The sequence below is a fragment of the Mycobacterium sp. NGS15 genome (assembly GCF_059813245.1).
On sequence record NZ_JCALEF010000001.1, the window covers coordinates 226,057 to 916,438 of the forward strand.

At 63.6% G+C, this 690,382-nt stretch carries 610 protein-coding genes, 1 tRNA gene, 11 pseudogenes and 3 riboswitches (1 of these 625 cut by a window edge); of the genes and pseudogenes, 368 read left to right on the forward strand and 254 right to left on the reverse strand.

The features are described from left to right. Together AC5Y5C_RS01130 and AC5Y5C_RS01135 are read right to left on the reverse strand one after the other, a co-directional pair. Positions 1-401: the 5' portion of a DsbA family protein gene (locus AC5Y5C_RS01130; protein ID WP_499968250.1), read on the reverse strand. It extends 250 nt beyond the left edge of the window; 401 of the gene's 651 nt are visible here — the first part of the coding sequence; its start codon is at positions 399-401; its stop codon lies off the left edge, out of view. Between the two features lie 22 nt (positions 402-423). Continuing rightward, complete coding sequence (locus AC5Y5C_RS01135; RefSeq protein WP_499968252.1) at positions 424-915, reverse strand: Dps family protein; 492 nt, start codon at positions 913-915, stop codon at positions 424-426. A gap of 58 nt (positions 916-973) precedes the next feature. Between AC5Y5C_RS01135 and AC5Y5C_RS01140 the strand changes: the two genes are divergently transcribed. After that, positions 974-1,306 (forward strand): dihydrofolate reductase family protein, encoded by a 333-nt coding sequence (locus tag AC5Y5C_RS01140; RefSeq protein ID WP_499968254.1) that lies wholly within the window; start codon positions 974-976, stop codon positions 1,304-1,306. Here the strand turns inward: AC5Y5C_RS01140 and AC5Y5C_RS01145 are convergent. Then, a complete protein-coding gene (locus AC5Y5C_RS01145; RefSeq protein WP_499968256.1) occupies positions 1,233-2,153 on the reverse strand; it encodes a sigma-70 family RNA polymerase sigma factor in 921 nt (306 codons plus the stop codon). The genes AC5Y5C_RS01140 and AC5Y5C_RS01145 overlap by 74 nt on opposite strands. Positions 2,154-2,306: 153 nt before the next feature. Here AC5Y5C_RS01145 and AC5Y5C_RS01150 point away from each other — a divergent pair, with 153 nt between their 5' ends. Beyond that, a complete protein-coding gene (locus AC5Y5C_RS01150) occupies positions 2,307-2,672 on the forward strand; it encodes a DoxX family protein (RefSeq protein ID WP_499968258.1) in 366 nt (121 codons plus the stop codon). An 18-nt stretch (positions 2,673-2,690) separates the two neighbouring features. On the opposite strand, the gene AC5Y5C_RS01155 is transcribed toward AC5Y5C_RS01150, so the two are convergent. After that, on the reverse strand, positions 2,691-3,545 hold the full coding sequence (locus tag AC5Y5C_RS01155; RefSeq protein ID WP_499968260.1) for a LysR substrate-binding domain-containing protein: 855 nt from the start codon (positions 3,543-3,545) through the stop codon (positions 2,691-2,693). Between the two features lie 72 nt (positions 3,546-3,617). Between AC5Y5C_RS01155 and AC5Y5C_RS01160 the strand changes: the two genes are divergently transcribed. The 3 genes from AC5Y5C_RS01160 to AC5Y5C_RS01170 all read left to right on the forward strand — a co-directional run bounded on the left by AC5Y5C_RS01160 (position 3,618) and on the right by AC5Y5C_RS01170 (position 6,232). Further along, the gene (locus AC5Y5C_RS01160; RefSeq protein WP_499968262.1) at positions 3,618-4,625 is read left to right on the forward strand and encodes a bile acid:sodium symporter family protein; all 1,008 of its coding nucleotides are present in this window, start codon (positions 3,618-3,620) and stop codon (positions 4,623-4,625) included. Between the two features lie 80 nt (positions 4,626-4,705). Then, on the forward strand, positions 4,706-5,470 hold the full coding sequence (nei2, locus tag AC5Y5C_RS01165; protein WP_499968264.1) for an endonuclease VIII Nei2: 765 nt from the start codon (positions 4,706-4,708) through the stop codon (positions 5,468-5,470). 102 nt (positions 5,471-5,572) lie between these two features. Next, complete coding sequence (locus tag AC5Y5C_RS01170; RefSeq protein WP_499968266.1) at positions 5,573-6,232, forward strand: restriction endonuclease; 660 nt, start codon at positions 5,573-5,575, stop codon at positions 6,230-6,232. Here the strand turns inward: AC5Y5C_RS01170 and AC5Y5C_RS01175 are convergent. From AC5Y5C_RS01175 to AC5Y5C_RS01185, 3 genes are read right to left on the reverse strand one after another with little or no spacing between them, the layout of a single operon-like run. Continuing rightward, on the reverse strand, positions 6,153-6,818 hold the full coding sequence (locus AC5Y5C_RS01175) for a DUF3159 domain-containing protein (protein WP_499968268.1): 666 nt from the start codon (positions 6,816-6,818) through the stop codon (positions 6,153-6,155). The genes AC5Y5C_RS01170 and AC5Y5C_RS01175 overlap by 80 nt on opposite strands. After that, positions 6,815-8,692 carry a S9 family peptidase gene (locus AC5Y5C_RS01180; RefSeq protein WP_499968270.1) on the reverse strand — a complete coding sequence of 626 codons (1,878 nt, stop codon included), beginning with the start codon at positions 8,690-8,692 and terminating at the stop codon, positions 6,815-6,817. The genes AC5Y5C_RS01175 and AC5Y5C_RS01180 overlap by 4 nt, the downstream gene beginning before the upstream one ends. Positions 8,693-8,740: 48 nt before the next feature. After that, positions 8,741-9,994 (reverse strand): calcium:cation antiporter family protein, encoded by a 1,254-nt coding sequence (locus tag AC5Y5C_RS01185; protein WP_499968272.1) that lies wholly within the window; start codon positions 9,992-9,994, stop codon positions 8,741-8,743. A gap of 226 nt (positions 9,995-10,220) precedes the next feature. On the opposite strand from AC5Y5C_RS01185, the gene AC5Y5C_RS01190 reads away from it, so the two are divergent. Continuing rightward, complete coding sequence (locus tag AC5Y5C_RS01190) at positions 10,221-10,979, forward strand: helix-turn-helix domain-containing protein (RefSeq protein WP_499968274.1); 759 nt, start codon at positions 10,221-10,223, stop codon at positions 10,977-10,979. A gap of 18 nt (positions 10,980-10,997) precedes the next feature. Here the strand turns inward: AC5Y5C_RS01190 and AC5Y5C_RS01195 are convergent, their stop codons facing one another. Both AC5Y5C_RS01195 and AC5Y5C_RS01200 read right to left on the reverse strand, forming a co-directional pair. Beyond that, complete coding sequence (locus tag AC5Y5C_RS01195; protein WP_499968276.1) at positions 10,998-11,198, reverse strand: hypothetical protein; 201 nt, start codon at positions 11,196-11,198, stop codon at positions 10,998-11,000. A 29-nt stretch (positions 11,199-11,227) separates the two neighbouring features. Continuing rightward, entirely contained in the window at positions 11,228-11,383 is a 156-nt protein-coding gene (locus AC5Y5C_RS01200; protein ID WP_499969270.1) for a DUF6131 family protein, read from the reverse strand. 233 nt (positions 11,384-11,616) lie between these two features. On the opposite strand from AC5Y5C_RS01200, the gene AC5Y5C_RS01205 reads away from it, so the two are divergent. After that, positions 11,617-12,195, forward strand: coding sequence for a PepSY domain-containing protein (locus AC5Y5C_RS01205; protein WP_499968278.1), 579 nt, complete (start codon positions 11,617-11,619; stop codon positions 12,193-12,195). Positions 12,196-12,236: 41 nt separating this feature from the next. On the opposite strand, the gene AC5Y5C_RS01210 is transcribed toward AC5Y5C_RS01205, so the two are convergent. Continuing rightward, entirely contained in the window at positions 12,237-13,649 is a 1,413-nt protein-coding gene (locus tag AC5Y5C_RS01210; RefSeq protein WP_499968280.1) for a phytoene desaturase family protein, read from the reverse strand. Between the two features lie 200 nt (positions 13,650-13,849). Between AC5Y5C_RS01210 and AC5Y5C_RS01215 the strand changes: the two genes are divergently transcribed. Continuing rightward, positions 13,850-14,050 carry a three-helix bundle dimerization domain-containing protein gene (locus tag AC5Y5C_RS01215; RefSeq protein ID WP_499968282.1) on the forward strand — a complete coding sequence of 67 codons (201 nt, stop codon included), beginning with the start codon at positions 13,850-13,852 and terminating at the stop codon, positions 14,048-14,050. Between the two features lie 5 nt (positions 14,051-14,055). Here the strand turns inward: AC5Y5C_RS01215 and AC5Y5C_RS01220 are convergent, their stop codons facing one another. Next, on the reverse strand, positions 14,056-14,733 hold the full coding sequence (locus AC5Y5C_RS01220; protein WP_499969272.1) for a potassium channel family protein: 678 nt from the start codon (positions 14,731-14,733) through the stop codon (positions 14,056-14,058). A gap of 61 nt (positions 14,734-14,794) precedes the next feature. On the opposite strand from AC5Y5C_RS01220, the gene AC5Y5C_RS01225 reads away from it, so the two are divergent. The 11 genes from AC5Y5C_RS01225 to AC5Y5C_RS01275 all read left to right on the forward strand — a co-directional run bounded on the left by AC5Y5C_RS01225 (position 14,795) and on the right by AC5Y5C_RS01275 (position 31,886). Continuing rightward, positions 14,795-16,291: a potassium/proton antiporter gene (locus AC5Y5C_RS01225; protein ID WP_499968284.1), complete on the forward strand. Its 1,497-nt coding sequence runs from the start codon at positions 14,795-14,797 to the stop codon at positions 16,289-16,291. 412 nt (positions 16,292-16,703) lie between these two features. Further along, on the forward strand, positions 16,704-17,099 hold the full coding sequence (locus tag AC5Y5C_RS01230) for a pyridoxamine 5'-phosphate oxidase family protein (protein ID WP_499969274.1): 396 nt from the start codon (positions 16,704-16,706) through the stop codon (positions 17,097-17,099). A 336-nt stretch (positions 17,100-17,435) separates the two neighbouring features. Continuing rightward, positions 17,436-21,008 (forward strand): carboxylic acid reductase, encoded by a 3,573-nt coding sequence (gene car, locus AC5Y5C_RS01235; protein ID WP_499968286.1) that lies wholly within the window; start codon positions 17,436-17,438, stop codon positions 21,006-21,008. A gap of 18 nt (positions 21,009-21,026) precedes the next feature. Continuing rightward, complete coding sequence (locus AC5Y5C_RS01240) at positions 21,027-21,467, forward strand: helix-turn-helix transcriptional regulator (protein WP_499968288.1); 441 nt, start codon at positions 21,027-21,029, stop codon at positions 21,465-21,467. Between the two features lie 10 nt (positions 21,468-21,477). Next, positions 21,478-21,888 carry a VOC family protein gene (locus AC5Y5C_RS01245; RefSeq protein ID WP_499968290.1) on the forward strand — a complete coding sequence of 137 codons (411 nt, stop codon included), beginning with the start codon at positions 21,478-21,480 and terminating at the stop codon, positions 21,886-21,888. A gap of 214 nt (positions 21,889-22,102) precedes the next feature. Further along, positions 22,103-23,371, forward strand: a complete 1,269-nt coding sequence (locus tag AC5Y5C_RS01250) for a lipase family protein (protein WP_499968292.1) — start codon at positions 22,103-22,105, stop codon at positions 23,369-23,371. Between the two features lie 75 nt (positions 23,372-23,446). Beyond that, positions 23,447-24,784, forward strand: a complete 1,338-nt coding sequence (locus tag AC5Y5C_RS01255; RefSeq protein WP_499968294.1) for a hypothetical protein — start codon at positions 23,447-23,449, stop codon at positions 24,782-24,784. A gap of 475 nt (positions 24,785-25,259) precedes the next feature. Then, a complete protein-coding gene (locus tag AC5Y5C_RS01260; protein WP_499969275.1) occupies positions 25,260-25,670 on the forward strand; it encodes an MmpS family transport accessory protein in 411 nt (136 codons plus the stop codon). Beyond that, entirely contained in the window at positions 25,667-28,570 is a 2,904-nt protein-coding gene (locus tag AC5Y5C_RS01265) for an MMPL/RND family transporter (protein WP_499968296.1), read from the forward strand. The genes AC5Y5C_RS01260 and AC5Y5C_RS01265 overlap by 4 nt, the downstream gene beginning before the upstream one ends. 40 nt (positions 28,571-28,610) lie before the next feature. Then, on the forward strand, positions 28,611-31,472 hold the full coding sequence (locus AC5Y5C_RS01270; RefSeq protein ID WP_499968298.1) for an MMPL/RND family transporter: 2,862 nt from the start codon (positions 28,611-28,613) through the stop codon (positions 31,470-31,472). A gap of 75 nt (positions 31,473-31,547) precedes the next feature. Beyond that, on the forward strand, positions 31,548-31,886 hold the full coding sequence (locus AC5Y5C_RS01275; RefSeq protein WP_499968300.1) for a hemophore-related protein: 339 nt from the start codon (positions 31,548-31,550) through the stop codon (positions 31,884-31,886). Between the two features lie 52 nt (positions 31,887-31,938). On the opposite strand, the gene AC5Y5C_RS01280 is transcribed toward AC5Y5C_RS01275, so the two are convergent. Next, positions 31,939-33,354 carry a hypothetical protein gene (locus tag AC5Y5C_RS01280; protein ID WP_499968302.1) on the reverse strand — a complete coding sequence of 472 codons (1,416 nt, stop codon included), beginning with the start codon at positions 33,352-33,354 and terminating at the stop codon, positions 31,939-31,941. Between the two features lie 326 nt (positions 33,355-33,680). Here AC5Y5C_RS01280 and AC5Y5C_RS01285 point away from each other — a divergent pair, with 326 nt between their 5' ends. Then, positions 33,681-34,451 (forward strand): methyltransferase domain-containing protein, encoded by a 771-nt coding sequence (locus AC5Y5C_RS01285; RefSeq protein WP_499969277.1) that lies wholly within the window; start codon positions 33,681-33,683, stop codon positions 34,449-34,451. A gap of 236 nt (positions 34,452-34,687) precedes the next feature. Further along, on the forward strand, positions 34,688-35,602 hold the full coding sequence (locus AC5Y5C_RS01290) for a sulfotransferase family protein (protein ID WP_499969278.1): 915 nt from the start codon (positions 34,688-34,690) through the stop codon (positions 35,600-35,602). Positions 35,603-35,632: 30 nt separating this feature from the next. On the opposite strand, the gene AC5Y5C_RS01295 is transcribed toward AC5Y5C_RS01290, so the two are convergent. Continuing rightward, positions 35,633-36,418 (reverse strand): GAP family protein, encoded by a 786-nt coding sequence (locus tag AC5Y5C_RS01295; RefSeq protein WP_499968304.1) that lies wholly within the window; start codon positions 36,416-36,418, stop codon positions 35,633-35,635. Between the two features lie 133 nt (positions 36,419-36,551). Next, positions 36,552-37,337: a GAP family protein gene (locus tag AC5Y5C_RS01300; protein ID WP_499969280.1), complete on the reverse strand. Its 786-nt coding sequence runs from the start codon at positions 37,335-37,337 to the stop codon at positions 36,552-36,554. A gap of 129 nt (positions 37,338-37,466) precedes the next feature. On the opposite strand from AC5Y5C_RS01300, the gene AC5Y5C_RS01305 reads away from it, so the two are divergent. From AC5Y5C_RS01305 to AC5Y5C_RS01315, 3 genes are all read left to right on the forward strand, one after another. Further along, entirely contained in the window at positions 37,467-38,447 is a 981-nt protein-coding gene (locus AC5Y5C_RS01305) for a class I SAM-dependent methyltransferase (RefSeq protein WP_499968306.1), read from the forward strand. Positions 38,448-38,607: 160 nt separating this feature from the next. Beyond that, positions 38,608-39,888: a glycosyltransferase gene (locus tag AC5Y5C_RS01310; RefSeq protein WP_499968308.1), complete on the forward strand. Its 1,281-nt coding sequence runs from the start codon at positions 38,608-38,610 to the stop codon at positions 39,886-39,888. A gap of 7 nt (positions 39,889-39,895) precedes the next feature. Next, complete coding sequence (locus tag AC5Y5C_RS01315; RefSeq protein ID WP_499968310.1) at positions 39,896-41,161, forward strand: glycosyltransferase; 1,266 nt, start codon at positions 39,896-39,898, stop codon at positions 41,159-41,161. A 26-nt stretch (positions 41,162-41,187) separates the two neighbouring features. Here the strand turns inward: AC5Y5C_RS01315 and AC5Y5C_RS01320 are convergent, their stop codons facing one another. Next, on the reverse strand, positions 41,188-42,588 hold the full coding sequence (locus tag AC5Y5C_RS01320) for a cytochrome P450 (protein ID WP_499968312.1): 1,401 nt from the start codon (positions 42,586-42,588) through the stop codon (positions 41,188-41,190). A 537-nt stretch (positions 42,589-43,125) separates the two neighbouring features. Here AC5Y5C_RS01320 and AC5Y5C_RS01325 point away from each other — a divergent pair. The 4 genes and pseudogenes from AC5Y5C_RS01325 (at position 43,126) to AC5Y5C_RS01340 (ending at position 76,655) form a co-directional block, all read left to right on the forward strand. Then, positions 43,126-43,356: an MbtH family protein gene (locus AC5Y5C_RS01325; protein WP_499969282.1), complete on the forward strand. Its 231-nt coding sequence runs from the start codon at positions 43,126-43,128 to the stop codon at positions 43,354-43,356. A gap of 17 nt (positions 43,357-43,373) precedes the next feature. Beyond that, positions 43,374-67,763, forward strand: coding sequence for a non-ribosomal peptide synthase/polyketide synthase (locus tag AC5Y5C_RS01330; protein ID WP_499968314.1), 24,390 nt, complete (start codon positions 43,374-43,376; stop codon positions 67,761-67,763). Positions 67,764-67,873: 110 nt separating this feature from the next. Continuing rightward, a pseudogene (locus tag AC5Y5C_RS01335) lies at positions 67,874-75,919 on the forward strand (amino acid adenylation domain-containing protein); the annotation flags it as partial. Positions 75,920-75,980: 61 nt separating this feature from the next. Next, on the forward strand, positions 75,981-76,655 hold the full coding sequence (locus AC5Y5C_RS01340; RefSeq protein ID WP_499968316.1) for a methyltransferase family protein: 675 nt from the start codon (positions 75,981-75,983) through the stop codon (positions 76,653-76,655). Positions 76,656-76,658: 3 nt separating this feature from the next. Here AC5Y5C_RS01340 and AC5Y5C_RS01345 read toward each other — a convergent pair whose 3' ends face one another. The 4 genes from AC5Y5C_RS01345 to AC5Y5C_RS01360 all read right to left on the reverse strand — a co-directional run bounded on the left by AC5Y5C_RS01345 (position 76,659) and on the right by AC5Y5C_RS01360 (position 79,865). Continuing rightward, positions 76,659-77,102 carry a hypothetical protein gene (locus tag AC5Y5C_RS01345; protein WP_499968318.1) on the reverse strand — a complete coding sequence of 148 codons (444 nt, stop codon included), beginning with the start codon at positions 77,100-77,102 and terminating at the stop codon, positions 76,659-76,661. Positions 77,103-77,146: 44 nt separating this feature from the next. Then, a complete protein-coding gene (locus AC5Y5C_RS01350) occupies positions 77,147-77,764 on the reverse strand; it encodes a TetR/AcrR family transcriptional regulator (RefSeq protein WP_499969284.1) in 618 nt (205 codons plus the stop codon). 224 nt (positions 77,765-77,988) lie between these two features. Then, entirely contained in the window at positions 77,989-79,221 is a 1,233-nt protein-coding gene (locus AC5Y5C_RS01355; RefSeq protein ID WP_499968320.1) for a glycosyltransferase, read from the reverse strand. After that, a complete protein-coding gene (locus AC5Y5C_RS01360) occupies positions 79,221-79,865 on the reverse strand; it encodes a TetR/AcrR family transcriptional regulator (RefSeq protein WP_499968322.1) in 645 nt (214 codons plus the stop codon). Before AC5Y5C_RS01360 ends, AC5Y5C_RS01355 begins: the two co-directional genes overlap by 1 nt. A gap of 253 nt (positions 79,866-80,118) precedes the next feature. On the opposite strand from AC5Y5C_RS01360, the gene AC5Y5C_RS01365 reads away from it, so the two are divergent. The 4 genes from AC5Y5C_RS01365 (at position 80,119) to AC5Y5C_RS01380 (ending at position 82,871) form a co-directional block, all read left to right on the forward strand. Then, positions 80,119-80,400 (forward strand): hypothetical protein, encoded by a 282-nt coding sequence (locus AC5Y5C_RS01365; protein WP_499968324.1) that lies wholly within the window; start codon positions 80,119-80,121, stop codon positions 80,398-80,400. A gap of 49 nt (positions 80,401-80,449) precedes the next feature. After that, complete coding sequence (locus AC5Y5C_RS01370; RefSeq protein ID WP_499968326.1) at positions 80,450-80,752, forward strand: hypothetical protein; 303 nt, start codon at positions 80,450-80,452, stop codon at positions 80,750-80,752. A 713-nt stretch (positions 80,753-81,465) separates the two neighbouring features. Further along, positions 81,466-81,975, forward strand: a complete 510-nt coding sequence (locus AC5Y5C_RS01375; RefSeq protein WP_499968328.1) for a C40 family peptidase — start codon at positions 81,466-81,468, stop codon at positions 81,973-81,975. Positions 81,976-82,094: 119 nt separating this feature from the next. After that, positions 82,095-82,871, forward strand: a complete 777-nt coding sequence (locus tag AC5Y5C_RS01380) for a glucose 1-dehydrogenase (RefSeq protein WP_499968330.1) — start codon at positions 82,095-82,097, stop codon at positions 82,869-82,871. Here AC5Y5C_RS01380 and AC5Y5C_RS01385 read toward each other — a convergent pair whose 3' ends face one another. Both AC5Y5C_RS01385 and AC5Y5C_RS01390 read right to left on the reverse strand, forming a co-directional pair. After that, entirely contained in the window at positions 82,872-83,666 is a 795-nt protein-coding gene (locus AC5Y5C_RS01385) for an alpha/beta fold hydrolase (RefSeq protein ID WP_499968332.1), read from the reverse strand. Between the two features lie 31 nt (positions 83,667-83,697). Further along, positions 83,698-84,117 (reverse strand): TIGR03618 family F420-dependent PPOX class oxidoreductase, encoded by a 420-nt coding sequence (locus AC5Y5C_RS01390; RefSeq protein ID WP_499968334.1) that lies wholly within the window; start codon positions 84,115-84,117, stop codon positions 83,698-83,700. A gap of 75 nt (positions 84,118-84,192) precedes the next feature. Between AC5Y5C_RS01390 and AC5Y5C_RS01395 the strand changes: the two genes are divergently transcribed. Next, the gene (locus AC5Y5C_RS01395; protein ID WP_499968336.1) at positions 84,193-84,885 is read left to right on the forward strand and encodes a hypothetical protein; all 693 of its coding nucleotides are present in this window, start codon (positions 84,193-84,195) and stop codon (positions 84,883-84,885) included. Between the two features lie 75 nt (positions 84,886-84,960). Further along, positions 84,961-86,403 carry a carotenoid oxygenase family protein gene (locus AC5Y5C_RS01400; protein ID WP_499968338.1) on the forward strand — a complete coding sequence of 481 codons (1,443 nt, stop codon included), beginning with the start codon at positions 84,961-84,963 and terminating at the stop codon, positions 86,401-86,403. Positions 86,404-86,407: 4 nt separating this feature from the next. Here the strand turns inward: AC5Y5C_RS01400 and AC5Y5C_RS01405 are convergent, their stop codons facing one another. Next, positions 86,408-87,973 carry an acyl-CoA carboxylase subunit beta gene (locus AC5Y5C_RS01405; RefSeq protein WP_499968340.1) on the reverse strand — a complete coding sequence of 522 codons (1,566 nt, stop codon included), beginning with the start codon at positions 87,971-87,973 and terminating at the stop codon, positions 86,408-86,410. A gap of 110 nt (positions 87,974-88,083) precedes the next feature. On the opposite strand from AC5Y5C_RS01405, the gene AC5Y5C_RS01410 reads away from it, so the two are divergent. Genes AC5Y5C_RS01410 through AC5Y5C_RS01445 form a run of 8 tightly spaced genes read left to right on the forward strand, consistent with a single transcriptional unit; the run spans position 88,084 to position 95,676 of the window. Continuing rightward, positions 88,084-89,241: a LuxE/PaaK family acyltransferase gene (locus AC5Y5C_RS01410; protein WP_499968342.1), complete on the forward strand. Its 1,158-nt coding sequence runs from the start codon at positions 88,084-88,086 to the stop codon at positions 89,239-89,241. Next, complete coding sequence (locus tag AC5Y5C_RS01415) at positions 89,241-89,642, forward strand: iron-sulfur cluster assembly scaffold protein (protein ID WP_499968344.1); 402 nt, start codon at positions 89,241-89,243, stop codon at positions 89,640-89,642. Before AC5Y5C_RS01410 ends, AC5Y5C_RS01415 begins: the two co-directional genes overlap by 1 nt. Continuing rightward, positions 89,617-90,807 (forward strand): cysteine desulfurase family protein, encoded by a 1,191-nt coding sequence (locus tag AC5Y5C_RS01420; protein ID WP_499968346.1) that lies wholly within the window; start codon positions 89,617-89,619, stop codon positions 90,805-90,807. Before AC5Y5C_RS01415 ends, AC5Y5C_RS01420 begins: the two co-directional genes overlap by 26 nt. Then, the gene (locus tag AC5Y5C_RS01425) at positions 90,804-91,910 is read left to right on the forward strand and encodes an ABC transporter permease (protein ID WP_499968348.1); all 1,107 of its coding nucleotides are present in this window, start codon (positions 90,804-90,806) and stop codon (positions 91,908-91,910) included. Before AC5Y5C_RS01420 ends, AC5Y5C_RS01425 begins: the two co-directional genes overlap by 4 nt. 5 nt (positions 91,911-91,915) lie before the next feature. Continuing rightward, the gene (locus AC5Y5C_RS01430) at positions 91,916-92,602 is read left to right on the forward strand and encodes an ABC transporter ATP-binding protein (RefSeq protein ID WP_499968350.1); all 687 of its coding nucleotides are present in this window, start codon (positions 91,916-91,918) and stop codon (positions 92,600-92,602) included. After that, positions 92,599-92,904, forward strand: coding sequence for an acyl carrier protein (locus tag AC5Y5C_RS01435; protein WP_499968352.1), 306 nt, complete (start codon positions 92,599-92,601; stop codon positions 92,902-92,904). The genes AC5Y5C_RS01430 and AC5Y5C_RS01435 overlap by 4 nt, the downstream gene beginning before the upstream one ends. 44 nt (positions 92,905-92,948) lie before the next feature. Beyond that, a complete protein-coding gene (locus AC5Y5C_RS01440) occupies positions 92,949-94,574 on the forward strand; it encodes an AMP-binding protein (protein ID WP_499968354.1) in 1,626 nt (541 codons plus the stop codon). A gap of 1 nt (position 94,575) precedes the next feature. Beyond that, positions 94,576-95,676 carry a flavin-containing monooxygenase gene (locus AC5Y5C_RS01445; protein WP_499968356.1) on the forward strand — a complete coding sequence of 367 codons (1,101 nt, stop codon included), beginning with the start codon at positions 94,576-94,578 and terminating at the stop codon, positions 95,674-95,676. Here AC5Y5C_RS01445 and AC5Y5C_RS01450 read toward each other — a convergent pair. Next, positions 95,631-96,530 (reverse strand): amidohydrolase family protein, encoded by a 900-nt coding sequence (locus AC5Y5C_RS01450; protein WP_499968358.1) that lies wholly within the window; start codon positions 96,528-96,530, stop codon positions 95,631-95,633. The genes AC5Y5C_RS01445 and AC5Y5C_RS01450 overlap by 46 nt on opposite strands. 141 nt (positions 96,531-96,671) lie before the next feature. Here AC5Y5C_RS01450 and AC5Y5C_RS01455 point away from each other — a divergent pair, with 141 nt between their 5' ends. Continuing rightward, positions 96,672-97,385, forward strand: coding sequence for a DUF1326 domain-containing protein (locus AC5Y5C_RS01455; protein WP_499968360.1), 714 nt, complete (start codon positions 96,672-96,674; stop codon positions 97,383-97,385). Positions 97,386-97,461: 76 nt separating this feature from the next. Here the strand turns inward: AC5Y5C_RS01455 and AC5Y5C_RS01460 are convergent, their stop codons facing one another. Both AC5Y5C_RS01460 and AC5Y5C_RS01465 read right to left on the reverse strand, forming a co-directional pair. Continuing rightward, complete coding sequence (locus AC5Y5C_RS01460; protein WP_499968362.1) at positions 97,462-97,899, reverse strand: GNAT family N-acetyltransferase; 438 nt, start codon at positions 97,897-97,899, stop codon at positions 97,462-97,464. Positions 97,900-97,910: 11 nt separating this feature from the next. Then, positions 97,911-98,297 (reverse strand): hypothetical protein, encoded by a 387-nt coding sequence (locus AC5Y5C_RS01465; RefSeq protein ID WP_499968364.1) that lies wholly within the window; start codon positions 98,295-98,297, stop codon positions 97,911-97,913. Positions 98,298-98,538: 241 nt separating this feature from the next. Between AC5Y5C_RS01465 and AC5Y5C_RS01470 the strand changes: the two genes are divergently transcribed. Next, complete coding sequence (locus AC5Y5C_RS01470) at positions 98,539-99,327, forward strand: SDR family NAD(P)-dependent oxidoreductase (protein WP_499968366.1); 789 nt, start codon at positions 98,539-98,541, stop codon at positions 99,325-99,327. Here the strand turns inward: AC5Y5C_RS01470 and AC5Y5C_RS01475 are convergent. After that, positions 99,324-99,959, reverse strand: coding sequence for a TetR/AcrR family transcriptional regulator (locus AC5Y5C_RS01475; RefSeq protein WP_499968368.1), 636 nt, complete (start codon positions 99,957-99,959; stop codon positions 99,324-99,326). The two genes, AC5Y5C_RS01470 and AC5Y5C_RS01475, sit on opposite strands and share 4 nt — an antisense overlap. A gap of 82 nt (positions 99,960-100,041) precedes the next feature. On the opposite strand from AC5Y5C_RS01475, the gene AC5Y5C_RS01480 reads away from it, so the two are divergent. After that, positions 100,042-100,521, forward strand: a complete 480-nt coding sequence (locus tag AC5Y5C_RS01480; protein WP_499968370.1) for a DUF3237 domain-containing protein — start codon at positions 100,042-100,044, stop codon at positions 100,519-100,521. 89 nt (positions 100,522-100,610) lie between these two features. Here the strand turns inward: AC5Y5C_RS01480 and AC5Y5C_RS01485 are convergent, their stop codons facing one another. Both AC5Y5C_RS01485 and AC5Y5C_RS01490 read right to left on the reverse strand, forming a co-directional pair. Then, a complete protein-coding gene (locus AC5Y5C_RS01485; protein WP_499968371.1) occupies positions 100,611-100,895 on the reverse strand; it encodes a hypothetical protein in 285 nt (94 codons plus the stop codon). A gap of 220 nt (positions 100,896-101,115) precedes the next feature. Beyond that, the gene (locus AC5Y5C_RS01490; RefSeq protein WP_499968373.1) at positions 101,116-101,430 is read right to left on the reverse strand and encodes a hypothetical protein; all 315 of its coding nucleotides are present in this window, start codon (positions 101,428-101,430) and stop codon (positions 101,116-101,118) included. 135 nt (positions 101,431-101,565) lie between these two features. Here AC5Y5C_RS01490 and AC5Y5C_RS01495 point away from each other — a divergent pair, with 135 nt between their 5' ends. Next, complete coding sequence (locus tag AC5Y5C_RS01495) at positions 101,566-102,186, forward strand: CGNR zinc finger domain-containing protein (protein ID WP_499968375.1); 621 nt, start codon at positions 101,566-101,568, stop codon at positions 102,184-102,186. Here AC5Y5C_RS01495 and AC5Y5C_RS01500 read toward each other — a convergent pair. Further along, entirely contained in the window at positions 102,183-102,842 is a 660-nt protein-coding gene (locus tag AC5Y5C_RS01500; protein ID WP_499968377.1) for a DedA family protein, read from the reverse strand. The two genes, AC5Y5C_RS01495 and AC5Y5C_RS01500, sit on opposite strands and share 4 nt — an antisense overlap. A gap of 155 nt (positions 102,843-102,997) precedes the next feature. Here AC5Y5C_RS01500 and AC5Y5C_RS01505 point away from each other — a divergent pair, with 155 nt between their 5' ends. After that, positions 102,998-104,035 carry an endonuclease/exonuclease/phosphatase family protein gene (locus AC5Y5C_RS01505; protein ID WP_499968379.1) on the forward strand — a complete coding sequence of 346 codons (1,038 nt, stop codon included), beginning with the start codon at positions 102,998-103,000 and terminating at the stop codon, positions 104,033-104,035. Between the two features lie 15 nt (positions 104,036-104,050). Here AC5Y5C_RS01505 and AC5Y5C_RS01510 read toward each other — a convergent pair whose 3' ends face one another. Next, positions 104,051-104,653 carry a TetR/AcrR family transcriptional regulator gene (locus tag AC5Y5C_RS01510; RefSeq protein WP_499968381.1) on the reverse strand — a complete coding sequence of 201 codons (603 nt, stop codon included), beginning with the start codon at positions 104,651-104,653 and terminating at the stop codon, positions 104,051-104,053. Between the two features lie 180 nt (positions 104,654-104,833). On the opposite strand from AC5Y5C_RS01510, the gene AC5Y5C_RS01515 reads away from it, so the two are divergent. Together AC5Y5C_RS01515 and AC5Y5C_RS01520 are read left to right on the forward strand one after the other, a co-directional pair. After that, on the forward strand, positions 104,834-105,703 hold the full coding sequence (locus AC5Y5C_RS01515; protein WP_499968383.1) for an alpha/beta fold hydrolase: 870 nt from the start codon (positions 104,834-104,836) through the stop codon (positions 105,701-105,703). A 124-nt stretch (positions 105,704-105,827) separates the two neighbouring features. Beyond that, positions 105,828-106,283 (forward strand): DUF6632 domain-containing protein, encoded by a 456-nt coding sequence (locus tag AC5Y5C_RS01520; RefSeq protein WP_499968385.1) that lies wholly within the window; start codon positions 105,828-105,830, stop codon positions 106,281-106,283. 26 nt (positions 106,284-106,309) lie between these two features. Here the strand turns inward: AC5Y5C_RS01520 and AC5Y5C_RS01525 are convergent, their stop codons facing one another. Next, the gene (locus AC5Y5C_RS01525; RefSeq protein WP_499968387.1) at positions 106,310-106,702 is read right to left on the reverse strand and encodes a winged helix-turn-helix transcriptional regulator; all 393 of its coding nucleotides are present in this window, start codon (positions 106,700-106,702) and stop codon (positions 106,310-106,312) included. A gap of 297 nt (positions 106,703-106,999) precedes the next feature. Between AC5Y5C_RS01525 and AC5Y5C_RS01530 the strand changes: the two genes are divergently transcribed. After that, a complete protein-coding gene (locus AC5Y5C_RS01530) occupies positions 107,000-108,775 on the forward strand; it encodes a phytoene desaturase family protein (RefSeq protein WP_499968389.1) in 1,776 nt (591 codons plus the stop codon). Positions 108,776-108,809: 34 nt separating this feature from the next. Then, complete coding sequence (locus tag AC5Y5C_RS01535; RefSeq protein ID WP_499968391.1) at positions 108,810-109,922, forward strand: DUF6670 family protein; 1,113 nt, start codon at positions 108,810-108,812, stop codon at positions 109,920-109,922. Positions 109,923-110,013: 91 nt separating this feature from the next. Here AC5Y5C_RS01535 and AC5Y5C_RS01540 read toward each other — a convergent pair whose 3' ends face one another. From AC5Y5C_RS01540 to AC5Y5C_RS01550, 3 genes are read right to left on the reverse strand one after another with little or no spacing between them, the layout of a single operon-like run. Next, positions 110,014-110,442, reverse strand: coding sequence for a hypothetical protein (locus AC5Y5C_RS01540; protein WP_499968393.1), 429 nt, complete (start codon positions 110,440-110,442; stop codon positions 110,014-110,016). A 26-nt stretch (positions 110,443-110,468) separates the two neighbouring features. Next, positions 110,469-111,101 (reverse strand): phosphoribosyltransferase, encoded by a 633-nt coding sequence (locus AC5Y5C_RS01545; RefSeq protein ID WP_499969286.1) that lies wholly within the window; start codon positions 111,099-111,101, stop codon positions 110,469-110,471. Beyond that, the gene (locus AC5Y5C_RS01550) at positions 111,091-112,095 is read right to left on the reverse strand and encodes a LysR family transcriptional regulator (protein WP_499968395.1); all 1,005 of its coding nucleotides are present in this window, start codon (positions 112,093-112,095) and stop codon (positions 111,091-111,093) included. Before AC5Y5C_RS01550 ends, AC5Y5C_RS01545 begins: the two co-directional genes overlap by 11 nt. Positions 112,096-112,241: 146 nt before the next feature. Between AC5Y5C_RS01550 and AC5Y5C_RS01555 the strand changes: the two genes are divergently transcribed. The 3 genes from AC5Y5C_RS01555 to AC5Y5C_RS01565 all read left to right on the forward strand — a co-directional run bounded on the left by AC5Y5C_RS01555 (position 112,242) and on the right by AC5Y5C_RS01565 (position 115,245). Beyond that, positions 112,242-113,015 carry an SDR family oxidoreductase gene (locus AC5Y5C_RS01555; protein WP_499968397.1) on the forward strand — a complete coding sequence of 258 codons (774 nt, stop codon included), beginning with the start codon at positions 112,242-112,244 and terminating at the stop codon, positions 113,013-113,015. Positions 113,016-113,113: 98 nt separating this feature from the next. Next, on the forward strand, positions 113,114-114,313 hold the full coding sequence (locus AC5Y5C_RS01560; RefSeq protein ID WP_499968399.1) for a CaiB/BaiF CoA transferase family protein: 1,200 nt from the start codon (positions 113,114-113,116) through the stop codon (positions 114,311-114,313). A 29-nt stretch (positions 114,314-114,342) separates the two neighbouring features. Then, complete coding sequence (locus tag AC5Y5C_RS01565) at positions 114,343-115,245, forward strand: hydroxymethylglutaryl-CoA lyase (RefSeq protein ID WP_499969288.1); 903 nt, start codon at positions 114,343-114,345, stop codon at positions 115,243-115,245. On the opposite strand, the gene AC5Y5C_RS01570 is transcribed toward AC5Y5C_RS01565, so the two are convergent. After that, on the reverse strand, positions 115,242-115,532 hold the full coding sequence (locus AC5Y5C_RS01570; RefSeq protein WP_499968401.1) for a YiaA/YiaB family inner membrane protein: 291 nt from the start codon (positions 115,530-115,532) through the stop codon (positions 115,242-115,244). The two genes, AC5Y5C_RS01565 and AC5Y5C_RS01570, sit on opposite strands and share 4 nt — an antisense overlap. 235 nt (positions 115,533-115,767) lie before the next feature. On the opposite strand from AC5Y5C_RS01570, the gene AC5Y5C_RS01575 reads away from it, so the two are divergent. After that, positions 115,768-116,322 carry an SRPBCC family protein gene (locus tag AC5Y5C_RS01575; protein ID WP_499968403.1) on the forward strand — a complete coding sequence of 185 codons (555 nt, stop codon included), beginning with the start codon at positions 115,768-115,770 and terminating at the stop codon, positions 116,320-116,322. Here the strand turns inward: AC5Y5C_RS01575 and AC5Y5C_RS01580 are convergent. The 5 genes from AC5Y5C_RS01580 to AC5Y5C_RS01600 form a co-directional block, all read right to left on the reverse strand. Then, entirely contained in the window at positions 116,312-116,932 is a 621-nt protein-coding gene (locus tag AC5Y5C_RS01580; protein ID WP_499969289.1) for a TetR/AcrR family transcriptional regulator, read from the reverse strand. The two genes, AC5Y5C_RS01575 and AC5Y5C_RS01580, sit on opposite strands and share 11 nt — an antisense overlap. A 68-nt stretch (positions 116,933-117,000) precedes the next feature. Beyond that, complete coding sequence (locus AC5Y5C_RS01585) at positions 117,001-117,600, reverse strand: TetR/AcrR family transcriptional regulator (protein WP_499969291.1); 600 nt, start codon at positions 117,598-117,600, stop codon at positions 117,001-117,003. 11 nt (positions 117,601-117,611) lie between these two features. Beyond that, positions 117,612-118,559, reverse strand: coding sequence for an oxygenase MpaB family protein (locus tag AC5Y5C_RS01590; protein ID WP_499968405.1), 948 nt, complete (start codon positions 118,557-118,559; stop codon positions 117,612-117,614). Positions 118,560-118,609: 50 nt separating this feature from the next. Continuing rightward, positions 118,610-119,026, reverse strand: coding sequence for a nitroreductase family deazaflavin-dependent oxidoreductase (locus AC5Y5C_RS01595; protein WP_499968407.1), 417 nt, complete (start codon positions 119,024-119,026; stop codon positions 118,610-118,612). Then, on the reverse strand, positions 119,023-120,276 hold the full coding sequence (locus AC5Y5C_RS01600) for an NADH:flavin oxidoreductase/NADH oxidase family protein (protein WP_499968409.1): 1,254 nt from the start codon (positions 120,274-120,276) through the stop codon (positions 119,023-119,025). The genes AC5Y5C_RS01595 and AC5Y5C_RS01600 overlap by 4 nt, the downstream gene beginning before the upstream one ends. Positions 120,277-120,396: 120 nt before the next feature. Between AC5Y5C_RS01600 and AC5Y5C_RS01605 the strand changes: the two genes are divergently transcribed. After that, the gene (locus tag AC5Y5C_RS01605; RefSeq protein WP_499968411.1) at positions 120,397-120,963 is read left to right on the forward strand and encodes a TetR/AcrR family transcriptional regulator; all 567 of its coding nucleotides are present in this window, start codon (positions 120,397-120,399) and stop codon (positions 120,961-120,963) included. Between the two features lie 38 nt (positions 120,964-121,001). Here AC5Y5C_RS01605 and AC5Y5C_RS01610 read toward each other — a convergent pair whose 3' ends face one another. Together AC5Y5C_RS01610 and AC5Y5C_RS01615 are read right to left on the reverse strand one after the other, a co-directional pair. After that, a complete protein-coding gene (locus AC5Y5C_RS01610; protein ID WP_499968413.1) occupies positions 121,002-122,075 on the reverse strand; it encodes an NAD(P)H-dependent amine dehydrogenase family protein in 1,074 nt (357 codons plus the stop codon). A 21-nt stretch (positions 122,076-122,096) separates the two neighbouring features. Continuing rightward, positions 122,097-122,888 (reverse strand): SDR family oxidoreductase, encoded by a 792-nt coding sequence (locus AC5Y5C_RS01615; protein ID WP_499968415.1) that lies wholly within the window; start codon positions 122,886-122,888, stop codon positions 122,097-122,099. 92 nt (positions 122,889-122,980) lie between these two features. Between AC5Y5C_RS01615 and AC5Y5C_RS01620 the strand changes: the two genes are divergently transcribed. After that, positions 122,981-123,859, forward strand: a complete 879-nt coding sequence (locus AC5Y5C_RS01620; RefSeq protein ID WP_499968417.1) for a helix-turn-helix domain-containing protein — start codon at positions 122,981-122,983, stop codon at positions 123,857-123,859. On the opposite strand, the gene AC5Y5C_RS01625 is transcribed toward AC5Y5C_RS01620, so the two are convergent. Together AC5Y5C_RS01625 and AC5Y5C_RS01630 are read right to left on the reverse strand one after the other, a co-directional pair. Continuing rightward, positions 123,846-124,730: an AIM24 family protein gene (locus AC5Y5C_RS01625; RefSeq protein ID WP_499968418.1), complete on the reverse strand. Its 885-nt coding sequence runs from the start codon at positions 124,728-124,730 to the stop codon at positions 123,846-123,848. The two genes, AC5Y5C_RS01620 and AC5Y5C_RS01625, sit on opposite strands and share 14 nt — an antisense overlap. Before the next feature lie 21 nt (positions 124,731-124,751). Beyond that, positions 124,752-125,426 (reverse strand): VOC family protein, encoded by a 675-nt coding sequence (locus tag AC5Y5C_RS01630; RefSeq protein WP_499968420.1) that lies wholly within the window; start codon positions 125,424-125,426, stop codon positions 124,752-124,754. A gap of 51 nt (positions 125,427-125,477) precedes the next feature. Here AC5Y5C_RS01630 and AC5Y5C_RS01635 point away from each other — a divergent pair, with 51 nt between their 5' ends. Then, positions 125,478-126,575: an LLM class flavin-dependent oxidoreductase gene (locus AC5Y5C_RS01635; RefSeq protein ID WP_499968422.1), complete on the forward strand. Its 1,098-nt coding sequence runs from the start codon at positions 125,478-125,480 to the stop codon at positions 126,573-126,575. An 8-nt stretch (positions 126,576-126,583) separates the two neighbouring features. Here the strand turns inward: AC5Y5C_RS01635 and AC5Y5C_RS01640 are convergent, their stop codons facing one another. After that, complete coding sequence (locus tag AC5Y5C_RS01640) at positions 126,584-126,916, reverse strand: hypothetical protein (protein ID WP_499968424.1); 333 nt, start codon at positions 126,914-126,916, stop codon at positions 126,584-126,586. 150 nt (positions 126,917-127,066) lie between these two features. Between AC5Y5C_RS01640 and fadD8 the strand changes: the two genes are divergently transcribed. After that, a complete protein-coding gene (fadD8, locus tag AC5Y5C_RS01645; RefSeq protein ID WP_499968425.1) occupies positions 127,067-128,668 on the forward strand; it encodes a fatty-acid--CoA ligase FadD8 in 1,602 nt (533 codons plus the stop codon). Here fadD8 and AC5Y5C_RS01650 read toward each other — a convergent pair. Continuing rightward, positions 128,665-129,255, reverse strand: a complete 591-nt coding sequence (locus AC5Y5C_RS01650; protein WP_499968427.1) for a TetR/AcrR family transcriptional regulator — start codon at positions 129,253-129,255, stop codon at positions 128,665-128,667. The two genes, fadD8 and AC5Y5C_RS01650, sit on opposite strands and share 4 nt — an antisense overlap. Continuing rightward, positions 129,245-129,664 (reverse strand): PaaI family thioesterase, encoded by a 420-nt coding sequence (locus AC5Y5C_RS01655; RefSeq protein ID WP_499968429.1) that lies wholly within the window; start codon positions 129,662-129,664, stop codon positions 129,245-129,247. Before AC5Y5C_RS01655 ends, AC5Y5C_RS01650 begins: the two co-directional genes overlap by 11 nt. A gap of 68 nt (positions 129,665-129,732) precedes the next feature. Then, a riboswitch (cobalamin riboswitch) is annotated at positions 129,733-129,976 on the forward strand. Positions 129,977-130,116: 140 nt separating this feature from the next. On the opposite strand from AC5Y5C_RS01655, the gene metE reads away from it, so the two are divergent. From metE to AC5Y5C_RS01675, 4 genes are all read left to right on the forward strand, one after another. Continuing rightward, complete coding sequence (gene metE, locus AC5Y5C_RS01660; RefSeq protein WP_499968431.1) at positions 130,117-132,387, forward strand: 5-methyltetrahydropteroyltriglutamate--homocysteine S-methyltransferase; 2,271 nt, start codon at positions 130,117-130,119, stop codon at positions 132,385-132,387. A gap of 100 nt (positions 132,388-132,487) precedes the next feature. Further along, positions 132,488-133,387, forward strand: a complete 900-nt coding sequence (locus AC5Y5C_RS01665) for a mycobacterial-type methylenetetrahydrofolate reductase (protein WP_499968433.1) — start codon at positions 132,488-132,490, stop codon at positions 133,385-133,387. A 61-nt stretch (positions 133,388-133,448) separates the two neighbouring features. Beyond that, on the forward strand, positions 133,449-133,979 hold the full coding sequence (locus AC5Y5C_RS01670) for a GNAT family N-acetyltransferase (RefSeq protein WP_499968435.1): 531 nt from the start codon (positions 133,449-133,451) through the stop codon (positions 133,977-133,979). Positions 133,980-134,067: 88 nt separating this feature from the next. After that, positions 134,068-134,904, forward strand: coding sequence for a DUF6578 domain-containing protein (locus AC5Y5C_RS01675; RefSeq protein ID WP_499968437.1), 837 nt, complete (start codon positions 134,068-134,070; stop codon positions 134,902-134,904). Between the two features lie 79 nt (positions 134,905-134,983). On the opposite strand, the gene AC5Y5C_RS01680 is transcribed toward AC5Y5C_RS01675, so the two are convergent. From AC5Y5C_RS01680 to prpD, 3 genes are read right to left on the reverse strand one after another with little or no spacing between them, the layout of a single operon-like run. Then, positions 134,984-136,105, reverse strand: a complete 1,122-nt coding sequence (locus AC5Y5C_RS01680) for a bifunctional 2-methylcitrate synthase/citrate synthase (RefSeq protein WP_499968439.1) — start codon at positions 136,103-136,105, stop codon at positions 134,984-134,986. Next, on the reverse strand, positions 136,102-137,022 hold the full coding sequence (gene prpB, locus AC5Y5C_RS01685; RefSeq protein ID WP_499968441.1) for a methylisocitrate lyase: 921 nt from the start codon (positions 137,020-137,022) through the stop codon (positions 136,102-136,104). Before prpB ends, AC5Y5C_RS01680 begins: the two co-directional genes overlap by 4 nt. Further along, the gene (prpD, locus tag AC5Y5C_RS01690) at positions 137,019-138,533 is read right to left on the reverse strand and encodes a 2-methylcitrate dehydratase PrpD (protein WP_499968442.1); all 1,515 of its coding nucleotides are present in this window, start codon (positions 138,531-138,533) and stop codon (positions 137,019-137,021) included. The genes prpB and prpD overlap by 4 nt, the downstream gene beginning before the upstream one ends. Positions 138,534-138,651: 118 nt before the next feature. Between prpD and AC5Y5C_RS01695 the strand changes: the two genes are divergently transcribed. Next, complete coding sequence (locus AC5Y5C_RS01695; RefSeq protein ID WP_499968444.1) at positions 138,652-140,073, forward strand: short-chain fatty acyl-CoA regulator family protein; 1,422 nt, start codon at positions 138,652-138,654, stop codon at positions 140,071-140,073. Here AC5Y5C_RS01695 and AC5Y5C_RS01700 read toward each other — a convergent pair. Genes AC5Y5C_RS01700 through AC5Y5C_RS01715 form a run of 4 tightly spaced genes read right to left on the reverse strand, consistent with a single transcriptional unit; the run spans position 140,064 to position 143,056 of the window. After that, the gene (locus AC5Y5C_RS01700) at positions 140,064-141,299 is read right to left on the reverse strand and encodes an MFS transporter (RefSeq protein WP_499968446.1); all 1,236 of its coding nucleotides are present in this window, start codon (positions 141,297-141,299) and stop codon (positions 140,064-140,066) included. The two genes, AC5Y5C_RS01695 and AC5Y5C_RS01700, sit on opposite strands and share 10 nt — an antisense overlap. Then, the gene (locus AC5Y5C_RS01705) at positions 141,263-141,991 is read right to left on the reverse strand and encodes an alpha/beta fold hydrolase (protein WP_499968447.1); all 729 of its coding nucleotides are present in this window, start codon (positions 141,989-141,991) and stop codon (positions 141,263-141,265) included. Before AC5Y5C_RS01705 ends, AC5Y5C_RS01700 begins: the two co-directional genes overlap by 37 nt. Beyond that, positions 141,988-142,632 carry a class I SAM-dependent methyltransferase gene (locus AC5Y5C_RS01710; RefSeq protein WP_499968449.1) on the reverse strand — a complete coding sequence of 215 codons (645 nt, stop codon included), beginning with the start codon at positions 142,630-142,632 and terminating at the stop codon, positions 141,988-141,990. Before AC5Y5C_RS01710 ends, AC5Y5C_RS01705 begins: the two co-directional genes overlap by 4 nt. 46 nt (positions 142,633-142,678) lie before the next feature. After that, positions 142,679-143,056, reverse strand: coding sequence for a DUF427 domain-containing protein (locus AC5Y5C_RS01715; protein WP_499968451.1), 378 nt, complete (start codon positions 143,054-143,056; stop codon positions 142,679-142,681). Between the two features lie 86 nt (positions 143,057-143,142). On the opposite strand from AC5Y5C_RS01715, the gene AC5Y5C_RS01720 reads away from it, so the two are divergent. The 3 genes from AC5Y5C_RS01720 to AC5Y5C_RS01730 are packed head-to-tail and all read left to right on the forward strand — an operon-like array spanning position 143,143 to position 145,864. After that, positions 143,143-143,844: a TetR/AcrR family transcriptional regulator gene (locus AC5Y5C_RS01720; protein ID WP_499968453.1), complete on the forward strand. Its 702-nt coding sequence runs from the start codon at positions 143,143-143,145 to the stop codon at positions 143,842-143,844. Further along, on the forward strand, positions 143,844-144,647 hold the full coding sequence (locus tag AC5Y5C_RS01725; protein ID WP_499968454.1) for a class I SAM-dependent methyltransferase: 804 nt from the start codon (positions 143,844-143,846) through the stop codon (positions 144,645-144,647). The genes AC5Y5C_RS01720 and AC5Y5C_RS01725 overlap by 1 nt, the downstream gene beginning before the upstream one ends. Positions 144,648-144,682: 35 nt before the next feature. Next, on the forward strand, positions 144,683-145,864 hold the full coding sequence (locus AC5Y5C_RS01730; RefSeq protein ID WP_499968456.1) for an acyl-CoA dehydrogenase family protein: 1,182 nt from the start codon (positions 144,683-144,685) through the stop codon (positions 145,862-145,864). A gap of 90 nt (positions 145,865-145,954) precedes the next feature. Here the strand turns inward: AC5Y5C_RS01730 and AC5Y5C_RS01735 are convergent, their stop codons facing one another. Beyond that, positions 145,955-147,211 carry a KasA/KasB family beta-ketoacyl-ACP synthase gene (locus tag AC5Y5C_RS01735; protein ID WP_499968458.1) on the reverse strand — a complete coding sequence of 419 codons (1,257 nt, stop codon included), beginning with the start codon at positions 147,209-147,211 and terminating at the stop codon, positions 145,955-145,957. A gap of 367 nt (positions 147,212-147,578) precedes the next feature. Between AC5Y5C_RS01735 and AC5Y5C_RS01740 the strand changes: the two genes are divergently transcribed. From AC5Y5C_RS01740 to AC5Y5C_RS01815, 16 genes are all read left to right on the forward strand, one after another. After that, the gene (locus AC5Y5C_RS01740; RefSeq protein WP_499968460.1) at positions 147,579-148,496 is read left to right on the forward strand and encodes a class I SAM-dependent methyltransferase; all 918 of its coding nucleotides are present in this window, start codon (positions 147,579-147,581) and stop codon (positions 148,494-148,496) included. Next, positions 148,493-149,443, forward strand: a complete 951-nt coding sequence (locus AC5Y5C_RS01745; protein WP_499968462.1) for an SAM-dependent methyltransferase — start codon at positions 148,493-148,495, stop codon at positions 149,441-149,443. The genes AC5Y5C_RS01740 and AC5Y5C_RS01745 overlap by 4 nt, the downstream gene beginning before the upstream one ends. 156 nt (positions 149,444-149,599) lie before the next feature. After that, on the forward strand, positions 149,600-151,018 hold the full coding sequence (locus AC5Y5C_RS01750) for an aldehyde dehydrogenase family protein (RefSeq protein ID WP_499968464.1): 1,419 nt from the start codon (positions 149,600-149,602) through the stop codon (positions 151,016-151,018). A gap of 94 nt (positions 151,019-151,112) precedes the next feature. Continuing rightward, positions 151,113-151,979, forward strand: a complete 867-nt coding sequence (locus tag AC5Y5C_RS01755; RefSeq protein ID WP_499968466.1) for an SDR family oxidoreductase — start codon at positions 151,113-151,115, stop codon at positions 151,977-151,979. Further along, on the forward strand, positions 151,976-152,941 hold the full coding sequence (locus AC5Y5C_RS01760; RefSeq protein ID WP_499968468.1) for an NADPH:quinone oxidoreductase family protein: 966 nt from the start codon (positions 151,976-151,978) through the stop codon (positions 152,939-152,941). The genes AC5Y5C_RS01755 and AC5Y5C_RS01760 overlap by 4 nt, the downstream gene beginning before the upstream one ends. After that, positions 152,938-153,387 carry a MaoC family dehydratase gene (locus AC5Y5C_RS01765; protein ID WP_499968469.1) on the forward strand — a complete coding sequence of 150 codons (450 nt, stop codon included), beginning with the start codon at positions 152,938-152,940 and terminating at the stop codon, positions 153,385-153,387. Before AC5Y5C_RS01760 ends, AC5Y5C_RS01765 begins: the two co-directional genes overlap by 4 nt. A gap of 372 nt (positions 153,388-153,759) precedes the next feature. Further along, positions 153,760-154,626 carry an MlaE family ABC transporter permease gene (locus tag AC5Y5C_RS01770; RefSeq protein ID WP_078312202.1) on the forward strand — a complete coding sequence of 289 codons (867 nt, stop codon included), beginning with the start codon at positions 153,760-153,762 and terminating at the stop codon, positions 154,624-154,626. A gap of 9 nt (positions 154,627-154,635) precedes the next feature. After that, a complete protein-coding gene (locus tag AC5Y5C_RS01775; RefSeq protein WP_499968472.1) occupies positions 154,636-155,496 on the forward strand; it encodes an MlaE family ABC transporter permease in 861 nt (286 codons plus the stop codon). A 1-nt stretch (position 155,497) separates the two neighbouring features. Beyond that, entirely contained in the window at positions 155,498-157,036 is a 1,539-nt protein-coding gene (locus tag AC5Y5C_RS01780; RefSeq protein WP_499968473.1) for an MlaD family protein, read from the forward strand. Beyond that, complete coding sequence (locus AC5Y5C_RS01785; protein WP_499968475.1) at positions 157,033-158,085, forward strand: MCE family protein; 1,053 nt, start codon at positions 157,033-157,035, stop codon at positions 158,083-158,085. The genes AC5Y5C_RS01780 and AC5Y5C_RS01785 overlap by 4 nt, the downstream gene beginning before the upstream one ends. Beyond that, positions 158,082-159,107, forward strand: a complete 1,026-nt coding sequence (locus AC5Y5C_RS01790; protein WP_499968477.1) for an MCE family protein — start codon at positions 158,082-158,084, stop codon at positions 159,105-159,107. Before AC5Y5C_RS01785 ends, AC5Y5C_RS01790 begins: the two co-directional genes overlap by 4 nt. Further along, complete coding sequence (locus tag AC5Y5C_RS01795) at positions 159,104-160,243, forward strand: MCE family protein (protein ID WP_499968479.1); 1,140 nt, start codon at positions 159,104-159,106, stop codon at positions 160,241-160,243. Before AC5Y5C_RS01790 ends, AC5Y5C_RS01795 begins: the two co-directional genes overlap by 4 nt. Then, a complete protein-coding gene (locus AC5Y5C_RS01800) occupies positions 160,243-161,424 on the forward strand; it encodes an MlaD family protein (RefSeq protein WP_499968481.1) in 1,182 nt (393 codons plus the stop codon). The genes AC5Y5C_RS01795 and AC5Y5C_RS01800 overlap by 1 nt, the downstream gene beginning before the upstream one ends. Then, the gene (locus AC5Y5C_RS01805; protein ID WP_499968483.1) at positions 161,421-162,791 is read left to right on the forward strand and encodes an MlaD family protein; all 1,371 of its coding nucleotides are present in this window, start codon (positions 161,421-161,423) and stop codon (positions 162,789-162,791) included. Before AC5Y5C_RS01800 ends, AC5Y5C_RS01805 begins: the two co-directional genes overlap by 4 nt. Positions 162,792-162,835: 44 nt before the next feature. Then, positions 162,836-163,615, forward strand: a complete 780-nt coding sequence (locus AC5Y5C_RS01810) for an Rv1363c family protein (protein WP_499968485.1) — start codon at positions 162,836-162,838, stop codon at positions 163,613-163,615. Positions 163,616-163,624: 9 nt separating this feature from the next. Then, positions 163,625-164,104, forward strand: a complete 480-nt coding sequence (locus tag AC5Y5C_RS01815; RefSeq protein ID WP_499968487.1) for a DUF456 domain-containing protein — start codon at positions 163,625-163,627, stop codon at positions 164,102-164,104. A gap of 8 nt (positions 164,105-164,112) precedes the next feature. On the opposite strand, the gene AC5Y5C_RS01820 is transcribed toward AC5Y5C_RS01815, so the two are convergent. Both AC5Y5C_RS01820 and AC5Y5C_RS01825 read right to left on the reverse strand, forming a co-directional pair. Next, entirely contained in the window at positions 164,113-164,943 is an 831-nt protein-coding gene (locus AC5Y5C_RS01820; RefSeq protein ID WP_499968488.1) for a tyrosine-protein phosphatase, read from the reverse strand. Then, the gene (locus AC5Y5C_RS01825) at positions 164,940-166,208 is read right to left on the reverse strand and encodes a nucleoside permease (RefSeq protein WP_499968491.1); all 1,269 of its coding nucleotides are present in this window, start codon (positions 166,206-166,208) and stop codon (positions 164,940-164,942) included. Before AC5Y5C_RS01825 ends, AC5Y5C_RS01820 begins: the two co-directional genes overlap by 4 nt. Positions 166,209-166,311: 103 nt before the next feature. Between AC5Y5C_RS01825 and AC5Y5C_RS01830 the strand changes: the two genes are divergently transcribed. The 14 genes and pseudogenes from AC5Y5C_RS01830 (at position 166,312) to AC5Y5C_RS01895 (ending at position 179,245) form a co-directional block, all read left to right on the forward strand. After that, complete coding sequence (locus tag AC5Y5C_RS01830; protein ID WP_499968493.1) at positions 166,312-167,403, forward strand: phosphotransferase family protein; 1,092 nt, start codon at positions 166,312-166,314, stop codon at positions 167,401-167,403. Positions 167,404-167,439: 36 nt separating this feature from the next. Then, positions 167,440-168,198 carry a crotonase/enoyl-CoA hydratase family protein gene (locus AC5Y5C_RS01835; protein ID WP_499968495.1) on the forward strand — a complete coding sequence of 253 codons (759 nt, stop codon included), beginning with the start codon at positions 167,440-167,442 and terminating at the stop codon, positions 168,196-168,198. Positions 168,199-168,352: 154 nt separating this feature from the next. Continuing rightward, entirely contained in the window at positions 168,353-169,285 is a 933-nt protein-coding gene (locus tag AC5Y5C_RS01840; RefSeq protein ID WP_499968497.1) for a class I SAM-dependent methyltransferase, read from the forward strand. A gap of 2 nt (positions 169,286-169,287) precedes the next feature. Further along, positions 169,288-170,118 (forward strand): annotated as a pseudogene (locus AC5Y5C_RS01845) (SAM-dependent methyltransferase); the annotation flags it as partial. Between the two features lie 88 nt (positions 170,119-170,206). Further along, positions 170,207-171,133, forward strand: coding sequence for a class I SAM-dependent methyltransferase (locus AC5Y5C_RS01850; protein WP_499968499.1), 927 nt, complete (start codon positions 170,207-170,209; stop codon positions 171,131-171,133). Between the two features lie 10 nt (positions 171,134-171,143). Continuing rightward, on the forward strand, positions 171,144-172,070 hold the full coding sequence (locus tag AC5Y5C_RS01855; RefSeq protein ID WP_499968500.1) for a class I SAM-dependent methyltransferase: 927 nt from the start codon (positions 171,144-171,146) through the stop codon (positions 172,068-172,070). Between the two features lie 78 nt (positions 172,071-172,148). Then, positions 172,149-172,445: a hypothetical protein gene (locus AC5Y5C_RS01860; protein ID WP_499968502.1), complete on the forward strand. Its 297-nt coding sequence runs from the start codon at positions 172,149-172,151 to the stop codon at positions 172,443-172,445. Positions 172,446-172,457: 12 nt separating this feature from the next. Continuing rightward, positions 172,458-174,038 (forward strand): hypothetical protein, encoded by a 1,581-nt coding sequence (locus AC5Y5C_RS01865; RefSeq protein ID WP_499968504.1) that lies wholly within the window; start codon positions 172,458-172,460, stop codon positions 174,036-174,038. Further along, positions 174,035-174,709: a hypothetical protein gene (locus AC5Y5C_RS01870; RefSeq protein ID WP_499968506.1), complete on the forward strand. Its 675-nt coding sequence runs from the start codon at positions 174,035-174,037 to the stop codon at positions 174,707-174,709. Before AC5Y5C_RS01865 ends, AC5Y5C_RS01870 begins: the two co-directional genes overlap by 4 nt. A gap of 41 nt (positions 174,710-174,750) precedes the next feature. Then, positions 174,751-175,776 (forward strand): glutathione S-transferase family protein, encoded by a 1,026-nt coding sequence (locus AC5Y5C_RS01875; RefSeq protein ID WP_499968508.1) that lies wholly within the window; start codon positions 174,751-174,753, stop codon positions 175,774-175,776. Positions 175,777-175,907: 131 nt separating this feature from the next. After that, the gene (locus AC5Y5C_RS01880) at positions 175,908-177,002 is read left to right on the forward strand and encodes a Re/Si-specific NAD(P)(+) transhydrogenase subunit alpha (RefSeq protein ID WP_499968510.1); all 1,095 of its coding nucleotides are present in this window, start codon (positions 175,908-175,910) and stop codon (positions 177,000-177,002) included. A 3-nt stretch (positions 177,003-177,005) separates the two neighbouring features. After that, positions 177,006-177,341: an NAD(P) transhydrogenase subunit alpha part 2 gene (locus AC5Y5C_RS01885; protein WP_499968512.1), complete on the forward strand. Its 336-nt coding sequence runs from the start codon at positions 177,006-177,008 to the stop codon at positions 177,339-177,341. After that, positions 177,338-178,771 (forward strand): NAD(P)(+) transhydrogenase (Re/Si-specific) subunit beta, encoded by a 1,434-nt coding sequence (locus tag AC5Y5C_RS01890; protein ID WP_499968513.1) that lies wholly within the window; start codon positions 177,338-177,340, stop codon positions 178,769-178,771. The genes AC5Y5C_RS01885 and AC5Y5C_RS01890 overlap by 4 nt, the downstream gene beginning before the upstream one ends. Before the next feature lie 96 nt (positions 178,772-178,867). Next, positions 178,868-179,245: a hypothetical protein gene (locus AC5Y5C_RS01895; protein ID WP_499968515.1), complete on the forward strand. Its 378-nt coding sequence runs from the start codon at positions 178,868-178,870 to the stop codon at positions 179,243-179,245. On the opposite strand, the gene AC5Y5C_RS01900 is transcribed toward AC5Y5C_RS01895, so the two are convergent. Beyond that, entirely contained in the window at positions 179,242-180,387 is a 1,146-nt protein-coding gene (locus tag AC5Y5C_RS01900; protein WP_499968517.1) for a low temperature requirement protein A, read from the reverse strand. The genes AC5Y5C_RS01895 and AC5Y5C_RS01900 overlap by 4 nt on opposite strands. Positions 180,388-180,538: 151 nt before the next feature. Here AC5Y5C_RS01900 and AC5Y5C_RS01905 point away from each other — a divergent pair, with 151 nt between their 5' ends. Genes AC5Y5C_RS01905 through AC5Y5C_RS01915 form a run of 3 tightly spaced genes read left to right on the forward strand, consistent with a single transcriptional unit; the run spans position 180,539 to position 182,694 of the window. Continuing rightward, positions 180,539-181,225 (forward strand): TetR/AcrR family transcriptional regulator, encoded by a 687-nt coding sequence (locus AC5Y5C_RS01905; RefSeq protein ID WP_499968519.1) that lies wholly within the window; start codon positions 180,539-180,541, stop codon positions 181,223-181,225. A gap of 13 nt (positions 181,226-181,238) precedes the next feature. Continuing rightward, a complete protein-coding gene (locus AC5Y5C_RS01910; RefSeq protein ID WP_499968521.1) occupies positions 181,239-182,156 on the forward strand; it encodes an alpha/beta fold hydrolase in 918 nt (305 codons plus the stop codon). Between the two features lie 4 nt (positions 182,157-182,160). Then, the gene (locus tag AC5Y5C_RS01915) at positions 182,161-182,694 is read left to right on the forward strand and encodes an SRPBCC family protein (protein ID WP_499968522.1); all 534 of its coding nucleotides are present in this window, start codon (positions 182,161-182,163) and stop codon (positions 182,692-182,694) included. On the opposite strand, the gene AC5Y5C_RS01920 is transcribed toward AC5Y5C_RS01915, so the two are convergent. Then, positions 182,662-183,339, reverse strand: a complete 678-nt coding sequence (locus tag AC5Y5C_RS01920; RefSeq protein WP_499968524.1) for a GntR family transcriptional regulator — start codon at positions 183,337-183,339, stop codon at positions 182,662-182,664. The genes AC5Y5C_RS01915 and AC5Y5C_RS01920 overlap by 33 nt on opposite strands. 101 nt (positions 183,340-183,440) lie before the next feature. Between AC5Y5C_RS01920 and AC5Y5C_RS01925 the strand changes: the two genes are divergently transcribed. The 8 genes from AC5Y5C_RS01925 (at position 183,441) to AC5Y5C_RS01960 (ending at position 193,267) form a co-directional block, all read left to right on the forward strand. Further along, on the forward strand, positions 183,441-184,250 hold the full coding sequence (locus AC5Y5C_RS01925) for an enoyl-CoA hydratase (RefSeq protein WP_499968526.1): 810 nt from the start codon (positions 183,441-183,443) through the stop codon (positions 184,248-184,250). Positions 184,251-184,258: 8 nt separating this feature from the next. Next, on the forward strand, positions 184,259-185,848 hold the full coding sequence (gene fadD5, locus AC5Y5C_RS01930; protein WP_499968528.1) for a fatty-acid--CoA ligase FadD5: 1,590 nt from the start codon (positions 184,259-184,261) through the stop codon (positions 185,846-185,848). 216 nt (positions 185,849-186,064) lie between these two features. Continuing rightward, positions 186,065-187,591 (forward strand): MlaD family protein, encoded by a 1,527-nt coding sequence (locus tag AC5Y5C_RS01935; protein WP_499968530.1) that lies wholly within the window; start codon positions 186,065-186,067, stop codon positions 187,589-187,591. After that, positions 187,588-188,643 (forward strand): MCE family protein, encoded by a 1,056-nt coding sequence (locus tag AC5Y5C_RS01940; RefSeq protein ID WP_499968532.1) that lies wholly within the window; start codon positions 187,588-187,590, stop codon positions 188,641-188,643. Before AC5Y5C_RS01935 ends, AC5Y5C_RS01940 begins: the two co-directional genes overlap by 4 nt. Continuing rightward, positions 188,636-189,682 (forward strand): MlaD family protein, encoded by a 1,047-nt coding sequence (locus tag AC5Y5C_RS01945; RefSeq protein ID WP_499968534.1) that lies wholly within the window; start codon positions 188,636-188,638, stop codon positions 189,680-189,682. The genes AC5Y5C_RS01940 and AC5Y5C_RS01945 overlap by 8 nt, the downstream gene beginning before the upstream one ends. Beyond that, complete coding sequence (locus AC5Y5C_RS01950; protein WP_499968535.1) at positions 189,679-190,812, forward strand: MCE family protein; 1,134 nt, start codon at positions 189,679-189,681, stop codon at positions 190,810-190,812. The genes AC5Y5C_RS01945 and AC5Y5C_RS01950 overlap by 4 nt, the downstream gene beginning before the upstream one ends. Next, positions 190,809-192,017, forward strand: a complete 1,209-nt coding sequence (locus AC5Y5C_RS01955) for an MlaD family protein (RefSeq protein ID WP_499968537.1) — start codon at positions 190,809-190,811, stop codon at positions 192,015-192,017. The genes AC5Y5C_RS01950 and AC5Y5C_RS01955 overlap by 4 nt, the downstream gene beginning before the upstream one ends. After that, the gene (locus AC5Y5C_RS01960; protein WP_499968539.1) at positions 192,014-193,267 is read left to right on the forward strand and encodes an MlaD family protein; all 1,254 of its coding nucleotides are present in this window, start codon (positions 192,014-192,016) and stop codon (positions 193,265-193,267) included. Before AC5Y5C_RS01955 ends, AC5Y5C_RS01960 begins: the two co-directional genes overlap by 4 nt. A 5-nt stretch (positions 193,268-193,272) precedes the next feature. Here the strand turns inward: AC5Y5C_RS01960 and AC5Y5C_RS01965 are convergent, their stop codons facing one another. The 4 genes from AC5Y5C_RS01965 to AC5Y5C_RS01980 form a co-directional block, all read right to left on the reverse strand. After that, on the reverse strand, positions 193,273-194,382 hold the full coding sequence (locus AC5Y5C_RS01965; RefSeq protein ID WP_499968542.1) for a phosphodiester glycosidase family protein: 1,110 nt from the start codon (positions 194,380-194,382) through the stop codon (positions 193,273-193,275). 114 nt (positions 194,383-194,496) lie between these two features. After that, a complete protein-coding gene (locus tag AC5Y5C_RS01970; RefSeq protein ID WP_499968544.1) occupies positions 194,497-195,243 on the reverse strand; it encodes a pirin family protein in 747 nt (248 codons plus the stop codon). 73 nt (positions 195,244-195,316) lie between these two features. Next, positions 195,317-196,441 carry an NDMA-dependent alcohol dehydrogenase gene (locus AC5Y5C_RS01975; RefSeq protein ID WP_499968546.1) on the reverse strand — a complete coding sequence of 375 codons (1,125 nt, stop codon included), beginning with the start codon at positions 196,439-196,441 and terminating at the stop codon, positions 195,317-195,319. 170 nt (positions 196,442-196,611) lie between these two features. Beyond that, a complete protein-coding gene (locus tag AC5Y5C_RS01980) occupies positions 196,612-198,168 on the reverse strand; it encodes a long-chain-fatty-acid--CoA ligase (protein WP_499968548.1) in 1,557 nt (518 codons plus the stop codon). 133 nt (positions 198,169-198,301) lie between these two features. On the opposite strand from AC5Y5C_RS01980, the pseudogene AC5Y5C_RS01985 reads away from it, so the two are divergent. From AC5Y5C_RS01985 to AC5Y5C_RS02005, 5 genes and pseudogenes are all read left to right on the forward strand, one after another. Beyond that, positions 198,302-198,967: pseudogene (locus AC5Y5C_RS01985) on the forward strand (hypothetical protein). Positions 198,968-198,977: 10 nt separating this feature from the next. Further along, positions 198,978-199,589, forward strand: a complete 612-nt coding sequence (locus AC5Y5C_RS01990; protein WP_499968550.1) for a LemA family protein — start codon at positions 198,978-198,980, stop codon at positions 199,587-199,589. Next, positions 199,590-200,285, forward strand: coding sequence for a hypothetical protein (locus tag AC5Y5C_RS01995; protein WP_499968552.1), 696 nt, complete (start codon positions 199,590-199,592; stop codon positions 200,283-200,285). A gap of 70 nt (positions 200,286-200,355) precedes the next feature. Then, positions 200,356-200,757 (forward strand): VOC family protein, encoded by a 402-nt coding sequence (locus AC5Y5C_RS02000; protein ID WP_499968554.1) that lies wholly within the window; start codon positions 200,356-200,358, stop codon positions 200,755-200,757. 74 nt (positions 200,758-200,831) lie between these two features. Continuing rightward, positions 200,832-202,316 (forward strand): M1 family metallopeptidase, encoded by a 1,485-nt coding sequence (locus tag AC5Y5C_RS02005; RefSeq protein WP_499968556.1) that lies wholly within the window; start codon positions 200,832-200,834, stop codon positions 202,314-202,316. A 78-nt stretch (positions 202,317-202,394) separates the two neighbouring features. Here the strand turns inward: AC5Y5C_RS02005 and AC5Y5C_RS02010 are convergent, their stop codons facing one another. Both AC5Y5C_RS02010 and AC5Y5C_RS02015 read right to left on the reverse strand, forming a co-directional pair. After that, complete coding sequence (locus tag AC5Y5C_RS02010) at positions 202,395-203,357, reverse strand: sigma-70 family RNA polymerase sigma factor (protein ID WP_499968558.1); 963 nt, start codon at positions 203,355-203,357, stop codon at positions 202,395-202,397. A gap of 40 nt (positions 203,358-203,397) precedes the next feature. Further along, entirely contained in the window at positions 203,398-205,071 is a 1,674-nt protein-coding gene (locus AC5Y5C_RS02015) for a DUF3556 domain-containing protein (RefSeq protein WP_499968560.1), read from the reverse strand. A 156-nt stretch (positions 205,072-205,227) separates the two neighbouring features. Between AC5Y5C_RS02015 and AC5Y5C_RS02020 the strand changes: the two genes are divergently transcribed. After that, positions 205,228-206,046, forward strand: coding sequence for an alpha/beta hydrolase (locus AC5Y5C_RS02020; RefSeq protein ID WP_499969292.1), 819 nt, complete (start codon positions 205,228-205,230; stop codon positions 206,044-206,046). Between the two features lie 6 nt (positions 206,047-206,052). Here the strand turns inward: AC5Y5C_RS02020 and AC5Y5C_RS02025 are convergent, their stop codons facing one another. Further along, positions 206,053-207,312 (reverse strand): oxygenase MpaB family protein, encoded by a 1,260-nt coding sequence (locus AC5Y5C_RS02025; protein ID WP_499968562.1) that lies wholly within the window; start codon positions 207,310-207,312, stop codon positions 206,053-206,055. Between the two features lie 138 nt (positions 207,313-207,450). Here AC5Y5C_RS02025 and AC5Y5C_RS02030 point away from each other — a divergent pair, with 138 nt between their 5' ends. Together AC5Y5C_RS02030 and AC5Y5C_RS02035 are read left to right on the forward strand one after the other, a co-directional pair. Beyond that, positions 207,451-208,203, forward strand: coding sequence for a DUF2786 domain-containing protein (locus tag AC5Y5C_RS02030; RefSeq protein ID WP_499968564.1), 753 nt, complete (start codon positions 207,451-207,453; stop codon positions 208,201-208,203). Beyond that, positions 208,200-208,739: a TIGR04338 family metallohydrolase gene (locus tag AC5Y5C_RS02035; RefSeq protein WP_499969294.1), complete on the forward strand. Its 540-nt coding sequence runs from the start codon at positions 208,200-208,202 to the stop codon at positions 208,737-208,739. Before AC5Y5C_RS02030 ends, AC5Y5C_RS02035 begins: the two co-directional genes overlap by 4 nt. Here the strand turns inward: AC5Y5C_RS02035 and AC5Y5C_RS02040 are convergent. After that, on the reverse strand, positions 208,736-209,380 hold the full coding sequence (locus AC5Y5C_RS02040) for an O-methyltransferase (protein WP_499968565.1): 645 nt from the start codon (positions 209,378-209,380) through the stop codon (positions 208,736-208,738). The two genes, AC5Y5C_RS02035 and AC5Y5C_RS02040, sit on opposite strands and share 4 nt — an antisense overlap. A gap of 100 nt (positions 209,381-209,480) precedes the next feature. Between AC5Y5C_RS02040 and AC5Y5C_RS02045 the strand changes: the two genes are divergently transcribed. Continuing rightward, a complete protein-coding gene (locus AC5Y5C_RS02045; protein WP_499968567.1) occupies positions 209,481-209,927 on the forward strand; it encodes a hypothetical protein in 447 nt (148 codons plus the stop codon). A gap of 5 nt (positions 209,928-209,932) precedes the next feature. Here AC5Y5C_RS02045 and AC5Y5C_RS02050 read toward each other — a convergent pair whose 3' ends face one another. Then, on the reverse strand, positions 209,933-211,651 hold the full coding sequence (locus AC5Y5C_RS02050; protein WP_499968569.1) for an aldehyde dehydrogenase family protein: 1,719 nt from the start codon (positions 211,649-211,651) through the stop codon (positions 209,933-209,935). Positions 211,652-211,746: 95 nt separating this feature from the next. On the opposite strand from AC5Y5C_RS02050, the gene AC5Y5C_RS02055 reads away from it, so the two are divergent. Next, positions 211,747-212,472 (forward strand): TetR/AcrR family transcriptional regulator, encoded by a 726-nt coding sequence (locus AC5Y5C_RS02055; protein WP_499968570.1) that lies wholly within the window; start codon positions 211,747-211,749, stop codon positions 212,470-212,472. A gap of 72 nt (positions 212,473-212,544) precedes the next feature. Here the strand turns inward: AC5Y5C_RS02055 and ilvD are convergent, their stop codons facing one another. Then, positions 212,545-214,248 carry a dihydroxy-acid dehydratase gene (gene ilvD, locus AC5Y5C_RS02060; RefSeq protein WP_499968572.1) on the reverse strand — a complete coding sequence of 568 codons (1,704 nt, stop codon included), beginning with the start codon at positions 214,246-214,248 and terminating at the stop codon, positions 212,545-212,547. 109 nt (positions 214,249-214,357) lie between these two features. Between ilvD and AC5Y5C_RS02065 the strand changes: the two genes are divergently transcribed. From AC5Y5C_RS02065 to ricR, 3 genes are all read left to right on the forward strand, one after another. Beyond that, the gene (locus AC5Y5C_RS02065; RefSeq protein WP_499968574.1) at positions 214,358-215,740 is read left to right on the forward strand and encodes a WS/DGAT/MGAT family O-acyltransferase; all 1,383 of its coding nucleotides are present in this window, start codon (positions 214,358-214,360) and stop codon (positions 215,738-215,740) included. A 74-nt stretch (positions 215,741-215,814) separates the two neighbouring features. Beyond that, on the forward strand, positions 215,815-216,459 hold the full coding sequence (locus AC5Y5C_RS02070) for a DUF305 domain-containing protein (protein WP_499968576.1): 645 nt from the start codon (positions 215,815-215,817) through the stop codon (positions 216,457-216,459). 5 nt (positions 216,460-216,464) lie between these two features. Continuing rightward, positions 216,465-216,767 carry a copper-sensing transcriptional repressor RicR gene (gene ricR / locus AC5Y5C_RS02075; RefSeq protein ID WP_070937980.1) on the forward strand — a complete coding sequence of 101 codons (303 nt, stop codon included), beginning with the start codon at positions 216,465-216,467 and terminating at the stop codon, positions 216,765-216,767. Here ricR and AC5Y5C_RS02080 read toward each other — a convergent pair. Continuing rightward, the gene (locus AC5Y5C_RS02080; protein ID WP_499968578.1) at positions 216,764-217,366 is read right to left on the reverse strand and encodes an SACE_7040 family transcriptional regulator; all 603 of its coding nucleotides are present in this window, start codon (positions 217,364-217,366) and stop codon (positions 216,764-216,766) included. The two genes, ricR and AC5Y5C_RS02080, sit on opposite strands and share 4 nt — an antisense overlap. 103 nt (positions 217,367-217,469) lie before the next feature. Between AC5Y5C_RS02080 and AC5Y5C_RS02085 the strand changes: the two genes are divergently transcribed. The 4 genes from AC5Y5C_RS02085 to AC5Y5C_RS02100 all read left to right on the forward strand — a co-directional run bounded on the left by AC5Y5C_RS02085 (position 217,470) and on the right by AC5Y5C_RS02100 (position 223,439). Continuing rightward, on the forward strand, positions 217,470-219,047 hold the full coding sequence (locus AC5Y5C_RS02085) for a carboxyl transferase domain-containing protein (RefSeq protein WP_499968579.1): 1,578 nt from the start codon (positions 217,470-217,472) through the stop codon (positions 219,045-219,047). A gap of 31 nt (positions 219,048-219,078) precedes the next feature. Next, the gene (locus AC5Y5C_RS02090; protein ID WP_499968581.1) at positions 219,079-221,046 is read left to right on the forward strand and encodes an acetyl/propionyl/methylcrotonyl-CoA carboxylase subunit alpha; all 1,968 of its coding nucleotides are present in this window, start codon (positions 219,079-219,081) and stop codon (positions 221,044-221,046) included. Beyond that, positions 221,043-222,203, forward strand: coding sequence for an acyl-CoA dehydrogenase family protein (locus AC5Y5C_RS02095; protein WP_499968583.1), 1,161 nt, complete (start codon positions 221,043-221,045; stop codon positions 222,201-222,203). The genes AC5Y5C_RS02090 and AC5Y5C_RS02095 overlap by 4 nt, the downstream gene beginning before the upstream one ends. Before the next feature lie 225 nt (positions 222,204-222,428). Beyond that, positions 222,429-223,439, forward strand: a complete 1,011-nt coding sequence (locus AC5Y5C_RS02100) for a L,D-transpeptidase (RefSeq protein WP_499968585.1) — start codon at positions 222,429-222,431, stop codon at positions 223,437-223,439. Between the two features lie 63 nt (positions 223,440-223,502). Here AC5Y5C_RS02100 and AC5Y5C_RS02105 read toward each other — a convergent pair whose 3' ends face one another. Beyond that, positions 223,503-225,485: a M13 family metallopeptidase gene (locus tag AC5Y5C_RS02105; protein ID WP_499968587.1), complete on the reverse strand. Its 1,983-nt coding sequence runs from the start codon at positions 225,483-225,485 to the stop codon at positions 223,503-223,505. Between the two features lie 123 nt (positions 225,486-225,608). Here AC5Y5C_RS02105 and AC5Y5C_RS02110 point away from each other — a divergent pair, with 123 nt between their 5' ends. After that, positions 225,609-226,091, forward strand: a complete 483-nt coding sequence (locus tag AC5Y5C_RS02110; protein ID WP_499969296.1) for a hypothetical protein — start codon at positions 225,609-225,611, stop codon at positions 226,089-226,091. 8 nt (positions 226,092-226,099) lie between these two features. Further along, the gene (locus tag AC5Y5C_RS02115; RefSeq protein ID WP_499969297.1) at positions 226,100-226,810 is read left to right on the forward strand and encodes a hypothetical protein; all 711 of its coding nucleotides are present in this window, start codon (positions 226,100-226,102) and stop codon (positions 226,808-226,810) included. On the opposite strand, the gene AC5Y5C_RS02120 is transcribed toward AC5Y5C_RS02115, so the two are convergent. Beyond that, on the reverse strand, positions 226,797-227,216 hold the full coding sequence (locus AC5Y5C_RS02120) for a CoA-binding protein (RefSeq protein ID WP_499968589.1): 420 nt from the start codon (positions 227,214-227,216) through the stop codon (positions 226,797-226,799). The genes AC5Y5C_RS02115 and AC5Y5C_RS02120 overlap by 14 nt on opposite strands. Before the next feature lie 80 nt (positions 227,217-227,296). Here AC5Y5C_RS02120 and AC5Y5C_RS02125 point away from each other — a divergent pair, with 80 nt between their 5' ends. Beyond that, positions 227,297-228,532 (forward strand): GNAT family N-acetyltransferase, encoded by a 1,236-nt coding sequence (locus AC5Y5C_RS02125; protein ID WP_499968591.1) that lies wholly within the window; start codon positions 227,297-227,299, stop codon positions 228,530-228,532. A gap of 59 nt (positions 228,533-228,591) precedes the next feature. Here AC5Y5C_RS02125 and AC5Y5C_RS02130 read toward each other — a convergent pair whose 3' ends face one another. The 3 genes from AC5Y5C_RS02130 to AC5Y5C_RS02140 form a co-directional block, all read right to left on the reverse strand. Next, the gene (locus AC5Y5C_RS02130) at positions 228,592-229,041 is read right to left on the reverse strand and encodes a CD225/dispanin family protein (RefSeq protein ID WP_499968593.1); all 450 of its coding nucleotides are present in this window, start codon (positions 229,039-229,041) and stop codon (positions 228,592-228,594) included. Positions 229,042-229,153: 112 nt separating this feature from the next. Then, complete coding sequence (locus AC5Y5C_RS02135) at positions 229,154-229,684, reverse strand: helix-turn-helix domain-containing protein (protein ID WP_499968595.1); 531 nt, start codon at positions 229,682-229,684, stop codon at positions 229,154-229,156. After that, positions 229,681-232,455, reverse strand: coding sequence for an MMPL family transporter (locus tag AC5Y5C_RS02140; RefSeq protein WP_499969298.1), 2,775 nt, complete (start codon positions 232,453-232,455; stop codon positions 229,681-229,683). Before AC5Y5C_RS02140 ends, AC5Y5C_RS02135 begins: the two co-directional genes overlap by 4 nt. 353 nt (positions 232,456-232,808) lie before the next feature. Between AC5Y5C_RS02140 and AC5Y5C_RS02145 the strand changes: the two genes are divergently transcribed. Continuing rightward, positions 232,809-233,567: a hemophore-related protein gene (locus AC5Y5C_RS02145; RefSeq protein WP_499968597.1), complete on the forward strand. Its 759-nt coding sequence runs from the start codon at positions 232,809-232,811 to the stop codon at positions 233,565-233,567. A gap of 83 nt (positions 233,568-233,650) precedes the next feature. On the opposite strand, the gene AC5Y5C_RS02150 is transcribed toward AC5Y5C_RS02145, so the two are convergent. From AC5Y5C_RS02150 to AC5Y5C_RS02170, 5 genes are all read right to left on the reverse strand, one after another. Next, on the reverse strand, positions 233,651-233,776 hold the full coding sequence (locus AC5Y5C_RS02150) for a hypothetical protein (protein ID WP_499968598.1): 126 nt from the start codon (positions 233,774-233,776) through the stop codon (positions 233,651-233,653). Positions 233,777-233,853: 77 nt separating this feature from the next. Beyond that, positions 233,854-234,255 (reverse strand): DUF3054 domain-containing protein, encoded by a 402-nt coding sequence (locus AC5Y5C_RS02155; protein ID WP_499968600.1) that lies wholly within the window; start codon positions 234,253-234,255, stop codon positions 233,854-233,856. A 30-nt stretch (positions 234,256-234,285) separates the two neighbouring features. Further along, a complete protein-coding gene (locus AC5Y5C_RS02160; RefSeq protein WP_499968602.1) occupies positions 234,286-234,837 on the reverse strand; it encodes a YceI family protein in 552 nt (183 codons plus the stop codon). A 55-nt stretch (positions 234,838-234,892) separates the two neighbouring features. Further along, a complete protein-coding gene (locus tag AC5Y5C_RS02165) occupies positions 234,893-236,056 on the reverse strand; it encodes a lysylphosphatidylglycerol synthase transmembrane domain-containing protein (protein WP_499969300.1) in 1,164 nt (387 codons plus the stop codon). 72 nt (positions 236,057-236,128) lie between these two features. After that, on the reverse strand, positions 236,129-237,652 hold the full coding sequence (locus AC5Y5C_RS02170; protein WP_499968604.1) for an adenylate/guanylate cyclase domain-containing protein: 1,524 nt from the start codon (positions 237,650-237,652) through the stop codon (positions 236,129-236,131). Between the two features lie 142 nt (positions 237,653-237,794). On the opposite strand from AC5Y5C_RS02170, the gene AC5Y5C_RS02175 reads away from it, so the two are divergent. The 14 genes from AC5Y5C_RS02175 to AC5Y5C_RS02240 all read left to right on the forward strand — a co-directional run bounded on the left by AC5Y5C_RS02175 (position 237,795) and on the right by AC5Y5C_RS02240 (position 253,766). Further along, entirely contained in the window at positions 237,795-238,673 is an 879-nt protein-coding gene (locus AC5Y5C_RS02175) for an alpha/beta fold hydrolase (protein WP_499968606.1), read from the forward strand. Positions 238,674-238,715: 42 nt separating this feature from the next. Then, positions 238,716-239,915, forward strand: a complete 1,200-nt coding sequence (locus tag AC5Y5C_RS02180) for an AI-2E family transporter (protein WP_499968608.1) — start codon at positions 238,716-238,718, stop codon at positions 239,913-239,915. Positions 239,916-239,957: 42 nt separating this feature from the next. Continuing rightward, on the forward strand, positions 239,958-241,133 hold the full coding sequence (gene macS / locus AC5Y5C_RS02185; RefSeq protein WP_499968609.1) for a MacS family sensor histidine kinase: 1,176 nt from the start codon (positions 239,958-239,960) through the stop codon (positions 241,131-241,133). A gap of 41 nt (positions 241,134-241,174) precedes the next feature. Further along, positions 241,175-241,807: a response regulator gene (locus tag AC5Y5C_RS02190; RefSeq protein ID WP_499969302.1), complete on the forward strand. Its 633-nt coding sequence runs from the start codon at positions 241,175-241,177 to the stop codon at positions 241,805-241,807. Positions 241,808-242,258: 451 nt separating this feature from the next. Then, entirely contained in the window at positions 242,259-243,116 is an 858-nt protein-coding gene (locus AC5Y5C_RS02195) for an MlaE family ABC transporter permease (RefSeq protein WP_499968610.1), read from the forward strand. 1 nt (position 243,117) lies between these two features. Continuing rightward, on the forward strand, positions 243,118-243,975 hold the full coding sequence (locus AC5Y5C_RS02200; protein ID WP_499968612.1) for an MlaE family ABC transporter permease: 858 nt from the start codon (positions 243,118-243,120) through the stop codon (positions 243,973-243,975). Further along, complete coding sequence (locus tag AC5Y5C_RS02205) at positions 243,976-245,475, forward strand: MlaD family protein (protein WP_499968614.1); 1,500 nt, start codon at positions 243,976-243,978, stop codon at positions 245,473-245,475. Continuing rightward, a complete protein-coding gene (locus tag AC5Y5C_RS02210) occupies positions 245,472-246,530 on the forward strand; it encodes an MlaD family protein (RefSeq protein ID WP_499968616.1) in 1,059 nt (352 codons plus the stop codon). The genes AC5Y5C_RS02205 and AC5Y5C_RS02210 overlap by 4 nt, the downstream gene beginning before the upstream one ends. Then, a complete protein-coding gene (locus AC5Y5C_RS02215; protein WP_499968617.1) occupies positions 246,523-247,569 on the forward strand; it encodes an MlaD family protein in 1,047 nt (348 codons plus the stop codon). The genes AC5Y5C_RS02210 and AC5Y5C_RS02215 overlap by 8 nt, the downstream gene beginning before the upstream one ends. Continuing rightward, complete coding sequence (locus AC5Y5C_RS02220; protein ID WP_499968619.1) at positions 247,566-248,693, forward strand: MCE family protein; 1,128 nt, start codon at positions 247,566-247,568, stop codon at positions 248,691-248,693. Before AC5Y5C_RS02215 ends, AC5Y5C_RS02220 begins: the two co-directional genes overlap by 4 nt. Next, positions 248,693-249,898 carry an MlaD family protein gene (locus AC5Y5C_RS02225; protein ID WP_499968621.1) on the forward strand — a complete coding sequence of 402 codons (1,206 nt, stop codon included), beginning with the start codon at positions 248,693-248,695 and terminating at the stop codon, positions 249,896-249,898. Before AC5Y5C_RS02220 ends, AC5Y5C_RS02225 begins: the two co-directional genes overlap by 1 nt. Next, on the forward strand, positions 249,895-251,145 hold the full coding sequence (locus tag AC5Y5C_RS02230; protein WP_499968623.1) for an MlaD family protein: 1,251 nt from the start codon (positions 249,895-249,897) through the stop codon (positions 251,143-251,145). Before AC5Y5C_RS02225 ends, AC5Y5C_RS02230 begins: the two co-directional genes overlap by 4 nt. 26 nt (positions 251,146-251,171) lie before the next feature. Beyond that, on the forward strand, positions 251,172-251,831 hold the full coding sequence (locus tag AC5Y5C_RS02235) for a TetR/AcrR family transcriptional regulator (protein WP_499968624.1): 660 nt from the start codon (positions 251,172-251,174) through the stop codon (positions 251,829-251,831). Positions 251,832-251,882: 51 nt separating this feature from the next. Beyond that, a complete protein-coding gene (locus tag AC5Y5C_RS02240; RefSeq protein WP_499968626.1) occupies positions 251,883-253,766 on the forward strand; it encodes a DUF2339 domain-containing protein in 1,884 nt (627 codons plus the stop codon). A 99-nt stretch (positions 253,767-253,865) separates the two neighbouring features. On the opposite strand, the gene mmpL3 is transcribed toward AC5Y5C_RS02240, so the two are convergent. The 3 genes and pseudogenes from mmpL3 to trmB all read right to left on the reverse strand — a co-directional run bounded on the left by mmpL3 (position 253,866) and on the right by trmB (position 258,432). Then, positions 253,866-256,883: a trehalose monomycolate exporter MmpL3 gene (gene mmpL3, locus AC5Y5C_RS02245; RefSeq protein WP_499968628.1), complete on the reverse strand. Its 3,018-nt coding sequence runs from the start codon at positions 256,881-256,883 to the stop codon at positions 253,866-253,868. Positions 256,884-256,930: 47 nt separating this feature from the next. Further along, a pseudogene (locus AC5Y5C_RS02250) lies at positions 256,931-257,594 on the reverse strand (NYN domain-containing protein). Between the two features lie 22 nt (positions 257,595-257,616). After that, positions 257,617-258,432 carry a tRNA (guanosine(46)-N7)-methyltransferase TrmB gene (trmB, locus tag AC5Y5C_RS02255; protein ID WP_499969304.1) on the reverse strand — a complete coding sequence of 272 codons (816 nt, stop codon included), beginning with the start codon at positions 258,430-258,432 and terminating at the stop codon, positions 257,617-257,619. 130 nt (positions 258,433-258,562) lie between these two features. Here trmB and AC5Y5C_RS02260 point away from each other — a divergent pair, with 130 nt between their 5' ends. The 5 genes from AC5Y5C_RS02260 to AC5Y5C_RS02280 all read left to right on the forward strand — a co-directional run bounded on the left by AC5Y5C_RS02260 (position 258,563) and on the right by AC5Y5C_RS02280 (position 264,412). Further along, positions 258,563-259,648 (forward strand): hypothetical protein, encoded by a 1,086-nt coding sequence (locus tag AC5Y5C_RS02260; protein ID WP_499968630.1) that lies wholly within the window; start codon positions 258,563-258,565, stop codon positions 259,646-259,648. Beyond that, a complete protein-coding gene (locus tag AC5Y5C_RS02265) occupies positions 259,645-261,129 on the forward strand; it encodes a hypothetical protein (RefSeq protein WP_499968632.1) in 1,485 nt (494 codons plus the stop codon). Before AC5Y5C_RS02260 ends, AC5Y5C_RS02265 begins: the two co-directional genes overlap by 4 nt. 7 nt (positions 261,130-261,136) lie before the next feature. Beyond that, positions 261,137-261,493 carry a DUF6802 family protein gene (locus tag AC5Y5C_RS02270; RefSeq protein WP_499968634.1) on the forward strand — a complete coding sequence of 119 codons (357 nt, stop codon included), beginning with the start codon at positions 261,137-261,139 and terminating at the stop codon, positions 261,491-261,493. Between the two features lie 203 nt (positions 261,494-261,696). After that, positions 261,697-263,517 (forward strand): phosphoenolpyruvate carboxykinase (GTP), encoded by a 1,821-nt coding sequence (locus tag AC5Y5C_RS02275; protein WP_499968636.1) that lies wholly within the window; start codon positions 261,697-261,699, stop codon positions 263,515-263,517. 61 nt (positions 263,518-263,578) lie between these two features. After that, positions 263,579-264,412 (forward strand): LLM class F420-dependent oxidoreductase, encoded by an 834-nt coding sequence (locus AC5Y5C_RS02280; protein WP_499968638.1) that lies wholly within the window; start codon positions 263,579-263,581, stop codon positions 264,410-264,412. Positions 264,413-264,432: 20 nt separating this feature from the next. On the opposite strand, the gene AC5Y5C_RS02285 is transcribed toward AC5Y5C_RS02280, so the two are convergent. From AC5Y5C_RS02285 to AC5Y5C_RS02295, 3 genes are all read right to left on the reverse strand, one after another. Further along, positions 264,433-265,188, reverse strand: a complete 756-nt coding sequence (locus AC5Y5C_RS02285; protein ID WP_499968640.1) for a class I SAM-dependent methyltransferase — start codon at positions 265,186-265,188, stop codon at positions 264,433-264,435. Between the two features lie 15 nt (positions 265,189-265,203). Next, a complete protein-coding gene (gene add / locus AC5Y5C_RS02290) occupies positions 265,204-266,181 on the reverse strand; it encodes an adenosine deaminase (RefSeq protein WP_499968642.1) in 978 nt (325 codons plus the stop codon). A gap of 133 nt (positions 266,182-266,314) precedes the next feature. After that, on the reverse strand, positions 266,315-266,539 hold the full coding sequence (locus AC5Y5C_RS02295) for a hypothetical protein (RefSeq protein WP_499968644.1): 225 nt from the start codon (positions 266,537-266,539) through the stop codon (positions 266,315-266,317). Between the two features lie 163 nt (positions 266,540-266,702). Here AC5Y5C_RS02295 and AC5Y5C_RS02300 point away from each other — a divergent pair, with 163 nt between their 5' ends. Beyond that, complete coding sequence (locus AC5Y5C_RS02300; RefSeq protein WP_499968646.1) at positions 266,703-267,674, forward strand: cytochrome c oxidase assembly protein; 972 nt, start codon at positions 266,703-266,705, stop codon at positions 267,672-267,674. Here the strand turns inward: AC5Y5C_RS02300 and mmsB are convergent. From mmsB to AC5Y5C_RS02330, 6 genes are all read right to left on the reverse strand, one after another. After that, positions 267,662-268,573 (reverse strand): 3-hydroxyisobutyrate dehydrogenase, encoded by a 912-nt coding sequence (gene mmsB / locus AC5Y5C_RS02305; RefSeq protein WP_499968648.1) that lies wholly within the window; start codon positions 268,571-268,573, stop codon positions 267,662-267,664. The two genes, AC5Y5C_RS02300 and mmsB, sit on opposite strands and share 13 nt — an antisense overlap. A gap of 15 nt (positions 268,574-268,588) precedes the next feature. Further along, positions 268,589-269,935: an MFS transporter gene (locus tag AC5Y5C_RS02310; protein ID WP_499968650.1), complete on the reverse strand. Its 1,347-nt coding sequence runs from the start codon at positions 269,933-269,935 to the stop codon at positions 268,589-268,591. 76 nt (positions 269,936-270,011) lie between these two features. Then, the gene (locus AC5Y5C_RS02315; RefSeq protein ID WP_499968651.1) at positions 270,012-271,478 is read right to left on the reverse strand and encodes an aldehyde dehydrogenase; all 1,467 of its coding nucleotides are present in this window, start codon (positions 271,476-271,478) and stop codon (positions 270,012-270,014) included. Next, positions 271,475-272,614, reverse strand: coding sequence for an Rv3169 family protein (locus tag AC5Y5C_RS02320; RefSeq protein WP_499968653.1), 1,140 nt, complete (start codon positions 272,612-272,614; stop codon positions 271,475-271,477). Before AC5Y5C_RS02320 ends, AC5Y5C_RS02315 begins: the two co-directional genes overlap by 4 nt. Beyond that, positions 272,611-273,822: a phosphotransferase family protein gene (locus tag AC5Y5C_RS02325; RefSeq protein WP_499968656.1), complete on the reverse strand. Its 1,212-nt coding sequence runs from the start codon at positions 273,820-273,822 to the stop codon at positions 272,611-272,613. Before AC5Y5C_RS02325 ends, AC5Y5C_RS02320 begins: the two co-directional genes overlap by 4 nt. 43 nt (positions 273,823-273,865) lie before the next feature. Then, a complete protein-coding gene (locus AC5Y5C_RS02330) occupies positions 273,866-274,636 on the reverse strand; it encodes a class I SAM-dependent methyltransferase (protein WP_499968657.1) in 771 nt (256 codons plus the stop codon). Between the two features lie 128 nt (positions 274,637-274,764). On the opposite strand from AC5Y5C_RS02330, the gene AC5Y5C_RS02335 reads away from it, so the two are divergent. Continuing rightward, on the forward strand, positions 274,765-275,949 hold the full coding sequence (locus tag AC5Y5C_RS02335) for a glycosyltransferase family 4 protein (protein WP_499968659.1): 1,185 nt from the start codon (positions 274,765-274,767) through the stop codon (positions 275,947-275,949). Between the two features lie 8 nt (positions 275,950-275,957). Here AC5Y5C_RS02335 and AC5Y5C_RS02340 read toward each other — a convergent pair whose 3' ends face one another. Beyond that, entirely contained in the window at positions 275,958-276,590 is a 633-nt protein-coding gene (locus tag AC5Y5C_RS02340) for a TetR/AcrR family transcriptional regulator (protein ID WP_499968660.1), read from the reverse strand. Positions 276,591-276,688: 98 nt separating this feature from the next. Here AC5Y5C_RS02340 and AC5Y5C_RS02345 point away from each other — a divergent pair, with 98 nt between their 5' ends. The 3 genes from AC5Y5C_RS02345 to AC5Y5C_RS02355 are packed head-to-tail and all read left to right on the forward strand — an operon-like array spanning position 276,689 to position 279,937. After that, on the forward strand, positions 276,689-277,528 hold the full coding sequence (locus AC5Y5C_RS02345) for an SDR family NAD(P)-dependent oxidoreductase (protein ID WP_499968661.1): 840 nt from the start codon (positions 276,689-276,691) through the stop codon (positions 277,526-277,528). Between the two features lie 16 nt (positions 277,529-277,544). After that, positions 277,545-278,468: a reductase gene (locus tag AC5Y5C_RS02350; RefSeq protein ID WP_078328380.1), complete on the forward strand. Its 924-nt coding sequence runs from the start codon at positions 277,545-277,547 to the stop codon at positions 278,466-278,468. After that, a complete protein-coding gene (locus AC5Y5C_RS02355) occupies positions 278,465-279,937 on the forward strand; it encodes a flavin-containing monooxygenase (protein ID WP_499968665.1) in 1,473 nt (490 codons plus the stop codon). Before AC5Y5C_RS02350 ends, AC5Y5C_RS02355 begins: the two co-directional genes overlap by 4 nt. A gap of 3 nt (positions 279,938-279,940) precedes the next feature. Here AC5Y5C_RS02355 and AC5Y5C_RS02360 read toward each other — a convergent pair whose 3' ends face one another. Both AC5Y5C_RS02360 and pgfA read right to left on the reverse strand, forming a co-directional pair. Beyond that, entirely contained in the window at positions 279,941-281,623 is a 1,683-nt protein-coding gene (locus AC5Y5C_RS02360) for an MmpA family trehalose lipid delivery protein (RefSeq protein WP_499968667.1), read from the reverse strand. Positions 281,624-281,632: 9 nt separating this feature from the next. Next, on the reverse strand, positions 281,633-282,814 hold the full coding sequence (gene pgfA, locus AC5Y5C_RS02365; protein WP_499968669.1) for a cell envelope lipid trafficking protein PgfA: 1,182 nt from the start codon (positions 282,812-282,814) through the stop codon (positions 281,633-281,635). A 193-nt stretch (positions 282,815-283,007) separates the two neighbouring features. Between pgfA and AC5Y5C_RS02370 the strand changes: the two are divergent. After that, a pseudogene (locus AC5Y5C_RS02370) lies at positions 283,008-284,171 on the forward strand (acyltransferase family protein); the annotation flags it as partial. Here the strand turns inward: AC5Y5C_RS02370 and AC5Y5C_RS02375 are convergent. Beyond that, complete coding sequence (locus tag AC5Y5C_RS02375; RefSeq protein ID WP_499968671.1) at positions 284,069-288,313, reverse strand: alpha-(1->3)-arabinofuranosyltransferase domain-containing protein; 4,245 nt, start codon at positions 288,311-288,313, stop codon at positions 284,069-284,071. The pseudogene AC5Y5C_RS02370 and the gene AC5Y5C_RS02375 overlap by 103 nt on opposite strands. A gap of 43 nt (positions 288,314-288,356) precedes the next feature. After that, positions 288,357-288,530 carry a DUF2613 domain-containing protein gene (locus tag AC5Y5C_RS02380; protein WP_078293036.1) on the reverse strand — a complete coding sequence of 58 codons (174 nt, stop codon included), beginning with the start codon at positions 288,528-288,530 and terminating at the stop codon, positions 288,357-288,359. Positions 288,531-288,808: 278 nt separating this feature from the next. Between AC5Y5C_RS02380 and AC5Y5C_RS02385 the strand changes: the two are divergent. Beyond that, positions 288,809-289,786 (forward strand): annotated as a pseudogene (locus AC5Y5C_RS02385) (discoidin domain-containing protein); the annotation flags it as partial. Positions 289,787-289,857: 71 nt separating this feature from the next. Continuing rightward, positions 289,858-291,537, forward strand: coding sequence for a sulfatase-like hydrolase/transferase (locus tag AC5Y5C_RS02390; RefSeq protein ID WP_499968673.1), 1,680 nt, complete (start codon positions 289,858-289,860; stop codon positions 291,535-291,537). 11 nt (positions 291,538-291,548) lie between these two features. On the opposite strand, the gene AC5Y5C_RS02395 is transcribed toward AC5Y5C_RS02390, so the two are convergent. Beyond that, positions 291,549-291,881 carry a TfoX/Sxy family protein gene (locus AC5Y5C_RS02395; RefSeq protein WP_499968674.1) on the reverse strand — a complete coding sequence of 111 codons (333 nt, stop codon included), beginning with the start codon at positions 291,879-291,881 and terminating at the stop codon, positions 291,549-291,551. Between the two features lie 250 nt (positions 291,882-292,131). On the opposite strand from AC5Y5C_RS02395, the gene AC5Y5C_RS02400 reads away from it, so the two are divergent. After that, positions 292,132-292,863: a hypothetical protein gene (locus AC5Y5C_RS02400; protein WP_052537943.1), complete on the forward strand. Its 732-nt coding sequence runs from the start codon at positions 292,132-292,134 to the stop codon at positions 292,861-292,863. A 1-nt stretch (position 292,864) separates the two neighbouring features. On the opposite strand, the gene AC5Y5C_RS02405 is transcribed toward AC5Y5C_RS02400, so the two are convergent. Next, positions 292,865-294,091, reverse strand: a complete 1,227-nt coding sequence (locus tag AC5Y5C_RS02405; protein ID WP_499969306.1) for an IS110 family RNA-guided transposase — start codon at positions 294,089-294,091, stop codon at positions 292,865-292,867. A gap of 24 nt (positions 294,092-294,115) precedes the next feature. Between AC5Y5C_RS02405 and AC5Y5C_RS02410 the strand changes: the two genes are divergently transcribed. From AC5Y5C_RS02410 to AC5Y5C_RS02420, 3 genes are read left to right on the forward strand one after another with little or no spacing between them, the layout of a single operon-like run. After that, entirely contained in the window at positions 294,116-294,538 is a 423-nt protein-coding gene (locus AC5Y5C_RS02410; protein ID WP_499969308.1) for a hypothetical protein, read from the forward strand. A 13-nt stretch (positions 294,539-294,551) separates the two neighbouring features. Then, positions 294,552-295,778, forward strand: coding sequence for an RNA polymerase sigma factor (locus tag AC5Y5C_RS02415; protein WP_499968675.1), 1,227 nt, complete (start codon positions 294,552-294,554; stop codon positions 295,776-295,778). An 18-nt stretch (positions 295,779-295,796) separates the two neighbouring features. Continuing rightward, entirely contained in the window at positions 295,797-296,921 is a 1,125-nt protein-coding gene (locus AC5Y5C_RS02420; RefSeq protein ID WP_499969310.1) for a glycoside hydrolase family 3 N-terminal domain-containing protein, read from the forward strand. Here AC5Y5C_RS02420 and AC5Y5C_RS02425 read toward each other — a convergent pair. Further along, complete coding sequence (locus tag AC5Y5C_RS02425; RefSeq protein ID WP_499968677.1) at positions 296,918-298,207, reverse strand: cytochrome P450; 1,290 nt, start codon at positions 298,205-298,207, stop codon at positions 296,918-296,920. The genes AC5Y5C_RS02420 and AC5Y5C_RS02425 overlap by 4 nt on opposite strands. Positions 298,208-298,265: 58 nt before the next feature. Continuing rightward, the gene (locus AC5Y5C_RS02430; RefSeq protein ID WP_499968679.1) at positions 298,266-299,606 is read right to left on the reverse strand and encodes a cytochrome P450; all 1,341 of its coding nucleotides are present in this window, start codon (positions 299,604-299,606) and stop codon (positions 298,266-298,268) included. Between the two features lie 349 nt (positions 299,607-299,955). Between AC5Y5C_RS02430 and AC5Y5C_RS02435 the strand changes: the two genes are divergently transcribed. The 3 genes from AC5Y5C_RS02435 to AC5Y5C_RS02445 all read left to right on the forward strand — a co-directional run bounded on the left by AC5Y5C_RS02435 (position 299,956) and on the right by AC5Y5C_RS02445 (position 302,670). Then, on the forward strand, positions 299,956-301,806 hold the full coding sequence (locus AC5Y5C_RS02435; RefSeq protein WP_499968680.1) for a fatty acyl-AMP ligase: 1,851 nt from the start codon (positions 299,956-299,958) through the stop codon (positions 301,804-301,806). 143 nt (positions 301,807-301,949) lie between these two features. Beyond that, the gene (locus tag AC5Y5C_RS02440) at positions 301,950-302,306 is read left to right on the forward strand and encodes a YciI family protein (protein WP_499968682.1); all 357 of its coding nucleotides are present in this window, start codon (positions 301,950-301,952) and stop codon (positions 302,304-302,306) included. Between the two features lies 1 nt (position 302,307). Then, positions 302,308-302,670: a YciI family protein gene (locus AC5Y5C_RS02445; protein ID WP_499968684.1), complete on the forward strand. Its 363-nt coding sequence runs from the start codon at positions 302,308-302,310 to the stop codon at positions 302,668-302,670. A 2-nt stretch (positions 302,671-302,672) separates the two neighbouring features. Here AC5Y5C_RS02445 and AC5Y5C_RS02450 read toward each other — a convergent pair whose 3' ends face one another. Beyond that, positions 302,673-303,416 carry a MerR family transcriptional regulator gene (locus tag AC5Y5C_RS02450; RefSeq protein WP_499968686.1) on the reverse strand — a complete coding sequence of 248 codons (744 nt, stop codon included), beginning with the start codon at positions 303,414-303,416 and terminating at the stop codon, positions 302,673-302,675. 88 nt (positions 303,417-303,504) lie between these two features. On the opposite strand from AC5Y5C_RS02450, the gene AC5Y5C_RS02455 reads away from it, so the two are divergent. Continuing rightward, the gene (locus AC5Y5C_RS02455) at positions 303,505-304,395 is read left to right on the forward strand and encodes a metal-dependent hydrolase (RefSeq protein ID WP_499968688.1); all 891 of its coding nucleotides are present in this window, start codon (positions 303,505-303,507) and stop codon (positions 304,393-304,395) included. A 171-nt stretch (positions 304,396-304,566) separates the two neighbouring features. On the opposite strand, the gene AC5Y5C_RS02460 is transcribed toward AC5Y5C_RS02455, so the two are convergent. Beyond that, the gene (locus AC5Y5C_RS02460) at positions 304,567-305,454 is read right to left on the reverse strand and encodes a TerC family protein (RefSeq protein WP_499968690.1); all 888 of its coding nucleotides are present in this window, start codon (positions 305,452-305,454) and stop codon (positions 304,567-304,569) included. A 186-nt stretch (positions 305,455-305,640) separates the two neighbouring features. Between AC5Y5C_RS02460 and AC5Y5C_RS02465 the strand changes: the two genes are divergently transcribed. Then, positions 305,641-306,258, forward strand: a complete 618-nt coding sequence (locus AC5Y5C_RS02465; RefSeq protein ID WP_078300098.1) for a TetR/AcrR family transcriptional regulator — start codon at positions 305,641-305,643, stop codon at positions 306,256-306,258. Between the two features lie 5 nt (positions 306,259-306,263). On the opposite strand, the gene AC5Y5C_RS02470 is transcribed toward AC5Y5C_RS02465, so the two are convergent. The 5 genes from AC5Y5C_RS02470 to AC5Y5C_RS02490 form a co-directional block, all read right to left on the reverse strand. Continuing rightward, positions 306,264-308,054, reverse strand: coding sequence for a SulP family inorganic anion transporter (locus tag AC5Y5C_RS02470; protein ID WP_499968691.1), 1,791 nt, complete (start codon positions 308,052-308,054; stop codon positions 306,264-306,266). Continuing rightward, positions 308,055-309,173 carry a sulfate ABC transporter substrate-binding protein gene (locus AC5Y5C_RS02475; protein WP_499968693.1) on the reverse strand — a complete coding sequence of 373 codons (1,119 nt, stop codon included), beginning with the start codon at positions 309,171-309,173 and terminating at the stop codon, positions 308,055-308,057. It abuts the gene before it with no gap. A 97-nt stretch (positions 309,174-309,270) separates the two neighbouring features. Further along, positions 309,271-309,837: a TIGR03086 family metal-binding protein gene (locus tag AC5Y5C_RS02480; protein WP_499968695.1), complete on the reverse strand. Its 567-nt coding sequence runs from the start codon at positions 309,835-309,837 to the stop codon at positions 309,271-309,273. Positions 309,838-309,976: 139 nt separating this feature from the next. Further along, positions 309,977-310,840, reverse strand: a complete 864-nt coding sequence (locus tag AC5Y5C_RS02485; RefSeq protein WP_499968697.1) for a MaoC/PaaZ C-terminal domain-containing protein — start codon at positions 310,838-310,840, stop codon at positions 309,977-309,979. A 2-nt stretch (positions 310,841-310,842) separates the two neighbouring features. Beyond that, positions 310,843-312,201, reverse strand: coding sequence for a 3-oxoacyl-ACP reductase (locus tag AC5Y5C_RS02490; RefSeq protein WP_499968699.1), 1,359 nt, complete (start codon positions 312,199-312,201; stop codon positions 310,843-310,845). A gap of 142 nt (positions 312,202-312,343) precedes the next feature. Here AC5Y5C_RS02490 and AC5Y5C_RS02495 point away from each other — a divergent pair, with 142 nt between their 5' ends. Further along, on the forward strand, positions 312,344-313,708 hold the full coding sequence (locus tag AC5Y5C_RS02495; protein WP_499968700.1) for an acetyl-CoA C-acetyltransferase: 1,365 nt from the start codon (positions 312,344-312,346) through the stop codon (positions 313,706-313,708). 225 nt (positions 313,709-313,933) lie between these two features. Here AC5Y5C_RS02495 and AC5Y5C_RS02500 read toward each other — a convergent pair whose 3' ends face one another. Beyond that, positions 313,934-314,557, reverse strand: a complete 624-nt coding sequence (locus AC5Y5C_RS02500; RefSeq protein WP_499968702.1) for a TetR/AcrR family transcriptional regulator — start codon at positions 314,555-314,557, stop codon at positions 313,934-313,936. A gap of 78 nt (positions 314,558-314,635) precedes the next feature. Here AC5Y5C_RS02500 and AC5Y5C_RS02505 point away from each other — a divergent pair, with 78 nt between their 5' ends. Then, positions 314,636-315,661 (forward strand): oxygenase MpaB family protein, encoded by a 1,026-nt coding sequence (locus AC5Y5C_RS02505; RefSeq protein WP_499968703.1) that lies wholly within the window; start codon positions 314,636-314,638, stop codon positions 315,659-315,661. A gap of 2 nt (positions 315,662-315,663) precedes the next feature. Further along, positions 315,664-316,791: an NDMA-dependent alcohol dehydrogenase gene (locus AC5Y5C_RS02510; protein WP_499968705.1), complete on the forward strand. Its 1,128-nt coding sequence runs from the start codon at positions 315,664-315,666 to the stop codon at positions 316,789-316,791. On the opposite strand, the gene AC5Y5C_RS02515 is transcribed toward AC5Y5C_RS02510, so the two are convergent. Next, positions 316,792-318,285, reverse strand: coding sequence for a molybdopterin-dependent oxidoreductase (locus tag AC5Y5C_RS02515; protein WP_499968707.1), 1,494 nt, complete (start codon positions 318,283-318,285; stop codon positions 316,792-316,794). 66 nt (positions 318,286-318,351) lie between these two features. Here AC5Y5C_RS02515 and AC5Y5C_RS02520 point away from each other — a divergent pair, with 66 nt between their 5' ends. Together AC5Y5C_RS02520 and AC5Y5C_RS02525 are read left to right on the forward strand one after the other, a co-directional pair. Beyond that, on the forward strand, positions 318,352-318,798 hold the full coding sequence (locus tag AC5Y5C_RS02520) for an AAA family ATPase (protein ID WP_499968709.1): 447 nt from the start codon (positions 318,352-318,354) through the stop codon (positions 318,796-318,798). Positions 318,799-318,978: 180 nt separating this feature from the next. After that, positions 318,979-319,713: a PAS and ANTAR domain-containing protein gene (locus tag AC5Y5C_RS02525; protein WP_499968710.1), complete on the forward strand. Its 735-nt coding sequence runs from the start codon at positions 318,979-318,981 to the stop codon at positions 319,711-319,713. Positions 319,714-319,747: 34 nt separating this feature from the next. On the opposite strand, the gene AC5Y5C_RS02530 is transcribed toward AC5Y5C_RS02525, so the two are convergent. The 5 genes from AC5Y5C_RS02530 to AC5Y5C_RS02550 form a co-directional block, all read right to left on the reverse strand. Continuing rightward, positions 319,748-320,533 carry a GAF domain-containing protein gene (locus tag AC5Y5C_RS02530; RefSeq protein ID WP_499968712.1) on the reverse strand — a complete coding sequence of 262 codons (786 nt, stop codon included), beginning with the start codon at positions 320,531-320,533 and terminating at the stop codon, positions 319,748-319,750. 30 nt (positions 320,534-320,563) lie between these two features. Then, the gene (locus tag AC5Y5C_RS02535; protein ID WP_499968714.1) at positions 320,564-321,358 is read right to left on the reverse strand and encodes a GAF domain-containing protein; all 795 of its coding nucleotides are present in this window, start codon (positions 321,356-321,358) and stop codon (positions 320,564-320,566) included. Positions 321,359-321,437: 79 nt separating this feature from the next. Next, positions 321,438-322,085, reverse strand: a complete 648-nt coding sequence (locus tag AC5Y5C_RS02540; RefSeq protein WP_499968716.1) for a DUF1361 domain-containing protein — start codon at positions 322,083-322,085, stop codon at positions 321,438-321,440. A 33-nt stretch (positions 322,086-322,118) separates the two neighbouring features. Beyond that, positions 322,119-323,072, reverse strand: coding sequence for an alpha/beta hydrolase (locus AC5Y5C_RS02545; protein WP_499968718.1), 954 nt, complete (start codon positions 323,070-323,072; stop codon positions 322,119-322,121). A 95-nt stretch (positions 323,073-323,167) separates the two neighbouring features. Then, positions 323,168-325,003 (reverse strand): acyl-CoA dehydrogenase, encoded by a 1,836-nt coding sequence (locus tag AC5Y5C_RS02550; RefSeq protein WP_499969312.1) that lies wholly within the window; start codon positions 325,001-325,003, stop codon positions 323,168-323,170. 249 nt (positions 325,004-325,252) lie between these two features. Between AC5Y5C_RS02550 and AC5Y5C_RS02555 the strand changes: the two genes are divergently transcribed. Further along, entirely contained in the window at positions 325,253-325,822 is a 570-nt protein-coding gene (locus AC5Y5C_RS02555; RefSeq protein ID WP_499968720.1) for a DinB family protein, read from the forward strand. Here AC5Y5C_RS02555 and AC5Y5C_RS02560 read toward each other — a convergent pair. Further along, positions 325,819-327,555, reverse strand: coding sequence for a serine/threonine-protein kinase (locus AC5Y5C_RS02560; RefSeq protein WP_499968722.1), 1,737 nt, complete (start codon positions 327,553-327,555; stop codon positions 325,819-325,821). The genes AC5Y5C_RS02555 and AC5Y5C_RS02560 overlap by 4 nt on opposite strands. A gap of 109 nt (positions 327,556-327,664) precedes the next feature. Here AC5Y5C_RS02560 and AC5Y5C_RS02565 point away from each other — a divergent pair, with 109 nt between their 5' ends. Both AC5Y5C_RS02565 and AC5Y5C_RS02570 read left to right on the forward strand, forming a co-directional pair. Next, positions 327,665-328,630, forward strand: coding sequence for an isopenicillin N synthase family dioxygenase (locus AC5Y5C_RS02565; protein ID WP_499968724.1), 966 nt, complete (start codon positions 327,665-327,667; stop codon positions 328,628-328,630). An 88-nt stretch (positions 328,631-328,718) separates the two neighbouring features. Then, positions 328,719-329,033 carry a hypothetical protein gene (locus tag AC5Y5C_RS02570; protein ID WP_499968726.1) on the forward strand — a complete coding sequence of 105 codons (315 nt, stop codon included), beginning with the start codon at positions 328,719-328,721 and terminating at the stop codon, positions 329,031-329,033. Positions 329,034-329,180: 147 nt separating this feature from the next. Here AC5Y5C_RS02570 and AC5Y5C_RS02575 read toward each other — a convergent pair whose 3' ends face one another. Continuing rightward, positions 329,181-329,978 (reverse strand): crotonase/enoyl-CoA hydratase family protein, encoded by a 798-nt coding sequence (locus AC5Y5C_RS02575; protein ID WP_078315239.1) that lies wholly within the window; start codon positions 329,976-329,978, stop codon positions 329,181-329,183. Positions 329,979-330,006: 28 nt separating this feature from the next. On the opposite strand from AC5Y5C_RS02575, the gene AC5Y5C_RS02580 reads away from it, so the two are divergent. Next, positions 330,007-330,495 (forward strand): flavin reductase family protein, encoded by a 489-nt coding sequence (locus AC5Y5C_RS02580; RefSeq protein WP_499968728.1) that lies wholly within the window; start codon positions 330,007-330,009, stop codon positions 330,493-330,495. Here AC5Y5C_RS02580 and AC5Y5C_RS02585 read toward each other — a convergent pair. Both AC5Y5C_RS02585 and AC5Y5C_RS02590 read right to left on the reverse strand, forming a co-directional pair. Continuing rightward, on the reverse strand, positions 330,492-330,926 hold the full coding sequence (locus AC5Y5C_RS02585) for a tautomerase family protein (protein ID WP_499968730.1): 435 nt from the start codon (positions 330,924-330,926) through the stop codon (positions 330,492-330,494). The genes AC5Y5C_RS02580 and AC5Y5C_RS02585 overlap by 4 nt on opposite strands. Positions 330,927-330,950: 24 nt before the next feature. Further along, complete coding sequence (locus AC5Y5C_RS02590; RefSeq protein ID WP_499968732.1) at positions 330,951-331,646, reverse strand: SDR family oxidoreductase; 696 nt, start codon at positions 331,644-331,646, stop codon at positions 330,951-330,953. An 89-nt stretch (positions 331,647-331,735) separates the two neighbouring features. On the opposite strand from AC5Y5C_RS02590, the gene AC5Y5C_RS02595 reads away from it, so the two are divergent. Further along, the gene (locus AC5Y5C_RS02595; RefSeq protein WP_499969314.1) at positions 331,736-332,203 is read left to right on the forward strand and encodes a winged helix-turn-helix transcriptional regulator; all 468 of its coding nucleotides are present in this window, start codon (positions 331,736-331,738) and stop codon (positions 332,201-332,203) included. Between the two features lie 148 nt (positions 332,204-332,351). On the opposite strand, the gene AC5Y5C_RS02600 is transcribed toward AC5Y5C_RS02595, so the two are convergent. From AC5Y5C_RS02600 to AC5Y5C_RS02640, 9 genes are all read right to left on the reverse strand, one after another. After that, positions 332,352-332,627: an ArsR/SmtB family transcription factor gene (locus AC5Y5C_RS02600; protein WP_499968734.1), complete on the reverse strand. Its 276-nt coding sequence runs from the start codon at positions 332,625-332,627 to the stop codon at positions 332,352-332,354. 81 nt (positions 332,628-332,708) lie between these two features. After that, the gene (locus AC5Y5C_RS02605; protein WP_499968736.1) at positions 332,709-332,864 is read right to left on the reverse strand and encodes a hypothetical protein; all 156 of its coding nucleotides are present in this window, start codon (positions 332,862-332,864) and stop codon (positions 332,709-332,711) included. A gap of 74 nt (positions 332,865-332,938) precedes the next feature. Further along, positions 332,939-333,547 (reverse strand): SRPBCC family protein, encoded by a 609-nt coding sequence (locus tag AC5Y5C_RS02610; RefSeq protein ID WP_499968738.1) that lies wholly within the window; start codon positions 333,545-333,547, stop codon positions 332,939-332,941. Between the two features lie 24 nt (positions 333,548-333,571). After that, positions 333,572-334,318, reverse strand: a complete 747-nt coding sequence (locus AC5Y5C_RS02615) for a succinate dehydrogenase/fumarate reductase iron-sulfur subunit (RefSeq protein WP_499968740.1) — start codon at positions 334,316-334,318, stop codon at positions 333,572-333,574. A gap of 1 nt (position 334,319) precedes the next feature. Further along, the gene (locus AC5Y5C_RS02620) at positions 334,320-336,245 is read right to left on the reverse strand and encodes a fumarate reductase/succinate dehydrogenase flavoprotein subunit (RefSeq protein WP_499968742.1); all 1,926 of its coding nucleotides are present in this window, start codon (positions 336,243-336,245) and stop codon (positions 334,320-334,322) included. A 36-nt stretch (positions 336,246-336,281) separates the two neighbouring features. Further along, positions 336,282-337,091 carry a succinate dehydrogenase subunit SdhC gene (sdhC, locus tag AC5Y5C_RS02625; RefSeq protein WP_499968744.1) on the reverse strand — a complete coding sequence of 270 codons (810 nt, stop codon included), beginning with the start codon at positions 337,089-337,091 and terminating at the stop codon, positions 336,282-336,284. Positions 337,092-337,152: 61 nt separating this feature from the next. Next, positions 337,153-337,425: an Rv0250c family protein gene (locus tag AC5Y5C_RS02630; RefSeq protein ID WP_499968746.1), complete on the reverse strand. Its 273-nt coding sequence runs from the start codon at positions 337,423-337,425 to the stop codon at positions 337,153-337,155. Between the two features lie 111 nt (positions 337,426-337,536). After that, on the reverse strand, positions 337,537-338,589 hold the full coding sequence (locus tag AC5Y5C_RS02635; RefSeq protein WP_499968748.1) for an isocitrate/isopropylmalate dehydrogenase family protein: 1,053 nt from the start codon (positions 338,587-338,589) through the stop codon (positions 337,537-337,539). Beyond that, positions 338,586-340,046, reverse strand: coding sequence for an NAD-dependent succinate-semialdehyde dehydrogenase (locus AC5Y5C_RS02640; protein WP_499968750.1), 1,461 nt, complete (start codon positions 340,044-340,046; stop codon positions 338,586-338,588). The genes AC5Y5C_RS02635 and AC5Y5C_RS02640 overlap by 4 nt, the downstream gene beginning before the upstream one ends. A gap of 85 nt (positions 340,047-340,131) precedes the next feature. Between AC5Y5C_RS02640 and AC5Y5C_RS02645 the strand changes: the two genes are divergently transcribed. Both AC5Y5C_RS02645 and AC5Y5C_RS02650 read left to right on the forward strand, forming a co-directional pair. After that, a complete protein-coding gene (locus AC5Y5C_RS02645) occupies positions 340,132-341,409 on the forward strand; it encodes an aspartate aminotransferase family protein (protein ID WP_499968752.1) in 1,278 nt (425 codons plus the stop codon). Next, positions 341,409-341,903: a DUF3830 family protein gene (locus AC5Y5C_RS02650; RefSeq protein WP_499968754.1), complete on the forward strand. Its 495-nt coding sequence runs from the start codon at positions 341,409-341,411 to the stop codon at positions 341,901-341,903. The genes AC5Y5C_RS02645 and AC5Y5C_RS02650 overlap by 1 nt, the downstream gene beginning before the upstream one ends. Positions 341,904-341,911: 8 nt before the next feature. Here AC5Y5C_RS02650 and AC5Y5C_RS02655 read toward each other — a convergent pair whose 3' ends face one another. Together AC5Y5C_RS02655 and AC5Y5C_RS02660 are read right to left on the reverse strand one after the other, a co-directional pair. Next, complete coding sequence (locus AC5Y5C_RS02655) at positions 341,912-343,303, reverse strand: amidase (protein WP_499968755.1); 1,392 nt, start codon at positions 343,301-343,303, stop codon at positions 341,912-341,914. Beyond that, on the reverse strand, positions 343,296-344,210 hold the full coding sequence (locus AC5Y5C_RS02660) for a D-2-hydroxyacid dehydrogenase (RefSeq protein WP_499969315.1): 915 nt from the start codon (positions 344,208-344,210) through the stop codon (positions 343,296-343,298). The genes AC5Y5C_RS02655 and AC5Y5C_RS02660 overlap by 8 nt, the downstream gene beginning before the upstream one ends. Before the next feature lie 184 nt (positions 344,211-344,394). On the opposite strand from AC5Y5C_RS02660, the gene AC5Y5C_RS02665 reads away from it, so the two are divergent. The 4 genes from AC5Y5C_RS02665 to AC5Y5C_RS02680 are packed head-to-tail and all read left to right on the forward strand — an operon-like array spanning position 344,395 to position 347,377. Further along, positions 344,395-345,156, forward strand: coding sequence for a maleate cis-trans isomerase family protein (locus AC5Y5C_RS02665; RefSeq protein ID WP_499968757.1), 762 nt, complete (start codon positions 344,395-344,397; stop codon positions 345,154-345,156). Beyond that, positions 345,149-345,871: a maleate cis-trans isomerase family protein gene (locus AC5Y5C_RS02670; protein WP_499968759.1), complete on the forward strand. Its 723-nt coding sequence runs from the start codon at positions 345,149-345,151 to the stop codon at positions 345,869-345,871. The genes AC5Y5C_RS02665 and AC5Y5C_RS02670 overlap by 8 nt, the downstream gene beginning before the upstream one ends. 28 nt (positions 345,872-345,899) lie before the next feature. After that, positions 345,900-346,592, forward strand: a complete 693-nt coding sequence (locus AC5Y5C_RS02675) for a GntR family transcriptional regulator (protein ID WP_499968761.1) — start codon at positions 345,900-345,902, stop codon at positions 346,590-346,592. Between the two features lie 29 nt (positions 346,593-346,621). Continuing rightward, positions 346,622-347,377, forward strand: a complete 756-nt coding sequence (locus AC5Y5C_RS02680; protein ID WP_499968763.1) for an isocitrate lyase/PEP mutase family protein — start codon at positions 346,622-346,624, stop codon at positions 347,375-347,377. Here AC5Y5C_RS02680 and AC5Y5C_RS02685 read toward each other — a convergent pair. Beyond that, positions 347,374-348,312: a hydrogen peroxide-inducible genes activator gene (locus AC5Y5C_RS02685; protein WP_499968764.1), complete on the reverse strand. Its 939-nt coding sequence runs from the start codon at positions 348,310-348,312 to the stop codon at positions 347,374-347,376. The genes AC5Y5C_RS02680 and AC5Y5C_RS02685 overlap by 4 nt on opposite strands. A gap of 96 nt (positions 348,313-348,408) precedes the next feature. On the opposite strand from AC5Y5C_RS02685, the gene AC5Y5C_RS02690 reads away from it, so the two are divergent. Both AC5Y5C_RS02690 and AC5Y5C_RS02695 read left to right on the forward strand, forming a co-directional pair. After that, on the forward strand, positions 348,409-348,996 hold the full coding sequence (locus AC5Y5C_RS02690) for a peroxiredoxin (protein ID WP_046255069.1): 588 nt from the start codon (positions 348,409-348,411) through the stop codon (positions 348,994-348,996). Position 348,997: 1 nt separating this feature from the next. Continuing rightward, positions 348,998-349,525: an alkyl hydroperoxide reductase gene (locus AC5Y5C_RS02695; RefSeq protein WP_134083357.1), complete on the forward strand. Its 528-nt coding sequence runs from the start codon at positions 348,998-349,000 to the stop codon at positions 349,523-349,525. 63 nt (positions 349,526-349,588) lie between these two features. On the opposite strand, the gene AC5Y5C_RS02700 is transcribed toward AC5Y5C_RS02695, so the two are convergent. Both AC5Y5C_RS02700 and AC5Y5C_RS02705 read right to left on the reverse strand, forming a co-directional pair. Beyond that, positions 349,589-350,317, reverse strand: a complete 729-nt coding sequence (locus AC5Y5C_RS02700; RefSeq protein ID WP_499968766.1) for an isochorismatase family protein — start codon at positions 350,315-350,317, stop codon at positions 349,589-349,591. 46 nt (positions 350,318-350,363) lie between these two features. Then, positions 350,364-351,119 (reverse strand): cutinase family protein, encoded by a 756-nt coding sequence (locus tag AC5Y5C_RS02705; protein WP_499968768.1) that lies wholly within the window; start codon positions 351,117-351,119, stop codon positions 350,364-350,366. Between the two features lie 344 nt (positions 351,120-351,463). Between AC5Y5C_RS02705 and AC5Y5C_RS02710 the strand changes: the two genes are divergently transcribed. Next, positions 351,464-352,432 carry an acyl-ACP desaturase gene (locus tag AC5Y5C_RS02710; protein WP_499968770.1) on the forward strand — a complete coding sequence of 323 codons (969 nt, stop codon included), beginning with the start codon at positions 351,464-351,466 and terminating at the stop codon, positions 352,430-352,432. A 27-nt stretch (positions 352,433-352,459) separates the two neighbouring features. On the opposite strand, the gene AC5Y5C_RS02715 is transcribed toward AC5Y5C_RS02710, so the two are convergent. Then, positions 352,460-352,909 (reverse strand): Hsp20/alpha crystallin family protein, encoded by a 450-nt coding sequence (locus tag AC5Y5C_RS02715; RefSeq protein ID WP_499968772.1) that lies wholly within the window; start codon positions 352,907-352,909, stop codon positions 352,460-352,462. 204 nt (positions 352,910-353,113) lie between these two features. On the opposite strand from AC5Y5C_RS02715, the gene AC5Y5C_RS02720 reads away from it, so the two are divergent. From AC5Y5C_RS02720 to AC5Y5C_RS02730, 3 genes and pseudogenes are all read left to right on the forward strand, one after another. Continuing rightward, positions 353,114-353,773 (forward strand): VC0807 family protein, encoded by a 660-nt coding sequence (locus tag AC5Y5C_RS02720; protein ID WP_499968774.1) that lies wholly within the window; start codon positions 353,114-353,116, stop codon positions 353,771-353,773. Positions 353,774-353,793: 20 nt separating this feature from the next. Then, complete coding sequence (locus AC5Y5C_RS02725; RefSeq protein ID WP_499968776.1) at positions 353,794-354,462, forward strand: VC0807 family protein; 669 nt, start codon at positions 353,794-353,796, stop codon at positions 354,460-354,462. A 47-nt stretch (positions 354,463-354,509) separates the two neighbouring features. Beyond that, positions 354,510-355,058 (forward strand): annotated as a pseudogene (locus AC5Y5C_RS02730) (VC0807 family protein); the annotation flags it as partial. Between the two features lie 68 nt (positions 355,059-355,126). Here AC5Y5C_RS02730 and AC5Y5C_RS02735 read toward each other — a convergent pair. From AC5Y5C_RS02735 to AC5Y5C_RS02780, 10 genes are all read right to left on the reverse strand, one after another. After that, complete coding sequence (locus AC5Y5C_RS02735) at positions 355,127-355,678, reverse strand: GNAT family N-acetyltransferase (protein WP_499969317.1); 552 nt, start codon at positions 355,676-355,678, stop codon at positions 355,127-355,129. Between the two features lie 21 nt (positions 355,679-355,699). Beyond that, complete coding sequence (locus AC5Y5C_RS02740; RefSeq protein WP_499968778.1) at positions 355,700-356,575, reverse strand: 5-oxoprolinase subunit C family protein; 876 nt, start codon at positions 356,573-356,575, stop codon at positions 355,700-355,702. After that, on the reverse strand, positions 356,572-357,213 hold the full coding sequence (locus AC5Y5C_RS02745; RefSeq protein ID WP_499968780.1) for a 5-oxoprolinase subunit B family protein: 642 nt from the start codon (positions 357,211-357,213) through the stop codon (positions 356,572-356,574). Before AC5Y5C_RS02745 ends, AC5Y5C_RS02740 begins: the two co-directional genes overlap by 4 nt. A 39-nt stretch (positions 357,214-357,252) precedes the next feature. After that, positions 357,253-357,966 carry a queuosine precursor transporter gene (locus AC5Y5C_RS02750; protein ID WP_499968782.1) on the reverse strand — a complete coding sequence of 238 codons (714 nt, stop codon included), beginning with the start codon at positions 357,964-357,966 and terminating at the stop codon, positions 357,253-357,255. Positions 357,967-357,976: 10 nt separating this feature from the next. Then, positions 357,977-358,366 carry a hypothetical protein gene (locus AC5Y5C_RS02755; RefSeq protein WP_499968784.1) on the reverse strand — a complete coding sequence of 130 codons (390 nt, stop codon included), beginning with the start codon at positions 358,364-358,366 and terminating at the stop codon, positions 357,977-357,979. Beyond that, the gene (locus AC5Y5C_RS02760; RefSeq protein ID WP_499969318.1) at positions 358,366-359,346 is read right to left on the reverse strand and encodes an ABC transporter substrate-binding protein; all 981 of its coding nucleotides are present in this window, start codon (positions 359,344-359,346) and stop codon (positions 358,366-358,368) included. Before AC5Y5C_RS02760 ends, AC5Y5C_RS02755 begins: the two co-directional genes overlap by 1 nt. 80 nt (positions 359,347-359,426) lie before the next feature. After that, positions 359,427-359,972 carry a TetR/AcrR family transcriptional regulator gene (locus tag AC5Y5C_RS02765; protein ID WP_499969319.1) on the reverse strand — a complete coding sequence of 182 codons (546 nt, stop codon included), beginning with the start codon at positions 359,970-359,972 and terminating at the stop codon, positions 359,427-359,429. A gap of 41 nt (positions 359,973-360,013) precedes the next feature. Then, positions 360,014-361,081, reverse strand: a complete 1,068-nt coding sequence (locus tag AC5Y5C_RS02770; RefSeq protein ID WP_499968786.1) for an NAD(P)-dependent alcohol dehydrogenase — start codon at positions 361,079-361,081, stop codon at positions 360,014-360,016. Beyond that, positions 361,078-361,545, reverse strand: a complete 468-nt coding sequence (locus AC5Y5C_RS02775; protein ID WP_499968788.1) for a DUF4334 domain-containing protein — start codon at positions 361,543-361,545, stop codon at positions 361,078-361,080. The genes AC5Y5C_RS02770 and AC5Y5C_RS02775 overlap by 4 nt, the downstream gene beginning before the upstream one ends. 66 nt (positions 361,546-361,611) lie before the next feature. Then, positions 361,612-362,205, reverse strand: coding sequence for a LysE/ArgO family amino acid transporter (locus AC5Y5C_RS02780; protein WP_499968790.1), 594 nt, complete (start codon positions 362,203-362,205; stop codon positions 361,612-361,614). 71 nt (positions 362,206-362,276) lie between these two features. On the opposite strand from AC5Y5C_RS02780, the gene AC5Y5C_RS02785 reads away from it, so the two are divergent. The 17 genes from AC5Y5C_RS02785 (at position 362,277) to AC5Y5C_RS02865 (ending at position 378,989) form a co-directional block, all read left to right on the forward strand. Continuing rightward, positions 362,277-363,152: a LysR family transcriptional regulator ArgP gene (locus AC5Y5C_RS02785; protein ID WP_499968792.1), complete on the forward strand. Its 876-nt coding sequence runs from the start codon at positions 362,277-362,279 to the stop codon at positions 363,150-363,152. 193 nt (positions 363,153-363,345) lie between these two features. After that, on the forward strand, positions 363,346-363,861 hold the full coding sequence (locus AC5Y5C_RS02790; RefSeq protein ID WP_499968793.1) for a cytochrome c oxidase subunit 3: 516 nt from the start codon (positions 363,346-363,348) through the stop codon (positions 363,859-363,861). Between the two features lie 6 nt (positions 363,862-363,867). After that, entirely contained in the window at positions 363,868-364,143 is a 276-nt protein-coding gene (locus AC5Y5C_RS02795) for a cytochrome C oxidase subunit IV family protein (RefSeq protein ID WP_499968795.1), read from the forward strand. A gap of 97 nt (positions 364,144-364,240) precedes the next feature. Beyond that, positions 364,241-364,861, forward strand: a complete 621-nt coding sequence (locus tag AC5Y5C_RS02800) for a TetR/AcrR family transcriptional regulator (protein ID WP_499968797.1) — start codon at positions 364,241-364,243, stop codon at positions 364,859-364,861. A gap of 364 nt (positions 364,862-365,225) precedes the next feature. Next, positions 365,226-365,909, forward strand: a complete 684-nt coding sequence (locus tag AC5Y5C_RS02805) for a hypothetical protein (RefSeq protein WP_499968799.1) — start codon at positions 365,226-365,228, stop codon at positions 365,907-365,909. Then, complete coding sequence (locus tag AC5Y5C_RS02810; protein WP_499968801.1) at positions 365,906-366,775, forward strand: MlaE family ABC transporter permease; 870 nt, start codon at positions 365,906-365,908, stop codon at positions 366,773-366,775. The genes AC5Y5C_RS02805 and AC5Y5C_RS02810 overlap by 4 nt, the downstream gene beginning before the upstream one ends. 3 nt (positions 366,776-366,778) lie before the next feature. Beyond that, positions 366,779-367,639, forward strand: coding sequence for an ABC transporter permease (locus AC5Y5C_RS02815; protein WP_499968803.1), 861 nt, complete (start codon positions 366,779-366,781; stop codon positions 367,637-367,639). Positions 367,640-367,748: 109 nt separating this feature from the next. After that, positions 367,749-369,110, forward strand: a complete 1,362-nt coding sequence (locus AC5Y5C_RS02820; protein ID WP_499968805.1) for an MlaD family protein — start codon at positions 367,749-367,751, stop codon at positions 369,108-369,110. A gap of 4 nt (positions 369,111-369,114) precedes the next feature. Then, positions 369,115-370,158 carry an MlaD family protein gene (locus AC5Y5C_RS02825; RefSeq protein ID WP_499968806.1) on the forward strand — a complete coding sequence of 348 codons (1,044 nt, stop codon included), beginning with the start codon at positions 369,115-369,117 and terminating at the stop codon, positions 370,156-370,158. Positions 370,159-370,166: 8 nt separating this feature from the next. Further along, entirely contained in the window at positions 370,167-371,210 is a 1,044-nt protein-coding gene (locus AC5Y5C_RS02830; protein WP_499968808.1) for an MCE family protein, read from the forward strand. Beyond that, positions 371,207-372,307, forward strand: coding sequence for an MCE family protein (locus tag AC5Y5C_RS02835; RefSeq protein ID WP_499968809.1), 1,101 nt, complete (start codon positions 371,207-371,209; stop codon positions 372,305-372,307). Before AC5Y5C_RS02830 ends, AC5Y5C_RS02835 begins: the two co-directional genes overlap by 4 nt. After that, positions 372,304-373,410: an MCE family protein gene (locus AC5Y5C_RS02840; protein WP_499968811.1), complete on the forward strand. Its 1,107-nt coding sequence runs from the start codon at positions 372,304-372,306 to the stop codon at positions 373,408-373,410. Before AC5Y5C_RS02835 ends, AC5Y5C_RS02840 begins: the two co-directional genes overlap by 4 nt. Next, complete coding sequence (locus tag AC5Y5C_RS02845; protein ID WP_499968813.1) at positions 373,407-374,681, forward strand: MlaD family protein; 1,275 nt, start codon at positions 373,407-373,409, stop codon at positions 374,679-374,681. Before AC5Y5C_RS02840 ends, AC5Y5C_RS02845 begins: the two co-directional genes overlap by 4 nt. A gap of 14 nt (positions 374,682-374,695) precedes the next feature. Next, entirely contained in the window at positions 374,696-375,259 is a 564-nt protein-coding gene (locus AC5Y5C_RS02850) for an Rv1363c family protein (protein WP_499968815.1), read from the forward strand. A 5-nt stretch (positions 375,260-375,264) separates the two neighbouring features. After that, positions 375,265-376,071, forward strand: coding sequence for a DUF3298 domain-containing protein (locus tag AC5Y5C_RS02855; protein ID WP_499968817.1), 807 nt, complete (start codon positions 375,265-375,267; stop codon positions 376,069-376,071). A gap of 148 nt (positions 376,072-376,219) precedes the next feature. Then, positions 376,220-377,731 carry an aldehyde dehydrogenase family protein gene (locus AC5Y5C_RS02860; RefSeq protein WP_499968819.1) on the forward strand — a complete coding sequence of 504 codons (1,512 nt, stop codon included), beginning with the start codon at positions 376,220-376,222 and terminating at the stop codon, positions 377,729-377,731. A gap of 151 nt (positions 377,732-377,882) precedes the next feature. Beyond that, positions 377,883-378,989 (forward strand): NDMA-dependent alcohol dehydrogenase, encoded by a 1,107-nt coding sequence (locus AC5Y5C_RS02865; protein WP_499968821.1) that lies wholly within the window; start codon positions 377,883-377,885, stop codon positions 378,987-378,989. A gap of 67 nt (positions 378,990-379,056) precedes the next feature. On the opposite strand, the gene AC5Y5C_RS02870 is transcribed toward AC5Y5C_RS02865, so the two are convergent. Beyond that, complete coding sequence (locus AC5Y5C_RS02870; protein ID WP_499968823.1) at positions 379,057-379,815, reverse strand: IclR family transcriptional regulator; 759 nt, start codon at positions 379,813-379,815, stop codon at positions 379,057-379,059. 154 nt (positions 379,816-379,969) lie between these two features. Between AC5Y5C_RS02870 and AC5Y5C_RS02875 the strand changes: the two genes are divergently transcribed. The 5 genes and pseudogenes from AC5Y5C_RS02875 (at position 379,970) to AC5Y5C_RS02895 (ending at position 385,392) form a co-directional block, all read left to right on the forward strand. Then, complete coding sequence (locus tag AC5Y5C_RS02875) at positions 379,970-380,458, forward strand: MaoC family dehydratase (protein ID WP_499968825.1); 489 nt, start codon at positions 379,970-379,972, stop codon at positions 380,456-380,458. Next, positions 380,458-381,276 (forward strand): annotated as a pseudogene (locus AC5Y5C_RS02880) (HpcH/HpaI aldolase/citrate lyase family protein); the annotation flags it as partial. The gene AC5Y5C_RS02875 and the pseudogene AC5Y5C_RS02880, both read left to right, overlap by 1 nt. An 86-nt stretch (positions 381,277-381,362) precedes the next feature. Further along, on the forward strand, positions 381,363-383,003 hold the full coding sequence (locus tag AC5Y5C_RS02885) for an AMP-binding protein (protein WP_499968826.1): 1,641 nt from the start codon (positions 381,363-381,365) through the stop codon (positions 383,001-383,003). Then, positions 382,993-384,876 (forward strand): acetoacetate--CoA ligase, encoded by a 1,884-nt coding sequence (locus AC5Y5C_RS02890; protein WP_499968828.1) that lies wholly within the window; start codon positions 382,993-382,995, stop codon positions 384,874-384,876. Before AC5Y5C_RS02885 ends, AC5Y5C_RS02890 begins: the two co-directional genes overlap by 11 nt. Positions 384,877-384,996: 120 nt before the next feature. Beyond that, positions 384,997-385,392 carry a hypothetical protein gene (locus AC5Y5C_RS02895; RefSeq protein WP_499968829.1) on the forward strand — a complete coding sequence of 132 codons (396 nt, stop codon included), beginning with the start codon at positions 384,997-384,999 and terminating at the stop codon, positions 385,390-385,392. Here AC5Y5C_RS02895 and AC5Y5C_RS02900 read toward each other — a convergent pair. Beyond that, complete coding sequence (locus tag AC5Y5C_RS02900; protein ID WP_499969321.1) at positions 385,389-386,585, reverse strand: DNA polymerase domain-containing protein; 1,197 nt, start codon at positions 386,583-386,585, stop codon at positions 385,389-385,391. The genes AC5Y5C_RS02895 and AC5Y5C_RS02900 overlap by 4 nt on opposite strands. Before the next feature lie 121 nt (positions 386,586-386,706). On the opposite strand from AC5Y5C_RS02900, the gene fadD2 reads away from it, so the two are divergent. Genes fadD2 through AC5Y5C_RS02915 form a run of 3 tightly spaced genes read left to right on the forward strand, consistent with a single transcriptional unit; the run spans position 386,707 to position 390,134 of the window. Then, positions 386,707-388,377: a long-chain-fatty-acid--CoA ligase FadD2 gene (fadD2, locus tag AC5Y5C_RS02905; protein WP_499968831.1), complete on the forward strand. Its 1,671-nt coding sequence runs from the start codon at positions 386,707-386,709 to the stop codon at positions 388,375-388,377. A gap of 3 nt (positions 388,378-388,380) precedes the next feature. After that, positions 388,381-389,640, forward strand: a complete 1,260-nt coding sequence (locus AC5Y5C_RS02910; RefSeq protein WP_499968833.1) for a saccharopine dehydrogenase family protein — start codon at positions 388,381-388,383, stop codon at positions 389,638-389,640. A gap of 29 nt (positions 389,641-389,669) precedes the next feature. Next, entirely contained in the window at positions 389,670-390,134 is a 465-nt protein-coding gene (locus AC5Y5C_RS02915; protein WP_499968835.1) for an SRPBCC family protein, read from the forward strand. A gap of 27 nt (positions 390,135-390,161) precedes the next feature. On the opposite strand, the gene AC5Y5C_RS02920 is transcribed toward AC5Y5C_RS02915, so the two are convergent. The 6 genes from AC5Y5C_RS02920 to AC5Y5C_RS02945 all read right to left on the reverse strand — a co-directional run bounded on the left by AC5Y5C_RS02920 (position 390,162) and on the right by AC5Y5C_RS02945 (position 396,914). After that, positions 390,162-391,103: an alpha/beta fold hydrolase gene (locus AC5Y5C_RS02920; RefSeq protein ID WP_499968836.1), complete on the reverse strand. Its 942-nt coding sequence runs from the start codon at positions 391,101-391,103 to the stop codon at positions 390,162-390,164. Next, positions 391,093-393,276 (reverse strand): acyl-CoA dehydrogenase family protein, encoded by a 2,184-nt coding sequence (locus AC5Y5C_RS02925; RefSeq protein WP_499968838.1) that lies wholly within the window; start codon positions 393,274-393,276, stop codon positions 391,093-391,095. Before AC5Y5C_RS02925 ends, AC5Y5C_RS02920 begins: the two co-directional genes overlap by 11 nt. A gap of 15 nt (positions 393,277-393,291) precedes the next feature. Further along, complete coding sequence (locus AC5Y5C_RS02930; protein ID WP_499968841.1) at positions 393,292-394,143, reverse strand: SDR family oxidoreductase; 852 nt, start codon at positions 394,141-394,143, stop codon at positions 393,292-393,294. Between the two features lie 77 nt (positions 394,144-394,220). Next, positions 394,221-395,183, reverse strand: a complete 963-nt coding sequence (locus AC5Y5C_RS02935; RefSeq protein ID WP_499968843.1) for a 2-hydroxyacid dehydrogenase — start codon at positions 395,181-395,183, stop codon at positions 394,221-394,223. Position 395,184: 1 nt separating this feature from the next. After that, a complete protein-coding gene (locus AC5Y5C_RS02940) occupies positions 395,185-396,300 on the reverse strand; it encodes an alpha/beta hydrolase family protein (RefSeq protein WP_499968845.1) in 1,116 nt (371 codons plus the stop codon). Positions 396,301-396,302: 2 nt separating this feature from the next. Continuing rightward, the gene (locus tag AC5Y5C_RS02945) at positions 396,303-396,914 is read right to left on the reverse strand and encodes a TetR/AcrR family transcriptional regulator (protein WP_499969322.1); all 612 of its coding nucleotides are present in this window, start codon (positions 396,912-396,914) and stop codon (positions 396,303-396,305) included. 118 nt (positions 396,915-397,032) lie between these two features. On the opposite strand from AC5Y5C_RS02945, the gene AC5Y5C_RS02950 reads away from it, so the two are divergent. Continuing rightward, positions 397,033-397,614 carry a VOC family protein gene (locus tag AC5Y5C_RS02950; RefSeq protein ID WP_499969324.1) on the forward strand — a complete coding sequence of 194 codons (582 nt, stop codon included), beginning with the start codon at positions 397,033-397,035 and terminating at the stop codon, positions 397,612-397,614. On the opposite strand, the gene AC5Y5C_RS02955 is transcribed toward AC5Y5C_RS02950, so the two are convergent. Further along, a complete protein-coding gene (locus AC5Y5C_RS02955; protein WP_499968847.1) occupies positions 397,604-398,206 on the reverse strand; it encodes a TetR/AcrR family transcriptional regulator in 603 nt (200 codons plus the stop codon). The genes AC5Y5C_RS02950 and AC5Y5C_RS02955 overlap by 11 nt on opposite strands. Positions 398,207-398,414: 208 nt before the next feature. On the opposite strand from AC5Y5C_RS02955, the gene AC5Y5C_RS02960 reads away from it, so the two are divergent. From AC5Y5C_RS02960 to AC5Y5C_RS02970, 3 genes are all read left to right on the forward strand, one after another. After that, positions 398,415-399,212, forward strand: coding sequence for an oxygenase MpaB family protein (locus AC5Y5C_RS02960; protein WP_499969326.1), 798 nt, complete (start codon positions 398,415-398,417; stop codon positions 399,210-399,212). Between the two features lie 595 nt (positions 399,213-399,807). Further along, entirely contained in the window at positions 399,808-401,358 is a 1,551-nt protein-coding gene (locus AC5Y5C_RS02965) for a sugar transferase (protein WP_499968849.1), read from the forward strand. 64 nt (positions 401,359-401,422) lie between these two features. After that, entirely contained in the window at positions 401,423-402,325 is a 903-nt protein-coding gene (locus AC5Y5C_RS02970; protein ID WP_499968851.1) for a class I SAM-dependent methyltransferase, read from the forward strand. Here AC5Y5C_RS02970 and AC5Y5C_RS02975 read toward each other — a convergent pair. Beyond that, positions 402,322-403,506, reverse strand: coding sequence for an alpha/beta hydrolase family protein (locus tag AC5Y5C_RS02975; protein ID WP_499968853.1), 1,185 nt, complete (start codon positions 403,504-403,506; stop codon positions 402,322-402,324). The two genes, AC5Y5C_RS02970 and AC5Y5C_RS02975, sit on opposite strands and share 4 nt — an antisense overlap. Before the next feature lie 260 nt (positions 403,507-403,766). Between AC5Y5C_RS02975 and AC5Y5C_RS02980 the strand changes: the two genes are divergently transcribed. Both AC5Y5C_RS02980 and AC5Y5C_RS02985 read left to right on the forward strand, forming a co-directional pair. After that, a complete protein-coding gene (locus AC5Y5C_RS02980; protein ID WP_499968855.1) occupies positions 403,767-404,177 on the forward strand; it encodes a DUF6188 family protein in 411 nt (136 codons plus the stop codon). A gap of 104 nt (positions 404,178-404,281) precedes the next feature. Further along, a complete protein-coding gene (locus AC5Y5C_RS02985; protein WP_499968857.1) occupies positions 404,282-405,307 on the forward strand; it encodes a hypothetical protein in 1,026 nt (341 codons plus the stop codon). A gap of 31 nt (positions 405,308-405,338) precedes the next feature. On the opposite strand, the gene AC5Y5C_RS02990 is transcribed toward AC5Y5C_RS02985, so the two are convergent. Both AC5Y5C_RS02990 and AC5Y5C_RS02995 read right to left on the reverse strand, forming a co-directional pair. After that, positions 405,339-405,412, reverse strand: a tRNA-Gly gene (locus AC5Y5C_RS02990). A 117-nt stretch (positions 405,413-405,529) separates the two neighbouring features. Further along, on the reverse strand, positions 405,530-406,198 hold the full coding sequence (locus tag AC5Y5C_RS02995; RefSeq protein WP_078326017.1) for a TetR/AcrR family transcriptional regulator: 669 nt from the start codon (positions 406,196-406,198) through the stop codon (positions 405,530-405,532). 154 nt (positions 406,199-406,352) lie between these two features. Between AC5Y5C_RS02995 and AC5Y5C_RS03000 the strand changes: the two genes are divergently transcribed. The 5 genes from AC5Y5C_RS03000 to AC5Y5C_RS03020 all read left to right on the forward strand — a co-directional run bounded on the left by AC5Y5C_RS03000 (position 406,353) and on the right by AC5Y5C_RS03020 (position 413,161). Next, positions 406,353-406,784, forward strand: a complete 432-nt coding sequence (locus AC5Y5C_RS03000) for an MmpS family transport accessory protein (protein ID WP_499968859.1) — start codon at positions 406,353-406,355, stop codon at positions 406,782-406,784. Beyond that, positions 406,781-409,681 carry an MMPL/RND family transporter gene (locus AC5Y5C_RS03005; protein WP_499968861.1) on the forward strand — a complete coding sequence of 967 codons (2,901 nt, stop codon included), beginning with the start codon at positions 406,781-406,783 and terminating at the stop codon, positions 409,679-409,681. Before AC5Y5C_RS03000 ends, AC5Y5C_RS03005 begins: the two co-directional genes overlap by 4 nt. Before the next feature lie 304 nt (positions 409,682-409,985). After that, positions 409,986-411,077 (forward strand): MlaD family protein, encoded by a 1,092-nt coding sequence (locus AC5Y5C_RS03010; protein ID WP_499969328.1) that lies wholly within the window; start codon positions 409,986-409,988, stop codon positions 411,075-411,077. Positions 411,078-411,535: 458 nt separating this feature from the next. After that, on the forward strand, positions 411,536-412,828 hold the full coding sequence (locus tag AC5Y5C_RS03015; protein ID WP_499969330.1) for a S1C family serine protease: 1,293 nt from the start codon (positions 411,536-411,538) through the stop codon (positions 412,826-412,828). Between the two features lie 60 nt (positions 412,829-412,888). After that, positions 412,889-413,161 carry a DUF2218 domain-containing protein gene (locus AC5Y5C_RS03020; RefSeq protein WP_499968863.1) on the forward strand — a complete coding sequence of 91 codons (273 nt, stop codon included), beginning with the start codon at positions 412,889-412,891 and terminating at the stop codon, positions 413,159-413,161. On the opposite strand, the gene AC5Y5C_RS03025 is transcribed toward AC5Y5C_RS03020, so the two are convergent. The 4 genes and pseudogenes from AC5Y5C_RS03025 to AC5Y5C_RS03040 all read right to left on the reverse strand — a co-directional run. Continuing rightward, positions 413,158-415,455 (reverse strand): arylsulfatase, encoded by a 2,298-nt coding sequence (locus tag AC5Y5C_RS03025; RefSeq protein ID WP_499969332.1) that lies wholly within the window; start codon positions 415,453-415,455, stop codon positions 413,158-413,160. The two genes, AC5Y5C_RS03020 and AC5Y5C_RS03025, sit on opposite strands and share 4 nt — an antisense overlap. 448 nt (positions 415,456-415,903) lie before the next feature. Further along, the gene (locus AC5Y5C_RS03030) at positions 415,904-416,707 is read right to left on the reverse strand and encodes a transglutaminase-like domain-containing protein (protein WP_499968865.1); all 804 of its coding nucleotides are present in this window, start codon (positions 416,705-416,707) and stop codon (positions 415,904-415,906) included. Between the two features lie 128 nt (positions 416,708-416,835). Beyond that, positions 416,836-417,714: a formylglycine-generating enzyme family protein gene (locus AC5Y5C_RS03035; RefSeq protein WP_499968867.1), complete on the reverse strand. Its 879-nt coding sequence runs from the start codon at positions 417,712-417,714 to the stop codon at positions 416,836-416,838. Positions 417,715-417,731: 17 nt separating this feature from the next. After that, a pseudogene (locus tag AC5Y5C_RS03040) lies at positions 417,732-417,910 on the reverse strand (DoxX family protein); the annotation flags it as partial. A gap of 77 nt (positions 417,911-417,987) precedes the next feature. Here AC5Y5C_RS03040 and AC5Y5C_RS03045 point away from each other — a divergent pair. Continuing rightward, entirely contained in the window at positions 417,988-418,407 is a 420-nt protein-coding gene (locus AC5Y5C_RS03045) for an MmpS family transport accessory protein (RefSeq protein WP_499968869.1), read from the forward strand. On the opposite strand, the gene AC5Y5C_RS03050 is transcribed toward AC5Y5C_RS03045, so the two are convergent. Continuing rightward, the gene (locus AC5Y5C_RS03050; RefSeq protein WP_499968870.1) at positions 418,400-419,299 is read right to left on the reverse strand and encodes an alpha/beta fold hydrolase; all 900 of its coding nucleotides are present in this window, start codon (positions 419,297-419,299) and stop codon (positions 418,400-418,402) included. The genes AC5Y5C_RS03045 and AC5Y5C_RS03050 overlap by 8 nt on opposite strands. 83 nt (positions 419,300-419,382) lie before the next feature. Here AC5Y5C_RS03050 and AC5Y5C_RS03055 point away from each other — a divergent pair, with 83 nt between their 5' ends. The 5 genes from AC5Y5C_RS03055 (at position 419,383) to AC5Y5C_RS03075 (ending at position 424,625) form a co-directional block, all read left to right on the forward strand. Beyond that, entirely contained in the window at positions 419,383-420,030 is a 648-nt protein-coding gene (locus AC5Y5C_RS03055; protein WP_499969333.1) for a L,D-transpeptidase family protein, read from the forward strand. Between the two features lie 43 nt (positions 420,031-420,073). Further along, positions 420,074-420,754 carry a L,D-transpeptidase family protein gene (locus AC5Y5C_RS03060; protein WP_499968871.1) on the forward strand — a complete coding sequence of 227 codons (681 nt, stop codon included), beginning with the start codon at positions 420,074-420,076 and terminating at the stop codon, positions 420,752-420,754. A gap of 52 nt (positions 420,755-420,806) precedes the next feature. After that, positions 420,807-421,376, forward strand: coding sequence for a dCTP deaminase (gene dcd, locus AC5Y5C_RS03065; RefSeq protein WP_078326030.1), 570 nt, complete (start codon positions 420,807-420,809; stop codon positions 421,374-421,376). Positions 421,377-421,492: 116 nt separating this feature from the next. Continuing rightward, positions 421,493-423,184 (forward strand): DUF7159 family protein, encoded by a 1,692-nt coding sequence (locus AC5Y5C_RS03070; RefSeq protein WP_499968873.1) that lies wholly within the window; start codon positions 421,493-421,495, stop codon positions 423,182-423,184. Positions 423,185-423,281: 97 nt separating this feature from the next. Beyond that, entirely contained in the window at positions 423,282-424,625 is a 1,344-nt protein-coding gene (locus AC5Y5C_RS03075; protein ID WP_499968875.1) for a UDP-glucose dehydrogenase family protein, read from the forward strand. Between the two features lie 18 nt (positions 424,626-424,643). Here AC5Y5C_RS03075 and AC5Y5C_RS03080 read toward each other — a convergent pair whose 3' ends face one another. The 4 genes from AC5Y5C_RS03080 to AC5Y5C_RS03095 form a co-directional block, all read right to left on the reverse strand. Continuing rightward, the gene (locus AC5Y5C_RS03080; RefSeq protein ID WP_499969335.1) at positions 424,644-425,954 is read right to left on the reverse strand and encodes a pyridoxal phosphate-dependent aminotransferase; all 1,311 of its coding nucleotides are present in this window, start codon (positions 425,952-425,954) and stop codon (positions 424,644-424,646) included. A 7-nt stretch (positions 425,955-425,961) separates the two neighbouring features. Further along, positions 425,962-428,994, reverse strand: coding sequence for a (Fe-S)-binding protein (locus AC5Y5C_RS03085; protein WP_499968877.1), 3,033 nt, complete (start codon positions 428,992-428,994; stop codon positions 425,962-425,964). A gap of 158 nt (positions 428,995-429,152) precedes the next feature. Then, on the reverse strand, positions 429,153-431,561 hold the full coding sequence (iniR, locus tag AC5Y5C_RS03090) for an isoniazid response ATPase/transcriptional regulator IniR (RefSeq protein ID WP_499969337.1): 2,409 nt from the start codon (positions 431,559-431,561) through the stop codon (positions 429,153-429,155). A gap of 62 nt (positions 431,562-431,623) precedes the next feature. Then, a complete protein-coding gene (locus AC5Y5C_RS03095) occupies positions 431,624-433,465 on the reverse strand; it encodes an Hsp70 family protein (RefSeq protein ID WP_499968879.1) in 1,842 nt (613 codons plus the stop codon). A 180-nt stretch (positions 433,466-433,645) separates the two neighbouring features. Here AC5Y5C_RS03095 and AC5Y5C_RS03100 point away from each other — a divergent pair, with 180 nt between their 5' ends. Continuing rightward, complete coding sequence (locus tag AC5Y5C_RS03100; protein WP_499968880.1) at positions 433,646-434,275, forward strand: Rv0340 family IniB-related protein; 630 nt, start codon at positions 433,646-433,648, stop codon at positions 434,273-434,275. Between the two features lie 16 nt (positions 434,276-434,291). On the opposite strand, the gene AC5Y5C_RS03105 is transcribed toward AC5Y5C_RS03100, so the two are convergent. Genes AC5Y5C_RS03105 through AC5Y5C_RS03125 form a run of 5 tightly spaced genes read right to left on the reverse strand, consistent with a single transcriptional unit; the run spans position 434,292 to position 437,632 of the window. Continuing rightward, a complete protein-coding gene (locus AC5Y5C_RS03105; protein ID WP_499969338.1) occupies positions 434,292-434,747 on the reverse strand; it encodes a DoxX family protein in 456 nt (151 codons plus the stop codon). A gap of 20 nt (positions 434,748-434,767) precedes the next feature. Further along, the gene (locus tag AC5Y5C_RS03110) at positions 434,768-435,688 is read right to left on the reverse strand and encodes a M56 family metallopeptidase (protein ID WP_499968882.1); all 921 of its coding nucleotides are present in this window, start codon (positions 435,686-435,688) and stop codon (positions 434,768-434,770) included. Beyond that, entirely contained in the window at positions 435,685-436,047 is a 363-nt protein-coding gene (locus AC5Y5C_RS03115) for a BlaI/MecI/CopY family transcriptional regulator (RefSeq protein ID WP_499968884.1), read from the reverse strand. Before AC5Y5C_RS03115 ends, AC5Y5C_RS03110 begins: the two co-directional genes overlap by 4 nt. A gap of 17 nt (positions 436,048-436,064) precedes the next feature. Next, entirely contained in the window at positions 436,065-436,946 is an 882-nt protein-coding gene (locus tag AC5Y5C_RS03120) for a cytochrome c biogenesis CcdA family protein (RefSeq protein ID WP_499968886.1), read from the reverse strand. Then, complete coding sequence (locus AC5Y5C_RS03125) at positions 436,943-437,632, reverse strand: DsbA family protein (RefSeq protein WP_499968888.1); 690 nt, start codon at positions 437,630-437,632, stop codon at positions 436,943-436,945. Before AC5Y5C_RS03125 ends, AC5Y5C_RS03120 begins: the two co-directional genes overlap by 4 nt. A 339-nt stretch (positions 437,633-437,971) precedes the next feature. Between AC5Y5C_RS03125 and AC5Y5C_RS03130 the strand changes: the two are divergent. The 6 genes and pseudogenes from AC5Y5C_RS03130 to AC5Y5C_RS03155 form a co-directional block, all read left to right on the forward strand. Then, positions 437,972-438,794: pseudogene (locus AC5Y5C_RS03130) on the forward strand (IniB N-terminal domain-containing protein); the annotation flags it as partial. Between the two features lie 532 nt (positions 438,795-439,326). Further along, complete coding sequence (locus tag AC5Y5C_RS03135) at positions 439,327-441,186, forward strand: dynamin family protein (RefSeq protein ID WP_499968890.1); 1,860 nt, start codon at positions 439,327-439,329, stop codon at positions 441,184-441,186. Then, positions 441,183-442,676: a dynamin family protein gene (locus tag AC5Y5C_RS03140; RefSeq protein WP_499968892.1), complete on the forward strand. Its 1,494-nt coding sequence runs from the start codon at positions 441,183-441,185 to the stop codon at positions 442,674-442,676. Before AC5Y5C_RS03135 ends, AC5Y5C_RS03140 begins: the two co-directional genes overlap by 4 nt. Positions 442,677-442,680: 4 nt before the next feature. Then, positions 442,681-443,337 carry a hypothetical protein gene (locus tag AC5Y5C_RS03145; RefSeq protein WP_499968894.1) on the forward strand — a complete coding sequence of 219 codons (657 nt, stop codon included), beginning with the start codon at positions 442,681-442,683 and terminating at the stop codon, positions 443,335-443,337. 19 nt (positions 443,338-443,356) lie between these two features. Then, complete coding sequence (locus AC5Y5C_RS03150) at positions 443,357-444,010, forward strand: hypothetical protein (RefSeq protein ID WP_499968895.1); 654 nt, start codon at positions 443,357-443,359, stop codon at positions 444,008-444,010. A gap of 77 nt (positions 444,011-444,087) precedes the next feature. Then, entirely contained in the window at positions 444,088-444,471 is a 384-nt protein-coding gene (locus AC5Y5C_RS03155) for a hypothetical protein (protein WP_499968897.1), read from the forward strand. Here the strand turns inward: AC5Y5C_RS03155 and AC5Y5C_RS03160 are convergent. From AC5Y5C_RS03160 to AC5Y5C_RS03170, 3 genes are read right to left on the reverse strand one after another with little or no spacing between them, the layout of a single operon-like run. Then, complete coding sequence (locus AC5Y5C_RS03160) at positions 444,465-444,941, reverse strand: hypothetical protein (protein WP_499969340.1); 477 nt, start codon at positions 444,939-444,941, stop codon at positions 444,465-444,467. The two genes, AC5Y5C_RS03155 and AC5Y5C_RS03160, sit on opposite strands and share 7 nt — an antisense overlap. Before the next feature lie 58 nt (positions 444,942-444,999). After that, on the reverse strand, positions 445,000-445,491 hold the full coding sequence (locus tag AC5Y5C_RS03165) for a hypothetical protein (protein ID WP_499968898.1): 492 nt from the start codon (positions 445,489-445,491) through the stop codon (positions 445,000-445,002). 25 nt (positions 445,492-445,516) lie between these two features. After that, a complete protein-coding gene (locus tag AC5Y5C_RS03170; protein ID WP_499968900.1) occupies positions 445,517-446,452 on the reverse strand; it encodes an LLM class F420-dependent oxidoreductase in 936 nt (311 codons plus the stop codon). Between the two features lie 141 nt (positions 446,453-446,593). Between AC5Y5C_RS03170 and AC5Y5C_RS03175 the strand changes: the two genes are divergently transcribed. Both AC5Y5C_RS03175 and AC5Y5C_RS03180 read left to right on the forward strand, forming a co-directional pair. Then, a complete protein-coding gene (locus AC5Y5C_RS03175) occupies positions 446,594-447,085 on the forward strand; it encodes a TlpA family protein disulfide reductase (RefSeq protein ID WP_499969341.1) in 492 nt (163 codons plus the stop codon). A gap of 15 nt (positions 447,086-447,100) precedes the next feature. After that, a complete protein-coding gene (locus tag AC5Y5C_RS03180) occupies positions 447,101-447,952 on the forward strand; it encodes a cytochrome c biogenesis CcdA family protein (protein WP_499968902.1) in 852 nt (283 codons plus the stop codon). Between the two features lies 1 nt (position 447,953). Here the strand turns inward: AC5Y5C_RS03180 and AC5Y5C_RS03185 are convergent, their stop codons facing one another. Then, positions 447,954-448,670: an oxygen-binding di-iron domain-containing protein gene (locus AC5Y5C_RS03185; RefSeq protein ID WP_499968904.1), complete on the reverse strand. Its 717-nt coding sequence runs from the start codon at positions 448,668-448,670 to the stop codon at positions 447,954-447,956. A 240-nt stretch (positions 448,671-448,910) separates the two neighbouring features. On the opposite strand from AC5Y5C_RS03185, the gene dnaK reads away from it, so the two are divergent. The 4 genes from dnaK to AC5Y5C_RS03205 are packed head-to-tail and all read left to right on the forward strand — an operon-like array spanning position 448,911 to position 453,159. Further along, positions 448,911-450,779: a molecular chaperone DnaK gene (gene dnaK / locus AC5Y5C_RS03190; protein WP_499968906.1), complete on the forward strand. Its 1,869-nt coding sequence runs from the start codon at positions 448,911-448,913 to the stop codon at positions 450,777-450,779. After that, the gene (grpE, locus tag AC5Y5C_RS03195; RefSeq protein ID WP_499968907.1) at positions 450,776-451,540 is read left to right on the forward strand and encodes a nucleotide exchange factor GrpE; all 765 of its coding nucleotides are present in this window, start codon (positions 450,776-450,778) and stop codon (positions 451,538-451,540) included. The genes dnaK and grpE overlap by 4 nt, the downstream gene beginning before the upstream one ends. A 45-nt stretch (positions 451,541-451,585) precedes the next feature. Beyond that, the gene (gene dnaJ, locus AC5Y5C_RS03200; protein WP_499968909.1) at positions 451,586-452,770 is read left to right on the forward strand and encodes a molecular chaperone DnaJ; all 1,185 of its coding nucleotides are present in this window, start codon (positions 451,586-451,588) and stop codon (positions 452,768-452,770) included. Further along, positions 452,767-453,159, forward strand: coding sequence for a heat shock protein transcriptional repressor HspR (locus AC5Y5C_RS03205; RefSeq protein WP_499968910.1), 393 nt, complete (start codon positions 452,767-452,769; stop codon positions 453,157-453,159). The genes dnaJ and AC5Y5C_RS03205 overlap by 4 nt, the downstream gene beginning before the upstream one ends. Here the strand turns inward: AC5Y5C_RS03205 and AC5Y5C_RS03210 are convergent. After that, positions 453,156-454,310, reverse strand: a complete 1,155-nt coding sequence (locus AC5Y5C_RS03210; RefSeq protein ID WP_499969343.1) for an FAD-binding oxidoreductase — start codon at positions 454,308-454,310, stop codon at positions 453,156-453,158. The genes AC5Y5C_RS03205 and AC5Y5C_RS03210 overlap by 4 nt on opposite strands. Positions 454,311-454,513: 203 nt before the next feature. Here AC5Y5C_RS03210 and AC5Y5C_RS03215 point away from each other — a divergent pair, with 203 nt between their 5' ends. The 6 genes from AC5Y5C_RS03215 to ttfA all read left to right on the forward strand — a co-directional run bounded on the left by AC5Y5C_RS03215 (position 454,514) and on the right by ttfA (position 460,471). Next, complete coding sequence (locus AC5Y5C_RS03215) at positions 454,514-454,759, forward strand: hypothetical protein (protein WP_499968912.1); 246 nt, start codon at positions 454,514-454,516, stop codon at positions 454,757-454,759. A 72-nt stretch (positions 454,760-454,831) separates the two neighbouring features. Then, positions 454,832-455,341, forward strand: coding sequence for an SRPBCC family protein (locus tag AC5Y5C_RS03220; protein ID WP_499968914.1), 510 nt, complete (start codon positions 454,832-454,834; stop codon positions 455,339-455,341). 37 nt (positions 455,342-455,378) lie between these two features. Continuing rightward, positions 455,379-455,915 carry an SRPBCC family protein gene (locus AC5Y5C_RS03225; protein ID WP_499968915.1) on the forward strand — a complete coding sequence of 179 codons (537 nt, stop codon included), beginning with the start codon at positions 455,379-455,381 and terminating at the stop codon, positions 455,913-455,915. A gap of 39 nt (positions 455,916-455,954) precedes the next feature. Then, positions 455,955-456,872, forward strand: a complete 918-nt coding sequence (locus AC5Y5C_RS03230) for an SRPBCC family protein (RefSeq protein WP_499968917.1) — start codon at positions 455,955-455,957, stop codon at positions 456,870-456,872. Positions 456,873-457,013: 141 nt separating this feature from the next. After that, positions 457,014-459,569, forward strand: coding sequence for an ATP-dependent chaperone ClpB (clpB, locus tag AC5Y5C_RS03235; RefSeq protein WP_499968919.1), 2,556 nt, complete (start codon positions 457,014-457,016; stop codon positions 459,567-459,569). Positions 459,570-459,736: 167 nt separating this feature from the next. After that, positions 459,737-460,471 carry a trehalose monomycolate transport factor TtfA gene (gene ttfA, locus AC5Y5C_RS03240; protein WP_499968921.1) on the forward strand — a complete coding sequence of 245 codons (735 nt, stop codon included), beginning with the start codon at positions 459,737-459,739 and terminating at the stop codon, positions 460,469-460,471. Here ttfA and AC5Y5C_RS03245 read toward each other — a convergent pair. Continuing rightward, the gene (locus AC5Y5C_RS03245; protein WP_499968922.1) at positions 460,468-463,266 is read right to left on the reverse strand and encodes an MMPL/RND family transporter; all 2,799 of its coding nucleotides are present in this window, start codon (positions 463,264-463,266) and stop codon (positions 460,468-460,470) included. The genes ttfA and AC5Y5C_RS03245 overlap by 4 nt on opposite strands. After that, the gene (locus AC5Y5C_RS03250; protein WP_499968924.1) at positions 463,266-463,733 is read right to left on the reverse strand and encodes an MmpS family transport accessory protein; all 468 of its coding nucleotides are present in this window, start codon (positions 463,731-463,733) and stop codon (positions 463,266-463,268) included. The genes AC5Y5C_RS03245 and AC5Y5C_RS03250 overlap by 1 nt, the downstream gene beginning before the upstream one ends. 239 nt (positions 463,734-463,972) lie before the next feature. Here AC5Y5C_RS03250 and AC5Y5C_RS03255 point away from each other — a divergent pair, with 239 nt between their 5' ends. From AC5Y5C_RS03255 to AC5Y5C_RS03280, 6 genes are read left to right on the forward strand one after another with little or no spacing between them, the layout of a single operon-like run. Further along, the gene (locus AC5Y5C_RS03255; protein WP_499968926.1) at positions 463,973-464,737 is read left to right on the forward strand and encodes an SDR family NAD(P)-dependent oxidoreductase; all 765 of its coding nucleotides are present in this window, start codon (positions 463,973-463,975) and stop codon (positions 464,735-464,737) included. Further along, positions 464,724-465,296 (forward strand): orotate phosphoribosyltransferase, encoded by a 573-nt coding sequence (gene pyrE, locus AC5Y5C_RS03260; protein ID WP_499968927.1) that lies wholly within the window; start codon positions 464,724-464,726, stop codon positions 465,294-465,296. The genes AC5Y5C_RS03255 and pyrE overlap by 14 nt, the downstream gene beginning before the upstream one ends. Continuing rightward, complete coding sequence (locus AC5Y5C_RS03265; RefSeq protein WP_499968928.1) at positions 465,293-466,207, forward strand: hypothetical protein; 915 nt, start codon at positions 465,293-465,295, stop codon at positions 466,205-466,207. The genes pyrE and AC5Y5C_RS03265 overlap by 4 nt, the downstream gene beginning before the upstream one ends. Then, on the forward strand, positions 466,200-466,883 hold the full coding sequence (locus AC5Y5C_RS03270) for a TrmH family RNA methyltransferase (RefSeq protein WP_499968930.1): 684 nt from the start codon (positions 466,200-466,202) through the stop codon (positions 466,881-466,883). Before AC5Y5C_RS03265 ends, AC5Y5C_RS03270 begins: the two co-directional genes overlap by 8 nt. Before the next feature lie 32 nt (positions 466,884-466,915). Beyond that, positions 466,916-468,013, forward strand: coding sequence for a glycoside hydrolase family 76 protein (locus tag AC5Y5C_RS03275; RefSeq protein WP_499968932.1), 1,098 nt, complete (start codon positions 466,916-466,918; stop codon positions 468,011-468,013). 1 nt (position 468,014) lies between these two features. Next, positions 468,015-468,446 (forward strand): acyl-CoA thioesterase, encoded by a 432-nt coding sequence (locus tag AC5Y5C_RS03280; RefSeq protein WP_499968934.1) that lies wholly within the window; start codon positions 468,015-468,017, stop codon positions 468,444-468,446. Here the strand turns inward: AC5Y5C_RS03280 and AC5Y5C_RS03285 are convergent. Then, a complete protein-coding gene (locus AC5Y5C_RS03285) occupies positions 468,443-469,102 on the reverse strand; it encodes a DedA family protein (protein ID WP_499969345.1) in 660 nt (219 codons plus the stop codon). The genes AC5Y5C_RS03280 and AC5Y5C_RS03285 overlap by 4 nt on opposite strands. A 119-nt stretch (positions 469,103-469,221) precedes the next feature. Between AC5Y5C_RS03285 and fbaA the strand changes: the two genes are divergently transcribed. Continuing rightward, the gene (gene fbaA, locus AC5Y5C_RS03290; protein WP_499968936.1) at positions 469,222-470,280 is read left to right on the forward strand and encodes a class II fructose-bisphosphate aldolase; all 1,059 of its coding nucleotides are present in this window, start codon (positions 469,222-469,224) and stop codon (positions 470,278-470,280) included. Positions 470,281-470,328: 48 nt separating this feature from the next. On the opposite strand, the gene AC5Y5C_RS03295 is transcribed toward fbaA, so the two are convergent. Beyond that, positions 470,329-471,108 carry an Rv0361 family membrane protein gene (locus AC5Y5C_RS03295; protein WP_499968938.1) on the reverse strand — a complete coding sequence of 260 codons (780 nt, stop codon included), beginning with the start codon at positions 471,106-471,108 and terminating at the stop codon, positions 470,329-470,331. A gap of 104 nt (positions 471,109-471,212) precedes the next feature. Between AC5Y5C_RS03295 and AC5Y5C_RS03300 the strand changes: the two genes are divergently transcribed. Beyond that, the gene (locus AC5Y5C_RS03300; protein WP_499968939.1) at positions 471,213-471,641 is read left to right on the forward strand and encodes a DUF3151 domain-containing protein; all 429 of its coding nucleotides are present in this window, start codon (positions 471,213-471,215) and stop codon (positions 471,639-471,641) included. Between the two features lie 90 nt (positions 471,642-471,731). Here AC5Y5C_RS03300 and AC5Y5C_RS03305 read toward each other — a convergent pair whose 3' ends face one another. Further along, positions 471,732-472,496 (reverse strand): site-2 protease family protein, encoded by a 765-nt coding sequence (locus AC5Y5C_RS03305; protein WP_499968941.1) that lies wholly within the window; start codon positions 472,494-472,496, stop codon positions 471,732-471,734. A 9-nt stretch (positions 472,497-472,505) separates the two neighbouring features. Beyond that, on the reverse strand, positions 472,506-473,177 hold the full coding sequence (locus tag AC5Y5C_RS03310) for a peptidase M50 (protein WP_499968942.1): 672 nt from the start codon (positions 473,175-473,177) through the stop codon (positions 472,506-472,508). Positions 473,178-473,347: 170 nt separating this feature from the next. On the opposite strand from AC5Y5C_RS03310, the gene AC5Y5C_RS03315 reads away from it, so the two are divergent. Then, the gene (locus AC5Y5C_RS03315; protein WP_499968944.1) at positions 473,348-474,643 is read left to right on the forward strand and encodes an adenylosuccinate synthase; all 1,296 of its coding nucleotides are present in this window, start codon (positions 473,348-473,350) and stop codon (positions 474,641-474,643) included. Continuing rightward, positions 474,640-475,302, forward strand: coding sequence for a PaaI family thioesterase (locus AC5Y5C_RS03320; RefSeq protein ID WP_499968946.1), 663 nt, complete (start codon positions 474,640-474,642; stop codon positions 475,300-475,302). Before AC5Y5C_RS03315 ends, AC5Y5C_RS03320 begins: the two co-directional genes overlap by 4 nt. A gap of 31 nt (positions 475,303-475,333) precedes the next feature. Here AC5Y5C_RS03320 and AC5Y5C_RS03325 read toward each other — a convergent pair whose 3' ends face one another. Continuing rightward, a complete protein-coding gene (locus AC5Y5C_RS03325) occupies positions 475,334-476,593 on the reverse strand; it encodes an SLC13 family permease (protein ID WP_499968948.1) in 1,260 nt (419 codons plus the stop codon). 222 nt (positions 476,594-476,815) lie between these two features. Beyond that, positions 476,816-478,396, reverse strand: a complete 1,581-nt coding sequence (locus tag AC5Y5C_RS03330) for a Na+/H+ antiporter (RefSeq protein WP_499968950.1) — start codon at positions 478,394-478,396, stop codon at positions 476,816-476,818. Positions 478,397-478,456: 60 nt separating this feature from the next. Here AC5Y5C_RS03330 and AC5Y5C_RS03335 point away from each other — a divergent pair, with 60 nt between their 5' ends. The 7 genes from AC5Y5C_RS03335 to AC5Y5C_RS03365 all read left to right on the forward strand — a co-directional run bounded on the left by AC5Y5C_RS03335 (position 478,457) and on the right by AC5Y5C_RS03365 (position 485,915). After that, a complete protein-coding gene (locus tag AC5Y5C_RS03335) occupies positions 478,457-478,774 on the forward strand; it encodes a UBP-type zinc finger domain-containing protein (RefSeq protein ID WP_499968952.1) in 318 nt (105 codons plus the stop codon). Between the two features lie 62 nt (positions 478,775-478,836). Beyond that, on the forward strand, positions 478,837-480,228 hold the full coding sequence (purT, locus tag AC5Y5C_RS03340; RefSeq protein ID WP_499968953.1) for a formate-dependent phosphoribosylglycinamide formyltransferase: 1,392 nt from the start codon (positions 478,837-478,839) through the stop codon (positions 480,226-480,228). Further along, positions 480,225-480,674, forward strand: coding sequence for an Rv0361 family membrane protein (locus AC5Y5C_RS03345; protein WP_499968955.1), 450 nt, complete (start codon positions 480,225-480,227; stop codon positions 480,672-480,674). The genes purT and AC5Y5C_RS03345 overlap by 4 nt, the downstream gene beginning before the upstream one ends. 46 nt (positions 480,675-480,720) lie before the next feature. Beyond that, a complete protein-coding gene (locus AC5Y5C_RS03350) occupies positions 480,721-481,146 on the forward strand; it encodes a rhodanese-like domain-containing protein (RefSeq protein WP_499968956.1) in 426 nt (141 codons plus the stop codon). Then, entirely contained in the window at positions 481,143-482,375 is a 1,233-nt protein-coding gene (locus tag AC5Y5C_RS03355; RefSeq protein WP_499968957.1) for an O-succinylhomoserine sulfhydrylase, read from the forward strand. The genes AC5Y5C_RS03350 and AC5Y5C_RS03355 overlap by 4 nt, the downstream gene beginning before the upstream one ends. 62 nt (positions 482,376-482,437) lie before the next feature. Next, positions 482,438-482,911, forward strand: coding sequence for a hypothetical protein (locus AC5Y5C_RS03360; RefSeq protein WP_499968959.1), 474 nt, complete (start codon positions 482,438-482,440; stop codon positions 482,909-482,911). A 10-nt stretch (positions 482,912-482,921) separates the two neighbouring features. Continuing rightward, positions 482,922-485,915, forward strand: coding sequence for an MMPL/RND family transporter (locus tag AC5Y5C_RS03365; RefSeq protein WP_499968961.1), 2,994 nt, complete (start codon positions 482,922-482,924; stop codon positions 485,913-485,915). A 15-nt stretch (positions 485,916-485,930) separates the two neighbouring features. Here AC5Y5C_RS03365 and AC5Y5C_RS03370 read toward each other — a convergent pair whose 3' ends face one another. Next, positions 485,931-487,436: a carotenoid oxygenase family protein gene (locus tag AC5Y5C_RS03370; RefSeq protein WP_499968963.1), complete on the reverse strand. Its 1,506-nt coding sequence runs from the start codon at positions 487,434-487,436 to the stop codon at positions 485,931-485,933. Between the two features lie 96 nt (positions 487,437-487,532). Between AC5Y5C_RS03370 and AC5Y5C_RS03375 the strand changes: the two genes are divergently transcribed. Then, entirely contained in the window at positions 487,533-488,153 is a 621-nt protein-coding gene (locus AC5Y5C_RS03375; RefSeq protein ID WP_499968965.1) for a TetR/AcrR family transcriptional regulator, read from the forward strand. On the opposite strand, the gene AC5Y5C_RS03380 is transcribed toward AC5Y5C_RS03375, so the two are convergent. Continuing rightward, entirely contained in the window at positions 488,150-488,545 is a 396-nt protein-coding gene (locus AC5Y5C_RS03380) for a PPOX class F420-dependent oxidoreductase (RefSeq protein WP_134073013.1), read from the reverse strand. The two genes, AC5Y5C_RS03375 and AC5Y5C_RS03380, sit on opposite strands and share 4 nt — an antisense overlap. A gap of 123 nt (positions 488,546-488,668) precedes the next feature. Here AC5Y5C_RS03380 and AC5Y5C_RS03385 point away from each other — a divergent pair, with 123 nt between their 5' ends. The 4 genes from AC5Y5C_RS03385 to AC5Y5C_RS03400 are packed head-to-tail and all read left to right on the forward strand — an operon-like array spanning position 488,669 to position 491,727. Further along, on the forward strand, positions 488,669-489,550 hold the full coding sequence (locus AC5Y5C_RS03385; RefSeq protein WP_499968967.1) for an amino acid ABC transporter permease: 882 nt from the start codon (positions 488,669-488,671) through the stop codon (positions 489,548-489,550). Next, positions 489,547-490,308, forward strand: a complete 762-nt coding sequence (locus AC5Y5C_RS03390; protein ID WP_499968969.1) for an amino acid ABC transporter ATP-binding protein — start codon at positions 489,547-489,549, stop codon at positions 490,306-490,308. The genes AC5Y5C_RS03385 and AC5Y5C_RS03390 overlap by 4 nt, the downstream gene beginning before the upstream one ends. Beyond that, positions 490,305-491,237, forward strand: a complete 933-nt coding sequence (locus AC5Y5C_RS03395; protein ID WP_499968971.1) for an ABC transporter substrate-binding protein — start codon at positions 490,305-490,307, stop codon at positions 491,235-491,237. Before AC5Y5C_RS03390 ends, AC5Y5C_RS03395 begins: the two co-directional genes overlap by 4 nt. A 1-nt stretch (position 491,238) precedes the next feature. Then, complete coding sequence (locus tag AC5Y5C_RS03400; protein ID WP_499968973.1) at positions 491,239-491,727, forward strand: GNAT family N-acetyltransferase; 489 nt, start codon at positions 491,239-491,241, stop codon at positions 491,725-491,727. On the opposite strand, the gene AC5Y5C_RS03405 is transcribed toward AC5Y5C_RS03400, so the two are convergent. Then, positions 491,724-493,652 (reverse strand): HNH endonuclease signature motif containing protein, encoded by a 1,929-nt coding sequence (locus tag AC5Y5C_RS03405; protein WP_499968975.1) that lies wholly within the window; start codon positions 493,650-493,652, stop codon positions 491,724-491,726. The two genes, AC5Y5C_RS03400 and AC5Y5C_RS03405, sit on opposite strands and share 4 nt — an antisense overlap. A gap of 122 nt (positions 493,653-493,774) precedes the next feature. Between AC5Y5C_RS03405 and AC5Y5C_RS03410 the strand changes: the two genes are divergently transcribed. From AC5Y5C_RS03410 to AC5Y5C_RS03420, 3 genes are read left to right on the forward strand one after another with little or no spacing between them, the layout of a single operon-like run. After that, a complete protein-coding gene (locus tag AC5Y5C_RS03410; protein WP_499968977.1) occupies positions 493,775-494,815 on the forward strand; it encodes an LLM class flavin-dependent oxidoreductase in 1,041 nt (346 codons plus the stop codon). Further along, positions 494,812-495,924, forward strand: a complete 1,113-nt coding sequence (locus AC5Y5C_RS03415) for an LLM class flavin-dependent oxidoreductase (RefSeq protein ID WP_499968979.1) — start codon at positions 494,812-494,814, stop codon at positions 495,922-495,924. Before AC5Y5C_RS03410 ends, AC5Y5C_RS03415 begins: the two co-directional genes overlap by 4 nt. Continuing rightward, positions 495,909-497,267, forward strand: a complete 1,359-nt coding sequence (locus tag AC5Y5C_RS03420; protein ID WP_499968981.1) for an NtaA/DmoA family FMN-dependent monooxygenase — start codon at positions 495,909-495,911, stop codon at positions 497,265-497,267. The genes AC5Y5C_RS03415 and AC5Y5C_RS03420 overlap by 16 nt, the downstream gene beginning before the upstream one ends. Here AC5Y5C_RS03420 and AC5Y5C_RS03425 read toward each other — a convergent pair. Further along, positions 497,229-497,960: an MBL fold metallo-hydrolase gene (locus AC5Y5C_RS03425; protein ID WP_499968982.1), complete on the reverse strand. Its 732-nt coding sequence runs from the start codon at positions 497,958-497,960 to the stop codon at positions 497,229-497,231. The genes AC5Y5C_RS03420 and AC5Y5C_RS03425 overlap by 39 nt on opposite strands. Positions 497,961-498,045: 85 nt before the next feature. On the opposite strand from AC5Y5C_RS03425, the gene fgd reads away from it, so the two are divergent. The 5 genes from fgd to AC5Y5C_RS03450 are packed head-to-tail and all read left to right on the forward strand — an operon-like array spanning position 498,046 to position 505,703. Continuing rightward, complete coding sequence (gene fgd / locus AC5Y5C_RS03430) at positions 498,046-499,059, forward strand: glucose-6-phosphate dehydrogenase (coenzyme-F420) (protein ID WP_499968984.1); 1,014 nt, start codon at positions 498,046-498,048, stop codon at positions 499,057-499,059. Positions 499,060-499,087: 28 nt separating this feature from the next. Next, entirely contained in the window at positions 499,088-499,438 is a 351-nt protein-coding gene (locus tag AC5Y5C_RS03435; protein ID WP_499968986.1) for a PNPOx family protein, read from the forward strand. 30 nt (positions 499,439-499,468) lie between these two features. Then, on the forward strand, positions 499,469-502,471 hold the full coding sequence (locus tag AC5Y5C_RS03440) for an alpha-mannosidase (RefSeq protein WP_499968988.1): 3,003 nt from the start codon (positions 499,469-499,471) through the stop codon (positions 502,469-502,471). Further along, positions 502,468-504,555: a phosphate acetyltransferase gene (pta, locus tag AC5Y5C_RS03445; RefSeq protein WP_499968990.1), complete on the forward strand. Its 2,088-nt coding sequence runs from the start codon at positions 502,468-502,470 to the stop codon at positions 504,553-504,555. Before AC5Y5C_RS03440 ends, pta begins: the two co-directional genes overlap by 4 nt. After that, a complete protein-coding gene (locus tag AC5Y5C_RS03450) occupies positions 504,552-505,703 on the forward strand; it encodes an acetate kinase (RefSeq protein ID WP_499968992.1) in 1,152 nt (383 codons plus the stop codon). The genes pta and AC5Y5C_RS03450 overlap by 4 nt, the downstream gene beginning before the upstream one ends. Here the strand turns inward: AC5Y5C_RS03450 and AC5Y5C_RS03455 are convergent. Genes AC5Y5C_RS03455 through AC5Y5C_RS03465 form a run of 3 tightly spaced genes read right to left on the reverse strand, consistent with a single transcriptional unit; the run spans position 505,692 to position 510,294 of the window. Continuing rightward, the gene (locus tag AC5Y5C_RS03455; protein ID WP_499968994.1) at positions 505,692-507,986 is read right to left on the reverse strand and encodes a serine/threonine-protein kinase PknG; all 2,295 of its coding nucleotides are present in this window, start codon (positions 507,984-507,986) and stop codon (positions 505,692-505,694) included. The two genes, AC5Y5C_RS03450 and AC5Y5C_RS03455, sit on opposite strands and share 12 nt — an antisense overlap. After that, the gene (locus AC5Y5C_RS03460) at positions 507,986-508,969 is read right to left on the reverse strand and encodes a glutamate ABC transporter substrate-binding protein (protein ID WP_499968997.1); all 984 of its coding nucleotides are present in this window, start codon (positions 508,967-508,969) and stop codon (positions 507,986-507,988) included. Before AC5Y5C_RS03460 ends, AC5Y5C_RS03455 begins: the two co-directional genes overlap by 1 nt. After that, positions 508,966-510,294, reverse strand: a complete 1,329-nt coding sequence (locus AC5Y5C_RS03465; protein WP_499968999.1) for a GlnX family signal transduction membrane protein — start codon at positions 510,292-510,294, stop codon at positions 508,966-508,968. The genes AC5Y5C_RS03460 and AC5Y5C_RS03465 overlap by 4 nt, the downstream gene beginning before the upstream one ends. A 77-nt stretch (positions 510,295-510,371) precedes the next feature. Here AC5Y5C_RS03465 and AC5Y5C_RS03470 point away from each other — a divergent pair, with 77 nt between their 5' ends. Next, positions 510,372-510,911 (forward strand): NUDIX domain-containing protein, encoded by a 540-nt coding sequence (locus AC5Y5C_RS03470; RefSeq protein WP_499969347.1) that lies wholly within the window; start codon positions 510,372-510,374, stop codon positions 510,909-510,911. A gap of 9 nt (positions 510,912-510,920) precedes the next feature. Further along, entirely contained in the window at positions 510,921-511,286 is a 366-nt protein-coding gene (locus AC5Y5C_RS03475) for a hypothetical protein (RefSeq protein ID WP_499969001.1), read from the forward strand. Positions 511,287-511,291: 5 nt separating this feature from the next. On the opposite strand, the gene thiE is transcribed toward AC5Y5C_RS03475, so the two are convergent. After that, the gene (gene thiE / locus AC5Y5C_RS03480; RefSeq protein ID WP_499969003.1) at positions 511,292-511,966 is read right to left on the reverse strand and encodes a thiamine phosphate synthase; all 675 of its coding nucleotides are present in this window, start codon (positions 511,964-511,966) and stop codon (positions 511,292-511,294) included. Positions 511,967-511,990: 24 nt separating this feature from the next. After that, positions 511,991-512,106: riboswitch (TPP riboswitch) on the forward strand. Here thiE and thiO point away from each other — a divergent pair. The 8 genes from thiO (at position 512,105) to AC5Y5C_RS03520 (ending at position 519,545) form a co-directional block, all read left to right on the forward strand. Next, a complete protein-coding gene (thiO, locus tag AC5Y5C_RS03485) occupies positions 512,105-513,178 on the forward strand; it encodes a glycine oxidase ThiO (protein ID WP_499969004.1) in 1,074 nt (357 codons plus the stop codon). (Overlaps the previous riboswitch by 2 nt.) Then, complete coding sequence (thiS, locus tag AC5Y5C_RS03490; protein WP_499969006.1) at positions 513,175-513,372, forward strand: sulfur carrier protein ThiS; 198 nt, start codon at positions 513,175-513,177, stop codon at positions 513,370-513,372. Before thiO ends, thiS begins: the two co-directional genes overlap by 4 nt. Beyond that, positions 513,369-514,154, forward strand: a complete 786-nt coding sequence (locus AC5Y5C_RS03495; RefSeq protein WP_499969008.1) for a thiazole synthase — start codon at positions 513,369-513,371, stop codon at positions 514,152-514,154. The genes thiS and AC5Y5C_RS03495 overlap by 4 nt, the downstream gene beginning before the upstream one ends. A gap of 23 nt (positions 514,155-514,177) precedes the next feature. Beyond that, complete coding sequence (locus tag AC5Y5C_RS03500; protein WP_499969010.1) at positions 514,178-515,152, forward strand: ABC transporter ATP-binding protein; 975 nt, start codon at positions 514,178-514,180, stop codon at positions 515,150-515,152. After that, positions 515,152-515,904, forward strand: a complete 753-nt coding sequence (locus tag AC5Y5C_RS03505) for an ABC transporter permease (protein WP_499969012.1) — start codon at positions 515,152-515,154, stop codon at positions 515,902-515,904. Before AC5Y5C_RS03500 ends, AC5Y5C_RS03505 begins: the two co-directional genes overlap by 1 nt. A 20-nt stretch (positions 515,905-515,924) precedes the next feature. After that, positions 515,925-517,424 carry a M28 family peptidase gene (locus AC5Y5C_RS03510; RefSeq protein ID WP_499969014.1) on the forward strand — a complete coding sequence of 500 codons (1,500 nt, stop codon included), beginning with the start codon at positions 515,925-515,927 and terminating at the stop codon, positions 517,422-517,424. A gap of 186 nt (positions 517,425-517,610) precedes the next feature. After that, positions 517,611-519,110, forward strand: a complete 1,500-nt coding sequence (locus tag AC5Y5C_RS03515; RefSeq protein WP_499969016.1) for a M28 family metallopeptidase — start codon at positions 517,611-517,613, stop codon at positions 519,108-519,110. A gap of 39 nt (positions 519,111-519,149) precedes the next feature. Then, complete coding sequence (locus AC5Y5C_RS03520; RefSeq protein WP_499969349.1) at positions 519,150-519,545, forward strand: hypothetical protein; 396 nt, start codon at positions 519,150-519,152, stop codon at positions 519,543-519,545. Between the two features lie 3 nt (positions 519,546-519,548). On the opposite strand, the gene AC5Y5C_RS03525 is transcribed toward AC5Y5C_RS03520, so the two are convergent. Next, positions 519,549-520,265, reverse strand: coding sequence for an NUDIX hydrolase (locus AC5Y5C_RS03525; protein ID WP_499969018.1), 717 nt, complete (start codon positions 520,263-520,265; stop codon positions 519,549-519,551). Between the two features lie 95 nt (positions 520,266-520,360). Between AC5Y5C_RS03525 and AC5Y5C_RS03530 the strand changes: the two genes are divergently transcribed. Next, complete coding sequence (locus AC5Y5C_RS03530; protein ID WP_499969019.1) at positions 520,361-521,311, forward strand: TauD/TfdA dioxygenase family protein; 951 nt, start codon at positions 520,361-520,363, stop codon at positions 521,309-521,311. Between the two features lies 1 nt (position 521,312). Here the strand turns inward: AC5Y5C_RS03530 and AC5Y5C_RS03535 are convergent, their stop codons facing one another. From AC5Y5C_RS03535 to AC5Y5C_RS03560, 6 genes are all read right to left on the reverse strand, one after another. Next, positions 521,313-522,767 carry an NAD-dependent succinate-semialdehyde dehydrogenase gene (locus tag AC5Y5C_RS03535; RefSeq protein ID WP_499969020.1) on the reverse strand — a complete coding sequence of 485 codons (1,455 nt, stop codon included), beginning with the start codon at positions 522,765-522,767 and terminating at the stop codon, positions 521,313-521,315. Then, a complete protein-coding gene (gene gabT, locus AC5Y5C_RS03540) occupies positions 522,767-524,113 on the reverse strand; it encodes a 4-aminobutyrate--2-oxoglutarate transaminase (RefSeq protein ID WP_499969021.1) in 1,347 nt (448 codons plus the stop codon). Before gabT ends, AC5Y5C_RS03535 begins: the two co-directional genes overlap by 1 nt. 115 nt (positions 524,114-524,228) lie before the next feature. Further along, positions 524,229-525,770, reverse strand: a complete 1,542-nt coding sequence (locus tag AC5Y5C_RS03545; protein WP_499969023.1) for an APC family permease — start codon at positions 525,768-525,770, stop codon at positions 524,229-524,231. Beyond that, positions 525,763-526,662 carry a universal stress protein gene (locus tag AC5Y5C_RS03550; RefSeq protein ID WP_499969025.1) on the reverse strand — a complete coding sequence of 300 codons (900 nt, stop codon included), beginning with the start codon at positions 526,660-526,662 and terminating at the stop codon, positions 525,763-525,765. Before AC5Y5C_RS03550 ends, AC5Y5C_RS03545 begins: the two co-directional genes overlap by 8 nt. Before the next feature lie 2 nt (positions 526,663-526,664). Then, positions 526,665-528,608 carry a primary-amine oxidase gene (locus tag AC5Y5C_RS03555; protein WP_499969027.1) on the reverse strand — a complete coding sequence of 648 codons (1,944 nt, stop codon included), beginning with the start codon at positions 528,606-528,608 and terminating at the stop codon, positions 526,665-526,667. A 2-nt stretch (positions 528,609-528,610) separates the two neighbouring features. Beyond that, positions 528,611-530,047: an aminobutyraldehyde dehydrogenase gene (locus AC5Y5C_RS03560; RefSeq protein ID WP_499969029.1), complete on the reverse strand. Its 1,437-nt coding sequence runs from the start codon at positions 530,045-530,047 to the stop codon at positions 528,611-528,613. 158 nt (positions 530,048-530,205) lie between these two features. On the opposite strand from AC5Y5C_RS03560, the gene AC5Y5C_RS03565 reads away from it, so the two are divergent. Both AC5Y5C_RS03565 and AC5Y5C_RS03570 read left to right on the forward strand, forming a co-directional pair. After that, positions 530,206-531,723: a PucR family transcriptional regulator gene (locus AC5Y5C_RS03565; RefSeq protein ID WP_499969351.1), complete on the forward strand. Its 1,518-nt coding sequence runs from the start codon at positions 530,206-530,208 to the stop codon at positions 531,721-531,723. A 105-nt stretch (positions 531,724-531,828) separates the two neighbouring features. After that, positions 531,829-532,446, forward strand: a complete 618-nt coding sequence (locus tag AC5Y5C_RS03570; RefSeq protein WP_499969353.1) for a TetR/AcrR family transcriptional regulator — start codon at positions 531,829-531,831, stop codon at positions 532,444-532,446. 12 nt (positions 532,447-532,458) lie between these two features. Here the strand turns inward: AC5Y5C_RS03570 and AC5Y5C_RS03575 are convergent, their stop codons facing one another. The 5 genes from AC5Y5C_RS03575 to thiC form a co-directional block, all read right to left on the reverse strand. Then, positions 532,459-533,352 (reverse strand): RNA polymerase sigma-70 factor, encoded by an 894-nt coding sequence (locus tag AC5Y5C_RS03575; RefSeq protein WP_499969031.1) that lies wholly within the window; start codon positions 533,350-533,352, stop codon positions 532,459-532,461. Continuing rightward, positions 533,349-534,530 carry an NAD(P)/FAD-dependent oxidoreductase gene (locus AC5Y5C_RS03580; protein WP_499969033.1) on the reverse strand — a complete coding sequence of 394 codons (1,182 nt, stop codon included), beginning with the start codon at positions 534,528-534,530 and terminating at the stop codon, positions 533,349-533,351. The genes AC5Y5C_RS03575 and AC5Y5C_RS03580 overlap by 4 nt, the downstream gene beginning before the upstream one ends. A 110-nt stretch (positions 534,531-534,640) precedes the next feature. Next, complete coding sequence (locus AC5Y5C_RS03585) at positions 534,641-535,273, reverse strand: alpha/beta hydrolase family protein (RefSeq protein ID WP_499969035.1); 633 nt, start codon at positions 535,271-535,273, stop codon at positions 534,641-534,643. A 95-nt stretch (positions 535,274-535,368) separates the two neighbouring features. Then, the gene (gene thiD / locus AC5Y5C_RS03590) at positions 535,369-536,199 is read right to left on the reverse strand and encodes a bifunctional hydroxymethylpyrimidine kinase/phosphomethylpyrimidine kinase (protein ID WP_499969037.1); all 831 of its coding nucleotides are present in this window, start codon (positions 536,197-536,199) and stop codon (positions 535,369-535,371) included. A gap of 2 nt (positions 536,200-536,201) precedes the next feature. Next, the gene (gene thiC / locus AC5Y5C_RS03595; protein ID WP_499969039.1) at positions 536,202-537,842 is read right to left on the reverse strand and encodes a phosphomethylpyrimidine synthase ThiC; all 1,641 of its coding nucleotides are present in this window, start codon (positions 537,840-537,842) and stop codon (positions 536,202-536,204) included. Further along, a riboswitch (TPP riboswitch) is annotated at positions 537,834-537,943 on the reverse strand. It overlaps the preceding gene by 9 nt. A 278-nt stretch (positions 537,944-538,221) precedes the next feature. Between thiC and AC5Y5C_RS03600 the strand changes: the two genes are divergently transcribed. After that, complete coding sequence (locus AC5Y5C_RS03600) at positions 538,222-539,967, forward strand: MFS transporter (protein ID WP_499969041.1); 1,746 nt, start codon at positions 538,222-538,224, stop codon at positions 539,965-539,967. An 18-nt stretch (positions 539,968-539,985) separates the two neighbouring features. Further along, entirely contained in the window at positions 539,986-541,338 is a 1,353-nt protein-coding gene (locus tag AC5Y5C_RS03605; RefSeq protein ID WP_499969043.1) for a hypothetical protein, read from the forward strand. Here AC5Y5C_RS03605 and AC5Y5C_RS03610 read toward each other — a convergent pair. The 7 genes from AC5Y5C_RS03610 to AC5Y5C_RS03640 form a co-directional block, all read right to left on the reverse strand. Continuing rightward, a complete protein-coding gene (locus AC5Y5C_RS03610) occupies positions 541,322-541,879 on the reverse strand; it encodes a hypothetical protein (RefSeq protein ID WP_499969045.1) in 558 nt (185 codons plus the stop codon). The genes AC5Y5C_RS03605 and AC5Y5C_RS03610 overlap by 17 nt on opposite strands. After that, on the reverse strand, positions 541,876-542,463 hold the full coding sequence (locus tag AC5Y5C_RS03615; RefSeq protein WP_499969047.1) for a hypothetical protein: 588 nt from the start codon (positions 542,461-542,463) through the stop codon (positions 541,876-541,878). Before AC5Y5C_RS03615 ends, AC5Y5C_RS03610 begins: the two co-directional genes overlap by 4 nt. Beyond that, positions 542,460-543,101, reverse strand: a complete 642-nt coding sequence (locus AC5Y5C_RS03620) for a hypothetical protein (protein WP_499969049.1) — start codon at positions 543,099-543,101, stop codon at positions 542,460-542,462. Before AC5Y5C_RS03620 ends, AC5Y5C_RS03615 begins: the two co-directional genes overlap by 4 nt. Positions 543,102-543,146: 45 nt before the next feature. After that, complete coding sequence (locus AC5Y5C_RS03625; RefSeq protein ID WP_499969051.1) at positions 543,147-544,361, reverse strand: DUF7373 family lipoprotein; 1,215 nt, start codon at positions 544,359-544,361, stop codon at positions 543,147-543,149. Between the two features lie 73 nt (positions 544,362-544,434). After that, positions 544,435-545,238, reverse strand: coding sequence for an exodeoxyribonuclease III (locus tag AC5Y5C_RS03630; protein ID WP_499969053.1), 804 nt, complete (start codon positions 545,236-545,238; stop codon positions 544,435-544,437). 9 nt (positions 545,239-545,247) lie between these two features. Further along, positions 545,248-546,147, reverse strand: a complete 900-nt coding sequence (locus tag AC5Y5C_RS03635) for an N-acetylglutamate synthase, CG3035 family (RefSeq protein ID WP_499969055.1) — start codon at positions 546,145-546,147, stop codon at positions 545,248-545,250. Positions 546,148-546,161: 14 nt separating this feature from the next. Beyond that, on the reverse strand, positions 546,162-546,755 hold the full coding sequence (locus AC5Y5C_RS03640; RefSeq protein WP_499969057.1) for a peptide deformylase: 594 nt from the start codon (positions 546,753-546,755) through the stop codon (positions 546,162-546,164). A gap of 189 nt (positions 546,756-546,944) precedes the next feature. Between AC5Y5C_RS03640 and napA the strand changes: the two genes are divergently transcribed. The 4 genes from napA to AC5Y5C_RS03660 all read left to right on the forward strand — a co-directional run bounded on the left by napA (position 546,945) and on the right by AC5Y5C_RS03660 (position 549,765). Next, on the forward strand, positions 546,945-547,292 hold the full coding sequence (gene napA, locus AC5Y5C_RS03645) for a nucleoid-associated protein NapA (protein ID WP_499969059.1): 348 nt from the start codon (positions 546,945-546,947) through the stop codon (positions 547,290-547,292). A 61-nt stretch (positions 547,293-547,353) separates the two neighbouring features. Further along, positions 547,354-547,818 carry a LytR C-terminal domain-containing protein gene (locus AC5Y5C_RS03650; RefSeq protein WP_499969061.1) on the forward strand — a complete coding sequence of 155 codons (465 nt, stop codon included), beginning with the start codon at positions 547,354-547,356 and terminating at the stop codon, positions 547,816-547,818. 63 nt (positions 547,819-547,881) lie between these two features. Further along, complete coding sequence (gene sodC / locus AC5Y5C_RS03655) at positions 547,882-548,610, forward strand: superoxide dismutase[Cu-Zn] (RefSeq protein ID WP_499969063.1); 729 nt, start codon at positions 547,882-547,884, stop codon at positions 548,608-548,610. 42 nt (positions 548,611-548,652) lie between these two features. Beyond that, on the forward strand, positions 548,653-549,765 hold the full coding sequence (locus AC5Y5C_RS03660; RefSeq protein WP_499969065.1) for a glutamate--cysteine ligase: 1,113 nt from the start codon (positions 548,653-548,655) through the stop codon (positions 549,763-549,765). Here the strand turns inward: AC5Y5C_RS03660 and eccE are convergent. Next, complete coding sequence (gene eccE, locus AC5Y5C_RS03665) at positions 549,762-551,480, reverse strand: type VII secretion protein EccE (RefSeq protein ID WP_499969067.1); 1,719 nt, start codon at positions 551,478-551,480, stop codon at positions 549,762-549,764. The genes AC5Y5C_RS03660 and eccE overlap by 4 nt on opposite strands. Before the next feature lie 133 nt (positions 551,481-551,613). On the opposite strand from eccE, the gene eccB reads away from it, so the two are divergent. Next, positions 551,614-553,128, forward strand: a complete 1,515-nt coding sequence (eccB, locus tag AC5Y5C_RS03670) for a type VII secretion protein EccB (protein WP_499969068.1) — start codon at positions 551,614-551,616, stop codon at positions 553,126-553,128. A gap of 6 nt (positions 553,129-553,134) precedes the next feature. Here the strand turns inward: eccB and eccD (AC5Y5C_RS03675) are convergent, their stop codons facing one another. Then, a complete protein-coding gene (gene eccD, locus AC5Y5C_RS03675) occupies positions 553,135-554,574 on the reverse strand; it encodes a type VII secretion integral membrane protein EccD (RefSeq protein ID WP_499969069.1) in 1,440 nt (479 codons plus the stop codon). A 172-nt stretch (positions 554,575-554,746) separates the two neighbouring features. Between eccD (AC5Y5C_RS03675) and eccCa the strand changes: the two genes are divergently transcribed. The 3 genes from eccCa to mycP are packed head-to-tail and all read left to right on the forward strand — an operon-like array spanning position 554,747 to position 561,683. Further along, the gene (gene eccCa, locus AC5Y5C_RS03680) at positions 554,747-558,775 is read left to right on the forward strand and encodes a type VII secretion protein EccCa (RefSeq protein WP_499969071.1); all 4,029 of its coding nucleotides are present in this window, start codon (positions 554,747-554,749) and stop codon (positions 558,773-558,775) included. Continuing rightward, a complete protein-coding gene (eccD, locus tag AC5Y5C_RS03685; RefSeq protein ID WP_499969073.1) occupies positions 558,772-560,259 on the forward strand; it encodes a type VII secretion integral membrane protein EccD in 1,488 nt (495 codons plus the stop codon). The genes eccCa and eccD (AC5Y5C_RS03685) overlap by 4 nt, the downstream gene beginning before the upstream one ends. After that, the gene (gene mycP, locus AC5Y5C_RS03690) at positions 560,256-561,683 is read left to right on the forward strand and encodes a type VII secretion-associated serine protease mycosin (protein ID WP_499969074.1); all 1,428 of its coding nucleotides are present in this window, start codon (positions 560,256-560,258) and stop codon (positions 561,681-561,683) included. Before eccD (AC5Y5C_RS03685) ends, mycP begins: the two co-directional genes overlap by 4 nt. On the opposite strand, the gene cysC is transcribed toward mycP, so the two are convergent. From cysC to AC5Y5C_RS03705, 3 genes are all read right to left on the reverse strand, one after another. Further along, positions 561,680-563,581, reverse strand: a complete 1,902-nt coding sequence (gene cysC / locus AC5Y5C_RS03695) for an adenylyl-sulfate kinase (RefSeq protein WP_499969076.1) — start codon at positions 563,579-563,581, stop codon at positions 561,680-561,682. The two genes, mycP and cysC, sit on opposite strands and share 4 nt — an antisense overlap. Further along, positions 563,581-564,534, reverse strand: coding sequence for a sulfate adenylyltransferase subunit CysD (cysD, locus tag AC5Y5C_RS03700; protein WP_499969078.1), 954 nt, complete (start codon positions 564,532-564,534; stop codon positions 563,581-563,583). Before cysD ends, cysC begins: the two co-directional genes overlap by 1 nt. A 169-nt stretch (positions 564,535-564,703) precedes the next feature. Continuing rightward, positions 564,704-565,615 carry an IclR family transcriptional regulator gene (locus AC5Y5C_RS03705; RefSeq protein ID WP_499969080.1) on the reverse strand — a complete coding sequence of 304 codons (912 nt, stop codon included), beginning with the start codon at positions 565,613-565,615 and terminating at the stop codon, positions 564,704-564,706. Between the two features lie 118 nt (positions 565,616-565,733). Here AC5Y5C_RS03705 and AC5Y5C_RS03710 point away from each other — a divergent pair, with 118 nt between their 5' ends. From AC5Y5C_RS03710 to dtd, 5 genes are all read left to right on the forward strand, one after another. Further along, the gene (locus AC5Y5C_RS03710; RefSeq protein WP_499969082.1) at positions 565,734-566,906 is read left to right on the forward strand and encodes a hypothetical protein; all 1,173 of its coding nucleotides are present in this window, start codon (positions 565,734-565,736) and stop codon (positions 566,904-566,906) included. Next, entirely contained in the window at positions 566,906-567,691 is a 786-nt protein-coding gene (locus tag AC5Y5C_RS03715; protein ID WP_499969084.1) for an SDR family oxidoreductase, read from the forward strand. The genes AC5Y5C_RS03710 and AC5Y5C_RS03715 overlap by 1 nt, the downstream gene beginning before the upstream one ends. A 16-nt stretch (positions 567,692-567,707) precedes the next feature. Further along, positions 567,708-568,883 (forward strand): sulfotransferase family protein, encoded by a 1,176-nt coding sequence (locus AC5Y5C_RS03720; protein ID WP_499969085.1) that lies wholly within the window; start codon positions 567,708-567,710, stop codon positions 568,881-568,883. Between the two features lie 127 nt (positions 568,884-569,010). Then, complete coding sequence (locus AC5Y5C_RS03725; RefSeq protein ID WP_499969086.1) at positions 569,011-570,315, forward strand: FAD/NAD(P)-binding protein; 1,305 nt, start codon at positions 569,011-569,013, stop codon at positions 570,313-570,315. 1 nt (position 570,316) lies between these two features. After that, on the forward strand, positions 570,317-570,748 hold the full coding sequence (gene dtd / locus AC5Y5C_RS03730) for a D-aminoacyl-tRNA deacylase (RefSeq protein WP_499969088.1): 432 nt from the start codon (positions 570,317-570,319) through the stop codon (positions 570,746-570,748). Position 570,749: 1 nt separating this feature from the next. On the opposite strand, the gene AC5Y5C_RS03735 is transcribed toward dtd, so the two are convergent. Then, on the reverse strand, positions 570,750-571,190 hold the full coding sequence (locus AC5Y5C_RS03735) for a hypothetical protein (RefSeq protein WP_499969355.1): 441 nt from the start codon (positions 571,188-571,190) through the stop codon (positions 570,750-570,752). Positions 571,191-571,242: 52 nt separating this feature from the next. Beyond that, positions 571,243-572,454, reverse strand: a complete 1,212-nt coding sequence (locus AC5Y5C_RS03740; protein WP_499969089.1) for a 3-ketosteroid-9-alpha-monooxygenase, oxygenase component — start codon at positions 572,452-572,454, stop codon at positions 571,243-571,245. Positions 572,455-572,604: 150 nt separating this feature from the next. Here AC5Y5C_RS03740 and AC5Y5C_RS03745 point away from each other — a divergent pair, with 150 nt between their 5' ends. After that, positions 572,605-573,126, forward strand: coding sequence for a gamma carbonic anhydrase family protein (locus tag AC5Y5C_RS03745; protein ID WP_043076745.1), 522 nt, complete (start codon positions 572,605-572,607; stop codon positions 573,124-573,126). Between the two features lie 246 nt (positions 573,127-573,372). Further along, positions 573,373-574,725 (forward strand): FAD-dependent oxidoreductase, encoded by a 1,353-nt coding sequence (locus AC5Y5C_RS03750; protein ID WP_499969091.1) that lies wholly within the window; start codon positions 573,373-573,375, stop codon positions 574,723-574,725. A gap of 61 nt (positions 574,726-574,786) precedes the next feature. Here the strand turns inward: AC5Y5C_RS03750 and AC5Y5C_RS03755 are convergent, their stop codons facing one another. The 4 genes from AC5Y5C_RS03755 to AC5Y5C_RS03770 are packed head-to-tail and all read right to left on the reverse strand — an operon-like array spanning position 574,787 to position 578,477. Then, the gene (locus AC5Y5C_RS03755; RefSeq protein WP_499969093.1) at positions 574,787-575,188 is read right to left on the reverse strand and encodes a nuclear transport factor 2 family protein; all 402 of its coding nucleotides are present in this window, start codon (positions 575,186-575,188) and stop codon (positions 574,787-574,789) included. A 3-nt stretch (positions 575,189-575,191) separates the two neighbouring features. Beyond that, positions 575,192-576,382, reverse strand: a complete 1,191-nt coding sequence (locus AC5Y5C_RS03760; protein ID WP_499969094.1) for a thiolase family protein — start codon at positions 576,380-576,382, stop codon at positions 575,192-575,194. A gap of 35 nt (positions 576,383-576,417) precedes the next feature. Continuing rightward, complete coding sequence (locus tag AC5Y5C_RS03765; RefSeq protein ID WP_499969096.1) at positions 576,418-577,485, reverse strand: thiolase family protein; 1,068 nt, start codon at positions 577,483-577,485, stop codon at positions 576,418-576,420. Further along, positions 577,485-578,477: a Zn-ribbon domain-containing OB-fold protein gene (locus AC5Y5C_RS03770; RefSeq protein WP_499969098.1), complete on the reverse strand. Its 993-nt coding sequence runs from the start codon at positions 578,475-578,477 to the stop codon at positions 577,485-577,487. Before AC5Y5C_RS03770 ends, AC5Y5C_RS03765 begins: the two co-directional genes overlap by 1 nt. A 77-nt stretch (positions 578,478-578,554) precedes the next feature. Between AC5Y5C_RS03770 and AC5Y5C_RS03775 the strand changes: the two genes are divergently transcribed. Next, on the forward strand, positions 578,555-579,586 hold the full coding sequence (locus tag AC5Y5C_RS03775) for an LLM class F420-dependent oxidoreductase (RefSeq protein ID WP_499969100.1): 1,032 nt from the start codon (positions 578,555-578,557) through the stop codon (positions 579,584-579,586). 5 nt (positions 579,587-579,591) lie between these two features. On the opposite strand, the gene AC5Y5C_RS03780 is transcribed toward AC5Y5C_RS03775, so the two are convergent. Beyond that, positions 579,592-580,242, reverse strand: coding sequence for an LON peptidase substrate-binding domain-containing protein (locus AC5Y5C_RS03780; protein WP_499969357.1), 651 nt, complete (start codon positions 580,240-580,242; stop codon positions 579,592-579,594). Positions 580,243-580,274: 32 nt separating this feature from the next. Next, positions 580,275-581,084, reverse strand: a complete 810-nt coding sequence (locus tag AC5Y5C_RS03785; protein ID WP_078290246.1) for a crotonase/enoyl-CoA hydratase family protein — start codon at positions 581,082-581,084, stop codon at positions 580,275-580,277. An 82-nt stretch (positions 581,085-581,166) separates the two neighbouring features. Here AC5Y5C_RS03785 and AC5Y5C_RS03790 point away from each other — a divergent pair, with 82 nt between their 5' ends. Both AC5Y5C_RS03790 and AC5Y5C_RS03795 read left to right on the forward strand, forming a co-directional pair. Continuing rightward, entirely contained in the window at positions 581,167-582,828 is a 1,662-nt protein-coding gene (locus tag AC5Y5C_RS03790) for an acyl-CoA synthetase (RefSeq protein WP_499969102.1), read from the forward strand. A 36-nt stretch (positions 582,829-582,864) separates the two neighbouring features. Continuing rightward, positions 582,865-583,980, forward strand: a complete 1,116-nt coding sequence (locus AC5Y5C_RS03795) for an NAD(P)H-dependent flavin oxidoreductase (protein ID WP_499969359.1) — start codon at positions 582,865-582,867, stop codon at positions 583,978-583,980. A 96-nt stretch (positions 583,981-584,076) separates the two neighbouring features. Here the strand turns inward: AC5Y5C_RS03795 and AC5Y5C_RS03800 are convergent, their stop codons facing one another. The 3 genes from AC5Y5C_RS03800 to AC5Y5C_RS03810 are packed head-to-tail and all read right to left on the reverse strand — an operon-like array spanning position 584,077 to position 587,907. Next, positions 584,077-585,582: a long-chain-fatty-acid--CoA ligase gene (locus tag AC5Y5C_RS03800; protein ID WP_499969103.1), complete on the reverse strand. Its 1,506-nt coding sequence runs from the start codon at positions 585,580-585,582 to the stop codon at positions 584,077-584,079. A 9-nt stretch (positions 585,583-585,591) separates the two neighbouring features. Further along, positions 585,592-586,698 (reverse strand): acyl-CoA dehydrogenase family protein, encoded by a 1,107-nt coding sequence (locus AC5Y5C_RS03805; protein ID WP_499969105.1) that lies wholly within the window; start codon positions 586,696-586,698, stop codon positions 585,592-585,594. Between the two features lie 18 nt (positions 586,699-586,716). Then, complete coding sequence (locus AC5Y5C_RS03810) at positions 586,717-587,907, reverse strand: acyl-CoA dehydrogenase family protein (protein ID WP_499969107.1); 1,191 nt, start codon at positions 587,905-587,907, stop codon at positions 586,717-586,719. 249 nt (positions 587,908-588,156) lie between these two features. On the opposite strand from AC5Y5C_RS03810, the gene AC5Y5C_RS03815 reads away from it, so the two are divergent. From AC5Y5C_RS03815 to AC5Y5C_RS03870, 12 genes are all read left to right on the forward strand, one after another. Beyond that, positions 588,157-588,348, forward strand: a complete 192-nt coding sequence (locus AC5Y5C_RS03815) for a ferredoxin (RefSeq protein ID WP_499969109.1) — start codon at positions 588,157-588,159, stop codon at positions 588,346-588,348. A gap of 95 nt (positions 588,349-588,443) precedes the next feature. Then, positions 588,444-589,349 (forward strand): 3-oxoacyl-ACP reductase, encoded by a 906-nt coding sequence (locus AC5Y5C_RS03820; protein ID WP_499969111.1) that lies wholly within the window; start codon positions 588,444-588,446, stop codon positions 589,347-589,349. A 236-nt stretch (positions 589,350-589,585) separates the two neighbouring features. Next, positions 589,586-590,353, forward strand: a complete 768-nt coding sequence (locus tag AC5Y5C_RS03825; RefSeq protein WP_499969113.1) for an MlaE family ABC transporter permease — start codon at positions 589,586-589,588, stop codon at positions 590,351-590,353. A 53-nt stretch (positions 590,354-590,406) separates the two neighbouring features. After that, entirely contained in the window at positions 590,407-591,213 is an 807-nt protein-coding gene (locus AC5Y5C_RS03830; protein WP_499969115.1) for an MlaE family ABC transporter permease, read from the forward strand. 7 nt (positions 591,214-591,220) lie between these two features. Next, positions 591,221-592,420, forward strand: a complete 1,200-nt coding sequence (locus AC5Y5C_RS03835) for an MCE family protein (RefSeq protein WP_499969116.1) — start codon at positions 591,221-591,223, stop codon at positions 592,418-592,420. 2 nt (positions 592,421-592,422) lie between these two features. Then, a complete protein-coding gene (locus AC5Y5C_RS03840) occupies positions 592,423-593,457 on the forward strand; it encodes an MCE family protein (protein WP_499969118.1) in 1,035 nt (344 codons plus the stop codon). A 1-nt stretch (position 593,458) separates the two neighbouring features. Next, complete coding sequence (locus tag AC5Y5C_RS03845) at positions 593,459-594,517, forward strand: MCE family protein (RefSeq protein WP_499969120.1); 1,059 nt, start codon at positions 593,459-593,461, stop codon at positions 594,515-594,517. Between the two features lie 8 nt (positions 594,518-594,525). Beyond that, complete coding sequence (locus tag AC5Y5C_RS03850) at positions 594,526-595,932, forward strand: MCE family protein (RefSeq protein ID WP_499969122.1); 1,407 nt, start codon at positions 594,526-594,528, stop codon at positions 595,930-595,932. After that, positions 595,929-597,098: an MCE family protein gene (locus AC5Y5C_RS03855; RefSeq protein ID WP_499969123.1), complete on the forward strand. Its 1,170-nt coding sequence runs from the start codon at positions 595,929-595,931 to the stop codon at positions 597,096-597,098. The genes AC5Y5C_RS03850 and AC5Y5C_RS03855 overlap by 4 nt, the downstream gene beginning before the upstream one ends. Next, on the forward strand, positions 597,098-598,636 hold the full coding sequence (locus AC5Y5C_RS03860) for an MCE family protein (RefSeq protein ID WP_499969125.1): 1,539 nt from the start codon (positions 597,098-597,100) through the stop codon (positions 598,634-598,636). The genes AC5Y5C_RS03855 and AC5Y5C_RS03860 overlap by 1 nt, the downstream gene beginning before the upstream one ends. Then, the gene (locus AC5Y5C_RS03865; protein WP_499969126.1) at positions 598,633-599,349 is read left to right on the forward strand and encodes an Rv1363c family protein; all 717 of its coding nucleotides are present in this window, start codon (positions 598,633-598,635) and stop codon (positions 599,347-599,349) included. The genes AC5Y5C_RS03860 and AC5Y5C_RS03865 overlap by 4 nt, the downstream gene beginning before the upstream one ends. Then, positions 599,328-599,831, forward strand: coding sequence for an Rv1363c family protein (locus AC5Y5C_RS03870; RefSeq protein WP_499969128.1), 504 nt, complete (start codon positions 599,328-599,330; stop codon positions 599,829-599,831). The genes AC5Y5C_RS03865 and AC5Y5C_RS03870 overlap by 22 nt, the downstream gene beginning before the upstream one ends. On the opposite strand, the gene AC5Y5C_RS03875 is transcribed toward AC5Y5C_RS03870, so the two are convergent. The 4 genes from AC5Y5C_RS03875 to AC5Y5C_RS03890 form a co-directional block, all read right to left on the reverse strand. Next, on the reverse strand, positions 599,828-601,339 hold the full coding sequence (locus AC5Y5C_RS03875) for an alpha,alpha-trehalose-phosphate synthase (UDP-forming) (RefSeq protein WP_499969129.1): 1,512 nt from the start codon (positions 601,337-601,339) through the stop codon (positions 599,828-599,830). The genes AC5Y5C_RS03870 and AC5Y5C_RS03875 overlap by 4 nt on opposite strands. Positions 601,340-601,378: 39 nt before the next feature. Next, positions 601,379-601,543 (reverse strand): hypothetical protein, encoded by a 165-nt coding sequence (locus AC5Y5C_RS03880; protein ID WP_109555886.1) that lies wholly within the window; start codon positions 601,541-601,543, stop codon positions 601,379-601,381. A gap of 324 nt (positions 601,544-601,867) precedes the next feature. Further along, complete coding sequence (locus tag AC5Y5C_RS03885; protein ID WP_499969361.1) at positions 601,868-602,311, reverse strand: SRPBCC domain-containing protein; 444 nt, start codon at positions 602,309-602,311, stop codon at positions 601,868-601,870. A 58-nt stretch (positions 602,312-602,369) separates the two neighbouring features. Continuing rightward, a complete protein-coding gene (locus AC5Y5C_RS03890) occupies positions 602,370-602,711 on the reverse strand; it encodes an ArsR/SmtB family transcription factor (RefSeq protein WP_499969130.1) in 342 nt (113 codons plus the stop codon). Positions 602,712-602,910: 199 nt separating this feature from the next. Here AC5Y5C_RS03890 and AC5Y5C_RS03895 point away from each other — a divergent pair, with 199 nt between their 5' ends. The 5 genes from AC5Y5C_RS03895 to AC5Y5C_RS03915 all read left to right on the forward strand — a co-directional run bounded on the left by AC5Y5C_RS03895 (position 602,911) and on the right by AC5Y5C_RS03915 (position 608,049). Further along, on the forward strand, positions 602,911-604,104 hold the full coding sequence (locus AC5Y5C_RS03895) for an MFS transporter (protein ID WP_499969363.1): 1,194 nt from the start codon (positions 602,911-602,913) through the stop codon (positions 604,102-604,104). Then, complete coding sequence (locus AC5Y5C_RS03900; protein ID WP_499969132.1) at positions 604,101-604,634, forward strand: mycothiol transferase; 534 nt, start codon at positions 604,101-604,103, stop codon at positions 604,632-604,634. Before AC5Y5C_RS03895 ends, AC5Y5C_RS03900 begins: the two co-directional genes overlap by 4 nt. Positions 604,635-604,675: 41 nt before the next feature. Further along, positions 604,676-606,205 (forward strand): aldehyde dehydrogenase family protein, encoded by a 1,530-nt coding sequence (locus tag AC5Y5C_RS03905; protein WP_499969134.1) that lies wholly within the window; start codon positions 604,676-604,678, stop codon positions 606,203-606,205. A gap of 58 nt (positions 606,206-606,263) precedes the next feature. Then, entirely contained in the window at positions 606,264-607,130 is an 867-nt protein-coding gene (ppk2, locus tag AC5Y5C_RS03910) for a polyphosphate kinase 2 (protein WP_499969135.1), read from the forward strand. An 82-nt stretch (positions 607,131-607,212) separates the two neighbouring features. Further along, positions 607,213-608,049 carry a hypothetical protein gene (locus AC5Y5C_RS03915; RefSeq protein ID WP_499969137.1) on the forward strand — a complete coding sequence of 279 codons (837 nt, stop codon included), beginning with the start codon at positions 607,213-607,215 and terminating at the stop codon, positions 608,047-608,049. An 8-nt stretch (positions 608,050-608,057) separates the two neighbouring features. On the opposite strand, the gene AC5Y5C_RS03920 is transcribed toward AC5Y5C_RS03915, so the two are convergent. The 3 genes from AC5Y5C_RS03920 to AC5Y5C_RS03930 all read right to left on the reverse strand — a co-directional run bounded on the left by AC5Y5C_RS03920 (position 608,058) and on the right by AC5Y5C_RS03930 (position 611,224). Beyond that, positions 608,058-608,249, reverse strand: a complete 192-nt coding sequence (locus tag AC5Y5C_RS03920) for a hypothetical protein (RefSeq protein ID WP_499969139.1) — start codon at positions 608,247-608,249, stop codon at positions 608,058-608,060. 449 nt (positions 608,250-608,698) lie between these two features. Further along, positions 608,699-609,136, reverse strand: a complete 438-nt coding sequence (locus AC5Y5C_RS03925; RefSeq protein WP_499969141.1) for a nitroreductase/quinone reductase family protein — start codon at positions 609,134-609,136, stop codon at positions 608,699-608,701. A gap of 60 nt (positions 609,137-609,196) precedes the next feature. After that, on the reverse strand, positions 609,197-611,224 hold the full coding sequence (locus AC5Y5C_RS03930; RefSeq protein WP_499969143.1) for a prolyl oligopeptidase family serine peptidase: 2,028 nt from the start codon (positions 611,222-611,224) through the stop codon (positions 609,197-609,199). Between the two features lie 78 nt (positions 611,225-611,302). Here AC5Y5C_RS03930 and AC5Y5C_RS03935 point away from each other — a divergent pair, with 78 nt between their 5' ends. The 4 genes from AC5Y5C_RS03935 (at position 611,303) to AC5Y5C_RS03950 (ending at position 614,448) form a co-directional block, all read left to right on the forward strand. Continuing rightward, complete coding sequence (locus AC5Y5C_RS03935; RefSeq protein WP_499969145.1) at positions 611,303-611,581, forward strand: putative holin; 279 nt, start codon at positions 611,303-611,305, stop codon at positions 611,579-611,581. Beyond that, the gene (locus AC5Y5C_RS03940; protein ID WP_499969147.1) at positions 611,574-612,350 is read left to right on the forward strand and encodes a hypothetical protein; all 777 of its coding nucleotides are present in this window, start codon (positions 611,574-611,576) and stop codon (positions 612,348-612,350) included. The genes AC5Y5C_RS03935 and AC5Y5C_RS03940 overlap by 8 nt, the downstream gene beginning before the upstream one ends. 38 nt (positions 612,351-612,388) lie before the next feature. Next, positions 612,389-613,786 (forward strand): dihydrolipoyl dehydrogenase, encoded by a 1,398-nt coding sequence (gene lpdA, locus AC5Y5C_RS03945; protein ID WP_499969149.1) that lies wholly within the window; start codon positions 612,389-612,391, stop codon positions 613,784-613,786. Between the two features lie 161 nt (positions 613,787-613,947). After that, positions 613,948-614,448 carry a beta-class carbonic anhydrase gene (locus tag AC5Y5C_RS03950; protein WP_499969151.1) on the forward strand — a complete coding sequence of 167 codons (501 nt, stop codon included), beginning with the start codon at positions 613,948-613,950 and terminating at the stop codon, positions 614,446-614,448. Here the strand turns inward: AC5Y5C_RS03950 and AC5Y5C_RS03955 are convergent. From AC5Y5C_RS03955 to AC5Y5C_RS03970, 4 genes are all read right to left on the reverse strand, one after another. Then, positions 614,445-615,803, reverse strand: a complete 1,359-nt coding sequence (locus tag AC5Y5C_RS03955; protein WP_499969364.1) for an NtaA/DmoA family FMN-dependent monooxygenase — start codon at positions 615,801-615,803, stop codon at positions 614,445-614,447. The two genes, AC5Y5C_RS03950 and AC5Y5C_RS03955, sit on opposite strands and share 4 nt — an antisense overlap. Positions 615,804-615,878: 75 nt before the next feature. Then, a complete protein-coding gene (locus AC5Y5C_RS03960) occupies positions 615,879-617,060 on the reverse strand; it encodes a GNAT family N-acetyltransferase (RefSeq protein ID WP_499969153.1) in 1,182 nt (393 codons plus the stop codon). Then, positions 617,057-618,316: an acyl-CoA dehydrogenase family protein gene (locus AC5Y5C_RS03965; RefSeq protein ID WP_499969155.1), complete on the reverse strand. Its 1,260-nt coding sequence runs from the start codon at positions 618,314-618,316 to the stop codon at positions 617,057-617,059. Before AC5Y5C_RS03965 ends, AC5Y5C_RS03960 begins: the two co-directional genes overlap by 4 nt. Further along, the gene (locus tag AC5Y5C_RS03970; RefSeq protein WP_499969157.1) at positions 618,313-619,854 is read right to left on the reverse strand and encodes an APC family permease; all 1,542 of its coding nucleotides are present in this window, start codon (positions 619,852-619,854) and stop codon (positions 618,313-618,315) included. Before AC5Y5C_RS03970 ends, AC5Y5C_RS03965 begins: the two co-directional genes overlap by 4 nt. Positions 619,855-620,083: 229 nt before the next feature. On the opposite strand from AC5Y5C_RS03970, the gene AC5Y5C_RS03975 reads away from it, so the two are divergent. Both AC5Y5C_RS03975 and AC5Y5C_RS03980 read left to right on the forward strand, forming a co-directional pair. Continuing rightward, positions 620,084-620,503 (forward strand): MerR family transcriptional regulator, encoded by a 420-nt coding sequence (locus AC5Y5C_RS03975; RefSeq protein WP_499969159.1) that lies wholly within the window; start codon positions 620,084-620,086, stop codon positions 620,501-620,503. A 1-nt stretch (position 620,504) separates the two neighbouring features. Beyond that, the gene (locus AC5Y5C_RS03980; protein WP_499969161.1) at positions 620,505-621,494 is read left to right on the forward strand and encodes an aldo/keto reductase; all 990 of its coding nucleotides are present in this window, start codon (positions 620,505-620,507) and stop codon (positions 621,492-621,494) included. A gap of 16 nt (positions 621,495-621,510) precedes the next feature. Here AC5Y5C_RS03980 and AC5Y5C_RS03985 read toward each other — a convergent pair whose 3' ends face one another. Continuing rightward, positions 621,511-622,077 carry a carboxymuconolactone decarboxylase family protein gene (locus tag AC5Y5C_RS03985; RefSeq protein WP_499969162.1) on the reverse strand — a complete coding sequence of 189 codons (567 nt, stop codon included), beginning with the start codon at positions 622,075-622,077 and terminating at the stop codon, positions 621,511-621,513. Further along, a complete protein-coding gene (ramB, locus tag AC5Y5C_RS03990; RefSeq protein WP_499969164.1) occupies positions 622,074-623,516 on the reverse strand; it encodes an acetate metabolism transcriptional regulator RamB in 1,443 nt (480 codons plus the stop codon). Before ramB ends, AC5Y5C_RS03985 begins: the two co-directional genes overlap by 4 nt. 536 nt (positions 623,517-624,052) lie before the next feature. Between ramB and AC5Y5C_RS03995 the strand changes: the two genes are divergently transcribed. The 3 genes from AC5Y5C_RS03995 to AC5Y5C_RS04005 are packed head-to-tail and all read left to right on the forward strand — an operon-like array spanning position 624,053 to position 630,299. Beyond that, positions 624,053-624,469 carry an MmpS family transport accessory protein gene (locus AC5Y5C_RS03995; protein ID WP_499969166.1) on the forward strand — a complete coding sequence of 139 codons (417 nt, stop codon included), beginning with the start codon at positions 624,053-624,055 and terminating at the stop codon, positions 624,467-624,469. After that, a complete protein-coding gene (locus tag AC5Y5C_RS04000; RefSeq protein WP_499969168.1) occupies positions 624,466-627,345 on the forward strand; it encodes an MMPL/RND family transporter in 2,880 nt (959 codons plus the stop codon). The genes AC5Y5C_RS03995 and AC5Y5C_RS04000 overlap by 4 nt, the downstream gene beginning before the upstream one ends. Positions 627,346-627,356: 11 nt before the next feature. Continuing rightward, positions 627,357-630,299, forward strand: a complete 2,943-nt coding sequence (locus tag AC5Y5C_RS04005) for an MMPL/RND family transporter (protein WP_499969170.1) — start codon at positions 627,357-627,359, stop codon at positions 630,297-630,299. A gap of 99 nt (positions 630,300-630,398) precedes the next feature. On the opposite strand, the gene AC5Y5C_RS04010 is transcribed toward AC5Y5C_RS04005, so the two are convergent. Together AC5Y5C_RS04010 and rfbA are read right to left on the reverse strand one after the other, a co-directional pair. Further along, positions 630,399-630,737, reverse strand: a complete 339-nt coding sequence (locus AC5Y5C_RS04010) for a hemophore-related protein (protein WP_499969171.1) — start codon at positions 630,735-630,737, stop codon at positions 630,399-630,401. Between the two features lie 136 nt (positions 630,738-630,873). Then, positions 630,874-631,740 (reverse strand): glucose-1-phosphate thymidylyltransferase RfbA, encoded by an 867-nt coding sequence (gene rfbA, locus AC5Y5C_RS04015; protein WP_499969173.1) that lies wholly within the window; start codon positions 631,738-631,740, stop codon positions 630,874-630,876. A 482-nt stretch (positions 631,741-632,222) separates the two neighbouring features. On the opposite strand from rfbA, the gene AC5Y5C_RS04020 reads away from it, so the two are divergent. From AC5Y5C_RS04020 to AC5Y5C_RS04055, 8 genes are all read left to right on the forward strand, one after another. Further along, positions 632,223-633,482 (forward strand): glycosyltransferase, encoded by a 1,260-nt coding sequence (locus AC5Y5C_RS04020; RefSeq protein ID WP_499969175.1) that lies wholly within the window; start codon positions 632,223-632,225, stop codon positions 633,480-633,482. A 140-nt stretch (positions 633,483-633,622) separates the two neighbouring features. Beyond that, positions 633,623-634,696 carry an NAD-dependent epimerase/dehydratase family protein gene (locus tag AC5Y5C_RS04025; protein ID WP_499969365.1) on the forward strand — a complete coding sequence of 358 codons (1,074 nt, stop codon included), beginning with the start codon at positions 633,623-633,625 and terminating at the stop codon, positions 634,694-634,696. Between the two features lie 164 nt (positions 634,697-634,860). Beyond that, entirely contained in the window at positions 634,861-635,991 is a 1,131-nt protein-coding gene (locus tag AC5Y5C_RS04030; RefSeq protein WP_499969177.1) for an acyltransferase family protein, read from the forward strand. 189 nt (positions 635,992-636,180) lie between these two features. Beyond that, positions 636,181-636,915, forward strand: a complete 735-nt coding sequence (locus AC5Y5C_RS04035) for a class I SAM-dependent methyltransferase (RefSeq protein WP_499969367.1) — start codon at positions 636,181-636,183, stop codon at positions 636,913-636,915. A gap of 219 nt (positions 636,916-637,134) precedes the next feature. Beyond that, positions 637,135-637,935, forward strand: a complete 801-nt coding sequence (locus tag AC5Y5C_RS04040; protein ID WP_499969368.1) for a TylF/MycF/NovP-related O-methyltransferase — start codon at positions 637,135-637,137, stop codon at positions 637,933-637,935. A 48-nt stretch (positions 637,936-637,983) separates the two neighbouring features. After that, complete coding sequence (locus AC5Y5C_RS04045; protein WP_499969179.1) at positions 637,984-639,252, forward strand: glycosyltransferase; 1,269 nt, start codon at positions 637,984-637,986, stop codon at positions 639,250-639,252. Continuing rightward, the gene (locus AC5Y5C_RS04050) at positions 639,249-640,373 is read left to right on the forward strand and encodes an acyltransferase family protein (RefSeq protein ID WP_499969181.1); all 1,125 of its coding nucleotides are present in this window, start codon (positions 639,249-639,251) and stop codon (positions 640,371-640,373) included. The genes AC5Y5C_RS04045 and AC5Y5C_RS04050 overlap by 4 nt, the downstream gene beginning before the upstream one ends. A 113-nt stretch (positions 640,374-640,486) precedes the next feature. Continuing rightward, positions 640,487-641,275 carry a TylF/MycF/NovP-related O-methyltransferase gene (locus AC5Y5C_RS04055; protein ID WP_499969183.1) on the forward strand — a complete coding sequence of 263 codons (789 nt, stop codon included), beginning with the start codon at positions 640,487-640,489 and terminating at the stop codon, positions 641,273-641,275. A 10-nt stretch (positions 641,276-641,285) separates the two neighbouring features. Here the strand turns inward: AC5Y5C_RS04055 and AC5Y5C_RS04060 are convergent, their stop codons facing one another. After that, a complete protein-coding gene (locus AC5Y5C_RS04060; RefSeq protein WP_499969184.1) occupies positions 641,286-642,539 on the reverse strand; it encodes a glycosyltransferase in 1,254 nt (417 codons plus the stop codon). Positions 642,540-642,720: 181 nt separating this feature from the next. On the opposite strand from AC5Y5C_RS04060, the gene mtf2 reads away from it, so the two are divergent. The 7 genes and pseudogenes from mtf2 to AC5Y5C_RS04095 all read left to right on the forward strand — a co-directional run. Then, positions 642,721-643,500, forward strand: coding sequence for a fatty-acid O-methyltransferase Mtf2 (gene mtf2 / locus AC5Y5C_RS04065; protein WP_499969370.1), 780 nt, complete (start codon positions 642,721-642,723; stop codon positions 643,498-643,500). A 73-nt stretch (positions 643,501-643,573) separates the two neighbouring features. Continuing rightward, entirely contained in the window at positions 643,574-643,819 is a 246-nt protein-coding gene (locus tag AC5Y5C_RS04070) for a hypothetical protein (protein ID WP_499969186.1), read from the forward strand. Between the two features lie 932 nt (positions 643,820-644,751). Continuing rightward, positions 644,752-644,982, forward strand: coding sequence for an MbtH family protein (locus AC5Y5C_RS04075; protein ID WP_005062145.1), 231 nt, complete (start codon positions 644,752-644,754; stop codon positions 644,980-644,982). Between the two features lie 23 nt (positions 644,983-645,005). Then, positions 645,006-655,406, forward strand: a complete 10,401-nt coding sequence (locus tag AC5Y5C_RS04080; protein ID WP_499969189.1) for an amino acid adenylation domain-containing protein — start codon at positions 645,006-645,008, stop codon at positions 655,404-655,406. Beyond that, the gene (locus AC5Y5C_RS04085) at positions 655,403-663,145 is read left to right on the forward strand and encodes a non-ribosomal peptide synthetase (protein ID WP_499969191.1); all 7,743 of its coding nucleotides are present in this window, start codon (positions 655,403-655,405) and stop codon (positions 663,143-663,145) included. The genes AC5Y5C_RS04080 and AC5Y5C_RS04085 overlap by 4 nt, the downstream gene beginning before the upstream one ends. Positions 663,146-663,311: 166 nt before the next feature. Beyond that, positions 663,312-664,115, forward strand: a complete 804-nt coding sequence (locus tag AC5Y5C_RS04090; protein ID WP_499969193.1) for a GAP family protein — start codon at positions 663,312-663,314, stop codon at positions 664,113-664,115. A 37-nt stretch (positions 664,116-664,152) separates the two neighbouring features. After that, a pseudogene (locus tag AC5Y5C_RS04095) lies at positions 664,153-664,293 on the forward strand (MFS transporter); the annotation flags it as partial. On the opposite strand, the gene AC5Y5C_RS04100 reads toward AC5Y5C_RS04095, so the two are convergent. Beyond that, complete coding sequence (locus AC5Y5C_RS04100; protein WP_499969194.1) at positions 664,287-665,282, reverse strand: CPBP family intramembrane glutamic endopeptidase; 996 nt, start codon at positions 665,280-665,282, stop codon at positions 664,287-664,289. The pseudogene AC5Y5C_RS04095 and the gene AC5Y5C_RS04100 sit on opposite strands and share 7 nt — an antisense overlap. Before the next feature lie 149 nt (positions 665,283-665,431). On the opposite strand from AC5Y5C_RS04100, the gene AC5Y5C_RS04105 reads away from it, so the two are divergent. The 3 genes from AC5Y5C_RS04105 (at position 665,432) to AC5Y5C_RS04115 (ending at position 668,818) form a co-directional block, all read left to right on the forward strand. Next, positions 665,432-666,196, forward strand: coding sequence for an acyl-ACP thioesterase domain-containing protein (locus tag AC5Y5C_RS04105; protein WP_499969371.1), 765 nt, complete (start codon positions 665,432-665,434; stop codon positions 666,194-666,196). A 270-nt stretch (positions 666,197-666,466) separates the two neighbouring features. Further along, positions 666,467-667,759 carry an isocitrate lyase gene (aceA, locus tag AC5Y5C_RS04110; protein WP_499969195.1) on the forward strand — a complete coding sequence of 431 codons (1,293 nt, stop codon included), beginning with the start codon at positions 666,467-666,469 and terminating at the stop codon, positions 667,757-667,759. 189 nt (positions 667,760-667,948) lie between these two features. After that, on the forward strand, positions 667,949-668,818 hold the full coding sequence (locus AC5Y5C_RS04115) for a 3-hydroxybutyryl-CoA dehydrogenase (RefSeq protein WP_499969196.1): 870 nt from the start codon (positions 667,949-667,951) through the stop codon (positions 668,816-668,818). A 218-nt stretch (positions 668,819-669,036) separates the two neighbouring features. Here AC5Y5C_RS04115 and AC5Y5C_RS04120 read toward each other — a convergent pair whose 3' ends face one another. From AC5Y5C_RS04120 to AC5Y5C_RS04135, 4 genes are read right to left on the reverse strand one after another with little or no spacing between them, the layout of a single operon-like run. Continuing rightward, positions 669,037-671,028 (reverse strand): 5-oxoprolinase/urea amidolyase family protein, encoded by a 1,992-nt coding sequence (locus tag AC5Y5C_RS04120; RefSeq protein ID WP_499969198.1) that lies wholly within the window; start codon positions 671,026-671,028, stop codon positions 669,037-669,039. After that, on the reverse strand, positions 671,025-671,633 hold the full coding sequence (locus tag AC5Y5C_RS04125; protein WP_499969199.1) for an urea amidolyase associated protein UAAP2: 609 nt from the start codon (positions 671,631-671,633) through the stop codon (positions 671,025-671,027). The genes AC5Y5C_RS04120 and AC5Y5C_RS04125 overlap by 4 nt, the downstream gene beginning before the upstream one ends. Continuing rightward, on the reverse strand, positions 671,630-672,463 hold the full coding sequence (locus tag AC5Y5C_RS04130; protein WP_499969201.1) for an urea amidolyase associated protein UAAP1: 834 nt from the start codon (positions 672,461-672,463) through the stop codon (positions 671,630-671,632). Before AC5Y5C_RS04130 ends, AC5Y5C_RS04125 begins: the two co-directional genes overlap by 4 nt. Further along, positions 672,463-674,034, reverse strand: a complete 1,572-nt coding sequence (locus tag AC5Y5C_RS04135; RefSeq protein ID WP_499969202.1) for an amino acid permease — start codon at positions 674,032-674,034, stop codon at positions 672,463-672,465. The genes AC5Y5C_RS04130 and AC5Y5C_RS04135 overlap by 1 nt, the downstream gene beginning before the upstream one ends. A gap of 261 nt (positions 674,035-674,295) precedes the next feature. On the opposite strand from AC5Y5C_RS04135, the gene AC5Y5C_RS04140 reads away from it, so the two are divergent. Together AC5Y5C_RS04140 and AC5Y5C_RS04145 are read left to right on the forward strand one after the other, a co-directional pair. Further along, positions 674,296-674,955 (forward strand): TetR/AcrR family transcriptional regulator, encoded by a 660-nt coding sequence (locus AC5Y5C_RS04140; RefSeq protein ID WP_499969203.1) that lies wholly within the window; start codon positions 674,296-674,298, stop codon positions 674,953-674,955. A 74-nt stretch (positions 674,956-675,029) separates the two neighbouring features. After that, positions 675,030-675,899 (forward strand): cyclopropane mycolic acid synthase family methyltransferase, encoded by an 870-nt coding sequence (locus tag AC5Y5C_RS04145; RefSeq protein WP_499969205.1) that lies wholly within the window; start codon positions 675,030-675,032, stop codon positions 675,897-675,899. A gap of 25 nt (positions 675,900-675,924) precedes the next feature. Here the strand turns inward: AC5Y5C_RS04145 and AC5Y5C_RS04150 are convergent, their stop codons facing one another. After that, positions 675,925-676,764: a polyphosphate kinase 2 family protein gene (locus AC5Y5C_RS04150; RefSeq protein ID WP_499969207.1), complete on the reverse strand. Its 840-nt coding sequence runs from the start codon at positions 676,762-676,764 to the stop codon at positions 675,925-675,927. A 25-nt stretch (positions 676,765-676,789) separates the two neighbouring features. Beyond that, entirely contained in the window at positions 676,790-677,509 is a 720-nt protein-coding gene (locus tag AC5Y5C_RS04155; RefSeq protein ID WP_499969209.1) for a TetR/AcrR family transcriptional regulator, read from the reverse strand. A 64-nt stretch (positions 677,510-677,573) separates the two neighbouring features. Between AC5Y5C_RS04155 and AC5Y5C_RS04160 the strand changes: the two genes are divergently transcribed. The 9 genes from AC5Y5C_RS04160 to AC5Y5C_RS04200 all read left to right on the forward strand — a co-directional run bounded on the left by AC5Y5C_RS04160 (position 677,574) and on the right by AC5Y5C_RS04200 (position 685,003). Beyond that, positions 677,574-678,920: a DUF445 domain-containing protein gene (locus AC5Y5C_RS04160; RefSeq protein ID WP_499969211.1), complete on the forward strand. Its 1,347-nt coding sequence runs from the start codon at positions 677,574-677,576 to the stop codon at positions 678,918-678,920. 99 nt (positions 678,921-679,019) lie between these two features. Further along, positions 679,020-679,436 carry a helix-turn-helix domain-containing protein gene (locus AC5Y5C_RS04165; RefSeq protein WP_499969213.1) on the forward strand — a complete coding sequence of 139 codons (417 nt, stop codon included), beginning with the start codon at positions 679,020-679,022 and terminating at the stop codon, positions 679,434-679,436. Between the two features lie 31 nt (positions 679,437-679,467). Then, positions 679,468-680,118, forward strand: coding sequence for a heparin-binding hemagglutinin (locus tag AC5Y5C_RS04170; protein ID WP_499969214.1), 651 nt, complete (start codon positions 679,468-679,470; stop codon positions 680,116-680,118). Positions 680,119-680,166: 48 nt separating this feature from the next. Beyond that, positions 680,167-680,445, forward strand: coding sequence for a DUF2516 family protein (locus tag AC5Y5C_RS04175; RefSeq protein WP_499969215.1), 279 nt, complete (start codon positions 680,167-680,169; stop codon positions 680,443-680,445). Continuing rightward, positions 680,445-680,825: a DUF2599 domain-containing protein gene (locus AC5Y5C_RS04180; protein WP_499969217.1), complete on the forward strand. Its 381-nt coding sequence runs from the start codon at positions 680,445-680,447 to the stop codon at positions 680,823-680,825. Before AC5Y5C_RS04175 ends, AC5Y5C_RS04180 begins: the two co-directional genes overlap by 1 nt. A gap of 356 nt (positions 680,826-681,181) precedes the next feature. Continuing rightward, the gene (locus tag AC5Y5C_RS04185) at positions 681,182-681,646 is read left to right on the forward strand and encodes a transglycosylase family protein (RefSeq protein ID WP_499969219.1); all 465 of its coding nucleotides are present in this window, start codon (positions 681,182-681,184) and stop codon (positions 681,644-681,646) included. Positions 681,647-681,877: 231 nt separating this feature from the next. After that, the gene (locus AC5Y5C_RS04190; protein ID WP_499969221.1) at positions 681,878-682,153 is read left to right on the forward strand and encodes an acyl carrier protein; all 276 of its coding nucleotides are present in this window, start codon (positions 681,878-681,880) and stop codon (positions 682,151-682,153) included. Positions 682,154-682,184: 31 nt separating this feature from the next. Further along, a complete protein-coding gene (mbtM, locus tag AC5Y5C_RS04195) occupies positions 682,185-683,831 on the forward strand; it encodes a long-chain-fatty acid--ACP ligase MbtM (protein WP_499969223.1) in 1,647 nt (548 codons plus the stop codon). Then, entirely contained in the window at positions 683,828-685,003 is a 1,176-nt protein-coding gene (locus AC5Y5C_RS04200; RefSeq protein ID WP_499969225.1) for an acyl-CoA dehydrogenase family protein, read from the forward strand. The genes mbtM and AC5Y5C_RS04200 overlap by 4 nt, the downstream gene beginning before the upstream one ends. Here the strand turns inward: AC5Y5C_RS04200 and AC5Y5C_RS04205 are convergent. Both AC5Y5C_RS04205 and AC5Y5C_RS04210 read right to left on the reverse strand, forming a co-directional pair. Further along, positions 685,000-685,614 (reverse strand): GNAT family N-acetyltransferase, encoded by a 615-nt coding sequence (locus tag AC5Y5C_RS04205; RefSeq protein ID WP_499969227.1) that lies wholly within the window; start codon positions 685,612-685,614, stop codon positions 685,000-685,002. The two genes, AC5Y5C_RS04200 and AC5Y5C_RS04205, sit on opposite strands and share 4 nt — an antisense overlap. A 70-nt stretch (positions 685,615-685,684) precedes the next feature. Continuing rightward, positions 685,685-686,503, reverse strand: coding sequence for an isocitrate lyase/PEP mutase family protein (locus AC5Y5C_RS04210; protein ID WP_499969228.1), 819 nt, complete (start codon positions 686,501-686,503; stop codon positions 685,685-685,687). Between the two features lie 18 nt (positions 686,504-686,521). Here AC5Y5C_RS04210 and deoC point away from each other — a divergent pair, with 18 nt between their 5' ends. Then, positions 686,522-687,226: a deoxyribose-phosphate aldolase gene (gene deoC / locus AC5Y5C_RS04215; RefSeq protein ID WP_499969229.1), complete on the forward strand. Its 705-nt coding sequence runs from the start codon at positions 686,522-686,524 to the stop codon at positions 687,224-687,226. Here deoC and AC5Y5C_RS04220 read toward each other — a convergent pair. From AC5Y5C_RS04220 to AC5Y5C_RS04230, 3 genes are read right to left on the reverse strand one after another with little or no spacing between them, the layout of a single operon-like run. Beyond that, positions 687,223-688,176, reverse strand: coding sequence for an LmeA family phospholipid-binding protein (locus AC5Y5C_RS04220; RefSeq protein WP_499969231.1), 954 nt, complete (start codon positions 688,174-688,176; stop codon positions 687,223-687,225). The genes deoC and AC5Y5C_RS04220 overlap by 4 nt on opposite strands. A 15-nt stretch (positions 688,177-688,191) precedes the next feature. Further along, on the reverse strand, positions 688,192-688,980 hold the full coding sequence (locus AC5Y5C_RS04225) for a carbon-nitrogen hydrolase family protein (protein WP_499969233.1): 789 nt from the start codon (positions 688,978-688,980) through the stop codon (positions 688,192-688,194). A 10-nt stretch (positions 688,981-688,990) separates the two neighbouring features. Further along, a complete protein-coding gene (locus tag AC5Y5C_RS04230; RefSeq protein WP_499969235.1) occupies positions 688,991-689,803 on the reverse strand; it encodes a class I SAM-dependent methyltransferase in 813 nt (270 codons plus the stop codon). A gap of 128 nt (positions 689,804-689,931) precedes the next feature. On the opposite strand from AC5Y5C_RS04230, the gene AC5Y5C_RS04235 reads away from it, so the two are divergent. Continuing rightward, positions 689,932-690,382: lipoprotein LpqH (locus AC5Y5C_RS04235; RefSeq protein ID WP_499969372.1), on the forward strand; the 451-nt coding region annotated here is incomplete at its 3' end.

The following is a 690,382-nucleotide window of genomic DNA, read 5'->3' on the forward strand; positions in this document are numbered from 1 at the left end:
TGCTGATCCTTCGCGTAGATCTGCTGGATGAAGCGCCAGGTGGCGTCACTCGATCGTGACTGGTCGGCGACGACGAACGCTGCATAGATCGCGCGGCTGTCGTAACTGCCGCTGGCCGAGTACTTGTCGAGGAAGTCCACGAACCTGAGGTTGATGTGCAGCTTGCCGGATTCGATGCGCCGGCCAATCTCGTCACCTTGGCTTTGAACCATCTTTCCGCTGTAGGGGCACAGCGGATCCAAGTACAGATCGATCTGCCCGGGAGCCGCCGGATCACCGATGGAGAGGACATCGCCGGCGGGCGAGGCCTCGGCCGCATGAGCCAACCCGGTATTGGGCCCCCAGACCAGGACCGCAGTGAGTAGACCGATGATCGTCGCGAAGCGTTTCACAGCATGCATCGGTCCATCATCGCGTAGCCGGCTACACCTTCCGGTTCTCGGACTTGATCAGCCAGGCCAGCTTCTCCAGGCCGTCGATGAGCTGATGCAAGATGTCTGCGGTGCTCGGGTCCTCGCCGTCTACCGCATCATGTACCGCGCGCAGCGTCTTTACCGCCGCATAGATGCGGGTGGTGACCAGGTCGACGACGTCGCCGGTGCTGCGTTCGTAGGGAGGGAACTCCGGCAGTGTGGTGCTGGCCGCGACGGTGTCTGAGCGGCCATCGGGCAGCGCGTCGAGTGCGCGCATCCGCTCAGCGATGGTGTCGCTGGATTCGCGGGCGAAGTCGACAAGCTCGTCCAGCTGCAGGTGCAGATCGCGGAAATTGCTTCCCACGACGTTCCAGTGCGCCTGCTTGCCCTGCAGGTGAAGCTCGATCAGGTCGACCAGGACTTGTTGCAGGTGGCCGGTCAGTTCGGGGGATGCTTGGAAGTTCGTGACATCGGATTCGGCTGTGCGGGATGTGTTCGGCATGTCAAATGCAACCTCTTCTAATTTGGAACTATTCCAGATTAGAGAATCGGTTCTTGGTGTGCAGGCAAACCACTGCGCACCCCAGGCGCCGAGGTGGGCCATCAACGGGACACTACTTTCCAATTTCCTCAACGCCACCCCGCACGAGGCCGTGGAGCGTGCCTTCGAGGCCGCCGGCGGCAAGGACGTGCGGATCGGCGGGGGCGTGGCAACCGTTCGCGCATTCCTGGACGCCGGGCTCATCGATACCCTGCACGTCGCGGTCGCGCCGGTAGAGATCGGGCGCGGCGAGCGGTTGTGGGACAGCCCCGATGATCTCACCGACCGTTATTACCTGGAAAAGGTTCCGGCGGCTGGTGGTGTTGCGCAACATCTGTTTTGGCGCGACTGACGGTTTGCATCGACAGCTCGGAGGTGCTCCTTGAGTATGGAGCGATGTCTATACGAGTGACCAGTCCGTCGCGGATATCGATCCGGATGATCGCGAAGGGATGACCGCCCGGCGCGATGACAGCAGCCGGCCTCCCGGCGACGAGCAGTGGTGTCGCCACGGCGATGCGGTCGATGAAGGTGCGGGTCTCCTCGGCAACGGCCCGGGCACCGCGCACAAGCGTCGCTGCACCACTGGATATGAGGGTGCGGTCGACCGTCCGGACTACATCGGGTGCCATCAGGGTGATCAGGCGCTCGATATCGCCGCCGCGGGCCGCCGACAGGAAGGCATCGACGATCTCCAGCTGGTTCTCGACATCGCGGGCACTCAGGGGGTCTGCGCTGCTGAGCCGCAATCGCGCCCTGCTGGCGAGCTTCTTGGCGGAGACGGCGGTCGTATCGAGTACCGCGGCGATGTCCTCGAACGGCACGGAAAACAGGTCGTGCAGGACGTAGGCCACCCGCTGCTTGGGGGACAGTTCGTTGAGCAGCACGAGCATCGCGCGTGAAACCTGCTCGCGCTGGAGGAGGTCCTCGTCGGCCGCGAGCTGGCGATCTGGGATGTGCTCGGCAGCCAATGGAGTCTCGCCGCGGCGTTCGCGTGCCCTGAGCTGATCGAGGCAGAGCCGCGCAGTGACGGTGGTAAGCCACCCGTCGAGATTGTCCACCTGATTCGGCTCGGCGGACTGCGCCCGGATCCAGGCGGCTTGCACCGCGTCCTCCGCGTCGTGGCGTGAGCCCAAGATCCGGTGGGCCACGGACAGCAGCCGGGGCCGCGCGGACTCGAATCTTTCGACGAGATCCATGAGAGGTCACCTTTCCGTCATGTCGGTCGTCAAGAGGGTGAGGCGAGGCATTCAAACCGACGAGAAACCGACGAGATAGGAGGCACAAATGAGCGTACAGATGGTCCGGTTCGGCACCGCAACTCTTCACCGTGCTGGGAAGGTAGAGGGCTGATGTCCCTGCTTGAAGCCGGACTGTTGGCCACGACGGTTCTGTGCGTCGTCGCCAATGGATTCGAGGTGGTGGCCAAGGCGGTCAAGGCGCAGTTCGTGGTGCAGAACTCCGGTGAAGTGGGACTGGCACCGCGATGGATTCCCTATCTCGCGGTAGTCGAGGGTGCGGGGGTGGCCGGTCTGATCATCGGTCTTGCCGGCGTGCGTCCGATCGGTCTCGCTGCGGCAATTGGGTTGGCGGCGTTCTTCATTGGAGCCGTCGGTGCCCACATCCGCAGCAATGTGCTGCACAATATCGCGTTTCCGGGAGTGTTCCTGGCGCTTGCGGCGGGATCGGTCGCCTACTTCGCGCTACCGGCTGGCTAGGCCCTGACGCCTAGGCGATCATTGGTGTAATCGGTGAGTACTCGCGATGATCGCGTCGCAGAGTGCCTGCTCGGGTTCGGAAAGCACACTACGGCGGCGCAGTAGCACGAACTCCAGTTCGCCTAGGTCGGGCAGGCTGTCGTCGCTGACTCGGACAAGGCCTGCAGGCAAAAGGGATTCGGCGTGGGCGATGACGCCCATGCCTGCGAGCGCAGCCGCGCGCAAGCCCAGCTGGCTGTCGCTGACACAGGCGATGCGCCAGGTGCGGCCCTCCCGCTCGAGTGCTCGCAGGGCCGCGTGCCGCGTCAGGCTCGGCGGGGGATAGGTGACGATGGGCACCGGGTCGCGCACATCCTGTGTGTTGGGTCGCCCCGCCCACACCAGCTTGTCGCGCCAGAGCAACTCGCCATGCTTTTCACCCGGCAGCCGCTTGGCCACCATCAGGTCCAGCTCGCCCGCGGTCATGCGGGTCTTGAGGTATTCGCTCAGCCCGACGACGAGTTCGAGGTCCACGCCTGGGTGTGAGTTCTGGAACTCGACGAGGACATCGGGCAGCTCACGGGCCACCAGGTCGTCGGAGGCGCCGAGCCGGATGAGGCCGCTCAGTTCCGAACTCGCGAAATAGCGATCTGCCTGGGCTTGGGCATCGAGGATCGAGCGGGCGAAGCCGACCATCGCGGCGCCGTCGGCGGTCAGCGCCAGATTGCGGGTGTCGCGGCGGAACAGCTCGCGGCCGACGGCCTGCTCCAGTCGCGCGATGTGTCCGCTCACCGTTGATTGGCGTAGCCCCAGAATGCGGCCCGCAGCGGTGAAGCCGCCTGCGCGTTCAACTGTCAGAAAAGTGCGAAGCAACTCGGGGTCCAACACCATCATCACGGTACTCGTTCAGAGATATCACTTCTATCAGCTTTCATAATCAGTATCGGGGCTCGTACGGTGGCCTGTGTGACATGGCTGGCCAAACTCCGCATCGACGGCTTCTTGCTGGGGCTGTTCGTTGCCATGGGAATTGGGCTGCTCCTGCCGGTGCGCGGGGAGGCTGCCGACGTACTGGATTGGGCGACCAAGATCGCCATCGCCGTGCTGTTCTTCCTCTACGGGACCCGGCTGGAACCGCGTGAGGCACTCGAGGGTCTGAAGCATTGGAAATTGCACACCACGGTGCTGGCCGCGACCTATGTGCTGTTCCCGCTACTGGGGCTGGCGATGCGGCTGTTGGTGCCGTCGGTGCTGACCGACGACCTCTACACGGGCGTGCTGTACTTGTGCCTGCTGCCCTCGACGGTGCAGTCCTCGATTGCCTTCACGTCCATCGCCCGCGGCAATGTCGGTGCCGCAGTGGTGAGTGCCTCGCTGTCGAATATGTTGGGCGTCTTTATGACTCCTGTCCTGGTGATGCTTCTCATGCAGACCACCGGTGAGGCGACGGTCTCGCCGACGGCGATCCTGGAGATCGTGGTGCAGCTGCTGCTGCCCTTTGCCGCCGGCCAGTTGTTGCGGCCCAAGCTGTATCGGATTCTTTCCCACACCACGCTCACCAAGGTCGTTGACCGTGGCTCGGTCTACTTGGTGGTCTATGCGGCGTTCAGTGCCGGGATGGCCGAGCACGTCTGGCAGGGCCTGCGGATCTCCCGGCTGTTGGCAGTCGTCGCAGTCAGCATCGTGCTGCTGGCGGTTGTGTTGGGAGTCACGGCGGGGGTGGCGCGGCTATTCCGGTTCGACCGGGCAGACCGAATCGTCGTGATCTTCTGCGGGTCCAAAAAGAGTTTGGCGACCGGATTGCCGATGGCTACCGTGCTGTTCGCGGGACACCCCGTGGGCCTGATCGTGTTGCCGCTGATGATCTTCCACCAGATCCAATTGATCACCTGCGCGGCGCTGGCCGGGCGGTGGGGGCGGCCCCAGAGCTCAGATGCAGTGACCGTTGGAGGTGAGACCGTCTCTGCTGCCTGACCTTTGCGCATCGGCCGGTGTGCTATCGCTTCGGCGCGGGATTGGGTAGCCTGTGACGGCTAGCGCGAGGAGGCATCGGAATGCCAGAAGGCGACACGGTTTTCCGAACGGCGCAGCGTCTGGCCGATGCACTGGCCGGTCGGGTACTCACTGGCTGCGATATCCGCGTTCCACGCTTCGCAACCGTCGACGTGAGTGGGGAACGCGTTGACGACGTGGTTGCGCGCGGAAAGCATCTGTTCATTCGCGTCGGCTGGGCCAGCATTCATTCGCATCTGAAGATGGATGGCAGCTGGCGGATCGTGTCCGCCCAGGGGCCCGTACCCACGTGGGACCATCGAATCAGAGCGGTACTGAGGACAGACGACTCAGTGGCTCTCGGAATCAGCTTGGGCGTATTGAATGTGGTCGAGAGGGGGCGGGAAAACGACATCGTGGGTCATCTCGGCCCGGACTTGCTTGGGGCAGACTGGGATCCTGCCGTCGCGTTGGAGCGACTCATGGCGCGGGCAGATGATGAGCTGGGTGCGACACTTCTCGACCAGAGGGTCATGGCGGGCATCGGCAACGTGTACTGCAACGAACTGTGCTTTCTGGCCGGCTTGCTGCCCACAACTGCGGTGAGAGTCCTGGCTGATCCCGCGGGTTTCGTCGAGCGTGCCCATGTGTTGTTGCATGCGAACAAGGACAACCACCGCAGGACAACGACCGGTGACCCGCGCCCCGGCCGCGAGCTGTGGGTTTACGGCCGACATGGAAAGCCCTGCCGCCGTTGCGGAACCAGGATCTCACGCGATCAGGCCATGCCGCGCGTGGCGTATTGGTGCCCTACGTGCCAGCGGTGACGTGGCACCGCGCACGCGGGCACCAGTAACGCCCCGGTGTCGGAGGGCTGGCTTAAAGTTCATCCAATGATGCTGCGGCGTTTCAGACGGAGGGCTGCTCGTATGCGGCGGCGCCTGTCGGGCGCGTTGGTCGCGCTGATCATCATGGTGTTGGCGGGGCCGGTCATCGCGCTGACCGTGTGGCCGGGTGCTCTGGTGTACCGCAACACGGGGGACCCAGCGCTCGCGGCCTTGGCGCAGGTCGGCTATCTGGCGTCGCCCTATGCCGTGTACCTGATCTTGCGTGGTATGGGATGGGGTCTGCGAGGACTCGGCGACGCGATTGTTCGGCGCCGGTATGAGGCCCGACTACGAAGGTACACAACGCTGTCGGGGCTTTCCGAGATCGACGAGATGTCCGGCCTCGATTTCGAGACGTTTGTCGCGGCCCGTATGCACAGCGCCGGATGGCATATCGAGACCACTCCCGCATCCAGCGATTACGGCGTTGACTTGATAGCCACGAGTCGGCGCGATGTCGTTGCCGTCCAATGCAAGCGTTACTCGAAAACGGTGGGCGTCAGGGCTGTTCAAGAGGTCGTAGCGGGCGCGCGGCACTACGACTGCACCCGCGCCCTAGTCGTCAGCAATCAGGATTTCACCCGTCAGGCCCAGGTGCTGGCCGCGACCAGTAAGTGTGAACTCATCGGCCGCGATCGCCTTCCGCGCTGGCTGAATCAGAGTGAGATCCCCGCCTATTCGAACGCCGAACCGCCCAGATGACCACCAGGAGCGCCATGCCGAAAAGCGGGTAGCCCATGGCGATACGTGCGAAGGCCAGCCATCCCACTGAGTCCTGGGTATACAGCCATTCCTGCACAACGAATCTGGACGCAAATACCGCCGCTAGGGCCAGCGTCGCCACCGCGTAGGCAAACCGCGACGGTTTGTCTTCGCGCCAGCGCTGCCCGGTGCCGGTGACACCGTGCCAGATGACTCCCACAAGCGGCCAGCCCACCAGCACCGAGGCCAGGAAGACCGTTGCGGCGATGAGATTGGTCCAAATACCCATGAGGAAAAAGCCTTTGGCCGACCCGATCTGATAGGCGATAGCCGCCGAGATCGCAACCCCGAACAACCCGGAGATCGCAGGTTGTAGCGGCTGGTTGCGCAACCACCGCCAAGCGGCAACTGCCGCCGCGGTCGCCATGGATATCCAGATCGCTCCGGACAAACCAAAAGCGCTGTTGCCCAGAGCAAACGTCACACTCGGTAGACCGGCGTAGATGAGGCCGGGTAGACCACCGGCCTGTTCGAGCAGCGTGGGCTTGCGTTCGGACCCCTCGGAGAGCTCAGAAACCTCGGTCACCGTACCTGCCGTCCGCCCAGATGCTGGGCCAGGAATCGTTCGGTCGCGCGGTACAGGTCGATCTGATTCTCCGGATTCAGGAACCCGTGCCCCTCGTCCTCTTTAACCATGTATTCGACCTCGACGCCACGAGCACGTAGTGCCGCCACAATGTTGTCGGATTCGGCCTGGACCACGCGAACATCGTTGGCGCCCTGCGCAACCAGCAGCGGGGTGCGAATCTGATCCACCCTGCTGATGGGCGATCGGGCGAGCATGTCGGCTTCCTGCTCGGCTACGGCGGGATCGCCGACGTAGCGGTACCAGTTGTTGGTCAGGTTCGGCCGCACAAACGGCGGCAGGGTCCGCATGAAATTGGCGAGGTTCGAGATGCCGACGTAGTCGATGGCGGCCGCGAAGACGTCGGGTGTGAAGGTGACGCCCACCAGCGCGGAGTACCCACCGTACGAGCCGCCGAAGATCGCGACCCGGCTCGGATCCGCATAGCCCTGCTTGACCGCCCAGTCGACGGCGTCGATCAGGTCGTCGTGCATTCTGCCCGCGAATTCACCGATGGCCGCCTTCGTGAAGGCCTTTCCATAGCCGGTGGATCCGCGGAAGTTGACCTGCAGCACCGCGTATCCGCGGTTGGCAAGTAACTGCACCGACGGATCGAATCCCCAGCTGTCACGGTGCCACGGACCACCGTGGACCACCAACACCAGTGGGAGCCCTGCGGGTTCCACACCAACGGGCAGAGTCAGGTATGAGTGCAGATCCAAGCCGTCGCGCGAGGCGATCGTCACCGGCGTCATGGGTGCCATTGACGACGGATCCAGGTGCGGGTACGGACGGAACAGCTGCCTGCTTTCGCCCTTTTCGTGGTCGTAGAGATAGGTGACACCGGGATCCCGGTCATGGGTAAAACTGACTACCCAGCGTTGGCCGTCCTCGTCGGAGGAGATCTCCGCAAGGTCGCCATCCGAGAGCTCCTGGAGCTTCTCGAGCACCGGAGCGAAATCCGGATCGAGGACCCGGATTTCCTGCCGCTCGCCGAGATAACGAACGGCTAGCAGCTCGCCAGTCTTCCGGTGCCGGATGAGGGCTGGTGCCAGGCCGAGGGCAGCGGACAGATCGAACGCCGGGTGGCTATCGAGTACGGTCTCGTCACCGGTGGCCAGGTCGAGCCGGACCAGACGCGTGCGATCGGTGTCGCGGCTGGAACCCATCCACAACCCGGTACCGTCCGGTGTCATCTGGGTCGGGTGCATGCCGACCGGGTAGTCCGCACCGTCGTATACGACGAGAGATTCCAGCGCCCCGGACTCGTATCGAGAGAACTCGATATCCCCTTCAGGTGTCAGCGATTGCGTGAAGACTTCATGATGAGGGCCGCAGAACCAGGCCATGACGTCGCCGGGGTTCTCTGCGAGCATGGTCAGCTCACCGGATGCGATATCGAGCTCGTAGAGGTCGATGTGGTCGATCCTGCGGCGGTTCAGCTGGACGTACAACTTCCCGGGACGGCCGTGCGGCTGCTCCAGACCCAGCAGCCGCACGCCGGGATACGGCGTCAGATCGACAGCCGGAGCGTCCGCGTCGTCCAGGTCCACCCGGTACAGGTGCCAGTTCTCGTCGCCACCGGAGTCCTGCACGTACAGCAGCCAGCGGGGGTCGTTGACCCAGAGAAATCCCGTGACGCTGCGGGTCTCGTCGCGCGTGACGCACTGTGCTTCGGTCGTGCTGTCGCCGTCGACGGCTTGCACCCATACGTTGAGGCGATTCTTCCGTGGCGCCAGGTACGCGATCCGGGTTCCGTCCGGTGATATCGACGCGGACGTGCGAACCGGCGGATCGAAGAACTCCTCGACGGTGATGAGCTCGGGCAGCGCCATGTGCGGTCCTCTCGGTGTAGCGAAGTAACACCAGGAGAAACTATGCCGCTACGGCACAGTCAACTGCCGCGTCGCTGACCTGCTAAAGGGTGCCCGAATTGTCGCGATGACGTGCCGGCGGTTGACGATCAAGCCGGCGATCGCCAAGACGCCGTACACACCGCACAGGATGAGCCGGCCGTGGGTTGAGGTGATGGGGAACTGGATCACGAACAGCGCCAGTAGCGCCCATGCCGTGCCGCGGTGGAACCGCAGAGCGAGGATCAGAGCCACGCCCATCATGGTTTGCGTTGCGGTCAGCAGGGTTTCTTCGACTTGACGGGCATCGAGCATCAAGGAGTACCCGCCGCCGCCCGCGAGATGGGCGATCGGCAGTGAACCAATCAGGAGTGTCCACTGGTTGACCTTTGACGAGATCAACGTGGCGATGGCTGCCGTTCCCTTGCCGCGGGCGGCGAATATCGCGGCGATGATGAATTCGGGTGCTTCTGACGCCAGCGGTGCGAGCCACTGCACCAGGAGGAACTGGTCGATACCCAATTGTGTTCCGGCGCTTACCAGGCTGTTGGCGAAGGGCTCAGCACACAACAGGATGATCGATGCGGCGAGGATGAACATCGTGACAACGGTGCTGCGGCGCATGTGCTTGGGCAGCATCCCGATGGCTGCGGCGGTGCCCACCAGGTTCGGTTCCTCGGCTTCGCCGCGGCTGATCGTGAACAGGTAGAACCCGAACCACGCCAGCAGTGCAATGCCCAGCACGAGGTGAATCTGGCCGCTCGCCGGTATCACGAACGCCACCACGCCCGCCATGAGCAGGAACCCAAGCTCGATGCGGTTGGACGGCTCCAATGACAGCAGGTGGGTGGAGCGTCCGGATGTCTTGCGGGCCACCGCGAGTGCGATGAGAACGACGACGGGCCAGCCCAGCCCCATCAACAACCTGTTCGAGCCGGTCATGTTCGCCGCGGCGTATTGGCTGTACTCGGGGACCTGGCCGGAGACGTAGGCGTAGTAGAGATCGACGGCGTATTCGGGCAGTACCGCGATCAAAGCCAGCACCGCGATCGCGAGGCCACCGGAGACGTCGATCTGTGCGGCCTCTGCCGCCCACGCCAAGACAAAACTGGCGGCCACCACCGCGGCACCGTAGATCACGAGAGCTGCTACCGGGTTCGGGTGCAACCCACCGATCCGTGTGATCAGGGCGGGCGCCATGAACAGCGCTGTGATGAACACCGATCGGAGCAGCTGGCGACGTAATCCACCAGGCACGGGGGGCGCACTGGCGGTGGTCTGCACGGGACCAAGTTAGCACCGCCAAGCACGCCCAGCAACAGATCGATATCCCTGCGTGATGAGCGTGAAACCCGAAAATTACCAGCTAGTAGGCACCGTTATGAATTCTTCGGCTACCCTAACGCGAATGTGTGGCAAACCGGATGGTGCCACGCGTCGAGTAGTCGCTGATGAGGCGAGGGTTTCGTGTGTTGACCATGCCGTAGCGGCATAGTGTCGAGTGGGAGTTATGCCAGGGGATGCAGGAGGAGTGAGCGTGGGTTGGAGCACGCGAGAGCTTGCCGAGCTCGCCGGCATCAGCCTGCGCGCGGTGCGCCACTATCACGACATCGGCCTGCTTACCGAGCCCGAACGCTGGTCCAATGGCTACAAGAGTTATGGCGTCGCGCATTTGGTACGGGTCCTGCAGATCAAACGCCTCACGGGTCTGGGCCTCTCCCTGAAGCAGATCGCGGAGATGGATGAGGCCAACGAGGACCCGCGCGAGGCACTGCGCGCGCTCGATGCGGAGCTGGCTGCCACCATCGAGCGGCTGCAGCGGGTGCGCGACGAGCTCGGGCAGATACTGGCCAGCGAGGTGGCGGCTGATCTGCCGCCCGAATTCGGCTCCGCGGCCGTCAATATGGACCTCTCCGACACTGACCGCTCGCTGGCTTTCGTCATGTCCAGGGTGCTTGGCCCTGTTGGGCTGCAGGCCTTTATCGGGATGTTCCTGGACCAGCAAGACCGCGACCTCGATCACGAGCTGGAAAACCTGTCGGCTGACGCTGACGAGCAGACCCGCGCCGATCTGGCCGAGCGGATGTCTCTGCAGACCCGCAAGTTGTACGCCGATCATCCGGGGATGCTCAACTCGACCGCGGACGCTCCCCGCGGTCAACAGTTCGCCGAACGCACCGTGGCCAGAGCACTATTGGATCTGTTCAATCCTGCGCAACTCGACGTGCTGGTTCGAGTGGGTACCGCGATCCGAGCAGAGCCCGGCTGAGCGGTTCAGCGGCGGCGGTCAGGGGCTTGGTTGCGGGATGTTGCATTGACTGACTGTTGGATTGAGTCCCGCGTAATTGAGAGGACCGGCGAGCACGGTCAGCGCGATTGTTCCCGCGCTGGCACAGGTTTGTGGGCTGTTGGTGAAGTATCCGCGTTGAGCGACGGCGATCGCCCCCACAATCAACCACACCGCCACCAGTATTCCGGCGTATCGCATGGCGTTCTCCTGCTCTTTCAACCGGCAAATCAGTAGTAGTGGCTGCGGCCACCGACGGCGTGTCCCATGCGGCCCGCGACCATCAGCACCAGGCCGATGACGATGAGTACAACTCCGCCGGTCCAAAGCCACCCGATGTCGAGGATGAAACCGGCGGCCAACAAGATCGCTCCGAGGATGATCATTGCTTTCACCTCGTTCCGTGTCGGATTCTCACGCGCGATGTTTTTGTTTACGATGTCAACCATACGCCGGCCTCGCCTTTTGTGGGCGATGTTGAAGAATCGGTCTCCGCACACTTCGGCCGTATTAGATAGTCCGTTAACTGGTTGTCCGGCCACATGATTCGCAAAGGGCGGAGCGACGACCGCGCCGGTGTTCCTTGACAGGTTGCTGCACGTGGACGCAGCCTGGGGAGATGAGGTGTTCACCGCGAATCGAGGGCGTGGGGGTAGTCGCGCTGGCACTGCTCGGTGGCTGCGCCCACGCCCAGACCGGTGACCTGGGAGCGGGCAGTGCTGGAGTGGAGTTGCCGACTACAACCGGTAGCACGTCGGCGCAGGTGGCCGCCGGTAGAGGGGTCCCCGTGATCGCAGCGCGGCAGGCTTTACAGACGGCGGCTGCGGCGGTGCCCGGTGGCCGTCCGTTCGACTTGGAGACAGAAACTGACAACGGACAGCGCGTGCTGGAAGTGAAGGTGGCGGCCCACGGCGACGAATTCAAGGTCATCGTCGGCGCGGACGGGAAACAGGTTGTGCGGCAAAAACAGACCGACACCCCCGGTGACGACGTCGCAAAGGTGGAGGGGGCCAAGATCGATGCCCGCAAGGCATTACAGACTGCTGCCGGTGCTGATCCCGGTAGCACCTTGTCCGAGATGGAGATCGACGTCAATCATGATGGCGCGCTGGTGTGGCAGGTGGCGTTAGTGCACAGAGACGGGTCCACCCTGCAGATCGATGTCGACGCGAAGAGCTCAGCGGTCAGCGCTCATTGACCCACCCTGGTGCACAACCGGTCTCGCGTCCCGGGTATTACTCACCGCAGCTGTTTGAGCGCGGCATTCGCGGCGTGCACACCGCACATACCGTGCGCGCCAGGGCCTGGCGGCGTAGCCGCCGAGCAGATGAACATCCCCGGCGCGCCAAGACTGTAGGGGGTGAACCCGACACGAGGACCGAAAACCAGCTGTCGGATGTCCTTGGCGCCCGTCATGATGTCCCCACCCACGTAGTTGGCGTTGTACACCGACATCTCCGTCGTCGAGCGCACCGCCGTGCCGACAATGCGCTCGCGGAAACCGGGTGCGAATCGTTCGATCTGACGGATGATCGCCTCGGTGGCATCTCCGGCGTAACCGAAGGGCACGTGTGCGTATGTCCAGAGCGGGTGGATAGCGCCAGCTGAGCGCTGCGGATCGGCCAAATACTGTTGACCGACAAGGACGAAGGGGCGCTCCGGCATGACGCAGGCATGGATCTGCCGCTCGGTGGCGGCGACCTCGGCGTAGGCGCCACCGAGGTGGACGGTGCCGGCATGGCGGGCCTCGTGGGCGGTCCACGGAACCCCGCTGTCGACGGCGAAGTCGACCTTGAAGGCGCCGGGGCCGTGCCGGAACCTCATGAACGCACGGGCGATTCTTGCGGGCAGCCGATCGCCGAGAATCTTTGCGACGGAGCCGGGTTCGAGATCGAATAGCGTCAGATCGGCGTCGGGCAGTTGTGCGGCATTGTCGATGCGAACCCCCGTGTGCACCGATGCGCCCAGCTCGGTGAGGGTTGCGGTCATGGCCCGGACCAGGGAACCGGTGCCGCCGGAGACGACCGGCCAGCCGTACCGATGCCCGGCCGTCATGATTCCTAGTCCGACCGCAGCCGTCATCGGATAGTGCAATGGACGGAAGGCATGCGCGGCGACACCGCCGTACAGTGCGCGGGCCGACTCGGTGTGGAATAGACGCGCGATGGTGGACGCGGGCAGGGCCGCCGGCAGTCCGAATCGGGCCATCTGGACGGGGTGATGGGGAACCCTCAATAGCGGCGCCGTGATGTCCTCCACGAGAGTCTCGAAATGCCGCGAGGGATAGCCGAACAGCGCGCGCCAACGATTACCGTCGCGTCCCATCAGAGCGGCCGTGTCATCGACCGACCGGTGTAGGACGCCTGCAGTTCCGTCGTCGAGCGGGTGAACGCAGTCGATCTCGGGCAGGAGCCAGCGCACGCCGTGACGGGGCAGATCCAGACTGGTCAAGAAGGAAGACCCGATGGCCATCGGGTGGGTAGCCGCGCAGTGGTCATGGACGAGCCCGGGAGCGAGCATCTCCGAGGAACGGCATCCACCCCCGGGTTCATCAGTGGCCTCCAACACAGTGACAGAGATCCCCGCACGGGCGAGGGTAATTGCTGCGGCAAGCCCGTTGGGGCCGCCGCCGACGACGGTCGCGGTGCTCATCGGGTCGTCGAGCTGCTGACAGGGCCTCCACGAAATGCGCAGGTAATCAACGAATTACGGTTGATCTGCACCGTGACATCCACCTCCGTTGGGTCCGTCACCACAGTGTACAAAGCCCTAGGTCGGGTGCTTGGCTGATCGCCTATCGCGCTAAAACTCGCAGTTGACGAAACTGTAAACGTAGTGCAAATTTTGTCCCTGTGGCGGTACTCAGTGAGCGGGCAGGGATCGGCGACCTCGTGGAGCAGCTGCATGGTCGACATCCGAACCTGACTCGCGACGTCGTGGAGGCGGTGGTTCGTGCCGAACACTCCCGCTTCGACGACAGCCCCTTGCGTGACTACGTTCCGCTGCTGGTCGAGCGGCGGGCACGCGAGGAACTGGCCCTGCTCAGCCCGTAGTCGACCTACCGGTCGGGTGCCATCTCGGCTCCGTGGATCGCCGCACGAATCGCGTGCTCAACGGCGCTGTTGGCAATGAAGAGCATCTCGTCGCCGGCCTCCAGGACGTCCTCCGGCTTGGGCAGTACGACGGCTCCGTTCCGAATCACGGTGACCAATGCGGTGTTGGGCGGCAGTTCCAGGTCCGCCACACGCTGTCCCACTAGGGGATTGTCCTGGGGCAGAGTCAGTTTCGTTAGACCCGCGCTTCCCTCACGCAGCCCCATGAGACGTACCAGGTGACCGATGTCGATCGCGCCCTCGATGCCCGCCACCATGGCGCCGGGTGTGGAAACCGCCACGTCGATACCCCAGGCCTGGCCGAACAGCCCCTGGTTGCGGATGTCGTTGATACGGGCGACGACCCTGGGCACGCCGAACTCGGTCTTGGCCAGCAGGCCCACGACGAGATTGGCCTTGTCGTCACCGGTGGCAGCGACCACGACATCACAGGTTTCGATCCCCGCGTCTTCCAGGGTGTCCAGCTCGCACGCATCGGCGTTGAGCCAGTCCGCTTCGGGCACTGCCTGCGGTTCGAAGTTACTGCGCTCGCGTTCGATCAGCAGGATTTTGTGGCCGTAGTCCAGCAGCTCGCGCGCAACGGAACGGCCGACCTTGCCCGCGCCTGCAATCGCGACTCGCATCTTCCGTTCCGCCACCCCGCTATCGTGCCCTATTAATCGGACTCGATCGACGGGGAACAACGTGAGCTTGCACCAGCTATACCTGGCTTTGCTCATTGGCGGGCTCGTGCTGCTCGCGAGCATCGTCGGTACCCGGGTGGCGACGCGCATCGGATTCCCCAGCCTCTTGTTCTTCCTCCTGGTAGGGGTGGTGCTCGGGGAGGACGGGCTTGGCGTTGAGTTCGACAACGTGGAACTGGCTCGGAACGTGTGCACCGCGGCGCTTGCGGTGATCCTCGTCGAGGGTGGTTTGACCACACGGTTCGCCGATATCCGCAAGGTGCTAGCGCCCGCCGGCGCGATGGCCACCGCCGGTGTCGTCATCAGCACGGTGGTGACCGCGGTCGGCGCGCATGTGCTGTTGCGTATGGATTGGCAGTTGGCCTTGTTGTTGGGCGCCATCGTGTCGTCCACCGATGCCGCGGCGGTGTTCTCGGTCTTGCGGGTGCTACCACTGCCGCGCCGGGTCGCCGGACTACTGGAGGCAGAGTCCGGATTCAATGACGCCCCCGCCGTGATTCTCGTCCTGATGTTCAGCGTTGTGCCCTTCGTGTTCGAGCCGAAAAGCGCCGTGATTCAGATCGTCTACGAACTGCTTGCGGGTTCGGCCATTGGTTTGGTGTCCGGGTTCCTCGGGGCCATGGCACTGCGCCGCGTTGCCCTGCCCGCGTCGGGTCTGTACCCGATCGCGACATTCGGTATCGGGCTGGTCGCGTTCGCGGCCTCCGGCAGCGTGCACGCCAGTGGCTTCATCGCTGCCTATCTGGCCGCGGTGGTGCTGGCCAATTCCGGTCTGCCGCATCGGTCTGCCACCCGGTCGTTCGCCGAGGGGCTCGGCTGGCTGGCGCAGATAGGCCTCTTCGTCCTGCTCGGCTTGCTGGTCAATCCCAGCGAGCTGTTAGGTGACCTGGTACCCGCGATCGTCGTGGGGCTCGTTCTGCTTCTGGTGGCCCGGCCGCTGTCCGTAGTGGGATCGCTTGCAGGATTCGGTATCCCGTGGCGCGAGCAGGCCTTTCTGTGCTGGGCCGGACTGCGTGGTGCGGTTCCCGTCGTGCTCGCGACCTTCCCGATCGTGGAGGGTGTGCCCGACAGTTACCGCCTGCTCAACATCGTGTTCGTCTTGGTAGTGGTCTTCACCCTCATCCAGGGACCGAGCCTGCGGCCCGTCGCACATCTGCTGGGGCTGATCACTCGGGAGACCACCCGTGAGATCCAAGTCGAGGCAGCGCCTTTGGATGTATTGGATGCTGAGCTGCTGACCATGAAGGTGCAACCGGGATCTCACCTGCGCAACGTGACCATCCTCGAACTACGGTTGCCCGACCCGGCAGTCGTCACCCTGATCATCAGGCAGGGCAACACGTTCGTTCCGCTGCCCGACACCCGGATCGAGTCGGACGACGAACTGATGATCGTCACCACCAGTAAGACCCGGGCTTTGACAGAGTCGCGCCTCCGTGCCGTGAGTAGGCGGGGCAAGCTCGCGTACTGGTTCGACGAGTACGGGGATGTCGGCTGATTGGGGTTGCGTTGACGTGTGGGAGGCGACCACACCCCGGGAAAGGCACGACCGGGATGATGCGCCGCCGGGGTAACGGGCACTGGACGTAGTTAGGCACAACGAATAATATAGTTCGGTGCCCCGAAACTATTCGACGGATCGAGAGCCCCTGAATGCATCGTGGCTTGAAACAGTTGCGATAGCGCAAGCCATCGCCTCGGGTGACAAGGTTTCCGCGGCGCACATCCTGCGGACCAGCCAGCGCCGGCTCACGGTTGCCGAGGATCTGCTGCACCTGCTCTCGGTGCTGATGCGTGCGGCTCCGGCCGGTGCGACGAGGCGGTTGCTCGATACCGCCCGATCCTGCACGCCGCCACCACCCATACCGAATCTCGTTCCAGTACAACCATTCCAGGAGGACGCGTACATAATGCCCACGCTCACCGATGAGATGAAGCGGATGCTTGGTTCCCAACTGGCGGTGCTGGCGACGGTGAGTGACGGCACGACCCCCAATATCGGGCCCAAACGTTCCCTGCGGGTGCGCGACGAGCGATCTCTGATCTTCAATGAGAACACCGGCGGGCAGACCCTGGCCAACATCCTTGCCGGATCAAAGGTTTCCGTCGCGGTGATCGACCGCGACGCCCTGGACGGTTACCGGTTCGTCGGCTCTGCCTGCATTCACGACTCGGGGCCGGCATTCGATGATGCCGTTGCCTTCGCGGAGGAACGGGGCATGAAGTATCCACGCTGCGCCGTCGTCATCGCTATCGAGGGCATCTACACGCTCAAGCCGGGCATTACCGCAGGGAAGCCGGTGTAGACATGGATCATGACGAAGCCCTTTCCGGCGTCGGATGAGGTCGTCCTGTACTGAGGCCTGGTTGTCCGTTCTGCATCAAGCTTCGGGCGCAGCTGCGCTTCAGTCGACTGCGCTACACCGAGGTCACATCTGGGAATCGCCCGCTGCGACAGTGACACTCCTCACGCCGAGACGGCATCTGGACTCGTTCATGCCGGTCAGACCAGCATGAATGTCCATTCCGGGCAGGTGGAGAACGTGGGCTCACAGGGAATAGTTAGCTTAGGTATGTACTTTTATCAGGTGGGCAACGGTGCCCTCCCACTTACTTAACGCCGATCTCCGAGGTATCTAGGCATGACTGAAACGATCTCGACACCTGCCGCCACGACGACGCCTGATCTTGCGGGACAAGGGGACACGGGGCATGAGGAACTGGAACGACGCGTTGCGAAGGTCGTGTCGAACGACCCGCAGCTGCAGGGGCTCCTCCCTGACGACGCAGTGACTGATGCGGTCAATGAACCCGGCCTGCCGCTCGTGGAAGTGATCCGGCGACTGCTGGAGGGCTACGGGGATCGCCCGGCGCTCGGGCACCGCGCAGTGGAGCTGGTGACCGACGACAACGGCGTGACCGACCTCGTGCTGAAGCCTGAGTACGTCACCACCTCCTATCGCGAACTGTGGAATCGGGCCGAGGCCATCGCCGCCGCGTGGCACGAGCAGGGAATCCGCGATGGCGACTTTGTCGCCCAGCTCGGCTTCACCAGCACGGACTTTGCCTCCTTGGATGTTGCGGGACTTCGGCTCGGGACCGTCTCAGTGCCCTTGCAGACCGGGGCCTCGATACAGCAGCGCAACGCAATTCTTGAAGAAACGCAGCCCACCGTCTTCGCCGCGAGCATCGAGTACCTCGACGCGGCGGTGGAGTCGCTACTCGCGACGCCATCGGTGCGCCTGCTCTCGGTGTTCGACTACCACCCAGAGGTGGACCGCCAGCGCGAAGCACTGAGTGCCGTGCGTGAGCGACTGCAGAACGCCGGCCGGGAGATCACCGTCGATCCTCTCGGTGACGCCATCGCGCGCGGTCGCGAGCTCGCCGCCGCACCACAGCCCAGCGAGGACCCCGACGCACTACGCCTGCTCATCTACACCTCGGGCAGCACCGGCACCCCCAAGGGCGCGATGTACCCGCAATGGCTGGTGGCCAACCTCTGGCAGAAGAAGTGGCTCACCACCACGGTAATTCCGGGCGTAGGCGTCAATTTCATGCCGATGAGCCACCTGGCGGGACGCCTCACGCTGATGGGCACGCTCTCTGGAGGCGGCACGGCCTACTACATCGCCTCCAGTGACCTTTCTACATTCTTCGAGGACATCGCACTCATCCGTCCTACCGAGGTGCTGTTCGTACCGCGTGTGGTGGAGATGGTCTTTCAGCGTTACCAGGCCGAGCTGGATCGCTCGCTTGCCCCCGGCGAAAGCGATGCGGACATCGCCGAGCAGATCAAGGTGCGCATCCGCGAAGAGGATTTCGGTGGTCGCGTGCTCAGCGCCGGATCCGGTTCCGCGCCACTGTCTCCCGAGATGAACGACTTCATGGAATCGCTGCTGCAGGTAGCGATGCTCGACGGCTACGGTTCGACCGAAGCCGGGGCAGTGTGGCGCGACGGTGTCTTGCAGCGTCCGCCCGTCACCGAATACAAGCTGGTGGATGTTCCTGAACTCGGTTACTTCACAACGGATTCCCCGCATCCCCGGGGTGAGCTGCGCATCAAGTCGGAGACGATGTTCCCCGGCTACTACAAGCGTCCGGAAACCACTGCCGACGTCTTCGACGAGGACGGCTTCTACATGACCGGCGACGTGGTCGCCGAGCTGGGACCGGACCACCTCAAGTACCTGGACCGCGTCAAGAACGTCCTCAAGCTCGCCCAAGGCGAGTTCGTCGCCGTGTCTAAGCTGGAGGCCGCGTACACCGGCAGCCCGCTGGTTCGGCAGATCTTCGTGTACGGCAACAGCGAGCGTTCGTTCTTGTTGGCGGTCGTGGTACCCACACCGGAAGCTCTTGAACGATATGTAGATTCACCAGACGCGCTCAAACCGCTGATCCAGGATTCTCTGCAGCAGGTCGCCAAGGGCGCGGAGCTGCAGTCCTACGAAATTCCCCGGGACTTCATCGTCGAGACGGTGCCGTTCACCGTCGAATCCGGTCTGCTGTCGGATGCGCGCAAGCTGCTGCGTCCGAAGCTGAAGGAGCATTACGGCGAGCGGCTGGAGGCGCTGTACGCCCAACTGGCTGAAAGCCAGAACGAGCGGTTGCGTGAGCTTGCGCGGGAGGCAGCCAGCCGTCCGGTTCTGGATACGGTGACCGATGCCGCGGCGGCACTACTGGGGGCATCCTCCTCCGACCTGGCCCCCGATGTGCGGTTCATCGACCTCGGAGGCGACTCGCTCTCGGCGCTGTCCTACTCCGAGCTACTGCGTGACATCTTCGAGGTGGACGTTCCGGTCGGCGTGATCAACAGCGTCGCGAACGATCTCGCCGCGATTGCCCGGCATATCGAGGCGCAGCGTTCGGGCGGCGCGACGCAGCCGACCTTCGCGTCGGTCCACGGCAGGGACGCGACGGTTATCAATGCCGCCGAGCTCACCCTGGATAAGTTCATCGACGAGTCACTATTGAAGGCGGCCAAGGCAGTCCAGCCACCAACAACGGACGTTAAGACCGTGTTGGTGACCGGTGGTAACGGCTGGCTCGGACGCTGGCTGGTGCTGGATTGGCTCGAGCGACTGGTGCCCCATGGCGGCAAGGTGTACGCACTCATCCGCGGCTCCGATGCCGCGGCCGCCCGTGCGCGGCTGGATGCCGTCTACGAATCGGGAGACCCCAAGCTGTCGGCCCATTACCATCGGTTGGCGGAACAGGGCCTCGAAGTGATCGCTGGTGATTTCGGTGACCGGGATCTGGGTCTGCCCCAAGATGTTTGGCAGAAGTTGGCCGCCGATGTGGATCTGATCGTCCACTCAGGCGCGTTGGTGAACCACGTGCTTCCGTACAGCCAGCTGTTCGGACCGAATGTGGCGGGCACCGCCGAGATCATCAAACTGGCGATATCCCAACGGCTCAAGCCGGTCACCTACTTGTCGACGGTCGGCATCGCCGACCAGATTCCGGTGACCCAGTTCGAGGAAGATTCCGATGTCCGTGTCATGTCGGCACAGCGCCATATCAACGACGGCTACGCCAACGGGTATGGCAACTCGAAGTGGGCGGGCGAGGTGCTCCTGCGTGAGGCCCACGACTTGGCCGGGCTGCCGGTGCGGGTATTCCGCTCCGACATGATCCTTGCGCACAGCGACTACCACGGTCAGCTGAACGTCACCGATGTGTTCACCCGCACCATCCAGAGCCTGTTGCTCACCGGCGTCGCACCGACGAGTTTCTACGAACTGGATGCGGACGGTAACCGTCAGCGGGCGCACTACGACGGTGTTCCCGGCGATTTCACGGCCGCATCCATCACCGCGATCGGTGGCGTGAACGTGACGGACGACTACCGCAGCTTCGATGTGTTCAACCCCCACCATGACGGCGTCTCGATGGACACGTTCGTGGATTGGCTCATCGAGGCCGGGTACAAGATCGCGCGGATCGACGACTACGGCCAATGGCTCACTCGTTTCGAAACAGCGCTCAAGGGACTGCCCGAGCAGCAGCGCCAGCAATCCGTGCTGCCGCTGCTCAAGATGTACCAGAAGCCGCAGCCGGCAATCGACGGAAGTGCGCTCCCGACAGCTGAATTCAGCGGAGCCGTACGCGAGGCGAAGGTCGGTGGCTTGGGCCAGGCTCCCGGCGAGATCCCGCATGTCACCAAGGACCTGATCCTCAAGTACGCCGCCGATATCAGCCTGCTGGGTCTGATCTAGCCGATAGAATCCCGCAGTGTGACCAGTGCGGGTGACGTGCAGCGTCTGCGTGATCTCGCGCGTCTTCGCCGGGTGCGTGACCGGATGGACCGCGAGTACGCGCAGCCACTGAATGTCGAACAGCTGGCCAGCGATGCCCACATGTCGGCCGGGCACCTGAGTCGGCAGTTCAAGAGCGCCTACGGGGAATCGCCGTACTCCTACCTCATGACGCGACGGATCGAGCGGGCAATGATGCTGCTGCGCCGCGCGGATATGAGCGTGACCGAGGTCTGTTTCGCGGTCGGCTGCTCATCGCTCGGAACCTTCAGCACCCGGTTCACCGAATTGGTCGGAGTCCCGCCCAGTGTGTACCGAGACCGCACTGACGGGCACGTGGCGGGCATTCCGTCCTGCGTCGCCAAGCACGTCACCAGACCGATCAGGAATCAAGAAGCCACCGTCGAAAGGCGCGGCTAGCGTGTCCGGCATGGACATCACAATCAATGCGAGCTTCCTGCCACACACCGATCCCGAGGCCTCCCTGGCCTTTTACCGCGACGCCCTCGGATTCGAGGTCCGCAAGGACGTGGGATATGAGGGCATGCGCTGGATCACCGTCGGTCCCGCCGGACGTCCGGACATGAACATCGTGTTGACACCGCCCGCGGCCGACCCGGGTGTCACCGATGACGAGCGCCAGACCATCGCCGAAATGATGGCCAAGGGCACCTATGCGAGCATCATGCTGGCCACCGACGACCTCGCCGGACTCTTCGAGCGTGTGCAGGCTACCGGCGCCGAGGTCATGCAGGAACCCACCGATCAGCCCTGGGGTTCTCGAGACTGCGCCTTCCGTGATCCTGCCGGCTGTACGGTCCGCATCCAGGAGCTTCTCTGAATAGCCAAGAACTCCAAAGCAACCGGTCGATAGTCATGATCGGATCCGCGTGCGCGGTGCCCGGGTCAACAAACTCAAGGTCCATGCGGCGCACCCGACGACCTTGTCGGCGCGCGATCGATGCTGACAGGGAAGTAGCCTCGCGGAGTACATGGGCGCCTATTCGGTGGGCGTCGCCGCGGATCTACGCTGTGCTGGACGCAGGAGGAATCGCATGGCAAAGAAGCCCATCGCCGTTCTCGGTGGATCCGCACTGGCCGGCCTAGGTACGGCCGTGACTGGGATCGCGGGCTCGGCCGCGGCTCTGCGCAGCCCCTCGGTGGTGCGGCGGCTCAACAGCTGGGCGGCGCGCAGGTTGACCGACGAACAGCGTGCCGATCGGCACGCCGCCATCTTGCCGTCGCCCATCCCGGGGCCCAGCTTCTACTCGGACCCGGGTGACCTCAGCAACCGCGCCAACGGCGAGATCGTTCGCACGCACCAGGTGTGGCCGCGTATCCCCTTGCCTGGAGCCACTCTTCAACGGTTCATGGTCCGATCCACCGATACCGCGGGAAATGCCGTGCCGGTAACGGCCACGCTGATCGAGCCCAAGCGCCCATGGCGTGGCGCGGGCGCCCGGCCGGTAGTGGTGCGCAACCAGCCGATCAACTCCCTGGGTCTCAAGTCCGCGCCGTCCTACCGGATCGAGCGAGGCATGTACGTAGACGTGCCGCCACTGGCGCCGCTGCTTCTGGCGCGAAACTACGCGGTCCTCGTACCCGACCACGAGGGCCCGCGGATGGCCTACTCGGCGGGCATCATGGCTGCACATGCCGTACTGGACTCGGTTCGCGGAATGCACGAAATACGCCCAGACCTTATCGAATCCCCGATGGTGATGGATGGGTACAGCGGCGGTGCCATCGCGACGGTGTGGGCCGCGCAGGAGCAGCCGGCCTACGCGCCAGAACTGAGGTTCAGCGGTGCGGTCGCAGGCGGGACGCCGACGGATTACGCCCTGCTATACCGCAGTATGAACGGCGCCTTGGGATCTGGGCTATTCGCGGCGGCCACGATCGGGCAGGCACGCGAATACCCCAGCATGGTTGGGCTCTTTGGCGATTTCGCCTTCTATATGACGACGCTGATCAAGGATTTGTCGCAGCCGCCGTTGGCAGCGGCCGGGGTGGCACGCATCGATCTGGATGTATTGGCGGCCATTCCATCGCCTTTCGAATCCGAGATCGCACAGGACGTAATCGCCGCGAACAAACCCGGCGCCACGGCTCCGACGATGCCAATTCTGCTGTACCACGGATCTCGTGACCGGTTCATGGGTGATCAGTTCGTTCCCGAGCAAGGCGTGACCGCGCTCATCGAGAGCTGGCGCTCCAGGGGAGCGACGGTGGACTACCTGCCCGTGCCCGGCGAGCATCTGATCGCCGCCGGGTGGGCGATGCCCAGTGTTCTGCGTTGGATGCGCGGCGCACTAAGGGGCTAGTGGTTCCTCGAATCAGGATGTGACTCAGGGTTTTCCCGGAGGCGCAGACACTCGCGGGACGGCTAGGCTCGCGGCATGACGACCGATGTACCCGTGCTGTCCGGTACCTCCGAAGACGATGGAGCTGATACTCCAGCGCGGTGGACTTCGTTGCAGAAGATCGGATTCCGTCTGCTGTTCACCATTGGCGGCGGGATTCTTCTGCTCTCGGTGTACGACAACCTCGGGCTTTACAACCTGTGTGAGCCGGTGTTGTGGCTGACGGCCCAGATAGGAAGTTTCCTCATCCGCGGTCGCGGTATCGAACTCACCGTGTCTTCCGGAGGGGACCTGTTGTGGTCGTGGTGCTACCACCTGGGCTGGATTGTGATCGCGCTGGTGATCACCGTCGTGTGGACGGCGTTGGACCGCCACCGGCCGAACTACCGGCGCCTGGCCGCCTCGCTATGGGTTTTCGCACGGTTCGGTCTGGCGATGTCGATGATCACGTACGGGATCGCGAAGGCGATTCCCACGCAGATGGGGTTCATGGGCCTTCCTGATCGGCAGCTGCAATTGGCCGGCGACACAAGCCTGTTCAATACGCTGTGGGGCTTCATGGGCGCTTCGGAGCCGTATTCGATAGCCACCGGGACCGTGGAACTGGTGTCCGGGTTACTGCTGCTGTGGAAGCGCACGTGGGTCTTGGGCGCCTTGGGGTCGGTGTTCGCCATGGGGCAGGTGTTCCTGCTCAACATGACGTATGACGTTCCGGTCAAACAGGTCTCGGGAGAGCTGTTCTTGATTGCGGTCGCCGTTACCGCGCCACTGTGGCCAAACCTTGTGCGGGTGATCTTCAACCGCAGCCCCACCCAGCCGGTGCGGCTGTGGCAGGCGCTCGGCTCGGACCGGCGATGGCTGCTCAGGACGGGCATCGTGCTGAAGTTCGGGCTGTCTTCGGTCCTGACGGCACTTATCGTGCTGCAGTCACTAGCGGTGTACTCGACATACAAGACACCCACCTCGAGCCTGGATGGCGTTTGGCACGCAACGTCATTCACCATCGACGGGCGCGGGGCAACGCTGAACCAGACTGACCCCGCACCATGGCCCAACGTGGCGATTTCCCACCGCGACACCGTGGCGGAGTTCAGTGTGATGAAGTTTGTCTCCCAGACGCCCGACGGACGTACCGCTGCGTGGCTGTTAGCGGTCAACGGTGACCGGCTGGAGTTGCGCAAGCGTGAGTCCAGTCCGCCGCAACAGACACTTCACGCGCAGCAGCCCAGCCCGGATCGGCTGGTCCTCACCGGTGTGGTGGATGGCAAGAGGATCGAGGGCACCTATGAGCGCCGGTTCATGGAGCGCAGCAAGTCCGGATTCCGGTGGATTCAGCCATCGATGGATCCCGACTCCGTGGATGCTGACGGGTAGCAGTCCGAAAATATTGGCACCGATGCTTATTTGGTGATCTGCAGTTGTACTGCGGGCTCTCGCAAGCTGTTTCGCGCACGCGTTGGTGTGGGATGTGATTACGGCGAGGCCCCACATCTGCGGGCTCGCCAGGGAGCAGCGCCACCGGACGGCGCGAGAACCAATTTCTGGACGAGCAGTCCATTCCCAAATTTGGTGGACAACAAGGTATTAGACGTTTCCAGACCTAGATTGCGGATTGTCTCGTTCGTGGCGCACCGACATGATTTACTCGTCGGAATCGGGTCGCGCGCGACGAGGCGTGCCGCACGTTGGCAGTGCTTCGCACACGACCGAGCCAGGGTGCCGCCGCATTCGAAGTTCGGTTATCCGTTGTGTTCACATCCGATCTGAAGATACATGTTCGTGCAGCTGAGATGCTGCCGAGCGCAGAAGACAGTCGGAGGGACTCGAGATTTTCACGATCTTGAAGCGTGTGTGGATTCCGTTGGTGCTCATGGTGGTGGCAGTCGCGGGTGGATTCACCGTGTCGCGGTTGCACGGCGTCTTCGGTAACGAGCGTCGTCCCGTGTATGCCAGTGCCGAACGGGAAGAGAAGCGGCCCCACGACCCCAAGTACCTGATCTATGAGGTGTTCGGACCCCCGGGCACGGTGGCGACCATCAGCTACTTCGATGCGGACGCAGAGCCACAGGTGATCAAGCAAGCTGCGCTGCCCTGGTCGGTGGAGTTCCCGATCACCGAGGCGACGGCCATGGGAAACCTCACCGCGCAGGGAGACACCGACAGCATTGGCTGCCGCATCCTCGTGGGCGACAAGGTCAAGGACGAGAAGATCCGGTACGGCGTCAGCGCATTGACCTTCTGCATGTTGAAGGCCGCATGAGCACTCTCAACGACCCCCCGACGGAACCGTTGCCGGTGGGCCACCGTCGGCCACTCCTGGCACGGGTGATTCGCCGTCTGTCTATTCCGATCATCCTTGGTTGGTTGGCGATAGCGGTCGTCCTGAGCATCACCGTTCCCTCACTTGAGCAGGTCGAGAAGGAACACGCGGTGGCAATGAATCCGGATGCGGCGCCGTCATTTCAGGCGACGCAACGGATGGGAAAGCTGTTCGACGAATCAAATTCCAGCGTGGTGGCGATGATCGTTGTGGAGGGTCAGCAACCCCTCGGTGACGATACGCACCGCTACTACGACGAGATGATTCGCCAATTGAAATCCGACACGGCGCACGTGCAGCATGTGCAGGATTTCTGGGGCGATCAGATGACGCAGGCTGCTGCGCAAAGTCTCGACGGTAAGGCAACGTATGTACAAGTGGCTCTGACGGATCCCCGAGAAGGGGCTTCGGCGAATCAATCCGTTGAGGCCGTTCGGGGCATCGTGGATCGGATGCCGGCACCGTCGGGGGTGAAGGCCTATGTGACGGGCCCTGCGGCGTTCGCCGCGGATTTGGGTCCCGCCGGCAACAGGACGGTTCTCTTGGTCACGGGGCTAAGTCTCGCGGTGATTTTCGCCATGTTGCTCTTGGTGTATCGATCGGTCGTTTCCGTGGTCCTGATGCTGATTGTCGTCGGAATAGAGTTGACGGTGGCCCGAGGGTTCGTGGCGTTACTCGGCAATCTTGGGCTTATCGGTATAACCACATTCGTCGTGAATCTGCTTGTGGCACTCGCCATTGCGGCTGGCACGGACTACGGCATATTTTTCACCGGGCGATACCAGGAGGCACGCCAGTCCGGTCAGGATCCTGAGACGGCGTTTTACACAACCTTTCGCAGCGTCGCGAAGGTGGTGCTGGGATCGGGTTTGACCATTGCCGGCGCGGTTCTCTGTCTGCACTTCACCCGGCTCCCCGTCTATCAAACATTGGGAGTCGCCACCGCCGTGGGCATGGTGGTTGCCGTCGCGGTAGCGATCACACTCGTTCCCGCGGTGATCGCCCTCGGCAGCCGTTTTGGGCTGTTTGAGCCCAAGAGAAGGGTCACGGTCCGTCGATGGCGACAGCTCGGGACGGCGATTGTGCGTTGGCCGGCACCGATTCTCGTCGCGACGTGCGCGGTGGCGCTCATAGGGCTGTTGACGCTGCCCGTGTACCAGCCCAGCTACAACGACCAGAAATACATCCCGCAGGATATTCCCGCCAACGTGGGCTATGCGGCGGCCTCACGACATTTCCCTCAGTCGTTGATGATGGCCCCCGATGTTCTCTTGATCGAAGCCGACCACGATATGCGCAATCCGGTCGACTTTCTGGTGCTGAACAAACTCGCGCGCGGTGTCCAAGCGGTTCCCGGCGTGTCCAGGGTTCAGGCGGTAACTCGGCCTGGCGGCGAGCCTTTGAAACACACCACCATTCCGTTCATGCTCAGCATGAGCAGCGCGAGCCAATCACATTTGATGCCGTTTCAGAAGAACCGCATGGACGATCTGCTGGTCCAAGCCGACGACATGCTGAAGACGATAGCCATCATGAAGCGGATGCAAGCGTTGACGGAGCAGATGGTGGGCACGACCCACGGCATGGTCGGAACAACGCACGAGCTCGAAACGATCATGAATGAGCTGCGGGATCACGTCATGGATTTCGACGACTTCATCAGACCAATCCGAAACTATCTCTACTGGGAAAAGCACTGTTACGACATTCCGGTCTGTCAGGCCATCCGTTCAGTCTTCGACACGCTCGACGGGGTCGACGAAGTCTCCGACAAACTAGGTGACCTGGTCGCGAATCTTGATCGGCTGGACGAGCTCCTTCCGCAAATGGCCCAGCAGTTTCCCGTGATGATCGAGACCATGGAATCCACCCGGAAAATGATGCTGTCCATGCATAGCACCATGTCTGGGATCTTCGATCAGATGGAGCAGTCGACCAATAACTCGACAGCGATGGGTAAGGCTTTCGATGCCGCCCAGAACGACGACTCGTTCTATCTGCCCCCGGAGGTTTTCGAGAACGAGGACTTCAAACGCGTCATGGATATCTTCTTGTCCTCGGACGGGAAGGCGGCCCGGATGCTGATATCGCAGAGGGGTGATCCTGCGACCCGCGAGGGCATGTCGTTGGTTGAGCCGATAGAGACTGCGGCTGCCGAGGCGCTCAAGGGCACACCGTTGCGGAATGCCAAGATCTATATGACGGGCACCGCAGCGTCGGTCAAAGACATTGTCGACGGCTCGAAGTACGACCTGTTGATCGCGGCCACCGCGGCGCTCTGTCTGATATTCGGCATCATGCTGATCATGACCAGAAGTTTTGTTGCTGCGCTGGTTATTGTTGGGACAGTGGCACTTTCGCTGGGGGCGGCGTTCGGGCTCTCGGTGCTCATCTGGCAGAGCATTCTCGGCATCCCCTTGAACTGGGTGGTGCTGGCGATGTCGGTGATCATCTTGTTGGCGGTGGGCTCGGACTACAACTTGTTGTTGGTGTCGCGGATGAAGGAAGAACTGGGCGCGGGGATCAATACGGGGATCATTCGGGCGATGGGCGGCACCGGCAAGGTGGTGACCTCTGCGGGTTTGGTATTCGCGTTCACCATGTTGTCGATGGTGGTCAGCGATCTTGTCACCATCGGCCAGTTGGGTTCGACGATCGCGATCGGTCTGTTGTTCGACACGTTGGTGGTGCGTGCATTCATGACACCGGCGATCGCTGCGCTGTTGGGGCGGTGGTTCTGGTGGCCGCAGCGGGTACTCCAACGCCCCGCCAGAGCGCTACGCCACTCGGCCGGTCCACGCCCGCTGGTGAGTTTCCTTCTGCAGAAGGAAGAGCGCTGACCACAATGAATGCCCTTGTCTACGGCCCGGCGACGACCGCATGAGTATTCACCGGATGGTCAACCGTCCACCGTTGGTGGCCCGGCTGATCCGTAGGCTGTCGGTGCCGATCATCCTGGGCTGGCTGGCGGTCATCGCCGTCGTGACCTTTGCCGTTCCGTCACTGGAACAAGTCGGACGGGAAAGTTCGGTGTCCCTGGTTCCCCAAGCGGCGCCTTCATTCCAGGCGGTGCAGCGTATGGGGAAGGTTTTCGGAGAATCGAATTCCGACAGTGTGGCGATGGTCGTGCTGGAAGGCCAGCAATCGCTCGGCGATGACGCACACGTCTACTACGACAACTTGATTCGTCAGCTGAGGGCCGACACCGGGCATGTCCAGCACGTCCAAGACTATTGGGGCGACTCGCTTACTGCGACGGGCGTGCAGAGCGCCGACAGTAAGAGCGTCTATGTCCAGGTGAACCTCGCGGGTAACCAAGGCCAGGCCCTGGCCAACAAATCTGTGGAGGCCGTCCGGGGCATTGTGGAACGGTCGTCGCCGCCACCCGGGGTTCAGGCCTATGTCACGGGACCCGCGCCATTGCTGACGGATATGAACCATGCCGGCAACACGTCCATCATCAAAATTACCGTGGTGACGCTCGTGGTGATCCTCACGATGCTGCTTTTTGTATACCGCTCAATGGTCACCGTCATTCTGCTGTTGGTCATGGTGGGAATACAGGTACAGGCGGCCCGGGGTATCGTCGCGTTCCTCGGAGACCATGGGGTTATTGGACTTTCGACGTTCTCGGTGAATCTGCTGGTGTCGCTGGGCATCGCGGTGGGAACGGACTACGGCATATTCTTTACCGGGCGCTACCAGGAGGCCCGACAGTCCGGCGAAGACCGGGAGACGGCCTTCTATACCACCTACAGCAGTGTCGCCAAGGTGGTCGTGGCCTCCGGATTGACCATCGCGGGGGCAATCTTTTGCCTCAGCTTCACCCGGCTGCCCTACTTCCAAACGATGGGAGTTCCCGCTGCGGTGGGTATGGCCGTTGCGGTTGCGGTGGCTGTCACGCTTGTTCCGGCCGTCATAGGTCTAGGTAGTCGTTTCGGGCTGTTCGAGCCCAAACGGAAGATGATGGTCCGCCGATGGCGGTGGGTCGGTACGGCGATCGTTCGGTGGCCCGGCCCGATCCTCGCCGCGACGTGCGCGGTCGGACTTATCGGGCTGCTGGCACTTCCGGGGTATCAGACCAGCTATGACGACAGGCTGTATGTGCCCCGAGATATCCCCGCCAATCTGGGGTACGCGGCCGCCGAGCGGCACTTTCCCGAGTCGCGAATGACGCCCGATGTCCTGGTTCTCGAGGCAGATCACGATATGCGCAATCCGGCAGACTTCGTGGTTCTCCACAAGCTTGCCAAGGGCCTTTACGCCGTTCCGGGTATCTCGATGGTGCAGAGCATTACCCGGCCAGAGGGAAGCCCGATCGAGCACACTTCCATACCGTTTCAAATCAGCCTGCAAAGCGCCGGCATGCTGCAGATCCTGCCGTTTGGAAAAGAACGCGTGGACGACATGCTGAAGCAGGCCGATGACACGACGAAGATGATCAACCAGATGCAGCACACCTACGAGCTGATGAGCAGCATCTCCGATATCACCAACGAGACGGTCGTCATGAACAGGGAGCTGACGGCGACCGTCGATCGGTTGCGGGATTACATCGCCAATTTCGATGACTTCTTTAAGCCCCTCCGCAACTATCTGTACTGGGAGAAGCACTGCGAGACCATTCCGATGTGCTTCGCCATCAGATCCGTATTTCAGGCGCTCGACGGCACCGACCAGCTCAGTCTTCGGACGCATCAGATTCTCGAACGCGTAGAACAGATGAATGGGTACCAGCGGGACTTGATCGCCCTCTTCCCGCCGATGATCGCGACCATGAAGTCGATGCGCGCCATGATGCTGACGATGCACAGCACCATGTCTGGGATCTTTTCCCTCATAGACCAAACGGCCGCGAACGCGACCGCGATGGGAAAGATATACGACGGTGCCCAGAACGACGACTCGTTCTATCTGCCCCCGGAGGTTTTCGAGAACGAGGACTTCAAACGCGCTATGTCCCTGTTTTTTTCGCCGAACGGGAAGGCCGTTCGTCTGATCCTGACGTACCGGGGTGATCCGGGGACACCGGAGGGCTTGTCGCGGGTGGACGCGGTACGGACGGCGGCGGAAGAGGCGCTCAAGGTGACGCCGCTGGAAAACGCTCAGATCCATCTCGCCGGGACTGCCGCGACATTCAAAGACCTGCGCGACGGGTCTGCTTATGATCTGTTGATTGCCGGTGTCGCGGCGCTCTGTCTGATATTCGGCATCATGCTGATCATGACCAGAAGTTTTGTTGCTGCGCTGGTTATTGTTGGCACAGTGGCACTTTCGCTGGGGGCGGCGTTCGGGCTCTCGGTGCTCATCTGGCAGAACATTCTCGGTATCGAATTACACTGGCTCGTGCTGGCGATGTCGGTGATCATCTTGTTGGCGGTGGGCTCGGACTACAACTTGTTGTTGGTGTCGCGGATGAAGGAAGAACTGGGCGCGGGGATCAATACGGGGATCATTCGGGCGATGGGCGGCACCGGCAAGGTGGTGACCTCTGCGGGTTTGGTATTCGCGTTCACCATGTTGTCGATGGTGGTCAGCGATCTTCGCGTCATCGGGCAGGTCGGCTCCACGATCGGGATCGGTCTGTTGTTCGACACCTTGGTGGTGCGTGCATTCATGACACCGGCGATCGCTGCGCTGTTGGGACGGTGGTTCTGGTGGCCGCAGCGGGTACTCCAACGCCCCGCCAGAGTGCAACGAGGCTCAGCGGATCCCCGGCCGTTGGTCATGCAAGATGCCTGACTTCGGGTGGGATTGGACCTGGCCCGTTAGGGTCGGAATGATGCGAAAAGTATTGGTAGGAAAGGAAGTACGTACATGTTTCGTCTGTCGCTGACTACACTGTCCGTCGGGTTTGGGGGACTGGCCTTGTCCCTGACCAGCGCCGCCGGAATCGCGTCTGCGGACCCGGATCTGGATTCTGCCATCAACACAACATGCAGCTATCCGCAAGTGGTGGCTGCGCTCAATGCCCAGGACCCGCAATTCGGTAAGGCATTCGCGCAATCGCCGATACTGCAGCGTGGCCTGCGGGAATTCCTTGCGGCCGGGCCGGAGAAGCGGGCACAGACAGCCCAAGACGTAGCGAATGCTCCGGCCTTCCAGCCATATCTCGGAGTAATGGAGCAGGCCTACCGGACCTGTCACAACTTCTGACCTGGATTGAAGCGCGAGCCTCGCTGAGGTGCTCACACGAGTACGCGATGCGTCAATGAATCTCGCCGGTTAGACCGAAATCGGCCAGCGTGAGCTCGGCTAGTTCGTGTAAGGCTTCCTTGGTGTTCGTGGCGCCCGGTTGGTAGGCGCCGACGCTGATGAAGATTCTGCCGTTGAGACGCCCGGAGAGAATGAACATTCGACCTCCGGTTCGCTCAAGCAGCCGGCGTCGTTCGCGTTGCCCGGTTGCTCGTGCATTCTGAAAGTCGGCGAGTGTCCCGGCGGGATACCCGATCATTGAGCTGAGATCGCCTAGATAGGAACAGAACACCGACTGGTCGGGGTCTGCGGGTATCCTGGCGACCATCCGTTTCAGGGTCCGCTTCGGCGTGAACGATGGCAGCCACAGGAGCTGCTTTGATTCATCTGGCACCTCCTTCATCGCCCTTAGCGTCTGCCTGATGGCGGACCGAACGTCCCGCAGATCTGTCGTGATCGAGGTGGGGTCGATGCTGACGCGCGCGTACGACAGGGCCATGGCACGTGTGTCGTCCTCGGTGCGCTCACTGATGGGGATCTGCAGTGTGACGGTGCCATTGTCGGCACGTCTACGCCCGATGCGCTCCCCGAACCGGGCGGCAAAGGCCGCGGCCAGGGTGTGACTCGCTCCGGCGAGAGCTTCCGCGCGGGCATCCCAGTCCTCCAAATCGACGTAGATCGTGAGGGCCGGTACAAGCACGATGTCGTCTGCGATGACATCGTGGGCAGCGACGGGTAGCGGTGCTGGCGGATGCACAGTCTCACGCTTGTCGCGCGCCTGCTTTCGGGCGAGTTTTACCGCAGCCAGGAGAGCGCGGGTGACCTTGGGTACATCCCGCGTCGTCTGTCGTGCATCCTGGCCAATAGCGCGCAGTCGAGTGCGAGCCATCGGTGGTGGATAGCCAAGGTCCCGCGTCTTGCCCAAGGCCGCTTCGACTATGACGAGCGCAAGTCCGAGGCCGTCGATGAGATTGTGCGAGAGCACCAGACTGATCGCGGTCGTACCGTCGTCAAGAGGAAGGACGCCGATGTGCCAGCCGGGTCCCGACTCGGGGTCGATGCGCAACTGCGAACGTTCATCGACCCAGTCGCTGAACTCGGCGCGCGGACGCGCGTGCTGAGTGACGTCGATGTCCGACGAACCCGAGTCCGCGACCCAACGATGCCGGGCGATCGGTAGTGCTGGACGCTCGATGCGCCGGCCCAACAAACCCTGACCGAGGTTGTGATGAAAGCGCCGTAAAGCGTCGAGATCGACGGTGTGCCCGTACAGCCACGTCACCTGGATGATTACGTTCATATCGGCGGCGTGATGCTCTGCTAACAGCGCCTCGTCCGCCAATGCGAGGCGATTATCCAGTTGTGCAGCGTCTTTGGTCGCTCGGCGTCTTTTCAGGGACTCTCGCACCCGACGTATCTGCTCAGGCACCAGTCAAACTCCTTCGTTTCCGGCCGCGCGCGTGCGGTTTTGTGCTGTGAGCGGGAACGGATTTGGGAATACGCGTGGTCCAGTTTGCAAAACAGATGCTGCCCAGCCCAGCCCAGTCAACCGAATAGATCGGGAGCCTAGCCGCTTCGCGGAAGTGGTGCGGTGAAATCTGTTTCGTCGCGACGTCGGTAGATCTGATAGACGGCCGGACCCAGATCTTTATTGCGGTACGCGGCGGATTAACTGAATCGGTATTGCAGTTTTTATGCCCCGCACCGCATTTGATTTCACAACAGGCATGTCGAGCGCCGCCGCGGTGATCCATGATGTTCTACGTGGAGAACAGAGCCCTCGATATTGCGAGTATGCCTCGGGGCGGTCCGGATGCTTCCTGGCTGGACAGGCGGTTGCGTACCAGCCGCCTGGAATATCTGGACCGTGACGACGTCGACTACCTCAAGCGCAAGGTCATGTCCTCGCTTGATCGAGCCGGGCGGCGACGGTGGATCGGCGTTCACGAGAAATGCGCCCGAATCGCGCTGGCCGAGGTCGCTGAGGTGCCCACCCCGAAGATCCTGGAACTTGGTGCGGGCCTTGGCGGATTATCACGCAAGCTACTCGAAATGCATCCCACAGCCCAGGTGACGGTCACCGATATCGATCCTTCTTTCGTCGCCGCGGCGGCCAGTGATTTCGGCAGTCACCCGCGCGCAACCGTGCGAGAAATGGATGCCACCGCAATCGATGCCGTCGACGAGCAATACGATCTCGCGATATTTGCCTTGTCGCTGCATCATCTTTCACCCGATCTTGCTGCCCAAGTGTTCGCATCGGCGACGCGTGCAGCGAGGAAGTTCTTGATCGTGGACCTGCCCAGGCCGCCGGCGGCTCTTCACATTGCGTTGTTGGCGGTAGTGCTGCCACTGGTCTGGATCTCGCCATTGCAGCACGACGGGTTTATCAGTTCTCTCCGCGCCTACAGTCCGTCGGCTCTGCGCGCGCTGGCTCAGCACGCCGATCCGGCCATCGTGGTCGAATTCCGGACTCGACGGGGTCTGAGGCCGACGGTGGTGGTGGCGAGTCGTCCACCGTTGTAACCACATTGCGGAAAGCGGCCCGATGTCGTCACATGTGCAGCGGGTGCATGATTCAATGTGCCACAGTCAATTACGCCTCGAAACTCGTTCTGGCCGGATGCCCCGGCAGGACCGGGCGGTCTACCGCTGGAGGATCTCATGATGCGGCACGACACTCCTGCGCTGCGTGCGACACCGGTCGCAAGGTTGTCCTCGTGACCTCGGATGGACCGTCTCGCCCGGTCGCCCTGTTTGTCATGGGTATGGCGCGGTCCGGGACGTCGGCGATTACCCGGGCGCTCTCGCTGTGCGGTGGCACCCTCCCGCCCGCGCTGGCGGGTGCCAACCAGGCCAACCCGCGGGGCTATTGGGAGCCGCGCAAAGCCATCATCCTCAACGAGAGAATCCTGCATCGGAACGGCAGCTCCAGATTCGACACGACCTTGCGTCTACAAGAAGAGGGCGCGTTCGATGCCGGCGAGAAGGCTGCCTGCATCGCCGAAATCCGGGCATACCTGATGTCGTTGCCGCCCGCGCCACTGCTGATCATCAAGGACCCGAGGATAAATCTGCTGTCCGACATGTGGTTTGAGGCGACTCGGCTGGCTGGATTCGATGTGACGACAGTGGTAGCGGTGCGCCACCCGACGGAGGTCATCGCCTCAGTCGCGGCCCAAGCTGCGGCATCGCCGGAGTTCTCCAGCGCATTGTGGCTCAAGTTCAACTTGTTGGCCGAGGCGCACACACGTGATGTACCACGCGTATTCGTGGGGTATGCCAACCTCCTGGAGGATTGGCGCCGGGAAATGAAACGGATATCGGTAGCGCTCGGGGTGGACTTGGATACCCGGGATGAGGCAGCTATTGACGAGTTCCTTGAAACCGATCTTCGGCGCCAGAAATATTGTGGCCCAGTCACCGAGCCCTTTGGCACGGACTGGATATCCGTGGTCTATGAAACGCTCTGTGCGGCTGCTCGCGATGAAGCCTGGGATCCGTCGGCAATGGGGCGGGTCTTGGAGTCGTACCGGATAAGCGAACGCGGTTTCCGGGCGATGTTCGAAGATTTCCAGAGATTCCACAAGCTGAGTCGGCGCACCCGCCCGTCGATGATGAAGCTGATTTACGAGGTTATGGCGACTGCAAACGGGAGACGTGGGACATGGGCCTGACGTGCGTTTCCTGCATGTCTCCTCGTCGCTTTAGGCAACGCCGTTGACTACCTGAATGATTCCGGCGACGGAGAATATGGTGATCAGCATGTGGCGGCGGTGCGCCAGTGCCCAGTCATGCAGTGGCCGCAGTACCGCAAGGGTTTTCGCAGGTGCGACCAGGTAGCTGACGAGGGTGATCTCAACCACTGCGAACATTCCAAAGACGAACAGAATGACGGCGATGACCTGAGTGCCGAGCGGGGAACCCGAGGCGACGATGGGAGTCAGTACGAAGACTACCAACATGGGCGGCGGCAATCCGGCCAGGCCGAACACGAAGGCGACCCACAAGGCCCCGTTCTCCCAGGCCTTTTGGAGGTGCCGAAGTAGCCGTCGGAACACCGACCCCTCTGCCGCGTCCTCATCCTGAAGGGTGCCGAACGGAGACGTGATGGTGCTGGGTGGATCTGAATCACGCGGCCGGGCGGAGGTGTCGCCGGCCGGTACCCGCGCACGCATGCGCTGGCGAACCGAACGCACCGCCATGAGCGTCGCGATCGACAGCATGAGAACGCCCATGCCGAGATTGACCAGCCGAGTGGTGATGCTGTTGCCCGGCGTGGCCATGTCCTCCACGAACGTGCGAAACGACGGTGCTATGTGCAGCACCATCAGCGGTATCAGCAGGCCCGCAAGACTCACGATCATGCTGCCAATCCAGTAGGCCGCAAGATTCTGCACCGGCTGAGGCCGCGAGATCATCAAGACGATGATGGCGAGTAGCACCGGATTGACCGCGAACATGATCGCCATCGCGAGCAGTAGACCCCACACGGCCCGGAACACTACCCACGCGGGCGCGCTTTCTTGGCAGAATGGGGAAGCAAAGCAACCAGCAACGCCGATATCGTATTTGGCGAACCATTGTGCCCGAATGGGTTTCGCGCAGACACCTGGGTTTGAGCCTTCAGATACCGCCCAGGCCGTGGATCAGAAGTGATATCCCAGCCACTATGCACATGGCTATCAAAATCTTTCGCCGATGAGTCAGTGCCCAGTCATGCAACAGTTGCACAACCGCTTGGGTTTTCGTCGGTGCGACCAGGTAGCTGATCAAGGTCAGTTCAACAATCGCCAGTACACCGATGATGAAGACGACCGCAACGGTGATCTGTGTCCCGAGCGTAGCGCCCGAGGTGACCAAAATGGCTATGAGGAACAGGCCTGCGTCGGGTTCGATTCCGCCGAGTAGCAGGCCGATCAGCAGGGCGACCCACAGTGATCCGTTTTCCCATGCACTGCTAGCTCGGCGCAGCAGTCGTCGGACCACCGACCCCCCGTCGGCCGTCGCATCCTCTTTGCGGCCGAAGAGTCGTGAGATGGGGTTCTGTGTCGGCGGATTCGGCTCTGGGGCCGGAACAGCTTCGCCTGCGTACTGCAGCTGGCGCCGGCGCAGCAGTGGCCACAGTGCTAGTAGCGCGGCAACCGATAGTGCGAGCACACCCATGCCGAGTTGAATGTGCCGAATGGTGGGGCTGCCCGCCACGCCCTGTGCGAATGATCTGAACATCGGCGTGACATGCAGCAGTGTCAGTGGCGCCACCACGGCGGGAATGCAACCGATGAGACAGCCCGCCCAGTAAACGAGCAGATTTTGCGCGGGCTGTGGCCGAGAGATTACGAGGAGGGTGATGCCCAGGCGTATTGGATTCAGGGCAACCAGTACCACGAGTGCTAGCACCGATCCCCACACGTACGAAGACACTACGCGGTAGGTTCGTGGTCCGGGGTTCCTTTGAAAGTTGTTCTGTGGCGGGCTGTCACAGACCCTTGGCACGCGGTGTGAGTTCTCCGGACTCTGACTCTCGTGGAGGAGATTTGAATGACGGCGGTTACCAGTGCGTGCCGACTGTGCGACTCGACCGGCCCTCATCGAACGCTCGAGGTTCGGGAGATGATGTTCGGGACCCGCGAGGTGTTCGAATACTTCAGCTGCGCCGCGTGTGACACATTGCAGATCGTCAACGCCCTTGCGGGCGAAGCGCTCATGCGGCATTACCCCGCGGCCTACTACTCCCACAATGGTTCGTCCCAGCCAAAGGCCTTTCAGTGGCTGGTCAGGCAACGAGACCTATTCACATTGCGCAGCGGGGGAAGAATATTCGGGTCGGCTATGACCTCGCCTGTGCCGGAGGGCATCTTCCGTGTGCTGCTCGGGGGGGATGCTGTCAAGATGCTCGCTGGGCTTGGAATCGCGCGAGATGCGCGGATCTTGGATGTTGGATGTGGAAGCGGCGCCTTGCTGGATCGGCTCGCGAGAGTCGGGTTCGTCAGCTTGCTCGGTGCCGACCCCTTCATCGGAGAGGATGGCGAGTCGCGTGAACACGTACCGTTGCTGAAGTGCTATTTGAGTGATGTAACAGGCGAATTCGATCTCATCATGTTCAATCACTCGCTCGAACACATGCCAGATCCGGTCGCCACACTCGAGGTGGCTTCCAAAAAGTTGGCCGCCGGCGGCATATGCCTGGCCCGTGTACCCACAACGTCATCGGAAGCGTGGTCCATCTACGGCGCTGATTGGGTGCAGGCCGACGCACCTCGGCACATGGTCATACCGTCGCGCCGGGGAATGGCGCTGGCTGCAGAGCGTGCCGGTTTGCGCGTCGCGCAGACATTTGATGATTCAACTTTTGGTCAGTTCACCGGAAGCGAAGCCTATCGGGGCGATGTTCCGGTCACCGACCCCAAAATCCTTCGTATGTTTCGCCCCAGACAGATCTGGGAGTGGGAGAAGCGGGCCAAACGGCTCAATCAGCAGAACCGTGGTGACCAGACCGGTTTTGTGCTGCGGGTCAAGTAACTCCGGTTCTGCACAGTTTGTCTAAGGTTCTCGATGCATCCCCAAATCTCTTGAATTCAAAGTTGATAACGCGGCTTCCGGGATATGCTGCCGGGCGGTTGAGCCGTAGCGAGGCTCCCGCTTTCATTCCGCAGTAACACTGGAACTGAAGGGCTCTGCGATGAAATTCGTACTGTCATTCTATGGAACACGTGGTGATGTCGAGCCCGGCGTCGCCGTCGGTCGTGAGTTGTCGCGCCGTGGGCATGACGTACGCATGGTCGTCCCGCCCGACCTTGTGGACTTCGTCGAGGCGGCCGGACTTTCCGCGGTCGCTTGCGGACCCGACGTGCGGGTGTGGCAGGACGTGAACCGTGACTTTTGGGCGCGATTCTTGCGGAACTTCTGGAAGAACTTCTGGAGGATCCGGGACCTGCGGGAGTTGCTGCGTGAAGATTGGCGGTTCTTGGTTCAGTGTTGGCAGGATGTCAGCACGACACTGAGGTCACAGGCGGCGGACGCCGATCTGCTCTTTACCGGTGTCCTTGGTGAAGAGTCAGCCGGCAATGTCGCGGAGTACTACTCCCTTCCGTTCGCCACGCTGCACGTGTTTCCGATTCGCGCCAACGGCCAGCTCATTCCGGGAATGCCCGCACGGCTGGGACGATCCTTCATGAGGTTGTCGGAGTGGCTGGGTTGGCCGATGTTCAAAAGACTCGAGGATCCACAGCGTCGCGAGCTGGGCCTGCCTAAAGCCACGGGTCCCTCGCCCTGGCGGATCGCGGAGCGTGGTTCGTTGGAGATCCAGGCCTACGACGAGGTCTGTATGCCAGGATTAGCGGCGGAATGGGAGCAATACGATGGCCGGAGGCCCTTCGTCGGTGCGCTCACATTAGATCTACCAACAGATTCCGATGACGAGGTAGCTTCGTGGATTGCCGGCGGCAAACCGCCGATTTGTTTCGGCTTCGGCAGTATGCCTGTCGAATCCGCCACCGAGACGCTTGCCATGATCAGCGCGGCGTGTGATCAGTTGGGGGAGCGGGCGCTAGTGTGCGCCGGCGGAAGTGATTTCAGCCATTCCCCACTTGTCGAGAATGTCAAAGTGGTCGGCGTAATGAATTATTCTGCCGCCTTTCCCGCGTGCCGCGCGGTGGTGCACCATGGTGGTGCGGGCACCACCGCCGCGAGTCTGCGGGCAGGAGTCCCCACGTTGGTCCTCTCGACCGACCTCGATCAGACATTGTGGGGAGCGCGTGTCAAGCTGTTGAAAGTGGGTACCGCCCGGCGTTTCTCGGCGACGACCGAGAAGACACTAGTCGCCGACCTGCGCACCATCCTCGATGCGCAGTACGTCACGCGTGCCCGCGAGATCGCTACCCGAATGACCAAAGCCGCTGAGAGCCCGGTGACCGCCGCCGATCTGCTGGAAGACTTCGTCCGGCTCAAGCGGGCCGGCTGAACCCGCGATGAAGTTCGTATTGGCAAGCTACGGCACGCGCGGCGATATCGAGCCGTGCGTCGCAGTAGGCCGCGAACTGTTACGTCGGGGGCACGAGGTAAAGATGGCCGTTCCTCCCGATCTCATCGCATTCGTCGAGGCAGCCGGACCTACTGCTATCCCCTACGGACCGGATCTACAGGCAGTTCTCGACGCGCACCGTGATTTCTGGACGCACTTCTTTCGTAACTTCTGGAAGATACGAGATTTGATCAGGATGCGGCGCGATGTCGTGGAGCCGTTCCTCCAATGCTGGAAGGAGATCGTCGCCACGCTGACATCGTTGGCCGAGGGAGCCGACCTGCTTTTTACCGGTGTGAATTTTGAGGATGCCGCGGGCAATGTCGCTGAGTACTACAACATTCCGCTGGCCACGTTGCATTTCTTTCCCTTGCGAGCCAACGGCCAATTCGTACCGTTCCTGCCCGCGCCGTTGAGCCGATCGACAATGAAGGTTGGCGAGTGGCTGGCCTGGCAGAATGCCAAGAAGGTCGAGGGCGTACAGCGCGGCGAGCTGGCGCTGCCGAAGGCCGCCGCGCCCTCACCCTGGCGGATCGCGGAGTGTGGTTCGTTGGAGATCCAGGCCTACGACGCGGTCTGCTTTCCCGGCCTGGCCGACGAATGGGCGGAGTACGAGGGCCGTAGGCCGTTCGTCGGCGCGCTGACGCTCGGCTTACCCACTGAGTTCGATGACGAGGTGGCCTCGTGGATTGCCACCGGTCCGCCGCCGATCTTCTTCGGCTTTGGCAGTCTGCCGGTCGAGTCCGCCGCCGAGACACTTGCCATGATCAGCGTGGCGTGTGCTCGGTTGGGGGAGCGGGCGTTGGTGTGTTCTGCCGGGTCCGATTTCACGGATTTCCCGCTTACTGACAACATCAAAGTGGTTGGTGCGATGAACTATGCCGCTACATTCCCGGCTTGTCGCGCGGTCGTGCACCATGGCGGCACCGGCACCACCGCCGCCGGCCTGCGGGCGGGTGTCCCCACATTGATACTTTCGACAGACCTAGATCAGACATTGTGGGGAGCCCGGGTCAAACGATTGAAAGTGGGTACCGCCAGGCGTTTCTCGGCCACGACGGAGAAGACGCTGGTGGCCGACCTACGCGCCATCCTCGAACCGGGCTATGTGGCCCGGGCCCACGAGGTTGCCACTCGAATGACCAGTCCCGCCGAAAGTGTGGTGATCACGGCGGATCTCGTGGAGAGTCTCGCCGAGCGTGGCCGACGGTGACAAGATTCGAATCACGTCGCGACCGGCTAACGCTCCGGGTTGCTTGACTGCGTAATGCCATGACCGGCAGGACACGTCGGCGCCGCTGCGGGCTCGCAGTCCCTGAATGCTCGCACCCGGATATACCCACCGCGGTGTGGCACGAAAGTGACGTGCTTCGCCTGCTGCTTCTCATCGGGCGCTGTGGTGGTGCTCAAGTCGACCCGGCGCAGGATCTCACGGAGCACGACGCGTATTTCAACCATGGCGAAGGTGGCACCCAGGCAGCGGCGGTTGCCGCCACCGAACGGCAGCCAGGTGGTCGGGCTCAGCGCGGTGCCGAGCATCCGATCCGGGTCGAATCGGTCTGGATCCGGGTACACCTCGGCGCTTGCATGAACGAGTCCGATAGCCGGATCAACCATGATGCCTGCCGGTAGCCGATAGCCGCCAACATCGACGGGCTCCTTGAGTACCCGGCCCGAACTGAAGATCACCGGACGGATGCGCAATGTTTCCTTCGCTACCGCGTCGAGGTACTCGTCGCCGGACGGATCACCCGCCGCGCTGGCATCGGCAGCCTGTACGGCCTTGGCCAGTGCGGCAGGGTGGCGGGTCAGTCGTTCCAGCACCCAGGACAGCGCCGTTGCGGTGGTTTCGTGTCCGGCCGCGATGGACGTCAAGAGGTGATCCCGCAGTTCTTGGTCGGACATGGTGCGGCCGTTGTCATCGGCGGCGCTGACCAGCATGGCCAGCACATCAGTGCGCTCAGCCAGGTTGGGATCGGCACGACGTTCGGCAATCTCTGCATAGAGCAAGGCATCAGTCTCTGCCATTCGCCTGCCTACTCCCCGCCACGGGAAACGGCGCCGCAGGCCCGGATTAGTGATCGCCGGCGTTTCCCACGGCTTCATGTAGAGCAGACGCGGCACGACCTTGCGCAGTGCGGCCAGCCGTACGGGGTCGGTGGCACCGATAACTGTTCGCAGGATCACCTCGAGCGTGATGTCTGTGGTCTTGGGGGCAACCGGGAAGCCCTCACCTACCGGCCATTTGGCTATGTTTGCGGCAGCGATCTCGGCCATTTGAGCGGCTTGGCGCGCGACGGCGTCGCGGTGAAACGCCGGCATGAGCAGCCGACGCTGGTCGTGGTGCGCGTCTTCGTCGAGTACAAACAGCGAGCTGTCTCCGAGGAGGCCACGAAAGAACCAGTGCGCCTCGCCCGAGTGGAAGATCCGCGGGTCGCCGGCGTACACGGTCTTGATATCGGCGGGATTGGCAAGGTATACGACCTTGCCCGACAAGGGAATACGTAGGGTAAACACGTTGCCGTAGCGGCGCTGACATCCGGCCAGGAAGCGTAGACCATAGGCCGCCATCAATACGGACTGCACTGCCAGGGGGAGCGGAGGCCCGGGTGGCAGTGCGGTTTTCGCAGTTTTGCTCACTTTGCGCGATCCTAAGTACTAGACGGTATGACAGCTCACTTGCCGGCCGCCGCGGCAGCGACTGGCTTGAGTTTGCCTGTCGCGGAAACTGACTCAGTCCGGGGCGCAACGGTGCCCTGCAACCGTACGAGTGTTGGGGCCGGCGCGCAGGCTCTTTCGGAGGTTGGGCATGTCGCCGATGGGTTGTGAGTCGTTCGTGTCGACTGCGCTTCCATGAGAAAAGTCTGGTCACGTTCGATACCTCGTCGAGTGTCGCAGGATGCGTGCCACGTGATGTACAGCAAATTATGAGACAACGGGAACCGTTTGTGTCGTGGCGGTGGCTGAGGGCTGATCATGCCTGGTTTGGTAACAACTAGCAGCCAATTCAGCCTTCCTGGGGTAGTCATGCCGGGCAATGACGCCCGAACCCCCGGGCCTCTAACTGGCCAGTAGCAAGTATTGGCGATTTCTCTAAAAACGCGCACCGCCGACGCTTTCTCGGTTATTTTTAGAACAGGTTCCACTTATCGTGCGTGGAGGGTGTCGGGAGAAGTGTTGAGTATCAATCCATTTGATGACGACAATGGCAGCTTTTTCGTTTTGGTCAACGACGAAGAGCAACACAGCCTGTGGCCGGCCTTTGTCGATGTTCCAGCCGGATGGCGAGTGGTTTTCGGCGCGGCGGATCGGGCAGCCTGCCTGGACAACATAGAGCGGAATTGGCCCGATATCCGGCCAAAAAGCCTGCGCGAGAGGGTGGCACAGGGTCGGACTGTTGATCATTAAGCAGTGGGTGGGGACCAATGGAATGTGATCATGGGGCGCTTCCGCTCACGCGGGGTCAGCTGGATATCTGGCTGGCCGAAGAAACTGGTCACGCCGATGTCAAATGGCAGCTGGGCATGCTTGGCCGTATCGAGGGTGTCATCGAGCATGGCTTGCTCGAGCGGGCCGTGCGGCACGTGGTGCGCGAGGCCGAGCCGCTCAGGGCCGTCTTTTCTGAACGAGATGGTCAGGTTTTCCAGAAGGTAGTTGACTATCCGGATGTCGAGCTTGCTCGCCATGACTTAACGGGCTCTTTGGATCCCATGGCTGACGCCTATCGGATAGCGTCATCGATCCGACGGAAGCCGATGCCTCTCAGCGGCCCGTTGTTCAAGTTCGCGTTGATGCAGGCGCGAGTTGATGACTTCTACTTCTTCGTGTGCTGTCACCACATCGCGACAGACGGAATCGGCATGGGTCTGCTGTGTCATCGGATCGCGGCCGTCTATTCCGCGCTCGCCACGGATGCGCCGATACCTCCGCCCATCTTTGGACCGTTGCAGAGTCTCCTCGACTGCGAATCGGACTATGAAGCCTCCGATGATTACGTCGATGATGAGGCCTATTGGGCCAACTGTGGTCCACTGGAGAGCGACGCGCAGCATGGCTCGACACCCGCTGCCGCGAGTCAAACCCTTGAGTATGAGCCTTCTGCACCAATCCAGTTGGACCCGTCCGTCGTCGCCAAGGCTCGTGAGCTATCGCGTGCGCTGGGCATTCGTCGGGCCGCCGTGATCACTGCGGCATGCGCCCTGCTGGTACGTGGTGAGATCGGAGGTCCGCAGGTCGTGCTCGATTTCCCGGTGAGCCGGCGGGTGCGCCCAGAAGCACTGTTGGTGCCAGGGATGAGTTCCGGTGTTGTGCCGTTGAGGTTGACGACGGCGCCGACGACCACGGTGGCCGACTTTTGTGGGCATGTCGATACGCGGATACAAGAAGCGTTGCAGCATCAGCGTTTTCCGTTACGCGCCATTGAGAGTAAGACGGGGTTCCAGCGCGGCGCGCAGGTGTCCCATCGCGCGGCCATCAACTTCATCCCCACGACCCGTTTGGCGGACTTTGCCGGCGCCGCGGGCTCGGGGACCGTGACCCACACCGGTCTCGTTGATCAGTTTGGGCTGGTCTTCATCAAGAACGATGACGAGTTGTTCCTGAGCACGTCGGGTGTGGGCGCTTTGTTCTCCGGCTGCGATGCTCGCGCTCTCGCGGATCGCTTCGAACGGGCGCTATGGGCAATGACCGCAGCTCCGGACCGGCCGCTTTCGGCGATCGATGTCCGTGATGAGGCGGACTGTCCTCCGTTGGATGTGTGGAGTAATCGGGGGGCGTTGATTCGGCCGGTACCCCAACCGGTGTCGATTCCGGCGGTATTCGCTGAGCAGGTGGCTCGAGATCCAGGCGCCGTGGCGGTTAGTTCAGGCGACAGCGCGATGACGTATCGCGGGCTGGATGCTGCCGCGAATCGTTTGGCGCACTTGTTGGTTGCTCATGGTGTGGGGCCCGGGCAGCGGGTGGCGTTGTTGTTCTCGCGGTCTGTTGAGGCAATCGTGGCGATCATGGGGGTACTGAAAACCGGTGCGGCATACGTGCCGATCGATCCCTCGGTGCCTGACGCGCGGTTGGAATTCGTGCTGGCTGATGCCGGGCCCGCTGTCGCAGTGACCACGACCGATCTGGTGGATCGGTTGGGTGGACGCGGAGTGACGGTGATCGATGTCAACGACCGTGCGGTATACGGCCGGCCGAGCGGTGCGCTACCGGTGGTGCCGGCTCCCGACGATATCGCGTATCTGATTTACACCTCGGGCACTACCGGTGTGCCGAAAGGCGTTGCTGTTCCCCACCACAATGTGACGAGGTTGTTGGAGGCAATCGACGCGGATCTGGAGCTGACCCCGGGACAGGTGTGGACGCAGAGTCATTCGCTGGCCTTCGACTTCTCGGTGTGGGAGGTTTTCGGTGCTCTGCTCCACGGTGGGCGGCTGGTGGTGGTTCCCGAAGCGGTGACGCGCTCACCCGAAGAGCTCCACGACCTGCTCGTCCGCGAGGGCGTCAGCGTGTTGAGTCAGACGCCGTCGGCGTTTTATGCGCTGCAGTCGGTAGACACCCTGCTGCCGGAACACCAGCAGTTGGGGCTCGAGGTAGTGGTGTTCGGCGGGGAAGCCCTGATGCCGCCGCGTCTCGGAAGCTGGTTGGCGGATCACCCGGGGGCACCTCGGTTGATCAACATGTATGGGATCACCGAGACGACGGTGCACGCGTCGTTCCGTGAGATCACCACCGCTGACGCGAACGTCGCAGCCAGTCCCATCGGGGTTCCGTTGGCCGATCTGGCGTTCTTCGTGCTCGATGACTGGTTGCGTCCGGTACCCGCCGGTGCGGTCGGGGAGCTGTACGTGGCAGGTGCGGGTTTGGGCTACGGCTATGTCGGACGGAGGGCACTGACGGCGACCCGGTTCATAGCGTGTCCATTTGGCGGTCGCGGTGCGCGGATGTACCGCACCGGGGACTTGGTGTGTTGGGGCCTCGGTGGACAGCTGCAGTATCTGGGGCGAGCCGATGAGCAGGTCAAGATCCGCGGGCACCGGATCGAACTGGGTGAAATCCAGTCGGCGTTAATGACATTCGATGGCGTTGAGCAGGCGGCGGTGATCGCCCGGGAGGATCGTCCGGGAGACAAGCGCCTGGTCGGCTATGTCACTGGCGGTGCCGAGCCCGCTGCCCTGCGCGCCGCGATGGCGGTGCGGTTGCCGTCATACATGGTGCCCGCAGCGATCGTGACCATGGAAACCATGCCGTTGACGGTCAACGGCAAACTGGACAAAAAGGCCCTGCCCGCACCGGAATACCGACACATCGATCAGTTCAGGGCGCCGACCACCCCCACCGAGGAAATCCTGGCCGGCATCTATGCCCAGATCCTTGGTATGGACCGCATCGGTGTCGACGACTCATTCTTCGAACTCGGCGGGGACAGCATCCTGGCAATGCAGGTGTCCTCGCGCGCGCGGGCTGCGGGTCTCGTATGTCGTCCGCGTGACATCTTTGTCCAGCAAAGTGTGGCGCGACTGGCCCGGGTAGTCGCCGCGGCCAGCGGCGTGGAGGAGCCCGTCGATGAGGGCCTCGGGCCGGTGGTGGCGACACCGATCATGCGGTGGTTGAAGAGCCTGGAAAGCGCAGACGGGTCGGTCGGCGAGTTCAACCAGACGGTGCTGATGCAGGCTCCCACCGGCATCGCCGAGGGTGATGTCGTCATCGTGTTGCAGGCGTTGTTGGATCGCCACGCCATGCTGCGGCTGCGCGCGGATGACGACGGTGCGGGCGGGTGGTCATTGGCGGTGCCCGAGGCGGGGGCAGTGGATGCGCGTGGGTGTCTGCATGCGGTGGATGCGTTATCCGATGAGGCCCTGGGGGCTGCGCGGTCGCGGTTGAACCCGGCCGCTGGAGCGATGTTGAGTGCGCTCTGGGTGACGTCAGCAAGTCAGTTGGTGTTGATCGCCCACCATCTGGCGGTTGACGGTGTGTCGTGGCGAATCATGTTGGAAGATATCAATATTGCGTGGGGGCAGCACCGCCTTGGCCAGCCGGTGCTGCTGCCGCCGACGGGCACGTCGTTCGCTCGCTGGTCCGAGCGGCTGGTCCGGTCTGCGCAGAACCCGAAGGTCATCGAACTGGCGCAGGCATGGCGGCAGTCGGCGTCGACCCCTGCGGTGTTGTCAGCGGCGCGTGCCGCGACGGATACCTACGAGAGCGCAGGGCGGCTGTCGGTATCGCTGGACGCCGAGACCACCCGGATGCTGCTCGGCGAGGTGCCGGCGGCGTTTCATGCCGGGGTGCACGAGATCCTGTTGATCGCATTCGGATTGGCCGTGGCCGAGTTCGCGGGCAGTGTGGGCACGCCTATCGGCATCGACGTGGAGGGCCACGGGCGCCACGAGGAATTGGCGGATCTGGGTGGAGAAGCCGATTGCCATACGGATCTATCGCGCACCGTTGGCTGGTTCACCGCCAAATACCCGGTGTCGTTGGCGCTGGGTGGTTTGCGCTGGGCCCAGGTGACGGACGGCGATGTGGCGCTGGGGACGGTGATCAAAGACGCCAAGGAGCAGCTTCGCACCCAACCGATCGGCGTGACCTACGGGTTACTGCGCTACCTCAACGCCGATGTTGACCTGGAAACAGCCGACCCTGCAATTGCATTCAACTATCTGGGACGCCTCGGTGGAGTGGCCGGTGATGCGTGGCGCATCTGCCCCGAGGGTCTCTCGTCGACCCGTGCCGCCGGGGTGGTACCGACGGCGCTCGGCCACAGCGTGGAGCTCAACGCCGCTACCGTCGACACCGACACGGGGCCGCATCTGAATGCAGACTGGACGTGGGCGCTCTCGGTGCTCGATGACGCGCAAGTCGGCAGGCTCAGCCAACTGTGGTTCGATGCCCTGGCCGGTATCTGTGCGCATGTGCGAAGGGGCGGAGGCGGACTGACCCCGTCGGATGTGGCGCCGGCCGAGCTCAGTCAGCCGCAGATCGATGAGTTGAGCCAGGGGCAGCGCATCGCCGATGTGTTACCGCTGACGCCCTTGCAGCAGGGGCTGCTCTTCCACGCGGTCGCCGCCAAGGGTTCCGGCGATGTCTATGCGATGCAGCTGAGTATCGCGATGAGTGGACCACTCGACGCGAACCGCGTCCGCGATGCCGTCCACACAGTGGTGGGACGGCACCCGCACTTGGCGGCTCGCTTCTGTGAACGATTCGAGCATCCGCTCCAGATCATTCCTGCCGACCCAGAAGTGCCCTGGCACTATCTCGAACTGGATACCGACGGTGGCGCCGACCATGCCATCGATAAGCAGATCCGGGAGTTCTGCGCCGCCGAACGCACCGCTGTGTGTGACCTCGACAACCAGTCTGCCGTCCGCGCCGCGCTCATCCGCATCGGTGATGACCGGCATCGTTTCGTCCTGACCAGCCACCACATCGTGCTGGACGGTTGGTCGATGCCGATCCTCATGCAGGAGATCTTCGCCATCCTCGGTGGACAACGGCTGCCCGCCGCTGCGCCGTATCGCAGCTTTGTCACTTGGTTGGCCGAGCGGGATCGCGCCGGAGCCCAGGCAGCGTGGCGTGCCGCACTGTCGGGTCTCGATGCTCCCACCCTGGTCTGCCCGAACAGTCGAGAAGAACTGGGACACAGAGGTATTGAAACCTTCCGGTTACCGGAAGAGACTACGCTGGCGCTTGGTGACCTCGCGCGCTCGCATCACACCACCGCCAGCACCGTGCTCCAGGGCGCGTGGGCGTTGCTCCTGAGTTCACTGACCGGCCAGCACGATGTCACGTTCGGCACGACGGTCTCGGGACGTCCGGCCGACGTCCTCGGCGCGGAATCGATGGTAGGCCTGCTGATCAATACGGTGCCGGTACGGGCGACCCTCAGGCCGGCCACCACTACCTCAGACCTGTTGCACCAATTGCAAAGTGCGCACAACGACACCCTTGAGCATCAGCACCTGGCACTGAGTGACATTCACCGCATCACCGGTCAGGACAAACTGTTCGACACCCTTTTGGTATTCGAGAACTACCCGATCGACACCACCGCGCCACTGAGTGTCGACGGCCTGGCCATCACCGAATTCGATTTCCGTGAATCCAACCACTACCCGCTTGCCGTGCAGGTACTGCCGGGCCGTGAATTGGGGCTCCGTGTTGAATACGACGCCGATATCTTCGACCTTGTCGCCGTGGAGGCGTTGTTCGAGCGGCTGAAGACGGTGCTGGCGGCGATGATCGCCGATCCGGTGCGTGCGCTGTCATCGATCGAGCTGCTGGACGGGGCCGCGCACGCTCATCTTGACCAATGGAGTAATCGGTCGGATTTAGCCAAACCCATGGGCGCGGAATCAATTCCAGCGCTATTTGCGGAGCAGGCGGCACGCACGCCCGATGCGACGGCAGTGACCTTCGAGGGCCGGTCGATGACGTACCGGGAACTCGATGAGGCGGCCGACCGGTTCGCGCACGTGTTGGCACAACAAGGCGCGCGCCCGGGTGAGGTTGTGGCGTTGCTGTTCTCCCGTTCGGCGGAGGCCATCGTGGCGATCTTGGCTGTTCTGAAAACCGGGGCGGCTTACATGCCGGTCGACCCGGCACTGCCGGTTTCCCGCATCGAGTTCATGGTCGCCGATGCCACACCGATCATCGCGGTCACCACGGCAGGACAACGGTCACGCCTGGAGGGACTGGACCTCGCCGTCGTCGATATCGGCGAGATCGCGGATACTGCCGCCGATGCCCGCCCCAGCGCCGAGCTGGCCGGCCCTAGCCCCGATGACATCGCGTACATCATCTACACCTCGGGAACCACCGGCGTCCCGAAAGGCGTGGCCACTCCGCATCGCAACGTGCCCGGACTTTTCGGCTCACTGGGCGTCAACGTTCCGTCAGGCCCCGGAGAGGTCTGGACGCAGTGGCATTCCTACAGCTTCGACGTCTCGGTGTGGGAGATCTTCGGCGCGTTGCTTCACGGGGCACGCCTGCTGGTCGTGTCCGAGCGCGTCGCCGCATCGCCCGACGATTTCCACCAGTTGCTTGTCACCGAGCACGTCAGTGTGCTGAGTCAGACCCCCTCCGCGGCGGGCATGGTCTCGCCGCAGGGCCTGGACTCGATGACGCTAGTGGTGGCAGGCGAGGCCTGTCCGCCCGAGCTGGTGGACCGCTGGGCGCCCGGGCGCGTGATGATCAACGCGTACGGCCCCACCGAGGCCACGGTGTACGCGTCGATCAGCGCGCCGCTCACCACGGGCTCTGTGGTGCCGATCGGTGCACCGGTGCCGGGAGTGGCGTTGTTTGTGCTGGATGCGTGGATGCACCCGGTGACCGCCGGGGTGGTCGGTGAGTTATATGTAGCCGGTCATGGTGTGGGTCTTGGCTATTGGGGCCGGCCGGGTTTGACGTCGTCGCGGTTCGTGGCCTGCCCGTTCGGTGAGACCGGTGCGCGGATGTACCGCACCGGGGACTTGGTGAGATGGGGTGCGGACGGGCAGCTGCAGTACCTGGGCCGCGCCGATGAGCAGGTCAAGATCCGCGGGTACCGCATCGAACTCGGTGAAGTCCAGGCCACGCTGGCCGCACTCGACGGGATAGCCCAGGCTGCGGTGATCGTCCGCGAGGACGCACCCGGCGATAAGCGCTTGGTCGGCTACATCACCGGCGGTAGTGACCCGGGCCAGATCCGTACGCTGCTGGCCGAGCGGCTGCCGAGCTACATGGTGCCGGCCGCAATAGTGGCGATCGATGCCGTGCCGCTGACGGTCAACGGCAAGCTCGACAGAAGCGCGCTTCCCGCGCCGGAGTACGTCGACGATGCACACTATCGAGCACCGGCCGGCCCGGTCGAGGAAATCCTGACCGATATCTACGCCCGAGTTCTCGGACACGAGCGGGTTGGGGCAGATGACTCGTTCTTCGACCTCGGCGGAGATTCACTGTCCGCGATGCGTCTGATTGCCGCGATAAACACATCGCTCAACGCAGGTATTGCCGTACGTGCCTTGTTCGACGCACCCACGGTGGCTCAACTGGCCGGCCGTATTGGTGGGGAAGAGTCACGGCCGGCGCCATTGGTCGCAGGCAAGCGGCCCACCGTGATACCGCTCTCATTCGCCCAGTCACGCCTGTGGTTCCTGGACCAATTGCAGGGTCCGTCAGCGGTTTACAACATGACGGCCGCGTTTCGAATGGACGGGCACCTGGATGTCGACGCGCTGGGCGCCGCGCTGGGCGATGTGGTGGGCCGTCACGAGACCCTGCGCACCCTGTTCGTCGCGCCCGGCGGCATCCCCCGGCAAGTGGTACTCGATCCGGTAGACGCCGATTTTGGCTGGCAGGTCATCGACGCCGCCGACTGGACCGCGCTCCAGCTACAGCGGGCGCTGGACGCGGTATCGCAGCATACTTTCGATCTGACCAGCGAGATCCCCTTGAACACCAGGCTTTTCCGTGTCTCCGAAGACAAGCATGTGCTCGCGGTGGTGGTACATCACATCGCCGCCGACGGTTGGTCGATCGCCCCGCTGGTGGCGGATCTGGGGCTTGCCTACGCCGACCGGTGTGATGGGCGTGCTCCAGGCTGGGCCGACCTATCCGTGCAGTATGCCGATTACACCTTGTGGCAGCGGGCGCAATTCGGTGCCCTAGAGGACTGCGATAGTCGCATCTCGGGGCAGCTGGCCTACTGGCAAGGCGTGTTGGCTGGGACACCCGAACGTATCGCACTGCCCACGGACCGGCCGTACCCGCTGATGGCCGACCATCACGGGGCGACGATCACAGTGGACTGGCCCGTCGAGTTGCAGCAGCAGGTTGCTCGGCTGGCTCGCGAACACAACGCGACCAGCTTCATGGTGGTGCAGGCGGCGCTGCTGACGCTGCTGTCCAAACTCAGTTCCAGCTCCGATGTGGCAGTGGGTTTTCCGATCGCCGGGCGTCGCGATCCAGCCCTCGATGAGCTGGTGGGCTTCTTCGTCAACACGTTGGTGTTGCGGGTCGACCTGGCCGGCGACCCCACCGTTTCCGAGGTTCTGGCCCAGGTGCGTGCGCGCAGCCTGGCTGCCTACGAACACCAAGACGTGCCCTTCGAGGTACTTGTCGAGCGACTGAACCCGACCCGATCGCTGTCCCATCACCCGCTGATTCAGGTGGCATTGGCATGGCAGAACCTCGCCGGACACGACATCAATAATTCAGCGGCCGATGCGGTGTTGGGCGATCTGCGCGTCACTCAGATGCCGGTGGAAACACACACGGCACGAATGGATGTGAACTTCTCGCTGGCCGAACGCCGGACGCAGTCTGGCGACCCGGCCGGAATCGGCGGGACGGTGGAATTCCGCACCGACGTGTTTGATGCCGACTCGATCAAGACATTGGTCACTCGCCTTGAGCGCGTTCTGATGGCCATGACGGCCGACCCGACGGTGCGGCTGTCGTCAGTCGACACACTCGATGACGCTGAGCACTCCCGTCTGGCGGCGCTCGGCAATCATGAGACGCTGATGCGGCCGACGCCGCGGTCGGTGCCGATTCCCGTGCTGTTCGCCCGTCACGCCACGCGCGCTCCCGATGCTCTCGCAGTGACTCACGGCGAGAATTCGTTGACCTACCGCGAACTCGACGATGCCGCGAACCGCTTGGCGCACGTACTGATCACGCAGGGAGCGGGCTCGGGGCAGTGTGTCGCCCTGTTGCTCAACCGGTCGGCCGAGGCGATCGTGGCGATCCTGGCAGTCCTCAAGACCGGCGCGGCGTATGTGCCGATCGATCCGTCGGTGCCCGACGCGCGGTTGGAGTTCATGCTGGCCGATGCCGGTCCGGTCGCCGCGGTCACCACCGCTGAGCTGGCGGGCCGGCTAGATCGGAATGGCTTGGCGATCATTGACATCGACAATATCGGTGCCGACTCCATGGAGGGGCATCCCCGCCGGGCAATGCCGGCGGCGCACGCGGACGATATCGCCTATCTGATCTACACCTCGGGCACCACGGGTGTTCCCAAAGGCGTTGCCCTCAGCCACCACAACGTGACGCAGTTGCTCGAGGCGCTCGATGCCGGCTTGCCCCACCCCGGGGTGTGGTCGCAGACCCACTCACTGGCCTTCGACGTCTCGGTGTGGGAGATCTTCGGTGCCCTGCTGCGGGGCGGGCGGGTGGTTGTGGTTTCCGAGGAGGTGACGAACTCACCCGAAGACTTCCATGCATTGCTTGTTCGCGAACACGTCGGTGTGATCACACAAACACCTTCTGCGGTGCGAGTGCTACCACGTCAAGGTCTGGATTCGGCCGCGTTGGTGGTAGTTGGTGAGGCCTGCCCACCGGATGTAGTCGACCAATGGGCGCCCGGGCGGGTGATGGTCAACGCCTACGGTCCCACCGAGACCACGATGTGTGTGGCGATCAGTGCGCCACTACAGGCGGGCCACGGTGTGCCCATCGGCTCGCCCGTGCCCGGAGCTGCGCTCTTTGTGCTCGACGAGTGGTTGCGTCCGGTCCCGGCCGGTGTGATCGGCGAACTGTATGTGGCCGGTGCGGGATTGGGTTATGGCTATGTGGGCCGGACCGGTTTGACCGCCGCGCGGTTTGTGGCGTGTCCATTTGTCGGCGCGGGATCGCCGGCACAGCGGATGTATCGCACCGGGGACCTGGTGTCCTGGGGGGCGGATGGCCAGCTGCACTATCTGGGCCGCTCTGATGAGCAGGTCAAGATCCGTGGCCATCGCATCGAATTGGGTGAAGTGCAGGCCGTTTTGGCGAGCCTCGACGGAGTCGAGCAGGCCGTGGTGATCGTGCGCGAGGATCGCCCGGGGGACAAGCGTGTGGTCGGCTACGTCACCGGGACCGCCGATTCCGGCGAGCTGCGTACCGCGATGGCCGACCGCTTGCCCGTCTATATGGTGCCGGCGGCGATCGTGGTCGTGGACGCCGTGCCGCTGACGGTCAACGGAAAACTCGACTCCCGGGCGCTCCCCGCTCCCGACTACCTTGACCGCGGCCGGTACCGCGCTCCGGCCGACGCGGTGGAAGAGGTCCTCGCTGACATTTACGCCCAGGTTCTCGGACTGGAGCGGGTTGGCGTCGACGATTCGTTCTTCGACCTTGGTGGCGACAGCATTCTGTCGATGCAGGTGGTGGCGCGGGCCCGGGTCGCCGGGCTGGTGTGCCGTCCGCGCGATGTCTTCGTCGAGCAGAGTGTGGCCCGGCTAGCGCGGGTAGTCGACGTGGCCGCAGACTCGCTGGGCCCGTTCGATGAGGGGGTGGGGCCGGTGCAGCCCACTCCAATTATGCAGTGGTTGAGGGATATTGACGGACCGACGGACGAGTTCAACCAGACTGCGCTGCTGCAGGCTCCCGCAGGTGTGACCGAGGCCGACGTCGCGGCGGTGTTGCAGGCATTGCTGGATCGCCATGCCACGCTGCGACTGCGTGTTGAAGACGACGGCGTCGGCGGATGGTCGTTGACCACGCTCGAGCCGGGCGTGGTCGGCGCGCGAGAGCGCCTGCGCGTGGTGGATGTGTTGTCCGATGAGGCGTTGGTGGCGGCGCGGTCGCAGTTGAACCCGGCTGCTGGGGTGATGCTGAACGCGCTGTGGGCAACCACTACGGCCCAGCTGGTTCTGGTCGTGCATCACATGTCGGTCGACGCGGTCTCATGGCGAATCCTCTTGGAAGACATCAATATTGCGTGGGCGCAACATCGTGCCGGGCGACCCGTGGCACTGCCGACCGCTGGGACGTCATTCCGGCGGTGGGCCGAATTGTTGGACATGCATGCTCGACGTCCAGATGTTGAGCGGCAGATGCAGGCGTGGCGAGAGATAACGGCTGCCCCCGCGGTCCTACCGGCGGCGTGTCCTGAGATAGACACTCATGGGAGCGCTGGACAACTGTCGTTATCGCTCGACGCCGAGACCACCCGCATGCTTCTCGGCGAAGTTCCCGCCGCCTTTCATGCGGGGCTGCAAGATATCCTGCTGATCGCGTTCGGTCTGGCGGTAGCGGAATTCTCAAGTGCCGGGTCATCGCCGATCGGCATCGACGTCGAGGGGCACGGACGGCACGAGGACTTAGCCGCCGAAGTGGACCTGTCGCGCACGGTCGGCTGGTTCACCGCCAAATACCCGGTGGCGTTGACATTCGGTGGACTGTCCTGGACCCATGTGGCGGCCGGTGATGCCGCGTTGGGCACGGCCATCAAGGGCGCCAAGGAGGAGCTTCGGTCCTTGCCGGAGCCGCTGACCTACGGTCTACTGCGTTATCTGAACGCCGACGTTCACCTGGACGCGGCCGACCCGACGATCGCATTCAACTATCTGGGTCGGCTGGGCGCTGCCGGAACCGAACTATCCGATGATCTGTGGCGGATCTCCATGGAAAGCATGTCGTCGACCGTTGCCGCCGCGGCGATTCCGATGCCGTTGACCCACTCCGTGGCGCTCAACGCTGGCACCCTTGACACCGATACCGGACCACAGCTGCAAGCCAACTGGACATGGGCGCCATCGGTGTTCGACCACGCCCAGATCACCCGTCTGAGCCAACTGTGGTTCGACGCTCTGGTCGGCATCTGCGCGCACGTGCGACGGGGTGGGGGTGGACTGACCCCGTCGGACATCGCGCCTGCTCTGCTGGGCCAGCGGCAAATTGACGAGTTGGAACAGCAGTACCGGATCGCAGACGTGCTGCCACTGAGCGCATTACAGCAAGGTCTTATCTTTCACAGCCGCACTGGCGGTGGACCCGACGATCTGTATGTAGTGCAGCTCGACATCACGGTCGATGGCCCGCTGGATCAGCATCGTCTGCACGATGCGGTGCAAACGGTGGCGGGCCGCCACCCACACCTGGCTGCCCGGTTCTGCGAGCAGTTCGACCAACCGGTGCAGATCATCCCCGCCGATCCCGCCGCGGGGTGGCGATATGTCGATCTGGGTATCGATACCCGTGTCGAATTCGTCGGTGCCGAAACCGAAGGGCTGATACAGCGGGTGTGTGCCGCTGAACGCGCTGCCGTGTGTGATCTGTCCGACCCACCGGCTTTCCGGGTGGCCTTGATTCGTACGGGGCAAGACCGGCACCGATTTGTGCTCACCAATCACCACATCGTCCTCGACGGCTGGTCGCTACCCATCCTGCTGCACGAGATCTTCGCCAGCTATCGCGGGCAGCGATTACCCCCGGCCGCTCCGTACCGGAGCTTCATCGGCTGGCTGTCCGATCGGGATCAGGCGGCCGCCCATGCGGCCTGGGGTGAGGTGCTCGCGGGTTTTGACACGCCTACACTGGTTGACTCGCCACCGAAATCTGTTCGGGGGCATCGGGGTGTGCGGGCGCACCGCGTGTCCGAACACACCACGCGGGCACTTGGCGAGCTGGCGCGATCGCGGCATACCACCGTCAACACCGTGTTGCAGGGCGCCTGGGCGCTACTACTCACCTCGTTGACCGGTCACCATGACGTCGCCTTCGGCACGGTGGTTTCCGGGCGGCCGGCTGAGCTGGTGGGCGCGGAATCGATGGTGGGCCTGTTGATCAACACCGTGCCGGTGCGTGCGAGCATCACCGCGCAGACGACCACCATCGATCTGCTCGAACAATTGAAAAGCTCTCACACCAAGACCCTTGAGCATCAGCACCTCTCGCTTAGCGAGATCCACCGCATCGCCGACCACGATCGACTGTTCGACACCCTATTCGTGTTCGAGAACTACCCGGTGGACAGCAGCGCTTTATCAGGTGTGGACGGGATCACCATCACCGAGATCACCAGCCACGAATCGACCGATTATCCGCTGACGATGCAAGCCATACCCGGTGAGGAACTACGGCTGCGTATCGAATACGACACGGCGGTATTCGAAGCTGCAGACATCGAAGCCCTCGCGCACCGGATTGAGGCGGTGTTGGAGGCGATGACCACCGATCCGGGCCGGTCGCTGTTGGCAGTGGAGATGCTCGGCGGAACCGAGCGCGCCCGGCTGCGGCGGTGGGGCAATCGGGCCGCGCTGAAACGGCTCCCGGCGCCGGCGTCGATTCCGGAACTGTTCGCCGTGCAGGTGGCGGAGGCGCCGGAAGCGGTGGCACTGATCTGCGGGCACCAATCGTTGGCGTATCGAGAGCTCGATGAGGCATCAAACCGGTTGGCGCACTTGCTCATGGGTCGTGGCGTAGGTGCGGGCGAGCGAGTCGCATTGATGTTCCCGCGTTCAGCCGAGGCAGTTGTGGCGATCTTGGCGGTGCTCAAGACCGGCGCGGCCTACCTGCCGATCGATCCGGCGCTGCCGTCGGCACGCGTCGAATTCATGCTCTCCGACGCCGCGCCGATCGCCGCCATGACCACTGCTACGTTCCTTGACCGGTTCGCGGGGCACGACCTGATGGTCTTCGATGTCGAGGACACAGCCGTCGCCGCCCAGCCGAGTACGGCAGTGCCATTGCCCGCTCCGGACGACATGGCCCACATCATTTACACCTCAGGGACAACCGGAGTACCCAAGGGCGTCGCGGTCACTCAGCGCAACGTGACGCAGCTGTTCGACTCGCTACAGATCGGTATGCCGCTGGAACCGGGGCAGGTGTGGACGCAATTCCACTCGTATGCGTTCGACTTCTCGGTGTGGGAGATCTGGGGTGCGCTACTACACGGCGGGCGGCTGGTGGTAGTGCCCGAGCTGGTCGCTCGCTCGCCGCAGGACTTCCACGAGCTGCTGGTGCGCGAACAGGTGACGGTGCTGACACAAACTCCGTCGGCCGTATCGATGCTGACGGTCGACGGTCTGGAGGCGACGTCGTTGGTCATAGGCGCGGAGCCCTGCCCGCCGGCATTGGTGGATCGCTGGGCGCCGGGCCGGGTCATGGTCAACGTCTACGGCCCCACCGAGACCACCATGTGGTTGTGTGCCAGCGCTCCGCTGGCACCAGGAGCGGGGCCACCGCCGATCGGCTCGCCGACGGCCTGGGCGGCGTTCTTCGTGCTGGACGAGTGGCTGCGTCCGGCTCCCGCGGGCGTGGTCGGCGAGTTGTACCTTGCCGGCGCGGGAGTCGGCATGGGGTACTGGCGTCGCTCGGGCTTGACCGCCTCGCGGTTCATGGCGTGCCCATTCGGTGAGCCCGGAACGCGCATGTACCGCACCGGTGATCTGGTGCGGTGGCGGGCAGACGGACAGCTGGACTACCTCGGCCGCGCCGATGAGCAGGTCAAGATTCGCGGGTATCGCATCGAGCTCGGCGAAATCCAATCGGCGCTGACCGCGCTGGAGGGTGTTGATCACGCCGCGGTGATCGCTCGCGAGGACCGTCCGGGAGACAAGCGCCTGGTTGGCTACATCACCGGGACGGCCGATCCGATCACCGCTCGTGCCGCGCTGGGCGAACGGCTGCCGGGCTACATGGTGCCCGCCTCGGTGATTGCCCTTGCGGCACTGCCCATGACGGTCAACGGCAAGCTAGACACCCGGGCGCTGCCGGCGCCGGACTACCGCGATGCCGATCACTACCGCGCACCGGCAGGTGCGGTCGAAGAGATCCTGGCCGGAATCTTCGCGCGTGTGCTGGATGTGGAACGTGTCGGCGTCGACGATTCATTCTTCGATCTCGGCGGGGACTCCGTCTCGACGATGCGTCTGGTCGCAACGATCAACGCCACTCTGAATACCGAACTTTCCGCGCGCACGGTGTTCGAGGCGCCCACCGTCACCCAGTTGGCGCCACGTCTCGGTGAGGGCACGGGTCGGCTGGAACCGCTGGTGGCGGGCGAGCGACCGGCAATGATTCCATTATCGTTTGCCCAGAACCGGTTATGGTTTGTCGATCAATTACAGGGCCCCTCGCCGGTTTACAACATGCCCGTGGGGCTGCGGCTCCACGGACGCCTCGATGCCGCTGCATTGGGTGCGGCGCTGGGTGACCTGATCGGCCGCCACGAAAGTCTTCGCACCCGCTTCGAGGCGCCCGGTGGAGCGCCTCGGCAGGTGGTGGTATCCGGGGATGGTGCCGACTTCGGTTGGGATGTCATTGATGCCACGACATGGCCGCCGAGCCGTTTGGATGAGGCCGTCGCCGCGGCGGCTCGCTACAATTTCGATTTGGCGTCCGAAATCCCTTTGCGGGCCGCACTTTTCCGTGTCGACGAGGATGAACATGTGTTGGTGGCCGTGGTGCATCACATTGCTGCCGACGGGTGGTCCCTCACCCCGCTGGTGCGTGATCTGAGTCAGGCGTACGCCGGCCGGTGCGACGGCCACGCTCCCGACTGGGAGCCGCTGGCGGTGCAGTATGTCGATTACACGCTATGGCAGCGCGCACAATTGGGCGATCTCGATGACAGTGGCAGCCCCATCGCCGCGCAACTGGCCTACTGGGAAGACGCACTTGCCGGCCTGCCCGAGCGTGTGGCGCTGCCCACCGATCGGCCCTACCCTCCTGTTGCCGATCAGCGTGGCTCCACCGTGGAGGTCCAGTGGCCGGCCGAATTGCAGCAGCGGGTGCGCGCGGCAGCGAGCGAACACGGCGCGACAAGCTTCATGGTGATGCAGGCCGCTCTGGCAGTACTGCTTTCCAGGCTCAGCGGAACTTCCGATGTGGCCGTTGGCTTCCCGATTGCCGGGCGCCGTGACCCGGCGCTCGACGAGCTGGTGGGCTTCTTCGTCAACAATCTGGTTCTCCGTGTCGATTTGGCCGGTGATCCCACCGTGGCGGATGTATTAGCCCAAGTTCGACGGCGCAGTCTGGCCGCATACGAGCATCAGGACGTTCCTTTCGAGGTGCTGGTGGAGCGGCTCAACCCGACCCGGAATCTGACTCACCACCCGCTCGTACAGGTGGCGTTGGCCTGGCAGAACCTGCCATGGCAGGAAACCGGTCCCGCCGACGGGCTGCGCCTCGGTGATCTGCGGGTCACACCGTTACCGGTGGACACCCAGACCGCCCGGATGGACCTGACGTTCTCGCTCGGTGAGCGCTGGACCCGCGCCGGAGAGCCCGCGGGCATCGGCGGTGCGGTGGAATTCCGCACCGATGTGTTCGATGCACACAGCATCGAAACGCTGCTCGAACGGTGGCGGCGGGTGGTGGCGGCGATGACTGCCGATACCTCCCAGCGGCTTTCGCGCATTGATCTGCTCGATGAGGTTGAGCACGCCCGCGTCGACAGCTGGGGTAACCGGACGGTGTTAACCGCGCCCGCCCTGACCTCCATGACGGTTCCGTCATTGTTCGCCGGACAGGCCGCGCGTATGGCTGAGGCTGTCGCGATCAGTTTCGACGGACGCGATATGACGTACCGGGAACTCGAGGATGCCGCAAATCGGTTGGCACACAATCTCCTCGCGCATGGCGTGCGCCCGGGTGAGTGTGTGGCGCTGCTGGCAGAGCGCTCCCCGGAGGCAATCGTGGCGATGCTGGCGGTACTCAAAGCCGGGGCCGCATATCTGCCGATCGACGCTGCATTACCTGACGCGCGAATCGAATTCATGCTTGCCGATGCCGCGCCGCACACCGCGATTGCCACTGCGGGCCTGGTCGGCCGCCTGGCCGGGTATGACCTATCGGTTATCGATGTCGGCGGTATCACGGATACCGCCATTCCTGCTGTGGAGACCGCACTGCCGGTGCCGGATCCGGACGACATCGCCTACGTCATCTACACGTCGGGTACCACCGGTGTTCCCAAGGGTGTCGCGATCACTCACCACAACGTGACCCAGCTGTTGGGAACACCGGACACCTTCCTGGCGGGACAGGTCTGGACGCAGTGGCATTCCTATGCCTTCGACGCGTCGGTCGAAGAGATCTGGGGTGCGCTGCTGCATGGGGGACGGCTGGTGGTGGTGCCGGAGTCGGTGGCGCGCTCACCTGAGGACCTCACTGCCTTGCTGGTGGCCGAGCAGGTCAGCGCGTTGAGCCAGACCCCTTCGGCGGTCGCGATGCTGGCGCCGGAGTCTTTGGAATCGGTGTCCCTGTTGGTGGCCGGTGAGCCCTGTTCGGCCGAGGTGGTAGATCGCTGGGCGCCCGGACGGTTGATGGTCAATGCGTACGGGCCGACCGAGACCACCATCTGTGCCTCCCGGAGCGTGCCCCTGAAAGCCGAGTCCGCGGGCCCGCACATTCCGATCGGTGCACCGATCCCGGGTGCGGCGATGTTCGTGTTGGACGGGTCGATGCGTCCAGTGCCGCCCGGTGTGGTTGGCGAGTTGTACATCGCCGGCCGTGGTGTGGGTGTCGGATACATGGGCCGAACCGGTTTGACGGCCTCGCGGTTTGTGGCCTGCCCGTTTGTCAGCGCGGGAGCGCCGGCACAGCGGATGTATCGCACCGGTGATCTGGTGCGGTGGCGGGCAGACGGACAGCTGGACTACCTCGGCCGCGCCGATGAGCAGGTCAAGATCCGCGGGTACCGCATCGAGCTCGGGGAAATCCAGGCGGTATTGGCGGGGCTGGATGGGGTTGAGCAGGCGGCGGTGATCGCTCGTGAGGATCGCCCCGGTGAGAAACGTCTGGTGGGCTATGTAACCGGGACAACGAACCCGGCCAAGTTGCGCACGCAGCTGGCAGAGCAGCTGCCGGCCTATATGGTTCCGGCCGCCGTGATGGCACTGGCGACGTTGCCGATGACCGTCAACGGCAAGCTCGACGCCCGTGCCTTGCCGGCACCGGAGTATCAGGACATCGATCGTTACCGCTCCCCGGGCACCCTTACCGAGGAGATCCTGGCCGGAATCTATGCGCGGGTACTGGGTGTGGAGCGCGTCGGTGTCGACGACTCGTTCTTCGATCTGGGCGGGGATTCGCTGTCGGCGATGCGTCTGATCGCCGCGGTGAACGCCGGCCTGGATGCCGCGATATCGGTGCGCACTGTCTTCGAAGCGCCGACAGTGGCTCAACTGGCACCTCGGATTGGCGGGGAGTCGAACACACTCGGCTCATTGGTGGCCGGTGAGCGGCCCGCGGAGATTCCGCTCTCGTTTGCCCAAGCGCGGCTGTGGTTCCTGGACCAATTGCAAGGGCCTTCGCCGGTCTACAACATGGCGACGGCTCTTCGCATCAGCGGGTATCTGGACGTTGAGGCCCTGGGTGCGGCGCTGACCGATGTGGTGGCCCGTCATGAAAGCCTGCGCACTCTATTCCGGTCGGCCGAGGGAGTGCCGCGACAGCTGGTCGTGCCGTCCGAGCGTGCTCAGTTCGGCTGGGACGTCGTCGATGCCGCCGGTTGGACGGACGCGCAGCTGAAAGAGGCCATCGGGGAGGCGGCGCGGCACACATTCGATTTGGCCACTGAAATACCCTTGCGGGCAAGACTTTTCCGGATAACCGGTGATGAACACGTGCTGGCGGCGGTGGTACACCACATCGCGGCCGACGCCTGGTCGATCACCCCGCTGGTGGCCGATCTGGGGGTGGCCTATGCCAGCCGATCCGCGGGACAGGCTCCCGGTTGGGTGCCTCTGGCGGTGCAGTACGTCGATTACACGCTATGGCAGCGTGCTGAATTCGGTGATCTCGACGATGGCGACAGTCGCATCGCGACTCAGCTGGCCTATTGGCAGGATGCGCTGTCGGGGATGCCCGAACGTATCGAGCTGCCCACCGACCGGCCTTACCCGTCGTCCGCCGACCAGCGCGGCGACACCGTGACTCTGGACTGGCCGGCCGCCCTGCAACAGCAGATTGCGCGGGTGGCCAGGGAACACAACGCAACCAGCTTCATGGTGCTGCAGGCCGCTCTCGGCGTACTGCTGGGCAAGCTCAGCGGGAGTACGGATGTCGCTGTTGGGTTCCCGATCGCGGGGCGCCGCGACCCCGCCCTCGATGAGCTGATCGGGTTCTTTGTCAACACCTTGGTCCTGCGGATGGACCTGGCCGGTGATCCGACAGTGGCGGAGTTGCTTGCCCAGGTGCGGGGCCGGAGTCTGGCCGCGTACGAAAACCAGGACGTGCCTTTCGAAGTACTTGTCGAGCGGCTCAATCCCTCCCGATCCCTGACCCACCACCCGCTGGTCCAGGTGGCACTGGGTTGGCAGAACGTCCCCGGACAAGGCAGCAACGCCTCGCGTCCCGGACTGGCCCTTGGTGACTTGGAGATCGACCAGATGGCGGCGGACACCCAGACCGCGCGTATGGACCTGAGCTTCTCGATGGCCGAACGTCGCACGCCGGCTGGTGATCCCGCCGGGATTGGCGGCACGGTGGAGTTCCGCACCGACGTATTCGACCGGGCGAGCATCGAAACGCTGATCCACAGGTTTGAGCAGGTGTTGGTGGCGATGACCGCCGACGTGGGCCGGCACTTATCGTCGATCGACGTGGTCGATGCCGATGAACACGCCCGCCTCGATGCCATGGGTAATCGAGCGATGTTGTACCGGAGGGCAAGCGCTCCGATATCGGTCCCCGCGTTGTTCGGCGAACAGGTGGTGTGCACGCCCGGCGCGGTGGCGATCGTCTGCGGTGAGCGTTCGTTGACCTATCGTGAACTCGACGATGCCGCAAACAAGTTGGCGCACAGTATTATCGGGCACGGCGCGGGCCCTGGGGAATGCGTAGCCTTACTGCTGGAACGATCTGCCGATGCGATCGTCGCCATGCTGGCGGTGCTGAAAACCGGGGCAGCGTATCTCGCGATCGACCCGGCGATTCCCGCCGCCCGGACTGAGTTCATGCTGTCCGATGCGGCGCCGATCGTTGCGGTTACTACTAGCAGCCTGGCCGATCGGCTGGTCGGTTATCGGATGCCCGTCGTCGATATTCACGACGCTGCACTGGGCGGCCGGCCGGGTGTTGCGCCCCCGGCACCTGACCCCGAGGACATCGCCTACCTCATCTACACATCGGGGACCACCGGCGTACCCAAGGGCGTGGCCGTCACGCACCGCAATCTGACTCACTTGGCGCGGTCGACACCGGAACACCTGCCGGCGAAGCAGGTATGGACGCAGTGCCATTCCTACGCGTTCGACTTCTCGGTATGGGAGATCTGGGCGGCGCTGCTCGGCGGCGCACGCCTGGTGGTGGTGCCCGAGGCGATTGCGAGCTCACCCGATGATTTCCATGCTCTGCTGGTCGGTGAGCGGGTCAGCGTGCTCACTCAGACCCCTTCTGCTGCTGGGGCATTGCCACCACAGGGACTGGAGTCGGTGGCGCTTCTTCTCGGCGGCGAGGCCTGCCCGGGTGAGGTGGTGGATCGCTGGGCACCTGGACGCACGGTGATCAACGCCTACGGACCCACCGAAATCACGGTGTACGCGTCGATGAGTGCGCCGTTGCAGGCTGGATCGGGTGCGGCACCCATCGGCGCGCCCGTGCCGACCGCGGCACTGTTCGTACTCGATGAGTGGATGCGCCCGGTGCCGGTCGGTGTGATGGGCGAGCTGTACGTGGCCGGCGAGGGTGTGGCCTGTGGGTACCTGGGCCGGTCTGGTTTGACGTCATCGCGCTTTGTGGCGTGTCCGTTCGGTGAGTCCGGTGCGCGGATGTATCGCACCGGCGATCTGGTGGCCTGGCGTGCCGATGGACAGCTGCAGTACTTCGGGCGTGCCGATGACCAAGTCAAGATCCGGGGATATCGCATCGAGCTCGGCGAGGTGCAGGCCGCGTTGGCCGCGCTGGACGATGTGGCGCAGGCGGTGGTGATCGCCCGCGAGGATCAACCGGGCATCAGGCGCCTGGTCGGTTACGTCACCGAATCTTCGACGGGAGCGGTGGACTCGGCAGTGCTGCGAAATGCATTGGCAGACAGGCTTCCCGGATACATGGTTCCGAGCGCGATCGCCGTCCTGGATGCGCTGCCATTGACGGTGAATGGCAAGCTTGACATCCGCGCGTTACCGCTTCCGGAGTATTCGGTCGGCGAGCGATACCGCGCTCCCGCTGACGCGATCGAGGAGACACTGGCCGGCATCTACGCCCAAGTCCTCGGGCTCGATCGGGTTGGCGTCGACGACTCCTTCTTTGACCTCGGCGGAGACAGCATTCTGTCCATGCAGGTGGTGGCCCGGGCCCGGGCATGTGGTGTGACGTGTCGGCCCCGCGACATCTTCGTCGAGCAGACCGTGGCCAGGCTGGCTCGCGTCGTCGGGGTGGCCGGCGATGACACAGGCCCGATTGATGAGGGCGTCGGCCCAGTGGCCGCGACCCCGATCATGCGTTGGCTGCGCGAGGTCGAAATATCCTGCGGACCGACCGATCAGTTCAACCAGACGGTAGTAATCCAAGCCCCGCCGGGTGTCACCGAATCCGATGTGGCGGTCGTCTTGGGCGCCCTGATCGACCGGCACGCCATGCTGCGGTTGCGCGTCGGGGTGGACGATGCGCAGGACTGGTCGCTTCTCGTACCCGAAAAGGGTTCGGTGTCGCCGCATCTGAACTCGGTGGACACGTTGTCTGATGAGGCGCTGACGACCGCCCGGTCGCGGTTGAACCCGGGCGCGGGGGAGATGGTCAGCGCGTTGTGGGTGACGTCTACGAGTCAGCTGGTATTGACGGTTCATCATTTGGCCGTCGACGCGGTGTCCTGGCGAATCCTGCTCGAAGACCTCAACATTGCGTGGGCTCAGCATCGCCAGGGTCAGCCCGTGACATTGCCGACGACCGGAACCTCATTCTCCCGATGGGCAGCACTGCTCGGCGAACACGCTCACACGGCCAGCGTGGAGCAGGCCGATGCCTGGCGCCGAGTGTTGGCAACGCCATCGGCACTGCCCGCGGTCCGGCCCGAGCTGGACACGTACGCCACCGCCGGCCATCTCACGGTGTCACTCGACGTCGAGACGACCCGGGCGCTGCTCGGTGAGGTTCCGGCGGCGTTCCATGCCGGGGTTCAAGACATCCTGCTGATCGCCTACGCGTTGGCGTTGACCCAATTCCTGGGCGTCACCTTGCCGGTAGGCATCGACGTTGAGGGGCATGGCCGTGTCGAGGACTTAGGGGAGATTGCTCCCAACATCGATCTGTCCCGCACCGTCGGCTGGTTCACCACCAAGTACCCCGTGGCGTTGAGAGTCGCGGGGCATGCCGGACGATCCGGGGGTGGACTGCGCTGGGATCAGGTGGTGGCCGGAGATCCGGCACTTGGCCTCGTGATCAAAGATGCCAAGGAACAACTGCGCGCTCTACCGGAGGGTCTGACCTACGGACTGGCGCGCTACCTCAACTCCGATATCGAACTGTCCGGACCGGATCCGACCATCGGATTCAACTACCTAGGCCGACTGGGGGCGGCCGGCGCCGCGCAGCCGGAGGCCCTCGCCGAACTGTGGCAGGTCAGCCGCGACGGAGCGGCGGTATCGGCTGCAGCTGCCGCGATACCGATGCCCCTCGGACACACCGTGGAACTCAACGCGAGTACCGCCGAAACAGAGTTCGGTCCAAGTCTCTACGCCAGCTGGACATGGGCCCCCACGGCGCTCGACGACACGCAGGTCGGCCGACTCGGCCAGCTCTGGTTCGAGGCACTGAGCGGTATCTGCGCGCATGTGCGCAGGGGTGGCGGTGGTCTGACACCGTCCGACATCGCCCCCGCCCGGCTCACTCAGCAAGAGATCGATGAGCTCGATCGGGATGACCCGATCGCCGACGTACTGCCCCTGACGCCCCTGCAACGTGGACTGCTATTCCAGGCCAACGCAATTCGCGGCAACAACGATGACGTCTACGCCATGCAACTCGATGTCACCGTGACCGGTCCGCTTGACGCTCACCGGTTGCGGGAGGCGGTACATACGGTGATCAACCGCCACCCCAATCTGGCGGCCCGGTTTGACAAACGATTCGACGAACCGGTCCAGATCATCCCGGCCAACCCCGCCGTGCCCTGGCAGTACCGCGAAATGCTCACGGAGCAAAACGATATCGACGACAAGCTGCGAGAGCTATGCGCCGCCGAGCGGGCGTTGGTCTGCGACTTGGTTCGTCAGCGGGCCTTCCGTGCGGCGCTGATCCGAACATCCGATAACACGCACCGGTTCGTCATGACCTATCACCACATCGTGCTGGACGGTTGGTCACTACCGATCCTGCTGCAGGAGATATTCGCCAGCTACTACGGACAGCCTCTCCCCGTAGCCGGGTCGTACCGCAGATTCGTGACATGGCTGTCCGATCGAGATGTCGAAGGTGCACGTGAAGCCTGGCGTGACGTGCTCGCGGGGTTCGATATCCCGGCCTTGGTCGCCGCCAAGGGCCGGACAACGTCAGGCGGACGGGCTACCGAGACGTACCGGCTGCCCGCCGAGATAACCAGGGCCGTCAACGAACTGGCCCGCTCAGAACATACGACGGCCAACACCGTGCTGCAGGCCGCCTGGGCGCAGGTGCTGATGTGGCTGACGGGCCGGCACGATGTCGCGTTCGGTGTCGCGGTCTCGGGACGATCCGCGGAGGTGGCAGGCGCGGAGTCGATGGTCGGCCTGCTGATCAACACCGTGCCGGTACGGGCAACCATCACGCCGGACACCACCATCGCCGACCTGCTGGGCGACTTGCAGCGCCGTCACAGCGATACCCTCGACCACCAGCACCTGGCTCTCAGCGAGATCCACCACGCCGTCGGTCATGATCAATTGTTCGACACCCTGTTCGTCTACCAGAACTATCCGGTGGAGACGGTGGCGTCATCCATGGCCGATGGGCTGGCCATCACCGAAGTCCGTGGCCGCGAGTACAACCACTACCCGTTGACCCTGCAAGCCATGCCCGGCAACGAACTTGTCCTGCGTGTCGAATTCGACACCACCGTATTCGGCGTGAACCGGGTGCAGAAGATCGTCGAGCGGTTTCAGCGAGTGCTTGAGGCCATGACGGGGGAGGTACAGCAACAGTGAAAGCCGATGCCAGCAGGCGTTTGTTGTCCATGGACCTGGGCGACACGTGTGAGCGCACGGAGCTGGATGTGTGGGGCAATCGGGCGACGCTGGATCGTCCTGCGAGCTCTGTGTCGATTCCGGCGTTGTTCGCCGAGCAGGTGGCACGTCACCCGGGCGCGGTCGCGGCCAGCTTCGGTGGCAGCCACGTGTCGTACCGTGGGCTCGACGAGGCCTCGACTCGGTTGGCGCACTGGCTCCTTACTCATGGTGTGGGTCCGGGGCAGAAGGTCGCTTTACTGTTCTCGCGGTCGGTTGAGGCAGTTGTGGCGATCCTGGGAGTGCTGAAGACCGGTGCGTCGTATGTGCCGATTGACCCAGCGGTGCCGGATACGCGGTTGGAGTTCGTGCTGGCCGATGCTGGGCTGTTGGTTGCGGTCACTACCGCCGATCTGGCGAGCCGACTGGATGGACGCGGGTTGGTGGTCATTGACGTCGGCGACGTCCCGGCCGATGCCGACACTGCGGCAGATGATGGACGGCCAACATTGGTGGCGCCCCGCGGCGATGACATCGCGTATGTGATCTATACCTCCGGAACCACCGGTGTTCCGAAAGGTGTTGCCATTCCGCACCATAATGTGACGCGGTTGATTGAGGCAATTGACGTCAAGCTTGAGTTGTCGCCCGGACAGGTTTGGTCGCAGTGCCATTCATTGGCCTTCGATTTCTCGGTGTGGGAGATCTTCGGTGCGCTGCTGCACGGTGGGCGGCTGGTAGTGGTTTCGGATTCGGTGGTGCGGTCACCTGAACAGTTCCATGCGCTGCTTGCCGATGAATGCGTCAGTGTATTGAGTCAGACACCGTCGGCCTTCTATGCGTTGCAGACTGTGGACGCGGCCCGGCCGCAGGGCCGGCGGCTCGATCTCGCGGCGGTGATCTTCGGCGGGGAGGCCTTAGAGCCTCAGCGTCTGAGGGGGTGGTTCGAGGATCATCCAGAGTCGCCGAGATTGATAAACATGTATGGGATTACCGAGACGACAGTGCATGCCTCGTTCCGTGAGATCGTTGTCGGTGATGTCCACGGTGCGGAGAGTCCGATCGGGGCGCCCTTGGAACATCTGGCGTTTGCGGTCCTCGACGATTGGATGCAGCCGGTAACGGTTGACGTGGTCGGCGAATTGTATGTGGCCGGTTCGGCGTTGGGTTATGGCTATCTGAGGCGTGCGCCGTTGACCACCACCAGATTTGTGGCCTGTCCGTTCGGGGAGCCGGGTAGCAGGATGTATCGCACCGGAGATCTGGTGTGTTGGAGGTCTGACGGGCAGCTGCGATATCTGGGCCGCGCCGACGAGCAGGTCAAGATCCGCGGACATCGCATCGAACTCGGCGAAATCCAGTCGGTATTAATGGGTTTCGAAGGAGTCGGCCAGGCTATCGTGATCGCCCGCGAAGATCGTCCGGGCGACAGGCGATTGGTTGCCTACATCACCGGTACCGCCGATCCCGCGGAGTTGCGTGCAGCGTTGGCCGACCGGTTGCCCACCTACATGGTTCCTGTCGCAGTGGTCTCCTTGTCGAGTTTTCCGTTGACGGTCAACGGAAAACTCGACAAGAACGCCCTACCGGCTCCGGAGTATCAGTCCATTGATCAATACCGTGCCCCGGCTAATCCCACTGAGGAGATCCTGGCCGGAATCTATGCCCAAGTTCTGGGCCTGGACCGTGTTGGCGTCGATGACTCATTCTTCGACCTGGGTGGGGACTCATTGTTGGCGATGCGTCTGGTCGCCGCGCTCAATCGATCCATGGATGCGGGCCTAGAAGAGCGCGCGGTGTTCGACGCTCCCACGGTCGCACAACTGATGCTTCGGATAGGCGGTGAGGAGGGTCGGCTGGAACCTCTCATCGCTGGCGAGCGGCCGGTGGTGATGCCATTGTCTTTTGCGCAAAGCCGACTCTGGTTTATCGACCAATTACACGGGCCTTCACCGGTTTACAACCTTGCGGTTGGACTGCGCCTGCAGGGATTCCTTGATGAGGACGCGCTGGGTGCGGCGTTCACGGACGTGCTGGAGCGTCATGAGAGCCTGCGCACGCTGTTTCCCGCAGTCGACGGGAAGCCCCAGCAGTTGGTCGTGGCGGCCGAGGATATCGAGTTCGACTGGAATGTCGTGGACGCTTCCGGGTGGTCGGCGGGCCGGCTAGAGGGATCGATTGCGGAATCGGCGCGGCACAGTTTTCACCTGTCCACTGAGATCCCGGTGAAGGCAAGACTTTTCCGCACCGCCGAGGATGATCACGTACTGGTGGCGGTGGTGCACCATATCGCCGCGGACGGTTGGTCCATCACCCCGCTGGTGGCCGACTTGGGCGTGGCCTACACCAACCGGCGTGCGGGGCAGGCCCCCGATTGGAAGCCGTTGGCGGTCCAATACGCCGATTACACACTCTGGCAGCGGGGGCAGCTGGGCGTGCTCGACGACAGCGAGAGCCGCATCTCCCGGCAACTGACCTTCTGGGAAGAAGCGCTCGCCGGGCTGCCCGAGCGCTTGGCGCTGCCGACCGACCGTCCGTACCCGCTGGTGGCCGACCAACGCGGCTCCAGAGTGGACGTGAGCTGGCCTGCCGATCTGCAGCAGCGGATCAATCGACTGGCCCGCGAACATAACGCGACCAGTTTCATGGTCATGCAGGCGGCCATGGCAGTGCTCTTTTCCAAACTTAGCTCGAGTTCCGATGTGGCGGTGGGATTCCCGATTGCCGGACGCCGCGATCCGGCGCTGGATGAATTGGTCGGGTTCTTCGTCAACACGCTGGTACTGCGGGTCGACTTAGCAGGAGATCCCAGCGTTACCGATGTGCTGGCTCAGGTGCGGGCCCGCAGTTTGGGTGCTTTCGAGAATCAGGACGTGCCGTTCGAGGTCCTCGTCGAGCGATTGAACCCGACTCGGTCTCTGGCCCATCACCCCTTGGTGCAGGTGATGTTGGCTTGGCAAAATGTACCCGGACAGGTCGGCGATTCCCGCGGCGCAGTGGCGTTAGCGGATCTGCAGCTTACTCAGCTACCGCTGGACACGCACTCGGCCCGCATGGATCTGTCGTTCTCATTGTCCGAGTCGTGGACCGAATCGGGTGAGGCCGACGGGATTTCGGGGACGGTGGAGTTTCGTACCGATGTGTTCGAGACCGGCAGCGTCGAGACTCTGATCGATCGGTTGCAACGGGTGCTGGAGGCGATGACTGCCGACGACACCCGGTTGTTGTCGGCGATCGATGTGTTGGCCGCTGGAGAGCTTGCTCAGTTGGATGGCTGGGGCAATAGGGCCGAACTAGCCAGGCTCGAGATCCCGGTGTCGATCCCCGCATTGTTCGCGCAGCAGGTGGCTCGGGTGCCCGCGGCGGTGGCAGTCTGTTTCGGCGGCAGCCATCTGTCATATCTGGAATTGGATGAGGCTTCGAACAGGCTGGCGCACTTACTAATCCAGTATGGCGTGGGTCCTGGCCAGCGGGTGCTCCTGCTGTGCTCGCGGTCGGTTGAGGCAATCGTGGCGATTCTGGGAGTTCTCAAAACCGGTGCGGCCTATGTGCCGATCGATCCGGCGGTGCCGGATACACGGCTGGAATTCGTAGTTGCCGATGCCGAGCCGCTTGTCGCGGTGACCACCGCCGATCTGATGGATCGGTTGGATGGGTACGGGGTTGTGGTTGTCGACATCGACGACCCGGCTGTTGACGCCCAGCCCGTCAGCGCGCCGTCGGTGGGACCGACCGCCGAAGACGTCGCCTACGTGATCTATACCTCGGGGACTACGGGCGTGCCTAAAGGTGTTGCCATTCCACATCGGAATGTGGCCCGCCTGCTGGGAGCACTTGACGCCGACCTGGAGCTCTCGGCGGGTCAGGTGTGGGCGCAGAGCCACTCGTTGGCTTTCGATTTCTCGGTGTGGGAGATCTTCGGTGCCCTGCTGCATGGTGGGCGGCTGGTAATCGTGTCCGAATCGGTGGTGCGGTCGCCCGAAGAGTTCCACGCCTTGCTGGTAGACGAGCAGGTCAGTGTATTGAGTCAGACACCGTCGGCGTTCTATGCACTGCAAGCCGTGGATGCGATGACAGCCGAGTCCGCGGGTCAGCTCGGTGTTGAGGTGGTGGTATTCGGCGGGGAGGCATTGGAACCGCAGCGTTTGAAGCCGTGGCGGGACCGGCACCCGCTGCTGCCACGGTTGATCAATATGTATGGGATCACGGAGACGACGGTGCATGCCTCGTTCCGTGATATCACCGCCGCCGATCTTGAGGCTACGGCCAGCCCGATCGGTGTGCCACTGGCGCATCTGGGGTTTGCCGTGCTCGACGGATGGTTGCGGCCGGTACCGGTCGGGGTGATTGGCGAGTTGTATGTGGCAGGAGCTGGTTTGGGCCATGGCTATGTGGGCAGGACCGGCTTGACGGCTTCTCGGTTTGTGGCCTGCCCGTTCGGGACGCCGGGAGCGCGGATGTACCGCACCGGCGACTTGGTGTCCTGGGGACATAGCGGCGAACTGCGGTACGTGGGGCGTGCCGATGAGCAGGTGAAGATCCGCGGACATCGGATTGAACTCGGTGAGATCCATTCAGCATTAACGGAACTGGACGGGGTTGAACAGGCAGTTGTGATTGCCCGGGAGGATCGTCCGGGCGATAGGCGTCTGGTCGGCTACATCACCGGCACGGCCGACGCGGGCAAGATCCGCGCACAGCTGGCCGAGTGTCTCCCCAGTTACATGGTGCCGGCCGCAGTGGTTGCTCTGGCGGCCGTGCCGTTGACGGTCAACGGCAAGATCGATAAAAAAGCCTTGCCCGCACCGGAATACACCGATGTGGATCATTATCGCGCCCCGGCGACTGTCGTCGAGGAGATCCTGGCCGGCATCTACGCTCAAGTTCTGGGTCTGGACCGGGTTGGCGTCGACGACTCGTTCTTCGATCTGGGTGGGGATAGCATTTCTGCCATCCAGGTGGTGTGGCGAGCGCATAATGCCGGTCTGGTCGGTCGGCCACGCGATATTTTCGTGCAGCAGACCGTAGCCCGGCTGGCACGGGTGGTCAGGATCGCCGACGGTACCGACAGTGTTGTCGACGAAGGCCTCGGGCCGGTGGTGGCAACCCCGATAATGCAGTGGTTGAAGGGGATTGACGGCCCGATTGCCGAGTTCAATCAGACCGTGGTGCTGCAATCACCGACCGGTGTCACCGAGGCGGCCGTGGTCCTCATGTTGCAGGCCTTGCTGGATCGGCATGCGATGCTGCGGTTGCGCGCCGGGGACGATGGTGCCGGTGGTTGGTCATTGATGGTGCCCGAGCCTGGTGCGGTCGATGCACGCGAGTGCCTGCAATCGGTGCACACTTTGACCGATGAGGCAGTGGTGGGGGCGCGGTCTCGGTTGAACCCGGCCGCCGGCGTGATGCTGAGCGCGCTGTGGGTAACTGCCACGAGCCAGCTGGTGTTGGTCGTTCACCATCTGGCCGTCGACGGAGTGTCGTGGCGGATTCTATTGGAGGACTTGACCATCGCCTCGACTCAGCTGCGTGGCGGGCAGGAGGTGCTGTTACCGCCGGCGGGGACATCGTTCCAGCGGTGGGCCGATCGGCTGGCCGAACACGCGCGCCATCCCGAAGTAGTGCGCGAGGCGGATGCCTGGCGGCGGATAGGGACGATCCCGTCAGGCTTGGCCGCACCGCAACCGGCTGAGGATACCTTTGCCACGGCCGGATACCTGACCGAGTTTCTCGATGCCGAGACCACGCACATGCTGCTTGGTGAGGTGCCGGCGGCATTTCACGCCGGGGTGCACGAGATCTTGTTGATCGCCTTTGCCTTGGCATGGGCACAGCACCTCGGGACTGGCGGTGCTCCGATCGCCATCGATGTCGAGGGCCATGGGCGCCACGAGGAATTGGCGGATCCGGATGGAGCCGCGGATCGCGGTGTCGAACTGTCGCGCACGGTGGGGTGGTTCACCACCAAATACCCGGTCTCGTTGGCGGTCGGGGGGTTGCGCTGGACACAGGTCGTGGCTGGAGACGCGGCGCTGGGGACGGTGATCAAAGATGCCAAGGAGCAGCTTCGGCATCTACCTGACGGCCTGACCTACGGTCTGCTGCGCTACCTCAACCCGGATGTGGATCTGCCTGCATCCGACCCGGCAATCGGGTTCAACTATCTCGGGCGGCTGGGGGCTCCGGCGGCCTATGCATCCGGAGATGTATGGCGCTTCAGTCAAGAGGGCTTGTCCCTGACCGGCGCCGCCGGCGCGATGCCCATCGCGCTCCCGCACACCGTGGAGCTCAACGCGGTCACCATCGACACCGACACCGGCCCACATCTGAACGCCACCTGGACCTGGGCGCCGACAGCACTGGATCGCATGGCGGTTACCCGGATCAACCGGCTGTGGTTTGACGCGCTGGCCGGTATCTGCGCGCATGTGCGAAGGGGCGGCGGTGGATTGACGCCGTCGGACATCGTCCCTGCCCGGCTTAGCCAGCAGCAGATCGATGGGTTGCAGAATCAATTCCCGATCGCCGATGTGCTACCGCTGACCCCGTTGCAACAGGGTCTGCTCTATCACGCCGGCATCGCGAACTGCTCCGGTGATGACGTGTATGCGGTGCAGTTCGATATCGCGATGAGTGGCTCGCTCGACGCGGAGCGACTCGGCGATGCGGTGCAGGCAGTGGTCGGGAGGCATCCGCACCTTGCTGCGCGCTTCTCCGAACAGTTCGAGCACCCGGTACAAATCATTCCCGCCGACCCCGCGGTGCCCTGGCGATACGTCGAGTTGGACACGGAAGGGACTGGTCTCGACATCGCTGAGCAGATCGAACAGATCTGCATCGCTGAACGCGCCGCCGTCTGCGATCTCGCCGAGCAGCCGGCATTTCGGGCGGCGCTCATCCGTATCGCGGATGAGCGGCATCGGTTCGTGCTCACCAACCACCACATCGTGCTCGACGGCTGGTCGATGCCGATACTCATGCAGGAGATATTCGCCGCCTATCACGGGCTGCGATTGCCTCCGGCCGCGTCGTATCGCAGCTTCGTAACCTGGCTGTCCGAACGGGATCACGACGCCGCTCGTGCGGCCTGGCGCCAGGCGTTGGACGGGTTCGAAACTCCCATTCTCGTTGGTCCGCCGCAGAAGTTGCAGTTTGGACGGCGAAGCGTCGACTCGTTTAGGGTGCCCGCCAAGACCACCCGCGCGCTCACCAAGCTGGCGCGCTCGCATCAGACGACCGTCAGCATCGTGCTGCAGGGCGCCTGGGCGCTGCTGCTGAGCTCGGTGACCGGCCATCACGATGTCGCGTTCGGTTCGACGGTCTCGGGGCGTCCGGCCGAGGTCCTCGGCGCGGAATCGATGGTGGGACTCTTGATCAATACGGTGCCGGTGCGGGCGATCGTCGCTCCGACTACCACTACCTCAGATCTGTTGCATCAGCTCCAAAATGCGCATAACGACACTCTCGAGCACCAGCACCTGGCGCTCAGTGATATTCATCGGATCACCGGCCAGGAAAGACTGTTCGACACCGTCTTTGTTTACGAGAACTACCCGACCGATACCGGGACGGCAGCGGAGATCGAGGGTTTGGCCATCACTGGTTTCAGTAGTCGTGACTACTACCATTATCCCATCGCCGTGCAGGCCGGACCTGGTCGTGAATTGGAACTTCGGGTCCAGTACGACACCGATGTGTTCGACGCGGAGCGCATTGAGGAGCTGATCGAGCGGTTCAAGCAGGTGCTGGTGTCGATGACGGCTCACCCGGGCCGCACGCTGTCGTCGCTGGATCTATCGGGCGGGGCCGGGCGCATGCGGTGGAGCGGGTGGAGCAACGCGACCGCGTCGACGCCGGGGGTAGCGGTTGGCGAGGTCCGCGACACCAGCGGGACCTATTGTCCTCCGGCTACTTTGAACGAACAGATTCTGTCCAGCATCTTCGCTCATGTGCTGGGGATGGACCGGGTCGGGGTTGAAGAGTCGTTCTTTGACCTGGGCGGTAATTCGCTTGGGGCGATGCGTGTGGTCGCCGCCATCAACACGGCCCTGGACGCCAACCTCACGATGCTCGCGTTGTTCGACGCGCCATCAGTCAGAAGTTTGGCCCAGCAGTTGGCAGACAGTTCTACTCGATGAGTACAGATTCCGCCGTGAGTGTGGCCGGTGCTCGATGTCGTGATGAACGACTGGAGGATCTGTGAGAGCCGTCGCGCGTGTGCTGTCGTTGGGGCTCATTGAGCTTGCCGTGTTCGGCTCGGTGCTGTTCTTGCTGGCGGGAACGTTCAACTACTGGCAAGTGTGGGTCTTTCTGGTGGTGTTCGCGCTGTCGACATGGATACCCACCGTGTATCTGCAGCAGGCCAATCCGGCTGCGCACGAGCGGCGCAAGCACGCGGGGCCAGTGGCAGAGTCCCGAACGGTGCAAAAGGTCCTTATCGGCGGCTGGTACGCGTCGCTGGCAGCGATGGTCGCGATCAGCGCGCTGGATCATCGCTTTAGCTGGTCGTCGGTGCCATCGGCGATATGCGCCATGGGTGATGTCCTGGTGGCCGTTGGGCTGGGTGTCACCAGCCTCGTGGTCATTCAGAACAGCTTCGCGGCCTCCACGGTGCAGGTGGAGACGGGACAGACTGTCGTCTCCACCGGCCTCTACGGGCTGGTGCGCCACCCCATGTACACCGGCAACGTGATCACCATTGTGGGGTTTCCCCTGGCACTCGGCTCGTACTGGGGACTGGTCTCCGTCGTCCCGGGCCTGGCAGCACTCATCGTGCGCATTCGTGACGAAGAGCGGCTGCTCGTCGAGCAATTGGACGGATACCGCGAGTACGCGCAGAACGCACGCTATCGCCTGGTGCCGTACGTGTGGTGACTGTCACGAAAACCATTGGGCACGTATGAATCCAGAAAGGAGAACCGCGAACCCGCCCATTTCGCCGATGATGAGTAGGACCATCGCTACATGCAAGCCGGGCCTGGGCTCTTCGAATTGATTGGTGGTGTCGCGTAAAGCTCCGTGCACCACGTAGCTGAGGATCGCCGCTACAAAGAAGAACACCAGCACCATTGCGGCAGTGAGGTTTACCCAGCTGGGCCATGCACTCAACTCGACGAATGCCGCGGTGAGTAGCGTGGCGAACGCATAGAGCAGTGCGGCCCGATGTGCGGTATCGACATACGGGTGAGCGAGATGATGTGGGCTCGTAACCATCTGGCGGTATTTCCACACTCCCAGTCCCAGGGCGAATAGGAAGATCAGCCCGGCCGCGAGAAGTGTTACGGCGGTGTCGGTGCTGAGCAGGTATCCGGCGCTCGTCATCACGTGACCCTACTGCGTGGTGACGTCACCAACGCCGCGCCCGGCTACTTGTCGTGAAGGTGCTCAAGTCCGGTGACGAGGAGCCCGAGTCCGAAGTCGAACTCCTCGTCGAGCGGGACGAGGAGCGCGCCGCCGGTGGCGAGTGTCGAGGGAAAGTCCGCCATGTCGAGACGGTCGACGAATCGGGTCAGCATCGCGATATCAGCCTCGCTGGCTCGGTGTTCTGCGCCTATCTGAGTGGCGAATCCCAGCACGTAGCGCCCTAGTGTCGCGTAGATGCGGCCCGCTTCCGCGGGGGTGAACCCGGCCTTGAGGCTGAGGCTCAGGGTGCGCTCGCGGATCATGAAGACATTGGGTCCGACAGGCAGTTGGTCGGCCAGCAGCATGGCCACGTTCGGATGGCGGCGTAATGCGTCGAACATTGCGCGTGCGGTGACGGTGCACACGTGCTGCCACGGCATTGCCGCGAGCTTGTCGTCATCGAAGTCGACCTCACCGAATACCCGATCGACGACGTGCGCGACAAGCTCGGTGCGGCTCGTGAAATGCCGGTAGATGGTTGCCGTCCCGGAATCGAGCCTACGTGCCAGCATGCGCATGGACAGCGCTTCGCCGCCCTCCTCGTCCACGATCCGCAGCGCCGCGTCGACGATCGAATCCATGGGCAAGCGTGGGCGGCCGCGCGTACGCCGCTCGTCGGTCACATCGGCCAGTATGTTCCTCTTGACACCGCGGGGCAATTACGGCAACACTGTTGCCGTAATTGTGTAGCAGGTATGACCAGGGAACCGCGACCGAGTTCACACCGCGCCGCTGACGTGGACTGACTTACGAGGGGTGTCGCGGACTTCCTCGGTCAATCCTGCCAAGGCCCGCGATAGCACTCTCAGCCCAGCAATCGGTCAACGGCGGCGGCAACGTGGGCGGCACCCTCCTCGGCGGCGATGACCTCCGCGGCCCGACGGACCCGGCTCTTGAGCTCACGGTCGATGACGGCGGTGCGGATGGCGCCGGCAAGCGGTTCAACCGTCAGTGCCCGTTGTGAGATGGTGCCGGCGCTCAATCCGAGATCTCGGAGCCGTCGAGCCCAGAACGGTTGATCGCCCAGACCCGGCACGGCGACAGTAGGTACTCCGGCGCGCAGCCCGGCAGCGGTCGTCCCGGCGCCGCAATGGTGCACCACCGCGGCCATCTGAGGAAAGAGCCAGCTGTGTGGCAGCTCGCCCACCGTTACGACGGCATCGTCATCGGCATTGATTCCCGCCCACCCTGTTTGCACGATGCCTCGCATGCCCACACGGTGGAGCGCATCCCGGACCAGCTCCGATATACGCACTGCCTGAGCGGCCGAGGTCATCGTGCTCCCGAAGCCGATAAACACCGGAGGATCACCTGCGGCGAGAAAGTCGACCAACGCGGGCGATGGTTGCCATTGCGGATCGGTTTCCGGCCACCAGTATCCGGTGACCTCCAAGCCCCGTCGCCAGTCCGGTGGTCGCGGCACGATGTGTGGCGAGAAGCCATGCAGAACAATCCATTCCGATGCCATCCGGTTCCGGCGCAGCTGTCTGGCGGATATCTTGGGAAGGGCGAGGTCTCGCCGGAAGCCAGCGGCAACGCCCCCATAGAGGTGATCGAAAAGCCAGGTCCCGGCGTGGGATGCCAGACGATTGCCTGCCCATCCGGCGGACCAGGCTCCGAGGGGTGCCGGGGGAAACTCGGCGGTCGCAGAGCAGGGTTGTAGCCGGATCCCCATGGAGGGAATGCCTTTCGCTTCGGCAAGTGGATGCCCAGCCAGCTCGGCGAACGGCGATAACAGCAGGAGGTCAGTGGGCACGTCGTGAATGGCACTCAGCAGTGCGCTGCCGAGTGATCGCATACCTCGCGGGGCAAGGAAGTCCGCGAGCTCCTTCGTGATGTTGACATCGGCATTCCCCGATGGCGTGGCCGGTCCCGGGATGCCACGAAAATCCAACCCAGAGTGGGATATCAAGGAGCTGAAGCGGTCATACGCGGCGAGTGTCACATGGTGCCCGGCCTGACGTAAGCGGGTACCGATGCCGGTCAACGGTGCGACGTCACCATGGCTGCCGAGAGCGGCGATGACGATACGAGCCATTACACCCTCCGTACTACGCGGCGGAACATCTTCACCAGGTCCTCGGCGTAGCCCGGTGTATCGAACTCGGGGTCCTGGAGGATCTTCTCGACGACGGCATTGACGGATCCCCGTAGTGCTATCGCAGTGGAATCGACTGGAAAAGAGGAGAATTCGCCGGTCTTCTGGCCTGCGCGGAGAATGGCTGACGGGTCGAGCCGGGTCAATTGTTCGGCCAGCTCAGGGGTGAGGCCCAGTTCGCCGAGGCGTCTTCCGGCGCTGGGTTTGTAACTTGTGCCGAGCTGCGCCAGCGCGGCTAGCTGAATCCGGTGAGTATCGAAATAGCTGATGCTGGAACGGATGTAGGTTGCAAGCTTGTCCGTCTGGGTCCGCGCCCGGTCAACCTCGGGGGCCACCGCCGCGACTCCCGACCGGTACATCGAGGCGATCACCTCCTCGATGAGTCCGTCCTTGGAGCCGAAGTGATACAGCACCACGCTCATCGCGATACCGGCGCGCTCGGCGATCTTTCGGATTGAGGTCTGCGGATAGCCGACCTCCGCGATGACGTCGATAGCGCACGCGACGATCTGATCGCGGCGAGCGACCTCGGTGAAGGTGCGTTCCGGACCGGATTTAGATCGCATGATCGAACTATAGATCAATTGATCTAGGGCGGCGTGCCCATTTGCGCAGGTTAACGATGGGTTAACGGCTATACACCATCATGCCCGCACCCTAACCCCCATGGGGTACTCTGAGATTTAGCTGAGAATCAGCCGAGGATCTCATAAATTGGGAACCAGGTGAACCTTGAAGCCGTTGAACTGGGTGAATGCATCAACGTTGATGTCTTTGGCAAGTGATGTTCGCTTCCTAGGCCATTAGCAAGATGACCGAGCGGAAAGGAAACACCACGTGAAAAAGTCACTCGCTGCAATCCTCGGAGGTGCGGGCATAGCTGTGGCCGCCGCTGTCATGGGTGCCCCAGTCGCCTTGGCGGGCCCGACCCCTCCTCCGGTCTGCTACGCCAACGAGACCAGTGTCAATGCCACGGAGTTGCGTCCCTGCGTGACTCCGGGCGATGTCGTTTACGAGCAGGGTGTGCACCAACCGACCTATGAGGGCGCCAACCCGTTGGTCCCTCTCGGTACCAATCCGCATGTCCCATACGGCACCAACAAGAACAACGCTTCGTAACTAGATGTAACTCAGCTTCATCTTCGACGACGCAGAAGGAGCAACAATCATGAAGAAGATCGCAACCGCAGCGGTGGTACTCGCTGCCGCGGGGCTGTCCCTGGCGACGGCCGGCGCTGCCTTGGCCGGTCCCGCGGCAGACCCGGACTCCGTCATTAGTGACCTCAAGTCCAACGGATACCGAGTGATCATCACCAAGGTGGGGTCGGACCATCCGTCGCAGTGCACTGTTCAGGGAGTGTCACAGCAGTCTGGCGTTCAGAATGTGCAGCCGGGGCGCAACATGCGCAACCAGCCGACGACGGTTCCCACAGCGGGACAAAAGGTCGCGTACGTCACGCTGGCTTGCTGACTGCTCCCACGGGTGGTGGCGACACCTGGCGGTGAGTGGTCTGCCAACGATCCTCACACCGTGTCGCCACTACTCCGATGAAGAAGATTGAGCCCACGGGTCGAGTGTTTCGACTGCTCCCGGAGGGCAATTGGAGGACCGTCCGTTGCCGCTCCGCTCTCAGGCCAGCCGCCATGATTGAAGCGGGAGTTGTTGCAGCGCCGTCCATCGTCTTGCGCGGCGGGATCCGCCGTTCTTTGAAACCGTTGTGGCTAAATTCTTTTCAGGACGTCGCGCACCCGGGTGGGCAGTCGGATATTTGGCGGTAGCGGCCTAACACCTGAAAAGCGGTCTTGATGTCCAATTTCAAACCACACGAGGAGGTGCGCTACGCGGAATGAGGTAGCGCGCAGGCCATCCCACAGAGTGGGATGCGTGTCGCGAAAAAGGTGGGATGGGTAACAGAAAATTTCCTGCGTTAATAAAGAGTTGCGCGAATGTGTAGGAAAAGTGACCAATGTGGGTAGCGTGCAGCAAATTTCGATTGAAGTCGACGAGCATTCAACAAACTGACCGTGTCCTGCGGGTTTGTTCGATTGGACGAACGAGTATGTGTGCACTACCGTAATCAGTAAGGCATTGGCGGAGAGTAATTCTCGCCATAATTCACAGCAAATATGATGCAAGCCACATATTTTGGTAGGCCGTCAAGCTCGTTGTTAGCGTGCGGTCTCATGTCTGATCTCGCTGCTTTGCTGGCGTTTATCCATCAGGTCTCGGGTACGCCGTATGTCTCGGGCGGGGACTCCGCACGGGGCACCGACTGCTCCGGTCTGGCCTCCTGGGTGTCCAACGTCGCCACCGATCGCCCCGCGTTCGGTTCTCGGTTCAACACCGGCAACCAGGAGCGCGCGCTTCTCGCACGTGGTTTCAAGTACGGCACCGCTCCTGGTGCACTGGTGATCGGCTGGAACGGTGGTCACACCGCTGTCACGCTGCCCGATGGCACTCCCGTGTCCAGTGGCGAGGGAGGTGGCGTCAAGATCGGCGGTGGCGGTGCCTATCAGTCGCAGTTCAAGCGTCATATGTACCTGCCGATCGACAACGCGGACGAGGCCACCCCGTTGGATGTGCCTGCCCATGTGGAGGGTCCCGAGGTGATCCCCGCGTCGGTGCTCGCGCCGCAGCCCGAGTCGGCACCGGCCGAGGAAGCTCCCGCAGAAGCGGACTCCGTCGAGATCTAGAGGGATCTCCAACCCCTCGGTGCGGCAACACAATTGGGTGTACTGGTGTTGTCGCTCACTCCTCCCGTTGGGTGGGAGAAGCTCCGCATCAGATCGTGGGGCCGTGGTTGCCTGGACTCATGAATGGCAATTCTGCTCTGCTGCAAGGAAAGAACGTCGTCGTCACTGGTGGTGCGCGCGGCCTCGGCGCGGCGTTCGCGCACCGTATTGTGTCGCACGGCGGCAGAGTCGTCATTGCCGATGTGCTCGACGACGACGGGCGGCAGCTTGCCGCCGAGCTCGGTGACTCCGCGCGATACGCCCACCTGGATGTGACCGATGCCGACCAATGGCGGGCGCTGGTCGAGACCACGCTTGCGGAGCTCGGTTCGATCGCCGGATTGGTGAACAACGCGGGGATATCCAGTGCCTCGCTGGTGGCCGATGAGCCGCTTGAACACTTCCGCAAGGTGGTCGATGTGAACCTCGTGGGCGTCTTTATCGGCATCCAGGCCGTCATCCCGCCGATGCGCGCACGTGGCGGTGGTTCGATCGTGAACATCTCGTCGGCCGCCGGTCTCGTCGGTCTGGCGCTTACCTCCGGCTATGGCGCATCGAAATGGGCCGTGCGGGGTCTGTCCAAGGTTGCCGCCGTTGAACTGGGACCCGAACGGATTCGGGTCAACTCCGTGCATCCTGGCGTTGTGTACACGCCCATGACGGCCCAGGCTGGTTTTCGGGAGGGGGAAGGCAATATGCCGATCACCGCAATGGGCCGGGTGGGGACTCCCGAGGAAGTGGCTGGCGCGGTCGCCTATCTGTTGTCGGATGCCGCGAGCTACGTCACCGGGGCCGAGCTCGCCGTGGACGGCGGCTGGACGGCCGGCCCCACCGTGAAAACAATGACGGGTCAGTAGTTACGAGAGCAGGTTCGTGATCTCCTGTGCGACCTGCGCGGGCAATTCCAGCTGCGGGAAATGCGTCGCGCCGGGCAGTCGTGTGTAGCTGAACCAGGGATTGCGTGATCGGAACTCGTCGTGGAGATCGTCGTAGACGGTGCGTTGCGGCTTACAGAAGATGTGGTGAACACGCCGTGGTTCAGTCAGCTTCTCCATACGCGACATGGGTGAGCCCCACGTGGTGTACGCATCCTCGATCACTCGTCCAGCTCGTGCCCACACGTCGAACCCGAATCCGCCCATCTCGGAACGGATGTGCCGGTTGACGGCCTCGTTGCCGCTGCCGGCCAGCCAGGCCCGGAGAAACTCGAGGCGACTGGATTGCCAGCGCTGTGGATCACCGAATGCTCTTATGCCGTTGAGGAATTCGGCGGGGGCCTCCGACATGATGAGGTCCACGATGACGATGCTCGGTACCCGTGCCGCGCCGAGACGTTCGGCGATCTCCAAGGCCGTCCAGCCGGCATGGGCATGCGCCACGGGGACGATTGACTTCACACTGAGGGCGTCGAGCAAAGCGATGACGTCTGAAACCTGTTCCGCGAGACCAAATTCTGGAACCGGTGTGCGGTCGATGCCATGACCGCGCCAGTCCATGCGAATGACACGGTGGTGAGGGACCAGGTAAGGCAATAGCTCGTCATATGTGCGGTGATCGTGGCCCCAACCGGTGAGCAGTAGGACTGCGGGGCCGTCGTCCAGGCCCTGATCGTCGAAGGTGAGCTGTGCACCATTGATGGTGATGGTGTACATCGTGAGTCTCCTGGGCAGTCAGAGGCAGGTATCAGAGGGCAGCGTGGATGCGAAGGGGATGTACCCGCACAATCGCCTCACCGGGTCCGCTGTGATGTTCGTCCACGTAGGCCACGGCGCGATCGACTCCCAGATACCGGGCGGTGATGTTTATCAGGGTGGCGCGAACCTCGGAATCGTCAGGTTCGAGCTTGGCCTCACCCTGGACCTGGACATACCGATAGGGCTCGGTCGACGTCGCCACCGTGATCACGGCGCGCGGATCTCTTTGCAATGCCCTGACTTTCAGGCTGTCCACACGCGTCACGAACTGTAGGTGATCGTCGGCGAGTCCATACCAGATGGGCAGAATAAGCGGGCGCCCGTCGCTTCCGAGGTAACCCAGCTGCCCCATCAGGCCGGGACTCGAAGCGAGGAACTGGCTGACGGTCGGATCGTGGATCGAAGTCATGGGTCCACAACCTAGGATCTCAACCGCGCTTGAGGTCAAATTCGTACTTCCGCCCGGAGCCGGTGTGCCGGAATAATGCATCGGGTGGCCCGCGTCCTCGCGATCGGAATTGCGATGCTCGCGCTCGTCGCGGTTGGGCCGCCTGCGGGATACGCCCATGCCGACCCACACACGTGTGTCCCGGGGGACCCGGCCCGCCCTCAGGCGGAGCTCTTCGCGACCAATAACACCGCGATCATCACCGACCCCGCCGATGGGCGTCTGCTGGACCCACTCGATGACTTCTCGCTGCAAGTGAGCGCGATGAGCGTTCAGAACCTGGTGCTACCCGTGCGGTCGACGCCGGTCGACGGCGTGTATTGGTCGCAGGACAACAACCGGCTGACCTACGAGCGGTCGCGGGCCTTCGAACTTGCCTGTGTGGATCGGGATGATCTGCAACGCATCGGTGAGCAGGTGGGTCGGCAGTTCGGTCAGGAATCGGTGCTCACCTTCGAATATCTACCGGCGGGGGACGCAGGGATAAATGCGGTGGCCGTGGAGGCTCCTGACATTGACCGAGTGCGACTGCACGACGCATTGGCCTCGGACGCAACCGCTCGTGAGGCGTTGGCCGGTGGGTCGGTGACCGACGACGGGTGGTTGATCCTGATCGCCGATATCAACGATGTGGACACCGCGCGGCGCCTGATCGATGTCGCCGGTGGCCATGGGCAGGACGCCACCATCCGGTACGGAAAGCGTGAGTTTGTGGAGGCGGCACAGTAACGGCTTCAGATCTGTTCAGCGGCTCTTCCCGGTGCTATACAGAGGAAGATCACCCGATCGATGTGAGGTTCTGACATGACGAGCCGTTATCTGGAGGGCGAGTACGCCCCGCTCGAACACGAATACACGTTGACCGATCTGGATGTCGACGGCACCATTCCCGCGTATCTGGACGGCCGCTATTTGCGTAACGGTCCCAACCCGGTCGGTGAGATAGATCCCGAGCTGTACCACTGGTTCATGGGTGACGGCATGGTGCACGGCATTCGTATCCGGGACGGCAAGGCCGAATGGTATCGAAATCGGTGGGTGCGTTCACCCCAGATCGCAAAGGTACTGGGCGAGCCGGTTCCAGCCGGCCACTTCAGGGTCTCGCCGATGGGTGCGAATACCAATGTCATTGGACACGCAGGCAAGACGCTGGCACTCATTGAAGGTGGGGTTTCCAACTACGAGCTCGCCGACGACTTGGATACCGTCGGAGTGTGTGATTTCGGGGGAACGCTCACCGGCGGATACACCGCGCATCCCAAGCGTGATCCGAAGACCGGTGAACTGCATGCGGTCTCCTACAGCATGCAGCGCGGAAAGTATGTGCAGTATTCGGTGATCGGGATCGATGGTCGTGCGCGGCGCAGCGTCGACATCGAGGTGAGCGGCAGCCCCATGATGCATGACTTCTCACTGACCGAGCGCCACGTCGTGTTCTACGACCTACCCGTCACCTTTGACGCCGCACAAGCCGCGTCGATGAGTGCGCCGCGGGCGCTGCGGTTGCCGGCACGCTTGCTGCTGGCGGCACTGATCGGACGGGTCCGTATTCCGGACCCCATCGCCGCGCGGCAGCCTCCGATGAAGGGTGCCGATCGTCGGCTGCCCTACTCGTGGAATCCGAAGTACCCGGCCCGGGTTGGGGTGATGCCGCGGGAGGGAGGCAGCGCCGACGTTCGATGGTTCGACGTCGAGCCGTGTTATGTGTTCCACCCGCTCAACGCGTACGACGAGGGCGAGACCGTGGTGCTGGACGTGGTGCGTCATCCGAAGATGTTCGACACCGATCACCTCGGTCCCAACGAAGGCCTGCCCACGCTGGACCGGTGGGTCGTCGATCTGGCCGATGGAAAGGTTCGCGAAACACGTATCGACGATCGCGGCCAGGAGTTTCCGCGGGTCGATGAACGCGTCGTCGGCAGGCGCCATCGGTATGGGTACGCGCCCGCGATCGGTGAGGCGGTGGCTGGCCAAAGTACGCTGTACAAACACGATTTCGTCAGAGGCGGAACTGTGGCGAGAGTCTTCGGATCCGATAAGTCTCTGGGAGAGTTTGTGTTCCACCCATCGTCGGATGACTCCGCAGAGGACGACGGTGTGCTGATGGGTTACATCTACGATAGGGCCACCGATCGCAGCGCCCTGACCATTCTGGATGCACAGACCTTGGAGGATGTGGCAAGCATCAAACTGCCCCATCGGGTGCCGAGCGGATTCCACGGCAACTGGGTTCCGAGCGCCGGCTGAGCTGCTACCAGGTGTCGACGACAGATCTGCGTGGCGGCAGTGGTTCCCGCATGGCCGCAGCGAACGTCGAGGCGATGAGCGATCGCGTCTCGGCCGGGTCGATCACGTCGTCGATCTCGAAGATCTGCGCGGCGTTGAGCGCCTTGGCATTCTCTTGTGCTGCCGCTGTGCCCTGACGCACGGCTTCCTCCCGGGCCGCCTCGTCGGGAATCGCTTCCAATTCCTTACGCAGCCCCAGTCGCACCGCGCCCTCCAGGCCCATGGGTCCCAGATGCGCGCCCGGCCAGGCCACCGTCAGCAGTGGTTCATGCAGGCTGCCGCCGGTCATGGCTTGTGCGCCAAGGCCATATCCGCGCCGCAGGATGACCGAAACAAGCGGTACACGTAGCGCCGCACCGGCGACGAGCATGCGCGATGCACGCCGGACCAGTGCATCGGCCTCTGCGGCGGGACCCACCATGTATCCCGGGCAGTCGACCAGCGAGAGCAGCGGTAAGCCGAAGGCATCGCACAGCTGCAGAAACCGGGCGGCCTTATCCGATGCGGCCGCGGTGATCGCTCCGGCCATCACCATCGAATTGTTGGCGAGAATGCCAACGGCGCGGCCCTCGATGCGCGCGAGGGCCGTCACCATCTCGGGGGCGAACTTCTCCCGCAGGAACGTCACCGAGCCTTCATCGGCGAGCGTCTCGATGATCGGTGCCACCGGATAAGCCCTCCGTGCCCGCTCGGGAATCATTGTCCGCAAGACGGTTTGATCCGTTTCCTGTCCGGGCGCTATCGCCCCCTGGAAATACCCGATGAGCCGTTTGGTGACGGCGACGGCCTGCTGCTCGTCGTCGACGACCACGTCCACGACCCCATTGGGTGATTGCACCGACAACGGCCCGACCTCATCCGGATGCACCTCACCGAGTCCGCCGCCGGCGATCATGGCCGGGCCACCCATGCCGATCGAGGTGTCCTTGGTCGCCACGATCAGATCCGAGCAACCCGCGATGACGGCATTGCCCGCGAAGCACCGGCCCTTGACCACCGAGATCCGCGGCACAACTCCCGATAGTGCGGCCCACAACTTGAATGCGCGGACATCGAGCATCGAGACCACGGGATAGTCGGTGTCGCCGGGACGCCCGCCGCCGCCCTCGGCGAAGAACACCGTGGGCAGCTTCATGCGTTCGATGAGATCGAACAGTCTGTCCTTCTTATGATGTCCGAGCGCGCCCTGCGTTCCGGCGAGCACGGTGTAGTCATAGGACAGCACGGCGCACGCGCTGCGCTCGGGGCCGAACATATCGGCGTTGACTCGTGCCGTCCCGGCGACGAGGCCATCGGCGGGTGTGCGGGCGATCAAGTCGGCGATGTCGCGTCGTCCACGCTGCGCGGCGATGGCGAATCGCCCGTATTCCACGAAGGACCCCACATCTACCAGATCGGCGATGTTCTCGCGTGCCGTGCGACCGCCGGTCGCATGACGGCGGGCAACCGCATCGGGGCGGGCGGCGTCCTCGGTGAGCGCACGTCGTCTCAGTAGCTCGGCGTGGTCCATGCGCAGTGGTTCGTCAGCCATAGTCCGGACTCTTCCATAACGCCCCGAAACTCTGCGGGAACTTTTCCTCACGATGATTCGACCACTCCACCGGTGCCCTTGATGGGCTAGGCAATCAAAGGAGATGCGCAGTGGATGTGGTCACCATGCTCGGGATGCCTGGAGAAGCCCTCCGGGTGACGCGGGACGACTGGCGGCGGTCGCTCACCGACGTGGTGCGTCAGGCCTTCGCGTTGCACTTCGACCGCAACGGGTTCTATCGCGCCCAGTGCGACGCCGTCGGCCTCACCCCTAGTGACATTCGGGACTGGACTGACTTGCAGTGCATCCCCCTGCTTCCGGTCAGTATGTTCAAACAGGCTGGTGCGCATGTGCTCATGACCTGCGGGCTTGAGGATGTCGAGATCGAGATCCGGTCTACCGGCACGAGCGGCGTGCCGTCGGTGGCGCGACGCGATGCGACGACGGTGACCCGGGCGTCGGTAGGAATCTTCGGTGGATACCGGGACTTCTTCGGTATTTCCCAGGGCGCGGGGCTATTTCTGTGCCCGTCCACCGCCGAGGTGCCCGAGATGGGCATGGTCAAGATCTTCAACCTTCTCACCGGCATGCTCGACGATCACCGCTACATCGTGCGTGAATACTCCTTCGATCCCGAGGAAGCGTTGGCGCAGCTGCGGAGCTGGGAGGGGAGGATGACCCGGCACCTGATCGGTCCACCGTTCATCATCGCCCGGTTCCTCAAATACCTGGAGCTCGAGGACATTCCGCTAACCCTCGATCCCGACTCGCTGATCATCATGCTTGGCGGCTGGAAGCAGTACACCGGAAACTCGATCAGCCGAGACGACTTCAACGAGAAGGCGCAGCGCGTGCTGGGCATCGACCGCACCCGAATCCGCGACATGTACGGGATGATCGAGTCCAACATGCTCGCTATCGAGTGCGAGCATCAGCGTAAGCATGTCCCGCCGTGGTGCTACATCTCGATTCGGGACGTCACCGACGCGACCGTCGAGCTCGAACCCGGTAAGACCGGTGGCATAGCGATCCTTGACGCGCTGAACACGGCATACCCCGGTTTCCTGCTCTCCGACGACATCGGTGAGGTAGGTGAGGGAGACTGCCCTTGTGGCCGTACCGGTCAGACCGTGAAGTTCCGGCGGCGTCGGCAGGGCGCCGAACTGGGCTGCTGTGCCGTGAGTATCGAAAAGTACATCGACTCACGGGAAGTCGTAGCCGAGTGTGAGCTGGTTTCGGCTGGGTCTTCTCAAGGGGCGGGCGCCTAGTGCCCCGGTTCAGTCCGACGGTGGTCGACCACTTCACCAACCCGCGCAACTCGGGCCGCCTGACGCAGGCCGATGTCACCGCCTTCATCGGAAATCCGGTGTGTGGGGATCAGATCCTGTTGACCGCGCAGGTCCGCGAGGATGCCGTAAGTCAGGTCGGATTCGAGGCCTACGGATGCTCGGCTTCCCTGGCGGTCGCGTCCATCCTCACCGAGCGACTCGCCGGTATGTCGGTGGAGGCGATCGCGACGATCGCGGCGACGCAGGTCGCGGAATGGTCGGGGGGCCTCTCGCCGGAACAGCAGCATGTCGCAGCCCTCGGCGCCGATGTCGCCCAACGCTTAGCCAACAACTACCGCAACGGAATTGACGAAGATGTCAGCACCATCCCTGGTACGTAGTCCATCCGTGCAGATGGCGCGGACTGAGATCTACTTGGACTACGCCGCCACCGCACCCCTGCATCCCCGGGCCGCACAGGCGGTATTGAGCGGACACCGGCTGGTGGGTAATCCGTCGAGCCGCCACGGCGCCGGACGTGATGCCGCCGATGCCCTCACCGATGCCCGCCAGACCATCGCTGCGCTGTTCGGAGCCGATGCCGACGAGGTGGTGCTGACTTCCGGTGGAAGTGAGGCGAACACCCTAGCGCTGTGGGGAACCTTTGCCGCCGTGGGATTTCGGGGCCACTGCGTGACCTCATCCATTGAGCACCCGGCCGTCGTGGCGAACGCTCATGCGCTGCAGGACCTGGGCGTGGAGGTGACCTTCGTGGATCCGGCACCGACGGGACATGTCGATGCCGTGGATGTCGCTCGGGCGCTGCGCCGCGATACCGTGCTGGTCTCGGTGATGCACGCAAACAACGAGACGGGCGCCATCCAGCCTGTCCGGGAGATCGCCGATATCGCCACGCGATCGGGTGCTGCCCTCCATGTGGACGCCGTGCACACGGCGGGCAAGCTCGACCTGACATGCGTTGGCGCCACGATGATCTCGGTGTCGGCGCACAAGTTCGGTGGCCCACGCGGTATGGGCGCACTACTGGTGCGGCACGGACACCACCTGTTGCCGGTCATGCGCGGCGGACCGCAGGAGAACCGGCTGCGCGCGGGCACAGAGAACGTTCCCGGTGCGCTCGGCATGGCCGCGGCGGCCGACGTGTGTCTGCGCACGGCGTCATCGGGATATCGGCTGGCAATGCGAGATCGGCGCGAGCAGCTGATCGCCGGGCTTCGCCCCGTGGGCGGTGTGTATCTCAACGTGACCGAGCCGGTACTGGAGGAGACCGTCAGCGTGCGCTTCGACGGCATTCGTGCCGACACCCTCGCCGACGATCTCGACATGCACGGCATCTACGTATCCACCGGATCGGCGTGCCATGCCGGCGAAGACTCGGTTTCTCATGTGCTGCAAGCAATGGGGCTGACCGAGGACCAGGCGCGGGGCACGGTGCGATTCTCGATGGGCCCGGATGTGTCACCGGAGGATGTCGAGAGAGTCGTCGCGGTCACCACCCGGGCCGTGCAGAGGCTGCGTGCCATGGCAGGCGGGATGGTCCGATGATCGTCGCCGTCAAGAACCTTGTCGCCGAGCGTGCCCGATTCGTCCTCTCGGTGATCGGGGTTGCCGTCGCGGTGATCCTGGTGCTGGTGATGTCCGGCATTTTTGTGGGCACCACCAATCAGGTCACCACCTATATCGACCACTCCAAGGGTGCAGTGTGGGTAGTTCAGCCCGGCGTTTCTCAGATGTTCCGTGCGGTGTCGTGGCTGCCCGGCGACGGCAAGGATCGGTTGCTCAAGGTTCCCGGTGTGCAGTCGGTAGAACCGATCCTCGGCCTGCCATCCGATTTCGTGCACGACGGCGGGCACACCGCGTACTTCGTCGTCGGATACGACACGGCCACCGGTGTGGGAGGCCCGTGGTCATTGTCGGAGGGCCGCAACGTGAGTGGCACCGGCGAGGTTGTGCTCGATCGAGTGCTGGCCAAGAAGAACAAGATCCACGTCGGTGACGCCGTGCAGCTCGTGGACGGTGAATTCACGGTTGTGGGTCTGTCCAACCAGACCGCCGCGGTGGGCAACTTCTACGCTTTCATCTCACTGCCGGATGCCGCGCACCTGCTGCGTGCAGGAAATCGCGTGTCCTACTTTCTGATTCAACCTGCCGAGGGATTAACAGCGGACCAGGTCGCAGACTCGGTCCGCAGAACGGTTCCTGGGATGGACGCGCTCACCTCGGTCACTTTCGCCGAGAACAGCCGCGCGATCGTCATCTCGATGATCGGGCGACCGTTGAAGACGATGATCGGCATCGCCGCGCTTGTCGGGGTGGCGCTCGTGGGGTTGACCGTTCTCGCGGTGACCACCGAACAGATGAGTGACTTCGGAGTGCTCCGCGCACTGGGCGTCCGTCCGGCACAATTGTGCCGCACCGTGATTACCCAGGCCATCTTGATCGCCGGACTCGGATATCTGTCCGGCGCGGGTGTCACCTATGGGGTGCAGTTCCTGGTGAAGGATCGGCTGGGAGACGTCACGGTCGAGGTCACGCCCACCATGCTCGCGGCGATGGCGGCGGCCACCGCTGTCATGGCGATCATCGGATCACTGATTCCTGTCCGGCGGGTGACACGGATAGACCCTGCTCAGGCCTTCCGGAGGTGAGTTCGATGAATCCTGTTTTGCAACTTGAGAATGTGGAGCACCAGTACGGCACCGGCGACGCGTCGGTGCGCGCGCTGCGGGGTCTGGATCTGACGGTCAAACCCCACGAGGTGGTGCTGGTTGTCGGACCGTCAGGCGGAGGTAAAACGACCGCGCTTCTCGTCATGGGGCTGTTGCTGACCCCGGGCTCGGGGTGCGTCCGGATCGACGGCCAGGACGTTGGTGAACTCGGCGAGCGGGAACGATCGCGAATCAGGTTGGAGCGCTTAGGCTTTCTATTTCAGGAGTACAATCTTCTCAACGCGCTGACGAGCGCAGAGAACGTGGCGCTGCCGCTGCGTTATGCCGGGGTGGGCAAGGATGCCGCCATGTCACGTGCTCGAGAACTGCTGGGGGAGCTCGGGTTGGCGCATCGCACGGATTACCGACCGTCGTCTCTTTCGGGTGGCGAGAAACAACGGGTAGCCGCGGCCAGGGCTCTGGTTGCACGCCCCGGTCTGGTGCTTGCCGACGAGCCGACCGCGAACCTGGATTCGGCCACCGGTAAGAAGGTGGCCGAGCAACTTGCGGATGCCGCGAGGACTCAGGGGGCGGCGGTGGTGATCGTGACGCACGATCTGCGCCTCACGGGAATCGCCGACCGCGTGCTGCACCTTGAGGACGGTGTGCTGCTGGAGAAGGAGGAACAATGACGGAAACCGTTGTGCTACCCGATGATATGGAGATCGTCAATGCGCTTCGCGAGGCTTTGACCCGGCTGCTTCCCCCGGAAGATCTGACACAGGTCGACCTCGACGCGGTTGATGCCGATTCCCCGTTACTCGCCCTGCCCGTCGACTCGGTGGTGCTGATGGCGCTGATGAACGAGCTGGAGGATAGGTTCAAGGTCTTCATTCCGGAAGAGGAAGCCTTCGCGTTCACGGTGGTAGGCGATATCGGAGCGTTTATTCGTCAGCGTCTTCGCGATAAGGCGAAACGCCGCGAACAGGCATGAGTGACACTGCGATTCGTCAACATGCGGAGGCGAACGCTCCGGCTATGGTGTCCGGGGCGATTGACTACGCGCTGCTGCTGCGCTCGGAGCTGGAGCAGATCGACTTCTACGACTCGCGTAGCCATCTGTACACCCTTGCCCCAGTAGATCTGGTTCATACCACACGGATCCGTGCCGCCGCGCTGACCGCGCGGGGCCTTCGCCGAGGCGACCGGGTGGCAATGATCGCGGCCAGCGACGAGGAGTATCTGACCACGCTGCTGGCTGTGCTGCTGCTGGGTGCGGTACCGTGCGCGATCGCGCCCCCGCCGACTCCGTCGCGGCCGGAATCCGCGGGTGTGGCGCACCTGGGTGCGGCGCTGGGCGTGCTGAACCCAGCCATGGTCGTCGCACCACCGCGGGTCGCGGTGGCGGTTACGCACCCGGTAGTCGTGACGTATGACGCGCTGACGGATACCGATCCGATTGATTGGGAGCGTTATTCGCGGCCGAATCCGGGCGATATCCACCACATCCAGCTCACCTCAGGATCCACGTCGGCTCCCAAAGCGGTGCTGTTGACGCACGGCAATGTGGTCCACAACGCCAGCGCAATCGCCTATGGCACCAGGGCGTTGCGCGGACGGGATCGGGTGTTCAGCTGGCTGCCGTTCTACCATGACATGGGGTTCATTCAGGTGCTGGCAGCAATGCTCTATGGCCTGCCCATCGGGGTGATGACGCCGATGGGATTTCTACGGGATCCGATGTCCTGGCTGAGACACATGTCCCAGCACGGGTCGACACACACCGCGGGCCCGCCATTCGCGTACCGTGCGGTATCAGAAGCGATCTCGCGCGGTGGCGCACCCACAGACCTGGACTTGTCGTCGCTGCGTCACGCCTACGTGGGTGCCGAGCCGATTCCGTTCTCGGTGCTGCGTGAGGTCACCGAAAGACTTGCACCACTGGGGATGCAGACAGACGTGTTGGTGCCGTGCTATGGCATGGCTGAAACGGTGCTTGCGACAACTGTTGCGCTGCAACCCTGTGCGTCTGATGCGTCGTCTTTCGGCAGGGTGCGGGTTGGTCGTAGGCCGGATGACGACCAACCTGTCGTGTCCTGTGGACAGGTGTTGGATGGTTTGGAACTTCGGATCGTCGCCCCCGACGGCGGGCTATCGCCAGACGGCGCGGTGGGCGATATCCAGGTGAGCGGTCCGTCGGTAATGTCGGGCTACTTGACCGCAGACGGCGGGATCGCGTCACCCCCGGGGGGATGGCATGACACTGGGGACCGGGGCTTTGTCGCCGAGGGTGAACTATTCGTGGTGGGCCGTCACAAAGAGATGCTCATCGTGCGAGGTCGCAATTTTCCGCCTTACGACATCGAGCGAGAAATCGACGGGATGTCCGGCGTGGGCGGTGTTTCCGTCGTCTTCTCCCTGCATGACGAAAGCCGGGCCCGCGAGTCAGTCGTAGCCGTCGTTGGAACACGGGCGGCAGCCGACGAGTATAAGGAACTTCGCACGCGCATCGCAGGTGGTGTGCGCGCAGCCTTCGGGTTCTCCCTCGATGAGGTGGTGCTGGTTCCGGCACGCACAATTCCCAGGACCACCAGCGGAAAACGTCAGCGGCTCACGGTGCGCGAGGCATATCGGGCGGGACTCCTGACGTGCGCGGTTGATTGACATGTCGCAAGAATGGGACGCCGTGGTGATCGGTGCCGGGCAGGCGGGTCTCGCTGCCGCGACAGCATTGATAGACAGAGGATTACGTCCGGTAGTCCTGGACGCGGACTCGGAGCCCGGAGGTGCGTGGAAGCACTACTACAACAGTCTGGCCCTGTTCAGCCCTGCTCGATACTCCGGCATGGTTGGTGCGCCGTTCCCCGGTGATCCCGATGGCTATCCGCGACGCGACCACGTGGTCAGATACCTAAACGGATACGCCGAACAGCTCGGCGCCGAGACGTGGTCGCGTTGTCGAGTGGTGCGCGTCGGCAAAGAGGCGGAAAGATATACGGTGCTGACCGAGAGCGGCGACGTGTTAATCACGCGGATCGTGGTATCGGCCACCGGAAGTTACGGAAACCCTTATATCCCAGCGATTTCCGGATCAGAATTGTACCTTGGTCGCCAGCTGCATGCGGCGCAGTATCGTGAGATCGCGCCATTCAGCGGTCAGCGGGTGGTTGTGGTTGGCGCGGGAAACTCTGCGGTGCAGATTGCGGTAGAGCTTGCGCAGGCGGCGGATGTCACGTTGGCCACACGCGGACGTCTGCGCCTGGTACCGCAACGCCCGTTCGGATTTGACATGCATTTCTGGTACGCGCGAACAGGTCTCGACGCAGCACCGGTGGGCACGTGGCTGCCCCGACGCCCAACGGCCCCAGTGTTCGACGATGGGCGTTACCGGGCGGCATTCGACACCGGACGCCCTGATCGCCGAAAGATGTTCACGCACTTGGATGGTGACGGCGTGGTGTGGGCCGACGGTAGTTCCGAACCGGTTGACGTGATCATCTGGGCAACGGGGTACAGGCCAGACGTTGGCCATCTGGCGAGTCTGGGCGCATTGAACGCCAAAGGTGTCCCGCGACACCGGAACGGGGTGTCGACCACTCATCAAGGGCTGGGTTACGTAGGACTCGAGTGGCAGCGTTCGCTGTCATCGGCCACGCTACGCGGAGTCGGTAGAGACGCCGCATTTACTGTTGACCAGCTTCTGCGACAGCGAGATACAGGTCATTGTGTGCGATCCAGCTCAAAAAGCCCAGCGCCATTGCGGTAGAGGACATCACGCATCCAGCTGTCGTCGACACCGGGCACGGCCCGCAACGCGTTGATCGCCTCGGCATATCCGTAGGGGATGTTCGGGAAGTCGCTGCCGAAGAAGATCTTGTGCCCGAGATCCATAAGCCGTGGGTAGGCGGATTCCGGAAACGGCGCCTTCTCGTTGGAGAACGTGGTGAAGGCCATGGTGGTATCGAGACGTACCTCGTCGTATCCCGTAGCGATATCGAGGAAGTCGGAGTATTCGGGCATGCCCATATGCGCGATGATCAGGCGTAGTCGCGGGAACTGTTTCAGTAGCATCTGGATTGGCTCGGGCCCGGTGAATTCGCCCGGCGCTGGGCCGGAGCCGCAATGGATCACCACCGGAACTCCGGCATCCTCGAGGAGACCCCACACGGGCAGGAGTAGCGGATCGATGGGGGAGAACGCGCCAACCTGAATGTGGACCTTGAAGACACGGGCTCCCGCCTCGATGGCCTCGCGCACGTAGTCGACGGCGTTGGGTTCGGGAAAGAAGGTGGCGGTGTGGATGCAGTCCGGGGTCTGCGCAGCGAACTGAGTCGCCCACCGGTTCAGCCAGGCAGCCATCTGCGGTTTGTGCGCGTAGATCAACGAGGTGAAACGGAGCACCCCGAACTCCCGCAGCGTCTGCACCCGCTGAGACTCCTCGGTGCGGTACGTGATCGGCCAGGGTCGCCCGATCAGAGGCCCGGCCGAGTCGAAGTAGGCCCACACCTTGTCCATGACGGATTTGGGCATGAAGTGGGTATGCACGTCCACGATCCCCGGAATCTCCAGCTCCTGCCGGATCTGTCTGATGGGCGCGGGGTCAAAGGCTGATGCGGGCATAGACCTATCTATATCAATCGATCTGTCCAGCGCGGCAATAGCCCGAAATATACCCCCTAGGGGTACTTGCCAAGTCCGGGTGACCGCTGCTACGTTCACATGGTCAGATACCCCCATGGGGTATGGAAAGGAATGGATGAAATGTCGGATACGGATAGCTACGACTGGAATCTCAAGGGCGATTGGTTCGATGTGTGCAGCTGTAAGCTGCCTTGCCCGTGCAGTTTCGCGCAGGAACCCACACATGGGGACTGCCTCTTCACCTTGGTGTGGCATGTCAGCGAAGGCCATTGGGGCGACGTTGACTTGAGCAATCTGGGTGTGGTCGCCCAGGGTGAGTTCAAGGGGAACATGTGGATAGGTGACCCGGACGCGACCATGAAGCTGATGTTTTACATCGATGAGTCCGCGGACGCTCGTCAGCGCATCGCGCTCGAGCGAATCTTCACCGGTAAAGAGGGCGGTTGGCCGGCGGAGTTCGCGAGCCTCATTGAGGAACTGCGCGGCATCGAGTACGTCCCGATCAACTTCGACAAGGCCGATGACCTCGCGAGCTGGGGTGCCGAGATCCCTGGCAAGGTGGATCTACGTGTCGAGGCGCTGACCGGCCCGACCGCCGATCCCAGCCGTCGGGTCACGACCGCGAACGCACCCGGCGCGGAAGTCGGGCCGGGTCAGGTTGCGACCTGGGGTGTGGTCAAGAAGGACCACTCCGTCGGATTCGAATGGTCGCATGAGCATCGCGGGGAATCGAGCAAGCACTTCCCGTTCGATTGGCGTCCTGACGGCAACGTTGAGGTTGTGTCAGAGGAGTTGGCGTCGGCCCAGCAGGGTGGATGTTGCTGCTCGGACTGAGCGGACCGGCCGGACCAGAAACGCCCACCGATATTAATCGGTGGGCGTTTCTGGATCGTCGGCGCTCTGAGAAATCCTATGGCCGCCACACCATCATCAAATGGGCATCCGTGAACCCGGAGCGCCGGTAGAGAGGTATCGAAAGCTCGGACGGAGAGAGCACGAGTTTCGCGTACCGCCGACGCTCGGCTTCCGTAAGCACGGTCTGAATGAGTTCTGCGCCGATGCCGAGACCCCGGGCGGAGGGAAGGACGTACAGGTGCCCTAGGTACCCCCAGCTTGCCGTCGCGCGAGTGTTGGGACTGGGCATCCGTTCGTGCGCGGTCACGCACACCATCCCGACCGCGCGCCCTTGGTAGTGCGCCGTCCACACGGTGCGTGAACTCATCCAGGACGCGACCTGGGACACGAACTCAGGTGACGGCGTTTCGGCGATATGACAATCCACAACGTCCTCGTGTGCCCAATGCCAACGTAATCCGGCGACATCGACAGGATCACCGATGGTGATCATCAGGTGCCGCATTACGGCGTCATCGTTGTTGGAAGACCAAAGACCCGGCGGATCAACAGCACTCGGAGGCTCCATCGATGTGGATGTGTGACGGTTCCGGTGATGGAGCGTTCGAGATTGTCTAACAATTGTTCGACGACCGCGTCGTGTGCCGGAACCACGAGAGCCGTGAGCTTGATCCAATTGCTGACGCCGCATTCAAGGTCGAGGGTGTGCCGCACCAGCACTCCGGCGCGGCGGGGCACCGCTTCCAAGACATGTCGGCCGTCGATGACGTTCCCATTCACGCTGTCGAAGGTGAACTCGACGAACCGTCCAGGAACATATGCGGTGCGTGTGTATCGGATTTTCCCATGTCCGCCGCTGGCCCCTTCAGACAGCGGACGGTCCAAGATCATTGGGCTCCAGTCAGTCCCGGGCCAGAATCGATCTGTGGGTGATCCGAGGGTGGCGAACAACGGCTCGAGCACGTCGAGGCTTGTTCCTGGAAATTGCCGTTCGTGAACGTTTCTGACTCGCCAGCTGGGTACTGCACTGCGGCCGGTCCAGCGGACGCGCGGACGATGGAACGAGCTCATGATCCCAAGTCAATCAGCCCGCCGGGAATGAACTCGGGTGCGGTGAGACTTCAATAGACACGTGAACATCGATCTGACCGGTAAGACCGCCTTAGTCACAGGGTCCACGCAGGGGATTGGACTGGAAATCGTTCGGCAGCTCGCCGCCAGTGGTGCGCGGGCTGTGGTGAATGGTCGCTCGCAGGACCGCGTCGATGCGGCCATCGCCGAGATTGGGCTTCAGAACGGCAGTGTCATCGGAGTCGCTGCGGACGTTTCCACTGCCGAGGGAGTCGAACTGCTCCGCGAGCAGCTCCCCGAGGTGGACATCCTGGTCAACAACTTGGGCATCTTCGGTGCCATACCGGCACGTGAGATCACCGACGAACAGTGGCGGAACTACTTCGAGGTGAACGTGCTGTCCGCGGTGCGCCTTATTCGCGCGTACTTGCCGGGAATGATCGACGCCGGATGGGGCCGCATCATTCAGATCGCCAGTGACTCGGCGATTGTCATTCCGCAGGAGATGATCCACTACGGGGTCTCCAAGACCGCGTTGTTAGGGGTCACGCGTGGGTTCGCGAAGGACGCCGCCGGCTCTGGTGTCACTGTGAACTCGGTCATCGCCGGGCCCACGCACACCGCGGGCGTCGAGGACTTCGTCTACCAGCTTGTCGATACGTCGCTGCCCTGGGATGAGGCACAGCGTGAGTTCATGAAAAAGCATCGGCCCCAGTCGCTACTGCAGCGTTTGATCGAACCGGCGGAGATCGCCAACTTGGTCGTGTACCTCAGCTCCTCGTTCGCTTCCGCGACAACGGGCGCTGCGGTGCGTGCCGACGGCGGGTACGTGGATTCAATCCTGCCCTAGCGGCCACTGGGCGTTGCGGAGAGCGTCTCGTCGATATCCAGAACGGTGACGAGGGTGCGCACCCACCACCGCCGTTGTTGGCGGCCTCGGCTCGCGTCTGGTTCGAGAATGCCGGCGCTGCGGCGAAATGCCGCTCCGTAAGCAGTTTCGGTGGCCAGCGCCTGATGCAGAGCGGCGACGGCAAGACGGGTGTCATCGCGCGGCGGTCGGCGACCGTGAGATGGCTTCCGGGCTGCGTGAAGGGTATCGACGACGGGATTGAGTAGACCGGCACCGTCATCGCGCCACCCTGCAGCGTGAAGGGCGATGGCCAACTCCCCGTAGCCGTCTTCATAGACATCTGCGATGCAGTCCACCAATTCAGACACCTGTGCGCCGCGACTGACCCAGTCGTGGGTGGCGTGCTCGACTGCGTCGCGGATCCGGGTACCGCCGTGATGCAGTAGCGCCACGAGCAGGCCGTCGCGGTTCTTGAAGTGGTGGGTGATACCCGCATCGGTCATACCGACTCGGGTGGCGACGGCGCGTACCTCGACGGCATGCGGACCGGCCTCGACAAGAAGCTCCTCGGCGGCATTGAGTATCAACGACTTCGCCTCGTCGGGGCGTCGGCGAGTTCGAGGCTGGCCCATGCGGGACAGCTTACCTTGACAACTCAAAGTATAGGGATTACCTTGATAGTGCAAGGTATAGCGCATCGAATGGAGGTCAGTGATGTTGACGTTCGAGGAGAAACTGCCGGGTGTTGACGAAGGAGTCTCGCTGGTGCCGCTTTTTCGGGGCGTATGGCGCGTGGCTCGGTACGTAGTCCTGCCCACCACCCCGGCCGGTACGCGCGTGGTCATCGAAATCCCGAACGGGAGGCTGGAGGGGCGGGGGATTTCTGCGCAGACTCTGGGCGGCGCGAATGCCGACTGGTTCGTTATCGGGCCGGACGGGACTGGCACCGCCGACTACCGAGGAACCATGCAGACCGCCGACGGTGCGGCGATCTACATCCACGGCCATGGCCGCTGCGATATGTCAGCAGGCTTTGCCGCCGGAGCGGTCTTGCGCGGACACGCACATTTCGAGACCGGCAGTGACCAGTACCGCTGGCTGAACAAGGTGCACGCGGTATTTCGCGGTGTTGTCGTTGGTGACGGGGCGGCGGGCAAGGCTGTCTACCACGACGAATACTTCGAAGTCCGCTGATATCGGGTCGGGCTCCGCGTACTTTCCTTCAACGCCCAAAGGGCCGCTTCCGTAGGCTGATTCGGAAGCGGCCCTTGGTCTTTGGCGGGCTAGTTGATACCGCCGATGAACTGACCGCTGGCGGGCGGGGTGTAGCGCATCTGCGGGCCAGAGTTGTTCATCGTGTACTGGCCGGTGCCCAGCCGAGCGTGATCCCTGTTGTTGCCCCCCGAGCCGTTATTGCCGGCCCCGGCGACGACGGCGGAGGTGGGAGAGGCCGTCAATTCGATGGCCGCGAAACTTGGCACCAGGATCGCGAGACCGATGGCCGCCGCGGCGACAACGCGGCTTGCGTTAGTGGAAATTGCCTTCGAGGTGGCGGTGATGGCGGTCATTGTGTCTGCGCTCCAATGCTTTTGAAGATCTACTTGCGATGCTTCTAATAACGTGAGCACTATCTGTTGCCATCCTCGATGGCCTGTGATAAGTCAGTCAGCTTGCCGCGGAATAATCAGGGGGACTGGCCTGTTCGATAAAGCAAGACAACTGAATGCGACAACACGGACTCCCATGGCCATATGACCGGGGAGTCCGCGTGTACGTATTCGGTTCTATTCAGTTGTGCGTCGGGCAAGAGATGTCGACATACACGGTCGAGAAGGCGGTGGCACCGCGCAGTCCCTCGACGCCGGTCACTACACACTGCGACAGTGGCGCGTCTTCGATGCCGTTCAGTTGGACCGTGTAACCCTGCGCCTGCAGCTGGTCCACGGTGTCCGCGGCGGATGACCCGCCTCCGGCGGACGCTGAGGCCTGCGCGCTGAACGCAAACGAAGCCACGGCCATCGCTCCGAGCGCTGCGACTGCCACCAAGAACGAAACCGCTGACCGGATGGCCGACCGGGTGAATGAAGTGATCTGAGTGTTCATGGCGGTTCCTTCCACCGTCGAGAAGTTCTAACGTTTAGATGAACTCCTAAGCATTAGGAGGTATTTCCCCTTCACTGTTAGATAGGCCACATGGTTACAAGTGGCGCTATCCATTAGGAGAGATACAGTCGTGGCATGGAAACGGGCTCGTCGGGCACCATCGCCGCCATCCTCGGTGAACCACTTCCGGTGGAACTGATGAATACGGTTCGTGGTGGTCGCGGAGAGATCCGGGATGCCTTGGACGGCGACGAGCCGGTGCATGCATGGCTTAATGCGATGGCGGATCGGGTCCTGGCCGAATCGGGTGCGCACACGATCGCCTTCTCGTTGGAGGATGCGCAGTTTGTCGCCGATGATCTACGCGGCCTGCGTGACGCGTTACGGTGTCTGGCGGCCGAAGTCACCGAGGACCCGAGACCGCCGACATCGGGGATGACGCACACCCAGGCCGTCGCCACGATCAATACGCTCGCTCGTGCCCGGGCGGAGTTGGTATGGCCGGTGAACGCGGAGCCCACCAGAGCGGCGACGGCACGCGGATCGCAGGCGCGGTTGACCGTCGGGTTGATCGCTCGTCAGGCGGTCGACTTCTTCGGCGGCCCGGAGCGCCACCAACTGCGTGCCTGCCTTGCGTCGCAGTGCGTGCTCTACTTCGTCAAGGAGCACCCTCGCCGGGAATGGTGCACGCCGAAATGCGGTAACCGCGCGCGGGTAAAGCGGCATTACGACCGTCAAACGCTCGCGGGCTCCTAGCCGTTATTGGTGACCGCGCGCCGCTTCTCCAGGAAAACCTTGGCGGCCGCCGCGGCGGCCGGGAGGGTCGACAAGATGGCGACCACCAGGATGATGATGTCGAGGTGCTCACCGACGAATGCGACATTGCCCAGGAAATAGCCAACCATCGTCAGCCCAACACCCCATGCTGCGCTACCGATGGCGTTGTACAACAGGAAAACCGGATAGCGCATGCCTGACATGCCTGCGATCACGGGAGTGAAGGTACGCACCACGCCGATGAACTGGGCGATCAACAGTGTCTTGGGTCCGTGTTTGTCGAAGAACTCGCGGGAGGCGGTCAGATACCGCTGTTTGAAGAAACGAGCATCTTCCTTCTTGAACAGTGCCGGGCCCAGCCGGCGTCCGATGAAGTATCCGCATTGGCTGCCTAGCAGGGCGGCCAATGCGGCGCATGGCGCCAGTACTTGGATCGAGACAGGTGAATTCGGCTGAGCGGCAATCAGTCCTGCGGAGAACAACAGGGTATCGCCGGGCAAGAAGGGAAACAGCAGGCCGGTTTCGATGAAGATGATGACCATGGCCCCGGCCAGTACGGCGCCACCGAACAATCCGCCCTCGCCGAGCCAGTACATCGGATCCATGACGTCCGCGGGCGCCAGACCCATGTCCATGGCTGGAAGTTAGCCATGGAACATTGCCGGACAGGAAACAACACGAGAACCCCACCTGGCGCACTCACGGTCTACAGGCGTTCCGGTATGACGGACGTGTGGCAACCGGGTGAACAATCTGGACGTGCGGAGATCCGCCGAATACCTTGGGAATCATGGCCCGCACCACTTTCAGTGTCGCGACGTTCAACATGTACAACCTGCAGGACGCGGACGCACCCCTCTACGCCACGACGAAACCATGGACTCCCGAGGAGTTCAAACGCAAGAGCGAGTGGGCAGCATGGCAATTGGGTATTCTCGGGGCGGACGTCGTGGGGCTGCAGGAAGTGTGGAGCAAGAGTGCGTTGGAGGCGATCCTTGCGGTAGATCCACAGGGCCTGGCCGACGAATACGACGTCCTGGCCACTCCGGCAATAGGAACCTCCATCACCTGCGCCGCACTGGTTCGTAAGGGCCTGCTGACCGGAAAGCCCAAGTGGATAACCGACTTTCCCAAGGCGGTGCGGCTTGAATCGAGGGATGACCCAGCCGATCCCCAGGCACCCGTCATCGACGTCTCGATCAAGAGCTTTTCCCGGCCGGTGCTGAACTTCCAGATCCAGCTGCGCGACGACGAGCCGGCCACGGAAGTCTTTGTGGTCCATCTCAAGTCCAAGCTGCCCACGCAGATCAGTAAGGAATCTTGGTACAAGAAGTCCTCGGCGACGTATCGGCCGCATCAGCAGGCGCTGGGCGACGGCATCTCAACCATCCGCCGAACAGCCGAGGCGGTTGCCGTGCGAGTGTTGCTCAACGGCGTCATGCGTGACACGGAGACTCCGGTCATCGTGTTGGGCGATATGAACGACGGCAAAGAGAGCAACACGGCGAACATCCTGACGGGCCAGCCACGCTATCTCGTCGGAGACTCTCAGGGCGGCAGCGACTTTGGGCTTTATTCGGCGCAGACGCTGCAGGAGTACCGGGACACACGCGACGTGTACTACACCCACGTGCATCAAGATCTGCGGGAGTCCCTCGACCATGTGATGGTCAGCGAGCAGTTCTACGACCACAGCCGCAAACGGGTGTGGCTCTTCGATGGGCTGTTGATCAACAACGACCATCTCAACTTCGATAATCACCGGCAGACGGGTACCGGAGATCACGGCATCGTCAGGGTGAGCTTTAAGCACGCCCCCGTGAAATGACTCGACTATCGGTCTCTACTGCTCGTTGAGTGCTTGTTGTAGTAGCTGATTGAGCTCTTTCTGGACTTTCTCCAGCGGCGCGATATCACGGTTGGCGCGGGCCAGTATCAGGCCACCCTCGATCGCCGAGACAATCAAGGTGGACAGCCCAGCCGCTCGCTGCTGTGAAAACCCCATGTCGGCGAGGCCTGACATGATGAGATCCTGCCACGACTGAAAGATGTTGTTGGCCTGTGGAATCAGGCTGTCGTCGATCTCGCCGCCGCCGATTGCCGCGGAGGCGATCGGGCAACTGGCCCCAAAGTTTTTGTCTTGCAGGATCTCTATCCAGAAATTGACGTAATGGTCGATCCCGCCGGTGGGGCCTAGTGCAAATGCTTCGGTAATTGTTGCGGCGGTGATTTGGCCGGCCAGCTCGAGCGCCTCGCTGATCAGCTGCGCGCGCCCGTTCGGGAAGTAGTAGTAGACCGAACCCCGCGGGGCGCTGCTTCGGGCGATCACCTCGTCGACGGTGACACCGGCCGCGCTCCGCTCGGCCATCAGTTCGACGGCCGCGTACAACATCCGCTGCTTGGTCTTCCCTTTATTTACCTTCTGCGCGGCCTTTGCGACAACCACCAGCCAACCAGCCCTTCTGCCCCTCGGTCGATCGTGGAGGCCCCTCTACTATATAGATTATGGTATTGGCCATATGTTAGATTACCGAAATTAACCAGCCATCAGCGCGATGAGCTCGATCCCTACAGTTCGAGGAGAGACATGGCAGAACTACGAACAGGCCAAGTAACCATCAATGGGGTGAGGTCCCCGCTGTTGTTTGCCGGTCCGGACCACGGCGAGACGGCGGTGGTGTTCATTCATGGAAATCCGGGCTCATCGCACGACTTCTGTGGTCTGCTCGCAGCCGTCGGCGACCATGCGCGAGCCGTTGCCCTGGATATGCCGGGGTTCGGGCAGGCCGATAAGCCCAGCGACTTTCCGCAGAATGCGGTCGGACACGCAACGCATCTGGACGGGGTGCTGACCGAGCTGGGAATTACCAACGTTCACCTGGTCCTGCACGATTTCGGTGGCCTGTGGGGACTGACTTGGGCCACTGCGCATCTCAATCGGGTTGCATCGATCACGTTGATGAACACCGGGGCTGTCTCCGAGCACCGTTGGCACTGGCCGGCGCGACTATGGCTCATCCGGCGGATCGGTGAGCTGGCCATGCGTCTGACCACTACCGCCGCATTCAAACTCGTCATTCAGTACGGCTACGCCCTCAAACCCGCGCCCACCCGGCTGCCTGCGGAATTCCTGGCTCATATGGCGCGTGATTTCGATTCGGAGACACGGGACGCTGTGCTCCGCCTCTACCGTGCCTCGCATCACCTGGGGGAGTTCGGCGAGCCCCTCGCATACCTGTTGCGCCAGCACGATATCCCCGCTCTGGTGATCTGGGGTGCGCGCGACCACTTCCTACCGGTCAAACACGCCCATCAGCAGCTGCAGGCATTCCCCTCCGCTCGACTGGTCATCTTGGATACGGCCGGTCACTGGCCGCTGATCACTCACGCGACGGAAACAGAAACAGCCGTCACGGCTTTCCTGGCACCACTGCTCGAACGCGACAGTCTCCAAGGCCCGCTGTCGGCGACTTTGCCGCTCGAGTCGGCTCGGTAATCGCATGAATAGGAATATCCGGACGGATCCGGCCCGGTTCCTTGATACGTACAGGGGGAATCTCAATATTTCCGCCGCGATATCGCACGGCAATTTTGGCGCGTTCGTCGCTAGCTGGTTGCCCTTGACGCTCAGTCTGTACGCGCTGGTTCAGCTCCTCATGTGGTCGGCCGAGCTGGCCACTACGGCTACCCACCAGCCCGAGAAGCTTGGCGGCATATTCGCCGAAAAGTTGGGTATTCCGCAGCTTAAAGACCTGGGCGACTTCCTTTTCCATATCTTCGCCTGGGGCCACGGCAACCACGCCCCGGAAGTCATGCTCGGGAGCGTATACATCGCATGGTCTCTGTTCCTGCTAGCCGCGGCACGAAAGCCGCAGGCCAACAAGACCTTCATTGAATTCACTATCGCCGGAAACCTCGCCCACTGGTTTGCCATGTCGGTCATGGCGCTGACCATGCACGGGCAGCTGTATCACCTCTACACGGACTGTTTGGTGCCGTTCCTTTCGGCGGCTTTCGTTGCCGCTGTTTGGCTTCCTGCCCGGAAGTACTACAAGACAGAGGGGATGCTTGCCTAGGAACGGTGCCTGTCCGTATCGGCCAGCTAGAAGTTGTGGTCTGTGCCCTCTTTCGCGAGGTCTCCACTCGAGTGCGCCTGGGCGCCGAGGTGTTGCGCCCAGTTGTAGGACCACAGCTTCAAGGGGCTCAGGGCGTACAGGAGTTCCTTTCCGATGGGGGTTAGAAGGTACTTGCCATCATTGGTCGTGTCGGTCAGTTCCACCTCGGTGAGTTCACGCAGACGGGTGGTGAGCACACTCGAGGAGACATTGTTGAGAGCTCTGCGGAGTTCCCGGAATCCCACGGGCGCCTCTCGCAATTCCCAGAGAATCAGGATTGCCCAGCGCCGCCCGAGTAGGTCGAAGGCAGCCATGAGTGGTTGTCCACTGGTGGATCCGCGTACCGGCGAGCCCGGCCTTGGCGGTCTCGCGGTGTTCACACGCACAACTCTACGATGAAACCGATGGTTCGAATATGAAACCATATTGTCGCCGCGACTAGTAAGTACTGAGGGCACTGCCGCGGATGCCCTACATCTGCGCGCATCACCAGGAGTGTCGTGTGGTCGGCCATATAACCGGAAGTGTGCAAATTTCCCCAGCATGTTGACTATCGGTCAGGATCGTCAGCGGAAAGTATACCGATCGGTCTTGCGTCGCTCGCTAACTTACTTTAAAGTCAGATTGGTTCGAAAAAAGAACTGGTTTCCCTGCAATATGCCCCGGGAGTGGTACCTATGAGCGAGTTGTTTCGCGGCAATCGCTGGGATGCCATCGTCGTAGGCGCGGGCCTAGGCGGTATGTCTACAGCCGCGTACTTGGCAGCGGCGGGCCAGCGTGTGCTTTTACTTGAGCGCTACTCGGTCTTGGGTGGAAGTTCGCACGTATTCCGGCGTAAACGACAGTGGGAGTTCGACGTTGGTGTCCACTACATCGGCGATTGCGGCCCGGACGGTCAGGTTCCCACGCTGCTGCGGGGGCTCGGACTCGAGGACCATATCGAATGGCTCCCTCTGGACAACAAGGGATTTGACACCATCGTGGGCCCCGACCTGGAGCTGAAGGTCCCGTTTGGCTGGGACAACTACCTGGAGAATCTGCTCGCGACGTTTCCCGGGGAAGAACGCGGTTTGCGCCGGTACGTTTCCACCGTCCGCCGCATCGGGGAAAACATCAATCGCAGCACCACCCCCGCGGCCGGCAGCCTGGATTTGGCGAAGACGGCTCTCAAGTGGGGCACGGCTGCACCGTGGGCGATGGCACCACATGCCGCACTACTCGTTGCATGCGGGTTGCGGCCACAAACGATGCTCGCGTTGTCTGTACAAGCCGGTGCCCAATGCACCACCCCGCAGGTCCAGCCGGTGGCGGTACATGCCGGATTCCTCCACAACTTCATCGCAGGGGGCGGGTGGTTCCCACGCGGTGGCGGTCAGATGTTGGCGGCCGGGTTCGCCGAGGTCATCCGCAGTCACGGTGGACATATCCGGACCCGGGTCGATGTCGAACGCATCCTGATCGAACAGGGCAAGGTCGCGGGCGTCCGACTGTTGGGGGGCGAGGAATTGCGCTCTCCTGTGGTGGTGTCGGCTGTGGACATCAAACGCACGTACCGCGATCTCGTTGGCTACGAACATCTGTCCCGGCTTGCTGTATTCCGCAATGAGCGGTGGAAGATGGCCCCGCCGCTCATCAACGGCTACTTCGGTATCGAGATCGACTTGTCGGGCACGCCGAACACCAACTATTACGTCATCCCCCATTGGGAAGATGCGGCGTCGCGGCTAGGCCTTCACCGGATGAGTTCTCGCCTCATCAGGCCCGGAATCCGGGTCGATCCACGAGTGTGGGCGCATGACTTCGCGGCCAATCAGGTTGCATACGTGCAGTCTTCGACGCGCCGTGACCCCTCGAATACCCGTAGCGCGCCGAGAGGTAGCGCAGCAATCGAGGCCCAGACGATGGCCCCCTCGAATCCGGGTGTCTGGGGCATCGCTGGCAACGCCATCGTGTCGGGCACCTACCGTACTGGCGCGCTCTACAAAGAGGTCAAGGAGATAGTCCTCGACGGTCTGCTTCAACGAATAGACCAGGCGTTTCCCGGGGCGGCAGCAAACGTTCATTGGAGTGAACTAGCTACTCCTGCAACACAGGAACGCTATACAAACACCACCGGCGGAAACTCCTATGGCCTGGAACCGCGAATCAGCCAGTTCGGTCCGCTGCGCCCGCGTTCACGAACGGTGATTCCAGGTCTGTTCCTCGCAGGAACCAGCACGGCGTGGGGGCCGGGAACTGAAGGCTCGATGCTCAGCGGAATGCACGCTGCCGGAGCGGTTCTCGGCCGCGACCTTGCCGCCGAAGTGCAACAAGGTGCCGTTATTGCAGACCGAAGCCGCTTGCGGCAGTGGTCCGCAGACTTCGATCCCCTGGAGGCTTGTCGGCCGGGACGCGATGTCGACGTAGCGGATTCAGATGACGAAGACGCCGCACCTGTGGCGGTGCGGCGGTGAAATCCGCTGCAGCAGAGAAAGGGAACTCCGCCTAATGGGCGAAGCGACACGCAACTACGAACTCCCGGTTTACGACAGCGCCGAGCCCGGCAAGGGCCTCTCCGGTTTTGTGATGGACCGTGTGGGCAAGGTGTTCGGCTTGAACCATGCGAAGCCGAGCCCGTCGCCGGCGGAATCTGGGATGCCACCGTTTCCTGGAAAGCTTCGTGGCCGTGAAATGTGGCATTGGGGCGTCATGATCCCGGGCCTGCCCGCGCCGCACTATTTCTTGGCGAACATGGGGCTCATGGGATTCGCCGGGCTTCTCACCGGACGTGATTCTGTGCACGGGAATCTTCGCAACACGGCGCGACTGGGCCACGGCACCGCCGCGACCACACATAATCCGCTCACCACGTATTCGATCAAGGACGGCGCGACGTTCTCGCCCGACGGCGCCAAGATCCACCTGGGTGACGATTTCGTTTTCGACTACGACGCTGTCAAGGGCCATTTGCGTACCCAGCGCGAGGACTTTTCCGTTGACCTTGATCTGGTCCCGACCGGGGAAGTTACTCTCTTTGCCGAATCAGCGTTGTACCGGCATCTCTCGGTTATGTTGCGCGTCGAGGGTGTCGTCCGGCACCGAGGAGTGGAGTCACCCGTTGCGACCCTGGGGACCTTCGAGCACTCGGCATGGTTGTCCGCACTCTCATACGTCCCGGTGTTGCCTGGCTGGCTGCGGGGCAGACTTCCCTCGTTCTTCACGTACCACGTCATCAACCTCGACGAGCGCACACAGATCATGCTCTGCGTTATCGGAGGTATGACCAAACGCAACCCGATCTGTGTCGCCGCTTTCACTCGTGAGATCGGCGGCGAGTTACGCCGTTTCGTGCACAACAACCGTTTCGAGGTATTCAGCCTGCAGGACGAACCGGTGTTAAATTCGGACGGTGTCTCCGTGCGCATCCCGGACCGCTTCCGGTGGACGATCCGTGATGGATCGAGGGAGTTCGCCGTAATCGACGGGACGGTCAATACGCAGGTGCTCGCCGGAGTCGGACCCGGACACATCGGGGGATACAAGTATCAGGCGGTAGTCGATGGCAAGCCCTTCGAGGGCGACGGCTACATGGAGTACCTCGACCACGGCCGCTGGCGTTAATGCATCGTCACACTGTGCGCGCCCATCCTGTTTGATCTGAAGGACGAGAAGCTGGCCGCGAGATGCGCGGCTATATCGGGCCTAGAGCCTGTCACGACATGCTCCGCACCTGCCGATCGCCGAGTGGATTCGCCAGTGGCACTTGAAGACTGCCCTGTACGGCGATCAGGATGCACGCCTTGCCGACGGCCTCCGGTGGCGTGCCACCGCGTAACGCGATCTCGACGGCGTCATCGGTCTCGTGCACGGTCGCGTGCACGCCGTGGCACTGCGGAGTGCCGCTGGTGAAGTGCACGATCACGTCGTGGCCGTCGGGGGAGCGGCTCCAGGTGTCGAATGTCAGCGGACGGCTGCCGAGGATTCGCGCGTCGTCCTGAAATACGACGGACGAAGAGTCCGGTGGAACCTCCGTCGGGGTGGCGGCCGACGTATCGGCTGCTGCCCGCGGCGTATCGAGCCCACGATCGCCACAACCCACGAGCAGGACGAGAGACAAGACTGCCAGCACGACCGTACGCATGTCCCCACGGTAGGCGCATGGTCAGGCTATTTGGTGATCGGTGGCGACAACAGGGCGCGAACCTCGTCGTCGGAGACCTGATGAAAGTCCTCGTAGGCATCGCCTACTGCCTGGAATCGGGAGGGACACGACGCGACCACGAAATCGTCCACAAGGGAACCAAATCGGTGGAACGCCGATCTGGGGGCAACGGGAACAGCCGCCACCACTCGAGCGGGCGATGCCCGTCTGATCGCTTGTAATGCGACGCGCATCGTCGCGCCGGTAGCGACGCCGTCGTCGACCAGAATGACTGTCTTATCGTCGATTTCGACGCTGCGGTGTTTGAGATACATCTGTTCACGGCGGGCGAGCTCGTGGCGCTCACGGCCGGCTACGTCCCTGAGTTGTTCCGGGCTGATTCCCATCGCGCGCACTATGTCCTCGTCGACGACTACCTCGCCGCCGCTGGCAATGGCCCCCATTGCGTACTCCTCGTGTCCGGGAACGCCGAGCTTGCGTACGACCAGCACCTCCAGCGGGGCGTTCAGGGCCGTCGCGATCTCCCGTCCCACTGGAATTCCGCCACGTGGTAGTGCGAGGACCACCACGCGCTGCAACTTGTACGGCGCAAGAATGTTCGCCAGTACGCGGCCGGCATCCTGGCGATCACTGAACATCCGATGCGTGCGTGACATGGGAGGGTCTTGGGTTAGTGCTCCGAATACCTCCATCTTCCGACTGCGATATCGCGCTGACAACAGCCGCATGCTGAACAGCTTCGAACAGCCGGGCGCGGATGGCCGACACCGAATGCGGGAGCCAGACCGCCTGCACGGGAACCAACGCGGGATCTGCGATCTCAATCACCCGTACCTTGCCGTGGTAGACGGCCCCCGGATCGTCGGTGACGAACGCGCAATGATCGGGATGAGCGAGCACCGCCGTGTACGGCGGGGTGCCCTGTACCGGGTTGACCAGTAGTTGTGGCTCGAAACCGCTTCGACGGCAATGTGAGACCAGCAAGTCTGTATAGAACGAGTGGCGGGGTGGAGCCCACACCACGATGGGATAGTCCGCGATCTGGGTGATGTCGATCCGGTCGGTGGCGGCGAGGGGGTGGGACTTCACGACCGCGATGCGCAGCGGTTGGTAAAGCAGCGTGTCGGTGGCCAGGTCGGTGGGAATGTCCACCCCGCGGCGTAGTGCCAGGTCGAGCGAGCCATCGAGGAGGCCGTCGCGCATGGTGCCCGGAAAGACCTGGCGGACGGTGATCGACACGGTGGGGTCGGCGATGACCACCGGCTCGATGATTCGGTAGACCTCGTCGCTGGATATTGCCGGGGAGTGCCCGATGACAAAGGCCCGCTGAGGATTCGAGAAGTTGCGTGCTGCGTTGGCCAGCACACGTATTCCGGCCAGCAGCGGTCTTGCGCCGGTGTACAGCTCATGGCCGGCGTCGGTCAGTTGCAGACTGCGTTGCGCGCGTGAGAACAGCTCGACGCCAAGGTCGCGTTCCAGTTGACGTATCGCCGACGACAGCGCCTGCTGGGTGATAAACAGTTCTGCCGCCGCGGCGGCCAGTGTCGGAGCCTCTGCGGCCACGACAAACTGAAACAATCGCCGGGAATCCAGCAAGTTGACCAGCGAACTACCTTCAGCTGTCGCGCTCATCTGCAATGACAACTCCTACTTGTACTTATACAAGAATAATGTGGTTTTCCCTTGTGTTATCCAAATCTACGATTTTGTATGGAGATGTGGGCCAGCCATGGAACCCACGCATGACGGTCCACGCGGGCGCAAAGGAAGGTCATCAGATGACAGATCATTCGCTAAAGGGTAAGACAGTCCTCATCACCGGTGGAGGTAAGAATCTGGGTGGGCTCATCGCCCGGGATCTCGCGGCCAACGGCGCGGGTGCCGTTGCGATCCATTACAACAGCCCGTCGAGCAAAGATGCCGCCGATGAGACGGTGGCCGCGATCCAAACGGCCGGAGCCAAGGCGGTGGCGTTCCAGGGTGACCTGACCACTGGAGACGCGGTAAGCAAACTATTCGCGGATACCGTCGACGCGGTGGGCCGTCCCGACATCGCCATCAACACGGTCGGCAAGGTCATCAAGAAGCCGTTTACCGAAATCACCGAGGAGGAGTACGACTCGGCGAGCGCGGTCAACGCCAAATCCGCATTCCTGTTCCTCAAGGAGGCGGGTAAGCACGTCAACGACAACGGCAAGATCGTCACTCTGGTGACATCGCTGCTCGGTGCGTATACGCCGTTCTACGCGGCGTACGCGGGAACCAAGGCGCCGGTCGAGCACTTCACCCGCGCCGCCTCGAAGGAGTACGGGGAGCGTGGTATTTCGGTGACCGCGGTGGGTCCAGGCCCGATGGACACGCCGTTCTTCTACCCGGCAGAGGGTGAGGACGCCGTCGCGTATCACAAGACCGCCGCCGCACTTTCGCCGTTCTCGAAGACCGGACTGACCGATATCGAGGACATCGCTCCGTTCATCCGGTTCCTCGTCAGCGATGGCTGGTGGATCACCGGGCAGACCATCCTGATCAACGGCGGCTACACCACAAAGTAGCCCGCGGCTCTCTTGTGGATCGAGCGCGAGCCTGACGCGGATTACCCGGCGTATTTCCCCGTCAGGCTCGCGCTCGACGGAGTAGTAGCGTCACTGCAATGACGGGTGCTCTCGATGGGATCCGGGTGCTGGAGTTGGGCACCCTGATCGCCGGGCCTTTCGCGGGGCGGCTACTGGGAGATATGGGCGCTGAGGTGCTCAAGATCGAACCGCCCGGCGCACCGGATCCACTGCGGACCTGGGGCCAGGCAGAAGTCGACGGGCACCACGTGTTCTGGACGGTGCACGCTCGCAACAAGAAGGCCATCACCCTGGATCTGCGCACCGAGGCCGGGCGCGCGCTGTTCCTCGATCTCGTCGAGAAGTCGGATGTGATCGTCGAGAACTTCCGGCCCGGCACCCTGGAGAAATGGGATCTGGGCTACGACGTCCTGGCAGAACGCAATAACGGCATCATTTTGGTCCGCGTCTCCGGTTACGGGCAGACCGGTCCGGACGCACACAAGGCCGGATACGCCTCGGTGGCCGAAGCCGCCAGCGGTCTGCGGCATCTCAACGGATTTCCTGGTGGCCCGCCGCCGCGGATGGCGCTCTCGATCGGTGACACTCTCGCCGGGATGTTCGCGGCCCAGGGTGCACTCGCCGCGTTGTACCGGCGGACCGTCACCGGGCGCGGACAGATCGTCGATGCGGCATTGACCGAGAGTTGTTTGGCCGTGCAGGAATCCACGATTCCCGACTACGACGTGGGTGGGGTGGTGCGGGGCCCGTCGGGTACCCGGTTGGAAGGCATCGCACCATCGAACATCTACCAGAGCGCCGATGGCAGCTGGGTGGTCATCGCCGCTAACCAGGACACCGTGTTCCGCAGATTGTGTGAGGCGATGGATCAACCGGAGCTGAGCTCGGATGAGCGATTTGTCAACCACGTTGCTCGTGGCCGCAATCAGGATGAGCTTGACGCGATCATCGCCGGGTGGGCGGCACGGCGCCTACCGGCCGACATCATCGATGTGCTCAGCGCGGCCGGGGTGATCGCCGGTCCGATCAATACCGTTGCCGATGTGGTGCAGGACCCGCAGCTCAAGGCGCGGGAGATGCTCGTCGAGCATTTCGACGAGCGCCTCGGACGCTCGGTACTGGGCCCCGGAGTGGTTCCCGTGTTGTCCGAATCGCCAGGCAGCGTCCGGAATGCGGGTCCAGCCCGGCCCGGCCAGCACAACGAGGATGTCTTCGTGGGGCTGCTGGGTAAGAGCGCCGCGGATATTGAGAAGCTGCGCGACGAGGGGGTGCTCTGAGCACGATGAGCCGCTTGCGCGAAGAGCACGTGCCGCTGCCCGCCCACGTCACCATCCGTGAGGTGCTGCTGCGGGATGGACTTCAGCTCGAGACGCCGATCTCGTTGGAGGACAAGCTGAAACTTCTCGACGCGATCGTCGCGACAGGGGTGCGGGAGGTAGAGGCCACCGCATTCGTGTCACCCTCCAAGATGCCCGCGCTGGCCGACGCCGCCGAGCTGTCGGCTCAGCTGTACAACTATCCGGATATCGAGTTCTCCGCACTCGTCGCCAGCCCGAACGGTGCCAAGCGTGCGCTTGCGGCGGGGCTCACCTCGCTGGAGTACGTGGTCTCTGCGTCCGATGGACACAGTCGCGCCAACGTGGGCAGCAGCAGTGCCGAGGCCACCGCGCGCATCGAGGAGATCGTGATGCTCGCACGTGAGGCGGGTGCCACGGTGGAAGTCATTGTGGCCTGCTCGTGGGACTGTCCCTTCGACGGCCCCACCCCGGAACATCGTGTCCTCGACATCCTGCGCCGGGCCCGGGAAGGTGGCGCGGATCGTTTCGCCCTGGCCGACACCATCGGCACCGCCACACCACGCCGTGTCACGAATCTCGTTGCAGCCGTTCGGCCCATTGTCGACGGTGCACCGCTGGGCGCGCACTTCCACAACACCCGTGGATCCGGTTTGGCCAGCGCTTACGCCGCCGTGCAATCCGGGGTGACGCGGCTCGATTCCTCGATCGGTGGACTCGGTGGATGCCCGTTCGCGCCCGGTGCAACCGGCAATATCGCCACCGAGGATCTGGTGTATCTGCTGCGGGACAGCGACATTGGTGTCGACGTTGATCTCGAAGCCGCGGTCGAGGCCGCCCGGCTGGTGCAATCGGTGGTCGGGCACGCGGTTCCGAGCGCTTTGCTGCGCGCGGGTGACCGATTGCTGAACTAAACCGCCGACTTCAGTGGGTTGTGTTCGGCGTAGATTTGCTCGATACGCGCCTCGTCGATCCGATTGCGTACTTGTTGCGATTCGTGGGTGTCACGCACGACCTTGGCCAGCCCGAAGCAGCTGGTGACCAGGAAGAGCGTGCACACCGCGAGGAACGCGCGGGGCCACGGCGATATCGGTAGGTACACGATGCCACCTAGTGTCGAGGCGAACGCGACCACGAAGGCGATGGCGGATTGGACGTAGTACGCGGTGGACGCGCGGACGGTGGGCTCCGATGTGCTCATGCGACCAGACTGGCAGCCGCCGCCCGGTATGGCATGAGTAGAGCTACCCGATGTGTGGGCGCAAGTTTGCGTGCCGGTCGCTGGTAACGATACGGGGGCCGGCCACAGGAAATGAGGCCCCAAGCTGGCCTCGATCACTAACTTCCGCACTTGCGCTTCTGCAGGTGCCGGTGGGGGTCTAGCTTGCTAACTGACTCTTGGGTCAGTTAGCGCATGTCGAAATTCAAGGAGGACTATGTCCACTCCGGTGCTGGTCGGAATCATCGTGGGAGTGCTGGCCGTCGGGGGCTTGCTGGGAGCAGCAGTGCTTTTCGGCCTCGCCTCCGGTGACAGTGGACCTCGTCGCTTCGGGGTAGCCATGCCCGACACCGACTTCTTCGACAAGACGGCATCATTTGCGGCCACCGCGCAGATCAGCGTGCCGGGGCCCGCCGAGCGCGTGTGGACCCAGGTTTCGGAGGGCGGCTACCTGGAGTCGATTCCTTTTGTGTCCGGCCCGGTGAGATCGGGTGACCACGTGGTGACCCGGACGCCGCTGTTCGCGATCACCGAAAAGGTGGTCCACAGCGAGGAGGGGCGCAAGCTGGTCGCGATCGGGACTGGGATTTCAGTTCCACTGGTACTCAAGGCATTCGGCGAACGCTGGGAGCTGGCCGCCGAGGGGAACAAGGTGCTGGTGCGCTGGACGGTGGCGATCACCCCGAAGTGGGTCGGTTGGCTCCCGTTGCGCTGGACGGCCTTCGCGGTGCGCCCGTTCCTGCGGACGCTGTTGTTCCTGGCTATCCGTTAGCCGCCGCACTCGCCAGCGGCACGTCTCCGAGAACGATCCCGCTGAACATCGTCGCGATCGTGTCGGCGACTTCGGTCATCGTTGTTGCGGGATTAGCGGATTCGGCGATGATGCTGTTGGCCGTGACGAACATCGTCATGAGCATCCTGGCTGCCATATGGGTGTGCACACCGGCTTTCAACTCGCCACGGCCGGCAAGGGTTTCCATGAGGGTGACCAATGGCGGTAGCACTATGGTCTCGTCGATGTGGCGGTAGGTCTCCTCGCCGAGGACCATCGGCGCCTGGCGCATGAGTTCCCGATAGGTCGTGTCGTTGAGCGATCGCGACAGATAGACCCAGGCAGAGGTGGCCGCGACCTGCGGGCCGCTCGGGCCCGGCTTGTCCAGGCGGCGGATGGCGGTGGTGACGGTGTCGGCGGTCTCGGTCAGGCATTCGGTGAGCAGTGCGGTGAACATCGCCTGCTTATCGGAGAAGTGGTAATAGAACGTGCCCTTGCTGACCTCGATGCTGCTGACGATGTCATCGACGGTCACGCTGTTGTAGCCCGTGGTGGTGAAATGTCGGCGTGCGGAATCCAGAAGGTCGGAACGGGTCTGTTCTGCGTACATCTGCCGCCGAGTAGCCATGAAGGCAGTGTAGTCAGATCCCGACTCATGGTCAGTTTCTGAACTACGACTCACCACACCAGGCGCGCGAGATATGTCTGTGCATAGCGGCGTACCGCCGCGGTATCGGTGATATCGAGGACACCCGCGCGGTTGGTGAGTAGCGAACCCACCAGGCGCACAAGGATTTCCGATACCGCGAGCACGGCGTCGTCGGGCATTGTGACGCCGCTGTGCCGAAGGGAGGTCGCCACCAGCGCACTGGCGCGCACGATGGCCTTATCGCCCGAGGGCGTGTTCAGTCCGATCACCAGTTCGGGCTCGTTCTCGATGATGGTGCCCGCCAACCGGTTTTCGGTGATAAGCCGCATGGCCAGCGTGAAGCATTCGACAATGGCGCCTTGCGCATCCTGGCCGTTGGCGGCGACGGCGAGCTGGCCGAAGATAGCCAGGCTCTCTGCCTCGATCAGATGCTCGAAGAGTGCTTCCTTGGTGGGGAAGCGGCGGTAGAGGGTTCGTCGGCTTACCCCGGCACGTCGTGCGATGGCGTCCATGTTGGCGCGGCGCATGCCGTGGCGTTCGAACTCGGTGCGCGCGGCATCGAACACGGCATCGGTGGGCGGGGCGCTGGTCACCCCCTGAGTATTCGCCTCTTCGCGCAGGCTGCTCATCAGGTGTGTGGTCATGCCGCCCGGTTGTAGAGCGGGCGGGGGTCTACTCCTTCACGCTTCCAGCCCTCCGAAGCCCACGGCAGGTACAGCGCGCGGACCGGCAGCCTGTTGAACGCCGGGTTCAGCGTGCGCATGATCTTGGCGAAGCGCTGAAAATTGCGCTCCCTCTTATCGTTCCACTCCAGCCGGCAGACCGCCTTCATCTGCGGCGGGAGTGTTCCGACGACGACTGTCCGGATGAAGGCGTTGAGTGGCGCCGACAGCACCCGCCACACGGGCTTGGGAATCTGCTTGGGCCCGGGTATGCCCTGACGGATGTAACCCGTGGCGTAGAGGATCGTCTTTGTCGGCACGAACCGGTCGAACATCCCCTCCATGTATGTGACGAACTCGTCGTAGGTCTGCGGCTGATTGCGCGCGCTGACGCCGTAGAGGCTGTACCAGATCTTGCTCTCCTCGAAGATTCGTACCTTCTCTGCATAGGAGAGACGCCGAATGAACGTGTCGGTGATGTACAGCACCTGATCGACGAAGGTCGCATGAGCCCAGTAGAAGAGCTCCGGGTTGAGCGCGTGGTATCGCGAACCGTCGCTGATGGTTCCGGTGATCGGCTTGTGGAAGTCGCGCACCATCCGACCCCACTTCTGCGGATCTGCCGAATAGATGGTCTTCATGATGGGCGGTCCGGAGCGGCGTGCGCGGCCGAAGGTATCGGTGAAGATCACCGAGTGGTCCTCGACCGCCTTGCCCAGCTGCTCGATGCAGTTTTCAGTGCCGGCGAGGCGCTGAAAACCCAGTACGCCGCGGATATCGCCGTAGAACTTCCACACCAGGGAGTCGGCACCCAGTCGCGGTGTTTCCACGGAGTCGTCGGCGTTGTCATCCACGGGCATGGGAATTGCTTCCCGGAGCCCTTCGTCCAGGCTGACGGGGCGAGTGATGGCGCTCTGATCGACCATGAGCACCACGCTAGCTCAATGGCACAAAATTGCGCAAGTGTGTCAAGAGGTCAATCGGTGAAGTCGATGCGCACCGAGATGGGGGTGGTCTCCAGCGCCTTGACCACCCGTGCGCCGACGGCCCCGAACTTGCGGCCCCGCGCGACGACATCATCATCGGGCCGGAACTGGGCCGTCCCCGTGCGCCATCTGTTTCCTTGCTTCAGCCGGACATTCGGGTTCGCGGCGATATTGCTGCCCCAGCCCGAGCGGGTGCCGTGCTGGCTGATCACCCATGCGCCGGTCGCGTCGAACTGGACCGAGACCGGGACCCGCCGCAGCTGGCCGGTCTTGCGGCCGGTGGTTTCCAGCTCCGAGGCGAGCGCTGTGCGCAACCCAAGCTTCGTCAGTGCCGCGACGGCCGGATTGAGCAGGTAGCGCCCCATGGCCCGCTCCCTGCGGAACTTGCGCAGTGTCTTGTCCGTCATGAACTTCTCCTTCTCCGAAAGGCGTCGACTCCATTGTTCTTGAGGAGCCGAAATGCGGTGATCCACGGGCCGATGGTCGGGTCCGGGTCGGTCCCTGCGCCCAGGCGATGCAGTTGGGTGTTGTGCCACTGGAGTTCCAGTGCGCTGAGGAACGACTTCGCCCTGCCGGTTCCCGCGAGCCAGCCGGGCAAGGGGAGCGAGGCGTCCGGAACGGTGAGCTTGTCCTGGTGTGCCGTCAGCACGCGGTCTGCGGCCACTGGATTGACGGTGGTCGGACGCCCGAGTCCCACGACATCGCAATCGCCCGATCGGACGGCCTCCGACATCGCGGCTTCGGTGCGGAATCCACCTGTCACGGCGATGGGGACATCTCCGGCCGCCTCACGGGCGGTGCGGGCGTACTCCAGGAAGTAGGCCTCGCGGGCCTGTGTCGACGCCGACGGCACCAGCGGCCTGCCCTCCATCGCCGGCGATTCGTAGGTACCGCCGCTGATTTCGATGAGGTCGACTTCCTCGGAAGCGAGTGCCGCGATGACGGCCCGCGACTCCTCCTCGGTGAAGCCTCCGCGCTGGAAGTCCGCGGAGTTGAGCTTGATGGCGACGGAGAAGCCGGGGCTCACCGCGGCCCGCGTGCGGCGGACGACTTCGAGGACGAAGCGCATTCGACGTTCGGGGTCACCGCCCCACCGGTCGCTGCGCCGGTTGGTGCGTGGGGACAGGAACTGTGCCACGAGATAGCCGTGTGCGCCGTGGATTTGCACACCGTCGAACCCCGCGGCATCCGCGATGGTCGCCGTGGCGGCGTACCGGTCGATGATGTTTTCGATTTCGTCGTCGGCGAGCTCGCGCGGTGCCTGCCAGCCGGGGACGTTCATCTTGATTGCCGACGGTGCCACCGGCTGGGCTGCCGTGGCGAGCGGGTTGGCTTGCCTTCCTGGATGGTTGACTTGCATCCAGATCAGGCCGCCGCCGTCCTTGGTCGCCTTGGCCCACCGGGACAATTCGTCGAGATGCCTGTCGTCCTCGATGACCACATTTCCCGGTTCGCCCAGGTGGCTGCGGTCGACCATCACATTGCCGGTCACGACGAGGCCGAATCCGCCGGTGCCCCACCGGCGATACAGCTCGACGAGCCGGTGGTCGGGACCCTGAGATGTGTCGCCGAGACCCTCGCTGAGAGCGGATTTCATCAGCCGATTGCGCAGAACTTGGCCGGAGGCCAGGGGGAGGGGATCGTGTAGGGCTGCCACGCCGACGACGGTAGTACACCGATCGGTTTACTGCAATGTTCTGGTAATCGCTCCACGTCGGGAATGCCCCGGTAGACTGAGCGGTATAGTTAACACCTGACAAGTTTGGAGGCGGGCTGGATGTCGGCACGTGACACGTTGATCGCAAGCGTGACGGGTCTGGTGCGGCGCAGGGGCGTTGCGGGAACCGGCCTCAATGCACTGCTCGAGGACAGTGGTGTTTCACGGCGAACCATCTACCTGAACTTCCCCGGCGGTAAGCAGGAGCTGGTTGCCGAGGCAACTCGTCTCGCGGGGGAGCAACTTACGGCCATTATTAGGGCGGCCGGTGATGGCGTCGATCCGGCGCAGGGCATTCAACTGTTCATCGACGGATGGAAGGCGCAGCTGGCTGCCACGGAGATGGAAGCGGGCTGCCCGATCGTGGCTGCGGTGATGGGGCGCTGCGAGGCGCCTAGGGCGGCCGAGGTGGCGGCCGAGGCTTTCCGCGACTGGCAGACGCTCCTCACCGATCGGCTGACCCGATCTGGTGTGGACGCCGCCGGTGCGCGTTCCCTCGCGATGACGATGATCGCTGCCATAGAAGGTGCGATCATCATGTCGCTCGCGGCGCAGTCCACCGAGCCTCTTGATCAGGTCGGCGGACGTCTCATGGAACTCATCAGGTTGTACGTCCCGGCCAAGTAGTCGCCACCGAGCGGCCCAGTTTCTCAGGGGCGGCAGGGCTAGCCTGCCCGACCCAGCCCCGTGATCAGTGGGAGATCTAGCGTGGTGCGCACGCCGGCGTCCGCCGCGACGACGGCAGGTACCGCGTTGACCACGCGCATCGCGGTCGCGATCAGATTGGCGTAGTTGTGATCGCCGCGCGCGCTGAACGAGCCCAGATCCAGGATGTAGCTGGGCTCCCCGGTGATCTCGACGCGGTAGGTACCACCTTCGTGTGCGGGCTGTGGCCAGTCCTGCGCTAGATCCTGGCGCAGGCGGGTGAAGTGTTCAAGGACCGTCACCGCCCTGCCGTCCTTCATGCCGCGTACCTCGAAATGCAGCGCGGCCATCGTGCCCGCGGGGATATGCCCCGCTGAGATCTCGAAATCCTCGGGCGCCGGTAGTTTTTCGTATGTCTCGGTGACTTCGTCCAAGTCGATACCGAGACCGGCGGCAAGCTGTCGTACCACCGAGCCCCATGCCAGAGACAGCACCCCGGGCTGCAGCAGGATGGGTGTCTCGTCCATGGGCTTACCGAAGCCCATGACGTCGAACATCACCGTTGCACTGTCGTAGGTGGCGTAGTCCACGATTTCGATACAACGCACCTGATCGACGCGTTGGCAGGTGCCCATGAGTGCAAGCGGTAGTAGATCATTGGCAAAACCCGGATCGATTCCACCAATGAAGATCGACGAGTTACCTTCCCGTGCCGCGGTTTCGATGGGTTCGAGCATGTTCTCCGGGAGGACGCCCCACGGATACTGCAGGAACACCGGCGCGCTGGCGGCGATGTTGATTCCAGCGGTCAGGATCGAGCGCAGATCCTCGATCGCCTCCATCAGCCGGTTGTCGGTCATGGCGGTGTACACCACGCAGTCAGGCTTGAGCGCCAGGATCTCGGCAGGGTTGCTGGTCGCGGTAATCTCGGTGGTGGTGCCGAGCCCGGCGAGCTCGCCCGCGTCCTTTCCGGCCTTGTTCGCTCCGGAGACCCACACCCCGACGAGCTCCATGTTCGGGTCGGTGATCACTCCGGCGAGTGCATGCTGGCCGACATTGCCTGTGCCCCAGACGGCTACACGTGTCTTCGTCATATCGGTCCCTTCTGGAAGCGGTCAGGAAAGGTCGGGTAGGGGAATGTCGAGATTGGGCGCGATGAGGCCACCGTCGACTTCGAGCACCTTGCCGGTGAGGAAGCTGCCGGCCGGTGATGCGAGGTAGATGGCGGCCGCCGCGATATCGGCCGGATCTCCCAGTCGATGCAGCGGCGTGTTCTTCTCCAGTGTTGTGCGCACCTCGTCGTTGCCCGCCACGATTTCCAGGGCGGACGTGAGAATGGAGCCGGGGGCGATGCCGTTGACGCGGATTCTTGGGCTCAAATCCATTGCCGCCGTGCGGGTGTAATGAGCCAGTGCACCCTTGGCTGTGCAATAGCCCAAAAAGGCCCGCCCCGGCAGTCGGCCCATGGTGGACGTGATGTTGATGACCGACGCGTTATCGGATTTGAGCAGGTGTGGCACGGCGGCACGTAGCAGTGCATGCCCGTTGAGGACGTTGAAGGAGAAGGCCTCGGCAAGGTCTTCGTTGGTGGTGTCCAAGAACGGTTTCGGCATGGTGCCGCCCACGTTGTTGACGACGATGTCGAGTCTTCCGAACCTGTCGACGGCCTTCTGGGCCAGTGAGGCAGAGGCTTCGGTATCGGAGAGATCGGCGGCGACGATCTCGGCCTGACGCCCTGACGCGGCCACCTTCTCCGCGACATCCTGCAGTTGGGATTCGGTACGCGAAGCGATCAGCACATCGGCGCCCGCCTGTGCGAAGGCCTCCGCAATCGCCGCGCCGAGCCCACGGCCTGCGCCGGTGACGACTGCGACGTTGCCGTCGAGCCTGAAACGGTCCAGAATCATCTCTACCTCCGTGTCGAATATTCGACTACCTTGGGGCGAATAGTCGATGCACTGTAGACCTGGACCTTGCATCGCGCAAGAGGGGAGAACCCATGCCGGCCACCTCGCCGCCGACCGTTCGTGTAGTGCGAATCGTCGAAATACTTGCTACTGCAACACAACCCAAATCGCTTAGCGAGATCTCCGCAGCCACGGGGATTTCCCGCGCCACCGCGACCGCTGTGGTGAACGAGTTGGTGGCCGCGGGGTGGTTGGTGCGCGATGATGGGCTTCGGTACCGCGTTGGGCCGGCCCTGCCCCGTGCCGTCGAGGCCACCATGCCCCGGGAGATTCAAGATGCGCTGGCCCGAATTGCCGCAGCGGCACAGGCCGGGGCGACGGTCAGCCGAATCAGCCCGACGACGCTGACGATCGTCGCCAAGGCGCAGGCGGGGCGCAGGGCCGTGGCGGGATTCGCGGTGGGCCAGAGCATTCCGCTTGCCTTTCCCGCGGGCTCCGCGGTCATGCCCTGGCGTTCACCCGACGAACGTGCGCAGTGGCTCGGTACGGCGCGCGGCTTGAGCGCGCGTTCCGGTCAGCGGCTCCTGCAGCAGGTTGCCGACTGCGGATATGTGGTCTACCGCCCCGACCACGATGACACCGGGATGGTCGACCTGCTCTCGGATCTACTTGGTTCGGTGGGCTCCGAGGTGATGGAAGCGGCGCTGCGTGAACGGCTGCTGAGACAGCTGTCCCGGCTCACCTCACGTGCCTACTCGCGCGATGAGCTGACATCCGACGAGGTGCTGCCGATCAGCTATCTGGCGGCGCCCATTTTCGCGGGAGCCGATGCCGTGTACGAGCTTCAGCTGGGCCCGCTGCTGCCCAGCGCGACCCGTACCGAGCGGGAAATACTGATCACGACATTGACGCGGGGAGCTCGGGAGCTTTCGGGGCTGCTGGGGAGCGGTGACGCCCCTAGCCTGCAGTGACGACGGGGACACCCTCGGAGGGTTGCACGATGACGAACCCTTGGCCCTGGAATGAGACCTGAAGTGCCTCCCCGGAGCCGCGGCCGATGAGGGCGCCGGCCTTGAAGCTCGTCTTGAGCTGGGTCTGCAGGTTCGCCGACCAGGCGACCACCGCGTTGGTGTCGGCGAAGGTCGGCGCCTCGGCGGCGTTGAGCACCACCGGCGGACCGTCGGTGGTCAGCGCGACCCAACCGGTTCCGCGCAATGTCGTGTTGAACAGGCCGCCTGTCACCATGCTGGCGCCCTTGACCCGCTCGATGTTCCAGTTCAGCCCGGCCGAGAAGGCCAGCACATTCTTACCGCTGATCGACAGGCCCGCGTTGTTCAGATTCAGCAGGTGAACGTCGAAGGCGCGCTCGGCCAGGAACACGTCGCCTTGCCCCGAACACCGCATGAGAGGCAGGCCTTCGCCGGTCAGCGCCTTTTTCAGGAACTTGGCCGCACCACCGCCCTCGAAGGCGAAGTCGACATTGCCCTGGTAGGCCACCATGGATCCCTGACGTGCCAGGAATGGTTCGCCGAGGCGAACGCGCAACAGCTTTGCGTTCTGGTTGGAGATCGGCTTGGCCTCATTCTCGCTGAACCGCCCATCCACCAAATCCCCACTGATACCGGAGAATTGATCGCTCACGGGCTGAGCCTGAGCCGCGGGCTGCGCAGCGCGGGCCGGCGACGCGAGCTGTGGCTCGGCCGGTGTGGAACCTCCGAGCGGCGCCGAACTGACCTTGCCCTGGTGTGCGACTTGGTCCGTCCAGCGCTGGCCGTCGTGCCAGCGGAATTCAAACCGTCCGTCGGGATCAGGCTGCCAGCTTCCGGGGTTCGGAGTAGTCATGGACTCCAACCTAGTAGGCGACTAGCGCTGTTCAATCAAGATTGTGGGGACTGCCAGCCCGGGATCCTTGACGGTGGCGACCCGGGTGCCCGGCTTGTGGCCGTTGCGGATATCACCGAGCGTGACGCCGGCGGCCATCAGGCGAGTATGAGTGGCATCGATATCGTCGGTGCGCCAGGCGATTCCCCACAGTGAGTCAGGGCCGGAGGGGTCGGCTGCCTCGTCGGTGCGGAGTACAACCTCGACCACCAGCCCCGCGCACCGGAAAAACAATTGGTGTACACCCCACGACTGCCTGCGATCCAAGCGCAGGTCGAAGCCCAGCCGTCCACATAACGTCGCAACGACTCTGTCGCGATTGGGGGAGAACAGCACCAGGTGATCAATCTGCCCAGTCTCTGGGCCCGACTGCGCGGGCGCAGCGGGTCGCTGAGTCAGCCCCAGGGTGAGTCCGTCGGCCTCGCCCGTCGCGAGATCTCCGCGAGAAATCAGGGGGAGGCCGCGTCGATCGACCAGCCGTGCCGCGGACGACAGGTCCCCGACACGAAACAGCATTCCTGGGTACGGCGCCCATTCCGGGAGCCCGAGATGGAGCTGGGGGTGCGGCATGTCGGTGCCGAGCAGCCTCGAGTAGGCCGCCTTTGCGTCAGCGAGATTTGGAACGTCCAGAAGCACCGAGTCCAGTTCGGTGATCATCAGAGCATCTTCTCCCTGCCGGACCGAGGTCCGCTTATGCATACTGGTGGGGTGCGCTTCCAGCTTCTCGACATTGTCTTCTATCTGCCAAACCCCGAGACGGGGGCGTTGACGTCCGCCGCCGACCGGCTGAACCGCGTGGTCGAGACCGCGGTGCTGGCAGAGAGCCTGGGCTTCGATTCCTTCGCGGTCGGGGAACGGCATGCGGGGGACGTGCTGTCCTCGGCTCCCACAGTGCTGCTGGGAGCGGTGGCCGCCGCCACCGACCGGATTCTGCTGTCCACCGGTGTCACGGTGCTGTCCCTGTTGGACCCGGTGCGCGCGGCAGAGGACTTCGCCACCATTGACCAGCTGAGCCGTGGTCGGCTCGAGATCGTCATCGGGAAGGGCAATGAGGACCGTCAGTACCCCTTGATGGGACTGGATATCGCCCGGCAATACGAGTACCTGCAGGAGAACTACGAGCTGCTACGGCGGCTGCTGCGTGAGGAGCACGTGGACTGGACGGGGGCACATCGGCATCCCCTGGCCGACGCGACCACCCTGCCCAGGCCATACGACGGACCATTCCGGATCTGGCACGGGTCGGCCACCTCGACGTTCGCGGTCGAGCTAGCTGCCAAGTGGGGTGACCCGATAGTCACCGCAAATGCCTTGCAGCCCAAGGAGAATTACAAAGTTCTTATCGACAGGTATCGGGAGTTATACGCGCGGCATGGTCACGACCCGGCCAACCTGCATGTGGGTGCGGGCTCGGGCGGGCTGTACCTGGCCGATACGACCGAGCAGGCCATCGCGCAGTACGGGCCCATCTATGAGGCACGCCTGGCGCAGATGGCGAAGCTCAAAGATCATCCGAAGGCGGTCGGCAAATTTCCGTCTTTCGAATCCATCGAGGACGCAGCAGATCGCGGGCCGGTGCTGGCAGGTTCGCCGGAACGCGTGGCCGAGAAGATTATTCAGTGGCATGAGGCCTTCGGCCATGAGTTTCAATCGATTTCGTTGAGCCCCGAGGCCGACTTCGAGGAACAGGCGGACACCCTACGCAGATTCGCCGAAGAGGTTGTCCCGCTGGTGAAGGCGGAGGTCAGCTCGACGTTGTGGAGTGCCCAGGACACGCAGCGAGCCAAGGGATTTACCGCAGCCTGAAGGTTGTGTCAGATCTGACCCGGGCGGTTCATCGGGTTCATGGGGCTGGCGGGATTGGCCGGGTTATTTGGATTCATCGGGCTAGCGGGATTGGCGGGGTTGTTCGGGTTCATGGGGCTAGCCGGGTTGGCGGGGTTGTTCGGATTCATCGGGCTGGCGGGATTCGCCGGATTCGACATGCTGTTCGGACCGTACGGACCAACGTTGCAGACCGCATTGGCGTTGCCCATGCAATCAGCGGGGTTGAACGGGTCGGGGTCTGCCGGGTCGGCGCTCGCGAGAGTCGGGGCAAACATCGCCAGTGCGACGAATAGAGTGCCAGTGGCCATGGACTTGAGCATTTGGCCAGCCTAGCAAGCTTGTTGAGTCCTCCTCAGGGGATCAGGGAGAGCGCTGCTTAGCGGGTGTGCGCACTCATTCTTGCCCAAAACTAGAACATGTTCTAACGTCGAGCGAAGTGCCTGATCGGCGAGGATTCACTGAGGAGCGCGATGCCTGACCCATTTGACCCACTGCACGGGTCGATCAACTCTGGGCACCTGCTGGTCGCCGCCCTGAAGAAGAACGCGAACGTGCCCGCGTTGGTGCTCGGGGATGTGACACTCACCGGCGCCGAGATGGCCGACGAGATCAGCAAGTACATCCAGGCATTTACCGCGCTGGTGCCCGAATCCCCGGGGGGAGAGCAGAGCGGTCAGGGCATGTTGGCGCTCAACCGTCCCGAGGTGCTGTTGGTCATCGGCGCAGGGCAGTTGTTGGGCACCCGGCGTACTGCGTTGCACCCGCTCGGCTCGCTCGATGACCATGCCTACGTGCTGGCCGACGCCAAGATAACCACGCTTGTCATCGACCCCACCCCGCAATTCGTGGAGCGCGCCGCGGCCCTGGTGGAGAAGGTGCCGACGCTGACCCGCGTGCTGACACTCGGCCCGGTACCGGCGGAGCTGGCCGAGGTGGGGCACGACCTGGTCGCTGCGGCAGCAGGCTTCGCGGCGAGGCCGCTGGTGCCGATCAACCTGTCTCCGGACCACATCAATGGCCTCACCTACACGGGGGGGACGACGGGTAAGCCCAAGGGCGTTATCGGAACCTCGCAGTCGATTCTCACGATGACGCAGATCCAGCTGGCCGAATGGGAATGGCCGGAGCGTCCCAAATTCCTGATGTGCACCCCGCTTTCGCATGCTGGTGCCGCATTCTTCATGCCGACCCTGATGAAGGGTGGGTCGATGGTGGTGCTGCCGAAGTTTGATGCGGGCGCCGTGCTGGCGGCGATCGAGGAGCACAAGATCACCGCGACCATGCTGGTGCCGTCGATGATTTATGCACTGCTGGACCATCCGGACTCCCAGACCCGCGATCTGTCCTCGTTGCAGACCGTCTACTACGGCGCCTCCGCCATCAATCCGGTGCGTCTGGCGGAGGCGATCGAGCGGTTCGGGCCGATATTCGCGCAGTACTTCGGCCAGTCCGAGGCGCCCATGGTGATCAGTTACCTGGCCAAGGGCGATCACGACGCCCAGCGGCTTGCCAGCTGCGGCCGGCCCTCGGCGTTCCTGCGCACGGCGCTGCTTGACGAGAACGATCAGCCGGTGAAACAGGGTGAGCCGGGCGAGATCTGTGTGGCAGGACCGCTGGTGGCGGGTGGCTATTGGGGCCTGCCCGAGCAGACCGCCGACACGTTCAAGAACGGCTGGCTGCGTACCGGCGATGTCGCGCGCGAGGACGAGGACGGTTTCTGGTTCATCGTCGACCGGACCAAGGACATGATCGTCACCGGCGGCTTCAACGTGTTCCCTCGCGAAGTGGAAGATGTTGTTGCCGAGCACCCGTCGGTGGCACAGGTCGGTGTCATCGGGGTGCCCGACGAGAAGTGGGGCGAAGCGGTGACGGCGATCGTGGTGTTGCGTGCGGATGCCGACCGCAGCGGCGACGCGGTGTCCAAGATGACGTCCGAGATTCAGTCCGCGGTCAAGGACCGTAAGGGTTCGGTGCAGTCGCCCAAGCATGTGATCGTCGCCGATTCGCTGCCGCTGACCGCGCTCGGCAAGCTCGACAAAAAGGCTCTGCGCCAGAAGTACGCGGTGGTCTAGTTCTCTCGCGAGAGAAGGTTCCGGGCGCTCGTGTGGATGAACTCGCGCAGCCACGGCGCGGGCTCACCCTTGTCGGGTAGATGACGCCGCACCGCCGCGTAAGGCATATCGATCAGTGCGAACATCACCTTGTCGAGCACCTGGGGAGTGACCACGTCGAACCGCCGCTGGGCGTAGTTGCGCAAGGCCATTCGCACTCGGGAGTTCAGCGACGTGAGTTCAGCGGCGAGGGTGTCGGGCCAGTGCGCGACCAGATCGGCCTTCTCGTACTGGAGTAGTAACAGCGCCTCGTTGCGGTGTGACGCCGTCCAGTCGAAAGCGTGATCGATGGTCGCGGTGAGGGCTTCGTGAGAATCGGGCAACGCAAGCGCCGTGAGAATCCCGTCCTGATAGCGGCCGATCGAACGCAGCCAGAGGCGGGCCATGAGCTCGTCGCGGCTGGAGAATCGGTGATAGATCGACCCCGAGGGCGCGCCGAGGGTCCGTCCGATTGCGGTAGCCGTGGCCGCGGACGGCCCTCCCGTGGTCACTAGCCTCAGCGCCGCGTCAAGAATGTCGTCGGCGGTGTACTGAGGCCTACGCCCCACGGTGGCGGACCATGCTCGTACCCTGAGCGACCGCGACCAGCTTGGTGTTGCCGTCGTGGTCCTCGACGGATATCTCGCAGCGGCTCAGAGCCTTGGAGCGTCCGGCACTCACCAGGGAGGCGTCGGCGAGTAGGCGCAGGCCGTCGCGGGCAGGTGACACGTACTCGATGGTGTAGCCGCTGGTGACAATGTCGGCACCAAGACCGAGCCCGCACGCGTACGTAATCGCATTGTCGGCCAGGTAACTCAGCACTCCGCCGTGAATGAACCCGCTCTGCTGGCGCAGCTCGTCGCGGATATCGAGCGAAAGCTGTACTCCGGACTCGTCGATCCGGCTGATCGATGCACCCAGGAGGCGACTGAATGGTTGGGCCTCAAGCACCTGTTGTGCCTGGTCACGTGTGATCACAGTATTAGAGAATATCCGCTAATAACCGTATTGGCCAGCGTGCATATGATGTAAGGCGCAGCTGGTCTGTTGGTGGCGACTTCGGTTGGTGCCAGCACCGAGTGGCAGGCCCCACGGGGACTGCTATGAGAGGGAACCCGGTGAGAATCCGGGACTGTCCCGCAGCGGTATGCAGGAACGATCGCCGTCATGAGCACTGGGCTAAGCACTCGGCTAACCACCAAGAGCACCTGGGAAGCGACGGCCCGTAGGAGAACCTGAGCCCGGGTAATGCCTGCAAGTCCGAAGACCTGCCAGCTGTGTCGGGTGCGCCGCGCCCGACGGATCATCGCCTCGCGGAATGGGCGTATGGCCGAATCGGTTTCACCGAGCAGATGCCTGTTGAGGTGGTTCCGTGCTCGGTTCTTCGTCCCCTGGCGGTGGCTACCTCGCTGTTGATGAAGGACTAATTCATGACTGCTCAACCTTTGACCGCTACTACGCTCGGATCCGCGCGCATCGGCCCGCGTCGTGAGCTCAAACGGGCTACCGAAAGCTACTGGGCCGGGCGCACCAGCCGTGCCGAGCTTGAGACCGTCGCAGCCGGGCTCCGGCGCGACAACTGGTCCGCACTGGCGGCGGCCGGGCTCGACTCCGTCCCGGTGAACACCTTCTCGTACTACGACCAGGTGCTCGATACCGCAGTGCTGCTGGGAGCGCTCCCACCCCGCGTCGCCGGTATCAGTGACGACCTCGACCGCTACTTCGCCGCCGCACGTGGCAACGACGACGTGACACCGCTGGAAATGACAAAGTGGTTCGACACCAACTACCACTACCTGGTGCCGGAGATCGGACCGGACACAAAATTCTCGCTCAATCCGGCGAAGTTGTTCGGTGAGCTGAAAGAAGCTGCAGCCCTGGGTATTCCCGCTCGGCCGGTGGTCGTTGGTCCCATCACCTTCCTTGCCTTGAGCAAGTCGGTCGACGGAGCCGGTGCCCCCATCGAGCGCCTCGACGAGGTGATATCGCTGTACGAGCAGCTGCTGGTGCAGCTTTCGGAGGCCGGGGTTGGTTGGGTCCAGATCGACGAGCCCGTACTGGTTACTGACATCCTGCCGAACGGCCCGGAGTTGGCTGAGCGGGTGTACGGCCGCCTCGGCACCGTTGCCGACCGGCCCGCGATCTTCGTCGCGAGCTATTTCGGGGACCTGGGTGCCGCACTCCCGGCGTTGGCCCGCACCCCGATCGAGGCGATCGGTGTGGACCTGGTCTACGGGTCCGCATCGGGCGTGGCCTCGGTGCCGGAGCTGGCCGGAAAGACTGTGGTGGCCGGCGTTGTCGACGGCCGGAATATCTGGCGCACCAATCTCGAGTCTGCGCTGGGCAGCCTCGGAACGCTGTTGGGATCAGCGGGCGCGGTGGCAGTAGCCACCTCCTGCTCGACGCTGCACGTGCCCTACTCGCTCGAGCCGGAGACCGAACTCGATGACCAGCTGCGCAGCTGGTTGGCTTTCGCCGACGAGAAGGTCAAGGAAGTCGTCGTGCTGGCGCAGGCACTGGGCGCGGGGCGCGATGCTGTTGCCGCGGAGTTCGCGGCGTCGAATGCGGCCGTCGAATCTCGCAAGACGGATCCGCGTCTCAACAACGGTCAGATTCGTGCTCGGCTGGATTCGATTCTGGCGGCGGGCCTTTCACGCGGCGATGCCGCAGAGCGCCGTCGTAGCCAGGACGAGCGGCTGAGACTGCCCGAGTTGCCGACCACGACGATCGGGTCGTTCCCACAGACCGTCGAGATCCGCAAGGCGCGACAGGCCCTGACCAAGGGCGAGATCGACGACGCCGAGTACGTGCGACGGATGCGTGCCGAGGTTGCCGATGTCATTGCGCTACAGGAGAAGCTTGGCTTGGACGTGCTGGTACATGGCGAGCCGGAACGCAACGACATGGTGCAGTACTTCGCCGAGCAGCTGGATGGCTTCTTCGCCACCCAGAACGGCTGGGTTCAGTCGTACGGCAGCCGCTGCGTACGCCCGCCGATCCTGTATGGCGATGTGGCGCGGCAGAACCCGATGACCGTCGAGTGGGCCACCTACGCTCAGTCGCTGACCCCCAAGTACGTCAAGGGCATGCTGACCGGACCGGTGACCATCCTCGCGTGGTCGTTTGTGCGTGACGATCAGCCGTTGGCGGACACCGCCAACCAGATCGCGCTGGCTATTCGGGATGAGACGGTGGATCTGCAGAACGCCGGTATCGCCATCATTCAGGTGGACGAGCCTGCGCTGCGTGAGCTGCTGCCGCTGCGCTCGGCGGACAAGCCCGCGTACCTGGACTGGGCGGTCGGCGCGTTCCGGCTTTCCACCTCGGGTGTGTCCGATGCGACGCAGATCCACACGCACCTGTGCTACTCGGAGTTTGGCGAGGTGATCGGTGCCATCGCTGACCTCGATGCCGATGTCACCTCCATCGAGGCCGCCCGTTCGCATATGGAGGTGCTCGACGACCTCAATGCGATCGGCTTCTCCAATAGTGTCGGCCCGGGTGTCTACGACATCCACTCGCCGCGTGTCCCGTCGGCCGCGGAGATGGCAAGCTCGCTACGTGAGGCGCTGCAGGCCGTTCCGGCGCAGCGTCTTTGGGTGAATCCCGACTGCGGTCTGAAGACCCGGAAGGTTGACGAGGTAACCGCCTCGCTGGCCAACCTGGTAGCCGCCGCGACCGAGGTGCGTGCGGGCGCCTAGGTCCCCGACGAGCGTGCGAGCAGTCCTCTTCGCGGGGGACTGCTCGCACGTGAATCTAATTGGTGTATAAACCATTAGCGAGACTAATCGGAGGTCCCTGGTGTCCATGAATACCGTTGCGCTGGAGTTGGTGCCTCCCAATGTCGAAGGCGGCATCGACAAGGCAGCCGACGAACTGCGGAAGCTGTCCAGTTTCTCGGCGGAGTTCGGCATTGACGAGCGCATCGACCACGTCATGATTCCCTCGATGATCGTGGAGGACGGCGATCGCCCGCTGGAGATGAAGCCGAAACTCGATGTCGTCGACTATTGGTCGATCATCCGGGCCGAGCTGCCCACCATGCGGGGACTGTGCACGCAGGTCACGTCCTTTTCGGATGAGACGTCGTTGCGGAGTCGGCTGACGGGCCTGACAGAAGCGGGGATGGACGGCGTCATCTTCGTCGGTGTGCCGCGCACCATGAGCGACGGCGAAGGGTCTGGCATTCCACCGACCGATGCGTTGTCGAAGTTCGACGACATCATCGAGAACAGGGGAGTGATTCTGATCCCCACCCGCAGCGGGGAACAGGGCCGCTTTTCCTTCAAATGCGATAAGGGCGCCACCTTCACCATGACCCAACTGCTGTATTCCGATGCGGTGGTTGGCTTCCTGCAGGAGTTCGCGCGGACGAGCGATCACCGCCCGGAGGTGCTGTTGTCGTTTGGTTTCGTGCCGAAGCTGGAGTCGAGGGTCGGGCTCATCGACTGGTTGATTCAGGATCCCGATAATGAAGCCGTTGCGCGTGAACAGGCCTTCGTCAAGTCGCTGGCTGCCTGCGAACCCGAGGCCAGACGGCCGCAACTTGTCGATCTCTACAAACGGGTCATCGATGGTGTCGGCGAACTCGGCTTTCCCTTGAGCGTGCATTTCGAAGCGCCGTACGGTCTTGCCCGGCCTGCTTTCGAGACCTTCGCCGAGATGCTGGGGTACTGGTCACCCGTCGGCGAGAGTGCCTGAAGGAACACCGTCGCCCGGAATTCCGTTGACCACATTCGAATTCGTGGTCGAGACTGGTCGCATGGAACCTGTTGAGTTGCGCACGGACCGGTTGGTTCTGCGCGCCATCACCGCCGCGGACGAGGCCGCGGTTGTCGAAGCGTGCAATGACCCGGAGATCATGCACTACCTCCCACTGCCGGTGCCGTACACCCGTGACGACGCCCAGAGTTTCATCGTCAGGTCGGCGCAGGAGTGGGCGGACAACTCCCGGTATGGGTTCGGGTTTCTCCTGGAGGACGCAGGTGATCTCGTCGGCACCTGTTCGCTCAAGTCGATCACACCTGGTGTGGTGGAGGTCGGGTATTGGTCGGCCTCGCAGCATCGCCGCAAAGGGCTCACCACTGAGGCTATTCGGAGACTGTGCCAGTGGGGATTTGATGAGCTGGCAGTCCATCGCATCGAGTGGTGGGCCGTTGTCGGCAACGAGGGTTCACGGGCCGTGGCGGAAGCGGTTGGCTTCGAGTTGGAGGGGCTGCTGCGCCAGCGCGCCTATCGGCGAGAGGAACCGGCCGATTGGTGGGTAGGCGGGCTGTTGGCGCGGCCCGAATGAACGGTGTTGACGCTCGGTGCGATGCTGGCTAACCTTACGCTCGGTACATCGGGTCCGGAGCGTTCGTGCTCCGTTCGCCTAACACTCGATGCTTTCAGTGATCAACAGGGTTCCGGATCGGAACGAATCTCTTGTATACCTGGGTATTTCACATTGGGAATACCAATGCTGCGGTGGGACTCCCGAGATAGGCCAGGCCGTCGATTGGCAGATCTGCGCCTATCCCGCTGAGAATGGCTACCTACTTGCGTCAGCGGCGGCAGTCAACTGGGACGAGGACCGCGAGATTGTTCGGTTTCCCTACGGTTGTGCAAGCTGGGATCCAACATATGGAGATCCCGCGAATGGATTGGTAATCCTCTGGGCCACGTGGCATGAGCGCCAAAGCTGGCCCCGGCTGCTTGGCGTTGTTGAGGAACTGTACGACGTGTCAGCCACCACGTATCGAGACGAGTCCGGTTGCATGAACCATCGGCCGATGTCGTTTCAGTACCGACCCGTCGAGCTTGCGACGCGATGGCCCGATGAGCCACCGATGGGTGAGATCGGACACCGAGTGACCACGGGATCGGTTGTGGGGCTGCGCGTATCCTCATCGGTTGAGCCAGCTGACGGTGACATTGAGGCGCTGCGCGACGCGCGGGACCGAGGCCGACGAACACTGCTCGTTTCCGGGCCGCCGGAAGCGTTTGGCGCAGTGATCCCGACACGGGGTGATCGGGTGTCAGTCGATCTCGCAGACCCTCGGTTGAGCGTGGACGATATGCGCGGCTATGCGGGTGTTGTGACGGGCATCGCCGGGCAAGTAAGTCGTGCGGTGCACTCACCAGATGGTCTCTACACCAGTTTCCTTAACATCGACCCGGAAGCGTCCCCACCGGATGAGTTGTTCATCCAGTTGCTATGCGACAGAAGGCCGAACTAGACGCTCGGCCGAGCAGACACATACTGCATGAAAACGCCAGGTGCGATGTGTAGTACGTGTCTGCTCGTGCGGAAATCGGTTATGACGCGAGTGAGCGCTGAGGCTCTCCTGAGTATTCGCTCAGTGGTCGGATCAGGGCGTTCGCTGCGGCCTGCTCCATGATGTGTGCGGTCCAGCCAGTGATCCGGCTCATCACGAAAATCGGTGTGAAGCAGGGGATGTCGAATCCCATGAGATAGTAGGCAGGCCCGGTGGGGAAATCTAGATTGGGCTTGATGCCGGTGGCGGCGTCCATCTCGGATTCCAGCACCTTGTAGATCTCAAGCCACTGACGGCCGTCACGCACCCGTGCCACGTCCTCCAGTGCCGCACGCATCGTCGGCACCCGGGAATCGCCGTTCTTGTACACGCGATGTCCGAAGCCCATGACTTTCTCTTTGCGGGTTCGCTTGCCCTGCAGCCATTCCGCGGCCTTGGTGGCGTCGCCGATCTCGATCATGTCGTGCATGACGGCCTCGTTGGCACCACCGTGTAGGGAGCCCTTGAGTGCGCCGATGGCGGCGGTGACCGCACTGTACATATCGGACTGTGTCGAGGTCACCACGCGGGCGGCGAAGGTCGAGGCGTTGAAGCTGTGCTCGGCGTACAGGATCATCGACTGCTCGAACGCGGTGACGACCACCGGGTCCGGTACCTCGCCGAAGCACATCCGCAGGAAGTTGGCCGAGTAACCGAGGTGACTGTGGGGCTGAATGGGGTCCAGCCCGCGCCGGCGGCGCATGTCGGCCGCGACGATCGTCGGCAGCACGGCGAACATGCGAAGTGACTTGGCGTAGTTGGCCTCCGGGGTGCTGTCGTCCTCGGAAGGATCCTCGGCGCCCAGAACACTGATCGCTGTCCGCACCACGTCCATCGGGTGGCAGGTCTCCGGCAACTTGGCCAGCAGTGACATCAGGGAGCGGTCCAGGCGGCGCTGTGCGCGCTCGCGTTGGTTGAACAGCGCGAGCTCGCCCTCATTCGGCAGCTCGCCGTGCCACAGCAGATAGGCAACCTGCTCGAAGCTGCACCGAGCGGCCAGGTCCTGCACCGGATATCCGCGGTAGGTGAGCGAGTTGGTCTCGGGCACCACCTTGGAGATGGCGGTGGTGTCCACCACGACGCCGGCAAGTCCCTTGTGAATGGTCGGTGTCGCGGTGGTCATCGGGCTCCTCCTCCATTGAGGCTGAAATTGAAGATCTCGGTGTCGAACTGGTTGTATTCGGAGTAGCGGAGCAGCTCGTACAGGCGGCTGCGATGCTGCATCTGGTCCAGCAGGCCCGACTGTGTTCCCGCCGAATCAATTTCACGAAGACCTTGCTCCACTGCGAACATCGCCAGCCGCAGGGTCGTGACGGGATAGATGACGACGTTGTACCCGGCCTCGCGGAGCTGGCCGGCCGTCACGAGTTCGGACTTCCCGAATTCGGTCATGTTGGCCAGCAGCGGAACATCGACCGCGGCGCGGAACTTCTCGAACTCACCGATATCGCTGAGTGCCTCGGTGAAGATCAGATCCGCGCCCGCATCGGCATAAGCCTTTGCGCGGTCGATTGCTGCGGGCAACCCCTCGATGCCCGCAGCGTCGGTGCGGGCACAGATCACGAAGTTGGGGTCGCGCCTGGCGGAAACCGCCGCGCGGAGCCGCCGAACCATCTCGGCGGTCTTGACGACGGCCTTGCCATCAAGATGCCCGCACCGCTTGGGATTCACCTGATCTTCCAGATGAATCCCGGCGACTCCGCTGTCCTCGAGGACGGTCACCGTACGGGCGGCGCTCATCGGTTCGCCGAAGCCTGTGTCCGCGTCGATAAGCGTGGGCAGATCGCTCACCGAGGCGATTTGACGGCCACGGGCCGACACCTCGGTGAGCGTCGTCAGACCGATGTCAGGGAGCCCTAGATCCGCGGAGAGCACCGCGCCCGACACGTAGACACCCTCGAACCCGATTTCCTGGATCAGCTTGGCCACCAACGGCGAGAACGCGCCGGGGAATCGGAGGAGTTCACCGGAGGACAAGCCCGCCCGGAACGCGGCACGCTTGGCGGCCGCGTCCGTGGCAGAGGCGAGAAGTGAGCTCACTTGAAGATCCCCTCGGGAGTCGTGGGCGCCTTGTCCAGGACAACGGCATCCACAAGCGGGTTGAGTGCACCCAGCGAGCCTGCCTTCAGGTCGGCCAATCCCTGTGCCACCGAGAGGAATCGATCCTGCTCATGCCGCTCGATAACGCCGTCGGACAACACCGTGAACTTGTTGACGTAGTTCTCCCGGGCGAACGGTCGCGCCCCCAGCGGGTGCGCATCGGCGATCGCCAGCTCGTCGGTGATCACCTCGCCGTTCTTGAGAGTGACAACGGCCTTGCAGCCGAACGCCTTCTCGTCGGGATCGGTCGAGTGATAGCGGCGAGTCCATTCCGGATCTTCGAGGGTGCTGATCTTGTTCCAGAGTTCGATCGTCTCGGCGCGATGTGCGCGTTCGGGTGCATACGAGCGCTCGTGATGCCAGGTGCCGTCCTCCAACGCGACGGCGAAGATGTACATGACCGAGTGGTCGAGTGTCTCGCGTGAAGCGTCGGGGTCGAACTTCTGTGGGTCGTTCGATCCGGTGCCGATCACGACGTGTGTGTGGTGGCTGGTGTGCAGAACGATCGTCGCAATCTGCTCCAGATCGCCGATGCGCTCGCGCATCCTGCGAGCCAGATCGATGGGCGCTTGGCTCTGGTACTCGGCCGAATGCTCCTTGGTGTAGCTGTCCAGGATCGCGCGCTTCTCCTCGCCGGAACCCGGCAGCGGAATCTCGTAGACCTTGTCGGGGCCGCCGAGCATCCAGGCGATCACGCCGTCCTCACCCTCCCAGATCGGTGACGGCGCACCTTCGCCGCGCATGGCGCGGTCAACGGCTTCGATGGCGACCTTGCCGGCCCAGGCCGGCGCATAGGCCTTCCAGCTGGAGATGAGTCCCTTGCGGGACTGGCGGGTCGCAGTCGTCAGGTGCAGGGCCTGGCCAATGGCCTGATAGATCGTCTCGGTGTCGAGCTTCAGCATGGTGCCCAGGCCGGCGGCCACCGAGGGGCCGAGATGTGCGACGTGGTCAATCTTGTGCTCGTGCAGACAGATTCCGCGGGTGAGGTTGATCTGAGTTTCGTATGCGGTGGCCAGGCCGCGAATGAGATCTGCTCCCCCGATACCGAGCTGCTGGGCCACGGCCACCAACGGTGGAATGTTGTCGCCGGGGTGTGAGTAGTCGGCGGCCAGGAAGGTGTCGTGAAAGTCCAGCTCGCGTACGGCGACGCCGTTGGCCCATGCTGCCCATTCGGCCGAGTAGCCACCGCTGACGCCGAAGACGTTGGCGCCGCGCCCTCCCGAAGGCACCGCGTGTGCCTGGGCCTGCCGGCGTGCGACGGTGACGGGGCGGCGGATGACCGAGGCGGCGCTGACGGCGGCGTTGTCGATGATCCGGTTGATGACCATTGCTTCGGTGTCGGCGGGAACGGCGACGGGGTCCGAAGCGACCTCGGCGATCTTCCAGGCCAGGTGTTGGTCGCGCGGGAAGTCGTCGGCGCTGCGGCGGGTGTGTACGGAGTGAACGTGCATGATCCGCACATTACGCACGTGATCAGTGGATAAAAAGGCCATGTAAATGCGTATTTCTGCATCCTTAGTCGAGCCATCTTGCAAACATTGCGAATAGATATGGAGTTATCCTGGCGATATGTCCAGACCGTTCGCCGGAGCGCGGTTGCGGAGGTTGCGCGAGGAGCGCGGCCTGACGCAAGCGGCGCTCGCGCGTGTGCTGGATTTGTCGACGAGCTACGTCAATCAGCTGGAGAACGACGCGCGTCCGGTTACGGTTGCGGTGCTGCTGCGGCTCACCGAACGATTCGACCTGTCGCCGCACTACTTTTCCCCGGAATCCGATGCCCGGCTGGTCGCGGATCTTGGCGAGATATTCACCGAGGCGGCCGTGGGCGAGGTGAGTGATCTGCAGCTCGAGGAGCTGGTCGCCCGAATGCCAGCGGTGGGTCAGACTCTGGTGGGCATGCACCGCAGGCTGCGGGACGCCACCGCGGAGCTGGAGAGCTACCGCGCGACCGAGAACGCCGCGACGATCGGCGACTCGATACGAGAGCCCCTGCGTCCCATGCCGTTCGAGGAGGTTCGCGACTTCTTCTACGATCACAAGAACTATCTTGGCGAGCTCGACACGGCCGCTGAAGATCTCTTCGAACACCACGGGTTGCACATCGGTGGGCTCGATGCGCAGCTGGCTACGGTGTTGAAGCAAGAGCATGGGATCGCGGTCGCCGTGGCCAAGGGTGGGGCACTCTCGGATTCATCGAAACGCCGATTCGACACGGATGCGGGGGTTCTACGCATAGCGCATTGGCTCACACCCGGCCAGCGTGCATTCCAAATGGCCACCCAATTGGCGTTGTTGACCCAGACCGAGACCATGGCGGCAATCCTCTCCGGCGCCGAGCAGCTGAGCCCGGAAGCTATTGGCGTTGCCCGGATCGGGCTGGCCAACTACTTTGCCGGTGCATTCCTCTTGCCGTACAAACAGTTTCATCATGCGGCTGAGTCCAGTCGGTATGATGTCGACATTCTGGCGAGGCAGTTCGAGGTTGGTCACGAGACCATCTGTCACCGACTGTCCACTCTGCAACGTCCCTCTATGCGCGGGGTTCCATTCATTCTGGTGCGCACCGATCGCGCGGGAAATATCTCGAAACGCCAATCCGCCACGGCATTTCATTTCTCCCGGGTGGGTGGGAACTGCCCTCTGTGGGTTGTACACGAGGCGTTTTCGAATCCGGGCCAGTTTGTGACCCAGGTCGCGGAGATGCCGGATGGCCGCACGTACTTCTGGGCTGCACGCACGAGTAGCACGTCCACCGGGGGGTTCCTCAGCACACCAAAGTCGTTCGCGATTGGACTGGGATGCGATATCGCCCACGCGCATCGTCTGGTGTATTCGACGGGAATCGCGATCGACGATCCGGGCACCGCGGTGCCGATTGGCCCCGGCTGCAAGGTGTGCGTGCGCGAATCCTGCGCACAGCGTGCGTTTCCCTACATCGGCCGTAGCGTCCACGTCGACGAGGACGCCAGCAGTCGCCTGCCTTACACCTGAGCGGTGTGCCGCAGCACTGTCGGTGCGGCGGCGATCAATGCGACCAGCTGAATCACGCCGATCACCGCGATGAGCATGGGAATGGACACCTCGTAGAGGTAACCCGTGAGCGTCCCGCCGATCGCGGTGGCCGTGCCGAGGACGGCCGCGTACACCCCGTAGGCGGTGGCCCGGCGCCCCGAGGGGACGAGGTCGGCCACCACGGCGCGCAGGGTGGATTCTTGAATGCCGACGGCGGCACCCCACAGCAGGGCGCCGAGCACGATGCCCACCAATGAGTCCGTGAATGCCAGCATCGGTACCGCGGCGCCGATAATGGGCAAGACCACAAGGGTTTTCGGACCTACCCGGTCATACACCCAGCCGGAGAAGAGGGCGGCGACGGCGGCGGCGGCCATCGCGACGGCGTATACCAGCGGCACCGCGGCGGGCGCGAGGACTCCGCGGTCAACCATGTGAAATGACAGCACGCCAAAGGTTGCGAATCCGGAAACGGTGATCCCGGAGAATCCCGCATACAGCCAGAATTTCACCGGCAGTTGGAGTTTCCGGCGCTCGGCGGATGTGCCATGTATGTCCCCAGTGTCCTCATACCGTTCGGGACAGGGTACTCGACGGCGAAGCCAGAACAGCAGGGCCAGCGCCGCGGCTCCCGGAATCGCCAGGACCGCGAATGTCGGCAGGTAGTTTCCCTGGGTGAGTGCGAGCATGCCGGCGACCACCAGCGGCCCGGTAACCGCGCCGACCTGGTCCATGGCCTCATGTACCGCGAAACCCTTGCCGCGGCCAGTGACTGAGGTGGCGTGCGAGAGCAAGGTGTCCTTGGCGGGACTGCGTACCGCCTTGCCCACACGTTCGGCGATCACCAAGGTGGCGGCCACCCAGAGCACACTGGCCATTCCCAGGAAGGGGACTGTGACCACCGTGAGCGCGTAACCGGCGATGGTCCAGGTCCAGAACATGCGGGTGCGATCGGTGAGGGGGCCAGATACCAGACGCAGCGCCAGCGCGGCCGCCTCGCCGATACCGGTCACTACGCCCACGACGAGCGCGGTTGCCCCGAGTGATGCCAATAGCGGTCCCGTGATCGAGCGCGCGCCCTCATAGACGATGTCGGCGAACATGCTGATGACACCAAAGGTGGTGACGAATCGCCAAGCCGAAAGACGTTGTGGCACAGCTGGTGAATCTAGTCGATCCACTGCTTTACCTGCTCGGTGATCCATGCGCCGTCATCGAGAGGAATATCGTGCCCGGCGGAAGTATGCACCGCCAAGGGGGCGCCGAATGCGTTGGCGATTGTGCCCGACGCGGAGGAACTCACGAGCCGATCGTGTGCGGAAGTCAGCACCAGCAGCGGAGTGTCGATGCGTTTCGGCATCCGGAAGGCGATGGCCGCGGTGATCTGGCGGGCGATGCTGGCGCTCGAAGGGCGTTGGCTCTGTAGATATCCCGCCCACTTTCGAGACAGTGCGTCGAGATCCAGATCGGGGTTGTTGGCGGTCTGCGCCAGAATCGCACGCTCGCGGGGTACGTCGGCACGGAACCGTCCGAGCACCAGGTTGGGAATCGACGACGGCAGGAACCGCTGCCACACCGGTGTCGCGGCGGTGCTCGAATTGATGACGACGGCGCGCTCGAAGTCTCCTGGATAACGCGCGCACCAATCGAGTCCGATCATGCCGCCCAGGGATATGGAGAGCAGCGACCAATTGTCGCTGCCACGCTCCAATCGGGACCGGATATCGTCCGTGATTGCCGAGATGTTCGCGGGCGAGGTGCGGTTGAACTCGGTGCCGAACCCGGGCGCATCGAGGCATTCCACCTGAACGCCAAGCGATTCGGCGAAGACTTGCGGGAAATTTTCCCAGTGGCGCTTCTCGCGGCTCAGGCCACGGAGCAGCAGCCACCGCGTCATCGCTTGATGCCCACCGTGAGTCGATCGAACTCCACGAAGGGGAGGGTGAACGGGTGGCGCACCGGTCGCTGCACCGCAACCTCGAATCCGGCGGTCTCGAACATCTGACGCATCTCGGCCTTCGACGGAACGCTTGCGGGCACGCGGTCGCCGAAGACTCGGCGCAGGACCGGGGCGGAGGCGCGGTCGGGCGTGAATGTGGTGATGGCCGTGAATCCGCCGGGAACCAGCACACGATGGAATTCCGCGAGCGCAGCGGGCTGATCAAAGAAATGGAACGCCGACGTAGACACCAACGCGTCCAGCGCACCGTCGTCGAACGGCAGCTTCTCGGCAGGCGCGAACTGCCAATCGACCAGCGCCGAACGGGCCTTCGCCTGAGCGAGCATCCCTTCGGACATGTCGACCCCATGCACCTGCTCGGGCGCGAGTTCATCGTGGATGCGTGTCGCCAGAATGCCGGTACCGCAGGCGATATCGACGACTCGCTGAGATTTGTGCTGACGCAGCAGGGCAATCATCTCGTCCTGCGCCGGGCGGTACACCCATTGTTGTAGGGGTGCCCAGTCGTATGCCTTGGCGGCCCGGCCCCAGAATCGCGTCACCTGGTCATTGAAAGCTCGCCGTTGAACCGTCGTCATGCGCACAAGGTACGCCAGCAACCAGGGGGTCGCCAGACGGGTGCGCCTATTGCGCGCTGATGTTGACCCGGTCGGGATAGAAGGCCAGATGACGGGCGATCTGTGAGACCGCCGGGAATGGGTCTTCGTATGTCCAGACGGCGTCTTCGACCGTTCTCTCGGGTGTACGCACCGAGTAATACGAGGCCTCGCCCTTGTATGGACAGTAGGTGTGGGTATCGGTGCGTTGCAGCGTTTCCCAGCTCACCGCGTCGGGCGGGAGGTAGTACACGGGCGGGTAGGTGGCCTCCTGCAGCCGCAGCGCGTTGGTGGTGTCGGCGATGGTCACATCGCCGGACGTGACCACGATGTGGGTGGTGGAGGGCGCGATGTCGATGGGATGGTCCGGGCCGGGAACCAGACGCGGCCTGTCGGGGGTGGACATGTTTCCGAGGGTAGGCCCTCTCCCGGAGCAGGTGCCGATCGCTAGAATGACCAAAAAACCAAATTGGTCAGTTGGTCAGGAGTGTCATGGGTAAGCAGAAGGCGACGAGCATCCTCGACGCCGCTGAGCAGCTTTTTCTGCAGTTTGGGTACCGCAAGGTCACCATCGATGAGGTGGCCCGCAGGGCGGGCGTCGGCAAGGGGACCGTCTATCTCTACTGGCCGAGCAAGATCGAGCTCTTTGGTGCTGTCTTCACGCGGGATGGCCTCGTCATGCTCACGGCCGCGGCCGATGCGCTCCGGCAGGATCCGAGTGAGGTGCTGCTGAGCGTGAGCAGCCGACGCACGTTCATCGGCACCATGACCAACCCGGTGGCCAAGGCAATCGTCACCGGTGACCAGGCACTGCTCGGTGATCTGTTGACCACCACGCCCGCCACCGGTGAGATCGGGCTCGGCAAGCTCGGGACCACCGATCTGGTGCTGCGCATGTTGCATAGGCACGGGCTTCTGCGCGATGACCCCGATCGGGATCCGATGCTGGCCTACCGGGTTGCTGCGACCACGGCAGGGTTCTATGCCATCGAAAACACCAGTGCTGCAGAGGGGGCCGATCTGGAGATAAAGGCCGATGCGCTGGCTGCCACGGTGCGTCGCGCGTTCGAACCGGCCGATGAACCTGATCGAGCCGCATTGGAGGCCGCTCGCGACGAGGCCTTGACGTTTTATCAGCGCTGGCACGACGAGCTTTCCGCCGCGCTGGCCCTGCCCAGCAAGGAGGATAAGTGATGACCGCCAAAGTCGACTTCAGCGATGTCGAGTGGAGATCGGTGACCTGGACCATGCTCGTCACCCTCTTCTTGCGGGCTTACGAAAGCCGCTCGGAGCACACGATTCTCAACGACCACGCAGCGGCCGAGTTGGTAGATCGCATCGATTACGACTGGCCACGCATCGAACGTACGACGGCCCCCAAATCCAACCAGTACACCGTCGCGCTGCGGGCGCGGTCGCTGGACGATTGGACGCGCGATTTTCTGGCGCGCTACCCGGCTGCCACGGTGCTGCATCTGGGCTGCGGCCTGGACAGCAGGGCGTTCCGGCTCGATATCCCATCGGATGTGGGCTGGTTCGATGTCGACATGCCTGAGGTCATCGCGATGCGGAGGAGGGTTATCCAGGAGAAGCCGAACTATCGGATGATCGCCTCGTCGGTGACCGACGCCGCTTGGTTCGACGAGATTCCCATGGATAAACCGACATTGGTCCTTGCCGAGGGGCTTCTGATGTATCTCACCGAGGAAGAGGTACAGGAACTTCTACGACGGATCACCGAGAGGTTCCCGTCCGGTGAGATCGCGTTCGACGCGATGCCGCCATCCATCGTGTGGGTGCAGAAGCTGTTCAAATCCTCGATACGCAGCGCACGCCAGGTACACGCATGGAACCCACGGCTGCACTGCGTCGAGGAAGCAACGCCGTGGCGCCTCTCCTCGTTGGTGCCGGCTCGGCTTCTGCGGTGCGTGTACTGGACCATGGCCAGGCTTCCCTGGCTCCGCAGCTTCGAGCGGCTGTACCGCTTCAGTTTCTAGCCGGGGCGAGGCCCCAGGGCGCTAGGGTCTGCGACATGGCTGCGGATGCTGACCGAAGTGACCCCGACGAGCTGTTCGGTATCGACGCGCTGCTCAGCGACGAAGAACGCGCGATTCGCAACAGCGTGCGTGCTCTGGTTCAGGCGCGCGTGGTTCCGAACGTTCAGCGTTGGTACGAACACGGTGACCTACCTGTGCGCAAGCTTGCCCTGGAGCTGGGCAAGATCGGTGTACTCGGTATGCACCTGCAAGGTTTCGGATGCTCCGGAACATCCTCTCTCGCATACGGGCTGGCGTGTATGGAGCTAGAGGCGGGCGATTCAGGCATCCGTTCACTGGTCAGCGTGCAGGGATCGCTGGCGATGTACGCCATCTACGCCTATGGCAGCGATGCGCAGAAACAGAAGTGGCTGCCCCGGATGGCGACAGGGGAGGAGCTGGGGTGTTTCGGTCTGACCGAACCGGATTTCGGGTCCGATCCCGGGGGAATGCGCACCCATGCCCGGCGGGATGGCGGCGACTGGATCATCAACGGCACCAAGATGTGGATCACCAACGGGTCGATCGCCGACGTTGCCGTCATCTGGGCGCAGACTGACGACGGAGTTCGTGGCTTCCTGGTGTCGACCGATTCGGCGGGGTTCAACGCCCAGACCATCCGGTCCAAGATGTCCTTGCGTGCGTCGGTGACCGCCGAACTCAGTCTGAGCGATGTGCGGGTGCCGGAGAAGAACCGGCTGCCGCTGGCGATCGGGCTCAAGGCACCGCTGTCATGTCTCAACGAGGCGCGCTTCGGCATCATCTTCGGCTCGATGGGTGCGGCACGTGAATGTCTACGCACGGCACTCGATTACGCCCAGACCCGGGAACAGTTCGATCGTCCGATCGCTGGATTCCAGTTGACCCAGGAGAAGCTGGCCAACATGACTCTCGAGTACGGCAAGGGTGTGCTGTTGGCGTTGCATCTGGGGCGTTGTAAGGACGCGGACTCGTTGACCACCCCGCAGGTCAGCCTGGGCAAGCTCAACAATGTGCGCGAGGCCATCGAGATCGCCAGAACTGCCAGGACAATCCTTGGCGCGAACGGTATTTCGGGGGAGTATCCGGTGATGCGACATGCCAACAACCTGGAGTCGGTGTTGACTTATGAGGGCACCAGCGAGATGCACACGCTGGTCATCGGCCAGGCACTCACGGGTATTCCGGCGTTCCGGTAGTCGTTCACCTAAACGCCGACACGCCGCCCGGTGGCGGAATCGTGCGATACGAATCCGCCGCCAGACGGCGTGTCGGGGAAGGAAAGTAAATCAGTACTTGCCGAGGGCGATCGCCACGTTGTGGCCACCGAACCCGAACGAGTTGTTGATCGCGTACTTGTAGTCGCCCTTGCGGGGCTCCTTGCTGACGATGTCGAGTTCGATTTCCGGATCGGGCGTCTCGTAGTTGAGTGTGGGCGGAATGATGCCCTCCTGCAACGACTTCACCGTGATGACGGCCTCGACGGCACCGACCGCACCCACCGAGTGCCCAAGGGCGCCCTTGGGCGCGTAGACCGCGGCGTGATGCAGGTTCGAGTTATGGATCGCCTTGCTCTCGGCAACATCTCCCACGCTTGTTGCGGTGGCATGGGCGTTGACATGGTCGATGTCCTTGGCATCCAGTCCGGCGGTCTCCAGGGCGCGGTTCATTGCCTTGGCGGCGCCGATGCCGTCCGGATGCGGTGCCACCACGTGGAAACCATCCGAGGTGATGCCGGCGCCGAGAAGGCGAGCGTAGATCCGCGCTCCGCGCGCCTTGGCATGCTCTTCGGTCTCGATGACCATGAGGGCCGCGCCCTCACCGAAGACGAAGCCGGTGCGGTTCTTGTCGAAGGGACGCGACGCACCTGCGGGGTTGTCGTTGTCGGTCGACATCACGATGCGCATGTTGGCGAACGCCGCGATCGGGACCGCTTCGATGGCCGCCTCGACACCGCCGCAGATGGCGATATCGGCATCGCCGTAGGCGATCTGACGCCACGCGTGCGCGATGCCCTCGTTACCCGATGCGCATGCCGATACCGGCGTGATGACGCCGCCACGGGCCTTGCGCTCCAGCCCGATGACGGCGGCCGCCCCGTTGGGCATGAACATCTGGACGGCGAGAGGTGAAACGACCTTCGTGCCCTTGGCGCGCATCTCGTCGTAGGCCTCGACCATCTTCTCGGCGCCGCCGAGACCGGTGCCGACCGACACTGCAAGACGCTCGAGATCGACGTCGGGGGCACCGGCGTCTTCCCAGACTTGGCGGCCCAGAATCGCCGCCAAGCGCTGCACATAGGACAGGCGACGGTGCTCGATTTTCGTCATGTCCTTGTCGAAGTCACGGACCTTGAGATGCCCGCCGATCTTCACGGGCAGGTTGTAGTGGGCTACGAAGTCGTCTTCGAGAGTGCGGATGCCGCTCTCGCCGGCGAGCAGTCCCTTCCAGGTGCCCTCGACGTCCGGTGCAATCGACGTCGTCATGGCCATGCCGGTCACGACGATGTTCGGAAAGCCGCCGTTTGCGGTAGATGGTTTGGTCATGGTCGACATCCCCCCGTGGACATGTACGTGACAAGCACGTTCTATCCCCTTTCGGACTTCATCTGAGCTATCTCTTGGACCGGATTTTAGTAAGCCGTCTGCCAGCGAACTTCGCCAGGGTGGGTCATCACACGGATTCGATGATGAACCCTATGCCAGATTTGTGTAGGAACTGCATAAATTCGCCAAGTGTGTCCTGGTGGTTGACGTTGTTGTGCGATGGGTAACAAAGATGACGGGCAAATGAATAAAAGGCACAGCTACCTGGAAGTGCCACGGCGAATGTGACCCGCCGCACAATGTCGGCCGCCGATGGAGATCTGTAGCATTGCTCACTATTGGGTCTAGTTGCCTTGAGAGGAGCCGTATGCGGGTCGACGGGGACACCTGGGACATCACCTCCAGTGTGGGCGCGACCGCTCTCGGGGTGGCGGCGGCACGTGCTACCGAGACACTGCGTGCCGACGCGCTCATCCACGATCCGTTTGCGCAGATTCTGGTCGACGCGACCGGTAAGTCGACGGGCTGGGAGCGGTTGGTGACCGGCGACGTCGAGTGGCCGGATCCCGAGGCGGGGCGGATCTACGGCCGGATGGTCGACTACCAGGCCACGCGCACCAATTTCTTCGACGCCTACTTCCTGGCCGCGACCGCAGCGGGCATCCGGCAGGTCGTCATCCTGGCCTCGGGGCTGGACTCCCGCGCGTACCGGCTCGACTGGCCTGCCGGCACCACCGTGTTTGAGATCGACCAACCCCAGGTGCTGGAATTCAAGGCATCCGCCCTCGCCGCGCATCTACCGAAGGCGCAACGACGCGGCGTGGCCGTCGATCTGCGGGAAGACTGGCCGGCCGCGCTGCGTGAGGCCGGGTTCGACTCCACGCAAGCTACCGCGTGGCTTGCCGAAGGCCTGCTGCCGTATCTGCCCGCCGACGCTCAAGACAGCCTGTTCGTGAACATCGGTGTATTGAGCGCCCCGGGCAGCCGCATCGCCGTGGAGGGATACGAGGGGAAATTGGTTCTGGACGAGAGCGAGGAGGAGGTGGCCCGCCGGGAACAGGTGCGTGCCGCGTTCAAGACCGCCGTGGACGTCGACGTCACGATCGAAAACTTGATCTACGAGGACGAGAACCGGGCAGACCCGGCGGAATGGCTTGGGGCACACGGATGGTCGGTAACCAAGACCGACGCGCACGACGAGATGGCGCGGCTGGGCAGGCCGGTGCCCGAGGATATCGAGCAGGGGATGTTCCGCGGCCAGCTGATCCAGGGAGAACTCCGGTGAGCGACACGACCACCGCCCGGTCCGATGACGACAGCTGGGACATCGCGAGCAGTGTGGGCGCCACCGCGGTCATGGTGGCCGCGGCGCGAGCGGCCGAAACACGCAGTGACACGCCTCTTATCAAGGATCCTTTCGCGCAGCTCCTTGTCGAGCGGGCAGGCGCCGGGGCCTGGTCGGTGATCGCGAGTGATGACCTACGTCAGCAGCTCGCCGAGCTCGACCCCGAAGCCGACCGCATCATGCAGTACGCGGTGGACTATCAGGCGGTCCGCACGCGATTCTTCGACGGATTCTTTGAACGGGCATCGCGCGCCGGTATCACCCAGGTGGTGATCCTGGCCGCCGGCCTGGATTCTCGTGCATATCGCCTGGACTGGCCGGCCGGTACCACGGTGTACGAGATCGACCAGCCGCTCGTGTTGCAGTACAAGCGCCAAACACTCGACGAGCACGATGTGCGTTCTGTCTGTCTTCGTCGCGAGGTGCCGGTCGATCTTCGGCAGGACTGGCCGGCGGCGCTGCAACAGGAGGGCTTCGACGTGGCATCGCCCACGGCGTGGCTGGCCGAGGGCCTGCTCATGTATCTGCCGACCGAGGCGCAGGATCGGCTCTTCGAACTGATCGTGGATCAGAGCGCACCGGGCAGCAGGATCGCCGTCGAGGCCGTCGGGCCGGACAATGCCAAGCGGCACGAGTTCCGCAGCAAGATGCGCCAACATTTCGACCGGGCTCGCAAGCTGGCGGGGATGGACGGAGAGTCTCTCGACGTCGGATCGTTGATGTACCACGACGAGAAGCGCACCGACGTACCCCAGTGGCTCGCCGGGCGTGGGTGGACGGTTCGGGCGATTCCGGCTGAGGTTGAGATGTCGGATGCGGGCCGCCTGGGCTACATCGAAGAGGACTTGCGCGGCAACACCCTGATAGAAGCCGAGCTCAAGGGCTGACGGAGCTTGGCCCCCGGGGGTGCGGGGTTCTCAGGTCCCAACTGGTTGGTTACCATCGGTGATACAGCTCACTCAGCTGCCGTCGCTCGTCCGTGTACGCGTACGTGACCTGCGGAGATGTACTCATTGATGAGCGTGCCATCGAGAGGAACGGATATGACCACCGAGATCTCTACGCCCGCCGAACAGGATGCTGCGTCCGAGCCCTCACGCATTCCGGGGATCGTCCGGGGCCTGCGCGAGACCTTCGCGACGGGCAGGACTCGCGAATACGATTGGCGCAAGGCGCAGCTCGTCGGCTTGGAACGACTCTTCACCGAGAACGAGGCCGCGATTGCCACCGCGCTGCATGAAGACTTGGGGCGCTCCTCGGCCGAAGCCTGGATAGCCGATGTTGTCGGGTCCGTCGTCGAGGTCGTCTATGCCCGCAAGAATCTTCGACGCTGGATGCGGCGCAAGCGGGTACGCGGCCTTCCGTTGGCCCAGCAGCCGGCCAAGGCATGGTCGGTACCCGAGCCGTACGGCACAGTGCTCGTCATCGGTGCCTGGAACTTTCCCCTGTATCTGACGCTTGGTCCTGTGGTGGGCGCACTGGCGGCGGGCAACACCGTGGCCATCAAGCCATCGGAGATCGCGCCCGCTTCATCGGCGTTGATGGCCAAACTCATTCCGCAGTACCTCGACCCGCATGCAGTGGCCGTCGTCGAGGGCGACGGCGCGGTGACGCAAGAACTGCTGGCGCAGGGTTTTGACAAGGCCCTGTTTACCGGTGGCACCGAGATCGGCAAGCGCATCCTGGAAGGCGCTGCGCAACACCTGACACCGGTCGCGCTGGAATTGGGTGGCAAGTCACCCGTCTACGTGGCCGCTGATGCCAATATCGAGGTCGCTGCGCGCCGCATCGGATACATGAAGGGTCTCAACTCCGGTCAGGTGTGTCTGGCTCCCGACTATGTCCTGGTCGACCCGGCGGTTCGCGATGAGCTGGTCGAGAAGATCACGGCTGCGTGGGCAGAGTTCCAGGCCGATAAGGAGTCCAAGGGACTGCGCGTGGTCAATCAGCGGCAGTTTGATCGCTTGGTGGGTTACTTGGCCGCGACCGAGGGCGAGGTTGCCACCGGCGGTGGCTCCGATGCCTCTGCGCTTACCATCGAGCCGACGATCGTGGTGGATCCGAGCGCGGACGAGCCGCTCATGCAGAACGAGATTTTCGGTCCGATCCTGCCGGTGCTGACCGCCGACTCTCTCGACGACGCCATCGATTTCATCAATTCGCGGCCAAAGCCATTGGCGGCCTATGCCTTCACGGAGTCGAAGCGGGTCGGTAACCGATTCATCGACGACGTACCTGCCGGTGGCACGGTGATCAATCACCTGCTGTACCACGCTGTTATTCCGAACCTGCCCTTCGGTGGTGTCGGTGCCAGCGGTATGGGCGCCTACCACGGCAAGGCCGGTTTCGATGAGTTCAGCCACCTCAAGTCGACGCTGTACAAGAGCACCAAGATGGACCTCAAGCTGCCGTATCCGCCGTACCTGGAGAAGAACCTGAAGTTGATGAAAAAGCTTATGTAGTTCGAGGTTCCGTTCTCTGCGTTGTTCAGCAACCACATTATTCAGCAACCCAGCCAATTTCCCATTGAAATACCAAGTGAATTAGGAGTTCTGCATGCCGGGAGTGCAAGACCGGGTAATTGTCGTGACCGGAGCCGGTGGGGGGCTGGGCCGCGAGTACGCGCTTACTCTCGCCAGTGAGGGCGCCTCGGTTGTCGTCAACGACTTGGGCGGTGCCCGCGACGGATCCGGCGCCGGCTCGGCCATGGCGGACACTGTGGTCGACGAGATCAAGGCTGCCGGGGGCCGTGCGGTCGCCAATTATGACAGCGTCGCCACCGAAGAAGGCGCGGCGAACATCATCAAGACCGCTCTCGACGAGTTCGGTGCCATTCACGGTGTGGTGAGCAACGCCGGAATCCTGCGGGACGGCACGTTCCACAAAATGACTTACGAGAATTGGCATGCGGTGCAACAGGTTCACCTGTATGGCGGCTATAACGTCACCCGCGCCGCATGGCCGCATTTCAGGGATCAGGGCTACGGGCGCATCGTGGTGGCCACCTCGACCAGCGGCTTGTTCGGCAACTTCGGACAGGCCAACTACGGCGCCGCCAAGCTCGGCCTCGTCGGGCTCATCAACACCCTCGCGCTGGAGGGTGCCAAGTACAACATCCACTCCAACGCGATCGCGCCGATCGCAGCTACCCGCATGACCGCCGATATCGCCCCCGAAGCGGTACTGGACAAGCTGCCACCGTCCTTCGTCGCGCCGGTCGTCGGATACCTGTGCACAGAGGAAAGCGCCGACAATGGTTCGGTTTTCGTCGTCGGCGGCGGCAAGGTGCAACGTGTCGCACTGTTCGAGAACGCCGGCGCGGACTTCGACGCACCGCCCACCGTGGACGAGGTTGCCGAGAAGTGGTCGCAGATCGCGGATCTTTCTCATGCCGTGAAGGCCGGCCCTCCGTCGCTCGCATGAAAGCGATACAGGCACAGTCGTTATCGGGTCCGGAAGGGCTGGTCTACACCGATATAGACGAACCGAGAGCCGGCGATCATGTCGTGATCGTCGACGTCAAGGCCGCGGGAGTCTGCTTTCCCGACTATCTGATGACCAAGGGCGAGTACCAGCTGAAAATGGAGCCGCCCTTCGTTCCGGGAATTGAGACCGCCGGGGTGGTGCGCTCGGCCCCGGAAGGCTCCGGGATCAATCCCGGTGACCGGGTGATGGCCTTCAATTTCATTGGCGGGTACGCGGAACGGGTCGCGGTGGCTCCGTCCAATATCCTGCCGACCCCACCTCAGCTGGACGATGCCGAGGCCGTCGCCCTCATCGCCAACTACCACACCATGTACTTCGCCTACGCCCGCCGAGGGCAGCTGCGCGCGGGGGAGACAGTGCTGGTGCTCGGCGCTGCGGGCGGTATCGGTACCGCGGCGATCCAGATTGCCAAGGGCATGGGCGCCAAGGTCATAGCCGTGGTTAACCGTACTGCCGCAACGGAATTCGTCAAGAGCACCGGCGCCGATATCGTCCTGCCGTTAGAAGAGGGCTGGGCGAAGGCGGTGCGCGAGGCAACCGGCGGGGTCGGTGTCGACATGGTGGTGGATCCCATCGGTGGGCCTGCCTTCGACGACGCGGTGCGTACGCTGGCCTCCGAGGGACGGCTGCTTGTCGTCGGATTCGCGGCCGGTGCGATACCGACGATTAAGGTGAATCGCCTACTGCTGCGCAATGCCTCGGTGATCGGTGTGGCCTGGGGTGAGTTCCTGCGCACCCATTCGGACTACCTGTACGAGACGCAGGCAGGGCTGGAAAAGCTGGTGGCCGAGGGTATGCGGCCGCCGGTGAGCGCGCGGATTCCGCTGTCGGAAGGACGCCGGGCGCTCCAGGACTTCGCCGATGGCAAGGTGTACGGAAAGATGGTGCTCGTACCGTGAGTACCAAGGTATTCAACGGAATTGACCAGGTCACTGTCGGCGACCTCGGCATAACCGATTGGCTCGCGGTCGACCAGGAGCGTGTCAACACCTTCGCCGATGCCACCGGTGATCACCAGTGGATACACGTTGATACCGAACGGGCCGTCGATGGCCCGTTCGGTGGCACCATCGCGCACGGGCTGCTCACCCTGTCGTTGCTTCCGCAGTTCCAGTCCCAGCTGATCCGGGTCGACAACATCACGATGGGGATCAACTATGGGTACAACAAGATTCGGTTTCTGAATCCGGTCCGGGTGGGATCGAGGCTGCGGGCCCGTGCTGAGGTGACCAATGTCGAGCAGAAGCCCGGCGCCGTGGACGTGACGATCTTGACAACCGTCGAGATCGAGGGTGCCGACAAGCCGGCGTGTGTGGCTGAATCGATTTCGCGCTACATCGGGTAGCCCAATCGGAAGGCCGCGTTAGGGATCCGGGGCGACGGCCATTTCGGACAGTCCGGGAAATGGCGAAAAACGACGTGTTGTGGACGCGATACCTATTCTCGTCCAATGAGCGCGACCTGCGAGTTTTGTCGTTCTATGTCAAATGATTGGACACCGCATATCGCAGAGTGTCGAAAATCTCACCGTGATCTACGACGATGTGTAGATCACGTCAGTCAGGTGTTATGTTACTGCTCAGTTCGGGCCCTGCATTCTCTGTGACCAGCGAAGATGGTGGGCCCGAGAGGTTTGGATGAGAGGGCATCACGTGGGTCAGTCAGCACACGGACGTGTTGCCCTGGGGTATTGGGTGCATTCGATCGTGAGCGCGCGATGACCACGTTCGACACGGCCAGTGCAGGCCGGCCCGCGACACCATCCCGTGACGCCGTATCCGGCGCCCTCAAGGAGTACGTCCGCAAGCATCCGGTGCAGGCGGTAGAAACCGCAGGCAGTCAGATCGTCCTCGGTGTACGGGCGATGCAGTACATGTTCTCGGACCTCGTCCACCGTGCGTTCCCGTGGAAGGAATTCATCCACCAGGGCGCGTTTATGGCGGGTAGTGCCGTGGTTCCGACGCTCCTGGTGGCCATTCCGATCGGTGTCACCCTGTCCATCCAGTTCGCTCTGCTGGCGGGCCAGGTCGGCGCATCCTCGTTGGCAGGTGCCGCGAGTGGTGTCGCGATCGTGCGTCAGGGCGCCTCGCTGGTTGCCGCGGTGCTGATGGCCTCCGCGGTGGGTTCGGCCATTACCGCCGACCTTGGTTCACGAACCATGCGTGAAGAGATAGATGCCATGGAAGTGATGGGTGTGTCGGTGATCCGGCGGCTCGTCGTCCCGCGCGTCGCCGCCGCCGTCCTGGTCGGTGTCGGCCTCACGGGTACAACCTGTTTTGTCGGCTTCCTGGCCAGCTACTTGTTCAACGTCTACTTCCAGCACGGCGCACCGGGAAGCTTCGTCGCGACCTTCGCCTCGTTCACTCGGGTCGACGATCTGATCTTGGCCTTGCTGAAGGCGATTCTCTACGGTCTCATCGTTGCCATCGTCGCGTGCGACAAGGGGCTGACCACCAAGGGTGGTCCGGCCGGTGTCGCGAACTCGGTGAATGCCGCGGTCGTGGAGTCAATCCTGGTGTTGATGCTGATTAACGTGCTCGTCAGCCAGGTGTACGTCATGGTCTTCCCCCGGCACGGGATATAGGGACGCACCGTGACTATCTCTACATACCGTCCTAAGGGCGTCCAGCCGATCATCGACGCCGGGCATCGGGTCGCGCAGTCGATTCGGCGGCTCGGACACATGCTCGCGTTCTTCGTGGAGGCCATGGCCTCCATTCCGAACGCCTTGCGCTATTACTCCAAGGAGTTCTTCCGGCTGCTGGCGGACGTCACCTGGGGTAACGGCTCGCTGGTCACCGGTGGCGGCACGGTTGGCGTCGCCGCCGTGCTGGGCGCCACGATCGGCGCACTGATCGGTATCGAGGCCTACAACCTGCTGAACATCATCGGCCTGGGCCCGGCCACCGGATTCATCTCATCCCTGGTGTCGACGCGCGAGTTGGCGCCGGTGATGGCTGCCCTGGCCTTTGCGATGCAGGCCGGCTGCCGGTTCACCGCGCAGTTGGGCGCTCAGCGCATCAACGAGGAGATCGACGCGCTGGACGCGCTGGCGATCCGGCCCATCCCTTACCTGGTGACCACCCGCCTGCTGGCCTCCACCGTCGCGGTCGTTCCGCTGTACCTGCTGTGCCTGGTCGTCAGCTACATCACCTGCCGCCTGCTTGTCGGGATCTCCAGCGGCGGCTCAATCGGCGGTGCCTACAACCACTACTTCACGATGATGTTGAGCGGTACCGATATCGTCTACTCGGTGATCAAGGCCGTCATTTTCGTCTGGATCGCGTCAACCATCCAGTGCTACTTCGGATTCAACGCCTCGGGTGGACCCGAGGGCGTGGGTGTGGCCGCCGGGCACGCGATGCGCGCCGCCATTACCGTCGTGATTATCGTGAACATGCTTCTCACGATGGCGTTGTGGGGAGTCGATGCCGGCGCAAGGTTCGGTGGTTAACGTGAGTGCTGGTTCATTCTCTGCCAACGGCCGCGGCTGGTCCGACCGTACGCTGCTCCTCTCCGGCATCGCCGTGCTGGCCATCCTGGGATTGGTGACCGGGGTGCTGCTGGCCAAGTCCAAGGGCCTGCTGGAAGACACCGTCAAAGTCAACGCCCAGCTCATGAACGTCGGTGACGGTCTGCCCGAGCGTGCCGATGTGAAATTCCGCGGCATGCTCGTTGGAGCCGTCACGTCGGTGACACCGGCCGAGGACGGCAAGCCGAACATCGTGCACATCGACCTGAAGTCGGAGCACGCCAGCGGAATTCCGAGCACGGTCACCGCGCGCGTGGTGCCGAGCAATGTGTTCGCGGTGTCATCCGTGCAGCTGGTCGACAACGGTGACGGCGCCGCGGTACGCGACGGCGCCGTGATCACCGAGGACACCAAGCTGCCGACAGTGCTGTTCCAGACCACGACCAACAAGCTGCGCCAGGTGCTTGCCGCCACTGAACGGCAACGGGGCGACGCGCCGATTGGTTTGATCGGCGTATTCGGCGAGGCCACCCAGGGCCGCGGCGACAAGCTGTTGACCTCGGGTGCTCGGCTGCAGTCGATCCTCACCGAGTTCAACGCCATGGTGACCGCCAGCCCCAACGATCCCTCGACGATCGCGGCGCTTGAGAAGGTGTCGGCGGCACTTAGTACCAGCTCGCCGCGACTGTTGGACAACCTGGAGAATGCCCTGGTCCCGCTGCGTACCTTGGCCCAGAAGCAAGCCGATGTGCGCGGTCTGCTGTCGGCCGGTTTGCACACGACCGGTACGGCGGCCACTGCCATTGACAACCACATCGACCAGATGATCGGCATCGGCACTCACCTGACGCCGGTTGTCGGTGTCCTGGCGCAGCACACGGACCAGTTCGTACCGATCGCATCGCGCATCAAGGTGCTCTCGGACGCGATATTCGAGAACGGATGGGATCCGGGCCGCCAGGTCCTGGGCCTGAACCTGATCCTGTCGTTCAGCCCGGCCTGGACCTATGTGCGCGACGACTGCCCGCGGTACGGAGAACTGGCCGGACCCAGCTGCACCACCGCACCCGAGACCCGCCAGTGGATCGATATTCCCGAGGTGCTGCAGCCCGGTAGCTACAAGCCGCCGCCGGATATCGCTCCGCCGCCCGGAACCATCTTCCCGCCGACTGCGGCCGACATCATGCTGCACGGCTCAGGTCCTAACCCTCAGGAAGTCGACCGGGCCGCGAACCCGGTGCTGCCGCCGTTCGGTCCGCCACCCAATCCGGCGCCTGCCGGAGTGGCACCGGCGTCGTTCGGTGGAAACGTCGGACCTGTGGGAAGCGCGACCGAGCGCACGCAACTGGGCAAGGCACTCGGTGGGGACCCAAGCGCCGCACAGCAGCTGCTTCTGGGCCCAGTGGCTCGTGGCACGACGATCTCTGTCAGTCGTGAGGGGTCGGAGGCCGATGCCGGCCAAGCCGATCCGGCCCCAGGGAATCAGATGCAGCCCAACTCGGCCCAGGGAGGCGGACGATGAAGAACTTCCGGGCCGCGGTGGTCGGACTGTCACTGTTCGTCGTGTTCGCCATCGGCGTGACGACCCTGGTGTACGGCACTCTGCTCCGCGACACCACGGGCTCGACCAAGAGCTATAGCGCGATTTTCACGGATGTCACCGGTGTGCGCGTCGGCGACGACGTGCGCATTGCGGGCGTGCGTGTGGGCCGGGTCGATTCGATCGAGCTGGATGGCTCGCTCGCCAAGCTCAAGTTCCGGGTCAAGAGCAACCAGAATCTGTACGGCAATTCGATTGTCTCCGTGACCTACCAGAACATCATCGGCCAGCGGTACATCTCGCTGTCCCGGGGGCTGGATGGTAGCCCGGAGCGCTTGCCGGAAGGCAGCGTGATTCCTGTCGAGCGCACCGAGCCGTCCTTCGACGTCGGTGCGCTGCTCAACGGATTCGAGCCGTTGTTCACCCTGTTGGATCCGAAGCAGGTCGACAACCTGTCCAATGGGCTCATCGACGCCTTCGCCGGTGACCGGGGCGCGCTGGCCCATGTCGTGGAGCAGACCACCGAGATCACAAAATCCTTTGCCGGACGCGATCAGTCGCTGGGGGGCCTCATCGAGAACCTCAACACCGTGCTGGCGAACGTCGCCAAACAGAACGACAACCTGGACCAACTCGTGGTCCAGAGCCAGAACGTCGTCGGCGAACTGGACAATCGCCGCAAGAGTCTGGTCTCGTCCATCGGTTCGGCCACACATGTGGTCAGCCGGATCCAGACCATCGGTGACAACGTGTACCCGCAGCTGCAGGAGCTTGTCTATCGCGAGCCGGGTACTGCCGCGCATATTCTCGCCAACCAGGACCAATTCGCGTTCCTGGGCTCCAATCTGCCGCTGCTCCTGAAGGGGCTGGCCCGCACAACGCAGGACGGCGCCTACGGCAATTCGTATGCCTGCCAGCTGAACCTCAACGGGTTCTTCCCGGGACTCAATGATCTGGTGCCCGCTATCGTCCGGCACGCCACGCACGGTGGTGTCGCCAAGTACACACCGAAATGCCGAGGGACCGAATGAGCCCCCGTGAACGCAGGCTAGAAGACCGCAGCAAGTTCTGGATCGGCATGATCGCCGTCGGCGTCGTCACCGCGATCATCGCGTCGATGCTGCTGTACCGCCAGATCGGTTTCGGATACACCCGGTACAAGGCAGAATTCGCGCAGGCGGCGCAGCTCAAGAAGGGTGACTACGTCAGCGTCGCAGGCGTTGATGTCGGCGAGGTCAAAAGCGTTGTGCTCGACGGCACCAAGGTGCTTGTCGACATGCGGGTGCGCGACGAGGTGAAGCTGGGTGCCGAGACGCAGGCCGCGATCAAGACCACCACGCTGCTCGGTTCGCGCTATGTCGAGCTGCGGCCGCGTGGCGCGGGTGTCATCCCGAACAAGCGAATCGCGTTGTCGCACACAGAGGTGCCATACGACTTGCAGGCGTTGCTCGCCGATACCGCTGCCACCTACGAGCAGGTCGACACGACTAAGCTGGCGCAGTCCATCGACATCCTGGCCAAGCAGCTCGACGGGCTGCCCGAGGCGCTGCCCGATGCCATGAAGAATCTGAAGGAACTGTCGGGGATCGTCTCCACCCGGCGGACGCAGATCGGCGAGTTGCTCAAGAGCGCGTCCACCGTCACCGCGACGCTGCATCGGCAGCAGGCGAACCTCGGACACCTGGTATTTCAGGGGCGGGACCTGTTGGGGGAATTCGTATCCCGCAAGGCATCGTTCCAGCGTCTGATGGCGTCGATCACCAAGGTTGTCGACCTGCTGAGCAAGGTCGTGGTCAAGGACCGGCCCGCCTTCGAGAAGCTGTTGCAGCAGCTGCGGGATGTCACGGCGATGGCCAGCGATCATGACGACTACATACGAAACTTGTTACAGATCCTGCCCGTACCGCTGCGGAACCTGACGAACGCCACCGGCTCGGCGTACTCCATGAACATCAACCTGACCAACGGTCTGGTCGTGGACAACTGGATGTGCGCGATCAGTAGCCGCGCCGAGCAATGGGGTCTACTCGAGTACTTCAAGGACTGCGCATGAGCGTGAACGTGACACAGCAGGGGTCTACCGCGCGCCGCGTCTTCATGATCGGTGTGGTTGCGGTGCTGGTGATTGCCGCCGCGATCGGCGGCTACCTGGGTCTGCGCAAGGCCGGTGTGGTGGATGACAAGATCGCCGTCACCGCCCAATTCGACGAAGGCTCAGGCCTTTTCGTGGGCAATGTGGTCGAGGTGCTCGGCCTGCCGGTAGGCGCCATCGAATCGGTGGAGGCCAAGGGCACTTATGTCGAGGTCAAGTTCAACGTCGACAGGGACGTGAAGGTGCCCGCGAATGTCATCGCCGCGGCTTTCACCAGCTCAGTCCTCACCGATCGGCACGTTGCGTTGAGCCCGCCGTACACCGAGGGCCCGGTGCTCAAGGACGGCGATGTCATCCCGCTCGACCGCACCCGCACCCCCGTCGGATTCGACCGGGTGCTGGCGACCGTCGACAAGCTTGCCTCGGCGATGAAGGGTGACGGGAAGGGCAACGGTCCGGCCGCCGATTTGGTCAACATCGGAGCGCAGGCCGCCGCGGGTAATGGCGAGCAGGTCAAAACCGCTCTCGATGAGCTGTCGAAGGCGCTGAAGATGACCACCGATGGCGCCGAGACCAAGGATCAGCTCACCACGATCATCAAGAGCGTGAGCTCCCTGGTGAACGCGATGGGGGAGAACGACAAGGCGATCCGTCAGTTCGGCTCGGCCGTGCACGGCACCGCCGATGTTCTGGCCGCAGAGCGATTCGGCACCGGGGACACCGGTCGCAAGGCCAACGAGGTCCTCAAGAACACCGCCGAACTCCTCGAGAAGAACCGCGACGTCATCAAGGGTCTGCTTGGAAACGGCAACGTCACCCTGCAGTCGTTGACCGACAACCAGCGTGAGCTCAAGGAAACTCTGGATCTGCTGCCGCTGACGCTCGACAACGTGGACCGTGTCATCGACCCGGTGAACGGGTCGATCCGCCTACACCCGCTGTTGGACAAGCTGCTGCTCGAGAGCCAATTCAGCAAGGAAATCTGCAACCTGATGGGCCTGCGGCAGCTCGGGTGCAGCACGGGGACGTTGGCCGACTACGGTCCCGATTTCGGGCTGACCTACATGCTCGACGGCATGGCCAGGATGGGGCAGTGATGAGCCGCTTGAAGGTTTCCAAGCTGAGAGTGGCCGCATTGGCTGCGGTCGGCGCCGTCGCCCTATCGGCTTGCAGTCCACCGGGACTCGACAGTCTGCCGCTTCCGGCCCCCAACATGGGCTCGCAGTCCTACAAGCTGACCGCACGATTCGCCAATGCGCTCAACCTTCCCGCGAAGGCCAAGGTTCGTCTCGGCGGAGCCGATGTCGGCGAGGTCGAGTCGATGGACGCCGTCGACTATGTGGCGGTGGTGCAGCTGCGCATCCGTCAAGGTGTGCGGTTGCCCGTCGGAACCACGGCACAGCTACGCACGGCCACCCCGCTCGGCGATGTATTCGTCGCCGTCACTCCACCGGACAAGGGCACCGGTCAGCTCCTCAAGGACGGGGGCACACTGGATCTGGACAACACCTCTTCGGCAGCCACGGTTGAAGGCGTGCTCGCCTCTGCGGCCGTGCTTGTCAACGGTGGCGTCATTCGCAACCTGACACACGTAGTAAACGGTCTGGGAAAGTCTTCCGGCGGCAATGGCAGTAACGGCATCGTGTTCGGTGACATCGTGAAGCAGTCAGATCAGTTGATGGGCACGCTCAACGGCCGGTCGTCGCAGATCCAGAACTCATTGGACAAGACCTCACAGCTGGCCTCGACGCTGTCGGCGCGGGAGAAGACGATCAACGATCTGCTGGAGGCAGGCGCGCCGGCGCTGAAGGCGATCGATCCCGACCAGGTCGGCGATCTCGCCGATACTGCCGGTCACATCTCCGATCAGCTGGCGAAGTTCCCGTCGATCCAGGGCACGGATAGTCGCAGCATGATCGCCGATTTCAACTCGATTTCACGGGGCTTCAACGACATCGCGGTGAGCCCCGACACCAGCCTGGTCGCATTGAACCGATTGATCCCGATGCTGGTGAAGGCGAATGCGGGTAGCGGCTTGGCCGTGGACGTCAACATGGCCAAGCTCGCGCTGGGCAACTGGCCCGACGCCGGGTACAAGGGCGACCCGACATTCCACGGCCCCAAGCAGGCCGACTGGGGTTACCTCGTCGGCAGCTTCAAGTACTCGCTCTACCGGTTGCAGGAGCGGGTTGTTGGTCAGGGGCCGAACCCGCCTGCCCCGGCGCCCGCGCCGGAAGCGCCGCCTGCCCCGGCACCAGAACCAGGACCGGGCCGATGACCGCGCCCGCGACTGGCCCCACACAGTCCCATGGTCTGCTGGAATCGATTTCCCGAGGGCTGCTGGCGGCCTCCGATATCTTCAAGCGCAGCTGGAAATGGCTGTCCGTAGTCGGCTTGGTGGGCATCCTCGTCATCTGCGTCGGGTACGTGATGTTCGGGACCCTGAAGGTCAATCCGATCGAGTCCAAGTACCGGGTGAAGGTGCAGCTGCACGAATCCGGTGGGCTGCTGCCGAATCAGGAAGTCACGCTGCGCGGAGTACCGATCGGCCGGGTGCAGTCCGTCAACCTGGAGAAGGGCGGCGTGGTTGCGACCGCCGCGATCGACGGTGCGGTGAAGTTGCCGGCCAACAGCGAGGTGCGTGTCTCTGGATTGTCGCCCGCTGGTGAGCAGTATCTCGACTTCCGTCCGACGACGAACGACGGCCCATTCCTGGGGAACAACAGCGTTGTCGCGCTGGGCCAGGCGAGCACTCCGATGACCCTCGCGCAGGTGCTGGCGGATTCCGATGGGCTACTGGCACAGCTTGATACCGACAAGCTGAGCACCATCCGCAAGGAGCTCGGTGTCAGCACGCAAGGCCCGGAAAAGCTCGCCGATATCTTCGACGGGGGCACGTTCCTCATCACCACCCTCGATGGTGTGCTGCCGGAAACGGTGACCCTGTTGAAGTCGAGCAAGGTGACCTTCTCGACGCTCGTCGACCTCAACTCGGGGCTGGATGCGACCGGCCAGCAGCTGGGCAGCACGTTCGGCGGGTTGAAGAAGATGGACGGCGGCTTCCGGACGCTGCTCGGGCGGGCCCCGCAAACACTGCACGGTGTCGACAATCTCTTCACCGATAACTCCGACACCATGGTGCAGCTCTTGGGCAATCTCGCGACGGTCGCTCAGCTGAACTATGTGCGCGTCCCCGCGCTCAATGCGCTGTTCCCTGGACCGGAGGTGCGTGGGTCGACGCTGGAGAGTGCGGCGACGATCTTCCACGATGGCGCCATTTGGGCTCTTGCCGACCTGCTGTATCCGCGGCCCACATGCGATTACGCGACGCCACGCAAACCCGTCTCGGATGCCAGCTTCTATGAGCCGGCGCTGTACTCCACGTACTGCGCCAACCCCGACCCGGCTGTGCTGGTTCGCGGTGCTCGCAACGCGCCGCGTCCGGCCGACGACGACACCGCGGGCCCGCCGCCCAACGCCGACCTGGCGAAGGTGGCAGATCCAACGCCCCGGGGCAAGTGGAGCGTTCCGACGCCGTATGGTGGACCGCAGTGGCCTCTCCCGATCCCCGGAGATGCACCTTTACCGCCCGATGCGCCTGCGCCACCGCCCGGTTTCGGTAATACTCCACCCACCGGACGCTAGGCGCGCTCGGGCAGGTACCAGTACGACGCGCAAGGAGCACCACCATGGCAGATGACGCTGCCGGCAAGGACGCCAAGAAGGCGGATGAGTCCGCGGTGACCTCGGATACCGCGAAAACGAAGGCCGCGGAGGCCGACGAATCTTCGGCACCGCCGTCACCGTCGTCACAGGCCGAATCGACTCCGGGCGCGGTAACCGACGCCGTCGCGGACGAGGTTGCCGATTTCGACGCGGAGACAGCGGCGAAGGATTCCGAGGATTCTGAGGACACCGACGGCTCTGAGGACACCGACGACGAGGACATCAGCCTCGAACCGGATGAAGAGGAAAAAACTCCGAAGCGCATGCAGGGGCGGCACTGGGCCTGGACCGCGGCCGCCGTCGTGGTGATCGCGATCGCCTCCGGGACAGCCATCATCGGCCGTCTCTACGAAGAGCAGCGCTCCGAAGAGCGGTCTTCTCGTGAGGCCCTCGCCGCGGCACAGGAATTCGCCGGGGTACTGACCAACGTGGACAGCGCCAAGCTCGACGATAACTACAACAAGACCATGGACGGGTCTACGGGCAAGTTCAAGGACATGTACGGCAAGTCCAGCGCGCAGCTGCGGCAGATCCTGGTGGAGAACAAGGCCAGTTCGCGCGGAGTCGTCGTCGACTCGGCGGTGAAGACGGCGACGCCGAACAAGGTCGAGGTTCTCCTGTTCATCGATCAGTCGGTGTCCAATGTCGCGGTGCCCGAGCCCCGTATGGATCGCAGCCGAGTCCAGATGACGATGGAGAAGGTCGACGGACGCTGGCTGGCCAGCGATGTCGAGCTGACCTAGACGCGCGCGATGACTGTCGGTGGGCTGCTGCTCGTAGCCCTGGGGATCGCCATCGGGATGGTCGGCATCGTGGTGCCGATGGTCCCCGGAACGACATTGGTGGTGCTCTCCATCGGCGCGTGGGCGCTCGTCGAATCCACCACGAAGGCCTGGGTGGTTCTGGGCGTTGTGGCGGCTCTCGCCGTCGTGACCATAGTGGTGAAGTACGTCTGGCCCGCTCAGCGCATGCGCGAGGCGGGCGTGCCCACATTGAGCCTGGTACTTGGCGGGGTTGCGGCGATCGTGGGGTTCTTCGTGATCCCGGTGGTGGGGTTGGTGATCGGCTTCGTGCTCGGCATCTATCTCGCGGAGTTCCTGCGACGCAATAGCCAGAAGCAGGCCTGGGGAGCGACCGTCACGGCAGTGAAGGCGGTGGCTACCTCGATCGGCATCGAGATGGTGGGTGCGATGGTGTCGGCAGGCATCTGGCTGGGCGCCGTACTGACCTGAATAGTGGGCTAGGTCAGTGCTGTCCGCAGTGCCGCAAGACCGTCGCCGCCGACCCCGGCAGCTGTCAGCATCGCTTCGGGCGACCCGAAAAGCTTTGTAATTTCCCCGAATCCGGTGTCAAGGTACTCCTCGCGAACGCCGAGCACCTCATCGGAGAGCATCGCAGCCATGGTCTGCGCGAGCTCGGGTTCGGCGGCATCCATCTGTGCGGAGATGTGGGCTCGCATTGCAGCGATCGCGGCATTGCTGCGCAGGTAGTCCGCGGCGATATCGGCGTAGTCGATGCCGACTGAATGCAGCACCACCCCGATGAGCAGCCCGGTCCGGTCCTTGCCCGCCGCGCAGTGCACCAAAGCCGTTGCACCGGTGGCGAGTTGATCGGTTACCGCCTTGAGAGCCACGAGGGTGCCGGGGAGTTCGACGAACCGGCGATACTCGGCCAGCATGAACTCCACCTGCGATGCCGGGTCCGGGCCACGGCCCGAGGTCATGCTGGTGATCATCATCTGTCGGTAGGCAATTTCGTGAGGAGCGCGTTCCTCCCCGGCTGCCGGGGTGGCGAACGGAACCTCGTGCACCCGGATGCCCTCGTCCACGCGATCGGAGCCGGTGCGCTCGATCTCAGTGGGGCTGCGTAGGTCATACAGGTCGGTGACGCCGAATGCCCGCAGCGTCTGGGCACCCGCCGGGGTGAGACCGCTGAGTTCTGAGGACCGGAACAGCACTCCGGGCCTGATGGTGACCGGTGAATCCGCACCGCCGACGTCCCTGAAGTTCCAAATACCCTCTACCGTGCTGTCTGCAGGGGAGGCGGTCGATTCGGCGCTGGAGATCGTCACACCTCCACGGTAGCGGGCGTCTTTTCGACGGCGCTCTCGCCCGGTTTGTGGCGGAATAGCACGAAGAATGCGACCGTGACCACCAACGAGTACCCGGCGAAGCTCAGCCAGATGCCGTGCCAGTCCTTGCTCTGATCCGGATAGGTGAAGAAGTACTCGATGACAGCACCGCTGATGAGACTGCCCAGCATGGCGCCCACCCCGTTGGTCATCAGCATGAACAGGCCCTGCGCACTCGCCCGGATCGCGGGACCACACTGGTCCTCGACGAACAGCTGGCCCGACACGTTGAAGAAGTCGAAGGCCATGCCGTAGACGATGCAGGACAGCACGATCATCCAGAGTCCATCGCCGGGGTTGCCGTAGGCGAACAGTCCGAAGCGCAGTGTCCACGCCACCATACTCATGAGCATGACTGTCTTGATTCCAAAGCGGCGCAGGAAGAATGGGATGGCCAGGATGAACAGAGTCTCCGAGATCTGCGAGATGGACATGATGATGGCGGGATGCTCGACGGCGAAGAGGTTCTGGTACGCGTCGACGCTCGCGAAGTCATGTAGGAAGGTGTCGCCGTAGGCGTTGGTGAGCTGCAGGGCGCCGCCGAGCAGCATCGCGAAGATGAAGAAGACTGCCATCGTGCGGTGACGGAAGAGAGTGAAGGCGGTGAGTCCGAACCTGTCGGTGAATGTGGTGCTGTGCCTGCGGTCCAGCTTCGGCGGGCAGCTCGGCAGCGTGAACGCGTAGAGACCCAGGAGTAGCGCCGCCGTTCCGGCGACGTAGAACTGGCCGGCGGAGGTTTCCAACTTCAGCAGGCTCACTGTGTGCAGTGCGACGATGAACCCGACGGTGCCCCACACCCGGATCGGCGGGAAGCTGACAACGGTGTCCCTGCCGGCATCTTTGAGCGCGTTGAAGGCGACCGTGATGGCCAGTGACAGTGACGGCATGTAACACAGCATGTTGAGCAGCAGAACCCAGAAAAAGGTGGTTGGGCTGGTCACCAGGGGAAGGGTGAAAAGCGTTACCGCCCCACCGAGATGCAATATTCCGTATAGCTTTTCGGCGTTTACCCACTTATCTGCGATCACCCCCATGATGGGCGGTGTGAGGATCGCCGCGATGCCCATGGTGGAGAAGGCGGCGCCGAAGTGGGTACCCGACCAGTGCTTGTTGTTGAACCAGTAGGCCCCGAGCGTCAGCAGCCACGCTCCCCACACGAAGAACTGCAGGAAGTTCATGACGATGAGGCGGGTAGAGAGGTTCATTGGACACCAATACTGGGGGACATCGGCCCAGTTGGCAGCGTGAACGGTTAAGGAATGTCACGGCCCCTCGCTCGTGATTTGTGCCGTCAGGTAAACATGACCCATGCACAAGGACGTGTCCCCTCCACCCGATGGCCCCGCGGGCGACGCGACGCTCGATGCCGATGCCATTCCCGCGAGCTTGTTGGAGTACCTCAACCGCGAGCTGGGGGAGGAGGTCGGTGTCCGCAGGCTCTCAGCCGGGCATTCGAATCTGACCTATGTGGTCACGGGAAATTCTGGTGCGCAGTGGATTATGCGGCGCCCGCCGTTCGGTCGGCTGCAGGCCGGCGCCCACGATGTGATGCGTGAATACCGGGTGCTCGATGCGCTCAGCGCGGCGCAGGTGCGGGTTCCTCGTGTCACCCTGGCCAGCACCGATGCCGAGATCTTCGGTGCTCCGTTCTATCTGATGGAGCGCCAGGAAGGCGAGGTGATCAGGGACGTCTCTCCCGAATGGTTTGTGGGGCCGGTGCGGCGGGAGCTGGTGCTCGATCTTGCGGTTGCGTTGGCGGAGATTCACAACGCAGATCCGACGCGGTTGGTGGAGGCCAAGCTGGGACGCGAATCTGGTTATTTGGCAAGACAATTGAAGACATGGGGTGGGCAATGGGAGTCCATCAAGGAGCTGCCCACCGGCCGTGACCTGGAGGATCACACGGCCATTACCGGATGGCTCACCCAGAACTATCCGGGCGACCGCCCCGCGGCCGTGGTGCACGGCGACTACAAGCTGGACAACGTGCTGGTCGATGCGGAAACAGCGCGGATTACCGCGGTACTGGACTGGGAGATGGCGACCGTCGGCGATCCGCTGGCGGACCTGGGCTACCTGCTGTACATGACCCCTGAGCCGGGCGGTGAGGTCGCCATGGCGGAGCTGACCGGGGCGGTGACCGCACAGGAGGGCTGCCCCTCGCATGCCGAGATCGCCGAAGCCTACCGCGAGGCGCGAACCGGAGATCAAAGTTATTGGACACCAGCGGATTTGATCTATTACCAGGTGTTGGGCGGCTGGAAGCTCGCCACACTGCTGGAGGTGTCCTACCAACGGCATCTCGCCGGAACCACTGACGACCCCTTCTTTGCGGAGCTGGACGAGGGCGTACCCAGGCTGCTTTCGGTGGCTCGCGGCCTCATACCGGCCACTGGTTAGCATCGAGAAACAAATTTCACCGACGAGAGGATCGCCATGGCCGACGAAGTCCTGATCGAACAGCGTGACCGTGTCCTACTGATCACCATCAACCGTCCGGACGCGCGTAACGCGGTCAACAGGGCCGTCAGTCAGGGGCTGGCAGCTGCCGCAGACCAGCTGGACAGCTCCGATGACCTGTCTGTCGCCATCATCACCGGAGCGGGTGGAAACTTTTGCGCGGGAATGGATCTCAAGGCATTCGTGAGCGGTGAGGCGGTGCTGTCGGAGCGCGGTCTTGGTTTCACCAATGTGCCGCCAGGTAAGCCGATCATCGCGGCGGTGGAAGGCTTCGCCCTGGCCGGTGGCACCGAACTCGTGCTGTCCTGCGACCTCGTGGTGGCCGGCCGGAGCGCCAAGTTCGGCATCCCCGAGGTGAAGCGGGGCCTGGTCGCCGGTGCCGGGGGCCTGCTGCGTCTGCCGAACCGGATCCCGTACCAGGTGGCCATGGAGCTGGCGCTGACCGGTGACTCGTTCACCGCAGAAGACGCTGCCAAGTACGGGTTCATCAACCGGCTCGTCGACGACGGACAGGCATTGGATACTGCGCTGGAGCTGGCGGCCAAGATCACCGCGAACGGTCCGTTGGCCGTGGCCGCCACCAAGCGCATCATCGTCGAGTCGGCGAGCTGGGCGCCCGAGCAGGCCTTCGCCAAGCAAGGCGAGATCCTCATGCCGATCTTCGTGTCCGAGGACGCCAAGGAGGGCGCGAAGGCATTCGCCGAGAAGCGTGCCCCCGTCTGGAAGGGCAAGTAGCCCGTCGGATCGGTCTGCGCGGAAGGGGCCGGTGGCGCTCCCAGCCAATCGGCGTACTGTAGTTAGTTGTGCGAACTTGTCTTGGGTAAAGCCCCTTGACCTGCGTCTTTAAATGTACGCACACCTGACATTCATGTTGGATGGGAGACTTGCCGTGGCCAGAACCGAAGGTGACACCTGGGACATCGTGACGAGCGTGGGCGCGACAGCGCTCGTCGTCTCCGCCATGCGTGCCGTGGAGGCGCGTAAGGCGGAGCCGCTCGCGCGAGACGATTACGCACAGCATTTCGTCGCCGCGACCAAGGTTGAGGCACCGATCTTCTCCGAGCTGCTGGAGGACCCCGCCGTCGCCCAGGAACCCGATGTGCAGCTGTTCTCGAGCTACCTCGGGGCACGGACGAAGTACTTCGATGACTTCTTTCTGGCGGCCGGGGATGCGGGCGTCCGGCAGACCGTGATTCTGGCGGCGGGGCTCGACGTTCGTGGATACCGACTGCCCTGGGCACCCGGCACCACCGTCTACGAACTTGACCTCCCGAAGGTGCTCGAGTTCAAGAAGCAGGTTCTTGACGAGCACGGGGCGCGGGCGACGGCCACCGTCCACGATCTGCACATAGATCTTCGCGACGATTGGCCCGCAGCGCTCAGTGCAGCGGGCTTCGATCCGACGCAGCCAACAGCATGGCTGGCCGAGGGACTGCTTCCGTTCCTGCCCGGCACCGCCCAGGACCTACTGTTTGAGCGCATTGTCGACCTGTCCGCACCGGGCAGCCGGGTTGCTGTGGAAGACTTCGGCGCTCCGGGCACCCAGGCGGATCGGATGTCGAATGCGATGGAGAAGGAAGACGGTGCGCTGCAGCGGATCTTCAGGAGCATCGTTGAGGAGGACGCGCCCCCCTCGAGCCTGTGGTTTGGCGATGAGCGTGAGGATCCGGCGCGATGGCTGACCGGCCGCGGCTGGACCGTCGAGGCGACGACCGCGGGTGAACTGCTGCAGCGATACAACCGGGCTCCATTGGCCGGTGAGCATGAGCTGACCGATGCCATGGGGCAGAGCCGGTACTTCACCGCAGTGCTCGGCGCGTAGCCATGGCGCGCACCGAGGGAGACACCTGGGACATCGTGACGAGTGTCGGCTACACGGCACTCGCGGTCGCAGCTGCTCGCGCGCTCGACGCGAAGCTGGATCCGCCACTGGCACATGACGAGTACGCCGAGAAGTTCGTTGCCGCCGCCGGTGAGCCGCACCTAGCCGAGGCAGTAGCCGCCGGTGATATCAGCGGTTTCGCCGGAGCCAATGCTGGATGGGTCGGTGTGCGGACGCGGTTCTTCGATAATTTCTTCGCCGATGCGGCCGGTGCGGGCGTGCGTCAAATAGTCATTCTGGCTGCCGGATTGGACGCACGCGCATACCGATTGCCCTGGCCCACCGGGACGACCGTTTTCGAGGTGGATCAGCCGCAGGTGCTTGAATTCAAAGATCGAGTGCTCGTAGGAGTGGACGCTAGTCCAGCCGCCGGCCGGGTACCGGTGGCCGTCGACCTGCGCGACGATTGGCCGAAGGCATTGGTGGGAGAGAGATTCGACTCCGGACAACCCACCGCGTGGGCTCTGGAAGGGCTATTGCCTTACCTGCCCGGGGCGGCGCAGGACACGCTCTTCGAAAGGCTGCATGAGCTGTCGGCTCCGGGGAGCTGGATTGCGGCCGAGCTGGGTCCCGGGCCGGGAGAGATTGCTCAGTTTGAGCAGGACATGCCGTCGGGTGCGGATTCTCCGGGTCATCCCCGGGTATCCGAGCTCTGGTATGACGATCCGCGGCGCGACACCAAGTTGTGGCTTGCCGAAAGAGACTGGACTGTAACGGAAATCGATCTCGTCGATGCGGCCGTCGGATACGGCCGGCCATTCGGCGAGCAACCGCGCTCGTTCGAAACATTACTGCGCACCAAGTTTTTCACCACTGCGCACCAAGTTTTTCACCGCTACCCGGACAAGCTGAAGGGGCACCATGACTGGCGTCGAGGACAAGAATTCGATCCGCAGCGACGGCGACTCGTGGGACATCGTGTCGAGCGTGGGGTACACCGCGCTGGGGGTCAGTGCGCAGCGTGCCGTGGAGAGTGAGCGGCCCGACGCGCTGATCGTCGACCCCTTCGCCAAACATTTCGTGCTCGCGGCGGGCGAACCCCATTTGATCGATACGATCACCAAACGCGATGCACCACAAGCGTCTCCGTTCGAGTACCTGCGGGGCATGGGCATGCGCAGCCGCTTCTTCGATGAGTTCTTTCTGGATGCCGCGGCCTCCGGTATCCGGCAGGCGGTGATTCTTGCCGCGGGCCTGGACGCCCGGGCACACCGGCTGCCGTGGCCCGCCGGGGTCACCGTGTACGAGCTCGATCAGCCGCAGGTGCTGGCTTTCAAGGACCAGGTGTATGCCGAGCAGGGCGCTGCACCGACGAGTGATCGCCGGACCGTAGCGGTGGATCTGCGTGATGATTGGCCGGCTGCGCTCAAGGAGGCTGGATTCGATTCCGGCCTGCCGACCGCATGGTCGGCCGAAGGGCTGCTGCCGTATCTGCCTGCGGCCGCGCAAGAGCTGTTGTTCGAGCGCGTGGCCGAACTGTCGGCACCCGGCAGCCGGGCCGCCATCGAGGGCCCGACGGGTGTGTTGGGAATGAGTCAGTTCGCGAAGGTCGAACAGAAGTATCGATCCGAGAAGGACACCTTCGGCAAGATCGACATCACCGAGCTGTTCTACGACGAGGAGAAGACGCCGCCCCGCGAGTGGTTCTCCGCACGCGGATGGAACACCCAGGGGCTGGACATGTTTGCGTTGGCGGACCGATATGGCGTGCAGCATCCGGAAGTGCCCGAGGACATCCGAGAACTGGCCGGTGCGATGCACTACCTGACCTGCACCCTGCCGAGCTGAAAGGACTGTAATGACCAACATCGAGGACAAGGATTGGTCGCGTAGCGAGGGCGACTCCTGGGACATCGTGTCCAGCGTCGGTTTCACGGCGCTGGGTGTGGCCGCGGCGCGCGCGATCGAGAAGACGCACGCCGACCCACTGGTGCGCGACGACTACGCGGAGCACTTCGTGCGCGCCGCGGGTGAGCCGCATCTGATTGGGCTCCTGGACAATCCCGATGCGCAGACGCTGAATCCCACCTCAGCATTCCGGCAGATCGGCCTGCGCAGCAGGTTCTTCGACGAGTTCTTCGTGAGTGCAACGAATTCCGGTTGCAAGCAGGCGGTGATCCTGGCCGCAGGACTAGACGTTCGCGCGCATCGGTTGCCGTGGCCGGCAGGTACCAAGGTCTTCGAGCTGGACCAGCCACAGGTGCTGGAATTCAAGGACCGGGTACTCGCCGAACGGGGCGCCACGCTCACCACTGATCGTCGCGAGGTCGCCGTCGATCTGCGGGATGATTGGCCGGCCGCCCTGCTCGCCGCGGGCTTCGATCCCGAGGTGCCCACGGCGTGGTCGGCGGAAGGATTGATTGTTTATTTGCCTGCTGCTGCACAGGATCTGCTGTTCGAGCGGGTTGTCGCGTTGTCGGCGCCAGGCAGTCAAATTGCCGTGGAAGCCACCCGCGGGAGGCCCAATATCGCCAAGTGGGGTGAGGTCCAGAAGAAATACGCGGACGATAGCCATCCCATGTCGAAGGTGGACATCAGTTCGTTGTTCTACGACGAAGACCGGGCCGACGTCGCGGAGTGGTTGGCTGCGCGCGGGTGGACGGTGCGGGGTGCGCATGCCCTGGAATTGGCCGCGGCCTACGGAATCGAAGTCCCGGATCTGCCGGAGGACGTCATCGAACTGGTGGAGCAGGGCAACTACATCACCGCGATTTTGCCCAGCTAGACGGGCTATCCACAGGGTCTGGCTAGGTCCTGCGTTCCGGGCTAACATGCGGAAGGGGCATGTCCAGAGGGGGAGCGGATGAGGATCGACCCGGTGGCGACGGAGAAGTGCGCGTCGCAGCTCGATGCAACCGATGCGCACGTCGAGTTCGCCAAGGGCAAGCTGCGTGCCACGGAGGGCAAGGACCTCGGCGACCTGACCGATGCCATGAATGCTGCGCGAACCCGGGTGTCGGGTGCGCTGGGCACGGTTGCGGCTGTGCAGAAAGAGATTTCGCAGAACATCCGCACGTGCACCAAGGCCCTTGTCGAGATGGATCAGCGCAACGCGGGCAACCTGAGCGATGCCGAAGTCACGTTCCCGGTGCTCAACTAGGGCCGGTGGGGGATGACTCTGGGCGACACGCAAAAGCAGCTTGAGCAGGTAATCGCCGACCTTCGACAAATCGGCGAGATCACCATCAGCACGGTCTGGCCCGTCGCCAGGAAGGTTGTCAGCGCCGTCCGGAAGGTCATCGCGGTGGCCACCGAGCCACCTCCGCCCGACCCGGCGACCGTGCGTGACGTCGCTGCGCGCTGGCGGGAAACGGCGCCCGCGATCGGGGAATGGCATGCCAACGATGTTCAGAAGGCCCAGAACACGATTCCCGAAACGGTGTGGGGGCGGACGCCGGGCGATCCCGGCGGTGAGACAACCGGGGATAAGGCGCGCACGAGCATCGCGAACTTCACGACGCGGTCCACGACGATTGGTCCGGCCGCAACCGGGGTGGCGACCTCCCTGGAGACCTTCGGTGGATCGATGGAAAAGGCCCGCGAGCGTTGGCATAACGCGTTCGCGTCGCTGAAGGACGATGTCGACTGGAACAGCATCCCCAAGGCGCCGTGGGACGCCATCCCGTACGTCCGAAAGCTCGTGGGCGACGTCATACACGGTGTCGAAGAACTCGCCGGTGCGTATGGGGACGCCGACAAGGCGGTGAACGCCGCCAAGGGTGAAATCGGTAAGGCCGTGGACGGCATCACCTTGCCCGACCACACGTCCGTCGCGGCGGGTGCAATCGGCTCGGTGAACAACTGGTCGGGCGTCAAGGGTGATCCAGACGGTCACAAGGACGGAACTGGATTGCGGCCGGGCGTCCAAGAACGTGCAGATGCCAACCTGGCGTCGATGACTCCCGAGGATCGTGCGAAAGCGCAAGCGATGCTGGAGGGCGCGAAGGACGAGGCGCGCCGCAACTGGATCGTCTCGGCGCTCGCACGGGGCACGGATGTCAGTACATTGCAACGCTTCTCGGACAAATTGGCTCTCATGGATGATCAACAGGTGCGCGAGCTTGACCCGGTGGAGTACGCCAAGAACCATCCGGGCGTTCTGACCCAACCCGACGGCACCACGTGTGGATCGTCGTCGCTTGTTGTCGCCAAGATGATCAACGACCCGGTGTATGCGATGAAGATGCTCACCGGGTACGACGCGGCCGGGTCTGATCCGCCGAAGGCGGGACAGTCGATGACCACCTCCGAGGTCACGTCCAAGTTCGCGGATGAAGCCAGGAAAATGCACGACTCGACCAACAATGCGATCGTCCCCGGCTGGGGCACCACGTGGCCCGAATCGCTGGGAACACCCCCAGGGGGTGCCGCAGACGAGATGGGCAAGCCCGGTGGTGCCGGTGTCCCGGGCAGCGCGTATCGATTCGAGGTGGCGAATCCGCTAGGACCGTCCGGGGACTACCAAGCGATCAGTGCGGCTGTCCAGTCCGGGCAGTCCGTTCCGCTGTTCGTCGGCAGCGGAGTGAACGGCCACATCGTCCTGGTGACGGGAATGCAGGGTGACTCACTGGAAATCTACGAGCCCTCTTCGGGGCAGAAGATGACGATCCCGAAGGATGATTTCGTCAATAACCGAATATCGTTCGGTGGCGAAACGCGCTATCGGCCATGGGGTGAGGTGATCCCGAAGTGAAGGGCCTCGGGCTTTCCTCGGTGCTGTTGCTGGTTTTCGTGCTGGCCGCGTCGTGTCCCAAGCACCCCGACACCTTCGAACCCAATGATGTGGACGCGGCGCGATCCGCGCGGCTGGCGGCGGATGCCTGGCTTGCTCCCGCCAAGGTGTACCGCGCCTCGTACAACGGGCTGAACAACATCTCACGTGAAGCGGTAGCCAGGACTGCGTCCCTCACGCCCGGTGACCCCGTGGACGTTGCCACGCGCGAGACACAGAAGGCCTTACAGAACGGATGGGTGCTGACCTACGCCCACTGCGGCGCGGTAAGCCGGCCGATGTCGTCGGTCAGTGCCCCTCAAACACTGTCGGGTGTCGAAGTGAATCTCGAAAAGTCACCGACCGACCCCGAGCATGCCGCGATGGCGCAGCTGACGGTATTCCACGCGGATCCGGATCCGGGCGGTCAAGGAATCGTGAACATGGAGATCAACGCCTTTGCGCAGTATCACTCGGACAAGGGCTGGCCGAATTTGCCGAGCCTCCCGATGGACACCACCTGCTTGGCCATACCGGGTGGACACAGGACGGGCCTCAAGACGTCACCAGCATTCCCCTTGGGAATTGTCCAGGGCATTAAGGGCGGTCAGCCGCTGAACGAGAAGGGTGAACCTGACAAAACAGCGCAGTGAGCCCGGCCGCACCTCGGGGGCGCAGTGACACACTGGAGTGTGTGAGCCAAACCCCGGAGAACACCAAGTACATCGAGCCCGGTGAGTTCAAGCGGGACACCAACTACATCAACACGCGGATCACGGCGGACGGTCGCGACGGCTACCCGGTAGAACCGGGTCGATACAGATTGGTCGCGGCACGTGCCTGTCCCTGGGCTAACCGGACGCTGATCGTTCGCAGACTTCTCGGGCTGGAAAATGTCTTGTCACTTGGGCTTTGTGGTCCTACGCATGACAAGCGCAGTTGGACCTTCGATCTTGACCCGGGTGGGGTAGACCCCGTCTTGGATATCCACTTCCTGCGTGATGCCTACCTCAAGCGGTTCCCGGATTATCCGCGTGGCATTACCGTGCCCGCGGTCGTGGAGGAGTCCACGGGTGAGGTCGTCACCAACGACTACGCGCAGATGACATTGGATTTCTCCACCGAATGGGTTGACTACCACCGCCCTGGTGCCCCACAGCTGTATCCCGCCGCGCTGCGGGCCGAAATCGACGAGGTGAACCGTCGCGTCTACACCGAGGTCAACAACGGCGTCTACCGCTGCGGTTTCGCCGGAGGTCAAGAGGCGTACGACGCGGCCTACGACCGGTTGTTCACAGCGCTGGATTGGTTGTCGGAAAGGCTTGCCGGGCAACGGTATCTGGTGGGCGACACCATTACCGAGGCCGATGTACGGCTGTTCACCACGTTGGTCCGGTTCGATTCGGTGTACCACGGGCACTTCAAGTGCAATCGCGAGAAGCTGACCGAGATGCCGGTGTTGTGGGCATACGCACGCGATCTGTATCAAACCCCGGGGTTTGGTGACACGGTCGACTTCGGGCAGATCAAGGAGCACTACTACGTGGTCCACACCGATATCAACCCCACGCGCATCGTTCCGAAGGGGCCGGATCTGAGTAGCTGGCTTACCTCGCATGGACGCGAGGTACTAGGTGGTAGACCATTTGGAGACGGCACCCCGCCGGGGGCGCCTAGAGAGTCGGAACGCGTGCCAGATCAAGGTCATTGCCCTGGTTAACGACATTTGCAGGATTTACAAAAACGGAAGACTTGTTAACAAGCATGCCTTTCCTTAGTATCCGTCGGCATGCTGCACCACAGCGATGAGCGCTTGCGCGAAGAGCATTGAACAGGGTGAAGGGCGAGTAGATGACCGATCAATCAGTCACTATCGGAGTTGTCCGAGAGTCGGGTGAGGACGAGCGCCGCGTCGCGCTGGTGCCCAAGGCGATCGCCGGCTTGATTGGCAAGGGTGTGAACGTCGTCGTGGAAAGCGGCGCCGGAGAGCGCGCGTTGCTACCCGACGAGCTGTACGCCGAGGCCGGTGCGACGGTGGGCGATGCCTGGTCTGCTGACATCGTGGTGAAGGTCGCGCCGCCTTCGGCTGCTGAGGTCGCCCGCCTTCGCGAGGGGCAGACCCTCATCGGCTTCCTGGCGCCCCGCAATGCCGACAACAGCATCGGCGCGCTGCAGAGTGCCGGCGTGCAAGCCTTTGCGGTGGAAGCGATTCCGCGGATCTCCCGCGCGCAGGCGATGGATGCGTTGTCCTCACAGGCCAATGTGTCCGGCTACAAGGCGGTGTTGGTCGCCGCGTCCGAGTCCACCCGGTTCTTCCCGATGCTCACCACCGCCGCCGGGACCGTGAAGCCCGCGCTGGTACTGGTGCTCGGTGTCGGCGTGGCCGGCCTGCAGGCCTTGGCGACGGCCAAGCGGCTCGGCGGCCGTACCACGGGTTACGACGTGCGCCCCGAGGTCGCCGATCAGGTTCGATCGGTGGGTGCACAGTGGCTCGATCTGGGCATCGATGCGGCCGGCGAAGGCGGATACGCCCGCGAGCTCACCGAAGACGAGCGCGCACAGCAGCAGAAGGCGCTCGAAGACGCCATCAAGGGCTTCGATGTCGTCATCACCACGGCTCTCGTTCCCGGCCGCCCGGCGCCCCGCCTGGTGACCGCTGCCGCGGTCGAAGGGATGAAGCCAGGCTCGGTCGTCGTCGACCTCGCGGGTGAGACCGGCGGCAACTGCGAACTGACCGAGCCCGGTCAGACCGTCGTCAAGCACGACGTCACCATTGCTTCTCCGCTCAATCTCCCGGCGACGATGCCCGAGCACTCGAGCGAGCTGTACTCGAAGAACATCACCACCCTGCTGGACCTGCTCATCACAGACGGCGCACTCGCACCGGACTTCGACGACGAGATCGTCGCGGCCTCGTGCGTGACCCGTGTAAGAGAGGACGCGTAGCTCATGTATGACCAGCTATTGGCCAACCTCGCGATCCTGGTTCTGGCCGGGTTCGTCGGGTTCGCCGTTATCTCCAAGGTGCCCAACACCTTGCACACCCCGTTGATGTCCGGCACCAACGCCATCCACGGCATCGTGGTCCTCGGTGCACTGATCGTGTTGGGCGACTTGCCCGCCGACGCGCACTGGGGCGTACGGATCATCGCGTTCATCGCGCTGATCTTCGGCACGCTCAACGTGATCGGCGGCTTCCTGGTGACCGACCGCATGCTCGGAATGTTCAAATCTCGATCGGCTGGCCGCAAGGTTGCCCCTAAGCCGGAGGCGGCTGACAAATGAACTACCTCGTCACCGTTCTTTACATCGTCGCTTTCGCGCTCTTCATCCTCGGACTGTCGGGTCTGACCGGACCGAAGACCGCGGTCCGCGGCAACTGGATCGCAGCCACGGGTATGGCGATCGCCGTCGTCGCGACTCTGATCAAGGTTCGTGACACCGCTCCGATCAACTGGATACTCATCGCGGTCGGCCTGTTGATCGGTGTCGTGCTCGGCGTCCCGCCTGCGAAGAAGACCAAGATGACGGCGATGCCGCAGCTGGTCGCGCTGTTCAACGGCGTCGGTGGCGGCACCGTTGCGTTGATCGCGTGGGCGGAGTTTATCGAGACCCACGGGTTCAAGACATTCCGCGCTGACCAGCACCCGACCGTTGCGCTCGTGATCGGCTCGCTGTTCGCCGCGATCATCGGTTCGGTGTCGTTCTGGGGCTCGCTGGTGGCGTTCCTCAAGCTGCAAGAGTCGATTCCGAAGAAAGTCGAGAAGCGACTTGTCTCCTCGGCCAAGATCTTCCAGGCCGCCAACATCGTGTTGTTGATCGCCGCCGTCGCTGCGGCGGTGTGGATCGGTCTGAACGCCGGCGTGGGCACCCCGGCCTGGGCAATCGTGCTGGTGCTGGTGCTGGCGGGTGTCATGGGTTTGTTCGTGGTGTTCCCGATCGGTGGCGCCGATATGCCCGTGGTCATTTCGCTGCTCAACGCATTGACCGGATTGTCTGCTGCGGCAGCCGGTTTAGCACTGAACAACACCGCCATGATCGTGGCGGGCATGATCGTGGGTGCGTCGGGTTCGATCCTGACCAACCTGATGGCCGTCGCGATGAACCGGTCCATCCCGGCGATCGTGTTCGGGTCCTTCGGCGGCGACTCCGGCGCAGCGGCAGGCCCCGGCGGCGAGCAGGGCACGGTCAAGGCCACCAGCGCCGCCGATGCCGCGATCCAGATGGCGTACGCCAACCAGGTGATCGTGGTCCCGGGCTACGGTCTTGCCGTCGCGCAGGCCCAGCACGCGGTCAAGGAGATGGCCAGCCTGCTGGAAGCCAAGGGTGTCGAGGTCAAGTACGCCATCCATCCGGTGGCGGGCCGCATGCCCGGGCACATGAACGTCCTGCTGGCCGAGGCCGATGTCGAGTACGACGCCATGAAGGAAATGGACGATATCAACGGCGAATTCAGCCGGACCGATGTCGCCATCGTGATCGGCGCCAACGACGTCACCAACCCGGCGGCGCGAAATGATCCCAGCTCGCCCATTCATGGCATGCCGATTCTCAACGTCGACGAGGCCCGTTCGGTCATCGTGCTCAAGCGCTCGATGTCCTCCGGATACGCAGGTATCGAGAACCCGCTGTTCTTCGGCGACAAGACCTCGATGCTGTTCGGCGACGCCAAGAAATCGGTGTCCGAGGTTACCGAGGAGCTGAAGGCGCTGTAGCCCAAGCTCTTTGCGATCGAGTGGGAGCCTCGCGCGGATATCCGGCCGGAAATCCTCGCAGGGTTCCCACTCGGCGTTTCGGCGTAGGCTTCGCGCATGTATCGGGTGATGGCGACGGTTGTCACGGCGTCAGCGCTGTTGACTCCGATGGCAGCGGCCGATTCACATGACTGCGTCTCGGTAGACCGGGCGCGTGATCAGATCCGCGGCCTTTCACGGCAGAACGGGGTGGCCGTTCGTCAGACGGTGGTCGCACGAAACCGGGCGATCGCCGCGCTGCTTCGGACGGCCGCGGGGGATACCGCGGATCTGACGGTGCGGGACCGGGCGTTGGATGCCGCGGCTGCCGCGGAGCGCTATGCCAATGTGCTGGCCGCTGAGACCTCCGTGGACGGTGCGCTCGCGCCACCCGGCGGCGAGATGGCCCGCGCGGTCAACACGATGGCCGCGTTGGAAGCGGTCTGCCCGTCCTAGGCATCCTCGATGCGTCGCCAGGTCACCAGCCCGGCGGCCAGCGCAGCCAGCCCGGCCAACCAGTACAGCGCGTGCGGCTCTGTCGAGATAGCGACTGCCGCAATGGCAATTGCCGGCAGGCCGATATTCAGGATGGTGTCGCGGCGCTGCAGGAGCAGCACCAGCCATGCCAGCACCAGATAGATGGCGAACGGGACCGTGATCGTGAGTGCGGCGACGGTGGGACTCAGGTGACTCTTGCCGAGCCCCTCGTCGACGGCGATTTCAAACCCCGCCGACAGTGCGGCGACGGCGGCGAAGATGAAGTAGTGGCTGTAGCCCCACAGCAGGGTCGATCGCAGGGACGTGTCCTTGCACTCCTGTTCCTCGTCGAAGTAGATCCACCACACCGCGGCGACGATGACCAAGGCCGACACCGCAATGCCGATCATGCTGACTGTGTGCTTGGCTTCCTCGGCGCCGCCGATGATCGAATTCGCCGAGGCCAGGATGGATTCGCCGAGCACGATCAGGGTGAACAGGCCGTAGCGTTCCGCGATGTGCTCGGGATGCCATGACGTGGTGGTGGCGCGCTCGGCGAATGCGGGCACCGAGATATCGGCGAGCGCGATCAGGATGAACAGCCCAAAGCGCAGATGTTCCGGTGCGAACAGTCCCCAGCACACCCATGCGGTTTGGACGACGCCGATACCCGCCACGTAGCGCAGACAGGTGGCACGCATCGTGGGATCGCTGATCGCCGCGCGCACCCACTGGCTTCCCGCCGCGATCCGCATGAGGACGTACCCGGCGATGACGATGCCGAAGTCGGCCTGAGTCATCGCCCGCTCGACACCCGCGGCGATGGTCAGCGCCCCGGCCATCTGGACGAATGTTGTCAGCCGGTAGAGCCAGTCGTCGGTGTCGAAGGCGCTCGCGAACCAGGTGAAGTTCATCCACGCCCACCAGATGGCGAAGAACCCCATCGCGTATCCGATGAGTCCCTCAGCGAAATGGCCCTCAGCCCAGAAGTGATGCAGGGTCCCGGACGCGCGGGACACCGCGACTACGAAGACGAGGTCGAAGAGCAGTTCTAGCGGGGTGGACGTGCGATGCGGTTGTGCGGGATCGCGTGCCACCATGGCCCGCAGGCCACTGATCATGTGGTTACCTACCGGTGTCGGAGGAGAGGCGGACGTGGGCAGCTTAACGTGCTTTTGGCGCCAGAGCCGGCGAACATCGGGCTTCACCAATCCAACTAGTTGATCGGGATTCCGTCCGCGTGGGGAAACCCTGCGCATATAGTGAGGCACCATGCAACCGGTCCCCGCTGCCTCGAAGGCAGGCAATTCCTCGCAGCGCCGTGCGGGCCGCCGCGAGGAATTGGTGGCGGTGGCGTCCAAGTTGTTCGCCGCGCGGGGCTATCACGGCACCCGGATGGACGATATCGCCGATGTCGCGGGCCTGAATAAGGCGACGGTGTACCACTACTTCGCCTCCAAGGCGCTCATCCTGTACGAGATCTACTTCAAGGCCGCCGAGGAGACTCTGGCTTGCCTGCAGGACGATGCGAGATGGTCGGCGCGTGAATCGCTGTATCAATGCACGAGCCGCATGCTCGCGCTCATCTTCTCGAACCGCGAACAGGGGGCGGTGTACTTCCAGGAGAACCCGTTCCTTTCTGAATGGCTCTCGCCCGAACAGGTCGCCGAGATCCGCAAGCGCGAGGACATGGTGCAGGAACGGGTTCAGAACATCATCGAGCGGGGCATCGCCAGCTCCGAGTTCGTGGAGTGCGACTCGCATGTCATGGCGCTCGGTTACATCGGAATGGTTCTGGGTTCCTACCGCTGGCTCAATCCGAGCGGCCGCCGCAGCGCCCAGGAGATCGCCGTGGAATTCAGCACCACGCTGTTGCGGGGGCTGATTCGGGACGAGGCAACCCGGATCAATGATCCGTTGGGTGTCGCGACGACGACGTCTGTTGACGGCACCTCGTAGCGACGGACGTGTAGTGGTCGCTGATTCCCTCCTGACCTTGGACCTGCCCAACGTCAGACTGCAGGCACTGTCCTGGGGCCCCCACGACGGCCCGCTGCTGATTTGCGGACACGGGTTTCCCGACTCCGCCCACACCTGGCGTCTGCTGGGTCCGAGGTTGGCCGCGGACGGGTGGCGCGTGGTGGCGCCGTTCACCCGTGGTTACTCACCCAGTGAAATACCGGCCGACGCCGAATACGGCTTGGGTGCCCTGATGCAAGACATCCTCGACATCCACATGGTGCTGGGTGGCGATGAGCGCGCGGTGTACATCGGCCACGACTGGGGAGCGCTGGTCGGTAACGCCCTCGCCCGCAGCGGCCTGTCGCCGTTCTCCAGCATCGTCACCATGGCGGTGCCACCGTTCGAGGTTCTTGGCTCAAGTTTCGCATCGATCGGGCCGCTCGGCTGGCCCGGTGTGCTCGGGCGCCAACTGCTGATGAGCTGGTACACGTTGTTCCACCACATTCCGGTGCTACCGGAGTTGTTGTTGCCCTGGCTACTTCGTCTGTACTGGCGGCGGTGGTCGCCGGGATACGACGCGCATGACGATCTGCAGTACACCGGCGCGGCGATGCTTCAGAAGGGGAACCGCCGGGCAGTCATCGGCTACTATCGCGCAAACATTGGGCGGGCGCTGATTCCCTCGCGGAAATACTGGAAGACCCAACGATCCCTCCTGGACGGCGCGCGTACTCCGCTGCTCTATCTGCACGGTCGCGCCGACGGGTGCATGACGCAGCGACTGGTAGAGTCTGCGCGCCCGGATCTGCCCGACCGTAGTGTTGAAATCATCGATGGCGGTGGACATTTCGTGCATCTGGAATGCCCGGACGTGGTGTACGAGCTCGTGCGTGAGTTCCTGCGTCCGCCAACTACGAAGGTAGAGTGAACCAATGCCAGTCGTCAGTCAGACCGTCGAGGTGGCCGCGCCTCCGCAGGTGATCGTGGCCATCGTCACCAACTACGAGGCCTACCCCGAGTGGAACAAGGAGATCACCAGCGTCGAGATCCTGGATCGCCTCCCGGACGGCCGTCCCCGCATCGTGCGGTTGAAGGTGGAGATGACGGGCATGGCCTCCACCAACGTCGCCGAGATCGCTTATCTCAACGCCGCGCAGGTGGCGACGCGACTGCTGGAGAGCGACATCTTCGAGAAGCAGGAACAGACGTTTTCGATTGTCCCGATGGGGCCCACCTGTCTGCTCACAGTGGATATGGATGTCGAGACCAAACTCCCGATCCCCAAGCCGATGGTGAAGAAGCTCGCCAACCAGGTTCTCGAACATCTGGCCGAGGGCCTGAAGAACCGGGCCGAACAGATCGCGTCGGGGGCCATCGCCTCGCAGCAACCGCCGGCACCCGCCCCGGCTTATCAGCCCCCGGTTGACTCGCAGCTACCCCCCGGACCACATCCCGGCGCGGTCTAGGTACTCGATCAACCGGCGGGCACCGTCGATGAACTGAACCTCCGTTTGAGCCACCACCTCAGCGGCGTCTCCAGTGCGCAGCGCCGCGATGAGCTTGTGGTGTGCCGCGACTGCGTGCCGCGTCCATTCGGCATCGGACGCGAAGAGCAGGTGCGGGGTGTATCGCGTCGCCTGTAACAGGAACCAGGCCAGCTTGGGGCGATCGGCCACGTGATTGAGAAATCGGTGGAACTCGAACTCCGCGATGGAGATTGCTTCGGGCGAACTTGCGTTGCGAAGTGTCTCGTTGAGGTCTGCCAGGGTGTCGAGCTGTTCCGGGCTGATGCGCTCCGCAGCGGTCTTCGCCAGCTCCACGGCAAGGTGTGATTGCTGCGCGAAAATGTCTTCGATATCGGCTCGGCTCAGGGGAGCCGCCATATAACCGCGATGCGGGACGGCCTCGACCAGTCCCTCGCCGCGCAACGTCAGCAACGCCTCGCGCACCGGTGTGACGCTCACACCCAGCTGGGCCGCCGTCTCGTCCATCCGAATGTACTCACCCGGGCGCAGCTCGCCGGTCATGATCGACGCGCGAAGTCGGCCGGCAACCTCCTCGGAAAGCTGCGGTCTACGGATCTCGCGGATCTGAGCCCGTGGAGCGTTCATCCCTGCCTGCCATTTCCCTGTGTGGTGACGCACTTGCATCTAAAGTCATATCAAATATATTTGACCCGACGCGACGAAGCGACAAACCAGGAGGCAGCGACTTGAGTCCCCATGAATCGGCCGGCGCACCCGATATAGCTGTCGACGGCGGCATCATGCGGATCACATTCACCAGGCCCGATCGGATGAATGCGCTCAACGGGCCGGCTACCGCTGGCTTGGTCGAGGCGTTGGAGTCGGTCCACCAGCGCAGCGACGTGAGGGTGGTCGTCATCAGTGGTGGAGCACCCGGTAGTGCATTCACGGCGGGCGCCGATGTCGCGGAGCTGGCGGCCGGGGCCGGTGACCTGACGCCGCTACAGGCCGCCGAACTGACCATGGACAATGCCGAACGGCTGGTGCGCGCGGTCCTGAATTGCCCAGTGCCCACCATTGCGGAAGTCACCGGTGCGGCGGCCGGCATCGGTGCGTCGGTGGGCTTGGCGTGCGATCTGGTCTATGCGGCCGAGACGGCCTTCTTTCTGATGGCCTTCGCGAATATCGGGCTCATGCCCGATGGCGGATCGAGTGCGTTGGTCTCGGCCTCGATCGGCCGTGTGAAGGCCAATGCGATGGCGCTGCTGGCTCAGCCCCTCAATGCTGCCGACGCGTTTGCGGCCGGACTGGTCAACGAGGTGCTGCCCGGGGACCAGCTGCGCGAGCGCGTCGACAAGTCGGCACGCAAGCTGGCCCACGGTTCCCGTCGCGCGATGCAGCTGACCAAGGAAGCCATGAACTCGGTGTCGCTCAAGCTGTTCGACGAGGCCATCGCCCGTGAGCGTGAGGGGCAGATCGAGCTGTTGACCTCACCGGACGCCCAAGAGGGCTTTGCCGCATTCCTCGAGGGCCGCCGCCCCAATTTCAGTGAGTAGGAGAGTCTGTGACCGACACGATCGATGTGACCGCCTTGCCCACGAGCCTTGATCAGCCGTACCGCGCGCGGCGGCAGAACTGGTGTAACCAGCTGGCTCGGCACGCGCTCATGCAACCCAACGCCACGGCGATCCGATATCTCGGGCGCAGCATTTCCTGGGGCGAGCTGCACCAGCGTGTGCAGTCACTCGCCGATGCGTTGTCTCGCCGCGGTGTCCGATTCGGGGACCGCGTACTCATTCTCATGCTCAACCGCCCCGAGTACGTCGAATCATGGCTGGCCATTAACGAACTCGGAGCCATCGCAATCCCGGTGAACTTCCGCATGACTCCCCCGGAGGTCGCATTCCTGGTCGAGAACAGTGGGGCCAAGGTGGCGATCACCGAGACGGTCCTGGCGCCGGTGGCCGCCGCGGTACGCCAACAGGTGCCAGCGCTGGAGACGGTCATTGTCGCCGGCTCGGAGTCTGAGGATGGTGTTCTCGGATACGAGGAGGTCATTGCCGAGGAAGGCGAAGCCCATGCTGAGGTGGATCTGCCCGGCGATTCTCCCGCACTCATCATGTACACCTCGGGAACAACGGGCCGCCCCAAGGGGGCAGTGCTGACCCATCTCAATCTGTCCGGACAGGCGATGACCTACCTGCTGAGCACCACGGTCGACCTGAATTCGGATGTGGGATTCATCGGCGTCCCCATGTTCCACATCGCAGGCGTGGGGAACATGATCACCGGATTGCTGTTGGGCTTGCCCACGGTCATTCACCCCCTCGGCGCTTTTGATCCGGGGGCCCTGCTGGACGTTCTGGAGTCCGAGGGCGTCACCGGGATCTTCCTGGTTCCGGCGCAGTGGCAGGCCGTCTGTGCGGCACAGCGAGCAAACCCACGCAAGGTCAAGCTCAAGACGCTCTCCTGGGGAGCGGCCCCTGCCAGCGATGTGTTGCTGCGGGCGATGTCCGAGACGTTCCCCGAGGCGAGAATTCTGGCCGCGTTCGGGCAGACCGAGATGTCGCCGGTTACCTGCATGCTCATGGGGGAAGACGCGATCCGGAAGATGGGCTCCGTCGGCCGGGTGATTCCGACGGTTGCCGCGCGTGTGGTGGACGACAACATGAACGATGTGCCGGTCGGTGACGTCGGGGAGATCGTCTACCGGGCGCCGACGCTGATGCAGGGTTACTGGGACAACCCGGAGGCGACCGCCGATGCGTTCACGGGCGGCTGGTTCCACTCCGGCGACCTGGTGCGTCAGGACGCGGACGGTTTCGTCTGGGTGGTCGACCGCAAGAAGGACATGATCATCTCCGGCGGCGAGAACATCTACTGCGCCGAGGTGGAGAACGTTCTGGCCGAGCATGAGCAGATCACTGAGGTGGCTGTCATCGGCAGGCCGCATGAGAAGTGGGGCGAGGTGCCGGTCGCGGTGGCGGCCATCCACGGAGAGGCGCTGACCATCGACGATCTCGATGGTTTTCTCACCGAGCGGCTGGCCCGTTACAAGCATCCCAAGGATCTCGTGGTCGTGGACGCGCTACCGCGCAACCCGTCGGGCAAGGTCCTGAAGACTGAGCTGCGCAAGCAGTTCGGTGGCAGCTGATAGCAAACATGAATCTGGATTCAGAAAAGTTTGGTAAAGCGTAATACGCAGAACTGTACGTGATGTACATTCCTGTAATCGTCGTCACATCAGGGGGTTGGTGTGACCGAACCTGTAGATATGTGCAGGCCACGTTTGCTGACGAAAGGGACTTGATGATGTCTCGGACGTGGTGGCGCCGCGCCGACGTGTGTCCAGATGCCCAAGGAGGTCTGTGTGCCGAACTCCTTTGAGACCGACGGCCGCGGTCCCTCGGACCGCCAGCTCCTCCTGTGTGGCGTGGCGATCGCCCTGGTGGCCGCCCTGATAGGCACCGCCTTGGTCATCAAGTCGACCGGCCGGTTCAACAACTACGTGCGTGTGGTGGCGGAACTCACGAACGTAGGAGACGGTCTTCCCGCGAAGTCGGACGTCAAATTCCAGGGCGTACTCGTGGGTTCGGTCAATGATCTGACCCCCTCGCAGCGCGGTAGGCCCAATGTCGTGCACATCGATCTGAAACCCGACCTGGCGCCTACGATTCCACGGTCGGTCACCGCCCGGGTGGTCCCCAGTAACGTCTTCGCGGTCTCCTCGGTGGAACTGGTGGACCACGGTCCCGGTGCGGCGATCACCAATGGAACCGTTATCGGCGAGGACACCGAGCTCCCGACTGTGCTGTTCCAGACGACCATCAGCAAGCTGCGCGACATTCTTCTGGCCAACGGGCGTGGCCGCGATGACGATTCCGTGGGTATCTTCGCCGTCATCGCTGCGGCGACGGAGGGCCGGCGTGCGACTCTGCTGAATGCGGCAGGCCAACTGACCCGGATCATTGACCAGCTCAACGACATTGTCGCAACGGACACAGGCCCGTCGACCCTGTCTGCGCTCCTCGATGCGACCAAGGGGCTGCAGACGACCGCTCCGGAGCTCGTCGATGCGCTGCATCAGGCGGTCAAGCCCATGCAGACGCTGGCCGACAAGCGGGACCAATTACAGACTCTGCTCAACGCCGGACTACACACCACCGGTACCGTCCGGCAGTCATTGGACAACCAGACCGACCGGATGATCGACATCACCACCAAGCTGACGCCGGTAGTCGGTGTGCTCGCCCAGAACTCCGTGCACTTCCTGCCAATTGCGGCACGACTGAAGGTGTTCTCCGACAAGTTCTTCAGTGAAGTGTGGGATCCGGAAAGGGACGTCGTCAACATTCGGGGAAATCTCTCCTTCACGCCGTCGACGATGTACACCCGTGCCGACTGCCCGCGATACGGGGAGCTGAAGGGCCCGAGCTGCTTCACCGCACCCGAGCTAGTGGTGCGCCCTGACCTCCCCGAAGTGCTGCTGCCGCAGAACTTCAAGCCACCGCCCGATCTGGCCCCGCCGCCGGGAACCGAGGTTGGGCCGGATGGGAATCTGGTCGTCACCGGGCCGCCGCTGCACAATCCGTCCCCGAACTTGCAGGACCCCAATCCCCCGTTGCCGTGGTGGCAGCCCAATCCGTCGCCGCGTGTTCCCGGCACCGCTGACCCTGATGACGCCGAACCGCCGCCGCTGCCCGGTGCCCCCGCCGCTACCGCGCCGGCGTCATTCGGCGGCGCGGTCGGGCCCATCGGTAGCACGACCGAACGCGAGCAACTGGGCATGATCACCGGCAGTACGCCGACCTCGTCGACCCAGCTGCTGTTGGGGCCGGTCGCACGCGGTACTAAACCCGTTGTTGCCCAACAGGTCCGATCGGGGAGTCCGCGATGAAATTTCGTGGACCATTGATTGGGCTGTCGGTGTTCATGGTGATCGCGGTGGCGATGACGTGGCTGGTGTACGCCACCTTGCGCCGCGAGGTCGCGGGATCGACCTACGGTTATGCCGCGATGTTCACCGACGTCACCGGGTTGCGCGACGGGGATGACGTGCGCGTGGCGGGCGTTCGGGTCGGTCGCGTCGAATCGGTTGCGATCGACGGCGACTTGGCAAAGGTGGAGTTCCGGGTACAGACCGAGCAACCGTTGTACGGCAACACGATTGCGACGATCACGTACCAGAACATCGTTGGCCAGCGTTACCTGGGCCTGTCCCTGGGCAAGACGGGCGGCACAGATCGGCTCAAGCCGGGCAGCGTGATTCCGGTGGAGCAGACGGAGCCGTCCTTCGACATCGGCATGCTGCTACACGGATTCGAACCCCTTTTCAGTGTCCTCGATCCCACACAGGTCGACAACCTGACCGATGGTGTCGTCAAGTCCCTGCAGGGAGATAGCGGATCGATCGTCGGGCTGGTGGAGCAGACATCGCAACTCACCGAGACGTTCGCGGGCCGGGACCAGGTTCTCGACGATGTGATCACCAATCTCAATGGCCTGACGAAAACCCTTGCCGGACAAAATAAAAATCTTGATAGCGTGTTAACGCATACGCGTGAGATGGTGGCGATTCTCGATGGCCGGCGTGCGGCATTGGTGGATTCGATCGGTTCGACGGGTTTCGCGGTGCGGCGGTTGTCGAAAATCTCGGACGCGGTGTATCCGCAGCTCAACCAAATGCTGTACCGGGAGCCTGGATTCGTTAGTCACCTGAACGCCGTCGAACCCCAACTTGCCTTTACCGGTGCCAATCTGCCGCTGCTTCTGAAGGGCGTCGCGCGAACCACCCAAGAGGGCGCGTTCATCAACGGATACGTCTGCGATCTCAACATCACCGGGTTCTTCCCCGGACTCAACGATGTCGTTCCGATCATCGTGAATGCCGCCACCCCCGGTAACAAGGCCCAATACACTCCGAAATGCAGGAACCTGGCAGATGGATAAACCTACAGTGTGGCAACGTATTTCGCGACGCCCTGTCGAGACGTATAACAAGATCTGGTTGGGTGCGATAGCGCTCGCGGTGATCGGTTCGCTGGTGGGGGCGATGCTGCTGGTGAAGGCGATCGGCATCGGTTACAGCCACTACACCGGGGAGTTCTTACAGGCGGCGTCGCTGCAGCCGGGGGCCAATGTGTCGTATGCGGGGGTCCCGGTGGGTAACGTCACGAGTGTCGAGCTGGCGGGCGACCACATCGAGGTCGGCATGCGGGTCCGTGACGACATCACTTTGCGTAAGGACGCCAAAGCGTCGATCAAGATCACCACGATTCTCGGCAATCAGTACGTGGAGTTGCGCAACGGCGGTGAGGGTGTCCTGCCCGACCGTCGAATCGATCTTGCGCACACCGACGTTCCGTACGACCTACAGGCCACGCTCCAGGATGCGACGTCCACTTTCGAACAGGTAGACGCGGACAAGATCGCGGAGTCGGTGGCGATACTGGGTAAACAGCTCGAGGGCTTGCCCGCCGTACTGCCGCAGGCCATGGAGAACATTCAGACGCTCTCGTCGGTGATATCGCATCGCCGAGATCAGATAGGCACGCTGCTGGCCAGCACCGAGTTGGTGTCGGGCACCCTCTACCGGCAACAGGGCGATATCGGCAAACTGATCATTCAGGGCCGTGATCTGCTCGGCGAGTTCGTGTCTCGGCAAGCGAGTTTCCACTCCATGATGCGTGCGGTGACCGAGCTGACGAACTTCCTGAGCAAGGTTGTGGTCAAGGACAGGCGCGCGGTCGATGCGCTCATCGCCGATGTGAAGACCTTCAGCAATTTGATCGGCGGCCATGATGACTTGTTCCGGAGCATCTTGCAGGTGACGGCCGTCGCGGCCCGAAACTTCACCAATCTCACGGGTTACGGAAACGCGCTCGAGCTGAGCGCACCTGGTGGCCTCGCGGTGGATTCGTGGATGTGCGCGATCAGTGGACGGGCCAAGCAGTTCAATATGATCCCGTACTTCAAGGACTGCCAATGAGCACGCCGATAAGCGCGCGGACGCGGAGAATCGTCTGGATCGCAGGGGCACTAGCGGTAGTGGTCGCTGTCGTGGTGGTCGCCGTCGGGTGGACTTATCTACGGGAGCGGAGCAACAGGCTCACCATCACGGCCCAGTTCGAGTCGGTATCAGGCCTGTACCCCGACAACAAGATATCGGTGCTCGGTATGCCGATCGGCAAGGTCACGAAGATTACGTCGCGTGGTACCTATATGGAAGTTGAGTTCACTGTCGATTCGAAGATCAAGGTGCCGGCCGACGCCAAGGCCGTCACGGTGTCGACCTCGATTCTCACCGACCGTCACATCGAACTGACACCCGTTTATCGCGGGGGGCCGACGCTCAAGAACGGGGACGTCATCGGGCTGGACCGTACGAAGACACCGGTGGAGTTTGATCGGGTGCTGGCCATGATCGACCGGCTCTCCAAGGCGATGAAGGGCGACGGTAAGGGTGGCGGGCCACTGGCGGATGTCGTAAACAACAGCGCCAATGCGCTGTCGGGAAACGGTGAGTTGATGAGGGCCTCTCTGGACGAGTTGTCCAAGGCACTCCGGCTGAGCGCCGACGGCGGTGCGATGACTCGCGATCAGCTGACCAAGATCATTACCCGTCTCAGTTCGCTCTTCGACGCTGCGGCACGTAATGACCAGAACATCCGGGAGTTCTCCTCCCAGGTGCGACAGCTATCCCAAGTGCTTGATCAGGAGCAGCTGGGATCGGGCACCACCGGTAAACAGCTGAATAATATTCTGCTGCAAGCCGGTTCGCTGCTAGAGCAGAATCGCGATGCCATTAAGCAATCGGTCGGTAACTCCAACCAAATTGCACAGGCGGTATACGACAACCGGCGAGAGTTGTCGGAAGGGTTCGACCTGCTTCCGCTGATGGCGGATAACGTCTACAACATCGTCGACCCGATTAACAACGTAGTGCGCGCCCATGTGCCGGCGGACAGGTTGTTGTTCGACACCCAGGCCGCCAAGGAGATCTGCAATCTCATGGGTCTGCGCCAACTGGGATGCAGCACAGGCACCTTGCAGGACTACGGACCCGATTTCGGATTGACGTATGTCCTCGATGGTCTCGCGGCGATGGGACAGAAATGAACAGATGGCAAAGGTCCGCGGCGCCCGTGGTGGTTCTTGCTGTGCTGCTGACGAGCGGCTGCGGCACTAATGGTCTTGCCAGCCTTCCCCTTCCGGCTCCGGGCCTGACGGGTGGGACTTATGGCCTGACAGCAGTGTTCACCAACATTCTGAACCTGCCGTCGCGCGCCAAGGTGAAACTGGGCGGCGCCGACGTCGGCGAGGTCGACTCCATGAGCACCACCAACTACACCGCGGTGGTCACGATGCGGATCCGTTCAGATGTGGAGATTCCTAAGGGGACCACCGTGGAGCTGCGCACCGCGACGCCGCTGGGCGACGTCTTCGTCGCGCTGAAACCGCCGCGCCCCGCAGAATCCAACGCGCCCCTCCTGCGCGACGGGGACACGATTGGTCTGGATTCGACCACTGCCGCTGCGACGGTGGAGGCGGTGCTGAGTTCGGCGGCCATCATCGTCAACGGTGGTGCGGTACGCAATCTCACCGGCACCGTCAACGGCCTTGGCCGCGCCACCGGGCCCAACGGCGCGGCTTTCGGCGATCTGCTCGGAAAGTCGAACCGGCTACTGGGCACACTCAACTCCCGGTCCGGCCAGCTGGATTCCGCGCTGCGGGACACTGCACAGCTTGCGGCGGAAATGAATACGCGGCACGAAACGCTCTCGGAGCTATTGGCCGCCGCCGCGCCGGCTACGGACACCCTGTCTGCCAATGCATCTCATATCGCGGATCTGGCCGACCAGGTAGGTGCGGTGACCAAGCAGCTCTCCAAGTTCCCCTCGATCGCGGGTACCGACACCAGCGGCCGCAGCGTCATCGCCGATTTCAACACCCTGGCCGGTTCATTCAATGACATCGCGGTCAGTCCCGATACCAGCCTTGCCGCGCTCAATCGGCTGATGCCTCCCATCATCAAGATCATGGCGGGCTCGGCATTCGCAGCCCGGGTATCGATCGACAGACTGGTGCTGGGCTCGATACCCGATATCGGCTACCAGGGCGATCCGGGGCTGCATGGCCCGAAGCGCTATGACTGGGCCAAATTGGTCGGATCGTTCAAATACACCCTGTGGCGCCTGCAGGAGCGTGTCGTGGGTAAAGGACCTGACGCTCCGGCAATCCCGGTGCGTCCGAGTCCGACCGAGCCCGGGGTCATCGAACCGGTACCGGGCGCTGTGCCCGTACCCCAGGGGCCGCCGCGATGATCACCGTATTGGCCAACACCGCGGTGGACGCCGTGAAGATGGGGCACCGCAACCGCATGTGGTTGTCAGGCTTCGCCCTTCTGGCCACCCTGGTGGTGGCGTGCACCTATCTCACGGTGGGCGCGTTACGCGCTAGGGCATTTGCCTCGACCTATGAGGTGTCGATCGAGCTGCCGGAGTCCGGTGGTTTGATCCCCAACCAGGATGTGGCGCTGCGCGGCATGCGGATTGGCCGGGTGGACTCGGTGACGCCATCGCCTCGTGGACCGGTCGCGGTGATTCATATCGAATCCGACGTGAAAATTCCGGTGGGGAGTCCGGTACGAGTGTCCGGTCTTTCTCCGGCAGGCGAGCAGTACGTCGACTTCGCGCCGCTGACGACCACCGGTCCGTACCTGGACAATGGCAGTGTGATCGCCCGCGGTCAGGCGACGGTTCCGGTATCGCTGTCGAAGCTGCTTGCCAATGCCGATGGTGCTCTTGCACAGGCGGATACGCAGAAATTGGAGATCATCAAGAAGGAACTCCATCTCTCGCGCGAGGCGCCGCGCAAGATGACCGATATCATCGATGGCGGCGTATTCCTACTGTCGACCCTGGATTCCGTTCTTCCGGAGACGGTCAGCATTCTCAAGAAGAGCCGTGTGACGTTGTCCTCATTCGCGGAGATGAACAACGGCCTCGCCACCACCACACAGGGCCTGAATCGGTCCCTGAACGGCGTGGCCCGAATGGATGGCGGCTTTCGCACGCTGATCGACAGGGTGCCGGGGCCGTTGGCCACCACCGACGCCGTGTTCGCCGACAACTCCGACAACATGGCGCAGCTGCTGGGAAACCTCACCACCGTGGCGCAGCTGTCCTACGTTCGCGTTCCGGCGCTCAACGCGCTGTTCCCCGCGTATCGCGGATCGGTGATCGAGGCGGTGGGCAATACCTTTTATGACCATGGTGTTTGGGCCACCGCCGATATCTATCCGCGCTACACCTGTGATTATGGATATCCGCGTACTGCGGTATCGGCCGCCGATTACCCCGAACCTTTCCTGTATGCGGGCTACTGCCGAGATGACGACCCTGCGGTGCTGGTGCGCGGAGCCAAGAATGCGCCGAGACCGGCCGATGACGATACCGCCGGTCCCCCCAAGGGAGCCGATTTGGGTAAGGTAGCCGACCCGACTCCGAAGGGACGCTTCACCATTCCCACGCCGTACGGCGGACCGACGCTTCCGATCGAGCCACCGAAGTAGACCGGCTAGCTGAATCCCAGCCAGCTGGGCAGTGCCCGGCCGACACCGCCCGCGGCATCGCACAGGGTGTAGGTGGTATCGCAATTGCCTTTGGGGGAGCCGTATCCCGCCCACATGCCGCCGGCATCGCGGCGCAGCACGATGGCCGAGGAGCTGCCCCCGTCAAGGGCGATGGCCTTGTCGACTCCCAGTCCGCGGTAGAGGTCCTGGAGGTTGTCGGGGGTGTAGCTGCCGCCCTGGAAGACCATAAGTTCGTCGGTGGCCGACTTGTAGCCAAGCGCGGTACGGGCGGCAGCGGGGCCCGGGTCATTCAGCTGCTCGGTGAATCCTGGAAGCAAGAGCTTCAACCCGCTTACCGCGACGAACTGAACTCCCTTGTCCATCAAGCCTTCTAGGGGAGCCGTGGCGTACCCGTAGTCCTTGGGCCCTACGGAGGCGATGACCTCCGGTGCTGATCCTGGGGAAAAGACCATGGTGGCCAACGCCGTCCAGACTTCATCGCCCCCGGAGAGTGCCTGCTTGCCCGCGTACACTCGCGTTCCGGTGACCTGCTTGTTGTAGTCGGCACTGCCGTTGGCGGTATCGACATACGCGCCCAGCGGCGAGGTGCATCCAGTGCTCTTCCAGTTGCCGCCCTGCTGGCCCCGGACGTCGAAGAAATTGGCGTTGATGATGAACGTGGGCTTGCCCATGGTCACCCAGGCCGCCATCGGCTTGTATGTTTCGGAGGCCTGCCACAGGCCCTCGGCCGTACGGGCGCGTGCATCGCGTTCGCACCGGGACTGATAGCCGGAATGGGTGTCCACCAAGAGGTTTGCGCGCAGTCGCGACGAGGCGCTCTTGATGACCATGAGGTGGCCGCCATTGTCCAGCGTGTACTCGTTGCCCGCGGCGTTACGGAAGGGGGCCGGGTTGCCGCCGCCGAAGTTGTAGACCAGGAAGGTGCCCTTGGTGTTGGCGATGGCCGCGAGCACCGCATCGTGGGCAGCCTCGGCCCGGGCGGTGTTGTGGGTGGGAATGGGCAGTGCCGCCATCAGCATCATGCCGAAGGCTGCGGTGATCAGGCGACGTCCGGAACCTGCTCGCGGCAGACGCGAAAAGCGTGAAACGCCCACGGCGGTCCCTCCTGTGACGATCTTGAATAGTCAACGATAATCACAGCAGCAACACAGTCAACTTGGGTAACAAGTGGGGATCGATCGGACGTCGGCAGCGTCGCGACGGGTGCGCTAACCACCCAAGCGGGTGTGCATCTCCCATACGAGTATTTCGGCGTCGGTCGTCGCGGTGACCCGCGCCGCGCCGGTGTCGGTGAGCCGCACGGCGTCCCCCTCGATGAGCTCGCCGGCCCCCTCGAGGGCCACGGCGCCGCGAGCGACGAAGAGATGTACGAACGGCGCCGCCGGAAGCTCGACGCTGTCCCCGGCGGGGATGCGCGCCGCGTGCAACGCAGCGTTCTTCTGGGCGATGGTGATCGCCGTCTGATCCCGGTGCCGTGGCATCCCAGAGGCAACGGTCACCAGCCCGCCGTTGAGTAGTTCGTCGTCGATCTCCTGCTGTTGATACCCGGGATCAATCCCCGAGTCATCGGGCGTCACCCACATCTGGACAAATCGCACCGGGTCGGAGTGACGCTCGCCGGACAGCCGCCAGGAGTCGTTCTTCTCCGAGTGCAGGATGCCGGAGCCTGCCGACATTCGTTGTGCCAGACCGGGATATATTACTCCGGCGTTGCCCTCGGAATCCTGATGCACCAGCGATCCCCGGAGCACCCAAGTGACGATCTCCATATCTCGATGAGGATGCGTCTCGAACCCGGCACCGGGCAGCACGATGTCGTCGTTATTGACCAGCAGCAGTCCGTGATGGGTGTTGTGTGGGTCGTAGTGCTCCCCGAAGGAAAAAGAGTGCTTGGAATCCAGCCACGAGATCTTGGTCGCGAGCCGCTCGCTGGCACGCCGGACGTCGATAGCCATATACCGACAGTAACGCCACGCAGAGAATCGAGGGAATCGTCTGCGTGGCGTTACTGTCGGTGAAAGTTCCGGCTTACCAGTCGGCTTGGGTGTACTTGATGACGCCGCGGATATTCTTGCCGTCGAGCATGTCCTGATAGCCGTCGTTGATCTGCTCCAGGCTGTATGTGCTGGTGACCATCTCGTCGATCTTGAGCAGGCCCTGCTTGTACAGGCCGACCAGACGCGGGGTCTCGGTATGGGTGGTCCCGCCACCAAAGATGTTGCCCTTCAAGGTCTTCTGCAACATCGTGAAGAGGAACAGATTGAACTTGACGTCCACGTCGACCATCGCGCCCATGCCCGTCACCACGCAGGTTCCGGTCTTGGCGGTCAGCAGCATGGCCTCTTCGATCATCTCGCCGCGCATCTCACCCACGGTGATGATGGTCTTCTGTGCCATGATGCCCCAGGTCAGGTCCATGATGGGCAGCAGTGCCTCGGCCATCGTCGGGAACGCATGGGTGGCACCGAACTTGAGGGCCTGTTCGCGCTTCCACGGCACCGGATCGATTGCGATGACCCGCCGGGCGCCGGAGACGACGGCACCCTGCAGGGCGCTCATGCCGATACCGCCGATACCGACGATGATGACGTCTTCACCGGGCTTGACCTCGGCGATGTTGGTAGACGAGCCGAAGCCGGTGGGCACGGCGCAGCCGAGCAGCGCAGCCGACTCGAAGGGCACGTCGTCGTCGATCTTGACCACGGAGTCTTCGTGCACCACCGCGTACGGCGAGAAGGTGCCGAGCAGGTTCATCGCGGAGACGGGGGTATCGCCCGCGTGGATGCGGTTGGTGCCGTCGGCAATAGCCTTGCCGCTCAGCAGGATTGCGCCCCGGTCGCATAGCGATCGGTAGCCGCGCAGACAGGGCTGACACTTACCGCAGGCCGGGATGAACGCGAAGATGACGTGGTCGCCCTCCTGGACGGAGGTGACGCCCTTGCCCACCTTGGTGACGACGCCCGCGCCCTCGTGGCCGGGGAGTACCGGCAGCTCCATCGGGGTGGCGCCGGTCAGCACGTGGTAGTCGGAGTGGCACATGCCGGCCGCGTGCAATTGGACCTGAACTTCGCCCTCGGCCGGATCACCGAAGGTGATCTCTTCGACGACGATCGGCTTGTTGTGCTCGCGAATCAGCGCGCCTTTTGTCTTCATTGACTGGCTAGTCCTTCCAAATACACGTGAACCAGATCACTCTCGTGGACGAGGATAGCGGCTTTACGGGAAAAGTGAAACGCGTTCTAAAAGTGCGTGGTCAACGGCACAAGAGTGCCTCTGACGACTACCTATGCACGATGATGAGGTCTTGTGTTAAGCGGGCCTAGTCAGGAGACCCCCGCGTCGTGGCTATCCCAGTACTTCTGGCGGAGCACGCGCTTGAGGATCTTGCCCGCACCCGACAACGGGAGCTCGTCCACGAACTCGAAGCTGCGCGGCACCTTGTAGTTGGCGATGTGCTCGCGGCAGTGCTCTTGGAGGTCCTCGCCGCGGCACTCGGATTGCGTCTGTGTGACGACGACGGCGTGCACGCGCTCACCCCATCGTTCGTCGGGGACTCCGATCACCGCGCACGCCGCCACCGCCGGATGCTTGGCCAGCGCGTTCTCCACCTCGGCCGAATAGACGTTCTCGCCGCCGGTCACCACCATGTCCTTGATGCGGTCGACGATGTAGACATACCCACGTTCGTCCATCCGCCCGGCGTCGCCGGTGTGCATCCACCCGTTCCGCGCGGCGGCCGCCGACTCGTCGGGCAGCTCCCAGTAGCCGAGCATGACGTTGTCGCCCTTGACGACCACTTCGCCGATCTCGCCGCGCGGGACTTCGTTGTCGGTGTCACCGCTGGAGTCGACGATCATCACCTCGCAATGCGGGGCCGCGCGGCCTGCCGACCGCAGCAGTGCGGGATCGTCATGATCGTCGGGAAGCAGCAGCGTCGCCACGGGAGACACTTCGGTCATGCCGTAGGCCTGGGTGAACCGTGCGTTGGGGAACACATGTTTGGCGCGCTGCAGTACCGCCTCGGAGATGACGGAGGCGCCATAGATGATTCCGCGGATACCGCTGAGGTCGAGCTGTGCAGCCGCTGGATGATCGACCAGCATCTGAATCATGGTGGGCACCAACAGCATGTCCTGAACGTCGTGTCCGACGATGGCATCCAGCACCCCCTGCGGAGTGAATGACGGGATGATCACGTGCGTGGAACCCGATAGATTCCCCGCCAGGACGGCACTGAAGTCGGCCATGTGGAACATCGGCGCCGAGTGCAGCAACCGGCCGTCGCGGGTGAGGAAGTTTCCGGTGGACAGCGACCCCATGGCCGAGGTCAGCACATTGTCATGAGACAGCATGACGCCCTTGGGATTTCCCGTAGTTCCGCCGGTGTAGAAGACGCCCAGCAAACTGGGGCCGCCGGTGCGGGCGTCCGCGGCGGGCTCGTGTGTGGCAAGGAGGTCCTCGTACCCCAGCATATCTTCGGGTGTCGGACCGTCGCCGCAGTAAATGACGGTGTCCAGGCATGAACATGCCGCGCGTAGCGGTGCGGAGGCGGCCTTGAATGCGTCGTCCACGAGTAACACGCGGGTTCCGGACTCACGTAGGGAGTAGCCGATCTCGGCAAGGCTCCAGCGGATGTTGACGGCGTTCAGCGCAGCCCCCAACCACGGCACCGCGGTGAGGTATTCGACGTAGCGGTCGGAGTTCAGCGAGAGCATGCCGACTCGGTCGCCCGGCTGGACGCCGACAGCTCGAAGCGCCCCGGCCAACCGGGCGACACGGTCCGCGAACTGCTCCACGGTGCGTTCCCGGCCCTGGTAGATCGTGATGGGGCGGTTCGGGTCCTGCTGCAGGGCGCGGTGCAGCCACTGGGTGAATTGCATATTCCAATCCTGCCGTCCGGAACTGTCTCGGGTGTGGGATTCATCGAGCTAACAGGCAATCTCCAGTGTCCGGGTACGATGCACCGAGGGGCAACGGGTGACAAAGGGGGGAATTGTGTCTGAGAGTCTGCTGATGGTGTCGGGTGTTGCTCTCTTCGTGCTGGTCTTCGCGGGGGTATGGTTCCTCTCGTCCCGGATGCGTAAGAAGCGAATCGCCATCCTCACCGCCTGGGCCCGGGCGCATGATTGGACGTACACCGCCGATGATCAGAGCCTGCTGGCGTTGTCTCACGATGAGCCTTTCGGCCAGGGGCACAGCCGCACCACTCGGGACGCCTTCAACGGAAGCATCAACGGGCGCGAGTTCGTGTCCTTTGAGTACTTCTACAAGGTGACCACCGGTTCAGGTGACGATCGAACCACTGAGACCTATTACTACATGGTGACCTGCATCGTCACGCCACCGTCGCCGTATCGTCTGGAGATCAAGCCCGAGGGTGTACTCGCGGGACTGGCTCGTGCCGTGGGGTTTACGGATCTGGAGTTCGAATCCGACGAGTTCAACAAGCGGTTCAATGTCAAGGCCAATCCGGAGCGGTTTGCCTACGACGTGATCAATCCGCGGACCATGGAACGGATGTTGACCGACCAAAGGTATTCGCAGCCTTTGTGATTCGAGAACGGGAGACTGCTGACCTGGCGTCGCGGCAAGCTCGACGAGCAGAGGATCGCCAGAGAGGTGCAATACCTGATCGATACCGTCGAACCCGTCCCGGAGTATGCGTGGGAACAACACTAGGAGAAGGAAAATGACCCCACTTCTGATCGTGATCATCGTCGCGGTGTTCTTCGCGCTGATAGTCGGACTCTGGCTCCTGACCACGTACAACGGATTCATCAGAATCCGCAATCTGGTCCAGGAGGCATGGAAACAGATTGACGTAGAACTGCAGCGGCGTCATGACCTCATTCCCAACCTCATCGAAACTGCTAGCGCGGCAGCGCAGTTCGAGCGGGGTACGCTGCAGCAGGTGACTGCAGCGCGCAACCTTGCCCGCGACGCGGCTGCCACGCATCAGGGCGTCTCGGCGCAGGCTCAGGCCGAGCAGCAGCTCTCCGGAGCGCTGGGGAGGTTCTTCGCCATCGCCGAGAGCTACCCACAGCTGCAGTCGATTCAGAACTTCGTAGCGCTGCAGGGCGAACTTGCCAACACCGAAGACCGCATCGCCGCGGGCCGCCGGTTCTATAACGGCAACGTGCGTGCGCTCAACACGAAGGTGCAGACGGTGCCGTCGAACCTGGTCGCGAAGTGGTTTGGGTTCACCGAGGCCGAATACTTCGATTTGGACGATCCGGCGGCGCGGGCGGTGCCGAACATCCGTGGAGCCTTCGACCGCCTGAATCCGCCACCGCAGCAGTAGATGAGCACGCTGTTCGGCCTGCTGAGCCTGTGCGCGGTGGTGGCGGCTTTCGGTGGACTGGCACTGCTGGGCGTCTGGCTGTTCAGAACGGCTCGGCGAAACCGCCAGCGGCGCTCGGCGTTGCTGTGGTCGTTTGCCGCCGGTCGAGGGTGGAGTTTCGTCGAAAGTGAGCCCGGCCTGGTCGGGCTTTCGCCGCGCGCGCCATTTGGCATGGGGCACGGTCGATTAGCGACGGATGTGATCCGCGGTGTGCTGGACGGTGTGGCATTCGTGTCATTCACCTACACGTTCCGTACGGGCGACTCCTCCGACAACTCCGAAACCGTCCACTGCGTGATGGTGACGTGCATCCGTACGCCGCCATCGCCGAACATGCTGTTGGTGACACCCGAGGGGCCGTTCTCCACACTGTTCGACGTGGTGGGTTTGGGAGACCTCAAGCTCGAATCGGAGGATTTCAACAGTCGTTTCCAAGTCCGCACCACCAATGATCGGTTCGCCTACGACGTTCTGAACCCCACCACGATGCACCGCATGCTCACCGACAGGCGATTTGTGCTGCCGCTGCGATTCGACAACTCCAACCTCTTCACCTGGCGCGGTGGAGTGCTGAAACCAGAATGGGTGGAGCCGCACGCCCGCTATCTGATCGACGTCCTTGCTGAGGTGCCGCCGTACGCCTGGGAGCGTCGATGAGTTTCGAACGCGGGAACAGTCGGTATCGGTGAACGGTGGAAACGCCACCGTTCTGCCGGTAGGAGCCCCGATGTCCCGCATGCTGTTCGTCAATATTCCCGTCGCCAATGCCGCGGCAAGCCGCAAGTTCTTCGATCACCTGGGCTTCTCCTTCAACGACCAATTCTGTGACGAGAACACCCTCTGTATGGCGATCAACGAGCAGAGCTGGGTGATGATGCTGGAGGAGGACCGCTTCCGCGGTTTCATCGCCGATGACATCGCCGACACGTCAAAGAATCGCGAAGTACTGCTCTGCGTTTCGGCTGATAGCCGGGAAGGGGTGGACGAGCTGACCGATGCGGCGCTTGCCGCGGGCGGGGTGGATTGGATGCCGGCACAGGAGCTGGGCTTCATGTACGGACGCTCATTTCGCGACCTGGACGGACATGCGTGGGAGGTCAGCTGGATGGACCCGGCACACCTGCAGTAGCTACGCACGATCTGTGCCGCCTTACGTAGAGTCGCTCTTTAGGGTCACAGGGGCCCGCTCTACGTAAGGCTCACATGACACACAGGATTTTCGGGATCCCTGCCGCTGTCGCGGTGCTTATGGTCGGTGGTGGCGTCGCCGCGGCGCCCGCATACGCGACCGATACCTTTACGCCCGGATCGCCCAACGGCATTGACAGTTACTTTCCGCAAGATGGCAACGGCGGCTATCGCGTGACCCAGTACGACCTGACACTGCGGTTCGACCCAGAGAGCACCGATGTGAACGGCACGATGGTGATCCGGGCTGCCGCCACCCAGAACCTGTCCAGCTTCAGCCTGGACTTCTCGGATCTGGGAACGGTGACGGCGTCCGTGGACGGCCGGCCGGCCGCTACCGAATTCAGCGGTGAGCACGAAATGACCGTCACCCCGGAAAAGGGCATTCGGGGCGGAAGCTCCTTCACCGCCACGATCACCTACGCGTTCAATGAGCAGCAGGAGGCGCAGGAACGTGATCTTGGCGCGCTGCCCGGCTGGGTTCGCAGCACCAGCGGCGGGTACGCCAAGGGCGGCGAGCCCGACGGAGCCGAGAACTGGTACCCGTCGAACAACACCCCGGTGAACAAGGCCCCGTTCAAGCTCACGGCGACCGTTCCGTCCTCATGGACCGCCGTGGCAGGCGGCCGGGAAGGCAAGGCCACCGAGTCGGGCGGCTGGACCACCACCACCTGGAATGAGCCGAATCCCGTTGCCATGTATCTCGTTCCGTTTGCCGTGGATCACTTCTCGGTCTTCCGGTCCACGTTGCCCAGCGGCACCCCTGTGGTGAGCGCGTTTGCGCCCGATGCCGGTTCGGGGGATTCCGAGGCGCGCCTGCCGGAGATACTCACGTTCCTGGAATCCAAGCTCGGGAAGTACCCGCACGTGGCGGCCGGAGGCATCTTCGCCGACCCGATCCGCGAGGACATCGCCTTTAGCGCTTTGGAAACTCAGACCCGTCCGTACTACACCTTCAGTCGCGACACCGAAGAGCCAGACCGCCTCTCGACGATCGTGCACGAAAACACCCATGAGTGGTACGGCGATGTGGTGTCGGTCGAGCAGTGGCGCGATATCTGTCTCAACGAGTGCTTCGCCTCCTATCTGCCCTGGATGTGGTCGGAGGAAAAGGAAGGCAAGTCCATCGACGAGCGCTACCGCAAGACCGTGGAAAAGATCTGGGATGAGGACAAGGTCTGGGGGAACCTGCTCTACGACATGTGCCCGGGTGGCGCCGAATGCAGCGCCGGTGAGGTCTTCAATCCGCTGGGTGTGTACGGCAAGGGTCCGTTAGCGCTGCACGCCCTGCGACGCACCATCGGGGACAAAGCGTTCCTGGAGATCCTGCGGTCATGGCCGTCCGTGCACAAGTGGGGTAACGCCACCTGGCCGCAGTTCGAGGCGTATGTGCAGAAGGTCGCCGGCAAGGACTTGTCGGGATTCTTCACCGCCTGGTTCCACAGCGTGACCCGGCCCTCGGACCAGTACCTGTTCCCGGGGAGTCTTGCGCCGCGGTAGGCCGTCCAGTCGCCGAGACCGAGGTTGTGGCGCGAATATGCGAGACGAACCCGCCACAACCTGGGTTTCGACATTCGGTTACGGGAGTTCTGTTGGCAGACCGAACTTCTCGAACAGGGAGATATCGAAGAAGCAGACGACATGGGCCACGCCGTCTTGGGTGACGTCCAAGACGTGCATCTGGAACGGGCGGTGCACGCCGTCGCCCTCGCGCATGTAGAGGCCGATCGCCGGCTGACCATTGGCGGACGTCTCGATGAGGCGCATATCGCCGGCATGCTCGGCCGGGCACTGCTCCTTGATGAGTGTGGCGATGCTCTGTCCGCCCTGGTACCAACCGGTGAACGGGGGCATCTCCCAAATCGCCTCGGTGGTAAACATTTTCGCGATGGCATCGACGTCGTAGCGCTCGAAAGCGTCGATGTACTGACGGAGCTGTTCCCGCAGCATCGGGTCCTGAGGTTCCAGCAGGCTGTCTTCTTGCGGAGACACCTCCTGCAGCTGTGCGCGGGCGCGCTGCAGCAGGCTGTTCACCGCGGCGGTGGTGGAGCCGATGGCCTCGGCGACCTCCTGGGCCTTCCACTGCAGCACCTCGCGCAGCACCAGCACGGCGCGCTGCTTGGCGGGTAGGTGTTGTAAGGCGGCGACAAACGCCAGGCGCACCGATTCCCGGGATCCCACGATGCTGGCGGGGTCGGTGGCGCCGTCGGGCAGCGGCTCCAGCCATGGGATCTCGGCGCGTTCGTCCAACTCGTCGAGCGGGTCGGCGCTGGGGGCTCCCAGCCCGGTCGGCAGTGGCCGGCGCTGCTTGCCCTCCAGGGCTGTCAGACAGGTGTTGGTCGCGATCCGGTACAGCCAGGTGCGCACCGACGACTTGCCCTCGAACCGGTCGTACGCTTTCCATCCGCGCAGGTAGGTCTCCTGCACCAGGTCTTCGGCATCGTGGATGGATCCCGTCATCCGGTAGCAATGGGCCAGAATCTCACGCCGATATTGTTCGGTGTGCGAAAGAAATTCATCCTCGATGGCTTGTGCCGTCACGGCGCGAGGATAGTCCCGTCCACCGACACCTGTCAGGTGGTTAGCGGGTGTTGACGTGCACGGGCAGCTCGTCGTCCCAGGGCTGGCGGCTGACCATATCGGCCACTCGGACGTAGCCGCTTTCGAACTCGCCTGTGGCAGCGTCCACGAGACGGTATTGCTGGGTCTGACGATGGATGGGCTGGGCATCGAGCAGCACGATGCGTACCTCGCCGGGTTCGAACCGGCAGCGTTCCTGCATTGCGGCGATCAGCTGCTCGTTGTGCATGTGCCCGTCGCCGAAGTTCCAGCCGATGGCGGTGCTACAGATCCGTTCGCCGTCGGTGATGACGTACTCATCTTCGTCCTGTCCCGCCATGGCGCGGTGCGCGAGCGTGAACATGGCCCGACCGTGGGTATTCATGGCGCGGAACGCATAGCCGACGTACATGAGCAGGGGAGCCTGTTCGGTGCCGTAGAAGCGCTCCATCTGCGCTTGCGGCATGCTCGCGATCGCGACGATGCCCTTGTCGATTTTCGCGCTGGCGGACGGCTTGATGCACCACAGCGTGGTGTCCCAGTTTCCGGCGTAGTACCGCATGCCCGGCAGGAAGGAGATCTTGCGGGGCAACAGGTTTCCGGCGACAACCACACCGGCGCTGACGGCGAACAGAAGGAGCACGGGCACGGGGCGCTCGATGTCTTCGAGGCCGGCATTCGCGTGCGCGACGAACAGCGACAGCACACCGAAAATCATGAACACATTCCATTCCAGCGGTACACCCATCGGGATGGCGGTCAGGATGCCCAGATGGAAACAGACCATGACGATGGCTGCGATGGTGGTGACCCAGCCGCCATGGCTGAAGAACAGTGCGATCGGCACCAGCATCTCGATGGCCGTGCTCAGGTGCGCGACAGAGCGGGAGAGCGGCCCGGGGCGTAGGTCGTCGGGGAACTTCTCGAAGAACGCCCGCTTGAGCCGTTTGGCGCGGATGAGTGGGTTGTTGGACATCATCGTCGAGATGACAAAGGGGAAGTGGTGGTTGAGCTTTGACGTCGCCGCACCCATCCAGATGACGATGAAGATGAGCTTGGCGGCGACGATCATGTCGGCCCCGGCGAAGAGGAACGTCACGGTGAGAGCGCCGTACACCTCGCCGCGGGCGGCCAGGAAGATCACCTTGTCGCGTAGGCCGGCGACGGCCAGCAACCCGAGGATGGTGGCGACCAGCCAGGTGGGGAGCAGACCCGTCGCGGCAGGCTGGGAGAACAGTGCGACCAGCAGGGTCACCAGCAGCGCCGCATAGAGGGCGATATCGATCGGGGTGCGTGCGGATCCCTGGGTGAGTGGGATGCGGGGCCAGGGTGGCAAGCGAATGGTGTTGGGACGCAACCAGTACAAGATTGAACCCAAGGGCGGAAAGAACCTGTTGTTGAGCGGTCCGAAACCACAGCCGAGGCCGACGACCTCGAACAGCATGGTGTAGAGCACCACCTTCTGGAAGACGATGGGCGCGGACCAGTCCGATACACCCGTCGACACCACGGCGAACAGCCACCCGCTCAGGATGTACAGCCCGATCTTCACTACGTAGAAGAGGTGCAAGGCGACCGGTGTGCCGAAGCCCACCTCCGCCCAGTGCCGGGCCATCGGACGTATCTTCTCGGCGCGGGTGCCCTTGCTCCATTCGGCAATATCGACGACGGGCAGTGTGGGCTTGAGGAATCCCATGCGCCCACACTAGAACGTGTTCTAGGTCCGGCGGGCAAGAGCGGAGCGATTAGGGGATTGTCGGATGTTGGCCGGTACTCGCCTGCTCCGAGATTCCGTAGAGTTTCCGGGGTGAGTGGATCTAGCGATGAGCGCCGGGGAAGAGCATCGGCCCGGGTGCAGCGAGCCTTCGACGGCGCCGATAACGTGCGGATCGTCTACGACACCTGGACGCCGGTGGGAACGCCGCGTGCCGTCGTCGTGCTCTCGCACGGTTTCGGCGAGCATGCGCGTCGGTACGACCATGTCGCACAGCGATTCAACGACGCCGGGTATGCGGTGTACGCCCTGGATCACCGCGGACACGGCCGTTCCGGTGGCAAGCGTGTGTACGTCAGGGACATCTCGGAGTACACCGACGACTTCGGCACCCTGGTGGACATCGCGGCACGCGAGCACCCTGATCTGAAGCGGATCGTGCTGGGACACAGCATGGGCGGTGGGATTGTCTTCGCCTACGGGGTGGACCACCAGGACCGCTATGACCTGATGGTGCTTTCCGGGCCCGCGATCGCCGCCCAGGTGGGATTGCCGTTTGTGTTGACGCTGGTGGCCCCGGTGGTGGGACGGTTGATGCCCGGGCTGCCGGTGCAGAAGCTCGATGTCAACGCGATCTCTCATGACCCCGCGATCATCGCCGCGTACAACGCGGACCCGTTGGTCCATCACGGCCGGGTGCCCGCGGGGATCGGCCGGGCGCTGTTAGGCGTGGGAAAGACGATGCGCCAGCGCGCCGCCGATCTGAAGCGTCCGGTGCTGACGATGCACGGCAGCGACGATCATCTGACGGCGCCCGAAGGCAGCGTGTGGCTCTCCGAAGCGGCGCCCGATGCCACGCTGAAGATCTGGGATGGCCTCTACCACGAGATCTTCAACGAGTTCGACAAGGAACTCGTGCTCGACGAGGTGGTGTCCTGGATCGACGCGCGCCTCTGACGGCCGCTATCTACGCATGGCCGACAGATCGCTGAAGTCGTGGGTGTGTGCACCAGATTGCCAGTCGATCCAGTGTTCCCAGCGCCGCATCTTGCCGTCCTGCCAGCGGCGGTCCACCGCGGGGACAGCGTGGCGGGCGAGTTCTATCGCGGCGATAAAGGGGGCACGTGCGACTAGTGCCGCGGTGCCGAGCCAGCCGGTGGGGATCCGATAGAGCTTGCGGTTCCACGGCAGCATGAACAGTCGTGTGAATCCAGCCTGCAGTTGCAGGTGGAACAGTCCCCGGAGGCGATTGGCCGGTGATGAGCCGGGGCTTGGCGTGAACGAGGGGACGAACGACTCCACGAGCTCACGTGAGGCGTCCCCGCCGTCATAGGCGCGGGTGGCGTCGAAGTGATACAGAATCCGTACCGCGTCGGCGACCGTCTCGGGGTAGATGTCGTCACACCGGACCCCGAGCAGATAACCCAGATAACGACAAAAATGCAGGGCCGCAATCATTTCCGATCGTGTGGTGAGATAACCAACGGCCCACAGTCCGAGCCCGGGCGCCACACTGCCGGCGATGAGTGTCAGCAGCATCTCCGATTGGCTGATCGGCTCACCCCACTGCTCGCGACGCCATTCGGGATGTTGGCGTACGCCGCGGCGCACTGAGACGTGCATGACGCGGATCTTCATGGTGATGTGCCGGGCAACCGAATACCGGTCCAGGGCGGCACCGGGCCGTGCGCACTCCAGCCACCACCTGCTGGTCTCGAGGTGGCGATGCATCGCGCCTTGGCCCGCATAGCCGCCCGCCAGGGAGAGCGGAGTTGCCAGCCAGCCCTCGGTGTAGGTGTCCATGGTGCCGGCATTGGCAATGGAGCCCATGTCATAACCCCACCGTCGCCATACCGCGGCCCCGGCCTCGATGAGCTCCGGATCGGCCCAGGGTGGCAGGGTGTCGAACTCGGCGAACAACGCGCGCATCGATTCGGGTGCGTCGTCGACGGCGTCGATTCCCTCACTGAGAGCGCGGTCAAGGAGCGCCCGGCCGCGCTCCGGGCCGATCTCCCCGTAGTAGACCGCTTCGACGAAGCGTTCGGCGACCGGATCGGTTATCCACAGGCCTGCCCTGTATTGGCGCACCACCTCGTCCGATGGGGTGAGGTCAAACCCCGTCCAGCGGCGCAGGGCGTTGCGCACTCCCGTGTGCGCGGGTGCCGGGTTTGCGAGATTCTCCGCGTATGCCGCAGGTAGTACGGCGTTTTCCTGAAGGGTCACGCGGCCTCCACCGTCTCCCGGAATTCTCATGTGCGGCTATCGAAACACAACCCGAAGAGCTTGACAACCATGGTTGTCAGAACTGGGTGTGGTGCTTGCTGCCGCAGTATGTCGCCGGGCTCGCCTAACCTGGCCTTCGTGACAGAGGACAAGCAGCTCTCGCGGATCGCCGCTCTGCTCCGTCAGGCCGAGGGCACCGACAACGCGCACGAGGCCGAGGCCTTCATGGCGGCGGCCCAGCGACTGGCCACCGCGACCTCGATCGACCTGGCGGTCGCCCGTGCGCACTCGGCCAAACGAGACGCCCAGTCGCGGCCCATCCAGCGCACCATCACCATCGGCGAGGCGGGCACCCGCGGCCTGCGGACCTATGTCAACCTGTTCGCGTTGATTGCCGGCGCCAACGACGTCACCTGCGATGTCGCGTCCAACTCGACGTATGTGTATGCGTACGGCTTCGCCGAGGACATCGACGCCGTCCACGCGCTCTACGCCAGCCTGGTGGTCCAGATGGTCAGGGCCTCGGATACGTACATTGGTTCCGGCGCGCATCGGCCCACGCCGACCATCACCGCCCGCCTGAACTTCCAGCTGGCCTTCGGCACCCGAGTGGGGCAGCGGCTTGCCGACGCCCGTCAGGAGGCGCGCGCCGAGGCGGTGAAGACCGAGAAGCGCGGCACGGGCACCGAACTGGTGCTGCGCGACAAGGACATCGAGCTGCGCGATTTTTACAAGGGCACCTCGACGGCGCGTGGGCGATGGCGTGCGGTGAGCGCACAGGCCGGTTACTCCTCGCACGCCCGGCGCGCGGGTGATCGTGCGGGACGGCGGGCCAAGCTTGGCAATAGTCCCGAATTGGCTGGCGCTCGTGGCGCATTGGAGCAGAACTGAGCGATCAGCCGCGGCCACAGTCGGATGTCGTCGCGCGAGCGCGGCATCCACGCGATTCTCAGCGCGCCAAGGTATACGCGGCCGAGGAGTTCGTGCGCACCATGTTTGAGCGGGCGGCGAGTCACAGTCAGCGAGATATCGACTTCTTCGGCACCCGGCTGACTCTCCCGCCCGAGGCACGCTTCGCGTCGGTCGAATCGGTGCAGCGTTATGTCGATGACGTGCTGGCCCTCGTGGCGAGTCGATGGCCCGCCGGACCCGTCACGGTGCGTGCCCGTCGCGGCGGGACAGCGGCGCATTACGAGCGCGACGGAGATCGGGCGGCGATCGCCGTTCCCGATGATCGCAACGGGAGCGCTTGGGCCATGCGGGAACTGGTGATTCTGCACGAGTTGGCGCACCACCTGTGCCCGCAGGAGGGCCCGGCGCACGGGCACGAGTTTGTCACGCTCTATCCCGAGCTGGCAGGGCTGGCCATGGGGCCGGAGGTGGAGTTCGTCCTGCGCACCGTCTACGCCCGCGAAGGTGTGTGCTAGCGCACGACGGCGATCGCCAGGCCGTCCCAGCCCTTGACGCCCACTGTCTGGAGCGCGGTGGCATCCAGACGTGGATCAGAACCCAGCCGCTCCAGGGCCTGGCGGGTTCCTTCGGCGTTCGGGCCTTCTTCCGAGATCCAGCGAATCACGTTGTCCACCACGATGACTGCCCCGGGCTGTGTGAGCCGCAACGCCCAATCGAGATAGCCCGGGTTGTTGGATTTGTCGGCATCGATGAACACCAGATCGAACGGTCCCTCGACCGAGGGCAGCGAGTCGAGAGCCGGGCCTACCAGGACCTCCACACGTTCGGCGAGTCCGGCGCGCTCCAGACTGGCCTGCGCGACGGAAGCATGTTTGGGCTCGAACTCCAGCGTCACCACGGAGCCGTCGGGGCCGACCGCTTTGGCGAGCCATGCGGTGCTGTACCCACCCAGGGTGCCGACCTCCAGCACCCGGCTGGCCTTGGCAATCGTGGCCAACAAGTACAGGAACTTGCCCTGAGCGGCCGATACCGCGATATCGGGCAGGCCGCCTTCCTGCTGCGCCCGGCGGACGTGGTCCAGCTCGGCAGCGTCGGTGGCGACGGTGCGCTCCAGGTAGTCGTCGGTGTCGGTCCACACTGATTGGGAGAGAGTCACTTCCGTGAGGGTACGCCCGTTTCCTGGATTTTGAGTCGCGGGCGCGAGCCTCGTGGTATTAACACCTAACCCGCTGTCATCGCGGCCGAAGGAGTCGGTAATGGCGCTTGTCGACTATCGCGATGTGCTCGGGAAGATCGTCGTGGGGGTTGGTGTCCCCGCGATACTGGGATTGGGCGCACTTATGGCCAGTCGTTGGGGCAACGCCGTCGCCTACGCGGGCGGCTCCCACCACATGGCCCTCGTCTACACGTGTTTCTCGATTTTCGCCGTGATCGGCGGAATCTCGCTGATCATTATGTTTATCCGGGTGGTGTACGTGTACATGACCGCGGATTCGGGCACAGCGACATTCGATCCGTGGGATCTGATCCTGCTGGTGTGCGGTCTGTCCGCACTTATCGGCGGAATCATGTACTTCATCGACATTTTCACGTACATGTCGCCCCGCCCGCCTGCACCGCGGCGATTTCCCGCGCCCACGTTCCCGCGCGTTAGTCCCACACGGATATTCACCCCGACGACCACCATCAGGTGGCCGTCGTAAATCCTCTAGCCGCGTAGCGCAGAGATGAAGATCTTCGGCACTTTCAGCAGGCTGGGCTTGCTGGCGAAGTCGACCAGCAGTTCGCCGGTGCCCGCCGCGGTGGCGTTGCTCACGAACCACGGCGGCTTCGGGGACAGCGCCCACTCTCCATGCGCAAAAGATCGCGGGAACGGCCGGAACGGACCGCGCACCACGGTGCGTTCCGGCTTCTCGACCAGGAAGCCGTTGTGCACGACGCCGATTCCGCTCTGCACGTCATTGAGTACGTGACCGGGGAATGCGCCCCAGGTGGCGCCGGGGGTTAGGTAACCGACGCCGGTCCACGCGTTGACGGCCACGGTTCCGTACCGCAGATTTTCGACCAGGGCGTCGAAATCCGACCCCAGCGCCTTGATGGTGTCGGGATGCGCGATGACGTTCACGCCGAGGGTTCCGACGAATTCGTCGTTGGCGACCCTGGCTGCCTCCTGCACGAACTGAGTTCCGTCCGGGTCATGGGCGATATCAAGGTCGATCACGCCGAGGACCGGCCCGAAGTACTCGGTACGCAGCAGAGCCGTGCGATCTTCGGGGTCGACGACGAGCACACGCGCGCCGTTCTGGCCGAGGCGCTCGGCGTCCGGGTAGGACTGTTGTGCGCCGGCCACCCGGTCGTCTGAACCGGGGTAGTAGGCAGGTCGGGGCGGTGCCTCCTCGACGGCCTTACGCAGCGCGGCAAGGAACTCGTCACGCTGTGGCCACGCCTTGGAGAGCACCACGACCTGCGACGCGATGCAGTTGTAGCCGTTGTTATGCAACCGCTGGGTGGCGATGTGGCGGGTCTGGAATTCGATGTCGGAAGCGCTCCACTCGCCGGGCACCACGATGGTCGGCGAGACGCCGCCGAGCTCGCTGGTGATGGCCTTGTCCAATATGGGCGCCTGCGCAGCTTTCCGGCGCGCGCCCTCGTCACCGGTGCCGAACACGATCGCGTCGTGGGTGACCGAGCTGCCGGTCATGTGAACGTGATCGACCAGCTGGTGGTGCACCAGGTAGGTACCGACATCGGCTCCACCGGTGAGAATCCGCACCGCGCCGATCGCAATAAAGGGCTGCAGCACCTGAGTGAACACCGGAAGCAGTGGATCGGTGATGGGATTGAGCTTCAGCGCCACCACACGGTTGTGGGCGAACAGTTCATACAGGGTGTCCAGGGGCGCGATCGAGGTGATATTGCCGGCACCGAGCACCGCGCCGACACCATGGGTGTGGCTGGGATCGCGTTGCGCCAGGCCCGCGGTGCGCAAGGCCTCGGCCTGATCGACGCCGGGCTGCAACCATAGCTCGGCACTGAATCCCGACAGCAGCAGGCTGTCGAAGATGTTGAGCGGCAACACCGAAACCGTCGTACGCCCACTGGGGGTGACGCCGAACTTGGCATCCCGTAGGGGGCTGTGACCGGCGTGGAGCTGCTCCAGACTGGCGATCAGGGCGGCGATGGCACCCGCGACGGCGTACGGGCCCGAGATCCATTCCTCGCCGACCAGCGGCGATTCCGGATCGAGCTTCTTAATATCGAATGCCGCGGCCTGCACCCATTGCTGCGCGTTATCGATCACGCGCTGGCGAGTATCCGCCAGTAGTCGCAAACGATCTGCCAAAGAGATTTCCGCCCAGGCTTTTTCGCCTTCAGTCAAGTCCTGCAGGGCCTGGTCGACGGGGGATTCGATCTGCACGTCGGTCATGGAATTCAGCTCGCGCTCTAGTCGAAGTCGGATGGTTCGGATGGTGATGTGTTCGGTGGGTCACATGGTACGTGACGTACCACCTCATTGCTAGAGTGAGTCTCGTGCAGCCCGACGGCCCAGAACTCCCAGCTGGCAGGTGGAACGGCCAGCGCGAACGGCGGCGGGCTGAGTTCGTCGAGGCTGCCCTGGCCGCCATCGCCGAGCACGGACCGCAGACGTCCACGGAGCAGATCGCGGTGTACGTCGGGGTTACTCGAACAAAGCTTTACCGGCATTTCAGCGACGCGGCGGACTTGCAGCGTGCCGTCGCCCAGCGGGCCAGCGACATGATCATCGCCGAGCTTGAGCCCGTGTGGCAGCCGCTCGGTTCGATGGCGCAGATCATCGACGCGGGTATCGGTGCATACGTGCGTTTTCTGGTGGGGCACCGCAACCTGTATCGGTACCTGGCGCGCTGCTCGCTGTCGGAGGGATCGGACACACCTGACGCCATCGCCGATATTAAAATGTCGACGGGACAGCATCTTTCGCGGGTATTTGCCGTCTACCTCGAAGCGTTTGGGATCGAGACCGATACCGACCTCTTGGCGATGGGCATCGTCGGGATGGCTGAGACCTCGGTGAGTTACTGGCTTGACCAGCCGGGGGAGATCTCTCAAGAGCGGTTGATCGAAAGCCTGGTCCGGCGGATCTGGCTCATCGTCGAGGACAACCTGCGCGCGGGCGGCGTCTACCTCGATAGTCGAGAGCCGCTTCCGGAGCCGGAGGAAATCGCACGCACCGCGCAGCGTTATCGCGATCCCGCGCGTCTCCCTTAGCGGCGAAGATTTCCGTCTGCCGTGGGAGCCACCCCGCACTCAAGAGAAGCCACTCAAGAGAAGCCGGAGGGTCTAGCCGCAGACGGCTCCGACGGCGGCCGACTGCACCAGCTTCGTGTATTTGGCCAGTACGCCGGTCTTGTACCGCGGGGGCAACGGCTCGAACCCTTCACGGCGCTTTTCGATCTCGGCCTCGTCGACCAGCAGGTCCAGCTTGCCGTTGGAGACGTCGAGCCGGATGCGGTCACCGTCCTTGACGAACGCGATGGGCCCGCCATCGACGGCCTCCGGCGCGATGTGCCCGACACACAGCCCGGTGGTGCCACCGGAGAAGCGGCCGTCGGTCATCAGCAGGACATCCTTGCCCAGCCCGGCACCCTTGATGGCGCCGGTGATGGCCAGCATCTCGCGCATACCGGGGCCGCCCTTGGGACCCTCGTAGCGGATGACGACGACATCGCCGTGGGTGATGGTGCCATCCTCGAGCGCATCGAGGGCTGCGCGCTCCCGCTCGAAAACCCTTGCAGTTCCCTCGAACACGTCCGACTCGAAGCCGGCCGATTTCACCACGGCACCTTCCGGCGCCAATGAGCCGTGCAAGATCGTGATACCGCCAGTCGGGTGGATCGGGTTGTTCATGGCGCGCAGCACCTTGCCGTCCGGATCCGGCGGGGCGATGTGCGCGAGGTTCTCGGCCATGGTCTCGCCGGTGATCGTGAGGCAATCGCCGTGCAGCAGCCCGGCATCCAGCAGGGCCCGCATCACCACCGGCACCCCGCCGATTTCGTCGACGTCCTTCATCACGTGGCGGCCGAACGGTTTGACGTCGGCCAGGTGCGGCACCTTGTTGCCGACGCGCGTGAAGTCGGCCAGGGACAGTTCGACCTCGGCCTCCTTGGCGATGGCGAGCAGGTGCAGCACCGCGTTGGTGGATCCGCCGAACGCCATCACCACGGCGATGGCATTCTCGAAGGCCTCCTTGGTGAGAATGTCGCGCGAGGTGATGCCGCGCCGCAGCATCTCGACGACGGCCTCGCCGGACTTGCGTGCGTACTCCTCGCGGCGCTTGTCGATGGCAACGGGAGAGGCGCTGCCCGGCAATGACATTCCGAGAGCCTCTGCGGCGCTGGCCATGGTGTTGGCGGTGTACATGCCGCCGCAGGCACCTTCGCCCGGACAGATGGCGCGCTCGATGATATCGACGTCCTCGCGCGACATCAGGCCGCGTGCACAGGCGCCTACCGCCTCGAAGGCGTCGATGATGGTGACTTCCCTCTCGGTGCCGTCGGTCAGCTTGGCCTTGCCGGGCATGATCGATCCGTTGTAGAAGAACACCGAGGCCAGATCCAAACGTGCTGCGGCCATGAGCATTCCGGGGATCGACTTATCGCATCCGGCCAACAGCACGGACCCGTCGAGTCGCTCCGCCTGCATCACGGTCTCGACGCTGTCGGCGATCACCTCGCGGGACACCAGCGAGAAGTGCATGCCCTCATGGCCCATCGAGATGCCGTCGGACACCGAGATGGTGCCGAACTCCAGCGGGTAGCCCCCGGCCGCATGCACGCCCTCCTTGACCGACTGGGCCAGCCGCTGCAGGGACATGTTGCAGGGGGTGATCTCGTTCCACGACGAACCGACACCGATCTGCGGCTTGACCCAGTCGTCGTCACCCATGCCTACCGCGCGCAGCATTCCACGGGCGGCGGTCTTCTCCAGACCATCGGTGACGTCGCGACTGCGCGGCTTGATATCGGGTGCGTCGTGGGCTGACATGCGTCTAAGTATCCCCGTTGGCTACTTAGCCGGTCAAAGGGGATTCGCTCTCCGCGCCAGCGGCTCATCGCCGCGGATTCCGCCTCCGGAAGCCGGGCAAAGTGGCAGCATGGCCGCCATGCCATTTATGCCGGTCAGTGACTCGATGTTCCTCATCGGCGAGACGCGTGAGCATCCCTTCCACGTTGGTGGCCTTCAGCTGTTCAAACCGCCCGCCGACGTGGGCCCGGACTACGCCGAGGTGTTCTACGAACAGCTGATGTCCACCACCGAGGTGTCGTCGGACTTCCGCAAACGACCCGGGCAGCCGCTGGCCGTCATGGGCAACATCACCTGGATCATCGACGACGAGGTCGACTGGGAGTATCACGTGCGCCGCTCGGCGCTGCCCCGCCCGGCCCGGGTGCGTGAACTGTTGACCGTCACCTCCCGCTGGCACAGCTCCCCATTGGACAGGCACCGGCCATTGTGGGAAATGCATGTGGTGGAAGGGCTTTCGGACGGAAGGCTGGCGGTCTACACCAAGATGCACCATGCGGTTATCGATGGTGTCGGCGCGCTGCGGATGATGATGCGCTCGCTGTCCGACGATCCCGACGCGCGCGATTGTCAGGCGGTGTGGGCCCCGGCCAAGCGGCGGGCCAAGAGCAGCATCGTGAGCACCACGAATACCTCGGCACTGGACCTGGTCAGGGGCGCGGCCGGCGCGGTAAGGCAGGTTGTGTCCATTCCCCCTGGTCTGCTCAGGTACGGGCGTCATGCGCTGTCGGACCCGCAGCTTGTCAGGCCGCTGTCGGCACCGCACACGATGCTGAATGTCTCGATAGGAGGCGCACGGCGGTTCGCGGCGCAAACCTGGTCGATGACGCGGATCAAAGAGGTCGGCAAAGCGCTGGGCGGCACCGTCAACGACGTGGTGCTCGCCATGTGCTCGGGCGCGTTACGCACGTATCTGGAGGAACAGAACGCGCTTCCGGCCAAGCCTCTCGTCGCGATGTGTCCGGTGTCGATCCGGGCGGAGGGGGATCAGAACGCGGGGAACTCGGTCACCGCGCTGCTTGCCAACCTGGCGACCGACAAGCCGGATCCACTGGAGCGGTTCAGCGCGATCCGGGACTCGGTACAGGCCGCCAAGTCGGTGCTCTCGGAGATGACACCCCTGCAGCGGATGTTGGTCGGTGCGCTCAACGGTGCTCCGGCGTTGAGCGGTGCCATCCCGGGTTTGGTGGACCGGGCCGCTCCTGCGTTCAACGTGATCATTTCTAATGTCCCCGGCCCCCGCACCGACATGTTCTGGAACGGCTTCGAGATGGACGGCTGCTACCCGGCGTCCATTCCGATCGATGGCGTGGCGTTGAATATCACGTGCACCAGCAGCGGATCATCGATGCATTTCGGGCTGACCGGATGCCGCACGAGTGTGCCGCATCTGCAGCGCATCCTCACTCATCTGGAGGAGGCACTGACGCAGCTGGAGGACTCGGTCGTTTAGGCCGCCGTACCCGCGAGGGGTATGCCATATCGGAACTTTGTACCCTATGGGGGTATGTGAGCTACGATGGTGGCATGCGAAACCGAACTCGGACTGCGATCCTTGCCGGCGCTGCTGCTGCGGTGCTGATTCTGTCGGCGTGTAGCTCGGAAAATGCGGGCACGAAAAATGGGAGCGAGACGAAGTCCGACCATTCGGGTCATTCCGGGATGTCGGGAATGACGACGACGCTCGATACCAATCCCGCGACGGCTCCGGCATCCGATCACAACGATGCCGATGTGACCTTTGCGCAGCAGATGATCATGCATCACCAGCAGGCCGTCGAGATGTCCAAATTGACGGAGGGGCGCACCGCCAACCCGGCGGTACTGGAGCTTGCGACCAACATCGAGACCGCGCAGCGGCCCGAGATCGACACCTTCACCGAGTGGCTCAAGAGCTGGGGGCAGCCACTGATGCCAGAGGGACATGACCCCGCGGGCCATATGCCTGGCATGGTGGACACGCCGGTGTTGGACCGGATGAAGACCCTCAATGGCGAGGTCTTCGACCAGCTGTGGCTGCAGTCGATGATCGCTCATCACCAGGGCGCCGTCGCCATGTCGAATGCGGAACTCTCCGGGGGCCAGTACCCTTCAGCAAAGCAGTTGGCGCAACAGATCATCGATAATCAGCAGCCTGAGATCGACACGATGCAAGGCCTTCTCAAGGGATAATGGACATGACCACCAAGACTTCGACCGGACATGGTTACTCGCTGAAAAAGGATGACTACGCCAAGCGGCTCCTGCGTATCGAGGGGCAGGTGCGCGGTATCGCCAAGATGATCGACGAGGACAAGTACTGCATCGACGTGCTGACTCAGATCAGCGCCGCACAGAGCGCGCTGCGGTCTGTCGCACTCGGACTGCTCGACGAGCATCTCGGTCATTGTGTCTCCAACGCCGTTGCCTCCGGCGGCGCCGACGCCGACGAGAAGCTGGCAGAGGCCTCCGCGGCGATCGCCCGGCTGGTGCGCAGCTAGGAGCTCAGCGCGGCAACCACCATGTGCCGCAACACGGCCCGCGTCTGCGCGGGTGCCGACCGGCCGGCGCTGTAGGGCGTGGAGTTCAGCAGACCAAAGGCGGCGTGGGCCTTGATTCGAGCGTCCGATTCGTCAAGGTCGGGCTGGACCTGGCAGAGCACCTGCACCCACGCCTCGACGTAACGGCGCTGGTATTGGCGTACCTGACGACGTGCGCTCTCCGGTAGCGAATCGAGGTCGCGATCCTGCACCCGGATCAGGTCGCTCTCGTTGAGCGCGAAGTCGAGATGGAAATCGATGAGGCCAGACAAGGCCTCCGATGCCGTCGCCGCCGCTTCCACGACCGCCGTCCCGCCTTCCAAGAGTCGACGGCTGATATCGGTGAGCAGGTCCACGAGGAGCGCTTCCTTGTTCGGGAAGTGTCGGTAAATCGCTGGGCCGCTGATGCCAACGGCCGAGCCGAGATCTTCCAATCGCACCCGCGCATATCCGCGCATGGCTAGCAGCCGCGCCGCGGCGCTCAGCAGCTGATCCCGGCGATCCGCCTTGGCGCGTTCGCGCTTGTTCGGAGTTGTCGACTCGGGTATCAGGTTGGTCATAAAACCTTCTTGGGCGGTTCGGTCTAGACAAATCAGTTAGCGAAGATTATCTTAAAACAAGTTAATCGTCATTAACTGAAATTTCAAGACTTCGGAGCTGGGTATGACTCTGGTGGGTGAGCAGAACAGGGCTGAGCACGCCCGGCTCGTCGCCGAGCTGCGGGAGCGGCTCGCGCGTGCGGCGCTCGGCGGCACTGAACAGTCCCGGCAACGGCATGTGGACCGCGGCAAGCTCCTGCCACGTGATCGGGTCGAGGCACTGCTCGACCCGGGCAGTCCGTTCCTGGAGCTGTCGGCGCTGGCGGCCAACGGCATGTATGGCGACGACGCTCCCGGGGCGAGCATGATCGCCGGTATCGGTCGTGTTTCGGGGCGCGAATGCGTTATCGCGGCCAATGACGCGACGGTTAAGGGCGGCACCTATTACCCGATGACGGTCAAGAAGCATTTACGCGCCCAGGAAGTCGCGCTACAGAATCGGCTGCCCTGCATCTATTTGGTGGACTCCGGCGGCGCGTTTCTGCCGAAGCAAGACGAGGTGTTCCCGGACCGCGAGCACTTCGGGCGGATCTTCTACAACCAGGCCACCATGAGCGCCAAGGGAATTCCGCAGATCGCTGCGGTGCTGGGCAGTTGCACCGCGGGTGGCGCGTATGTGCCGGCGATGAGTGACGAGGCCGTCATCGTGCGCAAGCAGGGCACGATCTTCCTGGGCGGTCCGCCGCTGGTGAAGGCCGCCACCGGCGAGGTGGTGACGGCCGAGGAGCTCGGCGGTGGCGACCTGCATTCGCGTACCTCGGGGGTGACCGACCACCTGGCGTCCGACGACAAGGATGCCCTGCGGATTGTGCGTCGCATCGTGTCCACGCTGGCGCCCAGAGCAGAAACGCCCTGGCCGGTCGTCGAAACGATTGCGCCGGAACGTGTTCCGGAAACGCTGTATGACGTGGTACCCACCGATCCGCGCATTCCGTACGACGTGCACGACGTGATTGTCAGGTTGGTCGACGGCGGTACCTTCACCGAGTTCAAGGCGGAGTACGGAAAGTCGGTGGTGACGGGAACCGCACGGCTGCATGGGCACCCGGTCGGAATCATCGCGAACAACGGTGTGTTGTTCGCCGAAAGTGCGATGAAGGCGGCCCATTTCATCGAGCTGTGCGATCAGCGGCGGATCCCGCTGGTGTTCCTGCAGAACATCTCCGGATTCATGGTGGGTCGCGATTACGAGGCCGCAGGTATCGCCAAACATGGCGCGAAGATGGTCACCGCCGTGGCGTGTGCGCGGGTGCCCAAGCTGACCGTGGTCATCGGTGGCTCCTACGGGGCCGGAAACTATTCGATGTGCGGGCGGGCGTACTCGCCACGATTCCTCTGGATGTGGCCAAACGCCCGTATCTCGGTGATGGGTGGTGAACAGGCCGCCTCGGTGCTAGCCACGGTGCGCGCCGATCAGGGCGCGGCATCGGGCAAGGAGTTCACCGCGGACGAGCAGGAAGCGTTCAAGGCGCCGATACGTGAACAGTATGAACGGCAAGGCAATCCGTACTACTCGACGGCCCGCCTGTGGGACGACGGGGTCATCGACCCCGCCGACACCCGAACGGTGCTCGGGTTGGCGCTGGGAATCTGCGCAAACGCACCACTTGAACCGGTTTCCTACGGCGTCTTCAGGATGTGACGGTGATGACTGCTTGCGCGAAGAACAGAGGATGCAGCCAGTGATTCGTTCAGTACTTATCGCGAACCGCGGCGAGATCGCGGTCCGCATCGCATCAACACTGCGGGCCATGGAAATTCGATCCATCGCGATCTATACCGACGGAGACACCGACCACCTCGGTGCCTGTGACGCGGCCGTGCGCCTCGGCGAGGAATCCTCGGGCTATCTCGACATCGATGCGATCATCAGGGCTGCCAAACAGACCGGCGCCGACGCCATTCACCCGGGATACGGATTCGTCTCGGAAAGCGCGGATTTCGTCCGCGCATGTCAATCCGCGGGGATCGTCTTCGTCGGACCGCCCGCCGAAGCCATGGATGCGATGGGCGACAAGATCAGGGCCAAGGACACGGTTGCCGCGGCAGGCGAGCCGGTTGTGCCGGGCAGCATAGGCGCACTCTCGGATGCCGAGCTGGTCGTCACGGCCGAAAAGATCGGGACCCCGCTGATCATCAAGCCGTCCGCAGGTGGTGGCGGTAAGGGCATGCGGGTAGTGCACGACCTGAGTCAGGTTCCCGATGCCCTGGTCGCATCTCGACGCGAGGCCACCGCGATCTTCGGTGACGACACCTTGCTGGTCGAGCGATATCTTGCCCGCCCTAGGCATATCGAGGTTCAGGTCTTCGGCGACACTCACGGCAATGTGGTGCACCTGGGCGAGCGTGAATGCAGTCTGCAACGTCGGCACCAGAAGGTGGTCGAAGAGGCACCGTCACCGTTACTGACTCCGGAACTGCGGTCCGCAATGGGGCAGACCGCATGCGAGATCGCACGCAGCGTGGGATATTTCGGCGCAGGAACAGTCGAGTTCATCCTGGACGGCGATACCCCTGAGTCCTATTACTTCATGGAGATGAACACCCGGCTTCAGGTGGAACATCCGGTCACCGAGATGATCACCGGTATCGACCTGGTGCAGTGGCAGATGCTCGTCGCGGCCGGGAAACGACTCCCGTTGACGCAAGAACAGATCTCGCTGACCGGTCACGCAGTCGAGGCGCGGGTGTATGCCGAAGATCCGGCCCGTGGATTCCTACCGACCGGCGGAACGGTTGCACTGGCCCGATTTTCGGGTAGTGCCCGCACGGACACGGCATTGGCGACGGGGTCGGTGGTGGGTTCTCGGTTCGACCCGATGCTCGCCAAGGTCATCGTGCACGCGGCCGACCGCGACACCGCGCTGGCCGCCGCCGACCAGGCTCTGGCGGAGACTCGGATACTCGGCGTAGGCACCAATATTGACTTCTTGCGTGCGCTGGTGACCCACCCGGTTGTGCTCTCGGGAGACATCGATACGGCTCTGCTCGACAAGATCGCGTCCGAGTACCACCCTCCCGTCGCCCCCTCTTGGGTGTGGGTGGCGGCGTCGGCGTTGTTGGACGACGAGCCCGAATCCGGGGCGCTGTGGAATAGCAAGTCCGGGTGGCGTATCGGCGAACACGCGCCGCGTTCCTATCGGTTGCGGATCGGCGAATCGGCCGAACTGGTCCGGCTCTGGGGTGACCCGGTGACCGAAGTCGGCATCGGCGACGGCGGGCGTGTGCGGGCCAGGGCTCATTGTGCGACAGGACAAGTGAGCGTCGAGTTCGCCGGCCAGCTGTTCCGCGCGGATGCGGCACGGGCCGGTGCCGCGGCATGGATCGCAACCGAGGAAGGGACCTGGCAGGCCGATATCGCACCCGAACCCCGGCTGCGGCACCACGACGGTGAGGACGAGGACGGGGAAATCCGTAGCTCCATGCCCGGGGTCGTACGTGTGGTGTCGGTGAGCACGGGCTCCGTCGTCGAACGCGATGCGCCGGTTGTGGTGGTCGAGGCCATGAAGATGGAACACACCTTGCGCGCACCGATGGCCGGAACGGTTGCCGTTTCGGTGGCCGTCGGCGACCAGGTCGCTGTCGATCAGCTGCTGGCCACCATCCACCCGACTGTCACTCCCGAGGAGGAAAGAGCATGACATTCAGCACCGCGGAGCTGCCGGACGAGTACGAGTCGCTGCGCAAAACCGTTGAGGAGTTCGCCAATTCGGTGGTGGCTCCGGTTGCCGCGCATCACGACGCCACCAAGACTTTCCCGTATGCGGTGGTGGCGCAGATGGGTGACATGGGGCTGTTCGGTCTGCCCTTCCCGGAGGAGTACGGCGGCATGGGCGGCGACTACTTCGCGCTGTGCCTGACTCTGGAGGAACTGGCCCGGGTGGACCAGAGTGTGGCCATCACACTCGAGGCGGCCGTGTCGCTGGGCGCCATGCCGATCTACCGGTTTGGGAGCGAGGAGCAGAAAAACCGCTGGCTTCCCGAACTGGCTTCCGGAAAATCGTTGGCGGCCTTCGGTTTGACGGAACCCGGAGGTGGTACCGACATACCCGGTTCGATTCGCACCCGGGCCGTCGAGGATAACGGCAGCTGGATTATCAACGGCTCCAAGGCATTCATCACCAACTCCGGGACGGATATCACGGCGGTGGTGGGCGTCGCGGCAGTGACCGGACGTTCCGCGGACGGTATGCCGGAGATCTCCGTTATTCACGTGCCCGCAGGAACACCGGGATTTACCGTCGAGCCGGGGTACGACAAGGTTGGCTGGCATGCCTCGGATACACATCCACTGAGCTTCGACGACGTGCGGGTGCCCTACGAGAACCTGCTGGGTGAGCGTGGCCGTGGGTATGCGGGATTTCTGCGCATCCTCGACGAGGGGCGTATCGCCATCGCGGCGTTGGCAACCGGTGCCGCACAGGGGTGTGTCGACGAAAGCCTTCGCTACGCACGCAGCCGCCCGGCCTTCGGCAGCGCGATCATCGACTACCAGTCGGTCTCGTTCAAGATCGCCCGGATGCAGGCACGCGCGCACACGGCCCGGCTGGCCTACTACCACGCTGCCGCGCTGCTGCTGGCGGGCAAGCCGTTCAAGACCGAGGCCTCGATCGCCAAGCTGATCGCCAGTGAGGCGGCCATGGACAACGCCCGTGACGCCACCCAGATCTTCGGGGGAGCGGGATTCATGAACGAGTCTCCGGTCGCCCGCCAGTATCGGGACAGCAAGATCCTGGAGATCGGCGAGGGGACGAGCGAGGTGCAGCTGATGCTCATCGCCCGGGCCCTGAACCGGTAACCTGTCGGGAGTATTTAGCTGGGCGGGCGACCTGGGCCTCCTTATGGGCCGCCCGGCGTGCTGTGTCGCATCAGGTACCCCCACGGGGTTATGAATGTGACCTTTTCTAATCAACGGAGATAAGACCTGGTCAAGAGTCGTTTTCTCGAGCAGGTGAAACATCGTGTCGCCTGGTGGCGACGAACCCTATGACACACTGGGTGTGTCGTGTCTACAGGAGTGAGCATGCTTGTCTTAACTCGTTGGTTCCGGCGCGCCCTCGTCAGCGGTATCTGTGTCGCAGGACTGCTGGGTGCCGGGGTGGTTCCTGCTCTCGCAGACCCGGGTGATCCCGGCGACCCGGGTATCGAAGAACCGGCGCCCCCGCCGCCTCCCGGTGAGCTTCCGCCACCCCCACCCCTGCCGTGGGAGCTGCCGCCACCGCCGCCCGCGCCCGATGCGCCGCCTCCCGGTGAGGTTCCGCCGCCACCGGCGCCGACTACACCGCCTCCTGGAGCGCCTCCGACCGGCGATGTGCCGCCGCTGCCCGTAGGACTGCTGAAGAACTCGCCCAATAACGGTGACGTCGTCGGTGTGGCCCAGCCCGTGACGATTGTCTTCGCGGCTCCGGTGACGGACAAGAAGGCCGCCGAGGCCGCCGTGAAGATCACCACCTCGAAGTCGGTGCCGGGATACTTCTACTGGTACACCGATCAGCAGCTGCGCTGGAAGCCCACGCAGTTCTGGCCCGCGAACACCGATGTGAACGTGAATGCGGGTGGGACCAAGTGGAGCTTCAAGGTCGGAGACGCCTTCGTGTCGACGGTCGATGATGCGACGTACACGATGACGGTCACCCGGAACGGCGTCGTGGAACGCACCATGCCGATGTCGATGGGTAAGCACGACAAGAAGCACGAGACGAAGAACGGCACGTACTACGTCAGCGAGAAGTTCCAGAAGATGGTGATGGACTCGTCCACCTACGGGGTGCCGGTCAATTCGGCTGAGGGCTACAAGCTCGACGTGTTCTGGGCTACCCGCATCTCCAACTCCGGCATCTTTGTCCATGCGGCGCCGTGGTCGGTGGGTGCGCAAGGTAAGCAAGACACCAGCCACGGCTGCATCAATCTGAGCACCGAAAACGCCACCTGGTACTTCAACCAGTCCCACCCCGGCGACCCGGTAATCGTGAAAAACTCGCCCGGTGGTCCTTACAAGGATTACGACGGCTATGACGATTGGCAGCGCTTCTAGATTCTCCGGCGCAATACGAGAAAGCCCCCGGCCGATTGGTCGGGGGCTTTCTCGTTGCGGAGGTCAGCTCCAGATGCGCACGCGCTGATCGGCTTCCAGGAACAGCTCGTCTTCGGTGCTCAGCTCGAAGGCCTCGTAGAACGCATCGATATTGCGCACCACCCCATTGCACCGGAACTCCGGTGGTGAGTGCGGATCCACCGATAGGCGCCGGATCGCCTCGGCTTCGCGGGCTTTCGTACGCCAGACTTGTGCCCAGCCGTAGAACACACGCTGCGCACCGGTGAGCCCGTCGATGACCGGGGCGGGGTTGTCCCCCAGCGAGATCTCATAGGCCAGGAGCGCAATCGACAGGCCACCCAGATCTCCGATGTTCTCACCCACGGTAAACGCGCCGTTCACGTGCTGACCGGCGAGCTCGCGGGGTACGAACTCGTCATACTGCTTGATCAACGCCGTGGTGCGCACGCCGAACTCGTCGCGGTCGGTGTCGGTCCACCAGTTGACCAGGTTGCCGTCGCCGTCGTACTTGGAGCCCTGATCGTCGAATCCGTGACCGATCTCGTGACCGATGACGGCGCCGATGCCCCCGTAGTTGGCGGCATCGTCGGCATCCGCGTCGAAGAAAGGCGGCTGCAGAATCGCTGCGGGGAAGACGATCTCGTTCATGCCCGGGTTGTAATAGGCGTTGACCGTCTGGGGAGTCATGAACCATTCGCCCCGATCGACGGGGCCCGCCAGCTTGGCCAGACCTCGATCACACTCCGCTGCCGTGGCTCGCCGCACATTTCCCAGCAGGTCGTCCCGACGGATGGCGATCATCGAGTAGTCACGCCACGTGGCGGGGTAGCCGATTTTCGGGGTGAACTTATCGAGTTTCTGCAGAGCCCGCGCACGGGTCTCCGGCGTCATCCATTCCAGGTCGGCAATGCTGACCCGATACGCCTCGCGGAGGTTATCGACGAGAACCTCCATACGCGCCTTGGCATTCGGCGGGAAGTGGCGCTCGACATAGAGCTTGCCCACGGCCTCGCCGAGGAGCGACTCGACCACCGCGACACCGCGCTTCCACCGGTCGCGGATCTGCTCGGTGCCCGACAGCGTGCGTCCGTAGAAATCGAAATTCTCGGCCACCAGTGGTTCGGTGAGGTAGGGCGCGCGGGCACAGACGAGCCGCCAGCTTGCCCACTGCTTCCAGTCGCTCAATGGCTCCGAGGCCCACAGACCGGAGAAGGCGGTCAGGTAGTCGGGCTGTCGCACCACCAATTCGGTGACTTGGCCGCTAGTGGCACCCAGCCCGGATAGCCATCCGTACCAATCGAACCCGGGTGCGGTGTGCTCCAGGTCGGCGAACTTCACCAGGTTGTAGCTCAGCTCGGCATCGCGTCGCTTCACCACATCCCAGTGCGCCGCGGCGATTTTGGTCTCCAGCGCGAGGATTCGGTCGGCGGTATCGGTGTGTTCACCCTCGCCATAGACCAGCGCGAACATGGCGGCGATGTGGGAACGGTAGGCGGCCCTCGTGGCCGCGTGCTGCTCTTCGCGGTAGTAGGACTCGTCGGGCAGGCCGAGACCGGACTGGCTGATGTGCAGGAGGTAGCGCGAGGAATCTTTGGCGTCCGTATCCACGTAGCAGCCCACCCCGCTGCCGGCGCCGGCTCGCTGCAACGCGCCCATGACGGCGGCCAGCGTGGTGGCATCGGGCGCCGAGGCGATACCGTCTAGCTCCTGGTGGAGCGGCGCCAGCCCGAGCGCCGCGACTGTTTCGGTGTCCATGAAGCTCGCGAACAGGTCACCGATCTTCTGGGATTCGGTGCCTTCGGCCGCGCCCGCGTCGCTCGCTTCGGTGATGATCTCGCGGACCTGTTCCTCGGCGCGGTCGAACAGCGTCCGGAACGCGCCGTCGACGGCACGGTCGGCCGGAATGGAGTATTCAGCGAGCCAGCGCCCATTGACGTGCCCGAACAGGTCATCCTGCGGGCGGATGGATTCATCGCGGTGGCTCAGGTCGATACCGGATTTTGGCAGCACGGTTTCTGTCGTCACCCATCCATGGTGGCATGGGTCGCTAGGGTGAGGCCCGTGAGCAAAGACGACCCGGCATCCAGTCTCGGCGGTGGGGATGGACCCGTCTTCTCCCGGTACGGCGTGTTGTCGGCGGTTCTTGGTGTGATCGCGGTTGTCGCCCTAGTGCTTTCGGTCCTCGTCAGCACCGGGCATCGCGGCCAGGTAGCTCGTGACCGTTACGACTCCCGCGTTCTCGACACCGCTGTGAACTGGGTGAACACCCTGATCAATATGAAGAAAAGCAATGTCGATGCCAGCGTGCAGACGCTGCAGGACGGTACCGCCGGGCAGCTCAGCGACCATTTGGGGGAGATGATCGCGGGCGTCGTGAAGCTCGCGCGAACTGTCGACGCCGATGCCGCCGGTGAGATCGATTCGGTGGTTATCGACAGGCGCGGCGCAAAGGTTCCGGATGAGGACATCGGTCTGCCGTCCGTGGAGCGGGTAGACCGCGTCATGGTGGTGGCCACCTCGGTGACGCGGGACGCGAAGGCGTCCCCGAAGGTCAACCAGTGGCACCTGCGGCTCGCGGTGTCGAAAATCGAAGACCAGCTACTGGTGACCGGTCTGGAGCTCCTGCGATGAGCCGGAATATGTTGCGAGTCATTCTCTTTGACCTGCTGGCGCCGTTGGCGACAGTAGTGGCGATCGCCGAGATCGGCGTGATCCTGCGCTGGCCCACATGGTGGGTGGTGGTGTGTACGGCCTCGTGCCTGCTCATCGCCCAGGGTTTGGTGGTGAATGCCTACCTGGCCAGGCGGGATTCGGTCACGGTCGGCACGGACGACGAGGGGCCGGTGCTCCGCACCGCAATTGTCGCCCTGGCCACGATCTCGGTGCTAGCCGTTGCTGTCGTGGGGTACCGGTATTGGACGGTGCCCGACCGGGAGGGCAACGCGGACCGTTCGGCTATCACCGACGTCGTTGCGACGGTCGCGGAGGCGGTGGTGAACTTCTCCCCGGGGAGCCCGGACTCCTACGTGCGCAAGGCGACCGAACACATGACCGAGGGGCAGGGGCAGTCCTTCGCGCGTGACTTCGACCGGGCCACTGCGGAACTGAAGGCCAAGGGGATCTCGCAGCAGGGCGAGATCATCTCGGTCGGTATCGAGGCCCTTGGGCCCGAAGACGCGGTGACGGCCACACTGGTGCGACGCACCAGTGCGGCCGCCAAGACGCAACCCGAGGAGTCGGTGCTGGCGCTGCGGATGACGCTCGCCAAACGCGACGGCCGCTGGCTTGTGGACACCATCGCACCGATCGACCGAATCGGCGCTCGACCCCAAAGGGCTAATGCGAACTGATACGCGCGAATTCGATTTCGGTGCAGCGGTCCATTACGACCTGCAGCCCGGCGTCGGCCGCCTTGTTCGCGGCATCGACGTCGACGAGATCAAGCTGGAACCACAGCGTGCGTGCGCCGATGTCGATGGCCTCCTGAGTGATGCCCGCCAATTCTTCGCGGCGGCGGAACACATCGACAAGGTCGGGCGCCTCCGGCAGCGCCTCAAGACTCGGGTAGACCTTCTCGCCGTCGAGCTCGGAGATGGTCGGATTCACCAGGAAAATTCGGTAGGGGCTATGTGTGGCCAGATAGCGGTAGACGCCGTGGCTCGGCCGCTCGGGATTGGCCGAAACTCCTACGATGGCAATGGTCTTGGTTTCGAGCAGCATCTGGGCGATCGCCGCGTCATCGGGGGCAGTCCACACCGCGGTTCCTTTCCTCCTCACCCGTAGCACGCCGAAAACTCGAGTGACAGGCCTAGGCATGGCACGGTAGACATGGGCATGTGTCTGATCTGACCCTACGCACCATTCACGATGAGGACGACTACGAGTCCTATATGACCTCGTCGTACTCCGTGTTTCTGCAAGACCTGCAGAAGGACGAGATCGAGGTCAACCGCAAGGTCATCGAGCTGGACCGGATGATCGGATTCCACAACGGACGCAAGTGGGTGTCGACGGCGGGAGCCCTCTCCCGTCACGTGGTGCTGCCGGGTGGAACGGTCGCACCGGTGGCCGCCATCACCGCGGTCACGGTGTCGCCAACGCATCGTCGTAGGGGTCTGTTGACCGCGATGATGCGTCATCAGCTGGAAGATGTCCGCGCGCGCGGCGAGGCCATTGCCATGCTGTTCGCCTCGGAAGCGTTGATCTACGGGCGATTTGGCTATGGAGTCGCGACAGAAGCGGCGGAATTGTCCGGGCGGGTCAAGGACCTGGCCTTCCGGCCGGATGTGGACCTCGGTGACGGCACGCTGGAAGAGGTCGACGCCGCCACGTTCCTGGCGTCGGCCCCTGCCATCTACGACGACGCCATCGCCGAGCTGCCGGGCCAGATGTCCCGTACCCCCGAGTGGTGGGCGTCCTGGACTCTCGACAACGAGGAACGCCAGAAGGAGTCCGGCAAGATCCGCTTCGTCCTGCATTACGAATCCGACGGAAGAGTCAGCGGATTTGCCATCTATCGGCCGAAGCCGGGGTGGGGCGATGCCGGCCCCGACGCCGAGTTACATGTGCAAGAGGTGCTGGGCGCCAACCCGCGCGCCTACGCCCGGACGTGGCGCTATCTGTTGGATATGGATCTGGTCCGCAAGATCAAGTATCACGGCGCATCGGTGCATGAGGAGCTGCGTTACCTGGTGGCCAACCATTCGGCGCTTGAATGCGCCTTGGGCGATGCGATTCACGTGCGATTGGTCGACATTCCGGGGGCGCTGTCGCAGCGGCGGTACTGCACCGCGGTGGACGTGGTGTTGGAGGTGACCGACGAATTCCTGCCGGAGAATTCGGGACGGTACCGCCTGCGCGGAAGTCTGACCGATGCAACGTGCGAAATCACCACGGAGGAAGCCGATATCGCGGTGACCGTGCGCGATCTCGGATCCGTCTATATGGGCGGGGTGAGCCTGCAGGCGCTCGCCAGAGCCGGCCTAGTCAGGGAACTGCGAGCAGGGGCGGTGCAACGGGCCGCCATCGCATTTGGCTGGCCCGTTGCACCCAGTGCGCCCGATGACTTCTAGACGAACCCCGCGTCGGCCGTCCCGAGCGGGAGGTACCCCAGCGCTCCTGCCCGCCGGATCTAGTTGTCGCGACCCGGACGGCCCATGGGGCCTGGGCCGTTCCATCCGTCGTCATCCCACGTGCGGTGCCAGCCGCCGTGGTGTCCCCAGCCACCGCCACCACCGCCGTGTGTGTGCCACCAGATGGCGCACGCGATGCGGAAGGCGATGAACAGGAACAGCAGCACCAGGCCGGTGAGCAGGGCGATCTTGCCGAGTAGTTTGGCGCGGTCCGAGGATTCCTGAGCACGGTCGAATTGGCCGGTGAGCCAGAATTGGGTGACATTCAGCGCATTGGTGAATGCGCTGAAGGCCAACGGCCAGAAGAAGACAACGGCAGCAACTGCCCAGCCGACATTGGTGGGCGGGGGCGTCGGTGCTCCCGCGGTGGCCGTCGGTGCGGGCGGGGGCGTGGGAGTGGGCGCCGAAATGGCGCCCGTAGGTTCGTCAGATTTTGTCTCGTCGGTCATGGCACGAGGTTAGGCCGATTTCAGGCGGGCTGCCATAACGATCGGACAGCTCCCAGGCAACTGACATTGGTTACGCAGGTACCCGGATGAAGTCGTCAGATGCAGGCAGTTGTCATCCGCGGGGGCGGGTGCGCCCGAACCGTCGGGCTACCCGGCGCATCCGCACCAGCATTGCGACCGATGGGCTGGTCGTGCCCGTCAGGTATGAGGAGAGCTCGCCACGTGAAACACCGATGCGGGAAGCAAACTCGGCCGCACGCAGACCGGAAGCCTCGAACAGCAGGTTGATCTCGTTGGCGGCTTCTCGCTGTTCGGCTTCGGCAAGGTTGTCGCGTGCGCGGGTCAGGACTTCCTGCAGCACGGTCGAAATGCCGTAGAGCTCATCGGACCCCACCACTTCTTCCACCTGGCGTGCGGTCCGCCCGAATGGATCGCGTTTGAGCGCGTGGACGATCGCCTGCCAATCGGAAAGGTCGCCACTTTGCAGAGCATCGAGTATCTCGGAGGTGGTCCAGTGGGTTACCGGCTTGTCCCTGCGCCCGGGTTGGGCGGCCTCGGCGGAACTGGAGCCGGTGGCGCTGGAACCCGAAGGCTCGTCAGGCACTTCGGGTGAAACGGCTGGAGCGTCGCTCGTGACCGTCACCTCGCATCCTCCAACATCGCTACCGCCACGGACAGGCACTGCCTGCGCACCGTGGGGCATTCCATGGCTCCGTCGCCGGGCTTCGGGTCAGCGAGTCTGCGGACCAGCTGGCTGGAAACCCACCTCTGATTGGACTGTACACAGTAATGCTGATCGATCCCCGCGAGGACTTTCGCCGCCGTCTGCGGTTCCATCAGCGAAGCCAGCCGGGCGAACTCGGTGTAATCACGTTCGGCATTGCGGCGCATCAACAACAGCCCCTGCATACGCAGTGCTTCGGCGTCGGTGGGTACAACACACTTCTGTCCCGTCGGCAGCTTCACCTGCGTGATTTCGACCGGTGTCACTCGAGACAGGGGGCCGGGCATTCCGACTGTGTCGGTGTCCATTCCGTTTTTGCCGGCCTGTAAGGCTTCCAGGGCCACAGTCAAGTTGTCACGCCAGCGCTCCACGAGCACCGACTGCGTGTCGGGTGCGGTGACGGTGCCGCCATCGGCGAGGCGCTTGAGTCGGGCCGCAGAGACAGCGATGGCGTGATAGTCGATGCGCGGTTCCTCGAGCCCGGATCCTTGAAGTCGCAGCGCACTCTCGGTATGTGGTCCCGGAAGCTCGTCGACACATGGGGTTTCGAAGTCCACGGTGGGAAGCACCCGGTCCAGCCAGCCGGGTAACCACCAGTTGCGCTGGTCGAACATCGCCATCAAGGCAGGCACCAGCACCAAGCGCACCACCGTCGCGTCGACGGCGATCGCCACCGCACACGCGACGCCCAGCTGCGCCACCAATGGCATTCCGGCGAAGGCGAATCCGATGAACACCGCGATCATGATGAGTGCCGCGCTGGTGATGGTGCGTGCGCTTGTGCGCACACCGAACGAGACAGCGTCGGCGCAATCACCAGTGCGCAGGTACCGTTCGCGCACACGTGCCAGCAAGAAGATCTCGTAATCCATGGTGAGACCGAAGGTCAGTGCGAGGGCCAATGGAGGGATACTGCTGTCGATATTGGCCTTCTGGAAGCCCAGGAACTCCAGCCATCCCCATTGAAAGACGACCACCAGGCTGCCGTAAGCGGCGGCGACCGAGAGCACCGTCATCACCACGCCCTTGAGTGCCAGCACCGGCGAGCGCAGCGTGGCCAGCAGCATGACGAATGCGAGTACACAGACGAACGCGAACACACCCAAGAGGGAATGTTCGACTCGGTTGTCGTAGTCGAACAGCAGTGCCGTCGGTCCGCCGATGTTGATTTCGGCACCCGAGTCCTTGAGTGCGTCGGGCACATTGGCGCGTAGCCAACTGACGGTATCGCGCGCAGCAGTCGCCTCAGGGTCTACCGACAGCACGGCCGAGATCAACGCGTCATGTCCGCCCGTGGAGAAGATCGGATCCGAGGCCTGCGCGATATTCGGGGCGTGCGCGATCGTCTCCTTGGCGGTCTCGAGGGCCTGCGCGTGGGCCGGGTTGTTCGCGTCGCCGTCGAAGGTGAGCAGTATTTGCACCGGTCCGAGCGCGCCCGGCCCCATGGCGACGGCCGCAGCGTCGATGCCCCGCCGGATCTCATGGGACGAATCGAATTGACGCAGCATGCTGTTGGAGACCTGCATCTGCAGGCTCGGCGCAGCGAGCGCGAGCAGGAATATCGAGGCGCCGAGTGCGGAAAGCCATGGCCGGCGCATTACCTCCTGGGTCCACTTGCGCCAGAACGGAATTGAATGCTTGCGTAGCGGTGAGGCACGCAAAAACCGGGACTGGTTGGCGGCGGCCTTGCCGAAGATGGCGAGCAGCGCGGGCATCAGCGTGGTGGAGGTAAGGACGGCGATGGCGACGACGATGATGGCGCCGGAGGCCATCGACGCCAACGCGGGGGTTCCGATCAGGTAGATACCGGCGAGGGCGGCGATCACCGTCAGCCCGGAGAACGTGACGGTGAGGCCCGAGGTGGCCATGGCCCCCGCGATGGCCTCTTGTCTGTTCTTCCCGGAATTCAGTTCCTCCCGGTATCGCATGAGGATGAAAAGGGAATAGTCCACCGCGACGGCAAGGCCGATCATGGTGACCGTCGGCAGGGCGAACACCGAGATAGTGGTGATGTTGGACAGCGCGAGGACGATCGCGACGCTCAAGGCCACCGTGCACAGACCCAAGAGCAAGGGTAGGGAGGCTGCGGCGAGGGACCCGAACGCGGCGATCAGCACAATGAGGATGACCGGGATGTTCCACTTTTCGGCCTGCTTGATGTCCCCGGCGATCTGTTCGGTCATCGCGGCACCCAGCGCGCCTTGGCCTATGACATACAGGGATACCCGGCCGCCGGCGATCTGCCCGGGCTGGCCCCCGTGCACACCGATCTTCTTGCGGAGGTCCTTGGCGATATCGGTCGCGCCGGTGTTGTCGAAGCCGATGCGCAGGGTGACGACGAACGGGCGGTCCGGTTGCGGCGTCAGCTGTGGGGGAATGGGCTCGACCGAAATCTGAGGAATCTGTGCCGCCACCTGTTTGAGGTAATCGACGGCGGCCGTCATATCGGCGACGGTCGCATCGGGCCGCGGTGCGGCGACCAGCGCCAGCGGAGAGGCTCCGTGCTCGCGGAATCCGGTCTCCATCGCGTCGTGCACCTTCAGTGACTGCGATCCGGCGACTTCGAAACCGCCGCCGGTGAGTTTTTCGCCCCGGCCGGCCACCAGGCCTACCGCCGCGACAATAAGAATCAGCCAGACAGCGACGGTCAGCCATCGATACCTGCGAAGGTAGTCGCTGGTGCGCATCATGACTGACTGCACGATGGTTCCTGTCGTTCGGTGTGACGCACGCAGTCTCCTGTGGCGTGGTCGTGATGCTACAGCAACGCGACCAACCGCGCCCCCTGTCTGCATATATCCCGGCAACCTGCGATGACACGTTTACTAACAGCCTCCCTTGGCGAAAAACGAGTGGTGGCTGGACGTGCTTTTCGCGCTCCCTGGCAACGTTGTCTTGGGCGAAAAATAGGACCGTGAAATTCAGAATCTGGCCGACGATAAAGACTCGGTAACCTTCTGGTGACTACGCGCGTCCGTGTTTCGAAATGGCGCCGGATTTCGATACCTTGGCTGTAATCCCCCCAACAAGTAGGAGGAATGTCATGTCAGCCACAACCTCGCGGCGCACGGCCCACGGCTTGCTGAGCGCAGGTGTTCTCGCTGGCGGGCTCGCGATGAGCGCCTTGGCGCCGATTGCCGTGCCAATAGCCTGGGCCGAACCAGTCCCCCCGGTACCCGCGCCGGCTCCAGCGGCTCCCGCCGCGCCGGCCCCTGCCCCGAACGCCGCCGCACCCGCTGCGGCGACGGTGACTCCGGCCACACCCACACCGGACGGATGCCAGGCCAGCAAGATGACCAAGACCGTCGGCAACGTGGTGCAGAACGCGGCGGGTTACCTGGAGCAGCACCCGGACGTCGACGCGGCCTTCACCGAGATCAAGGCGGCCCCGCAGGACCAGATTGCCGCCAAGACGCAGAGTTACCTGGTGTCGCGGCCCGATGTGGCCGGCTCGCTCGGTGGCATCGCCGCACCGCTGAATGACCTGCGCACCAAGTGCGGTCTGCCGCTGGATCTGGCACAGGTTGTTAACGGTGGCGGATTGAACCCGGCGGCGATGGGTGTGAACCCGGCGCTGCTGACCGCGCTGTCGCAGAACCCGGCGGCCCAGCAGGTGGCACAGAATCCGGCCGCGCAGGCCCTCGTGCAGAACCCGGCGGTGCAGTCCGCCATCCAGAACCAGGTACCGGCTGCCAGCTTCCCGCAGGGTCCCGGACCGGCACCCGGCCCGGCGCCCGCCGTCACCGCTCCGGCTCCGGCCGGCCCGGTGGGCACGGGGCCCGCGCCCGGCCCGCGCGTCTGAGGGCACCTACGCATATCGAGTGCGAGTCTGGCGCGGATTTCCCTGGAGATATCCGCGCCAGGCTCGCACTCGGCGCTTGGGGGCTAGTGAGTGAGGGCTTCCGAGCCTGCCGTCGGGGCGACATCGTCGTGACGGTTGAGGTACCGCACCGAGAGCAGTACTGCGGCATAACCGGCGAGGGGCACCAGCACGGCGGCGAGACCTTCCATGCAGCCAGCTTGCGCTGGGCCGGGGCGCGTATCCAAGTGCGTTGACGAGATCCTGACGGCTGCCCGTTATTTCTTGACTAGCTACTGGACGTGTTGACGAGTCGCGTCGCGATAACCCGCCAGCCCAGCAGGAACAGGGCAGTCACCACCGACGCCACGATGACAAAGCTGAACGCGACGCCCTGGTTGCTCAGCCGGCGCAGGACCATCCCGAACAGCACGGTGCAGACCCACACCGCGATGCCGGTACGGGTCACCGACATCGGGTGCGACCACCCCCGACTCAGCAGCCAGCCGATACCCGCACCCGACAGGAACGGCCACGCCGTCTCCCACACGCCGGTCAGCGTGATGCCCTCGGCATGGCTGCGGCGGCCGATGGTGCAGAAGACCAAGACGCCGATGACATCCAGTACGAGTGAAAGCAGTACGGATGTCACCGGCGGTTTGGGTGACGAATTCTGTTGCACGCTGGGCATTCCCCGACCGTAGCCGGTGCCGCGCGGAGATCAGTTGGAGGGTGCCTCCGGGTGACCGGCTTCGATGTTGAAGGTCAGCGTGACCTTCTCGCCGACCAGTCCGGCTCCGCCGGCGACGCCGAAGTCGTTGCGGTTGACCTCGGTCTTGGCCTCAAAGCCCGCGACGGCGCCGCCCTGCGCTCCGGGACCGACGCCCTCCAGCGAGAGGTTCAGCGAGACCGGCTCGGTGACACCGTGCAGGGTCAGTTCGCCGTCGACGATGTAGTCGTTTCCACCGGTTTCTGGATTGGCACGGACCGAGCTGGATCGGTAGGTGGCGGTGGGGTGGTTCTCGGTGTCGAAGAAGTCCGCCGAGCGCAGGTGACCATCGCGCTGGTCGTTGCGGGTGCTGACCGAGGCCACGTCGATGGTGGCCGATACCGAGGGTGTGCCGTCTTCGGCGACGGTGATTTCACCGCTGAAGTCGGTAAACGAGCCGCGAACCTTCGAGACGCCCAGATGGCGTACGGAGAAGGTGATATCCGAGTGAACCGGGTCGATGGTCCAGGTTCCGGCGGCGAGAACGGGGGCGGTGGTGGTCATGAATGCTCCTCAAAGTTGGGGTGAGACATTCATGGTAATCGGACTGTGGTCCGCTTTATTTCGGAGGATCGGAAGAATTTTTCGGAGAATCTTGGGATCGAGCATTGGCGCCGGGGTCGGGCTCTTTGGTCGGGCTCGGGGTGGCGTCGGGGTCGATCTGGCTCTCGTCTCGGAAGAGGAAGAAGAAGATGACCCAGCCGATGGCCGATATGAAGATCCAGCTGACCACGCGGTAGATGAGCATCGCGGAGATCGCGTCGGGCAGCGTCATCCCCGAGGACACCAGGCCGGGAACCAGAAAGGCCTCGACCACCAGTAGTCCGCCGGGCATCAGCGGGAGTGAGCCGGCGGCACGGGCCGCGGCGTAGGCGACCATGACGCCGACCAGGGAGGGCCGGCTACCCACCGCATAAGCGGCGAAGGCCAGGCAGGCCACATCGGCGATCCAGTTGAACAACGACCAGCCGAAGGCCTCGCCGAGGGCACGGCGGGTCAGCGTCACCGCTTCCATCTGCTTGAGGATCTCGCGCCAGCGGGCGACGCCCATCATCGGAGGCTTGCCGCGCAGATCGTTGACCCAGCGCAGGACCCGTACGCCGATGCCGTCGAGCATCTCCGGCCGGGACGCCACAGCCTGCGCCAAGACAAGGATGGCCAACAATCCGCCGATGCTGAAGATCAGCGAGAACGGGTTGGTCTTGGCGCCCAAGAGGAACGCTCCGCCCAGGCCGAGGATCGCCAGCCCCACCGCTTGTAGCACCCCGGACATCACCAACTGCCAGGACGCCACCACGGGAGTGGCGCCCCATAGCCGCTGCTGCCGATAGATGAAGGTGGCCGAGAGCACGGGGCCGCCGGGCAAGGTGGTGCTCAACGCATTTCCGGCGTAGAAAGCGGCCTCAGAGCGCCATTGACGTATCTTCACGCCCGCTGAACGCAGCAGCGTCCGCTGGATCTGCGCGAAGCTGTGCATCGAGGCCATGGCGGCCAGGACTGCCGCCAGTACCCACCACAGGTTGGCGGTCTTCAGGCTGCGCCAGGCCGCCGCCAGCTGCGGCGAGATGTACCGGATCTCCACCGCCAGCACGATCGCGAAAACGACGAAAATCGCCCACCGCAACCACCAGTACTTTCCCCGCTGCTTGATGACGGGTTGTGGGGCGGTGTCTGCCTCGGGGTCGTCGGGACAGGAGCCCGGACCGTTTCGCTCGGGCGGCATATTGCCGCCTGCGATACGGTCGGGGTCATCGGGCACGGGCACCACAGTAACGGCGCGGGCGGGCCACTTCTTTCAGGTTCCCGCAGGCCACGCCAGGTGTGTCGCCCTGGTGCGGCCCCGGAGCAGCACAGAGTCGCCGTGATCCCAGTGTTTTTGCTCATCGGGATCGGCGAAATACAGCGCGTTGGTGGATGCGAGCAGCCGGCTGGGACGGTGTTTCGCCAGCTCGGTAAGCCGCGACGCCTCGTTCACCGGGTCACCGATCACCGAGTATTCGTAGCGTTCGGGCGCACCGACGTTCCCGGCGACGGCAAGACCCGCCGACACCCCGATCGCGAACTCGAACGGATGCGGGAAATCCTCGGCGAGCCGGTCGCGCAGCTCGCGCGCGGCCGCCAGGCATGCCGTGGTGGCATCCGGGCGGTGCAGCGGTGCACCGAAGACGGACAACGCCTCGTCGCCGACGAATTTGTTGACGAAGCCCCCACGGCTGTCGACTACCTCCACCACGATGCGGAAGAAGTCGTTCAGAATCGTCAGCACCTCCTCGGGGGCGCGGTCGGCAGCCATTGAGGTAGATCCGATCATGTCGACGAAGAACACTGCGACATAACGATTTTCGCCGCCAAGATTGGTGCCTAGCTGCAGCGCCTGGCTGGCCACATCGGCGCCCACGTGTTTACCGAACAGCTCGCGCAGCTGACGGCGTTCCTCACCGACCTGCATCATCCGATTGAATCCAGCCTGCAGGACGCCCAGTTCGCTGCCGTCGTAGACGTCGACGCGTGCATCGAAGTTGCCCTGTGCCACGTCGGTGATGGCGGAGCGCAGCTGGCGCACCGGATCGGCCAACTGTCCGGCGGTGAGCAGCGCGAGCCCGTAACTGGCGACCAGAGTGGTCGAGACAATGAGGAGGACGGTGAGGGCAAGCCCGCGAGTCGAGGTCAAATCGTCTGGCTTCCAGAGGGCCATGCCGCATAGGGCGATGATCCCGATCGCTGGTGCCAGCGTGCCGATCCACCAGCTGAGCCGGACACGCACGAATACCGAGGGTGCAAATCGACCGTGGAATTCGCTGGCGCTCAGCGCCTTTGCTGCGATAGGCCGCAGGATACGCTCGCCGAGCAGATAGGTAAGACCGAAGCTGCCGGTCGCGGATTGCAGGCAGCCGATGATGGTGGCCAGGGTCCATTTGGAGTCGTGGGCGGCGCCGATGGCGATGAAGACGGTGGCGCCGATGGCCCACCCGCCCAGATGGACCAGCGACTGCTGCAGGGGCGCGGTCAACGCGGTGCGCAACTCCAGGGCTGTCGGCGGCCCGCCCCGGCAGTACCAGCGGGCGAGGCGATGCTCCATGTGCAGTGCCCAGCCCACGCTCGTCACCACCATGAGGCCGAAGAGCGCCCAGAACAAGGGCGGGCCGTTCTCGAAGACCCAGTCGTGCGGTGGCTGCTTGAAGGGCATCCAGTGACGCAGGAAGTAAAACAACAGCAGGACAGTCGCGGAGTTGATGCCGACCATCGACGCCACGAACACGGTCCACCGGGGGCCCAGCACATGCATGGCCCGAAACCATTCGCGTAGCCGTTCCATCACCTAGGTATTCCGATCGGTCTACTTCACTTGTACTCTCGTTCGTCCGCCAAGACGAAGCATGCCAGTTCTTGCTGGTATCGCGGATGCATATGTGGAGGCTGCGCTCGTGCCACGGAACCTACTGCGCGGTAGGGTGCGGTCCATGACGCAGCGCAGCATGCCCGCTCTCGAAGGCGTGGATCACCAGTACGTACAGGCCGGGGACGTGAAGATCCACGTGGCCGTTGCCGGGCCGCAGGATGGACGACCCGTGGTGTTGTTGCACGGCTGGCCCGAGAACTGGTGGATGTGGCACAAGGTGATTCCGGCCCTGGCCGACGCCGGATACCGGGTGCACGCCATGGATCTGCGCGGTGCCGGCTGGAGCGAGGTCGCCGCGACGGGCTATGAGAAGGAGCAGTTCGCCTCCGATGTGCTGGCGGCGGCCGATGCCCTAGGGCTCGAATCCTTTGATCTGGTCGGACACGATTGGGGTGGCTGGACCGCACAGCTGGTGGCTCTGAAGGCGCCCTCGCGGATCCGGCGGCTGGCCATCCTCAACATCCCGCCGGTATGGCAGGAGCCGGGCCGCGTCGCCAGACACGCCCACAAGCTGGCCTACCAGCTCGTGGTGGGAGCCCCGGTGGTCGGGCCGCTATCGCACCTGTCACCGACCCTGTGGTGGTTCATCCGCCGCAGCGGAATGCCCAAGGACTCGGTGGACTTCTTCCGCGGCTGTTTCCGTGATCGCGACCGTCGGGTGGCGGGATCCAAGATCTACCGGTCCATGGTCGGCAGGGAATTCGCCAACTTGGCGCGGGGGCCGTACGACGACCAGAAACTCGCCATGCCGGTACGGGTGCTGTTCGGGCTCGACGATGTGGCGGTGCACCCGTCGCTGCTCGATGGCTTCAAGGACCACGCCGACGACCTGAACATCACGGAGGTACCCAACTGCGGTCACTTCATCGTCGACGAGCAGCCAGAGCTCGTCGTGAAGTGGCTGACGGAGGTACTGGCCGAGCCCGCGCCGAAGGGATAGCTGCTCTTCGCGTAAGCGGCCCATCGCCGTTAGGCTCAGCGCATGACGCACGCTGACGCTGCCGAGTCGGTTCATCCGTATGTGCGCAAGGGGGCGGCATGGGCTTGGCGCCTGCTGGTGCTGCTCGCCTTCGGGCTCACCCTTCTGTGGTTGTTCTGGCATCTCAAGACGATCACCATCCCGCTGCTGCTCGCCCTGATGGGCTCCGCCCTGCTGGTTCCGACGGTCAATTACCTTCAGCGGCATAGGGTTCCGCGCTCATTGGCGGTCGTCGTGGTCCTGCTGACCGGCAGCGCCGCGGTCGGCGGGATCCTGACCTTCGTGGTGGACCAGTTCATCAAGGGTCTCCCAGACCTGTCGGCCCAGCTGACCAACAGCATTGAGTCGCTCAAAAACTGGGCGATTCACAGCCGGTTCCACATCAGCGAGGAGCAGATCGGCAAGGCGGGCGACGCGCTGGTCAACACCATCAAGGACAACCAGGGCAGGGTCACCAGCGGGGCGCTGGCCACTGCCACCACGGTCACCGAGATCATCACCGGCGCCGTGCTGACGCTGTTCACCATCATCTTCTTCCTCTACGGCGGAAAGGAGATCTGGGAGTTCGTCACCCGGATCTTCCCGACGACGGTGCGGCCACGAGTGCGTCGCGCCGGCGCGCTGGGCTTCGGTTCGCTGATCGGCTACGTGCGGGCCACCGTGGCGGTGGCACTGGTCGACGCCATCGGTATCGGCGTGGGTCTCGCGGCTTTTAGTGTGCCGCTCGCGCTTCCCCTGGCCTCGCTGGTATTCCTGGGAGCCTTCATCCCTATCATCGGTGCGGCCATCTCCGGATTTGTGGCGGTGTTCATCGCCCTGATCACCAAGGGCGCCTTCACCGCCGCAATGATCTTGGTCATCGTCATTGTGGTGATGCAGGTGGAAGGCCATGTGCTGCAACCGCTCATCATGGGCCACGCGGTCCAGATCCATGCGCTGGCTGTGGTGCTGTCCATCGCGGCCGGCGGCGTGCTGGGGGGGATCATCGGCGCGCTCTTGGCGGTGCCAACGGTCGCGGTGCTCAACACCGCCATCCGGGCCCTCATCGAGCCCGAAGATTCTGACGATCCGTATCTGGTTGAGGGAGAAGAGGAAGCGGAGGTCCTCGACCCGGAGATGGTGCCGGCCGACGGGCCCACGGCGGTCGGTGCCCGTCCAAGCAACGGCGTGCCGGAATTGGGCCCGGCTCCACCCAAGGACTGACGGAGCGTCCGCGATGAGCCTGTCGGGTGAAGAGCATTGAACGTGACATCCGGGCCCGGAACCGTCCCACGCTGGGTGAGCGGCAACGATCCGACGGCATCGCTGTGGCGCGCCGCGCAGGTCTTCCGATTGGCCAGCTTTGGGTACGCGCTGCTGGCCTCACAACTGGCGTCCTACACCCATTACGAGCGCCAAGGACTGAGCTGGGCGCTATATGCCGGTATGGCGATATGGACTGGATTGGCAGCAGTGGCTTTGTCGCACAACTGGTTCCGTCGCTGGCAGTTGGTGCTATGCGATCAGGTGATTGTGATCGTGCTGATGCTCGCCGGGCGGCTGGTGGTTGATGTGCAGTGGTACAGCGGGCATCAGACCCTGCCGACCACGCTGTGGGTGGCCAACGCCGTGGTCTCCATGGGCCTCCTGCGTGGACAGCTCGCCGGTGTTGTATCCGGGTTCGTCCTGGCCGCGGTCAGCATCGCGGCGCGGGGCCTACCTGTCAGCGCGCTATGGCTCGACGCCACCATGCCGGCGTTGGTGGTGGTGGGGCTCGCAATCGGCGCCGCGTCGACCACTGCGAAGCGCACCTTTCATGAACTGCGGCGTGCGGAACGTGCGGCCGCGGCGGCGATAGAACGTGAACGGCTCGCACGGCAAGTGCACGACGGGGTGCTTCAGGTGTTGTCGTATGTAAAGCGACGGGGCACCGAGATCGGTGGGCCGACCGCGGAATTGGCCGCCATCGCCGGTGAACAGGAAGTCGCGCTCCGGGAACTGATTTCGGGTGCGGCCCCGACGATGCTCGCCGATGACGAATTGGTTGATCTGCGCCCGCTCCTGCGCACTCAAGCCAGTACCGCGGTCTCGGTGTCCGCGCCGGGCTCACCGGTGCTCATCGGTCAGCACATGGCGAGCGAGCTGGCTGCCGTAGTGCGCAGCGCCCTGTCCAATGTGGCATTGCACGCCGGGCAGGAGGCACACGCCTACGTGCTCATCGAGGACCTGGAGGACTCGGTGGTCGTCACGGTGCGCGATGACGGCAGCGGTATCGCCGACGGCAGGCTGGATCAGGCCGAACGTGAGGGGCGGATGGGGGTGTCCCGGTCGATTCTGGGCCGGGTGGCTGATCTTGGCGGGGCCGTCCTGCTGGAGACAGCGCCCGGAGCGGGTACCGAATGGGAGATCACGGTGCCCAAATCTCAGGAGGTGGGGGTGTGACCGAACGTCCAGAAAGCACTGACGGCGAACAGATTTCGGTGATGGTGGTCGACGACCATCCCATGTGGCGCGATGGGGTGTCCCGTGACCTGCAGGCGGCGGGGCTGCGGGTGGTGGCCACCGCGGACGGGGCCGCCTCCTCCGGCCGGATCGCGGCGACGGTGAAACCCGATGTGGTGCTGATGGATATGCAGCTGACTGACGGCGATGGCGCGCAAGCCACCGCAGCGGTGCTGGCGGTGTCTCCGGGTAGCCACATCTTGGTGCTGTCGGCCTCCGCCGAACGTGAGGATGTGCTCGAAGCGGTGAAGGCCGGCGCCACGGGGTACCTGGTCAAGAGTGCGTCTGCCGCCGAGCTCATCGACGCTGTAAAGGCAACCGCCAAGGGACAGGCCGTGTTCACGCCGGGTCTTGCCGGGCTGGTGCTCGGGGAGTTTCGGCGTATGTCGAGTGCACCGGCGACGGAGGCCGATGACACGCCACGGCTCTCCGAGCGGGAAACCGAGGTGCTGCGGCTGGTGGCCAAGGGATTGAGCGCCAAGCAGATTGCCACGCGGCTCTCGCTGAGCCACCGAACCGTCGAGAACCATGTGCAGTCCACGCTGCGCAAGCTCCAACTGGGCAACCGGGTGGAACTTACCCGGTACGCCATCGAACACGGGCTCGACGAATAGGTCCGCCGGCCCGTGTGGCCTCGCGGTGGGCTTATCTGGCAAACAGTGCGGCGTTGGGGCGCGGGCGAGTATTCCGATGTCGCTGCCATGCCTGGATGGTTACAGCAGCGGATCAGCGGGTGTAGTGATCGCTGAGAAGATGAATGGGGAGGCTCGGCTGCGTTCGGCACGGTCAACTCTCCGCGTTGACGCGCCCCACTAAAACTCCTTGTTTACCGCATGATTCGGACCGCTCACCGTGGAGGGCGATGTGGATCCGGGGCCACCTTCGGATTTATGTGACGCAGAGCACAGTATACCGATCGGTGTGATTTAGGATATGACCGACTATTCAATTAACGATTGATCATTTATCGTCAACGCTCACTGGCATCGCAGCCCACGGCGCGCCAGCGAATGCCGGAATCAATGAGGAGTCTGGAATGCGTTGTGCGCTGTGTCCGGGTACGTCGTGACCGCACTTGATGGAAACGTCGCGACCGAAGACGGTGTCGCGGCGATCGAGGATTGGGCCACCGGCTACGTCAAGCGCCACCCCCTTGAGTCTCTCAGCACGGTCGGCGAGCAGTTCATGCTCGGTGTCCGCACCATTCAATGGTTCTTTATCGACCTGTTCACCGGTCAGTTTCAGTGGCAGGAGTTCGTCAGGCAGGGCGCCTTCCAGGCATCGACTGCCGTAGTGCCGGTCATCCTGGTGACGCTGCCCATCGGTGTCACACTATCGATCCAATTCGCCTTGCTGGCAGGCCAAGTGGGCGCCACCTCGTTGGCCGGTGCGGCCAGCGGTATCGCGATCATCCGCCAGGCCGCCTCGCTGGTGGCTGCGGTGTTGATGGCCTCGGCCGTGGGCTCGGCGATCACCGCGGATCTGGGTTCTCGCACCATGCGCGAAGAAACCGACGCCATGGAGGTCATGGGCGTCTCGGTGATCCGGCGACTCGTGGTGCCCCGATTCGCGGCGGCGATCATGATCGCCGTGGCGCTGACATGTGTGGTGTGCTTCGTCGGATTCCTTGGCGCCTATCTGTTCAACGTCTACTGGCAGGGTGGTGCACCCGGCAGTTTCGTGTCGACCTTCGCCTCCTTCGCGACGCCCGGCGATATGGTCTTGGCGGTTTTGAAGGCGATTATCTACGGGGCCATCGTGGCGGTGGTGTCGTGTCAGAAGGGCTTGTCCACCAAGGGGGGGCCCATCGGTGTCGCGAACTCCGTGAACGCCGCGGTGGTCGAATCGATCTTGTTGTTGATGGTCGTGAATGTCGCCATCAGCCAGCTGTACATCATGATGTTCCCGCGGACGGGCCTGTGATATGACCGTATCCAGCTATCTTGCCCCAGGGCGCCGCCCATTCATACTTGTCTACAACAGGATTCGCCGGCCACTGACGCGGTTCGGCCATATGGTGGCCTTCTTCTTCCGAGCCCTTGGCGGCATCCCGGTGGTGCTGCGGCAGTACCCCAGGGAGTTCCTGCGGCACCTGTCCGATATCGCTTGGGGTAATGGATCATTGGTTGTCGGCGGTGGAACTGCGGGAGTGGCCTTGGTCCTGGGTGTCACCGCGGGCGCCCTGGTGGCTATCGAGTCGTACAACTTCCTGGACCTTCTCGGACTCGGGCCCGCCACCGGCATCATCAGCTCGTTGGCCAGCACCCGAGAGCTGGCGCCGATCATGGCGTCCCTGGCATTCGCGATGCAGGCGGGCTGCCGGTTCACCGCGCAACTGGGTTCGATGCGCATCGCCGAGGAGATCGACGCCATGGATTCGGTTGCTATTAGGCCGATCCCGTTCTTGGTGACCACCCGGCTTATGGCGGCGATTGTCGCGGTGATCCCGCTGTATCTGGCCTGCCTGGCGATCAGCTACATGTCCTGCCAGGTCATGGTGGGCATCCTCAGTGGCGGCTCGGTGGGGTCGTACCTGCACTACTTCGGTATCGGTGTCAGCGGTATCGACATCGTGTACTCGATCATCAAGACGGTGGTCTTCGTGTGGATCGCCTCGACGGTCCAGTGCTATTACGGCTTCTACGCCAGCGGTGGTCCCGAGGGCGTGGGAATTGCTGCCGGACATGCCATGCGCGCGGCCATCACCGTAGTGGTGATGGTGAACATGCTGCTGACGATGGCGCTGTGGAGCGTCGACGCGGGCGCCAGGCTGGGTGGTTAGATGCCAAATTCCTTCGAGGTAGACGGGCGCGGCCCCTCCGATAACCAGCTTCTGTTGGCGTCCGTCGTCACCCTCGCCGCGATCGTCGCCTTCACCGGGGCCATGCTGTTGAAGTCCGCAGGCAGGCTGGATGATTACGTGCGTGTTGTCGCCGAACTGACGAATGTCGGCGACGGACTGCCACAGAAGTCGGATGTGAAGTACCGCGGTGTGCTCGTCGGCGAGGTCGAGGACGTGACACCGGCGACGGGCAACAAACCGAACTTCGTGCACATCAACCTCAAACCGCAGTACGCGAAGTCAATCTCCGCGACCGCGACAGCCCGTGTGGTGCCGAGCAATGTGTTCGCGGTGTCCTCGGTGCAGCTGGTGGACCGCGGGCCCGGTGCCCCCATTCGCGGTGGCGCACACATCGCCGAGGACCAGGAGCTGCCCACGGTGCTGTTCCAGACCACGGTGAGCAAGTTGCGGGATGTTCTCAATGCGACCGGTCGTGGACGCGAGGACAATTCGGTGGGCATCCTGGCGGCAGTGGGGGCGGCCACCGACAGTCGCAGGGTCAAACTGCTCAACGGTGGCGCTCAGCTGAACCGGCTCATTGCCGAGCTGAATGCGATCGTAGCGACCGACACGGGACCCTCGACGGTCTCGGCACTTCTCGAGGCGACCGAAGGTCTCAAACAGACCGCTCCCGAACTGCTGGATTCACTGCATCAGGCGGTGCGGCCGATGCAGACCCTCGCCGAGAAGCGCGAACAATTGACGAGCCTGGTTCACGCTGGGCTGAGCACCGTGGGCACCACTAAGCAGGCCTTTGAAAACCACACCGATCAGCTCATCGGCATCACCACCGGACTCACCCCACCGATCGGCGTTTTCGCCAAGAACGCCGACAAGTTTGTACCGATTTTCCGCAACATGAACAAGCTGTCCCGCAACTGGTTTGAGCACATGTGGATGGCAGATCGGGACGTCCCCAACATGCCCATCGACGTGACACTGGCCCCCAGCTACACCTACACCCGCGCCGACTGCCCGCGTTATGGCGAGGTGAAGGGGCCGAGCTGCTTCACCGCCCCCGAACAGGTGGTGCGCCCAGATCTCCCCGAGACACTGCTCCCGCAGAACTACAAGCCGCCCGCGGATCTGGCACCGCCGACTGGAACGGTGGTAGGCCCCAACGGAAATCTTGTCGCGGTGGCGCCGCCGGTCGTGGTTCCTCCGGGCGGCCCGAACCTGGCCGACCCCAACCCGCCGCTGCCGTGGTGGCAGCCCGCGCCGGCGCCCCGCGTGCCCGGCACCTCCGATCCCGATGACGCAGAACCGCCGCCGGCGGCGCCCGCCTCATTTGGCGGAAACGTGGGACCCGTTGGCAGCAAACGTGAACGGGACCTCCTCGGTGTCATCGCCGGTGGCCCGGCGACCCCCGCCACGCAACTTCTTCTCGGCCCGGTGGCCCGCGGCAGTGCCGTGTCGTTCGTTAAGGAGGTGTCGCGGTGAAGTTCCGTGGTCCGTTGATCGCACTGGTGGTCTTCATGACCGTGGCCATGGCACTGGGCTGGCTGGTATACGCCACGCTGCGTCGTGACGTATCGGGCAGCACCACAGCGTATTCTGCGGTGTTCACCGACGTCTATGGCTTGCGCGATGGTGACGATGTGCGAATGGCCGGGGTACGGGTGGGCCGCGTCGAAAAGATCGAGTTGGTTGACAACGAGCAGGCCCGGGTGGACTTTGTGGTCCAGAATGACCAGAAGCTGTACGGCAACACGGTCGCATCGGTGACCTACCAGAACATCGTCGGTCAGCGCTATCTTGGCCTGTCGCTGGGTAAATCCGGTGACACCAATATTCTGTCCGCGGGCGCGACAATTCCGGTGGAGCGCACCGACCCGTCCTTCGATGTGACGACATTGCTCAACGGCTACGAGCCGTTGTTCAGCACGCTATCTCCGGAGCAGGCCGATAACCTGACCAAGGGCGTCATTGCGTCCCTGCAGGGGGACAACGCCTCGATTGTCACCCTGGTGAATCAAACCTCCTTATTGACAAAGACATTCGCCGGCCGCGATCAGGCGCTGGGCAACGTGATTACCAGCTTGAATGCCGTGACGGGCAACCTCGCGCAGCAGAACGACGGGCTGGACACCATGCTCACCCAGACGCGGCAGATGGTGTCGGACTTGGATCGCCGGCGGCCCGAATTGGTGTCCTCGGTAGGGTCGCTGGCACAGACCACACGACGTCTGTCCAAGATCACCGACGAGGTCTACCCCTCGCTCGACGAGCTCATCACCCGCGAGCCTGGATTCGGCAAGCACGTGGTGAGCATTGAACCTCAGTACGCGTTCCTAGGGGACAACCTGCCGATCGTGCTGAAAGGGCTGTCGCGCTTCTACTCCGAGGGAGCGTTCATCAACGTCTACATGTGCGATCTGAACCTCACCGGCTTCTTCCCCGGCCTGAACGACGTGATACCGATCATCGTCAACGCGGCGACGCCCGGAAACGTGGCCCAGTACACGCCGCGATGCAGGAACATGGCCAATGGCTGATCAATCCAGATGGCAGAGGATCAAGAATCGGCCGGTCGAGACCTATAACAAGACCTGGCTGGGCTTCATCGCGATCGCGGTGATCGGTGCCCTGGTGGGCGGCATGTTACTGGTCAAGGCGATAGGCCTGGGCTATACGAGCTACACCGCCCAGTTCACACAGGCCGCGTCGCTACGCACGGGTCAGCCGATTGCCGTGGCGGGCATCCCCGTCGGGAACATCACGAGCATGAAGCTGGTCGGCGATCACGTCGAGGCCGGGCTCAGTGTTCGCGATGACATCAGGCTGGGTAAGGACACCAAGGCTTCGATCCGGGTGACGACCATTCTGGGTTCCCGGTACCTGGATCTGCGACCGAGGGGCGCAGGAACTCTGCCGGGCAAGACAATCGATCTCGCACATACCGAGGTTCCCTATGATCTACAGGCGGCGCTGGCCGGGGCCACCGACACCTTCGACCAGGTCGATTTCGACAATGTGGCGCGGTCGCTCAGCGTGCTTGGGAAGCAGCTACAGGGCCTGCCGGACATTGTTCCGCAGGCCATGGCGAACATCCAGACGCTGTCCTCGGTGATCGCCGAACGGCGTGACCAACTCGGCACCCTGCTCAAGAGCACCGAAAAGGTCACCACCACGCTGCGCCGCCAGCAGTCCGGCATCGGCGTGCTGGTCAACCAGGGTCAAGACCTTCTTGGAGAAATCGTCGCGCGCCGCAACACTTTCCACGCGATGTTGCAGGCATTCACCAACCTGGTCGAGCAGCTCAGCAAGGTTGTCATCAAGGACCGGCCGCAGCTCGACCAGATGCTCACAACGGCGCGCGAGCTCTCCGACATGCTGGGTAAACACGACGATCTGCTTCGCAGCCTCTACCCGATTGCACCGGTCTTGATACGCGGTATCGCCAACTCGACGGGCACCGGTAACGCCATCGATATCAACCTGACGAACGGTCTGCTGGTCGACTCGTGGATGTGCGCAATCAGTGGTCGTGCCAAGCAATTCGGAATGATCCCGTACTTCAAGGACTGCAAATGATCACCAAAGGCGACGGAAGAAATCGGCTGATAGCCGTGATCGGCACAGTAGTTGTACTGGCCGTGGCTGTTATCGGCGTGGGTGCGTATTACGTGAAGTCGACGCTCGACCACATCACACTGACCGCTCAGTTTGACAGTGCCTCCGGGCTATACGAGTCCAATGTGGTTGCAGTTCTCGGTATGCCGGTAGGAAAGATCACAAGGATCACTCCTCAGCCGGGGTACGTCGAAGTGCAGTTCACTGTGGACAAGAACGTGAAAGTGCCTGCCGACGTTCAGGCCGTCACCTTGTCGACGTCGATCCTGACCGACCGTCAAGTCGAGCTGTCTCCGCCCTACCGCGGCGGCCCGGTGCTGAACGACGGTGACACCATTGGGCTGAACCACACCAAGACGCCGGTGGAATTCGATCGGGTGCTGGGCATGCTGGATCGGCTTTCCTTGTCCCTCAAGGGAGACGGCAAAGGAGAGGGCCCCGTCGCGGACGTCATCAACTCTGCCACCGGAGTCGCCGATGGTAACGGTGAGAAAATCAAGTCCGGGCTCGGCGAGCTATCCAGGGCACTGCGGCTGAGCTCTGAGGGCGGCGTGACTACCCGCGAGCAGATGACCACCATTATCAAGAATGTGAGCTCGCTGTTCGACGCGGCGGCAGCCAATGACAGCAAGCTGCGTGAATTTGCTTCTACCGTCCGGCAACTGAGCCAGATTCTCGATGACGAGTCGCTGGGTACGGGGAGTTCCGGGCGCAGGTTCAATGACCTGGTCAGGCAAGCCGGCGACGTCGTCGAGGCCAATCGCGGTCACCTCAAACAAACGATTCTCAACTCCAACACCGCCCTGAAGGCCGTGGTGGACAACAAGCGTGAGATCTCCGAGTGGATCGATGTCCAACCGCTGGCGTGGGACAACATGTACAACGTCGTCGACCAGGACAACAAGCGGCTGCGCGTCCGGTTCATGACGGATCGGTTGCTGTTCGAAAGCCAGATGGACAAGGAAATCTGCAACATGATGGGCCTGCGCCAATTAGGTTGCGGAACAGGAACTCTGCAGGATTATGGGCCGGATTTCGGGCTGACCTACGTGCTGGACGGACTCGCGGCGATGGGGCAGAAGTAATGGCGACGCGTACCGGGCTCCTGACATCGGCAGCTTTGGTGACTGCCACCATCCTCAGCGGATGCTCCACCAATGGGCTGGGCGACCTGCCGTTGCCCGCTCCTGGCATAGGCAGCGGCGGCTATCACCTCACCGCCCTGTTCTTGAATGTTCTGAATCTGCCCGACAGTGCGAAGGTGAAGCTGGCCGGCGCCGATGTGGGGCAGGTGGACGAGATGCATGTGAGTAACTACACCGCGATCACCACGCTGCGTATTCTCGACGGCGTTCGGCTGCCTAAAGGCAGCACCGCCGAATTACGTTCGGCCACACCGCTGGGTGATGTTTTCGTCTCAATCCGGCCGCCTGCCGGGGCGCCCTCGGACGGTCCGATACTCGGGGACGGCGACACCATCGGCCTGGAGTCGACGACCGCCGCTGCGACGGTGGAGTCGGTGCTGAGCTCGGCCGCGCTGGCCTCCAATGGAGGCGCGGTGCGCAACCTCACCAATATTGTCAACGGTTTCGGTAAGGCGACTGGCGATCAGGGCCGGGCATTCGGCGACTTGATCAAGGACTCCAATCATGTACTGGGCACTCTGAATTCACGCTCGGCGCAGATCTCCGAGGCGCTCACACAGACGGCGCAATTGGCCGACCGGATCGATGCGAAGAATCAGACTGTCACCGATATCGTGACGGCGGCGGGGCCGGCGACCGAGACTCTCGCCGCCAACACCGCGCAATTGACCGATCTACTGCTCACCGTGGGGGATACGACACGTCAGCTGCAAAAGTTCCCGTCGATCGCAGGTACTGATACCAGCGGCCGCAGCATCATCGCCGATGCGAACACCGTCTCGAAGGCGTGGAACGACGTGGCACTGGATCCCGACACCAGTCTGGCCGCCTTCAACCGGATTCTGCCCACTGCCATCAAGGCAACCGCAGGAAACTCACTGTCGCTGCACGCGAGCCTCGACCAGCTGGTACTTGGTTCGATACCCGATGCGGGATCCCTCGCCGATATCGGCATACATGGGCCCAAGCGCTACAACTGGGCGCAGCTGGCAGGATCGCTCAAGTACACGCTGTGGCGACTGCAGGAGCGCGTCGTGGGTAAGGGCGCGTACGGCCAAGACGTTCCGGTGCGTCCCAGCCCCACCGAACCCGGCGTCATCGAGACCGTGCCGCCGACTGCAGCCGCGCCGGGGGCCGGGCGATGATCAACGCGGCGGCGAATGTTCTGGTCGGTGCTGTGCGTGCCGGTCATCGCCAGAAGGCAGTGCTGTCGGGGGTGGCGCTGGCGTTGACGTTGATTGTGGCGGTGGTCTATCTGTTCGCGGGTGCATTGCGGACCAACCCCTTTGCATCCACCTACCGGGTCACGGTGAAACTGCCGGAGTCGGGAGGCTTGCTGCCCCGTCAGGATGTGGCCTTGCGCGGGGTGAAGATCGGCACGGTGCAGTCGTTGGCGATCACCCAGCAGGGGGTCGAGGCTATCGCCGAGATCCAGTCGAAGTACGTCATCCCGGCCGCGGCGAAGGTTCGGGTGACCGGGCTCTCCGCCGCCGGTGAGCAGTACCTCAACTTCGAGGGGCTGCCGGGTCAACAAGGCCCATTTCTCAAGGACGGCAGTGTGATTGCCGAGGGCGTGCAGGTGCCGATGACGCTGGCCAAGCTCCTCGCCGATGCTGACGGGTTGTTGGCGCAGGTGGACCCCAAGAAGCTTGAGCTGATCAAAAAGGAGCTGAGCCTGAGCAAGGAGGGACCGCGCAAGCTCACCGACATCATCGACGGCGGCACCTTCCTCCTCAGCACATTGGACTCGGTGCTGCCGGAGACCACCAGTCTCCTCAAGACGAGCCGGGTGGTGCTGACTTTGGCGGCGGACAAGAATTCGGGCATCAAGGCCACTACCGACGCGCTGGGTCGCACCCTGCGGGGGGTCGACAAGATGCAGAATGGTTACCGCACCCTGGTGGATCAGACCCCGCGGACACTGGGTGCTGTCGACGGCTTGTTCGCCGACAATTCCGACACCATGGTCACTCTGCTCGCCAGCCTGGCGTCGGCTTCGCAGATGCTCTACGTACGTACACCGGCCATCAATGCGTTCTTCCCCGATTACCGCGGATCGACGTTCGGCGCGATCGCCGACACCATGCGCGACAACGGCGTGTGGGCAACCGCCGATCTGTATCCGCGATATGCCTGCGACTACGGCACTCCGCGAGTTCCGCCGTCCACCGCCGATTTTCCTGAGCCTCCGCTGTACACCCATTGCGTCAGCGATGATCCGGCGGTGTTGATCCGCGGTGCCAAGAATGCGCCGCGCCCCGCAGGCGACGACACGGCCGGCCCGCCACCGGGCGCCGATCTCGGGAAGCGAACCGATCCCACTCCCAAGGGGAGGTTCACCGTCCCGACTCCGCAAGGCGGGCCGACATTGCCGATAGAACCCCCGCGCTGATCCGAGATATGCGGTTGGAGTGACAGATGGTCGACGAGAACAACGCAGCCGCACCACGGAAGCGCTTGCCCCGGGGACAGGGGTGGCAGCTGCGGCAGCAGATCATCGACACCGCGATGGATCTCGTTCTCAGGTCGGGCGAAGCCCGCGCCCCGTCGGCCCGTGAATTGACGCGTGCACTGGGCATTACCGCACCGTCCTTTTATCGGCACTTTTCAAGTACCGACGAGTTGGCGGACGCACTGTGCTCAAGATACTTCGAACAGCTCGGTGAGGCGCTGCAGCGGGCGACGTCCAACATCTCCACGGCGCTCGGGCGGCTGCACGCACTCGGCCTGGCCTACGTGCGGTTCGCGGCGCAGAACCCACTGATGTACCGGCTTGCGACTGCGGGCCCACCGCGGATCGGTAATAAATCGGACGAAATACTCAGCAGCTCAGCATTTTTGCACCTGCGGGGCGTCGTGCAAGAACTCGTCGACGAAGAGCGGTTCCCGCCTGGCAATACCCTGGAACCGGCCCTACAGTTCTGGGCGACCACGCACGGGGTGGCCTCACTGCTGGTGACGAGGCCACATCTACCGTGGGGCGAGCAGGAATCCTTCGCATCCCGAACCCTGTACGCCGCGTATCTGGGACATGTCGCGTCCGAAGCGCCAGACGCTGGCGCGGACGGGCGGTGGTGAGTAGGCCTACCTAGTGCCGTGAGAAACCCCTATGTGCGGCGGTAGGTCTACGTGTTCACCTCGGATCCCGTGGACGCCACGCTAAGAGGCATGACAGATCCACAGTTGCAGCAGATGACCGCGACGCTGGACGACCTCGACGGGCGTGAGCGTGCGCTGCGTGCCGAGGTCGATGCGCTGCGTGGCCGGATGGTCGAGTGGACCCAGGCTGAATACCTTAAGGCGCAGCAGTATTGGGACGAATACCGACGTACCCAGGGTGCCGCGCCGCTGGCCGTGCCTACGGCGGCCCCCATACCGCCCACCCGGATACCGGTGATGACTCAGGCACCGAATGCCCCCGCGGCAACACCTCCCGGACGCGAGCCGTTCTGGATGCGCGAAGGATTCGCCAGCAAGGCGATGGCCTTCGCGGGTGCGGTGGTGACACTGGCCGGCGTGATCATGCTCCTGGTGCTGGCTGCCAAGAGTGGGTACTTCGGTCCGATCCCGCGCCTGGCGTCCGGTGCCGTCCTTGCCGCAGGTCTGGTTGGCCTGGGGGTTCGGGTACAGTCCAGGCCTGGTGGCAGGATCGGTGGTATCGCCACTGCAGCAACAGGATTCGCGGCCGCCTTCTTCGATGTACTGGCTCCCACGGTGATCTACGACAAGATTCCCGTGGTGGTGGGATTGTTCCTCGGGCTGGCCATCGCCGGCGCCGGCCTGGTGCTGGCGCGGCAGTGGAATTCGCAGCCTTTCGCGGCAGGTGTGGTCGGCGCGATCACGGTGCTGGCGCCGTTTCTCACCGATGGGTTCACTGTCGAACTGGCAGCCTTCGCGCTGGTGTTGTTGATCGCGAGCCTGCCCGCTCAGATTGGCCGGAACTGGCCTGCGCTGCACGCTTTCCGGACCGTGGGCGTCAGCCTGACGGTACTGGCCGCACTTCGTACCACGGCGGGCGAGGGACAGCCGCACGCCTTGCTCGTCATGGCGGTGCTGACGCTGCTGGTCACCCTGATGGGGTCGCTATGGCTGCTGACCGGCGATCATGCCGGCCGGGGCGACCTCACTTCGTCGGCGATGATTGCCATTGCGTGCATGCCCGGTCTCTACAGCGCCCTGTTCTTCCCCGTGTGGCCGCTGGGCGTGCTGGTACCCGTCGGGATCGCCGCGGTGATGGGGGCGGTGCTGCTGCTGGTGGATGCTCTTCCGGCGCACGCGCGGATCACCATGGCCGCGACGGCGGGGCTGGCGCTACTGCAGGCTTCGGTGGAGGGCACCCGGGAGGCTCTGCTCGCGGTGGTGCTGCTGACGCTGGCCCTGTCCTTCGCCACCATCGGATACCAAGTGCAAGGGCGTATTTCGCTGGTGCTCGGGCAGGTGTTCGGTGCGCTGGGCGGTATGGCGTACATCGCGTATGTGCCCCCGAAGCTACTGGCCAGCTCGGCCAGCGCCGTACACGCGGCCGGTCCGTTGCTGATCGTGGCGAGCGTGCTGAGTGCGGCCACGGTCGGTATGGTGATGGCGGCCACGCATCGGGTTGGCTGGGCGAGCCCGCAGTCCGCTCCCGTGCGTGGTGTGCTGGCCGGAGTGTCGATGCTGTACTCGGGGACCGCGGCGATTGTGCTCTCCGGTACCGCGCTGCTCGGTGACAACGACGGGTTTCTGCTGGGTCACGGCCTGGCGACAGTGTCCTGGATGGCGGTATCCGTGACGCTGCTGCTCGCCGGTCTGCGGCGTTACCGGGACCAGAGCTGGGTCACCAGAACAGGATTCGTGCTCGCAGCGATGGCCGTGGCCAAGCTTTTCCTCTTCGACCTGGCCACCCTCGACGGCATTGCCCGGATCGGAGCATTCATCGTCACCGGCCTGCTGTTACTGGGGGGCGGCACGCTGTACGCCCGCGAGTACGCAACGCGCGCCGAGTCACCCGCAACCGGGGCGCCCGTCAAGTAGCCGCCCTCGTTACTCATCGAATCTGAATCTCACGACGCAAATCACCGTAAAACCGTCGCCAGATTCAGACTCGGCGAGGGACGGGGAGGTGGGGCACCGCTAAATGCGGCGTCCCTCGCGGCGCAACAGATCCTGGGCACTGACGCTGCCGCCGCGGCTACGCCGAGTAGCCTCGTCCGCTTCCTGCTGTTGCTGCGGCGTGCGCTTTTGATCACGGTTCTGCCCAGGTGCCGGCAGAGCTTCCGTCGCATCCGTGGCTGGTGGAGCGGGCTGAGGCGACTGAGGGGGACGTGGAGCCCGGGGTGGACCCTGCCGCGTGACATCCGGTGTGGCGATCGGCAGCGCCGTCGTCGCGTCTTCACCGGGTGTGCCATTGGCGCGGTCCGGCTGTGCCGGTTGCGGCTTGGACTCGGGCTTGGAGACGGGAATCGCGGTGGTCGCATCTCCCGATTCGGCAGCCGGGCCGGAGCCGGGCTGCTTAGGGCCGCGCAGCTCGCCGAGCCACGACTCGATCTCTCTGTCGGCATTGCGGCGGTCCGGTCGGTGCGTGCCGGCGACGCTCGTGCGGGTGGTCGGAGCATCCGGGCCGGCGGGGTTTCCGCCGGGCACGCGTGTCGTGGGTGCTTCGGTCGGCGCAACGTTCTTACCGGGCACCGACATCCGCGTCGTCGCGGGCGCGTCGCTGCCGGCATTGCCCGCCAGGCTGACAGGTGTGGTCGGGGGCGCAGGGGGAGTCGGGGTGGGCCGTGCCGGAGCCGATGGATCGTGTTGGCGCGGTGTGGGTGTGGAGGGCAGCCGGGTGCGCTCGGAGGCGATCTGCAGCTTCGTGGTGCGCGCGTTGGACCCGACCGGAGAGGTTGCCGCCGCGATGGCCTGTTCGCGGCCGGTCGGACGCTTGCGCTCGTCGGGAAGGGTGACTTCACCGAGCCCGAGCTTGACCTGGACGCGCTTCATCCAGGCCGGTGCCCACCAGCAGTCGTCGCCGAGCAGCTTCATGACCGCCGGGATGAGCAGCATGCGGACCACGGTGGCGTCGAGGATCAGCGCGGCGATGAGACCGAAGGCCAGATACTTCATCATCACCAGATCAGAGAAGGCGAAGCCACCGGCCACCACGATCAGAATCAACGCGGCCGCGGTGATGATGCGCCCGGTGTTGGCGGTACCCACGCGCACGGCCTCTGTGGTGGAGAGCCCCTGGTGCCGCGCCTCGATCATGCGGGACATCAGGAACACTTCGTAGTCGCTGGACAGGCCGTAGATGACGACGATGATCAGCACGATGACCGGCGCTGTGAGCGGTGTCGGGGTGAAGTTCAGCCACGTGGAGAAGTGACCGTCAACGAATATCCAGGTCAGGATGCCCATGGTGGAACCCAGACCGAGGGCGCTCATGACGGCCGCCTTGATGGGCAACACCAGCGAGCCGAATGCCAGGAACATCAGGATCGTGGTGACGCTGATCAAAATCACGATCACGATGGGCAGTTTTTCGAAAACGGTATCGATCGAGTCTTGCTCGAGTGCGGGCGTGCCACCGACATACATGGTGACGCCCTTGGGGACGGGCATCGCCCGAAGCTCTTTGACCTTCGCCCCGGCGGTGTCGCGGTTGATCAGCGCGTTCTGGATGACCTTGACGCTGGCATCGCCGTCGGTTTTGACGGACTGACGGCGCTGCCACATCTGGGTCTTGTCCGCGCCGGGCTCGACGAATCCCGGAACCTTCATCGCATCGGCCCGAATCTGGTTGAGCTGCGAGTCAGTGGCGCCCTTGGTGACGATGGTGATGGTCTCGGTGCGGAAGCCCGGGAAAAGCTTGTCGAAGTCCTCTTGTGCCATGCGAACGGAATTAGTTGGAGGCAAATACTTTTCGCTGAAACCGCCGAGTTTGAGATTGCCTAACGGGACGATCAGCAGCAGCATCACGATGACGATCGGCACCGCGAATGTCAGCGGCCGCTTCATCACGAAGACCACGGTGCGGCCCCAGAATCCGTTCTCGAGTTCCTCGCGCGACTTGGTCCGGCTGAACCGCTTGATACTCAAGGCGTCGACATGCCGCCCCAGAACACCCAGGCACGCGGGCAGCACGGTGACAGCCAGAATCGCGGCGAGCAGCACCGAGGCGATACCGGCGTACGTCAGCGACCTCAGGAACTGCTGAGGCACGATCAGCATCGGCATCAGAGCGGCCGCAATCAGGGTCGCCGAGAACATGACGGTGCGACCCGAGGTGATGACGGTGCGACGGACCGCGGTTTCGGTGTCGTACCCCTCGGCGATTTCCTCGCGGAAGCGGCTGACGATAAATAGTGAGTAGTCGATGGCGATACCCAGGCCGATGAGCGTGACCACCGGCTGGGCGAAGAAGTGCACCGGGGCGAACAGCGTGATCATTCGCATGATCCCGAGCGCGCCGGCGATGGTCAGGCCGCCCACCATCAAGGGCAGACCGGCGGCGATCACACCACCGAAGACGAAGAACAGCACGACGGCCATGATGGGCAGCGACAGGACCTCCATGCGCTGCTGGTCCGTGCCGATGGTTCCGGTCAGCTCGCTGGCGACCGGCTGCAGGCCGGCCAGCTGGATGTCGACGCCGTCGAGCAGGAACTTGTTCTTCGCGGGGTCGTCGTCCTTGTCCGGATTCGACAGGGCCTTGTAGTTGTTGAGGATGGTGTCGTCATCGTCGCCCTTGAGGCTGACCGAGACGAACGTGTGCTTACGGTCGTCGGTGACCATCCGCTTGACCGTGGGGTCTGTGGTGGTGGGGGCGCGTAACCAGCCGGCCCAGCCGTAGACCTCGTCGGGGTTGTCCTTTTGAAGCTGGTCGAAGTGGTCGATGACCTTCTTCTGGAAGGCGGGATCGTCGACGGTCTTGCCCTCGGGGGCTGCGATGACGGCGACGACGTGGGTGGTTCGGTCACGTCCCAGCGCGTCGTCGGCCATCACGGAGGCCTTCACGGACTCGCTGTTGTCGGCGAAGAAGCCGCTCTGCGTCACATGGTCGCCGAGCGTTATCCCGAACAGCCCGGAACCCAGGCAGACCGTGACGAACGCGGCAACGACGATGAACCGATACCGGTACACCATTCGGCCCCACCAGGCGAACACAGAATCTCCTAACTAGCGTCTCTCACGCGCTGGGTCCTCATGTCTGTCTATGTCCTCGACGTAAGCAATGCCGACAAGGGTCGGAATGGCTGCAACCAGGCGCCTTCGTCGGGGAGCGAATCTAGACCCACCCGCGGCAAGGCTCGGGGGAAAACTCCGGGTATGTCCTCGAGATCGACGAACTCCAGAGTATCCGAGGTTAGCGCCCAACTCGCATGTTCGCGAAATCCCAGCACACTGACGGGCACCCCGCCACCGGCGATTTTCTCCATCGGTTCGCGGAAAGCCTGACCATCCGCCGAGGCCACGAGCACCCCGGCCAGGCCTTCATCGGATCGCAGCTCGATATGAGCAAGCATGTCGACGTCGACGTCGCTGTCTTCGTCGATCTTGGGTTTGGCAAATACCGCAAACCCAACGTTACGCAGCGCCTCGACCCATGGGCGCACCACTTCGGCATTCCCCGGCGCGATATTGGTAAACACGGTGGCCTCGGGCTCGACGAGGCAATGGGGATGATCCGCCGAGTACGCAGCAGTGCGCTCGAGCAGCCAACGGCCCAGGGCGTCGAACCGCGGCCGGTTCTCCGCGGAGGGGCGGCCGCCAATGATGGCTCCCAGGCCCATATCGAGGTTTGGTGCGTCCCACACCAGCAGGACCCGCAACACCCGGCGTCGGTGATCCGATTCGTCCATGGCCGAGGTGCTGCAGTCGGCGCCTTCCATGGCGAGGCTCACAATCGCTCCCAGACGAAGTCGTTGATCGCGCTGCCGACAGTGTGCGCTTTCCCCTCGAACTTAGTGGTGGGCCGGCTCACGGAGACCGGAATGCGGGGATCATCGAGCTCGAGGCGCCGCAGGGTGGATTCGTTGTCTCCGACCTCGGCGATATGTTCGGCGTAATTCGCATGGTCGGTGGCCACATGCAGGGTGCCGCCCGGGCGAAGCCGGTCCGAGAGCAGTGCCACGGTCCTCGGTTGCAGCAGCCGGCGTTTGTGGTGGCGGGTCTTGGGCCAGGGGTCCGGGAAGAACACCCGTGCCGCGGTCAGCGTTCCTGACGGCAGCAGGTACTCCAGCACATCGAGTGCATCCCCGCGGATCAGCCGGATGTTCTCGATACCTTCACGATCGATCGCCGACAGCAGCTGTGCGAGGCCCTTGCGGTAGACCTCCACCGCCAGCACGTCGAACTGGGGTTCTTCCAGGGCCATGGCGGCAGTGGATGTTCCTGTACCGCAACCAATTTCGAGAATCAAGGGGGCGGTGCGCCCGAACCATGCGGCAGGATTCAGCGGTGGGCAGGTGCCGTCAGCCTCTCGGGCGACGCGGCCGTAGGCCGACCACGACTTGTCCCAGGCCTTCTGCTGGCCGTCGGACAGCGACGACCCGCGCGAACGGAAGCTGGACACGCGGCGTGGGTGGTGGTTCGGCCTGTCCGCATGCGCCCTGGTATCGGCACGGACGGTCCCCGGGAGCTCGTCGGTGGCTGATTCAGCTACCACACAGCCCCGCTCCTGGCCGTCACAACCCATATTCCCATGGTCACCTATAGGCGGCAGATCCCATAATCCCAGCGCATATTGATACTCAACAGTTGCCTACCAGGGTGGAACCCTCCACCAGATCAGGTGACAATGTGAGCATTTCCGTACGAGCGATGAGATTGGGTCTGGAAAAGGGATGACGCGGGGGTTTGAGGTCTTCCGGGGAACGCTTGACCGGTTCGCGACGCGCCCTGAGGTTCGTCAGGTGCACGGCGGCCAGCGCATCCACGATCTGGCGGTGCGGGCGGGAGACCCACTTCGGGTTGCTGTCCGGGGCCGTGCCGGTGTGGGCGTCACCAGCGTGATCGGTGCGTTGGGGCGCACCTTGCCGGCCGGCGACGGACCGGGACATGTGCTTATCGAGATGCCCATCCCTGGTGAGGATCCTGCAGACTCCGCGGATGCCGACGCCATGGATGTCCAGGTGGTGGTGTTCGCAGAGGCTCTCAAACCCGAGGACCGTGCCGTTTTGCAGGCGTCCAACGCGCCCAAGGTGCTGATTCTCAACAAGGCAGATCTGACCGATCCCGGCGCCGCCCGTGGTCCCTGGACGGCAGCCGTCGAGCGCTGCGCCCAGTACCGCATCGAGACGCGGGTTCCGGCATTGCCGTTATCGGCGCACGTCCCGCTGGCCGATATCGACGAGGGCATGGTCGAGGCCCTCAAGTTGATGGTCGGGGAGCCTGCGGACACCAGTTCCATCGATGCGTTCGTCACCTGTACGCACGAAGTGCCGGTTCGTATGCGGCAGCGGTTACTGCATGAGCTGGACCTATACCCGATGGGGTGCGCGATCGGGGCGCTCCGGCAGGTTCCCACCTTGGCGGCCCCGGGACTGGCCTCGCTGTTACGCGACCTGTCGGGTGTCGATGCGGTGGTGGACGCCATTCGCGCCGCGATCGCTCAGGGTTGGTACCGCAGGATGCGGACTGTGCTCGGCGAGCTCCGCAGGATCGGCATGACAGGGGTCCTGCCGATGCAGATCGACGCCTTCTTAGCCAGTGACGACGTAGTGGTAGCCGCGATGCAGTGCGCGGTGGACGCCGCCACGGCGGCGGGTATGCCCGTGGAACTCAGCGATCATCCCGAAGACCACCGCTACCGCGCCGAGCGCTGGCAGCGGTTCGCCGCGGGCCCGGTGAATGCCACCTACGCTGCGATAGGCACGGACATCGTGCGCGGATCGCTGCGCTTATGGCGGCTGGCCGGAGGCCGGGCGTGACGACCTCGACGGACAAACGGGTCGACGAGCTGGTGCTGGCGGTGGACCCCGCGCTCGGCCCGCTCGGGGTGGACTTACAAGACGCCGTGATGGTGACCGGCAGTTGGCTGGCGGGCGCGAGCACCCTGGCCACCGAGCTGGCGTCACGCGCATCGGGCATGCGGATCGTCGAGCCGGAGGATCTGCAGCACGGGCAGGCGCCGGCGGCGGTGGTTTTCGTATGCAGTGGGACCGCGCCATTGACCCCGTCGGACTGCGGTCTGATCCAGCTGGCTGCCGCCAACACCGATGCCCTCGTTGCGGTGGTCTCCAAGATCGATGTGCACCAGTCCTGGCGTGACGTGATGAACCGGAATCGGGAGATCCTGGCCCAGCACGATTCCCGGTTCAGCGGTGTCACCTGGCTGGGGGTCTCGACTCGGGGCGCCGCACCGGGGCTCGATGAACTGGTGCGGGCCGTGCGCAGGGTTCGCGGGGAACCTGCCCTCGATGAGCGAAATAGGCTGCGTGCCTGGGTGACTCGTCTGCAGGGAATGCTGAATATGTCGCCAGAGGCGGGGGAGGGTGCACGCGCCGACGAGCTGCGCAATCAGCGGCAGGCTGCGGTACGGCGCACGCGTTCGGGCAAGTCCGAGCGGACCCTGGCGTTGCGCAACCGCATCGCGCAGGCCCGCATGACGCTGCTGTACTTCGCACGCAAGCGGGTCGGCTCGGTGGCCGGTGAGCTCCGCGAGGACATCGCCGAACTGAAGCGCCGCGACGTGGCGGGCTTCGGTGAGCAGGTGCGGCGCCGAGTGGCCGAGGTGGTGGCCGAAGTCGAACAGGGTACCGAAGAGCACCTTGCCGAGGTGTCCGTCGAGGTGACTCAGCGCTGGGTGGCGCCGCGGCCCGGTGCGAATCGTCCGGTGCCGCCCGAGGTGGCCGATCCGTCGGTGCGTTCACGTCGTCTGGAGACCCGGATGATGGCGCTGTTCGGAGTGTTCTTCGGTCTGGGTGCGGCATTGACGGTGTCGCGGCTGGTGGCATACGCGCGCCCGGGCATGGCGCCGGTGGGTTTAGCGGTGGGCCTGGTGGCCGGGGCCTGCATCGCGGTGTGGCTGGTGGCAGTGCGGGGGCTCTTGCACGACCGGACGGTGTTGGACCGGTGGTTGGGAGACACCATGGGAGAGTTGCGCGCTTACTTGGAACAGTGGGTTGCTGCGCGGGTGCTCGAGGTGGAGACCAGGCTCAATGCCGATCTGGTCGAGATCGACGAACGCGAGAACGACAAGCTGGCCGCCCGGGTCGGGCAAATTGACTCCGAGCTGCGTGAAGCCGCCATGAACACAGCACGGGCAACGGCGCTGCGCAACCGCGACCTGCCATTGGTACACAAGGCGCTAACGAAAGTCACCGAACGGCTGGACGCGATCAGCGGAAAGGCCGAGAATAGCGAGAACAGCGAGAGCAAGTCGATGAGCGTCTCGCGCGACGAGGGTTAGGCACAGCATGATCGATGGTTTTGACCAGGGGTTTCCTGGGGGGCTTGCAGAAGGAGTGCCCGAGCCCGGACATGCCCTGAGTCCCGACCTGCACGTCGATCACCACATGTACCTGCCCACCGACGGCGGGCTGGTGGACCTGGGCAAGGACCTCATCGACACCGACCACGACGGTATTGGCGACACCGTTGCGCTGCATCCGTCGGACGGCTCGACCGGGCTTTCCGTAGTCTCCGATATCGACGAGGACGGGGTCGCCGACAAGGTGACTACGTTCGGCGCGGACGGCACCTATGAGACCTGGGCCCGCGGTGCGGGCGCGCATTGGGAGCTCATCGAGCACGGCCGTGTCGGCGGCAAGTAGGCGGACGATGTGGTCGTACCCGATCCTGGAGCTGGGTTGGTACCGCGGGGAGTACCGGCCGAGGCTTTCTTGTTATTGATGGATACGCACCAACCCCGTTTCACGCTGAACACGGCCAGCGCTAACCTCATATATCTAGGTTCCGACCAGCGCCGGTGCGGCAACTGCGTACCTCACCCGGCATCAACTAGGAGATGCTCTCGATGACAGCAGCGACCATTCCCGGTCTTGACAATGCTCCGACGAAACACGCGGGCTTGCTTGCGTGGGTTCGCGAGGTCGCTGAACTGACACAACCTGATCGGGTGGTGTTCGCTGACGGTTCGGATGAGGAGTTCGAACGGGTTTCTCAGCAACTGGTGGACGCGGGTACCTTCCAGCGGCTCAACCCCGAGAAGCACCCCAACTCGTTCCTGGCACTCTCGGACCCATCGGACGTCGCCCGGGTGGAATCCCGGACGTTCATCTGCTCGGAGCGGGAAGAGGACGCCGGTCCCACCAACAACTGGGTAGACCCCGCCGAGATGCGCGGAACCATGACCGAGCTTTTCCGTGGCAGCATGCGCGGACGCACCATGTGGGTGGTGCCATTCTGCATGGGCCCCCTTGGTGCCGACGACCCGAAGCTGGGCGTGGAGCTCACGGACTCGGAGTACGTCGTCGCCTCGATGCGCGTGATGACCCGCATGGGTGCCGCGGCCCTGGAGAAGTTGGGCGATGACGGATTCTTTGTCAAGGCGCTGCACTCGATCGGTGCGCCCCTGGAGCCCGGCCAGGAAGATGTGCCGTGGCCGTGCAATGACACCAAATACATCACGCACTTCCCGGAATCCCGTGAAATCTGGTCTTACGGTTCGGGTTACGGCGGTAACGCGCTGCTGGGTAAGAAGTGCTATTCGCTGCGTATCGCCTCGGCGATGGCCCACGACGAGGGCTGGCTCGCCGAGCACATGCTGATCCTGAAGCTCATCTCGCCGGAGAACAAGGCCTACTACGTGGCCGCGGCGTTCCCGTCGGCGTGCGGTAAGACGAACCTCGCGATGATCCAGCCGACCATCCCCGGTTGGCGCGCAGAGACGTTGGGCGATGACATTGCCTGGATGCGTTTCGGCAAGGACGGTCGCCTGTACGCCGTCAACCCGGAATTCGGCTTTTTCGGTGTGGCGCCGGGCACCAACTGGAGCTCAAATCCCAACGCCATGAAGACCATCGAGGCCGGCAACACCGTTTTCACCAACGTCGCGCGTACCGACGACAACGACGTGTGGTGGGAAGGTCTGGAGGGTGAGCCTGAGCACCTGATTGATTGGAAGGGTCAGGACTGGATTCTGCGGGAGACCGAGACCAAAGCGGCGCACCCGAATTCGCGCTACTGCACCCCGATGTCGCAGTGCCCAATCCTCGCCCCTGAATGGGATGACCCGCAGGGTGTCCCGATCTCGGCAATCCTGTTCGGTGGCCGTCGCAAGACGACGGTGCCGCTGGTGACCGAGGCCCGTGACTGGCAGCACGGCGTGTTCATTGGCGGCACACTGGGTTCGGAGCAGACCGCAGCCGCCGAGGGCAAGGTGGGCACAGTGCGTCGCGACCCGATGGCGATGCTGCCGTTCATGGGTTACCACGTGGGTGACTACCTGAATCACTGGATCAACGTCGGCAAGCAGGCCGACGAGTCCAAGCTCCCGAAGGTGTTCTTCGTCAACTGGTTCCGTCGCGGTGATGATGGCCGATTCCTGTGGCCAGGATTCGGCGAGAACAGCCGCGTGCTCAAGTGGATCATCGAGCGGGTGGAGGGTCAGGGCAGCGGTCGTACAACCGCGATCGGCACCGTCCCGGGCGTCGAAGATCTGGACCTGGACGGGCTGGACGTCGACGAGGCCGATGTGGCCGAGGCACTTGCCGTAAACAACGAGGAGTGGCAGGCCGAGCTTCCGCTGATCGAGGAGTGGTTCGAGTTCATCGGCGAGAAGCTGCCCACGGGCATCAAGGATGAGTTCGACGCCCTTAAACAGAGACTGAGGTAGCAGGCGGCCTTCCGAACGTATCTGGTCGACACTCCAGGTGAATCCTGCATAGGGTTGTGGAATGCGCTTCGCATTCAAGACATCTCCGCAGAACACCACCTGGGACGACATGTTGGCCATCTGGAAGGTGGCCGACGAGATCGAGGTCTTCGAGTCCGGCTGGACCTTTGACCACTTCTATCCGATCTTCTCGGACTCCACCGGGCCATGTCTGGAAGGCTGGGTAACCCTCACCGCGCTTGCGCAGGCCACCCGACGGCTGCGTGTCGGGGTGCTGGTGACGGGTATCCACTATCGGCATCCGGCCGTGCTGGCCAACATGGCCTCGGCGCTGGACATCGTGTCCGGTGGTCGCCTGGAGCTCGGTATCGGTGCCGGCTGGAACGAAGAAGAATCCGGCGCCTACGGCATCGAGCTGGGCAGCATCAAGGAGCGTTTCGACCGGTTCGAAGAGGCCTGCGAGGTGCTTACCGGTCTGCTGAGCCAGGAGACGACGAGCTTCGACGGCAAGTTTTACCAGCTCAAGGACGCTCGCAACGAGCCCAAGGGCCCGCAGAAACCGCACCCGCCCATCTGCATAGGCGGTAGCGGCGAGAAGAGGACGTTGCGGATCACCGCCAAGTACGCGCAGCACTGGAACTTCGTGGGCGGACCGCCCGAGGAGTTCGCGCGCAAACGCGATGTGCTGGCCGGGCACTGCGCCGACATCGGACGAGATCCGGGCGAGATCACGCTCTCGGCCCACATCCGGCTGGGTGCGGATCGCGATTACGCGAAGGTTGTCGACGAGGCCGCCGCACTGGGAGCCGAGGGTCTGGACCTGGCGATCATCTACCTACCCCCGCCCTATGACCCAGCCGTGCTGGAGCCGCTGGCGGAGGCGCTTCGCGGCTAAGACGTGCACGAAGCGCACGTCTAGCCGGTGTGGCGTGCCTCAACGAGAGTGCGAGCGGAGTGGGCGACGAACACCCCGTCCTGTCGTATCTGAGCATCGAGGGCGCGTAGCGCAGCGTCGTGCTTGACGATGTCGAACCCCGGCACCGTCCACACAACTTTTCGCAGGAACACGACAACGGCGGCGATGTCGTAGAACTCGACTCGGGTGCGCGCGGTTCGCAGGCACACGATGTCCAGACCCGCCGTCTGGGCTCGCTCCGCCTCGATATCGGCTCGTCGTGCGCGTCGGTGCTCCGGGAGAATTTCAACGAAACGCATGGCCAGCTCGAACATGCTTTCGGCGCCGACGTGCTGGGCAAGGTAGACGCCGCCAGGGCGCAGCACCCGTGCAATTTCGTCCCACCACACAGTCGCGGGGTGTCTGCTGGTCACGAGGTCGAAGGCGCTATCGGCGAAGGGCCAGGGCGGCTGCTCGGCCGCCGCGACAACGGCGACTCCCCGCGGATGCAACAGCTGCGTCGCCTTAACAAGGTTGGGCGGCCACGCTTCTGTAGCGACTGCCGTGGGCGGGTACCGCGATGCACCCGCTAGCACCTCCCCGCCACCCGTCTGGACGTCCAGCGATGCGGATGCCGTGGCAAGACGCTCGGCCATCAGTTTGTGGTATCCCCACCCTGGGCGCTCTTCGCAGGCACGTCCTTCGAACCAGGAAAAGTCCCAGCCGCTCACGTCAACCGTGCCGGCCTCGGCGATCAGATCCGCATACTCACGCACTGGAATTGTCCTCACTCACCGTAGCCATGTCTGGATGCGTTGATGTGCCGCAGTTTTCAGCGAGTCTGGGGCGGCCGATGCCACGACGGACGTTGATGCGATCTCGGCAATCTGAACATCACTGAGCTGCATATAGTTTCGACAATGCTGATACTCGCGCAGCAGATCGGTGGCGAACAGCAGAGGATCGTCCGCGTTGACTGTGCACGCGACCCCGGCCCCGAGAAGCGTCGGCAAGGGATGGTCGCTTAGCGAAGGCGCCACCGACAACATGACATTGCTCGTCGGACAAATATCGAGCACGACATTCGATTGCGCCAGCCGCTCGACCAGCGCGGAATCCTCGATGCTGCGAACCCCGTGCATGATGCGGTCTGCACCGAGTATCTCCATTGCGGCCGCCACACTGTGCGGCCCGAGCAATTCACCCGCGTGGGGCACGGCCCTCAGTCCTGCGGCACGTGCGAGCGCGAAGGCCTCGCCGAAGAGCTCAGGCGGATACAGGCTCTCGTCGCCGTCCAGCCCGAGACCCACGATCTCGCTCGCAGGGTGAGTTGTCGCCAGCTCGGCGATGCGCAGGGCTGCCTCGGGGCCGTGGTCGCGGTTGGCCGCGACGATCAAGCCGACGCCGATGTGGTGATAGCTGCTCGCTCGACGCGCTGCGGCCGATACCACGTCTACGGCATCGGAATCGGTGCCGAGCCTGCCGGCGAACAGCCCCGGCCAGAACGAAATCTCGATCCATACCGCGCCGGACTGTGCCGCATCCTCAGCGATCTCGCCGACGACACGGTCGACGTCGTCGGCGGTCTGCATGCAGCGTGCCGCTGCGGTGATAGTGCTGAGGAAGGCGCTGAATGACCCGAACTCCGACGGCATTGTCGCTCGAAATCCTGATCTGTCCGACAACTCGGCCAGGGTGCTCGGACGGAGCGCACCGTCGAGGTGGATATGGAGGTGGGCTTTCGGGAGCTGAGCGAGGTCGCGTTCCATCATTCTTTCCGCAGGCCGGAGTTCCGGCCGCACAGGAGCCGTTGGCCTGGGTATGTAGCTCCTGATGGCGAGAATGCATCTACGCAGCCATCATGCTGAATCTAGCCGCGCAGACGCATTCTCGGCCAACGATTTAACCGGTCTTGGCCTCCAGTGCCGCCAGTGCCGCGGCGATCGCGATGTACTTGTTGGTGCCCAGCTCGCGGACGGTCGAGATGTTCAGGGCTTCCTTCAGTGCCGCGTCATGCTTTTCGGTGAGACCGGCGAGAGCCGACGGCGGTGCATCGAGGATGTCCTTGAGGTCCTGGTTCTCGTAAGCCTTGTCGAGTGCCTTTTCGAGATTCACGGATACAGCCATCGTTCGTACCTTTCTTGCTGTCTTTCCCCGGCCCCGCCGCGCACCCTAGTTACCGAAGCTGTGAACCAGCGCTGTTTGGCTAGCGGCGATCCGAATTACTGGTGAACGCCCGGATCCGCAGCCCAGATGGTCAGTTCATTCAAATATGCGCATAATGTAATCAATGAATGAGGCGAGGTGGCCTACTGGGCTGACCACCATCCCGGCCGATCCGCCGACGGCCTGGTCGCTGCTCGCGTGGGGGCCGCCGACCATCCCGGTGCTTCCCGTCGTCGCGGTCCTGTTGGCCGGGTGGTACGTGGTGAGTGTGGTCCGGCTGCGCCGGTTGGGTCGCAGTTGGCCATGGTGGTCGACGGTGATCTTCCTGTCGGGATGCCTGATCCTTGGCGCGGTGATGGGACTGTCGATAGAGCGCTATGGATTTCGGTTGTTCAGTGCGTTCATGTTTCAGCAGCTGACCCTGTCGATCCTGATTCCGCCTTTGTTGGTGCTGGGTGCACCGGGACGGCTGCTCTTACGCTCGTTGCCGCACCACGGGCCTGGCAGGTGGGTGCTGGTCGCCGCGCTGGCTGGGTTGCGCAGCCGCGCCGCGGCCTTCCTGCTGCACCCCGCGGTCACGATTCCGCTGTTCCTGTTCAGCTACTACGGGCTGTACCTGTCGCAGTTATTCGACACCATCGCTGCTACCTGGCTGGGACACACGGGGTTAGAGATCTTCTTCTTGGTGAGCGGCCTGCTCTTCGTCATCCCTATCCTGTCCACCGACCCGTTGCCGATCCGGCAGACCAATCTGGGCCGGATGTTCGACATCTTCGTGGAGATGCCACTGCACGTGTTCATCGGTGTCATCCTCATGATGGCGCCGAGACCCCTGATCGGTATCTTCGCCAGCCCGCCCGACGGGTGGGCCGTCGACCCGGTCAAGGACCAGGCGTTGGCCGGCGCGCTGGCCTGGTCCTACGGTGAACCGATCGCGCTCGCCACCACGTTGATCTTCGCCATCCGCTGGCGGCGCGAGGAGCAGGCCGAGACCGAAATACGCGAGGCCGACGATGCTCGCCAAGAAGACGAATTGGCCTCGTACAACCGGTTTTTGCGGCAGCTACACGGTGATAGGACGGATCAGGACGCGTAGCCGCGCGCCGACCCGTCGGGTGTGGCGTACTTGACGATCAGTGAGCAGTCCTTGCCGCCCAGCCCTTCGTCGATGAGCTGCTGGAACTGCTCGGTGACCATGGTGGCGGCGGGCAGCTTGACGCCGGTGGCTTCCCCGGCGGCCAACGCCAGTCGGGCGTCCTTGTGCGCCAGGTCAACGGTGAAGGTGGCGTCGAAGTTGCGATTGGCGGCAGCGGATTCGATGATGTCCGGCACCGGGTACCACGTCTGCTGTGCCCAGGAGCGCGCCGAGGACACCGAGCAGATCTCCCAGAACACCTTGGGGTCCAAGCCGAGTCGCTCGGCCAGCTGCGAGCCTTCCGAATTGGCCATCATGTCGATGAACAGCATCATGTTGTTGCAGATCTTCGCGGCGACCCCCGCTCCACCATCACCCGCGTGGATCACACGCCCGGCCATCGGCTTGATGTAATCGGTTGCCGCACCGGTACTTTCCAAGTCGCCGCCGAGCATGAAGCACAGCGTGCCGGCCTGGGCGCCGCTGATCCCCCCGGACACCGGGGCGTCGACGAACCGGAACCCGCGCCGTGCCGACTCGGCATGACAGTAGCGGGAGGTTTCGATGTCGACGGTCGAACTGTCGACCAGAAGCGTTGATGGCGCGGCGTTTTCCCAGATCCCATACGGGCCCTCGAACACCGAGCGGACATGCTCACCCTTGGGCAACATGGTGAACACCACCTCCGCGCCCGCCAGCACCTCGGCGATCTCCTCTACCGCGGTGACGCCCCGGGCTTCCGCAGCGGCCAGTGCGTCACCCGAGAGGTCGAAGCCGCGCACCGTGTGCCCGGCCGCCACCAAATTGGCAGCCATTGGGCCGCCCATGTTCCCTAAACCGATCCAGCCATAGGTCGCCATGGGACAAACCTAGCGTTAGGCGCGCGCCCTGTCGGCGGCATCCAGCTCATGCAGCGAGCTCCCCTTGGTCTCCGGCAGTGCCCACACGGCGATCAGCGTGATGGGCGCGACGGCCGCCAGGTAGAACGCCACCGGCACCCAGCTGTGGTACTTGCTCAGCAGCGCGGCGCCGATGACCGGAGCCAGCGACCCGGCGAAGATCGACGTCACCTGGTAGCCCACCGAGACTCCGGAGTAGCGCATCCGGGTGGGAAACATCTCTGCCATGATCGCCGGCTGCCCGGCGAACATCAGCGAGTGCACCAGCAGGCCGATCACGATGGCCGCCAAGATCGCCCACTCGTCTCGGGTATTGAACATCGGGAATGCGATGAAACCCCACCCCGCCGCCAGCAAGGCTCCCAGTGCATAGGGCGCGCGCCGCCCGACGATATCTGTGTACCGGCCCACGATGGGCAGGGCAACAGCCTGGATCGCGTGAGCGATTAAGAGTAACAGCAAGATTCGCTTGGTATCCATATGCAGCTCGATCTTGAGATAGGTGATCGAAAAGGTGACCACCATGTAATAGAGAACGTTTTCTGCGACCCGCAGCCCCATGGCGGTGAACACTCCGCGTGGATACCGGCGGAACACCTCGACGACGCCGTAGGAGCGGGCCTTGTTCTCCTCGATCTCCTGGCGAGCCTCGTGGAAGATCGGCGCATCGGATATCCGGGTGCGGATGTAGTAGCCGATCGCCACGATGATGACCGACAGCCAGAAACCGACGCGCCATCCCCAGGCCAGAAACGCGGAATCGGAGAGTGTCCACGACAACGTGAGCAGTACCAGGGTGGCCAGTAGATTGCCCAGCGGTACGGCCGCTTGCGGCCAGCTCGACCAGAACCCGCGCTCGGAGTCCGGCGAGTGCTCGGCGACCAGCAGCACGGCGCCGCCCCATTCACCGCCCACCGCGAAACCCTGCAGGAATCGCAGCGCCACCAGCAGGATCGGGGCGCCATAGCCGATCTGCGCGAAGGTCGGCAGGCAGCCCATGAGAAAGGTGGCCAGACCGACCAGCACGATCGCGATCTGCAGTAGGTGCTTGCGTCCGTAGCGATCCCCGAAGTGCCCAAACACTATTCCACCGACGGGTCGGGCGACGAACCCGACCGCATAGGTGAGGAAGGCCTTGATGATGTTGTCCAGATCGTTTCCCCCGGCCTGCACAGCGGGGAAGAAGACCTTGTTGAAGACGAGGGTGGCGGCGGTGGCGTAGAGGAAGAACTCGTACCACTCGACGACGGTGCCCGCCATCGACGCGGCGACTACCTTGCGCAGACCCGTTGGAGCAGCGTCGGCCTCGGCGGTGGTGGACACAGCCGAACCCTAACGTCGAGTGCGAGCCTCACTCGGATTTCGGGCAAGATTTCCGCGTGAGGCTCGCACTCGATGGCTAGATCGAGTCGAGGGTGTAGCCCATCGGCAGCAGCACGCTCTTGAGCTCGCAGTACTCCTCGATGCCCTCGGGGCCGTTCTCACGGCCAATGCCGGACTGCTTGTAGCCGCCGAACGGGCAGCTGGGATCGAACGCGTACCAGTTGATGCCGTAGGTGCCGGTGCGGATCTGCGCGGCCACCTCCAGACCCTTCTGTACATCGGTGGTCCATACGCTGCCGGCCAGGCCGTAGCGGGAGTCATTGGCGATCTTGATGGCCTCATCCACCGAGTCGTAGGCGATGATCGATAGCACCGGGCCGAAGATCTCCTCCTGCGCGATGGTCATCGAGTTGTCCACATCGGCGAAAATCGTTGGCTGCACGAAGTATCCGCCGTCCAAACCTTCGGGCCTGGTGCCGCCGTAGGCCAGCCGCGCGCCCTCCTCGATGCCCTTGGCGATGTAGCTCTCGACCCGGGTGCGCTGCTTCTCGGTGATCAGCGGGCCGACCTGGGTGGCCGGATCATCGGGCAGACCAACTCCCATCAGCGAGACCATGCCGACGATGCCGTCGACCACCTCGTCATACCGCGACCGCGGTGCCAGCACCCGGGTCTGGTTGACGCAGCCCTGGCCCGCATTCATCAGGCCCGCAAACACCAACATCGGCAATGCCGCCGCCAGGTCGGCGTCCTCCAGCACGATGGCTGCCGACTTACCGCCCAGCTCCAGCGTGACCTTCTTCAGGTTCCTGGCGGCGATCTCGGCGATCTCCTTACCGACGACAGTGCTGCCGGTGAAGCTGAACACGTCGATGCCGGGGTTGTTGGTCAGCGCCCGACCGGTTTCGGCGCCACCGGGCACCACCGAGAGCACCCCCTCGGGCACGCCCGCCTCGGCGAACACCTCGGCCAGGATGAAGCTCGACAGGGGGGTCTCGGCGGCAGGCTTGAGCACCACAGTGCAGCCCGCGAGGAACGCCGGGCCGATCTTGTTGAGCGCCAGGAACAGCGGCACATTCCAGGCCGCGATGGCGGCCACCACGCCGACGGGCTCCCGGGTCACCAGCGTCTGGCCATAGGCGCCGTTGCGCAGTTCCTTCCACTTCACCGCGTCCGCCGCGTTGGCGTAGTACTGGATGGCGCCGAAGCCGCCCAGCCATTGCAGCGTTTCGATAACCATGGGGGGAGCGCCGGTCTCATCGGCGATGGCCTTACAGATCTCGTCCTTGCGGGCCTCCAGGCCGGCAACGGCCTTCTGCAGTATCGCCTGCCGCTCGTGCGGAGTCAGCGTGGGCCATGGGCCGTCGTCGAAGGCGCGGCGGGCAGCGCTGACCGCCGCCTCGACGTCAGCGGGGGAGGCCAGCGGACACTGGCCCACCTTCTGGCCGGTGGCGGGCGAGATGACCTCGATCACCTGGTCGGTAGCCGGCTCGGTCCAGACGCCACCGATGAAGAGCTTGTCGTAGTTTGTCCCGTTGGTCATGAATCGCCGTCTCTTTCCTGATGTGTATCAACGAACCCGGTAAAGCCGGAGGGTTTATGGGGGCCGATGGGGCCGAATTCGAACAGCCCACTGCCGCGCGTCTCCACGCCGTTCTCGGTGGCGGTGAAGGTGGCGAGATTGTCTACAGGGCACAACAGCTTGAGCGTGGCGTCCAGCTCCGCGGTCTTGTACCGCTTGCCCTGCACAACGAGGTCGCCCTGCCACATGCCGTGGCGCCAGTCCGAATCCAGGCCGTACCCGGTCCCGAAGCCGAAGTAGTGCGGCAGCACGATGTCCGCCTTGATGGTGATGTCGCCCAACGTCATGACCGCCGAACGTGCTTCGCGGGTGCCGGGAACCAGGGTGATGTCGTGGGTAACGGGTCCGAGCTCGTCGATCCCCTTCGCCGGGTCGCGCCATACCCGGCGCGCGCCGCTGACGACCTTGTTGCCGTGCTCGTCTTCCTGGTTGATGAAGACGATCGAATACTCGGGGAACGAGATCACGTTGTAGAGCCAGAAGAAGCCCCCGGCCAACGTGGCACGCCGTCCGGCGGGTTCGCCCTCACCGACGGGGCGGATGCCCCAGGATCGATCTCGGTTACCCGACCAGTTGACCCCATCCAACTCATGGGTGGTGCCGGCAACTGTCAATTGTCCTGTCCAGGTGCCGGTTTGGGCGAACCGTGAGGTATCGAACATGACGCGGCCGAGTTGACGCTGGTAATGGCCGGGTTCCAGGGAGGCCGGTATCTCGCCGGTGTAGGTGATATCGAAGGCGAGGTCGTAGTCCGCCCCGTATTCGGAGCCGGGTTCCAGGACCAGTCGCACCTTCTTGAGACCTTCGAGGACCTCAATGCGGTACGGGCCGACTCTCAGATCGGCGCGGTCGTCGCCCAGCGCCCGCGAGGCCCGGAACACCACGATCTCCTCGCCGACGCGCACCGATGCGAATGCATCGGTGACACCCAGATTCGGGTAAACGCCCAGCCCGGTGATCAGATATGGCAGGTCGGCACGGCCACCGTGGCAGCCAAAGTAGTAGCGGTCATAGAAGTTCCGGTCCGAGGTGCCCACATGGCGGACCACATCGGCGATCTGATGGATCGGGTAGTCATCGAAGGGAGACAGACTCACGCGCCGGTCTCCTCTGCGAGCTGCGACCAGTACTTTCCGTCCAGCATCTTTTCCAGCGTGGCCCGGTGCAGGATCAGGTCATCGGGGTCATTCGGCATTTCCGCCATACCAAAAGCCATGGCACGCATTTGAATTCGTACCATGATCACGGCATGTTGCAATGCCGCATATGCGGTGTAGAAGTCCAGATCGCTCGCGTGGTGCCCGGTGAGGGCGGCGTACTCGGCAGCGATATCCTCGCGCCGGCAGAAGCTGGGCAGCCCGGCGAGGCCGGCGATCTCGGCGAGATCCTGGAAGAACCTGTGCAGGAAGATGATCCATCCGAGGTCGAGCTCGCGGGGCCCCACGGTGGCCATCTCCCAGTCGAGCAGTGCCACCGGCTCGAAATCCTGGTAAATGATGTTTCCCGGGCGGGAATCACCCCAGCTGACGGCGTCTTTGGTCCGTAAAGATTCGGTCGGCCAGTTCTCGCGCAACCATGCGAAGCCGCGGTCTATCAATGGGATGGTGGGGCCGTCACCGCGTACCCACTCATAGAAGTCGTGGGTGCGGCGCACATGGGCGTCCAGACCCGTCTCGCCCTCGAGCGCGTCGTCGAGGAACGCGAACTCCTCCACGGGCGCCGAATGCACCCGGGCGATCTGGTCGACGGTGAGCCGCTGCATCTTGCGGCGGTCGGCATCGGAGGCCTCGCTCACCCAGGATCCGAAGGTGTAGGGCATCCGGTCAGGCGGGACCTCCCCGTCGACGCGCTTCATGACGAAGAATTCGCCGCCGAGCACCGAGGGGTCGTCGCAGTACCAGAGCACCGGGGGCACCACCGCGCTGGTGTGCCTGCCGAGCTTGTCCATCACATCGAACTGGCGGCGCATGTCATAGGCCGAAAACACCGGGCTCGAGTCAGGCTGAGGTGCCGTCCTGATCACCAGCCGATGGGCGGCGCGCTCACCGTTCTCGGTCCACTGCGCATCCGCCAGGATCGTCTCGCTGGACATACCGTTGGCACTGGGCAGCTCCGCGTGGTCCACGCTCAGCGCGGCATCGGCCGGCAGCTGGGCGGAGATCCACTCGGTGAGTGCGCCGCGCAAGGTTTCCGGATCCCGTTGTGATTCCGCGGGGCGTGCAACGTCCTCATGCGTCGCTGTCTGCTCAGTCAAGTGTCGTGACTTCCGTTTCATGTCCGCCTCGTTGCGTGACGTACGCAACACTACCGGGCAGTCAGAGGAAGTGGAACCTGTTGCAATTCCGGATTCAGTGGGGTCGCAGGACAAGCACCAAATTGCTCACCAGAACCTCCCGCACAGCGGGAACTTTGGTAATCCACCATGCCCATTTGGGGTGGTAGCGGGGAAATGCGGCCACCAATGCACCCGTTCCGTGAGCCCACTGGAGCCCCTCGCGCACCGATACCGGAAAAAGTGACGACCCGTAGTTGTTCTTGGGTGGATGGCCGTGCTTGCGGGTGTACCAGCGCGCGGCGCGCGCGCCGCCAAAGTAGTGCGTCAGGCCCATTTCATGACCGCCGAACGGGCCCAGCCAGACGGTGTACGACAAGACCGCCAGCCCGCCCGGCCGGGTGACCCGCAGCATCTCCGCGCCGAGACGCCAGGGCTCAGGCACGTGCTCGGCGACATTTGAGGACAGGCAGATGTCGACGCTGTTGTCGGCGAGCGGTAAGGCCATTCCGGAGGCGCGCAGATATGCAGCGCGCGGGTCGCGGGTTCCTTCAGGAGCCGCATGCATCTCCCGGGGGTCGGGTTCGACACCGACGTACCGTGCTCCGGCTTCGGTGAAGGCCGACGCGAAGTAGCCCGGCCCGCCCCCGACATCCAGCACCGTGCGACCTTGCAACCCGCTGCCGGTGGCCTGCAGCCATAAGTCGGTGACCAGGCGAACTGTGTCCTGCGCCACCGTTCCATAGAATCTTTCTGGCGCACTCTGCTCAAAGCGAAAGGACGATAACAAGCTGGTAGAACGCCGAAGAGTAGCTCGTTGCGCAAACAGATCGGTGATATCCGGCACGGGTTCTCGTTCTGCTCGGTCTTGTTTTACGGAACACGGAATTTCTGGAGGCCCACCCTAACGGCCTAGGGTGCTTAGCGGTGTTAAGTGACGTGTCAGATCAGCCGGGCCCTCCGCGGGAGGTCCTCATGTTGTGCTGGCGTGACACCGCTCATCCGCAGGGCGGCGGTAGCGAGGCCTACCTGCAGCGTATCGGCGCCGAGCTGGCCGCATCCGGTGTGAAGGTGACACTGCGATGTGCCGCCTACCCGGGCGCGCCTCGCCACGAGGTGGTGGACGGTGTACATGTCTCGCGCGGCGGTGGGCGATTCACTGTGTACCCGCGTGCTCTGCTGTCGCTGCTGGCCAGCCGCATTGGCCTGGGGGCGCTGCGTGATGTGCGCCCCGATGTCGTCATCGATACCCAGAACGGCATACCTTTTTTTGCCAGCACTGTGGTGACGGCACCCGTGGTGCTGCTGGTGCACCACTGCCACCGAGAGCAGTGGCCGGTGGCAGGACAGCTCATCGGCAGGCTGGGCTGGTGGCTGGAGTCGCGGTTGTCCCCGTGGATGCATCGGCGTAGTCAGTACTTGACGGTCTCGCGGCCGTCCGCATCCGACTTGGTGGCGCTCGGCGTGGAACCCGGGCGGATTGCTGTCGTGCGCAACGGTATCGACGAGATACCGGCCCCGTCGGCGGTCGAGGCATTGGACGGTGTGCGTAGCGCGACGCCGCGTGTCGTGGTGCTCTCGCGTTTGGTGCCGCATAAGCAGATTGAGCATGCGCTGACCACTCTCGCCCTGCTGCGTGACCATGTGCCCGACGTGCATCTCGATGTCGTCGGAGATGGCTGGTGGATGGATCCGCTGGTGGGACATGCTGTACGGCTGGGTATTTCCGATTCGGTGACATTTCACGGCTACCTCGGTGAGGACGCCAAGCACCGGGTGCTGCAACGTGCTTGGGTGCACCTCATGCCGTCGCGCAAGGAGGGCTGGGGCCTGGCGGTCACCGAGGCCGCACAACATGGCGTGCCCACGGTCGGCTACCGCTCTTCCGGTGGGCTTACCGATTCGGTCGCCGACGGCATCACCGGTCTGCTGGCGCGCGACCAGGATGAGTTTGTCCGGCATACCGCGACCCTGTTGGCGGATAACAGCCTTCGTTACCGGATGGGCGAGGCGGCGCGCAATCGCTGTGCCGACCTGTCGTGGCAGCGCAGCGCGGATGGTGTGTGGACCGTCCTCAAGGCGGCGATGCTGGGCATCCCGGTGTCGGGAATTGTCGGCGACGAACCGGTCGAGGCACCGCAGGTCGAAGTTCCCGCCTGACGGACGGATCAGCGCGCGGTGAGATACCGGGCCGCCAGGGTGGCCCCGATGCGGGTGCTGTGTTCGATGACCTCATCGGTGCTCACGTCTACAAGCCCCGAGCGCCACGCGTTGACCAGCTCGCTGAATCCGCCGATACCCACCAGCGTGTCCATGCGGAACCCGGTCCGATCAACGTTTTTCACCAGGTAGGGCTCGGCCGCCGCCATGAGGACGGCTGTCGCTTGGTGCAACAGATCGGTTCGTCGCTCTTCGAGCACCGTGCTGCCGGCATGCCGGACGAACATGATTTGCGCCCAGCCGGGATCGGTAGAAACACGTTCGACGACAAAGGCGATCGTCTTGCGCAGCGTGTCCAGGGGAGGGCGGTCCGGATTCTCCCCGACGATGTCGGCGATCCGCGCGATGAGTTCGTCGCGCATGCCGTCCCAGACCGCGGCCAGTAGATCGTCACGATCGGCGAAATCGTCGTAGAAGTACCTGTCGTTCAACGAGGTTCGTGAGCAGACACCGCGCATGGTGACTGCGGCCCACCCCTGCTCGGCCCAGATTTCCTGGGCGGCCGCGACCAGTCGTTCCCGCCGTTCCGCGCGGCGCTCCGCCGCGGTCCGCCCGCCCCATAGACCCGCTGATGCCGCCATCGCCCCATGTTGACAGCCGCACGCACCGTAGGTCAAAGTGGTGGCATGCGCAGTCAGTTGCGGCAGGTGCCACCAGAATGTGCTGGAGTCTGCCCGTGGTGAGCTTCTTGGGCTTCGGCCGTGGTGAGCACCGCACGCGGAACGTCAATGCGGTGGTGACAGGTGCGGGCAGCGGTATCGGTCGGGCGTTTGCTCTCGAACTGGCGCGTCGAGGCGGCCGGGTCGTATGTGCAGATCTCGACCTGCCGGGCGCTAAGGAAACTGCCGCGCTGATCGGGGACTGCGCGATCGAGGCTGCGTGTGATGTTTCGGTGTTCGACGAGGTCGAAGCGCTGGCCGATACCGCCGAGCAATGGTTCGGGCAGCCGGCTGATCTGGTGATCAACAACGCGGGCATCGGTGCCGGTGGTCGGGTTGTCGGTGACGCGCCTCTCCCGGATTGGCACAAGACGCTCGGGGTGAACCTGTGGGGGGTTATCCACGGCTGCCACGTATTCGCACCCCGCCTGCGGGAGCTGGGGCGCGGCGGCATCATCAACGTCGCCTCGGCGGCGAGCTTTGCGGCCGCGCCGCGCATGGGCGCCTATAACGTCAGCAAGGCGGGAGTGCTGGCCCTCTCGGAGACACTCGCCGCCGAACTCAGCGGCACCGGAGTTGCCGTCACCGTGCTGTGCCCGACCTTCGTCAAGACGAACATCGTCGCGAGCGGAATCATCGAGGACTCGGCTGCCCGCCTTGCCGCCACCGCTATGAAATGGACCGGCGTCTCGGCGGATTCGGTGGCTCGCGGCTGTCTCGACGCGCATGACCGAGGCCAGCTGTACGTCCTGCCTCAGCTCGATGCCCGGTTCATGTGGCAGGCCAAGCGCTTGGCTCCCGACACCTACACCAAGGCGCTGGGTCTTACCGAACGAATCTCCCGCCGGCGCGAGAACTGACGAGAAAGGAAACAAGGTGGCAATCGCACTCGACAACGTATTGGCGACCATCAAGGACAAGCAGTGGGCGTTGGCCGATATCGACTGGGACGCACCGGGTGCGGACAGGATCACCGATGAGCAACGCCCCTCGCTCAAGGATTTCATGTCGGACCTGGTTTGGATTGAGAACGTGGGGGCGCGAGGCTTCGCCGCTCTGGCGCAGAAGGCGCCGAACGAGGTTCTCAAGCAGATCTACACCTACTTCCACGCAGAGGAGCAGCGGCACGCCAACGCCGAGCTCGCCCTCATGCGTCGCTGGGGAATGATCGAAGAGGGCGAAATGCCCGTACCCAACAAGAACATTCGCCTCGTCATCGAATGGCTGGACCGTTATAGCGACAGCCTGTCGCTGGCATCGCTGGGCACGGTTATCCCCTCATTGGAGACCGCACTCGACGGCGCGTTGGTCAAGTTCTTGCTGGACGAAGTGGAAGACCCGCTCTGTCATGAGGTCTTCCGTCATATCAATAGTGACGAGTCCCGGCACCTCGCCGTGGGCTTCCAGGTTCTGGACATGCTGGGTGCCAACTCCATGCGCCAGCTCGTGGTCGAGACGGTGGGTACCTTCGTGAAGCCGTCGGTGCTCCTTGGGCTACTGATCTACTCACCGCTGCTGACCCGGATGATCACCAATATCTCGGCCATGGGACTTTCCGAGGAGAAGCTCTACAACGCGATCAAGCGATACGAAACCGTGGGTGAGCGCAGCGAGAACACTCGCAGACTGCCCAGCTACCACCTCATCAAGCACCACGCGCGTATCGCGATCAACCAGACGCAGCCGTTCCAGTTTCTCTCCGAGTCCATGGGCAAGGCGATCGATCTATTCCCGATCCGCGTACTGGGCAAGACGCCTACCTGGTCGGCGGAACTCACCTATGAACCGGTATCGCGATGAGTGAGGTACTGATCATCGGTGCGGGATTCGCAGGTCTGGGCACCGCGATCCGCCTGTTAGAGCAGGGAATCGAGGATTTCAGGATCCTCGAGCGAAGTCATGACGTGGGTGGGACCTGGCGGGACAACACCTATCCGGGTGCGGCATGCGACATTCCGTCGCTGCTGTATTCGTATTCCTTCGAACAGAACCCGCAATGGTCTTCGGCGTACTCGGGCGGCCCCGAGATACTGAGCTACATCGAGGGCATGGTGGACAAACACCAGCTGCGACGCTTCATCACATTCGGTGTCGAGGTCACCTCGCTGACATTCGACGAGGACACCGCGCTTTGGACCGCCGACACCGCAGCAGGCGACACCTTCACCGCCCGGAGCGCTGTCATGGCGGCGGGCCCGCTGGCCAATGTCAGCTGGCCCGATATTCGTGGGCTCGACAGCTATACGGGACATAAAATCCACAGCGCACGCTGGGGCCATGACTACGACATGACCGGCAAGCATGTAGCGGTGATCGGTACGGGTGCCAGTGCCGTGCAGATCATTCCGGAGCTGGTCAAGACGGCTGCGCGGGTGAAGGTGTTCCAGCGGACACCCGGCTGGGTCTTACCGCGATTGAACTTTCAGCATCCGGCCTGGGCACAAAGGCTTTTCGACAGCACCCCGGCGCTGCAGAGTGCGGCGCGGCAGGCGTGGTACTGGACGCATGAGGCCGCCGCCCTGGGCATGGTGTGGGACACCCCGGTGACCTCCGTCATCCAGTGGATCGCCAGGGCCAACCTGCGCCGGCAGATCAGTGATCCCTGGACTCGTCGTCAGCTGACTCCCGATTTCCGTGCGGGGTGCAAACGCATGCTGATGACCAGTGACTATTACGCAGCCCTGGAGAAGGAGAACTGCAAGCTGATCACCTGGCCCATCGCGACCCTGTCTCCCAAGGGGATCCGCACCGCGGACGGTATTGAGCACGATGTGGATTGCATCGTCTTTGCGACCGGGTTCGATGTGTGTAAGGCGGGAACCCCGTTCCCGATCGCGGGGCGCGACGGCAGGAAGCTTGCCGACGAATGGTCAAGCGGCGCATACGCGTATAAGAGTGTGAATGTCTCGGGTTATCCGAACCTGTTCTTCACCTTCGGCCCCAACTCGGGGCCGGGGCACAACTCGGCGCTCGTCTACATGGAGGCGCAGATCGACTACATCGTGCGGGCGATCGGGATCATCCGCAGCCGGGGTCTGCTGACTCTCGATGTGCGCAAGGACCGGCAGGACAGGTTCAACGACGACATCCAGCAGCGTCTGGAGAAGACCACATGGAACTCCGGGTGCCAGAGCTGGTACCTGACCGAGGACGGCAAGAACACCACCATGTTCCCCGGTTTCGCGACCCAGTTCGCCGGGCAGTTGCGGGAGGTCGAGCTCGATGACTACAACTTCACGGCGAGTGCGGTGACTCCCGCGGCCAGGTGATCGCTACTCGCGGTCACGGCGGGTGAGTCGCAGACCTGCGGCTACCGCGCCGGCTGCCAGTAGCGCTACCCAGATCACGTGTGCCGCGATGACGGTGGCTCGACGGCTCGGCGACGCTCCGATGGGTTCCCAAGGCCCCGGTACCCGGTAGAGCGCGATGTCACCGTCACGGTAGATCGGTTCGAGCTGCGCGAGCGTTGCCGACGAAACCTCTTGCTCACCGGGAGTTTTGGCCTGCAGGACCACCCATCCGATGCCCTGTGCCGAGAGCTCGCGCGCCGCGGCCCCTGTGCGTAACAGCTCCTCGACGACACGCCCCCGGGCGCCGTCGCCGCGCACTACCTGTCCGTCGACGCGGAGGTCGCCGCTGCTTACCGTGTCCCCGCGGATCCAGCGCGGGAATGGATCCAGCACCGGAATCGAGGACGGTCCCCACGGGTACTGCCGTAACGTCTCCGGCGGCAGCACGGCTACCGGGTGCGGTTCGGCGTTGATGCTGGCGGCGACGGCGCTCCATCCGGCCGGATAGAGCACCGGCTCGACTCGACCGCCCACTCCCCATGCCAGATCAGGCAGCGTCAGTATCAATGCGGCGCAGGCCGCTCCGGCTGCCACCAGTTGTGTGGAACGTCTACTTATCGCAGTGACGGCAGCGGCACCGGCCACCGCGTACCCCGGCATGGCCAGCGCCACCCATTTCTGGCCGTCCCGCAGAATGCCCAGCCCGGGCACCTCGGTGATGAGCCAGGTGGTCAGCGACAGTCCCGGACCCGTCGCCAACAGTGCCGGAATGACTACGGCCACAACGGCAATGCTCAGTAGACCGATCGCTGTTCGGGTGCGCCACAGCACCACCACGCCCACTGCCAGCACGATGAGCAGCACGGCCGAGAAGGCCAACGCGAACAGTGTTGTCCGTGATGCCGGCACTGCCGAGGCATTCCACATACCGCCTAGTGAGGCCAGGCTGCCGAGCGTGCCCAGCCCCGGCTCGGCCCGTGCCGCGAAGGCGTGGACCCCGGCCTCGTCTCCGGCCGGTATGGCCGTGCCCAATCCCGAGGCCACCATCCAGGGCATTGCCGCCAGCAGCGAGATCGTCAGTACGCCAAGTCTTGACCGGAGATCCGACGCCACAGCAAGCCCGACGATCAGTGCAAGCACCGTTCCGGTGGGCGTCAATCCGGCCACGGCAATCCAGAACGCGAGTGTGCACCAGGCGCCGATACCCGTCGCCGTGCGCAGCCGAACCGCCGTCAGTGCGATCCACGGTAGGCACCCGTAGCCGACCAGTAGACTCCAATGTCCCTGCAAAAGTCGTTCGGCCACATAGGGATTCCAGATCGCAATGGTGGCGGCCACCAGCTCGCCCGGAATCCCGGCGCCCGGCATCAGATGGGCGGCCAGGCGCGCCGCCCCCCAGCCGGCAAGCCACAAACCCAGCGCGAGAAGGGCCTTGACCAGAATTCCGCCGTCGAGAAGCGTCGTCGAGAGAGCGATGAAGAAGTCCTGGGGGACGGCGCGCGGTGCCGCTTCGCCGACCCCGAGTGCCGCATCGGTCAGGTAGGACCGTGGGGTCGAGACGGCGTCGCGAATCAGCAGATAGCCGGGCGCGGCAAGCGGCGCGGTAATGGCTGCCGCCAAGGCCAACGCGTAGAGCGGCGCCGCGATGACGCCCGTGCGGCGCAAGATGTTCGGCTAGAGGTGGTTTCGAGGCGACGGGAACTTGTCGGTGTCGGCCTCGCTGGCGGGCGGTTTCTCTGGACCGCGACGGCCGAAGAAGCCGTGATCGACCGTGTCGAGGCCGGGATCGATCAGCGCCGACTCGGCACGCAAACTGAACGAGCCCAACAGGCCGCCGCCGACCAGAGCCACGACGCCCAGAGCGGCGAAGGTGATCGGCAGGATGTTCGACCAGATCGAGAGGCTGTCACGGGTATCCCGCGCCGCCTTCACCTGCTTCTCGACCGTCTCGTCGTTCGACTGTACGGTGTAGTCGACCATCGGGACCTCGGGCTTGAGCGCGTCACGCGAGTAGTAGTGCAGCGCATGCTCTTTGCTCTTGACGATGATGCCGCTGACGGGATCCACCCAGAACTCGCGCTGTGCCGCGTAGTAGCGGGTCATGGTGATCTCTTCGTCCTCGCGCTCGGCCTCCACACCCCACTGCTGGGCACGGGCCGTCACCTTGGAGTCTTCGTCCTTGTCGTACAGCGACGGGTACGAGACCGGCTCCACCAGCTTGCCGTTGGCGTCGTAGCCCACGTTCTGGGTGAAGTGGTACGCGGTGAGGCCGTTGACGTCTTCTTCGCCGGTGTAGTTGGCGTCGAACGCCCGCTGCGCGACCACGTCGAAGTACTGGTACGTCTTCTTCTCGGTGTCAAAGGGGAATCGGTAGCTCAACCCCTCGTGTTTGAGCGCAATCGTCGTCGGCGGTGTCTCGTCCTCGATGGCGCGCGGCTTCTGCACGCTGCCGCCCGGGTTGTCGTCGCTGGAGATCGCTTCGGCGGAGTGACGGTCGACGGTGACGGTATCGACGGTGGCGAGGACCAATCCGGCATCGCCTTGCTTGTCGGTCCGCTTGACGGTGATACCGGCCTGCAGGCCGACCTTGGTGGCGTCGGCGGGGCTGACAGTGGTGATCTGCTCCTGCAGCACCACTGGCTTGTCGGGATCCGCCACGAACTTCTGGCCGGACAACGACGCCGGGTCCAGGGCACGGCCCTTGCCCTCGCTCACCAATGTGGCGTCCCAGTCGAGCGGAATCTTCGCAAGCCGGTTGCTGGTGTACGTGCTGAGCAACAGAGCGGCGATGATGAGCGCCGAACCGAGCCCGAGCAGCCCGCACGCTGCGATACGCATCATGACCCCGCGGTTCACTGTGGCCGAACCCTCCTTAACGTGCGGTAGCCCCGGTTCCGGCGGCAGCCGGATGACACAGCATGCCCAGGGCAAATCTGTCTGACCCTAACAGCCGTGGCCGCCAGGTGGTCATTCGGCGATCGTACGGATTCCCAGGTCCGGGTTCTGGCCGAATGCCGCCGGATCGCCTTAGAACCGTACCCTCGGCGGGGTGACGACAGTGCGGCCATCGGCTCCCGCCATCCATGCGCGGGGCTTTGTACCTGCATTGGAGGGCATGCGCGCCTGCGCGGCGATGGGCGTCGTGGTCACCCACACCGCGTTTCAGACAGGCCACAACGGTGGCATCGACGGACGCATTCTGGGCCGGTTCGACCTGGCGGTGGCCGTGTTCTTCGCGCTATCTGGATTTCTGCTGTGGCGGCCACACGCCCTGGCAGCACACGGCGGGCCCGCGCCCGCTTCCACCGGGCGCTACTTCGCGTCGCGGTTCGTCCGGATCGTCCCGGCCTACCTGGCCGCCGTCTTCGTCATCCTGTTGCTGTTGCCGGATGCGGCGGGGGCCAGCTGGGTGGTCTGGGGGGCCAACCTGACGCTCACACAGTTGTATATACCGCTAACTTTGACGGCGGGTCTGACACAGATGTGGAGCCTGGCGGTCGAGGTGGCGTTCTATGTGGCGCTGCCGGTCATCGCGGTCGCCATGCGACGGGTGCCCGGCCGGTGGCGCGCCCCGGTGCTCATATCTCTCGGCGTCATAAGTCTCGGCTGGTCGTTCATCCCCTTTCATGCCGCCGTGGGCGTCAATCCGCTGACCTGGCCGCCCGCTTTCTTCTCATGGTTCGTCGCAGGCATGCTGCTGGCCGAGTGGAGTGCGGCACCGCCCGCCTGGACGCTGCGCCTGGCGCGTCGCCGCGGGCTGCTCGCGGTGGTGGCCCTCATCGCCTTCGGGGTGGCGGCCTCCCCGCTGGCCGGGCCGGAGGGGCTGACGCAGGCACCGCCACATCAGTACGCCGTCAAGATCGCGATGGGTGCCACGCTGGCCTGGGCACTGCTGATGCCATTGACATTGGATTCCCCAGGCACGCCGCACCGGATACTGGGCAGCCCGCTGATGGTGACGCTGGGACGTTGGTCCTACGGTCTGTTCATCTGGCATCTGGCGGCGCTGAACATGGTCTTTACCGTCATCGGGCGCTTTCCGTTCAGCGGTCACTTCCCGCCGGTGCTGATTCTGACCTTGATCTTTGGCTTCGCGATGGCCGCTGTCAGCTATGCGCTGGTGGAATCCCCGTCACGGGAGGCGTTGCGGCGCTTCCAGGGGCGGCGCACTGGCATGCGGGAAGGGAGCCGTACCGCAGCCAAGGCCACAGCGGCCACGGAGATCAGCGCCAACAGCTGAATCCACCACGAATGTCCGGTGTACCCACCCACCGACCGCCACGGATGCCGTGACAGAGCGGCCCCCGCCAGCAGCAGGGAGCCGCCGGAGACATAGGCCCCCGCTGCCGTGAGCGTGCGCAGGGACCAGCGCGTCCACATCTTGAACGCCAATGCGACCAGGCCCACCACTGCCCCGGTGAGACCACTGATGGCGGTGAGAGCCGCCAACACCGCGATACCGGCCGCGCGGCCGGAGTGCCACGGGACTACCTGAGGAAGCGTGGTCTTCCGACGCACAGGGATGAGGGCCAACAGAGCGAGGACGGGAAGCAGTGCCAGCCCGCCGAACAGTGCCGCGCGATACCAGCTGTCGAGGCCGAACGTCAGTGTGATCGGCCCGCCGATGCCGGCGGGAAGTACCCACCCCTGCTGCCATCCGTTCACCCGAATCGGGGCGAGGGCGTGCCCTTGCGCATCACGTGCCACCCATCCGGGGTTGATGCTCTCGGGCACTACCAGTACCCGATCGCGCGGTGCCGGATTCGCGGTGACCTCGCGCCGGGCCGCGTCCCATCTGCGCTTGGCTGCCGCCGTCGCGGTGGCGGCGGCCGGTGCCGTGCCCGGCGCGGTGAGCTGGACACCGTCGACGATGAACTGCTGGCGCGGGTTCACGGTGACGTCCTGAGGCCCCGCGTCCGTTGCGATAGGTGCGGTATCGCACGGAGTTGTCTGGATGGCATTGCCGTCCAGCAGGTCCCGCACCGTGGTGGTGATGGACATGTGGATGAAGCGTCCGGCAAGCGCCAGCACGGGACCGTCGGTGCATCCGATGTTGATCACGCGGTTGCCGTTGGCCCGTGCATCGGCCGGGGCGATCGGCCGGCCGCCGGTGTCCAGCGCGACGAGTTCGGCGATTCCGGGCGGCTTGAGTTGATCGAATCCCAGTGCGGTGCGGTCGATGATGTCGGTCCAGTTCATCACGGTGACGGTGATGGTGTCGGTGACGCGCGGATGCAGAGTCAGTGTGGCGGCATCGGCCTTGGAGTCGATGGCGCGTACCTGCGGACCATCTCCGAGATCAATCGCCACCTGCTTGGGGTGGGCAGGGAGCTCGGTACTGCTGGGGCGCAACCGAATACCGCCGACGGCGACGGGTTCGGGGAGCTTTATGACCAAAGACGGCAGATGCTGGCGCAGCACCGACTCCTGTGGTGCCGTCCAGGCGGTGCCCGGGTCGCCATCGGTGGCCGCGTAGGACGAACCGCGCAGATCGATGACGTCGGAGTCTCCAGAGGCCGCGGTGGTTCCGGGCTGCATGATCAGATCGCGCAGCTGCGGGCCGGGGCGGGCCCGCACCCAGAGCGTCGGTGTGAGCGAAAGAGGCTGGGGGACAGTCAGTGTGCGGATGAAAGTACCCGGTTCCTCGGGAGCAAGCGAGAGTGTTCCTGCACAGCGCAGCCTTTCGGGCGACGGCATGCAGCCGGGCCGCCCCTCCAGCGGAGATCCCAAGTCCCAGCCGAGCACCGCGGCTCCGGCGGGGGGTGCGGGCAGGGTCGCGCTGTGACGGAGATCGACATTGTGGGCGTATCCGGCGGCATCGTATTGGGTGAGGGACAGCTCGGTGATGCCGAACTGCACGCCGGAGGTGCCGTCCTCGGTGCCGGTGGCCGTGACCTTGACCCAGTTGGTTTCTCCGGGACGGAGCGCGACATCCAGAGGTTTTCCCGGCTCATCGAATCGCACCGATGTGGTGCCGTTGTCGGTTTCGATCTCAAGTCGCCGCACCTGAGCCCCGAGCGCGGTGGCGCTCGGTGTCACGGTGAGGATCGCGTTGGTGATCGGCCGGTCTAGGTCCACCCGAATCCATTGTCCAAGGGCAGCTTCCAGCGAACTGCTGACCCAGCTTGTGGCGTTGTCGCGGTCGATGACGGCGGCCGTGCTGGTGCCCGGTGCCACGTTGGGCAGTGCCGTGGAATCGGAGGCGGAGCTGGACGCGGTGATGGTTCCGCCCGTCCAACTTCCGTTCACGAGGGGAACGCCGGTGGCCGGGTAGTCGGGCACCCGGTTGAAGGTTCGGCGTTTGTCACCGGGGGCGCGGATGGCCGAGGAATGGTCGTCCACGCGCCCGTAGTCGGTCTCGCGAGCCAGCGGACTGTCGGTGACCATCGCGGGTCCGGGACGCAGACCCGCCTGTGCGGCGTCGGTGGCCAAGAGAGACGGGCCCAGCGGTGGCTGGTTCAACTGGCGTCGGCGCTCACCCAGCCGCAGCAGGGCTTCGGGTCCGCCCGCCACCCGGGGCATGCTGTCGATATCCGCGAAATAGGGTTCCCCATAACCTTTTCCCTGGCCTACAGAATAGATTTCGACCGCCGGGTACTGGGGCCGAAGATCACTGTCGGCGACAAAGCCTTCCACCGTCCCGGCCCCGACAGGGTCGCCGAACTGGGCGACCTTGGTCAGCCCGGGGGACCCTTCGATGGCGTGGTGCACCAGAATCGGCCGCGCGGAACGGGAGGTGTCGGGGTCGAGGTCGTTGCGCACCACCAGATACGAGATGCCCTGCTGCTCCAGGGTGTCGGTCAGCCCGTCCGAGGGCCGGCCGGCTGCCAACAGCTGCTGTACGGAGTCGATGGCGCGGATGGTCTCCGGAGGCGTCAACGGGATGGAATCGCGCACTCCCCAGGGCGTTTGGCCCAGCGCCTGCAGGGGTTCGTCGCGGGTGAGGCCCCAGGTCTGGATCGCAAACGGGGCGCCTGGCACCACGAGTGCGCGGCCGCCGTCATCATGATCGGCCAGCCAGTGCGCCGTATCGTTCCAGTATCCGGGGATTGTGTCGAAGCCGCCGCGTGGCACCAGTCGCCCCGTCCAGGCCAGTGATGTGCTCGCGGCAAGCGCCACCAGCAGTGCGATCCCGAAGGCTACCGCCCGATTACGCTCCGGGCGTGCCAGGGCCGAGAGCCATTCCGGTGCGGAGACGCTGGCGGGTAGCGGTATCCGTGACAACGCGTGCGCCAGGCCAAGAATCAGTGGCAGGCGGATCAACGGCTCAAGCTTGTGCACATTGCGCAACGGTGTGCCGCCATCGTCCAAGAAGAATTGAATCTGCTGGCCCACCGGCGATCCGAGTGCACCGGTGTATCCGGCTGTCAGCAGCACCAGGCCAACCAGCAGTATCGCGACCAGCCGCCCGCGCGCCGGCATGCCCCGCATCGCCAGCCCCGCCATACCGGCGGCAGCGATCATCGCCGTCGCGATGACCATGGCCGACTGGGTGACCAGCGAGGAACCCGCCGTCGCGGTGGGCGCCACGAACGGCGTCCAACTGTCGGTCCCGCGCAGCACCTCGGTGAGAGAGGTCCATTGCGTGGTGACCCCGGAGGACTCGATGAAGTCCAGGAACCGTGGGCTGATCTTGCCGAAGACGAGCAGGGCGGCGATCCACCACGAGGTGGCCAGCGCCAGGCAGGGAATCCACCATGCCGTGAATCGCCACCACGTCCGGTTCGGTGTGTGGGCAAGCCACCAGATCACGGCGACCCCGCAGGCGAGTGCGGTGGCGACGGCATTGACCGCGCCCATCAACGCGACCGCGACGGCCGACAACGCCGCCGCCCGGCGGGGGGACATTCGGCCCTGGAACGTCAGGATGACGGGCAACAGCACCCACGGGGCCAGCATCATCGGCAGCGTTTCGGACGAGATGGCTCCCAGGGTCGTCAGCACCCGAGGGGACAATGCAAACGCAACCGCAGCGATGATCCGGGAGCCGCGGGTGCCGATGCCCAGCGCCTCGGCCACCCGGATGACGCCCCAGAACCCGGCCACCACGAGCAGGGCCCACCACAGACGTTGTGTCACCCAGGCCGGCACGCCGAGGAGATGCCCCAGGGAGAAGAAGGCGCCGTGGGGGAAGAGATACCCGTACGCCTGGTTCTGCGCCTGACCGAACGGCAGGTCACTGCTCCACAAGTTCAGGGCGCGTGCGGCGAACCGCAGCGGGTTGATCGCCAGATCAAGCTTGGTGTCCGGGGCGATCTGTCCGGGCGATTGGGCGAAGGTCAGTAGCAGGGCGAGAGTCGACGCGAGCGCGAGCCACCGTCGGCTCAGCGGAGAAGCGTCAAGGCGGTGCGTCACGGCTCAGGAGATACGGCGCGGCGCTGTCGGGAGCCGCGAGATGTCAGCTCCGGTTGCCGTAATCGGGGCGGTTGAGGATTGCGGTCGACGGATCGATTCCCGTAACGACCGGCTTCTTGTCTTGCTCGACCGACAGCGTGACACCGAAGACGGCGGCGGCGCCCAGCAGCAGGCCGATCAGCACGCTCGCGGCGGCCGGCACCACAAATCTGGTCATCGGAGCTCCTCTGGGTCATGCAGATACCAGCGGCCAAACTAGCACGTCCGTCATGGGTAACAGTTCTGGACAGACAACCCGCCGTGATACTGCGACCATTAGCTGGGTATCACGGGCGATATCTGGGGGGTGGGCAGATGACCACTCGGCGGGTCCGCGGATACTCAGTTAGGGCGAGCTTCAGGCGGGCGAGGAACATGTTGAACTGTGAATAGACCGGCATGGCGGATGGCCACATGTGGTCGCCGACGCGGGTTCGTGCGGAATAATGGCCGCCCATGACCGGTCCATACAACTACGGACCGGCGCCGGACTACGACGCGGAGTTCGCCGCCGCGCACAATCCGGCGCTACCGCAGGATCAACTGCTGCGACTGTGGCATACGCGTCCGGATCTGCGTGAGGCGCTGGCGCAGCTGCCTGCGTGCCCGCCGAACCTGGCCGCACAGGTGAAGTTCTCCGATCCGTGGCGCGATCCCAATGCGCGATCACATCGCGGAATCATCATGGCTTTCGCGATGCTCGCCGGTCTGCTCGTGGTCGTGGGACTCGGCTACGTCGGATACATGGCGGTGCACGGCGATGGCTCCACTCAGCAGCAGACACACGGCATGCTGCCGCCGAATGACCCGAAGACGACGAGCAGCGCCGCGGCGACGACTACCGCCCCGCCCCCTGTGCCATCGAGCCCCGTCAAGCCGGTGGACTTGAGCACCAATTGCGTTCAGGCCGAGGACGGCACCGACAGCAATGCGGTGAAGTACGTCTATGACCCCGCCAAGGCATTCGACAACGATCCGCTCACCGCCTGGCGATGCCAGTGGAAGGAACAAGACGGCCAGTCGATCACGGCCAAGTTCGATCACCCGACGCTCGTCACCTCGGTCGGTTTGGTTCCCGGATACGCCAAGACCGATATCGACGGATCCGACCGTTTCGCCCAGAACCGCAAGATCACCAGGGTGCGTTGGGAATTCAGCGACGGTAGCTCGGTCAAGCAGCAGGTTCCGGTGAGTCGTGCGTTGGCAAGTGTCAAGGTGAATGTGGTGACCGATTCGGTGACGATGGTCATCGAAGCCACCGAACCCGGTGTGTCGATCGTGAACAAGAACGGCCAGCGGCAGGACGCGTTCAACGGCCTGGTGTCGGTGAGTGAGATCGAGATCATGGGTACCCAGCCCCCGGCTGGCGAGGGGCCGGCACAGGCGCCTCCGCCCGCTCCCCCGTCGACGGCTCCTGCCGCGCCCGCACGGCCGTAGCGCGCCATACCCAAATCCGGCCGGATTCTTCTCGGTTCGTTGCCAGGAATTGCGGTTACGTTGGAGGCATGGCCGAGCTCAACCGCAGAACCGTGCTTACCACTGGGGCAGTCGCGGCGGGTGCCGCCGCCATTGGTCTCGGGGGATATGAACTACTCGGCAAGCCCGGGCGCACTGATTCGTCGGCAGCCGACGGGAACAAGCCGAACATCTTGGTGATCATTGTGGATCAGATGAGGGCCCCGCAGTGGTTCCCCGATATCCAGAAACTCACCAACCTCTTGCCGAGCCTCAGTCGATTACAAAGGGAAAGCGTCACTTTCGCATCGCACTACACCGCGTCGAACATGTGCACCCCGTCACGAGGGGCCATGACGACCGGGCTGTACTCGCATCAGACCGGATGTCTGTTCACCGGTGAGGGACCCAGTGAATCGAGCCTGGCTCCCCAGTTCCCCACCTGGGGAACCATGCTGCGGCAGCAGGGTTATCGCACCTGGTGGTGGGGCAAATGGCACCTCGGGGACTGGAGTGATACCAATCCTGAAGGGCTTGACGCACATGGTTTCTCGGGTGGAACTTTCCCCTCGCCCAATGGCGCGCCCAACCAGGGGTTACAGAAGGACCCGGGGATCGTCGACCAGTTCGCGGGGTGGTTCGATGCTGACGCGGGCAAGGGGCCATGGTGCACCACCGTGTCGCTGGTGAATCCGCACGATATCTGCTGGTGGCCGAGAAACCCTCTCCCGGAGGATGTTCCGCATTGGTTTGACTCTGTGCCCGCCAACTTCCAGACACCCGACGAGCTGCGGCAGCATCGAAAGCCACAGCTGCAGATCGACTATGCCAATTTCATGTCGCCGATCATGACGGGTGCGGTGACCTATTCGGGTCCGGATATGGCCCGCCAATGGGCACGCTGCCTGGATATGTACCTGTGGCTGCAACAACAGGTGGACGCTCAGATCGGGCAGGTTCTCGACAAGCTGGCATCGCGTCCGGACGTCGACCGCAACACGGTCGTCGTCTTCACCTCCGATCACGGCGAGTACGGAGGTTCGCACGGGTTGCGTGGCAAGGGGGCTACGGCCTACGAGGAGGCCATCCGGGTTCCGCTGTACATCCGCGATCCACACGGGGTGCTTACGCCCAAGCCGGGGGAGACTCGCACCCAGCTGACCTCCAGCGTCGACTTGGCCCCGCTGCTGCTGACCATAGGTTCGGGCGGTAATGGGTGGCGTTCGGATCCGCGTTTCTCGTATCTGTCCGCGCGTGCCGATATCGCCGACATCGCCAAAAACAATGCGGCAGGACGCAAGTGGATCGCACACGTCACCGATGACATGTCGGTGGAGGAGATGACCACGCTGCTGAAATCTCCACATACGCAGAAGTTGATGGGCACGATCGCGGCGCCCACCGAGATCCCCACCTCGGCGCCCAGTCATATCGTGGCGGTCCGCACTGCCGAGGCCAAGCTGGCCAACTACTCGTACTGGAAACCCGGTGGCATGCAGATCGACGATGCGCGGCCGTCGGATCGCGAATTCTACGATTACTCAACGCCTTCCGGTCAGCAAGAAATCGAGAACCAGGCGGGCCGCGGCGGCAAAGAGGCCGAGCTGCAAGCCCTCATCGACAACGAGGTGCTGCCCGAGGTGCAGGCTCCGCTGCCGACGTTCCTGGGGCAGGCGCAGGAGCAGGGCCTGGCCGATATGCAGAAGCTGATGGTGCTGCGCGGGGGATGAGCTGCCGTGGGCTACTTGGGTGGAAGCGAGCCGGCGTAGGCCAGCGCCCGTTTCACCCATGGCTCCAGCTGTCGCTTGGTGCGCACACCCTCGGCATCGATGCTCAACCAGCCATCCATCTCCCGCCCACCCATCACCATCCGGCTCACGTGGTTCTTGGCGATCATGGTGTCGGTGTCGTGGGGATCGCAGCGAGCCAGCAGCCCGCCTTCGCGTTTCGCGGCGACCGTCATATGCCCGTCCACGAGAAACGCGAGGCCACCGAACATCCGCTTCTCCGTGACACCCCTGGTTGTCGCGATCACTTCACGGATGCGTTCCACCAGGTCCTCGTCGTAAGCCATGGGTCAATTGTCGCGCGCTGTCGATTGAGATGTCTGCCGTTCGTGGTGTCTGTAGGACACACGAGACCGGAGAGACATCTCATGGCCCTAAGAAGTCAAGAACGGGAGCCGATGGCAGGCAGGAAGTGGTGGCGCCGCGGTAGCTGGGATCTGCGTTTGGCTATCGACAGATCGGATCTGTTGAAGCCGACCAGGTGGCGGTGCCGTCCGTGCGAGGCTACAGGCCCAGCACTGATAGGAGCGTGACGTAATGACCTCGCAAGCCATTGCATTTCAAGACGAAGCTGATGCCTTTGGTCGTTCAATTCGCCACTGCCACAATCTCATCAGCATCCATAGTGAGCGTAATACTGCCCAGGGGCGGCGGTATCAGGAGGTCTCTCTGAACCGCGCTGTAGTCGTTCTCGCCGTCGCGGCATGGCAAACACTCGTTCAGGACCTTGTGCTCGGCGCACTCGCGACAGCCGAGCCGAGTGGGACTGCAACAGTCCCCGAGATTGGGACATACCGACTTATCAAGGCACAGATCGAGCGGGAAGTCAGAAAATTCGCAACGCCCAACACTCAAAATACTCGTGACTTACTAGATACCGTCGGACTCGATATCAAGCCTCATTGGACCTGGGAAGTTCCGGCTCGAGGACGTAGTCAGTCCCGCACGCGGACGTTCGCGGAGATATCGAAAGAACTTGAGGACTGGCTCTCAGTTCGGCACGCTATCGCGCACGGCCACAAGGAGATTCCGAGGCGCCTTTCTCTAGATGCGATCCTTACGAAATACGCATCGGACCAGAAGAAAGGGTTAAAACCTCAGCCCAACAACTACCCCGCACCCGAAATCAGAAAGGCAGACGCCGAACGCTGCACCCGGTTCATACACCAACTCAGTCAGGTCACCACGTTCGCGATGGTTGGGGTCGTGTCCGGTGAACGTCCAAAGTGGCCGCGTTGGCGAGTGTCAGAAGCGACTGATGGCGGCTAAATCATGCGGCGAGTCCGAGAGGAGTTGGAAAAGCATGGGTTTCGTCATAGATGACGCCGGTTTGCAGGCAGTGGTGCAGTTGTCCGAGGAATTTGTTGAACAGGTGGCGTTGGGCCTGGCGGTTCCAATCTCCGCGCTCTCTTCGGGTGTCGTAGTGGCGTTTAGCGCCGGGGGAGACGCTGAGCGCGGACAGCGCCCAGATAGTTCCTACCGCGGCGAGTCGGTTGTTCTTGATCCTGCGGTAGGTGACGACGGTCTTCTTGCCGCTGGCTCGAGTAACAGGCGCAGATCCGGCGAAGGCCTTCAGTCCGCGCGCGGCAGTGAATCGTGCTCGATCATCGCCGATTTCGGCGAGTACGCGCGCGCCGAGCAGGGTGCCCATCCCCGGAAAGCTGTTGATTACCACGGCGGCGGGGTGGCGCTCGAAGTGTTCGCGGGCAGCGACTTCCAGGTCATCAGAGGCCTGGCATACGGCATCGAAATGTGTCAGCAGCGCTGTCAACTGGATGCCCATCGCATCTTCCACCACGGTCGGGTGCCGCAGATACTTGCCGCGCAACGCCTCGAACAAGCGATCAGCTTCGGTGTTGATCCGGCGCTGGCGACCGGACTTGGCCAGCAGCGCCCGAAGCCGGGCACGGGTCAGCCGGGCCGCCTTGGCCGGCGTGGGTGCGACAGCCAGAATCGTCCGCGCCTCTGGATGGGCCAGCCCGCCACGAGCAAGGGGCACAAAGGCATCCAGTGCGTCCGGGTAAAACTCTTTGAGCAGGGAACGGATTTGGTTTCCGATCCGCTGACGGGTCCACGCCATGTCCTGTTGAGCCCGCGCCAGCACCCGAATGGCCTGGGCCAGTTCGGTATCAGCGGGCAGCGGGCGATGCGCGGCCAAGTCAGTACGCAAGATGTTGGCCAGCAGGACCGCATCTGTGGCATCGGACTTAGCGCCGGAGACTTGATGCCGGGCCCGGTAGCGGGACGCGGCAAGCGGGTTCAACGGAAAGATGGCGCGGCCGGTAGTGCGCAACGCCGAGACCAGCAGACCATGGTCCTTTTCGATGGCCACCGGGATCTGCGCATCCTCACAGTCCCCAGCTTCGGTCAGCATGGTCAGCAGCTCGCTGAAACCAGCGGCGTCATCGGTGATTTTCGCCCGGCCCAAGACGTTCCCGGCCTGGTCGATGATCGCAACATCGTGGCGAGACTCGCCCCAGTCGATGCCGCAGAACATGGTCGCCATACTCCTCCTTGCGTGATGTGGTTTCGGCTCGTCACGAGCCCAGGCGGGGTTACCCGGCGACCTAATCGCAGAACTCGCAGGTTCGTCATCTCATTAGCCATCTCGCAACCCCAGCACACCGCAGGGTCTCAGTCTGTCCAAGAGCTCAAGGCTCGAGAACTACGTCAAGAGATCGGTCCTGCGGCAGGCTCGGACAACGACATACCAACACGCCTTGCTGGCCTTCTCCGGGAGCGCCACGTCTCTCACAGGGCGTTTCTCGCCAGGCACCATTGGGGACGTCCCCCGGAGAACGCCAGCAACTACCGCCGAGATGCGCCTTGTCTCCCACTAGACGTCTTGCGCCCAACAATATGTAGGCATCACCTCGGCGTTAGCCAGTCAGGAGCAAGACATGCGGAAACGACCTTCAACTTGCAATCCCAACGAAACGATTAGGCACCATTGACCCGTGGCGCAACACGACATCGGCCGGATCTTCCGCGAGGAGTACGGCCGCACCGTGGCGACGTTGATCCGCTACTTCGGCAGCATCGACCTCGCCGAGGATGCCGTGCAGGAGGCCTTCGAGGTGGCCATGGCGAAATGGCCGCAGGACGGCATCCCGCCGAATCCCGGTGCGTGGATCACCACGACGGCGCGCAATCGCGGTATCGACAAATTGCGGCGCGACCGGCGGCGCGACGAACTATTAAGGGAGGCAGCGGCTCTCGAAGAGGATCGGGCGGAACCTCAGGAGGTGGGCCCGGTGCAGGATGATCGGCTGCGCCTCATCTTCACCTGCTGTCACCCGGCGTTGTCCCCCGAGTCGCAGGTCGCCCTCACACTGCGGCTACTCGGCGGGCTCACCACGTCCGAGATCGCCAGCGCATATCTGGTCTCCGAATCGACCATGGCCGCGCGCATCACGCGCGCCAAGAAGAAGATCGCTTCGGCGGGCATTCCGTACCGAGTGCCTGGGGATCACGATCTGCCGGACCGGCTGTCGTCGGTGCTGGCCGCGCTCTACCTCGTCTACAACGAGGGCTACGCGGCGTCCTCAGGCGCCACGCTCACACGCACGGACCTATCCGCCGAGGCGATCAGGCTGTCGCGGGTGCTCGCGGATCTCATGCCCGACGAGCCCGAGGCTGTGGGACTACTGGCATTGGTGCTGCTCACCGAGGCTCGCCGGCCCGCCCGTACGGACACTGGCGGAGCGCTCGTGCTGCTCGCAGATCAGGACCGCACTCGGTGGAACCACGCGATGATCGACGAGGGACATGAATTGGTACGACGCTGTCTGCGGCGCAACGCCCCGGGGCCGTATCAGATCCAGGCCGCCATCAATGCCGTCCACGATGAGGCGCCCTCGGCAACGCTGACCGACTGGAGTCAGATCGTCGCGCTGTATGACCAGCTGCTGGTGTTCACCCCGACCACCGTCGTCGCCCTCAATCGTGCGGTGGCCATCGGTGAGCGCGATGGCGCGCAGGCCGGGCTGGATGCCATCGACTCGCTGCGGGAGGACCTCGATGCGTACTACCCGCTGCATGCCGCACGCGCCGATCTGCTCACCAGGCTCGACCGGAATCAAGACGCCGCGGACGCCTACCGAAAAGCGTTGGCACTCACCGACAACGAAGTGTTCCGCGAGTATCTCGGAGACCGGCTGGCCCGGCTCGACACCGTCTCATGACACCATGGCCTCATGAGAATGCGTGCAGGGGTAGTACTGACCGGTCTCGTCGTCGCGGCACTCACCGCCTGCGGCGGCAACACACCCGAGCCCGCGAAGGAGTCCGGTACACCCTCGGCGAAGACACCCGTCACCGCCGCGCCCGCGGGCGATCTAGCCTGCCTGAGCACCCGCGACAGGCTGGCGCAGTTGCTCATGGTGGGCGTCAAGGACGCCGACGACGCCCGCGCGCTGGTACGTGATCACCACGTAGGCGGCATCTTCGTCGGCAGCTGGACCAAGAAGGAGATGCTGACCGACGGCTCCCTGCACGACGTCGTCACCGCAGGTCCGATCCCGGCCGCGGTAAGCGTCGACGAGGAGGGCGGCCGGGTGTCGCGTCTGAAGGACCTCATCGGCCCGGCTCCGTCCGCCCGGGAACTGGCCGCCACCCAGACTCCTGAACAGGTACAGGCGCTCAGCCAGGAGCGTGCTCAGAAGATGAAGGACCTCGGCATCACCATCGACTTCGCCCCTGATGCCGATGTGACCGATGGTGATCCCGACGGCGCTATCGGAGACCGTTCGTACAGCGGCGATCCGCAGAAGGTAGCCGAGTACGCCGAGGCCACCGTGCGGGGCTACCAGGCCGGCGGTGTTCGCGCGGTGGTCAAACACTTCCCGGGCCATGGGCACGCCTCGGGCGATTCGCACACCAACGGTGTGGTGACCCCACCGCTGGAGCAGCTGCAGGACAACGATTTGGTGCCGTATCGCTCGCTGGTGACCAGCGGTGCCGCCGTGATGATCGGCCACATGCAGGTGCCCGGACTCACCGGCGACGACCCGTCCAGCCTCAGCCCCGCCGCCGTCGACTTGTTGCGCAAGGGAACCGGCTACGGAGCGCCGGCCTATGACGGCGTGATCTTCACCGATGACCTGTCCTCGATGGCTGCCATCACCGACCGCTTCCCGATCGAGGAGGCAGTGCTCAAGTCGATCAAGGCAGGCATCGACTGGGCGCTCTGGGTGAGCACCGAAAAGGTTGGCGCTGTCCTCGACCGCCTTGAATCTGCTTACAACGCAGGCGAACTGAACGGCGATGCGATCAACGCCTCGGTGCGCCGGGTGCTGGCGTTCAAGGGTGTTCCCGCCTGCGGCTAACGCCCGAGCGTGACAGGCAGACTGCGCAGTCCGTGAATACCCATTCCGTCGAAGTACTGCGGCTCGCCCGCCAGCGCCAACCGCGGGAAGCGTTCGAACAGCGACTGCAGGGCGGTGTGCAGCTCGACGCGCGCCAGCACCTGGCCCAGGCACACGTGAATTCCGGTGCCCAGGGTGATGTTCTCGCGCGCATTGGCGCGGGTGATGTCGAAGACGTCCGGGTTCTCGAATGCAGCGGGGTCGCGGTTCGCCCCGCCGAGCAGCAGCAGCGCCGATTGGCCCGCCTCGATGGTGTGTCCCTCGATCACGACCGTCTCGGTGGCGACGCGGGCCGACCACTGATTTGAGGTGTCGTAGCGCATGAGTTCCTCGACGGCGTTGGGCCACAGACTCGGATCGGCCTGTAGCGCCGCCAGCTGCTCGGGGTGGCGCAGCAGTGTGACGATCGCCTTACCCATCAGGTGCGTGGTGGTGACGAATCCCGCGCCCAGGAACACCGCGAAGAACATCTTGAGCTCGAAATGGCTCAGTTCACTCTCGAGAAGGCCTCTGGCTAGTTCGCTTGTGGTTCCCTCACGGCGCAGCCGCGCGACATGCTTCTCGAGGTACTCATCTATCTCCCGTAAAGCCGTTGTGCCGTCCTGGTATTGGCGCCAAGACGGTGCGGTGGTGGCGATCAGCTGGATCCCGCGATTCATTGCCGTATAGAGGAGCGAGTAGTCCTGCGCAGGCACCGCGATCATTTCGCCGATCACGGCGATGGGGATCTTCGCGGTGAAATCTGTGATCAGGTCCGGGTGTGGACGCTGTTCCAGCGCCTTCAGGTGACCATGGGTCACTTCCTGGATCCGCCCGCGAAGAGACTCGATGGCACGCGGGGTGAACGGGGCGGCGACAAGACGTCGCAGCCGCCCGTGATCCGGTGGATCGGTGATCAGGATGGATGGTGGCTCGGCGGGATTGAGCAGCTGTGGGTCGCTCCATGCGGCCAGGCGCTGAATGATGGGCGATGCGGACCGATGCGCGGGCTTGAAGGTGACGAACCGGTTGTCGCGGAAGATCGTTCGGACGATCTGCGCGTCCGCGGTGATCCAGCCACCGCCTGACCGCGACATCCTTCCGCGGCCACGGATCTTATCGATGATGCCGTAGATGTCCGCGGCCTGGGAGGTGTCGATTCCCAGCTGCGCGGCGGGTTCACCCCGGCGCGCAAGCACTGTCAAGTACGCGCGGGCTATCCCGTGCGTCACCGCCCAATGCGTGCGCTGTTTGATCTGGTCGTACATCCGTCCGATCCCCGTGTCGGCTCGCTCGACGCCTAACGGACACCAAGCAGCATCGAGATTAACTGCTGGCCCGCACCCGGGCACGGCCGAGGTTCACGGGCAGGCTTTCGAAGCCGTGCAGATTGACGTGCTTGCCGGGGGTGGGATCGGCGGCCAGGGTGAGCTCGGGGAAGCGTTCGAAGAGTGACTGCAACGCCACCACTCCCTCCATCCGTGCCAGGCTCGCGCCCAGGCAGACGTGGACTCCGCTGCCGAACGCCACGTGCTCGCGGGCGTTGGCGCGGCTCACGTCGAAGACGTCGGGCTCATCGAAAACCGCGGGGTCGCGGTTGGCGCCACCGAGGAGCAGCACAGCCATGGAGCCAGCCGGCAGTGTGTGTCCTTCGAACTCGACAGTTTCGGTCGCCACGCGGCCAGTGACCTGTACGGGGGAGTCGTAGCGCAGGATTTCCTCGACGGCGTTGGGCCAGCCCTCCGGGTTTTCCCGCAGATAGCCCAGCTGTTCGGAGTGCCGCAGCAGCGCGACGACGCCATTTCCGATGAGGTTGACGGTCGTCTCGAACCCGGCGCCGAGCAGCAATGCCATGGTGGCCTTGAGTTCGCGATCGTCCAGATCGCCGTCGCGCACGATGCTCGCCAGGATGCCGTCGAGGGCGGGGTCCTGCGCGAGCTCGCTGCGCAACCGGATCAGGTGCGCGTCGAAGTAGCGGTCGATCTCCACGAGTGCCTGGGTGGCGTCGCGGTACGCCGACCAGGTCATGCCGATATCCAAGAGTGCCGCGCCGTGATTACCCCATTGGAGCAGGAAGGGGGCGTCGGCGCGCGGCACGCCGAGCATCTCGGCGATGATCGCCACCGGTAGTTGGGAGGCGTAGTCCTCGAGCAGATCGGCGCGCTCTTTGCGTTCCAGGTTCTCGAGCAGCTCGAGTGTGACCTCCCGGACGCGGTCCTCCAACTTGCTCACCGCACGTGGTGTGAACGCCTTGGACACCAGCTTGCGAAACCGAGTGTGTTCGGGTGGATCGACGGCGAGCATGGCGGGGGGCTCGACCGGATTGGGGAGGCCGGGTTCAGTCTTGTCGAAGATCCACCGGCTCAGCGCCTGGGGGAGAACCGGGGAGGGAATGTTGTTGGGCGCCATGGTGATGAATCGGTGGTCCCGCAGGATTTCGCGTGTCTGCGCCAGACCGGTGAAAACCAGGCCGGTGGCGCGCGCTGGAGCAATCGGGCCGACCGCGCGGATCTGTTCGATGTACCGGTAATGATTGTCGGCTCGGTCCGGGCTGAGGAACAACGCCGCCAACGGCATCTTCCGGACCTGCGTAAGCAGTCCAACGCGGCTGATGCCGTGCATGGCCACCCACCGCGACCAGTACTTGACCCGATTCCTGGCCTGCATATCCGCCTCCGACATTGGCTGCTATTTGTCACGAGTCTAATAGCGGCCCGGCGGGAAGGGAATGCCGAAAACGTCCCGGTTTCTCCAGGGCTCCGGCAAGATGTCGGGCGGCGTCCGGCCTGGGTCGGTCGTACCCGTCACATCGCCACGTCGGGGTGTCAAAGCACACAATAAACAATTCGCTCCGAGGCCTTTTTAGACACGGCGTCTTAGTGGGACTTCGAGTACCGTTTGCTACTGGTACGTCACGTACCATCTACGTTCGGTCGGGACCGTAGCAAAGCGTGATGGCGCAATTCATTGCTGCTTGTTACCCGGCTGTCGTGGTTACGGCTACGCGGAGGTTGCGATGAGTGCGCTGGCATCAGGGTTGCGTGTCGAGGAGTACCTGGACGGGACGGGCGCTATCTCCTTACCGGATGGCTACACCGTCAACCATTATCTGGAGAGCGCTGTCGACGGCGAGCACGACACTTTTGCCTACCGGTATGTGGACTTCAGCAGCGACCCGGACGGTCAACCTTTCGATCTGAATTGGCCACAGCTTCGTGCGCGTTCCCGTGCGGTCGCGGCGCGGCTTCAGCAGGTGACCAAGCCGGGGGATCGGGTCGCGATTCTGGCGCCCCAGGGCCTCGATTACGTCATCGGTTTCTTCGCCGCCATCGAGGCCGGAAGTATCGCGGTGCCGTTGTTCGCCCCGGAACTTCCCGGGCACTCCGAGCGGCTTGACGCGGTGCTCGCCGATGCCCAACCGACGGTTGTGCTCACCAGCCTGGCCGCCGCGGAGTCGGTCAATAGCTTCATTCGAAGGCTGCCGCGCGAGCGTCGGCCCCGGGTATTGGCCGTCGACGGGGTGCCGGACTCGGTAGGCGCGACGTATGTGAAGGTGACGCCGAGTACCGATGACATCGCCTACTTGCAGTACACGTCGGGATCGACGCGTGCGCCTGCGGGTGTGGAGATCACCCATCGTGCGGTCATGACCAACGTCCTGCAGATGGTCATTTCGGTGGGCCTGGATGTGGACGTCCGGGGAGCGAGTTGGTTGCCGCTGTACCACGATATGGGCCTGCTCATGCTCATGTTCCCCCTGTGCGGAGGCCGGATGACGCTGATGTCCCCGATGTCGTTCGTGCGCCGGCCCGGCCGCTGGATCAAAGAACTGGCGGCCGCGGCCCACCTGGGCCGCACCTTCGGCGCAGCGCCCAATTTCGCTTTCGAGCTCGCCGCCGAGCGTGGGCTGCCGAAGGACGGCGAAACCCTGGATCTGAGTAACGTGGCCGGGCTCATCAATGGTTCCGAGCCGGTGAGCATCTCCTCGATCCGCAAGTTCAATGCGGCCTTCGGCCCACATGGGTTGCCGCCCAATGCAATCAAACCCTCCTATGGCATGGCCGAGGCGACGCTGTTCGTCTCCTCCATCGCCCCCGAGGCGGAGCCTTCCGTCATCTATGTGGATCGTGAGCGGCTGGGCGCCGGGCACGCGGTCCGCGTGGATGCCGCCCATGAAAATGCGGTGCCACAGGTGTCCTGTGGGCAGATCGCCCGCAGCCAGTGGGCGGTCATCGTCAACCCCAGCGCCGAGGTGGAGCTGCCCGACGGGCAGGTCGGGGAGATCTGGTTGCACGGCAACAACATCGGTCGTGGGTACTGGGGCAGGCCCAACGAGACCAGCCATTCCTTCCGTAACACTCTGCAGGCACGCCTGGATGAAGGCAGTCACGCCGCCGGTACCGAACCGGGCGCCATCTGGTTCCGCACGGGTGACCTCGGTGTCTATGTCGATGGCGAGCTGTACATCACCGGTCGGGTCAAAGATCTGGTGATTGTGGACGGCCGCAATCACTACCCGCACGACCTTGAGGCCACGGTCGAAGAGGCTTCCCCGGTGGTGCGGCGAGGTTTCGTGGCTGCATTCTCGGTGCCCGCCAACGAACTGCCCGCCAGTCTCGATGCCGGTGATGACTCCGGAGAGCGGTTGGTCATCGTCGCCGAACGGGCCGCCGGAGCCGGACGGGCAGAGCCCGGCCCGATCGTCGATGCGATCCGGGCAGCCGTCTCGCGACGGCACGCGCTGCCCATTGCCGATGTCCGGCTGGTCCAGGCTGGTGCCATCCCGCGCACCACCAGCGGAAAGATCGCACGCCAGGCCTGCCGCCAGGAGTACCTCAACAACAAACTGGGAACACACGCCTCCTAGGCAGGCCGATTCGAAGCAAGATCTTTCGCGATCTCTTGGCGGTTTTTCGATGAGGTGTCGATTCCGGGGAGGTCTATTCGTGGTGTGGTTGAAGGGAAGCCGAAAGGGCGCCCGATCGCCAGACACGGATAGGAAGGACGGCCATGAAGCAGTACTTACTCTCGGTCCACAGTTACGCGGAGAACGCGGTCGATTGGAGTGACGAGGATGTGCAGCGGCTCTACGCGCAGACCGGCGTGCTCAACGAAAAGATGAAGGAGGCCGGCGTTTGGGTGTTCGCCAACGGGCTGACCGAACCGTCGGATGCGACGGTCGTCCGCAGTGTGGACGGCAAGGTCACCACCACCGACGGCCCCTACCTGGAGACCAAGGAACACCTCGGCGGTTTCTGGATCATCAACGCACCCGACCTCGATGCGGCGCTGAAGTGGGCTGCCGAGGGGTCGGCGGCATGCGAGGAGCCTGTCGAGGTGCGTCCCTTCCAGGATGAGGAGGCCTGAGGTGAGCCGGTACCTGCTCTCGATCGTTTACCCGCCGGACGCGGTGCAGCCCGACGCTGCCGCCCTGGAAACCATCGGCACCGATGTGCAGGCGGTCACCCGGCGCATGCAGGAGGCGGGGGTGTGGCTGTTCGCGGCTGGACTGCAGCCCGCTGACACAGCGACCATGGTGACCGCCAACGACTCCGGGCATACCGCTACCGACGGCCCGTACACCGAGACCAAGGAACAGCTCGGCGGCTTCAGCATCATCGATGTGCCGACTCTGGCAGAGGCACAGCGGTGGGCCGCTGAGGTGTCGCGTGCGGTGTGGTGCCCCATCGAGGTACGCGGACTGGATCGGGGTTGCGGCGAGATCGACTGAAGTCAGGCCGATGAGGCCGGGCGGCCACGTTCCAGCACCGCCTCGGCCTCGTTGGCCTGCTGCAACAGGATCGGGTCGACGGTGTCGTCCAGGGCGCGGGCCAGTAGTCGGGAAGCCAACGTGACAGTCAATTGCTTTGCACGCGAGGCATTCTCGGCTATGGCGGCCCAATCTGTGGAGGTATAGCCGGACTCGGTGAACGGTTGCCATACATCGGCGACATAGGCGCCCAGGAGTAGTTCGGCGATCTGATGTTGGAGCCGGTCCACCTCTCGGACGGTCTCCGATATGCGGGCCAGGGACATGCCCGCGGTCACCAGCAGCTGGATTGCATCGAGAGTTTCGGCGTCGCGCACCGCGACCGTCTTCGTGTCGACGTCGGAGAGCAGCCCTGCCTCGGCGAGTGCGTCATCGGCGCCCTCGCCCAAGAGCGTGACCAGCTCGGCGCGGGGAAGCACCACGGGGTCGCCGGTCGCGAAGGGGCTGAGTGCCTCGGTGACCATCTTGCGGACGCTGTCCTCGGAGCCGCCAGCGCCGGAGTCGATGATCCGGCGAATGACATCGAGTGGAAAGCCCTGGCATTTCAAGTTTTTGATGTGATTGATGATCGCCACATGGTCTTCGGAGTAGATGCCGACGCGGCCGCGCTTTTCCGGTGGGGGCACCAGCCCAAGCGTCTGCCACTCGCGGATATTGCGCGCGGTCATCGCCACGCGCTGCGCCAGCTGGTCGATCGTCAGGTCCATCAGGGGAAAACATTACCCCATTGTCCGTTACGGAAATATCCGTTACGGTTATTGATGGAACTCAACGACGAGTGATGAGAGGTTCAGCATGGTGGCGACCGCCCAGGGCACGTATCCGAAGACGCGACGAATCCAGTTCGGATTCGAAGAAACGCCCACCGGGCCCAAGCATTTCGCGCAGGACGACATTGTCTTCAGTCACACCGTGGCCTTCCTGTCGGCCGTGTTCCCACCCGGCGAGGACATCTTCGTCCGATCGGTGCGACGCTACCGTGACAAGATCACCGATCCTGATCTCAAAAAAAGAGTGGCAGGTTTCATCGGTCAGGAAATGACACATGGATTGCAGCACCGTGAGCTCAATGAGCAACTTTCCGAGATGGGTTATCCCACAGCATGGTTCGAATACTTCCTACAGAGCACCGAGCGTATGGAGAAGTTTCTCGACAAGCAGTACCCCGACCCGGACCGACTGACCAGGTTGCGACACTTGCTCTTGGCCTTCACCGTGGGCGCCGAGCATTTCACTGCGGTGTTCGCCGAGAATGTCCTGGGGCGCCCGGATATCCAGAGATTGCTCTCAGACCCGGAGATCCGGAACATGCTCAATTGGCATGCGCTCGAAGAGCTGGAGCACAAGTCCGTGGCCTTCGATGTCTACCGTGAGATAGGGGCATCGGAGGAACTGCGCATCCGCATGATGCGGTTTCTCTCGACCATCGCGGTGCCGACGATCACGCTGGCTTCCTGGATTTCGATCGTCACCACCGATCCGGTCGGCCGTCGCCAGCCGTTGCGGCTGCTGCGTGAAACCATCAGCATGGTGCGTGGCCCGCTCTTCCGGGGCATCTACCGGGACATGAAGCCATTCATGCGCAAGGGATTTCATCCCGACGACATCGACACCACTGCACTGCTGACTCAGTGGCAGGACCGGCTGTTCGGTGCCGAGGGTGAACTCGTGGGCCACCTGAAGTAGCGCGTCATGACACTCGGACACGATGCCCGGCTGGTCTATACGACCACCAAGCCCGTTGTTCGGTCCCTGTTCACCAATGCGGGGACGGAACTTCGGGCCAATGTGGCCGGTCGCCGGTTCGCAGACATGCAGCAAACCGACTCCGGCGCTCCAGGTTCGGCTCGTGCCGTGCTAGCCCAGGCCGGCGCGGGTATCGCCACCCTTGCCGTCCACCGGCTTTCGAGAGAGACCGACCGAGCCCGCGTCCGGGCTCGTCGACGTCGCAGCGGCGATCGCCACGGATTCGTCGATACCCGGATAACTGGGCCGTAGGGCAACGGGCCGATGGTTCGTATTGTCCTGCCGGGCTTTCCGTGCCGCGGCTAGTAAGTTAAGAGCCTCGACGAGGATGGCGAACGCCATCGGTCCGTAGATCATCGCCTTGTCGATCTTGATGCCGAATCCGTCGGCGATGAGGAACACCCCGATGAGCAGCAGGAAGGACAGCGCGAGCATCTTGACCGTCGGATGCCGATTGACGAAGGCGAAGACGAAGCGAGACGCGAAGAGCATGATCGCGAAGGAGAGAACCACCACGGTGACGATGACGATCATGTTGCTCGTCATGCCCACGGCAGTGATCACCGAGTCGAGCGAGAACACCAGATCCAGCAACAGGATCTGCACCAGCACTGACTTAAATGTCGTTACGCCCGAAGACGATGTGCCTTCCTCTCCGGAACCCTCAAGCTTGAGATGGATCTCGTGAACGGCCTTGTAGACCAGGAACAATCCGCCGGCGATCAGAATGAAGTCCTTGATCGAGAACCCATGGCCGAACAGTTCGAGAACATCCTCTGTGAGGGTGATGATCCAGCCGGCCAAGAACACCAACCCGACGCGCATGACCATCGCGAGGGTGAGCCCCAGATTGCGTGCCCTTGCCTGCTGGCTGCTGGGCAGCTTGCTGGCGAGGATCGAGATGAAAATGACGTTGTCGATGCCCAGGACCACTTCCAGCACGAACAGAGTAAGGAAGACGGCCACCAGGTCGGGGGTCAGCGCAAGCGTGAAGTCCACGCCGCGCATGGTACGGGGCGGGGGTATCTGGGAGGTGGCGTTTGCGCGCTACGCTGGGGGTGGAGATGAAAACACTCCATTTCGGCGGTCCCAGCGCGCCGTAGCGGGACGGTATGCAATAGTCGAACCAACCAGTAGCTTACTCTGGAGTAAGTTCGCGTTGACGTCCCAACCTCGGAGGCAGCCATGGCCGGTGGTACCAAGCGGCTGCCCCGTGCTGTTCGGGAGCAGCAGATGCTGGATGCCGCCGTGGAGGAGTTCGCGCTCAACGGCTTCCGTGATACGTCGATGGACGCGATCGCCGCGGCGGCCAAGATCTCCAAGCCGATGCTCTACCTGTATTACGGCTCCAAGGAAGACCTCTTTGTCGCCTGCTTGCGCCGCGAACTCGGTAGGTTCGTCGAGGCGGTGCGCGGCGACATCGACCTGACGAAATCGCCACGAGACGTGTTGAGCACCACCGTCGTATCGTTTCTCAACTACGTCGACACGCACCGGGCATCCTGGATCGTGATCTACGGACAGGCCACCAGCACGCAGCTGTTCGCCAAGCAGGTACGCGAGGGACGTGACCGGATCATCGAACTGGTGGCGCGCCTGATCAAGGCTGCTTCACCGGAGATTGACCCCGACACCGATTACGACGCCATGGCCGTGGCCCTGGTCGGCGGCGGTGAGGCCGTAGCGTCCCGGGTGGCGACCGGCGATATCAAGGTCGAGAGCGCGAAGGACACGCTGCTCAACCTCGGTTGGCGTGGTCTGCGTGGCCGTCCGCGTGATGAGCCGGTGGCCAAACGGGCCTGAGCCCGTCACACCAGGTAGTAGAGCTTGTCCTGGTGAGTCGCCGGTGCCGAAGGTGTTTCATCCAAACGGGTCTGCGCGTACCGAACCGCCCGTAGCGTCGCGGAGAATTCTCGGTCTTCCTCCGGGAACACCTGCTCGGCCGGAAGCCAGTGGGCGAATCCGACGTTCTGCAGCAGCGCAAGCGAGTCCGGCCGCACCCCGGCGAGCAGGACGGTCACCCCAAGCTCCTGCTGCTCCTTGATGAAATGTTCGAGACGTTCGATGCAGACCACATCGGGGTGACGCACCCGCTTCAATCTCAGGATCACGACCTTCAGATTCTCGTCGCGAATCCTCGAGTGGAGCGCGTCGAGATAGCGGTCGAGTTCGGGTGCTGCACCGAAGAACAGCTCTCCTTCGAGGTCGTAGATGACAGGAGAAGACCTGCGGACCGAGCTTCCGGCGTCGTCTGGGCTGTCCTGGGGAGTTCGCTCGCGGATGACACCTTCTTCGGTGACGATGAGCTCGGCGGCCTTGAGTTTGGCCGCGCGCGGCACGAACAGCAGGATCGAGAGCACCACACCCACCAACACCGCGGTATCCAGGTTCACGGCCACGCCGACCACCGCGGTGATGATGACCAGCCCGGCGTCATACCTCGAGGCCTTCACCGCATACGCGAGGCGCCGGAAGTCCACCAGCCGCACCGCCGTCACCAGCAGCAGACCCGCCAGCGCCGCCTGCGGGATGTATCGGAGCAGCGGAGCGAAAAGCAAGAGCGCGATGGTCACCGTTGCGGCGCTGACGATTCCGGAGAACCTTGTTGCCGCACCGGACTGATAGTTGATTGCCGACCGGGACAACGAACCCGAGCCGGGCAGGCTCTGGAAGAAGCCGCCGGCCAGATTGGCCAGACCCTCGGCGAGAATCTGACGGTTGTAATCGATCTGCTGTCCGGTGTGGTGTGCGATGGCCTTGGCGATCGACAATGCCTCGATCAGGCCGATGAACGCAATGGCCAACGCCCCGTGCGATAGCTCGCCCAGCGTGCTCACCTGAACGTCGGGAATGTGGAACTCCGGAAGGCTGGCGGGGATCTTGCCCGAGATCTTCACGTCGGTATGTCCCGTGCCATCCGGCACCGACCAGCCGTACGCGTAGGCGATGACGGCCGTGACGATGAGTACCAGCAGCATGTCGATCTGTGGCAGGCCATAGCGCTGGACCAACCGGCGCAGGAGCACCGCCAGCACCACCGCCGAGCCGCTCAGGATCACCGCGCGATAGTTCACGGCATCACCGTGAAACAGGGTGAGCCAGGCGCGCTGCAGCACCTGCATATGCCCATCGCCCTTGTCGCGCACGCCGATAGCGTTGGCCAGCTGGCCGATCGCCAGCAGGAGGGCGGCGCTCGCCATGAATCCGATGACGACGGATTCGGAGATATACCGGGTGAGGTCGCCGAGCTTGAAGACGGCGATGAGGATCTGGATCGCGCCGACCAGCACGCCCAGCAGGAACAGCGCCTCGAACAGTCCGGTTCGGTTCTCCGGATCCAGGAATGCCAGCGAGCTGAACACCAGTAGTGAGATGGCACTGGTGGGTCCGTTGATCAGATGCGACGAGGACCCGAAGATCGATGCGATGGCCGCGACCACGATGGCGGAGTAGACACCGTATTTCGGATCGACCCCGGCGATGAGCGCATAGGCCATGGCCTGGGGCAGTGATATCGCCGCCACCGTCAGCCCGGCGATGATGTCGCGACGGGCCTTGATGGCGTCGTAGTTCTCGAATACTCGCGGTGCCGACGGCATCTAGCGTCCCTGTCTGTCGGAGGCGAAGGTAGTGGTTCCCCGGTTGGTGGTGCGTGGGATGGTCTCGTAGATTCCGTTGTCCGAGAAGAACTTCTGCCGTGCGTCATCCCAGCTGGACGCGATTGCCGTGATGGGAAACAGGTTTATCGGGGGCAGCGTATTGCTATGGCGGGCAAGGATTTCAGGCTTGAACGGCCGGTAGCCGCGCTGTGCGGCAACCTCCTGTGCCTCGTCGGTGAACAGATACTCCAGATATGCCTTGGCAATTGCTGTCCGTTTGGGATCATTCAGATTGGCATCCACCCAGGCGACCGCGGGCTCGGCGCGGATACTCACCGGCGGATAGACGATCTCGAGTTCGCCCTTGTTGGCGTCGACCTCGTTGATCGCCTCGTTCTCCCATGTCAGATGCACGTCGCCGAGCCGCTGAACAGAGAACGTGTTGGTGGCGCCGCGCGCCCCGCTGTCCAGCGCCGCGACATTGCGGAACAGCGCTGTGAGATAGGTGCGTGCGTCCGCGTCGGTGCCGCCGCGTGTCACGACCGAGCCCCACGCCGCCAGCACCGAGAGCTGTCCGTTGCCCGAGGTGCGCGGGTTCGGGGTGATGACGGCGACGTTTTCCTTCGCCAGGTCGGGCCAGTCGTGGATACCGCGTGGGTTGCCCTTGCGCACCACGAACACAATCGTCGACGTGTAGGGGATCGAGTTGTTAGGCAGGCGCTGTCGCCAGTTGGGTGCGATCAGGCCGCGCAGGCTCAAGGTGTCCACATCGCTGACCGATGCCAGCGATACGACATCCGCGCGCTGACTGCCGTCCACGACGCTGCGGGCCTGCCGTCCCGATCCGCCGTTGGTGCGCTTGATCTCGATCGTCTTGCCGGTCTTGTCCTTGTACTGCTTGGTGAAGGTGCCGTCGAGGACGTTGTAGAGCTCACGCGTCGGGTCATACGAGACGTTGAGCAGCTGGTCGGCGCCGTGGTCGGGGAGGTTCTTGACCACCACCAGGGTCGCCGCCACGAGGACGGCGACCACGCCGAGGATGTTCAACAAGGGGAGCTGCCGCAGCAGCGCCCGCCACTCGACAGGTGGCGTTTCTGGCTGGGCCTCATCCGCTGACACGACGTACTCCTCGATTTGCTGCAGGCAAGTGACGAGCGATCGTAACGATCGATTCTCCGAAGTACAGCCGTCGAGATCAGCGTGAGTATTACTCCGGCTAGCTTGCCGGTGACCATTCGGGATTACGTCCGGTGAAGGCGATGAGCTTCACCAGATTCGGGGAGTCGTCGGAGACGGGCACCTCGTCGGCGAAGAAGTCGCCGTCGCGCCGCTCCGGCTGGATGATCATTCGTGCCGACTCCAGCACGCTGTCGGTGAGCTCTTCCATCGGATCGAACTCCTGACCGGTGGAGACGGCGTAGTCCCAGGCGTGGACCAGGAACTCCGAGCCGAGGATGCGCACGGCCACCTCGGCGGGAAACTCGCCGATCGGCATGGTCACCGTCCCGTCGGTGCCGCGCTGCTGCCAGGCGTCGACGGCGGCCTGCGACGGCCCCAGGATGCGGTCGGCCACGGAACCCTCGGTGGCGATGGCGATATCGACACCTGCCGCGCCGCCGAGCAGCTTGATGGAGTTCTGAAGATGTTCGGTGAGTTGGGCGACGGTGAACTTGGCGTTGGGTGTCTGCTTGTCGTTGTCCGCCGCGGTGAGGCGACTGACGACCTCATGCAGGGCGGCGCGGGCGCTGGCGACGGTCTCGAGAGGGCTGAGTGCTGCGGTCATGATGGGCTCCTATATCCAGAGGGGGTCTCTACCTCTATGACGAAGAGACCTCGCCGCATCCGACAACTCATCGCAGGTGCAGGAAAAAGCAAAGGGCCCGCGACCGGATCGCCGGTTGCGGGCCCTCGTACGGTGCTTATCAGAGCGGGGTGATGGTTCCGTTCAGATGCGGGTCACCCTTTTTCGGATTGCGGACGGCGATATCCCAGGCAGTGCCCTGCCCGCCGGGCCTGTCGATCCACACGCCTACCGAGGCGGGCAGCAGGATCGGCTTGCCAAACTTGACGTCGTAGCGGACGGCATCGGGGATCTCGCCCTGAATGTTCCCGAGAACCGCTGCAGCGGTGAACATTCCGTGAGCAATAGCCTTGGGGAAGCCCAGCGCCTTGGCGCCGATCGACGAGGTGTGGATCGGGTTGTGGTCTCCACCTACCGACGCGTACCGACGGATCTGCCCGCCGCTGATACGCAGTGTCGAGTTCGGTGGCGGCAGCTTGACGGCCTTCGGTGGTTCCGGCTTGGTCCCGTCCGACAAGCTGGTGCGCTGCTGACGCAGGAACGTCATGGTCTGCTGCCAGACCGTGTCGTTGCCGATGGTGATGTCGGTCAGGACGTCCACCAGCAGACCCTTGCGGTGCTCACGCAGATTCTCCGCTCGCACCTCGATGTCGACGGTGTCGGTCGCCGTGATGGCGCGGTGCTGAGTGATGTGGTTCTCCAGGTGCACGGTGCCGATGGCCGGGAACGGGAAGTCGAATCCGGTCACCAACTCCATCACCGAGGGGAACTGCAGCGTGAACGGATACGTCACCGGCACCTTGTCGGTGAAACTCAACCCGGTCACCTTGGCGTAGGCGGAGACGTGCGCAGGGTCGATTCGCACACCGTACGTCCGAACCGCCCTGCTGGGCAGGGTGGACGGGCGTGGAATGAACGGCAGCGCGCCGACCGCGGCCATGGCCATATTGCGGAGGCCGGAGGGCTGTGTCGTGGCAGCGCCCATGATCAGGCCCCCAGCCAGGACTGGCCGCACACCCGCACCACGTTGCCGGTCACCGCGTTCGAAGCCGGGCTGGCGAAGTAGGCGATGGTCTCGGCGACGTCCACCGGCTCACCACCCTGGTTCAGCGAGTTGATGCGACGACCCACCTCGCGGTTGGCGAGCGGGATGGCCGCAGTCATCTTGGTCTCGATGAAGCCCGGCGCGACCGCGTTGATGGTGATGCCCTTATCTGCCAGCGACGGGGCCAGCGCCTGGGTGATGCCGATCATGCCGGCCTTGGTGGCACCGTAGTTGGTCTGGCCGCGGTTACCGGCGATACCGGCGATGGAGGCCAGGCCGACGATGCGTCCGCCGTCTCCAATGGTCCCGTTTTCGATCAGTCCCTCGGTAAGGCGCTGCGGGGCAAGCAGGTTCACGGCGATGACAGAGTCCCAGCGGCCATCGTCCATGTTGGCCAGCAGCTTGTCGCGGGTGATACCGGCGTTGTTGACCAGGATGTCGGCCTTGCCGCCGTGGTGCTCCTTGAGGTGAGCGGTGATCTGGTCGACCGCGTCGGCCGCGGTGACGTCCAGCGCCAATGACGTTCCGCCGACCTTCTGTGCGACAGCGGTCAGGTCATCCGACGGCATGTCGATCGCGACGACGGCGGCGCCGTCACGGGCGAACACCTCGGCGATGGTCTCACCGATACCGCGGGCGGCACCGGTGACGATGGCGACCTTGCCGGCCAGCGGCTTGTCCCAGTCGGCGGGCGGGGTTGAGTCGTCGGCTCCCACGTAGAACACCTGGCCGTCCACGTAGGTGGACTTGGCCGACAGGATGAAGCGGACGGTCGACTCCAGGCCGGTGGCCGCGGTCTTGGCGTCGGGGTGCACGTACACCAGCTGCACGGTGGCGCCGTTGCCGAATTCCTTGGCCAGCGAGCGGGTGAAGCCTTCGAGGGCGCGCTGGGCGATGCGCTCATCGGTGGTGGCGGCCTTGTCCGGGGTGGTGCCGATGACAAGCAGGCGGCCCGACTTGCCGACATTGCGCAGGAGCGGTGTGAAGAACTCATGCAGGCCCTTGAGCTCGACCGGGGTGGTGATGCCGGTGGCGTCGAAGACCAGGGCGCCGAACTTGTCGGCCCAACGACCGCCGAGGTTGTTGGAGACCAGGTCATAGTCGTCGGCCAGAGCGGTGCGCAGTGGCTCGGCGAGGCGGCCCTCGCCACCGATCAGCACGGGCCCGGCCAGCGCGGGCTGGCCCTTCTTGTAGCGGCGCAGTTTCTCGGGCTGAGGGATACCCAGCCGGCCGGCGAGCAGGTTGCCGGGCCCGGAGTTGACCAGCAGCGCATAGAGGTCGTCAGTGAGCTTGGGGGACATGTGCCGTTTCCTTAGAGGTCGTCAATGGTCGTCAGTGGTCGTCCGAAGTGATTGGTCTATTGGTCTAGGGTGAACTCGACAAAGAACTTACTCCAGAGTAAGAATGCTCGGTAATCCTGCCCCCTTAACAGTGGAGAGACAAGTGGCAACCAGCTCGACACGCAAGTCAACCGCCTCGCAAGCCGACGCTCTTCGCGCAAGCGGCTCATCGCAAGGCCGGCGCCGCGTTGCGGTTCTCGGCGGTAACCGCATCCCCTTTGCACGTTCGGACGGCGCCTATGCGAACGCCTCCAACCAGGACATGTTGACCGCTGCCATCACCGGCGCCTCCGACCGCTTCAACCTCAAGGGTGAGCGTCTGGGTGCCGTCATCGCGGGCGCCGTCCTCAAGCTGAGCCGTGATTTCAATCTCACCCGCGAGTCCGTGTTGGGCAGCCCGCTGTCGCCGTACTCCCAGGCTTTCGATCTGCAGCAGGCCTGTGGCACGGGTCTGCAGGCCGCGATCGTCGGCGCCGACGGCATCGCGCTCGGCCGCTATGAGTCGGTGCTGGCCGGTGGTGTGGACACCACCTCCGATGCACCGATCAACTTTGGCGATGATCTTCGCCACACCCTGCTGGCGATCCGCCGGGCCAAGGACAACGTGACCCGGCTCAAGCTGCTCGGCAAGCTGCCCGCCGCCCTCGGCGTCGACATCCCCCAGAACGGCGAGCCGCGCACAGGGCTGTCCATGGGTGAGCACGCCGCCATCACCGCCAAGCAGGTAGGCGTCAAGCGCACCGACCAGGATGCCCTGGCCGCGGCCAGCCACCAGAAGATGGCCGCCGCCTACGACCGCGGCTTCTTCGACGACCTGATCAGCCCGTTCCTGGGGCTGTACCGCGACGACAACCTGCGCCCGAACTCAAGCGTGGAGAAGCTGGCGACGTTGAAGCCGGTGTTCGGCGTGAAGCACGGCGACGCCACCATGACCGCAGGTAACTCCACCCCGCTGACCGATGGTGCCTCGGTGGCGCTGCTGTCCAGCGAGGAGTGGGCCGCCGAGCGCGGCATCCCCGTGCTGGCCTACTTCGTCGATGGCGAGACCGCTGCGGTGGACTACATCAACGGCCCCGACGGTCTGCTGATGGCTCCGACCTACGCGGTGCCGCGCCTGCTGGCCCGCAACGGCCTGACTCTGCAGGACTTCGACTTCTACGAGATCCATGAGGCCTTCGCCTCGGTGGTGCTCGCGACGCTGCAGGCGTGGGAGTCGCCGGATTACTGCAAGGAGCGCCTGGGCCTTGATAAGCCTCTGGGTGCGATCGACCGGTCCAAGCTCAACGTCAACGGCTCCTCGCTGGCGGCCGGGCACCCGTTCGCGGCCACCGGCGGGCGCATCGTGGCCCAACTGGCCAAGCAGCTCGCCGAGAAGAAGAAGGAGAACGGCGGGACCGGCACGTACCGCGGGCTCATCTCTGTCTGTGCCGCAGGCGGCCAGGGCGTGACTGCCATTCTCGAAGCCTGAGTGGCTTAAGCACTCCACAACCCCCGGCATGGGCGCAAGCCCGTGACCGGGGGTTTTGGCATTCTCGGGGCATCGTCAAAAAAAGTTTCAAGTTTTTTCGGGGAGGGTGTAACGCTCTCCGAGTAGGTGTCGATACATGGGTAGCCTCGCGCCACCGTCCGACCCCCCGACCCGACGGCGGCGCGAGGCCACCTACTTTCTTGGGTCCCGCGATTTCGGGATCGGCTACGAAGTCAGCAGACCGTACGCCATTCGTTTCAGCCCCATCCGCAGTTGTTGGAGATCGATCGGACTCCGGTCGGTTTGGAAGAACATCAGCGTGGTGGTGATCGCCGAGTTGATGAAGAGCCAGGCGATGGTCTCCGGTTCGAGATCGGCATGGTACTGATCGCGGTACTGCTGAACATGCAGGGTCATCATGGTTTGCATCAGGACCGGCATGTTCGAGCTGGCCTCGACCTCGCGGGCGAACTCCGGATTCTCATTGAGATAGCGCAGGGTGGGGGCGTTGTCCGTGGTGAATGCGATCAACATGTCGATCGCGGAGTCGATCATCTGGTGTGGCGGCGCGAGTGCGTTAGCCGCCAGCGCTGAGCGGACCCCCGGAAGTTGTCGCTCGGCGGCATCCCGGATCGCCGCCATGATGATGTCGTCCTTGGTGTGGAAATACTGGTAGATCGACCCCTTGCTGATCCCGGTGATGGCAGCGATGCGGTTGGTGGTGATCGCCTCGGGGCCCTCGGTGCGCAGCAGCTTGCCCGTCGCCGTCACGATTTTTGCGACCAATTCCCGGGATCGCTGCTGCTGTGGCGCCTTGCGCAGCCGTGAGCTGCGATTATCCGATGCCATGGCGTCCCCCAGATGAGACTTATATGCGACCTGGTGTTCACGTTAGCTTTTCGGGCAACGACACAAGGAGGTTTCGTTGTGACTGCACTGGTGGAGTCCCCGGCACCGCAGGACTCGGTATCGAGTGATTGGGCGCAGCCGGTCCCCGAGTTGTTCGACCCGCTCGGCCTGACCGCCACGCTGGGAGGTCAATGGTTGTATCTGCCCGCGGTGGGCGCCGCATTCATCATGCAGGGCATGCATCCGGTGATCGGCGATGTGACCGATCGGTACTCGGTGGCAGACCGGGATCCTGCGGGCCGTGCGATTCGCTCCTTCGACGCGGTGCAGCAGTGGATATTCGGGGGTAAGGCCGCGATCGAGCAGGGCTATTGGCTGCGCACGATGCATCGGCCGTTGCAGATGCAGGGCGAGACCGGCAGCAGGCAGGGCAAGCACATCAGCGCACTCGACCCGGAGGCATACGCCTGGGTGATCGCGACGTCATATGTGGCGGGCCGTCGCGTGACTCCCCGGTTCCTGGGACGGGACCTGACCGACGAGGAAGACGAACAGCTCTTTCAGGACAATCGCTTGTTGGCCCGCATCACGCAGGTCCCCGAGCACGGATATCCCACGTCGCGCGCGGAGTTCTGGGAGTACTACGACCGCATGGTCGAGCAGGTTCTCATCAATCATCCTGCGGTTGCGGAGAATTTGGGGAAGCTGGTCGACCCCCTGGGTGCCATCGAGGACTCACCGCTGGCCCGGCGGATCCCGCGCTGGGTGCCCTCGGGCCTCGTGGTCGCGGCGCTGAAGCCCGTGCTGGCGCCGATTTCCCGTGTCTTCTTCGCGTTGACCTTCGGCGCGATGGATCACCGCGTGCGCGACATTCTCGGTGTCGGCTGGTCCGAGCGTGACGAGCGTCTTCTGCGTAGGTTCTTCGCGGTGTATCGGGCCGCCTATCGGGTGCTGCCGGAGCGTGTCACCTACTCGCCGCTTGCCTACCACGCCCGCGAGCACCAGCGGGTGATCAACCGGATGCGCGGGCGTGAGCTGACCGACTTCGCGGCGCATGACAAAGGCGAACCCTCCGCCGTCTGTCGCAGCCGAAGGGATCATTGACGGTGGCCTACCGACGTTCTCATGCCTCGGTGATCCGGAGCGTGCCAGGGGAATTCGAGCCCTGTGTGGTGGAGGTGGAAGACCCGCGTCCCGGCGAGATCATGGTCCGGATGGCGGCCGTCGGTCTGTGTCATTCCGATGACCACATTGCCACCGGAGATTTCCCGGTGGCAATGCTGCCTATGTGTGGAGGCCACGAAGGCGCCGGTGTGGTGGAGAAGGTTGGCGACGGCACAACACAATTCACCGTCGGGGACCATGTGGTGCTGACGTTCCTGCCGGCCTGCGGACGTTGTCTGTGGTGTTCACGCGGAATGCAGCAGCTCTGCGATGCCGGCGCCTATGCGCTCACCGGATCCAGGTTCGACGACCCCACCAGTTATCGATTGCGCCTCGACGGACAGCCTTGCGGGCAGCAGCTGGGACTCTCGGCGTTCAGCGAGTACACCACCGTCTCGGTTCAATCCGCGTACAAGGTTCCCAAGGAGCTGCCGTTGAATCGGTTGTGCCTATTGGGGTGTGCGATGGGCACAGGGTGGGGTACCGCCGTTAATGCCGCCGCGGTCAAGCCCGGGCAGACGGTGATCGTCATGGGCCTGGGAGGAGTTGGTGCCGCCGCGGTCCAGGGGGCCGCACATTCCGGAGCGGCAAACGTGCTGCTGGTGGACCCGGTGGCGTTCAAGCGCGAGGCCGCAAAAACATTCGGGGCCACCGAGGTATTCGCGACGATGGACGAGGCAGCCGAACGGGCCCGCGCTTACACCAACGGGCAGGGCGCGGACGCCACCATGATTACGGTGGGCCGAATGGAGCCGGGCGATCTTACGGATGCGGTGGCTTCCATCCGTAAGGGCGGCACGGTGGCCATGACCAGTATGGGCGCGTTCCGCCCGGAGGAAGTGTCACTGGACCTGAGCATGGTGACGCTGATGCAGAAGACCATCAAGGGTGTCATCTACGGGAACTGGAGCCCGTTTGAGGCCGTACCCACCATGTTGGCGCTGTATGCCAGCGGCGAGCTCAAGACGGACGAGATGGTGACGCGCACCTACGCTCTCGACGAGATCGCGCAAGGTTATCGAGATATGAAGCAGGGCAGGAATATTCGCAGCATTGTGGAGTTCGGCTAGTCAGGTTCCCACGGTCACGAGTCGTTTCGGATATCCCGTCGCTCCGTCGGGCACCGGAGAGGTGATCTGATCGGTCTGCACAGCTCCGGTGCCGTCGGTGGCACGCGCCGTGATGATGTGCTCACCGGGTGTCGTCTGCCAGCCGAACCACCATTGCCGCCAGGTGTCGATCGAATACTCGGTGGCAAGCGTTGCGGGCTGCCAGGGTCCGTCGTCGATCCGCACGTCAACCTTGGTGATGCCGCGGTGCTGGGCCCACGCCGTCCCGGCCACGATCTGAGTGCCCGGGCCCAGGCGACTGCCGGTTCGGGGTGTGTCGATGCGACATCCTGTCTTGATGGGACCGCGCGCCGACCAACCGCGGACGGTCCAGTACGCACGTGCGGTATCGAATCGAGTGATTTCCCAGTCGACAACCCACTTGGTCGCGGATACATAGCCGTACAGCCCGGGCACCACCTGTCGGACCGGATATCCGTGCTCGACGGGTAGGGGCGTCCCGTTCATAGCGATGGCAAGAATCGAGTCGCGGCCGTCGGTGAGCACGTCCAGCGGTGTGCCGGCCGTCCAACCGTCGGCGCTCTTCGACAACAGCATGTCCGCATCACCATGGACCCCAACCGATTCCAGGATCGGTTTGATCGGAAAGCCGGTCCACATCGCGTTGCCGATCAAGTCCCCGCCGATCTCGTTGGAGACACATGTGAGCGTTACCGCACGCTCGGTAGCCGCCATCGCGGTGAGCTCTGCCCACGTCACGGTGCGCGGTCGATCAACCATGCCGTGAATGTTGAGCCGCCATTCCGCAGTGGTCAGCTGGGGCACCTGTAGCGCTGTGTCGATTCGGTAGAAGTCCGCATTGCTGGTGATATAGGGGACCGCTCCCTTGACGTCGATCCCCGCGGGCAGCGGCGGCGCGGGTGGGACGGGTGCCGGCAGGGTGGCCTCTCGACGTTCTTCGGCGACGACGGCGCGCTTGCTCCAGCGGCTGCCAAGCCAGTAGGCGCCCGTCGATCCGGCCGCGAAAGCCGCTGCTGCTCCCAAGAATTTGCGCCGATCCGGGGAATCCGCGCTGTTCGCACGGCCGATCAGCGCGTGCAGCACAAGCACGCCGGCCCCGGCCGCGATTACCGAGGGCCAGATCCAGGTGAACCCTGCCGTCGGCCGGGTTGCGGCGGCCAGTGCGCCGGCAACACCGAGCGCCGCGATCAGGACGGAGCCGTAGCGCCGCTCGCGCTCGACGAGACCGGCTGTCGCGGCGAGTAGCGCGATGATCGCGGACAGGCACGCGAACAACACTGCCTTGTCGGAGGTGCCGAAGATTCCGATGACCCATTCGCGCACGGCTGCCGGGGTGTGATCGACGACAGCGTTCCCGACTGCGTAGAACGGCGCGGAGTCCGGGGCGACAGCGGCGGCAGTCAGTTGTCCGACCGCCAGCGCGGCTGCTGCGGCGACAAGGCCCGCGATGATCCGTCGTGCTGCCTGCTCCATCGTTACCTCCGTTGGGGTTCACTCTTCTCCTGCTTTCAACGAGGCGCCACCGCATATGGTTCAGATGTGGCACGGGTGCTGGTGACGGGCATGTCAGGAGCAGGCAAGACCACGCTGCTCGAGGAGCTGGCGCGTCGTGGGTATCCCACTGTCGATACCGACTACGACGGCTGGACGCTGGCGGACGGCCGCTGGGATGCAGCCAGAATCACGGCGCTGTTGGACCGGCGTTCGGATGTCATCGTGTCCGGCACGGTGGACAACCAGGTGGACTTCTATGACAGGTTCGGCCATGTGGTGTTACTGAGCGTGCCGCTGGATGTGGCCATCGCCCGCGTGAGTTCTCGTATCAACAACCCGTACGGTCGGACCGCAACCGAGCGGGCCAACATCGCGCGGTACACCCAAGACGTGGAGCCGCTGCTGCGCCGGAGCGCCACGGTGGAATTGGATGGCCGACTCCCGGTGTGCAAACTGGCCGAACGCGTCGGCGCTCTGGCGCGGCAGTCCTAGCTACATCACCGATTCGCCGAGAGCCTTGGAGCTACCGAAGGTCCGAGTTCTCCTGGGGGCAATGGGAATTCTCATTCGTGGCGACGTCGGGCATTTAGTGGACCTGGCGCCCGACCTGGAGATATATTCTCCTCCTATCTTCATCGCCGACCGAGTGTGGGCGCCGGAAGCGGAGATCTGATGACGGACTTTTCGAGCGGGGCCCTAATCCCCGAACCCGGCGACCTCGCGGGAGAGTCGTGGGAGGTGGCCGCTGTTCTCGGCGGTGCGGACACCCAGCGTGTTGGCACGTTTCAGTACTTGATAGCCGAAAAGCAGTGGTTCTGGTCGGACGCGGTGGCGCGCATGCATGGCTATGCGCCCGGCGAGGTAACGCCTACGACTGATCTGATGTTGAGCCACAAACATCCCGATGACCGGGCCAAAGTCGCCGAAATATTGCATCGTGTCGAGTTCGGAGGACCGTTCAGCAGCAGACACCGCATCATCGACACGTACGGAAAGACTCGTTGGGTAGTCGTGGTGGGTGACCGGATGGTCTCCGAAACCGGAGAAGCAATTGGTACGCAAGGCTTTTACGTCGACGTCACCGATAGTTTGCAGGCCGATGTGACGACGATGATCGCGGGTGTAGTCGAGTCCCGCGCTGTGATCGAGCAGGCCAAGGGCGTGCTGATGATGGCCTACGGAATTGATGCCGAACGGGCCTTCGATATTCTCAAGTGGAGGTCCCAAGCTACCCAAGTAAAGCTGAAAACTGTTGCGGCACAGTTCCTGGAGGCCGTCATGAGTCACGGACTGCCGGCCGGCACGCTCAGTGTCATTGATCATCTCATCACCGGCACCAACATGGCAGCGCCATCCACTGCAGAGAACCGACCCGCATCAGCCGCCGACGCCCGCGGAGATATCTGACGGCCGACTCCGTCAGGACATGCCGCGGCGCACGTTAAGAGTCGATGTGCGGTGGCGGCGCGAGATCTTCGGGTGCGGTAAGCAAGCCCGATCGCTGGATGTGGCGCGGGTCGTTGTCGTGTGCCGCGATGATCTTCTCGGCGTGCGTCGTCACCGTGCTCTGGTGGGCGCGCGCAAGCCGGTGTAAGTGCAGCCGTGCCTGTGCGGGCTCAATGCCGAATATCTCCGTGATGAGGCCCGTGGCGGTTGCGATGGCAACGGTACCCTTCAGTAGCGTGTCGATGGTGTCACCTACATCGCTGCGCCGTTGAAGCACATGTGGCGCAATCGATATCGCGATAGCGGCCAGGTTGGCCAGCACCTGCCCGAAATCGTTGGGCCGCTGTGTCCCCCAGGGGTCTTCGGTGTGTACCACCAGCGCGCCCACAGAAGAGCCCAGAATGGTGACGGGAAAGCCGCGCATGCCGCGCATACCGGCCCGTAGGGCGTCGCGCCGATAGTCCGGCCACCGCGTGTCCTCGGCGGCTGCGATGTCGGAGATCATCGTCACTGCGCCGCCGCGCGCGCTGTCCAGTGCGGGGCCCGTGCCAATGAAACTCAGATCGATATCCGCGGGGCTGCGCAGGGCTTCGGCAACCACCTGGATCCCGGTGTCGCCGGTCTTATGTTGTTCATCGATAAGAATCACTGCCACCGAGGCGGCGTCAAAACCCAGGCACGCCTCGTGAGCGACGGTGTCCAGCACGGTGGGCAGATCGAACTCGCCGGCCATGACTGCCGTCAGCTCGGAGATTGCCAACCGATCGCGTGCAGCGGTCATCGGAGGCCTTTCACGTTCGGAACCGGGTGATCATGAATCGTCTCGCATATCCCGGAATGACAGTCGGCGGGCCACCACATCGGCGGCGACAGCGACAATGGATCTACTCTGCGAAAAGGCGTGCGCTCGCAACCGGTCCAGCGCATCCTGGGTCGACATATTCAGCTGCACCGCAATCATGCCTGCCGCGACATGGGCCTGCATACGGGTGAACGGGTCTGTCTGAGTGTCCGCTCCCTGCAGCGCGGCCGCGTCAATGGCTGCTTCCACGGTGGCGTTCTGCAACAGATGTTCATGCCAGTTGGACTGGATAGTGGTGCCCAATGCCGTAGCGCATACCTCTGCAGACCGTTGCTCGATATCACTGAGGACCCCCTCGGTACGGCGGTACAGCTCCAACACACCCATCGGCCGGTATTCTCCCAGCACCGGATAGGCGAAAACCGCCGCAACGCCCACCGCGGTCAACTCGGCGATGAAGGCGGGCCAGCGACTTTCCCAACGCTGCTCGTCTAGAGATGCACACAACTGGGGTTCGCCGTGCTGATAGGCGTCCAGACACGGGCCCTCGCCTAGGACGAACTGAAGCTCATCGATCTGTTGGGCGACTGCATCGGTGGCGTATACCAGCTCCCTGACACCCTTCGACGGTGTCAGCACGGCGACGGCGGCACCGTCTACCCCCGCCAGCCGTGCCGCGGTGTCGCAGATCGCGCTGATCCCGACGAAGAGCGGATCGCCGACACCTCCGACGGACGGTGACGGCTTGGGTGGATCCGAGGAGTGCGGCGCGCTGCGTTCGGCGTCGCGCGGAGAATCACCCATCACCGTTCCTTGCCGCTAGAGCCGTTGTCAGTACACCTGACGGTAGGCCATGTTTCGTCTGGAATCGAGGATCGGATACTTATGCCTTCGCGGGCTCGTCGGGAGCAGATAATGACCACACGGTCAGGTACGCCAGCCCGAAGAACGCGGCGACGGCGACGGCCACACCGGTATGGGCCACGAATGAGAACGGCGAGCTCACCCACTCGAGGGTGCTCGCGGCGACGGCACCTGGCCGGTGAATCAGGTCCCAGGAGTTCCAGCGCTGGAAGCGCCCGATCACCACTCCCACGGCGCACAGACCCACGGAGACGATCACGACTATCCATCCGGTGGCGATGCCGTAGTCGCGCTGAATTCGCCGGTGCACCAATCGCATGGACACCACGCCAAGGATGATCCCGGTCCAGGCGGCCACACCGTACTGCAGAACATGACGCCAGAACGCGATGCCGTCGATCAGGTGCACCAGGTCGGTGACGAGGTACGGCGCGTTGGGCAAGAAGGCGAGCCACACCAACCCAATCGGGATCAGCCAAACCTTATGCCGGACAGCAGAAAACGCCAGCGCGGCGAATACGGGCAGCCAGGCCAGGAACAGATTCCAGATGAGGAAACGGGTTGGGTAGAACAGGGGAGCCGCCGGATCGGTGACACCGAGCAGTAAGGTCAGCAGGCTCGTTGCGACCAATGCGAAAACCAGCACGGCACGTCGGGCGTCGGTCATGCGTCAAGTTTGCCCGAAGATTGACCGAAGTCGTCAGCCGGCGACGGCGCGGATGAACCCGACCGCCGCGTCCTCCAGTTGCGTCAGTCCCGGATCCTCCAGCGGGTAGTGCCCGGTGCGCTCCAGCGGCACCACCGTCACCGGGACCTTGGTGATGGGATCGAGCACCGGCTTGCTGAATTCGTACGGAGTCCACCGGTCTTCGTCGGGCTGGGTGAGGAGGATGGGGCACACATCGAAGTCGGCCGGCTCCACGGCGGGCGCGTAGCTCATGTAATCGGCCAGGAACTTGACGCTGACCCAGTTCGCCGCGGACGTACGGTCCTTCATGAAAACCCTCATGGCCGCCTGGCTGTTCGCCAGTGTGCTCATCTTCGCGGCCAGCCACATGGGATAGCGGACCCGCCGAGCCGGGGTCTTGGCCGCGAGCCGCAGGAAGGGCACGCCGACACGTGCGGTCAGCAGATCATGCGCGGTGCCGTCGGCCACCTCGCGCACCCGCTGGTCCAGGAACGTCATCCCGATGATGCCGCGCACGGTGTCGCGCGGCGCCTTGGCCGCGACGTGGTAGGCGAGCATGCCGCCGGCACTGAGCCCATACAGCACGATGGGGCGCACATCGCGGCGCCGCTCGTACTCCAGATAGTCGACCACCAGGTCCACCCAGTCGCCGTATCCCGGTACCGCCCCCGGCGCCACCTCGGTAAGCCCATAGCCGAGGTTGTCGATGGCGACGGTCTCGAAGCCCCTGCGCGCCAACGGCGCACCGAGGATCAGCGACATCTGACGGCCATTGGTACCAACCCCGTGCAGCAGCACCACTTTCACCGGTGCCCCTGGGTTGGCGTACCGATCCAGGTGTACCTGGTTTCCGTGCCAGTCCCAGAACTCTTCCTGCGGCACCGTCGACTCATCGAGGCGCAGCCGCTCGGGAAGGAACAGCTGGAGGTCTTTCCACGCTTGCTGGTCGCGGTAGTAACGAGGCATACGGCAACCCTATGTGTGGTCTGATAACGGCGGTACCCCGGAATGCACAAAGCCCCCATCTCCCAGCGGGAAACGGGGGCTTCGTGATCAATGAATCAGAATGCGGCTTCGTCGAGTTCCATGATGTCGTTGTCGACGTTGTCCAGGATCGCCCGGGTCGAGGTCAGCTGCGGCAGCATGTTCTTGGCGAAGAACGAGGCGACCGCGATCTTGCCCTCGTAGAAGGACTTCTCGGTGCCGGTCGCGCCGGCGTCGAGGGCCTCGATGGCCACGGCGGCCTGACGCTGCAACAGCCAGCCGATCAGCAGGTCGCCCACGCTCATCAGGAAGCGCACGGAGGCCGTGCCGACCTTGTAGACCTGGGTGATCTCCTGCTGGGCGGCCATCAGGTTGGCCGTCATGGTCGCGGCCATGCCCTGCACGTCCTCCAGAGCCGTTGCGAGCAGCGCACGCTCGGCCTTGAGGCGACCGTTGCCGGTCTCGCTGTTGACGAACTGTTCGATCTGGCCGGAAACGAAGGCCAGTGACTTGCCCTGGTCCTTGACGATCTTGCGGAAGAAGAAGTCCTGCGCCTGGATCGCCGTGGTGCCCTCGTACAGCGAGTCGATCTTCGCGTCACGGATGTACTGCTCAATCGGGTAGTCCTGCAGGAAGCCGGACCCACCGAAGGTCTGCAGGCTCTCGGTGAGCTTCTCGTAGGCACGCTCGGAGCCCACGCCCTTGATGATGGGCAGCAGCAGGTCGTTGAGCCGCACCGCTTCCTCGGCTCCGACACCGTTGATGGCCTTGGCGGCCACGGCGTCCTGGAACGTGGTGGCGTAGAGGTACAGCGCGCGCAGGCCCTCGGCGTACGCCTTCTGGGTCATCAGCGAGCGGCGCACGTCCGGGTGGTGGGTGATGGTGACGCGCGGAGCGGTCTTATCGGTCAGCTGCGTCATGTCCGCACCCTGCACGCGGGTCTTGGCGTACTCCAGCGCGTTGAGGTAGCCGGTCGACAAGGTGGCGATGGCCTTGGTGCCCACCATCATGCGGGCCTGCTCGATGACGTCGAACATCTGCGCGATGCCGTTGTGCACCTCGCCCACGAGCCAGCCCTTGGCGGGAACGCCGTGCTGTCCCAGGCTCAGCTCACAGGTGGCCGAAACCTTCAGGCCCATCTTGTGCTCGACGTTGGTGACGAAGACGCCGTTGCGCTCGCCCGGTTCGCCGGTCTCGAAATTGGGGATGAACTTGGGTACGAAGAACAGCGACAGACCCTTGGTACCGGGGCCGGCACCCTCGGGGCGGGCCAGTACCAGATGCATGATGTTCTCGAACATGTCATCGGAGTCGGCCGAGGTGATGAAGCGCTTTACACCGTCGATGTGCCAGGAACCGTCCTCCTGCTTGACGGCCTTGGTGCGTCCAGCGCCCACGTCCGAACCGGCGTCGGGCTCGGTGAGCACCATGGTGGCGCCCCAGCCGCGCTCGGCGGCGAACTCGGCCCACTTCTTCTGCTCATCGGTGGCCACGTTGTAGAAGATCTGTGCGAAACCGGCACCGCCGCTGTACATCCAGACTGCCGGGTTGGCACCCAGGATCATCTCCTGGATGGCCCACATCAGCGAGCGCGGAACCGGGCTGCCGCCGAGTTCTTCGATCAGGCCGAGGCGGTCCCAGCCGGCGTCGGTGACTGCCTTGACGGACTTCTTGAAGGCCTCGGGGATGGCAACCGAGTGGGTCTCCGGGTCGAAGACCGGCGGGTTGCGATCGCCCTCGACGAAAGAATCGGCCAGCGGCCCCTCGGCCAGGGTGCGCATCTCGGAAAGGAAGGTGCGAGCGGTCTCTTCGTCCAGCTCGGGAAATTCCTCACCACCGAATACCTGCTGAATGTTGAAGAGCTCGAAGAGGTTGAACTCCAGGTCGCGGACGTTCGACTTGTAGTGGCCCATGTGCGTCATTGCCTTTTCTCGTGGGGCTGTTCTGATATTCGGTTGGGTTCTTACTTCTGATTAAGTTACCCACCGGTAACAACTGAACTATACCGCTGAGTAGCGTGCGACAAAAGTCCCGGCCTTGTGGTTGTCATCACAATTCAATATCGCAGGTCAGGGGCCGTTTATTCATCGTTCCGAGAGTGATGTCGGCGGTGTGGTGTTGGCTTGTGCATGCCAGCTCACAGACCCTGAGAGGAACTTCGTATGCCTGCCATGCCCCCACCCGTTCCGACTGAGTTGGATGGCCTGATCGCGTACATTGCCCAGCAGCAAGACGCCTTCCGGATCGTTGCCTTTGGACTGACCGATGATCAGGCCCGTCTCACGCCGACGGCGGGCACGCTGTCGATCGGTGGCCTCATCAAGCACGTCACCAACATGCAGGCAGGTTGGACAGACAAGATCGTCGCTGCGCCCAACCCGGGACCCGACCGTCAACGCACCGATGACGAATTCACCTTGCGCGCGGACGAAACACTTGCCGCAGCGTTGGCAGCATTCGCCACGCAGAGCGATGCCACTCTCGCCGCTATCAAGGAGAAGGGGCTGGATACGCCGGTGCCGGTCCCGTCTGCGCCGTGGTTTCCCAAGGACGTCGATGCGTGGAATGTGCGGTGGGTGGCGTTACACGTCATCGAGGAACTTGCCCGGCATGCCGGGCATGCGGACGTCATTCGCGAGTCCATTGATGGCGCAACGATGTACGAGCTGTTGGCGGCCGCCGAGGGCTGGGAGCCCACGGACTGGCTCACTCCTTGGTCGCCTCAGGGTTAGCGGCCGTAGCGCAGGATCTTCATGGTGGTCGCGAAGTTCAATGCGGTGGCACTGAGGGAACCCGCCGCGTCGTTGCGGTTGGACGCACCGCTGGCCAGGATGTACACGAGTAGGCCGCGCACGACGTTGAACGAGACGTGCTGTCGCATGCGGTTCGCTCCGGATGGAAACATGAAACACAATTCCGTTGCGGTGAGCTCTGTTTGGCCATTTTGAACCGGGGCCGGCTCGTCGAACTCGAACGAGCATCGCCACGTGGTGCTCGCACCGGGGATGGTGTACGCGACGGCGTCGCACTTGTTCAACGCCGCGGACACGCCGTCCGTAGAGAGGGCATCGGATGCCGGGACGATCCGGATCAGGATTTCCCGTTCGGGCTTCTTGCGGTCGCGTAGATACAACGTCGACGTCTCGCGGCCCTTTGCGCGGAGTGCCCAGAAGGGATCAATGGTGTTGCAGCCCGCAGGGGTTCCGCCGATGGTGGTGGCCGCGCCGGGTGACACCGCGGGATTGAATTCCCCGGACCTGAAGGCGGGCGACGGATTCTTCTCCCACCCGTCGGGATAGTCGAACTGGCCGGGCAGCAACGTGTTGAGGATGGTATTCGGCTGTCCGGCCAAGGATTCGCCCGGCTTCACCGTGGCGGTGCTCGAGCCGGGCGCAGGATTGGGCTTTGTCTCGGTGCGAGGGCGGGGCCAGATCACGACGGTGACTACGGCCGATGCGATGAGCAGAACGACGGTGCCGACAATTGCCGCAATGCGTTTGTGTCGACCTAACGTTCGTGCCGAGTCGGTCATGATGTGCGGTGTCACGGTCGGCACCGGCTGAGTCACCGGCTGCCTGTGCTGATGCGGGTCTGCCAGAATCTGCTGCGCGGCAAGAGCGAGCTCGCCCGCGCTTTGATACCGATCGGCGGGATTCTTGGCCATCGCCTTGGCGATCAACGCATCCATTGACTGAGGCACAGAGGCGAATTGGGATATCCGGGGCGGAGGTGCCGAAAGGTGTGCATTGATGATCGCGGCTAGCGAGGCGCCGGAACCAAACGGCGGCTGGCCGGTCAGCATCCGAAAGAGCGTGCAGCCCAAGGCGTAGACGTCGGCGCGGCCGTCGATCGCCGCGCCGGACAACACCTCCGGTGCGGCGTATCCGATCGTGGCGGTCACGTTCCCCGCCGAGGTGACGGTGCTGCTGTCGTCCAGTGCGCGGGTGACGCCGAAGTCGCCCAACATGATTCGGCGATCACCCTCGGACAACAGGATGTTCGCCGGCTTCACATCGCGGTGCACCAGACCCCGGGCATGCAGATAGTCGAGCGCCTTGGCGACCTCGCCGATGATGTGAACGGCGCGGGTCAACGACATGCGCCCGTTCATGGACTCGGAGTGCGCGTCGCTGCCCTGGACGTATTGCATGGCGATCCACAGGTCGCCCTCCAGTGTTTCGCCCCGGTTGTGCACCGTGACGATGTTCGGGTGGTCCAGGGAGGCGGCGAGCGAGGCCTCACGCATGAAACGTGCCCGAAAGGCCGGGTCGCGTGAGGCTTGGGCGCTGAGGATCTTCAGTGCCTCTGGACGCTGCAGGTTCGGATTGGCCGCCAGGTACACGGTTCCCATGCCGCCGCGGCCCAGGACGCGTTCTATCTCATATCCGGATATGACCGTCCCCGGCGGAAGGTCCCCGGGTTGCTGGCTACCCGGACCCGATGGGGGCCTCTCCGATGGCGTCATTCCCCTGTGCGTCCCTCTCCGCCCGACGGTTCGGCCATCGTACTTGGGATATTTCCTCAGGGCGGTCAAGACCGTGGCCCCTGCACGGCTCGCCGAGGAGCATGGGGGAATGGTTGAGCTTCCCGTCGTCGACCTGTCCGGCGATCCGCACCAGCTACGCACGATGCTGCGTGAGGTTACGCATGAGGTTGGGTTCTTCTATCTCACTGGCCACGGCATTTCACCCCGGTTGGTCGACGACGTGCTGTCCGCCGCTCGCCGGCTTTTCGCGTTGCCGGCGGCAGACAAGGACGACATCGCCATGCTGCGGAGCCCGCATTTTCGTGGATTCACCCGGCTGGGCAGAGAGCTGACCGGCGGGTTGACCGATTGGCGTGAACAAATCGACATCGGGCCGGAACGCCGGGCGATTGCGCACGGCCAGGGACCTGATTACCTGCGGCTACAAGGGCCCAATCAGTGGCCGGACGGGGTTCCCGAGTTGCGAACGAGCCTCGCGAGCTGGGATGCGGCGCTTTCCGCAGTAGGGCGAAAGCTGCTGCAAGAGTGGGCTATTGCCCTTGGATCGGCGGGCGGAGTGTTCGACGATGCATTCGGTGCCGAACCCGCGACCCTGATCAAGGTCATCCGATATCCCGCCAGCGGCACGACCGGGCAGGGAGTGGGCGCGCATCGTGACTCTGGCGTGCTGACCTTGCTGCTGGCCGAACCGGACGCCGGGGGTCTGCAGGTCGAGGTGGACGGGGTGTGGGTGGAGGCGCCCGGGCGTGCGGGCGCGTTCATCGTGAATATTGGAGAACTGCTGGAACGGGCCAGCGGTGGATACCTACGTGCCACCCGTCACCGGGTGACGTTGACGCGCGAGCCGCGTATTTCCGTCGCCTACTTCTTCAATCCCCGGCTTGACGCGCACATCCCCACGCTGGAGCTGCCGCCGGAGCTGAGGGATCGCGCGCGGGGTACCACGGATGATCCGGATGACCCGATCCATGCGACCTACGGCGAAAACGCTTGGAAAAGCCGGCTGCGAGCCCATCCCGATGTGGCCGCGGCGCACGGTCACCTCGGAGCCTAGCGATCCTGCGGTTCCTCCCCGCGAACCACTTCTACGCGCAATACTCGGGCTGTGGCAAACTATTGCCAGATACCGAGGAGGAGGAACCATGCGGACGATCTGTTCGATGGCTGTGGGGATCGGATGTGCCGCGATGGTGTTCGCTGCGCCCATCGCGTCGGCAATACCTGGGGAGGGGCCCGTTGCGGTCCAGTGTCAGGTCTATGCCAACAACAACTTTGGCCCACCCGGGTTTGGCCCGGGCAGCATGCCGGGCATGGGCTTTGGGATGAAGCAATGGGCCGGCTCGGTGATCGGTCGCGGAAGTAACGAGCCTGAGGCGCGTCAGGATGCGGAACGCCAGATGTGGGGGCCTTACGGCATGGCGCCCGAGCTTCGCGACTGCGTCCCTGCAGCGGGCTGAGCGAAACAAGTTCAACTGCACGTCATGAGCATGGGCAACGCGCCCGCGGCCAGATGGGGGTGATGGCCACCACGCCGCCGGCGGTGTCCGGCAGCAAGACCAGGCCCGTCAGTACCCGTCGGGCGGCGCCTTGTCGTTCACGGGGCGCTAGATGCTGCGGGCCTTGAACTGAGGTTCGGATTTGTCGATACCAGCCTTGCGGGCGATGGCGAAGTTGGGTCCACGCATGAGCCGCAGCTGCAGGCGCCGCTCCAGGCCGAAGGCGCGTCGCGGCACCATCGACCATGCCCTGTCGAACAGGGTCTTGGTGGCCGCCACCGAATCAGGGGAGCGGGACAAGATCTGGTCGATGAGCTCCTGTGCGTCGGCCTCCGGGTCGGCGCTCACCTGGGTGACCAGGCCGATCTCCTTGGCGTAGAAGCCGTCGAACATCTCGCCGGTCATGGTGAGGCGTTTGGCGGTGTCAATTCCGATCAATTGACTCAGCGTGACGCTTCCGGACATATCGGGGATGAGACCCCACTTGGCTTCGAGGATGGAGAACTCGGCGTCTGGTGTGGTGAACCGGAAATCGGCGGCCAGCGCCAGCTGCAGCCCGCCGCCGTAGCAACGGCCCTGGATGACGGCGATCACGGGGATGCGCAACCGGCGCCATGCCCAGCAGGCCTCCTGAAAACCGTTGGTGCCCAGCCAGGGGAGCGGAATGAAGTTCGCGACGACGCGTGCGGGGTCCTTGCCGGCGGCCGCGAAATCCAGCCCGGTAGAAAATGTGTCCCCCTCACCGGACAACACCACAACGCGGATCGACGTGTCGGAGGCAATATGGCGTGCGGCGGCGGTCAGCCCGTTGAGCATGTCGATGGTGAGTCCGTTGAGCTTCTCGGGCCGAGACAAGGTGACGCGAGCTACCTGGCCGTCGACGCGTAGGGTCACATGTGACGTCATGAAGCAAGACTAGAGGTGACATCCAGTTATGACGAGCGACACCACTTTGGACGCGGCGACGCTGCGGGAAGCGTTTGGACACTTCCCGACCGGCGTGGTTGCCATTGCCGCCGAGATCGACGGAACGCGAACCGGATTGGCGGCCAGCACCTTTGTGCCGGTGTCGCTGGATCCGCCGCTTGTGGCTTTCTGCGTCCAGAACTCTTCGACAACGTGGCCCAACCTGCGGGTCGCCCCACGTCTGGGTATCAGCGTGCTGGGTGAGGCGCATGACGATGCCGCCCGCACCTTGGCCGCCAAGACCGGTGACCGGTTCGCCGGGTTGGATACCTCAACGACCGACAGCGGTGCGGTCTTCATCGGCGGCACCACCGCCTGGATCGAGACTTCGATCCAGTCCGAGGTGCCCGCCGGTGACCACGCGATCATCATCCTCAACATTCACGGATTGACGGTGCACTCCGCCGTGGCGCCGATAGTGTTCCATCGCAGTAAGTTCCGCAAGCTGATTGGTTAGACAGGCGCCGGGTAGGGACTGCTCCGGTTGGTCCGTGCCCATTCACGTTCGGCGTCCGAGTTCATCGGGGGCGGCACCAGTCCGTTGATCATCCAGAGTTCCTCGTTGGTCTCGTCGATGTGGAACTCCCAGTGCAGGTCTGCCTTGTCCAGGTGGGGTGCCAAGACCCGGCCGAGGTAGTGGGTGATGCGTTCGCGTCCTGCCTTGTCGGGCAGGGTACGAGCGATGTGGTCCACGACGATCCGCACGGCGGTCCCGGTCTGTTCCCCGCCGATATAGAAGTTGGACGGTTCAATCTCCTTGAACACCGTGACCACGTAGAACCGTGGAAGTCCTACCCTGACGTACACCTCGGTGATGCTCTTGGCGAGCTCGGATTTCTCCTTGTCGGAAAACATGTTTGGGGTGTGGTAAATCGTCCACAGGGGCATGTCGATTGTCCTGTCTGATGGAGGCTAGTGACTCGCGCGGTAGGCGAGGTTCTCGACGGGTCCGGACAGCTGGGACTTGACCTGGGCGGTGAGATCGTCGGTCAATACCTCGTTATCGCCCTTCTCCAGCGCATCGATGATGCGTGCCGCGATCACACCGGGCGGTGTCTTCGGAACGTCAAGGGCGGACACCATGTCGGTGTCGATGAATCCGGCATGCACACCGAGCACATGGGTGTGCTGGGGTTCCAGCTCAAGGCGCAGGCTGTTCGTCACCGACCAGATGGCGGCTTTGGAGGCCCCGTATGCGCCTGCCCCGCCCAGCCACGAGAGCACCGAGTGGATGTTGACGATCGCGCCGCCGCCGTTGGCCTTGAGGATCGGCGCGAAGGCTCGGATGACTCGTAGCGGCCCGAACACGTTGGTCTGGAACGTCGCATCGACTCGATCGAGGTCGCCGGTGAGCAGCGAATCGGGATACAGCACACCGGCGTTGTTGATCACGATGTCTACATCGGTCAGGTCGCGGGCCAGGGCCCGCACCGAATCCTCGGAGCCCACCTCCAGTTGTCGGGGCACCACGTGCTCGCGTGCATCCGCGAATGGTTCGCGGGAGGTGCTGTAGACCTTGCGAGCTCCACGGCTCAGCACCTCGTCGACGATGGCGGCGCCCAACCCGCGGCGTCCTCCGGTGACCAATACGACCTTGTCTTCGATCATCCCTATCTCCTGACTAACGATTGCATTAGTCAGAACGTTAGCGGGGCTAGCTGAATAACGCAAGCGTTAGTTACAATGGACGGGTGACCATGGAGTTTGAGCGGCTGCTGCGGGACCGGTCCTGCTGGAACACCGATCCGTGTTCGATCGGGAAGGCCCTGGACTTGCTGGGTACCAAGACCGCATTCCTCATAGTTCGCGAATGCTTCTACGGCTCAACTCGATTCGATGAATTTTCCGAGCGCATCGGGGTATCGGCGCCGGCGGTGTCGCGTGCACTGAGGCAGTTGGAGGCGGCGGGCGTCATTGAGAAGGTGCCCTACCGTGAACCTGGCCAGCGGGAGCGAGACGGGTACGTGTTGACCCGGATGGGTGAGGATTTACTTCCGGTGCTGTTGTCCCTGCTCAAGTGGGGGGACGAGTACTTGCAGGACGGGCACAAGCCACTGGAATTGATCGACAAGAAGACCGGTCGGGAAGTTGAGGTGCGGGTGACGTCCCGCCCGGGCCAGCAGGTGGATGCGGACGGCATCGAGGTCCGGTGGGCAGGCCGTTAGTCCGCTGCCACTAGCCGTCCCGCCACCAGGTTTCGCGTCACGGTGGCCACCCGTTCACACCGGCGGCGGCAGGTCTGTGGATCGGCGGGGTGTGCGTGGTCCGGGCCTGCGTCCGCATCGGTTTGCGCACCCACGGTGAGCGCAAGGCTCACCCAAAGTGGGCACTCCAGAGGTGTCGGTATGGGTCGATCCATTGGTCGATCTGGATCAAGCCGTCGGCGCGTAGCGCATAGATCCGGCGTTGTGCATCGGGTCTGACGTCGACCAGGCCCGCCTCGCGCAGCACGCGCAGATGCCGCGAGACGGTGGGCTGCGTCAGGCCGGGCAGTGTCGCGACAAGTCCCCCGGCGGTCCATTCACCGCCGGCGAGGGCATCAAGCAGAGTCCGGCGGCTTCGGTCTGCGACCGCTTCGAAGACGTCCATATTTTGAGTATTGCAGTCTTTCTATATAGAAGCAATGCAATATAAATACCCGCAGATAATGCTCCCCGCGCCGAGTGTGGCTCAGGGACGCTTGGCGAGTTCTTCTTGGTATCCGCGGATGCGGTCGCGAAGCTCGCGTGCATCATCGGCGCGACCTTCGCGATCGGCGAGATCGGCGCGCAACGAGAGCTCCTTGATGGCAGTGCGGATATCGGTCACGCTCACGGTGTCACCCATATTCCGATGCTGCCCGCATTGCGTGAAATGGGCATTGGCCACCAGCCACAAAGTCCCGGCCAACAACTTGGAGCTCAGCGGCGGCCGGTGATGGTTCGGAGCTTGCCGATCTGCCATCTAGCGATGGGGCGGACAAGGGGTGCGGCCAGGCGCAGCGGCAGCCAACCCACCCACTTCGGGGTGCCACCCACATGCCAGGTAAGCCGGGTGCCACCCGTTCCGTTGTCCGTCACCTGGAAGATCTCCGCTGCCGAATCCAGAACCAGCGGAATGGAACACGCGGTAATGGTGACACCCAGCATGCGGTTGGGCTCATTCACGACGATCTGTTCGGCCAGCACACTGAAGGTGTTGACGAACGCGCGTTTGGTTCCCACCTCGCGCAGCGCCGTGCCGGCGTAGTCCACACCTGTGGTGAAGGGCATCCAGCTCATGAACCGCTCGTCGAGTAGGGCCTTGAACACCTGGTCGGGAGGATTGAAGAAGTCGCGCTGCACGGATAGCGCGAAGGAGGCTTCGGAGTCCAGGTACTCGCGCAGCTGATCGGCGGCCACGGGGGTGAGGTTGAATCGCGCGGCGGAGATGCCCCCCGCGGCAAGGATCGCGAGCAGGATCAGGCCCGCGACGACGCCGGCGGCTGCCAGGCAGACAACGGCGATGACGATGACGAGCCAGGTTTCCATGCGTTCCTCCTATGCCAAATCTGGCTAACGGCGGAACAACTTATTGCCTAACCAGACGATCGGGTCGTACTTGCGGTCGGCAACCCGCTCCTTCATGGGGATCAGCGCGTTATCGGTGATGTGGATGCCTTCCGGGCACACCTCGGTGCAGCACTTGGTGATGTTGCAGTAGCCGAGGCCGAGTTCTTCCTGTGCCACCTCGCGGCGGTCGGCGACGTCGAGCGGGTGCATCTCCAGCTCGGCCACGCGCATCAGATAGCGCGGGCCAGCGAAGGCCTTCTTGTTCTCCTCGTGGTCGCGCACCACGTGGCAGGTGTTCTGGCAGAGGAAGCATTCGATGCACTTGCGGAACTCCTGTGACCGTTCCACGTCCTCCTGCTGCATCCGGTACTCGCCGGGCTTCAGATCTTTAGGCGGGGTGAACGATTGGACTTCCCTGGCCTTTTGGTAATTGAACGACACGTCGGTGACCAGGTCGCGAATCACCGGGAAGGCGCGCAAGGGGGTCACGGTGACGGTTTCGGACTCATCGAAAGTCGACATCCGGGTCATGCACAGCAGCCGCGGACGGCCGTTGATCTCGGCCGAGCAGGAGCCGCACTTGCCGGCCTTGCAGTTCCAGCGCACCGCCAGATCCGAGGCCTGTGTGGCCTGGATGCGATGGATGATGTCGAGCACCACCTCGCCTTCGCTCACCGGAACGGTGTAGTCCACGAGGCCGCCGCCGTCATCGTCGCCTCGCCAGACCCGGAGTTGTGCGTCGTAGCTCATGTCAGGATTTCCTTCCCGAATGGTCTGCCAATTCTTCCGGTGTGAAGTACTTCTCCAGCTCGCCGATCTCGAATATCTCTAAAAGATCTGGGCGCAGAGGGACTTGCGGCTCGGGGGTGACAAGTACGTCGGGCACGGCAGGATCGCCGCCGGTGGTGCTGCACACCAGGAGCGTCTTGCGCCACGTGGCATCCATGTTCGGATGGTCGTCGCGGGTGTGCCCGCCGCGGCTCTCTGTGCGCAGCAGGGCCGCCTTGGCCACGCATTCGCTCACCAGCAACATGTTGCGCATGTCGATCGCCAGGTGCCAGCCGGGATTGAACTGCCGGTGTCCCTCGACCGCAACGTGTTTGAAGCGCTCTTTGAGTTCGTTCAGCGTGACCAGGGCCTGCTCGACCTCTTCTTCCTTGCGGATGATGCCGACCAGGTCGTTCATCGCCTGCTGCAGATCGGTGTGCAGGGTGTAGGGATTTTCGGCGCCCTCGGTCGCGGGGTCGCCGAAGGGTGCCAAAGCGAGGACGGCGGCCTTGTCGACGTCGGACTCGGAGATCTGCGGACGAGACGCGAGCCCCTTGACGTACTCGGCGGCGCCGAGGCCGGCGCGTCGCCCGAACACCAGCAGATCCGATAGGGAATTGCCGCCCAACCGATTTGAGCCGTGCATGCCGCCGGAGCATTCACCTGCGGCGAAGAGACCCGGCACTGTCGCGGCGCCGGAGTCGGGATCGACCTCGATACCACCCATCACGTAGTGACAGGTTGGCCCGACTTCCATGTCGTCTTTGGTGATGTCCACCTCGGCCAATTCCTTGAACTGGTGGTACATCGACGGCAGCCGCCTCTTGATCTCCTCGGTGGGGATGCGCGAGGCGATGTCCAGGTAGACGCCGCCGTGCGGGGTGCCGCGGCCGGCCTTGACTTCGGAGTTGATGGCCCGGGCAACCTCGTCACGGGGCAGCAGGTCGGGAGTGCGCCGCGCCGAGTCGTTGTCCTTGAGCCATTGATCGGCTTCTTCCTCGGTCTCGGCATACTGACCCTTGAAAACCGCTGGGATGTAGTCGAACATGAACCGCTTGCCCTCGGAGTTCTTGAGTACTCCGCCGTCACCGCGCACACCTTCGGTGACCAAGATGCCCTTGACCGAGGGTGGCCAGACCATGCCGGTCGGGTGAAACTGGATGAACTCCATGTTGATCAGCGTCGCCCCGGCGCGCAGCGCCAGGGCATGCCCGTCACCGGTGTACTCCCAGGAGTTCGACGACACCTTGAACGATTTGCCGATACCGCCCGTGGCCAAAACCACTGCGGGGGCTTCGAAAAGGATGAACCGGCCCGATTCGCGCCAGTATCCGAATGCGCCCGAAATTTTGGAGACACCATCGGTGCTGTCCAAGAGCAAGTCGGTAATGGTGCATTCGGCGAAAATTTTGATACGCGCCTCGTAGTCACCGGTTTCGGCGAAGTCCTCCTGCTGCAGCGAGACGATCTTCTGCTGCATGGTGCGGATGATCTCCAGGCCCGTGCGGTCACCGACGTGCGCGAGCCGCGGATAGGTGTGGCCGCCGAAGTTGCGTTGGCTGATCCGGCCGTCTTTCGTGCGGTCGAACAAGGCGCCGTAGGTTTCCAGCTCCCAGACCCGGTCCGGGGCCTCCTTGGCATGTAACTCCGCCATCCGCCAGTTGTTCAGAAACTTGCCGCCGCGCATGGTGTCGCCAAAGTGCACCTGCCAACTGTCCTTGTCGTTGGCGTTGCCCATCGACGCCGCACAGCCACCCTCGGCCATCACGGTGTGTGCCTTTCCGAACAGAGACTTGCAGATCACCGCGACCTTGAAGCCCTGCTCACGGGCCTCGATGACGGCGCGCAGGCCAGCGCCACCGGCACCGATCACGACGACGTCGTATTGGTGCCGTTCGAGTTCAGCCATTAATTAACCCCATCTGGTTGCGAATGGATGTGGTTGCTAACCAACAAATCTCAGGTCGGAGATGGTGCCGCTGGCTACCAACATGATGTATAGGTCGGTAAGGATCAGCGTGCCCAGCGTGATCCAGGCGAACAGCATGTGCCTGGTATTGAGCTTGCTGACCTGTGTCCAGATCCAATACCGGACAGGGTGTTTGGAGAAATGCTTGAGCCGCCCGCCGGTGACGTGCCGACAGGAGTGGCATGACACCGTGTACACCCACAGCAGGACGACGTTGGTCACCAAGATCACGTTGCCCAAGCCGAATCCGAAGCCGCCGGTCTTCTCCGAATGGAAGGCGACTATGGCGTCGTAGGTGTTGACGACCGAGATGATCGCCGCGGCGTAGAAGAAGTACCGGTGAATGTTCTGCATGATCAGGGGCAGTTTGGTCTCACCGGAGTACTTTGCGTGCGGCTCCGCGACGGCGCAGGCGGTGGGCGATTGCCAGACCGACCGGTAGTAGGCCTTGCGGTAGTAGTAGCAGGTAAGCCGGAAGGCCAACAGGAATGGCAGCGAGATGAATGCCATGGGAATGAACCAGGGCAGATCGCCCACCCAATGCCCGAAGTGGCTGGCGCCGGGGGCGCAGGCGGTGCTGATGCAGGGCGAGTAGAACGGCGTCAGGTAGTGATACTGCGGCACCCAGTATGCGCTACCCCAGAATGCCCGCACGGTGGCATAGATGACGAAGGTCGCCAGGCCGAGATTGGTGAGTAATGGTGCGAGCCACCAATTGTCGGTGCGTAGTGTGCGCTGCTGAATATGGGCACGCGAAGGCGAGAAGACCCCGGTGGCTTGACTCATCTGATTCCTTGCTCTTCGCGCAAGCGGCTCATCGGGGTTAGTCGCTCTTCGCGCAAGCGGCTCATCGATAGCCCCCCACGCCTTCGTCGTCGATATCGCCCCAGAACTCCCGGTCGTACTCGGTATCGGGGATCTGGATCTTCTCGTTGCTGCCATGGCGGTGTTCATGCGGCGCGAGGTCCAGTTCGGCGGCGTCGATATCCAGCCGCTCTACGTCATTGACGATGCGGCGCACGGCCGGCAGGTCGCCGTACCGAGACTCCAGGGAATGGACACAGCGGCGCAGGCTGCCAAGTGCTTGGTTGAGCTCGGTGAGCTCCGTCTTCGTCGACATCGGACTCCTTGGGCTGAAGGTGTCGTGGATCACAGGCTACGACACTCATCTTGCCAGGACAGCCGAACGCGAGGTGACACAAGTCACTGATGTCTTTCGGTTAATTCACGATCACCGAGCGGACTCCGCGATTGCTGTGCCGAGCTGTTCGGTCGTGGCGGTGCCGCCGAGATCGGGGGTACGGATGCGACCTTCCGCCAGCACCTGGTCGACGGCGCGGCGGATCTTGTTCGCCGCGCCGGACTCGTTGAGATGATCCAGGAGCATTGCCCCGGCGAGTATCTGCGCGACGGGATTCGCAATGCCCTGTCCGGCGATATCGGGCGCCGAGCCGTGCACCGACTCGAACATGGAGATGGCCGTGCGCTCCGGGTTGATATTTCCCGATGCCGCGAGCCCGAGACCGCCGGTGACCGCCGCAGCCAAGTCGGACAGGATGTCGCCAAAGAGGTTGGAGGCCACGATAACGTCCAGGCTTCCCGGGTCGCTGACCATGCGCGCGGCGAGGGCGTCGACGTGCATCGACATGGACGGTATCTGTGGATACTCGGCGGCCACCTGGTTGAAGATACTGTCCCAGTAAGGCATTGAATGAATGATGCCATTGGACTTCGTCGCCGAACAGACCCTGAATCCCGCCGAGGCGGCCAGCTCAAATGCGTATCGGATGATACGTTCACATCCAATACGTGTGAAAACCGATTCCTGCAAGGCGAATTCGTGCTGGCTGCCGCGATTGTGCACGCCACCGATGGTGGAATATTCCCCCTCGGAGTTCTCGCGGACGATCACCATCGAGAGCGCGTCCGCGGAGACTCCGGCAAGGGGCGAGGCGAGGCCGGGCAGCAGGCGCACCGGTCGCAGGTTCACGTACTGGTTGAAGGCGCGCCGCAACGGGATCAGCAGGCCCCATAACGACACATCATCGGGGACGCCCGGATATCCCACGGCGCCAAGTAGAATCGCGTCGAAGCCGGCCAGCGTCGCCGGCGCGTCCGGGGGCATCATGGCGCCGGTCTTGGCGTATCTCTCGCAGGAGTAGTCGAACTCGGTCCATTCGATGCGGCCACCGGTGGCGGCGTCCATCACCTTGACGGCTTCGCGGGTCACGTCGACGCCGATGCCGTCACCCGGGATGGTCGCTATTCTCATCCGGGCGCTCATACGGCCGCACCGATGTACTTGGTCTCCAGGAATTCCCCGATTCCGGCGAAGCCCCCTTCGCGCCCGATGCCGGACTGTTTGACGCCGCCGAATGGTGCGGCGGGAGTGGACACGACGGGCCGGTTCAGGCCCACCATGCCGGTCTCCAGCTCTTCGGAGACACGCCATCCGCGTCGCGCGTCGTTGGTGTACAGGTAGGCCACCAAACCGAATTCGGAGTCATTGGCGCGGGCGATCACTTCCTCCTCGGTGTCGAAGCTCGCTATTGCGGCAACCGGTGCAAAGATCTCAGTGCGCATCATGTCGCTGTCGTCAGGCACATCGGTCAACACCGACGGGGGATAGAAGTAGCCCGTACCGTCTGGCACCTCGCCACCCAATCGTACGGTGGCTCCGCGATTCCGGGCATCCCTGACCAGCCGGTCGGCCTTGGCCACGGCATCGGGGTCAATCAGTGGGCCCACGTCCACCCCCGATTCCGTACCGCGTCCCATGCGCAATGCGGCCAGTCGTTCGGTGAGAGCCTCGGTGAACGGCTCCGTGATACCGCGCTGTACGTAGATCCTGTTGGCCGCGGTACAGGCCTGGCCGATGTTGCGCATCTTTGCGATCAGCGCACCGGCGGCGGCCTCTTCGGGATCGGCGTCGTCGAAGACGATGAACGGCGCGTTTCCGCCCAGCTCCATCGAGGTGCGCTTGACAGTGGGGGCGCACTGCGCGAGGAGATAGCGACCCACATCGGTGGATCCGGTGAACGACAGCTTGCGGACTCGGGGATCGGCGAGCAGGGGCGCCATGGTGGATCCGGGGTCGGCGGTGGTGATCACCGATACTACCCCATCGGGAACTCCGGCCTGGCGCAGGATCCCGAGTAGGGCCAGCATCGACAGCGGTGTCTGCTCGGCCGGTTTGACCAGGCAGGTGCAGCCCGCGGCCAGCGCGGGACCGATCTTTCGTGTCCCCATGGCCAACGGAAAGTTCCAGGGTGTGATCAGCAGGCACGGCCCCACCGGGCGGTGCGTCACGATCAACCGCGATGCGCCGTCGGGCGCCAGCATCACGCCCCCGTCCAGGCGCACCGCTTCGCCGGCGAACCAGCGGAAAAACTCGGCCGCGTAGGCGACTTCGCCGCGCGACTCCGCCAGCGGCTTGCCCATCTCCAGGGTCATGAGCAGGGCCAGGTCGTCGGTGCTCTCGATCATCAGCGTGTAGGCGCGCATCAGCACATCGGAACGCTGCTGCGGTGATGTCGAGGCCCAGGACCGTTGGACGGCAACGGCATTACCCAGTGCAGTGAGGGCGCCGGCGCTGTCCATATCGGCGACATCGGCTAGCACTTCTTCGGTCGCCGGGTCGACGACAGGGAAGGTGGGACCGTGGCGAACCTGTTGGGCGACTGCGGTGGCGATCACCGCGGTCTCGGTGGACAGGGGGGTAGACACTGTGCCGGGATGCATGCCACCATGCTAGGGAGATTGTCAACAATCGACAATAGCTCCGGACATGTCTAATGGAGTCAATAGATTCAATGGAAGGGATGCCGTGACTGTTGGTCTTCGCGCAAGCGGTTCATCCGCAACCGCGTTATCGCCCGTGCTCAAGCAGGCCACCTCCGTGGTGGCGGCGCGAGGCCAGGGTTGTTATCTATACGACGAAAGTGACCGTGAATACCTGGATTTCACCGCAGGCATCGGCGTGGTGAGCACCGGTCACTGCCACCCACGCGTGGTCGAGGCCGCGCAACGGCAGGTGGCCACGCTGATCCACGGGCAATACACCACCGTGATGCACCGTCCGCTGCAGAACCTGGTGCGCCGTCTTGGTGACGTGCTGCCCGCGGATCTGAACTCCTTGTTCTTTGCCAATTCCGGTAGCGAGGCCATCGAGGCCGCCGTGCGGTTGGCGCGGCAGGCCACCGGTCGCCCGAATATCGTTGTGTTCCAGGGCGGATTTCACGGACGCACGCTGGCAGCGGCGACGATGACGACCTCGGGACCGCGGTTTTCCTCGGGAATCGGTCCCTTGATGGCGGGCGTGTACGCCGCTCCGTTCCCGACGGCGTATCGATACGGCTGGAGCGAGGCAGAGGCCACTCGGTTCGCGTTGCAAGAGCTCGACTATCTGTTCGCAACCGCGACAGCGCCCGGTCAGGTGGCGGCGATGGTCATCGAGCCGGTGCTTGGCGAGGGCGGGTACATCCCCGCCAACACCGAGTTCCTCGTCGGTGTTGGCGAACGCGCTCGTGAGCACGGCATCCTGTTGGTGCTCGATGAGGTCCAGACCGGATTCGGTCGCACCGGAGAGTATTTCGGGCATCAGCACTTCGGCGTGACACCAGATATCTTGGTGATGGCCAAGGGGATTGCCAGCGGATTTCCCATCTCGGGTATTGCGGCATCCGCCGAGTTGATGGGGCGCGCCTGGCCCGGATCGCAAGGGGGCACCTATGGCGCCAATGCCGTCGCATGTGCGGCCGCGGTTGCCACCCTCGATGTGATCGACGAGGAACGGCTTGTCGAGAACGCGCGGGATCGGGGCCGTGAACTTCTCGACGGTGCGCGAAAGATCGTCGCGGAAAGAGGGATTGACGGCGACGTGCGCGGTCTGGGTTTGATGGTTGGCATGGAATTCAGTCAGGATGGCCGTCCCGCGCCGCAGCTGGCGGCTCGTGCGCAGGCCGCCGCCGCCGAGAACGGACTACTCCTGCTGATGTGCGGACCGCATATGAATGTGGTGCGCATGATTCCGCCGTTGGTGGTGACGGCCGACCAGGTAGCCGATGCACTCGGCATCTGGAACTCCGTGTTGGCGGGGCTGTGATGGACCGCTACATCTCGATCACGCTGAGCAAGCGGGACATCACCTGCCGCGCCCGGCTGCTGGACGCCGAGGCGCCGAGAACCTGTGAAACAGTGTGGAATTCACTACCGGTGCTCGGTCAGGCCTATCACGCCAAGTATGCGCGCAATGAGGTCTACACACTGCTCCCGCCGCTGCTACCGGCACCCGGCCGTGAGAACCCGACCATCACCCCGATTCCCGGCGATGTGTGCTTTTTCGGATTCGAACCGTGGGAGATCGGTAACCCTGCCTACGGATACGAACCGGGATCGGAAGCGCATTCGGCCCAAGGCGCGACCGATCTGGCGATCTTCTACGGCCGGAACAATCTCCTGATCAACGGTGATGCCGGCTGGGTGCCCGGGAATGTCTTCGCGACCATCGAAGAGGGTCTGGCCGATATCGCGGCCGCCTGTCAGGACCTGTGGCTTACCGGGGTTCAGGGAGAGCAGCTGGCCTTCGCGCGGGCCTAGTCTGTGTCCTAGCCCGCGAGTACCCGCTCGGCGAAGTGGCCCACCGCGAGCACCAGGTCGTCGCTGTGGCGCGGGCCGATGATCTGCATGCCCACCGGCAGCCCCGCGGAGGTGTTGCCCACCGGAATGGAAAGTGCCGGTTGCTGAGTCATGTTGAACGGGTAAGTGAACGGTGTCCACTGTGCCCACCAGCGCATCCCGGATTCCGGCGGAACGTCGGCGCCCAGCGGGAACGCGGGGATCGGCACGGTGGGGGTGATGAGGACGTTGTGCATCTCGTGGAAACCGCCCATGGCGATGCCCAATTCCACGCAGGTGTTGCGTGCCGCCAGATACTCGGTGGCGGAGGCCGCGGCCCCGGCCTCCCACATCTGGGCTAGCCCGGGATCGATGCCGTCGCGTACTTGGCTGAGGGGGCCGTAGCTGTTCAGGCTGGCGGCTGCGCCCGCGGCCCACAGTGTTTCGAATGCGTCGATCGGATCAGAGAATCCCGGGTCGGCGTGCGTCACGGGCAGGCCGGCCTCGTCGAGGGCGTTCACCGCATTCTCCACCAGGGCGGCCACCTCTGGATCGACGTCGACGTATCCGAGTGTGGGGGAGTACGCGATGTCCAGACCGGTCATGTCCCGGTATACCTGTGAGCGGTAGGTGGTGAGTGTGGGCGCCAGCGAGGTGGGGTCGCGGTGGTCCGGCAGACTGATGATGTCCATCAGCAGCGCCGCGTCCTCGACCGTGCGGGTGATCGGACCGCCATGTGCCAGTGGGCCAAAGGGGCTGATCGGATACATCGGGACCCGGCCATGGGTGGGTTTGAATCCGACCACTCCGCAGAAGCTGGCGGGTATCCGGATGCTGCCGCCGCCGTCGGTGCCGATCGACATGGGTGCCATGCCCGCGGCTACGGCGGCGGCACTACCGCCCGAGGACCCGCCGGCCGTGCGGCGCGGGTCGGCCGGGTTGTGGGTGATCCCGCGCTGTCGGCTGTCGGTAACGCCCTTCCAGGCGAGCTCGGGAGTGGTCGTCTTACCGACCATGACCATTCCGTCGGCCCGGATGCGCTGGACGGCAGGGCAGTCCACCTCCCATGGGCCGGCGGGGTCAACCAGCCCGGAGCCGCGCAGGGTGGGCCAATTTCGGGTGAGGAAGACGTCCTTGATGGAGATCGGCACACCGTCGAGCAGTCCGCGGGTGTAGTGGCCGCGCCAACGTTCTTCGGACTCGCTTGCCGCCGCCAGGGCCGCTTCCTCGTCGACGAGGCAGTAGGCATTGATGGCACTGTCGGTTTGGGCTATGCGAGACAACACCGCCGCCGTCGCCTCCACCGGCGAAAGCTCGCCCGAGGTGTAGGCGGCCACCAGCTCCAGCGCCGTCATCTCGGTGGGGTCGGTCGGTTCATGCATTGCCGTGCATCCTGTTCTTGTCGACGATATTCAGAAGTTTTTCACCCCGCAGGTAGCGCTGGACATTGGCGACGAACTGGTCCTGAAGCTGATCGGACCAGCCGTGCACGTCACCGCTGTTATGCGGAGTGATATGCGTATTCGGTGTGCGCCACAACGGATGCCCGACGGGCAGTGGCTCGGGGTCGGTGACGTCCAGCGCAGCACCGGCAATGGTCCCCTGGTGCAGAGCGGAGACCAGATCCCAGGTGCCTACCAGTTCACCGCGAGCCACATTGATCAGCCGGGCGGTGGGGCGCATTGCCGACAGCACATGCGCGTTCACGATGCCCGCCGTCTGTGCCGTCAACGGCGCAGCGACCACCAGGTACTCGGCATCGCCCACGTGAGAGGCCAAATCGGCGGACTCGGCCCTGCCGAGCGCCGTGGCCCGCATCCCGACGGCACTCAACAACGTGACGATGGCCTGCCCGATCGGCCCGGTACCGAGCACGGCGACGGGAACGTCCTCAATGGATTCCGATTCGAAGTGCCGCCAGCTCAATGCCGCTTGCGCACGGGTGGATCGGCGAATGTCCTTGGCGAAGGCCAGGATCTGCGCCAGTACGTATTCGGCGATGGGGCGCTCGAAAATGCCACGCGAATTGGTGAGCACCACATCGCTCGCGGCGAGTTCGTCGAAGAGCACGGTATCGACGCCGGTGGACGCGATCTGTACCCAGCGCAGCGAGTCTGCGGCGTACCAAGTTTCGCGCAACGCGGAGGAACGGAAGTCGTAGGCAAAGAGTATTTCGGCTCCGGGCAATGCCGTCGCCAGGTGATCGGATTCCACCAGGCGTAGCTCAGCTGCCTCAGCCACCGGGGCGAGACGGTCCGGCACCTGGCCGGCGGCGTGCTGCACCACTATTACTGGTCTTCGCGCAAGCGGCTCATCCGGGGCTGATTGTCTTCGCGCGAGCGGCTCATCCGCGACAATCCGGCGGGCACTCACGTTGACACCGTATGGAGATATCGTATGATTGTCAACAATCTGAGTGATGACGCGGTCTGGCTCAGGCGCGAAGCGATGCTGCGAGTGTTAGGCCCTGCCGGTGGATCTTTCGTCACTTCCCGACTTCGCGGAGTCGGCTGATCAGCGAGGTATTGGCATCATCGCGCCCTTTGATCTCGCGCTGGAGCGCGAGCTGTGGCGATGGGTTCCTGCCGAGGTGTCTTTGCATCTGGCCCGCACACCGTACGAGCCGGTGCCGGTGAGCCGGGCGATGGCCGAGCTGGTGTCCAATACCAGCCACCTGCAAGCGGCTACCCGTGATGTGTTGCACGTGGAACCGGAAGTCGTTGCTTACCTGTGTACTTCGGGAAGCTTCATCCGTGGCGTCGAGCACGAGCGGGAGCTGGTCGACGCCATCATGGCGGCCGGCGCCAAGTCTGCCGTCACCACCTCGGGAGCGCTGGCCGAGGCGGTGACCGCGCTGAACATCAACCGGATCAGCGTCATCACTCCGTACGACGCCGAGCTGACCGAGCTGCTCGCAAAGTTCTTGGGGGAGCTGGGCGTAACGGTGGTGCGCACCGACCATTTGGGCCTGGGCGGGGGCATCTGGAAGGTCAACTACCGCACCGTCGCCGAGCGGATCCTGGCTGCCGATACCGACGATGCCGAGGCGATCTTCGTCAGTTGCACCAATCTGCGGACGTATGACGTGATCGACCCGTTGGAGCGCCTGCTCGGTAAGCCGGTGCTGACGGCCAACCAACTGACCATCTGGGCCTGTCTGGACCGGATGAGTCTTCCCATGATGGGGCCCGGCAAGTGGCTCCGCGGTGTGTTCGGAGGAGGTTCGAGTGAGTAATACACGTCCGACGGTGGGGTTCATCTACCCGGACCACGCTGCGGAGTCGGACTACCCGCTGGTGGCGCGCCAGCTGGATATGAACTTTCCCGTCGTGCACATCTACGGCACCGACCTGCACGCGGTGCCCGAGCTGCTTGATCTGGGTAGCCCCGAGAAACTCGCGGAAGGCGTGCGGCTGTTGCGCCCACACGAGCCGGGCGCTGTCGTATGGGCGTGCACCTCAGGCAGTTTCGTGTACGGCCCGGAGGGTGCGGCCGAACAGGTGTCGGGACTGTCGAAGCATAGCGGTACCCCGGCATCCAGTACCTCTTTCGCGTTCGTCAATGCTGCTGCCGCACTTGGAGTTTCGAAGGTGGCGGTGGCGGCGAGCTATCCGCGCGATATCGCCGAACTCTTCGTCGCCTTCCTCGCCGCCCACGGCGTCGAGGTGGTGGCGATGGGCGAGGCCGGCATTGACACCGCCGCCGAGGTGGGCAGGCTCACCGCAGACCAGGTCGACGAGCTGGCGGAGGCCAATGACCACCCTGATGCCCAGGCGCTACTGATCCCGGATACCGCCATGCACACCATCGCGCATGTCGAGCGGCTCGAATCACGACTGGACAAGGTGGTATTGACCGCGAACCAGGTGACGGTGTGGGAAGGTTTGCGATTAATCGACGAGGTGCCCGATATTTCGGGTTTGGGGCGGCTTTTCAGGAGGCAGCAATGATCGTCTTCGCGCGAGTGGCTCATCCACGATGACCACAGTCGTATCCGAAGAGTTCGCTCCGCTGGAGCGCCAATCGACCGCAGAGCTGATCGCCGAGCGGCTGCGGGTCGCCATCATGCGCGGGGTTCTGCCGCCCGGTGCTCAGTTGGGGGAGGCGTCGCTTGCCGCACAGTTCGCGGTATCCCGAGGACCGCTGCGCGAAGCGATGCAGCGCCTGGTGTCCGAGGGACTGCTCCGCAGCGAGCGTAATCGCGGCATCTTCGTCATCGAGCTGACGGACGAAGACGTCCTGGACGTCTATCGGTCGCGAGCCGCCATCGAACGAGCGGCGTTGGAATGCATCATGTCCGGCGATACTGTCACCGCCTACCGGAGACTGCTCACGCCGGTAGCGGTGATGACGGAGGCCGCCGCTCGCGGCGATCTCGTTGCCGTGACCGACGCTGATCAGGACTTTCACGAGGTGCTGGTCGACTGCTCGGGAAGCCCGCGGCTGCGCCGGGCGATGCGCACGCTCCTACTGGAGACGCGGATGCTGCTGGGCGAACTCCAGGGCGCCTACCCGGACCTGAGTGAGCAGGTTCGTGAACACGAGGTGCTCTGCGCGGCGATCGGGGCGGGTGACGCGCCCGCCGCGTATCGACTGATCGAGGAGCACATGCATGATGCGGTCACGAGGCTCATGACACGCCGTGGTTCCGTGGGCGCATCGGCGGAGTAAATCCGAACGGGACGCTGTTGGATGTAGGCATGTCCAACGACCTCGCCACCAAGGCCACCCTGTTGAAGTCTCTGCACGTACCGGGTGACCCGGTTTTCCTTCCGACGGTGTGGGATGCCTGGTCGGCAAGGCTTGCCGAGGCCGCCGGTTTCGTGGCGCTGACAGTGGGCTCGCATCCGCTTGCCGATTCGGTAGGCAAGCCCGACGCGGAGGGGATGTCGTACGACGATGTGCTGGCGCGGGTCTCGCAGATCACCGCCGCTGTCGACCTGCCGGTGTCGGTGGACATCGAGTCCGGCTATGCGCAGACACCCCAGCGGCTCATCGAGGGACTGATCGAAGCGGGCGCGGTCGGCCTGAATATCGAGGACTCGGTGCACAGCGAGGGCGGCCGGATCCGTGAGCCGCAAGAACATGCGGATCTTGTTGGTGCACTTCGTGTTGCGGCCGATCAGGTGGGCATACCGGTGGTAATCAATGCACGTACCGACATCCTCCTGCGTCAGATCGGGGACGAGTCGGATCGGGTGGATCGGGCTATCGCTCGGCTCGCGTTAGCGGCCGCGGCGGGTGCCGACTCGCTGTACCCGGTGGGTCGACACGATCCGGATGTGCAGCGCCGCTTGACATCTGAACTTCCGCTTCCGGTGAACGCGATCGCGGTGCCCGATGTGGACGACCCGGCGTCGTTCGGTCCCCTCGGTGTGGGGCGCATCAGTTTCGGTCCGTTCTTACAGCGGGTGTTGTCGACGCGGGCCGAGGAGATTCTCGCCCGCTGGCGCTAGGCCGTTTCCGCCGAGACCGGGTGCACCGCCGCAACGAGGCGGGTCAACAGTTCGGCCAGCCGCCGATAGGCATCCTCGCGGCCGCTGATCGCGCGGTACACCAAGCCGATTCGCCGCCCCGGGACGGGCGCCGCGAAGGTAGCGGTGGCCAGTCCGCCGCTCGCGGTTTCGGCGGTGACGGCGGTACCCGGGATGAGCGTGACCCCGAGGCCGCCCTCGACGCACTGCACCGCGGTGGCCAGCGAGGCCGCGCGGGTGTGGCCGAGATCGGGTCGCACCCCGGCGAGCTGGCATACCTCCAGGGCTTGATCGCGCAGGCAGTGCCCCTCATCCAGCAACAGCAAGGGCATCTCGGCAAGCACCGCAGGATCGACGTTCGTGCTACCGGCAAGCGGATGTCCTGTTGGCAGAGCCAAAACGAAGTCTTCCCGGTACATGGGGATCTCCGCCATACCGGGAGTTTGCGCGGGCAGTGCCATGACCGCGACGTCCAGTGCCCCCTCGGCCAGGGACCGCAGCAGCCGCGCGGTTTGGTCCTCGGTAACCCGCAAGGACATCTCGGGGAACGCGCGGGATAGGCCGCTGAGCACCATGGGTAGCACGTAGGGAGCCACTGTGGGGATCAGGCCCAGTCGCAGTGTCTGCGCGAACGGATCGCGCACGCCGCTTGCGGCAGCGGTGAATTCATCGATCGCACTCAGCGCGGCGGTGGCCCTTTCTAGCAACGCCTCACCCTCGGGAGTGAGCAGCACCTTGCGGGTGTTGCGTTCGATGAGCCGCACCCCCAGACCCTCCTCGAGCATGGACAATGCCTGCGAGAGAGACGGCTGACTCACTCCGAGCTCGGCCGCAGCGCTGCCGAAGTGGCGTTTACGGGCGATAGCCACAAATGCGCGCAAGCCGACCACCGTCGGCTGATAACTACGATCGGACATACCTATCAATATAGTGCGAACAATCACGTTTTGTTTTTGAAAGATTTCCGGCACGATGGTGCCAGTAACCATTCAGCGAATACGTGAAGGAGAATCGTGACTCTGCGGACCATCGGCGATGAATTCCCGGCCTACAACCTGACTGCGGTCATCGGCGGCGATCTGTCGAAGGTGAACGCCCAGCAGCCCGACGACTACTTCACCACCGTCACCAGCGACGACCACCCCGGCAAGTGGCGTGTGATCTTCTTCTGGCCCAAAGATTTCACCTTCGTGTGCCCCACCGAGATCGCGGCCTTCGGCCGTCTGAACGACGAGTTCGCCGATCGCGACACCCAGGTGCTGGGCGCATCGGTGGACAACGAGTTCGTGCACTTCCAGTGGCGGGCACAGCATGAGGACCTCAAGACCCTGCCGTTCCCGATCCTCAGCGACCTCAAGCGCGAGCTGGCCGAGGCGTCCGGCGTGCTGAACTCCGATGGTGTCGCCGACCGTGCGACCTTCATCGTCGACCCCGACAACATCATCCAGTTCGTGTCCGTCACGGCGGGCTCTGTGGGCCGCAACGTCGATGAGGTGCTCCGTGTACTCGACGCACTGCAGTCCGATGAGCTGTGCGCCTGCAACTGGCGCAAGGGCGACCCGACGATCGATGCGGGCGAGCTGATGAGCGCGGGCGTCTGACATGGGTATTGACAACCTGAAAGAGGCGCTGCCCGAGTACGCCAAGGATCTCAAGCTCAACCTGGGCACGGTGGCCCGCGGCACGGTACTGTCGCCGGCCCAGCTCTGGGGCACCCTCGTCGCGACGGCGGCGGCCACCCGGAATGACCAGGTGTTCAAGGAAATTCGCGAAGAGGCCGCGACGGTCCTGTCGCCTGAGGCACTCGACGCCGCGCTCGGCGCTGCCTCGATCATGGCGATGACCAACGTGTTCTACCGCGGACGGGGCTTCCTCGACGGTGCCTATGACGATCTGCGCCCGGGTCTGCGGATGAACATCATCGGTAACCCCGGCGTCGACAAGGCGGAATTCGAACTGTGGTCCTTCGCGGTGTCGACCATCAATGGCTGTCACTTCTGCGTCGGCTCACATGAGAAGGTGCTGCGTGAGGCCGGATTGACCCGCGAGCAGATACTCGAGGCGCTCAAGATCGCGGCGATCGTCTCTGGCGTCGCCCAGGCGCTGGCCACGGTACCCGCGCTGGTCTAAGCACAAAAGACATAAGGCCGCCTGCGTGTGTTATGCAGGCGGCCTTTGTCGTGCCGTCAACTGTTACGAATGATCAAGTGCCGCCAGCGCTGACCGGGTGGTCAGGATTCTCGCGGTCCGCTCCGCGCACCAGGCAAGCGCCTGGCTGTGGCCCGCAGCGGTGTAGTCCGCCACGGCATCGGAGACGATGAACGCCTGGATGTCGTTCTGGACCGCATCGGTGGAGGTCGCGGTGATTCCGGAGAAGGCGTAGACGCCCACGATAATCAGCTGATCCCGGTTGGCATTGCGCAGCATCTCGAGAAGATCAGAGCGGAAGAACTCGCTGTACTTCCATTTCGTCAGAACGGTATCCGTCGGCGCCGGCGCGATGGGATCGACAATCGCCCGTTCGGCGTCGTCGTCCGGCATGCCAGGCCCGTACAGCTGGCCGAAGAGTCCACGCTGTTCCGGGGTCATGCCGCCCGGCTGAGCGGAGTAGAAGACGGGCACGTCGTGGGCATGTGCGGTGTCGATGAGGTTTTTGGTGTTCCTCAGGACGGTCGTGATGGGATCGGCGTGCGGCGTATACGCCTTGATGAAGTAGTGCTGCATGTCGTGGACCAGCAAGGCGGCGCGATCCGTTTCCAGGGTCCAAGGGGCGCTTCGCGCGGGTACGTCAATGGCGCTGAAGGGGTACGTAATCGACCCGGTGGGCCGCACGTCGGCGGTGGCGCTCCCGGCCGCGGCGAGGCCCAGTGCTGCGGCCGGCAACGCCACAGAGCCGGAACGAAGGAAGGTGCGTCTGCGCATCGGATTATCTTCCGCTTGAAGCGTCAGGGACTGTGGGAAGACGACATTACGAGCTGCGAGAACAGGTGGCGTCAGTCGCGGAGCTGTCCGGCGGCTCGCTGCGCTGGCAGCGGTTTCCTAGTTCGGCGACCAGTCGCTGGACCACCGTCTCTGCCGCACCGTCGGTGAGTTTGTCCCTGGCGTAGGTGGTGTGGGAGATGATGTCCCCGCCCTGCGGGTCGCAGAAGAAGTCTCCCGGGTTACATACGTCAATCACCTTGTGTAGCAGGTCTTCACGAATCGCCAGGTTCGCGTCGACACCGGGCGGCCGGATGTTTTTGGGATCGCCGAAGAGGACGATCGAGACGATCCGCTGCTCGAGCCCGGCGGGCAGGGGATTGGTGAAGGTGTAGGTCCCCGGCGGCGTATCCCCCAGCAGCACATCGACGACCGCCGCGCCCTGCGCGTATCCGCCGACGACGAACTTCATCTTCGGGCAGTCGGCGGCCGTCTTCTGAATGTGCTTGCTCAGGTCATCGGATCCTTTACCGGCCTGGATGAAGTCGATGCTCGCGGGGTAGTCCACTCCATAGGTGGAGATGCTCATCCCCTTGGCGCCCTGCAGTCGTTTCTTTACCGCATCGGTGAACAACTTGCCGACGTCGCCGAGGCCTGCCGGCTCGTTGGTGCCGCGGGCGAACGCCAGGTCAATGTCGGCGCAGGCCGATGCGTGCGCCGTCGGTGGCCCCTGCAACCCGTACCCCACGACCAGGACGAGGAAGGCAGCGGCGGCAGCTGCCGCGCGAGACATTGCGGTTCGCACTTACTGCACCTTTCGTGGTGGTCGTACGTGGGTGATCGTTCACCCAACGTACCGATCGCCCGGATATGGCGCGCTGCTCAGATTCGGCGGTGTGCGGCGACACGGCTGGTTTAGTGATGTTGCTCTCACCGGGTTAGGGTGCTCAGTAGCCGGTCCACATACCGGCCAGATAGCGAAACGTTGCCCAGTCGTGGGGGCTGTAACGGGGAGATTGGCCCGTCCGGCTGCATGGTTGGCGCGGAGGTTGCCTGCCATCATCCCTGGTGGGCGGCTCGGCCAGAGCATTGCTCAGATAAGTTACCCTGTCCGAGGGCTCGGGGTTCCAACGCGAAAGACAAGGTGAAATGTCGAGAGAGCTCACCGACCTTGAGATGCTCAGCGAGTTGGAACCCATTGCTGAAGCCAATCTCAACCGGCATTTGGCGGTGACCACGGAGTGGCATCCGCATGACTATGTTCCCTGGGATCGTGGCCGCAACTTCGCACAGATGGGCGGCGAGGACTGGGATCCTGAGCAGTCGCAGCTGAATGAGGTCGCCAAGGCGGCGATGATCACCAACCTTCTCACCGAGGACAACCTGCCGTCCTACCACCGCCAGGCGGCAAAATACTTCGGTCTCGACGGTGCCTGGGGAACCTGGGTGGGGCGGTGGACCGCGGAGGAGAACCGGCACGGCATTGTCATCCGCGACTACCTCGTCGTCACGCGCGGCGTGGACCCGGTGGCATTGGAACGCGCTCGCATGGAGCACATGACCGCGGGATTCGACACCACCGATGAAGAGGAGTCGGTTCACAAGACCGACTTCCTGTTGTCGGTTGCGTACACCACGTTGCAGGAACTGGCGACCCGCGTCAGCCACCGCAACACCGGCAAAGTGTGCGACGACCCGGTCGCGGATCGGATGCTGCAGCGCGTCGCCGCCGACGAGAACCTGCACATGATCTTCTATCGCAACATGTGCAGTGCCGCATTGGATCTCGTGCCCGATCAGGCGTTGGAAGCGATCGGCGCGGTGATCGAGAACTTCCGGATGCCCGGGCAGGGCATGCCCAACTTCCGTCGTAACGGTGTGCTGATGGCCAAGCATGGCATCTACGACCCGCGTCAACATCTCGAAGAGGTCGTGACGCCGAATCTGCGTAAGTGGCAGATTTTCGAGCGCAATGATTTCAGCGCCAAGGGTGAACAACGACGTGAGCAACTTGCCGCATACGTGGAAGACCTTAAGTGCCAAGTGGTTAAGTTCGAAGAACAGCGCGACCGAATGCTGGCCCGTGAGGCCAAGAAGAGAGAAACCCGCGCCGGATAGCGCGGGCTCCTCATCTCGGTCCCCTGATTACTTGGTGATCTCGATCTTCTGCGTCTCGGCATCGGCGTATGCACCGGCAACCTTGATGGTCAGGATGCCGGCGTTGTAGCTCGCCGAGATCGCATCACCTGTCACATGGGTTGGCAGGGTGAATGTGCGGCGGAACTTGCCGTAGCGGACCTCACGCAGGGCACGTCCTGCGCTTGCTGCTGACTCGTCGCCGGTTGGCTCAGCACGTTCGTCCCGGCGCTCACCGGATACCGCCAACGTGCCGCGCTCGACCTCGACCGTGACGTCCTGGTCGACGTCGACGCCGGGAAGGTCGAGACGGACCAGGGCGTCATTCCCGTCCTTCACGATCTCGGCGGCCGGAACGAAACCGGGGGACGGCCAGCTGGCGGCTGGGCCGAAAGACTGGCGCACCAGCGCGTCGAATTCGGCGAACGGGCTGCGTCGTGTCCACACCAGATTGCTCATAGCTCTCTCCTCATACCGGGCCGGAGTCTTAACCGGCCGTCACTCGTACAAACTTGAGTGACTTGCGCTAAAGTTCCGATTTCCGTACGCCGACGGCGAACACTCGCACCGACTCGTTTCCGGAGCTGTCCCAGGGGGAGACGGTGCAGCGCCGGTGCTGCGTGCCAGCCCGGGATTCCCAGGTTCTTCGCGTAATCTCGCGCCGTGCCCGAGCAGACCGGCGAAGCCCAGAAGTCGTCCGCGCGTGAGGTGCTGAGACAGGTCCTGGTCAGTGTCGGGCCCTCGCTGGGCACCTACTACGCCTTGCGCGCGTGTGGTCAGCCCGAGATTCACGCGCTGATCGCCGCCACGGTAGTTTCCGGCATCCAGGTGCTCGTCAAAGTGGTCAAGAACCGTAAGTTTGACGTCCTATCGGGCTTTCTGATGTTCAACTTCGGGCTGAGCCTGGTGATTGCGCTGGTCACCTCTGATGCGCGCATGGCGCAGGTGTCCAACACCATTCCCGGCATTTTGCTTTCGCTGTTCTTTATCGGAAGCGCGCTGGTCGGTAAGCCGCTCACCGAGCTGATGATCGCAAAGGCCCGTCCAGGACGCATCGAAGAGATCGCGGCGGAACGCCATTGGACTGAGGACACCTTCCGGTCGTATCACCGGATGCATGTCCACGTGAGTTTGTGGTGCGGTGTCATCAGCCTGCTGCTCTCGGCGACCTCGATCGTCATCATTTACAGCTTCTCGGTGGATATCGCCCAGGCTGTCAACCAAATCTTCTCTCTGGTCACCACAATGGGCCTGATCATCGGCATCGTGGTGGTCATCCGGCGTCACCTGCAGCGCGTGACGTACGACTCGCCCGCGGCCTGACGACCCGATACAGTCGCGCCGTGTCCCTGACCACCGAGCAGCCTGAAACCGCGAGTGGGATTTCGCCCCGCCAGCTCGTTATCGAGGGCTTGCTCAATGTGGGACCCGCCCTGTGCGCCTACTTCGGGCTGCGCCTGGCTGGATTCTCGGAACTGCACGCGCTCATGGCCGCGACAGCGGTCTCTGCCACCCAGGCATTGATCAAGATGGCGTGGAAACGAGCTCTTGACCCGGTTTCACTGCTGGTGGTGCCGATCTTCGGGGTCAGCCTCGTCATGGCGTGGCTGACCCGTGACCCCCGCCTGTCGCAGGTCACCAACGAGGTACCCGGCATGCTGCTGGCCACGTACTTCCTGGTCAGCGCGCTCATCGGTAAACCGCTCACGGAGCTGCTGGTCACCAAGCTGTGGCCCGGCGGCGTGGAGAAACTCGCCGAGGAACAGGGCTGGACCGATGAGGATCAGCGCTCGTACCACCGGCTGCATATCTATGTCAGCTTCTGGTGCGGAATCTTCAGCCTGCTGTTCTGCGTCCTCATGGTGGTGATCATCTACAGCTTCTCCGTCGATGTCGTACAGGCCGTCAATCCGGTGGTGTCGATGCTCACCACCGGCGGACTCATCGTCGGCGTAGTCGTCGCGATCCGGATGTACCTGCGCCGCAAGCAACGAGCCCTCTCCGGCCGGTAGATCCACTTTCTCAGGCTCTCTCAGATTGCGTCGGTACCGTCGCTGTGGTGAGTGGGTTGGGTAAGGGTGCAGGGAAATTCACGCTCGGGCACGCTTTGGTCAGCGCCGCGCTCGGCTTGGGAACGTACTACGGAATGCGCCTGCTGGGCGCCTCGGAGTTGCATGCACTGATGGCCGCGGCGGTGGTCTCGGCAGCGCGTGTCATCTACACCGCCATACGGGACAAGCGCTTCGACATCGTGGCGGGATTCATCATGCTGATGCACGGCGCGACGCTTGTGGTTGCGCTGCTGACCAGCTCACCGCGGCTGGCTCAGCTCACCCACGTCGTCCCGGTGGTGCTGTTCGGCTTGTTCTATATCGGCAGCTGTCTGACGAAACGACCACTTACCGAAGTCATCGTCGACCTGATCCGTCCGGGCTGGGTAGCGCGACATCATTGGGCCGATGCGGATCTGCGTGCCTATCACCGGATGCATGTGCGGCTGTGCGTGATTGTCGGCACGCTGGAGTTGGTGCAGGCCGCCGTGATGGCCGGCATCATCCTGCGGTACTCCGTCGATATCGCGCAGGTGGCCAACGGGCTACTAGCCTCGGTGGGTAGCGCCGCGCGGCTGGCGTTTGTGATCGCCGTGATCTGGGTCTTCCTGCGCCGTCGTGGGCATCACCATGCGTCGCCACCGCGCCAATCGCAGGTCAGCGAGCCGGATGGGTCGACGCCGGAGCTTATCGGCAGCACGTGCACACCTTCGTCCTCGGCGGTCACGATGCCTTCTGCTGTCATGACGGGAGTGGTTCCGAGCCAGGGCACCCAGCCGCGGGCCTGATAAAACTGGGCGACGTCGTCGTCAGCGCTCAAGGCACCCAGCTCGTACGCGCCGCGCAGAACCTGTTCGGCCGCGTCCATGATCGCGGTGCCGAGCCCATGTCCGCGCCAATCACTATCTACTGCAACACCTTCGACGTATCCGGAGCGTAGTGGTCGTCCTTGATGCAGCAGTCGGCGCTGGATGACCGCGGCGTGGGCGATGAGCGTTCCGTGGTACCAGATGAGCGCGTGCATACCGCCCAGGCAGTGTTCCCAGTCTTCTTCGGTGAAGTCACCCTCGAATGCTTCGACCAGCAATTCCCTTGCCGCGTTGCGTGTTTCGCTGTCCAGGTCGGCTGTGTGGATGAGCCGCGCGGTGTGGGTCCGGATGACGGGGACGGTTGGCATATTGGACACAGCCGACATCTCCTAGCCCAGGCGCGGTCGTGACCAATGGAACCGGACAGTTTGTCCTGGCCGCACCTGGGCAGCCAGATCGACATCGTGATCGGTGATCACCCCGATCACCGGATAGCCTCCGGTCACCGGATGGTCAGGGCCCAGGATAACGGGCTGGCCGCCGGGTGGCACCTGAATCGCGCCGCGGACCACACCCTCGCTTGGCAGCTGTCTGGCTGGGTCGCGCAGCTCCAGTGGTTTGCCGATAAGTCGAGTGCCCACCCGGTCACTCCGATCGGACACAATCCAGGCCCCGTGTGTCAGCGCATCGGGGTCGATGAACCAGTCGTCGCGTGGACCGGGCACCACCTTGAGCTCGACAGTGTCATCGGCGATGGAAGCCACCGGTGCCAATTCGACCTCCGGGAAGGAGGGGGACCGTGGTCCGACCGGCAACCTGTCCCCGGCCTGCAGTGGTTTGGGGCCGATGCCAGACAGGACGTCGAAGCTGCGCGAACCCATCACCGGTGCCACACTGACTCCACCGCGCACCGCCACGTAGCTGCGTAGCCCGCTGCGCGGTGCGCCGAGTGACACCACGTCGCCATCCTGAACCTGCGCAATACTGTTGGTGCCAAAGGGAATCCCATTGATGGATGGATCGGTGTCGGCGCCGGTGACGGCCACCACAGCGTCACCGCCGGCCACCCGAAATGACATACCGCCCAGGGTTACCTCGATGGTGGCCAGATTGTCGGGATTGGCCACCAGCCGGTTGGCCAGGGAATGCGATCCGCGATCTGCCGCTCCCGAGCGCCCGACCCCCATGGCCGCCTTGCCGATGCGGCCGAGGTCCTGGACCAGTGCCAGCGGGCCGGTGCGCATGACTTCCAGAGTGGGTCTCATGCCGTCGTCCCCTGGACTCGGAATTGGACACGGGTGCCGGGCGTGAGCAGCGCCGGTGGGTTGCGGTCCAGGTCCCAGACAACGGCATCGGTGCTACCGATCAGCTGCCAGCCGCCGGGAGACTCCCGTGGGTAGATACCGCTGAACTCACCGGCAAGCGCGACTGCACCGGCGGGTACCTTGATGCGCGGCTCGGCACGGCGGGGGATGGACAGGCGCGGGTCGCCTTCCACGAGGTAAGCGAATCCCGGTGCGAAACCGCAGAATCCGACGGTCCAGATCGTTCCGGTGTGTGCCGCGATGACACCGTCCACACCCAGGCCGGTGTGCTCGGCGACCTCTTCGAGATCGAGGCCGTCGTACCGGACCGGGATGATTACCGGTGGTGAGGTGGTGCCCTCGAGTGTGCCGGGTGGCGCCGTGCGCTGTGTCAGCCGGTGCCGAACTATCGCCTGGTCGGCTGGGTCGCGGAGCTTGAGCAGGACGGTACGGGAGGCGGGAACGATATCGGTGATGCCGTCGATAGGGTCGGCATGTAGTGCTGACGTCCACGCCAGCACTTCCTGCACGGATGTGCATTCGAGCAACAACGCCCGATCCCCGTGATCCCGCACCTTCAAATCCGTTGCGGTACTCATACTTCGACGGTACTCCCGTGGTCGCGCCTAAGGGCGCATTTATCCCGCCTGTGTATAAGTCGGCTCGTGCTTCTTGATGTAGCCGATCACCCGATAGGTGATCGGTAGCATCACGATCTCCACCACAGACTTGAAGATCCAGCCCAAGGCCGTGTACGTCGCCAACTGGCCGAGGGTGTGAATACCTAAAGCAGTGGCCGCGATCGAGCAGAACACCAGCGAATCTGCGAACTCGCCGACGACCGTCGAACCCACCAACCGTGCCCACAGGTGGCGCTCCTTGGAGCGCTTCTTCATCCGCACCACAACAAGTGCGTTAAGGGTTTGCCCAACAAGGTATCCGGCGAGTCCGGCGACCATCAGCGTGGTGATGCTCCGGACGATGGTCGCGAAGGCGTCCTGGTTCGGGTAGAAGTCGGCGGCGGGTAGCACCATTGCGATCCAGAGCACCACGCAGGCCAATAGCTCCATCGCGAACCCCAGCAGGATGACCCGGTTGGTGGCGCGATACCCGTAGACCTCACTGAGTACATCGCCTATCACATAGCTCAGCGGGAACAGCACAAACGCTCCGTCGGTGATCAGCGACCAATCGCCGATGACGGGACCAAATCCAACTGCCTTGGTGGCAGCCACATTCGAGATAAGCACCACGCCGACAAAGACGGCCGACAGTAACGGATAATAGCTGCGACCGACCTGCGCGAAGACCACCTGGTCCTGGGGACTTTTCTCCACCTCGCTTGTCTCCATTCCGCGAAGTCTAAGGTGCGTGCGCGCAATGCGGTGCGGGTGGATTTGTCGCGCAGGGCGGCGGGCGGTTGGGCATGGTGGCGGCCGCGTAGATCAACAGCGCCGCTGAGGCCAGATACACGATGAAACCGATCGTCACGGCGCGAAGCCGCTGTCCGCGGGGAAGCGTCAGGGGCAACGTACCCGCGGCCAGCAGTCCGAAGGGGATGGCGAGCAGCATCCCCAAGATCAGCCCGAAGCCATGAGGGTCGGCGACTGGATCCGACGACAATCGGGACGACAACACCATGAATGCCGCCAGTCCGAAGATGCCCAGAGCGGTCGCGCCGACGACACCGCCAACCACGCGAATCGCGACGTCAGCCCAATACGGCCCTGGGCGGGTGCCCGGGACCGACATCAGCCCAGTATCCGGGCCAGCTGGGGGACCAGGGTGTCCACCACGTACGTCAGGCTCAGCGGGGTGCTGAAGTTGATGGCGCCCGCCAACTCCTTACTGGCAAAGATGCTGCGGTTCAGCACCGAGGATCCCAGCTTCGTGATCACCGGATCCGCCCGCAGTGCGGCGCTCTGCTCGTCCGATTCGGTGCCCCACACCAGCACATCGGCCTGGCCGAGCACGCTGGAGAGCTGGTCGCCCGGAAGATGCGCAAGCTGGTCATCCTTGGCGTAGCTCTCCAACTCAGCCGGAACGGCCAGCCCGAGAGCGGTGAGGAATCCGGTGCGCGGCCCGGATCGGTAGGCGATCGCCTGTCCGTCGAGCAGTTCGCCCTGCAGGTAGATGGCCTTCTTGTCCTTGAAGCCGGTGTGCGCGGATGCGGCCGCCGCGAATTTGTTGTCGACGGCCTGCACCACCGCATCCATCTCCGACGGCTTGAACACCGACTGCCCGATGGCCTTGGCCTGGTTCTTCCACGGTTCGAAGAACGCGTACTTGCCGGACTGCGCGATGGTCGGTGCGATCCCGGACAACTTGTTGTAGGTGTCCTGGTCCAGTCCGGCGTCGGTGGCGAGGATGAGATCGGGTTTCAGGGAAGCGATCTTGTCGACCATCAGTCCGTCGGTGAGCGTGAGGAGCTCAGGTGTGGCGGCGCCGAGCCGGTCGGTCGCCCACGGCCACGTCGCGAACGGGAAGCCGCCGTACCACTCGGTGACCGCGATGGGGATGATGCCCAGCGCCAACAGGTAGTCGTGTCCGGTGTATCCGGCACTGACAATGCGCTTCGGCGGAGCCTTGACCTCGGTCTTCCCGAATGCGTGCTTGATGACGGCGGTGCCGTTCTGCTCCGAGGTGGGAGAGGAGTCTTCCGCGCAGGAGGCCAGCGCGGCGCCCGCGGCCAGGGCGGCACCGGCGGCAAGAAGTCCGCGGCGAGTGATCATCCCAGGTGGCACACATCGAGAGTAGCTGGCGCACGCAACCCAGGTGCTTTTACGATTCGCGGCGATGTGTTGGTGATGTATTACGGACAGCCCACCAGCCGCCGCGCTGCCTCGGCGGCGGCGGCCCGTCGATCCGCGAGCATGTCCTCATCCAGCGGTTCACCGACAATCCGGTCGATGCCGAACCCGCTGACCGCCATCGAATAGGCGATATCGATCAGCATCATGAGCAGGCTTACGGGATCCCATGCCGGATCGATGAGCCCGGTCCGTTGCCCCCGACGTACCTCATCGAGTTTCGCTTCGAAGATGCGCCGCAGCACGTGGTTGTCGAACATCCCGTCGGGGGCCTCCAACTCGATCCAGCGCTGTAACCGTGCGCCCTGCGGATCGGCGACGATGTTGTCGAACAGCCCGGCGACGTACCCCGGCACGTCGCCGGCGTGCAGCGGCACCTTGTAGGGCGCATCATTAATCCATTGCGCCACAACGGCTTCAAACAGCTGTTCCTTGCTCTCGAAGTAGCTGTACAGCCGCTCCTTGCTCGCGTTCGCATTGGTGGCAATCCGGTTCAGCCGTGCGCCGGCGAGTCCGTGCTCGGTGAACTCGGCCTTGGCGGCGGCCATGATCCGATCGTGTGTGGCCTGACCGGCCGCGCGCATGGCACTCACCAGAGCAGCACCGGTTTGATCGCGGCACCGGACCGCGCGTCCGTCACCGCCCGATCGATCGCGCGCGCCGGGTACCTACTGATCAGCGATTCAATCGGAAAGCGGCCCTCTGCATGCATGCGCAGCAGTTCCGGAATGAATTCCTGTGGGTTCGCGTCGCCCTCGATACATCCGCGAATCACCTTGCCGCCGAACATGAGATCGGTGAGGTCGATCGTTCCGCAGGAAGCCCCCAGCCCCACCAGAACCAGCACACCGCGCTGCCGCAGCAGGCCGAGCGCCGTGGCGATGACGTCGGTGTTCGCCGTCGTATCGAGTGCATGCGTGGCCCCGCGTGCCACGGAGGACACGTCCTCCGCCGTCGGGTCCACGGTGCGGGTCGCGCCCAGTTCCACTGCCTTGTCGCGTCGTGAGGCCACCGGGTCCACCGCGATGATGGTCTGAACACCGATCGCCTTGGCGGCCATCACCGCGGCCAGGCCGACACCGCCCGCACCGAATACGACAAGACGCGAATCCGGCTCGGGCCTAAGTACATTGAGCACCGCACCGGCGCCCGTCTGCAGGCCGCATCCGAGCGGTGCGGCTGTTACGAGATCGGTCGACGGATCAACGACGACAGTGTTGTCGGCGGTGGCCAGTGCGTACTGCGCGAAGCTGGATTGCCCGAAGAACGAGCCGAACAGGCCGTTCCCGTTCTGGGACAGTGTCGATGAGCCATCGAGCCGGGTGCCGGAGAGGTTCAGCCGCGCGGCCCGTGAGCAGTAGGCCCGCTCGCCTGAATCGCATTGCCTGCATTCGCCGCAGCTGCGGTAGCTCAAGACCACGTGGTCTCCCGGCCGGATACCGGTCACCTCATCGCCCACAGCCTCGACAATCCCGGCGCCCTCGTGGCCCAGTACCGCCGGGATCGGTGCCTGTGCCTTGAAGGTCAGATCGGTATGGCAGAGGCCGGTGGCACAAATCTTGACGAGCACCTCGTCGGGGCGCGGTCCGTCGAGTTCGACCTCTTCCAGCGTGAACGGAGAGTCCGCCGAGCGGCTCAGCGCTGCAGTGACTTTCACTGATCGCGTTCGAGCAGAAAGTAGAGGTAGTTGCCGCTGGCACGCTGGCGCTTGCCGTTCATGATGCCCATCATCGTGTTCTCGTCGACCCACTTGAAGTGATCGAAGGTGGGCTGGCCGTCGTAGACCATGGTGCCGGTGACCTCGCCGCGGAACTCGATATCCCACAGGGTCGCACCGCCCAGGCTCAACGCGTTATTGGAAAACAGCTTTCCGTCGTCGTCGTAACAGACGATGGGTTCGACATCGTTGATGGACGTGAAGATCTTGCCGTACCAGCGGGCGGCGGCCAGTTGGCCGTTCATCTTGTGCCCGGTGTGGAACTCGTCGCCCTTCCACCTGCCCAGCATGTCCTCGGGTCGGACGGTGTCGAGCGCGGCCCAGATCTCGTCGAGATCGGCGGGGCTGACGTCCCTCTGGCTGCGAAGTTCGGCGAAACGAGTGCGGGCCTTGTCGACGTCCATGTCTCTCCCAAGTCAGTTGGTTCGGGAAGGACGCTAACACCGAACCAACTGGTTCGGCAAGGGTGATCAGATAGCCAGTGAGATGCCCAGCGCGATCATCACGACGGCGATCCCGGCATCAAGCACGCGCCAGGTTCCCGGACGCTGGAACAGTCCGGCAAGATGCCGTGCGCCGAATCCGAGTGCGACAAACCAGGTGACACTCGCGGTCAGGGCGCCCGCACCAAACAGCCAGCGTGCGTCCTGGTGTGCGTTGGCCAGGGAGCCGAGCAGCACCACGGTGTCGAGGTAGACATGCGGGTTCAGGAAAGTGATGGCCAGCGCGGTCGTCAGCACCGCGCCGAGGCGGGCCGGATTGGATTCGGCCGGCACCAGGGTTCCGGGGCGTAATGCGCGGCGGGCGGCCAACAATCCGTAGCCGATCAGAAACACGGCGCCGCCCACCTTGGCCACGGTGAGCAGGCTCGGCGTGGCGGCGATCAGGCCACCAAGGCCGCCGATGCCCGCGACGATGAGCAGGAAGTCGCCGGTGATACATACCGCGATCACCGGCAGCACGTGTTCACTGCGAATCCCCTGCCTGAGCACGAAGGCGTTCTGGGCGCCGATGGCCGCGATGAGGGACATTCCGGTGAGAAAGCCGAGGAAGATAACGGTCACCACATCGACGCTAGGGCCGCGGCGATATGCAGTCCAGCTAATGATTCTTACTATGCATTAGAATTGCTAATGTGAGTCTGGACTCGCAGCAGCTGATCGCCTTCGCCGCCGTCATCGAGGAGGGCAGCTTCGATGCCGCCGCCCGGCGGCTTGTCATCACCCCTTCGGCGGTGAGTCAACGCGTCAAGGCCCTGGAACAATCGGTGGGCCAGGTGCTGGTTCGCCGGGAAAAGCCCTGCGTGGCAACCGACGCGGGTGCCTCGCTGATGAGGTTGGCGGCCCAGGTCGGCACACTGGAGCGAGAGGCGCTGCGCGAGATGGGCGCCGACGGCGCCCCGATACGGGTAGCGCTCGCGGTGAACGCCGACTCGTTCGGAACGTGGATGGGATCGGTGTTGGCGCGGATTCCCGACGGCGTGCTGGTCGATATCCGCATTGAGGACCAGGACCATTCCGCGGAACTGTTGCGTGCGGGCGTCGTCATGGCGGCGGTGACCACCGAACCCAAGCCCATCGCCGGATGCCGCTCCGAATCGCTTGGTGCCATGCGGTACTTCGGGATGGCGTCACCGGGGTACGCCGCGCGCTACCTTCCGGATGGGCTGCTCGATTCGGGGATCGATGCCGTCCGGCGGGCGCCGATGATGCGGTGGGATAGACGTGATGCCCTCCAGGATCAGTTCTTGCGCAAGCTTTTTCGTCGGGATGTCACCGTGCCGGAGCATTATGTGCCGACGACGGGCGGAAATACCGAGGCACTGCGAGTGGGGCTGGGCTGGGGAATGATGCCCGAGCAGTTGGATCGCGACGGCCTCGTCGACCTAGCGCCCGGGCGGTATCTCGATGTGCCGTTGTATTGGCAGCATTGGAAATTCGAGTCGTCGACGGTGAACGCGATCACCTCGGCGGTGCGCGAGGCGGCCTCCGCTCTGCGGCGCGGGGGCTAGCCGGCTGCGTTGACGCCGGAAGCACGGGTCGTATAAGCTGCGTCAAAAGAACGAATACGTTTTTTAAACGTACGGCGCTGTGCGGGAAAGGGTTCGCGTGACGTCCACCGTGTTCTGGAATCGTTCGACTCCGCCGGAGAGGTCGGTCCGGTCGGGTTCTGCAGGGCATGTGCCAGGTGAACCGGGCTTCTGGGTGATCATCTTCGGTGACCTCAGTGCGTTCACCCTGTTTTTCGCCTTATATCTGGGGCAACGCGCGCATGATCACGACATCTTCGTGGCGGGCGAACGCAAACTCGCGGTCGGCTACGGGGCGGTAATGACGCTGCTGCTGCTGACCAGCTCATTACTGGTGGTGCGAGGGGTACAAGGGATTCGTGAACAACGTGGGGGCGCAAAAGCATTCGCGGGCGCACAGGTGTGCGCTGCCGCGTTTGTGTCGCTCAAGGTCATCGAATGGTATTCGCATGTGAGTTCCGGCGATTCGTTGGGCAGCGACGGATTTTGGTCTTGGTACTTCGTCCTCACCGGATTGCATCTGCTACACGTAGTGCTAGGGATGGTACTGCTCGGCTACATGCAATGGGAGTCGCTTCGCCCCCAAAAGGCGCCTTCGCGCATGAACTATATCGAGTGCTCGGCGCTTTTCTGGCACATGGTGGACCTGCTGTGGGTTCTGATCTTCCCGTTGCTCTACTTCATGAGGTGATGCGATATGACGCTTGTTCGCGACCGAATCATGGTCGTTTGGCTAGCCCTCGTGGTCGCCACGGCGGCCAATTGGTGGCTCGGTCGTGCGGCCGGACTGTCGATGGTCGACACGACTATTCCGAACATCTTGATTATTGCGGTGGGTCTTCTCAAGGCGTTCCTAGTCGGTCGCTACTTTATGGAAGTCGCAGATGCCCCGCGCTGGCTGGAGCGAATGCTGGAAATATATGCAGTGTTGGCATTTATCGCTCTCTCGGCTGTGGTTCTAGCCATGGCATGAGTAAGCGGGTAATCGGTGCGGTTCGGCGGCACCGATATACTACGGGCTTGTGGACTCCTCACGCCGTTCCGTGTTGTCGGGAACGCACAGTGCCGACATGCCGGCCCTGCCGCGTGGTCGGGGGAAGCTGCCTGAGAGTGTCATAAAAGAAGCGCAATACCGCCGCATGCTGCGCGCCGCGGTATCGGCGATTGCTGAAAAAGGTTATGCCGAAGTCACTGTCGCGGACATCGTCACCCGCGCGCGCGTCTCTCGGAAGGTTTTCTACGAGCACTTCAGCCATAAGAAGGACTGCTTTTTGGCAACGGCGCAGGACGGCGCTGAGTTGATCTTCGATAGGATCGTGGCCGGCGCCAAGAGCGCAAAGCCGGGAGAAGAACTGCGCGGCGCTATGCGCGCCTACCTCCAGTTGGTCACGGAAGAGTCGGAGTTCATCCGGTGCTTCGGTATCGAGCTGTACGCGGTGGGTGACGACGGACTGAGGCTACGCCAGGAAGCCTACAGGCGATATGCCGCGTTGCTGCGGGCTCTGGTGAGCGGCACTGCGGTCGGCAGTGATCTCGAACCCATAGAACTCAGATCGAGTGACCGTGCGGTCATCGCCGCACTCACCGAGCTAGTCGTCGCCAACATGCTTAACGGGAGGATCGAGCAGATGCTCGAACTCGAGGACGACATCGTTTCCATCGTGCGCGCACTCTACCGCGCCGACATCTGATTGATATCTGAACTCTCAGCGCCGCAACGTGTTTAAGTTGCGGCCGCCGAGCTCTCAAGCCTCTTTGTAATAGTTTGGCGCCGCTATTGACGGCAGCCGTAGGCACCCTTACTATCATCCCTAATAAAAGAACGATAACGTATTTTTGTATGGATGATGAAGGGCCCCAACGGTGAACATCGAGGCGACGGTCGACAGAAGAGTGATGCGCGGGTGCGTCGTAGTCGCGCTTGTCGGCATTGCGATGTTCGCGGGCGGTCTGGTCATCATGGGATTCATTCCACCGCCCTCCCCGAGCGCTTCGCCGGCGGAGATCACATATCTGTGGCAATCGAATGGCACCAACATTCGGATTGGGGCGGTCTTGGCGCTCATCGGCACGACCCTGAGCACCGGATATCCGGCGGTGCTTTCGGCCCTTGTGCGCAGGTGCGAAGGGCAGAACAGTCCGCTGACCTACTTCCAGTTGCAGTTGGGTGCCATCAACTACACGTTCGCGGGCGTAGTGATGGCGGTCGTCGGTGCCGTGGCTCTTCGGGATAGAGCACCCGAGACGTATCAGTTCTGGATGGATGTGTTGTGGCTGTTGCTCATTGGTGTTCCTTTTCTGGGTGATATCCAAATGGTCGTCATCGCCGTTGCCGCGTTCCGGGATCGATCCCAGACTGTCTTTCCCCGCTGGTATGCGTGGTACTCGCTATGGCAGGCGTTCATTACCGCCCCCGCAGGGGTGGTGTTCTTCATGCCGGCAGGGGGGATGTTCGGATGGAACGGAGGAGTCTCGTTCTATTTCATCGTCCCGATGTTCTTCATCTGGGTTTGCGTAACAGCGAGGGTGCTGTGGTTGGCAACCGGTCAGATTGGCGTGGTTACGGTCGATCAGGCAGTCCATCCCATGAGTTCGCGTACACCATCCGTGGACGCTGTCGAGACACCGCATGCTGCAACGAATTATATGCCAGCGCAATCGGATCCAGGACTTCCTGGGCAACAGGGAGTAGAGGAAATGTCCACATCTGTCTCACGTGAGTTCAGAAGATGCCAATGACGACACATGGTGATTACGACGCGCGACCACAGCTGGACCGTGATGTCGGCGGCGAGGTGATCGGCTGGGGTCGGCGATATGTCGCTTCACATCCAGTTATGTCGTTGGACACCTTGGGTGGGCAGGTTGTGCTCGCAATTCGGACGGTCCAGTGTCTGTTCACGGACATTGTCGCAGGACGCTTGCAGTTCCGGGAGTTCGTGCAACAAGCGGCATTCATGGCCTCAACTGCTTTTGTTCCAACGATTTTCGTGACGATACCGATTGGCGTCACGTTGGCTATCCAGTTCAGTCTGCTGGCCGGACAGGTGGGCGCGACTTCCTTAGCCGGCGCCGCGACCGGCCTTGCGGTGATCCGGCAGGGTGCGCCACTAGTGGCCGCCGTGCTACTGGCGGCCGCCGTCGGTTCGGCCGTATGCGCGGACCTGGGCTCGCGGACAATGCGTGAGGAAATCGACGCGATGACGGTGATGGGTGTGTCTCCGATCCACCGCCTGGTCGTCCCACGTTTCGTGGCAGTCATCGTCGTCGGGATGGCACTTACTGGCCTGACAAGCTTTGTCGGCTTTCTTGCCGGCTACACGTTCAACGTCTACATGCAGAACGGCACCCCGGGATCATTCGTCGCGACCTTTTCCTCGTTCGCGACACTGGGGGATCTCATGCTGGCCCTCGCCAAGGCTGTGGTTTTTGGCTGCATTGTGGCAATTGTGAGCTGTCATAAGGGATTAAGTACTCGTGGTGGCCCGGCTGGAGTGGCCAACTCCGTGAACGCTGCGGTGGTCGAGTCGATCCTGCTGCTGATGATCGTCAATGTCGTGATGACCCAGCTCTACATCGTCATCTTCCCCCGAGCGAGCTTCTGACACATGACTGCATCGACTCATCAACCGTTCCCTGGACTGCGGCCGGTAGTCACCGCCGCGCGGGCCACCGGCATGCTCGTAGCTAAGAGCGGTCACATCAGTTACTTCTTTCGAAACATCCTGATGTCTGTACCCTTTGTGGCACGGCGATATTCCAAGGAATTCATCCGAGTATTGGCCGACATCTCGTGGGGCAACGGGGCGATCGTGGTAGGCGGCGGCACGATTGGGGTCGCGATCGTGCTCGGTGCCACCGCCGGGGCACTCATCAGCGTGGAGGGTTACAACGCCCTCAACCTGCTCGGTCTGGGGCCGGCCACCGGATTGATTTCCTCATTCGTTGGGACGCGTGAACTCGCGCCGGTGATGATCGCTTTGGCGTTCGCAACCCAGGCCGGTTGCCGCTTCACGGCGCAGCTGGGCGCGATGCGCATCAATGAGGAGATCGATGCCCTAGATGCCCTCGCCATCAACTCCATTGCCTACCTTGTTACTACCCGTGTCATGGCAGCCGTCGCGGCTGCCATCCCACTATTCCTCATCTGCCTTGCCGCCGCGTACCTGACTGCTCAGATCGTGGCGGGCGCCGTCAGTGATCACTCGGTGGGCACTTACCTGCATTATTTCAACCTGGCGACCAGCGGGCGCGATGTCTTCTTCGCCGTCATCAAGGCTGTCGTCTTTGTCTTTACCGCATCCACGATGCAGTGCTATTACGGCTACTATGCCAGCGGCGGGCCTGCGGGCGTTGGTGTCGCGGCCGGGCGTGCGATGCGCGCCAGCATCACCGTCGTGATCATCGTGAACATGCTGCTCACCATGGCGCTGTGGAGCGTCGACTCGGGTGCAAGGTTCGGCGGATAGCGTGCCAAACTCATTCGACTCAGACTTCCGAGGACCGTCAAACCGGCGACTGTTCGTCGCGGGCGTGTGTTTCTGCGCTATTACTGCCGGAATCGTCCAGCTGTGTCTGATGAAATCCCAAGGCAGACTCGACGACATCGTGCGGGTGAGCGCCGAGTTGGTCGACGTCGGCGATGGTCTGCCGGCCAAATCGGATGTGAAGTTCCGCGGCTTGCTGGTGGGTGAGGTGACCGAGGTGCAGCTGCGTGGAAGCGGCCAACCGAATACCGTGCGAATTAACATCAAGCCGCGCTACGCATCTAAGATTCCCGACACCGTCACCGCACGAGTCGTCCCATCGAACGTGTTCGCGGTTTCCTCGGTGCAGCTGGTCTCGAATGGTCCCCGTATCCTGCCACTGCACTCGGGCTCTGTGATTCGCGAAGACACCAGCTTGCCGACCGTTCTGTTTCAGTCGCTTCTGACGAAAATTCGGCAGCTGCTCAAGTCTGTGAGCCGAGACAGTACCGACAACACCGTTGGAGTATTGGCAGCTCTAAGTGGCGCCACTGAAAGCCGCGGCAGTGCATTGCGGGACGCGGGAGCCGACCTGAAGGATATTGTCAGTCAACTGAATACGGTTATGGGCGGAAGTGACGAGCCCACTACTTTATCGACCCTCGCCACCGCTGCCCAAGCGCTGCGGCAGGCCGAGCCGGACCTGAGCGACGCGTTGGCGAACGCCGTGGCACCGATGCGCGCACTTGCCGAGACGCGGTCGCAGCTGACTGGCTTGCTATCGGCGGGCGTGCAGACGACCGGAACGCTTGGCGATGCGTTCGACAACCAAACAGATCGACTGATCGCCATCACCACGCAGCTGACGCCTGTCGTCGGGGTCCTTGCCGACAACTCGGACAAGTTCACGCCGATTGCCACCCGGATGGCGCGGATGGCCGAACGCGTCGAGGAAACTTACGACACGGAGCGGCACAACTACGTCATCAAAGTTGTCGTAACCCTCGCGCCCTACCGGCAGTACGTCCGCGCCGACTGCCCCCGCTACGGCGCGCTCGAGGGGCCCAGCTGTCAAACCGCCCCAGAGGTGCCCACCGCGCCGGACCTTCTCCCAGCCCTTGCTTCAATGGGAATTCCTCCTCCGCCGGGAGCCAACGAGAATCGCCCCAACCTCGCCCCGCCGCGTGATTCGGTACGGCACGCCGGTGAGGTGCCCGGTGGGATCGGTGCGGACGCGCCCCCCGCACCGATCCCACTCCCAAGCCCGGCAACGAATCCAGAGTCAACCGACCATGCCGGGGCCCAAACCCAGCCCGCGAAGTACGGCGGCACCGTCGGTCCGGTGGGCAGCTCAACCGAGGGTGCCCAACTGAGTCAGATCGTCGGCCACCACGCTAATTCGTCAGATCGTCTGCTGTTGGGGCCTGTGGTGCGCGGCACTGCGGTGCATATCGAACCGGACGTAGGGAGGTAGCGCGGTGAACGTTCGGAAGGCCTCTATCGGCCTGGCCCTGTTTCTTGTGCTGTGCATATCGGTCACCTGGCTGGTGTCAGTTACATTGCTGCGCAAGGTCAGTGGGCCGGTGAATAGCTATTCGGCAGTGTTCACCAACGTGGCGGGTCTGCATGCCGGTGATGACGTCCGGGTCGCCGGAGTGCGTGTCGGCCGGGTGGAGAAGGTTGTCTTGGGAGATGACGCGCTAGCGGACGTGACATTTCAGGTCCACCGGGAACAGACCCTTTACACCGACACTGTGGCATCGGTGACCTATCAAAACATCGTGGGACAGCGCTACCTTGGCCTGGCATCCGGGCGAGACGAGAAAAGACAAATTCTGGCCGATCACGGCCAGATACCCGTCGAGCGCACAGAGCCCTCGTTCGACATTACGCAGCTGCTGCGAGGATTTGAACCTCTCTTCACGCTGTTGGACCCGCAGCAAGTAGACAGCCTCACTAAAGGGATTGTCCAAGCGTTGCAAGGAGATAGCAGTTCGGTGCTGACGCTCATCACACAGACATCGGCACTGGCTGAGCTATTCGCCGGCCCGGATCAGATCCTCGGGGAGGTCATCACCAACCTGAACGACACGGTGGGCATCCTGGCGAACCAGAACACGAACCTGCAGTTGGTCATCTCCCGCACCCGAGAGCTGATGGTGGCGCTGGGAAACCGGCGGACCGAACTTGTCGCATCGGTCGGATCTATCACCTCCACCGTGAACCGACTGGCGTCGATCGCAGGGAACGTCCAACCGGACATCAACGAACTGATGCTCCGTGAACCCGGCCTCACCGGTCATCTCAGCACCGACGCGCGCGAGCGCTTCGCGTACTTCGGCGCCAACCTGCCCGCCATGCTGAAGGGGCTAGCCCGTTCGATGCAATCTGGAACCTACGCCGACGTGTATCCCTGCGATATCAACGTCACCATTTTCGACTTCCTCGGCCGATTGATCCCCGACATCGTGCGGGCGGCAACACCTGGGAACACCATGAAAAACACACCGATATGCAGGTAGGTCACGCCTTGATCAAACGCGCATTCGCGGGCCCGAAGCTCAGACGCCCCCTCGAGGATTACAACAGGGTGCAGCTGGGTCTACTCGCTCTGGCAGTGGTCGTGGTTGTGATCGGTGCAATCGGCCTGGTCGGCGCCGTCAATGTGGGCAAAACCGTTTACCGGGCCGAGTTTCTGCAGGCGGCTTCCGTTCGTAAGGGCGACCAAGTCACGATCGCGGGCATCCCGGTAGGCAAGGTCGAGTCCCTGAAATTGGCAGGTGATCGCGTCGACATCCGGTTGTCCATTGACAAGAACGTCCGCCTGGGCAGCGGCACGAAGGCGGACATCAGGCTGACGACTCTCCTGGGGTCCCGGTACATCGAGGTGACGCCCGGGCGCACGGGTGACCTCGCGGACCGCACGATCCCCCTAGAGAACACCGCAGCACCGTACGACCTGCAAACTGCTTTGGCTGATGCCACAACAACATTCGACCAGATAGACGCCGATCAAATCGCCGAGTCCATGACCATCGCGTCCCGCAGTCTCCATGGCCTACCCGAGGCTCTCCCGGACGCACTGCGCAACCTGCGGTCACTGTCCCAAGTTGTCTCGGACCGGCGAGATCAGATCGGCACCCTGCTGGCCAGCACCGACACGCTTACCACGACGATTTTGAACCAAAAGGCGAATCTCGGGCTGCTGGTGACGCAAGGCCGCGACCTGCTCAAGGAAATCACCGCGCGCCGCGCAGCGGTTGAACGACTGTTCGATGGCACTACCGCCATGGTGGCGACGCTGTCCCGAATCCTCAACGACGCACCCGCCCTCAACGACATGCTTGCGAGCGTTCGCGACTTCTCTCGGATGATCGCCGAGCATGACGCCCTGTTCCGCAATACGTTGCAGGTCTTACCTATTGCCTTGCGAAATGCTGCAAATGCCTCGGGCAGCGGCACCGCCGTGGACGGGACATTCACATCGGGCCCGCTGATCGATTCGTGGATGTGCGCGATAAGCGGGCGTGCGAAACAGTTCGGGTTAGTCGAATACTTCGAGGATTGCGCATGAGTAAAAGAGCAGCTATCTCACTGACTGCGGCGGTGGTCGCAATGGCCATCGCGACGATCGTGACGGTCACCCGCGCCGAGACCAAAACGATGACGATCACCGCGCATTTCGAGGACGCCATCGGGCTGTACGAGGGCAACACCATAGCGGTGTTGGGAATGCCGGTGGGCCACGTTTCCCGCATCACGCCCCAGGGCGACTCGGTCGAGGTCACGTTGGTGCTCGACGGGGACGTCGACATACCTGCCGACGTCCAGGCGGTCACCGTCTCCACCTCCATTCTCACCGACCGGCACGTGGAACTCACTCCTCCTTACCGCAGCGGACCCACGTTGCGTGACGGAGATATCATCGGTCTTGGCCGGACCCGCACCCCCGTGGAGTTCGATAAGACGTTGGCGATGATCGACCGGCTGGCGGTGGCGCTGCGTGGCGACGGAGCAGGTACCGGACCGCTATCTGGCCTGGTGAACATCGGTGCGCAGATCGCGACCAATAACGGTGATGACATCAAGGGCGCCCTAGGGGAGCTGTCGTCGGCCCTGCGCCTGGGATCGGACCACGGCGCACGTACCAAAGAGAACATCGACCAGATCGCCACCGGCCTAGACGTTCTCAGCCAATCAGCGGCCGAGAACGAGCAGACGATTCGGGAGTTTGGGTCAAACATCCACCAACTCAGCACAATCCTGGCCGACGAGAGCCTCGGCGCCGGAACCACCGGCGCGAAGATCAACCAGATTCTTGAGCGGGCAGCCTCGGTGCTAGAAGCGAACCGAGACGGACTCAAGATCACAGCAACAGATGTACGAACGATTACCCAAGCCCTCGTGGACTATCGGCGGGAGACGGCCGAGTTCTTCGACCTCGCCCCGCTGACTCTCGACAACGTTTGGAACGTCATCGACATGGACAACGGCGCAGTGCGACTTCACGCACTGGCGGACAAGATCGTCCTGGACAGTCAGCTCGCCAAGGAGATGTGCAATCTCATAGGCCTTCGGCAACTAGGTTGCGCCACCGGCACTCTGCGTGACTACGGGCCTGATTTTGGGCTCACCGGAATGCTCGAGCTCATGGCGGGAAGCGCAAAATGAAAGCCCCGATCGGTCGCGCACGCGTCCTCATAGCCATCGGCGCCATAACGGTCCTGTCCGGCTGTTCCACCGGGTTGGAGAGCCTCCCGTTGAGCACTCCCTCGGTGGACGGCGAAACCTACCGACTGACAGCGGTTTTCACCAATGCCCTGAACCTTCCCGCCCACGCCAAGGTGAAAGTCAGCGGTACCGACGTCGGGGAAGTCGACACGATCCACGCCAAGGAGTTCACCGCGCACGTCACAATGCGGATCCGACGCGATATTTCGGTGTACGCGGGGGCGACTGCCGAGCTCAGGTCCGCTACTCCACTCGGTGACCTCTTCGTCGCCATCCGATCGGACCAAGGCACGTCGGCGAACGCCCAGCGCTTGACCGACGGCGGCACGATACCGTTAAGCGCAACTTCCGCGGGCGCCACCGTCGAGGAGCTGCTCAGTTCGGCGGCCGTACTTGTCAACGGCGGCGTGGTTCGGAGTCTGACCCACATCCTCAACGGCGCAGGCTCGGCCGTAGGCGACAGCGGTGCGAAAATTGCTGATCTGCTTCGTCAATCGAATGAACTGGTCTCGCGGCTCAACGCGCGTTCTGGGCAGATCAAGGATGCGCTCGGTCACACCTCGAAGCTCGCGTCGGCCCTCTCCGCACGTCAAGACACGCTTAACAGCGCACTCTCGGCGTCCGATCCGGCAATCGCCGCCATCGCGGACAACCGAGACCAGATACTCACCCTGATTGACGCCGTCGCCCGCGTGACGCGACAACTCTCACGATTTCCCTCACTGCAGGGCACCGATACCCGCGGACTGATCGCCGACATCAATGCCCTGAGTGCGGCATTCAACGACGCGAGCGTTGACCCCGCGACCTCGCTGACTTCATTCAACCGGGTAATTCCACGGGTTCTCAAGCTGACCTCCGGGGCCAACCTGCACGCATCTGGCGATGTTGAGCAACTCATCCTCGGGGCCCTGCCCGATATGAACTACCCGGGCGATCCCATGACACACGGGCCCGACGGCACCGATTGGCACGCGATGATCGGCAGCCTGCGATACCAGTGGAACCTTTTGCTGAACAGAATCTACGGACCCAACCGATGAGCGTTTCTGGACTCTTCTCACGATGCCTTGTCAGGGCCGTCGACGCCATCAGGGCTCTTCAATCACGACGCGCGACCGTTGCGATTGTGGGGTTGATCTGTGCCTTTCTCATAGCGTTGAGCTACGTCTCGGCGGGTGCACTCGGTTACAACCCGATACGACCCACCATCGCGCTGCGCGTTCAGCTCCCGGAATCGGGTGGACTCCTGGCCGGTCAGGACGTGACCTTACGCGGCGTCCACATTGGCACCGTTGAGGCCATCCAGGTAGCGGATGAGGGACTACTAGCCGACATCGCGATAGACCCCAGCATCCACATTCCGAGGGATTCGGCGTTTCAGGTATCGGGCCTGTCGCCGGCCGGCGAACAATATCTCGACATCCGACCTGCCCACAAAGACGGCCCGTTCCTGCACGACGGCGACACCGTCACCATGAATCAGACCGCCATCCCCGTGCAGTTCCACAGACTGGTAACAGATGCCGAAGGGCTTCTCGCGCAGCTCGATCCGGCACAGCTCGCGGCGATGACGAAGGAAATCGGCGTGGGGAAAGAGGGTCCCAGGAAGCTAGCGGATATCCTCGACGGCGGGGTATTTCTCATATCGACACTGGATTCGGTACTGCCAGAGACCATTCGCCTGATCCGCAGCAGCCGCACCGTGTTGACGATGATTTCCGATGCCGGTCCGAAGTTGCGTGAAACCGGGGCGAATGTGCGCGACGTAGTGGCGGGCGCCAGCCGAATGGAGGGTGGCTATCGGACGCTGGTGGGCGCCGGCAGTCGGCCACTGTCGGCGCTAGATTCCGTGATCGCCGACAACTCCGACACTATGGTGCAGTTACTCGGCAATCTGACCACCGTCGCGCAGCTGTCCTACGTGCGAGTGCCCGCGTTGAAGGCACTCTTTCCTCCTGTCGAGCAACGTGGTTCGGTTCTCGACGCCGTGGGCTCCATTTTCCACGATGGTTATGTCTGGGAGGTCGTCGACCCGTACCCACGCTATTCATGTGACTACGACCTGCCGCGGCACCCGCCCTCGCAAGCGGATTTTCCGGAGCCTTATCGGTACACCTACTGCGCCAACCCGGATCCCGCGGTTCTCGTCCGGGGTGCGCGCAATGCACCGCGGCCATCCGACGATGACACCGCGGGACCGCCCCCGGGATACGACCGTATGGCGGTAACCGACCCGACTCCGGTTGGCCCCAACACCATTCCCACGCCGTACGGCGGTCCTCCGCCGGATCTGGCACCGCCACCGAAGTAGAACCAGGAGGATTTGTGCCTAAGCGAACATCACCTACGGATGTGTTCGATGAGATCGTCGAAGAAGACATAGTCGAGCCGCGTCCGGATCGACGGGGCAGGCTCACCCGACGGCTCCTACTCGGCGGCACCCTATCGACTCTGCTCGCCGCGGTAGGTGTGGCCGCCTTCCTCGGGTGGCAGCTCAAACGTCAAGACGAGATGCTGGACACCCGACGCGCGGCGTTGGCAGTTGCCAACGATTACGCGGTGGTCCTCACCAGTATCGACAGCGCCAAGGTCGACGAGAACTATGCCAAGGTGCTCGACGGCGCCACCGGTGAATTCCGAGACACATACGGTAAATCCGCCGCCCAACTACGCCAACTGCTGGTCGACAACAAGGCCGTCAGCCGCAGCGTCGTGGTCGATTCCGCCATCAAATCAGCCACCCCAAACAAGGTCGAGGTCTTGCTCTTCATCGACCAATCGATATCCAACGTGGCCAACCCCACTCCCCGAATCGATCGCAGCCGGGTAGTGATCACCCTGGAGCACATCGCAAACCGTTGGCTAGCAAGCAAAGTAGACATCAAGTAGGGATCATGGATACCACTATCCTCAGCGCGATACTCGGTGCGCTATGTATCGGCTTCACCACACTGGCGGCCGCCTCGCCGGCACGGGCCGACAACGTGTGCGACGCGGCATTGGATGGTCAGTGGGATCGTCGCAATGACACGTGTACAACGTCGATCGTTTCACAGCGCCAAGCGGTGATGGCCCTGGAGGTGGACCTGCCGCGAGACCTTATCGGCCATCCTGCGCTCGGCCCGCCCGTCCTCGGCTACCTGCGAGATCGAGCCCAGACCTGGCGCGCCGAGGGGCATCGAATGGTGCGTGCCAGCGATGTCACGATCGACAATCGAACGTACTCGCACAAGACCGTCAGATCGGTGGTGTTCCACGAGTTCCAGCAGACCGTGGGCAACCCGGCCAACAACGCCTTTCGGAGCTTCACCTTCGACCTTGGCACCGGCAGGCAACTTGCACTCGCCGACCTTTTCCAGCCCGGTGTCGATCCACGGACGACGCTGCCACCGCTGGCGAGACCATTCCTCACCGAATCGCTCGACCATGCGCAACCACCCCACGACACAGGGACCTATCCATTCACCACTGACCGATTCGAACCACAGGCAGACGCTTCTAACTACTCGGGCGACTACCGGGCATTCGCTTTGACCCCAGACGAATTGATCCTCTTCATGCCCGACCGGCCCATGGCCCACGAGAGTCCATGGCCCCAGGACCGGCTGGTGTGGTCCATGGACGGCGGCGCAGTCGAAACCCACATACCTCTGACCGCTCTCCGTTCGATCCTCCGCCAAGATCTGATCGTGTACCCGTAATGGCTGAATTGATTGAAAGGCTTTGGATAACAATATAATTCGTGAAATGCGCGGCCGCTGTCCGTGCAAACGATGAGCTTCAGTAGAAGCTGGATTTCTCATACCTAGAAGCAAACCCATACTAGAAAACGGAACAGGTGGCGCACCGATGCCCTACACAACTCATTACCGGATGTATATCAACGGCGAGTGGGTGGACTCGCCGTCTGTGGTCGAAATCCATTCGCCCACAGATGGGTCGCTGGTCGCCACGGTTGCCGAAGGCGATGCGGATGCGGTAGACCGGGCAGTCGCCGCGGCAAGTGCGGCGCATAATTCGGGGATCTGGCGCGACCGGTCTCCTGCTGAGCGCGCGGCGGTCCTTGATGACATCGCGGACCGCCTGGAGGCGAGGGGAGACGAGCTCGTTGCGTTACAGGTCCGTGAGAACGGGGCGACGATACGTGCGGCGGCCTCGTTTTTGGTCGGCTATTCGATTGCTCATCTTCGCTATTTCGCCGACCTTGCGAGGAGGTTCCCGTTTGAGAAGCTCGGGGATCTCCTCGAATCTCCCACGCTGGCAGCGGGAATTGTTCGAAGTGAGCCGGTCGGCGTGTGTGGTGCGATTGTGCCGTGGAACTTTCCTTTGCTGATCGCAGTATGGAAGCTCGGACCAGCGTTGGCTGCGGGTAACACGATGGTTGTGAAACCCGATGAGCAGACGCCACTGACGTTGCTTGAGCTTGTTCGCGCTGCCGACGAGGCGGGGCTTCCGGCGGGCGTGCTGAATGTGGTGACTGGCCCGGGCGCCACCACGGGTGCTCGGCTGGCCGGGCACCCCGATGTTCGCAAGATCGCGTTCACCGGCTCGACCGAAGTGGGCAGGCAGGTGATGCGCGGGGCCGCCGACAACATCAAGAAGGTCACCCTCGAACTTGGCGGTAAGGGCGCCAACATCGTCTTAGACGACGCCGATATCGATCTCGCGGTCGATGGCGCGCTGTTCGCTTTCCTTCTGCTTAGCGGCCAGGTCTGTCTATCTGGGACGCGGCTGCTGCTTCCCGCCTCCATCCACGACGTCTTTGTGGAGAAATTGATCGCTCGTATTGCGACGATCACCATTGGTGATCCGATGAATACCGATACCGACATCGGCCCACTTGTATCGCTGAAGCAGAAGCAGCGAGTGGAGAAGTACATAGCGCTCGGCCAAGAAGAGGGCGCGACGATCGCCTACCAAGGGACAACACCGCAGGACCCCGCTTTGGCCAGTGGGCACTGGGTCGCCCCGGTGATTTTCACTGACGTTACTAACGACATGAGGATCGCTCGCGAGGAGATCTTCGGACCGGTCCTCGCAGTGATTCGGTACGAGGATGACGAGGACGCAGTGCGGATCGCGAACGACAGTGAATATGGGCTATCGGCGGGGGTATGGAGTGCCGATAACCAGCGAGCCCTGGCTTTGGCGCGTCGACTTGATGCGGGGACCATCTGGATCAATGACTGGCACATGCTGGACTGCCAGCACCCATTTGGGGGTTTTAAGCAGTCGGGTCTCGGACGTGAACTAGGCCCCGATGCTCTGCGTGAGTATCTCGAGCCGAAGTTGATACGTGTCGACATGACAAATGACAGGGCTAAGCGCGCGTTCTCACTGGTTGTGTCTGCCCCTGCCTGACCACCGAACCCAACCGACTACTCGACGCATCTTCGGACGACGAGCAGCAGTCGCTCGCATCGCTGTGTTGCTGGACCGGCGCTGTCGCCGGCGGAGACTGCTCGTTACCTCGAACCTCGTCGATAAATAAACCTTGAGAAGGAGAATACCGATGAAGACAACAGCGGCAGTACTTCTAGAAGCAGGCAAGCCTTTCGAGATCATGGAGCTCGACCTGGAGGGCCCCGGCGACGGAGAGGTCCTGATCAACTACACCGCTGCGGGACTGTGTCATTCAGACCTGCATCTCACTGAGGGAGACCTGCCTCCGCGCTACCCCATTATCGGCGGACACGAGGGTGCGGGCATCATCGAAGAAGTGGGGCCAGGCGTCACCAAGGTCCAACCCGGAGACCACGTGGTGTGCAGCTTCATCCCGACCTGCGGTCATTGCCGTTACTGTTCGACCGGCAGGCAGGGCCTGTGCGATATGGGCGCCACTATCCTGGAGGGCTGTATGCCCGACGGGACATTCCGATTCCGCAGCGGTGGAACCGATTTCGGTCAGATGTGCATGCTCGGGACCTTTGCTCAGAAGGCCACTATCTCACAATATTCAGTGGTTAAGATCGACGACTGGATTCCGCTGGAGACGGCGGTCCTCGTGGGGTGCGGTGTACCTACCGGATGGGGCAGTGCCACCTACGCCGGTGACGTGCGGCCAGGAGACATCACCGTGGTGTACGGGATCGGTGGGATCGGCATCAACGCCGTGCAAGGCGCTGCGCAGGCCGGAGCCAAGTACATCGTGGCCGTCGACCCGGTGCCGTTCAAACGTGACATGGCCTCCAAATTCGGTGCTACACATGCCTTCGCAACCGCAGACGAGGCCGCCGAGAAGCTCAATGAATTGTCTTGGGGGCAGGGCGCGGATCAGGCAATCATCACCGTCGGGGTGGTGGACGAAGAAGTTGTCACCGCCGCATTCAATGCGATCGGCAAGGGCGGCACCGTGGTGGTGACGGGGCTGGCAGACCCCGAGAAGCTGACGGTGCATGTGTCGGGGATGGAGCTGGTGCTGTTCGGAAAGACCATCAAGGGAACCCTTTTCGGCTCCGCTAATCCACAGTACGACATCGTGCGGCTGCTTCGGCTCTACAACGACGGCCAGCTGCAGCTTGACGAGCTGGTGACCACCAAATATTGCCTGGAAGACATCAATCAGGGTTACCAGGACCTGCGCGATGGCAAGAACATTCGTGGAGTGATCGTGCACTGATCTACCGTGTGGACGGCGGGTATGGCCTTGAACAGAGTCATCTGCCATCCGGCTTGACCAGCTCGTGCTAGCGGCGCACGGTGCGGCTCAGTCGATGCGCGTGCCGGAGGAGTAATTGTCCCAGCACTGGCTGGCGTTCGGCATTGAACCGAGACTCGATACCCGTCAACGTGAGCGCGCCGACGGGATTGTGGTTCGTATCGAACACCGAGGCGGCCATACCCCAGGACCCTTCAACTAGCTGACCGGGATTGACGGCCCAACCGCTCTGTCGGGTGGCGCCGATACGATCCCAGACGGCATCGGTGCGAAAGCCGTTGCCCCACTCCGACTGTAGGTCGGCTCTATCCAGATAGGCATGAATCGTCTCGTCGGGCAGATAGGCCAGGACGGCCATTCCCGACGAGACGACTCCGAGCGGAAAACGCGCGCCCTGGTACAACACATGTGACCGGATCGGGAAGTCGCCGTCCTCGCTCAGCAGCACGACGGTGTGATCACCGCGGCGCAGCGAGAAGAACGCGCTCTCACCGGTTTCCCGTGCCAGTGCCGTCACATCGGCGGCCGCCTTCTCCGTGATGTTGTATCGGGGAGTGGACGTGGCACCGAGCACGTAGATCTCTGGCCCCAGGAACCACTGACCGGAGCGGGTGTCTCTTTCTACAAACCCTTCGATAGCAAGCGATTCCAGCAGGCGGTGCGCGGTGGCCCGTGGAATGTCGGTACGGCGCGCGAGTTCTGTGGTGCTGACGCCGGTTCCGGTTACGGCAGAGATCGCGCGCAGCAGGGCCGCGGTGCGGCGTACCACGCTGGGGGCCTCGGTCACCCAGCCTACGATACGCGTCCGCTGAGTGGATATTTATACGTTCTCGTGTTCATCCGGTGGGAGCATTGGACGCCATCCTTGCCGTGCTGCATGGTTTTCGGCCATGGTGGGGGTGCGCCGGTAAGTGGACGCCCGGCTGGGCATGGAGGTGGTTGTGAGCGACAAACGGACCGTCGAGCAGCGCGGTCTATGGTTCGAGGAGTTCGAGACCGATGTGTTGTATCTGCACCGGCCCGGTCGGACGATTACCGAGGCCGACAACGTCCTGTTCACGACGTTGACCATGAACACCCAGGCACTGCACCTCGATGCGGCGTTCTCGGAGGCGTTGCCACCGTTCAATCAGCGCCTGGTGAATTCGATGTTCACGCTGTCGACATTGGTCGGGTTGTCGGTCGCACAACTGACCCAGGGCACCATCATCGGGAATCTGGGATTCTCCAACATCGCTTTTCCTAAACCGCTGTTCCACGGAGACACGCTCTACGCGGAGTCCGAGGTGATCGATAAGCGCGAGTCCAAGAGCCGCCCGGGAGAGGGCATCGTCACCTTTATGCACACCGGCAGGAACCAGCACGGTGACGTGGTGGCAACAGCGTCGCGAAACACCATGGTGCGCAAACGTGCTGAAGGACAGGGTTAATGACACTTACGAACAGGGGACCGGGCTGGCTCTTCTGTCCCGCCGACCGTCCCGAGCGTTTCGAAAAGGCTTCTGTTGCTGCAGATGTGGTGATTCTCGATCTTGAGGACGGGGTGGCGGCCACCGACCGCGCAGCCGCCCGCGATGCGTTGATCAATACCCCACTGGATCCCACTCGGACAGTGGTCCGTCTCAATCCGGCCGGCACCGCCGATCACCTACTGGACGTGGAAGCGATCGCGCGGACCGCGTACACCACGGTGATGCTGGCCAAGAGCGAGTACGCGGATCAGGTCATCGCGTTGGCGCCGCTGAATGTGGTGGTGCTCATCGAAACTCCGCTGGGGGCACTCAACGTCGTTGAGCTGGTGCGGCCAGAGAACGCCGTCGCGGCGATGTGGGGCGCGGAGGACCTGTTCGCCGCTACCGGGGGCACCGACAACCGCTGGCCCAATGGCAGCTACCGCGATGTGGCACAACATGTTCGTTCCCGAGCTCTCTTGGCGGCAAAGGCATGTGGCCGGTTGGCATTGGACTCGGTTTACCTCGATATCAAGGACCTCGACGGATTGCGTGCGGAGGCAGATGATGCCGTGGCCGTCGGGTTCGATGCCAAGGTGGCCATCCATCCCACCCAGGTGAACGTCATTCGGGAGGCATACAGGCCGACCGAGGAGCGGGCGCGGTGGGCGCGCGACGTGCTCGAGCTGGCAGGTCGGGAACGTGGTGTCTTCCAATTCGAAGGGGCGATGGTGGATGCGCCCGTGCTCAGACATGCTCAACGGATTGTCGAACTGAGCACCGGAATTCAGGGTGGTGGCCCAGACACGTCGTTAGAGTCGTGCTCGATCCGTCCCACTGATCCGTGGACGGAGCACAGCGCTGCAGGTGGTGAAGCGGCACGATGAAGTCCTATGACGCCGGGCCGTTGACGTCCCCGATCATCGAGGAGACCATCGGGGAGAACTTCGAGCGCGTAGTCGGCACCTATCCGGATATCGATGCCCTCGTCGATGTGGCCGGCGGGAGGAGGTGGACCTACCGTGAGCTCGACGCCGAGATCAACCGCGTTGCGCGCGGGCTCATGTCGTTGGGGATCGGCGCAGGGGACCGCGTCGGAATCTGGGCGCCGAACTGCGCCGAATGGGTGCTGGTGCAATACGCCACCGCGAAAGTCGGCGCGATTCTGGTCAACATCAATCCGGCCTACCGAACCCATGAGCTGGCCTATGCGCTCAATCGGTCAGGGATCCGTACGCTGATTTGTGCTACGGCATTCAAGTCCTCCGACTACGTGACGATGGTGGACCAGGTGCGCCCGGATGTCTCCACCTTGCTCGACGTGGTGTTCATCGGGACGGACGACTGGGCCGATCTAGTGACGGGAGCCGACCGTGTCCCCGAGGCCGCGCTGCGCGACCGGATGTCGCAGCTGTCCAACACCGATCCCATCAATATCCAATACACCTCGGGGACCACGGGTTATCCCAAGGGTGCGACGCTGTCGCACCGCAACGTACTCAACAATGGGTACTTCGTGGCCGAGTCGATTCACCTCGGGGCCGGAGATCGTTTGTGCATCCCGGTGCCCTTTTATCACTGCTTCGGAATGGTTCTGGGCAATCTCGGATGCACGACACACGGTGCCACCATCGTCATGCCGGCACCGGGGTTTGATCCCGCGCGCACTCTCGACGCCATCGAACACGAGCGTTGCGTCGGGGTGTACGGGGTGCCCACCATGTTCATTGCCATGCTCGCCGATCCTGATTTCGCAAAGCGCAACCTGTCCTGGTTGCGGACGGGAATTATGGCTGGTTCGGTGTGTCCCGTCGAGGTGATGAAGCGATGCGTCGACGAGATGAACATGGCCGAGATCACCATCGCGTACGGCATGACCGAGACCTCGCCCGTCTCTTGCCAGACGCTGTTCGATGACGACCTGGAACGCCGCACTGCGACTGTTGGGCGTGTGCATCCGCATGTCGAGGTCAAAGTCGTCGATCCCGGCACCGGAGAGACAGTGGAGCGCGGGCAATCCGGAGAGCTGTGTACCCGTGGTTACTCGGTGATGCTCGGCTACTGGAACGATGAAGAGCACACCCGCGAGGTGCTCGACACCGACGGTTGGATGCATACCGGTGACCTGGCGGTCATGCGAGACGATAGCTACTGCACCATCATTGGGCGGATCAAGGACATGGTGATACGCGGCGGCGAGAACATCTATCCGCGCGAGATCGAAGAGTTCCTACTCACCCATCCGGATATCGAGGACGTTCAGGTGGTCGGGGTTACCGACGAGAAGTACGGCGAGGAGCTGTGCGCGTGGCTCCGGATGCGGACGGGCCGTGCACCGCTCGACGCCGGCGCCATCCGCGCCTTCGCCTCGGGGCGCCTTGCGCACTACAAGATCCCGCGTTACGTGCACGTCGTCGACAGTTTCCCGATGACCGTGACGGGAAAGGTACGCAAAATCGACTTGCGGATACAGGCCATGGAACTTCTGGGATTACGAGAGCCGGGCCACGCACATGGGAAGTAGTACCTACGAACGATTCGTCGACCACATCGAGCGACGGTATGCGTTGTCAGTCCATGACTATGCGGATGTATGGCGCTGGTCTGTCGGCTCCGTTCCCCAGTTTTGGCGTGCGTTGTGGGAGTTCTTCGATGTTCCGGGACGTGGGTTACAAGACGGTGATGAGGGTGTGTTGGCCACTCCGGTAATGCCTGGGGCGCAATGGTTTCCGGGAACAGAGCTCAATTATGTGGATCCGATCCTGCGCCATGCGGATCAAGACGGGGCCGCCATCGTGGGTGTCAACGAGGCGGGGGAGCGTACCGAGATCGGCTGGCGCGAATTGCCCGGCCGCGTCGGCGCGGTGGCTGCTGCGCTGCGCCGTCTCGGCGTTAGCCGCGGTGACTGTGTGGCCGCGTATCTGCCGGATGTGCCCGATGCGATGGTGGCCTGTTTGGCCACCGCTGCGGTGGGCGCGATATGGGCGGGATGCGGGCAGGACTATGCCCCCGAGGGCGCGGCCGCACGGCTGGGGCAGCTCAATCCGAAGGTGCTCATCTCCGGTTCCGGGTACCGCTACAACGGCCGGTGGGTGGACAAGGGGCCCGACACCACCGAACTCCACCGTTTGTTGCCGGGCGACCCCGGGCTGATGCTCGAATTGCCGACGGGCAGTGCAGACCCGATCGTGGAGATGGTGCCATTCGATCATCCGATCTGGGTCTTGTTCAGCTCGGGAACCACCGGCAGACCCAAGGGCATCGTGCACGGCCACGGGGGCATGCTGCTGGAGCATCTCAAGGGTGTGGGGCTGCATTGCGATCTGGGGCGAAGTGACGTCTTCTTCTGGCAGACGGCGCTCTCCTGGATGATGTGGAACTTCCGGCTAAGCGGTCTTCTGGTCGGTGCCACCGTGGTCTGTTACAGCGGACACCCGTTGTATCCCAACGCGGATCGGCTGTGGGAGCTGCTGGAATCCGAGAAGGTGAGCTACTTCGGCACCAGTCCTGGACACTTACAGGCAGCCAAGAAGGCGAGGCTGGAGCCGTCGGCCGAGCACGACCTGAGTGCGCTGAAAACGTTGGGCAGCAGCGGTTCACCGCTTTCGGCCGATCTTTTCGACTGGGCGGGATCGTGTGTCGGCGTCGCTGTGTCCTCGCTCTCGGGTGGTACCGATGTTTGCACCGCATTCGCCGGCGGCACACCGGGGGTGCCCGCCCGGGCCGGCGAGTTGCCCGCGCGCTACCTGGGGGTGGATCTGCGCAGCTGGTCACCGGATCGCCGGTCTCTCATCGGGGAAGTGGGCGAGATGGTGATCCTGCAACCCATGCCGTGCATGCCGATCCGATTCTGGGGCGACCCCGACGGGTCACGGTACCGAGCTGCCTATTTCGATCATGAGTGGTCAGATGGTGGCCATCCCGGGGTCTGGCGGCACGGCGATTGGGTCACCGTCACCGATCGGGGATCGCTGGTCATTCATGGACGCAGCGATGCCACGTTGAACCGCAACGGAATCCGGATGGGCTCGGCGGATATCTACGAGGTCGTGGAATCAATGGACGAGATCGCCGAGGGATTCGTCCTCGGCGTCGACGGGCCCAACGCTGCCTACTGGATGCCGCTATTTGTCACCATGGCGGCGGGGCATGCCTTCGATACCGACCTGGGCGCGCGGATCGCGCGGGAGATCCGCGCCCGCTTGTCACCCCGCCATGTCCCCGACGAGGTGATCGAGGCTCCCGGAATTCCGCACACCCGCACCGGCAAGAAGCTCGAGGTGCCCATCGGCGGCGTGCTGGCCGGACGCGCGGATGTGTCCTTGGATCCGCGGTCGATCGATAATCCGGATCTTATCGACTGGTACCGCGAGCAGGGGCGCGGCCATCGCTGGTAGCCGGGGCATCTTGCGGGCGCCCGCGATGCCGCCTAGTATACCAATCGGTATACATCTGCCGATGGGTCGATTCTCTTGTACTACAGCGTCTTATCGGCGGAACTCAATGAGGAGGATTCCATGCCAGCACGAGCGGCCGACCGTTCACGTCCCCTGAAACTTCTCATCCTGGGGCGCACACTCGTCGCCTCGGGCAGCCTGCTGACGCCGAACTTGTTCGGGCGCGTTTTCCGGATGGAGGTCGCCGGAACGGCTGCAGTGCCCATGGGCCGTATGTTCGGCATTCGCAACGCGCTGCTGGCATTTGGATTGTCGCGCTTGGATGCGTTCACCGCCCCCCGCACATTCCTGAAGCTGAACATACTGACCGATGCGGTTGATGCGGCGGTGTTGGTCGCGGCCGGGCGCCGGGGCGAAATCGGAAGGTTCACTTCGATTGTCGGCACCGCAGTGGCACTATCCGCCGTCGCGGCGGGTGCTGCCTCGCTGGCCGCCCTACCGGCGCAATCGGGCTAGCCCCACGGCGAGTAGTTGGCGATCAGCTCTTCCTGTGGCGGGCGCTCCGCCTCCGGCACGTGTATCAGGTTGACCCGCACCCGGTACCACACCGAGCTCGGGCCACGCATGCCGTCTACGAGAACATCCTGCGGTTCAAGGAGTTTCGATACGTCGGGGTACTTGTCACGCCACTCGGCCAACGCGGCCTCGGCTTCCGGCTTGGTCTTCGTCCGCGCGATCTCGATGAGCGGCATCGTCGACCGCCGCCGTCCGTCGCGCGAAGCGCCCTTGGGCGCCTTTTCGGCTGGGCCGAGCTCTGCGGCCAATTCCAGCAGCTGGTCCAGCGTGCCGGTGGCGCCTTCCATGCCTTGCCACGGATCGCCGATATCGGCGAATCGTTCCCGCACCGTGGTCAGCGTGAATTCCGCGGGGCGGCAGCCTGCCACCTCGTCCCACCGCAGCGGCGTCGACACCCGGGCGTCCGGGACGGCACGCACCGAATAGGCGGAGGCCACCGTGCGATCCTTCGCGTTCTGGTTGAAATCGACGAACACCCCGTGGCGCTCCTCTTTCCACCATCGGCTGGTCGCGAGCTCCGGGGCGCGGCGCTCCACCTCACGGGCCACCGTCTCGGCGGCCAGCCGCAGCTCCCGGAAGGTCCGCCGTGGCGCGACGGGCGCATAGATGTGAAAACCCCGAGAGCCACTCGTCTTCGGCCAGGCTGTCAGCCCGTGATCCTCCAGGACCCCGCGGACGACAAACGCGACATCGAGGATCTGGCTCCATGGCACCCCCGGAACAGGATCGAGGTCGATGCGCAGCTCATCGGGGTGGTCCAGATCATCGGCGCGCACCGGGTGCGGATTGAGATCGACACAGCCCAGGTTGACCACCCAGGCCAGGGAGGCCGCGTCGGTGACGACGGCCTCGCGGGCGGAGGTCCCGCGCGCGTAGTGCAGCTCGGCTGAGGCGATCCAGTCCGGCCGTTTCTCCGGCACGCGTTTCTGGAACACCGCCTCCTGCGAGATGCCCTTGACGAATCGCTTCAGGATCATCGGCCGGTCACGTACTCCTCGCAGCGCCCCGTCGGCGACATCGAGGTAGTAGTGGACCAGGTCACCCTTGGTGACGGCCGCGGTGTTTTCCCCGCTGGGAAACATCACCTTGTCGGGGTGCGTGATGGTGACCTCACGCCCCGCGACCTGCAGCACGACCTCTGCCATGGCGCCATCGTAGGGCTGTAGACCGACTTTCTTGGAGGTACTTGGTGACGTGCCCCCGACCGACCGGTTGGCTGTGCCGCTGAGAGGGAGGTCACATAGGCTGTCGATCATGTCGATCACCGCCGAACGGCCGCTCTTCTCGAAACTTCAGACTCTTGCGAAGCGCGGTGGCGCTGAGCTGCATTATCTCCGCAAGGTCATCGAGGCGGGCATGCTCAAATTGGATCCGCCGAACGTGCTGGCGGGCATCGTCCGCGACTTCTACCGGTTCGGCGAGATCGGTGCCGTACCGGCGTTCGGCGCCCACCGCAGCCCGTCGCGCACCGCGATCATCGACGACGAGGGTTCGCTCACCTACGCAGAGCTGAACGACTCGGTGAACGCCCTGGCTCACGGCCTGAATCGTCTCGGTATCAAGGGCGGCGACGGGGTCGCGATCCTGGCGCGTAACCACCGTTGGTTCATCATCGCCAACTACGCAGCGCATCGCGCCGGCGCCCGCGTCATCCTGCTCAACACCGACTTCTCGGGACCGCAGACCAAGGAGGTCGCCGAGCGTGAAGGCGCCCGCGTCCTGATCTACGACGCCGAGTACGCCGAGTTTTTGGACGGGTACCGCCCCGAGCTGGGCCGGATCATGGCGCTGCCCACCAACCCCGAGAACCCGGACCAGCCGGCCTCCACCGACGAGACCATCGCGTCGGTGATCAAGCGCAACAGCACGACGCCGGCGCCGCGGCCGTCTAAATACTCGTCGTTGGTGATTCTGACCAGCGGCACCACCGGAACCCCGAAGGGTGCCCCGCGCAAGCTGGCGCTGACCTTGGCGCCTGTCGGCGGCATGTTCTCGCATGTGCCGTTCCGTTCGGGGGAGGTGACGTCCGTGCCCGCCCCGATGTTCCATGCGCTGGGCTATCTACATCAGAGCCTGGCGCTGACGCTGGGTTGCACGCTGATCTTGCATCGGAAGTTCAAGCCCGAGAACGTGCTTGCCGATATCGAGAAGTTCAAGGTGACCGCCATCGTGGTGGTGCCGGTAATGCTCAATCGCCTACTCAACGCCCTCGATGAGACGGAGAGCAAGCTCGACTTGTCCTCGCTGCGCATCGTTTTCGTGTCCGGGTCGCAACTCGGTGGCGAGCTCGCGGCGCGGGCTCTGGACACGCTGGGACCGGTGATCTACAACCTGTATGGCTCGACCGAAGTCGCCTTCGCCACCATCGCGCGGCCCCAGGATCTCGCCATCAACCCGTCCACGGTGGGCCCGGTCGTCAAGGGTGCGACCGTGAAAATCCTTGACGACGAAGGAAAGCCAGTATCGCCAGGCACCGTCGGCCGGATCTTCGTCAGCAACGCGATCCCGTTCGACGGCTACACCGGTGGTGGGCACAAGCAGATCATCGACGGTCTGATGTCCAGCGGCGACGTCGGCTACTTCGACGAGCACGGGCTGCTGTATGTGTCCGGACGCGATGACGAGATGATCGTTTCGGGCGGCGAGAACGTCTTCCCCGCCGAGGTCGAAGACCTCATCAGTGGGCACCCGGATGTCATCGAGGCCACCGCGCTCGGTGTCGACGACGCGGATTGGGGAGCACGGTTGCGGGCGTTCGTGGTTCGTCACCCCGAATCGACGGTGGACGCCGACAGCATCCGTGCGTACGTGCGCGACAACCTGGCGCGCTACAAAGTGCCGCGTGACGTCGTGTTCCTGGATATCCTGCCGCGCAACCCTTCCGGCAAGATCCTCAAGCGCCAACTGCGCGACCTGGAGGTGTAACGCATGTCTCGGGAACACGACCGTGCCTATGACGTGGTCCTTTACGGGGCGACGGGATATGTGGGGAAGCTGACCGCGCTCTACCTGGCGGGCCGAGTTGAAGCCACCGGGGCGCGCATCGCACTGGCGGGACGCAACACCGAAAAGCTTGCCGCCGTGCGTGATGGGTGTGGTCCGGCGGCGCGAGATTGGCCGTTGATCGAGGCTGACGCCACGCGCCCGGCGACGCTGGCGGCGATGGCCGCTTCTACCCAGGTGGTTATTACCACCGTCGGGCCGTACACGAAGTATGGGCTGCCGTTGGTGGCCGCGTGCGCTGAGGCGGGAACCGACTATGCGGATCTGACCGGTGAGGTCAACTTTGTCCGGGAGAGCATCGACGTGTACGGCAAGCAGGCCGCTGACACCGGTGCCAGGATTGTGCATTGCTGTGGATTTGATTCCATCCCCTCGGATCTGAGCGTGTATGCGTTGTACCGGCGGGCTCAGGAAGACGGCACCGGCGAGCTGCTCGAGACGACCTATGTGCTGAGTAAGTTCCGTGGTGGTGTCAGCGGTGGTACGGCGGCGTCGATGGTCGAGGTGATGGAGGCCAGCGCCGAGGATCCGGAGGTGCGTCGCAACTCTCAGGATCCGTACTCGCTGAGCCCGGATCGCCCGGCCGAGCCGGAGGTGGGGCGTCAGCGTGAGTTTCAGACGCTCCGTGGCGAATCTGTGGCGCCGGAGTTGGCGGGTAAATGGCTGGGGGCCTTCTTCATGGGGCCGGTCAACACCCGGGTTGTGCGACGTAGCAACGCATTACTGGACTGGGGTTATGGAACCCGTATGCGTTATCGCGAGGTGATGAGTCTGGGAAGCTCGGTGGTTGCGCCGATCGCCGCGGCCGCGGTCACGGGTTTCCTGACAGCGGGTTTCGGTCTGGGGACGCGGGTGCCTATGCCGAAATTCGTTGCCCAGCGCCTGCTGCCCAAGCCGGGTTCGGGCCCCAGTGAGCGCACCCGGAACAAGGGCCATTACCGGGTCGAGACCTACACCACCACAACCGAGGGTGTGCGTTATCGGGCGGTCATCGCGCAGGAAGGCGATCCCGGTTACAAGGCGACCGCGGTGCTGCTGGGCGAGAGTGGCTTGACCCTGGCACTTGACCGCAGCGAATTACCAGACCGGCTAGGGGTTTTGACGCCCGCGGCCGCCATGGGTGACCCGCTGCTGAAACGGCTGCGGGTGGCCCAGGGCGTGACCGTCGAAGTCGAACGCCTCTAGTAACCACCGCTAAACGAAGGAGTGGGTGTATGTCCGTATCAGTGGTAGAGGCAGGACCTCAGCAGATCAGTCGCTCAGTCGAGGTGTCTGCCCCGGCGACGGAATTGTTCGGCATCGTCGCAGACCCGCGGCGTCACCACGAACTCGACGGATCGGGCACTGTCGGCGAAAACATCCGCACGCCTGACCATCTCGAGGTGGGCTCGCGCTTTTCCACCGGAATGCGGATGTTCGGGCTTCCTTACCGCATCACCAGCACCGTCACGGCACTCGAACCCGACAGGGTCGTCGAATGGCGGCATCCTCTGGGCCACCGGTGGCGCTGGGAGTTTGACGCACTATCGCCGACCAGCACACGTGTCACCGAGACATTCGACTTCCGCAATGCCGGCCCGGTACAAAACCTGTTGAACTACAAGCTGGCCGGTTTTATCAAGGGAAACACCCGAGGGATCGAGGCCACGCTGACCCGACTTCACAGTCGGTACAGCTAGCCGACAACGGGCCTACCGGGGCGCCGATTACCCGGCAGACTCCTTGGCAACTCGGGTGGCCGGCTTGTGATCCATCGCCTCCAGCACCGTCACGATCTCGTTGACGACCTCGCTGGCGCGTTCGTTGGGCAGCATGTGGCCCGAACCTGGGTAGGTACGCAGTTCGTTGGTTTGCAGGGCCGCGGCGATGATGCGTGAATCGCCTGCTGGAGTGAGGAAGTCGCGCGCACCTGCCAGTACTGCGGCGGGCTTGCCGCGGTAGGCGCTCAGGCCTTTGGTCAAGTCCTCGTGGAGCACCATGCTCTCGGCGGCATCCTTGTAGCTCTGCGGGGACCCCGAACGGATCTGGTCCCAGACTCGGCTTACGTCATAGGGACGTGGGTCGCGTCCAAACACCAGCGTCGAGATGATGGGGCGCATGAGGTAGCCCTGCTGGAGGAACCAGCCTTGCGCGACGACACCCAGGATCACCGCCTTGACTACCTCGAAAACCGGCGGGACGACCCGGAGCCGGTGCAGAAGCCTGCCCGCGGAGGTGGCCACGAATACCGCACCGGAAATCCGCTGGGCCACGAGTTCGGGATGATATTCACCGAGACCCATCATGGTCATGCCGCCCATGGAATGGCCGACGATCACGATCTGCCCCGTGGGAATCTCTGCGTTGATGAAATCGGCAGCATCCGTGGCCAGTTGGGGAACATTCACGGTGCCCCCGGGCGCTGGATCGGACTTGCCATGGCCCCGGTGGTCAAGCGCGATGACCCGTAGTTCGGGATTGCGCTCGTGTAGGGGACCCGCTACGTCATCCCAGGCCTCGCGATTCTGGGTCCAGCCGTGCAGGAATAGGACTGTCACAGGCGCTGCACGGTTCCCGGTATCGGAGAACCCGATTTGGGTGCCATCGGCGGCGGTGAAAAATCCCTCGTTCAGGCGCCAGCCGGTCTCGACAGCGGAATTACGGGTCACGCGGCAGTCCTAACAGTCGCTCGGCAATGATGTTGAGCTGCACCTCGGAGGTGCCGCCGTAGATGGTGGTGGCGCGGCTAGCTAGAAGATAGTCCGCCCAGCGGCCTTGCTCCTGCTCGGAATCGCCGATGGCGCCATCTTGTCCGAAATGGTTGACGACGAATTCGGCGTATCCCTGCCCCGTGCGCATGCCAAGGAGTTTGGAGACCGCTGCCGAGGGCATCGGGTCGCCACCGGCAAGGGTGAGCAGGGTCGAGCGCAGGTTCAGCAGCTTCACCCCGTGTCCTTCGGCGATGAGCTGTCCCGCCCGGTCGCGCGCGACCTCGCTGAGCTCGCTCTTGCCGACGAAGGCCACCAGGTCATCCAGGCTGGCCAGGAACGGCAGATCCGAGCTGCCGATCGAAACTCGTTCCGCCGTTAGCGTGTTGCGGCTGACCTCCCAGCCCCGGTCGACCTGGCCGACCACCAGCTCATCCGGCACGAAGACGTCGTCGATGAACACCTCGTTGAACAGCGCGCCGCCGGTCATCTCGCGCAGCGGCCGAACGGTGACGCCCTCGCTCTTCATGTCGATGAGGAAGTACGTGATGCCGTTGTGTTTGGGCGCGGCCGGATCCGTGCGGGCCAGGCAGGCGCCCCAGTCGGCGAACTGCGCCACCGAGGTCCAGATCTTCTGGCCGGTGAGGCGCCAGCCACCGTCCACCTTGACGGCCTTGGTCGACAGAGCCGCGAGGTCTGACCCGGCGCCGGGCTCGGAAAACAGCTGGCACCACATCATCTCGCCACGGAAGGTGGGAGGCAGGAACCGCTGCTTCTGTTCCTCGGTGCCGTACGCGACGATGGACGGCACGAGCCAGGTCGCGATGCCGAGCTGCGGCCGACGCACCTTTCCGGCGAGGAACTCCTGGGAGATGATCACCTGCTCGATGGGCGACGCGGCGCGTCCCCATGGCGTGGGCAGGTACGGCAAAACCCATCCGCCTTCGGCGATGGCCGCGTTGCGTTTTCCGGACGGAATCTCCTTGAGCGCGGCGACCTCGGCGCGAATCTCTTCGCGCAGTGCCTCTGTTTCCGGGGCCAAGTCGATATCCACCTTGCGCAGGCCGTGCTCGACGGCGGTGCGCACCACGGTCGCCGGTGCACTGCCGGAACGGCCCAGGGCGGCAATGAGACCCAGCGCTCTGCGGTAGTAGATGTGGGCATCGTGTTCCCAGGTGTAGCCGATACCTCCGTGCACCTGAATGCAGTCCTGCGCGCACTGTTGGGCGGCCGCCGGTGCCAGCGTGGCGGCGGCGGAGGCCGCGAACTCCACCACGCCGGCGTTCTCGTCGGCGTCGTCGAGGGCGCGCGCGGCATCCCATACGGCCGCGGTGGCGCGCTCGGTGACGGCGGCCATGGTGGCGCACTTGTGCTTGATGCCCTGGAACTGTCCGATGGGACGGCCGAATTGCTCACGCACCTTGGCGTATTCGGATGCGATATCGGTGGCCCAGCGCGCGACGCCGACGGCCTCGGCCGAGATGATCGTGGCGATGATGCTGGTGGCGCGGGCATCGGTGAGGTTGGATAGCACGCGGTCGGCGGGAACCTGCGCCCCGGTCGCCGTCACATGCGCGACCGGCCGGAGCCGGTCCACACTCTGCTGCGGGGCGAGGCTGACGTCGTCGGCGCTCAGAACCACCCATACCCGATCGGCGCCGACAGAAACGGGCACCACCACATAGGCCGCAGACGCGGCCGACAGCACTGAACGAGCCTGCCCATCCACGGTAAGGCCCCCACCGGAAGTCGTTCCGGTGAACGACGATGCGGAGGAGAAGGTGGCGATGGACGCACCCGAGGCGAGATCGTTGAGCAGCGGATGGTCGGGATCATGGGCGCTGATGAGCGCGCTCGCGATCACCGACGGGACGAACGGTCCGGGCACGGCTCCCCGTCCGAACTCGGCCACCACGATCGCGAGCTCCAGTGCGCCAAATCCCTGGCCGCCAACAGATTCGGCGAGATGCACGGAGGTAAGACCCTGGTCGGCAGCAGCCTTCCAGAACGGCGGAGGCCACGGCAATGGCGTCTCGAGGGTCTCGTGGAGCAGCTCGGAGGGCACCACACGTTCGACGAACGCATGCGCCGAATCCGCAAGTGCTACATGCTCACTGTTGATGGCGATAGGCATTGGGCTGCTTCCTAACTATTCGGCGCTGGGCTCGCTGTGGCTGGCTCGGTCCTCGTAGGCGGCTCGCGCGGAGGTGCCATGGGCGTCGAGCATGAAGTGATCCATCCCCAGTGATCGTGCTGCCGGACCGTACAGCGCTCGGGGCAGCATGGCGGTTGTCCGCAGCAGTGGGCCGAGTTTCTTGGGCACCATGACGGGGAACTTGCCCCTGCGCACGGCCTTCAGTACGCCGGCGGCAATGTCTTCGGGCTGAACGATTCCCAGCAGCCAATGCTCGTCGAGGCCGGCGACTAGCTCGGTGTTGACCACGCCGGGCATCACGCAGACAACGGAGATGTTGTCGTCCTTGAGTTCGAGGGTCAGTGACTCGCACAGACCGACCACCGCCCATTTCGTCGCGCAATAGGTGGCCAGTCCGGGCACACCCATCTTGCCTGCCGCCGACGCGATGTTGACGATCACGCCGCCACCACGCGGCTTCATCCGGGTGACGGCGAGCTGGCTGCCCCACATGACGCCGCGCACGTTGATGTCCAGCTGGCGCTGGATGGATTCGAGTGATTCTTCCCCGAACGGGGTGATGGGCATGATGCCGGCGTTGTTCACGATCACGTCGACGGGTCCGACGGTGGCTGCGATGGTGTCGAAAAAGGCCTCGAAACTGCCATAGTCGGTCACGTCGAGCGGAAGGCCGATGGTGCCGTGTCCGATCTCGGCGGCGGTGTTCTCACACAGCTTCTTGTCGATATCGCCGATCGCGACCTTCGCGCCTTCGGCGGCGAACGCCGTGGCGATGGCCCGTCCGATTCCGCGAGCTCCGCCAGTGATGGCGACGACCTTGCCCGCAAGTTGCACGGTTCTTCCCATTCGTCCTCCCACGCCATTGTGGTATCTGTTGTACGAATTTTACGAATTCTGCTTAGTGTAAATCTTCGGGCGCCAGCCTAGCGCACCCGGTCAGCTAGGGGCATCCCCTCATGTATACGCCGGCAGTTGTCGATTGCATGCTCCAGGTAACGCGTCATGGTGTCGGCGGTGAACCACGTGACATGCGGTGTGAGCACCACATTGGGCAGCGCCAACAGCGGGTTTTCCGGCGAGATCGGCTCGTGCGCAAAGACATCGAGACCCGCGGCACCGAGCGGTCCCTGCCGTAGCGCTTCGGTCAGCGCCGCCTCGTCGACGACGGCGCCGCGCGAAGTGTTCACCAGGACAGATCCGGGTTTCATCCGGGCCAGGGCCGCGGCGCCGAGCAATCCGGAGCTGGCTTCGGTCAGCGGCAGATGCAGGGACACGATATCGCTGCTGGTCAACAGGTCATCGAGGCTGCGCCAGCCCGTGGAGCCGTCATCGCGGGTGCTGGTGTGCACGACGGTGGCACCCATCGCCAGCAAGGTCCGTTCCAGGGTCTTGGCGATATTGCCGTATCCCACCAATCCGACTGTGCAGGAGCCGATATCGCGAACGGTATCGCCGAGAGACTGATCGGTGGGCCAACCGCGGCCGGCCCGAATGTCGCGGTCCAGCCGTGGCAGCTGTCGCAGGGCCGCCAGCATCAACAGCAGCGCCCCCTCGGCGACCGACGGTGCGTTGGCGCCCGGCATGTTGGCGACGGCGACACCCTGCGCGGATGCGGCGTCCAGAGCAATGGTGTTCACGCCCGCGCCGAACTTGTGGATCAGCCGTAGCCGTTCGCCCTTCGCGACGTCGTCGGCGGACAGCGGACGAAGCACATGCCAGAGCACCGCGGCGTGCGGCAGTTCTTCGTAGAAGGCGTCGTCATCGTCCTCGGCGCAGAAATGGACGTCAAGCCAATCGGTGTGCGGTGCAAGCTGTTCACGGACGCGCGGACCGCCCGGAAAGTGCGCGAGAACTCTCACCCGATGATCTTCGCGCGAGCGGCTCATCTCAGCCCCACCGCGTGCTTGCCCACTCTGCGATGGTATCTGCCTGCTCCTGGCGAGCCCCGGGGTTCTGGAAGTAGTGGTCGGCGTCGATGGAAGCCTGGGACTTGTCGGTCGAGCCCAGCGCGTCATGGATGTGCTGGGCGTCCGAGGGGAAGACGCCGGTATCGCCATCGGCGTTGATGACCAAGGCGGGGACGGTGACATCGGCCAGATGTGGTTCGGCGCGGGTCTGGGCGTGCGACAGGCTCCACATGCCGAGCCAGTTCTTCAGCGTGGTGGCACAACCGATTCCGAAGGTGGAGCGGTTGGCCTTGACCGGCACTCCCGCATAGCAGAGGTTGGCCGGGCGTTTGGTGGGCTCCAGGGTGGGGTCGACCATGCGGGGATCGGCCCAAGTGCGGTGCACGGTGAAGGCGCGGTCGCTGAAACCGGCTGCGCGCACCCGCGCGAGTTCGTCGAGTGCCCATGCGGTGATCCGGTGATTACGCGCCACCTGGCCTTCGCGGTACTTGGCAACGAAGGCAGGGGAGTACGCGGGCCCGTTCTCCTCGTTGAACAAGTCCAAGGCCGGGTCGGTGGAGGCCGGGTCGCTCTCGTCGACCACCGAGGCGTCCATCCAGTCGGTCAGCACATCGGGGCGGCCGAGGTGGGCGGCGCTGGCCACGTAGCCCGATGCGGCGGGCAGGCTGTCCAGGCCCTCGGCCGGGCGCATGCCCTCCAGCGGTGTCACCTTGGGAGCCACCGCCTGCGACTGGTAGGCCGCCATCAGCGAGCCACCCCCCGAATTGCCCAGCAGTAGCACTGTTTCCACGCCCGCCTGTTCCTGTAGCCAGCGCACCCCCACGCCGATGTCCACCAGCGCGTGGTCAAGTAGGAAGTGACTTTCGAATCCCCGGAATCGGGTGTTCCAGCCCAGGAATCCGTACCCATGCCGGGCCAGGTATTCGGCGATGTAATGCTCGGAGAAGTCGATCTGATAATGGGTGGCGATGAAGGCAATCTTGGGCGTGGTGCCGGCCGCCCGGTGATACAGACCCTGGCATGGATGCCCACCGGCGCCGTTGCGTCCCGCGGTCGGCGAGGGCAGCCCGATAAAGTCCCGCACGATCGTCGTCATGTTCAGCAGACCTCCTTGGAATAGATGGCGCGGTAACAGATTCCGGCCAGGGTGTCTATGCAGGCATCGTCGTCGACGGTGGCGGCATTGCCCTGGCTGAGCTGGTTGTAGGCGAACTGGTTCATCATCGAGACGATCGCGGTGGCCATGAGATGCGGATCATTGCCTGGGCTATAGCCGTCACGCTGTGCCCGTTTGATGGTGGTAGTGAGGAAATCGATGGGCTCGGAACATATTTGATTCCAGAACTCGGCGAACTCAATACTGATCATGGCCATCTGCGACACGCTGATCATCTCGGCCAACTGGTGGCGCCAGGTGAGCCAGTGCGCGGTAGCGATGTCGCGTGCGCGCTGTTTATCTGTCTGTGCCCGTGGCTCGGCTACCAGCGAGGAGACCCGCTCCTGCGCCTCGGTGCGAAATCGCATGGCCCACTGCGCGACCATCGCTTCTTTGGAGTCGTAGTAGTTATAGAACGAGGCCGTGGACCGGCCGGCCTCACTGGCAATATCGGCGACGGTGGTGGCAAGGATTCCCTTGCGGGCGATCACGGTTCGTGCGGCCTCATCGATCGCGGCCTGCGTTTGACGGCCTCGTACGGTGGGTTGGACCACGCTCACCCCTGTCTGCTCGCCACACGGTATTGACCCGTTTCTGAATCTGATGTTAGATTCAGATTAGCGTACAACGCAAGGCTGTCATGCGGTCGGATCAAGGAGGCTCCCCATGACGATGATCAAACCGAACAACCCCAACTCCGAATTTGAGTTTGGTGGTTTCAACCATGTGGCGCTTGTGTGTTCGGATATGGAGCGCACCGTCGACTTCTACACCAACGTGCTGGGCATGCCGCTCATCAAGTCGCTCGACCTGCCCATGGGGCAGGGGCAACACTTCTTCTTCGATGCCGGTGGTGGCGACAGTCTGGCCTTCTTCTGGTTCAAGGATGCGCCGGACGGCGTCCCGGGGATTTCGGCCCCGGCCGCCATTCCGGGAATCGGCGACATTATCAGCGCCGTCAGCTCCATGAACCACATCTCGCTGCACGTTCCCGCCGAAAAGTTCGACGAGTACCGCGTCAAGCTCAAGGCCAAGGGTGTGCGGGTGGGGCCCATTCTCAACCACGACGAGAGTGAGTTCCAGGTATCGAAGGAACTGCACCCGGGCGTGTATGTGCGGTCGTTCTACTTCCTGGACCCTGACGGGATTACCCTCGAATTCGCATGCTGGACCAAGGAGTTCACTGCAGCGGATGTGCGTGTTGCGCCGAAGACGGCCGCCGAGCGCACCCCGCGGGAGGTCGCTACCGCCTGACCGGCTCGAGGAGACGGGTAAGCACGACGACAAGCTCGTCTGCGCCGAGCTTCAATTGGCCGGTTACCCAGGCCGCGAGCGTCTGACCGACACCGCCGACGGCGAAGTAGGCTGCGGCGCGCATTGATTCGTCGTTTGGCAGCTGATATGTCTTGTTCAGATGCTGGCCGGAGAGGGCGGCAAAAAGTTGTTCTGCCGCGCTACGGCGTTGTGCGATAACCGAATTAGCGGGATTGCTGCCGAACAGTAGGTGGCCGATCCGAGGATCGGCCCCGATGACGTGCACGATATTGGCGATGCCTGCCGCCGTCTTCTCGCGTAGCGGCGCGGCGTCGACGGCTTTCTGGGTGGAGGTGGCGACCTCGCCGATCACACCGTCGTACACCTGCGCCGTCAGCTCGTCGAGATCGGCGAAGTTTTCATAGAAGTACCGGGCGACTACGCCGGCGTGCTTACACACACCGCGGACCGTCACATTGGGCGCAGGACCGGAGGTCAGCAGGTCCAGGCCTGCCTCCAGGAGCCGGTTCCGGCGCTCGGCCTGGCGGTCAGGGGCCTGCACGCCTCCATAAACCCGCGATGACGTCACCACTACATCTTGACAGGTGGCACCCCGCTGGAAGATATTTGAGAACAAGCGTTCGCAGATTAAGGGGTCAACGGTGACAATCGAACGGGTGTCAGAGGTCGATCAATCGATCGTCGGTGACGGAGGTCCGGGTACGCGGAGTCGTCGTGACGAGCCGGTACCTCCCCCTGCACGTCTGTCTCCGTGGTGGTCCTGGCGGCGCCAGAGCAATATGGCCGACAACCTGATGGGGTTGGCCCTGCTGGGAGGCCCGGCCAACATCGTCATGCAGTTGGCACGCCCCGGCGTCGGGTACGGCGTCGTCGACAGCAAGGTGGAAAGTGGCCGCGCCGATCTGCACCCCGTGAAGCGGGCCCGTACCACCTTCACCTTCCTGGCGGTGTCGTCCTTGGGGAGCCCGGAGCAGAAGGCGGCATTCCGGAAGGCGACCAATCGTTCCCATGCGCAGGTTCGCTCGGCCCCGGGGGACCCGGTGCAGTACAACGCCTTCGACCCGGAACTGCAGAAATGGGTAGCGATCTGCCTCTACAAGGGATTCGTCGATGTGTACGAGGCCTTCGTAGGTCCGATGCCGGCTGATATGGCCGAGCGGTGTCTGCAGGAGGGTGCCGTCATGGGGACGACGCTGCAGATGCCCCTCGCGATGTGGCCGAAGTCCTGCGCGGAGTTCGATGCGTACTGGGAGCAGTCGTTGGATCAGGTTCATATCGACGATCACGTGCGGCCGTACCTGTACCGGATCATTTCCGCGACCATTGCGGTGCCGCGGTTCATGCGTCGGCCGGTGGGTGCCTTCTCGCGACTCATCTCGACGGGATTCTTGCCGCAGCGGTTCCGGGACGAGATGAGGCTGCCCTGGAACCCGGCGCGCGAGCGAACCTTCCGGGCCGTCGTCAGTGTCCTGGGTATGGCCAATCGCCTGCTGCCTAACGGGCTGCGACGTTTCCCCTTCAACGCGCTCATGCTCGATCTCGACTGGAGAATTCGCACCGGTCGCGCACTGGTCTGAACAGTATTGGGCTAACAAACGTATCCAGTTAGCGGCGTGACGTGGACCGGCCCAGCCCGTTGACCATATGGTTCACTGCCATTACCACAATTACTGGATGTCCCTTCTGTTTGTGAGCAAAATCTGTTAGGTCGCCGATTGGCGACCCGATGACGCCCTCGCTGCCCTCGGCGCTTCCGCATCTCTGCTCGCAGACGTTGCACAGCTGCTTCTATTGCTCGCTATGGGCATTGCTGGTGTGCCGCTCCACGACGTTTGTAGTGAGCTAATTTTGTACGTCTTGAACTTTGCTCGACCTGACGGATTCTGACATATGTCCAGTTCAAAGTCGATTTAATACTTTTCGGATAAGAACAAGCTGTACATTTCACCCCTCGGCCGGTGAGCTCGATCACAATTGCAGGCCTTCTGCGGTGAGATGTTGCCCGGTGACGGCTCCCTGGATACATTCCCTTCTGTACGAAACTGGGTAACGAGCGTTTCACCTTTAGCGCCGCGACCGATCTGATTCGTTCGCGCGATGGTTGTCATCGTCGGGTTGCACACGGACTTCGGCGTCTGGCGCTTCATCACATAAGGCTTGTAGTTTTTGCTGTTGGGGCTGCTCTGGAAGGACACGCTCGTGGTCGCGGTGAACGACGGCTCGCCTGCGCCGACCCGGCTGAGGGGCCGGATCGGCAGTGTCCGACGCCCGCGCCGGTCCCCCGTAGTCGGTCAAACCTCCGCGGGGCACCGGGCCGCGCAATGGGGAGATCGCTACACCCGGTGGCTGATGGTCACGGACACCCTCGTCGTTGCGGTCGCCGGCTGGACCTGGATCGAACTGCGCAACGCCACCAACCCGATGACCCCCGCCGAGCTGTGGATCAGGATTGGCTTCTTTTCCTACTGGGCATTGCTGCTGGGTGTGTACCGCAGCAGGGCACCGCATCTCATGGGCAGTGGTGGCGACGAATACCACCGGGTACTGCGTGCCACATTCCACATGTTCGGTCTTTTCGCCATCGTCAGTGTGCTGTTCAAATTCAACGTCTCGCGTTTCGCGCTGGGGATGGCGCTCATCGTCGGGATTGTGTTCCTCCTGCTCAACCGCAAACTCAGCCGCAGCTGGCTCAACCGGCAGCGTGCGCGCGGCAAGCAGATTTTCAGGGTGGTGGTGCTCGGCGGCGACACCGCGGCGCTCAACCTCGCCGAGGCATTCGGGCGCGACACCGCGCTCGGATATCGCGTTGTCGGCGTGTGTGTTCCCGGATATTTGGGTGCACCAGGCCAGAACATCGAGGTCATCGACCGGGTGGTCCCCATTCTCGGCTCGGAGGACCGCATTGTCGCCGCGGTCATGGAGGCCGGTGCGGACACTGTGGCGGTGACTGCCACCGAGCAGCTCGGCCCCGAGAAGATGCGCGAACTGGCCTGGCGGCTCAGCGAGATCGGCGTCAATCTGCTGGTGGCTCCCGGCGTGTTCGACGTCGACCAACCCCGGGTTCGCGTGCGACCGGCCGGCTCCGTGCCGCTGATCCATCTCGCAGAGCCTCAATACGAGGGCGCTTCGCGCATGCACAAAGTTCTGTTCGACCGCGTTGGTGCCTTGCTGCTCATCATCGGATTCAGCCCCATCCTGTTGGCCTGTGCCCTCGCCGTGAAGCTGCAGTCGCGTGGACCGGTGTTCTACTCGGCCGAGCGCATCGGCGTGAGCTCCAAGCCGTTCCGGATGATCAAGTTCAGGTCCATGGTGGCCGGGGCCGACCAGATGGTCGCTGCGCTGATGGTCCAAAACGATGGCGCGGGACCGCTTTTCAAGATGCGTGAGGACCCGCGGGTTACCACGGTGGGCAGGTTCCTGCGCCGCACCAGCCTCGATGAACTACCGCAGCTGTTCAACGTGCTGCGGGGCGAGATGAGTCTGGTGGGCCCCCGTCCGCCGCTGCGCCGCGAGGTGGAGGAGTACACCGACGTGATCAAGCGCCGGCTCCTGGTCAAGCCCGGGATGACCGGTTTGTGGCAGGTCAGTGGGCGTTCCGATCTGCCGTGGGATGAGGCGGTGCGACTGGATCTGTCGTATGTCGAGAATTGGTCCATGGTGTCCGATGTCTCCATCCTGTGGCGCACGTTCCGCGCGGTGGTGCGCAGCGACGGGGCTTACTAGCGCGTCATCGAGGCGCCCACGCATGTCAATCTAGTTGTCACAGTCGCGGAGTATTGTCGCGACCATGCGTACCGATCGCGACAACTGGGATATCAATACAAGCGTCGGCTCCACCGCCCTGTTCGTGGCGGCTAGTCGGGCACTTGAGGCCACCAAACCCGCACCGCTGGCCGTGGATCAGTACGCGGAGGTGTTCTGCCGCGCCGCAGGCGGGGAGTGGGCCGACCTGGTCGCCGGTGGCGGGCCCGAACATCCTTTGCGTTCGGACGAATTCGGACAATACTTCGTGAGCTTTCAAGGTGCTCGCACCCGCTACTTCGACAACTACTTCGGTAGGGCTATCGACGCCGGGGTCAAGCAGGTGGTGATCCTGGCATCGGGCCTGGACTCCCGGGCCTATCGACTCGACTGGGCTCCCGGGACGACAGTCTTCGAGTTGGATCAGCCTCTGGTGCATCAATTCAAGCGTGAAGTACTCGCCGAGCACGGCGCCGAAGCCAAGGCGTCTCGCCAGGAGATCTCCGTAGACCTCCGCGAGGACTGGGGTAAAGCACTGCAAGACAAGGGTTTCAATCCATCGGAGCCGTCGGCATGGATTGTTGAAGGACTGTTGATCTATCTGCCGGCCGACGCACAGGAACGACTGTTCGAGTCCATCGATCAGCTGGCCGCTCCGGGCAGTTTCGTGGGTATTGAGCAGATGGCGACTTACGCCGACGTGGTCTTCGGCATGCTGGTGGCGGGCGCCAATGCAAGCGGAGACCAGGCGAATTCTGACTTCTTTTCTCTGATCTACAACGAGCAGCGCAGTGAAGCCACCACGTGGTTCCATTGCCACAATTGGGATTCGGAGCGCACCGAGCTGCTGGACTACTTGAATGTCTCGGGACGTACGTTGCCGGAGCCGAGCCAACCCGCGTGGTACATGTTCAACTCGATCAGCCTGGTATCGGCTGTCAAGGGTTAGGCAGTGAGATGCCGGTCGAGGAATCCGGTCATGCGCCGTAGGTAGTCGCCCTGGCTCACGTGCAGGATGTGATTTCCGGGAAACCAGTGCAGTGCACAGCGATCCCAGTGTTCCCAGAGCATTTCGGACTGCTGTGGGGGCGCTAGGCGGTCGCCGAGTCCGGTGATGATGAGACGCTGCTCCTTGGGGACCACCGGCTGATAGGTCAGCGGCGATGAGTAGGAGAGAGCCCCGTTCAGCTGATCCTGATCGAGGTGGCCGAGCCTGGCGGCGAGCTTGATCGTGGATTCCGCCGGAAACCAGCTGTGTAGAAGTGATTTCACGTCGACCACGGGCACATTGGGAATCGTGACATCGATGCGGCGCTCCACGGTCGAGATCAATCCGGTGGTGTATCCGCCGAGCGACAAACCTGTCAGCCCGATCCTCTGCACTCCGGTGCCACGCAGATAGTTCACGAAAATTCGGAAGTCGTGTACGGCCTGACACATCGATTCGGAGAAACCGGTGAACCCGTGGCTGAAGTACCCGGCTCCGCTGAACGGTGAGTATTTCTCGGCGCGTCGCCCATGAAAGGGCAAGGTGTACAACAAGATGTCGTAGCCGTTGTGGAAGAACCAGGGCAGGGCAAAGAACACGCCGTTGAGCAGGTAGGGCGATCCGAAGAACCCGTGGATCACGCACAGGGTGGGGCGTGGACCATCGTCATGGCGCCAGTGCTGGGCGCGTGCGACGCTGTTGTGCGGGAAGCGCTTCCAATAGTCGCGGAAGGCGGGATTGCTTGTCTCATAAGGGCTTTCGAAATCCAGATTCTCCACCGTGCCCTTGGCCAAGGCCTGAGCGACCGGGCCCGCAGGGCGGGAGAACACCACGGGTGTGGTCTCCGGCGCCGGGAAGGAAAGATCCGCATCACCCATCGCGGCGAGCTCGCCGTAGAAGGCGAGGTTGTCGCGCTCACGAGCCACGAACTCGCGGTCGATGACCAGGCTAGGGGCCACCACGCCCATGACGGACAGGGCGCCGACGGTGCGTAGGGCGATATCCGTGAGTGCGGACGTCTCGACCATCGCGCGTTCCCGCAGGGTCAGGTCACCGCGACGAGGCAGCCGGGGGCTTGCTGTGGGGGCCGGTCGTGGGGTGATCCGCGGCTGTTCTACAGGTTCCGATAGCTCCGCTGTCATGGGTATACCTTTCGCCCGCGTGCTAGCCACGCTGCTAGCTCATAACGAATGCTATGGGACCCAAGCGAAATTCTGTCGTCAAGACGGCGATGCCTTTGTCGGCGCGAAGCCCGGAAATGGTGTGAAAACCCAGCAAAACCGATGGCTGCCCACGGTCTGCGGGCAGCACAAATAACGTTTACGTTTCATCCAGTTTTGACAATAAAACTTGTGGCGTCAACCCCTTGTGCAGGCCTCTTGAGTGGGTTCAGAGTGAAGGTATGTCCGAAGCATGGATTGAGGGCTTACCGGTCCAGCGGATCATGTTCCGTGACGGATTGGTCATCAGCCTGGGTGACTACAACGAGGTGGTTATCGCCGTGTCGATGTGGCTCACGCTTCCCCCGGCGGGGAGGTGGCCACGGGAAATCGTCTGCGTCGATCCGAAGGCGATCCTGGATGAGGAGCGTCCGCTCTTCAGCATCTCGGGTGCTACCTGCATCGAGGCCAGGTGGAACGACAAGGGCGATCTGCACATGGAATTCTCCGACGACCACGTGATCGATGTGCCGCATCACGACTTCGACACGGCGTGGGAGATCTACGGCAAGTACCACGGGTACGTGGCCAGCCTGCCGCGCGGCAAGGTGCGGGTGGTACGCCACGATGTGCCGGAGGAAGCCGGGGCCTAACCGGTTTCGCCGCGATCGAACCCGACGGTGGGTTGGTTCGTGGTTACTGCGTGAGAGTTCTCGCGGTGGCATGTGCGTCAGCGGTACTCGCAACGTCCGTAGGAGTGATTGCTTCGCCGGGGCCCGCACGGTTCGATGTCGATCTCACCGCGGCGTCGGTGCAGCCTGCGCCCGGCGCACTGATCACCCAGTTCTTCGCCAACCAGGCGCAGAACTGCTCGCTGATCTGTCCCTTCGTCGTGCAAGGTGCCGTCCAGGTGCCGACGTCGATACTGCTGGCGCCGGGCACGTTCGTGGCTCAGCTGCAGTCCGGACAGCCTGTGGTGCAGGCGCTCGGACTTGCCGGTGCGACGGTGAGTGGGGCTGCCAACGATGTGTGGACCGGGCTCATCCGCACCGACCTGGACCAGGTGGTGCCGCGTACACAGTTCGGTACCGAGGTGATTGCGGTGGGGCTCGTGCGGATCGGCGAGGCGGCGTTCACCCAGCCTGGCCAGCTCCCCGGGGTTCTTGGGCAGGCGCGCTCCGATCTCTTCGATGCGTTGAACAACGCGCCGGGCCCCGAGCCTGTGCCCGTCGTGCATACGCCGTTGGAGGCGGCCGCGGTGCGCGGCACCGAGGTGTTCTGGGCGGCGGCGTTTCATTCGACAGAACAGCTCACGCTCATCCTGACGCGGGTGCCCCATGCATTTCTGACGACGTTGGGAAGCACCGGAGATGTCGGAAAGGCGGTGCAGGCGACCGGGCAGGCGGTGGCCACGACGGTCTCGGAGTCGGTCGCGCCGATTCGCGATGCGCTGACCAAGCCCATCCCGATCACGCCGCGAGTGGCAGCCAAGCCGGCGGAGAAGCCAGCCGTCACGACAACGGGCACGGCAATGGAAGCCATCAAGGCGACCCCACAGACCAAAACGCTTACAGCGCTGCCCAATCTCAGGCCGACGCAGCAGACGATGTTCGGGAAGCCGCCGGAGCTGACGTCGAAACCCGATCCCGGGATGTCCCCGAAGGTGAAGCAGCCGAACGTGATGCGCGGACTGGGTGGGGCCATAAAGAAGGCGTTCGGAGACGTCGGCGTTAAGAAGCCGAGTGTTCCGGAGAAGCCTGCGAAGAAACCCGCGGGCGACTAAGCCAGCCGTGCGCACGGGGGCGGAGAAGCGGTGGAGCCGATGACGGGAATCGAACCCGCGTATTCAGCTTGGGAAGCTGATGTTCTGCCATTGAACTACATCGGCGGAGGCAGGTCCGTCCAGCAGATCTGGTTGAACCTCTCGGCGTGTGAGCTTACATGTGAGAACGTCTCCGAGTCCGTGCCATCACCGGTTTGGCGGGCGTGAGACGCGGACGGCCGATCAGGAACTGCGCTTGACCAGGGCGCCGACGATGAGCCGGGCCAGCATGGTTTCCAAGTCGGCGTCGAAGTTCAAATGGATATCGGCCAGCGCGGGATCGGCCTCAATGGCGGCGATCGCGCTGGCTGATGGCCGCGCGTACATCCACAGCGCAGCGCTCGTCACCAGGATGGACAGGCACACACTCTGGGCGTCGTCACCGAGCTCGGGAATGTAGCTCCGGATGGCTTCGGTGAGCGAGGCGATGCTGGCATGGGCAGATCGCCGGAAGCACAGCAGCGTTCCATCCGAGACATTGTGCTCGAGCACACCCGGTTGGGCTGTTATCAAGTCGCACAACACCGCGTGCTGCCGCAGCGACCTGCTGAGCAGGGTAGCCACGTGGTCGGCCCGTTCCTGCGCAGTACCGGAGTACGTGTCGCGAGAGAGCTCCGCCACAATTTCGGTCGCCCAGCAGCGCAGCGCGGCATCGAGCAGCTCCAGCAATACGGCCTCGCGAGACTCGAAGTAGCGGACCATCGCCGACTTTGCTAGACCGGTACGTCGGCTCAGCTCATTGAGGGTTATCTGGCTGACCGGCATGTCGCTGAGCATGGACGATGCGGTTTCCAGGATGGCTTGCCGGCGGATCTCGCGCTGCTCCTCACTGCGCGCGCGCCGGAAGGTCATGGCCCGATGTTAGTGCGCCGCCGGGCGCCTCATAGTGAACCGTCGGTCTATTAACGTGGTACGGTTCCCGCCGTAATAGACCGGCGGTACGCAATATTGTGTCGCCGGTTGTCCGGTAGTGGCCTCATCGGCAGGTGCAGAAGGGGATGCTCGGGTGTATCGACTGTTGAAGCGGTTCTGGATTCCGCTACTGCTGGTGGTCGTCGTCGGGATCGGTGGATACGCGATCGCACAGATCCGTAGCTCCATAAATCCGCCTCCGCCCAAGCCGGGCGAGGGATCGGGCATCACCGCCAACTTCAACCCGAAGCACATCACCTATGAGGTCGTCGGGTCGGGCGGCACTGCGAACCTCAATTACCTCGATGAGAACGGGCAACCCCATCTCGTTGAGAATGCTTCACTGCCTTGGTCTTTCACGATCGTGACAACAATGCCATCGATGTCGGCCAACATCGTCGCGCAAGGCGATCGCAACGTCAGCGGTCTTGGGTGCCGCGTGACGGTCGACGGGGGTGTGCGTGACGACCGATCCAGCACAGACCGAGTCAAACCGTTCATCTACTGCTTGGTGAAATCCGTATGAGCAACGTGCACGCGAAGCCGCACCGGCCGTTTGTCGGCCACCTGATCCGGATCTTTTCGCTGCCGATCATCTTGTTCTGGGTCGGGCTGGCGGTCATCCTGGGCACGGTCACGCCGTCGCTCAACGAGGTGGCGGCCACCAGGTCCGTGCCGCTGAGCCCGCAAAACTCGGAGTCGTACCAAGGGATGCTGAACATCGGCAAGGTGTTTCAGCAGTACGACTCGGACTCTTCGGCGATGGTCGTCCTGGAAGGCGACGACAAACTCGGCGATGCCGCGCACAAGTACTACGACGACATCGTCACCAAGCTCAAGGCCGATCACGAGCACGTGCAGAACGTCCAGGACTTCTGGAGTGATCCGTTGACCGCGGCGGGCTCGCAGAGCGTGGACGGTAAAGCCGCCTATGTGCAGATCTTCCTCAACGGATCACAGGGCACCAGTGCCAGTTACGAGTCTGTCGCCGCGGTGCGCGAGATTGTCAGTTCCGTGCCCGCGCCGCAGGGCATCAAGGCGCATATCGCAGGCACCTCCGTGCTGAACGCCGACACCCAGGTTGCCGGTCATCAAAGCATGGCGACCATGGAATTGGTGTCGGTGGGCGTGATCATCGTGATGATCCTGTTTATCTACCGCTCCATCGTCACGATGCTTATATCCATGGTCATCATTGGACTGGAATTATTTGCTGCACAAGGCGTTACGGCTACTGCCGGCTACCTGAACATTATCGGTCTGACCCCCTATGCGGTGAGCATGGTGACGATGCTGGCGTTGGCTGCCGGTACCGACTACGTGATCTTCCTATTCGGCCGCTATCACGAGGAAAGGTCAAAGGGTCGCAGTCGTGAAGACGCGTATTACATTGCCTACCATGGTGTCTCGCACGTCATTCTCGGATCCGGTCTGACCATTGTCGGTGCGTGCATGTGCCTGAGCATGACCACGCTCCCGTACTTCCAGAGCATGGCCTTGCCGTGCGCGATCTCGGTTCTGGTGATCGTTGTCGCGGCGCTGACGCTGGCGCCCGCCGTCCTGACGGTGGCCTCGAAGTTCGGGCTTCTCGAACCCAGGGGCAAGCTCTCCACCACGGGGTGGCGCAAGGTGGGTACCTCGGTGGTGCGCTGGCCCATTCCCATTATCTTGGTGACCAGCATGATTGCGATCATCGGCTTCGTCAGCCTGATGACCTATGTGCCGCAGTACAACGATCAGAAGTTCACGCCTGCCGATATGCCGGCCAACCGCGCGATGGATGTCGCCGATCGCCACTTCTCTCAGGCCCGCATGAACCCGGAACTGTTGATGCTGGAGGCCGACCACGACCTACGGACCCCGGCAGACATGCTCGTCATCGACAGGGTGGCCAAGGGCATCGTCCATATGCGCGGTATCGAACGAGTGCAGACGATTACGCGTCCGCTCGGTGCGCCGATTGAACACAGCTCGATCCCGTTCCTGCTCGGTGCTCAGAATGCGGGCACGCTGCAGACCGCAAAGTTCAACAACGACAGCTCTGCCCAGATGCTTGAGCAGGCCGACGAGCTGAGCAAGACCCTCGCCAGCATGGAGCGGATGTACAGCATCATGCAGGAGCTCACGGGCACCATGCACAGCATGGTGGGCCGGACTCACGAGATGGAGGCAACCATCCAGCAGATGCGTGACAACCTGGCGAATTTCGACGATTTCTTCCGGCCGCTGCGCAACTACCTCTATTGGGAGAAGCATTGCTTTGATATCCCGATCTGCCAGTCGCTGCGGTCGATCTTTGATGTTTTGGACAGTGTTGACGTGCTCGCCGACCAAATGCGCGGCCTTGTCGCCGATATGGATCACATGGATCAGCTGATGCCCCAGATGCTGCCGGTTTTGAGAACGACCATTGATTCGATGGGCAGGATGCGCGATTTCATGATCGCCATGCATAGCACTCAGGCCGGCACTCAGGCCCAACAACAAGAATTGGCCAAGGGCTCCACGGAAATTGGCCTCTACTTTGACCAAGCCAAGAACGACGACTTCTTCTATCTACCGCCGGACGTGTTTACCAACCCGGACTTCAAACGTGGGCTCAAGATGTTTGTATCGCCGGACGGCAAGGCGGTCCGATTCATCATCACTCACCAGGGCGACCCGGCATCGGTCGAAGGCATTGAACACGTCCGTGACATCAAAGGTGTTGTCGCCGACGCGGTCAAGGGCACCCCGCTTTCTAATGCGAAGGTTTCACTGGCCGGCACCGCATCGATGTATGCCGACATGCAGGACGGCGTGACCGTCGACCTGGCGATCGCGATCCTCGCCTCGATGATCCTGATCTTCGTGATCATGGTGCTGATCACACGCAGTGTGGTGGCCGCCTTGGTGATCGTCGGCACCGTTGCCGCATCCCTGGGTACGGCCTGTGGTCTGTCAGTGCTGTTGTGGCAGGACATCCTTGGGCTGGGTGTGCAGTGGATCGTGATCCCATTGTCGATGGTGATCCTGCTGGCCGTGGGTTCGGACTACAACCTGCTGGTGGTGTCACGCCTCAAGGAGGAAATCCACGCCGGGCTCAACACCGGCATGATCCGCGGTATGGGGGCCACCGGCCGCGTCGTGACCGCCGCCGGCCTGGTGTTCGCGTTCACCATGATGTCGATGATCGTCAGTGACTTACGCGTGGTCGGTCAGCTCGGCATGACCATCGGTATCGGCCTGATTGTCGATACGCTGATCGTGCGGGCTTTCATGACGCCCGCGATCGCCGCGGCACTCGGGCGCTGGTTCTGGTGGCCGATTAACACCTTCGAGATCGTTCGGCGTGGCCGCGACGTTCAGTCGCCGGAACCGGCGACGGCACCGCTTCCTGTAGTGGATGCGGGACCGCATTCGCCCCCTGACGGCCGGTTGTAGCAACTGACCTCGGTGGGCGCCGTGGCGCCACAGCAAATGCGCGGCAGGCGAGCACGTGAACCCGTTCGACCCAGACGGCACTGTGAGATCGCTCAACTTATATAGCGTTATGTAGTGGAGATCACTGGTCTCACTAGCTTCACGATGCGATTCGTGCAAACTCTCTTGATACCGTTGCGCGATGACATGGGACGCTCATTCCCAGGTAAATTCTCGCCGATGTGCACCGCTTCGCTCAATAGCGCCAGAGGCATCTTTTCGCGTCCGCACAGTCATTCAGGCCGCCGCTGCGGCCCTGTTGGCCATGGCGGTGTCGGCCTGCGATCCGCCGACGCTGGAGAGCCTTAACCTGCCGGCACCAGGCATCGGTTCCGACGCGTATGGGTTGACCGCAAAGTTCGCCAATGCCCTGAACCTGCCAAACAGGGCGAAGGTGCGCCTCAACGGTGCAGATATCGGCGAGGTCGAATCCATCGACGCAATCGACTATGTGGCCGTCGTCAAGCTTCGGATACTCAGGGGCGTGCGACTGCCCGTTGGCTCAACCGCCCAGCTGCGCAGTGCAACCCCGTTGGGCGATGTATTCGTAGCTCTCGAACCACCCAATCGTCCGGCCACAGAACTCCTCAAGGACGGCGACGCTCTCGACCTACAAACCACGTCGTCGGCTGCCACCGTGGAAGGTGTGCTGAGTTCGGCAGCGGTATTGGTCAACGGCGGCGTGGTACGTAACCTGACCCACCTGGTCAACGGGCTCGGCAAGGCTTCGGCAGACAATGGTCAAACCCTGGGAAACATTGTGGGGCAATCGAATCAGCTACTGGACACCCTCAATGGGCGTTCGGTACAGATTCAAAACTCCTTGGACAAGACATCCCAACTGGCCGCCTCGATCTCGTCACGACAGAAGACAATCGGTGATCTGCTCGAGGCATTAGCCCCGGGTGTGCGGGCGATCGATGCCAACCAGATCGGCGACCTGGCCGCCACAAGCGGGCAGATCAGTGACCAACTTGCGAAGCTCCCATCGATCCAGGGCTCCGACGGCCGCAGCACCATCGCCGACCTCAACGCAATCGCCCGCGGCTTCAATGACATCGCGGTGAGCCCCGACACCAGCCTGGTCGCACTTAACCGGCTGATACCAATGCTCATCAAGGCGAACGCCGGTAGTGCGCAGGCACATGACGTCAACATCGCCAAGCTCGCACTGGGTAACCTCGACGATGCAGGTAACAAGGGCTCCAGCGATTACCACGGACCCAAGCAGGCAGACTGGGGCTACTTTGTCGGTAGCTTCAAGTACACCCTGTACCGCCTGCAGGAGCGCGTCGTGGGGCAAGGCCCGAACCCTCCAGCTCCCGAAGACAGTTCGGTACAGCCGCCAGGCCGGTGACCGCTTCTCGCGAGCAAGTAGCAGCAGGTGCTCGGTCCAAGCCATCTGCATCACAATCTAATTCGGCCTCCGCCGGGCCCGGTTCGCCGCAGATATTCCGCTGATTGCGCGCAATCCTGTGGTGGATCCGGACCGCACTCGCCACTACCCCCTGAAAAGTCTTGGGCTGCAGAGAGGAAATTCTCAGCCTGGCCTCAGTGGATGCAGGCACTCTGACAGGGCGTACCAGAGGCGGCCAGTGCCCTGACTGCATCTTGAGGAAGAAGGAACTATCCATGAACTACCAGCCTGGGCATCCGCCGTACGGAAACGAATTCCCTGTGGGCCAGCACGGCTATCGGCAGGTGCATGGCGCATCCACCACTGCCCGGACACGCTACCCCTATGACGAGATGTACCAGGACCGTGCCCCGCAGGCTCCGAACCCTGTGCACGGGAAGCGTCTTCGCACTCTAGGGCTGACGGCCGGTGCCGTCGTGGTGGCCATTGGCGCCAGCGCGGCCACGGCGGCCGTGGTGGTCAACCATTCCGCGCGCCCGGCCCCCGTCGCGCAGGTCTCTGGCCCCGCGCCCGGCGGAAAGCCCTCACTGCCAACGGGTTCAATACTGGGAAAGCCCGGCAGCACGCCCGCGGGCAACTCCGTTGAAGAGGTGTCGGCCAAGGTGCTGCCCAGTGTGGTGCAACTGAAGATCCGAAGTGGACAACAGGGCGAAGAGGGGTCCGGTGTGGTCCTGAGCGCCGACGGGTTGATTCTGACCAACAACCACGTCGTGGCCGCAGCCATGTCCGGTAGCGGCGATCTGGCACCCTCGGCTCCCGCGCCCCGCGGTCCGCTCTCCAACCTTCCGCCCGGCGTCCTCCCCGGCGGCCAGCTGCCCGGTGGCTATCGGGACGGGCGTGACGGCTCGGAACTTGACGGCTCGGAACTTGACGGCTCAGACGGGCGCACCACGCGGCCTTCGGCACGCACCGGGGACGGTGTCAAGGCAACGGTGACCCTGGCCGACGGCCGTACGGTGCCGTTCACCGTGGTCGGCGCCGATCCCGCCGATGACATCGCGGTGGTCCGCGCCCAGGGCGTTTCCGACCTCACCCCGATCACGATTGGCTCGTCGAAAGACCTGAAGGTGGGGCAGAACGTTGTCGCCATTGGTTCGCCTCTGGGCCTGCAGGGGACGGTGACGACCGGCATCATCAGCGCGCTGCGTCGCCCTGTCGCCACCGGCGATGAGCAGAGTGGCCAGCATTCGGTGATGAGTGCCATCCAAACGGATGCGGCAATCAACCCCGGCAACTCCGGAGGCGCGCTCGTGGATATGAACGGCGCGCTCATCGGCGTGAACTCGGCGATCGCGTCGCTATCCGGCGGCGAGGACTCGCAGGGCGGCGGTCAGGCTGGCTCGATTGGCCTGGGCTTCGCCATCCCGGTGGATCAGGCCAAGCGCATCGCGGATGAACTGGTGGCCACCGGGACCGTCCGGCAAGCCTCGCTGGGCGTCCAACTCGGCTCCGACCAGGACACACGTGGCGCGCTCGTGGCTGGTGTTGTGCGCGGCAGCGCGGCGGCAACCGCCGGTCTGCCCAAGGGTTCGGTGATCACCAAGGTCGACGACCAGGTCATCGACGGCCCCGAGGCTCTGGTGGCCGCCGTCCGCTCCAAGGCTCCGGGGGACACCATGGCGCTCACCTATGACGACCCGTCGGGAAGCTCGCGCACGGTCCACGTCACCCTGGGACAGTCCGAAACGTGACCGCGCTGTACAGGAGTCCGCGAGACGGGCGCATTACGCAGAACCTGGAAGAATCGTGAGATGGCCACTATTCACGGCGTCATCGTCACGGAACGTCCCGAGCGATATGCGAAACAACTCGCGCAGCATTGGGCAGCCAAGAGCACGGTGACCGAGCTCGACGGCGGTGCGATACAGATCGAGATGACCCCCGATGCGATCACCGTGCTGCGCCCACAGGACGGTGAACTGCATGTCGAGGCGAGCTCGGCGGAGTTCGGCGAAGTGGTCAAGCGGCATCTTGAACGCTTCGGCACCCGTGACGAGCTGACCCTGACCTGGATGGGCGGCTAGTCCCGCGCAAACGCTGCGCGTGCCTCTTGCTCCAAATCGATGAAGGTCTCCTCGCTGACGTCCACCGCAACACCCTTGATGGTGCCGCCGGTGAACTTGCCTGGCCTCGGGTACAGCGGGGACACGTTGTCACCACTGTCGTAGCCGACGCAGAGGCCGTCGCCCGCAAGGGTGAACGTGCCGACTTGAGCCCGCATCGGCCCGTTCGCCACAGCTTTCCCGTCAACATACAGCGTTGTGGTGCCTAGAGACTCGCCATACTTGCCCTTGTCCTTGCGGGCGAATTCCATACCCAAGGTGCGTTTTCCCGGGGTCAGGGGCGGCGACACGAATACTTGTTCTGGCTTGATCCCGAGGAAGTTGTATACGTAGTGCAGCCTTCCGTCCTTGATGAACAGTGCATGGCCGCCGAAGCGTGAACCGTGCGCGAAGATCACCCCCTGTGCGTCCCTTGCCGTCTCGACATCGGCGATGATCTTGTAGGACCGCCCGCGGATGCTGACGGCCACGCCCTCGGGGACGGGCGCCGCATCGGGGAAATACACATAGCGGTTTCGCCTCGGTTCGAATTGAGGGCGCTGGATCTCGAGGAGCTCGGTCGCGGAACGGTCATCAAGGGGCAGGACGAAGTTCTTGTCGGCTTCCTCGGCCCACACGTCGATGAGCTTCTTGAGCTTGTCGGGATGTTGGTCGGCCAGATTCGTTGACTCGGAGCGATCCTCATCGACGTGGTACAGCTCCCATTTGTCTTGGTCGAAGTGCCCCTTGCCGCTGATCGGTGCATGCAGCGCGGCCGCTTTCCAGCCGTCCTCCCAGATTCCGCGGGTGCCGAGCATCGCGTAGTACTGCCGTTTTTTGGCGGTGGGTGCATCGGCCTTGTCGAAGCTGTATCGCATGGATACCCCGGTGACCGGGTACTGCGTGACGCCGCGATAGGTGTCCGGCATCGTGAGACCCACCACGTCGAGGATGGTGGGCACGATATCGGTGACGTGGTGGTACTGATGCCGCACTTCCCCCTTGGCCTTGATGCCCTTAGGCCAGTGAATCACCAGCGGGTCACATGTCCCGCCCGAGAACTGTGAGTAGCGTTTGAACATCTGGAACGGTGTGGAGAAAGCAACCGCCCAGCCCGTCGGATAGTGGTTGTAGGTGTCTGGGCTACCCAGCGTCTCAAGGTATTTCATGTTCTCGGAGAGCTCGTCGGGGTAGCCGTTGAAGAACTTGTTCTCGTTGACCGAGCCATTGGGGGAGCCCTCGCCCGAAGCGCCATTGTCCGCGGCGTACAAGATGATGGTGTTGTCCAGCTGGCCGGTCTGCTCTAGGTGGTCGACGATCCGCCCGACCTGCGCGTCGGTGTACTCGGAGAACCCGGCGTACACCTCCGCCATCCTGGCGAATAGGCGCTTCTCTTCGGCATTCAGCGTGTTCCAGGGACGCACCGCATCCGCCTCGTTGGCGATGTCCGCGGGCATGGGGTTTAGCGGGGTGAGTTTGGTGTCCTTCGGGAGAACGCCCTTTTCCACCATGCGGGCCAGTACCCATTCGCGGTAGGCCTCGTAGCCGTCATCGAACTTGCCCTTGTACTTCTCGGCGTACTCGGCCGGACTGTGGTGCGGCGCGTGATTGGCCCCCGGGCAGAACCACAGATACCAGGGCTTGGACGGGTTGGTGGCCCGCTGATCGCGCAGCATCCGAAGTGCTTGGTCAGCAAGGTCTTTCGACAGGTGATAGCCGTCCTCTGGAGTGGATGGCGGCTCGATGAACCGGTTGTCCTCGACGAGGTCGGGGTACCAGTTGTTGGTCTCCCCGCCCAGGAATCCGTAGAAGCGGTCGAAGCCCTTCTGCACCGGCCACTCCGACCGGCTGCCACCGCCGGCGACATCCTCTTGGGGCACATTGTGGTTCTTGCCCACCCAGAATGTGCTGTACCCGTTGTCCTGTAGCACTTGCCCGATGGTGGCGCACTCGGCGGGGAGACGGCCCGCTGCACCGGGAAAGCCGTCGGAGCCCTCCGTGATGGACGCGAACCGGTTCACATGGTGATTACGTCCGGTCAGCAGACACGACCGTGTCGGCGAGCACAATGCGGTGGTGTGCCACTGCGAATACCGCAGCCCATTGTCGGCGAGGCGCTGCATGACGGGCATATTGATCCGCCCGCCGAACGGTGACCAGGCCGCCAGTCCGGTGTCGTCGTAGAGCACCACCAGGACGTTGGGCGCCCCCTCCGGCGCGTGCTTCAGCTCATAGGGTGTCCAGTCGGGTGTGGAATCGCGTACGTCGAGGGCGATCTTCCCGTGGAAGTCCTCGTTGGTTGGCCCGGTTCCCGGCGTACCGGCACCTTTCGTGTCATCAGTGCCCTCGAAGCCCTTGATCACGCCGGTAGCGGCGGCGGCGCCGACTCCGGCGGCAGCGATACCGCCCAGAATCGAACGCCGCGAGACCTTCCCGCGCGTGGCGTCCTCGGCGGGTTCGGTGGCGTCCCCGTTGTGCGATTCCATGGGTAATCCTCTCGACACGAAAAATCAGGGCCTAGGAAGCTTGCAGTGATGTCACCACGGCGCTATTGATCACGTGCCTCATTGTGTCTCACCAAGATCCAGAAATGGAAGGCGTTGCGAACATCGATAGGCACGGTCCCCGTGCGTAGTCGGAGATGGCGTTGACGCTCGCTGCCGGAAATCGATGTATCGACCGGGAACTCCTAGCCTTTTCGCTCAGCTGGTCTCTCCTAGGATGTCATCGCAAGGAGACCAGTTGATCGACGTGATCCTCGGGTAGGTCGCCGTCGACCACGGCGGTGACGAACGATTGGTTCAATACGATCTGGCCGCCGTGGTTGTCGAGGAACGCCGTATCTGCGGCGTCGCGACCGGTGGTGATGCGAACCATCGTTTGCCGCGGCGCCAGACAGGTGGCGTCCACCACCTGCCAACGGTTGTCGACGACCGCCTCGGCAACAGCGTGAAAGTCCATGGGGTCACAGCCCGGTGCATACACCGCGACAAGCCGGGCTGGCACCTTGACGGCCCGAAGCAGCGCCACCACCAGGTGTGCGTAGTCGCGGCAGACCCCCGCCGCCGCCAAGAGGGTGTCGACGGCGCCATCGATGGGGTCACTCGATCCCGGCGAATACGTCAAACGGGAGCCGACCCAGGACGAGACCTTTTCCAACAGCACCGAGGGTTCGGTGTGATCACCGAATTCGGTTGCCGCGAAACCGTAGAACTTGTCGGCCTCGGCGTAGCGGCTCGGGCGCAAGTACGTCGACAGGTCCGCGGCCTCAACGGGCACTTCGTCGGCTTGTCCGAGAATGGTTGCCGCATAAGAGACTTTGAGATTTCCCTGCCCGACCTCGAGCCGGTGAATACGGTTGCCGTGCTCGCCCGCGACCTCCTGGGCCTCGACACGCTGTCCGTTCAGCTCCAGCGACAAGCTTTCCGTCACATGGGCGCCGGGTAGCGGCGACACAGCGATCTGGAACTCCAATGTTGATGGCGCCAAGATGTCGACGTCGAGTTGGGCTCCAACATCACGTTTCATACCGTTCCTCCCACAAGTCAATACGATGATGTGCGTTGCCGTCAGACAGGATCAGTCTGACATCGGAACCATCGGCCCGCTTGCTGCTAGTGGCGCCCTGCGGTGTGGGTGCCACTACAGCGTATGTGTTACGCCCGGCTCTCCACGCAGCGGAATCCGATATGGGTCGTCGCACTGTCCTGTGACTGTGGCGAGCGCGCCGCGGGACGATAGCGGTGGCAGTACTCGGGCGCGCACAAATGCGAGCCGCCCTTGAGTGCCTGGATCACCGACGGGTCGGGGTTATCAGAAGGGCTGCAGCACGACGTGGGGGCCTCTGCGCCGGGTTCGAATCGCGTCGAGGTCCATTCCCAGACATTGCCGATCATGTCGAGAAGGCCGAACTCATTAGACGGGAAGGTGCCGACCGGAGACGTACCGCGCCAGCCCAGCGCACCGTCATTGCGATACGGGAAGCTGCCTTGCCAGGTGTTGGCCATCAGTTGCCCGCCGGGGGACACCTCGTCGCCCCAGGCGTAGGTCGTATCGCCGCCACCGCGCGCCGCGTACTCCCACTCGGTTTCGGTAGGCAGCCGCCTGCCCGCCCAGCGGGCGTAGGCCTTCGCATCGGTGTACGCCACCTGGACGACGGGATGATCTGCGGCGCTGTCGATATCGCTGTCCGGCCCGGCCGGCCGCCGCCAGCAGGCACCGGGAACCCAGTCCCACCATTGCTGCCAGTCATGCAGGTTCACCGGGCCGTTGGTTGACCGGAACACCATGGCCCCGGGCACCAGATCGTCGGGTGAGGCACCCGGGTAGAGGGCCGGATCGGGGGGACGTTCGGCGACGGTCACATACCCGGTATGGGTGACGAACTCCGCGAACTGAGCGTTGGTGACAGGGTGCCGTTCGATGGCCAAGGCGTCGACCCTCGCGGTGCGTACGGGCCGTTCCTCGGGGTAGAAATTGTTGCAGCCCATGGAAAATGGCCCACCCGGTAGCTCCACTAGCTCGGTCAGTGCCATCCACCCGTTCTATCAGATCAGCGGTTGTAGGGAGCTTCCTGCACCCAATTGAAATCGCGCTCGACAAGCGGGAACGAGGCCGGGTCCATCCTGGTGACGCGCAGATGGACCGTGTGGCCCGCGTCATCGTCACCGTCGACGATCATCTGGTTGGGCTGCCCGGGCCACCAAAGGTGAGCCTGATCCGCACCGGGGTCTACTCAGCAGACGCCCAGAAAATCCCTGTAGCGTGCCTAACGATCTGTAAACCTAACTGACATCTCGAGGTGTTCCATGACTGTCCGTCAACTACTTGCCGCGTTAGCCGTGGCCTCAGCCTGCGCGCTTAGCTTCCCCGCGGCGGCGCACGCGGATGACAAGACGGTGACCTACGAGGTCATCTCGTCCACCGCGACCACAGCCAACGTCCAGTACTGGGACGGCACCGAGATGCAGCCCGCCGACGGCGTGACCCTGCCCTGGAAGGTCGACGCGACTGTCGGCGATCTGTCCCGTGGCGCGAAGACCCCCAACCACGCGGAGCTCAAGGCCGACTGGAGTTCCACCGCGACCCCGGATGCGGCCGTGACGGTGCGCATCTACCTGAACGACAAGGTGGTGTGTCAGAGCACTACCGGCACCGGAGAGGCCGACTGTAACTACGCAACCTTCTCGTCGTTCCTGGACATGGCCCCGCCGGCGCCGCCTAAGTAGTCACTCGATCGATGTGCGCGAGGAAGTGCGTGAGCACCGCGTCGGGCGCCTCGATCTGCGGCCAATGGCCAATGTTGTCGTCGAGTAGCACCACGTCGGGGTCGTGAATGACCTCGAGATAGCGCTCGGCCATGTGCAATCCGGAGTTCGGGTCGATCGGTCCGTCGATCATCCGCATCGGTACGGCGGTTTCGCGCATGGCCCGTACCCATCGGCTCCGGTTGTCATACCGGTCGTTGATGAATCGGCCCACCTGATGGGTGACGCGCGCGCCGTCGTTGTACTCCAACACCTGCTGGAACAATGACAGCAGCCGCGCCGAGGGCTTGGTGTCGGGGCCGAACATCTCGCTGACGGCGGCATCCAGGATTCGGCGGGAGATCGGCGTGCCCTGGAATCGGCTCACCAAGTCGCCCAGAGGTGTTCGCGACATCAAGGTTTGGGCGATACGGGGGCGGTAGGCCTCGATGAACAGTCCGCCGTTGAGCCACGTCACCGAGTCGATGGGTACCTGGCCGCGCGATTGTTCCTCGAATTCCAAGCGCGCCAACAACTCCTGGCCCACGGAGTTGCCTAGATCATGGGTGAGCAGGTGCGCCCGCTCGATGCCCAGGTATGACAGCAGCGCCTCATGCATATCGGCGTGATCGAGAACCGAATACCCGTACTGAACGGGTTTGTCGGAGAAGCCCATGCCAATCATGTCCGGCGCGATGACGGTGAACCGCTGCACCAGCGTGGGCCAGATGAGCGCCCAATCCCATGAATTGAAGGGATACCCGTGAATGAGGAGCAGGGGAGGCCCGCTGCCCTCGATGCGGTAGAAGATGTCGAAACCTAGGTAGTCGAAATAGTGCCCGGCGGCTTTCCACTCTTCGAGCTCGGCGTCCATGGCCGAACTATACCGATCGGTCCGTGGCACAACCGTGTCTCAACCTTGAAGGATTCGAGAACAACATCGGCGAAGATGGTCTCGTGTTCCGTCCTGTGACGCTGCTGTGTGCGGCCGTACTCGCCCTGGCTACCTCAATATCTGCTGCCGCGGAACCCTTCGTGCCCTGGTTCGCCCAGTCCGTCGGCAACGCGACGCAGGTGGTCGCGGTCAACGGCGCAGGGGGGTCCACAGCGAAGATCGACGTGTTCCAGCGCAGCGGCAACGAGTGGAAGGCCGTGTCCACGGGAATCCCCGCGCATGTGGGCTCGGCGGGGTTCATCGACAAGGCGCGTGAAGGGGCGTCGGCCACCCCCAACGGGGTCTACTCGCTGGACTGGGCCTTTGGGACCGCACCACCGCCGCCGAGCGGGCTGCGGTATGTCCAGGTCGGACCGAACGACTGGTGGGACGGGGATAGCAACAGCCCTACCTACAACACCCATCAGCAGTGCGCCAAGGCTGAGTGCCCGTTCAACACCTCGCAGAGCGAGAACCTCCCGATCCCGCAGTACAAGCACGCCATCGTCATGGGTGTGAACAAGGACAGGGTCCCGGGTGGCGGATCGGCCTTCTTCGTTCACACCACCGACGGCGGCCCGACCGCGGGCTGCGTATCCCTGGACGACGGGATGCTCGTGCAGTTGATCGGCTGGCTGCGGCCGGGTGCGGTTATTGCCGTTAAAGGTTAGTTACTGACAGGCGTTTTGCAGGTTGAGCCAGCACCATGGATGAGTGTTCCCCATCCGTCTGCTCCCGCTGAGCGTTGTGCTGCTGGCGGGAGCCTGCGGCACCGGTCCCGGGCTGCGGCCGGTCGCGGTGGCTCCCGCCGCCGCAGCGCAGGCGACACCGCCGCCGTGGTTTGCCGAATCTGTCGGTACCGCAACGCAAGTGGTATCGGTCCAGGGAACCGGCGGCACCAAGGCCGTCATCGGTACCTGGCAGCGGGCGGGTAGTACCTGGGAGCCTGTCGAACAGGGCCTGCCCTCAGATGTCGGTGCGGCCGGGTTTGCGGATACCGCCAGCGACGACAGTCCGGCGACCCCCACGGGCGTCTTCAGCCTGGACTACGCCTTTGGCACAGAACCGTCGGTGGCGCACGGCCTGAATTATCTGCAGGTCGACGCCGACGATTGGTGGGACGGCGATCCCGCCAGCCCGGGTTACAACACGCACCAGCGTTGCGCTCAATCCGCGTGTGCCTTTGACACGTCGCTCAGTGAAGAGCTCGACGGCTACCCGCGCGCGATCGTCATGGGCGTCAACACGCCGCACACGCCCGGCGCAGGGTCGGCGTTCTTCGTGCATGCCTCCGACGGTGGACCCTCGGCCGGATGCGTGACGCTGGACGATGCCGCCCTCGTTCGACTCATCGGCTGGCTGCGGCCAGGAGCTGTCATCGCCATCAAGGGGTAGGTGCGCCCGCCCGAGCCTCTTCTCGTGGGCGGCTCATCGGTAGGCTCGTCGCGTGCTGCTGTCCGATCGCGATATTCGCGCCGAGCTCGAGGCCGGGCGCCTTGGCATCGAGCCCCTTGATCCAGCCCTCATCCAGCCGTCCAGCATCGACGTTCGGCTCGACAGCCTGTTCCGGGTGTTCAACAACACGCGCTACACGCATATCGACCCCAAACAACGCCAGGACGAGCTGACCAGTCTGGTCGAGCCGGACAAGGGCGAGCCGTTTGTGCTGCATCCCGGTGAGTTCGTGCTCGGGTCCACGCTGGAGATCTGCTCGTTGCCCGACGACCTTGCCGGGCGGCTGGAAGGAAAGTCCTCGTTGGGCCGCCTGGGGTTGTTGACCCATTCCACCGCCGGATTCATCGACCCCGGCTTTTCCGGGCACATCACCCTCGAGCTTTCGAACGTCGCCAACCTGCCCATCACCCTGTGGCCGGGCATGAAGATCGGGCAGCTGTGCCTGCTGCGCCTGACATCTCCGGCCGAGCACCCCTATGGAAGTGCCGGGGTAGGGTCGAAGTACCAGGGGCAGCGCGGTCCGACCCCGTCGCGCTCCTACCAGAACTTCATCGACCCCTAACCGGGGTAACGAGGAAACGCGCCGCACCGATACACAATCGGCAACAACTCGAACTTTTTGACGGCCTTGGCGCGTTTGTTCGGGTGACACTGTCGACATGTAGCGGAGGATCTGACGTGGACGTCGTACTTGGTGTCTCTATGACACCGACGACTGCCCGGCTGGTACTGGTCGAGGGCGCGGGTGCGGACGGCAGGATCGTCGACACCGACACCATCATCGTCTCCGATGGCGAAGGCTCCGCTTCCGAACAGGTGCTGTCGGCAATCGTGGGCACCCGGGACGGCATGCTCGACGGCGGCCATCATCTGGTGTCCACCGGCGTGGTGTGGAGCGATCACGCCGAAGCCGCCGAGCTGCGTGACTCCCTGGCCAGCCGCGGGATCGACGGTGTCGGATTCTTCTCCGCGTTGCATGCCGGTGGTGCGCTGGCCAAGGCGGCCAGCAATGTCACCGGGTACGACAAATCGGCCCTGCTGGTCATCGAGCCGGAGAACGCGACGCTTGCGGTGGTGGACTCCGCCGATGGGTCGGTCGTCGGTCTGGCCAGCGAGCCGCTCATCACCGGAGTCACCCCCGGGGTGCTGGCAAGCCTGGTGAATCCGCTCAAGGGCCAGGAGAACGCCCCCGACGGGGTGTTCCTGCTGGGCCTGGGCACCGATGTCTCCGATCTCACCGATCCGCTGGGCGAGGCGATCTCCCTGCCGGTGAATTCTCCGGACCAACCCGAGCTGGCGCTGGCCCGGGGTGCCGCGCTGGCGTCGGCGCAGGAACCGGATTTCGAGGCCAGCACCGCGCTGCTGGGCCAGGCCTACTCGCTCGAAGGGCCCACCGGAACCGGCTTTGTGCATCCCGGAGCGAGCACAGCAGTTACCGAGGGCGCCGCGGATGCAAAGACCGAGTTGCGCGATTACGAGGACTTGGACGACCCGCCCGCAGAACGCAAGCCGTTCCTCCTGGTGGGTGCGCCGCTGTTGTTGGTCTTCGGCATCTGCTCGATCGCGCTTGCCGTTTCGCTGACCGTGACGGTCCGCTCCACGGTGGACCAGGGACCGTCCTCGCCGGACCGCGCCGTCGTGCAAAACCCGGTGCAGAACGCCTTGCCGCCCGAGGCCCCCAAACAAGCTCCACCCGCAGCCCCGGCAGAGCCGCCGGCGCCGGTACAGGCGCCCGCTCCGGTGCAGCAGGTGATGGCTCCGGCTCCGCAGCACAGCCCCGCTCCAGCGGCCGCCAAGCCCGCGGCCCCCGCACCTGTTCAGCCCGCGCCGCAGGCACCCGCACCGGAGGCACCTCCGCCGCCCGCCGCGCCTGCTCCCCTGCCCGAGGAGCAGCCCGCGCCGGTGGCACCGCCGCCTGCCATCGTGCCGGTGCCGATTCCCTTGTTCCCGCCGGTGTGGGAGCAGCCGAGGCGCCAGGAGAATCCGTGGTGGCCGGACCGCAACCGTCCGACGTACACGCCTCCTGCTCAGACCCAGCAGCCGCCGATTATCTCGATTCCGGGCCTGCCGCCGATCGGGGGCGGCGACTCCGACAGCGGTTCCCATAGTGGATCGCGTGGTGGTTCGGGGCGTGGTGGTTGGGGCGACGACGGAAGTTCGCGTGGTGGCTCGGATAGCGGCTCGCGTGGCGGTTGGGGCGACAGCGGAAGTTCGCGTGGTGGCTCGGATAGCGGCTCGCGTGGCGGTTGGGGCGACAGCGGCGGTTCCCGTGGTGGTTGGGGTGGCAACAGCGGCTCTCACGGCGGTGGATCGGGCGGATCCGGCGGCGGGTCGAACTCGGGATTCCCCTGGCCGTTTGGCGGGCATTAATCCGTAATTCACAGTGCTTTTCGCCGTACATCCGGCGTTAGGACGCCGATGGTGCGGCGTATCCAGGTTGCTAACCCTGGAGGCCTATATAGGCAGTATGAGATGCACCGTTTTCGGAACCGGATACCTCGGCGCCACCCATGCAGCCTGCATGGCCGAGCTTGGCCACGAGGTGCTCGGCGTCGACATTGACCCAGGCAAGGTCGCCAAGCTCTCGGGCGGTGACATCCCGTTCTATGAGCCGGGCCTGCGAAAGATCTTGCAGAGCAACATCGCAGCCGGGCGGCTGCGCTTCACCACGAGCTATGCCGAGGCAGCCGAATTCGCCGATGTGCATTTTCTGGGCGTCGGTACACCGCAGAAGAAGGGTGAATACGGTGCGGACCTGAGTCACGTCCACGCGGTGATCGACACCCTGGTACCGCTGCTTTCACGGACGGCAGTCATCATCGGCAAGTCGACCGTCCCGGTGGGTACCGCACGTGAACTGGGCCAGCGGGCAGCCGGGTTCGCGGCTCAGGGCGTTGACGTCGAAGTGGCCTGGAATCCGGAGTTCCTGCGCGAGGGCTATGCCGTCAAGGACACCCTGCACCCGGACCGCATCGTATTGGGTGTGCAGCAGAACTCCGACCGCGCCGAGAAGCTCGTTCGCGAACTGTACGGGCCCATCCTCGACGAGGAAGTTCCCTTCCTGGTCACCGATCTGGAAACCGCCGAGTTGGTGAAGGTTTCGGCCAATGCCTTCCTGGCGACCAAGATCTCCTTCATCAATGCCATCTCCGAGGTGTGCGAGGCGGTGGGCGCTGATGTGACCACGTTGGCGGACGCGCTCGGATACGACCCGCGTATCGGCCGCCGATTCCTGAACGCGGGCTTGGGTTTCGGCGGCGGATGCTTGCCCAAGGATATCCGGGCCTTCATGGCCCGCGCCGGCGAGCTGGGCGCCAGCCATGCGCTGACCTTCCTGCGTGAGGTCGACAGCATCAACATGCGCCGCCGCACCCGCATGGTGGAGCTCGCCACCAAGGCATGCGGGGGGTCGCTACTCGGCGCCAACATCGCGGTGTTGGGTGCGGCGTTCAAGCCCGAGTCCGATGACGTCCGTGACTCGCCGGCACTCAATGTGGCTGGTCTACTGCAGCTCAACGGCGCGGCGGTCAATGTCTACGACCCGAAGGCCCTGGATAATTCGCGCCGGCTGTTCCCGACGCTGAACTACGCCACCTCGGTGCTGGAGGCCGCCGACCGTGCCGATGCCGTGCTGTTGCTCACCGAATGGCAAGAATTCGTCGACTACGACCCCGATGAGCTCGCCAAGGTTGTGCGCACCAAAGTCATTGTGGACGGCCGTAATTGCCTGGATGCCGCCAAGTGGGTCAACGCCGGATGGCGCGTGTTCTGCCTGGGCAAGCGGGTGGAAGAGCTACCCCACGCTTCGTGACCGGGATCGCCAGGAACGTTACTGGCGGTAGCTCGCCAGGAAGTTGCCCAACCGCTCGATGGCGACCGCCAGGTCGCGGGCCCATGGCAGCGTGACGATACGAAGATGATCAGGCTCAGGCCAATTGAAGCCCGTGCCCTGTGTCAGCAGGATCTTCTCGTTGAGTAGGAGGTCCAGCACGAGTTGGTCGTCATCGTGGATCTCGTGCACCTCGGGGTCCAGGCGCGGGAAGGCGTAGAGCGCGCCCTTCGGCTTGACGCAGGAGACACCGGGAATCTCGTTGAGCTTGGTCCAGGCCACATCGCGTTGCTCCAGCAGGCGGCCGCCCGGCAGCACCAGGTCGTCGATGCTCTGATGGCCACCGAGTGCAACCTGAATCGCGTGTTGGGCGGGCACATTCGGGCACAGGCGCATATTGGCCAGGAGATTGACGCCCTCCAATAGGCTGGCGGCGTGATCCTTAGGCCCGGTGATGGCCAGCCAGGCCGACCGGTAGCCCGCCACCCGGTACGCCTTGGACAGACCATTGAAGGTGAAGCACAACAGATCCGGGGCCAGCGATGCGACGCTGATGTGCTCGGCGTCGTCGTAGAGGATCTTGTCGTAGATCTCGTCGGCCAGCAGCAGCAGCTGATGCTTGCGTGCCAGTTCCACCATCTTGGTGAGGATTTCGCGGTTGTACACCGCACCGGTGGGGTTGTTCGGGTTGATGATGACGAGGGCCTTGGTGCGCTCGGTGATCTTGGATTCCAGATCCTCGAGATCTGGCATCCAGCCGTTGGTCTCGTCGCACAGGTAATGCACCGCGGTGCCGCCGGCCAACGAGGTCGCGGCGGTCCACAGCGGGTAGTCGGGTGCCGGGATGAGCACTTGGTCGCCGTTGTCGAGCAGTGCCTGGGTGGTCATGGTGATGAGCTCGGATACCCCGTTGCCCAGAAAGACATCGTCCACGTCCAGGTACGGGAATCCCTCGACCAATTCATAGCGGGTCACCACCGCGCGCCGCGCGGGCAGGATGCCCTTGGAATCGGAGTACCCCTGCGCATAGGGGAGCGCCTGGATGATGTCGCGCATGATGACATCGGGTGCCTCAAAGCCGAATGGCGCCGGGTTGCCGATATTGAGCTTCAGGATGCGGTGCCCCTCGGCCTCCAGCCGGGCGGCGTGAGCGTGTACCGGACCCCTGATTTCGTAGAGGACGTCTTGCAGCTTGGTGGACTGCGCAAACACCCGCTGATGCTGCCGCGGCGAGATGCCGGGCACGCGCGGAGGCACGTCAGTCGGCAAGTTATCGGTACTCACGGTCTCAATGGTGGCATTGCTGTCCAGCCAATATCTAATTTCGGCGGCCTGGACGGCGTGCTCCCGGGGCCATACCCAGACCCTTGACCGGCGGTTCTGGTGCCGAGTCGGCCTCGGGGGCCTCTTCCTTCGGGGCGGAAGTGGCGGGTTCCGGAGCGGATGCCGGCTGCTCGGGTTCCGGAGCGGGCGTAGCCGCGGCAGGAGCCGCCTTCTTGGCTCCGGGACGGCGCGCACCGGTGGCAATGCCGAGGCCCTTCACCGGAGGCTCTGCAGCGGCGGGAGCTGCCGGTTCCGCGGGCGTGGACGGTGCCGTTGCTTGGGGTTCGGGCGTGGACTCGGCAGCCGGTGCCGCGGGAGCGGGGGCCGCCTTCTTGGCTCCGGGGCGCTTCGCGCCGGCGGCCATCCCTAGACCCTTGACCGGTGGTGCCGGTGCGGCGGGAGCTGCCGGTGCCTCCGCAGGCTCGGATGGGGCGGCAGCCGCCTCGGCAGCCGGTGCGGCGGTCTTCTTGGCTCCGGGGCGCTTGGCGCCACCGGCCAGGCCGAGTCCCTTGACGGGTGGTGCGGGCGCTGCGGGGGCAGCCGCCGTTTCGGTGCTGGCCTCGGTGGCTGGCGCGGCCTTCTTGGCTCCGGGGCGCTTGGCGCCGCCGGCCAGGCCGAGTCCCTTGACGGGTGGTGCGGGCGCTGCGGGGGCAGCCGCCGTTTCGGTGCTGGCCTCGGTGGCCGGGGAGGCCGCTTTCTTGGCTCCGGGGCGCTTGGCGCCGCCGGCCATGCCCAGCCCGGTGATGGGCTTGGCGTCGGCAGCTGGCGCGGAGACCTGAGCGGTTTCGGCCGCCGTCGCTTCTTCCTCGGCGACAACAGGTTCGGGCTCGGCGGCCTTGGTGGCGGCCTTCTCGGCGGCCGCAGCAGCGGCAGTTCCCTTGACGGGCAAAGCCTTCCGAATTTCCTCGGTGCGGCCTACGGATTCGAGCAGCAGCTGCGCGACGTCGACGACCTCGACTGCCGCGGAATCGTCGCGAGCGGTCACGCCGTCGGTCAGCATCACACGGCAGAACGGGCAGCCCGTCGCGATCTTGGATGCGGGCGTGGCCAGGGCCTCGTCGACGCGATCGATGTTGATGCGCTTACCCAGCTGCTCTTCCATCCACATGCGGGCGCCACCGGCTCCACAGCACATGGAACGCTCTCCGTGCCTTGGCATTTCGGTGAGGGCGGCGCCCGAGGCGCCGATCAGCTCACGCGGTGCGGTGTACACCTTGTTGTGGCGGCCCAGGTAGCACGGGTCGTGGTAGGTGACATCTTGTGAGACCGGTGCGACGGGCACCAGCTTCTTGTCGCGCACCAGCCGGTTCAACAGCTGCGTGTGGTGCACCACCTGATAGTCGCCGCCGACCTGCGGGTACTCATTGCCGAGCGCGTTGAAGCAGTGCGCACAGGTCACCACGATCTTGCGCTGCTTCTGCTGCACACCCTCGAACACCGAATTGAGCAGTTCGATGTTCTGCATGGCCAGCTGCTGGAACAGAAACTCGTTACCCGCGCGGCGGGCGGAGTCACCCGTGCACGTCTCGTCCGCACCGAGCACCAGGAATTTGGTTCCGGCCAGAGCGAGCAGCTCGGCGACCGCCTTGGTGGTCTTCTTGGCACGGTCCTCGTAGGCACCCGCGCAGCCCACCCAGAACAGGTACTCGAAGTCGGCGAAGCTGTCGACGTCCTGACCGAACACCGGGACGTCGAAGTCGACCTCCTCAATCCAGTTGAGGCGGTCCTTGGAGTTCTGGCCCCAGGGGTTGCCCTTGTTCTCCAGGTTCTTGAACAGGCCCGCGAGCTCGCCGGGGAATTCCGACTCGATGAGCACCTGGTAGCGGCGCATGTCGATGATGTGGTCGACGTGCTCGATATCGACGGGGCACTGTTCGACGCATGCACCGCAGGTGGTGCAGCTCCACAGCACCTCGTGGTCGATCACGGCACCCTCGCCGCCGACCAGCTGACGCTCACCTTCGGCGATCTCGGCCTCGCTCAGCTTGGACTTGCGTGCTTCGTCGTTACCCGCCAGCAGGTACGGCGCCTTGGCGTATGTGTGGTCACGCAGCGAGGTGATCAGCAGTTTGGGGGACAGCGGCTTGCCGGTATTCCAGGCGGGGCACTGGCTCTGGCAGCGACCGCACTCGGTGCACGTCGTGATGTCCAGCAGGTCTTTCCAGCTGAAGTCCTCGACCTTGCCGGCGCCGAAGGCGTCGACGTCGGGGTCGGCGCTCTCCATTTCCAGCACCTTGCCGCCGGACATCATCGGCTTGGCCGCACCCAGCGCGACGCTGCCGTCGGCATTGCGCTTGAAGTAGATGTTGAAGAAGGCGGCGAAGCGGTGCCATGCCACACCCCAGACGAGCTTGCGGCCGACCAGCAGCAGGAACAGGCCACCGGACACCATCTTGACGAACGCGAAGATGGACACCATCAACGGGCTCTCCGGCAACAGCTGCGCGACGTTCATGGTGAAGAAATCGGATGACGGGTGACCACCGCCGAAGGTCGAGATCTTGCCGGACTTCACCAACACCATGCCCAGGCCTTCGACGAGCACGATCGACTCGATGGTGTACGCCGCCAGGAAGTTGGAGCCGCCGAAACGCGACTGCCGTTCGGGCTTCCTGGGGTGATTGAGCTGCCGGATGATGATCAGCGTCACGATGCCGATGACGGTGCCGATACCGAGAATCTCGTCCCACAGATGCCACAGGAACGTGTCGCCGATGATCGGCCAGTGGAATTCCGGGTTGAAGGTCTGACCGTAGGACTCGAAGTACAGCGGGAAGCCGCCCAGGAAGCCGACCATCACCAGCCAGTGTGCCCAGCCGACAGTGCGGAACTTGTTCATCCGGGTATGCGCGACCACTTCGACGATGACGGTCTTGACGCGCGGGACGATCGGACGCCAGCGGGTCCGATCAGGTTGGCCCGAGAGAACGACCCGGAGCATCTTCACGACGCCGCCGAAGAATGACCCCCACGCAACGAGGCTGAAGACGACGCCGATGATCCCCAGCGTGATCGTCGCTGTACTCACGGTACTGACCTCCCGGTCCCGATAAGTTACCCGTCAGTAACAAGTGTAATGTTACTCGCGGGTAACTTGTGTCCGATGCCCGGTCATCGTCGCATTGACGGGGCCGAAAGTCCTAGTCAGGCTTACCTAACCCGCCGAATGGGTGAACTTTCTCGCACTTATGTCGCCAGAATCGCCCGCAGCATCGAGAACATGTCGGAGCGCGATTCGGCACCAAGGCGACGGCGAATGCGCGCGACGTGATGCTCGACCGTCTTCGCCGAAATGAACAGCTGCGCACCGATATCGCGATAGGGAAGACCGCGTAGCAGCAGCTCGGCGACCTCGCGCTCACGATCGGAAAGGCGCGTCGAGGTCACCGAATGTGAAGCCGGGGATGGCGTGGCGGTCCAGTCCGGGCCGTCGGTTGCCGCCGATGGCGCCCGCAGATCGCGGGCCAGTGCGAGCATCGCGGCGGCCACCTTCGGGTCCTTAGCGTGCAGCGCGGCCTGGCTGGCCAAGCGGGTGGCATCCCAGCCGAGCCCGGCGTCGGCCAGCATCCGCGCGGCACTGTCCACTTCAGCGCCGTCCACCTGATCGGCGAGCACCCGTAGCCAGGTGCGCCCGGCGGTCGCCAGCGTGCGCGCGTACACGCTTGATCCCGCGGCCGCGGCAAGGGCTTGCCCGTGCGGGGCGAGGCTCTCGGGTGCGTTGGTCAGGATCGCCGCGTGCACGCCCGCCCATCGCAGTGGCGCGGACCAGGCGATGGGATCGCCGAGCTGCGCCAGCGCCGCGAAGGCGCGATCGACATGATGTGCCATGGCGTCCGGGGTGCGCAGCCGCGCTGCGGCCACCCAGAGCTCACCAACGGGGAGCAGTGTGTAGAGATCGATCGAATACGCCGATAAGGCATCCATGGAGGCCTGCCAGTGCTGGCGCAGCGGCCCGGTGTCTCCCTGACGCCGGGCGATACCCGTCCGTAGTGATTCGGCGAACAGGCGATCGCGGCGGGAGAGTTCGGTGTCGGCTCCGGGGAGCATATGAGTGGCTCGGCTCAGGTCGCCGGCCAGCATCGCGATCCAGGCCGCGAGTAGCCGATGCCGCACAGCGAAGACATCATGTGGCAGGTCGGTGCGCATCGCGCCGGTGAGAATGCTGCGGGCGCGTGTCGTGTCGCCGCCGTGCAGCATGGTCAAGGCCGCGAGGGCGACGGTGCTGTCCGGCATGAAGGAAGATGTCGATGGCTGCTGCGTGACGGCCTGGCCCAGCAGGGACAGCGCCTCCTGGCTACGGCCCTCCACCGAGGCGATGATCCCCAGCGCGGTATTTCGTGCGGCGGTGGCCGATGTCGTTGGTGGAGCTCCTACGTTTTCTTCCAGTACTTTTCGCGCACTGGTCAATTGGCCGGTGCCCACGAAAACCGGCGCCGCGGAGAAGGCGGTCCGACTGTCCAGGTCTGAACCCAGCCAGTCGTACAACGCGGCCGCCTGACCGGAGTCGCCGTTATGGCATGCGATGGCTGCCGCGATGCGCACGGCTGCTGCGCGATGTCCCGGGTCGGTGGCGGTGAGCACCTCGTCGGCCTGAGCGGCGGCCGCAGCCAGGTCGCCCGTGCGGGCCAGGGCCTCGGCCAGCGGCACCCTGAGCGGCCCCGGCTCGGCGCCTGCCGCCAGGGCGGCCCGGTACAGATCGGCGGCACTGAAGGGGTCGGATTCGGTTGCCGCCCACTCTGATAACAGACTGGCGAGCGCCGGATCGCGCAGTCCGTGCGCGACCAGGGCCAGGGCCAAGTCGGCGGACGCCGAACCGATATCGAGCTGTGTGCGCAGCAGTGATCGCTCGAGATCGAGGTGCCGTGCCGCTCCGAGTAGCCGCGCGGAGCACCCGTGCACTCTCGACGCGAACGCGCTCTGCCCGGGGCCGGGAACCAATCCGCTCGCCAGTGCCTCGTCGACAAGGGCTTCAGCATCGGAAAGTGCAAGCGCCGCAGCGATGTCGGAGTCTCCGATGCCCGGATCCAAGGACATCAGCAGCACGGCGGCCTGGGCCGGCGGTGATAGGCGGCGCAGTTGTTCGTCAATACGGGTATCGATCGCGCGCAGCGCCGCGTCGAGTGGATCCGGCCCGCCCAGATGATCGATCGCTGCTGCCGTCAGCGCCAGCACACCGCCGGTGGCGGCGGCGATTTCATCGGCTAGAACGGTCGAACGAGGTGAAAGCCGGGTGATATCAACTGTGTTGACGGGGCCGAGCGTGATTGAGGGCGATTCGCGCTCCAAGGCCTGAAAGAGGGCGCGCAGTGCGGGATTGCGCCGGGGGGCCGCTGCCACGACCACGACGGCCGCGGGATCGTTCTCCACGACGGCGCGCAGGGTGTCGAGCTGGTGGTCGGTCAGGGAGTCGGCATCGTCGATGACGAATGGGCCGGCATTCCCGCTGTACGCCGTCTCGGGGACATGGTTGACCGGCGCTGCACCGGAGTTACTCAAGACGTCCCGCACCCGCGTCAGGATCGACGTTCTTCCGCTGCCGGCTGTGCCGGTGATGAGCACCTTCATAGCGCCGCCCGCGGATAACGCCTGCGTGATAGTCGTTATCGCCGAGGCGATTCCGTCGAACGTCCCGGAGAGCCCGTTATCCTGAGGGGCGTTCAGTTGCGCGGGCCGATCGGGATTGGGGGCAGGCCCGGGATCGTGATCGCCGGGCGCGATGTCGACGTGGAGGCGGGCTGCGTCGTCGTGGTCGTCGGCGGGGTAGTCGTCGTCGGCGGTGTCGTGGTGGTGGTGGTGGTCGTGGTGGTCGTTGTTGTGGTGGTGGTGGTGGTCGGCGGTGTCGTGGTGGTGGTGGTGGTCGCCGGTGGCGTGGTGGTGGGAGGCGGGGGCTCCGGTGATGGCGGCGGCGGTTGCACCGACTGTGTCACGGTGTGGGTCTGCGGCGGCGGCGGGGGTTCCGGCGAGGGAGGTGGCTCGGCCGGGGCGTCACCCGTGCTCGGCACCACGCTCACGCTGGGTGTCGTCGGGGCAGGAGCCGGTGACTCACTGCTGGTCAAGGACACCATCATTCCGGTGAAGGCGATGCCGGCCACGGCGGCCGCCGCGACGAACCACACCAGAGGACGGCGATACCACGGCAACGGCGGGTAGTCGTCGTAATCGTCGTCGGCCGCATACGGTTCGTGGCTGAACTGAAGCTCGGGGCGGGCGGTCGTGGATTCGGCGGGGCCGTGGTACTCGTCGTCGAGGTCGACGGTGTATCCGGTGTTGTACCCGCTCTGGTAACCGGTCTCTTGTAGCGGAGCGAGGTCGGGGGCCGAATCATCTTGGGACCAGGCCAATTCCGGCGTTTCATCGGCGGCCGCGGCGACCGGGGCGGCGAAGGTACCGGTACCGGTGGGCGCTGGCCGCATCATGGTGGCATCGCCCGGCGGTTGCTCAACCGGCCGCATCGCGGTGGCGTCCTGTGGTGGCAGATCGGGCCGGGTGGCCAGCAGGGCCACCCCGCGCGCGGCCGCGAGCTGCGGCTGGGCGCCGGTGATGACCGGTACCCGCATCTGCTCGGAAAGCTGCTGGGTGACAAGAGGAATGCTGGCGCCGCCGCCGACCGACGCAACGGCATTGATGTTCGCCGGGTGAATTCCGTTGCGCTCCACGGTGTCCCGAATGGCATTGATCAGGCTGGACAACGGTCCACGCAGGTGGTCCTCAAGCTCGGCACGAGTGAGCCGGACATCTGTGGTGATCCCGGGAAGCTCGACCGGCACCGAGGTCGCGGTCTCGCCGGAGAGTCGCTCCTTGGCTACACGGCACTGATCGCGCAGTCTCGTCAGGGCGCCCACCGACGTGGTGCCCTCGGGATCCTGGTTCAGGTCGGTGAGCACCTGCGTCAGCAGCATCTGGTCGATCTGCTGACCGGAGAACTCGACGAATCGGATGGTCTGCCCGATCTGCTGGAATCCGCGAGCGGCGTCAGCCAGGGTGATGCTGCTGCCCGAGCCGCCGAGATCACACACCACCACGACGCCACGGTCGGGTACCCCGGGGCCGGCGGCCAGCGATTCGAGGGCGGCGCGTGCATCGGGGACCAACTTCAGCTGCCGGCCACCCGGAGCGAGGGCGGGAACGCGATCGATCGCGTCGCGCAGCGTATTGACGGTCTGTGGGCTCCAATGGGCGGGGATCGAAGCGGACAGCACGGGAGGCGCGGTGAACGCGGCCGTGGAGGCCGCGTCGGCGATCAGTACGCGCATCGCCTCGGTAAGTGCCCATTCGGCCCGGTGGATTGATCCGTCCGCCGCCACGATGCCCACGGGGTCACCGACCCTGCCGACGAATCCGGTGAGCGTCAGTCCTGGATGGCTGGGGACCCCAACTTCGGGCGGAGCGTCCTCATGCAGGGTGAGGATCGAACTGCGCACGACGGGTTGGCTCCGCGGGTCGTCGGGTGTCGCGACCAGTTGAGTGGCGCCGATCGACAGTCCCAGTGCGTTGGCCATACCTATCCGTTCGTTCTGCGGTGCTGTGGTGTTTCACCCCGCAGCCCAACAGTAGGGGATGACGCTCGTCACACCCCCTAATGACGGCACATCCCCTAATGCGCGTCCCCCAACGGGCGTCGGCGGGCAACGGGTCGCGCCCCGTAGCCGGGGCTCGCAGTGGCTCCTACCATCGCAGACATGGGCAATAACTTGTTGGATTTCGTCATGGCGCTGGTCCGTGACCAGGATATGGCTGCGCAGTACGCGGCCAATCCCGAACAGGTCATTGCCGATGCGCGCCTGGACGGAGTCCAGCCCGCGGATGTCTCCGCGCTGATCCCGGTGGTCAGCGAGTCGATACCGGCCGCCCTCGGCACACAGGCCTCGCAGTTCGCCGGGAACCCGGCGGCAGCCGATCTGACACACGCGGTGCATACGGCACTGCCCGCCGACAACATCTGGGCAAGTGGTGCGGCGACCAGTGCCTTCGAGGCGTTCGATTCACCGTTCACCGCTCCGACCCATGACCCGAGCCTGGATGCGGGTCTGCATACCGCGACCAATGCGGTATCGGACCTGACCGACCGTCAGGACGCGATCACCGTCCCAGACCAGTTCAGTCCCTCGGCTGACAGTGCGGTCGCCGCGATCGACCAATTCCAGGCTGCGGCCCCGTCGGGATTGGACCCAGCGGGATTCGAGCCTGCGCATTTCGGGTCCGACCTGGGGGCCGGCGGTTCCGGCGATGCGGGCCTGCAGGATCCGTTCTTCGATCATGGAGATCCTGGACACCACCCCGGCATCGATCCCGGAATCGACCAGTTCTAGCGGCGAACTCGCCGATTCACCGCCGGGCGCGGCGTGCGAGCACGCGGTCGAGGGACAGCCGGGCGTTATCTGCCGCCAGCGCTAGTAGCAGGAAGCCCCAGCAGAACGTCGCCGCAAAGGCTCCGCCGTTTTGCATAGGCTCCCAATGCACCGGCAGGTGTTCGAAGAAGTATGCGTAGGCCATCATTCCCGCCGCGAGGACTGCGGACACTCGTGTCCACAGTCCTACCGTCAGCAGGACGCCGAGTATCGACTCGAACACGCCGGCCCACCAGTACGGCCAGTTGAGGAAGGGTTCGGGGTGTCCGGAACCAGTCGGTGATCCGCTCCACCAGCCAAAGATCTTCTGAGTCCCTTCCAAGAGGAAGATGGCCCCGAACACGAGGCGCGCGCCCGTCGGAACGACCCATCGCAGGATATGGCCGGCGTGCTGAGGATTGATGAGCTGTTCCTTTGTTTGGTCGATGAGCATGGTTTCGGCGCGGCTGGGTGTCAGAACGTGCAATACGCCCTGAACAGTGCGACCACCGCGGCGCCTGTGAGAGTCGTCGGCAGCAACGCGAAGCCGAGCATCAGCCGGCCCCGCCCTATGGGTGTGCGGGCGGCTCCCTGGGCTCGCAGCCAGATGAGCCGCACGGCCACCGATTCGCTGGACATGTTCAGGGCGCCACGCACCGCCACACCTGATGTGCTCATGGCCAGCAGTGCGGCGTGCACAGTCCGTGGCCCGTGAGCTCTCGCCGCCGCATCGTCGGCCGCCAGCTCCACCATCAGCCGCACCATTTCCGGCGCACGGCGCATCAACGGCAGTATCGGCAGCGCCGCCGCTGCGATATCGGCACACAGCACAGCCACGTGGTGCCTGCCGCGAATGTGCGCCAATTCGTGCTCGATCACGGCCGCGCACTGTTGTTCGCCGAGGCGGCGGATGCCGTGAGTGGCGACCACCGCTGGCCGAGCACCGCCGAGGCTGTAGGCGATCGGCCGGGGATCATCGATCCAATGGACTTGCCCGGAGCGGCATGTCGCCGTCCGCAGCATCCAGAAGTGACGGGCGCGGAGCCGGCGCGCGGAGCGCAGGCTCCGAATTGCCACGACCGCGACCCGAGCCAGGATGGTCAGCGGCAGCAGCGAGATCCCAAGCTGAACAAGGGTTCCGAAGGATGAGTGCGGGACCGTTCCACTTAGGCACCCGCCCACCAGCGTCCTGACACTGCTGGTGTCCAGTAGGTGAGGAAAGAGCAGCAGCGTCGCGGATAACGCCGTGAGTACGAGGAAGGCCATCATGGCTCCGAGCCATGCCGCCAGCGCGGCGGCGGGCAGCAACGTGGGACGTACGGTCGGTCGCAGACAGGCCGGTCCGGCGACACCAACGAGGGCGGCACTCGTCATCAACACCAGGGCGACGGTCATGTCAGGCCGCCTCGGCGGAGGATCCTGCGCAGCACCGTGGATTCCTCTGGGGAGGCAGACCCGGCGAAGTGCAAGAGCACTCCTTCTGCATCGCCGCTGGCGGCCAAGACCTCCCGGACCATGCGCGCTGCCGCAGCTTCGCGCGTTTCAGCCGCTCGGTAGCGGAACGCCCGCCCGACCTTCTCGCGGGTGACGTGCCCTTTGTTGTGGAGGTTGTCGAGGACCGTCATGACTGTTGTGTACGCCAGGGGACGATCCAGCCGGTCCAGGACATCGCGGACAGTCATTGGCTCGGCCACGGACCACAGCACCTCCATGATCGTCGCCTCCCGCTCACCGAGGCCGAACAGGTCACGCACGCGCTGTCTCCTTCTGTCTAGGCGTGGTCATCGGCGTCCTCTTTCGTTCTGTCACTTCGCTTTCGGGTGCCGCTCGCCGCACTGGCACGCGGACGCAGCAGGCGCACCAGGACTACCACGAATGCGATACACGCGATCCCGAGCACCACGGCCGCGTTCGGCAGGTGGGAGGTGAGATCTTGCAGCCGTGCCTGCATGTCGAACTGAGTATCGCTGCCGGTGATCCCGCCCAGTGCGGCTGTCCCGTCGGTGGCCACGAAAAATGCCCCGATCACGATGAACATTCCGCCGGAGACGAGGTTGGTGGAGTGGGTGCGAAACCGGCCGATCCGGATCTCGCGTCCCCGGACCCAGCGCCGCTGCGATAGCCCCAACCGCCCCCAGGCGAATGCCAGTACGAACAAGGGCGCCGCCATTCCCAGGGAGTACAGCGCCATGAGCAGAGCACCATAGACCGGGCTGGAGCCGATGGCGGCCACCGTCAATACGCTCCCGAGTATCGGCCCGGAGCAGAATCCCGCGAGCGCGTACACGGTGCCGAGCATCAGGACCGACAGGCCCGAGGACAGATCGAGGCGAGCCGCCGCCCGCGCTGCCGGGCCGATGCGGAAGCCGAACCCGGCGATGATCGCCACGCCAAGCGCCATCATCACGAGGCCCCCCGCCGTTGTCACCTGGGCGCGGTATTCGGTCAGCAACGCGCCGACGGCACCTACTCCAGCTCCTAACGGCACCAGCACTGTCAGCATGCCCAGGTAGAAGAGCCCGGTCCTGCGCAGGAGCAGTCCGGCCCGGTCGAAGGAGTATGCGAAGAACGAGGGCAGGAGCATCGCTGAGCAGGGGCTGACCAACGTCAGAACCCCACCGAGTAGGGCACCGAGGACCCCGACATCGATCACCGTTGAGCCTGCTCGATGACCGATACGAAGACGTCCAATGGCTGCGCGCCGACCACGGGCTTGTCGTTGATCACGAACACCGGCGTCGAGGCCGCGCCGATCGCGACTGCTTCCTGAATATCTTGCTGTACAGCAGGCAGTAGCCGATCGCCCGCAAACGCTGCCTGGAAGCGGGCCAGGTCCGGGACTGCCGCTTCGCGAGCCCGCTCGAGGAGGACCGTGTCGGTCAGCTCGGCATGGCCGCGATCCGGTGCATGCCTAAATATGGCCCGGTTGAACTCCCAGAATCTGCCTTGCTCCGCTGCTGCTCGGCCGGCCTTGGCGGCCTGCACCGATTGTGCGCCGAAGATCGGGAGGTCGCGCCATTCGATCCGCAGTTTCCCGGTGTTGACGTAGCGCTCGACGAGTTGCGGTTCGGTGTCACGGCTGAATTTCGCGCAGAAGGGGCAGCGATAATCCGAATAGATGACCAGCACTACCGGCGCATCGACAGGGCCGAGTGCCATCGGATCGTCTTTGTGCAGCCGAGCCAGGCTGTTGTGGTGGCTGGTGCCCGCGGGTGAGTTGATCGATGCGGTGCTCTGGCCGCTGTGATCGAAGAACAGGTACGTGGCCAGCACGATGATCACCACGCCCAAGATCCCGGCGATCCAGATATCACGCTGACGGTTTTCGCTTCGCCGCACGGTTTCCCTCTTTCGACCTACTAACTCACTTAGTAATTATCTACTAGGAAAGATAGTAGCTACTTACTAAGTGAGTTAGTATTTGCGCCGTCTTTGCTGTTCAGGGCCTTAGGTCGCCCCGGTTTTCGGCAGTGACAAGTGGGCGATCGTGTGGAGATGAGCCAGTGCATCCTGCCCCTAGGCACCCCCTAATCCCCTAATGGGGATGGTTGCGGACCCCCGAGGGGGATCGGTGGAGAAGGGGAAGTTCTCCCGTTTTCAGGGCGCTTGCAGGTTCGTAGGTTTGTATTCAGTTCGACCGGACAGACCCGGTTGACTCCGATCCCCCAAGGAGACCCAATGTCCATCATCGACTTCATCCTCAACCTCTTCCGCGACCCGGTGCAGGCCGCAAGCTACGTCGCCGACCCGCAGACCTCTTTGGCCAACGCCGGGCTGTCGGCCGTCACCGCCGCCCAGGTGGGTGCGGTTATGCCGGTCGTCGCCGAGTCGGTGGCCTCCAACTACGGCTACCAGTCGCAGTGGGTCAACACCGGCAACCCGATGAACGACCTGTCGGGCAATCTGCAGAACTACTACGCCGCGCAGCCCGACGCACCGAGCATCTTGTCGCCGTCACTGCTGAGCCCCCGGGACAACTTCAGCCCCCGCAACAACGATTTCATGAGCCACAACGACACCGAGTTCGCGAGCCACAACCCGATCGCAAGCGGTAACCAGGTCATGAGCCCGAGCGGCAACGTGGACAGCTTCAACCGCGGTCCACTACTGGACCTGAACTTCGGCGATCTTCAGTTCGGTAACCGCGACACCAACGCCATCGGCGACGGTGCGGTAGCCGTGGGCGGAAGCAACTCCGGTCCCATCGCCTCCGGCAAGGGCTCCACCGCGGTCAACGGCGATGTGCGCGATAGCAACATCATCAACGCCGACCACGGCGGCAAGGTCAACGTGGACCAGAGCGACACCCGGGTCGGCGGCGACTACACCAACGTCAGCGGGCACGGCTCGGCCGGCATCGACAAGAGCGTGACCGTCGTCGACGATCACTCACAGCGCAACACCACCAACATCAACGATTCGTTCAACACCGATCGCTCGACCAACATCGGCTCGGGTAACACCACCCACACCGATATCGCCTCGCACAACCAGGTGAAGACACAGACGGATATCGGCTCGCACAACCAGACGAGCACCAGCACCAGCACCGATATCGCGTCGCACAACAAGGTGAACACCGATATCGCATCCAACAACCAGGCGCACACCGGCACCTCGTTGAGCAACTCGCACACCAACGCGATCAACGACTCGCTGAACACCTCGCACTCCGCATCCAGCGGTGCCGCGGTGAGTAACTCGCACAGCAGCGCCATCAACGACTCGCTGAGCAGCCCGCTCAATGCGTCGCACAGCTCCTCGATGAACGAGTCGTTCAACTCCTCGATGGGCTCGCACGGCGCGGCCGGTACCGGGTTCGAGGCCCAGGCACAGGCCCAGGGTCATGCGTCGGTCGCCGACCACACCGCCCTGCCGGGAACCGAGCACCACTAAGTTGTCCGGACTCCGTCCGGCTGTGATGCCCCGCACCACATCGGTGCGGGGCATCCGCGTGGATGCCGGATCGAACTGTGCCGGCCTGAAGAAATGGCACAGTAATGAGGAATTTGAGCGAGAAGGGTTAGGTAGCCGTGTCTGACACCGCACAGGATGGCCAACAGCAGCTTGCGCTGGTCAATGAGCTGCTTGGGCATGTGCGCAAGATCGCGGGCGAGAACGATCGGGGCGACCTGGTCGACCGCTTGGACCGGGTGGACCAACTTCTCCTGGACCGTCCGCTGCGCGTGGTAGTGGCCGGGCAACTCAAGCAGGGTAAGAGCCAACTGGTGAACTCGCTGCTCAACATGCCGGTCGCGCGTGTGGGTGATGACGAAACCACTTCGGTGACAACTGTTATCAGCTACGGCGAGCAGCCCTCGGCCGCCCTGGTGGTGGCCCCCGCCGAACAGTACGACGGCGGCGGGCTCGCCGGGGAGCCCGAGATCATTCCGATTCCGGTGGCCGATATCGGCAAAGACCTTAAGAGGGCACCGCAGGCCCAGGGCCGCGAGGTGCTGCGGGTGGAAGTCACTGTCGCCAGCCCGATGCTCAAAAGTGGTCTGTGTCTGGTGGATACGCCCGGGGTCGGCGGTTTCGGTCAGCCACACCTGTCGAGCACGCTCGGGCTGCTGCCTGACGCAGATGTCATGTTGATGGTCAGCGACCTCAGCTCCGAGTTCACCGAACCCGAACTGGTCTTCATTCAGCAGGCGCTCGACCTGTGCCCCGTCGCGGCGATCGTCAACACCAAGACTGATTTGTACCCACACTGGCGGGCGGTCGTGGCGGCCAACTCAGCGCATCTGCAGCGCGCCAAGGTCACCGTCCCGGCCATCGCGGTGTCGTCGGCGCTGCGCTCGCATGCATTGCAGCTCAACGACAAGGAGCTCAACGCGGAGTCGAACTTCCCCGCCTTGGTGACCTTCCTCAGCAATGCCATCGCGGACCAACAGGCGCACACGCGGCAGCAGGCAGTGGCCGAGATCGGTTCGGCGTCGGAGCATCTCACGCTCACCCTGGATGCCGAACTCAGCGCGTTGCAGGATCCGCAGAGCCGCGATGAGCTCACCTCGGATCTGGAACGGCGCAAGCGTGAAGCCGAGGAGGCGCTCGCCCACACCGCGTTGTGGCAGCAGGTTCTCGGCGATGGCATTTCCGACGTGTCGACCGATGTCGAGCATGATCTGCAATCACGATTCCGGCGCATCCTGCAGCGGACCGAAGAGGTGATCGACCACACCGACCCGACCAAGAATTGGGCCGAGGTCGGCGCTAAACTAGAAGAGGCCGTGGCCAACTCGGTGGGAAACAACTTTGTCTGGGCGCACCAGCGGGCGATGCACCTGGCTGCTCAGGTGGCCGAGACCTTCGCCAACGCCGGCATGGACTCGGTGAAAATGCCGCGCCTGCGGGCCAGTGAGATGGGCGCCGATCTGAGCGATCTGAAGTCGCTGTCGAAGCTGGAGGCCAAACCGATCAAATTGGGGCACAAGGCCATCACCGGACTACGTGGGTCCTACGGTGGCGTCATCATGTTTGGCATGCTGACCACCGTCGCCGGTCTCGGGATGTTCAACCTGATCTCGCTGGGCGCCGGTGCGATGCTGGGTAAGAAGACCTACACCGAGGACATGGAGAATCGGATGCTCCGCATCCGGGGAGAGGCCAAGACCAACGTCCGCCGTTTCCTCGACGACGTGTCCTTTGTGGTGCTCAAGGAATCGCGGGACCGGCTGCGGCTGGTTCAGCGCCAGCTTCGGGATCACTTCCGCGACATTGCTAATCAGACCACGCGTTCACTCAACGAGTCGCTGCAGGCCGCCATCGCGTCGGCACGGCTGGAAGCAGAGGATCGCGATTCGCGAACCCGCGAGGTGGAGCGTCAGTTGCATATCCTGCGCCAGGTCAACACCCATCTTGAAGGACTGGAAGGGTTGCGGCCGTCCACATGAGCAGCATCGATTTGGCTCGCGTCATCATCGGTGACGCGATGCGCGCGTACCAGGACGATCCGCGGTACATACGGGTCGCCGAGCCGCATGAGGAACTGAGGCGCATTGCCGGCAGGCTCGACGAGCCGATCCGGGTCGCCGTCGCGGGAACCCTCAATGCCGGCAAGTCCACCCTGGTCAATGCGCTTGTCGGAGAAGACATCGCGCCCACCGATGCCACCGAGGCCACTCGGATCGTGGCATGGTTTCGCCACGGCGCCGCCCCGCAGGTCACTGCCAATCTGTTCAGCGGCGCACGCCAGGACATTCCGATTCGGCGTGACGGGGGCCTTTCCTTCGTGCTTGACCGCCTGGACCCCGCCTCGGTATCCGACCTTGACGTCCATTGGCCCGCACCGGAATTGAATGAGATCACCCTCATCGACACTCCGGGAACGTCATCGCTGTCCACCGATGTCTCCGAACGCAGCCTGGCGCTGCTGGTGCCCGAGGACGGTGTGCCACGGGTGGACGCGGTGATATTTCTGCTGCGCAGCCTGAACGCTGCCGATATCGGTTTGCTGACCCAGATCGGCAAGCTCGTCGGCGGGGAGCGCGGGGGAGCCGTCGGGGTGGTTGGCGTGGTGTCGCGTGCCGACGAGATAGGGGTGGGCCGGCTCGATGCCATGCTGTCCGCGCGCGAGGTGGCCGCCCGGTTCGCCGGGGAGATGGAACGCACCGGGATCTGCCAGGCCGTCGTACCGGTCGCGGGCCTGCTGGCGCTAACCGCGCGCACCCTGCGGCAGGCGGAGTTCGTCGCGCTGCGGAAGCTGGCCGAAGTGGATCCGCAGGTGCTGGCCAAAGCCCTGCTGTCGGTGGACCGATTTGTGCGTGAAGATGATTCGCTGCCGGTCAATGCCCAGACCCGGGCGGCGCTGCTGCACCGATTTGGGATGTTCGGTATCCGGATCTCGGTGGCCGTCATCAGGGTCGGAGTTACCGATGCCACCGGGTTGGCGGAGGAACTCCTCGAACGCAGCGGTCTGGTGGAGCTGTACAACATCATCGCGAATCAGTTCGGTCAGCGCGCGGGCATTCTCAAATCGCACACCGCGTTGCTGTCGGCTCGCCAGGTGCTGACCGCTCATCCGGTCGAGGGTGGGCGGCGGGTCATCGACGATATCGATCCGCTGCTCGCCGACACCCACGCCTTCGACGAGCTGCGGCTGCTGGCGGAGCTCACCTCGCGAACCACCACGCTCACCGAGCACGAGACGATGCTCATTCGCAGGCTGTTGGGGGCCTCCGGCACGGATGCCGCTGCCCGATTGGGTCTGGACGAGAAGCGCCCAGACCCGCGGCGTGCCGCCATCGATGCGGTGGGACGCTGGCGGGCGCGGGCCGAGTATCCGCTCAACGACCCGTTTACCAGCCGCCTGTGTCTGGCCGCGGTCCGCAGTGCCGAAGGCATACTCACCCAGTTGTCTACGCACGAGCGCCCGGCATACTGAGCAGATGATGATGCGTCTGTTCGCCGCGACCGGGGTCCTCGCGGCCGGATTCAGCACAGCGACGGCAGCGGCCGAGCCCAGTCCCAATCCGGCCGGGCCCGCGTCCAAGCCCGTGCCCGCTAGTGTCTGGATCAGCCCCGGCGACATTCCCATGAACGGCGAATACCACTGGTCAGCGGCCAATCCGACCGCAACGGGCAGGGCCGCCTTCCTCAGCATGCGGCTCTGCGGCACCCCGTCCGCAGACGTGTTGCCGCCGGCGTCGGCCATCGCCACGCAAACCGCGTCGGGCACTGCGGCGTCCGTTGTCCAGGCAGCGGGGCAGTGGCCCGAAGGAAACATGGACGGGGCCTCGGCCTTCCAAAGCGGTATTCGGTCTCAGCTCAACTATTGCCCGGGGGTCGGTGACGTCATCAGTGTCGACTTGCGGCCTGCGCCTTCGTGGTACGGCTTTGCCGCGACCGTGCTTGTCGGCAAGGAGCGTGACAACCCCACGAGCGAGGTGCACATTTACAACGTGGTTCCGCCGGAGTCGGGCACCGTTTCGGAACTTGCGGTCACGGTGCCCCGCACCGGCCGCGAGCCCTCGCCGTGGAAGCCCGTCGATGATGCGACGGTCTTGCGTGCGCTTGCCCAGCCGTTGTGCAAGGGCTCCTGCTAGCGCGGGATTTCATGTGACGATGCGCGGGTGGCTGCGGGTAGTTTCGGCGATGGCCGTGATTGCCTGCGTGGGCACCGCGTCTCCGGCGGTGGCGGATCCGAAGCCTCTACCCGAGACCGTGTGGACCAACCCGCGGGACGTTCCCATGGACCGCGTCTCGCATTGGGCTCCCTTGTCGCGCAACGCAACCTCGGTTGACCGTCCCGCCTTCTGGTCGGCGAATCTTTGCTTCTCGCTAGGTGAGAGTCTGCCGCAATCGCCCGAATCGGCGTCGTCATCGGTCGGTTCCGACGAGTCGGGGTGGACGGCGGTGCAGGTGATCGCGCACTGGCCCGGCGACACCGCGATCACCGATCAGTATGCATCGACCGTCTATCGGTCCCTGCGTGCCAGGCTGGATCATTGCTTCAACGCCGTCGGCGCTCAGGTCGCGGTGGCCGACCTGTCCAATGGGCACGCGGCCACGGTGACACTGCCGGCGCAGGGCGGTAAGCAACCTCAGTACCGCCTATACGTGGTGCAGCCGCCGGGCACCGGGACGGTGGCCGAACTGACCGTGACAAACGCCATGACCAGCGCCGTCGGTTTGCCGTGGGTAGACGCCGACGACCAGCAGGTTTTGCGCAGCGTGGCGGCACCGATCTGTCGGACTGCCAAGAGCAGCGCCTGCTGAAATTCGCGTCCACTTTTTGTCGCTTCGAATACCGAATCACCATCAACGCGTGCCCTTGACGGCGTAGCGTCCGGGGTATGCACGGACGCGGAATCCTTTCAGGCGTATGCGGTATCGCGACGATCATTGCGATGGCGGTGTTGTTGACACCGGTGTCGATTCAGGTCGATACGGGCGGCGCAACGCAGTCGGTGACGTGCGGTATGCCTGTCGGGCCACGACTTTCACGGACCGCGGAGCTGGACAAGATCAGTTCCGCGGCGAACCAGGCGACGAACTACCACGACCAGTGCGCGGCCAAGCTCGATACGCGGCGTATCTGGGCTATCCCGATCGGTGTGCTGTCATTCGTGATTGCGCTGTGCGCGGCGGGTCATCTGTGGAAAGAGAGCTCGCCCAGCAGCTCCGGGCAGACACATCGTGGACTGTCTGGTCCGCCCGGGATGCGGATGGCTCACTGACCCCCAACGGGCACTTGAACGTTGCCGCCGCCCGGAATCGGGATGACTACTGATCGCCCGGTGGTGGTTGTCGGCTGTGTCGTCGTGGTCGTCGGTTGAGTCGTGGTGGTGGTCGGCTCGGTGGTCGTTGTCGTCGTGGTCGGCTCGGTCGTCGTAGTGTCCTGGCTGGTGGGCGACTCCGAAACCGTGTGAGTCTCGGTCACCGTCGAACTACCGCCGGAGTTGTTTCCGCCCTGACCGCCGTGACCCTCATGACCGCCGCCGGAACCCGCAGGTGTTGAGCTTGTGGTTGACGTGACGGATGATGTGCTGCCAGCGGGAGCCGGCTTGTCGCTACTGGTGATCACCAGCGCGGCAATCACGGCGACGACGGCCACGCCCGCGCCCGCCAGCGCGATGAGCACCGCCGGCTGTTTGTACCAAGGATTGGGCTGGTCGGGCCCCTGGTCGTGGTACTGCTCGTTGTACATCGTGGGGTCTTCTGGCGGCTCCGGGTAAGACATGGTGCGGAGCGTAACCCAACTTTCTTTAAAGCCCGGGGATTTGCGGGATGGGAGGAATCGGAGGGATTGGAGGTATGGGTGGGATCGGCGGAATGGCCGGCGGCGACGGAATTGAGGGTGCCTCATACCGATACGTCGGCGACTCTGTGGCCGGCTGGGTCTCGTAGTACGTGGGCTCAGACCTCTGTGTCGGCGTCGCCGGCTCCGTCGACGGTTCGGCCGTGGTGGGGGCGGTCGTCGAGGGTCCGGAGGATGGTTCGGTTGTGGTGGTGCTCGGGGTCGGCGGTGTCGGTGTCGATGTCAATGGTGTGTTGTCGTTGACCACACGCTTGTCCGTGGACAGCACGATCGTCATGAGCACAGCGGCGATGGCGATGATCGCGGCGATGGTGCCCACGATTGCCGGCCCGGTTCGGTACCAGGGCCGAGATCTTTCGGGCTTCTCGCTGTCTTCGATCAACCCCGAGAAGTAGCTCTCGTCATCCTCGGGAGCGTTCGGTGTCTCGTGCTCACTCATCAGTTCCGGAGCCTAACTCAGAAAGTCAGCCGAATTGTGGGATCACCGTCGAGGCGAAGAACTCCAGGTGATCCAGATCCCGTATATCCAGCAGCTGCACGTAAACCCGCTGGACACCGGCGGCGACGTAGACGCTCAGCTTGTCCACCACGGCGTCGGGAGTGCCCGCGAGCGGGCTGTTCTCGGTGATTTCGCCGACCTCGCGGCCGGCATTCGCCGCGCGACGGGCGATATCGGTGTCCGTGTCGCCGATGCAGACAGCGAAGGCCGCCGAGTAGATCATCGAATCCGCTGGCCGTCCAGCGGCTTCCACCGCCTGCGCCACGCGTGCGTACCGATCGGTGATGATGTCGACAGACTGAAATGGCAGGTTGAACTCGGCGGCGAATCGAGCGGCGAGAGCCGGAGTCCGTTTGACTCCGAGACCGCCGATGACGATCGGTGGATGCGGCTCCTGCACCGGCTTGGGCAGTGCGGGGGAGTCGGTCACCGTGTAGTGCTTGCCCGCATAGGAGTAGGTATCGCCGGTGGGTGTGGTCCACAGTCCGGTGAGGATGTCGAGCTGTTCTTCGAGGCGGTCAAACCGTTCACCCAACGGTGGGAAGGGAATCGCGTACGCCTCGTGCTCCTCGCTGAACCATCCCGCGCCGAGACCGAAATCAACTCTGCCGCTGCTCATCTCGTCGACCTGGGCGACGGTGATGGCGAGCGGTCCCGGATGCCGGAAGGTGGCCGACGTGACCAGGGTGCCCAGCCGGATGGTAGTGGTCTCCCGGGCGATGGCCCCCAACGTCACCCATGCGTCGGTGGGCCCGGGCAGCCCGTCGGCGCCGCCCATCGCCAGGTAATGATCGGACCGGAAGAACGCGGTGAACCCCAGCTCCTCGGCGGCCTGCGCCACGCGCAGCTGATCGGAGTAGGTGGCGCCTTGCTGCGGTTCAACGAATACCCGGAAGTCCATGACCGCCAGCGTACGTAAGGCGCCATACCCGGGCACCGGCGACTTGCGCGGATCGCTACGGTGAGTGGACACAGATCTGCGTGAGTTGACGAGTATGCGGGGAAACGAGGGAAAGTGATATCACGCGTTGCGGTTTCGGCCATAGCGGTATTGGCTCTGGCTCTGGGTGTGGGACTGACCGGTTGTTCCGGAGCCGAGGAGAACGACACGTCACCCCGTAGCTCGTCGGTCCAGTCCTCGCGATTGCTGAACTTCACCGCGAAGACCATCGATGGGGCCGACTTCGCGGGCAGCAACCTGGCCGGAAAGAAGGCGGTGCTGTGGTTCTGGGCGCCATGGTGCCCGACCTGCCAGAAGGAAGCTCCCGATCTGCAGAAGGCGGCCACCGCGCACCCGGATGTCACCTTTGTGGGTGTGGCTGCGCAAGACCAGGTGTCTGCGATGCGCGACTTCGTCACCAAATATGACCTCACCTTTGTTCAGCTGGCCGACACCGACGCCAAGGTGTGGGCGCTGTATGACGTCACGCACCAGCCGGCCTTCGCGTTCCTGGGAGCTGACGGTCAGGCCGAGGTGGTCAAGAGCCCGCTTTCGGGTACAGAGCTGGACAAGAAGATCGCACAGCTGCACTGAGGCTGCGGTACTGACGTGATTGACACCGCAGCACTCACTTTCGCGTTGGGCGCGGGCCTGGTGGCCGCGCTGAACCCGTGCGGCTTCGCGTTTCTCCCGGGCTATCTCGGGCTGGTGATCGCCGGTAGCGATGGCACGACGTCGAGGCTGACTGCGATCGCCCGCGCGGCCACCGCGACCGTGGCGATGGCCGCCGGGTTCCTGACGGTGTTTGGGATTTTTGGGCTTGTCATCTCTCCGGTGGTCGCGTCGGCCGGTCGATATATGCCCTTCGCGACCGTGGCAATCGGTGTTGCGCTTGTGGCGCTGTCGATCTGGCTGCTATCCGGGCGTGAGCTCACTGTCGTGCTGCCCAGGGTTTCCGGTGGGGTGCCGACCGCCTCGCTGCTTTCGATGTACGGATATGGGCTCACCTACGCGGTGGCGTCGCTGTCCTGCACTGTCGGGCCGTTCCTGGCGGTTATCAGCACCACCTTTAAGCAGGGGTCCATCGTCTCGGGGGTGCTGGCCTTCGTCGCCTACGGCGCGGGTATGGCGGTGACCGTTGGTGTGGCGGCATTAGCCGTTGCGCTGGTGGGAAACTCGGTACAGACCACGATGCGGAAGGTCCTGCCCTATGTGGGGCGCATCGCCGGGGTGATCGTGCTGCTGACCGGGCTGTACGTGACCTATTACGGCTACTACGAAATCCGGCTGAACTTCGGTGACGGGAATGCCGACGATCCGGTGGTCAATGCGGCGAGCGAGGTGCAGACCTGGCTCGTGAGCCTCGTCGACGACACCGGGGTATGGCCGTTGCTGGGTGGCATCGTGCTGATTGTGGTTGTCGCGGCGGCGAGTTCGTATGCGGTCCGGAGAGGGCGCTGAGCTACCCACGCTCCGCGAGTTCGGCATATCCGCCCCGCAATGCGCGCAGCTGCGCGGCTCCGTCACCCGCGTACGACGATCCGTGCATGATGGCGAGCGTGGTCGGCCCCAGGGCGGCGAGCTGATCGAGCGTCGGCGTCAACGTGGTGGTGAGGCCGGTCGCGTGGAAGAGTCCCTCGGCCGCTAAGGCCGGCGCCACGCAATCGGATTCGGTGAGCGCCGGGCACTGCCCGGTGTGGGTGAACAGGTCTCCGGAGAAGAGCGTCGCGGTGGTTTCATCGAACCAGAGCCCGGCCTCCCAATTGTGGGGAATATGCGGAGTGGCAACAAACTTCAGACGGTGTCCGCCGATGTCATGGGCTTCCTGACCCACAGCGACGGGTGCCCGGTCGCACATGTCGTTGAGCGAAAGCATGCACGCCAACGGGCTGTGAATGACTTCGGCATGCGGGGCGGCGCCGAGGAACTGGTTTGTCGAGCCGCATTCGTCTGCCTCGACATGGCCGAACGAGATCCACCGCAGTGACTCCAGGGGGATGACGCGTGACACGGCCTGGGAAACATGTGGGTATAGGAATTTCTGGCCGGTGTGAAAGAGGAACGGCTGGTCGCCGGTGAGCAGGAACTGGTTGAAGGTAAAACCATGCTCGGTGATATCCGGGATCCATGTTGAGAACCGGAAGATGCCATCCGCGATTTCGTCGATGGCGGTGTCCATGGCCTTAGTCTGCGCTCGCGCATGCCGCGGAGCCAGCGAATTGGCGATGGAGGAGTGACCAAAACCCCTGCATGGACGGGGTTGGACTGCTCGGGAACAAACATCGACGGTGGGCCGTTGAGCTGTATGTTGAACTTGAGTCGTATAGGCTCAACTATGGCTTGACGAAAAGATCTGAACAAGGCAAACTTGAGTGGATCTCACTGAAGGCAATGAGGTAACCAACAGGAGGAATGAACTATGGCTCGTGCGGTCGGAATCGACCTCGGGACCACCAACTCCGTTGTCGCCGTCCTCGAAGGCGGCGACCCGGTAGTTGTCGCGAACTCGGAAGGCTCTCGCACCACCCCATCCGTCGTTGCGTTCGCACGCAATGGCGAGGTGCTGGTCGGGCAGCCTGCCAAGAACCAGGCGGTGACCAACGTCGACCGGACGATCCGCTCGGTCAAGCGGCATATGGGCACCGATTGGTCCGTTGAAATCGACGGAAAGAACTACACCCCCCAGGAAATCAGCGCCCGTACGCTGCAGAAGCTGAAGCGCGACGCCGAGGCATATCTGGGTGAGGACATCGAGGATGCCGTCATCACCGTGCCGGCGTACTTCAATGACGCTCAGCGTCAGGCGACCAAAGAGGCCGGCCAGATCGCCGGCCTGAACGTACTGCGCATCGTCAATGAGCCGACTGCGGCCGCTCTGGCCTACGGCCTGGACAAGGGCGAGAAGGAACAGACCATCCTGGTCTTCGATCTCGGTGGTGGCACCTTCGATGTGTCGCTGCTGGAAATCGGCGATGGCGTCGTCGAGGTCCGGGCGACCTCCGGTGACAACCACCTCGGTGGTGACGACTGGGACGAGCGCATCGTTACCTGGCTCGTCGACAAGTTCAAGGCCAGCGCCGGTATCGACCTGACCAAGGACAAGATGGCAATGCAGCGTCTGCGTGAGGCTGCTGAGAAGGCCAAGATCGAGCTGAGCTCGGGTCAGTCCACCTCGATCAACCTGCCGTACATCACGGTGGACGCGGACAAGAATCCGTTGTTCCTCGACGAGCAGCTGACGCGTGCCGAGTTCCAGAAGATCACTCAGGATCTGCTGGACCGCACCCGCAAGCCGTTCCAGTCGGTTATCAAGGACGCCGGTGTTTCCGTGGCCGATATCGACCACGTGGTGCTGGTGGGTGGTTCTACCCGCATGCCAGCGGTCACCGATCTGGTCAAGGAATTGACCGGCGGCAAGGAGCCCAACAAGGGTGTCAACCCCGATGAGGTTGTCGCCGTGGGTGCCGCGCTGCAGGCCGGTGTGCTCAAGGGCGAGGTGAAAGACGTTCTCCTGCTTGACGTCACCCCGCTGTCCCTCGGTATCGAGACCAAGGGTGGCGTGATGACCAAGCTCATCGAGCGCAACACCACCATCCCCACCAAACGGTCCGAGACCTTCACCACGGCGGACGACAACCAGCCGTCGGTGCAGATCCAGGTGTACCAGGGTGAGCGCGAAATCGCTTCGCACAACAAGCTCCTGGGCTCCTTCGAGCTGACCGGTATCCCGCCGGCCCCGCGCGGTGTGCCGCAGATCGAGGTCACCTTCGACATCGACGCCAACGGCATCGTGCACGTGACCGCGAAGGACAAGGGCACCGGCAAGGAGAACACGATCAAGATCCAGGAGGGCTCCGGCCTCTCCAAGGAGGAGATCGACCGGATGATCAAGGACGCCGAGGCGCACGCCGACGAGGACAAGAAGCGTCGCGAAGAGGCGGACGTCCGCAACCAGGCCGAGTCACTGGTCTACCAGACGGAGAAGTTCGTCAAGGAGCAGCGTGAGCCCGCCGAAGGCGCCGAGAAGGTCGTCTCCGACGAGACCCTCGCCAAGGTCGACGACGCCATCGCCGACGCCAAGAAGGCACTGGAAGGCACCGATATCGGTGCCATCAAGGAGGCCATGGAGAAGCTCGGCGAGCAGTCACAGGCGCTGGGGCAGGCTATTTACGAGGCCGCGGCCGCAAAGGCTCAGGCCGAGGGTGCGGGTGCTGAAGGTGGCGCCGGCGCTGCCGATAGTGATGTCGTGGATGCCGAGGTCGTCGACGAGGAGAAGGACAGCAAGTGACCCCGTCAGGTGGGCAAGATCGGGATGAAGAACGCGAACCGGTGACCGTTACCGACAAGCGCCGGATCGATCCCAACACCGGCGCGGTTCGCGAAGAGGCAAAGGCGGCCGGAGCCGCGGGGTCGGCGACATCCAACCCCGAAAAGCAGGCTGCTGCAGCGGAACCGGGCGCTTCGGCACCCGGAGCCGCGGGGTCGGCGACGTCCGGCCCTGCGGCCGCGGCCTCCGAGGGCGAATCGAGTGTGGACGCCAAGGTGGCCGAACTGACGGCCGACCTGCAGCGTGCGCACGCCGACTTCGCCAACTACCGCAAGCGGGTGGAACGGGACCGGCAGGCCGTCATCGATTCGGCCAAGGCATCCGTCGTCACGCAACTGCTCGGCGTGCTCGACGACCTCGACCGCGCGCGCGAGCACGGCGATCTGGAATCGGGTCCGCTGCGCAGTGTTTCGGACAAGCTGACCGCAGCTTTCGAAGGCCTGGGGTTGGTGACGTTCGGTGCCGAGGGCGACGACTTCGATCCCTCGCTGCACGAGGCGGTTCAGCACGACGGCCAGGATGGCCACCCCGTGCTGGCCGCGGTGCTGCGCAAGGGCTACCGGATGGGCGATCGGGTGCTCCGGACCGCGATGGTCGTGGTGACCGACGGCAGTCCGAATGATCAGGCCGGGCCGGAAAGTGGCGACACGGCGCAGGATCAGCCCGAAACGGGATCCGGATTAGGGGATACCGAAACGCAATCCAAGACAGAATCAGAGTAAGAACTGCACAGCACGACCCGATGGACGCGAAGGAGGTGATGTCGGGTGACGCAACGTGAATGGGTAGAGAAGGACTTCTACAAGGAGCTCGGCATCTCCTCTACCGCGACCCAAGACGAGATCAAGAAGGCCGCACGCAAGTTGCTGGCCGAGAATCACCCGGACCGGAACCCTGGCAACCAGGCCGCCGAGGATCGGTACAAGGCCGTCAGCGAGGCCAAGGACGTGCTGTCGGATACGGCCAAGCGCAAGGAGTACGACGAGACCCGTCGGCTCTTCGCCGGTGGCGGGTTCGGACGGCGATTTGGCGACAACGGATTTGGCGGTGGCGGCGGATTCGGCGGTGGCAGTAACAGTGCCGAGTTCAACCTGAACGACCTCTTCGGCAACGCCGACACCTCCGGTGGCGGCGGAATCGGCGACCTGTTCGGCGGTCTCTTCGGGCAGCGCGCGCAGCCGCGCGCCAGCCGCCCGCGCCGCGGAAACGATCTGGAGACCGAAACCCAGCTGGACTTCGTCGAAGCGTGCAAGGGCGTATCGGTTCCGCTGCGTCTCACCAGTCCGGCGCCATGCACCACCTGCCACGGCAGCGGTGCTCGCCCCGGTACCAGCCCGAAGGTCTGCGGCGCGTGTAACGGCAGCGGCGTCATCAATCGAAACCAGGGTGCCTTCGGGTTCTCCGAACCATGCGCGGATTGCCGCGGTACGGGCTCGATCATCGAGAACCCCTGCACGGACTGCCAGGGCACCGGGGTAACCACCCGAACCCGCACCATCACCGTGCGGATTCCTCCGGGAGTCGACGACGGACAGCGTATCCGGCTGGCAGGCCAGGGCGAGGCCGGTCTGCGTGGCGCTCCTTCCGGCGACCTGTATGTCACCGTGCATGTGCGGCCTGACAAGGTTTTCACCCGCGACGGGGATGATCTGACCCTCACGGTTCCGGTGAGTTTCACCGAATTGGCTTTGGGTGCAACAGTTTCCGTTCCGACATTGGAGGGCCGTGTCGGAGTGAAGGTGCCTGCGGGTACCTCCGACGGGCGCATACTGCGGGTACGTGGCCGCGGTATTCCGAAGCGTGCGGGCGGTAACGGTGATCTGCTGGTCACCGTTAAGGTCGCGGTGCCGTCGAAGCTGGAAGACAGTGCCCTGGAGGCATTGCAGCGCTACCAGGTAGCCGAGAAAGCGAGCGGATTCGATCCGCGGGCCGGCTGGGCGGGTGCGCGATGACGCCCCGCCGCCAGCCCGAGCGGGGCGCCCGCACCTTCCTGATCTCCGTGGCTGCCGAGCTCGCCGGAATGCATGCGCAGACCCTGCGCACCTACGACCGGCTTGGGCTGGTAAGCCCCGAACGCACGAGTGGCGGAGGGCGGCGCTACTCGCAGCGTGATGTGGATCTGCTGCGCGAAGTGCAGCGACTGTCCCAGGACGAGGGCGTCAACCTTGCTGGTATCAAGCGGGTTATCGAACTGACCAACCAAGTAGAGGCGCTACAGGCTAAGGTCTCCGAGCTGGCGGCCGAGGTGGCCCAGCTGCGCGCGGCGACAGCAGGCCGCGAGGTCGCGATCATTCCCAAGAGCACCGCCGTCGTCGTCTGGCAGCCGCGTCAGCAACGCTAGATCGGGTCGTGTTGAATTCTGGAGGCATCAGCCCCTTTTGAGACCAGTGCCTCCTTGGTGGCCTGGATCATCGACGCCGAGCCGCCGAGCAGAATCTGGCGATCACCCCAACCGCCGTATGTGGTCACCACCTCGGAGAGCAGTCCGGTCTGACGGACATGGAGGCCGCGGGGCGGCGTCGGATCGTGGTATTCGTTGGCCCAGTCCGGATTTCGTGGGTACTCGGTGACCGGCGTGACCGACAGCCATGGATTCATCGAGGCGATGTGCCACAGCGTCCACAGGTCATAGAGTTCCTGTGGATAGCGTGCGCCGTAAAACAGGTGGACCCTTGGATTCTCGGCCCATTGAGACAGCTCCATGATGAGGCACCGCAGCGGCGCGATACCGGTGCTTCCTGCCACCATGAGTATGTCTCCACCGTCGCGGTTCACTGATAGCGCGCCGAGTGGCGGCGAAATCCGCCAGGTGTCACCCACCTTGGTCTTGTTGACCATATCGCCGCTGACAAGTCCGCCGGGTACCGCCTTGACGTGAAATTCGATGTAGCCCTGGGGGTCCGGTGGAATCGCCAAGCTGAGATAGCGCCAGTTCCGGGGGCTCTGCGGCACCTGGACATGAACGTACTGCCCGCAGTGGTAGTTCATGGGTGCGTTGAGCTTCAGCCGGATCAAGGCAAGATCTCTTGAGGTTCGGTGGTATTCGATGACCTTCCCGTCCCACCAGGGCTGGCCGCTGTCCGAGGCTGCGGCGCTGCGCATCACCTCGATCATCACCGTGTAGACCTCGGTGGCGGTGGCTTCCATCCGCGGGTCCCAAATCGGCTGCAGCACCTCGCGCGTGGTGTCGAGCAGGGCCTGACGCATGGTGCCGTACTGGCTGTCGGTGGCCCCGAACTTCCGATGATCGCGACCTAACTGGGCCAGGAAGTTGACCAGGCCTTCAGTGCGGTACGCCGCCATCTCCCAGAGCACGAACTGTAATGCCTGACGGAAATGCTCGCGTTGCGATGACATGTCGGCGGGGAAAAGATCGCCGACGGTGGGGTCTATGGCGAACCAGCGGCTATAGAAGCTTCTGACAAGTTTGTCCCCCGATAGCTCGACCCCGCCGACCAAGTCGTGCAACGCTTCGACGTCCTCAAGCCCCACGAGCTTCCGTTGCCTCACCTTTCCGGGGTCCTGCCTACCGAGACGCCAGTCTAGGAGGGAAGTTCCCGGCCCGTCTGGGACTGCGTGAGGCCAGATTGAAAAGGAGGCAGTGCCGCGGCAACGCATCCGTGTGCTGGGAGATCCGTTTGTGCAAGCTTTAGCGACTACAGGAGCGGTGGGCTGCGGATTCTTAGTATTTGCTGGTGGCTATCTGTGCGGGTGTATGGGGAATCACGAAATTCGTGTCGGCACCTCACGTGGCGCTAGCCCGAGGTGCGGACGCGATTCGCGCTGGCGGCCACATCGATGGTGGGACCGCGCTTTCGCGATACGCGCTCACGATCGATCCGCTGATTGTGCTCATCAGGGAGCAGATGGTCGCCATACTGGCTCCGACCGTCGGTCGGTACCTCACGGCCGATGCTTCCGAATTAGGTTTGCTTAGCTAATCGATTCAATTGCGGCGGTCGTCAGTTTCGCGGAGTACAAAAGGTGTCACCATCGACAATGGAGGGTGTGTTGTGGGCGAGTTGCACGATCCGGCGGATGTCGTCGCCGATTTCTTCTACCCGCACTCTCCCGAACGCGTGTGGAATGTTTTGGTCGATCCCGATGTCATGGGGGACTGGTTCGTCGAGCAGGCCGGGTTCCGTCCGGCGGCGGGTACGCGGTACCGGCTCATGGATCTTCCGGTGCCGATTGCCAACTATTCCGGAAACATCGCCTGCGAAGTCTTGGTGGCTACGCCAAATGAAATGCTGGCGATTTCCTGGTGGGATACGAAACTTCCCGCCCCAGTGGCCTGGCGAACCGCGTGGACACTGTGTGCGGTGCCGAACGGAACCAGGGTGCTCTTGAGCCGGCCGACATTCAGCAGCGATGACCCTGCTGTACGGCGAATGGCGGTCCTCTCCGATCGATTCTGGCCGACCGCGATGACCAAGTTGGGGCGTCTCATCGATCGTGCAGCGACTAGACCCACTGATGAGGGCACCATGGAGCACTCATCTGGGCCGAGTTTGCCTGGCTAACAGATGAGAACACGGCGGTGACCCAGATTGATGGGGTATGAAAGGTAACCCCATCAATCTGGAGAGTGCTGTGCCCGACGACGCGAACGACACCGCCACCATCATTCTGGACCAGTTCTATCCGCATCCGGCCGCGCAAGTGTGGAGTGTGATGGTGTGTCCTGAGGCCATGGAGGAATGGCTGATGGACCCGATTGGATTTCGGCCGCAGGTGGGAACCCGTTTCCGCTTCGATGCTTTTCCCTTGCCCATGGCCGGCTTCTCCGGCGCGCTATCCTGCGAGGTGCTCGCGGCTACCCCGAACAGGGTGCTGTCGATCTGCTGGTGGGATATGAAGTCCTCGAAGCAGACGGTGTGGACGGTGACATGGACACTGCACGAGGTTCCCGGCGGCACCATGGTCACGCTGCGTCACGAGGGCTTCGATCCGGGCGATTCCGCGTCGCGTATGTATCGGGCGATTTCCGAGCGCGGCTGGCCCGGGATGATGGGCAAGCTCGGGCGATGTATCGCCAGTGCATCCTCCGGGCAGGACCGGCCTCCATACCGTCTGGTCACTGATGTATCCGCCTGATTGCCCACACGCCCTACGTATCTGCGGTATTCCAGGGGTATGACCGCGTCGCGGGACGACCTGACATCGGTGACCATCGGGCAGTTCTTCTCCTATCCGGCCGAGCAGCTGTGGAGCGCCATCACGTCGGCCGCCTCGATTTCCGACTGGACCGCCGAGGTCGACAAGGACTCCGTGGCGACCGGCAAGTCCTTCTCATTCAGTACCTTCCCGATGCCGGAGGTGAACTTCGGAGGCCGCGGGGAATGCGAGTTCATCGACGTCGTGCCCGGCGAGCGGATGGTCTACCGATTCACCACACCAGAGGACTCCTGGGATTTGCGGGTCACTTGGACGCTCCATCCCGAGCCGGGAGGTACGCGACTGCTGGTTGTGCACAACGGATTTGACCTCGCCAATCCAGCCCATGCGCGGCTCCGCGTTCTCGTTCGGGATATCTGGGCATTGGTCATGTCGCGCATCGAAGAGCTGTTGAGTGCTCCGGAGTCGGGGGGCGATCCCCCGCCCGATGACGCGACGGCATTCAGCCTCGGCGAGTTCTACGGCTACTCGCCGCGAACTGTATGGCAGGTCATCACCTCGAAGGAGTGCGTTGGCGACCTGGTGAACGACCACAATTTGGCGTCGGTGGAAGCCGGTGCCCGGCTGTCCATCACCACCTATCCGATTCCGCTTCTCGGATTCGGAGGGAGAGTCGATATGGAGTTTTTGGAGGTGCGCGAGCCAGAGTTCATCGTGTCTACCTTCGAGATTCCGATCATGGGTGGGCTCACCGTTCTGCGCATGACATGGCGACTCATTCCCCGGATCGGCGGCACCCAGCTGTGGCTGACGCTGAGCGGATTTGACCCGCGGTCCCCACTCAATCGCCAGCTCCGGTCGGTTCTGCGCGGTGGGGCCCTTCCGGTGTTGTCGCGAGTCGGCGAGCTGCTCGAGGGGCGCGGCCACCGTGTGTGATTCCGGGATTTAGTTCAGAGCGCCCGTAGGTGTGATGAGCTAGACGCGGCCCGCGAAAATTCTCAAAGTTGAGCGGAACAGACTCAAGGTTTGCGACGTTGGAACTACTGACAAGCATTTCTCTCAACCAACGGAGGTGTTGTGGACTCGTTCAATCCGACCACCAAAACCCAGGCCGCGCTGACAGCTGCCCTCCAGGCGGCGACCGCAGCGGGCAATCCTGAAATTCGTCCCGCGCACCTGCTGGTGGCGCTGCTGAGCCAGACCGATGGCATCGCCGCGCCGCTGCTGCAGGCTGTGGGCGTCGATCCCGTGACCGTACGCAACGAGGCGCAGGCCATTGCCGACCGGCTGCCCCAGGTCAGCAATGCGAGTGCCAACCCGCAGCTATCGCGTGACTCCATCGCCGCGATCACCACGGCACAGCAGCTCGCCACCGAGCTCAATGACGACTTCGTGTCCACCGAGCACCTACTCGTGGGCCTGGCCACCGGTGATACCGGGGAATCGGGGATCGCTCAACTCCTCGCCAACAACGGCGCCACACCGAATGCGCTGCGTGATGCGTTTGTTCAGGTGCGCGGTAGCGGCCGGGTGACCAGCGCCGAGCCCGAAGCGACGTTCCAGGCGTTGGAGAAGTACTCCACCGACCTGACCGCTCGTGCCCGTGAGGGCAAACTCGATCCGGTGATCGGTCGTGACACCGAGATCCGCCGCGTCGTGCAGGTGCTCAGCCGGCGGACCAAGAACAATCCGGTCTTGATCGGAGAGCCCGGTGTCGGTAAGACCGCCATCGTCGAGGGGCTGGCGCAGCGCATCGTCGCCGGTGACGTGCCCGAAAGTCTGCGTGGCAAGACCGTTGTATCGCTGGATCTGGGTTCGATGGTCGCCGGCGCCAAGTACCGGGGTGAGTTCGAGGAGCGACTCAAGGCGGTCCTGGACGAGATCAAGAATTCTGCGGGCCAGCTGATCACGTTCATCGACGAGCTGCACACGATCGTGGGTGCGGGCGCGACCGGTGAGTCGGCGATGGACGCCGGCAACATGATCAAGCCCATGCTCGCCCGTGGTGAGCTGCGTTTGGTCGGCGCCACCACGCTCGACGAGTACCGCAAGTACATCGAGAAGGACGCCGCGCTGGAGCGCCGGTTCCAGCAGGTGCTGGTGGGCGAGCCCTCGGTGGAGGACACCGTCGGCATCCTTCGCGGGCTCAAGGACCGCTACGAGATCCACCACGGCGTGCGGATCACCGACTCCGCACTGGTAGCCGCCGCGACCCTGTCCGACCGGTACATTACGTCGCGCTTCCTGCCGGACAAGGCCATCGACCTGGTCGACGAGGCCGCATCCCGGCTGCGCATGGAAATCGATTCGCGCCCTGTCGAAATCGATGAGGTCGAGCGCGTGGTCCGTCGTCTCGAGATCGAAGAGATGGCGCTGTCCAAGGAAGATGACGAGGCCTCGAAGCAGCGCCTGGTGAAGCTGCGTGAGGAGCTCGCTGCGAAAAAAGATCAGCTCTCCGTACTTACCCTGCGTTGGCAGAATGAGAAGAGCGCCATCGACGTGGTGCGCGATCTCAAGGAGCAGTTGGAAACCCTTAGGGGTGAATCCGATCGCGCCGAGCGCGACGGAGATCTCGGTAAGGCCGCGGAGCTGCGCTATGGGCGCATTCCCGAGCTGGAGAAGAAACTGGAGGCAGCACTTCCCGGAGCAGAGGCGCGTGAAAGCTTCATGCTCAAAGAAGAGGTGGGACCCGACGACGTCGCCGACGTGGTGTCGGCCTGGACGGGTATCCCGGCCGGGCGGCTCATGGAGGGCGAGACGGCCAAGCTGCTGCGCATGGAAGACGTGCTGGGTGCGCGGGTCGTCGGTCAGACGAAGGCTGTAGAGGCCGTTTCCGATGCGGTGCGCCGCGCCCGGGCCGGTGTCGCCGACCCCAACCGACCCACCGGTTCGTTCCTGTTCCTGGGGCCTACCGGCGTCGGTAAGACCGAGCTGGCCAAGGCGCTCGCGGACTTCCTGTTCGACGACGAGCACGCCATGGTGCGCATCGACATGTCCGAATACGGCGAAAAGCACTCGGTCGCAAGGCTTGTCGGCGCCCCGCCGGGATACGTCGGATATGACGCCGGCGGCCAGCTGACTGAGGCGGTGCGGCGACGCCCGTACACCGTGGTGCTGTTCGACGAGGTGGAGAAGGCGCACCCTGACGTGTTCGATGTGCTGCTGCAGGTGCTCGATGAGGGACGTCTCACCGACGGACAGGGACGCACGGTGGACTTCCGGAACACCATCTTGATCCTCACCTCAAACCTGGGGGCCGGTGGTTCCGAGGAGCAGGTGATGGCTGCCGTACGTGCAAAGTTCAAGCCGGAGTTCATCAATCGTCTGGACGACGTGCTCATCTTCGAGGGCCTCAACCCCGAGGAGCTGGTGCGGATCGTCGACATCCAGCTGGGGCAACTGCAGAAGCGGTTGGCTCAGCGTCGATTGACGCTCGAAGTGTCCGAGCCCGCCAAGAAATGGCTGGCTCACCGTGGATTCGACCCGATCTATGGGGCGCGTCCGTTGCGGCGCCTGGTGCAACAGGCGATCGGCGACAAGCTCGCCAAGCAACTGCTGGCCGGTGAGGTGCACGACGGCGACGTCGTTCCGGTGAACGTCAGCGCCGATGGCGACTCGCTCGTCCTGGGCTGACGCCTGAGCGGTAACCGCGAGCGTGCCGCTGCTGTGAGATTCCGGCCGATATCTCGCAGTGAGCGCACGCTCGCGGTGCTGCTCCGCCCATCACGGACCGGTAACTGTCGGTCACGATCCGAGCGCTCCGCGCGGTAGTTGGGCCGACACCGGTTAGGCTGTCGCGGATGGCTCTACTTTGGTTCACGCTGTCCGCGCTTTGCTTCGTCTGTGCGGGCGTACTGCTGTACGTCGATATCGGCCGCCGCCGCAGCCGCGGACACCGCCGGAAGGCATGGGCGCGATCTCACGGCTTCGACTACATGTCGCAGGACAAAGAGATCGTCAAGCGCTGGAACCGTGGCGTGATGTCGAGCGCGGGATCAGCCGCGGCCGCCAATGTGGTCCTCGGACAGATTCGTGGCGAGGCCGTCTACGTCTTCGATCTGGAGGATGTCGCGACCATCATCGCGCTGCATCGCAAGGTGGGCACCAACGTCATGGTGGACCTGCGACTCAAGGTCATGCAGGAACCCCGCGAATCCGATATCTGGCTGCTCGGTGCCATTGGCCCGCGCATGGTGTACTCCACGAACCTGGATGCCGCCCGTCGGGCCTGTGACCGGCGCATGGTCACCTTCGCTCACACCGCGCCCGAGACGGCAGAGGTGTTGTGGAACGAACAACACTGGACGCTCGCCGCGTTACCCATCAACAGCAACCGTGACCAGTGGGACGAGGGCCTCAAGGCCGTCCGCCAGTTCAACGACCTGCTGCGGGTGTTACCCCCGTCCGGGGAATCGGCACCCTCGCCCATCCAGGCCGCAGAACGCCCCAGCCGGCCCGTCGGCAGCAGCTCTGCGCCTGCCGGAGATCGGCAGCCCGCCCCCGTGGGTCAGGGCAGCCAGCCGCCCAGCCGTTAGGAACGCCGCCAGAGCTGATTGATCGGCAGCGGCCACCAGAACTTCTTGTCGAGGATCACCGCGAGTGTGGGCACCGTGAAGGTGCGCACGACGAACGTGTCGATGATCAAGCCCAGTCCGATCGTCGAGCCCATTTGTGCGACGTTGACCAGACTCGACCCCATCATGGCGAATTGTGTCATCGCGAACACCAGTCCCGCCGTGGTCACCACCCCGCCGGTGCCGGCAATGGTGCGGATGACACCCGTGCGGATGCCGGCGCTCATCTCTTCCTTGAAGCGCGATGCGACCAGCAGGTTGTAGTCGGCACCCACCGATATCAAGATCGCGAACACCGCGACAGGCACCGACCAGTGCAGCTGGATGCCGAGCACATGCTGCCAGATCACCAGGGCCAGACCGAGAGTGGATGCGAAGGACACCAAGACCGAGCCGATGACGATCAGCGATGCCACCAGCCCGCGCAGCAGGAGCAGCACCACCGTGAAAATCACCGTCAGGCAGCCGATCATGATCAGTTTTTCGTCGCGGTCGAGCATCACGCGCATATCGCCGATCAGCGCTGCCGGTCCGGCGATCTCGACCACGCTGCCCTCCAAGCGAGTGCCCTTGAGGGCGTACTTCATCTCGTGCGCCAGGTCTCGGACGCGCTGGATGCCTTCGTCGCCGTAGCTGCTGCCGCTGCCGATGGCGATCATGCGTGTGGTGGTGCCGTCCTCGGAAAACATCATCTTCAGGTACGGCTTGAATCGCGGGTCCGAGAGCATTTGTGCGGGGAAGTAGAAGTAGTCTCCGGTACCGGCGCTGCTTCGGCCGAGGTCCTGCATGAGCGAGGTCATGGTGTCGATCTGCGACATCATTTGCGTCATCTGCTCGTTGGTCTCGGTCATCAGATCCTGCATCGAGGACATCGACTCGAGCATGCGCGGCATCGTCCGTGCGGCCTGGGTCAAACCCCCGGTCATGGACCCCGAAGTGCTGACGAGGCTGCGCATCTGATCGGTGACACTCGACATGTTCTCGAAGTTCGATAAGGTCGATTGGGCACCCACGCACATCGGATCGGCGGCGCAATTGGGTTGTGCACGCACCGCTTCACGGACCGGCCCCATTGCCGAATTAAGCTGTGACTTCAGCTGATTCAGGCTGGACTGAATGGGTTGGGCGGCGGCACTGAATTGCTTGGCGCCCTGCTGCGCGGTCCGCAAGGTGCCCTGTAGGCCGTGGAGCGTGGACATCATCGAGTTCATATCGTCGGTCATGGCGTGCATCCGCTGCTGCCGCTGTTCCATGACGATCTTGTTCTGCGACATCAACGTTCCAGCCATCCGCACGCTGTACATGAGTGAGGTTTGATCCATGGGCGTGCCGGTGGGCCGGGTGATCCACTGCACCGATGCCACGCTGTCCAGCTTGGTGATCTGTTGTGCGGCCTTCTCCAGGAGCCCGATGTTGGCCGAGGTGCGCAGGTCTTCCGGAGCCCGGATCAAGATCATGTCGGGATTCATCTGTCCCGCCGGAAAGTGTTCCTGAATCGCGTTCATACCGGCCGCGCTCGGCATGTCCTTGGGGATGAATTGCAGCTCGTCGTAGTTGAAGGAGGCGCTGGGGATCACCATCATGAGCAGGATCAAGGAGGCGAAGGTTGTGACGAATATCGGTCGGGGCCAGCGTGCCACCCGGATACCGACCCGGCGCCACAGTCGAGTCGACCGGATGGTCGATCTGGGCTCGAACCAGCCGAATCTGCGAGCCCCGATAAGCAGTGCACCGGGCGTCACCGTCACCGCGGACAGCACGGTGAAGATCATCGTGATGGCCCCGGGTAGACCCATGGATTTCATCATGTCCAGTTGCGCGAATGACATGCAGGACAACGCACCCGCGACAGTCAGCCCGGACGCGATCACGACCGGTGCCACACCCCGGTAACTGGCGCGGAACGCATCGTCGATGCTGAGGCCGGCACGCCTGCCCTCTTGATAGCGGCCGATGAAGAAGATGGAGTAGTCGGTGCCGGCGCCCAGCGCCAGCGCACCCATCAACGCATTGGTCATCATGGACGTGGGAATCAGTCCCGCCAGGGTGAGGAAGCTGGTCACCGGGGTCGCGATACCGACGGCAACGCCCACGGTGATCAGTGGCAGGAACGCGACCACAAGTGAGCGGTAGACCAAAAGCAGCAGACCGCCGACAAGCACGAGCGACAGCCCTCCGATGATCACGACATCACGCATCATCGTGTTGATCTGGTCGGCGGCGGCCTGGCTCGTTCCGGTGGCATAGACGGTGGTGCCCGGCGGCTTCGCGATGTTATCGAGGATGTGTTGCACGGCCTTGGCGGATTCCATGGCCTTGGGTCCGCCGATCTCGCCGGCCAGCTGCAGCTGGGCGAGCGCCACCTTCTTATCCGGGCTCTCGGATGCGGTGGCGAATTGCGGATCGGACCACATGTCCATGCCCGGTTCGACGTGCGCGGTGTCGGCTCGCAGCTCCTTCATCAGGTGGGCACGAAACTGGCGATCCTCCTCGGTGAATGGCTGGTCCTTGACGACGACGACCGCGGCAGTGTTGTTCGACTCGGATTCCCCGAACGCCTTGGCCATGTGTTTGAGCGCCGCGGCGGATTGAGTGTTGGTCGGCATCATGGGGCTGCCGTGGGTCAGGGCGAGTTCTTCGAGGTTGGGTGCGGATGCCATCAGACCGCCGGCCACCATCATCAAGAGCCCGATGATCACGGCGGCATGCCTGCTGATGACACCGGCGAAGCGTCCGAATATGGGGCTGTCGTGCATCAGTGACCGCCTTGCGGTTCGAGTTTCTGGAATGCGACGAGATTGCAGCTCACCGAGGGAGTGCGGCCGATGTCGGTCTTCTCGTCGGCCACTGTGCCGTCGACGGTGATGCGGCAGGTGACGGTGTCGGTCGATATCGCCGTCACGCCCGCCGTGAATCCGAGGTCGCTGGTGGTCAAGCTCGTGCGCCAGGGTGCGGGGCCATTGAAGAGCTTGGACTGGCCCTTTTCGTCCAGATAGGACACAGTGACGGGCCGGCCGTTACTGGACACCTCATACGTGACGGTTTTCGGTTGGCTGAGCGACATGGCGCTGATGGCTTGCGCCGTCGGGGTGGCTTCCGGGGTGGGCAGTGCAACCTTCGGTGCGGTGGTTATATAGGTGCCCGCAGCGATCCATAACGCTACGAGTACCGGGTAGATCCAGCGCTGACGCTCGATGAGCCACACCACCAGCCGGTCGAACACTTCGCGATGCTAGCAATGCTTGATCGCGCAAGCGGCCATTTTCGGACAACTTGTACCAGTAACTTTTAGTACCGGTTACAGGCTCGTGGGCCACGTCCGGCCAGCCGGTACGCTGACCAACCATGGCTGACGGTCTTCACGCAAGCGGTTCATCCGCGGCTGATGGTCTTCACGCAAGCGGTTCATCCGCGGCTGACGGTCCTCGTGCAAGCGGCCCTGCCCCAAATTCCGTACGCCCCGTGGCACTGGTCACCGGCCCCACCTCGGGCCTGGGGGGCGGTTTCGCCCGCAAATACGCCTCTCTCGGATACGACATGGTGCTCGTCGCCCGTGACGAACAACGCCTGAGCGCTCTCGCCGACGAGCTCACCTGCCGATATGGCGTCCACGCCGAGGCGCTGCCCGCCGATTTGGCCGATGCCGCCGATCGCGCGAAGGTCGCCGAGCGCGTTGCGGCGGGGGTGTCCGTGTTGGTCAACAATGCTGGTTTCGCCACTGCCGGCGAGTTCTGGACGGCGGCGCCCGCGCTGTTGCACGCGCAGCTCGACGTCAATGTCACTGCGGTCATGGAGCTCACCCGCGCGGCGCTGCCCTCGATGGTCGAGGCAGGTGCGGGCACCGTCATCAACGTGGCGAGCGTGGCAGGCCTGGTGTCCGGGCGCGGCTCTACGTATTCGGCGTCCAAGGCCTGGGTGGTCTCCTTCACCGAAGGACTGGCAAATGGGTTGTCGGGTACCGGCGTTGGTATGCACGTGCTGTGCCCCGGATTCATCCATACCGAGTTTCACGAACGGGCCGGAATCGAGATGGGCACCATTCCGGAGTTCATGTGGCTCCAGGTCGACGATGTGGTCAACGCGTGTCTGCAGGACATCGCTGCCGGTAAGGTGCTCAGCGTTCCCGGGCTGCAATACAAGGCGATCACATCGGTAACACGGGTAATACCAAGAGGTTTGGTGCGTAAATTCAATAGCGTGGTAGGACGGGGTCGTGGCAGAACTTGATGTAGGACCGGATCTGAACGTGGCCGAGCGCGACGAGCTGGCGGCCTTGGTCCGCGATATCGCGGTGGTGCACGGCAAGGTCACATTGTCGTCGGGCAAGGAAGCTGATTACTACGTGGACCTGCGCCGGGCCACACTGCATCATCGTGCCGGTGCGTTGATCGGGCGGCTGGTGCGCGAGCTGACCAGCGACTGGGGCTATGCCGGTGTGGGTGGACTGACCCTCGGTGCCGATCCCGTCGCGACGGCGGTCATGCACGCCCCCGGACGGCCCATCGACGCGTTCGTGGTGCGCAAGTCGGTGAAAGCCCATGGTATGCAACGGCTTATCGAAGGTTTCGAGGTCTCAGGGCAAAAGGTGCTGGTGGTCGAAGACACCAGCACCACCGGCGGCTCCGCGCTCACGGCCGTGCATGCGGTCCGTGAGGCCGGTGGCGAGGTGATTGGGGTGGCCACCGTCGTCGATCGTGATACCGGTGCCGCCGAGGCCATTCGCGCCGAAGGTGTTCCCTATCGGTATGTGTTGGGACTGGCGGATCTCGGCCTGGCCGGATCGTGACCTTCCGCCGGGCCCTCGTCGCGTTGCTCGCCGGGGCCCTGATCTTGACGGGCTGCTCGAAAGATCCTGACAAGCAGCTGGTTTACGGTGCTCAGGCCGCCAAGATCGGTGAAACGCAGAGCCTGTTGGGTTGGAACCTCAGTGTCGCCAACCTGAGATTCCAGAACGGGTATGTGCTGGTCGACATCACAGGAGCGATCGCCAAGCCGGGGGAGAAGCCTGCCGCCGCCCAGGATCTGCGTTTTGGGTTGTACGGGTCTTTGGCGCATCCGCTCGAAGTGCCGGCGTTGAACGGCTGTCGTGACCTGGCCGACCTTTCCGTGCATCCGCTGACCGCGACGCCGTCCCTCGAGGCCGCGACCGGCCTGACCGGCACGGTGTGCCTGGGGCCGATGCAGAACCAGAGCGCGGTGCGTGGTGTGTACGTGTATTCGGCGAAGGATCGCATCGCCGGAACCACCGTGGCCTACCCGGTGGCCTACCCGATGGGGCTGCTGCCCACCCCACAGAACGACTCCGGTCTGGTGATCGTCACCAAGAGCATGGAGGCATGGAGGGCAAGCGGGCAGCAGATCAGCCAGGTGGATTTGGGCGATCCGAATGCATTTACCGGCAACGGATTTTCGCTGCTGGGCCTGAACATCTCGGGGATTGCGGCGCGCTACCGCGACGAGTCGGCCGAGCGCGGTGGTCCACTCATGGTGACGGTGGCGCCGACGCTGCCCGGAGAGGGGCTGGCGCGCAGCTGCGCCATCTACGGAGCATCGGTGCTGGTGCTTCCGGACGCGGCCCTCGACGCCGTGCAGATGCAGCCGTCGTTGTGTCTCCAGGGGGAGATCAACGCCGCGGTGCTCGCCGGGACGCTCTCGGTGATCGGCACTCACGCCGCGGTCTGGATGAACCGTGAGTGAGGATCCGAAGGATCAGAAGGATGCCCCCGCCGAACCTTCCCTATGGGGCGCTAGCGGCAACGGAGTGGGGCCGTGGGCGGTCGAACGGGGTTTGCCGCTGCCGGCAGACCCGCGCTATGACCCGGAGCTGCTGCGCGATGGCGACGCCCGCAATGTGGTTGACGCCTATCGGTATTGGCGGCGTGAGGCAATAGTCGCGGATATCGATACGCGGCGGCACCGGCTGCATATAGCCATCGAGAACTTCGAAAACGACGCCAATATCGGGACGGTGGTGCGCACGGCCAACGCGTTCGCGGTGCGCACCGTGCATATCGTCGGCCGGCGCCGCTGGAATCGGCGTGGTGCCATGGTCACCGATCGCTACCAGCATCTGATGCACCATGACAGCACCGAGCAGCTTCTGGAGTACGCGAAGCTGACCGGCCTGACGGTGGTGGCCGTCGACAACGTGCCCGGCTCGGTGCCTCTGGAGACCGCGGTACTGCCCGCGGACTGCTTGATGGTGTTCGGGCAGGAGGGGCCGGGCGTCACCGATGTGTCGAAAGGCGGTGCGGTGATGACGGTTTCGATTGCGCAGTTCGGATCCACCCGCAGCGTCAACGCCGGGGTCGCGGCCGGTATCGCCATGCACGCCTGGATCCGTCAGCACGCCGACTTGACCAAGGCGTGGTAGCCCGGGGATGGGTCACCCTTAGTATCGGGTGCATGGATGTGCTGTGGGCCAACCGCGCCAGTAGCGCGGAAGCCGCAATCACTGCCAGACACTTCTCGCCGTTGTGGCATCTGCCGCGTATGCGCCTGGGCATCGTCACCTGGCCGCCCGCGCCGGGTGCCACCTGGTTCAAGAACTGGCACTACTGGTGGCAGGCGCATCTGCAGGACTGCCTGATCGACGCGCAGCTGCGCGACCCACGCCCCGACCGGCTCAGGTACATCGCGGATATGCAACGCGCACACCGCTTCCGCAATGTCTTTATGTGGACCAACCAGTACTACGACGATATGGCCTGGTTGGCGCTGGCGATGCAGCGAGCCTCCGAGCTACTGGGCGTGGAGCGCCCCCGCGCGCTCAATCGGCTACGGCAGCAGTTCCTCGATGCATGGATGCCGCAGTATGGAGGCGGCATACCGTGGCGTAAACAGGACAGGTTCTTCAACGCCCCCGCCAACGGCCCGGCGGCAATCGTGTTGGCGCGCACTGGAAGAGTGTGGCGGGCCGAGGTGATGTCCGACTGGATCGACAAGACACTCATCGACCCCGAATCGCATCTGGTCATCGACGGCATACAGGAGGACGGCACCCTGGAACGGGCGACGTACACCTACTGCCAGGGCGTGGTGTTGGGGTTGGAGACCGAGCTCTCGGTGCGCACCGGCGAAGCCCGGCACGCCGAGCGCGTACATCGTCTCGTCCGCGCGGTGAGGGATCGGATGACCGAGGAGGGCGTCATCCGGGGCAGCGGCGGTGGAGACGGGGGGCTGTTCAACGGCATACTCGCCCGCTATCTGGCGCTGGTGGCCACGATGCTTCCGGAGAACTCCCCGCAGGACACCGAGGCACGGGCTGCGGCCCGCGACATCCTCTTGACCTCCGCGGAGGCGGCCTGGGCCAATCGGCTGATTGTGGAGGACCTTCCGTTATTCGGCGCGGATTGGACGCGGACGGCGGATCTGCCGACCGCGCACGCGCCGGCCTCGCAGTTCATTGCCGGTGCGGTCAACCCCTCGAAGGTGCCCGAACGGGACCTGTCGGTACAGCTGTCCGGGTGGATGCTGCTCGAAGCGGCGCACGTGGTCGCCTGAGATGGCGCGCGAGGATTTCAGCTTCTTTCATCCGCTGCGGGTGCGGTGGGCCGAGGTCGATATGCAGGGCGTGGTTTTCAATGCCCACTATCTGGCGTACTTCGATGCCGCGCTCACCGAGTACTGGGCCGCCCTGACCGGTGCACGCAGCGCCACCGGCGACGGGGTCTTTGAGCACATGTACGTGGTGAAGTCGGTCATCGACTATCACCGGCCGGCCCGCTTCGATGACGTCCTGGACCTCGGGGTGCGCATCGCCCGGTTGGGTACGGCGAGCATGACGTGTCACTTTGAAATTCACCGTGGCGGCGAACATCTCATCACCGGCGAGACGGTGTATGTGCACGCGATCGATGGCACATCCGCCCCCTTCCCGGATGCCTTCCGGGACATGGTGGACGAATTCGAGAAGACTCCGCTCGAGGGCGCCTAAGCCTCCGGTGCTGCCTCGCGGCTCTTCGCGGCCTTGCGGCGGCGCATCCATTCGAAGAACATCGGGGCCACCGAGGCCAGCACGATCAAGATGAAGATGGGCTCGAGCAGCTTCTGAATGATCTCGAACTGACCCAGCCAATAGCCCAGCAGTGTGAGACCGACGCCCCACACCACGGCGCCCAGGATGTTGTACAGAGCGAAGATCGGATAGCTCATCCTGGCCGCACCCGCGGTGATCGGAGCCAGGGTCCGCACGATCGGCACGAACCGGGCGATCACAATGGCGAACGGTCCGCGCTTCTCAAAGAAGGCGTGCGCCTCATCGAGGTACTTCTGCTTGAGGAAGCGGGCTTCCGGCTTGAACATCGACGTGCCGATGCCGCGACCGATCCAGTAGCCGACCTGGCCGCCCAGGATGGCCGCGATGGGGATGAAGACCAGCAGCTGCCATAGCTGAAAATTGGCCTGTGCAACACCGTCGGCCGCTGCGGCGGCAGTCCCGGCCGCCAGCATCCCGGCCACGAACAACAACGAATCGCCGGGCAGCACCGGGAACAGCACCCCCGATTCCACGAAGATCACCACCAGCAACCCGAGTAGCGCCAAGGTTCCGAAGTGACCGAGCAGTTTGATCGGATCCAGGAAATCTGGCATGAGCGCCAGGGTGGTCACGGATTCGGGTGCTGCCAGCAAGTTCACGGCGCCAACAGTACCGTCGATATCTATCGTCAACCTGGCTGCCTTATGGTGAGGGGCGAATCCGCAGAGCTGACATGGAGGTCGTCGAAGTGCCCATCGCCACGCCCGAGGTCTACGCCGAAATGCTGAACCGGGCCAAGGAGCATTCCTTTGCCTTCCCGGCAATCAACTGCACCTCATCGGAATCGATCAACGCCGCGATCAAGGGTTTCGCTGACGCGGGTAGCGACGGCATCATTCAATTCTCCACCGGTGGTGCGGAATTCGGTTCGGGTCTGGGCATCAAGGACATGGTGACCGGCGCGGTCGCGCTCGCCGAGTTCGCGCATGTGGTCGCCGCCAAGTACGGCATCACCGTCGCCCTGCACACCGACCACTGCCCCAAGGACAAGCTGGACAGCTTTGTGCGTCCGCTTATCGCCATCTCGCAAGAGCGCGTGGCCGCCGGGCAGAACCCGCTGTTTCAGTCGCATATGTGGGATGGCTCGGCGGTGCCGATCGGCGAGAACCTCCAGATCGCGCAGGAACTGCTGGCCGCCACGGCAAAGGCTCATATCGTCCTCGAGGTGGAGATCGGCGTCGTCGGGGGCGAAGAGGACGGTGTCGAGGCCGAGATCAACGAGAAGCTCTACACCTCATCCGAAGACTTCGAGAAGACCGTCGATGCGCTCGGTGTCGGCGAGAACGGCCGGTACTTGCTGGCCGCGACCTTCGGCAACGTGCACGGTGTGTACAAGCCGGGCAACGTCAAGCTCAAGCCGGAGGTGCTGGCCGAGGGGCAGCGCGTCGCCTCGGCCAAGCTTGGCCTGGCCGAGGGCTCCAAGCCGTTCGACTTCGTGTTCCACGGCGGCTCGGGCTCGCTGAAGTCGGAGATCGAGGACTCGCTGCGCTACGGCGTGGTGAAGATGAACGTCGACACCGACACTCAGTACGCCTTCACCCGGCCGATTGCCGGGCACATGTTCGCCAACTACGACGGTGTGCTCAAGATCGACGGCGAAGTGGGTAACAAGAAGACCTACGACCCGCGCAGCTACCTGAAGAAGGCCGAGGCCAGTATGACCGAGCGCGTCATCGAGGCCTGCAACGACCTGAAGTCGGCGGGCCGGTCGGTCTCCGCCGGAATGGCGTAGAGCTGTTTCGCCGAGTGTGAGCGTTAGCGCTCGCACTCGGCGAGTCCGTCAGTCGGACTGGCAGATCTTCCATTCCTTGTCTCGGAACTGCAGATCGAAGCTCCGCGAGGACCGGGTCTGTGGCGCAAACGCCATGAACGAGGTGACGTTGGCTTCGGCGTGCTCGCCGTTGACCACTACCTCGTCGATGCTGGCAACCACCGGATATTGCTTGGCGGCCGCCACCTTCTGATACGTCTGGGACCACTCGGCGTCGGGGTAGCGGACGTAACCGTCGCGTGTCTCGCCGCACGTGATTGTCCGCAGTGCCGCCAGGTTGCCGGTCTGGATGGCATTGTCATAGTTCTGAATGCTGGTGCGCACCAGCTCTTCTTGTGATGCCTTCGGTGCGCTGGTGCGCGAGATGATGACCGCGGCGAGGACGATCACTGCAGCCAGCGCGGCGACGACGAGTGCCAGCGCGATCACCCAGCCCCAGCTGCGCTTCTCCTCCTTGCGAGGAGCGATCGTCTCGGGGGTCGCGGCCTTGGGGCGGGCCTGGGTCGCCAGCGGCGCGATGAGCTCGGTTTTCGGATCGTCGCCGACGGGCGCGATCATCTCGGTCTTGTTGGCGTCGAATCCCGGTGCCGTGTAGCGCGGAACGTCGGGCTTAGCGGGAGCCATCACGACCGTCTGGGCGTCATCGAGCGGAGGGACCGGCCCGGTGTCCGCGGTATCGGATATCTCCGGGGTGTTCGCGGCGCCTTCCGGCTGCTCGGCGGAGTCCGCAGGCTTCTCGCCCTGTGCGCCGGGCTTGGCCTCGGAATTTCCACCGGTGGGGTTCGCCATGCGTCTCGTTCCTTATCCGTGCTGAGCGCTCTTTTGCGCAGGCGCGATCGACCGCGCCCACCCTATCGCGATCGCGGGAGGCGGTTCGCGTCAGAATGGGATCCATGAGTCCAATGCATGATCTGCTGGGTCCCGAGCCGGTGCTGCTACCCGGAGACGAGGACGCCGAATCCGCCCTGCTCAATGGCCAAGATCCCGCCGCGGTGGCGGCGGCGTACCCGTCCGCCTCGATCGCCTGGGCCGAACTGGCCGAGAACGCGCTGGACGGTGACGGCTCCGTGGGCAGCACCGTGACGGCGTACGCCTTCGCGCGTACCGGGTATCACCGCGGCCTGGACCAGTTGCGACGGAACGGATGGAAGGGCTTTGGTCCGGTGCCGTATTCGCATGAGCCCAATCGTGGCTTCCTGCGGGCGGTGGCGGCCCTCGCGCGTGCCGCCCAGTTGATCGGTGAGGACCACGAGTACGCACGGTGCTGTGATCTGCTCGACGACTGCGATCCGGCGGCCCGGCCCGCGCTGCTTCGGTCCTGACGTCACTTCCGTCGACACGCCGTGTTACGGCGGCAGTGTGCGATACGAACCTGCCACCAGGCGGCGTGTCGACGCGGAGGGAGGGCTCGGCTAGAGCAGCTTGCCCCAGAAACGGAACAGCCAACCGCCCACGCGGGAGAGATCTGGGTCGACGCCCAATGACGCGACGATCCAGCAGACGGCGTCAAAGAATGCCCTGTTGATCGGCGGCGACATCAGCAGCACGAACAGGATCAAGAATCCGAACGTCTTGCCATTGGCAAGCGCGCGCTGGGTGTTCGGGCTCAGATGGGGTTCGAGCGCACCGTAGCCGTCCAGTCCCGGCACCGGCAGCAGGTTGAGCACCACCGCCGTCACCTGAAGAAATCCGAGGTAGGCCATCGCCGCCCAGAACACCACATGGTCGCGGTCGGCGAAAAGCGCGGTCGTTCCCAGAATTAGCACCGCGAGTACGGCATTCGCGCTCGGCCCGGCCAGGCTCACCAGAGTGCGCTGCCGGTTGGTCATGCCCGCGGTGTGCACGTACACTGCGCCACCCGGAAGCCCGATGCCGCCGAGTGCGATGAACACGAGGGGCAGCACGATGGAGAGCACCGGATCGGTGTACTGCAGCGGGTTCAGCGTCAGATATCCGCGTGCGCCGGTATCGCCGAAGCGCCAGGCGGTGTAGGCATGCCCGAACTCGTGCAGGCATAGCGAGACCACCCAACCGGCGAACACGAAGACAAACACGCCACCACGCGCCAGCGGCTCGGTCGAATTGCCGCCGAGCCACGCGAGCACCGCCCCGGCGATGGTGAGTGTGAGGAGCGCGAGAAAAACAGGGCTGGGCCGGACCGACTGCGTGACGTTCACGGGCAAAAGCTACCCGACGAGCAACCAGCCCGTTTGGTGCCGATAGAACGTGGACCGGGTGACGGGACGAGGGCCCGAGATACCGTCACGGACGACGACGGCCCCCTCGGAGCCCAGCTGGGCGGCCCGTCCGGTGACCCAGCGGCGGGGAACCAGACGCGCTCGGCCTCGTACGGAGGCCCGCAGGCCCGGCAGCGACTCCATGGGTTCGACATCGACGGTGGCGATGCCCGCGAACAGCAGGGTGTCATCGACGGTGGCCTCGCCGGTGACCCCGCCGCCATCGTGGCTCTGCCATGAGGCACGTCCGGCGAGGGCGGTGCCGGTGTCATCCCGGATAAGCGGCACCCGGCGTGCCTGGCCCTTGCGGGCCCGCCGTGCCGCACCGACCCCGATCCGGTAGATCCGGCGTGTCCGCGAACGGCGGTCCGGTACAAAACCCAGTTCCACGTCCAGCCTTTCGGCGCGCATCAGCCGGGTCAGCACCTGTCCGAGATCGGCATCTGCGCCGACCACGATGAGCCGCGTCGCACCGTCGGCAAGGGTGTCCACGAGCGCGCGCACGGCGTCGGAATCCTGCACCCTGTCCACGAGGAGGTCACGCAGAGCGCGGGGCAGCCGGCGTTCACCGAACAGCAAAACCCGCGCGGGCGCCGTTTCGCTGCCGCCCGGGGTACTCACGATGGATCTCCTTCGTCGGTGGTGAATACGTACGGTGCCCTCGCATGCTTGCGCTTTTGCGATACAGTGGCTCACCGGCTGAACAACATTTTGCACGCGCAGCGTCGCGCCGCCTTCGCCCAGCCGGAAGGACTGTGTGTGCTGCCAACAGGGAAGCGCAGAGAACACACATGCCGGCAATAGTCCTGATCGGCGCCCAGTGGGGTGACGAGGGGAAAGGCAAGGCAACCGACCTGCTCGGTGGCTCGGTTCAATGGGTAGTCCGCTACCAAGGCGGTAATAACGCCGGACACACCGTCGTCTTACCCAACGGCGAGAACTTCGCCCTGCACCTCATCCCCTCGGGAATCCTCACCCCGGGAGTGACGAACGTCATCGGGAACGGGGTCGTTGTCGATCCCGGCGTCCTGCTTACCGAGCTTGCCGGTCTGGAGCAGCGGGGTATCGATACCTCGGGTCTCATCCTCTCCGCGGACGCCCATCTGTTGATGCCGTATCACGTCGCGATCGACAAGGTCACCGAAAGGTACTTGGGATCCAAGAAGATTGGCACCACTGGCCGCGGTATCGGTCCCTGTTATCAGGACAAGGTGGCGCGCATCGGGATCCGGGTCGCCGATGTTCTCGACGAGGAATCTCTGCGTCAGAAGGTCCACGCCGCACTGGAAATCAAGAACCAGATGCTGGTCAAGATTTACAACCGCAAGGCGCTCGACCCGGATCAGGTGGTCGATGGCGTGCTGGAGCAGGCCGAGGGATTCAAGCACCGCATCGCCGACGCGCGTCTTGAGCTCAACCAGGCACTGGAACGTGGTGAGACGGTGCTGCTGGAGGGATCGCAGGGCACCTTGCTCGACGTCGATCACGGCACGTACCCCTTTGTGACGTCCTCGAATCCAACCGCGGGCGGTGCGTCCGTAGGATCCGGTATCGGCCCCACCCGGATCACCACCGTGCTCGGAATTCTCAAGGCGTACACCACGCGGGTGGGCTCGGGTCCGTTCCCCACCGAACTGTTCGACGAGCACGGCGCCTACCTGGCCAAAACCGGCGGCGAGGTGGGCGTCACCACCGGGCGTGCCCGGCGCTGCGGCTGGTTCGACGCTGTCATCGCCCGGTATGCCACTCGAGTCAACGGCATCACCGACTACTTCCTGACGAAACTGGACGTGCTGTCCAGCCTGCAGACCGTCCCGATCTGTGTCGGGTACGAGGTGGACGGCAAGCGCACCAACGAGATGCCGATGACACAGAGCGAGATCTACCGCGCCACACCGGTTTACGAAGAGCTTCCGGGTTGGTGGGAGGATATTTCCGCTGCCCGCGAGTTCGGCGATCTGCCGGCCAAGGCGCAGGACTACGTGCTGCGGCTCGAAGAGTTGGCCGGTGCGCCGATGTCGTGCATCGGCGTCGGCCCGGGCCGGGATCAGACGATCGTGCGGCGGGACATACTCTCGAGGTCATGACCGCCGACGGGGACAGACTCGCCGCACTGCATGAAGAGATGAATCGGGCGATCCGTGAAATCCGTGGCGGGGGTTTCCCGCAGTACTCGCCGTCCTCGGTGGGGCCGGGGTTCGGGCGTTTCCTGACCGCCGTGCGGCGGCTGCAGGATCTGGCGGTATCCGCCGATATGGACGATCCGCGCTGGGATGAGGCGGCCGATCTCACCGAGAAGCTCGTCGAGTTGATGGACCCATACGAGGCGCCCGAAGGCGTCGGACCCGCCAACCGAGTCGCCGACGAACCCGCCAACGGGCATCTGCTGCTGCCGCCGTGGTTCATCGACCAGGCGGGCCCGGACGGTATCGAGGCTCACGGCGACTTCCCGCGGTTCTACCTCGGCGGTAACGGCGCCGTGCACGGCGGGATCCTGCCGTTGCTGTTCGATCACCTCTTCGGCATGACGGTGATCATGGCGGGCCGCACCATCAGCCGCACGGCCTTCTTGCATGTCAACTATCGCCAGGTGGTGCCGGTCGGCGTGCCGCTGACGGCGAGCAGCCGCATCGACGAGGTGGATCGTCGCAAGGCCTTCGTCTCCGCGGAGCTCTACGACGCGCAGGGGGCGGTGCTGGCCGATGCGAATGGGCTGATGGTGCAGCTACTGCCCGGCCAGCCCTAGTGGCCGCCTGTCGATGACGACGATCCACGCCTCATGCGAGCGCGATGGGAACGATCGACAAGAGCCCGGGCACCACCAGCGCCAGGCTTCCCGCGAGGGCCAGCAGCCTCCGGAACAGGTTGTCCTGTTCTTCGACTGCGCTGTTGCCGATGATCAGGGTGCCTGCCACGTGAATCGGATTCATCACCATCAACGCGGCGGGCACGCAGACCGCGCACACCACCCAGAACATCTGGGCCGGCTCGGTGAAGGTGGAGAACACGACGGGCATCATCAGCCCGAGAACTCCGAGTGTGGAGCTTTCGATATTGCATAGCAGGGCAGTCAAATACGCGAGTACGAGGATGAGAACCGCGCCCGTCCCGAGGCGATGCAAGACGCTCGCGATCGAATCGATGGTGCCGATCTTCTGCATCAACCCGAGGTAGGTGAGCAGGCCACACAGCAGCAGGATGCTGGGCCATGGGATCCGGGCGAGCAGTGACCGCTCCTGTGGGCGGAATGCGATCTGCAGCAGTGCGGCCAGGGCTATAGCTGTCACCCCGACATCGGTTTTGACGATGACCACGAGTAGCACGAAGGTCAGCAGCGCCAGGCCGGCGCACCAGGCATATCGAAGTGAGGGTCGTTCGGCCGCATCGGTTTCAGCGGTAGCAGCCGGTGCCGGAGTGAGGTCGAAACCTCGGCCGCTGCTGCGCCGAAACGCGTCGAGCAGCTGCAGGCATAGCACCACAAGGACCGCGACCACCATGGAGACAGCCCAGAGGGCCCATCCCGGATAGCTGACGTGAAACTTGGATGCGGCGGCGCGGACTACTGCACCTGTCGGGTTCAGAGGGGAGAGGCCGGCGCTGTTGGCCCCGATCACCACGCCCAGCTCGCACAGATAGAAGCTGTTGCGGTACCTCACGGCCACGTGCGCCACCAGCGGCACGAGGAACGCGATGACGGCCGTCGAGAACGCGCCCACCGTGGACAGCATGGCGCCGACAAGAAAGCCTGCCCACGGCAGCATGGCGTGACGATCGCCCACGGCCCTGTACACCAATTCGACGAACCAGCCGAGGGCGCCACTTCGCTCCAGGTGCGCGAACAACAGCGAGACCCCGACGATCAGCGCGAAGATATCGCCTGGGAATGTCGCGTACATTGCCTTCACGTCCAGCCCTGAGAGCGCGAGGACGGGCAACGCGGCACCGAGGGCCAGCACGCCGATGTTCATCCGGCGCCAGATCGCGGCCACCAGCACGACAATCAGCATGATGAGCGAAAGCGTTTGGGCAGCAGACATTTAGGTGACTTTCTGGAACGTACGGGCACGGTCCTACGACCGGCAGCGGGGCGCGACTGCGATCTGTCACGGTACCCGCTACATCTGGTGTGGCCGGAAACCGAGGATGGACCGGTGCGCGGCCAACCTCATTCGCGGCCCACTCCGAACCATGCCGGGTGCGGCATTCCCGCAATCCGTCGGGTGTTCACTGCACGCCGAGCACCAATGAGAGGGTGAAACCTAGCGGTCGGCCTGATTCATGGTGGCCTCTTCGAGGTCGAGTCCACGGAGCACGGTGCGCAGCACCTCGTCATCGATGTTGCCCGCGTCGCGTTCGGCGATGAAGACCTCACGCTCCTTCTCGAGCATCTCCAGCCGCAGGTTCCGGAATGCCGCCATGGGGCTCTCACCGGCGTCCTCATCGCTACGTCCAAGACGCTCCCATGCCGCATTGCGGCGACGGGTGTTCCAGTGCCGCAGGATTTCCGCGGCCCGGCTGCGCACGTTGGTGTCCTCGATGCCGTCATGGTCATCGAGGAGTTCCTCGAGACGGTCCGCGGCCGCACGGGCGGCCTTGTCCTGAGCGGCCGCCTCGGCGAGTGCGTCCTTGCGTTCGTCATCGCTTTGCACGCCGAGCACCCGGATCACCCACGGCAGGGTAAGCCCATGCAACAGAAGCGTTCCCACCACCACGACGAAGGTGAGGAAGACGATGTGCGGATGCCCGGGCAGTGGCTCACCGGTGATGGTGGTGAGCGGCACCGCGAAGGCCATCGCCAGCGACACCACGCCACGCATCCCGGCCCACGCCACCACGAAAACCCCACGCGCCGAGGGGCGTTGGCCGGGTGGCCGCAGGTAGGCGAATGCGAACACGAACACGATGCGCACCACGATCACCGTGGTCAGCACCGCTATAGAGGACAGCACGATGGTGGCGAAGGACAGGCCTCGTAGTCCTTCGACGACCTTGGGCAGCTGCAACCCGATGAGTAGAAACGCGAAGGATTCCAGCAGCAGCTGCACGGCCTTCCACACCGCGTCGTCCTGGAGCCGGGTGGCGTATCCGGCGTGCACCGAGCGGTGTCCCAGCATGAGCCCGGCGACCACGACGGCGATCACGCCGGAGCCATGAATCTCCTCGGCGAGCAGGTACGCGAAGAACGGCACCACCAGTCCGATCGCGCTCTCGGACAGCGGGTCATCGAGTTTGCACCGGATGACGTTGACCAACTTGCCGATGACAAACCCGACGAGCACCCCACCGACGGCCGCGAGTGCAAAGATCTTGAGCCCGTCGGCCAGGGTGGCGCCGAGCCCGATCGCCGCGGCTACCGCCACCCGATACGCGGTGAGGGCGGTCGCGTCATTGAGCAGACTCTCGCCGCCCAGCAGCGTCATGATGTTGCGCGGCAGTCCCAGGCGCCGGCCGATCGCGGTGGCCGATACCGCGTCGGGCGGTGCCACGATGGCGCCGAGCACCATCGCGCCGGCGAGCGGCAGTTCGGGAACGGCGTAGAACGCCACGAAGCCCACCGCGACGGTGGTGACCAGCGGGAGCACCACGGCCAGGCTGCTGACCGCCCGCATGTTCTTGCGCAGGTTGACGTAGGAGCTTTCCAGCGCCGTCGTGTACAGCAGTGGCGGCAGGATCACGAACAGCACGAGGTCCGGATCCATCTCGATGGGCGGCAACCCGGGGATCGCGGCGGCCGCCAATCCGGCCACGACCAGCACCAACGGCGTGGGCAGCCCGAATCGCCGGGAAATCGCGGCCAGTACCAGGGCGGCCGTGAGTACCGCCAGCAGGGAAACGTTCACCTTCGTATTCTGTGCGGAGAGCGGTTCTGGCACCTAGGCGGGCACGTTGAGAGGGCAAATATGAAGCGGCTGTTTCGGCGTGGATCTGCTGCGCCCGGGTCGGCACGGGGACAGGAACCGTGCCCGGAGCTGGCGGCCGCCACCGGACAAGACCCACAACCCCGGACACCCGGCCAGTGCGAGGACTGCGCGGCATTGGGCGAGCAGGTGTGGGCCCATTTGCGGCTGTGTCTGGAATGCGGCCGGGTCAGCTGTTGTGATTCCAGCCCCCATCAGCACGCCACCGCACATTTTCACGCCTCGGGTCATCCGGTGATGCGTTCACACGAACCGGGCGAGGATTGGCGCTGGTGTTATGTCCACAGCACTCTCGGTTGAGGATGTGTGGCAATCTGGCACGCTAGGCACGGTCCAATAGGGCAACAGATCGACCGGAAGGCGTGGAAGGCATCGTGGTGACGCAGGAGGGTTCGCCCCCCAGCGAGCATGGGGCGACGGGGTCAACCGACACCGCCGAGCCCGGGCCCGCCGAGGCGGCGCCGGTGACCGAGGACGCCGTTCGTGCCACCAATGGCGCGAAGTCCGCCAAGGCCGCTAAATCCGCCAGCAGCGTGAAACCCGTCCCCGAAGTGGCCAGGACCGAGGCCCCCGTACCGGAGGTACCGGAATCGTCCGCCGCGAACCGCACCACCGTGATGCTGCTGGGGGCCGGTGAACTGGCCAGGGAGCTGGCCATCTCCTTCCAGCGGCTGGGTGCCGAAGTGGTTGTGGTGGACACCGGCGACGGCGGACCGGCCCATAGCGCGGCGGACCGCTCGGTGCTCGCACCGATTGGTGAGTCGGAGAGCCTTTTCGAGCTCATCGAGAAGGAACGGCCCCACTTCGTGGTGCCACTGGTCGAGACGGCGTCGGGCGAGGCCCTCGACAGATTGGCCGACGGCAAGCTCACCCAGGTGATTCCGACCGCCAAAGCGGTGCGGCTGGCCGGAGATCGCGAGGCGATGCGGCGTATGGCCGCCGAGGACCTCGGTCTGCCCACACCCTCGTACTGGTTCGCGAACTCGGTCGAGGAGCTGCACAAGGTGCTGGAGACCGCGGGCTTCCCGGCGGTGATACGTCCGGTGTCGGCGGCGTACGGCCAAGGCCAATCGGTGGTGCTGCGTGGCAGCGATGCCGAACCGGCATGGGATCAGGCCGTCGCGTCGAACATCGGAGGCAACCAGCGGGTGCTGGTGGAAACCGCCGTGGAGATCGACTACGAGATCACGCTGCTCACGGTGCGAACGGCCGGGGTGGGCGGTGCTACCAGACTGTATTTCTGCGAACCCATCGCACACCGGCAGAGCGGAACCGATGCTCTGCAGATGTGGCAACCGCAGCCGCTGAGCCAGGCGGCGCTGGAATTGGCCCGGTCGATTGCCGCCAGAGCGGTCAATGCCCTTGGCGGGCATGGTGTTTACGGGGTTGAATTGTTTGTCCGCGGCGACGAGGTGTACTTCTGCGATGTGAGTGCGCGGCCCTATGACTCCGGGCTGGTGACCGTGCGATCACAGCGGCTCTCCGAGTTCGATATGCACGCGCGCGCGGTACTGGGTGTGCCGATCGACACCATTCTGGTGTCACCGGCGGCCGCCGAGGTGGTCTACGGCGACGGTCATGGTCCGTCGTCGCGGCAGCTCGACGAGGCGCTACAGATACCTGAGAGCGATCTTCGGATGTTCGGGCATTCCGAGATCCACCGGCGTCGCCGTGTCGGCGTGGCCTTGGCGACCGCGCCCAACACCGCGTTGGCGCTGAGCCGTGCACAACAGGTCGCTCGGCATCTGCGGTGACACCCGACGAGCAGGCAGCGGATCGCGAGGACACCGGGAGCCCGGCACCGTTCATCGCCGGGGCCGCGATCTTTGGAATCGTGGTGATCGGTATCGCGATATCGACGTTCTTCCGGACGGGCGACGGCCTTACCGAGGAAGGCAGGGTGGGGCAGTCAGTCATCGCGCAGAACGACGCGCTGCAGCGCCGCACATACGCCGACTATGCGGCGAACACCTGTCGGGCCATTGTCGCGCCGGAAAAGAATGTGATTGCCGCACAGGAGAAATCCGAGGCATCGCACGGAAACCGGTACGTGGACGACGTCAAGGACGTGAAGGTCAGCGGGGATACCGCTACCGCCACGGTGACCTATCACTACATGAAATCCGAGGACAACAAGCTCACCGCGGACGTCTCCTTCGCCAAGGAAGACGGCTCGTGGAGGGTCTGCAGTCAGTACTGAAGGTCTTCACGCAAGCGGTTCATCGCAACCAATACACTGGCTCTTTGTGGGCTACGCAGGAGATATCACCCCCGAGGCGGCGTGGGCGCTGCTGAAGGAAAACCCGGAAGCCGTGCTGGTCGATGTGCGCACGTCGGCGGAGTGGAAGTGGGTCGGGGTTCCCGACCTGACCGAACTCGGCCGCGATGTCGTGTACGTCGAGTGGGTGCGCTCCAACGGCGAACGCAATGAACAGTTCCTGGACGAGCTGGCGGCTGCGGGTGTCACCGGGCCTTCTCAGGGGGACAGTCGTCCGGTGGTGTTCCTGTGTCGGTCCGGTAACCGGTCGATCGGCTCGGCGGAACTGGCCACCGAGGCGGGAATCGCCCCGTCCTACAACGTGCTTGACGGATTCGAGGGCAACCTCGACGAGAACGGGCACCGTGGCGGCGTCGGCTGGCGGGCCATCGGTCTGCCATGGCGGCAGTCATGAGCCAGACGCCGGACGGTATCCCGTCGGTGCGGATTCCCAAGGCACTGCCCGACGGCGTGAGCCAGGCGACCATCGGTGTGCGCGGCGGGCTGCTGCGCTCCGAGTTCGAGGAAACCGCCGAGGCGATGTACCTGACCTCCGGGTATGTCTACGAGAGTGCGGCTGCCGCGGAACGTGCCTTCACCGGCGAGGTCGACCGGTATGTGTACTCGCGATACGGCAACCCGACGATCTCCATGTTCGAGGAGCGGTTGCGGCTTATCGAGGGCGCCGAGGCAGCATTTGCGACGGCAACCGGTATGTCGGCGGTCTTCACAGCACTGGGCGCGTTACTCGGTGCTGGTGACAGACTTGTCGCTGCGCGGAGTTTGTTCGGTTCCTGTTTCGTGGTGTGTAACGAGATCCTGCCCCGCTGGGGTGTGGAGACCGTGTTCGTCGACGGCGAGGACCTCTCCCAGTGGGAAGAGGCGCTATCCGTTCCCACGCAGGCCGTCTTCTTCGAAACCCCTTCCAATCCCATGCAATCGCTCGTAGACATCGAGGCGGTGTGCAAGCTGGCGCATGCCGCAGGTGCAAAGGTGGTGCTGGACAACGTCTTTGCGACACCGCTGCTACAACAGGGCATCCCGTTGGGTGCCGATGTGGTGGTCTACTCCGGCACCAAGCACATCGACGGGCAGGGCCGGGTGCTCGGTGGCGCCATCCTGGGTGAAGCCGAATACATCGAGGGCCCCGTCAAGACGCTGATGCGTCACACCGGGCCCGCACTGAGCCCGTTCAATGCCTGGACACTCGTGAAAGGCCTTGAAACGCTCGATCTTCGGGTGCGACATGCCAACGAATCAGCCTCCAAGATCGCGCAGTTCCTGGAACAGCATCCCGCGGTGCGCTGGGTGCGTTACCCCTTCCTGCCGAGCCATCCTCAGTACGAGCTGGCCAAGCGGCAGATGAGCGGCGGCGGCACCGTGGTCACCTTCGAGCTCGACGCCGACGGCGACGCGGGTAAGCAGCGTGCCTTCGAGGTACTCGACGGGACCTCGCTCATCGACATCTCGAACAATCTGGGCGACTCCAAGTCGCTCATCACTCACCCCGCCACCACGACCCACCGCGCCATGGGGCCGGAGGGCCGTGCGGCGATCGGGCTCTCCGACGGCGTGGTGCGTTTGTCGGTCGGCCTGGAGTCCACAGAGGACCTCATCGCAGACCTGGATCGGGCGCTGAGCTAATTCGGGCTAGCTTTAGTTAGCAGGGGCTAGCACTAAGGGCAAAGCCTTTGTAGTATCCCGTCATGACGCAACGAAGCGTTCATGTCGCGGTACTCGTGTTTGCCGCCGCAGTGACGACGCAAGCCGTGGGTGCTTGCTCTATGTCGGATTTCGTGGGCGGCGCCGTGGAGCGCACCACGTATCCGCCGATCACACCCATTCCGCCGCCCCCACCCGGCGTCAGCATTCTGCCTGCGGACTTTCCACGCGACATCCCTGTCATCAAAGGCACGTATCGCCAAGACGCCCAGGGCGATTCTCGAACCCTGGCGGTCAGCGGTGTCGACGCGTCGGCCACGGCCACAGCGGGCAAGCTGCTGACCGACGCCGGATTCGAACATCAAACCGTGATGGGCCAGGACGCCTACCTCAACAACAAGTACACCGTGCTCGTGGTCGGCGACGACCTCGGTGGAGCCTTCACCCTGCGCTACACCGTGATGCCGATGACCGGTGTGCCGGGCATGCCGAGTGTCACCTTCCCGCCGTTGATCTGAGGAGCTGACCATGTCGCACCAATACAGCCCGGCGTTCGAGCGGGCAGGACGCCTGGTGGCCAAGCACGCAAAGTTGGTGATTCTGGCCTGGATAGCGGTGGGAGTTCTCGTCAACACCGCCTGGCCACAACTGGAGCGGGTGGCCAACGAGCACTCGGTCAGTCCGCTTCCGACGGGTGAGGTGAGCCCGGCACTGGCATCGATGAAAGAGATGGGAAAGGCGTTCGGCCGCCCTGGCATCGATAACGCCGTCATCATCGTGATGCATAGCGACAAGGGATTCGACGCCGATGCACAGGCCCGGTACTCCGCGCTGATCGATCGGCTGGGCGGAAACAAGGAGTACGTCACCTTCGTCCAGGACCAGCTGGGTGATCCACGGATGCGCAACAACCCGGTGGCACGTAGACAGGTCCTCAGCGAGGACGGCACCACCTGGTATGCGATGGCGGGGTTGGCCGGGGATCTCGGTACTCCGTTGGCGCAGAGGGCATATCGGTCGGTCGATGATTTGGTGAGACAGACCTTCGCCGGTTCGGCCACCACGGCGAACATCACCGGGGCGGCGGGGACCATCACCGATATGGGCAACGCCGCACTGGGCGATCTGCCCAAGATTGGCGCGGTGACCGTGGTGGTCATCGGCCTCATCCTGTTGCTGGTGTTCCGATCGTGGTTCACCGCGATGCTGCCGCTGCTGGTGATGGGAATGAGTCTGCTCATCGCGCGCGGTGTCATCGCCGGGCTCGCCGATCGTGCCCTGGTTCCGGTGTCCTCGGTGTCCGCCGGGCTGATGATGGCCGTGCTGATGGGCGCCAGCGTCAACTACACGGTGTTCCTCGTCAGTCGGTACCACGAACGAATACGCGCGGGAGAGGAGCCGCCGGAGGCCCTGGCGCATGCCTGTGGCTCGATGACCAGGGTCATCCTGGCGACGGCGGCGACCGTGGCGATCGCCAACATCGCGCAGTTGACCGCCAAGCTGGCCTTTCTCGCGGCGGCCGGCCCGGCGGTGTCGATGGGGGTGATCGTCGCGTTCTTCGTGGTCACCACGCTGCTGCCGGCGACGCTGAGCCTGGCGGCCACGCGCGGGTTGGGACTGCCAGGGCCCGACCGGGCGGGGGTGTATTGGCACCGCATGGGCGTGACCATCGTGCGGCGCCCTTGGCCCGTCTTCGGTGTGGCGATCGTGATCCTGTTGGCGGCCGCGTCCTTCGTCCCCTTTATGCGGCCCAGTTTCGATATGTCGCGGGTGCTGCCTGATTCGGCCCAGTCGAATCAGGGTATGCACATCCTCAACGCCCATTTCCCCACCAATTCGGTTATGCCGCAATATCTTCTGATCCAGGCACCCTCGGATCTGCGCAATCCACGCGCGCTGGCCGATCTTGACCAGATGGCCGAGCGGATCTCCCAGCTCACGGGGGTCGGGAAGGTCGTCGGGATCACCCGGCCGGATGGGAACAAGCTCACCCAGGCCACGTTGGCGTGGCAGATCGGGTACATGGGAACGCAGATCGACAAGACCAGCGGTCAGGTCAACGCCGACCTGCGTCCGCAGCTCGAACGGATGTCCACGCTCGCCGATGTCATGTCGGCCATGACCAACGAGCTGGGCGACGGGGATCTGGCCCGGATGCAGCAGATGATGCCGCAGATGCTGTCGATGGCCAAAGAGGTTGAGGGGCAGCTTGACCGGTATCAATCGCTGATATCCCAGATGGGTACGGTGGCCGGGATGGTGGATCAGCTGGCCACGATGGGCCCTTCGGTCGAAGCCACCTTCTCGGCTCTCGACGCCGGGGCATCACTGACTCAGACGCTCGCCGAATCCCCGTTCTGCCCGGTCCAGCCCGACTGTGTGAAGCTACGCAACCAGCTAGCGGAGCTCCGTGACACGGGTCCGCTCTCCTCGGCAGAAAGCCTGCGGGAATCGGTGCGGGCGGTCACCGGCGGTAAAACGGTCACCCAGCTGCTGGGCGATATGAACAATCAGTTCAAGCAGATTCGCGGGCTAGTCGCGAAATTGCCCGAGATGGAACGAAAATTCGAACGCATATCGGTGTACTTCCAGCAACTACAGGGTCTGGGCGTGGACATGAACTCCGTCAAGACGATGGGCGTGCGGATCCGTGACTTGAACACCCAACTCGAGGACACCGTGCGGTCCATGGGCGAGGCCGCGGTGACCCTGCAGACCATCAGTAAAGACTCCAATTCACCGGCGGCATCAGGCTTTTCCATTCCCGGGGCGATGTTGCAGAATCCGGGGTTCAAGGAGCTGAGCTCGGCATTCCTGCAGGAGGACGGGCGTACCGCCATGTATCTGGTGCAGTCGCCGCTCAACCCCTATGGGCCCGAAGCGATGCAGCTGAGCCGCGATATGGAGCGCGTCGGCAGCGAGGCGACGCCCAACACCGCGCTGGCCGGGGCCACGGTGTCGGTGGGCGGGTTCCCTGCCATCAATGCCGACCTGAAGAAGGCCTACGACAGTGATCTGCGCGAGATCATCGTTGTCACACTGCTCATCATCTTCCTGGTGATGTGCCTGCTGCTGCGCGCGGTGGTGGCGCCGTTGTACCTGCTGGGCACGGTGCTGCTCACCTACATCGCGTCACTGGGCATTGGTGTGCTGGTGTTTCAGGTTCTCCTTGGGCAACAGCTGGATTGGGCCGTCCCGGCCATGACCTTTGTGCTGATTGTGGCCGTCGGAGCCGACTACAACATGCTGTTCATCTCGCGCCTGCGGGAGGAGAGCGCCCGGGGCATGCGGCTCGGAATCATCCGGACCGTGCGTCAGACCGGGTCGGTAATCACCTCGGCCGGTCTGGTGTTCGCCGCCAGCCTGCTGGGCATGATGGTCGGGTCGGTCAATCAGATGGTGCAGATGGGGTTCATCATCGGCGTGGGCATCCTGCTGGACACGTTCATCGTCAGAACCCTGATGGTGCCGACGCTGGCTCAGGCCTTCGGCAAGCTGAGCTGGTGGCCCTCCAAGGCGTGACAGGGGATCGTCCCGCTAGTGCAGCAGAGTCGGATGTGGTAGCGGTGCATCGGGATTGGCAACCCGTCTGGTGAAGGTTCCGTGGAACCCTATCGGCAAGTGATGCGTCAAGTGCGCCACCGCGACTGGGCCGTGCTCGACATCACGCGCGTCGAGAATGATTAGTTGCGAACGGTTTTCCACGAGATCGTGATTGACCGCGAGCAGCCAGCCGTCATCTTGCGCGGAGTCCTTGTCGCGTGGCACGAAGATGGGTTCGCACACCGAGGCCTTTCCGAAATCGCAGTGCGTCATAGCTCCGGTGCGGTGGTCGAACTTGAAGATGCCGTTGTAGTGGCCCTTGCGTTCCAGCGTTCCGGCGGTATAGGTGATCTCATGATTGCGGGTGGACTGACGCCAGTCATATTGCGGGAATTCGATTTTCGCGGACTGGGAGACCACCTCCTCGGTGATCTTGCCGTTGGGCGAGATGCGGAACCTGACCAGGTGGCTGTCCGGCCATTCGCGGACTACCAGATGGTGATGAGGATTGGGATGGTCTTTGGGCCCCATGGCGGCGTCCAGTGACCGCCGCAGAAACTCGAGGTTCTCATATCTGACGAACTCGACCACCGCATCGGCGCCATCCTGGAAGGCGTTGGTGACGTGGATATGGGTTTGAGGCGCGTGTTCGATGACAATGGGTTTGGATCCGTCACGGGGCACCAGGATGAACTTGGTGCTGCCATTGGTCAGCTGGTACTCGAGACTTTCGTCGAAACGCTTGCCGCGCAGCAGCTGGCCAATGTTGGGGCGAATCGGATCGAGTATGAAGACCAGATACTTCTCGGTCAGCGCGAAATCGTGGTTCCAGCCCATATCCCACAGGGTTACCGAATTAATCTGCGAGAGTTGACCGCTGGGGCTCACCCGGTAGCAGCGTAGTCGGGGTGTGGGAAAGACGTCGAGGCCGAAGTTGAACATCTCGCCGGTGACGGGATCCCATTTCGGGTGTGCCGAGAAGGCGCCGACATACCCGAGCCTGCCGTCGAAATCGTTGGTGCCCAGGGTTTCCAGGGTGTCGGGGTCCAGCCGGTGTGGTGGCCCACCCTCCCAGAGTGCCAGCATCTCCCCGGCCAGCGACACGATGTTGGTGTTCGCGGTGTTCGCCGGCACCTGGAGGTTGGCGAATAGTTTCCCAGGCACCTGAGTGGTGATCCCGGGTCTGCGCATCGGGCCCTGCTGCAGCCCGTCCCGGAACTGCTGCGTGCGCACGTATCGGTTGGTGAAGCGGACCGAGGAACCGTCCAGGACGAATCGGGACACCATGCCGTCGGCGTCGAACATCGTGCGCAGCACGGTGGTGCCCACCTCGAACTTGCCGGGGCCGATGCGGAAGAGGGTGCCGGTCAGCGCGGGCGGCAGGGTGCCGTCGATCTCCGTGACCTCATAGTCGTATTCGCGCAGCTGGGACTCGAAGGGCCGGGAGACGAGTTCCTCGAAATCCGTGTCGGAGGCTGAATGCTCGGGCGCACGTGTCATGAAATCTCCTAGACCACATTGTCGAAAGTTTCTGACGACGGGTGTCCTCAACATTAGCGAGTAGGTTGCCTATGTCAAGACGAAGGGCGTTTACGCGTGACGAACGGTCAGACTCACCGCACGTACGGTGGCAAGACGCGAGAGCAGCGCCAACAGGAGCGGCGCGTCGCACTGCTGCGGGCAGGCCGTGAGCTGTGGAGCGACAAGGGCCTGGCCGCGGTCACCGTGCGGGGTGTGTGTGCCCGGACCCGGCTGACCGATCGGTATTTCTACGAGCAGTTCTCGACCATCGGCGATTTGGTTCTGCAGATCGTGGACGACGTGTTCGCCGAACTATTCGCGTCTATGAGAGAAGCAGGCCGGGTGGCCGGCGACAAGCCGCATGCACAGCTGACGGCCGGGCTCACCGCGTATCTTGAGCACTCCATCGCGGACCGTGCGATCTTGCGGATTCTGACGTCTGACCTGGACGGATTTCCTGGGATAGTGGCTAAGCACCGCAGCATTCAGCGCCGTATTGCGCGCGGGATACTCCTGACTATCGCCCCGGATGTTCACAAGCCTGAGCCAGCTCAGCTTGAAGCCGCACTATTCGGGGTCGGGGGTGTCACCCTCCTTATGCAGGACTGGCTGGCCGATGAGAATAGGTGTAGCGCTGGTGAACTGGGGGCCAGGGCCACCGATATGTGTATGCGCCTGCTGGGGCCGCTGGCCTAGCCGTGGCTCACGAACTTGGTGGGCCGCAGGTACAGAATGACGCGGTCTGCCTCGTCGCCGGTGCTCGTTCCGGCCCACGGTGCCTGGTACAGGTGGGCAAGCTCCTGGATGAATGACCCCGTCGGATCGTCGTCGATCTGGTCGATGGTGCCGCGCACCTCCAGGTACCGGTACGGGTTGGTGGGGTCCAGGATGGAGAAGGCGACCCGGGGTTCGGACTGGATGTTGCGGAACTTGGCCCGCTTGTTGGTATGGGTGAAGCGCACCCGCTCGCCGTCCCAGCTGAACCACATCGGACTGGACTGCGCGGAACCGTCGCTACCGACCGTGGCTAGGTGGCCGTAGAGCCGCTGTTCCAGGAGATCTTCGAAGCCCGCGGGGATTTCTGGCATGTCCTATGTGAACATTCGAGCGGCGTGGATGCTTCCCCGGTCGAACCTGACGGATAGCCGCCGTTCGATTCGCCGGGAGCCAAAGACTGTTGTGCACTGGTCGGTGTTCCTAGGTTCGACCGCATGACATCGGCACCCGCTGCGCCGCCGCGCGCTCGGGCGTCCGACGACGCTGCCGAGCCGGTGCTGCGGGTACGGCGCCGGGCGCGTCCGGGCAACTGGATTCTTTCGGCCGTCGCGCTGCTGTTCGTGGCCATGTTCGTGCACGGTCTGGTGCGCAACCCGGGGTGGGACTGGCCGACATTCGCGCGGTACTTCACCGCCAAATCGGTGCTGGCGGCGCTGTGGCTGACCATCCGGCTCACCATCTACGGCACGGTGCTCGGGTTTGTGCTCGGTGTGGCGCTGGCGGCCGCGCGCCTGTCCAACAATCCCGTCCTGAAGGTCATCTCATGGACCTACGTATGGATATTTCGGTCCATACCGCTGATCGTGCAGCTGCTGTTCTGGTTCAACATCGCCTACCTGTACGACAGCATCAGCTTCGGGATCCCCTTCGGGCCGAGCCTGATCACCGTCGACACCAACGAACTGCTGAGCGGTCTGACCGCCGCCGTGATCGGGCTGACCCTGCATCAGGGTGCCTACTTCGCCGAGATCATCCGGGGCGGCATCCTGTCCGTCGACGAGGGGCAATGGGAAGCCGCTGCGGCCCTGGGAATTCCCCGGCGCCGTCAGTTCTTCCGAATCGTGCTGCCGCAGGCCATGCGGTCGGTCATGCCCAACGCCGCGAACGAGGTCATCAGTCTGGTGAAGGGCACGTCCATTGTGTCCACCATGGCCATCGCCGACCTCTTCTACCAGGTGCAGGTGATATTCGGGCGTAACGGACGTGTGGTGCCCCTGCTCATGGTGGCGACAGTCTGGTACATCGTCATCACGTCGGTGCTGACCATCGTGCAGTACTACATCGAACGGCATTACGCCCGGGGCACACACCGATGAGCACCATTGAGGTGCGTGGGGTGCGCAAGTCCTACGGCCAGGTGGTTGCGCTGCGTGATGTGAATCTGACTGTGCGACAGGGGGAAGTGACGGTCATCATCGGGCCGTCGGGCTCTGGGAAGTCGACGCTGCTGCGCACCCTGAATCACTTGGAGAAGGTGGACGGCGGGACCATCCGCATCGATGGTGAGCTCATCGGCTACCGGCAGCGTGGATCGGTGCTCTACGAGCTCTCGGAAAGGGCCATTCTGCGGCAGCGTTCGCAGGTCGGCTTCGTGTTCCAGAACTTCAACCTGTTCCCGCATATGACGGTGCTGGAAAACGTCATCGAGGCGCCCCTGGCAGCGCGACGGGCGCCGCGTGCCGAGCTGGTAGCCGAGGCGACCCAGCTGCTCGAACGGGTGGGGGTTGTCGACAAGGTGGCGGAGTACCCGCGCCGGCTATCCGGCGGACAGCAGCAACGAGTGGCCATCGCGCGCGCTTTGGCGTTGCGGCCCAAGGTCATTCTTTTCGATGAGCCCACCTCTGCCCTCGATCCCGAGCTGGTCACCGAGGTGCTCGATGTGATCCGCCAGCTGGCCCGTGACGGTGCCACCTTAGTGATCGTGACGCACGAGATCGGGCTTGCCCGGGAGATCGCGGACACCGTGGTCTTTATGGATCATGGCGCCATCGTCGAGCAGGGTCCGCCGGAAGAGCTGCTGGACAACCCATCGCATCCCCGGACCGCCGGTTTCCTGTCGAAGGTGCTGGCGTGAGGGGTCTTATCGCGCTGTTCTGCACTGTGATGGTTGTGCTCACCGGTTGTGGCGGGGGTGTGGAGCCGGGCGCATCCTCGTCCTTCGATCTGAGCCCGGACCAGGATCGGGTGCGTGTCTCCACGGCGGACGCCATCGCCGCCGAGGTGCCCGATGCCATCCGCAAGCGCGGCACCCTGATTGTCACTGGTGACGCCAATTCCGCACCGCCGCTGCGGTTCTATGCCGATGACGATAAGACGATGATCGGGATCGAGACGGACGTCGCCTATTTGGTGGCGGACATTCTGGGGCTGCGAGTCGACCTGCGTTCGGCCGACTGGGCGCAGAACTTCGTCAAGGTGGACTCGGGCGAGGTCGATGCGTTCATTTCGAATGTGACGGTGACCGAGGAGCGCAAGGAGAAATTCGACTTCGCGACATACCGTTTGGACAACGTCTCCTTTGAGGCCCGGCGATCGCTGGACTGGAAGGTCAAGGGTGCCAGTGATATCGCCGGCAAGACCATCGGCGTCGGATCGGGTACCAACCAGGAAGCACTGCTGGTGCAGTGGAACGAACAGAATGTCGCGGCAGGTCTTCCCGCCGCCGAGCTCAAGTACTTCCAGCAGACCACCGGCTACTACCTGGCGTTGGCGTCGGGTCGCATCGATGCGTATGTCGGGCCCAACCCGACGGCGGTGTTTCATTCCCAGGCGACCGGGCAGACGAAGCTGATCGGCACCTTCTCCGGTGCGGGGGAGGCGCTGCAGGGGGAGATCGCGGTGCTCACCAAGAAGGACAATGGGCTGGTGCGCGCCGTCACCGACGCCCTTAACCACGCCATTGCCGACGGCACGTATCGTAAGGTGTTGCAGCGCTGGGGATTGGAGAACGAAGCAGTGAGTCGGTCCGAAGTCAACCCCCGCGGACTACCCAGGCAAGGATGACATGACGGCATGTGAGGACCTACTGCAGTTCACGACGGTCCAGCAGCAGGACCCGCTTGCCGCTCCGTTACTCGCCGAGCTGGCGCTGGAATACAGCACCCGATACGGCGGAACTCTCGACGAGCATCACGAGTTCCTGGTCAACTATCCGGCCGTCCACTTCACCGCTCCCGACGGCGGTCTACTGATCGGCCTGCAGGGCGGTGTGGCTGTGACCGGTGGCGCGTTCCAGCGGTATGACGCGGATACCGCGGAGCTCAAACGCATCTGGACGTCCAGTGCCCACCGTCGTCAGGGCCTGGCGGGGCGCACTCTGGCGGCGCTGGAGCTGGAGATCCGCAGCCGTGGGTACCGGCGTATCTACCTCACCACCGGCCCGCGCCAACCCGAGGCCAAGGCGCTGTACCTCTCCGCGGGGTATCGACCGCTCTACGACCAGGCCCTGTCCGCCGATGAGGTCGGTATCCATCCGTTCGAGAAGGACCTCTAAGCGGCCCGGGCCCATCGCGGGCTGGCTTGCCGTCGCCGCGCCCCGATCATGAGGTGGTCGTGGTAGCGATCAGCCAGGCTCTGCAACTCGGCGCGCACCTCGGGGTCGAGGGTGCGATCCACCTCGCGCTGTGAAGGGCCGGTCTCATCGCCGTAGTGAACTTCCCACCACGTTTCCTCAAAGTAGAGCGCTTCCCCCTCGGCGACGGTGAGGTCATCGGGGCAGGAGTATCCGTCGACACGGGCGAGCGGAAGCTCGTCGACAATCTGCGTCCCCGCCGGGACCCGGCCTAGCTCTGGTTGCGTCACCCCGCAGTCGCCGGTGCGCGCGGCCCAGCGGATGGCGCCGTTGGTCATCCGGCTTGCACGCAGACGCCGACGCGTCTTCAGGTCATGGTGGTCATGGCACACCGGATGCAGGTTCTCGAAGATCGTCCACCCACCGCACATGGGGGCGTCATGATCGAACTCGACGATACGGTCCAGCTCGCAGCGCGCTGACGACACCGAACAGCCGGGGAAGGAGCAGGTGGAGAAGGTCGTGCGCACCGCATCGGCAAGCGCAGCGCCGGGCCGATAGTTGAGTGCACCGGCCGGTGGGTCGCCATATCCGCCGTATCCGCCGTATCCGCCGTGACCGTCGGGATGCGCGGGCACGGCGGGCCCGGGCTCCGGCGGGGCGGCCTTGCGGGGTGGCGCATCAATGACCGGTGCCGGCAGTGGCGTGCGTTTGACCGTGGAACGCCCCACCACGGTCGGCACCATCTTGCGGAGTTCGATGAAAATCGCCTGCCAGTGCGCATTTTCAGTGATCCTGCGCGCCAGTTCCGGGTCGATGACTGAGCCGTCACCGAGCCGCGCAGGATTGTTGGCCAACCCCAGCAGCGTCTCCAGGTCCACCACCACCTGGGCGAGATGTAGATGCTGAGGTGGCGCCTTGATGCCCAGGTACGGGCAGTCGCTCATGCCGCACTGGCATGGGATGTGGTGCCCGCCTGCGAGGACCGACATGAAGGCATCCGCCATGCGCTGCCCGCGTGTCCGAGGATCATGCCGGCACACGGTGGACGCCACGTCTTCGATTCGCCGCTCGGCCGTCCTGGCCTCCAACAGCGTGAGATGTGCGGTCAGGAAGGCCATGCCGTCCGGGTTGGGCTGCACCCGGACGTAGCGATTGCCCGATGCCTGTTCGCGAGCTCGGGCCGCCTCGTCGGCGTTGTGTCTGATCCACTGGCGCCAGATTGCAGACCGGAGGCGTTGCGGTGGAAGCGTCTTCGCCAGCTCAACCATTTCGGCACTGATCGCGTCGACGGTCTCTTGTGAGGCGGCTGCCAGTACCGAGCTGATCACGCACGCATGGGCATAGGACAGTTCGCCATCGAGAAACGGCTTCTCCACCAGCGGCATCCGTCGACCGATTTGCTCGGCGCAGGTGATCAAGGTGGAGGTGGCCGACCGCGATAATCCCAGTGCCAAACCGATCTCAGCGCGCGCCAGCCTGATGCCCGTCAGCTCTTCGCCGTACTCGGCAAGCGATTGGCACATGCGCTCTTCGAGAACCCGTAGAGCCAGGAGAACTCGTTGCGCCGCAGCGCGATTCTCGTGGCGGGACCGCTCGCGCATCTGATCGAGTAGTCCAGCCACCAGCGTGTCGGGGTCCGTATCCGGCTCGAAAGCGGGGTCTATCCCGGCGTCGGGTGGGCAGACCCCCTCGCCGGCATCGATCCGCCGGAACAGCTCGTTGCGTTCGAGGCGCCGCCGTGACTCCTTGCCGGACTCCCATTCTGCCCGAGCTGCCTCGTCGGCCAACCATCGTTCGATGGGATCGATGAACGCCGCGCGCTCCGCGTCCTCCTCGGCGGCCTGCATGGCCATCATGAGGTCGGCCTCATCGCGAGAGGGAAGCCTGATCCTCGCATCGAACATATGTTCGAGTCTAGTTGAGTTTTCTCGCGAGGGTCAAGGACGAATTTCGGTTACTCAGGACCCCTTTCCTTCAGGCTGAGATTAACGCCGTTATCACGCGGTTCGCGGACGTTGAGCCAACTGTGACGACACTTCTCGGCCTGGCCCTGGATGGGTACGGGTGGCATCCCGAGCAGGGCAAGCACGCGGGCGGCGCGCTCACCGGCAAGTATTGGGCCGAACAGGCCCAGCACGCCGAGCGCGGGCTCCTGGATTTCGTGACGTTCGAAGATACCTTCGCCCGCACCCCCGGCGGCCGTGTCGATGCGATACTCACCGCCGCGCGCGTGGCTCCCACGACGACGCATATCGGACTCATCCCTACCGCGCCAGCCACCCACAATGAGCCGTTTCACCTCTCCAAATCGATTGCCACCCTGGATATCGTGTCCGGTGGCCGTGCCGGCTGGCAGGTGACCATCGCCGATTCCGGGGAAGAGGCTGACGTGTTCGGTCGCACCAAGGTGCTGCCGCTGCAAGACCTGCTGGAGGAGGCCACGGACTCCGTGGAGGTGGTTCGTCGGTTATGGGACAGCTGGGAGGACGACGCCGAGATCAGAGACGTGGCGACGGGGCGCTTCATCGACAGGGACAAGCTGCACTACGTCGACTTCGAGGGCCGGTTCTTCTCGGTGAAGGGGCCGTCCATCACGCCGAGGTCCCCGCAGGGGCAGTCAGTGGTCGCAGCACTCGCCCGGAGCCGTCCCGGACAGGCCTTCGCCGCGAAGAACGCCGACCTGATCTTCGTCACCCCGCACGATGGTGCCTCCGCGACCGAGATCCCGGCGCGGCTGCACAACACGGCGGGGCATCGCACCATCAAGGTGCTGGCAGATCTGGTGGTCTCGTTCGGTCGTGACGACGAATTCCACTCGGATGCCGCAATATTCACCGGTCAGGCCGCTGAGCTAGCCGACCTCGCCGCGCAGTGGCATGAATGGGGGATCGACGGACTGCGCCTGCGGCCCGCCGTCAATGCGCTCGACATCCCGGTCATAGTTGACGAACTCGTGCCCCTTCTGCAGACCCATCACGGGTTCCGTACCGAGTATGAGAGCGGAACGCTGCGCGAACGGCTCGGCCTGCCTGCCGCCACCAACCGCTACGCAAGGAAGTCGGCATGAACGTCCCACTCTCGGTTCTCGACCTGTCCCCGGTCAGCGAAGGATCGGATGCCACCGCGGCACTGCGTAATTCGATCGACCTGGCCCAGCACGCGGAGCAGTGGGGTTACCAGAGATACTGGCTCGCCGAGCACCATTTCGTCTCGGTGGCCAGCACAGTTCCCGCACTGGTCATCGCGCATATCGCCGCAGCTACTCACCGGATCCGGGTAGGTGCCGGCGCTGTTCAGATTGCCTCGACCACGGCTGCCGCAGTCGTGGAGAGCTTCGGCATCCTCGATGCGCTCTACCCGGGGCGTATCGACCTCGGCCTCGGACGAACGGGCCATCGCATCAGGGACCGTCTCGCCGGAAACGAGCAGAAGCCCGAACCGGCACCGGCACATGATGTTGACGGGTTGTTCATCCCGCGGGCGCCGGCAGAGTTCGGCATCAAGGACAACCCAAAGCTACGGGCCACTGTTGCGGCCCTGCAGCAGCCGGGCGCGCAGATCGCCGACTTCGACCAGCAGGTGTCCGATATTCAGGCGTTCCTCGATGGCACCTATGTGAGCCCGGAAGGTGTTGCACTGCATATTCGTCCAGGCGAGGGTGCCGATCTGCCGTTATGGCTCTTCGGCTCCAGTAAGGGTGAATCGGCCCAGGTGGCGGCGCGGCGCGGTCTACCGTTCGTGGCGAACTACCACGTCACCCCCTGGTCCACGCTGGAGGCCGTGGAGGCCTACCGCGATGCGTTCCGGCCCTCGAGGGCGCTGACGGAGCCGTATGTCGTTGTCTCCGCGGATGCCGTGGCCGCCGAGGACGAGCACACGGCCCGCCATCTCGCCAGTACATTTGGCCGCTGGGTGCACTCGATTCGGTCGGGGAATGGAGCCATCCCGTACCCCAATCCCGATGGAGCGCAACCACTTACCGATGAGGAACGTCGGCAGTCGGAGGACCGGATTTCCACCCAGTTCGTCGGCGATGCCGGCCAGGTCGCCGAGCGGCTCGACACCCTGGCCAGGGTCACCGGCGCGGACGAGCTCGTCATCACCTCCATCACCCACCGGCACGAGGACCGGCGCAGGTCCTACGAGCTCATCGCCAAGGAATGGGGACTGATCTGATGGCGGATACCCAGGTCCGGGAAGGCATACACCGCAAGCCGATTCACCTCGCCGCGCACTTTCCGGGGGTCAACAACACCACGGTATGGTCTGATCCTGCGTCGGGGAGTCAGATCGACTTCGCCTCCTTCGTGCACGTGGCGCGCAGCGCCGAGCGTGGACTGTTCGACTTCTTCTTTCTCGCCGAGGGCCTGCGATTGCGCGAACATCGGGGCCGGATCCACGATCTCGATGTGGTCGGCCGGCCCGACACCTTCACGGTGCTGGCCGCGCTGGGCGCCGTCACCGGCCGGCTCGGGCTGGTGGGGACCATCAACACCACCTTCAACGAACCCTTCAATGTGTCAAGGCAGTTCGCCTCTCTCGATCATCTGACGGACGGGCGCGCCGGCTGGAACATGGTCACCTCGTCCGATGCCTTCACCGGTGAGAATTTCCGGCGCGGCGGTTTCCTGGACCATGCCGATCGCTATCACCGGGCCGAGGAATTCATTACGGTGGCCCGCAAGTTCTGGGACAGCTGGGACAACGACATCCACCCGGTAAACCACAAGGGGCCACAGTTCACCGTCCGTGGTGTGGCGACCGCACCCGCCTCTCCGCAGCGGCATCCGGTGCTACTGCAGGCCGGGGATTCCGCGGACGGGCGTGACTTCGGCGCCAAGCATGCCGACGCGTTGTTCACCATCCACTCCTCGATTCCTGCGGGGCAGAAGTACTACGCCGACGTCAAGGCCCGTGCCGTCGCCCACGGTCGAAACCCGGATCAACTCAAGGTCTTCCCGGGCGTCACCTATGTCCTCGGCGATACCGAACAGGAGGCAATCGAGAAAGCGGCATACATCAGGGACCAGCAGGTGGGCCCGCAGACCGCCCTGGCCTATCTCGAGCAGGTCTGGGGTCGCGATCTCTCCGGGTACGACCCGGATGGGCCGTTGCCGGACGTGGAGCCGACGGGGGACGACTCGATAACCCGCGGCAAGGCGCGCCACGGTGACCCGCGGGAGATCGCCGCGAAGTACCGGGAGCTCGCGGAGGCCAAGAATCTGTCGATCCGTGAGTTGATCAAAGAGGTCACCTCGCGCCAACAGTTCATCGGTACCCCGTCACAGGTGGCGGCGGAGGTGGACCGCTACATCCAGGCCGACGCCTGCGACGGATTCATCCTGGTCCCGCATCTGACACCGGCCGGCCTCGACGACTTCGTGGATACCGTGGTGCCGCTGTTACAGGAGCGTGGCGCTTTCCGCACCGAGTACCAGGGTGAGACCCTGCGCGAACATCTCGGGCTCGACGCCGTGACCTCACTGGCGCAGGGCGATCTCGACCGCGTCGCGCAGTGACCCCGTCCATGCCGGACCGTGCCCGGGAGCCAGCACGTCGGCCTCCACGTCGGCAAGGGCCTCGGCGCTGCGGCGTGCCTGCTCCATGTCCTTGGTGAATGGGGTGGGCAGCAGCTGAGGTCCCGAACGGGTCGCGATCGGGTGCCCGGTGATGATGGCGTCCCCGACCACCAGCACGTGACCGGCAACCAGGAACGAGCAGTGACCGCCGGAATGTCCGGGTGTCGGGATGGGAACGGGCGCTCCCGGCAGATCCGCGAGCTCGGGACCGATCGGAGCCGCCGTCGGAATGCCATCACGGACCCCGGCTCCGAGACGCATCGCGTGGATGATCCACGGCAGCCATCCGGGACGCCACAGGTTCAGTGCCACTTTGAAAGGTTGGGCCTGGTCCACGTAGTCGCGGCGCACATTTCCCAACTCGGCGTTGTGGGCATATACCGGAACGCCGTGCTCGGCGGCCCACCAGATCGCCGTCCCCATGTGGTCGATATGTCCGTGCGTGAGCACCACCGCGCGCACGTGCTGAGGTTTGTGCCCCAGCGCCGCAATCGATTTCAGTACGTCGTCGCGATCCCCCGGGTAGCCCGAATCGAAGAGTGCGACACCGGAGTCATCCGATGCGATCACCCAGTTGACTGCCTCCCCATTGACCACGTGCACGGCGTCACTGACCTGGGTGATCTCGACCATGAAATAGAGAGTAATGAGTCCTTGGTTAGGGTGGTTGGAGAACTTGCGATGAGCGGTAAGCACCCTTGAGGCGAGGAGCGCGCGGATGGCACGGGAACTGAAGCTGGGATATAAGGCGTCGGCGGAGCAGTTCGCGCCGCGTGAGCTTGTTGAGTTGGCGGTGGCTACTGAGTCGCATGGTTTTGACAGTGCCACTGTGAGTGATCATTTCCAGCCGTGGCGATACAACGGTGGTCATGCGCCGTTCTCGCTGGCGTGGATGACTGCTGTGGGTGAGCGCACCCAGCGGCTGCAGCTGGGTACCTCGGTGCTGACCCCGACATTCCGGTACAACCCGGCGGTCACGGCGCAGGCGTTTGCGACCATGGGCTGCCTGTATCCGGGCCGCATCTTTTTGGGTGTGGGCACCGGTGAGGGGCTCAACGAGATCGCCACCGGGTTCATCGGTGAGTGGCCCGAGTTCAAGGAGCGCTTCGCGCGGCTGCGCGAGTCGGTCCGGCTCATGCGCGAACTGTGGACGGGAGAGCGTGTTGATTTTGAGGGTGACTACTACCGCACCCAGGGTGCGGCCATCTACGACGTGCCCGAGGGCGGCATTCCGGTCTACATCGCTGCGGGTGGCGCCGTCGTGGCCAAGTACGCCGGACGTGCCGGTGACGGATTCATCTGTACCTCGGGCAAGGGCGAGGAGCTGTACAAGGACAAACTGATTCCCGCCGTGCGTGAAGGGGCAGAGTTGGCGTCGAAATCCTTCGAGGATATCGACCGGATGATCGAGATCAAGATCTCCTATGACCCCGATCCGGAGAAGGCGCTGGAAAATACCCGCTTCTGGGCGCCGCTGTCGCTGACCCCTGAGCAGAAGCACAGCATCCACGACCCCATCGAGATGGAACGTGCTGCCGACGAGCTGCCCATCGAGCAGGTCGCCAAGCGCTGGATCGTTGCCTCCGACCCGGACGAGGCGGTCGCCAAGGTCGCCGATTACGTGGGCTGGGGCCTAAACCACCTGGTGTTCCACGCCCCCGGTCACGATCAGAAGCGGTTCCTGGAACTCTTCAAGAACGACCTCGAACCCCGGCTACGGAAGCTGGGATGAGCACTCGCGCAAAGACCTGTAGGCACAGATGAGTTCCTTGCTGCGGCGTTTCGTCGATGCGGTCAATACCGTGCCGGTGATAGCGCTGAACGTGCCGGGGCTGCGCAGCCTGGCGGGCCGGTACTTCACCGTCGTCACCTACACCGGCCGCCGGTCCGGACAGATCTTCAGCACGCCTGTGAACTACTGGCGCTCAGGGGACGACATCGTGATCTGGGTCGGCATCCCTGAATCCAAAAAGTGGTGGCGCAACTTCCTCGGAGAGGGCAGGCCGCTACAGCTCTGGCTCAATGGAGTTGACGTGCCCGGTTACGGAATCGCGAGAAAAGACGACAGCGGCCGCGTGACGGTGACGGTCCGTCTGGGCGAGAGCGCCTAGAGCGAAATAGGTAGCCGATAGGGTCGAGTCATGCATGACGATCGGCGCATTGTTGAGGACCGCATTCGGCGTTTCGTCGACAAGCGCCTGAACTGTGCCGTCTACGTGGATTCGGCGCCGCTGACGCTGAGCGCGTGGGCCGTGCCCGGGGAGCCCGTGCCGTTCGCAGAGGCGGTGACGCGGGACTTCACCGAGATCGCTCCCGGGGCGCCGTGGGGTCCACCGTGGTCGACGATGTGGCTGCACGTGACAGGAACCGTGCCGGAGCAATGGCGCGGTCGGTCCGAGGGTGCCCCAGAGATGAGGGTGGAACTCGGCTTCACGGGAGGACCGGGCTTCAATGCCGAGGGTCTGGTGTATCGACCCGACGGCACCGTGGTGAAGGGGATCGCGCCGCGCAATGCGTTCGTGCCCATCGATGATCCGGATGCTCCGGTGGACTTCTACATCGAGGCCGCTGCCAACCCGGACATTGGCAAGCACTTTTGGTCGCGAATGCCGTTGGGGGACAAGGCCACCTCGGGAGAAGAAGCGCTGTATCGGCTGGGGGGAATCGATCTAGGGCTACGTGACCTGAACCTGTGGGGGCTGCAGCAGGACATTGCCACCCTCGACGGGCTGATGCACACGCTCCCCGAGGATCTGCCGCGTCGTCACGAGATCCTGCGCGCCCTCGAACGCATGCTGGACACGGTGGATCCCGATGATCTCGCGCGTACCGCGCCGGCCGGGCGTGCCGAACTTGCCGAGGTGCTGGCGCGCCCCGCTTACGCCAGTGCTCATCGGATCACCGCTGTCGGGCACGCCCATATCGACTCGGCCTGGTTGTGGCCGGTGCGTGAGACGGTCCGCAAGTGCGCGCGGACCTTCTCGAACATGGTCGACCTGATGGACCGGCATCCCGATTTCCGGTTTGCCTGTTCCTCGGCGCAGCAGTACGACTGGATCAAGGACAAGTACCCCACCCTGTTCGCGCGTATCAAGGACAAGGTCGCTGTGGGACAGTTCATTCCGGTGGGCGGCATGTGGGTGGAGGCCGACACGAACATGCCCGGTTCGGAGGCGATGGCACGCCAGTTCGTCGCGGGCAAGCAATTCTTTCTCGACGAGTTCGGGATCGACACCCCGGAGGTGTGGCTACCCGATTCGTTTGGTTACTCCGCGGCAATGCCCCAGATCGTCGCCGCATCAGGTTCGGAATATTTTCTGACACAGAAGATTTCGTGGAACTCAGTCAACCGGATGCCGCATCACACCTTCATCTGGGAGGGGATCGACGGCACCGGGGTGTTCACGCACTTCCCGCCCGTCGACACCTACAACTCCGACCTCGGTGGCGGCGACCTCGCCCATGCCCAGCGGAACTATCGCGACTCCGGTGCGGGCACCATGTCGCTGGTGCCCTTCGGCTACGGCGACGGTGGCGGTGGCCCCACGCGTGAAATGCTGGCCTACGCAACGCGAAAGCGCTCCCTGGAGGGATCACCCAGAGTGCACCTGGGCGCCCCGGCGGAATTCTTCGCGGCCGCTCAAGCCGAGTACGTCAACCCACCGCGCTGGTCCGGTGAGCTCTACCTTGAGCTGCACCGCGGCACCTACACCTCGCAGGCGAATACCAAGCAGGGCAATCGCCGCAGCGAGCATCTGCTGCGCGAGGCGGAGTTGTGGGCGGCGACGGCGGCGGTACGGACCGGCTTTGAATACCCCTATGCCGAGCTGGATGAGATCTGGAAGCTGGTGCTGCTGCAGCAGTTCCATGACATTTTGCCTGGTAGCTCCATAGCCTGGGTTCACCGGGACGCCGAGCGGAACTATGCGGCGATCGCGAAGAGACTCGAAACCATCATCGAATCGGCGATACGGACCTTGGCAGGTAAGGGCGACCGCAGACTGATCTTCAATGCCGCGCCACACGATCGCGACGGGGTGCCCGCACTGGGTGCCGCCGTCGCCGACGAGCCGAGGCCGGTCACTCCGACGACAACCAAGGGAGGGTTCCTGCTGGACAATGGAATTCTCGCCGCCGCCTTCGACACCGACGGTCTGTTGGTCTCGCTCGTCGACGCTGCCAGCGGCCGGGAGGCGATGGCAGCGCCCGGGAATCTGCTGCAGTTGCACCGCGATACGCCGAACCAGTGGGATGCCTGGGATATCGACGGCTTCTATCGCAACACCGTCATCAATCTGACGTCGGCGAACTCGGTGGTCGTCGTGAACGGTGCGCTGGTCATTGAGCGGACATTCGGCAATTCGCACCTTGTGCAACGGATCACACTGTTAGACGGGTCGCCCACACTGGACATCGATATCGACATCGACTGGTACGAAACCGAAAAGCTGCTCAAACTGGCCTTCCCGTTTGATGTGCACGCCGACCGGTCGGCATCGGAAATCCAGTTCGGCCATGTGTATCGGCCAACACACGCCAACACTTCGTGGGACGAGGCCAAGTTCGAGATATGCGCGCACCGCTGGGTACATGTGGGCGAATCCGGGTACGGGGTGGCGGTGGCCAACGATTCGACCTATGGGCACGACATCAGCCGACGCGGATCCACCACCATGGTGCGGATGTCGCTACTGCGCGCCCCGTTGTTCCCGGACCCCGATTGCGACCAGGGGCATCATCGGCTGAAGTTCTCGGTGCGGCCCGGTGCGGGGATCGGCGACGCCGTCGAGCAGGGATACCGGCGCAACCTCACCCCGCGGAGTGTCGACGGCGCGGTGGAGAACATCCAACCGCTTGTCGGCCTGGATAACCCGGCCGTCGTGGTGGAATCGGTGAAGCTGGCGCTGGATGGCTCGGGAGATGTCATCGTGCGGCTGTACGAGTCGCGCGGCGGACGGGCCGATGCAAAGCTCCACACCAACTTCGGCCACCAACGGGTGATCGTCACCGACCTGCTGGAGCGTTCCGTCGAAGCCGTAGAGGCATCTGGCAGCGTCAGTGTCGACGGCGACGCGATTCATCTGACACTCCGACCATTCAAGATCTTGACGCTGCGATTTCCCGGCGTAGAAAGGCGCGCATGACCGAGGCTAGAGCATCGAAGGCATCGAGTATCTATATTGCCTCGCCCGAAGGCGACACCGGAAAGTCCACCGTCGCACTGGGTGTAATGCATCGGCTGGCCGCAACGGTGGCACGGGTGGGTGTCTTCCGCCCCATCGCGCGGTCCGGGGAAAGCGTGGACTACATCCTGGAACTGCTGCTGGAGCAGAGCACCGCCGATATCGGATATGAGGACTGTCTCGGCGTCTCGTACCACGACGTGCACCAGGATCCGGACGCCGCTATCGCCGCAATCGTCGACAGATACCACTCGGTCGCGGAGCGCTGCGACGCCGTGGTGATTGTCGGTAGTGATTACACCGATGTCGCCAGCCCCAGCGAGCTGAGCACCAACGCACGTATCGCCGTCAATCTCGGCGCCCCGGTGCTCTTGACCATCAAGGGATTCGATCGGACCCCCGGGGAGGTGGCGGCTCTGGCCGAGGTCTGCCTCGGTGAGCTCAAGGCGCAGCGTGCGCACACCGCGGCCATCGTCGCCAACCGGTGCAGACCCGATCAGCTGGAGGAGGTGCGCCAGGCGCTCTCGCGGTTCGACAAGCCCGCGTGGGTGCTGCCCGAGGTGCCGCTGTTGTTCTCGCCGTCTGTCGAAGAACTCATGAAGGCGGTCAACGGCTCGTTGCTCAGCGGTGACGAGGCGCTGATGTCACGCGAAGCCACCAGCTTCATGGTGGCGGGCATGACGGCCGAACACTGCCTGGAACGGCTGCAGGAGGGTCAGGCCGTCATCTTCCCCGCGGACCGCTCCGATGTGCTGCTTGCGGTGGCGAGTGCTCATGTGGCAGAGGGGTTTCCATCGCTATCGGCCATCATCTTGAACGGCGGACTCAAGTTGCACCCGCGGATCTCCGATCTGGTGGACGGGATCGGGCTGAGGCTGCCGATCATCACGACCGATTCGGGGACGTTCGAGACCGCGAGCGCAGCAGCGCATGCCCGCGGCCGGGTGACCGTCGCCTCCGCGCGCAAGATCGACACCGCACTCGCGCTGATGGACAGGTATGTCGACGGCGCAGATCTCATTGCGCAGCTTGCCATTCCGATACCATCCGTCACCACGCCGCAGATGTTCGAATACCAGCTGCTGGACAGGGCGCGGGACAACCGCAAGCGCATTGTGCTCCCCGAGGGTGATGACGACAGGATTCTCAAGGCGGCCGGGCGGCTGCTCCAACGTCAGGTCGCTGACCTGACCATCCTGGGTGAAGAAGCCGAAATTCGTTCCCGTGCTGCCGAGCTCGGTGTCGACATCTCGAACGCCATTGTCATCAGCCCTAAGACAAGTGAGCTTGCCGAGCAGTTCGCAGGCCAGTATTTCGAGCTGCGTAAGCACAAGGGCATGACGGCCGATCGTGCGCGCGAGATCATGCGCAACGTCTCGTATTTCGGCACGATGTTGGTCTACAACGGCATCGTCGACGGCATGGTCTCGGGCGCGGCGCACACCACCGCGCACACGATTAGGCCGGCGTTCGAGATCATAAGGACGATGTCCGGGGTCTCCACGGTATCCAGCATCTTCTTGATGTGCCTGGCCGACCGCGTCCTGGCATATGGCGACTGCGCCATCGTGCCCGACCCGACCTCCGAGCAGCTGGCCGATATCGCCATCTCCTCGGCACGGACCGCCGCACAGTTCGGTATCGACCCGCGAGTTGCGCTGCTGTCGTACTCGACGGGAACCTCGGGTAGCGGTGCCGAGGTTGAAAAAGTACGCATAGCAACCGAACTGGTTCGCTCCAGGCAGCCTGAACTGCTCGTGGAAGGCCCCATCCAGTACGACGCGGCGGTGGAACCGTCGGTGGCGGCCACCAAGATGCCCGACTCTCCGGTCGCCGGCCGCGCGACGGTGCTGATCTTTCCTGACCTCAACACCGGAAACAACACCTATAAGGCCGTGCAACGCAGTGCCGGCGCCATCGCCATCGGGCCGGTCCTGCAGGGATTACGCAAGCCCATCAACGATCTGTCCCGTGGGGCACTGGTGGAGGACATCGTCAACACCGTGGCCATCACCGCGATCCAGGCACAGGATCTGACCCGATGAGCGTCGATGAGCAGCTTGCGCGAAGAGAATCGGGCTCAGTACTCGTCCTCAACTGTGGTTCGTCCTCGGTGAAGTATCAGCTCATCGAACCGGATTCGGGCCGGGTGGACGCGCATGGGCTGGTGGAGCGCATTGGCGAGGAGCCGATTCGCAATCACGAAGAGGCGCTGAGGCTGGTGTTCGACTCGATCGACACCGGCGACGTGAAAGTGGTCGGCCATCGTGTGGTGCACGGCGGGCAAAAGTTCCATGAGCCCACGGTGCTCGACGACGCGGTGGTTGCACAGATCGCCGAGCTGTCTTCACTGGCGCCCCTGCACAATCCGGCGGGGGTGCAGGGTATCGAGGTCGCCCGCCGCCTGCTCCCGGACATACCGCAGGTGGCGGTGTTCGACACCGCGTTCTTTTACAGCCTGCCGCCCGCCGCGGCGACGTACGCGCTCGATCGCGAGGTCGCCGAACGATATGGCGTGCGCCGCTACGGATTCCACGGTACGTCGCATCAGTACGTGTCCCAGCAGGCGGCGGGCTTCCTGGGGAGGGGGCACGCGGAGATCAGTCAGATTGTCCTGCATCTGGGCAACGGCGCATCGGCGTCGGCCATTCGTGGTGGGAGTGCCGTAGAAACCTCGATGGGGCTCACTCCGCTGGAGGGTCTCGTGATGGGCACCCGCACCGGCGATATCGATGCAGGCATCGTGTTCCATCTGGCACGCCACGGCATGAGCATCGACGAGATCGACACGGTGTTCAACCGGCGCTCGGGCATGCTCGGGCTATGCGGTGCCAACGATTTTCGTGAGATCCACCGACTGATCGAGTCCGGAGACGCCGCGGCACAGCTGGCCTACGACGTGTACGTACACCGGCTCCGCAAATACATCGGCGCCTACATCGCAACGTTGGGAGGTGCCGATGTCATCTCGTTTACCGCCGGGGTGGGGGAGAACGATGCGGTGCTGCGGGCCGACGCCATGGCCGGACTGGAAGTGTTCGGTATAGAGATCGATGCCGAGCGGAACCTGGTGCGATCCGGTGAAATTCGCCGAATCTCCGCCGATGCGTCACGGGTTGCGGTGCTGGTGGTGCCGACCAACGAGGAACTGGCCATCGCCAGGGCGGCGGTGGGAGTGGCCTTAGAGCAGTGACGTCGGGCGCGTGGCGTTGGCCAGGTCGACCAGGGCGTAGCGGTGGGTGCGTTCGGTGGCCCGGCGTGCCAGTGCTCGCAGGCTCCTCTCGACGCCCTGACGCAGGCCGCGTTTGGTGAATGGAACACCCAGGATGTGATGCCCGGTCGAATGATTCGTTTTGATCCAGTCCAGCGCGGTCCCGAGTACCAGCGCCCTGATCTGCAGCACCCGCGGCTCCGTCTCGGGCAATGCCTCGACCCTGCGAGCGGCCTCGCGGATATCGTCCTCGGTGACCTCCGAGAGCGTCCGGCCAGACAACAGCGTGACGGCACTGGTGAGGCGCGCAGTGGTGAAATGGCGTGAGGTGGGGGGCACGTTGTCGAGCATGCGCACCGCCTCGGCCCGCTCCCCGCGTGCGGCCAGGGTGCGGGCCAGCCCGTATCCCGCGGAGATGACGCTGTTGTCGGTGGACCACACAGTGCGGTAGAGGTCCAGATTCTTCTCGTCACTGGCAAGTTCGGCGGTCGCGGCCAACGCCATCTTGGGTGCGATCTCGCCGGGCAGGAAGTCCAGGACGGCGGTGAAATGCTTGGTGGCCTGGTCGTAGTCGCCGTTGAGCAGTGCCGCCATACCGCGATACCAGGTCAGCCGCCAGGGTGTGCCCACCCGATCTTCGAGCTGATCGAGCTTGCTGTTGGCCTTGGCGATATCACCCAGATCGAGGAGCGCGCGGGCCTCCATCAGCGGTAGCTCCATCGATTCGGTCAGATCCACGCCGTCGGCGTCTATCCGGCCCAGCCGTGCGGCCTTCAGCGATTCGAGAGTCTGTATCGGCTGGCTCAGCACGGTGGCCTGCAGGATCGCGGCACCCACATCGGTGGGATCCAGAAGTGGAACCTGAAGGGCCGTTACGATATCCGGCGCCGTCAGGCTCGGCGGATGGGCCAGCCCGTCGACGTACACGTCGGTGTGTGCCACCAGCAGGTCAACCCCGAACGTGGAGCGGGACGGGCTGAACAGCGTGGACATACCCGGCCGTGGGGTCCCGGAGTCCAGTGCCACCACCTCGCGCAGCACCCCGACCAGCTGCGTCACCATCTCCTCGGCACTACCGAATCTCGCGGTGGGGTCGGGATCGATGGCGCGGCGCAAGAGCCGGTGGTAGGAGTCGTATTTGGTGAGTATCGGGTCGTCGCTTGGCAGCCCGTCCTTGTACCGGCCCTTGCGGGTGGGCATCCGCAAGGTCAGCACCGCGAGGGTTCGTCCCACCGTGTAGATGTCCGAGGCGACCGTCGGGCCGGTCCGCGAGATCTCGGGCGCCTGGTAGCCGGGAGTTCCGTACAGGTTGCCGTAGGCGTTCAGTGAGGCCACCGCACCCAGGTCGATGAGTTTGAGTTGCTCCTCGGTGATCATGATGTTCTCGGGCTTGAGATCGTTATAGGCGAGCCCGACCGAATGCAGGAACCCGAGTGCGGGAAGGATTTCCAGCATGTAGGCGATGGCCTGCGCGACGGGAAGGGTGCTGCCCTTGGGCTGTTTGAGTGAGGTGCCGCCGACGTACTCCATCACGATGTACCCGACGGGATTCCCATGCTGATCCGGGTGCTCGACGAAGTTGAAGATCTTCACGATCGAGGGATGAGCCACCTCGGCGAGGAATCGCCGCTCGGCCATCGCGATGTTCTGTGCCTCGGCGTCGCCGGCATGCACCAGGCCCTTCAGCACCACCGGCCGGTCGTTGACATTGCGGTCCACCGCGAGGTAGATCCAGCCCAGGCCACCGTGGGCGATGCAGCCCTTGATGGCGTATTGCCCGGCAATCACGTCGCCCGGATTCAGTTGTGGCAGAAAGGAGAAGGTGGCGCCGCAGGCAGGGCAGGTGCCCTCGCTCTGGGCAGGGTGCTCGTCCCCGGGTTTCTGGCTGGAACGCCCTACCGGTTTACCGCAGTTCCAGCAGAACCGTTTGGATTCCTCGACAACGGGATTGGTCATCAAGGCGGCCAGCGGATCGATTTCCGGAACACGCGGGATCTCGACCAACCCACCGCCGAGCCGGCGGGTGGGGGAGAGCCGAACCCGGGTGGTGGTGGCGCGGACCTCGGGCTGGGTGGTGGGCTGCGTTGTCGGCTGGGTGTGGTCCGGGGCCCGGAACACGGCCTGGGTAGCCATGGGGCGCATCGTCGAGGCGGAGTCGGCGTCTAGGTCGGCGAGGGTTGCGGGTCGCGTGCCCGGGCCCTCGTCCTCGGGTGTGTCGTCGGCGAGCTCATCTGGATCTTCCCGGCCGTCGGGCTGTTCACTCATCAGTCCCGGTACTTTGCACTCGGGGGCGCGGGTGCGGGCCCCAACACACTCAACCATTTGCGGTACAAGGCATTCCAGGTTCCATCGCGCCGGACGCGCTCCAGGGTGCGATTGACGAACCGGACCAGATCCGTGTTATCGAGCCTGATGCCGATACCGTACGGTTCATCGCTCATGTTGGGTCCGATGATATGTAGATACGGGTCCTGAGACATCAGACCGGCGAGAATCGAGTCGTCCGTGCTCACCGCATCGACCTGCCGTTGCTGCAGTGCCACAAGGCAATCCGCCCACGTCACCACCGACATGATCACCGGGGGCGGCGTGATCTGCGAGAGCCGGTTCAGGGAGGTGGTGCCGCGTGCGGCGCACACGCGTCTACCGGAGAGGTCCTGCGCGTTGGTGATACCCGAATCACGCGAGGTCAGAATCCGCTGATAGTTCATCAGGTAGACGGTGGAGAAGTTGACCTCCTTGCGTCGCGCGCAGGTGATCGTCATGGTCTTCACCACGATGTCGACGGTCGAGTTCTTCAATGCGGCTGTGCGATCCGCCGAGGACAGGATCCGGTACTCGACCCGCTCGGGGGTGCCGAAGATATCGCGGGAGATCTCTCCGGCGATATCGACGTCGAACCCGGTCAGCTCACCGGTGATCGGGTCTCGGAAGCTGAACAGGTTGCTTCCGATGTCCAGCCCGACGATGAGCCGGCCACGCTTGCGGATCGCGGCCACCGCATCGTCGTTGGCGGCCCTGTCATTGGTGGGTCGCAGGCTCGCGGTGGGGTCACATGAGGTGTCCACCTTGTCCGGGAGCGTGCGGTTGGGTTCCTGTTCGGTCATTTCGGCCGGGGTCGGCCTCGGCACCGTGAGTTGCGGCAGCGGGGTGGAATTCTCGGGTGTCGAGCATCCGGCCAGCACGGTGGCGACGACCGCCAACGCTCCGAGCCTGCGGGCGGCGCCCTGTAGCGCGCGCCTCGTCATCGGTACTCACTCAGTCTCGGCCAGAGACCGACTCCGACGCAGATCGCGCCGCTCACCGAGAGGATCAATGCTCCCGCCGAGGACAGGGTCAAGGCGCGCTCGGCGTTGAGGACACCCGACCGGAGCTGACGTCGGCTGTCCTGCACACCGTTGCGCAGCGCCGCGTCGAGACTGTCGAAGGCCGGTGTCGAGTCCGATTCGCTGCTGCCCAGGGCCACCTGAGTGGCGGCTTGGTAGTTGCCTACGCCGATGTAGGCGTTGATCCGGTCATCGGCCTGTCTCCACCTGGTGAGCAGTTGTTGCGCCCGCTCCAGGTCCGCACGGGCGATGGCATCCGGATCCGTCAGGTACTCGCCGATTTTGTGTTCCATCTCGTCGATGCGGTCGTAGTACGACTTCTTGCGGACGTTCTCATCGCCCCGGCGGATCAGTGCGAGCGTCTCGTCGGCACGGGCCTGCTGGGCAGAGATGACCAGTTGGGTGATGGTTTTCAGCGAATGAGCGCCGCCATTGCGCGCGTCGGTGCCCAGTGAGGCGGAGACGGCCAGTGCGATACCCACCCAAACCACCATAAGCAGTAGGGCCGCGCCACCGGCCAGCATGCCGGGATTGATCATGCGCCGGGTCTTCTTGGACAACCAGCGATGGCCGAAGACCCCGCCGATCATGGTGCCGAGCACGATGACGATCACCGGGAAGGGCACTCGAGTGGACGCGCTCGTCTCCTGGTCGACGTGGTTGGACGTCTCCTCGTAGAGGCGCTGCGCGTCCGGGAGGATCGTGTGTTGCATCAGCGCGGACGCCTCACTGAGATACGAGGCGCCGACGGGGTTGCTTGCCCGGTTGTTGGTACGTGCGGTCTCGATCAATCCGGTGTAGACCGACAGTTCGGCATTGATCCGGCTGAGCAGCTCCTGCATCGGTCTGTCGGTAAGACCGCTGGAAGCGGCGACGAGCGCGGTCGAGGCATCGGTGATCGCCTGCTCATACCGTTCCCGAACACCCTGCGGTTCGGTGCCCGCGATGAACGCGGTGGTCGCTGCGGCATCGGCGACCGACAGGGTGCTGTACAGCTGTCCGGCCGAATAGGCCAATGGTTCGGTGTGGTTGAGCACCGTGCTCAGGGCCAGCTGCCGATTTTGCACGCTCGCCGAGGTGGCCACCGCGGACAGCACGCCGGCGGTGGCCAGGACGATACCGAGCATCAGAATCTTGCCGGGTGTGGACTTGAGGAACCACCACCACGGATGAGCCGGCACGACGGGTGTGGTCGCGCCGACGGGCTCGGTCGACGGGTGCGCTAACCGCGTCGTCCCGACAGTCACCTCTTACCTTCCTCTCCCCGGCCTTAATGGAAAGTCTAAGAGCATATTTAGCCTTTGGTGGCTCTACTGTGGACTCTGTGCGTGGCGACGGTGACGGATGGGTTGTCGCTGACACGGGTGCGCGATTCTGGGGACGGTTCGGGGCGGCAGGTTTGCTGCTGCGCGCACCACTGGAGAACGGCCAGCCCGCTGTGCTGCTGCAGCATCGGGCCTGGTGGAGCCATCAGGGGGGTACCTGGGCGTTGCCCGGGGGTGCGCGGGACAGCCACGAGTCCGCCGAGCAGGCGGCGCTTCGCGAGGCCGCAGAAGAGGCGGGAATCGCACCGGGCGCTATGACCATTCGTTCCTCGGTGGTGACGAAACGTATTGACGGCCAGGCGCACTGGACGTACACCACGGTCGTCGCCGATGCCGCCGAGCTGTTGCCCACCGAGGCCAATCACGAGAGCACCGAGCTGCGGTGGGTGCCCGAGGACAAGATCGAGGGGATGCGGTTGCATCCCGGGTTCAAGTCGGCCTGGCCGATGCTGCGGGTTGTCGCGATGTTGCCACGTGGCGTGGACGGGCTGGGCACTGTCGAACTTGAGCCCGGGCGTTTCGCCTGGCAACTGCCGTAGCGTTCGAGTATGCGCATCGGATGTGTTCTGGCGTTGGCGATGATCATGAGCGTACTGATGGGCGCCTGTTCACCGGCGGAACCCGAGTCCGGCGACCGCAACGAGGTGGTGGCCACGGTGCTCGCTCGTATCGAGGCTGACCTGGGCAAACCCGTCAAGCTCGAGGTGCAGACGCTGAACATCGCTGGCGGCTGGGCATTGATCGACGGCACGCTGCAGGACACGAATGGCACCAACCCGACGCGGTATGAGGGCTTACTCACCAAGACCGGCCCCAAGTGGACCATCCTCGAGAGCGCGATCGGCGGTATCGACGAGGCGCGGGTGGGCTGGAAGGCGAAACATCCAGACGCCCCGGCACAGATATGGCCCTGACGTCGTCACACCCGGCGAGGGAGCAGCCCGCGCAGTGAGGCCGCCGCCGCGCGGGGATCGGCCGCCGCGGTGATCGCGCGCACCACCACGATCCGCGACGCTCCGGCGGCGACCACCTCGGGCACCCGCGCCTCGTCGATACCGCCGATCGCGAACCAGGGCCGAGAAGTCCCTAGGCCAGATGCTGTTCTCACAAGACCCAACCCGGACGCGGTGCGCCCCGGCTTCGTGGGCGTCGGCCAGCACGGTCCGCAGCAGAAGTAGTCGACATCGGCATCGTCGGCGGCCGCGGTGGCCTGCTCGGCATCATGGGTCGACCTGCCGATCAGCACATCAGGCCCGACGATCGCTCGGGCGACCGCGAGAGGCAGATCGTCTTGGCCGAGATGCAGGATGTCGGCCCCCGCCGCACGCGCGATATCGGCGCGGTCGTTCACCGCGAACAGGGCACCATGACGGGCGGCGGCCGCACCGAGAATCGCCAAACAATCGAGTTCCTCGGTGGGCTCGAGCCGGCCGAACTGCTGCTCACCGGCCGACCCCTTGTCGCGTAGCTGCACGATGTCGACGCCGCCGGCGAGGGCGGCGTCGACGAACTCGGCGAGATCGCCGTGCTCCCGACGGGCATCGGTGCAGAGATAGAGGTGAGCGGACTCAAGCCGGGCCGAACGCGGGTGCATAGTCGAAGACGCTAGCGTTGTAGGTGTAAGTAACGCGGGAGCCCCGGGATGAGCGGGCTGAGAGTGGGCCAACGAATCCGGCCCTGACCGTCCGACCTGATCCGGGTCATGCCGGCGAAGGGAGTGACTCCGATTGTGATGTCGTCTCAACGAGGCTCGGTCGCCGTGATCGGCGGCGGTGTCATCGGGCTTTCCGTGGCGCGTGAAGCCGCCCGCGGCGGCTGGCGGGTCACCGTTCACGATGACGGCCTCAAGGGCCCGTCATGGGTGGCGGGCGGGATGCTCGCGCCCTATAGCGAGGCCTGGCCCGGTGAGGATGACCTGCTGGATCTGGGCATCGAATCCCTCGCGATCTGGCGCGACGGCTTCATCGACGATGCGGAAAATACCGTGATCACCGCACGCGGGTCGTTGACCGTCGCCGTCGACACCGCCGATGCCGGCGAGCTGCGGACCATGGTGGATTGGCTGGCCGGTCGCGGCCAGGCCGTCGCGGAAACCACCAACGCCCGGGATGTCGAACCGCTGCTGGCGCAGAACATCCGCCGTGGATTCACCGCGCCAGAGGAACTGGCTGTCGACAATCGCAAGGTGCTGCATGCGCTTAGCGCCGAGTGCGAGGCGCTCGGCGTGCGAAGGGGCCCACCGGTTGCCAAGCTCGACGAGGTGCCTGCCGGCCAGGTGGTGGTCGCCAACGGGGTAGGCGCGGCGACACTCGCGAATCTGCCGGTCCGCCCGGTGAAGGGGGAGGTGTTGCGACTGCGGCGGCGTCCCGGTGCGATGCCGCCACCCACACATATCATTCGCGCGCGGGTACACGGACGACACGTCTACCTGGTGCCCCGGGAGGACGGCGTCGTGGTCGGTGCCACGCAGTACGAGCACGGACACGACACCGCGCCTGCCGTCGCGGGAGTGCGGGATCTGCTCGAGGATGCGTGCGCGGTGCTGCCCTGTCTGGGGGAGTACGAATTCGCCGAATGCGCGGCGGGCCTGCGCCCGATGACTGACGACAATCTGCCCATGGTGGGCAGGATTGACGACCGCACCCTGGTGGCTGCCGGGCATGGCCGATCCGGATTTCTCCTCGCGCCGTGGACGGCACAGACGATAGCGGCGCTGCTCGACGGCGGCGAGCCGCCGGCCGCCGTCGATCCCCGCCGGTTCGAGAAGGCGCCCAGTTTGAGTAGGTCCAGTCAGGAGGCCCGATGAACATTCAGGTAAATGGTGATGCACGTGAGGTCGCCGAGGGTGCCAACATCTGGCAGCTGCTCGACGAGTTGGGCTTTCCGGAGTGCGGTATCGCGGTGGCCATCAATCACACCGTGGTACCCAAATCGGACTGGGACACCACGGTTTCCGCCGGTGCCCTGATCGAAGTCGTCACCGCGGTGCAGGGGGGATGAGCACGGTGGTCAATGCAGACGAACCGCTGTGTATTGCGGGCCGCTCCTTCGGTTCCCGGCTGATCATGGGAACCGGGGGCGCCGCGAACCTCTCGATTCTGGAACGGGCGCTGCTCGCGTCCGGTACGGAGTTGACCACGGTCGCGATCCGCCGGGTCGATGCCGCCGGTGGCACGGGTGTGCTGGATCTGCTCAAGCGGCTGGGCATCATGCCGTTGCCGAACACCGCGGGGTGCCGTGGTGCCACCGAGGCCGTGTTGACCGCCCAGCTGGCGCGCGAGGCACTCGAGACCAACTGGATCAAGTTGGAGGTCATCGCCGACGAGCGCACGTTACTGCCCGACGCCGTCGAGTTGGTGCGTGCCGCCGAGCAGCTTGTCGACGACGGGTTCGTGGTACTGCCCTATACCAACGACGATCCGGTGCTGGCTCGCAGATTGGAAGACGTGGGATGCGTGGGGGTGATGCCGCTCGGGGCCCCCATCGGCACCGGGCTGGGCATCACCAACACACATAACATCGAGATGATTGTGGCGTCCGCGGGAGTACCGGTGATCCTGGACGCGGGAATCGGCACCGCCAGCGACGCCGCTCTCGCGATGGAGCTCGGCTGCGATGCGGTGCTGCTCGCGACGGCCGTGACCCGCGCTGCCGATCCCGAACGTATGGCTGCGGCGATGGCGGCGGCCGTGACCGCCGGCCACCTCGCGCGTCACGCTGGTCGCATACCCCGCCGTTTTTGGGCACAGGCCTCCAGCCCGGATCCGGACAGAACCACGTAGCAATAGCTGGCATAGTGGGCCGCATGATCGAACTGCGGTCGCTGACCAAGGTATATGGGCAGACCCCGGCGGTCGACGACCTTTCCGTCACCGTCGAGCCGGGCGTCGTGACCGGGTTCCTGGGCCCTAATGGGGCAGGTAAGTCGACCACGCTGCGCATGATCGTCGGGCTCGCCCGCCCCACCTCGGGTACGGCGACGATCGGTGGCAAGCAGTACCACGAGATCGACCATCCGCTGCGCGAAGTCGGTGCGCTGTTGGATCCCAAGCAGTTTCACCCCAACCGGTCGGCACGCAATCACCTGCGGTGGATTGCCGCCGCCAATGACATTCCCTCCCAACGGGTGGATGAAGTGCTGGAGATGGTCGGGCTTACCGAGGTGGCCAACCGGCACGCCGGTACCTTCTCGCTGGGGATGTCCCAGCGGTTGGGCATTGCCGTCGCGCTGCTCGGCGATCCCCAGGTGCTGTTGTTCGACGAGCCCGTCAACGGTCTGGACCCCGAAGGCATTCACTGGATCCGGACGTTGATGCAAAGCCTGGCCGCGCAGGGCCGCACGGTGCTGGTCTCAAGTCACCTGCTGTCCGAAATGGCCAATACCGCAGACCAATTGGTGGTGATCGGCCGAGGCCGCCTGATCGCGGCGACATCCATGCATGAGTTTGTGAGCCGGGCCGGCGCCGACGTGGTGCGGGTGCGCAGCCCACAGATCGACACCCTGCGTTCGGCCGCGGAGGAAAGCGGCTTCTCGGTGAAAGTCTCGGAACGCAGTGAGGAAGAAAATGTGCTCGAAATCAGCGGTGCTCTCATTGAACAGATCGGCGAGCTCGCCGCACGTCTCGGCGTAACGTTGTACGAGCTTTCCCCGCAACGGGTTTCGTTAGAGGATGCGTATCTGTCGTTGACCGACGATGCGGTGCAGTACCGCAGCCGGGTAGAGGATCCGATTGCGGAGACTGCGACCGAGGTGCCCGCTGATGCGGAGGGCGTGCGCTGATGGGCGTTATCGCGGCCGAACGGATCAAAGTCTGTACCTCTCGTTCGGCAGTGTGGTGCAGTCTGCTCGCCCTGGCGCTGGGTTTGGGATTAGCGGGCCTGCAGGGCGGATCGGCATCCGTCTATACGCCGATCTCTCCCGGCGATGCCGCGGGCGGGGCGACTGTCGTCGGGGTCCCGCTCCTGATGGTGCTGGCCGCCATGACGGTGACCAACGAGAACCGAACCGCAATGGTGCGAACCACCTTTCAGGCCACACCCAACAGGCTGTCGGTTATCGGCGCCAAGGCGCTGGTGGCGGGGGTCTGGGTGGCGGTGGTCACCGCGGTCACCGCGCTGACCTCGATTGTGTTGGTGCGTGCCATGGCCGGTCCGGTGGCCGGTGCGAACTTGGCGCTCGACGGCCCCGGTGTGTGGAACACGATCGGCGCGGTGACGGCGTACGCGTTCTTGTGTGCCGTACTCGCGGTGGCGGTCGGTGTGTTGCTGAAGCACACTGCGGGCGCTGTTGCGGTACTCCTCTTGTGGCCGACGGTACTCGAGTTGATGCTGGGCTGGCTCACCGATGCAGGAAAGGCGTTGCAGCCCTTCCTTCCTTTCGCTAATGGCATCAGGTTTACCGGGGTGCCGTGGTACACCTCGGACGGTGTCCGCTTTGTTTGGGGCGCGACCGGTTCTCTCATCTACTTTGCTACCGTGGTTGTCATCACGCTCGCTGCGGCCCTGGCCGTGGCGCAGCGACGCGACGTTTAAGGTCGGGACAAGGGAGAACGATGGGGACCAAGCGGGTTGTATATGCGGTCGCGGTATCCGCGGTCTGCGCACTGGCGACTGTGACGGCATGCGATCGAGAGGGCGGCGAGGCACCGCGCTCGGCGCCGCAGGCCGGAGCCCAGGAGGCGGTCGGCTTCGCGCACTCCCTGCACGAGAAGGTGACCATCGACAATGTCGTGAAGCATCTGTCGGCTCTGCAAGAGATTGCCGACAAGAACAAGAACACTCGGGCGGCGGGTACTCCCGGCTTCGATCAAAGCGTCGATTACGTGGTAAAAGCTCTGAAAGACAAGGGATTCGACGTACAGACGCCCGAGTTCAGCTTCAAGTACTTTCAGGCCAAATCTCTTGAGCTGACGGTCGGACCCAAGAAGGTTGACGCCGCGGTGCTGTCGTACTCGCCGGGGGGTCAGGTGCAGGGACGATTGGTTGCCGCTCGTGCGGAAGAATCGCCGGGTTGCACCGCCGAGGATTACGACGGACTCGACATCAAGGGTGCGGTGGTTCTGGTCGACCGTGGGTCGTGCCCGTTCTCCGAGAAGGAGAAGGCTGCCGCCGGGCGCGGCGCGGTGGGCCTGATCGTTGCGGACAACGTCGACGAGAGCACCGCGGGCGGCACCCTCGGTGAGGACGCCAGTCCGAAGATCCCGGTGGTGGGTGTCACCAAGTCGGCGGGAGCGGATCTGCGGGCGCATCCCGACCAGGTTGTTCTCAAGGTCGATGCGGAGACCAAGGACGTCAAGGCGCGCAATGTGATCGCGCAGACCAAGACGGGTGCCACCACGGATGTGGTGATGGCCGGAGCTCACCTCGACAGCGTTCCCGAGGGGCCGGGTATCAATGACAACGGCACCGGTACCGCGGCAGTTCTTGAGACCGCGCTGCAGCTGGGGCCGAGCCCGGACGTGAAGAACGCGGTGCGGTTCGCATTCTGGGGTGCGGAGGAGGAAGGGCTGATCGGCTCTACCGACTACGTCAAATCCCTTGACGTGGATGCGCTGAAAGATATTGCCCTGTACCTGAATTACGACATGCTCGGGTCACCGAACGCTGCGTACCTGACCTATGATGGCGATCAGTCCGAGGAACCCGACCCGAATGAGGTTCCGGTGCGGATCCCCGAGGGTGCGGCAGGCATCGAGCGGACGGAAGTCGCCTACCTCGCCGAGCAGGGCAAGAAGGCTCACGACACCGGATACGACGGCCGTTCGGACTATGACGGGTTTAGCAGGGCAGGCATTCCCACCGGTGGCATCTTCTCCGGTGCCGAGGACAAGATGACGTCCGAGGAGGCGCGGGACTGGGGCGGCAAGGCGGACCAGCCCTTCGATCCGAACTACCACCAGGCGGGCGACACCCTGGCCAACGTGAACAAGGACGCGCTCAAGATCAACGCAGGCGGAGTCGCCTACACCATTGGCCTGTATGCGCAGAGCATCGACGGACGCAATGGGGTGCCCGTTCACGAGGACCGCACCCGTCACAAGCTGAAGGACTGATACAACCCCGGGTCGCGTCGCTCTCCCCGCAAGCGGGAGGTGCCCCTGCCCGCCGGATCAGCGGTAACAGCTTTGTTGCAACGCCCCGAAAGGCCTTGGGAACCAACGTTGGTGCGGTAGCGTGTGCGATTGCTCGATTCGCACAAGTCCACTGGGGTTCCAAGAGGTTTCATTGAGGTCTTTTTGATGGCGTTATTTCGCGCCCGGGGGCTAGCGCGCGGCTGTGCCCTGCTCGCGATTGCGGCCGTGGCGAGCTGCTGTGCGCCCCCGGCCGAACCGGGTGCCACCGCCGTATCGCCCAGCCCCAACTTGGCGGCGGATCTGGCGCGCACGGTCACCGTGGACGCCATGGTGGCGCACCTGCAACAGCTGCAGCAGGCCGCCGACGCCAACGGTGGGAACCGTGCCGAGGGCACGCCGGGCTACGACGCCAGTGCGGACTACGTGACAAAGGTATTGAAGGATCGCGGGTTCGAGGTTCAGGCGCCGGAGCTGTCCAGGCTCAAGGTGATCACGGAGGGCAAGCCGCTCGTCGACATCGGCGGCCGGCCCTATGCGGTGGATCAGGCCTCCTATTTCGCCCAGACCCCCAAGGGCGGGCTCAAGGCCAACATCATCCGTCCTTCGGGTAAGGCCGGTGGTTGTGCCGCGGCGGATTACGGCACTCTCAAGCTCGACGGTCAGATCGCGGTGGTCGACGGTGCCGGATGCTCGGTTGTCGACAAGCACAATGTCGCCAAGGAGAAGGGCGCGGCGGCGGTGCTGGTGACGATGCAGACGGGCGCCGGTGAGGGGCTGTTCACTCCCAATTACTATGAGCAGCTGTCCATTCCGGTCGGAATCATCGACTCCGGGGTCGACACCCTGCTGCGCCGCAACTCGTCGCCGATAACTCTGGTACTGGATATGAGCATCGCGAAAGTGCGCTCACGCAGCATTATTGCCCAGACCGCAACAGGTGATCCGGCAAATGTGGTGCTCGCCGGAGCGCACTTGGACAGCGTGGCCAAGGGCCCGGGGATCAACGACAATGGAACCGGCGTGGCCGCGGTCTTGGAGACCGCGCTGCAACTGGGGCCCAAGCCGGTGATCAACAACGCCGTGAGGTTCGCGTTCTGGGCTGCCGAGGAAGACGGCCTTGCCGGGTCGATCGAGTATGCCAAGGGCCGCAACGCCGAGGAGCTCAACGATATTGCGCTGTACCTGAACTTCGACATGCTCGGCTCGCCGAATGCCGGGTACTTCGTGCTGGACGGTGACCAGTCGGCCGCCAAGCCGGATCCGAATCGGCCGCCCCTGGACGTACCGGAGGGATCCGCGGGAATCGAACGAACCTTCGCGGGATACCTCAACCTGGCCGGCAAGCGGCCGGCGGCCGAGGAGTTCAACGGCAGATCCGATTACGGGCCGTTTCTGGCCGCCGGTATCCCGGTCGGCGGCATCAGCTCGGGCGCACTGGACAGAATGAGCGGCCCGGAAGCCAAGATGTGGCAGGGGCGCGCGGGCCAGCCGTTCGACCCCAATTACCACGGCCCCAAGGACAACCTCGCAAACGTCGGCAAGCAGGCGCTGGGGATTAACGGCTCGGCGGTGGCCTTTGCGGTCGGCACCTATGCGCTGTCCACCACCGGGCCCAATGGCGTACCGGAGCGCAAAGTTCGTCGACACTCGCCACAGGAACGCTAGGGCCAGCTAGCATCCCAGCGCATGAGAAGAATTCTCGCGTTGCTGGTGGCTCTGGCGTCGAGCGCCGTGCTTGGATCGCCATCCGCCGCGGTAGCGCAGGCGGACCCCGGAGTGCACATGACCTACCGCGTGACCGCGCAGGATCCGGGAAGCAACCGCCAAGTGGTCATCTCCTACCGCACAGGTAAGGGAGAGAAGGCGGTCAAGTACACCTGGCTCGACCCCTTCGTGCCCTGGACACATGACATATCGATGACAGCTCGTGAGGCGCAGGTGAGCATATTCAGCGACCAGGGCGGCAACTACCTCGGCGAGATCCTGCGCGACGGCAATGTGATCGCATCCAACTCGGTGTATCTAGACCCGGGCTGGGTGGCGGAGCAGGACGCGCCCTATGGGACGCCGACGTTGTTAGCGCGCGCCGGCGTGTCCTGATTCTCACTTCCAGGCGAAGACCGGCTGCTCCAGCTCATTGACGCGGTCATCGCGGCCCTCCAGGCAGAGCCATCGCACCTGCAGCAAGACGGCCCCGGTCGGGGCGTGGATGAGGTCGTTGCCCAGCGGGATCTGCACCACCGGGCGCGGGCTCTCGGGAATCGTGACGTAGCGCGGTGAATCCTCACGTTGCAACTGGTGCAACCCCACCCGGTACGCGGCCAGCACTTCGTCGGGCGAGGGACGCATCTCCAGACGCCCGCCACCCCACACCACCACCGGGGTGATCACGTATCCCGACCGTGTCGGATAGTCGTCGAGCAGGCCCAGCACCGTCGAATCGGGCAATGCGACGCCAAGTTCTTCGTCCAGCTCACGCAGCGCGGCCTGCACCGCATCCTCGCCAGGATCCAATCGTCCGCCGGGCAGCGCCCATTGTGCGGCATGGGAGCTGAGCCGGGAGGCTCTGCGACACAACAGGAATGCCGCGCCGCCCGAGACGTCGACCATCCTGCCGTCCAGCCCCTGCCCGGGTATGTCCCGGCCGCCGATCCACTCGTCCACAGGTGCTGGGTCGATGCGGTCTTCACCCAGATCCGAGTCGACCAGCACCACGGCCACCGCGGCGCGGCGTTTCGCCGGGTCATCGACAGTCCTGCGTTCGTGACCTGCCAGGTGTTCGCGAATCCGGTCCCGCAGTTCCTCGTCGTACGCGATCACCGTTCGACCATATCTGCCGTCGCCGGCGGCGGCCCTTTCGAATCGACTTGGCTCTATCCCTGGGCATACGGCGTCACGGTTGTTGTGATGCGGGAATGAGTGACGACCAAACACGACGTATCTATCGTGACGCCGGAATCACCGTCGAAAAGCTCGGCGAACACATCGGTGCCCGGGTCGAGGGCGTGGAGCTCGGGGCCGCTGTGCCGGCCGAACGGGCCGAGGCAATCCGCCTCGCGCTGGCGGTCAACAAGGTGCTGGTGTTCACCGGGCAGCACCAGCTGGACGACGCGGGACAGTATGCGTTCGCTCGTCTGCTCGGGGAGCCGACACTGCCGCACCCCACGGTGACCTCGCACGGCACCGAGCTGCTGAACCTCGAGGGGGCGGCCAACGGCTGGCACACCGATGTCACCTTCGTCGATCGCATCCCGAAGGCATCGGTGCTGCGCCCGGTGACGTTGCCGTCCTACGGTGGCGCCACCACCTGGGCGTCGACGGTCGCCGCGTACGACCAGCTGCCGACACCGTTGCGCGCGCTTGCCGACGACCTGTGGGCCACGCACACAAACCTGTACGACTACGTGGGCGCCGGTACGTCGGGCGGAGTGAGCGCCGAGCGCCGCGCCGCGTACTACAGCGAGTTCACCAGCTCTCTGTACGAAACATTGCATCCCGTGGTCCGGGTGCACCCGGAGACCGGTGAGCGCAGCCTGCTGCTCGGGCAGTTTGTCAAGAGTTTCCAAGACCTGCCCGGCGCCGAGTTCGCGGCACTCTTTCAGCTGCTGCAGTCGCGTATCACGAAGCTGGAGAACACCTTCCGATGGAACTGGCGACCGGGTGACGTGGCCATCTGGGACAACCGCGCCACCCAGCATTACGGAATCGCCGACTTCGGGGAGCAACAACGCGAGTTACATCGCGTCACGCTGGCCGGGGATGTGCCGGTCGACATCTACGGCAGGCGCAGTCAGGTCCTCACCGGCGACGCCAGTCACTACTCGGGTGTCGAGGAGCCTCGGCGACTGGAATCGTTCGCCGCCTGAGCTAGGGCAGCGCGATGTATTTCGTTTCGAGGTATTCCTCGATGCCCTCGCTGCCGGCTTCCCGTCCGATGCCCGATTCCTTGATCCCGCCGAACGGCGCGGCCACATCGGATATCACGCCGCGGTTGACGCCGATCATCCCCGACTCGACGGACTCCGAAACGCGCAGCGCGCGATCCAGGTTGGTGGTGTACACGTACGCGGCAAGCCCGTACTCGGTGTCGTTGGCGGCCGCTATTCCCGCCTGCTCGCCGTCGAACCCGGTGATCGCGGCCACCGGGCCGAATACCTCTTCGCGGAGAATTCTTGCGTTCGAAGGCACATCGGTGAGCACGGTCGGCGGGTAGAAGTAGCCCTCGCCGTCGGCAATGGCACCTCCCGTGGTGATGACGGCCCCCTTGCTGACGGCGTCCTGCACCAACTCGTCGACCGAGGCGCGCTGTTTGGCGGTGATGAGCGGCCCCACCTGCACGTCGCTTTCGTCGCCGGGACCGATGGTGAGCGCACCCATGCGGGTGGTGAGCTTCTCGGTGAACTCGGTGCGCACCGCGTTGTCGACGTGAAAGCGGTTGGCCGCGGTGCATGCCTCACCGATATTGCGCATCTTCGCCGCCATCGCGCCATCGACTGCGGCGTCGACGTCGGCATCGTCGAACACCACAAAGGGTGCGTTTCCACCCAGCTCCATCGAGGAGCGCAGCACCCTGGTGGCGCACTGCGACAGCAGGACCTTCCCGACGCCGGTGGAGCCGGTGAAGGTCAGCTTGCGCAGCCTCGAATCTTCGATCAGCGGACCGGTCAGGCCCGAGGCGCTCGTGGTGGGAAGGATCGACAGCACGCCGGGGGGCAGTCCCGCATCGGCGAATACCTGGCCCAGCAGCAGCATGGTGAGTGGTGTCTCGGCGGCGGGTTTGACGATCATGGTGCATCCGGCGGCGAATGCCGGGCCGATCTTTCGGGTACCCATGGCCAGTGGGAAGTTCCAGGGCGTGATGGCCAGTGCCGGACCGATGGGCTGCTTGGTCACCAGGATCCGCCCGGTGCCCGTCGGCGACGAGGTGTATCGGCCGTTGATGCGCACGGCTTCCTCTGAGAACCAGCGCAGAAACTCCCCGCCGTAGGCGACCTCGCCCTGGCTTTCCGCTAGCGGCTTGCCCATTTCCAAGGTCATCGCCAGCGCGAAATCATCACGCCGCTCTATCACCAATTCCCAGGCCCGACGCAGGATTTCGGCCCGCTCACGGGGTGCGGTCGCCGCCCAGGACCGCTGCACGGCCACGGCCTCGTCGAGCGCGGTGGCACCGTCGGCTGCCGAGGCGTCGGCCACGGTGGTCAGCACGGCACCCGTGGCCGGGTTGTGCACGGGGAACCGCGCGCCGGTCGAGGACGGGACCTGCTTGCCGCCTATCCATAGATCGGTGGGAATGGCATCGATCAGGGCTGAGTGATCGGTCACTAGCGGCTCGCCTTCTCGCGGATGATGTCGGTGAGGACGGTGATGCCCTCGTTCAAGAGATCGTCCCCGATCACCAACGGGGGTAGCAAGCGGATCACATTGCCGAAGGTTCCGCAGGTGAGGATCAGCACGCCCTGGGAGAGCGCCTCGGCGGCAATGGCTTTGGTGAGCGCAGCATCGGGTTCGAGAGTGCCGGGTGTGACGATCTCGATGGCCAGCATGGCGCCGCGGCCACGTACGTCGCCGATGATGTCGACGGTGCGCGCCACTGCTTGCAGGCGAGACAGCACCGACGTCTCGATGGCCCGGGCCCGGGCCGGCAGGTCGAGCTCACGCATGACGCCCAATGCCGCGATGGCGGCCGCACAGGTCACCGGGTTGCCGCCATAGGTTCCTCCCAGGCCGCCGGTGTACACCGCGTCCATCAGATCTGCGCGCCCGGTGACGGCGGACAGCGGCATACCTCCGGCGATGCCCTTGGCCATGGTGACGATGTCGGGGACGATGCCATCGTGTTCGGACGCGAACCAGGCACCCGTGCGCGCGAATCCGGTCTGCACTTCGTCGGCGATGAAGACGACGCCGTTGTCCCGCGCCCAGGCCGTCAGTGTGGACAGGAATCCGGGTGCGGGCACGATGAATCCGCCCTCGCCCTGGATGGGCTCGATGATGATCGCCGCCAGCGATTGCGCACCGATCTGGGTTTCGATGCGGGAGATCGCTCGCCGTGCCGCTTCCTCGCCGGACAGACCCGGCTCGTCACGGAGCGGGTAGGAGGCCGGCATCCGGTACACCTCGGGCGCGAAGGGCCCGAACTGCGACTTGTAGGGCATCGACTTCGCGGTCAGCGCCATCGTCAGGTTGGTGCGGCCGTGATAGGCGTTCTCGAAGGCGACGACCGCCGGGCGGCCGGTAGCCAGCCGCGCCACCTTGATGGCGTTCTCCACGGCTTCGGCGCCGGAGTTGAACAATGCGGTGCGCTTCTCGTGATCGCCCGGAGTCAGGGCGTTGAGGAGCTCGGCGACCCGCACGTACCCCTCGTAGGGCGTCACCATGAAACAGGTATGGGTGAAATGGGCTGCCTGGTCGGCGATGGCCTCGGCAACGGCGGGATGCGAGGCGCCGACGGTGGTGACCGCGATACCCGATCCGAGGTCGATGAAGGAGTTGCCGTCGGCGTCGACGATCACGCCGCCATCGGCATCGACCGCGTAGACCGGCGCGGTGGAGCCGACCCCGGCGGATACCGCGGCGCGGCGGCGCTCGGCCAGGGCGCTGGAACGCGGCCCGGGCAGGGGCGTCACGATATTGCGCTTCTGGGCGAGGCGGTAGGTGATGTCGGTCATGGTGCTTCCTGTCGTCGATCCGGCGATCTCAGTCTGCCGCTGAGGTGTGTTTCTGGGAATGGACGGTTTGTCCAGCAAAGACCCATGGACGCGCCGTTATGGAGCGCATGACCGCCTAGTCCATCAGCGGAGCGGTGTCGCGAGTCAGGGTGCGTCCCAGGAAGAAGTCCGGGCTCTTGACTCGCATGATCGCCATGAGCACCGCCCCGAACGCCAGAATGCCGAAGCCCAGATAGAACACCAGGCCGATGCCGCCGATCGAGGCGCCGCTGCCGGTCTTCTCCGGGTCCATGCTCTCGCGCACGGAGATGACGAACACCGCGGCCAGCATGAGCCCGCCCAGGAGCGGAAAGAGGAACTTGTACACCACGTTGTGGGCATTCTGGAACAGCTCCGCGCGGAAGTACCACACGCAGGCAAAGGCAGTGATGCCGTAGTACCAGCAGATCATGATGCCAAGTGCGGCAATGGTGTCCAGCAGGGTGCGATCGGACAGCAGGCTGACAACGGTGTAAAAGGCGGCGGTAACCGCGCCGGCCACGACGGTGCTGAAGGTCGGCGTGAGGAATCGTGGGCTGACGCTGGCGAACCGTTTCGGAAAGGCGCCGTAGGTACCCATGGCGAGCATGGTGCGGGCCGCGGGCAGGGAGGTGGTCTGCAGGCTCGCCACCGCGGAGGCGAATATCGCCAATAGCAGCAGTGGGCCGAACCAGCTGCCCAGTACCGGGTTGGCAAGGGCACCAAAGACATTGTCCTTGTTCTCCTCATTGGCCAAGCCCAGATCGGTCTCGCCGACACCGGCGAACATCATGACCGCGACGGCCACCAGCAGGTAGGTCAGCAAGATCGACAGCACGCACAGCAGGCCGGCACGGCCGGGCACCTTTGTCGGGTCTTTGCATTCCTCGCCCAGTGTTAGACAGGTATCCCAACCCCAGAACGCGAAGATCGAGCCGACGAGCCCAATGACAAAGGCGCTCAGGGTCAATCCCGTCAGTGGGTTGAACCAGTCCAGATCGAAGGCGAGATGCCCGGCCGCGCCGGGTGCCTTCGTGATGGCGACGACGGCGAAGATCACCAGCACGATCATCTGGAACCCGACGAGTACGTACTGCACCTTTTCGCTCGTGGTGATGCCCCGGCTGGAGATGTAGGTGGCGATGGCCAGCAGCGCGACGGTCGAGATGATGTTGACGGCCTTGTTGTTGGCGAGCTCACCGAGTGTCTGATTGTGGAAGATGGCACCGAGAAACTGATAGCCGTACTGCACACCGATGGATGCCAGGTTGGACAAGACGATGATGGTGGCGATTACCATGCCCCAGCCGCACATCCAGCCGATGTACGGGCCGAATGCCTTGGTGGACCAGGTGAAGGAGGCGCCGCAGTCGGGTGCGCGTGAATTGAGCTCGCGGTAGGCATACGCGGTAAGGAACATGGGGATGAAACCCGCGATCAGGATCGCCGGCATCTTGAGGCCGACCGCGGCCACAATCAGCCCGATGCTGGCCGTGAGCGTGTACCCCGGTGCCACCGTGGAAATACCGAGGATGGCGCCGGTGAAGGTGCCGATACGGCCGGCCGCCAAGCCCTTTGAGACAAGTCCCTCGGACCGCTCGGCAAGCTCCAGCTCGGCGTGCGCGATGTCCTCAGTCATGGTCGGCGCCTTCCGCACGATCTTCTTTGGGGATCACGACCATGGGGACCTGCAGTACGCGGAGCATCTTCGCGGCCGTCGAGCCGAGGAAGAGCCGTCGTGGCTGCGCCAGGCGGCTGGAACCGACCATGATGATGTCGCCCTCGTGCCAATCGAGCTTGTTCACGGCAGCCTCAATAGTAGGCCCCTCGGCAACCATCGACGTGACCGGGAAATCCGGAGGCAAAACCAATTTCGCGGTTTCGAGGGACTGTTGAGCGTGAATGGTGGCGCGTTCACGCGCCGACTGATCGTCATCACCCCCGGGAATCGGGTCGAACGACACCAGCGAGACCAGGCGCAGTGGCGTACCGGCGCGCTGGCTAGCGCGCAAGGCTGTGTTCAGCAGCACACGTGCGCCCGGCCGAGTGCCCATGGCGCAGGTGACCTCGCGGACGCGGAGGTTCTTCTGATAGCGCGCACCACGTGGCGAGATCACCAGAGGTATCGGCGACGAGTGCACGAGCTCGTTGACCACCGATCCCAGCGATAGGCTGCCGACCAGGCCACCGCCGGAGCCACCCACGACGACCGCCTCGACCCCCAGGGCCTCGCACTGGGCGATGAGTCCCTCGGCGATCGACTCGTGGAAGCTGATATGTGTCTGGACCGTGAGGTCGTCGGGAATGGTGGCCTCGGCATGTTTCAGCCAGTGAGTGGCATTCTCGGACAGTATGTCCTGGCGTTCCTGCTGGGGAAGCGGCGACAGGATGGGGCGGTCCTGGGGGAGCACCATGCACAGATCCAGGTGCGCGCCCAGAGAGCGCGCGATCTGTGCTCCCACCGCTAGAGCGTCATCGCCGCCCGGAGTGGCCAGGTATGCAACGGCAATCCTCTTGGCGGCGGTACTCACGGCTAGGCCTCCTGGTGTCCGGATGTGTGACAGCTCTTCGGCGGGGTGGGTGCGACGTCGAGTGCGGGGTTACGGTCGAAGAACCCGACCGGTTTGAGCCAGAAGTTCACGGTGTCGACGGGCATGATCGGCCAGTCCTCGGGGCGGGTGATGTGGTGAATGCCGAACACGTACCAGAGCACGACATCGGTGTTCTCGATGGAACGGTTGCCCGCAGTCCAGGCGGGCAGACCGTGGTCGTCCTTGCTCTGCGTTACGAATTCTCCTGCAGGCCAACGTTCTTCGGACGAGTTAGGGGTAACCCAGAGGGTGTGCTCGATGGCGCGGCAGCGTGCCAGCACCGGTGAGGACGGGTCGAACATGGCAGGGATGGCCGCACCGGGTACCAACTTGTAAGCGGGGGCGGTGCCGATGCCGTTGCGGGTGTTGTCGTTGACGACCTTCCAAGCGCGCTGAGTCTGCCAGCAGAAGTCCTGCTTGCCTTCCGATTCGGTGCGCAATGGGGTGTTGCGCTGCCGCAGCGACAGCCCGTACGGATTGCGGGGTCCCATGGGCTCGATCTCGGTTTCTGTGGCGTACACGGTGTTCTCGGTGCCGTCGACGTCCAGGTCTAGTCTCGCGACAAGGAAATGTTGATGGTAGGGCGCATAGGTCCGGTCGTCGACGAGTGTTCCGTGCGGGTGCGCGGTGCCCTCGGCGAAGTTACTCACCACCATGATTCCGGTTGCGCGAACCTCGCATTCGATGTTTCCGTCCTGATAGAACCGCCAGTACGTGAGGTACTCGTAATTGGCGACGGTGACGTGGAAGGACACCGTGAGGCGACGCATCCGGCGCACTTCGGCGCCGTGGTCGTGGTCGACGTGCTTCCACAGGACCGCATTGTCCTCTTCGTGAATGCAGATCGCGTTCTTGATGGTGTACGGCTCGCCCTTGCTGTTGTGCAGCACGGCATCGAGGTAGCGAATCTCGCCGAGGCAGTCGCAACCAAGTTCCAGCGAGGTCGTCATGAAGCCGATGCCCCACTCACCGATATCGAAAGCTGTTCTTCGGTAGTGATCTTCGCAGTGGTCTCGATAGGGCACCATCATTTCGGCGAAGGACATGCGGTTGGCCACCGACCGTACCCGGCCGTTGTCGTTGTACGTCACCGCATGCAGTGTCATGCCCTCGCGATAGTTGAAGCCGACCCGCAATGACCAGTTCTGCCACTCGAGTTTGTTGCCTTCGATGGTGAAGGAGGTGCCGTCGGGCTGGGTGATGTGCAGTGGTTGCAGCGACTCCCGGGTGCTCTGCCGGCGCAGGCGTTCCGGCACATGCCGGGGTACGTATTCGCCCATCATCTCGGGCCGGGGGACGGTGAACGTGTCCTCGATCTCCAGCAGCTCCATGCTGTTCATGTCGATGATGCAGTGGAATCCGTTGACCGGACCCGCGTACGGATTGGCGCCTTCAGTGGAACGCACCCAGGTGTCCGACCACCCGAGGCGTCTGTCCTTGTATTTCTCGGGCATGACAGCGTCGCCGTAGGTCCAGGTGTCCATGAACACCAGATCCATGTTGGTGATGCCGCGCTTGGCCAGAGCGGCGATGACCTCAGGATGGCGCCGCAGGACCGCGTCGGCCTCCTCCCACTCGTCGACCGTGAAGTTGGGTTGCACTCCGGGAATGTGATTCCAGGACAGCACTTCACCGGCGGTCAGCGAGACGACGGCCTTGTAGGTGGCATTCCCTTGAGTGTCCAGACACGTGGCGAGTGCCCGACGGTCGGGCCGTGTGCCGTTGTCGTCGAATGCGGCGACCTCGGCCTTCGAGGGTTCGGATAGCTCGATGGAGGTGTACCGCCAGTCGTGCCCGACGCCGTGTGTCTGTGCCAGAAGCTTGGCGGTCGCGGTGAATTCATCCGCGGTCAGGGGATCGAGGGGATGGAACGTGTCGGCTGCCATGTCTAGTGTGCGCTCATCACATGCTTGATCCGGGTGTAGTCCTCCACACCGTAGGCCGACAGGTCCTTGCCGTACCCGGAATATTTGAATCCACCGTGTGGCATCTCGGCAACCAGCGGAATATGACAATTGACCCACACGCAACCGAAATCAAGTTCGCGAGTGAACTTTTCGGCGGTCTCGTGGTCCTTGGTCCACACGCTGGAAGCCAATGCGTAACGCACTCCATTGGCCATGCGGACGGCCTCGTCCGCATCGTCGAAGGATTGGACCGTCAAGATCGGGCCGAAGGTCTCTTCCTGGACTATCGGATCGTCTTGCCGCACACCGGTGACGATGGTGGGTTCGATGAAATATCCCTTGTCACCCCAGCGCTTTCCGCCGGTCACGATCGTCGCGTGCGCGGGTAGATTGTCGAGTTTCTTGGTGACCGCGGTGAAGTGGTTGATGTTGTTCATGGGCCCGTAGAAGCTGTCGGGATCGTCGGGCGGGCCCGGCCGCAACGTCTGCGCCGCCGAGTTGAGGGCGCTGACGAAGTCGTCGTGGATCGACTGGTGCACGATCACCCGGGTGGCGGCCGTGCAGTCCTGGCCGGCATTGAAGAAGGCGGCTTGTGCAATCCCGGTGGCCGCCTTGTCGATATCGACGTCATCGAACACCACAACCGGTGCCTTACCGCCGAGTTCGAGGTGGCTGCGCTTGAGCTGCTCGGCCGCCGAGGCGGCGACGGCGATGCCGGCCCGCACCGACCCCGTGATCGACACCAGGCCAACGGCAGGGTGGCTGACCAATTCGGAGCCGGTGGCCGCGGTGCCCAGTACGACGTTGAAGACGCCGTCGGGCAGGATGCCCTTCGTCAAGCGGGCCAGCACCAGTGTGCTTTCCGGGGTGGTGTCGCTGGGCTTGAGGACGATGGTGTTCCCGGCCGCCAGCGCGGGGCCGATCTTCCAGATCGCCATCATGAACGGGTAGTTCCACGGGGTCACCTGCCCGACGACGCCAATGGGCTCGCGCCGAACGTAGGAGGTGAATCCCTCCATGTACTCGCCGGCCGATTTGCCCTCGACGAGCCGGGCCGCACCGGCGAAGAACCGGAGCTGATCGGCGCTCACGGTCACCTCTTCGGCGGCTATGACCGCTTTCGGTTGCCCGGTGTTGCGGCACTGGGCCTCGACGATCTCGTCGATATGCGCCTCAATGGCGTCGGCGAGTTTGAGTAGCGCCTGCTGCCGGAAGCTCGGTGTGGATCTGCCCCAGGAGGTGAAGGCACGTTCGGCGGCTGCCACCGCCGCATTCACGTCCTCGGCATTGGACACCGGGGCGCGGCCCACCAACGATTCGTCGACTGGGCTGATCAGGTCGATGGGCTCGGAGGATTGGAGGGACAAAGAATCGACAAATTGGCCGTCGATGTAGTTCTGGAGTACCGAATCCGGCATATCGCATGTCCGTCCGTCGAGGGAATCCGTCTAAGCACGTCAAGAAAGCACGCAGAGATCCAGTGTGCGCTGAGACACATGCCTGATCATCCGACAATTCCGGGAATCTTCGCGGTGTTTTTCACCATTCTGTACAGTCTCGTGAGATGACTGTTCCGGTGCGCTGGGTGTTGGATCAACCGGACCTGAAACTCACCCTGAAGGGCGGTGCCGCGGGTCTGGGGCGCGACATCAATCTGGCGCTCACCACGGAACTTGCCGATCCCGCGCAATGGCTATCCGGTGGGGAGTTGGTGCTTACCACCGGGATCGGTCTACCCGAGAGTGCCCGGCAACGGCTGAGATACTTACGTGCGCTAGACGAGAATGGCGTTGCCGCACTGGGTTTCGGCACCGGACTGACCTTCGATAAGGTGCCGCCGGAACTGGTGAGAGCCGCCGACGAACTGGGTGTTCCGCTGTTGGAGGTGCCGCTGCGCACCCCGTTCGCCGCGGTGGTCAAGGCGGTGAGCACGCGCATCGCCGAGCTTGAGTACGACGCGGTGCTGCGTGCATCGCGGGCTCAGCCCCGGATAACCCGAGCGATCGTCAATGGCGGTGTGCAGGCGGTCACCGCGGAACTCGGACGGTCGCTGCGGGCCAATGTTGTGGTGTTGGACTCGGGCGGCACGGTGATCGCAAGTCATCCGCGCAATCTGGATGTCGCGACGGTCAATCTGGTCCGGGGTGCGTTGGCGCCGGGCGCGTCGTCCGGCGCGCAACAGCTGGACCCGGGAGTCGCCGTCGCGCAACAGGCGATCAGTGTGGGCGGTACGTCGTACGGAGTGTTGGCCGTTGTCAGTAAGACGCCCTTGACCTTCGTGGACCAGGTACTGCTGGGGCACGCAAATTCCTTGTTGGCCTTGGATTTTGACAAGCCGTCGCGGCTGCGAGATGCGCAACGCCAGTTGAATGGGCAGGCTTTGGGGCTGCTACTCGGTGATGAACGGAACCTGGACTCGGTGTGGGCCCAATTGGCACCGGCCGCCGATGGGCGCGGGCGGATCCGGGTGTTGGTGGTGGATGCTGAATCCCCGGCGGTGCTGCGGCGGGTACAGCCCACGGTCACCCGGGCCATGGAGTCCGCGGGCCACGCGGTCTTTGCACATGCCGCCGAGTCCCAGCTCACCGTCGTGATTCCGGGGTCGGAGAGTGCCGAATTCGCCCGGCAGTTGTTCACCGAGGTGGACGGGCGCACCAGAAAGAGTCTGCGGGCCGGTTTGAGCGGAGCACATCCGGTGGGGCGGCTCGGCGATGCGGCGCAGAATGCGAAGCTCGCCGCATCGGTGGCCGAACGCGGCGGGACACCGCTGGAGTTCACTTCACTCGCGGGTAGTGCGCTGCTGTCTTTTGGCCCAAGTCGTGAGGTGCTGGTCGCCGTCGCGAACGCGACATTGGCTCCCGTCGCCGAACATGACGCCACCTATGGCACCGAACTGTTGGCCTCTCTACGGGCCTATCTGGAGGCGAACGGCCATTGGGAATCGGCGGCCGCCGCTGTTGGTGTACACCGACACACGCTGCGGAAACGCATCGAAACGGCGCAGTCGCTGGTCGCCTGCGATCTCGATGTCGCACGGGTGCGCGCTGAGCTGCTGCTGGCGATGCTGGCGGGAACGCCGGGCGCCGGGAACTAAATCAGGACCCCAATTCCCAATGCGTGGGTTCACGGTAGTGCTACCTTACTTAGAACAGGTTCCAGTTTCGGGGTTATTTATGCAGGTGAGTAGATCGTGAGCGCCATGGTTGAAGCGTCACCGGTGCGGCCCGCTGCCGTGCCGTCGACCAGGCGCCAACATGAGCAGTACAAACGCATGCTCGATGCGGCGGAAGAGCTCGCCATGACGCGCGAGCTCGATCACGTCCAGATGCACGATGTCGCCAAACACGCCAACGTTGCCATTGGCACGTTGTACCGGTACTTCCCGACGAAGCGCCATCTGTTCGTCTCGGCCCTGGTGCGTGAGTCCGAACGGCTTGTCGGCCGCATCCCGCCGTCTCCCGATGGGCAGGAAACGGCGGCTGACCGGGTGGGCGAAGCACTGGTACGGGCACTGCGCGGGTTGACGCGGCGTCGCATGCTCGCGATCGCGATGATCAGGTCCTCGAACTCGGCGTCACTGGCCGAGGTACCGGACCTGATGCAGATCGAGAAGCGGTTTCACGAGCTGATATCCGAGGTGGCTGGTCTTTCGGACCCGACCGATGCGGATGAGGCCGTGATCAGGCTGCTGGTGCACCAGTGGTTCGGCTGCATTCAGGTGTGCCTCAACGGTGGTCTCACCGTGGCTCAGGCGGAGGCTGATCTGCGCCGGGCGGCACAGCTGTTGACGCGCGACTGGCGCTCGGTCGGTTCCTGACGCGCCCCCTCGTTAGCGGCTGACCGTGCGGATGGTGGCCGCCGCCACGAGCTTGTCCGGGTTGGCAACGGCGTAGAGCCGGGTAATCCTGCCCTCGGCGATTTCGATGGTGATGACGGCCTCTAGTACATCGCCCGCATACACCGCGATGGCTGGTGCGGCGTTGGCAATGATCACCTTGGCTCGCCTGTCCGCCATTCCCTTTCGGAATGGGCCGGCGAAAATACGCGCCAGTTTTCCGGCTCCGGTCAGCGGCCGTCGCGCGGCGCCTGCACGGCCGTTGCCGTCGGCAATCCAGGTGGCATCCGGAGCCAGCAGCGCCATCAGGCTTTCGACGTCACCGGTCTCGGTTGCCGCCAAGAACTGCTCGGCGATTCGCGTACTCTCGTTGGCGTCGACGGGTTCGAAGCGCTTGCGCCGAGCGTGCACATGTTCGCGGGCGCGGTGCGCGATCTGGCGGACCGCCGTAGCGGATTTACTTACCGCCCCGGCGATTTCGTCATAGTCGAATCCGAATACTTCGCGCAATACGAACACCGCGCGCTCGTCGGGTGTGAGGGTCTCGAGCAGCACCAGCATGGCCATCGAGACCGACTCGGCGAGCAGAATGTCCGCGGACCCGTCATGCTCATCGAGTAGCAATGGTTCGGGCAGCCACGGACCGATGTAGTCCTCGCGTCGGCGGGCACTGGTACGCAGGGACTTCAGTGCTTGACGTGTCACGAGCTGCGCCAGGTACGACTTAGTGTCTCGCACCGCTGCGAGGTCCACCTGTGCCCATTGTAGGTAGCTGTCCTGCAGCACGTCGTCAGATTCGGTTGCCGAGCCCAGGATTTCGTACACGATCGTGAACAGCAAGGGCCGCAGTAGGGTGAATCGCTCGGCATGCTCGTCGGTGGTGATCACGACGTGGTGGCCTCCGCCTGGTGGTGCGGAGCCTGCGCGGGCCCGGCCTCGCTCTTGAACCACAGGCTGGCTCCCGGCTTACGGCCCTCGCGGCGCAGGCCCCACGGTACGCCTTTGAGGACGAACTCCTTGAATGAAGCGGTCAGCCGACCGCGGGTATGGGCACCCACTGGACTGTCATCCTTGCGGGTGAACTGCAGCACCGCATTGCGTCGTCCGAGGCTCAGGCATTGCCCGACATATGCCAGGCGGAACACGGCGGGTTCGGTACCTGCCAGGCGGCTCAGCACTGTGTCGGCAGCAGCGGCCCCGGTCGTATTCGCGGTGTAGCAGCTCATGCGGGTCGGCAGGCTGGATGTGATCACGGCGTCACCGGCACCGATGACCCGGTCATCGTCGATGCTGGTGAGCGTTTCATCGGTGAGTAGCCGACCATCGTCGTTGACACTCAGACCACTGTGGGCGGCAAGGCCGGGCACTCCGAAGCCGCCTGCCCAGATGGTGATCGCACTGGGTAGTTCCGAGCCGTCGGCTAGCACTACAGAGTCCTGGCGCACCTCGGCCACCGTCGCGTTCTCCAGCACGTCGACCCGCTGTCGAGTGAACCATTGAGTGATCGACCTGCGAGCGGGTGCCCCAAACGTCGGGGCCAATTGTCCGCCGCACACCAGTCTCACGTTTCGGCCGAGATCGGTCAGCTCGGAGGCCATCTCGATTCCTGTCAGCCCGGCACCCACAACCGTGATCGGAGCTTCGTGGTCGGAGCTTTCAAGCGCTTGGCGCAGACGCTGTGCCGACTCGAATTCGGCGACGGGATAAGCAAATTCCCTCAGTCCGGGTACGTTGCTGGGCGCCGAATCGGTGCTGCCGACCGCGCAGATGAGGTAGTCGTAGTCGAGTACGTCTCCCGACGCCAGCCGGACCATCCGAGCGGGGGCGTCGATTCGCATGGCGCTATCGACGACGAGCCGCACTCGCCTTCCGAGCAGTGCGGCGTACTCGGCGGTGGCGATACCGGTTCCCGCCGCGTATTGGTGAAGCCGCAGGCGGTGTACGAAGTTCTCGCGGGGGTTGACCAGGGTGATGTCAATATCCGTGTTCTGCTGTAGACGGTTCGCTGCCATCGTTCCGGCATAACCGCCACCGAGGACAACTACGTGGGGGTGCTGGTCAGTCATGTTGGGCTCCCATTCATTCGGGGTTGATGCCCTTGAGATCCCGCTCGCGCCGGTTTTGTGACATCGGGGCGCGAATTATGACGCGCATCACAAAATGGGCGGGCGGCGGACTAGTGCTTCAGGGCTGCCAGCGCGGCATCGATGGCGAGCTCGGGGACATCGATTGTCTTGGAACCCAGATCGTGACGCGCACCGGTGATTTCCACGATTGTCGCGCCGGCCGGTATCAGAACCGATGCCTCCTTGAGTTCGGCGATGGTGCCGAACGCATCCGAGGTGCCGTGGGTGAACACCGTGGGAACCTGGATGCCGGGCAGATGTTCTGTGCGCAGCCGGTCGGGCTTGCCGGGCGGGTGCAGCGGGTAGGAAAACAAGGTCAGGACGTCGATGATCGGTCCCTTTTCCGCCACCAGCATCGAGGTTTGGCGTCCACCGTACGAATGACCGCCGGCCAATAGTGGGCCATCCACCAGGGCGCGAGCCTTGTTGATCACCTCGGCGATACCCGCGCGGTCCTTATCCGCCGACGAGGCCGACGGGGGGCCGCTTGGCCGGTTGCGCCGGAAGGGCATATCGAAACGTATCGCCAGCCAACCGCGTTCGGCCCACGACGTGCACAGCAGACGCAGCATGGGGGAGTGGCAGCTGCCCCCGGCACCGTGGGTGAGCACTACCGCACCGTGGGGGTGCCCGTCCGGGTGGTGGGCGATTCCGGCGATATCGGCAAGTTCCTCGGTGCTCACTCACTCAGCCTAAGGCTCTTCGCGCGGGCGCTCATCGCAGCCTGAGGCTCTTCGCGCGGGCGCTCATCGCAGCCTGAGGCTCTTCGCGCGGGCGCTCATCGCAGCCTGAACAGGGCCGATACCGGGCCGTGGCCGCGGCCAAGGGGATAGGCGGCTTTCAGACACTCGGTGATCCACCGTTTCCCGAAGGCGACCGCCTCGGTCACGGAAAGTCCTTGTGCTAGTGCGCAACTGATAGAGGCGGCGAGGGTGTCCCCCGCGCCGTGGTCGTGTCCGGTGTCCACGCGTTCGACGGGGAAGTAGTAAAACTCGGTGCCGTCGAAGAGCAGGTCGGTGCTGGTGTCGCTGGATCGAAGGTGTCCACCCTTCACCAGGGCCCACCGTGGGCCGAGGGCATGGAGTTTTCGTGCCGCTTCCTTTTGTGATTGCTCGTCGAGGACGTCGACGTCCACCAGCAGCCGTACCTCGTCCAGATTGGGGGTGACGAGCGTGGCCAGCGGAAAGAGCTGTTCACGGATGGCATCCAGCGCGCTCGGGTGCAGCAGCGGGTCGCCGTGCATGGATGCGCACACGGGATCGACGACCAGGGGGGTATTCGTCGCCAGGCGCGACCATGTCTCCGAGATGGCCTCGATGATCGGTGCGGAGGCCAGCATCCCGGTCTTGGCGGCCTGGATGCCGATATCGGTGATCACCGCATCCATCTGCGCTGCCACCACCGACGGTGGGATTTCATGAAAATCCCTGACACCCACCGAGTTCTGCACGGTTACCGCGGTGACCGCCACGCATCCGTGCACACCGAGAAGCGCCATGGTGCGCATATCGGCTTGGATACCCGCCCCGCCCCCGGAGTCGGACCCGGCGATGGTCAACACTCGCGCCGGGGTAGCGCCCGGCTCCGGGAGAGGCAGGAAGGCAGCCATGCTCACGCGATCGGCAAATAGACCCGGTTGCCGTGTTCGGCGAATTCGACCGACTTCTCCTCCATGCCGCGGGCCAGCATCGCGTCGATGTCCTCCTGGGTCTCCAGACCGTTCTGAGCGGCGAACTCCCGGATATCGGCGGTGATGCGCATCGAGCAGAACTTCGGTCCGCACATGGAGCAGAAGTGCGCCGTTTTGGCAGGCTCGGCGGGCAGCGTCTCGTCGTGGAATTCGCGAGCGGTGTCCGGATCCAGCGAGAGATTGAACTGATCATCCCAGCGGAATTCAAAGCGCGCCTTAGACAATGCGTTATCGCGCAGCTGTGCACGCGGGTGCCCCTTGGCGAGATCGGCCGCGTGTGCGGCGATCTTGTAGGCGATCACGCCGTCCTTGACGTCCTTACGGTCCGGTAGCCCCAGGTGTTCCTTGGGGGTGACGTAGCACAGCATCGCCGTCCCCGCCTGAGCGATAATAGCCGCGCCGATTGCCGAGGTGATGTGGTCGTATGCCGGAGCGATATCGGTGGCGAGCGGGCCCAGCGTATAGAACGGGGCCTCCTCGCAGAGCTCCTCCTCGAGCTTCACGTTCTCGACGATCTTGTGCATCGGAACGTGGCCGGGGCCCTCGATCATCACCTGCACACCATGGGATTTCGCGATCTTCGTCAGTTCGCCAAGGGTGCGCAGCTCGGCGAACTGTGCCTCATCGTTGGCATCGGCGATAGACCCGGGACGCAGGCCGTCGCCGAGCGAGAACGTGACGTCGTAACGCGCCAGGATTTCGCACAGCTCTTCGAAGTGGGTGTACAGGAACGATTCCCGGTGGTGCGCCAGGCACCAGGCGGCCATGATCGAGCCGCCGCGTGAGACGATGCCGGTGACGCGCTTGGCGGTCAGCGGCACATAGCGCAGCAGCACGCCGGCATGCACGGTCATGTAGTCGACGCCCTGCTCGGCCTGTTCGATCACGGTGTCGCGGTACAGCTCCCAGGTCAGCGCGGACGGGTCGCCGTTGGTCTTCTCCAGTGCCTGGTAGATCGGGACGGTGCCGACCGGAACGGGGGAGTTGCGCAGGATCCACTCGCGGGTCTGATGGATGTCCTTACCGGTGGACAGGTCCATGATGTTGTCGGCGCCCCAGCGGATGGCCCACACCATCTTCTCGACTTCCTCGGCGATCGAGGAAGTAACGGCCGAATTGCCGATGTTGGCATTGATCTTCACGCCGAAGGCCTTGCCGATGATCATCGGCTCGCTCTCCGGGTGCTTGTGGTTGGCGGGAATCACGGCGCGACCCAGCGCGACCTCGCTGCGCACCAGTTCGGCGGGTACGCCCTCGCGGACGGCGATGAACTCCATCTCGGCGGTGATCTCGCCGGCCCGGGCACGCTGCAGCTGCGTGCCCCGGTCGGTCACAATCCCGGCGCGCGGCGGCAGACCCTTCTGTAGATCGATGGTGACGTTGTGATCGGTGTACGGACCGGACGTGTCATACAGGTCCAGGTGTTCACCGTTGGTCAGGTTGACCCGGCGCTGTGGTACCCGCAGGCCGTTGCCGAGGTTTTGGTAGATCTTCTCGCTGCCCTGGATGGGACCCGTGGTGACGGTCTCGGGGGCTTGAGAACGGGATGATTGGGTCGACATGATCTTTCCTCCCTACGCCGGCATTACCCGGTCAGGTTCATACGGTCGACGGCCCTAGCCGTCCTCTCAGCGCGCTGGTGCACGCTCCCGTGTTTGTGTGTTGGGGCTGTTCGTTGACGAACACTGGCCACGCTACTCGGTAGGTCACCGATTTCTCCGCTGAGTGCGAGCCTCACGCGGATTTCCGGCCAGGTTTACGCGTGAGGCTCGCACTCGAACCGCGTGAGGCATGCAGCCAAAGCCTGATCTGACAGATGAGGCTAGAAGGTTTTGGGAATATAGTTTCCCTTGCTAAAGTTATGCGCGGTGGTATCCAGAGACGGCCGGTCTGGGGTGCCCTGCTGGCCGCGTCGGGGAGAAGCGCGCAACAAGGGTGACGATGACTGATTTGACGACACGGACCGACGAAACGCCTGCGGATATCGCAAACAGCGGACTGCGGCCTCTTGTTTTTGCTGTGGATCGCGACCATCCGCACTACAAGTGGGTCGCACTGTCGAACACCACGTTGGGTGTGCTGCTCGCGACCATCAATTCGTCCATCGTCTTGATATCACTGCCTGCCATCTTCCGCGGTATTGGTCTGAACCCGCTCGCCGCCGGGAACGTGAGCTATCTGCTGTGGATGCTCATGGGCTATCTGTTGGCTTCCGCGGTGCTCGTCGTGCTGTTCGGCCGCCTCGGCGATATGTATGGGCGGGTCCGGATTTACAACATGGGCTTCGTCGTCTTCACGGTCGCGGCAGTGGTGCTGTCCTTCGACCCGTTCCACTATGGCGGCGGTGCGGTATGGCTCATCGCGTGGCGAGTGGTGCAAGGTGTGGGCGGCGCCATGTTGATGGCCAACTCGTCGGCCATCCTCACCGATGCCTTCCCGTCCACCCAGCGCGGATTGGCGCTCGGTATCAACCAGGTGGCCGCGGTCGCCGGATCCTTCCTGGGGTTGCTGATCGGAGGCGTGCTCTCCGAATGGGATTGGCGTGCCATCTTCTGGGTGGGTGTGCCGCTGGGTCTGCTGGGCACCGTGTGGTCATACCGCTCGCTCATCGAGATCGACGAACCTACGCCCGGGAAGCTGGATTGGGCGGGAACCGTGACCGTTGCGCTGGGGCTTACAGTGCTGCTCACCGGAATCACGTACGGCATTCAGCCGTACGGAAATTCGAGCACCGGATGGGGTAATCCGCTGGTCTATGGATCGCTGATCGCCGGCGTCGCGCTGCTGGTGTTGTTTTGCGTGATCGAGTCCAGGGTGTCCGACCCGATGCTCGACATGCGGCTGTTCAAGAACCGTGCGTTCGGCCTGGGCAACCTGGCCAACCTGTTGGCATCGGTGGGGCGCGGTGGCCTGCAGTTCATGCTCATCATCTGGCTGCAGGGCATCTGGTTGCCCTTGCGCGGATACAGCTATGAGTCGACCCCGTTGTGGGCGGGAATCTTCTTGCTACCCATGACACTCGGCTTTTTGCTGGCTGGACCCGTCGCCGGTGTGCTGTCGGACCGGTACGGTGCCCGGCCCTTCGCCACGGGTGGCATGGTGCTGTCGGCGGTGACATTCCTGGCGCTCATCGCCATTCCGGTGAACTTCAATTACTGGGCTTTCGCGGCGCTCATTTTCCTCAATGGGCTGGGATCGGCCATCTTCACCGCGCCCAACACCGCGGCCATCATGTCGAGCGTGCCCGCGCACCAGCGCGGCGCGGCCTCGGGTGTGCGTGGCACGTTCTTCAACGCGGGCAGCTCGCTGTCCATCGGAATCTTCTTCTCCCTCATGATCGTCGGGATCTCGGCCACGATGCCTGCCGCAATGCAATCCGGGCTGACCGCCCAAGGCGTGCCCGCCTCGACCGCCGCGGAGGTTTCCGGCCTGCCGCCGGTGGGCAGCCTGTTCGCGGCCTTCCTCGGCTACAACCCGGTCAGCGAATTGCTGGCACCGTCAGGGGTTCTGGACCACCCGGGGGTCAACGCGGCCGAGCTGACCGGGCAGTCGTTCTTCCCGAATCTCATTACCGAGCCGTTCCACGCCGGACTGGTGGTGGTGTTCCTCGCCGCTGCTCTGATGATGGCGGTCGCGGCGCTCGCCTCGTTGGGCACCGGCGGCAAGTACGCCCACGCGGAGGACTGAGCTAGCTACTATCTGGCCATGGCAACGTGGGGGATATCCGGTCCGATGGATCTGCTGCGCCGCACGGGGTTCTTGTGGTGGCGGTGCTGGCCGTGGCTGATCGGCATCTGGCTCGTGGGCTGGCTTACTCGATACTGGTTGATCAAGCTGGCCGTATATGTCGGCCTGCATTTCGGTGGCTACTGGGGCCAGCTGATCATGCCGTTGGCGGTTTTGGCCCGGTTGGTCGTCTATGTGTTGATGTTCTTGGTGTTGCGTTCGGAGATGAATCTGGATGGTGACGCCGCCGGCGGTGAACCGCGATTCCAGGCCTTCGCCGACATTGTGCTGAAATCGATCCTTCCGGTGTTCGTCCTCTTCGCTGCGTGGAAACTCGTGCTGGCCGACTATTCGGCGTATGCCGGCGAGCTGAAGTTCGCGGTGACCTACGCGATGGACACTGGTGCGGCTCCGGACATGTCGCCCACACAGACCGAGGCGTGGCTGTACGCCAGTGACTGGCGCATCTACCTCACGATCGCGGTCGCCTTTTGCGCTCGCGTGGCCTTGACTCGATTCGCGAGTCGGCTACCCGGCTGGACCAAGGTGATAACCGCCTATTTCGAGGCGCTGTGGGTTTTCCTGCTGGCGAATGCCGCGGCCACCCGGCTCTTTGGCAGCCCCGAATGGATCTCTGAACGTCGAATTGTGGTGTGGTACAACGATGTCAGGTCCCAGGCGCTGTCCCATTTCGGTGGTTTTGCCGGTGTGTGGCACTGGATTACCGGTACGGCGGGGCTGGTGGTGGCGGCCGTGCTGTTGTCGATGACCTGGCTGGCGATCGCGGGGACCGTCTATGCCACGCAACGGGAAACCACCTGGCGGGGCGCGAGTCACGCGGCGTTCGGGCAGGGGCACGGCGACCGGGTGGTGACCGCAGTGGGGGAGGCGGGCGAAATATTGCGGAGCCGCCTACGGCTGCTGCCGCATGTGGTGCAGACCCGCGGATCCGAGTTCTTCAGCAGCCTGCTGGGCATCGCCGAGAAGCTTGCGGACACCATTCGCCTGACGTTGCATGCCGGACCGGTGGCTGGGTGCTTTTTTGTGCTGGCATTTATGGGGACGGTCGCACTAGACCCCAACGGTGCCTATTTCAACCCCTACGTCACCGATGGCTACCTGTGGCGTTGGGTGGCGGAGTTGTTGGGACCGCATGAATGGTTGTGGTGGGCCTCCTACCGCGAATCGATCCGGATAGCCATTGCCGCTCTTGTCGATCCGCTGAGGATCTGCCTAGTGGCCGCGATGTATTGGCACTGCCTGGACAGGGTCTCCGTGCCGGATCATGCGACGATCGCCGACGCTATCGCCGACACTACGAAGGTGTCATAAACCGCACGACGTGGTGTTCCCTCTGGCTGCCTTTATCGGCGACAAAGGTGATGTTCACCGCGGTGATCGCTGCATCTGAGGGGACGAGCATGACCGTGACGAATGCACCCGGGCTACCGCAGCCCGCGGAGTAACCCTGCGCCCGCGCCCAATCGTCAATCGACAGGGGATGGAGCCCGACTTGCCCATCCCACCTGCGTCCGTCGTTGCCCACAACCGTGGCGATACATGTTCCCCATCCCTCCCCGAGGCCGGCGGGCTTGTTTTCCCGACTGCGATCGAACGCGTAGGCAACAAAACGGGTGTTCGGTGGTTGTGGTTGGTCGAGCTTCGACAACGTGGGCGCGGGCATATCGGGGACGCGTAGCCGCCACAGCACACCATCGATCTTGACGGTCGCCCCCGCAGGCACCGTGAACACGGGTTCACTCGAGCCGAGGTTTTCGCGCCAGTTGGGATAGCCGATGGTGATCCCGAAGACCAAGAGCCCGGCGAGCGCCAAGACGGCACCCACGGTGTTCCGCCGTAGCCAGGCCCTCATGGAGCCACCCTGTGGTCAACCAGTGCCACCGATGGTCGCCGTTCGATCATGCCGGGCGGAATCTCGATGGACAGTTGTGTGTCCATCCAGCCCTCTTGGATCCGAAAATCGTTGCTGGGAAATACGATTGCCAGCAGTCTGAAAGACTTCGTGGATTGCGGCACATCGAAAACCATTGTCGCGGGCAGCTCGATGCCGGCCTGGCCGATGGTCTTGTCGGTACCGGCGATGTTGTCACGATCGATGTGGTGATCATCGGCCTGCAATTGCAGGGTGATCTTGTCGGAGTAATCCACCGTCGCGTAGGACAGTTCCAGGATGATCCATTGCCCCTTGGTGACCCGAGAATCCGCCGTCTTCTGGATCGGCGAACTCTTGATCAACAGTTCCGGTGTCGAGTAGGCGTGATGCACCGTGATCGTAAGGTTGCGGCCCTCTACCCGGTCAGGGGCGGTGCCGCGCACGATCATGGGAGCGAAGGAGTCCACCCGCTCGGGCAGATGTCCGTATAAGTAGGCGGCTCCGACAAGCAGGAGAGTGCAGATGATCGCCTGCACGGCAACAACTGTGCGGGTGCGCGTCATCGGACGCATCCTTCGATCGGAGTGGTGATCTGGCCGTAACTCCTGGTGGTGCGCCAGGTCTCGACGGTGTTCATCAGATCCTTGTAGCGCTCGAAGTCGCTGATGCGGATCGTGACCGTGTCACTCTTTTTGTACGCGCCGAAGGGCAGACCCCAGACGACGGTGACATCCTCCCTCTTGCCCGACGGGAGCCCGACGAGCATCCCATACGGTCCGTACGCGCCGAGGTCCGCGACGACACCGGTGCGATCCAAGGTGAAGGTGTCTTCGGGATCCGGCTTGATGTTGTGCAAGACGATGCCGCCGGAGTCAGAGGTGTTCTCCACCGTGGCGAACAGCGCGAAGAGCCGCATGTTCTTGGCCTCGCGCTCCAGGATCATGTTGCCCTTGATCGGGAGGCTGGATGGATCGCACAGCTCTGCGACCCGATGCGGGGTGATCTTGTACGCCCCATTGAAATACGTCGACCCGATCGCCACCGGGGTCATCGGTTCGGCGGTGTCCAGACCGCCGAATGCCGCCGTGGCCGCCAACACGGCCACCAGGCCGGCTCGCTGCAAGTTCTGGAGCGAGAAGCGATCCAGGAACCGGCGACGGCCCGGCCCCCGTGAGTCGCTGACACGATCATCCCCGCCCACGTGCAGAAGCATACGATGTGACCGGCCGTCCCAGCGGGTTTCCAGTTAGCCGAGCCGGTTCCACTGATCCCGGAGACGCTGCCCGATCACCGATTGCTTGCCTTGTACCCAGGCGACGTACCGGCCCCGCTGGAAAAGGCAGGCCTGCAGTGGGTCGTTGTCGGCTATGGACGACACGTACTGCGCACAGTCCGCACTGGGCATCGTCGGGGGAGCGTTCGTCGGCTCGTAGTCCATCTTGGAGAGAAACTCGGGTCGTTCCCTCTCCAACACCCGTGCCGCGCCGATGCTGTCGGCCGCGCGTATCACTCCGCCGGTCTCGCCAAGGATCAGGCGGTCGACGCCCGCCTCGCGATACACCTCGGACCACGACTGAATGTCGCTGCGGAATAGCAGAGCGCCCTTGGTGTCGAACACTCCACCGACGCCACCCGGACTGAACGAGGTCGAATCGGATACGAGTTTGGCGAGGGAGCCGTCGGGATCGTATGGCGCGGTCAGTGAGCTGAGCTGGTCAACTGGTGTCGGTGTGAATCCATTCAGCTCACCAAGCTGTTCGGCGAGGTAGCGCCCAATGATCTCGATGCTCTCGTTTTCCGGCTGCTGGCCGACGCTGACCTGGACCACCAGTGGCCCGCGCTGCACAGACGCCTTGGTCTCGGCGTATACGAACTCGCCTTCGCCGGTGCGTGAAGAGTAGGCCTTGGCCTCCGGAAAACTTGGAATATCGACGGTACGAACGCGTTTCGGTCTTGTCGGATCATTCTGCTCGTCGCGAAGACGAAAGAGCGCCTCGGTCGCGGCAGCCGCCGAGGCATCGTCCTTGAATAGAAGCACCGTGGTTGTCAGGACGGCGGTTTCTGTAGGGCTCTTGCCCGGCGAACGCGACGCGGTCACGCCGGTGATGTATCCGTAGCCCTGCAGCGCCTCGTCGACAGCCTTTTTCCGATACAGGAGGGTGGCTTCGACGTATCCGGCGTTTCCCGCGAACCGGGCATCGATCACGGTGGGCGACACAACGAAACTGGTGAGTCGTATGGCCTCGTCGAACAGCTTGCGCAGCTTGACGTCTCCGATGCCTCCCGTGGGAGGCGGGAGGGCGATGGTGCGCGTGGGCTTCTGTGCCGCGGCGGTCGACATTGTCGCGGCGGTCGGTCCTCTTGGCGTCTCGCCATTCGTCGCGATCTCGATGCCGTCGGCGGGCCGCGGGCCGCAGGCGCTGAGGGCAAGAGCAATCACCAGCACGCAAAAACGGCGCATAGCGAATCCCCTCGATTAGAAGTTCCCTGAGGGTAGCGCGGGAGGATTCACTGCGGGTTAGTTCGCGGCGTGGTCAGGAGTCCAGATCGACGACGACGGGGGCGTGGTCGCTCGCGCCCTTGCCCTTACGCTCCTCGCGATCGATGTGAGCGTCACCCACTCGCTTGGCGAACTCCGGTGAGCCGAGGACGAAGTCGATGCGCATCCCGCGTTTCTTGGGGAAGCTCAGCTGCGTGTAATCCCAGTAGGTGTACACGCCCGGACCGGGGGTGAACGGCCGCACCACGTCGGCGAATCCGGCGTCGTTCATCGCGGTGAACGCGGTGCGCTCGGGCTCGGACACGTGGGTGCTGCCCTGATAGGCCTCCACACTCCAGATGTCGTCGTCGGTGGGCGCGATGTTCCAGTCGCCGACCAGCGCGACCTGTGCCGCGGGATCGGCCGCGAGCCAGCCCGCGGCCTCGTCACGCAAAGCCGAGAGCCACCGCAGCTTGTACTGATAGTGCGGATCCTCCAGTGTCCGGCCGTTCGGGACATACAGGCTCCAGACCCGCACCCCGTTGCAGGTGGCGCCGAGCGCGCGGGCCTCGGCGGCTTCCTCGACATCCGCGCCGGACGCCCACCGGGGCTGCCCTTCGAACCCCACGGTCACGTCCTGCAGGCCGACCCGGGAGGCGATGGCGACGCCATTCCATTGGCTGAACCCCACGTGCGCCACCTCGTAGCCGGCATCGGTGAACGCCTGCATGGGGAACTGCTTGTCGGAGCACTTGGTCTCCTGCATGGCGAGCACATCGGTGCCGGAGCGTTCCAGCCAGGAGATGACCCTGTCGGCACGAGCACGGATCGAGTTCACATTCCAGGTGGCCAATCGCATGACGTCACCCTACTTTTCGATGCTGACGGCCTCGATATGTGCATACCGGTACCGATGCTGCTCGGTAAAACCCAAGGTCGGATACAGCGCCAGTGCCGCAGCGTTGTCCGCGCGCACCTGGACGTACGCACGATGGGCTCCCTGTGCGGCGCCCCAGCCCAGTAGTAGGTCACACACGTGCCGAGCCAGCCCGCGACGCCGATGCGCCTCGGCGACCCGCACCGCGGAGATGCCGAGCCAGCCCTCGGTGACGGCGCCCCGCGCGATCGCGACGGCCGGACCGTCATCGGTGACGGAAGCAAAGCCCAGCGTCCCGTCGACCACCGCCGTCAGCACCTGCATGGACATGGGGTGGTTATCTCCATACAGGCCAAGCCAACCGGCGGACGGCTCCGGGGGAATGCGCTCCGACCGGGCCTCGTCGAGATCGCGCACCATCACGACGGTTTCGTCACTTGTCGCCAACGCATCCGGCGGGTGTATCAACCGGTCGGGCAGGCATAACAGGGTGGGCAGTCGGTGTTCGGAATACCACGCGCTCACCTCGCCAAGTGAGCGCGGTGACGCCGAATGCTCCAGTGGTACAGCGGAATTACCGCGATGTGTGTGTCCGCCCGAGGCCCTGACGAACCACCCGTCCACCCAATCGTGCTCGATGCCCGGCCACCCAAACGCGGCGGCCCGCTGCGCCGACCTGATGTCCCGATTCAGCACCGGAACCGGCGGCAGCACTCGCACCGATACAATGTCGGCGGGTGAAATATCCACCACCGCACCGGATTTATGCAGTACCTGCACCGTCGGATCGGTCGCCACCAATTCGCCGACGGTGTCGGTGAACGGGGGCACCGAACCAGCCGGGCGCCGGCTGCGGACGGCTACCCGTGCTCCGAGTTCGGGCAGGGACACGGTGCCGTGCCGTCCTAATGCCCGAACGGATCAGCGACTTGACCCGGCATCCAACTCAACCCGGGCACGCCCCAGCCATTCGACTTGACCGCACGCTTGGCCGCCCTGGCATTTCGCCCGATCAGCGTGTCTATATAGAGGAAGCCGTCCAGATGCCCCGTCTCGTGCTGCAGCATGCGTGCGAACAGATCGTTGCCCTCCAGGATGACCTCTTTGCCGTCGGCGTCCAGTCCGGTGACCCGTGCCCAGTCCGCCCGCCCAGTGGGGAAGGACTCACCGGGCACCGAGAGGCAGCCCTCCTCGTCGTCGTCCGGGTCGGGCATGGTCTCGGGGATCTTGGAGGTCTCCAGGACGGGGTTGATCACCACACCGCGATGGCGGGTTCCGCCGCCTCGGGTGTCCGCGCAGTCATAGACGAACAGACGCAGGGGCACGCCGATCTGGTTGGCGGCGAGCCCGACGCCATTGGCGGCGTCCATGGTCTCGTACATGTTCGCGATCAGCTCGGGCAGATCGGCGGGCAGCGAACCGTCGGGACCGACCGGAACGGGCTCAGTAGGCGCGTGCAGCACCGGGTCGCCGACTATGCGGATGGGAACAATAGCCATCCGTAAAACCTAATGGAGGCAAGCTATCGGCTTGGTATTGAGGGCCGACGCGCGGGGTTGGCTAGCCGCAGTTGCGGTTTGAGCGTGGTTAAATATCGCCGAACCACAATGCTGTAATTTTTGGTGTTGCAGTGAACGCGATCGATCAACAGACAAGACAACAAACGCCCGGTTGGGTCAGGAGCTCTTATGGACGGCGCCCAGGCGCGAGCTGAGCAGTCAAAGGCTGCAGACGCTGGTCAGGACTCGCCTGCCGTCGGCTCGGACGGAGTCGAGATTGCGGCTGGTCTGAGCCGGCGCGAGCATGACATTCTGGCCTTCGAGCGGCAGTGGTGGAAGTACGCGGGCTCCAAGGAAGAAGCCATCAAGGAGCTGTTCGGCATGTCGGCCACCCGCTACTACCAGGTGCTGAATGCCCTGGTGGATCGCCACGAGGCCCTGGCGGCGGATCCGATGCTGGTCAAACGGCTCCGCCGGATGCGCGCGAGCCGTCAGAAGGCCCGCGCTGCACGGCGCCTGGGGTTTGAGGTCACTTGATGGTCCCGGCGTGGCCGGCTGAATAGGTGCTGGCGCCGACGGACCGTACAGTGGATTCACAATGAACGAACGCGTACCCGATTCTCATGGCCTGCCGCTACGCGCCATGGTGATGGTGCTGCTGTTTCTCGGCGTGATCTTCCTGCTGGTCGGATTCAACGCTCTCGGATCCGATAAGTCCGCGTCATCCGACTCGACGTCCACGTCGGTCAGCGCCGCCGCAGCCCCCAAATCGACGACCCCGCCTCCCGCCCCGAAGCCCGACGTGCGTGTCTATAACACCACCTCGGTGCCCGACCTGGCGCGCGGTGCTGCCGATCAGGTCGCGGCCGCGGGCTGGAAGGTCGCCGAAGTAGGCAACCTGCCCATGCCCGATGTGAACGTGACGACCGTCTTCTTCGGCAAGACTGCCGGAGAAGAAGAGGCCGCCCACGAAATCGCCAAGGTGCTCGGCGTTCAGGCCGCACCGCGTGCACCCGAGCTCGTCGAACAGCCGCCGGGTGTCGTGGTCGCCGTCGCCATCTGATCGATCTGACGGATCAGCACTTCGGGTCTACCACTGGGTGCTACGAGCTGTAGGAGAGATGGCATGATGAGGCCCATGGTTAAGCCCGCCGTTCTTGCCGCCGGAACCCTTGCTGCCGTTGCCTTGTCCTTAAGTGGATGCTCCCCGGATCAGTCGGCCAGCACCACGTCCGGCACCACACCTCCGGTGTGGACGGGTTCGACGGCGCCGTCGACCGTGGGCGAGCATGGCGGCAGCGCTGGGCATGGGGGCGGCGAGCGGCCGATCCCGTCGGGCGAAAAGCTCAATGCCACGCTCAAGCTCGCCGACGGCACCCCGGTGGCGTCCGCGGAGTTCGTTTTCCAGGACGGATACGCCACCATCACGGTCAAGACCACCGAGAACGGCAAGCTCACCCCGGGCTTCCACGGGCTGCACATTCACTCTTTCAAGAAGTGCGACCCCAACTCCACCGCGCCCGCCGGCGGCACCCCGGGTGACTTTCTGTCCGCGGGCGGGCATTTCAATGTCCCCGGATACACCGGTCACCCATCCAGCGGCGATCTGGTGTCACTGAACATCCTCAAGGATGGCTCCGGCGAACTGGTTACCACCGCCGACTCGTTCACCAAGGATGATCTGACCGCTGGCAACGGCACCGCGATCATCATCCACGAAAAGGCGGACAACTTCGCCAACATTCCGCCGGAGCGGTACACGCAGGCCAACGGCACTGCCGGCCCTGATGACACCACGAAGTCGACCGGCGACGCGGGCAAGCGTGTGGCCTGCGGTCTCATCGACGCGGGCTAGCCGCCAGAGTGCTAGTTCGTCGCATTCCGCGACGGGGCCCGCGTGATTGAGTATCACGGGTCGCCGCGACCCACACTGGGGGTGGAGTGGGAATTCGCTCTCGTCGATGCCCAGACCAGGGATCTCACCAACGAGGCCTCGGCGGTGCTGGCCGCGATCGGTGAGACGCCGCACGTTCACAAGGAGCTGCTGCGCAACACCATCGAGGTGGTGACGGGTATCTGCGGGACGGTCGCCGAAGCCATGCAGGACCTGCAGGCAACCCTCGCCACCGTGCGACCGACCGTACGCTCGATGGGCATGGAGCTTTTCTGTGCCGGGACACATCCCTTTGCTCGCTGGTCGGCGCAACAGCTCACCGATGCACCGAGATACGACGAGCTGATCGCCCGCACCCAATGGTGGGGCCGTCAGATGCTGATCTGGGGCGTGCATGTGCATGTCGGTGTCTCCTCCAAGCACAAGGTGCTGCCGATCGTCACATCGATGCTCAACTACTACCCTCACCTTTTGGCGTTGTCGGCGTCCTCCCCGATGTGGGAGGGGCAAGATACCGGGTACGCCAGTAACCGGGCCATGATGTTCCAGCAGCTGCCCACCGCGGGTCTGCCGTTCCACTTTCAGACCTGGGAGCAGTTCGAGGGCTTCGTCGACGATCAGATGAAGACCGGAATCATCGACCAGCTCAACGAAATCCGTTGGGATATCAGGCCTTCACCGGCTCTGGGTACGGTCGAGGTTCGGATCTTCGACGGGATCTCCAATGTCGCCGAACTTGAGGCGCTGGTGGCGCTCACTCATTGCCTGGTGGTGGATCTGGACCGCAAACTGGAGGCAGGGGAATCACTGCCCACCATGCCGCCCTGGCATGTGCAGGAAAACAAATGGCGCAGTGCGCGTTACGGACTCGACGCGGTCATCATCCTGGACGAGGACAGTAACGAGAGATTGGTGACGGAGGATCTCGACGATCTGCTGACTCGGCTGCAACCCATCGCGCGGCTACTGGAGTGCGAGACGGAACTGGCCGCCGTGGAGGAGATCTACCGCCACGGCGGGTCCTATCAGCGTCAGCGGCGTGTGGCCGAAGAGCATGACGGCGATCTGGGTGCGGTAGTGGACTCGGTGGTCAACGAATTAGAGCCCGAGCGCTAGGCGTACTGAGCATCGAATGATGCCTTGATGTAACGCATTTCCTCGTCGGTGGCGACCATTGTGACCACAGCTGTGCCGGCCCGCGTGCTCACCTGAACGGCATCGGTATCGTGATCCAACTGTTCCAGTGAGACATCGGCCTCGGCGGAGGGCACGGTGTTGGGCGGCATCACGATCATCGTGGTCATTCCCACGCGAACCGGCTGTTCGGTCGCCCCGTCGAAGACTGCCACTGAGTAATTGCGGTCCGAGCCTGCCTGCATGGCACCGCGATTGAATTCGGTGACCCACAGCAGGTTGTTGTCGCCGACTGCCTCGACCATTTCGCGCCACATGGCAGGGCGGCGGGTGTGGACTAAGACTCGGGCCCCCAGCGCTAGCGCGCGCAGTACAGCTTGTTGAGCTAGGTGAAGGGTGCCGGAGATCTCCACGCGGTCGATCTGTGGCCCGAATATCGGCAGCGCGATGGCTCGCCCGTACTCGTCGGCGCCGATGACCTGGCCGCAACCGGATGCCGGCAGCGCCAGCTCTCGGAAGTCTTCAATACGGCGCCCGTACACCCAGTGCCCCAGTGGCCGCTTCGGTTGCGGCAGAGGCAGACTGGAGAGCAGGGCGTTGAACTGCTGTCCGCGTAGCGGCGCGAGGCCCTTCAGGTTGATGCGGCTGCCGGAGCCATGACTGTCGAATCGAACCAGGCCGCGGATCTTGATGTACTCGTCCTCGCGGGCATTCTGCAAGGAGACACACACTGTGGTCGAGTAACTCGGGATGGTCCACATCATGCCTAGCCCGGCGGTGGTCAGCGTGCTGCCCTTCAGAGCGTAGCTGCGGAGCTGGAAATTGCCCTCACGGCAATGGGTCCAGGTTTCCTCCACGTTGGTGAGGTTGACGCCGTCGGAGAGCTGATTGGTGGCATGGGCGATCTCGGCGGCCGTGAGGATTCGGGTTCGCAATCCGGCCTCGGTGAGACGGTTGGCGACGCGGCGTGTGGCCGTGGTCGCGGTGCGCAGGATTCCAGTGCGTCCACCGCCGCGATGGTTGACTGCTTCGACGCAACGGGACGGGTCGAAACGAACCGCGATCCACACATTGCGTTGCGCGATGGCCGGCAGTGGGCCGAGTACCGCGTCATATACGGCTGCGATTTGGGTGTGACCGGAGGAGCGCGCACCCTGGCTGATCACATCGATTGAGTCGAGGTTGATATCGAACTGGCGCAGGCATTCGACGAGGAGCTCCACTGAAACCGTCTCGCCGGAGACAGTCATCCCAGGCTCCATGACGGTCAACGCCTGCGGATTTTCTTCGATCTTCAGTAGCGACAGCAGAGTTCGGCCATCCCAGCGGAATCCGATCTGCGCGTCGTCGCCGAGCGGCACGTCGAATGGCTCGGCCGCAGTCCTTTTGCGGGTCTTACTGCGCTGGCCGCGGAAGTAGTCGAACCGTGCGGCCAGGGCACGCGGCAGCGTGGTGCCGCGGATCCGGACAACGAATATGAGCGAGAGCGCTAGACCGGCAAGCCCGCCCTGCCACCACGGCAAGTTAATGAGCAACGCAACCGCGATGCCCAGTGCTGCTAGGAATTCCAACAGCAGGACATCCACGATCGGCAACGCCCGCTGCGGCGCTATGTCAGTAGTGTTCAGGAGCTTGCTGGGGTCGATGGGTGCGGGCCGGCCTCGGCGTGACCCGGTATTGCGAGAGCGAGCTGCCACGTAATCGCCTTCCTGGTCCGGCTCCCCGCGCGTCTGGTGTCGCTTCCCTGGTCGCTGTCGGCGTACCTGGGGTACGCTACCGTCGCCCATGGGGGGACACGGACTCCCGCCATTGATGCAGATGGGAGCGGTGATGCCAGCGCAGGTTACCACGCGTGCGCAGGTCAACGGATACCGTTTCCTGCTCCGCAGACTCGAGCACGCACTGATCCGCGGTGACTCCCGGATGATCCACGATCCTATGCGTGGTCAGATGCGTTCATTGGTCGTCGGACTGGTGATCGGCATCCTCATCACGGGTGCCTGTGGTGTGCTGGCGTTCTTCAAGCCGTCGCCGGCTATTGGGAATGCGCAAATTCTGCTTAGCAAGCAGGGCGGCTCGATGTATGTGCGCATTGGCGACAATGTGCACCCTGTTTTGAATCTCGCCTCCGCCAGGCTGATCGCCGGAAAGGCCGACAAGCCTGCGGCCGTCGACGACAAAAAACTTGGAGCCCTTCCACGCGGGCCGGTTGTGGGCATTATCGGTGCGCCGAACGCAATCTACGGCGGCGATGATTTGAGCACCTCGCATTGGGCCGTGTGTGACACGTACACCACCACGGATGTTCGGGAAACGGTTGGGTCCTCCAAACTGAAGACCACAGTGCTGGCCAACAAGCCCGAGTTGGGCAGGGAGATTCGTGCCGCCGCGCCTGGGGACATGTTGTTGGTCGGATCCGAGAACAACATGTTCCTGATCTACGACGGGGTGCGGGCTCCGATCGACATCACTGACCCCATCGTGGTGAAGGCCCTGCACCTTGAGCAGGCCCCTATTCGAGAGATTTCTCCTGGGTTGTTGAACGCTTTCCCTCGAGTCGAGCCCATCAAGAGGGTCCTGATCGACGGTATGGGCGAGTGGAGCAGTATCGATGTGTTGCGCTCGTCCGGGGTGCGCATCGGATCGATCGTTGAGACCGAGGATTCCAACGGGAAGCGCTTATTTGTGGCGCTGCGTGATGGGATTCAGCCGGTTTCTCCCGCCACGGCCGACCTCATCCGCTATGGAGACCCCACCGGGCAGGTGCGCGAGATCCGGAAGCTGCCGCCGGTGGTGGCCGGCATGACACCCACTGTCCACACCTTGCCCACCGACAATTACCCGCAGGTGACTCCGATCATCGCTCCGCTGGAACCTGATCGTGTGGTTTGCCAGGCTTGGGAGAAGGACAACGGCGCTCCCGAGGCCAAGATGCGCTTGTTGCTTGGGCACCGCTTGCCCATCCCTCAGGATGCCGCACCGGTGCAGTTAGCCACCGCCGACGGCAATGGTCCAGGGCTTGATGAGGTCTATCTCAAGCCGGGGACCGGTGAATACGTGATGGCTACTGGGGGCGAAAAGGACTCGCGCGCATATGGTCAGCAGTTTTATGTCAGCGATACGGGGCAGATCTACCACATCAAGGACTTTCCGGCGGCCGCTGCGTTGGGCGTGACGGGGTGGATGCCACAAGACAAAAAGGACACGCAGCACCCGCAGGATGCACCCTGGACAATCATCAAGCTGCTGCCGCCCGGCCCTGAGCTGTCTCAACAGGCCGCACTTATCGCACATGACGGCATGGCCGCAGATCCCAAAGGGCTAAAACTCAGCCCGCCGAAATGACCTCGGTCAGATGCGCATATCTCTGGCGAACGAATAGATCCCGACAATCCAGAAACACAGCGGGAATACCACTGCGATTGCCAGGTATTCCAGTACCTCTACCCAGCGGCGCATCACGGGCGAGAATTCCAGGAGCGGCGCCACCACACCGCAGGCCACCGCGAGTGCGGACACGATCACCAGCCCGAGTAGTGCGTTGAGCTCTGAGTCGGGGAGATAGGTCCCAGACTTGGCCATAACCGCCCATCCGATGATCAGTCCGGAGCTGATCAAGGTCGCGGATTGCGTCAGATTGTGGTGGCTGCGACCGCGTAGACACAGCACCGTCGCCACCGCGATCGCAAAGACTGTCCCCTGCCAGAAAAAGCCGTTGGTGACATCGACCGCAAGGTAGGCGCCGACAGCGGCGGTAACGGCCGCGGCGGCGAGAATGCCGCTGAGGTACTGATTGGCGCGTTTGACGCGCACAATCATGCCTTCCTCCGTTGGGATGATCTGCTTGCCAATGGCGTTCACGCCTTCGACCGTGGTGCCGCCTTGGGTTTCGATGTCATCGAGCGGTTCCCCGGCGGTCGGCACTCGTGGAATCGGGAGTTTCGACAGCACGATAGTCATGCGTGGCGACATGTACACCACGATCACCGCGAGGGTGGCCAGCACCGCGCCGAGTGCACGGGAGGGTGGCGTGAGGAGCACGTTGGCCAGCGCAGTGCACCCACCCAACACCGACAGGGCGATCACGAAGGTGTGGAAGGTTCGCCCCTCCCTGCCAATTTGTAGGGCGAGAAGCGAAGCGAGTGCGGTTAGCGCACACGCCATCGGGAGGGACATCGCCCCAAACCCATCGGGGATCACATAGAGGGCACCGGCGAAAATCAATGGTGTTGCGACCACGGATAGCCCTAGCGGAACCCGCGGATCATCATCGCGGTGTGCGAGCACTGCACCGGCGACTAGCAGTACGACGCCGCTCAGTAAGGTCGTGAGGCCTGCCACTATGTTCCCGGAGTAGTTGTGCAGCAGCAGCGCGGCTGACAATGACGCGGCCAGGCCTACACCGAAGTAGGTGATGTAGTTGCGATTGCGCTCCCAGAGACTGGGTTGATCAGCGCCGGGCCGTCCTGTGCCGTCAAGCGCATCAACGTCGTCGAACAGCAGTGGGGCCGCGGCTCCTGTGACCTCACGTAGGACGAGGACATCGCCGTCGTAGATATCGGCTTCGGACAGAGACTTGGTCAGATCGACCGGTGGCGAGCCGAGCTTGCCCAAGCTCCACCGGCCTTCGGTGTTGTCGAACAGCTTCACATCGTTATCCGAGCTCGCTCCGACAGACTGCATTTGTAGTTGGCTGTTTGCGATATCGATGACGTCGTCGATGAAGGCGCCGACACCCACGTTGGCGGGCATGCCCACGTCCAGTTGCATCCCGCCGACCAGCAGTGTCATCCGACTGAGCTCAGGTTCTGACCCGGCGTCCGGCTCAAGGTCAGCTAGTGACGGCGGTAATGTCATAGGCGGGAATGCCTCCATGGTGTGGTGCCAGGTCGGTTAGCGTTGCTGGATGGTGTGAGAATACCGACCATCGCTGGTCTTGAGGGCATGTCGGAGGGGAGTGGGATTGGGAACACAAGGTTTCGTACGGCGATCGCGGGTGGCTCCGCCTCGCATGCCAGGCGGCGAGGTCAACTTGCAGGCACCGCCGGAGGTGCCGCGCGTCATCCCGGGGAATCTGTTCATGAAACTGATGCCTTTCGTGATGATTGTCGCTGTCATCGGGATGATCGCATTGATGGTCACGGTCGGCGGGCGCAATTTGGCCAGCAACCCGATGTTCATGATGTTCCCGATGATGATGATCATGTCGATGGCTGGCATGTTCATGGGTGGCGGCGGCCGCACCGGTAAAGCGGCTGCGGAACTGAACGAGGAACGCAAGGACTATTTCCGGTACCTCGCAAATCTGCGCGAGGACTCCGATATGACAGGAGACGGACAGCGTGCCGCGTTGGAATGGAGCCACCCGGACCCGCGCGCCCTGGTCGATGTCGTCGGAGCGCGACGCATGTGGGAGCGACGTCCCTCGGACCCGGATTTCTGCCACGTGCGTGTAGGGATCGGTACCCATCGTCTCGCCACGAGGTTGCTTGCACCTGAGACTGGACCCCCGGAGGATCTTGAGCCGGTGTCGACAGTGGCGCTGCGGCGATTCGTCAAAACACATTCAGTGGTGCACGCGCTGCCGACCGCGGTGTCGCTGCGCGCGTTCCCGGCTATCAATCTAGAGGGCGACCGCAAGCTCACTCAACAGCTGGTTCGTTCGATGCTGGTGGAGCTCTGCGTATTTCACGGGCCGGACCATGTTCAGATCGCTGTTGTCACGGCCAACCCGGATGGTGAGAACTGGGGCTGGGTGAAATGGCTGCCGCATGCTCAGCATTCGACTGCGCGTGACGGCATGGGCCAGGTTCGTCTGGTCTTCCCGACTCTGGAGCTACTGGAGACCTCGCTGGCTGCCGAGTTGGGTGAGCGTGGTCGGTTCACCCGCAACGCCCAACCGGTGCAAGGCGTTAAGCATCTCGTGGTGGTGATTGACGACGGTTACACCGCAGGAACCGAACGGCTGATCACAGAAGCTGGATTGGACAGCGTCACTGTTCTAGACCTCAACGCCCCCGCCGACGGTGTTGCCGCGCGGCGCGGTCTGCAATTAGTGGTCGAACCCGGTGATATCGGCGCCCGCACGGCTGTTGGCGTAGAACGATTCGCCACTCCTGATGCACTGACTGTCGCCGAGGCCGAGGCCACGGCCCGTCGTGTTGGCCGGTTCCGGCCGGCCAACGCCGCACATATCGTTAGCCTCGAATCCGATTCACGCGCAGTTGATCCTGGGTTGATGGCGCTCCTCAAGATCCCCGATGCCGCCGAGATTGTTCCTGAACAGGTATGGCGCCCGCGCTCGCCCCGCGAGCGCCTACGGGTGCCTATCGGGATCACCCCCAACGGGCAGCCGTTGGAGCTGGACATCAAAGAAGCTGCCGAAAACGGTATGGGACCGCACGGTCTGTGCATTGGAGCGACCGGATCAGGAAAATCTGAGTTCCTGCGCACTCTTGTAACGGCGATGATCACGTCCCATTCGCCGGATGCTCTGAACCTGGTGCTCGTTGACTTTAAGGGTGGCGCAACGTTCCTGGGGCTCGACGATGCACCGCACGTCTCGGCCACTATCACCAACTTGGAAGATGAACTTATTCTCGTCGACCGTATGCGTGATGCACTCGCAGGTGAGATGAACCGCCGCCAGGAGTTGCTGCGATCTGCCGGAAACTTTCCCAACGTCACCGAGTATGAGCGCGCACGCGCGAATGGTGCCGACCTCGATCCGCTGCCTGCGTTGTTCATCGTGGTCGATGAGTTTTCCGAACTGCTCTCGCAGAAGCCAGATTTCGCTGAGCTGTTCGTGATGATCGGTCGGCTGGGTCGCTCGCTCCACGTCCATCTGCTGTTGGCTTCGCAGCGGCTGGAGGAGGGCAAGCTGCGCGGTCTGGACTCTCACTTGTCATATCGTATTGGTCTCAAGACGTTCTCGGCCGGCGAGTCGCGCAGTGTGCTTGGAGTGCCGGATGCGTATCACCTGCCTAGCGTGCCGGGTTCGGCGTATTTGAAGACCGATTCGGCCGAGCCCACCCGCTTTAATGCTTCGTATGTCTCTGGTGACTACGTGAAGCCACGCGGGGCGGCGCGTTCCGGCCGTGTGTCGCAGCTGGGCGCATTGGCTCCGAAGCTTTTTACTGCCTCGCCTGTGGCCAAGGACCCGAAGCCGGAGACAACGTCCGCATTGGTTCCGGAGGAAGCCGCCCCCGTATCGCAATCGCCCACCAAGGTCACCCTCCTCGATGTCGTAGTGAGCCGCATTCGGGGTCATGGTCGGCCCGCGCATGAGGTGTGGTTGCCCCCGCTGGAAGACAGCCCCGCGGTCAATCAGCTACTACCCGAGCCGGAGTGGAACAGCCCGGACAACATCAATGGGCGGCTGGTGATGCCGATGGGCATTATCGACCGTCCTTACGATCAGCGGCGCGATGTCTTGATGATCGACCTTGCCGGCGCCAATGGAAACGTGGTCGTGGTGGGCGGTCCGCAGTCGGGCAAGTCCACCGCGCTTCGCACGTTGATTGTTGCGGGTGCGGCCACGCACACTCCCGAACAGTTGCAGTTCGTCTGTTTGGACTTTGGTGGTGGAACGCTGACCAGTCTCACGAACCTTCCGCATGTTGGCTCGGTGGCGGGACGCATGGATGCCGACAGGATTCGACGTACGGTGGCGGAGGTGTCGGGGCTGTTGCGTGCACGCGAGCTGCGATTCCGTGACCTTGGTATCGAGTCGATGCGTGACTTCCGTCAGCGTAAGGCCCATTTGGCAACGTTGCCGCCCGAGGTCGCGGCGCAAGATCCGTTGAGCCAGGACAAATTTGGTGACCTTGTCCTGGTTGTCGACGGGTGGGCGTCTATCCGCAGTGACTTCGAGGCTCTGGAGCCGATTCTGCAATCCATTGCTATACAGGGACTTTCCTACGGAATTCACTTGGTGATCTCCGCTTCTCGATGGATGGAGATGAGACCTGCGGTGAAGGACATGTTGGGTACCCGCATCGAACTGCGTCTCGGAGACCCGATCGATAGTGAGATGGGGCGTAAGTTCGCCGAATTAGTGCCCGTTGGTAGACCGGGGCGCGGTATCAACGCAGAGAAGCTGCACATACTCCTGGCGTTGCCGCGTTTGGATTCCAGTTCGGATGTCGAATCGTTGCCGCAAGGGGTCGCCGCCTCTGTCGAGATGATGCGGGATCACTACCAGGGGCGCGGCGCGCAGCAGGTGAGGATGCTGCCGTTCGATCTGGATCGCAATCAGGTGATCGACGCCGCCCGACGCGCGGGCCGGCTGTCGAAATCGAAGATCGCGATTGGTATCGATGAGGCCGAACTGGCCCCCGTGGTTGTCGATTTCGACGCCCAGCCACACTTGGTTGCTTTCGCGGATGTCGAGTGCGGAAAGACGTCACTTTTGCGGAATATTGCACAGGGCGTAATGGAAAATGCCACCCCCGAGGAGGCCAAGGTCATCTTGGTGGACTACCGCCGCTCCATGCTCGGAGCGGTGGAAGGCGACCATCTGGGTGGGTATGCCACTGCTGCCCAGTCGTGTGGTGAGTTGATGGTGAGCTTGGCGAACTCGTTGCGGGACCGGTTGCCACCCAACGACATTACCCAGCAGCAGCTCAAGCAGCGGTCTTGGTGGTCAGGGCCCGATATTTTCGTATTGATCGATGATTACGATTTGGTAGCTATCAGCAATATGAACAACCCGCTTGCTCCGATTGTCGAATTTCTCCCGCAGGCAAGGGATATCGGGCTCCGTGTAGTGGTTACCCGCCGTATTGGCGGTGCCGGTAAGGCCATGTTCGATCCATTCATCGGCCGTCTACGTGACCTGTCGTGCAATGGTCTGGTGATGAGCGGATCCCGGGAAGAGGGTGCGTTGTTCGGCGGATATAAACCGACGCAAATGCCGCCGGGGCGCGGCATGCTGGTTTCTCGGAGCATGTCCAGTGGTGTCATCCAGCTGTCGAGGATGCCCGAGCTGTGACGGGAATAAGGGAACTGGCCCAGGCCCAGATCTTGTCGACAGCCGCCGAGCACGTCCGTGTGTCGGTGTTCGGCGGCAGAACGCAACTCGATATCGCGCTGCCGCTCGATCTTCCGATTGCGGCGTTCGTCCCCGAGCTTGCCAAGCTGGTGTCCTCACGGGATATCAAACGTGACGAGGACGTGGCTCCCCGCGAAGAGCGCAAGAATCACTGGGTGCTTCGTCGCATCAGCTCCAAGGTCTCCCTGGAGCCACATTCCACACTGCGTGACGCCGGTGTGAGCGACGGGGAATTGCTGTACCTGTCGTCCGAGCGCACGCTGGACACTCCTACCTTGTACGACGATGTCGTGGACGCTGCCGCTCGAATCAACAAGTCGTCTTATGCACCGTGGGACGCGACCGCAGCACGAATTATGGGGGTCACCGGACTGTATCTAGTATCGGCGGCCTTCGTGTACTTCTTGGTGGATCTGTCATTCCGCCCTCAGTGGACGGTGGTGGCGGCGTTGTCGGTCATCATGGTCGCCGTGCTGTTGGCAGGTGCAACAGTCGCCTTCCGTTCCTATCAGCGCGCAGATATTGCGGCCGCATTGGCATGGGCGAGCATCCCCGTCGCGGCGGGAACGTGCTGGGCGTTCTTGCACGTGTTTGGCGACTATGGCGTCGCCGGTGCCTGCCTCGCGACGTTGGTGGTTAACTTTGCCGCCTATCGCCTGGTGGGGGGAGGAAACTGGGGATTCCTCTCGAGTTCAGTGGTTTTCGCCTTGTGTGGGGTGGCCCTGACAGTGCAGGGAATCTTGGCTCCGGACACGTCGATCACCGGCGCGGCTCTGGCGGTGGGCGCAGCCCTACTGACCATCTTGGTGCCCGGTATGACCCGATCACTTGGTCGTTTTGAGACGCCCACCGTCGAGACTGTCGAGGAAGAAGAACTTTTCGAGAACCCCTTCCAACGATCTACGAAGGACGATCACCCGGAGGAGAGTTCCGCCGAGTCAGTTCCGACCGCCGAAAGTGTGCGCGAGCGCGTGCGGCTGGCGGAGACAACTCGATCGGCGTTCTTCGCAGGTTTGGCCGTGACAGCCGGAATCGGCGTTGCGGTCACGCTGCGTCCTGCCAGCCAGGTGTCTTGGGCGCCATTGGCGTTGGCGGCAGCTGTTGCGGGGGTGCTGGGCCTACGCGCTCGACTTCGCACGGCCGGGATAGAACGAGCCGCACTGGGAGTGCCCGCCGTCGCGACTTTCGTGATGGCCTGTGTGCTGGCACAGTCCGGCCCGACGTTGATCGGACTTGTCACTTTCGGGGTTCTGCTTGGGCTGGGTGTGGCGGCCGCACTGATCGGTACGGTACTCGCGGGCGGTCGGCGGGTGCCTCGCCTTACTAGTACCCTTTCTTACCTCGAGTATCTACTGATGGCCTCCCTGATTCCGTTGGGGCTGTGGGTGGCTGGAGCATACCGGCACTTCGGTGCGCCGTGGTGAGTGTGGCGGCGCGTGGCGCCGCGGTGTTGGCAACGGTGGGTTTGGTATCGCTGTTATCGCCGCCCTGCGCGTACGCGATCGAACCGCCGATCGTCGAACCGGGCCCGCCGCCGTCAGGTTCGGTAGGCCCCACCGACCCCACGGAACAGAAGCAGGTGTGCGCGGTCACTGGGCTGCTCCCCGGGACCGATCTGGATTTGGTTACGCCCGCCGAGAGCATGCTGAACTACACAGCTGCACAACAATTCTCCCGCGGGGCCGGACAGAAGGTCGCCGTGATCGACACGGGAGTCAGTCCGCACCCTCGGTTGCGGGTGGAACCGGGAGGCGACTATGTGTCGGGTTCCAACGGGCTGGAGGACTGTGATGCTCACGGCACGTTGGTGGCGGGCATAATCGCTGCGGCGCCTTCGGACACCGATGCTTTCGTGGGGGTTGCGCCGGAGGCGACCATCCTGTCAATCCGGCAGAACAGCAGCTCATTCGCGGCTAAGGGCAGCGGCTCGAATAAGGACGATCCGAGCTCCAACTCCGCGGGCTATGGGAACACCACCACACTTGCGCTGGCGATTGTGCGCGCGGTCGACCTTGGTGCGACGGTGATCAACCTGTCCGAGGTCGCCTGTGCCCCGGCCGGTGTGCAAATCGACGATGCGGCGCTGGGTCGCGCCGTCCGCTACGCCTACGAGCGCAATGTCGTCGTAGTGGCTGCGGCGGGAAACACCGGTAACGACGGCGCGTGTAAGACACAGAACGAGATCATCGATCCCAATCGTCCCATCGAAACCGCCTGGTCAACGGTTAAAACCGTTGCCTCACCGGCGTATTTCTCGCAGTATGTCCTCACCGTTGCAGCGCTGAGTAAGGAAGGGGAGCCCGCTGACTTCAGCCTGCGTGGGCCCTGGGTCGGTGTGGCCGCGCCTGGTGAGGGGATCACGTCGCTGGATCCGTTCGGGCCCGGACTCATCAACGGAGTCATGAGCCAGCAGGGAATGTCGCCGGTGAACGGCACCAGCTTTGCCGCGCCATTCGTCGCCGGTGTGGTGGCGTTGGTGCGGTCGCAACGGCCGGATCTCAATGCGGGGCAGGTGATCGACTTGATCAAACGCACCGCACGTACGCCTGGTAACGGACCCAACATCGCGACGGGGTATGGAATGGTGGACCCGGTCGCAGCGTTGTCGGCTGAAGTTCCTCCGGCGGAGATAATGCCCGATCCTGACCAGGACAAGGCAGTCATCGAACCACCGAAGGCCAGCCGCACGGAAACCCTGGCACGCAACATCATGCTGATCGTCACTGCAACATGTGTGGCCGCGATGGTCGCCGTCTGGGCGTTGTTCCTACCCAATCGGCGTCGCGAGGAGGCCGCGGCGCCAATCACCGATGACGACGCCGCGACCACCGTCGATATCAAGCGTTAAATCGACAACCAATAGTCCAGGATGGCGGCCGCCTGTTGTTCCGGGTTTCCCACTGCGTCATCGCCGGGGCGCAGCACCAGCTCGGCCTTCTCGGGAGGCTCGTAGGGCGCATTGACTCCGGTGAAGTCACTGATTTCTCCGGCACGCGCCTTGGCGTACATACCCTTCGGGTCACGTCGCTCGCAGATCTCGACCGGGGTATCGACGAATACCTCGATGAACGGCAGCCCGGCCACTTCATGCTGGGACCGGATCTTGTCCCGATCGGCCCGATACGGACTGATGAGCGCCGCCACTGCGACAACGCCCGAGTCGGAAAGGATCTGAGCGACGGCGCCGACGCGGCGTACGTTCTCGGCACGGTCGGCCGCGGAGAACCCGAGGTCGGCATTGAGACCGTGTCGCAGATTGTCACCATCGAGTCGATAGGCAGGGATGCCCATCGCCACCAGACGTCTTTCCAATTCGACTGCCACGGTGGACTTCCCAGAGGCAGAGAGTCCAGTGATCCATATCGTCCCACCCTTGGTGGAGCGCTCCTCGCGCGAAACCGCGGACGAGTGCCAGACCACCTTGGATTGGTGCAGTGTCGGGCCGGAGATCATGCCCGCCGCCACCGTGTTGTTGCTGGCCTCGTCGACCAGGATGAAGCTGCCCGTGGTCCGGTTGCGCCGGTAGGGATCGAACATGATCGGTCGCTGTAGCCGCAGCTGCACGCGTCCGATCTCGTTGAGTTTCAGCTCCTTTGCCTCCTGGTCTCGATGCAGGCTGTTCACATCGAGCCGGTAGTCAAGCCCGGCAATGGCCGCCTTTACGGTCGAATTCGCATGCTGCATCACGAATCGCGATCCCTCGGACAGCGTGGACACATCGGTGAACCAGCACACCATGGCATCGATCTGCGCACCGACCAGCGGCCGGTTATTCGGACGGCAGAGCATATCGCCCCGTCCCAGGTCCAGCTGATCGGCGAGTTGCACGCTCACCGCGCTACCGGCAAAGGCCTCATCCACAACGGACCCGCCCGGGCCCCAGATTGCCGACACAGTTGAAGTGAAACCAGATGGCAGCGCGACGATCTCGTCACCGGGCTTGAACACACCGCTGGCGACCGTACCGGCCACTGCCCGGAAGTCGTGCAGATCGGCGATCTGATCGGCACCGGGTGCCGCCGCACCACCCTGAGGGCGGATGACGTACTGGATCGGAAAGCGCGCGTCGATCAGGTTACGGTCCGACGAAATATGCACCTGCTCAATATGATGCAACAACGAGGGGCCCTCATACCAGGGTGTGTTCGTGGACCGGGTGACGATGTTGTCGCCGAGCAATGCCGACACGGGAATGACCGTGAGGTCGTGCAGCTCCAGCTTGGTGGCGAATCTCCGGAACTCCTCTTTGATTTCATCGAATCGCTGAGGCGACCAGTCGACCAGATCCATCTTGTTGATACACAACACCACGTGCTCCACACCGAGCAGTGAGGTGATGAATGCATGCCTACGGGTCTGCTGGGTTAGGCCGTTACGGGCATCGACAAGAATGACCGCCAGATCGGCGGTGGAGGCGCCGGTCACCATGTTGCGCGTGTATTGCTCGTGCCCGGGGGTGTCGGCGATGATGAATTTACGTGCGGGCGTGGAGAAATAGCGGTGTGCGACGTCGATCGTGATGCCCTGCTCACGTTCGGCGCGTAGGCCGTCGGTCAGCAGCGCCAGGTTGGTATGTGTCTCGCCCTTCGCCTTGCTGCTGGCTTCCACGGCGGCAAGCTGATCCGCGAGAACCGACTTCGAGTCGTATAGCAGGCGCCCGATGAGGGTGGACTTGCCGTCATCGACGCTGCCCGCGGTGGCGATGCGGATGAGCTCCTGGGCCGGCTCGGTGGTTTCGCTGGTCATCAGAAGTAGCCCTCCTTCTTGCGGTCTTCCATACCGGACTCGGAGATCCGATCGTCGGCGCGGGTGGCTCCCCGCTCTGTGACCCGAGTTGCGGCAACCTCTTCCACCACGGCGCTGGACGTTGTCGCGACGGATTCGACGGCTCCCGTGCAGGTGGCATCTCCAATGGTCCGGAATCGAACCGACTTCTCCACGAGTTCCTCGCCCGGTTGCAGGGTGAGGAACCTGGTGTCTGCCAACAGCATTCCGTCGCGCTCCACCACATTGCGCTTGTGTGCGTAGTACAGCGGCGGCAGTGCGATGTTCTCCGATTCGATGTACTGCCAAATATCCAGCTCGGTCCAGTTGGATAGCGGGAACACCCGGATGTGCTCACCCTTGCGGTGGCGGCCGTTGTAGATGTTCCAGAGTTCGGGGCGCTGTGCGCGGGGATCCCACTGGCCGAATTCATCGCGGAAGCTGAACACCCGTTCCTTGGCGCGGGCCTTCTCTTCGTCGCGTCGCGCGCCGCCGAACACGGCATCGAAGCGGTGCTCGTTGATGCTGCGCAACAGGGTCGCGGTCTGCAGACGGTTGCGAGTGGCGCCCGGCCCGGACTCCTCGACGACCGCACCTGAGTCGATGTCGTCCTGCACGCTGCCGACTTCCAGACGCAGGCGGTAGCGGCTCACGGTTTCGTCGCGGAAGGCAATGACCTCGTCGAAATTGTGCCCGGTGTCGATATGCATGACCGGGAAGGGCAGCGGGGATGGCCAGAACGCCTTGGCTGCGACGTGCAGCATGACGACCGAATCCTTGCCGCCAGAGAACAGCAGCACGGGCCTTTCGAAGGTCGCAGCAACTTCGCGAAATATGTAGACCGCCTCGGCTTCCAGGGCGTTCAAGTGCGACAACTCGTATGACTCGGCTGGCGATGAGCCTCTTGGGCGAAGAACATCGGGCGATGTCGGCATTTCCATGACTCCGTTCGTTCCAAATATGTACCGTATCGGTTCGTATTCGGTCCAGCTCAGAGTAGAACGTGTTCTCGTTGGGTGTCAATGGGGATGCGCAGGCCAAACCGCCGAGTGTGAGCGGTGGTGCGCACTCGGCGGAAGGAGGGGGCGGCGAGAAGACGTGGCGCTAGGCGGGCTTGATGCCGCCGATGTGCTCGGTGATTCCATCCGCGGTGTGTACGAGCGCCTTGGCCCGGGTGGTGATCTCTGCGTCGGTGAGGTCATCGCCGATGTAGAGGCTCGCGACCATCGCCTGCTTGCCGTTGTGGTCGTAGACCGGCGCCGATATGACATTCACCCGGTGGCGGACCTTCGCTCCCGAGCCGACGGTGTAGTTCTCGCTGCGCAGGTACACCCGCTCGCCGATACCCGACACGATCTCCCCAAGCAGCGCGCGCAGCTCGTTGGGGATGTCACCGGGCACTCCGGCCATGAGCGAGTACAGCTGCCGGCCGGCGGGTGTCAGCAGTTCGACGAGATAGCCGTCGGTGCGGCATTCCTCGATCACCTTGCGCAGCCGGTCATCCGCGGTGCGACCGGGTGCGGTCGGGTCCTTGGCCAGCCAGGAGGCGATGGTGTCATCGGTATCCCAGAGCACGAACATCAGGCCCACCGGAGGGGTGAATGGATAACTCTGGCCGACCTCGACCCGCACGGGGTGGTCGGGGTCGCTGACCACCTCGAGCACGGTCACCCGATCGCTGACTACCGCGGACAGCGCCGTAGTATGCCCGAATTCTCTTGTAAGCATTAGTAATTGGTCACGGCTCGCCGGCTTGGCGCGCAGCGACTCCTGGGCTGCTCTACCGACGCGGATGAGCGCGGGGCCCAGGCTGTAGGTCTTATCGCGGTCGTCCCTGATCAGATACCCCGACTCGGCCAGTGTGGCCACGATGCCCAGGCAGGTGGGTTTACTCAGGCCGAGGCGACGTGCCAGCTCGGAGAGCCCAAAGCGTTCGGTGCGGTGGTGTGCCATGAAGTTGAGTACGGCCATGACGCGTTCGGTAGGCGGGGATGTCCTGCCTCGATCCTCGGCCAACTGAAACCTCCTGTGCTGCTGTGCAGTTCCCGGCATTCTTGACGAACCTGGGCGCAGCGCTCTACTGTCGGGGAGCATTCTACCACTGCGGTACAAATTTGTACCAGTCAGGAGCGCCATGTACAGCGAGGCATTCACCTCCGCGATAGCGGAAGCGGAGGCGCTGATCGTCGCGGCACCACACATCGAAACCGACGCCGATCTGCTTGAGGGGCTCCAGTATCTGGCGCAGGGGATTGCGGCCTGCACTCACGTGGCGTTTCACACCGATCGCGATCATCCGTTCCTGCTCTCCGGCACGGGTCCGTTCACCAAGATGGGGTTGGATAACCCCGATACTCTTTATTTCGGCGCCCGCGTCAACGGTGAGCACGAGTACGTGGTCACCGGAAAACGGGGCACAACCACCGATCTGAGCTTCCAGGTGCTCGGCGGCGGTGACTACACCGACAAGAATGTGCCAGGAAGTTCCATCGCCTTCGATGATCGCGAAATCCATATCGAGAGCGACGGCAGCTTTGAGGTCCGTTTTGGCCCAGGGCCGGTCAGTGAGTCTCGGCCCAACTACTTCACGCTCGGGCCGGGGCCAGCGCAGCTGGTCATGCGGGAGGTGTACAGCGACTGGCGTCAGCAACGCGGCACTCTTGCCATCGCACGGGTGGACACCGCGGGCACGGCGCCTGCTCCGCTGACGAAGGAACAGATTGAAAAGCGTTATGCAAGTGCGGGTAAGCAGCTCGTCAACCGGGTCAAGACGTGGCTGCAGTTCCCCAAATGGTTCTACGACAATCTGCCCGTCAACACCATGACGGAGCCGCGGCTCACTCCCGGCGGCCTGGCCACCCAGTTCTCCTCGGTGGGCCACTACAACCTGGCCGACGATCAGGCGATGATCATCACGGTCCCCAAGTCCGATGCGCCATACCAGGGTTTCCAGCTCGGGAGCCTCTGGTACATCTCGCTCGATTACATCAACCACCAGACCTCGTTGAATTCCAGCCAGGCCCAAGTCGACCCGGACGGCAACATTCGGATGGTGGTGAGTAGCGCCAATCCCGGTGTCACCAACTGGATTGAGACGTTGGGGCACCGCCGCGCATACCTTCAGTTCCGGTGGCAGCGGGCCGATCGACAGCTCACAGCTGCCGACGGCCCGAAGGTCGAGGTGGTCGCGATCGGTGATGTCCCCGCGAAGCTGCCGCACTACGCGCTGAATCAGATCAGCACAGAGGGCTGGCGCAGCCGTATTGCTGAGCGTCAGAACGCCATCGGCGCAAGGATGTTGGGCTGATGAGCCTTCTCGACTTCAACGGCAAGGTCGTCGTCGTATCCGGTATTGGCCCGGGACTGGGCGCCACATTGGCTGCCACGTTCGCCGCGGCCGGCGCGGACGTAGTTCTTGCCGCACGCACGCAATCGCGCCTTGACGAGGTGGCCGAACAGATCACCGCGACCGGACGCAAGGCCCTTACGGTGGCAACGGACATCACCGACGAGGCCAGCGTCGCCAATCTTGTCGAACGTGCGACCGAAACCTTCGGCAGGGTTGATGTTCTCGTCAACAACGCCTTCAGCATTCCGTCGATGAAATCCTTGGAGAAGACGGACTATCAGCATATTCGCGATAGCGTTGAACTCACCGTGGTAGGTACGCTGCGGCTGACGCAGGAGTTGGCCGCAGCGCTCGCCCAATCGAAGGGCGCGGTGGTCAATATCAATTCGATGGTCATCCGGCACTCACAGATCCGGTATGGCAGTTACAAGATAGCCAAGGCGGCGCTGCTCGCCATGTCTCAATCCTTGGCCACGGAATTGGGGCCGCAGGGAATTCGGGTGAATTCAGTTGTCCCCGGTTATATGTGGGGTGACAACCTCAAGGGCTACTTCGCGCACCAGGCCAAGAAGTACGGCGGCACGGTCGAGCAGATCTACGAGTACACGGCGGCGAACTCCGATCTCAAGCGGCTGCCGACCACCGATGAGGTGGCCAACGCCGTGCTGTTCCTCGCGTCCGACCTGGCGAGCGGGATTACCGGCCAGGCGCTCGATGTCAACTGCGGCGAGTTCCATGCCTAGCCATAAGGAGATCAGTATGAGTTTTAACGAGAGCTCTGCATCGAACACCGAGCGCACCAGCGTCGGCACCGTCGATGATCTCCACGAGTCGGCGACCCGGCTCATCGGCCTGGACGACTTCGGGGACGGGTCCGTCGACAACTATCGCGAAGCGCTCGGAGTGCTGCTGGACTCCTATCAGAGTGAGGCCGGGCTGACCCCCTTGGGCTCCAAGATGTCTCGGGTCTTCCTGCGCGGCGCATTGGGGGCACGGCTGCTCAGCGAGGCTGCGTTCAAGGCGCATCCAGACCACGCGCAGGTGGCGATCGATCGGCCCATCTTCGTCACCGGTCTGCCACGTACCGGCACCACCGCGCTACATCGCCTCCTCAACGCCGACCCCATGCATCAGGGTCTGGAGATGTGGCTGGCCGATTTTCCGCAGCCTCGGCCGGCGCGCGACACCTGGGATACCAACCCCGTGTACCAGCAGCTGGAAGAACAGTTCTCCAAGCATCATGTGGACAACCCGGAATTCATGGGCCTGCATTACATGTCGGCCAGCGAGGTCGAGGAATGCTGGCAGCTGTTGCGACAGTCGGTGCATGCGGTGTCGTATGAATGTCTTGCCCACGTGCCCTCCTATGCCCAGTGGTTGTCGCAACAGGACTGGACACCGGCGTACCGGCGTTACAAGGCCAACTTGCAGCTGATCGGTCTCAACGACATCGAAAAGCGTTGGGTGCTCAAGAACCCGAGTCATCTTTTCGCGCTCGATGCGCTCATGGAGGTGTACCCGGACGCATTGGTCATCCAGACGCATCGCCCGGCCGAGACCATCATTGCCTCGGTCTGTTCGCTCAACGAGCATGCGACGGCGGGCTGGTCGGAGACCTTCGTGGGTGCCACGCTCGGTGCCGACCAGCTGGATACCTGGGCCCGCGGCCTGGAGTCGTTCAAGTCCGCGCGCAGCAAGTACGACGAGGCACAGTTCTGCGATGTCGATTACTTCGACTTCATTTCCGACCCGATCGGCACCGTCGAATCCATCTATCGGCACTTCGGACTGGAGCTGTCGGCGTCCGCTTTGGTAGAGATGCAGAAGATGAACGACGAGAGCCAAAAGGGCCCCCGCGCCCCGAAGCACGTCTACTCGCTCGCCGACTATGGGTTGAGCAAGGAAGCGGTAATGGAGCGCTTCGCGGGGCTGTGATGCTGGGCGTCGCGCAAGCGGATCATCCTGTGTTTTTGGTCTTCGCGCAAGCGGCTCATCCTGTGTTTTCGGTCTTCGCGCAAGCGGCTCATCCTGTGTTTTCAGTCTTCGCGCAAGCGGCTCATCCATGACCCGTATCGCCATCGTCGGTGCGGGCGCGGCAGGAACGATGACCGCTCTGCATCTACTGCGGCGCAAGGACTCCAGCCCGATGCGGCTGACCTTGATCGATCCTGACACGAGTACCGGGCCGGGAGTTCCGTACCGCACCACGGATCCGCGCCATCTCCTGAACGTTCCGGCAGGAAAACTCAGCGCCGATGCGTCCGAGCCGCTGGACTTCGTGGGCTGGCTTAACGGCAATGGCCTGCCGGGCGCGGGCTCCGGGGATTTCGTTCCCCGGGGACTGTTTGGGCGTTATCTCTCCAGCGCCTTCGAAGGAGCGCGTGGTGACCTCGTGAACCGTGTCCATCGCAGGGCCGTCGCGGTGGCGGTGCGTCGTCACGGACTCGCGGTCACCCTGTGCAATGGCGACATCGTGCACGCGGACGCCGTGGTTCTGGCGGCCGGGCCCAATACTCCCGGAACCTCCTGGACGCCACAGTGGTTGCGCGATAGCGCGTTGTTCGTGAACGACCCTTGGCAGCCGGGTGCGCTCGACGGCCTTCCGGAGGACGGCGATCTGCTGCTGGTTGGCACGGGTCTGACGATGGCCGACCTCGCCTGCACGCTACGGCGGCCCGATCGTGTCTTGCACGCGATCTCCCGCAGTGGGCTGCTGCCCAAAGCGCATCGACTGGATCCGTCGTCGCCCGTGCCCGCCCCTGCCTTCACTATCGATCGCGGGCAGGTGCTGGAGCGTTCCGTGCGCTATATCCACGACGTGGTTGCCGAGGGCGGCGATGTGTGTGTTGCGGTGGATGCGCTGCGTCCGCATGCCGGTGCGCTCTGGGCCGGCATGACGGTCGATGAGCGCGTCCACTTCTTGCGAAACTACCGCAGGCTGTGGGACATTCACCGGCACCGGATGGCGCCGCGCACTGCCGGGCTAGTCCAGCAGTACCTCGCCGATGGTGAGTTACAGCTCTATTGTGCGGAATTGGCCGATACCGTTTCTGCCGGCACCGGAGCCCGGGCGACCTTGTCGACGGGGCAGTTCCTCGAAGTACGCGCGGTGATCAATTGCACCGGCCCGCAATACGACATCACCGCCGGCACCGATCCGCTGTGGAGTCAGCTCCTTGCCGACGGCTTGGTGCGACCCGGCCCGCTGAACCTCGGGTTGGATACCGACACCGAAGGAAGGCTTCTTCACGGGGCGCTGCAGATGTGGACACTCGGGCCGCTGCGGCGCGGGAACCTCTGGGAAACAACGGCATTCACGGAGATAAGGGCGCAGGCGGAACGATTGGCGGCGCTGATAGGGTCGTAACGTGCGTGTTCTGGTGCAGCGGGTTGCCTCGGCGTCCGTGTCCGTGGAGGGGGCAGTGGTCGGTGCGATCCGCCCCGAAGGTCAGGGGCTAGTGGCGCTGGTGGGTGTCACCCACGACGATGATGGCGACAGGGCCGCGCAGCTGGCGGAGAAACTGTGGCAACTGCGCATTCTCGATGACGAGAAGTCCGCGGCCGACCTCGGCGCTCCGATACTGGTCATCAGTCAATTCACGCTGTATGCCAACACCAAGAAGGGGCGTCGTCCGGCGTGGAATGCGGCGGCACCCGGAAGTGTCGCCGAACCCATCGTGACGGCGTTCGCGGACGCCCTGCGCAATCTCGGTGCTCACGTGGAAACGGGCGTGTTCGGCGCGGATATGCAGGTCGAACTGATTAACGACGGTCCGGTGACCGTCCTGTTGGAGCTATAGGTCAGCCGTCCCCGGGCGGTGCGGCCGTGCAGATCTGGTCCAGGCAGCCCTCGGCGACGGCATGCGCGATGCTGTCGGACAGCCGCGGGCATCCGCGTACCCGCGCCGTGTTGGTGCCTTCCTCACGCATCTGTGCAAAAAAGGCACACCGACCGGCGGCTGCGGTATTCCATTGCACGGCAGTGTGGTTGAGACTCAGTTTCTTGACCATCACCGAGCCATGGCAGAACCGGCAGTCGACCTCCTGCAGGCCAGAGGTCAGATACCGTTGCTTGTCACCCTCGGTGGCCTCGCGCAGCTGCGCGGCCCGCACCGGTTCGTGTTCAAATGTGGGCGCCTTCGACCAGTGGCCGTTCGGCCGCCCCGATCCAGCGGATTCATGAGCCGCGTCTTCCCCATGGGCGCCATGCAGTGCCAGCATCGACTGAGCCAGCTCCTCCACGCTGGGAGGATCGGTGCTGGCGTCAGTCGATGCTGAAACTTCGGTCATAGCACTAGCTTTGCGTCGCCTCGGCGGGAGCGTCGGCCTCGGCTTGAGATCCCGCGGAAGCCTTCTCCTCCGCCTGGCGCTTGAGGTTCTCGTCGACCTCGCTATGCCAGAACTCGTTGGCCTTGCTGGTGTCGATCTCGAGCTCGAAGCGGTCTGTCATCTCGGGAGTGACGTCGGCCTTGTTGACGTAGAACTGTGAGTACCAGCGGCGCATCTGGTAGACGGCGCCGTCCTCCTCGACCAGCAGCGGGTTGTCGATGCGGGTCTTGTTCTTCCAGATCTCGACGTCCTGCAGGAAGCCTTGTCCCACACCCTTGGTCATCGCGCGCGAGAGCTTGCCGGTCATCTTCTCGTCCATGCCCTCGGGCTTCTGGACGATGACGCCGTACTGCAGCACAAACGAATTCTGGTCGATCGGGTAGTGGCAGTTGATCAGGATCGACTCGGCCTTGTAGCCGCCATAGTTGTTGTGCAGCCAGTTGATCATGAAGGACGGCCCGAAATACGAGGCCTCCGAATCCAGGATCTGCTCGCCGGTGTATTGCGAGGAACCGCCGAGCTGAACGTCCGGACGCCCCACTGTGCGCAGGTACTGCGAGGCGATGTGTCCCTCGAACACGTTCTTGAAGAACGTCGGGAATCCAAAGTGGATGTAGTAGAAGTGCGCCATATCGGTGACGTTGTCCACGATTTCGCGGCAGTTGGAACCGTCGATGACGATGGTGTTCCAGTCCCAGGTGGTCCAGCCGTCATCGGCGTACTCCGGAACCTCCGGAATCTCAACGTCATCGGTCGGACCGTTGCCTTCGGCGTCATGCCAGACGAACAGCAGGCCGCTCTTCACGTCGGTGACCCAGCTTCGGGTGCGGGCCAGCTTGGGGGTGCGCTTGGCGTAAGGAACAAGTTTGCACTTGCCGTCACCGCCCCAGCGCCAATCATGGAACGGGCAGGCGACGTTGTCGCCCTTGACGGTTCCCTGGGACAGATCGCCACCCATGTGACGGCAGTAGCCGTCGAGCACCTTGATATCGCCCTGGGTGTCGGCGAATACGACCAGCTTGGTGCCGAACGCGTCAATGGCGTGCGGCTCCCCATCCCTGAACGACTCTGCGAGGCCGAGGCAGTGCCAACCACGGGCATAGCGCGTGGGAAGTTCGCCGACATCGATCTCGCGGACAGTGTTCCCTTCGGAAACGGGCCGAGTATCTGTGCTCATGGCGGGGCTGCCTCCAGTGTTTCGATGTTGGCCGCTGTGGCGACCACCTTCAACTAGAACATGTTACAGTTTTGCCACCCCGGAGCGCAAGAAATATGCCTGCCACGAGCGGAAATAAGATCCTTTAGGAAGGGTCGCTAGGGTATTTCGATGCCCTTGTACTCACTCGACGGAAAAAGCCCGAGCGTCCACCCTGAGGCGTTTGTCGCGCCGACCGCCTGTCTCATCGGAGACGTCACGGTGGAAGCCGGTGCTTCGATCTGGTTCAACACGGTCATCCGCGCCGATTACGCGCCGATTGTGATCCGGGCGGGAGCCAACATCCAGGACGGGTCGGTGCTGCACAGCGACCCGGGGATGCCGGTAGATATCGGTGAGGGCGCGACCGTGGCACATATGTGCCTGGTACACAGCTGCACCGTGGGTGATGGCGCCCTGATCGGAAATCACGCGACGGTGCTCGACGGCGCATCCATCGGTTCGCGCAGCATGGTGGCCGCGGGTTCGCTGGTGCTCGGCGGCACCCAAATCCCGGAGGACGTGCTGGTCATGGGTTCACCTGCCAAGGTCAAGGGGCCTGTGGCGGGCACTCCGGCGGAGTTCCTGACCAAGGGTGTGCCGGCGGCGTACCAGGCGCTGGGCAAGCGTTACCTGACCGGTTTGGATACCTAACGGCCCTTACGCCGGCCCCGATGTCTTGGTCAGCTGCAGGCATTCGGGGACATATGAACACCCGCTGAACACGCGCGTCATCCGTAGCTCCTTGGCCGGGAGCTGCGGCGATCAACACATGACCACGTGATCAGGTTGCCGAGACCCGAACGGGTGTGACCGGGATCTCTGTACGTGCGTCCCACTTTCTCCGGAATTCTTTTTAGGCTTGCCTTACCTAATCGATATCCGAGTAAAGGGGATGGCATGAGGAAGATCCGAGTCGCAGTTATCGGCGCAGGTCCGGCCGGTATCTACGCCGCCGACATCCTCACCAAGGAGTATGAGCAGGCGCAGGTCGATGTGTTCGATCGGCTGCCTGCGCCCTATGGGCTGGTGCGCTACGGTGTCGCCCCCGACCATCCCCGCATCAAGGAGATCATCAAGGCGCTGCGCCGGGTATTCGAACGTGATTCGGGCAGTGTCAGATTTATTGGCAACGTCCATTACGGCACCGATATCAAGCTCTCGGATCTGCGGCGCTTCTATGACGCGGTGATCTTCTCGACCGGTGCGCGCGCCGACCGTGAGCTTGAGATTCCCGGTATCGATCTTCCGGAAAGCTATGGCGCCGCCGACTTCGTCTCCTGGTACGACGGTCATCCCGATGTCCCACGGGACTGGCCGCTGACGGCCAAGAGCGTCGCCGTGCTGGGTGCCGGAAATGTGGCCCTGGACATCGCGCGCATGCTGGCCAAACCCGCCGATGAACAGCTCGGCACCGAGATCCCCGCCAACGTCTATCAGGGCCTGGCGCTCAACCAGGCGACCGACGTGCACGTCTTCGCCCGGCGTGGCCCGGCTCAGATCAAGTTCAGCCCCATGGAGTTCCGCGAGCTGTCACACTCGCCGAGTGTGGACGTCATCGTGCATCCGGAGGGATTCGAGATCGACGAGGGCAGCCAGCAGGCCATCAATTCCAGTAAGGCCACCAAGCTCGTCGTCGACACGATGATGAAGTACCTGGATCAGGAGCCCACCGGAGCCCCGCATCGCATCCACATCCACCTATGCCAGGCGCCCGCGGCGGTGCTGGGAATCGACCGGGTGGAGGCCCTGCGCACCGAGCGCACCGAGCTCGTCGGCGACGGAACTGTCAGGGGCACAGGAGAATACACCGACTGGCCGGTGCAGGCAGTCTACCGCGCGGTCGGGTACATCTCCTCACATCTGGCGGATCTGCCATTCGACCACCATGCCGGAGTTGTGCCCCACGATGCCGGACGGGTGCTCGATATCGACGGAATTCCGGTCGAATCGACCTATGTCACGGGCTGGGTCAAGCGCGGACCCGTGGGATTGATCGGACACACCAAATCCGATGCCGCTGAGACGATTGCCAGCCTGCTTGCAGACCTCCCGGGTATTCAACCCGCCGAAATCTCCGACCCGGATGCGGTTTTCGCGCATCTACAGGGAAGCGGGATTGACTACACCACCTGGGAGGAGTGGGAACGGCTCGATGCTCACGAGGTAGCGCTCGGCGAGGAACAGGGCCGCGAACGCATCAAAGTGGTACCGCGCGAGGAGATGATCAGCGCCGGGCGCCAGGCCTCTTAGCGCGAAGACATAAAGGCCCCGTCGCTGCGAGCGCAGGGGCCTTTATGTGTGTCCGGCGGACTCAGATTTTGCGCGCGGTCCCGGCGACCTTGTCGAATTCCCAATAGGCGCGCAGCACGACGAGCTTGCCCTCGGCGTTGGCCTCGTAGGTGAACACGCCCTCGGCCGTCATCTGATAACCGTTCATCGTGGTGACGATCCGGCCGACGTTGGCCTGATGAGTGCCGCAGTCATAGGTGGCGTCGAAGATGAAATCCAGCTTCTCGGTGGGCGCGATGATGTTGTCCCAGAAGGCTGCGATGGCCTCCTTGCCGCGATGTCCCTTGCCCTCGGGGTCGAACGGCGACGGACCCACCGGATCCTGCACCACACCGTCCTCGGCGAAGTTGTCGACCCAGGCCTGCTTGTCGCGGGCTTCGACGGCTGCGCGGGAACGCTTGCCTGCTTCGTCAGCGAGGCTCATGCCTTACTCTCCCTTCCTTGCGGGTTTGTCCGCCCCGACAACCCACATCGAGTAGTACTGCGAGCCGCCGCCGTAGGCGTGGCCCAATGCCTTCTTCGCGTTCGGTACCTGATGGTCACCGGCCTTGCCCATCACCTGGATGGCGGCCTCGGCGAACCGGATAAGGCCGGAGGCCCCAATCGGGTTCGAGGAGAGCACGCCGCCGGAGGCGTTGACGGGGATCTTGCCGCCGATGGCGGTCTCACCGGCTTGGGTCAGCTTCCAACCCTCACCCTCGGCCGCGAACCCCAGATTCTCCAGCCACATCGGCTCGAACCATGAGAACGGCACGTAGATCTCCGCGGCGTCGATCTCGTCGATCGGGCTGGTGATACCCGCATCGCGCCACAGCGCCGCCGCGGCATCACGTCCGGCTTGCGGGTTCACCCGGTCACGCCCGGTGTAGTCGAGCGGCTCCGTGCGCAGCGCGGTGGCGTGCACCCAGGCGACCGTATGGCCATCGGCGATACGGCGATCGGCAGTCGCTTCGTCTCCCACCACGATTGCGCATGCGCCGTCCGAGGACGGGCAGGTCTCGTCGAAGCGGATCGGATCCCACAGCATCGGGGAGGCCATCACCTTCTCGACGGTGATATCGGGCTGCTGCAGGTGCGCCAGCGGGTTCTTCGCCGCGTTGAGCCGGTCCTTGACCGCGACGATGGCTCCGGTGTCCAGCGGGGCCTTGGAGCGCTCGATATATGCGCGTACATGCGGGGCGAAGTAGCCCCCCGCGCCCGCGCCCACCGGCACCGAGAACGGAACCGGAATCGATAAGGCCCACATGGCATTCGACTCGGACTGCTTCTCCCAGGCCAGCGCGAGAACTCGGCGGTACTTGCCCGACTGCACCAGGCTGGCCGCGACCACGCCAGTGGATCCGCCTACCGACCCGGCGGTGTGCACCCGGATCATCGGCTTTCCGGTCGCGCCGATTGCGTCGGCCATGAAGAGCTCGGGCATCATCACGCCCTCGAAGAAGTCGGGGGCCTTGCCCACGACGACGGCGTCGATATCGTCCCAACTGACGCCCGCATCGACCATCGCTCGATCAATCGCCTCGCGGACAAGGCCGTTCATGGAGACATCGTGGCGCTTGGCGACGTACTTGGTCTGCCCGGTGCCGATGACGGCAGCGAGGTTCTTTGATGCACCCACTAGATCTTCTCCTCTTCGCGCAAGCGGCTCATCGGTCACTTGCCCTCTAGCACAGCGACGAGGTTCTGCTGAAGTACCGGCCCGCTGGTCGCGTGAGCCAGCACCCGCTGCGCCGAACCGTTCCAGATATGTTGTGCGGCAAAGCCGATTCGCTCCAACCCGGCTGAGAACATCGGGTTGGCCACCAGCGCGCCACCCGATGGGTTCACGGTGGTGGAGTCCTTGAGGCCGATGGCCTCGGCGAGGATCAGCTGCTGATGGCTGAACGGCGCGTACAACTCGGCCACCTCGATGGAGCCGGCGTCGCCGCCGGTCGCGGCGGCCGCCGACGCGGCCGTCGACGGAGAGGCTGTCAGATCACGGGCACCGAGGATCGGCGTCTCGATGCGATGCTCGAAACCGGTGATCCATGCGGGGTTTTCGCGCAGCTCGCGGGCCCGGTCGGCCGAAGCCAACACCATGATGGAGGCGCCGTCGGAGATCGGTGCGATGTCGTGTTTGTGCAGCGGATCGACGAAATATTCTCGTGCCAGCAGCTCGTCGACGCTCGATGCCGGGGCCTCGGCGTCCACGCGCGGAGCCCGGCCGAAGGCGGCAAGGGCGACCTGTGCCATCTGCTCCTTGGTCCACTTGCCCGAATCCAGGCCGAGTCGCGCCTGCAGCGCGGCCATGGATACCGAATCGGGCCACAGCGGCGCGACGGTGTACGGATCCGTTTGAAGGGCAAGGACTCTGCGTAGAGTACCGGCGGAGGACTTCCCGAATCCGTAGACGAGCGCGGTCTCGACCTGTCCGGTGAGGATCTTGATGTAGGCCTCGTACAGCGCCCATGCCGCGTCCATTTCCACATGGGATTCGTTGATCGGCGGCACCGCGCCGATCGAGTCGATCGCCGAGATGAAGGAGAAGGCGCGCCCGGCCAGATAGTCGGACGACCCAGAGCACCAGAAACCGATATCCGACTTGGTGATTCCGAGGTCGGCGTAGATCTCCCGGAAACAGGGCACCAGCATCTCGACACCGTTGGTGGTGCCTTCGGTACTGCGAACGTGAGGGGAATGGGCGAAGCCCACAACTGCTACTGCGGGGGCAGCGGAACTCATCAGATCCGGTCCTTGTAGGTCTCGTAGTCGGCGTCGGGTTCACCGGTGGGGCGGAAGTACTGGATGTTGTCGATCCCGTATCCCCACTCCTCCTTGGGTTTCCACACGGCTTCGACCCGCATGCCCATGCGAACGTCCGCCGGGTCGATGTCGTAGACGAGGTGCAGGAATGGGATATCGGCACCGTCGAGCAGTACATAGGCGGCCACATACGGCGGCTTGATGCGCTGTCCGGGGAACGGGATATTGATGATCGCGAAGGTGGTGACAACGCCCTTGTCGGCCACCTGCACGAGGTCGGAGGTGGGCTCACCGGTCAGGGGATCGGCACCACGCGCCGGGAAGTAGACCCGTCCGCCCGCGCCGGTGCGGCCGCCGAGCAGCTTGCCCTCGGCCAGCGCGCGCAGGTAGGCGCTCTCTTCAGGCGAGGTGAGGTGCTGAACATCCAGCCGGATGGGAGTGACCTGCATGGTCACCGGCTCCTGATCCGGTGCGGGGGACGGCACGTCAACCGGCCGATCCCCGAGTGCGAAATAGGCGATATCGGTGATCGCGCCGACGGTCTCGTCGGCCCACACCGCATGCACGCGGGCACCGGTCTCGATCGCGCCGGCTTCTTCCACATTGACGGCGTGCAGCAGCGAGGTATCCGCACCGTCGAGCTTGATGAGTGCCCAGGCGAACGGTCTGGACAGTGGCTGGCCCTCGAGCGGCTCCTGCTGCCACGACCAGGACTGGACCGTGCCGACGCTCGACACCGGCACTACGTCCGTCAGTGGTGCATAGGTCACCGGGTCGTACTCGGCCGCGGGCACGTGAACCCGGCCGTCACTGCCACGGGTGCCGACAATCTGCCGATCGCGCAACGCGGTGAAGAACTTGGAGAGGGTCGGGCCCACCGAACGGGTGTAATCAAAAGACAGTTCGAGGGGGGCTGAAAGGAGCGGCAGCGGAGAGGAGAGCCCGGTTGTGCTGCTTTGGCTGACTGTCACACCTCCGAGTAGAACAAGTTCTAGTTTTTTTCGCAAGGGCGGTGGTCGCGGCATATCCGGCCGGTTACAGTCGGGCCATGAAATTCGGATTGCAGCTGGGGTACTGGTCGGCCTCCCCGCCGGACAATGCGCCTGAACTGGTGGCCGCCGCCGAGGAAGGTGGATTCGATGCCGTCTTCACTGCCGAGGCCTGGGGTTCTGACGCGTACACGCCGCTGGCCTGGTGGGGATCGGACACCAGCCGTATCCGGTTGGGCACCTCGGTGATTCAGCTTTCGGCGCGAACACCGACGGCGTGCGCCATGGCGGCCCTGACGCTGGATCATCTCTCCGGAGGCCGCCACATCCTTGGGCTGGGCGTATCGGGGCCCCAGGTGGTGGAGGGCTGGTACGGGCAGCCATTCCCCAAACCCCTGGCTCGCACTCGCGAGTACATCGACATCATCAGGCAGGTGCTGGCCCGTGAGGCGCCCGTGCGCAGCGACGGCCCGCACTATCCGCTGCCGCTGACCGGGGATATGGCCACCGGGCTGGGTAAGCCCCTCAAGCCGATCGTGCACCCGCTGCGTTCTGATATCCCCATCTTCCTCGGGGCAGAGGGCCCCAAGAACGTCGCGTTGACCGCTGAGATCGCTGACGGCTGGCTGCCCATGTTCTACGCGCCGCGACTCGCCGACATGTACAACGAATGGCTCGACGAGGGCTTCGCGCGTCCCGGCGCCCGGCGTAGCCGCCAGGATTTCGAGATTGCCGCCACCGCACAGGTCATCGTCACCGACGATCGCCGCTCGGTACTCGATCAACTGAAGCCGTTCTCCGCCTTGTACATCGGAGGCATGGGCGCGGTGGAACTGAATTTTCATGCCGAGGTGTATCGGCGCATGGGTTACGGCGATGTGGTTGACGAGGTCACCGAGCTGTTCCGGACCAATCGCAAGGACAAAGCGGCCGAAGCGATTCCGGACGAGCTGGTACTCGACACCACGATCGTCGGAACCGAGGCCGAGGTGTGCGAGCAGATCAAGGCATGGGAGGCCGCCGGGGTCACCATGCTGGTGGTCGGCTGCCGTAGCGTCGAACACATCAAGCAACTGTCGGCGCTGACCTAACCCAGCTAGCGTTCGATCTCGCGGAAGTCGAGCATCGCGTTGACGGTGTCGACGGCCTCGTTCAGCGCAGCGACCCGCATCCCCAGAGTTGGCGCCGCCAGCACGGCATATCGGTCGGCCTGACCCATCGGTACGCGAGATGCCAATGCGTACAACCGTTTCTCTGCGCCGCTCGGCAGCCCGGTGGCGATCGACCAACGGCGGGGAAGTCGGACCCGCTGCGCGGTCGCCACGCGTCGCAGCAGGTTCTCGATACGTGCTTGCACCTCGTTGAGGGCGTTCAACGGCAGCACCCGATCGTCGAGTTCGTCGGGCCAGGGTTCGGTCTCGGCGCGCGGATAGGGATCGTCATCGAGCCACCGGGTGATTCGGATCCGATGTGCGCCCTCGCAGCGCAACGCGAAGCGCTCCGCTCCGAGTGATTCGCAGTCGAGGACGCGGGCCGCTGTCCCGACGTCATACCGGATATCTCCGCCACCGACTTCCTGGCCACGGGCGATCAGAACGACACCGAAGGTGTGGTCGGCCGCCATGCCTGTTGGTCTTCGCGCAAGCGGCTCATCCATTACGTCGCGGACCAGGGCGACATAGCGCGGCTCGAAGATGCGCAGCGGTAGGGGCTCACCGGGCAGCAGTACCGACTGCAGCGGGAACATGGGCGTCACCCGCCCACACTATGCGTGTTGTCTTATGTCCCGGTGAAGTTGGGGGCGCGCTTCTCGGCGAAGGCGCGTGGGCCCTCTTTGGCGTCGTTACTGGTGAACACGCCGATGCCCACCTTGGTATCGGCCTTGAACGCCTCGTTCTCGTGCAGGCCCTCCGAATCACGGATCGTCTTGAGCACGGCCTGAACGGCGACAGGTCCATTCGCCGCGATCATCGCCGCCAGCTCCAGGGCCTTCTCCAGCGCCTGCCCGTCGGGGACCACATGCCCGATGAGTCCGATTTCCTTGGCCTCGGGAGCCTTGATGTGCCGTCCGGTCAGCAGAATGTCGGCGGCGACGGTGTACGGGATCTGGCGGGGGAGGCGTACTGCCGATCCGCCCATCGGATACAGGCTCCACTTGACCTCGGAGACACCGAATTTGGCACTCTCGCCGGCGACGCGGATATCCGTGGCCTGCAGAATTTCGGTACCGCCGGCGATTGCCGGTCCCTCCACCGCGGCGATCAATGGTTTGGTCAGGCGGCGGCCCTTGAGAAGCCCGGGGATGACCGAGGGGTCGTAGCTGCCGTCGGAGAATTGATCACCCGGGGCACGCTTGTTCATGGCCTTGAGGTCGGCTCCGGCACAGAAGTACCCGCCGGCGCCGGTCAGGATGCAGACCCGAACCTCGGGATCGTTGTCGACGCGGTCCCAGGCCTGGGTCATGATCTCCAGCATTTCCCCGGAGAGGGCGTTGCGTGCATGCGGACGGTTCATCGTCACGATCAGCACGTGGTCGCGTAACTCCACCAGAGCATGGGGTGCGTCCTGCTCGGTCACTGTCTCGGTCATGGTCTTTCCTCCGTGTTTCCGTCCAAGAGGAACCCCTGCAACGGGGCCGGGGCTTGTCTAAAAATGTAACACGTTCTAATTTATGGACATGGCCCTTAACATTGCCGACCTCATAGAGCATTCAGTCGACACTATGCCCGATCGTGTTGCCATCATTTCTGGCGATCGAAAGCTGACATATGCCGAGCTTGAAGAGCAGTCCAATCGGTTGGGGCACTACCTGCAGAGCCAGGGCGTAGGCCCGGGCGACAAGGTGGGCCTTTACTGCCGGAACGGTATCGAGATCGTCGTGGCGCTCACGGCCATCGTCAAGATCCGCGCGATCTCGGTCAACGTGAACTACCGGTACGTCGAAGCCGAGTTGCACTACCTGTTCGAGAACTCCGACATGGTTGCTCTCGTGCACGAGCGTCGCTACAGCGACAAGGTTGCGAACGTCCTGCCCAGCACGACGAACGTCAAGACCGTGATCGTCGTAGAAGACGGGGGCGACGGCGCGGGCGTGGACTTCCGCAGTTACGGCGGTGTCGCGTTCGCGGATGCCCTCGCGCAGGGATCCCCGGAGCGCGATTTCGGGGAGCGCAGCCCCGATGACATCTTCCTGATCTACACCGGGGGCACCACCGGCTTCCCCAAGGGCGTGATGTGGCGCCACGAGGACATCTACCGCTCGCTGTTCGGCGGCATCAACTACGTCACCGGTGAGTACATCGAGGGTGAGTGGGACCTAGCCAAGCAGGGTGCGGAGGCCGCACCATTCATTGGTTTCCCGATTCCGCCCATGATCCACGGTGCTACCCAGGCGGCGACCTTCATGGCCCTGTTCCAGGGACGGACCACGGTGCTCGCGCCCGAGTTCAACCCCGAAGAGGTGTGGGAACTCATCGAGAAGCACAAGATCAACATGTTGTTCTTCGCCGGGGATGCCATTGGCCGGCCGCTCATCGACGCACTGGACACCGAGACGGGCCGCGCACGCGATCTGTCTTCGCTGTGGGTGTTGGCCAGCAGTGCCGCATTGTTCTCGCAGACGGTCAAGGAGCGCTACCTCGAGTTGCTGCCCAACCGGGTGATCACCGATGCGATCGGCGCATCCGAGACCGGCACCGGTGGCCTGTCCACCGTCACCAAGGGGCAGATGCACCCCGGTGGTCCAACTGTCAAAATAAGCTCCACCACAACGGTTCTCGATGAGGATGGCAACCCGATTCAGCCTGGTTCCGGGGTGCGCGGCCTCATCGCCAAGAGTGGCCACATTCCGGTCGGATATTTCAAGGACGAGAAGAAGACCGCCGAGACGTTCAAGACGTTCAACGGCGTGCGGTATGCGATCCCGGGCGACTGGGCCACCGTCGAAGCCGATGGCACCGTCACGATGCTGGGCCGCGGATCGGTGTCGATCAACACCGGCGGCGAGAAGGTGTTTCCCGAGGAGGTCGAGAGCGTCCTGAAGGGACACCCCGCCGTGTTCGACGCGGTTGTAGTCGGTGTGCCCGACGAGAAGTGGGGCCAGCATGTGGGCGCCGTGATCGCCGTGCGCGACGGTGTGGAGCTCACCTTCGAGGAGCTGGACAACCACGCGCGCAAGGAGATCGCCGGATACAAGGTGCCACGCAGTGTCTGGATTGTGGACACCGTCAAGCGCAACCCCGCGGGCAAGGCCGACTACCGCTGGGCCAAGGAGACTTCCGAAGGCAGGCTTGCCGATCTTGTGAACACCAAGCACGTCAACACGGGAGCCTGAGCCATGTCTGACGGTCTTCGCGCAAGCGGCTCATCCATGCACACCGATCTGTGCGAGCGGTTTGGAATCCGTTACCCCATATTCGGTTTCACACCGTCAGAGAAGGTTGCCGCCGCCATCAGCCGCGCGGGCGGCATGGGCGTGCTCGGTTGTGTCCGCTTCAACGATCCCGACGAGTTGGACGCGGTTCTGAACTGGATGGACCAGAACACGGACGGCAAGCCGTACGGTGTCGACATCGTGATGCCGGCCAAGGTGCCCACCGAGGGCACCGCGCTGGATATCGACAAGCTGATTCCGCAGGGACACAAGGACTTCGTGGAGAAGACGCTTGCCGACCTAGGTGTGCCGCCGCTGCCAGGCGAACGCGAGTCGGCCGGCGTATTGGGCTGGCTGCATTCGGTGGCACGCTCGCATGTGGAGGTGGCGCTCAAACATCCGATCAAACTGATCGCCAACGCACTTGGCTCGCCACCGAAGGATGTCATCGACCAGGCGCATGAGCATGGTGTGCCGGTCGCAGCGCTGGCAGGTAAGGCCGAACACGCCAAGAGGCATGTCGAAAACGGCGTCGATATCGTTGTGGCCCAGGGCTATGAGGCAGGTGGGCACACCGGTGATGTGGCATCCATGGTGCTCTGGCCGGAGATCGTGGACGCGCTTGGCGGCAGCGCCCCGGTGCTGGCGGCCGGCGGCATCGGCAGTGGCAGGCAGGCCGCCGCGGCCCTGGCGCTGGGTGCCTCGGGTGTATGGACCGGCTCGATCTGGCTGACCGCGGCCGAGTACGACCTCGGAACCGTGACTGCCGGCGGCGATTCCGTGGTGCAGCAGGCGCTGCTGAAGGCGACCTCCAGTGACACCGTGCGCACACGCATCTACACCGGGAAACCCGCGCGGCTCTTGAAGACCAAATGGACGCAGGCCTGGGATGCCGAGGACGCGCCGACGCCACTGCCGATGCCGCTGCAGAACATTCTCGTCAGCGGCGCACACGAGCGGATGAATCGTGCGCACGACCCGGAGACGGTCTGCTTCCCGGCGGGACAGATCGTGGGACGGATGAACGAGATTCGGCCCACCGCAGAGATCGTCGCCGATCTGGTGGCAGGTTTCGAGAGCACGGTCGACAGGCTGAACCAGATCCGCGGTTAGGGATTCGCACCGTTCCCGAACGCTCGAGTCTGCGTTTCACGACGGAAATTGGCACAAAACCGCCGTGAAACGCAGACTCGGCGGCCCTGTGGGGTGCTAGCGGACGTAGGTGCCGTCGGCCAATGCCCACAGCGGGTCGCTGGTCTCCAGGGCCTCCGCGGACAGTTGTCGCTTGATCACCTTGAAGGTCGCGGTACGTGGCAGATTCTGGCTCACCCTGATAAATGAGGGCCATTGTTTGGGGCCGAGATCTTCTTGGGCGAGCAGGAATTCGCCGAGTTCGGACGCATCGAATCCATTGCGTACCACCAGCGCTGCCATCACCCGGTCGCCTACGGTGGGGTCGGGGATGCCGTAGACGGCGGCCTCGGTGATATCCGGGTGACGCAGCAGCACCCGCTCGATGGGAGCAGTGCCGAGGTTCTCGCCGTCGACACGCAGCCAATCGCCCAGGCGCCCGGCGAAGTACACGTATCCGTTCTCGTCGGCATAACCGAGGTCACCGCTGCGGTACTTGCCACCCACCATGCGTTCGGCATCGGCCTCGGGATTCTTGTAGTAACCGGTGAACCGGCCGGGGCCGGCGATGTTCACCAGCTCGCCGGTTGCCTCCGCGGCATTGACCACCTTACCGCTGGCATCGAAAACTGCAGGGGGGCAAGGCTCTCCGGTCTGGATGTCCAGGATGCGGACGTCGGCAGGCAGTGGCCCGATTGCCCCCGGTGGCGTACCCGGAGCCCACCCCAGGGCGATACCACCCTCTGTCGAGCCGAATCCGTCGACGACGAATGCGCCGAACCGTTTCGCGAATCGATCGATATCGCCGGCGGCGGCCTCGTTGCCGTACATGATCTTCAACGGGTTCTCGGCATCGTCGGGCTGTTCCGGTGTCGCCAGCACATACGACATGGGCTTGCCGACGTAGTTCGCATACGTTGCCCCGTACGTGCGGACGTCGTCGAGGAAACCCGATGCGGAGAACTTGCGCCGCAGTGCGATTGAGGCACCCGCCGCGACAGCCACCGACCACCCGGCCAACACCGCATTGGAATGGAACATCGGCATCGAGAGGTAGCAGACGTCCGTGGGGCCGAGACCGAACCGTGACGACAGCATGATTCCGGCAGAGGCCACCTTGGCGTGGGTGATCTGGACGGCCTTGGGATCCCCACTCGTGCCCGAGGTGAAGATGAGCATAAACAGGTCGTCGGGACGCACGGCCGCGATCTCGATCATCGGATGTTGTGGCTCGGCAACGGTATCGGACTCATCCGTGATGACGAACTGGCAGTCGGCGAGCTCGATATCGCGCTGCAATGCCGATCCGCGTCGTGTTGAGTTCAGGCCCACCAGCACCAGACCACCCAATGCGGCCGCGGAAAGCAGGCGCGCGAACCCCGGTGTGTTTTCCAGGATCACACCGATATGCGGCGGCCTCGAGGGATTCAGGCGTGCACGCAATACCGAAGCCAGACGGCGACTTTCAACCACATGATCACGCCAGGAGGTAAACGATCCTTCGAAGTGCAGCCCCCGGTCCTCGACATCGGCCAGGCTCGCCAGCAGCTGAGTGACCGTTGCGTCTTCCGGGGTAGTACTCACCACTCGATACTAGGCAGGTGTGTCGGCAAGCTCGCGGCCGATGCGGCGCAACTGCTCCGTCGCGCTGCCCGAGGCGAATTCGCCCCGTTTGGCGGCCAGGAAGTAACGGTGCACCGGGTGGTCCTCGTCGATGCCAACTCCGCCGTGCACGTGCACCGCGGTGTGCGCGACACGATGCCCCGCGTCCGCGGCCCAGAACTTCGCCGTCGCCACGTCGATATCGGCAGGCAAGTCTTCCGACACCCGCCACGCGGCCTGCCACAGCGTCAGGCGCAGACCCTTGACGTCGATATACCCGTCGGCCAGCCGCTGCGCCACCGCCTGGAAGCCGCCGATCGGCTTGCCGAACTGCTCGCGGGTACGCGCATAGTCGGCGGTCAGCTCCAGGGCCCGCTCCAGGACTCCGAGCTGGTAAGCGCTGTGGCCCAGGGATTCCCGCAGGCGCAGCCACTGGACCACTTCGATGCCTCCGACCTTGCGGTCGGCCGGAACGGGGACCTCGGACAAGATGAGCTCCGCGGAGCTGTCCTTACCCGTGGTGCGCAACGCCTCCTGGGTGACGCCGGCGTCGTCGGCGGCCACCAGAAACACCGCGGTACCGGTCTCGGTCTCGGCCGGCACCAGGTACGCGTCGGCCTCCACGCCATACGGCACCAGGACGCGATTGCCGGTGAGCACGTAACCGGCTCCCGGCGATGACAGCGTGCGGGCGACCACCGGACCTTCGCCCGGTTCACCGTCCAGCGCGATGGTCAGCACCTTCTTGCCGGCCACAGCGGGTGCGGCCCAATCATTCTGCAGCGCTTCGGAACCGAATGCGGCGAGCGCCCCGGCTGCTAGCACCACCGACTCGAGGTACGGCACCGCCGCGAGTTCACGGCCTAGTTCCACAAGAATCGAGGACTGTTCCAGCACGCCGAAACCGCCGCCGCCCAACGACTCCGGTGCCGCCGTGGACAGAATGTCGGCCTCGGTCAACTTGGTCCACAGCTGCCAGTCGAACCGGCTGTCCTGCTTGTCGAGTTCCTTCTGACGGTCCGGCGTGCTGACCGCCGACGCGATAGTGCGGGTCAGGCCGGCCAGATCGGTCTGTGCCTCGGTAAGGGAGAAATCCATGGTCTTGTATGTCCTTCTCTAGCGTGTCGCCGCGGGCTGGCCGAGGGCGGTCATCGCGATGATGTCGCGTTGAACCTCGTTGGTACCGCCGCCGAATGTGAGGATCAAGCAAGCCCGGTGCATCCGCTCGACGCGGCCGCGCAGCTGTGCGCCCGGGGAGTCTTGACGCAGCGTTGCCGCGGTCCCAAGAACCTCCATGAGAAGGCGATACGCCTCGGTGGCCAACTCGGTGCCGAAGACCTTGGTGGCGGAGGCGTCGGCGGGGGAGGGAGCGGCGTCGGTGTCGGAGGCCAGTTCCCAGTTGATGAGCTTGAGGTATTCGACCTTGGCGTGCACCCGCGCCAGGTTCAGCTGCACCCATTCCGAGTCGATGATCCGGGCCGACCGATCCCCGCCGGGAATTTTGGTGTTCTGGGCCCACTCGCGCACCTCGCGCAGCGCCGTGATGATCGGCGCCGATGAAACTAACGCCACCCGCTCATGGTTCAGCTGATTGGTCACCAGCTTCCACCCCGCGTTCTCCTCACCGACCCGGCTCGTGACCGGTACACGCACATCCTGGTAATAGGTGGCGCTGGTGCCGGGGCCGGCCATGGTGCGGACCTTGGTGTACGAGAAGCCCTCGGCCGTGGTGGGCACGATGAGCATCGAGATGCCGCGGTGCTTCTTCACCTCGGTGTTGGTACGCACCGCCAGCCAGATGTAGTCGGCATACTCGATGAGGCTGGTCCACATCTTTTGGCCGTTGACGATGTAGTCATCGCCGTCACGGACGGCCGAAGTGCGCAGCGAGGCAAGGTCGGTGCCGGCTCCCGGCTCGGAGTAACCGATGGAGAAGTGCAGCTTGCCCGCGGCGATCTTCGGCAGGAAGAACTTCTTCTGCTCGTCGGTGCCGAAATGCATGATCGTCGGCGCGACGCTGTTGATTGTCAGGAACGGCACCGGGGCGCCGGCGATCGCGGCCTCGTCGGTGAAGATCAGCTGATCCATCACCGAACGGTCCTGGCCGCCAAACTCCTTGGGCCAGCCCAGGGCGAGCCAGCCATCGGCACCCATCTGCTCGACGGTCTCGCGGTAGACGTTGCCGCTGCCGTACTCGCCTTGATTCGACGCGAGGGCCTCGCGTCGCTCCGGTGTCAGCAGTTTGTCGAAGTACGCGCGTAGCTCACGGCGCAGCTCTTCCTGTTCGGGCGTGTAGGCGATATGCATGTGTGTTCCTTCTGCTGCCCGTCGGCTGTCGTGGCCCTCAGGTGCGACCCACGTTGACACAAGAGTTGTAACACGTTCTAGTCTAGGGAGTCCAGACGCGACGCCACGGCACAAATTCAGCCCAGAAATCCTGGCGTCACCAGGGTTGTGTCGTGGGTCACGTGTCGTAGTCTGGCGATACAGCCCATAGATGTACGGCTCGGCTCTCTGAGCTTTGAGGCGTCACACAGCGCCGGAAAGAGGTTTCCAATGCGTGTTGGTGTAGTTCCTGACCGTTGCGAAGGCAACTTGGTATGTCTCGGGATCGCTCCGGAGGTGTTCGACGTCGATGACGACGACTATGTAGTCATCCTGCAAGAGGAAGTACCGGCCGGTCAGGAAGATCTGGTCGAGCAGGCGATCGCGGAGTGCCCGCGCGCCGCATTGATTCGCAAAGACTAGAGGCATTCGTAAATCACCGGCCCGCCCGCGCTCGACTGAGCGGAGCCGGCGCGATGGGGTGCGTCGAAAGCATGGGACTGAAGGGAAATTTGTATATGAGCGCGATTGCTGATGCCGACCTGAGTGGCCGCGTCGCCATTGTCACCGGAGCCGCCGCGGGACTCGGCCGCGCCGAGGCGATCGGCTTGGCCCGGTCGGGGGCGACCGTCGTCGTCAACGACATCGCGCCCGCCCTGGAGCGCAGCGATGTGCTCGATGAGATCGCTGCGGTGGGATCCAAGGGTGTGACCGTCGCCGGTGACATCGGTGAGCGCGCGACTGCCGATGAGCTGATTTCCACCGCTGAATCGCTCGGCGGTCTGCATGTCGTGGTCAACAACGCGGGTATCACGCGCGACCGGATGCTCTTCAACATGTCGGACGAGGAATTCGACGCCGTCATCCACGTGCACCTGCGCGGCCACTTCCTGCTGACTCGTAACGCGGCCACCTACTGGCGCGGTGCGTCGAAAGCCGCGGGCGCACCGGTGTACGGCCGCCTCATCAATACGTCGTCTGAAGCCGGCCTGCTGGGGCCGGAGGGGCAGGCCAACTACGGCGCCGCCAAGGCCGGCATCACCGCGCTGACGTTGTCGGCCTCGCGAGCTCTGGGCCGCTACGGGGTGCGGGCCAATGCCATCGCCCCACGCGCTCGTACGGCGATGACCGCGGACGTCTTCGGCGACGCACCCGAGGACTCGATCGACCCTCTCTCCCCGGAACATGTCGTGACTTTGGTGCGCTACCTGGCCTCGCCCGCGGCGGAGGCGGTGAACGGTCAACTGTTCATCGTGTACGGACCGACCGTTACCTTGTTGGCGGCGCCTACTGTAGAGGCGAAGTTCACTGCGGATTCCGGTGCTTGGGATCCGTCGGCTCTCAATTCGGCCCTTGCTGATTTCTTTGCTGGACACGACCCCAAGCGCACGTTTTCCGCGATCGCACTGATGGCCGAAGATTAAGCAACGCCGAGGTTGGCGGTGCGATCCTAAATAGAACCCGTTCTATTTATCGCATCAAAATCCCAGGACAAAGTGGACGCGGCGTGCGATTTGCCTGCCCGTGCATGAATTGACACTAAGAATTTTTTCTCGTTAATATGATGCGCCTCACAGCGTGGTAGGTACACGTCGATCGTTAACCGGATCATGGGGGCGGGTCTCCGGCAGTACCGGGATGTGTGAGACAGGAGCAAAGGTTGAAGCAGCAGCTCGCGGCGCCGGCGCGCGCCGTCGGCGGCTTCGTCTCCATGTCGTTGGCCACGTTCCGTAACATGTTCCGCCGCCCGTTCCAGGGGCAGGAATTCCTGGATCAGACATGGTTCATCGCGCGGGTCTCGTTGCTGCCGACGCTCCTGGTCGCCGTCCCGTTCACGGTCCTGGTCGCCTTCACCCTCAACATCTTGCTGCGCGAGATCGGTGCGGCGGACCTGTCCGGAGCAGCGACGGCCTTCGGCACGGTGACGCAGCTCGGGCCCGTGGTCACGGTGCTCGTCGTCGCAGGCGCAGGGGCCACGGCGATCTGCGCCGACCTGGGTGCCCGCACCATCCGCGAGGAAATCGACGCGATGCAGGTGCTGGGCATCGACCCGATTCAGCGGCTCGTGGTGCCGCGGGTGCTGGCGTCGACGTTTGTGGCGCTGCTGCTGAACGGCCTCGTATGCGCCATCGGCATGGTCGGCGGCTACGTATTCTCGGTCTTCCTGCAAGGTGTCAACCCGGGTGCCTTTATCAACGGTCTGACGGTGCTCACCGGCCTCGGCGAGCTGATGATTTCGGAGATCAAGGCCTTCCTGTTCGGCGTCTTCGCCGGTCTTGTCGGCTGTTATCGCGGGCTCACCGTCAAGGGCGGCCCCAAGGGTGTCGGCGATGCGGTCAATGAAACCGTCGTCTACGCCTTCATTTGTTTGTTCGTCATCAACGTGGTCATGACGGCCATCGGTGTGCGGGTCCTGGTGAAACACTAGTGGCCGGACCTTATCTTTCGACGCACACAGTGACCTCCTATACCGTTCGGTATATGCGTGGTCTGGGACGCTCGTTCGACAAATTCGGCGAGCAGGCACTTTTCTACGCGCAGTCGCTGAGCTACATCCCTGCGGCGCTGACGAAGTACCGCAAGGAAACCATCCGGGTGCTCGCCGAGATCACCATGGGCACGGGTGCCCTGGTGATGATCGGGGGCACGGTCGGTGTCGCCGTCTTTCTCACCCTGGCCTCCGGAGGCGTCATCGCGGTGCAGGGCTACTCCTCGCTGGGCAATATCGGTATCGAGGCGCTCACCGGCTTCCTGTCCGCATTCCTGAACGTGCGCATCATCGCGCCGGTGGTGGCGGGCATCGCGATGGCGGCGACGATCGGCGCCGGGACGACCGCCCAGCTCGGCGCGATGCGGGTCTCGGAGGAGATCGACGCACTGGAAACCATGGCGGTTCACGCGGTTTCGTATCTGGTGTCCACCCGCTTGGTGGCCGGGCTGATCGCCATCGTCCCGCTGTATTCGCTGTCGGTGCTGGCAGCGTTCTTCGCGTCGCGCGCCACCACGGTGATGATCAACGGCCAGTCCCCGGGCGTATATGACCACTACTTCAACACCTTCTTGGTGCCCACCGATCTGCTGTGGTCGTTCTTGCAGGCGATCGTCATGTCGGTGGTCGTGATGCTCGTGCACACCAATTACGGATTCAATGCCTCCGGCGGCCCGGTGGGTGTGGGGGTCGCGGTCGGCCAGGCCGTACGTACCTCCCTCATCGTGGTTGTGCTTGTCACCCTGTTCATCTCACTTGCCGTCTACGGCGGGTCCGGCAACTTCAATCTCTCGGGCTAGGAACCACATGTCAGGAGACTCGTCGCGCCGGTCCGTCCGGCTAGCCGGCACGGTGCTTGCCGCCGTGTTGGTGGCGCTGACTGTGCTGACCTACCTGGCGTACAACGACGCCTTCGCCGACACCAAGCACATCACCGTCGTCTCGCCCCGTGCGGGCCTGGTGATGGAAGAGGGTGGCAAGGTCAAGTTCCATGGACTGCAGATCGGCAAGGTCAAGTCGATCTCCTATGCCAACGAACAGGCCAAGCTGGAGCTCGCGGTCAATGCCGGGGACCTGCGGCTGATTCCGTCCAATGCCACGGTCCGCATCGCGGGGACTACCGTCTTCGGCGCGAAGTCGGTGGAATTTCTTGCCCCGCAACAGCCGTCGGGATCGTCGCTGAGGCCGGGGGCGACGGTGACCGCCGAGGCGGTGGCCCTGGAAGTCAACACAGTGTTCGAGAACCTGACCCGACTGCTCGGCAGGTTGGACCCGGTGAGCCTCAACGCCACGTTCACTGCCCTCGGCGAAGGCCTTCGCGGAAACGGCGACAATTTCGGGCAGGGCCTCGTCGAGCTCGACCAGTACCTGGATCAACTGAATCCCAAACTTCCTACCCTGCAACAGGATTTCCGGAAGGCTGGGCAGGTGGGCCAGATCTATGGCGATGCCGCGCCCAATATTGTGCGCATCCTCGACAATCTGCCGACGCTGAGCCGCACCATCGTGGATCAACAGCAGGATCTCAAGGCCACGCTCCTCGCGGCAATTGGGCTGGGTAACAACGGATATGAAACCTTGGCCCCTGCCGAGAAGGACCTCACCGCAGCGCTGCAACGGTTGCGCGCCCCCGCCACGCTGCTCGGTCGATACTCGCCGGAGATTCCATGCACGTTGCAGGCGATCTCGAAGGCTTTGGTGACTTTCACCCCGCTCATCGGCGGTGTGCGGCCCGGCCTATTTCTGAGTAACAGCTTTCCGCTCGGCGCGCCGGTGTACACCTATCCGGACAGCCTGCCCATCGTGAACGGATCCGGCGGCCCCAACTGTCGTGGCCTGCCGAATATTCCTACGAAGGCGCAAAATGGGTCGTGGTACCGATCGCCCTTCCTGGTGACCGACAACGCGTACATCCCGTACAAGCCGTTGGAGGAGCTGCAAGTCAACGCTCCCGACACTCTGCAGTATCTCTACAACGGCGCCTTCGCGAAGCGAAGTGAGTTCTAACTATGAAGACAGGGACGCGGCTCAAAGTTATCGTCTTCACCGTGGTGATGCTGCTGGTGGCGGCGGGACTGATCATCACCTTCGGTGAGTTCCGATTCGGTTCTGGTAAGCGGTATCACGCCATCTTTACCACGGCATCCGACTTGCGGTCCGGTCAAAAAGTCCGCATTGCCGGCGTGCCGGTCGGTCGTGTCAAGGGCGTATCGCTCAATCCGGACAACACTGTCGAGGTCACCTTCGATGTCGATTCGAAGTATCAGCTCTACAGCTCCAGCCGGGCGATCGTCAGATACGAGAACTTGGTCGGTGACCGGTATCTGGAGATCTCGTCGGGCCCCGGAGAGCTGCGCAAGCTGCCCGACGGAGGAACGCTGGATAAGGAGCACACCCAGCCCGCTCTCGATCTGGATGCACTGCTCGGCGGTCTTCGGCCCGTACTCAAGGGATTCGACGCCGCGAAGGTCAACGAGATCAGCAACGCGTTCATCCAGATCCTGCAGGGACAAGGGGGAACGCTTTCCCAGTTGCTCGGCGACACATCCTCATTCACCTCAGAGTTGGCCGAACGCGATCAGCTGATCGGGGACGTGATCAATCACCTCAACGACGTGATGGGCACCCTCGACTCGAAGAGCAGCCAGTTCTCATCGAGCGTCGACCAGCTGCAGCAGCTTGTCTCCGGATTGGCGCAACAGCGTGATGTGGTCGCCGGAGCGTTACCACCGCTCGCCTCTACGGCCTCATCACTGGAATCGGTGCTCCAGGACACTCGCCCGTATGTCAAGGGCACTATCGAGCAGACGCGCCAGCTGGCAACCCGGATGGACGAGCGTAAGGCCGACATCAATGTCGTCGTGGAGAACCTGGCCGAGAACTATCTGCGGCTCAACGCTCTTGGTGCCTATGGATCGTTCTTCAACATCTATTACTGCTCCATCCGGATCAAGGTCAACGGACCCGTCGGAACCGACTGGTTGATCCCGTTTGGTGGACCGCCGGACCCATCGAAGGGCAGGTGTGCCTTCAAAAATGAGTGACATGGCAAGCAGTACAGAGAAAGATCTGGTACGTACCGGAATCTTCGGCATCGCCGTGGTGGCGATGCTGGTGTTGGTGGCATTCGGCTACACGGGTCTGCCGTTCTGGCCGCAGGGCCGGCAGTACACCGGATTCTTCGCGGACTCCGGAGGCCTGGAGCCGGGCAGCAACGTCTTCGTTTCGGGCATCAAGGTAGGCCAGGTCAAGGATGTGTCCTTGGCGGGCAACAAGGTTCGCGTGGACTTCACCGTGGATCGCTCGATCCGCCTGGGTGACCAGTCGCTGGCCGCAATCAGGACCACCACCGTGTTGGGTGAGAAATCGCTGTCGGTGACGCCGTCCGGATCGGGTCGTATCACCGAAATTCCATTGGGCCGCACCAGAACTCCGTACACGCTCAACAGTGCACTGAGCGATCTGGGCGCATCGGCGGGCGGGATAGACAAGGCGCAGCTTGACCAGTCGCTGCAAGTAATCACCGACGCAATGCGTGATGCCACCCCGCAACTGCGCGGCGCCCTGGACGGAGTCGCCTCGCTCTCACGCACGCTGAACGACCGCGATGCCGCGCTCGAACAGCTGTTGAACCGGGCCAAGTCGGTGAGTGGGATTCTCTCCGAGCGTGCCGGGCAGGTGAACAAGCTTGTCACCGATGGCAATCAACTGTTTGCCGCGCTCGACGAGCGGCGCCTGGCCATCAGCGAGCTGATCAATCGTGTGCAGGGTCTCTCGCAGCAGATCAGTGGATTCGTGGCCGACAACCGCCAAGAGTTCCGGCCCACCATGGAGAAACTGAACCTCGTGCTCGACGATCTATTGGACCGAAAGGCGCATATCAGTGAGGCGCTCAAGCGTCTACCCGGATACGGCACCGCCCTCGGCGAGGTGGTGTCCTCGGGACCGGGCTTCCACGTCAACGTCTACGGCTTCCCGCCCGCGACACTGACCGCCGTCATGTTCGATACCTACTTCCAGCCCGGCAAGCTGCCCGCCAGCCTCTCGGACTACCTGAACGGTCTGATCGGCGAACGCCAAGTCATGAGGCCGAAATCGCCATGACAACACACATGACCACACAATCGAATCGCTTCAAACCCTGGATCCAGAAGAGTGTCTACGCGATGCTCGCCGTGGCACTTGTGGGTGGCTTGCTGTACTGGGTGTGGCCCAGCCGCGGAACCTACAAGATTGTCGGACATTTCGCGTCGGCCGTCGGTTTGTACCCGGGTGATGACGTACGGATTCTCGGGGTGAAGGCCGGGCGCATCAGCGCCGTCGAGCCCCGCGAGGGTGACGTCAAGGTCACCATGGAGCTCCCGGACAAGTTCAAAGTGCCCGAGGGTGCGCAGGCAATCATCATGGCTCCGAATCTGGTGACCGCCAGATTCGTTCAGCTGACCCCGGCGTACACCGAGGGGCAGGCCCTTGCCGACGGTGCCTCGTTGGGGCTGGACAAGACCGCCATTCCGATCGAATGGGACGAGGTCAAGACCGAGCTGGCCAAGCTCAGCGACAGCTTGGGACCGCAAGGTGAATCCAAGGGGCCGGTAAGCGATTTCATCAACCAGGCGGCAAGCACCTTCGACGGTAATGGCGACTCGTTCCGGCGCGCGGTGCGCGAGCTGTCGCAAGCGGCGGGGCGTCTCGGCGACTCGCGCACGGATCTGTTCGGCACCATCAAAAACCTGCAGGTGCTGGTGGACGCGTTGGCGAATTCCAATGAGCAGATCGTGCAGTTCAGCACGCACCTAGCCTCGGTGTCGAAGGTACTGGCAGCCAGCACCGAGAACCTCGGCGCCACCCTGGGCGCACTCAATCAGGCACTCACCGATGTACGGGGTTTCCTGGGAGACACCAACTCTGCGCTCGTTGATTCGGTGAACAAGCTGAGTGACTTCGTGAAGATCTTCTCCGACCAGAGCGATGACGTCGAACAGATCCTGCACGTCGCGCCCAACGGTCTGGCCAACTTCTACAACATCTACAACCCCGCGGCAGGCACGTTGAACGGCATGCTCTCGATTCCGAACCTGGCCAACCCGGTGCAGTTCATCTGCGGTGGTGTGTTCGAAACGGGCACCAAGACCGAGTATTTGAAGCGGGCCGAGATCTGCCGTGAACGCATGGGGCCCGTCTTGCGCCGCGCGACCTTCAACTACGCCCCGATCTTGCTGCACCCGATCAACCAGATTTCGGCGTACAAGGGACAGATCATCTACGACACCCCCGAGACCGAGGCGAAGTCCGAGGCGCCCCGCGAGGACCTGGTGTGGGTTCGGCCCAATGGCGCACCGCCGCCGCCGAAGCCGTCGCCGCAGGACCTCAGTGCATTGATGCTGGGGCCCGAGGAGATCAACGCGCCGCCACCTCCGGGCACGGAGCTGCGCCCCGCCGAGCCGGGTCCGGTGCCGCCGGGCTTCCCCGCCGCCGCGGACGAACCCGCACCACCGGCCACCCCGGGAGGTCCGCGATGAGTCGGAACGGACTACGCGCCATGGTGATCGGTGTCGCGGTCGTGACGAGCGGATGCCAGTTCAACGGGCTCAACTCGCTGAATCTGCCCGGTACGGCCGGCCATGGCTCGCGGTCTTACACCATCACCGTCGAGCTGCCCGATGTCACCACGCTGCCGCAGAACTCTCCGGTCATGGTGGACGACGTGACCGTGGGCAGTGTGTCGGGTATCGACGCATTCCAGAAGCCGGATGGTTCTTGGTATGCCGGAGTCAAGGTGTCGTTGGGGCCGGACGTGCAGCTGCCGGCCAACGCCGTCGCGAAGGTCGCCCAGACCAGCCTGCTCGGCTCACAGCACATCGAGCTATCGGCCCCCTCCGGGGAACCCGGGGTGGGCCGGCTGGTCGGCGGATCCACCATCCCCCTGAGCCGGACCGGTAAGTACCCCAGCACCGAAGAGGTGCTATCTGCGCTGTCCGTCGTGGTCAATAAGGGCAACCTCGGTGCGTTACAAGACATCACCGACGAGACGTACAACCTGTTCAAGGGCCGCACCGGAAACCTGACCCAGGTACTGCCCAAGCTCGCCACGCTCATCTCGTCACTGAACTCTCAGCGGAACGACATCATCTCCGCCATCGAGGGCATCGACAAGTTTTCGCGAGTACTGGCCGAGCACAAGGAAAGCCTCGGGCGCGCAATCGATTCCATCGAACCAGCGCTGAAGGTGCTCAACGAGAATCGCGCCAATATCATCGAGGCGTTCCGATCGGTGGGGAACCTCGCGAAGATCACCGACCGGGTGCTCCGGACCACCAAGGGAGACATCGTCGCCGATCTCAAGGGGTTGTACCCGGTGGTTCGGGCGCTGGCAGAGAACCGTGACGTATTGATCGACAGCCTTGACCTGCTGCCCACGTTCCCGTTCAGCACCAAGTATCTGCGGAACGCGGTGCGCGGCGACTACCTGAACGTCTTCGTGACATTTGACCTCACCGCACGGCGTCTCGGTGAAACGCTGTTCACCACATCCTTCTTCGATCCGAACATGCAGCACTTCAACGACGTGGTGAACCCGCCGGAATGGCTCATCGGGTCCATGGCCAACCTGAACGGCAAGGAGACCAGCCCGTTCGATTTGCCTGCGCCTGCAGCTCCTGCCGCACCGCAGGGCGGTGGCCGCTGATGGAAAAGTTGATCAAGATACAGCTGGCGATTTTCGCGGCCGTCACGGTGGTCAGCGTCGCGCTGATGGCGATCTTCTATCTGCGGGTGCCGACGGCACTTGGCATCGGAAACCATGATGTGAAGGCGCAATTCGTTGCCTCGGGTGGTCTGTATCAGAATGCGAACGTCACGTTCCGCGGTGTACAGATCGGCCGTGTCACCGATGTCGAGCTGACTCCCGAGGGCGTTACCGCCAGGATGCGGCTCAACGACAATGTGAAGGTGCCGGGCAATGTGCGGGCGGTCGTCAAGAGTGTGTCCGCCATCGGTGAGCAGTATGTAGATCTGGTGCCGCCCCCGACGGGTGCCGTGGGGAGCCTGCGGCAAGGTGATGTCATCGGTGCCGATCGCACCTCCATACCCACCGACGTCTCTACCCTGCTGCGCCAGGCAGACGGTCTCGTGAACACTGTCGCGGACACCCGACTGCGAGAGGTGCTGGCCGAGGCGTTCAAGGCGTTCAACGGATCCGGTCAGGAACTTTCCCGGCTGATCGACTCGTCGCGGCTGCTGATCCAAGAGGCCAACACCAATTACGACAGCACCACCAAGCTGATCGATCAGGTGGGGCCGCTGCTGGACGCCCAGATTCGTAGTGGTGACAACATCCGCGGATCTGTCTCCAGCCTGGCGGCATTGACTGAGCATTTCGCGAAGGCTGACCCGCAGCTGCGGCAGTTCCTCACAGTGGCGCCCGGTGCCGCCGAGGAAGCGTCCGAACTCTTCGCGGGTATCCGGCCGTCGTTCCCGGTACTTGCGGCGAGCCTGGCCAATCTGGGTCGTGTCGGCGTCATCTACAACAAGTCGATCGAACAGTCGTTGGTGATCCTGCCGGCGCTGTTCTCGGCGCTGTTGACCGTCGCCGGGGGTGCGCCGATGGACGAGGGTGCGAAGCTGGACTTCAGGCTGAACCTGGGCGACCCGCCGCCGTGCCTGACCGGTTTCGTGCCGGCGCCGCTGATGCGCACCCCGGCCGACGAGACCCTGCGCGAGCTGCCCAATGACATGTACTGCAAGACGGCCCAGAACGATCCCAGCGCGGTGCGCGGTGCGCGCAACTACCCGTGCCAGGAGTTCCCCGGTAAGCGGGCGCCGACCATTCAGCTGTGCCGCGACCCACGCGGATACGTGCCGATTGGCAGCAACCCGTGGCGTGGCCCGCCTGCTCCGTACGGCACCCCGGTGGAGGATCCACGGAACATCTTGCCGCCCAACAAATTCCCGAACATACCGCCGGACGCCGAGCCGGATCCAGGCACTCCGACGCTGCCTCCGCCGCCTCCGCCGCCTCCACAGGCTCTGGAAGCACCGCCGGCCGGTGGTGATGTGATGCCGGTGGCGGCGAAATCTGCGCCGATGGCCACACGTGCCTACGATCCGAAGAATGGTGTGTTCCTTGATGCCAACAATCAGCCGAGCGTGTACGCGCCCGCGCTGGACCGTGGTAGCGAGGCGGAGACATGGGCAGATCTGATGTTGGGACCGAAGCCGGTATGACCGAAGAAGAGACGACGACCACGTCATCGCGACCTGACGCTGTTCGCATAGGCGGCTCAGCACAGGCAACCCGGCGTCGGGCGGCCCGGCCGGCCGGCCCGACCAGTGAGGTCGGCGTCGAGCCGATCAGTGTGTCCCTGGGGCGCACCGAGGTCCGGTCGAAACCTGAGCCCTCCGTTGCCGACTCCCGTCGACCGGGGAACGCGCGCGCAGTGGCGTGGGCGGCGGCGGTGCTCGCGGTGGTGCTCATCGGCGCGTTGGGGGTGGGGCTGGCGCTTATGGGGCGTGCTCAGCACCGCGACGATCTCAGGGCCGCGCGTGATCAGCGTTTCGTCGACACCGCCGTGCAGACGGTGACGAATATGATGACCTATAGCCAGGACAGCATCGACAAGAACGTCGACCAGTTCGTCAACAGCACCAGCGGACCGCTGCGAGGCACGTTCAACCCCGACAACACCGCCAATCTCAAGGCGTTGTACCACCAAACCGGGACCAGTTCGGAGGTGGTGATCAAGAAGGCGAGCTTGGAGAGTGTCGACGAGATAAGCAAGAAGGCGTCGATACTCATCTCCGCCCGTGTCACGCTCACCAACGCCGACTCGGGGGTCAACGAGCCTTCCAAGTCGTACCGCATGCGGATGATCGTCGCCGAGGATCAGCAGGGCAACATGACCGCATATGACCTGCGATGGCCGGACGGGCAGAGCTGATGCGCTGGCTGACAAGAACTTTCGTGGCCGCTGTGGCGCTGGCCGTGGTCGGGTTGTCTGCCGTGGCCGGCGGCATGTACTGGCACAGGGTCGAGACGGTCGCCAGCCGGGCCGCGGGTGAGACGTTGATCAAGCAGGCAGGCAAGCAGGTCGGAAGCATCTTTGGATACGACTATCAGACCGTCGAGCGCAGCCTCGACGAACAGTACGCAGGGTTGACCCCCGAGTACCGGCGTGAGTTCGAAGACAAGGCCAACAGGGAAATCATCCCGCAAGCCAAGCAGCGCAAGATCGTCAGCCAGACCAGTGTCGTGGGCACTGGAATCATTGCTGCACATAGAGACTCGGCGCAAGTGGTGGTGTATATGAATCGCACCATCACCGACCAGTCACGCACCCCTGTGTACGACTCCTCATCGATTCAGGTGGACTACACGCGCTCCGGAGACAAGTGGTTGATCTCCTACATCACGCCGCTCTAGAGGGGCTCGCCGCCCAACACCGCCGGCTGTTCCGGTGCGATCGAATCGCCGGTGGCTGGTGTCGAAAGCGCCTCCAGGAACGCACGCGCCCACCGATCCACATCGTGAGCGAGCACCTGACGGCGTAGCGCCCGCATCCGGCGCCGCCCTTCTTCTTGGGCCTGGTTGAGTGCCGACTCGATACCGTCCTTCACGCCGTCGATATCGTGTGGATTGACCAGATAGGACTGGCGCAATTCAGCTGCGGCTCCGGTGAATTCGGAGAGCACGAGCGAGCCGCCCAGATCGCTGCGGCACGCGACGTACTCCTTGGCCACCAGGTTCATGCCGTCGCGCAGGGGTGTTACCAACATGACGTCGGCGGCGACGAAGAAGGCGATGAGGTCTTCACGCGGTACCGGCCGATGCAGGTAGTGCACTACCGGGTGCCCCACCTCGCCGAACTCTCCGTTGATGTGGCCCACCTGCTGTTCCACGTCGCCACGCATCTTCTTGTAGCTGTCGACACGTTCGCGACTGGGCGTGGCGAGCTGGATGAAGACGGTGTCACTGCTGCTGGCGCGGCCCTCGGCGAGCAGCTCTTCATAGGCGCGCAGCCGGATGTCGATGCCCTTGGTGTAGTCGAGCCTGTCCACACCCAGCAGGATCTTGCGCGGACCGCCGAGCTCGGCGCGAATCTCCTTGGCGCGCTGACGGATCTGCTTACTACGGGAAACGCTGTCGAGCTGCGTCGAATCGATCGAGATGGGGAAGGCGCCCACCTTTACTGTGCGGAAGCCCACCCGGATTTCACCGAACCGCGAGCGCACGCCGATCGACGCGCGAGATGTGCTGGCACCCACCAACCTTCGTGCTAGGTACATGAAGTTCTGGGCGCCGCCTGCCAGGTGGAAACCGATGAGGTCGGCGCCCAGCAGGCCGTCCACGATCTCGGTGCGCCACGGCATCTGCATGAACAGCTCCACGGGCGGAAACGGAATGTGCAGGAAGAAGCCGATCGTCAGATCCGGACGCAGCATGCGCAGCATCTTGGGTACCAGCTGCAACTGGTAGTCCTGGACCCATACCGTCGCACCGTCGGCGGCGACCGCGGCCGTCGCCTCGGCGAACTTGCGGTTCACGTCGACGTAGGCCTGCCACCACTCTCGGTGATACTCCGGCTTGACGATCACATCGTGATACAGCGGCCATAGGGTGGCATTGGAGAAGCCCTCGTAATACTCGGCGACCTCCTCGGTGGAGAGGCGTACCGAGTACAGCACCATGTCGTCCTCGGAGACGGGGTCGACGTCTACGTCGGGAACTCCGGGCCAGCCCACCCAGGCGCCGCGGCGCTTGCGCAGCAGCGGCTCCATCGCGGTGACGAGCCCGCCAGGGCTGCGCTTCCACGTGGTGGACCCGTCGGGCAGCTTGACCAGGTCGATCGGGAGGCGGTTGGCGACGACGACGAAGTCGGACGTGCCGGCGACAGCCTCTACCGGCGATCGCTCATCCGATGGAGGCACCATGTTTGGTTCTCAGGACCAATCGCGAGGAGACGTATCGAGTTACGCGTCGACCTTGGTTGGCCCGATACCCAGCATCGCGAGCAGCATGCGGCACTCGTCGGCATCGTTCGCGTAGGCGGCGACGACGCGCTGCGCCTGGTGGGCAGTCTCGTCGGCCAGCGGCTCGATATCGTCGATCGCGGCTGGTTCGGTCTTGGCTGGCATTCACCCATTCTAGGCGACGCTGCATCGAGTGCCCACATGAGGAACGCCTACGTCCTTGGATGAGGTTGCTCCGCGCGTGACAACGCCCGGAAAGCGGCCGCTGACGTGGAGCCGATCGAGCTCTTCCCCGGAGTGAGGATTCAATCACTGTGGGAGGTTGAGCACTCTGGGAGGTTGAGCCTGCTCGGCTCGCTGAGGCGCTGAAGCAATCGCGCGCCGAGTCTGAATCTCACGACGGTTATTGCCGCAAAAACGTCGTGAAATTCAGACTCGGGCGGGGCGGGACCGTACGAACGGGAGCATGTCCGCAAATTCTGTGAGAGCTCAGCCGAGCATCGCCGCGTACCTGTCATTCAGGTCTTGCCAGTGGTGTGTCATGGCATCGAGACCAACTACCCGCCCTCGCGGTCTCCCGTCAACGGCGAGAGTGAGGGTGTCCAGGCAGATGTGCCAACCGCCGGCATTCCCGGAGGCGTTGCCGCGATCGGACATCGAATGCTCGAGGGTCAGCCGGCAGCCAGTTTCCGTGGCTTCGATTCGCCAGCGCAGGGTGTCGTCCGGACCCCAGCGATGGATCAGCTCACGAGGTGGGTCGACGGTGAGCACCTCGCCGTCGAGTACCGGATCGGCGGCAGTCTCCTGAACCCGGGCGGCTCCCACGGAATCCAAGGGCCGATCCGGTACGGCGGGCGACCACTGGCGCAACCTGTCGGGGTCGATCAGCCACGGCCAGACCTCTTCCGGCGGACGGCTTAACTCGCGAGACATGGTGAGGACCCATCTGCCCTCATGGTCATCGCACGGCGCGAGGGTGGCGGCCAGGGGATTAGTCACGGTTGTCCTCTTTTTCCTTGTTGTCACGGGTGTCTGAATCGTTGTCGATGAGAAATGTCAGGCGATCGAACGCGTTGGCCCACTTGCGGTGATAGGGCGTAACCCAGGCCAGCACGGCGGGCAGGGGATCGTCGGCCAGGTGGTAGACGCGGCGTTTTCCGGCGATCTCCACCCGAACTGTGCCGGCATCGCGCAGGACGCCAAGGTGCTTGGACACCAGGGATTGTGAAAGCTCCAGCCGCTCGATCAGTGTCGTGACGTCGGCCGCCCCTTCGCGCAGGGTGTCGATGATCCGGCGTCGGGTCGGATCGGCGATCACTGCGAAGGCGTCCACGGATTCATATCACCACTCAATCATATGAATGTCAAGGGATGTGTTTAGCCGGCCAATGTGGCGCTGCGGCCCGGAACGGCCATGGTCAGTACTGTGGTCAAGAGGTGCCGGTGAGTGCTGCTCGCCGAGATTGTGGTGGGCGCGCGATCATTGGCTCAATGCCCTAGGTGAGGACCTTTTCTTGACGAAACCGCTGCGTATGCGGATTGCCGTAATCGGTGTATTCGCATCGTTCGGGCTCGTGGTGGCCACCTGGGCCGTACACCTGCCGACCATGAAGCAGGCCGCCGGGATGTCCTCGACGGCGCTTGGACTGGTGGTGCTGGTCCTGGGTGGCGGTGCGCTGGTGGGGATGCTCCTCAGTGGGGTGCTCGTCGATCGGTTCGGTAGCGGACCTATCGCCGTCGCCGGTGGTGCCGCGATGGCGCTTGGCGTCAATATTCCGCTATCCGCCACCAACGGGTGGGTCGCGGGACTGGGCGCGTTCCTATGTGGCGTCGCGGTGGGCGTCACCGATGTTGCGATGAATGCCGCCGCGGTAGACGTCGAGCGCTTCTACGGCCGACCGATCATGGCCTCGTTCCACGGAGTGTTCTCCGTCGGCAACGTGGTGGGCGCGGCTATCGGAACTGTCGCGTTTGCACTGCATGTACCGGTCTATGTCACCATTCTTGGCGTCACCGTGCTGTGTCTGGCTGTGCTCGGATCGTCGGCCACGGTGCTGTTACGGGACAAGCTTCGTGCCGGCGAGGCGGAGGCACCGGACACGGTGCCGTACACGCTGCCGCCCGCGGTCAGTTGTCGCCGGGGCCAGGTATTCATGCTCGGCGTACTGGCACTGCTGCTGATGCTTTCGGAAGGATCTGCGACGGACTGGAGCAGCCTGCACGCACAAGAGCACGTGGGCGCCTCGCATTCGTGGGGCGCGTTCACGTTCGGGGTATTCATGGCGGCCATGACAGTGGGCCGTTTCACTGTGGACAAGCTCGTCGAACGGATTGGGCGAGTGCCGGTCTTGCGGTGGGGTTGTGCACTGGCGGCGGTCGGACTGCTGATCGTCATCGCCTCGCCGATGTTGCCGCTCACGATGGCAGGTTGGGCGGCAGTCGGCCTTGGGCTCGCCGGAGGGGTCCCGCAGGTGTTCACCGTCGCGGGCAATATTGACGAACAACACGAGGGCCGGGTCCTTTCCTGGGTTGTCGGGACCGGATACGTCGCGGTGCTGGGTGGGCCGGCCCTCATCGGCTGGCTTGCCGATGCGCTGTCCCTCAACACTGCTTTGGTATTGCCGGTCTTCGCCGTGCTCATCTGTGGCTGTGCCGCTGGCGCGCTCGCGACGTCCGTGCCTGCCGCCGAGGCGGTGCCCAAGCCCGGGCGTACCGTCAAACCATGACGGATACCGATACTGTGGCAGCTGCGTCGGCGCGGGAACTATTGCGTGACAGCTTTACTCGGATCATCGAACACGTCGGCGAGGTGACCGGAGATCTTCCCGATTCCTTGTTGACCTACCGCCCCGCGCCGGATGCGAACAGCATCGCCTGGCTGATCTGGCATTCGGCCCGATGCCAGGATGTGCAGATCTGTGCGATCACCGGTGATGAGCCGTTGTGGACGGCGCGGGGCTGGGAGCCGCGATTCGGCCTCGACCTGCCCGCCGACTCCAACGGCTACGGGCACACACCGGAGGACGTGGCCAAGGTTGTCGCGACGGCTGAATTACTCAGCGGCTATTACCAGGACGTACATGAGATGACGCTGCGCTACGTCGAGAGCCTTACCGATGCCGAACTCGCGCGCGTCGTCGACAGACACTGGGATCCGCCGGTCACCGCGAGTGCCCGGTTGGTCAGCATCATCGACGACTGCGCCCAGCATCTGGGCCAAGCTGCCTACCTGCGCGGGATCGTCCCAACCAACTAGTAGGGATGCGACGTGGGTCACCTCGTGCCTAGACTCCTCTAATGACAACGACGTCTGAAAATTTCGCCACTGCTGCCCATGGCACCGCTCGCGACGTGCGCAATCCCGCGAACGGGCAAGTCGTTGGGCAGGTGAACTGGACCGATCCCTCGGATATCCCCGTGATCACCGCGCAACTGGCGAAGGCGCAGCCGTCGTGGGAACGTCTCGGTCCCGAGGGGCGTGGCAAGGTACTGGCCCGCTTCGCACAGTGGCTGACCGACAACACGCCGCGCATCGAGGCCCAACTGATCGCCGAGACCGGCAAGTCCAAGATCGACGCGGGCATCGAAATTCCGTCGATTCTCGCGATCATTGCCTACTACGCGCCGCGTGCCGCGGAGTTTTTGGCGCCCGAGTCGCGACCGGCGTCGTCGATCGCCATGAACACCAAGAAGATCACAGTGCATCAACGGCCCCGCAAGGTCGTAGGTGTCATTTCGCCCTGGAATTACCCTGTCGCACTTGGATATTGGGACGTAATTCCGGCGTTGTTGGCGGGTTGCTCGGTGCTGCTCAAGCCCTCGGAACGGACGCCGCTCGCCGATGAACTCATCGCGCGTGGCTGGGAGGAGATCGGGGCGCCGCCGGTGTTTGAGATCGTCCACGGCGCGCGTGAGGTGGGCGAGGCTCTGATCGACAATGTCGACTTCATTCAATTCACCGGGTCGACCGCCACCGGCAAGAAGATCATGGAGCGCGCCGCGCGCCGCCTCACCCCCGTCAGCCTGGAACTCGGCGGCAAAGACCCGATGCTCGTGCTGTCGGATGCCGACGTCAAACGGGCCGCGCACGCAGCGGTGTGGGGCGCCATGTTCAACGCCGGCCAGACCTGCGTATCCGTCGAGCGCGTGTATGTGCACGACTCGATCTACGAACAGTTCGTCGATCTGGTGGTCGACGAGGTGCGGAGCCTGGAGATCGGTGCCGGGATGGATCACAGCGTTGGCGCGATGATCGATGAGAATCAGCTCGAAATCGTGGACCGACATGTGCGCCAAGCGGTTTCGGCGGGTGCTCGGGCGCTCACCGGCGGGGCGCGGGTCCCGGGCGGTGGTACGTTCTACGCTCCGACTGTGTTGGTCGATGTGGACCATTCCATGGACTGCATGCGCGAGGAGACCTTTGGCCCGACTCTGCCGATCATGCGGTTCTCCGAGGAATCCAAGGCCATTGCGCTGGCGAATGACAGTGAGTACGGGCTCTCCGCCAGTGTCTGGTCCAAAGACCGGAAGCGTGCCGAACGCATTGCGCTGCAACTTGATTGCGGAACTGTCAACATCAACGACGTGATCATGAATCTGTCCTGTCTCACCGCGCCGCACGGTGGCTGGAAGGGCTCCGGGATGGGCTCGCGCTTCGGGGGCGCCAGCGGTCTGCTCAAGTACTGCCGCACCGAGGCCGTCGTCGACACCCGGGTAACACTGCCCAGTGAGCCGCTTTGGTACAGCGGACCGAGCTGGCTGGCTCCGGTCGCGCTCAAGAGCCTCACCAAACTTTCGAATAAGGCCCTGCGTCCCTTCCGTCGCTGACACCAGCCGTTCACTCGCAGTCCATCGTGGGGACGGTTGCCGGGGATAGTTTCCGCTGGTGACCGAGACCATTACCGCCGCCGCACAGGGCTACACCGTCGACGATGATGATGACGACGATCCGGTGCTCATTGCGCCTGACGGTGTCGTGGTGGACACCTGGCGGGAAAACTACCCTTACGACGAGCGGATGAGCCGTCAGCAGTACGAGCTGGAGAAGCGGTTGCTGCAGATCGAGCTCCTCAAGCTCCAGAACTGGAGTAAGCGCACCGGAGCCCGGCACGTCATCCTCTTCGAGGGCCGCGATGCCGCGGGTAAGGGCGGCACCATCAAGCGATTCATGGAGCACCTCAACCCACGTGGTGCCCGCGTCATCGCGCTGGAGAAGCCGACGGAACGCGAACGCACCCAGTGGTACTTCCAGCGGTATGTCCCGCATCTGCCGGCGGCAGGGGAGATGGTGTTCTTCGACCGGTCCTGGTACAACCGTGCCGGCGTTGAACGGGTCATGGGATTCTGCTCTGACGAGCAGCATTCCGAATTCATCCACCAGACACCACTTTTCGAGCAGATGCTGGTTAATGACGGCATCAGCCTGACCAAGCTGTGGTTCTCGGTGTCGTCCGCCGAGCAGCGAACGCGTTTTGCGATCCGGCAGGTTGACCCGGTACGCCAGTGGAAGCTCTCGCCGATGGACTTGGCTTCCCTGGATAAGTGGGACGCCTACACCAAGGCCAAGGAAGAGATGTTCTCGCTCACCGACACCGATCACGCGCCGTGGATCGTGGTGAAGAGCAATGACAAGAAGCGGGCCCGTGTCAACGCGATGCGGTACGTCCTGGGCAAATTCGACTACGACGACAAGGACGTCGAGATCGTCGGGCAGGCCGATCCGCTGATCCTGGGACGCGCGCTCACGGACTAGACGCAAGGTCGCGTCGCTCCGCTCGCCGGTTCCAGATCCCCGAGGTCGCGTCGCTCCCGCCCGCCGGACTAGCCTGGGCGGGATGCGATTCCTGTTCGCGGTCCTATTGTGGCTGCTGACCACCGCCGCGCTGGCCGTGACCGTGACAGCGGCCTGGACACAGTCCAGGGTTGTCGATGAGAACGGCTATGTTGCATTGACGGTGCCGGCGGCGGCAGATCCGAGTGTTCAGCATGCGATCGCCGAGGAACTCACCACCCAGATCGTGTCGCTGGGTAAGAAACAGGGTTCGCGCGTCAACGAGACCCAGGTCGCGGAGTTGACCGCCGCATACACCAGCGGGCCGCAGTTTCGAGCCGACTTCGCGTCGGTGAATCGGATGGCGCACCAGTGGCTGTTCACCAACTCGAGCTCGGCACAACGTGATTCGCAGGGCAGCTGGCAGATCGACGTGGCTCCTATGATCAAGAGCTTGGTGCCGCAGGGTCTGTCCATCAAGGCTCCAGAGACGTTGAAGATCTCGGTTACCGACGACAATCTGGCTGGACTGACGCCCGGACGTTTAGTGCCGGTGGCGCGCTTCGGTCAGCTTGCGGTCTGGATAGCACTCGGCCTGACCCTCATTCTCGCCGGCTTGACGCAGTTGGCTGTCCGCAGCCGCGCCAAGGGGCTTGCCGGGCTGGGTATTTCGGCACTACTCGTGGGCGCTGCCGGTTGGGCCGGGCTGGAGATCGGTCGGCGCTATCTGGACCGGCCGTTGAACCGCGTTACCGGCAATCTTCGCGAGGTGGCCGACGGGCTGGTCACCCAGGCGGTGAGCAATGCCCACCACTGGCTGAGCCTCACGATGGCTGTCGGGGGTCTGGTGATCGTGACCGGCGTGGCCGCCGGGTTGGTGGGCGGCCTACTGCGGCGCTGACGTGAACGCTAAGCCGCGTTTGCGTCGCGGATGCGCTGCACGTCGTGTTCGACGCAGCCGACCCGTTCGGCAGCGTCACTGACGGACAGTCGGCGATCCAACAGGATGTCTAGCTCGGTGGGTGAAAACTCCGGTTCGGTATCCCACGGAGCGCGGTCCCACCCGTTCTCGCTCAACCCGATGAACAGGTCGTTTCTCATCGTGCACCTCACGGCAATCTGGCTCCAACTACCGACTGTCGGGAAGCTCATCAGTGCGCTCACGTCACGGTCGGTCAACAACTTCGGCCTGCCGGGCAACTTTGCCAAGGCCAGTAATTCAGCTAACCGCCAAGGTAGTCGAGCTCACCCGTCGGCAACAACCCGTGACGGTTACGGATCGGTCTCGATTTCGGTAACGCACCCCGTCGCAAGGGCGGCCGCACCCCGACATTTGCATGCCTCTGAACTGGGAAATTAAGAGTCGACTCCAGCACTGCTTGCAGTAGTTAGCACCCGTGAGCTGCGGTTTTGTGCGGGGTGGCCCGGGGCGATTTGCCGGCCTGAAGATCTATCGAGCAAACTGCACGTGTGTGAGTATGCCGTTACCGCGGGGGAGGTCGGCTCGGCGACGTGATTTGCGAAACTGTTCCCGTCGGAAGTGACGTACGTCATGACAGACGCACTGTCACCATGCTCTCGGTGGCGGCGGCCCGGTCGATGTCCGCTTGGTTCAGGCTGCCGTCCGGATTGCGGCGCACGTTGTGATACTTGGCATCCCGCGGCACCCTCTGCAGCAGCTCGGCCAGCGGTGCGGCGATCTGCGGGCCGGTGGACAACTCGGCGGTGCCATCGAGCCGCTTGCCGCGTACCAGTGCCGTGACGGGCCGGCCATCGCGCAGATTCTTGGCCCACGCCCTGTCGGTGAAGACGGTCAACACATCGCCGTCGCGAACGTACGTGGCTGCGACGTTGTATTCCTTGCCGCTCTTGCGGCCGGTGAAGGTGAACAACGCGATATTGCCACTGAGTACGGGGTGTAGCGGGCTGCGGAGGACTCCCTTGACCATCTTATTAACCCAGGGTGGAACGGTATTGGATTCGCTCATAGGTCCATTGTTCCGTCGAGGGTGCTATTGCGGCATCGGGGATTGCCCTGAGATTTCAGGTCAGGGTGCGAGCTGGCGCCAGAGGAACTCGATGGCTAGCGCCGCCTTGAATGCCGACTGTTCGTTGTTGGCCGCACCGCCGTGACCACCCTCGATGTTCTCGTAGTACCAGACCGGTTGCCCAGCCTCTTGCAATGCGGCGGTCATCTTCCGTGCGTGCCCCGGATGAACGCGGTCATCACGAGTCGAGGTGGTCACCAGAACCGGTGGATAACGCTTCGAGGGCGAAATATTTTGGTAAGGAGAGTATTTGGAGATGAACTCCCAGTCATCGGGATTGTCGGGGTCGCCGTACTCGGCAACCCAGGAGGCTCCGGCTAGCAGCAGGTGGTAGCGCTGCATGTCCAGCAGTGGCACCTGGCACACCAATGCACCGAACAACTCCGGGTAGGCCGTGAGCATCACTCCCATCAGCAGGCCGCCGTTGCTTCCGCCCTGCGCGCCCAGCTGTGCGGCAGTGGTGATGCCGCGCGCCACGAGATCGCGCGCGACAGCGGAGAAGTCCTCGTACACCAGATGGCGGCCCTCACGCATCGCTTGGGTGTGCCACTCCGGGCCGTACTCGCCGCCCCCGCGGATGTTGGCCAGCACGTACGTGCCACCGCGGGACAGCCACAGCTTGCCCAGCACACCGTCGTACCCGGGAGTCCTGGCGACCTCAAAGCCGCCATAACCGCCGAGCAGAGTGGGGCCCGCGCCATCGGATCCCTTGGGGCGCACCACGAAATAGGGAATCGATGTCCCGTCGTCGGATTGCGTGAAGTATTGGTTCACCTCGAAGGATGCGTCGTCGAAGAATGACGGTGCCGATTTGATGGGATCGACCGCTGCGTGAGCGGCGCTTACCGCGCCGCGCAGCAATGTCGAAGGCTGAGTGAAACCCGATGTGTCAAGGAAAATCTCGTCACCCAGGTCATCGACCGCGACGATCTGCGTCGTGGTGTTGACCGGCACGCCGGTCAGTGGTTCCGAGTGCCAGGTACCCGGGGTGAAGACCAGGATCTCGCTGACCACATCGCGCAGGATCGCGACGGTGAGCCGCTCCTTGGTCCACGCATAGTGATGCAGACTCGCGTGCTGATCGGGGACGAATACCGGGGTGACGGTGCGATCGCCGTCGAGGAAGTCGGTATAGCGAGCGGCCAACAGCGTCCCAGCCGAATGCTCGGTGCCATCCACCTGCCATGGCGACTTGAGCTCGATGAGGAGCCATTCGCGGTGTACCGACACCGAGGCATCGGTGGGGGCGTCGATGCGCAGCAGCTCTCCGTCGGCGCTCAGCTCGTGTGTTTCGGAGTTGAAGAAGTCGGTGGCCCGGCTGATCACGGCGCGTTCAAAGCCTGGGGTGTCGTCAAAGCTCGCACCCACCATCACGTCTGAGGATTCACCGCTGAACACGAGCTCCGCGTCGTCCAGGGATTGGCCGCGCTTCCAGCGCTTGACCAGACGGGGATAGCCCGAATCCGTGAGACTGTCGGGACCAAAATCGGTGCCGACGAAGATGGTGTCGGCGTCGATCCAGCCGATCTGAGTCTTGGCCTCGGGTAGCACGAAGCCGTCCGTCACGAACTGTCTTGTTTCCAGATCGAATTCGCGCACCACCACCGCATCCGACCCGCCGCGCGACAGACTGACCAGCGCCCGGCGGAATTCGGGACGCAGCGCCGTCGCGCCCGCCCAGACCCAGTTTTCTTCTTCGGCATCCGCCAGTGCGTCGACGTCGATGATGACGTCCCATTGGGGATCATCCCGGCGGTACTGATCCAAAGTGGTTCGGCGCCAAAGACCGCGGGCGTTGTTGGCATCGCGCCAGAAGTTGTAGAGGAATTCGCCCCGTCGGCGCACATAGGGGATCTGCGCATCCGTATTGAGAATGGCCAGCGCCTCGGCCCGCATATCGGCAAAACGTGCACCGGAAAACTCGCCGGTCGTTATCGAGTTGTGTTCGCGTACCCAGTTCAGCGGGCCGTCACCGCCGATGTCTTCGAGCCAGAGATGTGGGTCCGAGGAGCGGCGCGCCGACGTCATTTGAGCCAGTGTGCCAGTGATCGCAGTATGGTCGAAGATGGCCCGGGGGCGGACAGAACACCGAGCAGGAGTTTTCTCGTGATACCACTGCCACGCGCGCAGGTTGTAGCTAGCGCGATGCTGCTGGGGATAGCAGTTGGACTGGTCGCTGGGATGTCTGGCGCCTTGATCGCGCACGAACCGGTGCGCCCCGACCTATTCATCGGCGTTGTTGTTGCGGTACCCAGCCTGATCGGGTTCCTGATCCTGATCGCGTCTACGCGTAAGTGGATGACGACCCTGGCGGCATTCGTGTTGGCGATTTCTCCCGGATGGTTCGGGATGCTTGCGGCGATACAGGTGATTCACAGTGTCTGACAAAAACACAGAAAACACAGCAGAGAAGTCGAGCGACGAGATCGACGGCGCTGCGACAGAGCTCGTGGACGACACGGCGAGGGAGAGCATTGTCGAGGGCGACCTCGGAGATCCGCTGGCCGTACCGATCGAGGGTGGCAAGAGCAGAGACGGTTTGGATACCGCCACATTCACCGCGTTCTCGGCGTTCAAGGATGACGACGACCTGGTAACCACCAGCCGCATCGACACCGATGCGTTACCGCTCACCGCGGCGTTTGACGTCGGCAGCGATCACACCGGTGCGATGCCGGTCACGTCGGCCGAATCGATGACGCCCGATCCCTACACCGGCGCGGTTCCGGTGGTCGCCGACGAGCCGGCGAAGCCGGTGCGGGTGCCCGCAGAGCGGGAACCGGCTTTCCTCAAGCGGTGGGTGTTGCTGTTGCTGTTGCTGGCGGCGTGGATTCCCGCCGGTGCGGTCGGACTGCTGCTCTACCAGCACTGGTTCGAGACTCTGTTGCCGCGCGACCGGACGGTCGCGGTCACCTACGTGCTGATCTGGGTGTTTGTCTGTGTGGTGGTGGCGCTGCTGCTGGCCATGCTCGAACCGCATCCGGTAGTGGTCGCCCTCGCTTTTGCCGTATTGACGGCACCTGCGATCTCGGTGGCTGCCGCCGGTGTCAAATACGGCTATGTGGCGTGCACCGCGCCCTCGGTGCCCGGGGTCCAGTCGCTGTGCCCGGAACCGCTGCGCAGTTGGGGTATTCAGTACCGAGACCGGGCTTGACGCTCCTCGCCTGACGTCGTCCTACTAGGGTGGAGCGCGTGACTGCACACTATGACGTCGTCGTTCTCGGAGCAGGTCCCGGTGGCTATGTCGCGGCCATTCGCGCAGCCCAGTTGGGCCTGACCACAGCCATCGTCGAGGAGAAGTATTGGGGCGGGGTCTGCCTCAATGTCGGGTGTATCCCGTCCAAGGCGCTGCTGCGTAACGCAGAGCTGGCCCACATCTTCACCAAGGAAGCCAAGACGTTCGGCATCAGCGGTGAGGCCACCTTCGATTTTGGTGCCGCGTTCGACCGCAGCCGCAAGGTCGCGGAGGGGCGCGTGGCCGGTGTGCACTTCCTGATGAAGAAGAACAAGATCACCGAGTACGAGGGTGTGGGCACCTTTACCGATGCCAACACGCTGGCGGTGCGGACAAAGGATGGCTCGGCTGAGACGCTGACTTTCGCCAATGTGATCATCGCCACCGGTAGCAGCGTGCGGTTGGTGCCCGGGACGGCGCTGTCGGAGAACGTGGTCACCTACGAGAAGCAGATCATGACGCGTGAGCTGCCCGGATCGATCATCATCGCGGGCGCGGGCGCCATCGGTATGGAGTTCGCCTACGTCCTCAAGAACTACGGCGTGGACGTCACCATCGTCGAGTTCCTCCCACGCGCGCTGCCCAACGAGGACGCCGAGGTGTCCAAGGAGATCGAGAAGCAGTACAAGAAGCTGGGTGTCAAGATCCTGACGGGCACCAAGGTCGAGTCGATCACCGATAGTGGATCGCAGGTCACGGTCAAGGTAAGTAAGGACGGGCAGGAGAGCGAGCTCGTCGCCGACAAGGTGTTGCAGGCCATCGGTTTTGCTCCGAACGTCGAGGGCTTCGGCCTGGACAAGACGGGTGTCGCGCTGACCGACCGCGGTGCTATCGCGATTGACGAGCGGATGCGCACCAACGTGCCGCACATCTACGCCATTGGTGACGTCACTTCCAAGCTGCAGCTGGCTCACGTCGCCGAGGCCCAGGCCGTCGTGGCCGCCGAAACCATTGCCGGGGCGGACACGTTGGAGCTCGGCGATTACCGGATGATGCCCCGGGCTACCTTCTGCCAGCCGCAGGTTGCCAGCTTCGGGCTCACCGAGGAGCAAGCCCGTGCCGAGGGATACGACGTCAAGGTGGCCAAGTTTCCCTTCACCGCGAACGGTAAGGCGCACGGACTCGCGGACCCGACCGGTTTCGTCAAGCTGATCGCCGATGCCAAGTACGGCGAGTTGATCGGCGGACACCTGATCGGCCCCGATGTTTCCGAGCTTCTGCCCGAGCTGACGCTCGCGCAGAAGTGGGACCTCACGGTCAACGAACTGACCCGCAACGTGCACACGCACCCGACGTTGTCCGAGGCGCTGCAGGAGGCGTTCCACGGACTCGCCGGACACATGATCAACTTCTGATCTTGCAGACCCCTTCTCGCGAGCAGACGCTTATTGCACATGCCAGCTGGCAGCCCTGTGCAGCAAGCGTCTGCTCGCGGTTGAGGTCCTGGCTCCCGCATCCTTGGATCAGGGCGTTCGTAACCGTTGACGAGGGCAGGAGCGATTCATAACGTCGCGCCATGTCGACTACTGATCAACTCCTCGAGAACGCAAGGGCTTATGCAGCGTCATTCGACAAGGGCGATCTGCCGTTGCCGCCGGGCCGCAAGATCGCGATTGTCGCGTGCATGGATGCACGCCTGAATCCGTATGGTCTGCTCGGCCTTCACGAAGGCGACGCGCACGTCATCCGCAATGCGGGCGGCGTCATCACAGAGGATGAGATCCGGTCGTTGGCCATCTCGCAGCGGCTGCTGGGCACCGAGGAGATCATTCTCATCCACCACACCGATTGCGGGATGCTGACCTTCACCGACGATGCCTTCAAACGTTCGATTCAGGACGAGACGGGGATCAAACCGCCGTGGTCAGCCGAGGCGTTCACCGATTTGGACGAGGACGTCCGACAGTCGGTGGCGAGGATCAAGGCCAACCCCTTTGTTCCGCGGAAGGGCAGCGTGCGCGGATTCATCTACGACGTCAAGGACGGCACATTGCGTGAGGTCGCCGCGGAGGCTTAGTGGGTAAGAAGCGCGGGCGCGTGCTGCGGAGCCGGCCAGGGCAAGGCCAGGTGGTCGCGCAGTGTGGACCCGGTGTATTCGGCGCGGAAAACGCCGCGACGCACCAGAATTGGCACCACTTGTTCGGTGAATAGTTCGAATTGGCCGGGTAGCCCCGACGTGCTCAGAATGAACCCGTCGGCGGCGCCCTCGGTGAACCACAGCTCGATCTGATCGGCCACCTGCTCGGCGGAACCGACAAATCTCGTACCGAACGCGTTCAACGTACGGTAAAGGAACTCCCGAACGGTCGGATTGCCCACGGTGGCAAGGTGTTTGTATCCGGCTAGCGCGGTTTGGTGGGTCTCGGTACTTTCCGGGAATGCCGATGCCGGCACCGGGCCGTCCAGGTCGGCGCCAATGACGTCGACATCCACCTCGAGGAGCCACCCTGCCTGGTATTCGGGGATGAAGTGCTCGTAGACAGTGCTTTCCACGGCATGCGCCTCGGCCTCGGTGGAGCCGACAACGACACCGAGCGAAGGGGTGACCAAGGGGAGGGAGGGCCGTCCGGAGGCGCGGGCCTCGTCGTGGAGCTGCCGATAGAAACTCTTAGCGCGGTCGATGTCGGTCTGCCCGGTAAAGACCACCTCGGCATGTTTTGCGGCGAAGGCTCTTCCGGTGGTGGAAGATCCGGCCTGAAAGATCACCGGTTGTCCCTGGCGGGAGGGTGTGACGCCGAGTGGCCCTTTCACCTTGTGAAACTCGCCATCGTGATTGGCGACGTGAATCTTGTTGACATCATTGTAGATTCCCGCTGCGCGGTCCTCGATGACGGTATCGGATTCGAGTGAATGCCATAGGGCCTTGACGACCTGAAGCGTCTCTTCCGCCAGTCGGTAGCGCTCGTCGTGTGGGAGGAAGCCCCGCTCACCGAAGTTGGCGGCGGCCGCCTGCGCGAAGCTGGTCACGAGGTTCCATCCGGCGCGCCCCGCACTCAGATGATCGAGCGACAACAGTTGGCGCGCTAGATGATATGGCGGCTGAAAAGTGGAGGATCCGGTGACCACCAGGCCCAGGCGATCGGTGACCGCGGCGAGGTATGAGGTGGCCGTGATCGGTTCGAAGTCTTCGGTGGACTTGTGGGCCCAGGTGGCCTCCGGGCCGAAGTTGAGGCCGTCGGCGAAGAAAATGGCGTCGAACTTGGCTGCTTCCGCCGCTTTCGCGGTGGCGACCAGCGTGTCGAGTTGGTTGGCCGGGCCGTTCCGCACGCCGGGAAGCCGCCATGCGCCACCCGAGCGCACGTTGCCGAAGGCAAGGAGATGCAACTGGCGATCGGGCACGGATGAGCCGCTTGCGCGAAGACCATCGGGCACGGATGAGCCGCTTGCGCGAAGACCATCGGGCACGGATGAGCCGCTTGCGCGAAGACCATGGGGCACAGGGTTCTCCTAAAAGTTGGTACCGGCGAAAGGCTGTGCACCGGTGGAGAACAGGGCGTCCGCCGCCGTGATCGCACCTGCGGACCGCGCCGACACGAGTCCGGCGCGTGCCAGCTGTGTCCATGAATTACCGCCGAGATAGACCGAGCCCAGGGCGGCGACGTCGAGCGACACGTCAGGGGTGTGCTGGGTGCGGCGCACCTTGTCGGCGCCTACGGCGAATCGTGCCGAGTTATGTGGAAGCAGGCCATCGTGTACCTCGATCACCACCGGCGCTGTGTCGACGTACGTGCGCGCCGCCAATGCCGCCTCGACATCGACCAGCCGGAGCCAGGTCTCGTCGCGGACACCGGTGACCGTGACCGCGCGCGGATCGGCAACGAGATGAGGGAGGGGATCGTCGACCGGGCGCGGGCCGAGCTCGATGACATCGACGAGATCCAGACCCAATAGATGGCCCACTAGTGCGCGGTAGGCGGTATCACTATGTGCGACAAGATCGTCGACCGATATCGTGCGAGTGTCGCTGGCGAACCATTCGGGCGTGTTCCGTGGCCGGTATCTGACATACCCATCTGCGTGGGTGACTACGTAGGGTTTCGCCGGGTCGGACGCGTCGAACAATTCGTGCAAACGCCACCACTGTGGCGGACGTGCCACTGCCCCGGTCCACCCCGCGCGTTCATAGATGGCGGCGAGGAGTTCCGGTGAGGACGATGTATCGAGCAGAGTGATGGGTCCTGTGTCAATGGCGCTGTGGGGCACCGCCCGCCGCCGCTGGATGCGGAACGTCGCGCTGTTGGTGGCGATCCCATAGCCGAAGCGGCGGTAGATCACCGCTTCGGAGGCGCGCAGGCTGGCGACGAGTTCCCCGCGTCCGGCGATATCGGTGAGCTGCCGGGTGACCAAAGAGGTCAGTATCCCGCGCCGGGTGTGTGTGGGTAGCACGCCGATATGTGTGACAGCCGCGTGCGGAACACGGGTGCCGCCAGGTACGGTGAGCCAACTGGTATACGAGTCGGCTCCGCCGACCAGTTCCGTGCCATCGAAAGCACCCAAATATCTTCCTGCTTCCAATAATTGGTCGGCCGCTATATCGCCCAGGGGCGGCAACCCCACCATGGCCCTCCAGAACACCGCGAAGGCGCGCTCGCGCTCCGCGGAGGTCTGGAGGAAGCGGATATCCGTCACGATCCCTTGCCCTGCGTCGTAGCAGCGAGGCGTCCGAGGCCGGTGAGGCTGCGTGGTGACGGCCACTCATCGGTCAACAGGTGCCGTCCGATCTCACGCTGGCGGTACGGCAGCGGATCGTGGGTGGTGTGTGTGCGTGCGTTGCGCCAGTAGATATCCAGTCCCACCGAATTGGCCGTTGACCGAGCGCCGGTAGCTTGGAAGATGTTGTGTGTCACATCCAGGGACACCTCGGTGGCGACGGACTTGGCCTGGTCCACCCGAATGGCCAGCGCGCCCCACTGGGCCGCGGTGAGCGCTCGGCCCGCTGACAGGGCTTGCTCGAATTCCCTCGTGGCCTCGTCGGCAAGGGCGATCCCCGCGGCGATGCCGGCCGACAGGCGCCCCAGCAGCTGCTGGTGGTACGGATCCTCGGTCACCTGCGTGGAGTGTGCCTCGGGCCACGGACGTCCCCTGTCTCTGATGTAGGCGACACCGGCGGCCAGCGCTCCCTCGGCGATCCCGAGGTACAGATGTACAAAGATCAGCTGGCTGAACAACGCCCGCAGGCCATCGCGGTGGTCGGGGTCGTCACCGTATTCGCCAAGACCGGTGAGCACCTCGTCGTGGCGCAGCAGCACATTATCGAATTCCACACTGCCGCTTGCGGTAAGCCGTTGTCCGAGGTTGTCCCAATCCTGGTTGAACCGCAAACCCTCCCGATCGCTGGGGATGATCGCGTTGATCGGCTCCTCCTCATAGAGCAGCACGGTGATCAGGTCGGCAACCGCGACCCCGGTGGCGAACGTCCGGGTGCCGTTGACCCGATAGCCCTCCTCTGTCCGGGTAACCGTGATGCCCGGGTCGCGTGGATTGCTGACACTGCCCTGGAACCAGCCCTGCTCGCCCACGCCGCGTGCGATGTGCTCGCGCTGGGCCGGTGACCCGAGAATATGAGTCCACACGCCATTGGAGAAGTGATAGACAAGCAGCTGGCCGATGGAGCCGTCGGCCGCCGCGATGATCCGGCCGAGTTGTAGCGCTTGCGCCAAATTGCCTCCGGCGCCGCCGAATTCGTGTGCGGTAGCGAAGGACAGCAGGCCGTGCTCGCGTAGTAGACCAATCTCTGCGACGGGATTCTGGTTGGCCCGGTCTCGTTCCAGCGCGGTGGCCGCCAGCGCGTCGGCGACGCGTTCGGCGATGCGTGTCCACTCGGAGAAGTCGGCATCGCTGACCCCTTGGTACACAAGGACTGGCGATTCGGTAGTGGTGGTCATGTGACGAGAGCTCCTGAATTATTCGTGTCGGCGGGTTGACCTTCGGCCGCAGGTTCGTGGTGCAGAACCTCGAGGATGCCGAGCGCTGCCAGGCGTTCCTTCTCGGGATCGGAAAGCGTTTGGATGGAACCGATCCGGGCTGCGACCTCTGGCCGTCGGGCCCGCAGAAACCAGTAGCGCAGCAGCCCGGCAAGCAGGATCGCGCCGAAGATGAGCGGCAGTATGTTGAACGGGAAGGTGGGCACGGGATAGAAATTGCTGAAGATCACGTACCCGATGGCCAGGGTGGCTGCGGCCGATACCGCGAGCCGGGCCGGGGTGAGGGCCTTGATGCGGTACAGCCAGATTGGGGTGGCCACCACCACGAGCAGGTAACTGGTGAGGAAGCCCCAATTGGCCACGTAGTTTCCATACACATCGAACACCAGGCGGCCCACCGAGCTGAGCGTTGCGGTGACGGAAAAGACCACCGCGACGAACCCAATGAGGAAGATTCCGGCGACTGGGGTCTTGTAGACCGGGTGTACGCGAGCGAGGGCCGCCGGGAGTGCTCCTTCGTGGGCCAGGGTGAACAGTCCGCGTGCCGCCGAGTTGATGACTGCTGTCACGAACACGATGAACGCGATGGTTACCGCCAGGCTTATCGGATAGATCGACCATGCGACACCGGAATTCGTGGCGACCTGAGGAAGTATCGCGCTGTCGCCGTCGATGTTCCGGAATTGCAGGATCTGCGGGTAGGTGGCCAGGATGTACAGCACGCCGATGATCAGCACGACGCGCAGCAGTGAGCGAGCGATGGTGCGGTGCGCGTCCCGGGACTCTGCGCCCAGGGACGCCACGCTTTCGAATCCCGCATACGCACCGACCGCGGTGACCGCTGCGATGAAGGTGGTGCTGTTGCCGAGGCTGGACAGCGACCACTGCTCGGTGTCGATACGCCAGCCGTAGCTGACATACGAGGCCACAATGATGATGAGAATGAGTGCGGTGGCGATGATTTCGAAGATGAGCTCATACTTGGCGGAGATGGATACGCCGCGGTAGGGCAGATAGACGGCGACCGCGACGACCAGTGCCACCAGTGCCAGCTTGAACGCTGTTGCCTCCGAGTGGATTCCGATCGCATCAAGGAAGGATTCGAAGTACAGCACACCGCCGAGAGTCCCCGTGGTGGCGAAGGTGATGTAGCCGATGAGGAGGCTGAAACCGGCGGCGTACGCGGCACCGGGGCCCAGTCCGTTGCCGGCATATGTCCCGAGTGAGCCCGAGGACACCGTTCTTTTGGCCTGGAAGCTGATGGTCGTGGCGATGAGAACCACCGCGACCAGGCCGATCACCGCTGCCCAGGCGGCACCCTTGCCTGCCGCCACGAACAGGGAAAACGGAACCGTCGCGACCGCGACACTGGGTGCTGCCGCTGCCAGTCCCTGAGCGAAGACACCCCAGGAGCCGACGGCATCGCGCTCGAGTCCGTGGGATTCGGCGTTCCGAAGGGATCTGCCGTTGACGGTGAGCCGATGGGTGGGAGCGGACATGCGGAATTGCCTTCGTTCGGCGGGAGTGGATTGAAACATGCAGCGCGCAAAAGAAATTGCGCGCCTACCTACAGTCCGGGGCCAAGCGCATGCTCCGATGGTGAGGCGGCATCAAGAACGTGTCAACGGCACGCACGGCGCCGCAGCCGGTACCTGCGACGACTTAGCGCTCGCCCTGCGCGTATGTCCGACTTGACCTGGAGTCGACTCCAGGTTCTACCGTGGCTTTGTGAGCACAAGTGAGCCGCAGAATGACGGGTTTCCGATCTCGCACGTTGCCCAACGAACGGGGCTGTCGATCGATGCGCTGCGCTGGTTCGAACGCGAGGGTTTATTCCCCCGGGTGCCGCGTGACGGCGGTGGTCGCCGACGGTTCAGTGACGACGACATCGAGCGTGTCCAGCTGATGCTGCGGCTGCGCCGCACCGGCATGCCGGTGCGCGATATGCGGCGGTTCATTCAGCTGTTGGAGGGCGGCGAGGAGACCCATGCCGAGCGCCTGGAGCTGCTGTTCGCGCAGCGTGTGCGGATTATGGCGGCCATGGAGCGACTCACCGAGGACCTCAAGGTCGTCGATTTCAAGGTTGCGTATTACACCGAGTCGGTCAATGGCGCTCCGACTGCCGCAGTGGGACAGAAGAAGGGCTGACATGAAATACACACAGATCGGTGGCCTCCCGGTATCGCGAATCGGCTTGGGCGCCATGTCGATGTCCTCCGGCTACCAGCCGCTTGATTCGGATGCGGGCCCGGACGAACAGGCTTCGATTGAGGCGCTGCGACGGGCGTTGGATCTCGGTGTGACCCTCATCGACACCGCCGAGATATACGGCCCATATGCCAACGAGGAGCTCGTGGGCAAGGCCATCGCGGGTCGCCGGGGTGATGTGGTGCTGGCCACCAAGTTCGGGTTGGTGTCGCACAGTACTGGGGAGCTTTTCCGCCCTGACAGCTCGCCGGCGAATATCGTTGTCGCGGTCGAGGGTTCCTTGCGGCGGCTCGGTACCGATTACATCGACCTGTACTACCAGCATCGCGTGGACCCGAATGTGCCCATTGACGAGGTAGTGGGGGTGCTGGCGGATCTGGTGGGCCAGGGCAAGGTTCGCCGGATAGGTTTGTCCGAGGCTTCCCCGGCTACGGTGCGCCGGGCACACGCGGTACATCCGATCACCGCGGTGCAGTCGGAGTACTCGCTGTGGACTCGCGACGTCGAGTCGGAGCTGCTGCCGACCCTGCGGGAGCTGGGTATCGGGCTGGTGCCCTATTCGCCGCTGGGCCGGGGCTTCCTCACGGGTGCTATCCGGTCGGCGGACCAGCTCGCGGACGATGACTTCCGCAAGAACCTGCCGCGGTTCAACGCGGACAACCTCGACGCCAACTTGGCGCTTGTCGAGCAGGTGCAGACGGTCGCCGCGGAGGCCAGCCTGACTCCCGCGCAGGTTGCACTGGCCTGGCTACTGGCACGCGGTGAGGACATCGTGCCGATCCCCGGGACCACGAAAGCGGCGCGCGTGGAAGAGAACACGGGAGCGGTAGACGCCGCGCTGTCAGCCGAACAGCTTGTCCGGCTGGACGGTTTGGCGCCTGCGGCCGGGGAGCGCTACTCCGCGCAGCACACGGCGCTGCTGGACCGGTAGCGCATTGCGGGTTGTCTCAGTGATCCAGCGGAATGCGCAACGATGACATGGTCGCGGCGAGGCCGTCGTACTGCGTGACGAGTAAGCAAAAGCCGATGAGCTGTCGGCGGTCCAGGAACTTCGAGAGTCCCTCCCATGCATTATCGGAAAGTGTTCTGGTGGTGAGAATCTCGTCGACCCCGGTGATGAGCGCGCGCTCCTTGTCGGAGAGTCCGTCGGCGCCGGCCCCGGCGAAGATCCGTTCTTGATAGGCGGGATCGATACCGGCGCTTTTGGCGATGCGGGTGTGGTGCTGTAGTTCGTACTCGCATTCGCGTACGTGGGCCACGCGGAGGATGACCACTTCGGTATCGCGGGCAGAAAGTTTGGTGCCGCGCAGAATCGCACCGGAGTACGCCAACCACGGCCAGAATCGGATGCCCGTCTGTCCGAGCGTCGTCGCCAGGTGCATCTCCGGCACGCTGATCGCGCGTGCCATGCCCTTGGCGATCACCCAGTTGACCGGTCCCAGCTCACGCAGACCACCTGATGGGATACGGCCGCCGGCACGGGCTGCTCTGCGCGCAAGTGGCTCATCACTCACTGTCGGGCTCCTTCTTGCTGGACAAGGTATGGCGACACCGTACTGCGATGCTCGTCAAGATCGAGTGCCCGCCCGAGTGCCGGGAAGGCGCGCTGGGGACAGTTATCGCGCTCGCACACGCGACAACCCACGCCGATCGGCGTCGTCGCGCCTTCCGAGGACAGATCCAGACCCTCCGAATAGACCAGCCGGTGCGCATGCCGCAACTCGCAGCCCAGTCCGATCGCGAACGTCTTACCTGGCTGGCCATAGCGCGACGCACGCCGTTCGACAGTGCGTGCCACCCACAGGTAGTTGCGCCCGTCGGGCATCTGCGCCACCTGAACCAAGATCTTGCCCGGGTTGCCGAAGGTCTCGTAGACGTTCCACAGCGGGCAGGTACCACCGCTGGAGGAGAAGTGGAATCCGGTGGCCGACTGTCGTTTGGACATGTTTCCGGCACGATCAACCCGGACGAACGAGAACGGGACCCCCCGCATCGACGGGCGCTGCAGGGTGGACAGCCGGTGGCAGATGGTCTCGTAGCTCACCGAGTAGAACGCGGAGAGCCGTTCGATGTCGTATTGGAAATCCTCGGCCACCCCGTGGAACTGGCGGTAGGGAAGGACCGTGGCGGCGGCGAAGTAGTTGGCCAGGCCCAGGCGGGCCAACTTCCGCGATTCCTCCGAGGTGAACTTGCCGTCGTCGACCATGGTGTCGATGAGATCGCCATACTCCAGATAGGCCAGCTCGGCGGCGAGCTTGAAAACCTGCTGACCGCCGGAGAGGTGATTGCTGATCTCGAGTGTCTTGGATCCGGGGTCGTACTTGTGCAGGACGCTGTCACCGAGATCGATGCGCCGGGCGATTTGTACGCCATGCACCTCGGTGAGACGGTCGGCGATTTCTCTGGCCAGGTCTGCCCGGTGCATGCGCATCCGAACCGTCAGGTCTTCAGCGGCGGTGTCTAGCTCGTGGAGATAGTTGTGCCGCTGATAGAAGTAGTCGCGTACCTCCTCGTGCGGCATGGTGATCGAACCCCGCCCGGAGCTTGAGCCGCTGCCGTCGGTGTAGCGGTCCTCGGTGGCGGCCGCCAACTGTGTGGTGGTGATCCGGTAGCGCCGATGCAGGTTGACCATGGCGCGGGCCAACGCGGGATGCCCGGCGACCACATCGGCGATCTCCGCGGGATCGACGTCGATGTCCAGGTCCTTGTCCTGCACCACCTCGCGCAGTTCGGCGATGAGGCGGCTGTCGTCCTGGGAGGAGAAGAACGTCGCGTCGACGCCGAACACCTCGGTGATACGCAGCAATACCGCGACGGTGAGCGGTCGGACGTCATGCTCGATCTGGTTGAGATAGCTCGGGGAGATCTCCAGCATCTGGGCGAGCGCGGCTTGGCTGAACCCGCGTTCGCTCCGGAGTTGACGAAGGCGCCCTCCAACATACGTTTTGGACACGTTGACCAGCGTACGCGCCTTGCGAACTCTAGCTTCGCAGTCTTGGCAAGGTTCGGATCTGTCCGCGATGCCCGCCGCGGCGGCGGGAATGGGGGCCGGATGCCACCGAGCAATCAAGCTGGTTTGCTTTCTGGACGTATCTCGGCCGAGTCCGTGGGCGAACACGTTGGCCCGGGCTGCGTCTCGCTATGACCGGCGCCACTGTGACTGGTGGTCGGGCTCGGGGGTCACAAACGAGGTCTCCAACTGCTGATTAGCTATCTGTTCACTCATTCGTAGGGAATGGTAAATCTTGTCAACAGGGTTGCCCGTGATAGCGCGCAGTAAATCTGTACACGCACGTATCCCACATAGCGTGCTACTTATTCCATATCGGGTGTGCAACGGGCACATACGCGACTCTCATGCATGGTCTAATCTTTAACGGCCGGGGAGCACCGCTGAGGTGTTCCGCGTTTTGCAATTGGGACGTACATGTCCGAGCATGGTGCCGGATGCGGAGATAGACGAGGAGGGTTACGATTCTTCGGCTTTTGATGCGTCTGTGGATTCCGATACTGGTGCTCGCGGTAATTAGCGCCGGCGGATTTGCGGTGTCGCGGCTCCACGGTGTATTCGGTTCCGAGAACCGTCCATCGTATGCCGACACGAATGTCAGTGACGCCAAATCGTTTGATCCCAAGAAGATGTCGTATGAGGTTTTTGGATCACCGGGGAATGTGGCCGATATCAGCTATTTCGACGTAAATGGTGATCCGCTGTTCATTCAAAAAATCCCATTGCCGTGGTCGGTGAAATTCGAGATCGGCAAGACCACCGCCGTCGGAAGCATCATGGCGCAGGGAGATGGTCGCAGCATCGGCTGCCGCATTATCGTGGATGATGAGGTCAAGTCCGAGAAGGTGACAACTCAGACCAACGCCTTTACCTCATGCCTGCTGAAGGCAGCATGAGCGAGGGCGACGGCAAAGTTCAATCGCACCGGCCGATAATGGCGACCATTATCCGCCGGGGTGCGGTGTTTATTATCTTGGGCTGGCTTGCGATCACTGTCTTGCTGACCGTCAAGGTACCGCCGCTGGAGATCGTCGAAAGAGAGCATTCGGTCTCGCTCAGCCCGCCGGACGCGCCTTCTGTCAAAGCGATGACACAGATGGGGAAGGTCTTCGAGGAGTCCAACTCGGAGAGTGTCGCCGTGATCGTGCTCGAGGGAGAGAACGCCCTCGGCGACGACGCGCACAAGTATTACGACGCCGTCGTTCGTCAATTGAAGGCCGATCCGAAACATGTGCAGCACATCCAGGACTTTTGGGGTGACCCGCTAACCGCAGGTGCGGCCCAGAGCGCTGACGGAAAAGCCGCGTATGTGCAATTGAATCTCACCGGGCGTTTTGGTCAGGCCGATGCGAATGAATCCGTAGAAGCCGTCCAGAAGGTCATCAAGAACACTCCGGGGCTGCCGCCGGGGGTCAAGACGTATGTCACCGGTCCCGCGGCCATTGTCTCCGACATGTCGGAGAGTGGAAACCGGACGGTCATCCTCATCACCGTGGTGAGCGTCGGAGTGATTTTCCTGATGCTGCTCCTGCTCTACCGATCGTTCATCACGGTCATCATCCTGCTGTTCACCGTCGGCATCGAGTTGCAGGTTGCGCGAGGTCTTGTCGCGTTCCTCGGCATGCACGGGATCGTGGGGTTGACCACCTTCGTCGTCAACCTGTTGGTGTCTGTGGGTATTGCCGCAGGTACGGACTATGGAATCTTTTTCACGGGGCGGTACCAGGAGGCGCGCCAGGCGGGCGAGGATCGCCAGACCGCCTACTACACCGCCTACCGCGGGGTGGCCAAGGTCGTGCTGGCATCCGGCTTGACCATCGCCGGCGCGATCGCCTGTCTGCACTTCACTCGACTGCCCTACTTCAAGCCGCTGGGTATCCCTGGCGCGGTAGGCATTCTGGTCGCGGTGGCAGTTGCGCTGACGCTTGTTCCGGCGTGCATCGCCGCGGGCAGCCGGTTTGGGCTGTTCGATCCCAAGCGGCAGGTGACGACGCGCCGCTGGCGACGGGTGGGCACCGCGATTGTGCGATGGCCCGGGCCCATTCTCGCCGGGACGGTGGCGATTTCGCTCATCGGGCTCCTGACGCTGCCGGGATACAACCCCAGCTACACCGACGCGAAGTACATACCGCAAGACATCCCCGCGACGCAGGGACTCATCGCGGCCTCACGGCATTTCCCGGAATCGAAGATGTCCACGCCCGACATCCTGCTGATCGAGGCCAACCACGATATGCGCAACTCGGCCGATCTGCTGGTGTTGAACAGGCTGGCCAAGGCGGTATTCGCGGTCCCCGGTATAGCCAACGTGCAGTCCATCACGCGTCCCGAGGGAACGCAGATCGAGCACTCGTCGGTGCCGTTCATGCTCAGCATGTCGAATGCGAGCCAGCGATTGAGCCTGCCCTTCCAGCGTGCGCGCATGGACGACATGCTCAAGCAGGCCGATGACATGGGGACGACGATCGCGCTCATGCAGCGCATGTTCGATCTGATGAAGCAGATGGTGGCGACGACTCACCGCATGGTGAGTACCACGCACGATCTGCAGAAAGATATGTCCACGCTGCGGGACCACATCGAAAATTTCGAAGACTTCTGGCGGCCGATCCGTAACTACTTCTATTGGGAGAAGCACTGCTTCGATATCCCCATCTGCTGGTCGATCAGGTCGATCTTCGATGCGCTCGACGGCGTCGATCAGGTGACCGACAAGATGGAGAATCTGGTGGGCGATCTCGACGAGTTGGACAGGCTGATGCCCCAGCTGCTCGAACAGTTCCCCGTGATGATCGACACCATGAAGAGCACCCGCGAATCGATGCTGACGATGCACAGCACGATGTCTGGCATCTTCGCCCAGATGGATGAATCCACCGAGAACTCGACGGCCATGGGCAAGGCTTTCGACGCATCGAAGAACGATGACTCCTTCTACCTACCGCCGGATGTGTTGAACAACAAGGACTTCAAACGGGTCATGAAGATCTTCATGTCGCCCGACGGCAAGTCCTCGCGCATGCTCATATCTCAGCGCGGAGATCCCGCCACGCCCGAAGGCATTTCGCGGGTGGAGCCGATCAAGACCGCGGCGGAGGAAGCGCTCAAGGGCACCCCGCTGGAGCACGCCACGCTCTCCCTGGCCGGTACGGCGGCGGGTGTCAGCGAGCTGGTCGAGGGATCAAAATACGATCTCCTGATCGCGGGTGTCGCGGCGCTGTGCCTCATTTTCATCATCATGTTGTTGATGACGCGGAGCTTGGTTGCCGCGCTGGTGATCGTCGGAACCGTGGCGTTGTCGTTGGGTGCGTCGTTCGGTCTGTCCGTTCTTGTGTGGCAACACATTTGCGGTATCCAGATCAACTGGGTGGTATTGGCCATGTCGGTCATCGTGCTGCTCGCGGTGGGGTCCGACTACAACCTGCTGCTGGTCTCGCGCATGAAAGAGGAGTTAGGCGCGGGCCTCAACACGGGCATCATCCGGGCGATGGGCGGCACCGGCAAGGTTGTGACTGCCGCCGGCCTGGTCTTCGCGGCCACGATGGGCTCCATGATCGTCAGCGACCTGCTCACCATCGGGCAGGTGGGAACCACGATCGGCCTTGGTCTTTTGTTCGACACCTTGATCGTTAGAGCCTTCATGACGCCGGCCATCGCTGCGCTCCTGGGCCGGTGGTTCTGGTGGCCACTGCAGGTGTCTCCCCGGCCGGTCGGTGCGGTGCACGGGTGGAAGGGACCGCGCCTCGTCCGTTCCGTGCTGCAGAGGAACTGATGAGACCGGGTATGAGTGCTGAGACAAACTCAGCGCACTCGCGGCCGTTTATCGCGCGAACAATACGAAACCTGTCGCCCCTGATCATCCTGGGCTGGCTGGCGCTGATTCTGTATACGACGCTGGCATCGGTCAATTGGGACTGGGCCAAGGCGATCCCCGCATTGGAAAACGTCGCGGAAGAGCGTTCGGTATCGCTGATGCCGCAGGATGCGCCGGCCGTCAAAGCCATCCTGCGCATGGGCAAGGACTTCAACGAATCGAACTCGGACAGCTCCGCGATGATCGTGCTCGAGGGGACGGCGCCGCTCGGCGAGGATGCGCATACGTACTACGCCGGACTGATCCGCGAGCTGCGTAACGATCCCAAACACGTGGAGCACGTGCAGGATCTGTGGGGCGATCGGCTGACATCCTCGAGTGTGCAGAGTCCCGACGAGAAGGCTGCATACGTGCAACTGAATCTCGTCGGCAATCAAGGCACCGCCATGGGGGACGAATCTGTCGCCGCGATCCGCGAGATCGTCAATCGGACGTCACCCGCGGCACCCGCCGATGTCAAGGTCTATGTGGCCGGTGCGGCGCCGCTCGCCTCGGATATGCAGCATGCGGGCAACAAATCGATTCTGAAGATCACCGCGGTCACCGTGGTCATCATCTTCACGTTGCTATTGATCCTCTATCGCTCGGTCGTCACCGTCATCCTGCTGCTGATCATGGTGGGTGTCGAATTGGCTGCGGCCCGAGGCATCGTGGCATTTCTCGGTTACCACGATGTTTTCGTGTTGTCGACGTTCGCCGTCAACATGCTGGTCTTTCTGAGCATCGCCGCCGGCACCGATTACGGGATCTTCTTCTTCGGTCGATATCAAGAGGCGCGCCAGGCCGGTGAGGACCGGGAAACCGCGTACTACACCACATATCGCAGCGTGGCCCCCGTGGTCTTGGCCTCTGGACTGACCATCGCCGGAGCCATCCTGTGTCTACATTTCACGCGGTTGCCCTACTTCCAAACCATGGGCATCCCGTGCGCCATTGGAATGCTGGCGGCCGTCGCGGTCGCGGTCACTCTGGTTCCCGCCGGGATCGCGGTGGCCAGCCGATTCGGACTGCTCGAACCCACACGCAAGCTGCGGGTTCAGCGGTGGCGTGGGCTGGGCACGGCAGTCGTCCGCTGGCCCGCACCCATTCTGGTCGCCTCGTTGGCGGTGGCATTGGTCGGGCTATCGACGTTGCCGGGATACAAAACGAGCTACAACGACCGGCTGTACATCTCCGGTGATATCCCGGCCAATCAGGGATTCGCTGCGGCGCAACGTCACTTCTCCGAGTCGCGCCTGACGCCCGACGTGTTGTTGATCGAAACCGATCGCGATCTTCGGAACCCGGCCGACTTTCTGGTGTTGAACAAGGTGGCGAAGGCCATTTTCAAGGTGCGTGGGGTGTCGAGGGTGCAAGGGATCACCCGACCCGAGGGAACACCGATCGCCAACACGTCGGTGCCGTTCCTGCTCAGCTTGCAAAGCGCCGGCCAGGTACAGGCGACCCGTTTCCAGAAGAAGCGCATCGCCGACATGCAAAAGCAGGCCGACGACATGTTGAAGATGATCGCGACGATGCAGCGCACGTACGGCGTGATGAAGAAGATGTCGGAAACGACACATCGAATGACGGCTCATACCCATGAGGTGCAGCAACTCACGGACGACTTGCGGGGCAGCATTGCTCTGTTCGATGACTTTCTTCGACCGATCCGCAACTACTTCTATTGGGACAAGCACTGTTTCGACATCCCCATCTGCTTTTCGATCAGATCGATCTTCGACGCGATGGACGGAGTCGACGCGCTCGATGACGGGTTGATGGTTCTCGTCAAGGACATGGATCAGCTGGACGCCATCATGCCGCAGCTGCTCGTCCAATTCCCTCAGATGATCGAGGTCATGCAGAGCATGCACACCTCGGTGCTCACCATGTACGCCACCATGTCCGGGCAGTTCGCTTCCATGGACGAATCCACCAACGACGTGATGGCCATGGGGCAGGCATTCGACGCGTCCAAGAACGACGATTCGTTCTTCCTGCCTCCGGAAGTATTTAAGAACCCGGACTTCCAGCGTGCAATGAGTTCATTCCTGTCGCCGGACGGAAAGACGGTGCGGTTCATCATTTCCCACAATGGTGATCCGATGTCGCCCGAGGGTATTGCGCGGATCGAGCAGATCCGGAACTCGGCAGAGGAAGCGCTGAAGGGAACGCCTCTGGTGGGCGGCAAGATCTACCTTGCCGGTGCCGCGTCTACCGCGAAGGACTGGAAGGACGGCTCGACATACGACCTGTTGATTGCGGGAATCGCAGCGATCTGCCTGGTGTTCATCATCATGCTCATCACCACCCGGAGCTTCATCGCGGCCCTGGTGATCGTCGGTACGGTGGCGCTCTCGCTCGGCGCGTCCTTTGGCATGTCGGTGCTGCTGTGGCAGTACATCCTCGGCATCAATCTGCACTGGATGGTGCTGGCGATGTCCGTGATCATCCTTTTGGCGGTGGGGTCCGACTACAACCTGCTGTTGGTCTCCCGAATGAAAGAGGAGCTGGGTGCCGGGCTGAATACGGGCATCATCCGCGCGATGGGCGGCACCGGAAAGGTCGTCACATCAGCCGGATTGGTGTTCGCGGCCACCATGGCGTCGATGGTCGTCAGCGATCTGCAGATCATCGGTCAGATCGGCACCACCATTGGGCTGGGTCTGTTGTTCGACACGCTGATCGTGCGCTCGTTCATGACTCCGTCGATCGCGGCGCTGTTGGGTAAGTGGTTCTGGTGGCCGCAACGAGTACGGCCGCGCCCGCCGAGTGCTCTGCTTGAGTCCGTTGGTACGCGCACGGCGCCCGTTTCGACCCGACTCGACGATGACGAGCCGACCACGGAGCTGCCAAAGTTCAACGGCTAGTGACGGTGTAGTTCAACAGCTTTGGTGTTCGGGGCGATGCTGCATATACAAAAGGCCGGGCCGAAGTTCACCTCCGGCCCGACCCTTTGCGTGTAAGGCTCAGTATTTGTGGCAGCTGCGCACCATCTGCTGGAAGACGGGTATGACGAACTCGATGCCCTGATTGCCCCTGACCTGGTTGATCATGCTCACGCGCTTGGCCTTCGGTGAGCTGAGGAACTCTTGCATGAACTGCTGGTTGGGGGGCGACTGGTCGAAATACTCTGCGGCTGTCGGGTTCTCCGCATGCAGCGCCGCATTCGCCTGATCGTATGTACAGGTGCTGTTCACCATCTCGTCCGTAACGGGGTCAGCGGATGCGATCCCAGCACCGGCGCTCACCGCCAGCGTGGCACCGGCGACGGCCGCCGCAATCTTCGTCAGTGACAGTTTGTTCATGTTCTCAATTGCCTCCTCGTACCGACCACATCAACTTTACGTATTCATCGAAAAACAAGGCCCAGGGTGCACTTAGGGCCCATGACTATTTATACGTCCATCAATCCATTGTGTTACCGCGGACCAGAACATCGCACTATTTCCGCTGCAAGAGCTCAAGTAGGTAACTGCCGTATCCAGATTTGAGTAGCTCTTGGGCACGCGCAGCAAGCTGGTCATCGTTGATGAAACCAGCGCGCCACGCAATTTCTTCCGGTACACCGATCTTCAGACCCTGGCGGCGTTCGATGGTGCGCACGTAATCGCTCGCGTCCAGCAGCGAGTCGAAGGTGCCCGTGTCTAGCCACGCGGTGCCACGCGGCAGCACCTCGACGGAAAGTCGTCCCTGATCCAGATAGGTCTGGTTGACCTCGGTGATCTCGTACTCTCCCCGAGCCGACTTCTGCAGCGAGCGCGCGATCTCTATGACGTCGTTGTCATAGAAGTACAGGCCGGGCACAGCGTAATGGGATTTCGGATTTGTGGGCTTTTCTTCCAGGGACAGCGGGACCCCGGCGGCGTCGAACTCCACCACGCCATACGCCGACGGGTTGGCCACCCAATATGCGAAAATCGCTCCACCGCTGATGTTCTCAAACCTGCGCAGGCTCGTGCCCAGGCCGGGCCCGTAGAAGACGTTGTCGCCCAGTGCAAGCATCGCTGTGTCGGTGCCGATGTGCTCGGCGCCGATCACGAACGCCTGCGCCAGCCCCTCGGGTTTGGGCTGGACCGCATAGCTCAAGCTAATCCCAAAGGCCGAGCCGTCCCCGAGCAGTCGCTCGAATGCCGGGGCGTCAAAGGGCGTGGTGATCACCAAAATGTCCCGGACCCCGGCCATGATCAGCGTGGACAACGGGTAATAGATCAGTGGTTTGTCGTACACCGGCAGCAACTGCTTGCTGATACCCGTCGTTATCGGATGCAGGCGAGTGCCCGACCCGCCCGCGAGAATGATGCCGCGCATGTGTGCTCCTACTCGACGACGAATCCGAGTTCGGTTGCGGCGGCGACATTTCTACGCTGTCGTGATTACTACGCTGTCGTGGCGCAACCGTAGGTCACCCTATCGCGTATGAAGACAGAATGCCGACGGAATCAAACGCTGCGAGGGGGCGTGCGGGTGGTCTTGGTGAACCGTGAGTCGCGACAAAGTCCGTCAAGACGGATCCGGCACGCCCGCAGCCGCATACGGATATCGTGAAACCTGCTGAACCCGGGCCGGCCCGTATTGCATTGCCGCTTTCATCCGAAATAGCGATTTTACGTGTTGCAACCCATGAAACGGAATTCTTTCTGCCGTTGCTGTATTGATGTTTTGGAATTTGGAGACACATGTGTGCCCGTCATCCTGAGGCTATCCGTGACGCACAAGATCGGTAATAATGACCGGCAGCACTGACGGCCATTCTGCGTGTACGTAAACATATCGGGGAGGTCGATACCGTCATGAAATTTGCCATGGCAAGTTATGGCACGCGCGGCGATATCGAACCTGCTGTTGCGGTCGGACGGGAGCTGCAGCGTAGGGGTCATGAAGTGCGCATGGCGGTCCCACCTGATTTGATCCGCTTCGCGGAGTCGGTCGGACTCTCGGCGGTGCCATACGGCGTTCATGTGGGGCCCCAGCTCGATGAATACCGCGACTTGTGGATGTCATGGACTCGTCATTTTTGGAGAGTGCAGGATCTGGTTGCGCTGTGTCAGCAGGCCCTGAAACTGGTAACCGAACAATGGTCGGAAATGAGTAAGACCCTGGTGTCCGTGGCAGATGGGGTGGATCTTCTGTCGACCAGTGTGGGCTATGAGGAACCGGCTGCCAATGTTGCCGAGTTCTACGGGATCCCGCTGGTTGCCCTGCACACCATGCCGTGGCGCCCCAATGGTCAGCTCTTTCCGGTCTTACCGCCGCAGTTAACACGCACAGCGATGACCGCCTATGACTGGCTGACCTGGCGAGTGACCAAGAAGGCGGAGGATGCGCAACGGCGCGAGCTTGGCTTGCCCAAGGCGGCGAGCCCTTCGCCGCAGCGGATCGGCCAGCGCGGGTCGCTGGAAATCCAGGCTTACGACGGTATTTGCTTCCGCGGGCTGGCAGACGAATGGGCAAAGTATGGCGGACGAAGGCCTTTCGTGGGCGCACTCACCATGGAGTTGACAACAGAGGCCGATGACGAGGTCATGTCCTGGATCGCGGCGGGGCCGCCGCCTATCTGTTTCGCCTCGGGGAGCATCCCGGTCGAATCTCCGGCGGAGACAGTCGAGATGATCAGCTCAGCATGCGCAGAACTAGGGGAGCGCGCATTGGTATGCGCCGGCGCGACCGACTTAAGCGATGTTCAAACCTCTCCACACGTCAAGGTGGTCGGAGTGGTGAATTACGCGGCGGTCTTTCCGGTGAGTCGAGCGATCGTGCACCACGGCGGTTCGGGTACCACGGCGGCGAGCCTGCGCGCAGGAGTGCCTACTTTGATTCTCTGGACTGTTGGGGACCAGCCATTTTGGGGAAACCAGCTCAAGCGGATGAAAGTGGGCACCTCCCGGCGCTTTTCGACCACGACCCGCGAGACGCTGGTCTCGGATCTGCGTCAGATCCTCAAACCGGAATGTGTGGTCCGGGCCCGGGCGATCGCTCCCCGTATGTCCAAGCCGTACGAGAGTGTGAACAAGGCGGCCGGCCTGTTGGAGGAGAGGGCCGCGCGTGCTTAGGTCAGTCGTCACCTCGCGGCAGCCCATGCCGGAAGTACCCCGTGCGATGACACTTGGACCATCGATATCATTGACCAGGAACGCATTACCGGTGCGTGCCGGTCACCGAACTGCTCTGTAAGGAACGGGAGGCGTCGGCTTTGTCGAAATCTGTACTCATCTCTGGTGGAGCGGGATTTATCGGGTCCGCGCTGTCCAATCGCCTCGTCCAAGCGGGATACGACGTCGCGGTGATGGACGTCCTACACCCGCAAGTACACGCCAGAGGCCGAGAGATCGATCTCCCGCCCTCGGTGCGGTTGTTCACCGGAGACGTTACCCACGCCCCTGACTGGGATGCCGTACTTCGGTTGTTCGAACCTTCACAGGTTGTCCATTTGGCTGCGGAGACGGGTACGGCGCAGTCGCTTTCGGAAGCGACCCGCCACGGTTCGGTCAACGTGGTGGGCACAACCCAACTCCTCGACGCCCTGAGTCGTTCGGCACATGTGCCGGATCAGCTGGTGCTTGCGTCGTCGCGCGCGGTGTACGGCGAAGGTGCGTGGCAGTCCGGTGCGGACGTCTTCTACCCGCGCCCGCGCAGCCATGCACAACTACTTGCCGGCGAGTGGGATCCGAAAGGCCCTGCGGGTGAAGCGTCGGAACCGCTTCCCAGCCGCGCCGGCCGGACGGAGCCCCGCCCGACCAATATCTATGCGAGCACCAAACTTGCCCAGGAACATCTGTTGGCGTCGTGGGCGGCCGCCCACGACACCGACCTCAGCGTCTTGCGCCTGCAGAACGTGTACGGACCCGGTCAGTCACTCACGAATTCCTACACCGGAATCGTCACCCTCTTCGCGCGTCTGGCACGCGAGAAGCAGGCGCTGGAGGTTTACGAGGACGGACGGATAGTCCGTGATTTCGTTTTCATCGATGATGTCGTCGACGCGCTCTTCGCTGCGGTGCATGCGCCCGCTGTCGCGCGACGCACCCTTGACATCGGTTCTGGCACCGCAACAACCATTCACGAGTTGGCAGGCAAGATCGCGGACATCTGTGGTGCACCCGAGCCCATTGTTGTCGGGAAGTTTCGAGACGGCGATGTGCGCGCCGCAAGCTGCGATATCGGGCCGGCAATCGATCAGCTCGCGTGGAGCCCGAAGTGGACGCTTGAGGACGGCGTGCACACCCTTCTCGAATGGATCGACAAGGGCTGTCCGAATCGTTTTTGAGCACATCGCCGCCTAGCCGTGGTTCGTTGGCTAAAAACGCCGTCATGATTATGAATCATCAGTTGTGGCAATGTTTTCCAACTAGATGTGGAAACACCGGAAAGCCTGATCTGGAACCGAGATGACGATACGATGACGCTTCCGGCGAAGAGTGGTGGAGGCGCATGAAGCTCGGTTCTGTATTCGATCCGCGAAATAACGCGCTGAACGCCTGTCGGCTCGCTCTGGCGACCGAGGTGATCCTTTTCCACTCGTTCCCACTTACCGGACACGTGGTGGAATCGAAGGCAGTACTCCAACTGCTGTTCTCGGTGGGAGTCGACGGATTCTTTGCCCTTTCAGGATTTCTGATCACTGCGAGTTGGCTCCGTGACCCCAGCGTCCGTGACTACTTCATCGCACGAGCTCTCCGCATTTTGCCGGGGTACTACGTCGTGCTGGCGGTGACGGCCTTTGTCATTGCGCCGCTCAGTGTCCTGATCCAGGGCGGTTCGGCCGCCAGGCTGTTGTTCTCGAGTGCGCCGATCGAATACATGCTGAAGAACAGCGCACTGGTGCAGCTTCAGTTCGATGTGGGTGGGACGCCGCGCGATATCCCGTACCCGGGGATCTGGAACGCGTCCCTGTGGTCGCTCGTATTTGAGGTGATGTGCTACATCGCCGTCGCTGGGCTCGGGCTGCTCGGGCTTGCGAGCCGCCGTTGGACAGCACCGGTGATACTGATACTGGCAACGATCGCGGCAATTCTCCTGCCGCCCCTGACCTTCCCCGGGCTGTGGACAATCCCGCAGCTCGCGGTGCGGAGCGCCATCATGTTTTCCGCCGGCGCGCTGCTGTATCAGTGGCGAGACGTGATACCCGCCCGATGGTCGCTGGTGGGCGTGAGCGTCGCGATCGTGCTGGCCTCGGGCATGCTGCCCGACTACCGGGTGGTCGGTGCCCTTCCGCTCGCCTATGCCGTCGTCGTTTCGGGTGTGCTGATCAAGAACAAGCGCATGAACATACACACGGACCTGTCGTACGGCGTGTACATCTACGCCTCGCCGACACAGCAGTTTTTGGCCGTTGCAGGTTTGGCCAGCCTGAATCCGTTTGTTTTCTTTGCTATTTCGACGGGTGCGACGCTGGTCCCCGCTGCATTCAGCTGGTTCCTGGTCGAGAAGCGCGCACTGGCGCTCAAATCGCGCCTCAAACGTAAGAACGCCGATCCGATGGCGACCCGGGCCGGACCGGCGGTTTCGGATAGTCGTCCGGAACTGCGAGAACGGGCTCTGTCACCGCGCGAGGACAGTTAGCGCAGAGGGTCGCCATGAAGATTTCGGTAGGCTGATTCGCATGGCATTTCGGGATTCTGAGAATGGGCGATGTTCTACGAACATCAAAGGACAGCAAAGGATCTCGTGACTATGCCGCTCTTTCGTCTGGCGTTGCAGCGCAAACCGCCGTTCATCGCGCGGCGTTATCCTTACGGAGGTCGCCGTCGGATGCTTGATGCGCTAGGCCCAGACCTAGCCAGGGCGGTCTCGATGCAGGCCGACGACTCAGAACCCGGCGATACTCCGATCGGAGGGATATTCGAGAAAACCGACAACGTCCACAAACTGCGTCATTACCTGCCCATTTACCAGGGCGCTCTGACGCGGACCGAGCGAATGCTCGAGATCGGGGTGGATCGAGGCGGATCTTTGCAGATGTGGCGAGAACACCTGCCACAAGCCACCATCGTCGGTCTCGACATCAGCCCCGCGTCCGCACAGCACGATGACCCCGGGCGCGATATTCATGTGCGGATTGGTGATCAGACTGATGCACACTTTCTCGGGACAGTGGTCGACGAGTTCGGGCCGTTCGACACCGTCCTCGACGATGGCGGTCATACCCCTAAACAGATGATCGGGTCGTTCAGGTACTTGTTTCCCCGCCTGCGGCCCGGTGGGGTTTACATCGTCGAGGACGTTTGTGCCAACTACTGGACCATCTATCGCGACCAGCGCGAATCGTTCATCGACTTCACCAAATGGCTGATGGATGCGATGCACGCGCACTATCTGGAGATGAGCTCGGTCTACCAGATCATGGAGGGCCATCCCAAGCGGCTCCAGGAGGCCCAGGTGCCGTTTGCGGCCACCATCATCGACCGGATCGAGGTGTTCGACTCCGTGGTCGTGATTCACCGGGCAGAAGAGCCGAAACGGCTCCCTCGCGCCGTGTTCCGATGAGGCTGAATATTAATGACGGGACGCTGGATCTTCGCCGGGAAGCGAGCACCAGATATTTGGCGACATTCGTTCATAAGAATTCTTGACAGATTCTACCGGAAATGCAGTCCTTACAAGGGGACTAGCCCGGTCCGAAACGTGTCGACGGAGTCGGTCGGACGGCTATTGTTAGCGCTGGGACGGGACACCAGCATTTCGAGATAGGGGCAGTTCTTGACCGTGACCGATTACGACACTCGATCCGCTTATCTGGGCCTGCTTCGGCAGGACCTGACCAGATACGGAGTTGACGAACTTGTGCCAGTGGGTTGGAACTGGCTGCACCGCCCCTTTTTCAAATTTGGCGACTACGTGCTCGTGCGCAAGCGTCCGTTCGACGCGCACAAGCGCGACTTGGGTCTGGACTGGCCGGCGGATGCGTTGACGATGATCGGGATGCGGCGACTCACTAGTCTGCAGCAGTGCGTTGAGACGGCGCTTGCTGATGACGTGCCCGGCGACCTGGTCGAATGCGGAGTCTGGCGCGGTGGGGCGTCCATCCTGATGCGTGGAGTTCTCGCCGCGTATGGGGATACGACGCGGAACGTCTGGCTGTGCGATTCGTTCGAGGGTGTGCCTCCTCCGGATACCGCGAATTACAAGGCGGACAAGGGAGATAGGCTGCACCTTGCGGCACCCATCTTGGCGGTGACCGAAAAGAATGTCAGGGCGAATTTCCAGCGATATGGTTTGTTGGATAACCAGGTCCGTTTTGTTCCCGGCTGGTTCAAAGACACGCTGCATGATGCGCCGATTGAACGAATCGCCGTATTGCGGCTCGATGGCGACCTCTATGAATCCACAATCCAGGCGCTCGACGGGCTTTACGAGCGTTTGTCTCCCGGAGGTTTTTGCATCATCGACGATTACCATGCGCTTGACTCGTGCAAACAGGCCGTCACTGATTACCGCACGAAGCACGGGATAACCGCGGAGATCGTGGAAATTGACGGTACAGGCGTGTTTTGGCGCAAGGAATGAGGGCGGCCCGAATCCACTGACCGCGATACCCGAAAGGCGTTAGAGGCGATGAAGTTTGTGCTGGCGAGCTACGGAACCCGGGGCGATATCGAGCCCTCTGTTGTCGTGGCTCGCGAGCTGCAGCGCAGGGGACACGATGTGGTCATGGCCGTGCCGCCCGACCTGATGAGCTTTACGGAGTCGGCGGGGCTGGAGACGGTTTCCTATGGGTTGGATACGAAGACCTGGCTGGACGTGTACCGCAATTTCTGGACCTTCTTCTTCCACACCTTCTGGAAGGTGCGGGAGATTCGAAGGATGTGGCGTCAGATGTGGGAGCTCAGCGATGAGTGCTGGGCACAGATGAACACCACGCTGATGTCGGCGGCCGAGGGCGCCGATGTGTTATTCGCGGGGCAGAGCTATCAGGAGCCGGCCGCGAATGTCGCTGAGTACCATGATATTCCATTGGTTACGCTCCATCACATCCCCATGCGGCCCAATGGTCAGCTTGTCACCATCCTGCCGTCTCGGTTGGGGCGCATGGCGATGACGGCCTTCGATTGGCTGGCCTGGCGTCTGAACAAGAAGGTGGAGGACGCGCAGCGGCGGGATCTCCACCTGCCGAAGGCGTCCAGGCCGTCGCCACAGCGAATCGCGGAGCGCGGCTCGCTGGAAATTCAGGGCTATGACGAGGTGTGTTTTCCCGGGCTGGCGGCAGAGTGGAAGAAATGGGAAGGTTTGCGGCCGTTTGTCGGCTCGCTGACAATGGCCCTGACCGCCGAGGCCGATGACGATGTCGCGTCGTGGATCGCGTCGGGAACACCACCGATCTTTTTCGGTTTCGGCAGTATGCCGGTTGAATCTCCCACGGCTGCACTCGACATGATCGGCTCGGCGTGCGCGGCGCTGGGTGAGCGGGCTTTGGTGGGCGCCGGATGGACCGATTTCAGCGATACGCAGCTTCCCGACCACGTGAAGGTCGTGGGAGCGGTCAACTATGCGACGGTCTTTCCGTCCTGCCGGGCGGTTGTGCATCACGGCGGTTCGGGCACCACGGCAGCGAGTCTGCGTGCCGGGGTCCCCACGCTGATCCTGTCGATGGATGCCAACCAAACGCTCTGGGGTGGCCAGGTCAAGAAGTTGAAAGTGGGCACCACACGGCGTTTTTCGACCACTACTCGAGGATCTCTGGTTGCCGACCTGCGGCTGATTCTTGGTCCAGACTACGTCGAGCGGGCTCGTGAGCTCGCGGACGGAATGACCAAACCCGGTGAAAGTGCCGTAGCAGCAGCCGATGCCATGGAGCAGTTCGCACGCGCGCGGTGTTCCGCGTGAGTGAGAGCGGCGTCTCGCGGCAGGCTGGGGGTTCGACACTCGGCCAGGTGTTCGATCCGCGAAACAATGCGTTGAACGCGTGGCGGTTGGTCCTGGCGGTAAGCGTCATCTTCTGGCATTCCTGGCCTCTCACCGGTCGAACGATCACTTACCGGCCCTTTGAGCAACTCATCGAGCAGGTAGGTGTAGACGGCTTTTTCGCGGTATCGGGGTTCCTCATCACCGCGAGCTGGTTGCGCAAGCCCAAGCTTCGAGACTTCGCCATTGCCCGTGGCCTTCGCATTTTCCCGGGCCTGTGGGTGTGCCTACTGATTATCGCGTTCGTCATCGCCCCCATCAGCGTTCTCATCCAGGGTGGCTCGGTCGCGGATTTGTTCTCCTCGCACAAGCCGATCGAGTACGTCCTCAACAACGGTCTGCTGAACGTGTACTACGCGGGCGTCGACGGTACGCCTCGCGGTGTGCCGTGGCCGGGGGTGTGGAACGGATCAATCTGGACGCTTGTCTTCGAGATGATCTGTTACATCGCGGTGGCGGTGCTGGGTGTCGCCGGCTTACTCAAGCGGCAATGGGTTGTTCCGGCGGCGTTCGTGTTTTTTCTCTGTGCGACGGCATATCTCTCGTATCCGGTCTTCGCCGCGACGTCCATACCGCAGATGGTGGCCCGATTCGCCGTGATGTTCGCGGCGGGCGCCCTGCTGAATCAGTACAAGAACGTCATCCCTGCGCGATGGTCGCTTGTCGCGCTCAGCGTGCTCATCGTGCTGGCATCCGGACTACTTGAGAACTATCGGGATATCGCGGCGCTGCCGTTAGCCTATGCGGTCATCGTCTCCGGCGCGCTCATCCACAATCCGCGATTGAATCTACGAAACGACCTGTCGTATGGCACGTACATCTATGCCTATCCCATACAGCAGCTTATGGTGGTTTTGGGGCTGGCTAGCCTGAATCTATTCCTGTTCTTCGTCATTGCGACGGCAGCCACCGTGCCGCTAGCCGCCTTCAGCTGGTTCGTGGTGGAAAAACACGCGATCTCACTGAAGTCTCGGTTGACCCGGAAGAAGTCGACGCCGGTGGCGGAGCCGCCACCGGTACCCGTTGAGCGCGATGCGGTGTGACGGCAAGAACTGCCATCGATCAGCTTGTGAGCCATAGCGATTCGATCGGATGAATTGGTTCGCGACGAGCCTTTCTCACCTCCACGCTGACGGCGGATGCTATCGTTTTCGCTGTGGCAGATGAGCTATCGCTCCGTACCCGTATCCAGCTGTGGGCGGTTCGCAAGGAGTATTGGCTTGCGCGCACGCTACTACCCAAAGTCTATTCCAACGATGCGCTGATCTGTTTCAACAGCCATGCGTTCCTTGATGATCCGGACTTTCAGCGTGCGTATCAGCGCGGTGTTCGTGCCCTGGGTGGAACGGACTGGTACCAGTGGCATTGGCGGGTGCATGTCGGGCTCTGGGCGGCGGACAGCGCCAACAAGGTGAAGGGCGATTTCGTCGAGTGCGGAGTCAGCTACGGATTCCTGAGCAGCGCCATCATGGAGTACCTCGATTGGGATCAGCTGGGCAAGACGTTCTATCTGCTTGACACCTTCGCCGGTCTCGATCCGCGCTTCGTCAGCGCGGGTGAGCGCAGCGCCGGCGCGCTCGAAAAGAGCGACAAGCTTGTGAAGAATGGCATGTACGTGAGTTCGGTGGACAGTGTCAAGGCGAACTTCGCGCAGTGGAAGAATCAGCGTGTCATCGTCGGATCCGTACCCGAGACGCTGGCTGAAGTCGACACCGATGCGGTGGCATTCCTGCATATCGATATGAACTGTGCTCCACCAGAAGTGGAGACGCTGCGGTACTTTTGGCCGCGATTGTCGCCGGGCGCGTTCGTGCTGCTGGACGACTACGCGAACCGTGGCCGCGATGAGCAGCGCATCGCCATGGATGAGGTGGCGGGCGAATTGGGCGTATGCGTCGTGGCCTTGCCCACAGGTCAGGGCCTGATCATCAAGCCACCGCAGTAGCGGTCATCCCTCACTGGGTCTTCCGGCGGACGGCACCTTCGAAGAGGTCTGCGGCCTTGACGACGCTTTCTTCGGGGCTGGTCATTGTAGTGGCGAGCTCGTGGGCGGCGGCCGCATACTCCGGGGCCAGGATCCGGCGTAGGTCAGCCACCAGTGTTTTCCGGTTGGTCGCCGAGAAGCGGCGGGCAGCACCGACTTTCAATCTGCCGAGCTGGTTTCCCCAGTATGGCTGATCGGCCGTACTCCACAGGATCAGAGTGGGAACACCGGCCCGCAGGCTCGCGGCCGTGGTGCCCGAGCCGCCGTGGTGAACGACGGCCCGACTGGCTGCGAAGACCGCCGCGTAGTTGACGGCTCCGACGACTTTGACATGATCCGGGTGAGTGATATCACCGAAATCGGTGCCTCCGGCGCAGACCAGCGCCCGCTCGCCCAATTCCGCGCATGCGGAACCGATCATCTCGATCGTGTCGGTTGGTGATTCGAGCGGAATGCTGCCGGTGGCAAAGCAGATCGGCGGCTTTCCTGCGGCGATCCAGGACGCGACGTCGTCGTCGGCCTCAGTGGAGAGCCCCATCGTGAGCGCTCCAACAAAGGGCCGCTTCCCATTCCATTTCGCCCATTCATCGGCCAGACCCGGGACCGAAACTGCGTCGTAGGCTTGGATTTCGACGGCCCCGCCGCGTGTCCTTCGACGTGGCGAGGGGCCGATCGCTCTGGACAGCCCGAGCTCGCGCCGCTGCGCATCCTCGGCGTTTTTGGTGGCGCGCCAGAGCAGCCATTCGGACAGCATCCCGCCCGATCGCACGAGCGGTGCCGGCAACATGGGAAGCAGTTGACCGTTGGGCCGCATGGGGAAGTGGTGCAGCATCACCAGCGGGATATCGAAGTACTCGGCGACGTTGGCGGCCGCTTGTTCGAAATTGAGGCCCGTCGACAGCAGATCTGCCCCTTCCGCCACTGAGGCGAGCGTCGCGCTGGTGTCGCTCCAATATCGGGCGATCGGCGCCCAAAGTTCACGCAGCGTACCGACAGGTTTGCGTACCAACTGAGTCCAGAAGTTTCGGAGGAACTCGTCTTGCAGGAAATCATGTAGTTCCGGGCCGTACGGAACCGCGGCCAGCCCAGCCGACTCTGCGAAGGTAATGAGGTCCGGGGGAACGGCTACGCAAACGTCGTGTCCTCTTCGGACCAGCTCGCATCCGACGCTGACGGACGGTTCGACATCGCCGCGGGTTCCGTAGCACGCCAGCGCAAACTTCATTCCGTTCCTGGCCCTTCAGTTCTGGTCGCATCGGTAGACCCGAATACCGCGGTCATTATCTCTGATTTTCCAACTGTCGCAAGGTAGTTCGGAGTTCGATAAGTCAGTCTAAAACTCAGAACTCTGCCATAATTTGCCCATGGTGCGCAGTCATCCGGTTCGGAAATCGCGAGATTGGGTTATCTTCAAGCTGAACGCGCAGTTCACTCAGGGGGTGCAGAAGTTCATCTACCGGTACGCCACCCGTAAGCTCGAAACAGAGAACGTCGTGTTTCTCAATTACGGCTATGAAGAGGATCCGGCAATGGATGTCCCGTTGTCGGCTTCCGATGAGCCCGATCGGTATTCCATTCAGCTGTACCACAGCACCGCCACACAGGCGGAGCTCGACGGTAGACGAGTGCTGGAGGTCGGTTGTGGCCATGGCGGCGGAGCCTCGTACCTCGTTCGCACACTGCATCCAGCTTCCTATACAGGGCTGGACCTGAATCCGGACGGTATCGAGTTCTGCCGTAGGCGGCACAATCTGCCGGGTCTGGAGTTCACGCAAGGAGACGCGCAGCGCCTACCGTTCACGGATCAGTCGTTCGATGCGGTAATCAACATCGAGTCGTCTCACCTCTACCCCCAATTTCCCGTGTTCCTCACGGAGGTGGCACGTGTGCTCCGCCCAGGCGGGTATTTTCTCTATGCGGACGCGCGAAGTGCTCAGGACGTCGCCGGATGGAAGGTGGCGCTCGCGAGCGCCCCGTTGCGGATGGTGTCCGAGCGGGGGATCAATGTCGAGGTCCGGCGCGGTATGGAAAAGAACCTGGAGCGTTGGCGTTACGTGATCGATCGCGCCACGCCCGTAATTCTGCGCGGCTTGGTCCGTAGATTTGCGCCGGCCCAGCGCGCCTACGAGGACCTGCGCAGTGGAGGGGCGGTGGAGTACCGGATGTATAGCTTCACCAAGGCGTAATCGGGCGGCAGATTCGTCTTCCGACAAGGAATTTCATCGTTTATGAGTTCCGTCGTGTGGGTATAGTCGAGTTATGAATGTCGTCGAGTCGATAGAGCGCGGGCTGGACTGGCTCGCGACCCCCAGGCAGTTACCCGGCCGCCTGGAGATGGAGACTCGACGGGGTAAACGTCTGGAGCTGGAGGTGGTGTCCGTCGCGATCCGGCTGCCGATCCTCAATGGCGCCGTGGTGCGGCTCCCGGTGTTTGTCATGTTGATGCCGGCCGGGTCATCTCCCGTTGAGGGAACTCATGCTCGCCCCGAGCAGCATGATGACTAATCTATTTTCGTAACGTTGCGGCACGTATCAATCAGATGCGTTTGTCGAGTATCGCTTGGCTCAGGGCCAGCGCCTTCATCCAGGCGGCCCTTTCGAGGTCGTTCCGCACACTTCTGTCGATGCGCGACGGAGATCGCTGTGAGCTCGCTGTACGGCATCCAATGGATGCGGGTACGGACCATCCTCGCGACGGCTGTCACGTTATCGCCGACGCACCCATAACATTGTTTTTCGTGGAATTCGTTGTGACGCCGACAGATGCCGCTGAGGTGATCAAACGACTGTGGATATCAGCGGTATTTCTTATAGATGAGAACTTAATTCGTAGTGGTTTGTCACCACATTTACTTCCAGGCCGTGACCGTTCCCCTGCGCTGTGTTGCTAGCGAGGCGTCAGCGTCATCGATTTCGGCCTGAATCTTAATTCAGGTCGTCGTGAGTTCATTCTGCGCGCACTTGCGTGTAACACGAGCGAGCTCAGCGTGCAATGTAACGGAATGGGACGATTTGTTACTTGAACTCGATAAATCCCCGGAGATTGAACTCTCGGCTACTTCTTCAAGCTACTTGACTAAGTTTTCAACCCCGCTTCGATATTAGGTAACGTGCGTATCCAGTGCGGATGGCATACTTTGCTGTAAAGCACAGCGACGGGTGGAAACCTGATTGCTCTCGCGCGTGACGGTACGCTCGACTTACGCGATGTGCGCAGACTTGGTATACTCATGTGCGCGATCTTCGCAACAGATAGAGATCATTGTAACCATATTTGACCTGGATAAATCCATCCATATTGATATTGTGGCTAATTAGTTGCGGCAGCGAACAGCGATGTGTCAAAGTTGCGAAGATTAGAACTTTGTGAAACCCGCTACGCCGCTATAAATTCAGCCGTATGTTTGCGATGTCCACCGAAGCAACCTGGAGAAAGCGTGAGCATCAATCCATTCGATGATGACAAGGGAAGCTTTTTCGTCTTGGTCAACGACGAGGAGCAGCACAGCCTATGGCCGGCTTTCGCCGATGTGCCGGATGGCTGGCGGGTTGTATTCGGTGAAGCGGACCGTGCGGCCTGCCTGGAGTACATCGAACAAAACTGGACCGATATCCGGCCGAAGAGCCTGCGTGAGAGATTGGCGCAGGGTGGGGGTCTTGGGCGCTGAACCTTCGGAGAGGGGGTAGGCGAATGTTGGAGTCCGATGGCAGGGCATTACCGCTTTCGCGCGGACAATTGGATATCTGGCTTTCCCAGGAAAGCGGTCTTGTCGGTGCGGAGTGGCAGCTTGGCCTTTTGGTCCGAATCGAAGGAAAAGTAGAACGAGTTCTACTTGAGCAGGCCGTCCGTCAGGCAATCTGTGAAGCTGAACCGGCGCGGGCCGCCTTCCTTGAGGTCAATGGTCAGATCGTTCAGAGAGCGATTGACCATTCCGAGCTCGTGTTGGCCTTCCACGACGTGCGCGATTCAGAAGATCCTGTCGAGCACGCTCGCCGGATCGCCTCGTCGATCCAACGCACACCGATGCCTTTGACCGGTCAACTGCTGAAATTCGCGTTGATGCGGACTGCGGACGATGAGTACTACATGTTCGGGCTGTGCCATCACATCAACCTGGATGGCTTGGGCATGGCGATCGTGAGCCGCCGGATAGCATCGATCTACTCCGCGCTGGTCGCGGGCGATCCGATTCCCGACGCCTACTTCGGCACCCTGCAGGACCTGGTCGATCTGGAGACAGAGTACGAAGCGTCCGCCGACTACATAGAGGATCGAAACTACTGGAGTCGTAACCTTCCGCCGGACAGCGGGCTAGATCCTCGTCCGCCGCATGCCCATGAGGGCCATGAGGGCTACACACCGTCCGCGTCGGTTCAGATCGATGACGCCGTTGTGGATCAAATCAAAGACTTGACAAAGGCTTTGCGTGTTCGCCGGTACTCGGTTATCACGGCGGCCTGCGCGTTGTTGGTGCGCGGATGGTCCACGAGTGGTTCGGAAGTGGCGCTTGACTTTCCGGTGAGTCGACGTGTTCGGCCCGAGTCGAAGATGCTCCCAGGCATGCTGGCCGGCGTGGTGCCGCTAGTGCTCAGTGCTCCGCCGGAATCCACGGTCGCCGAATTCTGCCAGCACGTTGATGTACGCATTCGCGAACTGCTGAAGCATCAACGGTTCCCGGCGCATATTCTCGACGGCGGCGAATTCGGACTCCGGGGCCCCCGCCAGGCAGGAAATCGCGTCGCCATCAACTTCATTCCCATGCGACTCACCTTGGACCTCGCCGGCGTGCCTGCCACGGCGAGCTATACCAACCACGGCCCCATGGGGCACTTTGGACTCTTCTTTATCGGAGCCAGTGACCAACTACTTCTCAGCTCGTCGGGCGATGGGGAGCCGTTCGCCAACTTTGGAGTGCCGAATCTGGCGCTTCGGTTGCAGCGTCTGCTCTCGGAGATGGCCGCCGACCCGGAGCGTCGGCTTTCGTCGTTGGACTCGCTCCTCGGCGAGGAGCTCAGCGGACTGAACACGCTTGGCAACAGGGCCGCGTTGAGCGGTCCGGTCGGTGCACGCGTGTCGATTCCGGAGTTGTTTACGTCCCAGGTATCGGCCGATCCCGATGCCGCCGCGCTGACCTTCGGTGAGCGCACCCTGACGTATCGCGAGCTCGACGCGGCCGCCGACCGTCTGGCGAGTCGGCTGGTATCGCACGGCGTGGGTCCCGGCGATCGCGTGGTCCTGCTGTCGGATCGCTCTGCTGCGGCGGTCATTGGAATATTGGCCGTGCTGAAGGTGGGGGCGGCATACCTGCCGATCGACCCGGCAGTGCCCGCGTCGCGGCTGGAGTACATCCTCGGTGATGCGGCGCCGGTCGCCGCGATCACCACCACCGGGCTCAGGGCGCGGCTGGACAGTTTCGATCTCGCCATCATCGATCTCGATACCTCCGGGGCCGATACCGGAACCGATACGGTGCCCGTGGCCCCACCGCCCGGCCCCACTCCAGATGACATCGCCTACATCATCTACACCTCGGGCACCACTGGAGCCCCCAAGGGTGTTGCCGTCACACACCAGAACGTCACCCAGCTGATGTCCACGCTCGATGCGGGCCTGCCACACGGCGGCGTATGGCCGCTATGCCATTCGCTGGCATTCGATGTTTCGGTATGGGAGATCTGGGGCGCACTGCTGCGCGGTGGCAGGCTGGTGGTGGTACCCGAATCGATTACGGGCTCGCCGGTGGACTTCCATGATGTTTTGGTCGCCGAACAGGTCACCGTGCTGACGCAGACTCCGTCGGCCGTGACGATGCTTTCCCCGGACGGCCTGGAGTCCACGGCGCTTGCCGTGGTGGGTGAGGCATGCCCTCCGGCGGTCGTCGAGCGGTGGGCTCCGGGCCGGCTGATGATCAATGCGTACGGTCCGACCGAGACCACGATGTGCGTGGCGATCAGTGCTCCGTTGGTGGCAGGGGCGCCGGATTCCGTGGTTCCCATTGGCGCGCCCGTTCCCGGCGCAGCGCTGTTTGTGTTGGACACGTGGATGCAGCCGGTGCCGGCTGGCGTCGTTGGGGAACTGTATGTGGCCGGTGACGGTGTTGCCTGCGGATACATCGGTCGCTCCGACCTGACTGCCTCGCGCTTCGTGGCGTGCCCCTTCGGGCAGCCCGGTACACGCATGTACCGCACGGGCGACCTGGTGTCGTGGGGAGCTGATGGACAGCTGCAGTATCTGGGCCGCGCCGACGAGCAGGTCAAGATTCGCGGGTACCGCATTGAACTCGGTGAAGTCCAGGCCGCGTTGAGCGTGCTCGACGGGGTGGACCAGGCGGCGGCGATCGTCCGTGAGGACCGGCCCGGGGACAAACGCCTCGTCGGCTATGTCACGGGGACGGCCGACCCCGCCGACGTGCGCAGCACCTTGGCGAAACGTCTTCCGCCCTACATGGTTCCGGCTGCGGTGGTGGTGCTTGAGGCGTTGCCTTTGACGTCCAACAACAAACTGGACACCCGCGCGTTGCCGACTCCCGAATATGGCGGTCTGGGTGCTGACTACCGGGCCCCCGGTACTGCCGTCGAGGAGATCCTCGTCGGTGTCTACGCCCAGGTGCTCGGCGTTGATCGTGTCGGAGTCGACGATTCCTTCTTCGATCTGGGCGGTGACAGCATCCTCTCGATGCAGGTGGTCGCCCGTGCCCGGGCGGCGGGCGTGTTGTGCCGGCCGCGTGATGTCTTCATCGAGCAGACGGTGTCGCGGCTGGCCGCGGTCGTCGAAATCTCTGGCGGCGAAGCCGATGTGGTAGATGAAGGCCTCGGACCGGTGGAAGCCACGCCGATCATCCGCTGGCTGCACAGTGTGCAGGTTTCGGGGAGCCCGATCGACGAGTTCAACCAGACACTCGTGATCCAGGCACCTTCAGGTGTGTCCGAGGATGACGTGGTTGTTCTGCTGCAGGCTTTGCTGGATCGGCATGCCACCCTGCGGCTACGCGCCACGGACAATGACGGCGAGTGGTCACTGTTCGTCCCGGAAGCAGGGTCGGTAGATGCTCGTGATTGCCTACGCGTCGCCGAGGCCTTGTCGGGGGAGGCGTTGGTGGCGGCCCGTTCTCGACTGAACATTGCCACCGGATCGATGCTGAGCGCGGTGTGGATTCCCGGCACCGGACAGTTGGCGCTGGTGATTCACCACGTGGCTGTCGATGGAGTGTCATGGCGAATTCTGTTGGAAGACTTGAATATCGCGTGGGCACAGCACCACGGTGGAGCGAATGTCGAGCTGCCGTCCGGTGGGACGTCGTTCGGCCGCTGGTCCGCGCTGCTGTCCGAACATGCGCGGTCCACGGATGTGGTGGAGCAAGCGGATGCATGGAAAGAGGTACTGACTACACCTGCACGAGTGTCCGCAGTCCAGCCTGCCACCGACACGTACGCCAATGCCGGACGGCTATCACTGTCATTGGATGTCGAGACCACGCGCCAACTGCTCGGTGAGGTGCCCGCGGCGTTTCACGCTGGGGTGCAAGATATTCTGCTGATCGCCTTCAGTCTGGCCTGGAATGAATTCCTTGGCGCTGGGGGAGCGCCGATTGCATTCGACATCGAGGGGCACGGGCGCCAGGAGGAAATCGGCGAAGCCGTTCATCGCCGCATCGACTTGTCGCGCACGGTCGGGTGGTTCACCACCAAGTACCCGGCGTCATTGTCGACAGGCGAACTGTCGTGGGGGCAGGTGACAGCGGGTGAGGCTGCTCTCGGCCAGGTGGTCAAGGCAGCCAAGGAACAGCTGCGCGCTCTGCCCGACGGACTGACCTATGGTTTGCTGCGCTACCTGAACCCCGATATCGACCTGGAAGGTCCAGAGCCGACAATCGGTTTCAACTACCTCGGTCGCCTGGGCGCCGGGGCGGCCGAGCTCTCCGAAGATTTTTGGCGGATAAGCCAAGAGAGCCTATCGATGACCGATGTGGCTGCGGCGATTTCGATGCCGCTGGCCCACTCGGTGGAGCTCAACGCCGGGATCCTTGAGACACCTTCGGATACCGGGTCCGGTCCCGAGCTTCGGGCTAATTGGGCTTGGGCACCTTCAGCTTTGGACGCTAAGCAGGTTGATCAATTGAGCCGGTTGTGGTTCGAGGCTCTGGGTGGGATATGCGCTCACGTGCGTTCGGGTGGAGGCGGCCTGACGCCGTCCGATCTGGCGCCCGCACGCTTGACCCAGCAACAGATCGACACGTTGGTGCAGCAGTATGAGGTCGCCGATGTGCTTCCGCTTACCCCGTTGCAGCAAGGACTGCTCTTCCAGGCCGGTTTTGCCGAGGCCACGGGGGATTCGGTGGGTGATGACGTCTACGCGGTGCAGTTGGGTCTCACCGTGACCGGGCCCTTGGACGCGGATCGCCTGCGTGACGCGGTGTACACGGTGGTCCGCCGCCATCCGAATCTGGCCGCCCGCTTCAGTGAGGAGTACGGCGAGCCTGTTCAGATCATTTCCGCGGAGCCTGTCATCGCTTGGCGGCATGTCGAATTGGTCGGCGATATCGATCAGCAGGTTGAGCAGCTGTGTGCGGCCGAGCGTGCGGCGGCCTGCCGGATTTTCGCCGAGCCGGTCTTCCGGGCGGCACTGATCTCGGGGCTCGGTGGTCCTGCGGAGAACCGGCACCGGCTTGTCCTGACCGCTCACCACATCGTGATCGATGGCTGGTCGTTGCCGATTTTGCTACAGGAGATCTTCGGTGCCTACTACGGGCAGCGTCTCCCCTCAGCCGCACCGTACCGAAACTTCGTCACCTGGCTGGCGGGGCAGGATCGCGTTGCGGCGCAATCGGCATGGGGTGCCGCGCTCGACGGTTTCGAGACCCCCACACTGGTGGGCACGCTTGCTTCGGCGGGTCGTCGTGGAGTCGAGTCCTATCGGCTGCCGGAGCACATCACCCGCTCGCTATCCGAGCTGGCGCGTGCGCAGCGCACGACCGTGAACACGGTGCTGCAGGCCGCGTGGGCCCAAGTGCTGACCTGGTTGACCGGCCATCACGATGTCGCGTTCGGCACCGCCGTGTCGGGGCGCCCCGCCGACTTGGCCGGGGCCGACTCGATGGTTGGCCTGTTGATCAACACGGTGCCGGTGCGCGCAAACATCACCGCGGCGACCACCGTCGCCGATCTGCTGGATCAGTTGCAACGCACTCACAACCACACTGTCGAGCACGAGCACTTGGCGCTCAACGAGATTCACCACGCGATCGGTCTCGACAGACTTTTCGACACTCTGTTCGTGTACGAGAACTACCCGATCGACGTCGGCGCGCAGTTGGGTGTGCAAGATCTGGCGATCACCGACTTCAGCAGCCGCGAGTACAACCATTACCCGCTCTCTGTCGTGGCCATGCCGGGACACGAGTTGGGCTTGCGTGTCGAATTCGATACCGATGTCTTCGAATTGGCGGCGATCGAGACCATCGTTGACAGGCTGCGGCAGGTGCTGACGGCCATGACCACCGACCCGGCCACGCGGTTGTCTTCCATCGATCTACTCGACGCCGGCGAACACGATCGGTTGGACACGTGGGGTAACCGCGCAGTGCTGACCCGGCCGGAACTGGCATTGACCTCGATCCCGGCACTCTTCGCCGCACAGGTCGCGCGCGCACCGGAGGCAGTCGCGATCACCTGTGGTGAACGTTCCTGGACTTATGGCGAATTGGATGCGACCGCCAACAGATTGGCGAACCATTTGGTGGCCAGTGGCGCCCGTTCGGGTGAGCGGGTGGCGTTACTGCTTCCTCGTACGGGCGAGGCGATCGCGGCAATTCTGGCCGTGCTCAAGACCGGAGCGGCGTATCTGCCCATCGATCCCGCACACCCCGACTCCCGGGTGCAGTTCGTGCTTAGGGATGCGGCACCGGTTGCCGCGGTCACGACGGCGGACCTGTTGCCGCGGCTCGACGGATCCGGGATTTCCGCGATTGATATCAACGATCCCGCCGTGGATCGACAGTCCGACACCGCATTACCTGGCCCCGCGGTGGACGACATCGCCTACATCATCTACACGTCGGGAACCACCGGTGCTCCCAAGGGTGTGGCGGTTACCCACCGCAACGTAGCCCAGCTGTTGGAATCGCTGGACGCAGAGCTGGATTTGGGACAGGTCTGGACACAATGCCACTCCCTGGCGTTCGACTACTCCGTATGGGAAATCTGGGGTGCGCTGCTGTACGGCGGGCGGCTGCTCATCGTGCCGGATGCGGTTGTGCGCTCCCCAGAAGACCTGCACGCCATGCTTGTCAGCGAAGAGGTCAGCGTCCTGAGTCAGACTCCTTCGGCCTTCTACGCGTTGCAAACCGCAGATGCGCTGCAGCCCGAGGTGGGACAGCAGCTGAAGCTGCAGACGGTGGTCTTCGGTGGAGAGGCACTTGAACCACAGCGTCTCTCGTCATGGTTCGACAGCCACCCCGGGCTGCCGCGGATGATCAATATGTATGGCATCACCGAGACGACAGTGCACGCCTCCTTCCGGGAGATCGACAGCGGCGACCTAGGCAGCAATAGCAGCCCGATCGGCGTGCCGTTGGAGCATCTCGCCTTCTTCGTGCTGGACGGCTGGTTGCGCCAGGTGCCGGTAGGTGTCGTCGGTGAGTTGTATGTGGCCGGGTCCGGCCAGGCGAGCGGGTATCTGGGACGTTCGGACCTGACGACAACACGTTTTGTCGCATGCCCATTCGGGGCGCCCGGGTCGCGGATGTACCGCACCGGAGACCTGGTGCAGTGGGGTGAGGACGGCCAGCTGCGGTACGTGGGGCGCGCCGACAAGCAGGTGAAGATCCGTGGGTACCGCATCGAACTCGGTGAGGTCCACGCGGCACTGGCCCGCGTGGATGGCGTGGATCAAGCGGCGGTGATCGCACGCGAGGACCGGCCCGGCGATAAGCGGTTGGTGGGTTACATCACCGAATCGATCACGGGGACTTTGGATCCCGCTGCGGTGCGTTCCGTCTTGGCCGAGCGACTGCCCGCGTACATGGTGCCCGCGGCCGTCGTGGTGTTGGAGGCCCTGCCGTTGACGGTCAACGGCAAGCTCGACACTCGCGCGCTGCCGGCGCCCGAGTACCAGGACGCCGACCACTACCGGGCGCCCGAGGACGCCGTCGAGGAGATCTTGGCCGGCATCTACGCCCAAGTGCTCGGAGTAGAACAGATCGGTGTCGACGATTCATTCTTCGACCTTGGCGGGGATAGCATCTCGTCGATGCAGGTGGTGGCCCGCGCCCGCGCTGCTGGTCTGTTGTTGCGGCCGCGCGACATCTTCGTCGAGCAGACCGTATCGCGGTTGGCTCAGGTAGCGGTATTCGCCGACGGAGCGACGGCCGTCGTCGACGCGGGCACAGGTCCGGTGGTGGCCACGCCGATCATCCGTTGGCTGCGTGGGCTTGGTGGCAAGGTCGACGAGTTCAATCAGACCGTGGTGCTGCAAGCTCCCGAGGGAGTTACCGACGACGATGTGGTCGTCGTGCTGCAGGCCCTGTTGGATCGGCACGCCACGCTGAGGCTTCGCGCCGAAGACACCGGTGGTGATTGGTCGCTTCTGGTGCCGGAGGCAGGGGCGGTGGACGCAGGCGATTGCCTGCTTGCCGTGGACGCGTTGACGGACGAGGCGCTCTATCAAGCTCGGTCGCGACTGAATCCCGCTACCGGTTCGATGCTGAGCGCACTGTGGGAGCGCGGCAGCCGTCGACTGGTGCTGATCGTTCACCACCTGGCGGTGGACGCAGTGTCATGGCGAATTCTGTTGGAAGACTTCAATATCGCTTGGGCGCAGCATCACGGTGGACAACCGGTGGAGCTGCCGTCTGGAGGAACGTCATTTGCCCGATGGGCGACACTGCTCGACCAGCACGCGCGTTCTGCCGACGTGGTGGCGTTGGCCGACGCCTGGCGCCAGGTCGAGGCCATCCCGGCTTCGTTGCCGTCTGCCCACCCCACGATGGACACCTACGTCAGTGCGGGACAGTTGTCGGTATCGCTGGACGCTGACCTCACCCGCGAGTTGTTGGGTGAGGTGCCGGCCGCCTACCACGCTGGAGTCCAGGACATCCTGCTGATCGCTTTCGCCTTGGCGTGGAACGAGTTTCTCGGTTCCGGCGGCGCGCCGATCGGAATCGATGTGGAAGGCCATGGCCGCGACGAAGAACTGGGCGGAACCCCGGAGCGAGACATTGATCTGTCTCGCACCGTGGGCTGGTTCACCAGCAAGTATCCGGTGTCGTTGGCAGTCGGCGAACTGTCGTGGGCACACGTGGTTGCCGGCGATTCCATGCTGGCTCCCATCATCAAGGACGCCAAGGAACAGCTACGCGCCCTGCCCGACGGATTGACCTACGGGCTGTTGCGGTACCTGAACCCTGACGTGGATGTCGCGGGACCGGACCCGGCGATCGGGTTCAACTACCTGGGCCGGCTTGGCGCTGGGGGTGCCGATCTCTCCGAAGATTTATGGCGGATCGACCCAGGCGGTGTGTCGATCACCGCCGCGGCGACATCGGTACCGACTCCGTTGGGGCACACCGTCGAGCTCAATGCCGGCGTGATGGAAGGTGCTGGACCCGACTCCGGTCGCTTGCACGCGACATGGACCTGGGCGCTGTCGGCTTTGAGCCACGACCAGGTCGACAAGATCAGTCGGCTCTGGTTCGACGCGCTGGCCGGGATCTGCTCGCATGTGCGCTCGGGTGGCGGCGGCCTGACTCCGTCCGATGTCGTTCCGGCGCGGCTGAGCCAGCGACAGATCGACCAGTTGCATGAGGAATATCAGATCGCAGATGTCTTGCCGCTGACTCCGCTGCAGCAGGGGCTGCTGTTCCACTCGAATCTGGCACCGGATGCGATGGAGGGCAGTGACGACCTGTATGCGGTGCAGCTCGATGTGACTTTGAGCGGTCCCCTCGATCCGAAGCGGCTCGAGGAGGCCGTGCACACCGCGATCAAACGTCGCCCGAATGTTGTTGCCACGTTCTACGAGGAGTTCGGCGAGCCGGTGCAGCTCATTCCGGCCGACCCAGAACTGGCATGGCAGTACATCGAGCTCGACGCGGACGGTGGCGTGGATGTCGAGCAGCGGGTCGAGCGGCTTTCCGCCGCGGAGCGGGCCGCGGTCTGCGACCTGGCCGCGCAACCGGCGTTCCGGGCCGCGCTGGCCCGGACCGGGGAGGACCAGTACCGCTTCCTGGTCACCAATCACCACATCGTGCTGGATGGATGGTCAAAGCCGATCCTGCTGCAGGAGATCTTCGCGAGTTATTTCGGCGAACGTCTGCCGGCGCCGGTGGCGTATCGCAGGTTTGTGACGTGGCTGTCCGGCCAGGACAACAGCACCGCACGCGCGGCCTGGGGCAAGGTCTTCGAAGGTTTCGAGACCCCGACCCTGGTGGGGCCCCCGGGCCGAATGGTGCTGGGGCGGCGAGGGGTCGAGTCCTTTGTGGTGTCTGCCGAGACCACCCAGGCGCTCGCGGAGCTCGCTCGCTCCTGCCGCACCACGGTCAGCACGGTGCTGCAGGCCGCATGGGCCCAACTGCTGATGTGGCTGACCGGGCAGACCGATGTCGCGTTCGGTACTGCGGTATCGGGCCGACCGACCGATCTGGTCGGGGCGGAATCAATGGTGGGGCTGTTGATCAACACGGTGCCGGTCCGCGCGACCATCACCTCGGCTACCACTATCGCCGACTTGTTGAACCAGCTGCAGGGCGCCTACGGGGACACACTGGAGCATCAGCACTTGGCGCTCAATGAGATTCACCATGCCGTCGGGCATGATCAGCTGTTCGACACAATGTTCGTCTACGAGAATTACCCCATCGACACGGCCGCGCTATCGCGTGTGCATGAATTGTCTATTACCGGGTTCAGTAATCGTGAGTACAACCACTACCCGCTTGCGGTGCAAGCCACCCCGGGCCACGAGCTGGGGCTCCGCGTCGAATTTGACACCGATGTCTTCAACGCTGTCCGAATTGGAAAGTTGGTCAAGAGGTTCCAGCGCGTGCTGGAGGCCATGACATCCGATGTCAAAGGGAAGAAGAAGGAGCCCTCATGAGCGCCGATCCCACCCGGACTTTGTTGTCGATGGATCTTCTCGACGACGACGATCACGACCGACTCGACGAGTGGGGTAACCGGGCGGTGCTCACGGAGCCCACCGCCGAACCCGTCTCGATCCCGGTGCTGTTCGCGGTCCAGGTGGAGCGGGCGCCGGAGACCGTCGCGCTGGTGTGCAGGGACAGGTCCTGGACCTATCGCGAGCTGGATCAGGTCACGAACCGTATTGCCCACCTGCTGGCGGGCAATGGCGCCGGTCCGGGAGAGGTTGTCGGGCTGCTGGTTCCGCGCTCGGGCGAGGCGATCATCGGGCTTTTGGCAGTGCTCAAGACCGGGGCTGCCTATTTGCCGATCGACGCGGCCCACCCCGACGAGCGCATCAAGTTCATGGTCTCGGATGCGGGGCCGGTAGCGATCCTCACCACGGCTGACTTGAGCTCACGCTTCGACGGACTCGATGTGCGGGTGATCGAAATCGACGACCCCCTCATTGATGGCCAGCCCAGTTCCGCGCTCTCCGTGCCGGAACCCGATGACCTCGCATACATGACCTACACCTCGGGTACCACCGGCGTTCCCAAAGCTGTTGCGGTCACCCATCACAACGTCACCCAGTTGGTGGACGCGGTGCGCGCCGATCTGCCGGCCGGGCCCGGTCATGTTTGGTCACAATGGCATTCGTTGGTCTTCGACGTTTCGGTGTGGGAGATCTGGGGCGCGCTATTGCACGGTGGACGCCTGGTGGTGGTGCCAGAATCGATCGCGTCTTCACCGGATGAACTCCACGAGTTGTTGATCAGTGAGAAGGTCAGCGTCCTGTGCCAAACCCCTTCGGCGGCAGGGATGTTATCTCCCGAACGGCTGGAGTCGACGACGCTCATCGTCGCCGGTGAGGCGTGCCCGACAGAACTGGTGGATCGGTGGGCCACCAGCGGACGAACGATGATCAATGCCTACGGTCCGACCGAGGCCACTATTTACGCGGCGATGAGTGGACCGCTGCGGCCGGGGTCGGATGTGGCACCGATCGGTTCGCCGGTTCCCGGTGCGGCGCTGTTCGTTTTGGACAAGTGGCTGCGGCCTGCACCCGAAGGCGTGGTAGGCGAGCTCTATGTTGCCGGTAACGGGGTTGCGCCCGGTTATGCGCACCGATCCGGATTGACCGCATCGCGGTTCCTCGCCTGCCCATTCGGTGGGCCGGGCTCGCGGATGTACCGCACCGGCGATCTGGTGCAGTGGGGTGAAGACGGCCAGCTGCAGTACCTGGGCCGCGCAGATGAGCAGGTGAAGATTCGCGGGTATCGGATCGAGCTAGGCGAGATTCAGGCCGCACTCGCGCGCCTGGACGGAGTGGAGCAGGCGGTGGTGATCGCCCGCGAGGACCGCCCCGGCGACAAGCGCCTCGTCGGGTACATCATGGGGAGCGCCGATCCGGTCGAGGCCCGCACCGCGCTCGCGGAAAGGCTGCCGGCATACATGGTTCCGGCCGCGGTGGTGGTGCTGGAAACGCTGCCGTTGACGGTAAACGGCAAGTTGGACAAGCGCGCCCTGCCCGCACCCGAATACCGCACCGTCGGTACGGATTACCGTGCACCGTCCGGGCCGGTCGAGAAGATCTTGGCCGATATCTATGCCCAGGTTCTCGGAGTGGACCGCGTGGGCGTCGACGAGTCGTTCTTCGATCTCGGTGGCGACAGCATTCTGTCGATGCAGGTGGTGTCGCGAGCGCGGGCGGCCGGGGTGTTGTGCCGGCCACGTGACATCTTCGTCGAGCAGACCGTCAGTGGGGTGGCAGCGGTGGCCTCCCTCTCGGACGGCCAGGCCGGTGTCGTAGACGAGGGCATCGGCCCGGTATCGGCGACCCCGATCATGCACTGGCTGCACGGCGTGCAAGGTCCCACCGACCAGTTCAACCAGACGATCGTCCTGCAGGCCCCGGTCGGGGTGGCTGAGGAGGACGTTGTTGTCGTGCTGCAGGCGCTGCTGGACCGGCATGCCACCCTGCGGCTGCGTGCCGAGGACGACGGTGCCTCTGAGACCGGGGTGTGGTCACTCTCCGTTCCGGAGAAGGGTGCGGTGAACGCGCGTGATCGCCTGCGTGTTGCCGAGACCTTGTCGGACGCGGAGCTGGTGGCAGCTCGTGCTCAGCTGAATCCGGCCACGGGATCTGAGCTGAGCGCGGTGTGGGTGCCCGATACCCGGCAGTTGGCCCTGATGATCCACCACCTGGCAGTGGATGGCGTGTCGTGGCGAATTCTCTTGGAAGACTTGAATATTGCCTGGGCGCAGCATCATGGTGGGCAACCGGTGGAGTTGCCCACAGGAGGCACCTCGTTCGCTCGCTGGGCCTCGCTGCTCGACGAGCATGCGCATGCCCCTGCGGTGATCGCAACGGCCGACGCCTGGCGAGAGGTGACAGCGGTTCCCGCGGCGTTGCCCGCGGTGCTCCCCGGGCTGGACACCTACGCCACCGCCAAGACGTTGTCCGTGTCGCTCGATGCCGAGACCACCCGGGAGCTGCTGAGTGAGGTTCCGGCGGCTTTTCACGCTGGGGTGCAAGACATTTTGCTGATCGCGTTCGGATTGGCCTGGAACGAATTCCTGGACTCCAATGTGGCGTCGGTTGGCATCGGAGTCGAGGGCCATGGGCGTCACGAGGAATTGGCGGGCGATATCGACCTATCGCGTACCGTCGGCTGGTTCACCACCAAGTACCCGGTGGCGCTGAGTGTCGGGGGTCTGTCCTGGCCGGAAATTTCCAGCGGGGCTGCCGAATTGGGGCCAATCATCAAGGGCGCCAAGGAGCAATTGCGGGCGCTTCCCGATCCGTTGACCTACGGATTGTTGCGCTACCTGAACCGTGATGTGGACCTGGCGGTGCCGGAACCAGTCATCGGATTCAACTACCTCGGGCGCCTCGGCGCCGGTGCCGCGGATCTCACGGACGAACTGTGGCGGATCAACGAGGACAGTTTGACCTCAACCAGCGTGGCTTCGTCGGTGTCCATGCCGCTGATGTACACGGTGGATCTCAATGCCGGAATCGTGGAGGGCGGGCTCGGCGATGAGTCCGGCGCACATCTGCGAGCCGGCTGGACATGGGCACCCTCATCGGTCACCGAGCCGCAGGTGCAGCGGCTGAGTCAGCTGTGGTTCGAGGCCCTTGCCGGGATCTGCGCGTATGTGCGCGGTGGCGGCGGCGGGTTGACCCCGTCCGATATCGCTCCGGCACAGCTGAGTCAACAGCAGCTCGACGAGCTGCATGAGCAGCACGACATTGTCGACGTCCTCCCACTGACACCCATTCAGCAGGGTCTGCTCTTCCACACCACCTTCGCACGGTCGGCGGGGGTACTGGACGACGACGCAGCCGGGGTCGACTTCTACGCGGTGCAACTCGACATCACGGTGACCGGTCTCGTCGACCAGATCAGGCTCCGCGACGCGGTTCACGCTGTGGTCCGCCGTCATCCCAACCTGGCGGCCCGATTCTGCACACAGTTCGGAGACCCGGTACAGGTGATTCTCGCCGAACCGGTGATCGCATGGCGATACCTCGACCTTCGTGGGGATGACCTGACTCCCGACGAGGAGATTGAGCGGCTCTGCGCGGCAGAGCGTGCCGCGGTCTGCGATCTTGCCGATCGACCGACGCTGCGCGCGGCGTTGATTCGCACGGAGGGGAACAAACACCGGTTCGTGCTGACGTTCCACCACGTCGTGATTGATGGCTGGTCGTTGCCGATTCTGCTGCAGGAGATCTTCGCGAGCTACTTCGGCCAGCGGCTCCCGGCGCCATCCTCGTACCGCAATTTCGTCAGTTGGCTGGCAGAGCAGGATCGAGACGCTGCGCGAGAGGCATGGCGCGAGGTGCTGGCCGGTTTCGACACCCCCACGCTTGTAGCTCCGCCCGCACCTCCGGGCGGCAGGGGAGTCGAGTCCTATCGGGTGTCGGCCGAGACCACACAGGCCCTTGCCGATCTCGCGCGGTCTCAGCACACCACGATCAGCACGGTGTTACAGGCCGCGTGGGCACAGCTGCTCATGGTGGTGACCGGACAGCAGGACGTCGCGTTCGGTACGGCGGTGTCGGGGCGGCCCGCAGAGCTTGCCGGATCCGACTCGATCGTGGGTCTTCTCATCAACACGGTGCCGGTCCGGGCGCGTGCCACCGCGACCACCACAGTCGCCGAGTTGTTGGGGCAGTTGCAGAGTGCCCATAACGACACCATCGAGCACGAGCATCTGGCACTCAACGATATCCACCACATCACGGGCCACGAGCAACTGTTCGACACGCTCTTCCTGTACGAGAGCTATCCGATTGACACCAGCGCGTTCGCAGGCGTGCAGGAGCTGGCCATCACCGAGTTCGTCACCCGCGAGTACAACCACTACCCCCTGTCGGTGATGGCACTACCGGGTCATGAGCTGGGTATCCGCGTCGAGTTCGACACCGACAAGTTTGGTGCGGCCGATATCGAGGCCGTGTTCGAGCGGTTCGAGCGGGTGCTGACTTCCATGGTTGCCGATGCCTCGCAACGACTCTCGTCACTGGATGTGCTGAAGACCAGTGAGCACGAACAGCTCGATGGCTGGGGCAACCGCAAGGTGTTGGCGCGGGGAACGGCGCCGGTGTTGTCCATCCCGGAGGCGTTCGCCGAGCAGGTCGATCGTGCCCCGGAGGCGGTGGCGCTGACATTCGAGGGCCGCTCGGTCACCTATGGTGAGCTCGACGAGGCAGCCACGCGATTGGCGAATTTACTGGCGATCTACGGTGCCGCTCCGGGGGAGTCGGTGGCGCTGTTGATGCCCCGCTCCGACGACGCGATTGTGGCGATCCTCGCGATTCTCAAGACCGGAGCGTCGTATCTGCCGATCGATCCCTCGGTACCAGATACGCGACTGGAGTTCATGCTGTCCGATGCCGTGCCGATCGCGGCCGTCACGACCGCCGAGCTGCGCGGGCGGTTCGACGGGTCCGGAGTCTCGGTGGTCCAGTTCGACGATGCCGAGGACGATCCCACCGGCGCCATCTACGGCCATGCGCCATTGCTCACTCCGGCACCTGATGACGTTGCGTACACGATTTACACCTCGGGAACCACGGGCGTCCCCAAGGGCGTGGCCATCGCACACGGCAATGTGACTCAGGCACTTCAATTTCCGCTTACTCACATGCCTACGGGGCCGGGTGAGGTGTGGACGCAGGCGGGCTCCCTGGTCTTCGACATCACCGTGTGGGAGATCTTTGGGGCACTGCTGCATGGTGGCCGATTGGTGGTTGTTCCGGATTCGGTCGTTCGGTCGCCGGACGATTTCCGCGATCTGCTGATCCGTGAAAAGGTCACCGTTTTGTTCCAAACTCCGTCGGCGGTGGGGATGTTGTCGCCCGAGGGACTGGACGGTATGACGTTGATCGTCGCCGGTGAAGCCTGCCCTACCGAAGTGGTGGACAAGTGGGCGCCCGGGCGGGTAATGATCAACGGCTACGGTCCGACGGAGACGACGATCTATGCCACGTTTGGTGAGTTGATCGCCGGATCGGGTGTGGTACCGATTGGTGTTCCGGTACCCGACGCCGGGTTGTTCGTGTTGGACAGGTGGATGCGGCCGGTGCCACCGGGTGTGGTCGGCGAGTTGTACGTGGCTGGATTCGGTGTTGGCCTCGGTTATGTGGGCCGCTCGGCGCTGACTGCGGCGCGGTTCACGGCGTGCCCGTTCGGGGAGCCGGGGGCGCGTATGTACCGCACCGGGGACTTGGTGCGGTGGGGTGTCTCAGGGGCGTCAATCGGGCAGCTTGAGTACCTGGGCCGGGCCGACGAGCAGGTCAAGATCCGCGGTTTCCGCATCGAGCTCGGTGAGATTCAGGCAGCCCTTGCCGACCTGGACGGGGTGGAGCAGGCGGCGGTGATCGCCCGCGAGGACCGTCCCGGCGACAAGCGCCTGGTCGGGTATTTCATTGGGGCCGGTGAGCCTGCCGAGCTGCGCAGTTCATTGGCCAAGCGGCTGCCGCCCTACATGGTGCCGGCCGCGGTGGTGAAGCTGGAGGCGTTGCCGCTGACGGTCAACGGCAAGCTCGATAAGCGCGCGCTCCCCGTGCCCGAGTACGACGACGCGGCCCGCTACCGCGCTCCGGCCAATGCGGTGGAGGAGACACTCGCCGGCATCTACGCGCAGGTACTCGGCGTAGAGCGGGTCGGGACCGACGATTCATTCTTTGATCTGGGTGGGGACTCGATCTCCGCCATGCGGGTGGTTGCCGCGATCAACACGTCGCTCGATGCTCAGCTGGCGGTGAGAACCTTGTTCGAGGCGCCGTCGGTGCGAAGCCTGAGCGTGTATTTGGACGGCGCCGCAGGCTCCGCGAGCAGCGGGCCGACCTATGCATCCGTGCATGGGCTCGGCGCCTCGGAGGTAAGGGCCAGTGACCTGACCCTGGACAAGTTCATCGATGAGGCAACGCTGCAGTCGGCTCCGACGTTGCCGCGCGCCGATGCGAGGCCACGGACGGTGCTGCTGACGGGAGCGACTGGCTTCCTGGGGCGCTACCTCGTGCTGCAATGGCTCAAGGAGTTGGAGCAGGTCGATGGCACGCTGATTTGCCTGGTGCGTGCCAAGTCCGACGAAGATGCCCGACGCCGTCTCGATAGCACCTTCGACAGCGGCGACGCGGAATTGATCCGGGTTTACGAAACACTCGCCGTGGACCGGCTGCAGGTGATCGCCGGTGACAAGGCTGAACCAGGCCTCGGCCTGGATGAAGAGACCTGGCAACGGCTGGCCGGTACCGTCGACCTGATCGTCGATTCGGCGGCATTGGTCAATAGCGTGCTGCCCTACAGCGAGCTGTTCGGACCCAATGTGGTTGGCACGGCGGAACTGATCCGGTTCGCGTTAACCACGAAGCTCAAGCCGTACACGTTCGTCTCGACGGCGGACGTCGGTCGAGAAATCGAGAAATCGACCTTCGTCGAGGATGCCGATATCCGGCTCATCAGCGCCATTCGCCCTTCCGATGGGAGCTACGCGAACGGCTACGGCAACAGCAAATGGGCCGGCGAGGTGCTGCTTCGCGAGGCCCACGAGCAGGTTGGCTTGCCGGTCAGGGTGTTCCGTTCGGGCATGATCATGGTCGGCACCAGCTACGCGGGCCAGGTGAACGCCTCTGACACGGTCGCACGGATGGTGCTGAGCATTGTCGCCACCGGAGTCGCGCCCCACTCCGTTTACCGACTCGCCGACGACGGGAGTCGTCAGCGCGCGCACTTCGACGGGCTACCGGTGGAATTCGTTGCCGAGGCGATCACCACGCTGGGCGGGACGGCGGCGGGCTCGTCCCCTGGGTCGTTCACGGGATTCGAGACCTATCACGTGATGAACCCGCATGATGACGGCATCGGGATCGACGAGTACGTCGACTGGTTGATCGAGGCCGGGCACCCGATTGAACGCATCAGCGATTTCAGCGAGTGGGTCACGCGGTTCGAGCAAGGCCTGCACGCTTTGCCGGATCATCAACGTCAAGGATCCGTGTTGCAGATGCTGAAGATCTTGCAGGACCACGGATGGGACGGGAAGCCGCCGGATCCTTCCCGGGGATCCATGGCTCCGGCGGACCGATTCCAGGCCGCGGTACGCGAGGCGCAAATAGGTTCCGGTCACGACATTCCACAAGTCTCGGCGCCGATCATCGCCAAATATGCGAGTGACTTGCGATTGCATGGATTGCTTTAGCGTGCGAGAAATGGTCGGGGTCGCAACGCAAGCTGTTTCATGATGGCTAACTTATTTGATCTGCCTTCTGCCGGAGTGATTAGCCTTCTCACGAATGTACGCAGCGTAATTCATGGCATTTCTGCTGGCGCTGCCATTCGCGAGCAAACAGAGTAGGGTTACCGATATGTGGCGCGAACTGTTGGGGTTGGCATTTTTGATGTCACTCAATCCGGTGCTGCTCGGACTGATTTTGGTAGTGATCTCCCGCCCTCGGCCGGTGCAAAATCTCCTGGCGTTCTGGGTTGGTGCGTTGATCGTGAATGTGCCGTCCTTCCTTGTTGCGCTTTTCGCATTGCATCTCGTACCGAGTTTTGCGTCCTTCGCGAAGAACCTTGCGACGGCGGAGCCGGGCTCGTCCGTCAAGCCTCTCCAACTGGGAACAGGGGTGCTGTGCATCGTGGCGGCCGTTTTTATCGCGGCGCGTCTTCGGTCGCGCAGGCGAGAGAATCAGCCGGTGGCCGCCGGCACGGGCGGAGATTCGTCGGTTCTGGTACTAGATCCGGAGGATTCGACGCCCGAACCTCGGCCGGTTGGCCGTATCAGAGGTGCGATTGGTGTCGTGGTGTCGAAGTTGCGGCGTCTCCTCCATCATGGCAAGGGTGCCTGGGAGAACGGTGCGCTCTGGGTCGCGCTGGTGCTCGGCATCGGATACATGCCGCCGCCTCCGTTGGTCCTGCTCGTCGACACCATCATCGTCGGCTCGGGAACCGCAATGGGCACGCAAGTTCTGGCTGCCGTCGTTTTCGTCTTCGCGATGCTTGCCGTTTTCGAGGTAGCGCTCATCAGCTACGTGATCGCTCCGGCGAGAACTCAAGCGGTACTCGAACCAGTCCACAACTGGGCCCTCGCCCACCGGCAGCTGGTGCTGCTCGTCCTTTTCGCGGTGGTCGGGGTCTGGCAACTGCTGACCGGTGTAGGCATCGTCTAACGTCAGCTGCCCCGGAACGTCTTTCGGTAGTGGGTAGGACTCATCCACGTGGGTATCCATCATCTTCTACGGACCGGATTGGGTGGCTGCCGTTCCGCCGACCATTGCGCTGTGCCGTGACTACTTCGGTGAACACACGCCGGTAGCGTTCGGCTGGGTCTTCGCCTCTCGTCAGCTGATGAGCATGTCGAGGTAGATCACGTTGACCAAGATGTGAATGGCTATCGGAGCCCAGATATTTCGATACCGGCTCCATAGGTAGCCCTGCATAACGCCGAACGTTCCTTGGACCGCCACGATCGTCGCGAGGTCCACGGCCAACGTGTTGACCTGTACATGTGAGGCAATGTGCATCGCGGCGAAGAGGACCGACGACGCCGCGATGGCCGGCCAACGGCCAACCAGTGATTCCAGCCGGGTCTGCAGAAACCCGCGGTAGAACACCTCCTCAAGCACGCCCGCCGTCAGCAGTGTGATCAGGGAAGCCACGGCGATCGTGACAGGATCGGGCAGACCCGCCAGGGAGACGGCCGGCGGCGCGAGCGGGCCGAGTCGAGCCACCGCGATCCATGCGACGACCGGAACGATCGGCGCCAGCAGACGGGTGCGGTCCAATCGGGTAGTCCACCGCGCCTTTGGCGCCTGCGGTGCACCGCCGCGGAAGACGCGGAACGCCAGCAGCGGAATCACCAGGAACATCAGTACCTTGATTGGGCTGTACACGGCATCCCGCGGTATCCCGGTCGCCGCCGCCGCGACGACGAGAGCGGGGAATGCAACGGCCGCACCTATGAGCACCCACACTTCGCGGGTGAGGCGCTCTCGATCGATGTCAGCGAGCGGGTCTATTGCTGCCAGACGTACGGGCACCAGGCGGATGAGCAGCAGCACCATCAGGGACGAGGTCAACGGCATCCATAGCGGATACGGCTGGGCCCCCTTGTCCGAGGAGAACTGGACGGCAGTGTGCCCCGTGATCACGAGCCCGCCTATGGAGATCGTGAACAGCAGGCCGGCGGCCGCGAGCAGCGCTCTGCCGCCCCAACTGTCGGGGCCCGCCCGGGTGGTCACCACCAGATGATCGTATGGCCCGAAGACGGGCTCCTTGTCTGGCCGCGCCCGAACATTGTGAGATCGATTGGGTACCAGTCGAATGCGCCGTGACATGCCGTCGATAGCTGGTCTGTTGCGGTTATGGGACCATGACTTTCGGGGAATGCGCGGTTGACGCGCTCTCTGTCGTGCCGGGAGTCGGCGTGGCCTCGCGAAAGGATCGTTCCGTGAGTACCGAACCGAGCACTGGCCTCGACAAAGACATGATGCCCGTGCCGCACGCGCATCCCCATGTCTACGAGGGTCGTTGGCCCGTTCGCATCGCCGACGTCGACAAGGACGGGCGTTTACGGCTGGACGGGGCCGCCCGGCATATCCAGGACATCGGGCAGGACCACCTGCGCGGGGTGGAGGCCGAGGAGACCCACCCGCACTGGGTTGTCCGCCGCACCATGATCGACGTGATCAAGCCCATCGATTTCAGGGAGGCGCTGTGGCTGCGCCGCTGGTGCTCGGCCACGTCCAATCGGTGGTGCCAGATGCGGGTACGGCTCGACGGTCGCGAGGGGGGACTGGTGGAGTCCGAGGCATTCTGGATTCACGTCAGCCGCGAAACCCAGGGGCCGGCACGTATCGAAGACGACTTCCTGGCCACCGTCGCCTCGACCACGGATGTGGACCGGTTGCGGTGGAAGCCCTACAACAAGCCCGGTAGCCGGGACACCGCGACCGATATCCGGGACTTCCCGGTGCGGTTCACCGACATGGATCTGTTCGACCACATGAACAATTCCGTTTACTGGAGCATCGTGGAGGATCACCTCTCCAGGGAGACCGAGACCCGGACCGCACCCTATCGGGTCAGCCTCGAGCACGACTCCGCGGTTTCGCTAGGGGACAAGCTCGAGATCATCACCAACGTCTACGAGGACGGAACCGAGTTCGGCGTCCCCGGTCGCGGTGTTACAACGCTCACATATGTCGTTGGCGACGAGGTGAAGGCTCTCGCCTCGATATTCGCTCGATAACTAGACACGGCGTCGGCCGTTTAACAGTACGAGCGTTCTGAACAGGGGATTGTTGGTTACCGGCCGGTAGCAACAGTACGAGCGTACGATTAGCCGCTTCGCAAGGTTGGCAATAGCTCGTTAATACCTAGCGAAAATTGGCATTGGGAACGGGTGGACCTGCGCATATGGTCTGTGACATCGTCGTAACAGTCAACGCAGTGAACGTGCCTGAGCGTTAACAATCTGTCTGCGACAGCCAAACGTCAGGCAAGTAACAGAGGAGCACCAATGTCGAATGTCGGCAAGCCGCGCACCGCGGCCGAAATCCAGCAGGACTGGGACACCAACCCTCGCTGGAAGGGCATCACCCGCGACTACACCGCCGCCCAGGTCGAGGAGCTGCAGGGCAGCGTCGTCGAGGAGAACACCCTGGCCCGCCGTGGCGCGGAAATCCTGTGGGAAGGCGTCACCAAGGGTGACGACTCGTACATCAACGCGCTGGGCGCGCTGACCGGCAACATGGCCGTGCAGCAGGTCCGTGCCGGCCTCAAGGCCATCTACCTGTCCGGTTGGCAGGTCGCCGGCGACGCGAACCTCTCCGGTCACACCTACCCGGACCAGAGCCTGTACCCGGCCAACTCGGTGCCGGCCGTTGTTCGCCGCATCAACAACGCCCTGCTGCGTGCCGATGAGATTGCCCGCGTCGAGGGTGACACCAGCGTCGACAACTGGCTTGTGCCGATCGTCGCTGACGGCGAGGCCGGCTTCGGTGGCGCGCTGAACGTCTACGAGCTGCAGAAGGCCATGATCGCCGCGGGTGCCGCCGGTACCCACTGGGAAGACCAGCTGGCCTCGGAGAAGAAGTGCGGCCACCTCGGTGGCAAGGTGCTGATCCCCACCCAGCAGCACATCCGCACCCTGACCTCGGCTCGCCTTGCAGCTGATGTCGCGGGCACCCCGACCGTCGTCATCGCTCGTACCGACGCCGAGGCCGCCACCCTGATCACCTCGGACGTGGACGACCGCGACAAGCCGTTCGTCACCGGTGAGCGCACCACCGAGGGCTTCTACAACATCCAGAAGGGCATCGAGCCCTGTATCGCGCGTGCCAAGGCCTACGCCCCGTACGCCGACATGATCTGGATGGAGACCGGTGTGCCGGACCTCGAGGTCGCCCGTAAGTTCGCCGAGGCCGTCAAGGCTGACTTCCCGGACCAGCTGCTGTCCTACAACTGCAGCCCGTCCTTCAACTGGAAGCAGGCCCTGGACGACTCGACCATCGCCAAGTTCCAGAAGGAACTGGGTGCCATGGGCTTCACGTTCCAGTTCATCACCCTGGCCGGCTTCCACGCCCTGAACTACTCGATGTTCGACCTGGCCTACGGCTACGCCCGCGAGGGCATGACGGCCTACGTCGACCTGCAGGAGCGCGAGTTCGCGGCTGAGGCTCGTGGCTACACTGCCACCAAGCACCAGCGTGAGGTCGGCGCCGGCTACTTCGACCGGATCGCCACCACCGTGGACCCGAACACCTCGACCGCGGCGCTGAAGGGCTCGACCGAAGAGGGTCAGTTCCACTGAGCCGGTAGGCGACGTGGAGAAGTTCAACCTGAGCCACCAAGCCTGCTCTAGCCGGGCAATGCGCCCACGTCAAGACTCTCGGTGTGACCCACTGAGTTGACAGCACAGGCCCCGCCCACGTATCCCGTTGGGCGGGGCCTGTGTGCTGGAAAGTCAAAACTAACAACGATGTTCAGGAGTAGTACGAAGATGACGGATGGAATCACGCGCGTAGGAGTTATCGGCGCTGGACAGATGGGCGCGGGTATCGCCGAGGTGTCGGCACGTGCCGGTGTCGACGTGCTGGTCTTCGAGACCACCTCCGAGCTGGCACAGGCTGGCGAAGGCCGGATCCGTAAGTCGCTGGACCGCGGCGTCTCCGCCGGGAAGATCACCGAGCGTGAGCGCGATGCCGCCGTCGCCAACCTGAAGTTCACCACCGACCTGACCGACTTCTCCGATCGCCAGCTCGTCATCGAGGCCGTCGTCGAGGACGAGTCCATCAAGGCCTCGATCTTCGCCAAGCTCGACGAGGTGATCACCGATCCCGATGCGGTTCTCGCGTCGAACACCTCCAGCATCCCGATCATGAAAATTGCTGCGGCAACCAAAAATCCGGGCCGCGTGCTCGGACTGCACTTCTTCAACCCAGTACCCGTGCTGCCGCTCGTCGAGCTGATTTCGACGCTGGTGACCACGCCCGAGGCCACCGCGCGCACGGAGGCCTTCGCCAGTGGGGTACTGGGCAAGCAGGTCGTGCGTGCCGCCGACCGATCGGGCTTCGTGGTCAACTTCTTGCTGGTTCCGTACCTGCTAGCAGCCATCCGGATGGCCGAATCCGGTTTTGCCACAGTCGAAGACATCGACAAGGCCGTCGTGGCGGGACTTTCGCATCCGATGGGCCCGCTGCGGTTGTCGGACCTCGTCGGTCTCGACACCTTGAAGCTCATCGCAGACTCGATGTACGACGAGTACAAAGAGCCGTTGTATGCGGCCCCGCCGCTGTTGCTCCGGATGGTCGAGGCCGGGCGCCTCGGTAAGAAGAGCGGTATCGGGTTCTACGAGTACAAGGCCAAGTAAGCCACTGCACTGCGGGAGGGCACGCCATATGCACAAATCTCAGCTCGATTGTGTGCGTACGACGTGCCCTCGGCGCGTTCGGCGATAGGTCGGCGCATGGCCGCAGGAAATGTCAGTGTGCCCATTTCTCTTGACCAAGATCGCCAGGGGTGGTTAATTCAGACAGCAAAGTGGCACGCCCCGGTATTCGCGAGCGAGGGGTTCGGGGCGTTCACTTGCTAGACCCGGGCGAATTCGCCCGCCGTACTCCACGCTTCGCGCTCGAGGGCGTATGCCGTGCGCTGGCGGCCACGGAACTCGTCTATTGACGGCGCATTGTGGGCAAGGAACGTTGAATACTCCGCCATGGAGAACTCACCCTCGGTGATCGTGACACCGCCGTTCCCGCGTCCGGTGGCAAGTTCGTCACGCAGCTCGAGAAGCTCCTCGGCGCTCACCGGGTACCAGCTGATCTGGTCAAAGAATCGCAGCAGCCAGGGTGTTCCGGGTTCGAAAGCGCCTGCATTGTCAGGATGCCGATGGTTCCAGACCTGTACGGTCCGTCCGACCAATTGATATCCGCCAGGGCCCTCCATGCCGTAGATGCACAGGTACGCCCCGCCGATGCCGACGGCGTTCTCCGGTGTCCAGGTACGCGCGGGGTTGTACTTGGTGGTGACGAGCCGATGCCGGGGATCAACCGGAGTTGCCACGGGCGCGCCCAGATACACATCGCCCAGGCCGAGAACCAGATATGAGGCATCGTGCACCGTGCGATACACCTCATCAACGGTGTCCAAACCATTGATGCGCCTGATGAATTCGATGTTCCATGGCATCCAGGGGGCGTCTGCGCGCACACCGAGGCGATACCGTTCCATGGCTTCGCGGGCGGATGGATCGTCCCAGGAAAGGGGCATGGCCACCCGGCGGCTGGGCACGACCAGCTCACTGGAAGCGGGCAGGTGCTCGTCGATATCGTCCAGTAGTCCCAGCACCTTGCCCATGGGGAGCCTGTCGGGATCGAAGTGCACCTGTAGCGACCGGATACCCGGCGTCAGATCGACGATCCCGGAGGTATGGGTGTCCTCGAGCCGTTGGTGTAACGCGTGGACGCGCGCACGGAGCGCTAAATCCAGTGTGAGGTCGCCGTATTCAACCAGAATGTTGTCGTCGCCGCTGCGGCGGTAAGTCATAGTGGGCGCGTCGTCGCGGGCCGGCCGATATGCCAGCACGCCGTCGTCGCCGTCGCCGTGGGTGGAGAACACCGAGGGCCAGTGCCCGCGGCGATCGATTCCGATCGAGCGCAGCGAGGCGCTGCGAGAGGCTTCGATTCGGATGAACCGCAGCGTGTCGCCCGCGCGCAGCTGCCCCAGCTTCCACCGGTCGGCCGAGACCACCGTAACCGGGCAGACGAACCCGCCCAGGCTGGGTCCATCGGGGCCCAGCAAGATCGGCGTGTCGCCGGTGAAGTCCAGAGCGCCAATCGAATACGCGTTGTCGTGGATGTTCGACGGATGTAGCCCCGCCTCGCCGCCGTCGGTGCGTGCCCACTGCGGTTTGGGTCCGATAAGACGCACTCCGGTGCGATCGGAGTTGAAATGAACCTCGTAGTCCGTGGACAAAAGCTCGTCGATATCGCTGCGGGTGAAGAACTCGGGCGCGCCATGCGGCCCTTCGGTGACCGCGAGCTCCCAATGGTGCCCGATCGCCGGCTGTGCCGCGCCCGGAATGCATTGCAGTTCTGAGCTATTGGAGCTACTCAGCGCGAGGGCGTCTCCGGCGGCCAAGGCGCGTCCTGCCGGGCCACCAAACCCGCCGAGGGTGAAGGTGGCTGCACTGCCAAGGAATTGGGGAACTTCGATGCCGCCGGCGATCAGCACATAGATCCGCATTCCGGTGTCTGCGGCGGCGCCCACGGCGAGCGTGCCATCAGCGGGAACGGTGACGGCACGCCACTGGGGGACCGGCCGCCCGTTGACGGTGACCAGTGCGGGTGCGCCGGTCACGCAGACGAGGGTCGCTGCGGTGAAATGCAGTGTGGGACCGGCGAGTGTTGCCTCCAGCCCCGGTGCACCCTCGGGGTTGCCGACGGCCCGATTGCCCAGCCGGAACGACAGGTCGTCCATCGGGCCGGACGGCGGCACGCCCACCTGCCAGTATCCGGTGCGCCCCGGCCAGTCTTGCACCGTGGTCTGCATGCCGGGCGCCGTGACTGAGACGGTGTTCATGCGCTCTCCACCATCATCCGCACCGGAGTGGGATCGAACCCGTTGCACGGATTGTTGATCTGCGGGCAGTTCGATACCAGGACCAGGGTGTCGATCTCGGCCCGGAGCCTGATCTTCTTGCCCGGTGCGGAGAGGCCGTCGACGATGCCGAGGGTCCCGTCCTCGTCCACCGGGACATTCATATAGAAGTTGATGTTGGACACCAGGTCTCGCTTGCCCAGGCCCCATTTGGCACCTTCGAGCAGGAAGTTCTCCACGCAGGCGTGTTGGTGCTTGGTGTGGTGTCCGTAGCGCAGGGTGTTCGATTCTTGGGAGCAGGCGCCGCCGATGGTGTCGTGGCCGCCCACCTCATCCTCGACGATCGTCATCAGCGGGCTGGCGTCCTCGGCGCGCAGTACGGTTCCGGTGCGCAGAAAAAGGTTTCCTTGCGTCGCGATGGTTGCCTGCGCCGAGTAGCGCACCGCGGTATCGGCCGCCGAGTACAACAAGGTGTCGACGGCCTGGTTGCCTTTCAGGTCGATGATGGTCAACACATCGCCCGCAGCGACGACGGCGCTCCACGGTGCCCGTGCGGGTACCACCTCATCGAGAACCGTGCTTGTCACAGTGAATCTCCATTCTGTGCCGCCGCCCAGGCGTCTTCGGTGTTGAGGACGGCGCGTTGATATTCCGGGTCTGTGTTGGGTAGGTCGACCAGCTCGTCGAGTGCGGGCCAGGCCAGCACCTGGACGGGCCCGGTGTCGAAGGTGTCCGACGGATCGAGGGGGTGTGCGGTGTTCACCAGCAGAGCGATCACCGGCAAGTGGATCAGCAAATCCACTGCGGCTCCTGGGCCCGCGGTGCCGGCGCTGCGCAGCGCCCCGTCGGAGTCGGCGCGTATGCCATGAAAGAGCGACACCGACGGACCGATATCGCGTGGAGTGAGCCCGTGCTTGGCGGCGGCCAGCGTGAACAACTCGCGCCCGGCGGGGCTCGATGAATAGAGTTCACCCGCACCGTATTTGGCGGTGTTCGCGGCCAACGTGCTCGTTCCGCAGAAGGTGTCGTGATGTCCGGAACTATCGGCGACGATGGTGGCCAGCACCCGGCCCTGATCTGAGAGCAGCGGATGTCCGGTGCCGAGATATGCCTGCCAGGGAACCTTGACGGTGTCGGCGACATTGAGCCGCTCCCATGGGGCGTCGGCACGCAGCAGCACCATGCTCACACACGCGGAGCCGGTGACGTCGGTGAGTCGCAGCCGGGTGCCGCGACCGAGCACCTTGCCGGCGTACCGGCCTCCGGGGATGGTCTCGGCCCAGGTGAGCGTCAGTGGATCGACATCATCGGGGGCCCAGGGCCAGTTGGACGCGGGCAGCACCGGCATCGCATCGGTGATCTGGCCGGCTTGCGAGCGGGCGTGGTCCCGGGCTCCCTTGGTGGTCGCGGTTGTCATCAGGAGACCTCCTCGGTGGTGGAACCGGTGCGCCGGGGATAGGCCAAGATCCCGGCGATGAGCACCGCGGCGATGCAGATGGGAGCTATCCACACCAGATAGGGGTGTGCTCCCGTCGGGTCGAACACGGCCGAGCGTGGCCAGGACAGGTTGAGGACCATGAAGGCGCCATAGCCGACGGCGAGGATGTTGATCGGGAGTCCGAATCGTCCGAGCGAGAAGAGCTTACGTCCGTCGGCGTCGGTCTGGCCTACGTTTGCGTCCCACTTACTTCCGCCGATCCCTAAGCGGCGCAACAACAATGGTGTGGTGACCATCAAATAGGCCAGGTAGATCAGGGCGATGCAGACGCTACATAGGCTGGTAAACAGCGCGGCGTTGCCGAAGTTGACCACCAGGATCAGTACACAGCAGACCCCGACCACCACGGCTGGAGCGATCGGTGTGCCGGTGCGCGGGTTCACGTGTGAGAGCACATTGGAGAACGGGAGCTTGCCGTCGCGGGCCATCGAGAACATCAATCGGGAGGCCGCTGTCTGGATGGCGAGGGTGCAGACGAACACCGCGATCGCAACGTCGATGAGCAGCAGGGTGCCGAATGGGGAGGCCAACTTGCTATCCAATACATAAGGAAGGCCACCGGTGGCGAGCTGACCGTCGGTGAGGCTGGGGGCGGCCATCAACGCGCCCAGAATCATCAGCGCGCCGCCGATCGCCGAAACCACGATCGCGGACAGGATGGTGCGCGGCGCAACGCGGCGCGGGTTACGGGTCTCCTCGGCGAGCTCACTGGCCGAGCCGAACCCGACGAGTACGTAAGCCGCCATGAGCCCGGCCGCCAGGAACGCCCACGGATATCCGCTGCCGGCTGATCCTTCCGGGATGCCGGTGTGCAGCACCACGCTCGGGCCGCGCTCCGCGTTGGCGAAGAGCATGCCGACCACGGCGATGACGCCGACGATCTCGCACGTGACACCGATGGAGTTGATCCGGGACATCCAGTTGACGCCGACGGCATTGATGGCGGTCGTCGCAACCAGTAGCAGTGAACCCAGCAGCACGGCGTTCGACGCACCGCTGACACTCGTCAACGAGGGATCCGTGCCGACGAGCTGAAATCCGCTCCAGATTGTGGGCAGCACCACCTGGAGGGCGATCGCCGCTGCGGACGCGGTGACGATCTGGGCGATGATCATGAACCAGCCGGCGAACCAACCCACCACGGCTCCGCCGAGTCGACGGGCCCACTGGTAGATGGCGCCGGAGATCGGATAACGCGCGGCCAGCTCGGCGAAGTTCAGAGCCACCATGTACTGCCCGGCGAAGACGATCGGCCAGGTCCAGAAGAAGGCCGGGCCGCCGAAGCTGAACCCGAAGGCGAACAGCTGAAAGATTGTCGTCAGGATCGAGACGAATGAGAATCCTGCGGCGAAGGATGCGAATTTGCCAAGGCTCCGGTGCAACTGAGGTTTGTAGCCGAACGCGGCAAGGTCATCAGAGTCTGTGTTTGTTCTGCCGGCGATGCTGGCCGCGGACCGGGCCGCGGATTCGGTGGCCGTCGGGGCGTTCATGGGCACTCCCAAGTCGGTCCTCGGGCAACATGTTTTGCGCCCTGTTTGGTTGGCAAAACCCACGTCTATGTGGGAAGAAATATCTGTCATGCGATAGGTAAGTAAGTCTGACCGGCTGGCGGTACGCATGGGTGACAGTGCCGTTTCGGAACGTGGGCGCGGTGTAACATTGTCGTTGCGCAGATGTCGGAGCAATGACGAAACGCTCACCAAGTCATGGAATGGGGGCGTTGCCGAGGGGTACATGGAAGGGTCGGCACAATGTCAGGGCGACCGCGGCGTATCAGTCCCATTCGCGAGGGCAACACGACTCGCGACGAAATCCTCGATGCCTCGGCCGAGTTGTTCACCACCGACGGGTTCGCGGCAACCACCACCCGACGCATCGCCGAATCAGTGGGCGTGCAGCAGGCCTCGTTGTATTACCACTTCAAGACCAAGGACGACATCCTCGATGCGCTGCTGGCGATGACGATCGACCAGCCGCTGCACTACGCGGCGCTCATCGCGGAGCGCCCGGAGCCCCCAGTCGTGCGGCTGTATGCCCTCGCGCTTGCCGACGCCTCCCAGCTGGCGGCGAGCCGGTGGAATCTCGGGGCTCTCTATCTATTACCCGATCTGCGCGCCGATCGATTCGTGGCGTTCCGGCGCAAGCGGGACCGGCTCCGCACGCATTATCAGGATCTGGCCGCATCCGCATGCCGCGCGGATATGATCCGCGACGGGGTCGAGCGCTTGCCCTTCCGGCTCGTCGAGTCGGTGATCATGCTCCGGGCCGACGGAGACTCGATCGCTCCGGAGGCATTGGCCGACGCAACCTTGCGTGTTTTGGGGGTCACGGGGGATGCTGAAGAGGTCGAGGGGGCGGCTAGAGCGCTGTTGGGACAGCTGGGCTGGCCGGTGGCCGTTCCTAAGAGGTAGGCACAGTTGACCATGCTAGGGTGCCGTCCAGTACAAAATAGCCAAAATGTGATGGGAATTAGGTGCTGCAGTAAATGTCCGATCTGAAGCCGTACTACGAGGAATCTCAGTCCATATACGACATTTCGGACGAATTTTATGGCCTTTTCCTTGATGAAGAAACCATGGGCTACACCTGCGCGTACTTCGAGCGTGACGACCTGACCCTTGCCGAGGCGCAGCTGGCGAAGTTCGACCTCGCGCTCGGCAAGCTTGGCCTCGAGCCTGGGATGACGCTGCTGGACATCGGCTGTGGTTGGGGCGCCTGCCTGGAGCGCGCCATGCGGAAGTTCGACGTGAACGTCGTCGGTATCACCCTGAGTAAGAATCAGAGCGAGTACAGCCGCACGCGGCTGGCGAGGGTGGCCGAGGAGACCGGCCGTACCGCAGATATTCGTATGCAGGGCTGGGAAGAATTCAACGATAAAGTCGATCGAATTGTCACGATTGGCGCATTCGAGGCATTCAAGTCCGAGCGTTATCCGATCTTTTTTGAACGTGCATATGACATTCTTCCGGCAGATGGAAAAATGCTCCTGCACACCATTCTGGCTCACACCCAGAAATTCTTCCGGGAAAACGGAATTCCACTCACCATCAGTGATCTGAAATTCATGAAGTTCATCGGCGAGGAGATCTTCCCCGGTGGCCAGTTGCCGGCGGTCGAAGATATCGAGAAACTAGCTGCTGAATCCGGGTTCACGCTTGAGCGTACGCATTTGCTGCAGCCGCACTACGCGAAGACCCTGGATATCTGGGCCCAGAATCTTGAACAGCGCCGCGACGAAGCCATCAGGATTCAGTCTGAAGAGGTTTACGACCGCTTCATGAAGTACCTGACGGGCTGCGCGGACTTCTTCCGCCGCGGTATCACCAACGTCGGTCAGTTCACATTGGTCAAATAGCGATACTTAACAGGTAAACGCCGTCTCACGCTTGCGCGAGGCGGCGTTTCTGTTCCTCGATATCGAAATCGGCGGGTGGCCACGAGAGATTTAGGCCGTCCAGTGTTTCGTCGAGAAGTGCGGTAACCGCGAGCCTGCTGTACCACTTGCGGTCGCAGGGGATGACGTGCCAGGGCGCGTATTCCGTGCTCGTCTTCTCCAGCACTGCTTGGTAGGCGTCCTGGTAGGCGGGCCAGAACGCACGTTCGTCGATGTCGTTGGGATTGAACTTCCAGTACTTGTCCGGACGGTCCAGCCGCTCGGCAAGGCGCTCCTTCTGCTTGTCGAGCGATACCACGAGGGCGACCTTGAGGATTGTCGTTCCTGCCTCGGTCAGCTCCTTCTCGAAGGCGTTGATCTCGTCGTAGCGGGCGCCCCAGACCTCCGGCGGAACCAGGCTGTGCACCCGCACCACCAGAATGTCCTCGTAGTGCGAACGGTCGAAGACGCCGAGCTGACCGCCCGCCGGCAGTGCGTTGCGAATGCGCCACAGGTAATGGTGCTTGCGCTCGTCTTCGGTGGGAACCCCGAAGCTGGCATGTTCAATGCCTTGCGGATCTACTTGTCCCACAACATGTTTAACGATTCCCCCCTTGCCGGAGGTGTCCATCCCCTGTAAGACCAGCAGCACCGAGCGGTGGTCGCCGCTGCGCCCGTTGGCGTACAGCATCTCTTGCAGCACCCCGAGGCGTTCGGACAGTTCGGCCTGCAGGGCTTCGCCGTCCTCTCGCGACCCGTCGAACCCGGGTGTGGAACGGGTATCGATATCGGCGAACGATAGGCCGGGTCGGTAGCGCAGCGCGGACGTGTCGATCCTGGGGGTCATGCCGTGTGACCCTAGCGAGGTCGGCTTACGCCGAGTGGGTTTGACGCGCTTGCGGTGGCGGCGGAACCGGTGACGGGTGTGGCATGTCGACGAACTTCTCCCGGGATCCACCCACGCCCACGATGCCCAGCACCGCGTTCCAGGAGATCATCGTCAGGTAGTCGATGAGTTCGTCGGAGCTCATCCGCGGGTGCGACATCCACGAGTGGGTGGCGAGCTGGACGCCGCCCACGATCATGTACGCCCACGGCTCCACACCGTGGGTGTCCATGGACGCTTCGGACATCTGGCGGCGCAGCGACAGCGCGAGCATGCGGGCGATGATGCGTTCGGAATCTGCGATGGCCTTGCTGCGGCTGGTGGAGCTGTTGGCCATGACGAACGGATAAATCTCGGGCTCGGCGGCGACGGTCTCGACATACACCTTGATCGCGGTGCGGGTGAGGTCGTAGCCGTCGAGCCGGGCCGACAGGGCTGTGGCCATTTTCGGGATCAGGGTGGTCTGTGCGAACCGTGTCATGACTGCAGTCGTCAGATCGTTCTTGTCGACGAAGTATCGGTAGAGCACCGTCTTGGAAACGCCGATGTCGGAGGCGATCTCATCCATGCTGATATCGCGCCCACGGTGCCTGATGGCCTCGAGGGTGCCGTCGACGAGTTCGGTGCGTCGTTCGACCTTGTGCTTATGCCAGCGGCGCTTGCGACCATCAGTCTTGATAGCCGCAGGCTGCGTTTTACTTGCCACGGTTATCGCCACATTCCCTTAGTTATCTGTAACCGATACTACTTCACGGGGCCCTTGACGATGCATGACGCGCTCGATACCGGATGATGGAGGGGTGGCAGGCAAGCACAGCGATCAGCCCCGCACGCGGAATGTGTCCGGTGGCGTCTTCGCGATGGGTAATTCGGCCGTCGACGAGGAGCGCCAAAAGCAGCTTCGCCGAATGAAAGCCGTGGCTACGGGGTTCCTGATCGGGGCCACCGTGTTGTTTCTGGCTTGCCGTTGGTGGCAGTCCGCCGGAGCGCCGGGCTGGGTGGGTTATGTCGGAGCGGCCGCAGAGGCCGGCATGGTCGGTGCGCTTGCAGACTGGTTTGCTGTAACCGCCCTATTCCGGCATCCGCTTGGGCTAAAAATCCCGCACACAGCGATCATCAAGCGCAAGAAGGATCAGCTGGGGGAGGGGCTCGGGAACTTCGTCCGGGAGAACTTCATGTCACCGGCCGTCATCACCGCCAAGGTGCGGGATGCGCAGATCGCGGGCCGGCTGGGTAAGTGGATGAGTGACCGGTCGCACGCCGAGCGGGTCGCGGCCGAGGCTTCCACGGTGCTCCGGGTCGGCGCGCAGATGCTGCGTGACGAGGACGTACAGCAGGCCATAGACAGCGTGATCGTCCGCAGGATCGCCGAACCGACGTGGGGGCCGCCGGTGGGGCGGGTGCTCTCGACAGTGCTCAAGGAGGACCGACACGCGCCGGTGATCCAGCTGCTGTGCGACCGCGCCTTTGAATGGGCGCTGGGCGCCAGCGACACGATCGATCGCGTGGTGGTGCGTGACTCGCCCAGCTGGACACCCAAGTTCGTCGACCATTTCGTGGGCGACCGTATCTATCGCGAGTTGGTCGATTTCACGGACAAGGTGCGCCGCAATCCTGATCACGACCTGCGTCAATCCGTGAACAGGTTGTTGTACGAGTTCGCCGACGATCTGCAGCACGACGACCTGACCATCGCCAAGGCCGAGGCCATCAAGGCTCGGTTGATGGCGCGCGCGGAAGTTCAGAATGCCGCCGCCACTGCGTGGTCCGCCGCCAAGAAGATGATCACCGAGTCCGTGGACGATCCGTCCAGCGAGCTACGCACCCGGATTGCCGACACCGTGGTGCGAATCGGGGAGACGCTGCGTGACGACCAGTCCGTGCGCGACAAGGTCGACGGTTGGGTGGAACGTGCGGCCCGGCATGTGGTGGATCAGTACGGAGCGGAGATCACGGCCGTCATCACCGAGACGATCGAGCGTTGGGATGCTGAAGAGGCAAGTCGCCGGATCGAATTGCATGTCGGGCGTGACCTGCAGTTCATTCGTATCAACGGCACGGTGGTGGGTTCGCTGGCAGGTTTGGTGATCTACACCGTGGCGCAGGTGCTCTTCTAAAAAGGCCCTGACCCGGCTATTCCCGCGCTGGAGTGACTTGGCCCACATTGCTAACAGTAGTGCTTGCAATAGCTAGCACTGCAGCTTACGGTGGTTCTTATGTCGCAGGAATCAGACCTCGCTGCCGCTGTGAGCAACGCCGCCTCCGATATCGGAGGCTTTATCCGGGCACAGCGTGAGGCCGCGCAGGTCTCCGTGCGTCAGCTGGCCGAGAAGGCCGGCGTGAGCAACCCGTACCTCAGTCAGATCGAACGCGGACTGCGCCGTCCGTCGGCGGAGGTGCTCAATCAAATCGCAAAGGCGCTAAGGGTTTCGGCGGAGGTGTTGTACGTGCGTGCGGGCATTTTGGATCGTAGTGATGCCAGCCCGGTACGGGACGCCATCATTGCCGATACCGTCATCACCGAGCGGCAGAAGCAGGTGTTGTTGGACGTCTACGGCTCATTCGTTCAGCAAAACACCGAAGCGAATTCCGAACTGGCTCAACCCGATCCCGAGTCCCCTGGCGACAACTGAATAACTTTCCCCATCCCGAAAGGAATCTGGCATGACCAAGAAGAACAACTCGTTCGACGATCTGAAGACCCCGTTCTACGTAGCCGTCGGCGCCGGTGACCTGGCACTGGCTGCGGTCGCCGATGTCGTTGTGAAGCTGCGCGAGCGCGCCGAGGAAGCCGCCTCTGAGGCCGGTGCCCGCGTGGACGAGACGCGTGACCGGCTGCGCGAGCTGTCGTCCGAGCTGCCCACCGATGTCAACGAGCTGCGCGACCGGTTCACGCCCGAGGAGCTGCGCAAGGTTGCCGAGGCTTACCTGCAGGTGGCGACCGATATCTACAACAACCTGGCCGAGCGTGGCGAAGATGCTATTGAGCGTCTCCGCAGCACCCCGGGCATCGAGGAGAACGTGACCCGCGCTGAGGGTCTGGTGGGCAACTACGCCGAGCTGACCGAGCAGGCGCTGGGCACTGTTGCCAGCCAGACTCGCGCCGTCGGCGAGCGTGCCGCCAAGCTGGTCGGCATAGACCTGTCGAGCAAGGCCGCTCCGGCGACGAAGGCTCCCGCCAAGAAGGCCGCGCCGGCCAAGAAGGCTGCCCCCGCCAAGAAGGCCGCCCCGGCCAAGGCCGCAGCCAAGAAGGCCGCGCCTGCCAAGAAGGCCCCGGCCAAGAAGACGGCAACCCGCACCGTCACCCAGAAGTAGGCAGTTCCAGCTCCGGCAGCCACCCGATCAGCCACGTAGGCTGATCGGGTGGCTTTCACTTTTCATGTCTTCGCGCTGATCTCGCTCGTCGCCCTTGTGGCGGCGATCGTCGGGTTGGTCCATGCCGCGATTCAGCCCGCAGACGCGTTCGTGGCGGCGGAAAAGCAGACCAAGACCACCTGGATAGTCATCCTCGCCGGAGCGGCCGTGCTGACCCTGATTCCAGGGTTGGAGCTGTTGACCGCCGGAATCGCCGCCGTGGCGGCTGGGGTGTATTTCGTCGACGTCCGTCCCCGTGTGCTTGAGGTGCAGGGCAAGTCGCGGTAATGCGCGCGGTTGCGGCGCTGGTCGCGTTGACCGCCGCTCTGCTGACGGTGAATGCGGTGCCCGCGGCTGCCATAGAGCCCGCACTGATTGACCACGTATCTTGGGGTACAACATCTTTGGGCCGCACGCTGCGTATCTATCCGTCTCCCCTGGGGCGTACATATGAGGCACCCGACGGCGCCGACATCGCGTGGGCCGAGGTCCTCGTGCTGGCCCCCGATGCGCAGTCGGCGGGTATGCGGATGCAGTTCGACTGTCATTGGTCTGGGCGAGCGTTCATCCCGAACAAGCCGAGCTGGAACCTGGAGCCGTGGCGGCCACCGGTGGACGCGGCATTGATGGCGGTGTCTCGGTGCAACCCGGGTGCACCTGAGATTTAGGCGCCGATCCGCCCGGCTCTCAGCGAGAAAATCCGGGGACCGGGTGGTGGGTCGCCAGCATGCCCCGCATAGTCGGGCAAATTGCACTGTGACATGAATCAATTCCGCGAATGAATTACAATTATGTAATTCCTCCGAGACCACTGGTTTATCTCGACGTTATTGGTGGAAGTAAGAAATCACTAAAGCCCCAGACAGCCCAGTGGCAACTTTTCTTACCATTCTCCGCTTGCGTAACGCACACCTCGTGAGTAACGATTGCAACAGTGATCACAATCTGATCACGACCGGACTGGCAGGTGGTACCTCACGCATCACGTGCTCTGGCCGGTGACAGAGGATCGGGGTGCAGTGACATGAAGGTCGTCATGGACCGGGCGCGATGGGTGCGCGACAGGCGTGCGGTGTGTCTGATCGTCAATGTGCTGTTCGTGATGTCGTTGTCCATGACCGCGAGCGTCGCGTCAGCCGATTCTGTGAATTGGGACGCGATTGCCGAATGCGAATCCGGCGGAAACTGGTCCGCAAATACCGGAAACGGTTTCTATGGGGGCCTGCAATTCAAGCCTTCCACCTGGGCGTCTCACGGTGGTGTGGGGAATCCTGCGGATGCATCCCGCGAACAGCAGATTGCCGTCGCAGAGAGTGTTATGCAGACGCAAGGCCTTGGTGCGTGGCCGGAATGTGGCGGTGGTGGCACCGGCCCGATGACCGGCGGGCGATCGGGATGTCAATTCGTCCCCGGAGGCAGCATTTTCGGGATCGTCAACTTCCGTCAGATGTGCAGCGGGGTAGTAGGGCTGATTCCCCCCGCCGGCTAGCCGGAAGCGGCGCCGCGGCGAGGCTCTTCCGCGATGAGGTGTGTCGGCACGGTGTGGCCGTGTCGTGCGTCGGTAGGTGCGCGACGAGTGTGCACGCGACAAAAGGTAGGGCCCCGGGCCGACCCTCTAGATAGTAGGTTTGGCTTACCTAATGTCAGTTATATATTCGGTGCCGCAGAGCGCTGGAGCCCTCGCGCCCACCTGTATTGAGCCACAAGGAGAGCAGTCAACATGTCGACTGAAGTCGCCGAGAAACTCGAGAAGATTCTGCGCGGAGAGCTCGCGGTCAGCGCGAATGAGATTACCCGTGACAAGTTGTTGATCGATGACCTCGGGCTCGACTCGGTGGGATTCGCGCTGGGTCTCGTCCTCATCGAGGAGCAGTTCGGCGTCACCCTTACCGAAGATCAGCTGCTCGTGTGTGATTCCTTCGGCGACCTTGTCGACATCGTTTCGTCAGGGCAGGCCACGGCCTCACCCGAAGCCACCAGTGCGGTCGCCGAGTAGACGTTCACAGAACGAGAAAGGCGAGAGAGTCATGACTAGTTCCACAGCGAACGTGCCCGCAGTGCAGGGAAATGCATTGGCGGAGAAAGTTTCCGAGGCGATGCTGACCTCGTCCGCCGATTTGGTGGTCATGGACGGCGCGACGCGCGAATGGCATCGGTTCCCCTGGGCCGAGGTGCATGCACGAGCGGAGACCGTCGCCGTCGACCTGCTCGATAACGCGAATGGTCCCGTGGGTGCGCTGGGACTGATCGGCACTCCCACCGTCGACTTGGTGGCCAGCGTCCAGGGCGCCTGGCTGGCAGGCACGAGCGTGTCGTTCTTCCCCGGCCTGGTGCGCGGAGCCGATCTGGACCGCTGGGCGCATACGACCTTGGAGCGCTGTGCGGCGATCGGTGTGTGCACGATCTACAGCAATGGTCGGGAGCTGGAGCAGCTGCGTGCGGTGGGGTCCAGCATTCGGATCGAGGATGTGGCGCAGATCGGCGCGCGTCCCCGGCCGCAGGCGTTCACGCCCGTGCAGACCGGAGACGAGACCACGCCCGCGGTCCTCCAGAACTCTTCCGGCTCCACCGGCACGCCCAAGACCGCCGTCCTGTCCCGGGGAGCTGTCATGAGCAACGTCAGTGCGATGGTGCGCCGCGCTGAGTTGACCGGCGAAGACTTGACCTGCAGCTGGTTGCCGCTGTACCACGATATGGGCCTGATCACGCTGCTGGCTTCGTTCTGGACGGGCATGCCGCTGTGGCTGGCACCCAATAGCGCCTTTGCGGCCTCGCCGATCAGGTGGCTGGACTGGCTCACCGAAAGTGGCGCGACATATCTGATGGCGCCGAACTTCGCGTACGACATTATTGGCCGGTACGTCGACAAGATCGACCGCGGAGTCGACCTCGGCAAGCTCCGCGCGGCGGTCAGTGCGGCCGAGTTGATCAACTGCGACGGTTTCGAGCGCTTCCTCACCGCGGCGACTCCCCATGGTTTCTCCCCGGGTGCGGCGGTGGCGGCCTGGGGCCTGGCGGAAGGGACGTGTGTAGTGACCATGACCCGGCCCGGTGTGGGAGCGAGATCCGACGACGTGCTCGTCGCTACCCCCGATGGCGGCCAGGCTCCCCGCAGATACGCACTGGTCGGCTCGGCGTTCGACGGGATGGAGGTCCGGGTGGTGCCCGCCGCGCGCGAGGTGCCGGCGATCAGCGGTAGGGAAGTCGGGCAGGTCGAAATCAAGGGCGCCTGCATGATGAACGGATATCTGGGCAGCCTGGCCATCGACAGGAACGAGTGGTTCAACACGGGCGACCTCGGCTATTTCCATGATGGTGACTTGGTCATCGTCGGCCGCTTCAAGGAGCTCATCGTCCTTGCCGGGCGCAATGTGTATCCCATCGACGTGGAGCGCGCGGCCGCGTCGGTCGAAGGGGTACGGGCAGGCAGAGTCGCGGCCGTGGGCCTCGACGAAGGTGGTGTCCGCCCGAGGCTCGCGCTGGCCGTCGAGTACAAAGGCACCGACTTCGAGACGGCGCGCAGGCAGGTAGTGCAGCGCGTTACCGCAGACTGCGGGGTCGTGCCCTCAGAAGTCGTGTTCGTCCCCCCGGGTGACCTGCCGATCACGACGTCGGGCAAGCTGCGGCGTCTCGAGGTCAAGCGTCTTATCGAGACCGGTGGAGGTCTGCGATGACCCTGGCCGATCCGGAGAACCAGACTGCCGCCCCGCTGTCTACCGAAGGTTTTCGCGCGCTGCTGAGCTCAGTCATCGATGACGAGGTGACGTCATGGGTGGACGAGGCCGAGAAGACCGAGCGATTCCCCCGTGCGCTCATCGAGCGCTTCGGCAGTACCGGTGTGCTGGCCGACAAATGGGCGTCCGGGGCGCTGCCCGATGTGGCGAAGCTGGTCTCGCTGGGCTTTGCGCTGGGCGGCCTCGGTTCGATCGGAATCAGCATCGGCGCGAGCTTGCACGACTCCGCGATTTCCATCTTGCGCCGGTTCGGTAGGACCGATTACCTGCGTGAGATCACCGAGCAGGCGATCCGCGGTGAGACGGTGCTGTGTATCGGCGCTTCCGAAGAGGCCGGTGGCTCCGATCTCCAGATTTCTGAGACCGTGGCCCGCAGCGTTGACGGCGGCTACCACGTGCGGGGCAGCAAGAAATTCGTCTCACTCGGCCCGATCTCGGATCACATCGTCGTCGTCGCTCGCGGCGCCGACGACGATGCCGCCAGCAAGTCCGGCAATGTCATGTTGCTGCTGGTGCCGACCGCCCAGGTGGTGGTGCATGAGCGATACCGCAAGCTCAGTGCGGGTCCGCTCGATACTGCTCCGGTCGATATTGATACGTGGGTTCCTGCCGACGCACTGATCGCCCGCCCCGGTGCGGGGCTTGCCGCGATCAGCTGGGGTCTGTCCCATGAGCGGCTCGGCATCGCGGCTCAGGTGGTGGCTCTCTGCGAGAAGGCTCTTGGGATCACTATTGCCCGCATGATGGACCGGGTGCAGTTCGGTAGCACTCTGCTGGGGCACCAGGCGTTGCGCTTACGTATCGCGGACCTGCAGTGCCGGGTCGACATGATGCGCTATTCGCTTGAGGGCATCGCCGCGACGGGGGAGATGAACCTGCGTACCGCGGCGGCGGCGAAGGTCACGGCCGCTCGGCTCGGCGAAGAGGTGCTCTCCGAGTGCCTGCACATCTTCGGCGGTTCGGGATACCTGACCGACGAGACTCCGGTCGGCCGCTGGTGGCGCGATATGAAGCTGGCCCGGGTGGGCGGTGGTACCGACGAGACTCTCTGGGAGTTCGTCGCCGCCACTATGAAATCCGATATCGACGGCTACCGTTCCTTGGGCGTCTAGGCCATCGGGCCGGGGACATCCGCCGGGGTGCGCGGCGTGGTGTACAGCGCCATTCGGCGGTTGGGCATCTGATGCTCGCCCAGGAAGGTGCAGCCGATGTGCTCAAAGACCCTGCGCGTCTCGAAGTTCTGGTATTCGGGGTCGAACATGACCCGCTTACATTGCGGCTCCAGCTCGAAGAAGCTCTTGATGAGCTTGGGCAGGATCATGACCATGAAGCCCTTGCTGGCCATGGCCTGGTTGGCGATGGCGCCGTGTATTCCCAGGTCGTAGGGGTCGGCGGCGTACTTTTCGCCGATGGAATCCTGAGCTGCCCGATAAAACTCCAGGTAGCCCACGGGCTCGTCCCGGAACAGCACAAGGTAGGGGTGCGAATAGGTGCTCTCGACCTGGGCCTTGAGCTGGTCGTACCAGCGTTCATCCGGCCAGTCTTGCTCCCAGCCGTTGACCAGCGCCGGCTGGCGCATCCAGCGGGCAATCAGCGCAGTGTCATCGCTGTCCGGGTCCACAAGCCGCACACCGAATGGGCTGACGAGCTTCGGTTCCGGAGGTGCGGGTACCGAGGGGTCGGGGGCGACGTGGCGGTAGAGCACTGGCCAGGGGCGTTCCATAAAGATAAGGATAGGCTATCCAACTGTGAATCCTGGCACGACCCGGACAAGAAAGGACGCGCCGAAAGATTCACGGAAACAGGGCATTGGCCTCTGCATAGGGGATGGCGCGGGTCGCGAATCCGAAGGTGCCCTGCTGTGCGATCTCCCGGGCCCCGTCGACGAACGCCCCTAGCGCGGCGCGCGCCATCGCGGATCCGAGGCTGATCCGGCGCACACCCCATTGGGCGATCTCCTCCACCGAGTGATTCAGCACGAACCCCGTGGCGAGCACATTGACCGGGCGATCGACTGCCGCGCAGACGGCGCGGACAGCGTCGGCATCGGGCAGGCCCGGTGCGTACACCACATCGGCGCCGGCCTCGGCGTATGCGGTCAGCCGGGTGATGGTGTCAGACAGGTCCGGCCTGCCGTAGAGGAAGTTCTCGGCCCGCGCCGTCAGCGTGAAGGGGAACGGCAGATCGCGCACCGTATGCACCGCCGCCGTAATGCGGTCCACCGCTTCGGCGAGCGAGAAGATCGGTGCGCTGGGAATCCCGGTGGCATCCTCGATCGATCCGCCCACCAGCCCCGAGGCCGCTGCCTCGCGGATGGTCATGGCGATGTCCCCGATGGTGGGGCCGCCGTTCTCCAGGTCGGCCGAGACCGGCAGATGGGTGGCGGCCGCGATCTGCGAAGCATTGGCCAGCGTCTCGGCCTGGCTGACCAGATTGGCGCCGTCATGCCGTCCGAGCGCGAACGCCAATCCGGCGCTGGTGGTGGCCAGCGCGGGGAAGCCGCAGCCGGTGAGGATGCGGGCCGAACCGGCGTCCCACGGGTTGGGGACCACGAACGTCCCGGACTGATGAAGGGCCGCGAACGCGACCGCACGCTCATGCTGGGAGGTCATGTATGCGACGCTAGCCCTATGACTGAGCCCATCACGGATTCGGCAGGCACACCGACGGTTTGGCCTACTCGCCGGGAGGTGGCCGCACGTATCGACCACACCCTGCTGAAGCCCGAAGCGACGCTCGGGGATGTGCAAGCCCTCATCGCGGAGGCCGTCGACCTCGGAGTGCTGGCCGTGTGTGTTTCGCCCTCGATGCTGCCGATCGAGGCTCCTGGGCTGATTGTTGCGGCCGTGGTGGGATTCCCCTCAGGGAAACATCTTTCGTCCGTCAAGGCGCATGAGGCCGCCCTCGCGGTGGCCGCGGGCGCGACTGAGATCGACATGGTGATCGACGTGGGCGCCGCGGTGGCAGGCGATTTCGCGTCGGTGCGGGCCGATATCGAGGCGGTGCGGCGTGCTGTCCCGGCGGCGACTCTCAAGGTCATCATCGAGTCTGCGGCGCTGCAGGAGCACTCCGGTGCCGGAGCGATCCGTGAGGCCTGTCGGGTGAGCGAAGCCGCCGGGGCTGATTTTGTGAAGACTTCCACCGGGTTTCACCCGTCGGGAGGGGCGACGGTGGAGGCTGTGCACATCATGGCCGAGACGGTCGGTGATCGGCTGCAGGTCAAGGCCAGCGGCGGAATCCGGACCGCGCAGGATGCCGCGGCCATGCTCGATGCCGGCGCGACCCGGCTAGGCCTCTCGAGCAGTCGGGCGGTCCTGGATGGGTTCCTGCACTAGAACGAGAGGCTCTGCAGGCAGGGATTCTCCACCGGCTTCATCGGCTGATTGGTGCTCGACAGCTTCACCGTGATGCCGTCGTTGGTGACCTTGACCTCTTGGGCCTTGAGACCCATCGGGTACTCGCCGCCGACGAGCCCCCTGGAGAAGGTATCGAGAGCCGGTTGGATGATCTCGCGGGGCAGGCCGATGAACGCGGACACGTTCTCGGATTGCAGCGTCACCATGCCGTCCTTGATGACGGGCTTGGTGGTGATCTGTGCCAGCCCGCCGGCAGCGCTCAGCGTCACCTCGCCGGTGGACTCATTGGTGGTGGCATCGCCGACCATCGAGCCGAGCATGCCCGGCACGAGGGCCCTGGCGCTCTCGGTGATGCCGGAGGTCGGCCAGGACACCTCGACGTCGAGGCGCCCGATGGTGCCGAGTGAGTCGGCCGTCTTCTTCAGCGAGACGTCGCGCACCGTGATGGCGACGGACATCTTCTTGGCCTGCGCGATCTGATTGCCGGCGGTCCTGATCGTGAGCTTGTCGATGTGATCACCGAGGTATTGCACGACGAGTGGCATCGGGCCGAAGGATGCGGTCGCGCCGTCCTGCACCAGACAGGACGTGGCGGCGTTCACCTCGCTGCTGGTCCGCTGGCGTGCATAGAGCTCGATGCCGAGAACGGCGGCTACGAACACGGCGACCACGATGACGGCGATGAGGACCAGCGACCTGTAGTCGCGGCCCTTCTTGGGCTCGGCAGGCTGCGCCGGCACCTCTGCTGGTGGGGAGTCGACCGGCGGTGGAGCCACCGGGCTCTGCAGGGTCGGCGGCTGCTCGTGCGGCGGGGGCGGCACCTGCTCTTGGCGCGGGGGCGGCACCTGCTGGGACGGCGGTTGCCACGGCGAGGGCTCGGGAGGTGTCGATCCGGGTGGGCCGAGCGGCGGCTGAGGCGGTGTCGTCACCCGCGCGATTGTGCCTTACTGGGCTGAGGACGAGTTAAGGACGGGCAAGATCTTGCGGGTCTCGGCGACCGCGTCCAGGTTCAGGTCCGCCACGATGAGCTCCGGCTCCGGACCGGCCTGGGCAATGAGTTCGCCGGTCGGCGAGGCCAGCAGGCTGCCGCCGATCCCCGTCGGAGAACCGCCTGTGGACGCCTCCAACGCGGGCAGGGCCTGGTCGGAGGCGGCGATGAAGCATGTCGAGTCGGCGGCCCGGGCCCGCGCCAGCAGCGTCCACTGATCCCATTTACCGGTCCCGGCGGCCCAGGAGGCGCTGACGGTGATCACCTGCGCGCCGCGATGCGCCAGGTCGGTGTACAGGGCGGGGAAGCGGATGTCGTAACACGTGGTCAGCCCGACGGTCACGCCGTCGACCGTGATGAGCACCGGCCTGTCCCCGGGGGCGACGGTGGCCGATTCGCGGAAGCCGAACGCGTCGTAGAGATGGATCTTGTTGTAGTGCGTCTCCACGCCGGGGCCGGTGGCCAGCAGCGTGTTGTGGACGCGGCCGTCGGTTGAGGGGGTGAACATGCCGACCACGACGGTCAGGCCGGCTTCGTGTGCGATCGCGCGGACCCCATCGGCCCACGGACCGCTTACGGGCTGGGCGATAGGGCGCAAGGGCACGCCGAACCGGCACATGGTGGCTTCCGGGAAGACGACCAGGGTGGCGCCCTGTGCAGCGGCATCGCGCACCGTGGCCGCGACTGTGGCCAGGTTCTCGGTGGGATCGGCACTGCTGGTGATCTGCGCCAACACTATCCGCATGTGTTCCAGCCTAGGCCAGCGGCGCGACGGCTGCCCACTGTGTCGTCAAGATGCAGTCACGGACCTGCCGTCTTTGCTGTTCGACGGGAAATCCACTGTCGCGCAGTGATTTCAGCATCGTACGCCAGCGCACTCGGGGGCCGAACACGCCGTGTGGGGCCGCCGCTGCCCAGTGGCGGTCGGCGGCGGTGAGCAGATCGTGGATGGGTTGGCCCGGAACATTTTGGTGGATAAGGGCTTTGGGTAGGCGCTCGGCCAGGTCGGATGGCTTGTCGATATCGAAGGGGTCGCAGGCCAGGGTGAGGGTTTGCGGTCCCGTCGCGTCGAGGAGTAACCATGCGCAGCGGCGCCCGAGCTCGTCGCAGGTGCCCTCGATGATGAGCCCGCCGGGCGCGAGCCGGGCCGTCATCGCGGCCCAGGCCTGCGCCACCTCTGATTCCGGGTACTGGCGCAACACATTGAAGGCACGCACCAGAACCGGTGTGTGGCCTGCTAACTCGAACCCACCGAGACCGAAATGGACTCCGTCGCGTGGTGGAACAACCCGTTCCGGATCGATCTCCAGCCCCACTATCCGCACGTCGGACCGAACTGTTCGCAGCCGCGAGGCCAGCTCCAACGTGGTGGTGGGCATGGCGCCGTATCCCAGATCCACCACCAGGGGATGGGCGGCATCGGCCAGTACGGCCTGGACATCGGGGTGATGGACCAGCCAGCGGTCGCTGCGACGCAGCCGATTGATGCCCGTGGTGCCACGGGTGATGGTCCCCTGTGGGCGGGGGGTGGGAGAGGGCCCAGGGCGGGGGGTGGGAGAGGAGGCCACGTCTCCATGGTGCCTGGACGGCCGCTGCCTGCGGTAATCGGGATTTCTTGGGATCGGTAGCGCGGCGGGGCGCCTTCACTTGAGCCATGACGGAGCCATCGGGGCGACGGACGACGAAGGGACAGATGATGAATCGAGTAATCGTGGGCGCCATGGGACTTCTCGCTGCCGGAGCGGTGGTGGTTGGCTGCTCGACCGACAAGCCGGGCGGATCGCAGGTGAGCTCTGGCAGTAATGCCGAGGTCAAGGTGGACGGCAAGGATCTGGCCGGCCTCGACCTCAAGTCCGTGACCTGCGTCAAGCAGGGCGGCAATATCAATGTGGCAAGCGGCGCCGTCAACGGCCAGCAGGGCCTGGGTGTCGTCATGACCGACGAGACGCCCCCCAAGGTGCAGTCGCTCGGATTGGTGTACGACGGCGCCGCGCTCGCGGTCAGCAGCGGCATGGGGGCCGGCGTCGGCTCGGCCGATGTCAAGGTCGATGGGAAGACGTACACCATTACCGGCGAGGCCTCCGGTGCCGATGTGAAGAACCCGATGGCCGGGATGATCACCAAGCCGTTCACCATCAAGGTGAGCT

What these genes read in the sequence shown, in the direction of transcription:
- AC5Y5C_RS01135 (WP_499968252.1), bottom strand. Translation starts at nt 915, where the DNA reads ATGCCGAACACATCCCGCACAGCCGAATCCGATGTCACGAACTTCCAA.
- AC5Y5C_RS01145 (WP_499968256.1), bottom strand. Translation starts at nt 2,153, where the DNA reads ATGGATCTCGTCGAAAGATTCGAGTCCGCGCGGCCCCGGCTGCTGTCC.
- AC5Y5C_RS01150 (WP_499968258.1), top strand. Translation starts at nt 2,307, where the DNA reads ATGTCCCTGCTTGAAGCCGGACTGTTGGCCACGACGGTTCTGTGCGTC.
- AC5Y5C_RS01155 (WP_499968260.1), bottom strand. Translation starts at nt 3,545, where the DNA reads ATGATGGTGTTGGACCCCGAGTTGCTTCGCACTTTTCTGACAGTTGAA.
- nei2 (WP_499968264.1), top strand. Translation starts at nt 4,706, where the DNA reads ATGCCAGAAGGCGACACGGTTTTCCGAACGGCGCAGCGTCTGGCCGAT.
- AC5Y5C_RS01170 (WP_499968266.1), top strand. Translation starts at nt 5,573, where the DNA reads ATGCGGCGGCGCCTGTCGGGCGCGTTGGTCGCGCTGATCATCATGGTG.
- AC5Y5C_RS01180 (WP_499968270.1), bottom strand. Translation starts at nt 8,692, where the DNA reads ATGGCGCTGCCCGAGCTCATCACCGTCGAGGAGTTCTTCGATCCGCCG.
- AC5Y5C_RS01190 (WP_499968274.1), top strand. Translation starts at nt 10,221, where the DNA reads ATGCCAGGGGATGCAGGAGGAGTGAGCGTGGGTTGGAGCACGCGAGAG.
- AC5Y5C_RS01195 (WP_499968276.1), bottom strand. Translation starts at nt 11,198, where the DNA reads ATGCGATACGCCGGAATACTGGTGGCGGTGTGGTTGATTGTGGGGGCG.
- AC5Y5C_RS01200 (WP_499969270.1), bottom strand. Translation starts at nt 11,383, where the DNA reads ATGATCATCCTCGGAGCGATCTTGTTGGCCGCCGGTTTCATCCTCGAC.
- AC5Y5C_RS01205 (WP_499968278.1), top strand. Translation starts at nt 11,617, where the DNA reads ATGAGGTGTTCACCGCGAATCGAGGGCGTGGGGGTAGTCGCGCTGGCA.
- AC5Y5C_RS01210 (WP_499968280.1), bottom strand. Translation starts at nt 13,649, where the DNA reads ATGAGCACCGCGACCGTCGTCGGCGGCGGCCCCAACGGGCTTGCCGCA.
- AC5Y5C_RS01220 (WP_499969272.1), bottom strand. Translation starts at nt 14,733, where the DNA reads ATGCGAGTCGCGATTGCAGGCGCGGGCAAGGTCGGCCGTTCCGTTGCG.
- AC5Y5C_RS01230 (WP_499969274.1), top strand. Translation starts at nt 16,704, where the DNA reads ATGCCCACGCTCACCGATGAGATGAAGCGGATGCTTGGTTCCCAACTG.
- car (WP_499968286.1), top strand. Translation starts at nt 17,436, where the DNA reads ATGACTGAAACGATCTCGACACCTGCCGCCACGACGACGCCTGATCTT.
- AC5Y5C_RS01245 (WP_499968290.1), top strand. Translation starts at nt 21,478, where the DNA reads ATGGACATCACAATCAATGCGAGCTTCCTGCCACACACCGATCCCGAG.
- AC5Y5C_RS01250 (WP_499968292.1), top strand. Translation starts at nt 22,103, where the DNA reads ATGGCAAAGAAGCCCATCGCCGTTCTCGGTGGATCCGCACTGGCCGGC.
- AC5Y5C_RS01255 (WP_499968294.1), top strand. Translation starts at nt 23,447, where the DNA reads ATGACGACCGATGTACCCGTGCTGTCCGGTACCTCCGAAGACGATGGA.
- AC5Y5C_RS01265 (WP_499968296.1), top strand. Translation starts at nt 25,667, where the DNA reads ATGAGCACTCTCAACGACCCCCCGACGGAACCGTTGCCGGTGGGCCAC.
- AC5Y5C_RS01270 (WP_499968298.1), top strand. Translation starts at nt 28,611, where the DNA reads ATGAGTATTCACCGGATGGTCAACCGTCCACCGTTGGTGGCCCGGCTG.
- AC5Y5C_RS01275 (WP_499968300.1), top strand. Translation starts at nt 31,548, where the DNA reads ATGTTTCGTCTGTCGCTGACTACACTGTCCGTCGGGTTTGGGGGACTG.
- AC5Y5C_RS01285 (WP_499969277.1), top strand. Translation starts at nt 33,681, where the DNA reads ATGTTCTACGTGGAGAACAGAGCCCTCGATATTGCGAGTATGCCTCGG.
- AC5Y5C_RS01290 (WP_499969278.1), top strand. Translation starts at nt 34,688, where the DNA reads ATGGGTATGGCGCGGTCCGGGACGTCGGCGATTACCCGGGCGCTCTCG.
- AC5Y5C_RS01305 (WP_499968306.1), top strand. Translation starts at nt 37,467, where the DNA reads ATGACGGCGGTTACCAGTGCGTGCCGACTGTGCGACTCGACCGGCCCT.
- AC5Y5C_RS01310 (WP_499968308.1), top strand. Translation starts at nt 38,608, where the DNA reads ATGAAATTCGTACTGTCATTCTATGGAACACGTGGTGATGTCGAGCCC.
- AC5Y5C_RS01315 (WP_499968310.1), top strand. Translation starts at nt 39,896, where the DNA reads ATGAAGTTCGTATTGGCAAGCTACGGCACGCGCGGCGATATCGAGCCG.
- AC5Y5C_RS01330 (WP_499968314.1), top strand. Translation starts at nt 43,374, where the DNA reads ATGGAATGTGATCATGGGGCGCTTCCGCTCACGCGGGGTCAGCTGGAT.
- AC5Y5C_RS01345 (WP_499968318.1), bottom strand. Translation starts at nt 77,102, where the DNA reads ATGACGAGCGCCGGATACCTGCTCAGCACCGACACCGCCGTAACACTT.
- AC5Y5C_RS01350 (WP_499969284.1), bottom strand. Translation starts at nt 77,764, where the DNA reads ATGGATTCGATCGTCGACGCGGCGCTGCGGATCGTGGACGAGGAGGGC.
- AC5Y5C_RS01355 (WP_499968320.1), bottom strand. Translation starts at nt 79,221, where the DNA reads ATGGCTCGTATCGTCATCGCCGCTCTCGGCAGCCATGGTGACGTCGCA.
- AC5Y5C_RS01370 (WP_499968326.1), top strand. Translation starts at nt 80,450, where the DNA reads ATGAAGAAGATCGCAACCGCAGCGGTGGTACTCGCTGCCGCGGGGCTG.
- AC5Y5C_RS01375 (WP_499968328.1), top strand. Translation starts at nt 81,466, where the DNA reads ATGTCTGATCTCGCTGCTTTGCTGGCGTTTATCCATCAGGTCTCGGGT.
- AC5Y5C_RS01380 (WP_499968330.1), top strand. Translation starts at nt 82,095, where the DNA reads ATGAATGGCAATTCTGCTCTGCTGCAAGGAAAGAACGTCGTCGTCACT.
- AC5Y5C_RS01385 (WP_499968332.1), bottom strand. Translation starts at nt 83,666, where the DNA reads ATGTACACCATCACCATCAATGGTGCACAGCTCACCTTCGACGATCAG.
- AC5Y5C_RS01390 (WP_499968334.1), bottom strand. Translation starts at nt 84,117, where the DNA reads ATGACTTCGATCCACGATCCGACCGTCAGCCAGTTCCTCGCTTCGAGT.
- AC5Y5C_RS01395 (WP_499968336.1), top strand. Translation starts at nt 84,193, where the DNA reads ATGCATCGGGTGGCCCGCGTCCTCGCGATCGGAATTGCGATGCTCGCG.
- AC5Y5C_RS01400 (WP_499968338.1), top strand. Translation starts at nt 84,961, where the DNA reads ATGACGAGCCGTTATCTGGAGGGCGAGTACGCCCCGCTCGAACACGAA.
- AC5Y5C_RS01405 (WP_499968340.1), bottom strand. Translation starts at nt 87,973, where the DNA reads ATGGCTGACGAACCACTGCGCATGGACCACGCCGAGCTACTGAGACGA.
- AC5Y5C_RS01420 (WP_499968346.1), top strand. Translation starts at nt 89,617, where the DNA reads ATGTCAGCACCATCCCTGGTACGTAGTCCATCCGTGCAGATGGCGCGG.
- AC5Y5C_RS01425 (WP_499968348.1), top strand. Translation starts at nt 90,804, where the DNA reads ATGATCGTCGCCGTCAAGAACCTTGTCGCCGAGCGTGCCCGATTCGTC.
- AC5Y5C_RS01430 (WP_499968350.1), top strand. Translation starts at nt 91,916, where the DNA reads ATGAATCCTGTTTTGCAACTTGAGAATGTGGAGCACCAGTACGGCACC.
- AC5Y5C_RS01435 (WP_499968352.1), top strand. Translation starts at nt 92,599, where the DNA reads ATGACGGAAACCGTTGTGCTACCCGATGATATGGAGATCGTCAATGCG.
- AC5Y5C_RS01440 (WP_499968354.1), top strand. Translation starts at nt 92,949, where the DNA reads ATGGTGTCCGGGGCGATTGACTACGCGCTGCTGCTGCGCTCGGAGCTG.
- AC5Y5C_RS01445 (WP_499968356.1), top strand. Translation starts at nt 94,576, where the DNA reads ATGTCGCAAGAATGGGACGCCGTGGTGATCGGTGCCGGGCAGGCGGGT.
- AC5Y5C_RS01450 (WP_499968358.1), bottom strand. Translation starts at nt 96,530, where the DNA reads ATGCCCGCATCAGCCTTTGACCCCGCGCCCATCAGACAGATCCGGCAG.
- AC5Y5C_RS01455 (WP_499968360.1), top strand. Translation starts at nt 96,672, where the DNA reads ATGTCGGATACGGATAGCTACGACTGGAATCTCAAGGGCGATTGGTTC.
- AC5Y5C_RS01460 (WP_499968362.1), bottom strand. Translation starts at nt 97,899, where the DNA reads ATGATCACCATCGGTGATCCTGTCGATGTCGCCGGATTACGTTGGCAT.
- AC5Y5C_RS01465 (WP_499968364.1), bottom strand. Translation starts at nt 98,297, where the DNA reads ATGATCTTGGACCGTCCGCTGTCTGAAGGGGCCAGCGGCGGACATGGG.
- AC5Y5C_RS01475 (WP_499968368.1), bottom strand. Translation starts at nt 99,959, where the DNA reads ATGGGCCAGCCTCGAACTCGCCGACGCCCCGACGAGGCGAAGTCGTTG.
- AC5Y5C_RS01480 (WP_499968370.1), top strand. Translation starts at nt 100,042, where the DNA reads ATGTTGACGTTCGAGGAGAAACTGCCGGGTGTTGACGAAGGAGTCTCG.
- AC5Y5C_RS01485 (WP_499968371.1), bottom strand. Translation starts at nt 100,895, where the DNA reads ATGACCGCCATCACCGCCACCTCGAAGGCAATTTCCACTAACGCAAGC.
- AC5Y5C_RS01490 (WP_499968373.1), bottom strand. Translation starts at nt 101,430, where the DNA reads ATGAACACTCAGATCACTTCATTCACCCGGTCGGCCATCCGGTCAGCG.
- AC5Y5C_RS01495 (WP_499968375.1), top strand. Translation starts at nt 101,566, where the DNA reads ATGGAAACGGGCTCGTCGGGCACCATCGCCGCCATCCTCGGTGAACCA.
- AC5Y5C_RS01500 (WP_499968377.1), bottom strand. Translation starts at nt 102,842, where the DNA reads ATGGACATGGGTCTGGCGCCCGCGGACGTCATGGATCCGATGTACTGG.
- AC5Y5C_RS01505 (WP_499968379.1), top strand. Translation starts at nt 102,998, where the DNA reads ATGGCCCGCACCACTTTCAGTGTCGCGACGTTCAACATGTACAACCTG.
- AC5Y5C_RS01530 (WP_499968389.1), top strand. Translation starts at nt 107,000, where the DNA reads ATGAGCGAGTTGTTTCGCGGCAATCGCTGGGATGCCATCGTCGTAGGC.
- AC5Y5C_RS01535 (WP_499968391.1), top strand. Translation starts at nt 108,810, where the DNA reads ATGGGCGAAGCGACACGCAACTACGAACTCCCGGTTTACGACAGCGCC.
- AC5Y5C_RS01540 (WP_499968393.1), bottom strand. Translation starts at nt 110,442, where the DNA reads ATGCGTACGGTCGTGCTGGCAGTCTTGTCTCTCGTCCTGCTCGTGGGT.
- AC5Y5C_RS01545 (WP_499969286.1), bottom strand. Translation starts at nt 111,101, where the DNA reads ATGTTCAGTGATCGCCAGGATGCCGGCCGCGTACTGGCGAACATTCTT.
- AC5Y5C_RS01550 (WP_499968395.1), bottom strand. Translation starts at nt 112,095, where the DNA reads ATGAGCGCGACAGCTGAAGGTAGTTCGCTGGTCAACTTGCTGGATTCC.
- AC5Y5C_RS01555 (WP_499968397.1), top strand. Translation starts at nt 112,242, where the DNA reads ATGACAGATCATTCGCTAAAGGGTAAGACAGTCCTCATCACCGGTGGA.
- AC5Y5C_RS01560 (WP_499968399.1), top strand. Translation starts at nt 113,114, where the DNA reads ATGACGGGTGCTCTCGATGGGATCCGGGTGCTGGAGTTGGGCACCCTG.
- AC5Y5C_RS01570 (WP_499968401.1), bottom strand. Translation starts at nt 115,532, where the DNA reads ATGAGCACATCGGAGCCCACCGTCCGCGCGTCCACCGCGTACTACGTC.
- AC5Y5C_RS01575 (WP_499968403.1), top strand. Translation starts at nt 115,768, where the DNA reads ATGTCCACTCCGGTGCTGGTCGGAATCATCGTGGGAGTGCTGGCCGTC.
- AC5Y5C_RS01580 (WP_499969289.1), bottom strand. Translation starts at nt 116,932, where the DNA reads ATGTACGCAGAACAGACCCGTTCCGACCTTCTGGATTCCGCACGCCGA.
- AC5Y5C_RS01585 (WP_499969291.1), bottom strand. Translation starts at nt 117,600, where the DNA reads ATGAGCAGCCTGCGCGAAGAGGCGAATACTCAGGGGGTGACCAGCGCC.
- AC5Y5C_RS01590 (WP_499968405.1), bottom strand. Translation starts at nt 118,559, where the DNA reads ATGGTCGATCAGAGCGCCATCACTCGCCCCGTCAGCCTGGACGAAGGG.
- AC5Y5C_RS01595 (WP_499968407.1), bottom strand. Translation starts at nt 119,026, where the DNA reads ATGACGGACAAGACACTGCGCAAGTTCCGCAGGGAGCGGGCCATGGGG.
- AC5Y5C_RS01605 (WP_499968411.1), top strand. Translation starts at nt 120,397, where the DNA reads ATGTCGGCACGTGACACGTTGATCGCAAGCGTGACGGGTCTGGTGCGG.
- AC5Y5C_RS01610 (WP_499968413.1), bottom strand. Translation starts at nt 122,075, where the DNA reads ATGACGAAGACACGTGTAGCCGTCTGGGGCACAGGCAATGTCGGCCAG.
- AC5Y5C_RS01615 (WP_499968415.1), bottom strand. Translation starts at nt 122,888, where the DNA reads ATGATTCTGGACCGTTTCAGGCTCGACGGCAACGTCGCAGTCGTCACC.
- AC5Y5C_RS01620 (WP_499968417.1), top strand. Translation starts at nt 122,981, where the DNA reads ATGCCGGCCACCTCGCCGCCGACCGTTCGTGTAGTGCGAATCGTCGAA.
- AC5Y5C_RS01625 (WP_499968418.1), bottom strand. Translation starts at nt 124,730, where the DNA reads ATGACTACTCCGAACCCCGGAAGCTGGCAGCCTGATCCCGACGGACGG.
- AC5Y5C_RS01630 (WP_499968420.1), bottom strand. Translation starts at nt 125,426, where the DNA reads ATGATCACCGAACTGGACTCGGTGCTTCTGGACGTTCCAAATCTCGCT.
- AC5Y5C_RS01640 (WP_499968424.1), bottom strand. Translation starts at nt 126,916, where the DNA reads ATGCTCAAGTCCATGGCCACTGGCACTCTATTCGTCGCACTGGCGATG.
- fadD8 (WP_499968425.1), top strand. Translation starts at nt 127,067, where the DNA reads ATGCCTGACCCATTTGACCCACTGCACGGGTCGATCAACTCTGGGCAC.
- metE (WP_499968431.1), top strand. Translation starts at nt 130,117, where the DNA reads ATGACTGCTCAACCTTTGACCGCTACTACGCTCGGATCCGCGCGCATC.
- AC5Y5C_RS01670 (WP_499968435.1), top strand. Translation starts at nt 133,449, where the DNA reads ATGGAACCTGTTGAGTTGCGCACGGACCGGTTGGTTCTGCGCGCCATC.
- AC5Y5C_RS01675 (WP_499968437.1), top strand. Translation starts at nt 134,068, where the DNA reads ATGCTTTCAGTGATCAACAGGGTTCCGGATCGGAACGAATCTCTTGTA.
- AC5Y5C_RS01680 (WP_499968439.1), bottom strand. Translation starts at nt 136,105, where the DNA reads ATGACCACCGCGACACCGACCATTCACAAGGGACTTGCCGGCGTCGTG.
- prpD (WP_499968442.1), bottom strand. Translation starts at nt 138,533, where the DNA reads ATGCACGTTCACTCCGTACACACCCGCCGCAGCGCCGACGACTTCCCG.
- AC5Y5C_RS01695 (WP_499968444.1), top strand. Translation starts at nt 138,652, where the DNA reads ATGTCCAGACCGTTCGCCGGAGCGCGGTTGCGGAGGTTGCGCGAGGAG.
- AC5Y5C_RS01700 (WP_499968446.1), bottom strand. Translation starts at nt 141,299, where the DNA reads ATGGATCACCGAGCAGGTAAAGCAGTGGATCGACTAGATTCACCAGCT.
- AC5Y5C_RS01705 (WP_499968447.1), bottom strand. Translation starts at nt 141,991, where the DNA reads ATGACGCGGTGGCTGCTGCTCCGTGGCCTGAGCCGCGAGAAGCGCCAC.
- AC5Y5C_RS01710 (WP_499968449.1), bottom strand. Translation starts at nt 142,632, where the DNA reads ATGACGACGGTTCAACGGCGAGCTTTCAATGACCAGGTGACGCGATTC.
- AC5Y5C_RS01715 (WP_499968451.1), bottom strand. Translation starts at nt 143,056, where the DNA reads ATGTCCACCCCCGACAGGCCGCGTCTGGTTCCCGGCCCGGACCATCCC.
- AC5Y5C_RS01720 (WP_499968453.1), top strand. Translation starts at nt 143,143, where the DNA reads ATGGGTAAGCAGAAGGCGACGAGCATCCTCGACGCCGCTGAGCAGCTT.
- AC5Y5C_RS01725 (WP_499968454.1), top strand. Translation starts at nt 143,844, where the DNA reads ATGACCGCCAAAGTCGACTTCAGCGATGTCGAGTGGAGATCGGTGACC.
- AC5Y5C_RS01730 (WP_499968456.1), top strand. Translation starts at nt 144,683, where the DNA reads ATGGCTGCGGATGCTGACCGAAGTGACCCCGACGAGCTGTTCGGTATC.
- AC5Y5C_RS01735 (WP_499968458.1), bottom strand. Translation starts at nt 147,211, where the DNA reads ATGACCAAACCATCTACCGCAAACGGCGGCTTTCCGAACATCGTCGTG.
- AC5Y5C_RS01740 (WP_499968460.1), top strand. Translation starts at nt 147,579, where the DNA reads ATGCGGGTCGACGGGGACACCTGGGACATCACCTCCAGTGTGGGCGCG.
- AC5Y5C_RS01750 (WP_499968464.1), top strand. Translation starts at nt 149,600, where the DNA reads ATGACCACCGAGATCTCTACGCCCGCCGAACAGGATGCTGCGTCCGAG.
- AC5Y5C_RS01755 (WP_499968466.1), top strand. Translation starts at nt 151,113, where the DNA reads ATGCCGGGAGTGCAAGACCGGGTAATTGTCGTGACCGGAGCCGGTGGG.
- AC5Y5C_RS01760 (WP_499968468.1), top strand. Translation starts at nt 151,976, where the DNA reads ATGAAAGCGATACAGGCACAGTCGTTATCGGGTCCGGAAGGGCTGGTC.
- AC5Y5C_RS01770 (WP_078312202.1), top strand. Translation starts at nt 153,760, where the DNA reads ATGACCACGTTCGACACGGCCAGTGCAGGCCGGCCCGCGACACCATCC.
- AC5Y5C_RS01785 (WP_499968475.1), top strand. Translation starts at nt 157,033, where the DNA reads ATGAAGAACTTCCGGGCCGCGGTGGTCGGACTGTCACTGTTCGTCGTG.
- AC5Y5C_RS01790 (WP_499968477.1), top strand. Translation starts at nt 158,082, where the DNA reads ATGAGCCCCCGTGAACGCAGGCTAGAAGACCGCAGCAAGTTCTGGATC.
- AC5Y5C_RS01795 (WP_499968479.1), top strand. Translation starts at nt 159,104, where the DNA reads ATGAGCGTGAACGTGACACAGCAGGGGTCTACCGCGCGCCGCGTCTTC.
- AC5Y5C_RS01800 (WP_499968481.1), top strand. Translation starts at nt 160,243, where the DNA reads ATGAGCCGCTTGAAGGTTTCCAAGCTGAGAGTGGCCGCATTGGCTGCG.
- AC5Y5C_RS01805 (WP_499968483.1), top strand. Translation starts at nt 161,421, where the DNA reads ATGACCGCGCCCGCGACTGGCCCCACACAGTCCCATGGTCTGCTGGAA.
- AC5Y5C_RS01810 (WP_499968485.1), top strand. Translation starts at nt 162,836, where the DNA reads ATGGCAGATGACGCTGCCGGCAAGGACGCCAAGAAGGCGGATGAGTCC.
- AC5Y5C_RS01815 (WP_499968487.1), top strand. Translation starts at nt 163,625, where the DNA reads ATGACTGTCGGTGGGCTGCTGCTCGTAGCCCTGGGGATCGCCATCGGG.
- AC5Y5C_RS01825 (WP_499968491.1), bottom strand. Translation starts at nt 166,208, where the DNA reads ATGAACCTCTCTACCCGCCTCATCGTCATGAACTTCCTGCAGTTCTTC.
- AC5Y5C_RS01830 (WP_499968493.1), top strand. Translation starts at nt 166,312, where the DNA reads ATGCACAAGGACGTGTCCCCTCCACCCGATGGCCCCGCGGGCGACGCG.
- AC5Y5C_RS01835 (WP_499968495.1), top strand. Translation starts at nt 167,440, where the DNA reads ATGGCCGACGAAGTCCTGATCGAACAGCGTGACCGTGTCCTACTGATC.
- AC5Y5C_RS01850 (WP_499968499.1), top strand. Translation starts at nt 170,207, where the DNA reads ATGACTGGCGTCGAGGACAAGAATTCGATCCGCAGCGACGGCGACTCG.
- AC5Y5C_RS01855 (WP_499968500.1), top strand. Translation starts at nt 171,144, where the DNA reads ATGACCAACATCGAGGACAAGGATTGGTCGCGTAGCGAGGGCGACTCC.
- AC5Y5C_RS01860 (WP_499968502.1), top strand. Translation starts at nt 172,149, where the DNA reads ATGAGGATCGACCCGGTGGCGACGGAGAAGTGCGCGTCGCAGCTCGAT.
- AC5Y5C_RS01865 (WP_499968504.1), top strand. Translation starts at nt 172,458, where the DNA reads ATGACTCTGGGCGACACGCAAAAGCAGCTTGAGCAGGTAATCGCCGAC.
- AC5Y5C_RS01880 (WP_499968510.1), top strand. Translation starts at nt 175,908, where the DNA reads ATGACCGATCAATCAGTCACTATCGGAGTTGTCCGAGAGTCGGGTGAG.
- AC5Y5C_RS01885 (WP_499968512.1), top strand. Translation starts at nt 177,006, where the DNA reads ATGTATGACCAGCTATTGGCCAACCTCGCGATCCTGGTTCTGGCCGGG.
- AC5Y5C_RS01890 (WP_499968513.1), top strand. Translation starts at nt 177,338, where the DNA reads ATGAACTACCTCGTCACCGTTCTTTACATCGTCGCTTTCGCGCTCTTC.
- AC5Y5C_RS01895 (WP_499968515.1), top strand. Translation starts at nt 178,868, where the DNA reads ATGTATCGGGTGATGGCGACGGTTGTCACGGCGTCAGCGCTGTTGACT.
- AC5Y5C_RS01900 (WP_499968517.1), bottom strand. Translation starts at nt 180,387, where the DNA reads ATGATCAGTGGCCTGCGGGCCATGGTGGCACGCGATCCCGCACAACCG.
- AC5Y5C_RS01905 (WP_499968519.1), top strand. Translation starts at nt 180,539, where the DNA reads ATGCAACCGGTCCCCGCTGCCTCGAAGGCAGGCAATTCCTCGCAGCGC.
- AC5Y5C_RS01915 (WP_499968522.1), top strand. Translation starts at nt 182,161, where the DNA reads ATGCCAGTCGTCAGTCAGACCGTCGAGGTGGCCGCGCCTCCGCAGGTG.
- AC5Y5C_RS01920 (WP_499968524.1), bottom strand. Translation starts at nt 183,339, where the DNA reads ATGAACGCTCCACGGGCTCAGATCCGCGAGATCCGTAGACCGCAGCTT.
- AC5Y5C_RS01940 (WP_499968532.1), top strand. Translation starts at nt 187,588, where the DNA reads ATGAAATTTCGTGGACCATTGATTGGGCTGTCGGTGTTCATGGTGATC.
- AC5Y5C_RS01945 (WP_499968534.1), top strand. Translation starts at nt 188,636, where the DNA reads ATGGATAAACCTACAGTGTGGCAACGTATTTCGCGACGCCCTGTCGAG.
- AC5Y5C_RS01950 (WP_499968535.1), top strand. Translation starts at nt 189,679, where the DNA reads ATGAGCACGCCGATAAGCGCGCGGACGCGGAGAATCGTCTGGATCGCA.
- AC5Y5C_RS01955 (WP_499968537.1), top strand. Translation starts at nt 190,809, where the DNA reads ATGAACAGATGGCAAAGGTCCGCGGCGCCCGTGGTGGTTCTTGCTGTG.
- AC5Y5C_RS01960 (WP_499968539.1), top strand. Translation starts at nt 192,014, where the DNA reads ATGATCACCGTATTGGCCAACACCGCGGTGGACGCCGTGAAGATGGGG.
- AC5Y5C_RS01970 (WP_499968544.1), bottom strand. Translation starts at nt 195,243, where the DNA reads ATGGCTATCGACGTCCGGCGTGCCAGCGAGCGGCTCGCGACCAAGATC.
- AC5Y5C_RS01975 (WP_499968546.1), bottom strand. Translation starts at nt 196,441, where the DNA reads ATGAAGACAAAAGGCGCGCTGATTCGCGAGCACAACAAGCCGATCGTC.
- AC5Y5C_RS01980 (WP_499968548.1), bottom strand. Translation starts at nt 198,168, where the DNA reads ATGCAATTCACCCAGTGGCTGCACCGCGCCCTGCAGCAGGACCCGAAC.
- AC5Y5C_RS01990 (WP_499968550.1), top strand. Translation starts at nt 198,978, where the DNA reads ATGACCCCACTTCTGATCGTGATCATCGTCGCGGTGTTCTTCGCGCTG.
- AC5Y5C_RS01995 (WP_499968552.1), top strand. Translation starts at nt 199,590, where the DNA reads ATGAGCACGCTGTTCGGCCTGCTGAGCCTGTGCGCGGTGGTGGCGGCT.
- AC5Y5C_RS02000 (WP_499968554.1), top strand. Translation starts at nt 200,356, where the DNA reads ATGTCCCGCATGCTGTTCGTCAATATTCCCGTCGCCAATGCCGCGGCA.
- AC5Y5C_RS02005 (WP_499968556.1), top strand. Translation starts at nt 200,832, where the DNA reads ATGACACACAGGATTTTCGGGATCCCTGCCGCTGTCGCGGTGCTTATG.
- AC5Y5C_RS02015 (WP_499968560.1), bottom strand. Translation starts at nt 205,071, where the DNA reads ATGGGATTCCTCAAGCCCACACTGCCCGTCGTCGATATTGCCGAATGG.
- AC5Y5C_RS02045 (WP_499968567.1), top strand. Translation starts at nt 209,481, where the DNA reads ATGGCGCTTGTCGACTATCGCGATGTGCTCGGGAAGATCGTCGTGGGG.
- AC5Y5C_RS02050 (WP_499968569.1), bottom strand. Translation starts at nt 211,651, where the DNA reads ATGACCGACGTGCAGATCGAATCCCCCGTCGACCAGGCCCTGCAGGAC.
- ilvD (WP_499968572.1), bottom strand. Translation starts at nt 214,248, where the DNA reads ATGTCAGCCCACGACGCACCCGATATCAAGCCGCGCAGTCGCGACGTC.
- AC5Y5C_RS02065 (WP_499968574.1), top strand. Translation starts at nt 214,358, where the DNA reads ATGGCCGCCATGCCATTTATGCCGGTCAGTGACTCGATGTTCCTCATC.
- AC5Y5C_RS02070 (WP_499968576.1), top strand. Translation starts at nt 215,815, where the DNA reads ATGCGAAACCGAACTCGGACTGCGATCCTTGCCGGCGCTGCTGCTGCG.
- ricR (WP_070937980.1), top strand. Translation starts at nt 216,465, where the DNA reads ATGACCACCAAGACTTCGACCGGACATGGTTACTCGCTGAAAAAGGAT.
- AC5Y5C_RS02080 (WP_499968578.1), bottom strand. Translation starts at nt 217,366, where the DNA reads ATGACCAACCTGATACCCGAGTCGACAACTCCGAACAAGCGCGAACGC.
- AC5Y5C_RS02085 (WP_499968579.1), top strand. Translation starts at nt 217,470, where the DNA reads ATGACTCTGGTGGGTGAGCAGAACAGGGCTGAGCACGCCCGGCTCGTC.
- AC5Y5C_RS02090 (WP_499968581.1), top strand. Translation starts at nt 219,079, where the DNA reads ATGCAGCCAGTGATTCGTTCAGTACTTATCGCGAACCGCGGCGAGATC.
- AC5Y5C_RS02095 (WP_499968583.1), top strand. Translation starts at nt 221,043, where the DNA reads ATGACATTCAGCACCGCGGAGCTGCCGGACGAGTACGAGTCGCTGCGC.
- AC5Y5C_RS02100 (WP_499968585.1), top strand. Translation starts at nt 222,429, where the DNA reads ATGCTTGTCTTAACTCGTTGGTTCCGGCGCGCCCTCGTCAGCGGTATC.
- AC5Y5C_RS02115 (WP_499969297.1), top strand. Translation starts at nt 226,100, where the DNA reads ATGTTGCGAGTCATTCTCTTTGACCTGCTGGCGCCGTTGGCGACAGTA.
- AC5Y5C_RS02130 (WP_499968593.1), bottom strand. Translation starts at nt 229,041, where the DNA reads ATGACCGACGAGACAAAATCTGACGAACCTACGGGCGCCATTTCGGCG.
- AC5Y5C_RS02140 (WP_499969298.1), bottom strand. Translation starts at nt 232,455, where the DNA reads ATGATGCGCACCAGCGACTACCTTCGCAGGTATCGATGGCTGACCGTC.
- AC5Y5C_RS02145 (WP_499968597.1), top strand. Translation starts at nt 232,809, where the DNA reads ATGTCAGCCACAACCTCGCGGCGCACGGCCCACGGCTTGCTGAGCGCA.
- AC5Y5C_RS02150 (WP_499968598.1), bottom strand. Translation starts at nt 233,776, where the DNA reads ATGGAAGGTCTCGCCGCCGTGCTGGTGCCCCTCGCCGGTTATGCCGCA.
- AC5Y5C_RS02155 (WP_499968600.1), bottom strand. Translation starts at nt 234,255, where the DNA reads ATGCCCAGCGTGCAACAGAATTCGTCACCCAAACCGCCGGTGACATCC.
- AC5Y5C_RS02160 (WP_499968602.1), bottom strand. Translation starts at nt 234,837, where the DNA reads ATGACCACCACCGCCCCCGTTCTCGCCGCCGGAACCTGGACCATCGAC.
- AC5Y5C_RS02165 (WP_499969300.1), bottom strand. Translation starts at nt 236,056, where the DNA reads ATGCCGCCCGAGCGAAACGGTCCGGGCTCCTGTCCCGACGACCCCGAG.
- AC5Y5C_RS02175 (WP_499968606.1), top strand. Translation starts at nt 237,795, where the DNA reads ATGACGCAGCGCAGCATGCCCGCTCTCGAAGGCGTGGATCACCAGTAC.
- AC5Y5C_RS02180 (WP_499968608.1), top strand. Translation starts at nt 238,716, where the DNA reads ATGACGCACGCTGACGCTGCCGAGTCGGTTCATCCGTATGTGCGCAAG.
- AC5Y5C_RS02190 (WP_499969302.1), top strand. Translation starts at nt 241,175, where the DNA reads ATGGTGGTCGACGACCATCCCATGTGGCGCGATGGGGTGTCCCGTGAC.
- AC5Y5C_RS02200 (WP_499968612.1), top strand. Translation starts at nt 243,118, where the DNA reads ATGACCGTATCCAGCTATCTTGCCCCAGGGCGCCGCCCATTCATACTT.
- AC5Y5C_RS02205 (WP_499968614.1), top strand. Translation starts at nt 243,976, where the DNA reads ATGCCAAATTCCTTCGAGGTAGACGGGCGCGGCCCCTCCGATAACCAG.
- AC5Y5C_RS02215 (WP_499968617.1), top strand. Translation starts at nt 246,523, where the DNA reads ATGGCTGATCAATCCAGATGGCAGAGGATCAAGAATCGGCCGGTCGAG.
- AC5Y5C_RS02220 (WP_499968619.1), top strand. Translation starts at nt 247,566, where the DNA reads ATGATCACCAAAGGCGACGGAAGAAATCGGCTGATAGCCGTGATCGGC.
- AC5Y5C_RS02225 (WP_499968621.1), top strand. Translation starts at nt 248,693, where the DNA reads ATGGCGACGCGTACCGGGCTCCTGACATCGGCAGCTTTGGTGACTGCC.
- AC5Y5C_RS02230 (WP_499968623.1), top strand. Translation starts at nt 249,895, where the DNA reads ATGATCAACGCGGCGGCGAATGTTCTGGTCGGTGCTGTGCGTGCCGGT.
- AC5Y5C_RS02235 (WP_499968624.1), top strand. Translation starts at nt 251,172, where the DNA reads ATGGTCGACGAGAACAACGCAGCCGCACCACGGAAGCGCTTGCCCCGG.
- AC5Y5C_RS02260 (WP_499968630.1), top strand. Translation starts at nt 258,563, where the DNA reads ATGACGCGGGGGTTTGAGGTCTTCCGGGGAACGCTTGACCGGTTCGCG.
- AC5Y5C_RS02270 (WP_499968634.1), top strand. Translation starts at nt 261,137, where the DNA reads ATGATCGATGGTTTTGACCAGGGGTTTCCTGGGGGGCTTGCAGAAGGA.
- AC5Y5C_RS02275 (WP_499968636.1), top strand. Translation starts at nt 261,697, where the DNA reads ATGACAGCAGCGACCATTCCCGGTCTTGACAATGCTCCGACGAAACAC.
- AC5Y5C_RS02280 (WP_499968638.1), top strand. Translation starts at nt 263,579, where the DNA reads ATGCGCTTCGCATTCAAGACATCTCCGCAGAACACCACCTGGGACGAC.
- add (WP_499968642.1), bottom strand. Translation starts at nt 266,181, where the DNA reads ATGGAACGCGACCTCGCTCAGCTCCCGAAAGCCCACCTCCATATCCAC.
- AC5Y5C_RS02295 (WP_499968644.1), bottom strand. Translation starts at nt 266,539, where the DNA reads ATGGCTGTATCCGTGAATCTCGAAAAGGCACTCGACAAGGCTTACGAG.
- AC5Y5C_RS02300 (WP_499968646.1), top strand. Translation starts at nt 266,703, where the DNA reads ATGAATGAGGCGAGGTGGCCTACTGGGCTGACCACCATCCCGGCCGAT.
- mmsB (WP_499968648.1), bottom strand. Translation starts at nt 268,573, where the DNA reads ATGGCGACCTATGGCTGGATCGGTTTAGGGAACATGGGCGGCCCAATG.
- AC5Y5C_RS02315 (WP_499968651.1), bottom strand. Translation starts at nt 271,478, where the DNA reads ATGACCAACGGGACAAACTACGACAAGCTCTTCATCGGTGGCGTCTGG.
- AC5Y5C_RS02335 (WP_499968659.1), top strand. Translation starts at nt 274,765, where the DNA reads ATGTTGTGCTGGCGTGACACCGCTCATCCGCAGGGCGGCGGTAGCGAG.
- AC5Y5C_RS02340 (WP_499968660.1), bottom strand. Translation starts at nt 276,590, where the DNA reads ATGGCGGCATCAGCGGGTCTATGGGGCGGGCGGACCGCGGCGGAGCGC.
- AC5Y5C_RS02355 (WP_499968665.1), top strand. Translation starts at nt 278,465, where the DNA reads ATGAGTGAGGTACTGATCATCGGTGCGGGATTCGCAGGTCTGGGCACC.
- AC5Y5C_RS02380 (WP_078293036.1), bottom strand. Translation starts at nt 288,530, where the DNA reads ATGACCAGATTTGTGGTGCCGGCCGCCGCGAGCGTGCTGATCGGCCTG.
- AC5Y5C_RS02390 (WP_499968673.1), top strand. Translation starts at nt 289,858, where the DNA reads ATGGCCGAGCTCAACCGCAGAACCGTGCTTACCACTGGGGCAGTCGCG.
- AC5Y5C_RS02395 (WP_499968674.1), bottom strand. Translation starts at nt 291,881, where the DNA reads ATGGCTTACGACGAGGACCTGGTGGAACGCATCCGTGAAGTGATCGCG.
- AC5Y5C_RS02400 (WP_052537943.1), top strand. Translation starts at nt 292,132, where the DNA reads ATGACCTCGCAAGCCATTGCATTTCAAGACGAAGCTGATGCCTTTGGT.
- AC5Y5C_RS02405 (WP_499969306.1), bottom strand. Translation starts at nt 294,091, where the DNA reads ATGTTCTGCGGCATCGACTGGGGCGAGTCTCGCCACGATGTTGCGATC.
- AC5Y5C_RS02410 (WP_499969308.1), top strand. Translation starts at nt 294,116, where the DNA reads ATGTGGTTTCGGCTCGTCACGAGCCCAGGCGGGGTTACCCGGCGACCT.
- AC5Y5C_RS02420 (WP_499969310.1), top strand. Translation starts at nt 295,797, where the DNA reads ATGCGTGCAGGGGTAGTACTGACCGGTCTCGTCGTCGCGGCACTCACC.
- AC5Y5C_RS02425 (WP_499968677.1), bottom strand. Translation starts at nt 298,207, where the DNA reads ATGTACGACCAGATCAAACAGCGCACGCATTGGGCGGTGACGCACGGG.
- AC5Y5C_RS02430 (WP_499968679.1), bottom strand. Translation starts at nt 299,606, where the DNA reads ATGCAGGCCAGGAATCGGGTCAAGTACTGGTCGCGGTGGGTGGCCATG.
- AC5Y5C_RS02435 (WP_499968680.1), top strand. Translation starts at nt 299,956, where the DNA reads ATGAGTGCGCTGGCATCAGGGTTGCGTGTCGAGGAGTACCTGGACGGG.
- AC5Y5C_RS02440 (WP_499968682.1), top strand. Translation starts at nt 301,950, where the DNA reads ATGAAGCAGTACTTACTCTCGGTCCACAGTTACGCGGAGAACGCGGTC.
- AC5Y5C_RS02450 (WP_499968686.1), bottom strand. Translation starts at nt 303,416, where the DNA reads ATGGACCTGACGATCGACCAGCTGGCGCAGCGCGTGGCGATGACCGCG.
- AC5Y5C_RS02455 (WP_499968688.1), top strand. Translation starts at nt 303,505, where the DNA reads ATGGTGGCGACCGCCCAGGGCACGTATCCGAAGACGCGACGAATCCAG.
- AC5Y5C_RS02465 (WP_078300098.1), top strand. Translation starts at nt 305,641, where the DNA reads ATGGCCGGTGGTACCAAGCGGCTGCCCCGTGCTGTTCGGGAGCAGCAG.
- AC5Y5C_RS02470 (WP_499968691.1), bottom strand. Translation starts at nt 308,054, where the DNA reads ATGCCGTCGGCACCGCGAGTATTCGAGAACTACGACGCCATCAAGGCC.
- AC5Y5C_RS02480 (WP_499968695.1), bottom strand. Translation starts at nt 309,837, where the DNA reads ATGACCGCAGCACTCAGCCCTCTCGAGACCGTCGCCAGCGCCCGCGCC.
- AC5Y5C_RS02485 (WP_499968697.1), bottom strand. Translation starts at nt 310,840, where the DNA reads ATGGGCGCTGCCACGACACAGCCCTCCGGCCTCCGCAATATGGCCATG.
- AC5Y5C_RS02490 (WP_499968699.1), bottom strand. Translation starts at nt 312,201, where the DNA reads ATGTCCCCCAAGCTCACTGACGACCTCTATGCGCTGCTGGTCAACTCC.
- AC5Y5C_RS02500 (WP_499968702.1), bottom strand. Translation starts at nt 314,557, where the DNA reads ATGGCATCGGATAATCGCAGCTCACGGCTGCGCAAGGCGCCACAGCAG.
- AC5Y5C_RS02515 (WP_499968707.1), bottom strand. Translation starts at nt 318,285, where the DNA reads ATGGAGCAGGCAGCACGACGGATCATCGCGGGCCTTGTCGCCGCAGCA.
- AC5Y5C_RS02525 (WP_499968710.1), top strand. Translation starts at nt 318,979, where the DNA reads ATGACGGACTTTTCGAGCGGGGCCCTAATCCCCGAACCCGGCGACCTC.
- AC5Y5C_RS02530 (WP_499968712.1), bottom strand. Translation starts at nt 320,533, where the DNA reads ATGACCGCTGCACGCGATCGGTTGGCAATCTCCGAGCTGACGGCAGTC.
- AC5Y5C_RS02535 (WP_499968714.1), bottom strand. Translation starts at nt 321,358, where the DNA reads ATGGGTGATTCTCCGCGCGACGCCGAACGCAGCGCGCCGCACTCCTCG.
- AC5Y5C_RS02540 (WP_499968716.1), bottom strand. Translation starts at nt 322,085, where the DNA reads ATGACCGACGCCCGACGTGCCGTGCTGGTTTTCGCATTGGTCGCAACG.
- AC5Y5C_RS02545 (WP_499968718.1), bottom strand. Translation starts at nt 323,072, where the DNA reads ATGCCTCGTTACTACCGCGACCAGCAAGCGTGGAAAGACCTCCAGCTG.
- AC5Y5C_RS02550 (WP_499969312.1), bottom strand. Translation starts at nt 325,003, where the DNA reads ATGGGCCACTACAAGTCGAACGTCCGCGACCTGGAGTTCAACCTCTTC.
- AC5Y5C_RS02555 (WP_499968720.1), top strand. Translation starts at nt 325,253, where the DNA reads ATGCCTGCCATGCCCCCACCCGTTCCGACTGAGTTGGATGGCCTGATC.
- AC5Y5C_RS02560 (WP_499968722.1), bottom strand. Translation starts at nt 327,555, where the DNA reads ATGACGCCATCGGAGAGGCCCCCATCGGGTCCGGGTAGCCAGCAACCC.
- AC5Y5C_RS02565 (WP_499968724.1), top strand. Translation starts at nt 327,665, where the DNA reads ATGGTTGAGCTTCCCGTCGTCGACCTGTCCGGCGATCCGCACCAGCTA.
- AC5Y5C_RS02570 (WP_499968726.1), top strand. Translation starts at nt 328,719, where the DNA reads ATGCGGACGATCTGTTCGATGGCTGTGGGGATCGGATGTGCCGCGATG.
- AC5Y5C_RS02575 (WP_078315239.1), bottom strand. Translation starts at nt 329,978, where the DNA reads ATGACGTCACATGTGACCCTACGCGTCGACGGCCAGGTAGCTCGCGTC.
- AC5Y5C_RS02580 (WP_499968728.1), top strand. Translation starts at nt 330,007, where the DNA reads ATGACGAGCGACACCACTTTGGACGCGGCGACGCTGCGGGAAGCGTTT.
- AC5Y5C_RS02585 (WP_499968730.1), bottom strand. Translation starts at nt 330,926, where the DNA reads ATGCCCCTGTGGACGATTTACCACACCCCAAACATGTTTTCCGACAAG.
- AC5Y5C_RS02590 (WP_499968732.1), bottom strand. Translation starts at nt 331,646, where the DNA reads ATGATCGAAGACAAGGTCGTATTGGTCACCGGAGGACGCCGCGGGTTG.
- AC5Y5C_RS02595 (WP_499969314.1), top strand. Translation starts at nt 331,736, where the DNA reads ATGGAGTTTGAGCGGCTGCTGCGGGACCGGTCCTGCTGGAACACCGAT.
- AC5Y5C_RS02600 (WP_499968734.1), bottom strand. Translation starts at nt 332,627, where the DNA reads ATGGACGTCTTCGAAGCGGTCGCAGACCGAAGCCGCCGGACTCTGCTT.
- AC5Y5C_RS02605 (WP_499968736.1), bottom strand. Translation starts at nt 332,864, where the DNA reads ATGGGTGACACCGTGAGCGTGACCGATATCCGCACTGCCATCAAGGAG.
- AC5Y5C_RS02610 (WP_499968738.1), bottom strand. Translation starts at nt 333,547, where the DNA reads ATGGAAACCTGGCTCGTCATCGTCATCGCCGTTGTCTGCCTGGCAGCC.
- AC5Y5C_RS02615 (WP_499968740.1), bottom strand. Translation starts at nt 334,318, where the DNA reads ATGAGCTACGACGCACAACTCCGGGTCTGGCGAGGCGACGATGACGGC.
- AC5Y5C_RS02620 (WP_499968742.1), bottom strand. Translation starts at nt 336,245, where the DNA reads ATGGCTGAACTCGAACGGCACCAATACGACGTCGTCGTGATCGGTGCC.
- sdhC (WP_499968744.1), bottom strand. Translation starts at nt 337,091, where the DNA reads ATGAGTCAAGCCACCGGGGTCTTCTCGCCTTCGCGTGCCCATATTCAG.
- AC5Y5C_RS02630 (WP_499968746.1), bottom strand. Translation starts at nt 337,425, where the DNA reads ATGTCGACGAAGACGGAGCTCACCGAGCTCAACCAAGCACTTGGCAGC.
- AC5Y5C_RS02635 (WP_499968748.1), bottom strand. Translation starts at nt 338,589, where the DNA reads ATGAGCGCCCGGATGAGAATAGCGACCATCCCGGGTGACGGCATCGGC.
- AC5Y5C_RS02640 (WP_499968750.1), bottom strand. Translation starts at nt 340,046, where the DNA reads ATGCATCCCGGCACAGTGTCTACCCCCCTGTCCACCGAGACCGCGGTG.
- AC5Y5C_RS02650 (WP_499968754.1), top strand. Translation starts at nt 341,409, where the DNA reads ATGGACCGCTACATCTCGATCACGCTGAGCAAGCGGGACATCACCTGC.
- AC5Y5C_RS02655 (WP_499968755.1), bottom strand. Translation starts at nt 343,303, where the DNA reads ATGCATGAACCGACCGACCCCACCGAGATGACGGCGCTGGAGCTGGTG.
- AC5Y5C_RS02675 (WP_499968761.1), top strand. Translation starts at nt 345,900, where the DNA reads ATGACCACAGTCGTATCCGAAGAGTTCGCTCCGCTGGAGCGCCAATCG.
- AC5Y5C_RS02680 (WP_499968763.1), top strand. Translation starts at nt 346,622, where the DNA reads ATGTCCAACGACCTCGCCACCAAGGCCACCCTGTTGAAGTCTCTGCAC.
- AC5Y5C_RS02685 (WP_499968764.1), bottom strand. Translation starts at nt 348,312, where the DNA reads ATGTCCGATCGTAGTTATCAGCCGACGGTGGTCGGCTTGCGCGCATTT.
- AC5Y5C_RS02695 (WP_134083357.1), top strand. Translation starts at nt 348,998, where the DNA reads ATGGGTATTGACAACCTGAAAGAGGCGCTGCCCGAGTACGCCAAGGAT.
- AC5Y5C_RS02700 (WP_499968766.1), bottom strand. Translation starts at nt 350,317, where the DNA reads ATGCGCAGACGCACCTTCCTTCGTTCCGGCTCTGTGGCGTTGCCGGCC.
- AC5Y5C_RS02710 (WP_499968770.1), top strand. Translation starts at nt 351,464, where the DNA reads ATGTCGAGAGAGCTCACCGACCTTGAGATGCTCAGCGAGTTGGAACCC.
- AC5Y5C_RS02715 (WP_499968772.1), bottom strand. Translation starts at nt 352,909, where the DNA reads ATGAGCAATCTGGTGTGGACACGACGCAGCCCGTTCGCCGAATTCGAC.
- AC5Y5C_RS02735 (WP_499969317.1), bottom strand. Translation starts at nt 355,678, where the DNA reads ATGCCAACCGTCCCCGTCATCCGGACCCACACCGCGCGGCTCATCCAC.
- AC5Y5C_RS02740 (WP_499968778.1), bottom strand. Translation starts at nt 356,575, where the DNA reads ATGAGACCCACTCTGGAAGTCATGCGCACCGGCCCGCTGGCACTGGTC.
- AC5Y5C_RS02745 (WP_499968780.1), bottom strand. Translation starts at nt 357,213, where the DNA reads ATGAGTACCGCAACGGATTTGAAGGTGCGGGATCACGGGGATCGGGCG.
- AC5Y5C_RS02750 (WP_499968782.1), bottom strand. Translation starts at nt 357,966, where the DNA reads ATGGAGACAAGCGAGGTGGAGAAAAGTCCCCAGGACCAGGTGGTCTTC.
- AC5Y5C_RS02755 (WP_499968784.1), bottom strand. Translation starts at nt 358,366, where the DNA reads ATGTCGGTCCCGGGCACCCGCCCAGGGCCGTATTGGGCTGACGTCGCG.
- AC5Y5C_RS02760 (WP_499969318.1), bottom strand. Translation starts at nt 359,346, where the DNA reads ATGATCACTCGCCGCGGACTTCTTGCCGCCGGTGCCGCCCTGGCCGCG.
- AC5Y5C_RS02765 (WP_499969319.1), bottom strand. Translation starts at nt 359,972, where the DNA reads ATGGCCGCCGCCAAGGCCGAGTTCACCGAGCACGGACTCGCCGGCGCA.
- AC5Y5C_RS02775 (WP_499968788.1), bottom strand. Translation starts at nt 361,545, where the DNA reads ATGGACGTCGACAAGGCCCGCACTCGTTTCGCCGAACTTCGCAGCCAG.
- AC5Y5C_RS02795 (WP_499968795.1), top strand. Translation starts at nt 363,868, where the DNA reads ATGACGCTTGTTCGCGACCGAATCATGGTCGTTTGGCTAGCCCTCGTG.
- AC5Y5C_RS02800 (WP_499968797.1), top strand. Translation starts at nt 364,241, where the DNA reads ATGCCGGCCCTGCCGCGTGGTCGGGGGAAGCTGCCTGAGAGTGTCATA.
- AC5Y5C_RS02810 (WP_499968801.1), top strand. Translation starts at nt 365,906, where the DNA reads ATGACGACACATGGTGATTACGACGCGCGACCACAGCTGGACCGTGAT.
- AC5Y5C_RS02815 (WP_499968803.1), top strand. Translation starts at nt 366,779, where the DNA reads ATGACTGCATCGACTCATCAACCGTTCCCTGGACTGCGGCCGGTAGTC.
- AC5Y5C_RS02820 (WP_499968805.1), top strand. Translation starts at nt 367,749, where the DNA reads ATGAAATCCCAAGGCAGACTCGACGACATCGTGCGGGTGAGCGCCGAG.
- AC5Y5C_RS02835 (WP_499968809.1), top strand. Translation starts at nt 371,207, where the DNA reads ATGAGTAAAAGAGCAGCTATCTCACTGACTGCGGCGGTGGTCGCAATG.
- AC5Y5C_RS02840 (WP_499968811.1), top strand. Translation starts at nt 372,304, where the DNA reads ATGAAAGCCCCGATCGGTCGCGCACGCGTCCTCATAGCCATCGGCGCC.
- AC5Y5C_RS02845 (WP_499968813.1), top strand. Translation starts at nt 373,407, where the DNA reads ATGAGCGTTTCTGGACTCTTCTCACGATGCCTTGTCAGGGCCGTCGAC.
- AC5Y5C_RS02855 (WP_499968817.1), top strand. Translation starts at nt 375,265, where the DNA reads ATGGATACCACTATCCTCAGCGCGATACTCGGTGCGCTATGTATCGGC.
- AC5Y5C_RS02860 (WP_499968819.1), top strand. Translation starts at nt 376,220, where the DNA reads ATGCCCTACACAACTCATTACCGGATGTATATCAACGGCGAGTGGGTG.
- AC5Y5C_RS02865 (WP_499968821.1), top strand. Translation starts at nt 377,883, where the DNA reads ATGAAGACAACAGCGGCAGTACTTCTAGAAGCAGGCAAGCCTTTCGAG.
- AC5Y5C_RS02885 (WP_499968826.1), top strand. Translation starts at nt 381,363, where the DNA reads ATGAAGTCCTATGACGCCGGGCCGTTGACGTCCCCGATCATCGAGGAG.
- AC5Y5C_RS02890 (WP_499968828.1), top strand. Translation starts at nt 382,993, where the DNA reads ATGGGAAGTAGTACCTACGAACGATTCGTCGACCACATCGAGCGACGG.
- AC5Y5C_RS02895 (WP_499968829.1), top strand. Translation starts at nt 384,997, where the DNA reads ATGCCAGCACGAGCGGCCGACCGTTCACGTCCCCTGAAACTTCTCATC.
- fadD2 (WP_499968831.1), top strand. Translation starts at nt 386,707, where the DNA reads ATGTCGATCACCGCCGAACGGCCGCTCTTCTCGAAACTTCAGACTCTT.
- AC5Y5C_RS02910 (WP_499968833.1), top strand. Translation starts at nt 388,381, where the DNA reads ATGTCTCGGGAACACGACCGTGCCTATGACGTGGTCCTTTACGGGGCG.
- AC5Y5C_RS02915 (WP_499968835.1), top strand. Translation starts at nt 389,670, where the DNA reads ATGTCCGTATCAGTGGTAGAGGCAGGACCTCAGCAGATCAGTCGCTCA.
- AC5Y5C_RS02925 (WP_499968838.1), bottom strand. Translation starts at nt 393,276, where the DNA reads ATGCCTATCGCCATCAACAGTGAGCATGTAGCACTTGCGGATTCGGCG.
- AC5Y5C_RS02930 (WP_499968841.1), bottom strand. Translation starts at nt 394,143, where the DNA reads ATGGGAAGAACCGTGCAACTTGCGGGCAAGGTCGTCGCCATCACTGGC.
- AC5Y5C_RS02935 (WP_499968843.1), bottom strand. Translation starts at nt 395,183, where the DNA reads ATGAGCCGCTCGCGCGAAGATCATCGGGTGAGAGTTCTCGCGCACTTT.
- AC5Y5C_RS02940 (WP_499968845.1), bottom strand. Translation starts at nt 396,300, where the DNA reads ATGACGACGATCGTGCGGGACTTTATCGGGCTGCCCTCGCCGACCGCG.
- AC5Y5C_RS02950 (WP_499969324.1), top strand. Translation starts at nt 397,033, where the DNA reads ATGATCAAACCGAACAACCCCAACTCCGAATTTGAGTTTGGTGGTTTC.
- AC5Y5C_RS02960 (WP_499969326.1), top strand. Translation starts at nt 398,415, where the DNA reads ATGGCCGACAACCTGATGGGGTTGGCCCTGCTGGGAGGCCCGGCCAAC.
- AC5Y5C_RS02970 (WP_499968851.1), top strand. Translation starts at nt 401,423, where the DNA reads ATGCGTACCGATCGCGACAACTGGGATATCAATACAAGCGTCGGCTCC.
- AC5Y5C_RS02975 (WP_499968853.1), bottom strand. Translation starts at nt 403,506, where the DNA reads ATGACAGCGGAGCTATCGGAACCTGTAGAACAGCCGCGGATCACCCCA.
- AC5Y5C_RS02980 (WP_499968855.1), top strand. Translation starts at nt 403,767, where the DNA reads ATGTCCGAAGCATGGATTGAGGGCTTACCGGTCCAGCGGATCATGTTC.
- AC5Y5C_RS02995 (WP_078326017.1), bottom strand. Translation starts at nt 406,198, where the DNA reads ATGACCTTCCGGCGCGCGCGCAGTGAGGAGCAGCGCGAGATCCGCCGG.
- AC5Y5C_RS03005 (WP_499968861.1), top strand. Translation starts at nt 406,781, where the DNA reads ATGAGCAACGTGCACGCGAAGCCGCACCGGCCGTTTGTCGGCCACCTG.
- AC5Y5C_RS03010 (WP_499969328.1), top strand. Translation starts at nt 409,986, where the DNA reads ATGGCGGTGTCGGCCTGCGATCCGCCGACGCTGGAGAGCCTTAACCTG.
- AC5Y5C_RS03020 (WP_499968863.1), top strand. Translation starts at nt 412,889, where the DNA reads ATGGCCACTATTCACGGCGTCATCGTCACGGAACGTCCCGAGCGATAT.
- AC5Y5C_RS03030 (WP_499968865.1), bottom strand. Translation starts at nt 416,707, where the DNA reads ATGAAACGTGATGTTGGAGCCCAACTCGACGTCGACATCTTGGCGCCA.
- AC5Y5C_RS03035 (WP_499968867.1), bottom strand. Translation starts at nt 417,714, where the DNA reads ATGGCACTGACCGAGCTAGTGGAGCTACCGGGTGGGCCATTTTCCATG.
- AC5Y5C_RS03045 (WP_499968869.1), top strand. Translation starts at nt 417,988, where the DNA reads ATGACTGTCCGTCAACTACTTGCCGCGTTAGCCGTGGCCTCAGCCTGC.
- AC5Y5C_RS03050 (WP_499968870.1), bottom strand. Translation starts at nt 419,299, where the DNA reads ATGGACGCCGAGCTCGAAGAGTGGAAAGCCGCCGGGCACTATTTCGAC.
- AC5Y5C_RS03075 (WP_499968875.1), top strand. Translation starts at nt 423,282, where the DNA reads ATGAGATGCACCGTTTTCGGAACCGGATACCTCGGCGCCACCCATGCA.
- AC5Y5C_RS03095 (WP_499968879.1), bottom strand. Translation starts at nt 433,465, where the DNA reads ATGGCCAACGCACTGGGACTGTCGATCGGCGCCACTCAACTGGTCGCG.
- AC5Y5C_RS03100 (WP_499968880.1), top strand. Translation starts at nt 433,646, where the DNA reads ATGGGCAATAACTTGTTGGATTTCGTCATGGCGCTGGTCCGTGACCAG.
- AC5Y5C_RS03105 (WP_499969338.1), bottom strand. Translation starts at nt 434,747, where the DNA reads ATGCTCATCGACCAAACAAAGGAACAGCTCATCAATCCTCAGCACGCC.
- AC5Y5C_RS03110 (WP_499968882.1), bottom strand. Translation starts at nt 435,688, where the DNA reads ATGACCGTCGCCCTGGTGTTGATGACGAGTGCCGCCCTCGTTGGTGTC.
- AC5Y5C_RS03140 (WP_499968892.1), top strand. Translation starts at nt 441,183, where the DNA reads ATGAGCAGCATCGATTTGGCTCGCGTCATCATCGGTGACGCGATGCGC.
- AC5Y5C_RS03145 (WP_499968894.1), top strand. Translation starts at nt 442,681, where the DNA reads ATGATGATGCGTCTGTTCGCCGCGACCGGGGTCCTCGCGGCCGGATTC.
- AC5Y5C_RS03150 (WP_499968895.1), top strand. Translation starts at nt 443,357, where the DNA reads ATGCGCGGGTGGCTGCGGGTAGTTTCGGCGATGGCCGTGATTGCCTGC.
- AC5Y5C_RS03155 (WP_499968897.1), top strand. Translation starts at nt 444,088, where the DNA reads ATGCACGGACGCGGAATCCTTTCAGGCGTATGCGGTATCGCGACGATC.
- AC5Y5C_RS03160 (WP_499969340.1), bottom strand. Translation starts at nt 444,941, where the DNA reads ATGTACAACGAGCAGTACCACGACCAGGGGCCCGACCAGCCCAATCCT.
- AC5Y5C_RS03165 (WP_499968898.1), bottom strand. Translation starts at nt 445,491, where the DNA reads ATGAGTGAGCACGAGACACCGAACGCTCCCGAGGATGACGAGAGCTAC.
- AC5Y5C_RS03170 (WP_499968900.1), bottom strand. Translation starts at nt 446,452, where the DNA reads ATGGACTTCCGGGTATTCGTTGAACCGCAGCAAGGCGCCACCTACTCC.
- AC5Y5C_RS03185 (WP_499968904.1), bottom strand. Translation starts at nt 448,670, where the DNA reads ATGGACACCGCCATCGACGAAATCGCGGATGGCATCTTCCGGTTCTCA.
- dnaK (WP_499968906.1), top strand. Translation starts at nt 448,911, where the DNA reads ATGGCTCGTGCGGTCGGAATCGACCTCGGGACCACCAACTCCGTTGTC.
- AC5Y5C_RS03205 (WP_499968910.1), top strand. Translation starts at nt 452,767, where the DNA reads ATGACGCCCCGCCGCCAGCCCGAGCGGGGCGCCCGCACCTTCCTGATC.
- AC5Y5C_RS03225 (WP_499968915.1), top strand. Translation starts at nt 455,379, where the DNA reads ATGAAAGGTAACCCCATCAATCTGGAGAGTGCTGTGCCCGACGACGCG.
- AC5Y5C_RS03230 (WP_499968917.1), top strand. Translation starts at nt 455,955, where the DNA reads ATGACCGCGTCGCGGGACGACCTGACATCGGTGACCATCGGGCAGTTC.
- ttfA (WP_499968921.1), top strand. Translation starts at nt 459,737, where the DNA reads ATGGCTCTACTTTGGTTCACGCTGTCCGCGCTTTGCTTCGTCTGTGCG.
- AC5Y5C_RS03245 (WP_499968922.1), bottom strand. Translation starts at nt 463,266, where the DNA reads ATGCACGACAGCCCCATATTCGGACGCTTCGCCGGTGTCATCAGCAGG.
- AC5Y5C_RS03275 (WP_499968932.1), top strand. Translation starts at nt 466,916, where the DNA reads ATGGATGTGCTGTGGGCCAACCGCGCCAGTAGCGCGGAAGCCGCAATC.
- AC5Y5C_RS03280 (WP_499968934.1), top strand. Translation starts at nt 468,015, where the DNA reads ATGGCGCGCGAGGATTTCAGCTTCTTTCATCCGCTGCGGGTGCGGTGG.
- AC5Y5C_RS03285 (WP_499969345.1), bottom strand. Translation starts at nt 469,102, where the DNA reads ATGCCAGATTTCCTGGATCCGATCAAACTGCTCGGTCACTTCGGAACC.
- fbaA (WP_499968936.1), top strand. Translation starts at nt 469,222, where the DNA reads ATGGAGGTCGTCGAAGTGCCCATCGCCACGCCCGAGGTCTACGCCGAA.
- AC5Y5C_RS03295 (WP_499968938.1), bottom strand. Translation starts at nt 471,108, where the DNA reads ATGGCGAACCCCACCGGTGGAAATTCCGAGGCCAAGCCCGGCGCACAG.
- AC5Y5C_RS03300 (WP_499968939.1), top strand. Translation starts at nt 471,213, where the DNA reads ATGAGTCCAATGCATGATCTGCTGGGTCCCGAGCCGGTGCTGCTACCC.
- AC5Y5C_RS03315 (WP_499968944.1), top strand. Translation starts at nt 473,348, where the DNA reads ATGCCGGCAATAGTCCTGATCGGCGCCCAGTGGGGTGACGAGGGGAAA.
- AC5Y5C_RS03320 (WP_499968946.1), top strand. Translation starts at nt 474,640, where the DNA reads ATGACCGCCGACGGGGACAGACTCGCCGCACTGCATGAAGAGATGAAT.
- AC5Y5C_RS03325 (WP_499968948.1), bottom strand. Translation starts at nt 476,593, where the DNA reads ATGTCTGCTGCCCAAACGCTTTCGCTCATCATGCTGATTGTCGTGCTG.
- AC5Y5C_RS03335 (WP_499968952.1), top strand. Translation starts at nt 478,457, where the DNA reads ATGAAGCGGCTGTTTCGGCGTGGATCTGCTGCGCCCGGGTCGGCACGG.
- AC5Y5C_RS03355 (WP_499968957.1), top strand. Translation starts at nt 481,143, where the DNA reads ATGAGCCAGACGCCGGACGGTATCCCGTCGGTGCGGATTCCCAAGGCA.
- AC5Y5C_RS03360 (WP_499968959.1), top strand. Translation starts at nt 482,438, where the DNA reads ATGACGCAACGAAGCGTTCATGTCGCGGTACTCGTGTTTGCCGCCGCA.
- AC5Y5C_RS03365 (WP_499968961.1), top strand. Translation starts at nt 482,922, where the DNA reads ATGTCGCACCAATACAGCCCGGCGTTCGAGCGGGCAGGACGCCTGGTG.
- AC5Y5C_RS03370 (WP_499968963.1), bottom strand. Translation starts at nt 487,436, where the DNA reads ATGACACGTGCGCCCGAGCATTCAGCCTCCGACACGGATTTCGAGGAA.
- AC5Y5C_RS03380 (WP_134073013.1), bottom strand. Translation starts at nt 488,545, where the DNA reads ATGCCAGAAATCCCCGCGGGCTTCGAAGATCTCCTGGAACAGCGGCTC.
- AC5Y5C_RS03385 (WP_499968967.1), top strand. Translation starts at nt 488,669, where the DNA reads ATGACATCGGCACCCGCTGCGCCGCCGCGCGCTCGGGCGTCCGACGAC.
- AC5Y5C_RS03390 (WP_499968969.1), top strand. Translation starts at nt 489,547, where the DNA reads ATGAGCACCATTGAGGTGCGTGGGGTGCGCAAGTCCTACGGCCAGGTG.
- AC5Y5C_RS03400 (WP_499968973.1), top strand. Translation starts at nt 491,239, where the DNA reads ATGACGGCATGTGAGGACCTACTGCAGTTCACGACGGTCCAGCAGCAG.
- AC5Y5C_RS03405 (WP_499968975.1), bottom strand. Translation starts at nt 493,652, where the DNA reads ATGTTCGATGCGAGGATCAGGCTTCCCTCTCGCGATGAGGCCGACCTC.
- AC5Y5C_RS03415 (WP_499968979.1), top strand. Translation starts at nt 494,812, where the DNA reads ATGAACGTCCCACTCTCGGTTCTCGACCTGTCCCCGGTCAGCGAAGGA.
- AC5Y5C_RS03420 (WP_499968981.1), top strand. Translation starts at nt 495,909, where the DNA reads ATGGGGACTGATCTGATGGCGGATACCCAGGTCCGGGAAGGCATACAC.
- AC5Y5C_RS03425 (WP_499968982.1), bottom strand. Translation starts at nt 497,960, where the DNA reads ATGGTCGAGATCACCCAGGTCAGTGACGCCGTGCACGTGGTCAATGGG.
- fgd (WP_499968984.1), top strand. Translation starts at nt 498,046, where the DNA reads ATGGCACGGGAACTGAAGCTGGGATATAAGGCGTCGGCGGAGCAGTTC.
- AC5Y5C_RS03435 (WP_499968986.1), top strand. Translation starts at nt 499,088, where the DNA reads ATGAGTTCCTTGCTGCGGCGTTTCGTCGATGCGGTCAATACCGTGCCG.
- AC5Y5C_RS03440 (WP_499968988.1), top strand. Translation starts at nt 499,469, where the DNA reads ATGCATGACGATCGGCGCATTGTTGAGGACCGCATTCGGCGTTTCGTC.
- pta (WP_499968990.1), top strand. Translation starts at nt 502,468, where the DNA reads ATGACCGAGGCTAGAGCATCGAAGGCATCGAGTATCTATATTGCCTCG.
- AC5Y5C_RS03450 (WP_499968992.1), top strand. Translation starts at nt 504,552, where the DNA reads ATGAGCGTCGATGAGCAGCTTGCGCGAAGAGAATCGGGCTCAGTACTC.
- AC5Y5C_RS03455 (WP_499968994.1), bottom strand. Translation starts at nt 507,986, where the DNA reads ATGAGTGAACAGCCCGACGGCCGGGAAGATCCAGATGAGCTCGCCGAC.
- AC5Y5C_RS03460 (WP_499968997.1), bottom strand. Translation starts at nt 508,969, where the DNA reads ATGACGAGGCGCGCGCTACAGGGCGCCGCCCGCAGGCTCGGAGCGTTG.
- AC5Y5C_RS03475 (WP_499969001.1), top strand. Translation starts at nt 510,921, where the DNA reads ATGCGCATCGGATGTGTTCTGGCGTTGGCGATGATCATGAGCGTACTG.
- thiE (WP_499969003.1), bottom strand. Translation starts at nt 511,966, where the DNA reads ATGCACCCGCGTTCGGCCCGGCTTGAGTCCGCTCACCTCTATCTCTGC.
- thiO (WP_499969004.1), top strand. Translation starts at nt 512,105, where the DNA reads ATGTCGTCTCAACGAGGCTCGGTCGCCGTGATCGGCGGCGGTGTCATC.
- thiS (WP_499969006.1), top strand. Translation starts at nt 513,175, where the DNA reads ATGAACATTCAGGTAAATGGTGATGCACGTGAGGTCGCCGAGGGTGCC.
- AC5Y5C_RS03495 (WP_499969008.1), top strand. Translation starts at nt 513,369, where the DNA reads ATGAGCACGGTGGTCAATGCAGACGAACCGCTGTGTATTGCGGGCCGC.
- AC5Y5C_RS03500 (WP_499969010.1), top strand. Translation starts at nt 514,178, where the DNA reads ATGATCGAACTGCGGTCGCTGACCAAGGTATATGGGCAGACCCCGGCG.
- AC5Y5C_RS03505 (WP_499969012.1), top strand. Translation starts at nt 515,152, where the DNA reads ATGGGCGTTATCGCGGCCGAACGGATCAAAGTCTGTACCTCTCGTTCG.
- AC5Y5C_RS03510 (WP_499969014.1), top strand. Translation starts at nt 515,925, where the DNA reads ATGGGGACCAAGCGGGTTGTATATGCGGTCGCGGTATCCGCGGTCTGC.
- AC5Y5C_RS03515 (WP_499969016.1), top strand. Translation starts at nt 517,611, where the DNA reads ATGGCGTTATTTCGCGCCCGGGGGCTAGCGCGCGGCTGTGCCCTGCTC.
- AC5Y5C_RS03530 (WP_499969019.1), top strand. Translation starts at nt 520,361, where the DNA reads ATGAGTGACGACCAAACACGACGTATCTATCGTGACGCCGGAATCACC.
- gabT (WP_499969021.1), bottom strand. Translation starts at nt 524,113, where the DNA reads ATGACCGACATCACCTACCGCCTCGCCCAGAAGCGCAATATCGTGACG.
- AC5Y5C_RS03545 (WP_499969023.1), bottom strand. Translation starts at nt 525,770, where the DNA reads ATGACTGAGGACATCGCGCACGCCGAGCTGGAGCTTGCCGAGCGGTCC.
- AC5Y5C_RS03555 (WP_499969027.1), bottom strand. Translation starts at nt 528,608, where the DNA reads ATGGCAGCCGACACGTTCCATCCCCTCGATCCCCTGACCGCGGATGAA.
- AC5Y5C_RS03560 (WP_499969029.1), bottom strand. Translation starts at nt 530,047, where the DNA reads ATGCCGGATTCGGTACTCCAGAACTACATCGACGGCCAATTTGTCGAT.
- AC5Y5C_RS03570 (WP_499969353.1), top strand. Translation starts at nt 531,829, where the DNA reads ATGGTTGAAGCGTCACCGGTGCGGCCCGCTGCCGTGCCGTCGACCAGG.
- AC5Y5C_RS03580 (WP_499969033.1), bottom strand. Translation starts at nt 534,530, where the DNA reads ATGACTGACCAGCACCCCCACGTAGTTGTCCTCGGTGGCGGTTATGCC.
- thiD (WP_499969037.1), bottom strand. Translation starts at nt 536,199, where the DNA reads ATGGCTGCCTTCCTGCCTCTCCCGGAGCCGGGCGCTACCCCGGCGCGA.
- thiC (WP_499969039.1), bottom strand. Translation starts at nt 537,842, where the DNA reads ATGTCGACCCAATCATCCCGTTCTCAAGCCCCCGAGACCGTCACCACG.
- AC5Y5C_RS03600 (WP_499969041.1), top strand. Translation starts at nt 538,222, where the DNA reads ATGACTGATTTGACGACACGGACCGACGAAACGCCTGCGGATATCGCA.
- AC5Y5C_RS03605 (WP_499969043.1), top strand. Translation starts at nt 539,986, where the DNA reads ATGGCAACGTGGGGGATATCCGGTCCGATGGATCTGCTGCGCCGCACG.
- AC5Y5C_RS03610 (WP_499969045.1), bottom strand. Translation starts at nt 541,879, where the DNA reads ATGAGGGCCTGGCTACGGCGGAACACCGTGGGTGCCGTCTTGGCGCTC.
- AC5Y5C_RS03615 (WP_499969047.1), bottom strand. Translation starts at nt 542,463, where the DNA reads ATGACGCGCACCCGCACAGTTGTTGCCGTGCAGGCGATCATCTGCACT.
- AC5Y5C_RS03625 (WP_499969051.1), bottom strand. Translation starts at nt 544,361, where the DNA reads ATGCGCCGTTTTTGCGTGCTGGTGATTGCTCTTGCCCTCAGCGCCTGC.
- AC5Y5C_RS03630 (WP_499969053.1), bottom strand. Translation starts at nt 545,238, where the DNA reads ATGCGATTGGCCACCTGGAATGTGAACTCGATCCGTGCTCGTGCCGAC.
- AC5Y5C_RS03640 (WP_499969057.1), bottom strand. Translation starts at nt 546,755, where the DNA reads ATGGCTATTGTTCCCATCCGCATAGTCGGCGACCCGGTGCTGCACGCG.
- napA (WP_499969059.1), top strand. Translation starts at nt 546,945, where the DNA reads ATGGACGGCGCCCAGGCGCGAGCTGAGCAGTCAAAGGCTGCAGACGCT.
- AC5Y5C_RS03650 (WP_499969061.1), top strand. Translation starts at nt 547,354, where the DNA reads ATGAACGAACGCGTACCCGATTCTCATGGCCTGCCGCTACGCGCCATG.
- sodC (WP_499969063.1), top strand. Translation starts at nt 547,882, where the DNA reads ATGATGAGGCCCATGGTTAAGCCCGCCGTTCTTGCCGCCGGAACCCTT.
- eccB (WP_499969068.1), top strand. Translation starts at nt 551,614, where the DNA reads ATGCCAGCGCAGGTTACCACGCGTGCGCAGGTCAACGGATACCGTTTC.
- eccD (WP_499969069.1), bottom strand. Translation starts at nt 554,574, where the DNA reads ATGACACTGCTGGTCGGCGGGATGCAACTGGACGTGGGCATGCCCGCC.
- cysC (WP_499969076.1), bottom strand. Translation starts at nt 563,581, where the DNA reads ATGACCAGCGAAACCACCGAGCCGGCCCAGGAGCTCATCCGCATCGCC.
- cysD (WP_499969078.1), bottom strand. Translation starts at nt 564,534, where the DNA reads ATGCCGACATCGCCCGATGTTCTTCGCCCAAGAGGCTCATCGCCAGCC.
- AC5Y5C_RS03710 (WP_499969082.1), top strand. Translation starts at nt 565,734, where the DNA reads ATGTACAGCGAGGCATTCACCTCCGCGATAGCGGAAGCGGAGGCGCTG.
- AC5Y5C_RS03715 (WP_499969084.1), top strand. Translation starts at nt 566,906, where the DNA reads ATGAGCCTTCTCGACTTCAACGGCAAGGTCGTCGTCGTATCCGGTATT.
- AC5Y5C_RS03720 (WP_499969085.1), top strand. Translation starts at nt 567,708, where the DNA reads ATGAGTTTTAACGAGAGCTCTGCATCGAACACCGAGCGCACCAGCGTC.
- AC5Y5C_RS03725 (WP_499969086.1), top strand. Translation starts at nt 569,011, where the DNA reads ATGACCCGTATCGCCATCGTCGGTGCGGGCGCGGCAGGAACGATGACC.
- AC5Y5C_RS03740 (WP_499969089.1), bottom strand. Translation starts at nt 572,454, where the DNA reads ATGAGCACAGATACTCGGCCCGTTTCCGAAGGGAACACTGTCCGCGAG.
- AC5Y5C_RS03745 (WP_043076745.1), top strand. Translation starts at nt 572,605, where the DNA reads ATGCCCTTGTACTCACTCGACGGAAAAAGCCCGAGCGTCCACCCTGAG.
- AC5Y5C_RS03750 (WP_499969091.1), top strand. Translation starts at nt 573,373, where the DNA reads ATGAGGAAGATCCGAGTCGCAGTTATCGGCGCAGGTCCGGCCGGTATC.
- AC5Y5C_RS03755 (WP_499969093.1), bottom strand. Translation starts at nt 575,188, where the DNA reads ATGAGCCTCGCTGACGAAGCAGGCAAGCGTTCCCGCGCAGCCGTCGAA.
- AC5Y5C_RS03765 (WP_499969096.1), bottom strand. Translation starts at nt 577,485, where the DNA reads ATGAGTTCCGCTGCCCCCGCAGTAGCAGTTGTGGGCTTCGCCCATTCC.
- AC5Y5C_RS03775 (WP_499969100.1), top strand. Translation starts at nt 578,555, where the DNA reads ATGAAATTCGGATTGCAGCTGGGGTACTGGTCGGCCTCCCCGCCGGAC.
- AC5Y5C_RS03780 (WP_499969357.1), bottom strand. Translation starts at nt 580,242, where the DNA reads ATGTTCCCGCTGCAGTCGGTACTGCTGCCCGGTGAGCCCCTACCGCTG.
- AC5Y5C_RS03785 (WP_078290246.1), bottom strand. Translation starts at nt 581,084, where the DNA reads ATGACCGAGACAGTGACCGAGCAGGACGCACCCCATGCTCTGGTGGAG.
- AC5Y5C_RS03790 (WP_499969102.1), top strand. Translation starts at nt 581,167, where the DNA reads ATGGACATGGCCCTTAACATTGCCGACCTCATAGAGCATTCAGTCGAC.
- AC5Y5C_RS03795 (WP_499969359.1), top strand. Translation starts at nt 582,865, where the DNA reads ATGCACACCGATCTGTGCGAGCGGTTTGGAATCCGTTACCCCATATTC.
- AC5Y5C_RS03805 (WP_499969105.1), bottom strand. Translation starts at nt 586,698, where the DNA reads ATGGATTTCTCCCTTACCGAGGCACAGACCGATCTGGCCGGCCTGACC.
- AC5Y5C_RS03810 (WP_499969107.1), bottom strand. Translation starts at nt 587,907, where the DNA reads ATGCATATCGCCTACACGCCCGAACAGGAAGAGCTGCGCCGTGAGCTA.
- AC5Y5C_RS03815 (WP_499969109.1), top strand. Translation starts at nt 588,157, where the DNA reads ATGCGTGTTGGTGTAGTTCCTGACCGTTGCGAAGGCAACTTGGTATGT.
- AC5Y5C_RS03820 (WP_499969111.1), top strand. Translation starts at nt 588,444, where the DNA reads ATGAGCGCGATTGCTGATGCCGACCTGAGTGGCCGCGTCGCCATTGTC.
- AC5Y5C_RS03830 (WP_499969115.1), top strand. Translation starts at nt 590,407, where the DNA reads ATGCGTGGTCTGGGACGCTCGTTCGACAAATTCGGCGAGCAGGCACTT.
- AC5Y5C_RS03835 (WP_499969116.1), top strand. Translation starts at nt 591,221, where the DNA reads ATGTCAGGAGACTCGTCGCGCCGGTCCGTCCGGCTAGCCGGCACGGTG.
- AC5Y5C_RS03840 (WP_499969118.1), top strand. Translation starts at nt 592,423, where the DNA reads ATGAAGACAGGGACGCGGCTCAAAGTTATCGTCTTCACCGTGGTGATG.
- AC5Y5C_RS03845 (WP_499969120.1), top strand. Translation starts at nt 593,459, where the DNA reads ATGGCAAGCAGTACAGAGAAAGATCTGGTACGTACCGGAATCTTCGGC.
- AC5Y5C_RS03850 (WP_499969122.1), top strand. Translation starts at nt 594,526, where the DNA reads ATGACCACACAATCGAATCGCTTCAAACCCTGGATCCAGAAGAGTGTC.
- AC5Y5C_RS03855 (WP_499969123.1), top strand. Translation starts at nt 595,929, where the DNA reads ATGAGTCGGAACGGACTACGCGCCATGGTGATCGGTGTCGCGGTCGTG.
- AC5Y5C_RS03860 (WP_499969125.1), top strand. Translation starts at nt 597,098, where the DNA reads ATGGAAAAGTTGATCAAGATACAGCTGGCGATTTTCGCGGCCGTCACG.
- AC5Y5C_RS03865 (WP_499969126.1), top strand. Translation starts at nt 598,633, where the DNA reads ATGACCGAAGAAGAGACGACGACCACGTCATCGCGACCTGACGCTGTT.
- AC5Y5C_RS03870 (WP_499969128.1), top strand. Translation starts at nt 599,328, where the DNA reads ATGGCCGGACGGGCAGAGCTGATGCGCTGGCTGACAAGAACTTTCGTG.
- AC5Y5C_RS03875 (WP_499969129.1), bottom strand. Translation starts at nt 601,339, where the DNA reads ATGGTGCCTCCATCGGATGAGCGATCGCCGGTAGAGGCTGTCGCCGGC.
- AC5Y5C_RS03880 (WP_109555886.1), bottom strand. Translation starts at nt 601,543, where the DNA reads ATGCCAGCCAAGACCGAACCAGCCGCGATCGACGATATCGAGCCGCTG.
- AC5Y5C_RS03885 (WP_499969361.1), bottom strand. Translation starts at nt 602,311, where the DNA reads ATGTCTCGCGAGTTAAGCCGTCCGCCGGAAGAGGTCTGGCCGTGGCTG.
- AC5Y5C_RS03895 (WP_499969363.1), top strand. Translation starts at nt 602,911, where the DNA reads ATGCGGATTGCCGTAATCGGTGTATTCGCATCGTTCGGGCTCGTGGTG.
- AC5Y5C_RS03900 (WP_499969132.1), top strand. Translation starts at nt 604,101, where the DNA reads ATGACGGATACCGATACTGTGGCAGCTGCGTCGGCGCGGGAACTATTG.
- AC5Y5C_RS03905 (WP_499969134.1), top strand. Translation starts at nt 604,676, where the DNA reads ATGACAACGACGTCTGAAAATTTCGCCACTGCTGCCCATGGCACCGCT.
- AC5Y5C_RS03915 (WP_499969137.1), top strand. Translation starts at nt 607,213, where the DNA reads ATGCGATTCCTGTTCGCGGTCCTATTGTGGCTGCTGACCACCGCCGCG.
- AC5Y5C_RS03920 (WP_499969139.1), bottom strand. Translation starts at nt 608,249, where the DNA reads ATGAGAAACGACCTGTTCATCGGGTTGAGCGAGAACGGGTGGGACCGC.
- AC5Y5C_RS03925 (WP_499969141.1), bottom strand. Translation starts at nt 609,136, where the DNA reads ATGAGCGAATCCAATACCGTTCCACCCTGGGTTAATAAGATGGTCAAG.
- AC5Y5C_RS03930 (WP_499969143.1), bottom strand. Translation starts at nt 611,224, where the DNA reads ATGACGTCGGCGCGCCGCTCCTCGGACCCACATCTCTGGCTCGAAGAC.
- AC5Y5C_RS03950 (WP_499969151.1), top strand. Translation starts at nt 613,948, where the DNA reads ATGTCGACTACTGATCAACTCCTCGAGAACGCAAGGGCTTATGCAGCG.
- AC5Y5C_RS03965 (WP_499969155.1), bottom strand. Translation starts at nt 618,316, where the DNA reads ATGACCACCACTACCGAATCGCCAGTCCTTGTGTACCAAGGGGTCAGC.
- AC5Y5C_RS03970 (WP_499969157.1), bottom strand. Translation starts at nt 619,854, where the DNA reads ATGTCCGCTCCCACCCATCGGCTCACCGTCAACGGCAGATCCCTTCGG.
- AC5Y5C_RS03980 (WP_499969161.1), top strand. Translation starts at nt 620,505, where the DNA reads ATGAAATACACACAGATCGGTGGCCTCCCGGTATCGCGAATCGGCTTG.
- AC5Y5C_RS03995 (WP_499969166.1), top strand. Translation starts at nt 624,053, where the DNA reads ATGCGTCTGTGGATTCCGATACTGGTGCTCGCGGTAATTAGCGCCGGC.
- AC5Y5C_RS04000 (WP_499969168.1), top strand. Translation starts at nt 624,466, where the DNA reads ATGAGCGAGGGCGACGGCAAAGTTCAATCGCACCGGCCGATAATGGCG.
- AC5Y5C_RS04005 (WP_499969170.1), top strand. Translation starts at nt 627,357, where the DNA reads ATGAGTGCTGAGACAAACTCAGCGCACTCGCGGCCGTTTATCGCGCGA.
- AC5Y5C_RS04010 (WP_499969171.1), bottom strand. Translation starts at nt 630,737, where the DNA reads ATGAACAAACTGTCACTGACGAAGATTGCGGCGGCCGTCGCCGGTGCC.
- rfbA (WP_499969173.1), bottom strand. Translation starts at nt 631,740, where the DNA reads ATGCGCGGCATCATTCTCGCGGGCGGGTCGGGCACTCGCCTGCATCCG.
- AC5Y5C_RS04020 (WP_499969175.1), top strand. Translation starts at nt 632,223, where the DNA reads ATGAAATTTGCCATGGCAAGTTATGGCACGCGCGGCGATATCGAACCT.
- AC5Y5C_RS04030 (WP_499969177.1), top strand. Translation starts at nt 634,861, where the DNA reads ATGAAGCTCGGTTCTGTATTCGATCCGCGAAATAACGCGCTGAACGCC.
- AC5Y5C_RS04035 (WP_499969367.1), top strand. Translation starts at nt 636,181, where the DNA reads ATGCTTGATGCGCTAGGCCCAGACCTAGCCAGGGCGGTCTCGATGCAG.
- AC5Y5C_RS04045 (WP_499969179.1), top strand. Translation starts at nt 637,984, where the DNA reads ATGAAGTTTGTGCTGGCGAGCTACGGAACCCGGGGCGATATCGAGCCC.
- AC5Y5C_RS04060 (WP_499969184.1), bottom strand. Translation starts at nt 642,539, where the DNA reads ATGAAGTTTGCGCTGGCGTGCTACGGAACCCGCGGCGATGTCGAACCG.
- AC5Y5C_RS04070 (WP_499969186.1), top strand. Translation starts at nt 643,574, where the DNA reads ATGAATGTCGTCGAGTCGATAGAGCGCGGGCTGGACTGGCTCGCGACC.
- AC5Y5C_RS04080 (WP_499969189.1), top strand. Translation starts at nt 645,006, where the DNA reads ATGTTGGAGTCCGATGGCAGGGCATTACCGCTTTCGCGCGGACAATTG.
- AC5Y5C_RS04085 (WP_499969191.1), top strand. Translation starts at nt 655,403, where the DNA reads ATGAGCGCCGATCCCACCCGGACTTTGTTGTCGATGGATCTTCTCGAC.
- AC5Y5C_RS04090 (WP_499969193.1), top strand. Translation starts at nt 663,312, where the DNA reads ATGTGGCGCGAACTGTTGGGGTTGGCATTTTTGATGTCACTCAATCCG.
- AC5Y5C_RS04100 (WP_499969194.1), bottom strand. Translation starts at nt 665,282, where the DNA reads ATGTCACGGCGCATTCGACTGGTACCCAATCGATCTCACAATGTTCGG.
- AC5Y5C_RS04105 (WP_499969371.1), top strand. Translation starts at nt 665,432, where the DNA reads ATGATGCCCGTGCCGCACGCGCATCCCCATGTCTACGAGGGTCGTTGG.
- aceA (WP_499969195.1), top strand. Translation starts at nt 666,467, where the DNA reads ATGTCGAATGTCGGCAAGCCGCGCACCGCGGCCGAAATCCAGCAGGAC.
- AC5Y5C_RS04115 (WP_499969196.1), top strand. Translation starts at nt 667,949, where the DNA reads ATGACGGATGGAATCACGCGCGTAGGAGTTATCGGCGCTGGACAGATG.
- AC5Y5C_RS04120 (WP_499969198.1), bottom strand. Translation starts at nt 671,028, where the DNA reads ATGAACACCGTCTCAGTCACGGCGCCCGGCATGCAGACCACGGTGCAA.
- AC5Y5C_RS04130 (WP_499969201.1), bottom strand. Translation starts at nt 672,463, where the DNA reads ATGACAACCGCGACCACCAAGGGAGCCCGGGACCACGCCCGCTCGCAA.
- AC5Y5C_RS04135 (WP_499969202.1), bottom strand. Translation starts at nt 674,034, where the DNA reads ATGAACGCCCCGACGGCCACCGAATCCGCGGCCCGGTCCGCGGCCAGC.
- AC5Y5C_RS04140 (WP_499969203.1), top strand. Translation starts at nt 674,296, where the DNA reads ATGTCAGGGCGACCGCGGCGTATCAGTCCCATTCGCGAGGGCAACACG.
- AC5Y5C_RS04145 (WP_499969205.1), top strand. Translation starts at nt 675,030, where the DNA reads ATGTCCGATCTGAAGCCGTACTACGAGGAATCTCAGTCCATATACGAC.
- AC5Y5C_RS04150 (WP_499969207.1), bottom strand. Translation starts at nt 676,764, where the DNA reads ATGACCCCCAGGATCGACACGTCCGCGCTGCGCTACCGACCCGGCCTA.
- AC5Y5C_RS04160 (WP_499969211.1), top strand. Translation starts at nt 677,574, where the DNA reads ATGACGCGCTCGATACCGGATGATGGAGGGGTGGCAGGCAAGCACAGC.
- AC5Y5C_RS04165 (WP_499969213.1), top strand. Translation starts at nt 679,020, where the DNA reads ATGTCGCAGGAATCAGACCTCGCTGCCGCTGTGAGCAACGCCGCCTCC.
- AC5Y5C_RS04170 (WP_499969214.1), top strand. Translation starts at nt 679,468, where the DNA reads ATGACCAAGAAGAACAACTCGTTCGACGATCTGAAGACCCCGTTCTAC.
- AC5Y5C_RS04180 (WP_499969217.1), top strand. Translation starts at nt 680,445, where the DNA reads ATGCGCGCGGTTGCGGCGCTGGTCGCGTTGACCGCCGCTCTGCTGACG.
- AC5Y5C_RS04185 (WP_499969219.1), top strand. Translation starts at nt 681,182, where the DNA reads ATGAAGGTCGTCATGGACCGGGCGCGATGGGTGCGCGACAGGCGTGCG.
- AC5Y5C_RS04190 (WP_499969221.1), top strand. Translation starts at nt 681,878, where the DNA reads ATGTCGACTGAAGTCGCCGAGAAACTCGAGAAGATTCTGCGCGGAGAG.
- mbtM (WP_499969223.1), top strand. Translation starts at nt 682,185, where the DNA reads ATGACTAGTTCCACAGCGAACGTGCCCGCAGTGCAGGGAAATGCATTG.
- AC5Y5C_RS04200 (WP_499969225.1), top strand. Translation starts at nt 683,828, where the DNA reads ATGACCCTGGCCGATCCGGAGAACCAGACTGCCGCCCCGCTGTCTACC.
- AC5Y5C_RS04205 (WP_499969227.1), bottom strand. Translation starts at nt 685,614, where the DNA reads ATGGAACGCCCCTGGCCAGTGCTCTACCGCCACGTCGCCCCCGACCCC.
- AC5Y5C_RS04210 (WP_499969228.1), bottom strand. Translation starts at nt 686,503, where the DNA reads ATGACCTCCCAGCATGAGCGTGCGGTCGCGTTCGCGGCCCTTCATCAG.
- deoC (WP_499969229.1), top strand. Translation starts at nt 686,522, where the DNA reads ATGACTGAGCCCATCACGGATTCGGCAGGCACACCGACGGTTTGGCCT.
- AC5Y5C_RS04225 (WP_499969233.1), bottom strand. Translation starts at nt 688,980, where the DNA reads ATGCGGATAGTGTTGGCGCAGATCACCAGCAGTGCCGATCCCACCGAG.